Source organism: Methylotenera sp. G11, assembly GCF_000799735.1.
In the GTDB taxonomy this organism is placed as follows: domain Bacteria; phylum Pseudomonadota; class Gammaproteobacteria; order Burkholderiales; family Methylophilaceae; genus Methylotenera.
Map to the genome: position 1 here is coordinate 1,843,666 of NZ_JUHH01000001.1, position 701,434 is coordinate 2,545,099.

The window sequence follows — 701,434 nt, forward strand, 5'->3', positions numbered from 1 at the left end:
TTATTGTGTGAGGAGCTTAAAGCATGCTGATCGGTGTACCTAAGGAAATCAAGGTGCGCGAGTACAGGGTTGGACTGGTGCCTGCGAACGTGCATGAGCTGGTAAGCCATGGCCATCAGGTGCTGGTCGAGACTGGCGCAGGTGCAGGGATCGGTGCGGATGACGCCCAATACCAGGCTGCAGGGGCCACAATCGTGGCTACTGCACAGGAAATATTCGAGCGTGCCGGACTGATCGTCAAGATTAAAGAGCCGCAGGCTGTTGAGCGCAGATGCCTGAAACCCGGCCAGATCCTGTTCACTTACCTGCATCTTGCGCCTGATGCGGAGCAGACGCACGATTTGATTGAATCGGGTGCTAGCTGCATCGCTTATGAAACCGTAAGCGCAGATAACGGCAGGCTGCCCTTGCTTGAACCGATGTCCGCAGTCGCCGGGCGCCTTGCGATCCAAGCCGGTGCTCATTTTCTTGAAAAAACACACGGTGGTTCCGGCATACTGCTCGGGGGCGTGGTGGGGGTCGAGCCCGCTAAGGTGACGGTGATCGGCGGCGGCGTGGTTGGCATGAATGCCGTAGACGTGGCTTTGGGCATGGGCGCTTCAGTGACGGTGCTGGACCGCAATGTAGATACCCTGCATGGGCTCAGAAAGCATTTCGGCACGCCACTCAATACGGTTTATTCAACCGCAACCACAATAGCGCAGCATTGCATGAACGCTGACCTGGTGATCGGAGCCGTATTGGTGACGGGCGCAACCGCCCCCAGGCTGATTACCCGCGATCTCGTAAAGCGCATGAAACCCGGCAGCGTGATTGTTGACGTGGCGATTGACCAAGGCGGCTGCTGTGAAACCTCTCGCCCGACCACGCATGATGCGCCGACCTTTGTGCTTGATGGCGTGATCCATTACTGTGTCGCCAACATGCCGGGGTCTGTGCCGCGCACTTCAACCTATGCGCTGAATAATGTGACGCTGCCTTATGTGCTGGCCCTTGCTGATAAAGGTTTATCGGCACTGCGTGAAGATAAACACCTGCTTGACGGCCTGAATATACATCTGGGCAAAGTCACTAATCAGGCGGTCGCTGCGGCGCATGGGCTGGCATATTGCGATGCACTGACTGCGTTGGGAACAGCCTGATGATGCAGGAATAGTGTTCAGGCTGCAAATGGCCATTCATGCAGGGTTCTGTATTCTGCCCCGTGGTTGGCCATGACCGATTCCACCAGCACCAGAGAGTTCACTTGCCACGCTACAGGCGCAAAGTACTGGGGCGCTAACATATGTCCAACGTTGCGAAACAGTGTAACGTGCGGGCTGAATCCGGTGCCATCACCCGCGGTAAATCCTGCGTCTGCAAGTTCGCGCTGCAATGTTGCGGCTAGTGTCTCCAGTGCGGGTTCTCTGGCGGCCAGTGTAGCGTAGCCGATGCGATTATGTTTCCAGAATGCAAGCGTATCCAGTTCAAGCCTGAAAGGCATTATAGCTGCGGCTATATCTGCCGCTGCTGCCAGCTTAGGCAGTTGCGAGCGTTTTATATTGCCTATGAATTGCAAAGTCAGGTGCAGTGTGTCCGCGCGCATCACACGGGCATTGCATTTAACCTGATATGCTTCAGCAATGGCATGCAGTTGGCGCTGAATGGCAGGTTCCGGCCACAGTGCAAAAAATACACGGATGATATCCGCATTTTTTATTGGTGCCGGCCTTTTCATACCGGCCCTGGTGAATGATTCAGTAAGGTGTTTCACCTGCGATATTCCCGGCAGGAGAATAATGACACACCCAGATCTGCTCACGGCTATCGCTGCAAGTCGCCATGCCACAGCCGACTTTTGCGGTGTCGCGCCATACGATTTGTGTGTAATGACCGCATATCGCTCCGGTTCTGCATGCATTGCGTGCAAGGTCATAGTCATCTTTTTCGTTAGCCCAGCTATCGATCACTTCAGTCGGTGAAACTTTACGCAGTTCTTTACGGCCGTCTGACCACATGAGTGGGCTTGCCCAGTAGAGATTCTCACCATAGCTGCCTTTAGGCTTGCTATGCTGCATAGTGCAATGCTGTGATTGTTTTAAATGGTTCGCCCAGGCCTGCGCTGATTTAGCCAGTTTGGGCGAGTGGCTAAGTGCTTGAACGCCTGCTTCGGCACGCCACTTGTTATGCGCAGCAACAACCGCTAATGGGGCGACTGCTTCGGCATGGGCTGCGGGAACCAACAGGATTGCAATGCAAAAGTGAATAATGGCCTTGAATATCATGATCTACTCAATTGCATGCAGGCATAGATCACGGATCATGATTTCTTCATCAGCAGGGATAATCACTACAGGCTTACTGCCCGCCTGCCATATTTGGCTTGCATTGATACGGTTCAGTTCAGGATTTAAACTGAAGCCGAGAAATGCCAGCGGTGTGCAGATTTTCAGCCGGATTTCCGCCGCATGCTCACCGATGCCGGCCGTGAATACCAGTGCATCTACCCCGCCCGCTTTGGCTGCTAAAGCGCCGATTGCAGCGCGTACCTGTCGGCAGAAATACTCAACAGCAAACTTGGCATGTTCGCTTTGGCTGGCGAGCAGGTCCTGCATTTCGGCACTCTCGCCGTCAGAGAGTGCTAGCAGCCCCATTTTGTGAAACACGATGTTATTCAGTTGGTCGGGGCTATAGCGTTTAGCCAGCTCTACCATGACGCCAGGGTCGAGGTCGCCGCTACGCGTGCCCATGGTGATGCCGCCTGCTGGTGTGTAGCCCATGGTGGTGTCGACAGACTTCAGGTTCTGCATCAGGCACAGGCTGGCACCGCTGCCCAGGTGCGCGACAATCACCTTTTTGTAGGCGATTGCACCAATAATGCCAGGCAGCGTTTTGGCAATATAGGCATAGTTCAGGCCATGAAAGCCGAAGCGGTGCAGGTTCAGTTTGCTGGGGATTGGTAAACGTTTAGATAGCGTAGGCATACCGGCATGGAAAGCCGTGTCAAAACAGGCGACTTGAGGTACTTTAAACATCCTGTGGCATAGCTCCAGCCCCAGCAGGTTGCTGGGCAGGTGCAAAGGCGCCAGGTGAATCAGGCTGTTGAGGCGGGCGCGTTCGGTATCATCAATCATACGGGCGGCATCGGCAATGTCGCCGCCATGCACAAAGCGGTGGCCTACTGTTGCTGGTTTATCAGCTCCCAGGTCATAGAGCAGGTTTTTAAAGGCATCGTGCAGGCTGTGTGCCTTATCATCGCTGATATGTTCATAACGAAAGTTGCGCCTGCTGCCGTCGCTGGCAAACAGGCTGGCTTTCAGGCTGGAGGAGCCGCAGTTGATCGTCAGTATGCTCAAGGACGCTCCTATCTATACATTTTTTGCGAGCATCAGCTTAGCCGATTGCCTGCTTAAACCATTTGGGCGCATTACTGCGTTGCGCGGTACTCGAAACCTCGCTGTATTCCGTATACTATCTCGGTTTCTCCGTTCCGTGCGCCTTGTACTGCATCCCAAACCCTGCATTGATAGAAGCGCCCTTAATACGGCCATGTCCAGTCACCGGCTTCCGGCAGGTCTACGCCGTGCTCATAGGCGTACTGGCAGCACTCTATCTGTTTGTTGCGCATTTTTTCCTTCACGTGCGCACCGGCCACGTGCAGTGCCGGAATATGGTCGATCACGCTCATGACCAGGCTGTAGCGGTCAATCTGATTCTGGATCGCAAGTTCAAGTGGCGTATTGATGCTGCCTTTTTCCTTGTAGCCGCGAACGTGCAGGTTACGATGGTTGGTACGGCGATAAGCCATGCGGTGGATCAGCCAGGGGTAACCGTGGAAGTTGAAAATGATCGGCTTGTCGACAGTGAACAGGCTATCAAAATCATCGTCTGACAGGCCGTGCGGATGCTCATGGGATGGGGTCAGTTTGTACAGGTCGACCACATTGATGAAGCGAACCTTGAGCTGCGGAAAATGTTCGCGCAGCAGCACAACGGCCGCCAGTGCTTCTTTGGTCGGAATATCCCCGGCGCACGCCATCACGACATCCGGTTCGGTGTCGCCGTCATTGCTCGCCCACTCCCAGATGCCCAGGCCTTTGGTGCAGTGTTTGATCGCGGCATCCATATCCAGGTACTGCAGGTGTTTCTGTTTGTCGGCCACGATGACGTTGATGTAATCGGTGCTTTTCAGGCAATGGTTTGCCACGGACAGCAAGCAGTTCACATCGGGCGGCAGGTAAATACGGGTGACGTCAGGGCTCTTGTTAAGCACCACATCCAGAAAGCCGGGATCCTGGTGGGTAAAGCCGTTATGATCCTGGCGCCATACCGTTGAAGTGATGAGCAGGTTGAGCGATGAGACCGGCGCCCGCCATGGCACCGCCTTGCACATGGCCAGCCATTTGGCGTGCTGGTTGAACATGGAATCGATCACATGCACAAAGGCCTCGTAAGTGGAAAAGAAGCCATGGCGGCCACTGAGCAGATAACCCTCCAGCCAGCCTTCCAGCGTGTGCTCTGACAGCATTTCCATGACGCGGCCATCGGGTGACAGTTCGCCGCCGTCAGCGTCTTCGGGCAGGTAATCAGCCAGCCAGGTCTTTTTGCTGATTTCGTAGACACTATCCAGTTTGTTGGACGTGTTTTCATCCGGGCCGAACACACGGAAGTTATCCATATTGTTTTTCATGATGTCACGCAGAAATTCGCCCAGTGCGTGTGTATTGCCAGCGCTTACCTTACCCGGTGCCGGCAGCCTGGCGGCGTAATCCCGGTAATCCGGCATGCGCAGTTCTTTGCGGATCAATCCGCCATTGGCCACCGGGTTGGCACTCATGCGGCGCGTGCCTTTAGGGGCAAGTGCCCTGAGGTCGGCTTTGAGCCTGCCGGATGCATCGAAAAGTTTTTCCGGTTTATAGCTGCGCAGCCACTGTTCCAGCTGCTGCAGGTGCTGTGGGTTGCCAATGACGCCGCCTAGCGGCACCTGATGTGCACGCCAGAAGCCTTCTACCTTGTGGCCGTCCACTTCTTTCGGGCCGGTCCAGCCTTTGGGAGTGCGCAGGATGATCATTGGCCAGCGCGGACGCACTGGTTTGCCGCTGCTGCGTGCCTCCTGCTGCAGGCGGCGGATTTCCAGCACGCATTGCTCCATGGTTTCCGCCATCCTGGCATGCATTTCCATCGGGTCGCTGCCTTCTACGAAATGCGGAGTCCAGCCATAGCCTTTGAACAGGTGATCGAGTTCATCGTGGGAAATGCGTGATAACAAGGTCGGGTTATTGATTTTGTAACCATTAAGATGCAGCACCGGCAACACTGCGCCATCACGTATCGGGTTCAGGAACTTGTTGGAATGCCAGGAGGTAGCCAGCGGCCCGGTTTCTGATTCGCCATCGCCCACCATGACCGTGACCAGCAGGTCCGGGTTATCGTAAGCGGCGCCGAAGGCATGGGAAACGCTGTAGCCAAGCTCGCCGCCTTCGTGGATAGAGCCGGGCAACTCGGGAGTACAGTGACTGCCGATGCCGCCGGGGAAAGAGAATTCCTTGAAAAAGTGCTTCATGCCCGCTTCATCTTCACTCTTGTTTGGGTAGACTTCGCTGTAAGTGCCTTCAAGGTAGACAGGCCCCAGCATGCCCGGTGCGCCATGGCCTGGGCCGGCAAGGAAAATAGCTTCGAGGTCGTATTTGTTGATGAGGCGGTTAAGGTGCGTGTAGGTGAATGCCAGGCCCGGGCTTGACCCCCAGTGTCCCAGCAGGCGGTGCTTGATGTGTTCTTCGCGCAAAGGCTCTTTCAATAGCGGATTATCGCGCAGGTAAATCATGCCAGCTGCAAGATAACAGCAGGCACGCCAGTAGGCATGGATATCCTCAAGTTCTTTGCGGCTTGGTGTTACAGGGGCTGCACTCATCTATCATCTCTCCGGATCTGCATTCAGTGACATCGTTCTATACGAATCATGATACTCGCAGATGAAGGCGGTTGCATCTATATCCGCACCCTGAGTGCGTGTATCCGGCAGGGATTGTATCGAATATGCTACTTCAGGATAACCGGGCTGATTTCTACGCTGCCGCTGGCATGCCCGAGCAGAATCTGTTTGTCCTGGATAGTGCAGCTTATCGACATGCCGCGTGATGCGATGTCTGCAATGGTATCCGTCTCCGGCAGGTTAATCACGGTCAGGTTGTGCTGTTTCAGCAGCGCTTTTTTGTTGTTGTCCCACCACATATCTGCAATGCGTCCGCCATACAGCACGACTACGACCTGCGCAGAACGTCCGCACGCTTTGCGTACTTCGCGCTCGTCCGGCAAGCCTACATCTATCCATAGCTCAATGGCGCCGGTCAGGTCTTTCTGCCATAAATCCGGCTCCTCATCATCGCTTAAACCCTTGCCGAAAGTGAGTGTGTCATTTGCGTAGAGCATGAACGCAATCAGCCGCACCATCAGCCGCTCGTCGGTTTCCGAGGGATGCCTTGCCAGCGTCAGGCTGTGCTGCGCATAGTAATGGCGATCCATATCCGCGATTTGCAGGTCGACTTTGTATATTGTTGATTTGATAGCCATAGATTCTACTGAAGTGGATTATCCGGTTAATTTAAAGTGAATACATTATACGCATAAGCCCTGCTTAGGGATGCGCGCGCTACCTTATATGACCTGGTTTCTGTTAAGCTTTCACTCTTTGTAATCCAGTAAAGTTTCGTTATGGCCCAGTATGTAATGTCCATGCTCCGCGTGAGCAAAATCGTCCCTCCTAAAAAACAGATCATTAAAGACATCTCGCTGTCTTTTTTCCCAGGCGCCAAAATCGGTTTGCTGGGCCTGAACGGCTCCGGTAAATCCACCGTGCTGCGCATCATGGCGGGCGTGGATAAGGAGTTTGAGGGTGAAGTGCAATGGCAGCCGGGTATTTCCATCGGTTACCTGCCACAGGAGCCACAGCTGGACGCAGAGAAAACCGTGCGCGAAGAGGTTGAATCCGGCATGGGTGAGGTCATGCAGGCCAAACAGAAGCTGGAAGAGGTTTATGCGGCCTATGCAGATCCGGATGCGGATTTTGAAAAACTGGCGGAAGAACAGGCCAAGTATGAAAACATCATTGCGGCCAGCGGCTCCGATGTCGAGCACCAGCTCGAGGTGGCGGCTGATGCGTTACGCCTGCCGTCATGGGATGCAAAGATTGGCCCGCTTTCAGGCGGTGAGAAGCGCCGTGTGGCTTTGTGTAAATTGTTATTATCCAAACCGGATATGCTGCTGCTGGATGAACCAACCAACCATCTGGATGCTGAATCGGTGGAATGGCTGGAGCAGTTCCTGGTGCGCTTCCCTGGCACCGTAGTGGCGGTAACGCATGATCGATACTTCCTTGATAATGCTGCCGAATGGATACTGGAGCTGGATCGAGGCCATGGTATTCCGTGGAAAGGCAACTACTCAAGCTGGCTGGATCAGAAACAGGCACGTCTGGCACTGGAAGAATCCCAGGAATCATCACGCCGTAAAGCGCTGAATACCGAATTGGAGTGGGTACGCCAGAACCCGAAAGCGCGTCAGGCCAAGAGCAAGGCGCGTATTGCCCGCTATGAGGAGCTGGCAAATGCCGAATACCAGAAACGCAATGAAACGCAGGAGATTTTCATTCCTGCCGGTGAGCGTTTAGGTGACCAGGTCATTGAATTTGACGGCGTAAGCAAAGCGTTTAAAGACCGTTTGCTGATTGATAACCTGAGTTTTAGCATTCCTGCCGGTGCGATTGTCGGCATTATCGGCCCGAACGGCGCCGGTAAATCTACCTTGTTCAAAATGATCACCGGCAAAGAACAGCCGGATAGCGGTACTGTGAAAATAGGCCAGACCGTTAAACTGGCTTATGTTGACCAAAGCCGTGATGACCTGAGCAACGACAAGTCGGTATTTGATGAAATCTCAGGCGGTTCGGATATCCTGACGGTGGGCCGTTATGAAACGCCTTCCCGTGCTTACATCGGCCGCTTTAACTTCAAGGGCGGAGATCAGCAGAAAATCGTAGGCCAACTGTCAGGTGGTGAACGTGGCCGCCTGCACTTGGCTAAAACACTGATTTCCGGCGGCAATGTGCTGCTGCTGGATGAACCGTCAAATGACCTGGATGTGGAAACACTGCGTGCCCTGGAAGATGCCTTATTGGAGTTTGCCGGGTCTGTACTGGTGATCTCGCATGACCGCTGGTTCCTGGATCGTATCGCTACCCATATCCTGGCAGCCGAGGGTGAGTCGCAATGGACGTTCTTTAACGGCAACTATCAGGAATATGAGGCGGATAAACGTAAGCGCTTGGGTGAGGAAGGCGCTAAACCAAAACGTATTCGCTACAAACCGATTACGCGTTAACCTGTTAGTTAATTTGATACAAAGCCTTCCGTGCCCGTTTGCCCGTAGAGGGCGTCCCCACCAAGCTAACCTGCAAAAGCAGGAAGCTTGCCGTGAGGGCATGTCCGCCAGAACTAAGCCGCAGAAAAACCTTGCGGCAAGTCTGGCGCCAAAGGCGCTAAACCAAAACGCATCCGCTACAAACCGATTACGCGATAAAAGACTTTCTTTAAACCGCCGATAAACGCCGATGCACGCCGATAAGACTAGTCATTGCGAGCCGTTAGTTATGGCAATACAGAGATTTATATTTCTATGAACTACGCAGTTTTAGTTGGACTACCAAGTATTATTGAGTAAGTGATGGGTTTGGTTTTATCGGCGTGCATCGGCGTTTATCGGCGGTTAATTAAGACTTTAAAGTTTTATCCGCGTTTATATGTGTGCATCTGCGGCTGATTACTGCTCCACATCAATCCTTGGTTTATGCGGCGCATTCTTCGCCAGCAAATCCCACAGCACCGGCGGAATCAGCCGCATCAGCCTGGCTACCCAGCCCATCTGCCAGGGAATCACGACAAAGCGCCGTTTGTTTTCAATGGCGTTCACAAATTTATGTGCCGCCACGTCTGCATCCATCAGAAACGGCATGCGGTAAGTGTTGATGGCGGTCATCGGTGTGCGGATATAGCCTGGCGCGATGGTCGTCACCGCGATGTTATGGTGTGACATTTCCACACGCAGGCTTTCGAGGTAAGCGATGGTTGCCGCCTTTGAGGCGCTGTAAGCGCCCGCGCCTGGCAGGCCACGCACTCCGGCGACGCTGGCAATGCCTACCAGCTGCCCTTTTCCTGCGTTGCGCATGGCATTAATGAATGGTTGAAAGGTATGCACCATGCCCATTACGTTAATGTCCATGACCGCCTGGAATGCAGCGATGTCTTCCTGTTTTTCTGTCAGCGTGCCGCTGCTGACGCCGGCGCTCGCAATCACTACATCGGGAACGCCTTGCTGCTGTATGAAATCTGCGGCGGCTTGTGCCAGCGCCTGGTTATCGCGAACATCGAGCGCATAAACAGCACATGTTGTGCGGTGGTTGCTTTCCAGCGCAATTTTTAGTTTTTGTAAGTGCTCACTTCTTCTGGAGACGAGTCCTATTATTATATTTTCGTTCTTATATCTTTGTGCATATTCATGGGCAATCGCTTCGCCGATGCCACTGGAAGCGCCGGTAATAAAAACTTTCATACAAAATCCTTACTCTGGAATATATAAAAAAACCCGTTTTTACAGTGAGGTAAAAACGGGTTGCTATCCGCAGTTAAAACGCAGCGTATGTGAAAATTGCTGCCATTTAATGCATTTTATTTTTTCGCGGTTTTTGCTTTGTCGGCGCGGATGTTGTTAATGATGTAATCAACGGTTCTTAACGCAGCATCGTTGTTGCCGGCCATGGTGCTTGAGGTGATGAACTGGCCATTGATGATGAGGCTAGGTACGCCAGTCGCGCCTGATGCACGGAACACGTTTGCAGCACGCTTCAGGTTGGCATTCGTTGAGAAGGAGTTGAATGCTTCTTCCACCTTGATTTTGTCCAGGCCGCTTTGTTTGGTTACCCAATCAATCGCTGCCTTTTCATCGGTAGGGTTCAGGGTTTTTTGTTTGTGAATCGCATCAAATAGCGGTGTGTGCAGTTTTTGCAATACACCCAATGTTTCCATGGCGTAGTAAGCCTTGGCCATAGGCGCCCATGATGCGTTAGGTAAACCCGGAACACGCTTGAATGTCACATCGGCAGGCAGTTTCTTTACCCATGCGTTTAATGGTGCTTCCATGTGGTGGCAGTGGCCGCAGCCATACCAGAACAGTTCCACAACTTCAATTTTGGCAGGGTTATCGTTAGGGATAGCCTGTACGGTTCGATCAAAGTCTTTGCCCATTTCAGGGTCTGCTGCCATTACATTGAATGAGGCAAGCAGCATTAAGGCGGCGAATAGCTTTTTCATTAAATTTTCCTTTTGAACTATATTATTGAGTACTGTTTTGTTATTTTTTACGGTTTTCAATCTATCGTTTAACTGTCGTTTGAATCGGCATATCTGCAACATGGCAGTTAACACAACGCATTGTCTCCGCGTTTGGCTGACAAACTGCATAAACGTTCCTGACGTCTATGCAAAATTCATACGATACAGTCTTTGCTTTGAATTACTGGTTTTCGTTATTCACTTTGATCAGGTCAGCCTTGAAGCCATTGGCGGCCAGGTCGCTTTTGGCTTTATTGATGTCATCCAGGTTATTCAGCGGGCCGACACGCACGCGATGCCATACCCCTTTGTCCGGGATGGCCGCGGTTTGCACTACAGCCTCGAAGCCTTGCAGGGCAAGCTTGGCTTTCATGTTGTCGGCTTCTTCACTGGTCTGGAAGGCACCGACTTGCAGGTAATAAGTGTACTGCACTACCGGTTGCGGCTGCTGCTCTTTAATGTTGAGATCTTCTGTCGTTACCTTGCTCTCGCTGCCAGGCAGAATGGTGTAAAAATCAAAACGGGTTTTATCACCGTTGTCCGCGGTAGTATCTGCCGACGTTTTATCAGTGGCATCTGCCGATTTTTTGGCATCCTCAGCGATTTTCTCCGCCAGTGGCTTTTTGGCAACAGTCTGTTCGGCAAATGGGCTTTTGCCGCCTTTGATGTACATAACGACGGCTAAGGACGCCGCAACACCCAGTAAAAATCCGACCAATAAACCGGAAAAGAAAGGGTTGCCTTTATTCTGCCTTTTCGTGCGTTCCGGACTAGGTTTGTAATCTCTGCTCATTTATGAATCCTTATCTTCCATTCAATTTATTCATGCATTACATTGAAATTGAAGTTACATTTTTTGTCTGGCTTCAACGCCGAGTAAATCCAGGCCATTTTTAAGCACCTGCTGCGTTGCCCGAATCAGGCTTAGTCGCGCCAGTTTAAGCGGTTCGTCATCAATCAGGAATTTATATTCATTGTAATAACTGTGCAGGTCACTCGCCAATTCTTTCAGGTAGTTGGCAATGGTATGCGGTGCCAGTTCAGTAGCGGCATTGGCAACAATTTCCGGATATTCGCCCAGGCGCTGCATCAATGCGGTTTCGTGTGCATTATTCAGCGGTGTCAGGTCTGATAAAGCCAGGCTTGCGGCATCACCGCCCCACTGGCCGAGTACGCTGCAGATACGGGCATGCGCATATTGAATATAGTAAACCGGGTTGTCATTGCTCTGGCTGCGTGCCAGGTCAATATCAAATACCAGTTGCGAGTCGGCACGGCGCGCTGCCAGGAAATACCTGGTTGCGTCGCAGCCTACTTCTTCAATCAGGTCGCGCAAGGTGACATAACTGCCGGCACGTTTCGAGAGCTTGACCTCTTCTCCGCCGCGCATTACGGTGACCATCTGGTGCAGCACGTAGTCAGGCCAGCCTTGCGGGATGCCGGCATTCAATGCCTGCAGGCCGGCGCGCACGCGCGTGATGGTGCTGTGGTGATCGGCACCCTGCTCGTTGATGACGCGTACAAAGCCGCGCTCCCATTTTTCTGCATGGTAAGCGACATCCGGTACAAAATAGGTGTATCCGCCATCGGTTTTGCGCATGACGCGGTCTTTGTCATCACCGAAATTTGTGGTTTTGAGCCACAGCGCATCGTTTTCTTCATAGGTGTGGCCACTGTTGATCAGAGCCTGTACGGTTTGATCAACCCTGCCGTTCTTGTAGAGTGCGCTTTCCAGTGAAAATACATCAAATTTGATCTGGAATGCTTTCAAATCCAGATCCTGCTCATGGCGCAGGTAAGCTACGCTGAAGGCGCGGATTGATTCCAGGTCATTGATGTCGCCGCTGGCGGTCACTTCAATATCATCCGCAATTACGGTATGTCTGGTCAGGAAAGCGGCAGCAATGTCATTGATGTATTCGCCGCGATAGCCATTTTCAGGGAAGCTTTCATGTTCGGTTGAAATGCCTTTGCAGCGTGCCAGTACAGAAATGGTCAGGTTATCGATCTGTGCGCCGGCATCGTTGTAGTAGAACTCCCGCGTCACATCCCAGCCATTTGCGTCCAGCAGGCGGGCTAAGCAATCGCCGACTGCCGCGCCACGGCCGTGGCCGACGTGCAGTGGGCCTGTCGGGTTGGCAGACACGAACTCCACCTGCACTTTCTGCCGGTTGCCGCTATTGTTGCGGCCATACTGCTCACCGGCTTTGAGTACTTCTTTGATCACTACTTGCTTGGACTGAGGATTCAAAAAGAAGTTGATGAAGCCGGCGCCGGCGATTTCGGTTTTGGCAATATACTCACTGGCTGGCAGTGCATCGATAATCTGCGTGGCAATGACGCGTGGATTCTGTTTTAGCGGTTTGGCCAGAACAAGTGCCAGATTTGTGGCAAAATCACCATGTTCCGCTGATTTCGGGCGTTCCAGTACGATGTTCAGATCGGCCATGTCCGGTGCGATTGATTTTGCGGCGCTTGTTAATAATTGGGTAAGATGTGTTTTCACAATAATTGCATAAAATCTAAAAGGGTTATTTTAACCCAGATTTTCCATTAGGACTTGAAATGGTAACGTCGCACAGTTTGATGGATTTTTTATGCAAATTTTATGGACAATAGTTATTCTATTGACAAAAAATTTGCATAAAAAAGACGCAAAATGGGCAAGTTAACATTCAAGTAGATGTAAATCGACTAATGGAAAGTCTGGGTAAACCTACTGCTGTCATTTTTTCTTTAAACATACATTATTCAAACAATTTTGGCTCAATCTATCCTCAGAATCGCCCTTGATGTACCGCTGGATCGTTTGTTTGACTACCTGAGCGGCGATCTTGACGTACAAGTCGGCCAGCGTGTGCTGGTGCCGTTCGGCAGCCGCAGCCAGATCGGTATCGTGATGGAGGTTGCCAGCAGCAGTGATATCGCGATAGAGAAACTCAAGCCCGTGCTGCAGGCGTTTGTGGAAGAAACGCCGTTGGATGCCGAAATGCTGAACCTGATTAAATTCAGTGCTGATTATTATCAGCACCCGTTTGGCCAGGCTTTGCTGTCTTCACTCCCTGCGCGTTTGCGCCAGATAGCCCCCGCAGTTTCACGCAAGCAATATCTTTATCAACTGACAGACGCAGGCCGTGCGGCTGATGTTGAGCAAATCGCAAAGAAACAGAAAGTATTGCGCAGCGTGTTATCTGCTTTGCAGGAATCAAGTCGGTTAACCGAGGCCGAGCTGGATGGTATTTCCGCCACTGCGCGTAAGGCCGCAAAAGCACTGGTGGATTTGGGTTATGCCAGCAGCGAGCAGGTACCGGCATTGCAGCGCCTGGTGGCGATGGCAGAGGCCGTGGAGCCACCGTTAAACGCGGGGCAGCTAGAGGCGGTACAGCAGATTATTGCCGGGTTCGGTGTGTTTAAGGCATGGCTGTTGTATGGGATTACCGGCAGCGGCAAGACCGAAGTTTACATCCGGCTGCTGCAGCGCGTTCTGCAGCAGGGTCATGCCCAAGTACTGGTGCTGGTGCCTGAGATCAACCTGACCCCGCAGCTGGAGGCGCGCTTCAGGAGTCGCCTGCCTGATTTTCCTTTGGTCAGCTTGCACAGCAATCTTAGCGAAAGTGAGCGCTTGCATCATTGGCAGCTTGCGCAGTCCGGCGCGGCAAAAATCATCATCGGTACGCGGCTTTCCATTTTTACGCCGCTGCCTGATTTAAAGCTCATCATTATCGATGAAGAGCACGACAGTTCCTATAAGCAGCAGGACAGCATGCGTTACCATGCACGTGATGTGGCGATGGTGCGCGCCAAACGCTTGAACATTCCGGTTGTGTTGGGATCCGCGACGCCCGCGCTGGAAACCTGGTACAACGCAACAGTGAACTCAAAGCCAGCCAGCCGCTATGGCTTGCTGCGCTTGAAAGAGCGTGCAGTAACGGCTGCGCAGCTGCCGCAGATAGACTGCATAGACACGACTAAAGTGAATTTGCAGCATGGCCTCACCCCCCAGCTCATCGCAGGGTTACGCTTAAGGCTGGAGCGTAAGGAGCAGTCACTGCTGTTTATTAATCGGCGCGGGTATTCGCCGGTGCTGTTGTGCTCGGCTTGCCACTGGATCGCACCATGCAGCCGCTGCAGCAGCCGCCTGGTGGTGCATCTGTCGCAAAGAAAGCTGCGCTGCCATCATTGCGGCCATGAGCAGCGCATACCGCACCAATGCCCTGCTTGCGGTGATGCGGATCTGCATCCCACCGGGCACGGCACGCAGCGGCTGGAGCACACTTTGGCACAATTGCTGCCGGCTGCGCGCATTGCACGGGTCGATCGCGACAGCATCAGCCGAAAAAATGCGCTGGTCGAGATTCTCGATCGCGTTCATGGCCAGGAGATCGATATTCTGGTCGGTACGCAAATGCTGGCTAAAGGGCATGATTTTCCGAATCTGACCCTGGTTGGCGTGATCGATACCGACAGCGCATTGCATAGCCCGGATTTTCGCGCCAGTGAGCGCCTGTTCGCGCAGCTGATGCAGGTGGCAGGCCGTGCCGGGCGTGCCGATAAAGCCGGACAGGTGATCATCCAGACGCAGTTTCCAGATCATGCCCTGTTTAATGCTTTGCGTATTCAGGATTATGAGAGCTATGCCAATGTTTTACTGGAAGAACGGGAGCAGATGCAGTTTCCGCCTTATGTGTTCACCGCCCTGCTGCGTGCGGAGGCCAATGATTACATGCTGGTGCAGCAGTTCCTGCAGCTTGCGTTTGCACTGGCGCGCAGCCTGACCGAGCAGGTGCTGGTGTATGACCCGGTCAGGCCGCAGATGGAACGCCTGAAAGGCATGGAGCGCGGCTATGTGCTGATGCAGGCCAGGCAGCGGCCAGCCTTGCAGCAATTGCTGAAACAGCTGGTCAGCCAGATGAGGGCGCATAAACTGGCCGCAAAAGTCAGGTGGGCGGTAGATGTCAATCCGCTGGAGTTCTGATGGCTGTGTTTTCAGCAAAGAGCATTAAAAAGCAGGTCATGAAAGTAAGCGTCACCGGCAGCATCGTTCTGCCTGCAGAGGTTGCCAGGTGCCATTCCAGGTCATGGGGTGAGCCCAGGTATATCAGGAACAGGCTGAATGAATACAGTAAACCAAATCTTAATAGAAAACTGGCTGCATCAACGGTTTTCTGTTTCTTCTGGTAAGCATGGATTGACCATATTGCCAGCGGCAGAAACAAAAGCCATTTCTGGTAATACAAGGCAATCGAGATCAACCCTACGCTTTTAACATCGGTTATGCGGGCTGTAAATGTGCCCATAAAGCTGCCGCCTGCGGCAATGTCGTTACCAATGCCATGCAGATGGCAAAGCAGCAGCCACAACCCGGTCATGATAAAAGCGGGTGTGAATACCAGCAGCAATCTCGAAATATCGATACGTTTTTTGTCGATCGCCAAAGTCAGCAGCAGGCAGAACAGCATGATCACGGCCGCCATCGTGCCTTCATTCTTGATGCCGGTCAGCACTGCCAGATGGGCCATTGCTGCAACTGACAATGTGCTTTTGCTGACTTTAAGATTTGCCTGCCATCCAAGAAACACCATGGATAAAAGCATCATGGTTGCAACAATATACAAAGACAGTATTCCATCCATAAAACCGTTGGTAAGCAGGCCGCCGACGACTAAAAACAAACCGGTGACGAACAGCAGCGTGAGCCTCAGGGGGCCTAAGGTCACGGCAATCACAAGTAGCGGCGGCAATATAAAAAATACGTTGCCGGCTTTGGGGAATATCTCGTTCCAATGACCTGCGATCCTTGCCAAGGTCGCACTGAGCGCAGGAAGTATCACGGGATAATCGTTGTGGCTGAATGCTGCGTAATTATCCAGCTGGGCAAGTAAATTATCATCCATGTAGATTCTCTTGGCATGGAATAACCAGATAGACCTGGCATCCCAGGCTGTGGTGGCTGTCCCGAGCGCCGTGATGGCCAGGAAGCAGCAAACCAACAGCACAAAAGCAACTTGTGGATTCCCTCTGGCGGACCTGATGACGAGGAACAGGGCCGTTAAAATTGATAAACCGATGGCCGCGCTGCTGATATACGTGAAATTAAGCAGCCATAGATACTGGTTGGCGATAAAGGTCAGGCATAGAGCGGCTGCTAGCCATAGCGTCTGTTCTTCGCGGGGTTTATTCGCAAACATGATGTTCTACATTTTCCTGATGATTGATCAATCGGCAATTGTTTTTAAGCGCTGTGCCAGCGAGGGCAAAAACATTTTTGGCGTTTGCATCCAGCCTGGCGGGATAGGTATATTCGACAGCCCTTTGATGTAATAGCGGGTTTTCATTCAATACGCCAGCCAGGTTGAATTCCCGGAGTCCATTTTTAGCAATCAGGGAATTCAAATGAACGACCTCTGCGGGTAGCGACTCAGTGGCGCCGGCATTTTCCTTAAAAGCCTGCATCAGTAATATGGGGTTGAATGCCTGAGTGAATTTGAGTGATGAGAAAATAAAAAACATTATGCCAAGTATGTAGATAATGTTTCTTTTCATAAAAAAATATCCAAATTCTAAAGTTGTTGGAAAATATTTATTCTAATTTCATTAAGGCCGTAAATGACAAATGGCAGGTTTCAGGTGAGCCGTGATGGGTGCAATGATAACGCATAATCAAGCTAGCCTTGATATTGAACTGGGCTGATGACTGGTGTGATCTAACGGCATGGTGCGGGTAAGGCCTAAGCGTGATTTAATTTGAAGACTAGGGTTGGGAGCTTGGGAAGCTAGCGTTCTACCATTGAACTACACCCGCATTGAAGTATTATTTTACTTTAATTTTGGATGATTCTGGCTGACTATGCTGGAAGTGTTGTAAAAACCTGCGCTAAACAGATTTATCATACAGTTCGGGAGAGATTGTCTCGGCAGTAATTAACCACTGTTTACACACAGTTTAAAGACACCCTCTGATAGTGTAAATGTATTAACCCATGCAAAAGAGTACAGCATTAAAGCTTTAGCAAAGCTAGTGAACTCAGTGTAAGCTAGGATATTAAATTTAACTAAAAAGAGGCAACAATAATGACAAAAATGTTGAAGTGGTTGGGGATAATTTTTCTAGTTTTGATTGTAATTGGAATGATTGCAGGTAAAAAAGAAGGTGTGAAAGAAGAAGGAAATACATCCAGCAGTAATGAATTAGTAAATAACAACACTGAGGCAGCTAAATATGTTTTGAATGAAAAAGAGAAAAAAGTATTCAATGCTATGTTGCAAGATGATGTTGATAGTTTTCTCGATGGTGGCGACAGTATGTTGTCTGATGGTTTAATTGTTACTACCTCATTAGAGGTGGCAAAAGCATATGAAGATAACCAAGTTGGAGCAGACCAGAAATACTATAAAAAAGATATTTTAATTAGTGGGAAAATCGAAGGTATTAATAGTGGTCTTGGTAATGAGCCGTATATAACACTTAATGGTACAAATCCATTTTTAGCACCACAGATTCATTTTGATAATCCAAATATTGACAAGATTGCTAGCCTATCAAAAGGTCAAAAAATGACATTTGTTTGCATGGGGAATGGTGCCGTTGTTAGTGCTCCAATGTTTAAAGATTGTCAATTAGCAGAAGAATTTGTTATTAACAAAATTGAAAAAATTAAACCACAAGTACAAGAATTTTTGCGTGGTGAAAAACCTAGAACTGAATTGGTAGGTAAGCTAACGTTTATATCAATAGCAGTAGCAAGGTTGTTACCAGATAATTCCAAATGCTACTCAGGCGGTAAAAATTGTGCGAAAGAAATTCAAGAACTATTTGATAAAACACCAAAAGAAGATATGAAAAAAATTCACACTGAAATGCAGCAATTGGGATTAAAAGTATAAAAAAATTTATACTATGAGAGGGTGTTCTTCAACTGTGTGTAAACAGTGGTTAATTACTGCCGGACACTCTCTCCCGAACTGTATGATAAACCTGTTTAGTGCAGGTTTTTACAACACTTCCAGCATAGTCAGCCAGAATCATCCAAAATAAAGTAAAATAATACTTCAATGCGGGTGTAGTTCAATGGTAGAACGCTAGCTTCCCAAGCTCGATACGCGGGTTCGATTCCCGTCACCCGCTCCAACTTTTCAGCAGATATCAGTGGTAAACATTATGGCTAATCAGGCACCTCCTTCAGTAATGACTTTTGCGGGTACAGACCCAAGCGGCGGTGCAGGACTGCAGGCTGATATTCTTACCTTTGCCAGCATTGGCTGCCATCCGCTTTCTGTAGTCACTGCAATTACTGCACAGGATACGGTAGGTGTGGACGGTGTGCTGGCGATGGACGCAGACTGGGTGAACGATCAGGCGCGTGCGATCCTGGAAGATGTGCAGGTTTCCGCATTCAAGCTGGGCCTGCTGGGATCGGTCGAGAATATTGCGGTTATTGCCGAGATTATGGCGGATTATCCTGATGTGCCGCTGCTGATAGACCCTATCCTGACTTCCGGCCGCGGTGATGAGTTTACCAATGATGAAATGATGAGTGCGATGACGGAGCTGTTGTTTCCGCAAGCCACGCTGATTACGCCGAACAGCATTGAGGCGCGCAGGTTTGCCTACGCAGATGAAACGGATGAGGTGGCATTGACCTCGCTGGATGATGCGGCAGGACGGTTACTGGCAATGGGCAGCGAATATGTGCTGATTACCGGTACGCATGAGCGTACGCAGGAAGTCACGAATACGCTTTATGGTAACGACAAGCTGATCAAATCCTATAAATGGGAGCGTTTGCCAGGCAGTTATCATGGCTCCGGATGTACGCTCACCAGTGCGATCGCGGCGTGCATGGCGCATGGCCTGAGTATCGAAGAGGCGGTTCTGGAAGCGCAGGAATATACATGGCAGACCCTGAAGAATGGCTTCAGGCCTGGTATGGGGCAGTACATTCCAGACCGTATGTTCTGGGCGCGTGATGAGGAAGATCCGGTCATCAACCCCGGTGACGGCAGCGTAAAAGCGCACTAGAAGCAATCGGTATGACAGTGCTGACTTCCCGCAAAATTCAGGGTTTATATGCCGTTACGCCGGATGAGCAAGATACTGAAGTGTTGCTTGCGAAAGTCGAGGCTGCGCTACGTGGCGGTGTCAGTGTCGTGCAGTATCGCAATAAACGCGCAGACCATAAGCTGCAAACGCAGCAGGCGCGCGCTATTCTGCCATTGTGCAGGCAATACCGGGTGCCGTTCATTATCAATGATTCCATCAAGCTTTGCCTGACGCTGGATGCCGATGGCGTGCATCTGGGAGCAGATGACGGCAACCTGGCCCAAGCGCGCAGCCGGCTGGGACCGCATAAGATTTTAGGTGCATCCTGTTATAACCGGCTGGACCTGGCGCTGGCCGCTGCAGATGCAGGTGCGGACTATGCCGCTTTCGGTGCGTGCTTCGCATCCGGCACCAAGCCGAATGCACCGGTTGCCGCGTTAAATTTGTTCGCCGAAGCCAAGCGGCTTGTGCGGATCCCGTTGGTTGCAATAGGCGGTATCACCCTGGAAAATGCTGCGCAGGCGGCAGAAGCCGGTGCTGATGCAATTGCCGTGATCGGCGCTTTGTTTAATGCGGGCAATCATGATGAATCAATTACGCAGGCAGCCCGCGATTTTTCGCGAGTTTTTGATATGTATTAAATCGATCGGTTTTATTCCGTGAAATAATCTTCTTTCACTTAAAATGGGAGAGGTCTGTAATGGCCAAAGAATTATTTAACAATGGCAGTCATGTTTGTATAGTATTCAATGACTTGGCGGATAAGGCGTCTTCGGAGGCGGTGCAGTCCAACCAGTTCTTGATCGTGACAGACGGGCATGGCGCATTGATTGATCCGGGTGGCAATATGACCTATAACGCCCTGATGGTCGGTATGGGGAAGTATTTTAATTTCCGTAAACTGGAATATATCCTGGCTTCGCATCAGGATCCGGATATCGTGGCATCTATCAATAAGTGGATGATCGGTACTGAGTGCAAGGTGTTGGCACCTGCCATCTGGGAGCGTTTTCTGCCGCATTTCTGTGGTGTGGGCAATACAGATGACCGTATTATCGGCATCCCGGATGCCGGCATGAATATACACCTGGGCAATACCATTATTAAAGCATTGCCGGCGCACTTCCTGCATTCGGAAGGTAATTTCCAGTTTTATGACGTAGCTAGTAAAATCCTGTTTTCCGGAGATTTGGGAGCATCGCTGGTGCCGGCAGAGTTGGCGATTGAACCGGTAACGGATTTCAATGCCCACTTGCCTGCCATGCTGGGTTTTCACAGAAGGTATATGACCTCCAATAAAGCCTGCCGCTTCTGGGCAAACATGGTACGCACCATGGATATTGAATCTATCGTGCCGCAGCATGGCCGGCCGTTTGTAGGCAAGGCGATGGTGAACCAGTTCATTTCATGGATCGAAGGTCTCGAGTGCGGAATCGATTTAATGACGCAAAACAATTACAAGGTACCCTGAAAGACAATTTATGACATCTAAGAGCCAGCAGTTATTTGAAAAATCGCAACAACTTATTCCTGGCGGTGTTAATTCACCGGTGCGGGCTTTCCGTAGTGTGGGCGGTACGCCAGTTTTTTTCAAAAAAGGGCTGGGTTCCAGGTTGTGGGATGTGGACGGTAAGGAATATATCGACTACATCAACTCATGGGGGCCGATGATTCTGGGGCATGCTCACCCGGACGTCATTAAGGCTGTGCAGGAAGTGGCGGCAAATAGCCTGTCATTTGGTGCGCCAACCGGACTGGAGCTTGAAATAGCCGAGCTGATCAATAAGCTGGTGCCGAGCATGGAGCAGGTGCGCCTCGTGAGCAGCGGTACCGAAGCCACGATGAGTGCGATTCGCGTTGCGCGCGGCTTCACCGGCCGAAACAAGCTGGTCAAGTTTGAAGGTTGCTATCATGGACACTCGGATGCCTTGCTGGTGAAAGCAGGTTCTGGTTTGCTCACATTTGGCGAGCCTAGCTCTGCCGGCGTGCCGGCGGAAGTCGCCGCGCATACCCTGACACTTGAATATAACAATACGCAGCAGTTGAAAGACCTGTTTGAAGCGAGCGGTGATGAGATCGCCTGTGTCATTATCGAGCCGGTTGTCGGCAATATGAATCTGGTTGTGCCACACATGGAATTTCTGCAGACGCTGCGCGACCTGTGTACCCGGCATGGCGCTGTGTTGATTTTTGACGAAGTGATGACGGGTTTCCGTGTTCACCTTGGTGGAGCGCAGGCTTTATATAACATCAGGCCTGACATTACGACGCTAGGTAAAGTCATCGGCGGTGGTTTGCCGGTAGGCGCCTTTGGCGGCCGCAAGGATATTATGCAGTGCCTGGCGCCCTTGGGAGCGGTGTATCAGGCAGGCACGTTATCGGGCAATCCGGTTGCTGTGACGGCTGGCCTTGCAACATTGAAGTTGCTTCAGACGCCTGATTTCCATGCGAAGCTGGCTGCGCAGACTAAAAAGCTGGTGGATGGTTTGGTGTCTGCCGCCAGAGAAGCCGGTGTTGTTTTCAGTGCGCAAAGTGTGGGCGGCATGTTTGGTTTATATTTCAGTGAAAAATGCCCGACGAGTTTTGCCGAAGTAATGCAAGCGAACAAAGAGCAATTTAACCAATTCTTCCATCTGATGCTGGATGCCGGTATCTATCTGGCGCCATCCGCTTTTGAGGCGGGTTTTGTCTCTGCTGCGCATACGGATGCTGATATTGCGTTCACAATTAATGCTGCGAAAGCGGCATTCAAGGCTGTTGCACCAAAATAATGCATAAAAGGGCGATTTTGACTTGATAGAATCGCCCGCCACGGCTTTCTGCCGTATTTGCAGGATACTTCCCACCATATTAATAAGCTGTTGTATTAACAACGGTAATTCTTATCGTCTGTTGCAAAACTCCATCAATATGCAGTAAAGTAGCGATGTTTCGCTTGGCACATTTTGGTGCATTGCACCAGAATGCTTTCCCATTTTGGTGCAATTATCCGGGTTTGCGGCTTTAATATGCAGGCCAGCCGATGCGGTAGCAGATAATTCGTATCATAAACAGAGCGTTAATGCTGGTTGGCTATCAGTGTTAATATTGATGAAGGGAAATAAGCGCATGCCATATGTAGCAGATACTATTGCCAGATTGAAAAAATCAGGCCCTGCGGAGTTTGAGTTCTATCAGGCGGTTGACGAGGTGTTAACTTCACTGCGTCCGTTGCTGGATAAAAATCCAAAATACAGAAAACACAGTATTATTGAGCGTATCGTAGAACCTGAGCGCCAGATCATGTTCCGTGTGGCATGGATCGATGACAAAGGTCATGTTCAGGTCAATAAGGGCTACCGTGTTCAGTTCAACTCGGCAATAGGCCCTTATAAAGGCGGTATCCGTTTCCACCCGAGCGTTTATGGCGGCATCATTAAATTCCTGGGCTTTGAGCAGATATTCAAGAACTCGCTTACGGGTCTGGCGATCGGTGGCGGTAAGGGCGGCAGCGACTTTGACCCTAAAGGAAAATCAGATAACGAGATCATGCGTTTCTGTCAGTCATTCATGACGGAACTGTATCGTTACATTGGACCAACAACCGATGTACCTGCCGGCGATATTGGTGTCGGTGGCCGGGAGATCGGCTATATGTATGGTCAATACAAGCGTTTAACAGGCAACTTTGATGGTGTGCTGACAGGTAAAAAAATCCCCTGGGGCGGTTCGCTGGCACGTACGGAAGCGACCGGTTACGGTTCGGTTTATTTTGCGCAAAATATGATGCAGGGTCGTGGTGATACGCTGGAAGGTAAAGTCTGTGTGGTGTCTGGTGCCGGTAATGTTGCCATCTATACAATCCAGAAGCTATACCAATTGGGAGCAAAGCCCGTAACATGCAGCGATTCGCGCGGTATGGTTTACCACGAAAGCGGCATTGATCTGGCCACTCTTAAGCAGCTCAAGGAAGTGGAAGGCGCGTGTTTGTCCAAATATGTTGAGCATCATCCGGAGGCGAAATATACCGCTGTGGCTGACTATCCTGCCGGCCGAAATCACGTGTATTCAGTGCCATGTCAGGCGGCTTTTCCGAGTGCGACGCAGAACGAGCTTAACGAGGCGGATGCGGAAGTGTTGCTGAAAAATGGCTGCATATGCATCTCTGAGGGCGCAAACATGCCATCCACTCCGGAAGCTGTTGAAAAATTCCTGAAGGCCGGCATCGCTTATGGACCCGGTAAGGCGGCGAATGCCGGGGGTGTTGCGACCAGCCAACTGGAAATGGCGCAAAACGGCAGTATGCAGCAGTGGACGTTCGAAGAGGTTGATGGCAAGCTGTTTAACATCATGAAAAATATCTACGCTAATGCAAGTGAGGCGGCTAAAGAGTTTGGCGAGCCAACTAACCTTGTATTGGGGGCGAACATCGCCGGTTTCCGCAAGGTTGCTGATGCGATGATAGATCAGGGTGTGATGTAGTTGCTGATGGCTTGAGTGAATTGGTATAAAACCCCGCAATTAATGTTGCGGGGTTTTTTTTGCACTATAACTGTGCATCGCTGGAAAATCCGGGTCTGTATTGATATGTCCTGGTGTATGAATTTCCTATATCAGTCATGGAGTTGTAAATACAATTGACTAAATATGCAACTGGGTACAAAGTACATTTTATTGAGATGGTTGCGTATTAATTCCGCTCAAAAATGGTGCGTATTTTGAAAATATGCACAATATCGGTGCGTGTTGTGGTAGGGCAAACTTTGAGTGTGATCGATTTTTTACAGAGTCTGCGACTTTCTTTGTTTTAAGTGATTGATTTTTAATGATACATTAAATCAATTGTAACAATTTGTAAATTGAATGGCAACTTGCATGGTTTTTGCTTATTTGTATTCCCACCGATAATTGATTCGGTGGCGAGTTAAATGCGCGAATGAGTAAGCTAAACATAGGGGTAGAAGATTGATGGACCAGGCATTAAATCAGACAAGTGTGTTAGTACCAGCACTAACCGCACCACAACAGCAGGGCATGTATAGTCCGAGCAACGAACGCGACGCCTGTGGCGTAGGATTCGTAGCGCATATCAAGGGTAAAAAGAGCCATGATATTGTGCAAAAAGGGTTGGAGTTACTCACTAACCTGACTCACCGTGGTGCAACTGGTTACGATCCTAAGCTTGGCGATGGTGCCGGCTTGCTCATGCAGATGCCCGATGCTTTCATGCGTAAAGAGGCTGCTGCACTTAATATTACATTACCGGCTGCCGGTCAGTATGCGGTGGGCAATGTGTTTTTACCGCAAAATGCAAATAACCGTGCGGCGTGTGAAGCACTGTTTAAGCAGATTATTGCGGAAGAAAATCAAATCGAATTAGGCTGGCGCGATGTGCCGGTTGATAACAGCAATATCGCGCAGGCCGCACGTGATGTAGAGCCAACCATGCGCCAGGTATTGATTGCCAGCGCGCAAGCGGGTAGTGCTGATTTTGACCAGTCTGTGTTTGAGCGCAAATTATTCGTCATCCGTAAACGTATCGAACATGCGGTAAGCGAGCTTAAGCTGGAAGATAATGCGGCGTTCTACATGCCGTCATTGTCTTCACGTACCATCGTTTACAAAGGCATGCTGCTGGCAAATGAAGTTGGCGTTTATTATAAGGATTTGAATGATCCCAGTCTGGTGTCAGCTTTGGCTTTGGTGCACCAGCGTTTTTCAACCAACACTTTCCCGGCCTGGGATCTGGCTCACCCTTTCCGCATGATCGCACATAACGGTGAAATCAACACGGTACAAGGCAACGTGAACTGGATGGCAGCACGCCACGAAGCGATGCGTTCAAGCCTGATTGGCGAGGATCTGGAAAAATTGTGGCCATTGATTGTAGATGGCCAGTCTGACTCAGCCTGTTTTGATAACTGCCTGGAATTATTGGTGGCAGGTGGTTACAGCTTGCCGCATGCGATGATGATGCTGATTCCGGAAGCCTGGTCAAGCAACAACCTGATGGATGACGACCGCCGTGCCTTCTATGAGTATCATGCCGCATTGATGGAGCCGTGGGATGGCCCGGCCGCCGTGGCATTCACTGATGGCAGCATGATCGGTGCAACGCTGGACCGTAATGGTTTGCGTCCGGCACGTTATCTGGTGACCGATGACGATTTGGTCATGATGGCTTCTGAGATGGGCGTGCTTACATTCCCGCAAGAGAAAATCGTTAAAAAATGGCGTCTGGAACCAGGCAGAATGCTGCTCATCGATACGGTCCAGGGCCGCATCATTGATGATGCTGAAGTTAAAAATGCCTTGGCAACGGCCAAGCCTTACAAGCAATGGATCGAGCAATCGCGTTATTTCCTGGCTGATATGCCTAAAGTTGAGAGTGAACTGCAATTGAACGCCAGCCTGCTTGATACACAGCAGGCATTTGGCTATACGCAGGAAGACATCAAGTTTGTATTGCAGCCTATCGTGCAGAACGGTGAAGAAGGCGCAGGCTCTATGGGTAACGATGCTGCATTGCCGGTATTGTCAGCCCGTCCTAAAGTACTCTACAACTATTTCAAGCAGTTGTTTGCGCAGGTTACCAACCCGCCTATCGATCCGATCCGTGAAGAACTGGTGATGTCACTGGTCACCTTTATCGGCCCGAAACCGAATCTGCTGGGTATTGAGGAAACTACGCCGCCGATGCGTCTGGAAGCCAGCCAGCCGGTACTGATGCTGGATGAACTGGAGCAGTTGAAGTCGATTGCTGCACTCACCAATAATCAATATAAATCACTGGTACTGGATATCACCTACCCTGCACAGGAAGGTAAGGCGGGTTTAGCCTTAGCATTGGAAAACCTGACTAAAGCAGCAGAAACCGCGGTACAGGATGGTATCAATATCCTGATTCTCTCGGATCGCGGCATGAATGCCGAGCGCGTGGCGATTCCTGCACTGCTGGCGTGTTCAGCAACGCACGAGCATCTGGTGCGCGCCGGTTTAAGAACCAGCACTGGTTTAGTGGTCGATACCGGTTCTGCGCGTGAAGTACATCATTTTGCCCTGTTGGGCGGCTATGGTGCCGAAGCAGTTTGCCCATGGCTGACCTTTGAAACGATCAAAGGCATGTCAGATGACAGCTACAAGGCCAGCAAAAACTTTGTTAAGGCTATCGGCAAAGGTTTGTATAAAGTCATGTCCAAAATGGGTATCTCTACCTACCAATCTTATTGTGGCGCACAAAGGTTTGAGGCAATCGGCCTGAACAGCCGTTTTGTTGCGCAGTACTTTACCGGTACAACCACCAATATTGAAGGTATCGGCCTGGATGAAGTGGCTGAAGAAGCAGTGCGTTTACACACAGCTGCATTCGGCGCTGATCCTGTGCTGGCGAACAGCCTGGATGCAGGCGGCGAATATGCGTTCCGTGTGCGTGGTGAAGATCATACCTGGACACCGGAATCAATCGCCAAGCTGCAAAATGCTACACGTACCGGTAAATTTGATACATATAAAGAGTATGCAAAACTGATCAATGACCAGACGCGCCGTCATATGACATTGCGCGGCCTGTTCGAGATCAAACCGGCAGCTGCTGCAATTCCGCTGGAGTCTGTAGAGCCGGCTAAAGAAATCGTGAAGCGTTTCGCAACCGGCGCCATGTCGCTGGGTTCTATTTCTACCGAAGCACACGCAACCCTGGCGATTGCCATGAACCGTATCGGCGGTAAGTCCAATACCGGCGAAGGTGGTGAAGATGCCAAGCGCTTCATTCCTGTCGCTGATGCCACCACGATGGCGGCAGTGATCGGTGAAAAACTGATTGAGAAAGATATTGCGCTTAAAGCGGGCGACTCAATGCGCTCTGCGATCAAGCAGGTAGCGTCTGGCCGTTTCGGCGTAACGGCAGAGTACCTGGCAAATGCAGACCAGATCCAGATCAAGATGGCGCAGGGTGCGAAACCGGGTGAAGGCGGCCAGCTGCCAGGCCATAAGGTTTCAGAATATATCGCTAAATTGCGTTTCTCCGTGCCGGGTGTGGGCTTGATCTCACCTCCTCCGCACCATGATATTTATTCGATTGAAGATCTGGCGCAGCTGATTCATGACCTGAAAAATGCCAACCCTAAAGCGTCAATCTCCGTGAAGCTGGTATCTGAAACCGGTGTTGGCACTGTGGCAGCAGGCGTGGCTAAAGCCAAGTCTGACCATATCGTAATTGCCGGTCATGACGGTGGCACCGGTGCTTCACCGATATCCTCTGTAAAACACGCGGGTACACCATGGGAGCTGGGCTTATCTGAAGCGCAGCAGACTTTAGTGCTGAATCAATTGCGTGGCCGTATCGTGCTGCAGGTCGATGGCCAGATCAAAACCGGCCGCGATGTTGTGATCGGTGCATTGCTGGGCGCTGACGAGTTCGGCTTTGCCACGGCACCACTCGTGGTTGAAGGCTGCATTATGATGCGCAAGTGTCACCTGAACACCTGCCCGGTAGGCGTTGCAACACAAGACCCGGAATTGCGTAAGCGCTTCACGGGCCAGCCGGAACATGTTGTGAACTACTTCTTCTTTGTGGCTGAAGAAGTGCGTGAATACATGGCGTCTATGGGTATTGCGAAATTTGAAGACCTGATCGGCCGTGCAGATTTGCTGGACACCCAAGCTGGCATCGACCATTGGAAAATCAATGGACTGGATTTCAGCAAAGTGTTCCATCAACCGGATATGCCAGCCAGTGTTTCACGCAGAAACAATGATGTACAGGACCACGGCCTGGTGAATGCGCTGGATAATAAACTGGTCGCCCTTGCCCAGCCGGCGCTGGAAAAAGGCGAGAAAGTGGTGATGGATATCGCAATCACCAATACTAACCGTACAGTGGGTACGATGCTGTCTAACCAGATTGCGACGCGTTATGGCAAAAAAGGTTTGCCGGACGACACGATCCATGTGAATTTTACCGGCACATCAGGCCAGAGTTTCTCTGCCTTCCTGACCCAGGGCATCACTTTCAGCCTGGCAGGTGAAGGTAATGATTACGTGGGTAAAGGCCTGTGCGGCGGCCGTATCGTGATCAAGCCGCCCAAAGCATTCCGCGGCGTTTCACATCAGAACATTATCGTTGGCAATGCGGTGATGTATGGCGCGACCACTGGCGAAAGTTATTTCAGCGGTGTGGCGGGTGAGCGTTTCTGCGTGCGTAACTCAGGTGCTTCTGCGGTGGTCGAGGGTGTAGGTAACCATGGCTGTGAATACATGACCGGCGGTACCGTTGTTGTGCTGGGCGTAACCGGCCAGAACTTCGCGGCAGGTATGAGTGGCGGTGTTGCGTATGTTTACGATGAAGATGGCCTGTTTGCCAAGCGCTGCAACATGGGCATGGTATCGCTTGAAAAAGTCGAGCATGCAGCCCATGTAGCAGCCGATGCCGTACATCATCTTGACCAGCCGGACGAGGTTACTTTGCTTGCCTTGATTAACAAGCATGCGGAATATACCGACAGTGGTCGCGCAAAAGCGATACTTGCCGACTGGGAAAACGCGCGCGGCAAGTTTGTCAAAGTCATGCCAAACGAATACAAACGCGCTTTAATCGAGCTGGCTGAAGACAAGGCATTGATTGCAGCCTGAGTGCGATTTTAATTAAGTGACGTGATAGCAGTCACTTTTTATAGAAATAAGTAAAGAGACTCTCTCTTATAGGAAAAGGCTTTATAGTATGGGTAAAGTAACAGGCTTTATGGAATTTAAGCGTCTTTCGGAGGCTAACCTGCCGGTGCCGGAACGCGTTAAAAATTACAAAGAATTTGTATTGCATCTGACTGATGATCAGGCCAAGCAACAGGGTGCACGCTGCATGGATTGCGGCATACCGTTCTGTACCACAGGCTGCCCGATCAATAATATCATTCCTGACTGGAACGACCTGGTTTACCACCAGGATTGGCGCAGTGCGATTGACGTATTGCATTCAACCAACAATTTTCCGGAATTTACCGGCCGCATCTGTCCTGCCCCTTGTGAGGCGGCATGCACATTGAATATTAATGATGACGCTGTCGGTATCAAATCCATTGAGCATGCGATCATTGATAAAGCCTGGGAAAACGATTGGGTAAAACCACAGGTCAATCCGAATAAAACAGGTAAAAAAGTAGCGGTCGTCGGGTCTGGCCCGGCGGGTCTGGCAGCAGCACAGCAGCTGGCACGTGCCGGCCATAGCGTCGTCGTGCTGGAAAAAAACAGCCGTATCGGCGGCTTGCTGCGTTACGGCATTCCTGACTTCAAAATGGAAAAATCCCATATCGACCGCCGCATGGCACAAATGCAGGCTGAAGGTGTTGAATTCCGCGTGAATCAGCATGTAGGCGAGACTGTGAAAGCAGATGACGTACTGGCTGAATTTGATGCGGTGGTATTGGCAGCAGGTGCCGAGCAGCCACGCGATTTGCCGGTAACCGGCCGTGAACTGGATGGCGTTCATTTTGCAATGGACTTCCTGACACCGCAAAATAAAGTGGTTGCGGGTGATGTGATCCCAGACCAGATCAAGGCGACCGGCAAGCATGTGGTCGTGATTGGCGGCGGTGATACAGGTTCTGACTGCGTAGGTACTTCAAACCGCCATGGTGCGCTGAGTATTGCCCAGTTTGAGCTGATGCCGCAACCGCCGGAAAAAGAGAACAAGGAACTGGTGTGGCCAAACTGGCCGCTCAAGCTGCGTACTTCAAGCTCGCATGAAGAAGGTGCTAACCGCGACTGGTCAGTGACTACTAAAGAATTGATTGGCGAGAACGGCAAAGTGGTGGCGCTCAAAGCCGCGCGCGTGGAGTGGAAAGATGGCAAGATGAGCGAAGTGCCAGGCTCGGAATTCACAATGCCGGCTGACCTGGTGTTTTTAGCCATGGGTTTCGTGTCACCGGTGCAAAAACTGCTGGAAGTGTTCGGTGTGGAAAAAGACCAGCGCGGCAATGCAAAAGCGACTACCGATGGCGAAGGCTGCTACAAAACGAGCAAAGAGAAGGTTTTTGCTGCCGGTGACGTACGCCGTGGCCAGTCTCTGGTGGTTTGGGCGATTCGCGAAGGCCGTCAGGCCGCGCGTGCAGTGGATGAGTTCCTGATGGGGTCATCAGTATTGCCGCGTTAATCTCCTGCGCTAAACAAGGCTTAATCTAGTAAAATAGCTGGGGATGCATATCACGTGCATCCCCACTTTTTTTGAGCAGAAACAATGACACCATTACAGAACGATACCTTTTTGCGCGCATTGCTGCGCCAACCTACCGAATATACGCCAGTTTGGATGATGCGACAGGCAGGCCGCTACCTGCCGGAGTATAAGGCGACGCGTAAGAATGCAGGCAGTTTTCTAAGTCTTTGTAAAAATGCCGATTTCGCCACAGAAGTCACTATCCAGCCTTTGGATCGTTACCCGTTACTGGATGCATCGATTCTTTTCTCCGATATCCTCACCGTGCCTGATGCCATGGGTCTGGGCCTGTATTTCGAAGAAGGCGAAGGTCCTAAATTCGAGCGCACGCTGCAGCAGGAAGCTGACATTAAAAAACTGGTCGTGCCGGATATGGCCGAGCTGCAATATGTGTTCAATGCCGTGAGCCAGATCCGCAAGACCTTGAATGGCCGCGTGCCCTTAATCGGATTCAGCGGCAGTCCGTGGACATTGGCAACCTATATGGTGGAAGGCAAAGGCGGTACGGACTTCCTGAACATAAAAAAAATGGCTTATGCACGCCCTGACCTGCTGCATCATATCCTGGATATCACGGCGCAGACTGTGATCCAGTACTTGAATGCGCAGATTGCTGCAGGCGCACAGGCGGTGATGATATTTGACTCATGGGGCGGTGCGCTGGCGCATGATGCCTATATCGAATTCTCACTGAATTACATGAAAAAAATCGTGAGCGGCTTAACTAAAACCAGTGAAGGCAGCAAAGTGCCCAGCATCGTGTTTACCAAAGGCGGCGGTTTGTGGTTGGAAGCTCAGGCAGAAACCGGCGCCGATGCACTTGGGCTGGATTGGGCGGTTGATATCGGCAGTGCGCGCAAACGCGTAGGTGCTAAAGTGGCATTGCAGGGCAACCTTGATCCTGCAATCCTGCTATCGACGCCAGAAGCGATTGAGAAACAGGTTGCCAATGTGCTGGCCAGTTATGGTCATGGCAATGGCCATGTGTTCAACCTCGGTCATGGCATTACGCAATGGACACCGCCGGAGAATGCCGCTGCCATGCTGAATGCGGTGCGTGAGCATAGCCGCCAGTATCACCAGTAATTGCGGTAATCAAACCGGGTAATAAAAAGCCCGGACAATAAAAAAGCCCATTAATCATGGGCTTTTTATTGTCTGTGACCTGGTGATTACTTTAAAGACATGCGTTTCATGGTTCCGTCTTTATCAATAAACTTATGTTTCAATGCACCTAGAATGTGCAGAATGACGATAATCAAAAGCATGGCGCCAACCGTTTCGTGTACTTCTTTGAAAAAATCACGGTAAGCTGCGTTATCCAGGCCGCCGATGAAATCAATGCCAAACCATTTGATGCCATATTTGCTGTTTACCGCCATGATCAGGCCGCTGAGCGGCATTGCCACCATGAGCAAATAGAGCAAGTGATGTGTGCCGGTAGCCAGTTTTTTCTCCCAGTTTTTGTAGGAAGCCAATAACGCCGGCGCACGGTGCGTGATGCGCCAAAGAACACGGATAATGATCAGGGCCAATAGTGTTACACCGATAGATTTATGCAGGTTGTAGTAGAAGGTTCTCGGGCTGGCCTCTGCAGCAAGCTGCCAGGTGTAGATACCTAAATCAAACAGGTCAAATCCCATTTGCTTGGGAGCGTCTTTAGGTAATTCGCTCATGTACCAGCCAAGTGCAAACATGGCAAAAATGCCAAGGGCTATCAGCCAGTGTAAAACAATGGCGGTTCTGGTATAGCGTGCTGAGGGTTGATTCATAGTAATATCCTGAAGTGGTTAAATCTTAATGTGTGTGACTGGCATGATTGCAAATAATTTCACAAAGCCGGCTCATTTTAATCTGTAACATAAATTCAAGGAACGATTCATGCGTATTTTAATGATAACCATGAGTATGCTGGCGCTAGTGGGCTGCAGCATGGTCAGCTCAAGTCACGCAGACTCACAGGTCAGCCATGAAGCTTTCGCTGTGGAGCAAGTGGCTGATGGCATTTATGTGCATCATGGCAAGCATCTGGATATTGATACCGGCTATCAGGGAGATATCTGTAATATCGGTTTTATCGTGGGCAGCAAAGGCGTAGCGGTGATTGATAGCGGTGGCAGCCTGAAAACAGGCAAGCAATTGCGTGAGGCAATTCGCAAGGTGACTCCGCTGCCGGTGTTGTATGTGGTGAATACCCATGTGCATCCGGACCATGTATATGGCAATGCTGCGTTTCTGGCTGATAAACCTGCTTTTGTAGGTCATGAAAAATTAGCCAACGCTATGGAGCTTCGCCGTGACCAGTATGCGAAACTGAATGAAAGGTTATTGCATGCCGATGCGAATGGCAGTGACCTGGTCAAACCCACGCTGACCGTGAAAGATAAACTCACGCTGGACCTGGGCGATAGGAAGCTGGAATTGACGGCCCATGCCGCCGCCCACACCAATACCGATGTATCGCTGATTGATGACAGAACCGGTACCCTGTTCACCGGCGATCTGCTTTTCATAGAACGCACACCGGTAGTCGAAACCGACATCAAGGGTTTGATCGCAGAGATTGAAAAACTGAAAGCAAGTCCGGCAAAGCAAGTGGTGCCCGGCCATGGCCCTGTGACTAAAGACTGGGTTGCCGCATTAGAAAATGCGCAGCGCTACCTGAATCAGTTGCTGGCGGATGTACGTGCAAGCATCAGAAAAAACGAAGGCATGGAAAAAGCGATGGAAACCGCAGCGGCAGCTGAAAAGGATAAATGGCAGCTATTCGAGGTTGCTAACCGGCGCAACGTCAATACGATTTACCCGGCACTGGAATGGGAATAATAAAAAAGCGGCACTGGAACCAGGCCGCTTTTTTACTTTATTGCAGCGTTATTTCTTGAGATTGTCCAGGCTGCACGCAGTATTCGGGTTTGCATTTAACAGCAGCAGGCCGCCGGCGATTGCCAGATATTGCAATAACGGCAACTTGAGTAAAAAGATCAGGGCAACAACATATATGGCCATGGCTAAAGCGACAGCTTTGGTTTTATAACCAAGCAGCAAACCAAGTCCGCCTATCAGGTTAATTAAAATGATCAATGGCGCGAAAATCCCGGGCAACCCTAAACTGCCCAGCCCAGCCTGATATTCCTGATAGCCTGATGGATTGTTCATGAAACTGATCACGAGAGCGACTACCTGAACCAGGAAAATCTGCGCAAGCAGGATGCGCGCAATGGTTGTTAAATATTTTTGCATATATAACCTTAAATTAACTGAAAAGACAAACACGCATAATGCCTGTTACTGTCATAGCCTGCAAGAGGCAAACGAAAGGGGTGGTACGCTTTGAAAATGGATTTTGTGATTGCGGCGGTCACCTGGCAAACACATGCCGCATCATTGAAAATGGTGCGTGAAGAAGTGTTTATCAAAGAGCAGCATGTGCCGGTTGCGCTGGAATGGGACGGGATGGATGCAGCTGCCCGGCACCTTCTGGCATTTAACAGCGCGGGCGAAGCGATAGGCTGCGCAAGGCTGACCGGGGATGGCAGTATAGGGCGTATGGCGGTTCTGAAGCCGTGGCGCGGCATGGGTGTCGGCCATGGCTTGCTGGCAAAGGCCGTTTCATTATATAGGCAGCAGGGTTGGCAGAAGATCACCCTTTCTGCACAGGTACATGCAATCGCTTTTTATGAGCAGTCTGGTTTTAAAGTCTGCAGCGAGCCATATTTTGATGCCAATATCCAGCATGTAGATATGCAGTTGAAGTTATTGCCATGAAACAAGGTGGCTGCAACTGCCCCAATATAGGTGAAATACCTGCTTCCGGCAGGGCAGGCGGGATCTATTGGCTGCTTGCCGGCAAGTAAGGTTTTAGCGCACGCTCAAATCAACACGGCAGTCTTTTCATGGTAATCTATATGTATAAAACGCAGACCAGGTCAATCACCCTTATGGGTGAGTTCTGGTGCGGGGTTTCTGTCAGGCTTTGAGGCAAGGTTGGCGCAGTCATCCAGAGGGACAAAGGATAATGGATTTAAACACTGTTTTTAGTAAAACGGCCAAAGCATCGCGTGCGCCATTGCCATGGGTCGGTGGTTTGTCGCCGCAGTTCAAGCAGGTATTATCACTGGTAGACGGCAAGCAAAATGTAGAGGAAATCCTGCGCAGCTCCGGCAAGCTGGCAAAGAGCGAGCTGCAGAAGATCCTGCTCAAGCTGGAAGACGATGGTTACATCCAACGCATTTCAAGTAAGGCAGCAGAGCCGGAATGGCTAAATGAGGTCGGTAGCTATTCCATCAATGCAAATAACAATTACAACATTGCGGTGGAAGAAATTGATGCGGCAGAACTGAATTTTGAAGATGCAGGTTTTGGTGTCGAGGGTGTCGCTGAAATAAAACCGGTTGTTGAAAAAAATGCGCCCTCGGCGACCGAAGTACCCTTAGAGCCAGAAGTTGAACGCAGGGCTCAAGAAGTTAAAGCCATAAAAGCCAAACGGGAAGCCGAGCGCAGATTAAAGGCCGAAGCCGCAGAAAAGGCCAGGCTCATGGCCGCTGAACAAGCAAAGCGCATAGCGGAAGCCGGCGCAAAAGCACGTCAGGAAGTAGAGCGCATAGAGCGTGAAAAGGCTGAAGCCGCTGCCAAATTAAAAGCCGAGGCAGAACGTATTGCGCGTGAACAAGCCGAAGCTGCAGAAAAAGCGAGGCTGGAAGCGGAGCGTATTGCTCGTGAGGAAGCGGAAGAACAGGCGCGTATCGCAGCGGAACGCAAAGCCGCTGAAGAAGCAGCCGAAAAAGCCCGGCAGGAAGCCGCGGAACAGGCGCGGCTAGAAGCAGAACGCATCGCACGCGAAGAAGCCGAAGCCATTGCGCGGGCCAAAGCGGAAGAAGAAGCACGTTTGCAGGCAGAAGCAGAACGCATTGCGCGTGAAGAAGCTGAAGCCGCAGAAAAAGCGAGACTGGAAGCGGAGCGTATCGCCCGTGAAGAAGCGGAAGAACGGGCGCGTATCGCAGCGGAACGCAAAGCCGCTGAAGAAGCAGCCGAAAAAGCCCGGCAGGAAGCCGCGGAACAGGCGCGGCTAGAAGCAGAACGCATCGCCCGTGAGGAAGCCGAAGAACAGGCACGTCTTGCAGCGGAACGCAAAGCAGAAGCCGAAGCTATAGAAAAAGCGAGACTGGAAGCGGAGCGTATCGCCCGTGAAGAAGCGGAAGAGCGGGCACGTCTTGCAGCGGAACGCAAAGCCGCTGAAGAAGCAGCCGAAAAAGCCCGGCAGGAAGCCGCGGAACAGGCCCGCCTGGAAGCGGAACGTATCGCACGCGAAGAAGCCGAAGCGATTGCCAGGGCCAAGGCGGAAGAAGCAGCGCGTTTGCAGGCAGAAGCAGAACGTATTGCGCGTGAACAAGCCGAAGAACAGGCGCGTATCGCGGCAGAACGTAAAGCCGAGGCCGAAGCCGCAGAGCGGAAGTTGCGTGAAGCGGAGCGGCTGGCACGTGAAGAAGAAAAAGCGCGCCGCGAAGCCGAGAAAATCGCGCAGGCAGTAGCCGACAAAGCAGCGCGTGAGGAGGCGAAACGCCTTGCCCGGGAAGAAAAGGAGGCCAAGGCCCAGCGCAGGGCTGAAGAAAAAGCCCGTGCCAGGGAAATGCGCGGACCGGGCATGCTGGCTAAATTCAACATTCAATCACCCAAGCTCATCAAACCCTTGCTGGTTTTTGTTCCGGTAGCCGTGATCGTGCTGCTTGGCCTGATACATGTGCTTAACCTGACCATGCTGATCGAGCCTGTGGAGAGGCTGGCATCAGCCAGTATCGGTGAACGCGTCACGGTGCAGGAAGTGCATGCGTCACTGCTGCCTCAGCCGCGTTTGATACTGACGGGCGTTACTGTAGGCGACAGCGCGGATGTCAGGATTGGTTCCGTGAATATAGAGTCCGATGTGTCCATGCTGTTCAAGGATGCAAAAGTGCTTAAACTGCTTGAAATCAGCACGGTTACACTGACTCCCGCTGATTTTGGCCGCCAGATGCAATGGATCAATAACGCAGCAAAATCAGATCAATTGAAAGTTGAGCATATTGCTTTAAAGAAAATCTTGTTCAAGATTGCAGATCTCGAGCTTGAGGCCTTTAACGGTAAGGTTGCGCTTACTCCGTCCGGGGAGCTGAACAGTGTTGAGCTGGTTAATGCCAATGGCAATCTTACGCTGCTTCTTAGCCCGCAAAACGCCGGCAGTGCCGTTACGGTGACGGCAAGCAACTGGCAGCTGCCGTTATTAACACCTCTGGAGTTCGATGAGCTTACTGCCAGTGGACAGATCAGCCAAGGCCAGGTCAGCTTCAGCCGAATCGAGGCCAAGGCGTTTGGGGGAACGGTCAAGGCGCAGGCTACGCTGGACTGGACAGGCGGCTTGGGCACATCGGGCAGTTTTGAACTGATTAAAACCAGGCTGCCGCGTTTATTCACGGCTTTTGGCAGCAAAGCCTCAGTGGATGGCGCACTTAACGCTACAGCGACGTTTGCAGGCAAGGCTGCCCATGCCGCTGACCTGGCAGGCAGTACGGAAGTCAATGCCAGCTTTGAGGTGCCTGGTGGCAAATTGAATGGCATAGCACTGTCGCATGCCGTGATGGCCGGAGCTGTCGATAAACCTTCACCTGAAGCTGCTTTTACCCGATTCGATACGCTCACCGGCAATCTGCAATTCAAGGATGGGCAATACCGTTACAAACAGCTTGAACTGAAAACCGGACAGCTGCGTGCCCGCGGGCAGATTGAAATTGATGCGAACCATATCGTTTCCGGCAAGGTCAATGCAGAGCTGATGTCAGCATCACGCCGCCGCCAGGCCGGGTTTACCGTCAGTGGCGAGGTTGCGGATGTGAAATTGCAGTAAGTGCCGGCAGCCGTGACGGGCTGTTTTGCCGGAAAAAAGCGTATTTTCTATGGAGCTATGTTTCAGGCAACTACTACTTAGGTGTAAATTGCTTAAAGCGGGGCTATTCTATAAAATCTCGACTTAACTTAAAAATTTAAGCGTAACGGCTTAATTTTCAGATTCATTTTATTCACAACCCTACATTCTATTTCTTAAGGAATTCTTATGTCAAAGATCATTTTCAAAGCGGGTGAAGCTACCGTATTCAGCGAAGGTAAAGACGTAACCGCTGCTATGCCTGAAATCTTAATCGGTGCTGTAGATGGCCCGGTAGGCCAGGCATTTGCCAATCTGATGGCGCAAAGCAAAGGCCATACGGCAATGTTCGCAGTGCGTGACATTAACCAGCTGGTGCGTCCAGTTTGCATGACCGTGCCAAAAGTTACCTTAAAAGGCAGTACCGATGTAGGCTTGTTCGGCGGCGTAGTGCAAGCTGCGACTGCAGATGCGATTCTGGACTGTGTGATCGAAGGCATCATCCCGAAAGAGCAAGCGAACGACTTGTGCATCATCAGCCTGGTGTGGATCGACCCAGGTTGCATCCCGCTGGAAAAAGAAGGCAAGCTGGACAAAGCCGACATGTACAAGAACAACTACGAAGCTACTAAACTGGCGATCAAACGTGCATTGAACAATGAGCCGTCAATTGATGAATTGATTGCAAACCGTCATAAGATCAAGCACTGTATGTGGGAAGATTCCTGGGATCAAAAGTAAAATCGATTTAATGGGCGCAGAGCTTGGTTGTGAGCCATGCTCTGCATCCCATAAAACTGATTTCGTATCTGAAGCCAGCTTCAACTGGCAAAAAAAAGCGGCTTATTTAGCCGCTTTTTTTATTGCTGTAACCAATCAGTCCCTGCGTATGGACTCACGAATGTCGCGTACCAGCTGGAATACAGACCAGCCAGTCTGCAGCAATGCGTTAATCCTGGCAATGTGGAATTTGCGGATCAGTACGCCGGTTAAGGTACTTACGCCCACCATCAGCACTGGGTGTTTCCTGAAATAACGCACCACTTCCAGGCCGTGACCGGCAATCACCAGCGGCTGGCGCAGCGGTTCCATGCATTGTGTCAGTGCCGTGCGCTGTGATGCAGCTTTATCAACCAGTTCTTGCCTGCGTGCGGCAAGTGCAGCTAATTTTTCGTTCATTACCAACTCCTGCCGTTTAGCGATCGATGTCAATTTCCTGGTGGTCTTTGATGAGCTCGGCAAGGCTTGCTTCAAACATCCGCGGCATGGATTTCAACTTGCTTACCACGACTGCCCCCAATACTGCGCCTGTGATCAGGAACAGCCCCGTGAGCGAACCCAGCACCAGTAAACGGTGCGTATCCCAGAACACAACCACGACCAGGATTGTCAGCAGCACTGCGCCAAAACACAGGCTGAACAGTGAAACAAAGGCCATGGCCAGCAATGAAATAAAGCGCTCGCGCCCTTCTTCCAGATCGGTACTCAGCAACTCAAGGCGGGTGTGAATGATCGCAATGAGTGTTACGGTCAGGTTCTTGAGGGAGTTCAGCAAGCCTTCTGCCGGCTGGTGAGGTGTTTCTGCCATGGCAGTCTAGCGCCTGCCGATGAGCAAGCCGACAACCAGGCCAACACCGGCTGCAATGCCTACGGCATGCCATGGTTTTTCATGTACATAATCGTCCGTTGCCTGGGCGGCGATTTTACCTTTTTCAATCAGTGCATCCTGTGCGTCTGCGAGTTTCACTTTTGCCGCCGCCAGCGATTCTTCCGCTTTCGCACGCAGGTTAGTCACGGCTTCGCCGCCCTGGTTGGCGGTAGCACGCAGCAATGCCTCGGCATCTGCGATCACGACCTTGAAATCACTGATCAGCTGCTCTTTGGTTACTGAAGTGCTTGGTATGTTATTACTCATTGAAATGCTCCTTTTTTATTAGTCATGGAATGGCAACATCAATATGGACAATCACCTGAGCGCTTAATTCCGCCCTCTGCCAACTTTCTCACTACTATGCTACGCCAGGCAAGCTGATTGGGCAAGGCAACGAAGGCGTCTATTGATGTAAGTCAATACCGCGGCCTGAATGCCGTGGCTTAGGCGTCGTGACTTAGGCGTCGTGACTTAGGTGCCCTCAATGAGCAGCGTTTGCAGTATCTTGCGCACCGGTGTTGGAATGGCGGCACCGAGCGCATCTGCGATGCTTAGCCAGACCTGGCCGGGCTCACCGGTTTTTGCAAGCGGACCGTTCACTTGCAGGGGCTGCGGTGTAATGTGCAATTTAAAATGTGTGAAAGCATGGCTTAATTCCGGCAATGCCTTTTGCGGGCACACAGACATGCCGAATCGCTGCTGTACGATATCGGTGTAGTCACTACCCTGCTCAAGCTCCGGAAAGCTCCATAAACCACCCCAGATGCCGCTGGGCGGACGTTTTTCCAGCATGACGCTATCGCCTTGCAGCAATATGAGCATGATGGTGTGTTTTTCCGGCGTGGCCTTGCGTGGTTTGGGCGTAGGCAGCTGATTGACACGCTGCTGCCGATAAGCCTGGCAGGACGCAAGCAGCGGGCAGTTCAGGCATTGCGGCCTGCTTCTGCTGCATAGCGTAGCACCCAGATCCATCAGGCCCTGGGTGTAGGCCACCATCTCTGTCTTCGGCAGCAGGCTTTCTGCCAGCGACCAGAGTTCTTTCTCGATCTTAGGCGTGCCAGGCCAGCCCTCCACTGCAAAATGCCTGGCCAGTACGCGTTTTACATTGCCGTCGAGTATCGTCTGTACCTGATTGAAGGCAAACGAGGCGATAGCCGCTGCTGTGGAGCGGCCAATGCCGGGCAATGCCTGGATAGTTGCGAAGTCTTGCGGAAACACCCCGCCATGCTCATCCATAATGGTTTGTGCGGCATTGTGCAGGTTGCGCGCCCTTGAGTAGTAGCCCAGGCCGCTCCAGTGCTGCAGCACTTCATCCTGTGTCGCATCCGCCAGTGCGGCAATGGTGGGAAATCGCTGCATGAACTTGCTGTAATAGCCGATGACCGCCGTAACCTGCGTCTGCTGCAGCATGATTTCCGATACCCAGATGGCGTAAGGGTCGGTCGTGTTCTGCCAGGGCAGGTCATGACGACCGTGTTGTTTTTGCCAAACGATCAGGCGGCTTGAAAAATCAGTCATAGGGTCTTGATGTACTCTTTGTCCCGGCCGGGCATAACGCTGATGGCTCCGGTGATAGTCGGTCGGCTCCGGGATAAGCCGGGAAAACTGCCGCTATCGATATACGGGCGGCAGTTGTCTGAGCGGGTTTTGTTTAAAACTTGAATAGTTTTTTCAGTTCCTGTGCCGCTTTTTCTTTAGCGGTCTCTTCAGGTGTTTTCGGCGCTTCAGCCGGGGCAGTGCCGCTAGTGGCGCCATCGGCCGGTGCCGGCGCGGTTGCGGTGTCTGCCGGTTTCTTTTTGCCTAGCAGGCTTTCCAGCGCTTTTGTTTTGTCGCCGTCGCCGATCAGTTCTTTAACGGCAGCACCTTTTTCGCCGCCTACTTTATCCAGCAGGTTGGATTTAGCCATTGCCGCCCCAATCGCGGCAAAGTCCATGCCGTATTTAGGGGCCGAGAACGTGCCGGTGATTTTTACCGGAATGCTCAAGCCGGCTAAAGAATCCAGGTCGGCACCGCCCTGCCCTTTTAATGATTTGACAATCGTAGGTTTGGCCAGGTAGTTAATGGTTTCATTGCCGATATCAATATCACCCCGGCTATCGCCTTTAGCCAGGCGCAGGATAGGCGCTTTCATACTCAGGTCTTCATTGTGCGCTACGCCGTTCTTGATATCGAACGATGCGCTAAGCTCGCTGAAATCCGTTTTCTTGGACTGATCCGCTCCAATGCTGTTTTTGTCCTTGAACAGGTTGAGCTTGGATTTCATGTCGCGAACCGTGCCTGCAATATCGATGCCCTTGACTGCGCCATCAGCCAGATTCACCGCAGCCTTGCCAGCCAGCGCTTTTTTAAGGGCGCTTACCGTATTGCCCGATGTTGTTACATCGACATTCAGGGTGCCTTTGCCATCCAGCATGTCATTGTTGATCGCATCTACCAGCAACGGGCCGATTGCGATGTTTTTCATGTCCTGTTTGAACGTAATGCCGGGCGTGCCGCGCGCATCAACCTTGAGCACGCCATCCATGCTGCCCTGATACAGGTTGGCGGCAAATGGCGATACCGTGGCGATGCCATCGGCGGCTTTAAGGCCGATGTTCACATTCTGTGTTTTGACGTTGGCAAGCTTAAGCCAGCCGATTTTGGCTTCGCCGCTTGCATTGAGCTTTTTTAGCGCACTCAGGTCAATCGGTGTGTCGCCAGTATTTTTTGCGGCAGGCTGGTCACTTTTGGTGATGTATTTATCGGCGTCCAGTTTATCGATGTTCAGGTTAAAGCTATAAATCGGGTCATGAAAACGTGTGATGCCGACATTGGCATTGACCTGGCTGTCATCCACTTTTGCTGCCAGTGGGTTCAGGCTTAGTTTCTGCCCGTCTGCCTTTAAGTCGATGCGCACGTTCGAGGCTTTGGTTTTGCCATACTTCAGGCTGCCGATACGTAGCGAGCCATCTGCATTGAGCGCTTTCAGTGCGCTAAGATCCAGCGGTTTGTCGTCGCCCTTGCCGGCTGCCTTATCCGCCGGCGCTGTGCCGCCTTTGGCTGAAACATAGCGGTCAACGTCAACCTGGTCGATATCGACATCAAAGGTATATAGCGGCTTGGCAAAATGGCTGATGCCAAAGTTGCCTTTAATGCTGCTGTCATCCAGCTTGACGTTAAGGCCGGTTAAGGCCAGTTTTTCACCGTCGGCTTTAATATTCACGTTGAGGCCGGCTAAACGGTATTTGTCATAGAGTAAATTGCCGATGTTGATCTTGCCATCCAGCAGGATATTCTTTAACGCAGACAAATCAGCCGGTTTGTCACTGGCCGGCGCGGCTTTCTGGGGCTTGCTGCTGCCCAGCAGTTTATTCAGATCCAGCGTATCGGCATTGATATTGAATCTGACGTTCGGCTTTTTGAAGCTGGCAACGGCAACATCGCCATTGAGTCTGGTCGCATCCACATCCAGGTTGAACTTGCTGTTCACTTGCTCTTGTTTGGCATCGGTATGCAGGCTGAGTGCGAAGCCGACTTTTGCGGCACCGTTAGGTAATGCCGGGTCTTTGATATCGACATTGCCTGCCAGTTTCGGCAGGTCAAAGATCAGGTTCTCAAGGTTGCCCTGAAAGGGGGAGGAAAATTTGCCGCTAATGGAGCGGGCGCCCTGCTTGCCTGAAATGTCGCCGCTGATGCCGCTGCTTTGCAGCGCTTTCGGCGAGCCTTTGATGTCGGCCAATATCAGATTCGCCTTGAAGGTATCGCCGGCTTTGTCTTGCGCCAGGTTGACGTTTACTTTCTTGCCGGTGACTTCGTCTTTTTTCGCAATGAGTTCAGGCGCGTTCAAGTCCAACGTGATCTTTGCCCCGCTGAACTGGCCTGCCAGCGCAACTTTTAAACTGTCAACCAAAAATTCACGCGTTTCGGGCTTGGCGTCAATATCACCGCTGGCGGTGACCGACACGCCTTTGCCGCCCAGCAGATCGCCTGTGATGGCAGCATCAAGCCCTTTGGCAAAGAAGTGCTTGTCTTCCGGATCTGCCAGGAATTTACCCTTGATTTTAACGTCGGCGGCAAGCGCAGGCTGGTTCGCCGTAACGCTGAAATCGGTAGCCAGCTCAACGGGTTCCGCCAATGCGATATGACCCGAGCTCAGATTGAATTTTGATAATGCGTATTGGGCACCGGAGCTTTCATCCGTGTAGGTCGCAGCCGAGTTCGTCACTTTGACGCCGTCTATATCGAATTTAATCTGTTCGGATTCTTCTTCCTTGCTCAGCAGGTCATCGAAGTTGGTGGAGCCATCTTTGTATTTGATGATGTTGGCTTTGGCGCCATCGATGTAAACGGTATCAACCACCAGCTGTTTCTTTAACAGCGGCAATACTGCGAGTGCGACCTGAGCGCTCTGGATGGAGGCGAATTCTTTATCGGACTGATGTTCTGAGATGGAAACCTTGCCCAGGTTGGCGCCAATTTTTGGCCAGAATGCGAGTTTGATGTCACCCTCGATATTCAGGGTGCGCTCTTTTTTTTCTTTAACCATTTTGACGATGAGCGGCTTGTAATCGTTCGGGTTGAAAGTTGCTGCAATCACCGCCACTACTAACACTAATAAGGCAATGACGCCGCCCAGACCAAACAAGCCATATTTCATCAGTTTATTCATGGTTTACTCTATCAATTCATGGTTTTATTTTTTAAACAGATTAGACTTTACTGCTGTTTTCTGCAATATGGGTAAGTACTTATTCGCCGATTTTTACTTGAAATACCAGATCACGATTAAGCCCAGAGCGATACGGTACCAGGCAAATATTTTAAAATCATGACTTGCCACAAAGCGCAGCAGGAATTTGATCGCGATGAGCGCCGATGTGAATGCGGTGATAAAACCCACGGCAAACATGCCAAGGTCATCTATGGAAAGCAACTGCCAGTTTTTGAGCAGATCGTAACCGGTTGCCGCAAACATGATAGGAATCGCCAGGAAGAATGAGAATTCGGTAGCGGTATGACGGTTAAGGCCGAACAGCATGCCGCCCAGGATCGTCGCCCCGGAACGTGATACGCCAGGAATAAGTGCGACAGCCTGGGCAAAACCTATCTGCCAGGCCTGTTTTCGTGTCATGTCGTCTATGGAAACGGTTTTGCCTTTCAGCGGCATTTTTTCAATCAGCAGAATCGCCAGGCCACCCAGTATCAGGGCGATGGCGACCGTGATCGGCGTAAATAGGAATTCTTTGATCTTGCCGTGAAACACCAGGCCGATCAAGGCTGCCGGCAAGAATGCGATCAGCAGGTTGAGTGAGAAATTCTGTGCTTTGGTCTGGCTGGTAATGTGCAGGGCGGTATTGACCAGTTTGCGGCGATATTCCCAGCAAACGGCCAGGATTGCGGCCAGTTGAATCACAATGTCGAATACTTTGGCTTTGTCGTCATTAAAATTGAGCAAGTCGCCTACGATGATCAGGTGGCCGGTACTGCTGATAGGCAGAAATTCAGTCGCCCCCTCTACCAGACCTTGAATGAGCGCTTTGAAAAGTAAGATTAAATCCATATTATTGTTCTGCCAGCGTTTAAGAACGGGCTAAAAACGCCCGTTCTTGATGAGTGAGTGATTTTATTTGAGCATGCCCAGCATCGTGGCGAGCAGATTGCCTGAGTCTTTACCCACCTCACCGTCAGGGGTCATGCGGTCTATCACCTGCGGCAGGTATTCTGCGATTTTAGAACTGATTTCGTCAGCATTCAGGCCGAGTCTGGCTGCTGCCGTGCTAATGGTTGCGCTGCCCAGAACCTGGGTAATCTGTGCTGCTGAGATTTGCTGGTTTGCACCTTTGCCCACCCATGAGGCTACCTCATCGGCAAAACCGGCGGCCTTGAATTTCTCCAGTACGCCCGGCAGCCCGCCGTTCTGATTGAACAAGTCTACAGCCACTTGTGCAATGGCGCCCTTTTCGCCGCCCAGTTTACCTAACATGCTGCCCGCAAGGCTATCAAATAATCCCATCGTCACTCCTAAAAAAATATGGACCATCTGCGTGGATGGCAGTGTCTGCCCAATCCGTGCAAAGGTACTTGAAAATTGAATTCAGCAAACTTGAATTTAGCAAACTTGAATTCAGAAAAATCGAACTCAGCCTAAAAGCGCTCTTCAGGGCGCAGGTAGCGCCACTGTCCAACCGGTAGTTTGCCCAAGGTAATGCTGCCGATACGGATGCGCTTCAAGCCAACCACATGCAGCCCGACCATTTCGCACATGCGGCGGATCTGGCGTTTTTTGCCTTCACGCAATACAAAACGTAACTGGTCTTCATTTTGCCAGCTGACTTTGGCCGGTTTCAGTTTTTCGCCATCCAGGCTCAAGCCAAAATTCAGCTGTTTCAAGCCGGCATCGCTCAGTTCGCCTGTGACGCGCACCAGGTATTCTTTCTCAACCGTGGAGTCTTCGCCAATCAAATGGCGCGCAACACGGCCATCCTGCGTGAGTACCAGCATGCCGGTTGAATCGATATCCAGGCGCCCTGCCGGTGCCAGGCCGCGCAGCATGCCGCGGTGGAACTGCCTGGGGTTGTGTTTGTGCAGTTCCGGATCGTCTGGCCACTGGTTGTCCGGGTGTACCAGTACAACAGCCGGCTCATAGCCGTCTTCTGCCTGCCCGCTCACATAGCCTACGGGTTTGTGCAGGATGATGGTTACATTTTCAGCTTGTGTTTCCTGTGCGTAGCTGCTGATGATGATTTCGGCATCCGGGTCTATGCGCGTACCTAAGGTTTCGATAACCTCCCCGTTCACTTTTACCCAGCCGTTGGCGATCCATTCGTCTGCTTCCCGACGCGAGCAAAGGCCGCGTTCAGCCATCACTTTTGATAGGCGCGGCTGTTCAGGCTGGCTTGCATTCGCCTTGGCAGCAGAAGCTTCTTTATTCGAGCGGTTTTTATCAAACTCACTGGCTACAAAACCATCACGCGCCTTGCCGCCACGGCGCGGTGGATTGCGATAATTGCCTTCACGGTCAGCCCTGTCGCGGCTGGTGGAGTCATTTCTGCGCGCATCTACATGCATCGGACGGGAAGATGGCGCACGGCTATCCGGTGCCGGCTGCCTTGCCGGTGCTGGCGCATGCAAGCCGCCATCGTGGCGATGGTTGCGCTGGCGCTGCGGTTCTTGCCTGGATGCAGCAGGTGCCTGCTGATCGCGTGATTGCGGAGCCTCGGCGCGCTGTGGTTTAACAGGCGCGGTGGAGCGGTCTCGCGGCAGTGCGTTGTTGCGGCGCACGGGTGGTTTTTTTGCCGTAACGGCAGGAGCATCACCAGGTTTTTTGTTGAGTTTGAGTGTGGTCAAAATATGGCTAACTGGTTTTATATAATTGAGGCATTTTAACAAAATAAAGAGATAATCTTTTAAATATCTACGTTCATTCAATGATTTACTATTAAAATAAAATGATTTAAACTAAACTAACTTAACTTAGTTTATAGGATGTATCATGCAAACAGTTAATATTCATGAAGCAAAAACACAGCTATCTAAGCTGATAGACCAGGCGGTTCACGGCGAGTCATTTATTATCGCAAAGGCTGGCAAACCCTTGGTTAAAGTCTCAAGGCTGGATGCGCCACAGGCTAATACAAAAAATCGTCTTGGCTTTATGGTTGGACAAATAGTTGTGCCCGACGATTTTGACCAAATGGGCAAAAATGAGATTGTCGAATTGTTCGGAGCTGAATGATGAGCATGAAAATATTGCTCGATACGCATGTGCTGCTTTGGGTAGCGGGTAACCCCCAGCAGCTTTCAGCGCAGGCAAGAAAGATGCTGGAAGATCCGCAAAATCAGCTTTATTTCAGTGCCGCGAGCTTGTGGGAAATATCCATTAAAAATAAGCTTGGCAGAACAGATTTTAAGGTGGATTTACCCGTGTTACGTCGCAACTTGCTTGATTATGGGTTCGAAGAAATTACCATTAATAGCGCCCACACATTGGCTGTAGAAACACTCCCAAATATTCATAAAGACCCGTTTGACCGTATGCTGGTTGCACAGACAATCGTGGAAGGCATTATGCTGATGACGGCCGATAGCACGGTTGCAGAATATCCGGCCGCAATAATTGGGGTATAAGTTTAAAGTCAAAAAGCCAGCATTTGCTGGCTTTTTGACTGGATATCCGCCTATCGCACTAGCCCTTGCCGCTTGAGCGGTCTGGATGAGCGATGCTGACCTTTGTAGTTCGCGGGAATGGCGAACGGTTTGGCTTAGACTTTTTGATAGACTTCAGCCCCTTTTTTCACAAACTCAATGGCTTTTTCCTGCATGCCTTTGGTGAGCGCTTCCTGTTCTGAAACACCTTGCTCTGCCGCGTAGTCGCGCACATCCTGCGAGATTTTCATCGAGCAGAAATGCGGGCCGCACATCGAGCAGAAGTGCGCTTGTTTTGCGCCTTCCTGTGGCAATGTCTCGTCGTGGAATTCCTTGGCTTTTTCCGGATCCAGGCCGAGGTTGAACTGGTCTTCCCATCTAAATTCAAAGCGTGCTTTTGATAAAGCGTTGTCACGGATCTGCGCACCCGGGTGGCCTTTTGCCAGGTCAGCCGCGTGTGCTGCGATCTTGTAGGTGATGATGCCAACGCGCACGTCTTCTTTATCCGGCAGGCCCAAATGCTCTTTCGGCGTTACGTAGCACAGCATGGCACAGCCGTACCAGCCGATCATGGCGGCGCCGATGCCTGAGGTGATGTGGTCATAGCCTGGAGCGATGTCGGTAGTCAAAGGCCCTAAGGTGTAGAACGGAGCTTCACCGCAATGTTCCAGTTGCAGGTCCATGTTTTCTTTGATCAGGTGCATCGGCACGTGGCCCGGGCCTTCGATCATACATTGCACGTCGTGCTTCCATGCGATCTGTGTCAGCTCACCCAGTGTTTTCAGTTCTGCAAACTGCGCTTCATCGTTGGCGTCGTAGATCGAACCAGGACGCAGGCCATCGCCCAGGCTGAATGAAACGTCATACTGTTTCATGATTTCGCAGATGTCTTCAAAGTGTTCGTACAGGAATGACTCTTTGTGATGTGCCAGACACCATTTCGCCATGATGGAGCCGCCACGCGACACGATACCGGTCATGCGTTTTGCCGTCATCGGGATGTAAGCCAGGCGTACGCCGGCGTGGATAGTGAAGTAATCCACGCCTTGTTCTGCTTGTTCAATCAAGGTGTCGCGGAAGATTTCCCAAGTCAGGTCTTCAGCCTTGCCGTCTACTTTTTCCAGCGCCTGGTAGATAGGCACGGTGCCGATAGGTACCGGTGAGTTGCGGATGATCCATTCGCGGGTTTCGTGAATGTTTTTGCCGGTGGACAGGTCCATTACCGTGTCGCCGCCCCAGCGTGTACCCCACACCATTTTTTCGACTTCTTCACTGATGGAAGAACCCAGTGCAGAGTTGCCGATATTGGCGTTGATTTTTACCAGGAAATTGCGGCCGATAATCATGGGCTCGATTTCCGGGTGGTTGATGTTCATTGGGATAATGGCGCGGCCACGTGCTACTTCATCACGTACAAATTCCGGCGTAATCACTTTAGGGATGTTCGCCCCGAAGTTCTGGCCGGGATGTTGTGTCTGCAGCAGTTCGCTCATGTTTTCGCGGCGCTGGTTTTCACGGATGGCGATGAACTCCATTTCGGGAGTGATGATGCCTTTGCGTGCGTAATGCATTTGCGAAACGTTCATGCCGGCTTTTGCACGCAATGGTTTGCGGTGCAGGTTGAAGCGCATTTCAGCGAGTTCCGGATCAGTCAGGCGTTGCTGGCCGAAGCTGGAAGTCGGGCCGTCCAGCTGCTCCGTGTCGTTACGCTCTTCGATCCATTTTGCACGCAATGCAGGCAGGCCATTGCGAATATCGATGCTGACAGCCGGGTCGGTGTAAGGACCGCTGGTATCGTAAACCACGACAGGCGGGTTTTTCTCAGCGCCAAAAGCTGAAGGGGTGTCGCTTAATGAAATTTCACGGAATGGTACGCGGATGTCCGGGCGCGAACCTTCGACATAAACTTTGCGTGATTTAGCAAACGGTTTGGTCGCGCCTTCGTCTACAGAGGCGGTTTCATTAAGAAATTTGGAAAGATTTTTATCAGTCGCGTTCACTGTGTGCTCCAGGAAAAGCCGCATTGATAGGGATTATCATTGCCTGCTTTTTGAAAAATTAATAAATCATAGGGAGCAGTAAACGCTGCATTCCCTACGGCGGCATGACCCGCATCAGGTTCAAAGGGTGTGTCTCACTATATTCGGCAGACGGCATTCATGAAATGCCGCGTTAAAAATACAGACCCCTAGCAATCATGGAAATATACGCTAAAACTGCCATAAAACCAAGTGTTTAAGTCGGGAATGACCCGGAAAAACGACGCAATGCCGAAAATTAAAGCGCCGTATGCAAGGCGGGTTTATTGTTTTTCAGCAGCGAAAGGCCTGCCGGAGAGATTGGAAGTGCTGGTGAGATTGTAAAGAATTGCGACTGAATGATGAAAATTAAGTTTTGTTAATTCTTTTTTGTTACACTAGCTCCAAAAATAACGAAACTTAATAATGATTCTAGTGGGGATATATGGCATTAATTCTCTATCTGCTGTATTACTTGGTTGCAATATCAGCTTTGGTTTTACATTTTACCGGTCACCTGGAGCGGTGGGGTATGCAGTGGCTATTGGTGGTTCTGGCGGTCACTGTATTTCCGGTAGTGCTTTACCTGTAACGCTAAAACAGTTATTTCAGCTTTCTGATGGCGAATGATTTCGCCACACGGGCTTGTTTCCTCAGGCCTAAATTCACGATCTTGGGCGCAACGCCGTTAAGCCAGGCAAAGAATGACTCCGGTTGTCCGATGAATACTTCCTGTTTTTCCTGTTCCAGCGCGTTGACCACGATAGCGGCTATTTTTCCCGGTTCATCCAGGTTGCCGCCGGTTTTTGCAAGCATGGCGAGGGTGGCTGCGTCATTCAGGGGCGTGTTCACGCCTCGCGGCGCGATGTAGGTGACCCCGATGTCCGTATCTACCAATTCGCGGCGCAGCGCCTGCGAAAAGCCGTGTACAGCGAACTTGCTGGCGCAATAGGTGGCGTAATACGGAAAGCCCAGCGAGCCCAGAATCGAGCCTATCATCACAAAATGTCCCTGGCCGACTGCCTTGAATGCCGGCAGTACCGCATGTGCCAGCTGGATGGTGGCCGTCACATTGGTCTGTATCATGTGTGCGATACGCTCCTGGCTTTGATCTTCAAACCGGATGAAATCCATAATCGCGGCATTGTTGATCAGGATGTCGATGCTGCCCAGTTTTTCATGCGCTTGCATGGCAACCTGCCGGGCAGCCCCTGCGAGTTCAAAGTCGGCAACGATGGTGCTGGCTTTGCCGCCTTTGTTGTTGATTTCGTTGGCTAACTCTTCCAGATTGTTAGCATTGCGGCCTACCAGCGCCAGCAACGCTCCCTTGCGCGCCAGCAGTAGCGCAATGTGCCTGCCGATGCCACCGGTGGCGCCGGTGAGTATGATGCGTTTGTTTTTGAGTTCCATCGAGAACCTGCCTTATTTGTGCATGTATTCGGCTTCTATTGTACGGAAAATATCGCCATACAATTGATAAAATATTTTTGCGCTGTGAATCAGGCAGGCTTGGTCGTTCTCATCAGTGATCTGGTTGACCAGGCTTTCGTAGAATGACACGTGGCTGATGTCGAGCGAGCCGTGTGAAAGCAGGTAGCTGAACGCTTTCTTAGGCAGGTTCAAGCTCTTGATCAGGGTTTCGCCGGCCTGTGTCGCCACTGAGGTGCTGGTGCCTTCAAGTACCAGCACCATGCCGAAAAAACCAACCGGGTTGATGCGGCTGATCATGTCGTATGCATAGGCCACCATGACCTCGGTCGCTAGGCTGGCACTGTTTTCCGGCGATTGGCTCGCGCGAACGGCTTCTTTGTCGCCGCCGCATTCGGCAATATCGTTCAGCACCCATTCCTGATGGCCCATTTCTTCTTCGATGTATTCACCTATAGCGGTACGCAGCCACTCATAATGGCCGGGCAGGCGTCCGCCGCAGGACATCAGCAGCGGCGTGGTATGTTTGACGTGATGGTAAGCCTGTGTGAGGAACGCCCTGTAAACCTCAAGTGAGATATTCCCTTTGACTCCTTCGATGATCAAGGGTGTGCTCATGAGTGCGTTGCGTTCTTTTTCGGTGGCTTGCAGCAGTTTCTGGTAAAAAGTCATGCGGATATTCCTTCGTATAATGCGTTAATACGGTCCTGATAGTGCAGCAGTATCGCATCGCGGCGGTTGCGGCCGTTGGATGTAAGCTGCCGGTTCCTGGCGCTGAACGGTGCATCGGCAAGAATCCATCTGCTGATTCTGGCGTAGTCGGGTAGCCTGGCGTTGAGCGCCTGTATGGCGTCATTGATCTGTTGTTCTGTCGCTGCCGGCCTTGGGACGATGATGGCCACATTCCAGGGTTTTGCTTCCCCGAACAACGCTGCCTGCACGATGCAAGGGGTGATTTTCAATTCGCGCTCTACCCATTCCGGCGATACATTGCGCCCGAATGAGGTGATGAAAATATTTTTCTTGCGGCCGGTAATGATCAGGTAGCCATCTGCGTCCAGTTCGCCGATGTCGCCGGTATGCACGATATTGTGCCGGGGCTGCTCTTGCCCGACATAGCCCAGGTAAGCATTGCCGTTAACGACAATTTCGTGCTCATGGGTGAAGCTCAGCTGAATATGCGGCAATGGCTTGCCTGCGCTGCCTGCCTTGTTGCCGGACGGAATGTTCAGCGCAACGACAGATGCGCATTCAGACAGTCCGTAGCCTTCATAGACCGGAATCTGCAATTTATTTGCACGTTCCAGCAGCGCCGGCGAGACGGAAGCGCCACCTACCGCCAGAAAGCGCAGGTGGCCTGGGATGCTTGCCCCGGATTCAATGCAAACCACCAGTGCGTGCAGGAGTTCAGGCGTGAAGATGACCGTGCTGGCCTGGGTGTCTTCGAGCGTTGCCAGTAATTTCCTGATGTCCAGCCCGACCGCACCGCTTAATCCGGTTTCATGGTTGGGCAGCAGGTAGCAACTGGCGCCTGCCAGCAGTGATGCATAAACACCGGCGACATTTTCTAGCAGGGTGGCCAGCGGCAGCACGCTTAAGTGTCTGTCGGCAGGAGACACTTCGGTGACCGCAGTAATCGCGCTGGCTACATTGAGCATGTTTTCATTGCTAAGGCACACCCCTTTCGGGTTGCCGGTCGTGCCCGATGTGTAAGTGATTTTAGCGGTACCGTCCGGCAACTTCACTTGATCAACCTGACGTAACGCAAACTGTGTGAGCGTTTTTCCAGCCAGTTCAAATTGGCTGCAACTTGAGATATTGTCTGCAAGCAAGGGTTCAAACAGCTGCGGCTGGTCGGTCACCAGTATCGAAACACCGGCATCCTGCATCGCATGCAGCCATTGTTCACGCGAGAAAAAGAACGGGAGCGGTACCAGGGGCATGCTGCATGCCATGGCTGCCAGATCCAGCACTATCCAGGCTGGGTGGTTTTCAACGGCCAGCCCGATTGTAGCTGGCTGTGCGGCCTGCGGTCTGCCGGTCTGTGCTGCCCATGCTTCCGCCAAGCGGCTTACGGCAGTAGCGAGTTCTGCATAAGTGAGCGATATGTCAGTGCCATGCAGCGCTATCTGCTCCGGATGATTGCGGCGAACCGCCTGCAACAGTGCGTTTCTGGTAAAGTTTACAGTCAAATTTGTGCAACTCCGCGAATCGCAACCACTTGCGGTAAGTTATTGTAGTAGCTACCCCAGCTTGCAAATTCCGCCGGTTCCAGTCTTGCCGGGTCAGCTGCCTGTAAGGCATAAAGATCACGGCCGCCTTTTACCAGGCCATTCTGCAGGCTGTGGTGCGCTGTAGCTACGCCCCATTCCAAGCCTAAGTCTAAACTATGCTGAATCACGTGGGCAATTAATACCCCGGCATTGCGCGGGTTGGATACAGCGAGGTTGCCGATTTCAGTGATCTGGCTGCGGGTGATGGTTCTGTGAAAGCGGCTGGAGAATACAGTCTCGATCGGGGCTTCCAGGTATTGCTCCAGAAACAGCGGTGACTCTTCTGCCTTACGCAAACCGAACGCCGCTACCAGGTCGCCTTCTTCATCACGCAGGCTCACCAGTTCGGGCATAAAGTGCTGCACGTTTGCCGCGTAGGTTTTTGCAAACACATCATGAATAAACTGCTCGATTTCCCGGCGGTCGGTTGCGTCCCGGCAGGATGTCGCTACCGTAATGTTTTCGGCGCGCTGTCGTTTTGAAACCGCCAGCGGCCTGGTCTTATAGGCCGCTTCGGCATGAAAGAAAGCCGAGCTGTTGCCCAATGTCAGAAGTGCGGCATTTAAATATGATGTACCTAAATAAGATGGATTCTGCATTTTGTATTTCGCTGTTAACGCTAATGGTTACATTCGAGCAAATAGCGTGCCCGCAACATTGTGGTACCAATTATCCAGCCGCCGCGGTGGCGGGTTTTGTTGATGGGGTCGTTGTTAAATGCATACAAATCAATCTGTTAAGATGTTTAATTTGAGCGACTCCCACCATTTTTTCACACATGCTCCCTGTGATTGATGCACGACGAACCTGACGGCGGAATCTGCAAATAGTGCATGCATTTTTCAACAGACTCTGCTGAATCCTGCAATTTTTGTATGGACAATGATTTGCATGGATGATTAAATTCTATATAAAACAAAAGGTTAGTTTGATGGCATGCCGTTTGCATGATTGAACCTTCATGTTCAATCAAACGCTATCTGAAAATACTATGCCTGACCATTTACGAGAGCAATATGACCGAGAGCAATATTCCGGTTCCAGCCGATTTTGGCTCAAGCATCTGTTGCCGGCCTTGATCTTTGCATTGCTGATGCTGTTTGCTTACCCGCATACATATTTAGATATACGTATCGCTGATTTGTTCTTTGACAGGCAGTTGCAGCAATTTACCCTTAAGAACGACCCTTTCCTGGCTGGCTGGATGCATATGGGCATGAAGTGGCTGATCGAGGCTGTCGCGGTATCCTGCCTGGGGCTGTTGTTGTCAAGTTACAGGTTTGCCAGCCTCAAGGCGTACCGGCAGTCATTTTTGTGGGTGTTTGTCGGCATGGCGGTTTCTACTGCAGCGGTTTCCATACTTAAATATAACAGCCCGCATGGCTGCCCTTGGGATATTGTCCTGTATGGGGGCAGTTTGCCTTTGTTTGATTTGTTTGAAACACCGCCGCTGGCGGCAAAAGCCGGGCATTGCTTTCCTGCCGGGCATCCGTCGGCAGGTTTTGCGCTGATGGCGTTTTATTTCGCTTTCCGGCACATCAAACCGCATTTTTCCAGCTTTATGTTATGGGCAGGTCTGCTTATGGGCTTATGGATGGGTGCTGTGCAGATGATGCGCGGCGCACATTTTTTATCGCACGTACTATGGAGTGGTTGGGTCGTCTGGATGGTGCTGCTGGCACTTTACTGGCTATGGCCGCTGGCTGGCTCAGCGCAAAACAAAACACAATCAGCATCTTTGGGCTTGCTGATGCTTAGGGAGTGATGTCGGCCCTTCCTGCCGGAAACGCTGTACGGCCGTGCATTACGGGCGTGGCTGGCAGTCCAGAGCAGGTTTGCTGCTGCTGATCGTATTGTCATTGATCCACAGCAGCGGTTTGACCCGGTCATCAAGCTTGCAGGCATCAACGTAGCCGATAGCCCCTTTGGTGAGGTTCACATAACGCAGGACAGCTTCTTCCGACTGTACGCTGTAAGGCGGCGTAGTGCCGTGGAAGTATAGTCCGTTCCAGTAATCGGACTGTTCATTCGGCAGGCTGCCGAGGACTACTTTGGAAAAATAAATCCGTAACGGGTGTTCGGCATGCAGGTTTACCGGGCGTATGCGAGCGCCGCCCAGCCAGTTCTGCTTTTTCTTCCAGTAGATCGGTGCCAGGTCGCGGGAGTTGAGCTGCTGAATCACGGCAGTTTCAGGGTTGCTGGATACAATCACGGCGAGCGGGTGCGCTTCTTCCGCAACAGCGGAATGCGGGGAAGCCGCTACATAACATGCGCATAATGCAGCCAGTGCGTGCTTAAAGAATAACCCCATCAGAACAGCACCGCAAATGAACCGGCAAAGCCGCGCGGCGTATCGGTAAACTCATCGCTGCCGCCTACGAACTCCATTTTAAGCAGCTGCTTGGGCGTGATGCGTTTGGTAAGGCCCAGCACCCAGCGTTCACCTGAAACTACGCCGGGTTTCTGGAAAGTTTCCAGCCGCGTGAGCCAGTACCAGTTGTTGCCTAATGGCGCAGCATTCTGTAAGTAAGCGCCGCTGCCACCGTTGCTGCCGTTGCTGGTAATGCGCTGAAAGCCTTCGCCGCTGATTTCCCAGCCTTTGACATGGGTAATGAAATCCAGGCCGATCATGCGGTAATCCGGCGCATCCGGGCGGTCTTCTGTGAATGAGGCGAGGCTCAGTCCTGGATTGAACCGGTTGTTTAATTTAAAGTAGGCGCCTGCAACGTTTTTATAGATGATCTCATTATTTTCCTTATCCTGGTCTTTAAGGGTTTCGGCATAGAGCGCGTATTCGAAAGACTGTTCTTCGCCATTTATTTTCAACGGGGTAGCACCATGCATCATGACGCCGTTGATTGCAGGCGGAAATAAGTAATTGGTAGCCAGCGGGCGAGTGCTGGTCCAAACCAGCGGCGCTGCATGCAGAAGATTCCAGCGACCGGCCGGCGTCAGGAAGCGTCCGCCGCGGACGTTGATCTTTTCGGACAGGTTATAGTCGAGATAGAGCCGTTCCAGGTCAACATAGCTGTTTTTGTTGTTGAAATGTTTGTTCTCATTCCAGCTGAGCGGACGTTCCAGTTCCAGCTCACTGAAAAACTTGAGCCTGGCATTGTTGTCCCAGCTTAGCAGCAGGCTGATTTCGTTCAGGTTGAATTCGGTATCGCCTTTGTGCGGCGCGGTGATGCCGGCGCTTGCGTAGCCGCCAAGCTGAAGGCCCGAGGAGTCGTCTGCGGATTCGTCCGCATGGGCAATCTTGCATAGCATAGCCAGCAAGGCTACACTGACCGCATAAACGACCTGCCTGCCTGCGCGGATTGACATGCGGCGTAAGCAGGTGCGGATTTCCTTAATTTTTTGCTGAATCATGGTGCATGACTGCTACAAAATGAGAATGTTAAATTGTACACGATAGCCGCTGATACCTATGCTGAATAGGCCGTTTTCCGTCAGGCAGGTCTTGCTGGCTGGATTCTTTTTTACCGCTTTGCTGCCTATGCTGATCATGACGGTGCTCGCATTCTACCAGGCACGCACCGTACTGCATGATGAGATCGTGAGCGGCATGCAGACGCGCGCGATTGCAGCGCGCAGCGAAGTGGACCGCATGATGTTCGAGCGTTTGCAGAACGTGACTTCCTGGAGCAGGCTGGATGTTATGTACGAAGCGCAGATTGGCGACGTGGATAAGCGCTTGTCGCATTTCCTGGCGGATCTCAAGCAGAGTTACCGCGGGGTATATCAAGCGCTGTATGTGGTGAGCCCCGATGGCCGCGTGGTTGCCTCAAGCGAGCCTGCGCAGATCGGTCAGCCTGCGCCCGTCATGCAGCCCTGGCTGAACGTTCAACTGGAGCAGCACCCTTTGCAGCTGGCAGTGATCAAGCAGCAGCTTTTGCCTATCGCCAGCGATATTATTGACATGGATGGCAATAAGATAGGCACTCTGTGGGCAGTGTTTGACTGGGACGAGATCAAAGCCATCCTCAAAAATACGCAAAGCCAGGGCAGTGCCGCCGCGCTGGTCGATGAGCAGGGCAAGCCACTGGCGCAGACTGCTGAATGGCGACAGATCGTTGCCGGACATGATGTATCGGTGAGTTCAAGCGGCAGCGGGCAGGCAGTCGCCCCGATTTTTAAATGGCAAGTCGAGATTTCCCAGTACCGTTCCGTGGTCATGGCGCCGGTGCATCGCATGGGATACATGTTTATCTTTTTACTGGTGGTCACTGCATTCCTGGCGACAGCGCTTGCCGCGCCGTTGTCACGTTTTATCACCATGCCTCTGGCGAGACTGACTTCTTATGCCAACCGGTTTATGCGTTCATCGACGCAGCGGGCTCCGCCGGCACCCGATGGGCCGGTGGAAGTGCGCGGGATGACCAATGCATTTGCCAAAATGATTGATGACCTGAACCTTTCCAAAGAAAACCTGACGCGCGCGGCAAAGCTGGCCGTGGCGGGGGAAATGGCTGCTGCGATGAGCCACGAGATCAGAACGCCTCTGGGCATACTGCGCTCATCGGCACAGGTGCTTGCGCGCGAGAAAAGCCTGAGTGCAGAAGGGCGGGAAGTCGCCAGCTTCATTACCTCTGAAACCGAACGCCTGAATAAGCTGGTATCCACGCTGGTCGATTCTGCCCGGCCGCGGCAGCCGGAGTTTGCAATGCATGATGTAGTCGGCTTGCTTGAGAATGCAGTAGCCATGCTGCGTATGCAGGCGAATAAAAAAGATATCAACCTGGATCTGGACGTCCAGGCTTTGTTTAAAGAGGGGCATGCCGGCCAGGATGCGCAGCGTGTGCTGGTGGAATGTGACGGCGAGCAGATTACGCAGGTCATCCTGAATCTGCTGCTGAATGCGATTCAGATACTGGATACAGGCAGCAGCGTGGTTGTCACCCTGATGGAGCATGAGGATAGTGTTACTATCAGCGTGGCGGATAATGGCAAAGGGGTCGATGAGTCGTTCAGGGAGCAGATATTTGATCCGTTCTTTACGCAGCGCCAGGGAGGCATCGGTTTGGGACTGGCGGTGTCCAGGCAGATCGTGGTTGCGCATTTCGGCTCCCTCACGGTTGAGGCAAGCGCGCTGCCCTGCCGTTCAGGCACCGGGTATGGTGCAGACTTCAGGGTCAGGCTGCCCAAGCAGCAGTTGCACTGATGCTTGATGGCTTGCGGGTAATGGCGCTCATGGCAATGATGGTTAACTGAAAGATAGAGAGAATAATGTCGCAAACGATTAAAACCGTATTGGCGGTGGACGATGAGCCGCATATGCTGCGCTTGCTGGAGATCAGTCTGCGCCAGGCCGGCTATAAGCCGCTGACCGCCAGGGATGGGCGCGAAGCGCTCGAAACCATACACACGCAGCACGTAGATTGCGTGGTTACGGACCTGCACATGCCCTATATGAGCGGCCTGCAATTGCTGAAAGCGATTCGCTCCGGCAGGCCAGACGACGCGCAGGATGCAAACAGGCCGGCTGCGAATGCCAATCCAGACCTGCCGGTTATTATTGTCACGGCGCAGGGTGAGGTGAAAACGGCCATCGATGCGATGAAAAGTGGGGCATCGGATTATATTCTGCGCCCGTTTGACCTTGAAGAACTGGAGCTTGCGATTGCGCGTGCGCTTTCATTTGCCAGGCTTGTGGTTGAAAACCAGTTCCTGCGCGAAGACAAGGTATCAAATGTGGGGCTGGTGGGTAACAGCCCGGTTATGCGGCAGTTGTACGAGTCCATACGTCAGGTTGCGCCAGAAAAGGCCACGGTGCTGATTGCCGGTGAAACCGGTACCGGCAAGGAGCTGGTGGCGCGTGCGATCCATGCCGGCTCGCCGCGCGGCGAAGGCTTGTTTGTGGCGGTGAATTGCGCGGCGATTCCGCATGAAATGCTTGAGTCCGAACTGTTCGGTCACGAGAAAGGCGCTTTTACCGGCGCAATCAAAGAGCGTGTCGGCAAGTTTGAGCTGGCCGATGGCGGAACTTTGTTTCTTGACGAGGTCACCGAAATGCCGATGCCGCTTCAGGCCAAGCTGCTGCGTGCATTGCAGGAGAATGTGATTGAGCGCGTGGGCGGTAACCGCCCGATTGCGGTGGATATCCGCGTGGTGGCCGCTACCAACCGCGATCCGCGGGAGGCAATCAAGGACGGCAAGCTGCGTGAAGACCTGTATTACCGTTTGAATGTATTCCGTATTGATTTACCTGCACTCAGGACGCGCAAGTCTGATATTCCTGAACTCGCACGGCACTTTCTGGCCAGAAGGCACGTGGATATTTCGCAGGAAGCGGTCAGCGCCTTGACGGGCTACGACTGGCCAGGCAATGTGCGCGAGCTGGAGAACGTCCTGGAGCGGGCGGCGATTATCAGCGGCAACCAGGCAATCCTGCCTAAGCACCTTCCTGCTGAAATGGCGAGCCAGGCTGTGACGGAAGAAGCTATCGAGCCGGTTCCCGCCGCGGCCACGTCCCTGGCGCTGCCGCCGGCGATAGAAGCGCTGGAGCGGCGATTGATCACCGCTGCGCTGGCGCAAACGCATGGCAACAAAAGCAAGGCAGCAAAGCTTCTGGAGATCAGCGAGCGCTCACTCTGGTACAAGCTTAGCCAGTATGACCTGACCTGAAGTGCAGCCTGCCGCAGGCAATCTGGAATCAACGCGGTTTGAAAACTTTCCTCTGGAATCTTTACATTAGCGCTTTACCTATATAGTTAACGGTGTTAAATTAACATCGTTAACTAACATATCAAATGCAATGCCACCTAAAATAAAATCAGAGCAAGACCGTGAAAAGCTGCGTGCCAGCATACTGGATGCAGCACGTGAGTTATTTGTAGAGCGCGGCATTGATGCGGTTTCCATGCGCGAAATCGCCAGGAAGATCAATTATTCCGCTACGACGCTATATCACCACTTTGCCGACAAAGAGGCGTTGCTGCAGGCCGTGTGCGATGAGGATTTCCTGCAGTTGGCCGGCGCCATGCATCAGGTCATGCAGATCCCCGACCTGATCGAGCGTATCCGCGCATTGGGTCAGGGCTACGCCATGTTTGCCTTGCAGCACCCTAATCATTACCGGCTGATGTTCATGACGCCGCGCGCGCCCTGTAACCAGGAGATCACGAAAATCCAGCAGGGCAATACCGAGCAGGATGCTTATGCACAGCTGAAACATGTCGTGCATCAGGCATTCGAGGCTGGCTTATTCAGGCCGGAAGTGACGGATTCGGAATTGATTGCCCAGACCATATGGGCGGGTATCCATGGCGTATGCTCTTTGCAGATCGCGCTGGGGCAGGAGTGCTGGGTTCAGTGGGCTGATATAGAGGCGCGCCTGCAATTCATGCAAAACATGATGCTGCAAGGTTTGCTGCGGCCTGATTAATGCAAGGATAAAAACATCAATGGGTGGCTGAGATGAATGTCAAACTTTTGTTCATGGTATTTTTTGCGGTGCTTGCCGGCTGTCATAAACCTGCTGAGCCTGCAATCGCTCCGCGGCCTGCGCTGACCATGGTGGTGGGTGATCCGGGCGTATCCGGCTCCATGGTGCTGGTTGGTGAAGTGCGGCCACGTTTTGAGGCAAGCCAGGGGTTTCGCATTGGCGGAAAAGTCATCGAACGCAGGGTGGATGTGGGGGCGAGCGTGAAAAAAGGCCAGCTGATCGCCAGGCTGGATACGGCTGATGTCAATCTGAATGTCGCGGCGGCAATGGCTGATGTGCGTGCGGCAGAGGCAAGTCATGCATTGGCCGTGGCAGAGTTTGAGCGCCAGCGTCAGCTGTATGCCAGGAAATTCATTTCAGCTTCAGCGCTGGATATACGCGATGCCGAGTTGAAAACCTCTGCCGCCAGGCTCGCACAGGTAAAAGCACAGGCCAATGTTTCCGGCAATCAGATGCAGTATGCCAGCTTAACGGCTGACCGTGACGGCGTGGTGACGATGGTACGCGCTGAGCCCGGCCAGGTCGTGCAGGCGGGTGAGGTTGTAGTGCAGCTTGCCAACCTCAGGGAAACCGAAGTGCTGGTGGCGGTACCTGAATCCCGTATGGCCGAGGTTGCCGTCGGAGCCCCGGTAACGGTCAAAATGTGGGCCAATCCCAATAAAACCTATGCCGGGCACGTGCGTGAAATCGCCCCGGCAGCAGATTCTGCAACACGCGCATTCAATGTCAGGGTGAGCCTGACCGATGCTGATGCGATGGTGAAGTTTGGCATGACAGCAGGCGTCAAATTTAAATCGCAGCAGGCACAGCAAGCGCAGCAGTGGCTGATTCCGCTGGCCGCGCTGACTGAGAACAATGGCAAAAAGCTGGTATGGGTGATTGATGCCGGGAACAGGGCGCAGCCGCGTGAAGTCACGGCCGGCGATTTTTCGGAACAGGGGGTATTGATTACCGGCGGTTTGCAGGCGGGTGAGAAGATCGCGATTGCCGGCGTGCATACCTTGGTAAAAGGCCAGCTGGTGACGCCGGTAACCAGGGCAACGCCATGAGTGGCTTGAACGAAATGCCTGGTCATGAAACGCCGCCACCGTTAAATGGAGCCGGCGAACGCTTCAATTTATCCAACTGGTCGTTAAAACATCAGGCGCTTGTGCTGTACTGCATGCTGGTGATGGTGATTGCCGGTGCGCTTTCATATACTCAATTAGGCCAGTCAGAAGACCCTCCGTTTACATTCAAGGTGATGCTGGTGCGCACCAGTTGGCCCGGTGCCAGCGCACAGGAGGTCGAGCAGCAGGTCACCGACAAGCTGGAAAAGAAAATCCAGGAAGTGCCGCATTTGGACTACTCCAGCAGCTATTCACGCCCGGGTGAATCTATGATTTTTATCGTGGCCAAAGATGACACGTTCTCAAAAGACATTCCTGATGTCTGGTATCAGGTGCGGAAAAAAGTAGGCGATATCCGCCATACCCTGCCGCAGGGTATAGAAAGCCTGACATTTAATGACGAATTCAGCGATGTATACGGCACGATGTATGCGCTTACCGGCGATGGATTTGACAATGCGGCATTGAAAAAACAGGCGGAGCTGATCCGCACAGAGCTGTTGAAGATAAAGGATGTGGCCAAAGTCGAGTTCTTCGGCGAACAGAAACAGCGCATTTTTATCGAAATGTCCAATGCAAAACTCGCTACCCTGGGTATCAGCCCGAACACGCTCATTGGGTTATTGCAGACGCAGAATGCGGTAGTGAAAAGCGGTGGCTATGATTCAAGCGCAGAGCATATCCGCATTGCGGTGTCGGGGCGCTATGATACGCTGGACGATCTGCGCAATATCCGTTTGCGTGCCAATCAGCAGGATTTTCGCCTGGGCGATGTTGCGCGAGTCTACCGCGGCTATGAAGACCCGCCGCGCAGCAGTATACGCTTTGCGGCAAAACCGACCCTGCTGCTCGGCGTAAGCATGAAAGACGGCGGCGATGTGATTGCGCTGGGGCAGGCGCTGGATCAGGTCACCGCACGCATCAGGCAGCAGTTGCTGGTGGGGCTGGAGTTACATACGGTCACTTCACAGCCCAGGATCGTGGCAAGTTCCGTCAATGATTTTGTAAAATCACTGGTGGAAGCGTTGGTGATCGTGCTCGGCGTAAGCCTGCTGTCGCTGGGGTGGCGCAGCGGTATCGTGGTGGCGATTACGATTCCGGTTGTGCTGGCCGCAACATTCCTGGTCATGCATTTACTGGACATAGGCTTGCATAAGATTTCACTCGGGGCGCTGATCCTGGCACTAGGCCTGCTGGTGGATGATGCGATTATCGCGGTTGAAATGATGGCCTCTAAAATGGAGCAGGGCTGGGATAGGGTAAAAGCGGCTTCGTTTGCCTATACTTCGACCGCCATGCCGATGCTGGCCGGCACGCTGGTGACGGTGGCTGGTTTCCTGCCAATTGCCACAGCCGTATCTTCTACCGGTGAATACACGCGCTCCATTTTCCAGGTGTCGGCGATCGCGCTGGTGATTTCATGGTTTGCCGCGGTAATCTTCGTGCCCTACCTTGGGTACCACCTGCTGCCGGACTACCTGTCCGCACCGGTTAGCAAGCCATCAAGACTCAAGGCCTGGCTAAACCGGCGCTTTGCCGGCGGCTACAGTCAACCGCAGAGGGATGAGCCCTCCGGTGCACATCATTATCATGATATTTATAACACCGCATTTTATCGGGCATTTCGTGCATTGGTAAGCACTTGTGTGCGTTACCGTAAAACGGTTATTGCGATCACTATGGTACTGTTCCTGCTGGCAATTGCCGGTTTCAGCCAGGTGCAGCAGCAGTTCTTTCCTGATTCGACGCGGCTGGAGCTGATTGTGGATTTGCGCATGACAGAAGGCGCTTCCTATGCAGCAACCAATGCCGAGGCGGAGAAGCTTGAGCGCTGGCTGCAGCAGTGGAATGCAGAAAATAAAGGCATCGAGAATTTTGTAGCCTACATAGGCACCGGCGGTCCGCGTTTTTACCTGCCGCTGGATATTCAGCTGCCGCACCGCGGATTCGGCCAGTTTGTGATACTGAGCAAGACCTTGCAATCGCGGGAGGCATTGCGCAAAGACTTGCTGGCTTTGTTCGAGCACGATTTTCCGTCATTGCGTGCTTCGGTGCTGCGCCTTGAAAACGGCCCCCCGGTTGGGTTTCCGGTGCAGTTCAGGGTGTCCGGCACTAATATTCAGCAGATACGCGACATTTCACATCAGATCGCCGACATCATGCGCGCCAATAAAAACCTTGTGAATGTGCAGTTGGGGTGGGAGGAGCCGACTAAAGTCATCCATGTGGATGTCGACCAGGCTAAAGCGCGCCTGCTGGGCGTAAGTTCAGTCGATGTGGCGAATATCATCGGCGGTGCGATGAATGAGCTATATATCACCGAGTTCAGGGAAGGTAACGAACGCATAGACCTGGTGGCGCGCGGCACCGAAGTGGAACGCAGCCATTTGTCGCACCTGGCTGACCTTGTCATGACTACTCCATCCGGGGCGAACGTGCCAATATCGCAGTTTGCAACGATAAGCTCAAGATTTGAAGAAGGCGTGATCTGGCGCCGCAACCGTGAGCCATCGATCACGGTACGTGCAAACCTGCAAGGCAGCATGCAGGCGCCGGTCGTCTCTCAGCAGGTAGAGGCGCAGCTGGACGCAATCAAGGCTGCTTTGCCTTTGGGCGTTACGCTGGAAACAGGCGGTGCGACGGAAGAGTCCGCGAAAGGCGCTGCTTCGGTGGCAGCCGGTGCGCCTTTGTTCCTGATTGCCGTGCTGACCATATTGATGTTGCAGCTGCAAAATTTTTCACGGGTTTTCCTGGTGATGCTGACCGCGCCTTTAGGCTTGATCGGTGTCACACTGGCATTGCTGGTGTTTGATAAGCCTTTTGGTTTTGTGGCCATGCTGGGCACGATTGCGCTATCGGGCATGATCATGCGCAACTCGTTGATCCTGGTGGATCAGATTGACCAGGATAAGGCTTCCGGCCTGCCGGAGTGGCAGGCTGTCATTGAGTCTACCATCCGCCGCTTCCGGCCTATCGTGCTGACAGCCGCGGCGGCAATCCTGGCCATGATCCCGCTCACGCGCAGTGTGTTCTTTGGCCCGATGGCCGTCGCGATCATGGGCGGGCTCACGGTTGCGACGCTGCTGACGGTATTGTTCCTGCCGGCATTGTATGCGGCATGGTTTGGCGTAAGAATGCCGGCTAAGTAAAGCGACCGGTAGCGCCCAATACCGGTAGTTGCGCTATAATTATAAACAGTAAAATATTCATAGAGTGATCAGAATGACACAGACAGTTAAACATACAGACAGTAACGCCGCTGCGGGATTCGATACGCGCCAGGCCAGGTTCAACATGATCGAACAGCAGATCCGTACTTGGGATGTGCTGGATCCGGTGGTGCTGGCGGTTCTGGATAAAGTGCCGCGCGAGAATTTTGTAGCCGAATCGCAAAAGGGGCTGGCGTTCGCCGATATTGAGTTGCCTATCGGCCACGGCCAGACCATGCTGGCGCCAAAGGTTGAAGGACGCATCCTGCAGGCGGTCGGCGTTAAAAAAACGGATAAAGTGTTGCTGGTAGGCACCGGTAGCGGTTACCTGGCGGCCTTGCTGGCCACATTGGCAGACCATGTGCATGCCGTTGAAATCTGCCCGGAGCTGTCGGCACTGGCAAAAAGCCGCCTGCAGGCACAGAGCATCACCAATGTAACCCTGCATGTGGCAGATGCCGCAAACGGTTTTGCATCAGAAGCGCCTTATGATGTGATCGTATTCACGGGGTCATTGCAGCTGCGCCCGTTTGCAGCTGAAAAAATGCTGAATGTCGGCGGCCGCCTGTTTGCGGTAATCGGTGGGGAGCCTATCATGGAGGCGACGCTGACGCAGCGTATCAGTGCAGATGCATTCCGCCATGAGGCGATTTTTGAAACTTGCCTGCCGCCGCTGAAAAATGCGCCGCAGACACAGAAATTCGAGTTCTAAAGACCTATGCTTAAACATCTGGCTGCGTGCATTACCTTATCTCTGACGCTTGCGGCGCAGGCGCAGGCAGATGAAACAGCATATTCCCTGATCGACATCTATCGCCAGGCGCTGTCGCATGACCCGAGACTGGCTTCGGCTTTAAGCGCCAACCAGGCCGCCCAGGAAATCATCGAGCAGGGCAAGGCGCTCTATCGGCCAACGGTTAATTTCAGCGCTGATGCCAACCGGCTTTCTACCGACATCCGCTATATCAATGCGAACCCGCCGCGGGAGCCTAGTACGGCAAATTTCGAAACCTATAAATATGGCGTGGATCTGCGGCAGCCAATTTACCGGAAACAGAACCTGGTGCAGATGGACCAGAGCAAGACGCAGGTCAGCCAGGCGGATAAGCAGCTGCACCTGAGTCAGCAGGACCTGATTCTCAGAGTCACCCAGGCGTATTTCGATGTGTTGATCGCGCAGGACAAAATTGACCTGATCGCCGCGCAAAAGACTGCAATCCTCAGCCAGCTTGAGCAGGCAAAAGCAAACTTTGAGGTGGGCACGTCCACCATTACCGATGTCAATGAGTCGCAGGCACGTTTTGACCTGGTGCTGGCTCAGGAAATCGCTACGATCAATGAATTGCAGATCGCAAAGCGTGCGGTACAGTCACTGACCGGTAAAGTGCCGCAGAAGCTGGCAACGGTAAGGGCTGACATTAAAACCAGCCAGCTTGAGCAAACGATGGATAAATGGCTGGAAGTGGCTGCGGCTAATAACCTTAATATCCAGATACAGCAGGATGCCGCCAGGTTTGCGGAGCAGGAGATCGAGCGCTTGGACGCAGCCCATTTGCCGACTCTGGATGCCGTCGCAAGTTACACGGATAGTTATGCGAATGGCAGTTCTTCAGCGTTCGGTTCCGGCAATGAACTGCAAACTGCTGCGATTGGCCTGCAATTGCAGATCCCTTTATACCAGGGTGGTGCAATCAGCTCGCGCGTGCGTCAGGCTGTGTTAAACCACCGGAAAGCGCAGGATGACGTGGAGATCGCACGCAGCAACACCGAGCTGGAAACACAGCGTGCATACCTGAACCTGAGCACCAGCATTGCGCAGGTCAGGGCTTATGAACAGGCGCTGGTTTCAAGTCAGTCCCAGGTGGATTCGACCAGGTTGGGCTATGAGGTCGGCGTGCGTACCAGCGTTGATGTGCTGAATGCCGAGCAGCAGTACTTTTCCGCTAAACGCGATTTGCTGCAATCACGCTACAATTACCTGGTGAATATCATTCGTTTGAAATCGATTTCGGGCGTTGTTGCCGAGGCCGACCTGGCCGACATTAACCAGCAGCTGATATTGGTGGCTGGCGGGCAGTAAGTGAAGTCAATACATGGGCGCACCTCTTAAAGCAGACGTAACGCTCAGCCAGTTTGTGGTGGTTGATGTGCAAAGCCGCCTGGCAGCCGTGATGCCGGCCGATGCCATGCAGGCGCTGGTAAAAAATTGCAGCATCCTTGCCCAGGCTGCCCGCTTGCTTGGTGTGGCGGTCATCGTGACCGAGCAGTATCCTAAAGGCCTGGGGCATACGGTTCCCGAGCTGTCAGCATTCATCCCGGATGTTCATCCGGTGGAAAAAACGGCATTTTCCTGCGTGGCTGAATCCAGGTTCAAGCGCCAGCTTACGGGTGACCATTCGCAGATTATCCTTGCCGGCATGGAGGCGCATATCTGTGTCGTGCAGACGGCATTGGACCTCATTGCGTCCGGCAAACAGGTTTTTGTGGTGGAAGACGCGGTGATTTCGCGCGCTCCCGCTAACAAGCTTAATGCGCTGGCCAGAATGCGCGATGCGGGCTGCGTGATTACCAATACCGAATCTGTTGTGTTTGAGTGGCTTGGAGTGGCTGAAGGTGAAGTGTTCAAAACAGTCAGCAAGCTCATCCGCTAGCGCTGTCCTGTTCACAGGGGCATCATCATGCGCATGACCTGGACAAGGCTGCTGCTTGTTTTTCTGGTGGGATTTGGCGCATATCATTATGTGACGCAGCGTGAAATCGAACATGGCCCCGGTGTGCTGGTGGCTGAGGAGCCTTACCAGGGTAGCGCAGGCTCGGCAGCCGAACAGTTTGTGGGCGGTTTTCAGTTGACACCGCTGGCGACTTTCAGCATCCGTGCGCGTGTGCTTGCCACTACCGATTATTATTTCGGGCGTGAAGCAGATCTGTCACCCCTGGACCTGGCGTTAGGCTGGGGGCGCATGTCTGATGAAAATGTACTCAAGAACATCAGCATCACCCAGGGCGGCCGTTTTTATTACTGGCGCGTCAATGCCTTTCCTATCCCGCGTGAAGAAATCCAGACCCATAGTGCCAACATGCATATGATTCCGGCGGATGCCGCCACAAGAAAGGCCCTGCAAAGTATCCGTGTAGGTCATGTGGTGCATTTGCAAGGTTACCTGGTGGAGGCCAAAGCGGCTGATGGCTGGCGCTGGACCAGCTCACTTACGCGTGAAGATACCGGCAACGGCGCCTGCGAGCTGGTGCTGGTGCAAAGCGTGGAAGTTTTGTAGCGATCAGGCTGTGGCTATTTAGTCATAATGCTTTTTCAGAATAAAAACTTTTACAGAAAAACATTGATTGAATCCTAACGAAAATATCAAAGAACCGTCATTCCGGCGCAGGCCGGAATCCAGGCAGGGTGAAGTGATGGTGGGTATGCCTGATGAGCTAACTTCAGTTTCTTCAACGCTGACACGATGATTTTTCATTAAAAAAGCAAATAATGCATTGCTTTATTCAATATGGAAGCATTCCCGGAAAATTAGATCTGCCTGGATACCAGCCTGCGCTGGTATGACGGATTTGATGGCTTTTCAGGCTAAGAGTATTCGCGTAAAGCTCTTGAATAGTATTATTTTAATAATAGTACTTAGAGATATTGGCTCAGCAATTGCAGGGTACGCGCGGTAGCGCCGCGGCTTTCGCTGCTGAAGCGCAATGCGGCGTCGCGCATGGCATTCTGTTTGCCCGCGTCGGTAAGCAAGGCTTGCAGGTGCAGCGCCAGATCGCCGCTGTTCTGTACGCGCTCCGCCGCGCCGGCGGCAATTGCCATTGCTGTGGCCTGCTCGAAATTAAAAGTATGCGGCCCTATCAATACCGGTTTCCCCATGCTGCAGGCCTCGATCAGGTTCTGCCCGCCCAGCGGCAGCAGACTGCCGCCTATGAAGGCAACATCGCAGCTGGCATAGTAGGTAAACATTTCACCCATGGAGTCACCAAGTACAAAGTCTGTCTGCGAATCCACGATCGCATCGCGGCCCAGTGATGTGCGCCGCACGAACCCGGAAGTTTGTTTCCTGAGCAAATCCGCTACTGCATCAAACCGCTGCGGGTGGCGCGGCACGATCATCGTGAGCAGGTTGGGGATGCCAGCTGCCGCAACCGCCTCAAGAATCAGTTCTTCTTCACCTTCCCTGGTGCTTGCGGCAAGAAATACCGGGCGTTGACTGCCCAGTGCCTTTCTTAGCAGGCTGCCTGCTGCAATTGCCTCATCATGCGGTGCTACATCGAACTTTATATTGCCGATGATGCTGACGTTATTTGCTCCTAATTCCTGCAAGCGTACCGCATCCTGCCCGGTTTGCGCGGCAACCGCAGCCAGCCCCTGCAGGCCTTGCCGTGCAACGCTGCCAAGCTTGCCGTAGCCGCGTGCCGACTTCTCTGACAAACGCGCATTGGCAAGCAGGAGTGTGATGTTGTACTGCCGGCAGCCGGCAATCAGGTTAAACCAGAGCTCAGTCTCCATGAGTACGCCGATGACCGGTTTAAAGTGCTTTAAAAAGCGCTTAACCGCAAATGGCAGATCGTAGGGCAAGTAGACCCTGGAAACGCTGTTGCCGAACAGCTGCTCGCTGGTGGCGCGGCCGGTGGGTGTAGTGTGCGACAGCAGGATTTCATGGTTGGGGTATTGTGCCAGCAGGGCCTTGATCAGCGGTTCTGCAGCGCGGGTTTCGCCTACTGACACGCAGTGCAGCCAGATTACGGGTTTGTTTAAGCTGAATTTGTAGAAACCGTAACGCTCCTGCCAGTGCGCAAGGTATTCGGGCTGTTTTCTTGCGCGCCAGAGTAATTTAAGCGGCGTGAGCGGTAGCAGCAGATAAAGCAGGAAGGTGTAAATGTTACGTGACATGCCGCCATTTTCGCACATATTCCGGCATGAATAACGGTTCATTATGTTGATGCAAATATCGCGGACGTATGCAAAGCCAGCGCCGGGGCGGCATAGCATAAAGACAAGACAAAATTAACATTGTTTGATAAAAATAAGTTAAAAAAATATCTTGACCTACCACTACTAAATGATTAAATTACCAAAAAAACACAATATATTGTGGTTGTGCAAAATTTTAACCACAATGAAACTATAGTGAATCTGTATAGTGATGTACTCATGTAACTGTTAATAATACAGACTGAAGTCATTGTTTATCCATGACTTCGCGTCAATTAAAAAGGGGTTAATCCATGCTAAAAGCCGTTGATACTGCAAAGAATTCCAGTCAGGATCTCGAAAAAGAAATTCCGATTCAACCGGTCTCGCTTGATATCTGGGATAAGAAATATCGTCTGAAATCCAAGCAGGGTGAAAATGTTGACGCTGACATGGATGCTTCATATTCTCGCGTGGCGCGTGCCTTGTCTGACGTGGAGCTTACGGAAGAAAAGCGTGCCGAGTGGCATGAGAAATTCCTATGGGCTTTACGCCGCGGTGCGATTCCGGCCGGCCGTATCACTTCCAATGCCGGTGCTCTGGAACACAAGCCAGCGACCTCCACCATTAACTGTACCGTTTCCGGCGTGATTTCAGACAGCATGGATGACATTCTGGGCAAGGTGCATGAAGCTGGTCTGACCCTGAAAGCCGGCTGCGGTATCGGGTATGAGTTTTCAACGCTGCGCCCGAAAGGCGCGTTTGTAGCCGGTGCCGGTGCCTATACCAGCGGCCCGCTGTCTTTCATGGATATCTATGACAAGATGTGCTTTACCGTATCCAGCGCGGGTGGCCGTCGCGGTGCGCAAATGGCAACCTTTGATATTTCACATCCGGACGTGACGGACTTCATCAAAGCCAAGCGTGAGAATGGCCGCCTGCGCCAGTTCAACCTTTCATGCCTGATCACTAAAGAGTTCATGGAAGCGGTCAAAGCAGACGCCGAGTGGAAGCTCGCTTTCCCGGTGACAGAAAAAGAAGCCATCATCGATGGCCTGAATGTCAATGATGACCGCCAGGTGGTGTGGCGTGAATGGCCAATCAAAGGCAAATACCTGGCCAAGACCGAAGGTAAGGATGCCGGCAAGGTAGCCTGCCGTGTTTACAAAACCATCAAGGCGCGCCGCCTGTGGGATGTGATCATGTCCAGCACTTACGACTTTGCCGAGCCTGGATTCATCCTGATTGACCGCGTCAATGAAATGAACAACAACTGGTTCTGCGAAAACATCCGCGCCACCAACCCATGCGGCGAGCAGCCATTGCCGCCTTACGGCGCCTGCCTGCTGGGCTCGATCAACCTGACCCGTTTCGTGAAAAAACCATTCACTGACGAAGCTTACTTCGACTGGAAAGAGTACCGTGAAGTGGTCGCTATTTTCACGCGTATGCTGGATAACGTCGTTGAAATCAACGGTTTGCCGCTGCAGCAGCAGCGTGACGAGATCATGCGTAAACGCCGCCACGGTATGGGCTACCTGGGACTGGGTTCCAGCCTGACCATGATGAAAATGAAATACGGTGAAGAGGAATCCATCAAGTTTACTGAAGAAGTGACCCGCGTGATGGCGGAAGAAGGCTGGAACGTAGGCGTGCAGCTGGCTGAAGAAAAAGGTCCGGCCCCGATCATGGACGAGAAGTTTGAAGTCACGGCCGATATGCTGGCAAAACGCCCGGAAATGGCGGCAGACGGCATTAAAGTCGGCCAGAAGATTGCCGGTAAAGTGCTGCTGGGCAAATACAGCCGCTACATGCAGCAGTTTCCTGAAGGTTTGCGTAACCAGATCGCCACCAAAGGCGTGCGCTTCACGCATCATAGCTCTATTGCGCCTACCGGTACCATTTCACTGTCATTGGCTAACAATGCAAGTAACGGTATCGAGCCATCATTTGCGCACCACTATGCACGTAACGTGATTCGTGAAGGCAAGAAATCAAAAGAGAAAGTCGACGTATTCTCTTACGAGCTGCTGGCTTACCGTGAACTGGTGAACCCTAACGCCATGCCTTTCAGCGACAAGCCTGAAGAGCAATTGCCGGATTACTTCCTGGATTCATCCACCATCATGGCAAAAGCGCATGTGGATATTCAGGCAGCGTCACAAAAATGGATCGACAGCTCAATTTCAAAAACCATTAACGTGCCGACAGATTATGATTTTGAAGATTTCAAGAACATCTATCTCTACGCTTATGACAAAGGTCTCAAAGGTTGCACCACGTTCAGGTTCAATCCGGAAGCATTCCAGGGCGTGCTGGTCACAGAAAAAGACCTGGAAAACACTACCTATAAATTCACGCTCGAAGACGGCACCGAAATTGAAGCAAAAGGTAATGAAGAAATTGAGTATGACGGTGAAATGCACTCAGCGGCCAACCTTTATGATGCATTGAAGGAAGGCTACTACGGCAAATTCTAAATTTAGCCATTTCAAACTGCTGCGTTCGCTAACATGTTGCCGCATTTGAATTTTCAAACCTCATGTGCTGGCTGTACATTCCGGTTAAAAATCCAAATGCGCCTGGTTTTAGCTTCACGCGCGACGTTTGAAATTGGCTAAATTAAAGTTGGGTAAGTCCCACTAAAAAGGAGAACAACATGGCAATTAAAATCGAAAAGAAAATCGTCGGCTACAACCTGGTGTCAGAAGAAGATAAAGCCAAGGCGGCTGAAGCTAAAGCCGCTGAAAACCCAGGCAATGTCGTACAGCTCGGCGAGCCTTTAGGCCGCCCGGAAAAGCTGGTAGGCAACACCTATAAAATCAAAACCCCGGTGACTGAACACGCCTTATACATCACCATTAATGACATCGTGATGAATGAAGGCACGCCGCAAGAGCACCGCCGCCCATTTGAAGTGTTCATCAATTCCAAGAACATGGAACACTTTCAATGGATTGTGGCGCTGACACGCGTGATGTCAGCCGTGTTCCGCAAAGGCGGCGACGTCACATTCCTGGTAGAGGAGCTGAAAAGCGTATTCGAACCAAGCGGTGGATATTTCAAAAAAGGCGGCAAGTTCGTACCTAGCCTGGTGGCAGAGATCGGCGAAGTGGTGGAACAGCACCTGCAGGAAATCGGCATGCTGAAAAAACCGGGGCTGGATGAACATCAGCAAAAACTGGTGGAAGAGAAAAAAGCCGAATACTTTGAAAAACACGCCAAACCGGGTGAAGAAGTGAACGATGAAGGTTACCCGAAAGGCGCGCAGCTTTGCAAAAAATGCAACACCAAGGCCAGCATCGTTATGGATGGCTGCCTGACTTGCCTCAACTGCGGCGAAAGTAAGTGTGGCTAATTAAAAGGCTGATATTGTTAAGATAATATTGTGCGCCACCCCATAAGTGACTAGTTACACCTCATAAAGGGCTAGTAATAACCGCATAAAAGATTAGCAAATTTCATTATTTGGTAATTAAATAAATTGTAGCCATAGGGGCAATATCTAGAATCATGGAATTTATTTAAGAAGGCATTTTTATGGCATATCCTATTGAGCGTAAACTCGTCATTGGTGTGGCATCAAGTGCGCTATTTGATTTATCTGAGTCACATCAGATTTACTTGGAAGAAGGTGTCGATAAATACCGTATTCATCAGGAACAAAATATTGATAAGCCCTTTCCGAAAGGTGTTGCATTCCCATTTATCCGTAGATTTCTTGGTATAAATAAAGCATTCCCTAAACAAGCGCCAGTAGAAGTGGTTTTGTTGTCTAGAAATTCACCTGAAACTGGTTTGCGTGTTTTTCGCACAATAAGACATTATGGCCTTGATATTACAAGAGCTGCATTTATGGCGGGGAGTTCACCTCATGAATATATTCCAGCGTTTAACGCATCACTCTTTTTAAGTACTAACGAAGGAGACGTGCAACAAGCGATAGATGCGGATTATCCTGCTGGCGTAGTACTTCCAACAAAAGTTTATGATGATGAGTTGGACACTGAGCTAAGAGTTGCTTTCGACTTTGATGGCGTCATTGCAGATGATGAAGCAGAGTCTGTATATAAAAAGAATAATGATTTGGATGAGTTCCAGGCCCATGAAACTACAAAACAATCAATACCACATCAGCCTGGACCATTGGCAGACCTTTTCACTAAACTTTCATTCATGCAAAAGTTGGAAGATAAAAAACTGAAAGAGGATCCGAATTATAAGAAAATACTGAGAATCGCAATTGTTACAGCGCGAAATGCTCCGGCGCATGAAAGAGTTGTAACTACACTTAAAAATTGGGGTGTTTCTGCAGATGAATCTTTTTTTCTGGGCGGAATGCAAAAATCCAGAATTCTTTCAATATTGAAACCCCACATGTTTTTTGATGATCAGCGGAGTCATTTGGAATCTCCTGCTGGTGATATTCCGATGGTTCACGTTCCATTCGGAATAGCGAATAGAAAGCTAAAAGTTGATGAAGCAGAAGCTACGTAATAAGAATAAACGCATTGATTCTACAGGGAGCCGGACTCAGAAAGTAATTAAATGGTTAAACACTAATAGCGAGCCATATGCTCATTGGGCAACGGTCTTGGCTTTGATTGCAGCTATTATTGGTGGATATGTTGCATACGCACAATTAAAGTTAGCAAATGAGCAAAGAAGATGGCAAAACTATAACGAAATGAATGTGCGCTATGCAGAGCTATATAAAAATATACCTATAGATATTGCATCTGGATGTTTCGCAGAAAATTTCGAAAATTTACCATCAGAAACTAAACGTTGGGTTCGACAATATTTTAATTTGTATTCTGAAGAGTACTGGCTTTACCTCAATAAGTTAATACCAGATGAAATGTGGACTAAACGTATTCATGGTGGTGTTCGCGTTAATCTTGGCCAGTATCCAGCGCTTGTAGCAGGCTATCGTTATTGGAGAGATCGGGGTTCTTTCACTCACCCTAATAGTTTTCAGGCTGAGGTGGAATCTGCAATCGTTGATTCAAAACATTTTCTAAAGAAAACGAAACAAGATGCTTTATGTGTTTCATCAAAAGTTCTGAAAATTAAATTCAAATAACTTTAAATTCAAATAATTTTTTAAAGTCATAAGTGTCAGTAGGTGTAATGGGTTATGTATCCGAATTTATTGTGAATTACGGTAGTTTATTCATAAGATAGATTGCCCCTAAAGCATCACAAATATTTATTTTGTCAAATTTCGCCATTATTCTTGGCGTCATCCGAACTTTACATTCCCTTCCATTTAGTAACCTGCAGTTACACAGTAACCGTAGGTTACTAAAATCCATAATAATCAAAGTGTTACTAACAATTTAATGATTGCATATTTATTGGATAGCGATTAATAATGATTGCTATCATAAAAGTTGCGTGATTTAAAAACCGTGCTAATTTGATTTTCAGATTGCCCGGAAATTAATTTTGGGGCGATCTGATTAAGCGGCAGTATCAAAAAACTGCCATTTTCAGAAAGGAAGTACCGAAGAAAAGAAGCTGAATGAGTAAAGTAGCGTGATTATCAGGCTGCCTTAAACGCAAAAGACCCAAGCGGAATGCACTTGAGTCTGTTGGCTGTAATACATTTTTCTAGTCCCCACTAGATGATTACATTCTACGACAACGGTGTGTTTTGTCAAATTTAAGACGATAGTCTTGGCTCCCTTGCACCCCTAACTTTCCAATTGGCAGAAATTGCTGATAGGCAAGACAGGACTCCATACGCCCAAATTTCTGAGTTACTCCGATTGATGCTAATTAGGAGTCAATGATGAATCACACTAAAGCAGTACCATTAATACAGATAAATTTCCCGAAAGACGGAAAAATCCGCAGCAGGAAAGTAGTCAGCCGTTCCAACTCACGCAATACCGGCAAGTACCCGAGCTGGAAAATGCAGCGCATGATGCAATGGGAATCAATCCATGAAGGCAATGCGATGCGTATCCTGGATGCATCGTCTCATGTAACTGCATTTCACGAGCAGCCATGCGAGATTATTTACAGCATAAACGGTGAGCAACATCGGCATTATCCGGATTTCATGGTGATAGAAGACCGCCGCCGTGAATTCTGGGAAGTGAAAACCGAGGCTGATGCAAACAGTGCGGAAGTCGCGGAACGAACAGCATTATTAACAAGAATGCTTCCTGAACACGGCTATAGCTACCGTATCGTGTTGGCAGAAGTACTGGCTAGGCAGCCTAGGCTGGATAACGTCAAGCGCCTGAATAAGTTGGGACGGCAGCCCGTTCCGATGATTGAGCAGGAACGTATCAGGCGCTTATTTGCACACGAGCCAGTCATCACCTGGGGAATGCTTGAGCAGGCAACACCACAAACATTGCGCAACGTCAGCCGCCTGATACTGGAAGGCAAACTCAGTATTGATTTAAACCAGCCTATCAGTTTCGCTACTTCAATTCACAGCAACTTTAACGCACAACACTAGGAGCACATCATGGCAATTGCATATTTTTGTAAAAACACATCCTTTGACATGGATGGTCGCGAATACCAACTCAATCAGGAAATCACAAAAGGACTGTGGCAGGCTCAGGAAGTAAGGACCGGCAGGATTCATGAATTTAATATTCAAGAGCTGCAAAGGCGTTATACCGATGGCAAACTGGTATTTACTAAAGATAAAAATGAAGTCATGAACCAGGAAGCTGCACGGGGAAATCTGCCGACGAGAATCAATCGCCAGCTGGAAGGTCAGGCATGGGATAAAGCCAAGATTAAGCGCATGTATGCTAAGGCAATAGAGCATTTGCCCAGTACGGAAGGTATTGTGAAACAGGCTGTGCGGGAAGTCTGGGAGAAAATCAGGCTGCCGGAAAAAGCACCGCATTGGGTAAGTGTCTGCAGCTGGAAGAAAAAATATCTTGCAAATGGTAAGGATGCTTTCGCTCTAGGTGAGCAGCACCAGCGTAAAGGTAATAGGACATCGCGTTACCCATTGGAAGTGATCGACATTGCTGAAGACTGCATTGATCGAATTTATCTGCAGCGTGAACGCAAAACAATCGCAGAGACTACTGAAGAGGCGGTTGTGAAGGTGACCCGTGAGAATAATCAGCGCCCTCTGAGTATGCAATTACCACTGCCTACCAGAAGATTGATAGAAAGGTTGATAAATAATATCCCAGCCTTTGACAGATATGCAGCCCGCTATGGGCGCATCGCAGCCAACCGTATTTACCGAAGCAAGTTCAAGCATCATGTCACTAAAAAGCCACTTGAGTCCGCAGAGATTGACCATACCAAGCTCGATTTATTCGTGATCGATGATGATTCGCATATTCCGCTCGGCAGACCATGGCTCACGATCTGTATCGATAGCCATACACGCTGCATACTGGGTATCTATATCGGCTTTGAGCCGCCCAGTTATCTCACGGTAGGAAAATGCCTCAAGCACGCATTCCTGCCTAAGTCTGACCTGCAGAAGCAGTTTCCGGAAATCAGGCATGCATGGGAAGCGCATGGCGTGATGGAGATGCTGTTTGTTGATAACGGTCTGGAGTTCCATAGCATCAGTCTGGAGAAAGCCTGCTTTGCCTTTGGTGTGGAAATTGTCTATACCCCGCGCAAGAAACCATGGTTCAAAGGCAAGATCGAGCGCTTCAATCGTACTATCAATGATGGCGTGAGTCACGGGATTGCAGGCACTACATTCAGCAATATCTTTGAGAAAGATGATTACGATCCATCCAAGCACGCGGTTGTGACATTAAGTACCCTGCGGCTGATAGTTCACAAATGGATTGCAGACTATTACCACCAGAAACCGCACCGCAGTCTGGACAACTATACTCCGGCCGTATTCTGGTCCAGCAGCATCAATCCGGAGGATATCGCGCTGGCACATAACCCCGCGGAACTGGATATTCTCCTCGGAAAAGCGATAGCAGATAAAAGGGTGACCAATAAAGGCATAGAGATAAACAACCTGCTCTACAACTCACATGAATTGATGCAATTAAGAAAGCAATACGGTGAAGACCTGACTGTGGAGATTCGTGTTGATGAGAGTGATGTCGGTCACTTGTATGTGATTCTCAAAGACAATCAGGGCTATATCGAAGTGCCGGCGCTGAACCAGGAATATGCAAAAGGTTTGACGCTGTGGCTGCACGAAATTTGCCGCAGTTATGCCAAAAAGCATTTCAAGAAGGCGGACGTATACAGCTATGCACGTGCGAAAACCGAGATTCGTGAAATCGTGGAGAAAGAACTCAAGCTCAAGCGTCGTAAAACTAATGCCAGAGTTGCTCGCTATAACGATACCAACCAGCAGGCTGAAGCTAAAACCAAGGCTGTGACTAAGACAGCCAAAACTGCGGAAATCGCTAGTAAAAAGCCATCAGCTCAAGCTAAGCCTGTAGCTACTAAATCCCGTCCAAGTTATGCGCCGATCATCGACCAGCGTGCTTGATTGAAACGAAACTTTTAAAGGATGACATCATGAACCAGATTCAATATATTCCAACGGCTGTGGACCAAGTGCTGGTGCCGCATCGAGATTTCCAGAGGGCAAAACTGCGTATTGAGACGCACTTGCTTGCGACAAAAAGTTACAGTGAGCCCACCTGCATTGCCGTCGTCGGCGAGTCGCGTACCGGCAAATCAAGGCTGCTGGAAAGCATCAGCAGGCAGCATCCGAAACAGCGTGATACAGAGGGCGCCATTGTGCCGATCCTCAGTGTCCGCACTCCGTCCAAACCAAGCGTCAAAGGTTTGGTCGAGGTCATGTTAAGGGAGCTGGGTGACCCGCTCTGGTATAAACGCGGTTCTGAAAACGAAAAAACCGAGCGTCTCTATACCCTGCTCACGCAGACCAGAACCAATGCGATCATCATTGACGAGTTTCAGCATTTTTATGACAAGGTATCGCACAAGGTACAGCATTACCTGTCCGACTGGCTGAAAATCTTTGTAGACCGCTCCGGCCTGATGCTGATTGTTGCAGGCCTGCCGGACTGCATGGCAGTCATCAACCAGAACCAGCAGCTGCGCGGCCGCTTCATGGCTCCCATTCATATGCCGCGTTTCGACTGGAATGACGAGGATGCTCAGGCAGAATTTATTGCCTGCCTGGAATCATTCCAACAAGCTCTGAGTCGTTATGAACTACCGGACCTGACTTCCGATGAAATGGCATTCCGGTTTTACTGCGCCACGGGCGGACTGATTGGCTATCTAGCGAAGATACTGCACCAGGCATGCCTGAGTGCGCAGGTAAACAATACGTTCAGTATCAGTCTGGCAGACCTTGCCAGAGCATATGAGGAGTCAGTCTGGATGGATGGGGTTGTGTTCATCCAGAATCCGTTTGGTGAAGATTTTGATACTACGCCCAGCCTGTATTCTGTGGAGGCTGCACAGCAGGTCGGTGCAGCCAGTCATGGGGATGCAGAATCATGTTCACAGATGTATAAAGCGCAAGCTGGCATGACTGCAGGTGAGGTACTCACAAAATGACCTCCGTGCGTGAACATCAATCTCAAGTTGTTCAGCCATTGGTGATCACACCCTCCCCCTTTGCGGGGGAGAGTCTGCCGGGCTTTATCTTAAGGACGGCTGAACGTAATGGCTACTCTCCAACGAAACTGCTGCATTATGCCGACATGGATGACAATGAGGCGCGTTCAGCCCGACCTTCACTTGAAAAACTGGCGCCGTTGTACGGCAAGTCTGCTGCAGAGATGAAAGCTGCAGGCCTGGATAGCCAGGAACCCGGACATTCTGGACGTTATCTGCAGGTCATGGGGCATAGTATTCCCTCCATGTTCACCCGGTCCAAGCATGCCAGCGTCTGCTTGCAATGCGTCAAGGAAAATGGCTATATCGATGGCTTTCATGAGCTTAAATATGCCGTAGCCTGCCCTTTGCATCAAGTCAGAACAGTGCGTAATTGTGCAGCATGTCATAATCCCTTGAGCTGGCAGCGTGAAGGACTGGCTAAATGCAGCTGCGGCTCGGAAATCATTCAAACAGTACCGGAAAAGATCACCGATTCGGCAGTGTTGGTGCTGATGGGGATTCTCTACGCAAAGCTGATGCAGCAGCCTTTGAATCAGGAACAAATGCATCAGAGTGGTTTTCCGGTTGGTGCGATGGAGCAGTTATCTATTCAAACTCTACTTTCGATGATCTATCGTTTCGGAATGTTTAATGGGGAACAGCCAGCGGGCACTGATACTGATTTCATGGCCGTGGAAACCGCTGCTGATGTGCTGTCAGATTGGCCGCATCGTTTCCATGAATATTTAGCAAAAGTACACGCTCCGAATGCTAACCTTAAAGTCAGCGGCTTACGTGGTCAGTTCAATTCATTCTATGAATCGTTTTTTAAGAACATTGAGCAAGGTCACGAACTGCAGTTCATGCGGGATGCCTTCGTTGCTTTCGGCCAGCAGCACTGGCAGCAGGCTGCGGTGCATCCAAAGTTATCTACTGCCATTGCCGGCCAGACGATGGGGGTAAATCAATTGGCAGTCCGGCTCGGCGTGCAACCCAGCACGCTGAGAAAGATGATTGAGGACAAGGTCATCAATGTCGAGCTCAATGAACTTAACGCAACGCGCAAACTGGTTAAGCTGGCAGAACAGCAGCCGTTTGAATTTGCATTTGGCAGACGCCTTGGTTTGAAAGAAGTGGCCCAGCAGCTGGATATTCCTGTAGAGGTTATGCGTGCCTATCGTTCGCATGGTTATTATGAGGCAAGACACTTTGCACCTATGCATATGTTCCATGAGCGCGACGTGGATGCATTGCATAGGCGTTTGATGCAGGGCTTGCAATTCAAAGTCCCGTTTCTGGTTAGCAGGCAACACATCACTCTAAGCCAGGTAATGCGGCTCAAGATTAGCTCGGAAATGAAAGCCATGTGGCTGAATGCTGTATCTAAACGTCAGATCGTGGCGGTGGGAACAACCAGCGAGCTACCAAGTGGACTGGTGTTTGATTCGCGCAATGTTAAAAGCTATCTGGAGAATATCAGGCACGCATTGCATGGCACGCTATCACTGAATGAAGCGCAGTCTGAACTGAAAATTGACCGTGGAACCTTATTTGGATTGGTAAAACATGGCTTGCTTGAGAAGGTATATCTGCAGGGGCTGGGGCTCCGCATCACCGAAGCTTCATTTAACCATTTCAATGAAAGCATGATTGCCTGTCTCCAGGTCGCTTTGCTCAAAAATACCACACAAAAAGCAGTGCTCAAGCTATGTCAACAGATGCGGATTCCGGTTATACAGATTGCAAGACGAGGTCGTCTAAGTCAGATGACTTGCTGGGTGCCCAGGTTTCAGGTTAATTTGCTTGGCGTTGGTGATAACCCTAGACAGCAGTTCGCCGCATAGTGTAACGCTCTTCCAAATCTCTAGGTAGTAGAGATTTATATATTATAGTTAGCTGATATAGATAGGATTTTTCATATTAAATGTTTTCACAAAATGTAAATTAATTAAGGCATAATCAGATTGTGGAATATAGACTAATAATTAATTGATAATAAGAAATGGTTAGAGGGTAAATGATCGACCCGGCATCCCAAGCCCAACTTAAAGTAGCAATTGCAGATTGTATCGGTTCCGATCAAAATGTTTTGGATACTTTGCGTACGGAAATATCATCTTTAAAATCCATTACTCGCCGTATTCAACCTCGCCTAACTACTTCTATTTCTCTTGTTGGAACTGATGGTGGTAACAATCAACTTCAGTTCGACCCGTTTCTCATCCAATTAGTCAGAGTCGTTGACAGCAGTAACAATGAATACTGCTTAGAAGCCGTATCTCCGACAACTCCGATTCAGAAACTGAATGATCGTCAATTAAACAAAGAAGGATATCCGCTTACAGCTCTAGGCGAAATGATGGCTTTCTTGAATGTGGACAGCTTGCAAAAGCTTTCCCACATGATCCGTCCAACTGATAAAGGTAGCCCAGTGTCGCCTAGCTGGGTGCAGGTTTACCGTGAACTAGTTGAATGGGCAATTCTTTTTGCACTGCTAAAAAAAGACTTTGGAACTGACACTTTAATTGTTTGTGATGGATTACTTCGCACTAAAGTTTTCGCTCAAGATCTTTTTCAGAAAATACTTCAAGGCATGAGCGATCGTATTGATCAGCACTGGAAACGCAATCGGAGGCGTGTTTATTTAGTAGGCGTAGCCAAACACAGTAAAGTACTCTCACGCTATCGACTTGCGATGGCCTTAGAAGGAGTGCTTCAGACAAATTATCCAGCATATGTTGAGGTGCCTCGTGAAATTGAGGAAAAAGCATACATATGGTCTGAATTCGCGCGTGGTAATGATCGGGCTGAAGAAGGTGGGGAAATAAATAAATTTGTAGGCGGAAAAATGTTTCTCGTGAAATTCGGCAGTAATCCACGTGACCCGGTTTGGCCGGTAGATATTTTTGTACCTCAGATTCAGGAGTCACAAGCAATAATAGGATCTATGCTTGCTGATGCTATCAATGGATTCCCTGTGCCTCATTACCCAAGATGTTTACAAAAAGCCCATGAAAATGCTGCTTTAGTTGATTTTGACTTCGATATTTTGCAAGACTTCATTTATGAAGGGGTGCGTAGCAGTTTGGGCCCTGACGCATCTACACTGGATGCTTTTCAATTACAGGATGCTGACCCCGCCCAAAAACGTTACGGATAAAGGAATAACACGATGCAATTTCAGCTTTTCCCTAAAGAGCAAGTTGTAGGAATTTTTAGAGGTTTTCAGCAAGGTGGAATGGAGTTTCATGCAGACTTGGTGTTGCCATATCGAAATGAATTCCAGAGTATTCCTATGCATGGGCAATTCTTGCTTGTTCAACTTGAAACACCAGATGAAGCTGTATTAGGTCGTATTGCATCTTTTTCCTCTGAAGGGAAGCTTTCGTTCGGTTCGGGTGAGGAGTTTAATATTCGTGCGGTACAGGAAGATCGACCTATTCCTGAAGATCTTCGTGAGCAATATCTAAAATATCGTGTAAATATTCGTGTTCTTGGTGTGATAAGGAAAAATGGTAAAGGATTAACATTTGTACCATCTCATCGACGTTTACCACATGTGGGCAGTCAAGTGGCTTTTCCATCAAGTGAAGTATTGCGCGAAATTTCTGGGCATAACATTACGGGAGCTTCGATTGGACACCTTGCGTTTGGTGAATATATTTATGCGGCTGGTAATGCTCAATTTGAGTCTCAAGAATGGATGCAGATTCTTGCTCCAGAAGTAATGATTAATTTTCCAGTAGAGTCTTTGGTTTCACGTCGCAGTTTTATTTTTGCTCGTGCTGGTTTTGGTAAATCTAACCTCAATAAACTATTGTTCTCAAAGCTATATGAAACTACACCCTTTGTAACCAAACGAGGTGACAAGCGTGTTCCTGTAGGCACAGTAATTTTTGACCCAGATGGAGAATATTTCTGGCCAGATGATAAGGGGCGACCTGGGCTCTGTGATGTGCCTGCTCTTGAAGATAAATTGGTCATTTTTACTGATCGTCGGAATTCAAGTCCATTTTATCAATCATTTGTTGCTGGAGGCATCAGGCTAGATATTCGTCGGCTAAGGCCTGGAGATGTTATTGCCATTGCACTAGGGCCAGAACGTCAAGATCAACAAAATGTGCGCAAGTTACGTGGCTTGTCTCAAGAAAGATGGGAGTCGTTGGTTAATCAGATAGATACTAATGGTAATGCCACCCCATTAGAAGATATTTGCCATCTTCTAGACCTTGATCCGCAGAGGCAGGAGGCTGAGGCCTTGGCTGCACGGAGTAACATGACAGCTATTGTCAAAATGTTACATGATAAAAGCAGTCAGCTAATGGATATGCTGATTCATTCGCTTTCGGAAGGTAAGCTTTGTGTGATTGATGTGTCACAAATGCGTGGCGGTCAATCACTAGTTTTATCAGGTTTAATTTTGAGACGTATTTTTGACCGTAATCAGCAAGAATTTACCAGCGCAGATCCAAAAACAATCCCAACAATTGCGGTAGTAGAAGAGGCGCAGTCTGTACTTAATGAGAATGCTCCGGCCTCTGAGCCTTATGTGGCGTGGGTTAAAGAGGGGCGAAAGTATGATCTTGGTGCTATGTTGATCACTCAGCAACCTGGCAGCATTCCTAGTGAGATTTTAAGTCAGGGCGATAATTGGTTTATTTTTCATTTACTTTCAGCCGGGGATTTGACCTCGTTAAAGAAGGCCAATGCCCATTTTAGTGATGATTTATTGAGTTCGCTTCTCAATGAACCAATTCCTGGTCAAGGTGTGTTTTGGAGCTCTGTTGGCGGCAAACCATATCCGCTTAGCCTAAGAGTCCAGTCATTCGAGAAACTATTTTCAATGCGCGATAAAGCTTACACTGCTCCTGCTGCTAACACATATGCGCGTACGCTTAGTGCCACTTTCTCTGGAATGAGGCAGCCAGATATTACTGCGAAAACTTCCATTGCTAGTAGCTCAATACCTGCTATTGGTGCAAGCGATGTAGAGCCAATTGACGTTATGGCTAATATTGAGGCCAAGGCCATTCAAGCATTAAAGGCCAATACCGTTTTAATAAGTAAAATCGAAACGACAGATGGAGTAGCATGGGGGGCGGTTAAAGCGTTTTTTATTGAGCATTTACCAGCCCATTTGGACAACAAGGATGATTTTGCTTACAACCTTGTTACAAAGGCACTAACCGAAATTTACGGAACACAAAATCAGTTTTGGGAATCTTACCGGAACCAAGATAAAAACTACACATCCTACGTCCGGAAAAAATGACAGCTTACCTATTTGTAGAGTCAAAATTGCATGAATTCAAAGCTAAACTTATTACATTGAAATGCAAAAGTTAGCGGTGACGGAAGAGGGATATAGGGGTATTCCAACGCCTTTATATGCATTTATTATCTTAAATTGTAATTAGCGATGTTTTTTATAACCGATTATCTAGCAATCATAGAGGAAGCTTATGGCAACAAAAAAATTTAAGGTTGGTTTTTTTGTAGGCTGTGTCGGAGCAGGAGGGCGCGACGGTCGAGTAAGTCAAACGCTTCTTGATTTATCACAACAACTGCAGTGCCAAAGCATCGTGTCGGGCGATGTCTCGTATCAAATCCGAGAACTTATTCCATTTAATAACGGTGCGTCGTTTCGTGGTGTTTTTGCAAAAATTCGCACAACCGATATCCCGCATATCGGCAGCACTGGTGGTGAAGAGAGGGAAATTGATCTGGATGATGATGAAGGCGTTATTGAGAAAAATCATTTTCTTTATTACCGTCAGAATGAGCTGCTAGTTTATCAGTCAAATGGGAACGGCAGCACTGTCGAAGCTTTTGGTCGCTATTTCTCCGACATTTTGAATCATACGACAGTATTTAATGCTATTCTTAAAGCAGATGCCATGCGTCGCATGATGAGCGCTGACCTAGAACCAAGAACGATTGAACTCAGCGTTGCCAGGCCAACCAATCCAGACTTATACCCGAATGATGACTGGAGCAGCGAGTTGTTTGGCTTGATGGCCGGTATTGATGGCTTCAAGGCTCGTATCAAAATAAGTGCCGAGGGAGCTGGAAGATCTAGAGGTCGGCTCATGGATCGCGCCAAGCGTGTCGCTGCTGCGTTAGTAAATAGCGGCAATGCAAACATTGCTAGAATTAAAATGGCTGGGGTTGAGCAACCCATTGATTTGATCGCTGATAGGGTTATTGCCCAAGTGTCGGTTGAAATGAACGGGCGGTACCCTGTTTCCGATGAAATGTTCCGAGCTCTAGGAGAGGCCAAAAACCAACTAGCAGAAGATTTGGATGCTGTCTTGGGTGGACAGAATGCTTTGGATTAGAATCAGCATCTCTGCAATCATAGCTTGGCTGCTATGGTCGCACATTGACGTATACAGCGTAGATGCATTGCACAATGCAGCCACCGCATTTGCTGGAGTTACTGCAACCATGCTAGGGTTTATGATTGCAGCTTTGTCTATATTAGCTGCTGTTGCAAATCAAAAGTTATTACGCAACATGCAGAAAACGGGGCATTATAAAAAGCTGCTTCACGAGTTGTACCATGCCTCTGCCGCATATGCGGCAGGGATGATTGCTTCTTTGACCAGTATTTTTTTGACCTCTCCATACCTTTCATGGGGTATTACGGTGACAATTTTTGCAGTCGCCTATTCTACTGCGATGATAATTTCTGTAGGACATAAATTCTGGGTAGTTCTAACCAACCTTCACTCAACTTAGTGAAGAAAGATAGCTAGCTGATCTTGATCGACGTCGCAGTGGCTTGCTTCAGACTTAAGTGCGTCGCACATGAAAATCGTATTCAACAGAAGCTATGGAGCTTGCTTTCATTTGATTTGCTTGGCGCTTTCCTGAATGTGCAGAATCAGCATTTCTAATTGAAACGACTTTCCATTTCACGCCTGACGATTCGAGTGAGTTCATAAATAAATTCTTTGCGTCAACTCTTGCAGAGGGAATGATTCCAAATCTTACAAACATGTGCAAATCATCAGAGCCTATATTGCTAATATTTTTCCATACTTGCCCAAGAGAGTTTGCAAAAACTTCCCTACTTCCATTAGCAATTTGATCACCTGTGTCATAATCAACATACTCTTTACCACCCAAAAACCAGTTACGAAGCCATTGATCTTGAACATAAGAACGCATCCCAAAATAAGGTGGTGATGTTATGACCATAGAAGGCATGCTTGTAATTGATTGATAAGTACTGGCCAGTTGAGAGTTTCCTGTCAGTACTTGTGTAATGGAATTTTCAGTCTGCTTTTCAAGTGTAATTAATCGCTCAATTTTTCTTCGAAGTACTTTTAAGATATCAATTTGAGGGGCGATAAGGTTATGTTTTTGCCAGTATCGGACAGCATAATCCGGTTTGGATGCGTACGTTCTTGGCATTTGATTAGAAAAATAACCCGTATTTTCGATATATTTTGCTCTAGGACCATGCAAGCATCCAAGTACAGCTGCACGTAAAATTACTGAAGCATCAGTATCGTTTTTAATGGCTAACAGAGCTTCTCGAAGACTACATAAATCTCTTAAAGTATCAGGATGATAAGCAGCCTTAAAGAAAGGCGTTTGAGGTATATTTAAAGGAACGTTGTTAGAAATTAGCTCGGATGCAAGTGTAAGTGGAGTTTCTAAATTTGTGGATGCTAGTTTGGCTTTTGCAATTGCTACAGCTACCGGGGATGTATCAATTCCCCAAGCCTCTGAGTTCAGTTGACGCGCTGCGAACAAGGTGGTGCCTCGGCCGCAGAACGGGTCGAGTGTGACAGTATTTTTGTTTTTATGTCTGCGAAGTACCTTAAGAGGGTACTCAAGAGGAAACATTGTAAAATAAGGACAAATGCCATTTAATGCTTTGTTTTGAGCAGCTGTTGCTTTGCGTATTTGTAAGATATTTTTGGCCGGTTTGTTCATTAATAATTCCTTCTGAAAGTTTACACATCAACCTTCCTATTGGGAATATAGATGTTTTAAACCAACTCAAGCATTTTTAAGAGTTCTGATACGAATTTAAATTTAACTTAATTACATCAAGAAGCAACTTTTGAGTAAATTTATCTGAGTATTTTATGGAGAACATTTCCTGCTATTCTAGTAAAAGACAAACAATAAGTTTTTAGAAATTATGATTTGCAACTGATATGCGTAATCAGCTTTGCGTGCACAATCGGTCAGTAGAGTCGAAAATTACCATGTAAAGTTTCTGGCTTAATTTACATCTTATATTTCACTTTTATACTCGGAGCTGTTTCAGTTGCAAGTACATAGAGTGTGGAGCTAGTAAACTATAGCCGTTGTTCTCTCAATCGCTCAGCATTTAGACGTTTCGTCAATTTCATAAACATCATAAATAGCACTGATGGTTTAGTATGGACGAGGCAACCTACTGTTCGTCAATTAAATAATTGTGAATATGCATTATCAAGTTGATTGTCAATTATATTCATACTGGTTGGATCGTTGTGTTTATTGTGAGCTTCTATTGATAGGTCACGCAGCTTTAAATGTTTAGGATTGTTTTTATCATATTCTGGTATTTGTATTGGTGGTCGAATTTTTCTGGACCGGCCATCGCTAGATTGTGAAATATATCGCTCAACAATTGGCGCATTCAAAATTGCGCAAATATAGTGCGCTTCATCCTCTGTAATAAACCCTCCGCTAGGTCTTTCACATATAGATACGGCATGTTTTTGAAAGAGTGGATATTTAGTATCACCCCATGGCGTGACAATAGCTTTAGCTACAGCAGCACAATGCTTTGTGTTATCACGAAATACCACGTGACAAGTCGCATGGCTATATTTTCCTACTCGAGCAACTGCGTAGAATTCGGTATTGTTTTTTTCACCAATTATTTTATCGTTATATTGAGTTTGAGATGCAAGCAACTGCTTATTGTCATTTAAATATCGCATTAAATTTGGACACTGCTTTGCTACATCTGCATGGGATATTGGTTTTCGACCATCTCCCTTTGTCGGATCATAGAGAAATGGCACATAATACTCTGGGGCTGTAATATGAAACCTTTGAATATTTACACCTTTTACTAAAGGTCTTAAAAATTTTGTTTCAAGCAATTTCTCATTGGATGAGATTCTGTGCTTGGATTTGGCGTGTTGGGAGTTTATAAAAAAGGTCATTCCATGCCGAGCCTTTTTAATTACAGGGGATAACAAATAAAGTTCTTGTGGGTAGAACTCAATACCTTGTCGGCTTATATAATTTGATCTGCCTGTAATTTTGGCAAAATCTGAGATGTCAGACGTATTTTGCGTGTAAGCAAAAGTGGTGTTAGATTTATTTGGGACAATAGCTTTTTTCTCTACTATTTCGAAAAGATCTTTTACGTCAGAAAATTTAATAGTATTTCGCTGATGATAAATAGCTTTGTTGGATAGCCCTTTCCCTGTTTTTTTTATGAATTGTGTAACAGGAATCCCTTTTTGATAATCAATAATTTTTGATGAAATAAAGAAAGTTAAGAATCTATGTTGTACTGGATAAAAGGGATTGCCAGCCTTAGTCCAGTCGTAAAATTCCTGGAAATATAATTGGCCTCCATCTCGTAAGGGTAATTTTCTAAAACCTTCATATGATTGCTGGAATATCATATTTTCAGGCATGAGGAATGCCAATATTCCATCTTTTGATAACCAGTTCTCTGCCGCAACGTTTGCAATTAATGCGCAGATATTCAAGTTAATACCTCCGGTAATGCTATCACCAGAAAATAATTTCCGGCTTACACACAAGGTTTTAATTCTTTCACGATAGTTCGCAGGTAGGTTCTTCCAATCGATCCAAGGTGGATTTCCTGCCAAAACTTGAAATTTGCCAATATTCGCAGTAGTCAGAAAGTTTGTGATAATTCTTGCCCAAATTCCGTTCCAGTCATTCCTCTCCAGATCAACAAGTTGTTCTGCTAAATTATTAATTGCTTCTTTTATTTCAGTTGTTATGTCAGATTCTTTAATTAACTCTAAGATTGAATGTGCGATCGAATCTGGATCTTGATTCTTAATATGTGTCTCGATAAGAGTCATCGTTTTCGAAAAAGTGTGCGGATTTCGTGTGGCACTTACTGGCAGTGTGATTTCGATCACGCCTTTTAGGGTGCTAATTTGATATTGTAAACATTCAACTTTACCTATTTTTACTCTTTGTGGAACATATGATGCATCACCCAAGTAAATTGGTATTTCGAATTCATCATCATCTGAGATCAAATGGGAAATGTTGATGAAATAATTAATTCTGGCAGTTAATACTGCGAGAGGGTTTAAATCAATCCCTTTAACGCGGTTAAGCACTTCATGTAGCTTGATTTTGCGACTTTTCCCTTCAGCTTCTTTCAATACCTGTCTCATCATCACGGTAATAAATGTTCCACTACCACAACATGGATCTAGGCCTTTCCAGCCTTTTTTATTTGTGATTTCAATAGAGCGAGTGACAAGATTGTCGGCTAGCCATGGCGGGGTGTAGAACTCTCCCAGACTATGCCTAACCTTGTCTGGGATTATTTGCATAAAGAGATCTTTGAAGAGGTCTTGTATTACGATATGTTCAGTACCAAACATCTTATGGTCTTCATACTGAGTGAGTACCTTAAACACCTTCTTCACAGATACCGCGATATCATCGCTCCATTGTTTTTCTGTACAATACCAGGCGAAAAAATCTCCTTCTAACAAGTTACCAAGCCCCATATCCCGGAAAATGGCACCTTCTTCGAGCCTATATAAATGAGTGCGGGTAGTAGTTAAATCTGAGTTGGATAGATCAGCAAACCCCATGATGTATTGTTGGGACCTTACAGCAGTAATGACTTTGTAAGCTATGATTTTTACTATAATTGCGTAAGCAGTTTGAATGGCATATAACGCCATATATTCGGTTTCATTATCATTTTCACAAATGGAAATGTTTAATGCTTTCGCAAGAGCTTCACGCCTTTCTTGAATAGCTTTTTGTTTTGACGTGTCATCATGGGCCAGCTTAAATAACGCTTTCCATTCATTGAAAAGCATTTGAGAGCGCCCGGTAATGTGACTTTTTAAGGTATTAAATAATGTAATTGATAGTTGGCTTGCAACCCCATTGGGTGAACAAAAATCTTTTACTAAATTTTCTGGGGTAAGTGCAGTTTTTTCTAATAATACGATGCTACGTATAAGGCGTTCTAAATGAATTGAAGATAAGTCTTCAAAATTTGTTTGCGTTAAATCTCCAGCTTCGCTAAGAATGACGAATTTTGCTTGAGTTCCGTCTGTGATAAAACCTATGACCTCATGGTTCTGTTGATGATGTAACGAAGACATGTAATCGCGTATTTGGCTTGTAGCACTTTGCCGACTTGATAAGTTTGTAAGCTTAGTTCGATGCTTATATTCAATAATTAGTGCACCCAGACGACTGTCAATGCGCCCTTTAGCCGCGTGGCGAAGGGTGTCGATACGTTCTTCTTTGTTAGGCAGAAATTGAATATTGAACTGTTCTTTGAGAAACGCATACAGCAAAATTTCAAAGTGATGTGCAATGGTTGCTTCGTTCTCGGCAAGTAAAGCCTGTTCTTTTATTTGATCTACCAGGGTTGTAAGGGAGTTGGCAAACTCAGGCTGACTAAGAATAAACTCTGTTACCTTGCTTTTCAGTAAAGTGTTCTCATGGAACTGAGATTGGGTATTAACCTTGCGCTTGCTCATACTTTTCCTACAGGTAGCCTTATTTCTTCGGCGCCAATTGCATTTAAACATTGAAGAGCAAAAACAAAGCTAAATGTACCCCTATTCATCTTGTTATTAATGCTGTGATAGGTTTCGTTAATTCCATTAGCTTTAAGCCTGTCCGCCAAGCTTTTATAATCAACCCCCCGAAGTTTCAGCTCGGCTTTCAACAGGTTTTTAGCGTGTTCTGTCCATTCGTTTTCGGTCATTGCCGACGCCTTAGTATCATATATGATATGAATACGTCATATATGATTAAATAAAATCATATATGATGTGTAAGTATTATATATGATATTTTGCGAAGGTCTATTGTTTTGGGAATGTCTGATCAAATTAGATTTAATACAGAAGATTTGTCTAAAACATTATCTGTAGTAATGAAATGCTGGGTGTTCTTATTTACGCCACATTGTCAACGAGCATTTCTAGGGAGTGTTCGTAATATTTAATGGACTGAGCAATTTCGATGCAATTTAGCGATAAACAACCCAAAAGGTTTCCCAGAACTAAATGAAGTATAGATTGTGCTCAACCTCTAACTGATGAGACATTAAGCCAACTTATTCAGTTTACTCTTTAAGCTTAAAAAACCTCTGCACCTAACCTTTGACGCTTTTGTAACTTCAGGAGGGATTAAAAACATGCTTTCCTGCGTCCTAATAGCATCCTTTACCAGTTGGCGTGACTGTATCTGGCCTTCGCGTTTAATTCGCAGGATTTCAGCTTCGCTAAGTTTTATTGTTTGAACGGTTTTCATACTTGAATAATAGCTTGTTGCTTTGAAAAGATCTAATCTTCATATTCAGGCTGGCAGCAGATGGGTAATAGCGTCGGGTACGGGAGTCAGACGTCTTATGCAAGTTCTTTATGCGTGGTTTGTTAGTTGTGAGTTTGTCAAACGCTTTTGTATGCCGGAGCAGTTCATTGATGACAGACGTAAGGAGGCAATTGCGGTGGCGGTGATGGATTTGTTCTCACGTCGCATTATTGGCTGGTCTAGGCAATCACGCATTATCAGAGAACTGGCGTTGGATGGATTGCTGATGGCGGTATGGCGCAGAAAACCAAAGGGTAAAGTATTGATCCATTCGAATCAGGGAAGTCAGTACACCAGCGAAGATTGGATGCTGTTTCTGAAAGCTCACAATCTTGAACCCAGCATGAGTCGCCGGGGTAACTGTCATGATAATGCTGTGGTGGAAAGTTTCTTTCAACTACTGAAACGGGAAAGGATTAAGCGAAAAATTTACAACAATCGTGATGAAGCAAAGCAGGATATATTCGATTACATCGAGTTATTTTATAACTCGAAACGAAGACATAATTCCAATAATCTATTATCTCCGATAAACTACGAAAATCAGTTCAACGTTTTTATTTAGGATTTACTTTACGTTAACTGCAGTAAGGCATCGCGTACCAAGGAGATGATATGAATCAAAGCGATCAAGAGTTGGCCCACAGAATAAAACTGAAATTCGGAACCCCGCCTCAGTCTCCGACGGAACTTGAACTTTCAAATATAAAGGGAGAGTTGAGTGCGCTTGTTGATCGCGGTGTTGTTCCAAGCGAACATGATTGGTTCTACATCATAAGTAAATACTGTCCAGACACAGGGCGGTATTCATATCATGGGCTAGATAATTCCGATCTGGTAATGCTGCTCCAGCTAGCGACTGATAAAAAGTAATAGGGGTAAATATGAATATTCGTTCATTTAAAGCAGAGCTAGAGTCAGCCTTGATGATTACTAAATGGTCACCAACTGATAACCAGCTTTTAGAAATTGCCAAGAAGTTAAAGAACTTTAAGGGTGAACCTACTAAATCCAATGTCGAGAAGGTTGTGTTGGATGTGCTGGGTAGTTATGAAGCAAGGATGCTGGAGGGCGTAGACAACTCTGATCTCACAACGCTTCTCATGCTTGCGACAAAAGTGGATAGTGGTAAATGACAAATGAACAAGCGGTGCTTGAAGCGGAAAATAAGGCGTCTGAATTAAAAAAGGCATACACTGGATTCCTGACTCCAATTGTTGTCCGAATCCATAAAGATGCAAGCGAGCCAACTCTTGAAGAGCTTCTTGCTTGTCAGCAATTTGGTGCGGAGTATTTCAATTACGTAGAGAGTTTTGTTGGCACAAGTGGCTTGCTAGGGGCACACGCAAATGGAAAATGGGTAACAGGTTTTGCCGAGACATGCCATAGTGTTCTTGATGCAGTGCTGGCCCATCATGACTTTCTAAACAGTCATTCCGGTGTTCTTAAAGCATCATTGGTTAAACCAGATGTGAACTCATATGCAAATATGCAGCGAATGACAAAGGAATACCTCCAAAAAGAAACATGGCAAACTCTTGAGCAGCAGTATCGGGCTAGTTCTTTGCCTGTGGCGGGCTTTAAAATGAAGGAGGCAAAAGATTTGAAAGAAACACCAAAATGGCAGCTTATAACTGGGCTAGTTATAGGGGTCTTGTTCGCGCTGGTTATTTTGGTTTTGGTTGTTTTTATACCAAACCCTACGCTTTCACAGTTCTTCGTGTTTCGAGGGTTGTTTGCTATATCGTTGGCTGCTGTGGCCGCTATTATTCCGGGTTTGCTAAACGTAGAATCAAGATTTAATCAGTTTTCAGTAAAGGCCACAGGCGCAATTGCGGTATTCATATTGGTTTGGATGTTAAATCCGCCTGCATTGATTGGCATTTAACAGAACCATCCAGACTGCGAACCAGAAGCTTTGAACCGGCGCCATGAGTCCTCACTCACCCCGGGATATTCCAGCGCGCTGCAGTCATCCAGTTCCAGTCGCAATTTTCCGGCACTGATTTTGGTCATTTCCATAGTGATTTGTTTAGCTAAGTGGGGTTGATAGGTGTGCTTGATCTGATTTTATAACCAAGCATGCGGTCGCTCAAGCTGTAATAGGTTAAGCGCATATGACTTAAGGATGAACTGCGATAATCTTGTAGATAAATTTAAATAAAAATCATGAACCTGAAGGGTAATTGTGATTTATGCGTAAATTTATGGCGCAGCTAGTGTTTTATGAAGCTGTTTGATTGAGGGTTATGCTATGTTGTCCATGCGTAATCACTTGATTCTTATAGAAATGAAGATGCCATATTTGGGCTAACCAACAAATATGTACTTAACAGGCTGCCGTTTTAACGCGACAGCCTGTTACGGTCTGTTGATTATTTCGCACTCAGGGCGTTGTAAGAAGTGATGAGGTTGCGGTAATCCGGAATATGGTCAGAGCACAGGGCGGCCAGGCCTTCGATGTCGCGGCGCCAGTCACGATGCAGCTCGCAGGCCACGCCGAACCAGGTCATGAGCTGTACGCCCGCGGCTTCCATGCGGCGCCAGGCCGCATCGCGGGTCATTTCATTAAAAGTACCGGACGCATCAGCCACTATGAACACTTCAAAGCCTTCTTCTATCGCAGCCAGCGCAGGGAAAGCGACGCACACTTCGGTCACCACGCCGGCGATGATGAGCTGTTTCTTGCCGGTTGCTTTCACGGCTTTTACAAAGTCTTCGTTATCCCAGGCGTTGATCTGGCCCGGACGTGCAATGTATGGCGCATCCGGGAACAGTGCTTTCAGTTCCGGCATGAGCGGGCCATTCGGGCCATTTTCAAAGCTGGTGGTCAGGATGGTCGGCAGCTTAAAGAACTTTGCTGCATCCGCCAGCGCCAGCACGTTGTTCTTGAATTTGTCAGGGTCGATATCGCGCACCAGGGATAGCAGCCCTGCCTGGTGATCAACCAGCAGTACTGCTGCATTATCGCGGTCCAGGCGTACATAGGGTTTGTTCATGATAATTCCTTTTCTTAGCGAGTTGTTAAGTGTTCAAGAGTGATCAATATTTATGCTGTTTGTACAAAACGGCCTTGGCTGTAGTCATCAAAAGCCTGGTTGATTTCTTCCACGCTATTCATCACAAACGGCCCATGCCCGACCACCGGTTCATTCAGCGGTTGTCCGCTCAACAGCAATAAGACACTGTCCTGCCGGGCCTCCAGAATCAGTTCGGTACCTGTTCGCTGTAACACGGCAAGCTCGGAAGGACGCACGGTGTATGTATCTCCCAGGCCAACCGCCCCATGTAATACGAATACTGCAGTGGTATGACCTTCAGGCAGGCTAAACGTTGTCGTGCTGCCTGCGTTCAGCCGCACATCCCATACATTCATAGGGCTGAAAGTATGCGCAGGCCCGGCATGGCCGGCGAGTTCACCGGCGATGATGCGGACTTTGCCGGCATTGTCAGCCAGCGCCACTTCCGGTATCTGTGCGCTGCTGATGCCTTGATAGCCGGGCGTGGTCATTTTATGTACGGCCGGCAAGTTCACCCAAAGCTGTATCATCTCGAAAGGGCCGCCGTTACGGGCATAATCATCACCATGATATTCCTCATGGATGATGCCGGACCCGGCCGTCATCCACTGCACTTCACCGGGGCCGATAGTGCCGCCTGCGCCGGTAGAGTCGTGATGCGAAACTTGCCCGTCATATACGATGGTCACGGTTTCAAATCCCCGGTGCGGGTGCTGGCCTACGCCGCGGCGTTCTTTTGTTGGCTCGAACCTGGCTGGCCCTGCGTAGTCCATCAACAGGAAAGGAGACATTTCTTCGTGGATGTCGCGGTATGAAAAGATGCTTTGCACCGGGAACCCATCCCCCACCCAATGGTTGCCATTGCTGCGTTTGATAAAAGCCAGTTTTTTCATGTTGTACTCCTCATTGCGTTACGATGATTCACACTATAAAGACATGACAAACCATCGACTAGATGGTTAAATATGAAATTACTTTTCATTTAAATGAACAATATGGATTTTAATGAAACGGCTGTATTTGTGAAGGTTGTGCAAGCCGGGAGCTTCAGTGCCGCAGCGCGGCAATTAGGCTTGCCCACGTCGACCATCAGTACCAGGATATCCAGGCTGGAAGCCCGGCTTGGCACTACCCTGCTGCAGAGAACAACACGCAGGTTAAGCCTCACGCAGGCAGGCACCGTTTATTATCAGCATGCTGCTTTAGGTTTAAGCTACATGCTTGAAGCGGAAGCTGCGCTTGATGAAGCCCGCCAGCAGCCGCAGGGCAGGCTCAAAATCACCGCACCTGCTGATCTGGGCGATCACTTGCTGGCCGGGCTGCTGGAAGAGACGCAACGTGAGTTCCCAGTCCTGGAATTGGAGCTGATATTAACGGACCGCTACATAGACCTGGTTGCGGATGGCGTGGATGTTGCGATCCGGACTGGGGAACTGCGGGATTCCAGCATGGTTGCCAAGTCGCTCGGTATCATCCGCTGGGCATTGTTCGCCCATCGTGACTATCTGGAACAGGCCGCTCCTTTGGCCGTGCCGCAGGATCTGCATTTGCATCGCTGCGTACAGTTTACCCCTTTAGGGCGGGATGCCTGGAACCTGGTCAGTCGCCAGCATGCACTGACGATACCCATGCCAGGCCGAACCATGGCGAATAACATAGGCGTTGTAAAATCCATGGCCGAGCATCAGCAGGGAGTGGCATTGCTGCCGGCATTTATCTGCAGGCAGAGCGTCAGCTGCGGCAAGCTGGTGCGTGTCTTGCCGGAGTGGGAGGGCACGGCGGACCCTGTGCACCTGGTGTATCCCAAACAGCGATTCATGCCACCTAAGCTACGCGCTTTTATCGACCTTGCGCAGGAAAAATTAAAGGCGCATTTCCTGGAGTAATCGCTCCTGGAATAGCGGTTTCCGGCCTAGCCGGCTTCTGTCAGCATGCGGGCAACTGCACGTTTCAATGGTGCGATACGATTGCTGATACGCAGGGAAGCCGCCCTGACCATGCGTGCCGGCATGGAGTCATCACCATACAGTTTTGCAATCGCATGCGTGGCGATAAAGAGCGGGCGTGTCCGGAGGCGATGTTTTCTTTCGTAGCGTTCAAGCATGGCTGTGGCTGCAATGCTGCCACCCCTGGCTTGTGCTGTTTTAATTTCATGTGCCAGCACATCAATGCCGCTGAGGCCGAAATTGAAGCCGTGCGCGGTTACCGGGTGCATGCCTACCGCAGCATCACCGATCAATGCAAAACGTTCTGCGACAAGCCTGCTGGCGTAGGCGGTCACCAGCGGATAAGCATGCCGTGTGGATTTCAGCTGCATGTCGCCCAGCCGGTGTTTGAAACGCATGGCCACGGCATGATTAAAATCAGTTTCGCTCATCGTCATGAGTGGCTGAATATCGGCTGTGGGCAAGGTGATGACGACCGATGACTGCATACCGTTCATCGGCAGCAGCGCAAGGGTCTGGCCATAATCGAACCACTCCCAGGCCACATGCCGGTGGGGGATGCTGTGTTCCATGACGCATACCATCATGGTTTTACCAAAGTCGTGCATGGTTGCCGCGATGCCCATGGCCCTGCGGGTTTCCGAGAACCGGCTGTCTGCCGCCACCAGCAGCTGCGCCGTTATTTCCTCTCCGTTTGCAAGGGTGATATGTGCGCCTTCGTTATTGGTGCCAAGCGCGCTGATTCTGGCTTCTGTCAGCAGCGTGATATCCGGCGATGCCTTGACCACCTCATAGGCGGCTTTGCGGATCAGGTCATTCGCTACCAGATAGCCCAGCTCCTGTTTACGGCTATCGCGGTGATCGATGTTCATGGCGTAAAGCGAAGGCCCGTTCAGCACGCGTGCATCACGCAACGGGGAAATTGCAGCCTGGTCTATGCGATTCCATATTCCAAGTGCCTGCATGAGCTGCACGGAGCGGTGCGTCAGCGCAATTTCGCGCCCGTCAAATGCGGGGCTGGCTAATTGGGATTCGTGCTGGCGCTCGATAATGGCGATGCGCAGACCGCAGCCGGCAAGCGCCTGCGCAAAACAGAGCCCGGAAGGGCCTGCACCCACAATGACAATGTCGAAATTCATAGGCATGCGACCATAAAGTATTGGTTTAAAGATCTTGGTTTCTAAAATGTCACCCATCATTGCGGCAAATGCATCTGCCGGCATTGACCTTGGTCAATGAGTCATGGTTTTGATGCATCACGGCAATGGAATCGTGCGCATGCCTCAAGACGCTGGCTGCCAGCATTCCCGTACCAGCCTCCAATGCAGCCAGGCTGATTGAATTTGTCATTGCCTGCGGCAATTGCAGGCATTCACAAGCCGCCTGGCGCTTTGATCTAGAATGTATATAGCAGGGTTAGCCATAGTTTATCGGTGTCTTTAATGCGCCCTGCTGCATATTGGTCATGCTCTGAATATTTCCCGTACTCTACTTTGGTGAGCAGGTTTTTGTTGTAGCTGTAGCTCGCAGCAAGATTCCACTCCTTGCCGTATTGGTCTCCGCTGCCACCGCCGCCAGTGTTGAAGTTCCTGTCCGAATCCAGCCAGTGGTAATCGGCCAATAATGCGAAATCGCCGATTTTATAAGCCGCGCTGATGAATGTATCCCTGATCCCCTCTTTCGGGGTGACAAGAAACCTGTCGACCCAGCCCTGGAATAAATGGTTAGTGCCAAACGGGGTCTGGAATGCATATTGGCCATGGTTGCTGCTGAGCAGCTCCTGGTCTGCCCGCAGGGAGAAATTGCCGAATGCAGCCCCTCCTCCCAGCTTGTAGTAATGGGCATCGATGCGGCTGTCACCTCCTGAGTAGTCCTGCTGGCGGGCATATTCAGCCGTGTACAGGAGTTTCCAGTCATCGCTGAGCTTGTGTGCGCCATCCAGGCGTAAGCCCAGGATGCGGTTGGACTGGTCGGCATGGTCATTGCCCAGCCAGGATTTTCCAAAGCCAAGGTTGTCGAAACTGGAGAAATATCCGTAAGCGCTGATAGATTCGGTGGGTGTGAATCTGTATTTGAAATTGGCAATTCCCAGTGCGCCATCGGTGCGCAGTTTGGTGTTGATCTGGCGTACGGATTCAAAGTGTGCCAGGTAGATTTCAGTATTCGCGATGGATTTATTGAGCACGGAGACACCGTCATAAACCTGCATCACCTGACGGAAACCGATGTCGCCGATGAACCTGACGTTATCCAGATTGACCTGCTGGCGGCCAAGCCTGATCCTGGTATCACTGAACGCGCTTGATTCCAGATAAAGCTGGTTCACGCCGGTGTAATCAGGATCAACGATCTTTGCATAAGTCGCTTTGCCCGGATGGCTGGAATATGCGTATATCGGCCCGCTGTAAGGCACCCCGTCGTTAAAGTTGTCCTGTAGCTGCGTGACGTTGATTAACTGGGCAGCCAGGCTCACATCATGGAACGGCGCCGTCTGCCAGCCGATCAGGCTACGCAGCGTCAAGCCACTGGCTTCGGTCAACCCATCCTGGTCAACATGCTCGTAACGCAGGCGGAAACTGGTCATTGCCTTACCGGAAATGACCGCCTCACTGATGCTGGATGGAGGCGTCACGGGTTCCGGTTCGGCAGCAAAAGACACAGGGCAGGCGCCGGCCAGCAGGCAGGCAATACCAAGGCAGCAAAAGCGCCGCATAAATGTGCTGCTGTACAGAGGTGCGGGTTTCATATGAGCTCCCAATCGTAAAGGTTGCATTGCAATGAGCCCATCATAGACCTCACTTAGAGTGTGTGTATTTGACCTTGGTCAAGTTGGCTGACAATCAGGTGACCCTGCTCCACCTTAATGGCCGGATTTTAAAATTGACCAAAGTCAAGGATATGAAATGGACAATCCTGTACATTCTGGTCGTCATTTACATTAACAGGGAGGTCGCAATGGCAACGAGATTCACTAAATCCATGGCGCGCAATATTTTCTTCGGCGGGTCGCTTTTCTTTTTCCTGCTGTTCCTGGCGCTTACTTTTGATACCAACCAGAAGCTGCCCAAACGCGATAACAGCCAGAACCTGACCGCTTCGGCCATTCATGGCAAGAAACTATGGGAGACCAATAACTGCATCGGCTGCCATACCTTGCTGGGCGAAGGTGCATATTTCGCACCGGAGCTGGGTAATGTGTATAAGCGCCGCGGCCCTGATTTCATCAAGGCATGGATCAAGTCACAACCGACAGGCGCGCCGGGCAGAAGGCAAATGCCGCAATTCAATTTCACGGAGCAGGAGCTGGATGATCTGGTTGAGTTCCTGAAATATACCTCAGAGATCAACACCAATAACTGGCCTCCGAATATCGAAGGTTAACCGTCACAATTACCAGGAGGCATTATGCAATATCAATCTCAGGCAGTGGCGAAGCCTTATTTCATCGCCGCAATCGCCTTGTTTACCGGCCAGATTCTATTTGGCCTGATCATGGGTCTGCAATACGTAGTGGGGGATTTCCTGTTCCCTGAAATTCCGTTCAACGTCGCACGTATGGTGCATACCAACTTGCTGATCGTGTGGCTGCTGTTTGGCTTCATGGGTGCAACCTATTACCTGATACCGGAAGAATCCGAGACCGAACTGTTCAGCCCCAGGCTGGCCATCATCACGTTCTGGGTGTTCCTGGCTGCCGGTGTGGCCACCATCCTGGGGTATCTTGCCGTGCCTTATGCCACGCTGGCAAAGTTCACCGGCAATGACCTGCTGATGACCATGGGGCGTGAGTTCCTCGAGCAGCCCCTGCCGACCAAGGTGGGGATCGTGATCGTGGTGCTGTCATTCATCTTCAATGTACTGATGACCATGCTCAAGGGCCGCAAAACCGCAATCAGCCTGGTGCTGGTGCTGGGCCTGGTGGGTCTGGCCGTGTTTTTCCTGTTCTCGTTCTACAACCCGCACAATCTGGTGAAAGATAAATATTACTGGTGGTGGGTCGTGCATCTGTGGGTGGAGGGCGTTTGGGAGCTGATTCTGGGCGCGATCCTGGCCTTTGTGCTGATCAAGGTGACCGGCGTGGACCGTGAAGTGGTTGAGAAATGGCTGTACGTCATTATCACCATGACCCTGATCACCGGCATCATCGGTACCGGCCACCATTACTACTGGATAGGCGCACCTGCCTACTGGCAAGTGTGGGGCAGCGTGTTCTCTGCGCTGGAGCCGATACCGTTCTTCATGCTGACCATCTTTGCTTTCAATATGGTGAATAAACGCCGCCGCGAGCACCCTAACCAGGCTGCCATATTGTGGGCGCTCGGCACCGGTGTGATGTCGTTCCTGGGCGCCGGCGTGTGGGGGTTCCTGCATACATTGGCACCGGTCAACTACTACACCCACGGTACGCAACTTACCGCAGCGCACGGCCACATGGCTTTCTATGGCGCCTATGCCATGGTCGTGCTCACCATCATTTCATATGCAATGCCGATATTGCGCGGCCGTGCTGCCAACAGCAACAAGGCGCAAGTGGTCGAGATGTGGTCATTCTGGCTGATGACGGTGGCAATGGTGTTCATCACCTTGTTCCTGACCGCGGCAGGCGTATTGCAGACATGGCTGCAGCGTATTTCCACAACGCCGATGAGCTTTATGGCAACGCAGGATTCAGTCGCGATTTTCTACTGGATGCGCGAAGGCGCAGGCGTGGTGTTCCTGATCGGCCTGATCGTTTACATCAGCAGTTTCTTTATCAAGGGTGAAACCAAAGCGAAGTAATCAGTTGCAGTAGTGTATGCACGGCAAAAGAAGGAGGCTTGCCTCCTTCTTTTGATTCAGCTTAATCGTTCAATCATGCATCTGGCATTTTAGGTAATCTGATGAATACAAATACGGCATTAGTGAATAAAACAGAAGACCTGCCAGGTGACTTTGCCATCTGGATATTTATCCTGGCAGAAATGCTGGTATTTGGCGTGATGTTTATCGTATACGCCTTTGCACGCTCCAACCAGCTTGAAGTGTTCAATGCATCGCAGCTTACGCTGAGCCGCAGCATGGGCACGCTGAATACGATTATCCTGATCACCAGCAGCTATTTTGTCGTGCGCGCGGTGTCTGCGATCAAATCCGGCGATTCGAGGCAATCCGGACGCTGGCTGCTCGGTACGATCTTTCTGGGCGGCATGTTCGTGGCGGTGAAGCTGTGGGAATTCAAGCAGAAGTTTTTGGCCGGCATTACGCTTGAGACTAACGATTTCTACATGTTCTACCTGACGCTTACTTTTTTTCACCTGATGCATGTGCTGATGGGCATGATCATCCTTGCCTGTATCGTTTATAAACTCAAGCATGGCGGCTACAGTGCACAGGAACATTTCGGGGTCGAGACCGGCGCCTCGTTCTGGCACATGGTAGATCTGCTGTGGATTGTGCTTTTTCCGTTGATTTATATTATCCGCTGACCATGAATACACCATTGAACCGTTTTGCTACACTGATCTGGCTGGCGCTGGTCATCCTCACCGTCATGACCTTTTGCATAGGTGAAGAAGTGAGCGCCGGAAAAACCGTGATGCTGAGCGTGCTGTTGATTTCCCTGGTCAAAGGGCAGCTGATCGCCAATTATTTTATGGGGCTGCGTCATGTAAGCTGGCTGTGGCGCGGCATTATCCTGGGTTATTTTGTGGTGGTCGGCAGCATGATTGCGATTGCTTACCTGAAATAGAAAGGCCTGCACGCAGGCTGAACTGAAAGCATTGATATGGATACAAAAACAGACAATACCCCGTTCTACGAACCCGGCGGCGATGAGTGCGAGCTGTTTGAGCGCGCCTGGAATAACCGTTTGCCATTGCTGATCAAAGGCCCTACCGGCTGCGGTAAGACACGTTTTGTGTCGCATATGGCGGCACGCCTGAACTTGCCGCTGTATACCGTGGCCTGTCACGATGACCTTACCGCAGCGGATCTGGTCGGGCGCCACCTGATCGGTGACGGCGAAACCATCTGGAATGATGGACCGCTGACACGGGCAGTGCGCGAGGGCGGCATCTGCTACCTGGATGAAGTGGTGGAGGCGCGTAAAGATACCACCGTGGTACTGCACCCGCTGGCGGACGACAGGCGCATGCTGCCGATCGACCGCACTGGTGAGCAGTTGCAGGCGCCGCCGTCGTTCATGCTCGTGGTGTCTTACAACCCGGGTTACCAGAATTTCCTGAAAGGCATGAAGCCTTCTACCCGGCAGCGTTTTGTGTCGCTGACCTTTGATTTTCCGACTGCAGCGCAGGAAGAAGCGGTGCTGGTCGGTGAAACCGGCATTGACACGATGACAGCCAAACGCCTGGTTTCCATTGCCGGCGCATTCCGCGCCTTGCGTGACCACGACCTGGAAGAAGTCGCCAGCACTCGCCTGCTGGTCTATGCAGCCACTTTGATTAAAGATGGTTATGACCCGGTGCGCGCCTGTCGTGCGGCACTGGTGGAAACCCTGACCGACGACGCAGAAACCGCAGTCGCCTTGCATGAGGTGGTCAGCGCCACCTTCGGGCGCTGATGGAAGAATACGTAGGAGCGCTGTGGGATCGCCTGATTACCGGCGCGGCAGAGAAGCGCCATGCCGCGGCTGCCGTCAGGCTGGATGATATTGCCAAATCTGCCGCGATATTTTTCCGGGCATTGGGCGGTGACCCCGGGCTGGGTATTTCGGCTGCACCGGCGGTGCGTCACGGTGCGCGCAGGCGGCTGTTGCAGCGCGTGGCCGGCAGCGGCGAAAAAATAGAGCTGTCATGGCGTGATGGCGAAGTGCTGCGGCTGCCATCACAGATCGACCTGTTTGCAGAGCAGGCGCTCAACCGCGACCTTTATTTCTGGCTGGTGGCGCTGGCGGCAGCGGATATCGATAGCAGCCTGCCATGGATTATCAGAAACCAGCTGGCTACGCAGGCTACCCTTGAGCGCTTTCCCGGTTTGCAGAATCGCTATGCCAGGCTGGTGGCGGCTGTTATCGCCCTGCGTATCCCGCCGCAAAAACTGCCGCCTGATGAAGCGGCACAGGAAAACGCGATCCGCCAGGCTTTGCAATATCCGGGGACGGTCGGTGCCATTACGCTGGCAGCACGACCATTTCAACCAGTACCGCTGTGGCCGCATCCCTGCCCTCCGGTGAGTGCGGCGGCAACTGGCGCTGCGGGTGCAGGTTCGCCCGAGCAAGGAGGCAGCGCCGCCAATAAAAAAAGCCGGCGCAAGCACATGGCCGAGCGTACCGATGCGAAAGAAGATAAAAACGGCTTTCTCATGATGTTTCGTGCCGAGAGCCTGTTTTCATGGTCTGAGTTCGTCAAGGTGAACCGTCCGCAGGATGAGGAAGACGATGCGGAAACCGCGCAGCTGGCGGCTGAAGATATGGATATGCTCACCATTGCCCGTGATGGTAAAACCAGTGCCGCCAGTGTCAGGTTTGATCTTGACCTGCCGGCCGGTGCTGCGGATGACACGCCGCTGGGTGAAGGGGTCTTGTTGCCGGAATGGAATTGGAAAAAGCAGGTTTTGCAGCCGGATTATTGCAGCCTGCAGCAGCTGATCGCGATGGATGCAAAACCCTGTGAACTGCCGTCCGCTCTGAAAAACACTGCCAATCAGCTACGGCGCCAGTTCCAGGCGCTCACACCGGTCAGGCATTGGCTCAAAGGTCAGCAGGATGGCGATGAACTGGATATGGATGCCTGGGTGCAGCTGGCTTCTGAAAGAAACAGCACGATGCCGACATCCGAGCATGGCCTGTATCGCGCACAGGTGAATCAGGAACGTGACCTGGCCTGCCTGCTGCTTGCGGATATTTCTTTATCCACCGATGCTTATGTGTCGAACCATGCGCGAGTGATCGACGTGATCCGCGATAGCCTGCTGCTGTTCTCAGAGGCGCTGGCTGCAACCGGCGACAGTTTCGCGCTGTATGGTTTTTCATCACTCAAGCGCAGCCATGTGCGCTTTCATTACATCAAGGGGTTTGAAGAGCAATATAGCGGCCAGGTGCGTGGCCGCATCACGGCGATCAAACCCGGCTACTACACGCGCATGGGTGCGGCCATCCGCCAGGCGGCCAGTTTGCTGGTGCAGCAGAAAAAGCGCCAGCGCCTGCTGCTGATACTGACAGACGGCAAGCCGAATGACCTGGACCAGTACGAGGGGCGCTATGGTATCGAAGATACGCGCGTGGCGTTGATCGAGGCAAGAAAGCTCGGGCTGCGGCCATTCTGTGTCACCATTGATACGGAAGCCAGTGATTACCTGCCGCATTTGTTCGGGGCGGGAGGTTATGTGGTGATCCGCAACCCGGAAGACCTGCCGAAAGAGCTGCCGCTGCTTTATGCGCAGATGACGCGCTAAGCGGCTAAATCATAGCTGCGCAGCTTTTTGACATCGGTAATGGTGACGTCTTTGCCGTTGACTTCTATTAAACCCAGTTGCTGCAGTTTCGCCAGGGTACGCGAAAGTGTTTCCGGCGTCAGGTTCAGCAGCGATGCAATGGTGATTTTGCTGGCAGGCAGCGTGATATTGCTGGCATCGGGCGCATCCGCGCTGATTTGCAGCAGGTAGCCGATAAAGCGCTGTGTGCAGGACTGCAAGGACAGCATTTCTATATCCTGCACCAGTTGGTGCATTCTGATGGAAAGTCCCGCCAGCATCTTGCGTGAAAACAGCGGGTCATGATCCAGCATTGAAAATATCAGGCTCTTGGGCACGAGCAGTACCTGGGAATCGAGAATGGCCTGCGCATAGACGGGAAACTGGCGCTCCAGGAACAGGATCGCTTCCCCAAAGCTTTCACCGGGGGAAACAATACTGATGATTTTTTCACTGCCCTGCGGCGAGGTGACGCCGAGTTTTAACTGGCCTTGCAATAAAATATAAAGTCCGACCGCCGCATCCCCGCGGTTAAAAACTGAAGTGCCCCTCGGAAACTCGATCAGCTGAGAGTGTCCCGCGATGGTTTCAATCTGTTCAGCCGCCAGTTCCTTGAACATGAAAAAATCTGACAGGGTTTGCGATATGAAGGCTTTGTTCATTTTCAGACCTCTGGAAAAACGTAGCCTTGATTATGCAATGAAACCAGCGCGAATCACATAGATTTATTTTTATTGCGGATAATGCTGACGGCAAGTACCAGTATGAAAAGCATGATAGTCACTGCATGCAGCACTCCACCGGCTTTGCGCAGGTTTGCCGCATACAGGAAGTCACCGCTTAACCTGAGCAGCACGGAAACCTGCAGTAATATCAGCGGCAGGTAAAAGCTGGGGCGGTAAGGTATCTTCAGTTTCGAGATGGCCGGAAAGATCATTGGCGCATGGCCGAATATCATTGAAAATACAAAACCCACGAATATGGCATGGCTAAAGGCATCGTAACTCGACCCGGCGTACAGCTGCGGCAGGCTGACGCCAATAATGCCCGCGACCAGCAGCCATGCATAGCCGCAGATCAACGCTGCAGCGATATAGCGTGTGAGCCCCTGCTGTTTTATGGTGTGGCGTACTATATCGTTGCGTATCAGCCACAATGTCATCAGGATAAGTGAGGCCGCAAGCAATTGGAAGTCTGGCCATGCGCCGAGCGATGCAAAGCTGGCACCAGCAAAAAACAGCAACAGAGCTAACACAAATAAAATCTTGCTGCCGTAAGTGGGGCGCATGAATCTTGATAACTCAAGACGCTCGCCGACAATCGTGATCACCAGGAAGCCCATCCACCAAGGCATTACTTGTGCCGGATTAAAGCCATAAAGCCACAAAACGCAGCCCAGGCACCAGCATAGCGCTGCGAGCAGCAATGTGAAGGTGAATAGTTCGCGCTGCCTGAGAAATATCTTGATGGAAACCATGACCAGAATCGTGCTGGCTGTCGCGGCCAGTGCAGCGCCTGCGGATGGGGCGGCACCTGTAATGAATACCTCTGTGATTAATAAAAGCACCGCGCAGGCAGATGCCAGCGGCGCGAGGTATGCCCAGCGCTCACCTATTGCAACGGCACGCTCCAGGCATATGACCGTACCCAGAAAGCCGCACACCATGAGCGGCCCATGCAGCGCAAACTGTGCCGATGGTAATGGCAGCTGCCAGCCAAGGCGGGCAAGGCCGATATACATGCCGGACACCAGGCTGATAAAACCTGCCATCAGCATGGGAATGCGGTAACGCACTGCAAGATTGGTTTTCATAACGAGATACTATCAGCAAGGTTGTTGGATTTAAGTTATTTTGCTTAAGTTACTTTCTCAAACCAAACTTTGTCTAATGGTGCGTCATTCCTGCCTTCGCGCATTACTGTCAGGAATAAATTACGAGAACTTTTACCTCAAAATATCACAATTTCGTCATACCAGCCTGCGCTGGTATGACGAGGTCTCATTTTTCCAGGATTAACCAGCATTTTGGTGTTTTGACTATCCACAGCTGAATCAATCCCAGCCCAGCCGCTGTTTTGCCTGTTCGCACATCATCGCGGGCTCCCATGCCGGATCCCATACTAAATGCAGGTCAAGCGCCATACCCTCGCTGAGCGCTTTACTGACCGCGTCTTCGATGTTTTCAATCACCATCTCGGACATCGGGCAGGCGTATGAAGTCATGGTGAAGGTGACCGTGGCGGTATGGCCATGGATTTGAATGCCATAAACCAGGCCGAGGTCGATCAGGTTTTCGCCTATTTCGGGGTCTATCACGGTTTGCAGTGCTTTGTAGATGCGCTGTTCATCAGTGTTCAGTTGGTTAACAATCAGGGTCATTATCTTTGCCGGCCTTTAATGCAGTAATGCTTTCAGTGCTTCTGTAGCGTCATGGATATCTTTGTTCATCGCGTTCGACTGGAATCTGACCACGCCTTTGCTGTCCAGGATGGAAATCGTGGCATCGTGTTCATAATCCCCGGACTGTACTTTTTTATATTTGATGCCCAGCGTGACCGCCAGTTTGCGCACGGCGCTTTCGCTGCCCTGTGCCAATACCCAGGATGGCGAAGTGATGGCATGCAGCTTTGCAAATTCCGCGAGCTTTGCCGGGGTATCACGCTGCGGATCAAACGAGAATAAGGCAAAGTTTACTTTGCCGGCCTGTGCCGCAGGGAGCGCGCGTTCGATGCGCTTGATGTTCTGCACCGTGAGCGGGCACACATACTGGCATGAAGTGTAGACCATTGCCACGACGGTCGGTTTGCCACCTAGCTGCCCAAGCTGGAAAGTCTTGCCGTCTGCGGCAGTCCAGCTATCGGTGATATTGAACACGGAGTCAGTGCTTACGGTTGCAGGGTCTGGCGTTGCAAGGGAAGTTTCGTGATGATGGTGTTCGTGGTCTTCGGCGAATGCCTGGAAACGGCCTGACAAGGCACTGCATGCGAATAATAGCGATAACAGTAATTGATGTTTTAGATTCGTTTTCATTTTGCATCCTTTGCGCAACGGAATCCCAGGTTTCTGCCTGTAAAGTTGCCTTTCAGGCTTTCCCGGTATGAGTATCTCATGAAAGCGGCATAATCGCCGAGATTGCTGGCGTTAAGGCTGCCGCTGCCGCAAAACAGGTTTTTGTCACCGGAGTTTCTTGAATCCGGTGGTGCCATATAGCTGTTGAAATCGGCCGTCCATTCCCATATCAAACCCACGAGATCGAATATGCCAAAGCCGTTGGCCGGTTTAGATCCGACTGCCGGTAACTCCTGGTTGGGCACCGAATACCAGTTGATGATCTGTTTCTGCAGGTTTTCCTGATCGCGGCCGTTATCGGTCAGGGCGTATTCCCATTCATCGGTTGAAGGCAGGCGTTTATCCTGCGCTTCACAGTATGCCTCTGCCGCGAACCAGGACACATTCACCACCGGTTTGTCGAGGTCTGCCGTATCGGCCGAGCCTTGCGTATTCTGCCAATGTGCAAGGTAATGCGAGTCGGTGAAAATCTTCCTGATATTCGATTTATGCCAGGCCGGGTGTTTGTTTACAAATGCCTGGAACTTGCGGTTGGTCACCGGGGTGGCATCCAGCCAGAACGCGTTGATGGCTTGTGCTGCGGCTGAACTGCTGTTCGCATTGTCTTTTTTCAGGAAGAACGGCGTAAAGCTCCCCTCCGGAACCAGCACCATATCTTCTGCTGATACTGCCGCCGTCGAGATGAGGGCGGTAGACAGTATCAGCGCGGATATGAAGGTTGGCTGCCTAGTCTTCATGTTTCACGGGGTTGATACGGTGTTTTTTTACATCTTCCGGCGTGACTTCATCACCGCCGTTGCCCCAGTTATTGTAGATATAGGTCAGGACATTGGCGACTTCCTCATCGTTCAGGCTCCATGAAGGCATCACACCGTTATACTCATTGCCGTTTACTACCAGCTTGCCTTGCAGGCCGCCGGTAACCGCTTTGATAGCCGGTGCTGTGCTGCCTGACAGATAGTCTGACTTAGCCAGTGGCGGGAATGCCTGCGGTACGCCTGCGCCGGAAGTCTGATGGCAGGCGGCACAGTTGGTGTTGTAGATGCCCTCGCCCAGTTTCACGCGATCCGCTTTGGTCTTGGCTGTCGGTGCCTGTGCCTGGGATGCTACGGTGTTTCTCATGCTGGTGCCCTCCGGCAGGTATACTTCATCAGTCATCTTGCCGGAGTAGATAGCCTTGTCTTCATCGCCGGAGACTTTAAGCATGCCTAAAGCCCCTTTGTTGAATGCCCTGGTGAGTGAGTGATCCACCATGATGTATGTACCGGGTACATTCACCTTGAACTCCATATAAGCGGCACCGCCGGCAGGAATCATCGTGGTCTGTATGTTTTTGGCGGGGCTGGCGGTGTTGCCTTCGTGATGGACCTTGTCAAATATCTCGCCGATGACGTGGAAAGATGAGGTCAGGTTAGGGCCGCCCACGCCGACAAACAGCCGCACAGTGTCGCCTTTCTTGGCTTTCAGGGCATTGTCACCGGTTAATGAACCAGCTGCACCGTTAAATACGACATATTCAGGTTCTTCTTCAATCGCTTTGACCATGCTGAATGGCTGTAAACCTTGCTCGCCGTTTTTGCCCTGGGTGTAGAAATCGCCCTGCATCACATAGAACTCATGGTCAACTTTAGACATGCCTGCTTTAGGCTCGACCAGAATCAGGCCGTACATGCCGTTAGCCACGTGCATGGCTACCGGTGCGGTAGCGCAGTGGTAAACGTACAGGCCCGGGTTGAGTGCCTTGAATGAAAATACCGAGCTATGGCCTGGCGCCGTCAGGGATGCTGCCGCGCCGCCACCGGGGCCGGTGACCGCATGCAGGTCAATATTGTGCGGCATTTTGTTGTCCGGATGGTTGTTCAGGTGAAATTCCACTTCATCCCCCTCGCGGATGCGGATGAATTTCCCCGGCACTTTGCCGCCGAAAGTCCAGAAGGTATAACTGACGCCATCAGCCAGGCGGCCTTCCACTTCTTTGACCTCCAGGTTCACGATCACTTTGGCCGCATGTTTTCTGGTAATGCGCGGAGGCACTGCAGGCGCATCGGTCAGTATCGCGATTTCCTGACCGGAGATTTTACTGCCGGCGGCTTTAGGTGCTGGCGCCGCCTGGGTCAGGCCAGTCATGCACAGTGCTGCTCCCAAAGCAAATAGTCTAATCTTTTTCATGATTTCCTCTTTCTGTTTTTATTTATTTCATCCAAATAAAAGACCAGTGAACGGAATAAATTGATGAATATGAACTACTGTAATGTCATATTAGTGAGGCCGTATGCAATATAAATTGATGCGCGTCAATTTTCTGAAATTAATCTATTTTGGCAGTGTGGATTTAATCGTTATTAAAGCACTATTTCAGGCAACCTATCATGCAATCGATGGATAAGGCATATTATTTTTTCGATTAACTCAAGAGCGCTGTTGACTGACAGGCCTGTTAGCAGTATATTGCCGGCCTTCGGCGTGTAGCGTAGCCTGGTAGCGCGCCTGCTTTGGGAGCAGGATGTCGGGAGTTCGAATCTCTCCACGCCGACCAGATTTAACCAAGTTTAATTTAACCTGGTTTGAATGATGGGCGGCAGAGTCCATCAGTAAAAAAAGGAGCTCAGGCTCCTTTTTTTATGTCTGAAACATCCGTTAATTGCCAATAGGCGCGTCGGGCTATTCTTTTGCCGCCTTCGGTTTTTCCGGTTCGTTTGCAACGCCATGCGGCACATGCCCGGTGGCTACATGCTGGCGTGCCGAGTCGCAGTGTTTGCGCTGGTCATCAAAGAAAATATCTGCACCGAATGCTTTAAGAAATACGCCTTTGTCTTTCCCGCCCAGAAACAGGGCTTCATCAATCCGGATGTTCCATGCGCGCAAGGTGCGTATGACGCGTTCATGTGCAGGTGCGGCGCGTGCCGTAATCAGCGCGGTGCGTATCGGTGATGCGTTTTCCGGGTAATCCAGCTGGATCTGGTGCAGCATCGCCAGAAAATTCTTGAATGGCCCGCCTAATAAAGGCTGTTTGGCGGCCTGTGCTTCGTTGTCCTGAAATGCATCAAGGCCGCTTTGCTTGTAAATGCGTTCGGATTCATCCGAGAACAGTACCGCATCCCCATCAAAAGCGATGCGTAATTGCGATGGGTGTGTCGCATCCATCACCTCCGCACCGGTTGATGACATGATGGTTGCCGCTGCAAACCCGGCTTCAAGCGCCTTGCGTACGTCATCCGGGTTGGCGGAAAGGAACAGGTGGGCGCCAAAAGCCGGGATATAGCGGTCTGTGCTGGCACCTTTGGTAAATGCGGCACGCCCGATATCAAGCTGATGATGCTGGATGGAATTAAAGATCCTCAAACCGGTATCGGCACTGTTGCGTGACAGCAGGATCACTTCTACCCGCGGGTTGGCCGGGTCGACCGTGTTAAGTGCGAGTAGTTTCTTGACCAGGTTAAAGGCGACGCCAGGTTTGAGCGGTACGTCTTCATGGTCGATCTGGTGCCGGCAGTAGGCATCCACGCCTGCGTTCTCAAAGATGGCGTGACTCTCATCCAGGTCGAACAAGGCGCGTGACGAAACGGCAATCACAAGTTTCTCGGCTAACAAGTTACTCAATCAGTATCCATTCTTGAAATGATGTGCGCTACGTTCTGCCATGCATTAAAGTGCATGCCCTGAGTACGGCAGGCTGTCAGTTTGCGTTTGATTCTTACCGAGTTTTTTAGAAAGGTAAAGCGATTTATCGGCCCTGTTCAATAAGGCATCCAATGAGTCGTTGTGGCCTTGCCACTCGGCAATGCCAATGCTGGCTGACCAACCGCTGCGATTGGGGGCGCTGGCGGCAAGATGGATGCGCTCCGATGAAAACAAAGCTTCTTTGATCGATGTGTTGGGCAGGATGATCAGGAACTCATCACCGCCAAAGCGGCTTATCTGGTCGGTTTCCCGTATGGCGGCTTTGGCTTTCTGTGCGAAATCAACGAGCACTTTGTCCCCTTCCAGGTGGCCGTAAGTATCATTGATATTTTTAAAGTTATCCAGATCAATCATCATGATTGAGAAAGTTTGATGATAGCGCCGTGCGCGGCTGATTTCTTTTTCCAGCTCCCGGGTTGCGGTCTTTTTATTCAAGCAGCCTGTTAAATCATCATGATGGCTCATGTATTCGAGGTCCTGATGCAGCTTTTCAGTAGCCAGCGTGATGTAGCTGATGGTCGCCAGTGGAATCATGACTGCCGGCGTGGCCAGGAAGATGAGCTGCGAGATTGATGAGTCAAGTACGCTGGCGGGGGCGTCGTAACCCAGTGCCAGGCTCGCGACGCGGATTATCCTGGTGATGATCATGCCTGCCAATGCAAGGATCAGCATGTTCCTGCCTGTAGTGTCCGGGAGCTTTTTCAATACCAGAACGAGTTGGTCAACCGTGACCACAAGCGTAAATAGACTTAAACAGACAACCCTGATTGCGATATTGGGCTGTATATAGGTAAACCATGCGAATAGCAGGATATATACGCAGACGAACAAGAGCATCAGTTTGATGTTATATGCACCGGCGCCTGCGAATTTCCGGGTGCCGGAGTTCATCATCATGAAGCAAAGCAGGATCAGCAGATTGGCCAGAACGATACTTAACAGATCCGGGATATGGCCTCTAGCCAGGAATAAGGGCAGCGAAAGCGCCAGGAGAAAGGAGGACTGATACCATTGGCTCAGGCCATGAATGCTCTTGGGGTAATTGCGGGCAATCACGAATAATATGCCGCTCATGATCAATGCTATAGAAAATGAGATAACTAGAATAACTGCGGATGTGACCATGCCGGATTCGAATATCAATATGTGTTAATTGTTTAGAGTGATTGCTGCACAATGGCCGTCTGCGATCAGTCACTGAGCAGTTGGATATTACCTCTAGTCAGTCTGTCCGTGATAGCTGTTTTTGAAATTCGGTTTTTTTGCAATATGGATCTGCCGGCAGAAACGGTATTTTTATGTAGCTGTCGGTCATTATTCTCATGGCATATTACGCTATTATGTATCGCATACTAGATTCGGTAGCAGGGGGCATATGTTTCTTATAGAACTGATTAATAATGTTTCATTATTAGTTGTGCTGACCATGCTTTTCAAAATCACGGTGTCAAGGTATAAGGTCGACGCCGTGTCGCAAAGACTCGTGTTCGGGCTGATATTCGGCATTGTAGGGCTGATCGGTATGATGACGCCGCTCCATTACGCTGATGGCATCATATTCGATGGGCGCTCGATCATATTATTTGTCGCGGGCCTGTTTGGCGGGCCGGTCGTTGCGATTATCAGCGCCTCAGTTATCGGCGCTTACCGGATATGGCTCGGTGGTGTCGGTGTTTATGTCGGCATGACCGTTATCACCGTTTCTGCCGCGCTGGGTGTGTGCTGTTATTGCTACCGGAGAAAATCTAAAATCAATTTCAGCCTGTTGCAGTTGTTCGTGTCCGGTTTTACGGTACATGTGATCGTGCTGCTGCTTTTCCTGCTGCTGCCGGGCATGAGTGGCATCAAAGTCGCGATGGCGCTGGGCCCTACGGTTTTATTGATCTATCCGGTGGCGACCTTGCTGGTTTGCCTGCTGTTCCAGGATTATGATGAGAAAGAAGATGTAAGGCGTGATCTGCATCGCCTGGCCTATTACGACTCTGTGACGGCACTCCCCAACCGGTTATTCCAGGTTGAGAATATCAACCGCTGTTTAGGAACATGTAAAACGCCTGAGCGTCAGGGCGCACTGATACTATTTAGCATTGATCGCTTCAAAACAATTAACGATGCACGCGGACATGCCGCCGGCGATATGCTGCTTTGTGCATTGGCAGACAGGCTTGCAACGGTGATTGATCCTGAATATACCTTGGCCAGGAATACGGCCGGCGAGTTTTCAGTGCTGTTGAATGGCGTATTCGAAAAATCCCGGGATATTGATGTGTTTGCGCTCAATATGGCCAACAAGATTCACACCGCGCTTAAGTTCCCGGTTTATCTCGGGAAGGATGAGGTTTTCATTTCGACCAGCATCGGGATCGCGACGTTTCCCAAGGCGGATGGAGACAATGCGGGAGATATATTGCGCCGCGCCGATACGGCAATGCACCAGGCACGACATGATGGCGGTAACCAGACGACGCTGTTTGAGCAGACGATGGCAAGCCATGTGGAGCAGAAATTCCAGATCGAGCGCGAGTTGCGCAAGGCGATTACGGCAGGTGAGTTAAGGCTTTATCTGCAATCGCAGGTGAATGCATCAGGCGCGGTCATGGGGGCAGAGGCGCTGGTGCGCTGGCAGCACCCAACGCGGGGGCGTGTCCTGCCTTCAATGTTTATTGCTGTTGCGGAAGAAACGGACCTGATTGCGGATGTTGATGCGTGGGTGCTTACAGAGGCGTGTAAAGTCCTGGCCAGTAATGAAACCTATCATCGGCCGATCAGTATTTCGGTTAATATCAGCCCCAGGCATTTCCGGAAAGCCGGGTTCGTTTCAAATGTGAAGCAGATTCTTTCCGATACCGGGGCTGACCCTACGCATCTTAAGCTTGAAATCACCGAGAGCCTGCTGATTCATAACGTGAATGATGTGATCGCCAAAATGCTGGAGCTGACAGCACTGGGCATTCACTTCTCGCTGGATGATTTCGGTACCGGCTATTCTTCGCTCAGCCATTTAAAACGCCTGCCGATCCATGAGTTAAAGATTGATAAAACATTTGTGCAGGATGCACCGACAGACCCGGACGATGCCGCACTGGTCGAATCCGTGCTGGCGATCGCCAGGCATATGAAGCTGGGCGTTGTGGCCGAGGGTGTGGAAACCATCGAGCAGGCCGCATTCCTGAACGCCAGGGCAGAGGTGCTGCACCAAGGCTATTTATATAGCAGGCCAGACCCCGCGGATGTCTGGGTAAGCAAGCTCAGTCAGTCTGAACAGATGCGTTCGGCCAAATTAAATCGGCAAAGCTAGCGGCGCCGGCAATATGCGGCAGGTCAGGCTGCGTACACCGAGGCATGCCGGACATTGGCGGCATGCGGCTTATGGTGCTAAACTTCAATGCAGGCGGGGACGACCCCGCCGGTAAGCTTATCTTTAGGGACGACCCAATATTGTTGAGAGGTGTTTTTTTATGAGTTGGGCTATTCTGGTTGCAGCCGGGCTGCTGGAAGTCGTATGGGCAGTAGGTTTGAAGTACACGTACGGTTTTACGAAATTCTGGCCGACATGCGGTACAGTGCTGGCCATGGTACTGAGTGTAGGGCTGCTGGGCGTTGCAATGAAATCACTGCCGGTGGGCACCGCCTATGCTGTTTGGGTTGGAATCGGCGCAATCGGCACCGCAATCTGCGGCATATTCTTATTTTCCGAAGCCGTTAACGCTGGCAGGGTGCTGAGTCTGGCGCTCATTTTTGCCGGAATTATCGGTTTGAAGCTGTCTACGCCAATATAAGGTTTTGTTAAGGGTTAAGGGGGATGGTCTACCAAGCCCCCTTATGGACAGTCAGACCTATATGGAATGGTGCAGCACCAGCTGGTCCAACCTTTGTGCCAGCGCAGGCGCAATAGGCTCCGGGCTTTCACATAAGCCAATAATCAAGGTGCAATTGTCAGATGTGGATTCATTGATCTGGTCAAGCACATCATGCGCAGTATCCCCCAGTAAATCCAGATCCATAATGATGGACTCAGGCTGCCGGTCTTTCAGCCATGCCATAGCGTCATGCCGGTGTGCTACATGCCATATCGTGTATTCATCGCTCATTTTGTGGATGATATTGTCGCTTATGGCAGCGTCTGCGCATATTAATAATAAATTACTCATCAGTGGTATCAATGCCTCATCAAATCGTTTGTGTGTTCATGGCTGTGGCGATTAAAAACCAGTGAGCCCGGTTCCGGGTTTTTAATCGCAAATGGCACCATAGCCGGAGCGGCCTTAGGCTGCATCCGGCCATGGTGATTAAAGGGGTTTATCGGGGAGCGGGAACGGAGCCCGTTTCAAAAAGAATAATATCTTCTATGGCGCGCTGTGCATTTTGCGGGTGCATGGCGGCGTTAAAAACTTTTTTGGCGTGTTTAACCCAATTGTCGAATATCGGTTCATATTCACCTTTGAATATCAGGTAAAGCGGCGTGTTCCTGGCAAAGTTTTTGATGAAGGCGTCCATTTCTTCGCTTAAGCCGCCAAACCAGATCAAATCCGTATCAACAACCAGTATCGTGCAACATTTATCCAGCAGGAATTCGCTGCCCCGCTTCAGCATTGCCAGCAGGCTGATGCCTTCCGTTGTCCATCCGATGTTTCTGAAGCTGGTATCCAGCTGATTGGTCAAGTTAAGTTCATCAGAAATAATCAGTGCTTTAGACATATCGATCCTTTTTTAAATAAAACATAAAACGCTGCATCACGTTATTGGATGCATACCGATCCCCTTGTATATATTTTTGTACAAATGTATTTATATACTATTGTACAAATGCATTCGTCGCAATACAATCAATCACGATCTGATGCAGCCTGAAACTGATGTGCCGCGGGCGTCATATCCGCAGAGTTCTGATATATCAAGTGTTGACCGGGGTTGCCATTGCACGGACGGCAGGATTGCATCGCAGCAGGTTTTATCCTAAGACGCACATTAAGAAATTAAATTCATTATGAATAAAATCCAAGGCAGTGCCAGCCCCAGAAATTCAGCACTTGATGTACTGAAATTGTTTCGAATCATATTCAAGTCGGCCAACCGTCATTTTCATGAGATCGAGAAAGTTGCCGGTGTCGGCGGAGCATCATTGTGGGCGCTGGCCGAGGTAGCGGAGACCGACAAATTGACCGTGACCGAGCTGGCAAACCGCATGTCGATCCACCAGTCTACCGCCAGCAATCTGCTGGACAAGCTGGGGTCAGAGGGATATATCGAAAAGGTCAAGAGCACCAGTGACCGCAGGGTGGTTCATGTCATGCTCACGGAGCAAGGCCGCGCCACCCTGGAAAAAGCGCCGCTGCCACATCGCGGTATGCTGCCGGATGCCCTCATGCGTCTTAGTCCGACAACCCTGGCGGAGCTGAACCAGCACTTGCTTGCGCTAGTTGCCGGCATGGAAGGTACGCAGGCCGGCGCGGCATTTGAACCTTTGGGTAAGGCTTGAGGGTTAGCGCAGCGGCTGTTTCGGCATATAGCGAAAGCATCGCGGAGCCAGTCAGTATCCGGCCAGGGCCTGCCTTCCACAGTTTCTGTGGATAACGCTGTGGGGTGCATGGGGAAACAGGCGCTAAGCTACTGGTACGTTTAAGAAAGTCCGGATGGGGGAAACTTTAAGCAAAGCTGGCGCGGCATCAAACAAAAAAGCCCGGCAAGTGCCAGGCTTTTGATAGTACGTGAACAATAATTATTTGTTCATTACGTACATGGTCACTTCGAAACCGAAGCGCATTTCAGTCGCTGCTGGTTTTGTCCACATAATATTCTCCTTGCTGTTGACCTGTTACAACGACAGGTTGTCGTGTATGTATGACTGCATTATGAACTTCATGTTCTCAGCGGCACTATTGCCGATCATGAATGCAGGCTAAGTAAAATCATTAAACAGCGGATGGGTATACTGCTGGTTCCTGCATTGGGCTTTAAGCCATGGCATCCGTCTGATTGCGGTGTATGATGAATGGTCTGGTTTAAATGTGGGGAATGTTGAAATGGCCGATTGCTGTGAGAATAAAGCCTGCGCACTGGAAGCCATGAAAGTGAAACAGTCTAAAATTCTAAAGATTGTATTGCTGATCAATATCTTTCTGTTCTGCCTGACGGCTTTTTACGGCTGGGCTGCAAACTCAACCGGCCTGATGTCCGAGAGCATTGATGATTTTGGTGATGCTGTCACATATGCATTAAGTTTATATGTCGTATATAAAAGCAATCAGGTGAAAGCAAAGGTTGCCTTTGTTAAAGGCTGCCTGATACTGCTGGGTGCGCTTTTCGTGTTAAGCCAGGTTGTGCTGCACCTGATTGATAACACGGTACCTGTTTTTGAAACGATGGGTGCTGTTGCATTCGTCGCGTTGCTGCTGAACTTCAGCTGTTATTTTTTGCTTACAAAATACCGGGAACAGGACATCAATATGCGTTCTGTCTGGGAATGCTCCAGAAACGATATATTGAATAATGTTGCCATCATGGTTGCTTCAATCCTGGTATGGATCACGAACCTGGGGTGGGCTGACATCGCAGTGGGATTGGTGTTGTCAGTGATGCTGCTTGGCTCATCTTTCAGGGTTTTGAAAGCCTCTTATTCCCAGATGCGCTCTAAGTAAGCGCTTGCTATCTTCAGGACTGCTTATTTAACTGGCCAGGCAGTTCTGCAACTGAATCAATCGTGAGGTCCGGAATTACGGCAGATTGCTCAGCGTAGCTTTGGCGGTACTTGCCGGTTCTGACCAGGATCCCTTTCAGGCCGGCATTCTGCGCACCTCCGATGTCCACATCGATATCGTCGCCTACCATGGCAACCTCGTGCGCATTCAGCCCCATATGGTTCAAAGCGATCTGGAAAAAATCGATAGAAGGTTTTCCGATAATCATGGCTTTCGTGCCGCTGGCGTATTCCAGGCCATCGATAAATCCGCCGATATCCATTTGCAGGCCATGCTCGGTCTGCCAGAAGCGGTTTTTATGGATGGCAATCAGTTTTGCGCCGCGCACCAGGCAGCTGAAAACTTCATTGAGCAGCTGGTAAGACCAGGCATCGCCAATATCGCCTACGATGATGTGGTCTGCTTCCGTGTCAGATTGGCGGAATCCGCCAAAATCTTTTTTTACGTCATCTGCCAGTAAAAAACGGCAGACCGGGTCTTTAAGCCCCTTGAGGTAAAGCTGGGTGGCCTGAGGGGCGCTGATGATCTCATGTTCGGGAATGGCGAAACCGAGCCGGCTGATTTTCTGATGCAGGGATGAAAGTGATAAGGTGCTGGTATTGGTAACAAAGCGGCATGGAATGCCGCTGGCCCGTATATCTGCAATCGCCTGGATGGCTCCTTCAATCGGGGTAGAGCTAACAAAGAGTACACCATCCAGGTCGAATAGAATGCCTTTGACAGCGGGTAGCGTGTTCATTTTGGCTTCTCCTGTAGCACGGATACAGTTCAAATTATAAAGCTGCCTGACTGAAATAGGACAGCTTTACGCGGCGCTTGTTGCAGAATTTAGTTTGGCTTTGATTTGTTCCGGTTCTGCTTTGCCGGAAGTTTATATGCAGATGCAATCATCATGGACAGCAAACAAATGATCGCTTAAAGTCTTAAATAGCACACTTTATGAATAATTTAGGTATAATGCGCACCCAGTTAAGTACATCAGTCCAGTACTTAATCAGTACCCTGCCGGATTAGCTCAGTTGGTAGAGCAGCGCACTTGTAATGCGAAGGTCGTCAGTTCGATTCCGACATCCGGCACCATCTTTTTTACCTCCCTTGAATATCGTTCTGGATATGCAGTTTCTGGATAGCAGTCTAAAGTACCGGATACAAGCCGCAGACATTGACTTCGGCCAGGTTGCGGCACACTGGTAAGCATTCGCCATGTCTTTATCGCTACCCTCAGGCATGACAAAAGCGCTTTCGCTCAAACAGCCTTATGCATGGCTGATTGCCAATGGCTATCAGCTGGTGGATGACCGCAGCTGGGGCACCCAGTATCGCGGGCCGATTCTGATCCATGCCAGCAAAGGCCTCTATGAAGAGTATTACCGCTACATCAAAACCCATACGGATGTTCCTATCCCTGACCGGGATAAGCTCGGCCTCGGTGGCGTGGTCGGCATCGCCAACCTGGTGCTTTGCTGCCGCCCCGGCGAGCTGCCGCAAGGCATCAGCCGTGAGCAGCGCGTGCACTTCGGCGGTGTGCATCAGGAGTATTTCGGTTTCCTGTTTGAGAAGGCCAGGCCGCTGCCGCTGATGCCATGTCCGGGAAAGCTGGGAATTTTCGAGATTGACCTGCCTGCCTTATTGGCCGCACCGCCAGCCGCGCAGGCGGACCTGTTTTAGGCCCGCAGCTGCAGCCTGGTATGCAGAGTGCCTGCCAGGCGTTTGCAAGCGATTGATTCTTGGCAGTAGTTTTATTATTCCGCCAGGATTTTACTACGTGTCAGACCGTACATACTTGCGACTGCCTTTAATCCATACTTATGTGTGTTTACACATTCTGATATGGAGTAAATCGCTATGAATAATGTCGACTTACATGATAAAGGGAATAGCCCCGCTAGCGCCGGGCAGCAACTGGTGGCCGATCTCAATGTGGTACTGTCGGATGTGGATGCCTTGATCAGGGCTACCGCTCACCAGCGCGGAGCCGAGATAGTGAAAGTGCGGACTAAGGCGTCGGATACCGTAGATACGATTAAAGCCAGGATGGCTGATGCAGAAACTGCGTTTTTCAATAAAGGCAGGCAAGTATCGAGAATGGCGGATGATTACGTGCGGGAAAGCCCGTGGCGGAATCTGGGCATCGTTGCCGGCGTGGGTTTACTGATCGGGCTCTTGATCGGTCGGCGCTAACGCGGGTTTCAGCATCTGCGCCAAGACGGCAAAAGCCGATGTTAAATAGGAGCAAAAAATGCGCTATTTATTGATTGTATTATCTTTATTTTTCGGTGTGGCGACCTCGTCGTGCGTCAGTACCTACCCCCCGGATCGTGTCTCAGTCAGTGTAGGTATCAATGTACCGGTGTTTCCGCATCTTGTTCTGGTACCGGGCTACCCTGTTTACTATGACCCGGGGATTAGCCTGAATTATTTCTTTTATGACGGTTTGTACTGGGTGTTTTCCGGTGACCGCTGGTATGCAAGCAGCTGGTACAACGGGCCATGGGGGTATGTAGAGCATTATCGCGTGCCTTTGTATGTGCTGCGTGTCCCGGTGCGTTACTACCGTCAACCGCCACCTTATTTCCGCGGCTGGCGTGCAGATGCTTCGCCTCGCTGGGATGAGCGCTGGGGACGTGACTGGGAGCGCAGGCATATTGCCCCTGACCAATGGAACCAGCGTAATGCGCCGGAACCGGCGCCTATTCCTGGTTATCAGCGGCAATACTCCGGCGACCGCTATCCGCGAGAGGATGAACGTCAGCACTCGATCCGTGATGAGAACTATCGTTACCAGCCACGCGAGCCCATTACGCAGGAGCGCTTCAGGCAGCCGGGCAAGGGTCGTGACAGGGGTGATGGCGGGCGTTGGCAAGACCGTTAGCGGTCAATGACTCTATGCCGGGGTGTCTGCGGGCAACCCGGCAACAGGTTTAATTTACGCGCGAACCAATTCTGCAAGCCATATGCCTGTAGAATCACTGATAGCACCTATGCCGTTTCCCGCCGGGAAACCGCTGAATCATTAACAGACCCTGCATGAAACCTGAAGACCTACAGCTTTTAGTCAGCTATGCAATGCCTTATGGTAAATATAAAGGCAGGCTGCTTGCCGACCTCCCCGGGCAGTACCTGAACTGGTTCGCGCGCGAAGGTTTTCCTGCGGGTGAGCTTGGCAGGCTGCTGGCGCTGATGCAGGAAATCGATCATAACGGGTTATCGCATCTGCTTGAACCCTTGCGCGCCAGAACTGTCACCTGAGTGTCATCAAACTTTTTTATCGTTGAAATAGAATATCTGATACGGTAATTTTCTCGATAAGATATACTGTTTTCTATTTTAAAGAATCGAAATTAATTTTTGGATTGCGAGGCCACTCATCATGATTACCTTAAATATCAATGGTAAAGAAGAACAACTCGATGCACCGGAAGACATGCCTATTTTATGGGCACTGCGCGACATCGTCCATCTGACAGGTACCAAATTTGGCTGCGGAATGGCGCAGTGCGGCGCGTGTACCGTGCATCTGGATGGTCAGCCCATACGCTCATGCATTACGCCGGTTGCTGCGGCAGCGGGTAAAAAAATCACCACGATAGAGGATATCCACAATGACAAAGTCGGCCAGGCCGTGCAGGAGGCGTGGGGCGAGGTCGACGTAGTGCAATGCGGCTATTGCCAGTCAGGCCAGATCATGGCTGCGACCGCGTTGCTGACTGCCAACAAGAATCCGACAGATGCAGACATTGATGCCGCCATGAGCGGTAATATCTGCCGTTGCGGTACCTACCCGCGTATTCGTGCTGCCATTCATGAAGCAGCAAGCAAATTAGCTTAAGGAGCCCAACCATGACTGCCCCTTTAAATATTTCAAGACGTACTTTTATCAAAGCTACCGCACTGGTTGTCGGCGGGCTGGTGATCGCCTTTAACATTCCTAACGCCAAGCGCTTCCTGCTGCCTGGCGCTGCGCCTGAAATTGCGGGGGCAGATGCCGGCAAGCTGCCGGCACCGAATGCTTTTCTGCGTATCGGTACCGATAATACGATTACCGTGATGCTTGCACATAGTGAAATGGGTCAAAGTATCTGGACGACTTTGCCGATGCTCATCGCTGAAGAACTGGATGCCGACTGGAGCAAAATCAAGGTAGAACATGCCAAAGCCGCCCCGGAATACGTCCATACCGCTTATGGTATCCAGATCACGGGCGGTTCTTCGACCACGTGGTCGGAGTTCGACCGCTATCGCCAGGCGGGCGCCCTGACCCGTGCGCTGCTGGTTGCTGCCGCCGCTGAAGAGCTTGGTGTCGCAGCGGCTGGTTTGAAAACAGAAAATGGCTTTGTCATCAGCGGTGACAGGAAAATCAGCTACGGCGACCTGGCTGAAGCAGCCGCGAAGCTGGAAACACCAAAAGCAGTGACGCTGAAAACGCCGGCAGACTGGAAAATCATCGGCAAGGCGACTAAACGCCTGGATGGTCCCGAGAAAATCAACGGCACGGCAATATTCGGCCAGGACATTCATTTCGAGGGCTTGAAAACAGCGATGGTCGCGCGCTCCCCTGTGTTCGGCGGGTCAGTGAAGTCGTTTGATGCGACTGCCGCCAGGCAGATTAAAGGCGTACAGAATGTAGTGCAGGTGCCTACCGGTGTGGCAGTGATTGCAGACAATTACTGGGCTGCAAAACAGGGTCGCGATGCGCTCAAAGTGGAGTGGGATCTGGGGCCTAATGCCGGCCTTGATTCACAGAAGATGCTCGAAGAGTATCGCGGTTTAGCCGCCAAGGAAGGATTGCCGGCAGCGAAAGCAGGTGATGCCAAAGCTGCGATCTCCAAGGCAGCGAAAGTCATTGAAGCCGAATATGTCCTGCCTTACCTGGCGCACTCGCCCATGGAGCCGCTCAATTGCGCCGTCAGGATTTCTGGTGATGGCTGTGAAATCTGGACTGGTACCCAGATGCAAACCACAGACCAGCAGGCCGCTGCAAAGATATTAGGCTTGAAGCCCGAGCAGGTGAAGATCAATACCGTATTCCTGGGCGGTGGCTTTGGCCGCCGCGCTAACCCGGCTGCGGATTTTGTGTCCGAAGCCGTGCAGGTGGCAAAAGCTGCCGGCGTGCCGGTTAAAACGGTATGGAGCCGCGAAGACGATGTCAAAGGTGGCTATTACCGCCCTATGTTCCTGCATAAAGCCAGGATCGGCGTGGATGCCGATGGCATGCCTGCCGCATGGGAGCATGTAGAGGTTGGCCAGTCCATCATGCTGGGCACGCCGTTTGAGGCATTTCAGATCAAGGATGGCGTTGATGCAACCTCGGTTGAAGGCGTGGCGGATTCGCCTTATGTGAAAGCGATTGCGGATCATCATGTGAGCCTGCATACGGTAAAAGCCGGTATCCCGGTGCTGTGGTGGCGCTCGGTCGGACATAGCCATTCCGCTTTTGCGATGGAAAGCCTGGTTGATGAACTGGCGCATGCAGCAGGTAAAGACCCGCTGGAGTATCGCCGTGCGTTGTTGAAAGCGCATCCGCGCCACCTCGCGGCGCTTAATCTTGCCGCTGAAAAAGCGGATTGGGGCAAACCATTGCCAAAAGGCGTTTTCCGCGGCATTGCCGTGCATGAGTCATTTGGCAGTTATGTAGCGCAAGTGGCTGAGGTTTCGGTCAGCAAGGGTGCGGTGAAGGTGCACCGGGTAGTGTGCGCGATTGACTGCGGCTTGTCCGTGAATCCGGATTCACTGAAAGCACAGCTGGAATCATCGGTTTCATACGGGTTGGGTGCTGCGCTGCAGAGCGAGATCACGTTCAAGGATGGCATGGTGCAGCAGTCAAATTTCCACGATTACAAAGTGATGCGTATGGCGGATATGCCTAAGGTGGAAGCGCATATCGTGCAAAGTACCGAAAAAATGGGCGGTGTAGGCGAGCCTGCGGTGCCGCCTGTGGCACCGGCAGTCGCCAATGCCATTTTTGCGGCTACCGGTAAGCGTATCCGTAGCCTGCCGATTGGCAACCAGCTGGCGTAATATCTTGAAGTCGCTGGACTGGGAAGTATTGACGCGCGTCGTCGAATGGCTTGATAACGGCTACAAAGTGCATCTGTTCACCGTGGTGCAGACTTGGGGCTCTGCTCCGCGTCTGCCTGGCGCCTTGCTGGCGGTGCGTGAGGATGGCCATCTGATAGGCTCGGTATCCGGTGGCTGCGTAGAGGATGACCTGGCGGACAAAGCGCGTCATCGGCAGTTGCCGCAGCTGCCGTCCGTGATCGAGTACGGTATCAGCAGCCATGATGCACAGCGCTTCGGCATTCCGTGTGGCGGCCGCCTGCAGATAGCGGTAGAGCCTTTGCACGATGCTGCACAGATCAAGTCCTTATTGCAGGGTATCGAGCAGCGCAAACTAATCAGGCGTTCCGTTCATCTCGGCAGCGGTCGGGCAAGGTTGGCTGAAGTTGACCCGGAAGGGCCGCCGCGTATCGAAGATGACTGGTTCCACAGCTATTTCGGACCGCAATGGCGTTTGCTGATTATCGGCGCTAATCAGTTGGGTTCCGTACTGGCGAGCATGGCGCAGGTGCTGGACTTTGACGTGCTGATCTGTGATCCGCGGGTAGAGATGCGCGAGGAGTGGCATGTGGAAGGCGCCGGCTGGGTTTATGCCATGCCTGATGATGCAGTGCTCGAAATCGATCCTGATGCTTACACTGCGATTGTCGCCGTGACACACGACCCCAAGCTTGATGACATGGCATTGCTGGAAGCGCTCAAATCCGATGCGTTTTATGTGGGTGCGTTAGGCTCACAGAAAAATCAGGAAAAACGGCGCGAACGCATGCGCATGTTTGACCTGAGTGAAGCTGAGATCGCAACCCTGCATGGCCCGGTTGGCTTGCCTATCGGCAGCCGCACGCCTGCAGAAATCGCGATCGCGATACTAGCCGAGCTGATTCAGGTACGGGCACAGCAGTCAAAACGGAACCAGGCTCCGGCTAAGTGTGCGGCTTAACGGCCAGGTCTGCCAGGGTGTCGATATCCGCCAGGATGCCTGCGTCGCCGCATTCCAATAGCTTAACCTGATCTGCGTGCCGTTTAAGTATAGCGCGGGCGCCTTCATCTCCCGTCAACTGTTCAAGCTCGCTGCGAAACTTTGCCGAAAACCCTACCGGATGTCCGCGCTGCCCCTTGCAGATGGGTGCCACGATACCCGCTCCCGCAGTCAGTTCCTGCGCCACTGCACGGATGGTTTGCTGGCTGATATACGGCATGTCGGCCAGCGCCACTACAAAGCCTGTGCCGGATTCATCGAACCGGGACGAATAGCGCACCACATAGGATAAACTGTCTGCCATTCCAGTCTGCTGCGGGTCGCAGAAAACGATTTTTAATCCCGCACGTTCCAATAACCCTGCCAGCGCTTGATTATCAGGTCTGAGCACTGCAATGGTCAGCGGAATGGCCGTGACCAGGTTTTCGGCGGCAACCAGTGCGATCGGGCGGCCATCTTCTAATGGATGCAGTAGTTTGTCGGTGCTGCCGAATCTGCGGGAAAACCCGGCAGCCAGTAAAATCCCTATCATTAAACTCCCCCGTGACTCCTGATGTCGGCATTGTAAAAACCGTTAAAAAGCAATTACTTGAATATTTAACCTGAACGTACTACCCATACGGGTTACAAGCCTTGTTTTTGCTGCCAGATTGTTTGACAAGCAGCATACTAATTGCTTTAATCAAATCGCTAGCGCTTCGTTATGGTGCTGCATAGTTGTTGCTGTTGCCCGGTATTGTAAATGTAAAAGCAATAGCATGAGAACGGGGAACAATTTGCGTAATCGGCCTATAGCAGGCTTGGTGTGGCCAAGCAATCTAGCGGTGCTTATCCCGGTGCCTTGCGCACCCTCATGTATTTCTTTTGCCGGCATTTCTATGGCCGCACATCATTTACAGGCGGTACCGCTGCCGGCAAGGCCTCCGGTCAATCATGTTTCCCTACATACGGCAGGTCCGGATATGCCAAGGATATTCTACTGCCCTGCTGAATCAGCCACTGACCAAAACTATCTGCCTGTGATCAATTTCCTCCAAGTATATTCAAGTGCGGTGCGGGAGATCGAATGGTAAGGCTGTTACATTTTTTCAGAGTGCTGCAAGGACGCATCATGGTGCTCTGGGTGTATTCTATTCGCAAGCAGCTGATATTGTCATTCGGGCTGGCAACCTTGCTGGTCATGGCAAGTTTCAGCTACCTGATGTATATCCAGCAGCGGGATTTTTTATATGGCACCGATGCAGACAGGGCGAGAGGGCTGGCTGTGGCATTGGCTGCCGGCAGCACGTCCTCTGTGCTGGCAAACGATATTGCAGGCCTGCAGGAAGTTTTGAATGGATTTACGGATGCGCCAGACCTCAAGTTCGCGTTAGTGCTGTCGGCGCATGGCGAGGTAATGGGGGCGACCAGCCCGGATCTGGTCGGGCGCTATGTGAATGATGCGGTCAGCAGGGGTTTGCTGCATGCACCTGCCGAGTTTACGACCTTGCTGGAAAATGATGCCATGGTCGATGTCGCCATGCCCATTATGGTAAATAAGCGGCATGTAGGCTGGGCGCGTGTGGAAATGACACGGCGCTCATCAAATGCCAACCTGGAGTTGCTGGCGTTAACCGGTGTCGGGTTTTCATTGCTGGCGGTGATCGCGTCTTTTGTGATCGCGGCAGTGCTGGCCTGGCGCCTGACCGGCAGGCTGTATCATTTGATTCATGTCATGAAGCTGGTTGAGGGCGGTAACCGGGAACAGCGTTCTGACGAGACTACGAAAGATGAAGTCGGCGAACTTGCGCAGAGTTTCAATGGCATGCTGGATACGCTGAATCATTCAGAGCGTGAATTGGGGCGGGTTAACAGGCTTTATGCAGCCTGGACTGAAAGCAGCGAGATTATCGTAAGACAGAAAGATGAAACGCTGCTGCTGAATGGCATCTGCCAGATACTGGCTGAGCGTGTTCCGTTCGACCTGGTATGGATCGGTGTACCCGGCGACGAGGGCTGGGTCAGGCCGGTTGCATTTAGCGGCGTGTCTTCGGATTACCTGAAATTGATCAGGGTATCCATCAGTACCGATAACTTTCATGGCAAAGGCCCGGTTTCTGCTGCTATCCAGGCAGGTGCGCATAAGGTACTGAACCAGTTTCTTGAGGATGTGAATGCGCATTGGCATGCCGCTGCGATGAAGTTCAATTTCAATTCCGTGGGTGCATTCCCGATCTCGCGCAATGGTAAAGTCTATGGTTGTATTGCGGTATATTCCAGTGAGCCTGACTATTTTTCGTCAGCGCATATTGACCTGATGAATGGCCTTGCAAACGATATTACTTTTGCGCTGGATAATCTTGACCGTGAGCAGCAACAGCGGGCGGCTGCCATCAAACTGGAGCAGGCGGCGACTGTGTTTGAGTACAGTAAAGAAGGTATTATCGTTACCGATGCCAGTAATAAAATCATTTCAGTGAATCGCAGTTTTGTTGAAATTACCGGCTATACGGCAGAGGATGTCGTCGGAAAGGATCCAAAAATCCTTTCTTCCGGATTACAGTCCCATGAGTTTTATGAGCAGATGTGGGCAGCTATCCTGGAAACAGGAAGCTGGCAAGGCGAGATCTGGGATCGCCGTAAGAACGGTGAAGTTTATCCCGAAGCATTGACGATCATTCAGGTCAGGAATGCACATGGTGCCATTATCAATCACCTGGCGATTTTCAGTGATATTTCGGAACGCAAAATGGCGCAGGAACGTATTCAGCAGCTGGCGCATTATGATGTGCTGACCGGCTTGCCGAACCGCGTACTGTTCAGTGACCGCCTTGAACAGGCGATTATTTCGGCTCAGCGGCATGATACCAAGCTCTCGCTGCTGTTTCTGGATATTGACCGCTTCAAGCAGATTAACGATACCCTCGGGCATGGGGTGGGAGACCAGCTGCTTCAGAATGTGGGACAGCGCCTGCTGGGTTGCATACGCGAGCAGGATACCGTATCGCGGCAGGGTGGGGATGAGTTTATCGTGGTGTTAAGCGATGCGGGTACTGCCGGTGCCGAGCTGGTTGCGGAGAAGATATTGCAATCCATCATCCAGCCTTATTTCATAGAAGAACACGACTTGCGGATCACGGCGAGTATCGGCATTGCGGTCTATCCGGATCATGCAAAGGATTCGGAAAGCCTGATTAAATATGCCGATGTTGCGATGTACCAGGCTAAAGAAAGCGGGCGTAACTGTTACCAGACTTTTCATCCGGGAATGAATGAAAGCTCTTATGAGCGGCTCAAGCTGGAGACTGCGCTGCGTTGCACGCTGGAGCGTAATGAACTGCAAGTGTACTATCAACCGCAGGTGAACCTGGAAAACGGACGTATTATCGGCTGTGAGGCTTTGGTACGCTGGCAGCACCCTAAAATGGGCATGATCTACCCTGAAAAATTCATTTCGCTTGCGGAGGAAACCGGTTTGATTATATCAATCAACCACTGGGTGCTGGAACAGGCGATCAAGCAATGCCGCGCATGGCGCGATGCAGGTTTTACGGCACTGACGATGTCGGTTAACCTGTCGGCTCTGCAATTCAGGCAGAATAATTTACTGCAGCAGATACGGAGCTTGCTGGATAAATACGATCTGCCGCCCGGAGTGCTGGATCTGGAATTGACCGAGGGCATACTGATGCAGGGTGTGGAGCGCACACTGGCTACCTTGCATGAACTTTCTGCGATGGGTGTGATCCTGTCTTTAGATGATTTTGGTACCGGTTATTCATCATTATCTTATCTCAAGCGCTTTCCTATCCGGCAGCTCAAGATCGATCAGTCGTTTGTGCGTGACGTCATCAGCGATGCCAGTGACGCAACGATGGTACGCACCATTATACTGATGGCAAAAAGCCTGCATCTGCACGTGGTTGCTGAAGGTGTGGAGACCCTGGAGCAGGCAAAATTCCTGATGGAATGTGGCTGTGAGCGTGCACAGGGCTACTATTTCAGTCGACCGGTTTCAGCAGCGGAGTTCGGGCAGCTGTTACAGATCGGGCAGGAAAGCCCAGAACAGGACCTGCCGCTGACCGAACAGGTGGAAGTGTGAATTCAATCAAGGGTGAATAGCCACGGTTCATGTGTTAACGAACTACGCGCTTGGTTGACTGCGCTTTAATTCAAATTCCTGAATTTAAAGCGCTTGAATTTACAGGCCTTGGCTTGATAGATTCCAGCTTTATACACCCCGGCTTAGATGCCCCAGGAAATCCTGTTTCCCCAGTTCGACACCGTTATGGCGCAAAATGTTGTATGCTGTAGTGACATGGAAATATACATTCGGCATCACCCATTTCAGCAGGTAGTCCTGTCCGCTGAATTTAAGCTCGGTTTTGCGTATGCTGATGGTAATCTCGCGTGTCTCTGCGCCTTCCAGCTGTTCCGGTTTTATCGAGTCCAGAAATGCGATGGTTTTATTGATGCGTGCCTGCAGTTCGGAAAAACTGGCTTCGTTGTCTTCATATTTCGGAATCTCAATGGCCGCCAGCCTGGCGCCGGCACCTTTGCTCATGTCGGTGGCGATCTGCACCTGCCGTGTAAGCGGGTACATATCTGCAAACAGGCGTGCATTGAGCAGAACTTGATGTTCTATTTTCTTCGTATCTGCGTATTGCTGTCCTTTTTCAAGGATGGATGCCAGATTGCCGAGAGCGCGTTTCAATGGGGGAATGGTTGCTGCATAGGTGGATAACATGATGGCTGCCTTCATGAAAAGAGTATCAAAGTTTAACGGATTTCTTGACCAAAAGGGGTGATGCGATTTCGGTGCAGGGATTATAATCGGGCCTTGGTTAATCGTGGGTGGTGCCAATAAAATGCATAAGCGTGCATCGCTCAGGCAGTGATTGCCGGCGAACAACATCATAGCTACTCGCAAAGTCATCAATTTTAAATGGAGTCAATATGTCTGATAACCCTGCATGCCCGCAATGTACGCTGGAAAATACCTATCCGGATGGCGGTAATTATGTTTGTGCCGATTGCGGTTTTGAGTGGCCGATTGCCGCTGCCGCTGAAGATGATGATGTCGCCGCGGTCGTCAGGGATGCCAACGGCAATGTGCTGGCTGATGGTGATGCCGTGGTGCTGATCAAGGATCTCAAGGTCAAGGGGTCTTCTACAGTGCTGAAAATGGGTACCAAAGTGAAAAGTATCCGCTTGGTAGGCGGTGACCATGGCGTAGACTGCAAAACGGATTCAGGCAATTTTCTGCTCAAGGCGGAGTTTCTGAAAAAAGCCTGATACTTGTATTTTAAAACGCGTATCCGGATTTGGTTTTTAAAGATCATAGGATTCACCCCCGGCTAGGGTGATGGCTTAAATTAGAGGCGGGTTGATGATGGCGGTAGTGCAGATTGAGATGAATAAATCCAGGCAGGTAAAAGGCCTGGCCTTGTTTAATTTAGGCTTTCGCCCGTTTTTTCTGGGCGCCGCGATTTTTGCGGTATTGTCGATAGTCAGCTGGATAGCGGTCTATACCTCACATAGTGTTGTCGAGATCAGCAATATCATCCCTAGCCAGTGGCATGCACACGAGATGCTGTACGGTTACGGCATGGCAGTGGTTGCAGGCTTTCTGCTCACTGCGGTAAAAAACTGGACCGGCATACAAACCCCGCACGGCAAACCCCTGCTGGCCTTATTCGCACTCTGGTGTGCGGCACGGGTGCTGCTCCTGTTCGGTACCGCTTTCCTGGCCTGGGCGGCGCTGGCCGATTTGCTGTTCGGCCTGCTGCTGACGGCCGCCGTTGCCCAGCCCATCGTTAAAGCCAGGCAGTGGCAGCAGCTTGCGGTGGTGTCTAAGTTACTGCTGCTGTGGGTTGGTAACCTGGTGTTTTATCTCGGATGTTACAACCTGATCAATAACGGCATGCTGTATGCCATTAACGGGGCGGTATTCCTGTTTATAGGCTTGATTTTAATGATAGGCCGCCGTGTGATTCCATTTTTTATCGAGCGCGGCGTTTCACACCTGGTTGCCGGTGTATTTCAGCTTAAGCAATATAAATGGCTGGATCTCAGCATTATGGTACTGTTTATCGGCTTGTTTCTGAACGAGATTTTCATGCAGGTGGCTGGGCTGTCGTCCATGCTGGCGATGGCTCTGTTTGTGCTGAATGGCTTTCGTTTATATAACTGGCATATCCCGGCGCTCTGGCGCGTTCCCCTGCTGTGGAGCCTGTACCTGTCATCCTGGCTGATCAATTTCGGCTTCCTGTTCTATGGCTTGCAGAACCAGCTTGGCATTCCATCAATTCTGACTTTGCATTTGTTTACCATAGGCGGCGTAGGACTGATGACGGTTGGCATGATGTCGCGCGTGGCCCTGGGGCATACCGGTCGCAATATTAGGGATACCTCATCATGGCTGAATCTGGTTTTTGCAGCGATTGGCGCCAGTGCGGTATTCCGTATCGTTATGCCTTTGTTCTCCATGCAGAATTACACTGCCTGGGTAGTGACTTCCGCTGTATTCTGGATTATCGGGTTTACGGTATTCCTGGTGATCTATGCACCGATTTTATGCAAACCCAGAGTTGATGGGACTTATGGATAATTGCCGGATCACTGTCAGGCGGCCATGAGCTGCTGCTCAGGCGGTTTTGGTTTTTTCACGCAGCCATTTTTCCACCACCACCACGATATAGGCCTGCTCCGCCACTGTCAGTGCGCGCCCTTGCGGAATCTGGTGCCATTTCCGCAAACAGCCGCGGCAGCAGCAGGCAGTGGCATGCTGTGCCACAAAAACCGGGTGGCCGCGCATGGGGGTCTGTTTGCCGTCGTTCTCAATCACCGCCGGTGCCAGGCGACTTTGTATAAAATCTTCCGCATGGTCAAGCACGGTAGATAACCCCTTTTGCTGTAGATAAGCCATATCTTTACTGTTCAGCTTGAACCCGGCCCGGAATGTAGAGCGGGCTAAGGCTGCGAACAGTTCGTCGATATCACGCATGGCTTATTATCTACCTCAATGCAGCTGATGCAGCTCCAGCTTGCGCAGTTTTGGCGCCAGTTTACTGGTGATGCCCACTACGGATAATGTCATGAGTCCGCCAAAAATAACCGATGGCACCAGCCCCATCAGGCGTGCAGTGGTGCCTGATTCAAAAGCCCCCAGCTCATTTGACGAACCAATGAAAATACCGTTGATGGCGGATACCCTGCCGCGCATATTATCCGGGGTGGCCAGCTGCATGATGGTCTGGCGCAATACGACAGAAACGCCGTCGCAGATGCCTGAGAGCAGCAGCATGGTTGCGGCCATCCAATAGTTTCTGGTTAAGCCAAAGCTGATGATGCACAAGCCAAACCCGGCGACTGCGCTCAACAGCCAGCGCCCGGCATGCAGGTTGATCGGGTGGCGTGTGATCCACAGGCCGGCTGCAATTGCGCCCACTGCCGGTGCGGCACGCAATATGCCCAGGCTTTCCGGGCCAAGTTGGTAAATATCATGAATAAACGCCGGCAGCATGGCAACTGCGCCACCGAACAGGATCGCGAACATATCCAGGGACATTGCACCGAGCACGATCTGGTTGCTGAAGACAAAGCTCAACCCTTCTTTTATGCTGGTCAATAAAGGTGCGCCGGTGGGGTTCTTCGGCTCGTCAATCTTGATTGAAAGCATCGCGCTCATCGCGCCCAGGCACAGCGCTGTGGCAACGCCATAAGCAACAGCCTTGCTGGTGAACCCCACCAGGAAACCGCCAATAGCCGGCCCGATGACCAGGCCGGCCTGAAACGCCGTTGTACCCAGGCTGGCCGCTTTGACAAACTGCTTTCTGGGCACGATGATGGCAAACAGGGTGTTGTAGCTGGGTGCGATGAAAGCGCGCGCAAAGCCGGTAAAAGCAATTGATGCATAAATCCATAACGTAGCCGCACCGTTCAGCCAGCCGATTGCCAGCGCGGTGAGCGTAAACGCATTGACCAGCAGCAGCACTGCAGCCAGGGCACCAAACAGGCGGCGTGAGTAATAATGGTCAACGGCATGCCCCGCTATTAGCGCAGAAGCAAAGTAAGGAATCACTTCCGCAAGGCCGATCAGGCCAAGTGATAATGGGTCGCGTGTAATTTCATAGATGTGCCAGCCGACAACAACGGCCATGATCTGGTAAGCTAAAGAGATCTGAATTCGAAACGCAAGGAGCTTGGCAAAAGCGTAATTGTGATATTTGAAAATTTCCATAGCCTGTATTATAGGTGCAAACGGCCTCGCCCATTAAGCGCGGCGTCAATAATAGCGTGTGCTGCAAGAAGCGATTGGCTGTAGAATGTAGTCGTTAGTGCAGTGAATAAGGCAGTAAGCAGAATGATGGCCTGCCCAGGTTTTGCCGATGAGTCGTCATTGACCTAGTGTGACTCTGCCGATATAGATTAGGCGCACTAACCTTTTATAAAACCTGCCTTTTATAAAACCTGAATTCCGGCGCTGTTTATTTGGGTACCCGCCACAGGTACCAGCTGGCAACGGTGCGGTAAGGGCTCCAGGCTTTGCCGATTTCAGCCAGAACTTTCTTTTTGGGTGCGGTTTCCAGTTTTTTAAGCCGTCTGTAGCCTTCAGCAATGCCAAAGTCATCGGCAGGCAATATATCCATGCGTTCCAGCGTAAATATCAGCATCATTTCTACGGTCCACTGGCCTATGCCTTTAAGTGTCACTAGTCTTGCGATCAGGTCTTCATCACTCATGCCATCTGCGGCATTACGGTCGGGTACCAACCCACTGATCGCTGCCTGTGCAATGCCTTGAATGGTTTCAATTTTCCTGCCGGAGAAACCAACGGCACGTAAATCGTCAAAACTGGCACGGATTAATTGCTCCGGTCTTGGGAACGCGCCGAAATGCAGTAGAAATTTCTTCAGGATCGCATCGCCGGCTTTCGTGCTCAACTGCTGGTAAGCCACTGCACGCACCAATGCCTCATATGGCTCGCGTTCGGCTTTAGGGCTGAATTCGCAAGGGCCGACGCCAGTAATCAAACGCTGCCAGTCAGCATCGATTTGCATCAGGAATTGCCGAGCCTGTGTATAAAAATCTGCATTATTCATGGTTGAATTATAAGTTGAATTATAGATTGAATTACAAACCTGACTGTCAATTCAATATGATCGTCTTCAAGTCACTTAAAATACACGATGGACTTATTCGAACAATCACGGCAAGAGGAAATACTAAAAGATGTGCATCTGCTGCGCGGTTTTGCCCTGCCTGATCAAAACCATATCCTTGCTGATTTATCTGCGGTGATGATGGCGGCCCCGCTGCGGCAGATGATCACGCCGGGTGGATTGCCGATGTCTGTTACAACCAGCAACTGCGGCGCTTTGGGCTGGGTGTCTGATAAAAATGGATACCGCTATGCAGCACGTGACCCTAAGACCGGAACCCCCTGGCCTGCAATGCCGTCCAGTTTCAGGCAACTGGCGGAACAGGCCGCAAATACGGCAGGTTTCGGTTACTTTAACTCGGATGCCTGCCTGATTAATTGCTACCGCCCAGGTGCAAAAATGGGTCTGCATCAGGATAAGGATGAGCAGGATTTTACCCAGCCCATCGTATCAGTCTCGCTGGGTATTCCAGCCATGTTTCAAATGGGCGGGTTCGCACGTGGCGATAAAACGCTCAAACTGCCGCTATATCATGGTGATGTGCTGGTTTGGGGCGGTGAATCCCGGCTGCGGTTTCATGGCGTAATGCCGTTAAAACCAGCGAATCACCCAGCCCTTGGCGAATGCAGGATTAACCTGACATTCCGCAAAGGCGGGTGAAAAATCACCTTATTTCAGTTTCAACGCTAGCTTAACCCTACGCCTTGTTTTAAATATGGCTCCTCGTAGCATCACCGCTATTTTTTAATTTAAAAGTCATTGAGTTTCCTCCTCAAATTTACTGGATTTTTTGGCTATAAATAATCCGGCGCATATTTTCTATTTTTAATTCAAGCAACATAGCTAAAGCAAAATTAGACCATGTTTACTTTATGGATTAATTCTATATAATAAAAATTTGGGATTTATTCCCTTTTATTGATGTTTAGATTTAACCCATTTGCAAAATAAAAATATGAAAATCAACATAAGAGCATGGCTGGTTTTAACCTTGCTGGCGCCATTGTGTCATGCAGCTGGCATCGACCCCGCTTTAACAACACCGACTGAACAAGCGCGACAACGGCAACTTGAATCACAAGAGCAACAGCGCCAGCAAGAAATCCTGAAATCCCTGCGTCAGCAGCAGGAAATCAAGCCGGGTGTACGCGATGACATTGATGCTTTAAAACAAACTACGTTAAAAGCCTCCATAGAGATTCCCGACAATGAAACCCCTTGTTTTACCATCAATAAGATAGAGCTGGTTGACGACGATGCTGCCAGGTTTCAATTGGCCTTGGATGAAGTTTTATCTAAAAATATACCATTAGTTAATGAAATAGAAGCCAAGCCTATATTAGGCAGATGCTTAGGTGTACAGGGTATTAATGCCGTGATGAATCGCGTACAGAATGCCATCATTGCCAAAGGCTATGTCACGACGCGAGTACTGGCCTCACCACAGGATTTAAAAACCGGATTATTGCAACTTACCGTTATTCCTGGGCACATCGGTGCAATACGTTTTACACCGGATTCCAGTAAGCGCGTCAGCATGTGGAACGCTGCCCCGATCAACGCAGGCGACTTACTCAACCTGCGCGACATTGAACAAACACTGGAAAACCTAAAACGTGTTCCTACGGCAGATGCCAATATACAGATTGAACCTTCCAGCGAAAACAAGCCAGGGTTGAGCGATGTGGTCGTACGCTATCAGCAGCGTTTACCGCTGCGTGTGTCTCTAGGTGTGGATGACAGCGGCCTCAATTCTACTGGTAAATATCTAGGCAGTACTACACTGTCCGGCGACAATTTGCTATCACTCAGTGACATGTTTTACGTGAACTACAATCATGACCTGGGTGGCGGCGATACCGGTAAACGGGGCACCAAAGGCTATACCGCACATTACTCTATTCCATGGGACTACTGGCTGTTAAGTGCCACCACATCCAGCAACGATTATCACCAGGAAGTCGCCGGTGCCTCGCAGAATTATATTTATAGCGGTACTTCACAAAACGCCGAAGTGAAACTGAGTCGGTTGATTTATCGAAATAGCATCAATAAAACTAATCTGTCATTGCGTGGTTTTTTGCGTAAATCTTTCAATTACATTGATGATACCGAAATTGAAGTCCAGCGCCGCCGCACCGCAGGCTGGGAGCTGGGCTTCAACCAGAACTGGTATATAGGCGCTGCGATTCTGGATTATAACCTGGCCTACAGGCGAGGCACCGGCGCTGAAGATGCCATGGCAGCACCGGAACAAGGTTCCGACGAAGGCACCTCGCGCATGAAAATGCTCCTTGGTGACATTAACTTGAGCGTTCCATTCAGCGTCAACGCGCCATGGGGCAGCCAAGCCCTGCAATACTCTGGCACCCTGCGTGGCCAAACCAACTACACACCACTCACCCCGCAAGACCGCTTCAGCATTGGCAACCGTTTTACCGTGCGTGGCTTCGATGGACAACAAACCTTGGTCGCCGACCACGGCTGGCTCATGCGCAATGAACTGATCGCACCGATTGCATCCAGCGGACAGTCTGTTTACTGGGGGCTGGATTACGGTGAAGTCGGCGGCCAGTCTTCAAAATATCTGATTGGTAAATATCTAGCTGGTACCGTGCTGGGCTTGCGGGGCAGTATCGGCTCCGAGCGTCTCGGCAGCCTGAATTACGACGTCTTTGTGGGCAAGCCTATTAACAAACCTCAGGGCTTTGCAACGCATGAGTCAGTTGCCGGTTTCAGTCTGAATTACACCTATTAAGACCACACCAAATTACTTATTTACTTCATCAGAACTTACAAAGATCATAAAAGGCAGCCATTATGAATAAAAACCGCTTCCGCATCATCTTCAATGTTGCTCGTGGCATGATGATGGTTGTCGCTGAGTTTGTTAAATCGCATATGTCCGGTGCGGAATCGACTAACAGTTCACAGACTGATAATCTGCTAATAAAAAACCAGAACGACATAAGCGTTACCCTGCGCCCGCTGGCATTCTCCCTTATGTGTGCCTTAGGCTTGGTAGCAGTCGTACCTAACCCGGTCAACATCAACCCGGCGCATGCCGAAGCCAAGGCCGCTACCAATGTGCCCGGCAACCAGCGGGCTACCATATTGAGCGCCCCAAATGGTGTAGAAGTCGTCAACATACAGACCCCGAGCGCTGCCGGTGTTTCACGCAATGTTTACGGAACCCTCAATGTGCCGGAGCAAGGCATGATCTTCAACAACAGCCGCAGCAATGTACAAACCGAACTCGGCGGCTGGATACAAGGCAACCCATGGCTGGCTACCGGCACTGCCCGTGTTATCCTGAATGAAATCAACAGCAGCAACCCCAGTTATTTGAACGGCTATATGGAAATTGCCGGTAGCCGTGCCGAGCTTATTATTGCCAACCCCAATGGCATTTCGTGTAACGGCTGCGGCTTCATCAACGCCAGCCGCGGAGTACTCACGACCGGCACGCCAACTTTAAGCGGTGGTGACCTCACCGGTTACCGCGTCACCGGCGGCAGCGTTAACATCTGGGGCAATGGCCTCGATGCGAGCCGCAGCAATTACACTGACATCATCGCCCGTGCCGTGGAAGTGAATGCCGGCATCTGGGCCAATGATTTAAAAATCACCACCGGTGCCAATCAAGTCAATGCGGTCAACACACAAACCAACAAAATCACAGCCAGCGGCGCCGCCCCGGCATCCGGGTTTGCGCTGGATGTTGCCGCGCTGGGCGGCATGTATGCCGGCAAGATTACCCTGATCGGCACCGAGGCTGGGTTGGGTGTACGTAATGCCGGCAACATTGGTGCCGGTGCCGGACAGGTCGGCATCACCGCTGACGGACAACTCATCAATAGCGGTACCATTAGCACCGCAGGCGTCGGTAATGACCTGCTATTTAGCAGCAAAGGGTTCAATAATAGCGGCACAATCTCTTCACAATCCAACCTGCAAATCAGCAATCAGGGAGATGTGGCCAACAGTGGGCTCATTGTTACAGGACAGGAACTCAAACTTGATAGTTCTGGCGCATTGCGCAATCAGCAAGGGACGTTCAGCGGCCAACGACTGGATATTGCCGCGGCAAGTCTCAGCAATATGCAAGGCACGATCCAGCAAACCGGATCGCAGGCCATCAGCCTGACCGCGGCTGCACTGAACAATAGCAATGATGGTGTGATCGGCAATCTTCCGCTCACCGGCGGCAATTCAGGCGGTACAGGTACAGGCGGTACCACAGGTGCCGGTACAACTACGCCACCGCCGACCACGGCAGGTAATGATGCCTCGACGGTAGTCCCTGTCGCGCCGGTAGTCCTTGCTGCCGGCGTTATCAATATCAGCGGTGATGTTCACAATGATGGCGGCCAGATCACCGCCAATGGCGATATGGAAGTCACCGCAAGCAACGGCCTGCAAAACAGTGCTGCCCTGAACCTAAACAGGTTCGCGGTCACAGGCAATACCTTCAGCAACGTACAGGGTGAGATCCATGTATCGGATGCTGACATCCATACGACAACACTGGATAACAGCAGAGGCCTGTTCAATATCGGCAATACGCTGACCCTGAATGCGCATGATGTCATCAACACGCAAGGCACTCTGCAACAGCTCGGCACTGCTGATCTGACGATTACCCTGGCTGGTGATCTGGACAACACGCAAGGCCGGATTGAGACCAATGCCAATAATTTAACATTGGCCGCACAAACCCTCACCAATACCGGTGGCAATATGACACATGCCGGGAGCGGTGTGCTTAAAGTGACCAGCGCTACATTCAATGGGGCCGATGGTGCGGTTCAAAGCAACGGTGCGCTTGATTTCAAAGCGACGGCTGCAACGCTGGATAACGGTAGCACTGTGGCCAAACAGATTGCCATTGACACTACCACGCTCAGCAACAGAAACGGCGAAATCATCCAGACCGGAGCAAGTGCCACCAGCATTAAAGCCACGACCCAGCTGGACAATGCCGGCGGTGTCATCGCCAGCAATGGCAACACCACGCTGACCACCGGTAGTCTGATCAACCAGGGCGGGACAATACAAGTGGCCAGCTTGGCGCGCCTCACCGTCAATGCCACAGGTGCTGTAGACAACAGTGCATTGAACGGCGTTGACGGCAGCCTGCAAGCGGGCGGTGCAGTGACACTCAATGCCGCCAGCCTCAATAACATACAAGGTTGGATCTTAGCCGGCGATATGCTGGAGGTCACGACCAGCAGCACTGTAAACGGCATTGATAACCATCAAGGGCACATCGTGGCAGATGATGGCGTCAACCTCAATTCAGGTGCTGGCATCAACAACACGCAAGCCGGCATTGAGTCTGCCGCAGGCATAATCAGCCTCACGGCAGCGGGGGCTATCAACAACACAAGCGGACTGATTGCCGCCAGCCATAACACCAACGTCAGTGCCGCTTCACTGAACAATACCGATGGCCAGGTCAGCGGTCTTGATACTGCCATTACTACGACCGGTAATCTTGATAACACCGGTAACGCGCTGATTGTTGCGCAACGTGATTTAACCCTCAGCACCGGTAAACTTAACAACCAAGGCGACATTCAGGCCATACGCCATCTCACATTGAATGCCAGCGATACCATTACCAATAGCGGTACCATTTACGCCCAGTCCAACAACACGATTACGACCAATAGCAACCTGGGCAATCGCGGCCTGATTGCGGCACAGGGTAACATGACGGTCACCGCGGATGGCACCGGCAGTAATATCAGCAACATAGCGACTGGCGTGATGGCTGCCGGTCTCAAGGTAGATGGCACATTCAGTGCGGCAGGCAACCTCAAGCTGACCGCCACGCAATCGATCACCAGCACTGGCCAATACCTGTCTGCAGGTAATCAGGCGGTTATGGCACAATCTCTTGATTTGGCAGACAGCACAATTTACGGTAAGAATCTCACCCTGAGCGCCGACAACGGCAACCTGAATGTTGCCAATGCCAGCGTCGCAGCCAGTGAAACACTGGCTGTAAGTGCCACCAAGACACTGACCACCGATGCAGCTACAGTTTCTGCCGACCAACTCTACCTGGCAGCACACGATCTATCTAACATTGGCGGTGAACTGGTACAGACCGGTGCCGGTGATACCGTAATCAACCTGGCAGGTGACCTGAACAATACTCAAGGACGCATTGCCACTAACAGCAGCAACCTGAAGCTGGCAGCTAATACGATCACGAATACCAGCAGCACCGGTAAACAAGCCAGCATAGAACACGCCGGTACCGGCACGCTCACCATGACCGCCATTGCTTACAACGGCAATGCCGGGGCGGTGCAAAGCAACGGAAATCTTGAATTGACTGCGAAAACCGCCAGTTTGAACGATGGCAGCACCATTGCTGAGAAAGTCAGTATAGACACCACGACACTCAGCAATCAAAACGGCGAGATCATCCAGACCGGTAGCGGAGCGGCCAGTATTAAAGCCACGACCCAACTGGACAATACCGGCGGTGACATCGCCAGTAATGGCAATACCGTTTTTACGGTAGGTGACTTAATTAACCGGGGTGGCCGGATACAAGGGGCAGGGTCATCGAACCTGACTTTGAATGCCACAGGTACAGTGGATAATCGGCTATTCAATGGCGTTGCGGGTCACTTGCAAGCCGGGGGTACGACTGTTGTCAATGCCGCTAGCGTAGACAACCATCAAGGTCAGATTCTGGCGGGAGATATGCTCCGGATCAGCGCTACTGGCACCGTGAATGGTATTGATAACAGCCAGGGCAATATCGTCGCAGATAACGGCGTGTCGCTTGCTTCGGCTGCTAATATCAACAACACGCAAGCAGCCATTCAATCTGTCGCAGGTGCTGTCAATGTGACTGCTGCAGGTGCATTCAACAACACGTCCGGTCTCATTGCCGCCAGCAAGAACACTACCGTCAGTGCCGCTTCACTGAATAACATCAATGGTCAGATCGGCGGTCTGGATACCAGTATCACCACTTCCGGCACGCTTGATAACACCGGTACCGGGCTTATCATTGCCCAGCGCGACCTTCACTTGACAACAAAAAATATTAACAACCAAAGTGATATACAAGCCACGCATGACCTGGCGCTGGATGCGAGCGATAATGTCGCGAACAGTGGCACTTTGTATGCCCAGGGTGATGCAAGCCTTGTAGCCCAAGGTGACCTTACTAATAGCGGCCTGATCGCAGCGCATGGCAACACCGGTATCCATGCCAACGGCGCAAACAGCAAACTCAATAGCACCGCAACTGGGGTGATTGCCGCAGGGCTTAACGCCGATGGCAGCCTGGACAAGGTCGCTGCCAGCCTTGATCATGCGACCGGCAATCTGGCGATATCCGCAACACAATCAGTCACAGCCCTGGGTCAGAACCTGGCCGCAGGTGATCAAACCATCATTGCACAATCCATGGATATATCCGGCAGCCAAACCGTTGCCCGTAACCTCAGCCTCACAGCGGGTAGCGGCAGCCTGAATGCTGCCAATGCCAGCATCGCAGCCAGTGAAACACTGGCTGCAAGTGCCACCAAGACATTGACCACCGATGCGGCTACAGTTTCTGCCGACCAGCTCAACCTGGCAGCACACGATCTATCTAACATTGGCGGCGCACTGGTACAGACAGGGACGGGTGATACCACGATCAGCCTTGCCGGCGACCTGAGCAATGAACAGGGACGCATTGCCACTAACAGCAACAACCTGACGCTGGCAGCGCAGACCATTACCAACACCAGCAGCACCGGTAAACAAGCCAGCATAGAACACGCCGGGTCAGGTAAGCTCAAGATCACCAGCACCACGTTCAAGGGCAGTGCCGGGCAGATCCTGAGCAATGGCGATCTGGATTTCACCGCAACCACGGCAACACTGGACAATGCCAGCACCATTGCCAAACACATCAACGCAGATACCGCAACACTCTCTAACCGGAGCGGAGAGATGATTCAGACAGGGTCGGATGCCGCCAGTATTCACGCCAGCATCAAGCTCGACAACACCGATGGCATGATCGCCGGTAACGGGGCCGCCACCCTTGCCGTGGGTGATCTGATCAACCAGGGCGGTACCATTCAAACTTCCGGCCAAGTCTCAGGGCAAGCAGCAGGCACTTCGAATCTCATCATCAATGCCACAGGCACCATTGATAATACTTCATTCAACAACATTGCCGGCAACATAAAAGCGGGCGGTACGCTGACACTCAATGCAGACAGACTAAACAACACGCAAGGCCAGGTCACGGCGAGTAATAAGCTGGACGTCAAGACAAGCAATACCGGCAGCGGTATCAGTAACGGCCAGGGTCTTATCGCCGCCAATCAGGCGCTTACGCTCAGTACGTCCAGCCTTGATAACAGCAGCGGCACGATTGCCTCGGTACATGCCGGTGCCGATGTGGCAGCGACAGCAGGCAGTATCAATAATGCAGCAGGTCAAATCAGCGCTGCACAGCAACTGCATACCAATAGCCAAGGCCTCAATAACACAGACGGCAATTTGTTTGCCAACAGCGCCAATATTGACACGCAATCTCAATGGCTGGACAACACTGCTGGCACCATCATCACGACCGCTGGCCTTGATCTGCAAACCGGCACCCTCAGCAATGACGCCGGCCTGATCCAGTCCGGTGGCAATCTGGTCATCAACACCCATGGCCAGGCGCTGACCAACCGCAACAGCGGCAGCGCCCAGGGCATCCTGTCGCAAGGCAGCGCCACGTTCACCACTGGCGCACTTAATAACCAGGCCGGCTATATCGGTGCTGAAGGTGCGATCATTGCCAATAGTGCAGCCATCAGCAACCATGACGGCACCATGACCAGCGAGGCGACCATCGCACTCAATGGCACCAGCCTGGATAACCAGACGGGTCGCCTGGAGGCATTGGGTAATGTTAACGTCAATGTCGGCAACAGCGCGGCAAACAGCATCAACAACCAAAGTGGATTGCTAAGGTCAGGCCAAACCCTGACACTGACCTCGGCCAGTGTCGATAATCGCAATACCCAAGACATAGCCAAGGGGATTGAAGGCCAGTCCGTTCTGGTCAGCGCTGACCAGATCAACAACAATACCGGCGCGATGCGTGCCGACAACACCCTTGCCATCATCGGCAGCGGTGCGCTCAACAACAGCCAAGGCAGACTCTCCTCTGCCGACACCCTGAGTATTGCCGACAGGCTGGCAAATGCCAACAGCAATGCAGCCGGTAAAACACTGGCCGTCACCAACACCAATGGCACTATGATTGCTGGGGCTGGCCTCAACATCGACAGCAAAAGCCTGACCGGCGACGGCAAAGTGCTGAGTCAAGGCGATCTGATCACCAAGCTCACCACTGACTATACGCACACCGGCCAATGGCAGGCGGACGGCAATGCGACCTTGGTCACTACGGGCACCCTCACCAACCAGGCGCAGCTATTGGCAGGCGGCAACCTTGACCTAAGCGCAGCGAATATTGATAACCAGGCAGGTGCTGAAATCAGTGCGGCCAATACCGCCCTGCATGTAAGCAACACAACGACCAACCGTGGCCTGATCGATGGCAGCGATACCTTGATCGACACGGGCACCCTCAACAACACCGGCACCGGCCGCCTCTACGGAGACCATGTTGCCATCGCCGCAGCCACCCTCAACAACGCGGAAGAAACCGTGAGTGGCGTTACCAAATCAGCCGTGATTGCCGCACGTGACCGTCTCGACATTGGCGCACAAACTATCACCAACCGCAATGACGCCCTGCTGTTCAGTGTCGGCGACATGGCCATCGGCGGCAGCCTGGATGCCAATCATGAAGCGACCGTTATGCCTGGGCAAGCGCAAGCGAATACACTGATCAATAGCGGCGCCACCATCGAAGCGCTCGGCAACCTGCAACTCTCTGCTGCCGACCTGCAAAACCTGAATCCAGCCCTCGTCACGCAAGAAGTACAGATCGCGACCGGCAGCTTCCACTGGTTTACGCCCAAAGGCACCAGTGTTGTGCTGGATGCCGAGCACTATCCCGGCGCACAGATCGGCAACTTTAATATATCCTGGCGCACAGCGGATATTTACACCTTCAGGGAGTATTACCGCTTTACCGGCACGACGGCAACCACCGCAACACAGGTCGTAACCTCCCATCCCGGACGAATCCTGTCCGGCGGCAACATGACGGTCAGCGGCAACCTCACCAACAGCGACAGCCAGATGATCGCCGGCGGCACACTGGATGTCACGGGTGCCAGCCTGCAAAACCTCAACAGCACCGGACAAACCGTAAAAAGTTACAGCGGCCGCACTTATTTCTATGACTATGATGGCAATGAAAGCTGTAGCGACCCCGGTGACGGCTGTTATGACATCTCTTATTTCGGCCCATACAATCCTGCGACTGAAGTGACCAGCTTCAGCCTGAATGTCGGACGTATCGAGCAACTCACCGCGGTGCCCGGCACCGGAACCGGCATAGGCACGCTCACCACCGGCAATGCCACACCCCAAGCAGAAGGCGCCAATGCCGCCAATGCCGGCGTGAACACAGGCAGCACCCAAGGCAGCGGCCCCCAGGTTGGCACCGTGGCTAGCGTTGCAGGCAACACCGCACAAACCGTCAGCACCACACCCAACAACATCCATGCAGGTCGCATTGGCGCAGCCAATGTGACGGATGCCAGGCAAACGGATAAAGTTGCCGCCATCAGTCACGGCACGGTGCAGGGCATCAGCGCCCCCCCGCAAAACACCGGCACCGGCAATGTGGATAGCGCGCATGTTACCGATGCAACGCAAGCAGGGGCTGTGACCACACCCACCCAAACCGGACCAGACACCCTGGTACGTACCGTCAGCCCGAATACCGTGCTGCCTAACAACAGCCTGTTCCACACCAAGCCAGATTCAACCGCAGCTTACTATGTAGAAACCGACCCCAGATTCGCCAACTATAAAACCTGGCTCAGCTCAGACTACATGCTCACCGCCCTGCGCTACGACCCTGCCACCCTCACCAAACGCCTGGGTGACGGCTTTTACGAACAGCGCCTGATCCGTGAGCAGATCAACCAACTCACCGGCAGACGTTTCCTCACCGGCTACAGCAACGACGAAACCGAATATCAAGCGCTCATGACCAATGGCATCACCTTCGCCCAGCAATACCAGCTCATCCCTGGTGTGGCCTTAAGTGAAGCGCAGATCGCCCAACTCACCAGTGACATCGTCTGGCTGGTCGAGAAGACCATCACCCTTGCCGATGGCACCACCGTGCAAGCCCTGGTACCGCAGGTATACGTCAGACTGCAACCGGGAGATATCGACGGTCAAGGCACCCTGCTGACAGGTAACAGCATCAATCTAAAATTAAACGGAGACCCTGCGACGGGCGCAGGCGGAACATTAGTCAACAGCGGCAGTATTGCCGGCCGCACCCTCACCAGCATCAGTGCCGACAACCTCCACAACCTCGGTGGCCGTATCAGCGGCAACATCACCAGCCTTGACGCCACCCAGGACATCAACAACCTGGGCGGACGCATTGAAGCCGAAGACACACTGATCCTGCAAGCTGGACGCGACATCAACATTGCCAGCACCACCCAAAGCAGCCAAAACACAGCCGGTGCCAGCAGTTTTACGCGCACCAACCTGGACCGTATCGCCGGCCTTTACATAACCAACCCCAACGGCATCCTGATTGCCAGTGCTGATCACAATCTCAACCTGCAAGGTGCAATGATCAGTAATTCCGGTCAGAATGGCATGACAGTACTCAACGCCGGCAACAACCTGAACCTGACCACCCTCACCACCGCCGAACAGAACAACACCATTAAGAACAGCAAGAACTACATCAAACACGGCAACACGCAAGAGATCGGCACCGTGATCCAGACCGAAGGCGACATCCTCCTCAACGCCGGCAACGACCTCACTGCCCGTGCCGCCACCGTCAGCAGCGACAACGGCAGCCTTAACGCCAACGCCGGCAACAACCTCACCATAGAATCAGGCGTTGCCACCAGCAACCTGGCCGCCGCCCGCACCACCAAAAAGAGCGGCACCTTCAGCAGCAAAAAAACCGAACGTCGCGACAGCTTCAACGACAGCGAAGTCATCAGCAGCACCTTCAGCGGCGACAGCGTAGACATGAATGCAGGGAATAATCTAACTATTAAAGGTAGCAATGTAGTCGGCACCAACAACGTTGACCTCAATGCAGGCAACAATGTCACGATTGAATCAGCCCAAGCCACGCATGATGAAACGCACTACTACAAAGAAAAGAAAACCGGCTTCAGCGCATCATCCACCAGCATCGGTTACGGCAGCAGTAAACTCACCACCACCAACGACACCCAGCAGGTCATTAACGTCGGCAGCATCGTAGGCAGTGTAGAAGGGGATGTGAACATCACCAGCGGCAACCAATACACGCAGACGGCAAGTGACGTACTCACACCACAGGGCGACATCAACATCAGCGCACAAAAAGTTGACATCAATGCCGCTACTGACACCTACGCTAACCAGCAGAGCATGAAGTACAAGCAAAGCGGGATTACTGTAGGTGTCAGTAGCAGTGCACTTAATCTAGCCCAGAATGTTGCAGGTACAACTGAGGCAACAGTTATCAGTGACAGCAATCGTAATAAAGTACTCAATGCACTGCAAACTTATGCAAATGTATCTACATTACAAGAACAAGGCAAGGCAATAACCAGTGCCGTTCAAGCTGGCAACGTTCAAGATGCAGCCAGTACGGCTGGTGTCAAACTCAGCGTTAGCATTGGGACATCCAGTGCCAAAAGCAGCAGTACTACCAATGTAGCTACTCAGCAGGGTAGCCTGATTAAAGCTGGCGGCGACGTAAATATTAAAGCCACGCAGGATAATCTTACCGTACAAGGCAGTACCATTGCAGCTGATCAAAACATCACACTGGAAGCTGCAAAAAACATCAACCTAATTGCCAGTACTGATACAGAATCCAACCAAAGCAAAAACAAATCCAGCAGCACCAGCATTGGTGTTTCTGTAGGCGTAGGAGCAAGCGGAGCCGGGTTAAGTGTAGATTTGGCAGCCAGCCGTGGTAAAGGCAGTGCCAACAGTGACAGCGCCACTTACAATAACACCCATGTTACGGCAGGAGAAACGCTCACACTTAACTCAGGTAATGATACCAATCTAATAGGTGCAAATGCAGAAGGTAAGCAAGTGACCGCCAATGCAAGTGACTTGAATATAGAAAGCCTGCAAGATACGTCAATCAGTAAAGCCAAACAAAGCAATACCGGCATTAGCATCAGCGTACCTGTAGCATCGCCTACACTGGGCAACACCTTTGGCGCTGTGAGCCAGAGCAAACAAAATAGCAACAGCAACTACGCCAGTGTTTATGAGCAATCCGGCATCAAAGCCGGAGAGCAAGGCTTTAACATTACCACCCAAGGCAATACAGACCTAAAAGGCGCAGTGATAGAAAGCGCTGCCCCCACAGAAAAGAACCAATTCACCACCGGCACCCTCGCTGTAAGCAATATTCAAAACCACATGGACGCAGAAGCCAGCAGCAGTGGCACCACAATCAGCACCAATATGCTCAATAGTAAATATGGCGCAATCAAAGGCATCGCTGGCAACCTGCAAAATCATGGGGAAGCAGATATCAGTGACAGCAGTACAACGCTGAGTGCAATTGCTCCTGCCACTATCACGATTACAGATGAAGCTAAACAACAGCAACTCACCGGCAGAACCGCGGAAGAAACCGTTGCCGTACTAAACCGAGATACGACCAATACCAACCGTGTATTGGCAAAACCGGATGTGCAGGAATTGCAAGAGAAGGTGCAGCAGGAGCAGGCGGATAGGATGCTGGCGGTAACCGCTATTACTGCATTTACCGATGAAGCTTACCGCTCACGCTTGCAAGCCACACCTAAGGTATTCAAGGTGGAATGTCCGCAAGGTGCTGATTGCCAGGCCAACCCTAAATTACTGGTACGCACTGAAATTGACCCGAAAGAGGTTGCCAACGTGCCTGCCGGTTCGATTGTTGCAGTCAATGGTATCCTGAATGACGAAGAACGAGGGGCGGAATTGGCGTATCAGAATACGAAACCAATCATAAATGAGATAACAGGTAAGGAGGATAAGCCCACTGTTGTTTACCTGATGCACATTGCACCGGCAACCAATAAGGTTTCTGAACTACTCGGTGTCGCCTACGAAAAAATAGTAACATCTTCCGACTATGGCCTGGCTAACTTCCTGGGTTATACCAATGGCCAAGAGTTGTATGCCGATTTATTAAGAAGTCGAGAACAGCAAGCTACCGAATCGTTAGGACACAGCCGTGGTACATTAGTGCAAGAAGGTGCATTTACGATTCTTGCCAACCGCCCAGATGAAAACGGTAATACTTACACCAATCCTAACCTGATTGTTCGTGGTGTGGGTGGTGCAGCAGATGCGGTGGAATATACCGATAAGGCAGCAGCTGTTCAAGGATCGTCAGGCAATAAAAAAGAAATTACTTATAACTACTTCAGTAATGATCCGGTTTCTACATCTAGCTTATCCGGTGGAAATATCGGCACTTGGACATTGAAAGACTTATGGCAGGTGTTCTCAACCAGTAACAGCATGCACAGTTGTTATGGTACGGGTGCGGCAGGTTGTACGCAGGTGGAAATACCTGTGCCAGGCGGCCCACAAGGTACGCTAGATGGAAATGCCAAACTGATTCAATATCAAGGTGGTGAGCGTATCGATAACAATACGGTAGGGAGATAATCATGCGGAATATGGTATTAGTGTTTTCCATGGTGTTATTGAGTGCCTGTGGATTTGTTGCCGGACAATTACAAGATAAGGCAAACGAGGATCGGCTCCTAAAGCCTGGCGCACTGGATTTGCCTTTAACGGGCTTTTACTCTCATTATCAGTATAAATTGCTTGATAGGTATCAAATTACACACCAATGGATTAGGGAATCAAGCTGTGGATATAGGGATGTTGAGTTAGGAAAATACGAAAGTAAAGACCGATTAACTAAGGACAGATTCTTTAATGTCAGGGATATTTTTGAAGAAGGCGGTAGCACCTGGCAACGATTTGATGCGAAAACAGGCAATTTTAATTTTGATCGATACGTCCGCCCAGAATACACCGTAAAAACGAAGAACGGTCTTAAAACAGAAAAAGGCTATAACACCCTTTGCTATCAATCATGGTGGACGACCAGTCATTCAATCGCCTTATTTTTGCGCAAACAGCCACTGGACGACATGAAAGCAGGATTTACCCAATGGTATCCAGAGGGCACATGGACTACCAAAACTGTCAACAACCTCACTTGGTATGTACAGGAAGTACCGGAAGATAAATTTCGCACTAGACCGCTCAATGGAGTTGCAGGTCCTTTCCAATTATGGGCGCTACCGCTTGCCGACACTGGCTACAGCATGGCTATAAAGTTGGGGGCCAGCAAAGAATCCCTGCAATATCCGGATGCCCATGTAAGAATGCAAGCCATGTTCAAGCATTTAGTAGAGTCCGTTAAAATAGAACCCATTCCAGCAACTTCAACTAATACATCACCAGTGCCAGCTGAAACTGTTCAACCTGTTTCACCGACAAATCAAAACAACTCTGAACCAAAAAGTCAGCCCTCATCGCTGAACAACGGCAACACAAGCACCCTCATGCGAGAGTATCCTGACAAAACCCAGCAGCTCCAGCAAAATATGCAAAAGGATAGTAATCGGGATATTAAAAACCTACTGCGCAATACCGCCCCTAAAGTAGGACGTTAAATACATGCTTAATGCCCTGCACTACGACCCTGCCGGTACCACCAAACGCCTGGGCGACGGCTTTTATGAACAGCGTCTCATCCGCGAACAGATCAACCAGCTCACCGGCAGGAGATTTCTCACTGGCTACAGCAGCGACGAAACCGAATACCAAGCCCTCATGACCAACGGCATCACCGTTGCTGAGGAATACCAGCTTATTCCCGGTGTTGCATTGACGGATGCCCAGATCGCCCAACTCACCACAGACATCGTCTGGCTGGTTGAACAAGAAGCCATCTTGCCGGATGGCAGCAAAGTGCAAGCATTAATCCCCAGGGTATATTTATCCGCGGCCAATATGCAATTAGCCCCCAACAGACAATAATAGGGGACCAATAATAGGGGACAGACCACGATTAACCATGATTTTCAACAAGACCAGCAGCCATAAATATAGCAAATGCCAAGACGCGCAAGAATAAGCATACCCAATGTGCCGCAGCACATTATCCAAAGAGGTAATAACAGAGCCGGAGGTTTGGAGCGCTATATTTACTTTTATTAAAACTAAATAGGAAAATTATGAATAAATTTAGAGTTATTTTGTTGATGCTTTTAACTTTTATATTGCTCAATGCTTGTTCGTTTAGATGCTTCTATGAGAGTTGTAGTCATTAATCAGTAGCGTCATTAACCGCGATATGCTTCAAAACTATGTTGTGGTCAAAGTGGGTGATCAACAAATAATAGGGGACAGACCACGATTAATTATGGATATTCAACATGTTGATTTTAGAAAAACGTGGTCTGTCCCCTATTGTTCCCTACTTTGTGGGAAGGTCGATACAAATCTTGCCCCACGCAAGCTGAGAGCTATCTTCTGAGCTGTCAGCGCTATATTGAACTCAACCCGGTAAGGGCTGGCATGGTAGAGCATCCGGCCGAGTATCAATGGAGCAGTTATCGCAGCAATGCACAAGGTGAATCTAGTGACCTGATAAAGCCACATATTATTTATGAACAGCTAGGATTAAATCAAGAAGCCAGGCAGGCGACTTATCGTGAATTGTTTCGATATCAGTTAGACCCAAATCTGGTAGATGAGATAAGGCAATCAACAAATGGAAACTACGTGCTTGGTGACACAAGGTTTGCAGAACAGATAGCGGAAGCTTTAGGAAGACGAGTATTACGAGGAAAGGCGGGTAGACCTAAAAATGAAGATCGTGCCATATGAAAATCGTGGTCTGTCCCCTATTACTGGTTAATTTGTCCTCACAGAGATTGGTGACGTAGTAGTCGGAAGAAAATTTGTCTGAAAAACGGGATTGGATTTCCCCCACCAGCTTGCAGCCATCGGGAGATTGCGTGATGAAATTACCCTGAATCAGTTCATGTTCGGTTTGTAAAAAATCGTCATAGCGCACCTCACTGTAATGCACCAAGCCTAGCGTCGGCGGTTTGGGTTTGCGTTTGAAGCGCCATACCAACCCGCGCTTGGTATAGAGTACGCCCTTGAATGTCGCGCTGTGCCCTCTGAGTTTAGAAAACAAGTGCACATTCGGCATGGAAAAGCGTTTAACACTGCCATCCGGATACAACAGGCGCACAAACAGCGGGTATCTAGGCTGCCATCTTTTTGTTGAATCGCTCGAACCAAATTCCGGGGTTAGTAAGTAAGCGTTTTCAAAGGGGATATACTTTATCTCGTAACTGAAGTTGCGTTCACCCGGATTGGTAGGAATGTCGATTTCCTGACCATCGGGCTTGCGGAGATAAAGTCTATTGGGAATGTTGTCTTTATATATATTATCTTGTCTATAAAAAGTATCATCTTCCGTAATTCTGCCATGCGCTTCTTTCAGATAAGTCGTGGAACCCTTCACCTTCTCTGAATCCACTAGCTGGCAATCTATATTGAGTCGTTTACCTCTAGGCATCCCTTCCGGAAAGGTTTGCATGTCACCGCCCAGCGTCCCGACCATCATCGTGCGATCATTGAATGCGCCCTCAATCTTAGGGTGCACCACCGCCTGCCCATCGGCATAACAGGAAATATTGCCGCGAATGCCGGTGTCTTCGATTGCGCCGGTTCCAATGTTGACCTTGATCCATTTTTGAATGTCGGTTTTGCTATCGTCATAACCATCGCCGGAACGCACACCAACCAGCAGATGCTCGTTGTCTATCCAATGCCCTATTACCAAACGGTAGTTTTTAAGAAACACGCGCTTGTTAAGGCGCTCTGCGCTATCTACGATGGTAAATTTCTGATCAAATGCCGGCTCTTCACGCAAATAGTCTTCAGCTTGCACGCTACCAGTAAACATTGAACCTAATAATGAAATGACGATTAAAGACAGTAGCGGCAGTTTTGCTGCTGTCCCGGATAAATTTTTGAACATAAAAACTCCATTCTGACGATATTGGAATTAATGATGACTGTACCGATTTGTTTAGGATTGCAGTTCGTGCGTTGTTGAACTGATTGTTTCGCTTATCACATATCGTTGTTATCTATAACATAAATATAAAACATGCCTTCGAATCATTTCTGTGATTTTGCAGGCGCCCTCGTATATCTAATATCTAAATACCCATTACATTTGATAGGTATTTGAGGTTGGTCTGGCTGCAATTACCAAAGAAAAATTGATAACAGACTTAAGTTTGTGTCGAAAATTGGTTTTAATTTGTACGGTCATGGCGAGTATCTCTAGTTTAATTTTTGGTTATTTTTCATTGCTGATTTGCTCGTAATTCATTGCGTGTTGCGGTGATGGTGGCGGGGCACCAAATAATAGGGGACAGACCACGATTAATTATGGATATTCAACATGTTGATTTTAGAAAAACGTGGTCTGTCCCCTATTGTTCCATATTTGTTGTAAATTCAAATTGTGAGTATTTCCACAATCACGGCGAGTGTTTTGATCAAATTTTCTGGCCTGTTCCCGACTTACTCCATACTTCCCATACTCATTTATTCTTACCAATCCGGCTCTTACCCCATAATAAAAAGCTTTCCATGTATTTCCCTTAGCTTTTTCTTGCTCGTAATAGCTTTTGTATAAAATGGGATTGTTATCAACACGAACGGTACCATTTGCACTAATTTCAAAAAATTCAAATGGGTAAGCAGTGATTTGCATTTCTTGATTATTTTCGTTAAGTAAAGCACCTGGTTTGTAATAGGTTTTAACCTCGTATAAAGAATCAGAATCCAGGTTTTTGATTTTTATTGTTTTATGTTGCGGATAACCTAGGTCGTAATGCCAATTTTCAACTTCCCCAGGTTCCCATAAAGCAGGAATGTTTGTGTCCATGCAGGATGAAACTTTAATGTCTGATGCTAGAATTTTTTTGCCGTTGGGAGTTAGTCTAATTACCATCCATTGGATATAAGGACTACTGGCTGCTTGTGCTACACCTTGTAATACAAGTAGGCTTTTATAGTAGCCATAATTAAAGCCGGTTAAATGGTCATTCAACTCAACCTCGGATTCAGCAAGGTTTTGAGACACCCTCTCATAATCATTAGTAAATATAGGACGAATTACATATGTTCCCCCTTGAAGTTTTATTTCCAGACTGTGTTTAAGTTCAAAACCATGTCCAGATTTTTTGTCACCCCCCCACCAATAACTACCTGCTTTTTCACCATGTAGAATTTCCGCATTGATTTCTGGAATCAGAATCGGATTAGGTTCATCATTCACTTCTGATAGGTTTAGCACAGGTTCAGCTAGCAAAAGATTTGGTGTAAAAGAAACCACACTCAAAACAATAGAGAACAGCAATGGTTTTCTCATTCTCATTTGCGTACCTCGCCTTGCTTGCTCAATTCGCCATGCCTCCCAGCGGTTAATCATTGCTTTGAACATCGGTTTCTCCCTGTAAATTTTATGCATCCAGTGGTGTGTTTAATGTTGTTATTTATTTGCAAGTACCAATATTATCTGGGCAGTTGGCTGAAACAGGATTGCCAGTGCAAGCAGTTAATAGAAATAGTCATTGTAATTACTATAATCAATTTACTTGAATGGAATATATTCCCATAATTTAACCAATATGAGAAGCTCAGTATTACTGGTATTCCTTGATTGAAATCAGCGGAAACTTACTCTGCTCACATTCCCAGCAAGCGCCGCCGCCATCACAGCAGCATCCATCCTCGGGTGCTGCATCTTGAGATTAAAGGTTTCCAGGTCACCGGCACTGCCGTCACCGTTAAAGTCGTGCCATATCCGCAGCTGGTTATATACGGCATCGTTGGCATCAATTTTGTGGTCATTGTTGCTATCGTAATAAGCCAGGCTGGCCAGCCCTCTCTGGTCATAAGGGGTGTTGATGCCATTCAGCAACTCATTGGCTGAATCCAGCACGCCATTGCCATCGCGGTCTATGCCCAGAATGGCATCTGTTGGCCCTATCCATTGCGTGGCCTCGCGGTAGCCATCGTTATCCACATCAAAGCGGGCAACGCCATCATGCTGCAAACTGTAAAGGTCATGCTGGGTCATGCCCTGCGGCAGGGATTGCACGGCAACGCCTTTGTCACCCATATCCACGGTGATGAGTTTCACATGCTGGTAGGCGGTATTGCTCATCAGGTCATGGATCGCATCACTGTCTTTCACCGGATCCAGCTGAGCTATCTGCGCCAGGGTTGCACTGTCTATGATATGGGCTGCCAGCTGCGCATCGAACGGGTGCTGCTGCTCATAAACTGCCAGTGCATGCTCGGCTGCATCCAGTTTGGTCTGTGCCGCTGCAATCGCAGCGGCTTTGGCGGCGGCCAGTGCTTCTGCCGCGGCTTTGAGTGCACCGGATTTACCACTGGTGTCGGTGCTGTCTGTCACCGTGCCAAAGGTCTGGGTATCTATCTTCTGTGTGATGAGGCCGGTGCTGGTGAAGTCCGTACCAAGCCGGCTCTCCCTGGCATGGTCAAGCGCAGCCTGTGCTGCATCCTTGGCCTGTTGCAGCTGTTCACGCGTGGCCTCAATGCCGCTCTTGTCATTGAGCCACTGGCCTTCGGTCTGCCAGTGGGCCTGGTCATTGCCGAACTTATGCTGGAGGTGGTCGGCCTCCCACTGCTGGATCACCGCTTCCGGGTAGACCAGGGTGGTGACGTAATGCCTGAGCATGTCTTCATTGGCCATGCCCAGTACGTTCGATTCCCCGGTGCGCGGGTCAAGTTGCGTGAGCACATAAAAGTAATTGGTCTCGCCATTGCCCATGCCTTCAAACACCGGCCAGCTCTGTATGGTGATCTTGGGCATGCGGCTCGCCACCAGCACCAGATCCCGTGCATGGTCTGCCTTGCCTTGCGGATCCAGGTGCTGTACGTTGGCATCCGTAATCTGCTGCTTGATAGTTGCCAGCAGGCCGGGCTGCCCGTTCACGCCATTGAGCAGGCTGGTGAGCATCTGTTTGCCCAGATAGAAATCCACCCCTTCATTGCCGGGGTAGGGGTTATTGATACTGTAATTGACCGTGATATGGCCGGCAGCATCCATGCCCGGTGTAAACACCACTTCACCCACCGGTGGCGGCAAGGGTTGTTCTTTCTCGTCCTCGCCAAAGATCTCATCCAGCACGATGGAAGCCACGGCCACGATGAGCAGGGTTTGCGGCTGGAGCAAAGCGGCGCTGCCCAATCCACCTTCAAGCAATGCCGCGGCCTGATACGCCCCTGTCAAAGAAGACAGCACCGAACCCACCTGCCCATTGGCCAGCATGTCATCAAAGTTATCCAGGTTGCTCACAAAGTTCACCAGGCTGATGACGGCACCCACCTTGCTCAGGATTTCGATGCTGAGCTTGTCTGTCACAAAGCCATTGGCAGTGCCTTGGGTAGCGGCATACAGGCTATTGCTGTTGTATACCAGGCCATACAGGCCATTGATCTGCGTCAGCGCATTGCTTGAGCCGAGCGAATCAATGCTGTGCAGAATGCCGGCAGCGGCACCCAGGCCGCCGGTGACTTGCACAAAGTCGCTATTCGGGCTGAGGTCAAAGCCTTGCCCGTTCATGACGGCAATGGTGTTGGCGAGCTTGATACCGTTCAGGATCTGGTCGAACTTGTCGCCATAGTGAATGGCGTTGATCAACGAGGCCGCCTGGCCGTAGGCGATGTTGGTGAGGGTGTTGAGGGATTCTTGAGTGGCTGTTGCAGGGGCAGAGGCTAGTGTGAGCGTTTCGATATGACCGCTTTGGTTGATGAGGGTAATGTCCTGTCCGCTTTGGAGGATAGTCGTGTCATCAAATGTCGCTATTTCAGGGGTTTTACCATCCAGAGCCTGGTCAAACAATTCATCCACAACACTGAAAGCGTAATGGCGGTTTGGGTCAAAGCTGGCGCCGTAGTCATCAGCGGCTGCAAAGAATTCCGGAGTGAGTCCGCCAAACTGGTTCAGGTTGTCTATGAGCGACTGCGTGTTGGCAAGGACGTGTCCGTTCAGTGCGGTGATGTCAACAACACTATAGCCCCCCATGTTGTCTGCTTGCAGAGTGATGTTGAGGGTTTTATTGCCGAATTCACCGCTAACATTGTAGAAAGCTTCGCCGGTGCTTGGTTTGGCAAAGCCGGTAATGGTGCTGTAAGGGTGACCGGTGTTAAGGTCGTAATATTCACTTCTGGCAATGGATACACCGTCTTGTATACCCCAGCTGACTTTTTGCAGAAGGGTGTTGCTGCCTTCGACACGTACCGTGTAGTTGTGCCCGTTGGTGCCAAAAATATCAAAGCCGCTGACTGCCCCAGCGCTATTCAATCCTACCGGGATGATGTCGCCCTGGTCAAAGGTGATGTAGGTGCCGTCGCCTTGGGCGATCCCATTTGTGCCAAAATCTACTTCATTACCACCTGCTGCGAGCACCCATTTTCCGCTTGAATTCTGTTTAATTATAGGTAAATTTGTTCCTTCATAATTACCAGAGCCAAAATGCCATTCTCCATTTGAAAATTGTCTGAAATTGGTGCCATCTTGATTAACAGTAAAAATTGTCCCGTCTTTATCAATTCCTATGATGGATTCTGTTCCATCTTGTAATCGATTAGGCAAACCTAATAGCATTGGTTTGCCTTGTTCCAAGTTGTCTAAAAATTTAACCCCGCTACTCGGATCACGGAAAACTCGTTCTAACACCTGAAATCGCGCATCAAGTTTATAATCAGATTCTGTCATCGTAGACATATCCAATGTTTCTAAATCATGCAGCCATCCCGAAATCGGTGTATCAGAATTCTTTATTTTGTCGAACAGATTGGCTCCTTCCATAACATGGTCAAAGCCGCTATCTATATAGTCAGGACGACTGTTTATTTCTGCCTTTATTTGCGCCCAAGACATAATGCTATTATTCATATGCGTTAATAGATTGTTGGCATATGATTCGGCTTGGTTGAATAACTTCATTGCGGCACTCAAGACATACTGTTGGTCAGCACCATCAAATGACTGGAAAGTTTGCGATTGCATAATCCTTTCGGCAAAAGGAACTAATTTCTCATCAATCTGTTTCAGATCCATTTCCCAGACTGCATTTCGACCATCCATACTTTGAAGAAATGTGTTGAATTTCCCGATGTCCACATCAGACAGTAGCAGGGAGCGAGTTGCATCTAATGTTATTCCATTGGATTTAAATGTTTCGAGCAGATTAACACCACTGCTCATTAGGCGATTGGGGTCATTTCCTGCCCATGTGTTAAACGCAGTAACGAGCCCCGGAACTAATTCTGGACGTTGCCCAAGATCGCTTTGTAATGAACCGAGCGAATATCCGCTATTACCGATAGGTTGCAATATATCATTGCTATCTTTTTGCCATGCCAGTGAGAGTGTATAGCTCGACATATACCTAACTTCGGATGAATAACCTACATTTAGTAAGGCTAAGGCGCGTATTTGATCAGCAGTGAAAGACATTTTTACTCCTAATATTTAGATATCGACAAATGAAGAATCAGTGATTTGTATTGAGAGAAGACTTGTTCTCCCACCACTCATATAAAGCCGTTAGTGCTCGTAGTTGCCAATAAGAATCTGTTTCAATTGATAATTCCTTATTTCGTATTGAGCAACAAGGCAAGATGGCATGACATCACCAGATGAGTTGCCCTTGCCAAAGGCAGCTTGGGCTGCGTCACAGTGGCTCCGCACATAACGTTCCCAATGGCGTTGTGAGTCCAGAACGTATTTTTCTACCAAGTTGGTATCTACGCCCTCGTCTGATTTACCTCTTAATTCGGATTTTAAATTTTTTAGGAGTAGTAATTGTTGGCGCTTCAAATTCTCAAGATATCGATTAGTACAGATTCTCCATCCTATAGAACCTGTAAGTTCCGGGGCTGAATCTTGGCAATGCTCTACCGATGCTTTTCGTTCTTCCGCATTTACCACGTCTTGCGCAATGCTTGGTTTTGGCATCCATAACTCAACCGCTAACAAAAATGTAAGAATTAGCCTCATGCGCTATCTCCTTTCCTGACTGTAAGCTGGAGCGTGTAGCTGGATTTACATATTACTTTGAGCAATAATGGGTGGAGCATGATTCTTCCTTTTAGCAGTTAGGACAATCAATAGGGTCAGACTCCATTGATTGCTTAGGGCCAAACATGGGGTTCAACGATTCCATTTAAGGAGTTACCTTACCTGCCTCAGCAAGGGCTTTCTCTTGTGCGGCCTTTTCTTCTGCTAATTTTGCAGTCTCAATCTTTTTTAAATCTTCAGGGGACGCCTTTTGCCCTAACATTACTTCATTATCCTTATTATTTTTTCTATCAAATACCAGGCTTTCACCCAATATAATTCGAATCCAATCGGGATAACTGTATGCAGTGCCTTTATTGTGGTCAATAATTGCCCCAATCCCACCGCCTAGTAAGATATTCCCAAACATGCCTCCATTAGCACGAGAAATCACCGTTGCATTTCCGGTCTCCTCACCTGCTTTGTCGCAAGTTACCAACAAGTTCTGCCCCGATCTATGAACATTCACTATACCCGTTGACGTTGTGAACCATTCCCCACGCTCATTTTTTGCGACACATTTAGCTCCAGTTACAAGCTGGTTGTTTTTTGAATATGTTTCAATTTGAACAGGCTGATTTGCGTCTTTTGTGATAGAGGCACACCCACTTAACATCCCTGTGAGAACTACGAAAGAAACGTACCAATGTTTAGTTTTCATTATTATTTCCTTTTGAAATTTAAAAAGAATGATCAATGAGGTCTGACCTCATTGATTGCACAGGCTGTGGTGATGGTGGCGGGGCGGGGTGAAGCTGGGTATAGCGATGCGCTTCGTAGATTCTTATTTTGCCGAGAACGGGTCTGTAAGGGCTTTCTCTTGGTTCCCATTCGCATGGTTTGCTATCTCAGCGGCGATCAATCAGGAATACATGCAGCTGTGAACCGCGCATGATGAAATGCAGATATAGTTCTTTCAATTCTTTGGGTAGGCTGGTACTTAAATCTACGCGTTCTTCGCATATTTCACCGCTAGCCAGGATGCGCCATTTGAAGTAGAGAAATTCCATCTGAGGAATTGTGATGGTGACGTTATCTTGCTTGAACGTTTCGCCCAGGCTCGCCATTTCTCTGTTGGCAATGGTTCCGGAATGGCCGCTGGCGCCATATCGGTAATCAATGACTTCTACATCCGGGTGTTTTCCATCTGCACTGTCGCTGATGGTGTTGAAACTTAGGTGGTATTCAATCATGAGAGATTCTCTTGTAGTGCAGGCGCTCAAACCGAAAAAATTCAAAGTGGCTGCCTGAACAGTTTTGTTTTGTGTTGTTTAATAAGTAATTTTGCAGCGTAAATGAAACGGTTAATGCGAGTTTATGTGGGAAAAAAACCCATATAAAAAGAGTCTAATTGATAAGCCCTGATGCTGGCAAGGGAATTTTTTGCGGGGGTAAAATCAGCTGGGTTGCGCTCGCTTTTCTATTTTCTGTATTCATTAATCTTTTTATCAGTACGGCTGGCTGGCGGGTGCGGATTAGATTTCAAGCGTGAATATCAGGCAGCCAAGTTTGGAAATGCGCCAGGATGAGGCTCGGCAAGCCAGTTATTTGATTGCTGCTGCAGAGGAAATTTCTGCTGTTTTGGGCAGGATTTCATGAACTCTTGACGTGAGTTTTTGCCCCGCCGTAACAGCGAAAAAAAACCAAAGCAAGATGAGGATCAACAACAGAAGTCTTCTCATTTTTCAATCATCCGGTTGTGTGATTGATTCCGTAATCCGGGTTTTATTACGCGCTATCTGCTGCATGCTGCAATATGCCGAGATCAGGCGGGTGAGCAGGTTTTTGCATAATTTATGGGAAATATTCCCATAAATTAACTATAGAGATAAAGGCTGCGATGTGCAAGAGGAATTTATTTCAAATGGAAATAAATTCGTTAGGGATTGGTGTTGTGGCTGAGGGCAGCCCGGCTTTGCGAGGTGAGGTGTAAAGCCGGGTGAATGGGCGGTTATTTCAGTTTTAAAGCCAGTTTGATGCGGCGCCAGATCTGGCAGAGTTTGGAGCCTTCCAGGTGATAGTGTTTGTGCAGCGGTTTTTTTACTTCCCAGCTTGCGGTCATGCCGGCGGGGAATGTCACGAGGTCGCCTTTGCCGAAGCTTACCGGTGTGCCGCCGGTTGGGGTGATCACGCATTCACCTTCCAGGATATAGGCGATTTCCTGCTCTGGGAATGTCCACGGGAATACGGAAACTTCTTTTTGCCAGGTTGGCCATTTACTGACGTTCAGTGCGTCTAAGCGCTGCTGGGCTGGGTTTTTTTCTACGGTGATCTGCGACATGTATGTTCCTTTTTGAAAAGTGCATTCTATCTCATGGCATTGCAAAGCTGAAATATGATCGCTATTTTCAGTTTGCGTAAAGTAGTAAAATGATGTTTTCAGTCATTAGCAAAAAATCATGCGTGTAAGTTTAGAGCAAGCAATAGCCGAACTCAAAAAAGGTGAAGTTGTCGCGATCCCGACCGAAACGGTTTACGGTTTGGCCGCTGATGCGACCAACGACGCCGCGCTTAGGAAGATATTTGCTACCAAGCGGCGCCCGGCGGACCATCCGCTGATCGTGCATATCAGCGATATTCACCAGGTCGATGCATGGGTGACGGACTTCCCCGAGGTGGCTGTCAGGCTGGCCGAGGCATTCTGGCCGGGTGCGCTGACATTGGTGCTGCCGGCCAGGGCGCATGTTTCGCGTGTGGTGCGTGGCGATGAGCCTACGGTGGCATTGCGTGTGCCTGACCATCCGGTCGCGCTGGCACTGCTCAAGCAAAGCGGGCTAAGCGTGGCTGCGCCTTCTGCCAATTTGTTCACGCAGCTTAGCCCGACCACTGCGGCGCATGTAGAAGCCGGCCTGGGTGAGGCTATTCCGGTGCTGGACGGCGGAGCCTGCACGGTTGGGATTGAATCCACGATCGTAAGCGTGGCACCTGACGGCCAATGGCAGCTGCTGCGCCCTGGCATGATAAGCGAGGCGGACATCGCAGCAGTGGCCGGTATGCCGCAGCGCGTAAAACACGCTTTACATGAACACGAGGAAATACAGGCAAGCCCTAAAGTGCCTGGGCAGCATGCGCTGCATTATTCGCCGCGTACGCCGCTTACGTTATATCAGGACAGAGCGGACTTGTTCGCCGCTTGCCATGCTTTGCAGAACGCAGGTAAGAGCTGTGCGGCATTGCTGATCGGCGAAGGTGATGCGCCTGCCTGCACGGTGGTTGCATTGCCCGGCCAGCCGGATAAGGTCGCGGAGCGCTTATATAGCGCGCTTCATGCGCTGGATGCGCTAAAAGTGGACCGGCTGCTGGTTGAGCTGCCGCCTGCCGATGCTGCGTGGATAGCCGTGCTGGATCGCCTGACCAGGGCGGGGCATCAGTAAGTGAGATTGAAAAACTGCCATGTTTTTAATATACATGGCAAAATGCAGCCATAACCGTTAACCATATCATTCAAACATATCAGGCCTTTTATACCTATGTTCACCAAACAGCATCCATTTATACTCTTGTCAGGCCTGTTAGCTTTGCTGCCGGCATGCAGTTCCATCAGTTTGAATCCATTTGGGTCTGACGCTGCCGACCAGTCGAAAGGTCCCTACAATGCGACTGAGTATGTCTGTGAGGGCAAAGGCCGTTTTTACGTACGCATGCTGAATAATGGCAATGATGCCTGGCTGATCTATCCTGACCACGAAGTCAACCTGCCTAGATCCGGCGGTGATAACCGTTATGGCAGCGGTGCAATCACGCTCGTGATCAATGGTGCCGAAACTACGCTGAATGACGGTGAAAAAATCGCGTATAGCAACTGCAAGCCGCAAGAGAAAATCAAGCAGTAACCCGTCTTTAAATGCTCCTGCTGCTGTTTATAGGCTAGGGAGCAAGAATCATGTCCGGTGGGTGTCGTGTCATATCAGGGTATAGTCAAACATAAATGGCCGCCGCCATATGCAAACTAACATTTCTACAATCAAGCGTTTTCTGCTGCCGTTATTGCTGCTAATGGCGGCCGCACCTTTTGTGCTGACCAGCCAGCAGACTGCGCAGCAGCTGGCGAACACGCACGCGGTAGCCAAGGAGCAGTCACAGGCCTTGATCGGCCTGCTGAAGGTCACGGATGAGCTGGTTGGCAATCAGGCCGATAATGCCATGCACTTGCTCAAGGCACATGCTGCCGGCCTGGGCTCCCCCGCCGTTTCCGGATATGTGAGGATGGCAGGGAATACGGTGCCCAACCTGCTGATGGGCTCGATTCCCGTTACGAATAATTATGAGCTAGTGGACGGTGTGACCGCCATCAGCGGCGGTACTGCAACCATATTCGTGAAATCCGGCAACAATTTCGTTCGCATCGCTACCAATGTCAAGCGTGAGAGTGGCCTGCGTGCTATCGGCACTGTGCTGGACCCGAATGGCAAGGTGATTGAGGCTTTGCGCCAGGGGCGTGCATTCAGCGGGGTGGTCGAGATTCTTGGAGAGCCTTACCTGACACGCTATGAACCTATGTTGAATCAGGCTGGCGTGATTATTGGCGCCTACTATGTCGGGTTCAAGGTTGATATGAAAGTGGTGCGCGAGAGCGTGCGGAATATCAGGCTATTGGAAACCGGCTTTGCAGCCATCGTGGATGGCAGCAATAAGATACGTTTCCTATCTTCCCATATCAGCCCGCAGAAAGCCGCAATACTGTTGAAATCGCAGCCGGAAAGCTGGATGTTCATACAGGAGCAGATCCCGAACTGGGGTTTCAAGCTGGTGATTGCGTATTCTGTTCATGAGGCCCGGATCGCCGGGTTATCCAAGTCGTGGGCTTTTATTCTGCTGGGTACAACCTTGGGCGCTTTGCTGATCGGCATTATCTTCTGGCAATTGCGCAGGCTTATCTTTATGCCGCTGGGGGCTGACCCTGCCGTGGCGATCGAGGTGGTGAAACGTATTGCAGCCGGCAATCTGCAGGCTGACAACATGGTTGCCAAACCAGGCACGTTGATGGCCAATGTGCTGGAAATGCGCAAAAAGCTGCGCGAAAGCATGGGCACGCTGCGCGATAATGCCGAGCGTATGCGTTTATCCGCCAGTGTTTTTGATCATGCACACGATGGTATTTTTATCACCGATGCCGAGATGCGTATCCTGGAAGTCAATATCGCATTCACGGAGATTACCGGTTATTCCCGCGAGGCGGCATTAGGCCATACCCCGCAGCAATTGGGCTTTGCGATTTATGAGCCGGATTTCTTCGATGCGCGCATACGGCTGTCGCAGGATGAGGATGCCGGCGAGTGGCGTGGTGAGGCCTGGAACAGGCGCGCCACGGATGATATTTACCCGGTATGGCTTGATATCTTTACGGTACGCAATGATGCACAGCAACTGATCAATTATGTGGGCTTGTTCTCAGACATCACTGAAGCCAAACAGCATCAGCAGAACCTGGAGCGCATGGCTTACCATGATCCATTAACCCAGCTGCCTAACCGTACGCTATTGTCAGACCGCCTGCATCAGGCTTTTTCACGCGCCGAGCGCACCGGCGAGCTGCTGGCGGTGTGCTGCCTTGACCTGGATGGCTTTAAACCGGTGAATGATTCTTTAGGTCACGAGGCGGGAGACCAGCTGCTGGTGCAGCTGGCCGAACGCATGAATAAATGCCTGCGTGAGAGTGATACCGTGGCGCGCACCGGCGGCGATGAGTTTGCCTTGCTGCTGAACGGCATGGTGAATGTGGATGAATGCAGGCTGGCACTGGAGCGCTTGCTGAGTGACATCAGGGCGCCCTATATGGTTGCCGGCGAATCTGTCACTGTATCCTCAAGCATCGGGTATACCATATTCCCGCTGGACGGCAGCGAGCCGGATACCCTGCTGCGCCATGCAGACCAGGCCATGTATCAGGCCAAGCTGAACGGCGGTAGCTGTGTGCAGCAGTTCGATGCCGAGTATGACCGTGAGTTCCGGGATCTGCGACAGGACATGGAAAGAATCGAATCCGCACTGGCAAATGATGAGCTGTGCCTGTATTACCAGCCCAAAGTCGATATGCAGATTGGAAAGGTCATCGGCATGGAGGCGCTTATCCGCTGGCAGCACCCGGATCTTGGTTTGCAGGTGCCGGTATCGTTCCTGCCGCTCATTGAAAACACTGATTTCTCGATCACCTTGGGCGAGTGGGTGATTCGCAAGGCGATCATCCAGCTGGAAATATGGCAGGCAGAAGGCCTTGACTTGCAGGTCAGCGTCAATATTGCGGCCAGGCATATGGTGCATGAAGACTTTACTGCCAGGCTGGAGCAGATATTGGGTGAATTTCCCCAGGTTAACCCCGCTAAGCTGGAATTCGAGATCACGGAAACGGCAGCGATTGAAGATGTGTCGGGCGTGGTGCGCACGATGAACGGCTGCAAGTTGCTGGGCGTGAGTTTTGCGCTGGATGACTTTGGCGTGGGATATTCGTCACTCACTTACCTGCGCCGCCTGCCGGTTGCCGTGATCAAGGTTGACCGTTCGTTCGTCCACGATATGCTGCAGGATAGCAATGACCTGGCCATGGTCGCCGGCATTATCAGCCTGGGCCGTGACTTCAGGTGCAAGATCGTGGCAGAAGGGGTTGAAACCGCTGAACATGGCTTGCAGCTGCTGCGGATGGGCTGCACGATCGCGCAGGGTTTTGGCATCGCCATGCCGATGCCGGCGGATCAGGTAAGCGATTGGGTCAGGTCTTATCGCCCTAATGAGAAATGGGCGCAGGCCAGTTGATTTCCTGCGTGTGCGGTTATGGTTTTAAGTTTGTAAAATACTTGCCCGACTTGTAAAAAGAGCGTAACTTAAACGCTGCAAGACTGGTATTGATATGGAGTGAGCCATGGATAACAAATACGGGTTAGGCAGTGCCAAAGTCGCTACGGAACATCATGCGCAACATCATAAAACAGTGCATACGACCTATCCGGTACACTGTAAATTCTGTGGCAGTCCGCATCTGGTTTTAAGCCCAAGCATGCATGATCACTCATGCGCCGATTGCGGTGAATGGCAGAATGATGTGCCGCAAGGATATTCCAGCGGACGCAGCAGCGATTACTGATTTTCTGCATAGGATTTAAACGCTCAATCCCCTGGTTAAAAAGGGGTTTCTGTATGCCGATATTTGCAAATTAAACGGCTTTTGGCCAAAAGTTGTGAAATTCTGTAAATATTTGGTGCAAAACTAAAATAATTCACTTTCTACTCAAAATTTAGCGGATTAGTACGCCAAAAAGCACTATAATCTTGCGTACAAAAAATCCCTTTCCATTAAACAACTCCAAAAGAGAAGATAAATGACTACGAAAAATGCTGACATTGGCCTGGTTGGGCTAGCTGTTATGGGTCAGAACCTGGCCCTGAATATTGCCGATCATGGCTACACCATTGCGGTTTATAACCGTGACCCGAAAAAAATGGTGAATTTCATTGAAGAATGTCAAAAGAATGAGCCATCACATGCCAATGTGGTTGGTCATGCGGACTTGGCTTCATTTGTACTGAGTATCAAACGTCCACGTAAAATCATCCTGCTGGTTAAAGCAGGCAGCGCAACAGACGTCACTATCAATGCATTGCTGCCATTCCTGGAGCAAGGCGACATCATTATCGACGGCGGCAACGCATTGTGGACAGACACAATCCGTCGTGAAAAAGAATTATCGGCTAAAGGGATCGAATTCATCGGCTCAGGCGTATCTGGCGGTGAAACCGGTGCCCGTTTCGGCCCAAGCCTGATGCCTTCAGGCACACGTAAAGCATGGGCAAGCCTGGAGCCGATCTGGCGCGATATCGCAGCTAAAGTAGATCCAGTTACCGGCGCGCCTTTAGAAGGCGGCGCACCTGGCAAGCCAGTACAAGGCGGTTTCGCATGTGCTGAGTACATTGGTCCTGACGGTGCCGGCCATTACGTTAAAATGGTACACAACGGTATCGAATACATCGATATGCAATTGATCTGTGAAGCTTACTGGCTGATGAGAAACCTGCTGGGCATGGAAGCAGATGAAATCGGTAAAGTATTCGCCGAGTGGAACAAGGGTGAGTTATCAAGCTTCCTGATCGAAATCACTGCAGATATCCTGCAACAGAAAGACCCAATGGGCCCTGGCTTCCTCGTGGACAAAATCCTGGATACAGCCGGCCAAAAAGGTACTGGTCAATGGACAGCTGCCAACGCGCTTGAATTGGGCGCGCCGGCTAACGCGATTGCTGCTGCCGTTTATGCACGTGCACTTTCAAGCCTGAAAGAAGAACGCGTAGAAGCCAGCAAAATCCTGAAAGGCCCGGTCATCAAACAGGAAACAGATAAAAAAGCAGTGATCGAAGCGATCAAGAACGCACTGTACTGTTCAAAAATCTGTGCATACGCACAAGGCTTCCAGTTGATCGACAAAGCACAAGTGGCTTACAACTGGAAACTGAACTTCGGTGAGATCGCTCAGATCTGGCGCGGTGGTTGTATCATCCGTGCACGCTTCCTGCAAAAAATCACTGACGCTTATGCATTGAACTCACGCCTGAAAAACCTGATGTTGGATCCATACTTCACTAACGCGATGAATGATGGCCAAGCCGGCTGGCGTAAAGTGATCGCTTTGGCGGTGACTAACGGTATTCCTGCGCAAGGCTTTGCTGCTGCATTGGCTTACTACGATGGTTACCGCAGTGAGCGTTTGCCTGCAAACCTGCTGCAAGGCCAACGTGACTACTTCGGTGCGCACACTTACGAGCGTGTTGACCAGCCACGTGGTCAGTTCTTCCACCTGGATTGGCCAGAAGCAGGCCGTCCGCAACTTGAAGTTTAAGCAGCAGCTTGAATAACAAGTGGTAAGTAAAAAGGGCAGAATTTCTGCCCTTTTTGCTTTTTATAGTTATTTTCTCAAGTAATCCGATGATGTAGCAATTCCGCTTATTCGCACCCCAGGGCACCTTCTCTTGCCACAAGGTGGCAATTCACCTTGTCATACCAGCGAAGGCTGGTATCCAGACCGCGTTAATACTAGCTTTGTCTTGATAAAACGCCATTCGTGACTGCCATTTTGACTAGATTCCCGCCTGCGCGGGAATGACGGGTTATTTAGTAGATTAGCTATAATTACCTGCGTTGCCAGATTATGTCGTGCACTTTAAATCACTACTGTTGATGTGAGTTTTGTAGTGGCAGTGTAAAATTCAGCCGGCTTATTTTCTTAGGGCAACAGCATGACGTTTCATATACAAACATTACTGACTCACTGGGCTGTCATGGTGCTCGCTTTGTGGCTCACAAGCCGCGCGCTCAAGGGCATGTCGTTTTCCGGCATATTGCCGCTGCTGGCATCAGCATTGCTGTTATGTGCCGCCAACATTATCGTGCGTCCTGCGCTGGCGCTGATACCGCTATCTACCGCATCCTGGGTGCTGGGCATTGTGCTGCTGGTGATTAATGCCTTGCTGGTCATGCTGATTGCATCGCTGGTTAAGGGGTTTAATCTCTCGGGGGTATGGGCGGCACTGCTTGCCGCTTTGATTATTGCAGTGATTGGAATGCTGCTGGAGATGGTGTTGCCGGGGAGCAACCCTTCGCTGTTTCATATTCAGCAGTTGATTAACTTTAAGTAGATTATCGGTTTCGCCTGAATGGCGAGTTTCTTTCTTTTGCTTAGCCGTACCCGTAAAGGGCATGTCCGCCAAGGGCCCGCTCTTTCATCGCGATCTTGGCGCCAAAAGAAACCAAAGAAAAGGCTACCCCGCGCCCGCTTAATTCCTGCGTTGCTCACCTTCATGGGCGGCAATCGAAACTCGCCCTGACAAGCCACATAAAACGTGGCTTGTTGCGGAGCTCAAACAGCCGATTGCCGAATACTCCCATAAAGCTTGCGCTACTCGGCGCGGCTGAAGGGGCAAGTGGGTAAGTCTCCGTTGCCCTGCAAGATAGGTGTAGCTTACTATATAAAAAACCCGGATAAGAATTTAATCTTTATCCGGGTTTGTGTTTAATTCACTAACTTAATTACTGGTGCAGCGTTCTGCTGAACAGGTTTAGCGCCAGTTGGTAACCGATCATGGCGGTCTGCGGGTCGTAGCGTTCGCCTTCGTCGCGCATGAATGCGTGTTGTGCGTTGAATTCATGCCATGTGAATACCATGTTGGCATCGCTGAGTTTTTTGTACACTTCTGCGCGGCCTGGTGCCGGGATGTGCGGATCCTGTTTGCCCCAGATCATGAGCAGTTCGCCTGAAATGTCTTGCAGGCGTTCCATGCTGTGCTGGCCTGGTTTGTTCGGGATGACTTGTGTGTGCAGGTCGGTTGCATAGAAGCAGGCGGTGCCTTTGATTTCCGGTTGCAGTGCGGCGCGGAAAGCCAGGTGGCCGCCGATACAGAAGCCCATGGCGCCGATGTTGCCGTTATACCATGGCTGTGTTTTTGCAAATGCGATCATGGCGGCATTGTCTGTGTCGTAACCTTGTACGTCTTTGGCGGCTTTGTCGGCATTGCCTTTGTCGCGGCCTGCATCGTCGTAGCCTAAAACCGTGCCGATCGGGTTCAGTTCGTGGAATACTTCAGGTACCAGCACTGCGTAACCGTGGCTTGCCATGATTTTGGCTGCACGTTCAATCGGGCCGGTTTGCTGGAAAATCTCAGAGTAAAACAGAATGGTCGGGTATTTGCCGTTACCAACCGGGCGGTGGATAAAGGTGCGCATCACACCGGTAGGGGTGTTGAGGTCTGCAATGTGGCTTTGAATGTTCATGATCAGGTTTCCGGATTGTGTTTCAAATAAAGGAAATACGGAATAAGTGCCTACGCGAGCAAATTGCTGCGTTGCGCGGTACTCGCAACCTCGCTGTATACCACATACTACCTCGGTTACTGCGTGCCGTGCACCTTGCACTTTATCTCGTTCGGCGACTTATTCCGTGTTTCCTAAACAAAATTTTCGATATTGTACAACGAGGTACGTGCTTTTTGGCTGATATGCGGCGGTGCGCTCAAATAATCTATATAAGGTTTGCTAAGACCCATGTTAATTTCGTAAAATGTTGTTTTGAAATCTGTTTCTATGTCATTGCGCTTTCACATCGCTGCATTATGGTTTGAAGTCGCATTGCATATACTCTTGGCTTAATTCAGTACATACATCATGCTAATCACGATCAATGGTAAACCCCGCAGTTTTGATGCTGCCAGTCTCTCTGTAGCCGGGCTCGTTCAGCAGCTGGAGCTGGTCGGCAAACGCCTGGCGATAGAGCGCAACGGCGAAATCGTGCCACGCAGCCAGTTTGAAGCCACACAGCTGGCGGAGGGCGATAAATTGGAAATCGTTGGCGCGGTCGGCGGCGGCTAAATAGATCCCAGTATTCATTACAGTTGCAAAGCAAAGGAATCACAATTGTCAGATTTATTAAAAATCGCAGATAAAACCTACAAGTCACGTTTGCTGGTGGGTACCGGTAAATATAAGGACTTTAACGAAACGCGCGCGGCCATCGATGCCAGTGGCGCGGAAATCATCACGGTAGCTATCCGCCGCACGAATATCGGCCAGAACGCCGGTGAACCGTCCCTGCTGGACTTTTTGCCGCCGGAGGAATTCACCTACCTGCCTAATACTGCGGGCTGTTACTCAGCCGATGATGCAGTGCGCACTTTGCGCCTGGCACGTGAGCTGCTGGATGGGCATAAACTGGTTAAACTGGAAGTGCTGGGTGATCCGAACACCTTGTACCCGAATATGACCGAAACGCTTGCTGCCGCCAGAACATTGGTGAAAGATGGTTTTGATGTCATGGTGTATTGTTCCGATGACCCGATCATTGCCAAGCAGCTGGAAGAAATCGGCTGTGTTGCCGTCATGCCTTTGGCTTCCCTGATCGGCTCCGGCATGGGTATCCTGAATCCATGGAATTTACAGATCATCATCGAGAATGCCAAAGTGCCGGTGCTGGTAGATGCCGGTGTCGGTACGGCATCAGATGCGGCGATCGCGATGGAGCTGGGCTGCCAGGGCATACTGATGAATACGGCAATTGCAGCGGCAGGCAACCCTGTGCTGATGGCCGGTGCGATGAAGAAAGCGGTTGAGGCTGGTCGTGAGGCCTACCTGGCCGGACGCATGCCTAAAAAACTGTATTCTGCGAGCCCAAGCTCGCCGACAACAGGCATGATCGGCTAGTGGCGGTTCAGGGATGAGTCACATGAACAATTACGAGTGTATGGTCAAAGTCGAGGTTTCCTTTTTGCCGGAGCAGTCCGATATTGAGCATAACCGCTACGCGTTCGCATACCATGTGACGATTACCAACACGGGTAATGTCGCTGCACAGTTGATCAGCCGGCACTGGATCATCGCCGAGGCAAGCGGTGAACAGCAGGAGGTCAGGGGGTTGGGTGTCGTAGGCGCACAGCCGCTGCTTAACCCGGGCGAGAGCTATGCGTACTCCAGCGGCACTGTGATCAAGACACCGATGGGTGAAATGTACGGTACCTACCAGATGGTGGCTGAAGATGGCACCAAGTTCGATGCCGTTATCCCGACTTTTCAATTGAATATGCCCAGGGTGCTGCATTAGGTTCAGTTGCTGGAAAAGCGAATAAAAATATGAAAAAAATTACGCATGGCGCCATATTGATATTATTAAGCCTGCTGGCCGCAGGCTGCGCCGGCAAGGTGGTAAAGCCGGTAACGCCGCCTGCCCCACCAAAAGCGCAGTGTGAATGTCCGGTCGAAAAACCGCCGGTGCAGATCCCGGAAGCCAGCAAACCCGTCGAAATCAAACCGCCTGAAGCCAAAGTAGCTGAATATAGCCTGCTGAAGACGGCGCAATGGGATGACATTGATGGTTTGCAGCTTGATAACCTGAGCCAGGCGTGGCCAGCCTGGATGCAAAGCTGCTCTACGCTGATCAATAAACCTGCCTGGAAGAATGTGTGTACCGCAGCGAATCAGCTTAATGAGCAGACGGGCAGAAAGCCGTCATCCGATGCAATACAGGCTTATTTCAAAGAGTATTTTTCCGTTTATAAAACGACTAATGTGGATGGCAGCGATAGCGGGATGATTACCGGTTATTACCAGCCCATACTGAAAGGCAGCCGTACCAAGTCCGCGCAATATCCCAACCCGTTGTATGCGGCACCTGGTGACCTGATCACGGTCGAGCTTGATAGCTTGTTCCCGGAGTTGAAATTCAAGCGCGTGCGCGGCAGGCTGGTTGGCAATAAGCTGGTGCCTTATTACAACCGTGCAGAAATCGAGACCGATGCTTCGCCGTTGAAAGGGCGCGAGTTTCTCTATATTGATGACATCATAGATGTGTTCTTTCTGCAGATACAAGGCTCAGGCCTGGTGCAGCTGGATAATGGCGAACAGGTGCATGTCGGCTATGCGGACCAGAATGGGCATCAGTATAATTCGATAGGCCGTCTGCTGGTTGAGCGTGGTGAGATGACCCTGGCGCAGGCTTCGATGCAGGGCATCAAGAACTGGGCGCGCAATAACCTGGCAAAACTGAGGGAACTGCTCAATAATAATCCTAGCTATGTATTTTTCAGGGAGTTGCCTGCCGGGCTGCCTGGGCCGCTGGGCGCACTGGGCGTGCCGATTATGGGTGAGCGCAGCGTTGCCGTAGACCCTAAATTCGTACCGCTGGGTGCGCCGGTGTTCTTATCTACCACTGAACCCAATAGCAGCAAACCGCTTAAACGCATGATGATGGCGCAGGATACCGGCGGTGCAATCAAGGGCGGCGTTCGTGCGGATTTCTTCTGGGGAGCCGGGCCCGATGCCGGCGCCAAAGCCGGTGCCATGAAGCAGTCGGGCAAGATCTGGGTATTGTTGCCTAAGGACTTCATCATTAACGGAGCTAATGGCCTGCAAAACCAGGTTAGGAAGTAAACCCGGTTAGATTCAGCAACGCCTTCAATACAGGCAATAAAAAAGGGTGCCTGGGCACCCTTTTACATGACACGCAGGAACAAATTACTTGTTCATTACGTACATTGTAACTTCGAAACCGAAACGCATTTCAGTAGCAGCTGGTTTTGTCCACATAGTAATTTCTCCTTTTTGATAAATTCGTAGCGCTAGCGCTTAACAGCATTTGCCTTACGTGAGACACATCATAAGCCTTGCCATAAAATGCAACATGACATGAGTCATTAAAACGCCCTAATGATAATCATGAGAACCGCCTGTGCTTGATTTCCAGCCTTTACTTTACCCGCGGTTTCCTGTCGGGGCTTGCATTCCCGGCATGATCGGACAAAAGCGGCATTGCTTGGTTGAATGGGTCTGGATCAGTCAGCATTCCTGATGCGTTTGATCAGTTTTTTGATGCCTTTGCGGCCGTATTTGCGTTTGAATGCCACTTTGAAATCGTATAGATAAAAAGCCAGCCTGATCCTAAAGCTGATTTTCCTGCTCATATTCGCCAGGTACAGACCCAGGAAGCGTTCGCGGCCAGCCCAATGCAGTTTGTTGCAGATGCGGGTCAGGTCGGAGACGCGCTGGCTGAGCGGGGTCGAGTATGAGTAGAAGCGTGCACGTGCCGTGTCTATCAGTGAGAAATGCAGCTGTTTGCCTGCGTCTGCCCGAACCAGGATGTTGCCGCCGGATAGATCCCTGAAAAACGTGCCGCGATGATGCATCTTGAATAGATATTGCGCAAGCTGGGCATATGTTTCCTCTGCGCTCACAGTGATGTTTTTGGCCGCGATATGGAAGTCTTTATTGCCTTTGGCAAAATGTATGAACATTTCGCCCACGGAGCAGTCTGCGGTCACGTAATCACAGATGTAGAAGTTCTGCTTGAGTGTGGCGTCCTGCTCTTTTTCAAAGAAAGCGACCGGCTGTGCCGAATCTATGCCGCGTCTTAACAGTTCTACAGCGCCGTTCCAGCTGCGTTTTGCTTTGCTGGGTTTGAAGCGGTCGAAAAACTGCTTGTGCGGGTACATTTTTACCGGTTGCTTGACCGTGATTTTCCGCGTGGTTTCCTGTGCCGGGTTTTCCGTTGCGGTACGCGGGTCCGGCAATGCCCAGATGGCATTGCGCGCATGGCGCAAGGCATCGTTCTTGTGCGGGCTGCTCAAGTGTTGCGGGTTGAGCTCCTTAGCCAGCAACGCCGCTTCTTCTGCATCTTTTGCCAGTATCATGCCGAACCAGCCGTCCTGGTGATACGGGTAGTAACGCAAGCCGGGAATGTAAGCGTGGATTGCCAGGTTTCCGGCAAGGCGGCTGCCTGGTTTGGCGGTCATGGTGTGGCTGATTGGCCAGCGCAGGTAGATCGGGCTTTCATTGATAATGTGCGGGGCGTCGGCAAGCAGCTCGCCGTCACGACTGATGATTTCGGCCTGCCGCAGGTCGCTTGCATGGTAGATGTCGTCCAGTAAAGCGACTTTGCCATTGATGGTCCATGCGGCGTGAATATGATGCTGTGCCGTCTGGAAGTGGTGAATCTCAAGGCCACAGGCAGTCGCGATGGCGGCTTTGTAATTTGCACCCTGCACGATGCCTGCAACGGTCTGCATGGCATAAAAACTGGGATGGCGCCTGAACTGGCTTCTATCGCCATCTACACTTGCATAATGCGTGACGCGTTCCAGCGCCGGGTATTCTGCATCGCTTAAGCCATCATTGATCAGACCTTCGCGGTGGCAGATCATCGCCCCCCAGAACACCTGGTCAAGTGCGCCGGAAGCAGCGTTCAGCACCATGTAGCGTGCAAGGTAGTCGGCCTGTTTCTGTTCACCATCTGGCAGCAGGCGCTCTATGCGGTAAATTGCCCAGAATGCTACTGGAGATATAAAGCGTGCAATGCCAAAATCAGTACTGATCTTTCTAAGCAGCCGTGCTTTTTTAACCAGGTTGAATTTCAGTCTGGTTGCCCAGCGGTATTTGAAAATACGATGATCAAAACGCTCAGGCTCAGAAACGCGCTCGCTGAACAAATTATTGGTATGGATATCCGGTAATTGGTTTCTGGCTTTGAGCATGCTCAGTATGCCGATATTGTAGATCGGTTCGAAGTCTGTCACGTTGGGGCCGGCCAGCGTGATGCCGCGTTGCCTGATTTCCTGATAGGCAATATCCCAAGCCTGCATAAAGCCATCTACGCTGTAACCCGCCCAGCGCTTTCTGTTGATGGTCGCGCCGATCTCAACACGCAGGATCCGGCTGCCGAAACGCTCAAGCACTGCATGCACGAATGTGCGCCAGAGTGCCTGTTCAGCGGCATCCCCCATGTTTCTGGCATTGCTGAAAGGCTGCACCAGATGCAGCGTGACCTGGAATCTGTCATCCAGCAGGCGCTGCAGAAAGCGCGCATTAAAGCTCTGCAGGTCGCCATAGCTGAAGTCCAGGCGCACCTGATGAATGCCTAGCTGCTGCAATTGGCTGATCACGTAGTCATCCATGGCGGCATCTTCGGCAGAGGCTATGCATATGCCTATGAAATCGGCAGGTACCGGATGTTCAGGCGGCGGCAGGTGGCCGCGCCTGACATAAAGCCTGCCGCACATGATATACGCAAGACCTTTGCGTATGATGGGCCAGCTCAGCATGCTTGGTTGCTTTTTATTCATGTGCATCAATTATTGCGGCAGGCGGAAACGCTGTTCGTTGTAAAGCAGATCAGGCAGCAGCACATTGGCGAGCGCGCGCTGCTCCAGCTCTTTTGCGTTGGCAGGCGGGCTGGTTTCATTCAGCTGCTTTGTTTTTGTGTCATAAACAGCATAAGCCGGTGCTTTGTCTGAGCGCAATACAACGACCTGGTTGCCGATCTGCGTTTGCTCCATCCAGCCGAAGTTGGCGTTATATTGCATCATTGCACGGCCAGGGCTGTCGGGTGCAACGCTGGATAAATCGCGCCCTATCATCGGGTGCTGCGCTTCAATGCCCATCAGTGACAGCAGTGTCACCGGCAGATCAATCTGGCTGGCCATGCCCGTGTAGCGCAGGGGTTTGATGTCGGCGCCCAGGATCAGGCCGGGGATATGGAAACGTTCGACCGGCACCAGTGATACGCCGCGCACGCGGATGTCATGGTCAGCGACGATCAGAAATACCGTATCCTTCCAGTACTCACTTTGCTGGGCTTTCTTAAAGAACTCGCCGATCGCGTAATCTGCATATTTCACTGCATTGTTATCGGTGTTTTTCGGCTGTTCGTAGAGCTCGATACGGCCATCGGGAAACTCAAACGGCGCATGGTTGGATGACGAGAATGCCAGCGTGAAGAATGGCTTGCCTGTCTTGTGGTGAGCCAGCAGCTGCTCATGGGTTTTGTTCAGCAGGTCTTCATCAGACACGCCCCAGCTGCTGATGAATACCGGGTTCTTATAATCTTTCTGCTCCACGATGTTGTTGAAGCCATTGCCGGTAAAAAAGCTGCGCATGTTGTCAAAATGCGATTCGCCACCGTAGATGAATTCGGTGTTGTAACCGCGTTTTTCCAGCAATGCCGCCAGTGTGAAAAAGTTTTTCTGTGATTTCGAGAGCTTCACCGTGCTATCGGCCGGTGTAGGCGCAAAACCCGCAGTCACGGCTTCAATGCCGCGCACGGAGCGTGTGCCGGTCGCATACAGCTGCTCGAACCAGATGCCCTGCTCCTTGAGTTTCTCCAGGTTGGGCGTAACCGGCGTGCCGCCTAAGGATTCCACAAAAGTTGCGCCCAGGCTTTCTTGCAGGATGATGACAAGGTTGAGCGGTTTTTCGCGTTTGTGGCTGGGGTGCAGTGTGGTCAGCGTCGGGATATCGGTATCTTTTGCACCGGTTAGCCTCATTATTTCTTCGCGCGGCATCTTGCCGTAAATATCACTGGATTTTGTTTCCTTAAGCAGGTTGTAGCTTGCATATACCACCGAGTAACCGGAGTTCAGCACCAGGCTATTCACCATGCTGTCTGCCGTGATCGCAAACAGGGCAGGATTGGCCGGGCGGTGACCCAGCGATGAACGGATGCCGAACGCGGCCAGGATGAAAACCAGCGGCCAGACTACCCAGGTTCTTTTATTCGACCAGCTTGGCTGCATGCCAAGCCATGGCTTCATGTAGCGATGCGCAAGCCATGCTGTCAGGCTTGCCGATATAAGCACTGCAAAAATATCCACCTTGAAGCCGCGCCAGAGCATGCTGAAAACTTCATTCGGATATTTGAGGTATTCAACAAAGATGCGGTTGGGACGTACATCATATTCGTTGATGAATCCAGGCGTTGCTACTTCCAGAAACACCAGCAGCACAATCGCCGCGACTACCCAGCCATAAGTGAACTTCTGCCAGACCTTGAATAAGCGCTGAGTTGCGAGAACCGGTGCCAGCAATAGCGGAATCAGGGCCAGCAGGCAGAGCTGGATAATGTCGACACGCACACCCTGCAACAGGATTTCGGCTAACTTGCCGGTATTAGCCACACGGTCAAATTTCCAGATGACGAGGCCGAAGCGTGAGGCTGAAAGCAAAATCACGCCAATGACGAACATGGCAAGAAATGGAGCGAACGGGCCCAGCCTGGATGACAGCTGCCAGATGGATTGATGCAGTTTTTTAATCAAAGACATATGTGGATAGCGTATTGAAATAGATCGTCATTATAAGGTTAAAGCAAGGGTTCGTATGCAGTTTAGTGGTGTCAATGTTTTAACCGGATCCAGTTCATAAACGATTTATAGTACAGCGGCTGGCGTGCGCACAGGTAGATCATGACGATGATATTGAGCAGTGCCGTGGTTAAAAACAGTTCCGGTATATTCAGGCCCTGATGGAAAATCCATAGCGAAAAGCCGGCTGAAACCACCATGAATAGCGCATTGAGGATATTGGTGGCGGCAATGACGCGTGACTGGTGGCTTTTTTCGGCGCGCGTTTGTATGAACGCATACAACGGCACGATATAGAAGCCGCCAAACAGCCCGACCAGCATGATGTCCAGTATCAGGCGCCAATGGCTGAAAATGACATTGCCATGCATATCAAGCTGTTTGCCGATGAATGTCATGTAATCAGAAAGTGTTTGATTATTCCAGTGCCCGTGGATGTGTGTGCTGGAATAGTACAGATCGATGCTGAACAAGGTGAGGCCGATTGCGCCGAATAACACCAGGCCAAGCTCCACCCTGCCTCTGGATAGCCGCTCGCATAGCAGGGAGCCGACACCGATACCTAGCGAGAAAGTGGTCAGCAGCAGGATAAACACGCTCTCGTCGCCATGCAGGATGTTTTTGGCAAAACTCGGAAATTGCGCCAGCAGGGTTGCGCCGTAAAACCAGAACCAGGAAATTGCAATGATGGCGAGCCATACCGCCTGGTGCCGCCAGATGAAGCGGATGCTGCGGCAGGTTTCGGTGAGCGGGTTCCAGTTGATCTCCAGTTGCGGCTCCTGTGCAGGCGAATCAGGAACGCCGCGGCTATGCCAGTAACCGAGTACCGCGATGATTAAAATGGCGACGCTGGTGATGAGTTCGTGCGGGTGCTGGATTGCAAGCCAGGCACCCAGCACCTGCCCGAGCAGGATGGCGACAAAAGTGCCCATTTCTACCATGCCATTGCCGCCCATCAGCTCATGTTCACCAAGGTGCTGGGGCAGATAAGCGTACTTGACCGGGCCAAACAGCGTGGAGTGCATGCCCATCATGAACAAAGCGATTGCCAGCAGCCAGATGTTATGCAGAAAAAAACCTGCGCTGGCAAACAGCATGATACCGATTTCAAATTTCTTTACGAGGCGGATGATTCTCGATTTTTCAAACTTGTCTGCCAGCTGGCCTGCGGTGGCCGAAAACAGGAAATACGGCAGGATGAATATGCCAGGCAGAATGGTGACCAGCATGGCTGAATCAAGGCTGGTCAGGCTGGCAGCATGAAATGCAACCAGCGTGATGAGTGCGGTCTTGAACATGTTGTCATTAAACGCGCCCCAGAATTGCGTCATGAAGAATGGCCTGAAACGCTTTTCTGTCATCAGTTTAAATTGGTTGCTCATGTGGTTCTTTCGGTGCTTATTGAGTAGGCATGAGTGCCTGTGGCTTGTGTAATGCGACTGATTGTTTATAGATTATATAGCGCGGCCAACAGTAATCAGGTGATTTTAGCGGCCTCATGGATTACGCCTGCTCCGCCATGTTCTTCAGCGTGACATAATCCGTTTTTCCGGTACCCAGCAGCGGCAGTTCTTCTACCACAATCAACTTTCTCGCGACAGCAAGTTCCGGGTTGCCTAACTCCTTAGCGCTGCTGCTCAGTTGATCGCGGGTTAGATTGCTGTCGGTGGTGAACAGCAGGATGCTTTCGCCGCGCTGCGCATCCATCTGGGTGGTGGCCGCGTGCTGGTGCTGCGGCGAGGCATGGCTGGCGATGGTTTCCACGGTTTCCAGCGACACCATTTCACCGGCGACTTTGGCAAAGCGTTTAACGCGGCCTTTGATAAATAAAAAGCCATCTTCATCGATCTTTACAATATCGCCGGTGCTGTGCCAGCCTTCATCGCTTGCCTGGATCACGCCCGGGTTGTCATACAGGTAATACCCCAGCATCACATTGGGGCCACGTACCGATAGCAGGGCGCCATCTTCTATGCCGGGAACCGACTCAAGCTTTGATTCCAGCCCCGGTATCAGTGTGCCTACGGAGCCCGGTTTGCTGGCCATCGGTGTATTCACGGCCAGTACCGGCGCGCATTCAGTCGCGCCGTAACCTTCGAGGATGCGGATGCCGAATTTATCCACCCAGGTCTTGCGCACTTCTTCATTGAGTTTTTCGGCCCCGGCGACGACGTAGCGTAATTTATAAAAGTCGTAAGGGTTGGCAAACTTGGCATAGTTGCCCAAAAATGTACTGGTACCGAATAATACAGTGCAGCCGCGGTCATAAATCACTTCCGGAATCACGCGGTAGTGCAATGGTGATGGATAGACGAACATGCGGCTGCCGGCCACCAGCGGCAGGATGGCGCCGCAGGTAAACCCAAACGCATGGAACAGCGGCAGCACCATCATGAATTTGTCCTGCATGGAGAAATCAATGATGGATTTGATCTGTGCGACATTGGCAAGGATGGTGCGGTGAGAATGTACCACGCCCTTGGGTTTACCCTCAGAGCCCGATGTAAACAAGACAACGGCAGGGTCATTGGGGTTGCTCTTTGCCACCACCAGCCGTGGGAACCATAATGCAAAACCCATCAGCCACAGTTTATCCAGCCAGCTGAATTTTGGCCTTAAGTCTTCCAGGTAAATAATATCGATGCCTTGCAGCCCGGCAATGGTTTCTTCCAGTGCGGCAGCTTTGATAAATTCGCGCGAGCTGATCACTGTTTTGACGCAGGCTGCGGTACATGCATTCTGGATACCGGCGCTACCCGCCGTGTAGTTGAGCATGGCGGGGATGCGCCCGAATGCGCTCAAGCCAAAGATCAGGCAGATCGTGTTGGTCACATTGGGCATCATGACCCCCACATTTTCATTCTGCTGAGTGACTTTGCCGGCCAGCCGGCCTAATGCCAGGCTTTTTTTCAGCAGTTCGCCGTAGGTTTCTTCAACCTGGCGCATATCTTCCACCAGAACGGTGCTGCGGCCATAAGTTGAGATTGCATCAAGAAAGGACTGGAACAGCGTATTGATCTGTGTGGAGCTGAATAGCATGTCCTGCATTTCGCGGCGCATGGCATCGCCGGCCAGTTTGCGCCTGGCTTTTGCAGTAGGCGCCTCCGGCATTGCAATGTGGCGTGTGGGCAGGATGGTGATGTTGACTTTGGGCAGCAGCTTTTTGGCGTGCGGTTGGGATAGGCGGCTAAAGTAGGAATGTGAAGCACCTTCAATGCGCACCGGCAAAATCATGGCGCCGGTTTTGGCAGCCACAAAGCCGGGGCCGTCATATACCTTCATCAGCGACCCGGTCAGCGTGATGCGCCCTTCCGGGAAGATGACGACCGGCTGTCCGGATTCCAGCAGTTTAATGACTTTTTTCATGGCCAGCGGTGAAGATGGATCAACCGCCAGGTAAGGGGTCAAACGCAGTATCTGCCTGAAGAACCAGTGGTTGAGTACGCTGGTATGTACAACAAATGTGGCACGTATGGGCAGGAACAGACCCAGCAGCAGGCCATCGAGGAATGATTCGTGGTTGGCAATCACGAGCAGCTTCCCTTGTTTGGGAAGATTGGCAATGCCATTGACATTGACTCTGAAAATAATTCGGCAAATCAGTTTTAGAAATTTTGCAATCATGGGTTTTCCCTCTTTTTGGATGCTTCAGGTTTCGTTCTTGATATAGTCAAGTACGCGCTGTAATGCTTCGGTAACCACTTCTTTATTGATCCAGAAGTAAACTTCTTTACCCACTTTTTCTGAACTTAAGACGCCGGACTGGTGCAGGACTTTTAAATGATGCGTAACCGCCGTGCGGCTAAGTATGGTGGTAGACACGATCTGCAGGATGTTGAGTTTCTCGCCTTTTTCAAATGCAAGCAGAATGCGCTGCCTGTGTTCATCCCCTAGCGCCACAAAAATGGCGGCAGTGTTTTTAAAGTCAGCCGGTATGTCGGTAATGGATTTCATAACTAAATATTTAGTTATTTAGTTATTTGTGTCAAGTGATTTTAAGATGGAGTAATTGCAATAAAAAAGGGACGCTTGCGCGTCCCTTTGATTTACTGCTGGATATATATTTAGATCTGTTGCTTAGCTGTGGTAAGCACGTTCGCCGTGTGCGCTGGTATCTAAACCTTCGCGTTCGGATTCTTCGCTTACACGCAGGCCAACCAGCATGTCTACGATTTTGAATGCGATTACTGAAACAACAGCTGACAGTACGACTGCAGTGACTACAGCAGTGATCTGGGCAGTCATTTGTGCACCAAAGTCGTAAGCAGCTACGCCGTTGGTTACATAATCAACTACACCTGCGCCGCCCAGAGCCGGGTTTACGAACACACCGGTTGCCAGCGCACCGAAGATACCGCCGACAGCGTGGATGCCGAATACGTCTAAAGCATCGTCGTAACCTAACCAGTATTTCACTTTAGCTACGAAGAAGTAGCAGATCGGTGAAACCAGCAAGCCGATCACGATTGCACCCATTGGGCCTACGAAACCGCAAGCTGGGGTAATTGCAACCAGGCCTGCTACCGCACCGGAAGCTGCACCCAACATTGATGGTTTGCCTCTTAATGACCATTCTGTGAATGACCAGGCCAAAGTTGCTGCTGCCGCTGCGATTGTGGTGTTAACGAAAGCCAGTGCTGCATAACCGTTAGCTTCAAGGTTAGAACCGGCATTGAAACCATACCAGCCCACCCACAGTAAAGCTGCACCTACCATAGTTAAAGTCAGGCTGTGTGGCGTTAATGCTTCTTTGCCATAGCCGATACGTTTACCGACCATGATTGCACCAACCAAACCGGCAACACCTGCGTTGATGTGAACTACTGTACCGCCTGCAAAGTCGAGTGCGCCTTTAGCCCATAACCAGCCGGCATTGGCAACGACAGTTTCCAGTGAAGCAGCTGTTGTGATCGCATCAGGACCATCCCAGTACCAAACCATGTGTGCCAGTGGCAAGTATGCGAATGTGAACCAGATCACCATGAATATCAGGATTGCAGAGAATTTCATGCGCTCAGCAAAAGCACCTACGATCAATGCCGGGGTTATCGCTGCGAAAGTCAGTTGGAAGCCAACAAAGGTCAGTTCCGGGATGTAAACGCCTTTGCTGAAAGTCGCACCCAGTGATTCAGGAGTAACGCCAGCCAGGAACGCTTTACTCAAGCCGCCAAAGAAAGGACTGCCGCCGGTAAACGCAACGCTGTAGCCATAGATCGCCCACAAGACTGACATCAGTGAGAAAATCATGAATACTTGCATGAGTAATGACAGCATGTTCTTTTGGCGCACAAGGCCGCCGTAGAACAGCGCCAGGCCAGGAATCGCCATCAGGGTGACCAGCACGGTTGCTACCAGCATCCATGTGGTGTCGCCTTTGTTAGGCACCGGGGCAGGTGCGGCAGCTGCTTCGGCCGGGGCGGCTTCTGCAGGTGCGGCAACAGGTGCTGCATCTGCTACCGGAGCCGCGTCAGCCGCAGGTGCTACTTCTGCTGCAACTGCGTTGGCAGCAGGTGCGGCATCTTCAGCAAACGTAGCGCTTGTTGCGCCAAGGCCCAGCATCATGACCAAGGCAAACATCGAGAGTATTTTTTTCATGTTTATCTCCTTATAAAGCTTCAACGCCGGTTTCACCGGTGCGGATGCGATAAACTTGTTCAAGATTGAATACGAAGATCTTGCCGTCACCGATTTTGCCGGTAGCGGCTGATTTTTCAATCGCTTCGATTACCTGGTCCAGCAAGTCGTCATGAATGGCGATCTCGATTTTGACTTTAGGTAAAAAGTCTACAACATACTCAGCACCGCGATACAGCTCGGTGTGACCTTTCTGGCGGCCGAAACCTTTTACTTCGGTTACGGTGATGCCTTGTACGCCAATAATAGACAAGGCTTCTCTGACCTCGTCCAATTTAAATGGCTTGATAATTGCGGATACAAATTTCATACGTACCTCCTGGTTCTGTAGGAAAGCGGCAGCTCATTCAGTCATCCAGCTGCCGCTGGCTCTTGCTATACAAATGAAGCTATTAGAATGTCTTTTGTACAAATACCGTGAATTGGTCTTTGCCCAGGTGCTGGCCTGAGGCGTCGGTGAACACTGATTTCTTGGCATCCGTGTCAGTGTAATAACCACCTACGTTCACGCCGTTGGCAAACGCCTTGGTCAAGCCGATTTTCCAGTCTGCATAATCGTACCTGCTGTTGCTGACTGAACCAGTTTTACCTGTAAAGTCCTGGTAGCCATAATGTGCAATCGCAGTATAACCTGTGCCGAATGGAACATTCAGGTTAAGTTCTGAGTAGGTAGTGCCGTCGGCATTATCGTAACCAAAAGCGCCATCCGAAACCACTGCTGAAACTTTACCGCTTAGCCAGCCGTAAGTCAGGCTGCCGTAAACCTCGGTTGTTTCAGCTTTCTTCACGCCTGGGTTTTTCCTGCCTGGGTAAATGTATTGCAGCAAACCGACGTTGTAGCTAATGCCGGTATCACCGATGGTATTGGCATAACCGCCATATACGTCCAATTCCAGGCTTGAGCTTTTGTAATAGTCGCCATCGCTTAACCAGCTGATGTTTGAGCCCCATGCACCGGCATAAAAACCGCTGGCATGTGTGTAATCCACACCGCCTTGCAATGCTGGGTCTTCACGGGTTTGTGTCAAACCACGGAAAATGTATTGGCTGTACAGGCCCACATTGTAAGCAACTGTATGTGGTGAAGCTGGTGCGGCTGCCGGGGCAGCTTCTTCGGCCATGGTGATGCCAGGCACTGAAAGTGCGCTTAATACGGCAAGTGATAATAATGATTTACGCATATTGCTGACTCCTGAATAAAAATAAGGTGATTAATAAAAACACACACAGGATGTTAAGCAAGGCGTATGCCAACAATTTTTTTGTTAATAATCAGTAAGATAGATAAATATATTATTCTATTTCGAATGTAAATTTTTTTAATAATCTGATAAACTGGCTCAAATCATTAAGGAATTTAATATGCTTGACTCCCAGAAGATAAATGAAATATCTAATAAAATCAAGGATGTAGTAAGTTCTTCCCCTTTGGGTGATGTCGAAAAAAACTTAAATGCACTATTAAGGGGCGTGTTCACCAAAATGGAGCTTGTGACCCGCGAGGAGTTTGAAGTGCAGGCAGAGGTGCTGCGGAATACGCGGCAGAAACTTGCGCTGCTGGAGGCCAGGCTGGCAGAGCTGGAGGCTGCCGGGTCAGGGGCGCAGCAAGAATCATGAGTCCATGTAGATGAGCCTCGCGGTTCTTTATAGCCGGGCATTAACTGGCATGGATGCGCCGGAAGTGGTGGTTGAAGTGCATCTGGCCAATGGCCTTCCCAGCTTTACGATCGTTGGCCTGCCTGAAGCCGAGGTTAAGGAAAGCAAAGACCGGGTGCGCGCTGCGCTGCAGACCGCCAAGTTTGAATTTCCGGCGCGGCGCATCACGGTTAACCTTGCCCCGGCGGACCTGCCGAAAGAAAGCGGGCGCTATGATTTACCCATCGCCTTAGGCATTCTGGCAGCCAGTGGCCAAATCCCATCAGATGCTTTATCAAGATACGAATTTGCCGGTGAGCTGGCGCTCACAGGCGAGTTACGCCCGATTCGCGGCGCCTTGGCCATGACTTATAAATCCTGCAGGAGTGGCCGTGCTTTTGTGCTGCCGGCAGATAGTGCGGCAGAAGCCGCCTTGGTGAATGACGCAGTGGTTTTTCCTGCGCAGTCATTGCTGGAGGTTTGTTCACATTTGTGCGGGCGCACTGCATTAGTGCAACTGGCCGCCGCCAGTAACTGTGCGAAAATCCCTTATGCCGATTTTGATGAAGTCAAGGGGCAGGCAGGGCCCAAGCGGGCGCTGGAAATCGCCGCCGCCGGTGGCCACAGTGTCATCATGAGCGGGCCGCCCGGCGCCGGCAAGAGCATGCTCGCCCATCGATTTGCCGGTATTTTGCCCGGCATGACTGAAGCGGAGGCTCTGGAATCGGCCGCGCTGCAATCGCTGAATGCCAATTACAAGCCGGAAAACTGGAAACGCAGGCCATTCCGGGCGCCGCATCATACTGCATCTGGCGTTGCGCTGGTAGGCGGTGGCGGGATACCGCGCCCCGGTGAAATCTCGCTGGCACATCATGGGGTTTTATTTCTGGATGAGCTGCCTGAGTTTGACCGTAAAGTGCTGGAGGTTTTACGCGAGCCGCTTGAGAGCGGCCAGATCACGATTTCACGCGCTGCCCGCCAGGCGGATTTTCCGGCGCGGTTTCAGCTGATTGCGGCAATGAATCCCTGTCCATGCGGCTACCTGGGGCATTACAACAATAAGTGCCGTTGCACGCCGGATCAGGTGGCACGTTATAAAGCCAGGATTTCAGGCCCCTTGCTTGACCGCATTGACCTGCATATTGAAGTATCTGCCTTGAAAGAGGACGAGCTGACCAATGTCAGCGCTGCAGAAAGCAGTGATGTGATTCGCGCCAGGGTGGAACATGCGCGCGAAATCCAGCTGCGGCGGCAAGGTAAGCCAAATTTCATGCTCGGCACACCGGAAATCGACCGGTTCTGCCAGCCTGATGATGCCGGGCTTACTTTGCTGAAAGCGGCTATCTCGAAGCTTAACCTGTCTGCGCGCGCTTATCATCGCATTCTGAAGGTGGCGCGTACGGTGGCTGATCTGGCAGGTGATGTGCACATCAAGCCCGTGCACATTGCAGAAGCCGTGCAATACCGGCGTGGCGATATTTAGCGCAAAGTGCAGGCTGGCCTGTGGGCGTCGCTGTACTTTGCTGGTTTACGGTTATTGCACAGGCAACACTTTTGCAAGTGCGTTAATTAAACATTCGCTTGCATGGTAAAATCACGCAATATTTAAAGATGCATTTTTAATGAGCCAGCCTAACTTATCCCCTACAGAAGCCAAATTACGCGCGCTGTTAAAGCAGCGCATCCTCATCCTGGATGGCGCAATGGGCACCATGATTCAGCAATATAAGCTGAGCGAAGCGGATTACCGCGGCGCGAAGCCAAATGGAGAAAATGGTCGCTTTGCCGGTTTCAAGGCGCCGGCTGGCGAGCGTGAGCTGTTTGTCAAAGGTAATAACGAACTGCTCACATTGACGCAGCCGCATATCATTCAGGAAATCCACGAGAAATACCTGGCTGGCGGTGCCGATATTATTGAAACTAACACCTTTGGTGCAACCAGCGTCGCGCAGGATGATTACCACATGGCACATCTCGTGTATGAGATGAACGTGGAATCGGCTAAGCTCGCCAAGGCTGCCTGCCTCAAATACAGCACGCCTGATAAACCACGTTTCGTGGCTGGTGCCCTGGGCCCTACGCCTAAAACGGCTTCCATCTCACCAGATGTGAATAACCCGGCGGCACGCAATGTGAGTTTCGACCAATTGGTTGCTGCTTACCTTGAGCAGACGCGCGCACTGGTTGAGGGCGGTGCCGACATTCTGATGGTGGAAACCATTTTTGATACGCTCAACTGTAAAGCCGCCTTGTTTGCGATTGACAGCTTTTTCGAGGAGTATGGCAGCACCCTGCCTATCATGATTTCCGGCACGGTGACCGATGCTTCCGGACGTATTCTGTCAGGCCAGACCGTCACTGCATTCTGGCATTCCGTACGCCACGCAAAGCCGCTGACTATAGGCCTGAACTGCGCCTTGGGGGCGACGCTGATGCGGCCTTATGCGGAAGAACTGTCGAAGATCGCCGATACTTTTGTGTGCATCTATCCGAATGCGGGCTTGCCCAACCCGATGAGCGACACCGGTTTTGATGAAACGCCGGATGTGACCTCCAGCCTGGTGAAAGAGTTTGCCGATAGCGGTTTTGTGAATATTGCGGGCGGCTGCTGCGGCACCACGCCAGCGCATATCAACGCGATCTATGAGGCGATTAAAGACCTGCCGCCAAGGCAGGTACCGGATATCCCGCCTGACACCAGGCTTTCCGGCCTTGAGCCATTCATCATTGATGACAATTCACTGTTCGTGAACGTGGGTGAGCGCACCAATGTCACCGGCAGCAAAGCGTTTGCACGCATGATCATCAACGAGCAGTACGAAGAAGCCCTGAGCGTTGCGCGCCAGCAGGTGGAGAATGGCGCACAGGTCATCGACATCAACATGGATGAAGGCATGCTGGACGCGGTGAAAGCCATGACGCATTTCCTGAACCTGATTGCTTCCGAGCCTGATATCGCACGGGTGCCGATCATGATCGACTCATCCAAATGGTCGGTGATTGAGGCAGGCCTCAAGTGTGTGCAGGGCAAGTCCATCGTCAACTCCATTTCGATGAAAGAAGGCGAAGCAGAATTCCTGCGCCAGGCGAAACTATGCCATCGTTATGGTGCTGCGGTCATCGTGATGGCGTTCGATGAAAAAGGCCAGGCCGATACTTATGAGCGCAAGATCGAGATCTGCAAACGCGCTTATGATCTGCTGGTGGCGACAGGGTTCCCGGCCGAGGACATCATATTCGACCCGAACATTTTTGCGATTGCTACCGGTATTGATGAGCATAACAACTATGCCGTTGATTTTATCAACGCGACGCGCTGGATCAAACAGAACCTGCCGCACGCCAAAATTTCCGGCGGTGTTTCCAACGTGAGTTTCAGTTTCCGTGGCAATGACCCCGCCCGCGAGGCGATTCATACCGTCTTTCTGTACCATGCCATCAAGGCGGGCATGACCATGGGCATCGTCAATGCCGGCATGATGGGTGTTTACGATGACCTGGAGCCGGAGTTGAAAGAACGCGTGGAGGATGTGGTGCTGAACCGCAGGCCGGATGCCACCGAACGTATGATCGAAATTGCCGGTACCCTGAAAGCGGGCGGTAAAAAAGAAGAAGCGACGCTGGAGTGGCGCGGCACGCCGGAAAGCCCTGTCAGCGTGCAGAAGCGGCTGGCGCATGCTATGGTGCATGGCATTACCGAATTTATCGTGGAAGATACCGAAGAAGCAAGGCTGGAAGTCATGAACAATGGCGGCCGTCCGATTCATGTGATTGAAGGCCCGCTCATGGATGGCATGAACGTGGTGGGCGACCTGTTCGGTCAGGGCAAGATGTTCCTGCCGCAGGTGGTGAAATCGGCACGTGTCATGAAGCAGGCCGTAGCCCACCTGATCCCGTTCATCGAAGAAGAAAAAGCGCTAGAAGAACAACGCACCGGTATTGTGGCCAAGCCCAAGGGTAAAGTCGTGATTGCAACCGTGAAGGGCGATGTGCATGACATCGGCAAGAACATCGTTTCAGTCGTGCTGCAATGCAATAACTTTGAAGTGGTGAACATGGGCGTGATGGTGCCTGCGGCAGAGATCCTGGCCATGGCCAAGGCCGAGAATGCCGACATCATCGGCCTATCCGGCCTGATTACGCCATCGCTGGAAGAAATGGCTTATGTTGCCAAAGAGATGCAGCGTGACCCGCATTTCAGCGGTTTGAAAACGCCGCTGCTGATTGGCGGCGCAACGACTTCACGCGCGCACACCGCGGTCAAAATCGCGCCGCACTATGATGGTCCGGTGATTTATGTGCCGGACGCGTCGCGCTCTGTCGCCGTGATGCAGTCATTGCTCACGCCGGAGAGCCGTGATGAGTATATCCAGGAAGTGCAGGCCGATTACGAGAAGGCCCGTACCCAGCATGCCAATAAAAAAGGCACGCCGCTGCTCACCATTGCAGAAGCGCGCGCCAATAAAGCTAAACTTTCATTCAGCGCTGATGCGGCACCGGTTAAACCTAAATTCATCGGGCGCCGTGTATTCAAGAATATCGACCTGGCGCTGATCGCGCAGTATATCGACTGGTCTCCGTTTTTCCAGACCTGGGATCTGGCCGGCCCTTATCCCGCCATCCTCACTGACAAAGTCGTGGGCGAGGCGGCAAGCAAAGTATTTGCAGAAGCACAGGCCATGCTCAAGAAAATCATCGATGGCCGCTGGTTAAGCGCCAGCGGTGTCATTGCGCTGATGCCGGCCAATACGGTGCATGACGATGATATTGAGATCTATACCGATGAAACCCGCAATGAAGTGGCATTCATTTATTACGGCATGCGCCAGCAGACGGTAAAACCGGTAATCGACGGAGTGGCAAGGCCTAATCAGTGTCTGAGTGATTTTATCGCACCTAAGGGTACAGATGACTACATTGGCCTGTTTGCCGTGAGCGCCGGCATGGGCATGGAAAAGCGCCTGGCCCAGTTTGAAGCTGCGCACGATGACTACAGCGCAATCATGTTCAAATCCCTTGCTGACCGCTTGGCAGAAGCGTTTGCCGAATACATGCATGAGCGTGTGCGTACTGATTTCTGGGGTTATGCGGCTCATGAGCACCTGGATGCCGATGCGTTGATCAAAGAGCAATACCAGGGCATACGTCCTGCACCCGGTTACCCGGCCTGCCCGGACCATACCGTGAAAACGGACATGTTCAGGCTGCTGCAATGCGAGGAGGTCGGCATGGCGCTGACTGATTCTTTTGCCATGCAGCCGGCGGCAGCGGTATCAGGTTTTTATTTTGCGCATAAAGATGCGAAATATTTCAGTGTCGACAAGATTGGCGAAGACCAGCTGCTGGATATGGCAAAACGCAGAAACCTGCCTAAAGAATATTTAGAACGCTGGCTGGCGCCGAATCTGGGCTAAAAAATATAAAAGTTATACATATAGAAATAACATGTATAGAAAATAAACTTTTTTATACAAATAACGTGATATATGTATAGAATGTGCTTGATGAATATACAAGCCAAACAATTTGCTTCTATGCTTGAATTGTCCAGATTAAACGAAGGGCTTTTTGAAACTCTTGCTGTGATGAAAAAACTGGCAAGTGCTAATCGAGCGCTTGCTGAATTAAAAGGTTTGGTTGCAACCATTCCTAATCAAGGCATATTGATTGATACGCTTTCAATTCAAGAGGCAAAGGATAGCTCGGAAATTGAAAGCATTGTCACTACGCATGATGAGCTTTTTCAGCAGAACATATTTCCGGATAGGCAAAATCCTGCGGCAAAAGAGGTTAAAAGGTATGTGGCGGCCCTGCATTTAGGGTATGAATTGTTAGTCGATACAGGCTTGCTGACTTCTAATAACATTAAACAAATCCAGGCTGAGCTGGAAGAAAATGATGCGGGTTTTCGTACGCAATCCGGCACCACTTTAAAAAATAACTTTGGAGAAGTCGTTTACACGCCACCACAAAGCATCCATGAAATTGAACAGCTAATGCAGGATTTGGAGGTGTTTATCAATGATCCGGTCACCAGCAGTCTGGATCCCCTGATAAAAATGGCGATTATTCATCATCGGTTCGAAACGATTCACCCTTTCTATGATGGCAATGGGCGTACTGGTAGAATTATCAATGTGCTCTATTTGGTACAGCAGAATTTGCTGACAATCCCTGTCTTGTATTTAAGTGCATATATCAATCGTAATAAACAAGAATATTATCGCCTGCTGCAGTCTGTGCGGGATGACGGGAATTGGGAACCTTGGATTCTGTATATATTGGATGCTGTTGAAAACACTGCAAGTATTACCATACGCAAGGTCATGGCGATCAGGGATGCAATGATGCAGTATAAACACCATATCAGGCAGCGTTATAACTTCTATAGCCAGGACTTAATTAATCATCTCTTTAAGTTCCCATATACAAAGATTTCTTTTCTGGAGCGTGATATTGGGGTTTCCAGAATTACTGCAACCAAATACCTCAAAGAATTATCTGCGGATGAAAAGAATCTTCTGCAATTAACAAAAAAAGGGCGCGATATTTATTTCATTAATACAGCGCTTTATAACATACTGGTAGAAAATTAATGCATATCCATATCTTAGGTATCTGCGGCACATTCATGGGCGGCATTGCGGTTCTGGCCAAGCAGGCCGGACATAAAGTGACCGGCTGCGATGCCAATGTGTATCCACCGATGAGTACACAGCTCGAAGCGCAAGGCATCGCGCTGATTGAAGGTTTTTCACCCGAACAGGTTCAACTCAACCCCGATATTTATGTGATCGGCAATGTGGTCTCGCGCGGCAATCCGCTCATGGAAGAAATCCTGAACCGCGGCCTGCCTTATATTTCAGGCCCGCAATGGCTGGCCGAGAACGTGTTGCAGGGTAAATGGGTACTGGCGGTCGCCGGCACGCATGGCAAAACCACTACCAGCTCCATGCTGGCATGGATACTGGAATACGCCGGCCTTGCTCCAGGCTTTCTGATTGGCGGCGTGCCGGAGAATTTCAGTGTGTCGGCACGTCTGCCGCAAACGCCGGTGCAGGATGCCAACAGCACTTCCCCTTTCTTCGTTATAGAGGCGGATGAGTACGACACAGCGTTCTTCGATAAACGCTCCAAGTTTGTGCACTACCGTCCACGCACAGCCGTGCTGAATAATCTGGAGTTTGACCATGCCGATATCTTTGAAGATTTGGCCGCGATTGAAAAGCAGTTTCATCATTTAGTGCGCACGGTGCCGCAGCAGGGTTTGGTTGTCGCTAATGGCAAAGAGGCCAGCCTGCAGCGCGTGATCGATAAAGGCTGCTGGACGCCGGTGGAAAAATTCGGCACCGATGCCGACTGGCAAGCGGCCAATGCGCATGGTGACGGTAGTTTTGATGTGGTATACCAGGGTAAATCGCAAGGTCGTGTGGCGTGGGGTTTGCTGGGCGAGCATAACCGCATGAATGCGCTTGCCAGCATTGCCGCGGCACGCCACGCAGGTGTGGCGGTGGATGTGAGCATTGCCGCGCTGACAGCGTTCAAAAATGTGAAGCGCCGCATGGAGCTGCGCGGCGTGGTGAACGGGATCAGTGTCTATGATGACTTCGCGCATCACCCGACCGCGATTGAAACCACAGTGACAGGTTTACGCGGCAAAGTAGGCGCAGCAAGGATCCTGGCGGTGCTGGAGCCACGTTCCAACACCATGAAGCTGGGGATCATGAAGAGCGCATTGCCTGCAAGCCTGAAAGAGGCTGACCAGGTTTTCTGCTATCAGGCAAACCTGGGTTGGGATGCGAAAGAGGCTCTGGCACCGATCAGTGCGAAAACCCAGGTATACGATGATTTGAACCAGTTGGTCAGCGCAATCACACAGCAAGCGCAAGCGGGCGACCACGTGCTGGTGATGAGCAATGGCGGTTTTGGCGGAATACATCAAAAGCTGCTCGACGCATTAAAAACTGTTGTGTAGAGTGTGAAAGTTTGACGACAGTGCGTACCAAACCCAGGTTGAATAACATGAACCCACTCATATCCAAGCTTAAATCCATGAGCGGTATGAGCATTGCGTTATGGTTTTCCGGCTTGTTTCATGTGGTTCTGCTGAGCATCCACTTCGAGCCGCAGCTTAATAAATTCAAAGACAACCTCGCGATACTGGAAGTCGTGCTGGTCAATGCGAAAACACAATCCAAACCCGACAATACCGAGGTTTATGCACAGGCTAATCTGGATCGTGGCGGCAATACCGAGCAAGACCGCAAGTTGAAGACAGCCCTGCCGGTATTAAAGGCGCAGAAGTCTGAGCAGACCCCCAAGCCGGTTGCAACCAGTAAACAGGCAGCGCAGGCAACCCTGCAGGCTGCCAGTGAGGTGCGTGAACAGAAGCGTGTTGCCGAGCTGGAAAAGCAGGCTCAGGAATTAATGACGCAGATTAATGCCAAAAAAGCCGTAGAGTCTCCACCAGTGCAGAAAGCGGCCGCTAAAGAAGCGCAAACGGAAAATCAGGCAACCCCGAATAAAAAACTGGATATGGATGCTATCGCAGCCGCGGCGCTGGAGATGGAAAAACTGGAAGCGATTATTTCCAAACAGCAGGATGAATACCAGAAACGTCCAAAACGTAAATTCGTAGGCGGACGTACCAAAGAGTATAAATATGCGCTCTATGTTGAATCCTGGCGCCAGAAAGTTGAAAAAATCGGTAACCTGAATTACCCCGAAGCTGCCCGTGACCTGAAGTTATACGGTCAACTGCAGATGACCGTATCAATCAAGCCGGATGGCAGTGTCGATTCGATAGAGATCAACCGCAGCTCCGGACATAAGGTGCTCGATGCAGCAGCAAAACATATCGTGGAACTGGGCGCGCCTTATGCGCAGTTTCCGGAAGATATACGTAAAGAAGTTGATATCCTGAGCATTACCAGGACTTGGACATTCACCAAAGAAGACAGCCTTGCCACCGAATAGCCATTATCTTTTGCATTTCTACGTTGTTATTCTCGCTTGCCGTACTGTTCGTACTGCCTGCGCTCGAATGCCTAGTAGAAATACAAAATCTTAATGGCTAAATGATTTTCTGAAAATCAAAATATCCTGCGTTGGCTGCGGTTCGCCGTACTATGATCATCCGTCATTCCCGCGTAGGCGGAAATCCAGGCAATGTGGTAGTAAAGAGTGGTTGCTGCATCACTGGATTATTTAAGAGAATGGCGATGGCATAAGTGCCAAATCTTAATGGATTGAATAATTTCTGAGCCGGACGGAGTGAGCAGGTAAACTTAATAAATGACGTTAATAAAGATTATTGCGAGAACCCAATGACAAACTATTATGAACATCACGTGTTTTTCTGCCTGAACCAGCGTGAAGACGGCGCTGCCTGCTGCATGGACAAAGGTGCCGGCGCGGCTTTTGACCATATGAAAGCACAGGTGAAAAAATTGAACCTGAACGGCAAAGGCAAGGTACGCGTGAATCGTGCCGGCTGTTTTGACCGCTGCGGGGAGGGGCCGCTGCTGGTCGTTTATCCGCAGGCAGTCTGGTATACGTTTGTGGATAATGAAGATATAGACGAAATCATCGAGAGCCATCTGAAAAACGGCAAGATCGTCGAGCGCCTGGTGGTTGCCTAGCACCTTCCTGTTTTAGGCTTAAGGTCAGTCAGTGTTGAGCGCGCATGTGATATGCGCGTTCATTTTTTGTTTCAGCAGGTCAATGGCTGCGGTATCAAGCGCCGTTGGCCGGCTCTCACGCACGGTTTCACCCCAATGTGAATTAGGAAAATGCCTGTCGTTTTCGAAGCGCGGAATCACATGCCAGTGCAGGTGCGGGGTTTTGTTGCCCAGGCTAGCCAGGTTGATTTTATCCGGGTTAAACATTTCCCGTAATGCGAGCTCAACTGCAAACACAGTTTTCATCATGCGTGCGCGTTCCGTTGGCACCAGGTCAGTCATTTCCTTGATGTGTGCCAGCAGTTCCACCCGGCAGTAGGCCGGGTAATCTGCATCATTTAATAGTACGACACGACAGAACTGATCCTGCCACAGTATCGGGTGCGGGCATGGCTGGCAAAGCGCGCATGCCATGCTATGACGCTTCCAGCATGCGGTCAAGCGTAAGCTTGGCCAGTTTGGCTTCATGTGCTGGCACTTTGATCTGGTTAACCACATTGCCTTCGGCCAGGTTTTCCAATACCCATGCCAGGTGCTGCGGGTCAATGCGCGCCATGGTGGAGCATTCGCATACCACGTGGCTCATGAACTGCACCAGTTTCCCTTGCGGTTTCATCTGTTCAGCCAGGCGGCTAACCAGGTTCAGTTCGGTGCCGACCAGCCATTTGGTATCCGGCGCAGCCTCGCTGACGGTTTTCAGGATAAACTCGGTCGAACCTACATAGTCGGAATGCTGGCATACCTCGAATGGTGATTCAGGGTGGGAAATGACGATGCCATCCGGATGCTGCTGGCGGAATTGGGTGATGTTCTGCAAACGGAACATCTGGTGTACCGCACAATGCCCTTTCCATAACAGGATCCTGGCATTCTTGATTTGCTCAACCGTAAGGCCGCCCATCGGCAGGTCAGGATCCCACACCGGCATCTGCTCCAGGGGAATCCCCATTTTATAACCGCTCCAGCGGCCAAGGTTCTGATCCGGGAAGAACAGCACCTTTTCACGCCGTGCGAAGCCCCATTCCAGGATTTTAGGCGCGTTGGTGCTGGTGCAGACAATACCGCCATGCTCGCCGCAGAAGGCTTTCAAATCAGCAGCGGAGTTGATGTAGGTGATCGGAGTGATGGTTTCATCAAAGTTGAGTACTTTATTCAGTTCGCGGTAGCTGCGTTCAACCTTGGCCAGGTTAGCCATGTCAGCCATCGAGCAGCCGGCAGCGAGGTCGGGAAGAATCGCGATCTGATCGGGGCGGCTCAGGATATCGGCGACCTCTGCCATGAAGTGAACGCCCAGGAATACGATGTATTCCGCATCGACCTCGGATGCGTAGCGCGACAGCTTGAGTGAATCGCCGGTATAGTCAGAATGGCGATAGACGCTTTCGTGCTGATAGTGGTGGCCCAGGATTACCAGGCGCTTACCCAGCTTCTGCCTGGCCGCAATGATACGGCGCTGACAGTCCGCATCTTCCACGGACTGGAATTTCTCAAATTTAATCGGTGATACTTGCATATAAAACCTTTGTACAATTAATTCTTGAATAACAAAACATGCTGCTGTGCAATTTGCGCGAACCAGTCGCCGGCATTTTACATTTTAAGGCCATGGCGTTCACCTAATCTTTTCAGGGCATCAATATTGGTCCATGAAAAAACCCGTTTTGCCGCCTCACGCCAGTCCACCCATTCGTAGCGGACGTGTTCGCCAGGCGCCAGTGTAACCGGCAAGGCAGCCGGTAATGCCAGGGCAAACAGGTGCTCGCGGTTTTCTGTTACGCCAGGCGCGTAGCGATGACGCCAGTGCGGGTAAATTTCATATACATTCGACACCTGCCAGTCCTGCAGTTCATATTGCGCGGCATCCAGGCCTGTTTCTTCACGCACTTCCCTGACTGCGGCCTGCCATGGCGTTTCGTCGTTTTCCAGGCTGCCGGTCACTGATTGCCAGAAACCGGCTTTATCGGCGCGTTCCATGATCAGCACCTGCAGATCAGGCGTGTGAATCAATACCAGCGCCGAAATCGGGGTTTTATACGTTTTCAAGTATCGTCAGTGCTTCAGTTATTTAGAGGGTGATTTACCGGGTGCGTTCGTTAAATTCCTGGGCAGCTGGAAAACCACGTTCTCGACGACGCCCTGTAATTCTTCTACCTGGTCAGCGCCAAGCTGCTGCAATTTAGCAATGACTTCCTGCACCAGTATTTCAGGGGCGGAAGCACCGGCTGAAACGCCGATCTTTTGTTTATTGAGCAGCCACTCTGGTTTGAGAAAGCTCGCGTTGTCCACCATGTAGGCTTCGATCCCCTGGTTCTGCGCAACTTCACGCAGGCGGTTGGAGTTGGAACTGTTAGGTGAGCCGACAATAATGACCAGGTCACAGTCCTTGGCCATGATTTTGACGGCATCCTGACGGTTTTGCGTCGCATAGCAAATACTGTCGCTTCTGGGTGCCTTGATCTTGGGGAAGCGTTTCTGCAATGCATCGACCACACGGGCGGCATCATCCAGCGATAGCGTGGTTTGTGTGACATAAGCCAGTTTATCGGCGTTCTGCACTTGCAGGCTGGCCACATCTTCCGGCGTTTCCACCAGATACATGCCGGTGGTATCTTCCTGTTCGTCAACCTGACCCGGTTCAATTTGGCCCATAGTACCTTCAACTTCAGGGTGTCCCTTGTGACCGATCATGATGATTTCCAGGCCGTCCTTGCGCATCTTGGCAACTTCAATATGCACTTTTGTCACCAGTGGGCAAGTGGCGTCAAATGCCGACAAGCCACGCCGTTCTGCTTCAGCGCGCACTGCTTTTGAAACGCCGTGTGCGCTGAATATGACGGTGCTGCCGGCCGGGATTTCATCGAGCTCTTCAATAAAAATCGCCCCTTTGGCACGTAGCTGGTCTACAACGAATTTATTATGCACGACTTCATGACGCACATAAATCGGGGCGCCGAACTTTTCCAGCGCCTGCTCCACGATGATGATGGCGCGGTCTACCCCGGCACAAAAGCCGCGTGGGTTGGCAAGCAGGATGTTCGTCTCTTTGTTCATTTGTTCTGTATCTTTAGTTCAATTAAGCAAGGTTTGAAAGTGTAATCGCGCATATTCAAACCAACTGATTTTTCAGGTGACAGGTGCATCGGGTATAATTGTTCCAAATTTTAATTCACAAGTTTTAATTAATGATTAATAAAGCCTCGCTATGAAAAACACCGCAACCTTACTGATTACCTGTCCGGATGCCAAAGGCATTGTGGCGGCAATTGCTGATTTTTTACTCCAGCACAATGCCAACATTTTACACGCAGACCAGCATCAGGATGCAGAAAATAATTTATTCCTGATGCGCGTGGAATGGGATCTTGCCGGATTCAACCTGGATGAAGCCCAATTCAATCAGGCATTTGCAGTTATCGCCGATAAATTCAGCATGCAGTGGCAATTAAAGTTATCGCAGCACAAAGCGCGTGTTGCCATCATGGTGTCGCAGTATGACCATTGCCTGGCGGATTTGTTGCATCGGCATAAAAGCGGTGAACTGGCCTGTGAAATTCCGCTCGTGATCAGTAATCACCGCGATACCGAGAAACTGGTGCAGTTCTACGGCGTAGACTTCCATTACATTGCCGTGACCAAAGACAACAAGGCGGAAGCCGAAGCTGCCCAGTTTAAACTGTTCGATCAATACAACATTGATTTGATCGTGCTGGCGCGTTACATGCAGATATTGTCACCCGATTTCGTGTCACGCTACCCGCAGCGCATCATTAATATCCATCACTCATTCCTGCCGGCATTTATCGGCGCCCGCCCTTATCACCGTGCGTTTGAACGCGGCGTGAAGCTGATTGGTGCGACCGGTCACTATGTGACGGAAGTGCTGGATGAAGGCCCGATCATTGAGCAAGGTATCGAGCGTATCTCGCATCGTGACCAGGTGGAAGACCTGATCCAGAAGGGACGTGACCTGGAGCGTGTGGTGCTGTCGAAAGCCGTGCGCTGGCATATTGAAAACCGTATTTTGCTGTACGCGAACAAAACCGTGATTTTTGATTGATTTCAAATTCGATTCATCGCTGACACGGCGTTACCTGGTTCGATTGTGAACAATAAAAAAGCGAAGATTAATCTTCGCTTTTTTATTGCTTAAATTTAGCAGCTATTCAATGACGGTTTCCAGTGCGAATAGATCCTGCACTTTTTCCCGCTGGCGAATCACGATCGTCCGGTCGCCATCCACCATCACTTCTGCGGCACGCGGACGCGTGTTGTAATTGCTGGACATGCTCATGCCGTAAGCGCCGGCAGACATGATCGCCAGCAAGTCACCCTCGGCTAATGCCAGTTCCCGGTCGTGGCCAAGAAAGTCGCCGCTCTCGCACACCGGGCCCACGATTTCGTAATTATGCGTATTCGCCACACGCGGTTTAACGGCTTCAATCGCATGGTAAGCATCATAAAGCGCCGGGCGCATCAGGTCATTCATGGCGGCATCCACGATAGCAAAGTTCTTGGTTTCGGTATGTTTCAGGTATTCCACCTTGGTCAGCAGCACGCCTGCATTACCCACCAGTGCGCGCCCCGGCTCGAACACCAGCTTGATATCGCGTTTGCCCAGCTTGGCCAGCATCGCTTGTGCGTAGTCGCCGAATTCCGGCGGGGTTTCATCGCTGTAACAGATGCCGATGCCACCGCCGAGGTCGATATGCTGGATATGGATCTTGTTCTTGGCCAGCGCATCCACCAGTGCCAGCACGCGGTCGAAAGCATCCATGAATGGTGACAGTTCTGTAATTTGCGAGCCGATATGGCAATCTACACCGTGGATTGCAATGTTGGGCATGGCGGCTGCCTGCAGGTAAATATCGAGTGCATCTTCATAAGCGACGCCGAATTTATTGTTTTTCAGGCCGGTAGAAATGTAAGGGTGTGTCTTTGCATCTACGTTCGGATTCACGCGCAGCGAAACCGGAGCCACTTTACCCATGTAACCTGCGATGTCGTTCAGGCGCACCAGCTCGCTGGCAGATTCCACGTTAAAGCAGAAAATGCCGGCTTCAAGCGCAGCGCGCATTTCGTCTGCGGTTTTGCCCACACCGGAAAATACCACTTTGGATGGGTCGCCGCCGGCAGCAAGCACCCTGGCGAGTTCGCCGCCCGATACGATGTCAAACCCGGCACCCAGCTTGGCGAACAGGTTCAGGATGGCCAGGCTGGGGTTGGATTTAACGGCAAAGCATACCAGGTGATTGGTGCCTTTGAATCCTGCATCAAAGCGCTCAAAAGCCTGGGTAAGCGCGGATCTGGAATACACGTAGCAAGGCGTGCCATGATTTTCCGCGATCTGGTTAAGGGCTACATGCTCGGCATGCAGTGTGTTGTCTTTGAAATTAAATGCGTTCACGGTGGTGGTTTGTCGATATATTAGGGTTAGGCTGGATTATTTGCCGGACTGGGTCGGCTGCGGATACTGCTGTTCCGGAATGTAGAGCGGGCCCTTGGTGCCGCAGGCGTTCAGTGCAAGGCAGGCGGCCAGCAGAAGCATGATTTTTTTAGTCAGTTTTTGCATAATCAGCGATACGGTAAATTTTGTTTAAAATTTTTTAATAAACTGTCAGCTATGCTGAAAGCAGCTCGGCTATTCTATCATTTTTTATAACGATCTACTTTCTGTATCCATGCCGGATTGCGATTGAAGGTGTTTGCAACCGCCTGATTCGCGGAGATGTAACCGCTTATTGTGTAAAATTTACCGATTGTCAGGTGTTAATAGACAATGGAAATAGCAAGGTGCATGATGCACAGTAGTAAATAAGGTAAAAAAATAATATGACCAGCCTATTAAAATATAAACGTCGTCTTCAGGCCAGGCATGGCGGTTTTACTATGGTGGAACTGCTTGTAGCCGTAGCGATCATCGGCTTATTGGCTTCTATTGCTTTTCCCAGTTACCTGGAATACGTAAAAAAGGGGCGGCGTGCGGCGGCGCAGTCGCATTTGATGGATGTGGCACAGCATCAGCAGCAGTATCTGCTCGATACCCGCACTTATGCGGCAGACCTTGCGACACTGAACCTGACGACGCCTTCGGATGTTTCCAGTTATTACACGATTTCGATTACGGTCGGTGACGGCGCCCCGCCTGCGTTTACGGTTACCGCAACCCCGGCTGCGGGGTCGGCGCAGGCGTCGGACGTTACATTGACACTGACCAATACAGGCGCTAAAACGCCCGCGGATAAATGGTAGCGATTGCTGCATTGCAAAAGTTGAATGCCAGGGCTGGCATTCCTGCCCGTCCGAGTGCAGGGTTTACCTTGGTCGAACTGGTGATTACGATTGCAGTCGTCGGTATTCTGGCAGCGATAGCCACGCCTTCATTTTCCGGGATGATTGCCAATAACAAGGCAAGAGGGGTGGCTGCAGATTTGTATTTTGATTTAGCCAGGGCTCGCAGCGAAGCGGTCAAGCGCAATATGGAAGTGACTTTGTCACCCAGTGATGACGGCTGGAAAAAAGGCTGGAAAGTTTATCCATCAAATAGCGCGGATAATCTTCTGGAAGATCATAGCGTCAGTGGGGACAATGTCAGTGTGAGCGGGCCTGGAAGCGTCAAGTATAACAGTTCAGGCCGTGTCGGCGGCTCAGTGTCTTTCGCCATTGAAGCTACGGTAGGGGCTGCTACGGCCAATGCCTGTGTAACGGTGAGCCTGAGCGGGCTGCCAAAAGTGAAAAATAGCACATGTTAAAACAGCAATCACCACATCGGAAACATCAGGCGGGCACCACCTTGCTGGAGGTGATGGTCACTATTGTGATCCTGGCATTCGGCCTGCTTGGCCTTGCCGGGCTACAGATGAAAACCCGCACCGTTGAGCTTGAGTCATACCAGAGAAGCCAGGCCATGGTCATCCTGAATGATATGGTGAGCCGGTTCCATATGAGCCGGGCAAATGCGGCGGGTTATGTCAGCGGCCAGGTCAGCGGAGAGGGCGACGTTGAGCAGTGTACCGGCAAGACCGGAGCGGCGCTGGATTTATGCGAATGGGGCAATGCGCTGCGCGGTGCCGGTGAGTCTCTGGGCGGCACCAATGTTGGCGCCATGATAGGGGCAAGAGGCTGCATTACCCAGATACAGGCGCCGGATCCGACTGCCGGCACATGTGTGCCTGGCGTTTACGAGATTACGGTGACCTGGCAGGGTATGTTCAAGACAGCTGCCCCTAATAATACCTGCGCCCAGGATCTGAACATGTACGGCGGCGATGACCTGCGCCGCGCCATTTCACTGCGCGTGTCATCCGGTACGGGGAATTGCATATGATGCACGCATCCCGTTTACGCAGCAGGCAGGCCGGGCTTTCCCTGGTTGAGTTGATGGTTGCCGTGACCATCAGCCTGCTGGTGCTGACAGCGTTATCGGCGATCTTTATCAGCAGTAGCCGTTCCCGGAATGAAATGCAGAAATCGACCCAGCAGCAGGAGAGCGGGCGTTATGCTGCTGAATTGCTTGCCGATAATCTGAAAATGGCAGGCTACCTGGCAGAGTTTGATGCTACCCCGCTGACAACCCCCGCTACGCTTCCTGACCCATGTGTCACGTCGATCGCCAATTTGCTGACGGCAATGCCGCTCCATGTGCAGGGTGTCAATGATGCAACCGGCATTCCATCATGTCTGTCGGATGTGAAGGATGGCACGGATATCGTGGTGGTGCGGCGCGCGTCCACTTGTGTTGCCGGTGTTGCGGGCTGCCCTGCGTTTGTCGATGGCGAGCCGTATTTCCAGGCCTCTTTATGTACGCCGACTGATGGCAGCGGTGCCGAACTTGCTCACGCGATCAGCACCGATGCCGATTATGCGGCATACCATTTTGCCTTGAGCACTTCGGCCGGTGACTTTACCCGCCGTAAAACCAGTTGTGTCGCGACTGATTTTTCGGCCATCCAGCGTTATTTCGTGCATATCTATTTTATTGCCAACAATAATGAGTCCGGCGACGGCATCCCTACGCTGAAACGGGCGGAACTGGGTGCCGGGGCGTTCAATATCGTGCCGCTGGTGGATGGGATCGAGGATATGCAGATTCAATATGGAATTGATACCGATGGCGACGGCGTGCCTAACAGTTACACATCGGCTCCGGCGGATACCACAGCCTGGCGCAATGCCATGTCCGCGAGCGTTCATCTGCTCGCACGCAATACAACAAGTACCCAGGGCTATACCGATAGCCGTGTCTACACCCTGGGCGATAAGGAAGTATCCGCGCCGAATGACGGATACAAGCGTCATGTTTACAGTACCACTGCACAGTTTGTTAATCCATCATGGAGACGGCAATGAGACAGTTCTCCATACCTGACAGGCAGCGCGGTGTAGTGCTGCCGATAGCACTGATCATGCTGGTGATGATGCTGCTGGTCGCGATCGTCAGTTTTAACATGGGACGCCAGAATACGATTATTGCCGGCAACATGCAGCATAAGGCTGAAGTGGTGAATTCTGCCAACCAGGCGGTTGAGGAAGTGATTTCTAAAACGGCTTTTATCACCAATCCCAGTGCGGCGCTGCCTGGTAATAAAGCCAGCTACGATGTCAACGGTGACGGTAAGAATGATATTACCGTGACGCTTAGCCCAGCGCCCTGTGTGAAAAAAGCGCAAATCATCAAGAATGCGGAGTTGAGCGTCAGCAATACGAATGATGCTGCATGTATCGTGGGCGCGGGCCAGAACTTAGGTGTAGAAGGCGCCGTCACTGGCGACTCCCTGTGTGCCAACAGCGTTTGGGAAATCAATGCTGTGGCTGTTGATGACGTTACCGGCGCCGGGGCAACGGTGACGTCCGGCGTCGGTGTGCGTGTGGCCGCTGACGATGCAAAAAATCCGTCAAGTACATGCCCTTAATTGAGAAATCTGCCATGAATAATACCTACAAGAAAATTCTATCCGCGCTGATGGCATTAAGCTTTGCGCTGAACCCTCTCGGAACGGTGGCGGAAGACATTGATATCTTTACCGGGGATTCCGCCGGCGTCTCCGAGCGCCCGAATGTGCTGATTGTGCTGGACAACACTTCAAACTGGGCAAGGCAGAGCCAGCAATGGCCGGGAGGGCTGACCCAGGGGCAGGCCGAAGTGCGTTCGATCAAGAATGTGCTGGATTCAGTTGGCAGTGACATCAATGTAGGCGTGATGGAGTTCGTGACCAACGGCAATGCCAATAATATCGGTGGTTTCCTGCGCTTTCCTATCCTGCCTATGGACGCTACCAACAAAGCCGCGCTGAAAGCCGAGATGGATGAAATATTCGGTGATATCAACGGCACGAACGAGAAGCGCAACTCCAACACGCCATACGGCAACCTGGCGTATGACATGTATAACTACTTTGCCGGCGCTAATGTAGGCAGTAATAGCAGCAGCCTGAACCCGCCTAGCGCCAGGGTGGATGACCGCGCCTACGATACCTTGTACAGCAACTTCAAGACGCCGCTTTCCAGTGCTACCAGCTGCGCCAAGAATTATATTATTTTTATCAGTAATCCAACTTCAAGTGGTCCTTCCAGTGACACTGCGGCAAATAAAGCGGAGTTAAGCGCATTAGGTTGTAGTACTGCTAATATCGCTCTACCCAATTTTAGTCAGATTACCACGCAGGCGACCACGAATCTAGGGAGTACTACGGCCTGCTATGCCAGCAAAGCAGCCTGCAGCACTGCGGTGCAGACAGCTTATGCAGCCACAGGCGACACCACGTATGACAGCAAGAGCTGCGGAGATGTGTACGTTCCGTCAGGTGCGTGTGCTTCCGGTACCCAGCTGTATTCGGTGCTGGCTACCGATAAGCAGGGCGAAAAAAACCTTGGCAGCTTGTCATCCTGCGTACAGTCCTCTTCGAAATGTACGGACGCGATTGCCGGGCAGTACGGTGCCCAGTGTACCGGCACCGGTGTTTCATGCTCCTGCACGAATCAGGTGACGACAGGTTGTTCAGGCACTGGCGGCCAGAAATATAACTACACCATCGTGCGTAAAAAGACCCTGACCGAAGTGACTCCCCTGGGGTATTCCGCGGCCTGTTATGCAAGTGCGCCGGCTTATACCGCTACCTCTCCGGACTACACGTCGCAATGTACGGTATTTGCCAATTATGCCAGCGGCAGTGGCTGTGCTTATGGCACCCCTACAAGTACCGGTGCGTCATCCTGTGCTGCCGGTACCTCGCAATACACGATTGTTGGCAATTCCACCATTACCTCTGCTACGGCGACCGGAACCTACGATACCACAGGCAAGGGCAGTGCCTGGCACCTGGATGAATGGGCGCGATGCATCTACCAGAAAGGGGTGCCTGTGGCCGGCGGTGATAACCAGACCGCTGCGATGTATACGATCGATGTCTATAATGCGCAGCAGAATAATGACCATACGGCACTGCTGATGAGTGCAGCCAGCCAGGGCGGCGGCAAGTATTTCGCAGCCACCAATGAGGACGCGGTGCTCAATTCACTGAAGCAGATTTTTGCCGAGATCCAGTCCGTCAACTCTACTTTCGCTTCAGCTTCATTGCCGGTGAATGCGACCAACCGTGCACAGAACGAGAACCAGGTGTTCATCGGGATGTTCCGTCCCGATCCTGGCATGAAGCCGCGCTGGTATGGCAACCTGAAGCGTTATCAGCTGGTTTTTGAAGGCGATGGTGTCACGGTGAACCTCGGTGACAAGAACGGTGCGATTGCCGTGAATAACCAGACCGGCTTTATCAGTGATTGCGCAGCCAGCTATTGGACGACAGATTCATTGCTGGATGCGGCTGACCCATCCAAAGGTTACTACTGGTCCAACGTGCCGGTGAGCCCCAGCGCTGCCAGCAAATGTTCGGGTCTGGATCCGGCCAAGGTCTATTCAGACATGCCTGATGGCCCTACCGTTGAAAAAGGCGCGATTGCTGAAGTGATCCGCAAGGGTAACAACCCTGCGGTCACAGATGCTACGCCGACCTGGGCGCCCAATCGCACCATTTACACTACGGATAGCGCATTTGGCACTGGCCTGAGCGCCCTGTCCGGTGCCAGTGGGCTTGATGCAACGCAGCGTGCATGGGCGGGCGGTGCCGATACGCAGAATGAAGACAGCGATACGGTGACCACTGCCGAGACCCGTCCTTCGCTACATGGCGATGTGGTGCATTCACGGCCGCTGCCTGTGACCTACGGCAGCGGCGATGGCGTGGTTTATTACGGCGCGAATGACGGCATGTTCCGTGCGGTGAGTGCCGAAACCGGTAAAGAACTGTGGGCACTGATGCCATTCGAGTTTGCGCAGATGAATTTCGTGGACAGGCTGCGTAACAATGCGCCGCTGATCAAATATCCAAGTACGGACATGACGATCACGCCAACACCAACGCCAAAAACCTATGGCTGGGATGGCTCTATCGGCATTGCGCAGAATAAGGAAAACACCAAGGTATGGATCTATCCGACCATGCGTCGCGGCGGGCAGATGGTGTATGCGCTGGACGTGACTGACAAAAACTCACCAGTCATCCGCTGGAAGCACGGCTGTTACAATGGCGCCTGCAGTTCCGGGTTCTCAAACATGGGGCAGAGCTGGTCTGCGCCAGTGGTGGTGCCTGTAGCCGGTTATGCGACTGAGAAAGTTGCGCTGTTCGGTGGCGGTTATGATACCTGTGAAGATAAAAACCAGAAATCGCCATGCAGCAGCGGTGGCAAGGGCGCCAACGTCTATGTGGTGGATGCGGGAAGCGGTTCCTTACTGAAGTCGTTCACCCATGAGAAGATGCATAGCGTCGTATCCGAGGTGTCGGTGGTCGACATGAATGCCGACGGTAAAGCGGATTACGGTTATGTCGGTGATACCGATGGTAATTTATTCCGTATCGATATGGTGACTGCGGCTGTTTCCGGCGGGGTGTCCAGTTATACCGCGCTTGCTCCCGGCTCATGGACGATACACCATATTGCCAAGGCAGAGGGTGGCCGTAAATTCCTGTTCCAGCCGGCTTTGCTGCCACTGGCTAAGGATGGCCGCGTTTATGTCGCCATCGGTTCGGGCGACCGTGAGCATCCGCTGGTATCCCATTATCCCTACAAAGATGACGTGACTAACCGTTTTTATGTCTATCTGGATAACCTGACGGTGACATCCGGCGACCCGGTTGACCTGAACAGCCTGGTGGACAAGACGGTAGATGCCGGATGCAGTTCTAGTTCCATCCTGCCGGATTCAGTAAAACCCGGCTGGTATATGGATCTGAACCAGTACGGCAAGGGTGAGCAGACCGTAACATCATCCATCATCCTGGGCGGGCAGGTGGTGTTCAGTACGAATCGTCCCATACCGCCGGCTGACGGTACCTGCTCGACGGTACTTGGCGAGGCCAGGGGCTACTGGGTTAACCTGTTCAATGCATCAGGCACGATCGGCCAGGATAGTGCGACTTGCGGCGGTACGCGGTCTGCTATTTTCGTAGGCGGAGGCTTGCCGCCTTCTCCGGTGACCGGTAATGTTTATATTGACGGTAAGCCTGTCACAGTCGTGATCGGTGCGGTAGACCATAATGGCGGCGCCAGCACCCCGATTTCACCGGGCAAGGTGGTGCCTGCCGTCAGTCCGATCCGTAAACGTATCTATCATAAAGTGAAGGGTATCGATTAAGCGGTGCCTCACTGCATGCATTAGGCTGTATCAATTTGAAACGACAGACGGCTCAAGAGAGCCGTCTGTCGTTTCAGGCTTATGCCGAGTATTCTGCGAGTAGCGGGTGCTTAGGTTTGTGGCTGTGTCATGCCGTTGGAACAGTGATGCAAGGCAGTTCTAAGACCTTGGCAATAAGACTTTAGCAATATAAGGCCTTGGCGCTCAGTGTGCCTGTCGTTTCAATCCGGCACGCTGGTTTTGATAGCGGCCGCGACCTGTTCAATCACGGTACCGTCTTTCTCGGTTTTGCGGATTCTTACCGGCAGGTACTGGTAGTCACTGGCAAGCCAGACCTCGGTTTTTTCTTCATCACCGCTGCTTTTCAGCAAATGCACCGTTTTGAGTTCGCCCAGCCCGGTTGCAACAGTGTCTTCGCCTTCAAAGCTATAAGCGTAGGTGCGCAGCCGCTTGCCGTTGGTCATGGTGATCTGCATGCTGTCGAGTGGCGGCACGAACATGAACTGGTACATGAAACTTAAAAAATCCTGCGTGCCGGTAACCAGTTTTGCGGTACTGTCGCCTTTGGCGCTATGCATGTGCAGGATATTGTTTGTCCAGTCAAAATTTGCGGTTTGTGATTTATTTGCATTGCTGCCGTACAGGTAGGAGTAAAACTCCGGTCTTAGGCCATCTGCGGTCACCGTGCCTTCGCTTTTTTGTGTCAGGTTGCCGAAGAACAGTGAAGCCAGGCCTTTGGCCTGTGTCGTGCTGATGATCGAATAACGTCCGTCAGCGTCAATATTGAAAACAATTTTGCTGACGCCGACAGCCGAGGTGTCGCCGCCGCGCAGGACTTTGAATTCCGTTTCTACATGCCGGTAGGCAGGCTTGGCAGGCACATCTTCTGCCGGGGCTGAAACGGTCTCTGAGGTTTCCGGGGGCTCTGTGGTGGTTGCCGGCGCATTTGCGGCTTCGCCAGTATCAGCAGGGGGGCTCGGCGCATTATCCTCTATTGGGTTATTTGCGTTGGCAGGTGCAGGCGGTTCTTCCGCAAGCGGAGGAGGAGGGATGTTGGCTTTGGGCGCGCGCTGTTCTGGTTTTGGCTGGGATGTTTTGCCGGCAGGCTGACTGGTACTTGGGGCGGGCTGCTGCTGTACCAGATGCATATCAAGCGATTGAGCGTCATCAGCCATCTGCGGCAGCGAGATCGAGAACTCGCTCAGGAATGCAATGTGCAGAAGTATGGAGCCGACAGCTGCCAGCAATAGCATCTTATGCTGCATCAGATGCAGTTTAAGGCGGTGAATTATTGGATAAATAACAGGTGGCCGCATGCTATGGTGGATTGGTTATGGATGGCTGCGTTCTGCCATCAAGCAGTTTAGCGGCGATCAGGCCGTTGATAAACCCGAAAAACAGCGCGGCCACAGCAAAGACCGGTATCAGGTAGGCAACGCTGGCATGCGGGATGAGCCATAAACGCACTATGATAAGTTGCCCGGCTATATGCGCAAACGCGGCGAAGATGCTTAAGCTGACCGCGCTGAAATAGCGCCTGGGCAAGTGCTGGGCTGCCCATAGCATAGCCAGGCTGAGCAGCGCCCCGCTCAGGCTGAGTGCAAATGCAGGCGACATGAACTGCCCGAGCAGCAGGCTGCTGGCAAATACGCGCAGTATGCTGACCCAGGCCGCTGTCGCAAAATCGTATTGCAGCAGCACATACAGTGTGACGATATTGGCGATGCCGGGTTTAACCCCAGGCAGCGGTGATGGCACGACCGCTTCAATCATGTGCAGAGCAATTGCAAAAGCAGCCAGTTTTGCAATGCGGTGGTCATCAATATTGGTCTGTATCTGCATGCGTCATTAAACCGTATTTAAGGAAATGCCCATCAGTAATTCAGCGAGTCATAAGGCTTCTGCGCGCCAACCAGTTCCAGGCTGATCTGGTTAGGCAGGCATATCGCCACCTGTCCGCTATGGGTGAGCCAGCCCTGATGCACGCAGTATTGATTATGACACGGTGACTTGGAAAATCGTACCTTACCCTGGCTAATGTGAATAACCGCGTCCCCGATAGCGCCATGAACCGTAATGTCCCGCTGCTGGTTCAGGTCATAGCTAGCCTGGATTTTATCGCCTACGCGGATCTGTATTTTGGAAGCCGGCTCATGTGACCATAAAGTCAGGAACAGGCAGGCGGTGATTGCGGCACTGAAAATAATGGTGAGCCAGTCACCGACCAGCAGGTGCCTGAAGGTCGTTTCAGGGGAGCGTAACAAGCTTAACATGGCGGTTATTATTCACTTCCGGGTCTAACCAGTCGAGTTTTTTGGCAAGTGCCTGACTTACAGCAATATTGGATTGCTGGTCGATCACCATGAAATATTGTATGCCAAGCATAGCGGCAGTGCTGGCTTTATCTTCAGCCGCTGCGATGAAAATGGGTTTGGATGCCACGTCAGACAGCACCCCGGCATTTTTCCGGGGTGGAATCAGCACCGTAACCGCCTGTGTATGCTGTACCGGGTAACCGTTGCGCGGGTCAATAATATGGCAGTAGCGTTTGCCATCCAGCATGAAATAGCGCTGGTAGTCACCCGAGGTGCCGATTGCCCAGCCATCTGCCAGCTCCAGCGTGGCAATCGCCGCCGGTTTGCGCGGGTGCTGTATGCCGACACGCCAGGGTTTGTCGCCATGCCGGCCAATGGCGATGATGTTGCCGCCTATGTTGATCAGTGTGTTTTTAACCTGCTGCCGGCGCAGATAGTCGGCAGCCATGTCCAGCGCATAGCCTTTGGCATAGCCGCCCAGGTCCAGTTTTACGTTGGGGTTGGTGCTGAAGGCGGTGTTGTCTTTCAACACAATGTCGGTCATGCGCGGCCTGGTTTTGAGCAGTGCTTCTATGCTTGCATCATCAACCCTGACCGCAGAAAACTCATCACGCTGAAAGCCCCAGGTGCTGATCAAGTGGCCGATGGCCGGATTGAACAAGCCTTGTGACTTCACCGACAGATCCGTTGCTTCCGCCAGCATTGCCGCAAGCTGCGGGCTGATGGTTACAGGCCTGGTGCCGCTTGCAAAGGCGGTGTTCAATGCACCAAGTTCGCTGGCCTGGCCTTTGCCGGCCGGTTTCCAGGCATGCAGCTGCTTGTGCAGGTTCTGGAAATCCTGCAATACCTGATTTGCCAGCAATCTTGCGCGGTCTTCGGGTTCACCGTAAATGCTGATATCGACCAGTGTGCCGAATACATAACTCTGTGTATGGTAAAGCGGTTCCTGCCTGAGTGCGCGCACACCGACTATGGCTAGAGCCAGCATGGCAATTACTAGCAGGCTGACCGGCCATTTACGCATAGGCCGGGCGTTATGCCGCCAGAAACTGCTCTAGCGCATCCAGCATCAGCCCTGCCGGATTGCAGTCGGTTTGCGCGGCAATTTCCACCATGCCGGTAGGGCTGGTGACGTTGATCTCGGTTAAATGGTCACCGATCACATCCAGCCCTACGAGGAACAGCCCGTGCTGTTTGAGCGTTCTGCCAACCACGGTGGCAATTTCATGGTCGCGCTCACTGAGCGGCTGCGCCACACCGGTACCGCCGGCTGCCAGGTTGCCGCGGGTTTCGCCCGCGAGCGGTATGCGTGCCAATGCATAGGGTAACGGGTCGCCATTAATGATGATGATGCGTTTATCGCCCTGCACGATTTCCGGCAGGTAGCGTTGCGCCATGATGGTACGGCTGCCATGCAGGGTGATGGTTTCCAGGATCACGCTGATGTTCGGGTCGTCCAGCGTCAGCCGGAAAATACTGCTGCCGCCCATGCCATCCAGCGGTTTCACGACGATATCCTGATGCGTATTCAAAAACTCGCGGATCAGCGCATTATTTGCAGTGACCAAAAATTCCGGTGCAAATTGCGGAAACCGCGTGACCGAAAGTTTTTCATTCCAGCCGCGGATTGCCGCCGGGTCATTAAACACCTTGGCACCCTGGCTGGCGGCAATTTCCAGCAGGTAAGTGCTGTAGAGGTATTCATTATCGAACGGCGGGTCTTTGCGCATGATGATGGCGTCAAAGTCCAGCGGTGCATTTTCATCCGGGATGCCCAATTCATAACCATCGCCGGTGAATTCGAACGACTGCGTCCTGATCCGGGCTTGGCTGCCGCGCAGGAAAAGGTCATGCTGCATGCACACGAATAATTCGTGGCCGCGCCGGCTTGCTTCGCGCATCATGGCGAAGCTCGTATCCTTGTAGATTTTCAGGCTAGGCAGCGGATCCAGAATAAATACGAGTTTCATCGTCAGCAGTGGCCCAGTGGTTATTGGTTAAGCGGATTCTGTTCCTGCAGCTCTATGGCAGCGGCCAGCAGCGCCAGGCGCGCAACCACGCCATAGGCATAGAAGCGGTTTGGCGCGGCATCCGGAGCACCGGCACAGTCAGGCAGGGTACAGGGTTTTTCAAATGCCAGCGGTACAAAATGCGAGCCGGGCGCGTTCAGGTTCTCATCCACGCCGCGGCCCGTGTGCACGCGGTAAAAGCCGCCAATCACGAAATGATCCATCATGTACACGACAGGCTCGGCCACGGCATCGTTGATGCTTTCGAAGGTATAAACACCTTCCTGGATGATGACTTCAGAAACTTCCAGACCTTCTTTCACGACGGACATCTTGTTACGGGTCTTGCGGTTCAGGGCGCGTACATCATCCGGCGATTTCACGGTCATGATGCCCATGCCATAGGTGCCGGCATCCGCCTTTACAATCACGAACGGCTCCTGCGTCACGCCATACTCTGCGTATTTAAGCCTGATCTTTTCCAGCAGCAGCTCAACTTTAGCCGCAAGGCACTCTTCGCCGGTGCGGGCGTTGAAGTCGATCTCGCCGCAGGTATCGAAATACGGGTTCAGCAGCCATTCATCAATGCCGATCAGTTGTGCGAACTCGCTCGCTACACGGTTATAGGCTGAGAAGTGCTGGGATTTCCGGCGCGTGCTCCAGCCGGCGTAAAGCGGGGGGATCAGGTCCTGCTCAAGATCTTTGAGTATTTCCGGAATGCCGCCTGACAGGTCGTTATTGAGCAGGATGGCACAGCTGTCGAATTCATCCAGCGTGACGCCATCAATAGAAGATTGCGGCAATTTGATACGGTTGCCGACACGCACCACAGGTTCCAGCAGAAGCGTTTGCCCACCCTGCGTTTCAAATCGGGTAGGCACCGTGATTTCCGGTGAGATGGAACCGATCCTGATGTGCATGCCTGCCTGTTTCAGGATATTGGCGAGCTCGACCACGTTGTGCAGGTAGTAAGTGTTACGTGTATGGTTTTCAGGAATGATCAGCAGACGGTGCGCTTCCGGGCATACTTTCTCGACGGCTACCATCGCGGCCTGAACGCTCAGGTGCAGAAATTCCGGATTCAGGTTGTTGAAACCGCCCGGAAACAGGTTGGTGTCTACCGGCGCCAGCTTGAAACCGGAGTTGCGCAAATCAACAGAAGCATAAAACGGAGCCGCATGCTCCAGCCATTGCGTGCGGAACCAATGTTCGATTTTTGGCATCGCGCCAAGCATGCTTTTTTCTAAACTCAGCAGGGGGCCGTTCAATGCTGTTGTCAGGTGAGGAACCATATTTACCTTATTTTAAAGAATATCGCGATTATGCCGGAGTATATTACAGGCATAGCGGTGTTAGTTAAACTACCTGCTGCGCCTGAAGGTCAGCATGGTAACTACTTCTTACCATGGGGCCGCTGGCGGTATTATTAAAGCCCATGGCATCCGCTTTTTGGCGTAAATCTTCAAAAATTTTCGGTTCTACATAACGCATGACCGGCAGGTGGTGCACGCTGGGCTGCAGGTATTGACCCAGCGTCAGCATGCTGACATTGTGCGCACGCAGGTCGCGCATCACCTCCAGGATTTCTTCATCGGTCTCGCCCAGGCCAAGCATCAGGCCGGATTTGGTTGGAATGTGCGGATACAGTTCGCTGAATTTCTTTAATAAGGTGAGCGAGTTCTGGTAGTCTGAACCGGGTCTGGCTTGTTTGTAGAGTCTGGGGATTGTTTCCAGGTTATGGTTCATGACATCCGGCGGCGCTTCACTCAGGATCTTCATGGCAACGTCCAGGCGGCCGCGGAAATCCGGTACCAGGATCTCGATTTTAATTTCCGGAGACTGTGCGCGGACCGCTCTGATGCAGTCCACAAAGTGCTGCGCGCCGCCATCCAGCAAATCGTCGCGGTCTACGCTGGTAATGACGACATATTTCAGCCGCATCTGCGCAATCGTCCGTGCGAGGTTTTCCGGTTCATTGGCATCCGGCGGCAGCGGTTTGCCGTGTGCCACGTCGCAGAACGGGCAGCGCCGTGTGCAGATGTCACCCAGGATCATGAAAGTTGCCGTGCCGCCGCTGAAACATTCGCCTATGTTCGGGCAGCTTGCTTCTTCACACACGGTATGCAGGTTGTTATCGCGCAGTACACGTTTGATTTCCTGATAGCGGGCGGAGTCCGGCGCTTTCATGCGTATCCATTCCGGCTTGCGCTGCGCAGGCTGCGGTATGATCTTGATCGGGATGCGCGAGGTCTTGGCCGCATCGATTTCCTTCACGCCGGCAATTTTCTGCCTGGGTGTTTTAATATCAGTCTTGTTTACGTTATCAGTCATGCTTTTCCATATCGTCAGTCATTGCCGGGGCTTGCAGCTGTTCAAAGCCGGCATTGAGTATTTGCAGCAGTTGTTCACCGATTGCCCGCATGTCGGCAGCAATGCCCAGGTCTTTAGTCTGCGTGACTTTCAGTCCGGCGTAGCCGCAAGGGTCAATGGCCTCGAACGGGCTCAGGTCCATATCTACATTCAGGCTCAGGCCGTGATAGCAGCAGTTGTTTTTTACGCGTAAGCCCAATGATGCGATTTTGGCTTCCTGTGCATCGGCAAGCTGCACATAGACGCCGGGCGCGTCCTGCTTTGCGCTTGCCTCAACCCCGTGCGCCGCAAGTAACTCGATAATCGCATTTTCCAGCAATGTGACCAGCCTGCGTATATTCAGGCGGCTGCGCTGCAGGTCTGCCAGGATATATACAATCACCTGCCCTGGCCCATGATACGTGATCTTGCCGCCGCGGTCAGTGAGTATGGTCGGAATATCGTTACGCTGCGGCAGCCTGACCTGCCTGCGATTGAGCCCTAAAGAATACACCGGCGGGTGTTCGGTCAGCCACAATTCATCCGGTGCAGCCGGAGTGCGCTCCGCGTTGAAGCGCTGCATGGCCTGGCATGTGCTTTCAAATTCCGTGAGGCCTAAACGCCGGATGATCAAGGGCTGTTGCATCGCTTGCTGCGTTGGTCAGAGGGCGAATTTCACCAGGGGATGTGCGCTCAACAGGCGGTATACATTATCCAGCTGATCCTGGGATGTGACATACACATTACAGGTCAGGCTGATGTATTTGCCGGCTGAACTCGCGCGCATTTCTACATGATCGGCAGTAAATGCAGGCAGATGCGTCTGGATGACTTCAACAATGGTGCTTGCAAATGCATCGTGGGTTTCCCCCATGACCTTAATGGCAAAGCTGCAGGGGAAATCGATTAATGGCGGTGCGGTGTGGGGTTCTATTTCACGCATACAGGTTACCTGCTTATTGTAATAGCAATTTTATCGAATCCCAGGCACGACCCAGAATGCCGGCTGTGTCGACGGCTTTTGCCGCAACGATAGGACGCTGTTCCACGACTTTGCCATTCAGCATGAATTTCACGGTGCCGACTACCTGGCCTTTCTTGATCGGGGCGATCAAAGGCTGTGTGCTTGAAATGACAGCTTTCACATTGGCATATTCGCCTTTTGGCAGCGTCAGGTATAAGTCGTTTGCTACGGTTGAGGCAACCGTATTCTCAGTGCCTTTCCATACCCTGAGCTGGTTGATGGCCTGGCCGCGTTTGTATACGGGGGTGGAATCAAAGAACTGGAAACCGTAATTGAGCAGTTTCTGGCTTTCCGTTGCGCGGGCGGCATCTGTAGGTGCACCCAGTATCACGGAAATACGGCGGGTGTTGTCGCGCTTGGCAGAAGAAATCAGGCAGTAGCCGGCAGATTCGGTATGGCCGGTTTTCATGCCGTCCACATTCGGGTCCAGCCATAACAGGCGGTTACGGTTAGGCTGCTTGATATTGTTGTAGCTATATTCTTTAACGGAATACAAACGCTTGTAATCTTCCGGAAAGTCGCGGATCAGGGCGCTGGCCAGGATCGACAAGTCTTCCGCCGTGGTGTAGTGCTGTGGATCAGGCAGGCCGGTCGCGTTCATGTAGTGCGTATTTTTCATGCCCAGGCGCTGCGCTTCTTTGTTCATCATGCTGGCAAACAGTTGTTCCGTGCTGGCAATGCCTTCTGCAAGGGTGATGGAAGCATCGTTACCTGACACGATAATCATGCCATGCAGCAGTTCATCGACCGTAACGGGTTTGTTGGGCTCGATAAACATTTTAGAGCCTTCAACCTTCCAGGCGAGCTCGCTCACCGGCAGCGTTTGTGTCAGTTGCAGATGGCCGTTCTTAATGGCTTTGAAGCTCAAGTAAGCCGTCATGATTTTAGTCAGTGATGCCGGCTCAATGCGCATGTTTGCATTTTGTGTGGCAATCACATGGCCGCTGTTGAAATCCTTAAGCAAATACGCTTTGACTGCCAGGGTTGGCGGCGGTGCGATCTGTGCGCTTTCCGCATGAGCAAGCGGGCTGAAACTCAAGGCCATGCATAAGGTGGTTGCTGAAATAATACCGATACTGCGAGTGAATAATGGATGATTGATCATGTGTCTTTATTAGTGTTTACTGATTGGTAACGATTGCTGAAAGATTTAATTGCTTGCGAACTTTGCTGGCAGAGACATCAGCTTCTTTTCTGGTACTGAAAGGGCCGAGCTTCACGCGGTAAATGCCGTCATTATACACGTTAGTGACAGCCGCATTTCCGGCAAGTTCCAGCCCCAGAATCTTCTTCTGCAGCAGGTCGCCGTTCGCCTCGTTTTTAAACGCGCCTACCTGGACATAGTAGCTTGCCGGACTCGTATCCGGATTGTTGCTGGCGTTAGCTGCTATGGTTCTTGTTTCCGCTGCGGGCGGTGGCGCATAGGCCACCGGAATGATTTCCGGCGCAGGAGCCGGTGTTGCAGTGCGGATGGTATCTTTTTTCTGCAAGGCTTCAGGGCGGGTGTCAATCCATTCAACCTCAACCGGTGCGCTGCCCTGCGAGGATATGCGCAATTTATAGGCAGCTGCGTAGGATAAATCGATCAGCCTGTCCTGCTTGAAAGGGCCGCGGTCATTGATGCGCACGATCACAGTACGTTTGTTCGCCGGATTGGTGACCTTGACATAGCTTGGTATCGGGAGCGTAGGGTGTGCGCCGGACATCCCGTACATGTCGTAGATCTCTCCGCTCGAAGTTTTTTTGCCGTGGTAACGCCTGCCATACCAGGACGCCACGCCCTGCCGCACATAAGGTGCATAGCTGGTCATGGGCACGTATTTCCTGCCGAGTGCGCTATAAGGCTGATTGCTGCGCGGCAGGAGTGTTTCGGTTTTGGGTTGCGCATCGGGAATACTGTCTATGTCTGCCGGCGGATTGTCGCCGGGACCGTCATCCAGATAATAGCCGCCCTTGCCGCTTGGTTTGGACGCCTGGGTATCCGTCGGTTTTACGGCTGACTGGCCGCCGCATGCGGTGACCGTCGCGACGCAAAGCATGATAATAAATCGTTGAAAGTTAAACATTCAATCACCTCCATAAGGTATCCGTACGTTCTGGATACAGGTCAGGGCGTTTCTGAAAATGCAGTCTCCGGGATGCCTCGTTGCCCGTGTGCATGTGAACTTGCAGGCGGCGCACCGGCGTATGCCCTTAGTTTGCAACTAGATTCTTGTGGGTATGTATGCTCATTAAAATACCAAAACCCAGGCACAGTGTCACCAGAGAGGTGCCGCCATAACTGATCAGGGGCAATGGTACTCCTACTACCGGTAAAATGCCGCTCACCATGCCCATGTTGACGAAGGCATAGGAAAAGAAATTCAGCGTGATGCTGCCGGCGAGCAGCCTGGAAAATGTGCTCTGTGCCTGCGAGGCTATCATCAGGCCGCGCATGATGATAATGCTGAACAGTGTCAGCAGCAGCATATTGCCCAGAAAGCCGAATTCTTCGCTGAACACCGCAAAAATGAAATCGGTCGTGCGCTCGGGCAGAAAATCCAGCTGCGTCTGCGTACCATTGAGCCAGCCCTTGCCGGTTGCCCCGCCGGAGCCGATCGCAATAATCGCCTGTATGGTGTGGTAGCCCGCTCCTAAGGGGTCTTGCGTAGGGTCGAACAGGATCTCGATCCGTTTTCTCTGGTAATCATGCAGCATGGACCAGAAAATAGGCATGAATCCAAGCAGTGACACCATGGCGCCCGCCAGGAATTTCCAGCTCAGTCCGGCCAGGAATAGCACATAAAACCCTGAGGATGCGATAAGCAGTGATGTACCAAGGTCAGGTTGTTTCATGATCAGGGCAACCGGTATTGCCAGCAAAAGACCGGCCACGATGAAATTGGTCGCACTTGGCTTGCCTTCGCGTGAGGCAAAGAACCATGCCAGCATCATCGGCATGGCAATCCTCATGAGCTCCGAGGGCTGGATCTGGGTAAAGCCGATATTCAGCCAGCGCCTTGCGCCATGGCTGATGGAGCCGAATAATGCAACGGCTATCAGCAGCAGCACGCCGAGTACATAAAGGATCAGGGCAACGCGTTCAAGTTTCTGCGGTGAAATGTTGGCAACCACCCACAGTACGCTTAATGCGACTCCCATATTCACGGCCTGTGCATATATGCGATCCAGGCTCTGCCCCGATGCGCTATACAGCACGAACAGGCTGGTCAGCAGCGCAAAAAACAGGCATGTCATCAGGAAGGCATCAATATGTTTAAACAAATGCTGGAATAGTTTGCTAATCATGCAGCTCTTCCTCTGGAGGCGCTGTTGTGGCGGCAGTATTGCCGGTTAATTGCTTATTATCTTTTGCCGCTTCGATAGCGGGGACTTTGCCTAGCAGGTAATAATCCATCACTTTCCTGGCAATCGGGCCGGCAGTGGAGCCGCCGTGCCTGCCGTTCTCGACAATCACCGCCAGTGCAATGGTCGGATCTTCGGCCGGGGCGTATGCGATGAACAGGGCATGGTCAAGGTGGCGTTCATTCATGCCGCTTTCATTATATTTTTCGTTCTGCTTGATGCCGATGACCTGTGCGGTACCGGTCTTTGCCGCGATCGAGTAGCCGGCATTGGCACCCACGCTGGCGGCGGTGCCGCCAGGCAGTGTTACGTCTATCATGCCGCGTTTAACGATTTCCACATTATCAGGATGCAGCACGACCCTGTCCTGGACGACCGGCGGCGTCATCTGTTTCTTGCCGGATTGCGCGCTTTCGATCTGGCTGACCATGCGTGGCTTCATCGCGACACCGTTGTTGGCCAGAATGGCCGTGGCCTGTGCCAATTGCAGCGGGGTGACCAGGGTGTAGCCTTGCCCGATGCCGACAATAACGGTTTCACCAGGGAACCAGGGCTGCTTGAAGCGCCGTTGCTTCCATTCGGGCGTGGGCAGCAATCCGCCGTTTTCGCTTTTGCCGCTGACGTTGTCGATGTCGATGCCTGATTTCCTGCCGAAGCCGAAATGGCGCACGAATGAAGTCAGGCTTTCGATGCCCATTTCCATGGCCAGGCCATAGAAGAAGGTATCGCAGGAGATGGTGATCGCTTTCTGGATGTCAACGGTGCCATGGCCGCTGGGTTTCCAGTCGCGGTAGCGGTGGCTTTTGCCGGGCAGCGTGAAAAAGCCCGGATCGTGGATCGAGTATGGCGGCGCGCGCTTGCCTGCCTCCAGCCCGGCCAGTGCAACAAAAGGCTTGAAAGTGGAGCCGGGCGGGTATACGCCGCGCAGGGGCCTGTTGATCAGCGGTTTGTCCAGTGACTCGTTCAGCGCTTTCCAGCTCTCGCTATCAATGCCGTCTACGAATAAATTGGGGTCAAATGTGGGTTGGCTGACGTAACTCAACACCTCGCCGGTCTTAGGGTTGATGGCCACCAGTGCGCCACGGTGGTTGCCGAATGCGGTTTCAGCGATTTCCTGCAGCTTGCTGTCAGCAGCCAGAATGATGTTGTCACCCGGAATCGGCGGTGTGCTTGAGAGTACACGCACGGCATGGCCATCGGCATCGATCTCGACCTGCTGGAAACCGGTGGTGCCATGCAACTGCTTTTCATAATACTGTTCCAGGCCGCTTTTGCCGATGTGGTCCGAGCCTTTGTAGTTGGAAAGGTCGCCGGATTCTTCCAGGTTCTTCAGGTCACGGTCATTGATGCGGCCAATATAACCGATCATGTGCGAGCCCAGTTTGCCGAGCGGATAATGCCTGAACAGCCTGGATTTGATCTCCACGCCCGGAAAGCGGTAATGATTCACCGCGAATTTAGCCGCCTCGATTTCATTCAGGTGCGTGCGTATCGGGATGCTCTCGAAGTTGTGGCTCTGTTCGCGGAATTTCTTGAAACGCTTGCGGTCAAGTGAGCTGACCTCGACCAGGCTGCTGATCTCGGCGATGGTTTCTTCCAGGTTCTTTACTTTGGCCGGAGTGATTTCCAGGGTGTAAGCAAAAAAGTTGTGGGCGAGGATGACGCCATTCTTATCCAGGATCAGGCCGCGGTTGGGAATGATGGGCACCAGTGAAATGCGGTTGTTTTCGGCAAGCGTCTGGTAATGGTTGTACTGCTTGATCTGCAGGTAGGAGAACCGGAAAGCCAGCAGCGCAAACAGGCAAAATACGACCAGCGCGGCAACGCCAAGCCGGAACCTGAAATAATGCTGCTCATGCAGGTAATTCTTTAATTCGGCACCCATGTTCTAATCAGCTGCCGTGAGAGTGCCTGCCGGTGTTCAGGCCGAAACTGACCGCGATCTGCCACAGCAGGACGCCGGTAACGCTAGGCAGGAAATATGTCCAACCCAGGAACTCGTGGCCTGCAAATGCCTTGAGTATGAGCAGGATCAGCTGCGATAGCGAAAGCAATGAAAAAACATAGACCAATTGCTGGGTGCTGCTGAATAGCACCAGGCGGCGCTGGTAAATGACAGCGAAGAATGTGGTGATGGTATAGGCCAGCGCGTATTGGCCGAAAATGCCGCCGGTTGCTAAATCGACCCATAAGCCCATGAACCAGGCGGTGCCGACGCTGCATTGGTTAGGCGCGCGCAGCAGCCAGAACAGAATCACCAGCAGCATGAAATCCGGGCGTAATGACAGCGCAATGCCGGACCATGGGAACAGTATGCAGATGAACGCTGCAAACAGGGATAGGTAAATTGACCAGAACTTATTGTTGCGCATGCGGACGGCTCCCAGCATTCGCTGAAGGGGTTGGTGCGGGTTCTGCTGCAATGGCAGGCTTAGTATTCTGGGCTGGTTTCGTGCTTGTGGCCGCTGGAGCAGTGATTGCCGGTGCAGTTACCGCCACAGGTGCTGCTGCAGATGGCCTGCTTTTTTTACTTGCGGGGGCGGCATTCGCGGGGAATCCTGTTGCGGACTCCTGCCTGACTTCAGGAATGCTCACCAGCAGTAGCTGCCTGTCATTTTCAATCCCTCCGGTAGGCATGCAGACAATATGTGCAAACGGAGAGTCCTGCGTGGTTTTCATTTCCACTACCGTTGCAACAGCCAGGCCGGCAGGATAAACGCCGTCGATGCCTGAAGTGACGAGCTTGTCGCCGCGCTTGATGTCAACGTTGGCAGGCAGGTAAGGCAAATCCAGTGTGTTATCGCGGCCATGGCCAAACGCAATCGCCCGCAAGCCGTTGCGTTCTATCTGTACCGGTATTGCCAGCGATTTATCGGTGATCAGCGTGATTTCACTGCTGGATGGATAGGTGCGGGTGACCTGGCCGATGACGCCTTTTGCGTCCACCGCTGCGGCACCGGTGATGACATGGTGATTCTTGCCGCGGTTGACGATGATTTTTTTAGTAAAGGAATCTCGGCCCACGTGGATGATTTCTGCCAGGATACTGGTTTCGGTCAGAGACTGCTTTGCCTCCAGCAAATCACGCAGATTGGTATTTTCCAGGTTCAGGATATTCAGGCGCTGCAATGCGATATCCTGCGTAAGCGCCTGTTCTTTCAGGCGAGCGTTCTCTGCAAGCAGGTAGTGATGCGTCGAGAAGTACTCGTCCGTGTTATGGTAAAGCTCGGAAGGTGCATTGGCGACGACTTGCAAAGGGTGCAGCAGCGTCATCAGTTTCTCGCGTACCTCGGCCAGGTATTGCAGGCGTGAATCGGTCGCCATCAGCGCCAGTGACATGGCCGTGAAGAATGTGAGCCGGGCGAGTGGGCTGGGGCCGCGCGCAAAAAAAGCCGGCGCTTGCTGCTGATCGAAGTTCTGATGAATGCCGCGCATCATTGTTGAGTTTATGGAGTCTCGTTTTTGCTGTTAGTGTATAAACTTTAGGCCGTATGCATACGGCCTAAAGTCTGACGGTCAAATAATCGAAAGCCGGTTCTGTACTGGCTGGTTTGACTATTCGTATGCGAACACGCTGCCTAATTTGTCCATTTCATCCAGGGCACGTCCGCAGCCGCGGGCAACGCAGGTGAGCGGGTCTTCAGCGACGATCACCGGCAGGCCGGTCTCTTCGATCAGCAGCCTGTCGAGGTCGCGCAGCAATGCGCCGCCGCCGGTAAGTACCATGCCCTTTTCGGCAATGTCGGCACCCAGTTCCGGCGGTGTCTGCTCCAGCGCTGATTTCACGGCACCAACGATTGCATTCAGCGGTTCGGTAAGTGCTTCCAGGATTTCATTGCTTGAAATCGTGAACTTGCGCGGCAGGCCTTCAGCCAGGTTGCGGCCGGTGACTTCCATTTCCAGTACGGTTGAGCCGGGGAATGCGGAGCCGATTTTTTTCTTGATCGCTTCAGCGGTCGGTTCTGAAATCTGCATGCCGTAATTGCGGCGGATGTAATCAATAATGGCCTGGTCAAATTTATCACCGCCTACACGTTCGGATTTTGCATAAACGATGCCGCCCAGGGAAATTACGCCAACCTCGGTGGTGCCGCCGCCGATATCCACCACCATTGAGCCGGTAGCCTCGGCAACCGGCATGCCGGCACCGATGGCGGCAGCCATGGGTTCTTCAATCAGGAATACCTGCTTGGCGCCTGCGCGTTCGGCTGATTCTTTGATTGCGCGGCGTTCAACCTGAGTTGAGCCAACCGGTACGCAGATGATGATGCGTGGGCTTGGGGCGAACCAGCGCGAATCATGTACACGGCGGATAAAGTATTTGAGCATTTGTTCGGTAATCGTGAAATCGGCAATCACGCCGTCTTTCATCGGGCGGATCGCCTGGATATTGGCCGGTGAACGGCCGAGCATGCCTTTGGCTTCGGCGCCCACTGCCAGCAGGATCTTTTTGCCGCTGGGGCCGCCTTCAAGACGAATTGCAACCACTGACGGTTCATCGAGAACAATGCCTTTGCCACGTGAGTAAATAAGGGTGTTTGCTGTACCTAAATCGATAGCAAGGTCATTTGAGAAATAACTTCTGATAGAACCGAACATTATGTTTTTCCTGATGTTAATACTGTGTGTGATAGCTGCTTGCAGGCTTAATCGGCTTGAGTGATTAAGGCGCCGCTTAAATCAGGGTATAATACCGCATATCCTGTTGAAAATTAAGATGCATTGGAAAAATTAAGGTGAATTTATACTTGGTTTTTCCATGCAGGTTTTTAACAAAATTTTTTAAATTGAATAATTTGGTTCTGAAATAATCGAATTGCTCTTAACTATCTTTCGGACGATCGAAGCATGGCACTCAGTATTGAAGATATAAAAAAAATAGCGCACCTCGCGCGCATTGAAGTCAGCGAAGGTGAAGCCGCCGCAACCCTTACAAAACTTACCGGCATTCTGGGCCTGATCGAGCAGATGCAGGCCGTGAATACTGAAGGCATCGTCCCGATGTCGCACTCTCAGGATGTCGTGCAGCGCCTGCGTGAGGACGTGGTGACCAAAACCAACCAGCGTGAGGCGTTCCAGGGGATTGCACCAGCGCTTGGTAACGGCTCAGCCGAACGTGCCGTTGACAGCGGTCTTTATCTTGTACCCAAAGTAATAGAGTAACAGCACATGATTAACAGTAGCTTAAAAACATTAGGCCAGATGCTGGCTAAAAAAGAAGTTTCCAGTGTAGAACTGACACAGGCGTTCCTGAATCGCATCGACACCTTTAATCCGGAAATCAACGCTTATATATCATTGGATCACCAGAAGACACTGGCGCAGGCGCAAGCGGCGGATGCGATGATCGCTGCCGGTAATGCAGGGCCGCTGACCGGTATTCCTATCGCACAGAAAGATATTTTCTGCGCCAGTGGCTGGAAGACCACCTGCGGCTCCAAGATGCTGGCGAATTTTGTCGCACCGTATGATGCGGATGTGATCTCCCGCTTTGATGCTGCCGGTGCCGTGAACCTGGGTAAAACCAATATGGATGAGTTCGCGATGGGTTCATCCAACGAGACCAGCTATTTCGGCGGCGTGAAAAACCCATGGGATTTCACGCGGGTGCCAGGCGGCAGCAGCGGCGGAAGTGCGGCGGCAGTGTCAGCACGTTTGTGTGCAGCGGCCAGCGGCACTGATACCGGTGGCTCGATCCGCCAGCCTGCATCTTTATGCGGCCTGACCGGGTTGAAGCCGACTTACGGCGTAGTATCCCGTTACGGCATGATTGCTTTCGCCTCCAGCCTTGACCAGGCTGGGCCTATGGCAAAATCCGCCGAAGACTGCGCACTCATGATGAATGTGATGGCGGGCTTCGATGAGCGAGATTCCACTAGCCTCAATCGCGAGAAAGAAGATTACACGCGCGACCTGAATAAGCCTTTGCAGGGTTTGCGTGTCGGCTTGCCGAAAGAATTCTTTGCGGAAGGCCTGGATGCCGGCGTAGATCAGGTCATTCAGGCTGCAATCGCGGAATATAAAAACCTCGGTGCGGAAATTGTTGAAATCTCCCTGCCCAACACCGGTTTGTCTATCCCGGTGTATTACGTACTGGCGCCGGCCGAAGCTTCAAGCAACCTGTCACGTTATGACGGCGTGCGCTACGGCCACCGCACCGCGGAATATACCGATTTGATGGATATGTATTGCAAGAGCCGTGCTGAAGGTTTCGGCGCCGAAGTCAAGCGCCGTATCCTGATCGGTACTTATGTGCTGAGTGCCGGTTACTATGACGCGTATTACCTGAAAGCGCAGCAGATCCGCCGCCTGATCGCGCAGGATTTTGAAGAAGCTTTCAAGCATTGCGATGTGATCATGGGGCCAGCTGCGCCGTCGACTGCATTTAAAGCCGGTGAAAAAGTGGATGACCCGGTCGCGATGTATCTGCAGGACATCTATACGATTTCTACCAACCTGGCAGGTTTGCCCGGCATGAGCATACCGGCGGGTTTCAGTGCCGGTAGCGATGGCAAGGCGTTGCCGGTAGGCTTGCAGATTATCGGTAATTATTTTGATGAAGCACGCATGCTGAATGTGGCGCACCAATATCAACAAGTAACAGATTGGCATGCTCGTATGCCAGAGGGTCTAGCATAATGGAATGGGAAGTTGTTATCGGGCTGGAAACTCACACCCAGCTGCAAACAAAAACAAAGATATTTTCAGGCGCGTCTACCGCGTTTGGTGCCGAGCCTAACACTCAGGCATGTGAAGTCAGCATCGCGCTGCCTGGCGTGTTGCCGGTGCTGAATAAAGAGGCCGTCAACTGTGCGATCAAATTCGGCCTGGCAGTCAATGCAGAGATTGCGCCGCGTTCAGTATTTGCGCGTAAAAACTATTTTTACCCGGATCTGCCCAAAGGTTACCAGATCAGCCAGTACGAACTGCCGGTGGTCGGCAAGGGCGCTGTCACGATTCAGGTGCCGGCGGCGGGCAAGAACCCGGCTTACGAAAAAGTGATCAACATTACGCGTGCCCACCTTGAGGAAGATGCGGGCAAGTCAGTCCATGGCGCAGTGGAGGGCATGAGCGGTATCGATCTCAACCGTGCCGGTACGCCATTGCTGGAGATCGTGACTGAGCCTGACATGCGGTCTGCGGCGGAAGCGGTGGCCTATGCCAAAAAGCTGCATGAACTCGTGCAATGGATCGGAATCTGTGACGGCAATATGCAGGAAGGCAGTTTCCGCTGTGACGTGAACGTATCGGTACGTCCGAAAGGGTCTGACAAGCTTGGTACGCGCCGCGAGATCAAAAACCTGAACTCGTTCAAATTCATGCAGCAGGCGATTGAGTTTGAGACACGCTGGCAGATCGAAACGCTGGAAGATGGCGGTACGATCCAGCAGGCCACGGTGCTGTTTAATCCGGATACCGGTGAAACACGTGCGATGCGCAGCAAAGAGGAAGCGAACGATTACCGTTATTTCCCTGACCCGGATCTGCTGCCGCTGGAAGTGACCGAGGCGGATAAAGCGCGTGTAAAGGCAGAAATGCCTGAATTGCCTGAGGCAATGAAAGCGCGTTTTGAATCGGAATACGGTCTGACCGGCTATGATGCAGCAACGCTCACCGCCAGCCGTGATGTGGCAGATTACTTTGTGGCCGCGGTCAAGGCCGGTGCGGATGCCAAACCGGCCGCAAACTGGGTGATGGGTGCGGTTTCTGCAAAACTGAATGCAGAAGAGAGATCTATTACCGAGTCACCGCTAAGCGCTGCGCAATTGGCGAGCCTGCTTAAACGCATTGCCGACAACACGATTTCAAATAATGCGGCAAAACAGGTGTTTGAAGCGATGTGGGCAGGTGAGGGTGAAGCGGATGCCATCATTGAGGCAAAAGGCCTCAAACAGGTGTCGGATACCGGGGCGATTGAAGCGATCATCGACGAAGTGCTGGCTGCCAATGCTGCAATGGTGGAGGAGTTCAAGGCCGGTAAAGAGAAAGCATTCAATGCGCTGGTGGGTCAGGCCATGAAAGCTTCCAAAGGCAAGGCCAACCCTGCGCAGGTCAATGAAATGCTGAAGAAAAAACTGGGGGCTTAACCTTAATCGCCTGTTTGCCGGTTTCCAGAAAAACCAAAAAGCCATGATTGCATACTTGCAATCATGGCTTTTTGCTTGATGGGCGCTTGAGGTTCGACAGGAGCTTTGGTTTACTGATTCGGTGGATTCTGGCTGCCGGTGGCGGTAGCGGTGTTTTGGCCCCTGAGCGCCAGGTAGCGCTTTTTATCGTCGTCAAAACGTTTTTGTATACTATCGATGGCCTGCTGGCGTTCGCTGATGCGCTGGTCGATTTTCGTCACCGCATCCTTGTGGGTTTTCAGCTCATCCCTGATGTTTGCTGGTACAGGTTTTTTAGCTTTGCTGTAATTGCTGGCGGCAAGGTCGGACTGCTCGAGCTTTTTCTGCGCGACCGCCCTGTCCTGCTGCAGGTTTTTGAGGGCAAGCAGTTCCGGTTCCAGGTTGCGGTCGCGTGTCAGGTCGATTTCATTGGCATTCGTGAATGTGCCAAGCAGCGCCCGGTCTTTTTTGTTCTGTTCCAGTTTGGCTGATTCCGCTGCTTGATCTACCTGTGGAGCATTCGGTTTATTATGCTGAACGGTGATACCCTGCTTGTTCATCAAAGAGTTGTCACGATCGGCATATTGGGGCGGGATTGAATCGCCGTAATGCGTGATGCCTTTTTCGTCTTTCCATTTGACAATACGGCCGCTACCTTCGGCCTGTGCATGCGGCATGAAGCATGTTGCTGAAACCAACGAGGCAATAATGGTCAGTCGCACTGACGCAAAATAATCCGGTTTTCCGGATGTTGACCTTTGTAATTGCAGCATCATGAATCTAAGCACCTCTATTTCATACACATTCGCGCATGGCAGCTGTGCATGTAAGTTTAACTGACGCCATATTTCTGGCGATATGCCTCGACTGCATGCAAGTTTTGCACCAGATCCTGATGTGCTTTCAGATAGCTCAGTAAATCATCCAGATTGGTAATCGCGCAGACTGGAATCTGGTTGGTTTTCACCACTTCCTGCACCGCAGACAGCTCGCCCAGGCCTTTTTCCTGCCTGTCGATCGCAATGGCCACGCCGCAAGCCCTGGCGCCATTGGCGTTGATAAGCTCAACGGATTCGCGCACCGAAGTGCCTGCCGAAATTACGTCATCAATGATGAGAACTCTACCTTGCAGTGGGCTGCCTATGATCGTGCCGCCTTCGCCATGGTCTTTAGCCTCTTTGCGGTTGTAGGCGTAAGGGATGTTGCGACCATTTTTGGCATACGCAATGGCAATACTTGCCGCTAATGTGATGCCTTTATAGGCAGGCCCGAATAGCATGTCAAACTCAATGCCGGAATTCTGGATCGCTTCGGCATAGAATTCACCTAATTTCATTAAACTCTCGCCGTCATTGAATAAGCCGGCGTTGAAGAAATACGGGCTTAAGCGCCCGGCTTTGGTTTTGAATTCGCCGAAACGCAAAACCTCTTTTTTGATCGCAAATGCGATAAACTCTTGTCTGAATTGGTCTGTTTTCTGGGTCATTTTATCTATCTACTGTTATCAGGAATGAAGTTTTGAAGATTATATCGTTAAATTTAAATGGCATCCGCTCCGCAACTAATAAAGGTCTGTACGCATGGCTGAAAAAACAGGATGCTGACGTTATCTGCATGCAGGAAATCAAGGCGCAGGTATCTGACATGACAACCGAGATGCTGAATCCTGAAGGGTATTATGGCTATTTTCATTATGCGGAGAAAAAAGGTTATAGCGGCGTCGGCATTTATTCAAAAAAACAGCCGGATGCCGTGATTGAGGGGCTGGGAAACACAGGCCTGGTACAGGGGCATGGCATGCAGGATATAGACAGCGAAGGCCGCTACATAGAAGCAAAATTCGGTAATTTAAGTGTAGTTTCGCTGTATTTGCCGTCTGGTTCCAGTGGTGAGGAGCGGCAGGCATTCAAGTTCAGCGTCATGGAGCGCTTTATGCCGCAGTTGCAGGCGCTAAAAGCAAGCGGCCGCGATGTAGTGATCTGCGGTGACTGGAATATCGCACACAAAGAGGCTGACTTAAAGAACTGGAAGGGCAATAAAAAGAACTCCGGGTTTCTGCCGGAAGAGCGTGCATGGCTCACGGCATTGTTTGATGAGGTGGGCTGGGTCGATGTATACCGCAGGCTGCACCCGGATACCACGGATGCATGTTACACCTGGTGGAGCAATCGCGGCCAGGCCTGGGCAAAGAACGTAGGCTGGCGTATCGATTACCAGATCGCGACGCCGGAGTTTGCAGCAAAGGCAGTGGCCACCAGTGTGTATAAAGATGAGCGATTCAGTGACCATGCGCCGCTGATTATCGAGTATGCAGGTTAAGAGGGATTGTCGGAGGGTTTTTCTGCGCAAGGCTGTGCGTGCTTAGCGGCAGAAAGGTAGCTGCAGGCTTTGCAGCACTTCTCCGCTGCGGGCGTTCTGCACAAAAACTGCAGCCCCGGCATCGCGTTTAATCCATTCGGCACCTAGGGTGACGTTTTCCGAGAACTCGTTGCCCTTACGCATGCGGTATGGCCCAAAGAGTTTCTGCACCACATAGTCATGGTGTAGCTCTCGGCCGTTATTTTCGCCGGCATTTATTTTGCTGGTTAATTTGTTTTCATAAACTGCAATCATCATTTCACTGTCCACGCCATCGTCTGCACTTAATATCTGTGCATTTGCAGATAGCGACAGGCCGTTGGCCTGGCTTGCGATATGCAGTGTGAGGTTTGCGCGCGGTGCCGATTCCAGCTGTGCTTTGATGCGGTTATCAAGCTGGGTATTATTCCATTGCCTGAGATCGCGCCCGTTTATTACAAACTGTGGCGTGTAAACAAATCCGGAATGATTGAAAGCGGCAGTTCTGTGCTGCCGTGCCGTATATTCCGCTTTCGAGAAGCGATCTTTCCAGCCTATGTAGTTCCAGTAGTCCACATGAAACGCGAGTGCAGTCAGTTTGTCTGGCCCGTAAGGCAATTCACTCAGCCATTTGTCTGCCGGCGGGCAGCTGCTGCAACCTTCAGAGGTGTAGAGTTCGAGCAAAGGCACGGTGGTCATGCCGCTTCTGGCACTGCATTCATAGGCTGAAGCAGTGTGTGGAAGCACGCTGGATAAAGTAATTGCGAGCAGGAGCCTGTAACGGAATGCCATGATATATCTCCTTGAACATAGAGATATGTCGTTGCCGGCAGTAAAACCTTACAGAGTGCTGCTTGTCTGGCTTGCTGCGGTCTCGTTCCAGGGGGCGATCTTGATCAGCAATGCCATGCCCGGTATTGCCAGTAAAAAACACAGCATGAAGAACTGGAACCAGCCCAGGTGCTCTACCATGTAACCGGTGGCGGCGTTGGCAAACGTACGCGGCACGGCAGCGAGGCTCGTGAACAGCGCAAACTGCGTGGCGGTATATAGCGGGTGCGTGGTGTGTGCAATGTAAGCGACGAAGGCTGCGGTGCCGAGGCCGACGCCAAAAGCCTCGACGCCGATCACCAGGCCCAGCAGCGGTATGTTGTGTGATGCGGTAGCCAGCCATGCAAAGCCGAGGATAGCAACCATTTGCACTGCGCCAAATATCCACAGCGAGCGGTTGATGCCGAGCTTGATCATCCATGCGCCCCCCAGCAGACCGCCGACCACGCTGGGCCAGAGTCCGGCGTTCTTGGCAATGAGGCCGATCTCTGTTTTACTGTAGCCCATATCAAGGTAGAACGGTGTTGCCAGTGCAGTCGCCATGCTGTCGCCCAGCTTGTAGAGGAAAATGAATGCCAGGATGGTCAGTGCGGATTGCATGCCATTGCGGCCGATAAATTCTTTGAACGGCTCTACTACAGCGGCGCGCAGGGTCTTGGGGGCGCCATTCCTGAGTAGTGGTTCCGTCACCAGCAAGGTCATGATCAGCCCCGGCAGCATGAACAGTGCTGTGATGGTGAAAACGCTGCTCCAGGCCATGTGGTCAGCCAGGATGAGCGAGAGCGAGCCCGGAACCAGGCCGGCAATTTTATAGGCGTTCACATGTACGGCATTGCCGAGCCCCAGCTCCGCATCGATCAGCAGTTCACGGCGGTAGGCATCCAGCACAATATCCTGGCACGCGCTGAAAAATGCGACGACTGTCGCCAGGTAGGCAATTGCCCAGATATCCAGTTTCGGGTTAAAGGCGCCGAAAGTCGGGATTGATAGCAGCAGCAGTATCTGCGCGATCAGCAGCCAGCCGCGCCGCCTGCCCAGCGGTGGCGTGTAGCGGTCAAATAATGGCGCCCACAGGAATTTCCAGGTGAACGGCAGGTTGATCAGCGCAAACAGGCCGATGGATTTGAGATCCACGCCTTCGGAACGCAGCCATGCCGGCAGCAGGCTGATCAGGATGTACAGCGGTAAACCGGAACTGAAGCCGGTAAAAACGCAGATGAGCATTTTTCTGCTCATGAGCGATTGCCGTATGCCAGGTTGTGAAGTGGGCGGCAAGGCGGCTACTTGGCTTTTAATCTATACATGGCCAGGCAGCCAAGCAGGTTGGGTATGAAGTTTATTTCTTTGCCATCGGTAATGACTTTGCGTTCCAGGATGTCGATATTGTGGTTCTTGCAGAATGTATCGAAGTCATGGATGGTGCAAAGGTGCACGTTAGGCGTATCAAACCACTGGTAAGGCAGGGTTTTTGATACCGGCATCTGGCCGAGGGTGATCTGTATGCGGTTGCGCCAGTAACCGAAGTTAGGAAAGGTGACGATGACTTCCTGTCCCACGCGCAGCATGTCCAGCACGATGGCTTCGGTATGATGCATCGCCTGCAGCGTTTGCGACAGGATAACGGTATTGAATGACTGGTCTTCAAACCCGGATAACCCGTCTTCGAGGTCCATCTGAATCACATTGGAACCGTTCCGGATGCATGCCAGCACATTGGCATCGTCTTTTTCGACACCGTAGCCCTTGATTTCGAGTGAGCCGCGCAGGTATTGCAGCAGTTCGCCGTCGCCGCAGCCTAAATCCAGCACTTTTGAGCCGAATTTAACCCAGTTTGCAATTATTGCAAAGTCTTGCCTGAAGTTTGTGATATTTACATTATTCTGCATGGTCGCTGCCAATCTGGATATTGCTTAAATAACTGCGCAAAATGGCATGGTAATGCTTATCCGGCATCAGGAATGCATCATGTCCGTGTGCTGCGGTCACCTCGGCATAGCTGACGGTGCTTTCATTATCCAGCAGCGCTTTGACGATTTCACGGGAGCGTGCCGGTGAAAAGCGCCAGTCGCTGGTGAAAGACAGCACCAGGAATTGCGCTTTGGCTTTGGCCAGGGCCTTGCTCAAATCACCGTTAAAGGCCAGTGCAGGGTCGTAATAGTCCAGGGCGCGTGTCATGCGCAAATAAGTGTTTGCGTCAAAAGTGCCCGCAAACTTGTCACCCTGGTAGCGCAGGTAAGATTCCATTTCGAACTCGACATCAAAGCTGTATTTGATCGTGTCTTTAACTTTGCGGCCAAACTTTTCACCCATGACATCGTCACTCAGGTAGGTGATATGGCCCAGCATACGCGCAATGCGCAGGCCGCGCCGCGGGACAACGCCGTGTTCGTAATAATCGCCGCCGTGAAATTCTGGGTCGGTAATGATGGCCTGGCGCGCCACTTCGTTGAACGCCATGTTCTGGGCAGTCAGGTTGGGTGCCGATGCGATGATCAGTGCGTGGCGAACGCGGTCGGCATAAGCGATGGTCCACTGCAGGGCCTGCATGCCGCCTAAGCTGCCGCCGATGACGGCTGCCAGCTGGGTGATGCCCAGCCGGTCAAGCAGGCGGGCTTGTGAAGTGACCCAGTCTTCTACCGTCAGGATAGGGAAGGTGGAGCCCCATTGCCTGCCGTTTGCAGGGTTGATGCTGGCTGGCCCTGATGAGCCATGGCAGCCGCCGAGGTTGTTGAGGCCAATCACAAAGAACTTGTCGGTATCCAGAGGTTTTCCGGGGCCAATCAGGTTGTCCCACCAGCCGGGGTATTTGTCGTTTTCGCTATGCTTTCCGGCAACATGATGATTGCCGGAAAGCGCATGACAGATCAGCACCGCATTGGATTTGTCTGCATTGAGCGTGCCATAGGTTTCATAAACCAGGTCATATTGTGGCAATACCTGACCGCTTTTAAGGGTAAGCGGTTCGCTAAAATGTGCAGTTTGTGGGGCAACAATGCCGACAGAGTTATTTTCAGACATGTAGTGATTATACTATGGCTAATTAAAACAGGTTTATAGAAAAAAGCGATTTGGAAGGAGGTTTTTGTTACCCATGCTGATACAAAATATACAGGGATTTATGCAGTATTTTCCGCAGATTGCCAGTGGCGTCTATGTGCATCCCGCCGCAACGGTCATCGGTGATGTCGTGATCGGCGAGAATAGCTCGGTATGGCCCGGTGCGGTGATCCGCGGCGACGTGAACCATATCCGCATCGGCAGCAATACCAATGTGCAGGATCTAAGCATGCTGCATGTCAGCCATAGATCCAGTGCGGATCCCGCAGGTGCAGCGCTGACGATAGGCGACAACGTGACCATAGGCCATGCGGTCATATTGCATGGCTGCACGATAGGGGATGAAAGCCTGATTGGCATGGGCAGTATTGTCATGGATAAAGCCGTGGTGCAGAAACATGTGCTGCTGGCGGCAGGCAGCCTGGTGCCGGAAGGCAAGGTGCTCGAAAGCGGTTATCTGTATGTGGGCCGTCCGGCCAAAAAGATACGGGCGTTAACCGCAGGTGAAATCGCCCATTTCATGTACTCTGCCGACAATTACGTGCGCCTGAAGAATCAATACCAGGCAGGATAAGGCCGTCTGCTGATTTAATCCCAATGCGTGCTGACAATGAGCGGGTTTTTGCCTATGGTGACGCGGTCATTGCCGCCGAAGTCTCTGACGGTTTCGATATTGACCAGCCCTGTTTGCGCCATGAGTTCTCTAACGGTTTCGGCCTGATTGTAACCGTGTTCGAACATTAACCAGCCCTGCGGTTTGAGGTGAATTAAACAGCCATCAATGATCCGTCGTATATCATCGAGACCATCGGCACCGGAGGCCAGCGCCGATAACGGTTCAAAGCGCAGGTCGCCCTGCTGCAGATGCGCGTCTGTTTCCTCGATGTAAGGTGGGTTGCTGACGATGACATCAAACCGTGCGTTGCCGAGATCATTGAACCAGTCGCTTAATGTAAAGTGAACGTTGGCAAGGTGAAGTTGCCGGCTATTGCTGATGGCAACATCCAAAGCAGGCCTGGATGCATCAACGCCGGTGACTTGCGCCTGCGGCCGTTGCTGTGCGATCGCGAGCGCGATAGCGCCGGTGCCGGTACCCAGATCAAGGATTTGCGTGTGCTGGCCGGCCAGTATTTTTGCCAGCGCGGTGTCTACCAGTATTTCCGTATCCGGCCTAGGAATAAGCGTGGCGGGCGTGACGGTCAGGTTCAGGCCATAAAATTCGCGGCTGCCCAGAATGTAGGCAATGGGTTCGCCATTGACGCGACGATTGACCAGCGCCTCAAACCTGGCCTGCATGCCGTCTTCCAGGCTGTCATTCTCGTGGGCAATCAGCCATGCGCGGCCAGCGTTCAGCAGGTGCTGCAGCAACAGCTGTGATTCGAACCTGGCGTCAACTGTTTCAAGCCGGGGTGAGCTGTTTAGCTGTGCCTGGGCTTGCAGCAAGGCTGAGCGGATGGAATGCATGCTGCGTAGCCGCTGGACTGCGCCGACGGGATTAGCTGTCTTCGCCCAGGCTAGCCAGCAGGTCAGCCTGATGCTCAGTCGAAAGCGCGCCGATCAGCTCATCCATATCGCCTTCGGTAATCGCGTCGATTTTATAGAGCGTCAGGTTGATGCGATGGTCGGTAATGCGGCCTTGCGGGTAGTTGTAGGTTCTGATGCGCTCGCTGCGGTCGCCGCTGCCGATCAGGCTCTTGCGCTCACTGGCGATTTTGCTTTGCTGCTCATCTACCTGTTTGGCTTTGATGCGCGCCGCCAGAACTGCCATTGCCTGCGCTTTGTTGGCATGCTGGCTGCGGCCTTCCTGGCATTCGACCACGATGCCGGTAGGTGCGTGGGTGATGCGCACGGCGGAGTCGGTCTTGTTGATGTGCTGGCCACCGGCACCACTGGCGCGGTAAGTGTCGATACGGATATCCGCCGGGTTGATGACGACATCGGATACTTCATCGGCTTCGGGTAATATGGCTACCGTGCAGGCGCTGGTGTGGATGCGACCCTGGGTTTCTGTATCCGGCACGCGCTGTACGCGGTGACCGCCGGATTCGAATTTCAATTTGGAGTATGCGCCGTAACCTTCAATCTTGGCGATGATTTCCTTGTAGCCGCCGACTTCTGATTCATTGGCGGACATGACTTCCACTTTCCAGCCCTGGCGTTCCGCGTAGCGTGAATACATGCGGAACAGGTCGCCCGCAAACAGGCTGGATTCATCGCCGCCGGTACCGGCGCGGATTTCCAGGAAGATGTTCTTCTCATCATTCGGATCTTTCGGCAGCAGCAGTTTCTGCAGTTCGGCCTCAACCGTTTCAAGCCTGGCTTTGCCGTTATCGATTTCTTCCTGCGCGAACTCTTTCATATCGGGGTCGCTGAGCATTTTCTGCGCTTCTTCGATGTCGGCTTCGGTTTGCACGAAGGCGTGGTATTGCTCAACGATAGGCGTGATTTCTGCATGCTCACGCGTCAGTTTCCGGTAGTTTTCCATGTTGGACGTGGCGTCTTCGCTGCTTAACAGGCGGTTCACTTCGTCCAGGCGCTCGCTTAAATTAGCGAGCTTGGTAATCATGCTTGGTTTCATAGGGTGCTTCTTTAACTTTTAATTTGGTAAAGTTGTTTCAGGGTGTCTTCGAGTTTTGCGTGTTCATCGCCATGTGACTGGTTGAGTGCGTGGCTGGGTGCATGCAGGAATTTGTTGGAAAGTGCGATGCTTAATGCTTCCAGCACTTTTTCCGGGCTTTCGCCTTTTTGCAGCTGTTTGAGTGCTTTTTCGGTTTCTGCCTTGCGCATGGCATCGACCTGGTCGCGCAGTGCTTTGATGGTCGGCACGGCATCACGTTTCTTGAACCACTGCATGAAGTTTTCAACGCGGTTGGCAACGATCGTTTCTGCCTCTATTGCCGCAATCTGGCGGTTTTCGATACCGTCCGACACGACCTGTGACAGGTCATCCACCGTATATAAAAATACATCATCCAGTTCGGCAACCTCATGTTCGATGTCACGGGGTACGGCAAGGTCCACCATGAAGATCGGGCGGTGGCGGCGCGCCTTGATCGCGGTTTCCACCATGCCCAGGCCGATGATCGGCAGCTGGCTGGCGGTCGAGGTAACCACGATATCAAAGTCGGCGAAGTGCGCAGGCAGGTCATTGAGCAGCATTGCCTGGGATTGAATGCCTTGGGACGAGATTTTCTGTGCCAGGTTGGAGCCGCGCTCGATCGTACGGTTGGCAATGGTCATGCTTTTTGGCTTCTGCGCGGCAAAATGGTCGGCGCATAGTTCTATCATCTCGCCGGCGCCGATGAACAGCACTTTCTGTTCGCCGATATTGCCGAAAATACGCTGCGCCAGCTTGACTGCCGCAGCAGCCATTGAGATTGAGTTAGCGCCGATATCGGTATTGGTGCGTACTTCTTTTGCCACTTCGAATGTGCGCTGGAACAGCTTGTGCAGCAATGTGCCCAGTGTGCCGGCATCCTGCGCGATTTTGACTGATTGCTTGAACTGGCCGAGGATCTGCGGCTCGCCCAGCACCATGCTGTCAAGGCCGGAAGCTACGCGGAATGCATGCTTGACGGCTTCATCATCAGGAAAGGTGTAAATGTAGGGGGCGATCGCGTCTTTCTCAAGGTGATGGTATTGCGACAGCCAGTCAAGCGCCTTCTGGGGGTCGTCAGTGCTGCAGTAAAGCTCGGTGCGATTGCAGGTAGACAGGATCGCAGCCTCGGATGCGCCGTTTTGTGTCAGCTCATGCAAAGCGCTGCCAAGAAGTTCGCTATCAAAAGCGACATGCTCTCGGATCTGGATGGGGGCGGTCGTGTGGTTGACGCCTATGACGTATAACTGCATGAAAGTTTATCAGCTCATTACGGGTGTTTTGATATTCCGCTATTTTACCGCGATTGCCAACTATTTGCCTGTGTGTTGATCTGTTTAAGATAATGCGTCGATGGATTTTTCATGCGTAATTTTGAGGGATTGGCTTATGTTAAGCAAGAAGCTTCATCTTATTACTGAAAAATAAGGTTAAAATAACACTTTAAATTTGTTAAAAATATTTTAATTTGATGGACATCGCCATGGATAAAACTTTTAGAATTGCCCCTAGTATTCTTTCTGCAAACTTTGCCAAACTTGGTCAAGAGATTGAAGATGTGATTACCTCCGGCACAGACATTGTGCACTTTGACGTAATGGATAACCACTACGTGCCGAACCTGACGATTGGCCCATTGGTCTGTGACGCAATCCGTGAAACATCAAAAAAAGTAGGCGCGCTGATCGACGTGCACCTGATGGTCAAGCCGGTAGACCGCATCATCCCTGACTTTGCCAAAGCGGGTGCCAACATCATTACATTCCACCCGGAAGCTTCCGAACATATCGACCGCAGCCTGAGCCTGGTGCGTGATTCAGGCTGTAAATCCGGCCTGGTATTCAACCCGGCAACACCGTTGAATTACCTGGACCATGTGATGGATAAAGTGGACATGATTCTGCTGATGTCAGTGAACCCTGGTTTCGGCGGCCAGAAATTCATCCCGGAAACACTGGAAAAATTGAAACTGGCCCGCGCCCGCATCGATGCTTATTACGAGAAAACCGGCCGCCAGATCTGGCTGGAAGTGGATGGCGGCGTGAATGCGCAGAATATCGCTGAAATTGCCCGTGCCGGTGCCGATACCTTTGTAGCAGGCTCTGCGATTTTTGGTGCAGGCCGTGATACGGACCCTAACCGCTATAACACGGTAGTGAGCGAGATCCGCGCGTCACTTGCAACCGTTAAATAACAAAACCTCTGTCAAGGCGCCAATCAATGGCGCCTTGCTGCATCTATCGTTCTAAAAATTCGGTTTTAGAAAATTTAAGTGTTAAAAAAATAAAGAGCCATGGCTTTTCATGTCAAAGCCGTCATGTTTGACCTTGACGGTACACTGGTACACACAGCGCCTGAAATCGCAGCTTCCATCAACAAAATGCTGGTCGAGCTGGATTTTCCTGCCCTCCCGCACGCCCTGATAGAACACTATATCGGCGAAGGTGCGCAGACGCTGGTCAGGCGCTGCATCACGGCCAACACCCGGAGTGAGCCTGATGCCGCATTGCTGGAGCGTGCGCAGGCTTTGTTTTTTGCGCATTATGCTGATAATGTCACGCTGAGCAGGTCCTATGACGGGGTGATCGAGGCGCTTGCGGTTTTGCAGGATAAAGGCCTGAAGCTGGCGTGCGTCACCAATAAGCCCGAGCGGTTCACGCTGCCGTTGCTGGATAAAAGCGGGCTGCTGGATTTCTTCGAAATCGTGGTTTCCGGAGATACTTTAGTTAAAAAGAAGCCAGACCCTATACAACTGCGTTACATTTGTGCAAAATTCAATGTGCTGGAAGCGGAATCGATGTTGGTTGGCGATTCGCTGACCGATGTAGCGGCCGCGCATGCGGCAGGGTGCTACATCGTGACTGTTTCGTATGGGTATAATCAGGGCAAGCCCATAGATCATAGTCTGGTAGATGATACGATCGCCAGCCTGGCTGATCTGGCAGGCCTGTTAACTTAAAAAAACTTATAAAACATAACTTCAAATATGAAAGCATCAGATCATAATTTTCGGGCGCATTTTTCCAGCGAGGTTTTTCGTTGGCGTGGCTCTTGGCGAATCTAGTTGAAAAGGTGCGCCATGCGCGCATCCATTACGCCGGCAGCTTAACCGCAGGCCGATTAAAAAAATTATGATGAGAAAGTTGTAGGAAGTTTATGTTCAATACAATCAACCAGGCAGAGTTCAATAGCCTTGCTGCGCAGGGTTATAACCGCATTCCGCTCGTGCTGGAAACATTTGCAGACCTGGATACCCCGTTATCTTTATACCTGAAGCTGGCAAACCAGCCCTTCTCCTATTTGCTTGAATCCGTACAGGGCGGTGAGCGCTTTGGCCGCTACTCGATTATCGGCTTGCCGGCAGAAACGCGCATTGTGGCAAACGGCAGGAATGTGCAGGTCATTAAAGGCGGTGCAGTCATCGAAACTGCCGAAGATGTGAATCCGCTGGATTTCGTAAAGGCTTACCAGTCGCGTTTTAAAACGCCGCCTTATGAAGGTTTGCCGCGGTTTACGGGTGGCTTGGCCGGTTATTTCGGTTATGAAACCGTGCGCTATATTGAAAAACGCCTGGCCAATACAAGCAAGCCTGATGCGATCCAAACCCCGGATGTCCTGCTGATGGTGTCAGAACAGCTTGCCGTGGTCGATAACCTGAGCGGCAAACTTTATTTCATTGTGTATGCCGATGCCGGTGAGGCCAATGCCTACGAAAAAGCACACGCTACGCTTGATGCCTTGCTGAAAATGCTTAAAAAAGCAGTGACGATCCCGGATACGCTGCCTACTGATAAAACGGAAGCCGTTTCCGAGTTCGGTGAAGATAACTTTAAAGCCGCGGTCAAGCGTGCGCAGCAGTATATCCTGGATGGCGATATCATGCAGGTGGTGCTGTCACAGCGCATGTCACAGCCATTCTCTGCCTCTCCTTTATCGCTGTATCGCGTGCTGCGCAGCCTGAACCCGTCACCCTATATGTTCTACTATGATATGGGCGACCATCACGTGGTAGGCGCTTCGCCGGAGATTCTGGTGCGTCTTGAAAATGGCACCGTGACGGCACGCCCGATTGCAGGTACGCGTCCGCGCGGCAAAACACGTGAGCAGGATATCGCACTGGCAGAAGAGTTGCTGGCTGATCCTAAAGAACGTGCAGAACACGTGCAGCTCATGGATCTGGGGCGCAATGACGTGGGGCGCGTTGCGGTAACCGGTTCGGTAAAAGTGACTGATAACATGATGATCGAGCGTTATTCGCATGTGATGCATATCGTGAGTAACGTCGAAGGCAAACTTAAACCGGGGATGGACGCGATCGATGTGCTGAAAGCAACCTTCCCGGCCGGTACGGTAAGCGGTGCGCCTAAAGTGCGGGCGATGGAAATCATCGATGAACTTGAGCCAAGCAAACGCGGCATTTATGCAGGCGCTGTCGGCTACCTGGGGTTTAATGGCGATATGGATGTGGCGATCGCGATCAGGACCGGTGTGATCAAGAACAATATGCTGCACGTACAGGCAGGGGCTGGCATCGTGGCCGATTCTGTTCCACAGAGTGAATGGATCGAAACCCAGAATAAAGCGCGTGCGGTGTTGCGTGCCGCTGAGTTAGTGCAGGCAGGACTGGACGTCAATACAAAGTGATGTGATGCAGAACCGCCCTACGCCAGATCAACTTTTAACGCTGAAATCACTGGCGTTCAGGTTTACTGTGGTTGCGCTGGCGTATTACCTGACGGCCAGGCTGGGTTTGATGGGGCCTTATAAAGAATCCATCGTTACCTTGCTCTGGTTGCCTACCGGAATTGCTGTAGGCGCCATTATCCGTTGGGGCTATGTCAGCCTGCCGGCTGTTTTTGTGGCGGCTACTTTTGTAGAGTTCTATTTGGGTTTACCCGCCGCTGTTTCGCTGAGCATGGCTGCTGGCAATACCCTGGCACCGCTAGTGACAGCCTATCTTCTTCGGAAAGCGCACTTCAATCACAGCCTCGCCAAGCAGCGCGATATCCTGCTGATGATCCTGTTCTCGCTGCTGGGCATGCTGGTCTCCTCAATCGGCGGCGTGCTGAGCCTCTATCTCGGCGGCCAGATTACGACTGATGCTATATCGAGGATATGGTTTATCTGGTGGATGGGTGACAGTGTGGGCGTATTGCTGGCATTGCCATTGATACTGCATATCAGCAAAAAAAGCTTTATCGCCAATGTTCCCCAGAGTTTCCGGCTGTTTGCCTGGCTGCTGTTTTTCGCCGCCTGTGAGTTTGCGATTGTTAACCTGGTGAATGACCTTAATAAACAGTTCCTGCTGACGGCATTCCTGATTTTGCCGGTGCTGATCTGGGCTTCCATGGCGTTTGGTGTGGTGGGCGGTTCCATCGTCGTGATCAGCCTGTGTACGATCGCCGTATGGTTCACCTCACAGGGTTACGGTACATTTTACAGCGTGGATGTTGGCGAAGGCCTGTTTTCGCTGTGGACTTTCATGGTCACACTGGTCATGACCATGCTGCTGATTTCAACCCTGCAATCCGGCAGGAATGCTGCGGAAAAGGTTTCGCGTGAAAATGAAAGGAAGCTGCGTTCAGTGATAGACGGTGCGCTGGACGCCATTTTAACGATTGATAATTCCGGCAGGCTGGTGGAATTCAACCCGGCTGCAGAGCGCATGTTCGGCTATCAGAAACAGCATGCGCTCGGCAAAACGCTGTCTGAAGTCATTATCCCGCCCCGGTTGAGAAAATCGCACGAAGAAGGATACAAGCGATTTGTCCAGACCAATGAGAAGCATCTCTTTAACCAGCGTGTCGAGCTCCAGGCAATGCGCTCGGACGGTACCGAGTTTCCTGTTGAGTTGACTTTGACCGCTTTGAACGAAGACGGCCTGTCTCTGGTGACCGGGTTTATCCGTGATATTTCGGAGCAAAAGAAAGCACGGCAGGAAATCGAGAATTTTGCTTACTATGACGTGCTGACCGGATTGCCCAATCGCCGTTTGCTGGTAGATCGTTTTCAGCATGCGATTCTGCTAAGCCAGCGCGCCAACACTTATAGCGCGCTGATGTTTATCGACCTGGATAATTTCAAGACGCTGAACGATACCAAAGGCCATGATATAGGTGACCAGCTGCTGATGGAAGTGGCGAAAAGGATCCAGATCACACTGCGGGCCGGTGATACGGTTGCCAGGCTTAGCGGCGATGAGTTTATCGTGATCCTGGAGGGTCTGAGCAGTAACCTCAGCCATGCCTACCAGCAGGCAAGCGATGTGGCGCAGAAGCTGCTGGAAAGGCTCAATGCCAGCTACCACTTGGGGTTGTTTGAATTCAATACCAGCGCCAGCCTGGGTGTGACATTGTTCAAAGATGAGCAGCTTAGTGGTTTTGAGGCGCACCTGCGCCACGCAGATGCTGCCATGTATCAGGCCAAAGCTGCGGGCCGCAATACTTACCGTTTTTATGATGAACTGATGCAGGAGGGGCTGGATAAGCGTTTTGCCCTTGAATCCGCATTGTCTTCAGCGATTAAAAGCAATGAGCTGTACCTTAATTACCAGAGCATCGTTGACGCAGAGCAGAATGTCATCGGTGCGGAAGTGCTGCTGCGGTGGGGGCATCATCGCTTTGGGGAGATCCATCCGGCAGAATTCATACCAATCGCCGAGAAGAATAATGAAATCATTAAAATCGGCCACTGGGTGCTGCAGCAGGCCTGTGAACAGATCAAGGCATGGGAGCCCCATCCTGTACTCGGCAAGATCAGGCTGTCCGTTAATATCAGTGCAAAGCAGTTCCTGTATATCAATTTTGTAAAAGAACTGCGTGAGATCATTACGGTGGCCGACATCGACCCTGACCTGCTTAAGCTGGAGCTCACGGAAACGGCTGTGATTGATAACATTGATGATGTGATCAGCAAGATGAAAGTGCTTAAAAAAATGGGTATCAGGGTGTCGCTGGATGATTTCGGCATCGGGCACTCGTCATTGGTGTACCTGAAAAAACTGCCGGTTACCCAGATCAAGATCGACCAGTCATTCGTGCACGATGTGCTCACCGATACCAATGATGCCGCGATCATCAAGATGGTACTTGCGGTGGGCAAGACTATTCATTGCGATATCGTCGCCGAAGGGGTTGAACAGCTGGAACAGTTTGAATTGCTGAAAAAATTCGGATGCCACTATTTCCAGGGTTATTATTTCAGCAAGCCGCTGTCGGCCTCTAATTTTGAGTATCTGGTCACGCATGGCAGATAGCCGCCGCTGGGCATGCGCCAATAGTTAGCTGTCCATTGCCGTCTTAGCGACCGCTGAACCAATCCCCTGATTTCCCACCGTGTTTCTCGATGAGTCTGATGTCGCTGATCATCATGCCGCGGTCGGCCGCCTTGCACATGTCGTAAATTGTAAGCAGCCCTGCGCTCACGGCAGTCAGTGCCTCCATTTCTACGCCGGTTTTACCGTAGGTTTCCGTGGTGACCGTGCATAGTATGCTTGATGCGGCTTCGTTAACATCAAAGCTCACCGTGACGTGGGTGAGCGCGATCGGATGGCATAGCGGAATCAGGTCGGAGGTTTTTTTGCTGGCCTGGATGGCGGCAATGCGCGCGATGCCAAGCACATCGCCTTTTTTGCTGCTGCCTTGCAGGATGAGTGCAAGTGTTGCAGGCAGCATGCTGATGGTGCCGCTGGCGATCGCAATGCGATGGGTTTCGGATTTCTTGCCCACGTCAACCATGTGCGCCTGGCCGCTGGCATCAAAATGCGTGAGTGTCTGCTGATGGGATGTCATGTGGGTGCGAGGCCTGAGTGAATGTATACGGAAGTCATATTTTGAAACATTTTTCGATGAACTGAATGGCTACAAACGTTATCATAGCAACAATGAATTTAAAATTAACAATTATTATTCTGGCGATAGCCTCAGTGCTTCATGTTTCTTATGTGTCCGCAAACGAGTTGCCGGATCTGGGTGATGTGTCCGCAACAGTAATGTCACCGCTGCAGGAGCAGGCGATTGCTGAGCAGATCCTGCGTGAAGTCGCAGTCAGCGACGATGTGCTGAATGATGTGGAAGTGACGGATTATTTGCAGGCGCTGGGTGCCAGGCTGGTTGCAAACGGCCCGGAGAAGCAGCAGAAGTTCAATTTCTTCGTGGTGCAGGATAGGTCAATCAATGCGTTTGCGATGCCGGGTGGCGTCATCGGTGTGCACACGGGCCTGATGCTGGGCGCCAATAGCGAGTCTGAGCTGGCGAGTGTGCTGGGCCATGAAATCGGCCACGTAACGCAGCGCCATCTGGCGCGTATGCTGGCCTCGCAGAAGACCGACACCTTAAAGAACATTGCCGGGATCGCATTGGCACTGCTGATGGCGCGTGCCAATCCGCAGCTGGCTTCAGGTGCATTTACTACCGTAAGTGCAATTGGTGTGCAGAGCCAGCTTGACTATACGCGTGAACATGAGCGTGAAGCTGACCGTATCGGCTTGCAGATTCTGGACAGCGGTGGTTTTGATGTGCGTGGCATGCCCAGCTTTTTTAATACATTGCAGCGCGGGTCGCGCTTTGCCGAGGGCAGCACTCCCAGCTTCCTGCGTACGCACCCACTCACAACCGAGCGTATTGCAGACGTGACTAACCGGGTAGAGCAGATGCCGTACCGGCAGGTGACTGACAGTATTGAGTTTCACCTGGTGCGTGCAAAACTGCGCGCCACTTATACGACGCCTGAGGCTGCGATTGGCGTGTTCGAACAGAATATCCGTGAGCATCGTTACAGCAATGAAGCGGCGGAGCATTATGGGCTGGCTGTTGCCCTGCTGCGTAAGGGCGCGTTTCCACAGCTTGAGAAAGAGCTGGCCTGGCTCAAGAAAAACGCACCGCAGCATGCCATGATAGAAAGCTTATCCGCAAGGATGGAAGTCGCCAGAAACAACCCGCAGAGTGCCGCAGCCAAATATGCATCTGCACTTGCACGTTATCCGGATAACCGGGCACTGATTTATGGTTATGCCGAGCATTTCCTGGCGATCAAGCAGCCGGATAATGCCATACGGCTGGTTTTGTCGAAACAGGCCCGGTATGTGGATGATGCGTATTTTTACGATTTGCTTGCGAAGGCCTATACTATGCAGAACAAGGTGTTACTGAGCCACCAGGCGCAAGGCGAAGCGTATTACAGAAAATACGATCTTGCCCGGGCCATCGAGCAGATGGATCTGGCAGCCAAGGCCAATGACGGCGATTTTTACCAGATATCCATCGTGGAAGCGCGCCTGAAGCAGCTAAGGCAAATGCAGGGTGACGATAAAAAACCGAAATCTTAAAGGCGATACAGCTTACAAGTCGGTACAATTTGAGGGTGAGTACGATGCAGCGCAGGAATTTTTTATTGGGTGTGGCAGCATTTATCGCGCTGATGCCGGCCAGGGTGCTGGCAGCACTATGGAATAAAGCGGCATTTGAGTCGGTGCGGCTGGATGATGCCAGCAGGAAGCTGGATATAAACACGGAAATCCCGAGTGCGGATATTCAGATCATTGCACCTGACCGTGCAGAGAATGGCGCAATCGTGCAGGTGGAAGTCAAAAGCGCTATCGCGAATACCGAAGCGATTGCGATATTCGTAGAGAAGAACCCGACACCGCTGATTGCCAATTTCATTTTCAGCAATGGCGCCGAACCTTATGTCGTGACGCGCATCAAGATGGCGGAAACCTCGGACATTAAAATAGTGGTGAAAGCAGGCGAGCGCTATTTTACCGCGGCTAAGAATGTGGTCGTGCTTGAAAACGGCTGTGGTTGACAGTTTGAGGCTTGTATATGGATAACATGAAGATGCGTGCCCAGCTTAAGGGCGATGTGGTTGAAGTCAAAGTGCTGATGAGCCACCCGATGGAAACCGGTCGCAGAAAAGACGATTTTGACAGGCTGATTCCTGCCCATTTCGTGCAATTGCTGACAGCCACGCTCAATGGCAAACCCGTACTCGAAGCGCAGTGGGGCACCGGTATATCCAAGAACCCTTATCTGACCTTCAGGCTGAAAGGCGCAAAGGTCGGTGATATTGTAGCCGTGACATGGCATGATAACCATGGTGAAACTGCAAGCCAGGACATCGCCGTTACGCAGGCCTAACTGGCGGGTAGTCAAGATACGCAGGTGAATGGCGTGGGCAATAGTGCCTGATTTTGCATATGCCGTGTTGTAATGGTGGTAACCTGATCGACTGCATTTAAGCGATCCGCGGCATTGGATGCGGAAGATGGTCGCTCCTTTGTTGATAAGTTATATTTATCAATATAATTAAAATGATATATTGTACTTAATTTTATAACCTCTCTATAATTCGAGTCATGGATTTATAGAACATTTCATCAACCACAGATTTTTTAATCAATATAAGGAAAAAATTATGTCATTAATTAATACCGAAATTAAACCGTTCAAAGCCCAGGCTTTCCACAATGGCAACTTTATTGAAGTGACTGACGCAAGCCTGAAAGGTAAATGGTCTGTTGTAATTTTCATGCCGGCTGCATTTACTTTTAACTGCCCGACAGAAGTTGAAGACGCTGCTGATAACTATGCAGAGTTCCAGAAAGCGGGTGCAGAAGTTTATATCGTGACCACCGATACCCACTTCTCACACAAAGTATGGCATGAAACTTCACCGGCAGTAGGTAAAGCAAAATTCCCATTGGTTGGCGACCCTACACACCAATTGACACGTGCATTTGACGTGCATATTGATGAAGAAGGCCTGGCACTGCGCGGTACTTTCGTGATCAATCCGGAAGGCGTGATTAAAACAGTGGAAATCCACAGCAACGAAATCGCGCGTGATGTAAAAGAAACCCTGCGCAAGTTGAAAGCTGCGCAATTCACAGCCGCTAACCCAGGCCAGGTATGCCCGGCTAAATGGCAGGAAGGCGCCAACACGATCACGCCTTCACTGGACTTGGTAGGCAAGATCTAAATAACGGCTTTTTAATGATTTGCCGTCCCCGGGTCAAAAGCCTGGGGGCGCATCCCGATACATAGCTTTATCCATAAGATAAAGCTATTTTTTTCAAAAATTCAGATAGCAAAGAGATTAACCATGGCATTAGATACCACTATCAAAACTCAGCTTCAAACCTATTTGCAAATGCTCAGAGAGCCGATCGTGCTGGCTGCTTCACTCGATGACAGTGCCGGTGCGAAAGAGATGTCAGCCCTGCTGGAAGAAATTGCCGCTATGTCTGACAAGATCACGCTGACGCATGAAGATGATGCGCGTAAACCATCATTTGCCGTGAAACGTGCCCCTGGACACAAAGACGCTGCAAAGGGAGTGGGTATTCGCTTTGCCGGGATCCCAATGGGGCATGAGTTTACATCATTGGTGTTGGCCTTGCTGCATGTAGGCGCGCATCCGCTTAAACTGGAAGCAGAGAAAATCGCACAGATTGCCGCGCTTGAAGACAAATTCCACTTCGAGACCTATATTTCGCTGAGCTGCCACAACTGTCCGGAAGTCGTGCAGTCTATTAATTTAATGGCCGTGATTAACCCGAACATCACGCATGTCATGATCGATGGCGCTTTGTATCAGCAAGAAGTCTCCGATCGCAATATCATGGCCGTGCCGACCATTTACCTGAATGGCGCAGAGTTCGGTGCCGGCCGTATGGGGGTGGATGAAATCCTGCCTAAGCTGGATAAAGGTGCAGAAGCCCGCGAAGCGAAAAAACTGGATGCAAAAGAGGCGTTTGACGTGCTGGTGGTAGGCGGTGGCCCTGCCGGTGCATCTGCGGCGATTTATGCTGCACGCAAAGGCATTAAGACCGGTGTGGTTGCCGACCGTTTTGGCGGCCAGGTCATGGATACGATGGCGATCGAGAACTTTATTTCTGTTAAGGAAACGGAAGGGCCAAAACTGGTCGCGGCGTTCGAGGAACATGTCACTTCGTATGGAGTGGATGTGATGCGCCTGCAACGTGCACAGTCATTGAACGCACCTGCTACCGGCTCCGGCCAGCTTATCGAAGTGAAGCTCGAAAGCGGCGCAACGCTCAGAAGCAAGGCCGTGATCGTAGCCACCGGTGCGCGCTGGAAAGAGTTGAATATCCCCGGTGAAAAAGAATACCGCGGTAAAGGTGTCGCTTATTGCCCGCACTGTGACGGCCCTTTGTTCAAAGGTAAGCATGTAGCCGTCATCGGTGGGGGTAACTCCGGAGTTGAGGCTGCAATTGACCTGGCTGGTTTTGTGAGCCATGTGACGCTGCTGCAGCACAGCAATAAGCTGACGGCGGATGCAATTCTGCAGAACAAATTATTCACATTGAAAAACGTGACGGTGATCCTGAATGCAGAAACGACGGAAATCACCGGTGCAGATCAGAAAGTAAATGGCCTGGTCTACCGCGACCACGAAACCAAGACACTGCATACAGTTGAACTGGCTGGGGTGTTTGTGCAGATCGGCTTGCTGCCGAATACCGATTGGCTCAGAACCAGCGGTGTAGAGTTAAGCAAGTTCAACGAGATCGTGGTGGATGCCCACGGACAGACTTCGTTGCCAGGTGTATTTGCAGCAGGCGATGTGACAACCGTGCCTTATAAGCAGATTATTATTGCGATGGGTGAGGGTTCAAAGGCTTCGCTGGGCGCATTTGATTACCTGATCAGGCAGTAGTGACCGGGCAACTGCCAGGATGTAATATTATCCAAGTGTAATATTATCAAGGTGTAATATTGTCAGGGTAGCAAACAGGAAAGCGGTGGAATATTCCACCGCTTTTTTTATGGTGTGAGCCCATGGTTCTGGGCTATGTGTGGACTTTATTTGGTTTTGCAGGTATTGATCCCTAAAATACTGTAAGCCGGGCAGAAATTCAGCAGGCCAGTAGCCAGCGCTGCAATTCCAATCCATGCCCATGCCGGGCCGTTTGCGAACAAAACCCAGGCAATCAGGGCTAGCCCTGCAGCAATACGCACGATACGATCTACACCGCCAACATTTATTTTCATCAATGTGCTCCTTGGTAGTCAGGTGGAATTGCAACTTTACGCCTAAATTGGCAATAGCGGCAAACTGAGCGTTATAGCAGCGGTTTAATCGGTGTCAGCTGATAAAGCCTTACCCGGCTCATATCGGTTTCAATGGCGGCTTGTCATCCAGTGATGCCCAATACAGGCCAGCTAAGCATCAAAGCCAGGCATGCCATGAGCACATGCCGTGAGCAGGCGGGACTTTTTCATATCAGGAATCCTGTGCGCAGATGCTTAAAGCTACGGCCTCTGCTACCTTGATGCCATCAACCCCTGCCGACAGGATGCCGCCGGCGTAGCCCGCACCTTCGCCGCATGGATATAAGCCTCTGGTATTGATGCTCTGCAGTGATGCTTCATCACGCTTGATGCGAATAGGGGAGGAGGTGCGTGTCTCTACACCTGTGAGTACGCCATCGGCCAGGTCAAAGCCTTTGATCTGTTTTGCAAATTCAGGAATTGCTTCACGCATGGCTGTGATTGCAAATTCAGGCAGGGCGGTATCCAGGCTGGTCAGATGCACACCCGGTGTGTAAGACGGCATGACTTCACCGAACTTGGTTGAAGGCCGGTTGGCGAGAAAATCACCGATCAGCTGGCCAGGCGCATTGTAATTGCTGCCGCCAAGCACAAAGGCATGGCTTTCAAGCTGACGCTGCAATTCCATGCCTGCAAGCGGGTGACCGGGGTAGTCGGCTTCTGGCGTAATGCCGACAACAATGCCGGCGTTGGCATTGCGTTCGTTGCGTGAGTACTGGCTCATACCGTTGGTCGCCACGCGGTTGGGTTCTGACGTGGCCGCCACCACCGTGCCGCCGGGGCACATGCAGAAGCTATAGACCGAGCGTCCGTTCCTGGCATGGTGTACCAGCTTGTAATCAGCCGCCCCCAGTTTTGTCAGCAAGTCCTCACTATAGCTCTTGCCGTATCTGGCTCTATCGATCAGTGATTGCGGATGCTCGATACGGAAGCCGATGGAGAATGGTTTGGCTTCTATGAAAATGCCGCGTTTATAGATCATCTCAAAGGTGTCGCGCGCGCTGTGTCCTACGGCCAGCACCAGGTGTCTGGTTGCAATTCGCTCACCGTTTTGCAGTATGACAGCCTGTACCTGGTTCAGGCCGTCCGGGTCCTGGCTGAGCTCAATATCATCGACGCGGCTTCCAAAGCGGATTTCCCCGCCAAGCCCGATAATGGTGTTGCGCATTTCCTCTACCATACCCACTAATCTGAAAGTACCGATATGCGGGTGGCTGACGTATAGGATTTCTTCCGGTGCGCCGGCTTTTACAAACTCCTGTATCACTTTGCGGCCATAGTGTTTGGGGTCTTTGATCTGGCTATACAGTTTGCCGTCGGAGAATGTTCCGGCGCCGCCTTCGCCGAACTGTACGTTGGATTCCGGGTTCAGTTTGCTTTTACGCCACAGGCCCCAGGTGTCTTTGGTACGCTCGCGCACCGCTTTGCCGCGCTCCAGCACGATAGGCCTGAGGCCGGATTGTGCCAGGATCAGTGCGGCAAAAATGCCCGCCGGACCGAAGCCGATCACAACAGGGCGCGGCTTGTCCGATGAGGTGTTCTGGGTGACGTACTTGTATTCGGTATCAGGAGCCGGTTTGATGTGTGCATCTTTACGGAATTTAGCGAGAATCCTGGCCTCATTCCTGACCGTAACGTCCAGGCTGTACACATACAGGATCGCGTGGGATTTGCGTGCATCGACGCCGCGTTTGAAAATTTCGAAATGCACGAGGTCGCTGGCGGGAATCTCCAGCCGTTTTAATAGCGCGGCTTTGATTTCATCGGCCTGGTGGGTGAGTGACTGCGCGTTTTCGACCGGCAGTTTGATTTCGGTAATGCGTAACATATTGGGTCTCCGGATAGTATTTATCTATCATTTAAAGTGTTTATCTGTCGGAGTCATCTGAAAATACATTTTCTGTCTTCGCAGGTCGGTTTTGCGGAGATGTCCTTAACGGGTGTACGGGTACAATCTCATCCACAATAAACGCATTTCCAGGCGACGCTGGTGAGTGGCGGTGCATCAGTAAATCTAAGTCATCAGTTTCAAAGTCCTGAATTTAATTGTAATAACTTTTTAAGCAAGGGTACGGTCACCGGTTTTTTCTCGGTCAGTGACCATTTGTCCAATGCGTTCAATACCGCCATCAGCGTCGGCAGGTCGCGGCGTAAATAACGCAGGCAATAATCAACCACTTCATCCGGCAATTTCATGCCGCGTTCTTTGGCGTGCGTTTTGAGTGCTTTCGCTTTTTCTTCATCCGAGAGCGGGTGCAGCTGGTAGACCAGGCCCCAGGCCAGGCGGGTGGCCAGGTCATCGCGCAGCCCCATTTGTGTTGGCGCTGCATTGCCGCTGGTCACCAGCATGCCGCCAGATGCGCGTAGCTGGTTAAACCGGTTGAACAAGTCAATTTGCGCTTCTTCATCCAGCGTATGTACATTATCGGCAACGTGCAGCGGCAGGTCGTGTTCGGCTGCTAAGCGTTCGCAGGCTTGCAGTAGATGGCTTTTTCCGCTGCCATCAACACCCCACAGGTAGATGAAGTTAACGTCGGCTATGCCGGATAACAGCATTTTCAAGCTGTGCAAAGCTTCCTGGTTGCTGCCGGCAATAAAGTTATCAAGCGTGGCGGGCGCCAGCGGCTGAATGTCTAAAAGTAACTGTCTCAAACCAAATTAACCATTGTAAAGATTGCTGGAAAGGTAATGCTGTCTTGCGTGCCGGAAGCCAACGGCAATGGCCGCGGAAACAGGCAGCGCCAGCAGGACGCCGCTAAAGCCGAACAGTTGGCCGCCAGCCATCAGGGCAAAAATCACGACTAGCGGGTGCAGCCCAATGCGGTCGCCGACCAGGTAAGGGGTCAGCAGCATGCTCTCGACTATCTGGCCGAGGCCAAACACGATCAGGATCGGCACCAGGTCATGCAGGCTGCCGAATTGCAGCAGGCCGGAAAGCGTAGCCAGCCCAAGGCCTAGGCCAATGCCCAGGTACGGTACAAAGCCCAGCAGGCCGGGAAGCACCCCGATCGGCAAGGCAAGCTCCAGTCCGGACAGCCATAAGCCTGTGGCATAAAACACGCTCATAAGCAGCATGACCGCAAGTTGACCGCGCAGGAATTCAGCCAGCACTGCGTCGATATCGCCGGCGATTTCCACGGTTTTTGCCAGCATCTTCCTGGGCAGTAAATGATTGATTTTGGCAATGATCACGTTCCAGTCCACCAGCAGGTAGAACAGAACCAGGGGAATCAGGATCAGGTTAGCCAGCCAGCCTATGATTGCGAGCCCATGGCTGCCGATGCCCAGCGCGACCTGTTTGGCAAAGCTGCCGGCGGTTTGCCAGTTTTCGGTCACGACTTGCTGGATCTGTGCGTAATCAATGTTAAGTGCAACGCCAAAGTGCTCCAGCAGCCATGGTTCCAGGAAATTTTTTGCCGTGTTGAAATAGACCGGCAGTTTTTGCGAGATCAGCAGGAATTCTTTTTGCATCAACGGCACAACAATCAGCAGCATCATGACCAGCAGTGCGGATAAAAGCAGCATCACGATCAGTGCTGCGATGGTGCGGCTTGGGCTGTAGCTGAATCTTTGATTGAAAAAAGAGAAGTTCAGGGCATCAATCCTGTTCACCAGCGGGTTGGTGATGTAGGCCAGGATGGCCGCTATCAGGAATGGTGTAAGTATCGGACTCAGCAGGTAAATCAGGCCGCAGACGACCAACCCGGTAATCCACCAAAGGTAATGCGTACGGTTATTCATCAGCTAAGTTCACCATTTTGTTTTTTTATAGTATTTAGATATGCCCGAAATTTCGGTTAATCAGGCATTTCAGTTAAAATAGCGACATTCTGAATATTGCATTGGCCGGATTTAAATCCAGCGCAGATGCTGATGGCTATTTTGCGGTCATTTTAGCCGATTTTTTAATATGCATAGCAATCCTGTGCATATTAAAAAATCAACTAAACTGCCACGTAAACGACTTTATTATCATCACGCGCCCTCATGCAATATCCAGAATGATCACGACAGAACATACTTTTAGTAGAAAGCGAGAACGGACTTGAGCGCCAATAATTCAGATAAAACTTCTATCAGCTACCGCGATGCAGGGGTAGATATTGAAGCGGGCGATGCCTTAGTTGAGCAAATTAAACCTTTTGCCAAACGCACGATGCGTCCGGAAGTGCTTGGCGGCATCGGCGGTTTTGGTTCTTTGTTTGCGGTACCGCAAAAATTCAAAGAGCCGATTCTGGTTTCCGGTACTGATGGCGTGGGCACTAAGCTCAAACTCGCTTTTGAATTGAATAAGCATGACACCGTAGGTATCGACCTGGTAGCGATGAGCGTGAACGATATTCTGGTGCAGGGTGCCGAGCCACTGTTCTTTCTGGATTACTTTGCCTGCGGCAAGCTGGAAGTCGGCGTAGCCGCGCAAGTGATTAAAGGCATCGCCCAAGGCTGTGAGCAGTCTGGCTGTGCCTTGGTAGGCGGCGAAACTGCTGAAATGCCGGGTATGTACCCGGCCGGTGAATATGACCTGGCAGGTTTTGCGGTGGGCTGTGCAGATAAATCCAAACTGATTGACGGCACGACGATTGCTGCCGGTGATGTCGTGCTGGGCCTGGCTTCGAGCGGCGCACATTCCAACGGTTACTCACTGATCCGCAAGCTGATCGAAAAATCAGGCATTGATTTTGAATCGGATTTCCACGGCAGGAAATTCAAGGATGTGGTGATGGAACCTACACGTATCTACGTGAAATCATTGCTGAAACTGATTGAAGCCTTGCCGGTAAAAGGCATGGCGCACATTACCGGCGGCGGCATTACCGAGAATATCCCGCGTGTGCTGCCGGCAGGTTTGACTGCTGAAATCAGGGCCGATGGCTGGCAGCTGCCGCCATTGTTCCAATGGTTGCAGGCGCAGGGCAACATTGTGCCGAGCGAACTTTATAAAACATTCAACTGCGGCATCGGCATGGCAGTGATTGTGGCAAAAGAGCATGTGGCGCAGGCGAAGCAATTGCTGGAAGCCTCCGGTGAGACCGTGTTCGAAATCGGCCATATCCGTGCCCAGAATGCAGGTGAAGCACCGACGATTGTCGTTTAACCGATTAGCCTTGTAATGAAACGCCACGTAACGAAACCTCTGCTGGCGCGTTAGATTGATGTGTTTCTTAAATTAAAGGAAATCTTGTGTTTAATCACATCAAAATATTTACATTGTTTAAACTACTAAACCTGGCAGTTCTGTTGTCGGCAACATCCGTGATGGCAGAACAGGCGGCATTATCAAATGCCGCCATGCCTAAACGCATTCAGGCTGTGTACGAAGTGACAAAAAATGGCCAGCCGTTTGCCAAGGTTCACGAGCAGTTCATTGTCAGCGGCACTGGCTATAAGGTCGAGAGTGTTACCAAAGGGATCGGTGTTTATGCGTTGTTTGGTGAGCGTGTATTGACCAGCAGCGGCGAAATGACGGCGCAAGGGCTGAAACCTGTTCATTTCGAGCTGCGCCAGGGCGATAACCCCAAGAAAGCCGTGCTGGCAGATTTCGACTGGACTAAACAGAATCTGCGCCTGACGGTTAAAGGCAAGCTGAAAGAAGCGCCGCTCACAGCAGGCACCCAGGACCTGGCAAGCTTCGCTTACCAGTTCATGTTTCTGGCCAAGCCGTTAAAAGGTGACATCACGGTAACGCTGACCACCGGCAAGAAACTTAACCAGTATCAATACCATATCAATCCTGAAACTGAAGTGATTACCAGCGCGGGCGTGCAATATAAAACCCAGCACCTGGCGCCACCGGTACAGGATACACAAGAGACCAAGGAACTGTGGCTCGCTGCCGATTATCACTATGTACCTGTAAAAATCCTGATGGTGGATGATAACGGGCAGAAGCTGGAACAGACACTGACCGAGTTGCGTATGGAGTAGATGAGAGTTCTGCACGGTCAATTTTCAACTAAAATCCATCGACTGCGTCATTCCCGCCTCCGCGGGAATGACGGTTTTAGAAAACTCTGCTGAAAGTTGATGTATTTTTTGTTTCGTGCAAAAGCCTCGGAATGTTCTGTTTTGTAACAGCTGTAATTAAAAAATTAAAGAAATTTTACGTAAAGAAAATCAAATATGACGCCTAATCTGATCCGCCAAGCTGCTGTGGTTTTATCTAATCTGCTGACATTCAGCAGCCCTGCGGACGCTAAATTAAGCGAATTCTTTCGCAACAACAGGGAGCTAGGTACCAAAGAGCGTGCATTTGTTGCGGAGAGCGTGTACGGCGTTCTGCGCCGCCTGCGTTTTCTGAGTACGGTGACGGCCAATGAAGAAGATGATCCGGATGATGCGCGCAAGCTGATCCTGGCTTATCTGCTGCGCGTGCAGGGCATGAGTATCCGTGAACTGGAACCCATGCTCAACGAACAGCAGAAAGAGTGGGCGCACATGATCAAGGCAAAGTCTACCGAGAATCTGCCGTTAGCGGTGCAGGCCGATGTGCGTGACTGGCTGTGGGACAAACTCGTTGCCCAATATGGCGAAAAGGATGCGCTTGCGATTGGCCGCAGCATGCATGAGCAGGCTACGCTGGATCTGCGTGTGAATACGATCAAAGGCAACCGTGATGAGGTGCTGGCAAAATTCATCTCTGAAAACACTTCCGGCGAGACGAATATCAGCAGGACACCTTATTCCCCTATCGGTATCCGCATGCCTAACCGCATGAATATCGGCCGCCATGTATTGTTTACGGAAGGCAAAATCGAAGTGCAGGACGAGGGCAGCCAGCTGCTGTCATACCTGGTGGCACCTAAACGCGGCATGATGGTTGCGGACTTCTGCGCGGGTGCCGGTGGCAAGAGCCTGGCAATCGGCGCACTGATGCGCAACACCGGCCGTCTGTACGCGTTTGACGTGTCCGAGAAGCGCCTGCATAACCTTGGCCAGCGCCTCAAGCGCTCCGGCTTGAGTAATATGCATGCACAAGTGATCAGCAGCGAGACCGACCCTAAATTGAAACGCCTGAATGGCAAGTTTGATCGCGTGCTGGTCGATGCGCCATGCAGCGGTTTAGGTACCTTGCGCCGTAACCCTGATTTGAAATGGCGCCAGATGCCGGAAGATGTTGCCGAGCTGAATGTGAAGCAAACCAATATTCTGGCGCGTGCCGCCAAGCTCACTAAAACCGGAGGTCGCCTCATTTATGCAACCTGCAGCCTGCTCAATGACGAGAACGAGAAAATCGCAGAACAGTTTCTGGCGACACATCCGGATTTCAAATTGTTGAATGCCGCAGAGATTCTGGCACAGCAGCATATTGAGCTGGATACCGGCAATTACCTGAAACTGCTGCCGCATCTGCACAATACCGATGGCTTCTTTGCCGCGGTGTTCGAAAAAACACAGGCCGTACATGAAGCCGGCACAGATCAAGCTGATACTGAAGCGAGTGCAGTACCTGCACAGGTTGAGGGTGCAGCAGTCGAACCTGCCGTGATGGCTGAGGCTGACGAAGCTGAGCCAAAAGCGGCGAAGCCTAAAACAGCCAAACCGAAAACTGACAAACCAACAGTTGAAAAAGCAAAGGCCGTAAAGCCTAAAGCTGAGAAACCAAAAGTCGCCAAAGTTAAAGCTGCTAAACCTAAAGCGGCAGAGTAATTAAATAGCTTATGAAGCTGCCTGGCCTGAATACACAGATTCTACTCGGCGCAATCTTCGGCGTTGCTGCCGGTGTGTATTTTCATAGTCTGGGCACTGCGCATCCGTTTGTGCAGACCGGGCTGTATGCGTCCGGCCTGGTTGGCACGCTGTTCATTGATCTGCTTAAAATGATCCTGATCCCGCTGGTGTTCTGCTCTATCACTGTGGGTATCGCCAACCTGCGTCAGCACCGGCAGATGCACCGTGTCTGGGTGGCCACCCTGGTGTTTTTCATGTTCACGATGGCAATTGCCATCACCTTGGGTATGGCTGCCAGCCTTTATTTCAAACCCGGTGCCGGTGTTGAGATCGCAATGTTCAGTGACGCGATGCGGAATTTCTCTGCCGCGCAGATCAGTCCGTCCGAATTCGCGACCCAGTTTCTGCATGGCTTGTTTGTAAATCCATTCAAAGCCCTGAGCGAGGGCAATGTGCTGGCTGTCGTAATATTTGCCCTGTTTCTCGGTATTGCGTTAGTCATGGGCGGGGAGCGCTATCGGAATATACTGGTTTTATTGCAGGAAGCCCAGGAGATCACGATGCGTATCGTTGGCTGGGTGATGGTGCTGGCGCCGTTCGGCATCATGGCTTTGCTGATTAAATTGGTCGCGACACAGGACACCGCAATGATAGGCACGCTGGCTAAATTTATGGGCGTGGTAACCGGTATTACATTGCTGCACGGTGTCGTGATCCTGCCTTTGCTGTTGTATCTGATCACAGGCACAACACCACTGGCATTCTGGCGAGGCGCACGAGAAGCTTTGATTACTGCATTTGCCACCAGTTCCAGCAATGCGACGCTACCCATTACCATGCGCTGCACCACCCGGAACCTGAAAGTCAGGCCAGAGATCGCAGGGTTTGTCGTGCCCCTGGGAGCTACGGTTAACATGGATGGTACAGCCCTGTATGAGGCCGCTGCCGCATTGTTTATTGCCAACCTGGTTGGCGTTGAGCTGAGTTTCGCCCAGCAGCTGATCGTGTTCTTTACAGCAATGATCGCCGCAATGGGCGCTCCCGGCATCCCCAGTGCCGGCATGGTGACCATGGTCATGGTGCTGCAGTCGGTGGGATTGCCTGCCGAAGCGATTGCCATCCTTCTGCCAATAGACCGGCTGCTGGATACCCTGCGCACTACCGTGAACGTACAAGGCGATATGGTGGGCAGCCTTGTAGTGCAGAAACTCGCCGCCGCGCCTGAAGCCTGATGATGCCTTCACTATTTTTCCGGCCTGCCCTGGCAGCGGATTCAGCCAGCATTGCCGCACTGGCGAATAGTGCGTATCGCGGCGATACCAGCCGGCAAGGCTGGACCACTGAAGCTGACCTGCTTGATGGCTTGCGTACTACGGCCGCAGAAGTGCAGCATCTCATCGAATCTGAACACTGTGTGATCCTGCTATGCATGAACGGCAATGACCTGATTGCTTCAGTCTGTCTTGAGAAAGAGGCTGATGCGGCACATGTCGGCTTGTTTGTGGTGAACCCTGCCATGCAGGGCCTGGGTGTAGGTAAGCAACTGCTCACTTATGCTGAAAGCTATGCTGTGCAGCACTGGTCGGTGAAAAAGTGCTGCATGCATGTCATCACGCTGCGCCATGAGCTGATTGCTTTTTATGAGCGGCGCGGCTACCGGCGCACCGGTATGGTTAAAACATTCCCCGTTAATCCCGATATGTGGCAGCCTAAAATGACCGGCCTGCAACTGGAGCTGCTTGAAAAACCGCTCTGATTATCAGGATCAGGGGTGAAATCTTTTAGCCAGGCTTACCCTTTTGGCTTCCCATTTTTCCAGGCCGTGCATCACCAGGGAGTAAGCGGCCGGCACCACGACCAGTGTCAGCAAGGTGGATGAAACCATACCGCCGATGATGGCGACCGACAGCGGCTTGTTGGTCTCGGAACCGGCACCAAGGCCGAGGGCGGCCGGCAATAGTGCCAGGATGATCGTCAGTGAGGTCATCACCACCGGGCGCAGCCTGATCGGGCAGGCTTCCTTGAGCGCATCATCAATACCTGTTCCCTTATCGCGCAGCTGATTGGTCAGATCCACCAGCAGGATCGAGTTCTTGGCCACCAGGCCGATCAGCAGCACCAGCCCGATCATCGAGAACATGTTGAGCGTATCGCCGGAGATCAGCAGTGCAATGAGGCCACCTATGATCGCCAGCGGCTGCGCGAGCATGATGATGAATGGCTGTATGAACGAATTGAACTGACTGGCCAATACCATGTAGAGCAGGATAAAGGCTAGCAAGAATACGAACTGGATATTTTTAAAGGTTTTCCCGAATTCCTCTGCCTGCCCGACCATTTTGATATTGTATTCGGCAGGAACGATTCTGGCGGCAGTCGTTTTTACGAGGTCAACGGCGTCACCCAGCGGCATGCCCGGATTGGCATAAAAATTTGCCGCATACTGCAGGTCGTAACGCCCGATAACGGCAGCGCCAAGCTCAGGTACGAAGCTGGCTACCGCATCCAGGCGCACCAGTTGGCCATTGCTGCTGCGCAGGAATATCTTGCGCAGGTCTTCGGTATTTTTCAAGTCCGACTCATGCGCTTTCAGGCGAATGTCATAACGCTGGCCGTCGCCGTTCTCATCATTGTATTTGGCTACGTTGATGCCGCCCGCATAAAGGCTGACTGCGGTCGTAATGTCGGTAGCGTTCAAGCCTAGGGTTGCTGCACGCTCCCGGTCTATTTTCATGTTGAGCTGCGGCAGGTCCAGCTGTACATCCAGATCGACTTTACCCATGTTCGGGTTGCTGCTGAGTGAGTCCTGCAGCAGTTTTGAAATTCGGCCGATTTCCTGCAGGTTGCTGCCGGTCAGGTTGAATTGCAGTTTTTCCGAGCGCTGGCCGCGCACCACCGAAGCTCCGGTGGGGATCGCACGCACCCCGGGGATCGTGTCCAGTTCTTTTTTCAGGTCCTTGATTAAAGCCTGCTGGCTCTTGTTGCGTTGCTCTTTCGGTTTCAGGCGTACGTTGACGTTGCCTTGGTTGACTTGTCCGCGTGAGCCGGCGCCGATGGTAGAGTAAAAACTCTCCACTTCATTCTTGTGGCCGGCAATGATGGCTTCGATCATTCTCATGCGTGAATCGGTGTACTCCAGGCTGGAGCCGAGCGGCGTCTTGACCGTAATGCTGAAACTGCTTTCATCGGATTCAGGTACAAAATCCTTTTCTACGTACTTGAATGAAAAATAACCGCTGAACAGCACGAATGTCACGGTGATCAGCAGCACCAGGCCGCGGTGCCGCAGCGAAACGAACAGCAGCTTCTTATAGACGTTATCCAGCGATCCCAGTACGTTACCGATAAAACCGTAAATCCTGTTTTCATGATGATATACGGAAAGGTAACGTGAGCAGAGCATGGGCGTGAGCGTCAGTGAAACAAACAATGATGCAAGTACGCCGAACGTCACGACCACCCCGAACGAGTTAAAGAACTTACCTACCATGCCATCCATGAAAATGACCGGTGCAAAGATGCATACCAGAGAGAGTGAGGCGGCGGTCACGGAGAAAGTCACTTCCCGGGCACCGTTCAGGGCGGCACTGATCGGGTTGGGGTCGATGTGTTCGCGATGGCGGTAGATGTTTTCAAGCACTACGATGGCGTCATCGACCACCACGCCTATCAGCAGCAGTAGCGCCAGCAGGGTCATGGAGTTGAAAGTGAAGCCTGAGAAATACATGACGGCAATCGCCGCCAGCAGCGAGACCGGTATTGCCGTGGCGACAATCAGCGTGGAGCGTATGGAGCGCAGGAAGATGAAAACGATTAGGGCGGCCAGCAGCGTGCCTTCTACCAGGTGTTCTTTAAGCGATGCAACGAGCTGGTTAATGAAAATCGAATCGTTGGTGGATATTTCCAGATCCATGCCCGGAGGCAGGTTGGGGCGGATGTCCTGTTCAAGGCGGCGTTCGACCTCGCGGATGATGTCAACCGTGTTGGCGTTTGCGATCTTGACCATGCCCAGGCCCACGGTAGGCTTGCCGTTGTAGCGGGCGATCTGGCGGTTGTCGGTGATGCCATCCTCTATAGTCGCGATGTCCTTGAGGCGGATGGAGACCCCCGCATTGGTTGCAACAATCAATTCACCCAACTGCCTGACGTTATGAAACTCCATATCCAGCTTCAGCAGCTGTTCTGATTGCGCGCTTACCAGGAAGCCGCCCGGCAACTGTATGTGTTCGCGGTTGAACGCCGAAATCAGGTCATCTGCCGTGACCTTATAGGCAGCCATCTGTTCCGGTTTGATATTGACACGGATGACGCGGTCGCGGCGGCCGCCGATCGTCACTTCACCTACGCCGTTAATGGTCTCGAATTTTTTCTTCAGCACATTGTTCGCATATAGGTTCAGTTGCTGCAATGTACGGTCGCCGCTCAGCGCCAGCCAGATGACCGCCGAGGCATTGGTGTCAACTTTCTGTATGACAGGCGGGTCGGTATCGTTCGGCAGCCGGCGCAATACCTGGCTGACCTTGGCCTGCACCTCGTTATAGGCTACGTCAATGTCTTTATCCAGCGAAAACGTAATGGTGATGGTGGAAACACCGGGTGATGAGGATGATTGAATGTGTTCGATCCCCGGCGTGGTGTTGATGGCAGATTCGATGATACTGGTAATGCTGGTGTCCACCACATCCGGATTGGCGCCGCGCAGCGTGGTATTCACTACGATGATGGGAAAATCAATCGCAGGGATGCGGTCAATGCCGATGCGCTGGTATGAAATGATGCCGAACAGTACGATGACGCCTGACAGCATCCAGGCAAGAACATGGCGTTTGATCGAGAGTTCGGGTAGTGTCATGCGGCGGTCTTTGTATCAGGCAGTTTGAGAATCAGGCAATATGGTAGCAGACGATTCCTGTATTTTTAAGGCAGTAGTCATCGTGCGGTGTGGTTGTCTGTCACCTGAATCAGCGCCTGGTCGGTGAGAAAACCGGCACCATCCATCACGATCGTATCGTTGGCGTGCAATCCCTCCGTAATCTCCACCAGCCCTTTCTGGTGTTGCCCTGTCTTCACGATCGCTTGATGCGCTTTGCCGTCTTTTACCAGGTACACCACTTCCCCTGCCGGCCGCAGCACGACACTCTGCTCCGGAACCATCAAGGCAGAAGGCTGTTCCCCGATCACGACCGTACCGGTGACGCTCGCGCCGGGCTGCCAGTCAGACTCGTCGGTGATGTCGGCAATCACGTCGATGGAGCGGTTGCTTTCTATAATCATGGCCTTCAATTCGCGGATTTCGGATTCCACCACTCTGGTGCTGGTGGGTGTGCTTAAACGTACTTTCATGCCTGGCTTCAGCTGATTGCTGATGCGCTCAGGAAACGGGATGTGCGCACGCAGGCGTTTGTTTGAAATGATCTGCAATAGCGGATCGCCCACTTTTACGAACTCGCCGGTGTCAACGATCTTCTTTTCGACGACACCGTCCGTCGGTGCATAAATCTTCGTTTTACTGCTGCTGTGGTTGATGGTGTCAACACGGGCGCGCGCTCCCGCCAGCTGTTCTTTAAGCACGTTCTGCTGCGCGAGGTCGGTATCGACCGCATTCTGTGAAATGAAGTTCTTATTGACCAGCGCCTGGCTGCGCGTCACGATCTTGGTCTGGTTCTGCAGCAAGGCCTCGATACGTGCGACCTCCGCCAGGGCTTCATTGCGCTGCAAGGCATAGTCTGTGGCATCCAGGGTTGCAACCAGCTCGCCTTTCTTTACCCGCTGTCCCGGGCTGACATGCACTTTGATCACGCGCGCTGCAACCTCTGCAGCAATAGTAGGGTCGATCAGCCCCTCAATCGAACCTACAGCAGATTCCGTGATTTCTATGGCGGTGTCTTTTACCTGCGTTACCGTGACCAGCGTAGGTTTCGGGCCTTTCTTTGCGCCGGCATTGGCATCACCGGCTTTATCTTTGCTGCCGCAGCCGGCAATCAGGGCCATTATCAGGGCCAGTAGAATCAATGGTGTTTTTGTTTGCATAAATAATTCGGCTAACTATCTGGTTCGTATTATTAAAACTGCCGGCGAGCAGCGCTTACCGGGTCACTTGCTGCCAGTCAAAATATGGGCCTGGGTCCGTTTTGCGGCCAGGCGCAATATCAGAATGCCCTACTATAGACTGAATCGGGTAGGCATTCCTGATTCCGGCAATTAAATTGTTCAGGGTTTGGTATTGCATAGGCTCAAAGGCTTCAAAATCGCTGCCTTCAAGCTCAATTCCGACAGAGAAATCATTACAACGTTCACGCCCCTGCCAGTTTGATATGCCAGCATGCCAGGCACGGTTCAGGCATGATACAAACTGGATGACTGTTCCATCGCGCCGGATCAGGAAATGCGCAGATACCTTGAAGGTATGGATCTGGGCGTAGTAGGGATGTGCGTCAGGATCGAGCCGGTTGGTAAACAGCTCAACAATGCCATTGCCGCCATACTGGCCGGGAGGCAGGCTGATGTTGTGGATCACGATTAAACTGATGCCGGCTGCAGGGGCTGTGTCCGCGCAGCCTGTATGCGGGGCGCGTTCGTCAAAATTGGGAGATGCGATAAACTGCGCATTCTCTGCAAATCCTGACGGGTTGATAGGGTAAGTTGTCATAAAGACTGTAATTTACAGGCTTTTATCATGATCACGCAAGATTCTGTTTCAACGCAGGACTTGATGCGCTGCTGATTAATTGATGCGGCAGGCTGGATGAGGTCTGATTTTATATGGATTTCAGTTTAAAATGCGCACATATTTGAATATGTATCTAACCTCAGTCATTAAGCAAGGAAAACCCCGATGATGTTCTTAGAATTAGCAGTCATGCTGGTTGTGATCCTGATCGCAGCAGAAGTCTTTACCAACGCGCTTGAGCACCTGGGCGAGAAATTGAAAATCTCGGAAGGTGTGACCGGATCTTTATTCGCCGCGGTAGGCACCGCGCTGCCGGAAACGTCCGTACCGCTACTCGCATTGCTGGCAGGTACGCAAAATGCGGCCACTAACGAAGAGATTGGCGTAGGTGCCATTCTGGGTGCGCCTTTGATGCTTGCAACACTTTCAATCTCGCTGATGGCGGTTTCCGTATGGAAGCGCCGCGGCACGCAGGGACATTTAAGGCCGGAGCGTACAGGCCTGACGCGCGACCTTAATTTTTTCATTATCGCATTCAGCTTTGCCGCCATTGCGATGTTCGTGCCGCATAAGCTGATTGCCGTACGTTATGCGCTGGGTTTCTGCATGGTGATGATTTATTTCGTTTATGTGATGATGACGATCAATGCGTCAAAAGCCCTGGTGGAAGAAGGGCACGCCACCGAAGCCGGCGGCGATATGTTTTTATGCAAGGCCGGTTTGCCGAATAACATGCCGGTGATCGTGATTCAGCTTCTACTGGGTCTCGGCCTGCTGGTGGCGGGTGCTAAAGGTTTCATCAATGGCGTTGAGGAGGCATCACACCTATTGGGTATTTCTGCTCTGCTGCTGTCTTTGCTGATTATCCCGATCGCGACTGAATTGCCCGAGAAAGTGAACAGTATTTTATGGGTACGCAAGGGCAAGGATACCCTGGCTTTCGGCAATATTACGGGTGCCATGGTATTTCAGGGTACGCTGCTGCCGGCGATCGGTATCATGCTCACGCCATGGGAGCCGCGCCAGGAAGTGCTGCTTGGTATCGTCATGACACTGATCGCTGCAATCTGGCTCAGGTATCTTACGGCTAAAGGCGGTATCAGGGTCTGGCACTTGCTGGTAAATGGTGCGCTGTATGTTACATATCTGTTGCTGGTGTTAAGCTAAACAAATGTTTGAATGTTAAGGGCGCTTTGAAGCGCCCTTAATTTATTTCTAATTACTCACTATCATGTTCCAGGTCGGCATCCGTTTCTTTTGACAGCCCCAGTTTCGCAAGCCGGTAACGCAGGGTGCGGAAAGTCACGCCCAGCAGTTTGGCGGCAGCGGTCTTATTCTGGTTGGTTTTGTTAAGTGCCTGGATAATGGCTTTTTTCTCTACATTTTCAAGGTAGTCAGTCAGCGTCAGTTCATCGGCTAACTCGTCGAATTCACCGCTCATGAACCTGGAAGCCGCGTCATCTTCAATCATCAGGTCCCGGATCGTGATCACTTTGCCATCGCAAAGCGCCAGCGCGCGTTCCAGCATGTTCTCCAGTTCACGCACATTGCCGGGGAACGGCAGCTTCGAGATGTATGCCAGCGCGTTTTCATCAAATCTCGGTACGGCCGTCTGCTGGTGTAGGCAGAGTTTATTCAGCATGAGGTCGGCGATCAACGGAATGTCGGCAGGCCGGTCGCGCAGCGACGGCATTTTGAGCTGGATCACATTGAGGCGGTAATAAAGGTCTTTACGGAACTGGCCGCTATCCATCATCTCGGCAAGATTCTTATGGGTTGCGCTGATAATGCGCACATCGACGCTTTCCTCGGTCGTGCTGCCGACCATGCGCACTTTCTTTTCCTGTATCGCACGCAGTAGTTTGACCTGCATCAGCAATGGCAGGTCTGCGACCTCGTCCAGGAATAAAGTGCCGCCATTCGCAGCCTGGAACATGCCGTCCTTATCCTGGACGGCACCGGTGAACGCGCCCTTCTTGTAGCCGAAGAACTCGCTCTCCATCAGGTTTTCCGGAATGGCGCCGCAGTTCACTGCAATGAACGCATCGTCCGCCCGCGAGCTGTTTTTATGGATCAATTTTGCGGCCAGCTCTTTGCCGCTTCCTGACTCGCCGCTGATGTAAACCGGCGCCTGGCTGCGGGCAAGTTTCTCTATCATCATGCGTACGTGCCTGATCTGCTCGGATTCGCCGATCATTTCAAGCGTGTTGGGGTGGGACTTATCTGTCTGGGCGGTAAGCTTGAGCGCGGATTCCACTACCGGGCGCAACTGCTTAAGTGAGATTGGTTTTGATAAATAATCGAAAGCGCCGGATTTGAGCGCGCATACCGCATTCTCGGCGCTGCCGTGAGCGGTAATGACTGCAACCGGCAAGCCGGCATGGAATGTATTGATGTAATCCAGCAGGTCCAGTCCCGTTCCATCCGGCATCTGCATGTCGGTAATGCATAGTCCGTAAGGACGTTCGGCGAGCAACGTCCTGGCTTCTTCCACACAGCCGGCGCTGTAGGTCTCAATCCCCATGCGTTCCAGTGTCATGACAAGCAGTTCACGGATATCGGTTTCATCATCGACGATGAGGCAGGTTGGTTTCTTGGTCATGCTTGCATATGGCCTTTAATTGGTATTTCTTAATTCGAGTATGAATGCACTGCCGCGATCCAGCGGGTGGAAGTACAACTGCGCATTATTCGCCTCAGCCAGTTCTCGCGAAATGTATAAGCCCAGGCCATTACCTGTCGTTTTTGTCGTGTAAAACGGCTCAAACAGCTTGTTACGTTCATGTTCGGCAATGCCTGGGCCGTCATCAATGATTTCCAGGTGCAGACCTGTCATGTTGCCGCTAAGGGCGGATTGCAGCGCGCGCGTACAATTCAGATGCAGGCTGCCGATCTCCTTGCGGCCGTGTTCCCATGCATTCTTACATAAATTCCATAGAATCTGCGCTAAGTGCCGGCGGTCAAAGGTGATGGTGTATTGGGCCGGGCAGAGCTCAAGCGTGAAGTGGCTGGCCGGAATTTTCTCAATGGCACAGAACTGGGTATGGAAATCTGCAATGAACTGGTTGAGCGTGATCTTCTCCTGCTGGATGCGGTCACGGCGGTTGAGTTCCAGCACGTCTTTGATGATCTGGTTGATACGCTGGGTATTGTCTTCAATAATCTCCAGGATGCGCGTATTGGTTTCGGAGAGGTTTTCCTCTTCCTGCAATAGCTGGTTTGCATGGCTGATCGCACTTAAAGGGTTGCGGATTTCGTGTGCAATGCTGGCAGTGAGCCTGCCGAGGGCGGCTAATTTTGTTTGTTGCGCAGCAGATTGGATCTTGCTCCAGTCCTGAATGAAAATAACGGCGCCGAGTTTGCGGTTCTCGTGGTTGATGGGCTCAATGCGGAGGTTCAGCTCGCGGTTATTGACAGGGATGATCAGATTCTTATGTTCATCGTTTCCGTCAGCCCAGTACAGCAGCAGATTGGCAATTGCAGGGGCATGCTCCATCAGCGCAAGATCATTGCCGGTACTGCTGCCCAGCGATAGCAGCAGCCTGGCCTGCGCGTTATGGTGGCGGATATTGAGGTTCTCGTCTACCACCAGCACGCCATCCTGCATCTGCTGCGTAATCAGCTCATTGACCTGTGCCAGGTTTTCAAGGTCGACGCCGCGTGAGGACGCCAGCGCTTCGCTTAACAGTATCCGCTTTGCCAGGCTGTAAGCCAGCCAGGCCGTGGCAAAACAGCTCAGGCTCAGCATGACTGACTGGGTGTAGGTGGAAACCGGCAGGTGCCATTGCGCAATCCGGTAGCTTTGCTCCAGCAGCAGGCTGATGGTTGCAATCGCCGCGTAAAATAACGCCAGGCGACCATTGCTGACCAGGCTGGCTGTTACGATGGTTACGATCAGCAGCAGTCCCAGGCCGCTCTGTGTGCCGCCGGCTGCGTACATCATCATGACAATGAACAGGATGTCGATGACGATCTGTACCGGGTGAAAAAAGATGACAGCCGAAGATTTTAAGGGCGTGATGACCAGCAGCGAGATGCTGAAGAGCGTATAGGCCAACGCCAGGCTGAAAAATAATGGGAGGTTGCTGCTGCCATCCGATAAATTCAGCTTGTCGGAAAACACATAAAAAACCACAAAAATGAGGCTTAAAAGAAAGCGGAAGATATTGATGACGCGTATGGCGCGTGCCTGCAGGGATAAATCGTTCTGCAGCGCAAAGTTCTTATTGAAGTTAGTGCCGGAGTAAAAGTTGGAAAAACTCATTGATCTTCAATATGCGCTTGAGAGCAGTAGAACTTTCCGTTTACCAGGAATGCTTCAGACCTTGGCAAATGAACATGGCAGGTGGTGCATTGCACCATGTTCTCTATGGGTTCCTTTTTGCCTTCAGGCTTGTCCGTATGTTCCAGGTGCTTTGCGGCCGGGTTAATCGCGCGTTTTACAATGTAAACGGCCAGCCATATTATTAGCCCTAAAAAAATCAGTTTCCACATAGCATCAGCTCAATTCATGATCAGGTTAAGATTGTAACCAAGCTTAAGCCAGGTGCAAATATAAAGTGCAAATATAAACCTGATATACTTGATGCCTGTAGCTTTTCCGGGCCGTGCAGCCGTTGGCCGGAACAGGTTCTGATTGAACGGAATATGGGTGGCATGCCATCACCAATCAGGCGCTAGAATAAACTCAATGTTAATGACACTTTAGAAATGGCAACCCCAAAAGAACTCTCGGATTTTCTTGCAGCAGCTGAGCGCCGTGCTTTCAAGCAGACGGCTTATGCTGTGCGCGACGATCATGCCGCACTTGATATCGTGCAGGATGCCATGATGAAGTTGGCCGAAAAGTATGGTGAGCGCCCGGCAACCGAGTTTCCCATGCTGTTTCAGCGCATATTGCAGAATACCATGCGTGATTTCTGGCGCAGGCAGAAAGTCCGCAATTTATGGACGACCTTGCTTTCCTCATTCGGCAGTAGCGATGCCGATAACGAAGAGCGTGATCCGCTGGAGACGATAGATGTTGGGGATGATGGGGATGAGCCGTCAGCGCAGTTAGCGCGCAACCAGACGATAAAATTGATCGAGCGTGCCCTGGAAAAGCTGCCTGCGCGTCAACGGCAGGCTTTTGTGTTGCGTTACTGGGAGGAGATGGATGTGGCTGAAACGGCTGAAATCATGGGCTGCTCTGACGGTAGCGTGAAGACTCACTGCTCACGGGCGGTTCACGCATTGGCGCTGGAATTAAAAAAACAGGGTTTAGATAAGCTGGGCTTATCAAATGCCGTATTCAACAAAAAATAGCTCGGTATCGAGGAGCATGCAATGAATATGCAGAAAAACAATATGTGGAATGGAAAAAATATCAATTCGCTAGACGATAGCATGATTTCTGATCCTGCAATGGAAACGCAGATTGCGCGCGGTATTTCCGATTTGCTGAAAGACCATGCGCAATCCCTGACTCCAGAACAGGAGCAGCGGTTGTCGGCTGCGCGGAACGCGGCCGTAGATTATCTGGCCAGGCGACAGGCTCAGCATAGTACCGATCACGGCGTGGACGGGCACGGCCATGTGCTGCGCTGGTTCGGGCAGCATATCGGGCAGAATTTTGAACAGCACCGAGTGGCATCGGCGGTGTTGCTGCTGTCTGTGATGATGCTGACTTTTTTCGCAGTACAGCACTTTGGATTCAATAATAATTTAGAAAATAGCGATGCGTTTCTGTTGGCGTCTGATTTGCCACCGGAAGCTTATGCGGATAAGGGGTTTGATGCATGGATAGAGTCCAATTAATCTTTAAATGGATATTGGCTTCATTTTTTTTACTGGCTGCCTGTGCTGCTAACGCTGATGAGGCTAGCCCGACATGGGGACAGTTGACTGAGGGGCAGCGCCAGGTTTTAAATCCACTTGCTTCAGAGTGGGATACCCTGCGTCCATGGCAGCGTGAAAAAATGCTGGATATTGCACGTGACTATCCGAAGATGAGTCCGCAAAAACAGGAGCTGGTGAAAAATCGGCTGACGAACTGGAGCCGGATGACCCCTTATGAACGTGAAAATGCCAGAAAAGGGCATCAGCAGTTCAAATCCTTGCCTGAAGGTAAAAAACGCGAACTCCGTCAGAAATGGAATGAATACCAGAACCTGCCGGAATCAGAACGCGCCAAGCTGCGCTCTGAATCTCCCGAAGCTTATGGCGATCCAAGCCTGGACTGATCAAGCTTCACAAGTTATGCCCGTGCATCGTTTAAAGTGATGGATATCCTGTGAATAATCTGAAAACGAATATGGTCGCCCCGAGCCTCATCAAGCTTGGGGCTTGTCTTTTATATGAACTGCTGACGGTGATTGCGATTGTCTTTGTAAGTGCCGGTTTGTTCCTGTGGGTTGCCGGCGATGCTACCCAGGGCGTCAAGCGGCTGCTGTTGCAGATATTTCTGTGGCTGACCATCGGTGCTTATTTTGTCCGGTGCTGGCTGCAGAGCGGGCAGACGCTGGCAATGCAGGCCTGGAAGCTGAAACTGGTCACTGATGACAATCAATTGCTGAATTTAAAGTTTGCGCTACTGAGATACCTGCTGGCGACGTTCAGCTTTGCTTTGTGCGGCCTTGGATTTTTGTGGGCTATTGTCGATCGCCAGCACTTGTTTCTGCACGACAGGATTCTGAACAGCAGGATTGCAGTACGCGTCTGAGGTTTTCCCGCCTGGGATTGTACCGTAAGTGCCGCTCAGGCCTTATCTGCGGTCTACGTAATACAGCATTCCCAGCCCTGCCATCAGGAACAGGATCGTGGGCATCACCGCACTGAATAACGGCGCCCAATCATTCAACACGCCCAGATGGATGAATGTACGGTTGAGTATCTGGTAAAGTACGCCGAGCATGATGCCGATAAATATCTTGGTGCTGGCACCGCTGGCGCGCTGCTGTATAAAACCAAATGGCAATGCGAGCATGATCATGACCATACAGGCCAGCGGATAGATCAGTTTCGACCAGAGCGCCATTTCGTAGCGGGTCGTTTTCTGTTTGTTAATCGATAGGTGCTTGATGTACGAATACAGGTTCCAGGCCGACATCTTTTCCGGCAGCACAAGTAATACGTTTAACAGCTCCGGGCGTATCAGCGAACGCCAGGTGGCCCGCTCCAGCTGATTGACGCGGTTGCTGTCGTGATCAAAATGGGTTTGCGTGACTTCTTTAAGGTTCCATTGGTCATCTATGAATTGCCCGCTCTTGGCATGGCTGTCTGTTTTGAGTTTAAAGGTATGGTCAAACTCGTAAATATGCACGTCAAGTAGCGTTGAGTCTGGCAGGATCTGTTCTACGTTTACAAAGCTGTTGCCGTCTTTCACCCACAGTCCTGATTTGAAATCCTGGACAATCACCGAGTCTGTCGCCTGAATGCGCATGCGCTGTGCCATTTTTTCACTCAAAGGCGTAATCAGTTCACCTACCAGGAATGTGATCAAGGTGAAAATTAAGCCGATCTTTAATAAAGAGAGCGCGATGCCGGTGGATGAGATTCCGCTGACTCTGAGTATGATGAGTTCAGAGTAGCGCGCAAATTGCCCGATGCTGTACATGCACCCGACAAGCACCGCTACCGGCATGATTTCATATATGTGGCCGGGCGCACTCAAGGCCACGAATAATATTACTTTACCCAGGCCGTAATTACCGCGACCCAGGCTTTCCAGTTCCTGGATCAAATCAAAGAATGAGAACATGGCGATCAGCGCCAGCATGACCAGGGTCACGCTGACTGTGATTTCTTTGAGCAGGTAGCGGGTAAGTATATTCATGGGTGTGTGGATTTTATCAAGTTATTGCCTGGCGCGAGTTTTTAGCCACGAGGTAGAGAAAATGCTTGATAAAAAGCCGGGTAAAATGGGTAATTGAAGTGCGCGGCGATAGAACATATAGACCGTCAGCGTTAAAAATAGCAAGTGTACCGGCCACAGCCCGATGATGATATGTACCTTATGCTGCACAACCCATGCATACATGATGCTGAGCAGGTTGTTGTAGATAATGTAGATGACCAGCGCCAGGACAAAATTGGCTGAACGCCCTGCTCGCGGGTCAAGCGCGCTTAACGGGATCGCCAGCAGTGATAATACCAATGCTGATATCGGGATAGCGAAACGCCACTGCAACTCCGCCATATTGGCGACACTTTGAGTTTCAAATAACTCCCGGCTGGATTTTGCCTCGGTGCTTGGCGGTTCCTGCTTCGCTTCCTTCGCTTCAATACGTATCGCATACTTCTCAAACTGGGTAGTGGAGAACTCTGCGGAGCCGCGCGTGCCCTGGTAACGCCTGCCGTTTTCCATGACGACGAAATGATCGTTATTCTTCTCTACCATGCGATGCCCTTTTGCGGCAACGATAATCCCCAGTTTCTGATGCTGGATCGATTGCACAAAAATATTCTTGACGACATTGCCAAGCTCATCAAAGCTTTCTATGAAGAAGACACGCTCACCGTTGTTGGATTCTTTAAAGACACCAGGGCTGATCGAGGCGAGTTCATCACGGCTTTCGAGCTGGGTACGGTAGTTCTGCCCTTTGCTGGTTGCCCACGGCATCACGAATAAGCTGAGCAGGGTGATCAATGCAATGACAGGTACAGTAAAATTGAGCACCGGGCGTATCCAGCTGGTGATGCTCATGCCGCTGCTGAACCATATCACCATTTCCGAGTCCCGATACCAGCGTGACAGTGTCATCAGTACCGCAAGGAAAAGCGTCAGGGAAAGTATCATGGGCAGGAACTTGATCATGCTGAAACCAAGCATGGTGGTGATAGCATCGTTGGGCAGGATGCCTTTCGCGGCAAGGCGGATCAGGTTGCCGGCACGCTGCGCGATAACGATGCCAACCAGTATCAGGAAGGCACCGGCAGCGGTGGAAATGAGTTCTTGCAGTAGGGAGCGCCTAAAAAGCATACGTTTTATTTACAACTATGAATTACGTGTAAAACACGAGATAATTTGGTTTATTTTAACTCAACACGGACATTGCCGGCGCGGACATTGTGCTGCGTTAGCGCTATTAGCGGCTTGTCTTTAACTTATTTAAGTTTATAAACAGCATTACTACAAATAAAATTAAGGATCCAACCAGATGGAATTTAGCATAAAAACGGGCAGTACGGAAAAACAGCATCATAATTGTGTCATCGTCGGTGTGTATGAGTCTCATCAATTATCGGATTCTGCTAAAGCGATTGATGCACTTTCATCCGGCTATCTGAGCAATATCATCAAACGCGGTGATATGGACGGCAAATCTGAAAAGACATTGATGCTGCATGATGTTCCCGGCATGCATAGCGACCGCGTATTGCTTGTGGGACTGGGTAAAGAAGATGGTTTTACCGATAAACAATATGCAAAAGCGGTGCGTGCCTCAGTGAAAGCTTTGGCGGCAAGCGGAGCCAGCGAGGCTGTCAGCTATCTGGTAGAGCTACCGGTTAAAGCGTTAAGCCTGCGCCGCAAAGTGTCGCTTCTGGCAGAAGTGGCGCTGGATGCCACTTACCGTTTTGATGCTATCAAACGCAAAAAAGACGCTGCTGAAGAAAATGACGCCAAAAAAGGTGTTAAAAGGCTGACCATACATATTGCCGATGCCACCCATGTCAAGGAAGCCGAAGCCGGACTGGCAGATGGCAAGGCGCTTGCCGCGGGCGTAAGCCTGACCAAGGATCTGGGCAACCTGCCGCCAAATGTCTGTACCCCTACTTATCTGGCAGAGCAGGCATTGGGCTTGGGCAAGACATACGGCCTCAAAGTGGAGGTGCTGGAGCGCGCTGAGCTTGAAACATTAGGCATGGGGTCATTCCTGGGGGTTGCTAAGGGCAGTGAAGAGCCGCCGAAGCTGATCGTCATGCAGCATCTTAAAGGCAAGCCGGGTCAAAAACCTGTAGTGCTGGTCGGCAAAGGTATTACTTTTGACACCGGCGGCATCTCACTCAAGCCGGGCGCCGAGATGGATGAAATGAAATACGATATGTGCGGTGCGGCAAGCGTGCTTGGTACATTCCGCACCATTGCCGAAATGGGGCTGCCGCTGAATGTGGTTGGCATTATCCCGACTTGCGAGAATATGCCGGATGGCCGTGCAACCAGGCCGGGCGATGTGCTGACCAGCATGTCCGGACTGACGATTGAAGTGTTGAATACGGATGCCGAAGGCCGACTGATCCTGTGCGATGCGCTGACCTATGCCGAGCGCTTTGAGCCAAGCGCCGTGGTGGATATCGCAACGTTGACCGGCGCCTGCGTGATTGCACTGGGCCATCATGCCACCGGCCTGTTCAGTAATAATGATGACCTGGCGCAAGAGCTGCTGCAGGCGGGCGAAACTGCATTAGACCGTGCCTGGCATATGCCGCTGTGGGATGATTACCAGCCGCAGCTTGATAGCAACTTTGCCGATATGGGCAATATAGGCGGGCGCGCTGCCGGCAGCATTACCGCAGCCTGTTTCTTATCCAGGTTCACCAAGAAATATGATTGGGCACACCTGGATATCGCAGGTACGGCATGGAAATCCGGCAAGGAAAAAGGCGGTACCGGCAGGCCGGTGCCATTGCTCACGGAATTTCTAGTGTCCCGTGCAGGCCATGCACAGCGCTGATGTAAAGCCATGACGCGTGTCGAATTTTATTTTAATGTGACAGACAAGCTGGCAAAGGCAACCGAGCTCTGTGAGCGGGCGGTTGCCAAAGGGCGGCAACTTACGGTTTTCACGCAGGATGAGTCCATGAGCCGTATCCTGCAGCAGAAATTATGGCAGCATGCGCCAGCCAGCTTCCTGCCCAGCGCATATCCGCAGGATGATGCGAGCGCCTATGCCCCTGTTATTCTTGATGCGGACGGCAGCCATCTGGTTCAGGACGATATCCTGATCAACCTGAAAACAGTGCGCCCTCCGTTCTTCAGCCGTTTCAGGTATCTGGTCGAGCTTGTTGGAAATGATGAAGATGATAAAGTGGCAGCAAGGCAGCGATATAAGTTTTATCGTGATCGCGGTTATCAAGTGAAATCGACGGATGCAGCAGCTTAGGTTTTATATCCAAATATTGAGAATGCGAGTTTAAGTATGCGTGAAGATGACGATATTCCATTGCTGACGGAAGTGCATGCATTGCCTGCGCAGGCTCTTGCCAAGGCTTTTAATGTAACGCCGGAACTGGTCGCCGAAATTGCAGAGCAGATCAGGCCGCATGTTGCGGCGGATATTGAAAAATCACTCGCGCAGAAACTCAAGCTTGAAATGAAACAGGAGCTGCTTGACCACTTGTTAAGTGAGTCTGTCAATATCCAGAAAGCGAACCAGGCTTATATTTCCAGCACGCTCAACCAGCAGTATGACCAGCAGGCAGGACAGATCGCCGAGCAGCAGCAGGCCTCCGAGGCGTCGTTAAAGCAGCATATCAGTGATACTTTGGCCAGTGTGCAGCAGGAAGCCGCCAGCCAGGCACTGATGACGGTGGATAAAGCCAGGGCGGAGCTGGCAACGGATATCCCCCGGTTGATGCATACCAATGCCGAGGTTATCAAAGCCGACCTGGAGCACACACTGGGCCAGATGCAGGTGCAGGCCGTGGCTGATGTCAATGAGAAACTGATGCTGGCGTTGCCCGAGTTGCAGCAGACCCTGACTGAACAGTTGCAGGAAACCTTGGCAGGTTTGCAGAAAACCACAGTGGAGGATGCAACGCAGGGATTACAGGCGCAAGTGAGCCAGCTGCGCGAAACGATCTTTGCCGACCATAAGGCTAACCTGTCGCAGGAACTCGCCGCAATTTATAAAGCGCTTACGCAGCACACGCAAACCGAGCTCAGTGTCTACCTGGATGCTTTGCAGGTTCAATCCCAGCAAGCGTTGCAGCAGAAGCTGGGTGATACCTTCCCGGCCTTGTACCAAGGCTTGTCGAATGAACTAAGCACAACATTGAGGGCTGATTTTACCGCGCTGGCGGAGAGTGCGAAAAAAGACTTTGTTCAGGCCTTGAGTGCCGATTTGCCAGCGGTTGAACAGGCGCTCAGCAATAAAGTGCATGAAATACTGGATGTGGAGGTACCGCGTATAGAACAGGCGCTGAGCTCTGCAATCAAAGCTGAAATAGAGAAGCTTTTGGAGTCCGTGCGCCTGGTGTTTTCCAAGTAGGCTTAAGTAAATTGGCTTAAGCGTTATCCGTCAGGGTTTTGTATGCTTCGGCGGATAACAGCTTGTTTTCTATATCTGCATCGCCGGATTTGAATTTAAATATCCAGGCCTTGTAAGGGTTGTCGTTGATCTGTTCCGGAGCGTTGATGACATCCTGATTGACTGCGGTGACTTCGCCATCTACCAGGGCGTGCAGATCCGAGCCTGTCTTGACCGACTCCACCAGGCCGCAAGGCTGCCCGGCGGTGATGGTACTGCCTACAGCTGGCGCGTCAACAAAAACAATGTCACCCAGCAAGTCCTGGGCGTAATCGGTGATGCCAGCTTCCCAGATGCCGTCAGCAACGGGTTTTGCCCATAAGTGCTGCGTGCTGTAGAGAAGAGATTGTGGTGTCTGCATGATATTTACTCAATAAACGATAGTTGTGGTTTCTGTTAAAATTCTAACGTAAATTGGCAAGCTGGCGATTTTATTTTTAATAATGGAATAAAATTAATTTTGCGCATGGACAAAGCTAAGGTTTTTATATAGTATTCAAGCGTAACTATCTGAGATACAACATATTATGAATAATTTTATACGTAAATTTTTACTTTTGTATGTAAGCACAATGCTTTGCATGACGCCTATGGCCTTGCATGCCGCTGCTAAAAAGACTCAGAAACAAGTTACCAGCAGCAGCAAGTACAAGACTGTTAAGTACAAATCAGGCAGCCGTAAAATACAGCACCGCCTTCGTGCACAGAAAGCTGTCGCTGTTGACAGCTATGACGGTACTACGCCTCTGAGGCTGGCATCTGCAAAGGCGCTGGTGATCAATCAGCTAACAGGCGAAACCCTTTACGCAAAAAATACGAATGTACCTACACCCATTGCATCGGTAACCAAGCTGATGACGGCGATGGTGATGCTGGATGCGCATTTGCCGCTTGATGAGGTAGTTTCAATCGGCGATGAAGACGTGGATTATTTAAAAGGCACAAGCTCAAGATTAAGTGTCGGTAGCGTGCTTACGCGCGGTGAATTATTGCAGTTGGCGCTGATGGCCTCCGAAAACCGCGCTGCTTCAGCACTTGGGCGTCATTACCCGGGCGGCAAGCCGGCATTTGTTCAGGCCATGAATGGCAAGGCTCAGTTGCTTGGCATGCAGTCAACACGATTTGTGGATTCAACCGGTCTGGATAGCAATAACGTTTCAACCGCTGAAGACTTGGTGAAAATGGTGAACGCTGCATACCATTATCCTGAAATCCGCCAGGTCAGCACTTTGCCATCACAGGAAGTGACTTTATACGGCAGGCAGGCACCACTTAATTTCGTCAACACCAATGCGCTGGTCCGCGGTGGCAACTGGGTAATCGGTTTGTCTAAAACCGGCTTTATCAATGAAGCGGGACGCTGCCTGGTGATGCAGGCTGAAATCTCAGGCCAGCCGACAATAATCGTGCTGCTTGACTCTGTTGGCAAGATGACCAGAATCGGTGATGCGAACAGGATTCGCAAATGGGTGGAGCGTAATGATGCCAACTCACTTGGTGAACATGTCCATGGCTAGTGATTTTTGCTTATGACTGGTTAATAGTGACCGGGTTAATATAAGCAAACCAATATAAGAAAACTGATGTACAGGCAATAAAAAAGCGGCTAAGAGCCGCTTTTTTATTGCCGTTATTTTCTTGCGGCAATTAGTTTTGCAGAAATCAGGCTGTCGTTTTCTTGCTGGCTGCTTTTTTGGTGGTTGCCTTCTTCGCAGTGGCTTTTTTAACCGTCGTTTTTGGGGCGGCTTTTACCGCGGTTGCTTTCGTCGTGCCTGTTTTCTTGGCTGCGGCGCTGTCGGCCTTTCTGGAAGCAGTTTTTTTGGCAGGGGTGCCTTTAGCCGCTTTTGCACTTAACAGTTCAAGCGCTTCTTCCAGCGTTAATGATTCGGGTTCTACGCTTTTTGGCAGGGTTGCCCGGATTTTGCCATGCTCTACATAAGGGCCATAGCGCCCTGCAAAAATTTCAATCTGACCATCTTCTGTCGGGTGGTTGCCTAAGGAGCGCAATGGCGCAGGGCCTGTGTTTGCCTGGGCCAGCAGGGCGGCGGCTTCTTCCAGGTTGATGGTAAACACGCTCATGCTCTTGGGGATGGACTTGAACTTTGCATCATGATTGACGTAAGGTCCGAACCGCCCGATATTGGCAACCACTTTTTTGTTGGTGACCGGATGCAGGCCTAAATCACGCGGCAATGACAATAGCATGTTGGCCGTCTCCAGATTGACGTCTGAAAGCGGAATTTCTTTGGGAATACTGACGCGTTTAGGTTTCTTTTTCTCACCTTCAACGGCCAGGCCTAATTGCAGGTAAGGGCCGTATGGGCCATTCATAAGCAGGATTTCCTTGCCTGACTCAGTATCGGTGCCGATTGCGACCGGGTCAGTCCCCAAAGAGGCTGCGCCGCTCATGCTGCGTTTGTAGTCACATTTCGGCGTGTCGTTATAGCCGGTACAGCCGATAAACGTGCCATAGCGACTGAGCTGTTTCTGCAATGGCTTGCCGCATTTCGGGCAGGCCTCGTCAATCAGCTCGTTGCCTGGGCGGTCTACATCTGCTTTGTTATGGATTTGCTTGTTGAAGTCCTGCCAGAACTCATCCATCAGCGGAATCCAGTCACGCTCGCCCTCTGCAACGCTATCCAGCGCATTTTCAAGGTTAGCGGTGAAGTCATAATCCACATACTTGGTGAAATGTTCAGTGAGGAACTTATTGACGACGCGGCCTACATCGGTCGGTGTAAAGCGTTTTTTATCCAGCAGTACGTATTCGCGATCTTGCAGTGTGCTGATGATGGTGGCATAGGTCGAAGGACGGCCGATGCCATATTCTTCAAGTGCCTTGACCAGGCTCGCTTCAGAGTAGCGTGGCGGAGGTTCGGTGAAGTGCTGGTCGCCATAGATTTTTTCTACAGTGAGCACTTCGCCGGTTTCAAGGTGCGGTAGTTTGCTTTCGCCCTCTTCTTCCTCGTCATCGGAGCCTTCCATGTATACGGCAATAAAGCCGGGAAACACGAGCGTCTGGCCGGTAGCACGGAACAGGTTGGCATCGCTGCCTACGCTCAAGTCGACACTCACCGCGTCGAATTTGGCCGCCGCCATCTGACAGGCGAGGGCGCGTTTCCAGATCATTTCATATAATTTGAATTGCTCATCAGTCAGGAACTGCCGCATTTGTGCCGGTGTGCGTGAAATATCTGTCGGGCGGATCGCCTCATGCGCTTCCTGCGCGCTTTTGGATTTTGTTTTGTATACTACCGGCGACCTTGGCAGGTAATCTGCATCGAAATTCTTTTTCACATAGTCACGGATCTGCGCAACAGCCTCAGCAGCCAGGCTGAAAGAATCGGTACGCATATAGGTGATTAAACCGACAGTCCCGCTGCCTACATCTACGCCCTCATACAGCTGCTGTGCGACACGCATGGCACGTGCTGTGGTGAAGCCGAGCTTACGCACGGCTTCCTGTTGCAGTGTTGATGTCGTGAATGGCGCGGCGGGGCTGCGGCTGCGTTGTTTTTTCTCAACGCGGGATACCGTAGTTTTTCCGGCGCTCGCAAGTAATAATTTACCGACAATGTCAGCCTGCTGATCATGGTTGATCACGGTGAACTGCTCGACTTTTTCGTTATTCAACTGCACGAGTTTTGCAGTAAAGCCATGGCTGTGTTTGAGTGCGTCTAAATGGATGGACCAGTATTCCTGCGACTTGAATGCTTCGATCTCAAGCTCGCGTTCTACGATCAGGCGCAAAGCCGGGCTTTGTACGCGGCCAGCGGATAAGCCGCGGCGGATCTTTTTCCACAGTAATGGAGACAGGTTGAAGCCAACCAGGTAGTCCAGCGCACGGCGCGCCTGCTGTGCGTTCACCATGGCCATCGAAATGTCACGCGGTTCGGCAATCGCGTGCTCAACTGCATTCTTGGTGATCTCATGAAACACCACACGTTTCATGAGTTTGTTCTTGAGCAGATTTTTGGCGTTAAGTATTTCTGCAATATGCCATGAAATGGCTTCGCCTTCGCGGTCCGGGTCGGTTGCGAGATAGATGCTGTCGGCTTTTTTGACGGCCTTGGCAATCGCATCCACATGTCTGCTGTTGCGCTCAATGATGTCGTATTTCATGGCGAACTGGTTTTCGGTATCGACCGCGCCATTTTTAGGAATTAAATCACGGACATGCCCATAAGAGGCGAGCACTTCAAAATCACCGCCCAGGTATTTTTGCAGCGTTTTCGCTTTTGATGGAGATTCAACAATGAGTAGTTTTGACATGAATGCCTATTTATAAGGTGTTTGTGAGCCAGCAGTTCGGATAATAGCAAGGGAAATCACTAAAATACAACAAGTTAAGCTGTGAGGCATGTAAATTTATTTAGCACACCTTACTTGTTGCGTACAAATTCTATCTTGCTGCCTTCTGTGCTGGCAAGGCTGAGTGCCGCGCCTTCATTGGCGATGTCACCAAATAACGGGTCTTCGTCATCAGCTTTTGCCTGGCTCAGGCCTTTGAAGTCATATAAGCCGGTATCTGCCAGATGAGATGGCTCTACATTGGCAATAGCCCTGAAAATATTATTGATACGGCCGGGTTGTTCGCGCTCCCAGCTTTGCAGCATGTCTTTGACTTTCTGGCGCTGCAGGTTTTCCTGGCTGCCGCATAGGTCGCACGGAATAATCGGGAACTCCATCTGGCGTGCGTAGCTGGCTATATCCTTTTCGCTGCAGTAGGCTAGCGGGCGGATGACGATGTTCTGCCTGTCATTGGTGGCTAATTTAGGCGGCATGGCTTTTAATTTTGCGCCAAAAAACAGGTTGAGAAACAGCGTCTCTACGATGTCGTCTCGGTGGTGACCCAATGCAATCTTGTTGGCGCCAAGTTCTTTGGCTGTGGTGTAAATCACGCCGCGGCGCAGCCGTGAGCATAGCGAGCAGGTGGTTTTGCCTTCCGGGATTTTTTCTTTCACTATCGAGTAGGTGTCCGCTTCGACAATGCGGTAATCAATCCCCAGCTTTTCAAAGTAGGCAGGCAGGATGTCCGCAGGGAATCCCGGCTGCTTCTGGTCCAGGTTCATCGCAATCAGCTTGAAATTGATGGGAGCGCGTTCTTGCAAGGCCAGCAGTATCATCAGCAAGGCATGCGAGTCTTTGCCGCCGCTCATGCAGACAAGAACGGTGTCGCCATCTTCAATCATGTTGTAGTCGCCAATCGCCTTGCCGGTAGCGCTGATCAGGCTATTGCGCAACTTGATGAAGTTGTTGGAATGGTTGTCGGGTAAATGTTTAATCATAAATAATGTTGAATCGTATTGTTGCAGTGTGGCTTGGTTTCCAAAGTGCTGGGTTTTTAAGTCCTGGTAAGTGGACTGGCTTGTTTACAGGCTCAACGAGCGCCCGCCATCTACAGCCAGTATGTGGCCGGTAATGTATGGTGCATCGTAAATCAGGAACTTGACGGCTTTTGCGACATCATCAGGTTCGCCTACGCGTTTAAGCAAGGTCTGGTTAATGACGCGCTGGCGGTATACTTCGTCAAATTGCGGGTTGCCTTCCGGCCATTGTACAGGCCCTGGGGCGACAGCATTGACCCGCACTTCCGGACTTAATTCCTGCGCCAGCGACTTGGTAAGCGTCACCAGGCCGGCTTTTGCTACGCTATAAACAATGTAGCCTTTTTTCGGGCGTTCAATATGCATGTCGGTAATGTTGACAATGCAGCCATGATTCTTGCGCAGTTCTGCCGCTGCCGCCTGCGCCAGGAATATAGGCGCTTTCAGGTTGCTGCCGATCAGGTCCTGCCAGTTGTCTTCGTTGATCTGGCCGATCTCGGTCGGGTAGTAAGTAGATGCGTTATTAATGAGCGCATCCAGCTTGCCGAAATGTTTGACGGTTTCGTTTACCAGATTCGGCAGCACGGCAATATTCAGCAGGTCGCCTTGAATGATCGCTACCGAATTCGGGCGCAGCAGGTTCAGCTCTGCCTGTAGGGCACGCGCTTCGACCGCACTGGTGTTGTAGTGAATCATCAGGTATGCGCCGTGCGCATGCAGTTCCCTGCAGATGGTAGCCCCAACACGCTTCGCGCCGCCGGTAATTAAAACGATTTTGTTTTTAATTGTATTCACAGTCTGCTCATTTCTTTATCTTAAATATTATAATGGCATATGAGTTCATTACCTATTCCTAATGCTGAAGCGCTGGCGCACAGCCGGCAACTGGCAGCATTAATCCAAAAACACATCGGCCGCAACCAGGGCTGGATGTCATTTGCCGATTTCATGCAAATGGCCTTATACGAACCTCAACTAGGTTATTACAGCGGCGGTGCTAAAAAGTTCGGTCACGGCGGTGATTTTGTGACGGCACCCGAGATCTCCCCGCTGTTTGCGCAGACACTGGCTAACCAGGCGGCGCAAGTGCTGACAGATGTGCAAGGCAGCATTCTCGAGCTGGGCGCAGGTACCGGCAGGCTGGCGCTTGATTTATTGCTGGCGCTGCAAGCGCTGAATCAGCTGCCTGAGCGGTATTTCATCATGGAAGTCAGTGCTCACTTGCGATATGTGCAGCAGGAAACCTTGCAGGCCGCATTGCCGGCCGAGTTAATGCAGCGTGTGGTCTGGCTGGATACTCTGCCGCAGCATTTCACTGGCATGATAGTCGGTAATGAAGTGCTGGACGCGGTTCCGGTGCATCTGGTTCATAGCACAGCACAGGGTTTGCATGAGCGGGGAGTGGCTTTCGAAGGTGACTTCTGCTGGCAGGACCGGTACCTGTCCGCAGGTGATTTATTTGATGCGGCTGACGCGCTGGAGTTGCCGCAGGAATACCTGACCGAGATTTGTCCAGCCGCCTCGGGTTTGATTGCAAGTCTGGCGCAGGTGCTTGAACGAGGCGTGATTGTAATGCTGGATTATGGCTTCCCGGCGCGCGAATATTATCATCCACAACGCAATCTGGGCACCCTGATGTGTCATCATCAGCATTATGCGCATACCGAACCGCTGTTGTACGTCGGGCTGCAGGACATTACGGCGCATGTCGATTTCACGAGGATTGCGCATGCCGGCGTTAACAATGGCCTGGTGCTTGCCGGTTTTTGCAGCCAGGCGCAGTTCTTGATGAATTGCGGCATTCTGGATTTGATGTCGCAGGTGTCGCCGCTTGATATGGCGAATTATGCGCCATTGGCTGCTGCGGCGCAGAAATTGCTGTCTCCCGCCGAGATGGGGGATTTATTCAAAGTCATTGCGTTCAGCAAGCAGTTCGATGCTCCTTTGCTCGGTTTCTCCGCAGGCGATAAATCGCATACCTTATGATTAGGCACTAAAGTATAATGCGCGCTATGAACGAATTGAACCCCACAGAAAACACTCAAATTGAAGCAACTGACGCCAATGACGCCAGTCAGCGCCGTATTCGCAGCTTTGTATTGCGTCAGGGGCGCTTGACTAAAGGCCAGGCGCGCGCACTGGAAACCGTTTTTCCGAAATTCGGTATCACTTACAAGCCGGAGCTGCTGGATCTGGCTACGCAGTTTGGCCGCGCCGATAGTAAAAAGATACTGGAAATTGGCTTCGGTATGGGGGAGACCACAGCGAAAATTGCGCAGACTTTGCCAGAGTGTGATTTTCTAGCGGCCGAGGTGCATACGCCCGGTGTAGGTGCCCTGTTAAAACTGATAGATGAATCAGCGCTTACCAATATCCGCGTGATTCAGCATGATGTGGTTGAAGTGCTGCAAAACATGCTGCCGGAGGCAAGCCTGGATGGCATTCATATTTTCTTTCCCGATCCCTGGCATAAAAAACGCCATCACAAACGCCGCCTGATTCAAGCCGAGTTCGTGAAGCTGTTATGCACAAGGCTGAAACCCGGCGCCTATATCCACGTGGCAACTGATTGGCAGGAGTATGCTGAGTGGGTGCTGGAGGTATTGTCAGCCGAGCCGCAGCTGCAAAATACGGCGAAAGACTATGCGGAAAAACCCGCTTATCGTCCGCTGACCAAGTTTGAGAATCGCGGTATCAAGCTTGGGCATGGTGTGTGGGATATGGTGTTCATACGCAAATAGCCGTTGTTTTAAATCGTTGTGCATGCAAGCCTGTTTGATCTGACCTGAGCCTCCTAGGCGGTTGTCTTGACTTTGCAAATGAGAATCATTATCATTTGCAAAGACGTAACGAAAGGTTAAGCCAAAGGAAAATGCCGTGAACAGAAAACAGGTGATAGGTAAGGCGATTTTGCCGAGCAATACGGAGTGCAAGGTAATTTACAGTAACAGCAGCGACCTGGTGGAGGTGCAGCTCGGCGGAACTTCGCTGCGGTTTAATGCGGATAGTTTTATACTGCTGAACGAATTGTTACGGAAGGCCGCTGCTAAGGTCATCATGCAGACAGCCATTGTGAGTGCCTGATTATTCGGCAGGTTCTTCTTCCTGTTCGGCAAACAGCCATTTGCCGATGACTTTTTCCGCTTCTTCAACCCCTTGCTTTTTCAGGCTTGAAAACAGCTGGATGGTGCATTCACTGTTGTAGTGCTTGCCCCATGTCTCAATCAATTCCTTACGTACTTTATTTAAAGTCAGGGCAGCCTCGCCTCTGGAGAGTTTGTCTGACTTGGTCAGCAGTACATGCACAGGTTTGCCACTGGGGCAAAACCAGTCCAGCATCTGCCGGTCCAGCGGTGTAAGCGGGTGGCGGCTATCCATCACCAGCACCAGTCCGCCGAGGCTTGGCCGCTCGCTGAGGTATCGCGCCAGCACGTTCTGCCAGTGCGCGCGCATGGCTTCAGGTACTTTCGCATAGCCATAGCCCGGCAGGTCCACCAGATGCCTATCGTTGCCCAGCGTGAAAAAATTGATGAGCTGGGTGCGGCCTGGCTGCTTGCTGACGAAAGCCAGGCGGTTGTGGTTGGCAAGCGTATTGAGGGCACTTGATTTGCCCGCGTTGGAACGGCCTGCGAACGCAACTTCAATGCCGCTGGCAGGTGGAAGGTCGCGTAAATGATGGGCTGAGATAAAAAATGTAGCGTTTTGAAACAAGGGCATAAAAATCCAATTCTATTAAGCGGGTTCATTCAAGTATCGGAGGGCGCTGATTGGCCAGGATATATGCGGGCTGCACCTGCAATAATCCGAATAATTAAATGAATTGCTGTTATCGTGAAAAATGCTATCACGAATAGTGGTTTTTAGCTAAAATAGCGCGTTAATTGGTTGAATAATTTAGATTTAGGAGCCGTAATGCAATTTCGTTATTTAGCGTCGTTAGTATCCAGTCTTATGTTAACAGTGTCAGTTGAAGCGCTTGCGGAAGCTCCTGCGCAGAAAACTGCAGAGCAGACGGTTAATACCGTATGTGCAGCCTGCCATGGTGCAGACGGCAACAGTGCAATTACTCTCAACCCAAAGTTAGCTTCACAGCACCCGGAATATATTGAAAAGCAGTTGACCGAGTTCAAGTCCGGCAAACGTGCTAATGCGGTGATGTCCGGTATGGCTGCTGGTTTGAGTGAGCAGGAAATTAAAGACCTTGCGGCTTATTTTGCCGCTAAAAAACTGAACCTGGGCCAGGCGACTAAAAATGGCGCCGGTTCACTGGGCGAGAAAATCTATCGCGGCGGCGTGGCGGCAACCAGTGTGCCGGCCTGTGCTTCATGCCATGGCCCTAGCGGTGCCGGTCTCCCTAAACAGTTTCCGCGCTTGGGCGGTCAGCATGCTGACTACACGCTTGCGCAAATGAAAGCTTTCCGCAGTGCTGAACGTGCGAATGCGCCAATGATGATGGCCATTGCGGCAAAAATGACAGATGCTGAAATGGCTGCCGTAGCGGATTATATTCAGGGCCTGCGTTAATATCATCTGCTGGACATAAGGGTAGCCTGCGCTACCCTTATTTTTTGATATTGCAAAGACCTGTGCCGGGTTTGCATATCAGGCTGGGTTAAATATTAAGTTTTTTCATTGCCAAGTAGCAACTATATCTATTTTGTTGCAGTCTTAAATTTCACAACAAACGTTCAATACGTTAACGTTCATCTCATTTGAGTGCTGTATTTTGAATCCAAAACTATCATTTACTAAAAACTTTTTTGACCTGTTAAGCTCGATGCGTTTTGCAGTGAGCCTTTTGAGTGTTTTAGGCATTGCTTCCGTCATCGGTACGGTGCTGAAGCAAAATGAACAGTACGAAAATTACATCATCAAGTTTGGCCAGTTCTGGTTCGGGCTGTTTGAAAAATTAGGGTTATATGATGTTTATCATAGTGGCTGGTTTCTGCTGATCCTGCTGTTCCTGGTGGTATCCACCAGCTTGTGTATTTACCGCAACACACCATTGATGCTTAAAGAATGGCGCACATTCAAAGAGCATGCCACTGAGAAGTCGCTCAACGCTTTCAGCCATCAGGAGACTTACAGCACCCATGCCGCACCTGATGAACTGAAGCAGAAGCTGACGCAGTTTCTGGTGGCCAAAGGCTTCCAGTTCAAATTCAGAACACAGGAAGACGGCAGTGAGCTTATAGCCGCCAAGGCAGGTACGCATCAGCGCTGGGGCTATATTTTTACCCACGTTGCGATGGTCGTGATCCTGTTTGGCGGCCTGCTGGATGGTAACCTGCCATTCAAGATACAGGAAATGCTGGGCTACAAACGTATTGAGACATTGGATATTCCTGAATCGCAAGTGCCTCCCGAGAGCAGACTCAGTATTTTCAACCCTTCGTTCCGTGCCAATATGACACTACCGGAAGGCGTGAGCGACAATGTTGCCTTTGTGCGCATACGTGATGGTTACCTGGTGCAGGAGCTGCCATTCAGGGTGGCGCTGAAAGATTTCAGGATCGAGCATTATGCAACAGGCCAGCCAAAGTCATTCGAGAGTGATCTGGTGATTATTGATCCTGACCTGAAAGAGCCGCTCACTAAAACGATCAGCGTGAATCATCCACTGATCTACAAAGGTATCGCGATTTATCAGTCTGATTTCCAGGATGGCGGTACCAAGCTAAATTTCAAGGTATGGAATCTATTTACTCCCGAAACCGGGGCGCAGTCACTGGATGGCGCGATCTTCCAGAGCGGCGTTCTGGGTGCGGGCGACGATGCCCTTAAAGTTGAATTCAATGATTTCCGCAAATTCAACATCATCAATCTGTCGCCTGATGGAAAGGGCAAGCCGCATAATGTAGGGCCAAACATCACTTACAAGTTGCGTGATAACCGCGGGCAGGCGAAAGAGTATGTGAACTATATGCAACCGATGCAGATTGATGGCAAACATTATTTTCTGTCGGGCATGCGCGAAACGGTGCAGGACGAGTTCCGCTACTTAAGGATCCCGGTAGATAGTGATCTGAGCCTGGATGGGTTCATGAATTTCAGGGCAACATTGCTGGATGCTGCAAAGTACCCGGAAATCGCACAAAGAATCGCAGTCAATTCGCTGGATGTGAAAAAAGACCCTGCGGTAAGAAAACAGTTCCAGGACAGTATCGTGCAGCTGCTTTCGATTTTTGCAAAAAGCGGTTATAGCGGTGTAGCGCAGGTCATAGAAAAAAGCGTGCCGGAGAAAGAGCGTGAAGCGGTCGCCAGGACTTACATCAAGATGATCAGCGTTGCCGCGTTTGAAGCGTATAACATGAGCCTGGAAGCAAACAACAAGCCGTTACTGGCAAGCAATGCCGACACGGAGGGCTTGCTGCGCGATAGCTTGAACGCATTCAGCGACATGTTCTTTTTTGGCACGCCGTATTATCTGCAGCTGGAGCAGTTTGAACATAAGGAGGCCAGCGGCTTGCAGTTGACGAAATCACCTGGCCAGAAGTGGGTGTACCTGGGTTCTGTGTTGCTGGTGCTGGGGATCTTTGCCATGATGTATATCCGTGAAAGGCGGATCTGGCTGTCAATCAGGCCAGGCAGGCAGCAAGTGCATTTTGCCATGGCGTCAAACCGCAAGAACCTGGATTTTGAGAAAGAGTTTAATTTGTACCGCGAACAGCTGAGAAGCTTGATCAGCTAGAAAGTGTTAAGGAATATATATGAATAACTCATTGGAATATCAACAAAAAACCTTGCTGCAAAGCCTCGGGTGGCAGGATTGGCTATATGCGATTATTGTGTTCGCAGGCTCTATTTTCGCCTACACCAAGTACGCGCAGTATATGGATATTTATGAAACCGTATTTCTGTTCGGTGCCGCGGCATTAGCCAGCTATCTGGGCTGGCAGTGGAAGGGGCTGGGCAAGCTGGTGCTGGCAGTCGGTGTCATCAGCCTGTTCTCAATCAGCCTGTATCAGGGAGACCAGGCCCGGGCCACGCAGGCGTTCCTGCTTAAGTTCCTGATCTCAAGCCAGTCTGCCATCATGTGGATGAACGTGCTGTTCGTATTGGCGATGGTCGTTTACTGGTTTGCTTTATACAAGCGCAGCGACTTTTCCGGAAAGTTTGCCTCGGCACTGACTTGGGGGGCCGTGTTATTCGGCTTTGTCGGCTTGATGGTGCGCTGGTATGAGTCATATCTGATTGCGCCTGATGTCGGCCATATCCCGATCAGCAATCTGTACGAGGTTTTCATTCTGTTCTGCCTGATTACAGCTTTGCTCTACCTGCATTACGAGCAGAAGCTGAATACCCGCCAGCTGGGCGGGTTCGTGCTGCTGGTGATTAACGCTGCCGTAGGTTTTATCCTTTGGTATACCTTTGACCGCCAGGCACATAATATCCAGCCGCTGGTGCCTGCATTGCAGAGCTACTGGATGAAAATACACGTGCCGGCCAATTTCGTGGGATATGGCGCGTTCTCACTGGCGGCAATGGTTGCTGCGGCTTATCTGCTGGCCAGCAAGGGTGTGCTGACGTCGCGCCTGCCTGGTCTGGATATGCTCGATGACCTGATGTATAAATCCATTGCAGTGGGTTTTGCATTCTTTACCATTGCGACCATTCTGGGTGCAATGTGGGCTGCGGAAGCCTGGGGCGGTTACTGGAGCTGGGATCCGAAAGAAACCTGGGCGCTGATCGTCTGGCTTAACTATGCAGCCTGGCTGCACTTGCGCATGGTTAAAGGCTTGCGCGGGCCATTGCTGGCATGGTGGGCGCTGATTGGCCTGCTGGTTACGACGTTCGCCTTCCTCGGCGTGAACATGTTCCTGAGCGGCCTGCATTCTTACGGTACGCTTTAAAAAATAAAGCCGGTATAAAACTGCTATATGACACATCAAGGGCGATAAATTTCGCCCTTGATTCTTTATAGAGGCGAGAACCTGTTATCGATCAGGCATGATCCCGTTGTGTTGCGGTATTCATATGTGAATCGATGAGGTTTGCTTTGCAGCATCGCTATGATTGAATAAAGATAGCTGAATCAAAGAATGAATCGGTGCATTCTTAAAAGTCATTCAGTCACCATCTCTAACCTGAAGCGGACTTCTCCGGCTTCATTGTCCGTCAAGCTCAATTCATAACCCGCTAGCTTTGCCTGTTGTGCGGCATGGTACAAGCCGACACCCAGGCCGTTTCTGGAACTGATATTGGATATGAACAGTTTGTTTGCAATTTCCGGCGGAATTGCAGAGCCCGTGTCGGTAACCTCCAGGCAGAAGTGCCTGGATGGCATCAGGCTGATCGTGATGTTGATGTGCTGCTCGCGTTTTGCCTTTATCAGTGCGTTCTGCAATAAATTATCCACAACGCTGTCCAGCACATCTGTGTCAATGTCGGTTTTAGGGAAGCTGGCCGGTGCCTCGAACACAAGCTGGTGATGCGCGTTGATCTGCTTGAAGTTTTCCCACCATACATGCACTTTTTCCTGATTTCTTTTTTCAACGCTGGGCAGTTCAAGTTTGGTCAGAGTATTGGCCAGGCGGTGGCTTAGCCTTGGCAGCTGAGTTTTGATGAGTTCGATGAGCTTCGCGTCATTGTCTGTGTCCTGATTCTGCTCAACGGCTGCCGACAGGGTGCCGAGTGACTGCAGGATGTTTTTGATGTCATGCGTCAGGCGCGAGCCTGTTTCATAGAGCGTTTGCATGTAGGTGTTTTTGCTGATGGTTTCTTCGCGGCATTTACCATCGTAAAATTCTTCTATGATCTGGGTCAGTAACTGAACATGCAGATACATGGCAGGAGTAAATTGCCAGCGTGAATATAGCGTGATCTGAATGTGCTGGAAATTGTAAGTGGAAACATGGGCGCTGGCATCGCCAGCCTGCTGTTTCTGGGCACCATTCTGCCAGATGACGCCACTCACCCAGTTCAGTGCAGCCAGCTCATGCATGGCCGCCGTCAGGAACCCGTCGGATGAGGTTTCCCGTACTGCATGGGCAGCAATGTTCTTTATCCAAAGCTCGAATGGCAACCCTATGCTCAGCAGGTAGCGTGACATCAGCAGCTCAAGGCCGGAGAATGTTTTGCTCGGGTTCCACAGCCAGCTGAGTGCAATCAGGGTTGCCGCCAGCCCGAAAACAACAAACACAAGCAGCTTCAGGTAATGGGTCTCCCAGATAACGCCAATAGTGAAACTGCCTAATATCACGATGATCGTTAATAGGAAAATAAGCAACGTGTAAAAGAAGTCAATGTTGCGGGTCTGTGCGGTAGGCTTGTTCCTGGATGATAGGAACAGGATCGCGAGCGGCAGCACAGGCAGGAAATAATCCAGGAGCAATGCGGCGGCGGTCAGGTCGGCGTCTGCATCAATCAGTTTTGGTATGACCCACATCAGCAGAATTGTAAGCAAGTAGCTTGCGGCCAGAATCTTGGATAAACGACCGTGTTCCGATTCGCTGGATAGAGCGCGGCCGCTGATCAGAGAAAACAGCCCCGCAATCCAGAATGCAGTAAACCATAGGTTCTTGAACAGCACGGCGGCGCTGCCGGCGATGACGAGAATCGCCAGTGCCTGCTTCCAGCTAAGGCTGCTGTTTTTCTGCAGAATTGGCTGCCAAAGCAGGAAAAAACCATAATGGCATAAAAGCAGGGCGCTGAAAAAAACATCGTTATTGCCCCACACCAGAAGTGCATGCAGCGATAGAATCGTCAGCGCCATCAGACGGTCTGCATCATCCAGTGCTGATCGGTAAAATTTGTACAATAGCTGCATAAAATATTCACTCATGGATAAAAGGTACACGGCAAATACCATTAAATTCAGTATTAGCACAAGTAACCTGTTCGAACGGCTCTGTTACTATTCGAACATGCAAGTTTATTTTTTTAACAATAAATTATGCAATGTTTAATTATTTCTTATAGAATGCTTGCATAATCTTGGCAATTGCAATGATATAAGTTGGTATATGAATTGCTAGACAATAATAACACGATGCAAGCTCAGTGCCTGATGACGAGCCTGCTCTATTAGTTACTCAGTTCGGGGATTTTAATGAAAAAAACACAGACGGGCTTCACGTTAATTGAATTGGCAATCGTGCTGGTGATTATTGGTTTGCTGCTGGGTGGCGTGTTAAAAGGGCAGGAACTGATTAATAGTGCAAAAGCCAAGAACATTGCTAGTGATTTTAAAAATACTCAGATTTTGATCTATGGCTATCAAGATAAGTTTAAAGCGATTCCTGGCGATGATGCTAACGTTGCTAGGCACGTTACTGGTGGAGTGGCAGCCACGACACCTGCGGGTACCCTTAATAACGCCCAAATTAATGGTGCATGGGATTCTGTTACGAACACAGATGAGTCTTTTTTGTTTTGGCAACATGTACGCTTAGCTGGACTTTCTACAGGGCCTACAAACTTGGCAGACCCCGCATATTTACCCAGAAACGCTGATAGTGGGCGTATGGGGGTTCAGAGTATTGCTGGGTTTAATACAATTAATAACATGACAGGTTCATACGTAGTATGTTCAGAAAATATCGCAGGTAGATTAGTTAGGCAAATTGATATTAATTTAGATGATGGTGATACAGCGGGTGGCTCTCTTCAAGCTATTGTAGCGGGGAATCCTGCTCCTGTAATAACTGCAAACATTGTCGATGGAACTCCTTATACGGTTTGTATGAGTTTTTAGTTTGATTCTTTATAAGCCCACCTAGGTGGGCTTTTTTACCATATCTTCCCGTAACGCCAGCATTTAAAAGCTTGCATAGCCGCTAAATTGTTTTAGAATAGCAGCTTAATAAAAAGCAAGAAATTTAATCACTTAACAAGCTATCCATGACATCTAATATCGTAGAAATAGATAACCTTTCCTTTGGTTACAAAGGTCGTTTGCTGCATAAGAATATCAATATGGTATTTCCGCGCGGCAAAGTTGTGGCAATCATGGGCGGCAGCGGCAGCGGTAAAACCACGTTGCTGCGTTTGATCGGCGGCCAGATCAAGCCTACGCGCGGTCAGGTGCGCGTGGATGGTGCAGTGGTGCATGAGCAAAGCCGTGAAGGTATTTATAAATTGCGCCGCAAAATGGGCATGCTGTTCCAGCATGGTGCCTTGTTTACTGATTTAAGTGTGTTCGATAACGTGGCTTTCCCCATGCGCGAACTGACGGATCTGCCCGAATCCATGATCCGGGACCTGGTGTTGATGAAGTTGAACGCGGTGGGTTTGCGCGGTGCACATCAGCTGAAACCAACTGAGCTTTCAGGCGGCATGGCCAGGCGCGTGGCGCTGGCACGGGCCGTGGCGCTCGATCCTAACATTATTATGTATGATGAACCCTTTGCCGGGCTGGATCCGATTTCAATGGGGGTGATCTGTGACCTGATCCGTAGCCTGAATGATGCATTGGGCGCTACTTCCATTATCGTGTCGCATGATGTTAAGGAAACTTTCCTGATCGCAGATTATGTGTATTTTGTCGCTAACGGTGAAGTGGCGGCTGAAGGTACTCCGCATGACCTGATGCAATCTACGTTGCCATTTGTGCATCAGTTTGTGCATGGTGAAAAAGATGGTCCGGTGCCATTTCATTATCCGGCAGAGAATTACCGGTCTGAGTTGCTGAAGCAGCCTGCCTTATAAGAATCTAAATTTAATTACAAACGCAAATATGAAATCAATTTTGTTTAATGGCCCGTCAAAGCTGCTGCGCGGTATTGGCCGGCGCATGATAGAGCGTATATGGCGTCTGGGTGCCGGTGCGAGGCTGTTTTTCCTTACCATTATTTATTCCGGCGAAAGTTTCAGGCGTTTCCACCTGACGCTGCGTGAAGTCTATTTCACCGGCGTGATGTCATTGCTGATCATCATCGTGTCGGCTTTTTTTGTCGGTATGGTATTGGGTCTGCAAGGATATAACACCTTGCAGAAATATGGCTCGTCGGAAGCGATTGGCGTGCTGGTTGCGCTTTCCCTGGTGCGTGAGCTTGGGCCTGTGGTAACGGCGCTGTTATTTGCAGGCCGTGCCGGCACTGCCATTACAGCAGAAATCGGGCTGATGAAAACGACCGAGCAGTTATCGGCGATGGAGATGATGGCGGTGAACCCGATTGCGCGCGTTGTGGCTCCCCGCTTTTGGGCTGGCGTGATTTCCATGCCTATTCTGGCAGCACTTTTTTCAATGGTCGGCGTGTTGGGCGGCTACCTGGTGGCTGTGCCTTTAATCGGCGTGGATCAAGGTGCTTTCTGGTCGCAGATGCAGGCAAGTGTGGATGTCAGGGAAGATATTATTAATGGCGTAATCAAAAGTGTAGTATTTGGTGTGGCATGCACCATGATTGCCTTGTTTGAGGGTTTTGATGCGCCGCCAACGGCAGAGGGCGTCAGCCATGCGACTACCCGGACTGTGGTGATTTCGTCATTGACCGTGCTGGCGTTGGATTTTGTTTTAACGTCTTTCATGATTACCGTTTAAACCATATTGTTAAGCAGTGCATAAGAGACAGAATGAGGGGATGTTAAGTGGATAGAACTACAATAGATTTATGGGTTGGCATTTTTGTGGCGTTAGGTGTCGCGGCTTTGCTGGGGCTTGCCATGAAGGTCGGTAACCTTACATCAAACAAGATCGGTGATACCTATAGTGTTTCGGCTGCTTTCGAGAACATTGGCGGTTTGAAGCCAAATGCACCCGTGAAAAGCGCTGGTGTCGTAGTGGGTCGGGTTGCCGATATCAGCTTTGACGCCAAGTCATATGAGGCTGTAGTCACTATCCGCATAGATGAGCGTTACGCGTTTCCAAAAGATACGTTTGCCAATATCTATACTGCTGGCTTGCTTGGAGAGCAGTATATCGGCCTTGAGGCTGGCGGCGAAGAGGATGTTTTGAAAAATGGTGATAAAATCACGCAGACACAGGATGCCGTGGTGCTGGAAAAAATGATCAGCCAGTTCCTGTATAACAAGGCATCGGAAACAGATTCGAAAGCTGATGCAGGTGGCGCCAAGTCAGATGCGAAAGCTTCCGGCGAGAAGTCAGGCGGGGCCAAGTCAACTGAATTAGGTGATGCGCCGTTTTAATATGAATGCCAGTATACGCGGCTTGCAATTCTGCCAATGGCTGTTTACCTAATTCAATATTAAGTAATTAAGAGGGTATCAATGAAAACGTTTTTAGGATTATTAACTGGTTTTATTTTGTCAGCAGGCTTGATGGCCGGTTCTGGCGCAGCTGTAGCCGAGGTTTCTGCGGATGATCTTGTTAAACAAACCGCTGAAGATGTGCTGGCTACCATTAAAAACGATAAGGAAATCCAGGCCGGTAACCAGCAGAAGATATTTGCCCTTGCTGAAGAGAAAATTCTGCCTAACTTTGATTTTGACCGTGTATGCCGCATGGTATTAGGTAAAAACTGGAAGTCGGCAAGCCCTGAGCAGCAGGCTGCTTTCCAGAAAGAATTCCGAAGCCTGTTGCTGCGCACTTACGCGACTGCCCTCGGTAAATATAAGAACCAGGTGATTGAGTACAAACCTATGCGTGCCGAACCAGGCGCGAAAAATGTCAGCGTTAAAACCCAGATCTTGCAGCCTGGCGGCCAACCGATTACAGTCGATTACAGCCTGGTGAAGGTAGATAGCGGCTGGAAGGTTTATGACATTGTGATTGAAAGTGTCAGCCTTGTTACCAACTACCGCAGCCAGTTCAGCAATGAAATCCGCACCAATGGCCTGGATAGCCTGAACAAAAAACTTGCAGAGAAGAATAAAGCGGCAGGGGTATGACGAGTATCAGATTGCAGGATAATCAGTGGTATGTATCCGGTGACATCCTTGTCGATAACGCCAATGCTGTGCTGAATGAAAGTAATGCATTGGAAATCACGGATAATCTGCAGATAGATATGTCGGCTGTGAATGATGTGGATACTGCTGCCCTTAGCATACTGATTCAGTGGCAAAAGCGCGCTTTGGCTGCGAATAAATCTGTGATGTTCAATAAACTGCCTAAGAACTTGATCAGCCTGGCAGCGTTGTACGGCGTGACAGATTTTATACCGTTCAGTGCTGAGTAACAGATTAAGTTAGATAGACCGTTTTATTTTTAATCAGGCCAATATTTATTGGCCTATTGTTTTTTTAGAATCTTTACTTTTTAAGTATCCAGGTTAAGTACCCAGGTGTTTTTTTGCCGGTCACCGGATCTAAAGCAAGTGTATCAAGTCTACCGATCATCCTATTTTTCAATACGTAAGTGAAAGTAAAATTTTGAGTCTGCCCGCAATTAAAATCAGTGGAGTCCATAAGCATTTTGGCGCATTGCATGCGCTGAGAGGGATAGACCTGACAATCGAGCAGGGCGAGTTCTTTGCTTTGCTCGGGCCGAATGGCGCCGGAAAGTCAACCCTGATCAATATCCTGGCTGGTCTGATTTCGCCAAGCGCCGGTAATATTTCTGTCATGGGTTTCGATGTGCAGAACCAGTATCAGCAGGCACGCCAGTTGCTGGGGGTGGTGCCGCAGGAGCTTGTATTTGACCCTTTCTTTAATGTGCGTGAGATGCTGCGGTTCCAGGCCGGTTATTTTGGCCGCGGCCGTGAAAATGATGCCTGGGTGGATGAAATCCTGGAAGGCCTGGGTCTGACCGATAAAGCCAATACCAATATGCGCAGGCTTTCTGGCGGCATGAAACGCAGGGCGCTCATTGCGCAGGCGCTTGCGCATAAACCGCCGGTAGTGGTTCTGGATGAGCCTACTGCCGGGGTCGATGTTGAGTTGAGGCAGATGCTGTGGGAGTTCATTAAGAAATTGAATCGCGAAGGCCACACGATTATCCTGACGACGCACTATCTGGAAGAGGCGGAAACCTTGTGCAATCGGGTCGCGATGATGAAGCAAGGTCAGGTGGTGGCTCTGGATAGTACAGCCAATTTACTGAATAAGTTTTCAGGAAAGCATCTGCGCCTGACCCTGGGGAATGTATCCCTGCCGGCAGGTGTTGAGCAGCTGGTGCGTCATGTCGAAAACGGCGTTTATACGTTTGCGCTCGATGACATGGCGCAGATCGAACTGGTGTTGTCTGCCTTGCGTACTTCTGACATTAGAGTGCTGGATATGCAGTTAAACGAAGCTGACCTGGAAGATGTATTTTTATCGCTGGTCGGTAATCCGGCGCAGAATGCAGCAAGGAGTGCATCTTGATTCATCATACGGAAACATGTTCGGGCTCGAAACTGCCTGTTGGTCTCAGGGGCCCCTGGACGCTGTTGAAAAAAGAATTGTTACGGTTCTGGCGGGTAGCGTTTCAGACAGTGGCTGCGCCGGTCATAACCGCGCTGTTATACCTGCTGATTTTTTCGCACGTGCTGGAAAGCCATGTGCAGGTATACGACGGAGTCCCCTATACGGCATTCCTGATCCCGGGGCTGATCATGATGTCTGTATTGCAGAATGCTTTTGCAAACAGTTCCTCCAGCCTGATTCAGTCAAAAGTGATGGGCAATATCGTATTCGTATTGTTAACACCGCTTACGCATATACAGTTTTTTCTGGCATTCCTGATTGCTGCGATCATTCGCGGTCTGGTTGTAGGTCTTTGCATTTATCTGGTGGCCATGTGGTTTGTTGACCTGAGCGTGGCGAATTTCTGGTGGATCGCTGCATTTGCGCTGTTGGGGAGTGCCTTGCTTGGTACTTTCGGCATCATCGCCGGCATCTGGGCGGACCGCTTCGATCAGATGGCCGCTTTCCAGAATTTCATTATCATGCCGCTTACCTTTTTATCCGGCGTGTTTTACTCTATTCACTCGCTGCCGCCGTTCTGGCAGAAGGTGTCGCAGCTGAACCCGTTTTTTTACATGATTGATGGTTTCAGGTATGGTTTCTTCGGTAAAGGCGATGTTTCGCCAGTCTTCAGTTTATTGGTCGTGGGCGGGGCATTCTTAGTGTTGGCACTGATCACCCTAAAAATGCTAAAATCCGGTTATAAACTAAGATCTTAAGTTTAATTTGGAATTTAAAAGGTAATCGTCAGTGTTAAGCGCCCAGCAATTAGAAACATATATTACGCAGAATCTGGTTTGTGACCACATCAAGGTATTGGGTGATGATGGTACGCATTTTGAAGCAGTCATCGTCAGTCCGGAGTTTGTGGGTAAATCGATGGTGCAACAGCATCAGCGCGTATATGCTGCGCTAGGCGATAGGATGAGGGCGGAAATACATGCGTTATCAATGCGTACGCTGACGCCCGAGGCATGGCAGAAGCTGAATAATAAAAACTAATTACGGCGTTTATATTTTTTTACAACCGCTGTAACAGGCATGATGAAATAGGAAAGAAAATGGATATACAGGCAGTTATTAAAGAGCAGGTCACAAGCAACCCGGTAGTTCTTTACATGAAGGGCACACCAAAATTCCCACAATGCGGTTTTTCAAACCTCGCAACACAAATACTTAAAGCCTGTGACACAGATTACCTGGCAGTGGATGTGCTGGCAGACCAGAATATTCGCGAAGGTATCAAGGTGTATGCAAATTGGCCAACGATCCCGCAGCTTTACATTAAAGGCGAGTTCATCGGTGGCTCCGATATCATGCGTGCCATGTACGAAAGCGGTGAGCTGCAAACCTTATTGAATGCGGCTAAATAATTGGACAAATTACTCATTACCGGCGGTAACCGCCTTCATGGTGAAGTCACAATCTCTGGTGCCAAGAATGCTGCGCTACCTATTTTGTGCGCATCACTACTTGCAGAAACACCATTGCACCTGAGTAGTGTTGCAGCCTTAAAGGATATCGACACTACGATCAAGCTGCTGGATACCATGGGGGTCAAGATCTCCCGTAATGCAGATAAAGTGACGCTGGATGCGAGTGAGGTTGCGTCCTTCGAAGCAACCTACGAAATGGTCAAGACCATGCGCGCTTCCATTCTGGTACTGGGACCGCTGCTGGCGCGCTTTGGCACTGCCCGCGTGTCATTGCCGGGTGGCTGTGCCATCGGTTCGCGTCCGGTTGACCTGCATATCAAAGGCCTGCAGGCAATGGGTGCGGCAATACACATCACACACGGCTATATTCAGGCGAGCACTTTGCATTTGCCGAATCGTCGCCTGCAAGGTGCACGTTACTATATGGACCTGGTGACCGTCACCGGTACTGAAAACCTCATGATGGCCGCAGCCCTGGCTGAAGGCACAACAGTGCTGGAAAACGCGGCTAAAGAGCCGGAAGTGATTGATCTGGCCGAGATGCTGATTAAAATGGGCGCCAGGATTACGGGTGCGGGCACTGATGTGATTACGATCGAGGGCGTGGAGAAACTTAACGGTACCTCCCATAATGTCGTATGCGACCGTATTGAGGCTGGTACTTATATGGTAGCAGCGGCAATGACCGGTGGAGAGGTGAAGTTGCTTAATGCCCGCGCTGACTTGCTGGATGCCGTGATCGAAAAGCTGCGTGAAGCAGGTGCTACCGTGACTTCCGAAGCCGACACTATCACCGTGAAAAGTGATGGTAAATTAAAGGCCGTGAATATCCGTACGGCACCGCATCCTGCCTTCCCGACCGATATGCAGGCGCAGTTCATGGCACTTAACACCATGTCGGAAGGCGTGGCGAAAGTGACCGAAACCATTTTTGAAAACCGTTTCATGCATGTGCAGGAAATGCAGCGCATGGGTGCAGACATCAGTATCGACGGTAATACCGCCCTGGTGAAAGGCGTGCCTTCGCTGGATGGAGCCACGGTCATGGCAACGGACCTGCGAGCTTCTGCGAGCCTTGTGCTGGCGGGGCTGGTGGCGCGCGGTGATACCCTGATCGAGCGTATCTATCATCTGGATCGCGGTTACGAAAATCTGGAAGATAAATTAAACGCCTTGGGCGCCAATGTTAAGCGGATCGCTTAAAGAAAAACAGACATAGAATGATTACGATAGCACTATCAAAAGGCCGTATTTTCGAAGAAACCGTACCCTTGCTGGCTGCGGCAGGTATCCATGCGGCTGAGGATCCTGAGTCATCACGCAAGCTCATTATCGGCACCAATCGCGAAGATGTTCGCTTGATTATTGTCCGTGCAACCGATGTACCGACCTATGTGCAATATGGGGCAGCTGACTTAGGCATAGCCGGTAAGGATGTGCTGGATGAGCATGGTGGGGAAGGTTTGTATCAGCCGATAGACCTGCAGATTGCCAAGTGCAGGATGATGGTGGCGGTGCGCGAGGATTTTGATTATTTCGGCTCAATTCGAAGCGGCGCTCGCTTGAAAGTGGTCACCAAATATGTCAAAACCGCACGCGAGCATTTTGCAGCCAAGGGTATGCATGTTGACCTGATCAAACTGTATGGCTCAATGGAACTGGGTCCCCTGGTTGGTTTGGCGGATGTGATCGTAGACCTGGTGAGTACAGGTGGAACCTTGCGTGCCAACAACCTCAAGGCTGTAGAAGAAGTTGGTGAGATCAGTTCGCGTCTGGTTGTGAATCAGGCCTCGCTCAAGTTGAACAGGGCGAAACTGCAGCCCATTATGGATGCGTTCAAGACAGCCATCTCCGCCGGAAAATAAATTTAGCTGATAGGTTCAATCGTATGAAAATTAGACGTTTTTCAACTACTGATAGTGATTTCAAGAGCAATTTAAAAGATCTGCTTGCGTTTGAGACGGCGCAGGATGACTCTATTGATGTAGTGGTGGCAGGTATCCTTAAAGATGTAAAAAACCGTGGTGATGCAGCCGTGCTGGAATACACCAATCGTTTTGATAAAACGGGTGCAACCAGCCTTGCGCAGCTTGAAATCAGCCAGGCTGAACTTGCGGCCGCTTTGAACAGCCTGCCTGCTGATCAGCGTGCTGCGTTACAGACAGCGGCTGATCGTGTACGCAGCTACCATGAAAAACAGCTCATGAGTTCATGGAGCTACACAGAGGCCGATGGCACTTTGCTGGGCCAGCAAGTCACTTCGCTGGATCGCGTAGGATTGTATGTGCCTGGCGGCAAGGCAGCTTATCCTTCATCGGTGCTGATGAATGCGATTCCTGCCAAAGTAGCCGGTGTGCAGGAATTGATCATGGTAGTGCCGACGCCTAACGGCGAGAAGAACCAGTTGGTGCTTGCTGCCGCAGCAGTCTGCGGTGTTGACCGTGTATTCTGCATTGGCGGCGCACAGGCTGTGGGTGCTTTAGCTTACGGTACTGAGACGGTGCCGCAGGTGGATAAAATTGTAGGCCCCGGCAATGCTTATGTAGCGGCTGCAAAACGTCGCGTATTTGGCGTGGTGGGTATCGATATGGTGGCGGGGCCATCCGAGATTCTGGTTATCTGCGATGGCAAGACCGATCCGGACTGGATTGCGATGGATCTGTTCTCGCAGGCAGAGCATGATGAATTGGCGCAGTCCATATTATTAAGCCCGGATGCTGCATTCCTGGATAAAGTGACTGCCAGCATTGAAAAGCTGGTGATCAATATGCCGCGCAAGGACATTATCACCACTTCGCTTACCAACCGGGGCGCATTGATACAGGTGTGCGACCTGGATGAGGCTGCGGAAATCAGCAACTACATTGCACCGGAGCATTTGGAACTGTCGCTGGAAGACCCATTGGCGTTCAGTAAAAAAATCAAGCATGCCGGCGCTATTTTTATGGGCCGTGATACCTGCGAGGCTTTGGGTGATTATTGCGCAGGCCCGAATCACGTATTGCCTACCTCGCGTACGGCCAGGTTCTCGTCACCGCTGGGTGTCTATGATTTCCAGAAACGGTCAAGCCTGATCATGGTGTCTGCGGAAGGCGCGCAAGTGCTGGGTAAGGTTGCCGCTACTTTAGCTTATGGCGAGGGCTTGCAGGCGCACGCACGTTCCGCAGAGTATCGTCTCAAATCGCGCAATTAACTGTGCCGGCATCGTCTTCGCTTTGCGCCGTACTTGAACCGTACGGTCTTTAAAGCTTTACTTTTGCCGCCTTGTGCTTCTTTTAATATCGTGTTTGCGCATGTGCGATATTAAGCAATATGTCAGAGGTTTTAGTATGAGTAAATTCTGGAGTGATATCGTACATAAGTTAACCCCTTATGTGCCTGGCGAGCAGCCGAAGTTAACCAATCTGGTCAAGCTGAACACAAATGAAAACCCTTATGGCCCTGGCCCTAAGGTCATTGCAGCATTGAAGACAGAAGCTGCAGATACTCTGCGCCTGTATCCTGACCCCAATTCAGATGCATTGAAGGCAGCGATCGCACATGCTTATGCTTTAAGCCCAAATCAGGTATTTGTAGGTAACGGTTCAGATGAAGTTCTGGCGCATGTGTTCCAGGCGTTGCTCAAGCATGATCAGCCATTGTTGTTTCCTGATATTACTTACAGTTTTTATCCGGTCTACTGCGGCCTTTATGGTATTGACTACCGGACGGTTCCGCTTGCGGAAGATTTTTCGATCAATATTGATGACTATAAACAGCCTAATGGCGGCATTATTTTCCCTAATCCCAATGCCCCGACCGGTATCCCGCTTGCATTGTCACAGATAGAGCAGTTGCTGCAGCGCAATCCCGGCTCAGTGGTCGTGATCGATGAAGCTTATGTGGATTTTGGCACGGAATCAGCGGTAGGGCTCATTAGCCGATATCCCAATCTGCTGGTGACGCACACTTTATCAAAAGCACGCTCGCTGGCGGGATTGCGTGTCGGTTACGCCATGGGTTCGCCAGACCTGATTGAAGCGCTTATTCGCGTGAAGGATAGTTTCAACTCCTATCCGATTGACCGGTTTGCATCTGCCGGTGCCATTGCTGCATTGCAGGATACTGAATATTTCGAGAAAACCTGCAAGCAGGTCATGGCTACAAGAGAGGCGCTGGTAGATGACCTGGTAAAGCTTGGTTTTCAAGTGCTACCATCAGGCGCGAATTTCATATTTGCCCGGCATCCGGCATGGGATGGTGCGGAATTGACTGCAAAATTGCGCGAACGCAGCATCATCGTGCGCCATTTTAAATCACCAGCCCGTATTTCGCCTTATTTACGCATCACGATAGGTACCGATGCGCAATCTAAATTATTGATCGATGCATTGTCGGGTATTTTATAGCAGGGTGCGCTGGGCGATAAATCCCAATGCAGGTGCGGCCTGGGCTTCAAGTGGCATGGAAATTGTAAAAAAACCGTTAAAATAAACACGAAAAGTTTGAATTTTCTGCGTAACTACGGTTATCATAGCGAAATGTGCGTTTTGTGCACAATATAATAATTAATTTCAATTTCGTATTTTTAACCTAAGTAAATCAATCATTAAGTATTGGTTTATTATTCGTTGGAGGATGTATCGTGGCACAAACCCAAATGGCATTAGATTCATTAGATTTCGACGCAACAGTTGCCCTGGCAACTAAAGTTGCTCCACATGTAGACATTTTAGAAATCGGTACTCCATGCATTAAGCATAACGGTATCAAACTGCTGCAAACACTGCGCGCAAAATTCCCGAACAACAAAATCCTGGTTGACCTGAAAACAATGGACGCCGGTTACTACGAAGCTGAGCCATTCTTCAAAGCTGGCGCAGATATCGTTACAGTACTGGGTACTTCAGACATCGGCACAATCAAAGGTGTTATTGATGTTGCAAACAAATACGGTAAAAAAGCACAAGTTGACTTGATCAATGTGGCTGATAAAAAAACACGTACACAAGAAGTTGCAAAATTAGGCGCGCACATCATCGGTGTTCACACTGGTTTGGATCAACAGGCTGCTGGCCAGACACCATTTGCTGACTTGGCTTTGGTTGCAGGCTTGAACCTGGGTGTTGACATTTCAGTTGCCGGTGGCGTTAAAGCTGCTACGGCTGCTCAAGTACGTGACGCTGGTGCAACTATCATTGTTGCCGGTGCTGCTATCTACGGCGCTGCTGACCCAGCTGCTGCTGCTGCTGAAATCACAGGTATCGCTCATGGCGGTTCAACTGGCGGTTTATTCGGTTTTATTAAAAAATTATTCAGCTAATTTTTTAACTGATTGAAAAAACCCCAGTCTTAAAAGCTGGGGTTTTTTTATGTCAAATTTCTATTTAGTCAGGTAAATATACGTGATCGCCTTGTAATGGGTTAAAATGCCGTTACATAACATTTGATATACATTCTATGCGTACAGCCAAAGTTAACAGAAACACATTAGAAACCCAGATCGCAGTGAGCATCAATCTTGATGGCACTGGCCTTTCTTCATTTAACACAGGCCTTGGCTTTCTGGATCATATGCTAGACCAGATTGCCCGCCATGGCATGATGGATATTGAAGTGAATGCCAAGGGTGATTTGCATATCGATGCGCATCATACAGTTGAAGATATTGGCATCACCTTAGGCCAGGCGTTTGCGCAGGCAGTTGGTGATAAAAAAGGCATTCGTCGTTATGGCCATGCCTATGTGCCGCTGGATGAAGCGTTATCACGCGTGGTTCTGGACATTTCAGGACGCCCGGGTCTGGAATTCGGCTGTACGTTCACACGCGCAGCGATCGGCACGTTTGATGTCGACCTCATACATGAGTTTTTCCAGGGCTTTGTGAACCATGCCAATGTCACTCTGCATATCGATAACTTAAAAGGTCACAATGCCCACCATCAGGCAGAGACAATTTTCAAGGCTTTCGGCCGTGCGCTGCGTGTGGCCGTAGAGTTCGATACGCGTATGGCGGGTATCATGCCGTCAACGAAAGGCAGTTTGTAAGGCTCTCGCTGCCGGGGATTCCATCGCCGGTAAAAACAGGTCACAGCAATACCACAAAATAACATGAGCAAAATAGATATCGCGGTAGTAGATTATGGCATGGGCAATTTGCGCTCAGTATCAAAGGCGCTTGAGCATGTCGCGCCGGCAAAGCATGTTTTGGTCACCGGCAATCCTGATGATATTGCGGCAGCAGAGCGTGTTGTCTTTCCCGGACAGGGCGCCATGCCGGATTGCATACGCGAGCTTGATGCGAGAGGCCTGCGTGATGCGGTCATTGCTGCCACGCAGAACAAGCCTTTTTTAGGTATATGCATTGGCCTTCAAATGCTGTTTGAGCATTCCGAAGAAGGTGATGCAGCGGGTCTTGGCGTGTTTAAAGGCAGTGTGAAGCGCTTTGCGGCAGAACATATGGTCGACAGCGAGGGTGGTAAACTGAAGGTTCCACACATGGGCTGGAACCAGGTATATCAAACCGGCGCTGAACCGCATGCTTTATGGCAGGGCATTCAGGATGCCGCCAGATTCTATTATGTCCATAGTTATTATGTGCAGCCAGATGATGACGGTATCATCGCTGGCTATAGCCATTACCCGAACAGGTTTACCTGTGCAATTGCAAAAGATAATCTGTTTGCAGTGCAGTTCCATCCGGAAAAAAGTGCCGATGCAGGTTTGCAGTTATTGAGCAATTTCGTAAACTGGTCGCCAGACTAAGCGGCAGTTTAATGATGGATAGCAGTTACTTTATTAATTACTGATTTTTTATTTGATTTATTTTTCACTATGTTAATTATCCCAGCAATTGATCTCAAAGACGGCCAGTGTGTCAGACTTAAACAAGGCTTAATGGAGGAGTCTACGGTATTCTCCGAAGATCCGGGTGCGATGGCTCGGCATTGGGTGGATCAAGGCGGTAAACGGCTGCACCTGGTTGATTTGAACGGTGCATTTGCAGGTAAGCCGGTCAATGAAGGTGCTATCAAATCTATCGTAAGCGCAGTTGGCGGCGATATACCGATTCAGCTGGGTGGTGGCATCCGTGATCTGGAAACCATAGAGCGTTATCTCGATAATGGTATCGATTATGTGATTATCGGTACGGCAGCTGTTAAAACGCCTGGCTTTCTGCATGAGGCATGCTATGCATTCCCCGGACAGATCATGGTCGGACTGGATGCCAAAGATGGCAAGGTGGCAATTGACGGATGGTCTAAGCTGACAGGCCATGACGTGATTGACCTGGCGAAAAAATTTGAAGATTATGGCGTCAATTCAATTGTCTATACTGATATTGGCCGTGATGGCATGTTGAGCGGTGTGAATATTGAAGCCACTGTTGCGCTGGCGCAGGCATTGACGATTCCTGTCATTGCGTCAGGCGGCGTGACCAACCTGGACGATGTCAGGAAGCTGTGCGCAGTTGCCAGTGAAGGTATTATCGGCACGATTACCGGCCGTGCAATCTATGAAGGTACGCTGGATTTTTCTGCCGCACAGAAACTTGCGGATGAGTTAAGTTGATGGAGCTTGTCTGATGGGTCTGGCAAAACGCATTATTCCGTGTCTTGACGTGACGGATGGCCGTGTTGTAAAAGGCGTGAATTTTCTTGAACTGCGCGACGCCGGTGATCCTGTTGAGATTGCCAAGCGCTATGATGATCAGGGTGCTGATGAGCTGACATTTCTGGACATTACGGCCAGCTCCGATAACCGTGGCCTGATTCTGCATATTATCGAAGAAGTGGCGAGTCAGGTGTTTATTCCTCTGACAGTGGGCGGCGGTGTGCGCGAGGTTGAAGATGTGCGCCGCCTGTTGAATGCCGGAGCCGATAAGGTTAGTATTAACACGACAGCAGTGCTTAACCCGCAGATGGTGAAAGCCGCTGCTGACCGCTTTGGTTCGCAGTGCATCGTTGTGGCGATCGATGCCAAAAAAGTTGAAAATCAACCTTTCGAATGGGAAGTATTTACCCATGGTGGCCGTAAGGCAACCGGACTTGATGCCGTTAAATGGGCTGAATACATGGTGAGCCTGGGTGCTGGTGAGCTGCTGGTCACCAGTATGGATAGGGACGGTACTAAAATCGGCTTTAACAACCCGCTTAACAGGGCCATCAGTAATGCCGTAGAAGTGCCCCTGATCGCATCAGGAGGTGTAGGTAATTTGCAGCATCTGGTCGATGGCGTCAAGGAAGGCGGCGCTGATGCCGTGCTGGCTGCCAGCATATTCCACTATGGCGAATATACGGTAAGGGAAGCGAAAGAATATATGGCCAGGCATGGTATAGAGGTCAGGCTATGAATTGGCTGGATGAAATTCACTGGGATGCTGACGGGCTGGTGCCTGTCATTGCACAGGAGCATGATACGGGCGATGTCGTCATGTTTGCCTGGATGAACCGTGAAGCATTGCAATTAAGCCAGGATACCAGGCAGGCTGTTTACTGGTCACGGTCGCGCAAACGGCTGTGGCGTAAAGGTGAAGAGTCCGGGCATGTGCAGAAAATACATGAGATCCGCCTTGATTGTGACGAGGACGTGATTCTGCTGAAAATAGAACAGGTTGGCGGTATCGCCTGCCATACTGGCCGCCACAGCTGTTTCTTCAAGAAGCTGGAGAATGAAAACTGGCTGGTAGACCAGCCTGTCATCAAGAACCCGGAAGATATTTATAAGCATGAGTAATTCAATGAATGACGTTCTAGACCGTTTGTCCGATTTGCTGGAGCAGCGCAAGTCTGCCGACCCTGCATCGTCTTACGTTGCCAAACTCTATGCTAAAGGCATGGACAGCATTCTTAAAAAAATCGGTGAGGAAGCAACCGAAACGGTGATTGCGGCTAAAGGCGGTAATAAAGAGGAAATTATCTATGAAACTGCCGATTTATGGTTTCATACACTGGTCATGCTTGCAAAAGCGGATTTAAAACCATCGGATGTACTGGCAGAGCTGGCCAGGCGTGAAGGTTTGTCTGGTATCGATGAGAAAAATGCCAGACCAAAAGGATAGTGAGGCTGGAATGAGCGCAGACTGTATTTTTTGCAAGATTATCAAGGGCGATATTCCTTCAAAGAAGGTGTATGAAGATGACGATGTGATCGCCTTTCATGATATACATCCGATCACCAGGGTGCATTTCCTAATCGTGCCCAAGCTGCATATTGAAAGTTTGCAGACTTGCGAAGCGCAGCATCAGGCATTGCTGGGCAAGATATTGTTACTGGCCCCCAAGCTGGCTGCAGAGCAGGGTTTGAAAGGGTTTCGTACGATGATCAATACTGGGCGCGAAGGCGGGCAGGAAGTGTTTCATGTGCACGTACACGTATTTGGTGGCGGCGAGTCGCTGCCGAGAATTTAGCGGCATCAGTCAGCGGATATTATTAAGGAGAGCATCATGGGATCATTAAGCATTTGGCATTGGTTGATTGTTTTGTTGGTGGTGGTGCTGATATTCGGTACAAAGAAGCTGCGCAACCTCGGTGGTGATGTGGGTGGTGCCGTTAAGAGTTTTAAAGATGCGATGGCCGAAGAAAAAAATGGATCCGCTACTTCAGAAGCTATCACTGACCAGTCAGAAAAAGCGCTGACAATCGAAGCCAATGCCGTTGAAGTTCCGGCTACCAAGGCACCAGCAAAGAAACGCGCCCCGGCTGCAAAAACCGCTGCTGCCAAGAAGCCTGCTGCTAAAGCCTCAGCGGACAAACCCAAAACACCAGCGAAAAAAGCTTCAGCAGCTAAACCCAAAGCGGCTACGATAAAAGCTGAGTCTTGATTTTTCAGGTCAGGACTGTATCTGCTATTTATCCGACTTTAGTTTCTAACCGTGTTTGATATTGCCTTTTCTGAATTGGTGGTCATCGCAATCGTTGCACTGATTGTGATTGGCCCGGAGAAGTTACCGAAAGTTGCGCGTACGCTGGGGACACTGGCTGGGCGCATGCAGAAATACATGGCGCAGATTAAAGAAGAGGTAAACCGGGAGGCGCGTTTTGCAGAGCTCCAGAAACTGCAGGATGAGATCCGGAGCGCCGGTAATGCTGCACAGGAAAAGCTGCAATCCGAGGCGGGAAAGATTAGCCAGGATTTGCAAATCAGCGAAGCAGAAGGCGCCAAGCCAGCTCTGGACAAACAGCCCAATCCTAACCCAGATAAAGAATAGTGCTGGCACGTGACTCCTACCGAAAATTTCATATCACATCTAATTGAGTTGCGCAGCCGCTTGCTGCGTATCGTTGTGGGCTTGATCGTTGTTTTTGTCGCACTGTTTCCATTTGCCAATGATATTTATGCATTGCTGGCAGCGCCTTTGCTGGGCAAGCTGCCGCTGGGCGGGCAGATGATCGCCACCGGCGTCACTACCCCATTCTTTGTGCCGATGAAGGTGGCGATGATGGCTGCATTTTTGATTTCGCTGCCGCATACGCTTTACCAGGTCTGGGCATTTGTAGCCCCAGGCCTTTATGCGCATGAAAAGAGATTCATGGTCCCGATCATTGTTTTCAGCAGTTTTCTGTTTCTGCTGGGCATGTCTTTCGCTTATTTTCTGGTCTTTCCGGTGGTGTTTGGATTCATTGTAGGTACCGCGCCGGAAGGTGTCGCGGTCATGACCGATATCGGAAACTACCTCGATTTTGTCATGACTTTGTTTTTCGCTTTTGGGCTGTCTTTTGAGGTACCTATCGCAGTGGTCATGGCTGTCCGTTTCGGCTGGGTGGACATTGCAGCACTTAAAGACGCGCGTGGTTATGTAGTGGTGGCGGCATTTGTGATCGGCGCAATCTTTACTCCGCCAGACATCATTTCACAGTTCATGCTGGCGGTTCCTATGTGGCTGCTGTATGAGTTAGGCATTTTTGTTGCCGCATTCACCAGCAAGAAATCCGAGCCGACAATTCAACCGCCGGCTTAAAGGCTATTCACTCACAATTTCAGATGGCTTCGGGCGTTTGCCGATAATAACCGAAATGTTAATGATCGCCTCGGCACGCGCAATCTGGATAGTGGCTTTTTGATTCGGCTTCAGGGCTGCAATCAAGTTCAGCATGGTGCCGCTGTCAATGACAGGTTTACCCTCGATCGCCAATAAAATGTCACCGGCGCGCAGGCCAGCCTTGTCGGCGGGGCTGTTGCGCAGAACACCTGCAATCAGTGCGCCTTGCGGCCGTTTTAAGCGGAATGATTCTGCAAGTTCCGGCGTAATGTCCTGTGCCTCAATGCCTATCCAGCCGCGGGTTACGTTCCCTTGAGCAATGATTTGTTCAGTCACCTGCTGTGCCAGTGTTGCCGGTATGGCGAAGCCAATGCCCATGGAGCCGCCGCTGCGTGAATAGATTGCACTATTGATGCCGACCAGGCTACCTTCGGTATCGATTAATGCACCGCCAGAATTGCCGGGGTTGATCGAGGCGTCTGTCTGGATGAAGTTTTCATAGATGTTAATTCCAAGGTGCGTGCGGCCAAGAGCGCTGACGATGCCCTGCGTGACAGTCTGGCCGACACCGAAAGGATTGCCGATAGCCAATACTACATCGCCGACACTCAGCTTGTCCGAACTGGCAAAAGTGATTGCAGGCAGATTATCGGCATCTACTTTAATCAGTGCGAGATCAGTGTCGGGGTCGGTCCCTACCACTTTTGCAGAGAGCTTGCGGCCGTCTGACAAAGCCACCTCGATTGCATCCGCTGTTGCAATCACATGGTTATTGGTCAGGATCAAACCTTTTTCACTTACGATCACGCCGGAGCCCAGGCTGTTTTCCGGTTGCGAAGGGGTTTCCATGTCGTCGAACTGGTCGCCAAAGAAATGCCGAAAAACCGGGTCGTCCAGGAATTTCTCATGCGGGTTGGCAGCGGCTGCCTTGCTGGTGAAAATATTGACCACAGAAGGCATCGCTTTTTTTGCCGCATGACGGTAAGAGCCTGCCGGAGTGGCCTCCTGTAATTGATCATTCGGCTTTACTACCAACGCATGTTCTTTCTGATTTAAAAAATCAGGATTGAAAATGCGCAATACAAACAGCAATGCCATGCACACGGTCGCCGTTTGTGCAAAAATGAGCCATACTTTTTTATGCAGCTGGTTATTCATAAGTTAAATGTAAAGAAAATGAGTAGTTTGGATATCGGGTCGCAGCAATCGGAAATCAATAGCACAGAATCTAAAGGTTATAGTTTATGGTAAAAATCAATGAGTTAATACATTATACCCAACAACTCATGCGTGTAGAGCGTTTCAAGGATTACTGTCCTAATGGCTTGCAGGTTGAAGGACGGCAGGATATTCGCAAAATTGTGTCCGGAGTGACGGCGAGCATGGCGCTGTTGGAAGCGGCCCACAAAGCGAATGCTGATCTGGTGCTGGTGCATCATGGCTATTTCTGGCGTAACGAAGATGCCAGAATTGTCGGGATAAAACGTAATCGCATCGCCTATCTGTTAAAAAATGATTTAAACCTGATGGCATATCACTTGCCTCTGGATGCGCATGCAGAGCTGGGCAATAACGTGCAGCTTGGCAAATTGCTTGGATTGAATGCAGTCGATTACGCAGGTGATGAAAATCTGGTCGCTTACGCCGACCTTGATATTCCAACAGCGCTAGGAGATTTTGTATCGCGCATTGAAAGCAGCCTGCAGCGTCGTGCCATGGTGGTGGGCGATAGAAATCGGCTGATACGCAGAGTTGCCTGGTGCACCGGGGCTGCGCAAAGTTATATTGAAGCGGCGGCAGCGCTTGGCGCCGAGGTTTTCATCAGTGGCGAGATTTCAGAGCAGACCACCCATCTGGCGCTTGAAATGGGCGTGGCCTATGTTTCTGCGGGGCATCATGCAACCGAGCGCTATGGTATCCGGGCGCTCGGTGAGCACCTTGCGGGCAGGTTTGATTTGGAGCATGAATTTATAGATATTGATAATCCGGTTTAGTTGTTTTACTTCAGTCACTTATTAAATAAAGCTTTAATTGCTTAGTAAAAACATTGTATAATTCGGCGATTAAAAACCGCTCGATTTCAAGCTGTGCCCGCTGTAGGTAATGCTCTTCTAGCCGGCGCTATTTTAATATATATGATGGCATTGGTCTCAAAAGGACTTGATGCTGAATTCGGTCAATCCTTTCATGCATGAGGAAAACATGTCAGACAACCAAAGTGACAAGCAGCAGACTGGCTCGCAAGCTAGCGAGTGTTCTCAAGTAGATTTAGATAAGCGTAACTTCTTAATAGCAACTTCAGCAGTAGGCGCCCTGGGCTGTGCCGCAGTCGCGGTGCCTTTTGTTAAGAGCATGACGCCAAGTGAGCGTGCGAAAGCCGCTGGTGCGCCGGTAGAAGTTGATATCAGCAAAATTCAGCCGGGTACGATGCTGACAGCAGAGTGGCGTGGTCAGCCGGTGTGGGTGATTAACCGGACCGATGAAATGGTCGCAGAGCTGGCGAAGCATGATGATCAGTTGTCTGATCCTGCGAGTAACGTAACTTCCCAGCAGCCTGAGTATTGTAAAAATGAAGGCCGTTCAATCAAACCTAATGTTGCCGTGGTCGTAGGTATCTGTACGCACCTGGGCTGTTCCCCGACTGAGAAGATGAAAGCGGGCGGCGATATGGGCGAGAAGTGGACCGGCGGTTTCTTCTGTCCTTGCCACGGTTCCAAGTTCGACTTGGCGGGCCGTGTGTTTAAAGGCTCTCCAGCGCCAATTAACCTGGTGGTGCCTCCGCACAAATATCTAAGCGATACTGTGTTGCTGATTGGTGTTGATACTGAAGATAAGGCTTAATCATGACTAACAAAAATAAATCTCAAGATAAATCCCAGGATAAGTCAAAATTAGCGGGTGTCATGAATGACACTTTGAATTGGGTGGATGCCCGCTTTCCCTTGACCAGCAATATCAAGGCGCACCTGACCGAATATTATGCACCCAAGAATTTCAATTTCTGGTACTTCTTTGGTTCACTGGCTTTGCTGGTGCTGGTGCTGCAAATTGTGACAGGTATCTTCCTGACCATGCACTATAAGCCAGATGCTGAACTGGCGTTCGGTTCTGTAGAATATATCATGCGAGATGTGCCGTGGGGCTGGCTGATCCGTTATATGCACTCGACCGGCGCTTCCATGTTCTTTGTCGTGGTGTATCTGCACATGTTCCGTGGCTTGATTTACGGTTCATATCGCAATCCGCGTGAATTGATCTGGCTATTCGGCGTGGCGATTTTCCTGGCGCTGATGGGCGAGGCTTTCTTTGGCTACCTGTTGCCTTGGGGTCAGATGTCATACTGGGGTGCGCAGGTCATTGTGAACCTGTTCTCTGCAATTCCATTTATTGGTCCTGACGTGTCTCAGTGGCTGCGTGGTGATTATCTGGTTTCAGATGCTACGTTAAACCGTTTCTTTGCGTTCCATGTGATTGCCTTGCCGTTTGTGCTGGTGGGTTTGGTCGTTGCACACCTGATCGCATTGCATGAAGTTGGTTCAAACAACCCGGATGGCGTGGAAATCAAGAAGCTGAAAGATAAAACAACAGGCATTCCGCTGGATGGTATCCCGTTCCATCCATACTACACAGTGAAAGATCTTGTAGGTGTGGCAGCATTTCTGATTGTATTCTCAGCGATTATTTTCTTTGCACCGGAAATGGGTGGTTATTTCCTTGAGGCGAATAACTTTGTGCCGGCAGATCCGCTTAAAACGCCTGCACACATTGCGCCGGTATGGTATTTCACGCCTTACTACTCAATCCTGCGTGCGGTACCGCCTATCCTGAATTCGCAATTCCCGGGTGTGGCTGCAATGGGCCTGTCAGTAGTGGCTTTTGCATTCCTGCCTTGGCTCGATAGAAGCCCGGTCAAGTCGATCCGTCATCGCGGTGCGTTATATAAAGCTTGGTTGGCTGCGTTTGTGGTGAGTTTCCTGGTTTTAGGTTATCTGGGTACCGTGCCTTCAAACGTATGGGGCCAGTTTGGTGCGTGGATGGGTGGTGCGGATCGCGCTACCGTAGTTGCACGATTCTTTACGGTTGTTTATTTCTTGTTCTTTGCCTTGATGCCTTGGTATACCAAAAAAGACAAAACTAAACCAGTGCCAGAAAGAGTGACAGGATAATAGCCATGAAAATTATAGATAATATGAAAAATATTTTTTCAGCAGTATTGTTAGCGCCATTGTTTGTTTTATCGCTTACCGCAGCTGCCAATGAAGAGTTGGCGCTGGATAAGGCGCCGGTGGATGCTTCAAACCATGAATCATTGCAGCGTGGTGCGCGTACGTTTGTTAACTATTGCCTTAACTGCCATAGCGCGAATTACATGCGCTATAACCGACTGCTTGAAATCGGGCTGACGGAAAAGCAGATCAAGGACAATTTGCTGCTGGCCGGCGAAAAAGTGGGTGATACCATGAAGGTGGCGATGAACAAGAAGGAGGCTGCAAAGTGGTTAGGCGCTGCGCCGCCTGATCTGTCGGTTGAAGTGCGTGCTCGCGGTGCGGATTGGGTGTATACCTATATGCGTGGCTTCTACCGTGACAGCTCACGTCCAACTGGATGGAATAATACAGTGTTCGATAAAGTGGGTATGCCACATGTGCTCTACGAACTGCAGGGTGAGCAGGAGCTTAACCATGAAACGCATGAGTTGAAATTGGTGAAGCCGGGTCGTCTCTCTGTTGAGGAGTATGATGTGCTGGTTGGTGATCTGACTAATTTCCTGGCTTACATGTCTGAGCCTGCAAAACAACAACGTAACCAGCTGGGCTGGTTAGTTTTACTGTTTTTGAGTGTGTTGTTGGTTCTGACTTACAAACTCAAGAAAGCTTATTGGAAGGATATACACTAAATATGATGACTTTATATTCGGGGACGACTGATCCCTATAGCCACCGCTGTCGAATTGTTTTATTCGAAAAAGGCATGGATTTCCAGGTGATTGATGTTGACCTGGCAAACAAGCCTGAGGATCTGGCAGTTATCAATCCCTATAATCAAGTACCGGTTCTTGTTGAGCGCGATCTGGTGCTATCTGAAGCTAATATCATTAATGAGTACATTGATGAGCGCTTTCCGCATCCGCAGCTGATGCCGCCTGATCCGGTGATGCGTGCCCGTGCCAGGTTGTTCTTGTATAGTTTTGAGAAAGATCTGTTCAGCCACATTGCAGATATTGAATCGGGTGATGAGCAGAAGGCGGATAAGGCGCGTGCGACTATTCGTGACAACCTGACGCAACTGGTACCTATTTTTTCCAAGCAAAACTATTTGCTGGGAGATGATTATTCAATGCTGGATGTTGCAGTAACGCCTCTGCTGTGGCGCTTGGGGCACTATGGCATTGAATTGCCAAACCAGGCTGCGCCGATTCTCAAGTATGCAGAGCGCCTGTTCTCAAGGCCTTTGTATTCGGATGCGATGACGCCGTCCGAAAAAGCGATGCGTAAGTAATTACGTGTTTTTCAGTTAATTTGCGGTTTCTCATTCGATAGTAAGGTTGTTTTAATGGCGCAATTGATTTCTACCAAGCCTTATATGTTGCGTGCCATGCATGAGTGGTGCGTCGACAACAACCTTACGCCGCATCTGGTAGTCGCAGTTAATGGCCGTACGCGTGTACCGATGGCTTACGTCAAGGATGGCGAGATTGTATTGAACATCAACTACAGTGCGACCAAAGATCTGCATATGGATAATGAGTCGGTAGTATTTTCGGCCCGTTTTGGCGGCGTGTCTCAAAATATCTATGTGCCGATGGATGCAGTAAGGGGTATTTTTGCGCGCGAGAACGGGCAGGGTATGTTTTTTGAGTTGGACGATACCACCGACGCGGAAGCACAGCCCGCTGATGAAGAGCTGGCTTCGGCTGCGGATGTTTCGCCTGAAGATCGCTCAAAAAACAGAAATAATAAAAAACCCACACTGACAATCGTAAAATAGCTTTGCATTTTTAAAAATCTCAGTATAATACGCAACTCAAATTTAACGCCGGATTAGCTCAGTTGGTAGAGCAGCGCACTTGTAATGCGAAGGTCGTCAGTTCGATTCCGACATCCGGCACCAAATTCTTGACAAATTCCGTTATGCATTTGACAGCAAGTCAAATTGTCAGCATAATTTCGGGTTCGGTGAGGAGGGGTGGCCGAGTGGTTAAAGGCGACGGACTGTAAATCCGTTCTCTCAGAGTACGAAGGTTCGAATCCTTCCCCCTCCACCAAGTTTGTAATACATGTGTAAGTGTTAGTAATGAGCTTGTAGGCGTTTGTGTTATTTAGACCGGTCGCGGGTGTAGCTCAGCTGGTAGAGCACTTGCCTTCCAAGCAAGATGTCGCGAGTTCGAACCTCGTCGCCCGCTCCAATGACTGGGTAGATTGGTTTAGCGCCCATGTGGCTCAGTGGTAGAGCACTCCCTTGGTAAGGGAGAGGTCGCGGGTCCGATTCCCGCCATGGGCACCATAAAGCTTGAATTCGTGGCGGTGCATAAAATTTTAAGCGGCCAAGATTAATGTTGGGCGTGGTGGTACTGGTGGTTGAGTTGCTAGTGGTTAACTGATGTTTGGCAGCACTTTGTAATTTGAACAACTTGAAATTTGAACAAGTTTTATTAATTCTAATAAAACTTATGGTTAATAAAATATTGTAAAGGACTAATGCAATGGCAAAAGGTAAATTCGAACGGACCAAGCCGCACGTAAACGTAGGCACGATTGGCCACGTTGACCACGGTAAAACAACACTGACAGCGGCGATTACCACTGTACTGACCAAGAAATTCGGCGGCGAAGCAAAAGCTTACGACCAAATTGACGCGGCGCCAGAAGAAAAAGCGCGCGGCATCACCATCAACACAGCACACGTAGAATACGAAACAGCAACCCGTCACTACGCACACGTTGACTGCCCAGGCCACGCCGACTATGTAAAAAACATGATTACCGGCGCAGCCCAAATGGACGGCGCAATCCTGGTATGTTCAGCAGCTGACGGCCCAATGCCACAAACACGCGAACACATCCTGCTGGCACGTCAAGTGGGCGTACCATACATCATCGTATACCTGAACAAAGCCGACCTGGTTGACGATCCTGAATTGTTGGAACTGGTTGAAATGGAAGTGCGTGACCTGTTAAGCAAATACGACTTCCCAGGCGACGACACCCCAATCATCACCGGCTCAGCACGTGCTGCGCTGGAAGGCGACCAATCAGACATCGGCGAACCATCCATCTTCAAACTGGCCGACGCACTCGACAGCTACATCCCGCTGCCAGAACGCGCAATCGACGGCACATTCCTGATGCCAGTAGAAGACGTATTCTCAATCTCAGGCCGCGGTACCGTAGTAACCGGTCGTGTAGAACGCGGCATTGTTAAAGTCGGCGACGAAATTGAAATCGTAGGTATCAAAGACACCCTGAAAACCACCTGTACCGGCGTTGAAATGTTCCGCAAACTGCTGGATCAAGGTCAAGCAGGCGACAACGTAGGCGTATTGCTGCGTGGTACCAAACGTGAAGAAGTGGAACGTGGTCAAGTATTGGCAAAAGCTGGCTCTATCAAACCGCACACCAAATTCACGGCAGAAATCTACGTGCTGGGTAAAGACGAAGGTGGTCGTCACACGCCATTCTTCCAAGGCTACCGTCCACAATTCTACTTCCGTACCACAGACGTAACTGGCGCAGTTGAATTGCCAGCGGGTACAGAAATGGTTATGCCAGGTGACAACGTATCAATCACAGTGACCCTGATTGCGCCGATCGCGATGGAAGAAGGCTTGCGCTTCGCTATCCGTGAAGGTGGCCGTACTGTGGGTGCTGGTGTTGTAGCTAAGATTATCGAGTAATGATTATCTGGTGCAGTAGCGCCAGATAAGTGGTAGTAAAAGAGTCGCACTAACAACCCGGTGTGGCTCTTGATAAAGTTGTTTATGTACAGGCCAATAGCTCAATTGGTAGAGTATCGGTCTCCAAAACCGAGGGTTGGGGGTTCGAGACCCTCTTGGCCTGCCAGATTTGCAGTACGGATTTAATCCACTTGAATAACTAGAAATTTAAATATTTCTAGTTATTTGCGTTATTAAAATCCGGTTAATTATTTGAGTCACTATTAAGTAGATTATGGTCAACAAAATTAAGTTGCTGGTGGCGGTCCTTTTGCTTATCGCTGGTCTTGCAGGTTTTTACCTGCTTGCTGATAAGCCCACTGTTGTACGCATTTTAGCCGTTCTTGCCGGCTTGGGAGCTTCTATTGCCGTATTGTGGACTACGCCTGTAGGCCAGCGCTCATTGGGTTTTATCGGTGAGGCGGTAGTTGAGGCGCGTAAAGTCGTATGGCCTACACGAAAAGAGACAATACAAACTACTTTGGTGGTTTTTGCTTTAGTGGTGGTTATGGCGGCTTTCTTGGCTGTTGTTGATATCGGATTTGCATTTATGGTGCAGAAATTAATGGGACGGGGCGCGTAATGAGTATGAAATGGTACGCGGTGCAAGCGTTTTCGGGTTTTGAGAAATCTGTGCAAAAAGGTTTGGAAGAGCGCGTTGTGCGTTCTGGTCTGCAAGATCAGTTCGGTCAGATATTGGTGCCGATTGAAGAAGTGATTGAAATGAAAAACGGACAGAAGGCGATTTCTGAACGTAAGCTCTATCCGGGTTATGTGCTGGTGCAGATGAATATGACTGACGACACGTGGCATCTGGTTAAGAGTACTCCGCGTGTGACGGCGTTCATCGGCGGCAGTGCGCAGAAGCCGACGCCGATCAAAGACAAAGAAGTCGATATTATCCTTCAGCGTATTGATGACAGTAAAAGTAATCCAACACAGAAACTTACTTTCGAAAAAGGTGAGTCAGTTCGTATTGTTGATGGTCCATTCAAGGACTTTTCAGGCAACGTCGAGGAAGTTAACTACGAGAAAAGCAAACTGCGTGTTTCAGTGGTTATCTTCGGGCGTTCTACCCCAGTTGAACTTGAGTTTGCGCAGGTAGAGAAAGAAGTTTAGTAGGTAGTAGTTTATTAACGGGGAGCTTAGTTAGCAAAATGAAAAGTTCTAAGCTAGGCAAGGCGCAAGAGTGAAAATTGAGCGCGGCATACGATAAGTATGTGAGCGAAAATTTTTATGAATGCAACGCAGCATAGCGACGAAGTTTTAATTTTGTAGGCGTTTGTACCCATTTTAGGAGTAATAGCATGGCAAAGAAAGTTATTGGCTATATCAAATTGCAGATTCCTGCAGGTAAAGCTAACCCAAGTCCTCCAGTTGGTCCAGCATTAGGTCAGCGTGGTTTGAATATTATGGAATTCTGTAAGGCATTTAATGCCGCTACACAAGGTGTAGAACCAGGTCTTCCAATCCCTGTGGTAATTACTGCATTCGCGGACAAGAGCTTCACATTTGTGATGAAATCTCCTCCGGCAACAGTTTTGATTAAAAAAGCTGCTGGTATTACTAAAGGTTCTCCACGTCCACATACAGATAAAGTTGGCAAGATCACACGTGCCCAGGCTGAAGAAATCGTGAAAACAAAACAAGCTGACTTGTCTGCTGCTGATATGGATGCTGCTGTGCGTACTATCGCAGGTAGTGCTCGCAGCATGGGTATTGAAGTGGAGGGTGTATAACATGGCTAAAAGAATCAATGCACTGCGTGCAAAAGTAGACCGTAATAAACTGTATCCAGTAACTGAAGGTTTGACTTTGGTTAAGGAAAATGCAACTGCTAAATTTAATGAGTCAGTAGATGCTGTAATCAATTTAGGTATTGATGCACGTAAATCAGACCAGTTAGTGCGTGGCGCTCTGGTGTTGCCAAACGGTACAGGCAAAACAACACGCGTTGCTGTGTTCGCTCAAGGTGCACAAGCTGAGGCTGCTAAAGCTGCAGGCGCTGACATCGTCGGTTTCGAAGATCTGGCGGAGCAAGTTAAAGCCGGCGTGATGGATTTTGATATTGTGATCGCGACTCCAGATGCAATGCGTATCGTTGGTGCGCTGGGTCAGGTTTTAGGCCCACGTGGTTTGATGCCAAACCCGAAAGTAGGCACTGTAACGCCTGATGCTGCTACCGCAGTTAAAAATGCTAAGGCAGGTCAAGTGCAATACCGTACAGACAAAGGTGGTATCGTTCACTGCACAATCGGCCGTGCTTCATTCACGGTTGAACAATTGCAAGGTAACCTGGTTGCTTTGGTTGAAGCTTTGAACAAAGCGAAACCAGCTTCAAGCAAAGGTGTTTACCTGAAGAAATTGTCTGTATCCAGCACCATGGGTGCCGGTGTGCGTGTAGACCAGACAACTCTGGTTGCTTAAGTAAATATTAGGGCAAGGCTGAGCGGCCTTGCCCGTAAAGAACTTTGGGCTCATGTTGTCAATCGGCATTGCTTGAATGTGACATGAGGTTATCAAAGACCGTTAGGTATCATTTGATTTAATGTAAGTTTCTTTGATGTGGGTGTAAGGTAGATTGCCTTACCTCTGCAGAAATAGAACTTTAGCCTACGCAGATGGCGCATCCCTAAACAGGTTAATTCCTATTGAAAGGTCGCCGTAAAAAGTGGTTTTTATGATTTCAGGATCGTAGAAGCTGATTCTGTTTTAGCAATAAAACAGAGATTTTAACGGAAGGAGAAAGACCTTGAGTCTAAATCTTACAGAGAAAAAAGCAGTAGTTGCTGAAGTTGGTGCGCAAGTTGCACAAGCGCAAGCGATTGTTCTGGCTGAGTATCGTGGCATCGGCGTGGCTGACATGACCGTATTGCGCGCGGAAGCTCGTAAATCTGGTGTGTACTTGCGTGTGTTGAAAAACACTTTGGTACGTCGTGCAGTTGAAGGCACACCATTTGCAGCTTTAGCTGACGCTATGGTGGGTCCACTGGTGTTCGGTATTTCAGCAGATGCAGTTTCAGCTGCAAAGGTTATCAATAACTTTGCAAAAACTAACGATAAGATTGTTATCAAAGCTGGTGCAATGCCAAATCAAGTCATGGATGCCGCTGGCGTTCAGGCTCTGGCATCTACATTAAGCCGCGAAGAGTTGTTAGGCAAATTGGCAGGTACGCTCAACGAAGTGCCAACCAAGTTCGCACGTGCTATCGCAGCAATCCGCGATGCCAAAGAAGCAGCGTAATTCGACAAGATAACATCCAGGCAACATTAATTAATTTTAGGGAATATTCAAATGGCAATTTCAAATGCAGATATTTTAGACGCAGTTGGCTCAATGTCAGTGTTAGAGTTAACAGCATTCATTAAAGAAATCGAAGAAAAGTTCGGCGTTTCAGCAGCAGCTGTTGCTGTAGCTTCTTCAGCAGGTGCAGCTCCAGCAGCGGCAGCTGAGCAATCAGAATTCAACGTTGTATTGACAGCAGCTGGCGAAAGCAAAGTTAACGTTATTAAAGCAGTTCGCGAATTGACAGGCTTAGGCTTGAAAGAAGCGAAAGACTTAGTTGACGGCGCTCCAAAAGTGATCAAAGAAGGCGTTTCAAAAGCTGACGCTGATGCAGCACTGAAAAAATTGATCGAAGCTGGCGCAACTGGCGAACTCAAATAATACATTGCTAGATGTATGAATTAGGCTGACGGGTAACCGTCAGCCTTCGCCATTTCTGATGGCGTAATTGTGTAACAAATTGTAATGATGTTGTCTGCCTTCAGATGACAGTAACCTTCAGTAGAATCTTGACTGAGGTTAGAGGTGAAAATACTTACGTAGTGGATGTAGTGCAAAAAAGTATTTTAATTTCTGCCCTCAAACATTAGGAGATGCAATGAGCTATTCCTTCACCGAAAAAAAACGCCTTCGTAAAAGTTTCGCCAAGCGCGAAAAAGTACAAGAGATTCCTTATCTGCTAGCAATGCAACTGGAGTCTTACAAGGCATTTTTACAAGCGGACATTCCGGCGGATAAGCGCACGGAAGATGGTCTGCAGTCAACATTCAGTTCGGTTTTTCCAATCGTCAGCCATTCTGGCAATGCACGTCTGGATTACGTGAGCTATCAACTGGGTGCCGAGCCTTTTGATGTTAAAGAATGTCAGCAGCGCGGCCTGACCTATGCAGCACCTTTGCGTGTAAAAGTGCGCCTCACTATCATGGATAAAGAGGCATCAAAGCCAACAGTTAAAGAAGTAAAAGAGCAGGAAGTCTACATGGGCGAATTGCCTTTGATGACTGACAATGGCTCTTTTGTCATTAACGGTACCGAGCGTGTGATTGTTTCACAGCTGCACCGTAGCCCAGGCGTGTTCTTTGAGCATGACCGTGGTAAAACACACAGTTCAGGCAAGCTGCTGTTCTCAGCACGCATCATTCCTTACCGTGGTTCATGGCTGGATTTCGAGTTCGACCCTAAGGACTACTTATATTTCCGTATTGACCGTCGCCGTAAAATGCCGGTCACTATCCTGCTGAAAGCGCTGGGTTATACACCAGAGCAAATCATTTCGACTTTCTACGACTTTGATACGTTCCACATCAGTAAATCCGGTGTTGAGTTCACAATCGTTCCTGAACGTCTGCGCGGTGAAGTGGCTAAATTTGACATCGTAGGCAAAGACGGCGCAGTGATTGTCGCAAAAGACAAGCGCATTACGGTAAAACATATCCGTGATATGGAAAAAGCCGGCGTAAATCAAATCGCCGTACCACAGGATTTCATTCTTGGCCGCGCAATCGCCAACACCATCATTGACCAGGAAACCGGCGAAGTTGTTGCTAATGCGAACGACGAGATTACAGAATCATTGCTGGAAAAATTAGTTGATGCCAATATCGCTTCAATTAAAACACTGTACTCAAATGACCTGGATCACGGTGATTATATTTCACAAACTTTGCGTATTGATGAAATTCCAGACCAATACAGCGCGCGCGTTGCGATCTACCGCATGATGCGTCCAGGCGAGCCGCCAACAGAAGAGTCTGTTGAAGCGTTGTTCCAAGGCCTGTTCTTCAGTGAAGAGCGTTATGACCTGTCACGCGTTGGCCGTATGAAGTTTAACCGTCGTGCGTTCCCTGAAAAAGCGGAAGAGCGTCAATCCGAATGGATCAAGCGTTTCTATGAAGCGGTTGGCGTGCGCGGTGACACTGGTTCGAACATTCTTTCGAATGAAGATATTCTGGCAGTGATTGCAGTCCTGTTAGAGCTGCGTAACGGCCATGGCGAGATCGATGATATTGACCACTTGGGTAACCGTCGCATCCGTTCAGTAGGCGAGTTGGCAGAAAACCAATTCCGTACCGGCCTGGTTCGTGTTGAGCGCGCGGTAAAAGAGCGCCTGTCGCAAGCTGAATCAGATAACCTGATGCCACATGACCTGATCAATGCAAAACCGGTATCAAGTGCGATCCGTGAATTCTTTGGCTCAAGCCAATTGTCACAGTTTATGGATCAAACCAACCCATTGTCAGAAATTACCTACAAGCGCCGTATTTCAGCGTTGGGCCCAGGTGGCCTGACTCGTGAACGCGCTGGTTTTGAGGTGCGTGACGTTCATTCGACCCATTACGGACGCGTATGTCCAATTGAAACGCCTGAGGGTCCAAACATTGGTTTGATCAACTCACTGGCGCTGTATGCGCGTACCAACGATTATGGTTTCCTTGAGACGCCATACCGCCGTGTTGAGGGCAATAAGGTTTCCGATACGATTGACTACCTCTCTGCGATTGAAGAGAGCCAGTACATGATCGCACAGGCGAATACGGACCTTGATGCTAAGAACATGATGATTGATGACCTGATCTCATCACGCCATCACAACGAATTTACCATGACGCAGCCAGAGCGCGTCCAATACATGGACGTGGCGCCTGGCCAGATTGTATCTGTGGCTGCCTCACTGATTCCGTTCCTGGAACACGATGACGCGAACCGTGCATTGATGGGTGCAAACATGCAGCGTCAGGCTGTACCATGTCTGCGTGCCGAGAAGCCTGTGGTTGGTACTGGTATTGAACGTACCGTAGCAGTTGACTCAGGTACTGTAGTTACAGCCCGTCGCGGTGGTGTTGTTGATTATGTGGATTCAGCACGTATCGTGATCCGCGTAAACGATGAAGAGGCGAAAGCCGGCGAGGTTGGTGTTGATATTTACAACCTGACTAAATACACACGTTCCAACCAGAACACGAACATTAACCAGCGACCATTGGTGCAGGTAGGTGACAAGCTGGCTCGCGGTGACGTGATTGCCGACGGCGCATCAACTGACATGGGTGAATTGGCGCTTGGCCAGAACATGCTGATCGGCTTTATGCCATGGAACGGTTATAACTACGAAGACTCCGTGTTGATCTCGGAGCGCGTAGTGGCTGATGACCGCTACACTTCAATCCATATTGAAGAACTGTCTGTGGTGGCCCGTGATACCAAGCTTGGCGCTGAAGAAATCACACAGGATATTTCTAACCTGAGCGAGCGTATGTTAGCGCGCCTGGATGAAGTGGGTATTATCCACATCGGTGCAGAAGTGGAAGCCGGAGACGTGCTGGTTGGTAAAGTAACGCCAAAAGGTGAGACACAGCTGACTCCGGAAGAAAAACTGTTGCGTGCTATTTTCGGTGAAAAAGCTTCTGACGTTAAAGATACATCTCTGCGCGTACCGTCAGGCATGAGCGGTACCGTGATTGACGTACAAGTGTTTACGCGTGAAGGTATCGAGCGTGACGCACGTGCCCAGCAGATTATCGACGACCAATTGGCGCACTATAAGAAGGACCTGGCTGACCAGATGCGTATCGTTGAGGATGACGCATTTGGCCGTATTCGTCGCCTGATTGAAGGCAAAGTTGCGACCGGCGGTCCTAACAAGCTGAAAAAAGGTGAGGCATTAACGGCTGAATACCTGGAAAGCGTTGGTCGTTATGACTGGTTTGACATTCGTCTTGCAGATGAAGAAACAGCCCGTCAGCTTGAACAGTTGAAAGACAGTCTGTCACAAGCCCGCGTTGAGTTCGATAACCGTTTTGAGGAGAAAAAACGTAAATTGACACAAGGTGATGAATTGCCGCCAGGCGTTCAGAAAATGGTGAAAGTTTACCTCGCGGTTAAACGTCGCATTCAACCTGGTGACAAGATGGCAGGCCGCCACGGTAACAAGGGTGTGATTTCAAAAATCTGCCCGGTCGAAGATATGCCGCACATGGCTGATGGTACGCCTATGGACATCGTGCTGAACCCGCTAGGCGTTCCGTCACGTATGAACATCGGTCAGATTCTGGAAGTGCATCTGGGCTGGGCTGCCAAAGGCTTGGGTCTGCGCATTGAAGAAATGCTGCGTCAGGAAGTGAAAGTGGCCGAGATCCGCAAATTCCTGGAAAAAATCTATAACGACAGTACTGGTACGAAAGAAGATATCAAATCTTTCACTGATGCAGAGATTCTGGATCTGGCGCAAAACCTGACCAACGGCGTGCCGTTTGCAACGCCGGTATTTGACGGTGCTGCTGAATCCGATATCAGGGAAATGCTTGATCTGGCGTTCCCGGATGATGACGCGCGTACTAAACAGTTGCAATTCCACGCAGGCAAAACACAGGTTACCTTGTTTGATGGCCGTACCGGCGAGGCATTTGAGCGTCCGGTCACAGTGGGTTACATGCACTTCCTGAAACTGCATCACTTGGTTGATGACAAGATGCATGCTCGTTCAACAGGTCCTTATTCTCTGGTTACGCAGCAGCCATTGGGCGGTAAAGCGCAATTCGGCGGCCAGCGTTTCGGTGAGATGGAGGTTTGGGCGCTTGAAGCTTATGGTGCTTCATATACCTTGCAGGAAATGCTCACAGTTAAGTCAGATGACGTAACCGGGCGTACCAAAGTATATGAAAATATCGTCAAGGGCGAACACAAGATTGATGCAGGTATGCCTGAATCATTCAACGTGCTGGTGAAAGAGATCCGTTCACTCGCTATCGACATTGACCTAGACCGAAACTAAGGAGACAAATATGAAAGCTCTATTAGACCTATTTAAACAGGTAACGCAAGAAGAAGAGTTTGATGCGATCAAGATTGCGTTAGCTTCACCTGAGAAAATCCGTTCATGGTCATATGGCGAAGTGAAAAAGCCAGAAACCATTAACTACCGTACTTTCAAGCCTGAGCGTGATGGTTTGTTCTGCGCAAAAATCTTTGGCCCAATCAAAGATTACGAGTGCTTGTGCGGTAAATACAAACGCCTGAAACATCGCGGTGTAATCTGCGAAAAATGCGGTGTGGAAGTCACATTGTCAAAAGTACGTCGTGAGCGTATGGGTCACATTGACCTCGCATCACCGGTTGCGCACATCTGGTTCCTGAAATCATTACCAAGCCGTTTGGGTATGGTATTGGATATCGCATTACGTGATATCGAACGTGTGTTGTACTTTGAAGCATTCATCGTGGTTGACCCTGGCATGACGCCACTGACACGCGGTCAGTTGCTGACAGAAGACGACTACCTGGCAAAAGTAGAAGAGTACGGTGATGAATTTAACGCGGTCATGGGTGCTGAAGCTGTTCGTGAACTGCTGCGTACGATGGACATCGAGCGTGAAATCACTAACTTGCGCCAGGAGCTGGGCGCTACCGGTTCTGAAGCCAAGATCAAGAAAATTGCTAAACGTTTGAAAGTGTTGGAAGCATTCCAGAAATCCGGCATTAAGCCAGAGTGGATGATTCTTGAAATCCTGCCGGTATTGCCACCGGAATTGCGTCCATTGGTACCGTTGGATGGCGGCCGTTTTGCAACTTCAGATCTGAACGATCTGTATCGCCGCGTGATCAACCGTAACAACCGTCTGAAACGTCTGCTGGAGCTGAAAGCGCCAGAAATCATCGTGCGTAACGAAAAACGCATGCTGCAGGAAGCTGTGGACTCATTGCTGGACAATGGCCGTCGCGGTAAGGTAATGACAGGCGCGAACAAGCGTCCGCTCAAATCACTGGCAGACATGATTAAAGGTAAAGGCGGTCGTTTCCGTCAGAACTTGCTCGGTAAGCGTGTGGACTACTCTGGCCGTTCAGTGATTGTGGTGGGCCCGCAATTGAAACTGCATCAATGCGGTTTGCCTAAGAAAATGGCGTTGGAATTATTCAAACCATTCATTTTCCACAAGCTGGAAGTGTTGGGCTTAGCGACTACCATCAAGGCAGCGAAGAAAAAGGTAGAAGAAGAAGGACCAGAAGTATGGGATATCCTCGAGGACGTGATCCGCGAGCATCCTGTACTGCTGAACCGTGCGCCTACCTTGCACCGTTTGGGTATTCAGGCGTTTGAGCCTATCCTGATCGAAGGTAAAGCGATCCAGTTGCATCCGTTGGTTTGTGCGGCATTCAACGCCGACTTTGACGGTGACCAGATGGCGGTTCACGTTCCATTGAGCCTTGAGGCGCAAATGGAAGCACGTACCCTGATGCTTGCATCAAACAACGTGCTGTCACCTGCTAACGGTGAGCCTATCATCGTTCCGTCACAGGATATCGTGTTGGGTCTGTACTACATGACGCGTGAAAAAGTAAATGCACGCGGCACAGGTATGCGTTTTGCAGACGTGAAAGAGGTTCAGCGTGCGTTTGACCAGAACCTGATTGACCTGCATGCAAAAATTACCGTGCGTATCCAGGAGTTTGATGTTGACCTGAATGGCGTGAAGAACGAGAAGATCACACGTTACGAAACTACAGTTGGCCGTGCGTTGTTGTCACATATACTGCCAGCAGGCTTGCCGTTCAGCACCATTGACAAGGCCCTGAAAAAGAAAGAAATTTCAAGACTGATCAACACCAGCTTCCGTAAGGTTGGTATCCGTGAAACCGTTATCTTTGCAGATAAGCTGATGTATACCGGTTACTCTTACGCGACTAAAGCGGGTATTTCTATCAGTATTAACGATATGCTGGTACCTACAGAAAAAGAGCAGCTGATTGCCGCTGCCGATGCTGAAGTTAAAGAGATTGAAGACCAGTACGTTTCAGGCCTGGTAACCCAGGGTGAGCGTTACAACAAGGTGGTGGACATCTGGGGTCGTGCCGGTGATAAAGTTGCCGATGCGATGATGAAGCAGTTGCGTGAAGAAGATGTGCTGGATGCTGATGGCAAGCAGATTAAAGATGCTGCCGGTAAGGTGCTACGCCAGGAATCATTCAACGCTATTTATATGATGGCCGACTCAGGCGCGCGTGGTTCTGCGGCGCAGGTACGTCAGCTTGCAGGTATGCGTGGCCTGATGGCGAAACCGGATGGCTCTATCATTGAAACACCGATTAAAGCGAACTTCCGTGATGGCCTGAACGTGTTGCAATACTTTATTTCAACCCACGGTGCCCGTAAGGGTCTGGCTGACACGGCGTTGAAAACAGCGAACTCAGGTTACCTGACACGTCGTCTGGTTGATGTGACGCAAGATCTGGTTGTGACCGAGCATGATTGCGGCACTACCGATGGCCTGGTCACTAAAGCGCTGGTCAAAGGCGGTGAAGTGATCGAGCCGTTGCATGACCGTATCCTGGGCCGTACAGCCGCTTTGGATGTGATCAATCCTGAAACGCAGGAAGTGATCTACCCAGCCGGTACCTTGCTCACGGAAGATGAAGTTGAGCATCTGGATGCCTTGGGCATTGATGAAGTGAAAGTGCGTACAGCGCTGACTTGTGATACACGTTACGGTATTTGTGCCAAGTGTTATGGCCGTGATCTGGGTCGTGGCAAGCTGATCAGCCAAGGTGAGTCTGTAGGTGTGATCGCGGCGCAATCTATCGGTGAGCCAGGTACACAGCTGACCATGCGTACATTCCACATCGGTGGTGCGGTATCGCGTGCGGCTTCAGTATCTCAGGTTGAAAGTAAATCCAACGGTGTTCTGAACTTCACTTCAACCATGCGTTATGTGACTAACGTACGTAACGAGCAGGTGGTGATTTCACGTAATGGTGAAGTGGTGATTGTGGATGACAATGGCCGTGAGCGTGAGCGTCATAAAGTGCCATACGGTGCAACATTGCAGATTACTGACGGCAAGACTATCAAAGCCGGTCAGGCAATCGCGACATGGGATCCGCATACGCGTCCGATTATCACCGAGTATGCAGGCTTCGTTAAATTCGAAAACGTAGAAGAAGGTATCACTGTTGCTAAACAGATCGATGATGTGACTGGTTTGTCATCATTGGTGGTGATTGATCCTAAACAACGTGCAGGTCAAACCAAAGGTTTGCGTCCGCAAGTTAAATTGCTGGATGGCAATGGTGTCGAGGTCAAGCTTGCAGGTGGTGACCAGCCAGTTAACGTAACATTCCAGATCGGTTGTATCATCAACGTGAAAGATGGCCAGGAAGTTGGTGTGGGTGAAGTTCTGGCCCGCGTACCGCAAGAGTCATCTAAAACGCGTGATATTACCGGTGGTCTGCCGCGTGTAGCCGAATTGTTCGAAGCGCGTTCACCAAAAGATGCAGGTATGCTTGCTGAAGTGACAGGTACGGTGTCGTTCGGTAAAGATACCAAAGGTAAGCAGCGTCTGGTAATCACTGATCTGGATGGTATTTCAAGCGAGTACCTGATCCCTAAAGATAAGCATGTGACTGCGCATGACGGTCAAGTGGTGACTAAGGGTGAAACGATTGTTGACGGCCCGGCTGACCCGCAAGATATTTTACGTTTACAAGGCCGTGAAGCTTTGGCGCGTTACATCATTGACGAAGTGCAAGACGTTTACCGTCTGCAAGGCGTTAAGATCAATGACAAGCATATCGAGGTGATTGTGCGTCAGATGCTGCGTCGTGTTCGAGTGACCGATGCGGGCGACACAAGCTTTATTCTGGGTGAGCAAGTTGAGCGTGCTGATTTGCTGGCTGAAAATGAACAGGTCATTGCGCAAGACAAGCGTCCTGCACAGTTTGAATATGTATTGCTTGGTATTACTAAAGCATCATTATCAACAGACTCATTCATCTCAGCTGCGTCATTCCAGGAAACAACACGTGTGTTAACCGAAGCGGCGATCTTGGGCAAACGTGATGATTTACGTGGTTTGAAAGAAAACGTCATTGTTGGTCGTTTGATTCCGGCTGGTACCGGCCTGGCTTATCACGAAGCGCGTAAGCGTGCAGCGGTTGCCGGCGGTGTGCCAACTGCAAATGCAGCGGTTGCTTCAGCAGCTGTTGAAGCTGAAGTGGTGACAGAAGAAGTAGTATCGGAAGTAAGTGGAGAAGTAGACGCAGAATAAAATCAGATAATTAAAGCCTTGACAATAAAAGTCAGGCTAAATAGAATGCTGAGTTTTTCAGGATGGTGTTATTGTGTTTAACGCCATCCTAGTCTATTTATTTTTATAGATTTTGAAATAAATTAATTTTAGAGAACAACATTAGAGGTTACAGGCAATGCCAACCATCAATCAGTTAGTACGTAAACCACGCGTTAAAGTGGTCACTAAGAGCAAAGTGCCAGCACTTGAAGCTTGTCCACAAAAACGTGGTGTTTGCACCCGTGTTTATACTACTACACCTAAAAAGCCTAACTCAGCTTTGCGTAAGGTTGCTAAAGTGCGCCTGACAAACGGCTATGAAGTTATTAGCTACATCGGCGGTGAAGGTCATAACTTGCAAGAGCACAGCGTGGTATTGCTGCGCGGTGGTCGTGTAAAAGACTTGCCAGGTGTGCGTTACCATATGGTGCGCGGTAGTTTGGATACAGCAGGTGTTAAAGATCGTAAACAATCACGTTCTAAATACGGTGCTAAGCGTCCTAAAGAAGCTAAAGCTAAGTAATTTGAACATAACCGGACCGTTGACGGTTCAGTTTTATTAATGTGCGGCTAACCAAAAGCCTTGCTTGAGCAGTTGCTAGCAAAACATAAAAGAGAATAGAGAAGATTATGCCAAGACGTAGAGAAGTCCCCAAACGCAATATTCTGCCGGATCCAAAATTCGGTAGCCAAGAAGTATCGAAATTTGTAAACGTACTGATGACCGGTGGTAAAAAATCTGTTGCCGAGCGTATTTTGTACGGTGCTTTCGACCAGGTAACTAGCAAGACAAGTAAAGATGCGCTGGAAGTGTTTACACTCGCGCTTACAAACTTGCGTCCTTTGGTTGAAGTTAAGAGTCGCCGTGTTGGTGGTGCTAACTACCAGGTGCCTGTTGAGGTTCGTCCAAGCCGTCGTAGTGCTCTGGCAATGCGTTGGCTGCGTGATGCAGCGCGTAAACGCGGTGAGAAGTCCATGGGTCTGCGTCTGGCGGCCGAGTTGATTGAGGCTTCAGAAGGCCGTGGCTCAGCGATGAAGAAGCGTGAAGAAGTTCATCGTATGGCAGAAGCTAATAAAGCGTTCTCACACTTCAGGTTTTAATTGATGAAATGTACCTTTTATCTAAAAGGTACATTTGTTTTTAGTGAGTTGTTCTTTAAGAATTTTAAGCAATAATATTTAAGCAAAGGTAATAACCGTGGCTCGTCAAACCCCCATTAACCGCTATCGTAATATTGGTATTTCTGCACATATTGATGCAGGTAAAACAACTACGACTGAGCGTATTCTTTTTTACACAGGCGTAAACCATAAGATTGGTGAGGTGCATGATGGCGCTGCTACCATGGACTGGATGGAGCAGGAGCAAGAGCGCGGTATTACTATTACTTCTGCGGCTACTACCTGTTTCTGGAAAGGTATGGCTGGTCAGTATGAGCAGCACCGTTTTAATATTATTGATACCCCGGGTCACGTTGACTTTACTATCGAAGTAGAGCGTTCAATGCGTGTTCTGGATGGTGCTTGTATGGTTTACTGTGCGGTAGGCGGTGTTCAGCCTCAGTCAGAAACCGTATGGCGTCAGGCAACAAAATACAAAGTGCCGCGTTTGGCATTCGTTAACAAAATGGACCGTTCTGGTGCTGACTTCTACAAAGTTGTTGACCAGATGCGTACCCGCCTGAAAGCTAACCCAGTTCCTATCGTGATTCCTATCGGTCGTGAAGATACTTTCACTGGCGTGGTTGACCTCATTAAAATGAAAGCAATCATCTGGGATGAGGCTTCGCAAGGTATGAAATTCGAATACGGTGATATTCCTGCCGATTTGGTTGAGGTTGCGAATAAATGGCGTGAAAATATGGTTGAAGCTGCAGCTGAAGCCAGTGAAGAGTTGATGAACAAGTACCTGGAGGAAGGTGACTTGTCAGAAGCTGACATCATTTTTGGTATCCGTGCACGTACTATCGCAACGGAAATTCAGCCGATGCTGTGTGGTACTGCATTTAAAAACAAAGGTGTTCAGCGTATGCTGGATGCGGTGATCGACTTCTTGCCGTCACCTGTGGATATTCCTGATATCGAAGGTGAAGATGAAGATGGCGAGCGTGTTACTCGTAAAGCCTCTGATACTGAAGGCTTGTCGGCTTTGGCATTTAAGTTGATGACGGACCCGTTTGTGGGTCAGTTGACATTTATCCGTGTTTACTCAGGCGTTCTGAAAAAAGGTGACACTGTATACAACTCAGTAAAAGCCCGTAAAGAGCGCATTGGCCGTATCGTGCAAATGCATGCAAACACCCGTCAGGAAGTGGATGAGGTTGTAGCGGGCGACATCGCGGCCGCTATTGGTTTGAAAGATGTGACTACCGGTGAGTCATTGTGTGCGGTTGATAAGCCTATCATTCTTGAGCGCATGGTATTCCCTGAGCCAGTTATTCACGTAGCGGTTGAGCCAAAAACCAAAGCTGACCAGGAAAAAATGGGTATTGCACTGGGACGTCTGGCACAGGAAGATCCATCATTCCGCGTGCGCTCAGATGAAGAATCTGGCCAAACCATCATTTCAGGTATGGGTGAGTTGCACTTGGACATCATTGTTGACCGTATGCGTCGTGAGTTCAACGTGGAGGCTAGCGTAGGTGCTCCTCAAGTGGCTTACCGTGAAGCGATCAGGAAAAAAGTGGAAGTTGAAGGTAAGTTCGTTAAGCAGTCTGGCGGTAAGGGTCAGTACGGTCACGTATGGCTGATCATGGAGCCTAACGAAGCTGGTAAAGGGTTTGAATTCGTTGACCAAATTAAAGGCGGTACAGTTCCACGTGAATTTATCCCTGCAGTTGAAAAAGGTCTGCGCGAAACCATCCCATCAGGTATTCTGGCTGGTTTCCCGGTTGTTGACGTAAAAGTGACGTTGTTCGATGGCTCATACCATGACGTTGACTCAAACGAGAATGCGTTCAAGATGGCAGCTTCTATCGGCTTCAAAGATGGTATGCGCAAAGCTGATCCTGTATTGCTTGAGCCTATCATGGCGGTTGAAATTGAAACGCCTGAAGAGTACATGGGTGATGTGATGGGCGATTTGTCATCACGTCGCGGCATGATTCAAGGCATGGAAGATACGGCTGGTGGCGGTAAAGCAATTCGTGCAGAAGTACCATTATCGGAAATGTTTGGTTACGCAACGACTGTGCGTTCATTGTCACAAGGTCGTGCTAGCTATAGCATGGAATTCAAGCACTATGCTGAAGCGCCAAGAAATGTGGCTGAAGCCATCATGAACAAGAAATAGTTCATTACTAAATTTAGTTTTTAAAGTTTAAATAAAAGGAAATAATCATGGCAAAAGGTAAATTCGAACGGACCAAGCCGCACGTAAACGTAGGCACGATTGGCCACGTTGACCACGGTAAAACAACACTGACAGCGGCGATTACCACTGTACTGACCAAGAAATTCGGCGGCGAAGCAAAAGCTTACGACCAAATTGACGCGGCACCAGAAGAAAAAGCACGCGGCATCACCATCAACACAGCACACGTAGAATACGAAACAGCCACACGTCACTACGCACACGTTGACTGCCCAGGCCACGCCGACTATGTAAAAAACATGATTACCGGCGCAGCCCAAATGGACGGCGCAATCCTGGTATGTTCAGCAGCTGACGGCCCAATGCCACAAACACGCGAACACATCCTGCTGGCACGTCAAGTAGGCGTACCATACATCATCGTATACCTGAACAAAGCCGACCTGGTTGACGATCCTGAATTGTTGGAACTGGTTGAAATGGAAGTGCGTGACCTGTTAAGCAAATACGACTTCCCAGGCGACGACACCCCAATCATCACCGGCTCAGCACGTGCTGCGCTGGAAGGCGACCAATCAGACATCGGCGAACCATCCATCTTCAAACTGGCCGACGCACTCGACAGCTACATCCCGCTGCCAGAACGCGCAATCGACGGCACATTCCTGATGCCAGTAGAAGACGTATTCTCAATCTCAGGCCGCGGTACCGTAGTAACCGGTCGTGTAGAACGCGGCATTGTTAAAGTCGGCGACGAAATTGAAATCGTAGGTATCAAAGACACCCTGAAAACCACCTGTACCGGCGTTGAAATGTTCCGCAAACTGCTGGATCAAGGTCAAGCAGGCGACAACGTAGGCGTATTGCTGCGTGGTACCAAACGTGAAGAAGTGGAACGTGGTCAAGTATTGGCAAAAGCTGGCTCTATCAAACCGCACACCAAATTCACGGCAGAAATCTACGTGCTGGGTAAAGACGAAGGTGGTCGTCACACGCCATTCTTCCAAGGCTACCGTCCACAATTCTACTTCCGTACCACAGACGTAACTGGCGCAGTTGAATTGCCAGCGGGTACAGAAATGGTTATGCCAGGTGACAACGTATCAATCACAGTGACCCTGATTGCCCCGATCGCGATGGAAGAAGGCTTGCGCTTCGCTATCCGTGAAGGTGGCCGTACTGTGGGTGCTGGTGTTGTAGCTAAGATTATCGAGTAATTTTTGTAGTTAAATCAAACGGCAGGGTGAACCCTGCCGTTTCGCTCTTTTGAAAGGCAGTAAAATGACAAACCAAAAAATCCGTATTCGTCTTAAAGCATTTGATTATCGTTTGATCGATCAATCAGCTCAAGAAATCGTAGAAACTGCCAAACGTACTGGCGCTGTTGTTAAAGGTCCAGTGCCATTACCAACACGTATCGAACGTTTTGATATTCTGCGTTCACCGCACGTAAATAAAACATCGCGCGACCAATTCGAAATCCGCACTCATCAACGCTTAATGGATATCGTGGATCCTACTGATAAAACAGTGGATGCATTGATGAAGTTGGACTTGCCGGCTGGTGTTGATGTAGAAATCAAGCTGTAATCTTTGAAAATCAGTTTTATTCGTTGTTGCTTTTGTTCACCGTGCTTTTTGTACTATCTTGACAAAAGCGCGTAGCCTAAAACCGATTTAAAAAGATAGTAAAGGTTAAGTAGTAAAATCTAGTTGTAAAAAAAATGGAGGTTCGGTATAATCCGGCCTCTTTCATGGAAGTCGGTCAATTGCAATCGACTTTTTAACTAAAAATAAAGGAAACGATCATGAGCTTAGGGCTTATTGGTCGCAAAGTTGGTATGACCCGCGTATTTACCGAGGATGGCGCAAGCGTTCCGGTAACTGTGCTGGAAGTTGTGCCTAACCGCGTGACACAGATCAAGACGACCGCAAGCGATGGCTATACTGGCCTTCAAGTTGCTTACGGAACTCGTCGTGCTAGCCGTGTAACTAAAGCTTTGGCTGGGCATTATGCCAAGTCAGGCTCTGCTGCAGGTGCTGGTATTCATGAATTCTCAGTCGGTGACGACGTTCTAGCCAATTACACGCCAGGTGCAAATATCACGGTTGATATTTTCGAGGTGGGTCAAAAGGTTGACGTTACAGGCACGTCTTTGGGTAAGGGCTTTGCTGGCGCTATCAAGCGTCACCATTTCAGTTCTAACCGTGCTTCACATGGTAACTCACGTTCACATAACGTACCTGGCTCTATCGGTATGGCGCAGGATCCTGGTCGCGTGTTCCCAGGTAAGCGTATGCCTGGTCACTTGGGTGCCGTTAAGGTTACAACGCAGAACCTGGAAGTTGTCCGTGTTGATGTAGAGCGCAATTTATTGTTGATTAAAGGTGCGATCCCTGGTTCTAAAGGCGGTGACGTTGTTGTGCGTCCGGCCATTAAAGCTAAAGCTGCCAAGGGAGGTTCTAAATAATGGAACTTAAATTAATAGATAAAAACGGTAAGGCCGCAAAAAAAGGCGTGACTGTATCTGAAGGTACATTCGGACGTGAGTTCAATGAGGCTTTGGTGCATCAGGTCGTTGTTGCTTATATGGCAAATGCCCGCACTGCAACGCGTGCACAAAAGGGTCGTGATGCTGTAGCACACACCACGCATAAGCCATACGCGCAAAAGGGTACCGGTAATGCTCGTTCAGGTATGAGCTCAAGCCCGATCTGGCGTGGAGGTGGTCGTGCATTCCCTAACTCGCCTAACGAGAACTTTAGCCATAAAGTTAACCGTAAGGCTTACCGTGCCGGCATGCAGACTATTTTGTCTGAGTTGGTGCGTCAAGACCGCTTGAGCGTGGTTGAAGAGTTCAATGTTGAAACTCCTAAAACTAAAGCTCTGGCTGAAAAAATTAAAGGTTTGGGTTATACCGATGGCGTTCTGGTGTTGACTGACGGCTTCGATGAAAACCTGTACTTATCTTCACGTAACCTCACTAATGTGATGGTGGTAGAAGCGCAATTTGCTGACCCGGTTAGCCTGGTGCGTTTCCCGAATGTGGTGGCAACTGCTGCTGCAGTGAAGAAACTTGAGGAGATCTTAGCATGATGAACGCTATCACTAAAACTCAAGATCGTTTGCTGCAGGTTATTCTAGCTCCGCAAATCACTGAGAAAGCAACTTACATTGCTGATAAACACCAGCAGATCGCATTTAAAGTGCGTACTGATGCTACTAAACCTGAAATCAAGGCTGCAGTTGAGCTTGTGTTCAAGGTTGAGGTTGACAAGGTTGCTGTGATTAATGTCGGCGGCAAAGTAAAGCGCGCAGGCAAGCGCATGGGTAAACGTAACGACTGGAAAAAAGCTTATGTGAGCTTGAAGCCAGGTCAAGAAATTAACTTCGCAGCGGGCGAATAAGGAGAGAAGATATGGCATTAGTTAAAGTCAAACCAACTTCCCCCGGTCGTCGTGGCGTACTTAAGGTGGTAACGCCTGATTTGTACAAAGGTAAACCACACGCACCGCTGTTGGAAAGTCAAAGTAAAAACGCTGGCCGTAATAATAACGGCCGTATTACAACACGTCACCAAGGTGGCGGTCATAAACAGCACTATCGTTTAGTTGATTTCCGTCGCAACAAGGATGGTATCCCAGCTAAAGTTGAGCATATCGAGTATGACCCAAACCGCACAGCGCACATTGCATTGCTTTGTTACGCTGATGGTGAGCGTCGTTACATCATTGCTCCGCGCGGCGTAGTTGCCGGTACGCAATTGATCAGTGGTTCAGATGCGCCAATCAGGGTTGGTAACGCATTGCCGTTACGTAACATTCCTGTAGGTAGCACAATCCATTGTATCGAGTTGCAACCAGGTAAAGGTGCGCAGTTGGCTCGCTCAGCTGGTACTTCTGTACAGTTGCTGGCGCGTGAAGGCAGCTATGCGCAATTGCGTTTACGTTCAGGCGAGGTTCGCCGCGTTCACGTTGATTGCAAGGCAACTTTGGGTGAAGTGGGTAATGAAGAGCATTCACTGCGTTCTATTGGTAAAGCTGGTGCGATGCGCTGGCGCGGTGTTCGTCCTACCGTTCGCGGTGTGGTGATGAACCCGGTTGATCACCCACACGGTGGTGGTGAAGGTAGAACAGCTGCTGGTATGAATCCGGTTAGCCCATGGGGTGTTAAAACTAAGGGTTATCGCACACGTAGTAGCAAGCGTACAGATAACATGCGTATTAGTCGTCGTCCGAGAGGCGTAAGGTAATCATATGGCACGTTCACTAAAAAAAGGTCCATTTATTGATGGTCATTTGGCTAAAAAAGTAGAAGTCGCTGCTGCTTCACGCGACCGTAAACCAATTAAGACTTGGTCACGCCGTTCTACAATTTTCCCAGATTTTATTGGTCTTACTATTGCAGTTCATAATGGTAAGCAACACGTACCTGTGTTGATTTCTGAAAACATGGTTGGTCACAAGCTTGGCGAATTTGCGTTAACACGTACATTCAAAGGTCACGCAGCCGACAAGAAAGCTAAGAAGTAGGAGCTGATGATGCAAGTATCTGCAATATTAAAAGGTGTACATCTCTCTCCTCAAAAGGCTAGATTGGTGGCAGACCTCGTACGCGGCAAGAAAGTTGATCACGCGCTTAACATCTTGAACTTCACACCTAAAAAAGGTGCTGAGATCATCAAGAAAGTTGTTGAGTCTGCAATCGCTAATGCTGAACATAACAATGGCGCTGATATTGACGAATTGAAGGTAACTTCAATTTATGTTGATAAAGGCATTGTGCTGAAACGTATTCGTCCACGTGCAAAAGGTCGCGCTGGTCGTATTACTAAACCAACCTGTCACATTCATGTGACTGTCGGTAACTAAAGGATAATCATGGGTCAGAAAATTCATCCAATTGGTTTCCGTCTGAGCGTTCAGAAAAACTGGGCCTCACGTTGGTATGCCAATAGTAAAAACTTCCCTGCGATGTTGCAAAGCGACATTAAAGTACGTGAGTTTCTTAATAAGAAATTAGCAAGTGCTGCAGTGAGCCGTATTTTGATCGAGCGTCCTGCCAAGAACGCAAAAATCACGATTTACAGCGCACGTCCAGGTGTTGTGATTGGTAAGAAAGGTGAGGACATCGAGTCATTGCGTTCTTCTCTCCAAGGTTTGATGGGCGTTCCTGTTCATTTGAATATTGAAGAAGTGCGTAAGCCTGAACTTGATGCAACTTTGATTGCTCAATCAATCGCTCAACAGCTTGAAAAACGTGTGATGTTCCGTCGTGCCATGAAACGCGCCATGCAAAATGCAATGCGTTTAGGTGCACAAGGTATCAAGATCATGAGTTCAGGCCGTTTGAATGGTATCGAGATCGCGCGTACTGAATGGTACCGTGAAGGCCGTGTGCCACTCCATACATTGCGTGCGGATATCGATTACGGTGTAGCTGAAGCCTCAACTACATACGGTATCATCGGCATCAAAGTGTGGGTATTCAAAGGTGAGATATTTGCAGGTAATGCACAAGCTGCGCAAGCTGCTGTTGCACCAACTGCTGAACCTGAAAAAAGAGTAAGAAAGGCGAGGGCTAAAGATGCTACAACCGTCTAGACAAAAATACCGTAAGATGCAAAAAGGCCGTAATAAAGGCATTGCTACTACGGGTAATAAAGTAAGCTTTGGTGACTTTGGCTTGAAGGCTATTGGTCGCGGTCGTTTGACAGCACGTCAAATTGAAGCTGCGCGTCGTGTTATGACCCGTCACATTAAACGTGGTGGTCGCGTATGGATCCGCATTTTCCCAGACCAGCCAATTTCTAAAAAACCTGCTGAAGTTCGTATGGGTAACGGTAAAGGTAGTACCGAGTACTACGTAGCCCAAATCCAGCCAGGTAAAATGTTGTACGAGATGGATGGTGTAAGTGAAGAGCTTGCACGTGAAGCGTTCCGTTTGGCTGCTGCTAAGCTGCCAATCGAAACAACATTCATGACTCGCCAACTAGGTAGTTAAGGAAAGGTGAGCTAAATATGAAAGCAACCGATTTAAGAGCAAAAAGTGTTGATGAGTTGAATGCAGAGTTGATTGAATTGCGTCGTGCGCAATTCTCACTGCGTATGCAATTGGCTACTCAACAATTAAACAATGTAGATCAGCTAGGTAAAGTACGCAAAGATGTAGCGCGTGTTAAGACTGTATTGGCTGAGAAAGCAAAGCAGGCATAATATGACCGAAACAACGAAAGTAGTGCGTAGTCTTACTGGTCGCGTAGTTAGCGACAAGATGGACAAAACTGTTACTGTTTTAGTTGAGCGCAAAGTAAAGCATCCTTTGATTGGTAAAGTTGTTCGCCAATCCAAGAAGTTTCATGCGCACGATGAAACAAATAGCTGTAAAGAAGGTGATGTGGTTACGATTGTTGAAAGTCGTCCATTGTCAAAAACAAAAACTTGGGTAGTTAAACAGGCCTAAGTAACGTGAAGCGCAATTACTGTCAAAAGTAATTGCGCATTCATCGTTAGCTGTATATAATGTTTTGTTTTTCGGCGAGCGACTTATATTAAGTCAAAAAGCTCTCGCCCCAATACTGACCGTGGTCTGTCGGCCTAGATAGTTTTTAACTATACATGGCCGGTGTTGGTTTTAACGGATTAAGTTGGAGATTATTCTCATGATTCAAATGCAATCAAGGCTTGAAGTTGCCGATAACACTGGTGCCCGCTCTGTGCAGTGCATTAAGGTGTTGGGTGGCTCAAAGCGTCGTTACGCTGGTATAGGCGATATCATTAAAGTTAGCATCAAGGATGCTGCTCCACGTGGTCGCGTAAAAAAAGGCGAAGTTTATAGCGCGGTTGTTGTGCGTACTGCTAAGGGTGTTCGTCGTCCAGACGGCTCTTTGGTTAAGTTCGACGGCAATGCTGCTGTTCTGTTGAATAACAAATTGGAACCGATTGGCACCCGTATTTTTGGGCCAGTGACTCGTGAATTACGTTCAGAAAAATTCATGAAAATCGTTTCATTAGCACCAGAAGTGTTGTAGGAGCTCACATGAGTAAAATTCGCAAGGGTGATCAGGTCATCCTGAATACAGGTAAGGACAAAGGTAAGCAAGGTACGGTATTGAGTGTTCTTGATTCCGGTAAGGTTGTGGTTGAAGGTCTTAACTTGGTTAAGAAGCATGCTAAACCTAACCCGATGAAAGGTATTGCTGGTGGCATCATTGCCAAAGAAATGCCTATCGATATTTCAAACGTTGCTTTATTTAACAGTGCGACCCAAAAAGGTGATCGCGTAGGCTTTAAGACATTGGATGATGGTCGCAAAATACGCGTATTCAAATCTAATGGCGAAGCAGTGGACGCATAGGAAGAATTATGGCGCGCTTAAAAGATTATTATAAAGACTCAGTAGTTAAGGCTATGACTGAGCAATTTGGTTACACTTCAATCATGCAGGTTCCTCGTATTGAAAAAATCACCCTGAATATGGGTGTTGGTGAGGCTGTTGCTGATAAGAAAGTGATGGAGCATGCTGTTGGTGATATGGAGAAAATTGCTGGTCAAAAAGCAATTGTTACCAAAGCTAAGAAATCAGTGGCTGCATTTAAGATTCGTGATGACTATCCTGTTGGTTGTAAAGTCACTTTACGCCGCGAACGTATGTATGAGTTCCTAGATCGCCTGGTTACTGTTGCTATCCCACGTATTCGTGACTTCCGCGGTATTTCTGCGAAATCATTTGATGGCCGTGGTAATTACAACATGGGCGTTAAAGAGCAGATCATTTTCCCTGAAATTGAATACGACAAGATCGATGCGATTCGCGGGATGAATATCACTATTACTACTACTGCAAAAACTGATGAAGAGGCAAAGGCTTTGCTTGCTGCATTTAGTTTTCCTTTCAGGGGTTAAGACATGGCTAAAACCTGTATGACAGAACGCGAAATCAAACGTCGCGAAACTGTAAGTAAATTTGCTGCAAAGCGTGCAGCACTTGAAGCTGCAATGAATGATGTTAATGCTACTGCTGAGAGCCGTTTTGAAGCGCGTATGAAATTCCAGGCGCTTCCACGTAACTCCAGTCCGGTTCGTCTGCGTAATCGTTGTGCTTTAACTGGTCGCCCACGTGGTGTGTTTAGTAAATTCGGTATTGGGCGTAGTAAACTGCGCGATTTGATGATGAGCGGCCAAGTGCCAGGCGTCACCAAGGCCAGCTGGTAATAGGAGAATAGATCTATGAGTATGAGTGATCCAATTGCCGACATGTTGACGCGTATTCGTAATGCGCAGATGGTCAATAAAGCGGTTGTAACTATGCCTTCTTCTAATGTTAAGTCTGCTATTGCTAGCGTACTTAAAGATGAAGGTTACATTGAAGACTTCGCTGTTCAAAAAGATGGCAGCAAAGCAACATTGAACATTAGCTTGAAATATTATGCAGGTCGCCCAGTGATTGAGCGCATCCAGCGTGTAAGCAAGCCAGGTTTGCGTGTTTACAAAGGAAGCCAAGAGATTCCTAAAGTAATGAATGGTCTTGGTGTGACAATTATGTCTACATCTAAGGGTGTAATGACAGATCGCAAAGCTCAAGCTGCCGGTATCGGTGGTGAAGTGCTGTGCGTAGTGGCTTAAGGAGAAGCAAATGTCACGTGTTGCTAAAAATCCAGTAGCTATTCCAGCTAAAGTAGAAGTGGTGTTGAGTGCTGATGCAATCAACGTAAGCGGTCCTTTAGGTAAATTGACTCAAGCTCTGACTTCAGCAGTTGTGCTGAAAAAAGAGGGTGATGCTATTACCTTCGCGGCAGCAAATGATGCGCAGCATTCACAAGCTATGTCGGGTACAGTGCGTGCCCTGGTAGCGAATATGGTAAAAGGTGTTTCAGAGGGCTTTACACGTAAATTGACACTGATCGGTGTTGGTTACAAAGCTGCTGCACAAGGTGCTGTATTGAACTTGGAGCTTGGCTATTCACATCCTATTAACCATAAAATGCCAGCTGGCGTTACCGTTGCTACTCCGACTCCAACAGAAATCGTGTTGACCGGTGTTGATAAACAGGTAATTGGTCAAGTTGCAGCCCAGATTCGTGCATATCGTGCTCCAGAGCCTTATAAAGGCAAGGGTGTTCGTTATGCAGATGAGGTTGTTGCAATTAAAGAAACCAAGAAGAAATAAGGCTTAAAAAATGAACAACGTAAATAATCGCTTGCGTCGCGCACGTAAAACCCGTGCCAAAATTGCAGAGCTAAAAGTTACCCGTTTAAGTGTGCATCGTACTAATACACACATTTATGCGCAAATTATTGCTGAAACTGGCGATAAAGTAATTGTTAGCGCTTCTACGGTTGAGGCCGACGTTCGTAAAAACATTAAAAACGGCGGCAATGTAGAAGCTGCTGCGGCAATTGGTAAGTTGATTGCTGAGAAGGCGAAAAAAGCTGGTGTTACTACCGTGGCTTTTGATCGTTCTGGTTACAAATATCATGGCCGTATTAAAGCGTTGGCAGATGCCGCACGTGAAAACGGCTTGTCCTTCTAATTGGTCTGATTGCTTAAGAGGTTAATGATGGCAAAAGAAATTGAACAGCAACAGCAGCAGACTGATGGTTTGCGCGAAAAAATGATTGCAGTTAATCGTGTAAGTAAAACGGTTAAAGGCGGTCGCATTATGAGTTTTGCTGCACTTACAGTGGTAGGTGATGGTGATGGCGCGGTAGGTATGGGTAAGGGTAAGGCGCGTGAAGTTCCGGTAGCTGTACAAAAAGCTATGGATGAAGCACGTCGCGGTATGTTAAAGATCAATTTAACAAACGGCACTTTGCATCATGCTGTAACTGGCGTTCACGGTGCTGCAAAAGTATTCATTCAACCAGCTTCTGAAGGTACCGGTATTATTGCTGGTGGCGCAATGCGCGCGATTTTTGAAGTGATGGGTGTAACTAACGTTGTGGCTAAATGTATTGGTTCAACAAACCCTTACAATTTGGTTCGCGCTACATTAAACGGCTTGGAGTCTATGAATACGCCTGCGGAAATCGCGGCTAAGCGTGGCAAATCAGTCGAAGAAATCAGAGGCTAATCATGGCTAAAGCAAAAAAAGATGCATCAACTATTAAAGTAACGCTGGTGAAAAGTGTTATTGGACGTATTGAGGCGCATAAAGCTACAGTTAGAGGCTTAGGTCTGCGTCGCATGCACCATACAGTTGAGTTACAAGATACACCGGCAATTCGCGGCATGATCAATGCCGTTAGCTATCTCGTAAAGGTAGAAGCATAATGCAATTAAATACTATTAAGCCTGCAGAAGGCGCAAAAAAAGAACGTCGTCGCGTAGGTCGCGGTATTGGTTCAGGTTTAGGCAAAACAGCTGGTCGTGGCCATAAAGGTCAAAAATCACGTACTGGCGGTTTTCACAAAGTAGGTTTTGAAGGCGGCCAAATGCCAATTCAACGTCGCTTGCCTAAGCGTGGTTTCAAATCATTGACTAAAGCTGATACGGCACATGTGCGTACTAGCGAACTGGCTTTGATCCCAAATGAAGTGATCGATCTGTTGGCTTTGAAAGCAGCAAATATCGTTTCAGGTACAGTTAAGAACGCAAAAATTTATTTGTCAGGCGATGTTGCCGGCAAATACAACATCCAAGGTCTGTTGCTGACCAAGGGTGCACGCGCTGCCATCGAAGCTGCTGGTGGTAAAGTTCTAGAAGCTGCATAAGAGATAATATTTTGGCACAAGAAGGCTTATTGAAAACAGCGGCAAAAATGGGCGAACTCAAAAGTCGCCTGTTTTTTGTTTTGGGTGCTTTAGTTGTTTATCGCTTGGGTGCTCATATACCTGTTCCAGGTATTGATCCCGAGGTGTTGGCTAAGTTGTTCGAGTCGCAAAGCGGTGGCATCCTGGGCATGTTTAACATGTTCTCAGGCGGTGCATTGTCACGGTTTACCGTGTTTGCACTGGGTATCATGCCGTACATTTCTGCATCTATCATCATGCAGTTACTGGCGGCTGTGTCGCCTAAGCTTGAGCAGCTGAAAAAAGAGGGTGAAGCTGGGCGCCGTACTATTACTAAATATACACGTTACGGTACTGTAGTGCTTGCTACATTCCAGGCGTTAGGTATTGCAATCATGCTTGAAGGCCAGGCTGGTTTAGTATTAGATCCAGGTATGGCATTTAGGTTAACTGCGGTGATTACCCTTGTTTGTGGCACCATGTTTTTGATGTGGTTGGGTGAGCAGATTACCGAACGTGGTATCGGCAATGGTATTTCTATCATTATTTTTGCTGGTATAGTCGCCGGATTGCCGCATGCGATCGGTTCTACAGCCGAAATGGTGAACACAGGTGCATTTAGTATCCCGTTGGCTTTCTTCTTGCTGGTTGCAACTATCCTGGTGACAGCGCTTGTGGTGTTTGTTGAGCGCGGTCAACGCAAGATTACTGTTAATTATGCTAAGAGACAGGTGGGTAATAAGGTATATGGCGGCCAAACAACGCATTTGCCTATGAAGCTGAACATGGCTGGTGTCATACCTCCTATTTTTGCCTCAAGCATTATCTTGTTCCCGGCAACGCTGGCTGGCTGGTTTGGCGGAAGTGAACATACGTTCTGGCTAAAAGATGTTGCTGCTGCCTTGTCCCCAGGTCAGCCAATCTACATCTTATTATTTGCTGCTGCGATTGTATTCTTCTGTTTTTTCTACACTGCATTGCAGTTTAATCCAAAAGATACAGCCGACAACTTGAAGAAAAGTGGTGCTTTTATCCCGGGGATCAGGCCTGGTGATCAAACAGCCAAGTACATCGACCGCATTATGGGTAGATTGACTTTGGTTGGTGCAGCGTATATCACTTTGGTTTGCCTGTTACCTGAATTCCTGATCTTGAAGTTTAATACACCATTCTATTTCGGCGGTACTTCTTTGCTGATTATTGTTGTGGTAACCATGGATTTTATGACGCAAGTGCAGTCTCATTTGATGTCTCATCAATACGAGGGATTGCTTAGAAAAGCTAATTTTAAAGGTAATGCGCTTGGGCGCTAAGTAATTCTAAGATGGCTAAGGAAGATAGAATTGAAATGCAAGGGGAGATTCTTGAGAATCTTCCAAATGCAACTTTTAGAGTTAAGTTAGAAAATGGTCATATTGTTTTAGGCTATATTTCTGGGAAAATGCGCATGCACTACATTCGTATTTTACCTGGTGATAAAGTCACCGTTGAGATGACGCCTTATGATTTATCCCGTGCGCGAATTACGTTCCGCGCGAAATAAACAATAAGTGTTGTGCATACCGTTTAGTTGTATTGGAGTGAAATATGAGAGTTCGTGCATCAGTAAAGGCTTTATGCCGTAATTGTAAAGTTGTTCGTCGTCGTGGCGTTGTGCGTATCATCTGCACAGACCCACGTCATAAACAACGTCAAGGTTAATTGATTAACTTCAATTAATCCAAATTAGTAAAAGCTTCGGCTGCATACTAATTTAAGTTGGTCAATAATTTGATTGATCAGAAGATTAGCTATTTGATAAAAAATGGTTTTCCTGTTAAAATCACCGGCTTTTTTAAAGCAAGTGAATCAGTAAAGCCTAATTTGGAGTAAAGTATGGCGCGTATTGCAGGGGTAAATATCCCGAATAATAAACACACGGAAATTGCATTGACTGCAATTTACGGTATTGGTCGTAATACAGCACAAAAAATCTGTGCCGCAGCTGGTGTATTGCCTACTGCAAAAATTAAAGATTTGAATGATGCGGACGTAGAAAAATTACGTGACGAAGTAGGCAAGTTCAAAGTTGAAGGTGACTTACGTCGCGAAATATCAATGAACATCAAGCGCCTGATGGATTTGGGCTGCTACCGTGGTGTTCGTCATCGCCGTGGTCTGCCGGTGCGTGGTCAACGTACAAAAACAAATGCCCGTACACGTAAGGGTCCAGTTAAAGCGATTAAACAATCTAAATAATCCTGTTAAGGCTTAGATAGTTTACAAATTTTAGTAAGTTTATTGGTAAGGAAAAATGCAACATGGCAAAAGCTAATGTACGCGTAAGAAAGAAAGTTAAAAAGAATATTGCTGAGGGTATTGCCCACGTGCATGCATCTTTTAACAACACCATCATCACAATTACAGACCGTCAAGGCAATGCTCTGTCTTGGGCGACTTCTGGTGGTCAGGGTTTTAAAGGTTCTCGTAAGAGTACTCCTTTTGCTGCGCAGGTTGCTGCAGAAGTTGCTGGTAAGTCAGCACAAGAGAGTGGTGTGAAGAATTTAGAAGTGCGTATTAAAGGCCCAGGTCCAGGTCGTGAATCTGCTGTGCGCGCACTGAACGCTGCTGGTTTCAAAATTACCAGCATTACTGATGTGACGCCAGTTCCGCATAACGGTTGCCGTCCACCTAAAAAACGTCGCATTTAAGCGAAAAAGATTACTGGAGAACTATCTTGGCTAGAAATTTAGATCCTAAATGCCGTCAATGCCGTCGTGAAGGCGAAAAGTTGTTTTTAAAAGCTGAAAAATGCTTTTCTGATAAATGCGCTATTGAAAAACGTAATTTCCCACCTGGTCAACATGGCCAACGTAGAAATCAACGCCTGTCAGACTACGGCGTTCAATTGCGTGAGAAACAAAAAGTGCGTCGTATTTACGGCGTTTTAGAAGCTCAATTCCGTAGCTACTATGCTGAAGCAGACCGTAAAAAAGGCATTACCGGTGAAAACCTGCTGCAATTGCTTGAGTGCCGCTTAGATAACGTCACTTACAGAATGGGTCTGGGCGGTTCACGTACTGAGGCGCGTCAAATCGTTCGTCACAACAGTATTTTAGTAAATGGCAAGCGCGTTAACATTCCTTCATACCAAGTTAAAGCTGGTGATGTGATCAGTGTGGCTGAAGCTGCTAAATCACAGTTGCGCATTAAAGGTGCTTTAGAGGCTGCTGAACAACGCGGTTTCCCAGAATGGTTGGAAGTTGATGTTAAAGCTTTGAAAGGTACTTTCAAAGCTAAGCCGCAACGTGATGAATTGCCACCAACAATCAATGAATCATTGGTAGTTGAGCTTTACTCTAAGTAATTAAGTTGTGAATCGCGCAGTTAGCAGATCCTTATGGGTTTGCTAACTTCAGCGTTTATAGGCCACGGGCCTGTAAGATTATTAAAAAAATTAAAGGTATAACTATGCAAAACAGTCCTACCGAGTATTTGAAACCGCGCGTAGTTGATGTTGAGGTTTTATCTCCATTGCGTGCACGAGTAACACTTGAGCCTATGGAGCGTGGTTTTGGTTACACATTGGGTAATGCGCTACGTCGTGTGTTGCTGTCATCAATCCCTGGCTTCGCTATTACTGAAGTAAAGATTGATGGTGTTGTTCATGAGTATTCAACGATTGATGGCGTTCAGGAAGATGTTGTTGATATCTTGCTGAATCTTAAAGGCGTTGCTCTTAAATTGAATTCAAAATCAGAAACAATTCTGAAGCTGAATAAGTCAGTTGAAGGTGTTGTGACTGCCGGTGATTTTGAAACAGGCCATGATGCTGAAATCGTGAACCCTAACCATGTGATTGCACACCTGACAAAAGGCGGCAAACTGAATCTGGAAGTTAAAGTAGAAATGGGTCGTGGTTATCAGCCAGTTCCTGTACGTCAAAAAGCGAATGATGAAGACCGTGTTTTAGGTTTTATTATGGTTGATGCATCATTCAGCCCGATCAACAAGGTAAGTTACTATGTTGATAGCGCGCGTGTTGAGCAGCGTACTGACTTGGACAAGCTTGTAATGGATGTTGAAACCAACGGCGTGATTGAACCTGAGCAAGCTATCCGTGATGCAGCTCGAATTCTGATGGGTCAACTGTCAGTGTTCGCCGATCTGGAAGGTGCTCCAAGTGAAGTGGAAGTTAAATCAGCTCCTCAGGTGGATCCAGTGTTACTGCGTCCGGTTGATGATCTTGAATTGACAGTACGTTCTGCAAATTGCCTGAAAGCAGAAAATATATTCTACATTGGTGACTTGATCCAACGTACAGAGAATGAGCTGTTAAAGGCGCCTAACCTCGGTCGTAAATCACTTAATGAGATTAAAGATGTTCTGGCAACTCGTGGCTTGACATTAGGCATGAAGTTAGAGAATTGGCCACCAGTTGGTCTGGAAAAAGCTTAATTAAGCTTGATATTGAAGTTATAGAAACCTTAAGGAATTACTATGCGTCACGGTAATAGCAATCGTAAATTAAATCGTACTAGCAGCCATCGTGCGGCGATGTTCCGTAACATGACTGCGTCATTGTTGCGTCATGAAATCATTAAAACTACTTTGCCAAAAGCAAAAGAGTTGCGTAAATTCGCAGAGCCTTTAATTACTTTAGGTAAAACTGCAACTTTAGCAAATCGTCGCTTAGCTTTCGATCGTTTACGTGATCGTGACATCGTAGGTAAGCTGTTTGGCGAACTTGGTCCTCGTTACAACGCACGTAACGGTGGTTACTTACGTATCTTGAAATGCGGTTTTCGCAATGGCGACAATGCACCTATGGCATTGGTTGAACTTGTTGATCGTCCAGATACATCTGCAGAAGCTGTTGTTGCTGAGTAAGTAATTCATTAAGTTTTACAATTAAAAAGCCAGCATTTAGCTGGCTTTTTAATTTCCGGCATATATTCCGGAAATCGCCAATGGCTAAGCTTTGATAAGCATGACGATATCATTTTCTGTAAATGGCCAATTCAATTCGGCTTGGGTACCTACACGCGCGATAACAGGTATCCTGATGCCGTATTTTTCGATCAAGCCATCGTCATCGCTGATCTCTTGAATAAGCCAGTTAATTTCATGGCGGCTTTTCAAGTGTATTAGCATCGCCTCAGCCTGCTCGCAAAGATGGCAGTGCGAAGTTGTATAAAGAACGAGTTGTTTCATTAATTAGCAAGCCCCTGGTTTTAGTATTTGCTGCATTATATTTGCTTGGAATAGACGTATATTTATACTAATAAAATTCTATTTTCCATCAAAAATAAATCATAATGGCGTACTAGCATACATAAAATCAAACGTCGTTATTTCAGGACATTATGGCAGATAATCAAGAGTCCAAAGATAGTCTAAGCGAGAACCTGCAGCAGGTTATTTCTTTGCTTGACAAGCATCGTTTAGTTGAGAATTTGCTGCATAGTCAGGAGATGCCAAATCACGAGCTTGTAGAGTCTTTAGTACATAAGCAGAATTTACAGGAATTACAGAAAAAACTGGATGTTTTGCATCCGGCTGACGTTGCCTACATCCTTGAGGCTTTGCCGCTCGAGCAGCGTTTGGATGTTTGGGAGCTAGTCAAGGCCGAACGTGACGGCGAAATCTTGCTGGAAGTATCCGATGCCGTGCGACAGACGCTGATCGCGGACATGGATTCCGACGAGTTGCTTGCTGCTGCTGAACAGCTTGATACCGATGAACTTGCCGACCTGGCACCTGATCTCCCTAAAGATGTTTTCCAGGACTTGCTGGATAGCCTGGATGCACAAAACCGTGCGAGGCTGCAATCAGCATTGTCATACTCGGACGATGCCGTAGGTTCAATCATGGATTTTGACATTGTGACGATCCGTGAAGATATTTCACTTGAAGTCGCATTGCGATACATGCGACGGCTAGGTAGCCTGCCTGATCATACTGATAAGCTGTTTGTGGTGGACAGGCACGATATATTGCGCGGTGTATTACCGCTCAAACGTTTGGTTGTCAGTGACCTGGATGACAATGTTGCTGATGTAATGTCGGAAGATGCGGTTATTTTTCATCCTGAAGATATTGCCGATGACGCGGCAAAGGCTTTTGAGCGTTATGACCTGGTCACTGCGCCTGTGGTCGATGAAAATAATAAACTAATAGGTCGGGTGACCGTAGATGCTGTGATGGACCTGATCCGTGAAGAGGCGGAAAGCGATATGCTTTCCATGGCCGGCTTGCGTGAAGAAGAGGACTTTTTTGCATCTGTATGGAAATCGGTGCAGAACCGCTGGGCATGGCTGGCGATTAATTTAGTTACGGCATTGGTAGCATCGCGTGTGATCGGGCTGTTTGAAGGTTCGATAGAGAAAATTGTTGCGCTTGCAGCGTTAATGCCGATTGTAGCGGGCATAGGAGGTAACTCGGGTAATCAGACGACCACCATGATTGTACGTGGTTTGGCGCTTGGGCAGGTCTCCAGCCACAATATGCAATCACTGATTACCAAAGAGCTTGGTGTTTCCCTGCTGAATGGTCTGCTCTGGGGCGGCGTGCTTGGCGTAATCGCCTATGTGCTTTATGGTAGCTATCAATTAGGGTTGGTCATGATGGCGGCCATGACCCTCAATTTGCTGCTGGCGGCATTGATGGGCGTCATGATTCCGCTGGTGATGAATAAGGTTGGCCGTGACCCGGCTGTGGGTTCCAGCGTGCTGATTACTGCGATGACTGACAGTGGCGGTTTCTTTATTTTCCTTGGTCTTGCAACAATATTCTTGCTCTAGAATTTGATGCATTATTTTGACTTATTGTTAATCGGGTTGATTTAAATATGAATCATGACAGTATTCAGATGATCCTGCAGGAGGTCATTGACGATATCTCTACACCTGCAGGTTTGTGGCAGCTGGCGATTGTAGTGGCTGCCTGCTGCGCAGCCTGGGCAATTAACGGCTTGTTGCGTGCCAGCGTGATGCGTCATGCACCTGAGCACTGGAAGCTTGGGATCGGTGGCATTAATCGCGTTTTGTTCCCGCTATCTACATTGATCTTTGTCCTGATGGGGAAACTCATCCTGAATTACTGGCAGCATACCAGTTTGCTGCTGCTGGCCAGCAAGCTGCTGCTGGCGATGGCAGCGATCCGTTTAGTGGTTTATGCCGTGCGTTACATCATTGAGCCCGGAGGCATGCTTAAAACGCTTGAAAACAGCATTGCCGGCCTGATCTGGATACTGATGGCACTGCACTTGAGCGGCCTGCTGCCGGAGATATTGAATGCCCTGGAAGATATCAAGTTTAATATCGGAAAAAACCCAGTAAATTTACTGCTTGCCCTGCAGGGAATCCTGACGATACTGGTCACGATTTTCATTGCCCTGTGGTTTAGCCGGATGATTGAAAACAAGCTGATGCGTGTTCAGAACATCAACATGAATCTGCGAGTTGTACTGTCTAAGCTGCTGCGCGTATTTTTGCTGTTTCTGGCAATCCTGATTGCCCTGTCCGCGGTCGGGCTTGATATCACAATGCTTTCCGTGTTTGGCGGTGCGCTGGGTGTTGGCCTGGGGTTCGGTTTGCAGCGCATCGCCAGCAATTATGTGAGCGGTTTCATTATCCTGCTCGATAAATCCATGCAAATAGGCGATATTGTAACGATTGATAGCCATTATGGCGTTGTCAGTGACCTGCGTACGCGCTACCTGGTATTGCGCAAACTGGATGGTACGGAAGTCATTATTCCTAACGAAACGCTCATTACCACACCTGTCATCAATCATTCCTTTACTGACCATAGAGGTAAGATATCGATGCCGGTTCAGGTGGGGTATGACAGTCCGCTTGAATTGGCAATGCAGCTGATGGTGGATATTGCTGTGCGTAACCCCCGGGTGCTTGTGGAGCCTGCGCCTGCTGTGCAGATCAAAGGCTTTGCTGAAAGCGGTATTGATTTGATGCTTTCCTTTTGGATTCCAGACCCGGAAGAGGGGAGCGGGGCGCTGCAATCGGATATCTATCTGGAAATATGGAAGGCATTCAATAGGAACGCTATTTCTATCCCTTATCCGCAGCGTGAAGTGCGCATATTGAATGATAAAAATTAACCATTATTGGATATGGCTGGATTTAGTCGGCTAGATGGCAGGTTTGGATAGCAGGTTTAGCTAATAAAAAAGCCCACTGAAAAGCGGGCTTCTTTATGCTTGAAATAATGATTATTTCAATTTTGTTTCTTTGTACATCACGTGTTTACGTGCAACAGGGTCAAATTTCTTGATCTCGAATTTACCTGGCATAGTACGTTTGTTTTTTGTAGTGGTATAGAAATGACCTGTGCCAGCACTTGATTCCAGTTTGATTTTTTCGCGCATTTTACTTTCCTTTATTTGCTAAATTTAAGTTAGCAGCTTAAATCTTTTGGCCAGCGGCACGCATATCAGCCAAAACAGCATCAATACCGTTTTTGTCGATTGTACGTAATGCGGCGTTAGTAATACGCATGCTTACCCAGCGGTTTTCGCTTTCAACCCAAAATTTGCGGTTTTGCAAATTAGGTAAAAAACGACGTTTTGTTTTGTTTTGTGCGTGAGAAACATTGTTACCCACCATCGGCTTTTTGCCTGTTACCTGACATACACGTGCCATGGTTATCTCCAAGAACTCTATTTTTGAGAAAGAGCGGCATTATAGACCATAAACTTAACTTTGTTCAAGCTAAATATGTGATTATTAATGCATGTTGTTTATTAATGTTTACCGGTACTGCCAAATCCGCCTTCGCCGCGTTCAGACGTATCAAAATCATCGACAACATGAAACTCTGCCTGCACTACCGGTACGATGACCAGCTGGGCTATACGCTCCATGGGGTTCAGTTCGAACGCCGTATTGCCACGATTCCAGCAGGATACCATGAGCTGCCCTTGGTAGTCTGAATCTATCAAGCCTACAAGATTGCCCAGCACGATGCCGTGCTTATGACCCAGGCCGGAACGTGGCAGTATCAGGGCTGCATAATATGTGTTGTCGATATGGATAGCCATGCCGGTCGGGATGAGTGTGGTTTCGCCCGGCTGCAAGGTGATGGCCGCATCGATGCATGCTCTGAGGTCAAGGCCGGCAGAACCTGGTGTGGCATAAGTAGGGAACTGGCTGCGCAGACGGTCGTCTAGTATTTTAAGGTCGATGAGGATAGACATGATGTGGTTTTTATATTGGTTGGAATGAATGCATATTAGACACCAAATATACATAATAAAAAAGCTGCCTGATCGGTCAGGCAGCTATAAACTGTAAACGTTGTAAATCAGAACTTATATTGAGCGCTTAGGCCGAGCAGGTAGTTTCTGCCAGCAGCGGGTTCAAAGAATCTCAGGTTGCTGTCGTTGATGCGCACAGAGCCTATATATTCTTTATCAAACATATTTTCTACACGCACATACTCACTGAAACGCCAGTTAGCCAGGTTCTGCTCAAAACCTGCACGTATGTTGAATATGGTATAAGAATGCGCAGAATCAGTGTTGATGTCGTTTACATACACCTTACTGTTATGTCTGGCCTCCAAAGCGGTTTTGAAGCCAAGCGGATTGTATTTCCATGCGACTTCACCATAAACCTGGCTGCTATACGTGCCGGGGATTTTGTTACCGGATTCGATGGTGGTGGGGATGCCGGAAGACGGTATGTAGGTAAAGTCGGAATCAAACTTGGCGTCTAATAATGAATAAGAAAAATATGTCGATATATTGTGGCTGAACTGCGAATCAATAGACAGCTCAGCACCTTTACGCTTGGTCTTGTTTGCGTTACCGAATACGCTTCTGTTGGCAGCATTGGTTTCTTTTGTCACGATTTCATCGTCGGTATCAATTTTAAATACATTGAAGTTGACTTGATGGTTATCTGCAATGATCGCTTTCAGGCCTAGTTCATAGTTGGTGCTTTCGCTGGGTTTAAGCGCCAGGTTTGGCGCGCCATTGTTAACGGAGTTATAGGCGGCTTCGATAAAGGTCGGTGTTTCAAAGCCTTTGCCGTAGTTTGCGTACAGATTGAAGGTCGGTGTCACTTTCCATATGGCACCAATCACCGGCGTGGTTTTCTGGTACTCAACAGAGCCGCTGTTGTTGCCGTTATTGGCTGAACCGGTCAGGAAGTTATCATTCACCTCGAGTTTGACTTTGGTGTGCCTGGCGCCAGCGTGGATATCGAAGTTATCGCTTAGTGATATTTTTCCTTGAATATACTGGTCGAAGTTTGTAGAAATATTATCTTCATCCCGGTTTAGTGCAAAGTTGCCGTTTCCGGCTATGAGCGGACGTTTAATGCCGCTATCGGTATTGATGTCGAGTCTCTTGTCATTCATTTTGCCGTAAGTCAAGCCCACGGAGAGGTTGTATGGCATGCTGAAAAGGTTGCCATTGTTGTCCCATCTTAAGTCCGATCCCCAGAAATCCCGGTCTATCGAGCTTGCCCTGCCTGCGGTTGTGGTGGTGCTGGTAGAGAGGTATTGCAGGTTCTTGCGATTTCCGACGTAGGTCATCAGGTTGATTTTATTGTTTGCGTTGAGCGCATGTTCGATATTAAAACCAACCTGGGTGTGGTCGCGACTGACTCTTGTTTTTGCCCTGTAAGCGCTGTTAGGTGCTGCTTTAGGGTCATTGAAAGCGGATGGGTCGTTTGCCGTTGCAACTCTAGGCAGGCCTAATGGGTCTTCTGCGTCCTGTTCAAACCAGTTTACGAGCGCATTCACTTTTGTGTCGTCGCTGACATTGATTTTGAATTTGGCGGTGGCTTGCTGTTTGCTGCCTGCGCTGTTATCGCGATAACCGTTTGTTTCAAAGTTGGACACATTCAGCAAATATTCAATATTTTCTGCTGTGCCGGCAGCGTTGATGATTTGACGTTTGGTATCGTAGCTGCCAAACATCACTGTCGCGCCGACGACTGGGTTTTTGGGCGCATCTTCCGTAAACATCTGGATGACGCCGCCGGAGGAGTTACCATAAAGCGCTGAGAACGGGCCACGCATCACTTCAATAGATTTGATGGCTGATAAATCAACGACACCTGGCTGGCCTTGTCCATCCGGCATTGTCAGAGGAATACCGTCTACATAAACGCGTATGCCGCGCACACCGAAGCTGGAGCGCGAACCAAATCCACGGCTGGATATTTGCGGATCCTGTGACTGGTTGGTGCGGTTCTGCGCTGTGACGCCGGGCACGCGGATCAGGCTTTCGGAAAGCGTCATCTGCAATTGGCCATCCTGGATGTCTTCTTTTTTCACCACGTCAATCGCTACCGGCAGGTCGAAGCTGTTTTGTTCAACGCGCGTGGCGGTAACAACCACGGGTGCGGTTATGATTTTGGCGATAGGTGCCGATTCTTCAGCAAACGCCTGATAGCTGGCGCTGAGTGTGCTCAATACGGCAGCAGATATGATTTTTCTTTTGTAATTGTTAGGGTGCGACATAGACTAACCTTAGGTAATTAATGTGATTAAGACTTGGTTTGCGCGGATTTTAAGCGATTCATGCAAATATAACATCAGTATTTCCATGAAAATAATATGGTTAATGAGACGGGAAAATGCAAAATCTGTTGATGGTGACTGATTCTGCATCAGGCGATTGATTACCGCGTGTAGCGCAGGCTGCTGGCCTGCGCTTTATTTACAGCATAGCGCTGATATGCTGCAGCAGTAATCCAGCTACGGATTTCTTGGGTAGCATGGGCAGTGGGTGTGCGCCTGCATCATCAAGCAGGGTCACGTTGTTGGTGTCTAGTCCCATGCTGTCGTTCATGAGGTTGGCAACGATCAGCGGCAGTTTTTTTGATGTGCGTTTGGCCTCTGCGTATGCGAGCAGGTTTTCAGATTCTGCAGCAAACCCTACACAGAACGGCGGGCTTGGCAAGCTGGCGACCTCGGCTAGAATATCCTTGTTGGCTTTCAGTTCTATTGTAAGTGGTGACTTACTTTTCTTGATTTTCTGTGTGCTGGTTTCAGTTGGGGAATAGTCGGCAACCGCTGCTACGCTGATAAAAATATCCTGTGCGGCAATGTTCTTCATGACGCTTTGGTACATGGATTCTGCACTGGTCGCGGAGATGAGTTTTACACCGGATGGCGGTTTTAGTGCGCTGGCCCCGCTTACCAGCGTAACATCCGCGCCCATTTCCAGTGCTGCCTGAGCGATGGCGTAACCCATTTTTCCGGAGCTCAGGTTGGTGATGGCTCGTACGGGATCTATCATCTCCAGTGTGGCGCCTGCGGTCACCAGTATTTTCTTGCCTTTGAGTATTTTGGGCTGGAAATGCGCCTGGATCAGGTTCAATAGCTCATCGGCCTCAAGCATGCGTCCCAGGCCGGTTTCGCCACAGGCTTGTTCACCGCTGCCTGGCCCCAGGATGCCGATGCCATCCGAGTCCAGCAACGCAATATTGCGCTGCGTTGCCGGGTTTTCCCACATCTGCTTATTCATGGCCGGGGCGATCAGTAATGGGCAATCACGTGCCAGGCACAGGGTCGAGAGTAGATCATCGGCGTGGCCATGTGCGAGTTTTGCAATGAAGTCAGCACTTGCCGGTGCAATGATCACCGCATCTGCGGCGCGGCTTAACTCGATATGCGGCATGCCATTTGCAATCGATGCGTCCCACATGTCTTTAAATACCGGTTTGCCTGAGAGTGCCTGCATCGTGACCGGAGTGATGAATTGGCAGGCGGCTTCGGTCATGACAACCTGTACCTCTATATTGGCCTTAACCAGCAGACGGACAAGTTCAGCTGCCTTGTAAGCGGCAATGCCCCCGGTAATGCCCAGCACGATGGATTTGTGAGTTTGCATATTCGCAGCAATTTATGTAATGCTTGCATTTTAACCCAGATTCCGTGCCTGGAAACCCCTGTGAAAGATTGATGGATTATGTGGCGTAAGTTGAGGATTGCTATTCTGCTGTTAATTCTGGCAACGGTTGTGCAGCAGGTCTGGCTGGATAAAGTTGACCTGGCCTGGAAGCGCAATTTTTACGTCGCTGTGTATCCTGTGAATATGGATGGCAGCGCAAAGGTGGGTGCTTACTTACGCACGCTGACAGCCGCGGATTTCGAGCCTGTTGCTGAATATTTTGCTGAAGAAGCCGCGCCGTACCAATTGGAGCTGCGGCGACCGATTGAGATACAGTTGGGGGCGCCGGTAAGCGAAGCGCCACCGGCACCGCCTACCGATAAAAGCGTGTTAAGTACGATTATCTGGAGCCTGAAATTCAGGTTTTTTGCCTGGGCAAATAGCCCTGAAGTCGGCGTGAAACCTGATATCCGCATGTATCTGCTCTATCACGATCCTGCAACCCAATTCGGATTAAGCCATTCCACCGCATTAAGCAAAGGGCGTATCGGGCGCGTCAACCTGTTTGCCGACACTGGTTATCATAAGCAGAACCTCGTCATACTGGCGCATGAGTTGCTGCATACATTGAATGCGACTGATAAGTATGATCTGACGACTACCCTGCCTGTTTACCCGGATGGCTATGCGGAACCCGGGAAAAACCCGCTTTACCCGCAGGACTTCGCAGAATTGATGGGCGGGCGCATTCCGCAAAGTGAGACAAGTGCAGAAATTCCAAAAAACCTGGGACAAACGCTGATTGGCGACATGACTGCGCGTGAAATCGGATGGTTGCGATAATCGGATGATTGATGGGGAGGCGAAAGCGTTAAAATGGCGATTACGGATTGGCCAGCCAGCGAGCGGCCGCGTGAAAAACTGATTGAACAGGGTGCTGCGGCACTGTCGGATGCCGAGCTGCTGGCTATTTTCCTGCGTGTAGGCGTTGTCGGGAAAAGCGCGGTTGATCTCGCGCGCGACCTGCTGAGTGAGTTTGGCAGCCTTAACGGCATTTTTGCAGCAAGTGAGCAAGCGCTGAGCCAGGTGCACGGCATAGGCAGCAGCAAGTATGTGCAGCTGCAGGCTATTTTCGAGATGAGCCGTCGCGCGTTGAGTGAGCAGTTGCAGCAGCGTGATGTCTTTGAATCGCCGCGGCAGGTCAGAGACTATCTGGTGCTGAAGCTGGGCGGCTTGACCCGGGAGGTGTTCCTGGTGATGTTTCTGGATGCGCAGAACAGGTTGAATGCGACTGAGGAAATGTTTAGTGGTACGCTTACGCAAACGAGCGTCTATCCGCGCGAAGTGGTGAAACGCGCCATGCATCATAATGCTGCCGGTGTCATTTTTGCACATAATCACCCATCCGGGGTCGCAAAGCAAAGTGCGGCAGATGAAGCATTGACCAGCCAGCTGAAACAGGCACTGGCTTTGGTGGATGTACGCGTACTGGACCACTTTATCGTGGCGGGCAACCAGACCCTGTCTTTTGCCGAACGCGGCCTGCTGTGAGTCGTGTTGAATTGGAGAATGGAAAACTGGCATGATCATCGATAATGCACATTGGATCAACCTGGCGGTCGCATTAGGCATAGGCTTGCTGATCGGTTCAGAGCGCGAGCGCAGAAAGGCGGCTGCCGGAGAGCGCAGAAAAGATGGTGCCGGCAGCAGTACGGTAGCCGGAATCAGGACTTTTACCATTGCATCGCTGCTGGGTGCGGTAAGCACTGCGATCGACCCGTGGCTACTCATGGTATCGATCATCTGTGTGACTGTATTTGTGACAGCCGCCACTTTTGTCAGTAAAGATGACAATCCCAGCCTGACGACAGAGGTGAGTCTGATATTTACGGTGATCCTGGGCGGGCTGGCGATGAGTGAGGCAGGGCTGGCCGCCAGCCTCGCCGTGGCTGTTGCAATATTGCTTGCAGCCAAGGAGCCGATTCACTGGTTTGTGCGCGGTGCCGTTACCAAGGATGAAATGAATGATTTCTTCATACTTGCTGCCGCAACGCTGATCGTGTTGCCGGTTGTTCCGAACGCGCTGATCGGGCCGTTTGATGCGATCAATCCGCGTAACTTATGGCTGATTGTCATTCTGGTCATGTTCATCGGTGCAGTCAGCCATCTTGCGTTACGCCTGTTCGGCGGTAAAATCGGTTTGCCGGTCGTAGGCCTGGTATCAGGATTCATTTCCAGCATCGCCACGGTCGGCGCCATGGGAACACGTGCGCGCAAAACGCCTGAGCTGATGGCTGCTGCGGTTGCCGGCGCCACGCTTTCGTGCCTGTCTACGGTTTTGCAGCTGAGCCTGCTGCTTGCGGCCATTCATCCACCGACACTGTATGCGCTTGCCGGCCCGTTGGTCTTTGGTGGGGTGGCTATCTCTATCTATGGATTGGTCGTGACCTTAAGTTCGTTTCACCAGAATGGCACTGAAATGGCCAACCCGGGCCGGTCATTCAGCATCAAAACGGCAATCATGCTGGCGGTAGTCATTGCCCTGGCGCTGCTGGCTTCTGCGGCGCTTAATGCGTGGTTCGGCCAGGCGGGCTTGATTCTTGCCTCGGGCGTGGCGGGGCTCGCTGATGCCCATGCTGCTACAATCTCGGTTGCATCGCTTGCGCTTGCAGGCAAGCTCGCCGTAGCAGATGCTGCCGTGCCGATATTGGTGGCATTCTCAGTGAACGCCAGCTCCAAAGTGATCGTGGCAGCCCTTACCGGCGGGCGTGAATTTGTACGCAAGGTGTCTTTTGGCATCATTATCCAGATTGCTTCAATCTGGATTGCATGGTGGGTGTTTTAGCTGCAGTGCTCAATATTTGCTTAATTTTTACCTTAACTGAATCATTATGAATAAAAACCTCAAAACAATTATGTGGCTGGCTGTGGCCTTGCTGGGTGCATTTGCTGTAGCGGGCATCGCACTTAACCGTGGCGAGAGCATCAATGCCTTATGGATCATCACGGCAGCAGTGTGTATCTATGCCATCGGTTATCGCTTTTATTCGGCATGGATTGCCGCCAGGGTTCTGGTGATAGATGAAACCAGGGCTACGCCTGCAGAACGCCTGGATAACGGGCGTGATTTTGTTCCAACCAACAAATGGATCGTGTTCGGGCATCACTTTGCGGCGATTGCCGGGCCTGGTCCGTTAATCGGCCCGACACTGGCTGCGCAATTCGGTTACTTGCCCGGCACACTGTGGATATTGATTGGTGCAGTACTGGGCGGCGCCGTGCAGGATATGGTGACCCTGTTTTTCTCAACGCGCCGTAACGGGCGCAGCCTGGGGCAGATGGCGCGTGATGAGATTGGCGCGGTAGGGGGTACGGCTGCGCTGATTGGCACCTTCCTGATCATGATCATCCTGATTGCGGTACTGGGGCTGGTGGTAGTGAATGCGATGAAACACAGCCCATGGGCAACGTCTACGGTGGCTGCGACAATCCCGATTGCGATGATCGTCGGGATTTATATGCGCAATATCCGGCCGGGACGCGTGCTGGAAGCTTCCATGATAGGCGTGGTGCTGCTTCTGCTTTCAGTATGGGGCGGTGGCTGGATCAGCAATCATGAAACCTTGCGCGCATGGTTTGACCATGACGGCCTGCCGTTGGCGTATGCGATCATTGCCTATGGCTTTGCCGCGGCAGTGCTGCCAGTCTGGCTGCTGCTGGCGCCGCGTGATTATCTGTCTACGTTCATGAAGCTGGGTACGATCCTGTTGCTGGCGATTGCGATTGTCATCCTGCGTCCGGAGATCCATATGCCTGCGGTTACGCAGTTTATCGATGGTACCGGGCCGATTTTTGGCGGCAAGCTGTTCCCGTTCGTATTTATTACCATTGCCTGCGGCGCGATTTCCGGTTTTCATGCGCTGATCGCATCAGGAACCACGCCAAAGCTGCTTATGAATGAACGTGATATCCGCATGATAGGCTACGGCGGCATGCTGCTGGAAAGCTTTGTCGCGATCATGGCGATGATTGCGGCAACCGTGCTGGAGCCAGGCATATTTTTCGCAATTAACAGCCCGGCAGGCGTGGTTGGCAAAGAGGCGGTCGATGCGATTGCTAAAATCAACAGCTGGGGATTTGCTGTCACTGTAGAGCAGATGCAGCAACTGGCCGCAGACATGGGTGAGACCACCCTGTTCGCAAGAACCGGTGGCGCACCCAGCCTGGCGGTCGGTATGGCCAGTATATTCGGCAGTGCATTCGGCAGGCACCTGCTTGCACTGTGGTATCACTTTGCGATCATGTTCGAGGCGATTTTCATATTGACGACACTGGATGCCGGTACCCGCGTCGGGCGCTTCATGCTGCAGGATATGCTGGGTAATTTCAATAAAAAACTCGGCGAGACCTCTTACATGCCATCCGTAGTTTTTACCAGCAGCGTGGTGGTGGCAGGTTGGGGCTACTTTTTATATATCGGTGTGATCGATCCTAATGGCGGCGTCAATATTTTATGGCCATTGTTCGGTATTGCGAACCAAATGCTGGCTGCGATTGCCTTATGTGTAGCAACGGGAATCCTGGTTAAATCCGGCAAACTGAGGTATGCCTGGGTAACTGGGGTGCCATTGCTGTGGCTGGTGATCGTGACTACAACGGCCGCTTACCAGAAGGTGTTCAGTGCCGATGTCCGTGTAGGTTTCCTTGCTGCTGCAGATGACATGGCGGCAAAGCTCTACAGCGGTGCATTGCCCCCGGAAAAAGCCGCAGTAGCGCCACAGCTGATATTTAACCAGCACCTTGACGCGTATCTGACCTTGTTTTTTGTGGTGGTGCTGTGGGTGGTCATTGTCGATATGCTGCGCTTATGCGTTCGATACCTGGCTGGCAAGCGTGTGCCGAAGTTATCTGAAGTGCCGCATGAGCCGAGCAGGATGGTTGAAGATTGGGTCAGGGATTAATAGTGGCTTTTATCCATGCATTTTTGTGCGCTTTGCATTCCCGCCGCTGTATTTACAGAGAGGCGCCCAAATGAATAGGAATACCGTGTAATGTTGAAAAAGATCAAACATTTGTGGCATATCATCCGCCGGCTGGCGGGTGACGATGCATATGAGCAGTACCTGAAACATCACGCCGAGTTTCATCAGGCCACGGTAGATGCACCGCCTCCGCTATCGCGCAAAGAGTTCTTCGAGCTGTGGCAGGACAACAAGTGGAAAGGTGTGAAGCGCTGCTGTTAAAGCCTGCGTTTTGAATGACGCAGAATCTTCCGCGGCGTAAAGTCGGCCTGGGGAGACAGCGCGCCAGATGATGCGCTGCTAATCCGGTGCTGACTCTGCGGCGAGCAGGCCAGTTGTGGCATCAACAAGTTTAGGGCTGAATTCGGTTATCGCGAATTTATTTTCTGGCTGACAATAAACATCGCAATCCCGATGATCACCATCGGTAAACTTAACCACTGGCCCATGCTCAATCCCATAGACAATAGACCTAAATAGTCGTCAGGCTCGCGGGTGTATTCAGCCAGAAACCTGAAGCTGCCATAGCCGATCAGGAATAATGCGGAGACAGAACCGGTCGCGCGTGGTTTTGATGAATAGATCCAGAGAATCAGGAACAGCACTACGCCTTCAAGCGCAAATTCGTAAAGTTGTGACGGATGCCGCAGCAGATTATCTACGCGCGGAAATACCATGCCGAAATCAGCGTTGGTGACTCTGCCCCATAATTCGCCGTTGATAAAGTTGCCCATACGGCCTGCCCCTAGGCCGATGGGTACCAGGGGCGCGACAAAATCCATGATCTTGAGCCATCCTATGTGGTATTTCCTGCTGAAAATCCACATCGCAGCCAGTACGCCAAGGAACCCGCCGTGAAAGCTCATGCCGCCTTGCCATACGGCAAAGATTTCCGCCGGATGCTGGGAAAAGTAATCGAACTGATAGAACAGTATATAACCAAGACGGCCGCCGATAATGACGCCAAGCGCACCAAAAAACAGGGCGTCATCGAGCATCGGCACAGTCCATCGATGCCAGCTGCGATGGCTGATCTGCCATTTGCCCAGCGCCAGGAACGATAAGAACCCGACCAGATACATCAGGCCATACCAGTGGATACCAAAAGAGCCGAGATGGATGGCAACGGGATCGAATTGTGGGTGAACGAACATGAGGGTCAGCTTCTTGTGAACAGGCGGTAATTTTACCTAAAATTTACATAAAGGCTAATTTAGTCACTGGATAATTACATCAGATAGCTTTGGTGGCTTGAAAATGATGCCGGGTTTTCCGGCAAATGCCGCTAGTGCATGAGCCTGGCCAGCAGGCGGCTGATACAGTGGGTATTGTTCCTGATCGGGTGTGTGGCAATGTAATTATGGATCGCCAGCAGTGTGCATACTGAAGCAAGCGCTATCCCCAGCCACTGAACCCAATCGATACGCCTCATCAATAATGGCGCTGCAATCGGGCGAATCGCATTGTGTTGAAGAACGCACAGCTCCCGGTTAAGCCAGGCGGGAATCATCAGGTAAAAGCATATGAATAGCAGGATACCCAGGAAGACATAGGTTTTTCATGTGCCGCTGCCGTGAACAGGCGAGCGAACCGGTACCAGGTGATCTGGTGTCGGGTGCTGTCGCCGGCCATGACTGAGGGACATAAGTTCCTTTGCGGGTGTTGGTAAGACTGAGCCTGGCCTGGATGCGGCAAGGTAATGCTATCAGGTCGCTTTCCTGATTCGCTATATCTCTCTAACTAAACATAGCGAATCAGGGCGGATTACTAATTCGCAGCCATTCTACGGTATAGCCATCCTGGATTCATCACTAGTATTGGTGATGAATTGTCTGAAATAAGCGATCTTTCATCATATTTCTTTGGCTAGTTGGCGTCAGCTAGTCTAAAATTACATATTTATTGAATCTTCAGATAATTACGGATTTTTATCATGCCAGTCTATCGTTCACGCACTACTACTCACGGTCGCAATATGGCGGGTGCACGCGCACTATGGCGTGCTACCGGCATGAAAGATGGCGACTTCAACAAACCTATCATTGCGGTTGCCAACTCATTCACGCAATTCGTACCTGGTCACGTGCATCTGAAGGACATGGGGCAGCTGGTTGCGCGCGAGATTGAAAAAGCGGGCGGCGTGGCAAAAGAGTTCAACACCATTGCGGTGGATGACGGTATTGCCATGGGCCATGGCGGCATGCTGTACAGCCTGCCTAGCCGTGACCTGATTGCTGACAGCGTCGAGTACATGGTGAATGCGCACTGTGCGGATGCGCTGGTCTGTATCTCGAACTGTGACAAAATCACGCCGGGCATGCTGATGGCAGCATTGCGCCTGAATATACCGGTGGTGTTCGTATCCGGCGGCCCGATGGAGGCCGGCAAGGTGAGCTGGGGCGGCAATACCCATAAACTGGACCTGGTCGATGCGATGGTTGCCGCGGCGGATGATAAAGTGAGTGATGCCGAATCTGAGGCGATTGAGCGCTCGGCCTGCCCAACCTGCGGCTCATGTTCAGGCATGTTCACTGCCAACTCCATGAACTGCCTGACCGAGGCGCTCGGCCTTAGCCTGCCGGGTAACGGTTCTACCCTGGCAACGCATGCAGCACGTAAAGAGCTGTTCCTGAAGGCTGGCCGTTTGATCGTTGAACTGGCAAAGCGTCACTATGAGCAGGATGACTACAGCGTGCTGCCGCGCAGCATTGCCAACCTGAAAGCATTTGAGAATGCCATGAGCCTGGATGTTGCAATGGGCGGTTCAACCAACACAGTGCTGCATCTGCTGGCTGCCGCGCATGAGGCAGGTGTTGACTTCACGATGAGCGATATCGACCAGATTTCACGCAAAGTGCCGTGTGTAAGCAAGGTGGCACCGGCGACCGCCAAATACCATATGGAAGACGTGCACCGTGCCGGTGGCGTGATGGCGATTCTGGGCGAACTGGACCGTGCAGGTGTGATTCATCGCGATACGCCAACCGTGCATACTGCAACAATGGGTGATGCGCTGGATCAGTGGGACATCAAAGTTACCGATAATGAAGATGTGAAAAAATTCTATCGTGCGGCACCTGGCGGCGTTGCGACTACGATTGCGTTCAGCCAGAGCATGCTATACCCGACACTGGATGATGACCGTGCGGAAGGCTGTATCCGTGATAAAGAACACGCTTATTCACAGGATGGCGGCCTGGCCGTGCTGTATGGCAATATCGCGCTTGATGGCTGTATCGTCAAGACTGCCGGTGTGGATGACAGCATTTTGAAATTCACCGGCCGCGCACGTATTTTTGAAAGCCAGGATGCTGCGGTTGAAGCGATTCTGGCGGATAAAATCGTAGCGGGTGACGTAGTGGTGATTCGTTACGAAGGTCCACGCGGCGGCCCAGGTATGCAGGAAATGCTGTATCCGACTTCCTATTTGAAATCCAAAGGGCTGGGTAAGGCATGTGCGCTGCTGACAGATGGCCGTTTTTCTGGCGGTACCTCAGGCCTGAGTATCGGTCATGCTTCACCGGAAGCGGCGGAAGGCGGCGCTATTGGACTGGTACAGGAAAATGACACGATTGAAATCGATATTCCTAACCGTACCATTCATCTGGTCGTGACGGATGAGGAGTTGTCACACCGCCGCACTAAAATGGAAAATAAAGGTAAGGATGCATGGAAACCGGTGAATCGTGAGCGTGCGGTTTCCCCAGCCCTGCGTGCTTATGCGGCAATGAGCACCAGTGCTGCACGTGGCGCAGTCCGCGATGTATCGCAAATCGAGAAGTAAACATAGCCGTCATCATTGGCCGCCATCAGGCGGCCAATTTAATTTTAAAGCAAGGGGGCTTTTATAAATACATTTATGGAAGTGCCCGTAAGTTCAGAGTAAAGCTAAATGACACCAACGAGTGCAGTAGAAAAAATTAATCCGGTCGCCGAGGCGGAAAACTATCATGTCCGATTTATTCGTGACGAAAGCGGCCTGGATTATATCGAAATCGATAATGCATTAGCCACCGCAAAAATTGCATTACAAGGCGCCCATGTCACGGCGTGGCAGCCAAAGTCGCAGCCGCATCCGGTATTGTGGCTATCAAGCAATGCGCGCTATGTGCCTGGTCGTTCCATCCGCGGTGGCATCCCGATCTGCTGGCCATGGTTCGGCGCACATCCGACAGACAGCACACTTTGCCCGCATGGTTTTGCCCGCGTGATGCCGTGGCAGGTGGTCGATGCTGAAACGCTGAATAATGGTGCAACCCGTATAGAACTGCAAATGCTGGAACCGGCTGAATCGAAACGGCAGCTTTCCTACCCGCATCTGCTCACCGTTACTATTACGGTAGGTGAGACTTTAAGGCTTGATCTTGCAACCACCAATAAAGCAGACCACCCGTTCATGGTGGGCGAGGCGCTGCATACTTATTTTCAGGTGAGTGATGTGGCGACAATCCAGATTAAAGGCCTGGAAGATACGCTTTATGCAGACAAGGTGTTTAATTACGAGCGTCGCGTAGAGAGCAGCGATGTACAGTTCAGCGGTGAGTTCGACCGCGTTTATCTCAACACCAATGTCGATTGCATGATTCATGATGCAGGCCTGAATCGCCAGATCCGCATTTCAAAATCCGGCAGTCAGTCAACGGTGATCTGGAACCCGTGGGAAGAAAAGGCAGGCCAGATGGTTGACATGGGCAAACCGGATGAGTGGCGTGAGATGATCTGTGTGGAAACGGCGAATGCGCTGGAAAACTCGGTGGTGATCAGCCCAGGCAGAACGCACACCATGTCGGTTGAATATCGCGTAGAGACGCTCTGATTCCTGCTGGCCTCGTTTCTGGTATCGACGGCGTTTTTCGGGTATTAAAAAAATCTGCATTGCGTGTCAACGTCTGCTGGTAGCCCGGCGTTGAGTGCTGACGAGAGGTTTCGGATTTATCAGGTTTGCTTGATCAATTTTATCGAATTTAGTCGTAGTTATTTGATTTAGCTCACTTGTTAAAATTTTAATAATGGGTATTATTAAAACGTTGTAAATTAAATAATTATTATTAAGCGTTAATTTAAGGAGATAGCATGAAAGCTTTATTATTAACAATCGCTGCTGCTGGTTCTATGTTTGTTGCAGCACAGGCTAACGCGGTGGATGCTGCGGCAGCTCAGGCCCTGGCACAGAAGAGCGGCTGTCTGGCCTGCCACAGTGTCGATAAAAAAGTGTTAGGCCCATCATACAAAGATGTTGCTGCTAAATACAAAGGCGATAAAACCGCTGAAGCAAAACTGGTCGAGAAAGTTAAAAAAGGCGGTAGCGGTGTTTGGGGCCCTATGCCTATGCCAGCTAACAGCCCACAGGTTAAAGATGCTGACATCAAAACGATTGTAGCCTGGGTTCTGTCTATGTAATTCAGTCTCGGATTTTAAATTCCGGATTCTAAAAAGCCAGCGATTAAGCTGGCTTTTTTATTGGCTATTGGCTGTAATAACTTGTTATTTTGTTTTTTTATGCAGCAGATTCAGCTTGCTGTGATGCATTGAGTAAATAAAATAAAATACAATGCCCACGATTATCCATAAGATGAATCTATGCCAGGTACTTGCCGGCAGGAACGCCATCAATGCGCCGCATGAAATAATGCCCAAGACTGGAATCAATGGGTTCCACGGGTTTTTAAATGGACGATGCAGTTCTGGCTGGCGAATACGCAGCACGATCACACCGACGCACACCATGACAAAGCTTGCTAAAGTTCCGATGTTCACAGTCTCTGCCAATTCCCCTAGCGGAATGAAACCTGCAACTAGGGAAACGATAAATCCACACATCAGGATGATGCGTGTAGGTGTTTTCCGCTCCGGATTGACTTTTGAGAAAACCGGCGAGATCAGCCCGTCGCGACTCATCGCGAACAGAATCCGGGTCAGGCCATAGAGCAATACCAGCAGCACGGTGATCAGGCCTGCAAGTACGCCAGTTGCAACTAGCGTAGATGACCAGGTGTGACCTATTTTAGTCAGCGCATAGGCGACTGGCGATGACACGTTAAGTTCGGTATAAGGGACGATTCCTGTCAGCAGGCCAGACACAATGATATAAATGATCGTACAAAAGGTGAGAGAGGCAATCAGCCCGATAGGCAAGTCGCGTTGAGGGTTTTTTGCCTCATCTGCTGCAGTGGAAACTGCATCGAAACCGAAATAGGCAAAAAATACTAAAGATGCACCAGCAAGCACGCCGATATTTTTACCATTTTCCAGGGTGCTAAACCAACCATAAGGCATGAATGGCTGCCAGTTGTCCGTATTCAGGTGCATAGACGCTAATGCAATGAAAATGGCGATCGTGGATAGCTTAACGATCACAATGATATTGTTGAAACGTGCGCTTTCTTTAACACCGATGCTGAGCAGAATTGTCAGTATCCAGATAATAAGAAAGGCTGGAAGGTTGATGAGGCCGCCCATTACAGGGGCTTTGGTAAGGCTCTCCGGCAAATGTATGCCAAAATTGCTGAGCGTGTTGATAAAGTAACCTGACCAGCCGTTGGCAACTGCGGCGGCACCAACTCCGTACTCTAAAAGCAGAATCCAGCCCATTACCCAGGCAATAAACTCGCCGAAAGCAACATAGCTGTAACCATAGGCACTGCCTGAACCACCTACAGAGGCCGCCAATTCCGCATAGGCCAGTGCAGCAAACCCTGAAGCGGCACCTGCGATTATAAAAGACAGTACGACAGCTGGGCCAGATTGTGTTGCCGCAGCAATGCCGGTAAGCACAAAAATACCGGTACCGATTGCGCAGCCAATGCCCAGCAATGCCAGATCAAATGCGGATAGGCATTTTTTCAGCCCGCTGTCCGAGTGGGCGACGATTGATTTGGTGCGCATAAGCTGCTTGAGCATGGATGTGTCCCTTATAGGTTCTTCTTAACTTAAAATACCAGTAATGAGGTAAATGTTACAAGATGTTAACAATCGCTAACCTGCAATCGTAAACATTAAGAGGAGCCTGGTCAATCAATACTTAGCGGCAGCCTGCGGTCACTAGCTGTTGAACAAAGCGCCTAGTATCGCGATCATGTATCCATGGTCAAGCACCCCCGCACTTTCGCGTATGCTATGCATGGCCCACATCGGTGAACCTACGTCGACGCTAGGCACGCCCAGGCTGGATGCCACGATGGGTCCGATCGTGCTGCCGCAGCCCAGGTCGGTGCGGTGTGCGTATTGCTGATAAGGTACGCCGGCACTTGCGCAGAGTGTGATGAAGCGTGCTGCGGTATCTGCATTGGTCGAATAGCGCTGGTTGGCATTGGTTTTGATCACCGGGCCTTGGTTCACCTGTACGTGGTGGCAGGGTTCATAAGCGCCAGCGTGGTTGGGGTGGTAGGCATGCGCCATATCGGCGCTGATAAAGAAGCTCTGCGCCAGGGCGCGCAGCCTGTCTTCTGCACCCAGCCCTGTATTTGCGGTAATGCGGTTGATGGTGTCAGCCAAAAAGCTTCCGCTGGCGCCGGTTGCACTTTCACTGCCGACTTCTTCATGGTCGAACAGGGCGCAGACACTGGTTGAATCCGGGTTTTTGGCAGCCAAAAGCGCCGTGACCGCTGCATGGCATGAGGCTAGGTTATCGAGCTGGCTATCGGCGATAAACTCCTGGTTGGCACCCCAGAATGTGCCTTTCTGGGTGTCGAATACATTTAACTCGAAAGTGAATATCTCTGCTGCATCGACGCCGAGTGATGCAGCGATAAAAGCCAGGAATTGTCGGTCGGCAGCAACCCCATCTTCGCTTTCTGCAAAAAGCAGCGGTAATCCGGTCTGCTTGTTGAGCACCAGGCCTTTATCGTTCACCTCGCGGTTCATGTGGATGGCGAGGTTAGGCAGGCGCATCAAGGCGTTATCAAACTTGAGCAGCCTGGTCTCATGGCCGGCAGGTGTGCGCACCGTCACACGCCCGGCAATGCTTAGGTCGCGGTCGGTAAACGTCGCCAGGATCGGGCCGCCGTAGACCTCAACGCCGATGCGTAACAGGCCGTCACCGCTGAATGCCGCATGCGGTTTCAGGCGCAGGCCGGGAGAATCCGTATGAGCGCCGACGATGCGGAAGCCGGTATCAGTGAGCGCCTGTTTGCCGAGGGTGAAGGCGATGATCGAGGCACCGCCGCGCGTAACGAAATAACTTCTGCCAGCTTCCAATTGCCACGCATGCGCTTCATTCAGCGCCGTGAACCCAGCCGTGGTGAGCTGCTTTTCAACGGTATTGACTGCATGCCATGGGCTGGGACTGACATCAATAAAATCCAGCAGGTCTTGCGCGGCTGTACGGGCTTGGTCCGAGATTTTCATGATGTAGAGTGTTCCAGTGGGTTTTCTAGGCGTTCAGCGCTAACCAGTCTTTTTCGATCAGGAAGTCGGTATAGAGTCTGGCTTCCGGGCTGCCGGCTTCCGGTTTCCAGTCATAGCGCCATTTCACGACAGGCGGCATGGAAAGCAGAATGGATTCGGTACGGCCATTGGATTGCAGGCCAAAAATAGTGCCGCGGTCATAAATCAGGTTGAATTCAACATAGCGCCCACGGCGATATGCCTGAAAGTCGCGTTCACGTTCGCCGTATGGCGTATCCTTGCGGCGCTGCACGATCGGCAGGTAAGCCTGTAAGAAGGCATCGCCTACGGCACGGTGGAAGGCAAAGGTTTTGTCGAAGCCAAGTTCATTGAAATCATCATAGAAGATGCCGCCGATACCGCGTGGCTCCTGACGGTGCTTCAGGAAGAAATATTCGTCACATTCTTTCTTGAATTCAGGGTAATAGCCCGCGCCAAATGCATCGATGGCGGTTTTGATGGTGCGGTGAAAATGCTCAGCATCCTCTTCAAAGCCATAGTAAGGCGTCAGGTCCATGCCGCCGCCAAACCACCAGATATCCTGTTCTGAAGCGTTCTGCGCTTTTGCAATAAAGAAGCGCACGTTCATATGCACGGTAGGGACATACGGGTTGCGCGGGTGGAACACGAGCGATACGCCCATGGCTTCCCAGGGGCGGCCTGCGGCCTCAGGATGAGCCACGCTGGCTGCAGGCGGCAACTTTGTGCCCAGCACATGGGAAAAGCCGATGCCTGCACGTTCGAATACGTTGCCCTCTTCAAGCATGCAGGAATTACCGCCGCCACCTTCAGGGCGCTGCCAGCTATCCTGCAGGAAGTTTTTACCATCGACCAGTTCGACGGCTTCTACGATCCTGGCTTGCAGGTTCTGCAGGTAGTTAAAAACATCATGGGTATTCATCATTCAATCCTGAAACTAGCCTTTGATCGCCCTGTAGCCGATATCAGTCCTGTACTGCTCGCCGTCGAACTTGATTTCATTGAGAATTTTATAGGCCTGCTGCTGTGCGAATTTTACGGTTTCGCCCAAAGCGGTCACGCACAATACGCGGCCGCCGCTGGTCACAACTTTGCCGTCTTTCATGGTTGTGCCTGCATGAAAAACGTGAGCATCAATTAGATCTTTAGGCAGGCCGGTAATCTCATCTCCCAGTCTTGGCGTGTCCGGATAGTTGGCTGAAGCCATCACCACGCCTAATGCGGTGCGTCTATCCCACTCAGCTTCAACTTTATCTAACGTGCCGTTGATCGCATGGTCGGCCAGGACGACAAGGTCACTCTTCAGGCGCAGCATGATAGGCTGCGTTTCCGGGTCACCCATACGGCAATTGAACTCCAGGGTTTTAACACTGCCGTCTGGTGAAATCATCAGGCCCGCGTATAAAAAGCCGGTATAGGGGATACCATCTTTTGCCATGCCTTCAACCGTTGGCGTGATGATCTCGCGCATGACCCGGGCATGAATCTCAGGCGTGACTACCGGCGCAGGGGAATAGGCGCCCATGCCGCCGGTGTTGGGGCCCAGGTCACTGTCTAAAAGGCGCTTGTGATCCTGGCTGGTGGCGAGCGGTAATATGTTTTTGCCATCGACCATGACAATAAAGCTGGCTTCTTCACCCTGCAGGAATTCTTCAATCACTACACGCGCGCCAGCGGCGCCCAGTTTATTGTCTGCCAGCATGGCATCGATCGCGGCGTGGGCTTCGCCATCATTCATTGCGACCACGACGCCTTTGCCGGCGGCCAAACCATCGGCTTTAATCACGATAGGCGCGCCTTGCTGTTTCACGTAGTCGTGTGCAAGTTGCGCATCGGTAAATGTGGCGTAGGCAGCGGTAGGGATGTTGTGCCTTACCATGAAAGCTTTGGCAAAATCCTTTGAAGATTCCAATTGCGCTGCGGCTTTTGTCGGACCGAATATTTTCAGGCCGGCAGCGCGGAATGCGTCAACAACGCCTTGCGACAGCGGGGCTTCAGGGCCTACGATGGTGAGATAGATGTCACTATCATCCTGTACGAACTTCACCAGGTCAGGTACTGATGAAACAGGTACATTCATCATGTCCGGGTCAAGCGCGGTGCCTGCATTGCCGGGAGCGACAAAAACACGGCTAACCGCTTTGTTCTGTGCGACTTTCCAGGCCAAGGCATGTTCGCGACCGCCGCCGCCAATAACTAAAATTTTCATTCGCAAGTATTTCCTTGTTGTAGTTGAAATGCCATACCGCTGATTAGCTCGTTGAATTTCTGATAAGACTTTTTACGCGCTGGCGTATTTACAGTAAGTGACTCAATTTTGATGGCGACTGCCGCCGCATTGTCCGGGGAATCCGGAGATTGAAATTTTTCATAAATACAATCAATCGCTTTTCCATCCTCAAGAGCAATGATGCGAGCATCTTCACGACTGCCGGGTGTGAAAATAACGGCCGACTGTATCCACCGGGCGTGGCGGGTGACTGCTGCCAGTTGTGCGGTTGAGTACGATTGTTTCGCAATGTAGGCGTCAATGTCATCGCGAATGCCATTATTGTTTAAATCAGCGCCCCTGATTGCATTCTGCTCACTGCTGTCAGCAGCATTACTGACACCTGCGGAAAAAATTGCAGCGATGAATAATATGTGGAGGCGCATGATGGATTACATTACGGCTAGTGCCTGAAGTGGCGGATACCGGTCAGCACCATTACCAAACCATGTTCATCGGCTGCTGCAATGACTTCTTCATCGCGCATGCTGCCGCCTGGATGGATCACACAGGCGGCGCCGGCTTCTGCCAGTACGTCGATGCCATCACGGAACGGGAAAAATGCGTCGGAAGCCACCACTGAGTTTGTCAGCGCCAGCCCTGCGTTCTGTGCCTTGATCGCTGCAATGCGGGTGCTGTCCACGCGGCTCATCTGGCCGGCGCCTACGCCTAAGGTCATGCCATTGCCGCAGAAAACGATCGCATTCGATTTCACATATTTAGCCACGCGCCATGCAAACAGCATGTCTTCCAGCTGCTGCGGTGTCGGTTGTTTTTTGGTGACCACTTTCAGGTCAGCTACGGTGATCTCGTGGTTGTCTGCGGTCTGGATCAGGATGCCTGAGCCTACGCGCTTGATGTCCTGTGCATTGCGGCCTTGCTGCCAAGGGGTGCTGCCGCCTTGCGGCAAGGCGATTTTAAGTACACGTACATTCGCTTTTGCACTGAAAATCGCCAATGCTTCTTCTGTATATTCCGGCGCAATCAATACTTCTACAAACTGTTTGCTGACAGCTTCAGCTGCAGCTTTGTCCATGATGGTGTTGAAAGCGATAATGCCGCCGAACGCTGAAGTCGGGTCGGTCTGGAACGCTTTGCTGTAGGCTTCCAGCGCATCCTTGCCTACCGCCACACCGCATGGGTTTGCGTGTTTAACGATCACGCAGGCCGTTGAATCAAAGCTTTTTACGGCTTCCCATGCCGCGTCGGCATCGGCGATGTTGTTATAGCTGAGTTCTTTGCCTTGCAGTTGCTGTGCCGTTACCAGTGAGCCTGGTGCAGGGTCCAGATCACGGTAGAAGGCGGCGCTCTGGTGCGGGTTCTCGCCATAGCGTAAATCCTGCAGTTTCACAAAGCGGCCATTTACCTGTGCCGGGTATGGGTTGCGGGTGCCGTCGTTATTGAAGCTCGACAGGTAATCGCTGATCGCGCCATCGTAGTTGCTGATACGGTTGAATGCGGCTACCGACAGCGCGAACCTGGTCGCTTGTGAAGTTGCGCCGCCTGTGCTTTGCATCTCGCGCAGCACGTCTGCATACTGGCTGGCATCTGTCAGCACGGCAACATCTTTCCAGTTCTTGGCGGCAGAGCGCACCATGGCCGGCCCGCCGATGTCGATATTCTCGATCGCGTCTTCCAGTGTGCAGTCCGGGTTGGCAACCGTAGCTTCAAATGGGTACAGGTTGACGATCACCATATCGATATTTGGGATGCCTTGTGCCTGCATGGCTGCAACGTGTTCCGGCAGGTCGCGGCGACCCAGGATGCCGCCATGGACTTTCGGGTGCAGCGTTTTCACGCGGCCATCCAGCATTTCAGGAAAACCGGTGTAGTCGCTGACTTCAATGACCGGGATGTTGTTATCACGGAATAACTTGGCGGTACCGCCGGTAGATAACAGCTCAACGCCAAGTGCGCTCAGGCTTTTAGCAAAATCAATAATGCCGGTTTTATCAGAAACGCTGATCAGCGCACGTTTTATAGTTGCCATGTGAAAACTCTAAAAGAAAGAAATAATTGTGAAAGGTTGATTAATCAATATTGTATTGCTGAAGCTTTTTGCGCAGGGTGTTGCGGTTGATGTCCAGAATGTCTGCAGCCTTGCTTTGGTTACCGCCTACTTTATGCATGATGTATTGCAGCAGCGGTTTTTCTACGCAGCCCAGCACCATGTCATACACGGCATGCGGCGGCTCCCCATCCAGGTGGGTGAAATAGTCATCCAGTGATTCCCTGACGGCTTGGCTTAATTTGCAATCTGCTGACATAGTTTGGACTCAGGCGGCTAGAGCTTCAGACGCGTTGCCGGCGCCTTCTGCATCGTTGTTATCGATATATACCAAACGGTCATTTTTAGCCTTAAGCTCGGTAAAAAAGTCGTTAATGGCCTGTAATTGCAACTCTATGCTTTGCAAAGTGTTCATGGTATGGCGGAAGTTCGCAGATCCGGCCAGCCCCTTGGTATACCAGGAGATGTGCTTGCGCGCCATGCGCATGCCGGTCAGGTCGCCATAGAAATCATACAGGTCGTGCAGATGCTCAAGCAGCACGGAATGGATTTCATCAACCGTCGGCGCCAGTAAATGCGTACCTGTAGCCAGGTAATGCTCAACTTCGCGGAATATCCAGGGGCGGCCTTGCGCGGCGCGACCGATCATGACGGCATCAGCGCCGGTGTAGTCCAGTACGAATCTGGCTTTTTCCGGTGTCGTAATGTCACCGTTGGCAATCAGCGGAATACGGATTTCCTGCTTGACGGCGGCAATCGTGTCGTATTCGGCGTCACCCATGTAAGCACAGGCGCGGGTACGGCCATGCATGGCGAGCGCTTGTATGCCAAGGTCTTCAGCCATTCTGGCAATCGCGATCGCATTGCGGTTGTTTTTGTCCCAGCCGGTACGGATTTTAAGCGTTACCGGCACATCTACGGCGCTGACCACCGCTTTTAAAATCTGCGCGACCAGCGGCTCATCTTTGAGCAATGCGGAGCCGGCCATTACGTTACAGATTTTTTTAGCAGGGCAGCCCATGTTGATGTCGATAATCTGTGCGCCGTTATCGACATTATGTTTTGCGGCTTCCGCCATCATTTTCGGGTCTGCACCGGCAATCTGCACGGAAATCGGGTCGACTTCACCTTCATGGTTGGCGCGGCGTTTTGTTTTTTCGCTGCCATAAAGCAATGAGTTCGAGGTAACCATTTCGGACACGGCCAAGCCCGCGCCCATTTTTTTGCAAAGCTGGCGGAAAGGCCTGTCCGTCACGCCCGCCATGGGAGCGACTACCAGATTGTTTTTTAAGATGTGGTTACCGATTTGCACTAGCTGAATTTCTCAAACGCGAAAGCTGCCTATTTTATACGCAATTGCATTTCGAGAAAACCAAAAAATTCATTATTTAGGCATACAATCCGGAATCGTCAGTGACTGAATCGGTTCAATATGCACAAAGCTTCTACCCGCCATATCGCGTTTGCCAGCTTTATTGGCACGGCCATCGAATTTTATGATTTTTATATCTATGCTATGGCCGCCGCCCTGGTGATAGGCCAGGTGTTTTTTCCGGCCAGTGATCCGGCGACCCAGTCGCTGAACGCTTTTCTGACGTTCGGCATTGCTTTTATTGCCAGGCCGGTCGGCGCTATCGTGTTCGGGCATTTTGGCGATAAAGTCGGGCGCAAGGCCACGCTGGCGGCTTCGCTGCTGCTGATGGGGATTTCTACCTTGCTGATCGGGCTGCTGCCGGGTTATGAGGTGCTGGGTATCTGGGCACCCGTTATTCTGTGCGTGCTGCGTTTCGGCCAGGGCCTGGGGCTAGGCGGCGAATGGGGCGGTGCAGCGCTGCTGGCAACCGAGCATGCGCCGGAAGGCAGGCGCGCCTGGTTTGGCATGTTTCCGCAGCTTGGGCCGTCGGTCGGTTTTCTGCTGGCCACTTTAAGCTACCTGGCTTTGTCACTGTGGCTGACCGATGCCCAGTTCAAAGCCTGGGGCTGGCGCCTGCCTTTTATCGCCAGTGCCTTGCTGGTAGGTGTGGGGCTGTACGTACGTTTCAAGCTGGCGGAAACGCCGGCTTTTTCGACAGCTTTGGCCGAGAATAAGACCCATGCGGTGCCAATCAAGCCTTTGCTGCAGACACATTTGCGTCCCGTGCTGCTGGGGGCGCTGGCGATGGTGGTGTGTTACAACCTGTTTTATACCGCAACGGTTTTCTGCCTGAATTACGGTACGACCCAGCTTGGCATCGCACGTGCGGATTTTTTAGGCATGTTATGTGTTGCGATCCTGTTCATGACGATTGCGACGCCGATCTCCGCGATACTGAGTGACCGTTTTGGCCGCCGCCCGGTGCTGCTGGTGAGCGGGGCATTTGCCGTGCTTGCCGGGTTTGCGCTTAGCCCGCTGCTGGCCAGCGGTTCCACGCTGCAGGTGACGGTGCTGCTTTCTTTAGCGCTATTTCTGATGGGGGCGACCTTTGCGCCCATGGGCGCGTATTTGCCGGAACAGTTTCCGGTTGCAGTGCGCTATACCGGTGCCGGCCTGGCTTACCAGCTTGGAGGGATTCTGGGCGCATCGTTTGCGCCCTATATTTCGCAACTGCTGGTCACTGCGGGTGGTCTGGCATGGGTGGGCGCTTACGTTTCGATTGCCGCTGCCATCAGTTTCACTGCGGTGCTACTGCTGGGAGAGAGCCGGCATGGTGAGCCGCTCTAGGTTGGCAAGCCAGTGGATGGCTTGTTCGCGCGTTTCGCCGCACATTTCCTGGCTGGGTTGCAGGCCGGCGCAGAATGCGGGTCTTTCCGGCTTGCCAAAGATCATGCAGCGGTTGCTGTCATCAAGCTGAACGCAGCGCACCCCGGCAGGCTTGCCATTGGGCATGCCGGGAATCGGGCTGTTGATGGAGGGGGCGGTGCAGCATGCACCGCAAAAGTCTCTACATTCCATTTTGGTTTACAGCTCCGCCCATGGGAAATTGAGCGCAGTCACAGCATGCTTGATTTCATCCAGGGCGGTTTCTGCCAGTTGCGTAGCGCCTTTTACGCCGATTTCCGTGGTGCGGCGATTATCCAGTTTGGGCAGGCTGAACAGTTTCAGATCCGGGTATTTGGCAACGATATGGCGCATCAGATCAATCAGCTGGCTCTCGCCGGCATCCATGACCAGAATGGAAACCTCGGTGTAGTCCTGCCGGTGAAACAAATGCGGATAGTGCGTATCCAGCACCCATTCGATCATAGGGTGAGCCATTTGTGGAAAGCCGGGTACGAAGTAATGCCGGTTGATTGAAAATCCCGCCACACGGTTCACAGGATTGGGAATCAGCTCCGCGCCTAGCGGAAAATCTGCCATCAGTACCCGTTTTGGGTATGCGCTTTCACCGTATTGCGCTTCAATTTCAGCCACAGCGCCTGGGTGACGCGCGATCGGCAACCCGGCCGCATCTGCCGCGCACTGGCGTGTAAAGTCATCCGGCGTCGCGCCGATGCCGCCAAAGCTGAATACGATATCACCATGCTGCATGCTGGCTCGCAGCAGGTTTGTGATCTGTTCAGGAATGTCGCCCAGGTAATGCGCCCATGCGAGTTGCAAGCCACGTGACTTCAGCGCCTGGATCACGAAACTGAGATGCGCATCCTGCCGCTTGCCGGACAGGATTTCGTCGCCGATGATATAGATGCCGAATTCCTGCATTGAGTTAACTTACCTGATTTTTTGTAATTGAATGAGCAGTTCCGGAATATCTACCTGAATGATGTTCCAGAGTGTGTCGTTATCGATGCCAAGGTAACCGTGAATAAGCTGGTTGCGCGTGGCAATCATCATGCGCCACATGATGGCAGGATATTCTTCACGGATGCTCTGTGGAATATGCGTGGCGGCTTCGCCGATTAACTCCAGGTTACGAATCGTAGCATCGTAAGTAATCCCGCTATTTTCGAATCGCTCCTGGTCAAATCCCGAAGTGTAACTGATCACATTTTCGGAAAATTTGATCATGTCGGTGACATAAAAACGCCATTCTCTAGCGTTCATTTCAGACATTGATTGCCTCGCGTTCAATATGTGGGCGCAACTCCTGACGTAATGCTTTTTCGGTCACCAGGTCTACAGGATTGTTCAGCAAGTCTTCAAGGTAGAACTGCACACCAAAATAACGCTGAGAGGTAGCGATGCCATCAAATCCTACTAAAATATCTACATCGCTGCTGCCGGTTGCAGAGTCGCGCGCGGTCGAGCCAAACAGTGCCAGCCGGGTAATGCCGTAGCGTTCGGCCAGTATGGGTTTGTGTTCGACAAGCAATTGAATTACTTGTGATTTTTTCATAAGTGCTAGTTTAACAAAAAATCAGTCGAATTAGGGCGCATGACTAATGCGCGCTTTCCCAGTTGCTGCCCACACCCACTTCCGCCAGCAGCGGTACATCCAGTCTGGCTACATGCTGCATGAGTTCCGGCAGCTTGCGTTTTACCAGGTCCAGCTCGTTCGCAGGCACTTCCAGCACCAGTTCGTCGTGTACCTGCATGATGAGTTTGGTTTGCAGTTTTTCGTCTTTAAGCCATTTGTCTACTGCAATCATCGCAAGTTTGATCAGGTCTGCCGCGGTGCCCTGCATCGGGGCATTGATGGCGGCGCGCTCGGCGCCGGCTCTTCTCATGCCATTTGCGCTATTGATTTCCGGCACCCATAACCGGCGGCCGAAATAGGTTTCAACATAACCTTTCTGCTTGGCGATTTCGCGTGTGTTCTGCATATATTCGCGCACACCGGGATAGCGCGCAAAGTAGCGTTCAATATAGCTTTGTGCCGCGCTGCGTTCGATGTTGAGGTTCTGCGCCAGGCCGAACGCGCTCATGCCGTAAATCAAGCCGAAGTTGATGACCTTGGCGTAGCGGCGCTGTTCGTTGTCCACGCTCTCACGGTCAACGCCGAAGATTTCGGCTGCGGTGGCGCGGTGAATGTCTTCATTATTGGCAAATGCATCCAGCATACCTTGATCCTGCGACAGATGCGCCATGATGCGCAGCTCGATCTGTGAATAGTCGGCAGAGACAATCACGCTGCCTTGCGGGGCAATGAATGCTTCGCGGATACGGCGGCCTTCAGCCGAGCGCACCGGAATGTTCTGCAGGTTAGGGTCGGAACTGGCAAGGCGCCCGGTAATCGCAACGGCCTGATTGTAACTGGTGTGCACGCGACCGGTGGCCGGGTTGATCATGCGCGGCAATTTGTCGGTATAGGTCGACTTCAGCTTGGCAAGGCCGCGATACTCCAGCAGCACTTTTGGCAGCGGGTGATCGAGCGCCAGTTCCTGCAGCACGTCTTCATCGGTAGACGGGGTGCCGCTGGGGGTTTTCTTGAGCGGTTTGATCCCGAGCTTGCCGAACAGAATCTCCTGCAACTGTTTGGGCGACCCCAGGTTGAATGGCTGGCCTGCCAGTTCATAGGCCTGATTCTCCAGCGCGACCAGTTTCATGCCGATTTCATTACTTTGCGCGTTGAGCATGTTGGCATCAATCAGCACGCCGTTACGTTCGATCGTGAATAAAATATCGGATACCGGCATCTCGATCTGGCTGTAGATGTAATTTAGTTTTTCATCATTGGCAATCTGCGGATACATGACCTCATGCAGTTGCAGTGTAATGTCTGCATCTTCTGCCGCGTATTCTGCAGCAGCTTCAACGGTTACCTGGTTAAAGCCTACCTGTTTTGCACCTTTGCCGGCCACTTCTTCAAAACTGATGGTCTTGATGCCTAAATGGCGCTCACTCAAGGCATCCATGCCATGCGATCTGTGCGATTCAAACACATAGGATTGCAGCAGCGTGTCGTGCGCAATGCCATTCAGCCGGATGCCATGGTTTGCCAGTACATGCTGGTCGTATTTCAGGTTCTGGCCGACTTTTTTGATCGCCGGGTTTTCCAGAAATGGCTTGACCTTGCTGAGTGTCGCATTGAAATCGAGCTGCTGCGGCGCATCGAAATAATCATGCGTCAGCGGCAGGTAGGCGGCACTGCCGGCAGCGGTGCTAAACGACATGCCTACGAGTTTTGCCTGCATCGGGTCAAGGGAGGTGGTTTCGGTATCAAAGCAAACCAGTTCTGCCGAGGCGATTCTTTCCAGCCAGCTATCCAGCTGCTCCTGGCTCAGGATCGTTTCGTAATGGCGGGAACGGTTGGCAATGTAGGCCTGAGTGTCAGCTTGAGTCGCGGCCGCCGGTTCGGCGCTGCTGAACATATCCGCAGTCTGTGGCTGCCTGGGTTCTGCAGCAGTACTTGGCCTGCCATCCGGCATGTTTTCCAGTTCGCGTTTCCAGGATTTGAAGTCAAAATGGTCAAACAGTTCTGCCAGTCTGGCTTTGTCCGGCAATTGCGGCGCCAGGTCGCCCAGGTTTTCCTGAATGCCGACATCACAGCGTATCGTGATCAGTTCGCGTGCGGTAGGCAGCCAAGGCAGCGCTTTGCGCAGGTTCTCGCCGACAACGCCGGTAATCTGGTCGGCATTGGCGATGATGTTATCGAGCGAGCCGTATTGCTTGAGCCATTTTACAGCGGTTTTGGGGCCTACTTTCTCTACGCCCGGCACGTTGTCTGAAGTGTCGCCGATCAGGATCAGGTAATCCACGATCAGGCTGGGCGGGATGCCGAATTTTTCTTCCACGCCGGCGACATCAAGTTTTTCATCCCCTTTCCTGAAGGCATTGGGCATGGTGTTGACGATGGTGATGTGCTCGTTCACCAGTTGCGCAATATCCTTATCGCCGGTAGAGATGATGACACGCATGCCTTCGCGTTCTGCCTGCTTTGCCAGCGCCCCGATCACATCGTCGGCTTCTACGCCTTCTTCGATAATCAGCGGCCAGCCCATGGCTTTGATGGCTTCGTGCAAAGGCGCTACCTGGCTGCGCAGGTCATCAGGCATGGACGCGCGGTTTGCTTTGTATTCCGGGTAAATATCATCGCGGAAGGTTTTGCCTTTGGCATCAAAGATGCACGCGCTGTAGTCCGCCGGGTAATCCTTGTGCAGGCGGCGCAGCATGTTAAGCACTCCCTGAATCGCACCGGTAGGTTCATTCAGGTGATTACGTAAATCAGGCATGGCGTGAAAGGCGCGGTAAAGATAGGATGAGCCATCCACCAGTAACAATGTTTTCATGTAAAGATCCAGGTTCTTCGAGCAGGGGCTGGCAGGCTTGCATTCAGGCCTGGCCGGGTTTCTGCAAATAGTTGCAATTTGTAGTTGCTAACAGTTTTTTAATTGCTAACATAATAAAACATCTGGGCGTTTATAGATGGAGATTTTGTTAAGGAAGCGCTGATTAATTGAGCGGGCGTGATGGGAGTACCCGAAAAGGGCGTCGCCATTCAACAGTGTTTACTGAATCCTATGAAGGTGATTTATTATGTCAGTCGATAAAAAAATTCCGGCAAGCAGGGCATCTCGGGTGAGGGATGTTCAGAAAAGCGGCCATGCATCATGGCAAGCCTTTGAAATTATGGCCGAGTTTGTAAGCGCAACCGAGCGCTTAAAGGAGATCACGCCGGCGGTGTCCATTTTTGGCGGGGCGCGAATCAAGCCCGGCACCCCTTATTACGAACTTACCGAGAAAATCGCCCGCATGCTGTCCGATGCAGGCTTCAGCGTCATATCCGGTGGCGGCCCAGGTATTATGGAAGCGGCCAATAAAGGCGCTTTTGCCGGTTATTCGCCTAGCGTTGGCCTGAATATTGAATTGCCGCATGAACAGAACAGCAATCCGTATCAGGATATCAGCCAAAACTTCAAGCATTTTTTCATGCGCAAAGTCATGTTCGTGAAAAATGCCAGCGCCTATGTGGTGCTGCCAGGCGGCTTCGGCACGCTGGATGAACTCATGGAGTGCATTACGCTGGTACAGACAGGCAAGACATTGAACATGCCGATTATCCTGGTATGTGAACCATTCTGGCGTGGCCTGGTTGACTGGATCAAGACCACATTGATTGATGAGGCCATGATTTCACCGGAAGACCTGGATCTGATCCAGATTATCGATGAACCGGAAATGATCGTGGCGGCGATATTCAAGCATTATGAAACCCGGGGCTTTAAACTCTCGCCGGAAGAAGAGCGCATTCAGCTTTATTTATAAAGAAAAGCCTTATATTGCATTATCTTTGATAGAATGTTTTGTAATAAAAAGTCTCACTTAAGAATAGGTGTTTAACGTATGTTTAAAAATCATAAAGTGGCAGGTGCATTGTTATTGGGGCTGATGCTGATGCCTTTGTTTGCGCAGAGTGCGGAAATGCCCAAGAATTTGCAGCCGCTTGAGGAAATACCGCCACCTAAGCTGAGTACGGAGGCTGATCCTGATGAGCCGGAAATCACTATCGTTAAAAAGGGCAATGGCGAAACGGTTGAAGAGTATCGTATGAACGGCGAGCTTTATATGATGAAAATCACCCCTTCACACGGCGTGCCTTATTACCTGTATAAAGAAGACCAGGATGGTGGCTGGACCAATTCCGGACCTAACCCGCCCTTGGCTATTCCAAAATGGACGATCTTCAGATTCTAGGAATCATGCGCTGGATCGCTGTTAAATAATTAAAGAGGGTTATTGCCCTCTTTAATTATTTAACAGCAGCTGGTTTTCCCTTTAAATTCTCATTTAAATATTTCATTTATGTCTGTTTTTACCTCAGTTAGCATTCAAGAATTACAGGTTTGGCTTCAGGGTTACGCAATCGGTGAAGTCGTTGAGCTGAAAGGTATTTCATCAGGCATTACCAATACCAATTATTTCGTCACGACCACGCAGGGTAAGTATGTGCTCACCTTGTTTGAGCATAACTCCATGGAGGAGCTGCCTTATTTCATCGATCTGATGAGCCATCTTGCGACTCACGGAGTGCCCTGCCCGCAGCCCATTGCCAGTCAGGCCGGTGTCAGCCTGCATATGCTGAATGGCAAGCCTGCGGTTCTTATCAGTTGCCTGAACGGACAGGATATCAAGGTGCCGGGAGTTGTGCATTGCGCAGAGGTTGGCGCAGTGCTGGCAAGAATGCATATTGCCGGCCAGTCATTTGTTGAGCATGTGTCAGATATCACAGGTAAGCCGCATCGCAATCCGCGCGATGTCGACTGGCGCATCAGAACCGCCGGACAGGTCATGCCGCATCTTACCGCAGAAGACCAGCAGCTATTAAAGGATACCCTGGAGTTTCAATCAGCCCTGAATGTTTCCGAGCTGCCCAGAGGCATTATCCATGCAGACCTGTTCCGCGATAATGTGCTGTTTGATGGTGATAAAGTCGGCGGCCTCATTGATTTTTATTATGCCTGCAATGATTTCTTTGCCTATGACCTGGCGATTGCGGTGAATGACTGGTGCGTACAGGCAGATGGTGCACTGGATAATGCAAGGCTGGATGCCATGCTGGAAGCCTACCAGGCGGTTCGGCCGTTAACCGGAGCGGAGCAGGCGGCATGGAACAGCATGCTGCGTATTGCGGCGCTGCGTTTCTGGCTGTCTCGCCTGTATGACAAGATTTACCCGCAGGATGGTGAATTAACGCATGCAAAAGATCCTGATCATTTTAAAAACATATTGAAACTGCGAATCGAACAGCGCTAACCCTGGCGTTAGAATCGGCTGGTAACGGAAGATAAATATCATGGCAGAAAACCTGGAAACTCAAGCGCTCATAATCAAGCAGGTGCCGATCGGCAATGCCTGGGTCTGGATTGTGAAAGGCTTCCACTTATTTAAAGCAAACCCTGCCATGTGGATTATTCTGCTGGTGCTTTATCTGGCCATCATGATTCCGGTTTCCATGCTGCCGGTGATCGGCTCCGTGGTGAGTACTTTATTGGCGCCGGTGTTTGCGGCGGGCATGATGTGGGGCTGCCAGGCGCTGGTGAAGAACCAGGATCTGGAAATCAACCACCTGTTCGAGGGATTCAAGAAAAATACCGCACAGCTCATCAGTATCGGCGGCATCTATATGGTGAGCCTGCTGCTGGTTGCGGTGATTGTCGTGCTGGCGCTGGATAAGGAAACGGCGGAGCTGCTGGTGCAGGGCAAAGACCTGAGCCCGGAGCAGGCAGACGGCATGCTGATGCCTATCATGATCGCGTTGCTGCTGATCATGCCGGTCTTGATGGCATATTGGTTTGCGCCGGTGCTGGCAGGCTTGCATCATCTGAGCGCCATAGAGGCAATGAAACTGAGTTTTGCCGCCTGCCTGAAAAACATGCTGCCATTTTTACTGTATGGCCTGATTTTCATGGTGCTGCTGATTGTCGCGATCATCCCGTTCGGCCTGGGACTGGTCGTGGTTGTGCCGATGATGATGACCAGCTTGTATAGCAGTTATGCGGATGTGTTTGGGATTGAGTCGACCATTCCAGCACCGCCTGATATTTAATTCAAATTATTAAGTTCTGAGTAGATTTCGCCCAACTGGCGAGTTTCTTTCTTTTGCTTAGCCAAAAGAAAGAAACCAAAGAAAAGGCTACCCTCAGCCACTTAACCCTGCGTTGCTCAGCTTCATGGACGGCAATCGAAACTCACCCTTACAAGCCAATAATACTGGCTTGTAAGGATTCAAACAGTCGATTGCCGACGACCTCCATGAAGCCTGCGCTACTCGGCGTGGCTGAATGGGACTAGTGCTGAGCGCGAAGGCGATCAGGATTGCTTCATTACTGACAGTGAAGGTATAGAGTTTCTATCTGTGTGAATCTGTGTTTATCTGTGGCTAAATAAACCAAAACTCAAATCGGTGTCAGTTTGGCAAATTCCAGTGCCAGCCATTTCAAACCTTCGCGTCCGAAATTCACCTGTACACGCATGTCGTTAGCGTTGCCTTCGTAACTCACTACAACACCGTTACCAAACTTGTTATGTGCGACCTGTTGCCCGATTTTCCACGGCATGGCATTTTTCTGGGTGCTGCTCTGCTGTTTGCTCATCATGGCAGGCAGTTCGCTGTAATCGCGGCTGCTGCCTGATTTTGCAACCGGCTTGCTGTTCAGGTGCTTGAGCAGTTCATCCGGAATTTCATCCAGAAAACGTGACGGGATGCCGTAGCGCACCTGCCCATGCAGCATGCGGCTTTGCGCGTGGCTGATGTACAGGCGCTGCCTGGCGCGCGTCACCGCTACATACATCAGGCGGCGTTCTTCTTCGAGGCCATTGGCTTCAAAGGTGCTTTGCTCATGCGGAAATAAACCTTCTTCCATGCCGCTGATGAATACGGCTTTGAATTCCAGACCTTTGGATGCATGCACCGTCATCAGCTGCAGGGCTTCGCGGCCGACATCGGCCTGGTGTTCGCCAGCTTCTAAACTCGCATGGCTCAGGAACTGCGTCAGCAGGTCCTGCTCGGTTTCGCCATCCACATTGTTGTGGTTGCCGAAATCCTGCCTGGTAAAAGCTACGGCAGCAGTCACCAGCTCTTCCAGGTTGGCAATGCGGTCTTCACCTTCTTTTTCGTTCTGGTAGTGCGCTTTCAGCCCGGATAGCGTGGTTGCCAGCTCGGTGAGTTCTGCCAGCGTGATGCCATAGGCTTCATCCACCATGTGCCGGATCAGCGCAACAAACCCTTCAATGCCTTTGGCGCCGGGTTTACCGTTGCCAACCTTATTGATAGCGGCCTGCCACAGGCTGCAATTTCCGGCACGGGCGGATTCCTGCAATTGTTCCAGGCTGCGCGCACCGATGCCGCGTGCCGGGAAGTTGATCACGCGCAGCAGTGCCGTGTCATCGTTGGCATTGGCGATCAGGCGCATGTAAGCCAGTGCATGCTTGATTTCGGCCCGCTCGAAGAAGCGCAGGCCACCGTATACGCGGTAAGGCAGGTTGGCTGAAAAAAACGCATGCTCAAGGATGCGTGATTGTGCATTGGAGCGATAGAGCAGGGCGATGTCGCCCAGTTCGGTGCCTTCTGCGTGCAGCATCTTGATTTCATCGACGATGAATTGTGCTTCGTCGTTATCGTTATAAGCCTGGTAGACGCGGATCGGCTCACCGGCGCCGGCCGATGTCCACAGGTTCTTGCCCAGGCGGTTCTTGTTGTGTGAGATGATCGCATTGGCAGCATTCAGGATGTTGCTGTGTGAACGGTAGTTCTCTTCCAGTTTCACTACGTGCTGGATGTGGAAGTCACTTTCAAAATCACGCATATTGCCTACGCGCGCGCCGCGGAAACCATAGATGGACTGATCGTCATCACCCACGGCGAACATGCAGTTGTCTTTGCCTGCCAGCAGTTTCAGCCAAAGGTATTGCAGGCGGTTGGTATCCTGAAACTCATCTACCAGTATATACCTGAAACGGTTCTGGTAATGCTGGCGGACATTGGCATCGCGCTCCAGCAGTTCGTAGCAGCGCAGCAGCAGTTCAGCAAAGTCGGCAACGCCATCGCGCTGGCATTGTTTGTCATATTCTTCAAAGATTTCGCGCAGTTTCTGCGTGTGCGGGTCATAGGCATCTACTGCATGCGCACGCAGGCCTTCATCTTTGCAGCCGTTGATGAAATTCTGCACCTGCTTGGGCGGGAATTTCTCATCATCCACATTCAGCTGTTTCATCAGGCGCTTGATGACAGACAACTGATCTGCAATATCCAGTATCTGGAAGCTTGCCGGCAGTCCGGCTTCGCGGTGATGCGCCCGCAGCAGGCGATTGCACAAGCCGTGGAAAGTGCCTACCCACATGCCGCGGGTGTTGATGGGCAGCGAGGCTGTAATGCGGGTGAGCATTTCCTTGGCGGCTTTGTTGGTGAAAGTTACCGCCAGCAGTCCTGTCGGCGAAACCTGTCCGGTCTGGATCAGCCAGGCGATACGTGCCGTGAGTACACGGGTTTTGCCGCTGCCGGCGCCTGCCAGGATCAAGGCCGATTGCTGCGGGAGCGTGACGGCTTCAAGCTGTTTGTTGTTGAGTCCGGCCAGGAGCGGATCTTGGGTTGTGCTTTGGGGGTGAGGGTTTTGGCTATTCATAAGCTGCATTCTAACATGAGTCACCAAGCCTGATTTTGCTGTGGTTTTCAGGTCAAGCAGATAAAACCAGCTGCCAGTGAAAGTTCAGGCTGCCGCCGCTGTATGCTGGTGTTGCCGTGGCGACGATGCTATCGTGAATGGAATTTTGTAATAAATTGTAAAAATGCAGAACTAAACCAGATGGCGGCTAGTCGTAATGTCAGGTAATGAGAATTACCGTTCCGCTTCTTTCCTCCCTGAGCGGAAGCCTTAGACGATGAGGCGTTTCCGGCCCCGATTTCTTCCCCTTAATCGGGGTCTTTTTTTGCCCGCTATCTGCGAGGTCTTGAATTGTGCGTAACTCAAATCGTGCGTAAGTATAAACGTAAATTGTGAAATTTGTAAACACTTTGTAATTTAATTGTAATTTTTTACATAACTGTTTGAAGTCATTACATTTAGGTGTAATTTAGAGTGGATGAAATATAGCAGACTCCCCACCTTTTTTATCTCCCATGGCGGTGGCCCCTGGCCTTATATTGAAGATATGCGCCAGCGTTTTGCCGTTACGGCAGCGGAATTAGCGAAGCTGCCCTCGGCATTGCCGGCCAAGCCCAAAGCGATTCTGGTGATTACCGGACATTGGGAGGCGCCGCAGTTTACGGTATCCACCGCTGCACATCCGCGTATGGAATATGATTATTATGGCTTTCCCGAGCATACCTACCATGTGCAGTACCCCGCTCCCGGCAGCCCTGAGCTTGCGAAAAGGGTGCGGGACTTGCTGGCACTTGCAGGTATGGAAAGTGATGAAGACCCGGAGCGCGGTTTTGATCATGGCGTTTTTGTGCCGATGATGCTGATGTATCCCGAGGCCGATATTCCTGTTGTGCTGCTATCCATGAAGTCCAGCTATGATGCGCTGGAGCATATCAGGCTGGGAGAAGCGCTGGCGCCGCTGCGTGATGAAGGCGTGCTGATTGTCGGCAGTGGCCTGACTTACCACAATATGCGCGGTTTTGGCCGGCCGGCATCTCTGGAGCCATCTGTGCAATTCGAGCAGTATTTGTTTGAAGCGATCTCCAGCAAGAAGTCGCAGTCGCGCAATCAGGCGCTGGTCAATTGGGAGCAGGCGCCGTATGCCCGGCTGGTGCATCCGCGGGAAGACCACCTGATACCGTTGATGGCGGCGGCGGGTGCTGCCGGTGAAGATGTAGGCCAGCGTATTTTTACCGATACCGTGTTTGAGGTCGTGATGGCTTCATACCGGTTTGGTTAGGCAAATTCTGAAGCTATGATTATTTATCTTAATTAATCCCATGATTTAGATTAATCCCATGATTTAGCCAATCCCGCTTATTCGCACCCCAGGGCACCTTCTCTTGCCACAAGGTGGCAATTCACCTTGTCATACCAGCGTAGGCTGGTATCCAGGCTGCGTGAATATTAGCGCTATCTCGATAAACCATCATTCGTGATTACCACTAAAACGTCATTCCCGCCTTCGCGGGAATGACGTTTTGGTTGGCCCTTACTCAATCGCCAATAATTCAACTTCGAATATCAGCGTTGCATCCGGACCAATCACAGGGCCGCTGCCGTTCACGCCGTAGGCTAAATTCGATGGAATGGTCAGCTCGAATTTACTGCCTACCTGCATTAACTGCAAACCTTCCACCCACCCCGCAATCACGCCCGTCACCGGGAAAACGATGGGCTCACCGCGGTCATAAGAGCTGTCAAATACCGTACCATCAATCAGGGTGCCTCGGTAATGGACTTTTACGCGGTCACTTTTGCTAGGTTTTGCACCATCGCCAGCTGCCAGTGATTTATATTGCAGGCCGCTATCGGTGGTAATGACACCTTCTTTTTTGCTGTTCTCAGCCAGGTAAGCCGCACCTTCGGCCTTGTTTTTTGCAGACTGTTCGGTGTGAACAGCCATTTGTCTTTCCTGGCTTTCCTTCTGCACTTGTTCAACCGTGCTTCTTTTTTCCGCATCGGTCAGGCGTGATGGATTGCCCGCCATCACATCGCTAACTGCCAGTGCGACAGCGGCAGGATCAAGTTCCAATGCATCATTCTTGAGCTGATGCGCCATGTTTTCACCCACGATATAACTTAAGCGTTGGGTTAAGGTGTCTAATGCAATTGTCATTGTTTTCTTTCGTAGTTTGAGGGCTGATGCGAAAAGCACAAACCGTAATTATGATGGAGAACGCTAGTTAAAACAAAATTCGAGATAAAACAAAACCCGCCGCAGCGGGTTTGTTTTTTTGCAGTGCTGGTTAGTGCGTTTCAGCAAGTTAAAGCGGTTAGTGCAAGGCGCGAATCCGCAGGCAGTACATTGAGTACGACAAGGATAAGCAACGCAGCAATCACCGCTTTAGCGACGCTGAAATTACATCATACCGCCCATGCCGCCCATGCCACCCATATCCGGCATTGCTGGTGCGTCATCTTTCGGCAGTTCTGCAACCATGCAGTCAGTAGTCAGCATCAGGCCGGCAACTGAAGCTGCGTGCTGCAATGCTGAACGGGTTACTTTAGTTGGATCCAGCACGCCCATTTCAACCATGTCACCATAGGTTTCGTTAGCAGCGTTGTAACCGTAGTTGCCAGTACCCTGTTCAACCTGGTTCACAACTACTGAAGGCTCAACACCTGCATTAGCTACGATCTGACGCAATGGTTCTTCAACCGCGCGCAATACGATCTTCACGCCAGCGTCCTGGTCATGGTTGTCGCCTTTAACTTGCGCGATGGCTTTACGTGCACGGATCAATGCAACGCCGCCGCCGGCAACGATACCTTCTTCAACCGCAGCGCGTGTCGCGTGCAATGCATCTTCCACGCGGGCTTTTTTCTCTTTCATTTCGATTTCAGTAGTCGCGCCAACCTTGATCACAGCAACGCCGCCGGCCAATTTAGCCACGCGTTCCTGCAGTTTTTCACGGTCGTAGTCGCTGCTTGCTTCTTCGATCTGGGTTTTGATCTGCGTGATGCGTGCTTTAATGATGTCTTCAGCGCCGTGGCCGTCGATGATGATGGTGTTTTCTTTACCCACTTCAATACGTTTTGCCTGGCCCAGGTTGTCCAATGTAACATTTTCAAGTTTCAGGCCAACTTCTTCAGCAATCACGGTACCGCCAGTCAGGATAGCGATATCTTCCAGCATGGCTTTGCGACGGTCACCGAAGCCTGGCGCTTTAACCGCAACAGTTTTCAGGATGCCGCGGATGTTGTTCACTACCAGGGTTGCCAATGCTTCGCCATCCACTTCTTCTGCAATGATCAGCAGTGGGCGGCCAGCTTTAGCCACTTGTTCCAATGTTGGCAGCAAGTCGCGGATGTTTGAGATTTTCTTGTCATGCAGCAACACGAACGGGTTGTCCATCAAAGCGATCTGACGTTCCTGGTTGTTGATGAAATATGGTGACAGGTAGCCACGGTCGAACTGCATGCCTTCAACTACGTCCAGTTCGCTTTCCAGGCCTGAACCGTCTTCAACGGTGATCACGCCTTCTTTACCCACTTTGTCCATTGCATCGGCAATGATCTGGCCGATAGAGCTGTCAGAGTTGGCTGAGATAGAACCAACCTGAGCGATTTCCTTGCTGGTGGCACATGGTTTTGACTGTGTCTTCAGGTCAGCGATTGCGGCTGCAACGGCTTTGTCGATACCGCGTTTCAAATCCATCGGGTTCATGCCGGCAGCCACTGATTTCATGCCTTCGCGGATGATGGCCTGTGCCAATACAGTAGCGGTCGTTGTACCGTCACCTGCGATGTCTGAAGTTTTTGAAGCCACTTCTTTCACCATCTGTGCGCCCATGTTTTCGAATTTGTCTTTCAATTCGATTTCTTTAGCGACTGAAACGCCATCCTTGGTGATGGTAGGTGCGCCGAAAGAGCGCTCTAACACTACATTGCGGCCTTTAGGGCCTAAAGTTACCTTAACTGCGTTGGCGAGAATGTTTACGCCATTGGTCATTTTTTGACGGACTTCATCACCGAATCTTACGTCTTTAGCTGCCATAATTAAATTCTCCTAATAAACTCTAAATATCTAAATGTTTGGTGTGGCGAGGTAGATGCGATACAAGGCGCGAGAAACGTATTAAGCGAAGACAGTACAAAAGTACGTCGAGCTTAAACGGTTTCGAGCAACGCAGTAGCGCGCTACCATAGCTTGTCAGCTACATTCCGCCAGATTATTCTACGATGCCCATAATGTCATCTTCACGCATTACTAACACTTCTTCGCCGTCAACTTTAACGGTTTGACCCGCATATTTGCCGAACAGCACTTTGTCGCCAACTTTAACGTCCAGTGCAATGGCTTTGCCGCTATCATCTTTCTTGCCGTTACCAACAGCGATCACAACACCTTGGTCTGGTTTTTCTGTAGCAGAATCTGGAATTACGATGCCAGATGCGGTTGTACGTTCTTCTTCTGAGCGTTTTACAACCACGCGATCATGTAATGGACGAATTTTCATTAGATTTCTCCTTAAGTTATGCTTAAAATTGGTGTTAATTTTATAGTGCGCGATTTTAGCACTCATGCACTTTGATTGCTAATGTTGTGTCTAAACTTTAGTTTTCAAGAGCCGCCCACAAAAATTTATGGAAATGATGTTTTGACTAATCCCGTAGCGCCAGAAGCACCAAAGCCCGATGCTGTGATTCAGCAGCTTAATCTTGGATACAACGCGCAGCAGGACCGCCTGCTGCTGCGTGTCGGGTTGAGCGACGATACCGAATTGCTGCTGTGGATCACTTACCGTGTCGCCAGGCTGATGTGGCAATTGTTAAGCGGCGAAGCGAATCTGCCGACCGCTGGCTCTATCCAGCCTGATGTACCGCCAGCCGCGGCTGTTGCGCAGTTCAGGCAGGAGGCGCAGGCGACTGAATCCCTCAGCAAGATGGATTTTTCCACCCAGTACCAGCCTCGCAAAGGGATTCGCAATGACGGCGCCTTGCTTGCAGTCGAGCTGAAATTGTCCGGCGATGCGATCAAGCACCTGGATGTGCTGTGTCTGGACGGGGTGACGGTAGGCATGAACCTGCCGCCCGCGCTGATCCTGGCGCTATGCAATATGCTGCAGCTTTCCGTAAGGGAGTCCGGCTGGAGTATTGGCGCCAAAGTTATGCCGCTGCCTGTGCTGAATGCGGATGCAGCTGATGAACCTGCAGTGACTAATAAGGTTTTACATTGATGGAGTATACCCAGCTTGGCAATTCCGGCCTGACGGTTTCCAAGGTATGTTTAGGCACCATGACCTATGGCGACCAGAATACGGAAGCTGAAGCCCATGCGCAATTGGATTATGCGATGGCGCAGGGCATTAATTTTATAGATACCGCAGAGATGTACCCGGTGCCGCCCAAAGCCGAAACCTATACGCGTACCGAAACCATGGTCGGCACCTGGCTTAAGAAACAGCCGCGTGACAGGGTCATCCTGGGGAGCAAGGCTGCCGGGCCCCGGCGCGGCATGGACTGGATACGCGGTGGACCGCCTGCACTGGACCGCGCCAATATACGCGCCGCGATTGAAGGTTCGCTCAAGCGCCTGCAGACGGATTATATTGATGTATACCAGCTGCACTGGCCGGAGCGCAATGTGCCGATGTTCGGGCAATACCAGTTTGACCCGGCGCAGGAACTGGATGCCGGCGGCAGGCAGGTGCAATGGGTGAGCATACGCAACCAGCTGGAAACATTGGCTGAACTGATACAAGAGGGCAAGGTGCGTGCGATTGGTTTATCCAATGAGCAGCCGTGGGGCTTGATGGAATTCCTGCGCATTGCTGGCGAATACGGCCTGCCGCGTGTGGCCAGCGTACAGAACTGCTACAACCTGATTAACCGCGGCATGGAATTTGGCATGTCTGAAGTGTTATACCGCGAGAATGTCGGCCTGCTCGCTTACTCACCCTTAGCCTTCGGTCATCTCAGCGGCAAGTATATTGATGACCCGGAAGCAAAAGGCCGTGTCACGATGTTCCTGGGTTACGCACAGCGCTATAAAAAACCGGGGGTTGTTCCGGCCAGTGCCGCTTACACTCAACTCGCCAGGGCGCATGGCCTGACGCCGGTGCAATTGGCGCTGAGTTTTGTTTACCATCGCTGGTTTGTGAGCAGCACGATTATCGGCGCCACCACAATGGCACAGCTGAAACAGAATATCGATGCGTGGCAGACCCGCCTTACGCCTGAACTGGTGCAGGAGATCGAGCATCTGCACCTGACGATGATGAACCCTGCGCCTTAGCCGGCTTAAGGTTTTTGCTTCCTGCCGGACAGGGCGGTACCGGCGATGATGCAAAGCAGCCCGATGCCAAGGCCGGACAGTACGATGCTGGCCATATGCTGGCGCACGAATGCAATCTCGCCGAAGAAATAACCAGCCAGCATCAGTGACGCTATCCAGAAGCCGGTGCCGATGTTGGCGGCAATCATGTATTGGCCGAACGGCATTCGGCTTACCCCTGCCAGGAATGGCGCGAAGGTGCGCACCACCGCAATGAACGGGGATAGAAACAAGGCGGCACGACCATGTTTCCGGTAAAAGACACGGCTGCGTTCCAATGCTTTTTGATTGATCCAGCGGTATTGGTGCGCGTCGATATTTTCACCGACGGCCATGCCGATTCTGTAACTGAGCAGATTGCCGAAGAAAGCGGCCATGATGAGCGTTGCCATCATGGTCGGCAGCGCAAGCGCGCCTAGCTTGCAGAAGGAGCCGGTGATGAAAATCAGCGGGTCACCGGGCAGGAAGAACAGGGGCAGCAAACCAATTTCACTTAACACGATAGCGAACAGGATGATATAAATCAGTTTGCCATGCGTTGCAATCATGCTGCCTAGCTGCGTATCGAGACTGGTGAAGATGTGCAGTATGTCCATATGTTCAGTCCCGCTATATTGGGAGGTTAAGGCCGCCTGGCGTGAAAGTGCACCGGTTGCGGCTGTGCCAGCTGCAGCACCGGTTTGCGTATCTTGCCCATGACATGCATCTCGCACGGTTTGCAGTCGAATTTCAGGGTGAAGCGGTCATTGCCGTTGATCAGCGTCATCGGCTCTGCCGTTACCGTGCCCTGTACGCCGATGACCCCTTTTGCCTCTTTGGGACATAAGCCGTGGCTGAAGCGCAGGCAGTGTTTGGTGATCATGAGCGGTACTTCGTCCAGCTCTTTATTGGCTTCATAGGCAGCGGCAATCAGCTTGACGCCGTGTTTCCGGTAAAAAGCGCGCGCTTTCTGGTTGTAGACATTGGCAAGGTATGTCAGCGTATCCTCAGGGTAGATCGCGGGTGGTTCTGCTGCTGCGCGACGCGCAGGGCGGTCATAGCCCAGCACGCGTGTTTCCGTCAGTTGCTCGATTGCATCGCGGCGCAGGTTGTTGATGATAGAAGCCGGAATGAACCAGGGCTGGCTGGTTTGCAGCGAGATAGTCCTGGCGGCGAAGTCGGTGCTGCCCAGTTTGTTCAGGTTCTCACGCAGGCTGCTTTCGGCTTTTTCCATATTCTGCGCGGGCTGTTTTTCGGCTTTGCAGGTAGCGGTAGCGCTGAAACCGCCGTCATCGGTGATGGTCAGTGCAAAGCCGTCAGCGGTTTCGCAAAAATGGATGTCCACGGGTATCTTGCGCTGGGCGGAGTCCTTCTCCAGCAGGCGCATAAAGGCATGGTCGCGGTTCCTGAATACGGTCATGCCGCGGCGCATGTCCTGCGGCATTTCATTCGGGTACAGTCGCTTGCCTTCTACCGTATTGACGCGCAGGCCAACCAGCTCTTTGTGGACATCAAAAAAGCATACGCCATCACCGTTATGCAGCTCGACACCGGTTTCCACTTCAAAGTAATTGGTGCCGACCTTGCTGACCTTGCCCAGTTCCTCACCGGAGAATTTAGGCGTGTCGAATGCGCCGATATCCGCCTGGCGGCCATTGGCAAAGTAGTCTGTGGCACTGCGGTTGAAGGTTTTTTCCGGCTGCGGGGTGAAGGTGTAAGTACATTCGCCAGATGAAGACTTCGAATACTGTGGCATTTCTTCCAGAATTTCGTCCAATAGCTGGCGGTAATGTGCGGTGGCATTTTTCACATAAGATAAATCTTTGTAGCGGCCTTCAATTTTAAAGGAGCTGACCCCGGCTTCGATCAGTGCGCGCAGGTTGGCACTCTGGTCATTGTCCTTCATAGACAGGAAATGTTTGTCTTTGCCGATGATGCGGCCTTTCTGGTCTTCCAGCGTGAACGGCAGGCGGCATTCCTGCGAGCACTCGCCGCGGTTGGCGCTGCGGCCGGTATGTGCGTGGCTGATGTAGCATTGTCCGCTGAATGCCACGCACAGAGCGCCATGGATAAAATATTCCAGATTACAGGTGGTCGCATCGGCGATTCTTTTGATCGTATTCAAATCCAGCTCGCGCGCCAGCACCAGTTGCGAGAAGCCCACCTGGTCTAAAAACACGGCTTTTTCAACGGTGCGGATGTCGGTCTGCGTGCTGGCATGCAGCTGTATCGGCGGCAAGTCCATTTCCAGCAGCCCCATATCCTGCACGATCAAGGCATCCGTGCCGATGTCATAGAGCTGGTGCACCAGCTCGCGCACGCCTTCCAGTTCGTTATCATGGAAAATGGTATTGAGCGCTACATATACTTCCGCATGGTAGCGATGGGCATGCTTCACCAGGCGCTCAATATCCGCTACTGTGTTTGGCGCTTTGGCGCGTGCGCCGAACGCAGGGCCGCCGATATAGACCGCATCGGCACCGTGATTGATGGCTTCGATGCCGAAATCAGCGTTTTTTGCGGGGGCAAGCAGCTCAAGGTGCTGCCTGGACTTTATGTGGATTTTTTGCATGATAAAACTGATAAATCAATAAGATGCGAACTATATCATAAAACGCATTGACACTCATTGTGTAAGGTGTTACTTTGGTGTCACCTTGTTGGTGTGTAGGAGAACAAAATGGCAACTACTAGCTTGAAATTACCGGATGCGCTTAAAGAACGAGTAGCAAAACTCGCCGAGATTACGGGTAAGACGCCACATGCATTTATGGTAGAGGCGATTGCGACAGAAGCTGAACGCATTGAAGAAGACCGGGCTTTTATGATGCGTGCGATTGAAGCAAAAAAACATTATGATGAAACCGGTATTGGCTATGATGTCGATGAAGTGCATGCATATTTGCGTGCCAAAATTCAAGGGGTCACCTTGCCAGAACCAAAGCCTGTTAAGCGTGGCTAAATGATAAGGCTGGAGTATTCACAAAAAGCACTTGCTGATATTAATCGCCTGGTTTTATTTTTGATGGAAAATGATATTTCGGTCGCGCTGGATACGTTTGGCATCATTGATGAAGCGATTCAAGTGCTTAAACGCCACCCTGATATTGGTCGAATTACCAGTACAACAGGTAAGAGAGAATTAGTTATTTCAAGAGGCCGAACCGGTTATATTGCGATTTACGAGTTTGATAAATTGACTGATGTTGTCGTAATTCTAGCGATTAAACATCAGCGGGAAAATGAATTTAATTAAAAATGTCGAATAATCAAACCCTTCTTGATCGCAGCCTGCGTTCAGTCTGGCATCCGTGCACGCAGATGAAGCAGCATGAAACTTATCCACTAATTCCGATCCGTCGCGGTGACGGGGTCTGGCTGTATGATGTGGACGGTAAAAAACACCTGGACGCCGTGAGTTCGTGGTGGGTCAATCTGTTCGGGCACAACAACCCGCGCATCAAGGATGCCATCAGGCAGCAGCTCGATACACTGGAGCATGTGATGCTGGCCGGGTTCACGCATGAGCCTGTGGTGGCATTATCGGAAAAGCTGGCGGGGCTCACGGGTTTAGGGCATGCGTTCTATGCATCGGATGGTGCAAGTGCAACCGAGATCGCGCTCAAGATGAGCTTTCATTACTGGCGTAATATCGGTAAAACCGGCAAGACCAGGTTTATCAGCCTGCAGAATAGTTACCACGGTGAGACAATGGGTTCCCTGGGTGTGACGGATGTTGCAATATTCAAGGATACCTATGCGCCGCTGCTGATACAGTCGGCGCAAGTGCCGAGCCCCGATTCCAGGCTGGCAGAGGCGGGTGAAAGTGCAGAGGATTTTGCCCTGCGCTGCGCCTCTGTATTGGAACAGTATCTCGCAGAACATCATGCTGAACTCGCGGCGTTCATTATTGAGCCTTTGGTGCAGTGCGCGGCCGGAATGGGTATGTATCACCCCGTATATTTAAGCAGGGCGCGCGCGATCTGCAGCCAATATGAAGTACATCTGATCGCTGATGAAATTGCGGTGGGGTTTGGCCGTACCGGCACCATGTTCGCATGCGAGCAGGCCAATATCAAACCGGATTTTATCTGTTTATCCAAAGGCATCACCGGCGGCTACCTGCCGTTATCGGCGGTACTGACGACGGATGCAATCTACCAGGCGTTTTATCACGACGCGACGGTGAAAGGCTTTTTGCACAGCCATAGCTATACCGGCAACCCGCTTGCGTGCAGTGCCGCATTGGCAACTTTGGCGATATTCGAAACGGATGATGTAGTGCATAAGAACAAGGAGACCTCCGCACGTATTTTTGAGAAAATGCAAGTGCTTACTGACCTGCCTGTGGAGCATTTGCGCCATCAAGGCATGATTTTCTCTTTTGATGTGCAGACAGCCAACCAGCAGTTTTCAAGACAGTGTTACCAGGCTGCGATTGCACAATCCCTGCTGCTGCGGCCCATAGGCAATACCGTATATTTCATGCCGCCGTACACCATTACGGAACCTGAAATCGACTTTATGGTGAAGGTAAGCCATGACGTAGTTAAGGCGGTACGGTGACCGTGCGCATGCTTCAGGTGCTGCTGGCAGCCGTCTTGTTTACTAGCCTCGGTGCAGAGGCTGCGCTGCCGGAAACTGTGGCCGAGGCTTTGAAAAAAGAGGGGGTTCCGCAGCAGAATGTTGCGGTCTATGTGCAGGCCGTTGCCGACAAAGCCCCGGTTCTGGAACACAATGCAGGCCAGGCCATGAATCCGGCGTCGGTCATGAAGATCGTCACGACCAATGCCGCGCTGGATCTGCTTACGCCAGCCTACCGCTGGAAAACCGAAGTGTATCGCGATGGCAGCCTTGCCGACTGGGTATTGCAGGGCAATCTGGTCATCAGGGGCTACGGCGACCCTGGCTTCAAGGCACAGGATTTCTGGCGGCTCCTGATTAGCCTGCGGCAGGCTGGCGTAAAAAAAATCAGCGGTGACCTGCTGATCGATAAAAGCTATTTTGCCGCCGCTGCCAACAGCCCCGGTTTTGATAGTGAAAAATGGCGTGCCTATAATGCACAGCCCAGTGCCTTTTTGGTGAATGGCCGTAATACCAGCTTTAAGTTTGCAGCAGGTGATGCAGGCGTGACGGTCAATCAGGAATTTGAATTGCCGGAAGTGCTGATTGTGAATAAGTTGAAACGCGCAGCGGGTGCCTGCGGAGACTGGCGCAGCCGCATGACTTATGATGTGCAGTCGGGAGACGATAAAGCGGTGGTTACCTTCAGTGGCAGTTATGCTGCAGATTGCGGTGAACGCTATCTGGAACTGAGCTTGTTTGACGATGAGCAGTATGCGTTTTTTACATTCAGGAAATTGTGGCGTGAACTGGGTGGCGAATTCAACGGCAGACTGAAACTTCAGGCCCTGCCGCAGGGGGCAGTCAAACTTCTGGAGCAGCAATCCGAGCCATTGGGCAGTGTCGTGCGCGACATCAACAAGTGGAGCAACAATGTCATGGCACGGCAGCTGCTGTTAACGATAGCTGCCGAAAAAGCAGGTGCGCCTGCCACGGAAGCCAAAGGCGCGGCAGCGATTCAGGGCTGGTTGACGGCTAAAGGGTTGAAGTTCGATGAATTGGTCATTGAGAACGGATCAGGCCTGTCGCGGGTGGAAAGAATCAGCGCAGGACATCTGGGGCAATTGCTGGTGCACGCTTACAACAGCCCGGTTATGCCGGAAATGATGGCTTCATTGCCGATACTTGCGCTGGATGGCACCATCAAGCAGCGCCTTAAGGGTAGCCAGTCCGATGGGCGTGCGCATCTGAAAACCGGCTCTATCAACGGCGTCAGCGCGATTGCTGGTTATGTGCTGGATGCGAACGGCCATCGCCATGTGCTGGTGATGCTGGTCAACCATGCCAGAGCCGGTGCCAGCAGGAATGCGCAGGATGCATTGATAGAGTGGGTGCAGCAGCAGCCTTAGAAAAACTTATTTTTCAGGCGCATTACTGCGTTGCGACTATATTTCAAATGGACTCGAAACCTCGCTGTATGGCGCATACTATCTCGGCTTCTGCGTTCCGTGTGCCTTTGGCGTCAAGCCGAGCTGCTTTAGCAGCCGTGTTGACGGACATACCCTGTGCGGGCAATACTGCATCCTGAAAAATAAGTTTTCAAAATATATGACGTGTCATTAGCCTGTGTTTTTACAGTATGATTACGGCTTACTTTTAAATGCAATATTTAGGGTTAAACATGAAATTATTCAATACATTATTAGCAGGTGTTTGTTTGTTGGGTTTGGGCGCATGCCAGGCTGAATCCAACCCGGCGAACGCAGAAAAAACCACAGCAAAGGAAACAGTAACCATGGCTGGAAACATTACAGAACTACAGAAAATCGACACCCAGGTAGGTACCGGCCGCGAAGCCGAGCCCGGCTTTAATGTCACCGTGCATTACACTGGCTGGCTATATGACCCGGCAGCTAAAGATGGCAAAGGCAAAAAATTTGACAGCAGCCTGGATCGTGGCCAGCCATTCAATTTTTTTCTCGGCGGCGGCCAGGTGATTCAGGGTTGGGATGAAGGTTTTGCCGGTATGAAGATCGGCGGTAAACGTACATTGATCATCCCATCAGAAATGGGTTACGGTGCGCGTGGTGCAGGCGGGGCGATACCTCCAAATGCCAACCTTATTTTTGATGTTGAATTACTGAACGTAAAATAAAAATGTGATTCTTATCGTCATGCTGCGCTGCCTGCAACAGATAATGTTTTGCATGCGCGTTGTCTGTTGCGCGCCATGCCGCTTAGCTTGATGGAAATGCCCTTAACGGGCAAAGAATGACACTTTAGCAGGAGAGCTTTATGCACGTAAGAGTTAAATGGATAGATGGCGTCAGTTTCGTCGGTGAGTCTGAAACCGGCCATGCGGTTGTGCTGGATGGCGCGCCAGAAAGCGGTGGCCGCAATATCGGCATGCGCCCTATGGAGATGCTGCTGATCGGTATGGGGGCCTGCACCTCATTTGATGTGGTTGCCATACTTAAAAAAGGTCGTCAGCCTATTGTGGACTGTGTCGCTGAGATTGAAGCTGAGCGCGCCGATGAAATACCAAAAGTATTCACCAAAATTCATGTGCACTTTGTCGTTACGGGGAATGACCTGAATCCGGCGCAGGTGGAACGCGCTGTTAAGCTGTCGGCTGAGAAATACTGTTCGGCTTCGATTATGCTGGGTAAGAGCGTTGAAATTACCCACGATTTTGAAATAAAACCACTGACTTTAGACGTTTAAAACACCGGCTGTGTCATCTCAAGCTAGCTGCGCAGGCTGACTCTTGTTTCACTGGTTTGAGATGATGTACTGCAATTACCTGCTGCTGGATCAGGGTTTGGTTTCAATCAGCTTCACGGCCAGCGGCTGTTCATCCTCGAGAATGTTCAGCAGGCGATCTACGTTAGGGTGTTTCCCCGGACAGTTCTCCGCATCTTCCGTATGTTCCGCATACAGGCTCAGGCCTTCTACGGCCGCATCCATGGAAATTTCACCATACATGCGCGCAAGGTGGCTGTAGACTTTTAATGAGCCCTGGCTGCCGGGTTTGTTCTCAATCACACCTTCCAGGGTGCCGTCTTTTTTATAAAGTTCAATGCGCTCTACATGGGAGGCATCGTCCAGTGTTAATAGTACGTCGCTGAATTTTTGCATTTTGATAGTTACCTCAATTAGTTATGTGGACGCATGGTCATATGCGTTAGTCATTCATCTATTAAAAATGATAGGTGGAAGCCGTCATCAGTTTTGACATCTGTTTCATGCAGAACTTGACCGGTGCGGGTAATTGCGCGGCGCCGTGCAGTTTTGCGTCATTGGCATGTTTGGCTTCATCTACACGCATTTGTTCAACAATCCTGCGGGATTTCTCATCGGCCTCCGGCAACTGGGTGAGATGGCTGGTCAGGTGCTCTCCTACCTGTTTTTCGGTTTCTTCCAGAAAACCCAGGCTCCATTTGTCACCAAGTGCCCCGGCAACAGTGCCGATTGCAAAAGAACCGGCATAGAACAGCGGGTTCAGTACGCTGGTATGTCCGCCAAGCTCATGGATGCGCGTTTTGCACCACGCCAGGTGTTCAGTCTCTTCACGGGCGGCCTGCTGCATGGTTTTGCTGGTTGCCGCATCGCGGGCGGTGATGGCCTGGCCGCTGTATAAAGCCTGTGCGCAGACTTCGCCGGTATGGTTGACGCGCATCAGCGCACTGGCATGTCTTTTCTCGGCGTCCGTGAGCTGGGCTTCGGACAGCCCTTCATCCGGATGCGCACGCTGGCTGTGCGGCTTGGCGAGCAGTGTGCGCAGGCCGGTATCGAATTCGGTAATGAGTTTGTCTAAGGTTGAATGTCTCATGCTGATATTTTACGCCTAAATATTGCCGGTGAATCCCATCTGGACGGCAATAATTTGTATTGCCTGCGCCACTGCATGCGTAAACTGTATGCGGTGGCAAGCCTGCTTCAGTGGTGCACTCTTTAAACAGATAAGGTCATGGCTGAATTATAAACGTTTTCAACCGGCTGAATGGCTGAAATAGGGGCGCAGATGGCGCACGGATTGCAGATGTAAAAAAACCGCCTTTAACAAAGGCGGTTTGATCATGCTTTAAAGAAGATTAATTGGTCTTGGCAGCTTCAGCCTTTGCGGGCGGCTCGGATTTTACCGGCAGGCCTTTTAGCAGGTTCATTGCCTGTACGAATTGAATGTCATCCTTGCTCGCCGGCTCGATCGGAGCGGGTGGCTCGGCATATTTCTTCTCGTTGATTTTTTCTTTGGCGGCTTCTTTAGCGGCATTCGTCACAACAGGTTTTACCGGTTCGGCGGACTTCTCATCTTTGGGATTCGACAGATGGCGTGTCAGGTCAGCCTCGTGAATGTTGCCGGACTGGTCTGTACCGTCTTCAACGATGTAATCGGGCACGATGCCTTTCGCCTGGATTGAGCGGCCTTTAGGCGTGAAGTAGCGTGCGGTCGTGAGTTTGATCGCAGCACCGTTGTTCATAGGCATAATGGTCTGCACTGAGCCTTTACCGAAGCTCTGTGTGCCGATCACGGCTGCGCGTTTGTGATCCTGCAAGGCGCCGGCCACGATCTCGGAAGCTGAAGCAGAGCCGCTGTTGATGAGTACAGCCATCGGCACTGTCTTCAGGTCTTCGGGCAAGTCACGGATATAGTCATTGGCTGCACCGCCGCGGGCGTAATTTTCCGGAATGGCGGTCAACTGCATTTTGGAATCAGGAGCGCGGCCTTCGGTATAAACCACAAGCTCGCCTTTGGGCAGGAACGCTGCGGAAACGCCTACGGCACCATTGAGCAAACCGCCCGGGTCATTGCGCAAGTCCAGGACAAAGCCTTTGAACGGACCTTTGTTTTCGGAATGCAGCGTTTTAATGGCTTTGGCCAGGTCTTCAACGGTACGCTCCTGGAATTGGGTGATCCTTACGTAAGCGTAACCGGGTTCAGGCATTTTGTACTTCACGCTTTTGTTTTTAATCACATCGCGTGTCAGCGTGAATAATAATGGCTTGGTTTCGTTCTTGCGCACAACGGTCAGCACGATCTGGGTGCCGGGTTTGCCGCGCATGCGTTTTACCGCATCGTTCAGGGTCATGCCTTTTACCGGGGTTTCATCCAGCTTGATCACCAAGTCGCCGCTTTTCAGGCCGGCTGCGTATGCCGGTGAATCTTCGATCGGGGACACTACCTTGACCAGGCCGTCTTCCATGCCGACTTCAATACCCAGACCGCCGAACTCACCCTGCGTCGCAGTTTGCATATCCTTGAATGCATCCGGATCCAGGTAGGTCGAGTGTGGGTCGAGGCCGGTCAGCATGCCGCTGATGGCTTCTGAAATCAGTTTTTTGTCCTCTACGGTTTCTACATAATCGCTTTTGATTTTGCCGAACACTTCGGCAAATGCACGCAAGTCGTCGAGCGGTAACTGTGGTTTCACCATTTTTTCGGCTACAGCAGAATAGGTCAGGCTGAGCATGAGCCCAAGCACGAGGCCGGAGCCTACCAGTCCTATTTTTGTAAAACGGTGATGTTTGTTTTGTACTTGCATGTATTATTATTCCCAGCAAATGATGTTGTATTCGGCCTGTAAATGCGTCAATCAAACGTTTTGCACTCGACACATTCTAAGAGTTTTAAATATATGATTAGTTTCAGTATTGAATATATTATTTGAGTGATACATATTAAACTATATCGGTCAGGACATACAAATTGAGTGAGAATATCGTTGAAATTACCTATTGCACGCAATGCCGCTGGCTGCTGCGTGCAGCATGGCTTGCCCAGGAGCTGCTGACAACATTCGAGCAGGATTTAACCAGTGTTGCCTTAAAACCGGGTACCGGCGGTATTTTTGAAATCACCCTGAATGGTGAGTTGATATACTCACGCAAAGATGCCGGGCGCTTTCCGGAAGCCAAAGAGGTTAAGCAATTGATACGCGACCATATCGACCCGGAGCGGGATTTGGGGCATAGTGATAGAATCAGAGAGTGATCATCCTCAGGGCTGTATTTTTAGCCGCCATACGTTTTTTTAATGGATGATTTGATGCAGCTGTAATTTATTCAGATGCAATGAAGTTATTCATTAGTTTGTAAAATTTCCTAATAAGGAGCATGAATATGTCAGCAGACCATAAAACAGATAATTCTGTAATTAACGCATTAAATACCATTCTGGAGCTTGAGTTGGCGGGAGTGGTCAGGTACACCCATTATTCATTGATGGTGTTCGGTTATAACCGGATCCCGATCGTATCGTGGCTGCGCAGCCAGGCAACCGAGTCACTGGACCATGCGAATAAGGCCGGCGAGATCATTACCCACCTTGGCGGGCATCCGTCATTGTCTATCGGCCCGCTGCTCGAAACGCATAACCACGACATCGGCGATATCCTGCGCGAATCCTTGGCGCATGAAACGGTTGCGCTGAATGCCTATAAAGCATTGCTGAAACTGGTGGAAGGCGGCTCCGTGATGCTTGAAGAATATGCCAGGGAAATGATTTACCAAGAAGAACTGCATTTGGGCGAAGTGGATAAAATGCTGCGCAAGCCCGGAGACCTGGCAAAATTCCATGGCTGAATGATGTGACATGAATGCAGGCTGGTTCAATACGTCCAATATTGAATATTGCAGCAATTAAAAAAGCAGCCAACTGGCTGCTTTTTTAATTGCCTTTCACCGATGCGTCAATGCGCTGTGCGCCGTTAAAGCGTTTTTCCCAGTAGCTGCTTTGCATGTCTTCCACACGCACGCCACCGCCGCTGCTTGGTGAGTGGATAAAGCGGTTGTTGCCCAGGTAGATGCCTACGTGCGAGAACGTGGATCTTAAGGTGTTGAAGAACACCAGGTCACCCGGCTGTAATTCGCTTTTTGGGATGGTTTTGCCTAACTGGCTGATTGCACGGGCGCCATGTGGCAGCGTCAGGTTGCCTGCCTGCTGGTACACATAGCGTACAAAGCCGCTGCAATCGAAGCCGGATTCCGGCGATTTCCCGCCATACTGGTAGCGAACGCCGGTAAGGCTCAATGCATTGACCAGCACCTCACGCGCACGCTCCGGCCAGCTTGCTTCATCAATATCCTGCGTATCGATTCTGGAAGTTTGTATCTGACGTTCGAGTATCAGGTCGGTTTTGGCCGGTGCGGCAGGATTTGCCGCGCAGGCTGTGCTGACGATGGCGAGCAGGAGGCAAACGAGGGAAGTAGTAGGGAATTTAATCACGCAGACATTATAGTAAAGTTGCTGCGAAGTGCCAAACGGGTTTTCAGCTTCACGTCCAGACAAGCGGCAGGTGTCACCGGATTCTGAATTTATCTCCATAATTTGGCAGGATGGGCACTAAGTCATGGGATAATCGCGCTCTTATGAGTGAATATAGTATCCGCCAGGTTTTTGAAAAAGATGGGGTTCTCGCCACGCAGATCGAGGGCTACCATGAGCGTACCCAGCAGCTGGAAATGGCCTTGGCAATTGCCGATGCCATTGAGCACAACAAGCAGCTGGTGGCCGAGGCCGGTACCGGTACCGGCAAGACTTTCGCTTATCTGGTGCCGGCACTGCTGACAGGCGGGAAAGTCATTATCTCTACCGGCACCAAAAACCTGCAGGACCAGCTCTTTAATCGTGATTTGCCCAATGTGCGCGATGCGCTCAAAGTGCCGGTCACCGTAGCGATGCTGAAAGGGCGCTCGAATTATGTGTGCCATTACCACCTGGAACGGGCTGCGAATGAAGGCCGTTTTGCGTCGCGTGATGATGCCAAATACCTGCACGTCATCAAGAATTTTACCGAGAATACCAAGACCGGCGATAAAAGCGAGCTGAACACCGTGCCTGAAAACGCCAGCATCTGGGCAAACGTGACATCAACCCGCGATAACTGCCTGGGTGGCGATTGCAGTTTCTATAAAGACTGCTTTGTGATGGAAGCGCGTAAGCAAGCGCTGGCGGCCGATGTCGTAGTGGTCAATCACCACTTGTTTTTTGCCGATGTCATGCTACGCGATGAGGGGGTGGCCGAACTGCTGCCTAGCGCCAACACGGTGATTTTTGATGAGGCGCACCAGCTGCCTGAGGTGGCAGGGCTGTTCTTCGGTGAGGATGTTTCAACCAGCCAGCTGATCGAGCTGGCGCGTGATTGCACCGCCGCGCACCTGAGCATGGCTAAAGACTGTATTGAACTGGGCGAAATCATTCCCGTGCTGGAAAAAGCCTGTAAGGATTTCAGGCTCGTGTTTGCCTACGAAGGCTCCCGTATGCCGGTGCAGAAGGCGCTGGCACTGAAAGGCTTCCAGGATGCGTTTGCGCATATGCTGAGCCAGTTGCAGGCATTGGCGCGGGTGCTGGAGACGCAGGCTGCACGCGACCCCTTGCTGGAAAAATGCTGGCAGCGCAGCATGGCGCTGCAGGATTTATTGAGCCGCTGGCAATCTGCCGAGAATCATAACCTGGTGCGCTGGGTCGAGGTGTTCACGCAGTCTGTGCAGCTGCATGCTACGCCGCTCAGTGTGGCAGAAGGTTTCGGTAAACAGTTGAATGCACAGCCGCGTGCGTGGATATTCACATCGGCGACGCTTGCCGTCAAGAACGATTTCAGCCATTACCTGGCGCAGATGGGGTTGCAGGATGCGACGACCTCGGCCTGGCAAAGCCCTTTTAATTACCAGGAGCAGGCATTGTTCTATGTGCCGCCTGATATGCCGGACCCCAATAGCCCTTCCTATTCTGCCTGTGTAGCCGCAGCTGCGCTGCCGGTGTTGCGCGCCAGCGGCGGCCGGGCTTTTGTGCTGTCCACCAGCCTGCGCGCGATGCGTGAGATTCATGCCTTGCTAAAAGAGGCGTTTTCTGAAAATGGGATCGAGAGCCCCTTGCTTTTGCAGGGCGACAGCTCTCGCACCGAGCTGCTGGATCGTTTCCGTAAACTGGGCAATGCCGTACTGGTCGGTTCGCAAAGCTTCTGGGAAGGCGTTGATGTGCGCGGCGAAGCCCTGAGTGTCGTCATCATCGATAAATTGCCGTTTGCGCCGCCCGATGACCCGGTCCTGTCAGCGCGCGTCGATAAACTCAATGCCGAAGGCAAGAACGCTTTTATGGAATACCAGCTGCCGTATTCGGTGATCACCCTGAAGCAGGGCGCAGGGCGCCTGATCCGCGACGAGAATGACCGCGGTGTGCTGATGATCTGCGACCCGCGTCTGATCAGCAAGGCTTATGGCAGAAAAATCTGGCAGAGCCTGCCGCCGTTCAAGCGCACCCGGGTGCTGGCCGATGTTGAGGCATTCTTTGCCTAGGCTGTTTTTTGCCTGGGCAATGGGCGCGCAGGTTTGCCGCGCCCTTGGAATCCGCTGCCTTCTTAACCCTGAGTATCTGCTTATGCTCCTTGTATATTGCAGGTATCTGGGATCTGTAAATCAAGTGTAAAAGATATTAATAAATTGTAACTGCCGTTTTTTTGAGGTAGTTAACTGGATAGAATGCGCGCCTTACAAAATAATAAATATTTCGGGGGAGTTCATATGCGTCATTTCTTATCTGCAGCATTCGGCGCTGCATTGTTTGCATTATCTGCTACACCAGGCTTTGCCGGTGACTGCAATAAAACAGTCATGGGCGGCGGCTGTTCCGGCCAGGCTGAAGCCGGCGTTTCTCCGCACATGCAGTCTCAAAACCCTTTGAATGCAGTGACCAAAGTAAAAGGCAAAGAGAATGCAGCCGCGCCTGCCGCTAAAGCTGCAGCACCTGCCAAAGGCGTGAAAGTCAGCAATGCAACTGGCGAGAAACCGCAGATCTAAGCGCTTTAAATTTTAACCCCGGGTATTGGGTGTTTTTAAAAGCCGACGGTTAACACTGTCGGCTTTTTTAATTTCACTATATGCAAAAATTAAATAGCGCTATAGTGCTGTCAGTGATTACAGCAATAAAAAACGTACACACGATGTCCATTATCCATATCCCGGAAACTGAATACACGCTCACCGCGATTCGCGCGCAGGGTGCGGGCGGCCAGAACGTGAATAAGGTTTCCAGCGCGATACACCTGCGTTTCGATATTGGCGCATCTTCTTTAAGTGACTGGCTCAAGGCCAGGCTGCTGCATCTGAAAGACAGCCGTATCAGCGCTGATGGGGTGCTGGTGCTGAAAGCCCAACAGTACCGGACGCAGGAGGCCAACAAAAGGGATGCGGTGCAGCGCCTGCATGACATTGTGAATGCAGCAAATCAGGTCAGCCCGACGCGCCACGCTACGCGCCCGACGCGGGGTTCTACCCGGCGCAGATTGGAAAGTAAGACGCAACGCGGGCATATCAAGCAATTACGTGGCAAAATAGCGGCTGAATAAACTCTTTGAATCATCCAGTGAAACTCCTAGCCTTCGACACCTCTACCGAATACTTATCCCTGGCACTCATGCAGGAGGATGGGCTGTCTACGTTTGACGTATTGGCCGGCCAAAGCCATTCACAGCTGATATTGCCGCAGATTCAGGTTTTACTGGATGGTGCCGGCCTACGGCTGGCAGACCTGCATGGCATCGCTTTCGGTGCCGGGCCCGGATCTTTCACCGGTGTGCGTATTGCGGCGGGAGTTGCGCAAGGTCTGGCTTTTGGCGCCGGGTTGCCGGTAGCAGGCGTTTGTACCTTGCAGGCACTCGCCGAGGCGAGCGGTGCCGATAAAGTGATTGCCTGCCTGGATGCGCGCATGGGTGAGGTTTACCATGCGGCTTATGTCAGGGCGTCCGGCACCTGGCAAACCGTGATGGAACCGGGTCTGTATAAACCGGATGCAGTGCCTGCCATCGAAGGCGAGGGCTGGACCGGTGCCGGCAGCGGCTGGAAAGCTTACGGGGCATTGCTGGGCCAGGCATATCAAAGCCAGTTGCGGGAAACGATGCCTGAATTATTGCCGGGTGCCGGCGCGATATTGCATCTGGCCCAGCCCAGGTTTGCGAGCGGGCAGGCCCTGCCGGCCGCCGAGGCCATGCCGATCTACATACGAAACCGGGTGGCGCTTAAAACAGCCGAGCGTGAGCAGGGCTTGCGTTTATGAATGCGTTGCATCCTGCTTACCAGTTCCGACCGATGATTGAGTCCGATATTGACGCCATCATGCAAATCGAGCCTTATATCTACTCCCACCCGTGGTCACGCGGAAATTTCAGCGATTCGCTGGTTTCCGGCTATTCGGCGTGGGTGTTGCTGGATGGCGCACAGATCATAGGCTATTCGCTGATGATGATGGTGCTGGATGAAGCCCACCTGCTCAACCTGAGCATTGCCAAAGCCTATCAGAAGCAGGGGCTTGGCCGGTTGCTGCTGGAACATATGATCGCCATCGCAAAAAGACAGAATGCGGCCAATATGTTCCTGGAAGTGCGGCCCAGCAATATCTCTGCAATCGCGCTTTATGAAAATATGGGCTTTAACGAAATGGCGATACGCCGCGGCTATTATCCGGCGCACAATGGCCGCGAGGATGCAGTACTGATGGGGTTGGCATTATGAGCCTCGCAAACCAGCTCAGCCGCGAAGACATGCTGCGGGAACTGGAACTGCTGCCGGTCTGGCAGTTGCGGCAGCCGCTGCCTGCACAGCTAAAGACAGCCGTGTCATCTGCCGATGCAGGCCAGCCCGAAGTCAGCAAGCACGAGCCAACCCAGCCTGATGTGGCAGCAACAGAATCAGCGGTTGCCGAGTTGCCGGTCATTGAAACTCAGTCTGCCGCCTATGCTGCGCTTGAACTAGCGGAGCCGCTGCCAGTCGAAGTGGAGCCGCCAAAACCTGCGCCGGTTTTTGCAACGGTGTTGCAGCCGTCGGCAATCGAGGCCGCCGCGAGTTTCGATGCACTTGTGCCCGAACCCGCGCAGGAGGCGGTGCCTGAACAAGTGCAGGCGCTGCCGCTACGTCTGCTGTTGAGTGAAGCCAATGTCTATGCGTTCTTGATAGCGCCATATGCGGCGGAGCTTGATGCCGAACCGGTTGAAACCCTGTTGAGGAATATGATGCGTGCCATGCAGCTTGATAGCCGTGTGGATATCACCGATAGTGTAGATAAACTACTTGCGGCGTATGTTCCCAAAGTGATTATCAGCTTTGGAGCAGAACCGGCTAACCAGCTGTTCGGAACAATGCGGCGCATCGAAGACTGGCGTACGGCGCAGCAGCAGATGCCGCTGGCTTATGAGGGTGTGCCCTTGCTGGTGACACATCATCCCGCACATTTGCTTGAACACAGTGCGGATAAAGCAGATGCCTGGCGTGACCTGTGTTCTGCCATGAAGCTGATACAGCGCTTGTAATTGAGTCGGCTAACGCAATATAGTCTATATTGTTATTGGATTTTAAAGGAGCAACCATGAAAAACCTGATGTTAAGAATTTCAGCTTTATTGCTGGTGTTGAGCTTGACCGGCTGCGGTTATAACGCTTTCCAGACCCTGGACGAAGAAGCCAAAGCGAGCTGGTCTGAGGTGCTTAACCAGTACCAGCGTCGTGCCGACCTGGTGCCTAACCTGGTTAACGTCGTGAAGGGTTATGCCTCGCATGAAGAAAAAGTGCTGACGGAAGTTGCCGATGCGCGTGCAAAAGTGGGCAGCATGCAAGTCACGCCGGAACTGATTAACGACCCGGAAGCCTTTGCAAAATTCCAGGCAGCCCAGGGGCAGTTGACTTCGGCTCTGTCACGCTTGCTTGTGGTTTCCGAGAACTATCCTAATTTGAAAGCGGATCAGGGTTTCAGGGACTTGCAGGCGCAGCTGGAAGGTACCGAGAACCGCATTACCGTTGCGCGCAACCGTTATATTGAAACCATTAAGAACTACAATGTCGCCGTGCGTTCTTTCCCGCAGAACCTGACTGCGATGATGTTCGGTTACAAAACCAAGGCGTCATTCACGGTAGAGAATGAGAAAGCCATTTCAGTCGCGCCGACTGTGAGTTTTGAAGATAAGAAATAAGGGCATCAAGATTACGGCAGAATCCAGTCTATCTTGTCTTTTCGCATGTCTTCCGTCCTGAAAACCTGCCTGTTCACATTCTGCTGGGTGCTGTTACTGGCATCCGGCAGCTTGCGCGCAGAGCTTGTAGCGGTGCCTGCATTGCAGCATCGCGTCACGGACCTCACCCAGACTTTAAGTGCCGGGCAGCAAAGCCAGCTTGAAGCAAAGCTGGCTGCTTTTGAGCAGCAGAAGGGCAGCCAGGTTGCCGTGCTGATCGTGCCAACCACGCAGCCGGAAGCGATAGAGCAATACAGTATCCGCGTAGTGGATAGCTGGAAGCTGGGCCGCGAAAAACAGGATGATGGCGTACTGGTGCTGGTGGCAAAAGATGACCGCAAAATGCGCATCGAGGTCGGTTACGGGCTGGAAGGCGCGATTCCGGATCTGATCGCCAAGCGCATTGTCACTGAAATCATGGTGCCCAGCTTCAGGCAGGGTGATTTTTACGGCGGCATTGACCATGCCGTTGAGCAGATCATCAGATTAATATCAGGTGAGCAGCTGCCTGCGCCGGCACAATCGGCGCCTGATGGCGACCGCTTCATGAGCATGCTGTATGTGGTATTCATCGCCGCTTTTGTCGTGGGCGGGATTTTACGTGCAATTTTCGGCGGCTTTGTAGGCGGCGTGCTCAATGGCGGCATCATTGGCATGTTGATATGGATTTTTGGCGGCGGTTTGCTGGTTGCCATAGTGCTGGCGATCATCGCCTTTTTCCTGACCTTAGCCGGTGTGGCTGGCTTAGGCCACATGGGCGGCATGGGCGGTGGTGGTTATAGTGGCGGCTCCGGCGGCTGGAGCGGGGGCGGCGGCGGTGGTTTTGGCGGCGGCGGTGCCTCGGGGAGCTGGTAATGGTCATGAATCTTTTCAAACGCGTATGCCGGCATCTTTTTATTTCTCCGCTGGCATTAAAGAAACGTTTTCCTAAATCGGTAATGCGGCGCATCGAGCAGGCGATTGCCGATAGCGAGCAGACGCATCTCGGTGAGATCAGGTTTGCGGTTGAACTCAACCTGCCGCTGCTGGACATCCTGGGCAGGAAATCCGGGCAGCAGCGGGCGGTTGAAGTATTCTCCCAGTTGCGGGTATGGGACACTGAGCAGAATAACGGGGTGCTGATCTACCTGCTGCTGGCAGACCATGATTTTGAAATACTGGCAGACCGCGGTATTCATCAGCAGATAGGCACACATGGCTGGACACGCATCAGCCATGAAATGGAGGTGCTGTTCAGGCAGGGGAAATTTGAGGCGGGTGTGTTATATGGCATTGCGCAGATCAGCAATCTTCTGGCACAGCAGTATCCGCCAGGTACGCATAACGATAATGAGTTACCCAATGCGCCGGTTATTCTTTAAGGAAACACGGAATAAGTACCTGCGCGAGCAAATTACTTCGTTGCGCGGTACTCGCAACCTCGCTGTATACCGCATACTATGGCTTCGGCCGCTAAGCTTAACATCGCTTCGCGAGTTAGCCTACGCCGAAACACTGCGTTGGTTTTCTCGGTTCCTGCGTTCCGTGCGCCTCGTACTTTATCTCGCTCGGCGACTTATTCCGTGTTTCCTAAATTCACTGTCTTGCGGATTCTTGATTTTTTCACTGCATGCCCATGCAGCGTTAAGCGACATTACGCGCATTTATCAGCAAGTGCCGGCATTGGGCAGTTTCGATGTATGCACCGGCGGTGGTTGTGCGGAAATGCAGCAGGTGTCGCTGACAGAGGACGAGTGGTACAGTATCAGCAGTGTGTTCCTGAATGCAGGGAATGTATCCGATGCCGCGCAGGAGCGCAGTCTGATCGCAGTGGCAATAGGGGTGTTCGAGGGGATCGTCGGCAGCAAGACAAGTACCGCTACCGATCTTGCCGGCACGTTTGGTAATTCGGAATACCCCGGCCAGCTGGACTGTAATGATGAGGCGATCAACAGCACCACCTATATGCGGCTAATGCGCCAGAATGGCCTGCTCAAGTTTCATGAGGTTGAAGATATGCGTACACGCAATTTCTTTTTCTCCGGCTGGCCGCATTCAACCGCCGTGATCAAGGAATCGGCAACGGGGGAACGCTATGCGGTAGATAGCTGGTTTTATGACAATGGTTTCCCGGCCACCATCGTGCCTTTTAATGTCTGGAAATCAGGCTATATCCCGGAAGACAGCCCGGTGCTGTCCAAGTAACCTGCGCTGGCAGCTAACGGTACTCGTGCATGAGCCGGCTTAAACTTCATCATTCGCCTTATATCAGGCATGTATTTGTTGCCTTGGGTTTTGTCGCGCTATTGCTCGGCGTGATCGGCATTTTTCTTCCCGTAATGCCTACGACGCCGTTTATCCTGCTGGCGGCCGCGCTCTTTGCTCGCGGCTCGGAACGTTTCCATAGCTGGTTATTGGCACATCACCTGGCCGGACCATTGATTACAGACTGGTACGAGCATCGCAGCCTGCGCCCCGCTATCAAACGCTGGGCATACCTGCTGACCGTCATCTCGTTCAGCAGTTCCATATTGATCGTTGACCCGATTGCGTTAAAACTGTTATTACTCGCATTCGCTGCGGTATTGATTTATTGCCTGTGGCGAATGCCGGTGCGTAAAGTTTAGGCGTTTATTTTTTTGATTTTTACATCTTAAATATTCAGGATATGTCATGACTGCAACTTATCAAGTACTCATTACCGGTGCCAACCGTGGTATCGGGCTCGAATTCACCAGGCAGTATGCAAGGGATGGCTGGAACGTCATTGCCTGCTGCCGAGACTTGGCACAGGCCAAGGATCTGCAGCAGCTGGCGCAGGCATATCCGAACATTAAAACCTATGCGCTGGATGTCGCGGATTTTGATGCAATCGAGGCATTGGCGGCAGCCTTGAAAGATGTGAAGATCGACATACTGATCAATAACGCGGGAGTCTACCCGCACTCAGACCTGCAAGCGGCCGATGCCGGCGATTGGCTGCATGCCTTCAAGGTGAACAGCATGGCGCCATTGAAAGTGGCTACCGCTTTTATGCCGAATATAGCCGCTAGCCAGCTCAGGAAGCTGGTGACGCTGTCTAGCAAGATGGGCAGCCTGGATGACAATACCAGCGGTGGCAGTTATATCTACCGCAGCAGTAAAACCGCAGCCAATATGGTGATGAAAAGCCTGTCCATTGATTTGCAGCCGTATGGCATTGCTGTCGCAGTCCTGCACCCGGGCTGGGTGCAGACCGAGATGGGCGGTCCCGGTGCGCTTATCGATGCACAGACCAGTGTTTCAGGTCTGCGGCAGGTGATTGCCAATCTGGATTTGGCCAATAGCGGGCAATTCATTGCTTATGACGGCAAGGCCATCAACTGGTAAACATTGAATGCCTGGCTCTGGCACGGCCGCAATGAACCAACAAAATTATGAATACTCAAAAAAGAGCCTGCCAGGCTCTTTTTTTATTCAGGCACGGTAATTTGATAAATAAAATTTATCGTTTTGTTTTTAACATTAAATTATACATATTAAAAGTAGGGGGTTATGATGTCTCCATCGTCATTGATTTCATGTGATGAATGAATAAGGAGGTACATGATGTACAGGCAAAGTTTTCAAACCATGGTTGAGGATGTACTGAATTTATCTGTATATGTGTTCGATGAAATGCTGGCAAGTTATGCGTTTGCCCATTGATCTGTGCGTTGATATGGGCATTGTTTAATTAATATTGAGGAGAATAGTATGACCAGTAAGATTTTAACTACATCAGCAGGGGCGCCGGTAGCCGATGACAATAACAGTATTTCAGCAGGTGCGCGCGGTCCTTTGACTTTCGACAACCACTATATGTTCGAGAAGCTTGCACACTTTAACCGCGAGCGTATTCCGGAGCGTGTCGTGCATGCGCGCGGCACAGGAGCTTACGGCACATTTACCGTCACCAGGAGCCTTAAGGATTTTACGATTGCAGATTTCCTGCAGAATGCAGGCCAGCAGACCGAAGTGTTCGTGCGGTTCTCGACCGTAGGCGGCGGCCAGGACTCCAGCGATTATGCACGTGACCCGCGCGGTTTTGCAGTGAAGTTCTATACTAAAGAAGGCAACTGGGATATGGTCGGCAATAATACGCCGGTATTTTTCCTGAATGACCCGATTAAATTCCCGGATTTTATCCACTCACAGAAAAAAGACCCGCGTACCAACCTGCCCAACCCAGCCAATGCATTTGAGTTCTGGGCGAATCATCCGCAGTCCCTGCACCAGATGACGATCCTGATGTCTGACCGGGGGATTCCGTTGTCGTACCGTCATGTGCATGGGTTCAGTTCGCATACCTTGAGCCTTTATAACGCCAAAGGGGAGCGCTTCTGGGTGAAATGGCACTTTAAGACCAATCAGGGCATTAAAACCCTGACCAATGCAGAAGCAGCGCAGATGCCGGCGCATGGTGCGCAGCAGGACCTGGTGAATGCGATTGACCGCGGTGATTTCCCGTCCTGGCGCGTTGAAGTGCAGATCATGACGGAAGCCGAGGCCCGTACATACCGTATCAACCCATTCGACTTGACCAAGATCTGGCCGCATAAGGATTTTCCATTGATCGAGATCGGCAGGCTTGAATTGAACCGTAACGTGAATAACTATTTTGCCGAGACCGAGCAGGTATCTTTTGCGCCAAGTAATTTCGTGCCGGGTATCAATGCATCGCCGGATAAAATGCTGCAAGGCCGTTTGCTGGCTTACCAGGATGCCGCACGCTATAGAATCGGTGCGAATGTAAACCAGATTCCGGTCAATGCACCGCGTTGTCCGGTCAACCATTATCAGCGTGATGGTGCGTTTGCCGGGATGGGTTGCCCGGTCGGGCATGGCGCAACTGCAGGTGCAGGTGCAACTGCCTACCCGAATGCGGCTGCGGCAGTCGATGCCCTGAATTTTTATCCGAATGACAGAACCGCAAACGGTGCGCCGGCGCCGGTAGCGGCAGTTGCGCCGCCGCCGATGCCGGCACTGGAGAATGCATGGATCGGTTACCATGACCAGAGTGAGGAGGATTACTATACGCAGGCAGGTGACTTATTCCGCATCATGAATCATGAGCAAAAAGCGCAACTGTTCAATAACATTGCGGGTGGATTGAGCCAGGCCAATACCGATATCCAGCAACGTATGCTGGCGCAGTTCGCCAAGGCAGATCCGTCTTATGCGGAGGGTGTGAAACAAGCCATTGCTGCGCTAGTTTAAAACGCAGAGCGAATGGCAGAGAAAAGGCTACCTTGGGGTAGCCTTTTTTTATGCTTAGGTAACACAAGCGGAATTTTGGCTTGCGGCTTTGTTTGAACATCTATAAAGTGGCCGCGATATTAATAAACTATTATTTTTAAAAGGGTTATACACCCTCAATGATGGCCCTGGTGATTACACATGAAGCTTTATGAGCAGCTTGCCAACTCTATCGCCCAATCAATCCAGGAGGGGGTACTTGGCCGAGGCGATAAATTACCGTCCGTGCGGCAGGCGAGCGAGAGCCGCGGGGTCAGTCCTGCAACCGTATTCCAGGCCTATTATCTGCTGGAAGCCAGGGGGCTGATAATCGCGCGGGAGCGATCCGGGTATTTTGTAACAGGCGGTGCAATCGGTATGCCACCCGCACCCGCTCCGCAGGTCGAGCCTAATATTGCCTCCATGCAGGTCGATGTCAGTGAACTGGTGTTTGAGGTGCTGGAATCCATCATCAATAATCATGCGGTTCCCCTGGGCTCGGCTTTTCCCAGCCCGTTCCTGTTTCCGCTCGATCAACTGGCTAAATGCATGGCGCCGGCATTGCAGGCAATGGCCCCGTGGTCGGTGATGAGCAATATCAATCGCGGAGATGCGGAACTCAGGCGCCAGATAGCGCTGCGCTACATGATTGGCGGCTTGAATATCGCCGCCGAGGAAATCATCATCACCAACGGGGCGATGGAGGCATTGAACCTGTGCCTGATGGCGGTAACGCGCCCGGGTGACACCATACTGATCGAGTCGCCGACTTTTTTTGCAGCGCTGCAATCGATTGAGCGCATTGGCCTGCGCGCCGTCGCCATACCAAGTCACCCCGAATCCGGTATCGACCTGGCGGCAATGGAGCAGGCGATTATTCAGCACAAGCCCCAGGCCTGCTGGATCATGACTAATTTCCAGAACCCTTCAGGCAGCCTGATGCCGGATGAAAAAAAGAAAGCGCTGGTAGAACTGGTGACTAAATACCAGGTGCCGCTGCTGGAAGACGATGTGTTTGGTGAGCTATATTTTGGCGATAAACGCCCAATGCCGGCAAAAGCCTTTGATACCGAAGGCCTGGTGATGCATTGCTCCTCATTCTCCAAATGCCTGGCACCAGGCTACCGGGTGGGCTGGGCAGCGCCAGGCCGCTACCTGAAGGCGGTTGAGCGATTGAAGATCACGACTACAGTGGCAACCTCACTGCCGGCACAACTGGCAATCGCCAGGTATTTGCAGAAAGGCGGCTATGATAAGCACCTGCGTCACCTGCGCCAGGTCTTGCTGGTGAACCAGATCAAGTTCATAGAAGCCATCGAGCGCTATTTCCCTGAGGGAACATGCCTGTCCGCACCGCAGGGCGGTTACTTCTTATGGATCAAGCTGCCCGAAGGCGTAGACGCACTGCAATTGCATAAGCTGGCGCTTGTTGATGGCATCAGCATCGCGCCCGGGCCTATATTTTCTGCCCAGAGGAAATTCACGAATTACATCAGGCTGAATTACGGGCAGACCTGGAATATGCGTTATGAGATGTCGCTAAATGCGCTTGGTACCATCGTCAAGAACATGATGCGATAGTGGCCAGTGGTAAGCGCGCAGGCCTAATGAGAAAACTTGCAGGCTGATATGCTTTTTATTCAGCGATCTGCTTCTGTTTAAAATCTTCTAAACCATGTAATTTGCGCGATTGCGATAAATCCCGTACCCGGTGTACTGATGGCAGTTCCTGATCTGACATTGTTACCTGGTGGGATATGCTCTTTAACTCATTTTATTAACCAGCTGCTGCCGGCTGAATTCAATGGCAGCCGGCCAGCATGCACTGGCTGTATGATCTGGCTCAGTGATGCCTGATATCAAGACGATATGAATAAAATATTACCGATACAATTGCCGCAATCATCCTCGCAATTGTCTACGATCACAAATACCGGTGTGTCTCCAGAGAGCATGCTGCTTCGGCTTGAGGGTTTCGGCGTCACATTCGGCAGCAATGCCGTATTGAGTGATATATCGCTCAGTGTGCCGGACAAAGGGATGGTTGTGCTCACCGGGCCCAAGGGCACGGAAAGGGCAATCCTGCTGCGTACGCTGGCCGGCTTTGGCGCCAGGAGCGTTCCGCACCAGATGCTGGGAAGCGCAATCTACCGCGGGGCGGCGCTGGGCGATAAAGGGCACGTTGCGCTCGTGGCGCAGAATGCACAGTTGATGATGGCCTCGGTGCTGGAGAATGTCATTGTGAATCTGCCTGAACGCAACCGGTTAACGCAGCCATTGCAGCGTGAGCTTGCGCAAAAGCTGCTCAAGGAGGCCGGATTGCAGGATCTTTGCGATCGGCTGGACCAGCCCATGGCGAGTTTACCGTTTGCATCGCAGCGGCATTTGTCGGTTCTGCGTGAGATCGTGGCCGATCCGCCACTGCTATGCATCGATGAGCCTATAGCAGGGATGGCAGATCCGGATGCCGGGCGTTTAATTGCTTATCTGCGCGACCAGGCCACGCACCGCGCACTGCTGGTGGCTGTTCACAGCCAGGCGCATGTGCGTCAGCTGGGCGGCAATGCCGTGCTAGTCGTGCATGGGCGCATGCTTGAGCTGCAGCCTGTCCCGCAAATATTTGATAGCCCATGTTCGCCGGCGGCAATCGAGTTTGCACAAACCGGTAAATGCAGTGCCGCAGCCTACGAAGCCTCATTAAATACCCAGCATGCAGACCATGGTTTACAGCCAATGCCGCTTTCTGATGCAGCCGTGCAGGTTCATGCGGAAAAAGTTGAGCAGAATAGCCAGGTCAGACTGGGGAGATTCATGTGGCTCAAGCGCGGTATGCTTGCGGCTACGCCGGTACCCGGCAGGCACGGCAGTGTTGCCGGTGATTTGGAGGCTTTGCGCCAGCATGGGATTACAACGCTGATTACCTTGAGTGAGACCGGTATTGATGACGCTGCATTGCAGGCAGCCGGCCTGAAAAACATCTGGGAGCCTGTTCCCGATATGGAGGCGCCCAGCATTATCCAGGGGGTGCGTATCTGCAAGGAAATCGAGTCATTGCTGAAGCAGGGGGATGTGGTTGCAATCCAGAGTGATGCCGGGTTAGGCCGCACGGGTACCCTGCTGGTTGCGCACCTGTTATGGAAAGGCATACGCCTGAACGATGCACTGGAATACGTGCGCAGGGTGGAGCCGCGCTGGGTGCAGACACAGGCGCAGCTGGATTTTCTGGGTGAGTTTGCGCAGCGGGTTTAGTATTGCGGTGCATCATTATTGGCCTGACTGCCCAGCCAATTTGGGCGATTCAAGGTTGAGCGACTCCAGCGCTTCCTTATCCAGTGCGCTCAGCATTTTACTGAAATCCTTGAGTTCCGATTGGTTGTCCTGGTCCCTTGCAATCCTTGCCAGGGCCAGAATACTGGATGTATGGTGAGGGTTGGCGGCCAGCGTTATGCGAAAATTTGTTTTGGCATCCTGTGTTTTTCCCAGGTTCTGCTGGGCAAGCGCCAGGTAATAGCTTGCTTCCGGGTCGTCCGGCGCCTGTTTTTTCCACTCGGTTGCGATGGCCAGCAGTTCTTGCCATTTCTCCGCCTGCATGGGCAGTACTACCTGCATCCAGTATGGGCGTTCTGCCAGGGGAGCATCCCAGAACGGGGCAGCGGTCTTGATGATCTTATCGGTTTCCGGCAACGACATTGCCGCCCTGATCCATTTGGCCGGAACATTATAGAAATAACCATTCGCGCCGGGGCTTTTGAAGGTACTCATGCCGATGACCCTTCCCTGGTCATCAAACAGCGGGCTGCCGCTGGCACCCATCTGGAATGATGCGGAGGTGCGGATCACATAGCTGCTATCCATTGCGTAAAGCGCTTTGATTCTGCCCGTGGTGGTCAGTGGCTTTGCTGCGCCGCCCGGAAAGCCGACTGAAAATGTTGCGGTTTCATAGATGAGTTTTTCGCTGTCGCCGAAAGTTGCGGGTTTCAATGGCAGGTATTCAAAACGCAATATGCAGACATCATGTTTCCAGTCGGCCCGCACTCCGACCGGCGCATAGGTTTCGCCGCGTGCGGCCACATTAACGCCGACTGCATTGCCCAGCACGTGGCAATTCGTAGCCACAAGATTCTCAGCCACAACAAATCCTGACCCGCTGCCCTGGCCGCCGGTGGTCGTGACGGTATGGATCTTCACGATGGTGCCTTTGAGGTTGTACACCAGTTCGGGAGAAGGCTCCGCCGACGCTGCCTGGCTCAAACCCATCAGTATCAGCATTGTGTTCAAAGCATAATTTTTCATCGCGCGCTCCTGATCAATAAATGATGGATGCATCGTATCGCCATTGGTTCAAATGTCAGCAGGCATGTAATCATCAGCCGCCGGCAAAAATGTAATATACACGCGATGAAGCGGTGCCGTACTTAATAAGTGTTGCTGACTAACGCGCTGATTAACTGTAAAATTCGCACTTTCGTTTAGCCACAGATTTGAATCTATTATGCGCGCCTCACAATTTTTCTTTAACACTCAAAAAGAAGCCCCTAACGAAGCCGAACTGCCAAGCCATATTCTAATGGTGCGTGCAGGGCTGATTAAGCGACTGGGTTCTGGCCTTTATAACTGGATGCCGCTGGGACTGCGTGTGCTGCGCAAGGTTGAAGCGGTTGTCCGCGATGAAATGAACAAGGCGGGTGCGCTGGAATTGCTGATGCCGGCCGTGCAGCCAAAAGAGCTGTGGGAGGAAACCGGCCGCTGGGCAGTATTTGGCCCGCAGATGCTTAAAATCAAGGACCGTCACGAGCGTGAGTTCTGCTTTGGCCCTACGCATGAGGAGGTGATTACCGACATTGCCCGTAAGGAAATCCGTAGTTACAAGCAGCTGCCGCTTAATTTTTACCAGATTCAGACCAAGTTCCGTGATGAGATCCGCCCGCGTTTCGGCGTGATGCGCGCACGTGAATTCATGATGAAAGATGCGTACTCATTCCATACCGATTTCGCATCGCTGGAGCAGACTTACCAGACCATGTACCAGGCTTACAGTAATGTGTTCACCCGTCTGGGACTCAAGTTCCGCGCAGTGCGTGCCGATACCGGTGCTATCGGCGGCGAGGGCTCGCACGAGTTCCACGTGCTGGCGGATTCCGGTGAAGATGGCCTGGCCTATTGCGACACATCAGATTTTGCAGCCAACGTAGAGCTGGCCGAAGCCTTGCCTGCAGGCAGCGCAAGGGCTGCCGCAGCTGAAACGATGCGCGAAGTGGATACGCCCAAACAGACCTCGTGTGAAGATGTGGCTAAGCTTCTGGAAATAGGTATTGAGCGCACAGTGAAAGCGATTGCGCTGATCGCCAGAGATGAGGTTGCCGGTGACAGGTTCTACTTAGCGCTATTGCGCGGCGACCACAACCTGAACGAAGTCAAGATTGGTAAATTGGCAGGCTTTGCGGACTTCAGGTTCGCGACCGAAGAAGAAATCCGTGCTCACCTGAATTGTCCGCCAGGTTTCATTGGCCCGGTTGGTGTCGCTGCGAACGTGACCGTCATCGCTGACAGGACCGTTGCGCTGATGAGCGATTTTGTGTGCGGTGCCAATAAGCCCAAGTTCCATCTGGCCGGCGTGAATTTTGGCCGTGATTTGCCGGAGCCATCGCTGGTGGCCGATATCCGCAACGTGGTGGATGGCGATGCCAGCCCGGACGGCAAGGGCGTGCTGTCACTGTGCCGCGGTATTGAAGTCGGGCATATTTTCCAGCTGCGCACTAAATACTCAGAAGCCATGAGTGCGACTTACCTGGATGAAAATGGCCAGACCAAGACCATGGAAATGGGTTGCTACGGCATAGGTGTGTCACGTATCGTAGGCGCTGCGATCGAACAGGGCAATGATGAGCGCGGTATTATTTTCCCCAAGAGCATGGCGCCGTTTGAAGTGGTGATCTGCGCGATCGGCTACGACAAATCGGAAACGGTCAAAGCTGCAGCCATTAAACTGCATGATGATTTGCAGGCGGCAGGCGTGGATGTACTGCTTGATGACAGGGGCGAGCGCCCTGGCGTGATGTTTGCCGAGGCTGACCTGATGGGAATCCCGCATCGTCTGGTGGTCGGTGAGCGCGGCCTGGCCGAAGGCAATGTGGAATATAAAGCCAGGGTAGAGGCTGACGCCAGATCTGTCGCGCTGGTTTCGGTGGTTGAGTTTGTGCAGGATTTGGCATAACATTGCCCTGACGCCCTTAAGGCCTTGTTCGGATTGAGAAAATAACGATGCGAAGATGCATTCTCGGAAGCCTGATGCTGTTGCTGGCCGGAATATCCGGCCTGAGCTACGCGGGTTCACAGATTGAAGAGCCGCTATCCAACAGCGTAAAAGCCCTGATGCAGCGCAGTGTGAGCGACCGGGCTGCGCCCACGCTGACCTTCGCAACGGAAGAAGAGGGACGCGCATGGATGAATGCCATGTCTGAACGCCTTAAAAAACGCATGCCGGATGCCAGGTACCGTGAAGATTTTCTGCGTACCGTACATTATGAAGCCAGCCGCGCCGGTCTTGACCCGCAGATGGTTCTGGGCTTGATTCAAGTGGAAAGCGGCTTCAAGAAGTATGCAGTTTCATCTGTAGGTGCGCGGGGCTTTATGCAGGTGATGCCGTTCTGGGTGCGCAGCATTGGAGCCAATGACCACAACTTATTCCTGCTGCGTACCAATCTGCGCTATGGCTGTACGATCCTGAGGCATTATGTGGATATTGAACGCGGTGATCTGTACCGTGCCCTGGGGCGTTATAACGGCAGCCTGGGACGGCCGGAGTACCCTAACCTGGTGCTGAGCGCATGGCGCAAGCATTGGGATTACACGCCCGGCAACTGGAATAACACGCCTAAGAATATCTAGTGCCGGTTCAGTTTTGAACCGGCTTGAATCCACCCCCAGACCTGATACTTAATCAGGTTTTCACGCTTCGCGTCACGTTCGTCTATGTAAAAGACTGTAACGGAATATGACAAATAAGTTTACATCCCGGCTAAATTCATTCAGTATGCCCCTAGCGATTTTTTTGTTCTAGGGCAACTTATAACATTTCTAATCTGCCCTGGCATCTCGCTGCTGTTCGTACTACCTTGTTATTCAACTAAAAATATATATTTGGGAGAAATAAAGTATGTCGAAATTAACTGCATTGGCTTTGAGTATTGCTGTTTTGGGTGGAGTCTGGGCATTTCTGGCTCTGGGACCTCTTGCTGGCTCGGTGTTGGTCTGGGCCGGGTTTATCGCATGGGGTAGCTATTTCCATACCGGGGGTGATGGTGCTGCACTGCAAAAAACGATTGCTGGCATGATTTACGGTGCCGTGGTTGCGGGCGTGGCTTTGGCGCTGGTTGTGGCTAACCCGGTAGGTCTGGGCGCTGCGATCGCGGCTCCGGTGTATGTAGCTGTGACCGTGTTCTTCCTGGTGATTGTGGCAGGCATCAACCTGCTGTCCGTAGTGCCGGCTAATGTGTATGGTTATGCTGCTACAGCAGGTTATGCCTTGAGCACCAACACGGCTAACCTGACCATGATGCCGAACCTGACCAATCCGGTGCTGCTGGTGGCGTTGTCTGTAGTGATCGGTGCTTTGTTCGGCGCCGCATCAGGCAAGCTGGCCGGAATGTTAGGCAAGTAAACGCTGGCCAGTCATAAAAAAACCGCCATTTCATAAATGGCGGTTTTTTATTGGCTGTATCAATCTGCTACTTCAGGACCTTAAATCCATAATAAGTGCCGAACTCGCCTTCAGGCTCATGATAGACAAACAGCATGTCATTGGCATAGCCGGTACCGTTGAAATGGTTCTGTGCACGTAATTTCAGGTCTTTAGGCAATTCACTCCTGCCCGCATATTTGCCATTGAGGTCAAAAATCAGCACCGCTTTATGGTCCACATCCAGCAGCACCAGCTCCTGCCCTTTTACGCCGCTGTAGCCTATAAAGTGATCGCTCACGTCGTGATGTTCTGCGCCGGCAGCGGTCAGGTCAAGTGCGATTTCCCGGATCTTTTCGCGGGATTTTGGATCCACGACCCACACTTTATTGCCGCGTTCCTGTTTTGCGTAGTATTGGTTGGTTTCCGGGTTGTAGCTCGGCATGGTGGCTGAATCGCCAAATGCAGGATTGAAACCGAGTATATCCGCTGAGCTGTTTTTTAAATCACCGTTCTCGGCCAGGTCAATTGAGAAAATGCCTGAATTTGGTGAAAACCCTACGTCACTCGAGATATTGTAGGTCACTGTTTCCAGTTTTGCGGTATTCGGGTTGTAATACAGTGAACGGTTGTCGTAGCCCGGGCGGGATGAGTTGACGTATTTCCCTTCTTCATCGTAAGCGTGGACTTCTGATTTTGAATAAGCTACTTCACCCTCGCCACCCATCGGGGCCAATCCGCCGTCAGCAATATAGTAACGCTTGAATACCGGGATATGCGCCACGGTCATCGGGCGTGTGGTAGGCTTTTTGGTTAGCGGGATTTTGATACCAACCTGTGCTTCAGGCAGTATTTCTGCATGAGCAAGCTGTGCAGCCGTTAAGAAAGCCATAGGAAGTAGTAAGTTTAAAACACGCATGGTCGGATTTCTCAATTTATTATCTAATAGTCTGATTGATAGGGTTAATTTAAATACATAGTTAATTTAAATATCAGCGCTGCTGCTTTTCTATCAGCATGGCATCGCCATAGCTAAAGAACCGGTACTCCTGTTCAACCGCATGCGCATAGGCTTTTTTAATGTGGCCTATGCCGGCAAAGGCAGACACTAGCATGAGCAGCGTGCTTTTTGGTAAATGAAAATTGGTAAATAAACGATCCACCACTTTGAATCTGTAGCCTGGGGTAATGAAAATATCCGTATCACCGTCGCCAGCCTTCAATTCGCCATGCCGGGCTGCGCTTTCCAGGGCACGCAAGGCAGTTGTGCCGATGGCCGTTACTTTGCCGCCATTGCGCCGTGTTTCATTGATGCTATCTACAGTAGACTGGGGAATGCTGAAAAGTTCACTGTGCATCTTATGTTCTGCAATGTTGTCTACCCGCACCGGCTGGAATGTGCCGGCGCCTACGTGCAGGGTGACATAAGCGATGTTGACGCCTTTTTGCTGCAGTTGTTCCAGCAACGCCTCATTGAAATGCAGTCCGGCAGTCGGAGCGGCCACTGCACCCAGGTTCTTGGCGAAAACAGTCTGGTAGCGTTCTTCGTCATCATCCGTAGCGGCATGGGTGATGTACGGCGGCAGGGGCAACGCGCCATACTGCTCCAGCAGGTCAAATACCGAGACATCACTCAAGAAATGCAGTTCGAACAAGTCGTCGTGGCGTGCGGCCACTTCCACATCAAATGCATCGCTCAGGCGCATGCGGCTGCCGATCTTGGGTGAGCGTGAAGCGCGCACATGGGCGTACGCAGTTTGTGCGTTGATGACGCGCTCGATCAGCACCTCTACATTGCCGCCGCTTTCTTTATGCCCGAACAGGCGTGCCTTGATGACCCGCGTATCGTTAAATATCAGCAGATCCCCCGGTTTGCAGGCATCCGGAAAGTCCAGAAACATTTTATCGGCAAGGGTTCCATCAGATCCGTCCAGGCATAACATGCGGCTGGCGGTACGTTCTTGGGTGGGATGCTGTGCAATTAAGGGGGAGGGTAAATAAAAATCGAAATCTTGGGTTTTCATAAATCGGATAGCTTGCTATAATAGCGAAATCGCAATTATACAGTAATGTATATTCCAAAGAGCCCAGGTGGCGGAATTGGTAGACGCACGGGACTCAAAATCCCGCGCTGGCGACAGCGTGCCGGTTCGATTCCGGCCCTGGGCACCAGTAAATCTTTGATTTGCACTCTATGGAAGTAATCAGGTGGTTGTGGCTGAGCTATGCCCGCCTTGCGTAAAGATCGCTATGTTCAATACACGTTCAGCTGTATATTGAACATAGCGTTTTTTTTCGCCTGTCTCCTGCGAAGGCTGGTTGCACCCAGCGCAAGGAATCGATGCCGGGGAAGCAAAACATCAGTCTCGCTGTCCGCCCTTATAAACTCAACCCGCTTTTAATGGCTGCCGTCTCAGAGCTCACTCAGGCATTTGATGTGTGTCATCACGCAGCGCCCAAGGGCATGCAGCGAGTAGCCGCCCTCCAGAACCGAGACGATACGACCTTGTGCATATTTTCTTGCAAGCTGTTTCAGGGTTTCCGTGACCCATAGATAATCGGCTTCTTTCAGGGCGAGGCCGCCCATATCATCTTCGTAATGCGCATCAAAACCAGCAGAAATCAGTAAAAATTGCGGCTGGAAACGATCCAGCGCGGGTAACCAGTGCTCCGTGACGGCTGCCCTGAATTCTGCGCCGCTGGTCCTGGCGGCAAGCGGTACATTGATGATGTGATCATTGCCGCTCCCTGCACCTTTATATGGGTAGAACGGGTGCCTGAAAGTAGAGCACAGCATCACGTGCGGATTATCGTGGAAGATGTCTTCGGTGCCGTCGCCGTGATGCACGTCGAAATCCAGAATGGCTACCCGCTGTAGCTGATGCTGGCTGATCGCATGCGCAGCGCCGACGGCCACATTGTTAAAGATGCAGAACCCTGATGCGCCGGAGCGGCCGGCATGATGTCCCGGCGGGCGTATGCAGCAGAAAGCGTTTTCGACTTCACCGGCCATCACTAGGTCAACCGCCTGTATCGCAGCGCCAGCAGCATGGATTGCCGCATCCAGCGTGAACCTGTTCATGGCGGTATCGCCATCCAGCTGCACCAGGCCTTCGGCCGGCGCCTGCCGGAAGACCCATTCCACATATTCGCTGTTATGCACCCGTGTTAACTGCGCTTTGCTGGCCGTTTCGGCATCGTAGTGGATCAGGTGGTCCAGCACACCGGATGCGATCAGTTGGTCATTGATGGCATGCAGGCGTTCCGCGCATTCGGGGTGGTCTGCTCCCATGCTGTGTTTGCTACAGGATGGGTGTGTGATATAGGCAGTGCGCATGATCCTGTTTTAAAGCAGTTTGTAGACAGACTTGATGCTGTCGTCCTCTTTGCTGGGCTCGATCGTAAAACCCAGGTTCTTCATCAGCTTCAGCATGTGGCTATTCTGGCTGAGCACTTCACCTTGCATCACCTTGAGGCCTCTTTCGCGCGCCGCATCCATCAATGCGGTCATTAGCTTACTGCCCAGGCCTTTGCCGTGCATATTGTCGGCGATGACAATCGCAAATTCGCAGCTTTCGCCATCCGGGTTGGTGGCGCAGCGTGCTACGCCAACTTCAACCTCCATTTTTTCGGCGTTGCGGCCATGGGTTTCCCTGACTGCGAGCAGTGCGATTTCGCGGCTGTAATCGATCTGCGTAAAGCGCACCAGCATCGCCTGGCTCAATTCCTGAATGCTGTTCATAAAGCGGAAATAGCGTGATTCTTCAGATAACTCGCGCACAAAAACCTGTTCGAGTTCGGCATCTTCCGGGCGTATCGGGCGAATCACGATGTTGGAGCCGTCACTTAATTGCCAGTTGCTGACTAAATGGGATGGATACGGATAGATGGCCATGTGTGCGTAGCGGTCGGCACTTGGTGTGCGGAACGCTACGACGACGCGGGCATCTGCTGCCAGGGCGCCATGTTCATCGGCAATGAGCGGGTTAATGTCCATTTCCATCAGCATCGGCAATTCGCAAACCATTTCGGAAACACGCAGCAGCAGGCTTTCAAGCGCATCCATATTCACCGCGGGCATGTGGCGGAATGCCCCCAGCATTTTTGCGACATGCGTGCCCTGAATCAGGTCTTTGACCAGGAATGAATTGAGCGGAGGCAGTGCCACCGAGCGGTCCCCCATGACTTCTACCATGGTGCCGCCGGCGCCAAATGTGATGACTGGGCCGAATACCGGGTCATTGGTCACGCCTACCATGAGTTCACGCCCATTCGGTTTCACGACCATGGGTTCAATCGACACTCCGTCTATCCTGGCTTCCGGGCGATACTGGCGCACGCTGTCCAGCATTTCATGATAAGCCGCCGGAACGGCCTGTGCGTTTGTCAGGTTGAGTATCACACCGCCGGCATCCGTTTTATGGGTGATGTCCGGTGAGTTGATTTTCATGGCGACCGGAAAGCCCAGCTCCAGCGCAATTTGCAGTGCTTCATTCGGTGAGCGCGCAATCAGTGTCTTTGCTACCGGGATGTGGAATGCCGACAGCAGTGCCTTGGATTCCATTTCGTTAAGCACCTTGCGCCTGTCTTGCAATGCCGCCTCGATCACCATGCGTGCGCCTTCCACATCCGGCTCCAGGTGGTGAGACAGCGGCCCCGGTACCTGTATCAGCAGTTTCTGGTTCTGGTAATACTCGGAAAGAAATGAAAACACTTCTACCGCAGGTTCCGGCGTGCGGAAACTTGGTTTCTTTGCATGATTGAAAAGCCTGCGCGATTCTTCAACCTGGGTGCCGCCCATCCAGCAGGCAATCAGCGGTTTGCTGTACTGATTGGAAAGTTCGATGACCGCGTTAGCCGCTTCCAGCGGTCTGGTCATTGCCTGCGGCGTCAAAATTGTGAGTACGCCATCTACGTTGGGGTCTTCAAGGCATGCTTTGACGGCATGCCGGTAGCGGTCCGCCTGGGCGTCACCGATAATATCGACAGGGTTGCCGTGCGACCAGGTTCCCGGCAGCGTCTGGTTCAGCTGATTGATGGTGGTGTCTGTCAGTTCTGCCATGACCAGTCCCAGGTCGGCTGCAATATCGGTTGCCATCACGCCCGGGCCGCCGCCGTTGGTCACGATTGCCAGCCGGTTACCGGTCGGGTGAAAACCGCAGGAGAGCGCTTTGGCTACGGAGAAGAGTTGCGTGACGGTCTGCACGCGCACTACACCGGCACGCCTTACCGCGGCATCGAAGGCGTCATCCGAACCGACCAGGGATGCCGTGTGCGACATGGCGGCTTTGGAAGAAACACTGTGCCTGCCAACTTTGACCAGAATGACCGGTTTGAATTGGGCCGCCGCCCGAATGGCGCTCATGAAGCTGCGCGCATTGCGTATGCCTTCAATATAGAGCAGGATGCTCTGCGTGGCGACGTCGGAAACGAGGTAATCGAGAATCTCACCGAAATCGACATCAATCGAAGAACCCATTGAGATGACACTGGAAAAACCGACATCATTGGATTTTGCCCAGTCCAGGATTGCGGTACATAAAGCGCCGGACTGTGATACAAAAGCCAGGTTGCCGGTATTGGCGCTGCCGTGATTGAATGTGGCGTTCAGGCCGATATCGGGGCGCATCACGCCCAGGCAGTTTGGCCCGATCAGGCGGATGTTGTAGCGTTTTGCATTTTCGAGTACGGCGCGCTCCAGCTTGATCCCGGCAGCGCCAGCCTCGCCAAAGCCAGCCGTGATAATGACCGCCGCTTTTACGTTGTGTTTTCCGCACTCCTCAATGATATCCGGCACGGAATGGGGCGGAGTGGCAATGATGGCTAAATCCACCGGCTCCGGTATCTGCGCGATGGAAGCGTATGACTGATGCCCCTGGATTTTGGGGTGATTCGGGTTGATCGGGTAAAGCGCACCCTGATAACCGCTTTGCAGCATGTTGTGGAATACGATTTTCCCGACGGAGTCAGTCTGGTCACTGGCGCCAAAAACGGCAACAGATTTTGGTGCGAATAGTGGTTTAAGATAATGCTGACCCATGGTTTGAACCCGCCGTTACATAATTGCTGTCATCTTAGCTGGTTTGGCGCCTTGCATATTGAGCTGTATCATCAGTTGGGCTTGAAACGCTCAAGCACATGCTTGGTCATGCCTTTTGCCAGCTCTTCTTCGCCAAAAAATACCGTCCCTATGCCGTCATTCTGCAGCATTTTGGATTCTTCTTCGCTATGGGTGCGCACGACCACTTCAATCCCTGGCTGCAAGGTGGTGGCGATTTCAGCCATTTTGCGTACATCCATCGGGTCCGGGGTGGCAATCACCAGCAAGGCAGCATTGGTGATATGGGCCTGGATCAACACTGAAGGGTCTGCTGCGTTGCCTGAAACGGCAGGTACGCCCGATTTACGCAGTTTTTCCACCATTTCACGGTTCTGTTCGGCAACGACATAAGGGATGCCGCGCGCGGATAGCGCTTCTGCAATGCGCCTGCCAACCCTGCCGTAGCCGACCAGTACGACCTGGCCTTCCAGGTATTTGCGCTCGGTACTCATCGGCAGCTCCGCAAACGGGTCTGTGCGCGATTCAAGCTCGCGTGCCAGCCTGGAGTGTTTCAAGGTCCAGGTCCTGAGCGGCTTGATGGTGGAAAAGACCAGTGGGTTCAGTGCGATTGAAATGAAAGCACCCGCCAGGATCAGGCTCATGCCGGCAGCCGGCAGGATGCCCAGTGACATTCCCAGGCCGGCCAATATGAACGAGAACTCACCGATCTGTGCCAGGCTTGCGGCGATGGTCAGCGCAGTGTTGAGCGGGTAGCGGAACGCAAGCACCAGTGCCATCGCCGCCAATGATTTGCCGATAATAATGATCGCCACTACGGCAAGCAGTTGTAACGGTTCGTTCCAAAGTACCTGCGGCTCGAACAGCATGCCGACTGACACAAAGAACAGTACGGCAAAAGCATCCCTGAGCGGTAATGATTCTTCAGCCGCGCGGTGGCTGAATTCAGATTCCCGCATCACCATGCCTGCAAAGAATGCGCCCAATGCAAATGACACATTGAACAGGGCGGAAGCGCCATAGGCGATCCCGATGGCAACGGCGACGACAGAGAGTGTGAACAGTTCACGGGAGCCGGTTTTGGCCACGTGCCATAATAACCATGGCAACGCGCGTTTGCCGACAACCAGCATCAGGATGATGAATACCGAAACCTGGACGATGGTCAGGCTGATGGTCTGCCATAGCGGCGCTGTGCTTGCGGCATCAGCGTTGCCTCCCAGCACGCCTGCCAGCGGCGGCATCAATACCAGCACCATGACGGTTGCCAAGTCTTCTACCACCAGCCAACCCACGGCAATTTTTCCGTTCATGCTGTCCAGTATCCCTCTGGCTTCAAGTGCCTTGAGCAGCACTACGGTACTGGCGCAGGATAATGACAGGCCAAAAATCAGGCCTTCGCCGAATGTCCAGCCCCAGGTCTGTGCCAGAATTGTACCCAGCACGGTAGCCAGCCCCATCTGCACGATTGCGCCGGGCACGGCAATGCGCTTTACGGCAAGCAGATCCTTGATGGAGAAGTGCAGACCGACGCCGAACATCAGCAGCATCACGCCGATTTCTGACAGTTGCGAGGCAATGCCCACATCTGCAACATAGCCTGGTGTTGCCGGGCCGAGAATGATCCCCGCCATCAGGTATCCCACGAGTGCAGGCAGTTTGATGCGTTCGGCGATGAAGCCGAATATGAGCGCCAGTCCAAATGCCGAAGCAATGGTGGTAATGAGTGAAATGTTATGTTCCATATGGTTTTCGCTGTTTATTGTTTTTGTTAAACACTGTTGTTATGAAATCGCCCGGTTTGAAAAGGCCGGCCGGCACAGTGTCAGGGCAGTCATAAGAAATTAATCGGGCAGGCTCCATTAGGATTCGCTCAAAGCGATTAAATTCCTGAAGTCATTATAAAACACTTATATTGCACAGAAAGTGCTGATTATGGTCTTATCATACATGATGCCATTTTATTTTTTATGAAATATATATTGCTGAATACCGCACAGTGAATAGGAGCAAGCCGTGAAATTATTTATTCTGGCAGTGATGTTATGCGTATCGGCGTGGGGGGTGAATTATTTCGCGGACACGGATCCATTCAGTGCTTTCAGGCACACCGGTACGCCGCAGGCAAGCGTGCTGGCAAAAGCGGGGGATGAATGTACGGCTATTGCGGAAAAAGCGACCGCGCACCTGATACCCAAGCTGGAGTTTCAACGGCTTGAGCTGGCCGGGCGTAAAGCCAATGTGGTTGTACGCTGCATGGCTGACCATGGCTTCTACCAGAATCCGGAATGGCTGAAATATGCCGAACCCATCGCTGCCAGAGTTTCATCCGAACAGCATATATCAGTCGATGAAGCGACAGAAAACCTGAAACGCATAGATATGCTGGTGTTTGAAGCCCGCCCTGATAAACCCGTTTATTGGCAATATTCAAAGAAAGCAGATCAATGATCTGCCTGTTATTCGCTCTTGAGGGCGAGCACTTTTGTTGATAGCTGTTCGGCTTCGCTTTCATCGAGAGGCCTGATCAAACTGATGATTTTCTCAAGATCCGGCGCATTTTTTTCAAGAATCGCAATCTTTGACAGCGTGAGCATGGCATCCAGGTGACGGCCATTCAGTGTCATGCATTTATTTAAATGCTGTTTTGCTTCGGCAATCTGGCTGGATTCAAATTCAGCGATTCCGAGAAAATACCAGCTGTCTGCAAGCTGGGGCTGATCCTTTGTCCATAAACCGGCAATCCTTTTCAGCTCCTGCCACTCATGGTTCTGGAACGGCACGACCACTTGCATGAAATATGGGTGCTGGTTATTCGGGAACGCCCAGAATGGCAGCTGATCTGTTTTCAAGGATAGCAGTTCCGGGGAGTCGAACAGCCGTTTGATCCATTCGACCGGCATGCTGTAAAAGAAGGAATTAGGTCCGGGATTCTTGAAGCTGGTGATGCCGATCAGGTTGAAATGCTGGTCGAACATCGCTCCGCCGCTGGAGCCTAGTGCAAATGCGGCATTGGAGCGAATGATCAGGTTGCCATCAAGAGGATAGGTCGCCTTTATGCTGCCATAAGAAGGTTGCGGTACGCTATTGCCGCTTGGAAATCCCACCGTGAATATTTCTTCCTCATACAGCAGCGTGGCGCTATCCCGCATCGGTACAGGTTTGAACGGCAGCTTGTCAAATTTCAGCAGGCACAGGTCGTGTTTCCAGTCGGCTTTCATGGCGATCGGCTGGTAGCCGTCGCCGTATTTTGCAATATTGGCACCGCGGGCATTTGCCAGTATGTGGCAATTGGTCGCCACATATTCATTGCTGACGACTACGCCGGTGCCGGTGCCGGTACTGCCATTGCCCAGGTCGACGCTCACATGCACAATAGACTCATTCAGTTTTAACAGATCCCCGATACCGGGTTGCGAGAAACCGCTGATAGGAGCTGCCAGTAAAGTTACCAGAAAAGCTGTTCTACCCATATAAACTCCTTGGGGCTTGGTTTGCCTTGGCTCTCCGCTAAACACGTACTGATTCGCCGCGGCAGGTCGGCTATAGCTGCATCGCCCATGAATATTTGTGTGTGAAATGGTGTTTAGGTTCAATCCGGCTGCAGATGTACGCTGCCAGGCGCATTAAATATGGCTTTTTTGCCTGTTTATTGCGCCTGCACACTGTTCAAGCCAATAAACACGGGTTATGATGGGGCCTGTTGTGCGAGGGGAGTGTAAATTCGCACAATGATGAGATTTGATTAAAATTCGTCTTAACTAATCAGGAACACTATCCATGAATAAACAAGAATTAATTGCCCAAATTGCAGAACAAGCCGGCTTAACAAAAACAGATGCAGCAAAAGCCCTGAACGCGATTACCGACAGCATCACACAATCCTTGAAAAAAGGTGACCCGGTAACATTGATCGGTTTCGGTACATTTAAAGTGGGTAAACGTGCCGCACGTACAGGCCGTAACCCACGTACTGGCGCAGAGTTGAAAATCGCAGCTTCAAACGCACCTGGCTTTACTGCCGGTAAAGCATTGAAAGATGCTGTGAACTAAGCGTTTGTTTTGTGGATGCATGAAAGCGGCTTAAGTTCAGCTTTTGGGTGTCCATCATTAAATCTACGCAGGATTTAGGTCTACGTAAGATTAGTTATACGCAAAAACGGGAGCCTCGGCTCCCGTTTTTGCATTCTGCCGCTGCCGCGTGATGATTTATCGATGCGGATTTCATCTGCTTAATTCCTCTGCCATCAAGCCCTGCTGCTTTTTCATGCGCAGGCTTGCCGTTTGCGCTTGCACTTCTGTTTCAAAACTCCGGTTAAGCATGCATAATGCAGTCAGCATGCTTTAAAGCTTAAAGATGGCTCAGGGCCTCATTCATGGGGTGACGCATGAATAAGGCTGGGCCATAAATGATGTTGAATTTCTGCCTTGAATTTTATTAAAAAGGATTGCTATGTTGGAAGCCTTATCGGATTGGCCCACGCCGTCTTATTTCAGTTTCGAATCCAGTAGTGCCCAATCGGGGCCGGAAAGTTGTTTGATCTATTTTGTGGATGGCAGGAAAGCCCTGGGCGAGTTGATCCGCATGTCTTTCGATGACGCCAGCATTACATTCCTGTCATCGCGCAGCGATGTCAATGAAACGATCGGCCTGGATCAGGTAAAAACCATCCGGCTGCTGAGGCCTGTTGTCATGCATCGGCAGATGGAGCTGCTGCATGAGCGCGCGCCGGAAGTTTTTCATTCAACGGATCGCCAGACTTTTACGGTTGAATTTATCGATAAGGAAACGATAGACGGGGAGACGATCGGCTATTCTGAAACCGGCAGCGGTTTATTCCTGTACTTTCCCAAAGAGGATGACCAGGTTTTGCGCTGCTTCATTCCCAGGCAGTGCATCGCAAGATTTCAGATCGGCATGCACCTGGGCGAGATGCTGATCCAGGAAAAGCTCGTGAACAAGGATCACGTTGAAGAAGCGGTAGCATACCAGCGTAAATTGCGTCACCAGCGCATAGGTGAATATCTGTCAGAGCAGAAGCTGGTTTCGCGTGAGCAGCTGGAGCAGGCAATCCTGCATCAGGAAAAGCGTCCTATCCTCAAGCTGGGCGAGGCGCTGCAGGAGCTGGGCCTGATCACGCAGGAGCAGCTTAATGCCGCGCTGGAAAAGCAGCAGCTGAACCGCAAGATGCCTTTGGGACGCATACTGGTGGAAATGGGCGCGTTGGAGGAGAACGTACTGAAAGGCGCGCTGGCTAAAAAGCTGGGTATTCCGTATGTTGGCCTCGCCAGGTTCAATATAGACCTGGATGCCGTGAAGCTGATCAATGCGGAACGCGCACGCAAGCATGTGCTGATGCCTTTGTACCTGCATGATGCGGCACTGGTGATTGCCTTCCAGGACCCCTTCAACACAAAGGCGGTGGAAGAGATCAGGTTTCTGACGCAGATGAAAGTGATTCCGGTGATGTCTTCCCATGAAGATATCGACCATGCCATCAAGAAGTACTATCACCCCCAAGTGGCGGATAAATATGCAGCAGTAATGACGGAAGAGGCGGCGCCCCCAAGCAGTGAGTACGATTTCTATAATACTGCGGCAGAATTGAAGATTAATGATCTTGCATCCAAATTATCCAGCGAGGATCAGGGTGTGGAGCTGAAACTGGAGGCGGTTAACGAGTCCGATAATACGCTGGTGCAGACGGTGAACAAGATCATTCTCGATGCTTTCAATGAGGGGGTTTCCGATATTCATATCGAGACTTACCCTGGCAAGCAGAGTACCCGGGTTCGGTTCCGTAAAGATGGCGTGCTGGCGGACTATGTCGAGATACCTTCAAATTTCCGTGAGGCGATCATTTCGCGGATCAAGATCATGGCGCAGATGGATATTGCCAATCGCCGGACTCCGCAGGATGGCAAGATCGATTTCCAGCGTTTCGGTTCTGCCAAGATCGAACTTCGTGTCGTTACCATTCCAACCAGTCATAATCTTGAAGATGTGGTGATGCGTGTATTGGCCGCAGCCAAACCGCTGCCGATAGAAAAGCTGGGCAGCGCCCCGGATATCCTGGATAGCCTGAAACATATGGTCGAGCGCCCGTATGGCTTGATCCTGGTGTGCGGCCCGACCGGCTCGGGCAAAACCACAACATTGCATTCACTGCTTGGTTATATCAATACGCCCAGCAGGAAAATATGGACAGTGGAAGACCCGGTTGAAATCAGCCAGACCGGTTTGCGGCAGGTTCAGGTCAATAATAAAAGCGGCCTCACCTTCGCGCATGTAATCCGCAGTTTTTTGCGGGCAGACCCTGATGTCATCATGATAGGGGAGATGCGCGATCAGGAAACCACAAAGATTGCGATTGAAGCATCCCTGACCGGGCATATGGTACTGTCGACCCTGCATACGAATACCGCCCCGGAGAGTGTGACCAGGCTGCTGGACCTTGGCATGGATCCATTCAATTTTGCCGATGCCCTGGTTGGTGTATTGGCGCAGCGCCTATTAAAGGCGCTGTGCAGGAAATGCAAACAGGCTTACGTGGCAGATGCGCAGGAAATAGACGCACTGCTGGCTGAGTTTCTTGAAGGCTCGCCTATCACACGGGAGGCGGCGTTGAAGAACTGGCAGCAGAATTTCTCTAAAAACGGCAGTTATACCCTATACAAACCAGCTGGATGTGCGCATTGCAATCATACCGGTTACAGCGGCCGTGTCGGGGTTCATGAACTGATGGCGGTGAATCCTGAAATCCGGCGCCTGATCCAGACCAGGGCGCCTTTGCATGAACTGCAGCTTGAGGCATTAAAAGCCGGCATGCGCACGCTAAGGCAGGATGGCATGCTTAAAGTGCTGCTGGGCGAAACGGATATGACGCAGGTGCGTGCAGCCTGCGCTTGAGTGTGCCGCATGGTTTTTTCAGGGAACCTCAGGGCTGGTTCAGGCGCCGTGTTTGAAGAAAAGGGCGGGTTTTTGATGGTTTTTTAAATATTTTTTAAATACTTTTAAAATAGGTTGGAAAATTCGTAAGATTTCATGTAATATGCCGCCTCGTTGGTTGAGGCAGGGTGCTTAGCTCAGTTGGTAGAGCGTCGCCCTTACAAGGCGAATGTCAGCGGTTCGACCCCGTTAGCACCCACCAAAAATCAGCGTAAAAGTACATAAGGTTCCTGAACGGCTTTATGTATAAGGAGTGGTAGTTCAGTTGGTTAGAATACCGGCCTGTCACGCCGGGGGTCGCGGGTTCGAGTCCCGTCCACTCCGCCAACAATTCCGGCATTATCCTGACGGGATGATGTGCCAAAGCAAAGCCCCGTTATCGGGGCTTTTTGCTTTTTCGGAGCCATCAGATAACTTTACGGCCTGGTCAAGCAGAGTTGGCCTGTTAATGCTGAGTTTTCAGTAACGCTTACTCTTTGCCGATCTGGTATTCTTCATAGCTGACTTCTACGATCTTTCCAGTAGCTGCATCAACTTCCACTTTGATTTCTTCTTTATCCGCTTCGAGAATATCAAATTCATAAGAGGCTTTGCCGTCTGCTTCCAGCTCATATTCGGTTTCAACCAGCGTGCCCGGGTGCGCTGCTAAAGCGGTGGCTTCTGCATCCGCCTCGCTGACTTTTGCCAAGGCCTTGAATTTTGCATTATCCGCGTTCACTTCCTGTTCAATCTCCGTCACTTTTCCGGATTGCGCGTCACATTCAATCTCCCAGGCACTGCCGTCCGCTGATTCAATATCAAATTCATACACCCCTCTTTTATTCTCGGATTTAAATTCTGCTTTAACAATCTTGCCTTCATGTTCAGTGAGGGCTGCCTTTACGCATTTTCCCAGGCTGTCATAAGCTTTTGGTTTGATGGTGTCATGGTCAGCCATTGCGGTATTCGCAAAGAGTGCGGCTGCGATCAGGGCGGTGCTTCTTGATAAACGCAACATATCAATCTCCTGTATTTTTGAGGTCATTTCACTGAAAATAAACCCAGTATAAACCTGCGTGCAGTGCAGGGTTTTTGCAATATAGCTCAGCTTGCAGTTTCGGCATTTTGATTTAACGCAAGTGTAGGCTGTATATCCGGGATATTGGCTTTACTAGAATCATAATTGCAGTAAAGTATTGGTAAAGCAAAACAATTCCGGTTCAATCATTATCAAACTCAATATGTTTCATATCCGCTCACTCAAGACAAGGGTGACTTTATTCACGCTGGCAATCTTTGTTGCAGGGATCTGGCTGCTTTCGTTTTATGCCGGCCGTATGCTGCATGGGGATATTGCACATCAGCTCGGGCAGCAGCAGCTTGCAACGACATCGCTGCTCGCAGCGCAGATTGATGATGACCTGAATGAACGTCTGGCTGTGTTGAAGGTGGTTGCAGAAACCTTGGGGGGCAGCAATTTGAATGATGCCTCATCCATACAGGCGCTGCTGGAGAATCGTCCGCTTTTTATCAGGTATTTCAATGCCGGCGTTTATGCTGCCGGCCCCGATGGCAGGGCTATCGCCTCTTTGCCTTACGCAAGCGAACGGGCGGGTATCGATTACAGCGATAGGGACTATATCGCCATTCCGCTCAGGCAAGGCAAGGCCAAGATCGGTCAGCCGGTTGTCGGCAAGGTTGTCGCTTCAGCCGTCCTGGGCATCGGCGTACCGATCATGAATAAGCAGGGTAAGGTCATCGGTGTGCTGGCCGGCGTGACTGACCTGGCAAAACCCAGCTTTCTGGATAAAGTAACCGAGAATCGTTATGGCAAGTCCGGTTATTTTGAATTGCAGGCGTCGAAAAGTGGCTTAATCATTACCAGTACCGGCAAGCGCAGGGTCATGCAGAGGTCTGAGCAGGGTGTCGGCCTTGCCTTGTCTGCGGGCGACAAAACGCTGGTCACCACGAATGCCCTGGGCGAGAGTATGCTGACTTCGGCAAGGCGTATCTCGGTCGCAGACTGGCTGCTTGTTGCATCGCTGCCGATGGCAGAGGCCTTTGCGTCTGTTTACAGCATGGAACGGCGCATTGTTCTCGTTACCATTCTGCTGACCATTGTTGCCGGCGGCCTGACGTGGTGGATGCTAAGGCGGGAGCTTTCACCGATGTTTGCTACAGTGAAGCAGCTGGCTTCTTTATCCGGGGCAGATCAGCAGTTACGCCCGCTCATGATTGACAGCCGCAATGAAATCGGCGAACTGGTTGGCAGCTTTAATGCACTGCTTGAGGTGCTGGGGCAGCGTGAGGATGCCTTGAGGGATAGCGAGTTCAGGTGGAAGTTTGCGATTGAAGGCTCCGGGGATGGCCTCTGGGATTGGAACGTGAGCGCGAACCAGATATTTTTCTCCAAAACCTGGAAACATCTGCTGGGGTATGCCGAGGCGGAAATTGACGGCAATCTCGCAGAATGGGAACGGCATATCCATCCGGAGGATAAGGCCAGGGTTCTTGCCAGATTGCAGGATCACCTGGATGGTAAAACGCCGGCTTATGTCAGCGAACACCGGGCCTTGTGTAAAGACGGCAGCTATAAATGGATACTTGACCATGGCCTGGTGGTCAGCCGTAATGCGGATAATAAACCACTGCGTGTCATCGGCACGCTCTCTGACATTGCCGGGCGTAAAGCTGCCGAGATCAGGCTGCGCATGCTGTCTACCGCCATTGAACAAAGCCCGACCTCGGTTGTGATCACGAATCTTGATGCCAGCATTGAGTATGTGAACCCATGTTTCACGGAGGCTACCGGTTACAGCCTGGCAGAGGCGCTGGGCAAGAACCCGCGTGTGCTGCAGTCAGGTCTGACCGACCCTTCCGTTTACGCGGATATGTGGACTACGTTGACCAATGGCCGCACCTGGGTGGGCGAGTTCATCAACAAGCGTAAAAATGGCGAGATCTACTTTGAAGAAGCGCACATCTCTCCGGTGACCGATATCGATGGCGCAGTCAGCCATTATGTCGCGGTCAAGGTTGATATCACGGCAAGAAAACTGGCTGAAGATAATCTGCGCATCGCAGCAGCCGTGTTCCAGTCGCAGGAGGGCATGATTGTTGCCGATGCTGACAGCACGATTCTGCGGGTGAATAGCGCCTTTACTGCAATCACCGGATACAGCGCTGAAGACGTGGTGGGCAGTACGCCCAAAGTGCTGAGTTCAGGCATGCACGATAAAGTGTTCTATGAAACGATGTGGGAAGTCATCAGCCAGACAGGCACCTGGGAAGGCGAGGTCTGGAATCGCCGTAAAGATGGTGAGGCTTACCTCGAACACCTTATCATCACCGCCGTTAAGAATGATGCAGGCAAGGTGACCAATTATGTCGCGACCATGACCGACATCACGAGCAGTAAACAGGCTTCTGAAGAGATTCACAACCTGGCTTTTTATGATCCGCTGACACAGCTTCCCAACCGGCGCCTGTTACTGGATAGGCTCAAGCAGGCTTTGGCCGCCAGCGAACGGAACAGCAGGCATGGCGCCTTATTGTTCCTGGATCTGGATCATTTCAAGACATTGAATGACACGCTGGGGCACGACATGGGTGACCAGCTCCTGAAACAGGTGTCTGCAAGGCTGGCTGGCTGTGTGCGTAAAGTGGATACCGTGGCGCGTATCGGGGGGGATGAATTTGTGGTGCTGCTGGAAAACCTGAGCAGCCACCCGCTAGAGGCTGCGGCACAGACCGAAACTATCGCTACCAAAATACAGGTTGCGATTGGCCGGCCATTCAATATCGGCTCGCACGAGCACCATAGCACTTGCAGTATCGGCGCTACCTTGTTTGTCAACCAGGAGCAGGCTGGTGTCGAGGCGATCCTGAAGCAGGCTGATATTGCAATGTACCAGTCCAAAGACTCCGGCCGTAACGCGATACGTTTCTTCGATCAGGATATGCAGGATGCGGTCACGGCACGCGCCAACCTGGAACACGAACTGCGTATGGCATTGGTGCAGAAGCAGTTCCAGCTTTATTTCCAGCCGCAGGTCGACCATGCCGGCTGTATATTGGGTGCCGAAGTATTGCTCCGGTGGCATCATCCGCAGCAAGGCATTATCCTGCCGGGGAATTTTATCAATCTGGCGGAAGAAACAGGATTGATCCTGCCGATGGGGCAATGGGTATTGGATACGGCCTGTGCCCAATTAAAAAAATGGCAGCAGGATCCACACACAAAGCAACTGACACTTTCTGTGAATGTGAGTGCAAAACAGTTCAGGCAGACTGACTTCGTCGACCATGTGCAGTCTGTCATCAGCCACTATGCCATTAATCCGGCATTGCTGAAGCTGGAGCTCACTGAAAGTATCCTGTTCAAGGATATCAACGGCATGATCTCGACCATGCGGGCGCTACGGGAAATCGGGATCCGCTTTGAGCTGGATGATTTCGGTACCGGGTACTCTTCGCTGCAGTATCTTAAAAAACTGCCCTTGAGCCAGCTGAAAATCGACCAGTCGTTTGTACGGGATATCACGATTGACAGCAATGACAGAACGCTGGTGCTGACGATCATTACCATGGCGCACAGCCTGGGGCTGGAAGTGATTGCCGAGGGTGTGGAAACCGGGCCGCAGTTCGAGTTCTTAAAGGATCATGGATGCGATCATTACCAGGGCTACCTGTTTGGCAGGCCGGTACCGCTGCATGAATTTGAGACTATGCTGCCGCAAAGCTGATTGCCGTTCGTTCTCATGCCGGTTTCTTTCCGCCGGGTAGTCTGTCACCGCGGTCAATCAACAATCTTTTACAAACTTGTTAATCCATATCTGCCTTGAAAGCGAATGGTCACTTATAATCTTAGCCCCGCCTTGCAGGCAGGGCTGCCACTTTATAACAGAACTGATGCTGAAGATTGAGTATATTTATCAGCCATAAGTTTTGTTGAATGCGTATATCAAAAAGAAAATTTAATTAAGCTGATGGATAGAAAAGACATTGAAAAAATTATCGTTGATAGTTTATTTATTTCCGAAAAAAGGCCAGGCAACACGGTAGTCGACATTACGGGCATGCGTGGCTGGTTTTCCCCTTTCAGCGAACCTTATGCAAACCGCATCGGCCTGGTGAGTGACCATGATGTTGAGACGTCAATTCAGGAAGCGATTGATTTTTTCAGAAGCAGAAACAGTGGGTTTACCTGGATCGTCAGGCCAGGCGATATTGATGCGCAACTGCCGCAACTGTTAATGAAGAACGGGCTGACCCCTTCCAGGTTCCACAAAGTGGCAGGAATGCATCTTGAGTCTTCTGCTATATCCGGGACGGAGAATTCGCAAATCAGCGTGCGGGAAATCGCCAAAGATGAATTTACAGAGCATATGGAATTGATTACACGTGCCTACGGTGCAGCTTCAAAAGCCTATATCGAGTACCTGTATGCACCGTCAGCGCATCATGACGGAGTGCAATCCAGAATGTATCTGGCTTCTTTGCGCGATGGGCAAGAGCCGGTCGGCTATGGTTACTGTTCTTATATCGAGAGCAATTCCGTCATGATGCTGAGAGGGGCTGCCGTTGTGCCCGAACATCGCAATAAAGGCGCTTACCGTGAATTGATACGGCAGCGGCTTGCAGATGCCTGCGAAAATGAGGTCAGCCACTTTGTGATCCAATCGGCACGGGACAGCTCCTATTCGACATGCCTGCGGTTCGGCTTTGAGGAGGTTTGCCCGCTGGAACTCTATCAATGGCTACCATCCTGAACATGCAGCTAACTGCATGTTGGCCGGGTCAGGCTTCATGCAAAATATCCGGTTCGATTTCAATAGGGTGCCAATCCCTTCCGGCTGCGGCAAGCGCAGCGCAGTAACCGCCTGGTGCTTCAATCTGCATCAGGCGCCATTCAGCAGTTGCTAGCCGGTTGTGCTCATCACTGCGTAAAGCGTCTGTATCCCCGGCCGCCTGCGATACGCAGAACTGATGTGCAGGCCGTGTAAACCCAGTTCCCAAAGCCTTGATATAGGCTTCTTTGCGCACCCAGGTTTGAGTAAACGCCAGTTGCTGTTCATGGACAGGCCGCGATAGCAGGCCGGATATTTCTGCGGGTGAAAACACCAGGCGCGCAACCGATTCTGCATCCGCGACCTGTGCGATGGCCTGTATGTCGATGCCTACCGCCCTGTGCATCGCAACGGCCACCTTGGCCATGCGATGGCTATAAGATAGATTGAAGTGAAGGCCGGAGTTTTTGCCAAGATGCGGTTTTCCGGCCTGGCCATATTCAAAACCCAGTGCCGCAGCATCGCCGCCCATATACAAAGCCAGAATCCTGCGCAAGGAAGCCCGTGCAATGATAAAGCGTTGTTTTACTTCCGGAATGCGGATGCGCTCAGCGCGGCTGGTTTCTTCAGCGGATAGCAAAGAGGCGTGATGTGCGATTCCGGCCTTGTCGGTTTCAAGTTGAATGGTCCAGACATGTACCTGGTTTTGATCCAGTGCGGGCAGTGATGTCGTCATTTTGACCGGGCATTGTTGATGCATGCCTGCAGCGCCTCGGCTACATGCTTTACTGCCGGTAATCTCACCAGGCCACTATGGCTGGTTGGGAAAGAATGTGTCGTTACCGAGCCTTTGAACCATCTCTGCCAGCCCAGCAGCTTGTGTACAGTGTGTTTTGTAGATTCTTCAGCGATAAAAAAATCAATATACTGTGTGGATTTGCGGGGCTGATACGCCATGTGCGCATATTTATGCGCTTTATGCACATCCTGGATTTTAAACAGGCAGTTAAGCTTGAATGTCGTCAGGAAAGCTGAACGCAGCAGGTTGCGCATGCTGTGCGTTTTTCCGCGTAGCAGGCGTTTCAGGGCGTTAAGCCAGCGATGGCTCTGGTATATCCACGGGCAATAAGTATCCAGCAGAACCAGGGCAGCGACATGATCGCCTGATTGATTCAGTTGCTGTGCCATTTCGTAGGCAACCACGCCGCCACTGGAGTAACCTGTGATCAAATATGGCCCTTCGGGTTGTATCTGGCGCATGGCCTGGATGCAGTTGGCTGCAATGTGTTTAATGCTGCAATCGGGGGTGTGGCTGCCAAAAACACCGCGCGCCTGCAGGCCGTACACTGCCTGGTCTGGAGCCAGGTGGCGTGCCAGCAGGTAATAGTCGAGCAGGTGCCCGCCTTTGGTATGCACAGCAAACAGCGGTTGGCGGGAACCTTCCTTAATCAGTACCAGCTCCGGGTTGGCGCCAAACCGGTACTGGTCGCGCAATGCGCTGGCGATAGAGGCTATGGTGCCGCCGTGAAACCATAGAAAATCCAGGGGTAGCTTCTTCTGAAATACTTTTTCAATCTGATCTATCATCTGTGCGGCGAGCAGCGAATGTCCGCCAAGGTCGAAAAAATTGTCATGGATGCTGGTTGGCGCAACCTTAAGCAGGCTTTCCCAGATGGCAGCCAGATGGCGCTCGTAGGTATCAAAAGATTCCTGCCGCCCGGCAGTGGCTGTCTGTAACGGCAGAGGTCGCGGTAGTGCCATACGGTCTATTTTGCCGCTGGCAGTTAATGGCAGTTCAGGCAGCAATGTAAAATGACGGGGCAGCATGTATTCAGGCAATGATTGTTTGAGTGCCAATCTTATATCGCCAGGCTTGAGGCTGGGGTTGCGTGTCACCATGTATGCCGCCAGAAATTTATCATCGGCTGCATCTTCACATGCAATGACAGCGGCATGCTGAATATCCGGCAGTGCCAGGAGTACAGCCTCTATCTCTCCCAGTTCAATCCTGAATCCCCTGATTTTTACCTGGCTATCTGAGCGGCCTAATACCTGCAAATAGCCATCAGGCAGCCAGCGCCCTCTGTCTCCGCTTTTGAATAAACGCTGTTCGGGTGTCTGTGCAAACGGGTGTGGCACGAACTTTTGAGCAGTCAGGCCGGGGGCATTGAAGTATCCTCTTGCCATCAGCCCGCCAAGGTAGACCTCGCCCTCTCTGCCGATTGGTACGGGCTGCATGGCCTCATCCAGTACGTAGACCTCCATCATGGCGGCGGGGCGTCCTGTGGCATGAATCCCATGTTGAGTATCCCGGCTTAATTTCATGGTGGCGGCGCCGGGAACCTCGGTGCAGCCATAGATAATATGCAGTTCGGCATTCAGGTGTGAAAGAAAATCCTGTTTCAGTTGCAGCGGGATATCCTCACCTGAGCAGGTCACCGATTTAAGGGAATGGCAGAGTGCTATATTGTCTGAATCCAGCAGGGCGCGCAGTGCGGTTGGCGTTGAGACTAAATGGGTAATGCGGTGCCGATTGATATAGCTGGCTAGTTCCCGGAAATTTTTTTCCAGTCCGCGCGGTGCAATGAACAGCTGTTGCCCGCTGACCAGCGGGCGCAGCATCTCTGCCCTGGTAAAGGTCGTGCCGGAGTCGGTTTTAAGCATATGCCGCTCAGTGCCGCTATCAGCTACATGCTGCTCGCAGTAAGCACCATACGGAAACATGACGGCTTTCGGCTTGCCGGATGAGCCTGATGTGAAAAAGATGCAGGCCAGGTTCTGCGAGCTGACCTCGGCTGCCGGCAAACTGATCTCCTGATGTTCTTCAGCGTGTTCAGACGCATCCATCATGATCAGGAGTGTGTGCGCATCTTCCAGTTTTTCGTGATCAAGTCTTGCATGATATTGGTGTGTTGTAAGAATCACGCGCGGACTGATCTCCGCAAGCATCGCTTCCAGCCGCCTGGCCGGGGCGGATGGCTCAATGAAGGCACATGCCCCGCCGGCTTTATGGATGGCGATAGTGCCGATCACCAGCTCCGGGCAGCGTTCCATATATAAAGCAACAACAGTTTCAGGCCCCACGTCCATAGCGCTGAGCATTTTGCCGAAGTGATTTGCGCGTGCGTTCAGTTGAGCATAGGTAAGCTGACCGCCATCATGGGAAACGGCAATCGCGTCGGGTGTTTTCCTGACGTGAGCTTCAAACCGGCGGTGCGGCAGATTGGGTATTAGCGGCAGTACCGGGCCGCGGCCGAACTCAATGGTCATATGATTGTTATGTATGTCATCAGACATTTGTTATATGGTAAAAACTGTGTAATGTTCAGTATGAAAACATCCGGCTTTCATACTTCGATCCGGTTCGGGCTAAAGTCGTGCAGCCAGCCATGGCACAGTGATCAGAGCATTATAGTTGCTAGGCGCGGAATACCCAATATTCCATGGCTGATGAATGATTGTGAATCAGGCTGGTTCAGGGTTAAATATTCATATTGCACATTCTGCCAAAAGCGTTAAATTAGTGTTTTAAATAAAAGTATCGGGTCATTCAGATGAAAACATACAAGTTATTGCTGGCAGTGTGCATGGCTTTCTTTTCACTCGCCGCTACCGCACAGGATGCATTCAGGCTTTCCGTCAATTTAGAGCAGGTTAAGAATAACAAAGGCAATATTTTTGTTGAGCTGTATTCAGACCCCGCAACATTCCGCAAAAGCGCCAAAGCATTTAAAATCATTAAAACGCAGGCGGTAGAAGGCGCGTCGAACGTCACTTTTGAAAACCTTGCTGCCGGCACTTATGCCGTGCTGACTTACCATGATGAAGATGGCAACAATGAAATGAACAAGCGTTTCGGCATGATTCCAACCGAGGGGTATGGTTTATCGAACAATCCTAAAGTCATGGGGCCGCCATCATTCAAGGATAGCCAGTTTGAAGTCAGGCAAGATACTGAAATCAGTATTCATTTTAATTATTGAGATTTTCGTATCAAAAAGTCTGTGGAGCGACAGGTTGCAGACCGCTATCCAGACGGCATGGCACTTTCATGGTTTTGCTGACTTAGCATTCATGAACAGCAATAGGGTAGTTAATTACGTCTGGCGCATAATTCAATCACACAGACACGGCATACCGCCAGTTTGAAAAACAAAACCAAGGAGAATGATGATGTGGACTAAACCAGCAGCGACTGAAATGCGTTTTGGCTTTGAAGTCACAATGTACGTAATGAACAAATAATAAAGTTCATATTGCAATATATTGCATATAAGGGAGCTGCGGCTCCCTTTGTCATTTGCATGACATGAAATTTGCCTATAGTCACAAACTGTCAGCAGCAATCATTGAAGTTACCACTTCATTTGTAACAAACGAGAGATCAAAAATTTCTTAAGGAGAATTAAATGAGCACATACCAGAATTATGATGATAATCAGCGTAATACCACGCTATTTGGGTCAAACAAATTCATCCGTATATTATTTACGGCAGTATTCGTGGCAGCAGTCTTTATCGTGCCGCCCCTCGCAACAGCACAGTTTTTCCTGACTTAGACTTGATGCCGCTTGGGTGAAACTGATCCTGGGCGAGTTTAAAAGTGAGTGCCTGCCGCACAGCCTGAAAGTGAAGTCATTAAGAGGCTGGTTTTTGAGGTGTAAAAGACAAAAGGCTTACAGTCGTTAAACTGTAAGCCTTTGTTTTGTATGGTGCGCCTAAAATGATGGATTTGGGCACTGGGTGGAATGTCTGATGATAGCTTGACTATTAAATTCAGGGGCGCATTGCCGATAGGTGGAGCGACCCCAACAACGATTGCTTAGCCTGCAACTGTGCGAACTTTCGCAAGCATGTCTTTGATTGATGAAACTAAAATTAAGTGCTCAGCGTCGACCCTATCCAATGTCTTGACGATGGTACTTACATCCTCAGCATCGGGGATTAAGGTGGTGTAGTTAGCTTTAAGCATTGATCCTAGATCACCCTGTATTCGGTCAAGAGCATCAGCAATATCGTAACGGTTCTCGGTGATGAGTGATATATCAAGCATTTGTCTAGAAGTGCGGAGGGCGTTTGAATAGACTTTCTTTTCACGCCACTTGGTGTGCTCAATCTCACGTATTTCAAGTTCTAGATTTGCTAGACCACGAGATAAGGTTCTTTCATTAGCTAAAATCTTCTTTTTTAGAGGCTCAGTCGCGGCTTGGGACTGCATAATAATCTGATCGGTTAGTGTTTTCTTTGAGTCGTCCACATGATCCTCAACCAATCGGCGGAGATTTCGCAATTCGTCTTCAACTGCTGAGTGCAGTTCCTGTCGAAGTGCTGTCTTGTCTCGTTCATAGATTCTGAAGTTCGCAAACCAGCTGAACCCTACTAGTAAGGCTGCGATTGTCGCTAGCGTTCCCAGTGACCAATAGACGGTGGATAATAACTTATCTTGATAGGACTCGACTATCTGCAATTGGGCCTTTAGTTGCTTTACCTCGTCTTGTGCAGCGATTAAGTTTTGCTGAAGATGTTGACTCATTTCGGGTGCCGCACGGGCATACCAAGAGAACGTCACTCCAAATATGAACAATGCTAGGTAAATATGTTTCTTCATGTTGTCTTTCGATGGATTGTTATTAGTGGGGCTAAAAAGAAGTGGGTTAACGTAAAGTAGACTTTTATTCGACTGTGGCGTGACTCATCACTCCGTTCATGTAACACGGGGAGGGCTATAAATACATTAACGATAAATAATACTAGCATGATTGTTAGAATGAAGGCATGGCAGCGTTAGCGACGCACATCATTCACGCAAATAATAGGGGGCAGACCACAATTTATGAATAACTAATTTCACGGAGGTGTCATCCGCTTGCTTATAGCAGAAGGAATCAAGAAAGTTATTGCGATGGTAGCTAGCAGTGCTGGGTGAGGTGTGACTGTGCGATGTTATAAAACAAAAGGCTTACAGTCGTTAAACTGTAAGCCTTTGTTTTATATGGTGCGCCCAAGATAATGAAGATGGGCACTGGGTTGATATCATTAATATTGGCTGAATGATTTAATGCTTAGCATGTAAGTACAAGCTAGTTATCTTGCGAAGGTCTTCTAAACGGCACGACGTTATGTGTATTTTGGATTTCTGCAGAATTACTTGTTTGCATTTTTAATCTGCATTTGGGGAATTGTGAGCATCCCCAAAATTGTTTACCTGCATTTTCACCAGCTTTTGTAGTTCTTAATACCATCTTACTGCCACATTTTGGGCAGAGCCTAGGTGAAGCGGTGTTGAATCTTGCTTGCAAATTGTTTACATGCTCGCGATGCGTATTAAATGAAGGTGACAGTCGCTCAGTCTGAATAATTCTTAAAATGTTTTGAACCTCAGTCAGTGAAAGTATTGGTACTTTCTTTGATTTGATATAGCTAATAAAGGTGGCAGCAGTTCTTACATTCGGGGGCGGTCTTGTTTTGAAAGTGCTACCACCTACAAAAATAATAACGGAGTGAAATTTATCTGAAGAAATACTCAATGAGCTTTCTAGAGCTTTAAGGTGTTTGTAATTTTGGTGTAATGGATTTTGGAATTTGTAGGTTTTTTTGTATAGCTTTTGAGTCCACATGCTTTGCTTTTCATCCCCGAATATCCAACCTGAATAGTTCTTGGTTTCAACTACAAAAACACCATATTCCGACACGAATATATGATCAATTTGGGTGGTGCCATCTGGAGTAGCTAAGGTGACATTATGCACAGCATGGTATGTGGACTTATCAAGGAAATACTTTGCAGAGTTTCGTATGTAAATTTCTCCGGCAAATCCCTTAAATGAAGGTGATTTTAGAATGGCTGAGATAATCATTAACGGAATAACCCACCAAATATGCTCTAACAATTGAGAGGTTAGGTCCATAATTTCCCCTTTTCTTATAACACTCTAGCAGCCTAGATTGCTTTATTCGATATTAATCAAGGTTCTTATATTTTGAAATGAATTTCGGTTTTTGTCATTCTAGAAAAGTTTAGTGCCCATTTCTATTCCATACGTTGATAAATAAAAGGGCTGATTTCATTATAGAATCAGCCCTTTTATTATGTGGAGCAGTCAATAATAGGGGACAGACCACAATTTATGAATCACTAATTTACATTGGTGTTATCCACTTGCTTATAGCAGAAGTAAAATAATAATAGGGGACAGACCACAATTTATGAATAACTAATTTACATTGGTGTTATCCGCTTGCTTATAGCAGAAGGAATCAAGAAAATTATTGCGATGGAAATAATAGGGGACAGACCACAATTTAAAATAATAGGGGACAGACCACAATTTATGAATAACTAATTTACATTGGTGTTATCCGCTTGCTTATAGCAGAAGGAATCAAGAAAATTATTGCGATGGTAGCTAGCTGTGCAGGGTGAGGTGTAGTTGATCGATGTTTGAAAAAACAAAAGGCTCACAGTCGTTAAACTGTAAGCCTTTTGTTTTGTTTGGTGCGCCCGAAGAGATTCGAACTCCTGACCCCTTGGTTCGTAGCCAAGTACTCTATCCAGCTGAGCTACGGGCGCGAAAGCGTGCATTATACTTGAAGCTGGTTTTTTTTCCAGCAATATTTCACACTTTTTTAAACTGGCGGAGAGCGAGGGATTCGAACCCTCGATACAGATTTAAGCCCGTATGCTTCCTTAGCAGGGAAGTGCCTTCGACCACTCGGCCAGCTCTCCGTTTTTAGCGATACTTATCAGTTTACTGATTTAGTAACGCTTATCAGTTTTCCTGATTCACAATACTTGCCAGTTAGCTGGCTTTGTAGTGTCGATCAGTTTCCTGATTACTTCTTTTCGCTTATTGCGAGGGCGTGATACTACTTGAAACCCTTTTAAAAATCAACGATAACTTGCTGCATTTGCAGAAATTATTCGGCGTCCAGCTCAAAAGCTTTGTGCAGTACGCGCACTGCAAGTTCCAGGTATTTTTCATCAATCACTACTGCGATTTTGATCTCTGAAGTTGAGATCATCTGGATATTGATACCTTCTTCAGCCAGGATGCGGAACATTTTGCTGGCGATGCCTACGTGCGAACGCATGCCCACGCCTACGATGGAAACCTTGGCGATTTTGTCGTCGCCTTTGATCTCACGTGCGCCGATATGTGCCTGCACCTTGTCACGCAGGATGCTGAGCGCTTTGTTCATTTCATTTTTGTTCACGGTGAACGTGAAATCAGTGGTGCCGTCGGCGCCTGTGTTTTGGATAATCATATCCACATCAACATTGGCTTCGGCAATTGGGCCTAAGATTTGATAGGCAATGCCTGGTTTGTCAGGTACGCCTAATACAGTGATTTTGGCTTCGTCGCGATTAAATGCGATGCCTGAAATAACGGGTTGTTCCATATCTTTTTCTTCCTCAAATGTAATCAGTGTGCCTTCGCCTTCGTCGTCAAAGCTGGAGAGCACGCGTAATTTAACTTTGTATTTGCCGGCAAATTCTACTGAGCGAATCTGCAGTACTTTGCTGCCTTGTGAGGCCAGCTCAAGCATTTCTTCAAATGTGATTTTGTCCAGGCGGCGTGCTTCAGGCACTACGCGTGGGTCGGTGGTGTATACGCCGTCAACGTCGGTGTAGATCTGGCATTCGTCAGCTTTCAGTGCTGCAGCAAGCGCTACACCGGTAGTGTCTGAGCCGCCGCGGCCCAGTGTTGTGATATTGCCGTTGCCATCAACGCCCTGGAAGCCGGCAACTACCACCACATAGCCATTGTCGAGGTCGTTTTTAATGTTGCCTTCGTCTATGCTCAGGATACGTGCTTTGGTGAAGGCGTCGTCTGTCAGGATTTTGACTTGTGAGCCGGTGTAGCTTTTGGCTTTGATGCCAAGCTCCATGAGTGCCAACGAGGTCATGCCGATCGTGACTTGCTCGCCGGTAGAAAGTATGACGTCTAATTCGCGCGGATCCGGATCCGGCATGATTTCCTTCGCCAATGAAATCAAGCGATTCGTTTCGCCGGACATGGCGGAAACTACCACAACGACTTTGTGCCCCATTGCTTTGTAGCGCGCAACCCGGCGCGCCAGGTTGCGGATGCGATCTGGATTGGCGACTGAGGTGCCGCCGTATTTTTGTACTATAAGTGCCATATATATAAAACCTAATAATTAAACAGCAGATGAACGCCGATGCACGCAGATAACCCCAATTCAACATCGGCGTTTATCGGCGTTTATCGGCGGTTAATTTATTTTTTCTTTAATCCAACTCTCTACACTTGCTAATGCTTTTGGCAAGCTGCTGGCATCGGTGCCGCCGGCCATTGCCATATCCGGTTTGCCGCCGCCTTTGCCGCCAACCTGGCCTGCTACAAAGTTCACTAACTCACCTGCCTTGATTTTGCTGATTAAATCAGGGGTTACACCTGCAGCCAGGCTTACTTTGCCATCATTTACACTGGCCAGCACAATTGCCGCAGACTTAAGCTTGTCTTTTAACTTATCCATGGTTTCGCGCAGGGCGTTGGCATCCGCGCCATCCAGCGTGGCCGCCAGGGTTTTAACGCCGGAAATTTCCACAGCCTGTGTTGCCAGGTCATCCCCTTGGGAGGAAGCCAGTTTAGATTTCAAACGCGCCAGTTCTTTTTCCAGTGATTTTGCATATTCAGCCAATTGGCCTACTTTGGCAGCCACTTCGCCTGCGGGTGCTTTGAGTTCGCTGGCCAACTGTGCAATCAGACTCTGCTGGGCATTGATAAGTTTCAGCGCGCCCTCGCCGGTAGTGGCTTCAACGCGGCGCACGCCTGCCGCCACTCCGCTTTCAGAGGTGATCTTGAACAGGCCGATGTCACCGGTGCGGCTGACATGCGTACCGCCGCAGAGTTCGCGCGAGGTGCCAATGTCCAGCACACGCACTTCATCGCCGTATTTTTCGCCAAACAGCATCATGGCGCCGGTTTTCTGTGCGGATTCAATATCCATGACGCGTGCCTGGCAGGCTGCGTTTGCCAGAATCTCCGCATTGACAATCCGCTCAACTTTGGCGATTTCGTCATCGGTCATCGGCGCGTTATGCACAAAGTCAAAACGCGTTTTGTCGGTATCGACCAGTGAGCCTTTCTGCTGCACATGTTCACCCAGCACTTCACGCAGCGCCTTGTGCATGAGGTGGGTGGCAGAGTGGTTGCGCATGGTGTTGGTGCGTGCTTGCACGTTAACACGGGCAGTGATGTGGTCGCCCACGCTCAGGGTGCCGGTTTTCAGCACGCCGTGGTGGCCAAATACGGTCGCCTGGATTTTTTGTGTATCCTCTACCGCAAAAATGCCGTTAGCGCCGCGCACTTCGCCGCTGTCACCAATCTGGCCGCCGGATTCAGCATAGAATGGCGTGTTGTTGAGCACCACAACACCTTGCTCACCTTCGTTTAATCTGGTGACGGCTGCGCCATCTTTATACAGCGCTGTGACCTGGCCTGCGGTTTCCAGTTTTTCGTAGCCGTAGAAAGTGGTGGCAATGCCATCGTATTCAAGGTTGGCAGCCATCTTGAACTTGCCGGCAGAGCGTGCCTGTTCTTTCTGGCGCGCCATCGCGGCATCAAAAGCGGCGGTGTCCACTTTTACTTCGCGTTCGCGGCAGATGTCAGCAGTCAGGTCTAGTGGAAATCCATAGGTATCGTGCAGTTTGAAAGCGGTCTCGCCATTGAATATTTCTTTGGTATTGGCAAGTTCTGTTTCCAGAATCGTCATGCCGTTTTCAATGGTTTCAAAGAAGCGGTCTTCTTCCAGTTTCAGAATGTCTGTAATGCGCGCCTGATTGCTTACCAGTTCAGGGTAAGCGCTGCCCATGGCAGCCACCAGGTCTGGCACGATCCTGTTAAAGAATGCGCTGCGTACGCCAAGCTTGTAGCCATGACGGATCGCGCGACGGATAATGCGGCGCAGTACATAGCCGCGGCCTTCATTGCCTGGAATCACGCCATCGGCAATTAAAAAGCTGCAGGCACGGATGTGGTCTGCCAGCACTTTGAGTGAAGGGCTGTTCAAATCAGTGGCTTTAGTTTCACGTGCGGCGGCTGCGATCAGCTTTTGGAACAGGTCGATTTCATAGTTGGCATGCACATGCTGCAATACCGCAGAAATACGCTCCAAGCCCATGCCGGTATCGACTGAGGGTTTTGGCAGCGGGTGCATCACCCCGGCTTCATCGCGGTTGAACTGCATGAACACGTTGTTCCAGATCTCGATGTAGCGGTCGCCGTCTTCATCCGGACTGCCAGGAGGCCCGCCAAAGTGGTGTGCGCCGTGATCATAGAAAATCTCGGTACATGGACCGCATGGGCCGGTGTCGCCCATCATCCAGAAGTTATCGGATGCGTAACGTGCGCCTTTGTTGTCGCCGATGCGGATAATGCGCTCGGCCGGCACGCCGATGTCATTAAGCCAGATGTTGTAGGCTTCGTCATCTTCAGCGTAAACCGTTACAGTCAGCTTGTCTTTCGGCAGTTTGAAAACTTCAGTCAGCAGTTCCCATGCGTAGCTGATGGCGTCTTTTTTGAAGTAATCGCCAAAGCTGAAGTTGCCCAGCATTTCAAAGAAGGTATGGTGGCGTGCGGTGTAGCCTACGTTTTCAAGGTCATTGTGCTTGCCGCCGGCGCGTACACATTTCTGGCTTGAGGTTGCACGCGTATATGGACGTTTGTCAAAACCCAGGAATACGTCTTTGAACTGGTTCATCCCGGCATTGGTGAACAGCAGGGTAGGGTCACCATGCGGTACCAGTGAACTGGATGAAACGATTTCATGGCCTTTAGAGGCGAAAAAATCCAGGAAGGCCTGGCGGATTTCGTTACTGCTTGGGTTGTTGCTTAATTTAATTGTCATAAAATTTGATTCTAAATAGCCTGTTTAATCGTTTTCTTCAGCTTCTGCAGCGTTTAGTACTTTTTTAATCATGTCAAACCCAAAGCCGCGGCTTTGCAGGAATCTGGCTTGTTTGGCCCATTCTTCACGGCTTTTTGGGCCATGTTTGAATTTTTTACGCCAAATTTCGGTTGCGTTGTTAAGCTCGTTATCTTTGACCTGTCCGATTGCATCGGCAATCAGGTGGTCTGCCACGCCTTTTTCACGCAGCTCGTGCGCAATTTTTGCGCTACCGAATTTTGTCTGCCGCGCATGTACGATCTGTTCGGTAAAACGCGCGTCTGAAAGCCAGCCACGCGCTTTAAAGTCTTCCAGCAAAGCCGGGATATCATCGCCCTCATCGGCATAGGTCTTGAGCTTTTGCCCGAGTTCCGCATATGAATATTCACGCTTGCCCAGATATTCCAGGGCGCGCTGCCGCAGGTTTTTTTCCAGCGGGGTTCTCAATTGCGGTTACTCAATCATCCTCGCCGCGCGGTGCTGCCATGACTTCATTGAGCTTTTTGGCATTGGCGCGGATTTTGTCTTCCAGGTCTTGAGCGATTTCCGGGTGCTCGCGCAGGAACTCTTTCGCATTTTCTTTACCCTGGCCGATTTTCTCGCCGTTGTAGCTATACCACGCGCCGGCTTTTTCGATCAATTTGATATTTGAGCCCAGTTCGATGATTTCGCCAAAACGTGAAATGCCTTCGCCATACATGATGTCGAATTCTGCTTGTTTGAACGGAGGTGCAACTTTGTTTTTGATGACTTTTACGCGGGTCTCGGAACCGGTGACCTCATCACCTTTCTTGATGGCACCGGTACGGCGGATGTCCAGCCGTACAGAAGCGTAGAATTTCAGCGCGTTACCGCCGGTGGTCGTTTCCGGATTGCCGAACATGACACCGATTTTCATGCGGATCTGGTTGATGAAAATGACTAAAGTGTTCGTACGTTTGATATTGCCGGTCAATTTACGTAACGCCTGGCTCATCAGGCGCGCTTGCAGACCCATGTGTGAATCGCCCATTTCGCCTTCAATTTCGGCGCGCGGTGTCAGCGCTGCCACCGAGTCCACGACCACGATGTCTACGGAGCCGGAGCGCACCAGCATGTCAGCGATTTCAAGCGCCTGTTCACCTGTATCTGGTTGGGAGATCAGCAACTCCGGCACGTTGACGCCAAGTTTTGCTGCATATTGCGGATCAAGCGCATGCTCAGCATCGATAAAGGCTGCGGTACCCCCTATTTTCTGCATTTCAGCAATCACTGAAAGCGTCAGTGTAGTTTTACCTGATGATTCAGGACCGTAGATTTCAACAATGCGGCCGCGCGGCAGGCCGCCGATACCTAAAGCGATATCGAGACCGAGCGAGCCGGTCGATACGGCTTGAATATCTTCGCCAATGTCACTATCACCCATGCGCATGATGGAGCCTTTGCCGAACTGTTTTTCAATTTGCGAAAGAGCTGCGGAGAGTGCTTTAGCTTTGTTGTCATCCATGGGTTTTTACCTTTATTTTGAAGTGCTTAAATTAACTGTCAATTATTCCATAATTTGCGTTTTAAGGTAAGCGGTGCGAGCCGTTATCCGGGTGTATTTATGGGGGATTTTTCTAAAGCTACGGCAAGTTTTGCTAATCCGGTCAACTTAATTGTTTTACGCACGTTTCTGTAAGCACGCAACAGTGAATTTAAGATGGAGATTGATAATGAAAATACTGCGTTCTTTAATGATTGCCCTGGCTTTGGGTGCTGCCGCATCTGGCGCACAGGCACATGATTCGTTTAACATCGGGATCAGCCTGGGCGGCTATGGTTATCCCGGTGCGCCAGTGGTGGCTTACAATGCCGTGCCGCAGGTTGTTTACTATGATACTCCCAGGGTTTATTACCCCGCGCCGCATGCCTATCACCGTGCCCCGGCGATGATCTATCGTGATAACCATTATGGCGCACCCCGCCATCATTTTTCAGGCCGTCATCATGGCGGCTATGGTCACCCTGGACACGGTCATCGCGGCCACCACAGATAAGCTCAAGCTGGCGTATTTAATCTTTCTATCAGGCCTGCCATCATGAAGATGGCGGCTTGCTGACGGATTACGTTACGGTCACCATGAAAATGGTGCGTGGACGTGGTGACGGGGAGATGAATGTCTGCCCATGCAAAACACACGGTTCCGACTGGTTTTTCGGCTGAGCCGCCGTCAGGTCCGGCAATGCCGGTAATGCTGCCGGCAATGTGTGCGATGCTGTTTCTTAATGCGCCTGCTGCCATGGCGGCAGCAGTCTGCTCGCTCACAGCGCCGAATTTTTCTATGGTTTGCGTAGGGACGCCAAGCATATCTGTTTTGGCGGCATTGCTGTAAGTCACAAAGCCGCGGTCAAACCATGCCGAACTGCCGGCAACACCGGTAATGGCTTCTGCAACCAGTCCGCCGGTGCATGATTCAGCCATGGTCAGCATCAGGCCGCGGGACTTGAGTGCAAGTCCCAGCTGCGCCGCAGCTTCCGAAAGAGTCAGGTCTGTAAGCTTAACCATAGTAAAACTTTCAAGCTCATGATTGCATAAATCGCAGCAAGCAGATCATCCAGCATCACGCCCAGCCCGCCTTTCACCATGGCGTCGCACTGATGTATTGGTGCAGGCTTCCAGATGTCGAACAGGCGAAACAGTAAAAAAGCCGCCAGCCACCATTGCCATTGATAAGGCGTGACAGTGAGCACTAACATTATGGCAACGATTTCATCCCAGACAATACTGCCGTGGTCTGATACGCCTAACGCCTTGCCGGTCTTTTCGCAGAAGTAAATGCCAGCCAGAAAGAGTATGGCAATGATGACAAGCTGCACGTAAAAATCCAGGCCTGCAATCAGCCAGAAGGCCGGCAATCCGACTAGCGTGCCAAACGTGCCCGGGGCTTTCGCTGCCAGGCCGGAGCCAAACCCTAAAGCACAGAAGTGTGCCGGGTGCGATAGCAGTAATTTTAAATCTGGTTGCGTCTGCTTAGCCAAAATGGTCAAAGCCTTTTTTGGATATATCCAGCATGTTCTGTTTGTAGCTTACTCTGATGCCCGGATTTTCTGTGGTTTGGCCAATCAGACTGATCGGCAGGTTTAATTGACGGCCTAGCTGTTCAATCGCATTGCGCTGTGATTGCGGAGCGGTGAAAGCAAGCTCGTAGTCATCGCCCCCTGCAAGAATGCATTGCTGAATGATGGATTCGTCCAGATGTGAGCGCAAATGATCATGGCAGCCTATGCTCTCCAGTGTCACCACTGCGCCTAGGTTGGAGGCTTCGAGTATATGTCCAAGGTCTGCGAGCAGGCCATCGGAGACATCAATGCAGCTCGTGGCTTTATTGCGTAAGGCTAATCCTAGTGCGGTTCGCGGTGAAGGTTTATGCAGCGCGAGCAGGCAGTGTTCGGCAACTTCGCCATTCAGCACGGTTTTGCCTTGCAAGTGTGCAAGACCCAGTGCAGCGCTGCCTAATCTGCCGGATACCCAGATGTCATCGCCAGGTTTTGCGCCATCGCGCCGTAGTGCCTGACCGATAGTGACTTCCCCCATGATCTGCACGCTGATATTGAGCGGGCCGCGTGTCGTATCGCCGCCAATTAAATCCACTTTGAATGTATCGGCGCAGGCAAAAAGACCGCGCGAGAATTCTGCAAGCCAGGGTTCATTGATTTCCGGCAGCGCGATTGCGAGTGTTGCCCACCTGGGCAGCGCGCCCATCGCGGCCATGTCGGAGATATTGACGGCCAGTGATTTCCAGCCGATATCATAAGGGGCGGCATCGTGGAAAAAGTGAGTGCCCGCTACCAGCATGTCTACTGAGATGGCGAGCTGATGGCCTTCGCTCACACGCAGCAGTGCGGCGTCATCACCTACGCCTAAATCGGCGCCCGGTGTGGCGCGGGTAAAGTATTTGGCGATTAGATTAAATTCCGGGGACATGACGTATGTTTAGTTTTTACCGGCTGATTTTGGCCTGAATGCCTTCACAATGGCCTCATTTGTTTCCATGAACGGCATGGGTTTGCCGGGGGTTGCCAGCAAATCCAGGCAATAAGGCACCGCAGCAAAAATGCCGTGCACTAGTGTTTTGCCTGTTTCGTCTTTGAGGCCTTCCAGTGTCTGGGCAATGGCTTTGGGCTGGCCGGGCAGGTTAATAATCAGGCATTGTTTGCGCACTACAGCCACCTGCCGCGACAGAATCGCGGTAGGCACAAAATTCAGGCTGATCTGGCGCATCTGTTCGCCAAATCCCGGCATTTCCCTATCGGCCACTGCAAGCGTGGCTTCAGGCGTGACATCGCGCAGGGCCGGGCCGGTGCCGCCGGTGGTGAGAATCAGGTGGCAGTCCTGAAAATCCACCAGATCAATCAGGGTGGATTCAATTTCATTCTGTTCATCTGCAATCAGGCGGGTTTCCAGTGAAAACGGGCTGATAAGTGCATTTGTCAGCCACTCTTTAAGGCTAGGGATGCCTTTGTCTTCATAAACGCCGCTGCTCGCACGGTCGCTGATTGAAATTAATCCAATTTTAATGAATTGTTTTGTCATTGGTCTGTCATTAGTACTGAGTCAAGGTTAAATCATACCATTACCAACCATAAAGGATTCCCTCATGCGTAATCATAGGCATCATTCTGCTAAGGCGTTGGCTGTTTCACCGGCCGAAACCAATAAAAACCGGCTCGGAAAAATGATAGTGGCAGGTTTTCTAGGGGTAAGCCTGATCTTGTTCGTTTTAATCAATGCGGCGCATGCCGCGCAAGATAATCCTTACGCAACCAATTATAAGGAACAGAACACCTACAACCTGAAATCACTGAGCTCCAGCCCGGATACCAGGTTGTTTGTAAGTAACCATAAAGACGATGACAACATCACGATGCTGGAGGATGGGTATGACATGATAGGTTCTTCAGGATTCAGTGCCGCCGAGGCTGCTCCGGAGCTGGCCTTGCAGCATGCCAAATCCATCAAGGCGGATACTGTATTGATTTATAAAAAATACGAGTCGGCAAAAACGCCCGGCTCAAAATTGCAACTGGTGAAAGAGGCTGCCAAAAAGGGCGAGGATATTGATGCTGAAGCTTTAGCGGATGAACCGGCACAGTATTATTTTTATGCAAGTTACTGGGCAAAATTACCAATGCCGCTGCTGGGCGTACACATCATCAAACTTAAAATGAATGCAAACGAAGACGGTGCTGAAGCCCAGGCTTTGCCCGGATTGAAGGTGATTGCAGTGATCAAGGATTCGCCGGCGGCAAAAGCCGGTATTGCCAGAGGTGATACCATCATGAAAATCGGCGACATGACGTTGGTGAGTGCTGATGACCTTTTTGCAGCAGTGAAAAGATATGCCGGGCAGACTGTGGCTGTCGAGCTTGAGCATAAAGGTGCGCCTGCCAGGCTGACGGTTGCGGTTAACTCACGGAATTAGCTGCAGGCATATCAAGCGCAGCCAGGATTGATCAGTCGGTACTATGTGTTTGGCTCTGGTCAAGCCTGGCGTGATGCGGCTTATTGTTTCTGGATGAAGAACACAAAACCTTCATCATTGATGGCATGTTCGATTAAATGAAAAGGGTTGTTCGCCACTAAGGTGCGGATATTCTTAACGGTGCTCTCTTTGCTGGTAATGATTTTTAGTATTGTTCCTGGAGCGAGCCCATCCAATACTTCTTTAGCGCGAATGGTCGGCACCGGGCTGTCTTCGTCGCGCACATCAAGCAATACATCATAGTCCTTGTTCATACTTTACCCCTTTCTGATTAAAACATATGCCGGTTAACCAGCATATGTACAGCAATACTCGCTGCGTATCCCAAGGCAACTACCGGTGTCCATTTCAGGTGACCAAAGAAGGTGTAACTGCCTCGAGCCTGTCCCATCAGCGCTACGCCGGCGGCCGAGCCGATTGATAATAGCGAGCCGCCAACGCCTGCTGTCAGCGTGACCAGCATCCATTGCCCGGTCGACATGTCCGGCATCATGGAAAGTACCGCAAACATGACAGGGATATTATCGATTACCGCAGAGATGATCCCGATTGCAATGTTGGCATTGGTTGCACCCCATCCGCCATAGATGGCCTGTGATAACACTGTCAGGTATCCTAAAAAGCCTAAGCCGCCTACGCAGATGATTACCCCGTAAAAGAAAAACAATGTATCCCACTCGGCACGGGCGATTTTGCTGTAAATGTCATAAGGCACCGGGTTGCTGAAATCTGCACCAGCAGCTTGCGGCAGGTATGATTTTTCACCGCCGACTTTCAACCGGAACGCATATAACTGCAGCAGGCCCAGGCCGGTGAGCATGCCCAGTACCGGAGGCAATTCGAGCAGGCTATGCGCCAGCACCGCCATCGCGATGGTGATGAAAAACAAGGCGATGATGACCAGTGCGCCACGCCTTAATGGCAGCTGGATGCTATTGCCTTTGGGTTTTTCATCAGGAACGGCCAGGCTCATAATGGCAGCAGGTACTAACCAGTTGGCCAGTGCGGGTAAGAACAGGCTGAAAAACGTCCAGAAAGTTACCGGGCCATTGGGGGCGATGATATTCTTCTGCCAGACCATCAGTGTCGTAATATCGCCAAACGGGCTGAACGTACCGCCGGCGTTGGCTGCAACGACTAAATTGATACATGAAAGCAGCACGAATTTCTTGTTGCTGCCGCCAACAGCCATGACTACCGCGCCCATCAGCAAGGCGGTTGTCATGTTGTCGGCAACCGGGGAAATGAAGAATGCCAGCAGGCCGGTGACCCAGAACAGGGCGCGGTAACTGAGCCCTTTGCGTATCAGCCAGGTGCGCAATGCTTCAAATACTTGCCGTTCTTCCATGGCGATGATGTACGTCATTGCCACAATCAGGAACAGCAGCAGTTCCGCGTATTCTTCGAGATTATGCTTGAATGCATTTTCCACCTCATGCGGGATACCCTGGGATTGATAGTGCCAGGCAATCAATACCCAGATAATGCCTGCCGCCAGCATGACGGGTTTGGATTTACGCAGATGGATGAATTCTTCCGCCATGACGAACAGGTAAGCCGCGGCAAACACTACCAGTGCAGTGATGCCAACCCAGTGGCCGGTAAGATTTACACGCGCGCTGTGTTCGGATGCGCTGGCCAGGCTGGGGATGAGTAAGCTTGCTGACAGCAAGCTGAAGGTTTTTTTCATGCGGGGATCCGCCTATTCGTCAGTGTCTATCGCTTCTGAAGCTTCATCAGGCACATCATTGTTCTCTGGACTGGTGATTTCCCTGAGCAGCTTGAAAATTTCTCGGCTGCTTTTGGGCGGCTTGTTAGCGGCTAGCTCTTTCTGAGCATTACGTATCAATGTACGCAATTGCTGGCTGTCCGTGGCCGGGTGTAAGGCCATGAACTCTGATAGCGCATTGGCGTCATTGATTAAACGGTCGCGCCAGCGTTCCAGTCCATGAAAGTAGGCATTCTCTGCGGTGTGTTTGCCATCCCAGCGTGCCAGCTGTTCAGCGATAGGCGCGGTGTCGATTTCGCGCATCAGCTTGCCCAGATACTGGCGGTGTCGCCTGATCGCACCATTGGCGGTGATTTTTTTCGTATCCAGAATTGCCGTGACGACATCTTCAGGCAGATTCAGTTTGAGCAGTTTATCTTTGGGCAGCTCTGATAAGCGCACGCCAAGCGCCTGCTGTGCGTCCGCTTCAGCTTTTAATTTGGTTTTACTTGGCGGTAAATCGGCTTCTGAAATAGGCTCATTGCTTAATTCAGTGCCTTTAGTTGTCTTTTTAGGTTTCATACTGCGGTATTATAACAGTCTTGCCCTTTAGGGCACTTCTATAAATACATTTTTGGGCGCATTGCTACGTTGCGCGGTACTCGCAACCTCGCTGTATACCGCATACTATCTCGGCTCCTGCGTTCCGTGCGCCTTTGGCGTATGAATAATGCGCTTCAGCGCATATATTCTACGGATATGCCCTTTACGGGTAGCACTGCATCCCAAACTGTGCATTTATAAAAGTACCCTTTCAGTTTTTAGCGTACATTTTTATTAGAAGAAAGCGTTATGTCAGATTCAGGTTTCAGTTATTCATTCGATGAAATTAAGCAAATGTCCGAGGACGTGCTTAGCGTTGCAAAACGCCTCGGCGCGAGTTCAGCTGAGGCTGAATTGAGTTTGAGCATAGGCCAGAGTGTTTCCGTGCGCATGGGCGAGGTTGAGAATATTGAATACAACCGCGACAAAGGCATGTCTGTCACTGTGTATTTCGGTAAGCAGAAAGGACATGCCAGCACTTCAGACCTCAGTATGCAGGCGCTGGCGGATACGGTTGCCGCCGCATGCAATATCGCTAAGTACACGGCGCAGGATGATTTCTGCGGGCTGGCTGATGCCGAACTGATGGCGGATGTGATTCCAGACCTGGATCTGAATCACCCGTGGGATATTTCCGTAGATGCGGCAATTGAAATTGCCAAGACCTGTGAAGCGGCAGCTTTGCAGGTGGATGCCCGTATCACGAACTCAGAAGGCGCCAGCGTTTCAAGCGGCACAGGATTTTTTTCTTATAGTAACAGCCACGGTTTCACCGGCGGCTATCCAAGCTCACGTCACGGCATCAGCTGCTCGGTGATTGCCGAATCGGACAGCAGCATGCAGCGCGATTACTGGTACAGCACGGCACGTGCGTCGGAAGACCTGATGCCGGCAGCCGATATAGGCAGGATTGCCGGCGAGCGTACGGTACGCAGGCTCGATGCACAAAAGATCAGAACTTGTCAGGTGCCGGTATTGTTTGAGGCACCGCTCGCCAGTGGCCTGATTTCAACCTTGATCAGCGCCATATCAGGGGGCAATCTATACCGCAAGTCATCGTTTTTGCTGGATAGCCTGGGTAAGCAGATTGCGTCTCCACTGCTCAATATTTATGAAGACCCGTTCATCAGGAAAGGGTTGGCAAGCAGTCCGTTTGATAATGAGGGTGTGTCCACAAGGGCGCGCCAGTTGGTTGAGAATGGCGTGCTGCAGGGTTATGTCCTTTCCAGTTATTCCGCGCGTAAACTCGGCATGCAGACTACCGGTAATGCCGGCGGTAATCATAACCTGATTGTACAGCCCGGCGAGCATGACTTTGCCGGCTTGCTGCAGCAAATGGGCACCGGATTGGTGGTAACTGAGTTATTGGGTCACGGCATGAATATGGTGACTGGCGATTATTCACGCGGAGCCGCTGGGTTCTGGGTTGAAAATGGCGTGATCGTGCATCCGGTAGAGGAAATCACCATCGCCGGCAATATGGCTGAAATGTTGAAAATGATCGTGGGGATCGGTACCGATATTCAGGTTCAGGGATCGAAACAGGTTGGTTCTATCCTGATCGAACGCATGACGGTTGCTTCAGATTAAGCCCGTCTCCAATAAGTTGAACTAGAAATCAATTGAACTGGACCCAAACGACAAGGCCCCGAAATTCCGGGGCCTTGTCGTTTAATGTACCTGGATACTATTATTTGTTTTCAGGTTTGTTCTCAGTGTCTACTTCTTCAAACTCATCCTTGATCGGCTCTTTTGTCTCTGCGCCGTCTTCAACCGCATTGGCGCGGTGCTGCAGGTAGGCATCACGCATGAATGCATAAGGGTCGAGTGATGCCTCGTCAACCAGGTCGGTAGCGTCGAGCAGTTCCGTGCGTTTATCAATGAACTGGGCAAGGCGCAACTGGTTGTGCAGGCGTACTTCACCGATATTGTGTGTGTAGTGGATCGGGTCTGTAGTCGCGGTATCAAAAATCAGGCCTGTCGTGTCACGTACAGTGGATGGACCCAGGAATGGCAGCACAATGTATGCGCCATTGCCTACACCCCAGTACCCCAGCGTTTGCCCGAAGTCTTCTTTATTTACCGGTACATTGTCCATGCCTGCTACGTCGATAAAGCCGGCAATACCAAAAGTGCTGTTGATGACAAAGCGGCCTGTTTCGCTGAATGCATCAGCCAGCTTGAATTGCAGCAGGTTGTTCAGGACGCTGGTAATCGTGCGCAGGTTGTTAAAGAAGTTGTTGATGCCGGTGCGCACGGGTGTCGGTGCGATGGCTTTGTAGCCTTTGGCTACGGGTTTAAACACAGCCTTGTCGGCAACGTCGTTGAACTTGTAGATGCCGCGGTTCATGCCTTCCAGCGGGTCTTTGTTCGCCTGCGATGCGCAGCCGGTGAGTAACAGGCCGAAGAGGCATGCTGTAAATAATTTAATTAGTTTTGTCTGCATTTTGTATAAATTTCTTATTGGTGATTCTTGGTTTTATTTAGAAATCGATAATTCTTGAAAATCTGTACCATCCCAGTGTTCAATTATTCATGAGCGGGGCATTTCTGTCCATTAATATAATTTGTGACTAAATGTAAAACAAACGGAATGTTGTATAAATGCAACACTTCCTCGGTGGTCGCAGCCAGTCACGGGTTTTACGGATTTAATAAAATTACATAGTCAATGATATTCAATTGCTTAGTGCATTTTCAGCTCGGCTGCTGTTATTTGTTTTTATATAGACTTAATGCCAGGTCGCGCTGGATGCTGTGCTCTGCGATCGGCTGCGGGTAATCGCGCCCGATGATGACATTGATTGAGGATTGCCGTTCAGCAGCCATCAGCCAGGGGGCATGGATTTCCTTGTCATTGCATTTGTTCAGTTCGGTGACATATTTCCGGATAAAGCGCCCGTTTGCGTCAAAGCGTTCGCTTTGCGTCGTCGGGTTGAAAATCCTGAACCAGGGCTGGGCGTCACAGCCTGTAGAGGCTGCCCACTGCCAGCCGCCATTGTTTGCGCTGAAATCAAAGTCGATCAGTTTTTCTGCAAAGTAGCGTTCCCCCCAGCGCCAGTCTACCAGCAGGTCTTTAACCAGGAAGCTGGCCACCACCATGCGCAGGCGGTTGTGCATGAAGCCGGTGTTGTTAAGCTGTCGCATTGCCGCGTCAACGAGCGGGTAGCCGGTTTTTCCGTCGCACCAGGCTTTGAAATAATCAGGGTTGTTGGGGAATGGCAAGGATTCAAATTCTGCTTTAAATGCTTTGCCTTCAGCAATGTGCGGATGGTGATGCAGTATCTGGAAATAGAAATCACGCCAGATCAGTTCTGACAGCCATGTCTCGGCGCCGGAGTTGCCTGTCTGCATTGCGACGCGTGCCAGGTGCCGGATGGATGCGGTGCCGAAACGCAGATGGACTGACAGGTAGGAAACCCCTTTGATGCCGGGAAAGTCACGCGCTTCTTTATAGCGCTGCATACGGTTTTCAAAATCCGTGAATAACAGGGCAGCGCCGCTCATTCCGGTAGGCAGGCGTAGTGCCGATAGATTGGTACGTTCGAAGCCAAGTGACTCAAGGCTCATCAGCTTGCCGAAATCCTGGCTGCCATCCGCTTTTGCCAGGCGTTTTGCATAGCGATCAACCGGGTAGGCGCTCAGGTAAAAATCATTGATGTTTTTAAGCCACATATTTTTATAGGGGGTAAATACGCTATAAGGCTTGCCTGTGATGCTTAAAACCTCATCTTTCTCAAAGATCACCTGATCTTTAAAATGATGGAATGCGATGCCATTGTGTTTAAGCTGGTCTGTAACATGCAGGTCGCGTGCAATGGCTTGCGGTTCATAGTCATGGTTGGTGAATACCGCTTCAACCTGTAATTGTTTGGCCAGTTGGTGGATTTCATTTTTTGCCACGCCGTGCAGCACGATCAGTTCGCCGCCTTTTGCCTGCAATGCGGATTTAAGTTCCTTCACGCTTTCCCAGATGAATTCAACCCGGCGGTCGTGCCTATTGGTGAGCTTATCCAGAATGTCCGTATCAAAAATGAATGTGCAGTAGACCTGGCTGGAATGTTTGAGTGCGTGATAAAGCGCTGCATGATCGTAATCACGCAGGTCGCGGCGAAACCAGACTAGGGATTTTGTATATTGAGGCGTTGTAATTTGCATAGGCTGTGAGACTTCGCAGTTGAGCCTCACAGTTTAGCAAATAGTTTAGAAAAATTCGGCCTGTAGTTTTTTATCCTGCGATTCTCTGTATCCGGTGATCTTATTGTCCTGCGTTCTCCCGGGTTTGCCAGCCTTAGCCCCTGGCGCCAAACACATACTTCTCTTTGGATGTTTCGTGCAGGGTTTCTTTTTCAATTTCCGGCAGTTTGAGCATGCCCAGGACATTTTGTAGATCCAGGGATAATAAAATCAGCTCCTCATCACCGATCTCGTCAATCTGCTGAAAAATATCGCTAGCGTAATGGCTGTCGCGTATCATTTTTGCGGAATTGACAGAGCCTATAAATTTTCTGGCAGCTACCGAAAACTTTGATAAAAGAATTAAACATTGATTATCCATAGAAACTAGCTCCCCCGTCGTTTTTAGAATCAAGTCTGCGAATTCAGGTTTGCAGACTTAAGCTTGCCAAAAAAGTGCAATTTCCTGCAGTTAAGTATAGATGTGGTGCATATCACAGCCATACCCGGCGCTGAATTTACCTTTTACATAAGGATTAGCATTTACTATGCCAGTTTGCTGGCGGCGGGATGAGTTACGTGTTTATTCACGATGGTAGGGATGGTTCTGGATGACGCTATGTGCGCGGTAAAGCTGTTCGGTGAGTAGCACGCGTACAAAGGCGTGGGGCAGGGTGAGCTTGGAAAGGCCCCATAGCCAGTCTGCCTGCTGCTTCAGGCTACTATGGATGCCATCGGCGCCGCCAATGACAATGCTGACGTCGCGCCCAAGCGTTTGCCAGGTTTTCATTTTGTCTGCGAGCTGCAGCGTGGTGACTTCCTGGCCGCGTTCATCGCAGGCGATCAGGTAATCGCGGCCGGCCGCTTCGAGGATTCTTTTGGCTTCAATGAGCTGGATGTTTTCGGTGCTGTTGCCCGCGGCACGTTTCTCGGGCTTGATGTCAATGATTTCAACGGATAATTCGCGGGGCATGCGTTTGGTGAAATCAGCGCAGGCGGTTTCAACCCAGCCTGGCATCTTGTGACCAACGCTAATGATTCTTAACTTCAACTTGGAATGGCCTGCGGTGAATGACGGATGCCGCGCTGAGCCAGTCAGTATCCGTCATGGCGGGAAGGATTATTCTTCTGCCTTGATGTGGCTGCGGCGGCTTTCTGCCTCGCCCCATAGCTGTTCCAGGTTGTAGTAGGCACGGGTAGCCGGCACCATGATATGCACGACGATGTCATCCAGGTCGACCAGAACCCATTCACCTTCTTTTTCGCCCTCCGTGCCGCGGATGGCAAAGCCTTTTTCCTTCAGCTTCTCGCGTACATTGTCGGCCACGGCTTTGGCCTGGCGGCTGGAGTTGGCAGAGGCCACAATCATGTAGTTGGTCATGCTGGTGAGTTTGCGCACATCCATCACGGTGATGTCGAAACCTTTGATGTCTTCAATAGCATCGATGACGGCGAGTTTCATAGCCTCCAGATGTTCGTTGTGGGGGGCTATGGTCTGTGTTGTTTGTGTCATTTATGCGGCCTGTGCGGGAATTGCGTTGCGTTGTGATTGTATGCGGTTGTGGTTGTCGACATACACCAGTTGCGGGCTGTATGTTTTTAGCTCAGCCTCGTCATAGTTGGCGAAGCTGGCGATAATGATAATGTCCTGCGGATGCGCCTTGTGTGCGGCCGCGCCATTCACCGAGATGATGCCGGAGTGGCGTTCGGCGCGGATGGCATACGTGGTAAAACGCTGGCCATTGGTTACGTTGTAAATACTGATTTGCTCGTATTCACAGATATTTGCTGCTTCCAGCAGCTCTTCGTCGATTGCACAGCTTCCCTCGTAGTGGAGCTCTGAGTGCGTAACATGTACGCGGTGCAATTTAGATTTAAGCATGATTCTTTGCATGTGCTTAACCATTTATGAAAAGGGAACGTATTATAGTCTTTTCAAACACTTATTCCAATTATTAATGAATTAATGCGTGCGCTCTGTATGGCAGTGCGATTGCGTGGCTCGCTGTTCGCTCTGACCCATTGCGTTAATGTGCCGTTACCCGGTTAGAAATGGAAATTGCCGAAAGGTTTAATTCAATTCAGGTTCGGGAGAACTCGATATTGTCTATCAGGCGCGTGCTGCCTATTTTTGCCGCCGCCAGTACAACAAGCCGGGTATCCTGTCCGGCTGCCGGCAACAGGGTATCGCTTGCGCGGACAGAAACATAGTCGGTTACCCAGCCTTTTTTATTTAACGCCTGTGCGGCAGCCTGTTCCAGCGCAGTAAAGTCCGTACTGCCTTGCTGGATGCTGTCGACTAATTTTCTGAGGCAGGCATTGAGCGCAGAGGCTGCGGATTTCTGCTCCGGCGTCAGGTAACCGTTGCGTGAGCTCATTGCCAGTCCGCTGGGTTCGCGTATCGTATCGCCCGCAACGATGCTGATCGGCAGGTTGAATTGCCTGACCAGTTCGCGAATGATAAATAACTGCTGGAAATCTTTTTTGCCGAATACGGCAATCTGCGGCATCACGATATTGAATAGCTTCATGACCACGGTTGCCACGCCGTCAAAATGACCAGGTCTGCTGGCGCCGCATAATTCTTTTGCAACCGGCGGCGAATTGATGGTCATGGACTGACCCAGGTCATGGCTTGCAGCATTGTAATCCGGATACATATCCTGGACCCCGGGTGCGAACACAATATCGGCACCGGCTGCTTCCAGTTTTTCGCAGTCGGCTTGCAGGGTGCGTGGGTAGTTTGCCAGGTCTTCATTGGCACCGAATTGCAGCGGATTGACGAAGATACTCACGACGACGCATGGCGCATGCTGCCTGGCAAGTGTCACCAGATGAATGTGCCCGGCATGCAGGTTGCCCATGGTAGGTACCAGTGCGATGCCGGGTCTGGATTTCAGCGCGTTTCTTAGTTCAGGTACGGTGTGAATGATCTGCATGGTATGGGCTGGCTTTTAGTGAGGCTCAGGATTTTTTTAATAGCTATGCTCGGCTGCCGGAAATGTTTTTTTCTTCACGGCCTGCACGTAATCTGCAATGGCCTGCTGGATGCTATCGCTTCCGGCCAGGAAATTCCTGGCAAAACGCGGTGCTTTGTAGTCGGCGGGGTTTTTGCCGGCAACGCCGGTGTAAATGCCCAGCAAGTCTTGAATGACTAATACCTGTCCGCTGCAATCAACGCCCGCACCAATGCCTATCGTGGGTGTTTTTATTGTTTCGGTGATGTGCCCGGCGAGGGCGGCAGGCATCATTTCAAACAAGATCATGCAGGCGCCTGCTGCGCTCATGTCGATGGCATCCTGCGTGATCTTTCTGGCACTTTCCTCGGTCTTGCCTTGAATCTTGTAGCCGCCAAGCTGCTGCACGGATTGCGGCGTGAAACCCAGATGCGCACACACCGGAATGCCCCGTTCAGCCAGGTAGCGCGTTGTTTCAACCAGTCCGCCACCTTCGATCTTCACGATGTCTGCCCCTGCATCCAAAAGCGCTTGGGCATTACGGCAGGCGTCTTCTTTGTCGTGTTCGTAGCTGCCGAATGGCATGTCAGTCATGATCAGTGTTTCCGGCGCGCCGGCGGCTACGCACCTGGTGTGGTAGATCATGTCCTGCATCGTGACCTGCAGCGTGTTTTCAGCGCCTTGCAGCACCATGCCGAGCGAGTCGCCTACCAGTAGCATGTCTACCCCGGCGGCGGCGCAGACTTTTGCAAAAGTAGCGTCGTAACAGGTGAGCATGGCAATTTTTTCGCCAGATGCTACTAATTGATCAAGTGTCTGTTTGCGCATCATTCTTCAAAATTCGGGTTAAAAAATTCACGCTGGCTTTTAATCTGATCAATGCGGCTGAGCAGTAAATCGAAAGCACTTTGATTTTTAAGTATATTGAGTTTCTCGTTATTCACAATCAGTACAGGTGAAGCATCGTAGCTATGGAAAAATTCACTGTAGGCATTTGCCAGGCGCTCTATATATTCACGCGGAATCTCCTGCTCGTAGCTGATGCTGCGCTCCTCGATGCGTTCCATCAGCGCGTCTATCGGCGTCTGCAGGTAAATGACCAGGTCAGGTTTCGGCGCTTTGATCTGCAGGTGCTGGTAGATCTGATGATATAAAGCATACTCTTCTTCATCCAGGTTCAGGCGTGCAAAAATGGGGTCTTTTTCTAAAAAGAAGTCAGCAACAATCGGTCTGGCAAACATGTCGCGCTGATTCAGGTCTTTGATCTGGTTGGCGCGCTGGAACAGAAAGAACAGCTGGGTAGGCAGGCTGTAGCGCTGGGCATCCTGGTAGAAGCGGGGCAGAAAAGGATTGGCCTCGGCTTTTTCCGACAGGTAATCGACAGGAAAGCGGTCGACCAGCATTTTTGCCAGCGTAGTTTTGCCGCTGCCGATCGGGCCTTCCACAACGATATAGGGATATTTGTTAAATATGCTCATGAGGTTTTTCTAGCCTGGGTTTGTAATACCTGGATTTGTAATACTTAGTTTTGTAATGTCTTTTGATAATTCAGGGCTGATTAACGATGCGATACTGCCATGGACAGGCATCGATAATTGCGGTGCGATTTCAAATAGAGGCAACAATACAAATCCCCTGGTATGCATTCTGGGATGCGGTAATGTGAGCTTATCACTTTTAATGACCATGTCATCAAACAGCAGCAGGTCGCAATCCAGTACGCGTGGCGCATTGACATAAGGACGCTCGCGCCCGGCTTCGTTCTCAATCGCATGCAGCGCGAGCAGCAGATCAGGTGCGGAGAGCTCAGTATGCACTTCGGCAACTGCGTTAATGAAATCCGGCACCTCGCTGCCTGCCTCGCTTGGGCAGTCAACAGGCGCAGTTCTGTATAAAGATGATTTTTTAACCAACCGTGTCTTTGGTAACCGGGCTAGCGCAGAAAATGCCTGTTCAACCTGGGCGGCAGGATTCTGCAGATTGCTTCCCAGTGCAATAAATGCCTGATGCATTATGCGGCTGCCGGGGTGTTGCTGCCGGGTTTTTTCGGTTTTCTTCTTTTGCGTTTTTTAGGCGCCGTGTCCGGTTGCAGCATTGCGGTGCGCGCTTCGCCTTCCGCTTCTGCGAAGTTGGTCCACCACTCTGCCAGTTCGGCAGGAACCTCTCCGGATTCGCTGCGCAGCAGCAGGAAGTCATAGCCGGCGCGGTAGCGCGGGTTGATCAGCAGGCCGAACGGGCGCTTGCCAGCACGCTGCTCAAACCGTGGCTGCAGTCCCCAGATTTCCTTCATGGCAGCAGTGTAACGGTTGTGTATCGCGAGCTTTTCTGCCTGCGTGGCAATCACATCGTTCATGGCCATATGCAGGGCAGGAATCGGCGGGTTGTTTTTTTTGTAGTTATTCCAGGCAGCCAATACTTCATGCCATAGCAATGTTGCAAATAAGAAGCTGGGGTTGGCAGATTTTCCGGACAGGATGCGGTCATCGGTATTCTTGAGCGCGAGCATGACAAAGCGTTCGCCCATCGGCTGCTCCAGCACTACATCCAGCATGGGTAACAGGCCATGATGCAAGTGCTGCTTGCGCAGCGCGGCGACGCTTTCGATCGCATGTCCGGACAGGAACAGTTTCAGCATTTCGTCGAACAGGCGGCTGGGCGGCACATCTTCGAGCAGTTCAGCCATTTTTGCGATGGGCGCTTTGGTGGCGGGGTCGATGTTAAGGCCGAGCTTGGCAGACAGGCGCACGACACGCAGCATGCGCACCGGGTCTTCCGCATAGCGCGTTTCAGCTTTGCCGATAATGCGCAGCACGCCGGCCTTGATGTCGGCGAAGCCGTGATGGAAGTCCAGCACTTCCTGGCTGCTCGGGTCGTAGTAAAGTGCATTGGCAGTAAAGTCGCGGCGCGTTGCATCTTCTTCCAGGCTGCCGAATACATTGTCGCGCGTGATGCGGCCCGATTCGTTGGTATGCGCATCCCCCTCAGACTGGTGATGGCCGCGGAAAGTGGAAACTTCAATCGTTTCATCGCCGAACAGTACGTGAACTAAACGGAAGCGTTTGCCGATGATGCGCGAGCGCCTGAAGATGCGGTTGACTTCTTCCGGCGTGGCATCCGTCGCTACGTCAAAGTCCTTGGGCTTGCGGTTCAGCAGCAGGTCGCGCACAGCGCCACCAACAATGTAGGCTTCAAACCCGGCTTTTTGCAGGCCGTCAATTGTTCTGAGTGCGGCGCTGCTCAGCAGGCTGCGATCTATCTGGTGTTTCTGGAATGGAATGATTTCCGCTTTGTCTCTATTGCCGCCGGCTTTTTTTGCGTTTTTCTTGATGCTTAATACCGGACGGCTTTTTTTGGACTGCTGTTTTCGAGCTTCAGAGGTGTGGTGTGTGGGTTTCTCGTGCTCAGTTTTTTTATTCCTGGGCTTGAAAATTTTATCTAGCAGTTTTCTGATCATGCGAAATTATAGCTTAAATTTAATTGTGAACTTAAATTCAGATTTCAACAAAACATGCAATTGCCGCGCTATTTGGCGGAGTGGTCCCAGAGTATATCGCTGACGCCCGCTTCTTTGTTAATGATGCGGCACATCACGAACAAAAGGTCGGACAGGCGATTCAGGTATTTTCTTGAGATCTCGGTGACGTCCTCGGCATGGTGCAGCTGCATGAGCTCACGTTCCGCACGGCGGCAGACCGTGCGTGCAAGATGGCAGTAAGCGGCAGCCTTGGTGCCGCCGGGCAGGATGAATTCTTTCAGCGGCAGCAGTTCGGCATTCAGCCGGTCAATCGCTTCTTCCAGGTCATCGATCCGAGCCTGTCTCAGCAGTACGTAGCCGGGAATCGACAGTTCGCCGCCTATATTGAACAGGTCGTGCTGGATCTGGGTTAGCGAGGTTCTGACAGTGGCGGGAATGTTCTCGGTCAGCACCATGCCGATTACGGAGTTCAGTTCATCTACGTCGCCCATGGTCTTGACGCGCTGGCTGTCTTTGCCGATGCGGCTGCCGTCACCTAAGCCGGTAGTGCCGTCATCACCCGTGCGCGTGTATATTTTACTCAGTCTGTTTCCCATAAGCTCACCTTCAAAATCCTTTATAATCCTTCGCATTGTAACTGATGATGCCTTTGCCATGACCGATCAAACCATGACGCTGGAAATTAAAAATACCCCGATCAAGCCTGCCATTCCGGCCAATGCGCCGATTGGCGTGTTTGATTCCGGTGTTGGCGGCATCTCGGTATTGCAGCATATTCACGCCCTGCTGCCGTATGAGCACCTGCTATATGTGGCAGATAGCCGATATGCGCCCTATGGCGGCAAGACTCCTCAAGAAATCCAGTCCCGGTGTTTTGAGATTACGGATTTTTTGATCGCAAAAGGCGCCAAAGCGATCGTGGTGGCCTGCAACACCGCTACCGCTGCTGCGATTGACCGCATGCGTGCAAAATATTCGCTGCCTATCATTGGCATGGAGCCAGCCGTGAAACCTGCGGCGGCAGCCTCGAAAAATGGCGTAATAGGCGTGCTGGCTACAGTCGGTACCTTGAAAAGCGCACAATTCGCAGGTTTGCTTGAAAGTTATGGACGTAACGTGAAAGTGGTGACGCAGGGCTGCACCGGCCTGGTCGAATGCATCGAGCGCGGCGAATTGGCTGACGAAGCCACGCGGAACCTGCTTCAGAAATATTGCAAACCGCTGCTGGATGAAGGTGCCGATACCATCGTGCTGGGCTGCACCCACTATCCGTTCGTGGCGCCGCTGATCACGCAGGTGGTCGGCGAGGGTGTGGCGCTGATTGATACCGGTGCTGCGGTGGCCAAACAATTGCAAAAACGGTTATCCGCACTTGATCTGCTGGCATGGCCGGACCAGGCTGGTAAGGTCAGGTTCTGGACCAACAGCCCATCGGCAAACGCCAAGCCTGTCATTGAGGCGTTGTGGGGTGGTGATGCAGAGGTGCTGGCGTTCTAGAAGTGTTTTGAGCTGATGGCTCCTGAGCTATGCCAGCGGCAGTCATGCCTTAGTGATGGCCTGCTGTTTCGCCTTCTTTTAACTTGTATTGCGTGCCGCAGTAGGGGCAGGCTGCATGGCCGGATTCTGCCAGATCCAGAAATACGCGCGGGTGCGATGCCCAAAGCTCAACCTGTTTGGTCGGGCAGTGCAGGGGAAGGTCTTTGGCTGTTACTTCGATTTCTTGAGTGTTTGACATAATAAATTTAGTGCTTTTTAATTTTTGAAATCAGCGGGAATAAACCAGGGTTGCGAATTGACGCTAATGATAAATCAATATCCAGGCCTGGCCAGTAGAGATGATTTTCACTTGGGCGTTCAACAAGCGTAATTTGTTCAATGGTTGCTGTTTTAAACCAAGGGAAATCAGCGTAGGTTAAGAACAGTTCCTCATCTTCAATTAGAATCCAGAACCCAAGTTTGGATACAAGGGAAACTTCAATCTGATTTGCGCCACCTGTTAAAGAGTCAGTTTTCGAAATGTTCATACCAAGCATTGAGTATCTCCTCACTATGATGTTGAACTAATAGTAACGCTTCGCTGATTTGCTTGCTAGTTAGCCCTTGGTTGATTGCAAGTTCAATTGCTGGTTTTAGCCAGAATTTAGCTTCACCATTTGCATGCGTTACGTGAATGTGGATTCGAGATTCTTCTCGCGAAAAGAAAAAGAAACGAAAACCACCTTCACGAAATACTGTTGGTGACATGGTTTAAAATTAAACCAGAGTCAGCCAATCTGCATGTTTGGCTGACCTGCCGTGTACTACATCAAAGTACAGTTTCTGTAACTGTTTGGTGATCGGGCCGGCTGTGCCTTCGCCGATGCTGCGGCGGTCAAGTTCACGGATCGGTGTCACCTCTGCGGCGGTACCGGTGAAGAATGCTTCATCGGCACTATATACTTCATCGCGGGTGATGCGTTTTTCGATGATCTCAAGGCCGCTTTCTTTCGCCAGCTGCACGATCGTGTCGCGTGTGATGCCTTCCAGCGCGGCGGTCAGATCAGGGGTGTATAGCTTGCCGTTGCGTACGATAAATACGTTTTCGCCTGAACCTTCAGCCACAAAGCCGTCTACATCCAGTAATAGCGCTTCCTCGTAGCCATCTTGTGCCGCTTCCTGGTGCGCCAGGATGCTGTTCATGTAGTTGCCGTTAGCCTTGGCTTTACACATGGTCACGTTCACATGGTGACGCGAGAATGATGAGGTTTTAACGCGGATACCGTGATCCAGCGCTTCCTGTCCCATATATGCGCCCCATTTCCATGCGGCCACGATCACGTGGGTAGAGAGTGTTTTGGCAGAAATACCCATTGCTTCAGCGCCGTAGAACGCCATTGGGCGCAGGTAGGCTGACTCAAGGTTGTTGTCACGTACTGCGGCCAATTGCGCCTCTGAAATCTCTTCTTTGCTGTAAGGCATTTTCATACCGAGGATGTGCGCGGAGCGGAACAGCCTGTCCGTATGGTCTTTCAAGCGGAAAATAGCGGTGCCCTTGTCGGTTTTGTATGCGCGGACGCCTTCAAACACGCCCATGCCGTAGTGCAGGGTGTGTGTTAAAACGTGGGTGGTGGCATCGCGCCAGTTCACCATTTTTCCGTCATACCAGATTACGCCGTCGCGGTCTGCCATACCGCCAGATGTTACTGCAGGGTTTGCCATGCTATATCCTTAAAATGCTTGAAATAATGCAAAAGCATTATTGTAAACGACAGCGAGTTTACTTTGCAGTAATTTATGCGGATTGCGCACAATTTTTTATTGCAAGGTGTTGAATTTATTGTGCATGGTAGAATCAATGCAATTACATTCATGATGGTAAATTTAATGATGAAAACCAGATATTTCTTGATGGCGCTGTTAATGCTTGCGCTTGCCGCCTGTAAACCAGCCGGTGAGCATAACCGGTTTTCGGCGACCGATGTCAGCGGCGCCGATTTTGCACAGGCACTCAGTCTGACTGACCATACCGGAAAACTGCGTACGCTGGCAGATTTCAAAGGTAAGGTCGTGGCCGTATTCTTCGGCTATACCCATTGCCCGGATGTGTGCCCGACCACGATGGCGGATATGAAGCAGACCATGAAACTGCTGGGCGCGCGCAGCGACGAGTTACAGGTGCTGTTCGTCACATTGGATCCGGCGCGCGATACGCAGGCCGTGCTGGCGCAGTATGTGCCCAGTTTTGATAAACGCTTTATCGGCCTGTATGGCACTCAGGACGAGATTGCCAAGGCGACGGCCGATTTCAAGATATTTGCTTCCAAAGTAGAAAACAGCGGCAAGAGCGGCTACACCATAGACCATAGTGCCGGTCTTTACCTATATGATAAAACCGGAAAGATCAGGTTGTACGTGGCTTACGGGGAAAAGCCGGCAGTCATTGCCGCGGATATTGAGAAGCTGCTTTAGGTGATATATCGATAGTCAAAAGGGGCGCTGGCCCCTTTTCTGTTTTTAATGATTAATTTGCGGGTGGTTCGCCATACTGGTTGGCCGCTGCATCGCCATCCTGTACCAATAAATAAATCATGTATATCCAGCCGAGTATGGGGATGATCCATATCAGCTGAAACCAGCCGCTTTTGTTGATGTCATGCAGGCGGCGCGCGCCTACTGCAAGCGCTGGCAGTAATGTTGCCAGGGCAAATATGCCTGGCAGCATGTCGCTCACGATACCTAATACCAGGCTGGCCAGGAAAAGAAAAAGCTCAAACCACCAATATTCCGACCTTTTAGCGCGGCCATTGAAGTCCGCATATTTCTGAAAACAGATTTGAATCGATTCTTGAAATGTCATTTTTATTGTTCCCCTGAAAATTGTTGTGGTGAGCAATATACTAGCATGCAAAATATTTCAGGCAGCATTCATTTACATGACATGCAGTTTTGGCGACCATGCCTTGAGCTCTTTTTCTGCGGCTTTGTAATCAGGGTAAATGCTGGCGACCACCGCCCAGAACCTGGCTGAGTGGTTCATTTCTTTCAGGTGTGCAAGTTCATGGCAGACCACATAGTTGATCAGGTGCGGAGGCGCTTGCAGCAAGCGCCAGTTGAGCCGGATTTCCTGCTTTGAATTGCAGCTGCCCCAGCGCGTGCGGGCATTGGAAATCAATAATTTAGGCAGTGCCACCCCCAGCCTGGCCGAAAAGATTTCCAGCCGCCTGGCAAAGTCCGTGAGCGCCTGTTTCCTGTACCATTGCAGCACCTTGCGCGAGACGGCTGACTGGTCATCATGGTTGGGCATTGCCAATGCCAGCTGCCCCGGCTGGTGACTGACCGCCCTGGAGCGCACATCATGGCTCAGCGCCAGTGTGACGGGATTGCCCAGCAGCAGTAACTGCTCGCCGTTCAGCCATTGCAGCGCCGGTATTTTGCTTTCATGACGCGCGTTGAGTTTTTTCTGTATCCAGTCCGCTTTTTGGGAAATCAGGCTTTCCAGCAGCGTGAGTGAGATGCGTACCGGGGCGTGCACGACCAGGCCATCGGCTGTGATCTTCAGACCCACGGTTCTGCGCTGGCGCCGCTCCAGACGGTAGTGCAGTTGGGCGCCGGATGGCAGCATCAGCGTATGGCTCATGCGTCAAGCACTGCCATTTCAGATTCGATCCATTGCTCTACCTGCTGATTCAATACATCGGCCTTTACGCCCGCAGCCTGAATCGGCTTGCCGATATGGATGTGAATGGTGCCGGGTTTTTTGATGAAAGTATTTTTTGCCCAGTATCTGCCTGCATTGTGCGCTACCGGCACTACCTGGGTTTTGGTATGCGTGGCAAGCCATGCGCCGCCGATCAGGTATTTGCCTTTTTCGCCGGGGGCTATGCGTGTGCCTTCAGGAAAGATGACGACCCACAGGCCGCTTTTAAGCCTTGCTGCCCCGTTTTCCACGAGTTTCTTCAAGGCTTCGCGCCCCGCGCTGCGGTCGATTGCAATAGGTGAAGACATTGCCAGGCCCCAGCCGAATATGGGAATCCACAGCAGTTCGCGTTTCAGCACATAAACCTGGGTCGGGAATATTGCCTGGAAAGCCAGGGTTTCCCATGCTGACTGGTGTTTGCTTAAGATAATGCTCGGGGATTGCGGCAGGTTTTCAAGCCCGGTGACCTCATGGCGGATGCCGCAGGTGATGCGCAGCCACCAGATCATGCTGCGTGCCCAGCCGGAAATCAGCACGTTGCGGGTGACCGGGTTGAGCGGTAACGCAATCAAGGCAATCAGCGTGAATATCGGGGCCGTGATGACCTGCCCGAGGAAAAACAGGCTTGAGCGTATAAATAACATAAAGGTTTGGATCAGCTTACGGAAATAATCGTTTGCACAGCCTCGCTTAAATCCGCGCAGACTATGATGTTCTCGGGCAGGCCGCCTTCGGCAAGCGTACGTTCGCCTTTGCCGGTGCGCACCAGTATCGTCTGGCAGCCAGCATTGGAAAAAGCCTGCAGGTCACGCAAGGCATCACCCACTGCATATACGCGCTCCAGCTCTACAGAAAAGCGTTTGGCGATCTCTTTGATCATGCCGGTTTTGGGCTTACGGCAATCGCAGTTGTCATCGGCCGAATGCGGGCAGTAGAACACGGCGTCTATGCGGCCGCCGACAGTCGCAAGTTCGCGCAGCATTTTGTCGTGGATGCTATTGAGTGTAGCCATGTCAAACAGGCCGCGGCTGACGCCAGACTGGTTGGTGGCGATTGCAACCCGGTAACCGGACTGGTTCAGCAGGGCAATGGCTTCTAGGCTACCGGGAATCGGAATCCACTCGCTGGGATTCTTGATGAAGTTGGCGCTGTCTTCGTTAATCACGCCATCCCTGTCTAAAATAACCAGTTTCATTTTTCTACTCCGTCATTCCGTGCGCGGCACTGAATCCAGTGGCTTTGACGGTATGTTTAAAATGACGCATGCAGCATTTCCTTTAACTTGCCAGCTTAGACAGATCCGCTACGCGGTTCATGGCCTGGTGCAATGTGGCGAGCAAGCCCAGGCGGTTAGCTTTGAGTGCCGGGTTGTCGGCATTCACCATCACATTGTCAAAAAAGTCATCGACCGGTGCTTTCAGTGCCGCCAGCGCCTTGAGCGACGCGGTGTAATCACCGTTTTCAAACAGTGTATCAGCTTCCGGTTTCACTTTGCCCAAAGCTGCATTCAGTGCGATTTCGGCTGGCTCCTGCAGCAGGCTTGCATTCACTTGCGCCTGCACTTCGCCTTCGGCTTTTTTCAGTATGTTGCTGACACGTTTATTGGCCGCTGCAAGTGCCGGCGCTTCAGCCAGCTCGGCAAAAGTACGTACGGCGGTCAGGCGCTGCGGAATCTCGCTCAGCAGCGCCGGTTCAAGCGACAGCACCGCGTCGACTTCCTGTGGGGTTGCGCCGTTCTCGCGCAGGCTGACGCTTAAACGGTCAAAGCAGAAGTCTTTGATTGCGGCGATGGTGGCTGTGCTCTCGGTAGTCTGATGGTCAAATGCTGACAGTACGCTCTTGATAAGCGCTGTAAAAGGCAATGGCAGTTTGTTTTCGATCAGCATGCGGATGATGCCTAATGCCTGGCGGCGGAGTGCGAATGGGTCCTTGTCTCCGGTCGGTTTCTCACCGATGCTGAACAGGCCAACCAGCGTTTCGAGTTTGTCTGCCAGCGCAACGGCAATGCCAACAGCATTGCGCGGCAGGTCGTCACCGGCAAAGCGTGGTTTGTAGTGATCTTCAATCGCAAAAGCCACATCGTTATCCAAGCCCTCATGCTGTGCATAGTAGCGCCCCATGATGCCTTGCAGTTCAGGGAACTCACCTACCATGTCGGTAATCAGGTCGGTTTTTGCCAGCTGGGCAGCCAAACCTGATTTTGCAGCCAGGTCAACACCGCCAAGCTGCTTGCCGATGGCAATGGCAATGGCAGTCACACGCTCGGTGCGCTGGCCTTGTGAGCCTAGTTTGTTGTGGTAAACCACTTTGTCCAGGCTGGTGATGCGTGATTCCAGAGACTTTTTGCGGTCCTGGTCAAAGAAGAACTTGGCATCGGCAAGCCTTGGGCGCACCACGCGTTCGTTACCGCCTATCACCGCAGACGGGTCTGCCGGATTGATGTTGGAAACGATCAGGAACTTATTGGTCAGTTTGCCGTGAGTGTCCAGCAGCGGGAAATACTTCTGGTTCGCTTTCATGGTCAGGATCAGGCATTCCTGCGGCACTTCTAAATAGATTTCTTCAAACTGGCCCAGCAGCACATTCGGGCGTTCTACTAGCGCAGTGACTTCATCCAGCAGCGCATCGTCTTCAATCGGTTTCAGGTTCTGCCCGGCTGCTGCTGCGTTTAATTGGCGCTCGATTTCAGCGCGGCGTTCAGCAAAGCCCGCAATCACTGCACCTTCGGTTTCAAGCTGCTGTGCATAGCTGTCAGCGTTCTTGATGGTAACAATCGGGCTTGCCGCTTCAAAGCGGTGACCTTGCGTCTGATTGCCTGCAACTAAGCCAAGCGCGCTGATTGCAACGACATCGCTGCCATGCAAAGCCAGCAGGCTGTGCGCAGGGCGCACGAAGTTCACGCTGCTCCAGCCGTCAGCCAGCTGGTAGGTCATGACTTTAGGAATCGGTAAGTTGGAAATGGCAACTTCCACAGCATTTTGCAAACCATTTTGTAATGTTGCACCTGTTTGCGTGATGGCAATGAATAAAGCTTCGTTTTTACCGTCCATCTGCCTTGTCAGCTGCGCAACTGCATTTTCACTCAGGCCCATGCCGTTCAGGCGCTTGAGCAAAGCGGGGGTGGCGTTGCCGTCTGCATCCAGGCCTACGCTTACCGGCATCAGTTTCTGTGAAATCTGCTTATCGGCAGCCTGGGAAGCGACTGCAGTGATATGTGCTGCAAGGCGGCGCGGTGATGCAAAAGATGTTGTTGCCGAATCCACGGCAGTCAGGCCTTGGGCTTTTAGTGTGTCAAACAGCGTGCTGCTGAAAGCTTCGCCCAGCTTTTTCAGGGCTTTTGGCGGCAGTTCTTCTACGAATAGTTCAACAAGTAAGTTTTTATATGACATTTTCTAGTCCAGTGGTCGAATAGGTTTCCAGCAAATCCCCGCGCGTTGCGCGCCCCCTTTGCCAAAGGGGGCTGGGGGGATTTTGTAAGCAGTGGCAACTCTACGATTTTATTTAAGCAGCTTTTTTATCTTTTTCCAGCTTTTCTTTATTCAGTTTTTCCAGCACTTCATCTGCCCAGTTTTTAGGCGCCATCGGGAAGCCAAGCCGGGCGCGGCTGTCCAGGTAGCTGGCGGCAACAGAACGTGCCAGGTTACGGATGCGGCCAATGTAGCCGGCGCGCTCGGTGACCGAGATCGCACCGCGTGCATCCAGCAGGTTGAAAGTGTGCGCCGCTTTTAAAACCTGCTCGTAAGCCGGTAATGCCAATTGGCTTTCCATCAGGTGTTTAGCCTGCTTTTCGTGTGCGTTGAAAGCGGTAAACAGAAAGTCTGCATCCGAGTGTTCAAAGTTGTAGGCGCTCTGCTCCTGTTCGTTCTGCAGGTACACATCGCCATAGCTCAGGCCTTCAGTCCATTTAAGGTTGTAAACATTGTCCACACCTTGCAGGTACATGGCCAGGCGCTCGAGGCCGTAAGTGATCTCACCGGTGATCGGTTTGCAGTCTATGCCGCCAACCTGCTGGAAGTAAGTGAATTGCGTCACTTCCATGCCGTTTAGCCAGACTTCCCAGCCCAGGCCCCATGCGCCCAGTGTCGGGTTTTCCCAGTCATCTTCTACAAAGCGGATGTCATTCTTTTTCAGGTCAAAGCCCAGTGCTTCCAGTGAGCCCAGATACAATTCAAGAATATCAGCCGGGGCTGGCTTGAGTACTACCTGGAACTGGTAGTAATGCTGTAAACGGTTCGGGTTCTCGCCATAGCGGCCATCTTTAGGACGGCGGCTGGGTTGTACATAAGCCGCTTTCCATGGTTCAGGGCCTAATGAACGTAAAAATGTCGCCGTGTGCGAGGTGCCTGCGCCGACTTCCATGTCATACGGTTGCAGCAAGGCGCAGCCTTTGTCGCTCCAGTATTTTTGCAGGGTGAGAATGATCTCTTGAAATGTCAAAGCCATGATTATTTGGTAGATGTTGGCAAAAAATGCAATTTTACTTTGTTTTGTCGTCTAACAATAGGGTTTTGCCGTCTAGCAATAGGCTTTACTGATCAACATGAACTGCGGGTAAGCCTGTTGCGTCTCCATAGCAGGATAATGGTGAGCAGGCTGAATGCTATAAACGGCCAATTGCCCCAGCGCACATAAGGCGTGGTGCCGGTGTAGCCTTGCACGGTGCCATCAAGTGTAGTCTGCACGAAGTGCGGTGCGTGGGCAATCATGTGGCCTTTATGGTCGATGATGGCAGTGGCGCCGGTGTTGGTCGCGCGCAGCATCATGCGGCCGGTTTCCAGGGCCCGTGCCTGCGAGAACTGCATATGCTGCTCTGCGGCATAGGAGTCGCCATACCATGCGTCATTGCTGACATTCACGAGCAGCGTTGCCGATGGTAGCTGGCGAATGATTTCTTCGCCGAACACATCTTCGTAGCAGATATTGACGGCCACTTTCTCGCCGGCGACCTGCATAGGCTGCTGATGAGTACTGCCGCGCGACAGGTCGCTTAGCGGCATGTGCAGCCAGTCACGGTAAATCCAGCCAAACATCAGCTTGAACGGGATGAATTCTCCAAACGGTACCAGGTGCGATTTGCGGTAAACAGCAGTTTCTGCGGTGCCGAAACTTAAAACACTGTTGAAATACTCGCCGTTTTCGCGTTCTACCATGCCTACCAGAATATCGCCTCTATTCTTGATCGCGTGCTGTTTCATACGCATGATCATCTCCGGCGGCATGTTGCTGGATAGAACCGGCATGGCTGTTTCCGGCATGATAATGAGCCTGGATGCGCTTTGTTCCGCCATGTCCAGGTATTGATGCAATGTGCGCTCTGCAATTTCCGGCGCCCATTTGATGGTCTGGTCTATATTGCCCTGTAGCAGGCTTACGCTGAGCGGTTCGCTGCTTGGCGTCGACCATTCAACCAGCTTCAGCAGCCCGCCGGCAACCATGATGACCAGCAGTGCGCCTGCCGCACCGCGCCGGCGGGAAGCCGCCAGGTTTTTTGCCGTGAATGTGCTGATCAGGCTGGCAGTCAGCACGGTGATCAGCGAAACGCCATAAACGCCGACTAATGGCACATAGCCTGCCAGCGGGCTATGCGGGAGCTGGCTGTAGCCGATCGTGAGCCATGGGAATCCGGTAAAGATCCAGCTCCTGATCCAGTCAGCCAATGCCCAGAATACCGGCACCGCAATCAGCAGTGCGTGTTTCCGGTTGGCTGAAATATGTTTGCTCAGCGCCCCGGTCGCAGCGGGAAACAGTGACAGGAATGCAGCCAGCAGGAATGTGGATAACCCCGCCATGATGCCGGGCATGCCGCCGTAGGTATGAAGGCTGATATAGATCCAGTATATTCCTGTGCCGAACAGGCCCAGGCCATACATGAACCCAATGATGGCAGCCTGTTTTGCCGTCCCGCACGTGCGCCAGAGGTAAATCAAACCGACGAGCGAAGCGATGCTGGCCGGGTAAACGTAGAACGGGGCAAACCCGAGTACGCTCAGGGCGCCCAATGCGGCTGGTAAAAGGGTATTGCCCAATCGGGCATATGGCTGGTTTTTAGTGAGTATCGGCATGGCCTGAATTGTAGCTTGATATGGCTGTTGATAACAAAAAAGGCTGTATGTTCAGATCTGGAATGCTTAATTTGTTTATTTGATTGACATCATCGGCGCATAGCTCCTATATTTAAGTTGCAAGTAAAATAAGCTGATAACTAAATATGAAAAGGAGTGTTTATGAGTATTGCATCCGAATTTAAAGCGTTCGCCCTGCGCGGCAATGTAATGGACCTGGCGGTGGGCGTCATCATCGGCGCGGCGTTCGGCAAGATTGTTGATTCACTGGTGGGGGACATCATCATGCCATTGGTCGGCAAGATCATCGGCAGCGTGGATTTCACCAATATGTTCGTGGCACTGGCGCCGATCCCGGAAGGCAACGCCGGCACCTATGCCGCGCTGAAGGCGGCTGGCGTCCCCATGCTGGCTTACGGCAATTTTCTTACGATCCTGATCAATTTCATTATCCTGGCTTTTGTCATTTTCATGCTGGTGAAGCAGATGAACCGCCTGAAAAAAGCAGAACCTGCACCGCCGCCTGCGCCAACCGCTGAAGATGTGCTGCTGCTGCGTGAAATTCGCGATGCGCTGAAGAAATAAATATCAAGGCTGAACAAAAAAAGGGTCAAATGACCCTTTTTTTGTTTTTAACATGGGTGTTTGCTGATCAGGCTATTGATTGGGAACCTGGTACTGCTGCCCGTTTTCAGCGCCTTCAGCCCCGTCGTTGTTCATGAATGCCACCATGACCACTTTGTCGTTGATAAAGTCGAGTTCGGTGGTTTCATAGTAACTGCCGTCAGCCGCGGTGTTGATGAAATGGTATTGCCAGATCGAGGCTACGATCTTGCCTGTGGTTTTGACTTTGACATCATCTGCTTTTGCCGGCTCGCCGAACTGGGCGATGATCTGTTCTTTTGTGAACTTGTTGATCGCGCTAACAAAGTCATGTTCAAGCGTTGGAATCTCAGTGTTGTTGCCCGGTATTTCTTCTGCAATCGCAGCCTGTATGAAACAAGCCTGTAACAAGCCTAGAAACAAGTACGCCAGATATTTCATCGCATGCTCCAATCCAGTGAATAGAAAGATCTAAATAGATGAATTTATTACTTTCTATTGAGCATGCCGTCGGCTATTAAGTTCCCGTCACTCTGCTGCCCGGGTCCGGCGAGGACTTATGCTGGCCTGGTGTCTGCCAGCCTTTGGCCAGGGGGCCGGTTATTGATGGTCGTCTTCGTCCGCCTGGGGCAGGATTTCCACCAGTATGCTGTGCAGGCGGCGGCTATCTGCGCGCAACACTTTTACATGCAGGCCATCAAAAGTGATTTCATCGTTGCGTTTGGGCAAGTGGCCGAATTGATTGACTACCAGCCCGCCTATCGTTGAGAACTCCTCATCGCTGAATGCGGTGCCGAGAATCTCGTTGAAGTCCGCAATTTCAGTCAGCGCCTTAACGCGATACTGGCCATCGGCATTCTGGATGATGTTGTCTTCATCTTCGTCGTAGTCGTATTCATCCTCGATATCGCCGACGATCTGTTCCAGCACGTCTTCAATCGTCACCATGCCGGCTACGCCGCCGTATTCGTCTACGACTATCGCAATATGGTTGCGGTTGCTGCGGAACTCTTTCAGCAGCACATTGAGCCGTTTGGCTTCCGGGATGAATACTGCCGGGCGCAGCATGTCGCGTATTTCAAATTCTTCGCCTGCGTAGTAGCGCAGCAGGTCTTTTGCCAGCAATATGCCGATGACATCGTTTTTATCGTCCTCAATCACCGGAAAGCGCGAGTGCGCGGTTTCGATGACATGGGGAATGAATACTTCCGGAGGATCCGTGATGTCGATCACATCCATCTGTGAGCGCGGAATCATGATGTCGCGTACCTGCATTTCACTGACTTGCAGTACGCCTTCAATCATGGCGAGCGAGTCTGCATCCATCAGGTTATGTTCATAGGCGCTATGCAGCAGTGCTACGAGTTGTTCGCGGTCTTCAGGTTCGCGCAGTAAAAAGTGACTTAAGCGTTCCAGCAAGCTTGGCTTGTTGTTGGGTTTAGGGTTGCTGGGTTTTTCCGAGTCGGCAGCCATTTAGGCACCCTCTGTAATGAGATAAGGCGAAGCATACCCTAATTTTGTGACAATTGCAGTCTCCAGGCCTTCCATCAGCTCGGCCTGGGCGTCTGTTTCATGGTCATAGCCATGCAGATGCAGGATGCCGTGCACGGTCAGGTGCGCATAGTGCGCCAGCAGGTCTTTATGCTGCTCTTTAGCCTCTTTGGCAACGACCGGGGCGCAGATGATAATGTCACCCATCAGGTAAGGTTCTTCGGTCAGGGGGAATGTCAGCACATTGGTCGCATAGTCTTTGCCGCGATATGTGCGGTTAAGCTCACGGCCTTCCGCTTCATCAACGATTCGGATCGTAACCTCGGTGTCTACCCTGAGCGCGGCTTTCGCCCACTTGCGGAACTGGGCGGGTGACGGCAGCTTGTTTTCGCTGCTTGCAAGCTGGATGCTGGCTTGTAGTTTAGGCATGATATCTATTGGTCGGTTCTGGATTGCAGGTCTGAGCCATCGGTGTAAGGAAAGCGCACGTGTCCGTAGCGCACGATCAGGATCGATATGGAAATCAGCAGGATAGAGCCTGACAGGGCGAACATGGTCATGGCGTCAAGCTCCTTGATGTCCAGTACCAGGAAACGCGCCAATGCGATAATCCCGATATATAGCGGATACCTTACCGGCAGCGTGCCTGCGCTCAGGTAGTGGTTGAGCATGGTCATGACTTCCAGGTACAGGAACAGCAGCAGAATGTCGCCGACGGTAATGGTGCGCGCCTGCCAGATGTGGCCTACAGCCTGAAACACGGCAAACACGGTCGCAAGCCCGATAATAATCAGTACCGACTGCTCGACAACGCCCAGAACACGCTGCATTACCTTGCTGAATCTGAATCTTTCAGGAGACATTTTGCTATCCTAAATAAAAAGTTTATTGTTAATCCTTGTGGTTCTGCTCATAGTTCTCATACGCATTGACGATCTTCTGCACCAGGGGATGACGCACGACATCGCCCGACAGGAAGTGTGTCATGGCAATGCCCTTGATGTCTTTCAATACCTTCTGCGCTTCTACCAGGCCGCTCTTCTGGTGGCGCTGCAAATCAACCTGCGTTACGTCACCGGTAATCACGGCCTTGGTGCCGAAGCCGATGCGGGTCAGGAACATTTTCATCTGTTCAGGCGTTGTGTTCTGCGCTTCGTCCAGGATAATGAAGCTCTGGTTCAGCGTGCGGCCACGCATATAGGCCAGCGGGGCGACTTCAATCGCGCCGCGTTCGAACATCTTGTTGACGGTGTCGTAACCTGCCAGGTCATAGAGTGCATCATACAAGGGGCGCAGGTAAGGGTCTACTTTCTGGTTTAAATCCCCGGGTAAAAAACCTAAACGCTCGCCGGCTTCAACCGCCGGGCGCACCAGTACGATGCGCTTGACGCGGTCACGCGTCATGGCGTCTACTGCGCTGGCAACGGCCAGATAGGTCTTACCGGTACCGGCAGGGCCGATGCCGAAGGTGATGTCGTGATCCTGAATCTGCTGCAGGTAGGCAACTTGCCTGGGCGTGCGGCCATGCAGGTCGCCGCGGCGCGTCATCAATACCGGCATGGCGCTGGTGGTGACATCTTCAGGCTTGAGCTTGTCGATTTCCACCAGGCCTAATTGAATGTCTTCCAGCTCAATCGGTTTTTTTGCGCGGATGTAGAAGTTCTCGATCAGCTGTGCCGCCAGGCGCGTGTTATCCTGCTTGCCGCTGATGCTGAAAGTGCCGCCGCGGCGGTTGATGTTGACCTCCAGCGCAGTTTCGATCTGCTTGATGTTTTCATCCAGCGTGCCGCACAGGTTGGCAAGGCGGGCGTTGTCTTCGGGTTGTAGTGTGAATTCCATGATGCAATGACCTTAAATTATTTCACCCGCTAAACGTCTCGGGTTGCTCGTATCAGTAATGCGTACCTGCACAAATTGATGTATCAGGCTGGCAGCGCCTGCAATATCCACCACACGGCCATTATCGGTTTTGCCGGCCAGCAGTGTGTTGTCTTTCCAGGACGGGCCTTCAATCAGCACGCGCTGCACGCTACCCAGCATCGCTTCGGAGATGGCCTTGGCCTGTGCCTCGTTAATGGCCTGCAACCTGTTCAGGCGCTCAAGTTTTACCTGCTCCGGCGTGTCGTCATTGAGGAACGAGGCTGGCGTGCCCGGACGCGGGCTATACAGGAAGCTGAAGCTTGCATCAAAGCCGACATCGGTCATCAGTCTGGCGGTCGCTTCAAAATCCGCTTCTGTTTCACCGGGAAAGCCGACAATGAAGTCCGAGGTGAATGTCAGGTTGGGGTTTGCCGCACGCAGCTTGCGGATGATGGATTTGTATTGCAGCGTGGTGTAGTTGCGTTTCATGGCCATCAGTACGCGGTCACTGCCGGCCTGCACCGGCAGGTGAAGCTGGGCGGCTAATTTGGGCACTGAGGCAAAACAGGCTATCAGGCGCTCATTCATCTCGTTAGGGTGGCTGGTCGTGAAGCGGATGCGTTCTATCTGTGGGATCTCGGCAATGGTTTCTATCAGCATGGCCAGGTCGGCTTCAACACCTTCGTATTCGGTGCGGTAGGCATTGACGTTCTGGCCGAGCAGGGTGATTTCCTTGATACCTTGTTCTGCCAGCTGCACGGCTTCGGTCAGGATGTCGGCAAAAGGGCGCGAAACCTCTTCGCCGCGGGTATAGGGGACTACGCAAAAACTGCAGTATTTGCTGCAGCCTTCCATAATGCTTAAAAATGCTGATGCGCCTTCTACACGGGGCGGCGGCAGATGGTCGAACTTTTCAACCTCTGGAAAGCTGATATCTACCTGTGATTTGCCGCTGGACTGGCTGTTCTTGATCATGTCCGGCAGGCGATGCAGTGTCTGCGGCCCGAATACAATGTCCACATACGGTGCGCGCTTGATGATGTTGTCGCCCTCCTGCGAGGCGACGCAGCCGCCTACACCGATGACCAGGTCGGGGTTCTTCTCCTTGAGGGGGATGAAACGGCCGAGGTGGCTGTAGACTTTATCTTCCGCTTTTTCACGTACCGAGCAGGTATTGAGCAGGATGACATCGGCATCTTCCGGGGTCAGTGTTTCCACCATGCCATCCGAAGATGACAGCATATCGGCCATGCGCGATGAATCGTATTCATTCATCTGGCAGCCAAATGTCTTGATGAAAACCTTTTTAGGGGCGGGTTTTTTAGGAGTGTTCAAAGTCTTAACCAGCGTGCAAAACGTAATTTTAGCGCATTTGGACAATCGCCTCACGCAAAGTTGCTTCGTGCAGGGTAAAATATCCACAAACATTTCTTGAAGCAGCTCAATATGCAGGCATTACCCATTTTTTTCAATATCAGCAATCGCTTATGCGTTGTGATCGGGGGCGGGGATGTGGCAACCCGCAAGGTTGCCATGCTGCTTAAGGCGAATGCTGCCGTTACGCTGGTTGCGCCGCAAGTCTGCCCTGAGTTGCAGGCACTGGCCGATGCAGGCCGGATAAAGCTGATGCGCGGTTCTTATGCCGCCGCTCAGCTTGAGGGCGCGTGCATGGTAGTAGCCGCTACTGACGACGAAGCTGTGAATGAAGCGGTTTCACGTGATGCCAAGACACTGAATATTCCCGTCAACGTGGTGGATGCACCGCATTTATGCACCTTTACCATGGGCTCCATCATTGATCGCAGCCCGGTTGTGATCGCGGTATCAAGCGAGGGCAATGCGCCGGTGCTGGCGCGCTATATCCGCACCAGGATCGAGACTATGCTGCCAGCAGGCTACGGGCGTATCGCCGGTATCGCCGGTGAGTTCAGGGATAAGGTGAAAGCGAAGTTCGCCAGCACGCAGGAACGCCGCCGCTTCTGGGAAGACGTTTTTCAGGGGCCAATGGTGGAGCGGGTGCTGGCCGGGCAGGAGCAGGCTGCGCGCGACCTGCTGCAAAGCCTGCTCGACGGGCAGGATGCGTCTGCCAATAAGGGCGAAGTGTTTCTGGTCGGTGCCGGGCCAGGCGATCCGGACTTGCTCACCTTCCGTGCTTTGCGCCTGATGCAGCAGTGCGACGTCTGTGTTTATGACAAACTTGTGAGCCCGGAAGTGATGGAGCTGGTGCGCCGCGATGCCGAGCTGGTGTATGTGGGCAAGGCGCGCGATCAGCACACCATGCCGCAGGAAGAAATCAATGAACTGCTCGCCAGGCTGGCTTTGCAGGGCAAGCGCGTATTGCGCCTCAAAGGCGGCGATCCTTTCATTTTCGGCCGCGGCGGTGAAGAGATCGAAACCCTGATGCAGCATGGGGTGCCGTTTCAGGTCGTGCCCGGGATTACGGCGGCGAATGGCGTTTCCAGTTATGCGGGCATTCCGTTGACGCATCGCGATTATTCGCAGGCATGCCTGTTCATCACCGGGCATCTCAAAGACGGCACGCTGGATCTGGACTGGACGTCAATGGCGCGACCCAGGCAGACTGTGGTGATTTACATGGGCTTGGTTGGCCTGGCGCAAATCTGTGAAAAACTGATCGAGCATGGGGTGTCGCCCGATATGCCGGCGGCTGTGGTGCAGCAAGGCACAACGCAAAGGCAGCGCGTGGTGACCGCAACATTGCATGACCTGGCGCAGAAGGTGGCAGAAGCCGACATCAAGGCGCCATGTCTGACGATTATCGGTGAAGTTGTGCATCTGCGCGACAAATTGAATTGGTTTGAGCCCGGTACCGCTGCCTGATTGACCTTTTGGCATAAGGTGTTGTCTCACTTATCAGGTTATTCAGGAAATCTTCATAAACCAAGGAGCTTGAGATGAAGCGTGTTCAGGCGGCATTGGCCGCGGTAATGTTTCTGCTTTTGCAATCGGCCTATGCCGGTGAGTTTGACGATCACTGCGCAGCCGGACTTGCGGGTGGCATGTTAATTAAAACCAAATGTGAAATTAATACGGTGCTTGCGGGTAAGACTTATTGTTTTGCAAGTGAGGAATCCAGGCAGGCGTTTTTAGGGCACCCGGACGAGATGATGAAACAGGCGGCTGAGTTTTATGCTAAAAACCCAGAACCAGTGCGTGAAAAGATCAGCCAGGCCGACGCTTTGATGCAAATCAGGAGCCAGGCCTGCGACTTATCCAATAAGGATGCCGGTTACCTGGAGTTCGATGGCATGGACCTGCGTCACTGCAATATGGTGAATACCAGTTTCTTTGGCGCATACTTACGCGGTGCAAATTTAAGTGGCGCTAATCTGGAGCGCGCCTATCTGAATCTTGCCCGTCTGGAGAATGCCGATTTAAGCCATGCCAATCTTAAAGATGCGATCATATTCCAGGCGATCTTCGATAAAACCAACTTCAAAGGTGCAAACCTGAGCAATGCGCGGGTCATCGGCACGCTAGGCAATGTCGATATGAGCGAAGCCAATATCGTAAAAGGCCGCTTCGGACTGGATATCGGTAATCAGCCGATGGGGGCGATGCGATTTGATGCGGTCGGCGGAAATTTCTCGAATACTAATTTTGAAGGTGCCGATATCAATCGTAACAATGTACGTTTCGGTAATTTCCGCAATGCCAATCTGCGCAATACCAATTTGTTCCGGGCGGATTTCAGCAAGGCTGATCTTACCGGAGCCGATATCACCGGGGCGGATTTAAATGAAGCCGTGCTTGATGGCACCATCATGACCGGGGTAAAAGGCATTGAAGCCATCAAAGGGTATGACCGCAGCAAAGGTGAGTGCGTGGATTGCAAAGTCGCACCCTGAGGAGGAGTCTTTGTGCTGGAATCACGCGTTCTTGATAGGGATGCTTAACCTGGCTTCCAGACCGCCTTCCGGACGGTTAAGCAGTTCAAGCGTGCCTTGGTGCAGCTTTGCGATGCGCTCCGCAATGGCGAGCCCCAGACCGCTGCCGCCTACATTGCTGCGTGCTTTGTCGAGGCGTTCGAACGGGCGTAAAAGCTTTTTCAGGTGCGTTTCCGGGATGCCGGGGCCGTTGTCAAATACGCTGATAATGATGTTATCGGCCTGAATCTCACTTGCGACACGTACCTGACCGCCGCCATAGGCGTAGGCATTGCCTACCAGGTTATCCAGCAGGCGCTGCATTGCCAGCGGTTTGATAGGTACGGCGTACGTGGGCGAGAGTTGTATCACTAAATCACGTCCCGCCCTGGCCTGGCGGTCATGCAGCGCTTGCAGCAGGGTGTTGATGTCGACCATCTGCGTGTGCTCGCCTTCAGCACCGCGAACAAAGTCCAGGAATTGATTGATGATGTTATCCATATCGGAAATGTCTTCAATCATGCCATGCTTGAGGTAGCTGCATTGCTGGTCCGGCAGCATTTCTACAGCCAGGCGCAGCCGTGCCAGGGGGGTGCGGATGTCATGCGACACCCCTGCCAGTATCAGGGTTCTTTCGGCATCAAGTTCTGCCAGTGAATCCGCCATTTTGTTGAAAGTGCTGCTTACGGCGCGCAGCTCCGTCACGCTGTCTTCTGGCAGTTTCTCCGGCTGTTCACCGTTACGCAGCCGATTGGCTGCCTTTACCAGCAAGTTCAGTGGCCTGTTGATGCGGGCGGCGAGCAAGTAACCGCCGGCGAGCGACAGGCCCAGTACCAATGCACCCCAGCCCAGCCACTGCCAGGGGAAGGGGCGTTCTACATGGATGCGTGGAATGACCACCCAGAAGTCATCCTGGCCGATACCGAAGCTGACCCAGAGTCCTTCAATGCCGTAGTGTTTCACGGTAATAATCGTTTCTGCACCCAGACGCTCACGGATTTTTTCCGCCACCAGTTTAATGAACGGGTCATCCGGCAGCGGCTCGATTTCTTCCATAAAGTCTGCGTAGTAAATACGCACGCCTTCTTTGCCGGTAAGCTCTGACAGCAAGGCAAGCCGCAGGTTTTCCTGTGAGGCGATGAGCGAGGCGCGGGTGTAGTTGACCACCGTCACCGCCTGCAAGGCGGTTGCTTCGGCACGCGGTTCGCGTTCGAAGTATTCAAAAATCTTTAGCGACGCGAATTGTCCTACCGCCAGTAAAACGGCGATAAGCAGCATGATTCTAGCAAGCAGTGTTTTTGGTAAAAGTCGCAAGGTTAACCTGAAGAAAACGTTGGTTACAGGCGGCGCATGACATGTGAATTAAAGAATATCCAATTCAGGAAAACCGGGTGCCAGCGCCTGATATTCAGTCTACCTCGCCATCAGGGATGAAGACGTAACCAAAGCCCCACATGGTCTGCAGGTAGCGCGGATGCGCCGGGTCGGTTTCGATCAGCTTGCGCAGGCGCGATACCTGCACATCTATACTGCGGTCGAATACATCCAGTTCGCGTCCGCGCGCCAGTTGCATGAGCCTGTCCCTTGAGAGCGGCTGGCGCGGGTGGTCTACAAATACCTTGAGTAAAGCGAATTCGCCGCTGGTAATGGCAATGTTGTTGCCATTCTGGGTCAGTGAGCGGGTGGATGCGTTAAAGACAAAATCACCGATGGTGATATTTTCTGTATTGCTGGCCGGCGCGCTCGGTACGATGCGCTCATGCCGGCGCAGCACTGCATTGATGCGCGCCAGCAGTTCCCTCGGATTGAAAGGTTTGGGCAAGTAGTCATCCGCACCCATTTCCAGCCCGATGATTCTATCCACTTCATCGCCGCGCGCCGTCAGCATCACGATCGGCAGCATTGTGCCGCTGCCTCTTATCCGGCGGCAGATGGACAGGCCATCTTCACCAGGCAGCATCAGGTCTAAAACAATGAGATCAATAGATTCGTTTGCTAATGCCGTGTCCATTTCTTTTGCGTCGTTTGCCACTTTAACGGTGAAGCCCTGTTCGGTTAAATAGCGTTGCAATAGTTCGCGTAGGCGCACGTCATCATCTACTACCAAGATTCTTTTGTTCTGGTCGGTCATAATGTGTTGGAACCTTAATTTTTAATAGAATTTTTCTGCAATTTGTAAGTCCTATACCTTAAATTTTGCAGTAAACGAAGTGTAAGCTAATTGAACCGAATATTAAAGTTTTGTCGGCAAAGTAGCTAGTTCATGGATTAAATAAAGGATGCAATAAAACGGCCTGATTTTTACAAATGCTTACAATTTGACTGTTTAGTGAAACATTCAATTTACAATCGTCATTCATGATTACGATACTCTTAAACCGGTATGGTTGATGTTGGAAAGTTGATTCTTTGAATTTAATTTTGCAAAATAATATGTCTATATCTAAAGTCGTCTGTCTGGCTATGTGCTTAGGTTTAGGGCTGTCGTTCAGCGTCACTGCTGGCGGCAGAAGCAATTTGGCTACTCCGGTGGATAAATCCAAACGCACGGTAGATGAAGATCGCCAATCAGAAGATGCCCAGAAAAATGAGGGTTTGCAGCAAACCCTCAACCTCAATTTTAGTCCCGAACATAGAGAAAAACTGCGCAAGGCGCTGGATGATTATGCGCGTTCTGTAGACCCCAGCCATGACCAGATTGAAGAGCGCCGCCGTGCCATGCAGGAAAGCATAGAAACCCGTTTCTTTGAAGCGGATATGGATGGTGACAGTACGCTCGACAGGCAGGAGGCCACGGAAAAACTGCCTCAGATTGCACGACATTTCAATAGTGTGGATACCAATCAGGATAACCTGATTTCATTAGGCGAGCTGGTTGAAGCGCAGGCGCGTATCATCGAACGTAGAAAAGCTGCGGATGCGGCGCTTGAGCAGCAGAAGCAGCAGAAACTGATGGAAGCTGAAGCGGCGTCTGTGGCCAAGCCAAAAAGCAAGCAGGCCAACAATAACTCTAAAAAGAAATCGCTCTAATCCCTCTCGCCCTTCCGCTTCAAACGCAAGCCAAATCCCGCAGCACTAGCCGCTTTTTCACGTTGATCATTTTTATATCGATGTATCTCGATTTCTTCAAGTAATGCCATCAACAAGTAACGCCATTAATGTTGGCAGTTGCCCGCAGTAAACTTAGCTGTTAACTTAACTCCTTTGAAGCTTGTCTTTTTGCAAGCGTTTTAAGGTCTGGATGCATTTAACACTGCAAATTACAGAGAGCATGGCAGCCGTGGATGCTGCCGAATGGGATGCGCTCACCGGTGGCATGCCTTTGCTAAGCCATGCTTTCCTGAGTGCGCTTGAAACTTCAGGCTCGGTAGGAGGCGAGACTGGCTGGCAACCCAGCCATATGCTGGTGCTGGATGATGGCAAACTGGCAGGCGCCATGCCGCTTTATATTAAAAGCCATTCATACGGTGAGTATGTATTCGATTGGGCTTGGGCCGAGGCTTATGCGCGTAACGGCCTGCGTTATTACCCTAAACTGTTATCTGCCATTCCGTTTACCCCGATTACCAGCCAGAGATTATTGGGCGGCCGGTCGGAAATTCAAGGCCTGATGCTGGCAGCAGTGACGCAGATCATGGATGCACAGCAGCTATCTTCCGCGCATGTGCTGTTTCCGGACAATGATTCTGCTGATGCACTCAATCAAGCGGGGTGGCTGAAACGCGACGGCGTACAGTTCCGCTGGCAGAATGAGAATTTTCAGGATTTTGACGCATTTCTGAATGTCCTGAGCCATGACAAACGCAAAAAGATCCGTCAGGAACGTAACAGGATCGCGGCATCAGGCATTGTTTGCAAGCAAGTCAAAGGTGCGGATATCACGCCTGAGCAATGGGCATTTTTTTATCGGTGTTATAAGAATACTTATTTCGAACACCATTCTTCACCCTATCTGACACCGGCTTTCTTTGAACAGATCGGCAGGACTATGCCGCAGAATATTCTGCTGATACTGGCTTATGCCGACAATGAGGCGGTGGCCGCGGCGTTGAATATTTACCATCGAACAACGCTGTATGGGCGCTATTGGGGTGCATTATCGTATGTGCCGAATCTGCATTTCGAGCTTTGTTACTATCAGGCGCAGGAGTTCTGTATTCGTGAAAATATTGCATATTTTGAGGGAGGTGCGCAGGGTGAGCATAAGCTGGCACGCGGTTTTAAACCCAGGCCGACCTGTTCATACCATAAAATTGCGCACCCCCAGTTTGCACGCGTGATTGCAGACTTCGTGCGTCGTGAATCAGAAGGTGTAGATGCCTACACCGATGAACTGGAGCAGCGTGCGCCATTTAAGGTTAGGCCGGAATAGGGTGACATGAGATAAAAAAAAGAGGGTAGCTGCTCAATTTATGCAACAACCCTCTTGGTCATGCGAACCCTGACCGGTTTGAGCCTGAACTGGCGATCTAATTATTTTGCATGGCGCTCACATTTGTCATGCATGGATTTGCGTTCAGCCTCATCTACCTTGCCATCCTTGTTGGCATCCAGCTTAGAGAACATTTTCTCGGCCTGTTTCTGGTGTTTTGCCATGAACTCCTCTTTGCTGATGACACCATCCTTATTTGCATCAGCATCTTGCCAACTGTGCATTTGCGCCCCGGCATGGTCGCCGCTCATTTCGTGGTGGTCTGCATAGGCAGTCTGTACCAGACCTAGTAGTAATGAAGATATAGCGAGGATTGGTAGTGTTTTCATTATGGGTCCTTTAGTGAATGATTGTTAATGAGTCGTGAGCAGGCAGGTCATGCCACTATATAAAACCAATGTAACTATGATTGCCAAAGCAACACCTAAGTTCAGCTAAGGTAGCTGCCTACGTGTTTTGAAATGTAAATAATTTGTAAAATCTGCTGAAAACACTTGCAATGCGTGAAAGGCAGGTAAATAAAGGCCTCTGGTTATGCACATCATTAAAAATTAATTGGCGGGAAAGCAAAAAAATCCTTACCAATCAACATCTGTTTTGTAACCAATTGATTTTAAACGATTAATTTATAGGTTTAAATTTTGTGCGATTATAAGAAATCGTTATAAATCTGTTAGTTACGGATTTATTACACAAGTAATCACAAAGTTATCCACAGTTTTTGTGGAGAAACATTGATGCACAGCCTTGCCTGAAAATTCTGCAATAAAGCTGGGGATTTACTTTTTGCGGGCGACCGTGTCGGCAACCGGGTAGTGATAGTAAAGCGTGTTCAGGTGCCTGGCGACATTCTCAATATCGTTGTGATCCCATTTAAGGTTGGCAATGTTTTGCCATAGATTTACTTGGGCTACCAGGCTGGGCCAATCGGCAGCTTTTTTATTGGCAAGCCAGTGCGGCTGTTCATTATGGCAGGATATGCAGTGCAGGGAGTAGAGTAGTTTCCCGCGAGAAATGTCGTTGCCTGCTGATCCGTCGGCAAGGGCTGGGCTGGTTAGCGATAGCAGGAATAAGGCAAGTGCAGGTGAGCGGATGACTGATTTTACAGGATGAAGATTCATGGTCTTTTTCTCTGAGCAAGCGTGTCAATAAGATTGGTATTGAATATCCGCCTTTAAGCCTGATCGGTCAATATGCGTATGCACTTATTGCGGCCATGAAGGAGTTTTAATGATATTTCTGGGGTGTGGCGGCGTGGGCGTGATTGCCGGGCAAAAAAATAGCGCTTCTGCAAGGAAGCGCTTATAAAATTGGAGAAAATATATTGCATATCAATATATGCGCTCATATTAATCAGTAATAATTAATGAATTATTTCATATGGTTAATTAATTGTTTCATCTGTGGGTGAATACGTAATTTTATGTGTGCGGTTGATGCCGGCATAGGTTTTTCTGGGAGATTTTGTTGATTGTGCCATGAACCTGCGGCTGCGTGGGACGAAAAAGCACGCAGCCCCAGAGTTGCCGGCTCAGCCACAAGGATGGCGTTATTACTGGTGAATTTCAGGCTAGACAGGGCTGGTGCCTGCTTATTCAAAAATGTACCGTTTGGCGGATAAGTCTTTTTTAAAAGCTGCAGAAGCGTTAATGAAGCTTATAAAATTATCCACGCAATCCTCAGCCGAAGATGCATCCGAACGTTCGGATATTTCCAGGCAGATGCTGCCATCTGCCAGCATTTTGTATTTGCAGAAATACAAAGGCAGTTTGAAGCGATGCGCAAATTCAAATAGTGCTGGACTGATATAGCGGCATTTGCCGTTTTCATCCGGAAAGTCTACATCGCAGCATATAACGCCGGGGTTGTGAATCACCTTGCTTAGCTTTGCCAGGCAGTACGCATCGCTGTTAATGATATTTACAGCAGACTTTACGCCTGACCTGACGAATTTTCCGCTGGCGATTTGTTCGGGGACGTATGCAATAGTGGTGACATTGCATCCCAGATCCGAGAGCACCCTGGTCGTCAGCGCAAACTCATTATGCACGGTAAGCAATATGATCACTTCATTGGTGGAAGTGATGTTGATCAACTGCTTGTGGTCAAAAACCACATCCGGCACATAAGCAATCCTGAATTTTCTTAACCTTCTGGTGATGCAGCCCAGGAGTAGCTCGGGCTTGCTTAGCTGGTAATGATTTTCAAGCCGTGCCAGTAAAAAGTTGACGACAGGATGGTTCGACAATGCCTCCCAGTTTTTCCTGAAATAGAACTGGGAGCCCTGGTTCTTATTTAGCCTAAGGCAAATAAACAGGTGACTATCGATAATGACTTTTAACAGCAGCGTTGATAGTTTGTGCTGTTTTTTCTTAAACCGGGCCAGCATTTCTGATTCTGGCCATTTCTGCATCTACCGAGGATACATCTTCACAGAGCATGAAATTTTCGATAGCAATATCAACGCCCAGGTCATTATTGATTTTCATCAGCAGGTCAAGCACGTCAAGGCTGTCCAGCCTTAAATCGCGGATTTTAGTGTCTAGCGATATTTGAATGTTGCTCTTGTTGTTTGATATTTCAGCGAATATCTCGCATAGTTTTTTTTGATGTTCAGTCATAGATATCCACCTTTATACTTTCATAAATATTAAAAACATTGTCCGGGGTGCGATATTCCATCGTATTGATGATTAATTTCTTTTCCAGTTTTTCAAATCTGCTCTTAACAATATCCCAGATTTTTCTGCCGATTGGCATGCCCAGGCAGGTGTGCACGCCTGTTGCAAAATAGATTTGTGCATAACTTGGAAATTCAGATTGCTGATAGCCTGCGGAATCAAGATAAAGCCTGACTCTTTGCCCGGATAATACATTGACCCCGCCCATTGTGTTATCCCTGATCGATATTCTTTCAATGACAGGCACGCCAGTCGAAGGGATTTCTGAGTCCCACGCGATATTACTGCATGATTTATCCTGGTTCTTTGAAAGTATATAAGCTACAGACTCAGTGATCGTCCCTATTAAAGAATCCGCCCCCAGTGCCAATAACGATATACGGAAGTATTTATCATCATCGTTCATGTTTTCGGGAAATGAGTTAAGTATTTCCGCAATAATTTTATTTATTTGGATCCTTTTATTTAAAGACAGGGTCTCATCGAGAATCTGTGATAGCGAATCAAAGCTGATGTGTGGCGCTAGATTGTTGATTCCCGACAACACCAATAAACATGCCGTTAACGAAGGTCTTAAAATATCCTTAACGATATCGGCCGACTGGTGAACGGATAGCAATTGCATTCTGCTATCCAGTACCGTGGTGAAAGTCTCTAACGCCGCATCTGAATTTTTCAGTATCTCAACAGCGGAGCGCTTGCGGATGGCTTTATGCGCATCCCCGTTCTTGGCTATAGGGAAATAATCAACCAGCCTTGAAACGTGCTGCAGTTCAAAATTGAATCTTTGCAGAATGGTGTCAATCTTGTAGTCATGCACCGCATAATTCGCATCGTTCAAGATCAATCTAATGGTATCGGGATTGCTGCACATCCAGCGGTTTAATTCTGGCGACCACCAAAGATTTTTATTATTTTTATATAAAATATTTTTATCTTTATTCTTGTGCAGCAGATAGTCTGAGCATTTATCTATCATCAGGCGGGCTTTGAACATTTTATTTTAATGAAACATTATATTCTGATAGCTGAATAAGCATTATTAATGATTGTTAATTTCATTAACTCAAGAAACAACAGGGCAGGCCACGATTTATTGCTTGGTTTCAATCGAGAGGTTTTTAGTGTGCCATGGCGTATATAAAGAAAACGCCCCACTCTTTCGAATAAGGCGTCTTTATTGGGAAAGAGTCACCAGCACACTCCCTTGTATGCATTATATTTATTGGACAGTAAAATTTTTTAGATTGCTTAATCATAAGATGACTAATGATGTGACTGCTGGCTATATCATTACCGATGTGGAGAGGTTGCGTATCCCGATGCAAAAAATTACAGATTACATTACTGCACAATTTGGCGTTAAACAGTCAGCTTTGATATTGCCACTTCAACGGCATGCCTAATTGTATTGACATCCGTAACGTTACGCGTTACAGTATTTAAAATTGTAAATAAAAAATGATTAAAACATTCAAACATAAAGGGCTCAAAGATTTCTTTGAGAGTGGAAGCAAAGCGGGGATAAGACCCGATCACGCTTCTAAATTAAGTCGCCAGTTAGTGCGTTTAGATATTGCTAAAGCACCTGCGGATATGAATTTACCAGGATGGAGGCTTCATTCTTTAGAAGGTGAGTTAGCTGGACATTATGCCGTAACGGTAAACGGTAACTGGCGAATGACTTTTATGTTTGACGGTGAAGATGCGATCCTGGTGGATTATCAGGACTATCACTAGAAAGGAATTGATATGAGCAGAATGCATAATCCGCCACATCCTGGCGAAACTTTGAGAGAAGATATTCTCCCCGCCCTCGGCTTGAGCGTGACCGAGGCAGCAGATCAACTTGGTGTTGCTCGCCCATCTTTATCACGTGTGCTTAACGGACACGCCGCTATTTCACCTGAGATGGCTTTACGTATAGAAAAATGGCTAGGTATCGAGAATGGCGGCAGTGCCAACTTATGGTTGGCAGCACAAGCTTCTTATGATTTGTGGCAAGCCAGAAGTAAATTCAATGCGAAGGTGAAGCCTGCTGAACTGCAGGCAGCTTAAATTTAAGAAATAGCAGGGGGCAGGCCACGATTTATTGCTTGGTTTTAATCGAGAGGTTTTTAGTGTGCCATGGCGTATAAATGAAAACGCCCCAATCTTTCGAAAGGGGCGTCTTTATTGGTGGGAAAGAGTCAACCAAACAAACTCTTGCAAGCCATTAGATCAATGGGTTGATGCTGCCTTAAATTTTATAAATACCGTCATGACGTATTCTCAACTTGGATGGCGAAGCAGTGTTTGTCTAACATCAAACCTGCCCGCCCACACCTTTAAACTTCTCAACAAAAGCAGAAATTTTTTGGAATACGCTCTGCTTCTTTGTTAGATACTGTGGGTTCAGTGGGCTCATCTTTGGTAAAACAGCATTAAGTTCTGTGCCATTTTCACTGGCATACTCACGTCTTAATGATGCCGCGATATAGCGCTTGGCAGCTTCAGCATTGAGACTCTCAGCAGCAATCAAAGCTTCAGCCTCACGTTGTTGCTCAGCTTGTGCAAATGCGAAGAAAGCTTCAATGATGCTAGCTTTGTCTAAAATCTCGTCCAAGTTGGTTTGATTAATAAAATCAACAATCAGACTTTCTTTGGCGCGGTTGCCTATGCTTGCACGAATAACTCGCCGAGCTTCCTCAACCAGTGAGGCCTTATCTTTTATCTTTTTATTATGTTCAAAAATCAGCTCAAGGATGTAATCCAGATTGATTTCTTGTGATCTAAGCAAGTCCACTTCAAAAACAACATCATCCCAATCAATGGTAGAAGCATCTTTTTCATTGGCTGCTTTTTCACGGCGGAGCCAGTCGCGAATATCGTTATACGTTGAACGATAATCTTGAATGGTACGCTCGGCTGGTACCTTAATCGCTTGCATGACTGCCAAATCATCATCGCTTAAATAGTATTTAGCTTTAAAGGCTTCTACAGCCTTAGCGTCACTTAAATCCAGACCTTGCAAGTCTTTCAAGCTGGCAAACTCATCGTAGTTTTGTAGAATATTTTCAACGCGTAAATACTCCCCAAACAACTTGGCAAAATCTTTTTTATCTTGTTCTTTAACAATCTCGTCAGGGTTAGGGAAGCGCGCTTGCAGCTCTGTCACCACGTCCAAATAACCGCGTCGTGCTTCACCCGTCGCTACATCGGTATAGCCTTCCATATATTCTTTGTAGCTCTTCTCCAGCACCACATTTCTAGTATTGTTGTCGCCAAACAGGGTAATCGCATCAATCGTGGCTTGTTCTAAATCTCTAAACGTCACAATATTGCCAAAGGTCTTAGTGGCATCATAAATACGATTGGTGCGTGAATAGGCTTGCATCAAACCGTGAAAACGTAGGTTTTTATCTACGAACAAGGTGTTCAAGGTGGGGGCATCAAAGCCAGTTAAAAACATACCCACCACAATCAGTAAATCTACTTCCTGATTCTTTACCTTTAAGGCAAGGTCGCGGTAGTAGTTTTGAAACTCTTTGCTATCAACGCCAAAATTAGTCTTAAACATAGCGTTGTAATCAGTAATCGCAGCACTTAAAAACTCTTTGGCGCTACTATCCATTGCTGAAGGTTCAAAACTCTCCTCAACAATATCGCCTACTGCGTCTTGCTCTTCATTAGCAGCAAAGGAGAAAATTGTTGCAATTTTGAGTGGTCTTGCACTTTCTTTCTGCAAGTTCTTTATCGACTCATAATACAACTTGGCAGCATCCACACTGCTTACGGCAAACATGGCATTAAAGCCTTTTCCATTTGCACTTAAACGATGTGTTTTTTGCCTAAAGTTATTTAAGATGTACTGCGAAATCTCCTTAATGCGGTCAGGGTGCAACAGGGCTTGCTTGTTTTCTGCGGCCGTGAGTTTTTTTTCATTTTGCTCAGACTCAATCGCCTTAAACTGTGGGCGCACATCGTTGTAGTCCACCTTGAACTTGAGCACCTTCTCATCGCGTATCGCATCGGTAATCACATACGAATGCAGCTCACGCCCAAACACACTGGCAGTAGTCTCTGCCCCCAAAGCGTTTTTAGGAAAAATTGGCGTACCTGTAAACCCAAACTGGAAGAACTTTTTAAACTTCTTGTTTAGGTTTTTTTGAGCTTCACCAAATTGGCTTCTGTGGCATTCATCAAAAATAAACACCACTTGCTGGTTGTAAATCGGCAAGTCACCTTCGCTTTTCATCAAGTTATTAAGTTTTTGAATGGTGGTGACGATGATTTTATTATCATCTTTCTCAAGGTTACGCTTGAGCCCCGCAGTGCTGTCAGAACCATTGACGCTATCAGGTGAAAAGCGCTGATACTCCTTCATGGTTTGGTAATCGAGGTCTTTGCGGTCAACCACAAAGAAAACCTTTTCAACAAAAGCCAGCTCCGTCGCCAAACGTGCTGCTTTAAAGCTAGTTAAGGTCTTACCCGATCCTGTGGTGTGCCAAACATAGCCACTGCCTTCCAGCGTACTCCAGCTTTTGCTTTGGTAGGCGCAATTGATTTTCCACAAAATACGCTCAGTCGCCGCAATTTGGTAAGGGCGCATTACCAGCAATGTGTCGCTTACATCAAACACCGAGTAAGTCAGCAACACATTGAGCAAGGTATTTTTTTGAAAAAACGTGGCGGTAAAGTCTTTTAAGTCTTTAATCAAGGTGTTGTCAGACTTCGCCCAATTCATGGTGAAATCAAAACTGTTTTTATCGCGCTTGGTGGTGTTGGCAAAATAACGGCTATCCGTGCCGTTAGAAATCACGAAAATCTGCAAATACTTAAATAGTGAGTTTTCAGTATTAAAGCTTTCTTTGCTGTAGCGATGTACCTGATTAAACGCCTCGCGTATCGCTACCCCGCGTTTTTTTAGCTCCACTTGCACCAAAGGCAAGCCATTCACCAACACCGTAACATCGTAGCGGTTAGCCTGCGTACCTTTTTGCTCAAACTGGCGAATCACCTGCACTTTATTACGAGCAATATTCTTTTTATCTAACAGGTAAATGTTCTGGATATGACCATCATCAAACACAAAATCGTGGATGTAGTTGTCATGAATTTTTCGGGTTTTGTCGGTAATGCTATCGCTAGGTTTGTCTAAGTAGGTTTCAATAAAACGCTGCCATTCACCGTCTAAAAATTGCACTTTATTCAGCGTTTGTAGCTGTTCACGCACATTGGCAAGCATCGCCTTGCTGGTTTTTAAGTCGTGCAAGTATTCATAGCCTTGTTTCTGCAAGTCAGCAATAAACTCACGTTCTAAATCATATTCACTTTGATAAGATTGGTTGACCTGCCATTCCTTTGTGTATTTATCTAAAACGATAAAATTGGTGGATTCAGCAATCGTTTTGTAATCACTCATTTTGTGCATTCTGTTTCCTGAATCCATATTCACTACTTAAAAAATTAACGAGCTCTTCTAGTTTTTCTTTATCCTTTGCTCCTACTTCACCAGTCTCTTCACCCGCGTGTGCAGAATGACTTGAAAGGTTTAGAAGTCGATTGGCAAAAACGTCTGGATTACCGTCCGCTTCTTTGGGTAGAAGATTTTCCCATTTATCATGGCCTAAAAAAGTAGTTGTTTTTTCCAAGATATTTCTCAGAAAGTTAAAGTGGTATTTTCTAATTTGGTTGCTACTAATAGCGTCTCTAATCTCAGATAGCAAAAGCAAGTGATATGAAAATGGCGTTTTACCGTCTAGCTTCGTGAGAACAAATGTCCCATCAGCACTCTTATCCAAACGGGATTTTTGTGCCTCCGCTGGTCTATATTTCCACTCAATGTTGTCAGCAGTTGGGTCTTTAGCCAGCTTGTTATTAAACTCATTGGAGAGGACATTATAAAAAAGTGGGTTATGTGTCGTGATGATAAATTTTAAGTCAGCAGAACAATTTTTAACCAGCTTCGCTAAATCAACTGCCAACTCAATTAGATGATTATCATCGAGTGAACTCACAGGGTCATCAATGAACACATACTCTAATTTATTGAAATCATTGGTGCTTCTATCATCTTCAGGGCTACTTAGCTCCTCTACAATCAGATCTAAAAGGCTATAAAAAATGCACCAAATCAGATTACTTTCTTCACCCTTAGAAATCTTAATGGGGACTCTATGCTCGTCACCTCGTATTGCAAAGTAAATCTCAGTGAAATCATCACTAAATTTAGGCTCAATGTTGGTATTCGTTAGCCTTTGAAAGTGATCAATTATTTTTGGACCTTGTCCTTGTTCTTCGAGTACCCATTTGGTGAAAACGTTGGGGTGGATTTTTAGCTTTCTATCTTGATCACCGTTTAAGTCGTTATCCCAATAAAACAGGTCTTCGGTGAAGGCGTTGTAATAAAGAATATTTTTACGTGACAGCTCTGATGCTTCGGCATTATCTTCCTCTTCAGCATCATTTTCTTCTGCAAGTGGGTTCTTGAACTCTAGAGAAAGGCGCGTTTTGCCAGTGCCATTAAAGGCATAGATAAGTTGAACCTTTTTATTGGCATCCTTCAGTTGCTGGGCAATTTCAGTTAATGTCTGTCCCATGCTATGCCGCTACTTCTTCAGGCTTGGGAAAGTTCAACAGCAAATTGCGGTAATACTCGTATTGCTTCTGGCGCAATGCAATTTCGCGGGGCAAGCCTTCAGTGAGGGAATTGGTCAGGGCGTCGAATTTGTCGAGGATGGCGACGATGCGGATTTTCTCTGAAGGTGAAGGATTTGGAATGGAGATGTTGTTTAAGTTCTTTTGGTTTAATTTAGGTTGAGCTGCCCCTGAGATGTATGGCGTTAAGTCCATATTATTTAGATAGAACTCAACAAATCTTCGCTCTGCATATGTATTGAATTTAAGCACGTGGGCGTGATTATTTACCCAGCTTTTACCGCTTATACTAAATGCTATCGGTGTGCTTCTAGCAACTAAATTTGCACCATCTTCTGAAACAAGTAAATAATCACCATCAAAAATATAGTCTTTTACATAATCAACTATTCCAGATGCACCGTAATAAGGAATTTCACCTGCATCTCTTAAACCGCTGGTTATAGGTTTACGCATCGAATCAAGATTCTCTGCAAGTTCCCCCAAAGTTTTCCACTCGACTTCCCCCTCTTCAAAACTCAACAACTGGTCGCGGTAATAGTTGTATTGTTTTTTTCGGGCTGTAAGCTCCGCTGTAAGCTCCGCTGTAAGCTCCGCTGTAAGCTCCGTAAAACTGTCCAAAATGTGGACAATTTCCGCTTGAATTTCAAGCGATTTTTTTTGGTTTTCTGGGCAGGGAATGGGGATTTTTATATCAAGAACAGCAGCCATATTCGGGTGCTTTATCCCTGAGCCTCTATAAAATGAACTTAATATTTCAAGGTTGTTCAGCAAAAAATAGTAGAGAAATTTGGTGTTCAAGTAATTTGTGTCATTAGAAGTTGCAATACGGTTGTCTGATGTTAAAAACTTTCCTTTAAAGTACTGAACTACTGCATCCCCACCCCAAGGAATAGCTATAACCTCACCATCGCTAACTTTATCTCCAGCCAGTTCCTCTGTTGTGTATTTATTCGATATGTTTGTTGTTAATAGCTTTACATTGCCGTCTATAGTTACCAATGAATTTAGCTCTTTGGCAAGGAAATAGTGGTATTTGATAACATTGGGTTGCTTATGACTTTCAACTGCATTAAATTTTTTGTCCCACGTCGTGACTTCCCAGAGTGCTCTCCATTCCACCTCGACCCCATCCAGCAGCCTGTCCATAAATTTCACGCTGCTCATGCCTACAGCTCCTCGCCTTCAATCTCGGTGACGATGGCATCAATCTCTTTGCGTAGCTGGTCAATTTTAGCCACGGTGGTTTTCAGCTCTGCATTGAGCTGAGCAATGTCCACCACTTCGCGGTTGTCTTTGGCTTCGACATAGCTGCTCACCGATAGGTTGTAATCGTTGGCGGCCACCTGCTCAAAGGGTACAGATTTGGCGAGGTGATCGATATTCATCTTGCTATCAAAAACCTGCATAATTTGTTCAATATGAGCATCGGTGAGGATATTGTTATTGGTTTCTTTTTTAAACAGGCCGCTGGCCTCAATAAACTGGGTGTTGGTGTCGGTTTTGTGTTTGGAGAGCACCAGAATAGTGACGGCGATGGTGGTACCAAAAAACAAATTGGGCGCGAGCGAAATAATGGTTTCAACATAATTGTTATCAACCAGGTATTTGCGTATTTTTTGCTCAGCTCCGCCACGGTAAAAAATACCCGGAAAGCAGACAATGGCAGCACGGCCTTTGCTAGATAAATAACTGAGCGCATGCAGTACAAAGGCGAAGTCCGCCTTGGATTTTGGTGCCAACACACCTGCGGGGGCAAAGCGCTCATCGTTAATCAGCGTGGGGTCGTCGCTACCTATCCAATTGACTGAATAAGGCGGGTTGGAGACGATGGCATCAAAGGGCTTTTCATCGCCAAAATGCGGGTCTAATAAGGTATTACCCAGCGCAATATCAAACTTGTCGTAGTTGATGTTGTGCAAAAACATATTCATCCGTGCCAAGTTGTAGGTGGTGTGGTTGATCTCCTGACCAAAAAAGCCTTCTTCAATGATATGGTCGTCAAATTGTTTTTTTGCTTGCAGCAATAGCGAGCCCGAACCCGCCGCTGGGTCATAAATTTTATTGACGCTGGTTTGTTTGTGCATGGCCAGTTGTGCAATGAGTTTAGACACATGCTGTGGTGTGAAAAACTCACCGCCTGACTTACCTGCATTGGCGGCATAGTTGGAAATTAAAAACTCGTAGGCATCGCCAAACAGGTCGATTTTGTTATCTTCAAAATTGCCAAAACGAAGACCTTCAACGCCTTTGAGCACCGCAGCCAATCGCATGTTTTTATCTTTAACGGTGTTACCTAGGCGATTGCTGGTGGTGTCAAAATCCGCAAATAAGCCTTTAATATCTTCTTCTGATGGGTAGCCGTTAGCTGAGCTTTCTATCGCGGAGAAGATGTTGGCTAAATCGGTATTTAAACTTTCATTGGTATTGGCCTTGGCGGCAACATTGGTAAATAGCTGACTAGGGTAAATGAAATACCCCTTGGTTTTAATAGCATCGTCTTTTATTTCTGCGGTGATCACGTCATCACCGAGCTTGGCATAATCGATGCTATCATCGCCACCTTCGATGTAGTTAGCAAAGTTTTCGCTGATAAAGCGATAGAACAATGTGCCGAGTACATATTGCTTAAAATCCCAGCCATCGACAGAGCCACGCACATCATTGGCAATTTGCCAAATTTGGCGTTGCAGTTCGGCGCGTTGTTGGATGCTTGTCATTGTTGTACTCTTGTTTAAATTTGTTTTAAATAGTCATCTAACTAGATTGTTTTTGCATTGTACAGGCAAAGATAATCTAGTCTCGGCAAGAATTATATATCTCATTGATGCTAAAGATGGCTGTGACCAATTGAAATCGTCGATAGTTTAGCCTACGGATGAAGTCAGCTTTAATCCTTTTTCATTGAGCATCTGGATAAAGACGCTTACGTCCGCGGTTTCATCTGATCTATTAGAAACTATAGAAATGCTGGCATGCCTCAAGATTTCCGCCTGATGCTCTGCGCTCACAGATCCATCGCTATAAAAAGTTGTTAATACGCTTTCATGACCTAAGTTTTGGCTCCATGCTTTAAAGGCTTCAGGCGTTTTACATCTAAATAAAATTAATAAGGGTCAAAATTAATAAGGGTCAGACCACGATTTATAGCTAAAGCTGCTTTGCAGAAAAGAAAACGCCCCATTCTTTCGAATGGGGCGTCTTTATTGGTGGTGAAAGAGGGACTTGAACCCTCGACCCCAGGATTATGAATCCTGTGCTCTAACCAGCTGAGCTACATCACCTTGTAAACTTGTTTGCTTGTATTTCAGCAAGGCCGCAATTCTAGTGTTTTAGTGGTGAATTGTCAAAAAAAGTTTTTAACTTTTCCGGTTTATTTTTTACTATTCTGTTTTTGGCATGCAACATGGCCTGAGCCAGTGAATACAGGTCGTTTAAAGGCTGGTAGCGCCCGGCAGCAATGAGTGCCGGGCGCTATTGCATTTAACGGATTCTTGAAATATCCACTATCAGTGATGCGCTGTAATGCTTCCATTTAATAATGATCACATAGGCATAGGGGCGTGCCTGGTGGTCCAGGTTTTCTGGCAGGTGCGCGATTTTTTCCGGTATGGAGATGACCATGTTTTCGCCGAAATATTTGCGTGCGTTGCCTGAGATGGTGTTGGCGATTTCGCCTACGGCATCCAGCAGGTTTTCATCAGACTGGTTGGGTTCTTTCATGACCGTGAGCAAGTGCCGCAGCATGGCGCTGGGCGCCGAGAAGTAGAGCGCGCCTTCGTAGTCTGCACTGACTTTGATCATGCCGGTGTAGTCGTTCATCGGGAATGCGTTTTTGGCGAGGTATGCCACGCCGACCGATGCCGCTTCTTTTGTAATCTGTTTGAAATAGCCGCCTATTGCTTCAATAAAGATTTCAATGTCTTTTTCGCTTAAGTCGCTCATTCTTTTATTAGCTCCAGTAAGGCGTTCACGAGTTCTTCATCGGTAAATGGTTTGTACAGGAACCCGCTGGCGCCGTTTTTAAGTGCTTCAATCGCGGTGGCTTTGTCGCTGAGGGCGGATACGATCAGGATTTTTACCTCAGGGTTGAATTCAACCAGCAGGGTGGTGCATTCCACGCCATCCATTTCCGGCATGGTCAGGTCCATGGTGACCAGTTCCGGGCGTTCTTGCGTGAACAGCGCGAATGCATCGGTGCCGTTGCCAGCGGTACCCACGATTTCGATAGGCGGCAGCTTGGCATCTGTCATAATCCTTGAAATACGGCTTCTGATGATATTGGAGTCATCGACGATCATGAGTTTCATACAACGGCCTCTGTGGCATTCAGGTTAATGGAAGGTTTTGCGTGTTTGGAAAGCCGGAATGCGAACTGCGTGAACACATCGGCTTTGGTATCTATCTTGAGGTCTCCGCCGATTTCACTAATCAGGGATTGCACCAGATCCATGCCTATACCGCGGCCGGCGTCTTTATCCGTGCTGCTTGCAGTAGAAAATCCAGGTTCGAACAGTTTGCCTACAATCTCTTTGTCGCTTAACTGATTCACGGCGTCAGCTGCATAATTTCCGGACGACAGCATTGCAGTCCGGATGCGGCTGGGCACGATGCCTTGCCCGTCATCGCGTACGATAAAGTCAACTTCGCCTTCCTGATTCATGCGGGTGAAGATGGCGATTTCGCCATGAGCCGCCTTGCCTTTTGCTAGCCTGATGTCGGGTGACTCAATGCCATGGCAGATGCCGTTGCGTATCAACTGGATACCGATCTGCTGTAACTGATGCACGGTTTTGGTGTCCATCTGGTCGAGCAGGTCAATTTCCAGTTTCAGCTGCACTTTCTTGTTCTGGCTTTGGCTTACCTGTTCTGCCAGGCGTTGCAGGTTGCTGCCAACGCTGGTCGAGATGGAAGGCGGTTTGGCTGCGCTGTTGTTAGCCTGATGATGCGCCTGCATCACGGTTGAAATCGTTTCAATCTGCCTGATCTGTTCAAGCATGCCGCTGAGCATCACCGGCAGGCTCAGGATTTCCTGCGCATCCCACTCGTCCTTTTTACGCAGCGTTACCAGGTGTTCTTCAAATTCATGTGCCAGTGTTTCAATCGCGACTAAGCCCATGGCCGCCGCTTCGCCCTTGATGGCGTGAATGATGCGGAAGCACTGGTTGGCCAGGTCGGCATGATTCGCTGCACGTTTATCCGCATTGGCCAGTATGCCGTTCAGCGATTCAAGGCTGTCATGGGCATGGCTCAGGAAGTCCTGTAACTGGTATGTATCGGCCTGCAGCAACTTTTTCAGCAATTCAAGATTAATGCTCGATTGGCCTTTCAGTGCGGCGAGCTCTTCCGCCTGGGTGACCTGTTCGGTGACATCCTGCACGGTGACCAGCAGGTGCAGAACACGTTTATCTTCAACCACGCGGTTAAACTGAAAACTCAGGTAGCGCGGTTCCGTATCGGTTTTCGCCTGCACTTTTACCTGCGTGAGCGGATTCAGGCTCAGCATCAGGTTCTCTTTCACCTTGTTGCCGAACAGCAACTGAATATAATCTTTGGCCGAGGTGTAAATCTCGGCTGAAACCAGTTGCTCCAGAATCGGCATGAACGGCATGTGAGCGCTGACTTCATGCTGCAAGATTTTTCCAATGGAACTGGAAAACTGGCTGCCTATATTTAACTCCGGATCCAGCAGGAACAAACCTTCTTTTACCGTATTCAGTATCTCGGCGGTTTCGCGCTGGGCTTTTTCAATCTCGCCATCGGCTGAGCGCAGCTTGCGCAGCGCATTGAATACAATGTTGGCAAACAGCAGCAGGGACAGCACTAGCGCAATGGTCTGGATCAGCTGCAGGTTGCCGGCTTTGGCTTTTGTGTTTTGCTCCAGTTGTGTGGTGAGGTCATTCATCAGTTTTAACAGCTTGAGATTGTTTGCGCGTGCATAGTCGGTGGCAATGTCCAGCGTCACCTCATCTACTACGCTGCTTTGAATCACCGGCTGTAGCAGTTGCTTATATGGCTGCCAGATCAGCAGGGCAGCATCCACGGCCTTGACCGCGGCATCGCCACTCACTTTTTGCAGCAATACGGGTTTCTCGTCGCCGCCAACTACGGTGCCGCCTGTTTTAAAGCCATTCAGCGTGGTGTCGAACAGGGTGCTGACTTTTTTGAGTTCTTCGGTGTTTTTCGGGTCAAACCTGCCTTGCGCGGCATCGACCTGAATAGACAGCAGCACTTTGGCCGTACGTTGCGAAAGCATGCGCTGGCGACCGGAAAGGTTGATGGATACCGCATCGCTATCGAGCGTAGATGAAGTGTAGAAGTTAAGGCCTAGCACGGCCAGGTTGAAAACCAGGAAAAGTGAGACGGCTAATATAATGCCGCGATATTTATTCAGCGTGCCTGCTTGTTGGTTTTTATTGGGCTTACTGTTACTGGACATGACTGCTCCTTATGCAATTGTTAAAAGATGCAATGGGTTAGAGGTCACCGTCGTTGGTGAGCGATGAATACTGGGTGGTAATGACTGGCCGGTGCCTTATTCTGATAAGCCGTTTTATCAAGGTGCCGGTTAATCTGGCGATACCTGTGCCATTAAAATAGTGGCTTTAATGGCACAGGATGTCGCAGGGCGTTGTATTAGAACGTGTACATGCCGGTTACCCAGACGATTTCTTTGTCGCCTTTGCGCGCTGCGCTGGTAAGGCTGCCATAAACATCGGATTCGTTGAATTTTGCGTATTCAAGTTTGCCGCTGATCTTGTCAGTAAATGGATACATGACGCTGGCATCGAACTCGGTGCCGTATTTATCGCCAAGCTTGCCGATGGACTGGAATTTCTCATCGGACTTGAATACATGGTATTCCGCCTGCAGCTTGGCTTTGCCGATACTGCCGGCAACCGTGACGAATGTGTCTTCAATGCCCTGGCGCGGGGTCGCCAGGAAGTGGTCAGCCCAGCCCTGGAACAGGTGGTTTGTACCCAGCGGGGTCTGGAATGCATATTTGCCGTTGTTGCTGGAGAGCTTTTCCTGGTCGATCCTGACTGACCAGGTGTTGTACATCGCGCCGCCGCCTAGTTTGTAGTAGTGTGCGTCAATCAGATCGTTACCGTCTTTATAGTCAGACTGTTTGGCATATTCAGCGGTATAGAGCACTTTCCAGGTGGCGTCGATGGCACGTACGCCATCCAGGCGCAGGCCGAATGTTTTTGAGCTGGCGTCCGTGGTGGCTGTCTTGACCAGATCCTGGCTGGCACCCAAGCCATTGCCGCCTTGCGCGGCAATGCCATCGGCAAGCGGATTGCCGTTGTTCTGCCCCAGGTTTGCAACATCGACCAGGTAAGCGTAGCCCACCAGTGACTCGCTAGGCGAAATACGGTACTTGGCGTTCACGATTTCGATATCGCCCTGACGCAGTTCTGTGTTGATCTGGCGCACCTGGTCAAAGTGTGCAGCGAAGATTTCCGTATCCGGAATGCTCTTGTTCAGCACGGATACGCCGTCAAACACCTGCATGTTCTGGCGGAAACCGATGTCGCCGATGAAGCGCACATTGTCCAGGTTCACCTGCTGGCGGCCAAGACGCACCCTGGTGTTCTTGATGCCGGTCCAATCCAGGAACAGCTGGTTCACATCGGTAAAGCTAGGGTCTACGATATTGGCGTAGTTTGCCTTGCCCGGTTCGCTCAGGTTCTCGCGGCGGTCGTTAAAGTTGTGGTTGAATTCATGCACGTCCGTGAGTTGTGCGGCAAAGCTGAAATTGTGGAATGGGGCAGTCTGCCAGCCGATCAGGCTGCGCAGTGTAAAGGCATGGGTGTTGTCTAGCTTTTGGGTGCCATTGGGTGCCGGCTGGAATGCTTCCTGGTCGATAGACTCATAGCGCAGGCGGAAGTTGGTCATCGGTTTGCCATCTTTGATCGATTCCAGAAACGTATATTCTGCTAACGGTTCTTCTTCCGCATAGGCAGATTGTGCCATACCGGAAATTGCCATCGTGACGCAGGCCAAGATGATGTTGAGTTTGAATGAAGCATTTGATTTCATGATTACCCCTGGTATTTATAAAATGTGAATTGGATTCTTATACGGGCTACGGCTGTAGCCCGTTTTTTAAGCAGCCTTTTTGGCATGGCGTTCATACAGGAAGCGCAATACCTCGCTGCGCAGATGGTTGTATTCCTGGTCTTCGGCCAGTTCCAGACGCGCCCGTGGACGGGCCAGATTGACGTCCAGGATTTCGCCGATGGTGGCTGAAGGGCCGTTGGTCATCATGATGATGCGGTCTGAAAGCAGCACTGATTCATCGACATCGTGCGTGACCATGACTGCGGTGCAGCCGGATTTCGCCATGATCTTCATGAGCTCATCCTGCAGGTTGGCGCGAGTCAGCGCATCCAGTGCGCCAAATGGCTCATCCAGCAGCAGTACTTTAGGTTCCATTGCCAGTGCCCGCGCAATGCCAACCCGTTGTTTCATGCCGCCTGAAATTTCGTTAGGGCGTTTTTCGGCAGCATGTGTCAAACCCACCAGTTCCAGCGCCGCATGGGTGCGTGCTGTCAGCTGGGCTTTGATTTCGGTGCCGAAAACCCGTTCCACTGCCAGGTAGATGTTTTCATAACAGGTCAGCCATGGCAGCAGCGAGTGGTTCTGGAACACGACAGAGCGCTCAGGGCCGGGGCCGGCGATTTCGCGCCCGGCACAGAACAAAAAGCCTGAAGTGGGCTGCAGCAAACCTGCAATCAGGTTCAGCACGGTTGATTTTCCGCAGCCTGAATGCCCGATAATTGAGATGAACTCGCCTTCGCGAATGTTCAGGTTAATGTTTTTAAGCGCGTTGAACTCACCTTTTTTGGTGGTGAATGTCATGTCTACATTCTCAAGCTGCACATATTTGGCTGCGTTTGCTTTTTCCGGCATAGATGTGTTTTTCATAATGATTCCTGGTCAGTAACTGTCAAAAAGATAACGGGACTATTCGTAGCTGAATCTTTTAGCGATCTGCGTGAGCCCGAACTCAAGCAGCAAGCCGACGACGCCTACAATGAAAATCGCGATGATGATGTGTTCAACATTCAGGTTGTTCCATTCATCCCACACCCAGAAGCCGATGCCAACGCCGCCGGTCAGCATCTCGGCCGCAACGATCACCAGCCATGCCACGCCGATGGAGAGGCGTACGCCTGTCATCATGTAAGGCAGCGCGAACGGGAACAGTATTTTCGTGAAGATTTTCCATTCGCTCAGGTTGAGCACTTTCGCCACGTTCATATAGTCCTGCGGCACTTTGCTGACACCGACGGCAGTGTTGATGATCATCGGCCAGATCGCTGAAATGAAGATGACCCAGATCGCAGCAGGGTTGGCCGCTTTGAACACGAGCAGGCCGATTGGCAGCCATGCGAGCGGGGATACCGGTTTCAGCAGGCTGATGACAGGTGCCGTCATACGGTTTGCGAACTCGAAACGGCCGATAATGAAACCGACAGGGATGCCGATCAAAGCCGCCATGCCAAAGCCCAGCGCAACACGTTTTAATGAATTCAGGATGTTCCAGCCCACTCCCATGTCATTCGGGCCATTGCTGTAGAACGGGTCGCTGAACAGTTCAACCGCTGAATGCCATGTTTTCAGCGGGGTTGGCAGGCTGGGGGATTGATAAGAGAGCAATGTCCACACCGCTAACATCATCAATATGCCAAATGCCGGAGGCAGCAGCCATTTAATGAAGTGATGGATTTTCAAACCAAGTTTCGCGGTTTGCCTTGTGACAGACGCCTTGTCGGTAGCCGTCACGTTATTTGCCGAGTTAGGCATTGCTGATTCTTTGCTGACAACTGTTTTTTTGCTTTTCATGATGACTTTTAAGCTTTCCTTGCTGATGCTGGTCGCGCTCATAAATGATCCTTAGTGATGGAAGCTTGAATCGTTAAGCTTTGATTTTGAAAGAAGCTGCGTATGCGGCCGGGTTCTTGCCATCCCATACCACGCCGTCTATCAGCTTGCTGGTACGCATCGGGTCTTTAGGCACGCTGATGCCGAGCTGCGATGCCGCTTCCGAGTAAAGTTTGATCTGGTTGACCTTGGAGGCAACGCCAAGGTAATCCGGGTCTGATTTGAGCAGGCCCCAGCGTTTGTGCTGTGTCAGGAACCACATGCCGTCCGACAGGTAAGGGAAGTTGACTGCGCCGTCACCATAGAACTTCATGTAGTTAGGGTCTTTCCATTTCTTGCCGATACCATTGTCGTAATCACCGACAAAACGGCCACCGATCACATCTTCCGGTGCATTGACGTAAGCCTTGCCTGAAATGAGTTTTGCGACTGAAGCACGGTTTTCCAGCGCTTCGATATAACGGCAGGCATCCAGTATCGCCATGATCATGGCGCGGGTCGTGTTCGGGTGTTTTGCAACGAACTCGGCTGTCGTTCCCAGCACTTTTTCAGGATGGTCGGTCCAGATGTCCTGTGTCGTGGTGACGGTATAGCCTACTTTGTCGTAAATGGCGCGTGCATTCCATGGTTCGCCTACGCAGTAGCCATCCATATTGCCGATACGCATGTTGGCAACCATCTGCGGTGGCGGCACGACGATATTCTTGACATCTTTGATCGGGTTGATGCCGTTGGCGGCAAGCCAGTAGTTCAGCCACATCGCATGTGTGCCGGTCGGGAATGTCTGCGCAAAGGTGTAGTCGCGGTTTTCGTTGTCGAGCAGGCGTTTGAGGCTGCGGCCGTCTTTTACGCCTTTTTCCTTGAGCTGGTTAGCCAGCGTGATCGCCTGGCCGTTGTGGTTCAGGCTCATTAATACGGCCATGTCTTTCTGCTGGCCGCCTATGCCTAACTGCACGCCATATACCAGCCCGTACAGCACATGTGCGGCATGCAGTTCACCGTTCACTGTCTTGTCGCGGATCGCTGCCCAGCTTGCTTCTTTGCTGGGTGTGATTTTGATGCCGTATTTTTTATCGAAGCCCATCTGCGCTGCTACCACGATCGGTGCGCAGTCCGTAAGCGGGATAAAACCGATTTTAATTTCAGTCAATTCAGGGGCATCGGAACCGGCCGCCCACGCTGCACTACGGATGCCGCTGGGTACCATGTTCATCAAGGTGGCAGCGCCAAGCATGCCGGTGATGCTGTTTCTTAAAAAATCACGGCGTGCATTATTCACGATGATTTCCGGTTGTGCCTGTGCTTGTGTTGGGGCAGGTACTTTTTTATCTTGCTCACTCATTTTCAACTCCTTAAAAAATTACAAAAAACAATCCATCTGAAAACATTAAAAAAAGGCAATAAAAAAAGGCAATAAAAAAAGGCGTCAATCCGGCTGAGGCTATACTCAGCAGGAAAGACGCCTTTGTCTTGAATTTATGTATGCTCAATCTTTGAGCCACTTTTATGCCGTCATTGGCACTAAAGTGTTTACATTCAGTTTTTTTGACTTAGCCCATCGTTGGCTCGGTCAATATGCTATCGGTCACACTAGCAGCAGTTTTGCCGCATTCATCAGTTCATTCGCCAGATCCTTTATTTTAATATTTCTTTGCATCGCCATGCTTCGCAGCATATTGTAGGCTTGCTCTTCGTCCAGGCCGCGTTGTTTCATCAGCAGCCCTTTTGCACGTTCAATCAGTTTTCTTTCATTCAGCCTGTCATTGGCTTCATTCAGTTCTTCACGCAGCAGCTTGAATTCATCAAAACGTGCGATCGCCGCATCAATCACCGGCCGCAGCCGTTCATTCGGTATGCTGCCAACTACGTAAGCGCTGACACCGGCACGCGTGGCCTGCTTGATCTGCTCTTTATCGCCATCATGCGTAAACATCACAATAGGGCGCGGTTCATGCATCGTCATGACGCATATGTTTTCCAAAGTGTCGCGACTAGGCGATTCGGTATCAATGATGACAATGTCAGGCCGCAGTTCGCAGCAGGCTTTGTCCAGATTGACCGTATCCTTAAGGTGTGCGATCACCTCGTAACCGGAATCAAGTAGTGATTGCTTTAACGGTGTGGTGCGCTCTAGGTCGTTATCAACAATCATTACTTTTAACATTGCAGCTCTTTAATACAATTTTATTAATAAAAAGCAATTGTCGTGCCATCGTTTGTGTTGTTTTTAAGTGATTGAAAATAAATGAAAATTCTCATGGTTGGTGTTAACCCCATTATTTTTATCGCAATGCATGTATGCACAGTATAAGTGCGGATGCACTACTAAAGATTTATGGCCTGCATGGTTAAGTGGCTGTGAGTTGATATGATGGGCGGCTGTCTGCGGTGCATGATAGGGTGCGCACAGCCGGGCAGCGCAGTCAGGTATTTGCTGCGGGTGACAGTTTTTTTGGGAAAGCTTTGGGAGGGATGTAATGCCAGCCGCATTTTCATGTGGCTGGCTGTGGGTGGTATTGCGAGTTGTTAGACGTTAAACCTGAAGTGCATGACATCGCCATCCTGCACGATGTATTCCTTGCCTTCCAGACGCATTTTTCCGGCTTCTTTTGAGCCTTGTTCGCCTTTGTTTTTCACATATTCGTCATAGGCAATCACTTCAGCACGGATAAAGCCGCGTTCAAAGTCGGTGTGGATGACGCCGGCAGCCTGCGGTGCGGTGGCGCCTTTTTTCACGGTCCAGGCGCGTACTTCCTGCACGCCGGCGGTGAAGTAGGTCTGCAGGCCGAGCAGGTCATAAGCGGCACGGATAACGCGGTTAAGGCCTGGTTCTTCCTGCCCAAGTTCACTTAAAAAGAGCAGCTTGTCTTCGTCATCCAGCTCGGAGATCTCGCCTTCGATTTTGGCGCAGATGCATACTACAGGTGCATTTTCCGCTTTGCCGAGTGCCATGACCTTATCCAGGTGCGGGTTGTTTTCAAAGCCTGTTTCATCCACGTTGGCCAGATACATCACAGGTTTTACCGTGATCAGGCACAGCGGTTTGAGCAGTTGCAGTTCATCGGCATCCAAACCCAGCGTGCGCACGGCTTTGGCTTCATTCAATGCGGGCAGCACTTTTTCCAATACAGCCATGAGCGCAATCGCGTCTTTGTCGCCGCTTTTGGCTTTTTTGCCTTCGCGCTGCATGGTTTTTTCTACGGTTTCCATATCGGCCAGCGCCAGCTCGGTGTTGATGACTTCAATATCCGACAGCGGGTCGATCTTGTTGGCAACATGAATGACGTTGCTGTCTTCAAAGCAGCGCACCACATGGGCAATGGCATCGGTTTCGCGGATGTTGGCCAGGAATTTATTGCCTAAACCTTCACCTTTGGAAGCACCGGCTACCAGGCCTGCAATGTCCACAAATTCAACAATCGCAGGCTGAATACGCTGTGGTTTGACGATATCTACCAACGGCTGCATGCGTGGGTCAGGTACCTCTACAATGCCCACGTTAGGCTCGATGGTGCAGAATGGGTAGTTTTCTGCAGCAATGCCTGCCTTGGTAATTGCGTTAAACAGGGTAGATTTGCCTACGTTAGGTAAGCCTACAATTCCACATTTCATATTTTTTCCAGTCTGTCTTTTCGTCGATTACTGCGTTGTCTGCGTCTTCATTGCCTAGCCGTACTAATGTACTGCCTTCGGCAATTCATCCTTGCCGCCTTGTACTCAACAAAAATACAGGCGGAAAAAGGGTGTTGTTTGTATAACTATTTCTTGGTGTGCAATTTTAACATCGCACCTTCAAAGTCACCATTGAGCAATTGGCTTGTGACAGCCACGCTGTCATCAATGCATGCATTAATGGCATTCTGTTCATCTCTTGATGGTGCCTTTAGCACAAAGTTAATAACTTCGTTTCTGTCGCCAGGATGACCGATGCCCAGGCGCAGGCGCCAAAAGTCAGCGGTGCCCAATGCCGCGGTAATATCTTTCAAACCGTTGTGGCCGCCATGGCCGCCGCCTTTTTTAAGCTTTACGGTGCCAGGGTTCAAATCCAGTTCATCATGGATCACCAGAATCTGAGCCGGCGTGATTTTGTAATAATTAGCCAGCGCCGCTACGGCTTTGCCGCTTGCGTTCATAAAAGTAGTTGGTTTCAGCAACCATGTGTCGGCAGTTGGCGCGAGCTTACCGGCCAGGCCAAAGAACTTGGCATCTAGCGCCAACTTGCTGCCGCTTGCGGCGGCGAGTTGATCCACCCACCAAAAACCTGCGTTGTGGCGCGTGGCTTCGTATCTGTCGCCAGGGTTGCCCAAACCTACCAGTAATTTAATTCCGCTAGTCATTTATATTTGATTACTTTGTTTGCTCATTGCACAAATGAAAAACGCGCACTTTACTGAATAAAGCGCGCGTCATTTTCATGCAGCTTTGTAACTTAAGCTGCTGGAGTTTCTTCTGCTGCTGCTTCTGAAACACCACCGCGTGTTTTAGCGATAGATGCTACAGCTGCGTCATCACCGTGAGCCAATTGTACGAACTCAACGCCTTTTGGCAATTTGATTTGTGACAAGTGGATTGAGTGACCCATTTCCAGTTTAGCAACGTCAATTTCGATGAACTCTGGCAAGTCTTTTGCCAGGCAGCTAACGTCAGCTTCAGTCTGTACGTGAGCAACGATACCGCCGCCAACTTTAACGCCAGGCGCGATGTCAGCATTGATGAAGTGGAAAGGCACTTTAACGTGGATTTTTTCAGTTGCGCTTACGCGTTGAAAGTCGATGTGCTGGATAGTGTTACGCACTGGGTGCATCTGGAAGTCACGTAATAATACGCTTTCTTTTTTGCCGTCAACGATCAGGCTTAATACTGAAGCGTGGAAAGCTTCATGACGGAATTGCATGAACAGGTCTTTACCGTTGAATTCCAGTGTCACAGCTTCTTTGCCACCACCATATACTACACCTGGCACTGCGCCAGCACGACGTAGACGGCGGCTCGCACCCGTACCTTTAACGTCACGTTTTACTGCATTGATTTCGATAGTCATTTTACTGCTCCTAAATTTACTACTAGGCTTTCGAGGGCCTTACTGCACAAAAACTGCTTTCCGCGACCAGAAAGCAGGGTTGAAATTTTTAATACAAATTAATCCATGAACAGTGAAGAAACAGAATCTTCACAACTGATTCTACGGATGGTCTCAGCCAATAATTCCGCTGCGCTTAATTGGCGAATTTTCTTGCAATTAGCAGATTCAGCCTGTAGCTGGATCGTATTGGTCACAACCAGTTCATCCAGTTCTGAACTCATGATGCGTTCCGCTGCGCCGCCTGATAATACCGGGTGTGTCGCATAGGCAACCACTTTGAGTGCGCCGTGCTTTTTAAGTGCGGCAGCCGCTTCACATAGCGTGTTGGCGGTGTCTACCATGTCATCCATAATCACGCAGGTACGGCCGGCAACATCACCGATAATGTTCATGACTTTTGCCACGTTCGGTTTTGGACGGCGTTTGTCGATAATCGCCAGGTCTGAACCCAATTGTTTTGCTGCGGCACGCGCACGCACCACACCGCCAACGTCAGGGGAAACCACTACCAGGTTTTCATGGTTCTGTTTCAGCAGGTCGGCCAGCAGAATCGGTGTTGCGTAAATATTGTCTACAGGAATATCAAAAAAGCCCTGGATCTGGTCTGAGTGCAGATCCATGGTCAGTACGCGGTTAACGCCAACGCCTGTCAGCATATTGGCTACAACTTTGGCTGTAATCGCAACGCGCGCTGAACGAGGGCGGCGATCCTGGCGTGAATAACCCAGGTAAGGGATTGCTGCGGTGATACGGCCGGCAGATGAGCGGCGTAGCGCGTCTACCATCACCATGACTTCCATCAGGCTGTCATTGGTAGGCTGGCTGGTTGATTGCAGGACAAATACGTCACGGCCACGTACGTTTTCGAGCAGTTCGACCATGACTTCGCCATCGCTGAACCTGCCGACATCGGCGCGACCAAGTTCAATGCCCAGGTGGGTAGCAACTTCTTGTGCAAGCACTGGGTTGGCGTTGCCTGTAAAGACCATCATGTTGCCGTTAGACACCATTTGATTTCCTATCGTGCCGGCCTGCTTAATGTGCCAGCAGAAACTAAAAAAGCGGACTAAAAAATAAAAGCGTGTAAATCAAAGAATCTACACGCTTCTAAAAATTCTGGCTGGGGAAGAAGGATTCGAACCTTCGCATGCCGGAATCAAAATCCGGTGCCTTAACCAGCTTGGCGACTCCCCAATATTTAATCAGCATGATAATTAAACTAAAAGTCCAATTAAAGGGTGCTGATTCAACCCTTTTGCAACAAAGCCACGCACTGAGGCAGGTTTTTCATTGCATATTCTGTTTGCAATCTCTTCATTGGCCACTTCTAAAAAAACCGAAGCGCCTGAGCCGCTCATTCTAGCATCACCGTATTGTTTAAGCCAGCTTAAGCAGTCAGAAACTTTAGGATAAAGGCTGCAAACAACTTTTTCCAGGCTATTTATAAATTCAGTTTTGATGTTTCCACCATCCGAATCAGTAGCGTTTAATTGCGCTACCCCCGAAAAGGTCGACATTATCTGGGGATTCGAGTTCTTTGTCAATTGCTTATTCGCAAAAATTTGCGCGGTCGAGACATGGACATCCGGAGTCAGCACTACATAATAAGCATCACGTAATCGGATAGGCTGCAGCTGTTCGCCGATACCTTCTGCCCAAGCATTTGTTCCGTAAATGAAAAACGGCACATCAGCCCCCAGTTTCAGCCCTAGCTCCAGCAATTCCTGGCGTGACAGGTTCAGCTCCCAGAGCTGGTTCAGCGCCAGCAGCACGGTGGCAGCGTCAGAACTTCCGCCGCCCAAGCCGCCGCCCATAGGGATATTTTTCTGAACCAGGATTTCTACGCCGCGTGTGCAGCCGGTATGCTGCTGCAATAGTTTTGCGGCACGAATGCACAGGTCATCACCTTCAGGCACGCCTGGCACATCATTGGCGCGCTTTATGGCTTTATGGCCGGTTGGTTTTAAATAAATGGTGTCGTAATAATCCAGCAGGCGAAATACCGTCTGCAACAGGTGATAGCCGTCGGCGCGCTGGCCGACAATGTGCAGGAACAGATTGATTTTTGCCGGAGCCGGAAACGCTTGGAAATCTTGCATGGGTGATATTGCGCAGCCTGGGTTGGGTTTGAATGAGTGCTTAATTTTAATGTAATTTTATTTTAATGTGGTTTTTTCAGGCGTCTGTTTTAAAGGAGGCATGGCTTGTGTATTGAATGAATTTCAGTGTGCGGGTTCATTCCACGTTTCTACCAGCAGCTTTAAATTCAATTGGTCGCTTTTCAGGAAAATCTTGCCAGGCAGCATGTAGGCGCCTTGTTGCCGGTAATTGTCATATTCAATTTTCCAGCCATCCTGCTCCAGGTTGGTAAGCAGGCCTTGTTCGTTCCAGGAGCTTTTCTGAACCGGGCCCAGTGTCGGGCGCCCGATGGACCAGTCTGCAAGGCCGGTCAGCGGTAGTTTCCAGCCGAGGGTTATCTGGGTGAGGGTTTCCGCGTCTGCTGCCGAATAATATTTTCCGCTCGAATCCGTGAGTGTGACCTGCTCCGTAGTCCTGGTGATGCTGGCAACCTGGCTGCCTAACGGTGAATACAGGTTGATGTCATCACCGGTGCGGTTGTGCTGCCATTGCAGGCTGCCTGAAAAGCCCTTGCTGTTCGTTTGCACGCCGATACGGCCCTGCAGGGAAAATTGCTCTATTGTTGCGAGCTGCGCTAAATGTCTTGCCCGGAGCTCTTGCGCCGCGCTGCTTTGCCCGGTTTGATTGGCGGTCATGGTCGCGCAGCCGGCAAATGCAGCCATTAAGCCAAGCAGGAGCAGCGCGCGAACTGCTGGTATCGGATAGGCGGCTGCCCGAAATGCCCTGGTAAAGATACTCACGGATGCTGTCTACTCAAGGTCAGGATTTGAATTTATTGGCAGTCGTGATTAAAACTTCGTTGTCCGGGTCAATGCTTAAGGCATCATTCCATATTTTTTTAGCTTGGTCATGACGGCCTTTGAGCCATAGCGCTTCACCCAGGTGAGCTGCGATTTCCGGATCGGGGTTGATGTTGTAGGCTTCCTGCAGATACTGAATGGCTTTATCCAGGTTGCCCTTCCTGAAGTGAGCCCAGCCCAGGCTATCCAGCATGTAGTGGTCGTTAGGTGACAGCTCCAGTGCTTTTTCAATTAGTGTGATCGCTTCGTTCAGCTTGATATTGCGGTCGGCAAACGAGTAACCCAGCGCATTGTATGCCGCTGCAAAATCAGGTTTTTCGGCAATCGTTCTGCGCAGTTCTGATTCCATGAGGTCGAATTTCTTCAGGCGCTCCGCTGCCAGCGCATAGTCGTACACCAGCTCTGGCGTATTGGGCAGGTTCTGAACCGCTTTCTCAAGAAGTTCGAACGCTTCCTGGTCACGTTTGGCCCTTGCCAGAATGGAGGCCTGCGATTGAATGACGATGATCTGCTGTTCTGTGTTGAGGTCCATCAGTTCATCCAGTATCTCAATCGCTTTGTCTGCGGATTGCGTGCGTGCGACCAGGTTGGCAAGGCTAAGCTGTGCTTCAAGGTAGCGTGGGCCTAGCGGCACTTTTTTATACCAGTCGGCCGCAGCCTCATTCTGGTTCAGTTTTTCTGAAGTTTGCCCCATGTAAAGGTTCAGCTGGTCAATGTCCTTGAAATCCATTGCCAATGCCTGCTGGAAGTAATTCTGCGCCGATACGTAATCGGCAGACTGGTAGGACATCAGCCCCACGACAGCAGTGACGTCCGCAAGGTTTTGGGATGAGTTGCTTTTGGCCTGCTCGATAATGAGCGGGAACTCTTTCTTGGCTGCTTCAAACTGTTTCTGGTTGACGAGCAGTTTCGCCAGGTTAATACGCACTTCGTTGGATTTAGGGTGCGACTTCAGGAATTCATAATAGTAGTCAATAGCCGCTTGTGGTGATTTGCGATACAGGATCTGGCCTTTGAGCAGCGCGGCAATATCCCATCCGGCGTGCAGGGTTTCGGCTTTGTTGATAGCGGCGAGGGCAGTGTCATCTTTGTTCGCGATCCATGCTGCCTGGGCTACTGCAAACTGCGCTTCAGCTGAATCGGGGTAGGGTTGTGCCAGGAACTGCACGAGCTCCAGCACCTCGGCTTTGTTCGGGCTGCGGTTCAGCAAGGTGTTCATGTACAAAAAGCCGCTGGCACGGGTTTCTTCTTTTGCCAGCAGTTTTGACAGGTAAGGTTTTGCATCATCAAGCCTGCCGGTTGCAATCAGCATTTCTGTCATGGCCTGCTGTGCCTCTGTAGAATCCGGGTCAAGCTCAGCCCAGAGTTTGATGGCAGGCACTGTCAGGTTGGTGATGTTACCGTAGGCTGCTATTTTTGCGGCACGCTCGGCCAGGCGTGCGTCTCTTTCTGTTTTTGCCAGGTCGTAGAATATCGCACCGGATGTGCTGATGTCGCCGCGCTGCCCGGCTACCTCGCCTACCAGGTATCGGTATATGAATTCAGGGTTCAGTACAGACTCCGTGTCGTCGGCCACCTGTAAACCGCCATCGGATGCCATCGCGATTGAACCCTCATCAATGTGCCTGTTTGCTGCGCAGCCGTTAAGCACCAGTAAGCCTGCCGATAGCAGCATCCACAACATCGGGGCTGCCAGCAGGGTGCTCTTTTTGATTGAAATATTTGTTTGTTTTGATTTGATCATTGGGAGCATAAGGTCGATTTGGGTAGGGGTTGTTTTAGTATTATTGGGTTTGCTGTTTACAGTTTCAATGATTGATATGCGTGTCTAAAGAATGAAAAAGTCATTTTCAATATATCGTTTTTTAAAAGTACCGCAAGCCGTCCTGACTTGCGCTGCCTGGTACATCATGTGTTCGGGGATTCCTTTAATAACACTGTATGATGCACTGGTATTTCTTAGTCCGTGACAGCAGTCGCAAGTTCCTACATAATTATGTGTTGACTATAACGCAAGTCGGGTGAACTTTCCAATAGACTTGAAGCCCATAGCTTGAAGTCTTGCCGATAGGCTTGTTGTTGTGTAATGGCGGGCCTCAGGCTTGCTTGTATATATATTTAGTATTTAAACCAATGTTTCAAGATTGAGTGGCTATGAATAATTTTACAGTAGAGGCAATCGAACTTACCCGGCTTTATGGCGGCAGGGAAGCGGTGAGTAATGTGAATTTCACCTTGAGCAAGGGTGAGGTTCTTGGTTTCCTTGGCCCGAACGGTGCCGGCAAATCAACCACGATGAAAATGCTTACAGGTAATCTGGCCCCCAGCAATGGCAGCGTAAAAATCTGTGGTATAGATATGATGGAAAACCCCAAGGAAGCGAAAGCGCTGATCGGGTACCTGCCGGAAATGCGCCCACTGTACAAAGAGCTTACGGTGGATGAGTACCTGACGATGGCCGCCCGGTTGCATCGCGTGAATTCAAAGCATATCAGGCAGGCAGTCGAGACTGCAAAAGAACGCTGCGGTTTAGGTCACATGAGCAAGCGCCTGATTGAAAACCTGTCTAACGGCTATCAGCAGCGCGTAGGCATAGCGCAGGCGATCATTCATCGCCCGATGGTCGTGATCCTTGATGAACCTACCGTTGGCCTTGACCCAATCCAGATTCGCGATATCCGTGCCTTGATCCGCGAAGTCGGCGGTGAGCATAGTGTGATTATTTCTACGCATATCCTGCCGGAAGTGGAAATGGTCTGTGACCAGGTGCAGATCATTGACAAAGGCCGGCTGGTGTTTAACGGCTCCATTGATGTGCTCAAGCGCCAGCGCATAGGTAACAAGCTGCTGGTAGGTTTGCACCGCGCGCCGGATACAGCAGAGCTGCTTAAAATTGATGGCGTATCAGAGGCTGAAGTGTTACCGAGCGGCCTGATCCGTGTTCGATTTGAAGATGGCGCCACTCCGGCAGAAGCTATCGTGCAGACGGCGGTTCAGCAAAACTGGGGCCTGCATCATATCGCTCCTGACCAAACCAGCCTGGAAGATGTGTTCATGCAGCTGACCTATCAGGAACAGTTGGTTTCTCCAGAGCAGACCACTGCTTAATCTCAGGCTAAATGATGCAATCGGATATTTAAGGTTTATTTATGATTATCAATGTAGCAAGAAAAGAATTAAAAAGTATGTTTGCCTCGCCAATGGGCTGGGTAATCCTGTCTTTACTGATGTTTGCTTTCGGCACGCAGTATCTCAATGGTGTGAATGACTACTTTGCCGTGATGTCAGGGGCGATGCGCCCGGCCGAGCGTACCGGGGTGACGCAGTTTGTAGGCCAGTCTGTGTATGGCCTGGCTTCGTTCATCATGCTGTTTGCGGTGCCGCTGCTGTCTATGCGCCTGATTTCAGAAGAACGCCGCAGCCAGACACTGCCTTTCATGTTCAGTGCGCCAATCTCGCTGACTGAAATCGTGGTGGGTAAGTTTTTAGGGCTGGTTGCCTTTTTAAGTATACTGATCGTCTTTATCGGCGTGATGCTGAGTACGCTCAATATCTGGTCTGATATTGATTTTGGCTTCCTGTTCGCCAACTCATTGGGCTTGCTGCTGATGGTGGCTGGTTTTTCAGCGCTTGGTATTTATTTCTCAGGCATGACCCAGCAGCCCGTCATTGCAGCGATCCTTACCTTTATCGCCTTGTTCGCGCTGATGATGCTGGATCGTTTCTTTGCCGGTGACCCAAGCAATATCCTGGGCAGCCTGTCTCTGATGCGGCACTTCCAGTCATTCTCGAATGGTTTGATCGATACTGCCGATATCGCTTACTTTATTTTATTTGCCGTGACATTTTTAACTTTAACCGTGCGTCGCTTAGATGCTGACCGCTTGCGTGGATAGCCCGTATGTTTTACAAACCACGCGTGCTCTCACTTGTCTTTTATTCCGCAGGAAAACTTTGTTCAGTTGGCCGTATGAATAACTACGCCACGCCTTCACAAACTTTCCCTGCGAAACAAAATCCTACGCGATCATCACGCGTATTTACAAAACATACGAGCTTTGGAACTTTGCTATGAATATCAATCGTAAATTACGCTTTCAGTTATTAGTACAAAACTGGTTTTTTGTTGTGCTGTTTTTGATGCTGGTTGTGCTGCTGGGCTACCTTGCCAGCCAGTACCACGTTGCAAAGGACATCACGCAGGCCAACCGCAATATCCTGACGCAAGGCAGCGTGAATGTGCTCAAGCAGATGAAAGCGCCAATCAATATCACGGTGTATGCAACCAAGGATGATGCGTCTAGCGGTGACGTGTTCCGTAAAGGTATCGTGGATTTCTTTGCACGCTACCAGCGCGAGAAAAAGAATATCCATTTAACTTTTATCAATCCGTCCGAAGAGCCGAAGCTGGCGCAGGATGCCGGTGTCAAAACCGACGGCGAAGTGGTGATTGAGTACCAGAAACGTGTGGAGCATATCGTGCCGCCATTTGCCGAGCAAGAGATTACCAATCTTCTGGTCAGGCTTTCGCGTACTAACCAGCAAGCCGTGATGTATCTGGATGGGCATGGCGAGCGTAACTTGATTGGCGTGAAGAATCACGACATCGGCGAATTCGGCAAACAGCTGGAAGCCAAAGGCTTTAAATTTGCCAACCCGGACTTGACTATTGCGCAGCAGGTGCCGAGCAATGGTGCCATGCTGGTGATTGCCAGCCCGCAGGTCGATGTGAGCGAGGTTGAGGCGAAAAAGATCAAGGCGTACCTTGAAGCCGGCGGCAACCTGCTGTGGCTGCTGGACGATGACAATCTGCGTGGTTTGCAGGATGTCGCTGCTTACCTGGGCTTGCAGGTTTCACCGGGCATGGTCATGGATATGGCTTCTGCGCAATACGGTGCCGATGCACGTGTGTCTTTTGCCAGCCTGTATGGCGAGCATGCTATCACCAAGAATTTCATGCTGCGCACCTTGTTCCCGGAAGCGCATGAGGTCACGGCAAGAGGCACCGATGAAAATGGCTGGAAGGTCAGCAATCTGGTTGAAGTGGCACCAAACGGCTGGCTTACTTCTACCAAACTCGCAAAAGATGCGAAACCTGAGTTTAATGAAGCCAAGGACAAACGCGGCCCGATCAACATCGGCGTCGCGCTGGAGCGCACCTATGGCAAAAAAGGCCAGCGTGTAGTGGTGATGGGTAATGCCAATTTCTTGTCCAATACATTCATTACCAACGGCGGCAACCTTGATCTCGGTGTGAATGTGATTAACTGGCTGGCCGGTGACGATAGCCTGATTACCATTCAGCCTATGCCGCTGAAAGACATCAATGTTTCGATTCCGGATACCAGGATGGGTGTGGTCACTGCCTGGACAGTGTTCCACAGCTTCCAGTACTTTATTCCGCTTGGATTCATGATCGTCGGTTTCCTGCTGTGGTGGAAACGCAGAAGAGCTTAAGCCCTGCGGATGGTCCGGATACTCAATCGTCGCTTTACTTGAAGGTGTGGCATGAAAAAACGTTGGATACTCAATTTAATTCTGCTGGCAGTGGTGGCCGGGCTGGTTTCATTTTTATACTTGCGTCCCAAGCAGGATGCTGTGAAACAGGCTGCTTATGAAGTTTCCAGCTACAAACTTGCCGAGTTCAATGCCATTAAAGTTGAGTTCCCGGCAAAAGCTGCGGTGACTTTTGAAAAAGTGAATGGATTCTGGAACCTGACTGCACCTTATAAAACGCGTGCAGATCAGGCTTCAGTGCAGCGCATTCTGGCAATCATCGCGGCCAGCAGCAGCCAGAAGATCGTGACAGACGATTTGCAGAAGTTTGGCTTGCACCAGCCTTCTATCAAGCTCACATTGTTCAGGGATAAAAACAATGCCGAAGAGTTCCTGTTCGGTACATATAATCCGTTGAATGATGAGCAGTATATTTCACATAGAAATACGGTTTACCTGATTTCAAACGATTATGGATCAGCCGCCTCATCGCAGGTGATAGAAATGATCGATAAAGCGCCCTTGAAGCCAACAGAAAAAGTTGCCGGTTTCGATTTCAGCCACCTGGAGCAATGGGAAGAGTCAAGGTTGAACCTTGATCTGGTTGATGGGCAATGGAAAGTTTCTATCGACAAAGCCAAACCTACGCAAAATGAAATGAACGAATGGGCCGATTACTCATGGATCCATACCCGTGCTAAATCGGTAGAACTTTATACCCCTGACCGTAAAGTGACGCATCCTTCATTTGAAGTGAAACTGGCTGATGGCAGCAAGGTGCATTTTGACAAGATTCAGGAGTCTCCGGAACTGATACTGGCGCGCCCTGATGAAGGTTTGATGTACTACTTCCCGCAGGATGAAGGGTTTGTGATGCTGAATCCGCCGATCAATTTGCCTAGTAAATAATTTAAGTTAAAAGCGGCTTGGTTATTAATTAAGAGTGTTCTTACGCAACCAAGGCCGGTTCAGTCTTTAACAAAAATATCAAAAACGTCATTCCGGCGAGGGCCGGAATGACGAGGTGAATTGTCACTTTGTGGCAAGAAAAGGTGCCCTGAGGTACGAAATCTACAGACTATTAAAGATAGTCTCATCCTAATCAATGATCTGAACATAGGTTGCCATGCCAGAACTCCCGGAAGTCGAAACGACCAGAATTGGTCTGATGCCGTTAGTCAATCAAACAGTAGCCAATGTGGTCATACGCAACGCTTCGCTGCGCTGGCCTATTCCGCAGTCGCTGCCGGAGTTGTTGCATGGCCAAACCCTGCGTGCGCTCACTCGCCGTGCCAAATACATATTGGCGCATTTTGACCATGGCACATTGCTGCTGCATCTTGGCATGTCTGGCCGCATCTGCCTGCTGGCGCAGGATGAGCCGCCGCAGAAACATGACCATTTTGACCTCTGTTTCACCAGTGGTCAGGTATTGCGCCTGCGCGATCCGCGCCGGTTCGGCGCTGTACTGTGGGCAGACCAGAACCCGCAGGAACACATGCTGCTGAAAGTGCTGGGGCCGGAACCGCTGAGCGAGGCCTTCACCGGCCAATACCTGTATCAGCATATCCGTACCAGGTCTGCTGCCATTAAAATCACCATGATGGATAGCCACCTGGTGGTTGGCGTCGGCAATATCTATGCGAGCGAATCGCTGTTTCGCGCCCGCATTCACCCTGAAAAGCCCGCTAAAGCCCTCACACTCATTGAGTGTGAGCGACTGGCGGCTGAGATTAAAAACACGCTCACAGACGCACTTGCAGCCGGCGGCAGCAGCCTGCGTGATTTCTTTGGTGCCGATGGCAACCCCGGTTATTTCCAGCAGCAGTATTTTGTTTATGCCCGCGCCAATGACAAAGGCGGTGAGCCATGCCGGGTGTGTAATACGCCTATCAGAATGATCAGGCAAGGGCAGCGTTCAACGTTCTATTGTGAGAGTTGTCAGCGATAAAAACGCTTGCGGTATATGAATAATACTGATGATTTAGCTAAGTAGGGGGGATAAAATCTGCCCAGCTTACAATGACTTAAAACAAGTCTTCAATAATGAGCTTGAGTACAAGTTCCTCATTAAGGTCTTTGCATACTCCATCTACGCCAGGGAATAGTGAGGAATGACTAATTCCTAGCTCTTTGAGTTCACGTCTGATTTCCGTTTTTTCACTTTTTGGAATACTTGTTTTAGTAATCTGTTTTCCGTTTAAAGGTGCGTTTGGTGTGCGTGCATACACGAAGCAACCAGACTGGCCAATAATTCGTTCGGTGATGTGCGGTGGGTAATAAGCGAAGCTGTTTGGCCTATTAAATAAGTTGTCATTACTGACATTTTCGTAGCTTCTGCTGTATTTTGCCGCAATTACTTCACCATCTTTTCCTGTTGTTGGGTCGGAGGCAAAGAACAAGGCAATTAATGGATTACTTGTAAAATCAAGAAGGCGAGTTGGGCATCCATGATGCTGCATAAGACAAAGCCACTCTATGTCTGTTTTTGGATTTACTTTGATGTATGGGACAGCCCTCTTTTTGAAATCTTCCAGAGACTTTATTTCATATTTAACAACTTCTGACCAGTCTCTGGTGAAGTGCCTTCCTATTGAAGGCTTTAGTTCCCATTCATAGTTTGCATGTCCTCGGTAAATTATCGAGTCTCCATGAGTAATATCATTTAAAAATTTAGGAATTATGCGAGACATGATTTATTTTCTCTAATGCAGGGTAGTCTAAATAGAAGCCTAAAATTTTATTTAGCAAGACAGGTAAAAGATATGTTTTATACTGAGTTTAATTTTTTGGATGTTTCTATTACATCTTAAATATAATGAATTATAGAAGTGAGATAAAAATATCATGCTCTAGACATAACTTCTAATGCGGATGCTGCCTGGCTGCATGCTCATGCAGATAGCCGTGCGGGGCGCTTGGGCTGCCGCCGATTTTCTGTGGCATCAGTGAACCTATGAGCATGCCTAGCATGCTTACGCCCAGGCCTATGAGCTGGGCGGGAACCAGGCTTTCTTCACCAATTAACACTTCAATCAATACCCAGGTGGTAATGCCGCCGATAATCGCTGCAAGTGCGCCCTGTGAGGTTGCTCTTTTCCAGAATGCACCGAAGATCAATGGTACAAATGCGCCTGCCAGCGTGATTTTGTAGGCGGATTCCACCATGCCGAAAATAGAGCGTTCCGAGTTAAGTGCGTAAAGCAATACGCATGAGCCAAAGCCGAGCAGGCAGATACGCATGACGCGCAGGAAGCCTTTGTCACTCAGGTGCGGGATATAGCCGCGTACGATGTTTTCGGCAAATGTCACGGAAGGGGCGAGCAGGGTGGCGGATGAGCAGCTCATGATTGCAGATAATACGGCACCGAAGAATATTGCCTGCGCAATAAGCGGTGTGTGCTGTAAGACCAATGTAGGCAATACTTTCTGTGAATCTTCTACGACCAGCTTGCCGAAAAGTGCAGGGTCAATCAGGGTCGCCGCATAAGCGATGAACATGGGTACGAAGGTAAAGCAGAAGTAAACCGAAGCGCCTAGAATCGAACCCCATAGTGCGATTTTTGCACTCTTGGCTGAGGTGATGCGCTGGAATACATCCTGCTGGGGTATTGAGCCCAGCATCATGGTCATCCATCCTCCCAGGAACGTGATCCATACCCAGATGTCTGCGCCTTTGGGGAAAAAGTCCAGTTTACCGGCAGCGTGTGCGTGCTCTATGACCGGGGCGACGCCGCCAGTCATGCCTGATACGATATTGCCGATGTAGAGCAGGCCGCCGATGACTACGATCATCTGAACGAAGTCCAGCACCGCTACGGAAAGCATGCCGCCCAAGGTCGTGTAAGTCAGCACGATCGCGGTGCCCAGTATCATGCCGGCCTGTTCGCTTACCGCGCCATCGGTAATCATGCTGAATATGAGCCCCAGTGCCTTGATCTGTGCGGCTACCCAGCCCAGGTAGGAAATGACGATCGCTATCGTGGTGAGCACTTCTACCGTGCGGTTGTAGCGCATGCGATAAAAGTCACCCAGTGTCAGGATATTGAGTTTATACAGCTGTGTGGAAAAGAAAAAACCTGCAATGATCAGGCACATGCTGGAGCCAAAAGGGTCTGCCGCTACGCCATTCAGGCCTTCTGTGACAAAGGTCGCGGAAACGCCGAATACCGCCTCGGCGCCGAACCATGTGGCGAATACCGTGGCCATGACCACCGGCAGAGGCAGGTGGCGGCCGGCCACAGCGTAATCTTTAGCATTTTTGACGCGCATCGCCGCAACAAGGCCAATGCCAATAGAGATCGCTAGATAGATGACAACAAACCAGATCAGCATGGCTTAAAACTCATAGAAATGTTCAGGATGACGGACGTTATTCAACACGTGTCCAGATTTGTGATCGGCCGATTAACGCAAAACCGATAAACCCCCGGACTTCAAGTTCGTTGCCTGTACTGTCCAGCTTCATCAGGCAGCGATAGGTCTTGCCGTTTTCAGGATCCAGGATTTCGCCGCCCTCGTAATGGCCGTCTTTGAGTTTGATGCCTTTCACGATGGTCATGCCTACAATGCGCTGGCCTTTGCGTTCATCCTTGCATTTGTCGCAGACGGCATCCGGGGTATCGGTGGCCAGCAGGCCTTTTTCTATCACTGCACTGTATTCACCGTTGCTTTCACTGATCCTGACAAGCGAGCGCGGCTTGCCGCTGTTATCGTCTACTGTTCGCCAGAGTCCGGCCGGGGTTGCGCCTGCGGCAAATGCCGCAGAAGCAAGGCTGCTTAAGAAAACGCTCAAAACAATAATCAGTCTGGATTTCATTGTACGTTCCTTTATGTCAGTGGATAAAAAAGGTACTTGCTACTAATATGATTTCTACAACGGCGAGCAGCACGATTGCAATGACTAGCCGTCTCTGCCAGATGGCTTGCAGCTGCTGTGCTACGATCAGTTTCTCAATGGAACTGCGTAGCGGAACATCCAGTTCTGCCTGGTTGGTCTGTGCTAAAAACTGATGTGCTAATCTTGGCATTTCCGGCAATACTTTTGCAATATGCGGCAATTCTTTTTTGACTGTTTTCAAGATCGCACGCCAGCCGATCTGCTCGTTCATCCAGCGTGTCAGGAATGGCTGCGCACTTTTCCATAAATCCAGGTTCGGGTCAAGCTCGCGGCCGAGGCCTTCAATATTGAGCAATGTTTTCTGCAGCATGATCAGCTGCGGCTGGATGATCACGCCAAAGCGGCGCGCCATCTGGAACAGGCTCAGTAAGGTGCGCGCAAACGAAATATCTTTCAGCGGCTTGTCGAAGATCGGTTCGCAAATGGCGCGCACTGCGGTTTCGAGTTCCTCACGCTTGGTGTCGGCAGGCACCCAGCCGGAATCAATGTGTGCCTGTGCCACATCGCGGTAATCACGGTTGAAGAAGGCCAGGAAGTTGCGCGCCAGATAGTATTTGTCGGTATCGTTCAGGGTGCCCATGATGCCGAAATCAAGCGCAATATATTTACCATCGTCGGCTACCTGAATGTTGCCAGGGTGCATGTCAGCATGAAAGAAACCGTCGCGAAATACCTGCGTGAAAAATATATCGACACCATCTACGGCAAGCTTGGGAATATCAATGCCTTTGGCTGTCAGCAGGTCGCGCTGGCTGATGGGCGTGCCGTGCATGCGCTGCATGACCATCACGTCCTTACGGCACCAGTCCCAATGCACATCCGGTACGATCAGCATGGATTTGTCCGCAAAGTTACGGCCCAGCAGGCTGCAATTGGCGGCTTCCAGCGTCAGGTCCAGTTCACTTTCCGTATGGCGCGCGAATTCGGCAACGATTTCACGCGGCTTCAGCCTTTTGGCCTCGGAAGATACGCTTTGCAGCAGCCAGGCCATGGTATCCATCAACCGCAAGTCATGGGCGATGGTTTTTTCAATATCGGGGCGCAGCACTTTTACGGCAACCGGTTCGCCGTGCGGCAAATGTGCAAAATGCACTTGTGCGACAGAGGCACTGGCAACCGGCTCTTCGTCAAATTGTGAGAACAGCGCACTTAACGGTTTGTTAAAGGCGCTGCTGATGATGTTTTCGACTGCAGCAAAAGGGAACGGCGGCACCTGATCCTGAAGCTTTGCGAGTTCGTCCGCAATGTCTGCCGGAACCAAGTCGCGGCGGGTAGATAGCATCTGGCCGAATTTAACAAAGATCGGTCCCAGGTTTTCGAGTGCCAGCCTTAACCTTGCGCCACGCGGCACTGCCTTGCTGCGCCAGAACAGCAGGCCATTCACCAGGCTTTGCAGCGGCTTTAACCGGGGATGGCTGAGGATGAACTCATCCAGGCTGAAACGCAAAGCGATGAAAATAATATAGAAAAGCCGGAAAATGCGCATAAATGATCGGATGCTATCTAGGAAACAGGATTGTTGGGGGCTGGCGGTATATGAAGATTTTTAGCAAGTTTAGCCAGCCGCTTTTCCAGCCGCTCGACATCTGCACGCAGCGTATCTACTTCAGCGTTGAATTGTTCAACATGCCGCTTTTTCGCCAGCATGGGTTTTTCTTCCTGCCAGTATTCAGTCAGCATTTCCGCCAGGTTGGTCACAGTGTCTTTTGCGGTGCTTGCAGTCCGGCGCGTAAATTCACCGATTTTATTGGCAGGTACATCGCCAACCAGCCTGCTCAGGTCATCTTCATAATCCCAGCGTACGTGTGATAGCACCTTGGCCAATGCTGTGGCCAGATGCGTGTCGCCATCTACCTTGACCTGCAGCCTGGCAGATTCATCTTTTGCCATCAGGCGCAATAACAGGCTGGGTGGAATCGTGATGGTGGCGTCAGCAGCGCCGGTTTCGCCGGCGACTGCAAGGCTGCCGTTTTCGAGTATCACCAGCGCGGTCTTGATCAGCACGAAGTTCAATTGCACAGACTGGCCGGCGAAAGGCTGCAATAGCGGCGCAGACCAGGCGTTCTGTGCAAGCAGATGCTGGATTGCATGCGTGGAAACTTCTTTTAGCATCAGGTTTTATACCCTTTGTGCAGGGCCACCACGCCGGCGGCAAGGTTGTAGTAATCCACCTTGCTTAAACCCGCGTCTGTCATCATCTGTTTGAGCGTCTCCTGATCCGGATGCATGCGGATGGATTCAGCAAGGTACTGATAGCTTTCGGCATCTTTGGCCAGCAGTTTTCCCATCAGCGGTAACAGTTTGAACGAATAGACATCATAAGCCTTGGATAAGGGCTGCCATACTTTCGAAAACTCCAGTACCAGCAGTCGGCCGCCGGCTTTGAGTACGCGCTGCATTTCAGCCAGGGCGCGGTCTTTATGCGTCATGTTGCGCAGCCCGAATGCCACGATCACGCAGTCAAAATAGTTGTCCGGAAATGGCAGTTTCTCCGCATCGCATTGCAAGGCTGGAACGTTCAGGCCTGCATCCAGCATACGGTCACGGCCTACGCCCAGCATGGAGGCGTTGATGTCCGTCAGTATGACCTGGCCTTCGGCACCGACTTTCTGCGCAAACAGCTTGGATAAGTCACCGCTGCCACCGGCAATATCCAGCACCCTGTCACCGCGGCTTACGCCGCTGATATTCACGGCGAACCTTTTCCAGCCGCGGTGCAGCCCTGCCGACATGACGTCGTTCATCAGGTCATATTTGTCAGCTACAGAATGAAAAACCTCAGCAACTTTCTTTGCTTTTTCAGATTCTGCAACCGTTTTGAAACCAAAATGCGTATTGTGTTCTGTCGTCATGCTGTTTTTCTCTTAAGCTGTATTTTTTCTTGCGTGGCCTGCTGCACTCAGTTTGCCCAGGTACTCAAGCCATAGCGCTTCATAATTGCTGGCAATGTCATACAGGTAATCCCATGAATATAAGCCTGTGTTATGCCCGTCGGAGAACACAAGTCTGACCGCATAATTGCCAACCGGTTCTATTGCCGTGATGTTGACATCTTCTTTGCCGATCTGCAGTACTTCCTGCCCCGGGCCGTGCCCTTTGACTTCGGCTGAAGGTGAATATACGCGCAGAAACTCGCAGGAAAGCATGCATTCCGTGTTGTTATCGAACTTGATTTCCAGTAAACGTGAGGCCTGGTGCAGTTTGATGTCTACAGGGCGGGGTGAATTAGGGGTTAAACCACTCATAAATATATCGGTTTTTCTGTAAAAATAAGATGATAACAGAATGACTGGCATTGCAGATACTTAGAGGATATTGCCGCTTATGGCAGGAAAATAACCGCTTATCAGAATTCCATCTGAAATGAAATATTAGCCAATTGATTTTATTTGCAATTTAAATAATGGGTGATAGAGTTACGCTACAAAAGAGCTGTATATAAGGTCCGTCATGACAGAAAATAATTTAGCAAAACAATTCGCGGTCTATTCAGAATGGCGCAAAGGCCTGACCCAAACTATTTGCGATTATCGCAACTGGCTGAATGAACAGGAGTTGAATGATGCGCAGGTGGATCAGCGTATACAGCATCTGCTGGACAGGTTGCGTGAGGACAAGCTCAATGTCGCATTTGTTGCGGAGTTTTCACGCGGCAAATCTGAGCTGATCAATGCGATATTCTTTGCGGGTTACGGTACGCGTCTGCTGCCTTCCAGTGCCGGCCGCACCACCATGTGTCCTACTGAATTGCTTTATGATAAGTCCAAGCCGACTTCTATCATGATGCTGCCGATTGAAACGCGGCTGTCTGATGCTACCACCTCCGAATACAAGCGCTACCCTGACGAATGGAAGACCGTAACATTCGATGTGGATTCGAATGAGAGCATGGTCAAAGCCTTTAAAGAGGTGAGCAGCACCAAGCCGGTTTCCGTGCAGGAAGCCGAAAAATATGGTTTATATGACCCCAATAGTGCCGATGACGCGCTGAACCTGAATAAAGACGGCACCATCGATGTGCCTTGCTGGCGCTATGCCATGATCAATTTCCCGCATCCATTGCTGGAGCAGGGGCTCGTGATTCTGGATACCCCGGGTTTGAATGCGATCGGTACCGAACCTGAGCTGACGATCAACATGCTGCCCAATGCGCATGCGGTATTGTTTATCCTGGCAGCTGACCAGGGCGTGACCAAGTCTGAAATCGACGTGTGGCGCCAGTACATCAGCGGTACGCGCTGGAAACAAAAAGGCCGCCTGGCAGTCATGAACAAGATTGACGGCCTATGGGACGAACTCAAGGATGAGAAAGAGATTCAGAAAGAGCTGACACGGCAGATTAAAACCAGCGCAGAACTGCTCGGCCTGGAGACCAACCAGATATTCCCGGTCTCTGCACAAAAAGGCTTGCTGGCCAAGGTTAACAAAGATGATGCGCTGCTGGCAAAAAGCCGCGTTCTGGAGCTGGAAGCAGCGCTTTCCAACCAACTGATCCCGTCCAAGCAGGAAATCGTGCGCGATAATACGCAGAGCGAGATTGATGACTTGATCACCAACTCAAGGATTATCCTTGATGCGCGCTTTGCCGGTATCAATGAGCAATTGGTTGAGTTGCGCGGTTTGCGTGGCAAAAACGAAGATGTGGTCGAGCACATGATGAACAAGGTGAAGGTCGATAAAGAAAACTTTGAAAAAGGCTTGCAGCGCTTTCAGGCTTTGCGCAGCATTTTTTCTCAGCATACTAACCGCCTGTTTACGCTGCTGGGCATGGAGTCACTCAAAGTGCACGTACACAGCACGCGTGAAACCATGATTAATGCCAGCTTTACCAAGACAATCCGTGAAGCCATGGATAATTTCTTTAATGAGCTGAAAACCCGGCTGGTTTCATCCGATTCACAAATTGATGAAATCAAGAAAATGATGGATGTCATGTACGAGAAGTTCTCGAAAGAGCATGGCCTGCGCAAGTCTGAGCCGCCAGCTTTTTCAACATTGCGCTATCAGAAAGAGCTGGCAAAGCTGGAACGTGCATATAAAGAGCAGTTTAATACCGCTTTTAATATGATTGCCAATGAGAAGATGACCCTCACTACCAAGTTTTTCGAAACATTGGCTAGCCGCGTGATCCATGTGTATGAAGTGGCTAACCGTGATATTGAAAACTGGCTGAAGGCCGTGATTGCACCGATGGAGTCACAGGTACGTGAGCATCAGCTGCAACTGCGCCGTCGCCTGGAAAGTATCAAGCGCATTTACAAGGCGACCGATACCTTGGAAGATCGTATTTCAGAACTGGAAGCGATTGAGAAAAGCATCAATGCCCAGCTGGAGCAACTCAGTCAACTGCGCGAACACCTGAAAACTGCGCTGGCTTTTGAGCCGGCAATAGAGGCTGTTGCCGTGGCTTAGTGAGGCGCTGCTGAAAATAAAAAAGGCTGCATGAGCAGCCTTTTTTATTTGAAGTTTTTACTTAATTTTTGATTGATTAACGGCTCGCCTGCATCAGGCTTTTCATTTTTTGCATCGCTTTCTGCTCAATCTGTCGAATGCGCTCGGCAGATACACCAAACTCGTCAGCCAGTTCGTGCAGCGTTTTGCCGCCATCTTCCTGCAGCCAGCGCGCTTCAACTACACGGCGGCTTCTTTCGTCCAGGTTCTGGAGTGCGTGTGCCAGGCCGGTTGCTTCAGCAGTTTCAAATTGCTTGGCCTCTAATGCTTCAACCGGAGTCAGGCTTTCATCCTGCAGATAGGCAATCGGGCTGTAATGTTCGTCGCTGTCGTCATCAATGTTGGCTTCCAGGGATATCTCATGCCCGTTCAGGCGTGACTCCATCTCCATGACTTCTTCAGGTTTCACATTTAATTCGCGTGCGATATGTGCGATTTCATTTGGCTGCATGGTATTGATGCCGGATTTCATGCTGCGCAGATTGAAGAAAAGCTTGCGTTGTGCTTTTGTCGTCGCGATCTTCACCAGGCGCCAGTTCTTCACGATGTATTCATGAATTTCGGCTTTGATCCAGTGCATCGCAAAAGAAACCAGGCGTACGCCACGCTCCGGGTCGTAGCGTCTTACCGCTTTCATGAGGCCGATGTTGCCTTCTTGAATAAGGTCGGCCTGCGGCAAACCATAACCGGTGTATCCACGTGCAATACTTGTCACTAGGCGCAGGTGTGACAATACCAGTTTGCGGGCAGCTTCCAGATCGTTTTCTTTGTTAAACTTTACGGCCAGGGAAAACTCTTCTTCCGCAGAAAGAATCGGGTAAGCTTTAATCGCTCTTGTATATTGTTCAAGGCTGTCAGTAGCGTTGAGTACTGGAAGTGTTAAAGCAGTGGTCATTGGTTTTACATCCTCCTTAAAATACCATTCTAGCACTCACCATTCGAGAGTGCTAGTGGTTAAAAAGTTTCATTATCCGCTATTTTTATTCTTTGACATTAACGTCACCGGCATTACATTGGGCTTGGCGGCATTGGATTAGAGCCGCAAGCGATGTGAACGGATGCCCAGGTTGTTTTGGGTTCAATCCTTAGCGGAGGTTTCGGATATGTTTAAGCTTTATCCTTAAACTTAAACCGGCAGACGTTGCCTTTATTGGCCATGCATTCCTGATGTTCTACCTGGCTATCAGTAAAGCTTGACATCAGTGCTAAATCAAACTGGCATACGGCTGGGTTCTTGATAGCCAAATTGTGGAAAATGCAATTGTCGGCTTCTATCACTTGTATGTTCGCAAGTGTAGAAGTGCTTTTTGTGTCATAGCCCAGATCCTCCATGATCTCGGACAGCTTTTCAATTTTATGCTGAAGCGTTTCTAAATCGGGATGCTGGCGCTTTAATTGTTTAGCTACGGCTACCCCCATGGCATGCATGCGGTCTTTTAAGCCATCCTGGCCAGACTCTTGCTCTATTGACTCAACGATTAATTGCGCAAACCAGGAATAATGCCTGGGAAAGAGTTCCTTGCCTGCGTCTGACAGAACATAAAGCTGTTCAGGTCTCCCGCCAGATGGGCGGCTTATGCCGTGAGTAACAAATCCATCATTTTCTAATGAAGACAAATGCTGCCTGACCGCATTTTTAGCGATTTCCAGTTGTTTGGATAGCTCATCTACAGTCAGCCCGCTTTTATGTTTGAGCAGCAAGTTCAGCAATTCCTGTTGGCGAAGCCCTAATATTTTGAGCATTGGATATCCTCTTTTATCAATACCGTATTTTGCATTATACCTATTTTCAATGTTAATACAATTAAAACATATTTTACTTTACAAAGTGTTTTAAGTGGATTAATCTTTCCTCACTTGCTGGTTGATTGGTCTTGGCAAGCGATGTAATTAAGATAAATTTCAATTGAAGGAGATTTCACTATGAATGGCAGCAAATTCAAAGAATCTGGCCAGAGCTTAAATGCGTTCACCAGCCGCCGTGATTTTTTTGCAAAAACAGGCATGTTTTCGCTTGGCGTACTAGCTTTCACTACGCTTGGACATAGTACGCCTGTGCTGGCAAATAACATTTCAACGTCTACTTCCGATGACATCATCATACTGAATTCTGCTCTGGCACATGAATACCAGGCTATTGCGGCATATCAGGCCGGCGCTGAATCTGGCTTATTACAAAAAGCGGTGCTTGATGTTGCCGTGAAATTCCAGGGTCACCATATCGCTCATGCCAATGTGCTGGCAAGCACCATTGAAAAACTTGGGGGTGTTGCGGTAAAAACCAAAACCATCGCTGAATATGGGTTCCCCTTAGGTAAATTAAAGTCTCAAGCCGATGTGCTGCATTTTGCCGCCGGGCTGGAACAAAGCGCCGCTAGTGCATATTTGGGTGCTTTGCCAAAGTTCCATAACAAAGACTTGATTTCTGCAGCTGGCAGCATTCTGGGGGATGAAACGATGCATTGGGCTATTCTGCTTAACGCATTGGGTGAAGATCCTGTGCCTAATGCTTTTATTGGCTAGTTTGATTGGATTGTAAAGTAAGATCTAATTATTAAATACCGTTTCAGCTAACCTGATTATAAATCCGGTATCCATCACCCTAAGATAATGAATAACAGATTTTTGATCAAATATCACGCCCACTTTAAACATATTGTAATTGTATATATGTTTAATTTTTGTGATGAAAACATAAACAACAAGGAGATTTATCGATGTCAACATTTGCACTTTTAATATTCGCGCTCACTGCTGTAGCAGGAGTGATCCTGGCTCTTGAAGTATTAAACGGGAAGCTGGCGTCCTGGTCGCTGTCGTTAGCGCATGCCTCTGCCGGTGCATTGGCCCTGGTTTTGTTAGCAATAGAAGTCTTTACCGGGCATGGTGCAAGCCGGGCTACTGCCGCACTTGCAATTTTGGTAGTGGCAGCAGTTGGGGGATTTTATTTGGCTTCCAAGCATTTGATGAAGCAGCGTCCGCCAAAACTGGCAGTTGTCATTCACGCCGGTGTTGCTGTGGCTGGTTTCCTCACATTAGCCACTACATTGTTCCATAGCTAGCAATGAAACATCCACTACACCCTGCAATAGTACATTTCCCGATTGCCTGCTGGATGCTCGCTACATTTGCTGATATTTCAAGTTTGTGGCTTGGCAGGCAGGTGTGGTGGTGGTCAGGTGTCACTCTGTGCATAGGTACTGTTGCAGGCGTTTTTGCAATGCTAAGCGGGATGGTCGAGCTGCTGAAACTTGCCGACCGGCCACAAGCTTTAGGGACCGCAGAAAGACACATGCAGCTTATGCTGCTTGCCTGGACTTTGTATGCCGCTAGTTTGTTGGCGAGATTGGATCACTTCAGTCTTACCGCCCCCGGCTGGTTGGAAATGTCATTAAGCTGCCTCGGCCTGGCAACCTTGTTCGCCGGTGCATGGCTAGGCGCTCAACTGGTTTACAGGCATGGAGTCGGCACTTTTACCCCATAGAAATTTAATCCTTCAATATCACATATATTAAAGCTACTTATTTTATAGGCTGAGCATGAACAACATATTCAAACTTTCCCCGCTCTCTGACACACAATCCACTCAAGATACACGCAAAATCAATATTGATCAGGTAGGAATCAAGGACATCCGCTATCCCATATCAATATTGTTAGCCGATACTACATTACAGACTATAGCCAGATTGTCGATGACAGTAGGCTTGCCTTCGCACAAAAAAGGCACACATATGTCCAGGTTCGTCGAACTGCTTGAGCAAGACCGGGGGAGTCTTGACCAGGCCCTGTTCAGAAGCCTCATTTTCGAAATGTTAAAGAAGCTGGGCGCTGCGAGCGGGGAAATCCAGATGGAATTTCCTGCTTTTATCACCAAGAGCGCACCGATCACAGGCGTGAAAAGCAAGTTGGACTATGACGTCATCTGGTCAGGCCATGTGTCGGAATACGGAGTGTATACTTTTTGTATGACCGTGAAGGTACCGGTCACCAGCCTGTGCCCCTGTTCGAAAGAAATATCTGACTATGGCGCACATAATCAGCGCTCTATTTTATGCATCAAAGTTGAGCTTGATGACGAAATGCCAATAGCTGACCTGGTATCGATCGCTGAAAAGAACGCTTCATGTGAAATATATGGCATTCTCAAGCGACCTGATGAAAAATACGTAACAGAACGTGCTTATGACAATCCGAAATTTGTAGAGGATTTGGTGCGGGATATTGCACTTTCTTTAAATGAAGAAAAAAACATCAGAAGCTATTCCATAGAGGCCGAGAACTTTGAATCCATACACAACCATTCGGCATTTGCCCGTATAACGCGTACCAGAAATATTGCCTGAAGCTGAGCGGCCTGCACCCCGTGCCATCTCAATCCTCCGAGGCCGGCGACGAAAGAGGGACTCCTGTCCGAGGCGCTATATCGATGCCTTGATCAAGGTAATGGCTGCATTTTTGGCACGGGTGGCTGCTCCTGAACCGGGGCTCAGCCGTTCTATCAATGCGCCGCCTTCAAAAATAATCGTTAATTGCTGGCCCAGGGTCTGTGCATCTTTTACACCGGCTATCTGTGCCAGTTTTGACAGGTATCGCTGTAGCTCATTCGACAATTCGACGGAGTAATGATGTACCGGATGTGCCGGGTCCGGGAACTCTACAGATCCGATATGGAAAGGCAGGCCATTGAACTCCGGCGTGGAGATCCACTGCGCGTATAAATCACATAATTCAAATAGGACTTCTTTGGAATCCGCTTTTTTGTCTGCGAGCTTTTCGTTGATCCAGGCATAAAAGCGGTTGGATTTTTCTTTCAGGTATTCAATGATCAGTTCATTCTTGCTCGGAAAGTATTTATAGAGCGTCGCCTTTGCTACGCCTGACTCGGCAATGATGGTGTCTACACCGGAGGCGTGAATGCCGCGAGTTTCAAATAGAAGTGTCGCTACCGACAATATTTTTTCACGCATATTTTTCATGTTGGGTTCCTTTGATCATTCTTTTGTATTCATGACGTTACATCGGGCTGTTCATCAGCTTCTGCGGATACAGGCAATTTGCATAAGTGAGCGCATTCCTCAGGCTGTCTGCCGTATTGATATCAACCTTGCCTTCGTTCACGAACGAGATGAATGCCTCACGCTCCTGCGGCTGCAGCATGGCAGCCTGCGGCAGCTGGCAGTCACCTTGTTTCATTGCCCGGTATAAGGCCACAAGGTTGGAAACGGTTTTACTGCCAGCCTGGTTGATTGAAGCATCGGCAGCGGTATCCAGAGGGTTCATCCCGTCATTTGTTTTGTGATTGGTGCGCGGGTTAAGTAAAACAATGGCGAACCCGATGATGACGATAAAAGTGAGCAATGATAATGACATCATCAATCTCTGGTTTTGCCTGGGAGGGGTCAAAAAATTCGTGATGGATTGATTGACCAGCTGCCAGGGCTTTTCGGAATTGTTCTGAACCTGAAGCTTGATCGCGCCTATTACTAAAAAAAGAATCTGGTCGGCCACGATCCCGGCATTGTCCAGTTTCAGCCTGGATGTTTCGTTTTCGATCAGGTTTTTCAATATCTGAATATCGTCTATTGAAAGGTCGGCCTCTTTTCCGTTAACGACTTTGCCGACACGCTGCCTGTTCCAGGTGCTCAAAATGCTGGACAGGCCAACTAACCTGGCCACCGGGGATTTGCCTGTTTTCTGGAATTGCCTATTAAAACTATCTGACTTTAGAAACTCGGTGGCCATGATTTTGAACATCTCGATCTATTTGAGAAAAAATACTTGCAATCTGAAAACGAATATAGCAAACTAAAAATGAACAGACCTGTCTGCATACTAAACGATTATTTTGCTAATCGCAACTATAACCCTATTTTTTAAACCCTATTTATTATTCTGAGGAATTTATGAAAACTGCAACGATTGATCATCAGCTTGCTGACTGGCGCGATAAAGCCCTGAAACTGGAATCAGAGGTCAAGAAGGTCATCGTCGGTCAAGATAAAGCGATCAAGCTGATGAACATCGCAATTTTTGCACGTGGCCATGTTTTGCTTGAAGGTGGCGTCGGCGTTGGCAAGACAACATTATTACAATCGATCACACGCGGCATAGGCGGCGCGTATGAGCGTATTGAAGGTACGGTAGACCTGATGCCGAATGACCTGATTTATCATACCTTCCTTGGTTCGGATGGACGTCCGCAAATTGACGAAGGCCCCTTGCTGCGTGCCGGTGAGAACCTGTCGGTCTTCTTTTTCAATGAAATTAACCGAGCCAGGCCGCAGGTTCACGCCCTGATGCTCAGGGTGATGGCAGAACGCCATGTGACGGCTTTCAGGAGAGAGTACCGCTTGCCTCATATGCTGGTTTTTGCAGACCGTAACCAAGTGGAAAAAAATGAGACTTTTGAAATCCCGTCTGCGGCACGGGATCGCTTCATGATGGAAATCCCGATTGAAATCCCGGAAGACAGGGAAATACGTAAATCGCTGATATTCAATACACGGTTCCAGCATGCGGAAAAACTCACGCAGCAGGTAGAAAGCGACATCCTGCATTTTGATCAACTGAATGATTTTTCTGATACTTTGCAAGAACATATCCAGACCAGCGATGTGATTGAAGATTATGCTCTCGACCTGTGGGAAGCCACACAGAACCCTGTGAAATATGGCATCAAGCTGGATACCGTAGATGTCAGCAAGCTGATACAGGCCGGCGCCAGCCCTCGCGGGATGGGCATGCTGCTTAAAGCGGCAAGGGTGCACGCATGGATGATGCAGCGGGAGAATCTATACCCTGAAGATATTCATGCCGTGTTCCATGAAATCATTTCGCACCGACTGGCTTTCAACTCCATGTATGAGAGCCGCAGAACTGCCCTGGCGCGTGAACTCAGCGGTCATATCCTGAGCCAGGTAGCCGTGCCCGCCAGGACATAGCCGAGATGATAGCGAATTACGTAAAGCCTTTTGCTTATTCAATTCCATGGAAATCAAGCAGCGTACACTTCGGTGACCACCGCGGCACACAGCGTGGGTTGGGCGATGAGTACCAGGGAAATGTGCCGTTGGTGGATTACCCTGATGCACGTCGCATGGATTTGCGCCAGACCTTGCGTGACCCTTATGAGCAGATCCAGGTAAAAACATTTAACCAGAACAATACCACCCCTTTGTTTGCCATTTGCGATGCTTCCAGTTCCATGCAATTCGGGGGCAAGCAGCGCAAGCTGGACCTGGCCATGCATATTTCGGCTTCAATTGCTTATTCCGCCCATGGCATGGGCGACCTGTTCAGTTTTATCGCATATAACAGCCACGTCATTGAAGATCTGACATTGCCATTAAGTCACCATATATTCCACAGCCTGGAGGTGATTGATCAATTGGCGGATTACCGCAGCAAGCTGGCAGGTTCTGAAGGGATCGCAGATGTGCCGATGTATTTAAGCCAGCATCGATCCCTGGTGTTCTGGATTTCAGATTTTCATATGCCGCTGGGGTTGATTGAACAAACCTTGAATGCGATGTCGGCACATCAGGTGGTGCCTATCGTGTTATGGGATGACCGCGAACACCGGAAACTTCCACAGTTCGGATTTGGGAATCTGATTGATCCGGAAACAGGGGTGGCTCGCACTTTATTTTTCAGAAAATCGCTGCGAGACCAGTTTGTTGAGGCGTTTAACAGGAGGCGTGAAGCGCTGGATCGCCTGTTTGTAAAGTTTGATTACCCTGCACTATACCTTCAGGAGGAATTTAAACCTGAGGCTTTTACTAATTACTTCGAACAATACATAAGCTTATGAAGAACTTGATACCAAAATTACTGTTATTCGTCACATTTCTTTTCCAGAGTGCGTTTGCCTGTGCCGAGGATAATGCAATGGCGATTGCAGGCATTAGCAATCCGGCACGAAGTACCGGCATTCAAATCGGCGACGTATTGAAAAGGAGCGTGACGTTTGAGAGTGCAGCACCGCCGAATATAATCACCAAGGCATTGCCCGCCAAGGGCTCGCGCAATGATGAGATAGAATTGGTTGAATCAAGGCTTGAACGCTTGAAAGAGGGCGCCCAAAACCGATACAGGCTTGATCTGAGCTACCAGGTATTTGCCGGCGCCACAAAACCTAAGGTGATGGCTCTGCCGGCACAAAACATCAGGATATCCGGGTCGGAGCAATTAATATTGCCGGCATGGCACTTCTGGTACTCGCCGCTGGTAGACATTAGCATTGCATATGCCAAAGCTAACGTACAGCCTCAGATGAAACTTCCGGGGATTGACCTCAACCAGCATGCAGTGCGCATCAAAGTGTTTTCTGTCATGCTGGTATTGGCATTGATCGGCCTGGTTTATGTCAATGCAGATACCCGATGGTTACCGTTCTGCAAGGGTAATTTTGCCCGTGCATACAAACAGATAAAGCTGCTCAGCAGAAGTAAAGTACCTGATGCGAACAGGCTTAGAACAGCGTTGTTCAGCTTGCATGAGTCATTTAATAACACCTATGGCAGCAATGTGTTCGCGAATGATATTCATGATTTCATCGCGCAGCACCCCAGGTTCAGGCCATTGCACTCGCAGATGACGGAGTTCTTTACATTGTCGAATCAAACACTTTTCTCCCGTCATCCGCAAGATGACAGCGAATCGCTGTTGAAGCTTCTCGCTATCAGCAAAAGTTTAAGAGATTGTGAAAGAGGTGTTTGATGGCATTGCTTAACCCTTGGGCGCTCATTCTGCTGCCTGTTATTTATCTTCCGTTCTGGCTTAAAAGCCGACAGGGCCAGATGTACTCCTGGCTGGATCTAGTGCCGCATGACAAGTTTTCTGATACGGCCAACCTGATTCTGAAAGCCATGACATCGCTGCTTTTGGCATGTATTGTGATTGCGCTGGCATCGCCTCGTGGCCCGGACCAGAAAATCAATAAGATTGGTCAAGGGGCGCAAACGGTCATGGTGATTGACCGCAGTGTCAGCATGGATCATCCGTTTGCAGGTGATGCCAGCAGTGGCCGGGCTGCAGAGATCAAGTCGGCAGCGGCCAGAAGGTTGATTACCAGGTTCATTGATTCAAGGCCGGATGACATGATGGGGGTTGTAGGCTTCACCAACTCTGCATTGTATGGCGCCAAAATCACTAATAATCGGGATGCCATTCATGCGGCGATTAATGCTGCAACCAGTTCTGCGATCAATCAAACCAATATAGGCGCTGGCGTGACTCAGGCCGTCAGCCTGTTTGACAGCATCGAAAGCTCAGGTTCGCGAGCAATCATCCTGCTTTCTGATGGCGCCGGCAAAATAAGCCCGCGTGTCAAACATAAGATCAAGGAGACCCTGGAATCCAGAAAACTCAGCCTGTACTGGATCGTATTGCGTGAACCTGATGACATCAGCATATTCTCGGCAAGTAATAGCCAGTTTGCGGAAGGCTCGGAACCCGCCCCGATAGAATTGGACAAGTTCTTCAAGTCACTCCGAATCAAATACAAGGCTTATGAAGCGGATAATCCTGCCGCCTTGCAGTCAGCGATCCAGGATATCAATACGCGGGAGAAAAAGAAGATTCAATATTCGATCTCCATTCCTGGACACGATTATTCAACCGATTTTATTGTGATTGCTCTGTTCTTGAGCTTGTTGATTTTAATTGCTAAAAATTTGAGGGTACATTCATGGCAAGACGCATAAATATCATTAATGCCGCATTGGCAGCTTTATTGCTGGCTGGCCTGACTGGCACTGGCTATGAAGTCTATCAGTACCGGAATATCCAGCGCATCAATGCTACGCTGCATGCCGGACAGGTGTTGAAGGATGATGCATACCCGTTACACGCCAAGTTCTCTGCGGCTTATTTTCAGGGCAGCAAAGGTGACTATAAGCATGCGGTGCAGTCTTTCGGCCAGGCGCTGGAACTGCAATCAAAATCCGGCAGCCCTGATGCCGCGCAGCAAGGACGCATTCAATTCAACATTGCAACCAATCTGTTTTTGCTTGGCTTGAGCCGCGATCTGAATGATGATGGATCACTCAAGGAAGAATCTAAATACAGCTTCACGCAGGCCAAAGCCGCATATGAGCAGTCGCTGCGGTTAAACCCGGAGGATCGCAGGGCAAAATTCAATCTTAGCCTGCTGAATTCAGTCACTCCGACCAACATGAAGAACGCACCTAAAGACCAGACTGGTGTTGAGCTCAGCAATCTGCCGGTTGGTTTGCCATGAATCAGTACATATCCATACTGAAGAGTCACTATGAAAGCTTGCTGTTGATAGCGGTTGCATTGTTATTGCTGCTTGCAATCTACAAGCCGCAGATCCAGCTCAAGCAGGATGTACACAATTACCTGCTGATTGCTGATGTATCGCAGAGCATGAATGCACAGGATCTCAAGCTGAATAATCAGGCAGTCAGTCGGATGGATTACACCAAACACCTGATGAAGCGCGTTGTTGAAACCTCATCTTGCGGAACCTATATCAGCTTAGGGGTGTTTGCGGCAGAAAATGTCGGCTTATTGCTGATGCCGCTTGAGGTTTGTGCAAATTACGATGTGATCACGGACTCCATTGATCATCTGGAATGGAGAATGGCATGGCGCGGCAATAGCAGGCTAAGTTTTGGCATTAAGTCAGCCGAAAGCATGTTTGACTACCTGAACATCCCGGCCACCATGCTTTTCTTTACCGATGGAGACGAGGCGCCCAAAGTCAATGCGATTAATAAGCTGGATCTCAGCAGCGTGCAGATCGGTAAAAATCTATTGTTCGTTGGGGTGGGAGGGCATCAGCCTGTACCTGTGCCCCGATACAACTCAAGCAATAAGTGGGTAGGTTATTGGTCATCGGACACTAAAGAGAACTCGGCAGGTGCGGTCGGCGATACCTACAGCGATACCAGTAAGGATGAACCAGACCCTATTGTGGCCTATGCCGAGTTTGACCGCTATCTATCGCAACTTGATTCCGATTACCTGAAACAAGTATCGGCAGAAATCAAGGGCGGCTATATTGAAGGCCAGGATAGCCCGGAGTTCTATTCATACATTCAGTCCCAGAAGCCATCTGCCAGTTTTGTGACGGCATATTCACTGACATGGCTGTACCTGACACTGGCAATCCTGATGGTGCTGCTCATTTATCTGCCAGACATGCGCTCGCTCAAAATACTCAGTCAATTTAAATATGGCAGAAAATAGCCACCGCTTGCAAGGTTGAACGCAGGCAGCTTCAGGTTTGCACGCAGCAGCGCGATGCCCCCACCTGAACTGCTGAGCGAACCAAGGGAGATTCAATTCTCCCTTGGTGTATCTCTGCGGCAGCAGGATAAGCGCCATTTCTCAATCGGGGAACGCTAAACCTGCCGGGTCGCGGTAAATCTGGCCGGCCTCGCGCCCGATCCATGCCGTATATCCGAGAGAGCGCCAGCTGGCGCCGAAACTGACTTCTTTTGTGGAGTTTTTATTAAAAGAACTGCGCCCATAGTTTAAAGTTGCATGCCTGCATTCTGCTGGCAGCACACTTGGCATCGCCCGAGAATATCCAGTCTGGCTAGAGGCGGTATGAACCGCTTGAATCATTGGCAAGGCTCTGGATATAAGGGTTTGCGCCCGGTAAGCCAGGTAGGGGAACTGGCAATGGATAGCCTGGTGGCAGTAGAAGTATTTGATTCATCCTTCTTAGTGAGTACCTCTTAGGTATGATTGTGGGTTTGATCCAGAAACGATTTAATACAAACACTTTCTAGTGAACCCTTAAGGAGAATTTCAATGAGTAAACCGTTTCAATTCAAAAAACAAGCTGTTAAAGATGTGCAACCATCAATGAACGTAGCAGGTGTGCCAGCATTTTTAGGCGACACTTTTGTTTCAGCAGACAAAGACAAAACGATCTGTGCTGGCTTCTTCCATCTGGACAAAGGTAATGCTCTGGTTTATGAGTATGATTACGAAGAAATGAAGATTGTTGTTGAAGGCACATTCGTTATTTCTGATGAAACTGGCCAGAAAGTAACTGCAACTGTTGGTGACGTGCTTTACTTCCCATCAGGCTGCAAAGTTACATTCAACACACCTGACCGTGCAGTAGGTTTCTTCTGCGGTCAACGCGCACCTTTATAAGATTAATCACTGATTAATCTGCCATAAAAATGCCCTGCGCTGCGATAGTAGCGCAGGGCATTTTCGCTATGGAACCAGGCGTTTGCCTGTCGCCAATCAAGCGCATCATGCCTGATGCCGGTGCTTTCCTGCACTCATCACCGAGTTCAATTTATCCTCTTTTATTCAATTTCGCCTGTTGTTAATTCTATGGGCTGTTTCTGATAAAACAACTAATCCAAACGGAGTAATCCTTAGTGACGATTGTCACAGGCTGCCGTAAGTCCGAAAATTCAGTTGTAAGTTTTGACTACACGTCATCTCCCAACTTACTACGAAGTTGAACTCCCTTGGGGGGCATTGCAATATTGCATATTTTGTATTTGCCCCCTTTTTTTTAGCCGTGGATCACTTCGTATGTATTGACCAAAGTTAAATTTAAAACCCGTTTGCTGCCAGTAAAGTTATTGAAGAGAGAAGATAATTATGAATTCGCCAATAGGTTTTTCAATAGAAGATGTGCAAAATTTGGTTGATATACGTCAGCTTGCGATTGATAAAGTCGGGATTAAATCAATACGCCATCCGGTCAGGATCAAGGATAAAACCGGAGAGGCACAGCATACGGTTGCAATGTTCAATATGTATGTGCATTTGCCGCAGCATTTAAAAGGTACGCACATGTCCAGGTTTATTGAGATCCTGAATGGCAGCGCCCATGAGATTTCAATAGAGAATTTTTACAAAATGCTGAAGGAAGTTGCAGTGAGGCTGGAGGCAGAGTCCGGCCATATAGAAATGGCATTTCCGTATTTTGTGAACAAATCAGCCCCGGTTTCCGGCGTAAAGAGCCTGCTGGATTATGAGGTGACTTTTATCGGTGAAATCACCAAGGCCTATCATGATGTGAAAGTCAAAGTGCTGATTCCGGTCACCAGCCTTTGCCCATGCTCCAAGAAAATATCGGCTTACGGCGCGCATAATCAGCGTTCCCACGTGACGGTAACCGTCGCGCTGAAAGACTTCATGTGGGTAGAGGATATTATCCGCATGGTAGAAGCACAGGCTTCGTCGGAGCTGTATGGTTTGCTGAAGCGTCCGGATGAAAAGTATGTGACGGAACTCGCCTACGACAACCCGAAATTTGTGGAAGACATGGTGCGCGACATTGCAGCCGCTTTTTATAAAGACGCGCGCATCAAGAGCTTTACGGTTGAATGCGAGAACTTTGAATCGATACACAACCACTCTGCTTATGCCTGCATCACAAGCCAGAATTGATAGCGAGCACATCATGAATAATTTCGTCAGCGCCAATTTATTAGAGCAGAAAAAGCCGATCCCTGGCATGGATCTGTATCTTAAACGCAGCAAATCCATCAGCCCGATCACGGAAATCATCGAAGAAATACGCCAGGGCCGCATGGTGGTGCTGCTGGATGACGAAGACCGCGAAAATGAAGGCGACCTGGTCATGGCGGCGCAGTATGTGACGCCTGAAGACGTGAATTTCATGGCCAAGCATGGTCGCGGGCTGATATGCCTGACGCTCACTGAAGAACGTGGCAGGCAATTGAACCTGAGCCCGATGGTGACCCGCAACGGCACCAAAATGGGCACAAACTTCACGGTTTCAATTGAAGCTGCGGAAGGCGTTACTACCGGAATTTCAGCAGCAGACCGGGCGCATACCATACAGACGGCTGTACATGTCAATGCACGCCCGATGGACATTGTCAGCCCTGGCCATGTATTTCCCCTGATTGCACAGAAGGGCGGTGTGCTGGTGCGTGCCGGCCATACCGAAGCAGGCTGTGATATCGCCAAACTGGCCGACCTCGATGCTTCGGCGGTGATCTGCGAAATACTCAAAGATAATGGAGAAATGGCTCGCTTGCCTGATCTGCTGGATTTCGCGACCAAGCATGACCTTAAAGTCGGCACGATTGCCGATCTGATCAATTACAGAAGCCAGACCGAATCCCTGGTAAAACGTGTTGCGGAAAGGCAGATCGAAACCCCTTTCGGTCCGTTCCAGTTAGTTGCCTATCAGGAATCTATTGCCAATGAAACACATCTGGCGCTGATTAAAGGCGAAATTACCGCGGATAAAAGCGTGCTGGTGCGTGTGCATGAACCTTTATCAATTCTGGATTTACTCGATGCCAGCAACAAGAGCCATAGTTGGAGCCTGCCTGATGCGATGCAGATGATCAGCCAAGCGGATGCAGGTGTAATCGTGATGTTAAGACGTGACGAGAAAAGTGAGGATGTCATCCATGCAATTAATTCAGCAAATTTCCCAGCTAACAATCAATACACGCTCAAAGATTACGGAATTGGTGCGCAGATACTACGAGATCTGGGAGTGGTAAAAATGCGCCTGATGGCCGAGCCGCGCAAAATGCCGAGCATGACAGGCTTTGGTTTGCAGGTAACGGAGTTTGTTGCCATAACGTAGCTGTATGCCATCGCTGATGGTGTACATGGTTGAGTTGAACTGCCAGACGGGTTGCACTGGTTCGATCCGTAATCAATGCCTGCGTCATCTTTGGCCTGGATAGTGCCTGGCTTGAGTAACCGCTGCCGGCGACTCATCAGCTTTGACCGATGCGTCGGCCATGTAAGATATGGAAATTCAAATTCAGTAATATTATGCCCTCCCCTTTGCAAGGGGAGGGTTAGGGTGGGGATGAAATTAAAGCCTGCATAGTGCAACAGGTACATTTCCACCCCAACCTTCCCCCTGATTGGGGGAAGGCGTGAAGCCGCGCAGCTTTGGGCGGCTCATGGGTTTAACGCTCCGTTGAGGGGCGCCTCTCCTAATAAGCCGCCGGGGCTTGTCTGGTGCCTGGACTTGCTCAGGTGCTTTCTGCGGTTTTTTCTTAGACTGGTTTGTGGCTTGTTTATTCGCCGGATGACAGCACGAATATCCGGGCGCAGATCAGGCAAACGGCACTTGCCCCGCCAATGACCAGAAACGCCAATACGTCAGCGCCTGCATAACCCCAAAAACTACTCATTTTCTACTCCTTCGTTCATCTGTTTGATAATCATCTGCCAGGCTGGCTGTTGCGTTGCAATCGGCTTTTTCAGGGCATGGTTTTAAACCCATGGTTTTCAAGCTATCGTTTTCAACCAGCCCGATCTTTAAATAGGGTGTGCCGTGTTTAAAATGCGGAGGGCTAAGGCAGCAGCAGCCCGGTATCTACCATCCGCGAAACGCCGAAATCAGACAGTTTATACTTGAAGCGCAGCTTCGATTGCTTGCCATCGGTCTCCAGTTTTTCTTCAATCCTGTGTATCAGTCCGGCTGCCGATAATTCATCGAGGGCGATGTTCAGGGTTTTCTCCCTGAAGGTACCGGTTTCGCTGTATTCATGCAGTGCTTTTCTGGTGAGCTCATAATCCCAGAGTGATCCGGATCTGCTGAGCGTGGTTAACAGATAGCCTTTTTGATGCAGTTTCATTCATGTGCTCCTTACTGGTCGACATCACGTAGATTGGCAATGGATTCGGCTGATTCACTGAACATGACAAAGCTGCCTAATATCGTGAAAATAAGCCCTAGTATGAAATACCATTCCGGGAGCTGCAAGGTAAACGCAGCAATAAAAATCAGTGCAAACACTGCGTAGAGGTTGCCTATCGCTTCACCGCGCCCGACCCCGATCAGGCTGAAGCTCTTGTAGAACGCCGTGTAACAGTAGGCATGGCATGCCGCCGCCAGCAATATCCACAGCATGGCCTTGCTATGCGTGACGGTATTGATCACAAGTTCTGCAATTGGCAAGTCCGTGAGCAGCGCCAGTGCCGGCAGTATCAGCATGCCCCAGAATAATATTTCAAAAGAAAAACGGCAGTGTATGCCGACATCCGGATCGGAAACATCCATAGCCCTGGCTGCGACCGCGCCTTCGGTTCCCCAGCCGATTGCGGACATGATGCCGCCAAGATACCCCAGCCAGGCATTCGGGTTGCTTGCGTTCATTTCACCGAACAGGCCGGGTCCATAGATGATCATGCCGCCAAAAATGATGATGCACATGCCGATCGCCGCACGCCTGGAGATTTTTTCTTTGTACCATAACCTTGCGATAATGGCGCCAATGACCGGATAAAACAAAGACGAGATTGCGGCGAATACCGGCCCGATAAAGCCCATGGCCATATAAGAACCGAAAATTGCCAATGGGCCACCGCACAGGGAAGCCAGCGCATACCATTTGGATATGGACCTGAACCTGACGATGGTGCGGCCATAGTCCTTGACCTTGCCCAGCACCGTATTCCAGAGCAGTAAAAACAGGAACACCGTAATCGCATGTATCCAGGTCATGACCGCTGTTGCCGTCAGGCGCATGGATTGCTGGTCAACCGCAATCTCCGAGTAGGGGAATTCGGACCAGAGCGCGGTACCCGGCACATACCACGCGCCCCATAATATGGCTGTCCATAATGCCCACATGAATCCCCAGCGCTGGTTGTGCGCGTAGTGTTTGTGCAATGCCAGGCTTAAGCCCGCATTGGAAGATATGTTTGCCATATTAAATATACCCGATGCTGATCAATGGAAAATGGATTTTGACTGGCCGTTCGCTAGTCGCTGCGATTGACGAGCGCGTTGGCAATGGTGGTAAAGTTTGCCATCAGCTTGAGTTTTATCTCAGCGTTAATGCCGACCTGGTCAATCGCCATATCCATGCATTTGAGCCAGATGTCTTTTGTTTCGCTGTTAATCTCTACGTGTTCGTGCATTAGCCTGACATTTGAATGGCCGTGTTTCTCAACATACAGTTTCGGACCGCCTAAAAAACCCGACAGGAAATTGAACTGCTCCACGCGGGAGTGCGCGATGCCGTTTCCGCGCAGATGCAGCAGATGCAATTTGGTTCCTTCCGGATGCTGTTCAACCAGGTCGTAGAAGACCTGAACCAGGTTTTGTACGCCATGCTCGCCGCCGATGGAGTCGTAGAGGGATTTTTTTTCTACTGCATGATGAGAACTTGTATGGTTTATCATGTTTTTATTCCAGTCTAGGGTTGGTTATCAATAACGCAAACGCAGCAGCCTGTTTGTTTGTAGCCTGGTTACCGGGTTTGTTTATCCGCTTTATATATCAAGTACATACGGCACATACTAAACAGTATGCACGGTATTAAACATCACCTTGAAGAGGTAACACAAAAGTAGTATCTGCACATGCCGCATGTATGGAGGGGTACGTTTATATTGCCGTAAGGGTGCAGCTACCACTTAAAGAGTAATCCGTAGTGGTGATTGCAGGCGGGCGGTGATTGCTATCAAATGACTCGTGCATTTAGGGGTTTTGTAGTGATTCCGTATGTTCAGGTTGATTAAGTAGCAGGTTGTTTAAGTAGTAAGTAGTAAGACTAGATTCTTTCGCTTTACCCGGTTGCATTGAGGTCATCACAAGCTATGTATGACCAGATGTTGAAAATTATTTTTTGAAGGGGACTTAAATTGAGCTCAAATTCGTCAGTTGATGCAATTTCAGCTGATCTTTCCGAGAACGTCGTCGTACAAAATGCGACGTTACACAGAAAGATCGGCTGGCAAGGTGCATTTTGGGTGGCAAGCGGCGTTCCGGCGCTTGTTCTGTTTTCAATCGGCGCGATTGCCGCCACTGTTGGTAAGCCTGCTTGGATGATATGGGCGATATCAATTACCTTTGGTTTTATACAAGCTTTTACTTATGCCGAGATTGCCGGATTGTTTCCGCATAAGTCGGGCGGTGCATCGATTTATGGTGCTGTTGCATGGGTAAGGTATAGCAAGTTCATCGCGCCGGTTTCCGTATGGTGTAACTGGTTTGCCTGGTCGCCGGTACTCGCGATCGGTTCCGGGCTCGCGGCAGGCTACATGCTGAGCGCGCTGTTTGCACCCGATGCCGTGATCAATACCTGGCAGCTGACTTTGCTGGATCTGAGCGCGATCAAGGCCGGGCTGGCGCTGAGGATTAACGCGACGTTTATCCTGGGTGCTTCGGTATTGCTGACGGTATTCTTTATTCAGCATGGCGGTATTCTGCGTTCTGCAAGAACCACGATGATACTTGGCGTTATCGCGTTGATTCCGCTGATGCTGATTGGCCTGGTGCCATTGATCACCGGTGATACTGCGCAGGCAAACTTCTTCCCGCTGGCACCGCTGGCGCACGATGCCGCAGGCAACGTGATCGATGGCGTGTGGGGTATTGAAGGCTGGAAGCTGATGGCTGGCGGCCTGTTCATTGCGGCATGGTCTACTTATGGTTTTGAAACAGCGGTTTGCTACACACGTGAGTTCAAGAACCCGAAATCAGATACCTTCAAGGCTATTTTTTATTCCGGTTTGCTGTGTGTCGCGGTGTTTACATTGGTGCCTATCGCTTTCCAGAGCCATTTAGGTTTAGGTCAGATGGTAACGCCGGCTGTTCTGGATGATGCCGGTGCCGTGGTTACGCCAGCTGTGTACAGCGGCATGCTGGAGGCTTCCATCTATAGCGGCATGGGGGTTGCTGCGGCATTCTCTGACATTGTGGGCGGCGGTAAATTTATCGGTAACCTGATGATTATTATGATGGTATTGGCTTTGCTGCTGTCTATCATGACGTCAATGGCCGGTTCCTCACGCACTTTGTACCAGGCTTCTGTGGATGGCTGGCTGCCTAAGTATCTGTCACGGGTCAATGAGCATGGCGCACCTACCAGCGCAATGTGGACGGATCTTTGCTTTAACCTGATCTTGCTCATGATGTCTGATTATGTGTTTGTGCTCGCGGCATCCAACATCGGCTACATCATCTTTAACTTCCTGAACCTTAACTCAGGCTGGATCCACAGAATGGATCGTCCAAACTGGGAGCGTCCGTATAAAGCACCTTTGATCCTGATTACTCTGGGTGGCATACTGGGTTATGTCAACCTGGCGATCATGGGCCTGGGCGCTGACGTATGGGGCGACGGCACGCTGAAAACCGGTTTGGTGTTTGCTGCATTGATCATTCCTGTCTTTATCTACAGGCACTATGTTCAGGATAAAGGCGTGTTCCCTAAACAGATGCTGGAAGACATGCATATCGACGGGCACGAAACAGGGGTGACCAACCGTGCCGGCGTCCTGCCATACCTGGCGATCGCCACCGGCGTAGTTTTGGTCTGGTTCATGCACAGTCTGTAGTCTCAGCACACGAGGCTCGCACCTGGGTGGGCTGACCGTGTTCAATAGAAAAGGGCGGAGATGTGAATCTCCCCCTTTTTTTCACTGGTATTTGTGCCGTTGCGGCTAGTAATACCTAGGTAGTAAGCCATGAGTGTAATTGTGTCTCCGCGGCATCGCGATGAGAATGGCAGGTAAGTTAATTCCATTCACACAACCGGAGATGAAAAAATGGCACGCGATCCAAAACACGACATTTTGTTTGAACCAATCCAGATTGGTCCTAAAACATTACGCAATCGCTTTTATCAGGTACCGCATTGTATTGGTGCTGGTTCAGATAAACCTGGCTTCCAGGCAGCGCACCGCTCAATGAAAGCTGAGGGCGGCTGGGCAGCGATGAATACCGAGTACTGCTCGATCAACCCTGAATCAGACGATACACATCGTTTGTCAGCACGTATCTGGGACGAAGGCGATGTGCGCAATTTACGCGCAATGACTGAAGAAGTCCACAAATACGGCGCATTGGCTGGCGTAGAGTTATGGTACGGCGGCGCACACGCGCCAAACATGGAATCCCGTGCTACGCCACGCGGCCCAAGCCAGTATGCATCAGAATTCGAAACACTGTCCTATTGTAAAGAAATGGACTTGAGCGACATCGCTCAGGTGCAGCAATACTATGTAGATGCCGCTAAACGTTCACGTGATGCCGGTTTCGACATCATTTACGTTTATGGCGCGCACTCATACCTGCCGCTGCAGTTCCTGAACCCATACTACAACAAGCGTACTGATAAATACGGCGGCTCATTGGAGAACCGTGCGCGTTTCTGGCTGGAAACTCTGGAAAAAGTGAAACGTGCCGTGGGTGACGAGTGTGCGATTGCAACACGTTTTGCGGTGGATACCGTATATGGTCCAGGCCAGATCGAAGTTGAAGTGGACGGTATGAAGTTCGTTGAGCTTGCCGATCCGCTGCTGGACTTGTGGGACGTGGATGTTGGCGATATTGCAGAGTGGGGCGAGGATGCAGGTCCATCACGTTTCTACCAGCAAGGTCACCAAGTGCCTTGGACCAAGTTCGTAAAACAGGTATCTAAAAAACCGGTGTTAGGCGTTGGCCGTTTTGTTGATCCTGAAAAAATGACTGAAATCGTGACTAAAGGCTATGCCGATATTATCGGTTGCGCACGTCCATCGATTGCAGACCCATTCCTGCCACAAAAAATCGAGCAAGGCCGTTACGACGACATCCGTGTTTGTATCGGTTGTAACGTTTGTATCTCTCGCTGGGAAATCGGCGGACCTCCAATGATTTGTACTCAAAATGCGACAGCAGGTGAAGAATATCGCCGCGGCTGGCATCCAGAGAAATTCCGTCAGACCAAAACTAAAGATTCAGTATTGATCGTAGGTGCAGGTCCATCCGGTTCTGAAGCGGCTCGTGTATTGATGGAAAGCGGTTACACCGTTCACTTGACAGATACAGCTGAAAAAATCGGCGGTCATCTGAACCAGATCACTACCTTGCCTGGCTTGGGTGAGTGGAGCTATCACCGTGATTACCGTGAAACCCAGATCAACAAACTGGTTAAGAAAAACAAGGAAAGCCAGGTTGCATTAGGCCAGAAACCGATGACAGCTGATGACGTGCTGCAATACGGCGCGGATAAAGTGATTATCGCAACTGGTGCCAAATGGAACACAGACGGTACCAACTGCCTGACACATGAAGCCATTCCAGGTGCTGACGCTTCATTGCCTGATCAGCTGACACCGGAACAAGTCATGGAAGGCAAGAAGAAAATCGGTAAACGCGTAGTGATCCTGAACGCTGATACTTATTTCATGGCACCTAGCCTGGCTGAAAAACTGGCCACGGATGGTCATGAAGTGACGATCGTGTCTGGCGTGCATCTGGCTAACTACATGCACTTCACACTTGAGTATCCAAACATGATGCGTCGTCTGCACGAGTTGCATGTTGAAGAGCTAGGTGACCACTTCTGCTCAAGGATCGAGCCAGGTCGTCTGGAGATCTACAACATCTGGGGTGACGGTTCAAAACGTACTTACCGTGGTCCAGGCGTTTCTCCACGCGATGCCAATACAACGCACCGCTGGCTGGAATTTGATTCACTGATCCTGGTAACAGGCCGTCATTCAGAGTGCACATTGTGGAACGAGCTTAAAGCACGTGAATCAGAGTGGGCCGAGAACGACATCAAAGGCATCTACCTGATTGGTGACGCTGAAGCACCGCGTCTGATTGCTGATGCAACTTTCACTGGTCACCGTGTGGCGCGTGAGATTGAAGAAGCTAATCCACAGATTGCTATCCCATACAAACGTGAAACCATCGCTTGGGGTACACCGCATATGCCAGGTGGCAATTTCAAAATCGAGTACAAGGTTTAGTGTACAAGGTTTAAACCATGACTGATGCATGGTCGCCGATGCCAAATCGGTGGCCATGCCCAATCAATAAAGCATTTATCCCAGTTGGAAATATTAAGTTGTAAGTCTTAAGTTTCAAATCGTAAGTTACAAATTGTCAGTTTCAAGTTGCCTCAGGGCTATACGGATTTAATTAAATTAAAAAATAGGTGATACATATGAATGATCCTACAGAAATCACTAGAATACTTTTCCAGGACTTTAACCCTAAGGCGATCTATTTATTTTACGCAATCGGCTATCTGGCCATTGCCGTGTTTATTTATGGTGTTTATGTACAGATACGTAAATACCGTCGTGGCAAGCCTGACGGCTCATGGAACGAATTGTTCCAGCGTTTTGTTGAAATGGTTAAAACCATGGCGACACACCGCACACTGGTGCGCCGCGACAAAAGTGCAGGTCGTGCCCATGGCCTGATATTCTTCGGTTTTGTGCTGCTGTTCATCGGCACTGCAACCATCACCCTTGAGTACGACATTCTTGAGCCTTTATTCGGCGTCAAGTTCTGGTACGGCAATTTTTACCTGCTGTTCTCGCTGATTCTTGATCTGGCAGGGGTGGGTGTCATTGCAGGTCTTATTTACATGATGTACCGCCGTAAATGGATGCACCTGCCTAAGCTGGATTACAAACGCGTCGACAGGCAGGAAGGCGACCCGGATTTTGATCGCAGCGAATACCGTCGCGAAGACTGGGCATTCCTGTGGTCATTCATCCTGATCGGCATCACCGGTTTCGTACTGGAAGCGACACGCCTGGTATGGCTGAGCGATAGCCCTAATGTGTGGGACTACAGATTCTGGTCTCCGGTCGGTGCGATACTGGCGCATATCATGCAGGCATTGGGCCTGACCGCTGATGGCGCCGGCTCATTCCGCCCAGTGCTGTGGTGGTTCCATGGTCTGCTGTCACTGACCTTTATCGCATGTATTCCGTACACAAAGATCAAGCATATCTTCACCGCTGCGTCTTCATTGATGTTTAAAGACCCGCTGGCTGGCAGAAGGCTGCCGCGCATTCCGGATGACCAGAAGACCGCGGGTTATAAAAACATCACTGACCTGACCTGGAAGAACCTGCTGCACCTGGATGCCTGCACCAAATGCGGCCGCTGCCAGGAAGCCTGCCCGGCCAATGCCGTGGGTGCGCCGTTGTCACCGCGTGACGTGATCCTGTCGCTGCGTGAGTTTGCAAATAAAACATTAAGCGCTAAAGAACTGCCGAAAGAAGCCGAGCTGGATATTCACGGTAAAGATGTGGGTCAGGTGTTCATGGAAACATTATGGTCATGCAGAACTTGCCTGGCCTGCGTGGAAATCTGCCCGGTAGCCGTTGAACACGTGCCTATCATCGTGCAGATGCGCCGTAACCTGGTTGAGGCTGGTGAAATGGAACCTATCCTTGAGAAAACATTGCAGACGATTCATAAAACCGGTAACTCATTCGGTGAATCCAAGCGCAAGAGAGCAAGCTGGGCTAAAGACCTGCCGTTTGAAATCAAAGACGCAAGGAAAGAGCCGGTCGATATTCTCTGGTTTGTGGGCGACTACGCTTCATTCGACCCGCGCAACCAGAAAGTCACCAGGTCATTCGCAAAACTCATGCACAACGCCGGTATTAACTTTGGCTTGCTGTTTGAGGCTGAAATGAACGCCGGCAACGACTTGCGCCGTGTCGGGGAAGAAGGCCTGTATGAGCTGCTGGCAACCTCCAATATCGGAACGCTGCAATCCTGCGACTTTAAATCGATTGTGACGACAGACCCGCACTCATTCAACACGATTCGCAACGAGTACCCGGATTTTGGCGGCAAGTTCGAGATCAATCACTACACGACACTGGTGAAGCAGTTGATCGAGAATGGCAATATCAAGCTCAAGAAAAAACTGGATTATCGCGTTACTTTCCATGACCCATGCCATCTGGGACGCTATAACAAAGGCTTTGATGCGCCGCGTGACGTCATCAAGCTGCTGGGTTGTGAGCTGGTTGAAATGGCGCGTAACCGTGACAACTCGTTCTGCTGCGGTGCCGGTGGCGGCCGTATCTGGATCCCTGATCCGGTAGGTATCGAAAAACCATCCGCTAACCGTATGCGTGAAGCTGGTCAGATTGAAGGCCTGGATGTGTTCATCGTTTCCTGTCCTAAAGACCTGACCATGTTTGAAGATGCGCTTAAAACGTCAGGTTATGAAGGCAAGTTCGTGGTACGTGAGCTGATCGAGCTGATTGACGAGTGCGTTGAGTACGAAGTATGGGAAGAAACTGCAGTCGCCGAGTGAGATGAAAATGCAGGATAGCGCTGATGCACTCGTTAAGCTGGCAATCAAGGCAGGTGATCCTTATGTAGCCGCCGCAGTTCATGAACTGGCGACGGGCGCCTCAAAAAGGCGGCTCGAAGCACAGATGATGGGCACAAGGCGTACCGCATTATCACTTGCCAGATGGGAGCACACACCTGCATCAGTGCTGGCAGCATTGTCTGGCATTGGCGACGACGCAGTGGATTTGAGGCTGGATAAGAACCCGAATACGGCAGCCGGGGTTTTATCCAACCTGTATGTAGATGCAAGCAATAAAAAGAATCTGGATTTAACCAAGCTCATTGCGCAGCATCGCAACAGTGAAGCCGGTATTTTAAAAGCGATTGCGCTGCATGCAGAGGATGCAGAGAGCTTGCTGGCGCTCAGCAAGAACCCATCGGCCAATGCTGAAGTGCTGACTTGTTTATCGGCGCGGCTGGCAGAGGATGAATTGAGTGTCGCCGTCAATAAGAATATCGCGCAAAACATCTCGGCACCGGCTGATTTGCTTGAGCGAATCTACAGGCAGTCTGACCTGCATACCCAGGCAGCCATTATTGGCCACGTGAATTGCCCGGATGCACTCATCGCAGAGGCGATGGACAGTGAAGACCTGCTGGTGATGCGTACGCTGGCCAGGGATAAAAGGGTGACGGTCGATACGCTTGGCAGATATGCAAGAAGTGATGATGCCGGGGTCAGGTGCGGCGTTGCTGCCAATGCCGCTACGCCGGTGTCATTGATCAGCGATCTGATCAATGACAGAAGTGAACTGGTAAGGCGTGAAATCGCATCACGTGATGATCTGCTGCCAGTGCACATTGTGAAGCTGCTGGTTGATACGGATGTCTGGGTGCGGCAACGTCTGGCACGCAATGAGATTGCACCTTTGCCAGTGTTGAAAGCGTTTGCCGCTGATGCGCAGGCGGATGTCAGGAGGGCGGTGGCAAGAAATGCGCAATGCCCGCTGGAGCTGCTTGAATCGCTGGCGACAGATAGCAATGCGTGGGTGCGCGCTGCCGTGGCTTATCAGCACCATTCGCCGCCGGAACTGCTGGTCGCATTGGCAGAGGATGAAGATGTGGATGTGCTGAGCGGGGTGGCAAACAACCCGAACACACCGCAGCGGATCCTGGAGAAGCTGGTGGCATCTGGCGAAGCGGATGTGCGCAGGGGGGTCATTTTAAACAAGGCGGCGACACGGCACACGTTATTGCCGCTGCTGGAAGACCCCTACTACCTGCATCGCATATTGATGGTAGCGAATCCCAGCATGCATGAGCTGGATAAATGGAATTTACGTGAAGACCCTGATTATCAGGTCAGGTTCTCGGTATATCGGTGGGCAGTTAAAAATATTGCACCAATTAACGCAAGGTACATTGTTGGTAACGAAGTTATAAGGAGACGGAGAGTATGAAAATATTAGTAGCGGTTAAACAGGTAGCAGCATTGGAAGAAGATTTCGAGATACGGGCTGACGGCAAGGACGTAGACGAAGATTTCATGCTGTATGACTTAAACGAATGGGACGACTATTCACTTGAAGAAGCGATGAAAATCAAGGAAGCAAGTGATACTGAAGTCGAGGTGGTGGTGGTTTCAGTAGGCCCTGACCGCGTGGATGAGAGCCTGCGTAAATGCCTTGCCAAAGGTGCTGACCGTGCCATCAGGGTTTGGGACGATAGCGCAGAAGGTTCCGATGCCGTTGTGATCGGCCGCATCCTGGCAGAAACGATCAAGAAAGAAGCGCCTGACATGGTGTTTGCAGGCGTGCAGTCATCTGACCAGGCTTATGCATCGACCGGTATTTCAGTGGCATCTTACCTGAACTGGCCGCATGCGGCTGTGGTGGCAGACCTGCAATACAAACCAGGTGACAATAAAGCCGTAGTACGCCGCGAGCTGGAAGGCGGCCTGCTGCAGGAAGTTGAAATCAACTGCCCGGCAGTACTGACCATCCAGCTGGGTATTAACAAACCACGTTACGCTTCACTGCGCGGTATCAAGCAGGCTGCAACCAAGCCGATTGAAGAGGTTTCACTGGGAGACCTCGGCCTTTCAGCAGATGATGTAGGCGCTGCTAAATCCATGTCACGCGTACGCCGCATGTATGTTCCTGAGAAGGGTCGCGCAACGATGATTGAAGGTACGCTGGCAGAGCAGGCGGCAAAAATCATCCAAATTATTAATGAATTCAAAGGAGCATAATTATGAGCAAAATATTGGTTATTGCAGAACATCGCCGCAACGAGTTACGCCCGGTAACTTTTGAGTTGATCGGCGCTGCAAACGGACTTAAACAAGGTGCCGATGACAAGGTGGTCGTCGCCGTGATCGGCAGCCAGGCCGATAGCTTCGTGCCGGCTTTATCCGTAAACGGTGTGGATGAAGTGGTTGTGGTGAAAGGCCCGTCTGCAGATTTTGACCCGGACGTGTTTGAAGCATCCGTGTCTGCACTGATCGCATCAAACAGCCCGTCAGTCGTGCTGCTGCCGCACTCAGTGGATTCACTCGGTTACGCTTCTACATTGGCAAGCAAAGCCGGTTACGGTTTTGCTACGGATGTGTTCATTGCTGAATATCAGGGCGGTGACCTGGTTGCAACGCGTGGCGGATATAACCAGAAAGTCAACGTCGAAGTTGATTTCCCAGGCAAGGCAACCGTAGTGCTGACAGTGCGCCCAAGCGTATTCAAGCCTCTGGAAGGCAGTGCCAGCCCGGTAGTGACTAACTTTGACCTGCCTGCGGTGCAGTCACGCAGCCAGAACAAAGACTATATTGAAGCTGGCGGCGGTAACGACATCGATATTACAACGGTTGATTTCATCATGTCGATCGGCCGTGGTATCGGTGAAGAAACCAACGTTGAGCAATTCCGCGAACTGGCTGAAACGGCAGGCGCGACATTATGCTGCTCACGTCCGATCGCCGATGCCGGCTGGCTGCCTAAATCAAGGCAGGTTGGTCAATCAGGCAAAGTGGTTGGTTCATGCAAGCTTTATGTTGCACTGGGCATTTCCGGCTCTATCCAGCACATGGCCGGCATGAAGCATGTGCCTACCATTGTTGCCGTGAATACGGATCCGGGCGCTTCGATCTTCACCATTGCTAAATACGGTATCGTTGCCGATATATTCGAGATGGAAGAAGAGCTGAGGAACCAGCTGGCCGCTTAATTTCCCGCAGCGGGATTGATAGCCGGCAGTTTGTTACAGGCAGGGCACATGCATGTGCCCTGCTTTTTTATTGGCGGCAATATGCTGCGCTTGCCTTGCCGCTACAGGCCTACCCCTTTTGTAGTACAACTTCAAGATAATTTTCCCTACCACACTATTTCTATAGTCTTGTTAACAGAGTGTTACAGACAGATGAAATGACTGTGCGTAACAGCAGCCTATTACAAGCAATTTTATTTATTAAAAGAGATTACTATGGAACGCGGTTACTGGATTAAAAGTAAACCTGTCTATACCTCGCTGGTGTGGCATGAAAAAGCAACCTCGCATTTGGTGCTTGCTGCCGGTATAGGTGGTATGGCGGCACTGAAGCTGTTTCAACAGATGCATCCCGCACAGCCTGTCACGGTGCTGTATGCGAAATACGCGCAGATGGAAGTCGATTACTCTGCAACCCTGAAAAAAATAGTCCCCGATAACCTGCATGTATTCAAGTTTGAAGAAGACCTGCTGACCGAGCTGAAAAGCATCATGCCGCATATGCGCATGGGCTTGCGTATCTATGTTGCCGGTTCAGAAGGTTTTATATGGGATGTTGCCAAGGTGGTGAAGCCATTCGGCGTCGAAAATGACCACATCATGAAAGAGTTGACCGATACATTGGCACGCAGCGTTTACTGCGTACATTGCAAGGCTATTACCAGAAACGTCACCACCAATATCGTGCAGTGCTGCGGCTGTGAACGCATGCTTTTTGTACGTGACCATTTTTCAAGAAACCTGGGGGCGTACATGGGGTTAATGGTTGACGCCGAATCTCCAGGAGAGTTGCCTGCTATTGAGGAGATATACCCATGAACATGATAGACGTAAGAGTGGCTGCGGTTGAACAAGTGACCCCGCTGATCAAACATTTCAAATTTGTAAAAGAAGATGGTTCGCAGTTGCCGCCTTTTTCGGGAGGCAGCCATATCGTGGTTGCAATGGATGCGGAAGGCAGGACTTACCGGAATCCGTATTCGCTGATGGGGTCGCCGACAGACACCGATGCCTACCATATTTCGGTGAGGCGCCAGGAGAACTCCAGGGGCGGTTCGGCTTACATGCATGAAAATGTCCGTGTCGGCATGACGCTGAAGATCACGCATCCGGTCAACCTGTTTACGCTGGCTAAAATGGCGCATAAGCATGTCCTGATCGCAGGCGGCATCGGCATTACGCCGTTCATGTCGCAGATTGAAGACCTCAACCGGATCGGCGCGGATTATGAACTGCATTACGCTTTCAGGTCCTATAAACAGGCTGCATTCGTTGAAGAGTTGCAGAAAGCCTGCGGCAATAAACTGCACTGTCACAGCGACAGTGATGGCCACCGGCTGGATATGGAAGCATTGCTGCGGAGCCAGCCATTAGGCACGCATGTGTATGTGTGCGGACCATCGCCTATGGTGGTTGCGGTGCTGGAAACGGCCAAGAACCTCGGCTGGCCGGACAGCAATGTGCATAACGAGCAGTTCCTTGCGCCACCGGTAGGCGAGACATTCAAAGTGCAGCTGGCACAATCCAATATCGAAGTTCAGGTGCCTGCCGAAATGAGCATGCTGGAGGCGATTGAAGCTGCCGGCGTACAGGCGGATTACCTGTGTCGTGGCGGCGTCTGCGGACGCTGTGAATTAAGCGTGCTGGAGTGTGACGGCGGCCTTGAACACAATGACCATTTCCTGACGGAATCAGAAAAAGCCTCGTGCAGCAAAATCATGCCGTGCGTATCCCGCACAAAAGGTAAACGCCTGGTGCTGGATCTGTAGCTGCGGATATTGACTGTTTTATTAATATTTATAAATTTAAAAGTGGCTGGATAAGGCAAAAAATGGCACTCAATTTTAAGCAAGAGACGTTTAGGGACGACTATACCTACAAAAATTCAGAGGAAGCGATCAAGCGGTTTCCGTTTCCTTTTCCTGAAGACCAATATATGTATTCGGTCAATATTGAGCCGCATACAAAAGGCAAGCCTGGCTCGGTATATGAGTTTCCGTTTGATGTAGACGAGCATTATGTTGCCGAGTGCAAGGACAGGGCCATTACGCTGGAGCAGGATGCCGGCAGGTATCAGGCGCTGCCGCACATGATGGATGCGCAGTGGGATTTCCTTGAACTGACGATGGAATCGCTTGCTAACGACTACCCGGAACATTTCACCTTAACTAAAAACGGATCAAGCTGGACTTGGGAAAACAGGCCGCTGGGCATTCACGACACGTTCACTTTCGGTGACAGTTCAACCTTGCCCAGGGAACCGCTTGACTATATGGGGCGGCAGGTGCAGGGCGACTTCGTGCTGCTCGACCAGCGCGACGAGACTTTATATGCCGATGCAGGCATGGTGACCTGCCAGGCTGACTGGTCGCTCGCGTTCAATGTCGGCATGTCCTGGCGGGAGTGGCATGGCCCGGTACCGAGGGCAACCGAGCTCGGTGTGATGGATCGGGCACTCAAGTTCCTGCTCAACCTGCAGCTTGCTAACCCGGTGCGCCGCCTTAACTGGACCATGACAGTGAACCCGCGGCTGGATACTTCCCCAGAGAACTACCCGTACTGGGGTGGAGACAGGAATAAAGTGAACGCGGAGAATGTCAGTGACCTGATTCACCTGCGCGTTGAACTGCAGAGCCTGTTCCGGCTGCCGCGCAGCAATGCGATCGTATTCAGCATCCGCTGCTACCTGATCAGCCTTAAGGATATCGCAACTTATCCGCGATGGGCAAAACGCCTGTATCGCGTGCAGAAAACCATGCATCCGGACCTGATCGAATACAAAGGCATGACCAAGTTCCATCCTCTGGTCGTGGAATGGCTATCCCAGTTCGAGGATGGCGCGGATCTGGGCATAGGCACACAGCCGGAGTAAGAAAAACAAGAATCGGAAAAAATCTATCTATGGAATATTCAAGTCAGGCGTATTGCATAGTAGTGGTGTTGTTTTACTGAATCAACCTTTCTGGATTAATTTACTTAAGTAACTAAGGGGTACTATGAAACATTTATCAAAGTCAGCCATGCTGACAGTTCTACTGGCTTCCGCCTTCGGTGCCATGCCACTTGCCAACGCAGCGGAAGAAGCCGCGGCACCGGCAGCAGCGCCAGCGTCACCGCACACCTTGACCACCAACATCGGTTTCTTCACCGACTACACGTTCCGCGGCATTTCCTATACTAAAGAACGCGGCGCAGTCCAAGGCGGCATTGACTACTCACATAGCAGCGGCTTCTACCTCGGCGTCTGGGGTACTAATGTCAATAATGAAGCCCTCTACGGCAACACGGTAGAAGTCGACGTCTATGGCGGCTACCTGCGTCCATTGACTGATGACCTCAGCATCAACGTCGGCTTCCTGCAGTTCTTCTACCCGGACAGCAACCACCCAGGTGCCGGCACAGCCAACAAAGGCGGCTCACCTAACACCACCGAACTGAATGCAGCGCTGACCTACAAATACTTCACGCTCAAGCACTCCTATGCCGTCACCAACTTCTTCGGCCTCAACGACAGACTGCTTGGCAACGGAGACACACGCGGATCCGGCTACACGGAACTCAACTTCAACTACAAACTCCCGGTCGCGGACCTGAACCTGGCTTTGCATGTAGGCCGCCAGACAGTACATAACTACTCACAGGCCAACTACACGGACTGGCTGGTAGGCGTCAACAAAGACTTCTCGATTGCCGGCACGACAGGCTGGAACGCAGGTGTCAACTACACCACGACCAATGCCAGTGACAGCTGGTATGTGGATGCCAAAGGCTGGGAAACCGGTAATGACCGCTTTATCGGTTATATCAAACGCACATTCTAGTTTGATTGATTAAGTATCAAAGTCTGACAAGCAAACAGGTACTTTAAGTACCTGTTTGTTTATATGGAGGCTGGCAGCTGGTACATGCCATCTGCCTGAATGAACGGGGCTATCAATGCACGGAGATCGTCACGTTGTGGTGCTTCTCAGGAATTTCGGTGATGAAGCCCTCAAGCGCCAGCAGTTCGCCGGTGCTTGAGAAAATGCCGCGGCCATGTTCCTGTACGAACTTGATGTCGCCCTTGCGGGTGATGATCCTGTAGATGATGTTGAATTTCTCATCTTTGGTGATCTGCTGGTTAATGGACTCCCAGACTGCGTTCCTGTCGCTGGGGTGAATGATCATGTTGTAGGTCAGGTTTGAGTCGTGCAGCAGCTCCAGGGAATCATATCCGGTGACGTCGATACAGCCTTCACTGATGAACTCGAACGCCCAGGAGCGGTCATGCCTGCAACGGTAGACCATGCCAGGGATATGGCTTAACAGTGCATTGGCCGCACGTTTGTTGGCTGCGCCTAATGCTTCGGCTTCTTTGATGTCCTGAATGTCCGTGATGGTGCCGATGACGCTGGCCCGTTCACCGACGATATTCGAGGAGGATTTTGCGCGAATGCGGAACCAGTTGGAGGCACCCTGAAGCGAGATAAGCCGTAAATCGATCGTAAAGCTGGGTTTCCTGCCGTAAGCAACAGAGTCAAGCCTGGATTCGATCATGAGCTTGTCTTCAGGGTGTGCATAGGTCGATATGGTCTGATGGAGGCTGTCTTTGATTTTGAACTCCAGGTACTGCTCCCATGCCGGATTCAGGAAAATGATCTTGCCATCCGTGTCGAGCTGAAAAACGATTTGTTCAAGTTTGTCGATAATGAAATGGTAGTTAAACTGCGGTTCAAAATTACTGCTGGGAGTATGTTCTGCCGATAGCGGCGTGAACTGGAACAGCGTCAGGTTGCCATCGCCATGGTCGCGCATTTTTGTGAGGCTGGCATTGGAGGGTATGGCTGAACCATCCAGGCCGAGCAGGCGAATCTTGGTGGCTTCGTTTTTTGTTTTTCCGGTCACGGCTTCGGCGTTGAGTTCGGCAAATAGTTTGTGGTCGGCAGGGTGGATGATATTGGTCAAAGGCATGTCTTTGATCTGGTCTTCCAGGCCGATGAGGCCTAATGCCTGCAGGAATGGTGTGTTCACGAATTTGACTGTTAAATCATCAAGCACCACCGCCGGTGAAGATAATGCATTTGATGCTTCTTTGAGCCAGCTTGTCTGCTGTGATGATTCACTTTTATGCTGGGGGTTCCGTTTAGCCAGCAAGGGCTGAATGATAAAAACGAGCGCAGCGGAAAATATTGTCACCACTACAGAGATTAAAATGGCAACATGTGATAAAAAAGGACCTTCAATGCTGTACCATGAGCTAAGTATTATTAAAAAAATAATGCTTGTGGTGAGCATTGCAAAGATAAACACACTCATGACGATGAGCCTTAATTTGACAAAATATGAGTATAAGAAGAACTAGTTGAAATATGCAAAATATTTTAAATATCTTTAAGACCTTACGCAGTTACATCATCAATCACAAGCTTTATGCAAACCTGCATCTGCTGGTGTTTTCATTGGTGCTGACGGTGGTCGTCATCCAGGCGAGCTCCCTGTTTCTGTATGATTACATCCCGAATCACCTGGCGACGATCGGCCAGGCCTACAAAGACCAGTCGCTGTGGAAACTGGAGGTTTATAAACTGGAGCGTACCCCGGAACTGAAGGGTGAGGATTTTGTTCACCTGAATGCCAGTTTAAGCAACTTTAACGACCGCCCCTATGTATGGAGCAAAAGCCAGCATGATACCAAGCTGGCAGGCGCCTACGACAAGCTGTATCAGGCACATCAGAAATTTTCTTCGGCGCGTGTGCGCGGAGTCGCGAAATACCAGCTGCTGGAATACGCCCGTGATGTGATCGGCGCTTATGATGAATTTATCGAAGCGTCTCAAAGCGACATCATCATTAAACAATCCGTAGTGCAGATCATGCAGCTGGTCTGTGTCTTTATCACGATATCCATCGGGGCATGCATCATGTTTGCCTTATGGGGCGTGCTGATCACGCGGCTCGGCAAGATCTATGAGCTGATACCGGAAGACCTGCTGCCGGAAGACAAGAATTATCAGTATGAAGATGAGCTGGAACGGCTGGAAAAGTTAACGGCGGAGATCTCGGCCAGGCTTGAAGGTTTCCAGGTTGAAAGCGCATGGACCAACAAGAACAGCATGGAAAGAATGCGTAAGATGCTGGTTTCGCAGGACTTCCTGTTCAAGCTCGCAAAGCTGGTGGCGAAGTCGGATTTAAGTGAAATGACGATCAAGAAAATTCTTTATTCCATGGAGAGTACCCTGGCCGTCAAGAATGTAGCGCTGATATTCAGTGACAGCGGTTCCCGCATCACGCCGCAGCGCGCGCTGTATTCCAATAGCTGGCCCTTGTCTTTTGATGAAAGCATGTTTGACACGAACCTGCACATGCTGACGGTGAATCATGAAACCAAACTCATCAAAGGCGAGTGCATACAATGCGTCACGATCCCGTTGCCTGGCCCAAGCCGGTGGTTAGGGATATTGCTGATCGAAACCGAGGCGAATCATTATTTTGAAGATACTGAAATCCAGCTGATCGAGGTGACCTCCCAGATGCTGGCGCTTTCTATGGGTTTCCAGGCCAGGGAGCAGGAGGGCCGCCGGGTCGCTTTGCTGGAAGAACGTGCCGTCATCGCCAGGGAACTGCATGACTCTCTGGCGCAATCCCTGTCTTATATGAAATTCCAGCTGGCGCGCCTGCAGTCGAACTATGGCCCCGGCCTGGCTGAATCCGGCGCGGCGGTGATTGTTGATGATTTGCGGGAAGGGCTGGATAATGCATACCGTGAACTCAGGGAACTGCTGACAACGTTCAGGGTGCAGATGGATGTGCGCGGGCTCGACCATGTGCTTGAGGAAACCATCAATGAGTTTTCCAGCCGATCAAACTTGTCCATTGCACTGGATAACAGGTTGCAGGAATGCAGGCTCACGGTGAATGAAGAATTTCACCTGCTGCATGTGATACGCGAGGCCCTGTCTAATATCGTGCGGCATTCAGGTGCCGATAAGGTCACGATTTCCCTGGTTTTGCAGTCAACAGGGGATGTGGTGGTGACAGTGGATGATAATGGTATTGGTTCTTCATTTGATGAGTCGAAGCCACACCATTATGGATTAGCGATTATGACGGAGCGCGCCCATTGTCTGGGTGGCAGTATTGAAATCACACCTCGCCGCCTCGGTGGGATGCGTGTGCGCCTGCAGTTCAGGCCAAAGAGTGATGGTGTTTAGTTAAGCAGGCGTAGGAGGCCAAGATGGAAACGACAACGACAGTAGTTATTATTGATGACCATGCCTTGTTCCGCAGGGGTGTCAGGCAGATGATTTCCTCTGATCCTGAATTTACCGTGGTCGGCGAAGCCGCATCCGGCCTCGAGGGCCTGGAGGTGGTTGCGGAACTTAAGCCGGGCCTGGTGCTGGTTGACCTCAATATGAAAGGCATGAACGGCATTGAAACGGTGGCGCGCATCAAAGAAGCCAAGCTGGAGTCGAAATGTATCATGCTGACGGTGTCCGATGCGGAGGCTGACCTGCTTGAAGCGTTACGCGCAGGTGCCGACGGTTACCTGCTGAAGGATATGGAGCCCGAGGATCTATGTGCCAGCCTTAAAAAAGCCATGTCCGGCATGACCATTCTGCATGAGAGCCTGACCGAGATCCTGAAGAATGCGCTGATTCACCCGACGCTGAATAAAAAGGATGAAGATGTTTCGCTGACCGAGCGCGAGCGGGAAATCCTTGAGTGTCTTGCGAAAGGGTTGAACAACAAGACGATTGCCAGGGCTTTAGGCATCAGCGATACCACCGTGAAAGTACATATCAAGCACTTGCTGAGCAAGCTGAAATTAACAAGCCGCCTGGAGGCGGCAGTGTGGGCGCATAGCAAAAAGTAATGGTCTTTACCGGCCTGTGCCTGCGGGGAAACGGGCCGGCACGGTGCCGTATTTCTTCAGGCCTGTATTGCCCAGGCCGGGACGCTTAGCCGGCAAATTTTTTTAGCCGTGGCGCTTTAATTACAGCGCTTGTATCAGGTTGTACATTTCAACTGCGACCTGCGCCGCTTCTGTACCTTTGATGTGCATGCGGGCGATGGCCTGGTCGTCGTCTTCGGTGGTCAGTATTGCATTGGCTACCGGTATCCCGCTATTGAATTGTACTTCCACGATGCCGCGTGCCGATTCATTGGAAACCACTTCGAAATGATAGGTCTCACCGCGGATGATGGCGCCCAGTGCAATCAAGGCATCGTAGTTTTCACTCCAGGCCATGCGCTGCAATATCAGTGGTGCTTCGAGTGCGCCGGGAATCGTGGCGATAGTGATGTCATTGCTGTCTACGCCCAGCCTGAGCAATTCAGTTGTGCATGCGCTCAGCAAGCCGTCACCGATGTTGCTGTTGAATCTGGATAGCACGATACCGATCTGCATGCCCTGGCCATTTAGGTTTTTTTCAATTTCTCTCACGTTGTTAACTTTCTGCTATGTTTTTATTTTGAATATTCATTTTAGAAGACATGCCGGCCGGTTTTTGGCTTAATGCCCGGGCAATAACGTTATGCACGCAGTGAGTCGACGGGTGGTTGTTTTCCGGCTTACCCTGCGATTCATAATCATAGATTAATTTCATGATTTTTATTATTGCTATCAAGTACTACTCCCTATGTGGTAAGTCGAAGTGGTAATAGTCAGTGGTTTATCGTGTGGTTATGATGCAGCACGATGTGACGGGTGAGATCACGTTTAGCTTTCCCGCCCCCGATCGATAAGTGTATTTCTTTATAACTATATAGCATGTAAGTTGGTTTGCACGGCCGTGATGCCTTCGTAAATAAAAGGTGTTATGGCTGAAATTCAGGCATTCCATCTCGAGGAGGTTGAAGTGAAAAAAAACGAAGAAGTATTGGACGCCGTCACCGCAGATATGTGTGACGATGTAGTATCAGGCAATGCCTCACTGCATCGAACCATTAACTGGACTGGGGCGTTTTGGGTAGCGAGTGGTGTACCTGCTTTAGTGTTGTTTTCTATGGGTGCAATTGCAGCTACGGTAGGTAAACCAGCTTGGCTGGTGTGGATGATATCCATTGGGTTCGGATTTATACAGGCATTTACTTATGCTGAAATCGCAGGGCTCTTTCCGCATAAAACAGGGGGCGCTTCCGTATACGGTGCCGTGGCATGGGTAAGGTACAGCAAGTTTGTGGCACCGCTTTCCATCTGGTGTAACTGGGTAGCCTGGTCGCCGGTGCTTTCCATCGGTTCCGGCCTTGCGGCAGGTTATATCCTGACTGCCATGTTTGCTCCCGATGCGGCAATTAATACCTGGCAGCTTACATTGCTGGATCTGGGCATGCTTAAAGAGGGCCTGACGCTGCGTATCAATGCCACCTTTATTATCGGTGCTGCATTACTGATGCTGGTGTATTTTATCCAGAACGGCGGTATCCTGCGCTCAGCCAAAACCACCATGGTACTTGGTTTGGCAGCGCTGGTGCCTTTAGTGCTGATCGGCCTGGTGCCGCTGGTAACCGGTGATATGCCTGTAGATTACTTCTTCCCATTATCGCCTTTGGCCTATGACAGTGTAGGTAATGTTATCGATGGCCTGTGGGACATGAACGGTTGGGTGTTGATGGCTGGTGGCCTGTTTATTGCAGCCTGGTCTACCTATGGTTTTGAAACAGCAGTCTGCTATACACGTGAATTCAAAGATCCTAAAAAAGATACTTTCAAGGCCATCTTTTATTCAGGTTTGCTCTGCGTTGGCGTATTTACATTGGTTCCGCTGGCATTCCAGGGGCACCTTGGTTTAGGCCAGCTGGTGACACCGGCAGTGACTGATGCAAGCGGCGCAGTGACCAGTGCAGCGGTGTACGACGGTATGCTGGCACCTGATATCTACAGTGGTATGGGTGTTGCAAAAGCTTTGTCAAACATTCTTGGCACCAGTGCTTTCATTGCCAACCTGGTTGTAGTGATGCTGGTATTGGCATTGCTGCTGGCAATCATGACAACGATGTCCGGTGCATCACGTACGCTTTACCAGGGTTCAGCGGATGGTCTGCTGCCTAAGTTCCTGTCAAAAGTGAACGAGCATGGCGCGCCTACCAGCGCAATGTGGGCAAACATGGGCTTTAACTTTATACTGCTGATGATGTCTGATTATATGTTCCTGCTGGCAGCGGCCAACGTCAGCTACATCATTTTCAACTTCCTGAACCTGAATGCAGGCTGGATTCACCGTATGGACCGCCCGGACTGGGAACGACCATACAAAGCACCAACCATCCTGATCGTACTTGGCACGACATTGGCATTCGTCAATATTACAGTGATGGGTCTGGGCGCCAATATCTGGGGTGCAGGCACCCTGATGAGCGGCCTGGTGATGGCCGGCGCTGTGATCCCAATCTTTATCTGGCGCCATTACATTGTCGATAAAGGCGTGTTCCCTAAAGAAATGCTGGAAGATATGTATCTGGCTACGGATGATGACGGTAAATCATCAAAAGCCGGTGTGCTGCCTTACGTGGCCCTGGCTGCTGCGGTAGTGATCGTGTTTGTTACAAGTCAATTAGCCTCATAAGGGTTAATAGGAAAGCCCCAGGGTAAACCGCCCAGGGGTAACAGGGTGCGGGTGGCTAATAGCCACCCGTTTCTATTTCAGCGTGCAGATATCTGTTTTAATGCGTCGGTAATCATGCCTGTGTCAGCCGGGCGCACCAGGCGACCGGACTCGATGCCATCTTTCAGAAAAACTAGTGTGGGCCACAGCTTCACCGAATATGAACGCCCGAGGGGTTTGCCTTTGCCATCTTCTATCCTGATATGCCTGACGTTCGGGTATGCGCCCAAGGCGGCGGCAATGAGTGTTTGTGCTGCCTGGCAGTATCCGCACCAGACGGCCCCGAACTCTATGACTGTCGGACCTGCCAGCTGGTCCAGGTCTGCCCTTTTCAATGTATGATGATCTGCCTGCATATTTCCTGATTCCCCGATTAAATGATATTGAGCAGAATGGGTTTTGATGGTTCCGTATTCTGGGGCAAGTTTAAATCCTTATGTCGTGTGGCGTATATCTGCCGCGTTAAATGCGTCATAATCCATGCTCACGCCGGATGACGGTAACCAATGCTTGCAGCCGGGTTTCAGGCGCCGCAGGCATCGCAAAAAAAGGAAACAGGTTTAACATGATATTGAATGCAGAGCGCTTCGAGCGGGCGATCGCAGGCTTTGATGCCTTGAACAGGCAGGATCCGAGTTTTGATGAGTCCGCGGGACAGGCTATCCCGAAAGAACTGCTTTATTCCGAGCGCATGAGCGCCATGCTCAGGCGCTATGCTCCCGATGCTTCAGAGGCGCTGCAGCTCGCGGCCAGGTGCCAGCATATACAGCGCTGGAAAATCGCCCGTGCCAGCTACCCGATGACAAAGCCGGGTTATTACCAGTGGCGAACCGAGCTGAAATCCTTTCATGCCGGCATTGCACGCCAGGTGCTGACCGATGTCGGCTATGATGAGGCGACCGTGGCACGCGTATGTGCGCTGGTCGGTAAAACCCTGCCTGTGGCCGATGTCGAGGCGCAAACGCTGGAAGATGTAGTCGTGCTGGTGTTTCTGGAGAGCTACCTTGCGCAGTTCGTGGCCAGCCACAATGATTACGATGCGGCAAAGTTTGCAGATATCCTGAATAAAACCTTAAGAAAAACCTCCGCACGTGCGCGCAGCGCAGCACAGGCCATGATCGATCTGCCGGCTGACCTCAGGCCCCTCGTCGTGTCGCTGCTGGTGCAGTTTGAAGCGCATTGATAGATGGATGCGTTTTTAAGCTTGTATTAAGGTCGGCGGTGTAGATTAGGTTGCTCTAGTCACTAAAAGGAGCAATCTTATGAAAACATTTACCCGCAACTTAGTCATATTAAGCCTGCTGTCATTCGGCACGTTATCAGCCGCCTATGCGGATGATGACATTCAGGAAATGGAATCCATCGCCAAAGGCCTGGGCCTGATTTCGCTGGAAGAGGCGAAAACGAAAGCGCTGGCGGCAAAACCCGGCGTGGTAAAAGACGCAGAGCTGGAAGGCCGCAAGTTTGGCAAAGGCTGGGATTATGAATTTGAAATCGTTGATGCCGATGGCCGTGAGTGGGAGGTGAACATCGATGCCAAGACCGGCGCCGTAACCGGCACCAGCCGCGACTGGTTCTGAGGCCTTAGCTGTTATAAGGCTTGAACCTGACTTCTGCACGCAGGCCGCCCAATGCGGCGGATCTGCCGAAAGTCAGGGTTGCGCCGTAGCTGCCGGCAATGTCATGAACGATCGCGAGCCCGAGCCCGCTGCCCGGTTTGGATTCATCCGCGCGGAAACCGCGGCGGGTCAGTGAGTCCAGTTCAGGTGCCGCGCAGCCGGGGCCGTCATCTTCTACAATGAAAACGGGCGCATCAGCGCCGCTTGCCGTGAGCGAAACATTGCGTCGGCACCACTTGCAGGCATTATCAAGCAGGTTGCCCAGCATTTCCAACAGGTCTTCCTGGTCCCCGTGAAACTGGGTGTTCCCGGTAATTTCCCAGGTGATGTTGACGGCTTTGTCTGCGTACATCAGGCGCAGCGTATGCGTGAGCTGGGCGATTTCAGTTTTGAGGTCAACTTTCCGCATCGGGTGCGTGTCCCCGATCAAGCGGGCGCGTTTCAGTTCCCGCTCTATACTTTGGCTGATGGCATCCGTCGCGGCATAAATATCGCGGCGTATCTCGGGCAGGGCATTGATTTCCGGGCGTTCTGCCGCCTGGTTAAGCAGTGTCAGCCTGGTTTTGAGTGCATGTGCAAGGTTGCCTAATGATTCACGCGAGCGGCGCGATTTGTCATGCATTGCCGCCAGGAGACGATTGAGTTCCTCGATCAGGGGCGCTACTTCCGCCGGGCCTTTGGTTTCAATCTGGCTGACTTCACCGCGCCCCAGTCTGGCAATGTTCTCCTGTATGCCGCGCAGCGGCAGCAGCGCGTGGGCTACGATCAGCCACTGTATCGCCAGCAGGGCAATCAGGCCGGCCAGGGATACTAAAGCGTAAGTCAGCTGGAAACGGCTCATGCCGCTTTGCAGCGAGGTCAGGTTTTCTGCGATGGCGATCGTAATCGGCCGCTGTTGTTTCTGGTAACCGTGCGCTACGGCCAGCAAGGGCTGCTGTTCCGGTCCGGGCAGGTAGAGGTTGGCCTGCACGCCGGTTTGCAGTGGCTTGATATCGAGGTCTGCATCCCACAGCGAGCGTGAAGGCAGGCGTTGCTGGCCGGAAATGATGACATAGTAATAACCCGAGAATGGCCGTTGGTAAATTGCACTGAGGTGTTTAGCATCCAGTACCAGCTGGCCGTCAGCATCAAAGTGAGCGCCTGCTAACAGCGTTTCACCTTCGCGCTGAAGGCGGTCTATCATCTGGTTTTCGGTCAGTTTGTTGATCGTATAGGTGACCACCGCCCACTGCAGGGTGAGTAACACGATCAGGCTTAATATCAGCCCCCAGGTCAGGCGTCCTTTGAGCGATGCCATCACTGATCACCACTGAAAACATAGCCCTGGCCGCGCCTGGTCTGAATAAGCCCGGCGCCAATTTTCTGCCGCAGGCGGTTGATATACACCTCGATCACGTTGCTGTCCTTGTCTTCGTCATATTCGTATACATGCTCGGTCAGGATCGTTTTTGAGAGCACATGGCCGGGGTGCAGCATGAAATAACGCAGCAGGCGGAATTCCGTTCCTGTCAGGTTGTGGCGCTCGCCATTGTTCAGAATCACCGTCTGGGTCTGTTCATCCAGTTTGATGTGTGCGTGATGAAGTTCGCCGATGACCTTGGCAGAGCTTCGTTTCAGCACTGCGCTGATACGCGCCAGCAGTTCTTCGATCTGGAAAGGCTTGCCCAGGTAATCATCGGCGCCCGCATTGAATCCGGCGACTTTTTCCTGCCAGCCTGCGCGTGCAGTCAGGATAATGACGGGTGTATGCAGTTGCCTGCCTCGCCAGTTAGCCAGCACTTCCAGCCCGGGGCGCTTAGGCAAGCCCAGGTCGAGTACGATCAGGTCATAAGGCTCCAGTTCCCCCATCGTCTGTGCCTCAATGCCGTCTACAGCCAGGTCTGCCGCATAGCCGGCACGCTGCAGGGCGGATTGCAGCTGCGGCCCCAGTTTAATGTCATCTTCAGCCAGTAATAAGCGCATGATTAATCGTCACGCTCCATTTTCAGCAGTTTGCCAGTCTTGGCATCCAGCTTTAATTCCCAGACCTGGCTTTTATTATCCAGTATCTCGACTTCGTAAATGTAGGCGCCATTTTTTAGTTCAAGCTCGGTTTCCAGAATTTTCCCTGGCTTGATGGCTTTGGCAGAGCTGGTGATTTTTTCCAAAGGCAGGATCAGCCCGGCTTCGGATAGTTTGCGTGCGGTGAGCGGGCTTTCGTCTGCCCAGACAAAAGAAACGGCGAGCACCAGCAGCACTGTGAGTGCGGCAAGCCATAAGCCTGCGGTAGCAGGAAGTTTCGAGATGTTAAATCTGGCCGTCATTGCTATTTCTATCCTGATGATTGATGGCATTACATGCAGTGATGTTGTGCAGCAATACTAGAATACAAAACTTAACTCAAGCTGAAAATGAACCGGGCAATATTCAAAACAACCCGGGCGATACCCCGCTTGCGATACTGGCGTACCGCGCTGCCAGCTGATCTTGTTAGCTAATTTTGATCGCGCTGATGGCGCGGGTGACCGCCAGGTATGAACCTATCCAGCCGATGGCTACGGCCATGCCGATGATCACCAGGTAAAGCTCGGCATTCACGATTTCCAGGCTGAAGTCGCTGCCGTAAAGCCTGGATATTTCCATGACGGAATAGTTGAAGGTCTGGATGATGCCGCCCACCATCAGCACTGAAAGCAGGCCGCCAAACAGCCCATATAAAATGCCGGCGTAAAGAAAAGGCATTCTGATAAAGCTGTTGGTTGCGCCGATCAGGTAGCTCACTTCAATTTCATCTTTCTGGGTCAGGATCTGCATACGTACCGTATTGCCGATGATGACCAGCAGCACGATAGCGAGTAGTGCCGTAATGAAGAAGGTCAGTTTTTTGCCTATGCCCAGCAATGTTGCAAGACGCTTTGCCCAGTCAGCATTGAGTATAGCCTGCTCTACGCCTGGAATGCTCTGCAATGTGTTTCTCAGGGTTTCCAGCGTATCGGGGTCGGCAGATTTTGCCTGGATATAGAATGCGTCAGGGAGCGGGTTCTTGCCGAGCTGCTCGATGGCGCTGCTGATGTTGCTGTTGTCTTTGGATTTTGCCTGTAATTGCTGCCAGGCTTCATCCCTGGTGACCAGGTGATATTGATGGATTGCGGTATTCTTGGCTAATACCGCATCGATCTCGGCGATATTGGCTGCCGTTGCGTCCAGTTTCAGAAACAGGCTGATTTCTGTTTCGCTCTTCATATGGTCTGTCAGCTTGGACAGGTTATCCACGGCAAGGTAAAACAGGCTCGGTAAACACATGGCAACGCCTACCACCAGGCAAATCATGAAGGTGGAGAGCAGGTTGGTGCGCATGCGCGACAGCACGAGTTTAATAGCCTGCAAATGATGGTTCAGCCAGGTAATCATGATGAAAATTTTTCCGTTGGTGCTGTTTCAAGGTTCAAAGTCTTTTGCATGAACGGGTTTTCGGTGAGCAGGCCATGGTCCAGGTGCAGCACCCGGCTCTGGTTTGCGCTCATGCCCAGGGCATCGTGGGTAGACATGATCACGGTGACGCCTACCTGGTTGAATGCCTGGAAAATAGCCATGATGTCGGCGGCATAGCTTGCATCCAGGTTGCCGGTCGGCTCATCCGCAAGCAGTATCGATGGCCGGCTTACCACGGCGCGCGCAATCGCCAGCCGCTGCTGTTCGCCGCCGGAGAGTGTGATAGGCATGACTTTTTCTTTATTGAGCAGGCCGACTTTATCCAGCGCGGCTCGCACACGCTTGGCCGCTTCCTGTTCGGAAACGCCGTTAATACGCAAAGGCAATATGACATTTTCAAAGCAGTTGCGGTCATACAGCAGCTTGTGATCCTGGAAAATAAGCCCGAACCTGCGGCGCAGAAAAGGAATGGCTGAAGATTTAAGTTTGCTGACGTTCTGGTGGGCGATCAGCACCGTGCCGCTGGTAGGCAGTTCCGTTGCGGCAATCAATTTAAGCAGGGTGCTTTTACCTGCTCCGGAATGGCCGGTGACATACACGAACTCGCCTGCACCAATATTGAAGCTGACGTTTTTTAATATCTGGTCACTACCCGGGTAGCGTTTGCTGACTTGGTCAAATTGGATCATGCCGTTATTGTAGCGTAATGTATCGTAGCGTTAATGTGGGTGCTGGGTTGCGAGTAGACGCAACGAAGCTTTGCGCACAAGGAATATGTTTGTAAAACTCCATTAACAATCATCGCGTCTAATCAATCATTGCATCTATGAACTCCGCCGCATTGAACGGGCGCAGGTCATCAATCGCTTCACCGATGCCAATGTAACGTATCGGAATCGGGCGTGCCTGTGCAATCGCCGCGATCACGCCGCCTTTGGCTGTGCCGTCCAGTTTGCTCAGCACCAGGCCGGTAACGCCGAGCGCATCGTCAAAAATCCTGACCTGGTTTACGGCATTCTGTCCGGTGTTGGAGTCCAGCACCAGCAGGACTTCATGCGGTGCACCAGGCAGCGCTTTGTCCATGACGCGTTTTACTTTGGCAATTTCTTCCATCAGGTGCAGCTGTGTCGGCAGGCGTCCGGCAGTATCGGCGAGCACGATGTCGATATTTTTGGCAAGCGCCGAGTTGATTGCATCAAACATGACGGCTGCCGGGTCGCCGCTGGACTGTGCCACGACATGCACATTGTTGCGCTCACCCCAGACCTGTAATTGCTCACGTGCCGCAGCCCTGAAAGTATCGCCAGCCGCGATCAGTACACTTTTGCCCTGGGACTGGAAATGTTTTGCCAGCTTGCCGATGGTGGTGGTTTTGCCGGCGCCATTCACGCCAGCCAGCATGATGATGAAGGGCTTGTGCGTGGAGGTGTCCAGCGGCTGCTGTAAAGGGGAAAGTAAATCTGAGAGCGCCTCTTTGAGCGCCGTTTTGAGCTGCGCCGTGTCATCCAGGCTCTGGCGTTTCACGCGGTTTTTGATGTCGTCCAGCAGAAATTCTGTCGCGCTGATGCCCACGTCTGCGGTGAGCAGGATGGATTCAAGTTCTTCATAGATTTCAGCATCGATTTTACCGCCGCCGAACAGTCCCGCCAGTTGGCTGCCGAGCTGGTTGCGTGTTTTGGCCAGGCCCAGTTTCAGGCGCTCAGCCCAGCTTTTGCCGGTCTCGGGCGCAACGGCGGCTTCAGCAGGCTTGGGTTTGTTCTCCTCTGCACCGGCTTCAGGTTTATCTTTTTTGAAAAAATTGAACATAGAGATTCAGCTAATTTAAGTTGCGTGATGAGATGTCTGCGTCTATTTAAGTGCGCGCAGCCATCCGTGTAAAAGTACTGTCATTTTAGCTTAATTCTATAACATGCGACGTACCAGTTGTAGCTTACTTGCCAGCCGGCTTTCTGTGGTGTTCGAGCAATTCATATATCCCCATGCCGATGACCATGGCCACCACGAAAATGAACCCTTTGCCGCTGCCGGCTCCCAGCAGGACGAATGCGGGCGCCGGGCAGATGCCTGCGAGCCCCCAGCCGACACCAAAGGCCATGCTGCCCAGCACCAGGCGCTTGTCGATGACGCGATTGGTCGGCAGTTGGATAGAGAATCCGAGATAACTGTGCCGGCGCCTTTTTGCGATGGCGAATGCGATCAGGCCGATGCCGATCGCTCCAGCCATGACCAGGCCTAAAGACGGATCCCACCAGCCCGAGACATCAAGGAATGCGAGCACTTTGGCCGGATTAGCCATGCCTGCCAGTATCAGGCCTATCCCGAATATCAGGCCGGAAAGCAAAGAGAAACTCAGGGCGGCAGTATTGCTGATATGGTTTTTCATGGCTTTACACCCCCAGTACATGGCGTGCCACATACACCGTGAGCACCCCGGTAGCCATGAAAGCCAGTGTGGCAATGATGGAACGCGGCGATAAGCGTGAGATGCCGCACACGCCGTGGCCACTGGTGCAGCCGGATGCGTAGCGCGTGCCGATGCCGACAATGAGCCCGGCGGCGGCAAGCAAGGCGTTGCTTGCGTTGATCTCAATAGCTGGCAACGGCGCAAACAGCAGCCATGCCAGCGGCGCGATCATCAAGCCGGTGATAAACGCCAGCCTCCAGCCGATGTCACGCCGCCTGGGTTTGAATAAGCCGCCCAGGATGCCGGTAATGCCGGCGATACGGCCATTGAAAAGCACAAAGATTGCCGAAGCTGTGCCAATCAGTACGCCGCCGGCCAGCGCAGTCCAAGGGGTGAAGTGATTCCAGTCGATTAACATTGGGGTCCACTCAGCTATCAATGAAAACAGGCCGCGTACATGCATACGCGACCATGCAGCGAAAGTTACATCTTAACTTAAAGTTTCCAGCCGTAGGCGATGCCCAGCGAATCTTCATACATTTTCAGGTTGGCTTCAGCACCGGGAATGAACGGGATGGAGCCGCTGCCTTTCACTTTTTCTTCAAACGCATGCATGTAGGAGAAAGAAATCTCCGATTGGTTCGGCAGTACATAAGTTGCACCTAAAGTCGCATGATCCTGTACTACACCGGGCGCCAGGATATTGAACAGGGTTTCGCCGCTGCGGATAGGCTGCGACGCGTGATTGTAACCAGCGCGGATAGTCAGGCTGTCGTTCCAGGCATAGCTTGCACCGACTTTAACCGCGGTCACGTCTTTCCATGCAAAGCCCGGGCCGTTCTTTGAACCCAGCTGCTGGCCGTTTATAAACAGATTGTTCACGGAATTGCCAACGGAATCCACATCGCCATAGTTGATGCGCTGCACGTCAGCGGCCAGGGTCAGCGCCGGGGTTGCCTTGACTGCAATCCCCAGGCCATAGGTTTCAGGAATGTCAAAATCACCGTTTTCTGCAAACAGTCCTTTGTATTTATCGAATTTGCTCATGTAGGTTTTGCTCTGGTAAGTTGCACCCAGCGTCACGGCGTCATTGACCCTGCCGATCCAGCCAATATGTACGCCAGCGCCATAAGATGAGTCGTAACCTTTGTTGGTAACATTGTCCGGGTGCGCTGAAGCGGGGCTTGCGAAGTTCTGCAGGCCTTTGATCTCAAAGCGCTGGTAAGCCAGGTTGACTGCAACGCCCACCGTATTGGACTCGTTGATCTTCCAGGTTGCGGTTGGCGCAACGAACAGCTGGATCAGATCCATACGCGGCGCCGTATTGCCAAACAGGGGAATGGCTTTTTTGTAGTCGGTATTCATGCCGCCGTTGCCATATACGCTGACGCCTAAGGTCACATCAGGGTTAATCACCCGCTTGTAGCCAAATTCGGGGATGATGAAATTTTCCGCATCGTTGGCATCGTATTTTCCATCAACGCCGGGGCCGACTCCGCTGATTTCGGATTCGCGCTGTGGCCTGAACCAGGTGACGCCAATATCTGCACGGTCACCGATCAGGCCCATGCCGGCAGGGTTGGCGGCAGCGGCGAGGGCATCTTGCGGCAATGCAATGCCTACGCCGCCCATGCCTTGTGATTTTACGCCATAGCCGTGTGCGAAATAGCCATCGGTGGCATGCGCATGAGATGTTGCCAATATGGCAAGCAATGGTAAGAGTTTACGGGTCAGTGTCATTCGGGTGGCTTTCTTGATCGCAATCATTTAAAAAAACTTGCCGAATTCTATCCAAGCGCCTTAATTCTTAAAAATACTTAATAAATATATTGATATAAACATATGGAATAATGGATGTTGATCAGGCGAATTGAGCACTTGCCAGGCGTGATGAACTAACAAAGTGTTATCCTTGTCACAAATGGCAGCCGTGTTTTGAGTAAAGCCAATGATTTGCAGCGCGGATTGCCGATGCTGCCAGATCAATAAGTCATATAAAAATAAAAGGAGATGGGTACTGTGCGTACAAAAAGCTTTTTGATTCTTCTGCTGATGATGCCGCTGACGGTGTTTGCGGCAGCATCCGTACAGGAATTTAAACTGGATAATGGTTTGAAACTGATCGTACAGGAGGATCATCGTTCACCGGTTGTCGTGTCCCAGGTCTGGTACCGGGCAGGCAGCCTGGATGAAGTGAATGGCAAAACCGGGGTTGCCCATGTGCTGGAGCACATGATGTTCAAGGGCACCAGACAGGTCAAGGCCGGACAGTTCTCACGTCTGATCGCCGCCGCCGGCGGCAAGGAAAACGCGTTTACCAGCACAGACTACACCTGCTACTTCCAGCAGCTCGAAAAATCGCACCTGCCGCTGTCGTTCAAGCTGGAAGCCGACCGCATGGCCAATCTGCAGCTGACAGATGAAGAATTTGCCAAAGAAATCAAAGTAGTCATGGAGGAGCGGCGCTGGCGCACTGACGATAAGCCGCAGTCAAAAGTCAATGAAGCGTTTCAGGGCACGGTTTACCGGGCACACCCGTATTCACGTCCCGTGATCGGTTTCATGAACGATCTTGAGAACATGACGGCTGACGATGCGCGCGAGTGGTACCACAACTGGTACGCGCCCAATAATGCCACCCTGGTGGTGGTCGGCGACGTGAAAGCGGATGAGGTGTACCAGCTGGCCAAACAGCATTTCGGCAAATTAAAGGCCAAGGCCTTGCCGGTGCGCAAACCGCAGGTAGAACCGGAGCAGATCGGCGAGCGCCGCACCGTAGTCAAGGCGCCGGCTAAATTGCCTTATCTGCTGATGGGTTACCATGTGCCTGCACTTAATGACCCGGAAACCGATTGGGAACCTTATGCGCTGGAAGTGCTTGCCGGCGTGTTGAGCGGCAATCCGGCGGCGCGCCTGAATCAGCGCCTGGTGCGTGAAACCCAGCTGGCGATTGATGCCAGTGCCGGTTATGACCTGATGTCACGCGGGCACCAGAGCGTGTTCGCACTGGATGCAACCCCGAGCGAAGGCAAGACTGTAGCCGAGCTTGAGGCTGCCTTGCTGCAGCAGATTGAAGATATCAAAGCGTCAGGCGTGACGACAGAAGAACTGGATCGAGTGAAGGCTGGTGTCATCGCAGCCGACGTATATAAACGCGATTCCATGTTCTATCAGGGGATGCAGATCGGCACCGTGGAAACGATAGGCTTTTCATGGAAGATCCTTGAGGATTATCCGAATAAATTACGTGCGGTAACACCGGAGCAGGTGCAGGCCGTTGCCAGGAAATATCTGCTTAAAGATAATTTAACCGTGGCAACGCTCGATCCGCAGCCGATAGACCCGAATGCAAAACCGCAGGGTAAACCGCACGTACATTAAGTATCGGTAAGTCCGAGTACTGAATATGAATTTTTATAGCCAAAAATTACTTCCCCGTCATTCCGGCGGAGGCCGGAATCCAGACAGGCTTCATGGCTAGATGTGACGGTGCAAGCACTGCCAGAAGTTGATTTATTTTATTACTTAATAGGTTGAGTCGATGGTTTCTATATTACTTTCCATTGAAGCTGCTACTTTAATTATCACCTTGCCTGGATTCCGGCCTGCGCCGGAATGACAGTCTTGGTATTTTTTGAAATTTAAATTGATGTTTGTTTTGTGAGAAGCACTTAATTCTCTATATATATTATTTAGGTAAAAAATAATGAATATGCAATACATAAGAAAAACACTAGTAACAGGCTTGGCAGTGTTAACTGCCGGATTTTTAGCATTCAGCACTGCCGCGCAGGCCGGCGTCAAGATCCAGAAATGGCAGACTTCTTCTGGTTCTGAAGTGTATTTTGTGGAGAACCACGACCTGCCGATCGTCGACATCAGCATTAACTTTGCTGCGGGTGCAGCCCGTGACACGGCGCAGAAATCAGGTGTGGCGGGTGTTACGCGATACCTCATGACTTTGGGTGCGGCCGGCATGACGGATGAAAAAATCGCGAATAAAATGGCCGACGTAGGCGCTATCCTGGGCGGTGATTTTGATGCTGACCGCGCCGCGTTCAAATTGCGCACACTCAGCAGCGAGCGCGAGAAAACGCAGGCACTGGATGTGTTCACTAAAATCCTGCAACACCCGGATTTTCCTGAAGATGTACTGGCGCGTGAAAAAGCCCGTATCATTGCAGGCCTGCAGGAATCGGCAACGCAGCCGGAGAGTATTTCCAGCAAAGCGTTCATGGCGGCATTGTATGGCAGCCATCCATACAGCCTTGATGAATCCGGCGAAGTGGATACGGTGGGCAGGATCAGCCGCGCTGACCTGCTGGATTTCTATCGGCAATATTATGGCGCTAAAGGCGCCGTCGTAGCGATTATCGGCGATTTAAGCCGTGAGCAGGCTGCGGCTGTGGCCGAGAGCATGACTGCCGGTTTGCCTGAGTCTGCCATTAAAGCCCCGATCCCTGCGGTCACGCTGCCGACGCAGCCGGTAGAAAAGCGCATTGCGCATCCGGCGTCGCAGTCTCATATCCTGCTCGGTTACCCGGGTATCAAACGCGGAGACCCTGACTTGTTCCCGCTTTATGTGGGCAACTATGTGTTAGGCGGCGGTGGCTTCGTGTCACGCCTGACTGAAGAAGTGCGCGAAAAACGCGGCCTGGTTTACAGCGTATACAGCTATTTTGCGCCGATGGCCGAAGCCGGACCATTCCAGATCGGCTTGCAGACCAAGAAAGACCAGGCAGAGGATGCGCTCAAGCTGGTGAAGGAAACCCTGGATAATTTCATTAAGAATGGGGTCACCGAAGCTGAGCTGAAAGCTGCCAAGGCCAACATCATCGGCGGTTTTCCGATGCGTATCGATAGCAACAGCAAAATCCTGGATTACCTGTCCATGATCGGTTTTTACAAGCTGCCGCTGAATTACCTTGACACATACAACAGCAGCGTTGAAAAAGTCACGGCCGCGCAGATCAAAGACGCGTTCAGCCGCCGCCTGAAACCGGAGAATTTCGTAACCATTATCGTAGGCGACCCTGATGCCAAATAGTGGCCTGCCGTATAAATCAGTATTGCAGTGAGCGGGGCGGCGTGGCAATCTACATGCTTTATTGAATTTGAACGAGAGAACAGATTGCCGCGCAACACAGCAAGTAGCAAGAAACAGAACACAGTACGCATCAATGCAGGAGAGTGGCGCAGCCGCCTGCTTAAGTTTCCGGATGCCGAAGGTTTACGTCCGACACCGGAGCGTGTGCGGCAGACCGTATTCAACTGGCTGGGACAGGATATGACCGGGCTGCACTGCCTGGATCTTTTTGCGGGTAGCGGCGTGATGGGATTCGAGGCGCTGTCGCGCAATGCGAGATCGGCTGTGCTGGTGGAGAAAACCGCAGCGGTGTATAAAGCGATTCTTGATAATAAAACAGCACTCAAGGCGGATGCCGCGCGTACTTTCAATATGGATGCGTTAAGCTTCTTAGGCCAGGACAGCCAATTGTTTGATGTGGTTTTTCTTGACCCGCCATACAATCAGGGCTGGCTGCAGAAAGTGCTTCCGCTGCTGCCAGCCCACTTGAACCCGGATGGTTTCGTTTATGCCGAGGCAGAGTATGCCATCGAGCCGGACGAAGTGTGGCGGGTAGTCAAACAAAGCAAAGCAGGTAATGTTTTTTATCATCTGTTAAAATTGCACGGGAATTGAGGCGAAAAACATGACTGAAGCTAAAAAACGAACCGCAGTTTACCCCGGCACCTTCGACCCGATCACACTCGGACATGAAGACCTGGTGCGTCGTGCCGCCCACCTGTTCGACGAAGTGATCGTAGCGGTTGCCGGCAGCACCAATAAAGCGACCCTGTTCAGCCTGGCGGAGCGGGTGCAGCTTGCACAAGAGGTTTTTGGCAGTTACGGCAACGTGAAAGTGGTAGGGTTTAGCGGTTTGCTGATGCAGTTTGTGCAGGAGCAGCAGGCACAGATCGTGATTCGCGGCCTGCGGGCGGCTTCGGATTTCGAATATGAGTTTCAGCTGGCGGGCATGAACCGTAAACTCTACCCTAAGCTGGAAACGATGTTCTTGACCCCTTCGGACGAGTATATGTTCATATCGTCCAGCCTGGTTCGCGAAGTGGCAAAACTCGGCGGTGAAGTTGACCAGTTTGTATCGGCAACCGTTGAAAATGCGATTAAAAAGAAGTTGAGTTAAATATGAAATTGAAATGTTCTCCAAAAATCTATCGACTCGGGTTGCAGTGCAAGGCGCACAGCACGCAGCAGCCGAGACAGCACGCGCTTGTACTGGATGCTTGCGAGTACTGCGCAACGCAGCAATGTGCCCGAGGAATGGATTGTTAATATGGCTTTGATGATTACCGACGAATGTATCAATTGCGACGTCTGCGAGCCGGCCTGTCCGAACGAGGCGATCTATCAGGGCGAGGAGATTTATGAAATCGACCCTGATAAATGCACCGAATGCGTAGGCCATTACGATAAGCCGCAGTGCCAGCAGGTGTGCCCGATCGATTGCATCCCGTTCAACCCGGAAGTCGTTGAAAGCAAAGACCAGCTGATGGAAAAGTATTACCGCCTGACTGCCGGCCAATAAATCAAATTTAAGGAAAATCAAAATGCGCATGTTACATACTATGCTCCGTGTCGGAAACCTGGAGCGTTCGATCAAGTTTTATACCGAAGTGCTGGGCATGAAAGTGCTGCGCCAGCACGATTATCCGGATGGCAAGTTTACGCTGGCTTTTGTCGGCTATGGCGATGAAAGCGACCATACCGTGCTGGAGCTGACCTATAACTACGGTGTCGAAAGCTATGAGATGGGCAAGGCCTACGGGCACATCGCCATTGAAGTGGATGATGCATACAAGGCCTGTGACGCTGTGCGCAATACAGGCGGCAAGGTGATCCGCGAGGCTGGCCCGATGATGCACGGCACCACCGTGATCGCTTTTATTGAAGACCCGGATGGATACAAGGTAGAGTTCATTCAGGCGGGAACTTATTAATCAACCTCATTCCCGCCTGCGCGGGCATGACGAAAATGGAATAATGGTGGATATGGATTGGGTTCTATACCTGCTGGAGTGCAGAAACGGCACTTTCTATGCAGGTATCACCAATAACCTTGAACAGCGTTATGCCGCCCATCTCTCCGGCAAGGGTGCGCGTTATACGCGCGCCAACCCGCCCGTAAAAATTCTGGCCTCGAAACTATATGCAGACCGCTCTGCCGCCAGTGTCGCTGAGGCGCAGTTAAAACGGCTGCCCCGTCATAAAAAACTCGATTTCTTTAGCGTGCCGATATGAACAAGCCTGAATTGCTGAAAGCTGTGGAACTGGCCTTGTCCGGCGATTGGGATGGGGCGCACAATATTGCACAGGACTATGGCGATGCCACTGCCAACTGGCTGCATGCGGTACTGCATAAAGTCGAAGGTGATGCGTGGAATAGCCGTTACTGGTATGCACGCAGCGCAGGCAGGGCTTATGAGGATTTTGCCGATGCCAGGGATGAACTGCTGCATATCCAGAAGTTGTTAAGCAGTTGAAAGCCCGTGCGCGACCATGCACACGGGCTGCGAACAGGCGTTTTAATTAATCAAGAACGATGGCCTTCTCTTGTTCAGCATTGGCCGGGCTGCCGTATTTCCTGACCACCCAAAGGTAAACGGATGGCAGTACCAGCAGCGTGAGCAGGGTCGCGCTGATCAGCCCGCCAATCACGACTACGGCCAGCGGCCTTTGTGTTTCTGCACCGATGTTGTGTGACAGCGCCATCGGCAACAGGCCGAACATGGCCAGCAGGCCAGTCATCAATACCGTACGCAGGCGTGACATCGAGCCTTCATGCACGGCTTCTTCAGGTGTTTTGCCTTCGGCAATCAGCTGGTCGAATACCGATACCATCACCACCCCGTTAAGCACCGCCTGCCCGAACAGGGCGATGAAGCCAATCGCGGCCGACACCGATAACGGAATGCCGGTGATGAACAGCGCAACAATGCCGCCAATCAACGCAAAAGGAATATTGGCAACAATCAGCAGCGCGTTCTTGAACGAGCCGAAGGCATCGAACAGCAGCACAAAGATCAGCAGGATTGACAATGGAACAACGACAGAAAGCCTGGCCATGGCGCGCTGCTGGTTCTCAAATTCGCCTGACCATGTGACATACGCACCGTTGGGAACGCTGACGTTGGCATTCACTTTTTTCTGCATGTCGGCTACTACGCTGCCCATGTCCCGGTCCTGGATGAAGATGCCGATTGAAACCACGCGCTGGCCGTTTTCACGCGCGATGTTCATCGCCCCCATGGTCTGTTTGAAGTGTGCAAGTTCATGCAGTGGAATCTGCGCGCCATTCGGGGCGGCAATCAGCAGGTCATCCAGTTTGCTGAGTGAGCGCTGCTCCTGTGCCAGGCGCACGACTACCGAGAAGTGGCGCTCGCCCTCCCATAGCTCAGTGGTTGCCTTGCCTGCCAGTGCCGTTTCGATTGCATCCTGAATATCGGCAATATTGATGCCGTAGCGCGCCGCGGCATCGCGGTCAATATCAATGATCTGTTGCGGCAGGTCGCCGTCACGGTCTATATAAGCACGTGAAACACCCTGAACATTATGGATCTGATTCACGATAGACCTGGCTGTATTTCGCAATACGGACAGGTCATCTCCGTGTACCTTGATCACGATCTGGCCATCGATCTGGGAAATGCTTTCCAGCACGTTATCGCGGATAGGTTGTGAAAATGTTGCATCAACGCCAGGCAAGTTAGAAACCGCCTTGTCCATTTCATCAATGATCTGGGCTTTTTTGTGGTCTTTGCGCCAGGTTTCTTCCGGTGCCAGCTCTACAAAGAACTCCCCGCCATTGAATATCTTCGGGTCGGATCCGTCATCCGGCCTGCCGACTTTTGAAATCACGCTTTTCACTTCCGGTACGCTATGCAGCGCAGCCCGGATGCGATGTGCCGCCAGCAGCGCTTCCGATTGCGATATCGATGGCGGCAGCGTCACGTTCACCCAGATCGTGCCTTCATCCAGTTCCGGCAGGAATTCAGTCCCGACTTTCGTACCCAGCCCCAGCGCGGCCACTAACAGGATGAGTGCGATACCCAGTACTTTTTTGGGGCGTGCCACAGCCCATTTGAACGCAGGTTCGTAAAGATGCTTGAACCAGGTGAGCAGGCGATTGTCGTGGTGAGGAATACGGTCGCGCAGCAGCCACAGGCAAAGCAGCGGCACCAGTGTCAGCGACAGCATCAAAGAGCCCACCAGCGCCGAAGTTACCGAAAATGCCATGGGCGAGAATATGCGGCCTTCTGCACGCTGCAGCGTGAAGATGGGAATATGCGCTGCAATGATCACCAGCATTGAGAACAGGGTAGGGCGGCCGACTTCAGTGACCGCTTTATAGATCACTTTCCTGCGTTCGCTGAAATTATGCTGTGCTTCATCACTCATGTTGCCCAGCCGCAGGAATACGTTCTCGACCACGATCACCGCGCCATCGACAATGATGCCGAAGTCCATTGCGCCCAGTGACAGCAGGTTTGCCGGCAGATGCAGGAAGGTGAGCCCGATGAATGTCGATAATACCGCCAGTGGTATGATGCAGGCCACGATCAGCGCAGCCCGCAGGTTGCCCAGGAATAAAAGCAGCACGAACGTCACCAGCAGCGCGCCTTCAATCAGGTTGCCGAACACGGTATGCAGGGTTTTATCGATCAGCCAGGAGCGGTCGTAATAAGGCCTTAACTGCACGCCTGGCGGCAGGCCGTGGTCATTCAGCTCGCTGATGGTCTGCTTGATGCCTTTAAGCAGTTCGGAAGGGTTTTCACCTTTGCGCATCAGCACCAGGCCGTTTACGATGTCATCGGAGTCATCCTGGCCAACCAGGCCTTGAACCGGGGCACTGGCTTCTTTAACCTCAGCGATGTCACGCACCAGTATCGGCACGCCTTTGCCGTTATCACCGACAACGACGCGGTCTATGTCGGCTGAGGTTGTGAATGTACCCAGCGAGCGCACCAGGAACTGTTGGCGACCCTGTGAAATTGCGCCGCCACCGGCGTTGGCATTGGCGCGGGTGAGCGCGGAGAATAGCTGTGCCAGCGTTATTTTGGCATCACGCATCTTTGCCAGGTCCGGGTTGACTTCATACTGCTTGAGTGCGCCGCCCATGGATACGACGTTGGCAACCCCCGGTACTTTCTTGAGTGCTTTTTCAACCACCCATTCTTCAATTTCACGCAGCTGGCGTGAGTTGAGGTGGTCACCCTGCACGCGATAGCGGTATATCTCGCCGATTGAAGTTGCAAGCGGCGCTACATCAGGCTCGACGCCATCCGGCAGGTCGATGCCGCGCAGGCGCTCAAACACCTGCTGGCGCGCTTCTTTATCGCTTGGCTTGTCGTTGAAGGTAATCATCATGTATGACAGCCCGAACTGCGTATGTGTGAACATGCGCACCATATTTGGCATGCCGGACATGGCAACCTCAATCGGGATCGTGACCTGTTTTTCCACTTCTTCAGCCGCGCGCCCCGGATACTGGGCAACAATGTTGACTTGTGTGTCGGAAACGTCAGGGAATGCCTCAATCGGCAGGTTGATGAAAGCAATCACGCCGCCAAGCACAAAAAGTACCAGTCCCAGCACGACAAACACCGGCTGGGTTAATGCGAATCTAACAATACGGTTAATCATGGTGCGCACCCTTAATTCGCTGCTGCGCCGTCATGGCTGGCTACATTTTTCTGCCCGGTTTTGGGTGCCTGCTGCGCAGCTTGTGGCGTACGGTTTTCTTCTATAATTTTTTCGAGATAGAGTGCGCCATCCACGACAACCTGGTCACCTTTGTTGAGGCCTTCCGCGATCGATACCCACGCATCGCCGGACGCAACCGGTGTAATCTCTTTGCGGGTGAATATGCCGTCGGCAGTTTTAACGAACACCATTTTTGAAGCGTCTTTAAGGAATACGGCTTTTACCGGTATGTCCATCGTTTCTTTTGCGGTATCGTCGAATTCTGCCGTGACATACATTTCTGCTTTTAACTTCAAGGCCGTATTACGCACTTTCGCGCGTGCTTTCAAGGTGTGGCTTGCCGGGTCAAGTGCGTCTTCAATGAAATCGATTTCACCTTCAAACACTTCATTTGGCCACGCGCTGGAATGCAGCTTTACTTTCATGCCTTGGCGCAAGGAGCCGATTGCCTGCTCCGGCGCATCAATCCAGCACCACAGGTAACCGGGGTCGCTTACGATGAATAATGGCTGGTTTGCGGTATCCGGGCGCCACTCCATGCCCGGGTTGGTGTTACGTGCCACCACGATGCCGTTAATCGGGCTCTTGATCGTGAAACGCTGGTCGACATTGACGCTGGCACCCAGGGATTTAAGCCTGATTTCTGCGCGCATGGCTTCTGCCTTGATGCGGCTTAAATCAGATTGCGCCTGTTCCAGGTCTTTTCCGGCAATGATGCCGGCGGATGCCAGATCTTTATTGCGGGCAAGGTTGCGTTCGGCCTGTATCAGGTCTGACTTTGCACGTTCGACGTCTGCCTGTGCCGCACCCAGGTCTGGCGAGCTCAGGTGAGCCAGCGCCTGGTTGGTTTTAACCTGGGCGCCAACCTGTGCCATGACATCTGTCAGGTGCCCGGCGACTGGCGAGGTAATGCGTGCAGTGTGGTCTTCATCCCAGGCCAGCCGCGCCGGCAGGCTCAACGCATTCTCTTTGGATGAAACGACAGCTGCCGTAATCAAACGCTGTTTTAACAGCGAGTTCTGGGCAAACTGTACGGAGTTTTCTGAAATGACCGGAGTGTCGGCAGGTGCAGGCTCTGTTGCCGGTGCTTTGTCACAGGCACTTAATGCCGATGCCAAGGCGATTGCGATCAAGCCGTGCGTGATAGGGTGTTTTGCGGATAGGTTGGAAGTCATCATGTTCACTTAGGTTAAAGTGTTAATTGGGTTAAAGTGTTAATTGGCGGTATTAAAGGAAATGGATTGGTTGCGGGCCAGCACTGCGCGTGCAAGGCTGGCGCGTGCATTCAGGGTGTCTAACCGCGTCTGGCGCAGCATGCGCCTTGCGTCCAGTAACTCAAGCAGGCTGAGCGCGCCTTTTTTATAGCCTTGTTCTACGGTGCCCGCCACTTCTTCAGCGCGCGGCAGCTGTTCCTTTTGCAGCAGATCCAGGCTGGTCTCGGCGCTGGAGACATCGGCATTGAGACGATCCCATTCAGACCTGGCGTTAGCCTCTGTGTGAGCAAGCGCTTCCATGGCGGCCTCATGGTCGCTGCTGGCGCGTGCGATCTCGCCTTCATAGCTGTGGTTGACCGTTAACGGTAGCCCGATAGTAAAGCTGATGGTATCGCCGGTACCATTGGTATTGCTGTTGCTGGTAGGCCAGTGGTCGTACTGTACACCTGCCGTGATGTCTGATTTACGTAGCGCCTCTGCCAGGCTTAGCTGGCTGGCTGCGCTTTCCACACGCAGTTTTGCGGCTTTAATGTCAGCACGGTTAGATAAATCAAAATCGCCGGCATTCAGTGGTGCAACCTCTAAAATTGCGGCATCCACTTTGAGCGCGTCTGCTTTCGTTTCCCAGGCCAATAGCTTGGCAAGAGCAATCTGTGCCGATTTCTGCTCGGTCTGAGCCTGGCGCAAGTCAATGCGAGCGCGATTGGCATCAATCTTCTGCCTTTGTATGTCGATTGGCGGCAGGTCGCCTTTTGCGCTACGGATGCTGTTGGCCTGCAGGGTTTCTTCATACAAGGCAACCACCTGTGACAGCAGGTTGATGCGTTCGTCCACCGCTGCCAGGTCAACCATGGCCTTCAGCAGCACGATGCTCTGCTGGCGTTCCACATCCAGCACATCTTCATTGGCTGCAGCGATCTGGCTTTGCGCCGTTTGTTTACGCAGGTCACGCTTGCCGCCGCGCTCAATCAGCTGTTCGTAGCGTATCGAGTTATCAATCGTTTTATCGAAATAAGCGCCTGAACCAATGCCCAGCTTGGGGCTGATGCTGCCAATACCTATGGTCAGGTTCGGGTTCTGCGTCTGGCCGGCAATGGTCAGGTTGGCTTCGTTTGCCGTAATGCTGCGCTTGCTGTCTACAATATCAAGGTTGCATTGCAGCAGGCGGTTTAACGCCACTTTTTCAGTCAGTAATGACGGCGGCGTTTCGTCAGCGCAAGATGCCGCGATGGAAAAAGCTGAGAAAAAGGCCAGGCAGCTGCCGGCAAAAGCTGCTGCCAGCTTGCTTAATGGTAATCTGGTGGTGTCTGGGCGTGGATGGTATACAGGAATATCAATAGGCATTTTCTATTTCTTCAGTGTTCGATCTCTCGGAACTACTTTATATAGAAAATTGCTTACAACAACCTTACAGGCTCCCTGTATCAGGCCTATTTTATGGATGCGGGCAACATGTTTAAAGCCCTTGAGCTAATAAAAAAGCCCGCATGGCGGGCTTTTTTATTAGCTTGGGCGTTTTAGCCAAAGAAATCTTTGGCTTTATCTACCCAGCTTTTGTTTTTAGGACTGTGTTTGCCGGCATCTGCCTGCGTGCTTTCTTCAAACTCGCGTAGCAGTTCTTTTTGGCGGGTAGTGAGTTTTACCGGGGTTTCCACCGCTACATGCACCATCAGGTCGCCATGCTCGCTGGAGCGTAGCGGTTTGATGCCTTTGCTGCGCAGCCTGAACACCGCACCGGTCTGGGTTTCGGCCGGTATTTTCATTTTGGCAGAACCGTCCAGTGTCGGTACTTCGATTTCGCCGCCTAGTGCCGCTGTGCTGAAGCTGATCGGCATTTCGCAGTGCAGGTTGCCGCCGTCACGCTGGAATATCGGATGAGGTTTTAAATGCACGACAACGTACAGGTCGCCGGTTGGGCCGCCGTTCACACCGGCCTCACCTTCGCCGCTGAGCCTGATTCTATCGCCTTCATCCACACCTGCCGGAATCTTGACTGACAGCGTCTTGTTCTGCTTGGTGCGGCCAGCGCCGTGGCAATCAGGGCATTTATCTTCATCTTTAATGATCTTGCCGGTGCCGTGGCATTTCGGGCAAGTCTGCTGCACGGAGAAGAATCCCTGCTGCATGCGCACCTGGCCGTGGCCGCCGCAAGTGGTACAGGTAACAGGCGACTTGCCTGATTTTGCACCGCTACCGCCGCAAGGGTCGCACTTGGCCTGTACCGGGATGCGGATCTTGGTTTCAGTGCCTTTGGCTGCGTCTTCCAGCGAGATTTCCATGTTGTAGCGCAAATCCGCGCCACGGTACACATTGCTGCGCTGACCGCGTGCGCCGCCGCCGAAAATATCGCCGAAAATATCGCCGAATGCATCGCTGAAGTTGCCGCCGCCAAAGCCGCCAGCACCGCCACCCATGCTTGGGTCTACGCCGGCATGGCCGTATTGATCGTAGGCAGCGCGTTTCTGGCTGTCTGACAGCATCTCATAAGCTTCTTTCGCCTCTTTGAACTGTTCTTCAGCTTTCGGGTTGTCCGGGTTGCGGTCAGGGTGATGCTTCATCGCAAGCTTGCGATAAGCCTTTTTAATTTCTTCTTCCGAGGCGTCTCTGCCAACGCCCAGAACTTCGTAATAATCTCGTTTAGATGATGCCATAATGATGTTTGAGCACTCACTGTTTAAGCAGTGACTTTGTGCTCATTACTCACTTTCATAATTTAGATTTGTAACATCAAGCGCCGGAAGTCAGTGGGTAAGTGAGCGAGCAAGATGAAGCGCAAGGCGCGCGGCGCACAGAAACCGGAATGTACATTGAGTACATGAGGATTTCGAGCACTGCGCAACGCTGCGATTCGCTTGCGCAGCCACTTAACCATGATTTCCTAGTCTTTCTTCACTTCCTCGAACTCCGCATCCACTACATCGCCATCCACGGTTTTCTCGCCTTGTGGCTGCGCGCTTTCGGTGTTCGCTTCTGCTTGTTGCGCAGCGTAAACTTTCTCGCCCAGTTTTTGTGAGGCTGTGGTCAGGGCTTCTGTTTTTGCTTCAATCGTTGCTTTGTCATCAGATTTCAGCGCTTCTTCAACGTCTTTGATTGCAGTTTCAATCGCTTCTTTCTCGGCAGCGTCCAGCTTGTCACCGTGCTCTGTCAGAGATTTTCTCACTGAGTGCACCATGCCGTCGGCAGCGTTGCGCGCATCCACCAGTTCACGCAGTTTGCGGTCTTCATCGGCATATTTGATCGCGTCTTCTTCCATCTTTTTGATCTCTTCTTCAGAGAGACCAGAGTTGGCTTTGATGGTGATCTTGTTTTCTTTGCCGGTGGCCTTGTCTTTGGCAGACACATGCAGGATACCGTTGGCATCAATGTCAAACGTCACTTCGATCTGCGGCATGCCGCGCGGCGCAGGCGGAATGTCGCTCAGGTTGAACTGGCCGAGTGACTTGTTGGCAGAAGCCATTTCACGCTCGCCCTGCAGCACTTGAATCGTCACTGCATTCTGGTTGTCTTCAGCGGTTGAGAACACTTGTGATGCCTTGGTCGGGATCGTGGTGTTTTTCTTGATCAGCTTGGTCATCACGCCGCCCAGTGTCTCAATACCCAATGACAATGGCGTTACGTCCAGCAGCAATACGTCTTTCACGTCGCCCTGCAATACGCCGCCCTGGATTGCAGCGCCAACCGCCACTGCTTCATCAGGGTTTACGTCTTTACGTGGTTCTTTGCCGAAGATGTCTTTTACTTTTTCCTGTACTTTCGGCATACGGCTTTGGCCGCCAACCAGAATCACGTCTGTGATGTCGGATGCTGAAAGCTTCGCGTCTGCCAAAGCTGTGCGGCAAGGCGCAATCGTGCGTTCGATCAGGTCGTCAACCAGTGATTCCAGTTTGGCACGGGTGATTTTCACTACCAGGTGTTTAGGACCGGTTGCATCTGCCGTAATGTAAGGCAGGTTAACTTCGGTTTGCTGGGCGCCTGACAATTCGATCTTCGCTTTTTCTGCGGCTTCTTTCAGGCGTTGTTTTGCCAGCAGGTCGTTACGCAGGTCCAGGCCGTTCTCTTTCTTGAATTCATCAGCCAGAAAGTCGATCAAACGGTTGTCGAAGTCTTCACCACCCAGGAAAGTGTCGCCATTGGTTGAAAGCACTTCGAACTGGTGTTCGCCGTCGATGCTTGAAATCTCGATGATGGAAACGTCGAATGTACCGCCGCCCAGGTCATATACGGCAATCTTGCGGTCGCCTTCCTGCTTGTCCAGGCCGAAAGCCAGCGCAGCGGCTGTAGGTTCGTTGATGATACGTTTCACTTCCAGACCGGCGATACGGCCTGCGTCTTTGGTGGCCTGGCGCTGGCTGTCGTTAAAGTAGGCAGGTACTGTAATCACAGCTTCTGTCACTTCTTCGCCCAGGTAATCTTCTGCGGTTTTTTTCATTTTGCGCAGCACTTCAGCAGAGATTTGCGGCGGTGCCATTTTCTGGCCGCGCACTTCCACCCATGCGTCACCGTTGTCAGCTTTGGCAATGGTGTAAGGCATCAGGTTGATGTCTTTCTGCACTTCTTTTTCTTCAAAACGGCGGCCGATCAGACGTTTAACCGCGTAAAGCGTGTTTTTCGGGTTGGTCACCGCCTGGCGTTTTGCCGGTGCGCCGGACAAGATCTCGCCATCTTCCTGATAGGCGATGATAGAAGGCGTAGTGCGTGCGCCTTCAGCGTTCTCGATCACGCGTGGCTTGCCGCCTTCCATCACGGCAACGCAAGAGTTTGTTGTACCTAAGTCAATCCCAATAATTTTTCCCATGTTTTATTTCCTTTTAAAATTTGATTGGCCACAGATGAACACGGATGAACACAGATGGTTTTTTTAATAATTGTGTTTTAACCGTACTAAATGTGACGATTGTTTTATTTCCATGATTGCTATATGGAGTTAGTTTTTAATAGTTCAAGAGGTTTAATCTGTGTTTATCAGTGTGAATCTGTGGCTAAAATTTATTTAGCCACCATCACCAATGCCGGACGCAGCACACGCTCATTCAGCGTGTAGCCTTTTTGCAGTACGTTAATCACGGTATTCGGCTCGCCGCTGTTTTCCAGCATTGAAATCGCCTGGTGTTTGTGCGGGTCGAACTTTTCGCCGACAGGGTTGATTTCGGCAATGTTGAATTTATCAAACACGGTTGTGAGCTGTTTGGCAGTGAGTTCAACGCCGTCCTTGTAGCTCTTTACGTCGGCTGCTTCAATCAGCAGCGCGGCATCCAGGCTGTCTTTAACCGCAAGCAGCTCGTTGGAGAATTTTTCCAGCGCAAACTTACGCGCTTTGTCGATATCGTCCATCGCACGGCGGCGGATATTCTCGCCTTCGGCCTTGATGTAAAGAACATTGGCTTTGGATTCTTCCAGCGCCGCTTCCAATTCGGCGATTCTTGCTTCCGGTGTTACGGTTGTTTCCTGTTCGGGAGCTGTATCCTGTGTTGCCTGTTCTGCTTGCTGATTTTCTTGATCTTGCTGCATAACTATCCTTTGATTTTTCTGGTACTTAGGTAATTTAAATTCGAGATGATCGGTAAGTGAGGGTGAAACTGCCATTTTTCAATAGCAGCCATTGAAAAAGTTTAAAAGCGGCGCTTTGTACAGTGCTTAAGTGCGGGTTTGTTCCCATGCCCAGGCATGTTGGATGATCTGGTCCAGGCTGGTGTATTCGGGCTGCCATCCCAGCACCTTTTTAGCCAGCGAGGCATCGGCAACGAGGCTGGCAGGGTCGCCTTGCCGCCTTGGGGCATAGGTCAGCGGCACTTCCTGGCCTGTGACTTTTTCGGCGGTATGGATGACCTCGCTGACACTGTAACCATGGTTGCTGCCCAGGTTGTAAATGCCGGATTTGCCGTTGTTGATCAGGTGATTAATCGCCAGTATGTGAGCACTTGCCAGGTCATCAACATGGATGTAATCACGGATGCAGGTGCCATCCGGCGTGTCGTAATCCCGCCCGAACAATTGCAGTGGCGGGCGCTTGCCGGAAATTGCCTGCAGTGCCAGCGGAATCAGGTGTGTCTCCGGTTCGTGATTTTCGCCGATACGGGCCTGCGGGTCAGCGCCGGCAGCATTGAAATAGCGCAGTGCGATATATTTCTGGCCGTAAGCACGATCAAAATCCGCGAGCATCTGTTCAACCATCAGCTTGCTGCGGCCATACGGGTTAAGCGGATTTGTCGGGTGCTGCTCATTGATGGGGGTGTGTAAAGGTTCACCGTAAACGGCTGCGGTTGATGAAAACACTAAAGGCCCCACTTTGTGGTCACGCATGGCCTCCAGCAGCGTGAGGGTTGCTGCGGTGTTCGCACGGTAGTATTTGCCGGGGTCTTTGACGGATTCGCTGACGACAATTTGTGATGCGAAGTGAAAAACACCGTCGAATTCAGTTTCGCTGAATAGCTTATCTAAAAAATCACGGTCGTCAAAATCGTGAACGATCAACTCGCCGCCCAAGACAGCAGATGCGGAGCCGGCCGATAAATTGTCAACGATGACCACCTGTTGCTGTTGCGCAATCAACGCTTTTACCAGATGCGATCCAATGTATCCCGCGCCGCCAATGACTAAAAATGTGGATTTTTTCATGGGTTATCTTTAATCATCTTTCTGTATAAAGCGCATTGCCAGCTGAAATACGTCATTGGCAGCAGGAACCTGTGCTTTGCAGCCGATGTTAACCGCCTGATTCTCTATGCCCGGGAATACGCCGGTAAACTCCGGGTTGGTGTCGGTGTAAATAGCGATGCTGGGTTTGTTGAGTGCGGTAGACAAGTGCATCAAGCCGGTGTCTACGCCGATATTCAGCGTTGCCCCGGCTAAAATCCCGGCAATTGCCGTTAATTCCAGTCTGGGCAACACCAGTGTATTGCTGCATTGTGCTGCAATTTCTCTTGCACGTTTTTCTTCACCGGGGTTTGACCATGGTAACAGAACCTGCAGATTGAATGGCTGGAGCTTTTCTGCCAGCGCGACCCAATGTGAAACCGGCCACAGTTTTGCGTCACGGCTTGTGCCGTGCAGGAATACAGCGTAATGGCCGGGCAGCCCTGGCGTGTTTTGCAGGCGGATTGAGTTGCCTAAGCCGTAATCGGGGAGCGTCTGCGGCACCGGATAATGCAAGGCGGATGCCGCAAGTGCGCGGTTGCGCTGCACTGCATGCTGGTTGCGGGCGACCGGGTATCGATGGCGGTAGAATAAACTGGCGGCAGGTTCGCGGGCAGAACGGCAATCCATGCCGTGGATCTCGCCCTGAGCAAAGTGTGCCATGGCTGCACTTTTCAGCAAACCCTGTGTGTCGATGATCGCATCATAATGCGTATGCTTCAGGCGGGTTCTCAAGTCGCCTATCTCGTGCCAGGTATTGCTGCTGAATATGGATTTTCGCCAGCGCCTGACAGCGACAGGAATGATGTTTCGCACCGTGGGGTGCAGCCTGGGGATTTCGGAAAAACTTTCTTCTACCATCCAGTCAAACTGCGCCTCCGGATAGTGGGCGAGAACGTCGGCAATCACAGGAAGGTTATGGATGACGTCACCCATGGACGATGTTTTAACAAGCAATATTTGCAGCATAGGCTGCATTTTCGCATACAATTAGTTTTTTTTGGCTAGTTAGCATCCAGATTGAAATTCGCATTCATTATCTTCAAGTATTTCCCTTATGGCGGCATGCAGCGCGATATGCTGCGCACGGCAAATGAGCTGCTTAAGCGCGGCCATCAGGTAGAGATATTTACCATGTCTTGGGATGGTGATTCTGCGCCGGGCATCAAGGTGCATGTTTTGCCGCAAACCGGCCTGTTCAATTACTGGCGTTACCGGAAATTCATTGATACCGTGTTTGCACAGATAAACGGCGGGCATTTCGATTACGTATTCGGTTATAACCGTATGGCAGGACTGGATGCGCACTTTGCAGCAGACCCGTGTTTTATCGAGCGTGCACACAATCAACGCAGTTTTCTGTATCGCTTGTTACCAAGATCCAAGTGGTTTGCGGCCTGTGAAAAAGCTATTTTTTCACATGACAGTAAAACCGAGATACTGGCTGTTTCCCTGACCGAGAAAGCGCATTTCCAGAAATGGTACGGCACCCAAAGCGAGCGTTTCCATTACATTCCGCCGTTTTTGTCACCTGAGCGTTTTGTGCTGCATGATAAGCAGGCGATGCGCACGCATCTGCGTCATGCCTTTGGCTTTGCCGAAAATGATTTTGTCTTTTTGCTGACCGGTTCCGGGTTCTCAATGAAGGGGCTGGATCGCGCCATTCTGGCTGTGGCGGCACTGCCGGAGAACCTGAGGGCAAATACAAGGCTGGTAGCAGTAGGGCAGGACAATCCAAAGAATTTCAGCCGGATGGCTAAAAAATTAGGCCTGGAAAAGAACGTGGTCATTTCAAAAGGGCGGCCGGACATTCCGCAGCTCATGCAAGGTGCCGATGTTTGCGTGCACCCCGCTTACCGCGAAAATACCGGCCTGGTGATTCTGGAAGCGATGGCTTGCGGCGCGCCTGTCCTGGTGACCGCGAGCTGCGGTTATGCGCACCATGTGGCGGATGCCGATGCGGGTATCGTGAGCGAATTGCCGTTTGACCAGCACCGGTTCAACGAGCAGTTCCTGACCATGAGGCAGTCTGGGCAGAAGGCGCAGTGGTCGGCTAATGGCCTGCAGTATGTGCAGGCAGTGATGCAGGCCAACGATGGCAGTGCCGAAGCCAATATCCTGATTAACCTGGCACAAAGAAAACAGTAATCATGATGTGCGAAAAAACGCTAGCTGTGCCCGATGGGATCAAACAATCGCTTGGCGGCGGTGATACGTTCGATGCGCTGATGCAGTTGCAGGGCAAGGCGTTTCGCGACGTTAAAGGCCGCAAGACCATACAGGTGCAGCTGGCTGGTAACAGTTATTTCCTGAAGCAGCATTTCGGCGTGGGCTGGGGAGAGATTTTTAAAAACCTGCTGTCTTTCAAGAAGCCGATCCTGGGCGCCTTGACCGAAGTGCAGGCCATAGAGAAACTGGATAAGCTGGGCATTGCCACCACGCCGCTGGTCGCGTACGGGCAGCGGGGCAGCAACCCCGCACACCTGCAGTCATTTGTGCTGACGCGGGATCTGGGGGATATTACTTCACTGGAAGATTTGTGCGCAGGCTGGAAAGTAACGACGCCTGATGCCGGATTCAAACGCCGGCTGATCATGCAGGTTGCCGCAATCGCAAAGCAACTGCATGAGAATGGCGTAAACCACCGTGATTTCTACATCTGCCACTTTTGTCTTGATAATACCGCACTGCCTGCCGTCAGGCTTTACCTGATAGACCTGCACCGTGTGCTGATACATGCCGCGCCTTCGTTCAGCGCCAATGTCAAGGATATTGCCGCATTGTATTTTTCAAGTATGGATATCGGCCTGACGACGCGTGATTATTTGCGCTTCAAGCGGCACTACCGGAAGCAGGATGCAAGCTTCTGGCAGCAGGTTGAAACCCGTGCGCAAAAGCTTTATGCCAAATTCAATAGCGCAAAGTTCCAGGATCGGCTGGCGAAAGAAAAGTCACTTATCCGGTAGCAGAGGGGGGCGGTTTCGCCTTGCGGCTGACTTTATAGCGGTGGTAGCCCCAGTAGTACTGTGACGGACATTGCCTGATCTGCTGTTCAATGGCCTGGTTCAGCAGGTCGGGCGTTGCAATCGCATGATCTTCCAGTTTGGAGCAGTGTATGCGGAAGCCCTTGCCGTGTGCGAGCCTTTCGCCGAATGCCATGATGACGGTGGCCCCTGTTTTTTCAGCGAGTTTACTGGCCAGCGACATGGTGTAGGCCGGCTTGCCGAAAAATGGCGCCCACTCTCCCTCCCCCGCAGCAGGCTTCTGGTCGGGCAGGATGCCGATGGCTTCATTGTTTTTAAGCGCCTGCATGAGCAGGCGCACGCCTGCGGTGTTTGCCGGCGCAAGCTTGACATTGCCTTTGCTGCGGCCGCTGTCAATGAGCGGTGCGATCCAGGATTTCTTTGGCGGGCGGAACAATACCGTGATCGGGTGGAAGTGCCCGTAGTAAATGGAAGTGATCTCGAAGCAGCCCAGGTGCGGTGTCAGAAAGATCAGCCCCTTGCCGCGGGCAAGCGCTTCATCAATCAGATGCCAGTTGGTGGCGGATTGCACTTTGCCTACCGCTTCCTGCTCCGACCATGCCCAGATTGCGAGTGTTTCCAGGATAGCCTTGCCTGATTCCTGGGTGTTTTCTTTAATCACCTGTTCAAATTCAGCTTCGTTTCTGCATAAGCCGCTCTGGCGGAGGTTCGCGCGCTGTATGCGGACGGTGGATGGCGTAAGCCGGTGCAGCAGCCATCCCAGCATTTTTCCTATGCGGTGGATTGTGGGCAGCGGCAGGCGGGACAGGATTTTAGATAAGAGTTTCAGCATAAGTTATGTCCGGCATTTTATATCGTAACGGCCTGTAGTTGATGATGAAGTTTGTGAATTTATGATTGTGCAAATTAAATAATTAAAGCCTGATAAAATGCTGATGATAAAAATGACAATGATGGAGTGGGATTTGCTTACTTATATCTCTGAAAAACATGCACAAGCTTTGAGAACGCGCGGGTAGCATACTTTTGAGCAGGTATGGAGGCATCCGATAGAGTGGTTTGAAGCGCCGAATGAAAGCCGCGGCGGCTGGAGCGGCGTCGGGCGTTTGCAGCTGGAGTTGCCGGGCGGCGGCTCTTTAAGCCTGTTCGTGAAAAAGCAGCAGAATCATGGCCGGCCGACATTGCTGCATCCGCTGGCTGGCGAACCCACTTTCAGGCGCGAATATAAGCGCTTGCAGTATTTGCAGCGCAAGGGAATCGCCGCGCCGCAAGTGGTTTTTTACGCTGAGCAGCTTGTGGATGGCAAAGCCTGTGCGATTCTGGTGACTGAGGAACTGGACGGTTACCAGTCTCTGGAAAGCCTTGCTGAGCCTTTGCTCGCACAGAAAGCCTTTACGCACAGGCAGAAGCAGCAGCTGTTCAAGGTGATTGCATCATCGATCCGTAACTTTCATGCGCTTGGTTTAGCCCATCGGGCGCTGTACCCTAAACACATTTTTGTGAAAGATGCCGGAAACCATGCCCAGATAGCGCTGATTGACCTGGAAAAAGCGCGTTTCAGCCCGTTTTTCTGGTATCGCGCCTATTATGACCTTGCGGCACTTAACCGCCATGCCGCACATTGGAAGCGCACGGATCGCCTTTACCTGTTCATGCAGTACTGCCGCATCAAGCGGCTGGGCACGCTGGGCAAATGGTTTTGCCGCAGGCTGATCAAGCGCTCGCAGCGCAAATAACAGGAAAACTCAAGAAGTGGAAAAGCAAAGCAATGTCTACCGTCAAGCAGTCATTTTCTAACCCGGCTTCCAGCGCAGGCTGGAAAGCTATTTTCAGCCTGTATCTGTTCTTTGCATATTTCTCGGTTCTGCCGCAGCTGATTCTGTATGTCACCGATAACACGGTCTTTGTCGGCCTGCGGCAGGCGATTGTCATGAGTGTTTTGTGGTTCGTGCCGGTATTTCTGCTGCCGCGCTTTTCCAGGACTATCGTTGCGGCAGTCGGCGTGCTGCTCTGGCTTACGTCGCTGGTGAGTATTGCCTATTTCTGCATCTATGGCCAGGAGTTCTCCCAAAGCGTCATTTTTACGATTTTTGAATCCAATCCGGCAGAAAGCCGGGAGTTTATCGCCCAGTATTTTGTCTGGTGGATGATCCCGGTATTCCTGGCACATACGCTGGTTGCATGGCTGTTGTGGCGCAATGTGAAGCCATTCGTGATGCCGCCTGAAAAAGCGTGGCTGCTGAGCGGGCTGATCCTGGCTGGTCTGCTTGTTTACCCGTTTCTGAAATACAAGTTCATTGACCACGACCATGCAGACCAGGTGGTTGAAAAACTGCAGTTAAGGTTTGAGCCTGCCGTGCCGTGGCAATTGGTGATCGGTTATGTGCAGTATCGAGAACAGCTTGCGAGTATGGAAGCGTTGCTGCGGGGCAATGCGCAGATCCCGCCGTTGCAGAATCTGCAGGATAAGAACGCAGGCCTGCCCGCTACTTTGGTATTGGTGATCGGCGAGTCTACCAATCGCCAGCATATGAGCCTGTATGGCTATCCGCGTAAAACTACGCCGCAGCTTGATGCCATGAAAGATGAGCTGCTGGTGTTCAAGCAGGTGGTCGGTCCCAGGCCATATACGATAGAAGCGCTGCAGCAGGTGCTTACTTTTGCCGACCAGCAGCATCCGGATTTATACCTGACCAAGCCATCCATCATGAACATGATGAGGCAGGCCGGTTATAAATCTTTCTGGATCACCAACCAGCAGACGATGACCAAGCGCAACACCATGCTGACGACGTTTTCCAAATACACCGATAAGCAGGTGTACCTGAACCATACACGCCTGCAGAACTCGCGCCAGTATGATGGTGATGTGCTGGCGCCGTTTGCCGAGGCGTTGCAGGATCCGGCGCCGCGCAAGCTGATTGTGTTGCATCTGCTCGGTACGCATATGAAATATAAATACCGGTATCCGGATGAGTACATCCATTTCAAGGACAATGCGAACCTGGCTCCGGGGCTGGATAAAAACAAGGTTGAGGTGATCAACGCATACGATAATGCTGTTTTGTATAATGACTTTGTGGTCTCGAATATCATCAAGACGTACAAGGCAAGCCGGCAGCATGGCTTCCTGGTATATTTTTCCGATCACGGGGAAGATGTCTACGAGGCGCCCGGATACAGTGTGCTTGGGCGTAACGAGTCAAGCCCGACCCTGCCTATGTATGCTGTTCCGTTCTTGCTGTGGATGACGCCGGACTGGCGTGCAAAAATGCCTGAAATCAGTAATGATGTGCTGGAACGCCCTTATAGCACCTCGCATTTCATCCATACCTGGGCTGATCTGGCAGGGCTGCAGTTTACCGATTATGAGCCGCATAAGAGCTTGATCAACCCCAGGTTTGAAGCATTGCCGCTGCTGGTTGGCAATCCGAATGACCCGAAATCGCTCAAAGTGCTGCCAAAGGCAAAATAACCTATCAATGACCGTGCTATTTGAACCATCGATGACAACAGAACCTGATCCGCATTCTCAACACAAACCCGCGTTTGGCGCAGCGCTTGAGCGGCTGGGGCTTGACGATGGCTCTGACCTGACAGAGCTGGCCCTGGTACGTGCAGTGCCCGGCAGGCGCTATGTCTACCGGGCCCGCTGGCAAGGGCAGGATGTTTATGCCAAGCTGTTTACGGGTAAAAACCATGCCTACTATGCGGGTCGTGACCTGGCTGGGGTGCAGCGCCTGGCGGCGGCCGGCATCGAGACACCGCCGTTATTGTTTCAGGGAGGCGTGCCGGATGCGCAGGCGCGGGTTCTGGTTTTTCTGGCAATCGGGCAGGCCAGTAACGCAGAGCAGGCCTGGTCCGGTTATGATGCCAGGGCGCGTTTCACGCTGGCGCAGAGGCTGGTGCAGACACTGGCGCGGCACCATCAGGCCGGGCTCATCCAGACCGATCTCTATTTCAAGAATTTCCTGGTGCAGGGCGAGGTCGTTTATACGCTGGATGGTGACGGTATCCGCCGCTTACGCGTACTGTTTCAGCAGCGCCAGAGGCTGCGTAACCTGGCAACGCTTTTTTCCAAGATGGATGTGCTGGATGACCAATGGATCCCGGAGCTTTATACCTGTTACTGCCGGCAGTTGAACGCTGACTGCAAACCGGCTGACCTGGCGGCATTGCGCTCGCTGACGCAGCGGATCCGTAGCCGGATGGCCAGCGCCTATGCTGACAAAAAAGTATTCAGGACCTGTACCGATGTGCAGGTAACGCGGCGCTTTGATTATTTTCTGGCGGTTGCCCGGGGTTTTGGCCTGGCTCCGGCTTCGCTTGGCTTGCTGGATGCTGCACTTGCCGATCAAAAGGCCAATCTTAAAAACGGCAATACCTGCACTATCGCCCGCACCTTGATCGCTGACCGGCAGGTCGTGGTCAAGCGCTATAACATTAAAGATTTCTGGCATGGATTGAACCGGGCATTTCGCCCCAGCCGTGCCGCCGCATCATGGGCAAATGCGCACAGGCTGCTCATTTCCAGAATTGCTACGCCCGAACCACTGGCGTTGATGGAAGAACGGCTGGGGTTGTTGCGCCGCCGGGCTTACTATGTGAGCGAATATCTGGATGCGCCGGATGCGCTGCAGTTCTTTGCACAATCTTCATCGCCGGACGACAGGGAAGCGGTTGCGCGTAATCTTGCCACCTTGTTTTACAGGCTATACCTGCTTAAATTCTCGCATGGGGATTGCAAGGCGACCAATATCAAGATTGTTGACCTGTCACCGGTGCTGATAGACCTGGATGGCATGCGGTCATACCGCTTGCCGCGCATTTTTGACAGCCTGTTCAAGCGCAGGCATGTTAAAGACCTGAAACGCTTAATGAAGAACTGGGAGCATGACGCGGCAACAACAGCCTTGCTGAAGCAGGCATTGCAGGTTGAGTATGCATCCCAGGGGCTATATCGGGGCGATGCTATCTTAATTCGAGCAGGTATTGCCTAAACTAAAGTAAAATAACGAAAAATGAATTTTCTGAGAGTATTAGCATGATAGTTTTAGGTTTATCTGGCGCGTTAGGCCATGATGCTTCGGCCGCAATCCTGGTCGATGGCAAAATCATTGCGGCGGCCGAGGAAGAGCGTTTTATCCGTGACAAGCACGCCAAGAATCAGTTTCCTTACGAGGCGGCCAGGTTCTGCATGCAGCAGGCTGGTGTCAAGCCCGAGGACGTCGATATCGTTGCGTTTCCGTACGCCGAAATCCCGCTCAGCAGCAATGCGCGCTGGCATTATGCCAAACGCCACTGGTATGCACCGGATCGTGCCCTGGATGCGATATTCAACGGTAACCGCCGCTTCCGCCGCAACCGTGATAAATCACTGAAACTGATGGCTGACCTGGGCTTGAGCAAAGCGGAATTCGTTCCGGTCGAGCATCACCTTGCGCATGCGTCCAGCGCTTACCACCTGAGTGGTTTCAAGGAAAAAACCGCGATTGTTGGTATTGACGGCAAGGGTGAATACGCAACCACGTTCTTCGGCTACGGCGAAAACGGCAAGATCCATAAAATCAAAGAGTTTTATGACCCGGACTCATTAGGCGGCATGTATGGCGCCATCACCGAGTATCTTGGTTTCGAGATGCTGGATGGCGAATTCAAGGTGATGGGCATGGCACCCTATGGCGATGCCAGCAAGTATGACTTGTCAAGGCTGGTCATTTTCGAAGACGGTGATCTGCGTATTAATACCAAACTAGTCAACGTGGTCGGTTTGCGCCGTTACAAGGAAAACGGCAAAGGCTATTATTTCACGCCGGAGCTGATCGAGTGGCTGGGACCCAAGCGCCATGGCGATGAGATCGACAACCCTTATATCCACTATGCAGCATCCGTACAGCAGTTGCTGGAAGATGTCGCACTGAAGATGATCGACTATTACCTGGGCGACATCATCAAGGAAACCGGCCGTATTGCCATGGCTGGCGGCGTTGCGCTGAACGTGAAGCTGAACCAGCGCATCATTGCCATGCCGCATGTGAAAGAGCTGTTCGTGCAGCCGGCTTCAGGCGATAACGGTACCTCGCTTGGCGCAGCCACTTATGCCGCGCACCTGGCGGGCGACACGATCCAAAAAATGGAGCATGCCTACCTGGGGCCTGCATTCACGACTGAACAGTGTATTGCAGCCTGTGAGGCGCACCCGTCCAAACCGATATTTACGCGTGTGGAAAACGCGGCACAGAAAGGTGCCGAACTTCTGGCGAGCGGTAACCCGCTGGCCTGGCTGCAAGGGCGCATGGAATTCGGGCCGCGCGCCTTGGGCTGCCGCAGCATCCTGGGCGACCCGAGTTACCCGGGCGTGGCAGACCGCATCAATGCGCAGATCAAGTACCGCGAGCGCTGGCGCCCGTTCTGCCCGAGCATGCTGGACCGCGCGGCAGTAGATATCCTGCAGACCGAGCACCCGGCGCCATACATGACGTTCACGTTTGATGTGGCCGAGCACTGGAAATCACGCATTCCTGAAGTGGTGCATGAGGATGGCACTGCGCGTGCGCAAGTGGTCACGCGTGAAACCAACCCGCGTTATTACGAGCTGATCGAGCATCTGGAACAGCTGCGCGGCGTGCCTGTGGTGTTGAATACATCATTGAACAGAAGGGGTGAGCCGATGATCTGTTCACCCAAGGACGCACTCGATATGTTCTATGGCTGCGACCTGGAATACCTGATGATGGAAGACGTGCTGGTGACCAAAAAATAAATCAGGTAATGGCTTGATTCAGATTGATTTCCTGCCTGTTTTTATTAAACAAAAGCCGCTTTAAAAGCGGCTTTTGTTTGACGATAAGGCCGACTTTAGCGATAATCGGGGATAATGTTTTTTCTTGACTATGTAACAAACATTGCGTGACAGCCATTGTGTAATGTCAACTTGCCTAGTTCCGCTATTGAGTCAGTTATCTGAATAAGAGTATCTAATTATGAAACAATCCCATATAGAAGTTACTGAACGTATCATAGAGAAAAGTCGCCCGACGCGTACGGCTTATTTGCAGCGTATCGATGATATCGTGAATCGCCCCCGCGGTGCAGACCGCCTTGGCTGTGCCAATGTGGCCCATGCGTTTGCTGCCATGCCGACTAACGATAAATTGCGTGTCGTGGTGGAGAAGGCGCCTAATATCGGGATCATTACCGCATACAACGATATGCTTTCAGCCCACCAGCCTTATGTGAACTACCCTGACATTATCCGTGATGAAGCCCACAAGTATGGCGCTACCGTACAGGTTGCCGGTGGTGTGCCTGCAATGTGTGACGGCATCACGCAAGGTGAGCCTGGCATGGAACTGTCATTGTTCAGCCGCGATACCATCGCCATGGGTACTGCAATCGGCTTATCCCATGATGTGTTTGATGCTGCGCTGCTATTGGGCGTGTGCGACAAGATCGTACCGGGCCTGCTGATCGGCGCATTGAAGTTCGGTCACCTGCCATGCGTATTCGTGCCATCCGGCCCGATGAGCACAGGTATCGACAACACGACCAAATCAAAAGTGCGTGAACAATATGCACAGGGTAAGGTCGGCCGCCAGGAGCTGCTGGACTCAGAGTCTGCGGCTTACCACGGTGCCGGCACCTGTACTTTTTACGGCACTGCCAATAGTAACCAGATGCTGATGGAAGCGATGGGCTTGCATGTACCGGGCGCAGCCTTCGTACATCCGCATGACGGCCTGCGTGAACTGCTCACGCGTGAAGCGGTGAAAATGGTGCTGGCGAATGTGAAAAGCAGGAATTTCACGCCGATTGGCCGCATGGTGGATGAGTATGTGATCGTGAATGCAATGGTGGCATTGCTGGCTACCGGCGGCTCAACCAATCATTTGATCCACTGGGTTGCGATTGCACGCGCAGCGGGCATTATCATCGACTGGACCGACTTCTACCACCTGGCTAAAACCACGCCATTGCTGGCGAGTGTTTACCCTAACGGCAAGGCCGATGTGAATGAGTTCCAGTCTGCGGGCGGTCCTGCTTTTGTGATCCGTGAGTTGATCGAAGCCGGCTACATGTTCCCGGATGTGCTGACTGTTGCACACGGCGGTTTGCGTGAATACGGTAAGTTACCGGTCAAAGAAGAGAATAAACTGGTATGGAAAGACCTGCCGAAAGAAAGCAGCGATGAAACGATCGTGCGTACGGCACAGTTCCCGTTCAATGAATCCGGCGGCCTGCGCCTGCTCAAGGGCAACCTTGGCCGCAGCGTGATCAAGATCTCAGCCGTGCCGGAAGACCGTCATATTATTGAAGCACCGGCGATCGTATTCGATGCGCAGGAAGAACTGCTGGCCGCATTTGACCGCGGTGAGCTGGAAAAAGACTTTGTGGCCGTTGTGCGCTTCCAGGGTCCTAAAGCCAATGGCATGCCCGAGCTGCATAAACTGACACCGCCGATGGCTGTGCTGCAGAACAAAGGCTTCAAGGTGGCGATTGTGACGGATGGCCGCATGAGCGGTGCATCAGGCAAGATTCCGGCCGCGATTCATTTGACGCCGGAAGCCTCAGCCGGCGGTCCGATTGCTAAGATCCGCGATGGCGATATTATCCGCCTCAATGCGACTGTCGGCATGGTGAACGTGCTGGTAGATGAAGATGAATGGGCAGAGCGTGAAGTGGCAGAACTTTCTGACAGCAAGCGCCAGAATAATTCTCACGGCATGGGCCGCGAGTTGTTTGGCGGTATGCGGAAAAATGTATTATCTGCCGAAGAAGGCGCCGTTACCTGGTTGTAAACTTTGCAAATCAAACGATAGCTGCGTTGTGTTTGCTTGCCGTACTAGCTGTACTGTCTTCGCTCACACGCCTTGTCCTCGTTTGATTATCAAAGTTTTTTGTAGGATGTTTTGAAATTAAATTGATGCCGCGTTACTTTCGCTTGCCGTACTATCCGTACTGTCTGCGCTCAAGTGCCTTGCCTGAATTGATTTTGAAACGCCTACTGTAAACTTTACAAACCAAAGTATTAATCCGTAATACCTCCCCCTTTGTAAAAGGGGGATTGAGGGGGATTTTAGAGCTGACCTCTGACCCGCCACCTGAAATCAAGACATAGAATTTTTTATTAAATAGGTAAAAATATGAGTACATTAGATTTGGCCAACCACGGCCCGGTAATTCCAGTCATCGTGATCAACAAAGTAGAAGATGCCGTACCGATGGCTGAGGCCTTGCTTGAAGGCGGTATTAAAGTGTTGGAAGTGACATTGCGCACTTCATGCGCGTTGGCCGGTATGGAAGAGATCGCCAAGCGTGTTCCGGATGCGATTTTAGGCTCAGGCACTGTGCGTAGCCTGAAAGATGCACAAGCTTCTAAAGATGTAGGCTGCAAATTTGCAGTGAGCCCAGGTTATACCAGCGAACTGGGTCAGTTTGCGCGTCAGATCGGTTTGCCGTTATTGCCAGGCGTTTCAACCGGTTCTGAGATCATGATGGCGAATGCTGATGATTACTACTTCCTGAAACTGTTCCCGGCTGTGGCTGTAGGTGGCATTAACCTGCTGAAAGGCTTTGCCGGCCCGTTTGCTGATGTGAAATTCTGCCCTACCGGCGGTGTTACAGTCGAAAGCGCACCGCAGTTCCTGGCATTGCCTAACGTGGTAGTTTGCGGCGGCACCTGGCTGACACCGGCTGACGCTGTTGCACGCAAGGATTGGGCACATATCACCAAGCTGGCTAAAGAGGCGAGTGCTATTACTGCAGCAAAATAAGGCGACTTGCTAAAGAAGAATCAAGGCTTGCAGGTGACGGCAAGCCTTTTTTATTATAGGGCTGATTTTGCGTATAGATTTAACACAATATAAAACTCTGGTGCTGGATTGTGATGGCGTTGTATTAAACAGCAACAAAACCAAGGTCAATGCTTATTTTGAAGTTGCCAAGCGCAATGGTGCAACCGATGCGCAGGCGCAGGCTTTGGTGGATCACCATGTACAGAAAGGCAGTTTTCCCCGCAACGGCAAGATTGAGTACTACCTCAGGGAAATACTCAAACAGGAAGTCACGGATGAAGTGATGCAGCAATATATGCACACCTTTGACGAGATTCTGGATAAGACGCTGATGGATTGTGAAGTGTCACCGGGCTTGCAGGCTTTGAGAGAGGCAAGTCAACACAGTCAATGGATGCTGCTGTCAGGCGGCGATCAGCGGGAGTTGCGCACGATTTTTGCCAGGCGCAACCTGGCGCATTTATTTGATGCCGGTATTTTTGGCGGACCGGATACTAAAGACCTGGTGCTGGCGCGTGAAAAAGCGAATGGCAACCTGCAGTTACCGGCTTTGTTCATTGGTGATAGCAAATATGATTTCGAAGCGGCAACACGCGCCGGCCTGGATTTTGTTTTCTTGAGCGACTGGACTGAAGTCGCAGACTGGCAGGACTTCTGCCAGGCCAATAAAATTACGGTAGTTGGAAGCTTACAGGAATTAGTATGACTGATGGCTTGGGTAAGCGGATACGCCCAACGGAGTCATTAAGCACTGAAGCGCATAGGCAGTATGCTGGCAGGCGCATGTGAGTCTAAAGTCAGGCATGAACGCACGGCTGCCGTTTGTTTTGACAAGTAAAGCAGCGCTAAGTTAAAGGGGACAATTTTTGCAAGTATTACAGATCTGCCATTGTTACTATCCGCCTTTTCTTGATTGCGCACGGCAATATTCAACGCTTTTTTCCGGCACGGGCTTCAAAGTGGTGACGGTTTACCTGACCGGTGAGCCGAGTGAAGAAGTCGCACGGGCTACGTGTTCTGATGAAGTGATTTTTCTGGGCTATAAAAGCAGCCAGGTGCGTGGGCTGAAACTGAAAGCGATTGCCCAGATCAGGGAAATCCTGGCACGCGGCACGTTCAAGTTCTGCATCGCCCATCGCTCCAAACCAACTTATGTCGCCTTGCTTGCCAGCCAGCTGCCCGTGATCAGCATTCATCATAATTATGACGATTTTGGCAGATTCACGCGGCGTTTCCTGGTCAACCTGTTCCGTAGCCGCCTGCTCCTGCTCGGGGTGTCGGATTCCGTGCGCGATGAGATGCGTGCAAGCCTGCCCAAGTGGCCCCATCGCCAGATTGAAACTTTATATAACCGCATCGATGTTGCGGCAGTACAGTCACAATTCCTGTCCAGGCAGGCGGCCAGGGAATTTCTGGGCTTGCCGCCAGACAGCTGGATTATCGGCAATGTAGGCAGGCTGCATCACGATAAAGACCAGGCAACCTTATTGCGCGGCTTTAAAAATGCCTTGGGCAGCTTGCCGGCCGATAGTTTGCTTGTCATCATGGGAAAAGGCCCGCTGGAGAAAGACCTGAAACAGCTGGCGCTTGACCTGGGTATTGCACAATCTGTCGTGTTCACAGGGAATGTTGCGGATGGCCGAAAATACTTTAAGGCCTTTGATGTTTTTGCGCTGACATCGGATCATGAACCGTTTGGTATGGTGTTGCTGGAGGCGATGGCCGCGGCTTTACCCCTGGTTTGCAGTGATTGTGGAGGCGGCGCGGAAGTCGTGCGCGGGGTCGGTACATTGTTTCCCTTCGGTGATGATCAAGCGCTGGCTGCCTGCATGCTCGCCGAATATCGCAACAGGGAAAATGTCAATGCCGCGCAGATATTGCAGCAACTGCAAGAACGCTTTTCAGATGAGGCGGTTCGGAGCCGCTTCTGGGACTTGCCATTTGTTCGCCGGCTGTTAAATAATCAATCAATATGATGAAGGTTAGGGCGCAAGCTGCATGAATAGTATCTGTATTGTGATTCCGTATTTTGGTAAATGGCCGGTATGGATGCCTTATTACCTGGAAACCTGCCGTTTCAATAACACTGTAAACTGGATCTTTTATACGGATTGCGGGACGCCGGAAAATTTACCGTCGAATGTACGTGTTGTCGAAACTGCTTACCGCGATTATTGCGCTTTAGTTTCACAGCGGCTGGGCATACAGTTTTATCCTGAGAACCCGTATAAACTCTGCGATATCAAACCGCTGCTTGGCTATATACATGCGGATGCGCTGCAGGGATTCGATTTTTGGGGGTTCGGGGATATTGGCCTGGTCTATGGCGATCTCAGGGCTTATTTTAACCAGAGCCGGCTTAACCGCAATGATCTGTTGTCGACCCACGCGCGCCGCGTGTCCGGGCATCTATGCCTGCTCAGGAATACAGAGCAGATGCGTACGGCATATCAGCGAGTGAAGAACTGGAGGTTCCTGATCTCAAACCCCGAGCATGTTGCTTTTGATGAAAAAGCGTTCAGCAAGTTATTTCTGCGCCATAAGAATTCGCCTGCCATCGTCCGTTTTGCGGCAGGCTTGGTAGATCCATGGCTGAGAAAGGCTGAGTTCGCAGAAGCCTACACAACGCCAAACGCAAAACTGGAATGGATTGATGGCACGAAAAATTTTCCTGTCAGGTGGTTTTGGCGTAAAGGGGTTTTAGCTAACGATATAGATGGCGACAGGGTTTTCCCATACTTTCATTTCGCTGTGTGGAAAACTGTCTGGGCGAATAGGCTGAATGCTGCGGGCGCCGGCGTAACAGCATGCGATAGCATCGACGCATTTTCCCTGTCAGAGCACGGGATTGAAGAAATCAGGGCATAGAGACATCACGATATGCATAAAGCGCCAGGCGTCAGGTTTAATGCAGGCTATTTATGGAAGGTTCCCGAAGTTATGCTGGAAATATTGGCTTGTTAATGGATATGAATAATAAAAAACTGTTGATTCTTGATGGCTTGTCTGAACTGGCACTGGCACAGGATTTTTACCGGGGCTGCCTGCAGGCGCAGATTGATGCGGAGTATTGTGACCTGGAGTCACTGCCTAGAAGGAGGCTTTACTTTGTATCGAAGTTTATCGGTAAATTAAAAAGCATATTTTCACGGCGCAACGCCATTAATTTCGCAAAACTCGCCAGGACTGATGCGAATGCTGTCAAACAAGTCATCATGGCCAGTTCACCTACCCATATCCTGGTGTTCCGGTATGCCTATAGATTCATCAAACCGCAGGTGCTGCAAAGCTATGCCCGTGCTTTAAACTGCAAGATATATCTTTACGACACCGATAGCTGCAACCTTTTTCCGGACCAGAATGCGTTTGTTTATTTTATCGAAAATGAACTGGTGATCTATGACGGGATATTTTCGTTTTCAAAAGTAGCCACGGATTTCTTTACAAAAACAAGAAACCTGCCTGCAACTTATTTCCCTTACGGCAGCAACCCGGTTGCAAGGAGGCATAGCCGGATTCAAACTCAGCCTATCGATGTCCTGTTTGTGGGCAAGGCCAGTTTCAGGCGTATCTTCCTGCTTGAGCATATAAAAGATAAAGTTACCATATACGGCAATCGCTGGCATAAGAATTCCCCTGTGATTTCACCGGAATTGCAGGGGCGGATCGTCAACAGGACGGTATGGGGCGATGACCTGACGGATCTGATGTTACAGTCCAAAATCATTTTGAATATCACGAACAGCAATTTCTATTCCGTAGAAACCGGGCTGAACCTAAGGGTGTTCGAAGTGCTTGCTGCTGGCGGTTTCCTGCTTACCGATCATTATGAGGAGGTTGCCGGGCTATTTGAAATCGGCAAGGAAATCGAGACTTATTCATCGGCCAGTGAGTTGAAAGAGAAAATAGAGTACTACCTGAGCCATGAAGAAGAAAGAATGAAAATTGCGGCGGCAGGCCAGAAGAAATTTTATGCGCTATATACCTGGGAACAGCGTGCTAAGGATTTTGCTGCAAAAATAGGGATTGCAGCCCAGCCATAGATGGCGGCCGCTTGCCAGGCGTCAGCGGCATTTTCACTTAGCGGCCTTTTCACTTGGCGGCCTTGCTGTCGGCAGTTTTGCGGTATATCACGATTGATTTTTTAGACTTGATTCCATTAAAACGTTTTACTTCTTTAAACTGCGGAAGCCTGTCAGCAATCACTTTTTCACGCTCCGGATGCTTTGCCGAGTGGCTGATCAGCAGGAACTCGTAATTCTGGATGTTATTGCTATCCATTTCACGCTTAACCGTTTTCCAGCTCATGCCATTGCTGCGGACAAAGGCAGTCCCCATGTAGTATCGAATGCGTGATTCGTCGGAAAATACCGGCCTGTTTCCTGTGTTGTTGGCCTTAACCCAAGCAGCAGCTTCCTGCATGTAGTTATAGCCTTCCGGTTTGGGGAGAACATTCTTGATCAAACCCAGCAGCATCAATGCAACTAGCACCATCGCCAGCCATTTGAACCTGGATGTTTTCGCCGGGTCATGGTGCTTGATGAGGCTGGAGAGCTGGAATGCGGCTAATACCATCAGGATGAAGGCAAGCCCGACAGCATACCGGCTTGATAAAACAAAAACCTTTGTAATGATCAATGCCATATTGGCCAGGCTGATCAGTGCTGCATAGCAGAGCGCGGAGTAAGCTCTTGATTCGAGCAGGGTGTTTCTGTTTTTAACCGTGAACAGCGCCATGATCAAGTTAATGAAACCTGCTGCGGAGATGGTTTTTGCCGCGATCACATACAGGAATGTGAGCAATAGACCCTGAACGGCAAATTCACTCAGGTATTTGCCCAGCACTTCATCCGACATGATGGCCGCTTTAGTAAAAAGCTTATGTGTCAGTTCGTCGTAGAGATTCAGCGTAAATACTTCCTGCAAACGGCCAAAACTCCTGATTGACAGCTCGCCATGCAATGCGATAGCCAGGATCAAGGCCAGTGCAAGCAAGATGCTAAGCGCGTGGCTGGCAAGGAAATAGCGGATACGCTCTTTAACGGTGAAGCTGTGGCTGAACAGGAACAATGCAGGCAACAGGATCAGGTAGGTAATTGCCTCTATCCTGAAGAGCGTGGCGATAATTGCACATAGCTGCCATAGCATGGCATCGCGCAGGCGCAAGTGCTGATAAAAACGTATGAAAAATACCAGCCCCGTCAGGTAAAAGGCCCAGAAGCCTTCATCGCGCATCAGCATTTCCAGCACATCGCCGACAATATATTGCGAGCTGAATAATATCAGCGCACCTGCCAGCATTGTGAGCTGCCTGCCGCCGGCCAGACGTATGATCTGGGTAAAGCTGAATGCGCTTATCCCGAAAAACAGTACATTCAGCCATTGCGCAGAGACCTGTATGCCTAGCCCGCTGACTTTATGGACAGCTGCGATCAATGCGGGGTATAGCGGCCAGTTCCATACTTGCAGCGCCTCTTTCCATTGTCCCGCCGCAATAAGCCGTGCAGATTCGAAATACAGTACGCTATCCGGGTTGATCCAGCCGTGCTGGATGTATTGTATTTGCGCAGCCAGCAGCATCGCCAGCACGACAATTATGGTGTGCAGTTTGCTGATCGGGCTATTTTCGATTGTATTCATGAAAGATTGCATATATGGGGCTGTGTCCTGCTATCCAATATTCAGGTGGGATGAGACTGCGGCAGGCGTGATCTGCTTCAGGCAGTTCAGGTGGCCTAACGGGCACTCGCGCTTGAAGCAGGGGCTGCAATTGAGGCCCAGGTATTCCACGACTGCAGCCGGATGCATAGGTGGCGTATGGTGAGGGTCTGAGGAACCGTATATGGCGACCAGTTTTTTATCGAGTGCCGCCGCCACATGCATCAGGCCGGAATCGTTACTGATGACCGTATCGCACAGCGACATCAGATCGATGGCTTCACCGAGATTGGTCTTGCCGCCCCAGTCCTGGCAGCGACCGCGCACTAGATCGTTGATCGTTGCGGTGACGGGGATGTCTTTGTCTGAACCGAACAGCCAGACCTGCCAGCCATGATTGAGCGCCTTGTTTGCCACTTCTGCGTAATACTCGGCAGGCCAGCGTTTGGCTTCGCCATATTCTGCCCCCGGGCATAAGCCAAGTACTTTCTGTGCAGGCTGTGTCATGCCGTGTTTTTCCAGAACGCGCAGTGCATTAGCGTGGTCGGCGACCAGTTTCGGGTTGGCAATCTGCGGCAATGCCTGCGTGTGGTGATCCATGCCCAGCGCGACAAACCGATCAACCGTGCGTGGCAGCCTGGATTTGTCCAGCGGGCGGATATCATTCAGCAAACCACGGCGGCATTCACCCAGGAAGCCGGTGCGCCGGGCTATGCCTGCAGCGAATGGCAGGATGGCGGATTTCAGTGAATTAACGAGCAGTATCGTTTGTGTATAGCCACTGGTTCTCAGGCTGCGGCCAAACCTGATGCGATCGAGCAGCGCCAGCTGGCCATGTTTGAAGGGCAATGCAATCGCCTGGCTGACTTCGGGCATGCGCGCCAGTAGCGGCAGCGTCCATGCCGGTGCGGCAACATCAATCACGGTGTCCGGGTGCTGTGCTTTCAGCGATTGAAACAGGCTGTGCGCCAGTACCATGTCGCCCACCCAGGAAGGACCGATAATCAGGATTTTTTTAGCCGGCATGCGCGTTAGCTAATTTAACCGTTCATTTTCTTGATGATGTTGCTGGTGCTGCGTCCGGCAACGAGGTCGATCAGCGCAATTTCACCGCCCCAGGATTCCACTTCGCGGCCGCCCACCACCTGGTCTGCCGTGTAATCGCTACCTTTGGCGATCACATCCGGTTTTAGCGCATTGATCAGGTTCAATGGGGTGTCTTCATCAAACAGGATAACGGCATCTACGGATTCAAGCGCGGCGATGACGCGGGCGCGGTCGTTTTCGTTGACGACAGGGCGGGTCGGGCCTTTCAGCGCACTGACCGAGCGATCCGTGTTCAAGCCCAGAATCAGGCGGTCGCCGCGTTTTCTTGCCGCTTCTAGATAGGTGACATGGCCTGCGTGCAGCAGGTCAAAACAGCCGTTGGTGAACACGATCCTTTGCTTGTTTTTTCGCCAGGCGGCTACCTTTTGCTGGAGCTGGGGCAGGTCGCACACCTTGTGCGCCTGCTCCGAAGACTGCTCACTGGTCAAGGCTTCGATCAGATCGTCTCGCGTAATCGGCACAGTGCCGACTTTGCCAACCACTACGCCGGCGGCCACATTGGCGAGCTGCAGGCTTTCCAGCGGGCTCAGGCCATGCATCAGGCCGGCGGCAAGGGTGGCAATGACGGTGTCGCCGGCACCGGACACATCGAATACCTGTTTGGCGGTCGCCGGCAGCAGATGTACATGCCGGTCTATCAGCGAGATGCCTTCATCACCGCGGGTGACCACAAAGAACTGCAGGTCGAGCTGGTCCTTAAGCGCCGCGGCCTTATCAATCAGGTCCGGATCATGGATGGTGGTGGCACAGGCTTCTGCGGCCTCTTTCTTATTGGGTGTGAGCGCAGTGGCGTGACTGTACTTGCTGTAATCATGCCCTTTCGGGTCAACCAGTACTGGAATCCGCAGCGCATTGCACTGTGAAATGACCTGGCGGCATACGTCATGGCCGAGCAAGCCTTTTGCGTAATCCGACAGGATCACGATCGCCGGCTTCAGTGCCAGCTGCTGCCGGATTATTTCGAGTAATTGTGTATTTTCAGCGGCGGTAAAGCTTGCATTGCTTTCCTGATCCAGCCGCATCATTTGCTGATGGCCGCTTAAAATACGGGTTTTTGCAATGGTCGGTCGTTGCTGCGAGTGCATCATGCCCTGGTGGTCAATCCCGGTTTTTGCGATCAGGTCAATCAGTATGGTGGCTTCGCCATCATCGCCCACGCAGCCTACGATATGCGTCTTGATGCCTAAAAGCGCGAGGTTGGCGGCCACGTTTGCTGCGCCGCCGGCTCGGTCATGCTGCGTTTTCAGCAATACGACCGGCACGGGTGCTTCAGGCGAAATGCGGCTGACGTCGCCGATCAGGTAGCGATCCAGCATGACGTCACCGATGACCAGTACATGCTGTTCAAGATTGCCGAAATGTTTGGTGGTGTCGAGTAGTTGATGTTGCATAGATAATCAGGATTCTAAGATTTCACAAAGCGAATGCCCGATAAAGATATGTGCTTCCTGAATACGCGCGGTCACGCCGGAAGGCACGACGATGTTGTAATTGCACAGTGCGCTGAGTTTGCCGCCGGTGCCGCCGGTCAGGCCCACTGTGGTTGCGCCTATGTCCCTGGCGGCCTCGATCGCGCGCACGACGTTTGCGCTATTGCCGCTGGTGGTAATGCCGATGACCATGTCTTCCGGACGGCACAGGGCTTCGACCTGGCGCGCAAAAATATAGTCGTAGCCGTAGTCGTTGCCTACCGAAGTCAGGATCGACGTGTCTGTAGTAAGCGCGATGGCCGGCAGGCCTTTGCGTTCTTTTTTAAAGCGGCCGACAATCTCGGCCGCGATATGCTGGCTGTCAGCGGCACTGCCGCCGTTGCCCATGAGCAGAATCTTGCCGCCGTTCCTGATCGTGTCCTGTATGGCAATGCCAACATCACTAATTAGCGGGAATAAAGGTTCCAGTGCATTGAACATCGCCATGTGCGCGCTGTGTTCGCCTTTTAAATATTCAACATATTTCATCAGCAGTATTTATCCTCTTTGATCAGGTAGTTTTGCACATAGTCACGCACGCCGTCTTCCAGGCTGTGGAATGGCTGCCGGTAGCCGATGCCCGCGAGCTTGCTCATGGTGGCTTCTGTAAAGTACTGGTACTTGCCTTGCAGGTCCTGCGGCATATCAATGAACGTAATATGCGGTTCACGCGCCATGCCGGTCATGACTGCGGTTGCCAGATCCTTGAAGCTGCGGGCTTTGCCGGTACCGATGTTGTAGATGCCGTTCGGTGCCGGTTTATTGCCGGCCGCTGATTCGAGAAAGAAACTGACCACGGATGCCGCATCTTTTACATAAACGAAATCACGCATCTGCATGCCGTCTTCCACACCGGCCCTGGTGCCTTTGAACAGTTTCATGGTGCCGGTCTCGCTGAACTGCCTGAAGGTATGGAACGCCACACTTGCCATGCGCTCTTTATGATATTCATTCGGGCCGTAAACATTGAAAAATTTGAAGCCCGCCCAGCTTGGCGGCACAGGCAGGTTGTTGCGCACCTGGCGCAGCGCCCACTGGTCAAAAAAGTGTTTTGAGTAACCGTACCCATTGAGCGGGCGCAGGTTGTCGATGCTGGCATCGTCATAACCCTGGCTGCCGTCGCCGTATGTGGCGGCCGAGCTGGCATAGAAAAACGGTACTTTGTTGTCCGCGCACCAGTTCCACAGGTTTTGTGAATACTGGATGTTGGTTGTGACCAGTTTGTTGAAGTCACGTTCAGTGGTTGCGCTGATTGCGCCCATATGGATGATGGCTTCAATATCGTTACGCCCTTGCAGCCAGTCCATCAGTTGGTCTTTGTCCAGGTAGTGCGCGTAATGACGGTGAGCAAGGTTCTGCCATTGCTCTTCGTGCGTAATGCGGTCAACGATCACGATATCGTCACGGTTGAGCCTAGTGTTGAGATGCCAGGCGATGATAGAGCCTATCATGCCTGCGCCGCCGGTAATCACTATCATTTAATGCAGCCTAAAAACATTGTTTCATGCCGACAGGTCAATCATACCTATCGGCATTGAAACTTGTTGTGGAATAAGTATGAAAGTATAACCTTTATTGGCTGGCACCTAAACTCTGTGCCCTTAATTTTGTCATTTCTGCGTCTTTCCTTGCCTGTGCGCCATCCCATTCCGTATTTGCCCAGCCGTGCAGGTTTTCGAGCGCGATGGCGGTCATGGCATGAATCCATGCATCATTTTCGTTCAGCGCCGGGATATAGTGATACGCACCGCCGCCATTGCCCTGGAATATGTGTCTGCCTTCGATCGCGATCTCTTCCAGCGTTTCCAGGCAGTCGCTGGAGAAGCCGGGGCAGATCACATCAATGCGTTCTGTCTTTGCTGTTCCGAGCTCTTCCAGCGTGCCGGCCAGATAGGGTTTCAGCCATTCCTGTTTGCCGAAACGTGACTGGAACGCGACGATATATTCATCTTTCTTGAGTTCCAGCGCTTCTGCCAGCAGGCGCGCTGTTTTATGGCACTCGCAATGGTAAGGGTCGCCATTCAGCAGGTGGGCTTTGGGTACGCCATGAAAGCTCATGACCAGTTTGCCGGGTTTTCCGCCGTTAATACGCCAGTGTTCACGTACACTCTGTTCCAGTGCTGCAATGTAGGCCGGGTGGTCGTGATAATGCCTGATGGTGCGAATCGCGGGCATGTTGCGTGTTTTAAGCAGTGCGCGCCAGGCGGCATCCAAAGCACTCGCCGTGCTGGATGCCGCATATTGTGGATAAAGCGGAAATAACAGGATACGGTCGCAATGCTGGGCTTTCAGTTTTTCAATCGCAGACGCCATGGATGGATTGCCGTAGCTCATGCCCAACTCTACTGCAAACGGTGATTTTATTTTCTGGCCGAGAAAGCCGCGCAGCAATGTTGCCTGTTTTTGCGCATGCACCAGTAGCGGGGAGCCTTCTTTTGTCCATATGCTGGCATATTTTTCGGCAGACTTCTTTGGCCTGACCACTAAAATAATGCAGTTCAGGATCAGCCACCAGACCAGGCGCGGGATTTCCACAATGCGGCGGTCGCTCAGGAACTGGCGCAGGTAAGGGCGCAATGCCCTGGCAGTGGGCGCATCTGGCGTACCCAGGTTGGCGAGCAGGATGCCGACTTTCAGTTGATTGCCATGTTCGTACTTAGGTTCAGGGTTGTAATAAGCCATAACTGCGGGTTTGGTTTCCGGTAAATTAATTGGTCGATAATGCGTTTGACAGCAGTTTGGCGGTGATATCCACGATCGGGATCACGCGTTCATATGCCATGCGTGTCGGTCCGATCACCCCCAGCGTGCCTACGACCTGTCCGTCCGCTTCGTAAGGGGCGGTGACCATGCTGCATTCATCCAGTGGCAGGTAGTGGCTTTCGCCGCCGATGAATATCTGTATGCCGGCAGCCTGTTTGCTGCTGTCCAGTAACTGCATCAGTTGAGTACGACGCTCGAACAGCTCAAAAAGTTTGCGCAAACTTGCAACGTTTGAAGATAAATCATCCGCCTGCAACAGGTTGCGTTCGCCTGCAATCACAACATTTTCTTTTCCGGCGCTGTTGACCTTGTCGCTCATTTCAAGTGCCGCAGCCATCAGGCGGTTGATATCGGATTGCATTTTGAGCAGCTCTTCGTGCAGTTTCTGGTGAGCTTCGTCGAAAGTGCATCCGGCAAAATGATGGTTGAAATAATTGGTGGCCTGTATGAGGTCAGAAGCGCTATACGGTTTATCAGCCATGATGATGCGGTTCTGAACGTTGCCGTCGGTCGTTACGATAATCACCAGAATACGCTTTTCACTCAGGGGCAGGAATTCCAGGTGTTTGAATGTCGTGGTCTGCCGTTTCGGAATCATGACCACCCCGGCAAACTGGGAAAGCTGGGAGAGCATGTCGGCCGCGCTGTTGATGAGTTCCTGTGGGTCGGGTGAGGAAAGCTCATGTTTTATAAGCTGGATTTCCTTGGATTGCAGCGGCTTTATCGTGAGCAGTGAGTCTACAAAGAAACGGTAGCCTTTTTGTGTAGGGATGCGTCCGGCCGATGTGTGCGGGCTGGCAATGAAACCGATGCGCTCAAGGTCGCTCATGACGTTGCGGATAGTCGCAGGGCTGACATCAAGCCCCGAGTGCTGCAATAGCGTGCGGGAACCGATAGGCTGACCATCACTGATGTAATGTTCAACCAGGGTTTTAAGTAAAATCTGCGCGCGTTTATCCATAGTTAGCCTTCACGCGCAAATTATCGGTTAGTTCCGGCGAATAGGCAATGCCATATCGTGTTTACAGCAAGAGTCTGTTTTTGAAAAAACCTGCACAGATCCTGTGCCAGCCAGGGTGTTTCGTTGGTTTTTTTGCACAAAACCGGGTTGTTTCCGGTTTGTTGCCGCTTTCATCATGCCCGGTGGCGGCTTTTGCAAACATAAGGCTCAAACTCGCTTTGCCAAGATTTGCGGACTATGTTTTAATTCATCCGTGCATACTAAATTCAAAAAAATAGCGCTTATTGGCAAATACATGAACAAATCGGCTCTGCAGTTAATGCAGAATGATTTGTCGGATTTGGCGCAATATCTGGCGGCTAAAAACATAGAAGTGTGGGTTGAGGAAAATACGGCTCAGCACACACAGCTTTCCCAATATAAAACACTCTCGATACAGGAGATTGGCAAAACGGCTGATCTCGCGATTGTCATGGGCGGTGACGGCACCATGCTTACTGTCGCGCGCAGCCTGATTGAAGACGACGTGCCGCTGATAGGCGTCAATCGCGGGCGCTTTGGTTTTCTGACGGATTTGCGTGCCGAAGACATGCTGGCTGAAATCGACCGTATCGTTGCCGGCAACTACATCAGGGAGCCACGTATGCTGCTTTCCACGCAGGTGGTGCGGCAGAACCAGGTCATACACAGCAGTTACGCATTAAATGATGTGGTCATTAAAAGCGGCCTGCGCCTGATCGAACTGGAAGTTGAAATCGATGGCCAGTTTGTTTACAAGCAGCGCAGTGACGGGCTCATTTTAAGCACCCCGACGGGAACGACAGCCTATGCCTTATCCGCCGGCGGCCCTATTCTGCACCCTAACCTGGAAGCGATCTCCCTGGTGCCGATCTGTCCGCACACGCTCAGTAACCGGCCGATAGCGGTGAACAGCAACAGCCGGATAGAAGTGACCCTGGTGCAGTTCAATGAGGCGCAGCTGAGCATGGATGGCCAGTCCCAGGAAACGCTGGAGGTTGGCGATAAGATCATCGTGCAGCGCTCCGAGCGCAATATCTTTCTGCTCCATCCCAGCGATTACTGTTATTTCGATATGCTGCGCAACAAACTGAATTGGGGGTAGGGTGATGCTGCAAAGCCTGTCTATCCGTGATTTTGTGATTGTCAGCAAACTTGACCTGGAGTTCCAGCCCGGGTTTACCGTGCTTACCGGCGAGACCGGCGCAGGCAAGTCCATCCTGATTGATGCCTTGTCGCTGGCACTGGGGGCCAGGGGTGAAGGCGGCGTTACGCGTGTCGGCTGCGACAAAGCGGAAATCAGTGTGATGTTCGATATTGTGCGGCACACCGAAGTCCGTGCATGGCTGCAGCAGTCGGAACTGGAAGGTGATTCCGGTGAACTTGTGCTGCGCCGGGTGGTGTATGCGGATGGGCGTTCACGCGCTTTTATCAATGGTACGCCGGTCACGGTACAGCAGCTTAAGGATATTGGGGAAATGCTGGTGGATATTTACAGCCAGAATGCCCATCACTCCCTGCTCAAGCTGGCAACGCAGCGCCAGATCCTGGATGAGTTCGGCGGGCTGGCGGCGGTGGCGGGTGAGGTTGCGGTGAAATACAGGCATTGGCACCATCTGCATGAGCTGCGCTTGTCCCTGGAAAAAAATGCAGCCGCCTATGCGGATGAGCTGGCCGGTCTGCGCGACGATACCCGTGAGCTATCGCAGCTGGCTTTTGTTGCCGCCGAGTGGGATGAATTGCAGCAGGAGCACACGCGCTTGTCCAACGGTGCGGAACTCATCAAGAACGGAGAGGCTTGTCTTGAGCTTTTAAGCGAAGGCGACTTGTCGGCCTTGAGCCAGTTGGCGCACATACAGCATAAACTGCAAACGATGCATGAATATGATGCCAGCCTGACCGAAGCATTGGAGACGCTGGATTCGGGCATGATCCAATTGCAGGAGGCCAGCCGTTCCATCAGCCGTTATGTTCAGCATGTGGATCTGGATCCATCACGCCTGAATGAGGTGGAGGCCCGCATTCAGGCCATCCATGCGGCTGCACGCAAATATCGCGTTGCCGTGGAAGACCTGCCGGATCTGCTGCTGACATTCCAGGCGCGCATGGCTGAGCTGGCCGAGGTGGAGGACAGCAAGGCACTGGCGGAGCAGGAGGCTCAGGCGTTCAGCGAATATACGCAGCTTGCTGAAAAACTAAGTGCCGGCAGAAAGCGTGCCGCAGCGACGCTGCACGAAAAGATCACTGCCGAGATGCAGCGCCTTTCATTAAGCGGCGGTAAATTCGTGGTGGAATTGTCGCCGCAGCCGCCGGGGGCTAACGGCCTGGAACAGGTTGAATTTATGGTGGCGGGCCATGCCGGCGTGTTGCCGCGACCGCTCAATAAAGTGGCGTCAGGCGGTGAGCTGTCGCGCATCAGCCTCGCCATTCGCGTGGTGACTGCGCAGCAGGGCGGCGTGCCGACGATGATATTTGATGAGGTCGATGTGGGCATAGGCGGTGGCGTAGCCGAAGTGGTCGGCAACCTGCTGAAGCAGCTGGGTGTCGAGCGCCAGGTGCTTGTGATTACGCATTTGCCGCAAGTCGCGGCGCTTGGGCAGCATCATTTGCGTGTCAGCAAAGCCCTGGTGAATGAACAGACGCTGAGCAATATCGAGCAGCTGGATGATGGGCAGCGCATCGAAGAAATCGCCCGCATGCTTGGCGGCCTGGAAATTACGGACACCACGCGCAAACATGCGACGGAGATGCTGGGGTTTGCCTGAGGCCGCTTGTGTCAGGCTCAGCCTGGTGATGTGAAGGGTCAGGCCTGAACTTCGGATTCAGCTGGCTTTTTTGTCGCAGGGGGATTTTGAGCAGTCTGCATAAATATAGAGTGAATGCTCACGTATATTAAAGCCTCTTTCTTTGGCAATCGCTTGCTGGCGCTTCTCGATCTGGTCATCACAGAACTCTTCAACATGGCCGCATTGCAGGCAGACGATATGGTCGTGATGGCCGCTTTCGTTTAATTCAAATACGGCTTTGCCGCTTTCAAAGTGGTGGCGTACCAGCAGGCCGGCCTGTTCAAACTGCGTCAGCACACGGTAAACCGTTGCCAGTCCGACATCTTCATCCGAAGTAATCAGGATTTTATAAACGTCTTCGGCAGACAGGTGGCGTTCTTTGCTATTCTCAAACAGTTCCAGAATTTTAAGCCTGGGCAGCGTGGCTTTGAGTCCGGCGTTTTTTAAGTCTTTTTGGTCATGCATACTTTGGTTGCTCACAGATTTACAATCTTATCGATTTGTAATCTCAATGTTTTGGGTTGGCGGTCAACGTGTTATATTAACGCTAATTCAAACTAAAGTCATAATATGCGTTATATATTCATCTTGCTGTCGTTCCTGTGTGTGTCATGCGGTACAGCGTTGCCTTCAATAAAACCATACAAGTTGGATGTGCAGCAGGGTAATGTTGTGACATCTAAAATGCTGCTGCAGTTGCGGCCGGGCATGACTAAATCCCAGGTGCGTTTTATTATGGGCACGCCGCTTATCCAGGATAGCTTCCATGGCAATCGCTGGGATTACGTTTACCAGATGCGTGAAGGAGGCAAACTCAAAGAGCAGCGTCAGGTGGTTATGATTTTTGAAAATGAATTACTGAAATCGGTGCGCGGTGACGTGATTCCGGCCGGCAGTGATCAATCCAAAGCCAATGAGGCAGAAGCTCCTACAGGGACACGTGTCATTACTCCGATCAAGAAACCGGAAGAAAAAGGGCTTTTAAATAAACTCAAATTCTGGGAAAAAGACGAAGCCGAACTGGCAAAAGAGGCCGCAGAAAAAGAAGCTGCAGCTAAAGCCAAGCTGGAGGCGGAAGAGGCTGCCAAGGCTGCTGCAAAACAACCTCAGCAGACACCTGCCGTCGTAGATGAGCCAAAATCCTTGCTGGCTGTGCCGATGGAGGTGCCGGCTGCACCCGATAGCCCGGCGGTTGCCGCCCCTGCGACTGAAATGCCAGTACCTGCCAGCCCTGCGGCAGAAGTGCAGCCTGCTGCTGCGCCGGTGCAAATGAATGCGGCTGAGCCTGTAGCCCCAGCGCCAAGTGCGACTGCCCCGGAAGAGCCCCCTGTTAAATCGCAGGCTTACGATTCGTCATCAGGCATGCGTTTCGACAGGAAGTTGCAATCAGAAACTGAAGAAGCTGCGCCTGCACCGGCTCCGCAGCCGCGAGCCGGCAATAAAACCATCCCGGCACCTAAAGAGCTGCCGGATGAAAGCAGCCCAAGTTATTTTGACCGCATGCTGGAGCAGATCGGCTTCTGATGCTGAACCGGTCAGCCGAGCGCTTGTTATAAGCCGTGCCGGCTGAGCTGCCATAGAGCCGATGATGGTTTTAAACGCACAGGGTCATTAAAGTTTATTAATTTTTTTAATTTCATCAGTTCTTATTTCAATCAGTTTTTAATTCAAAAGTACAGAAAGTTACAGGTTTCAGAAATATGGTCAGTCCATTAAAAGTCGTTATTGCCGGATGTTCTGGCCGCATGGGGCATGCTTTGCTGGAGTCGGTGTTTGCGGATGCCGAGCTGATTCTTCATGGGGCATTGGACCGTGCTGAAAACCCTTGCCTGGGTCGCGATGCCGGTGAGCAGTTCGGCAAGCTGTCTGGCGTTAAAGTGACTTCGGATGTTGAAGCGGCATTGAATGGCGCTGATGTATTGGTTGATTTTACGCGACCGGAAGCCAGCATGCAGTATATGGAAGCATGCCAGAAGGCCAATGTGGGCATGATCATCGGCACCACAGGTTTTTCTGCAGAACAGAAAGCGGCCATCGAAACGGCTGCTAAGAATATCCCTATCGTTTTTGCCCCCAATATGAGTGTCGGCGTGACCTTGCTGATCAATCTGGTGCAGTCAGCTGCCAAAGTGCTCAGCGAAGGCTATGACATTGAAATTATCGAGGCACATCACCGTCATAAAGTGGATGCACCATCCGGTACAGCACTGCGTCTTGGTGAGGCGGCTGCCAGTGCGTTGGGGCGTGATCTTGGGCAGTGCGCTGTCTATGGCCGCGAAGGCGTCACCGGCGAGCGTGACCCCAGTACGATAGGTTTTGCTACCGTGCGCGGCGGTGATGTGGTGGGTGACCATACCGTGTTGTTTGCGGGGATCGGTGAGCGTGTGGAGCTTACCCACAAAGCCAGCAGCCGTGCCACCTTTGCAATAGGCGCATTACGCGCTGCCAAGTTCCTGACCGGAAAAAATGCCGGCCTTTATGATATGCAGGACGTGTTAAGTTTAAGGTAAGCATGTATCGGTAGCGTGTCTTTTCCGCAGGACTCACCGCATCCCTTTGCCGGGTGCCGAGGCCTGAATTGTTTGGGGCTAAGGAGTGAAAAATTACAGATCGCTTCCGGCAGTTTGCAAAGCTAGATGCAGATGAAGTTCTCCGTGAACTGAACGCCTCATCAGAAGGCTTGCTGGAAAGCGAAGCCAGTGAGCGGCTGCGGAAGTATGGTCCCAATGTCATTGCTGCCGTAAAAAACAAGCCTCCTTTCTTACGTTTTTTAAGTCTTTTTCTAACCCCGCTTCCCTTGCTGCTGCTGAGCCTTTCGGCCGTGGCACTCGTTACCGGCGAAACCCATGGCGCAGAAGTCATCGTGCTGATGGTTTTTCTTTCCACTACGCTGGGTTTTGTTCAGGAGTATCGCACCGGCAAGGCAGCCGAGGGGCTGCGCGCCCTGGTACGTACGACCGCGTCCGTGCAGCGCAGGCGTTCTGCGACAGCTGCAGGCGAGACCGAGGAAGTACCTTTAAGCGGCATTGTGCCGGGTGATACCGTGCATCTGTCTGCGGGGGATATGGTGCCTGCGGATGTGCGCCTGATTTCCGTCAAGGACCTGTTCGTGAACCAGTCCTCGCTTACGGGCGAATCCATGCCTGTGGAGAAATACGCCAGTCAGACGCAGGCAGCGGAAACCGGCATTCCCGATCTGTTCAATCTATGTTTCATGGGTACCCATGTGGTTTCGGGTACTGCTGTCGGCGTTGTCATGGCGACCGGAGGGCATACCTTTTTCGGGTCAATTGCCTCAACGATTGCTGAGGAAAAAGAACTGACGAGTTTCGACCAGGGGGTGCAGAAGTATATCTGGTTAATGATCCGTATCATGTGCTTTATGGTGCCCACGGTATTCCTCATTAATGGATTTGCCAAAGGCAACTGGATCGAGGCGCTTTTGTTTGCATCGGCTGTTGCAGTAGGGCTTGCTCCGGAAATGCTGCCGATGCTGGTGACTGTCAACCTGGCCAAAGGCGGTATTGCCATGTCGCGCAAGAAAGTGATCGTTAAGCGTTTGAATGCGATCCAGAATTTTGGTGCGATGGATATACTCTGTGCCGACAAGACCGGAACACTTACGCAGGACAAGGTGGTGCTGGAGCGGCATGTGGACATTGAAGGTAATGAGGATGAGCGGGTGCTGGAATTTGCTTACCTTAATAGTCACTATCAGTCTGGACTGAAGAATCTGCTTGATATCGCGGTGCTTGAGCATGCGGAAGTGCATAAGAAGCTGCATGAGGTAAGCGTTTACCGGAAAGTGGATGAGATCCCATTTGATTTTCAGCGGCGGCGCATGTCGGTGATCGTTGAAAAAAATCAGCTATCGCACCTGCTGATCTGTAAAGGTGCTGCCGAGGAGATCCTCAGTATATGCGACCGTTTTCAGCACGGGGCACATGTAAAACCCCTGGAGCCGGCGCAGATGGAAGCAACGCGCAGGGTTGTCAGCGCACTCAATGAGGATGGTTTTCGCGTGATTGCCGTTGCTTACAGGGAGGTCAGCCATGAACATATCGCCTATGAGCCGGTTGATGAATCCAATTTGATATTAAGCGGGTATATTGCATTTCTTGACCCGCCCAAAGAATCGGCCGGGCCGGCGATTGCTGCGCTCCATCAGTATGGCGTCACCGTTAAGATCCTGACCGGGGACAATGAAGGCGTCTCGCGCAAGGTGTGTCATGATGTGGGGCTTGCGGTCGACGCTATTCTGCTGGGTAGCCAGATCGAAGCAATGTCCGATGCTGAACTGGCAGGTGCCGTTGGAACTGCTGTAGTTTTTGCCAAGCTGTATCCCCAGCAGAAGGCGCGCATCATTGCCGCGCTTCAGAAGCAGGGGCATGTGGTCGGGTTCATGGGTGATGGCATCAATGATGGCCCGGCGCTCAAGGCTGCGGACGTCGGGATTTCGGTGGATAATGCGGCGGACATCGCAAAGGAATCGGCGGATATTATCCTGATGGAAAAGAACCTGATGGTGATCAGGGATGGTCTGGTTGAGGGCAGGAAAGTGTTCGGGAATATCGTCAAATATATCCGTATGAGCGCCAGCTCCAATTTCGGCAATATGCTAAGCGTGCTTGGCGCCAGCGCTTTTCTGCCTTTCTTGCCGATGGCGCCGGTGCAGATTCTTTTTAATAACCTGATGTATGATTTCTCGCAGACCGTCGTGGCGACAGACAGTGTGGATGATGAATATATTTCACAGCCCCGTAAATGGGAGCTGGGAAATATCGCCCGTTATATCTTTACCATCGGGCCCATCAGCTCGGTCTTTGACTACGTGACTTTCGCCCTGATGTGGTTTGTATTTGAATGTACAACGCCGGCGCATGCCAGCCTGTTCCAGACTGCCTGGTTTGTTGAGTCGTTGCTTTCGCAGACGCTCATCGTGCATGTGATACGCACCGGTAAAATCCCTTTTCTGCAAAGCAAGCCAAGCACACCTTTGCTGTTGAGTACGCTGGCAATCTGTATTTTTGCGGTCTATCTGCCATATTCGGCGCTTGCGCCAAAATTGCAGATGATTCCGTTGCCTGCCGATTACTGGCTCTACCTGTCAGCCATTCTGCTGGTTTACCTGGGGCTGACGCAGGTCATCAAGACTTACCTGATCCGGCATTTCGGTTTTGATTAAGCGGTTTTGATGGATTTTATTGCGTGTTTATTTTAAGCGGAGCGGCAGCATGAGTGATCGCCAGTATTCAAGTGTGCTATGTCTATTTGTCGGGGTATTTTTTACCTGGTCCGCAATCGCCCCGCACGATTACTTCACCTGGTTTCTTGAGGTTTTTCCGGTGCTGGTCGCATTGCCGCTGCTGCTGATCACGTGCCGCAGGTTCCCGCTGACAAACCTGGTGTACGGTTTGATCGCGCTGCATATGGTCATTCTGCTGGTGGGAGGGCATTATACTTATGCCGAGATGCCGGTTTTTAACTGGCTGCGTGATTATTACGGCTGGGACCGCAATTATTATGATCGCGTGGGGCATGTTGCGCAGGGCTTTGTACCGGCAATGCTCGCCCGCGAGGTGTTATTGCGCACTTCGCCGCTGAAGCCGGGTAAGTGGCTGTTTTTTATCGTAGTTTGCGTGTGCCTTGCAATAAGCGCTTTTTATGAGTTTATTGAGTGGTGGGTAGCACTGGCTTCCGGCAGCGATGCCGTGGCGTTCCTTGCGACGCAGGGCGATATCTGGGATACGCAATGGGATATGTTTCTGGCTTTTGCAGGGGCGGTTTCCGCACAGCTGCTGCTGGCAAACATGCATTTGCGACAGATGAGGCAGATGCATGTTTACATTGATTAGTCGGTTTTTTTTCGCTATAATTCGTTAATTCTGAAACGGGAAGAGTAAACCTACTCCTCCCGTTTTGCATATCTGCCATCTGTTCATGATGGACAAAGACTATACAATTTTTAATGCCGTAAAAACAAGGAGTTACTGTGTCACAAAACCTGCCCGCCATACTAGTACTTGCAGATGGAACCGTGTTTCGTGGCATGTCGATCGGAGCTTCAGGCCACACCGTGGCCGAGGTTGTATTCAACACTTCGATGACTGGCTACCAAGAGATCCTTACCGATCCGTCATACACCAAGCAAATCGTTACATTGACTTATCCGCACATCGGCAATTATGGTGTGAACGCTGAAGACGTAGAGTCCGGCAAGGTTTATGCGAGCGGTTTGATCATTCGCGATTTGCCGCTTACCCACAGCAACTTCAGAAGCACTCAATCTTTGCCTGAATACCTGGCAAGCAATAATGTAGTGGCAATTTCCGGTATCGATACGCGCAAACTGACACGTGTTTTGCGTGAAAAAGGTGCGCAGGCCGGCGCTATTATCGCCGGTGAAGCTGATGAGGCGAAAGCCCTGGCTTTGGCTAACGACCTGATCGCCGGCTTCCCCGGCATGGCTGGGCTGGATCTGGCTAAAGTCGTGACCTGCGAAAAGCCATACCAGTTTACTGAAGGTGAGTGGGTGCTGGGCCAGGGTTTTACCCAGGCACCTGAAGGCAAGTTTCATGTGGTTGCCTACGATTACGGCGTGAAACGCAATATCCTGCGCATGCTGGTTTCCCGCGGCTGTAAAGTGACTGTGCTGCCGGCGCAGGCCACAGCCGAAGAAGCGCTGGCGCTGAATCCTGATGGCGTATTCCTGTCTAACGGCCCAGGCGACCCTGAGCCATGCGATTATGCAATCAAGGCGATCAAGACCATTGTTGACAAAGGCGTGCCTACATTTGGTATCTGTCTCGGTCATCAGTTGCTGGCTTTGGCCAGCGGTGCAAAAACCGTAAAAATGAAGTTCGGCCACCACGGTGCAAACCATCCGGTGCAGGATGTGGAAACCAAGCGTGTTTACATCACCAGCCAGAACCACGGCTTTGCAGCCGATGCGGCAAGCTTGCCTGCCAATATCAAAGTGACCCATGTGTCATTGTTCGACGGCAGCCTGCAAGGGATCGCGCGCACCGATCAACCTGCGTTCAGCTTCCAGGGGCACCCTGAGGCGAGTCCAGGCCCTACTGAAATGAGTTATTTGTTCGACCGTTTCATTGGCATGATGCAGGAAAAACAAAAATAGCCACAGATAAACACAGATGAACACTGATAGATGCAGATGTTTATTTGGGTAAATCATCGGGTTATTGATTTTTAATGGATTTTAAGGGAAATAAAGCAAATAAATTTTAGAGTTTGAACATTTTTATCTGTGTTCATCTGTGTTTATCTGTGGCTAAATCATTATGGCAAAACGTACAGACATTAAATCTATTCTCATTATCGGCGCAGGCCCTATCGTCATCGGTCAGGCCTGTGAGTTTGACTATTCCGGTGCGCAGGCATGTAAAGCACTGCGTGAAGAAGGATACCGCGTGATCCTTGTGAACTCCAATCCGGCCACGATCATGACCGACCCGGAAATGGCTGATGCTACCTACATTGAGCCGGTGACCTGGCAGGTGGTGGAAAAGATCATTGAAAAAGAGCGCCCTGATGCGCTGCTGCCAACCATGGGCGGCCAGACGGCATTGAACTGTGCACTGGATCTGGACAAGCACGGTGTGCTTGAGAAATTCAACGTAGAGTTGATCGGCGCTTCCAAAGAGGCCATCGACAAAGCGGAAGACCGCCAGAAATTCAAGGACGCCATGACCAAAATCGGTTTGGGTTCTGCCCGTTCTGCGGTTGCGCATAGCATGGAAGAAGCCTTGCAGGTGCAAGCCACGATTGGCTACCCGGCAATTATCCGCCCATCATTTACCATGGGCGGCAGTGGTGGCGGTATTGCTTATAACCGTGAAGAATTCATTACGATCTGTGAACGCGGCCTGGATGCATCGCCTACCAGCGAGCTATTGATTGAAGAGTCATTGCTGGGCTGGAAAGAATACGAAATGGAAGTGGTGCGCGACTCTGCGGACAACTGCATCATCATCTGCTCAATCGAAAACCTGGACCCGATGGGCGTACATACCGGCGATTCGATCACCGTAGCACCGGCGCAAACGCTGACTGATAAAGAGTACCAGATCATGCGTAATGCCAGTCTGGCTGTGCTGCGCGAGATCGGCGTTGATACCGGCGGTTCCAACGTGCAGTTCGCGATCAATCCGAACGATGGCCGCATGATCGTCATCGAAATGAATCCGCGCGTGTCACGTTCATCTGCACTAGCCTCTAAAGCAACCGGCTTCCCGATTGCCAAAGTAGCCGCAAAGCTGGCGGTAGGGTTTACGCTGGATGAACTGCGCAATGAGATCACCGGCGGTGCAACACCTGCATCTTTCGAGCCTAGCATCGATTACGTGGTGACTAAAGTGCCGCGTTTTGCGTTTGAGAAATTCCCGCAGGCAGATAGCCGCCTGACCACGCAGATGAAATCTGTGGGTGAAGTGATGGCTATTGGCCGCACTTTCCAGGAATCATTCCAGAAAGCCATGCGCGGCCTGGAAGTCGGCGTGGATGGCCTGGATGAAAAAACCACAGACTTGGACACCATCACCAAGGAAATCGGTGTGCCTGGCCCTGAGCGCATCTGGTACGTGGGCGATGCGTTCCGCATGGGACTGAGCGTTGATGAGGTGTTCGATATTTCAAAAATCGACCGCTGGTTCCTGGTGCAGCTTAAAGACATCATTGACCGTGAGCAGGCGTTAAAAGGCAAGAACCTTGCCGACCTGGACAAGGCTGCTTTGCTGCAGCTCAAGCGCCGCGGTTTCTCTGACCGCCGTCTGGCTAAGCTGATGGATACTGACCAGCATGCAGTGCGTGCCTACCGTCAGGCTTTGCATGTGCGCCCTGTGTACAAACGTGTCGATACCTGTGCCGCAGAGTTTGCAACCAATACCGCATACATGTACTCAACCTATGAAGAAGAGTGCGAAGCGCAGCCATCAGACAAGAAAAAAATCATGGTATTGGGCGGTGGCCCGAACCGTATCGGCCAGGGTATCGAGTTCGATTACTGCTGTGTACATGCCGCGTTTGCCATGCGCGAAGATGGCTATGAAACCATCATGGTGAACTGTAACCCTGAAACGGTTTCAACCGATTACGACACCTCAGACCGTTTGTACTTCGAGCCGGTGACGCTGGAAGATGTGCTGGAGATCGTTGCGCTGGAAAAACCGGTAGGCGTGATTGTGCAGTACGGCGGCCAGACTCCATTGAAACTGGCGCGTGACCTGGAAAAAGCCGGCGTGCCTATCATTGGTACCACGCCGGATGCGATTGACATGGCTGAAGACCGTGAACGCTTCCAGAAGATGCTGCACGAATTAGGCTTGAAGCAGCCGCCAAACCGTACTGCACGTACCGAACAGGAAGCGCTGCGTCTGGCTGGTGAAATCGGTTATCCGCTGGTGGTGCGCCCTTCATACGTGCTGGGCGGCCGTGCGATGGAAATCGTGCAGGAGCAAAGCCAGCTTGAGCGCTATATGCGTGAAGCGGTTAAAGTTTCAAATGAATCACCGGTGCTGCTGGACCGGTTCCTGAATGATGCACTGGAAGTGGATGTAGATGCATTGTCTGACGGTGAGGAAGTGATCATCGGCGGTATCATGGAGCACGTTGAGCAAGCGGGTGTTCACTCCGGTGACTCGGCATGTTCATTGCCGCCATACAGCCTGTCAGCAAAACTGCAGGATGAACTGCGCGTGCAGACCAAGCAGATGGCAAAAGCCTTAGGCGTGGTTGGTTTAATGAACGTGCAGTTTGCGATTCAGGGCGAGACCGTCTATGTACTGGAAGTCAATCCGCGTGCTTCACGTACTGTACCGTTCGTGTCCAAGGCTTGTGGCTTGCAGCTGGCTAAAGTAGCTGCACGCTGCATGGTCGGCCAGTCACTTGTATCACAAAATGTGACGCGTGAAATTGTGCCGCCGTTCTACTCAGTGAAAGAGGCGGTGTTCCCGTTCATCAAGTTCCCAGGTGTAGATACTATTCTTGGTCCTGAGATGAAGTCTACCGGTGAAGTCATGGGCGTGGGCAGCACGTTTGCCGAAGCGTTCCTGAAATCACAATTGGGAGCTTCAACCAAGTTGCCTGAAGGCGGTCGTGCATTTATCAGTGTGCGTAAAGAAGACTATGCAAAAGTGGTTGAAATTGCGCAGCAGCTTGACCGTCTTGGTTTCGAACTGGTTGCAACCAAAGGCACTGCAGCAGCGCTGGCAGCCAATGGCTTGAAAGTGCAGCCGGTGAATAAAGTGGCCGAAGGTCGTCCGCATATTGTCGACATGATCAAAAACGGTGATATCAGCTTCATCGTGAATGTGACTGAAGACAAGCGTGCTGTTGCGGACTCATATGAAATCCGCCGCAGCGCACTGCAGAATAAAGTGACTTACTACACAACGATCGCGGGTGCCAAAGCTGCGTGTATCGGCATGGCACACATGCAGGAGATACAAGTTGAGTCATTGCAGAACTTGCATAAACAACTGAGCTAAAATAAACTTAGCCTAATTCGTAAAAGAACTAATTTTTACTTTTGAAACCACGCTCATGTGAGTGTGGTTTATTTTTTATATGAGGTAGTATATGGCATTGAGTCAATTTCCAGTCACCGTGCGTGGTGCAGAGTTACTTAAAGAAGAATTACAGCGCCTGCGCGGTGTGGACAGGCCGAATATCATTCAGGCAATTGCCGAAGCGCGTGCACAGGGCGACCTGTCAGAAAATGCAGAATATGAAGCTGCAAAAGAACGTCAAAGTTTTATCGAAGGCAGGATTGCCGAGCTGGAAGCCAAGCTGTCAAACTTACAGGTGATTGATCCGAGAACCCTGAATGCTGAAGGGCGCGTAGTGTTTGGCGCAACCGTCAATATCGAAGACCTGGATTCCGGTGATAACAAAACCTATCAAATCGTCGGTGAAGATGAAGCCGACATTAAAAACGGCAAGATTTCGGTAAGCTCGCCGATCGCACGCGGCTTGATTGGCAAGCTGGCAGGTGATGTTGCCGAGATTTCAGCACCAGGCGGCATTAAAGAGTACGAAGTGCTGGATGTGCTGTATATTTAAGACGTGTCGTATATTTAACCAGGGGTATCCAATATGGCTTACAGGCTATCATTAATCATGGTGACATTATGGGCTGGCGCACTTTGGTCTGCCGGTATCAGCGCTTATGTATTGTTCGATAGCCTGCAGGATAAGCAGTTGGCCGGTATGCTCGCCGGCAAGTTATTTACCGTCGTGACCTATATCGGCATGGTAAGCGCGTTCTATCTGCTGATCCACCGTCTGGTGCAGGATGGAACTGCTGCATTAAAACAGGCATTTTTCTGGGCGGTATTCGTGATGCTGCTTTTGGTGCTGGCCGGGCATTTCGGCATTCAGCCCATACTGGAGAACCTGAAAGCGCAGGCTTTGCCCGCAGATGTGATGCAGAGCGTATTTGCAGACCGCTTCAGGAGCTGGCATGGTATCGCCAGCGTGGCTTATCTGGTTGAATGCCTGCTGGCTTTTGTTGTTGTGCTGAAATCGCGATAAAATTTTTTCCACGATATACATTTTTATATCGTGGGAAAAGCAGGTTTTCTGTGACTAAAGTTTTGGAATAACGATTTTTGCACTTTCTTTCACAGTGCTGCTTGGACGGTAAAATACTAACTGTTTGCCGATATGATGCACCGCGATAGCGCTGGTTTGTTTGCAGATGTCATCAAATATGGCTTTGCGTGCGGTGCGATCATCGCCAGCAACTTGCACTTTGATAAGCTCATGCGCGTTCAGGTTGAGCTCGATCTCTTTAATGACATTTTCTGTGAGTCCGTTATTGCCTATCATGACAACAGGGTTCAGGCTGTGAGCCAGGCCGCGCAGGTGGGCGATTTGTTTGGTGCTTAATTTCATTATTTTCTAACCGTATTTGATAGTCGTTCATTTTAACATGATATTAGCCAGTGCCTAAATCGGCAAAAGCAAACACAATATGAAACCCTCTAGAACCAGTAAAGCATGGATGCAGGAGCATCTTAACGACCCCTATGTAAAGCTTGCGCAGAAGGAAGGCTACCGTGCCCGTGCCGCCTACAAGCTGATGGAAATCGATGATAAGGATAAGCTGATCAAGCCTGGCATGACGGTGGTCGACCTGGGCTCCGCTCCCGGCAGCTGGTCGCAGGTAGCCGTGCAGCGTTTAAAGGGGCAGGGCAAGGTCATTGCGCTGGATATCCTCGACATGCAGCCGATAGGCGGCGTGACTTTCATACAGGGCGACTTTCGCGAGGAGTCGGTGTTGAGGGTGCTGGAAGAAAAAATAAATAAAACACCGGTTGACCTTGTAATTGCAGATATGGCCCCCAATATCAGTGGTGTTAAAGATGTTGACCAGGCTGGCGCCGCCTATTTAACGGAGCTGGCGCTTGATTTTAGTAAGGACTGGCTGAAACCTGGCGGCAATTTTCTGGTCAAGGTATTTATAGGCGCCGGATTTGAAGAAATCCTGCAGAATATGCGCCAGATGTTTGATAAGGTTGTAACACGCAAGCCTAAAGCTTCGCGTGACAGAAGTAGCGAAGTTTATTTGCTGGGGTTGGGGCGCAAACCTTAAATTTTGGTATAAGCTACTCATAAATCACAAGTATTGTTGTTGATATAAGGAATGGAATTTTGAACAACGTGTTTAAGAATGTTGCGATCTGGTTGGCCATTGCGATGGTGCTGATGGCGATCTTTAATCTGTCCGGCGTTAAGAATAGCGCAGATAACCAAGTCGTATATTCCCAATTTATTCAGGATGTTAAAGACGGGCGCGTTGCCAAAGTGCAGATCGACGGACGCGTGCTGCGCGTAACCGGTCAGGATGGCAAGAAGTTCAATACCTATGCACCTACAGATCCTTGGCTGGTTTCTGATTTACTTAAATATAACGTGACGGTTGAGTCCAAACCTGAAGAAGAGCAGTCCCTGCTCATGAGCATGTTCGTTTCATGGTTCCCGATGATTTTGCTGATCGGGGTGTGGATATTCTTCATGCGCCAGATGCAGGGCGGCGGCAAGGGCGGCGGGCCGTTTTCTTTCGGAAAAAGCAAGGCGCGCCAGCTTGATGAAGCCAATAACCCGACCACATTCGCCGATGTCGCAGGTTGCGATGAAGCCAAAGAGGAAGTGTTTGAACTGGTGGAGTTCCTGCGCGACCCGACCAAATTCCAGAAGCTGGGTGGTCGTATCCCGCGTGGCGTGCTGATGGTAGGCCCTCCTGGTACAGGTAAAACCCTGCTGGCGCGTGCGATTGCCGGTGAGGCAAAAGTACCTTTCTTTACCATTTCAGGTTCCGATTTTGTGGAAATGTTTGTCGGCGTCGGTGCATCGCGCGTACGTGACATGTTCGAAACTGCCAAAAAGAACTCACCGTGCATTATCTTTATTGATGAGATCGATGCGGTTGGTCGCAGTCGCGGTGCAGGCACCGGCGGCGGTAATGATGAGCGTGAACAGACGCTGAACCAGCTTCTGGTCGAGATGGATGGCTTTGAAGCCAGCTCAGGTGTCATCGTGATTGCCGCTACCAACCGTGCCGATGTGCTGGATAAAGCGCTGTTACGGCCAGGCCGTTTTGACCGCCAGGTGATGGTTGGCTTGCCGGACATTAAAGGCCGCGAACAGATTCTGATGGTACACATGCGCAAAGTGCCTATCGATCCTGACGTTAAAGCCGATATTCTGGCGCGTGGTACGCCAGGCTTCAGCGGTGCTGATCTGGCCAACCTTGTTAATGAGGCTGCCCTGTTTGCTGCGCGCCGTAATAAACGTACCGTGGATATGCAGGATTTTGAAGATGCAAAAGATAAAATCTTCATGGGTCCGGAGCGTAAATCCATGGTGATGCGTGAAGACGAGCGTCGCAATACGGCTTATCACGAATCAGGCCATGCGGTTGTGGCTGAACTGCTGCCGAAAGCGGACCCGGTACATAAGGTGACTATCATGCCGCGCGGCTGGGCTTTGGGTCTGACATGGCAGTTGCCTGAGTTCGACCGTATCAGTAACTATAAAGACAAGATGCTCGAAGAAATTTCGATTCTGTTCGGCGGCCGCATTGCGGAAGAAGTGTTCATGCACCAGATGTCTACCGGCGCATCCAATGACTTTGAGCGTGCAACCAAACTGGCACGCGACATGGTAACGCGTTATGGTATGAGTGATGCGCTGGGCACCATGGTGTATGCGGGCAATGAGCAGGATTCATTCTTCGGCAGCATGAGCTCCAAAACAGTGTCTGAGGCCACGCAGCAGAAAGTTGATGCGGAAATTCGCCGTATCCTGGATGAGCAATATGCGCTTGCACGCAGGCTGATTGAGGAAAATCGCGATAAGGTAGAGGCGATGGCGGCAGCCCTGTTGGAGTTTGAAACAATTGATGCTGATCAGATCGGCGATATTATGGCAGGTTTGCCGGTACGCCAGCCCAAACCGCCTCAAAGCAAGATCCCTCCTGCGGCAGGTTCTGCCAGCCCCGGGCCAACTGCCGCAACGGCACCGCAGCCAAGTGCAAAAACCGAATAGCTGCCGGACTGATTTAATGCTGATGTAAATATCGCTGATGTAAATAAAAAGGGCTAGTTAACTAGCCCTTTTTATTGAGTATAATTAAGCATGAACATCAATACCCAATTTCTCTGCGGAAGATTCCAGCTTGATTTGACGCGGCCCCAGGTGATGGGGATCGTAAACGTCACTCCTGATTCGTTTTCTGATGGCGGCAAGTATTCTTCCGTCAATCTGGCCGTAGAGCATGCATTAAAACTCATTGCTGAAGGCGCGGATATTCTGGATATAGGCGGAGAGTCCACCCGTCCCGGCGCTGAGCCCGTAAGCCTGGAGGAGGAGCTCAGGCGCGTGGTTCCGGTGATTGAAGCCTTAAGCAAAGTCACCACCGTACCGCTTTCTATCGATACCTATAAGCCTGAGGTCATGCGCGCAGCCATTGTAGCCGGTGCGGACATTGTGAATGATATATGTGCGCTGCGCGAAGACGGGGCGCTTGAAATTGTCGCCGCCAGTAATGCCGGTGTTTGCCTGATGCACATGCAGGGCGTGCCGCAGACCATGCAGCTTAACCCTCAATATGAAGATGTGGTGGCCGAAGTGAAGCAGTTCCTGGCTGACAGGGTAGAGGCATGCCTGGCGCACGGCATCGCAAGCGAGCGCATTACGCTTGACCCCGGTTTCGGCTTTGGCAAAACCACTGCCCATAATGTTGCACTGATACAGCACCTGGATCGTTTTGCAGAGTTGGGGTTTCCGCTGCTGGTGGGGTTGTCGCGTAAATCGGTGCTGGGCAGGATAGCCGGTGGGGATGAGCAGCAGCGCCTGCATGCCGGTCTTGCCGCTTCGGTGATTTCTGTGATGAAGGGTGCGAAGATTGTACGGGTACATGATGTGAAGGCAACGGTGGATGCGCTTAAAGTGGTAGCTGCGGTAATGTAATGCAGGTGCATGGAAGTTAACTGGTCGGTCTCGCCCGACAGGCGAGTTACTTTCTTATGTTTATTTGTAACCGTAAAGGGCATGTCCGCCAAGTACCCGCTGCCTTGCAGCGATCTTGGCGCCAAAAGTAACCAAAGAACAGGGCACTCCCTACCGCTCACACTTTGCTTGCCAGTTTACTGGCTTAGCAAATTGGGGAAGCCAAATGCTGGCTCAGACAGCCGCTTGCCGAAACCTCCCAGTAAGCCTGCGCTACTCAGCGCGGAAGCAGGGGAGATGTGAAAATTGAAATAGTTGTGATAAGTTGAGAAAACAGCAATGACAAAAAAATATTTTGGTACGGATGGTATTCGTGGCCGTGTTGGGGATGCACTTATCACGCCTGAATTTGTGATGCGCCTGGGCTATGCGGCCGGTCATGTGCTGACCAATATGGATAGCCATCTGGCAAAAGGCGCGCATCCTGCGGTGCTGATTGGCAAGGATACCCGCATTTCCGGTTATATGTTCGAAGCGGCATTGGAGGCCGGCCTGTCTGCGGCAGGCGTTGATGTGCTGCTGACCGGCCCGATGCCCACGCCGGCTGTGGCTTACCTGACCCGTGCGCTTCGGGCGCAGGCGGGTATTGTGATTTCAGCATCGCATAACCCGTATTACGATAACGGCATCAAGTTCTTTTCAAGCCAGGGTACTAAACTGCCCGATGATGTGGAACATGCCATCGAGGCGGCGCTGGACGAGCCGATGCAAGTGATGGAATCCGCCAGGCTGGGCAAGGCGCGCCGTATCGATGATGCCGCCGGCCGTTATGTCGAGTTCTGCAAGAGCACTTTCCCCAACCACCTGGACCTGCGCGGGCTGAAGATTGTATTGGATTGCGCGCATGGTGCAACCTATCATGTAGCGCCGCCGGTATTTCATGAGCTGGGCGCCGAGATCGTTGCAATCGGCAATAAACCTGATGGTCTCAATATCAATGAGCAGGTCGGCTCCACCCATCCGCAGGCCTTGCAGAAAGCGGTTGTTGAACACGGTGCCGATCTGGGTATCGCATTTGACGGCGACGGCGACCGCGTGATGATGGTTGCCGCCGATGGGCAGCTGCTGGATGGCGATCAACTGCTGTACATCATTGCTGCTGCACGTCAGCAGGAGGGGGCTCTGGCGGGTGGCGTTATCGGTACGCTGATGACCAACCTGGCGCTGGAACATAGACTGGCAGCGATGCATATTCCTTTTGCACGCGCCAAGGTCGGTGACCGTTATGTGCTGGAACTGCTCAACCAGAACGGCTGGCAATTGGGCGGTGAGAATTCAGGCCATATCCTGACGCTGGATAAACACAGCAGCGGCGATGGCATTATTGCCGCCCTGCAGGTGCTGCATGCACTCATGCAAAGCGGTAAAACCCTGAACCAGCTGCTTGCGGAGATTCCGCTGTATCCACAAGTGCTGATTAATGTAAAAACCGCCAAAAAGATTGACCTGGCTAATCACGCCGAAATCCAGGCTGCGGTGAAATCTGCCGAAGATGCACTTGCCGGCAGTGGCCGGGTGCTGCTGAGGGCTTCTGGCACTGAGCCGAAAATCCGCGTGATGGTAGAGGGTGAGAACCAGCAGCAGGTACAGGCGCTGGCAGAGAGAATCGCAGAAACCGTGGCTGCCGCGGCAGCCTGATTGCGGCAGTTTCCGTGCGGCGCACTGCAAACGAGTGCGCCCTGCGAGCTTTTTGATTCTCCGGGGAGCATTGGGTATCCAGCGGGCTGGTCAGCACATAGGCGTTGTGTGCGGAAAACTTCATTTTATCTTCACAAAATATTCACATTGGCATGACAAGCTAGCTCCAATCCCATTTGGATTGGAGCTGAAAATGCCTTTTAAAATAAAAACATATCTGTATCGCATGCACCAGTTCGATAGCAATATGTGCGTGGCATTCAACCATACCAGCCAGTACCGGATGATACGTGACAGCTTCAGGCTGGTGAGCCGTCTTGGCGATGGTGTGTTCTGGTATGGCCTGATGTTTTCGATACTGATGTTCAAGGGCGGTGATGGCCTGCTGCCCGTGCTGCATATGGCCGCTGCCGGTTTGTGTGGTACCTTGCTTTATAAATGGCTGAAAGCCAAGACTCTGCGTCCGCGGCCATATCAGGTGCGGCAGGAAATTAACATGGCGGCGATGCCTCTGGATAAGTTCAGCTTTCCATCCGGCCATACGCTGCATGCGGTTTTGTTCAGCGTGATCGCGCTTAACTACTACCCTCAGTTATCGGTGATATTGCTGCCGTTTACATTCATGGTGGGCTTGTCTCGCGTGGTGCTTGGACTGCACTATCCCAGCGATGTTGTGGCCGGCGCGTTGATCGGCTCCACGGTTGCCGGCTTGTCTTTCCTGCTTGTGCCTGTGTTTTTGTAAGAGCCGTGTTTTGCCTTTCATGACCCAAGTCTTTATTCTTGCTGTCATATTCATGAAACTGTCATAAAGCTTGCCTATATTGGCTGTGTTAAATGGTGAGGCCAGGTTCGAATGAAAATCCTATATATCTCAGATGTTTATTTCCCGCGTATCAATGGTGTTTCTACCTCCATACGTACTTTTGTTAAACAGATGCAAAGCCTGGGGCATGAGGTGCATCTGATTGCGCCGGACTACGCGGCCGCTACCGAAGATGAGGGCTGGATCAAACGCATTCCCGCGCATAATATCTATTTCGATCCTGAAGATAAATTAATGAAGTGGAGTGCGGCGATGCAGAAGTTGCCAGAGCTGCGCCGCGAAAACTACGACCTGATCCATGTGCATACGCCTTTTGTTGCGCATTACCTGGGGCTCAGGCTTGCGCGCGAATTGAATGTGCCTTGCGTTGAAACCTACCATACCTTCTTTGAAGATTATCTGCATCATTACCTGCCGTGGATTCCAAAGCTGATGGCACGCGGTATTGCGCGCATGATTTCAAAACGGCAGTGCAATGCAGTGGATGCGATCGTTGCGCCATCAGCGCCAATGCTGAGCGTGCTGCGTGCGTATGGCGTAAAAGCGGCTGCTGAAGTGATCGCCACCGGGTTGCAGGAACATAGCTTCAAAGAGGCGGATGGAGAAGCTTTCAGGATCAAGTATGGCATTCCCCTGGATCGTCCGATGTTATTGTTCGTCGGACGGGTGGCCTTTGAAAAGAATATCGGCTTTTTACTTGAAATGACGAAAGTGCTGCTTGAACGGCATCCGCAAGCGCTGCTGGTGGTAGCCGGGCAAGGACCCGCCGAAAAAAGCCTGCATCAGCAGGCCAAAGCGCTGGCACTGGATAGCAATATAAAATTTATCGGCTACCTTGACCGCAACACGGAGCTGAATGCGTGCTATCAGGCTGCCGATATATTCGTGTTCTCCTCAAAAAGCGAGACACAAGGATTGGTATTGCTTGAAGCCATGGCGCAAGGTACACCGGTGGTTGCGATTGCCGAACTGGGAACGGCTTCAATCCTGGTGGAAGGACAAGGCGCCTTGATCGCGCCGGACCATATCGAAGGTTTTGCCGAGAAAGTGCACCAGCTGCTGAAATATCCGCAAGACCGCTATGAACTAGGCAAGGCGGCACTGGTTTATGCAAGCGAGAATTGGACTGCAAAATTGCAGGCAGAGCGCATGCTGAATTTTTATCACCATCTTAAAAGCGGCCAGCAGGAGAATAAGCAGCAGATGCGGTTTGCGGCATCCCTGGCCAAGAGTAAGCAGGTGAACGTCGAGTTCTGAGCGTTCTGGCATCTGTAAACAGCTTCGCTTGTATAGTCTGCTCATAGGCGAGTATAGTGAACGTATCGAAGTCAATCGCTTTGGCACACGCGTAAGGAGGGAGTTATGTCTGTCCATGTTCAGGCTATCAAGGCGCTCACGCCTGCTGATTACCTCATGATTGAAAAAGAACATCGACTACTGGAGAAGTTCCTGACCGACCTCAGGGATGCCTGCGCTTGCAGCAAGCAGGAAAAACTGCCGGACTGCAGTCGTTGTGATTACGAAAAGCAGACCTCGTGCCAAGGGCGCCTGCCATCGTTCCTGTATTATGTGATTGACCTTGCGGCTGACCATTTTGATCATGAAGAAGCCATTATGTTAAAGCGGCCCCATGTGACGGAAGATTATGAGTATTACCGTATGCACAAGCTTGCCCATGCCGAGATCATGCATAAGCTGAATGCACTGGTCGATGAATGCTTTGCGCTGGATCGTGAGGCCAATACTGCCGAAATCTATATCCGTTTTTACCAAAAGCTTTCGAGCATGTTTGAAGAACATGACCGGTCTTTTGATGACCCTTTTATTCTATCGACTAAAACCTGACACACGGCCCTGTAATTTAAGGATCAGGCTGCGCTAATTGAGGTTGCTCCAGGAGAGCGGGTCGAATGGCCGGCTCTGGCGCCTGAGTTCATAATATAAGCCGTTAGTTTCATTGCCGCCGCTATTGCCGACATAGGCAATCGCATCACCGCCGCGTACGCTGTCGCCGGCCTGTTTCAGAATAGCCTGGTTATTGCCATACAGGCTCATATAGCCGTCACCGTGGTCTACGATAATCAGGTTGCCGAAACCCCTTAACCAGTCGGAAAAAACAACACGGCCACTTGCCACAGACCTGACTTCCGCGCCTTCATTGGCTTTGATGAACAGGCCTTTCCATGAAATGCCGCTATCCGCACGGTTGGCGCCAAACCTGTTAGTCACATCGCCGCGCACCGGCAGCCTGAGTTTGCCTTTGAGGGCAGCAAAGTTGATGCCGGACAAAGCGTCAGTAGGCAATGCGTCGTTGCTTGCCACGACTTGATTGGCGGGCGTGCTGCTTTCACTGGAAGCCGTTGCAGGCGATGGGCTGTTTTTCCTGGCCTGGCTGTTCCTGGCAGGTTTTGGTTTGGCCGGAACGATCTTAGCCAGGCGTTCAACCAGTTGAGCCAGCCGTTTTTCGTCGCGGCTCAACTTTTTGATTTCATCGCGCTGGCTCGCGATCTGCTGCGAAAGTGATTTAACCACTTTTGATTTTTCTGATTTCTGTTGCTGAAGCTCGCGGCGCTCTTCGATCTGCCTGTTCTTGAGTTCAGCGACTTCCTGCAAGGCGGCAGCGGTTTCTTCATTAAGCCTGCTGATCTTTGTCAGGTTGTCCTGCATCTGTCTGATGGTTTCAGCGCGTGTTTTTGCGATATATGAAAAATAGTGCACGTCGCGTGCGATCTGGCTGGGCTTTTCACTTTGCAGAATCATACGCAGATAGCTTTGCTGGCCATATACATATTGCTGGTAAAGTTGGCCGCTCAGTAATTTCTGTTGCTGTGCCAGCGCCTGGTTGGTAGCATTTGAGTCAGCCTGCAGGTTGTTCAGCAGCTTCTTGTTTTCCTGCTGGCGCTGATTGATTTCATAGAGTTTCTTATTGGCCTCGCTAATGGCAATTTCACTTTCCTTCAAGGCGTCGGCAGCGTCTTTGTGCGCCTCCTGTGAGCTGTTAAGCTCTTTTTTGAGTGATTCCAGGCGTTCATGCACATCGCTTAATGCGCGCTTGGTCTGTTCAGGTTTCTTTTCTGCCATCGTCAGCGGCGCATACAGCAGGGCTGCGGCCATCAAGGTCGCACAGGCTGCTGCTTGTAACAGAGGGTATCGCTTCATTGTGATTGGTATTGTGAATCGCCCGGCTTGGAATCAGTTTTTGAGCTGTAACAGATTCTTGCCCGTCATTTCGGCTGGCTGGCTCAGTCCCATCATGTGCAGCAGGGTGGGGGCAAGGTCAGATAATGCGCCGTTGTCATTCAGGACGGCTTTCCTGCCGATGTACATGAGCGGGACAAGGTTGGTGGTGTGCTGGGTGTGTGGCTGGTGGTTGGCAGGGTCATACATCTGCTCTGCATTGCCGTGGTCTGCCGTGATCAGCACTTCGCCGCCTATGCTCTGCATTGCATTCACTACGCGGCCGATGCAGGTATCCAGCGCTTCAACCGCAGCGGTGGCCGCTTTCAGGTTGCCGGAATGGCCCACCATGTCGCAATTGGCATAGTTGCAGATGATGGCATTGTACTTTTTGCTGAGGATGGCTTCCTCAAGTCTGTCGGTTACCTCAAACGCGCTCATTTCCGGCTGCAGGTCATAGGTCTCGACTTTGGGCGACGGCACCAGGATCCTGTCTTCACCCTCAAACACGGTTTCTTCGCCGCCGTTAAAGAAAAACGTGACGTGCGGGTATTTCTCGGTTTCCGCAATGCGCAGCTGCGTCAGCCCTGACGTCGATAAATATTCACCGAAGGTGTTGCTGACCTGCTGTGGCGGAAAGATGACAGTGGCTTTAGTCTCTTTTTTGTCATACATGGTCAGTGTGAAGTAACCCGCCAGTTTAGGTACATGGCGGCGGTGAAATCCGTCAAACTCTTCCGCCAGCAGTGCATGCGTGAGCTGGCGTGCGCGGTCGGAGCGGAAATTCATGAATACAACTACATCGCCGTCTTCCAGTTTTACCGGTGCTTCGCCCGGCTTGCGGATAGCTGTCGTCTTGACAAATTCATCATTCTCGCCGCGTGCGTAAGCGTCCTGCAGGCCTTTGGCTGCGGTTTCTGCCGTGAACTCGCCTTCACCTTCCGTAAAGAGCTTGTAGGCAGCCTCGACACGCGGCCAGCGTTTATCGCGGTCCATGCCGAAAAAGCGGCCGCTGATAGAAGCGATTTTTGCCGTGCCAGATTTTCTGCACTGTTGTTCCAGCGCATCGATAAACGGTGCTGCGCTGACCGGAGGGGTGTCGCGTCCGTCAAGGAATGCATGAACGTAGATTTTATCAAGCCCGAGCCTTGCCGCCATTTCTACCATTGCATATATGTGATCCTGATGGCTATGTACACCACCATCTGACAGCAGGCCGAAGATATGCAAAGATTTATGATTGTTCTTGATGGCGAGGAGGGCTGCCTTCAGTTCGGGATGCTCAAAGAACTCGCCGCTTGCAATGCTGTTGTTGATACGCTCAAAGTCCTGAAACACGATGCGTCCGGCACCGATATTGAGGTGGCCGACTTCCGAGTTGCCCATCTGCCCATCCGGCAGGCCAACATAATGTTCCGAGGCGTTGATCAGTGTGTGCGGAAAATTATTCCATAATGCATCCAGGTTCGGTTTTCTGGCCTGGGCAATCGCGTTGTCTTTAATTTCCTCACGGTAACCGAAGCCATCTAAAATGAGCAGACATACTGGAGTAGTATTTGTGGGTGACATAGTGTTCGCCTTGACAATTCATCATATAATTTATGGTCGTATACCCACTATTTTAGCCTAATTACACGTAAAATCTGACTATAAATTTTTAGTGTGATTATGAGTGTGACCATGATCTGGCTGATGCGTTATACGTACATGTGATTCAAATATTGAAAGGTGTTAAGTGGAATTTTTTAAAGAAAATGTTTTATTGATCGGTCTGGCTCTGGGCTCTGGCATGATGCTGTTGCTGCCGTCATTCAAAAAAGGCGCAGGCGGGGCGCTGAACCTGAGCACGGCTGAAGCGATCAACCTGATTAACCGTAACCACGCACTGGTGCTCGACGTGCGCAATGATGCCGAATTTGCAAGCGGGCATATTGTAGACGCCAAGCACATTCCCTTGGATAAACTCGCAGAACGCCTGACAGAGTTAAATAAATATAAAGACAAACCGATACTGGTGAATTGCCAGCGTGGTGCGCGCTCAGCCAAAGCCTGCGAGATCCTGCGCAAAGCCGAATTTAAGCAGGTGAATAACCTGCAAGGCGGCCTGGATGCATGGCTTACGGCCAAGTTACCTGTGGTAAAGACGTAATCATGGCCAATATTCTCATGTATACCTCGGCAGTATGCCCTTACTGCATGAATGCAGAACGTTTGCTGGCCAGTAAAGGCGTCAGGGAGATCAATAAGGTGCGCGTAGACCTGGAGCCTGAAAAGCGCAGTGAAATGATGGAGAGGACCGGACGCCGTACCGTGCCGCAGATTTTCATTGATGATCGCCATATCGGCGGCTTTGATGATTTGCGTGCGCTGGATCTGGCGGGCGGGCTGGATCCGCTGTTGGCTTAATGCAGCCAAGTCAAGGACTGCTGAGTAAAGTCTGCTAAAATAGCGGCTGATTTTTTGGCGGTTTACTCATTAACCTATTCAATTAACATTTTTTAAGTAGAAAATCATGGCACAAGAAGATAACAACGCAGCACAGGAACAAGCACAGCAACCAGGTTTCAGTATCGAGAAGATTTACGTTAAGGATGTTTCTTTAGAGATTCCTCACGCGCCACAAATTTTCACGGATCGCACTCAACCTCAGGTCAGCATTGAACTGGGCAATTTCGCACAGCAAATCGAAGAAAATGTATTCGAAGTTGCAATCAAAGTGACTGTGACTTCAAAAATCGCCGATAAAACGGTATTTCTGGTAGAAGTGACACAAGCAGGTATTTTCCAGATCAGCAATGTGCCGGCGGAAAATATTGAATTGATCGTTGGCATCACCTGCCCGAATATCCTGTTCCCATATGCACGTGAAAGCGTATCCGACCTGATCGTGCGCGCAGGCTTCCAGCCGGTGCTGCTGAACCCGATCAATTTTGAAGCGTTATTTGCCCAGCAAAAACAGCAACAGGCTGCGCAGGCTTAAGCAGTTCGGCACTCCGGATCATGTTTCATTTTGGCGCAAGATCTATAACCGTACTCATCACTCTGATGCTGACGCCCTTGCTGGCGGAGGCATTGGAGTTTAAATCAGTCGCGGTGCCCAAAGCCGTACTCTACGATGCGCCTTCAGCTTCGGCAAAGAAAATCCTGCTACTTAGCCAGAACTATCCTGTTGAAGTTATCGTAAATCTCGGTGAATGGCTGAAAGTGCGTGATGCACAGGGCGCTATCAGCTGGGTAGAGGCCAAGCAGTTGTCCGACAGGCGAACTGTGATGGTGATCACCGCCAATGCTGAAATAAGGTCGGGTGCCGATGTTGCATCGAATTTACTTGCTACCGTAGACAAAGATGTCGTGCTGGAAATCGCCGACACCAAGCTTACTAATGGCTGGCTTAAAATTAAGCATCGTGATGGTATTACGGGGTTTGTTTTAATATCCTCGGTATGGGGATTTAATTAGATGGGCGCTTCTAGATGGTAACTGATTCAAAGGTTAAAACTCAGGCGGGTTTAAAAACTACGGATGCAAAAATTGCGGTACTCGGTGCCGGTGCCTGGGGTACGGCGCTCGCAATGAACCTGAGTCAGCGTCACCGTGTATCGCTATGGGCGCGTAATGCCGGCCATGTGTCCGGTATGCGCAAGGCGCGGGCAAACCCTTTATACCTCGGTGATTTTAAATTCAATGATCAGCTGTCGGTTGAAGATGATTTGCAGGCGGCGCTGGATGGTGCGGATCTGATCTTGTCCGTAGTGCCTACCGCGGGCTTTCGCGGCATCTTGAAAGACATCACGGCGCTGGGCTCTGACTTGCCGATTATCTGGGCACACAAAGGCCTGGAACCCGGTTCTGCCAAGCTGCCATATGAGGTGGCGCTGGAAGAGCTGGGCAGCACGCAGCGGTGGGGGGCGTTATCTGGTCCCAGTTTCGCCGCTGAGCTGGTGCGCGGCTTGCCGACTGCAGTCACGCTGGCGGCCAATAATCAGGAATTCTCCAATGAAGCTGCACAGCTGATTCACGGCGCCAACCTGCGTGTTTATAACACGACCGATGTTGTTGGCGTATCGGTAGGCGGTGCAGTTAAGAATGTGATGGCGATTGCCGCCGGTATTTCCGATGGCATGGGCTTCGGCAACAATGCGCGCGCTGCCATGATTACACGGGGGCTGGCTGAAATGACGCGCTTCGGTGTGGCTTTGGGTGCGTCTGCCGAAACGTTCATGGGGCTGGCAGGGGTTGGTGACCTGATACTGACCTGTACCGGCCAGTATTCAAGAAACCGTGAAGTCGGTTTGCAGCTTGCCAGCGGCAAAAGCCTGGCTGATATCCTGCAAGGCCTGGGACATGTGGCAGAAGGCGTGAACACCGCGCGGGAAGTCATGCGCCGTGCAGAAAGCCTTGGTGTGGATATGCCGATCACTTTTGAGGTGAATCAGGCATTGACGCATGGCAAGAGTGCGCAGGATGCTGTGATGGATCTGCTGGGGCGAGACCAAAAGCCTGAGGGTGTTTGATTTGATTGTATGACTCCAATTTGTTTCACGCCTAAATCCCCCTCACTCCCCCTTTTATAAAGGGGGAAGTCTTTTTGGGTGGTAGTCTAGCTTTGCTTAATTACTTTGATAATTTTGTAAATCTGTCAAAAACAGAATTAGTGGCGAGAGATAGTCTTCCCCCTTTGTAAAAAGGGGGAGTGAGGGGGATTTAAGATTTTCTCTTACCCGCCACCTCATTGATCACCTCCAACACCGCCGGCATTTCCAGTAGCACTTGTCGGTTATCAAACCTAAGCACCTGTAAGCCTGCATTTGCTAAATCAATATCTCGCTTTTGGTCATTAACTAAATGCGTAGTTTCAAAGTGCTGGCTTCCATCCAGCTCAATCACCAGCTTTACCGCAGGGCAGTAAAAATCCACGATATAAGACAGTAAAGGCTTTTGACGGTAGAACTGCAAGCCTTGAATTTGTTTGCGGCGGAGTCGGTGCCAGAGTGCCTGCTCAGCATCTGTCATGTTGAATCTGAGGGTGCGGGATAAGGGTTTAAGCTGTTGCTTGTAATGTTCCAATTTTTAAACGCCCTGTAAATTTCAAATCCCCCTCAATCCCCCTTTTGCAAAGGGGGAGGCGGTGTATTGATGAGCTTATTGTCAATGTAATTAAAATTGCTGATTTGCAATTTGAGAAAAATCAACTCCCTTTGAATTTTAATGCTTCCCCCTTTGCAAAAGGGGGATTGAGGGGGATTTAAACAATTAACCTCCGCCCTCAAACCCAATCTGCCGCCAGGCTTCGTACAACAGGATCGCGGCAGAATTCGATAAGTTCAGGCTGCGGCTATCTGGCAGCATAGGCAGCCTTACCCTATGTTCAGGGCTGAATTCAGCGCGTATATCTTCCGGCAGGCCGCGTGTTTCCGGGCCAAACACAAACACATCACCTTTTTCGAACTTGATATCTGCATGGCAGGTGCTGCCTTTGGTCGTGAGCGCAAACATGCGTCTGCCAGCCAATGCGGTTTTGCAGGCCTGCCAGTTTTCATGCACCTGCAGGCTGGCATATTCGTGATAATCCAGGCCTGCGCGTTTGAGCTGTTTGTCTTCCAGCGTAAAGCCCAGCGGCTTTACCAGATGCAGGTTTGCGCCGGTATTGGCGCACAGGCGGATGATGTTGCCGGTGTTGGGCGGGATTTCGGGTTCAAATAAAACGATAGTAAACATAGCGTCATGCGTCTTTAAATTAGTATTGCTTCGGTAAAGTCCTTGCAATCACCCAGCATTCTACATGCGCGGCGCCTGCTTGTTTAAGGGTTTTGGCTAATTCATTCAAGCTGGCGCCGCTGGTCATTACGTCGTCCACCAGTGCGATATTCAGTCCGTGCAGGTTTTTTTCACAGTTAAATACGCCGCGTATGTTCTTAATCCTGTCTTTTAATGGCAGGCTGGCTTGCGGTGGGGTCAGCTTGCTGCGCTGACATGCCTGGTAGTCCAGTGCTGTTCTGGTTTTTTTGCTGATGACTTTCGCAATTTCCAGGGCTTGGTTAAAGCCGCGCTGTTTCAGGCGCGTGGCATGCATGGGCATGGGAATGATCAAGTCGATGGCTGACTGGGGATGCATTTTATTCACCCACAATTCCGCAAAAGTGTTGGCCAGGTGCAGAGATTCTCTGTATTTATAGTGTTGTAATAATCTATCCAGCGGATAATCGTAGGTAAGCAGTGCGTGTGTGGCGTCAAAATGCGGCGGTGCGTTCAGGCAGTTGCCGCATAACAAACCGTTCGACAGCATCGCGCACTGAGGGCAGTGCGCGCCGGTATGCCAGGGCATGTCATTCAGGCAGCCATGGCAAATGCCGATACTGCCGCCGTTGTGGCTGGCACACAAAATACAGCTTTGTTTTAACAGTAAATCGAGCATGGTTGCTTAAATTTTAATCTATTGTTTAAAGTTTGCAGGCCTTTTTGTGGACAAGGTATAATCGCGTTTATTCAATACCTGATTAAATCTAGCGCAAGCTAATCAAAGGATAACACCATGCTCGAATCCGCAGCCAATTCAACCGCAGCTACCGAAGCTGTCATCAATACCGATAGCCTTAAAGCAAACCTGAATAAATCGTGTGATACCAATACAGTCAATCGCTGGAGTGTGGCTGATATTGTCGCATTATTTGAATTGCCTTTCAGCGATTTGATGTATCAGGCGCAAACCGTGCACCGCGAAAATTTTAACCCGAACGCGGTGCAGGTAAGCACCTTGCTTTCAATCAAGACCGGCGGCTGTTCGGAAGACTGCGGCTACTGCCCGCAGGCGGCGCGCTATCATACCGATGTTGAAAATGAGCCGTTGATGGCGCTGGATGATGTAGTGGCCGCGGCTAAAGAAGCCAAGGATAATGGTGCCAGCCGTTTCTGCATGGGCGCTGCCTGGCGTGGCCCTAAACAGCGCGATCTGGAGCCAGTGCTGAAAATGATTGCGGAAGTAAAAGCGCTGGGTCTGGAAACCTGCGCTACTCTGGGCATGCTGAAAGACGGGCAGGCTGAGCAGTTAAAAGAAGCTGGCTTGGACTATTACAACCATAATCTGGATACCGCGCCTGAATTTTATGGCGATGTGATTACCACTCGCACCTATCAGGACAGGCTGGATACCCTGGACCGCGTGCGTAGCCAGAACATCCACGTGTGCAGCGGCGGCATCATCGGCATGGGTGAAACCCGTGCGCAGCGTGCCGGCTTGCTGGCGCAGCTCGCCAACATGGAACAGCCGCCCGAGAGCGTGCCGATCAACTTGTTAACGCAAGTTGAAGGCACGCCTTTGCATGGTACTGAAGAACTGGACCATCTTGAATTCGTGCGCACGATTGCCGCAGCGCGGATTACCATGCCAACGAGTTATGTGCGCTTGTCTGCCGGCCGCCAAAGCATGAGCGAAGGCACGCAGGCCATGTGTTTCCTTGCCGGTGCCAACAGTATTTTTTACGGTGAAAAACTGCTTACTACCGGTAATCCGGAAGCGGATACCGACAAGAAGCTGTTTGCTAAATTGGGCATCAACAAAGTTTAAGAGGTAATTATTTATTGAGTGTCACTCCGTTTTACAACGGAATGACAGGATGAAAATTAAAGTTATCAATGTTAAACAGTCTAAAACTAGAACTTGAGCAGCGCAAAGCCAATGGCTTGCTGCGCCAGCGCCGCCTTCTGGATTCGCCGCAGGCCGAGCATATTGTCGCCAACCAGAAACCCTACCTGTCATTTTGCAGCAATGATTACCTGGGGCTGGCGAACCGCCCTGAATTGATTGCGGTAATGCAGAAGGCAGCGGGTGATTCCGGTGTCGGCAGCGGAGCTTCCAATCTGATTACCGGGCACCACCGTTATCATGATACGCTGGAAAAACAGCTGGCCAGTTTTGTAGAGATGCCGGCGGCTTTGCTGTTTTCCACCGGCTACATGGCGAACATCGGCGTGCTGGGTGCCCTGACAGGACGTGGCGATGCCATATTTGCCGATAAACTGAACCATGCCTGCCTGAATGACGGCGGCTATTTTTCCTACGCGGATTTTCACCGTTACCCGCATAACGATGTGGCCGCACTGGAAAAACTGCTTAAAGCCAGCACCGCTAAACACAAGCTGATTGCGGCCGATGCGGTATTCAGCATGGATGGCGACATTGCGCCCATTCCTGAATATCTGGCGCTGTGCGAAAAATATGATGCCTACCTGTATCTGGATGACGCACATGGCTTTGGTGTGCTGGGTGCGCATGGGCAGGGCAGCCTGAACCACTTCAATATCAAGTCGCCGCGCATTATTGTCATGGCGACATTAGGCAAGGCTGCCGGGGTGGCCGGTGCGTTTGTTGCCGGTGAGCAGGTGGTGATTGATTACCTGATACAGAAAGCCAAGAGCTATGTGTATTCAACACCTGCACCACCGGCGCTGTCGGCAACGCTGTCAGCTTCAGTACACTTGATTGAGCAGGGCGATGACCTGCGTGCCAACCTGTTTGCCTTGATTGCATACCTGAAAGCAAACCTGAAGCTTAAAAAATGGAAGCTGCTGGAATCAGACACCGCGATTCAGCCACTGGTCATCGGCGGCAATGAGGAGTCGCTGGCTGTCAGCGAGTACCTGCAGGCGCAGGGTATCCTGGTGCCGGCGATACGTCCGCCTACCGTGCCGGCCGGTACGGCAAGGCTGCGGATTTCATTATCGGCCGCCCATACCCTGGATGACGTTAAACAGCTGGTTGCGGCCATTCATCAGGCAGAAAGCGTATTATGAGCGTCACTCCCAATCATGTGCATATAGAAACCATAGGCGCCGGGCCCAATCTGGTGATGATTCACGGCTGGGGCATGAGTGGCGCGGTATGGCAGCCCCTGGTGAAGAAGCTCAGCAGGTTATTCACTTTGCACCTGGTTGATTTGCCCGGCATGGGCTTCAGCCGGCCAATTGAGCCGTTCCATCTGCATGCCGTCGCTGAAAAGGTGGCCGAGACGCTGCCGGCCGATGCTGATGTACTGGGCTGGTCACTGGGCGGGCAGGTAGCGATGCGCATCGCCCTGGACTATCCTGACCTGGTACGCAGGCTGGTGCTGGTGGGCGCGACGCCATGTTTCGTGAACAAAAGTTTTGATGCGGACAGCGCCGAGTACCACACGACCTGGGAAGCTGGCATAGACCCGGAAGTGTTCAGCAACTTTGCGGACAGCGTGAATGAAGACTACCACAAGACCATGACGCAGTTCCTGACCTTGCAGTGCATGGGCGCCAGCGATGCGCGCAGCACCGTGAAAATGCTGCGCAACAAATTCGCTGAACGTCCTGCGCCTTCATCGCAGGTTTTATTCCGGGCGCTGGATATATTGCTGGACACGGATCTGCGCGCCGAAGTCGGGCTGTTGCGAAAACCAACTTTGCTGATTCACGGTGATCGCGACACCTTGGCACCGGTGCAGGCCGCGCACTGGATGATGAAAACTTTACCGTTTGGTTTTTTACGTGTCATGGCGGGTGCCTCACATGCCCCGTTTTTATCGCATCAGGAGCATTTTATTGATGCTGTGGTGCAGTTTTTAGAGCCGCAGGCATAGTGATGATAGACCATTACCATATTGATAAAGCACGCGCGCGCCGCTCTTTTGGCCGCGCCGCAGAAACCTACGATGCCGCGGCCATTTTGCAAAAGCTGGTGCGCGAAGAAATGCTGAGCCGTCTGGATTTGGTGAAGCTGGAACCGCAGGTCATTCTGGATGCCGGTTGCGGCACCGGCCTTGCCAGCCATGCGTTACAGAAGCGCTATGCGAAATCGCAAGTGGTATCGCTGGATTTTGCCTACCCCATGCTGCAGAAAACACGCGCGACACGTACCCAGGCTGGTCTTGCTTCCCAGCTGAAATCCTTGTTCGGCGGTGCAAAGCAGAACTTGTTATGTGCCGATATCGAATCTTTGCCCCTGGCCAGCGACAGCACAGGGCTGGTTTGGTCTAACCTTGCGATTCAGTGGTGCAATGACCTGGACGCCGCACTGACAGAATTCCATCGCGTATTGCAGCCTGAAAGCCTGTTGATGTTCAGCACCTTCGGCCCGGATACTTTGCGTGAACTCAGAACCGCAACCGATGAAGCCAGCGGTAATAATTATACCAGCGTGAGCCGGTTTATTGACATGCATGACATTGGCGATGCCTTGGTGCGGGCAGGTTTCAGTGCCCCGGTGCTGGATGTGGAGCGCTTTACGCTGACGTATGACGACGTGAAAAGCGTGATGCGCGACCTGAAAAGCATAGGTGCACACAATGCAACCGATGGCCGCGCCCGCGGCCTGATGGGCAAAGCCTACTTTGCCAGGCTGGAGCAATGCTACGAGCAGTTCAGGCAAGACGGTAAACTGCCAGCCACCTTTGAGGTGGTCTACGCCCATGCCTGGCGCGGCAAAGACAAGCCGGTGCTGGAAAACGGCATGGCGCCGATCAGCTTCAAACCCAGAAACAAATAATCCTAAAATGCAGCAAGCCTATTTTGTCACCGGCACCGACACCAATGTAGGCAAAACCTATATTTCCCAGGCTTTGATCCGGCATTTTGTGCATGCCGGCAATAAGACGGCAGGCATGAAGCCGATTGCTTCCGGCTGCGAAATCAGCCGGCACGGCATCTGGCAGGGGCAGCTGGTGAACGAAGATGCGCTGGCTTTGTATGAAGCTGGCAATGTAAAACCAGCCCTTGACCTGATGAATCCATACCGCTTTTCTCCTGCGATTGCACCGCATATTGCAGCGCAGCAAGCCGGGGTGCAGATCGATATTGATGTCATCAGCAGCGCTTACCGGCAGTTGGCAGCAATCGCGGATGTGGTGGTGGTGGAAGGTGCGGGTGGTTTTTTTGTTCCGCTGAATGATTCGGAAACCATCGCAGATTTGGCGGTTAAACTCAATTTGCCGCTTGTGTTGGTAGTGGGCATGCGTTTAGGCTGCATCAACCACGCACTGCTGACGGTTGAAGCGATCAAGGCGCGAGGATTGAAACTGGCAGGGTGGGTGGCTAATCATATAGACCCGGAGATGCCGATGTTTGAAGAAAATTTAGCTAGTTTGCAGCAGAGGATTGATGCACCGTGTTTGAGTGTGGTGAGTTGGCAGGGCGATGCTAAGGATTTTAATTTTTAACTTTTTATATAAGCATCTTTCCAGAGAGTCTTTATTACTCACGAGCCTCCCCCTTTTACAAAGGGGGATTGAGGGGGATTTTTCAGTTTAACCTCGTCGGTCTCGCCCGACAGTCGAGTTTCTTTCTTTTGCTTAGCCAAAAGAAAGAAACCAAAGAAAAGGCTACCCTCTACCGCTCTTTCTTGCGTTGCTCACCTTAATGGGCGGCAATCGGAGACCGCAATGGTCTTCCCCAACATCACGAATTGCTAAAACAATTGTTCTGTTGTGAAAACTCGCCCAATCAATACATTTGGGCTCAAACAGCCGATTGCCGAAATCTCCCATTAAGCCTGCGCTACTCAGCGCGGTAGAATGGGTCAAGGTTAGCGCAACCATTTCTGCGTTAAATAATTTTTATGTAATTTGTTGCTAAATATATAGGTTTTTTAATAACCAAACTCACATGATACAGATGGAATCCACTGCTGACGCGCCTCAATTTTGAATGAGTCTTGAGAGTTTTCGGCAGGCGGCTGTTTGAGCCAGCACTTGGCTTCCCCGTGGAATATATGTGCTAAAGCACATTATGCACATGTGAAGTGTAAGCGCGTTTCCGGCTGCCGCTCAAGATTGGTTCAAAATTGAGGATGAAGCGGCAGGTGGTAGCCTTCTTTTTGGATACTTTTGGCGCCAAGGTCGCGACGAAGGAGCGGGTACTTGGCGGACATGCCCTGAACGGGTATGGCTACGCAAGAAAAAGTAGCTCGCCAGCCGGGCGAGACCGGCAACTAACTTAGAAAAGTTAAGCTTACTGCGCCAACTCAGCCGATTCCACCACGACTTTATACAGTCCGACTTCTTTGGCATTGTTCACCCGTGCGCCAACCGCCACCTGGTTACGCTTGCCTGCCGCTACGCCGTTGATGGTCAACAGTCCGCTTTGCCCTACTGCCCGGCCGGTGTTGGCATCATATTTGACCATTCTCACGACTACACGGTTAATTGCTACCGGCGTGCCGTTCTGCACCACTGCAAATAAATTACCGGCATTGTCAGCTTGCGCTGCGGATTGTATATATTTAGCCGGATTACGCGGCAGGTCTATTTTAACGGCGCGTGCGATGGCGTCTTTGCCTATGTCGGAATTGGAACCGGCGGCCACCTGGTAATGCTGCAATGCGCCATTGATGTCACCACGCTCTTCGGCGAGCTGCCCCAGCATGGCATGCCCGGGTGCTGTCGGCAGCAGTTCATTGGCACGCTTCAGGAATGGTTCGGCTTCGGCTTTCTTGCCCATGTTGAACAGTGCAATGCCGCTTTGAATGTGCGGTTTGAAATAGTCGGGCTGCATCTTGATGGCTTTGTCGTAAAACGCCAGGGCTTCCTGCGGTTTTTTCTGGGTCAGGGCAATGTCGCCCAGCAGTTCCTGAAAGCGCGCTTCGCGCGGTTCAATGGCAATCGCCTGGTTGGCCAGTGTCCTGGCTTTGTCGATATTTTTTTCATTGAGTGCTTTCACCGCTTCGTCATAGGCTTTGTAGGCGCCTTGCGTGGCCCTGAGCTTTGCAGTTTTCTGCGCATAGATGTCCTTGCCCAGTTCGCCGCCGGCACCTATCTGTGCCAGCGTGGCTTTGTTGGCGGCTACCCGGTCAGGTGAAGGCGGGTGGCTAGCGAACAGGCCCTCGATGAAATTGCTCTTTCTGCCTTCGCTCAATCGCACGAAGGTTTCCTGCAAGGTGACTGCGGCGGCAGGGTTGTAACCGGCCTTTTTCATATACTGCATGCCGTAAAGGTCAGACTCGCTTTCGGCATCACGGCCGTACTTGCTGCTGATGAGCTGGCCGCCGACCTGTGCGCCGCCTACGATCAGGTTTGCGAAGTCGGTATTCTGCGCACCGATGCCGACGGCAATCATAGCGCCTTGCATGAGCATGCCGCGTTCCATGCCTTTTGCGCCATGGCGGGCTGCAGCATGCACCATTTCATGACCCATGACCGCTGCCAGCTCGGCTTCGCTGTTCAGTTCGTACAGCAGGCCGCGATTAAAGGCGATTTTGCCGCCCGGCATGGCCCATGCATTGGGCACGGAGTCGTTAATGATCTTGTATTCATAAGGCAGTTTACGGTCAGAAACGGCAGCCAGTTTATCGCCTACACTTTGCACATAGGCCGTCAGTTCAGGGTCCAGCACATAGTCGCCACCCTGCGATTGACGGGTAGGGGAATAGTTCTGGGTGCCGAGCGCGATTTCCTGCGATTCTGACACCAGCTGGAACTCATGTTTCTTGGTAACCGGATTGACGCCGCAGTTGCTGACCGTGAGTGTCAGGGCCAGTAGCGATAAAGTCGATATATAGTGTGGCAGCTTGCGTTTCATGATGGCTAACTCGTCATTTCTTTTAAAAGTAGCGTAGATAAAGTCCGGATCATCGGTGGGTCATTGGTAAAGCTGATGTTGGCGGATGTAATCAAACACACTGTCCGGCATCAGGTAGCGCACCGAATCGCCATGCTTGAGTGCATGGCGAATGGCCGTCGATGAAATATCCAGTGCCGTGATCTGGCGCATGGTGACCAGCCCTGATGGCTGCTGATGCAGGTCATCGCTGTTTTCGGTGTAGTGGTTGTGCAGGAATATTTCCAGCGGTTTTGACAGCTGGTGTTCATGGCCGCGCACTTGCGGCCGTTGTACCAGCGCAATATGGCAATGCTGGATGATTTCCTGCCAGCGGTGCCAGGTGTCAAATTTTGTGAAGGCATCACTGCCCATGAAGAGCGTGATGCTGGCTTGCTGGCCTAATTCTTCACGCAGGCTGAGCAGGGTGTCTACAGTGTAGGAAGCGCCAGCCCGGTGCAGCTCGCGGCCATCAAAAACGAACGTGCCGTTGCCGGCAATTGCGAGTTTTACCATGGCAGCACGCTGGTCAGCGCTGATCGCGGGAGCATCCTTGTGCGGCGGGTTGGCTGCCGGTATGAAGCGCACCGTGTCCAGGTTTAGTGCGTCAGCAAGCTCCTGCGCCATGCGCAGGTGCCCGAAGTGGACAGGGTTGAACGTGCCGCCGAGAATGCCGATAACCGGCGTTCCGCTTGTTCTGGCGCTAGGGTCTGGTGCAGCGTTCAACGTGCCGTACTTTCGTTTATGCGCGAACCTGACCGTCGCCCAGCACTACATATTTCAGCGAGGTCAGGCCTTCAAGGCCTACCGGGCCGCGTGCGTGCAGTTTGTCGGTCGAGATGCCGATTTCTGCGCCAAAACCATATTCAAAGCCATCGGCAAAGCGGGTGGAGGCATTGACCATAACGCTGCTGGAATCGACTTCGCGCAGGAATTTTTTGGCTTTGGTGTAGTTTTCGGTCACAATCGCTTCAGTGTGCTGCGATGAATGTTCGTTGATATGCTCGATCGCTTCATCCAGGCCGCTCACGACCTTGCATGAAATGATCGCGTCCAGGTATTCGGTGTAATAATCTTCTTCAGTTGCAGGAATGGCCTGCTTCACCAGTTTGCAGGTTTCGGCGCAACCGCGGATCTCGATGCCGTGACTGATCAGCATGTCTGCCAGCTTAGGCAGCATGGCTGTGGCAACAGAACGTGCAACCAGCAATGATTCTGCCGTGTTGCAGGTGCCTAAACGCTGTGTTTTGCTGTTTTCCAGTATACGCAGCGCTTTGTCAAAATCCGCATCGTCATCCACATAAACATGGCAGTTGCCATCCAGGTGCTTGATCACCGGAATGCGCGCATCGTTGGAAATGCGCTCAATCAGGCCCTTGCCGCCGCGCGGCACGATCACATCCACGTATTGCTTCATGGTGATCAGTTCGCCTACTGCGGCGCGGTCCGTTGTTTCCACCACCTGTACCGCAGTGGTTGGCAGGCCTGCCGCTTCAAGGCCTTCGTGCACGAGTTTTGCCAATGCCTGATTGCAGTGGATGGCTTCAGAGCCGCCGCGCAGAATCGCGGCATTGCCTGACTTGATGCATAAGCCTGCGGCATCAACAGTCACGTTAGGGCGTGCCTCATAAATAATACCGATCACGCCGAGCGGTACGCGCATCTGCCCGATCTGGATACCGCTTGGGCGGTATTTGAAATGGCTCATTTCACCGATAGGGTCGGCCAGGCTGGCAATCTGCGTGAGGCCTTCTGCCATGCTGGTGATGGATTTTTCAGTGATGGTCAGGCGGTCTAGCATCGCGGCTTCAAGGCCGTTTGCGCGCGCAGCATCGAGATCGAGCTTGTTGGCTGCAAGCAAGGCCGCTTTTTCACGCAATATTGCCCTGGCAATGGCATTGAGCGCGATGTTTTTCTGGTTGGTATCGGCACTGGCCATCTGACGCGAGGCTTTGCGTGCTTCAATACCGATGTTTTGCATGTATTGTTGAATGTTCACAGGATTTACTGTCGCTATAAAAAACTAATTAGATGATTATACGCTTTTTGCAAATGGCATGAATTTCGTAAAGGGATTATTTTAGCCACAGATGAACACAGATAAACACAGATTACTTCTCAATTATTTGCATCAGATTTGGCTACAGAAATTACATCATTAATAACTATACTCATTAAATTAGTTTTTTTATCTGTGTGAATCTGTGTTCATCTGTGGCAGATATGGTTTTGTGAATCAGCGTCCTTTTACTTTCGCCAATCCAAAACATAACCTCGATATTTCCAGCCAGGCATCACCCGGCATTACGCCTTTGGCGGTACGGTCAATATCCGCCAGCTTTTGCAGCGCAGCTTCAAGCTGGCGCAAGCTTAAGCGTGAGAGTGCACGTTTTACCAGCGCCTGCCTGTCGCCGTAGATGCGGGCACTGGCCATGGCATTGCTGATATTCTCGCCGCGCATTTCGGCCTGCTTGATGCGTACCAGCGGCCGCAGTACCCACATCAGCGGGTTCATGACGGCTACCGCATTCTCGCCTTCATCCTGCAGCCCCTGCAAGATGCGTACGGTGCGCTCTGCATCGCCTTGCAACACGGCTTCGCCAAGCTGGAACGCATCATAGCGTGAGACATTCAGCACGGCTTCGCGTACCGTTTCATCCGAGAGTTCGCCTTGCGGGTAGAGCAGCCCCAGCTTTTGCACTTCCTGGTTGGCGGCAAGCAGGTTGCCTTCTACCTGATGCGCCAGGAATTCCAGCGTCTGTGAACCAGTGTGCTGTCCCTGCTGTGCGAGCCTGTTGGCAATCCACTTCGGAAGGCTGGCTGCATCAACTTCATTGAGCGTGATGGTCTGAGCATGTGTTTCCAGCGCATTGAACCACGCGCTGTTTTTGGCATCCCGTTCCAGGGCGGGCAGTATGATGACAAGCGTTGTGTCCGGTATGGCTTGCATAGCCAGCGCCTGCAGTGCTTTGCCGCCATCTATGCCGGGTTTTCCTGACGGAATGACGAGTTCCAGCAGGCGGCGGCTGGCAAACAGGGAGATGGATTGGCCGTAGTGCTGGAGTTGCTGCCAGTTGAAATTGCGTTCAGCGGTTAAGCTTGTGCGTTCGTCAAAGCCTTGGGCGCGCGCAGCAGCACGGATTGCATCCAGGCATTCGCGCTGTGCCAGCGGTTCGTCACCTACCAGAACATACAGCGCGCGCAGGCCTTGCTTGAGGTGCGATTCCAGTTGAGCCTGGGCTAAGCGCATAGGCGTTATTTCTGGTCGGCAGGCGGTTTGAACGCGGTCAGGCGGCGCAGCAGTTCGCGTACGGCATCATTGCGCATATCCGAGTTCAGCCTGGCTTCTTCTTCGGCTTTGCCGAGCAAAGCATCATCGCTATAAGAAAAGTCGCGGCGTCCGCGTATCGTCTGTACCGGCCCCCACGTCGGGCTGCTGGCGTAGCGCACCCTGAAGTTCAGCAGATAGATCAGCTCAAACTCACGCACCAGACCGCCGCCACTCAAGGACTGGATGCGTTTCTGGTTGCTTTCGCTCAGCAGTTCAAGCAGCAGTTCCGCATCGTCCGCTTTATCAACGACCTGAACGCCATTGGTTTTGAAAGAGCGTGCGAGATCCCTGGAAATACTCAGCTTGCCACCCTGGATATACAGGTTCTTGAACGAAAGGTCGGCGGCTCCCCTCAGCTGAAAACCGCAGGCGGCCAGCGCAAGCGCCAGTAACATGACTGCACCGGTTACAGTGATTCTGCGCAAGCTGCTCAGGGGGAGGGTGTTTTGCATGGTTTATCCTACTACAACGTTAATGAGTTTGTTTGGAACCACAACGATTTTACGCACAGACATGTTTTCTTCAATGTATTTTTGTACGCAAGGTTGCGCCAGAGCCAGCTTTTCAATGTTTTCCTTGGATTCTGATTTAGCAACACTGATGCTGCCGCGCAGTTTGCCATTGACCTGGATCACGTATTCGATGCTATCCTGCACCATGGCTGCCTGGTCAGCAGCAGGCCATGCGGCATCCAGAATATGTGAGTTCGGGCATAGCTCGCTCCATAGCGCCTGGCACACGTGCGGCACGATAGGCGACAGTAATAGCGCCACGTTCTGCAGCACTTCCTGCCGGACCTGGCGGGTGATTTCATCGGTGCCTTCGATTTTTGCCAGTGCGTTCATCAATTCCATCACGGATGAAATCGCCGTGTTGAAACTGTGGCGACGGCCGTAATCGTCGGCCACTTTTTCAATGGTTACATGCAACTGGCGGCGCAGGTTCTTAAGGTCAGCATTCAGTTCACCTGTGCTGTAAGCTGTGATGGTGCCTGATTCAATGTGATCGTATACCGCTTTCCACAAACGCTTCAGGAAGCGGTGCGCTCCTTCAACACCGCTGTCTGCCCATTCCAGGCTCTGCTCGGGCGGTGCCGCAAACATCATGAACAGGCGCGCTGTATCCGCACCGTAAGTATCAATCAGCTCCTGCGGGTCTACCGTGTTGCCTTTGGATTTACTCATCTTGGTGCCATCTTTCAGCACCATGCCCTGCGTCAGCAGGTTGGTGAATGGCTCATCGTTTTGCAGCAAGCCGGCATCACGCATCAGCTTGTTAAAGAAACGTGCATAAAGCAGATGCAGGATCGCATGTTCAATGCCGCCAATGTACTGGTCAACCGGCAGCCAGTAATTGGCGCGCTCGTCAGCCATGGCGGTTGTACTGTCAAAGCTGGCATAACGTGCGAAGTACCATGAAGATTCAAAGAACGTGTCCAGCGTATCGGTTTCGCGCGTCGCTTTGCCGCCGCAAGTCGGACAGCTGGTTTCATAGAAGCCAGGATCTTTTTTGATAGGTGAGCCTACGCCGTCCATCACTACATCTTCTGGCAACACCACTGGCAACTGTTCAGCTGGTACCGGCACTTCGCCGCAGCTCGGACAGTGGATAATAGGAATCGGGCAGCCCCAGTAGCGCTGGCGTGAAACACCCCAATCGCGCAGGCGGTATTGGGTGCGGCGCTTGCCCAGGTTTTTGGCTGACAAAGCTGCTGCAATCGCAGCGCTGGCAGCGTCAAAATCCAGGCCGTTAAATTCGCCTGAATCAAACAGCACGCCATGCTCCGTCATTGGCAGGGCATCAATGTCTGCATGTTTGATGACTGCTTTGATCGGCAGGCTGTATTTTCCGGCAAATTCAAAGTCGCGTTCGTCATGTGCCGGAACCGCCATCACGGCGCCTTCGCCGTAACTGGCCAGCACATAGTTGGCAACCCATACCGGCAATTGTTGGCCATTGAGCGGGTGTGTCACGAACAGGCCGGTAGGCATGCCTTTTTTCTCGGCGGTGGCAACGTCGGCTTCAGCTACGCTGCCGCGTTTGCATTCGGCAATAAACTCGGCCAATTCCGGGTTGTTCTCTGCGGCAAGCGTTGCCAGTGCATGTTCTGCTGCCACGGCCACATAAGTTGCACCCATCAAGGTATCTGGCCGTGTGGTGTAAACCTTGAGGTTGCCATCTTGGCCGACGATAGGGAACTCAACCTCGCAGCCGTAGCTTTTGCCGATCCAGTTGCGCTGCATGGTTTTAACCTGTTCAGGCCAGCCATCAAGCTTATCCAGGTCATTAAGCAGTTCTTCAGCATAAGCGGTAATTTTCATGAAGTACTGTGGAATGTCGCGTTTTTCAACCAGCGCACCACTGCGCCAGCCGCGGCCGTCAATCACCTGTTCGTTAGCCAGCACCGTGCCGTCAACCGGGTCCCAGTTCACGGTTGAGGTTTTTTTGTAGATGAGGCCTTTTTTGAACAGTTCGGTAAACAGCCATTGTTCCCATTTGTAGTATTCCGGCTTGCAGGTCGCGATTTCGCGCTGCCAGTCCACGCCCAGGCCTAACTGCTTGAGCTGGGTCTTCATGTGTTCGATGTTGCTGTAAGTCCAGGCGGCAGGGGCGGTGTTGTTTTTAATCGCAGCATTTTCAGCCGGCAGGCCGAACGCATCCCAGCCCATAGGCTGCATGACGTTAAAGCCTTTCATCTTGTGAAAGCGGCTCAGTACATCGCCAATCGTGTAGTTGCGCACGTGACCCATGTGCAGGCGGCCACTAGGATAGGGGAACATGGATAAGCAGTAGTATTTAGGCTTGTCGGATTGCTCTGATGCGGCGAAAGTTTGTTTATCTTCCCAATATTGCTGAGCGGATTGTTCGATTTCTTTGAATGGGTATTGCTGTTGCATGAGTGTGGCTTAATTAGATGGTTTTATGATTGTGTGATTATACCTTTGGCGGGTGAATAATGCGATTTCTCGTAATATCATTCCCGCGGAGGCGGGAATCTAGGTAAGGAGCATTATTAAAGTAGCTTGATTGGTGGAATGAAATGTTACTAGGTATGTTAAGTACGTCGGTCTCGCCCGACAGTCGAGTTTCTTTCTTTTGCTTAGCCAAAAGAAAGAAACCAAAGAAAAGGCTACCACCTCCCGCTTTAGTCCTCCATTTTAAATCAATCTTGAGCGGCAGTCAGAAACTCGCTAACGCTCAAACAGCTGACTACCGAATACCCTCAAGATTAATTTAAAATGGAGGCGCGGCAGAAGTGGTTAGGGGTGAGTGTTGGAAGTGAATGATTTTTGAACAACTGTGTGCTGGGTGAGGTAATGCTTCCCCCTTTGTAAAAGGGGGATTGAGGGGGATTTTGTAGCCCCCTTGTAGAGATTATTTCAATGCGGTGAAGATGCTGTCGCGAATCACGTTCATGTCGCCCAGACCATTCACAAACACATGTTTAGGTGCGCCTTGCTTGCCGCTGTTGGCCCAGTCTGTGTAGTATTGCACCAGCGGTTTGGTCTGGCTGTGGTAAACCTCCAGGCGTTTTTTAACGGTTTCTTCCTTGTCGTCTTCACGCTGCACCAGGTCTTCACCGGTCACGTCATCTTTACCGGCTGTTTTTGGCGGGTTGAATTTAACGTGGTAGGTACGGCCACTGGCAGGGTGTGAGCGGCGGCCGCTCATACGTTCTACAATCGCTTCATCCGGCACGTCGATTTCAACAACGTAATCAATGCCTACGCCGGCTTCTTTCATGGCCTCAGCCTGTGGAATCGTGCGCGGAAAGCCATCAAACAGGAAGCCGTTGGCGCAGTCAGCGTCTTTGATGCGCTCACTCACCAGGCCGATGATCACGGCATCCGGCACCAGGCCGCCGCTGTCCATGAATGATTTTGCTTCCAGCCCCAGTGGTGTGCCGGCTTTTACAGCGGCACGCAGCATATCGCCGGTGGAGATCTGCGGAATGTTGAATTTTTCTTTGATAAAAGTGGCCTGGGTGCCTTTGCCGGCACCCGGTGCGCCTAGAAGAATGATACGCATTGAAGTTTTCCTAAAGGTTAATGGTTAAATTTTCTGCAATTATACTGAAAATCTTATAAACCGCCGATGCACGCCGATAAACGCCGATATTCCTTTATAAAAATATTTTTAAATATATCTGCCACGGCAGATTGCAAAATTTTCGTCTTGAAATAGCACCAGTTTTTACTTGTTTTTATCGGCGGTTAAATTGTTTTTTCATTCATGTGGTTAGCAATCATTACAAAATCCGCCACATGCAGATTTTCTGCGCGCTGCTGCGAGTCTATATTCAGCGCGGTAAACCCTTCATCATCCAGCAAGCCTTTGAGCGTGTTGCGCAGGGTTTTGCGGCGCTGGCCAAAAGCGGCGGTCACGACTTTGGCAAACAGTGCTTCATCGTTGGCAACATAAGGCAGCACGGCATGAGGTACGCAGCGCACGAAAGCAGATTCGACTTTTGGCGCCGGGTCAAACGCCTCTGGCGGCACTGTAAACAAATACTCCATCTGCAGGCGATATTGCAGCATCACGCTGAGCCTGCCGTAAGCGGCTGTGGAAGGTTCTGCCACCATGCGCTCGACCACTTCTTTCTGCAGCATGAAGTGCATGTCGGTGATGTGTTTGACGTTATCCAGCAGGTGGAACAGGATAGGCGTTGAGATATTGTAGGGAAGATTACCCACCACTCTTAGATTTTCACCCAGTGAGCCAAAGTCAAATTTCAGCGCGTCGGAGTTGTGTATGGTGATACTGTTTTTTGCGTATTCTTTCTGCATCCAGGCAATGATGTCGCGGTCAACTTCCACCACATGCAGCATGTTCAGTTTTTGCAGCAGGGGCTTGGTGAGTGCACCCAGGCCCGGGCCGATTTCCACCATCAGGTCATCTGCCTTGGGTGAAATGGCATCTACCAGGCTATCGATCACACCCTGGTCAGTAAGGAAGTTTTGGCCGAAGCGTTTTTTTGCGATGTGTTTCATGAAAACACCTGAGTAGTCACAGATGAACACAGATGAACACGGATTGAGTTTGATAAATAATGAATGTTACTTCTAGAATGTAATGCTTGTGAGCTTAAGGTGGTAGGCATGGTTTTTATCAGTGTGTATCTGTGTTCATCTGTGGCAAATTTGATTTTTTGAAAGCTGAATCGCCAGATCAATCGCGGCAAGCATGCTGCCGATTTCGATGTTGCCGCTGCCGGCTAAATCCAGTGCCGTGCCATGGTCAACCGAGGTGCGGATGATGGGCAAGCCCAGTGTAACATTGACGCCTTCGCCAAAGCTGGCGTGTTTGAGCACCGGCAGGCCCTGGTCGTGGTACATCGCAAGCACCGCATCAGCCTTGCTTAAATGATGTTTCGCAAACAGGGTGTCGGCAGGCAGCGCGCCCACAAGGTTCATGCCTTCTGCGCGCAGCTTTTCCAACACCGGGTTGATGATTTCGATTTCTTCGCGTCCCAGGTAACCATCTTCGCCGGCATGCGGATTAAGGCCTGCCACCAGTATGCGCGGGTTTGCGATACCGAATTTTGTCACCAGGTCATGGTGCAGGATGCGGGTGGTGGTTTCCAGGCCGCTGCGGGTAATGGCTTGCGGCACATCCTTTAACGGCAGGTGCGTGGTAGCCAGCGCTACGCGCATGCCGCCGCCAACCAGCATCATGACGACCTGGGCGGTGTCGGTGAGCTCCGCCAGGTATTCGGTATGGCCGCTGAAAGGGATGCCGGCATCATTGATGACCCCTTTATGGACAGGTGCGGTGACCATGGCGTCAAAAAGGTTTGCCTGGCGATGGTCAGGCATGCAGCCCAGCGCTGCAATTTTCAGCGTATCCAATACATAGCCACTGTTTCTGGCGTCGAGGGTGCCGGCAATCGCCGTGTCATTCAGGGCTCGGTGCAGCACGGTCAGCGCGCCGTTGCCTGCGTGCGCCTGGTGTTCGTTTGCGGTAAACGGGATGATATTGATTGCCGTGCCGATTTGTTCAGCACGCGCCAGCAGCATCTCGCGATCTGCGATGATGACGATCTGTGCATCTAAAGCTTTGTGCGCGAGCATCACGCACAGGTCGGGACCTATGCCTGCGGGTTCGCCTGCGGTGATGACAATACGGGGTAGCATGTTGTTTATGAGGTCACGCGTAATTAAGTAACTGGGTGTAATTAAATAGGTGTAATTAATAACCGGATGCAGCCAATGGCTTAGAACTTGTCTTCAAGCCGGTATTCTACATAAGCGCGGTCACGTAATTCACGTATCCAGTCCTGATAGGCTTCATCTGCCTTGCGCGCGCGAATTTCCTGTCGTGCCTTGAGGCGCGCAGCTTCTTTGCTCATGTCCTGTTTGCGGCGTTCGAGCACCTGGATGATATGCCAGCCGAACGGGCTGCGTACCGGTTCGCTGATCTGGTTGTCTTTGAGTTCATTCATGGCTTTCTCAAACTGCGGAACGGTATCCCCAGGGTTCACCCAGCCAAGGTCGCCGCCATTGGATGCGGAACCGTCTTCAGAGAACTGGCGTGCGAGGACTTCGAATTTTTCGCCATTATCCAGGCGGTCTTTGATGCTATCCATTTTCTGCTTGCCATCTCTTTCGGACACGATTTCAGAAAGCTTGATCAGGATATGGCGTGCGTGCGTCTGCTCAATTACCAGCGGAGAGTTGCCGCCACGCTTGCTGATCAGTTTCAAAATATGGAAACCGTTCGGGCTGCGCAGGGCTGGCGAGATGTCACCGGCCTGCATATTCTTCAAGGCATCCAGGAACAGCGTCGGCAGCTGCGCGGCAGCTTTCCATCCCAGGCTGCCGCCTTCAAGCGCATTGGGCGCGTCAGAATAGCTTGCCGAAACCTTGGCAAAGCTGGCGCCATCCTGCAGCGCTTTGATCGCTTCTTCAATTTTGGCTTTGGCTTTCTGTATATCTTCGGTGGAGCCTTCTTCCGGCGTGCGGATCAGGATATGCGAGATTTCGAATTCATCGCGGTTTTCATTGCTGGAAGCCTGGGTTGTCAGGAAGTTATCGATTTCGGATTCGCTTACGTTCACGCGGCTCTCGACTTCGCGTTCGCGCAGGCGCGCGATGGTGATTTCATTACGGATGTCAGACCTGAATTTAGTCATGCTGATGCCATCGGCATTTAATGCATCGGCAAATTCCTTCATGCCCATTTTGTTCTGTTCCACGATCCGCTCTATGGTTTTATCAAGCTGGTTATCATCGACCTTAAGGCCGGTCTGTGCGGCATATTGCAATTGCAGCGCATCGGAAATCAAACGTTCCAGCACCTGTTTGCGCAGGATATTTTCCGGAGGCAGTTCCGCTCCCTGCTTTGTCAGCTGTGCAGTCAGTATGCGGATGCGGTTTTCCAGTTCCTGTTCTGTAATCACGGACTGATCGACGATGGCGACGATGCGGTCCATTTTCACGATTTCAGCCGCAGATGCGGAGAAATGGCTGATGCTCAGGATGCTGAATAATAGAATTTGAATGAATATACGCAACATGGTTACTCGTAATATGGTTGTTGATAGGTGTCAGGTATCAGCCCGGCGCTGACATAGCCTGGGATATTGCGCTGGATGACTTTGAGCGGGTTGGCGCCGATGGACGCAAGCCCGCCTAGCTCAAGCTGGAAAAATAAGGCATAGTTGGCTTCCGCGGTCGCGGTACTGACGCGCTGTATGACGCTGCGCGCCTGCCAGCATCCGGCATCATACTCCAGGCCGCCGATAGTTTCGATGATCCTGCTTTCCCTGAATGAATAGTTGGCGCGGCCGATGCCATACCAGCCCTTGCCTAACGGCCACTGTGCAGAAATGTCGCTTTGGTCTATGGAATCCTGCCGGTAGCTGTAGCTCAGGTTCAGCACTTTGCCCGGTTCCGGGTTGTATCGGCCTGAAATGGTGGAACGCACTGAATTCGAGTTGTCGGTATTGTATTGCCAGAATGCGTCGACTATCCAGCTGGTTCTAAGCTGGGCGCTAATGCCGGCGATGATGTCCGAGCTGTTGTTCTTGCGTGCCTCGACCCCGGGCAGCGTGACTTTCTGGTCTGCAAAATAATAACGCTGGCCGATAGAGGCTGACAGGCGCTGCGTGCCGGTGCTGCTTTCGATGAAGCGCGAGGTCAATGCAAAACTCAACTGGTTCGCATTGTTGATGCGGTCATTACCGACGAACTGGTTTTCGCTGAACAGGGAACTGAAGTTCAGGTCGGCCAGGCTGGAGTCGAAAATCGGGATGTTCGATTGGTCGCGTTCCGGAATGTAGACATAGAATAATCGTGGTTCCAATGTCTGCGAGTAGCCGCGGCTTGCGATCTTGAAATCGCGGTCGAAATACAGGCCGCTATCCAGGCTGAATATCGGCAGGGTGCGCTGGTAGCTGGACTGGTTGTTCGGGTCGTCATTCAGGCTGTAGCTGGTGTAATGGATACCAAGCTTGGGTGTTACGTAGCCATAGGTGCGGCTCATCGGGATGCTGATGCTGGGGTATATGGTCGAGCGTACGCCGGTGACGCGCGGCTGGCCTGTAATGCTGTTGAGTGGCGCGTTTTTGTTAATGTCGAATACCGATAATTGCGAGTACAGGTTGGCATTGACGTTGTCATAGTACTTGTTCCCGACCAGGGTCATCTGCGGCAGGCGCTCGTATGGATAGGCGTCTTGCTTGAGGGTCTGGAATTTTTGCGCGATTGCGTTGAACCGCCAGGTGTCATCCACGTAATCTACATTGAATTGTTGCGGCAGGTTGACCCGGCTGGTGGTGACAATGCGCGTGGACATTTCCGAAAAGTATTGGTCGTCCGATACTTTCTCCAGGCTGTAGCCTGCAGACCATCCATTTCCGAACTTGTGCTGGTGTTTCAGGTTTGCATAGTAGCGGGTTTCATTGCTGAGGCTGTCGGTAGGCAGGTACTCCAGATTGCTGATGCCGGCATAATTATCTTCCATGTACCGGAACTCGCCTTGCAGCTGCACGCCGCGTTTGCTTAATGCGCGCGCTGCAAGTGTCGCATCCATGTTAGGGGCGATATTCCAGTAATAAGGCACCAGCGCCTCAAAACCGCTGCGGCTGGTGCTGCCGATTGTCGGGGATAGAAAGCCGCTCTTGCGCTGGTCGTTGAATGAAAAGCTGATCCATGGCGTGTAGAGTAAAGGCACGCCTTTGAACTCGATGCGCGCGTTTTTCGCGCTGCCGGATTCGGTGTAATCGTTCAGCGAAATTTCGCTGGCCTTGATATACCAGTCATCCACCCCGGCGTCGCAAGTCGTGTAGCGGGCGCCCAGCAGCCGCTTTTTATCTTCGCCTTCGAACAGGACGGATTCGGCATCGCCCCGCGCTTTGCTTGAACGTATTGTCGTATTCAGGCTGATCGGGTTGTTGGATGCGTTGGTGCTGTAATCGCTTACAGGCAGGCCGGTGGCTGAAGTATAGGTATCGTCGCTGCCTATCTGCTGGCTCTGCAGGTCTCCCAGCCTCCGGGCAAAGGTCTCGGAGCTGACCGTGTTGCGTTTTTGCGCTACGGGTTTCGCGGGGGGGGTCATGCTGATCGAGGCGTTGTGCATTTCGCCTATGTTTTCGGATAGCTGCATACGCAATTCCGGGCCCACGATCTTGGTATTGTCGGATTGTATGCGTACATTGCCGACAGCGTGCAGTTCATCGTTGAGCATGTCATACTCAAGGCGGTCTGCAAAAATATCCTGCTTATTCTGATGGATGGAGGCATTGCCTAAAGCGCGCATTTTACGGTCTAGCTGCAGTTCCAGCTTTTCCCCATCAATGACGATGCTGCCGTCTGCTGCCACGTTTGCGTCGTCGGCCGGCTTGTCATCGCGTTTCACTGCGCGGTCCAGGTTGGCTGCGGCCAGTGCGCCGCCGGTTTTTTCCGGCGACACCTGTTTGTTTGCCAATGCTTTGCTGTCTTCTTTTTGCGCTGGTTTAGGGATAGGCTGGCCAGAAGGTGGTTCTGCTGTATTGGCTACGGCTGATTGACTGGCCGTCGGCGTATTGCTGTCTATCGGGATAATTGTCCCGCGCACGGATTTTAATTGCTCACCTTCAAAAACCAGAATGACAAGCCGCTGCTCTTTTACCTCGTTGCCTTCGCGTCTTTGGTAAATATAATCCCAGCGATTGCCATTCAGGTTTTCGTGAATCAGCGGTATGCCCAGGATGGCCTGCACCTGGGATTTCGTCATATCGGGACGCAGCTGCAGCAGCATTTTTGAGGTCACGACCTGGATCTGCGACTCATTCACTGCTGCATGGGAAATACTGCTGTGTGCCATCATAATAGCGGCAAGGCTGGCTATGAGACGGTTCTTCAGCATGAAATTACCATTGAAATAAGCACGGAATGTAGCAGTGAGGTTAAAGGCACGAGTATATAGGCAAACTGTTTTATTTTATCAGTGATAAAATCTCATAAATTGCACTTTTTGGCAATGAAAACTTGGCGGCAAGGCTGGCATATTTAATAGCTGTCTGGCTGCGCATCATCATTGATACAGTGAAAAAATATATAAGATTTGGGATTTTGTTGTGAATAACCTCCATACCGACGACCGGCACTCAGCGCTTGATGCGTGGTTGAAAAATGTATTGCAGCATTCGGAATTCAAGCTGACCACAGCCTCTGCCGATGCAAGTTTCAGACGTTACTTCAGGGTACACCTGGCAGATAAAACCTTGATCGCCATGGATGCACCGCCTCCGCATGAAAACTGTGAGCCATTTGTCCGTATCGCCAGGCTGTTCGCCGATGCCGGCATGCATGTGCCTGAAGTGATCGCACAGGACCTGGCACAGGGTTTTTTACTGCTGAGCGACCTGGGAGATGTGACATACCTGAGTCAGCTTAATGATGCAACGGCCCCGGCTTTGTACCACGATGCCAATAGCGCCCTGATCAGGCTGCAGGTGGCTAGCAAGCCCGGCGTGCTGCCGGATTATGACGAAGCCCTGCTGACGCGTGAAATGCAGCTGCTGCCGGACTGGTATATTGCAAAGCACCTGAATGTAACGCTGGATGACAGACAGCAGGAGGTGCTGCAAAAGACTTTTGCCTTGCTTAACCGCAATATCCTGTCGCAGGGCCAGGTGTATGTGCATCGCGATTACCACTCACGCAACCTTATGGTGTGTGAAGATAATCCGGGCGTGCTTGATTTTCAGGATGCGGTTTTTGGTGCGATTACCTATGACCTGGTATCGCTGCTCAGGGATGCCTATATCAGCTGGGATGAAGAAATGATCATTGATTGGCTGGTGCGTTACTGGCAGGCCGCAAAGAAACAGAACCTGCCGGTACCGGAAGATTTCAGCGAGTTCTACCGGGATTTTGAATATATGGGCGCACAGCGCCATATCAAGGTGCTGGGTATATTCGCACGGCTTTACCATCGCGATGGCAAGCAGGGCTATTTGAAAGACATGCCGCTGGTGATGCACTACCTGCGCAGGGTGTGTGAACGTTATATCGAATTAAAACCGCTGCTGCGCTTGCTGGATACGCTTGAAAACAAACAGGCGCAGGTAGGGTACACCTTCTGATGAAAGCCATGATTCTGGCGGCTGGCCGCGGTGAGCGCATGCGCCCGCTGACGGACCATACGCCGAAACCTTTGCTCATGGTGGGTGGCAAACCCCTGATTACATGGCATCTGGAGCGCCTGGCTGCGGCTGGTTTTAAGGATGTGGTGGTTAATCATGCCCACTTGGGCGAGCAGATTGAAACTAAGCTCGGCAACGGCAGTCAATGGGGTTTGCGCATTCACTATTCGCCCGAAAAAACAGCGCTGGAAACTGCCGGCGGTATTGCCAATGCATTGCCTTTGTTAGGCGATGCGCCATTTCTGGTCGTGAACGGCGATGTATTCACCGATATTGATTTTGGCGCTTTAAGGCTGGCTCCGCCTGACCTGGCGCATCTGGTGATGGTGGATAACCCGCCCCAGCACGCAACTGGTGATTTCAGCCTGCACAATGGGAAATTAAGCGCGGAAGGCGCAGTGAAATTGACATTTTCCGGCGTAGGTATCTATCAGCCCAGCCTGTTTGCAGGTATCGTGCGGGGTGAGGCTGCCAGGCTGGCACCCCTGCTCAAGGCTGCGATGGTGGATAGGCGCGTGAGTGGAGTGCATCACCGGGGACAATGGCACGATATTGGTACCCCTGAACGATTGCAGGCCCTTGATAGCTGGTTGTTAAGTGGAGAATCAGCCGTTTGATCAGTAAGTACGGCAGTTAATCAATGAGTACGTCAGAAATCATATTATGAATTTATCGGATATCACTGAATTTAAAAAACGCCGTCAGGCTTTGATGCAGCGCATGCAGGCAGGTATTGCCGTCATCCCGACCGCACCGGAAGCGGTCCGTAACCGTGATAGCCATTACGCCTACCGTTTTGACAGCTACTTTTACTACCTCACCGGCTTTAAAGAGCCTGAGGCTGTGCTGGTGCTGCTCGCGGAGGACGCGAATAAAGGCCGGCCCGCCAGAAGTATTCTATTCTGCCGTGATAAGGATATCGAACGCGAGATCTGGGATGGCTTCCGTTTTGGCCCTGCCGCTGCTGTTACCGAGTTTGGTTTTGATGAGGCGTATTCCATTGCGCAGATGGATGACATGCTGCCCAAGCTGCTGGCGAGTCAGCAAACCTTGTTTTACAGCCTGGGGGCGGATGCCGCATGGGATGCAAAAGTGACCGGCTGGCTGAATCAGGTGAAAGCGCAGGTGCGTACCGGGGTGAGTGCTCCCGATGATGTTGCGGATGTACGCAAACTGCTGGATGAGATGCGCCTGTTCAAGTCTCCGGCCGAACAGGCGCTGATGCGACGCTCTGCCGGCATTGCCGCCAGTGCGCACAGGCGTGCCATGCAGAAAGTGCATGCTGGGAAGATTGAATATGAGATCGAGGCGGAATTCCTGCATGAGTTTTATCGTTTTGGTGCGCAGGCGCCGGCTTATACCAGTATCGTTGCGGGTGGCGCCAATGCCTGCACGCTGCATTACAACGCCAACAATGCCAGGTTGAATGATGGTGACCTGCTGCTGATCGATGCCGGCTGCGAGCTGGATGGCTATGCTTCTGATATTACGCGAACTTTTCCTGTCAACGGCAAGTTCAGCGCCGTGCAGAAAGATGTCTATGAACTGGTGCTGGCGGCACAGGCCGCGGCGATTGCAAAAGTGAGCCCGCAAAGCCATTGGAATGTGCCGCACGAAGCGGCGCTGGATGTGCTGGTGCAGGGGTTTATTGATTTTGGCTGGTGCCGGGGCAGTAAAGATGCCGTGCTGGAGAGCGGTGCCTATCGCCAGTTCTATATGCACCGTACCGGACACTGGCTGGGGCTGGATGTGCATGACGCAGGTGAGTACAAGGATAAGCACGGTGATTGGCGCATGCTGGAAACCGATATGGTGCTGACCGTGGAACCAGGCTGCTACATCCGTCCGGCAGAAAACGTACCGGAGCATTTCTGGAACATTGGCATCCGCATTGAGGATGATGTGGTGGTGACGGCTAACGGCTGTGAGGTCATTACGATGGATGCGCCCAAGACTGTGGCGGATATTGAAAGTGTGATGGCGCAATAATGTGCGGAAATAGAGACATCGTCATTATAGGTGGTGGGCCGGTCGGCATGGTGCTTTCGCTGCTGCTGGCAAAACAGGGTATCGGCAGTACTGTACTCGAGGCACGCAGGCTGGGTGCGGCAAATCAGGATGCGCGGGCGCTGGCGCTGTCTTACGGTACGCGGCGCATTCTCGAAAAGCTGGATGTGTGGCAGGCATTGGTGCCCCATGCCACTGCAATCAACAAGATACACGTGTCACAGAAAGGCAGTATCGGGCGCAGCCTGCTGCAGGCTGAGGATTACCGGCAGGAAGCCTTGGGCTATGTGCTGTCTTACGGCGCCTTGTGCAAGGTGTTGAGTGCGCAGGTATCAGGTTCTCCGCTGATTCATTTGATCGATGAGGCCCAGGCCGAATCGATCACGCGTGACGCCGCCTGCGCCGCTGTTCGCTACCGGCGGCATGATGCATTGCACGAGTTGCAAAGCGCGCTGCTTGTATTGGCGGATGGCGGACGTAGCCTGGAAGAGGTCGCCGGCCTCAAGCGCGATACCAAAGAATATGGTCATGATGCACTCATTACCAAAGTCAGTGCTGAGCTGCCTCATGATAATATCGCCTATGAACGGTTCACGCCCAACGGGCCAATGGCTTTGCTGCCTAACGGCGAACGCGATTTCTCACTGGTGTGGACTGGAGAAAAATCACGTATTGCACCCTTGCTGGAATTAAGCGATGCCGAGTTCCTGGCGCAGTTCCATGCTGAATTCGGTGACAGGGTCGGTCGCTTTTTAAGCGTGGAAAAGCGCATGACCTTCCCGCTGAAGCTGTCTCAATTGCAGTCAAGCGACACGCCGCATCTGGTGGTTGTCGGCAATGCGGCGCAGACCATGCACCCGGTGGCGGGGCAAGGCTTTAATGTTGGCTTGCGCGATGCCGAAATGCTGGCCTGGCATATTGGCAATACGCCGGGAGCCTTGGGTGGCAGTGAGATGCTGGCTGCATACCGCGCTAGCCGTAAAACCGATACCAGGCATGGCCTGCTATTTACGGATTTCCTGGTGAATATTTTTTCCAATGATATTTTAGGGGTGTCGGCATTAAGAAGCGCCGGCATCGGTATGTTTGACCTGGCTAAGCCGGTCAAGCGCTTTCTGGTCAGAAAAATGAGTTTTGGTAAATGAGTGAAGGCATGCTGAAAACTGATATCACCATCGTCGGCGCCGGCCTGGTTGGCTTGTCGGCTGCGGTGGCCATGCGCAATGCCGGCTATGAGGTCGTGCTGGTCGACCGGCAGCTGCATGGCGCTGACAATACCCTGCCGGAAGGTGACGCAGACTGGGATCAGCGTATTTATGCGATCAGCCCGAAGAATGCGCAGTGGTTAAACGATCTGGGTGTCTGGTCGTTGCTGGATAGTACCCGCATCGGAGAGATGCATGCGATGGAAATATGGGGTGATGCCGGCGCGCAGCCATTATCATTGCTTGCCGAAGATGTGAATGCGGATGATCTGGGCTTCATTATAGAAGAGCGGGCTTTGAAAAAAGCGCTGATGCGGCAGGTGGAAGTGCGTGGTGTCCGTACTTTGTTCGGCAATCCATGTGCAGCTTTAAATATGGCACCAGGCCAGGCCCGGCTGCAATTGGACAACGGGCAGGTCATCGAAAGTGCATTGCTGGTCGCAGCCGATGGCGTGCATTCCTGGGTGCGGCAGCAGCTTGGAATCGCTGTCGAACAGAAGGATTATCGGCAGACTGCGATCGTTGCGAATTTCATTACGGAAAAACCACACGGCAATATTGCCCGGCAGTGGTTCCGGCAAGATGGCGCCGACGCCGATGCTGGCGGGCATTGCGGTATTCTCGCGTGGCTGCCGCTGCCGGGCAATAAAATATCTATCGTATGGTCGGCGCCAGCCCGGTATGCTGATACATTAATGCAGTTGGACGATGCGGCGTTTACCAGTGAAGTGATGTGTGCCGGTAACGCTGCATTAGGCCGTCTGACCATGATGGGTGCGCCAGCCGCTTTTCCGCTGGCGCTGAAGAAAGCCGTGGCTGTGGTTCAGGGAAACGTGGTGCTGGCAGGCGATGCAGCGCATCGTATACACCCGATGGCAGGACAGGGCGTTAACCTGGGTTTCCGTGATATTGTTGACCTGGTGGGGGTGTTGTCTGGCCGTCATTCCTTGCAGCCGATCTATGACGACAGCTTGCTGAAGCGCTATACGCGCGCAAGGAAAGCAGATCTATCAAATATGCTGATGCTTACCAATGGTTTGTATCACTTGTTTGAGAGCCAGAACCCTGTAGTGAGAACAGTAAGGAACTGGGGTCTGTCTGCGACCAACCGGCAGGCGATCAAGAAAGAACTGGTTAAACAGGCAATAGCGCTTTAATCTCTGCAATTACGCAATTTGCAGCTCGGATGGATAGGCTTAACAGTAATTATATAAAGGAAATTGAATGTTAAAAAAAATAGTCAGCATTGCTTTGCTTAGCGCACTGACAACCTTTGCCATGGCTGATGAAGCTAGTGTGAAAAAGGCTGTGGAGAGTGCATACCCAAAATTCAAAGTGGATAAAGTCACGAAAACGCCTTATGCAGGTTTGTATGAAGTGTTTATGGGTGGCCAGATTATCTATACCGATGAGAAGCTGACCTTTTTAATTGCAGAAGGCCGCCTGGTTGACCCGAAGACAAAGAAAGACATCACGGGTGAGCGTCTCGATGAGTTGACCAGAATTGACTTTAACAGTTTGCCGCTGGATCAGGCGATCAAAGTGGTGAAAGGGGATGGCAGCCGTAAGCTGGTTGTGTTTTCAGATGTTGACTGCCCATACTGCAAACGTCTGGAACGTAATGAGCTTTCCAATATTACAGACGTAACCGTTTATACATTCCTGTATCCGATTGAACAGTTGCATCCCGATGCCGCTAATAAATCCAAGCTGATCTGGTGTGCAAGCAACCGTGCCAAAGCCTGGGAAAACTGGATTTTGAAAGATCAGCTGCCAAGTGCGGCAGGTAATTGTGAAGTGCCATTGGAAAAAGTGGGGCAACTGGCAAGAAAAGCCGGGGTTAACAGTACGCCGACTTTGTTTTTTGCCGACGGTAAACGCATGCTGGGCGCGCAGCCTTATAAGGAAATCGAGCGTATGCTGAACGCCGCCGCTAAAAAGTAAAGTGCCGGAAAATAAAGTTCTGGCTGATGCGCTGTAGCCAGTGTGCTGTAAAACTGGCTGCAAATAAAAAAACGACCGTAAAAGGTCGTTTTTTATTTGGCTTGAGATGCGATTCTGTTAGCCGCCGCCGCTGACCACTTCCCCCAGCTTGAAGATCGGCAGGTACAGTGCAACGACCAGGCCGCCAATCAGCGTACCCAGTACCACCATGATGACAGGCTCCATCAGGCTCGACAGCGCATCCACGGCATCGTCAACTTCCGCTTCATAGAAGTCGGCAACTTTACCTAGCATGGAGTCCAGAGCACCGGATTCTTCGCCGATGGCAGTCATTTGCAGCACCATGTTCGGAAAAACGCTGCTGTTCTGCATGGCCACCGTGAGGCTGGTACCGGTGCTGATCTCGCTTTGTATCTTCTTTGTCGCATCGTGATAGACCATGTTGCCGGAAGCCCCGGCTACAGAATCCAGCGCTTCTACTAATGGAACGCCAGCGGAGAACATGGTTGCCAGCGTGCGTGAAAACCTTGCGATAGTGGCTTTCCGGATGAGTTCGCCAAATACGGGTATCTTGAGGATCAGCCTGTCCATGGTTGCCTGCATGGCAATGGAGCGTTTCCACGTGTAAAAGAAAAACCAGATACCGAATCCGATGGAGCCAAAGATTGCCCACCACCATTGCACAAAACCGTCAGATATTGCCATCACGACCAGCGTCGGGCCCGGCAGATCAGCACCAAAGCTGCTGAATAGTTCCTTAAATGCAGGTACTACAAAGATCATGATCACAGCTGTAATGATAAATGCAACGACTACGATTGAGATCGGGTAAAAAAGCGCCGATTTGATTTTTGATTTAATCGCGAGGATTTTTTCTTTGTAGGTGGCTAGCCTGTCCAGTAATGTATCCAGAATACCTGCCTGTTCGCCGGCACCGATCAGGTTGCAGAATAACTGGTCGAAATAGAGCGGATATTTGCGGAAGGCAGTACTCAGGCTGCTGCCGGTTTCAACATCAGCTTTGATGTCGAGCAGGAGTTTTGCCACGGCCGGGTTGCTGTGGCCTTTGCCTACAATATCAAAAGACTGCAGCAAAGGGACGCCGGATTTCATCATGGTTGCCAGCTGGCGTGTAAACAGCGTGATGTCTTTTTCGCTGACTTTGCCTTTGCCGCCAAAACTGCTTTGCTTTTTAATTTTTGTGACGGTGATGCCCTGGCGCCGCAAGGTGGAGTTCACCAGGGTCTCGCTGGCAGCTTTCATTTCACCTTTGGTGACTTTGCCTTTTTTGTCCTTACCTTCCCAGGCGTAGGTGATTTCTTTTGTAGCTTTAGGATTGGCTGCCATGATGATTTCCTATGCGGGTCATTTCGCGCTTTGAGTTATATTTATTTTTATTGAAAGTTGGAAAACTATTCATTGGTACAAGCTTCAACTTCCTCGATTGAGGTTAATCCTTGTATCACTTTTAATACGCCGGAACGGCGTAAATCGTTTACACCCTCTGATTTCGCCTGGTCTGCAATATCATGCGCCGTGCCGTTTTTCATGATGATGCGGCTGATGGCATCGGTCACGGGCATCACCTGGTAAATGCCGACCCGCCCCTTGTAGCCGGAGTTACACATGCTGCAGCCATCCGGGTTATGCCCATATAACTGCCATTCTTCATTAAAGTCTTCCTCAATGAATCCTACACTTAATAGTGCTTCTTTGGGGACGGATAATGGAATCTTGCAATGTTTGCACAGGCGTCTTGCCAGGCGCTGTGCCGTAATCAGTGAAACGGCAGAGGCGATGTTGAACGGGGCAACCCCCATGTTGAGCAGGCGGGTAAGCGTAGATGGCGCGTCATTGGTGTGCAGGGTGGAAAGCACCATATGGCCGGTGGATGCAGCTTTGATAGCCATATCTGCAGTTTCCAGATCGCGGATCTCACCGATCATGATAATGTCAGGATCCTGGCGCAGGAAAGATTTCAGCGCCGCGGCAAAGGTCAGCCCCTGCTTATCGTTCACGTTAACCTGATTAATGCCCGCCAGCGGGATTTCGCAAGGGTCTTCTGCCGTGGAAATGTTCACGCCGGGGTTATTCAGAATGTTAAGGCAGGTGTAAAGCGAAACCGTCTTGCCGGAGCCGGTCGGGCCCGTTACCAGCACCAGGCCGTATGGACGGCTGACAGCATGCAGCAGGCGCTCTTTCTGGATAGGTTCATAGCCCAGCGCTTCAATGCCGAGGGTGGCGCTGCTCGGATCGAGAATACGCATGACGATTTTCTCACCGTTAATGAGCGGCAAAGTGCTCACCCGGAAATCAATCGTGCGTGACTTGGATAAAACCAGCTTCATGCGGCCATCCTGGGGGATACGTTTCTCAGAGATGTCCATGCTTGAAATGACTTTAATGCGGGATGCCAGTTTTTCTTTAATGGCAAGGGGGGGCTGGGTTATTTCGCGCAGTATGCCGTCAACGCGGTAGCGCACGCGGTAGAACTTCTCATAGGGTTCAAAGTGTAAATCCGATGCCCCCATGTTAATGGCATCCAGCAGCATTTTATTGAGGAACTTTACGACCGGTGCATCATCAACTTCTGATTCAACCGGAGCTTCTTCAAGCGGCGCGTTGTCTTCACCGAAGCCAAAATCGCCATCATCGACATCGAGCGATTTCAGGGTTTTGTCGCTGGATTCCACAATCCTGTCAATCATGCGTCCAAGTTTGTCATCCTCAACAACGATCGGGGATACGTTCATTCCCATCTGGAATTGAACGCTGTCAAGGGCGTGTATGTTTGTCGGATCGGAAACGGCGACGAAAAGCAGGTTGTTGCGTGTATGCAAAGCCATCACGCGATTGCTTTGCATTAACTTGTTGTCAATTTTTTTCGGGGGTAAATAATCCAGGTTAAATGCATCCAGATTGAGATACGGAAACCCGAATGCTTTCGCGGCAGTTTCAGCGATGATAAGCGGGCTGAGTTTTTTGCTTTGAATCGCCTGTGAAATAAACGGGGTTTTAGTGCTGCGGGCTTGGTCTTCAATTGCCTTTGCTTCATCCTCGGAAAGCAGTTTTTCCTGAATCAAAGTGCGAGCAAGGCCACTTAATTTGGTTTGTGAAATTACAGATGCCATATTTAAAGTTAAGTGTAAATTAGCCGGGAGCTTTTTTAATTATTTTTTTATTGAATGAATAATGCACTCTACACTATTCTTTGTAAAGACTTTAAACATACTGATGCCTGATAAATTTGGTGTTTTCCCGATTGATGACCACAGTGCCGGCAAAGTGCTATGAAGATAATCGTTTAATTTAAATTTTGTTGGCTGAGTAAAAGGGCTTGACATCTCAGAAAAACCAACTTATAAATATGGTTAGGTGTTTGAATTCGAGTTTTTTGTAGCCTGCTTTAATTTTAGTTACTGCGACTTCTGTTCTTGAGGCAAACTTTTTGGGGCGCCCCCCTTTGTATTATGTAAGGATGTATGAGATGGCAACAGGTACCGTAAAATGGTTTAACGATTCTAAAGGTTTTGGTTTTATTACCCCAGATGATGGTGGTGACGATTTGTTCGCGCACTTCTCTGCAATCGTGGAATCCGGTTACAAAAGCCTTAAAGAAGGTCAACGCGTAAGCTTTGATTTGACTGAAGGGCCAAAGGGTAAACAAGCTTCAAATATTCAAAAGGCTTAAGCCTGAACATATTTGGGTTGATTGCCTTAGGGTGATTAACTTAAATTCAAACGGCACATAAAATTAATATTTTATGTGCCGTTTTTTTATTTCCGTTGTGTATGGCTATGCCCGAGCTTACATGTTGGCGATAATCTCATCGCCGAACTCTGAGGTGCCGACCTGAGTTGCACCTTCCATCTGCGAAGAAAAATCGCTGGTGACGCGTTTTGCCACGATTGCATTGGCAACGCCTTTCAACACCAGGTCAGCTGCTTCTGTCCAGCCTAAGTGGCGCAGCATCATTTCTGCGGAAAGAATCAGTGAGCTTGGGTTGGCAATATTTTTGCCGGCAATTTTCGGTGCCGTGCCGTGCGTGGCTTCGAACATGGCAACCGTGTCGCTCAGGTTTGCACCTGGCGCAATGCCGATGCCGCCAACCTGTGCCGCCAGCGCGTCACTCATGTAGTCACCGTTCAGGTTAAGCGTTGCAACTACGTCATAGTCTTGCGGGTGCAGCAGGATTTCCTGCAGGAAAGCATCCGCAATACAGTCTTTGATGACGATGCCATTCGGCAGTTTGCACCATGGGCCGCCGTCGATCTCGACTGCGCCGAACTCCTGTTTGGCGACTTCATAACCCCAATCCCTGAATCCGCCTTCAGTGAATTTCATGATGTTGCCTTTGTGGGCAATGGTGACTGATTTGCGGTTGTTATCAATGGCGTACTGGATTGCTTTGCGCACCAGGCGCTTGCTGCCGTCAATCGATACCGGTTTGATGCCGATTGCAGATGATTCCGGGAAGCGGATTTTTTTGCGCACGCCCATATCGCTTAAAAAGTTGATGACTTTTTCCACTTCATCGGTGCCGGCAGCCCATTCAATGCCGGCGTAGATGTCTTCCGTGTTTTCACGGAAAATCACCATGTCGGTTTTTTCAGGATGTTTCACCGGGCTGGGCACGCCTGTGAAGTATTGCACCGGGCGCAGGCAGACATAAAGGTCAAGTTCCTGGCGCAAGGTTACATTGAGCGAGCGAATGCCGCCGCCAACCGGCGTGGTCAGCGGGCCTTTGATTGACACCACATAATCGCGCACGGCCTGCATGGTTTCATTCGGCAGCCATGTATCTTTGCCGTCCTGGTCTTTACCGTATACTTTCACGGCTTTTTCGCCGGCGTACACTTCCATCCAGGAGATTTTACGTGTGCCGTTGTAGGCTTTATTTACGGCAGTATCTACGACCTTGATCATAGGTGGGGTAATATCGAACCCTATGCCATCGCCTTCAATAAATGGGATAATCGGATGGTTAGGCACATTAAGTGAATTATCTGCATTGACAGTAATTTTTTCACCGGTGGCTGGTTTTACAATTTTAGAAGTCATTCAATATTTCCTAAGATGATAATTTTATTCAATAAACCTTTTAACGTCGTGTGCCAGTTCAGTGCGCATGACCCTAAAAACGGAAAAGAAGGGCACGCCACGTTAAAAGACTTTATTCCGATTCCTGATGTCTATGCAGCCGGACGTTTAGATACGGATTCAGAAGGATTGCTTATTTTAACCGATGATGGTGCATTGCAGCATCGTTTAAGTCACCCTAAACATAAAGAATTTAAAACTTATTGGGTGCAGGTTGAAGGCGCGCCGACAGATGCTGATTTGCAGCCATTGCGAACCGGGGTTGATCTGGGGGATTTTTTTACCCAGCCTGCCGCTGTGAAAATCATTGCGGAGCCGCAGGATTTATGGCCGAGAAACCCGCCTATACGCGAACGCAAGGCGATACCGACTACGTGGCTGGAAATCCGGATATCCGAAGGCAAAAACCGTCAGGTACGTCGCATGACTGCAAAAGTCGGGTTTCCGACTTTGCGTCTGATTCGTTATGCGATAGGCAATCATACGATTGATAATATTGAACTTGGGAAATATAAGGTGTTGTAATAATGAAACCAGTAGTTATTTTTAGGCATGTTGCGGTAGAAGGCCCCGGTTATCTGGCAACTTTTTTAGACACCCACGGTATTCCATGGCAGCTAGTTAAAGTAGATGAGGGCGATGCTATCCCTGAGACTATCAGTGCGTTTAGCGGCATGGTGCTCATGGGCGGGCCGATGAGCGTGAACGATGATCTGCCGTGGATACCGCCGCTGCTGGATTTGATTCGTGAGGCCGTTGCAGCGGATATTCCGGTATTGGGGCATTGCCTGGGCGGGCAGTTGATGAGCAAAGCATTAGGTGCCGCGGTCACGCTTAACCCGGTCAAGGAAATTGGCTGGGGTGCGCTTGCGGTCAGCAGGAACGAGGCCGCGGCACATTGGTTTGGCGACATGGAAAGTTTTAACGGTTTTCACTGGCATGGCGAGACTTTCAGCCTGCCGCTTAATGCAGTGCATCTTTTATCCAGCCGCTATTGTGATAACCAGGCTTATGCAGTTGGCAAACACCTGGCGTTCCAGTGCCATATCGAAATGACGCCCGAAATGGTGGAAAGCTGGTGCGATGCAGGCGCCGATGAACTAAAACTCGCTGCTGCGAGTCCAGCGGTGCAGGCTCCCGCTGATATCATGCAGAACCTGCCTTTGCATTGTTTCTTCTTGAATAAGGTGGCAAATCAGGTGTATACGCAATGGATTAAGGGGCTGGCAAATTAATCCAGTCGCTTGCTATGTTAAAATTGCCTAAATTTCATTGAGATCGCATTATGTCCGGTAACACGCTTGGTAAACTTTTTACTTTTACTTCATTTGGTGAGTCGCACGGTGCCGCAATCGGCGGCGTAGTCGACGGATGCCCGCCAGGACTTTCGCTCACGGCAGAAGACCTGCAAGTCGACCTTGATCGCCGTAAACCCGGCACTTCCCGCCATGTTACCCAGCGCCAGGAGGCCGATGCTGTCGAGATTCTTTCCGGCGTGTTCGAGGGTAAGACGACAGGAGCGCCGATTGGCCTGCTGATCCGCAATACTGACCAGCGCTCACAGGATTACAGCAAGATCATGGATACCTTCCGTCCCGGGCATGCGGATTATACGTATACGCAGAAATACGGCGTAAGGGATTATCGCGGCGGCGGACGGTCAAGTGCGCGTGAAACCGCAGTACGGGTCGCTGCCGGGGCCATTGCAAAGAAATGGCTCAAAGAGCGTTTTGGGGTGACGGTTCGCGGCTACATGAGCCAGTTGGGTGAGATTGAAATCCCTTTCGGCAGCTGGGATGTGGTGAACAGCAACCCGTTTTTCTCTTCCAATACCGCGGTACTGCCGGAGCTGGAAGCCTATCTGGATAATATCCGTGCGGAACGTGACTCGGTCGGTGCGCGCATTACCGTGGTGGCAGAAGGCGTGCCCGTCGGTTGGGGCGAGCCGATCTTTGACCGGCTGGACGCGGAAATTGCCTATGCCATGATGAGCATCAATGCAGTCAAAGGTGTGGAAATCGGTGAAGGTTTTGCCGCCGTTGCGCAGCGTGGCAGCGTACACTCGGACGAAATGACGCCGCAGGGCTTTGTTTCCAACCATGCCGGCGGTATTCTTGGCGGCATTTCTACGGGTCAGGAAATCCGCGTCAATGTTGCGTTAAAGCCGACTTCAAGTATTCCGCAGGAGCGCCGTTCTATCGACAAGCACGGTGATGCGGTCATGATGCAGACAACCGGCCGCCACGATCCATGCGTGGGCGTGCGGGCAACGCCCATTGTGGAGGCGATGCTGGCGATGGTGCTCATGGATCATGCCTTACGCCACCGTGCACAGAATGCCGATGTGGATTGCAGCACCCCTAAGATATTTTAATGGCTATTAAGCCAGACAGTATTATTTGACAAAGCGCTTCCGGTATTAAAAAGCCGGTGATAACCTGAGGTGGTTTTTTAATTGGCTGCGCAATCAATGAGGCCGGCTCAAGCCGGCTTTTTTATTGAAGCTACGCGTCACAAAAACAGATTGATATGCACACACAACTCCATCATCGGCTGTCCCGGTTCTATTTCATCTACTATTTCTTCGTGGGTGCTTTCGTACCGTATTGGGGGCTGTATCTGCAATCGGAACAGTTCTCGGCTGCGGACATCGGTATCCTGATGTCTTTATTCCAGATCAGCCGTATTTTCGCCCCCAATTTCTGGGGCTGGCTGGCAGATCACACCGGTAAACGTGCACAATGGATCAGGCTGACTGCACTATTGGGCTTGTGCGGTTTTATTGCGGTGTTCTGGGCGCACGGTTTTTTCTGGATGTTTTTCGTGATGGCGGCGCTGAGCCTGTTTACCAGTTCCACCCTGCCATTGGCTGAGTCGCTGACGCTGGCGCACCTTGCTACGACTAACGGCTACTATAGCCGCATCCGCATGTGGGGTTCGCTGGGTTTTATCGTGGCTGCCGTGGTGCTGGGCTACCTGATCGATATAAGCGGAATTGCCAGCCTGCTATGGTTCCTGCTGATCGTGCAGGTCAGCCTTTTTGCGCTGTCTTTTACGTTACCTGAGCCTAAAGTGGCACCGCATGAACATGACCATTTCTCGATCTGGCAGGTCATCAGGCAGCCGAATGTCATCGCTTTGCTGGTTGGGTGTTCGCTGATGGTGACGGCACATGGCGTGCTGTATAACTTTTACTCAATCTATTTAAGCGAGCATGGATATAGCAAAGGTGTGATCGGGCTGTTGTGGTCGGTCGGTGTGGTCTGTGAAATCGCTATTTTCATGCTGATGCCAAAAATCATGGCGCGCTTCAGTCTGAAAGCTATCCTGCTCACCAGCCTGATGCTGGCCGTGATCCGGTTTGCTGTAATTGGGGTTGCAGTGGATAGCCTGTGGGTCATCATTCTGGCGCAGACATTGCATGCGGCAACGTTCGGCAGCTTTCATGCGGCTTCTGTTGAAGTGATCACCCAGTTTTTCAAAGGCCGGCACCAAGCAAAAGGCCAGGCAATCTATAATAGCGTGGCTTATGGCGTAGGTGGTGCCATCGGCGGCATTGCCGGCGGTTACTCGCTGCAATACTTCGGCGGACAGCAGACCTTTGTTTTCGCGGCGGCTTTTCCTTTGCTTGGGCTGGCCGTGATCGGCTTTGGCCTGAAACTCAGCAAAAAGAACCAGATTTCCGGAGGCATGTTTGGATGAATCGGTATAGTGTTTTAATCATGGCGGCCTTGCTCTTAAGCGGCAATGTTTCTGCGGAGACACAAGTGAATATTGTGGGCTTGTTCAGCAATATGGCGGTGGTGATGGTGAACGGCGGCAAGCCAAAAACACTGAGTGCAGGTCAATCTATTGATGGTGTTAAATTACTGGCAGCAGATAGCCAGTCTGCAACCTTGCTGATCGAAGGGAAAACTAAAAGGCTGGGGATGGGGCAGGCATTGTCCATGGGGGATAGCTCCGCTTCCGGCAGCCCCAGCGTGACGCTGTATGCAGATGCGCAGGGGCATTTCTTGTCTGAATGCAAGATTAACGGAGCGCCATTAAGGTTTTTGCTTGATACCGGCGCTACGACCGTTGCCCTCAATAGCGGGGATGCTAAATTTGCAAAAATTGATTATAAGCGCGGCGAGCCCGTACAGGTTTCCACTGCGAACGGGGTAGTAACTGCGTACCGTGTCACGATTTCCAATCTTCAGATTGGCGGCATTACGCTTAACCAGGTGCAGGGCAGCGTGCTGGAGGGCGGATCACCTTCCGTGGTGCTGCTGGGGATGAGTGCGCTTAACCGGCTGGATATGAAGCGCCAGGACATCATGATGACGCTGACCAAGAAGTATTGACTGGCAACTGTAAATAAAAAGCCACTGTTCCCAGTGGCTTTTTGTATTTACTGCCTTAGCAGCAGCTTAGTGTTTGCGTTTGTCTTTTTCAATCAGCGCATAGGCCGAGTGATTGTGAATAGACTCGAAATTCTCGGATTCGACAATGTAGGCGTCGATACGTTTTTCTGCATTGAGCTGGGCGGCAACGTCACGCACCATATCTTCTACAAATTTAGGATTATCGTAAGCGCGCTCAGTCACGAATTTTTCATCAGGGCGTTTCAGCAAGCCATACAGCTCACAGGATGCCTGCTTCTCTACCAGGTCGATAATGTCCTCGATCCAGATAAAGTCATTGATGAGAGCGGTCACGGTGACATGTGAACGCTGGTTGTGCGCACCGTAACTGGAGATCTTTTTGCTGCATGGGCACAGGCTGGTGACCGGCACCAGTACTTTTACCGTAATGTCGTATTTGCCCTGGTGTATTTCGCCTATGAACGTGACTTCATAATCAAGCAGGCTTTTCACTCCGGAGATAGGCGCTGCTTTGTTGACGAAATATGGGAAAGTCATTTCAACATGGCCTGATTCAGCTTCCAGGCGCGTTACCATCTCACGCAGGATCGCCTGGAACGATTCGACGGAAATCGCATGCTCGTTCATGTTGAGGATCTCAACAAAACGCGACATGTGTGTGCCTTTGAAGTGCTGTGGCAGGTGTACGTACATATTGAACACTGCGACTGTGTGCTGTTCGCCGCCGGATTTATCTTTAACGACAACCGGATGGCGTATGGCTTTGATACCAACCTTGTCAATGGCTAGGTGGCGCGTATCAGCGGTGTTCTGTACGTCTTCAATAGGGCTTTGCGGTTTTGTTTGGCTCATTGTTTTGACTTGATCACTTTTTAGATAATAGTTGAGTATAACACTAGGTTATTAACTTCGCAATTGCGTCAGCAATACCTTGACTGTCTAGACCGCATTCGCTCAGCATAGTTTCATGCACGCCATGCTCAATGAACTGGTCAGGCAGGCCGAGGCAGAGTGTCCTGACTGGCTGGGATATATCTTTCTGCATGGTTTGCAAGGCTTCCATCACAGCAGAACCAGCCCCCCCCATGATGCAGTTTTCTTCCACGGTCACAATGTAAGCATGTGTGTTAGCCAGTTGTTTGATCAGTTCTGTGTCGATAGGTTTTACAAAACGCATATCGGCAACGGTCGCCCCTGTGGTTTCTGCCGCTTGCAACGCCGGTGCGAGCATGGAGCCAAATGCCAGGATGGCGACTTTTTCACCGTTCCTTGCGACCCGGCCTTTGCCGATTTCAATCGGGGTCAACGCTCTTTCGATAGGTGCACCGGTGCCGCTGCCCCGTGGATAACGCACTGCCGAAACCCCCTGGTATTGAAAACCTGTGGTCAGCATTTTCCTGCATTCGTCCTCGTTGCTTGGTGTCATGATGACGATATTCGGAATGCAGCGCAGATAGGCAAGGTCAAAGCTGCCTGCATGTGTGGGGCCGTCGGCGCCGACCAGGCCGGCCCGGTCTATTGCGAGCAGCACCGGCAGGTTTTGCAGGGCGATGTCGTGTATCAGCTGGTCATAAGCGCGCTGCAGGAATGTACTGTAAATCGCGACCACAGGCTTTAATCCGTCACATGCCATGCCAGCGGCAAAGGTGAGTGCATGCTGTTCAGCAATGCCCACATCAAAGTAGCGGTCAGGGTAAGCACCGGCAAAGGCATTCAGTCCTGAGCCATCGCACATGGCCGGCGTGATGCCAACCAGGCGCTGGTCTGCCGCTGCCATATCTACAAGCCACTCACCGAACACCTCGGTATAGGTTTTGACCGTACTTGCATTGATTGCATTGCCGTTGGCCGGGTCAAACTTGCCTACCCCGTGGAATTTATTCGGGTTGTCTTCCGCGGGTTCGAATCCCTTGCCTTTCTGCGTGACAATATGCAGGAACTGCGGTCCGTTAAGCTCTTTGATATTGTGCAGGGTATCAATCAGTGCATTGAGGTCATGGCCGTCAATGGGGCCGATATAGTTAAAGCCGAACTCTTCAAATAATGTGCCCGGCATGACCATGCCCTTAACGTGCTCTTCAGCACGTTTGGCAAACTCCATCATCGGCGGTACTGCCGATAAAACCTTCTTGCCGGATTTTCTTACTGTGCCATAAAAGCGGCTGGATAACAGTTTGGCAAGGTATTTGTTAAGCGCGCCTACATTGTTGGAAATACTCATGTCGTTATCATTGAGTATCACGAGCAGGTTGGCATCCATGCTCCCTGCATTGTTAAGCGCTTCAAATGCCATGCCGGCAGTCATTGCACCGTCGCCGATAATGGCGACAGAGCGCCGCCCGCTACCCGTTTTCTGGGCGGTTACCGCCATGCCTAAAGCGGCTGAGATCGAGGTGCTTGAGTGCCCGGTACCGAAAGTGTCATACACGCTTTCATCACGGCGCGGAAAGCCGGCAATCCCTTGCGGTTTGCGTAAGCTTTGCATTTTGTCACGGCGCCCCGTGAGAATTTTGTGCGGGTAAGTCTGATGCCCGACATCCCAGACCAGTTTGTCATCCGGCGTGTTAAACACGTAATGCAATGCGATAGTCAGTTCTACCACGCCCAGGTTTGAGGCGAGGTGCCCGCCGGTTCTTGCAACACTTTCAATCAGGAATAAACGTAATTCCTGGGCGAGCTGCGCAAGCTGCCTGCGATCCAGCTGGCGAAGTTGCTGAGGGTAGTCTATGGTGTCGAGTAGCGAAGTCACAAGTGGGGTGGTGGTTAAATGTTATTAAAAACTGCGTTGTGTAATGAAGCCTGCCAGCTCGCGCAAGCGTAAAGCCCTGTCGCCAAAGGGAGCCAGCGCTGAAATTGCCGTCGTGTGCAGCTGTCTGGCGAGGTCTTTGGCAACCTCCAGGCCTAAGATTGTGACATAGGTGGGCTTGTTGCTGTCGGCATCTTTGCCTGCGGTTTTACCCAGCGTAGCGGTATCAGCCTCGGCATCCAGAATATCGTCTATGACCTGGAATGCAAGGCCGATGTTTTCGGCATAGGCATGAACGGCTGATACCTGCTCAAGCGTGCCATTTGCTGCGCCCAGCAGTGCCGCTGCCTGAATGACTGCCCCTGTTTTCAGCTGGTGCATGTCTTCAAGCTCCTGCTGTGCAAGCGCTTTGCCTACGGAGTCCAGGTCAATCGCCTGGCCGCCAGCCATGCCGGTGGAGCCGGCAGCTTTTGCCAGAATGTTCAGCATGCTGATCTGCTGATTGGCATTTGCACAAAGCTGGGGTGTCGATAGCACATCGAACGCCAGGCTTTGCAGGGCATCCCCCACCAGCAAGGCGGTAGCATCGTCATATTGCTTATGGCAGCTTGGTTTCCCGCGGCGTAAGTCGTCGTCGTCCATGCATGGCATGTCGTCATGGACCAGCGAGTAGGCGTGAATGAGTTCAACCGCAGCGGCAGCGGCATCAGCCACCTCGATTTCCGTGTTGCAGAGTTCCGCAGCTGCATAGCAAAGCAGCGCGCGCACGCGTTTTCCGCCGCCAAGGGCGCTATAGCGCATCGCGCTGTGCAATTTGCGGGGCTCACGGCTATCTGGCGGCAGTGCCTCATCAAGCACTTCTTCTATGCGGGCCTGTTTTGCTTTCGCCCAGGCTGGAAAATCCGGTGCAGTGTTATCAGTCATGCTTGCTTATTCGTTTTCAGGGTTGAGCGGGATCAGTTGCTGGCGGTCATTGAGTATCCTGACTTGTTGTTCAACGTCGGCCAGGGATTTCTGGCAGAATTCAAGCAGTGCGTTGCCGCGTTTGTATGCCGTGAGTGAGTCCTCCAGGGACATTTGCCCGGATTCCATCTGGGCAACGATCCGTTCCAGCTCACTGAAAGCCTGCTCGTAACTGACGGTAGGTGCGAGTTCCCCCGGTGAAGCAGGGCTGGCTGGTTGTTCATTTTTAGAAGCGGGCATAACGCTGGATGTTTTATGGTTGGTCAAGTCGTTATTCTATCAAATCTTGGGACAAACCTTGAGGCAATTATGATGATAAAACTTGCTTTAAAAATGCCTGAATGTCTGCGATCTCTGCGGCGCATACGGAGTGGGCCATACGGTACTCATGCCAATTGACGAAATATTGACGACTCTGTAGCAAATCGCGCGAGAGTTTACTCATGTCCAGGCTGATGACATCATCAAAAATGCCGTGAGCCATGAATATCGGCGTGTTCTGGTTGGCCACACTGACTTCTGCTGCCAGTTTTGAATGCAGCGGCAGATAGGTGGATAGTGCCAATATGGCGGCCAGTTTATGCGGGTACCTGAGCACCGTATGCAGTGCGATGGCGCCTCCCTGTGAAAATCCGGCGACAATGATGCGTTCATGCGGAATGCCGCGGCTGACTTCAGTTTGAATCAATGTGTCGATATAACGCTGGCTGGCCTTGATTCCCGCCTCATCTTCCTCGTGCACCGGTATCACGCCGTAAATGTCATACCACGCCGGCATGACATAGCCGTTGTTGCGCGTCACTGCCATTTCAGGCGCATGCGGCAGGATGAATCGCACATTGGGCAAGGCGTCAGGCTGCAAGAGCTGTCTGGCGACGGGTTCAAAGTCATAGCCGTCGGCACCCAGGCCATGAAGCCAGATCACACTGGCATCAATTTTGCTGTGGATTGTATGGGGTTCGTTAATTCCAGCGGGGCGGTGTAGTTCATTTTCTGTAATGGCTGAGTTGGTTAAGCGGTACCTTGGCGGCAATCAATACGATACACGAATTATAACGGTGGGGATGCAATAAGAAACAACATTAATGCATGACGTAAATGGTCAGTTCCGGACCGGGAACTGACAACTTGTGAAACATGCAGTCAGAAAAACATGCAATCAGTAAATATGTAAGTCAGATTCCGGATAATCAACATTGCGTTTGCTGTGAAAATGATAGGGTTAACTTAAATTTTATGAATCTTATTGATAAAACCTTGCTGGATTTTCTTGAGCCGCTGGCAAAATTGTCATCTGACCGTAAGCAGGAGCTTGCGGATGTCTGTTTTATAGAAACCGTTGCTAAAGGCATTAATCCCCTGCGCATGAATGTAACGCAGGCATCACAGCTGATTTACCTCACCAAAGGCGATCTTGGGCTGTGCTTTCAGGATGACAGGAAGCTGATATTGCGCGGCGGCTCTCCGGCAGCCAAGCATTCCGATCAATAACGGGCATCAGATCAAGCATGTGGTTGCATTGACGGAAGTCGAGATTCTACGCGCAGACACCGATCTGCTGGACATCATGCTGATGTGGGATCAGCTGTCAGGCATGAGGCCTGTTGCCGCGCGACCGGCCGCATCCGGTTTGTTCACCTAGCGTATCAGGGTCTGCGGTTTATTTAAACTCAAGCCAGATCCGGGGCCCAGCGCCGTGTAGCCCATGGAGAATCTTTGTCGGCGCCAGCCGCATTTTGCAGTATTTCAGGCAAGGTCGACCAGACTAAGGTAATCAGTACGATGCCGGCAAAGAATGGATGCAACAAGCATTTTCTTTTAACCGTGACGGTTTCAGCTGCATTGCCTTCGGCATAAAAAGCGATCATTAATCCGATGAATGTAAACATCATTACCTGGCTGATCGGCATGACAATCACGCGTCCACCAGCGAATAAGCCGCATTCGTGACGGCAGTGAACAAGAGCGCAATGGTTAAATGGCGATCTTGATTATTCTGGGATTGCAGTCTGCTGATATTGAATCTTTTCAGCCAGCAGTACAGGCCGTAAGCTGTGATGGTGAGCAGTAATAAAGCCGCCGGCAGCCCGAATTCGGCGCCAGTTGCAGCACGCTGTTATGCGGGTGTGCGCTGATGGGCTATGCCATGCAAATTGCATAGGGCCAATGCCCAGGAGCGGATGCTCCTGGATCAAGCGCAGTGCCTGGCCCCATAGCGCAATGCGGTCGCTGGTGGTATCCCTTACAACCGTTCCCGTGACGACAGCGAATCCTCTTAGGAATGGAATCAGTTCGAATAATATCTGGTAGCTTAAGAATCGCGCCGTGATGTGCATCAGTTGCAAACGGATAAACGGCCAGGCCAGCTTCCTGTAAATGCATGCGGTAATCAATATGCCGACGATCCAGGCCAGCAGCACACCGCGTGAAGCCGAGTGAACAGCAATACCCACCACGCAACCATGCCAAATGCAGGCAGTAGCGTGCGCGCTTGCTGTTCAAGTCGATGGTAAGCAAAGCAGCGCCAGCAGCCCTAAAGTCCATAGCTGATACTGGTTAAAGAATCGGATGTTGTTAAAGCCTGTAATGGGGGCAGGCCAGACTACCGGGTTTTGAAAGTGATCGCGGTGAAGTAACCCACATAAAATGCAATCATGGATAAGCAGGATGCCGCCCCAGAGGATATACGTAAGACGCTTGATAAGCTGCGCACTATTCTCATGGTATAAACGTGCGACAAATGCAGCCAGGCAGGCCAGGCGGCAAACAGGCTGGTTTCAATCAAGCGTGCCGTGGTGAGGCTGCTGCATAGGATGAAATAACCGCCAATGCTGCCAGTATATAAAATGCATAACGCGTAATTTTACCAATGGGGCGCTATCCGCGGTTGTTCTCAGGCAATGCTTTCCATCAGCACCAGGCTGACCAGCAATAACTCGATCAGGCGCTGGCTGTCATGCAGGCTCATGGCAGTCAGCGCCTGCGGGATGACCTTCAGGCTGGGGGAGATGCCTATCAGCGCAATGAAGAATGAGAGAACCAGAAACTTTAATGTGTTGGATATCGTGAAACGGTGCATGGTTTACTCATAAAGGTTTGAAAGCGGATAGTACTTGGCAAGGATACGGCGGGAATGCCCGTTACAAAATCCATGTGCTGGAAATGCGCTATATAGGGCCTGTCATGTCGGTATCGATTAATCAGGCTTGATTCCGGTTGATAACGCAGGGTCTACCTCGGTCAGCACTTCAAGTAGCTTTGCGCGGTATGGTGCAGGCATGGATTCTGCGATAGTTTTCAAGTTGGCCGGGTATACCATCAAAGTGCGTTTCAGCAGGTTTCTTGCGTTAAGGTCTTCACCTTTCAGTTTCAGTAATGCCACCTGCTGGTAGCAGATTTTGCTGAAAGGCCTGAAGTCGATCGCAGACTGGTTGAGCGCAATCTGCTGTTGATGTCGCCGTGTTCCATATCCGCGGAAACTGCGTACATCAGCTCTGCGTATGGAGAAAGCAATGTGTAGCGATATATCCAGTCCAGGTCGCTTTTTTGCTTGGCGGTGTCAGTGTTTAGCGGTTGGTATAAGACGTGCTGCAGCTTGCTGTGCGCAGCCAGCATGGTGCCGAGGTTGAGCGTTCCGAGCGCCAGCACTATCGCCAGGCCGCCGCGTGTGAGTTTGGCCATGGTTTGGGCAGGTATTGCAGGGATGTTG

At 50.9% G+C, this 701,434-nt stretch carries 668 protein-coding genes, 16 tRNA genes, 4 pseudogenes and 1 riboswitch; of the genes and pseudogenes, 375 read left to right on the forward strand and 313 right to left on the reverse strand.

The genetic code is table 11. The annotated features are described in order from the left end of the window. Positions 1–23 precede the first annotated feature (23 nt). A complete protein-coding gene (gene ald, locus GQ51_RS08565) occupies positions 24–1,142 on the forward strand; it encodes an alanine dehydrogenase (protein ID WP_047552112.1) in 1,119 nt (372 codons plus the stop codon). A gap of 17 nt (positions 1,143–1,159) precedes the next feature. On the opposite strand, the gene thpR is transcribed toward ald, so the two are convergent. From thpR to GQ51_RS08590, 5 genes are all read right to left on the reverse strand, one after another. Then, complete coding sequence (gene thpR, locus GQ51_RS08570) at positions 1,160–1,717, reverse strand: RNA 2',3'-cyclic phosphodiesterase (protein ID WP_052177777.1); 558 nt, start codon at positions 1,715–1,717, stop codon at positions 1,160–1,162. A 19-nt stretch (positions 1,718–1,736) separates the two neighbouring features. Next, positions 1,737–2,264, reverse strand: coding sequence for a CAP domain-containing protein (locus tag GQ51_RS08575; RefSeq protein ID WP_052177778.1), 528 nt, complete (start codon positions 2,262–2,264; stop codon positions 1,737–1,739). Positions 2,265–2,267: 3 nt separating this feature from the next. Next, complete coding sequence (locus GQ51_RS08580) at positions 2,268–3,335, reverse strand: acetate/propionate family kinase (RefSeq protein ID WP_081987131.1); 1,068 nt, start codon at positions 3,333–3,335, stop codon at positions 2,268–2,270. A gap of 182 nt (positions 3,336–3,517) precedes the next feature. Continuing rightward, a complete protein-coding gene (locus GQ51_RS08585) occupies positions 3,518–5,890 on the reverse strand; it encodes a phosphoketolase family protein (RefSeq protein ID WP_047552117.1) in 2,373 nt (790 codons plus the stop codon). Positions 5,891–6,018: 128 nt separating this feature from the next. Continuing rightward, positions 6,019–6,549, reverse strand: coding sequence for a YaeQ family protein (locus GQ51_RS08590; protein ID WP_047552120.1), 531 nt, complete (start codon positions 6,547–6,549; stop codon positions 6,019–6,021). Between the two features lie 141 nt (positions 6,550–6,690). On the opposite strand from GQ51_RS08590, the gene ettA reads away from it, so the two are divergent. Next, entirely contained in the window at positions 6,691–8,355 is a 1,665-nt protein-coding gene (gene ettA / locus GQ51_RS08595) for an energy-dependent translational throttle protein EttA (protein ID WP_047552123.1), read from the forward strand. 438 nt (positions 8,356–8,793) lie between these two features. On the opposite strand, the gene GQ51_RS08600 is transcribed toward ettA, so the two are convergent. The 4 genes from GQ51_RS08600 to argS all read right to left on the reverse strand — a co-directional run bounded on the left by GQ51_RS08600 (position 8,794) and on the right by argS (position 12,867). Next, positions 8,794–9,582 (reverse strand): SDR family oxidoreductase, encoded by a 789-nt coding sequence (locus GQ51_RS08600; protein ID WP_047552125.1) that lies wholly within the window; start codon positions 9,580–9,582, stop codon positions 8,794–8,796. Positions 9,583–9,698: 116 nt separating this feature from the next. Then, positions 9,699–10,340 carry a thiol:disulfide interchange protein DsbA/DsbL gene (locus GQ51_RS08605; protein ID WP_047552127.1) on the reverse strand — a complete coding sequence of 214 codons (642 nt, stop codon included), beginning with the start codon at positions 10,338–10,340 and terminating at the stop codon, positions 9,699–9,701. A gap of 202 nt (positions 10,341–10,542) precedes the next feature. Beyond that, positions 10,543–11,154, reverse strand: a complete 612-nt coding sequence (locus tag GQ51_RS08610) for an SPOR domain-containing protein (protein WP_047552129.1) — start codon at positions 11,152–11,154, stop codon at positions 10,543–10,545. A gap of 54 nt (positions 11,155–11,208) precedes the next feature. Next, positions 11,209–12,867 (reverse strand): arginine--tRNA ligase, encoded by a 1,659-nt coding sequence (argS, locus tag GQ51_RS08615; RefSeq protein WP_047552131.1) that lies wholly within the window; start codon positions 12,865–12,867, stop codon positions 11,209–11,211. A gap of 255 nt (positions 12,868–13,122) precedes the next feature. Here argS and GQ51_RS08620 point away from each other — a divergent pair, with 255 nt between their 5' ends. Beyond that, a complete protein-coding gene (locus tag GQ51_RS08620) occupies positions 13,123–15,336 on the forward strand; it encodes a primosomal protein N' (RefSeq protein WP_047552133.1) in 2,214 nt (737 codons plus the stop codon). Here GQ51_RS08620 and GQ51_RS08625 read toward each other — a convergent pair. From GQ51_RS08625 to GQ51_RS12420, 3 genes are all read right to left on the reverse strand, one after another. Beyond that, the gene (locus GQ51_RS08625) at positions 15,317–16,549 is read right to left on the reverse strand and encodes a hypothetical protein (RefSeq protein ID WP_047552139.1); all 1,233 of its coding nucleotides are present in this window, start codon (positions 16,547–16,549) and stop codon (positions 15,317–15,319) included. The genes GQ51_RS08620 and GQ51_RS08625 overlap by 20 nt on opposite strands. Further along, a complete protein-coding gene (locus GQ51_RS08630) occupies positions 16,536–16,904 on the reverse strand; it encodes a hypothetical protein (RefSeq protein ID WP_152604128.1) in 369 nt (122 codons plus the stop codon). Before GQ51_RS08630 ends, GQ51_RS08625 begins: the two co-directional genes overlap by 14 nt. 170 nt (positions 16,905–17,074) lie before the next feature. Continuing rightward, a tRNA-Gly gene (locus tag GQ51_RS12420) sits at positions 17,075–17,163 on the reverse strand. A gap of 269 nt (positions 17,164–17,432) precedes the next feature. Between GQ51_RS12420 and GQ51_RS08635 the strand changes: the two genes are divergently transcribed. The 10 genes from GQ51_RS08635 (at position 17,433) to hemE (ending at position 31,675) form a co-directional block, all read left to right on the forward strand. Continuing rightward, the gene (locus GQ51_RS08635) at positions 17,433–18,245 is read left to right on the forward strand and encodes an OB-fold protein (RefSeq protein ID WP_047552142.1); all 813 of its coding nucleotides are present in this window, start codon (positions 17,433–17,435) and stop codon (positions 18,243–18,245) included. A 170-nt stretch (positions 18,246–18,415) separates the two neighbouring features. Beyond that, a tRNA-Gly gene (locus GQ51_RS08640) sits at positions 18,416–18,489 on the forward strand. 30 nt (positions 18,490–18,519) lie between these two features. Next, positions 18,520–19,380: a bifunctional hydroxymethylpyrimidine kinase/phosphomethylpyrimidine kinase gene (gene thiD / locus GQ51_RS08645; protein ID WP_047552143.1), complete on the forward strand. Its 861-nt coding sequence runs from the start codon at positions 18,520–18,522 to the stop codon at positions 19,378–19,380. An 11-nt stretch (positions 19,381–19,391) separates the two neighbouring features. Then, positions 19,392–20,042 carry a thiamine phosphate synthase gene (gene thiE / locus GQ51_RS08650; protein ID WP_047552144.1) on the forward strand — a complete coding sequence of 217 codons (651 nt, stop codon included), beginning with the start codon at positions 19,392–19,394 and terminating at the stop codon, positions 20,040–20,042. Positions 20,043–20,101: 59 nt separating this feature from the next. Next, positions 20,102–20,872: an MBL fold metallo-hydrolase gene (locus GQ51_RS08655; RefSeq protein WP_047552145.1), complete on the forward strand. Its 771-nt coding sequence runs from the start codon at positions 20,102–20,104 to the stop codon at positions 20,870–20,872. A gap of 10 nt (positions 20,873–20,882) precedes the next feature. Next, entirely contained in the window at positions 20,883–22,172 is a 1,290-nt protein-coding gene (hemL, locus tag GQ51_RS08660) for a glutamate-1-semialdehyde 2,1-aminomutase (RefSeq protein ID WP_047552146.1), read from the forward strand. A gap of 337 nt (positions 22,173–22,509) precedes the next feature. Continuing rightward, on the forward strand, positions 22,510–23,862 hold the full coding sequence (gdhA, locus tag GQ51_RS08665; protein WP_047554066.1) for an NADP-specific glutamate dehydrogenase: 1,353 nt from the start codon (positions 22,510–22,512) through the stop codon (positions 23,860–23,862). A gap of 486 nt (positions 23,863–24,348) precedes the next feature. Then, a complete protein-coding gene (locus GQ51_RS08670) occupies positions 24,349–29,010 on the forward strand; it encodes a glutamate synthase-related protein (protein WP_047552147.1) in 4,662 nt (1,553 codons plus the stop codon). An 88-nt stretch (positions 29,011–29,098) separates the two neighbouring features. Next, entirely contained in the window at positions 29,099–30,526 is a 1,428-nt protein-coding gene (locus GQ51_RS08675; RefSeq protein ID WP_047552148.1) for a glutamate synthase subunit beta, read from the forward strand. A gap of 84 nt (positions 30,527–30,610) precedes the next feature. Next, positions 30,611–31,675, forward strand: a complete 1,065-nt coding sequence (hemE, locus tag GQ51_RS08680) for a uroporphyrinogen decarboxylase (RefSeq protein ID WP_047552149.1) — start codon at positions 30,611–30,613, stop codon at positions 31,673–31,675. A gap of 86 nt (positions 31,676–31,761) precedes the next feature. Here the strand turns inward: hemE and GQ51_RS08685 are convergent, their stop codons facing one another. Beyond that, positions 31,762–32,361: a cytochrome b gene (locus GQ51_RS08685; protein ID WP_047552150.1), complete on the reverse strand. Its 600-nt coding sequence runs from the start codon at positions 32,359–32,361 to the stop codon at positions 31,762–31,764. A 109-nt stretch (positions 32,362–32,470) separates the two neighbouring features. On the opposite strand from GQ51_RS08685, the gene GQ51_RS08690 reads away from it, so the two are divergent. Beyond that, on the forward strand, positions 32,471–33,415 hold the full coding sequence (locus GQ51_RS08690) for a quinoprotein relay system zinc metallohydrolase 2 (protein WP_047552151.1): 945 nt from the start codon (positions 32,471–32,473) through the stop codon (positions 33,413–33,415). Between the two features lie 48 nt (positions 33,416–33,463). Here GQ51_RS08690 and GQ51_RS08695 read toward each other — a convergent pair whose 3' ends face one another. Then, complete coding sequence (locus GQ51_RS08695; protein ID WP_047552152.1) at positions 33,464–33,832, reverse strand: DoxX family membrane protein; 369 nt, start codon at positions 33,830–33,832, stop codon at positions 33,464–33,466. Between the two features lie 96 nt (positions 33,833–33,928). On the opposite strand from GQ51_RS08695, the gene GQ51_RS08700 reads away from it, so the two are divergent. From GQ51_RS08700 to fae, 3 genes are all read left to right on the forward strand, one after another. Continuing rightward, positions 33,929–34,357: a GNAT family N-acetyltransferase gene (locus GQ51_RS08700; RefSeq protein WP_047552153.1), complete on the forward strand. Its 429-nt coding sequence runs from the start codon at positions 33,929–33,931 to the stop codon at positions 34,355–34,357. A gap of 250 nt (positions 34,358–34,607) precedes the next feature. After that, positions 34,608–37,469, forward strand: coding sequence for an AsmA-like C-terminal region-containing protein (locus GQ51_RS12060; RefSeq protein ID WP_052177779.1), 2,862 nt, complete (start codon positions 34,608–34,610; stop codon positions 37,467–37,469). Between the two features lie 207 nt (positions 37,470–37,676). Further along, complete coding sequence (gene fae, locus GQ51_RS08710) at positions 37,677–38,228, forward strand: formaldehyde-activating enzyme (RefSeq protein WP_047552154.1); 552 nt, start codon at positions 37,677–37,679, stop codon at positions 38,226–38,228. Positions 38,229–38,363: 135 nt separating this feature from the next. On the opposite strand, the gene GQ51_RS08715 is transcribed toward fae, so the two are convergent. From GQ51_RS08715 to GQ51_RS08750, 8 genes are all read right to left on the reverse strand, one after another. Next, the gene (locus GQ51_RS08715; protein WP_047552155.1) at positions 38,364–38,666 is read right to left on the reverse strand and encodes a YqjK family protein; all 303 of its coding nucleotides are present in this window, start codon (positions 38,664–38,666) and stop codon (positions 38,364–38,366) included. A 16-nt stretch (positions 38,667–38,682) separates the two neighbouring features. Then, positions 38,683–39,075 (reverse strand): phage holin family protein, encoded by a 393-nt coding sequence (locus tag GQ51_RS08720; RefSeq protein WP_047552156.1) that lies wholly within the window; start codon positions 39,073–39,075, stop codon positions 38,683–38,685. Between the two features lie 6 nt (positions 39,076–39,081). Continuing rightward, a complete protein-coding gene (locus tag GQ51_RS08725) occupies positions 39,082–39,402 on the reverse strand; it encodes a DUF883 family protein (protein WP_047552157.1) in 321 nt (106 codons plus the stop codon). Positions 39,403–39,609: 207 nt separating this feature from the next. Next, positions 39,610–40,656 carry an A/G-specific adenine glycosylase gene (gene mutY, locus GQ51_RS08730; RefSeq protein WP_047552158.1) on the reverse strand — a complete coding sequence of 349 codons (1,047 nt, stop codon included), beginning with the start codon at positions 40,654–40,656 and terminating at the stop codon, positions 39,610–39,612. Positions 40,657–40,789: 133 nt separating this feature from the next. Continuing rightward, positions 40,790–43,786 (reverse strand): AsmA family protein, encoded by a 2,997-nt coding sequence (locus GQ51_RS08735; protein WP_047552159.1) that lies wholly within the window; start codon positions 43,784–43,786, stop codon positions 40,790–40,792. A gap of 93 nt (positions 43,787–43,879) precedes the next feature. Then, a complete protein-coding gene (locus GQ51_RS08740; RefSeq protein WP_047552160.1) occupies positions 43,880–44,677 on the reverse strand; it encodes an undecaprenyl-diphosphate phosphatase in 798 nt (265 codons plus the stop codon). Positions 44,678–44,740: 63 nt separating this feature from the next. Continuing rightward, positions 44,741–45,130, reverse strand: a complete 390-nt coding sequence (locus GQ51_RS08745) for a YidB family protein (RefSeq protein ID WP_047552161.1) — start codon at positions 45,128–45,130, stop codon at positions 44,741–44,743. A 131-nt stretch (positions 45,131–45,261) separates the two neighbouring features. Next, complete coding sequence (locus tag GQ51_RS08750) at positions 45,262–46,464, reverse strand: pseudouridine synthase (protein WP_047552162.1); 1,203 nt, start codon at positions 46,462–46,464, stop codon at positions 45,262–45,264. Positions 46,465–46,609: 145 nt separating this feature from the next. On the opposite strand from GQ51_RS08750, the gene GQ51_RS08755 reads away from it, so the two are divergent. Continuing rightward, positions 46,610–46,852, forward strand: coding sequence for a type II toxin-antitoxin system Phd/YefM family antitoxin (locus GQ51_RS08755; protein ID WP_047552163.1), 243 nt, complete (start codon positions 46,610–46,612; stop codon positions 46,850–46,852). Next, positions 46,852–47,244 carry a type II toxin-antitoxin system VapC family toxin gene (locus GQ51_RS08760; protein ID WP_235276198.1) on the forward strand — a complete coding sequence of 131 codons (393 nt, stop codon included), beginning with the start codon at positions 46,852–46,854 and terminating at the stop codon, positions 47,242–47,244. Before GQ51_RS08755 ends, GQ51_RS08760 begins: the two co-directional genes overlap by 1 nt. Positions 47,245–47,378: 134 nt before the next feature. On the opposite strand, the gene thiC is transcribed toward GQ51_RS08760, so the two are convergent. Next, positions 47,379–49,262, reverse strand: a complete 1,884-nt coding sequence (gene thiC, locus GQ51_RS08765) for a phosphomethylpyrimidine synthase ThiC (protein ID WP_047554069.1) — start codon at positions 49,260–49,262, stop codon at positions 47,379–47,381. A gap of 73 nt (positions 49,263–49,335) precedes the next feature. After that, a riboswitch (TPP riboswitch) is annotated at positions 49,336–49,462 on the reverse strand. A 263-nt stretch (positions 49,463–49,725) separates the two neighbouring features. On the opposite strand from thiC, the gene GQ51_RS12485 reads away from it, so the two are divergent. Further along, a complete protein-coding gene (locus GQ51_RS12485; RefSeq protein ID WP_200884413.1) occupies positions 49,726–49,872 on the forward strand; it encodes a hypothetical protein in 147 nt (48 codons plus the stop codon). Positions 49,873–49,883: 11 nt separating this feature from the next. On the opposite strand, the gene GQ51_RS08770 is transcribed toward GQ51_RS12485, so the two are convergent. From GQ51_RS08770 to GQ51_RS08785, 4 genes are read right to left on the reverse strand one after another with little or no spacing between them, the layout of a single operon-like run. Next, positions 49,884–50,690 carry an SDR family oxidoreductase gene (locus tag GQ51_RS08770; protein ID WP_047552164.1) on the reverse strand — a complete coding sequence of 269 codons (807 nt, stop codon included), beginning with the start codon at positions 50,688–50,690 and terminating at the stop codon, positions 49,884–49,886. 12 nt (positions 50,691–50,702) lie between these two features. Then, positions 50,703–51,380 carry a TenA family transcriptional regulator gene (locus GQ51_RS08775; RefSeq protein WP_047552165.1) on the reverse strand — a complete coding sequence of 226 codons (678 nt, stop codon included), beginning with the start codon at positions 51,378–51,380 and terminating at the stop codon, positions 50,703–50,705. After that, positions 51,377–52,900: an AMP-binding protein gene (locus GQ51_RS08780; protein ID WP_052177781.1), complete on the reverse strand. Its 1,524-nt coding sequence runs from the start codon at positions 52,898–52,900 to the stop codon at positions 51,377–51,379. The genes GQ51_RS08775 and GQ51_RS08780 overlap by 4 nt, the downstream gene beginning before the upstream one ends. Next, on the reverse strand, positions 52,897–53,580 hold the full coding sequence (locus tag GQ51_RS08785; RefSeq protein ID WP_052177782.1) for a thermostable hemolysin: 684 nt from the start codon (positions 53,578–53,580) through the stop codon (positions 52,897–52,899). The genes GQ51_RS08780 and GQ51_RS08785 overlap by 4 nt, the downstream gene beginning before the upstream one ends. Positions 53,581–53,972: 392 nt before the next feature. Here GQ51_RS08785 and GQ51_RS08790 point away from each other — a divergent pair, with 392 nt between their 5' ends. Beyond that, positions 53,973–54,746: a phosphatase PAP2 family protein gene (locus GQ51_RS08790; RefSeq protein WP_160280006.1), complete on the forward strand. Its 774-nt coding sequence runs from the start codon at positions 53,973–53,975 to the stop codon at positions 54,744–54,746. 39 nt (positions 54,747–54,785) lie between these two features. Here GQ51_RS08790 and GQ51_RS08795 read toward each other — a convergent pair whose 3' ends face one another. Next, positions 54,786–55,292, reverse strand: a complete 507-nt coding sequence (locus GQ51_RS08795; protein ID WP_235276199.1) for a hypothetical protein — start codon at positions 55,290–55,292, stop codon at positions 54,786–54,788. Beyond that, positions 55,292–56,350 (reverse strand): hypothetical protein, encoded by a 1,059-nt coding sequence (locus GQ51_RS08800; RefSeq protein ID WP_235276200.1) that lies wholly within the window; start codon positions 56,348–56,350, stop codon positions 55,292–55,294. Before GQ51_RS08800 ends, GQ51_RS08795 begins: the two co-directional genes overlap by 1 nt. Positions 56,351–56,408: 58 nt before the next feature. On the opposite strand from GQ51_RS08800, the gene GQ51_RS08805 reads away from it, so the two are divergent. From GQ51_RS08805 to GQ51_RS12605, 10 genes are all read left to right on the forward strand, one after another. Beyond that, positions 56,409–58,142, forward strand: a complete 1,734-nt coding sequence (locus tag GQ51_RS08805; protein ID WP_047552166.1) for a sensor histidine kinase — start codon at positions 56,409–56,411, stop codon at positions 58,140–58,142. Positions 58,143–58,207: 65 nt separating this feature from the next. Then, positions 58,208–59,605, forward strand: a complete 1,398-nt coding sequence (locus GQ51_RS08810; RefSeq protein ID WP_047552167.1) for a sigma-54-dependent transcriptional regulator — start codon at positions 58,208–58,210, stop codon at positions 59,603–59,605. Between the two features lie 130 nt (positions 59,606–59,735). Beyond that, positions 59,736–60,365, forward strand: coding sequence for a TetR/AcrR family transcriptional regulator (locus GQ51_RS08815; protein WP_047552168.1), 630 nt, complete (start codon positions 59,736–59,738; stop codon positions 60,363–60,365). Positions 60,366–60,397: 32 nt separating this feature from the next. Next, positions 60,398–61,474, forward strand: coding sequence for an efflux RND transporter periplasmic adaptor subunit (locus GQ51_RS08820; RefSeq protein WP_047552169.1), 1,077 nt, complete (start codon positions 60,398–60,400; stop codon positions 61,472–61,474). A gap of 14 nt (positions 61,475–61,488) precedes the next feature. After that, a complete protein-coding gene (locus GQ51_RS08825) occupies positions 61,489–64,683 on the forward strand; it encodes an efflux RND transporter permease subunit (RefSeq protein WP_052177874.1) in 3,195 nt (1,064 codons plus the stop codon). Between the two features lie 73 nt (positions 64,684–64,756). After that, positions 64,757–65,455: a protein-L-isoaspartate O-methyltransferase family protein gene (locus GQ51_RS08830; protein ID WP_052177784.1), complete on the forward strand. Its 699-nt coding sequence runs from the start codon at positions 64,757–64,759 to the stop codon at positions 65,453–65,455. Between the two features lie 6 nt (positions 65,456–65,461). After that, entirely contained in the window at positions 65,462–66,823 is a 1,362-nt protein-coding gene (locus GQ51_RS08835; protein ID WP_047552171.1) for a TolC family outer membrane protein, read from the forward strand. Between the two features lie 13 nt (positions 66,824–66,836). After that, positions 66,837–67,394 (forward strand): hydrolase, encoded by a 558-nt coding sequence (locus tag GQ51_RS08840; RefSeq protein WP_047552172.1) that lies wholly within the window; start codon positions 66,837–66,839, stop codon positions 67,392–67,394. 27 nt (positions 67,395–67,421) lie between these two features. Continuing rightward, on the forward strand, positions 67,422–68,018 hold the full coding sequence (locus GQ51_RS08845) for a hypothetical protein (RefSeq protein ID WP_235276201.1): 597 nt from the start codon (positions 67,422–67,424) through the stop codon (positions 68,016–68,018). A gap of 67 nt (positions 68,019–68,085) precedes the next feature. After that, complete coding sequence (locus GQ51_RS12605) at positions 68,086–68,208, forward strand: hypothetical protein (protein ID WP_268746826.1); 123 nt, start codon at positions 68,086–68,088, stop codon at positions 68,206–68,208. 169 nt (positions 68,209–68,377) lie between these two features. Here GQ51_RS12605 and waaA read toward each other — a convergent pair whose 3' ends face one another. Beyond that, positions 68,378–69,637: a lipid IV(A) 3-deoxy-D-manno-octulosonic acid transferase gene (waaA, locus tag GQ51_RS08855; protein WP_047554077.1), complete on the reverse strand. Its 1,260-nt coding sequence runs from the start codon at positions 69,635–69,637 to the stop codon at positions 68,378–68,380. Between the two features lie 335 nt (positions 69,638–69,972). On the opposite strand from waaA, the gene GQ51_RS08860 reads away from it, so the two are divergent. The 12 genes from GQ51_RS08860 (at position 69,973) to GQ51_RS08915 (ending at position 85,954) form a co-directional block, all read left to right on the forward strand. Next, on the forward strand, positions 69,973–72,138 hold the full coding sequence (locus GQ51_RS08860; protein ID WP_047552174.1) for an adenosylcobalamin-dependent ribonucleoside-diphosphate reductase: 2,166 nt from the start codon (positions 69,973–69,975) through the stop codon (positions 72,136–72,138). 179 nt (positions 72,139–72,317) lie between these two features. After that, positions 72,318–73,016 (forward strand): TSCPD domain-containing protein, encoded by a 699-nt coding sequence (locus GQ51_RS08865; protein WP_047552175.1) that lies wholly within the window; start codon positions 72,318–72,320, stop codon positions 73,014–73,016. 182 nt (positions 73,017–73,198) lie between these two features. Next, positions 73,199–74,155 carry a 5'-nucleotidase gene (locus tag GQ51_RS08870; RefSeq protein WP_047552176.1) on the forward strand — a complete coding sequence of 319 codons (957 nt, stop codon included), beginning with the start codon at positions 73,199–73,201 and terminating at the stop codon, positions 74,153–74,155. Then, positions 74,136–74,744, forward strand: a complete 609-nt coding sequence (locus tag GQ51_RS08875) for a hypothetical protein (RefSeq protein WP_047552177.1) — start codon at positions 74,136–74,138, stop codon at positions 74,742–74,744. The genes GQ51_RS08870 and GQ51_RS08875 overlap by 20 nt, the downstream gene beginning before the upstream one ends. 711 nt (positions 74,745–75,455) lie before the next feature. Then, complete coding sequence (locus GQ51_RS08880) at positions 75,456–76,136, forward strand: TnsA endonuclease N-terminal domain-containing protein (protein ID WP_047552178.1); 681 nt, start codon at positions 75,456–75,458, stop codon at positions 76,134–76,136. 9 nt (positions 76,137–76,145) lie between these two features. Then, positions 76,146–78,125, forward strand: coding sequence for a Mu transposase C-terminal domain-containing protein (locus GQ51_RS08885; RefSeq protein ID WP_047552179.1), 1,980 nt, complete (start codon positions 76,146–76,148; stop codon positions 78,123–78,125). 29 nt (positions 78,126–78,154) lie between these two features. Then, a complete protein-coding gene (locus tag GQ51_RS08890; protein WP_047554078.1) occupies positions 78,155–79,171 on the forward strand; it encodes a TniB family NTP-binding protein in 1,017 nt (338 codons plus the stop codon). Between the two features lie 5 nt (positions 79,172–79,176). Continuing rightward, positions 79,177–81,057 carry a TniQ family protein gene (locus tag GQ51_RS08895; protein ID WP_235276202.1) on the forward strand — a complete coding sequence of 627 codons (1,881 nt, stop codon included), beginning with the start codon at positions 79,177–79,179 and terminating at the stop codon, positions 81,055–81,057. A 173-nt stretch (positions 81,058–81,230) separates the two neighbouring features. After that, positions 81,231–82,373 (forward strand): hypothetical protein, encoded by a 1,143-nt coding sequence (locus GQ51_RS08900; RefSeq protein WP_047552181.1) that lies wholly within the window; start codon positions 81,231–81,233, stop codon positions 82,371–82,373. Positions 82,374–82,385: 12 nt separating this feature from the next. Then, positions 82,386–84,485 carry an ATP-binding protein gene (locus GQ51_RS08905; RefSeq protein WP_047552182.1) on the forward strand — a complete coding sequence of 700 codons (2,100 nt, stop codon included), beginning with the start codon at positions 82,386–82,388 and terminating at the stop codon, positions 84,483–84,485. Positions 84,486–84,675: 190 nt separating this feature from the next. Next, positions 84,676–85,551 (forward strand): DUF6731 family protein, encoded by an 876-nt coding sequence (locus tag GQ51_RS08910; RefSeq protein ID WP_047552183.1) that lies wholly within the window; start codon positions 84,676–84,678, stop codon positions 85,549–85,551. Next, the gene (locus GQ51_RS08915) at positions 85,538–85,954 is read left to right on the forward strand and encodes a hypothetical protein (protein ID WP_047552184.1); all 417 of its coding nucleotides are present in this window, start codon (positions 85,538–85,540) and stop codon (positions 85,952–85,954) included. The genes GQ51_RS08910 and GQ51_RS08915 overlap by 14 nt, the downstream gene beginning before the upstream one ends. A 54-nt stretch (positions 85,955–86,008) precedes the next feature. On the opposite strand, the gene GQ51_RS08920 is transcribed toward GQ51_RS08915, so the two are convergent. The 3 genes from GQ51_RS08920 to GQ51_RS08930 all read right to left on the reverse strand — a co-directional run bounded on the left by GQ51_RS08920 (position 86,009) and on the right by GQ51_RS08930 (position 91,187). Next, positions 86,009–87,160 (reverse strand): DNA methyltransferase, encoded by a 1,152-nt coding sequence (locus tag GQ51_RS08920; RefSeq protein WP_052177785.1) that lies wholly within the window; start codon positions 87,158–87,160, stop codon positions 86,009–86,011. Between the two features lie 479 nt (positions 87,161–87,639). Continuing rightward, positions 87,640–90,957 (reverse strand): Eco57I restriction-modification methylase domain-containing protein, encoded by a 3,318-nt coding sequence (locus GQ51_RS08925; protein WP_047552185.1) that lies wholly within the window; start codon positions 90,955–90,957, stop codon positions 87,640–87,642. Beyond that, complete coding sequence (locus tag GQ51_RS08930) at positions 90,954–91,187, reverse strand: DUF6471 domain-containing protein (protein ID WP_047552186.1); 234 nt, start codon at positions 91,185–91,187, stop codon at positions 90,954–90,956. Before GQ51_RS08930 ends, GQ51_RS08925 begins: the two co-directional genes overlap by 4 nt. Positions 91,188–91,925: 738 nt before the next feature. Between GQ51_RS08930 and GQ51_RS08940 the strand changes: the two are divergent. The 4 genes and pseudogenes from GQ51_RS08940 to GQ51_RS08955 form a co-directional block, all read left to right on the forward strand. Continuing rightward, positions 91,926–92,363: pseudogene (locus tag GQ51_RS08940) on the forward strand (IS3 family transposase); the annotation flags it as partial. Positions 92,364–92,413: 50 nt separating this feature from the next. After that, positions 92,414–92,671 carry a hypothetical protein gene (locus GQ51_RS08945; protein WP_047552188.1) on the forward strand — a complete coding sequence of 86 codons (258 nt, stop codon included), beginning with the start codon at positions 92,414–92,416 and terminating at the stop codon, positions 92,669–92,671. An 11-nt stretch (positions 92,672–92,682) separates the two neighbouring features. Next, complete coding sequence (locus GQ51_RS08950) at positions 92,683–92,934, forward strand: hypothetical protein (RefSeq protein WP_047552189.1); 252 nt, start codon at positions 92,683–92,685, stop codon at positions 92,932–92,934. Continuing rightward, positions 92,931–93,686 carry a hypothetical protein gene (locus GQ51_RS08955; RefSeq protein WP_047552190.1) on the forward strand — a complete coding sequence of 252 codons (756 nt, stop codon included), beginning with the start codon at positions 92,931–92,933 and terminating at the stop codon, positions 93,684–93,686. Before GQ51_RS08950 ends, GQ51_RS08955 begins: the two co-directional genes overlap by 4 nt. On the opposite strand, the gene GQ51_RS12610 is transcribed toward GQ51_RS08955, so the two are convergent. From GQ51_RS12610 to GQ51_RS08965, 3 genes are all read right to left on the reverse strand, one after another. Then, the gene (locus tag GQ51_RS12610; RefSeq protein WP_268746828.1) at positions 93,683–93,814 is read right to left on the reverse strand and encodes a hypothetical protein; all 132 of its coding nucleotides are present in this window, start codon (positions 93,812–93,814) and stop codon (positions 93,683–93,685) included. The genes GQ51_RS08955 and GQ51_RS12610 overlap by 4 nt on opposite strands. Before the next feature lie 359 nt (positions 93,815–94,173). Beyond that, positions 94,174–94,797, reverse strand: coding sequence for an isochorismate family cysteine hydrolase YcaC (ycaC, locus tag GQ51_RS08960; protein WP_047552191.1), 624 nt, complete (start codon positions 94,795–94,797; stop codon positions 94,174–94,176). A gap of 50 nt (positions 94,798–94,847) precedes the next feature. Then, a complete protein-coding gene (locus GQ51_RS08965) occupies positions 94,848–95,711 on the reverse strand; it encodes a pirin family protein (protein ID WP_047552192.1) in 864 nt (287 codons plus the stop codon). Positions 95,712–95,813: 102 nt separating this feature from the next. Between GQ51_RS08965 and GQ51_RS08970 the strand changes: the two genes are divergently transcribed. Further along, positions 95,814–96,704 carry a LysR family transcriptional regulator gene (locus GQ51_RS08970; protein ID WP_047554081.1) on the forward strand — a complete coding sequence of 297 codons (891 nt, stop codon included), beginning with the start codon at positions 95,814–95,816 and terminating at the stop codon, positions 96,702–96,704. Positions 96,705–96,730: 26 nt separating this feature from the next. Here the strand turns inward: GQ51_RS08970 and ubiM are convergent, their stop codons facing one another. The 3 genes from ubiM to GQ51_RS08980 are packed head-to-tail and all read right to left on the reverse strand — an operon-like array spanning position 96,731 to position 99,510. Continuing rightward, the gene (ubiM, locus tag GQ51_RS08975) at positions 96,731–97,903 is read right to left on the reverse strand and encodes a 5-demethoxyubiquinol-8 5-hydroxylase UbiM (RefSeq protein WP_047554082.1); all 1,173 of its coding nucleotides are present in this window, start codon (positions 97,901–97,903) and stop codon (positions 96,731–96,733) included. Positions 97,904–97,952: 49 nt separating this feature from the next. Further along, complete coding sequence (locus tag GQ51_RS12465) at positions 97,953–98,114, reverse strand: hypothetical protein (protein ID WP_160280007.1); 162 nt, start codon at positions 98,112–98,114, stop codon at positions 97,953–97,955. A 46-nt stretch (positions 98,115–98,160) separates the two neighbouring features. Next, positions 98,161–99,510 (reverse strand): hypothetical protein, encoded by a 1,350-nt coding sequence (locus GQ51_RS08980; protein ID WP_235276203.1) that lies wholly within the window; start codon positions 99,508–99,510, stop codon positions 98,161–98,163. Between the two features lie 209 nt (positions 99,511–99,719). Here GQ51_RS08980 and GQ51_RS08985 point away from each other — a divergent pair, with 209 nt between their 5' ends. From GQ51_RS08985 to GQ51_RS09010, 6 genes are all read left to right on the forward strand, one after another. Beyond that, positions 99,720–100,145, forward strand: a complete 426-nt coding sequence (locus GQ51_RS08985) for a c-type cytochrome (RefSeq protein WP_047554084.1) — start codon at positions 99,720–99,722, stop codon at positions 100,143–100,145. 24 nt (positions 100,146–100,169) lie between these two features. Beyond that, complete coding sequence (locus GQ51_RS08990; protein WP_047552193.1) at positions 100,170–101,543, forward strand: cbb3-type cytochrome c oxidase subunit I; 1,374 nt, start codon at positions 100,170–100,172, stop codon at positions 101,541–101,543. Positions 101,544–101,644: 101 nt separating this feature from the next. Continuing rightward, positions 101,645–102,229 carry a cytochrome c oxidase subunit 3 family protein gene (locus GQ51_RS08995; protein ID WP_047552194.1) on the forward strand — a complete coding sequence of 195 codons (585 nt, stop codon included), beginning with the start codon at positions 101,645–101,647 and terminating at the stop codon, positions 102,227–102,229. 2 nt (positions 102,230–102,231) lie between these two features. Continuing rightward, positions 102,232–102,492 carry a cytochrome C oxidase subunit IV family protein gene (locus tag GQ51_RS09000; RefSeq protein ID WP_047552195.1) on the forward strand — a complete coding sequence of 87 codons (261 nt, stop codon included), beginning with the start codon at positions 102,232–102,234 and terminating at the stop codon, positions 102,490–102,492. 36 nt (positions 102,493–102,528) lie between these two features. Further along, complete coding sequence (locus GQ51_RS09005; protein ID WP_047552196.1) at positions 102,529–103,323, forward strand: CbbQ/NirQ/NorQ/GpvN family protein; 795 nt, start codon at positions 102,529–102,531, stop codon at positions 103,321–103,323. Beyond that, on the forward strand, positions 103,323–105,155 hold the full coding sequence (locus GQ51_RS09010; RefSeq protein WP_047552197.1) for a nitric oxide reductase activation protein NorD: 1,833 nt from the start codon (positions 103,323–103,325) through the stop codon (positions 105,153–105,155). Before GQ51_RS09005 ends, GQ51_RS09010 begins: the two co-directional genes overlap by 1 nt. On the opposite strand, the gene GQ51_RS09015 is transcribed toward GQ51_RS09010, so the two are convergent. From GQ51_RS09015 to nirK, 6 genes are all read right to left on the reverse strand, one after another. Continuing rightward, positions 105,152–105,835, reverse strand: a complete 684-nt coding sequence (locus tag GQ51_RS09015) for a Crp/Fnr family transcriptional regulator (RefSeq protein ID WP_047552198.1) — start codon at positions 105,833–105,835, stop codon at positions 105,152–105,154. The genes GQ51_RS09010 and GQ51_RS09015 overlap by 4 nt on opposite strands. Before the next feature lie 53 nt (positions 105,836–105,888). Further along, positions 105,889–106,986 carry a hypothetical protein gene (locus GQ51_RS09020; protein ID WP_047552199.1) on the reverse strand — a complete coding sequence of 366 codons (1,098 nt, stop codon included), beginning with the start codon at positions 106,984–106,986 and terminating at the stop codon, positions 105,889–105,891. Between the two features lie 240 nt (positions 106,987–107,226). Further along, positions 107,227–107,553 (reverse strand): metal-sulfur cluster assembly factor, encoded by a 327-nt coding sequence (locus GQ51_RS09025; protein ID WP_047552200.1) that lies wholly within the window; start codon positions 107,551–107,553, stop codon positions 107,227–107,229. A gap of 15 nt (positions 107,554–107,568) precedes the next feature. Next, complete coding sequence (locus GQ51_RS09030; RefSeq protein ID WP_047552201.1) at positions 107,569–108,204, reverse strand: SCO family protein; 636 nt, start codon at positions 108,202–108,204, stop codon at positions 107,569–107,571. Beyond that, positions 108,201–108,980, reverse strand: a complete 780-nt coding sequence (locus GQ51_RS09035) for a formylglycine-generating enzyme family protein (RefSeq protein ID WP_047552202.1) — start codon at positions 108,978–108,980, stop codon at positions 108,201–108,203. Before GQ51_RS09035 ends, GQ51_RS09030 begins: the two co-directional genes overlap by 4 nt. After that, the gene (gene nirK, locus GQ51_RS09040; protein ID WP_047552203.1) at positions 108,970–110,412 is read right to left on the reverse strand and encodes a copper-containing nitrite reductase; all 1,443 of its coding nucleotides are present in this window, start codon (positions 110,410–110,412) and stop codon (positions 108,970–108,972) included. The genes GQ51_RS09035 and nirK overlap by 11 nt, the downstream gene beginning before the upstream one ends. Before the next feature lie 290 nt (positions 110,413–110,702). On the opposite strand from nirK, the gene GQ51_RS09045 reads away from it, so the two are divergent. Beyond that, positions 110,703–110,779 (forward strand) — tRNA-Pro (locus GQ51_RS09045). A 125-nt stretch (positions 110,780–110,904) separates the two neighbouring features. Here the strand turns inward: GQ51_RS09045 and GQ51_RS09050 are convergent. Together GQ51_RS09050 and GQ51_RS09055 are read right to left on the reverse strand one after the other, a co-directional pair. Further along, positions 110,905–111,843 (reverse strand): 5'-nucleotidase, encoded by a 939-nt coding sequence (locus GQ51_RS09050; protein ID WP_047552204.1) that lies wholly within the window; start codon positions 111,841–111,843, stop codon positions 110,905–110,907. A gap of 45 nt (positions 111,844–111,888) precedes the next feature. Then, positions 111,889–112,998 (reverse strand): GGDEF domain-containing protein, encoded by a 1,110-nt coding sequence (locus GQ51_RS09055; protein WP_235276204.1) that lies wholly within the window; start codon positions 112,996–112,998, stop codon positions 111,889–111,891. 301 nt (positions 112,999–113,299) lie between these two features. Here GQ51_RS09055 and GQ51_RS09060 point away from each other — a divergent pair, with 301 nt between their 5' ends. Continuing rightward, positions 113,300–115,222 (forward strand): EAL domain-containing protein, encoded by a 1,923-nt coding sequence (locus GQ51_RS09060; protein WP_052177786.1) that lies wholly within the window; start codon positions 113,300–113,302, stop codon positions 115,220–115,222. Between the two features lie 160 nt (positions 115,223–115,382). Further along, on the forward strand, positions 115,383–115,703 hold the full coding sequence (sugE, locus tag GQ51_RS09065; protein ID WP_047552205.1) for a quaternary ammonium compound efflux SMR transporter SugE: 321 nt from the start codon (positions 115,383–115,385) through the stop codon (positions 115,701–115,703). 57 nt (positions 115,704–115,760) lie between these two features. On the opposite strand, the gene GQ51_RS09070 is transcribed toward sugE, so the two are convergent. Together GQ51_RS09070 and GQ51_RS09075 are read right to left on the reverse strand one after the other, a co-directional pair. Further along, entirely contained in the window at positions 115,761–116,015 is a 255-nt protein-coding gene (locus tag GQ51_RS09070) for a hypothetical protein (RefSeq protein WP_152604130.1), read from the reverse strand. 208 nt (positions 116,016–116,223) lie between these two features. After that, a complete protein-coding gene (locus GQ51_RS09075) occupies positions 116,224–116,622 on the reverse strand; it encodes a hypothetical protein (protein WP_047552207.1) in 399 nt (132 codons plus the stop codon). Between the two features lie 289 nt (positions 116,623–116,911). Between GQ51_RS09075 and GQ51_RS09080 the strand changes: the two genes are divergently transcribed. Continuing rightward, entirely contained in the window at positions 116,912–117,403 is a 492-nt protein-coding gene (locus tag GQ51_RS09080; RefSeq protein WP_047552208.1) for a MarR family winged helix-turn-helix transcriptional regulator, read from the forward strand. 240 nt (positions 117,404–117,643) lie between these two features. On the opposite strand, the gene pqqA (GQ51_RS12615) is transcribed toward GQ51_RS09080, so the two are convergent. After that, positions 117,644–117,715: a pyrroloquinoline quinone precursor peptide PqqA gene (gene pqqA / locus GQ51_RS12615; RefSeq protein ID WP_081624291.1), complete on the reverse strand. Its 72-nt coding sequence runs from the start codon at positions 117,713–117,715 to the stop codon at positions 117,644–117,646. 232 nt (positions 117,716–117,947) lie between these two features. On the opposite strand from pqqA (GQ51_RS12615), the gene GQ51_RS09085 reads away from it, so the two are divergent. Continuing rightward, positions 117,948–118,562, forward strand: a complete 615-nt coding sequence (locus GQ51_RS09085; protein ID WP_047552209.1) for a cation diffusion facilitator family transporter — start codon at positions 117,948–117,950, stop codon at positions 118,560–118,562. A 13-nt stretch (positions 118,563–118,575) separates the two neighbouring features. Here the strand turns inward: GQ51_RS09085 and GQ51_RS09090 are convergent, their stop codons facing one another. After that, positions 118,576–119,361, reverse strand: coding sequence for a TIGR01458 family HAD-type hydrolase (locus tag GQ51_RS09090; RefSeq protein ID WP_047552210.1), 786 nt, complete (start codon positions 119,359–119,361; stop codon positions 118,576–118,578). A gap of 265 nt (positions 119,362–119,626) precedes the next feature. Between GQ51_RS09090 and GQ51_RS09095 the strand changes: the two genes are divergently transcribed. The 8 genes from GQ51_RS09095 (at position 119,627) to GQ51_RS09130 (ending at position 125,619) form a co-directional block, all read left to right on the forward strand. After that, a tRNA-Thr gene (locus tag GQ51_RS09095) sits at positions 119,627–119,702 on the forward strand. 123 nt (positions 119,703–119,825) lie between these two features. Further along, entirely contained in the window at positions 119,826–120,290 is a 465-nt protein-coding gene (locus GQ51_RS09100; RefSeq protein ID WP_047552211.1) for an ASCH domain-containing protein, read from the forward strand. 177 nt (positions 120,291–120,467) lie between these two features. Next, positions 120,468–120,803, forward strand: coding sequence for a DUF883 family protein (locus GQ51_RS09105; protein WP_047552212.1), 336 nt, complete (start codon positions 120,468–120,470; stop codon positions 120,801–120,803). Positions 120,804–120,861: 58 nt separating this feature from the next. Beyond that, positions 120,862–121,494, forward strand: coding sequence for a hypothetical protein (locus tag GQ51_RS09110; protein ID WP_047552213.1), 633 nt, complete (start codon positions 120,862–120,864; stop codon positions 121,492–121,494). Positions 121,495–121,649: 155 nt separating this feature from the next. Next, complete coding sequence (locus GQ51_RS09115) at positions 121,650–121,871, forward strand: DUF3820 family protein (RefSeq protein WP_047552214.1); 222 nt, start codon at positions 121,650–121,652, stop codon at positions 121,869–121,871. Between the two features lie 121 nt (positions 121,872–121,992). Beyond that, positions 121,993–122,451, forward strand: coding sequence for a (2Fe-2S)-binding protein (locus tag GQ51_RS09120; RefSeq protein WP_047552215.1), 459 nt, complete (start codon positions 121,993–121,995; stop codon positions 122,449–122,451). An 11-nt stretch (positions 122,452–122,462) separates the two neighbouring features. After that, positions 122,463–124,640: a xanthine dehydrogenase family protein molybdopterin-binding subunit gene (locus GQ51_RS09125; RefSeq protein ID WP_047552216.1), complete on the forward strand. Its 2,178-nt coding sequence runs from the start codon at positions 122,463–122,465 to the stop codon at positions 124,638–124,640. Between the two features lie 4 nt (positions 124,641–124,644). After that, entirely contained in the window at positions 124,645–125,619 is a 975-nt protein-coding gene (locus GQ51_RS09130) for an XdhC family protein (RefSeq protein WP_047554087.1), read from the forward strand. On the opposite strand, the gene GQ51_RS09135 is transcribed toward GQ51_RS09130, so the two are convergent. Continuing rightward, positions 125,603–126,190 (reverse strand): nucleotidyltransferase family protein, encoded by a 588-nt coding sequence (locus tag GQ51_RS09135; protein ID WP_047552217.1) that lies wholly within the window; start codon positions 126,188–126,190, stop codon positions 125,603–125,605. The two genes, GQ51_RS09130 and GQ51_RS09135, sit on opposite strands and share 17 nt — an antisense overlap. A 534-nt stretch (positions 126,191–126,724) precedes the next feature. Here GQ51_RS09135 and GQ51_RS12065 point away from each other — a divergent pair. Next, positions 126,725–129,739, forward strand: a complete 3,015-nt coding sequence (locus tag GQ51_RS12065) for an EAL domain-containing protein (RefSeq protein WP_052177787.1) — start codon at positions 126,725–126,727, stop codon at positions 129,737–129,739. Between the two features lie 129 nt (positions 129,740–129,868). On the opposite strand, the gene GQ51_RS09150 is transcribed toward GQ51_RS12065, so the two are convergent. Next, positions 129,869–130,384, reverse strand: coding sequence for a DUF1993 domain-containing protein (locus GQ51_RS09150; RefSeq protein ID WP_047554089.1), 516 nt, complete (start codon positions 130,382–130,384; stop codon positions 129,869–129,871). Between the two features lie 209 nt (positions 130,385–130,593). On the opposite strand from GQ51_RS09150, the gene GQ51_RS09155 reads away from it, so the two are divergent. Then, entirely contained in the window at positions 130,594–130,932 is a 339-nt protein-coding gene (locus GQ51_RS09155; RefSeq protein ID WP_047552219.1) for a zinc ribbon domain-containing protein YjdM, read from the forward strand. A 94-nt stretch (positions 130,933–131,026) separates the two neighbouring features. Beyond that, on the forward strand, positions 131,027–132,247 hold the full coding sequence (locus GQ51_RS09160; RefSeq protein WP_047552220.1) for an NnrS family protein: 1,221 nt from the start codon (positions 131,027–131,029) through the stop codon (positions 132,245–132,247). Between the two features lie 36 nt (positions 132,248–132,283). Here the strand turns inward: GQ51_RS09160 and GQ51_RS09165 are convergent, their stop codons facing one another. The 3 genes from GQ51_RS09165 to GQ51_RS09175 all read right to left on the reverse strand — a co-directional run bounded on the left by GQ51_RS09165 (position 132,284) and on the right by GQ51_RS09175 (position 134,741). Then, on the reverse strand, positions 132,284–132,643 hold the full coding sequence (locus tag GQ51_RS09165; RefSeq protein WP_047552221.1) for a DUF4186 domain-containing protein: 360 nt from the start codon (positions 132,641–132,643) through the stop codon (positions 132,284–132,286). 15 nt (positions 132,644–132,658) lie between these two features. Then, positions 132,659–133,879 carry an MFS transporter gene (locus tag GQ51_RS09170; protein WP_047552222.1) on the reverse strand — a complete coding sequence of 407 codons (1,221 nt, stop codon included), beginning with the start codon at positions 133,877–133,879 and terminating at the stop codon, positions 132,659–132,661. Between the two features lie 247 nt (positions 133,880–134,126). Then, positions 134,127–134,741, reverse strand: coding sequence for a DNA-3-methyladenine glycosylase family protein (locus GQ51_RS09175; RefSeq protein ID WP_052177788.1), 615 nt, complete (start codon positions 134,739–134,741; stop codon positions 134,127–134,129). A gap of 87 nt (positions 134,742–134,828) precedes the next feature. On the opposite strand from GQ51_RS09175, the gene alkB reads away from it, so the two are divergent. The 6 genes from alkB to GQ51_RS12335 all read left to right on the forward strand — a co-directional run bounded on the left by alkB (position 134,829) and on the right by GQ51_RS12335 (position 151,862). Further along, complete coding sequence (gene alkB, locus GQ51_RS09180; RefSeq protein ID WP_047552223.1) at positions 134,829–135,461, forward strand: DNA oxidative demethylase AlkB; 633 nt, start codon at positions 134,829–134,831, stop codon at positions 135,459–135,461. Between the two features lie 295 nt (positions 135,462–135,756). Further along, on the forward strand, positions 135,757–137,559 hold the full coding sequence (locus GQ51_RS09185; RefSeq protein ID WP_081987133.1) for a ShlB/FhaC/HecB family hemolysin secretion/activation protein: 1,803 nt from the start codon (positions 135,757–135,759) through the stop codon (positions 137,557–137,559). 62 nt (positions 137,560–137,621) lie between these two features. Next, positions 137,622–149,621, forward strand: a complete 12,000-nt coding sequence (locus tag GQ51_RS09190; protein WP_047552224.1) for a two-partner secretion domain-containing protein — start codon at positions 137,622–137,624, stop codon at positions 149,619–149,621. A gap of 2 nt (positions 149,622–149,623) precedes the next feature. After that, entirely contained in the window at positions 149,624–150,643 is a 1,020-nt protein-coding gene (locus GQ51_RS09195; RefSeq protein WP_047552225.1) for a hypothetical protein, read from the forward strand. A 4-nt stretch (positions 150,644–150,647) separates the two neighbouring features. After that, positions 150,648–151,010: an S-layer family protein gene (locus GQ51_RS09200; protein ID WP_047552226.1), complete on the forward strand. Its 363-nt coding sequence runs from the start codon at positions 150,648–150,650 to the stop codon at positions 151,008–151,010. 540 nt (positions 151,011–151,550) lie between these two features. Beyond that, positions 151,551–151,862, forward strand: coding sequence for a hypothetical protein (locus tag GQ51_RS12335; RefSeq protein ID WP_200884414.1), 312 nt, complete (start codon positions 151,551–151,553; stop codon positions 151,860–151,862). Here GQ51_RS12335 and GQ51_RS09205 read toward each other — a convergent pair. From GQ51_RS09205 to GQ51_RS09235, 7 genes are all read right to left on the reverse strand, one after another. Next, a complete protein-coding gene (locus GQ51_RS09205; RefSeq protein ID WP_047552227.1) occupies positions 151,837–153,030 on the reverse strand; it encodes a hypothetical protein in 1,194 nt (397 codons plus the stop codon). The genes GQ51_RS12335 and GQ51_RS09205 overlap by 26 nt on opposite strands. Positions 153,031–153,471: 441 nt before the next feature. Then, positions 153,472–154,509, reverse strand: coding sequence for a hypothetical protein (locus tag GQ51_RS09210; protein WP_152604131.1), 1,038 nt, complete (start codon positions 154,507–154,509; stop codon positions 153,472–153,474). A gap of 225 nt (positions 154,510–154,734) precedes the next feature. Continuing rightward, positions 154,735–157,506 (reverse strand): hypothetical protein, encoded by a 2,772-nt coding sequence (locus tag GQ51_RS09215; protein ID WP_152604132.1) that lies wholly within the window; start codon positions 157,504–157,506, stop codon positions 154,735–154,737. Between the two features lie 1,143 nt (positions 157,507–158,649). Continuing rightward, positions 158,650–159,102: a lysozyme inhibitor LprI family protein gene (locus GQ51_RS09220; RefSeq protein WP_047552230.1), complete on the reverse strand. Its 453-nt coding sequence runs from the start codon at positions 159,100–159,102 to the stop codon at positions 158,650–158,652. Between the two features lie 166 nt (positions 159,103–159,268). Next, a complete protein-coding gene (locus tag GQ51_RS09225; protein WP_052177876.1) occupies positions 159,269–159,823 on the reverse strand; it encodes a hypothetical protein in 555 nt (184 codons plus the stop codon). A gap of 187 nt (positions 159,824–160,010) precedes the next feature. Beyond that, positions 160,011–160,355, reverse strand: coding sequence for a hypothetical protein (locus GQ51_RS09230; protein ID WP_047552231.1), 345 nt, complete (start codon positions 160,353–160,355; stop codon positions 160,011–160,013). 758 nt (positions 160,356–161,113) lie between these two features. Next, positions 161,114–161,443, reverse strand: coding sequence for a cupin domain-containing protein (locus GQ51_RS09235; RefSeq protein ID WP_047552232.1), 330 nt, complete (start codon positions 161,441–161,443; stop codon positions 161,114–161,116). Between the two features lie 118 nt (positions 161,444–161,561). On the opposite strand from GQ51_RS09235, the gene GQ51_RS09240 reads away from it, so the two are divergent. The 6 genes from GQ51_RS09240 (at position 161,562) to GQ51_RS09265 (ending at position 168,783) form a co-directional block, all read left to right on the forward strand. Further along, a complete protein-coding gene (locus tag GQ51_RS09240; protein ID WP_047552233.1) occupies positions 161,562–162,536 on the forward strand; it encodes an L-threonylcarbamoyladenylate synthase in 975 nt (324 codons plus the stop codon). Positions 162,537–162,662: 126 nt separating this feature from the next. Next, the gene (locus tag GQ51_RS09245) at positions 162,663–162,995 is read left to right on the forward strand and encodes a hypothetical protein (protein WP_235276205.1); all 333 of its coding nucleotides are present in this window, start codon (positions 162,663–162,665) and stop codon (positions 162,993–162,995) included. Positions 162,996–163,104: 109 nt separating this feature from the next. Then, entirely contained in the window at positions 163,105–165,912 is a 2,808-nt protein-coding gene (locus GQ51_RS09250; RefSeq protein ID WP_047552235.1) for a bifunctional diguanylate cyclase/phosphodiesterase, read from the forward strand. 106 nt (positions 165,913–166,018) lie between these two features. Beyond that, positions 166,019–166,240 carry a hypothetical protein gene (locus tag GQ51_RS09255; protein WP_047552236.1) on the forward strand — a complete coding sequence of 74 codons (222 nt, stop codon included), beginning with the start codon at positions 166,019–166,021 and terminating at the stop codon, positions 166,238–166,240. Positions 166,241–166,475: 235 nt separating this feature from the next. Next, positions 166,476–167,987 carry an NADP-dependent phosphogluconate dehydrogenase gene (gene gndA / locus GQ51_RS09260; RefSeq protein WP_047552237.1) on the forward strand — a complete coding sequence of 504 codons (1,512 nt, stop codon included), beginning with the start codon at positions 166,476–166,478 and terminating at the stop codon, positions 167,985–167,987. 397 nt (positions 167,988–168,384) lie between these two features. Next, entirely contained in the window at positions 168,385–168,783 is a 399-nt protein-coding gene (locus tag GQ51_RS09265; protein ID WP_047552238.1) for a phage holin family protein, read from the forward strand. Between the two features lie 391 nt (positions 168,784–169,174). On the opposite strand, the gene GQ51_RS09270 is transcribed toward GQ51_RS09265, so the two are convergent. Then, complete coding sequence (locus GQ51_RS09270; RefSeq protein WP_047552239.1) at positions 169,175–169,915, reverse strand: dienelactone hydrolase family protein; 741 nt, start codon at positions 169,913–169,915, stop codon at positions 169,175–169,177. Positions 169,916–170,305: 390 nt separating this feature from the next. Between GQ51_RS09270 and thiS the strand changes: the two genes are divergently transcribed. Genes thiS through mltA form a run of 4 tightly spaced genes read left to right on the forward strand, consistent with a single transcriptional unit; the run spans position 170,306 to position 173,059 of the window. After that, complete coding sequence (gene thiS / locus GQ51_RS09275) at positions 170,306–170,509, forward strand: sulfur carrier protein ThiS (RefSeq protein WP_047552240.1); 204 nt, start codon at positions 170,306–170,308, stop codon at positions 170,507–170,509. Between the two features lie 45 nt (positions 170,510–170,554). Further along, positions 170,555–171,337: a thiazole synthase gene (locus GQ51_RS09280; protein WP_047552241.1), complete on the forward strand. Its 783-nt coding sequence runs from the start codon at positions 170,555–170,557 to the stop codon at positions 171,335–171,337. Positions 171,338–171,350: 13 nt separating this feature from the next. Further along, complete coding sequence (gene apaG / locus GQ51_RS09285) at positions 171,351–171,734, forward strand: Co2+/Mg2+ efflux protein ApaG (protein WP_047552242.1); 384 nt, start codon at positions 171,351–171,353, stop codon at positions 171,732–171,734. 29 nt (positions 171,735–171,763) lie between these two features. After that, the gene (mltA, locus tag GQ51_RS09290) at positions 171,764–173,059 is read left to right on the forward strand and encodes a murein transglycosylase A (RefSeq protein WP_052177790.1); all 1,296 of its coding nucleotides are present in this window, start codon (positions 171,764–171,766) and stop codon (positions 173,057–173,059) included. Positions 173,060–173,143: 84 nt separating this feature from the next. Here mltA and pqqA (GQ51_RS12620) read toward each other — a convergent pair whose 3' ends face one another. From pqqA (GQ51_RS12620) to GQ51_RS09330, 9 genes are all read right to left on the reverse strand, one after another. Beyond that, positions 173,144–173,215, reverse strand: coding sequence for a pyrroloquinoline quinone precursor peptide PqqA (gene pqqA / locus GQ51_RS12620; protein ID WP_081624291.1), 72 nt, complete (start codon positions 173,213–173,215; stop codon positions 173,144–173,146). Between the two features lie 245 nt (positions 173,216–173,460). Beyond that, positions 173,461–175,743 (reverse strand): lipopolysaccharide kinase InaA family protein, encoded by a 2,283-nt coding sequence (locus GQ51_RS09295; protein WP_047554094.1) that lies wholly within the window; start codon positions 175,741–175,743, stop codon positions 173,461–173,463. Between the two features lie 9 nt (positions 175,744–175,752). After that, the gene (locus GQ51_RS09300) at positions 175,753–177,720 is read right to left on the reverse strand and encodes an LTA synthase family protein (protein ID WP_047552243.1); all 1,968 of its coding nucleotides are present in this window, start codon (positions 177,718–177,720) and stop codon (positions 175,753–175,755) included. Between the two features lie 71 nt (positions 177,721–177,791). After that, positions 177,792–179,141 (reverse strand): MFS transporter, encoded by a 1,350-nt coding sequence (locus tag GQ51_RS09305; RefSeq protein WP_047552244.1) that lies wholly within the window; start codon positions 179,139–179,141, stop codon positions 177,792–177,794. A 121-nt stretch (positions 179,142–179,262) separates the two neighbouring features. Beyond that, entirely contained in the window at positions 179,263–181,383 is a 2,121-nt protein-coding gene (aas, locus tag GQ51_RS09310; RefSeq protein ID WP_047552245.1) for a bifunctional acyl-ACP--phospholipid O-acyltransferase/long-chain-fatty-acid--ACP ligase, read from the reverse strand. A gap of 24 nt (positions 181,384–181,407) precedes the next feature. Then, positions 181,408–181,713, reverse strand: a complete 306-nt coding sequence (locus GQ51_RS09315; RefSeq protein WP_047552246.1) for an ArsR/SmtB family transcription factor — start codon at positions 181,711–181,713, stop codon at positions 181,408–181,410. Between the two features lie 123 nt (positions 181,714–181,836). Beyond that, entirely contained in the window at positions 181,837–183,354 is a 1,518-nt protein-coding gene (locus GQ51_RS09320; RefSeq protein WP_047552247.1) for an ammonium transporter, read from the reverse strand. Between the two features lie 10 nt (positions 183,355–183,364). Next, positions 183,365–183,703 carry a P-II family nitrogen regulator gene (gene glnK, locus GQ51_RS09325; protein ID WP_047552248.1) on the reverse strand — a complete coding sequence of 113 codons (339 nt, stop codon included), beginning with the start codon at positions 183,701–183,703 and terminating at the stop codon, positions 183,365–183,367. 82 nt (positions 183,704–183,785) lie between these two features. After that, complete coding sequence (locus GQ51_RS09330; RefSeq protein WP_047552249.1) at positions 183,786–184,574, reverse strand: TorF family putative porin; 789 nt, start codon at positions 184,572–184,574, stop codon at positions 183,786–183,788. Between the two features lie 181 nt (positions 184,575–184,755). Here GQ51_RS09330 and GQ51_RS09335 point away from each other — a divergent pair, with 181 nt between their 5' ends. The 7 genes from GQ51_RS09335 to GQ51_RS09365 all read left to right on the forward strand — a co-directional run bounded on the left by GQ51_RS09335 (position 184,756) and on the right by GQ51_RS09365 (position 194,669). Then, positions 184,756–185,010 (forward strand): accessory factor UbiK family protein, encoded by a 255-nt coding sequence (locus tag GQ51_RS09335; RefSeq protein ID WP_047552250.1) that lies wholly within the window; start codon positions 184,756–184,758, stop codon positions 185,008–185,010. 10 nt (positions 185,011–185,020) lie between these two features. Continuing rightward, positions 185,021–186,511, forward strand: a complete 1,491-nt coding sequence (locus GQ51_RS09340; RefSeq protein ID WP_047552251.1) for a YifB family Mg chelatase-like AAA ATPase — start codon at positions 185,021–185,023, stop codon at positions 186,509–186,511. 139 nt (positions 186,512–186,650) lie between these two features. Continuing rightward, complete coding sequence (gene metH, locus GQ51_RS09345; protein ID WP_047552252.1) at positions 186,651–190,442, forward strand: methionine synthase; 3,792 nt, start codon at positions 186,651–186,653, stop codon at positions 190,440–190,442. Positions 190,443–190,532: 90 nt separating this feature from the next. Next, complete coding sequence (locus GQ51_RS09350; protein ID WP_088178130.1) at positions 190,533–191,624, forward strand: Fic family protein; 1,092 nt, start codon at positions 190,533–190,535, stop codon at positions 191,622–191,624. Beyond that, positions 191,624–193,003 (forward strand): UDP-N-acetylmuramate:L-alanyl-gamma-D-glutamyl-meso-diaminopimelate ligase, encoded by a 1,380-nt coding sequence (gene mpl / locus GQ51_RS09355; protein WP_047552253.1) that lies wholly within the window; start codon positions 191,624–191,626, stop codon positions 193,001–193,003. Before GQ51_RS09350 ends, mpl begins: the two co-directional genes overlap by 1 nt. Before the next feature lie 47 nt (positions 193,004–193,050). After that, complete coding sequence (locus GQ51_RS09360) at positions 193,051–194,004, forward strand: energy transducer TonB (RefSeq protein WP_052177791.1); 954 nt, start codon at positions 193,051–193,053, stop codon at positions 194,002–194,004. A gap of 350 nt (positions 194,005–194,354) precedes the next feature. Beyond that, on the forward strand, positions 194,355–194,669 hold the full coding sequence (locus GQ51_RS09365; RefSeq protein ID WP_047552254.1) for a (2Fe-2S) ferredoxin domain-containing protein: 315 nt from the start codon (positions 194,355–194,357) through the stop codon (positions 194,667–194,669). Between the two features lie 24 nt (positions 194,670–194,693). Here GQ51_RS09365 and GQ51_RS09370 read toward each other — a convergent pair whose 3' ends face one another. From GQ51_RS09370 to ispH, 4 genes are all read right to left on the reverse strand, one after another. Beyond that, entirely contained in the window at positions 194,694–195,122 is a 429-nt protein-coding gene (locus GQ51_RS09370; protein ID WP_047552255.1) for an HIT family protein, read from the reverse strand. Position 195,123: 1 nt separating this feature from the next. Then, complete coding sequence (nadA, locus tag GQ51_RS09375) at positions 195,124–196,221, reverse strand: quinolinate synthase NadA (RefSeq protein ID WP_047552256.1); 1,098 nt, start codon at positions 196,219–196,221, stop codon at positions 195,124–195,126. A 77-nt stretch (positions 196,222–196,298) separates the two neighbouring features. Then, entirely contained in the window at positions 196,299–196,751 is a 453-nt protein-coding gene (gene nudB, locus GQ51_RS09380; protein WP_047552257.1) for a dihydroneopterin triphosphate diphosphatase, read from the reverse strand. An 18-nt stretch (positions 196,752–196,769) separates the two neighbouring features. Beyond that, complete coding sequence (gene ispH, locus GQ51_RS09385) at positions 196,770–197,759, reverse strand: 4-hydroxy-3-methylbut-2-enyl diphosphate reductase (protein ID WP_047552258.1); 990 nt, start codon at positions 197,757–197,759, stop codon at positions 196,770–196,772. Between the two features lie 151 nt (positions 197,760–197,910). Between ispH and purU the strand changes: the two genes are divergently transcribed. Further along, positions 197,911–198,765 (forward strand): formyltetrahydrofolate deformylase, encoded by an 855-nt coding sequence (purU, locus tag GQ51_RS09390; protein ID WP_047552260.1) that lies wholly within the window; start codon positions 197,911–197,913, stop codon positions 198,763–198,765. 102 nt (positions 198,766–198,867) lie between these two features. Here purU and lysA read toward each other — a convergent pair whose 3' ends face one another. Next, positions 198,868–200,112, reverse strand: a complete 1,245-nt coding sequence (gene lysA / locus GQ51_RS09395) for a diaminopimelate decarboxylase (protein ID WP_047552262.1) — start codon at positions 200,110–200,112, stop codon at positions 198,868–198,870. Positions 200,113–200,148: 36 nt separating this feature from the next. Further along, entirely contained in the window at positions 200,149–200,277 is a 129-nt protein-coding gene (gene lptM / locus GQ51_RS12345) for an LPS translocon maturation chaperone LptM (protein ID WP_081987134.1), read from the reverse strand. Between the two features lie 260 nt (positions 200,278–200,537). Between lptM and GQ51_RS09400 the strand changes: the two genes are divergently transcribed. The 6 genes from GQ51_RS09400 to GQ51_RS09425 are packed head-to-tail and all read left to right on the forward strand — an operon-like array spanning position 200,538 to position 207,393. Beyond that, positions 200,538–200,957, forward strand: coding sequence for a type IV pilin protein (locus GQ51_RS09400; RefSeq protein WP_047552264.1), 420 nt, complete (start codon positions 200,538–200,540; stop codon positions 200,955–200,957). Next, positions 200,951–201,457: a GspH/FimT family pseudopilin gene (locus GQ51_RS09405; RefSeq protein WP_052177792.1), complete on the forward strand. Its 507-nt coding sequence runs from the start codon at positions 200,951–200,953 to the stop codon at positions 201,455–201,457. The genes GQ51_RS09400 and GQ51_RS09405 overlap by 7 nt, the downstream gene beginning before the upstream one ends. Then, complete coding sequence (locus GQ51_RS09410; protein WP_047552265.1) at positions 201,451–202,032, forward strand: type IV pilus modification PilV family protein; 582 nt, start codon at positions 201,451–201,453, stop codon at positions 202,030–202,032. Before GQ51_RS09405 ends, GQ51_RS09410 begins: the two co-directional genes overlap by 7 nt. Then, entirely contained in the window at positions 202,032–203,054 is a 1,023-nt protein-coding gene (locus tag GQ51_RS09415; protein ID WP_160280008.1) for a PilW family protein, read from the forward strand. Before GQ51_RS09410 ends, GQ51_RS09415 begins: the two co-directional genes overlap by 1 nt. Beyond that, the gene (locus GQ51_RS09420) at positions 203,051–203,617 is read left to right on the forward strand and encodes a pilus assembly PilX family protein (protein WP_047552269.1); all 567 of its coding nucleotides are present in this window, start codon (positions 203,051–203,053) and stop codon (positions 203,615–203,617) included. The genes GQ51_RS09415 and GQ51_RS09420 overlap by 4 nt, the downstream gene beginning before the upstream one ends. Before the next feature lie 14 nt (positions 203,618–203,631). Then, complete coding sequence (locus GQ51_RS09425; RefSeq protein ID WP_160280009.1) at positions 203,632–207,393, forward strand: pilus assembly protein; 3,762 nt, start codon at positions 203,632–203,634, stop codon at positions 207,391–207,393. A gap of 221 nt (positions 207,394–207,614) precedes the next feature. Here the strand turns inward: GQ51_RS09425 and GQ51_RS09430 are convergent, their stop codons facing one another. The 16 genes from GQ51_RS09430 to GQ51_RS09505 form a co-directional block, all read right to left on the reverse strand. Then, the gene (locus GQ51_RS09430; RefSeq protein ID WP_047554098.1) at positions 207,615–208,658 is read right to left on the reverse strand and encodes a DUF3108 domain-containing protein; all 1,044 of its coding nucleotides are present in this window, start codon (positions 208,656–208,658) and stop codon (positions 207,615–207,617) included. Positions 208,659–208,710: 52 nt separating this feature from the next. After that, a complete protein-coding gene (locus tag GQ51_RS09435; protein ID WP_047552273.1) occupies positions 208,711–209,235 on the reverse strand; it encodes a Gx transporter family protein in 525 nt (174 codons plus the stop codon). A 32-nt stretch (positions 209,236–209,267) separates the two neighbouring features. Then, the gene (locus GQ51_RS09440; RefSeq protein ID WP_052177794.1) at positions 209,268–209,666 is read right to left on the reverse strand and encodes a NusG domain II-containing protein; all 399 of its coding nucleotides are present in this window, start codon (positions 209,664–209,666) and stop codon (positions 209,268–209,270) included. After that, positions 209,641–210,732 (reverse strand): FAD:protein FMN transferase, encoded by a 1,092-nt coding sequence (locus tag GQ51_RS09445; RefSeq protein WP_081987135.1) that lies wholly within the window; start codon positions 210,730–210,732, stop codon positions 209,641–209,643. Before GQ51_RS09445 ends, GQ51_RS09440 begins: the two co-directional genes overlap by 26 nt. A gap of 10 nt (positions 210,733–210,742) precedes the next feature. Then, positions 210,743–211,678 carry a glutathione synthase gene (gshB, locus tag GQ51_RS09450; RefSeq protein ID WP_047552277.1) on the reverse strand — a complete coding sequence of 312 codons (936 nt, stop codon included), beginning with the start codon at positions 211,676–211,678 and terminating at the stop codon, positions 210,743–210,745. Positions 211,679–211,698: 20 nt separating this feature from the next. Then, the gene (gene gshA / locus GQ51_RS09455; RefSeq protein ID WP_047552279.1) at positions 211,699–213,009 is read right to left on the reverse strand and encodes a glutamate--cysteine ligase; all 1,311 of its coding nucleotides are present in this window, start codon (positions 213,007–213,009) and stop codon (positions 211,699–211,701) included. 64 nt (positions 213,010–213,073) lie between these two features. Then, entirely contained in the window at positions 213,074–214,048 is a 975-nt protein-coding gene (gene lipA, locus GQ51_RS09460; RefSeq protein WP_047552281.1) for a lipoyl synthase, read from the reverse strand. Beyond that, a complete protein-coding gene (lipB, locus tag GQ51_RS09465) occupies positions 214,041–214,712 on the reverse strand; it encodes a lipoyl(octanoyl) transferase LipB (protein WP_047552283.1) in 672 nt (223 codons plus the stop codon). The genes lipA and lipB overlap by 8 nt, the downstream gene beginning before the upstream one ends. 15 nt (positions 214,713–214,727) lie before the next feature. Then, positions 214,728–215,009, reverse strand: a complete 282-nt coding sequence (locus tag GQ51_RS09470; protein WP_047552285.1) for an HP0495 family protein — start codon at positions 215,007–215,009, stop codon at positions 214,728–214,730. A gap of 13 nt (positions 215,010–215,022) precedes the next feature. Next, positions 215,023–216,135, reverse strand: coding sequence for a D-alanyl-D-alanine carboxypeptidase family protein (locus GQ51_RS09475; protein ID WP_047554100.1), 1,113 nt, complete (start codon positions 216,133–216,135; stop codon positions 215,023–215,025). A 76-nt stretch (positions 216,136–216,211) separates the two neighbouring features. After that, complete coding sequence (locus tag GQ51_RS09480) at positions 216,212–217,156, reverse strand: septal ring lytic transglycosylase RlpA family protein (RefSeq protein WP_047552287.1); 945 nt, start codon at positions 217,154–217,156, stop codon at positions 216,212–216,214. 127 nt (positions 217,157–217,283) lie between these two features. Then, positions 217,284–218,378: a rod shape-determining protein RodA gene (gene rodA / locus GQ51_RS09485; protein ID WP_047552289.1), complete on the reverse strand. Its 1,095-nt coding sequence runs from the start codon at positions 218,376–218,378 to the stop codon at positions 217,284–217,286. Continuing rightward, entirely contained in the window at positions 218,371–220,320 is a 1,950-nt protein-coding gene (mrdA, locus tag GQ51_RS09490; protein ID WP_047552291.1) for a penicillin-binding protein 2, read from the reverse strand. Before mrdA ends, rodA begins: the two co-directional genes overlap by 8 nt. A gap of 7 nt (positions 220,321–220,327) precedes the next feature. Then, the gene (gene mreD / locus GQ51_RS09495) at positions 220,328–220,807 is read right to left on the reverse strand and encodes a rod shape-determining protein MreD (RefSeq protein ID WP_047552293.1); all 480 of its coding nucleotides are present in this window, start codon (positions 220,805–220,807) and stop codon (positions 220,328–220,330) included. After that, positions 220,794–221,870, reverse strand: a complete 1,077-nt coding sequence (mreC, locus tag GQ51_RS09500; protein ID WP_052177879.1) for a rod shape-determining protein MreC — start codon at positions 221,868–221,870, stop codon at positions 220,794–220,796. Before mreC ends, mreD begins: the two co-directional genes overlap by 14 nt. 120 nt (positions 221,871–221,990) lie before the next feature. Continuing rightward, a complete protein-coding gene (locus GQ51_RS09505; protein WP_047552297.1) occupies positions 221,991–223,034 on the reverse strand; it encodes a rod shape-determining protein in 1,044 nt (347 codons plus the stop codon). Between the two features lie 249 nt (positions 223,035–223,283). Here GQ51_RS09505 and gatC point away from each other — a divergent pair, with 249 nt between their 5' ends. From gatC to gatB, 3 genes are read left to right on the forward strand one after another with little or no spacing between them, the layout of a single operon-like run. Further along, a complete protein-coding gene (gene gatC / locus GQ51_RS09510) occupies positions 223,284–223,598 on the forward strand; it encodes an Asp-tRNA(Asn)/Glu-tRNA(Gln) amidotransferase subunit GatC (RefSeq protein ID WP_047552299.1) in 315 nt (104 codons plus the stop codon). A 6-nt stretch (positions 223,599–223,604) separates the two neighbouring features. Then, complete coding sequence (gene gatA, locus GQ51_RS09515; protein WP_047552301.1) at positions 223,605–225,074, forward strand: Asp-tRNA(Asn)/Glu-tRNA(Gln) amidotransferase subunit GatA; 1,470 nt, start codon at positions 223,605–223,607, stop codon at positions 225,072–225,074. Continuing rightward, positions 225,074–226,522 (forward strand): Asp-tRNA(Asn)/Glu-tRNA(Gln) amidotransferase subunit GatB, encoded by a 1,449-nt coding sequence (gene gatB / locus GQ51_RS09520; RefSeq protein WP_047552303.1) that lies wholly within the window; start codon positions 225,074–225,076, stop codon positions 226,520–226,522. The genes gatA and gatB overlap by 1 nt, the downstream gene beginning before the upstream one ends. Before the next feature lie 110 nt (positions 226,523–226,632). Here gatB and GQ51_RS09525 read toward each other — a convergent pair whose 3' ends face one another. Further along, positions 226,633–227,316 (reverse strand): DUF4124 domain-containing protein, encoded by a 684-nt coding sequence (locus tag GQ51_RS09525; RefSeq protein WP_052177795.1) that lies wholly within the window; start codon positions 227,314–227,316, stop codon positions 226,633–226,635. A gap of 56 nt (positions 227,317–227,372) precedes the next feature. Beyond that, the gene (gene pyrE / locus GQ51_RS09530; protein WP_047552305.1) at positions 227,373–228,026 is read right to left on the reverse strand and encodes an orotate phosphoribosyltransferase; all 654 of its coding nucleotides are present in this window, start codon (positions 228,024–228,026) and stop codon (positions 227,373–227,375) included. A 32-nt stretch (positions 228,027–228,058) separates the two neighbouring features. Between pyrE and GQ51_RS09535 the strand changes: the two genes are divergently transcribed. Then, complete coding sequence (locus GQ51_RS09535) at positions 228,059–228,859, forward strand: exodeoxyribonuclease III (protein WP_047552306.1); 801 nt, start codon at positions 228,059–228,061, stop codon at positions 228,857–228,859. A 42-nt stretch (positions 228,860–228,901) separates the two neighbouring features. Here the strand turns inward: GQ51_RS09535 and GQ51_RS09540 are convergent, their stop codons facing one another. Genes GQ51_RS09540 through metX form a run of 4 tightly spaced genes read right to left on the reverse strand, consistent with a single transcriptional unit; the run spans position 228,902 to position 232,726 of the window. Next, entirely contained in the window at positions 228,902–229,669 is a 768-nt protein-coding gene (locus GQ51_RS09540; RefSeq protein WP_047552308.1) for a DUF1223 domain-containing protein, read from the reverse strand. Positions 229,670–229,717: 48 nt separating this feature from the next. Continuing rightward, a complete protein-coding gene (locus GQ51_RS09545; RefSeq protein WP_047552310.1) occupies positions 229,718–230,944 on the reverse strand; it encodes an AmpG family muropeptide MFS transporter in 1,227 nt (408 codons plus the stop codon). A 44-nt stretch (positions 230,945–230,988) separates the two neighbouring features. After that, a complete protein-coding gene (gene metW / locus GQ51_RS09550; RefSeq protein ID WP_047552313.1) occupies positions 230,989–231,594 on the reverse strand; it encodes a methionine biosynthesis protein MetW in 606 nt (201 codons plus the stop codon). After that, a complete protein-coding gene (gene metX / locus GQ51_RS09555) occupies positions 231,584–232,726 on the reverse strand; it encodes a homoserine O-succinyltransferase MetX (protein ID WP_047552315.1) in 1,143 nt (380 codons plus the stop codon). The genes metW and metX overlap by 11 nt, the downstream gene beginning before the upstream one ends. A gap of 73 nt (positions 232,727–232,799) precedes the next feature. On the opposite strand from metX, the gene GQ51_RS09560 reads away from it, so the two are divergent. After that, positions 232,800–233,339, forward strand: a complete 540-nt coding sequence (locus GQ51_RS09560; RefSeq protein WP_047552317.1) for a gamma carbonic anhydrase family protein — start codon at positions 232,800–232,802, stop codon at positions 233,337–233,339. A gap of 14 nt (positions 233,340–233,353) precedes the next feature. Here the strand turns inward: GQ51_RS09560 and prmC are convergent, their stop codons facing one another. From prmC to hemA, 3 genes are read right to left on the reverse strand one after another with little or no spacing between them, the layout of a single operon-like run. Continuing rightward, positions 233,354–234,229: a peptide chain release factor N(5)-glutamine methyltransferase gene (gene prmC / locus GQ51_RS09565; RefSeq protein WP_047552319.1), complete on the reverse strand. Its 876-nt coding sequence runs from the start codon at positions 234,227–234,229 to the stop codon at positions 233,354–233,356. A gap of 31 nt (positions 234,230–234,260) precedes the next feature. After that, entirely contained in the window at positions 234,261–235,343 is a 1,083-nt protein-coding gene (prfA, locus tag GQ51_RS09570) for a peptide chain release factor 1 (protein WP_047552321.1), read from the reverse strand. An 11-nt stretch (positions 235,344–235,354) separates the two neighbouring features. Further along, positions 235,355–236,614 (reverse strand): glutamyl-tRNA reductase, encoded by a 1,260-nt coding sequence (gene hemA / locus GQ51_RS09575; RefSeq protein ID WP_047552322.1) that lies wholly within the window; start codon positions 236,612–236,614, stop codon positions 235,355–235,357. A gap of 230 nt (positions 236,615–236,844) precedes the next feature. On the opposite strand from hemA, the gene rpe reads away from it, so the two are divergent. The 4 genes from rpe to GQ51_RS09595 all read left to right on the forward strand — a co-directional run bounded on the left by rpe (position 236,845) and on the right by GQ51_RS09595 (position 242,616). Beyond that, positions 236,845–237,555, forward strand: coding sequence for a ribulose-phosphate 3-epimerase (rpe, locus tag GQ51_RS09580; RefSeq protein ID WP_047552324.1), 711 nt, complete (start codon positions 236,845–236,847; stop codon positions 237,553–237,555). A gap of 99 nt (positions 237,556–237,654) precedes the next feature. After that, positions 237,655–238,320, forward strand: a complete 666-nt coding sequence (locus tag GQ51_RS09585) for a phosphoglycolate phosphatase (RefSeq protein ID WP_047552326.1) — start codon at positions 237,655–237,657, stop codon at positions 238,318–238,320. 197 nt (positions 238,321–238,517) lie between these two features. Beyond that, positions 238,518–240,005: an anthranilate synthase component I gene (gene trpE, locus GQ51_RS09590; RefSeq protein ID WP_047552328.1), complete on the forward strand. Its 1,488-nt coding sequence runs from the start codon at positions 238,518–238,520 to the stop codon at positions 240,003–240,005. A gap of 4 nt (positions 240,006–240,009) precedes the next feature. Further along, positions 240,010–242,616 carry a bifunctional diguanylate cyclase/phosphodiesterase gene (locus GQ51_RS09595; RefSeq protein ID WP_052177796.1) on the forward strand — a complete coding sequence of 869 codons (2,607 nt, stop codon included), beginning with the start codon at positions 240,010–240,012 and terminating at the stop codon, positions 242,614–242,616. Between the two features lie 43 nt (positions 242,617–242,659). Here GQ51_RS09595 and moaC read toward each other — a convergent pair whose 3' ends face one another. Continuing rightward, a complete protein-coding gene (moaC, locus tag GQ51_RS09600; RefSeq protein WP_047552330.1) occupies positions 242,660–243,151 on the reverse strand; it encodes a cyclic pyranopterin monophosphate synthase MoaC in 492 nt (163 codons plus the stop codon). 92 nt (positions 243,152–243,243) lie between these two features. Here moaC and GQ51_RS09605 point away from each other — a divergent pair, with 92 nt between their 5' ends. From GQ51_RS09605 to ahpF, 5 genes are all read left to right on the forward strand, one after another. Continuing rightward, a complete protein-coding gene (locus GQ51_RS09605; protein WP_047552333.1) occupies positions 243,244–244,686 on the forward strand; it encodes a M48 family metalloprotease in 1,443 nt (480 codons plus the stop codon). A 44-nt stretch (positions 244,687–244,730) separates the two neighbouring features. Then, complete coding sequence (locus tag GQ51_RS09610) at positions 244,731–245,165, forward strand: thiosulfate oxidation carrier protein SoxY (RefSeq protein WP_047552336.1); 435 nt, start codon at positions 244,731–244,733, stop codon at positions 245,163–245,165. A 17-nt stretch (positions 245,166–245,182) separates the two neighbouring features. Beyond that, on the forward strand, positions 245,183–245,497 hold the full coding sequence (gene soxZ, locus GQ51_RS09615; RefSeq protein ID WP_047552338.1) for a thiosulfate oxidation carrier complex protein SoxZ: 315 nt from the start codon (positions 245,183–245,185) through the stop codon (positions 245,495–245,497). Between the two features lie 277 nt (positions 245,498–245,774). Then, a complete protein-coding gene (gene ahpC / locus GQ51_RS09620; protein WP_047552339.1) occupies positions 245,775–246,338 on the forward strand; it encodes an alkyl hydroperoxide reductase subunit C in 564 nt (187 codons plus the stop codon). A gap of 123 nt (positions 246,339–246,461) precedes the next feature. After that, positions 246,462–248,039: an alkyl hydroperoxide reductase subunit F gene (gene ahpF, locus GQ51_RS09625; RefSeq protein ID WP_047552341.1), complete on the forward strand. Its 1,578-nt coding sequence runs from the start codon at positions 246,462–246,464 to the stop codon at positions 248,037–248,039. Positions 248,040–248,185: 146 nt separating this feature from the next. Here the strand turns inward: ahpF and GQ51_RS09630 are convergent, their stop codons facing one another. From GQ51_RS09630 to GQ51_RS09645, 4 genes are all read right to left on the reverse strand, one after another. Beyond that, positions 248,186–248,374: a YgaP family membrane protein gene (locus GQ51_RS09630; protein WP_047552343.1), complete on the reverse strand. Its 189-nt coding sequence runs from the start codon at positions 248,372–248,374 to the stop codon at positions 248,186–248,188. Positions 248,375–248,606: 232 nt separating this feature from the next. Continuing rightward, positions 248,607–250,262, reverse strand: a complete 1,656-nt coding sequence (locus GQ51_RS09635) for an NAD(P)/FAD-dependent oxidoreductase (RefSeq protein ID WP_047552345.1) — start codon at positions 250,260–250,262, stop codon at positions 248,607–248,609. Between the two features lie 200 nt (positions 250,263–250,462). Continuing rightward, complete coding sequence (locus GQ51_RS09640; RefSeq protein ID WP_047552347.1) at positions 250,463–251,086, reverse strand: HdaA/DnaA family protein; 624 nt, start codon at positions 251,084–251,086, stop codon at positions 250,463–250,465. A gap of 6 nt (positions 251,087–251,092) precedes the next feature. After that, positions 251,093–252,175 carry an AI-2E family transporter gene (locus GQ51_RS09645; RefSeq protein WP_047552349.1) on the reverse strand — a complete coding sequence of 361 codons (1,083 nt, stop codon included), beginning with the start codon at positions 252,173–252,175 and terminating at the stop codon, positions 251,093–251,095. Positions 252,176–252,479: 304 nt separating this feature from the next. Between GQ51_RS09645 and purM the strand changes: the two genes are divergently transcribed. The 5 genes from purM to GQ51_RS09670 all read left to right on the forward strand — a co-directional run bounded on the left by purM (position 252,480) and on the right by GQ51_RS09670 (position 257,858). After that, positions 252,480–253,529: a phosphoribosylformylglycinamidine cyclo-ligase gene (gene purM, locus GQ51_RS09650; protein ID WP_047552352.1), complete on the forward strand. Its 1,050-nt coding sequence runs from the start codon at positions 252,480–252,482 to the stop codon at positions 253,527–253,529. 86 nt (positions 253,530–253,615) lie between these two features. Then, positions 253,616–254,359 (forward strand): DUF3108 domain-containing protein, encoded by a 744-nt coding sequence (locus tag GQ51_RS09655; RefSeq protein WP_052177797.1) that lies wholly within the window; start codon positions 253,616–253,618, stop codon positions 254,357–254,359. Between the two features lie 195 nt (positions 254,360–254,554). Further along, the gene (locus GQ51_RS09660; protein WP_047552354.1) at positions 254,555–256,081 is read left to right on the forward strand and encodes a methyltransferase domain-containing protein; all 1,527 of its coding nucleotides are present in this window, start codon (positions 254,555–254,557) and stop codon (positions 256,079–256,081) included. An 11-nt stretch (positions 256,082–256,092) separates the two neighbouring features. Beyond that, complete coding sequence (locus GQ51_RS09665; RefSeq protein WP_047552356.1) at positions 256,093–257,334, forward strand: dicarboxylate/amino acid:cation symporter; 1,242 nt, start codon at positions 256,093–256,095, stop codon at positions 257,332–257,334. A gap of 2 nt (positions 257,335–257,336) precedes the next feature. Further along, the gene (locus GQ51_RS09670; RefSeq protein ID WP_047554104.1) at positions 257,337–257,858 is read left to right on the forward strand and encodes a GNAT family N-acetyltransferase; all 522 of its coding nucleotides are present in this window, start codon (positions 257,337–257,339) and stop codon (positions 257,856–257,858) included. Positions 257,859–257,867: 9 nt separating this feature from the next. On the opposite strand, the gene GQ51_RS09675 is transcribed toward GQ51_RS09670, so the two are convergent. From GQ51_RS09675 to ampD, 3 genes are all read right to left on the reverse strand, one after another. Next, on the reverse strand, positions 257,868–260,954 hold the full coding sequence (locus GQ51_RS09675; RefSeq protein ID WP_047552357.1) for an efflux RND transporter permease subunit: 3,087 nt from the start codon (positions 260,952–260,954) through the stop codon (positions 257,868–257,870). Positions 260,955–261,031: 77 nt separating this feature from the next. Next, positions 261,032–262,132 (reverse strand): efflux RND transporter periplasmic adaptor subunit, encoded by a 1,101-nt coding sequence (locus GQ51_RS09680; protein WP_047552359.1) that lies wholly within the window; start codon positions 262,130–262,132, stop codon positions 261,032–261,034. Between the two features lie 55 nt (positions 262,133–262,187). Further along, positions 262,188–262,751: a 1,6-anhydro-N-acetylmuramyl-L-alanine amidase AmpD gene (gene ampD / locus GQ51_RS09685; RefSeq protein ID WP_047552361.1), complete on the reverse strand. Its 564-nt coding sequence runs from the start codon at positions 262,749–262,751 to the stop codon at positions 262,188–262,190. Between the two features lie 186 nt (positions 262,752–262,937). Here ampD and GQ51_RS09690 point away from each other — a divergent pair, with 186 nt between their 5' ends. Next, positions 262,938–263,939 (forward strand): sodium:calcium antiporter, encoded by a 1,002-nt coding sequence (locus GQ51_RS09690; RefSeq protein WP_047552363.1) that lies wholly within the window; start codon positions 262,938–262,940, stop codon positions 263,937–263,939. A 52-nt stretch (positions 263,940–263,991) separates the two neighbouring features. Here GQ51_RS09690 and GQ51_RS09695 read toward each other — a convergent pair whose 3' ends face one another. The 3 genes from GQ51_RS09695 to GQ51_RS09705 are packed head-to-tail and all read right to left on the reverse strand — an operon-like array spanning position 263,992 to position 267,266. After that, positions 263,992–265,374: a sigma-54-dependent transcriptional regulator gene (locus GQ51_RS09695; protein ID WP_047552364.1), complete on the reverse strand. Its 1,383-nt coding sequence runs from the start codon at positions 265,372–265,374 to the stop codon at positions 263,992–263,994. Positions 265,375–265,389: 15 nt separating this feature from the next. Continuing rightward, positions 265,390–267,036, reverse strand: a complete 1,647-nt coding sequence (locus GQ51_RS09700) for a two-component system sensor histidine kinase NtrB (RefSeq protein WP_052177798.1) — start codon at positions 267,034–267,036, stop codon at positions 265,390–265,392. Next, complete coding sequence (locus GQ51_RS09705; RefSeq protein WP_047552366.1) at positions 267,033–267,266, reverse strand: PP0621 family protein; 234 nt, start codon at positions 267,264–267,266, stop codon at positions 267,033–267,035. Before GQ51_RS09705 ends, GQ51_RS09700 begins: the two co-directional genes overlap by 4 nt. A 216-nt stretch (positions 267,267–267,482) precedes the next feature. Between GQ51_RS09705 and GQ51_RS09710 the strand changes: the two genes are divergently transcribed. Genes GQ51_RS09710 through GQ51_RS09725 form a run of 4 tightly spaced genes read left to right on the forward strand, consistent with a single transcriptional unit; the run spans position 267,483 to position 269,472 of the window. Continuing rightward, positions 267,483–268,076: an RNA polymerase sigma factor gene (locus GQ51_RS09710; protein WP_047552368.1), complete on the forward strand. Its 594-nt coding sequence runs from the start codon at positions 267,483–267,485 to the stop codon at positions 268,074–268,076. 21 nt (positions 268,077–268,097) lie between these two features. Further along, positions 268,098–268,568: a DUF3619 family protein gene (locus GQ51_RS09715; protein WP_047552370.1), complete on the forward strand. Its 471-nt coding sequence runs from the start codon at positions 268,098–268,100 to the stop codon at positions 268,566–268,568. Then, positions 268,550–268,993 carry a DUF3106 domain-containing protein gene (locus GQ51_RS09720; RefSeq protein ID WP_047552372.1) on the forward strand — a complete coding sequence of 148 codons (444 nt, stop codon included), beginning with the start codon at positions 268,550–268,552 and terminating at the stop codon, positions 268,991–268,993. Before GQ51_RS09715 ends, GQ51_RS09720 begins: the two co-directional genes overlap by 19 nt. A gap of 50 nt (positions 268,994–269,043) precedes the next feature. Further along, positions 269,044–269,472, forward strand: a complete 429-nt coding sequence (locus tag GQ51_RS09725; RefSeq protein ID WP_235276206.1) for an RDD family protein — start codon at positions 269,044–269,046, stop codon at positions 269,470–269,472. Between the two features lie 42 nt (positions 269,473–269,514). Here GQ51_RS09725 and lptG read toward each other — a convergent pair whose 3' ends face one another. Beyond that, a complete protein-coding gene (lptG, locus tag GQ51_RS09730) occupies positions 269,515–270,585 on the reverse strand; it encodes an LPS export ABC transporter permease LptG (protein ID WP_047552376.1) in 1,071 nt (356 codons plus the stop codon). Between the two features lie 21 nt (positions 270,586–270,606). After that, on the reverse strand, positions 270,607–271,731 hold the full coding sequence (lptF, locus tag GQ51_RS09735; RefSeq protein WP_047552378.1) for an LPS export ABC transporter permease LptF: 1,125 nt from the start codon (positions 271,729–271,731) through the stop codon (positions 270,607–270,609). A 178-nt stretch (positions 271,732–271,909) separates the two neighbouring features. Between lptF and GQ51_RS09740 the strand changes: the two genes are divergently transcribed. From GQ51_RS09740 to GQ51_RS09750, 3 genes are read left to right on the forward strand one after another with little or no spacing between them, the layout of a single operon-like run. Beyond that, a complete protein-coding gene (locus GQ51_RS09740; RefSeq protein ID WP_047552380.1) occupies positions 271,910–273,424 on the forward strand; it encodes a leucyl aminopeptidase in 1,515 nt (504 codons plus the stop codon). Between the two features lie 9 nt (positions 273,425–273,433). Then, on the forward strand, positions 273,434–273,853 hold the full coding sequence (locus tag GQ51_RS09745) for a DNA polymerase III subunit chi (RefSeq protein WP_047552382.1): 420 nt from the start codon (positions 273,434–273,436) through the stop codon (positions 273,851–273,853). A 36-nt stretch (positions 273,854–273,889) separates the two neighbouring features. Then, positions 273,890–274,960 (forward strand): hypothetical protein, encoded by a 1,071-nt coding sequence (locus GQ51_RS09750; protein ID WP_047552384.1) that lies wholly within the window; start codon positions 273,890–273,892, stop codon positions 274,958–274,960. Between the two features lie 16 nt (positions 274,961–274,976). Here the strand turns inward: GQ51_RS09750 and gcvH are convergent, their stop codons facing one another. After that, a complete protein-coding gene (gene gcvH, locus GQ51_RS09755) occupies positions 274,977–275,360 on the reverse strand; it encodes a glycine cleavage system protein GcvH (RefSeq protein WP_047552386.1) in 384 nt (127 codons plus the stop codon). Between the two features lie 166 nt (positions 275,361–275,526). On the opposite strand from gcvH, the gene pbpG reads away from it, so the two are divergent. Continuing rightward, a complete protein-coding gene (gene pbpG / locus GQ51_RS09760; protein WP_047552388.1) occupies positions 275,527–276,516 on the forward strand; it encodes a D-alanyl-D-alanine endopeptidase in 990 nt (329 codons plus the stop codon). 145 nt (positions 276,517–276,661) lie between these two features. Here the strand turns inward: pbpG and topA are convergent, their stop codons facing one another. The 3 genes from topA to GQ51_RS09775 all read right to left on the reverse strand — a co-directional run bounded on the left by topA (position 276,662) and on the right by GQ51_RS09775 (position 281,121). Next, positions 276,662–279,271 (reverse strand): type I DNA topoisomerase, encoded by a 2,610-nt coding sequence (gene topA, locus GQ51_RS09765; protein ID WP_047552390.1) that lies wholly within the window; start codon positions 279,269–279,271, stop codon positions 276,662–276,664. A 110-nt stretch (positions 279,272–279,381) separates the two neighbouring features. After that, the gene (gene ttcA / locus GQ51_RS09770) at positions 279,382–280,287 is read right to left on the reverse strand and encodes a tRNA 2-thiocytidine(32) synthetase TtcA (protein ID WP_047552391.1); all 906 of its coding nucleotides are present in this window, start codon (positions 280,285–280,287) and stop codon (positions 279,382–279,384) included. 84 nt (positions 280,288–280,371) lie between these two features. Further along, the gene (locus tag GQ51_RS09775; protein ID WP_235276207.1) at positions 280,372–281,121 is read right to left on the reverse strand and encodes a pteridine reductase; all 750 of its coding nucleotides are present in this window, start codon (positions 281,119–281,121) and stop codon (positions 280,372–280,374) included. Positions 281,122–281,160: 39 nt separating this feature from the next. On the opposite strand from GQ51_RS09775, the gene GQ51_RS09780 reads away from it, so the two are divergent. From GQ51_RS09780 to GQ51_RS09790, 3 genes are all read left to right on the forward strand, one after another. Further along, on the forward strand, positions 281,161–282,312 hold the full coding sequence (locus tag GQ51_RS09780) for a class I SAM-dependent methyltransferase (protein ID WP_047552393.1): 1,152 nt from the start codon (positions 281,161–281,163) through the stop codon (positions 282,310–282,312). A gap of 26 nt (positions 282,313–282,338) precedes the next feature. After that, positions 282,339–283,067 carry a tRNA (guanosine(46)-N7)-methyltransferase TrmB gene (gene trmB, locus GQ51_RS09785; RefSeq protein WP_047552395.1) on the forward strand — a complete coding sequence of 243 codons (729 nt, stop codon included), beginning with the start codon at positions 282,339–282,341 and terminating at the stop codon, positions 283,065–283,067. Positions 283,068–283,203: 136 nt separating this feature from the next. Next, entirely contained in the window at positions 283,204–283,410 is a 207-nt protein-coding gene (locus GQ51_RS09790; RefSeq protein ID WP_047552397.1) for a hypothetical protein, read from the forward strand. Here GQ51_RS09790 and yihA read toward each other — a convergent pair whose 3' ends face one another. Then, positions 283,411–284,043, reverse strand: a complete 633-nt coding sequence (gene yihA, locus GQ51_RS09795) for a ribosome biogenesis GTP-binding protein YihA/YsxC (protein WP_047552398.1) — start codon at positions 284,041–284,043, stop codon at positions 283,411–283,413. It abuts the gene before it with no gap. A gap of 195 nt (positions 284,044–284,238) precedes the next feature. Here yihA and GQ51_RS09800 point away from each other — a divergent pair, with 195 nt between their 5' ends. The 3 genes from GQ51_RS09800 (at position 284,239) to ccsB (ending at position 288,179) form a co-directional block, all read left to right on the forward strand. Continuing rightward, a complete protein-coding gene (locus tag GQ51_RS09800; RefSeq protein ID WP_047552400.1) occupies positions 284,239–284,850 on the forward strand; it encodes a c-type cytochrome in 612 nt (203 codons plus the stop codon). Between the two features lie 253 nt (positions 284,851–285,103). After that, positions 285,104–287,017: a cytochrome c biogenesis protein ResB gene (locus GQ51_RS09805; RefSeq protein ID WP_047554107.1), complete on the forward strand. Its 1,914-nt coding sequence runs from the start codon at positions 285,104–285,106 to the stop codon at positions 287,015–287,017. A gap of 19 nt (positions 287,018–287,036) precedes the next feature. Further along, positions 287,037–288,179, forward strand: a complete 1,143-nt coding sequence (ccsB, locus tag GQ51_RS09810) for a c-type cytochrome biogenesis protein CcsB (RefSeq protein WP_047552402.1) — start codon at positions 287,037–287,039, stop codon at positions 288,177–288,179. Between the two features lie 212 nt (positions 288,180–288,391). On the opposite strand, the gene GQ51_RS09815 is transcribed toward ccsB, so the two are convergent. Beyond that, positions 288,392–290,095 carry a sensor histidine kinase gene (locus GQ51_RS09815; protein WP_047554108.1) on the reverse strand — a complete coding sequence of 568 codons (1,704 nt, stop codon included), beginning with the start codon at positions 290,093–290,095 and terminating at the stop codon, positions 288,392–288,394. Between the two features lie 282 nt (positions 290,096–290,377). On the opposite strand from GQ51_RS09815, the gene GQ51_RS09820 reads away from it, so the two are divergent. From GQ51_RS09820 to tatC, 25 genes are all read left to right on the forward strand, one after another. After that, the gene (locus tag GQ51_RS09820) at positions 290,378–291,022 is read left to right on the forward strand and encodes a prepilin-type N-terminal cleavage/methylation domain-containing protein (RefSeq protein WP_047552406.1); all 645 of its coding nucleotides are present in this window, start codon (positions 290,378–290,380) and stop codon (positions 291,020–291,022) included. Between the two features lie 146 nt (positions 291,023–291,168). Continuing rightward, positions 291,169–291,975 (forward strand): ABC transporter ATP-binding protein, encoded by an 807-nt coding sequence (locus tag GQ51_RS09825; protein WP_047552408.1) that lies wholly within the window; start codon positions 291,169–291,171, stop codon positions 291,973–291,975. A gap of 28 nt (positions 291,976–292,003) precedes the next feature. Then, the gene (mlaE, locus tag GQ51_RS09830; RefSeq protein WP_047552410.1) at positions 292,004–292,807 is read left to right on the forward strand and encodes a lipid asymmetry maintenance ABC transporter permease subunit MlaE; all 804 of its coding nucleotides are present in this window, start codon (positions 292,004–292,006) and stop codon (positions 292,805–292,807) included. 47 nt (positions 292,808–292,854) lie between these two features. Beyond that, positions 292,855–293,412 (forward strand): outer membrane lipid asymmetry maintenance protein MlaD, encoded by a 558-nt coding sequence (gene mlaD / locus GQ51_RS09835; protein WP_047552412.1) that lies wholly within the window; start codon positions 292,855–292,857, stop codon positions 293,410–293,412. Positions 293,413–293,493: 81 nt separating this feature from the next. Beyond that, positions 293,494–294,114 carry an MlaC/ttg2D family ABC transporter substrate-binding protein gene (locus GQ51_RS09840; protein ID WP_442922102.1) on the forward strand — a complete coding sequence of 207 codons (621 nt, stop codon included), beginning with the start codon at positions 293,494–293,496 and terminating at the stop codon, positions 294,112–294,114. Next, complete coding sequence (locus GQ51_RS09845) at positions 294,111–294,404, forward strand: STAS domain-containing protein (RefSeq protein ID WP_047552414.1); 294 nt, start codon at positions 294,111–294,113, stop codon at positions 294,402–294,404. The genes GQ51_RS09840 and GQ51_RS09845 overlap by 4 nt, the downstream gene beginning before the upstream one ends. Positions 294,405–294,597: 193 nt before the next feature. After that, entirely contained in the window at positions 294,598–295,530 is a 933-nt protein-coding gene (locus GQ51_RS09850) for an ABC transporter ATP-binding protein (RefSeq protein ID WP_047552416.1), read from the forward strand. Continuing rightward, positions 295,530–296,330, forward strand: coding sequence for an ABC transporter permease (locus tag GQ51_RS09855; protein ID WP_052177882.1), 801 nt, complete (start codon positions 295,530–295,532; stop codon positions 296,328–296,330). Before GQ51_RS09850 ends, GQ51_RS09855 begins: the two co-directional genes overlap by 1 nt. Before the next feature lie 31 nt (positions 296,331–296,361). Continuing rightward, entirely contained in the window at positions 296,362–296,613 is a 252-nt protein-coding gene (locus GQ51_RS09860) for a BolA family protein (RefSeq protein ID WP_047552418.1), read from the forward strand. 59 nt (positions 296,614–296,672) lie between these two features. Continuing rightward, entirely contained in the window at positions 296,673–296,984 is a 312-nt protein-coding gene (gene grxD, locus GQ51_RS09865) for a Grx4 family monothiol glutaredoxin (protein WP_047552421.1), read from the forward strand. Next, positions 296,985–298,250 carry a UDP-N-acetylglucosamine 1-carboxyvinyltransferase gene (murA, locus tag GQ51_RS09870; RefSeq protein ID WP_047552423.1) on the forward strand — a complete coding sequence of 422 codons (1,266 nt, stop codon included), beginning with the start codon at positions 296,985–296,987 and terminating at the stop codon, positions 298,248–298,250. A gap of 17 nt (positions 298,251–298,267) precedes the next feature. Continuing rightward, complete coding sequence (hisG, locus tag GQ51_RS09875) at positions 298,268–298,912, forward strand: ATP phosphoribosyltransferase (protein WP_047552425.1); 645 nt, start codon at positions 298,268–298,270, stop codon at positions 298,910–298,912. Between the two features lie 23 nt (positions 298,913–298,935). Beyond that, positions 298,936–300,240, forward strand: a complete 1,305-nt coding sequence (hisD, locus tag GQ51_RS09880) for a histidinol dehydrogenase (RefSeq protein ID WP_047552427.1) — start codon at positions 298,936–298,938, stop codon at positions 300,238–300,240. Positions 300,241–300,376: 136 nt separating this feature from the next. After that, the gene (gene hisC / locus GQ51_RS09885; protein ID WP_047552429.1) at positions 300,377–301,435 is read left to right on the forward strand and encodes a histidinol-phosphate transaminase; all 1,059 of its coding nucleotides are present in this window, start codon (positions 300,377–300,379) and stop codon (positions 301,433–301,435) included. Positions 301,436–301,671: 236 nt separating this feature from the next. After that, a complete protein-coding gene (gene hxlA / locus GQ51_RS09890) occupies positions 301,672–302,349 on the forward strand; it encodes a 3-hexulose-6-phosphate synthase (protein WP_047552431.1) in 678 nt (225 codons plus the stop codon). A 137-nt stretch (positions 302,350–302,486) separates the two neighbouring features. Then, the gene (gene hisB, locus GQ51_RS09895; protein ID WP_047552434.1) at positions 302,487–303,074 is read left to right on the forward strand and encodes an imidazoleglycerol-phosphate dehydratase HisB; all 588 of its coding nucleotides are present in this window, start codon (positions 302,487–302,489) and stop codon (positions 303,072–303,074) included. Positions 303,075–303,137: 63 nt separating this feature from the next. Then, positions 303,138–303,791: an imidazole glycerol phosphate synthase subunit HisH gene (gene hisH, locus GQ51_RS09900; protein WP_047552436.1), complete on the forward strand. Its 654-nt coding sequence runs from the start codon at positions 303,138–303,140 to the stop codon at positions 303,789–303,791. A gap of 69 nt (positions 303,792–303,860) precedes the next feature. Beyond that, positions 303,861–304,598 (forward strand): 1-(5-phosphoribosyl)-5-[(5-phosphoribosylamino)methylideneamino]imidazole-4-carboxamide isomerase, encoded by a 738-nt coding sequence (gene hisA / locus GQ51_RS09905; RefSeq protein WP_047552438.1) that lies wholly within the window; start codon positions 303,861–303,863, stop codon positions 304,596–304,598. A gap of 13 nt (positions 304,599–304,611) precedes the next feature. Then, positions 304,612–305,379 carry an imidazole glycerol phosphate synthase subunit HisF gene (gene hisF, locus GQ51_RS09910; RefSeq protein ID WP_047552441.1) on the forward strand — a complete coding sequence of 256 codons (768 nt, stop codon included), beginning with the start codon at positions 304,612–304,614 and terminating at the stop codon, positions 305,377–305,379. Continuing rightward, positions 305,376–305,762 carry a phosphoribosyl-AMP cyclohydrolase gene (gene hisI / locus GQ51_RS09915; RefSeq protein WP_047552443.1) on the forward strand — a complete coding sequence of 129 codons (387 nt, stop codon included), beginning with the start codon at positions 305,376–305,378 and terminating at the stop codon, positions 305,760–305,762. Before hisF ends, hisI begins: the two co-directional genes overlap by 4 nt. Positions 305,763–305,766: 4 nt before the next feature. Continuing rightward, positions 305,767–306,087 (forward strand): phosphoribosyl-ATP diphosphatase, encoded by a 321-nt coding sequence (locus GQ51_RS09920; RefSeq protein WP_047552446.1) that lies wholly within the window; start codon positions 305,767–305,769, stop codon positions 306,085–306,087. A 10-nt stretch (positions 306,088–306,097) separates the two neighbouring features. Then, a complete protein-coding gene (locus GQ51_RS09925; protein ID WP_047552448.1) occupies positions 306,098–306,436 on the forward strand; it encodes a histidine triad nucleotide-binding protein in 339 nt (112 codons plus the stop codon). Between the two features lie 36 nt (positions 306,437–306,472). Beyond that, positions 306,473–306,850, forward strand: coding sequence for a Sec-independent protein translocase subunit TatA (gene tatA / locus GQ51_RS09930; protein ID WP_047552451.1), 378 nt, complete (start codon positions 306,473–306,475; stop codon positions 306,848–306,850). Positions 306,851–306,901: 51 nt separating this feature from the next. Further along, the gene (gene tatB, locus GQ51_RS12070) at positions 306,902–307,237 is read left to right on the forward strand and encodes a Sec-independent protein translocase protein TatB (protein ID WP_052177800.1); all 336 of its coding nucleotides are present in this window, start codon (positions 306,902–306,904) and stop codon (positions 307,235–307,237) included. A 9-nt stretch (positions 307,238–307,246) separates the two neighbouring features. Next, positions 307,247–307,987, forward strand: coding sequence for a twin-arginine translocase subunit TatC (tatC, locus tag GQ51_RS09940; RefSeq protein ID WP_047552452.1), 741 nt, complete (start codon positions 307,247–307,249; stop codon positions 307,985–307,987). A gap of 3 nt (positions 307,988–307,990) precedes the next feature. On the opposite strand, the gene GQ51_RS09945 is transcribed toward tatC, so the two are convergent. Further along, positions 307,991–309,166, reverse strand: a complete 1,176-nt coding sequence (locus tag GQ51_RS09945; RefSeq protein WP_047552454.1) for a Do family serine endopeptidase — start codon at positions 309,164–309,166, stop codon at positions 307,991–307,993. A gap of 86 nt (positions 309,167–309,252) precedes the next feature. On the opposite strand from GQ51_RS09945, the gene GQ51_RS09950 reads away from it, so the two are divergent. The 53 genes from GQ51_RS09950 (at position 309,253) to rplQ (ending at position 347,199) form a co-directional block, all read left to right on the forward strand. After that, a complete protein-coding gene (locus GQ51_RS09950) occupies positions 309,253–310,002 on the forward strand; it encodes a Nif3-like dinuclear metal center hexameric protein (RefSeq protein WP_047552457.1) in 750 nt (249 codons plus the stop codon). Between the two features lie 208 nt (positions 310,003–310,210). Beyond that, positions 310,211–310,849, forward strand: a complete 639-nt coding sequence (gene petA, locus GQ51_RS09955; RefSeq protein WP_047554113.1) for a ubiquinol-cytochrome c reductase iron-sulfur subunit — start codon at positions 310,211–310,213, stop codon at positions 310,847–310,849. 62 nt (positions 310,850–310,911) lie between these two features. Then, complete coding sequence (locus GQ51_RS09960; RefSeq protein WP_088178155.1) at positions 310,912–312,174, forward strand: cytochrome b; 1,263 nt, start codon at positions 310,912–310,914, stop codon at positions 312,172–312,174. Between the two features lie 5 nt (positions 312,175–312,179). Next, positions 312,180–312,905, forward strand: a complete 726-nt coding sequence (locus GQ51_RS09965) for a cytochrome c1 (RefSeq protein ID WP_047552462.1) — start codon at positions 312,180–312,182, stop codon at positions 312,903–312,905. A 2-nt stretch (positions 312,906–312,907) separates the two neighbouring features. Continuing rightward, the gene (locus GQ51_RS09970; RefSeq protein WP_047552465.1) at positions 312,908–313,507 is read left to right on the forward strand and encodes a glutathione S-transferase N-terminal domain-containing protein; all 600 of its coding nucleotides are present in this window, start codon (positions 312,908–312,910) and stop codon (positions 313,505–313,507) included. 54 nt (positions 313,508–313,561) lie between these two features. Further along, positions 313,562–313,996, forward strand: coding sequence for a ClpXP protease specificity-enhancing factor (locus tag GQ51_RS09975; RefSeq protein WP_047552469.1), 435 nt, complete (start codon positions 313,562–313,564; stop codon positions 313,994–313,996). Positions 313,997–314,043: 47 nt separating this feature from the next. Next, positions 314,044–314,119: transfer RNA gene (locus GQ51_RS09980), tRNA-Thr, on the forward strand. Between the two features lie 69 nt (positions 314,120–314,188). Next, positions 314,189–314,273, forward strand: a tRNA-Tyr gene (locus GQ51_RS09985). A gap of 65 nt (positions 314,274–314,338) precedes the next feature. After that, a tRNA-Gly gene (locus tag GQ51_RS09990) sits at positions 314,339–314,414 on the forward strand. Positions 314,415–314,437: 23 nt separating this feature from the next. Continuing rightward, positions 314,438–314,512 (forward strand) — tRNA-Thr (locus tag GQ51_RS09995). 199 nt (positions 314,513–314,711) lie between these two features. Next, positions 314,712–315,902 (forward strand): elongation factor Tu, encoded by a 1,191-nt coding sequence (tuf, locus tag GQ51_RS10000; protein ID WP_047552472.1) that lies wholly within the window; start codon positions 314,712–314,714, stop codon positions 315,900–315,902. Positions 315,903–315,992: 90 nt separating this feature from the next. Further along, a tRNA-Trp gene (locus GQ51_RS10005) sits at positions 315,993–316,068 on the forward strand. A 108-nt stretch (positions 316,069–316,176) separates the two neighbouring features. Further along, the gene (secE, locus tag GQ51_RS10010) at positions 316,177–316,524 is read left to right on the forward strand and encodes a preprotein translocase subunit SecE (RefSeq protein WP_047552475.1); all 348 of its coding nucleotides are present in this window, start codon (positions 316,177–316,179) and stop codon (positions 316,522–316,524) included. After that, positions 316,524–317,060 (forward strand): transcription termination/antitermination protein NusG, encoded by a 537-nt coding sequence (gene nusG, locus GQ51_RS10015; RefSeq protein ID WP_047552478.1) that lies wholly within the window; start codon positions 316,524–316,526, stop codon positions 317,058–317,060. The genes secE and nusG overlap by 1 nt, the downstream gene beginning before the upstream one ends. A 188-nt stretch (positions 317,061–317,248) precedes the next feature. Further along, positions 317,249–317,680, forward strand: coding sequence for a 50S ribosomal protein L11 (rplK, locus tag GQ51_RS10020; protein WP_047552481.1), 432 nt, complete (start codon positions 317,249–317,251; stop codon positions 317,678–317,680). A 1-nt stretch (position 317,681) separates the two neighbouring features. Continuing rightward, positions 317,682–318,368 (forward strand): 50S ribosomal protein L1, encoded by a 687-nt coding sequence (gene rplA / locus GQ51_RS10025; RefSeq protein WP_047552484.1) that lies wholly within the window; start codon positions 317,682–317,684, stop codon positions 318,366–318,368. A gap of 325 nt (positions 318,369–318,693) precedes the next feature. Beyond that, a complete protein-coding gene (gene rplJ / locus GQ51_RS10030) occupies positions 318,694–319,185 on the forward strand; it encodes a 50S ribosomal protein L10 (protein WP_047552487.1) in 492 nt (163 codons plus the stop codon). A gap of 51 nt (positions 319,186–319,236) precedes the next feature. Next, positions 319,237–319,608, forward strand: coding sequence for a 50S ribosomal protein L7/L12 (gene rplL, locus GQ51_RS10035; RefSeq protein WP_047552490.1), 372 nt, complete (start codon positions 319,237–319,239; stop codon positions 319,606–319,608). Positions 319,609–319,825: 217 nt separating this feature from the next. Next, the gene (gene rpoB / locus GQ51_RS10040) at positions 319,826–323,998 is read left to right on the forward strand and encodes a DNA-directed RNA polymerase subunit beta (RefSeq protein ID WP_047552492.1); all 4,173 of its coding nucleotides are present in this window, start codon (positions 319,826–319,828) and stop codon (positions 323,996–323,998) included. A 10-nt stretch (positions 323,999–324,008) separates the two neighbouring features. Then, positions 324,009–328,265: a DNA-directed RNA polymerase subunit beta' gene (gene rpoC / locus GQ51_RS10045; protein WP_047552496.1), complete on the forward strand. Its 4,257-nt coding sequence runs from the start codon at positions 324,009–324,011 to the stop codon at positions 328,263–328,265. Between the two features lie 157 nt (positions 328,266–328,422). Further along, positions 328,423–328,809 carry a 30S ribosomal protein S12 gene (rpsL, locus tag GQ51_RS10050; protein ID WP_015831292.1) on the forward strand — a complete coding sequence of 129 codons (387 nt, stop codon included), beginning with the start codon at positions 328,423–328,425 and terminating at the stop codon, positions 328,807–328,809. 107 nt (positions 328,810–328,916) lie between these two features. Beyond that, the gene (gene rpsG, locus GQ51_RS10055; protein ID WP_047552499.1) at positions 328,917–329,387 is read left to right on the forward strand and encodes a 30S ribosomal protein S7; all 471 of its coding nucleotides are present in this window, start codon (positions 328,917–328,919) and stop codon (positions 329,385–329,387) included. A gap of 97 nt (positions 329,388–329,484) precedes the next feature. Then, entirely contained in the window at positions 329,485–331,578 is a 2,094-nt protein-coding gene (gene fusA / locus GQ51_RS10060; RefSeq protein ID WP_047552501.1) for an elongation factor G, read from the forward strand. A gap of 47 nt (positions 331,579–331,625) precedes the next feature. Further along, complete coding sequence (tuf, locus tag GQ51_RS10065) at positions 331,626–332,816, forward strand: elongation factor Tu (protein ID WP_047552472.1); 1,191 nt, start codon at positions 331,626–331,628, stop codon at positions 332,814–332,816. A gap of 64 nt (positions 332,817–332,880) precedes the next feature. Further along, positions 332,881–333,189 (forward strand): 30S ribosomal protein S10, encoded by a 309-nt coding sequence (gene rpsJ / locus GQ51_RS10070; RefSeq protein WP_015831295.1) that lies wholly within the window; start codon positions 332,881–332,883, stop codon positions 333,187–333,189. Positions 333,190–333,407: 218 nt separating this feature from the next. Continuing rightward, the gene (rplC, locus tag GQ51_RS10075) at positions 333,408–334,070 is read left to right on the forward strand and encodes a 50S ribosomal protein L3 (protein ID WP_047552505.1); all 663 of its coding nucleotides are present in this window, start codon (positions 333,408–333,410) and stop codon (positions 334,068–334,070) included. Beyond that, positions 334,070–334,696 (forward strand): 50S ribosomal protein L4, encoded by a 627-nt coding sequence (gene rplD, locus GQ51_RS10080; protein WP_047552508.1) that lies wholly within the window; start codon positions 334,070–334,072, stop codon positions 334,694–334,696. The genes rplC and rplD overlap by 1 nt, the downstream gene beginning before the upstream one ends. After that, positions 334,693–335,007, forward strand: a complete 315-nt coding sequence (rplW, locus tag GQ51_RS10085) for a 50S ribosomal protein L23 (RefSeq protein ID WP_047552511.1) — start codon at positions 334,693–334,695, stop codon at positions 335,005–335,007. Before rplD ends, rplW begins: the two co-directional genes overlap by 4 nt. Positions 335,008–335,018: 11 nt before the next feature. Next, the gene (rplB, locus tag GQ51_RS10090; protein WP_047552514.1) at positions 335,019–335,852 is read left to right on the forward strand and encodes a 50S ribosomal protein L2; all 834 of its coding nucleotides are present in this window, start codon (positions 335,019–335,021) and stop codon (positions 335,850–335,852) included. Positions 335,853–335,856: 4 nt separating this feature from the next. After that, positions 335,857–336,132, forward strand: coding sequence for a 30S ribosomal protein S19 (gene rpsS / locus GQ51_RS10095; RefSeq protein WP_047552517.1), 276 nt, complete (start codon positions 335,857–335,859; stop codon positions 336,130–336,132). Between the two features lie 9 nt (positions 336,133–336,141). After that, the gene (rplV, locus tag GQ51_RS10100; protein ID WP_013147044.1) at positions 336,142–336,471 is read left to right on the forward strand and encodes a 50S ribosomal protein L22; all 330 of its coding nucleotides are present in this window, start codon (positions 336,142–336,144) and stop codon (positions 336,469–336,471) included. 9 nt (positions 336,472–336,480) lie between these two features. Continuing rightward, the gene (rpsC, locus tag GQ51_RS10105; protein ID WP_047552520.1) at positions 336,481–337,203 is read left to right on the forward strand and encodes a 30S ribosomal protein S3; all 723 of its coding nucleotides are present in this window, start codon (positions 336,481–336,483) and stop codon (positions 337,201–337,203) included. After that, a complete protein-coding gene (gene rplP, locus GQ51_RS10110) occupies positions 337,187–337,603 on the forward strand; it encodes a 50S ribosomal protein L16 (protein ID WP_019899750.1) in 417 nt (138 codons plus the stop codon). Before rpsC ends, rplP begins: the two co-directional genes overlap by 17 nt. Positions 337,604–337,620: 17 nt before the next feature. Continuing rightward, complete coding sequence (gene rpmC / locus GQ51_RS10115) at positions 337,621–337,815, forward strand: 50S ribosomal protein L29 (protein WP_047552523.1); 195 nt, start codon at positions 337,621–337,623, stop codon at positions 337,813–337,815. Between the two features lies 1 nt (position 337,816). Further along, positions 337,817–338,062 carry a 30S ribosomal protein S17 gene (gene rpsQ / locus GQ51_RS10120; protein WP_047552526.1) on the forward strand — a complete coding sequence of 82 codons (246 nt, stop codon included), beginning with the start codon at positions 337,817–337,819 and terminating at the stop codon, positions 338,060–338,062. A 199-nt stretch (positions 338,063–338,261) separates the two neighbouring features. Further along, positions 338,262–338,630, forward strand: a complete 369-nt coding sequence (rplN, locus tag GQ51_RS10125) for a 50S ribosomal protein L14 (RefSeq protein ID WP_015831305.1) — start codon at positions 338,262–338,264, stop codon at positions 338,628–338,630. A gap of 8 nt (positions 338,631–338,638) precedes the next feature. Further along, on the forward strand, positions 338,639–338,956 hold the full coding sequence (gene rplX / locus GQ51_RS10130) for a 50S ribosomal protein L24 (protein WP_047552529.1): 318 nt from the start codon (positions 338,639–338,641) through the stop codon (positions 338,954–338,956). Positions 338,957–338,964: 8 nt separating this feature from the next. Next, the gene (gene rplE, locus GQ51_RS10135) at positions 338,965–339,504 is read left to right on the forward strand and encodes a 50S ribosomal protein L5 (RefSeq protein ID WP_047552530.1); all 540 of its coding nucleotides are present in this window, start codon (positions 338,965–338,967) and stop codon (positions 339,502–339,504) included. A 3-nt stretch (positions 339,505–339,507) separates the two neighbouring features. After that, positions 339,508–339,813 (forward strand): 30S ribosomal protein S14, encoded by a 306-nt coding sequence (gene rpsN / locus GQ51_RS10140; RefSeq protein ID WP_047552533.1) that lies wholly within the window; start codon positions 339,508–339,510, stop codon positions 339,811–339,813. 15 nt (positions 339,814–339,828) lie between these two features. Further along, on the forward strand, positions 339,829–340,224 hold the full coding sequence (gene rpsH / locus GQ51_RS10145; RefSeq protein ID WP_047552536.1) for a 30S ribosomal protein S8: 396 nt from the start codon (positions 339,829–339,831) through the stop codon (positions 340,222–340,224). Between the two features lie 10 nt (positions 340,225–340,234). Further along, positions 340,235–340,768, forward strand: coding sequence for a 50S ribosomal protein L6 (gene rplF / locus GQ51_RS10150; protein WP_047552540.1), 534 nt, complete (start codon positions 340,235–340,237; stop codon positions 340,766–340,768). 10 nt (positions 340,769–340,778) lie between these two features. Next, positions 340,779–341,132: a 50S ribosomal protein L18 gene (rplR, locus tag GQ51_RS10155; protein WP_047552541.1), complete on the forward strand. Its 354-nt coding sequence runs from the start codon at positions 340,779–340,781 to the stop codon at positions 341,130–341,132. A 27-nt stretch (positions 341,133–341,159) separates the two neighbouring features. Next, entirely contained in the window at positions 341,160–341,672 is a 513-nt protein-coding gene (gene rpsE, locus GQ51_RS10160; protein ID WP_015831312.1) for a 30S ribosomal protein S5, read from the forward strand. 2 nt (positions 341,673–341,674) lie between these two features. Further along, positions 341,675–341,872, forward strand: coding sequence for a 50S ribosomal protein L30 (gene rpmD / locus GQ51_RS10165; protein ID WP_047552544.1), 198 nt, complete (start codon positions 341,675–341,677; stop codon positions 341,870–341,872). Next, a complete protein-coding gene (rplO, locus tag GQ51_RS10170; protein ID WP_047552546.1) occupies positions 341,872–342,312 on the forward strand; it encodes a 50S ribosomal protein L15 in 441 nt (146 codons plus the stop codon). Before rpmD ends, rplO begins: the two co-directional genes overlap by 1 nt. Positions 342,313–342,359: 47 nt before the next feature. Then, positions 342,360–343,643, forward strand: a complete 1,284-nt coding sequence (gene secY / locus GQ51_RS10175) for a preprotein translocase subunit SecY (protein WP_442922108.1) — start codon at positions 342,360–342,362, stop codon at positions 343,641–343,643. Between the two features lie 11 nt (positions 343,644–343,654). Beyond that, complete coding sequence (gene infA, locus GQ51_RS10180) at positions 343,655–343,873, forward strand: translation initiation factor IF-1 (RefSeq protein WP_047552551.1); 219 nt, start codon at positions 343,655–343,657, stop codon at positions 343,871–343,873. Between the two features lie 44 nt (positions 343,874–343,917). Then, positions 343,918–344,031 carry a 50S ribosomal protein L36 gene (rpmJ, locus tag GQ51_RS12350; RefSeq protein ID WP_013147060.1) on the forward strand — a complete coding sequence of 38 codons (114 nt, stop codon included), beginning with the start codon at positions 343,918–343,920 and terminating at the stop codon, positions 344,029–344,031. Positions 344,032–344,205: 174 nt separating this feature from the next. Further along, positions 344,206–344,568, forward strand: coding sequence for a 30S ribosomal protein S13 (rpsM, locus tag GQ51_RS10185; protein WP_047552554.1), 363 nt, complete (start codon positions 344,206–344,208; stop codon positions 344,566–344,568). Between the two features lie 62 nt (positions 344,569–344,630). Further along, positions 344,631–345,020, forward strand: coding sequence for a 30S ribosomal protein S11 (rpsK, locus tag GQ51_RS10190; protein WP_020166857.1), 390 nt, complete (start codon positions 344,631–344,633; stop codon positions 345,018–345,020). Positions 345,021–345,046: 26 nt separating this feature from the next. Then, on the forward strand, positions 345,047–345,676 hold the full coding sequence (gene rpsD / locus GQ51_RS10195; RefSeq protein ID WP_047552556.1) for a 30S ribosomal protein S4: 630 nt from the start codon (positions 345,047–345,049) through the stop codon (positions 345,674–345,676). Positions 345,677–345,780: 104 nt separating this feature from the next. Further along, the gene (locus GQ51_RS10200) at positions 345,781–346,767 is read left to right on the forward strand and encodes a DNA-directed RNA polymerase subunit alpha (RefSeq protein WP_047552560.1); all 987 of its coding nucleotides are present in this window, start codon (positions 345,781–345,783) and stop codon (positions 346,765–346,767) included. Positions 346,768–346,809: 42 nt separating this feature from the next. After that, positions 346,810–347,199, forward strand: a complete 390-nt coding sequence (gene rplQ / locus GQ51_RS10205) for a 50S ribosomal protein L17 (protein ID WP_047552564.1) — start codon at positions 346,810–346,812, stop codon at positions 347,197–347,199. 84 nt (positions 347,200–347,283) lie between these two features. Here the strand turns inward: rplQ and GQ51_RS10210 are convergent, their stop codons facing one another. Further along, the gene (locus GQ51_RS10210) at positions 347,284–347,523 is read right to left on the reverse strand and encodes a glutaredoxin family protein (protein ID WP_047552566.1); all 240 of its coding nucleotides are present in this window, start codon (positions 347,521–347,523) and stop codon (positions 347,284–347,286) included. A 152-nt stretch (positions 347,524–347,675) separates the two neighbouring features. Here GQ51_RS10210 and mgtE point away from each other — a divergent pair, with 152 nt between their 5' ends. Next, complete coding sequence (gene mgtE, locus GQ51_RS10215) at positions 347,676–349,112, forward strand: magnesium transporter (RefSeq protein WP_047552569.1); 1,437 nt, start codon at positions 347,676–347,678, stop codon at positions 349,110–349,112. A gap of 47 nt (positions 349,113–349,159) precedes the next feature. Further along, positions 349,160–350,431: a mechanosensitive ion channel family protein gene (locus tag GQ51_RS10220; protein ID WP_047552572.1), complete on the forward strand. Its 1,272-nt coding sequence runs from the start codon at positions 349,160–349,162 to the stop codon at positions 350,429–350,431. 111 nt (positions 350,432–350,542) lie between these two features. On the opposite strand, the gene rpmG is transcribed toward GQ51_RS10220, so the two are convergent. The 5 genes from rpmG to coaBC form a co-directional block, all read right to left on the reverse strand. Continuing rightward, positions 350,543–350,698: a 50S ribosomal protein L33 gene (gene rpmG, locus GQ51_RS10225; protein WP_047552575.1), complete on the reverse strand. Its 156-nt coding sequence runs from the start codon at positions 350,696–350,698 to the stop codon at positions 350,543–350,545. A gap of 37 nt (positions 350,699–350,735) precedes the next feature. Further along, the gene (gene rpmB, locus GQ51_RS10230) at positions 350,736–350,972 is read right to left on the reverse strand and encodes a 50S ribosomal protein L28 (RefSeq protein ID WP_019899727.1); all 237 of its coding nucleotides are present in this window, start codon (positions 350,970–350,972) and stop codon (positions 350,736–350,738) included. A 101-nt stretch (positions 350,973–351,073) separates the two neighbouring features. Continuing rightward, positions 351,074–351,526, reverse strand: a complete 453-nt coding sequence (gene dut / locus GQ51_RS10235) for a dUTP diphosphatase (RefSeq protein ID WP_047552578.1) — start codon at positions 351,524–351,526, stop codon at positions 351,074–351,076. A gap of 107 nt (positions 351,527–351,633) precedes the next feature. Further along, on the reverse strand, positions 351,634–353,802 hold the full coding sequence (locus GQ51_RS10240; RefSeq protein ID WP_047552580.1) for a TonB-dependent receptor family protein: 2,169 nt from the start codon (positions 353,800–353,802) through the stop codon (positions 351,634–351,636). 199 nt (positions 353,803–354,001) lie between these two features. Next, positions 354,002–355,177: a bifunctional phosphopantothenoylcysteine decarboxylase/phosphopantothenate--cysteine ligase CoaBC gene (coaBC, locus tag GQ51_RS10245; RefSeq protein ID WP_200884417.1), complete on the reverse strand. Its 1,176-nt coding sequence runs from the start codon at positions 355,175–355,177 to the stop codon at positions 354,002–354,004. 78 nt (positions 355,178–355,255) lie between these two features. Between coaBC and GQ51_RS10250 the strand changes: the two genes are divergently transcribed. The 5 genes from GQ51_RS10250 (at position 355,256) to GQ51_RS10270 (ending at position 360,420) form a co-directional block, all read left to right on the forward strand. After that, positions 355,256–356,020 (forward strand): hypothetical protein, encoded by a 765-nt coding sequence (locus GQ51_RS10250; RefSeq protein WP_047552585.1) that lies wholly within the window; start codon positions 355,256–355,258, stop codon positions 356,018–356,020. A 33-nt stretch (positions 356,021–356,053) separates the two neighbouring features. Next, the gene (gene radC, locus GQ51_RS10255) at positions 356,054–356,728 is read left to right on the forward strand and encodes a RadC family protein (protein ID WP_047552588.1); all 675 of its coding nucleotides are present in this window, start codon (positions 356,054–356,056) and stop codon (positions 356,726–356,728) included. 31 nt (positions 356,729–356,759) lie between these two features. Then, on the forward strand, positions 356,760–358,022 hold the full coding sequence (locus tag GQ51_RS10260; RefSeq protein WP_047552591.1) for an MgtC/SapB family protein: 1,263 nt from the start codon (positions 356,760–356,762) through the stop codon (positions 358,020–358,022). A gap of 46 nt (positions 358,023–358,068) precedes the next feature. Next, positions 358,069–360,138: a carbon starvation CstA family protein gene (locus tag GQ51_RS10265; protein WP_047552594.1), complete on the forward strand. Its 2,070-nt coding sequence runs from the start codon at positions 358,069–358,071 to the stop codon at positions 360,136–360,138. Between the two features lie 90 nt (positions 360,139–360,228). Further along, positions 360,229–360,420 carry a CstA-like transporter-associated (seleno)protein gene (locus tag GQ51_RS10270; protein WP_047552597.1) on the forward strand — a complete coding sequence of 64 codons (192 nt, stop codon included), beginning with the start codon at positions 360,229–360,231 and terminating at the stop codon, positions 360,418–360,420. A gap of 146 nt (positions 360,421–360,566) precedes the next feature. Here the strand turns inward: GQ51_RS10270 and lgt are convergent, their stop codons facing one another. Together lgt and GQ51_RS10280 are read right to left on the reverse strand one after the other, a co-directional pair. Beyond that, entirely contained in the window at positions 360,567–361,352 is a 786-nt protein-coding gene (lgt, locus tag GQ51_RS10275; RefSeq protein ID WP_047552599.1) for a prolipoprotein diacylglyceryl transferase, read from the reverse strand. Between the two features lie 131 nt (positions 361,353–361,483). Then, a complete protein-coding gene (locus tag GQ51_RS10280) occupies positions 361,484–361,708 on the reverse strand; it encodes a hypothetical protein (RefSeq protein ID WP_047552602.1) in 225 nt (74 codons plus the stop codon). A 423-nt stretch (positions 361,709–362,131) separates the two neighbouring features. On the opposite strand from GQ51_RS10280, the gene ilvD reads away from it, so the two are divergent. From ilvD to GQ51_RS10295, 3 genes are all read left to right on the forward strand, one after another. Beyond that, positions 362,132–363,982: a dihydroxy-acid dehydratase gene (gene ilvD / locus GQ51_RS10285; protein ID WP_047552605.1), complete on the forward strand. Its 1,851-nt coding sequence runs from the start codon at positions 362,132–362,134 to the stop codon at positions 363,980–363,982. Between the two features lie 108 nt (positions 363,983–364,090). Beyond that, on the forward strand, positions 364,091–365,014 hold the full coding sequence (locus GQ51_RS10290; protein WP_047552608.1) for a D-hexose-6-phosphate mutarotase: 924 nt from the start codon (positions 364,091–364,093) through the stop codon (positions 365,012–365,014). Positions 365,015–365,271: 257 nt separating this feature from the next. Beyond that, positions 365,272–365,598: a c-type cytochrome gene (locus GQ51_RS10295; protein WP_047552611.1), complete on the forward strand. Its 327-nt coding sequence runs from the start codon at positions 365,272–365,274 to the stop codon at positions 365,596–365,598. A gap of 84 nt (positions 365,599–365,682) precedes the next feature. Here the strand turns inward: GQ51_RS10295 and GQ51_RS10300 are convergent, their stop codons facing one another. The 8 genes from GQ51_RS10300 to dusB form a co-directional block, all read right to left on the reverse strand. Then, positions 365,683–367,098: an amino acid permease gene (locus GQ51_RS10300; protein WP_047552612.1), complete on the reverse strand. Its 1,416-nt coding sequence runs from the start codon at positions 367,096–367,098 to the stop codon at positions 365,683–365,685. A gap of 141 nt (positions 367,099–367,239) precedes the next feature. Then, positions 367,240–368,544, reverse strand: coding sequence for a M18 family aminopeptidase (locus GQ51_RS10305; RefSeq protein WP_047552615.1), 1,305 nt, complete (start codon positions 368,542–368,544; stop codon positions 367,240–367,242). Between the two features lie 25 nt (positions 368,545–368,569). Next, positions 368,570–369,484: an oxygen-dependent coproporphyrinogen oxidase gene (hemF, locus tag GQ51_RS10310; RefSeq protein ID WP_047552618.1), complete on the reverse strand. Its 915-nt coding sequence runs from the start codon at positions 369,482–369,484 to the stop codon at positions 368,570–368,572. 15 nt (positions 369,485–369,499) lie between these two features. After that, positions 369,500–370,771, reverse strand: a complete 1,272-nt coding sequence (gene purD, locus GQ51_RS10315; RefSeq protein WP_047552621.1) for a phosphoribosylamine--glycine ligase — start codon at positions 370,769–370,771, stop codon at positions 369,500–369,502. Next, positions 370,768–371,217 (reverse strand): hypothetical protein, encoded by a 450-nt coding sequence (locus tag GQ51_RS10320; RefSeq protein WP_047552624.1) that lies wholly within the window; start codon positions 371,215–371,217, stop codon positions 370,768–370,770. Before GQ51_RS10320 ends, purD begins: the two co-directional genes overlap by 4 nt. Before the next feature lie 17 nt (positions 371,218–371,234). Continuing rightward, positions 371,235–372,821 (reverse strand): bifunctional phosphoribosylaminoimidazolecarboxamide formyltransferase/IMP cyclohydrolase, encoded by a 1,587-nt coding sequence (gene purH, locus GQ51_RS10325; RefSeq protein WP_047552627.1) that lies wholly within the window; start codon positions 372,819–372,821, stop codon positions 371,235–371,237. Positions 372,822–372,861: 40 nt separating this feature from the next. Further along, positions 372,862–373,098 (reverse strand): helix-turn-helix domain-containing protein, encoded by a 237-nt coding sequence (locus GQ51_RS10330; protein WP_047552630.1) that lies wholly within the window; start codon positions 373,096–373,098, stop codon positions 372,862–372,864. Between the two features lie 9 nt (positions 373,099–373,107). Continuing rightward, positions 373,108–374,151: a tRNA dihydrouridine synthase DusB gene (dusB, locus tag GQ51_RS10335; protein WP_047552633.1), complete on the reverse strand. Its 1,044-nt coding sequence runs from the start codon at positions 374,149–374,151 to the stop codon at positions 373,108–373,110. A gap of 120 nt (positions 374,152–374,271) precedes the next feature. Between dusB and GQ51_RS10340 the strand changes: the two genes are divergently transcribed. Continuing rightward, a complete protein-coding gene (locus tag GQ51_RS10340) occupies positions 374,272–375,540 on the forward strand; it encodes an MFS transporter (RefSeq protein ID WP_047552636.1) in 1,269 nt (422 codons plus the stop codon). Here the strand turns inward: GQ51_RS10340 and GQ51_RS12355 are convergent. From GQ51_RS12355 to polA, 5 genes are read right to left on the reverse strand one after another with little or no spacing between them, the layout of a single operon-like run. Beyond that, a complete protein-coding gene (locus GQ51_RS12355) occupies positions 375,502–375,771 on the reverse strand; it encodes a YkgJ family cysteine cluster protein (protein ID WP_081987137.1) in 270 nt (89 codons plus the stop codon). The genes GQ51_RS10340 and GQ51_RS12355 overlap by 39 nt on opposite strands. A 6-nt stretch (positions 375,772–375,777) precedes the next feature. Continuing rightward, the gene (locus GQ51_RS10345) at positions 375,778–376,518 is read right to left on the reverse strand and encodes a competence/damage-inducible protein A (protein WP_047552639.1); all 741 of its coding nucleotides are present in this window, start codon (positions 376,516–376,518) and stop codon (positions 375,778–375,780) included. Between the two features lie 9 nt (positions 376,519–376,527). Continuing rightward, on the reverse strand, positions 376,528–376,869 hold the full coding sequence (locus GQ51_RS12490) for a HepT-like ribonuclease domain-containing protein (RefSeq protein WP_047552641.1): 342 nt from the start codon (positions 376,867–376,869) through the stop codon (positions 376,528–376,530). Continuing rightward, entirely contained in the window at positions 376,862–377,152 is a 291-nt protein-coding gene (locus GQ51_RS10355; protein WP_047552644.1) for a nucleotidyltransferase family protein, read from the reverse strand. The genes GQ51_RS12490 and GQ51_RS10355 overlap by 8 nt, the downstream gene beginning before the upstream one ends. A 43-nt stretch (positions 377,153–377,195) precedes the next feature. Next, positions 377,196–379,985: a DNA polymerase I gene (polA, locus tag GQ51_RS10360; protein WP_047552647.1), complete on the reverse strand. Its 2,790-nt coding sequence runs from the start codon at positions 379,983–379,985 to the stop codon at positions 377,196–377,198. A gap of 247 nt (positions 379,986–380,232) precedes the next feature. Between polA and GQ51_RS10365 the strand changes: the two genes are divergently transcribed. The 4 genes from GQ51_RS10365 (at position 380,233) to GQ51_RS10380 (ending at position 383,242) form a co-directional block, all read left to right on the forward strand. Then, the gene (locus tag GQ51_RS10365; protein ID WP_047552650.1) at positions 380,233–380,961 is read left to right on the forward strand and encodes a TIGR00730 family Rossman fold protein; all 729 of its coding nucleotides are present in this window, start codon (positions 380,233–380,235) and stop codon (positions 380,959–380,961) included. 78 nt (positions 380,962–381,039) lie between these two features. Further along, a complete protein-coding gene (locus GQ51_RS10370) occupies positions 381,040–381,390 on the forward strand; it encodes a DUF2782 domain-containing protein (RefSeq protein ID WP_047552653.1) in 351 nt (116 codons plus the stop codon). A 108-nt stretch (positions 381,391–381,498) separates the two neighbouring features. Next, positions 381,499–382,449: a homoserine kinase gene (gene thrB, locus GQ51_RS10375; RefSeq protein ID WP_047552657.1), complete on the forward strand. Its 951-nt coding sequence runs from the start codon at positions 381,499–381,501 to the stop codon at positions 382,447–382,449. Between the two features lie 40 nt (positions 382,450–382,489). Beyond that, positions 382,490–383,242 (forward strand): BPSS1780 family membrane protein, encoded by a 753-nt coding sequence (locus tag GQ51_RS10380; protein ID WP_047552661.1) that lies wholly within the window; start codon positions 382,490–382,492, stop codon positions 383,240–383,242. 349 nt (positions 383,243–383,591) lie between these two features. Here the strand turns inward: GQ51_RS10380 and GQ51_RS10385 are convergent, their stop codons facing one another. Beyond that, positions 383,592–385,817 carry a UvrD-helicase domain-containing protein gene (locus GQ51_RS10385; protein WP_047554115.1) on the reverse strand — a complete coding sequence of 742 codons (2,226 nt, stop codon included), beginning with the start codon at positions 385,815–385,817 and terminating at the stop codon, positions 383,592–383,594. Between the two features lie 457 nt (positions 385,818–386,274). Here GQ51_RS10385 and GQ51_RS10390 point away from each other — a divergent pair, with 457 nt between their 5' ends. Then, the gene (locus tag GQ51_RS10390; protein WP_047552664.1) at positions 386,275–387,075 is read left to right on the forward strand and encodes a DODA-type extradiol aromatic ring-opening family dioxygenase; all 801 of its coding nucleotides are present in this window, start codon (positions 386,275–386,277) and stop codon (positions 387,073–387,075) included. 252 nt (positions 387,076–387,327) lie between these two features. Here the strand turns inward: GQ51_RS10390 and GQ51_RS10395 are convergent, their stop codons facing one another. From GQ51_RS10395 to GQ51_RS10405, 3 genes are all read right to left on the reverse strand, one after another. Continuing rightward, complete coding sequence (locus GQ51_RS10395) at positions 387,328–387,954, reverse strand: FKBP-type peptidyl-prolyl cis-trans isomerase (RefSeq protein ID WP_047552667.1); 627 nt, start codon at positions 387,952–387,954, stop codon at positions 387,328–387,330. Between the two features lie 243 nt (positions 387,955–388,197). After that, a complete protein-coding gene (groL, locus tag GQ51_RS10400; protein ID WP_047552671.1) occupies positions 388,198–389,835 on the reverse strand; it encodes a chaperonin GroEL in 1,638 nt (545 codons plus the stop codon). Positions 389,836–390,010: 175 nt separating this feature from the next. After that, positions 390,011–390,298: a co-chaperone GroES gene (locus GQ51_RS10405; RefSeq protein ID WP_047552673.1), complete on the reverse strand. Its 288-nt coding sequence runs from the start codon at positions 390,296–390,298 to the stop codon at positions 390,011–390,013. Between the two features lie 141 nt (positions 390,299–390,439). Here GQ51_RS10405 and GQ51_RS10410 point away from each other — a divergent pair, with 141 nt between their 5' ends. Both GQ51_RS10410 and GQ51_RS10415 read left to right on the forward strand, forming a co-directional pair. After that, positions 390,440–391,018, forward strand: coding sequence for a hypothetical protein (locus tag GQ51_RS10410; protein ID WP_052177801.1), 579 nt, complete (start codon positions 390,440–390,442; stop codon positions 391,016–391,018). Then, positions 391,018–392,076 (forward strand): aldo/keto reductase, encoded by a 1,059-nt coding sequence (locus GQ51_RS10415; RefSeq protein ID WP_047552676.1) that lies wholly within the window; start codon positions 391,018–391,020, stop codon positions 392,074–392,076. The genes GQ51_RS10410 and GQ51_RS10415 overlap by 1 nt, the downstream gene beginning before the upstream one ends. Before the next feature lie 5 nt (positions 392,077–392,081). Here GQ51_RS10415 and GQ51_RS10420 read toward each other — a convergent pair whose 3' ends face one another. Both GQ51_RS10420 and GQ51_RS10425 read right to left on the reverse strand, forming a co-directional pair. After that, entirely contained in the window at positions 392,082–392,711 is a 630-nt protein-coding gene (locus tag GQ51_RS10420; protein ID WP_047552677.1) for a DedA family protein, read from the reverse strand. 26 nt (positions 392,712–392,737) lie between these two features. Next, positions 392,738–394,666, reverse strand: a complete 1,929-nt coding sequence (locus tag GQ51_RS10425; protein ID WP_047552680.1) for a peptidase U32 family protein — start codon at positions 394,664–394,666, stop codon at positions 392,738–392,740. Between the two features lie 108 nt (positions 394,667–394,774). Between GQ51_RS10425 and GQ51_RS10430 the strand changes: the two genes are divergently transcribed. From GQ51_RS10430 to GQ51_RS10455, 6 genes are all read left to right on the forward strand, one after another. Beyond that, positions 394,775–395,056 carry a CopG family ribbon-helix-helix protein gene (locus tag GQ51_RS10430; RefSeq protein WP_047552683.1) on the forward strand — a complete coding sequence of 94 codons (282 nt, stop codon included), beginning with the start codon at positions 394,775–394,777 and terminating at the stop codon, positions 395,054–395,056. Then, complete coding sequence (locus tag GQ51_RS10435) at positions 395,057–395,350, forward strand: type II toxin-antitoxin system RelE/ParE family toxin (protein ID WP_047552686.1); 294 nt, start codon at positions 395,057–395,059, stop codon at positions 395,348–395,350. Between the two features lie 2 nt (positions 395,351–395,352). Next, complete coding sequence (locus GQ51_RS10440; RefSeq protein ID WP_081987138.1) at positions 395,353–396,660, forward strand: adenosylmethionine--8-amino-7-oxononanoate transaminase; 1,308 nt, start codon at positions 395,353–395,355, stop codon at positions 396,658–396,660. A gap of 8 nt (positions 396,661–396,668) precedes the next feature. After that, on the forward strand, positions 396,669–398,066 hold the full coding sequence (dacB, locus tag GQ51_RS10445) for a D-alanyl-D-alanine carboxypeptidase/D-alanyl-D-alanine endopeptidase (protein WP_052177884.1): 1,398 nt from the start codon (positions 396,669–396,671) through the stop codon (positions 398,064–398,066). A gap of 272 nt (positions 398,067–398,338) precedes the next feature. Then, on the forward strand, positions 398,339–398,812 hold the full coding sequence (locus tag GQ51_RS10450; protein ID WP_200884418.1) for an FKBP-type peptidyl-prolyl cis-trans isomerase: 474 nt from the start codon (positions 398,339–398,341) through the stop codon (positions 398,810–398,812). Positions 398,813–398,952: 140 nt separating this feature from the next. Next, positions 398,953–399,381, forward strand: coding sequence for an OsmC family protein (locus GQ51_RS10455; protein WP_047552689.1), 429 nt, complete (start codon positions 398,953–398,955; stop codon positions 399,379–399,381). Positions 399,382–399,471: 90 nt separating this feature from the next. Here the strand turns inward: GQ51_RS10455 and GQ51_RS10460 are convergent, their stop codons facing one another. The 3 genes from GQ51_RS10460 to GQ51_RS10470 all read right to left on the reverse strand — a co-directional run bounded on the left by GQ51_RS10460 (position 399,472) and on the right by GQ51_RS10470 (position 402,200). Next, entirely contained in the window at positions 399,472–399,795 is a 324-nt protein-coding gene (locus tag GQ51_RS10460) for a DUF2322 family protein (protein WP_047552691.1), read from the reverse strand. 61 nt (positions 399,796–399,856) lie between these two features. Next, complete coding sequence (coq7, locus tag GQ51_RS10465) at positions 399,857–400,489, reverse strand: 2-polyprenyl-3-methyl-6-methoxy-1,4-benzoquinone monooxygenase (RefSeq protein WP_047552694.1); 633 nt, start codon at positions 400,487–400,489, stop codon at positions 399,857–399,859. A 262-nt stretch (positions 400,490–400,751) separates the two neighbouring features. Further along, positions 400,752–402,200 (reverse strand): S41 family peptidase, encoded by a 1,449-nt coding sequence (locus GQ51_RS10470; RefSeq protein WP_047552697.1) that lies wholly within the window; start codon positions 402,198–402,200, stop codon positions 400,752–400,754. 164 nt (positions 402,201–402,364) lie between these two features. On the opposite strand from GQ51_RS10470, the gene GQ51_RS10475 reads away from it, so the two are divergent. Both GQ51_RS10475 and GQ51_RS10480 read left to right on the forward strand, forming a co-directional pair. Then, the gene (locus tag GQ51_RS10475) at positions 402,365–402,649 is read left to right on the forward strand and encodes a SelT/SelW/SelH family protein (RefSeq protein WP_047552700.1); all 285 of its coding nucleotides are present in this window, start codon (positions 402,365–402,367) and stop codon (positions 402,647–402,649) included. Between the two features lie 122 nt (positions 402,650–402,771). After that, positions 402,772–403,239 carry a ferritin-like domain-containing protein gene (locus GQ51_RS10480; RefSeq protein WP_442922104.1) on the forward strand — a complete coding sequence of 156 codons (468 nt, stop codon included), beginning with the start codon at positions 402,772–402,774 and terminating at the stop codon, positions 403,237–403,239. Positions 403,240–403,324: 85 nt separating this feature from the next. Here the strand turns inward: GQ51_RS10480 and GQ51_RS10485 are convergent, their stop codons facing one another. Further along, positions 403,325–403,981 (reverse strand): C40 family peptidase, encoded by a 657-nt coding sequence (locus GQ51_RS10485; protein WP_081987139.1) that lies wholly within the window; start codon positions 403,979–403,981, stop codon positions 403,325–403,327. A gap of 44 nt (positions 403,982–404,025) precedes the next feature. Between GQ51_RS10485 and GQ51_RS10490 the strand changes: the two genes are divergently transcribed. The 15 genes from GQ51_RS10490 to GQ51_RS10560 all read left to right on the forward strand — a co-directional run bounded on the left by GQ51_RS10490 (position 404,026) and on the right by GQ51_RS10560 (position 418,135). Beyond that, positions 404,026–405,951: an ATP-dependent DNA helicase gene (locus tag GQ51_RS10490; protein WP_047552706.1), complete on the forward strand. Its 1,926-nt coding sequence runs from the start codon at positions 404,026–404,028 to the stop codon at positions 405,949–405,951. Positions 405,952–406,176: 225 nt separating this feature from the next. Further along, a complete protein-coding gene (locus tag GQ51_RS10495) occupies positions 406,177–406,452 on the forward strand; it encodes a hypothetical protein (protein WP_047552709.1) in 276 nt (91 codons plus the stop codon). Positions 406,453–406,595: 143 nt separating this feature from the next. After that, positions 406,596–407,000, forward strand: a complete 405-nt coding sequence (gene arfB / locus GQ51_RS10500; protein ID WP_200884448.1) for an alternative ribosome rescue aminoacyl-tRNA hydrolase ArfB — start codon at positions 406,596–406,598, stop codon at positions 406,998–407,000. 17 nt (positions 407,001–407,017) lie between these two features. Then, on the forward strand, positions 407,018–407,707 hold the full coding sequence (gene tsaB / locus GQ51_RS10505; protein WP_047554126.1) for a tRNA (adenosine(37)-N6)-threonylcarbamoyltransferase complex dimerization subunit type 1 TsaB: 690 nt from the start codon (positions 407,018–407,020) through the stop codon (positions 407,705–407,707). Continuing rightward, positions 407,704–408,162: a ribosomal protein S18-alanine N-acetyltransferase gene (gene rimI / locus GQ51_RS10510; RefSeq protein WP_047552712.1), complete on the forward strand. Its 459-nt coding sequence runs from the start codon at positions 407,704–407,706 to the stop codon at positions 408,160–408,162. Before tsaB ends, rimI begins: the two co-directional genes overlap by 4 nt. Next, complete coding sequence (locus GQ51_RS12075) at positions 408,159–408,956, forward strand: hypothetical protein (RefSeq protein ID WP_052177802.1); 798 nt, start codon at positions 408,159–408,161, stop codon at positions 408,954–408,956. The genes rimI and GQ51_RS12075 overlap by 4 nt, the downstream gene beginning before the upstream one ends. Before the next feature lie 56 nt (positions 408,957–409,012). After that, on the forward strand, positions 409,013–409,612 hold the full coding sequence (locus tag GQ51_RS10520; RefSeq protein WP_047552715.1) for a LemA family protein: 600 nt from the start codon (positions 409,013–409,015) through the stop codon (positions 409,610–409,612). Positions 409,613–409,657: 45 nt separating this feature from the next. After that, positions 409,658–410,506: a TPM domain-containing protein gene (locus tag GQ51_RS10525; protein WP_047552718.1), complete on the forward strand. Its 849-nt coding sequence runs from the start codon at positions 409,658–409,660 to the stop codon at positions 410,504–410,506. A 5-nt stretch (positions 410,507–410,511) separates the two neighbouring features. Next, positions 410,512–411,012 (forward strand): TPM domain-containing protein, encoded by a 501-nt coding sequence (locus GQ51_RS10530; RefSeq protein ID WP_088178156.1) that lies wholly within the window; start codon positions 410,512–410,514, stop codon positions 411,010–411,012. Between the two features lie 232 nt (positions 411,013–411,244). Further along, positions 411,245–411,835 (forward strand): hypothetical protein, encoded by a 591-nt coding sequence (locus GQ51_RS10535; protein ID WP_235276209.1) that lies wholly within the window; start codon positions 411,245–411,247, stop codon positions 411,833–411,835. 29 nt (positions 411,836–411,864) lie between these two features. Next, a complete protein-coding gene (locus GQ51_RS10540; RefSeq protein WP_052177803.1) occupies positions 411,865–412,257 on the forward strand; it encodes a YbaN family protein in 393 nt (130 codons plus the stop codon). A gap of 46 nt (positions 412,258–412,303) precedes the next feature. After that, positions 412,304–412,999, forward strand: a complete 696-nt coding sequence (locus tag GQ51_RS10545) for an SDR family oxidoreductase (protein ID WP_047552723.1) — start codon at positions 412,304–412,306, stop codon at positions 412,997–412,999. Between the two features lie 366 nt (positions 413,000–413,365). Then, a complete protein-coding gene (locus GQ51_RS10550; RefSeq protein ID WP_047552726.1) occupies positions 413,366–414,868 on the forward strand; it encodes a catalase in 1,503 nt (500 codons plus the stop codon). 180 nt (positions 414,869–415,048) lie between these two features. Beyond that, positions 415,049–416,467, forward strand: a complete 1,419-nt coding sequence (locus GQ51_RS10555; RefSeq protein WP_047552729.1) for an aminotransferase-like domain-containing protein — start codon at positions 415,049–415,051, stop codon at positions 416,465–416,467. 288 nt (positions 416,468–416,755) lie between these two features. After that, positions 416,756–418,135, forward strand: a complete 1,380-nt coding sequence (locus tag GQ51_RS10560; protein ID WP_047552732.1) for a phosphatase domain-containing putative toxin — start codon at positions 416,756–416,758, stop codon at positions 418,133–418,135. A gap of 15 nt (positions 418,136–418,150) precedes the next feature. Here the strand turns inward: GQ51_RS10560 and GQ51_RS10565 are convergent, their stop codons facing one another. Further along, a complete protein-coding gene (locus GQ51_RS10565; protein ID WP_047554133.1) occupies positions 418,151–419,179 on the reverse strand; it encodes a S1 family peptidase in 1,029 nt (342 codons plus the stop codon). A 199-nt stretch (positions 419,180–419,378) separates the two neighbouring features. Here GQ51_RS10565 and GQ51_RS10570 point away from each other — a divergent pair, with 199 nt between their 5' ends. The 3 genes from GQ51_RS10570 (at position 419,379) to GQ51_RS10580 (ending at position 422,546) form a co-directional block, all read left to right on the forward strand. Then, on the forward strand, positions 419,379–421,100 hold the full coding sequence (locus GQ51_RS10570; RefSeq protein ID WP_047552735.1) for a proline--tRNA ligase: 1,722 nt from the start codon (positions 419,379–419,381) through the stop codon (positions 421,098–421,100). A gap of 47 nt (positions 421,101–421,147) precedes the next feature. Beyond that, positions 421,148–421,774: a lytic transglycosylase domain-containing protein gene (locus GQ51_RS10575; RefSeq protein WP_047552737.1), complete on the forward strand. Its 627-nt coding sequence runs from the start codon at positions 421,148–421,150 to the stop codon at positions 421,772–421,774. A gap of 268 nt (positions 421,775–422,042) precedes the next feature. Beyond that, positions 422,043–422,546 (forward strand): DUF1097 domain-containing protein, encoded by a 504-nt coding sequence (locus tag GQ51_RS10580; RefSeq protein ID WP_047552740.1) that lies wholly within the window; start codon positions 422,043–422,045, stop codon positions 422,544–422,546. A gap of 67 nt (positions 422,547–422,613) precedes the next feature. Here the strand turns inward: GQ51_RS10580 and GQ51_RS10585 are convergent, their stop codons facing one another. Together GQ51_RS10585 and queA are read right to left on the reverse strand one after the other, a co-directional pair. Beyond that, positions 422,614–423,483: a hypothetical protein gene (locus tag GQ51_RS10585; protein ID WP_047552744.1), complete on the reverse strand. Its 870-nt coding sequence runs from the start codon at positions 423,481–423,483 to the stop codon at positions 422,614–422,616. 73 nt (positions 423,484–423,556) lie between these two features. Then, positions 423,557–424,588 carry a tRNA preQ1(34) S-adenosylmethionine ribosyltransferase-isomerase QueA gene (gene queA / locus GQ51_RS10590; protein WP_047552747.1) on the reverse strand — a complete coding sequence of 344 codons (1,032 nt, stop codon included), beginning with the start codon at positions 424,586–424,588 and terminating at the stop codon, positions 423,557–423,559. Between the two features lie 61 nt (positions 424,589–424,649). On the opposite strand from queA, the gene GQ51_RS10595 reads away from it, so the two are divergent. Further along, positions 424,650–424,736, forward strand: a tRNA-Leu gene (locus GQ51_RS10595). Between the two features lie 241 nt (positions 424,737–424,977). Here the strand turns inward: GQ51_RS10595 and GQ51_RS10600 are convergent. The 3 genes from GQ51_RS10600 to ybaL form a co-directional block, all read right to left on the reverse strand. Next, the gene (locus GQ51_RS10600; RefSeq protein ID WP_047552750.1) at positions 424,978–425,901 is read right to left on the reverse strand and encodes a histone deacetylase family protein; all 924 of its coding nucleotides are present in this window, start codon (positions 425,899–425,901) and stop codon (positions 424,978–424,980) included. 9 nt (positions 425,902–425,910) lie between these two features. Then, positions 425,911–428,604: a bifunctional acetate--CoA ligase family protein/GNAT family N-acetyltransferase gene (locus GQ51_RS10605; protein ID WP_047552753.1), complete on the reverse strand. Its 2,694-nt coding sequence runs from the start codon at positions 428,602–428,604 to the stop codon at positions 425,911–425,913. Positions 428,605–428,675: 71 nt separating this feature from the next. Beyond that, positions 428,676–430,367, reverse strand: coding sequence for a YbaL family putative K(+) efflux transporter (gene ybaL / locus GQ51_RS10610; protein ID WP_047552757.1), 1,692 nt, complete (start codon positions 430,365–430,367; stop codon positions 428,676–428,678). Between the two features lie 271 nt (positions 430,368–430,638). Here ybaL and GQ51_RS10615 point away from each other — a divergent pair, with 271 nt between their 5' ends. Further along, entirely contained in the window at positions 430,639–431,073 is a 435-nt protein-coding gene (locus GQ51_RS10615; RefSeq protein ID WP_052177805.1) for a hypothetical protein, read from the forward strand. A gap of 8 nt (positions 431,074–431,081) precedes the next feature. Here the strand turns inward: GQ51_RS10615 and GQ51_RS10620 are convergent, their stop codons facing one another. Continuing rightward, on the reverse strand, positions 431,082–432,095 hold the full coding sequence (locus tag GQ51_RS10620) for a S1 family peptidase (RefSeq protein WP_052177806.1): 1,014 nt from the start codon (positions 432,093–432,095) through the stop codon (positions 431,082–431,084). 307 nt (positions 432,096–432,402) lie between these two features. On the opposite strand from GQ51_RS10620, the gene GQ51_RS10625 reads away from it, so the two are divergent. The 4 genes from GQ51_RS10625 to GQ51_RS10640 all read left to right on the forward strand — a co-directional run bounded on the left by GQ51_RS10625 (position 432,403) and on the right by GQ51_RS10640 (position 435,898). Further along, positions 432,403–432,675: an HU family DNA-binding protein gene (locus tag GQ51_RS10625; protein ID WP_047552760.1), complete on the forward strand. Its 273-nt coding sequence runs from the start codon at positions 432,403–432,405 to the stop codon at positions 432,673–432,675. A gap of 400 nt (positions 432,676–433,075) precedes the next feature. Then, positions 433,076–435,532 (forward strand): GspE/PulE family protein, encoded by a 2,457-nt coding sequence (locus GQ51_RS10630; protein WP_052177807.1) that lies wholly within the window; start codon positions 433,076–433,078, stop codon positions 435,530–435,532. Between the two features lie 165 nt (positions 435,533–435,697). Next, positions 435,698–435,773, forward strand: a tRNA-Val gene (locus tag GQ51_RS10635). 48 nt (positions 435,774–435,821) lie between these two features. Beyond that, a tRNA-Asp gene (locus GQ51_RS10640) sits at positions 435,822–435,898 on the forward strand. 142 nt (positions 435,899–436,040) lie between these two features. Here the strand turns inward: GQ51_RS10640 and GQ51_RS10645 are convergent. Continuing rightward, positions 436,041–436,568 carry a PepSY domain-containing protein gene (locus tag GQ51_RS10645; RefSeq protein ID WP_047554140.1) on the reverse strand — a complete coding sequence of 176 codons (528 nt, stop codon included), beginning with the start codon at positions 436,566–436,568 and terminating at the stop codon, positions 436,041–436,043. A gap of 178 nt (positions 436,569–436,746) precedes the next feature. On the opposite strand from GQ51_RS10645, the gene GQ51_RS12080 reads away from it, so the two are divergent. Together GQ51_RS12080 and GQ51_RS10655 are read left to right on the forward strand one after the other, a co-directional pair. Then, positions 436,747–440,295, forward strand: coding sequence for an EAL domain-containing protein (locus tag GQ51_RS12080; protein ID WP_052177808.1), 3,549 nt, complete (start codon positions 436,747–436,749; stop codon positions 440,293–440,295). A 243-nt stretch (positions 440,296–440,538) separates the two neighbouring features. After that, positions 440,539–441,321, forward strand: coding sequence for a GNAT family N-acetyltransferase (locus GQ51_RS10655; protein ID WP_047552762.1), 783 nt, complete (start codon positions 440,539–440,541; stop codon positions 441,319–441,321). Between the two features lie 28 nt (positions 441,322–441,349). Here the strand turns inward: GQ51_RS10655 and GQ51_RS10660 are convergent, their stop codons facing one another. Together GQ51_RS10660 and GQ51_RS10665 are read right to left on the reverse strand one after the other, a co-directional pair. After that, positions 441,350–442,075, reverse strand: coding sequence for a 4'-phosphopantetheinyl transferase family protein (locus GQ51_RS10660; protein WP_052177809.1), 726 nt, complete (start codon positions 442,073–442,075; stop codon positions 441,350–441,352). Next, positions 442,072–444,636: an amino acid adenylation domain-containing protein gene (locus GQ51_RS10665; RefSeq protein ID WP_052177810.1), complete on the reverse strand. Its 2,565-nt coding sequence runs from the start codon at positions 444,634–444,636 to the stop codon at positions 442,072–442,074. The genes GQ51_RS10660 and GQ51_RS10665 overlap by 4 nt, the downstream gene beginning before the upstream one ends. A gap of 257 nt (positions 444,637–444,893) precedes the next feature. On the opposite strand from GQ51_RS10665, the gene GQ51_RS10670 reads away from it, so the two are divergent. The 3 genes from GQ51_RS10670 (at position 444,894) to GQ51_RS12495 (ending at position 445,898) form a co-directional block, all read left to right on the forward strand. Further along, positions 444,894–445,322: a DUF2141 domain-containing protein gene (locus GQ51_RS10670; RefSeq protein ID WP_052177811.1), complete on the forward strand. Its 429-nt coding sequence runs from the start codon at positions 444,894–444,896 to the stop codon at positions 445,320–445,322. Between the two features lie 190 nt (positions 445,323–445,512). Beyond that, positions 445,513–445,584 (forward strand): pyrroloquinoline quinone precursor peptide PqqA, encoded by a 72-nt coding sequence (gene pqqA, locus GQ51_RS12360; protein WP_081624291.1) that lies wholly within the window; start codon positions 445,513–445,515, stop codon positions 445,582–445,584. Between the two features lie 164 nt (positions 445,585–445,748). After that, a complete protein-coding gene (locus tag GQ51_RS12495) occupies positions 445,749–445,898 on the forward strand; it encodes a hypothetical protein (protein WP_200884419.1) in 150 nt (49 codons plus the stop codon). A 263-nt stretch (positions 445,899–446,161) separates the two neighbouring features. Here GQ51_RS12495 and GQ51_RS10675 read toward each other — a convergent pair whose 3' ends face one another. The 8 genes from GQ51_RS10675 to recA form a co-directional block, all read right to left on the reverse strand. Next, the gene (locus GQ51_RS10675; protein ID WP_047552766.1) at positions 446,162–446,947 is read right to left on the reverse strand and encodes a hypothetical protein; all 786 of its coding nucleotides are present in this window, start codon (positions 446,945–446,947) and stop codon (positions 446,162–446,164) included. Positions 446,948–447,419: 472 nt separating this feature from the next. After that, positions 447,420–448,247: a nuclease-related domain-containing protein gene (locus GQ51_RS10680; RefSeq protein WP_081987141.1), complete on the reverse strand. Its 828-nt coding sequence runs from the start codon at positions 448,245–448,247 to the stop codon at positions 447,420–447,422. Positions 448,248–448,832: 585 nt separating this feature from the next. Beyond that, positions 448,833–448,909 (reverse strand) — tRNA-Arg (locus tag GQ51_RS10685). Between the two features lie 62 nt (positions 448,910–448,971). Further along, positions 448,972–449,065 (reverse strand) — tRNA-Ser (locus GQ51_RS10690). Positions 449,066–449,256: 191 nt separating this feature from the next. After that, complete coding sequence (locus GQ51_RS10695; protein WP_047552769.1) at positions 449,257–450,483, reverse strand: aspartate kinase; 1,227 nt, start codon at positions 450,481–450,483, stop codon at positions 449,257–449,259. A gap of 93 nt (positions 450,484–450,576) precedes the next feature. Continuing rightward, entirely contained in the window at positions 450,577–453,213 is a 2,637-nt protein-coding gene (alaS, locus tag GQ51_RS10700; RefSeq protein WP_047552773.1) for an alanine--tRNA ligase, read from the reverse strand. 24 nt (positions 453,214–453,237) lie between these two features. Then, on the reverse strand, positions 453,238–453,699 hold the full coding sequence (gene recX / locus GQ51_RS10705; protein WP_047552775.1) for a recombination regulator RecX: 462 nt from the start codon (positions 453,697–453,699) through the stop codon (positions 453,238–453,240). Positions 453,700–453,709: 10 nt separating this feature from the next. After that, positions 453,710–454,738, reverse strand: a complete 1,029-nt coding sequence (gene recA, locus GQ51_RS10710; protein ID WP_047552777.1) for a recombinase RecA — start codon at positions 454,736–454,738, stop codon at positions 453,710–453,712. 208 nt (positions 454,739–454,946) lie between these two features. On the opposite strand from recA, the gene GQ51_RS10715 reads away from it, so the two are divergent. Beyond that, positions 454,947–455,270 carry a hypothetical protein gene (locus tag GQ51_RS10715; protein ID WP_047552779.1) on the forward strand — a complete coding sequence of 108 codons (324 nt, stop codon included), beginning with the start codon at positions 454,947–454,949 and terminating at the stop codon, positions 455,268–455,270. Between the two features lie 2 nt (positions 455,271–455,272). On the opposite strand, the gene GQ51_RS10720 is transcribed toward GQ51_RS10715, so the two are convergent. Genes GQ51_RS10720 through mog form a run of 4 tightly spaced genes read right to left on the reverse strand, consistent with a single transcriptional unit; the run spans position 455,273 to position 457,807 of the window. Continuing rightward, positions 455,273–455,779 carry a CinA family protein gene (locus tag GQ51_RS10720; RefSeq protein WP_047552782.1) on the reverse strand — a complete coding sequence of 169 codons (507 nt, stop codon included), beginning with the start codon at positions 455,777–455,779 and terminating at the stop codon, positions 455,273–455,275. After that, the gene (locus GQ51_RS10725) at positions 455,758–456,261 is read right to left on the reverse strand and encodes a phosphatidylglycerophosphatase A family protein (protein ID WP_047552785.1); all 504 of its coding nucleotides are present in this window, start codon (positions 456,259–456,261) and stop codon (positions 455,758–455,760) included. Before GQ51_RS10725 ends, GQ51_RS10720 begins: the two co-directional genes overlap by 22 nt. After that, positions 456,245–457,198 carry a thiamine-phosphate kinase gene (gene thiL, locus GQ51_RS10730; protein WP_047552788.1) on the reverse strand — a complete coding sequence of 318 codons (954 nt, stop codon included), beginning with the start codon at positions 457,196–457,198 and terminating at the stop codon, positions 456,245–456,247. The genes GQ51_RS10725 and thiL overlap by 17 nt, the downstream gene beginning before the upstream one ends. A 9-nt stretch (positions 457,199–457,207) precedes the next feature. Next, positions 457,208–457,807 (reverse strand): molybdopterin adenylyltransferase, encoded by a 600-nt coding sequence (gene mog, locus GQ51_RS10735; protein ID WP_047552791.1) that lies wholly within the window; start codon positions 457,805–457,807, stop codon positions 457,208–457,210. 64 nt (positions 457,808–457,871) lie between these two features. Here mog and GQ51_RS10740 point away from each other — a divergent pair, with 64 nt between their 5' ends. Further along, positions 457,872–458,696, forward strand: coding sequence for a PDZ domain-containing protein (locus GQ51_RS10740; protein WP_052177812.1), 825 nt, complete (start codon positions 457,872–457,874; stop codon positions 458,694–458,696). Positions 458,697–458,776: 80 nt separating this feature from the next. Here GQ51_RS10740 and GQ51_RS10745 read toward each other — a convergent pair whose 3' ends face one another. The 3 genes from GQ51_RS10745 to yjgA are packed head-to-tail and all read right to left on the reverse strand — an operon-like array spanning position 458,777 to position 461,046. Then, positions 458,777–459,010: a sulfurtransferase TusA family protein gene (locus GQ51_RS10745; RefSeq protein ID WP_047552797.1), complete on the reverse strand. Its 234-nt coding sequence runs from the start codon at positions 459,008–459,010 to the stop codon at positions 458,777–458,779. Between the two features lie 17 nt (positions 459,011–459,027). After that, positions 459,028–460,446, reverse strand: a complete 1,419-nt coding sequence (gene nhaD, locus GQ51_RS10750; protein WP_047552800.1) for a sodium:proton antiporter NhaD — start codon at positions 460,444–460,446, stop codon at positions 459,028–459,030. 12 nt (positions 460,447–460,458) lie between these two features. Next, positions 460,459–461,046: a ribosome biogenesis factor YjgA gene (gene yjgA / locus GQ51_RS10755; RefSeq protein WP_047552803.1), complete on the reverse strand. Its 588-nt coding sequence runs from the start codon at positions 461,044–461,046 to the stop codon at positions 460,459–460,461. A gap of 270 nt (positions 461,047–461,316) precedes the next feature. On the opposite strand from yjgA, the gene pmbA reads away from it, so the two are divergent. Then, positions 461,317–462,657: a metalloprotease PmbA gene (gene pmbA / locus GQ51_RS10760; protein WP_047552806.1), complete on the forward strand. Its 1,341-nt coding sequence runs from the start codon at positions 461,317–461,319 to the stop codon at positions 462,655–462,657. Positions 462,658–462,757: 100 nt separating this feature from the next. Here the strand turns inward: pmbA and GQ51_RS10765 are convergent, their stop codons facing one another. From GQ51_RS10765 to GQ51_RS10820, 12 genes are all read right to left on the reverse strand, one after another. Next, positions 462,758–463,513, reverse strand: a complete 756-nt coding sequence (locus tag GQ51_RS10765; RefSeq protein ID WP_047552809.1) for an MlaA family lipoprotein — start codon at positions 463,511–463,513, stop codon at positions 462,758–462,760. 266 nt (positions 463,514–463,779) lie between these two features. Further along, on the reverse strand, positions 463,780–465,225 hold the full coding sequence (locus GQ51_RS10770; protein WP_047552812.1) for a cryptochrome/photolyase family protein: 1,446 nt from the start codon (positions 465,223–465,225) through the stop codon (positions 463,780–463,782). Positions 465,226–465,358: 133 nt separating this feature from the next. Continuing rightward, the gene (locus tag GQ51_RS10775; RefSeq protein ID WP_047552815.1) at positions 465,359–465,625 is read right to left on the reverse strand and encodes a hypothetical protein; all 267 of its coding nucleotides are present in this window, start codon (positions 465,623–465,625) and stop codon (positions 465,359–465,361) included. Between the two features lie 201 nt (positions 465,626–465,826). Beyond that, complete coding sequence (gene rlmH, locus GQ51_RS10780) at positions 465,827–466,294, reverse strand: 23S rRNA (pseudouridine(1915)-N(3))-methyltransferase RlmH (RefSeq protein WP_047552818.1); 468 nt, start codon at positions 466,292–466,294, stop codon at positions 465,827–465,829. A gap of 69 nt (positions 466,295–466,363) precedes the next feature. Beyond that, the gene (gene rsfS / locus GQ51_RS10785; protein WP_047552821.1) at positions 466,364–466,756 is read right to left on the reverse strand and encodes a ribosome silencing factor; all 393 of its coding nucleotides are present in this window, start codon (positions 466,754–466,756) and stop codon (positions 466,364–466,366) included. Continuing rightward, the gene (gene panD, locus GQ51_RS10790; protein WP_047554150.1) at positions 466,757–467,137 is read right to left on the reverse strand and encodes an aspartate 1-decarboxylase; all 381 of its coding nucleotides are present in this window, start codon (positions 467,135–467,137) and stop codon (positions 466,757–466,759) included. 187 nt (positions 467,138–467,324) lie between these two features. Further along, positions 467,325–468,182, reverse strand: coding sequence for a pantoate--beta-alanine ligase (gene panC / locus GQ51_RS10795; protein ID WP_047552824.1), 858 nt, complete (start codon positions 468,180–468,182; stop codon positions 467,325–467,327). A gap of 36 nt (positions 468,183–468,218) precedes the next feature. Then, complete coding sequence (panB, locus tag GQ51_RS10800; RefSeq protein WP_047554152.1) at positions 468,219–469,028, reverse strand: 3-methyl-2-oxobutanoate hydroxymethyltransferase; 810 nt, start codon at positions 469,026–469,028, stop codon at positions 468,219–468,221. Then, on the reverse strand, positions 469,028–469,678 hold the full coding sequence (locus GQ51_RS10805) for a deoxynucleoside kinase (protein ID WP_047552827.1): 651 nt from the start codon (positions 469,676–469,678) through the stop codon (positions 469,028–469,030). The genes panB and GQ51_RS10805 overlap by 1 nt, the downstream gene beginning before the upstream one ends. A 9-nt stretch (positions 469,679–469,687) precedes the next feature. Further along, positions 469,688–470,212 carry a 2-amino-4-hydroxy-6-hydroxymethyldihydropteridine diphosphokinase gene (folK, locus tag GQ51_RS10810; RefSeq protein WP_052177813.1) on the reverse strand — a complete coding sequence of 175 codons (525 nt, stop codon included), beginning with the start codon at positions 470,210–470,212 and terminating at the stop codon, positions 469,688–469,690. Beyond that, the gene (pcnB, locus tag GQ51_RS10815; protein WP_047552830.1) at positions 470,212–471,654 is read right to left on the reverse strand and encodes a polynucleotide adenylyltransferase PcnB; all 1,443 of its coding nucleotides are present in this window, start codon (positions 471,652–471,654) and stop codon (positions 470,212–470,214) included. The genes folK and pcnB overlap by 1 nt, the downstream gene beginning before the upstream one ends. Before the next feature lie 68 nt (positions 471,655–471,722). After that, positions 471,723–472,271 carry a cob(I)yrinic acid a,c-diamide adenosyltransferase gene (locus GQ51_RS10820; RefSeq protein ID WP_047552833.1) on the reverse strand — a complete coding sequence of 183 codons (549 nt, stop codon included), beginning with the start codon at positions 472,269–472,271 and terminating at the stop codon, positions 471,723–471,725. Between the two features lie 73 nt (positions 472,272–472,344). On the opposite strand from GQ51_RS10820, the gene murI reads away from it, so the two are divergent. After that, positions 472,345–473,172, forward strand: coding sequence for a glutamate racemase (gene murI / locus GQ51_RS10825; protein WP_052177886.1), 828 nt, complete (start codon positions 472,345–472,347; stop codon positions 473,170–473,172). Positions 473,173–473,221: 49 nt separating this feature from the next. Here murI and GQ51_RS10830 read toward each other — a convergent pair whose 3' ends face one another. The 4 genes from GQ51_RS10830 to GQ51_RS10840 are packed head-to-tail and all read right to left on the reverse strand — an operon-like array spanning position 473,222 to position 474,873. Further along, the gene (locus GQ51_RS10830; protein WP_047552836.1) at positions 473,222–473,410 is read right to left on the reverse strand and encodes a zinc-finger domain-containing protein; all 189 of its coding nucleotides are present in this window, start codon (positions 473,408–473,410) and stop codon (positions 473,222–473,224) included. A gap of 7 nt (positions 473,411–473,417) precedes the next feature. After that, positions 473,418–473,708, reverse strand: a complete 291-nt coding sequence (locus tag GQ51_RS10835) for a DUF2442 domain-containing protein (protein ID WP_235276211.1) — start codon at positions 473,706–473,708, stop codon at positions 473,418–473,420. Then, the gene (locus tag GQ51_RS12365; protein WP_081987143.1) at positions 473,680–473,919 is read right to left on the reverse strand and encodes a DUF4160 domain-containing protein; all 240 of its coding nucleotides are present in this window, start codon (positions 473,917–473,919) and stop codon (positions 473,680–473,682) included. Before GQ51_RS12365 ends, GQ51_RS10835 begins: the two co-directional genes overlap by 29 nt. A gap of 9 nt (positions 473,920–473,928) precedes the next feature. After that, positions 473,929–474,873, reverse strand: a complete 945-nt coding sequence (locus GQ51_RS10840) for a branched-chain amino acid transaminase (protein WP_200884420.1) — start codon at positions 474,871–474,873, stop codon at positions 473,929–473,931. 168 nt (positions 474,874–475,041) lie between these two features. On the opposite strand from GQ51_RS10840, the gene GQ51_RS10845 reads away from it, so the two are divergent. After that, positions 475,042–475,623: an SCO family protein gene (locus tag GQ51_RS10845; RefSeq protein ID WP_088178160.1), complete on the forward strand. Its 582-nt coding sequence runs from the start codon at positions 475,042–475,044 to the stop codon at positions 475,621–475,623. 52 nt (positions 475,624–475,675) lie between these two features. On the opposite strand, the gene GQ51_RS10850 is transcribed toward GQ51_RS10845, so the two are convergent. From GQ51_RS10850 to lnt, 7 genes are all read right to left on the reverse strand, one after another. Then, positions 475,676–476,011, reverse strand: a complete 336-nt coding sequence (locus tag GQ51_RS10850) for a DUF805 domain-containing protein (RefSeq protein WP_047552845.1) — start codon at positions 476,009–476,011, stop codon at positions 475,676–475,678. A gap of 72 nt (positions 476,012–476,083) precedes the next feature. Further along, complete coding sequence (locus GQ51_RS10855) at positions 476,084–476,791, reverse strand: M48 family metallopeptidase (RefSeq protein WP_047552848.1); 708 nt, start codon at positions 476,789–476,791, stop codon at positions 476,084–476,086. After that, positions 476,788–477,495: a lysophospholipid acyltransferase family protein gene (locus GQ51_RS10860; protein WP_047552852.1), complete on the reverse strand. Its 708-nt coding sequence runs from the start codon at positions 477,493–477,495 to the stop codon at positions 476,788–476,790. The genes GQ51_RS10855 and GQ51_RS10860 overlap by 4 nt, the downstream gene beginning before the upstream one ends. Before the next feature lie 11 nt (positions 477,496–477,506). After that, positions 477,507–478,046, reverse strand: coding sequence for a D-glycero-beta-D-manno-heptose 1,7-bisphosphate 7-phosphatase (gmhB, locus tag GQ51_RS10865; protein ID WP_047552856.1), 540 nt, complete (start codon positions 478,044–478,046; stop codon positions 477,507–477,509). Positions 478,047–478,128: 82 nt separating this feature from the next. After that, on the reverse strand, positions 478,129–480,240 hold the full coding sequence (glyS, locus tag GQ51_RS10870; protein WP_047552859.1) for a glycine--tRNA ligase subunit beta: 2,112 nt from the start codon (positions 480,238–480,240) through the stop codon (positions 478,129–478,131). 112 nt (positions 480,241–480,352) lie between these two features. Continuing rightward, positions 480,353–481,294, reverse strand: a complete 942-nt coding sequence (gene glyQ, locus GQ51_RS10875) for a glycine--tRNA ligase subunit alpha (RefSeq protein ID WP_047552862.1) — start codon at positions 481,292–481,294, stop codon at positions 480,353–480,355. Positions 481,295–481,386: 92 nt separating this feature from the next. Then, entirely contained in the window at positions 481,387–482,913 is a 1,527-nt protein-coding gene (gene lnt / locus GQ51_RS10880; protein WP_047552865.1) for an apolipoprotein N-acyltransferase, read from the reverse strand. 162 nt (positions 482,914–483,075) lie between these two features. Between lnt and mscL the strand changes: the two genes are divergently transcribed. Next, the gene (mscL, locus tag GQ51_RS10885; protein WP_047552868.1) at positions 483,076–483,498 is read left to right on the forward strand and encodes a large conductance mechanosensitive channel protein MscL; all 423 of its coding nucleotides are present in this window, start codon (positions 483,076–483,078) and stop codon (positions 483,496–483,498) included. Positions 483,499–483,570: 72 nt separating this feature from the next. On the opposite strand, the gene GQ51_RS10890 is transcribed toward mscL, so the two are convergent. The 6 genes from GQ51_RS10890 to miaB form a co-directional block, all read right to left on the reverse strand. Beyond that, positions 483,571–483,957 carry a hypothetical protein gene (locus GQ51_RS10890; RefSeq protein ID WP_047552870.1) on the reverse strand — a complete coding sequence of 129 codons (387 nt, stop codon included), beginning with the start codon at positions 483,955–483,957 and terminating at the stop codon, positions 483,571–483,573. Between the two features lie 159 nt (positions 483,958–484,116). Then, positions 484,117–484,989, reverse strand: coding sequence for an HlyC/CorC family transporter (locus tag GQ51_RS10895; protein ID WP_047552873.1), 873 nt, complete (start codon positions 484,987–484,989; stop codon positions 484,117–484,119). Then, complete coding sequence (gene ybeY, locus GQ51_RS10900; protein WP_047552877.1) at positions 484,990–485,436, reverse strand: rRNA maturation RNase YbeY; 447 nt, start codon at positions 485,434–485,436, stop codon at positions 484,990–484,992. Between the two features lie 5 nt (positions 485,437–485,441). Then, positions 485,442–485,870 carry a phosphate-starvation-inducible protein PsiE gene (locus GQ51_RS10905; protein WP_047552879.1) on the reverse strand — a complete coding sequence of 143 codons (429 nt, stop codon included), beginning with the start codon at positions 485,868–485,870 and terminating at the stop codon, positions 485,442–485,444. Positions 485,871–485,898: 28 nt separating this feature from the next. Continuing rightward, positions 485,899–486,846 (reverse strand): PhoH family protein, encoded by a 948-nt coding sequence (locus tag GQ51_RS10910; protein ID WP_047552882.1) that lies wholly within the window; start codon positions 486,844–486,846, stop codon positions 485,899–485,901. 12 nt (positions 486,847–486,858) lie between these two features. After that, positions 486,859–488,202, reverse strand: coding sequence for a tRNA (N6-isopentenyl adenosine(37)-C2)-methylthiotransferase MiaB (miaB, locus tag GQ51_RS10915; protein ID WP_047552884.1), 1,344 nt, complete (start codon positions 488,200–488,202; stop codon positions 486,859–486,861). 111 nt (positions 488,203–488,313) lie between these two features. Between miaB and cysG the strand changes: the two genes are divergently transcribed. Next, positions 488,314–489,708 carry a siroheme synthase CysG gene (cysG, locus tag GQ51_RS10920; RefSeq protein ID WP_047552887.1) on the forward strand — a complete coding sequence of 465 codons (1,395 nt, stop codon included), beginning with the start codon at positions 488,314–488,316 and terminating at the stop codon, positions 489,706–489,708. Positions 489,709–489,782: 74 nt separating this feature from the next. Beyond that, positions 489,783–490,736, forward strand: coding sequence for a pentapeptide repeat-containing protein (locus GQ51_RS10925; RefSeq protein WP_052177814.1), 954 nt, complete (start codon positions 489,783–489,785; stop codon positions 490,734–490,736). A gap of 21 nt (positions 490,737–490,757) precedes the next feature. Here the strand turns inward: GQ51_RS10925 and GQ51_RS10930 are convergent, their stop codons facing one another. Continuing rightward, on the reverse strand, positions 490,758–492,032 hold the full coding sequence (locus tag GQ51_RS10930) for an ATP-binding protein (protein WP_047552891.1): 1,275 nt from the start codon (positions 492,030–492,032) through the stop codon (positions 490,758–490,760). 130 nt (positions 492,033–492,162) lie between these two features. After that, positions 492,163–492,885: an osmolarity response regulator transcription factor OmpR gene (gene ompR / locus GQ51_RS10935; protein ID WP_047552893.1), complete on the reverse strand. Its 723-nt coding sequence runs from the start codon at positions 492,883–492,885 to the stop codon at positions 492,163–492,165. Between the two features lie 302 nt (positions 492,886–493,187). Between ompR and GQ51_RS10940 the strand changes: the two genes are divergently transcribed. Further along, positions 493,188–493,784: an EF-hand domain-containing protein gene (locus tag GQ51_RS10940; protein WP_235276212.1), complete on the forward strand. Its 597-nt coding sequence runs from the start codon at positions 493,188–493,190 to the stop codon at positions 493,782–493,784. A gap of 211 nt (positions 493,785–493,995) precedes the next feature. After that, on the forward strand, positions 493,996–495,126 hold the full coding sequence (locus GQ51_RS10945) for a GNAT family N-acetyltransferase (protein WP_047552897.1): 1,131 nt from the start codon (positions 493,996–493,998) through the stop codon (positions 495,124–495,126). A gap of 101 nt (positions 495,127–495,227) precedes the next feature. Here the strand turns inward: GQ51_RS10945 and GQ51_RS10950 are convergent, their stop codons facing one another. From GQ51_RS10950 to GQ51_RS10975, 6 genes are all read right to left on the reverse strand, one after another. Continuing rightward, the gene (locus GQ51_RS10950) at positions 495,228–495,515 is read right to left on the reverse strand and encodes a calcium-binding domain-containing protein (protein ID WP_047552900.1); all 288 of its coding nucleotides are present in this window, start codon (positions 495,513–495,515) and stop codon (positions 495,228–495,230) included. Between the two features lie 450 nt (positions 495,516–495,965). Further along, complete coding sequence (locus GQ51_RS10955) at positions 495,966–496,307, reverse strand: c-type cytochrome (RefSeq protein ID WP_047552903.1); 342 nt, start codon at positions 496,305–496,307, stop codon at positions 495,966–495,968. 250 nt (positions 496,308–496,557) lie between these two features. Then, on the reverse strand, positions 496,558–496,785 hold the full coding sequence (locus GQ51_RS10960) for a hypothetical protein (RefSeq protein ID WP_047552906.1): 228 nt from the start codon (positions 496,783–496,785) through the stop codon (positions 496,558–496,560). Beyond that, entirely contained in the window at positions 496,778–497,599 is an 822-nt protein-coding gene (locus tag GQ51_RS10965; protein WP_160280010.1) for a hypothetical protein, read from the reverse strand. The genes GQ51_RS10960 and GQ51_RS10965 overlap by 8 nt, the downstream gene beginning before the upstream one ends. Continuing rightward, positions 497,559–497,807: a phosphopantetheine-binding protein gene (locus GQ51_RS10970; protein WP_047552912.1), complete on the reverse strand. Its 249-nt coding sequence runs from the start codon at positions 497,805–497,807 to the stop codon at positions 497,559–497,561. The genes GQ51_RS10965 and GQ51_RS10970 overlap by 41 nt, the downstream gene beginning before the upstream one ends. Beyond that, the gene (locus GQ51_RS10975; RefSeq protein WP_047552914.1) at positions 497,800–498,864 is read right to left on the reverse strand and encodes a hypothetical protein; all 1,065 of its coding nucleotides are present in this window, start codon (positions 498,862–498,864) and stop codon (positions 497,800–497,802) included. The genes GQ51_RS10970 and GQ51_RS10975 overlap by 8 nt, the downstream gene beginning before the upstream one ends. 247 nt (positions 498,865–499,111) lie before the next feature. Between GQ51_RS10975 and GQ51_RS12585 the strand changes: the two are divergent. From GQ51_RS12585 to GQ51_RS10990, 3 genes and pseudogenes are all read left to right on the forward strand, one after another. Next, positions 499,112–499,273: pseudogene (locus GQ51_RS12585) on the forward strand (integrase); the annotation flags it as partial. A gap of 55 nt (positions 499,274–499,328) precedes the next feature. Further along, a complete protein-coding gene (locus GQ51_RS10985; RefSeq protein ID WP_047552920.1) occupies positions 499,329–499,607 on the forward strand; it encodes a type II toxin-antitoxin system RelE/ParE family toxin in 279 nt (92 codons plus the stop codon). A 12-nt stretch (positions 499,608–499,619) separates the two neighbouring features. Beyond that, positions 499,620–499,925, forward strand: a complete 306-nt coding sequence (locus GQ51_RS10990; protein ID WP_047552923.1) for a HigA family addiction module antitoxin — start codon at positions 499,620–499,622, stop codon at positions 499,923–499,925. 247 nt (positions 499,926–500,172) lie between these two features. Here GQ51_RS10990 and GQ51_RS10995 read toward each other — a convergent pair whose 3' ends face one another. The 21 genes from GQ51_RS10995 to GQ51_RS11095 all read right to left on the reverse strand — a co-directional run bounded on the left by GQ51_RS10995 (position 500,173) and on the right by GQ51_RS11095 (position 524,172). Further along, positions 500,173–503,271, reverse strand: a complete 3,099-nt coding sequence (locus GQ51_RS10995; RefSeq protein WP_047554167.1) for a type I restriction endonuclease subunit R — start codon at positions 503,269–503,271, stop codon at positions 500,173–500,175. Next, entirely contained in the window at positions 503,264–504,448 is a 1,185-nt protein-coding gene (locus GQ51_RS11000; RefSeq protein WP_047552926.1) for an AAA family ATPase, read from the reverse strand. Before GQ51_RS11000 ends, GQ51_RS10995 begins: the two co-directional genes overlap by 8 nt. Before the next feature lies 1 nt (position 504,449). Next, positions 504,450–505,673, reverse strand: a complete 1,224-nt coding sequence (locus tag GQ51_RS11005) for a restriction endonuclease subunit S (RefSeq protein ID WP_047552929.1) — start codon at positions 505,671–505,673, stop codon at positions 504,450–504,452. 2 nt (positions 505,674–505,675) lie between these two features. Continuing rightward, positions 505,676–507,226, reverse strand: coding sequence for a type I restriction-modification system subunit M (locus tag GQ51_RS11010; protein WP_047552931.1), 1,551 nt, complete (start codon positions 507,224–507,226; stop codon positions 505,676–505,678). 487 nt (positions 507,227–507,713) lie between these two features. Beyond that, positions 507,714–507,790, reverse strand: a tRNA-Met gene (locus GQ51_RS11015). A 199-nt stretch (positions 507,791–507,989) separates the two neighbouring features. After that, positions 507,990–508,451, reverse strand: coding sequence for a chemotaxis protein CheX (locus tag GQ51_RS11020; protein ID WP_052177816.1), 462 nt, complete (start codon positions 508,449–508,451; stop codon positions 507,990–507,992). Next, on the reverse strand, positions 508,448–508,816 hold the full coding sequence (locus GQ51_RS11025) for a response regulator (protein ID WP_047552934.1): 369 nt from the start codon (positions 508,814–508,816) through the stop codon (positions 508,448–508,450). Before GQ51_RS11025 ends, GQ51_RS11020 begins: the two co-directional genes overlap by 4 nt. Beyond that, the gene (locus GQ51_RS11030) at positions 508,813–510,945 is read right to left on the reverse strand and encodes an ATP-binding protein (RefSeq protein ID WP_047552937.1); all 2,133 of its coding nucleotides are present in this window, start codon (positions 510,943–510,945) and stop codon (positions 508,813–508,815) included. The genes GQ51_RS11025 and GQ51_RS11030 overlap by 4 nt, the downstream gene beginning before the upstream one ends. A 197-nt stretch (positions 510,946–511,142) precedes the next feature. After that, positions 511,143–512,549, reverse strand: a complete 1,407-nt coding sequence (locus GQ51_RS11035; protein ID WP_047552940.1) for an alginate export family protein — start codon at positions 512,547–512,549, stop codon at positions 511,143–511,145. Between the two features lie 66 nt (positions 512,550–512,615). Further along, positions 512,616–513,437: an ABC transporter ATP-binding protein gene (locus GQ51_RS11040; protein WP_235276214.1), complete on the reverse strand. Its 822-nt coding sequence runs from the start codon at positions 513,435–513,437 to the stop codon at positions 512,616–512,618. 39 nt (positions 513,438–513,476) lie between these two features. Continuing rightward, positions 513,477–514,400 (reverse strand): nitrate ABC transporter permease, encoded by a 924-nt coding sequence (ntrB, locus tag GQ51_RS11045; protein WP_047552943.1) that lies wholly within the window; start codon positions 514,398–514,400, stop codon positions 513,477–513,479. Between the two features lie 31 nt (positions 514,401–514,431). Then, positions 514,432–515,631 carry a CmpA/NrtA family ABC transporter substrate-binding protein gene (locus tag GQ51_RS11050; RefSeq protein WP_235276234.1) on the reverse strand — a complete coding sequence of 400 codons (1,200 nt, stop codon included), beginning with the start codon at positions 515,629–515,631 and terminating at the stop codon, positions 514,432–514,434. Positions 515,632–515,982: 351 nt separating this feature from the next. Beyond that, positions 515,983–516,561, reverse strand: coding sequence for an ANTAR domain-containing response regulator (locus tag GQ51_RS11055; RefSeq protein WP_047552946.1), 579 nt, complete (start codon positions 516,559–516,561; stop codon positions 515,983–515,985). A gap of 362 nt (positions 516,562–516,923) precedes the next feature. Continuing rightward, a complete protein-coding gene (ychF, locus tag GQ51_RS11060) occupies positions 516,924–518,009 on the reverse strand; it encodes a redox-regulated ATPase YchF (RefSeq protein ID WP_047552949.1) in 1,086 nt (361 codons plus the stop codon). Between the two features lie 146 nt (positions 518,010–518,155). Then, a complete protein-coding gene (gene pth / locus GQ51_RS11065) occupies positions 518,156–518,734 on the reverse strand; it encodes an aminoacyl-tRNA hydrolase (RefSeq protein ID WP_047552952.1) in 579 nt (192 codons plus the stop codon). Positions 518,735–518,826: 92 nt separating this feature from the next. Next, positions 518,827–519,438 carry a 50S ribosomal protein L25/general stress protein Ctc gene (locus tag GQ51_RS11070; protein ID WP_047552956.1) on the reverse strand — a complete coding sequence of 204 codons (612 nt, stop codon included), beginning with the start codon at positions 519,436–519,438 and terminating at the stop codon, positions 518,827–518,829. Positions 519,439–519,536: 98 nt separating this feature from the next. Then, a complete protein-coding gene (locus GQ51_RS11075; RefSeq protein WP_047554175.1) occupies positions 519,537–520,472 on the reverse strand; it encodes a ribose-phosphate pyrophosphokinase in 936 nt (311 codons plus the stop codon). 125 nt (positions 520,473–520,597) lie between these two features. Continuing rightward, positions 520,598–520,674, reverse strand: a tRNA-Gln gene (locus GQ51_RS11080). 20 nt (positions 520,675–520,694) lie between these two features. After that, a complete protein-coding gene (gene ispE, locus GQ51_RS11085; RefSeq protein ID WP_047552960.1) occupies positions 520,695–521,579 on the reverse strand; it encodes a 4-(cytidine 5'-diphospho)-2-C-methyl-D-erythritol kinase in 885 nt (294 codons plus the stop codon). A 123-nt stretch (positions 521,580–521,702) separates the two neighbouring features. Beyond that, a complete protein-coding gene (gene lolB, locus GQ51_RS11090; protein ID WP_235276215.1) occupies positions 521,703–522,359 on the reverse strand; it encodes a lipoprotein insertase outer membrane protein LolB in 657 nt (218 codons plus the stop codon). 19 nt (positions 522,360–522,378) lie between these two features. Further along, on the reverse strand, positions 522,379–524,172 hold the full coding sequence (locus GQ51_RS11095) for a tetratricopeptide repeat protein (RefSeq protein WP_235276216.1): 1,794 nt from the start codon (positions 524,170–524,172) through the stop codon (positions 522,379–522,381). Between the two features lie 401 nt (positions 524,173–524,573). Here GQ51_RS11095 and GQ51_RS11100 point away from each other — a divergent pair, with 401 nt between their 5' ends. The 5 genes from GQ51_RS11100 (at position 524,574) to mutM (ending at position 529,866) form a co-directional block, all read left to right on the forward strand. After that, positions 524,574–525,527, forward strand: a complete 954-nt coding sequence (locus tag GQ51_RS11100; protein WP_047552965.1) for an ABC transporter ATP-binding protein — start codon at positions 524,574–524,576, stop codon at positions 525,525–525,527. Positions 525,528–525,568: 41 nt separating this feature from the next. Continuing rightward, a complete protein-coding gene (locus GQ51_RS11105) occupies positions 525,569–526,315 on the forward strand; it encodes an ABC transporter permease (RefSeq protein WP_047552968.1) in 747 nt (248 codons plus the stop codon). 175 nt (positions 526,316–526,490) lie between these two features. Further along, a complete protein-coding gene (locus GQ51_RS11110) occupies positions 526,491–527,876 on the forward strand; it encodes a GldG family protein (RefSeq protein ID WP_047552971.1) in 1,386 nt (461 codons plus the stop codon). Between the two features lie 51 nt (positions 527,877–527,927). Beyond that, the gene (locus GQ51_RS11115; protein WP_047552974.1) at positions 527,928–528,824 is read left to right on the forward strand and encodes a DUF4340 domain-containing protein; all 897 of its coding nucleotides are present in this window, start codon (positions 527,928–527,930) and stop codon (positions 528,822–528,824) included. A gap of 217 nt (positions 528,825–529,041) precedes the next feature. Continuing rightward, positions 529,042–529,866 carry a bifunctional DNA-formamidopyrimidine glycosylase/DNA-(apurinic or apyrimidinic site) lyase gene (gene mutM, locus GQ51_RS11120; protein WP_047552976.1) on the forward strand — a complete coding sequence of 275 codons (825 nt, stop codon included), beginning with the start codon at positions 529,042–529,044 and terminating at the stop codon, positions 529,864–529,866. A 76-nt stretch (positions 529,867–529,942) separates the two neighbouring features. Here the strand turns inward: mutM and GQ51_RS11125 are convergent, their stop codons facing one another. From GQ51_RS11125 to GQ51_RS11155, 7 genes are all read right to left on the reverse strand, one after another. Further along, positions 529,943–530,608 carry an FRG domain-containing protein gene (locus tag GQ51_RS11125; protein ID WP_047552979.1) on the reverse strand — a complete coding sequence of 222 codons (666 nt, stop codon included), beginning with the start codon at positions 530,606–530,608 and terminating at the stop codon, positions 529,943–529,945. Between the two features lie 172 nt (positions 530,609–530,780). Beyond that, positions 530,781–532,250, reverse strand: a complete 1,470-nt coding sequence (locus GQ51_RS11130) for a sodium:solute symporter family protein (protein ID WP_047552982.1) — start codon at positions 532,248–532,250, stop codon at positions 530,781–530,783. 37 nt (positions 532,251–532,287) lie between these two features. Continuing rightward, entirely contained in the window at positions 532,288–532,734 is a 447-nt protein-coding gene (locus tag GQ51_RS11135; protein WP_088178132.1) for a DUF2147 domain-containing protein, read from the reverse strand. Positions 532,735–532,750: 16 nt separating this feature from the next. Continuing rightward, complete coding sequence (gene ubiB / locus GQ51_RS11140) at positions 532,751–534,301, reverse strand: ubiquinone biosynthesis regulatory protein kinase UbiB (RefSeq protein WP_047552985.1); 1,551 nt, start codon at positions 534,299–534,301, stop codon at positions 532,751–532,753. A 17-nt stretch (positions 534,302–534,318) separates the two neighbouring features. Next, positions 534,319–534,927, reverse strand: coding sequence for a ubiquinone biosynthesis accessory factor UbiJ (locus GQ51_RS11145; RefSeq protein ID WP_047552989.1), 609 nt, complete (start codon positions 534,925–534,927; stop codon positions 534,319–534,321). Next, positions 534,927–535,667, reverse strand: a complete 741-nt coding sequence (gene ubiE / locus GQ51_RS11150) for a bifunctional demethylmenaquinone methyltransferase/2-methoxy-6-polyprenyl-1,4-benzoquinol methylase UbiE (RefSeq protein WP_047552992.1) — start codon at positions 535,665–535,667, stop codon at positions 534,927–534,929. Before ubiE ends, GQ51_RS11145 begins: the two co-directional genes overlap by 1 nt. Before the next feature lie 12 nt (positions 535,668–535,679). Then, a complete protein-coding gene (locus GQ51_RS11155; RefSeq protein WP_047554182.1) occupies positions 535,680–536,060 on the reverse strand; it encodes a gamma-butyrobetaine hydroxylase-like domain-containing protein in 381 nt (126 codons plus the stop codon). Between the two features lie 205 nt (positions 536,061–536,265). Here GQ51_RS11155 and GQ51_RS11160 point away from each other — a divergent pair, with 205 nt between their 5' ends. After that, a complete protein-coding gene (locus tag GQ51_RS11160) occupies positions 536,266–538,227 on the forward strand; it encodes a dynamin family protein (protein ID WP_047552994.1) in 1,962 nt (653 codons plus the stop codon). Positions 538,228–538,303: 76 nt separating this feature from the next. On the opposite strand, the gene rpoH is transcribed toward GQ51_RS11160, so the two are convergent. Both rpoH and GQ51_RS11170 read right to left on the reverse strand, forming a co-directional pair. Further along, positions 538,304–539,161, reverse strand: a complete 858-nt coding sequence (gene rpoH / locus GQ51_RS11165) for an RNA polymerase sigma factor RpoH (protein WP_052177819.1) — start codon at positions 539,159–539,161, stop codon at positions 538,304–538,306. A gap of 212 nt (positions 539,162–539,373) precedes the next feature. Continuing rightward, the gene (locus GQ51_RS11170) at positions 539,374–540,009 is read right to left on the reverse strand and encodes a helix-turn-helix transcriptional regulator (protein ID WP_047552997.1); all 636 of its coding nucleotides are present in this window, start codon (positions 540,007–540,009) and stop codon (positions 539,374–539,376) included. Between the two features lie 180 nt (positions 540,010–540,189). Between GQ51_RS11170 and GQ51_RS11175 the strand changes: the two genes are divergently transcribed. The 4 genes from GQ51_RS11175 to folE2 (GQ51_RS11190) all read left to right on the forward strand — a co-directional run bounded on the left by GQ51_RS11175 (position 540,190) and on the right by folE2 (GQ51_RS11190) (position 542,612). Beyond that, positions 540,190–540,789: a ferritin-like domain-containing protein gene (locus GQ51_RS11175; RefSeq protein WP_047553000.1), complete on the forward strand. Its 600-nt coding sequence runs from the start codon at positions 540,190–540,192 to the stop codon at positions 540,787–540,789. Positions 540,790–540,983: 194 nt separating this feature from the next. Then, positions 540,984–541,328, forward strand: a complete 345-nt coding sequence (locus tag GQ51_RS11180) for a hypothetical protein (RefSeq protein ID WP_047553003.1) — start codon at positions 540,984–540,986, stop codon at positions 541,326–541,328. Positions 541,329–541,330: 2 nt separating this feature from the next. Beyond that, positions 541,331–541,750 (forward strand): DUF2231 domain-containing protein, encoded by a 420-nt coding sequence (locus tag GQ51_RS11185; RefSeq protein WP_047553006.1) that lies wholly within the window; start codon positions 541,331–541,333, stop codon positions 541,748–541,750. A gap of 55 nt (positions 541,751–541,805) precedes the next feature. Continuing rightward, positions 541,806–542,612 (forward strand): GTP cyclohydrolase FolE2, encoded by an 807-nt coding sequence (gene folE2, locus GQ51_RS11190; RefSeq protein ID WP_047553010.1) that lies wholly within the window; start codon positions 541,806–541,808, stop codon positions 542,610–542,612. A 75-nt stretch (positions 542,613–542,687) separates the two neighbouring features. Here the strand turns inward: folE2 (GQ51_RS11190) and GQ51_RS11195 are convergent, their stop codons facing one another. Both GQ51_RS11195 and GQ51_RS11200 read right to left on the reverse strand, forming a co-directional pair. Further along, positions 542,688–543,245: a TetR/AcrR family transcriptional regulator gene (locus GQ51_RS11195; protein ID WP_047553013.1), complete on the reverse strand. Its 558-nt coding sequence runs from the start codon at positions 543,243–543,245 to the stop codon at positions 542,688–542,690. A gap of 37 nt (positions 543,246–543,282) precedes the next feature. Continuing rightward, a complete protein-coding gene (locus GQ51_RS11200) occupies positions 543,283–544,023 on the reverse strand; it encodes a hypothetical protein (RefSeq protein ID WP_052177820.1) in 741 nt (246 codons plus the stop codon). Positions 544,024–544,172: 149 nt separating this feature from the next. Here GQ51_RS11200 and GQ51_RS11205 point away from each other — a divergent pair, with 149 nt between their 5' ends. From GQ51_RS11205 to GQ51_RS11230, 6 genes are read left to right on the forward strand one after another with little or no spacing between them, the layout of a single operon-like run. Next, positions 544,173–545,210: an AAA family ATPase gene (locus GQ51_RS11205; protein WP_047553016.1), complete on the forward strand. Its 1,038-nt coding sequence runs from the start codon at positions 544,173–544,175 to the stop codon at positions 545,208–545,210. A gap of 5 nt (positions 545,211–545,215) precedes the next feature. Continuing rightward, positions 545,216–546,079: a DUF58 domain-containing protein gene (locus GQ51_RS11210; RefSeq protein WP_047553019.1), complete on the forward strand. Its 864-nt coding sequence runs from the start codon at positions 545,216–545,218 to the stop codon at positions 546,077–546,079. Between the two features lie 5 nt (positions 546,080–546,084). Beyond that, a complete protein-coding gene (locus tag GQ51_RS11215; protein WP_235276217.1) occupies positions 546,085–546,987 on the forward strand; it encodes a nonribosomal peptide synthetase MxaA in 903 nt (300 codons plus the stop codon). Beyond that, positions 546,987–547,973 (forward strand): vWA domain-containing protein, encoded by a 987-nt coding sequence (locus tag GQ51_RS11220; RefSeq protein ID WP_047553026.1) that lies wholly within the window; start codon positions 546,987–546,989, stop codon positions 547,971–547,973. Before GQ51_RS11215 ends, GQ51_RS11220 begins: the two co-directional genes overlap by 1 nt. Further along, the gene (locus GQ51_RS11225; RefSeq protein ID WP_047553028.1) at positions 547,958–548,509 is read left to right on the forward strand and encodes a hypothetical protein; all 552 of its coding nucleotides are present in this window, start codon (positions 547,958–547,960) and stop codon (positions 548,507–548,509) included. The genes GQ51_RS11220 and GQ51_RS11225 overlap by 16 nt, the downstream gene beginning before the upstream one ends. Continuing rightward, the gene (locus GQ51_RS11230) at positions 548,506–549,483 is read left to right on the forward strand and encodes a vWA domain-containing protein (protein WP_047553031.1); all 978 of its coding nucleotides are present in this window, start codon (positions 548,506–548,508) and stop codon (positions 549,481–549,483) included. The genes GQ51_RS11225 and GQ51_RS11230 overlap by 4 nt, the downstream gene beginning before the upstream one ends. Positions 549,484–549,624: 141 nt before the next feature. Here GQ51_RS11230 and GQ51_RS12470 read toward each other — a convergent pair whose 3' ends face one another. Then, the gene (locus GQ51_RS12470) at positions 549,625–549,864 is read right to left on the reverse strand and encodes a hypothetical protein (RefSeq protein ID WP_235276218.1); all 240 of its coding nucleotides are present in this window, start codon (positions 549,862–549,864) and stop codon (positions 549,625–549,627) included. A gap of 189 nt (positions 549,865–550,053) precedes the next feature. On the opposite strand from GQ51_RS12470, the gene GQ51_RS11240 reads away from it, so the two are divergent. From GQ51_RS11240 to ribBA, 3 genes are all read left to right on the forward strand, one after another. After that, positions 550,054–550,404 (forward strand): cupin domain-containing protein, encoded by a 351-nt coding sequence (locus GQ51_RS11240; RefSeq protein WP_047553036.1) that lies wholly within the window; start codon positions 550,054–550,056, stop codon positions 550,402–550,404. Between the two features lie 465 nt (positions 550,405–550,869). Beyond that, positions 550,870–551,664, forward strand: a complete 795-nt coding sequence (folE2, locus tag GQ51_RS11245; protein ID WP_047553039.1) for a GTP cyclohydrolase FolE2 — start codon at positions 550,870–550,872, stop codon at positions 551,662–551,664. A gap of 67 nt (positions 551,665–551,731) precedes the next feature. Then, complete coding sequence (gene ribBA, locus GQ51_RS11250) at positions 551,732–552,844, forward strand: bifunctional 3,4-dihydroxy-2-butanone-4-phosphate synthase/GTP cyclohydrolase II (RefSeq protein ID WP_047554188.1); 1,113 nt, start codon at positions 551,732–551,734, stop codon at positions 552,842–552,844. 724 nt (positions 552,845–553,568) lie between these two features. On the opposite strand, the gene GQ51_RS11255 is transcribed toward ribBA, so the two are convergent. From GQ51_RS11255 to GQ51_RS11265, 3 genes are read right to left on the reverse strand one after another with little or no spacing between them, the layout of a single operon-like run. Then, positions 553,569–553,853 carry a hypothetical protein gene (locus GQ51_RS11255; protein WP_047553042.1) on the reverse strand — a complete coding sequence of 95 codons (285 nt, stop codon included), beginning with the start codon at positions 553,851–553,853 and terminating at the stop codon, positions 553,569–553,571. Between the two features lie 11 nt (positions 553,854–553,864). Next, positions 553,865–554,929, reverse strand: coding sequence for a DMT family transporter (locus tag GQ51_RS11260; protein ID WP_052177821.1), 1,065 nt, complete (start codon positions 554,927–554,929; stop codon positions 553,865–553,867). Positions 554,930–554,982: 53 nt separating this feature from the next. Continuing rightward, complete coding sequence (locus tag GQ51_RS11265; RefSeq protein ID WP_047553045.1) at positions 554,983–555,405, reverse strand: group II truncated hemoglobin; 423 nt, start codon at positions 555,403–555,405, stop codon at positions 554,983–554,985. Positions 555,406–555,867: 462 nt separating this feature from the next. Between GQ51_RS11265 and GQ51_RS11270 the strand changes: the two genes are divergently transcribed. The 10 genes from GQ51_RS11270 to GQ51_RS11315 all read left to right on the forward strand — a co-directional run bounded on the left by GQ51_RS11270 (position 555,868) and on the right by GQ51_RS11315 (position 569,352). Beyond that, positions 555,868–557,565 carry an APC family permease gene (locus GQ51_RS11270; protein ID WP_047553047.1) on the forward strand — a complete coding sequence of 566 codons (1,698 nt, stop codon included), beginning with the start codon at positions 555,868–555,870 and terminating at the stop codon, positions 557,563–557,565. 210 nt (positions 557,566–557,775) lie between these two features. Continuing rightward, positions 557,776–559,968, forward strand: a complete 2,193-nt coding sequence (locus tag GQ51_RS11275; RefSeq protein WP_047553049.1) for an oxidoreductase — start codon at positions 557,776–557,778, stop codon at positions 559,966–559,968. Between the two features lie 197 nt (positions 559,969–560,165). Then, positions 560,166–562,292 (forward strand): (Fe-S)-binding protein, encoded by a 2,127-nt coding sequence (locus GQ51_RS11280; protein WP_047553051.1) that lies wholly within the window; start codon positions 560,166–560,168, stop codon positions 562,290–562,292. A 7-nt stretch (positions 562,293–562,299) separates the two neighbouring features. After that, positions 562,300–563,733 (forward strand): hypothetical protein, encoded by a 1,434-nt coding sequence (locus tag GQ51_RS11285; RefSeq protein ID WP_081987183.1) that lies wholly within the window; start codon positions 562,300–562,302, stop codon positions 563,731–563,733. Then, positions 563,730–564,524 (forward strand): electron transfer flavoprotein subunit beta/FixA family protein, encoded by a 795-nt coding sequence (locus tag GQ51_RS11290; RefSeq protein WP_047553054.1) that lies wholly within the window; start codon positions 563,730–563,732, stop codon positions 564,522–564,524. The genes GQ51_RS11285 and GQ51_RS11290 overlap by 4 nt, the downstream gene beginning before the upstream one ends. 2 nt (positions 564,525–564,526) lie before the next feature. After that, positions 564,527–565,492, forward strand: coding sequence for an electron transfer flavoprotein subunit alpha/FixB family protein (locus GQ51_RS11295; protein WP_047553056.1), 966 nt, complete (start codon positions 564,527–564,529; stop codon positions 565,490–565,492). 255 nt (positions 565,493–565,747) lie between these two features. Next, entirely contained in the window at positions 565,748–566,350 is a 603-nt protein-coding gene (locus GQ51_RS11300; RefSeq protein WP_047553058.1) for a dimethylamine monooxygenase subunit DmmA family protein, read from the forward strand. Next, positions 566,347–567,300: a PDR/VanB family oxidoreductase gene (locus GQ51_RS11305; protein ID WP_047553061.1), complete on the forward strand. Its 954-nt coding sequence runs from the start codon at positions 566,347–566,349 to the stop codon at positions 567,298–567,300. Before GQ51_RS11300 ends, GQ51_RS11305 begins: the two co-directional genes overlap by 4 nt. Positions 567,301–567,362: 62 nt before the next feature. Beyond that, entirely contained in the window at positions 567,363–568,403 is a 1,041-nt protein-coding gene (locus GQ51_RS11310) for a heme-dependent oxidative N-demethylase family protein (RefSeq protein WP_047553064.1), read from the forward strand. 124 nt (positions 568,404–568,527) lie between these two features. Further along, positions 568,528–569,352, forward strand: coding sequence for a TorF family putative porin (locus tag GQ51_RS11315; RefSeq protein WP_047553067.1), 825 nt, complete (start codon positions 568,528–568,530; stop codon positions 569,350–569,352). 112 nt (positions 569,353–569,464) lie between these two features. On the opposite strand, the gene GQ51_RS11320 is transcribed toward GQ51_RS11315, so the two are convergent. Then, positions 569,465–570,826 carry a PAS domain-containing protein gene (locus GQ51_RS11320; RefSeq protein ID WP_047553069.1) on the reverse strand — a complete coding sequence of 454 codons (1,362 nt, stop codon included), beginning with the start codon at positions 570,824–570,826 and terminating at the stop codon, positions 569,465–569,467. A gap of 53 nt (positions 570,827–570,879) precedes the next feature. Here GQ51_RS11320 and GQ51_RS11325 point away from each other — a divergent pair, with 53 nt between their 5' ends. After that, positions 570,880–572,721: a histidine kinase gene (locus GQ51_RS11325; RefSeq protein ID WP_200884422.1), complete on the forward strand. Its 1,842-nt coding sequence runs from the start codon at positions 570,880–570,882 to the stop codon at positions 572,719–572,721. A 23-nt stretch (positions 572,722–572,744) separates the two neighbouring features. Then, the gene (gene narL, locus GQ51_RS11330) at positions 572,745–573,383 is read left to right on the forward strand and encodes a two-component system response regulator NarL (protein WP_047553072.1); all 639 of its coding nucleotides are present in this window, start codon (positions 572,745–572,747) and stop codon (positions 573,381–573,383) included. A gap of 120 nt (positions 573,384–573,503) precedes the next feature. Here narL and ribH read toward each other — a convergent pair whose 3' ends face one another. Together ribH and GQ51_RS12475 are read right to left on the reverse strand one after the other, a co-directional pair. Beyond that, positions 573,504–573,953: a 6,7-dimethyl-8-ribityllumazine synthase gene (gene ribH, locus GQ51_RS11335; protein ID WP_047553075.1), complete on the reverse strand. Its 450-nt coding sequence runs from the start codon at positions 573,951–573,953 to the stop codon at positions 573,504–573,506. A gap of 4 nt (positions 573,954–573,957) precedes the next feature. After that, positions 573,958–574,116 (reverse strand): hypothetical protein, encoded by a 159-nt coding sequence (locus GQ51_RS12475; RefSeq protein WP_160280011.1) that lies wholly within the window; start codon positions 574,114–574,116, stop codon positions 573,958–573,960. 294 nt (positions 574,117–574,410) lie between these two features. Here GQ51_RS12475 and GQ51_RS11340 point away from each other — a divergent pair, with 294 nt between their 5' ends. Beyond that, positions 574,411–576,075 carry an APC family permease gene (locus GQ51_RS11340; protein WP_235276235.1) on the forward strand — a complete coding sequence of 555 codons (1,665 nt, stop codon included), beginning with the start codon at positions 574,411–574,413 and terminating at the stop codon, positions 576,073–576,075. Positions 576,076–576,152: 77 nt separating this feature from the next. Here GQ51_RS11340 and GQ51_RS11345 read toward each other — a convergent pair whose 3' ends face one another. Continuing rightward, positions 576,153–576,470, reverse strand: coding sequence for a thioredoxin family protein (locus GQ51_RS11345; RefSeq protein WP_047553078.1), 318 nt, complete (start codon positions 576,468–576,470; stop codon positions 576,153–576,155). Positions 576,471–576,679: 209 nt separating this feature from the next. On the opposite strand from GQ51_RS11345, the gene GQ51_RS11350 reads away from it, so the two are divergent. Continuing rightward, positions 576,680–577,297: a DUF4202 domain-containing protein gene (locus tag GQ51_RS11350; RefSeq protein ID WP_235276219.1), complete on the forward strand. Its 618-nt coding sequence runs from the start codon at positions 576,680–576,682 to the stop codon at positions 577,295–577,297. 79 nt (positions 577,298–577,376) lie between these two features. After that, on the forward strand, positions 577,377–577,694 hold the full coding sequence (locus GQ51_RS11355; RefSeq protein WP_047553081.1) for a PepSY domain-containing protein: 318 nt from the start codon (positions 577,377–577,379) through the stop codon (positions 577,692–577,694). A 4-nt stretch (positions 577,695–577,698) separates the two neighbouring features. Here the strand turns inward: GQ51_RS11355 and GQ51_RS11360 are convergent, their stop codons facing one another. The 9 genes from GQ51_RS11360 to GQ51_RS11400 form a co-directional block, all read right to left on the reverse strand. Then, a complete protein-coding gene (locus GQ51_RS11360) occupies positions 577,699–579,030 on the reverse strand; it encodes an ATP-binding protein (protein ID WP_047553084.1) in 1,332 nt (443 codons plus the stop codon). Beyond that, positions 579,030–579,695: a response regulator transcription factor gene (locus tag GQ51_RS11365; RefSeq protein ID WP_081987145.1), complete on the reverse strand. Its 666-nt coding sequence runs from the start codon at positions 579,693–579,695 to the stop codon at positions 579,030–579,032. The genes GQ51_RS11360 and GQ51_RS11365 overlap by 1 nt, the downstream gene beginning before the upstream one ends. Positions 579,696–579,697: 2 nt before the next feature. Next, a complete protein-coding gene (locus GQ51_RS11370) occupies positions 579,698–580,036 on the reverse strand; it encodes a PepSY domain-containing protein (RefSeq protein WP_052177822.1) in 339 nt (112 codons plus the stop codon). A gap of 166 nt (positions 580,037–580,202) precedes the next feature. Further along, positions 580,203–581,123: a permease-like cell division protein FtsX gene (gene ftsX, locus GQ51_RS11375; protein ID WP_047553086.1), complete on the reverse strand. Its 921-nt coding sequence runs from the start codon at positions 581,121–581,123 to the stop codon at positions 580,203–580,205. Then, positions 581,120–581,833 (reverse strand): cell division ATP-binding protein FtsE, encoded by a 714-nt coding sequence (gene ftsE / locus GQ51_RS11380; RefSeq protein ID WP_047553089.1) that lies wholly within the window; start codon positions 581,831–581,833, stop codon positions 581,120–581,122. The genes ftsX and ftsE overlap by 4 nt, the downstream gene beginning before the upstream one ends. Before the next feature lie 118 nt (positions 581,834–581,951). After that, complete coding sequence (ftsY, locus tag GQ51_RS11385) at positions 581,952–582,950, reverse strand: signal recognition particle-docking protein FtsY (RefSeq protein ID WP_047553093.1); 999 nt, start codon at positions 582,948–582,950, stop codon at positions 581,952–581,954. 124 nt (positions 582,951–583,074) lie between these two features. Further along, entirely contained in the window at positions 583,075–583,527 is a 453-nt protein-coding gene (locus GQ51_RS11390) for a YeeE/YedE family protein (RefSeq protein WP_047553096.1), read from the reverse strand. 4 nt (positions 583,528–583,531) lie between these two features. Then, positions 583,532–583,966, reverse strand: coding sequence for a YeeE/YedE family protein (locus tag GQ51_RS11395; RefSeq protein ID WP_047554204.1), 435 nt, complete (start codon positions 583,964–583,966; stop codon positions 583,532–583,534). 77 nt (positions 583,967–584,043) lie between these two features. After that, positions 584,044–585,288, reverse strand: coding sequence for an OmpP1/FadL family transporter (locus GQ51_RS11400; RefSeq protein ID WP_047554206.1), 1,245 nt, complete (start codon positions 585,286–585,288; stop codon positions 584,044–584,046). Positions 585,289–585,603: 315 nt separating this feature from the next. Here GQ51_RS11400 and GQ51_RS11405 point away from each other — a divergent pair, with 315 nt between their 5' ends. The 8 genes from GQ51_RS11405 to GQ51_RS11440 all read left to right on the forward strand — a co-directional run bounded on the left by GQ51_RS11405 (position 585,604) and on the right by GQ51_RS11440 (position 591,108). Beyond that, positions 585,604–586,929 carry a M16 family metallopeptidase gene (locus GQ51_RS11405; RefSeq protein WP_200884451.1) on the forward strand — a complete coding sequence of 442 codons (1,326 nt, stop codon included), beginning with the start codon at positions 585,604–585,606 and terminating at the stop codon, positions 586,927–586,929. 325 nt (positions 586,930–587,254) lie between these two features. After that, entirely contained in the window at positions 587,255–588,595 is a 1,341-nt protein-coding gene (locus GQ51_RS11410; RefSeq protein ID WP_047553102.1) for a M16 family metallopeptidase, read from the forward strand. Positions 588,596–588,679: 84 nt separating this feature from the next. Continuing rightward, positions 588,680–589,249: a 16S rRNA (guanine(966)-N(2))-methyltransferase RsmD gene (gene rsmD / locus GQ51_RS11415; protein ID WP_047553105.1), complete on the forward strand. Its 570-nt coding sequence runs from the start codon at positions 588,680–588,682 to the stop codon at positions 589,247–589,249. A gap of 10 nt (positions 589,250–589,259) precedes the next feature. Next, positions 589,260–589,751, forward strand: coding sequence for a pantetheine-phosphate adenylyltransferase (gene coaD, locus GQ51_RS11420; protein ID WP_047553108.1), 492 nt, complete (start codon positions 589,260–589,262; stop codon positions 589,749–589,751). 150 nt (positions 589,752–589,901) lie between these two features. Further along, on the forward strand, positions 589,902–590,153 hold the full coding sequence (locus GQ51_RS11425; protein WP_047554207.1) for a YfhL family 4Fe-4S dicluster ferredoxin: 252 nt from the start codon (positions 589,902–589,904) through the stop codon (positions 590,151–590,153). A 22-nt stretch (positions 590,154–590,175) separates the two neighbouring features. Continuing rightward, positions 590,176–590,565 (forward strand): lactoylglutathione lyase, encoded by a 390-nt coding sequence (gene gloA / locus GQ51_RS11430; protein WP_047553111.1) that lies wholly within the window; start codon positions 590,176–590,178, stop codon positions 590,563–590,565. 52 nt (positions 590,566–590,617) lie between these two features. Next, a complete protein-coding gene (locus tag GQ51_RS11435; protein WP_088178161.1) occupies positions 590,618–590,866 on the forward strand; it encodes a GIY-YIG nuclease family protein in 249 nt (82 codons plus the stop codon). After that, positions 590,863–591,108, forward strand: coding sequence for a hypothetical protein (locus GQ51_RS11440; protein ID WP_047553117.1), 246 nt, complete (start codon positions 590,863–590,865; stop codon positions 591,106–591,108). The genes GQ51_RS11435 and GQ51_RS11440 overlap by 4 nt, the downstream gene beginning before the upstream one ends. Positions 591,109–591,154: 46 nt before the next feature. Here GQ51_RS11440 and GQ51_RS11445 read toward each other — a convergent pair whose 3' ends face one another. The 8 genes from GQ51_RS11445 to waaC form a co-directional block, all read right to left on the reverse strand. Beyond that, positions 591,155–594,268, reverse strand: coding sequence for an efflux RND transporter permease subunit (locus GQ51_RS11445; protein ID WP_047553120.1), 3,114 nt, complete (start codon positions 594,266–594,268; stop codon positions 591,155–591,157). A gap of 11 nt (positions 594,269–594,279) precedes the next feature. Next, entirely contained in the window at positions 594,280–595,503 is a 1,224-nt protein-coding gene (locus GQ51_RS11450) for an efflux RND transporter periplasmic adaptor subunit (RefSeq protein WP_160280012.1), read from the reverse strand. A 39-nt stretch (positions 595,504–595,542) separates the two neighbouring features. Continuing rightward, positions 595,543–596,886, reverse strand: a complete 1,344-nt coding sequence (locus GQ51_RS11455; RefSeq protein ID WP_047553124.1) for a TolC family protein — start codon at positions 596,884–596,886, stop codon at positions 595,543–595,545. 173 nt (positions 596,887–597,059) lie between these two features. Beyond that, entirely contained in the window at positions 597,060–598,193 is a 1,134-nt protein-coding gene (dnaJ, locus tag GQ51_RS11460; RefSeq protein WP_047553126.1) for a molecular chaperone DnaJ, read from the reverse strand. Between the two features lie 227 nt (positions 598,194–598,420). After that, on the reverse strand, positions 598,421–600,337 hold the full coding sequence (dnaK, locus tag GQ51_RS11465) for a molecular chaperone DnaK (RefSeq protein WP_047553129.1): 1,917 nt from the start codon (positions 600,335–600,337) through the stop codon (positions 598,421–598,423). A 191-nt stretch (positions 600,338–600,528) separates the two neighbouring features. Beyond that, complete coding sequence (grpE, locus tag GQ51_RS11470) at positions 600,529–601,125, reverse strand: nucleotide exchange factor GrpE (protein ID WP_081987146.1); 597 nt, start codon at positions 601,123–601,125, stop codon at positions 600,529–600,531. A gap of 51 nt (positions 601,126–601,176) precedes the next feature. After that, positions 601,177–602,157, reverse strand: a complete 981-nt coding sequence (gene galE, locus GQ51_RS11475) for a UDP-glucose 4-epimerase GalE (RefSeq protein WP_047553134.1) — start codon at positions 602,155–602,157, stop codon at positions 601,177–601,179. A 9-nt stretch (positions 602,158–602,166) separates the two neighbouring features. Then, positions 602,167–603,144, reverse strand: a complete 978-nt coding sequence (gene waaC / locus GQ51_RS11480; RefSeq protein ID WP_052177889.1) for a lipopolysaccharide heptosyltransferase I — start codon at positions 603,142–603,144, stop codon at positions 602,167–602,169. 51 nt (positions 603,145–603,195) lie between these two features. Here waaC and GQ51_RS11485 point away from each other — a divergent pair, with 51 nt between their 5' ends. After that, positions 603,196–604,323, forward strand: coding sequence for a glycosyltransferase family 4 protein (locus tag GQ51_RS11485; RefSeq protein WP_047553137.1), 1,128 nt, complete (start codon positions 603,196–603,198; stop codon positions 604,321–604,323). 2 nt (positions 604,324–604,325) lie between these two features. Further along, entirely contained in the window at positions 604,326–605,141 is an 816-nt protein-coding gene (gene rfaP, locus GQ51_RS11490; protein WP_047553142.1) for a lipopolysaccharide core heptose(I) kinase RfaP, read from the forward strand. Here the strand turns inward: rfaP and GQ51_RS11495 are convergent. Beyond that, complete coding sequence (locus GQ51_RS11495) at positions 605,131–605,991, reverse strand: lysophospholipid acyltransferase family protein (protein ID WP_047553144.1); 861 nt, start codon at positions 605,989–605,991, stop codon at positions 605,131–605,133. The two genes, rfaP and GQ51_RS11495, sit on opposite strands and share 11 nt — an antisense overlap. Positions 605,992–606,199: 208 nt before the next feature. Between GQ51_RS11495 and GQ51_RS11500 the strand changes: the two are divergent. From GQ51_RS11500 to GQ51_RS11545, 10 genes and pseudogenes are all read left to right on the forward strand, one after another. Then, a pseudogene (locus GQ51_RS11500) lies at positions 606,200–606,895 on the forward strand (lipopolysaccharide kinase InaA family protein); the annotation flags it as partial. Between the two features lie 32 nt (positions 606,896–606,927). Then, positions 606,928–608,634, forward strand: coding sequence for a phosphoethanolamine transferase CptA (gene cptA / locus GQ51_RS11505; protein ID WP_047553147.1), 1,707 nt, complete (start codon positions 606,928–606,930; stop codon positions 608,632–608,634). A 31-nt stretch (positions 608,635–608,665) separates the two neighbouring features. Continuing rightward, positions 608,666–610,159 (forward strand): lipopolysaccharide kinase InaA family protein, encoded by a 1,494-nt coding sequence (locus GQ51_RS11510; protein ID WP_160280013.1) that lies wholly within the window; start codon positions 608,666–608,668, stop codon positions 610,157–610,159. Positions 610,160–610,203: 44 nt separating this feature from the next. Continuing rightward, positions 610,204–611,922 (forward strand): carbamoyltransferase family protein, encoded by a 1,719-nt coding sequence (locus GQ51_RS11515; protein ID WP_047553150.1) that lies wholly within the window; start codon positions 610,204–610,206, stop codon positions 611,920–611,922. 220 nt (positions 611,923–612,142) lie between these two features. Further along, positions 612,143–613,957 carry a phosphogluconate dehydratase gene (gene edd / locus GQ51_RS11520; protein ID WP_047553153.1) on the forward strand — a complete coding sequence of 605 codons (1,815 nt, stop codon included), beginning with the start codon at positions 612,143–612,145 and terminating at the stop codon, positions 613,955–613,957. Positions 613,958–614,302: 345 nt separating this feature from the next. Next, positions 614,303–614,932: a bifunctional 4-hydroxy-2-oxoglutarate aldolase/2-dehydro-3-deoxy-phosphogluconate aldolase gene (gene eda / locus GQ51_RS11525; RefSeq protein WP_047553156.1), complete on the forward strand. Its 630-nt coding sequence runs from the start codon at positions 614,303–614,305 to the stop codon at positions 614,930–614,932. 67 nt (positions 614,933–614,999) lie between these two features. Continuing rightward, positions 615,000–615,659: an HAD family hydrolase gene (locus GQ51_RS11530; protein WP_047553159.1), complete on the forward strand. Its 660-nt coding sequence runs from the start codon at positions 615,000–615,002 to the stop codon at positions 615,657–615,659. 160 nt (positions 615,660–615,819) lie between these two features. Continuing rightward, positions 615,820–616,929, forward strand: coding sequence for a glycosyltransferase (locus GQ51_RS11535; protein WP_047553162.1), 1,110 nt, complete (start codon positions 615,820–615,822; stop codon positions 616,927–616,929). 22 nt (positions 616,930–616,951) lie between these two features. After that, on the forward strand, positions 616,952–617,821 hold the full coding sequence (locus GQ51_RS11540) for a DUF6625 family protein (RefSeq protein ID WP_052177824.1): 870 nt from the start codon (positions 616,952–616,954) through the stop codon (positions 617,819–617,821). 101 nt (positions 617,822–617,922) lie between these two features. Then, positions 617,923–618,996 carry a CgeB family protein gene (locus GQ51_RS11545; RefSeq protein ID WP_047554215.1) on the forward strand — a complete coding sequence of 358 codons (1,074 nt, stop codon included), beginning with the start codon at positions 617,923–617,925 and terminating at the stop codon, positions 618,994–618,996. A 49-nt stretch (positions 618,997–619,045) separates the two neighbouring features. Here GQ51_RS11545 and GQ51_RS11550 read toward each other — a convergent pair whose 3' ends face one another. The 7 genes from GQ51_RS11550 to hrcA all read right to left on the reverse strand — a co-directional run bounded on the left by GQ51_RS11550 (position 619,046) and on the right by hrcA (position 626,911). Further along, positions 619,046–620,593 carry a hypothetical protein gene (locus GQ51_RS11550; protein ID WP_052177826.1) on the reverse strand — a complete coding sequence of 516 codons (1,548 nt, stop codon included), beginning with the start codon at positions 620,591–620,593 and terminating at the stop codon, positions 619,046–619,048. Between the two features lie 30 nt (positions 620,594–620,623). Continuing rightward, entirely contained in the window at positions 620,624–621,637 is a 1,014-nt protein-coding gene (waaF, locus tag GQ51_RS11555) for a lipopolysaccharide heptosyltransferase II (RefSeq protein ID WP_047553165.1), read from the reverse strand. A 14-nt stretch (positions 621,638–621,651) separates the two neighbouring features. Beyond that, complete coding sequence (rfaE1, locus tag GQ51_RS11560; RefSeq protein ID WP_047553168.1) at positions 621,652–623,109, reverse strand: D-glycero-beta-D-manno-heptose-7-phosphate kinase; 1,458 nt, start codon at positions 623,107–623,109, stop codon at positions 621,652–621,654. 6 nt (positions 623,110–623,115) lie between these two features. Continuing rightward, on the reverse strand, positions 623,116–623,676 hold the full coding sequence (locus GQ51_RS11565; RefSeq protein WP_047553171.1) for a D-sedoheptulose 7-phosphate isomerase: 561 nt from the start codon (positions 623,674–623,676) through the stop codon (positions 623,116–623,118). Beyond that, entirely contained in the window at positions 623,676–624,665 is a 990-nt protein-coding gene (rfaD, locus tag GQ51_RS11570; protein ID WP_047553174.1) for an ADP-glyceromanno-heptose 6-epimerase, read from the reverse strand. The genes GQ51_RS11565 and rfaD overlap by 1 nt, the downstream gene beginning before the upstream one ends. Before the next feature lie 94 nt (positions 624,666–624,759). Continuing rightward, the gene (hemH, locus tag GQ51_RS11575; protein ID WP_047553177.1) at positions 624,760–625,869 is read right to left on the reverse strand and encodes a ferrochelatase; all 1,110 of its coding nucleotides are present in this window, start codon (positions 625,867–625,869) and stop codon (positions 624,760–624,762) included. Positions 625,870–625,894: 25 nt separating this feature from the next. After that, positions 625,895–626,911, reverse strand: coding sequence for a heat-inducible transcriptional repressor HrcA (hrcA, locus tag GQ51_RS11580; RefSeq protein WP_047553180.1), 1,017 nt, complete (start codon positions 626,909–626,911; stop codon positions 625,895–625,897). 253 nt (positions 626,912–627,164) lie between these two features. Between hrcA and GQ51_RS11585 the strand changes: the two genes are divergently transcribed. Together GQ51_RS11585 and recN are read left to right on the forward strand one after the other, a co-directional pair. Then, a complete protein-coding gene (locus GQ51_RS11585) occupies positions 627,165–628,034 on the forward strand; it encodes an NAD kinase (RefSeq protein ID WP_268746832.1) in 870 nt (289 codons plus the stop codon). 4 nt (positions 628,035–628,038) lie between these two features. After that, positions 628,039–629,694 carry a DNA repair protein RecN gene (recN, locus tag GQ51_RS11590; protein ID WP_047553191.1) on the forward strand — a complete coding sequence of 552 codons (1,656 nt, stop codon included), beginning with the start codon at positions 628,039–628,041 and terminating at the stop codon, positions 629,692–629,694. A 57-nt stretch (positions 629,695–629,751) separates the two neighbouring features. Here the strand turns inward: recN and fur are convergent, their stop codons facing one another. Next, the gene (fur, locus tag GQ51_RS11595) at positions 629,752–630,180 is read right to left on the reverse strand and encodes a ferric iron uptake transcriptional regulator (RefSeq protein WP_047553193.1); all 429 of its coding nucleotides are present in this window, start codon (positions 630,178–630,180) and stop codon (positions 629,752–629,754) included. A 105-nt stretch (positions 630,181–630,285) separates the two neighbouring features. Here fur and bamE point away from each other — a divergent pair, with 105 nt between their 5' ends. The 8 genes from bamE (at position 630,286) to GQ51_RS11635 (ending at position 641,265) form a co-directional block, all read left to right on the forward strand. After that, positions 630,286–631,239, forward strand: a complete 954-nt coding sequence (gene bamE / locus GQ51_RS11600; RefSeq protein ID WP_047553195.1) for an outer membrane protein assembly factor BamE — start codon at positions 630,286–630,288, stop codon at positions 631,237–631,239. A gap of 176 nt (positions 631,240–631,415) precedes the next feature. Continuing rightward, a complete protein-coding gene (gene dapB / locus GQ51_RS11605) occupies positions 631,416–632,225 on the forward strand; it encodes a 4-hydroxy-tetrahydrodipicolinate reductase (RefSeq protein WP_047553198.1) in 810 nt (269 codons plus the stop codon). Positions 632,226–632,317: 92 nt separating this feature from the next. After that, entirely contained in the window at positions 632,318–634,900 is a 2,583-nt protein-coding gene (mgtA, locus tag GQ51_RS11610) for a magnesium-translocating P-type ATPase (RefSeq protein WP_047553200.1), read from the forward strand. A 49-nt stretch (positions 634,901–634,949) separates the two neighbouring features. Beyond that, on the forward strand, positions 634,950–635,570 hold the full coding sequence (locus tag GQ51_RS11615; RefSeq protein ID WP_047553203.1) for a DUF2238 domain-containing protein: 621 nt from the start codon (positions 634,950–634,952) through the stop codon (positions 635,568–635,570). Between the two features lie 137 nt (positions 635,571–635,707). Next, positions 635,708–636,853 (forward strand): glutamine-hydrolyzing carbamoyl-phosphate synthase small subunit, encoded by a 1,146-nt coding sequence (gene carA / locus GQ51_RS11620; RefSeq protein WP_047553206.1) that lies wholly within the window; start codon positions 635,708–635,710, stop codon positions 636,851–636,853. Positions 636,854–637,016: 163 nt separating this feature from the next. Continuing rightward, positions 637,017–640,220, forward strand: a complete 3,204-nt coding sequence (carB, locus tag GQ51_RS11625; protein WP_047553209.1) for a carbamoyl-phosphate synthase large subunit — start codon at positions 637,017–637,019, stop codon at positions 640,218–640,220. A gap of 91 nt (positions 640,221–640,311) precedes the next feature. Continuing rightward, positions 640,312–640,794, forward strand: a complete 483-nt coding sequence (gene greA / locus GQ51_RS11630; protein WP_047553211.1) for a transcription elongation factor GreA — start codon at positions 640,312–640,314, stop codon at positions 640,792–640,794. Positions 640,795–640,827: 33 nt separating this feature from the next. Then, the gene (locus tag GQ51_RS11635; RefSeq protein ID WP_047553214.1) at positions 640,828–641,265 is read left to right on the forward strand and encodes a DUF4149 domain-containing protein; all 438 of its coding nucleotides are present in this window, start codon (positions 640,828–640,830) and stop codon (positions 641,263–641,265) included. Between the two features lie 54 nt (positions 641,266–641,319). Here GQ51_RS11635 and yhbY read toward each other — a convergent pair whose 3' ends face one another. Continuing rightward, entirely contained in the window at positions 641,320–641,628 is a 309-nt protein-coding gene (gene yhbY / locus GQ51_RS11640; protein ID WP_047553218.1) for a ribosome assembly RNA-binding protein YhbY, read from the reverse strand. Positions 641,629–641,707: 79 nt separating this feature from the next. Here yhbY and rlmE point away from each other — a divergent pair, with 79 nt between their 5' ends. From rlmE to GQ51_RS11675, 7 genes are all read left to right on the forward strand, one after another. After that, complete coding sequence (gene rlmE, locus GQ51_RS11645) at positions 641,708–642,328, forward strand: 23S rRNA (uridine(2552)-2'-O)-methyltransferase RlmE (RefSeq protein WP_047553221.1); 621 nt, start codon at positions 641,708–641,710, stop codon at positions 642,326–642,328. A gap of 59 nt (positions 642,329–642,387) precedes the next feature. Continuing rightward, positions 642,388–644,283, forward strand: a complete 1,896-nt coding sequence (gene ftsH / locus GQ51_RS11650) for an ATP-dependent zinc metalloprotease FtsH (protein WP_047553224.1) — start codon at positions 642,388–642,390, stop codon at positions 644,281–644,283. 90 nt (positions 644,284–644,373) lie between these two features. Next, positions 644,374–645,207, forward strand: coding sequence for a dihydropteroate synthase (folP, locus tag GQ51_RS11655; RefSeq protein ID WP_047553228.1), 834 nt, complete (start codon positions 644,374–644,376; stop codon positions 645,205–645,207). Between the two features lie 318 nt (positions 645,208–645,525). Continuing rightward, positions 645,526–646,884, forward strand: coding sequence for a phosphoglucosamine mutase (glmM, locus tag GQ51_RS11660; protein ID WP_047553231.1), 1,359 nt, complete (start codon positions 645,526–645,528; stop codon positions 646,882–646,884). 193 nt (positions 646,885–647,077) lie between these two features. Further along, positions 647,078–647,626, forward strand: a complete 549-nt coding sequence (locus tag GQ51_RS11665) for a phosphatase PAP2 family protein (RefSeq protein ID WP_047554221.1) — start codon at positions 647,078–647,080, stop codon at positions 647,624–647,626. 111 nt (positions 647,627–647,737) lie between these two features. Next, complete coding sequence (locus GQ51_RS11670) at positions 647,738–648,964, forward strand: glycosyltransferase (protein ID WP_052177827.1); 1,227 nt, start codon at positions 647,738–647,740, stop codon at positions 648,962–648,964. Between the two features lie 105 nt (positions 648,965–649,069). Further along, complete coding sequence (locus tag GQ51_RS11675; protein ID WP_047553234.1) at positions 649,070–649,552, forward strand: hypothetical protein; 483 nt, start codon at positions 649,070–649,072, stop codon at positions 649,550–649,552. Positions 649,553–649,585: 33 nt separating this feature from the next. Here the strand turns inward: GQ51_RS11675 and GQ51_RS11680 are convergent, their stop codons facing one another. Together GQ51_RS11680 and gpmI are read right to left on the reverse strand one after the other, a co-directional pair. Next, positions 649,586–650,866 carry a murein hydrolase activator EnvC family protein gene (locus GQ51_RS11680; RefSeq protein WP_047553237.1) on the reverse strand — a complete coding sequence of 427 codons (1,281 nt, stop codon included), beginning with the start codon at positions 650,864–650,866 and terminating at the stop codon, positions 649,586–649,588. Positions 650,867–650,899: 33 nt separating this feature from the next. Next, on the reverse strand, positions 650,900–652,453 hold the full coding sequence (gene gpmI / locus GQ51_RS11685; protein ID WP_047553240.1) for a 2,3-bisphosphoglycerate-independent phosphoglycerate mutase: 1,554 nt from the start codon (positions 652,451–652,453) through the stop codon (positions 650,900–650,902). A gap of 166 nt (positions 652,454–652,619) precedes the next feature. Between gpmI and GQ51_RS11690 the strand changes: the two genes are divergently transcribed. The 5 genes from GQ51_RS11690 to GQ51_RS11710 all read left to right on the forward strand — a co-directional run bounded on the left by GQ51_RS11690 (position 652,620) and on the right by GQ51_RS11710 (position 655,398). Further along, positions 652,620–653,033, forward strand: coding sequence for a rhodanese-like domain-containing protein (locus tag GQ51_RS11690; RefSeq protein WP_047553243.1), 414 nt, complete (start codon positions 652,620–652,622; stop codon positions 653,031–653,033). Positions 653,034–653,035: 2 nt separating this feature from the next. Then, positions 653,036–653,290: a glutaredoxin 3 gene (gene grxC, locus GQ51_RS11695; RefSeq protein WP_047553245.1), complete on the forward strand. Its 255-nt coding sequence runs from the start codon at positions 653,036–653,038 to the stop codon at positions 653,288–653,290. A 106-nt stretch (positions 653,291–653,396) separates the two neighbouring features. Further along, positions 653,397–653,864: a protein-export chaperone SecB gene (secB, locus tag GQ51_RS11700; protein ID WP_047553247.1), complete on the forward strand. Its 468-nt coding sequence runs from the start codon at positions 653,397–653,399 to the stop codon at positions 653,862–653,864. A 65-nt stretch (positions 653,865–653,929) separates the two neighbouring features. After that, positions 653,930–654,343, forward strand: a complete 414-nt coding sequence (locus GQ51_RS11705) for an SH3 domain-containing protein (protein ID WP_235276220.1) — start codon at positions 653,930–653,932, stop codon at positions 654,341–654,343. Positions 654,344–654,357: 14 nt separating this feature from the next. Further along, a complete protein-coding gene (locus GQ51_RS11710; protein ID WP_052177828.1) occupies positions 654,358–655,398 on the forward strand; it encodes an NAD(P)H-dependent glycerol-3-phosphate dehydrogenase in 1,041 nt (346 codons plus the stop codon). Positions 655,399–655,588: 190 nt separating this feature from the next. On the opposite strand, the gene GQ51_RS11715 is transcribed toward GQ51_RS11710, so the two are convergent. From GQ51_RS11715 to GQ51_RS11725, 3 genes are all read right to left on the reverse strand, one after another. Continuing rightward, positions 655,589–655,951 carry an endonuclease domain-containing protein gene (locus GQ51_RS11715; protein ID WP_047553252.1) on the reverse strand — a complete coding sequence of 121 codons (363 nt, stop codon included), beginning with the start codon at positions 655,949–655,951 and terminating at the stop codon, positions 655,589–655,591. A gap of 186 nt (positions 655,952–656,137) precedes the next feature. Beyond that, positions 656,138–656,602: a tRNA (uridine(34)/cytosine(34)/5-carboxymethylaminomethyluridine(34)-2'-O)-methyltransferase TrmL gene (trmL, locus tag GQ51_RS11720; RefSeq protein WP_047553255.1), complete on the reverse strand. Its 465-nt coding sequence runs from the start codon at positions 656,600–656,602 to the stop codon at positions 656,138–656,140. 19 nt (positions 656,603–656,621) lie between these two features. Next, on the reverse strand, positions 656,622–657,299 hold the full coding sequence (locus GQ51_RS11725) for a ComF family protein (RefSeq protein WP_047553258.1): 678 nt from the start codon (positions 657,297–657,299) through the stop codon (positions 656,622–656,624). 117 nt (positions 657,300–657,416) lie between these two features. On the opposite strand from GQ51_RS11725, the gene bioB reads away from it, so the two are divergent. From bioB to bioD, 5 genes are all read left to right on the forward strand, one after another. Continuing rightward, complete coding sequence (gene bioB / locus GQ51_RS11730) at positions 657,417–658,448, forward strand: biotin synthase BioB (RefSeq protein WP_081987150.1); 1,032 nt, start codon at positions 657,417–657,419, stop codon at positions 658,446–658,448. A 68-nt stretch (positions 658,449–658,516) separates the two neighbouring features. Next, the gene (bioF, locus tag GQ51_RS11735; RefSeq protein WP_047553261.1) at positions 658,517–659,674 is read left to right on the forward strand and encodes an 8-amino-7-oxononanoate synthase; all 1,158 of its coding nucleotides are present in this window, start codon (positions 658,517–658,519) and stop codon (positions 659,672–659,674) included. Further along, the gene (gene bioH, locus GQ51_RS11740; protein WP_047553264.1) at positions 659,671–660,486 is read left to right on the forward strand and encodes a pimeloyl-ACP methyl ester esterase BioH; all 816 of its coding nucleotides are present in this window, start codon (positions 659,671–659,673) and stop codon (positions 660,484–660,486) included. Before bioF ends, bioH begins: the two co-directional genes overlap by 4 nt. Before the next feature lie 2 nt (positions 660,487–660,488). Further along, a complete protein-coding gene (gene bioC, locus GQ51_RS11745; RefSeq protein ID WP_047553268.1) occupies positions 660,489–661,391 on the forward strand; it encodes a malonyl-ACP O-methyltransferase BioC in 903 nt (300 codons plus the stop codon). Between the two features lie 7 nt (positions 661,392–661,398). Beyond that, positions 661,399–662,061, forward strand: a complete 663-nt coding sequence (gene bioD / locus GQ51_RS11750) for a dethiobiotin synthase (protein ID WP_047553271.1) — start codon at positions 661,399–661,401, stop codon at positions 662,059–662,061. A 790-nt stretch (positions 662,062–662,851) separates the two neighbouring features. Here bioD and GQ51_RS11755 read toward each other — a convergent pair. From GQ51_RS11755 to lptD, 11 genes are all read right to left on the reverse strand, one after another. Then, a complete protein-coding gene (locus GQ51_RS11755; RefSeq protein WP_047553274.1) occupies positions 662,852–664,417 on the reverse strand; it encodes a M48 family metalloprotease in 1,566 nt (521 codons plus the stop codon). A 60-nt stretch (positions 664,418–664,477) separates the two neighbouring features. Next, complete coding sequence (gene nadD, locus GQ51_RS11760) at positions 664,478–665,161, reverse strand: nicotinate-nucleotide adenylyltransferase (RefSeq protein WP_081987151.1); 684 nt, start codon at positions 665,159–665,161, stop codon at positions 664,478–664,480. 16 nt (positions 665,162–665,177) lie between these two features. Beyond that, positions 665,178–666,452 carry a glutamate-5-semialdehyde dehydrogenase gene (locus GQ51_RS11765; RefSeq protein WP_268746846.1) on the reverse strand — a complete coding sequence of 425 codons (1,275 nt, stop codon included), beginning with the start codon at positions 666,450–666,452 and terminating at the stop codon, positions 665,178–665,180. Between the two features lie 219 nt (positions 666,453–666,671). Continuing rightward, positions 666,672–667,685, reverse strand: a complete 1,014-nt coding sequence (gene holA / locus GQ51_RS11770; protein WP_047553280.1) for a DNA polymerase III subunit delta — start codon at positions 667,683–667,685, stop codon at positions 666,672–666,674. A 5-nt stretch (positions 667,686–667,690) separates the two neighbouring features. Beyond that, on the reverse strand, positions 667,691–668,218 hold the full coding sequence (locus tag GQ51_RS11775; RefSeq protein WP_052177829.1) for an LPS-assembly lipoprotein LptE: 528 nt from the start codon (positions 668,216–668,218) through the stop codon (positions 667,691–667,693). A 3-nt stretch (positions 668,219–668,221) separates the two neighbouring features. Continuing rightward, on the reverse strand, positions 668,222–670,663 hold the full coding sequence (leuS, locus tag GQ51_RS11780; RefSeq protein ID WP_047553283.1) for a leucine--tRNA ligase: 2,442 nt from the start codon (positions 670,661–670,663) through the stop codon (positions 668,222–668,224). Positions 670,664–671,141: 478 nt separating this feature from the next. Further along, on the reverse strand, positions 671,142–671,795 hold the full coding sequence (gene adk / locus GQ51_RS11785; RefSeq protein ID WP_047553285.1) for an adenylate kinase: 654 nt from the start codon (positions 671,793–671,795) through the stop codon (positions 671,142–671,144). Between the two features lie 185 nt (positions 671,796–671,980). Next, positions 671,981–672,757: a 16S rRNA (adenine(1518)-N(6)/adenine(1519)-N(6))-dimethyltransferase RsmA gene (gene rsmA, locus GQ51_RS11790; RefSeq protein ID WP_047553289.1), complete on the reverse strand. Its 777-nt coding sequence runs from the start codon at positions 672,755–672,757 to the stop codon at positions 671,981–671,983. A 135-nt stretch (positions 672,758–672,892) separates the two neighbouring features. After that, complete coding sequence (pdxA, locus tag GQ51_RS11795; RefSeq protein ID WP_047553292.1) at positions 672,893–673,900, reverse strand: 4-hydroxythreonine-4-phosphate dehydrogenase PdxA; 1,008 nt, start codon at positions 673,898–673,900, stop codon at positions 672,893–672,895. Between the two features lie 80 nt (positions 673,901–673,980). After that, entirely contained in the window at positions 673,981–675,282 is a 1,302-nt protein-coding gene (locus GQ51_RS11800) for a peptidylprolyl isomerase (protein ID WP_047553294.1), read from the reverse strand. A 2-nt stretch (positions 675,283–675,284) separates the two neighbouring features. Continuing rightward, on the reverse strand, positions 675,285–678,113 hold the full coding sequence (gene lptD, locus GQ51_RS11805) for an LPS assembly protein LptD (RefSeq protein ID WP_081987152.1): 2,829 nt from the start codon (positions 678,111–678,113) through the stop codon (positions 675,285–675,287). A 211-nt stretch (positions 678,114–678,324) separates the two neighbouring features. Between lptD and GQ51_RS11810 the strand changes: the two genes are divergently transcribed. The 6 genes from GQ51_RS11810 to GQ51_RS11835 all read left to right on the forward strand — a co-directional run bounded on the left by GQ51_RS11810 (position 678,325) and on the right by GQ51_RS11835 (position 684,551). Then, on the forward strand, positions 678,325–679,335 hold the full coding sequence (locus GQ51_RS11810; protein WP_047553296.1) for an aminoglycoside phosphotransferase family protein: 1,011 nt from the start codon (positions 678,325–678,327) through the stop codon (positions 679,333–679,335). Beyond that, positions 679,335–680,012 (forward strand): N-acetylmuramate alpha-1-phosphate uridylyltransferase MurU, encoded by a 678-nt coding sequence (gene murU / locus GQ51_RS11815; RefSeq protein WP_047553298.1) that lies wholly within the window; start codon positions 679,335–679,337, stop codon positions 680,010–680,012. Before GQ51_RS11810 ends, murU begins: the two co-directional genes overlap by 1 nt. Before the next feature lie 46 nt (positions 680,013–680,058). Beyond that, on the forward strand, positions 680,059–681,384 hold the full coding sequence (locus tag GQ51_RS11820) for an aminopeptidase P N-terminal domain-containing protein (RefSeq protein ID WP_047553301.1): 1,326 nt from the start codon (positions 680,059–680,061) through the stop codon (positions 681,382–681,384). Beyond that, complete coding sequence (locus tag GQ51_RS11825; RefSeq protein WP_047553305.1) at positions 681,384–682,547, forward strand: FAD-dependent monooxygenase; 1,164 nt, start codon at positions 681,384–681,386, stop codon at positions 682,545–682,547. Before GQ51_RS11820 ends, GQ51_RS11825 begins: the two co-directional genes overlap by 1 nt. Positions 682,548–682,555: 8 nt before the next feature. Continuing rightward, positions 682,556–683,764: an FAD-dependent monooxygenase gene (locus tag GQ51_RS11830; RefSeq protein WP_235276221.1), complete on the forward strand. Its 1,209-nt coding sequence runs from the start codon at positions 682,556–682,558 to the stop codon at positions 683,762–683,764. Positions 683,765–683,831: 67 nt separating this feature from the next. Then, complete coding sequence (locus GQ51_RS11835; protein ID WP_047553312.1) at positions 683,832–684,551, forward strand: DsbC family protein; 720 nt, start codon at positions 683,832–683,834, stop codon at positions 684,549–684,551. Between the two features lie 117 nt (positions 684,552–684,668). On the opposite strand, the gene GQ51_RS11840 is transcribed toward GQ51_RS11835, so the two are convergent. Together GQ51_RS11840 and pilB are read right to left on the reverse strand one after the other, a co-directional pair. Then, positions 684,669–685,898: a type II secretion system F family protein gene (locus tag GQ51_RS11840; RefSeq protein WP_047553314.1), complete on the reverse strand. Its 1,230-nt coding sequence runs from the start codon at positions 685,896–685,898 to the stop codon at positions 684,669–684,671. Between the two features lie 65 nt (positions 685,899–685,963). Continuing rightward, entirely contained in the window at positions 685,964–687,682 is a 1,719-nt protein-coding gene (gene pilB, locus GQ51_RS11845) for a type IV-A pilus assembly ATPase PilB (RefSeq protein ID WP_047553316.1), read from the reverse strand. A gap of 356 nt (positions 687,683–688,038) precedes the next feature. Here pilB and GQ51_RS11850 point away from each other — a divergent pair, with 356 nt between their 5' ends. Next, entirely contained in the window at positions 688,039–688,242 is a 204-nt protein-coding gene (locus GQ51_RS11850) for a cold-shock protein (protein WP_015831543.1), read from the forward strand. Positions 688,243–688,359: 117 nt separating this feature from the next. Here the strand turns inward: GQ51_RS11850 and icd are convergent, their stop codons facing one another. Further along, on the reverse strand, positions 688,360–689,613 hold the full coding sequence (icd, locus tag GQ51_RS11855) for an NADP-dependent isocitrate dehydrogenase (protein WP_047553319.1): 1,254 nt from the start codon (positions 689,611–689,613) through the stop codon (positions 688,360–688,362). Between the two features lie 15 nt (positions 689,614–689,628). On the opposite strand from icd, the gene GQ51_RS11860 reads away from it, so the two are divergent. From GQ51_RS11860 to GQ51_RS11880, 5 genes are all read left to right on the forward strand, one after another. Continuing rightward, entirely contained in the window at positions 689,629–690,177 is a 549-nt protein-coding gene (locus GQ51_RS11860; protein ID WP_047553321.1) for a pseudouridine synthase, read from the forward strand. 2 nt (positions 690,178–690,179) lie between these two features. Continuing rightward, positions 690,180–690,887, forward strand: a complete 708-nt coding sequence (locus tag GQ51_RS11865; protein ID WP_047553324.1) for a type 1 glutamine amidotransferase — start codon at positions 690,180–690,182, stop codon at positions 690,885–690,887. Between the two features lie 50 nt (positions 690,888–690,937). Further along, positions 690,938–692,026, forward strand: coding sequence for a chorismate synthase (gene aroC, locus GQ51_RS11870; protein WP_047553327.1), 1,089 nt, complete (start codon positions 690,938–690,940; stop codon positions 692,024–692,026). A 155-nt stretch (positions 692,027–692,181) separates the two neighbouring features. Then, a complete protein-coding gene (locus GQ51_RS11875) occupies positions 692,182–693,354 on the forward strand; it encodes an MFS transporter (protein WP_047553329.1) in 1,173 nt (390 codons plus the stop codon). After that, positions 693,351–693,995, forward strand: coding sequence for a retropepsin-like aspartic protease family protein (locus GQ51_RS11880; protein WP_047553332.1), 645 nt, complete (start codon positions 693,351–693,353; stop codon positions 693,993–693,995). Before GQ51_RS11875 ends, GQ51_RS11880 begins: the two co-directional genes overlap by 4 nt. 66 nt (positions 693,996–694,061) lie before the next feature. On the opposite strand, the gene folE2 (GQ51_RS11885) is transcribed toward GQ51_RS11880, so the two are convergent. From folE2 (GQ51_RS11885) to GQ51_RS11905, 5 genes are read right to left on the reverse strand one after another with little or no spacing between them, the layout of a single operon-like run. Further along, positions 694,062–694,868, reverse strand: a complete 807-nt coding sequence (gene folE2, locus GQ51_RS11885; protein ID WP_047553335.1) for a GTP cyclohydrolase FolE2 — start codon at positions 694,866–694,868, stop codon at positions 694,062–694,064. A gap of 43 nt (positions 694,869–694,911) precedes the next feature. Continuing rightward, positions 694,912–696,765, reverse strand: coding sequence for a 1-deoxy-D-xylulose-5-phosphate synthase (dxs, locus tag GQ51_RS11890; RefSeq protein ID WP_047553338.1), 1,854 nt, complete (start codon positions 696,763–696,765; stop codon positions 694,912–694,914). 24 nt (positions 696,766–696,789) lie between these two features. Continuing rightward, positions 696,790–697,686, reverse strand: coding sequence for a polyprenyl synthetase family protein (locus tag GQ51_RS11895; protein ID WP_047553341.1), 897 nt, complete (start codon positions 697,684–697,686; stop codon positions 696,790–696,792). 6 nt (positions 697,687–697,692) lie between these two features. Beyond that, positions 697,693–697,992 (reverse strand): exodeoxyribonuclease VII small subunit, encoded by a 300-nt coding sequence (locus GQ51_RS11900; RefSeq protein WP_442922106.1) that lies wholly within the window; start codon positions 697,990–697,992, stop codon positions 697,693–697,695. Positions 697,993–698,032: 40 nt separating this feature from the next. After that, positions 698,033–698,650 carry an alpha/beta hydrolase gene (locus GQ51_RS11905; RefSeq protein ID WP_235276222.1) on the reverse strand — a complete coding sequence of 206 codons (618 nt, stop codon included), beginning with the start codon at positions 698,648–698,650 and terminating at the stop codon, positions 698,033–698,035. A 311-nt stretch (positions 698,651–698,961) separates the two neighbouring features. On the opposite strand from GQ51_RS11905, the gene GQ51_RS11910 reads away from it, so the two are divergent. Together GQ51_RS11910 and GQ51_RS12625 are read left to right on the forward strand one after the other, a co-directional pair. Beyond that, on the forward strand, positions 698,962–699,216 hold the full coding sequence (locus GQ51_RS11910) for a hypothetical protein (protein ID WP_047553345.1): 255 nt from the start codon (positions 698,962–698,964) through the stop codon (positions 699,214–699,216). A 19-nt stretch (positions 699,217–699,235) separates the two neighbouring features. Continuing rightward, on the forward strand, positions 699,236–699,367 hold the full coding sequence (locus GQ51_RS12625) for a hypothetical protein (RefSeq protein ID WP_268746840.1): 132 nt from the start codon (positions 699,236–699,238) through the stop codon (positions 699,365–699,367). A gap of 28 nt (positions 699,368–699,395) precedes the next feature. Here the strand turns inward: GQ51_RS12625 and GQ51_RS11915 are convergent, their stop codons facing one another. From GQ51_RS11915 to GQ51_RS11940, 5 genes and pseudogenes are all read right to left on the reverse strand, one after another. After that, a complete protein-coding gene (locus tag GQ51_RS11915) occupies positions 699,396–699,593 on the reverse strand; it encodes a hypothetical protein (protein ID WP_235276223.1) in 198 nt (65 codons plus the stop codon). A gap of 123 nt (positions 699,594–699,716) precedes the next feature. After that, positions 699,717–700,178: an O-antigen ligase family protein gene (locus GQ51_RS11920; RefSeq protein ID WP_160280015.1), complete on the reverse strand. Its 462-nt coding sequence runs from the start codon at positions 700,176–700,178 to the stop codon at positions 699,717–699,719. A gap of 440 nt (positions 700,179–700,618) precedes the next feature. Next, positions 700,619–700,804, reverse strand: a complete 186-nt coding sequence (locus GQ51_RS11930; protein ID WP_047553362.1) for a hypothetical protein — start codon at positions 700,802–700,804, stop codon at positions 700,619–700,621. A 117-nt stretch (positions 700,805–700,921) separates the two neighbouring features. Beyond that, complete coding sequence (locus tag GQ51_RS11935) at positions 700,922–701,107, reverse strand: hypothetical protein (RefSeq protein WP_047553365.1); 186 nt, start codon at positions 701,105–701,107, stop codon at positions 700,922–700,924. Continuing rightward, positions 701,095–701,434, reverse strand: a pseudogene (locus GQ51_RS11940) (hypothetical protein); the annotation flags it as partial. The gene GQ51_RS11935 and the pseudogene GQ51_RS11940, both read right to left, overlap by 13 nt.

Excerpts from the sequence above, each read along its gene's own strand:
- ald (WP_047552112.1), top strand. The coding sequence starts at position 24 with ATGCTGATCGGTGTACCTAAGGAAATCAAGGTGCGCGAGTACAGGGTT.
- thpR (WP_052177777.1), bottom strand. The coding sequence starts at position 1,717 with ATGAAAAGGCCGGCACCAATAAAAAATGCGGATATCATCCGTGTATTT.
- GQ51_RS08575 (WP_052177778.1), bottom strand. The coding sequence starts at position 2,264 with ATGATATTCAAGGCCATTATTCACTTTTGCATTGCAATCCTGTTGGTT.
- GQ51_RS08585 (WP_047552117.1), bottom strand. The coding sequence starts at position 5,890 with ATGAGTGCAGCCCCTGTAACACCAAGCCGCAAAGAACTTGAGGATATC.
- GQ51_RS08590 (WP_047552120.1), bottom strand. The coding sequence starts at position 6,549 with ATGGCTATCAAATCAACAATATACAAAGTCGACCTGCAAATCGCGGAT.
- ettA (WP_047552123.1), top strand. The coding sequence starts at position 6,691 with ATGGCCCAGTATGTAATGTCCATGCTCCGCGTGAGCAAAATCGTCCCT.
- GQ51_RS08600 (WP_047552125.1), bottom strand. The coding sequence starts at position 9,582 with ATGAAAGTTTTTATTACCGGCGCTTCCAGTGGCATCGGCGAAGCGATT.
- GQ51_RS08605 (WP_047552127.1), bottom strand. The coding sequence starts at position 10,340 with ATGAAAAAGCTATTCGCCGCCTTAATGCTGCTTGCCTCATTCAATGTA.
- GQ51_RS08610 (WP_047552129.1), bottom strand. The coding sequence starts at position 11,154 with ATGAGCAGAGATTACAAACCTAGTCCGGAACGCACGAAAAGGCAGAAT.
- GQ51_RS08625 (WP_047552139.1), bottom strand. The coding sequence starts at position 16,549 with ATGTTTGCGAATAAACCCCGCGAAGAACAGACGCTATGGCTAGCAGCC.
- GQ51_RS08630 (WP_152604128.1), bottom strand. The coding sequence starts at position 16,904 with ATGAAAAGAAACATTATCTACATACTTGGCATAATGTTTTTTATTTTC.
- GQ51_RS08635 (WP_047552142.1), top strand. The coding sequence starts at position 17,433 with ATGACAAAAATGTTGAAGTGGTTGGGGATAATTTTTCTAGTTTTGATT.
- thiD (WP_047552143.1), top strand. The coding sequence starts at position 18,520 with ATGGCTAATCAGGCACCTCCTTCAGTAATGACTTTTGCGGGTACAGAC.
- thiE (WP_047552144.1), top strand. The coding sequence starts at position 19,392 with ATGACAGTGCTGACTTCCCGCAAAATTCAGGGTTTATATGCCGTTACG.
- GQ51_RS08655 (WP_047552145.1), top strand. The coding sequence starts at position 20,102 with ATGGCCAAAGAATTATTTAACAATGGCAGTCATGTTTGTATAGTATTC.
- hemL (WP_047552146.1), top strand. The coding sequence starts at position 20,883 with ATGACATCTAAGAGCCAGCAGTTATTTGAAAAATCGCAACAACTTATT.
- gdhA (WP_047554066.1), top strand. The coding sequence starts at position 22,510 with ATGCCATATGTAGCAGATACTATTGCCAGATTGAAAAAATCAGGCCCT.
- GQ51_RS08670 (WP_047552147.1), top strand. The coding sequence starts at position 24,349 with ATGGACCAGGCATTAAATCAGACAAGTGTGTTAGTACCAGCACTAACC.
- GQ51_RS08675 (WP_047552148.1), top strand. The coding sequence starts at position 29,099 with ATGGGTAAAGTAACAGGCTTTATGGAATTTAAGCGTCTTTCGGAGGCT.
- hemE (WP_047552149.1), top strand. The coding sequence starts at position 30,611 with ATGACACCATTACAGAACGATACCTTTTTGCGCGCATTGCTGCGCCAA.
- GQ51_RS08685 (WP_047552150.1), bottom strand. The coding sequence starts at position 32,361 with ATGAATCAACCCTCAGCACGCTATACCAGAACCGCCATTGTTTTACAC.
- GQ51_RS08690 (WP_047552151.1), top strand. The coding sequence starts at position 32,471 with ATGCGTATTTTAATGATAACCATGAGTATGCTGGCGCTAGTGGGCTGC.
- GQ51_RS08695 (WP_047552152.1), bottom strand. The coding sequence starts at position 33,832 with ATGCAAAAATATTTAACAACCATTGCGCGCATCCTGCTTGCGCAGATT.
- GQ51_RS08700 (WP_047552153.1), top strand. The coding sequence starts at position 33,929 with ATGGATTTTGTGATTGCGGCGGTCACCTGGCAAACACATGCCGCATCA.
- GQ51_RS12060 (WP_052177779.1), top strand. The coding sequence starts at position 34,608 with ATGGATTTAAACACTGTTTTTAGTAAAACGGCCAAAGCATCGCGTGCG.
- fae (WP_047552154.1), top strand. The coding sequence starts at position 37,677 with ATGTCAAAGATCATTTTCAAAGCGGGTGAAGCTACCGTATTCAGCGAA.
- GQ51_RS08715 (WP_047552155.1), bottom strand. The coding sequence starts at position 38,666 with ATGAACGAAAAATTAGCTGCACTTGCCGCACGCAGGCAAGAACTGGTT.
- GQ51_RS08720 (WP_047552156.1), bottom strand. The coding sequence starts at position 39,075 with ATGGCAGAAACACCTCACCAGCCGGCAGAAGGCTTGCTGAACTCCCTC.
- GQ51_RS08725 (WP_047552157.1), bottom strand. The coding sequence starts at position 39,402 with ATGAGTAATAACATACCAAGCACTTCAGTAACCAAAGAGCAGCTGATC.
- mutY (WP_047552158.1), bottom strand. The coding sequence starts at position 40,656 with ATGACTGATTTTTCAAGCCGCCTGATCGTTTGGCAAAAACAACACGGT.
- GQ51_RS08735 (WP_047552159.1), bottom strand. The coding sequence starts at position 43,786 with ATGAATAAACTGATGAAATATGGCTTGTTTGGTCTGGGCGGCGTCATT.
- GQ51_RS08740 (WP_047552160.1), bottom strand. The coding sequence starts at position 44,677 with ATGGATTTAATCTTACTTTTCAAAGCGCTCATTCAAGGTCTGGTAGAG.
- GQ51_RS08745 (WP_047552161.1), bottom strand. The coding sequence starts at position 45,130 with ATGGGATTATTTGATAGCCTTGCGGGCAGCATGTTAGGTAAACTGGGC.
- GQ51_RS08755 (WP_047552163.1), top strand. The coding sequence starts at position 46,610 with ATGCAAACAGTTAATATTCATGAAGCAAAAACACAGCTATCTAAGCTG.
- GQ51_RS08760 (WP_235276198.1), top strand. The coding sequence starts at position 46,852 with ATGAGCATGAAAATATTGCTCGATACGCATGTGCTGCTTTGGGTAGCG.
- GQ51_RS12485 (WP_200884413.1), top strand. The coding sequence starts at position 49,726 with ATGGCATTAATTCTCTATCTGCTGTATTACTTGGTTGCAATATCAGCT.
- GQ51_RS08770 (WP_047552164.1), bottom strand. The coding sequence starts at position 50,690 with ATGGAACTCAAAAACAAACGCATCATACTCACCGGCGCCACCGGTGGC.
- GQ51_RS08775 (WP_047552165.1), bottom strand. The coding sequence starts at position 51,380 with ATGACTTTTTACCAGAAACTGCTGCAAGCCACCGAAAAAGAACGCAAC.
- GQ51_RS08785 (WP_052177782.1), bottom strand. The coding sequence starts at position 53,580 with ATGCAGAATCCATCTTATTTAGGTACATCATATTTAAATGCCGCACTT.
- GQ51_RS08790 (WP_160280006.1), top strand. The coding sequence starts at position 53,973 with ATGCCTGACCATTTACGAGAGCAATATGACCGAGAGCAATATTCCGGT.
- GQ51_RS08795 (WP_235276199.1), bottom strand. The coding sequence starts at position 55,292 with ATGGGGTTATTCTTTAAGCACGCACTGGCTGCATTATGCGCATGTTAT.
- GQ51_RS08800 (WP_235276200.1), bottom strand. The coding sequence starts at position 56,350 with ATGATTCAGCAAAAAATTAAGGAAATCCGCACCTGCTTACGCCGCATG.
- GQ51_RS08805 (WP_047552166.1), top strand. The coding sequence starts at position 56,409 with ATGCTGAATAGGCCGTTTTCCGTCAGGCAGGTCTTGCTGGCTGGATTC.
- GQ51_RS08810 (WP_047552167.1), top strand. The coding sequence starts at position 58,208 with ATGTCGCAAACGATTAAAACCGTATTGGCGGTGGACGATGAGCCGCAT.
- GQ51_RS08815 (WP_047552168.1), top strand. The coding sequence starts at position 59,736 with ATGCCACCTAAAATAAAATCAGAGCAAGACCGTGAAAAGCTGCGTGCC.
- GQ51_RS08820 (WP_047552169.1), top strand. The coding sequence starts at position 60,398 with ATGAATGTCAAACTTTTGTTCATGGTATTTTTTGCGGTGCTTGCCGGC.
- GQ51_RS08825 (WP_052177874.1), top strand. The coding sequence starts at position 61,489 with ATGCCTGGTCATGAAACGCCGCCACCGTTAAATGGAGCCGGCGAACGC.
- GQ51_RS08830 (WP_052177784.1), top strand. The coding sequence starts at position 64,757 with ATGACACAGACAGTTAAACATACAGACAGTAACGCCGCTGCGGGATTC.
- GQ51_RS08835 (WP_047552171.1), top strand. The coding sequence starts at position 65,462 with ATGCTTAAACATCTGGCTGCGTGCATTACCTTATCTCTGACGCTTGCG.
- GQ51_RS08840 (WP_047552172.1), top strand. The coding sequence starts at position 66,837 with ATGGGCGCACCTCTTAAAGCAGACGTAACGCTCAGCCAGTTTGTGGTG.
- GQ51_RS08845 (WP_235276201.1), top strand. The coding sequence starts at position 67,422 with ATGCGCATGACCTGGACAAGGCTGCTGCTTGTTTTTCTGGTGGGATTT.
- waaA (WP_047554077.1), bottom strand. The coding sequence starts at position 69,637 with ATGTCACGTAACATTTACACCTTCCTGCTTTATCTGCTGCTACCGCTC.
- GQ51_RS08860 (WP_047552174.1), top strand. The coding sequence starts at position 69,973 with ATGCTAAAAGCCGTTGATACTGCAAAGAATTCCAGTCAGGATCTCGAA.
- GQ51_RS08865 (WP_047552175.1), top strand. The coding sequence starts at position 72,318 with ATGGCAATTAAAATCGAAAAGAAAATCGTCGGCTACAACCTGGTGTCA.
- GQ51_RS08870 (WP_047552176.1), top strand. The coding sequence starts at position 73,199 with ATGGCATATCCTATTGAGCGTAAACTCGTCATTGGTGTGGCATCAAGT.
- GQ51_RS08875 (WP_047552177.1), top strand. The coding sequence starts at position 74,136 with ATGAAGCAGAAGCTACGTAATAAGAATAAACGCATTGATTCTACAGGG.
- GQ51_RS08880 (WP_047552178.1), top strand. The coding sequence starts at position 75,456 with ATGAATCACACTAAAGCAGTACCATTAATACAGATAAATTTCCCGAAA.
- GQ51_RS08885 (WP_047552179.1), top strand. The coding sequence starts at position 76,146 with ATGGCAATTGCATATTTTTGTAAAAACACATCCTTTGACATGGATGGT.
- GQ51_RS08890 (WP_047554078.1), top strand. The coding sequence starts at position 78,155 with ATGAACCAGATTCAATATATTCCAACGGCTGTGGACCAAGTGCTGGTG.
- GQ51_RS08900 (WP_047552181.1), top strand. The coding sequence starts at position 81,231 with ATGATCGACCCGGCATCCCAAGCCCAACTTAAAGTAGCAATTGCAGAT.
- GQ51_RS08905 (WP_047552182.1), top strand. The coding sequence starts at position 82,386 with ATGCAATTTCAGCTTTTCCCTAAAGAGCAAGTTGTAGGAATTTTTAGA.
- GQ51_RS08910 (WP_047552183.1), top strand. The coding sequence starts at position 84,676 with ATGGCAACAAAAAAATTTAAGGTTGGTTTTTTTGTAGGCTGTGTCGGA.
- GQ51_RS08915 (WP_047552184.1), top strand. The coding sequence starts at position 85,538 with ATGCTTTGGATTAGAATCAGCATCTCTGCAATCATAGCTTGGCTGCTA.
- GQ51_RS08920 (WP_052177785.1), bottom strand. The coding sequence starts at position 87,160 with ATGAACAAACCGGCCAAAAATATCTTACAAATACGCAAAGCAACAGCT.
- GQ51_RS08925 (WP_047552185.1), bottom strand. The coding sequence starts at position 90,957 with ATGAGCAAGCGCAAGGTTAATACCCAATCTCAGTTCCATGAGAACACT.
- GQ51_RS08930 (WP_047552186.1), bottom strand. The coding sequence starts at position 91,187 with ATGACCGAAAACGAATGGACAGAACACGCTAAAAACCTGTTGAAAGCC.
- GQ51_RS08945 (WP_047552188.1), top strand. The coding sequence starts at position 92,414 with ATGAATCAAAGCGATCAAGAGTTGGCCCACAGAATAAAACTGAAATTC.
- GQ51_RS08950 (WP_047552189.1), top strand. The coding sequence starts at position 92,683 with ATGAATATTCGTTCATTTAAAGCAGAGCTAGAGTCAGCCTTGATGATT.
- GQ51_RS08955 (WP_047552190.1), top strand. The coding sequence starts at position 92,931 with ATGACAAATGAACAAGCGGTGCTTGAAGCGGAAAATAAGGCGTCTGAA.
- GQ51_RS12610 (WP_268746828.1), bottom strand. The coding sequence starts at position 93,814 with ATGACCAAAATCAGTGCCGGAAAATTGCGACTGGAACTGGATGACTGC.
- ycaC (WP_047552191.1), bottom strand. The coding sequence starts at position 94,797 with ATGAACAAACCCTATGTACGCCTGGACCGCGATAATGCAGCAGTACTG.
- GQ51_RS08965 (WP_047552192.1), bottom strand. The coding sequence starts at position 95,711 with ATGAAAAAACTGGCTTTTATCAAACGCAGCAATGGCAACCATTGGGTG.
- GQ51_RS08970 (WP_047554081.1), top strand. The coding sequence starts at position 95,814 with ATGGATTTTAATGAAACGGCTGTATTTGTGAAGGTTGTGCAAGCCGGG.
- ubiM (WP_047554082.1), bottom strand. The coding sequence starts at position 97,903 with ATGAATTTCGACATTGTCATTGTGGGTGCAGGCCCTTCCGGGCTCTGT.
- GQ51_RS12465 (WP_160280007.1), bottom strand. The coding sequence starts at position 98,114 with ATGACAAATTCAATCAGCCTGGCTGCATTGGAGGCTGGTACGGGAATG.
- GQ51_RS08980 (WP_235276203.1), bottom strand. The coding sequence starts at position 99,510 with ATGAAACCCGCACCTCTGTACAGCAGCACATTTATGCGGCGCTTTTGC.
- GQ51_RS08985 (WP_047554084.1), top strand. The coding sequence starts at position 99,720 with ATGGCAACGAGATTCACTAAATCCATGGCGCGCAATATTTTCTTCGGC.
- GQ51_RS08990 (WP_047552193.1), top strand. The coding sequence starts at position 100,170 with ATGCAATATCAATCTCAGGCAGTGGCGAAGCCTTATTTCATCGCCGCA.
- GQ51_RS08995 (WP_047552194.1), top strand. The coding sequence starts at position 101,645 with ATGAATACAAATACGGCATTAGTGAATAAAACAGAAGACCTGCCAGGT.
- GQ51_RS09000 (WP_047552195.1), top strand. The coding sequence starts at position 102,232 with ATGAATACACCATTGAACCGTTTTGCTACACTGATCTGGCTGGCGCTG.
- GQ51_RS09005 (WP_047552196.1), top strand. The coding sequence starts at position 102,529 with ATGGATACAAAAACAGACAATACCCCGTTCTACGAACCCGGCGGCGAT.
- GQ51_RS09010 (WP_047552197.1), top strand. The coding sequence starts at position 103,323 with ATGGAAGAATACGTAGGAGCGCTGTGGGATCGCCTGATTACCGGCGCG.
- GQ51_RS09015 (WP_047552198.1), bottom strand. The coding sequence starts at position 105,835 with ATGAACAAAGCCTTCATATCGCAAACCCTGTCAGATTTTTTCATGTTC.
- GQ51_RS09020 (WP_047552199.1), bottom strand. The coding sequence starts at position 106,986 with ATGAAAACCAATCTTGCAGTGCGTTACCGCATTCCCATGCTGATGGCA.
- GQ51_RS09025 (WP_047552200.1), bottom strand. The coding sequence starts at position 107,553 with ATGACCCTGATTGTTAACCAACTGAACACTGATGAACAGCGCATCTAC.
- GQ51_RS09030 (WP_047552201.1), bottom strand. The coding sequence starts at position 108,204 with ATGAAAACGAATCTAAAACATCAATTACTGTTATCGCTATTATTCGCA.
- GQ51_RS09035 (WP_047552202.1), bottom strand. The coding sequence starts at position 108,980 with ATGAAGACTAGGCAGCCAACCTTCATATCCGCGCTGATACTGTCTACC.
- nirK (WP_047552203.1), bottom strand. The coding sequence starts at position 110,412 with ATGAAAAAGATTAGACTATTTGCTTTGGGAGCAGCACTGTGCATGACT.
- GQ51_RS09055 (WP_235276204.1), bottom strand. The coding sequence starts at position 112,998 with ATGAGCGGCATATTATTCGTGATTGCCCGCAATTACCCCAAGAGCATT.
- GQ51_RS09060 (WP_052177786.1), top strand. The coding sequence starts at position 113,300 with ATGTTTCTTATAGAACTGATTAATAATGTTTCATTATTAGTTGTGCTG.
- sugE (WP_047552205.1), top strand. The coding sequence starts at position 115,383 with ATGAGTTGGGCTATTCTGGTTGCAGCCGGGCTGCTGGAAGTCGTATGG.
- GQ51_RS09070 (WP_152604130.1), bottom strand. The coding sequence starts at position 116,015 with ATGAGCGATGAATACACGATATGGCATGTAGCACACCGGCATGACGCT.
- GQ51_RS09075 (WP_047552207.1), bottom strand. The coding sequence starts at position 116,622 with ATGTCTAAAGCACTGATTATTTCTGATGAACTTAACTTGACCAATCAG.
- GQ51_RS09080 (WP_047552208.1), top strand. The coding sequence starts at position 116,912 with ATGAATAAAATCCAAGGCAGTGCCAGCCCCAGAAATTCAGCACTTGAT.
- GQ51_RS09085 (WP_047552209.1), top strand. The coding sequence starts at position 117,948 with ATGGCCGATTGCTGTGAGAATAAAGCCTGCGCACTGGAAGCCATGAAA.
- GQ51_RS09090 (WP_047552210.1), bottom strand. The coding sequence starts at position 119,361 with ATGAACACGCTACCCGCTGTCAAAGGCATTCTATTCGACCTGGATGGT.
- GQ51_RS09100 (WP_047552211.1), top strand. The coding sequence starts at position 119,826 with ATGTCTTTATCGCTACCCTCAGGCATGACAAAAGCGCTTTCGCTCAAA.
- GQ51_RS09105 (WP_047552212.1), top strand. The coding sequence starts at position 120,468 with ATGAATAATGTCGACTTACATGATAAAGGGAATAGCCCCGCTAGCGCC.
- GQ51_RS09110 (WP_047552213.1), top strand. The coding sequence starts at position 120,862 with ATGCGCTATTTATTGATTGTATTATCTTTATTTTTCGGTGTGGCGACC.
- GQ51_RS09115 (WP_047552214.1), top strand. The coding sequence starts at position 121,650 with ATGAAACCTGAAGACCTACAGCTTTTAGTCAGCTATGCAATGCCTTAT.
- GQ51_RS09120 (WP_047552215.1), top strand. The coding sequence starts at position 121,993 with ATGATTACCTTAAATATCAATGGTAAAGAAGAACAACTCGATGCACCG.
- GQ51_RS09125 (WP_047552216.1), top strand. The coding sequence starts at position 122,463 with ATGACTGCCCCTTTAAATATTTCAAGACGTACTTTTATCAAAGCTACC.
- GQ51_RS09135 (WP_047552217.1), bottom strand. The coding sequence starts at position 126,190 with ATGATAGGGATTTTACTGGCTGCCGGGTTTTCCCGCAGATTCGGCAGC.
- GQ51_RS12065 (WP_052177787.1), top strand. The coding sequence starts at position 126,725 with ATGGTAAGGCTGTTACATTTTTTCAGAGTGCTGCAAGGACGCATCATG.
- GQ51_RS09150 (WP_047554089.1), bottom strand. The coding sequence starts at position 130,384 with ATGTTATCCACCTATGCAGCAACCATTCCCCCATTGAAACGCGCTCTC.
- GQ51_RS09155 (WP_047552219.1), top strand. The coding sequence starts at position 130,594 with ATGTCTGATAACCCTGCATGCCCGCAATGTACGCTGGAAAATACCTAT.
- GQ51_RS09160 (WP_047552220.1), top strand. The coding sequence starts at position 131,027 with ATGATGGCGGTAGTGCAGATTGAGATGAATAAATCCAGGCAGGTAAAA.
- GQ51_RS09165 (WP_047552221.1), bottom strand. The coding sequence starts at position 132,643 with ATGCGTGATATCGACGAACTGTTCGCAGCCTTAGCCCGCTCTACATTC.
- GQ51_RS09170 (WP_047552222.1), bottom strand. The coding sequence starts at position 133,879 with ATGGAAATTTTCAAATATCACAATTACGCTTTTGCCAAGCTCCTTGCG.
- GQ51_RS09175 (WP_052177788.1), bottom strand. The coding sequence starts at position 134,741 with ATGAATAATGCAGATTTTTATACACAGGCTCGGCAATTCCTGATGCAA.
- alkB (WP_047552223.1), top strand. The coding sequence starts at position 134,829 with ATGGACTTATTCGAACAATCACGGCAAGAGGAAATACTAAAAGATGTG.
- GQ51_RS09185 (WP_081987133.1), top strand. The coding sequence starts at position 135,757 with ATGAAAATCAACATAAGAGCATGGCTGGTTTTAACCTTGCTGGCGCCA.
- GQ51_RS09190 (WP_047552224.1), top strand. The coding sequence starts at position 137,622 with ATGAATAAAAACCGCTTCCGCATCATCTTCAATGTTGCTCGTGGCATG.
- GQ51_RS09195 (WP_047552225.1), top strand. The coding sequence starts at position 149,624 with ATGCGGAATATGGTATTAGTGTTTTCCATGGTGTTATTGAGTGCCTGT.
- GQ51_RS09200 (WP_047552226.1), top strand. The coding sequence starts at position 150,648 with ATGCTTAATGCCCTGCACTACGACCCTGCCGGTACCACCAAACGCCTG.
- GQ51_RS12335 (WP_200884414.1), top strand. The coding sequence starts at position 151,551 with ATGGTAGAGCATCCGGCCGAGTATCAATGGAGCAGTTATCGCAGCAAT.
- GQ51_RS09205 (WP_047552227.1), bottom strand. The coding sequence starts at position 153,030 with ATGTTCAAAAATTTATCCGGGACAGCAGCAAAACTGCCGCTACTGTCT.
- GQ51_RS09210 (WP_152604131.1), bottom strand. The coding sequence starts at position 154,509 with ATGTTCAAAGCAATGATTAACCGCTGGGAGGCATGGCGAATTGAGCAA.
- GQ51_RS09220 (WP_047552230.1), bottom strand. The coding sequence starts at position 159,102 with ATGAGGCTAATTCTTACATTTTTGTTAGCGGTTGAGTTATGGATGCCA.
- GQ51_RS09225 (WP_052177876.1), bottom strand. The coding sequence starts at position 159,823 with ATGAAAACTAAACATTGGTACGTTTCTTTCGTAGTTCTCACAGGGATG.
- GQ51_RS09230 (WP_047552231.1), bottom strand. The coding sequence starts at position 160,355 with ATGATTGAATACCACCTAAGTTTCAACACCATCAGCGACAGTGCAGAT.
- GQ51_RS09235 (WP_047552232.1), bottom strand. The coding sequence starts at position 161,443 with ATGTCGCAGATCACCGTAGAAAAAAACCCAGCCCAGCAGCGCTTAGAC.
- GQ51_RS09240 (WP_047552233.1), top strand. The coding sequence starts at position 161,562 with ATGCGTGTAAGTTTAGAGCAAGCAATAGCCGAACTCAAAAAAGGTGAA.
- GQ51_RS09250 (WP_047552235.1), top strand. The coding sequence starts at position 163,105 with ATGCAAACTAACATTTCTACAATCAAGCGTTTTCTGCTGCCGTTATTG.
- GQ51_RS09255 (WP_047552236.1), top strand. The coding sequence starts at position 166,019 with ATGGATAACAAATACGGGTTAGGCAGTGCCAAAGTCGCTACGGAACAT.
- gndA (WP_047552237.1), top strand. The coding sequence starts at position 166,476 with ATGACTACGAAAAATGCTGACATTGGCCTGGTTGGGCTAGCTGTTATG.
- GQ51_RS09265 (WP_047552238.1), top strand. The coding sequence starts at position 168,385 with ATGACGTTTCATATACAAACATTACTGACTCACTGGGCTGTCATGGTG.
- GQ51_RS09270 (WP_047552239.1), bottom strand. The coding sequence starts at position 169,915 with ATGAACATTCAAAGCCACATTGCAGACCTCAACACCCCTACCGGTGTG.
- thiS (WP_047552240.1), top strand. The coding sequence starts at position 170,306 with ATGCTAATCACGATCAATGGTAAACCCCGCAGTTTTGATGCTGCCAGT.
- apaG (WP_047552242.1), top strand. The coding sequence starts at position 171,351 with ATGAGTCACATGAACAATTACGAGTGTATGGTCAAAGTCGAGGTTTCC.
- mltA (WP_052177790.1), top strand. The coding sequence starts at position 171,764 with ATGAAAAAAATTACGCATGGCGCCATATTGATATTATTAAGCCTGCTG.
- GQ51_RS09295 (WP_047554094.1), bottom strand. The coding sequence starts at position 175,743 with ATGAATAAAAAGCAACCAAGCATGCTGAGCTGGCCCATCATACGCAAA.
- GQ51_RS09300 (WP_047552243.1), bottom strand. The coding sequence starts at position 177,720 with ATGTCTTTGATTAAAAAACTGCATCAATCCATCTGGCAGCTGTCATCC.
- GQ51_RS09305 (WP_047552244.1), bottom strand. The coding sequence starts at position 179,141 with ATGAGCAACCAATTTAAACTGATGACAGAAAAGCGTTTCAGGCCATTC.
- aas (WP_047552245.1), bottom strand. The coding sequence starts at position 181,383 with ATGATTGCAAAATTTCTAAAACTGATTTGCCGAATTATTTTCAGAGTC.
- GQ51_RS09315 (WP_047552246.1), bottom strand. The coding sequence starts at position 181,713 with ATGAAATCCATTACCGACATACCGGCTGACTTTAAAAACACTGCCGCC.
- GQ51_RS09320 (WP_047552247.1), bottom strand. The coding sequence starts at position 183,354 with ATGAAAAAAATACTCTCGATGTTTGCCTTGGTCATGATGCTGGGCCTT.
- glnK (WP_047552248.1), bottom strand. The coding sequence starts at position 183,703 with ATGAAATTTGTATCCGCAATTATCAAGCCATTTAAATTGGACGAGGTC.
- GQ51_RS09330 (WP_047552249.1), bottom strand. The coding sequence starts at position 184,574 with ATGCGTAAATCATTATTATCACTTGCCGTATTAAGCGCACTTTCAGTG.
- GQ51_RS09335 (WP_047552250.1), top strand. The coding sequence starts at position 184,756 with ATGCTTGACTCCCAGAAGATAAATGAAATATCTAATAAAATCAAGGAT.
- GQ51_RS09340 (WP_047552251.1), top strand. The coding sequence starts at position 185,021 with ATGAGCCTCGCGGTTCTTTATAGCCGGGCATTAACTGGCATGGATGCG.
- metH (WP_047552252.1), top strand. The coding sequence starts at position 186,651 with ATGAGCCAGCCTAACTTATCCCCTACAGAAGCCAAATTACGCGCGCTG.
- GQ51_RS09350 (WP_088178130.1), top strand. The coding sequence starts at position 190,533 with ATGAATATACAAGCCAAACAATTTGCTTCTATGCTTGAATTGTCCAGA.
- mpl (WP_047552253.1), top strand. The coding sequence starts at position 191,624 with ATGCATATCCATATCTTAGGTATCTGCGGCACATTCATGGGCGGCATT.
- GQ51_RS09360 (WP_052177791.1), top strand. The coding sequence starts at position 193,051 with ATGAACCCACTCATATCCAAGCTTAAATCCATGAGCGGTATGAGCATT.
- GQ51_RS09365 (WP_047552254.1), top strand. The coding sequence starts at position 194,355 with ATGACAAACTATTATGAACATCACGTGTTTTTCTGCCTGAACCAGCGT.
- GQ51_RS09370 (WP_047552255.1), bottom strand. The coding sequence starts at position 195,122 with ATGGCATGCGCGCTTTGCCAGCCATGCCCGCACCCGATACTGTGGCAG.
- nadA (WP_047552256.1), bottom strand. The coding sequence starts at position 196,221 with ATGCAAGTATCACCGATTAAATTTGAGAAATTCCAGTCCGTGGAAGAT.
- ispH (WP_047552258.1), bottom strand. The coding sequence starts at position 197,759 with ATGAACAAAGAGACGAACATCCTGCTTGCCAACCCACGCGGCTTTTGT.
- purU (WP_047552260.1), top strand. The coding sequence starts at position 197,911 with ATGAAAAACACCGCAACCTTACTGATTACCTGTCCGGATGCCAAAGGC.
- lptM (WP_081987134.1), bottom strand. The coding sequence starts at position 200,277 with ATGCAAAAACTGACTAAAAAAATCATGCTTCTGCTGGCCGCCTGCCTT.
- GQ51_RS09400 (WP_047552264.1), top strand. The coding sequence starts at position 200,538 with ATGACCAGCCTATTAAAATATAAACGTCGTCTTCAGGCCAGGCATGGC.
- GQ51_RS09405 (WP_052177792.1), top strand. The coding sequence starts at position 200,951 with ATGGTAGCGATTGCTGCATTGCAAAAGTTGAATGCCAGGGCTGGCATT.
- GQ51_RS09410 (WP_047552265.1), top strand. The coding sequence starts at position 201,451 with ATGTTAAAACAGCAATCACCACATCGGAAACATCAGGCGGGCACCACC.
- GQ51_RS09415 (WP_160280008.1), top strand. The coding sequence starts at position 202,032 with ATGCACGCATCCCGTTTACGCAGCAGGCAGGCCGGGCTTTCCCTGGTT.
- GQ51_RS09420 (WP_047552269.1), top strand. The coding sequence starts at position 203,051 with ATGAGACAGTTCTCCATACCTGACAGGCAGCGCGGTGTAGTGCTGCCG.
- GQ51_RS09425 (WP_160280009.1), top strand. The coding sequence starts at position 203,632 with ATGAATAATACCTACAAGAAAATTCTATCCGCGCTGATGGCATTAAGC.
- GQ51_RS09430 (WP_047554098.1), bottom strand. The coding sequence starts at position 208,658 with ATGCAGCATAAGATGCTATTGCTGGCAGCTGTCGGCTCCATACTTCTG.
- GQ51_RS09435 (WP_047552273.1), bottom strand. The coding sequence starts at position 209,235 with ATGCAGATACAGACCAATATTGATGACCACCGCATTGCAAAACTGGCT.
- GQ51_RS09440 (WP_052177794.1), bottom strand. The coding sequence starts at position 209,666 with ATGTTAAGCTTGTTACGCTCCCCTGAAACGACCTTCAGGCACCTGCTG.
- GQ51_RS09445 (WP_081987135.1), bottom strand. The coding sequence starts at position 210,732 with ATGCGTAAATGGCCGGTCAGCCTGCTAGTAATTGCCATGCTGGCTCTA.
- gshB (WP_047552277.1), bottom strand. The coding sequence starts at position 211,678 with ATGAAACTCGTATTTATTCTGGATCCGCTGCCTAGCCTGAAAATCTAC.
- gshA (WP_047552279.1), bottom strand. The coding sequence starts at position 213,009 with ATGGTTCCTCACCTGACAACAGCATTGAACGGCCCCCTGCTGAGTTTA.
- lipA (WP_047552281.1), bottom strand. The coding sequence starts at position 214,048 with ATGACTGATAACGTAAACAAGACTGATATTAAAACACCCAGGCAGAAA.
- lipB (WP_047552283.1), bottom strand. The coding sequence starts at position 214,712 with ATGCAACAGCCCTTGATCATCCGGCGTTTAGGCCTCACGGAATTTGAA.
- GQ51_RS09470 (WP_047552285.1), bottom strand. The coding sequence starts at position 215,009 with ATGCGTGAAATAGAACCCCACACCGCACCGCCATTAATCGATTTCCCC.
- GQ51_RS09475 (WP_047554100.1), bottom strand. The coding sequence starts at position 216,135 with ATGGCCTTGAGTTTCAGCCCGCTTGCTCATGCGGAAAGCGCACAGATC.
- GQ51_RS09480 (WP_047552287.1), bottom strand. The coding sequence starts at position 217,156 with ATGTTTAACTTTCAACGATTTATTATCATGCTTTGCGTCGCGACGGTC.
- rodA (WP_047552289.1), bottom strand. The coding sequence starts at position 218,378 with ATGATTAGCAAACTATTCCAGCATTTGTTTAAACATATTGATGCCTTC.
- mrdA (WP_047552291.1), bottom strand. The coding sequence starts at position 220,320 with ATGGGTGCCGAATTAAAGAATTACCTGCATGAGCAGCATTATTTCAGG.
- mreD (WP_047552293.1), bottom strand. The coding sequence starts at position 220,807 with ATGCGCAACAATAAGTTCTGGTCAATTTACCTATCCCTGTTTGCAGCG.
- mreC (WP_052177879.1), bottom strand. The coding sequence starts at position 221,870 with ATGCGCGGCATTCATCAGAACTTCGATCAGCAGCAAGCGCCGGCTTTT.
- GQ51_RS09505 (WP_047552297.1), bottom strand. The coding sequence starts at position 223,034 with ATGTTCGGTTCTATCAGAAGTTATTTCTCAAATGACCTTGCTATCGAT.
- gatC (WP_047552299.1), top strand. The coding sequence starts at position 223,284 with ATGGCACTCAGTATTGAAGATATAAAAAAAATAGCGCACCTCGCGCGC.
- gatA (WP_047552301.1), top strand. The coding sequence starts at position 223,605 with ATGATTAACAGTAGCTTAAAAACATTAGGCCAGATGCTGGCTAAAAAA.
- gatB (WP_047552303.1), top strand. The coding sequence starts at position 225,074 with ATGGAATGGGAAGTTGTTATCGGGCTGGAAACTCACACCCAGCTGCAA.
- GQ51_RS09525 (WP_052177795.1), bottom strand. The coding sequence starts at position 227,316 with ATGATGCTGCAATTACAAAGGTCAACATCCGGAAAACCGGATTATTTT.
- pyrE (WP_047552305.1), bottom strand. The coding sequence starts at position 228,026 with ATGACCCAGAAAACAGACCAATTCAGACAAGAGTTTATCGCATTTGCG.
- GQ51_RS09540 (WP_047552308.1), bottom strand. The coding sequence starts at position 229,669 with ATGGCATTCCGTTACAGGCTCCTGCTCGCAATTACTTTATCCAGCGTG.
- GQ51_RS09545 (WP_047552310.1), bottom strand. The coding sequence starts at position 230,944 with ATGAGCAGAAAAATGCTCATCTGCGTTTTTACCGGCTTCAGTTCCGGT.
- metW (WP_047552313.1), bottom strand. The coding sequence starts at position 231,594 with ATGCAGAATAATGTAAATATCACAAACTTCAGGCAAGACTTTGCAATA.
- metX (WP_047552315.1), bottom strand. The coding sequence starts at position 232,726 with ATGTCTGAAAATAACTCTGTCGGCATTGTTGCCCCACAAACTGCACAT.
- GQ51_RS09560 (WP_047552317.1), top strand. The coding sequence starts at position 232,800 with ATGCTGATACAAAATATACAGGGATTTATGCAGTATTTTCCGCAGATT.
- prmC (WP_047552319.1), bottom strand. The coding sequence starts at position 234,229 with ATGCATTCCATCCGCTCAGCCTTGCTGCAAGCCCAGGCACAGCTAAAC.
- prfA (WP_047552321.1), bottom strand. The coding sequence starts at position 235,343 with ATGAAACCAAGCATGATTACCAAGCTCGCTAATTTAAGCGAGCGCCTG.
- hemA (WP_047552322.1), bottom strand. The coding sequence starts at position 236,614 with ATGCAGTTATACGTCATAGGCGTCAACCACACGACCGCCCCCATCCAG.
- rpe (WP_047552324.1), top strand. The coding sequence starts at position 236,845 with ATGGATAAAACTTTTAGAATTGCCCCTAGTATTCTTTCTGCAAACTTT.
- GQ51_RS09585 (WP_047552326.1), top strand. The coding sequence starts at position 237,655 with ATGGCTTTTCATGTCAAAGCCGTCATGTTTGACCTTGACGGTACACTG.
- trpE (WP_047552328.1), top strand. The coding sequence starts at position 238,518 with ATGTTCAATACAATCAACCAGGCAGAGTTCAATAGCCTTGCTGCGCAG.
- GQ51_RS09595 (WP_052177796.1), top strand. The coding sequence starts at position 240,010 with ATGCAGAACCGCCCTACGCCAGATCAACTTTTAACGCTGAAATCACTG.
- moaC (WP_047552330.1), bottom strand. The coding sequence starts at position 243,151 with ATGACATCCCATCAGCAGACACTCACGCATTTTGATGCCAGCGGCCAG.
- GQ51_RS09605 (WP_047552333.1), top strand. The coding sequence starts at position 243,244 with ATGAATTTAAAATTAACAATTATTATTCTGGCGATAGCCTCAGTGCTT.
- GQ51_RS09610 (WP_047552336.1), top strand. The coding sequence starts at position 244,731 with ATGCAGCGCAGGAATTTTTTATTGGGTGTGGCAGCATTTATCGCGCTG.
- soxZ (WP_047552338.1), top strand. The coding sequence starts at position 245,183 with ATGGATAACATGAAGATGCGTGCCCAGCTTAAGGGCGATGTGGTTGAA.
- ahpC (WP_047552339.1), top strand. The coding sequence starts at position 245,775 with ATGTCATTAATTAATACCGAAATTAAACCGTTCAAAGCCCAGGCTTTC.
- ahpF (WP_047552341.1), top strand. The coding sequence starts at position 246,462 with ATGGCATTAGATACCACTATCAAAACTCAGCTTCAAACCTATTTGCAA.
- GQ51_RS09630 (WP_047552343.1), bottom strand. The coding sequence starts at position 248,374 with ATGAAAATAAATGTTGGCGGTGTAGATCGTATCGTGCGTATTGCTGCA.
- GQ51_RS09635 (WP_047552345.1), bottom strand. The coding sequence starts at position 250,262 with ATGTTACGCATTACCGAAATCAAACTGCCGGTCGAAAACGCGCAGTCA.
- GQ51_RS09645 (WP_047552349.1), bottom strand. The coding sequence starts at position 252,175 with ATGAATAACCGTACGCATTACCTTTGGTGGATTACCGGGTTGGTCGTC.
- GQ51_RS09660 (WP_047552354.1), top strand. The coding sequence starts at position 254,555 with ATGACGCCTAATCTGATCCGCCAAGCTGCTGTGGTTTTATCTAATCTG.
- GQ51_RS09665 (WP_047552356.1), top strand. The coding sequence starts at position 256,093 with ATGAAGCTGCCTGGCCTGAATACACAGATTCTACTCGGCGCAATCTTC.
- GQ51_RS09670 (WP_047554104.1), top strand. The coding sequence starts at position 257,337 with ATGCCTTCACTATTTTTCCGGCCTGCCCTGGCAGCGGATTCAGCCAGC.
- GQ51_RS09675 (WP_047552357.1), bottom strand. The coding sequence starts at position 260,954 with ATGACACTACCCGAACTCTCGATCAAACGCCATGTTCTTGCCTGGATG.
- GQ51_RS09680 (WP_047552359.1), bottom strand. The coding sequence starts at position 262,132 with ATGCAAACAAAAACACCATTGATTCTACTGGCCCTGATAATGGCCCTG.
- ampD (WP_047552361.1), bottom strand. The coding sequence starts at position 262,751 with ATGACAACTTACCCTATCAACCCGTCAGGATTTGCAGAGAATGCGCAG.
- GQ51_RS09690 (WP_047552363.1), top strand. The coding sequence starts at position 262,938 with ATGATGTTCTTAGAATTAGCAGTCATGCTGGTTGTGATCCTGATCGCA.
- GQ51_RS09695 (WP_047552364.1), bottom strand. The coding sequence starts at position 265,374 with ATGACCAAGAAACCAACCTGCCTCATCGTCGATGATGAAACCGATATC.
- GQ51_RS09700 (WP_052177798.1), bottom strand. The coding sequence starts at position 267,036 with ATGAGTTTTTCCAACTTTTACTCCGGCACTAACTTCAATAAGAACTTT.
- GQ51_RS09705 (WP_047552366.1), bottom strand. The coding sequence starts at position 267,266 with ATGTGGAAACTGATTTTTTTAGGGCTAATAATATGGCTGGCCGTTTAC.
- GQ51_RS09710 (WP_047552368.1), top strand. The coding sequence starts at position 267,483 with ATGGCAACCCCAAAAGAACTCTCGGATTTTCTTGCAGCAGCTGAGCGC.
- GQ51_RS09715 (WP_047552370.1), top strand. The coding sequence starts at position 268,098 with ATGAATATGCAGAAAAACAATATGTGGAATGGAAAAAATATCAATTCG.
- GQ51_RS09720 (WP_047552372.1), top strand. The coding sequence starts at position 268,550 with ATGGATAGAGTCCAATTAATCTTTAAATGGATATTGGCTTCATTTTTT.
- lptG (WP_047552376.1), bottom strand. The coding sequence starts at position 270,585 with ATGAATATACTTACCCGCTACCTGCTCAAAGAAATCACAGTCAGCGTG.
- lptF (WP_047552378.1), bottom strand. The coding sequence starts at position 271,731 with ATGCTTTTTAGGCGCTCCCTACTGCAAGAACTCATTTCCACCGCTGCC.
- GQ51_RS09740 (WP_047552380.1), top strand. The coding sequence starts at position 271,910 with ATGGAATTTAGCATAAAAACGGGCAGTACGGAAAAACAGCATCATAAT.
- GQ51_RS09745 (WP_047552382.1), top strand. The coding sequence starts at position 273,434 with ATGACGCGTGTCGAATTTTATTTTAATGTGACAGACAAGCTGGCAAAG.
- GQ51_RS09750 (WP_047552384.1), top strand. The coding sequence starts at position 273,890 with ATGCGTGAAGATGACGATATTCCATTGCTGACGGAAGTGCATGCATTG.
- gcvH (WP_047552386.1), bottom strand. The coding sequence starts at position 275,360 with ATGCAGACACCACAATCTCTTCTCTACAGCACGCAGCACTTATGGGCA.
- pbpG (WP_047552388.1), top strand. The coding sequence starts at position 275,527 with ATGAATAATTTTATACGTAAATTTTTACTTTTGTATGTAAGCACAATG.
- topA (WP_047552390.1), bottom strand. The coding sequence starts at position 279,271 with ATGTCAAAACTACTCATTGTTGAATCTCCATCAAAAGCGAAAACGCTG.
- ttcA (WP_047552391.1), bottom strand. The coding sequence starts at position 280,287 with ATGATTAAACATTTACCCGACAACCATTCCAACAACTTCATCAAGTTG.
- GQ51_RS09780 (WP_047552393.1), top strand. The coding sequence starts at position 281,161 with ATGAGTTCATTACCTATTCCTAATGCTGAAGCGCTGGCGCACAGCCGG.
- trmB (WP_047552395.1), top strand. The coding sequence starts at position 282,339 with ATGAACGAATTGAACCCCACAGAAAACACTCAAATTGAAGCAACTGAC.
- yihA (WP_047552398.1), bottom strand. The coding sequence starts at position 284,043 with ATGCCCTTGTTTCAAAACGCTACATTTTTTATCTCAGCCCATCATTTA.
- GQ51_RS09800 (WP_047552400.1), top strand. The coding sequence starts at position 284,239 with ATGCAATTTCGTTATTTAGCGTCGTTAGTATCCAGTCTTATGTTAACA.
- GQ51_RS09805 (WP_047554107.1), top strand. The coding sequence starts at position 285,104 with ATGCGTTTTGCAGTGAGCCTTTTGAGTGTTTTAGGCATTGCTTCCGTC.
- ccsB (WP_047552402.1), top strand. The coding sequence starts at position 287,037 with ATGAATAACTCATTGGAATATCAACAAAAAACCTTGCTGCAAAGCCTC.
- GQ51_RS09815 (WP_047554108.1), bottom strand. The coding sequence starts at position 290,095 with ATGCAGCTATTGTACAAATTTTACCGATCAGCACTGGATGATGCAGAC.
- GQ51_RS09820 (WP_047552406.1), top strand. The coding sequence starts at position 290,378 with ATGAAAAAAACACAGACGGGCTTCACGTTAATTGAATTGGCAATCGTG.
- GQ51_RS09825 (WP_047552408.1), top strand. The coding sequence starts at position 291,169 with ATGACATCTAATATCGTAGAAATAGATAACCTTTCCTTTGGTTACAAA.
- mlaE (WP_047552410.1), top strand. The coding sequence starts at position 292,004 with ATGAAATCAATTTTGTTTAATGGCCCGTCAAAGCTGCTGCGCGGTATT.
- GQ51_RS09840 (WP_442922102.1), top strand. The coding sequence starts at position 293,494 with ATGAAAACGTTTTTAGGATTATTAACTGGTTTTATTTTGTCAGCAGGC.
- GQ51_RS09845 (WP_047552414.1), top strand. The coding sequence starts at position 294,111 with ATGACGAGTATCAGATTGCAGGATAATCAGTGGTATGTATCCGGTGAC.
- grxD (WP_047552421.1), top strand. The coding sequence starts at position 296,673 with ATGGATATACAGGCAGTTATTAAAGAGCAGGTCACAAGCAACCCGGTA.
- hisG (WP_047552425.1), top strand. The coding sequence starts at position 298,268 with ATGATTACGATAGCACTATCAAAAGGCCGTATTTTCGAAGAAACCGTA.
- hisD (WP_047552427.1), top strand. The coding sequence starts at position 298,936 with ATGAAAATTAGACGTTTTTCAACTACTGATAGTGATTTCAAGAGCAAT.
- hisC (WP_047552429.1), top strand. The coding sequence starts at position 300,377 with ATGAGTAAATTCTGGAGTGATATCGTACATAAGTTAACCCCTTATGTG.
- hisB (WP_047552434.1), top strand. The coding sequence starts at position 302,487 with ATGCGTACAGCCAAAGTTAACAGAAACACATTAGAAACCCAGATCGCA.
- hisH (WP_047552436.1), top strand. The coding sequence starts at position 303,138 with ATGAGCAAAATAGATATCGCGGTAGTAGATTATGGCATGGGCAATTTG.
- hisA (WP_047552438.1), top strand. The coding sequence starts at position 303,861 with ATGTTAATTATCCCAGCAATTGATCTCAAAGACGGCCAGTGTGTCAGA.
- hisF (WP_047552441.1), top strand. The coding sequence starts at position 304,612 with ATGGGTCTGGCAAAACGCATTATTCCGTGTCTTGACGTGACGGATGGC.
- hisI (WP_047552443.1), top strand. The coding sequence starts at position 305,376 with ATGAATTGGCTGGATGAAATTCACTGGGATGCTGACGGGCTGGTGCCT.
- GQ51_RS09920 (WP_047552446.1), top strand. The coding sequence starts at position 305,767 with ATGAATGACGTTCTAGACCGTTTGTCCGATTTGCTGGAGCAGCGCAAG.
- GQ51_RS09925 (WP_047552448.1), top strand. The coding sequence starts at position 306,098 with ATGAGCGCAGACTGTATTTTTTGCAAGATTATCAAGGGCGATATTCCT.
- tatA (WP_047552451.1), top strand. The coding sequence starts at position 306,473 with ATGGGATCATTAAGCATTTGGCATTGGTTGATTGTTTTGTTGGTGGTG.
- GQ51_RS09945 (WP_047552454.1), bottom strand. The coding sequence starts at position 309,166 with ATGAATAACCAGCTGCATAAAAAAGTATGGCTCATTTTTGCACAAACG.
- GQ51_RS09950 (WP_047552457.1), top strand. The coding sequence starts at position 309,253 with ATGGTAAAAATCAATGAGTTAATACATTATACCCAACAACTCATGCGT.
- petA (WP_047554113.1), top strand. The coding sequence starts at position 310,211 with ATGTCAGACAACCAAAGTGACAAGCAGCAGACTGGCTCGCAAGCTAGC.
- GQ51_RS09960 (WP_088178155.1), top strand. The coding sequence starts at position 310,912 with ATGAATGACACTTTGAATTGGGTGGATGCCCGCTTTCCCTTGACCAGC.
- GQ51_RS09965 (WP_047552462.1), top strand. The coding sequence starts at position 312,180 with ATGAAAATTATAGATAATATGAAAAATATTTTTTCAGCAGTATTGTTA.
- GQ51_RS09970 (WP_047552465.1), top strand. The coding sequence starts at position 312,908 with ATGATGACTTTATATTCGGGGACGACTGATCCCTATAGCCACCGCTGT.
- GQ51_RS09975 (WP_047552469.1), top strand. The coding sequence starts at position 313,562 with ATGGCGCAATTGATTTCTACCAAGCCTTATATGTTGCGTGCCATGCAT.
- tuf (WP_047552472.1), top strand. The coding sequence starts at position 314,712 with ATGGCAAAAGGTAAATTCGAACGGACCAAGCCGCACGTAAACGTAGGC.
- secE (WP_047552475.1), top strand. The coding sequence starts at position 316,177 with ATGGTCAACAAAATTAAGTTGCTGGTGGCGGTCCTTTTGCTTATCGCT.
- nusG (WP_047552478.1), top strand. The coding sequence starts at position 316,524 with ATGAGTATGAAATGGTACGCGGTGCAAGCGTTTTCGGGTTTTGAGAAA.
- rplK (WP_047552481.1), top strand. The coding sequence starts at position 317,249 with ATGGCAAAGAAAGTTATTGGCTATATCAAATTGCAGATTCCTGCAGGT.
- rplA (WP_047552484.1), top strand. The coding sequence starts at position 317,682 with ATGGCTAAAAGAATCAATGCACTGCGTGCAAAAGTAGACCGTAATAAA.
- rplL (WP_047552490.1), top strand. The coding sequence starts at position 319,237 with ATGGCAATTTCAAATGCAGATATTTTAGACGCAGTTGGCTCAATGTCA.
- rpoB (WP_047552492.1), top strand. The coding sequence starts at position 319,826 with ATGAGCTATTCCTTCACCGAAAAAAAACGCCTTCGTAAAAGTTTCGCC.
- rpoC (WP_047552496.1), top strand. The coding sequence starts at position 324,009 with ATGAAAGCTCTATTAGACCTATTTAAACAGGTAACGCAAGAAGAAGAG.
- rpsL (WP_015831292.1), top strand. The coding sequence starts at position 328,423 with ATGCCAACCATCAATCAGTTAGTACGTAAACCACGCGTTAAAGTGGTC.
- rpsG (WP_047552499.1), top strand. The coding sequence starts at position 328,917 with ATGCCAAGACGTAGAGAAGTCCCCAAACGCAATATTCTGCCGGATCCA.
- tuf (WP_047552472.1), top strand. The coding sequence starts at position 331,626 with ATGGCAAAAGGTAAATTCGAACGGACCAAGCCGCACGTAAACGTAGGC.
- rpsJ (WP_015831295.1), top strand. The coding sequence starts at position 332,881 with ATGACAAACCAAAAAATCCGTATTCGTCTTAAAGCATTTGATTATCGT.
- rplC (WP_047552505.1), top strand. The coding sequence starts at position 333,408 with ATGAGCTTAGGGCTTATTGGTCGCAAAGTTGGTATGACCCGCGTATTT.
- rplD (WP_047552508.1), top strand. The coding sequence starts at position 334,070 with ATGGAACTTAAATTAATAGATAAAAACGGTAAGGCCGCAAAAAAAGGC.
- rplW (WP_047552511.1), top strand. The coding sequence starts at position 334,693 with ATGATGAACGCTATCACTAAAACTCAAGATCGTTTGCTGCAGGTTATT.
- rplB (WP_047552514.1), top strand. The coding sequence starts at position 335,019 with ATGGCATTAGTTAAAGTCAAACCAACTTCCCCCGGTCGTCGTGGCGTA.
- rpsS (WP_047552517.1), top strand. The coding sequence starts at position 335,857 with ATGGCACGTTCACTAAAAAAAGGTCCATTTATTGATGGTCATTTGGCT.
- rplV (WP_013147044.1), top strand. The coding sequence starts at position 336,142 with ATGCAAGTATCTGCAATATTAAAAGGTGTACATCTCTCTCCTCAAAAG.
- rpsC (WP_047552520.1), top strand. The coding sequence starts at position 336,481 with ATGGGTCAGAAAATTCATCCAATTGGTTTCCGTCTGAGCGTTCAGAAA.
- rplP (WP_019899750.1), top strand. The coding sequence starts at position 337,187 with ATGCTACAACCGTCTAGACAAAAATACCGTAAGATGCAAAAAGGCCGT.
- rpmC (WP_047552523.1), top strand. The coding sequence starts at position 337,621 with ATGAAAGCAACCGATTTAAGAGCAAAAAGTGTTGATGAGTTGAATGCA.
- rpsQ (WP_047552526.1), top strand. The coding sequence starts at position 337,817 with ATGACCGAAACAACGAAAGTAGTGCGTAGTCTTACTGGTCGCGTAGTT.
- rplN (WP_015831305.1), top strand. The coding sequence starts at position 338,262 with ATGATTCAAATGCAATCAAGGCTTGAAGTTGCCGATAACACTGGTGCC.
- rplX (WP_047552529.1), top strand. The coding sequence starts at position 338,639 with ATGAGTAAAATTCGCAAGGGTGATCAGGTCATCCTGAATACAGGTAAG.
- rplE (WP_047552530.1), top strand. The coding sequence starts at position 338,965 with ATGGCGCGCTTAAAAGATTATTATAAAGACTCAGTAGTTAAGGCTATG.
- rpsN (WP_047552533.1), top strand. The coding sequence starts at position 339,508 with ATGGCTAAAACCTGTATGACAGAACGCGAAATCAAACGTCGCGAAACT.
- rpsH (WP_047552536.1), top strand. The coding sequence starts at position 339,829 with ATGAGTATGAGTGATCCAATTGCCGACATGTTGACGCGTATTCGTAAT.
- rplF (WP_047552540.1), top strand. The coding sequence starts at position 340,235 with ATGTCACGTGTTGCTAAAAATCCAGTAGCTATTCCAGCTAAAGTAGAA.
- rplR (WP_047552541.1), top strand. The coding sequence starts at position 340,779 with ATGAACAACGTAAATAATCGCTTGCGTCGCGCACGTAAAACCCGTGCC.
- rpsE (WP_015831312.1), top strand. The coding sequence starts at position 341,160 with ATGGCAAAAGAAATTGAACAGCAACAGCAGCAGACTGATGGTTTGCGC.
- rpmD (WP_047552544.1), top strand. The coding sequence starts at position 341,675 with ATGGCTAAAGCAAAAAAAGATGCATCAACTATTAAAGTAACGCTGGTG.
- rplO (WP_047552546.1), top strand. The coding sequence starts at position 341,872 with ATGCAATTAAATACTATTAAGCCTGCAGAAGGCGCAAAAAAAGAACGT.
- secY (WP_442922108.1), top strand. The coding sequence starts at position 342,360 with ATGGGCGAACTCAAAAGTCGCCTGTTTTTTGTTTTGGGTGCTTTAGTT.
- infA (WP_047552551.1), top strand. The coding sequence starts at position 343,655 with ATGGCTAAGGAAGATAGAATTGAAATGCAAGGGGAGATTCTTGAGAAT.
- rpmJ (WP_013147060.1), top strand. The coding sequence starts at position 343,918 with ATGAGAGTTCGTGCATCAGTAAAGGCTTTATGCCGTAATTGTAAAGTT.
- rpsM (WP_047552554.1), top strand. The coding sequence starts at position 344,206 with ATGGCGCGTATTGCAGGGGTAAATATCCCGAATAATAAACACACGGAA.
- rpsK (WP_020166857.1), top strand. The coding sequence starts at position 344,631 with ATGGCAAAAGCTAATGTACGCGTAAGAAAGAAAGTTAAAAAGAATATT.
- GQ51_RS10200 (WP_047552560.1), top strand. The coding sequence starts at position 345,781 with ATGCAAAACAGTCCTACCGAGTATTTGAAACCGCGCGTAGTTGATGTT.
- rplQ (WP_047552564.1), top strand. The coding sequence starts at position 346,810 with ATGCGTCACGGTAATAGCAATCGTAAATTAAATCGTACTAGCAGCCAT.
- GQ51_RS10210 (WP_047552566.1), bottom strand. The coding sequence starts at position 347,523 with ATGAAACAACTCGTTCTTTATACAACTTCGCACTGCCATCTTTGCGAG.
- mgtE (WP_047552569.1), top strand. The coding sequence starts at position 347,676 with ATGGCAGATAATCAAGAGTCCAAAGATAGTCTAAGCGAGAACCTGCAG.
- GQ51_RS10220 (WP_047552572.1), top strand. The coding sequence starts at position 349,160 with ATGAATCATGACAGTATTCAGATGATCCTGCAGGAGGTCATTGACGAT.
- rpmG (WP_047552575.1), bottom strand. The coding sequence starts at position 350,698 with ATGCGCGAAAAAATCAAACTGGAATCAAGTGCTGGCACAGGTCATTTC.
- rpmB (WP_019899727.1), bottom strand. The coding sequence starts at position 350,972 with ATGGCACGTGTATGTCAGGTAACAGGCAAAAAGCCGATGGTGGGTAAC.
- dut (WP_047552578.1), bottom strand. The coding sequence starts at position 351,526 with ATGTCTATCCTCATCGACCTTAAAATACTAGACGACCGTCTGCGCAGC.
- GQ51_RS10240 (WP_047552580.1), bottom strand. The coding sequence starts at position 353,802 with ATGTCGCACCCTAACAATTACAAAAGAAAAATCATATCTGCTGCCGTA.
- coaBC (WP_200884417.1), bottom strand. The coding sequence starts at position 355,177 with ATGCAAACTCACAAATCCATCGTGCTGGGCATTACCGGGGGCATTGCC.
- GQ51_RS10250 (WP_047552585.1), top strand. The coding sequence starts at position 355,256 with ATGTGGCGTAAGTTGAGGATTGCTATTCTGCTGTTAATTCTGGCAACG.
- radC (WP_047552588.1), top strand. The coding sequence starts at position 356,054 with ATGGCGATTACGGATTGGCCAGCCAGCGAGCGGCCGCGTGAAAAACTG.
- GQ51_RS10260 (WP_047552591.1), top strand. The coding sequence starts at position 356,760 with ATGATCATCGATAATGCACATTGGATCAACCTGGCGGTCGCATTAGGC.
- GQ51_RS10265 (WP_047552594.1), top strand. The coding sequence starts at position 358,069 with ATGAATAAAAACCTCAAAACAATTATGTGGCTGGCTGTGGCCTTGCTG.
- GQ51_RS10270 (WP_047552597.1), top strand. The coding sequence starts at position 360,229 with ATGTTGAAAAAGATCAAACATTTGTGGCATATCATCCGCCGGCTGGCG.
- lgt (WP_047552599.1), bottom strand. The coding sequence starts at position 361,352 with ATGTTCGTTCACCCACAATTCGATCCCGTTGCCATCCATCTCGGCTCT.
- GQ51_RS10280 (WP_047552602.1), bottom strand. The coding sequence starts at position 361,708 with ATGATTCCCGCCTGGCTTAACCGGGAGCTGTGCGTTCTTCAACACAAT.
- ilvD (WP_047552605.1), top strand. The coding sequence starts at position 362,132 with ATGCCAGTCTATCGTTCACGCACTACTACTCACGGTCGCAATATGGCG.
- GQ51_RS10290 (WP_047552608.1), top strand. The coding sequence starts at position 364,091 with ATGACACCAACGAGTGCAGTAGAAAAAATTAATCCGGTCGCCGAGGCG.
- GQ51_RS10295 (WP_047552611.1), top strand. The coding sequence starts at position 365,272 with ATGAAAGCTTTATTATTAACAATCGCTGCTGCTGGTTCTATGTTTGTT.
- GQ51_RS10300 (WP_047552612.1), bottom strand. The coding sequence starts at position 367,098 with ATGCTCAAGCAGCTTATGCGCACCAAATCAATCGTCGCCCACTCGGAC.
- GQ51_RS10305 (WP_047552615.1), bottom strand. The coding sequence starts at position 368,544 with ATGAAAATCTCGGACCAAGCCCGTACAGCCGCGCAAGACCTGCTGGAT.
- hemF (WP_047552618.1), bottom strand. The coding sequence starts at position 369,484 with ATGAATACCCATGATGTTTTTAACTACCTGCAGAACCTGCAAGCCAGG.
- purD (WP_047552621.1), bottom strand. The coding sequence starts at position 370,771 with ATGAAAATTTTAGTTATTGGCGGCGGCGGTCGCGAACATGCCTTGGCC.
- GQ51_RS10320 (WP_047552624.1), bottom strand. The coding sequence starts at position 371,217 with ATGCGCCTCCACATATTATTCATCGCTGCAATTTTTTCCGCAGGTGTC.
- purH (WP_047552627.1), bottom strand. The coding sequence starts at position 372,821 with ATGGCAACTATAAAACGTGCGCTGATCAGCGTTTCTGATAAAACCGGC.
- GQ51_RS10330 (WP_047552630.1), bottom strand. The coding sequence starts at position 373,098 with ATGTCAGCAGATTGCAAATTAAGCCAAGCCGTCAGGGAATCACTGGAT.
- GQ51_RS10340 (WP_047552636.1), top strand. The coding sequence starts at position 374,272 with ATGCACAAAGCTTCTACCCGCCATATCGCGTTTGCCAGCTTTATTGGC.
- GQ51_RS12355 (WP_081987137.1), bottom strand. The coding sequence starts at position 375,771 with ATGGAATGTAGAGACTTTTGCGGTGCATGCTGCACCGCCCCCTCCATC.
- GQ51_RS10345 (WP_047552639.1), bottom strand. The coding sequence starts at position 376,518 with ATGCAGGAATTCGGCATCTATATCATCGGCGACGAAATCCTGTCCGGC.
- GQ51_RS12490 (WP_047552641.1), bottom strand. The coding sequence starts at position 376,869 with ATGTCTGAAATGAACGCTAGAGAATGGCGTTTTTATGTCACCGACATG.
- GQ51_RS10355 (WP_047552644.1), bottom strand. The coding sequence starts at position 377,152 with ATGAAAAAATCACAAGTAATTCAATTGCTTGTCGAACACAAACCCATA.
- polA (WP_047552647.1), bottom strand. The coding sequence starts at position 379,985 with ATGAAAACATTGTTACTGGTGGATGGCTCATCCTATCTTTACCGCGCC.
- GQ51_RS10365 (WP_047552650.1), top strand. The coding sequence starts at position 380,233 with ATGTCAGTCGATAAAAAAATTCCGGCAAGCAGGGCATCTCGGGTGAGG.
- GQ51_RS10370 (WP_047552653.1), top strand. The coding sequence starts at position 381,040 with ATGTTTAAAAATCATAAAGTGGCAGGTGCATTGTTATTGGGGCTGATG.
- thrB (WP_047552657.1), top strand. The coding sequence starts at position 381,499 with ATGTCTGTTTTTACCTCAGTTAGCATTCAAGAATTACAGGTTTGGCTT.
- GQ51_RS10380 (WP_047552661.1), top strand. The coding sequence starts at position 382,490 with ATGGCAGAAAACCTGGAAACTCAAGCGCTCATAATCAAGCAGGTGCCG.
- GQ51_RS10385 (WP_047554115.1), bottom strand. The coding sequence starts at position 385,817 with ATGAATAGCCAAAACCCTCACCCCCAAAGCACAACCCAAGATCCGCTC.
- GQ51_RS10390 (WP_047552664.1), top strand. The coding sequence starts at position 386,275 with ATGAAATATAGCAGACTCCCCACCTTTTTTATCTCCCATGGCGGTGGC.
- GQ51_RS10395 (WP_047552667.1), bottom strand. The coding sequence starts at position 387,954 with ATGACAATTGCATTAGACACCTTAACCCAACGCTTAAGTTATATCGTG.
- groL (WP_047552671.1), bottom strand. The coding sequence starts at position 389,835 with ATGGCAGCTAAAGACGTAAGATTCGGTGATGAAGTCCGTCAAAAAATG.
- GQ51_RS10405 (WP_047552673.1), bottom strand. The coding sequence starts at position 390,298 with ATGAAAATTCGTCCATTACATGATCGCGTGGTTGTAAAACGCTCAGAA.
- GQ51_RS10415 (WP_047552676.1), top strand. The coding sequence starts at position 391,018 with ATGGAGTATACCCAGCTTGGCAATTCCGGCCTGACGGTTTCCAAGGTA.
- GQ51_RS10420 (WP_047552677.1), bottom strand. The coding sequence starts at position 392,711 with ATGGACATACTGCACATCTTCACCAGTCTCGATACGCAGCTAGGCAGC.
- GQ51_RS10425 (WP_047552680.1), bottom strand. The coding sequence starts at position 394,666 with ATGCAAAAAATCCACATAAAGTCCAGGCAGCACCTTGAGCTGCTTGCC.
- GQ51_RS10430 (WP_047552683.1), top strand. The coding sequence starts at position 394,775 with ATGGCAACTACTAGCTTGAAATTACCGGATGCGCTTAAAGAACGAGTA.
- GQ51_RS10435 (WP_047552686.1), top strand. The coding sequence starts at position 395,057 with ATGATAAGGCTGGAGTATTCACAAAAAGCACTTGCTGATATTAATCGC.
- GQ51_RS10440 (WP_081987138.1), top strand. The coding sequence starts at position 395,353 with ATGTCGAATAATCAAACCCTTCTTGATCGCAGCCTGCGTTCAGTCTGG.
- dacB (WP_052177884.1), top strand. The coding sequence starts at position 396,669 with ATGCTTCAGGTGCTGCTGGCAGCCGTCTTGTTTACTAGCCTCGGTGCA.
- GQ51_RS10450 (WP_200884418.1), top strand. The coding sequence starts at position 398,339 with ATGAAATTATTCAATACATTATTAGCAGGTGTTTGTTTGTTGGGTTTG.
- GQ51_RS10455 (WP_047552689.1), top strand. The coding sequence starts at position 398,953 with ATGCACGTAAGAGTTAAATGGATAGATGGCGTCAGTTTCGTCGGTGAG.
- GQ51_RS10460 (WP_047552691.1), bottom strand. The coding sequence starts at position 399,795 with ATGCAAAAATTCAGCGACGTACTATTAACACTGGACGATGCCTCCCAT.
- coq7 (WP_047552694.1), bottom strand. The coding sequence starts at position 400,489 with ATGAGACATTCAACCTTAGACAAACTCATTACCGAATTCGATACCGGC.
- GQ51_RS10470 (WP_047552697.1), bottom strand. The coding sequence starts at position 402,200 with ATGCAAGTACAAAACAAACATCACCGTTTTACAAAAATAGGACTGGTA.
- GQ51_RS10480 (WP_442922104.1), top strand. The coding sequence starts at position 402,772 with ATGAATATGTCAGCAGACCATAAAACAGATAATTCTGTAATTAACGCA.
- GQ51_RS10485 (WP_081987139.1), bottom strand. The coding sequence starts at position 403,981 with ATGGAGATAAATTCAGAATCCGGTGACACCTGCCGCTTGTCTGGACGT.
- GQ51_RS10490 (WP_047552706.1), top strand. The coding sequence starts at position 404,026 with ATGAGTGAATATAGTATCCGCCAGGTTTTTGAAAAAGATGGGGTTCTC.
- GQ51_RS10495 (WP_047552709.1), top strand. The coding sequence starts at position 406,177 with ATGCGTCATTTCTTATCTGCAGCATTCGGCGCTGCATTGTTTGCATTA.
- arfB (WP_200884448.1), top strand. The coding sequence starts at position 406,596 with ATGTCCATTATCCATATCCCGGAAACTGAATACACGCTCACCGCGATT.
- rimI (WP_047552712.1), top strand. The coding sequence starts at position 407,704 with ATGAATGCGTTGCATCCTGCTTACCAGTTCCGACCGATGATTGAGTCC.
- GQ51_RS12075 (WP_052177802.1), top strand. The coding sequence starts at position 408,159 with ATGAGCCTCGCAAACCAGCTCAGCCGCGAAGACATGCTGCGGGAACTG.
- GQ51_RS10520 (WP_047552715.1), top strand. The coding sequence starts at position 409,013 with ATGAAAAACCTGATGTTAAGAATTTCAGCTTTATTGCTGGTGTTGAGC.
- GQ51_RS10525 (WP_047552718.1), top strand. The coding sequence starts at position 409,658 with ATGTCTTCCGTCCTGAAAACCTGCCTGTTCACATTCTGCTGGGTGCTG.
- GQ51_RS10530 (WP_088178156.1), top strand. The coding sequence starts at position 410,512 with ATGAATCTTTTCAAACGCGTATGCCGGCATCTTTTTATTTCTCCGCTG.
- GQ51_RS10540 (WP_052177803.1), top strand. The coding sequence starts at position 411,865 with ATGAGCCGGCTTAAACTTCATCATTCGCCTTATATCAGGCATGTATTT.
- GQ51_RS10545 (WP_047552723.1), top strand. The coding sequence starts at position 412,304 with ATGACTGCAACTTATCAAGTACTCATTACCGGTGCCAACCGTGGTATC.
- GQ51_RS10550 (WP_047552726.1), top strand. The coding sequence starts at position 413,366 with ATGACCAGTAAGATTTTAACTACATCAGCAGGGGCGCCGGTAGCCGAT.
- GQ51_RS10555 (WP_047552729.1), top strand. The coding sequence starts at position 415,049 with ATGAAGCTTTATGAGCAGCTTGCCAACTCTATCGCCCAATCAATCCAG.
- GQ51_RS10560 (WP_047552732.1), top strand. The coding sequence starts at position 416,756 with ATGAATAAAATATTACCGATACAATTGCCGCAATCATCCTCGCAATTG.
- GQ51_RS10565 (WP_047554133.1), bottom strand. The coding sequence starts at position 419,179 with ATGAAAAATTATGCTTTGAACACAATGCTGATACTGATGGGTTTGAGC.
- GQ51_RS10570 (WP_047552735.1), top strand. The coding sequence starts at position 419,379 with ATGCGCGCCTCACAATTTTTCTTTAACACTCAAAAAGAAGCCCCTAAC.
- GQ51_RS10575 (WP_047552737.1), top strand. The coding sequence starts at position 421,148 with ATGCGAAGATGCATTCTCGGAAGCCTGATGCTGTTGCTGGCCGGAATA.
- GQ51_RS10580 (WP_047552740.1), top strand. The coding sequence starts at position 422,043 with ATGTCGAAATTAACTGCATTGGCTTTGAGTATTGCTGTTTTGGGTGGA.
- GQ51_RS10585 (WP_047552744.1), bottom strand. The coding sequence starts at position 423,483 with ATGCGTGTTTTAAACTTACTACTTCCTATGGCTTTCTTAACGGCTGCA.
- queA (WP_047552747.1), bottom strand. The coding sequence starts at position 424,588 with ATGAAAACCCAAGATTTCGATTTTTATTTACCCTCCCCCTTAATTGCA.
- GQ51_RS10600 (WP_047552750.1), bottom strand. The coding sequence starts at position 425,901 with ATGCGCACTGCCTATATCACACACCCATCCTGTAGCAAACACAGCATG.
- GQ51_RS10605 (WP_047552753.1), bottom strand. The coding sequence starts at position 428,604 with ATGGGTCAGCATTATCTTAAACCACTATTCGCACCAAAATCTGTTGCC.
- ybaL (WP_047552757.1), bottom strand. The coding sequence starts at position 430,367 with ATGGAACATAACATTTCACTCATTACCACCATTGCTTCGGCATTTGGA.
- GQ51_RS10620 (WP_052177806.1), bottom strand. The coding sequence starts at position 432,095 with ATGGGTAGAACAGCTTTTCTGGTAACTTTACTGGCAGCTCCTATCAGC.
- GQ51_RS10625 (WP_047552760.1), top strand. The coding sequence starts at position 432,403 with ATGAATAAACAAGAATTAATTGCCCAAATTGCAGAACAAGCCGGCTTA.
- GQ51_RS10630 (WP_052177807.1), top strand. The coding sequence starts at position 433,076 with ATGTTGGAAGCCTTATCGGATTGGCCCACGCCGTCTTATTTCAGTTTC.
- GQ51_RS10645 (WP_047554140.1), bottom strand. The coding sequence starts at position 436,568 with ATGTTGCGTTTATCAAGAAGCACCGCCCTGATCGCAGCCGCACTCTTT.
- GQ51_RS10655 (WP_047552762.1), top strand. The coding sequence starts at position 440,539 with ATGGATAGAAAAGACATTGAAAAAATTATCGTTGATAGTTTATTTATT.
- GQ51_RS10660 (WP_052177809.1), bottom strand. The coding sequence starts at position 442,075 with ATGACGACATCACTGCCCGCACTGGATCAAAACCAGGTACATGTCTGG.
- GQ51_RS10665 (WP_052177810.1), bottom strand. The coding sequence starts at position 444,636 with ATGTCTGATGACATACATAACAATCATATGACCATTGAGTTCGGCCGC.
- GQ51_RS10670 (WP_052177811.1), top strand. The coding sequence starts at position 444,894 with ATGAAAACATACAAGTTATTGCTGGCAGTGTGCATGGCTTTCTTTTCA.
- GQ51_RS12495 (WP_200884419.1), top strand. The coding sequence starts at position 445,749 with ATGAGCACATACCAGAATTATGATGATAATCAGCGTAATACCACGCTA.
- GQ51_RS10675 (WP_047552766.1), bottom strand. The coding sequence starts at position 446,947 with ATGAAGAAACATATTTACCTAGCATTGTTCATATTTGGAGTGACGTTC.
- GQ51_RS10680 (WP_081987141.1), bottom strand. The coding sequence starts at position 448,247 with ATGGACCTAACCTCTCAATTGTTAGAGCATATTTGGTGGGTTATTCCG.
- GQ51_RS10695 (WP_047552769.1), bottom strand. The coding sequence starts at position 450,483 with ATGGCACTTATAGTACAAAAATACGGCGGCACCTCAGTCGCCAATCCA.
- alaS (WP_047552773.1), bottom strand. The coding sequence starts at position 453,213 with ATGACAATTAAATTAAGCAACAACCCAAGCAGTAACGAAATCCGCCAG.
- recA (WP_047552777.1), bottom strand. The coding sequence starts at position 454,738 with ATGGATGACAACAAAGCTAAAGCACTCTCCGCAGCTCTTTCGCAAATT.
- GQ51_RS10715 (WP_047552779.1), top strand. The coding sequence starts at position 454,947 with ATGAAAATACTGCGTTCTTTAATGATTGCCCTGGCTTTGGGTGCTGCC.
- GQ51_RS10720 (WP_047552782.1), bottom strand. The coding sequence starts at position 455,779 with ATGGTTAAGCTTACAGACCTGACTCTTTCGGAAGCTGCGGCGCAGCTG.
- thiL (WP_047552788.1), bottom strand. The coding sequence starts at position 457,198 with ATGTCCCCGGAATTTAATCTAATCGCCAAATACTTTACCCGCGCCACA.
- mog (WP_047552791.1), bottom strand. The coding sequence starts at position 457,807 with ATGACAAAACAATTCATTAAAATTGGATTAATTTCAATCAGCGACCGT.
- GQ51_RS10740 (WP_052177812.1), top strand. The coding sequence starts at position 457,872 with ATGCGTAATCATAGGCATCATTCTGCTAAGGCGTTGGCTGTTTCACCG.
- GQ51_RS10745 (WP_047552797.1), bottom strand. The coding sequence starts at position 459,010 with ATGAACAAGGACTATGATGTATTGCTTGATGTGCGCGACGAAGACAGC.
- nhaD (WP_047552800.1), bottom strand. The coding sequence starts at position 460,446 with ATGAAAAAAACCTTCAGCTTGCTGTCAGCAAGCTTACTCATCCCCAGC.
- yjgA (WP_047552803.1), bottom strand. The coding sequence starts at position 461,046 with ATGAAACCTAAAAAGACAACTAAAGGCACTGAATTAAGCAATGAGCCT.
- pmbA (WP_047552806.1), top strand. The coding sequence starts at position 461,317 with ATGTCAGATTCAGGTTTCAGTTATTCATTCGATGAAATTAAGCAAATG.
- GQ51_RS10765 (WP_047552809.1), bottom strand. The coding sequence starts at position 463,513 with ATGCAGACAAAACTAATTAAATTATTTACAGCATGCCTCTTCGGCCTG.
- GQ51_RS10770 (WP_047552812.1), bottom strand. The coding sequence starts at position 465,225 with ATGCAAATTACAACGCCTCAATATACAAAATCCCTAGTCTGGTTTCGC.
- GQ51_RS10775 (WP_047552815.1), bottom strand. The coding sequence starts at position 465,625 with ATGGATAATCAATGTTTAATTCTTTTATCAAAGTTTTCGGTAGCTGCC.
- rsfS (WP_047552821.1), bottom strand. The coding sequence starts at position 466,756 with ATGACACAAACAACACAGACCATAGCCCCCCACAACGAACATCTGGAG.
- panD (WP_047554150.1), bottom strand. The coding sequence starts at position 467,137 with ATGCAAAGAATCATGCTTAAATCTAAATTGCACCGCGTACATGTTACG.
- panC (WP_047552824.1), bottom strand. The coding sequence starts at position 468,182 with ATGCAGATCATTCACACCGTACCTGAACTAAGAAACGCGCTGAAATCC.
- panB (WP_047554152.1), bottom strand. The coding sequence starts at position 469,028 with ATGCGCAAACAGACACTTGATCAATTAGTAGCATCTGGCGAAAAAATT.
- GQ51_RS10805 (WP_047552827.1), bottom strand. The coding sequence starts at position 469,678 with ATGAGCATATTTAACAAATATCCCTATATCGTTGTGGAAGGCCCGATC.
- folK (WP_052177813.1), bottom strand. The coding sequence starts at position 470,212 with ATGCATCAGGCATTTATTGCACTGGGAAGCAATCTGCAGAATCCTGCC.
- pcnB (WP_047552830.1), bottom strand. The coding sequence starts at position 471,654 with ATGATCAGAAAACTGCTAGATAAAATTTTCAAGCCCAGGAATAAAAAA.
- GQ51_RS10820 (WP_047552833.1), bottom strand. The coding sequence starts at position 472,271 with ATGGGAAACAGACTGAGTAAAATATACACGCGCACGGGTGATGACGGC.
- murI (WP_052177886.1), top strand. The coding sequence starts at position 472,345 with ATGACGCTGGAAATTAAAAATACCCCGATCAAGCCTGCCATTCCGGCC.
- GQ51_RS10830 (WP_047552836.1), bottom strand. The coding sequence starts at position 473,410 with ATGTCAAACACTCAAGAAATCGAAGTAACAGCCAAAGACCTTCCCCTG.
- GQ51_RS10835 (WP_235276211.1), bottom strand. The coding sequence starts at position 473,708 with ATGCTTGGTATGAACATTTCGAAAACTGACTCTTTAACAGGTGGCGCA.
- GQ51_RS12365 (WP_081987143.1), bottom strand. The coding sequence starts at position 473,919 with ATGTCACCAACAGTATTTCGTGAAGGTGGTTTTCGTTTCTTTTTCTTT.
- GQ51_RS10840 (WP_200884420.1), bottom strand. The coding sequence starts at position 474,873 with ATGGCAAACCCTGCAGTAACATCTGGCGGTATGGCAGACCGCGACGGC.
- GQ51_RS10845 (WP_088178160.1), top strand. The coding sequence starts at position 475,042 with ATGAAAACCAGATATTTCTTGATGGCGCTGTTAATGCTTGCGCTTGCC.
- GQ51_RS10850 (WP_047552845.1), bottom strand. The coding sequence starts at position 476,011 with ATGACATTTCAAGAATCGATTCAAATCTGTTTTCAGAAATATGCGGAC.
- GQ51_RS10855 (WP_047552848.1), bottom strand. The coding sequence starts at position 476,791 with ATGAGCCATACGCTGATGCTGCCATCCGGCGCCCAACTGCACTACCGT.
- GQ51_RS10860 (WP_047552852.1), bottom strand. The coding sequence starts at position 477,495 with ATGTTATTTATACGCTCAAGCCTGTTTTTCCTCGGGCAGGTCATCACG.
- gmhB (WP_047552856.1), bottom strand. The coding sequence starts at position 478,046 with ATGAAACTGGTTATTTTAGACAGGGATGGCGTGATTAACGAAGACAGC.
- glyS (WP_047552859.1), bottom strand. The coding sequence starts at position 480,240 with ATGTCATATAAAAACTTACTTGTTGAACTATTCGTAGAAGAACTGCCG.
- glyQ (WP_047552862.1), bottom strand. The coding sequence starts at position 481,294 with ATGGCTTTGACATTTCAAGAGATCATTCTCACCCTGCAAAAATACTGG.
- lnt (WP_047552865.1), bottom strand. The coding sequence starts at position 482,913 with ATGCCGATACTCACTAAAAACCAGCCATATGCCCGATTGGGCAATACC.
- mscL (WP_047552868.1), top strand. The coding sequence starts at position 483,076 with ATGAGTATTGCATCCGAATTTAAAGCGTTCGCCCTGCGCGGCAATGTA.
- GQ51_RS10890 (WP_047552870.1), bottom strand. The coding sequence starts at position 483,957 with ATGAAATATCTGGCGTACTTGTTTCTAGGCTTGTTACAGGCTTGTTTC.
- GQ51_RS10895 (WP_047552873.1), bottom strand. The coding sequence starts at position 484,989 with ATGGCTGCCGACTCGGAAAAACCCAGCAACCCTAAACCCAACAACAAG.
- ybeY (WP_047552877.1), bottom strand. The coding sequence starts at position 485,436 with ATGCCTAAACTACAAGCCAGCATCCAGCTTGCAAGCAGCGAAAACAAG.
- GQ51_RS10905 (WP_047552879.1), bottom strand. The coding sequence starts at position 485,870 with ATGTCTCCTGAAAGATTCAGATTCAGCAAGGTAATGCAGCGTGTTCTG.
- GQ51_RS10910 (WP_047552882.1), bottom strand. The coding sequence starts at position 486,846 with ATGGAATTCACACTACAACCCGAAGACAACGCCCGCCTTGCCAACCTG.
- cysG (WP_047552887.1), top strand. The coding sequence starts at position 488,314 with ATGCAGGCATTACCCATTTTTTTCAATATCAGCAATCGCTTATGCGTT.
- GQ51_RS10925 (WP_052177814.1), top strand. The coding sequence starts at position 489,783 with ATGAAGCGTGTTCAGGCGGCATTGGCCGCGGTAATGTTTCTGCTTTTG.
- GQ51_RS10930 (WP_047552891.1), bottom strand. The coding sequence starts at position 492,032 with ATGCTGCTTATCGCCGTTTTACTGGCGGTAGGACAATTCGCGTCGCTA.
- ompR (WP_047552893.1), bottom strand. The coding sequence starts at position 492,885 with ATGACCGACCAGAACAAAAGAATCTTGGTAGTAGATGATGACGTGCGC.
- GQ51_RS10940 (WP_235276212.1), top strand. The coding sequence starts at position 493,188 with ATGTCTATATCTAAAGTCGTCTGTCTGGCTATGTGCTTAGGTTTAGGG.
- GQ51_RS10945 (WP_047552897.1), top strand. The coding sequence starts at position 493,996 with ATGCATTTAACACTGCAAATTACAGAGAGCATGGCAGCCGTGGATGCT.
- GQ51_RS10950 (WP_047552900.1), bottom strand. The coding sequence starts at position 495,515 with ATGAAAACACTACCAATCCTCGCTATATCTTCATTACTACTAGGTCTG.
- GQ51_RS10955 (WP_047552903.1), bottom strand. The coding sequence starts at position 496,307 with ATGAATCTTCATCCTGTAAAATCAGTCATCCGCTCACCTGCACTTGCC.
- GQ51_RS10965 (WP_160280010.1), bottom strand. The coding sequence starts at position 497,599 with ATGCAGAAATGGCCAGAATCAGAAATGCTGGCCCGGTTTAAGAAAAAA.
- GQ51_RS10970 (WP_047552912.1), bottom strand. The coding sequence starts at position 497,807 with ATGACTGAACATCAAAAAAAACTATGCGAGATATTCGCTGAAATATCA.
- GQ51_RS10975 (WP_047552914.1), bottom strand. The coding sequence starts at position 498,864 with ATGTTCAAAGCCCGCCTGATGATAGATAAATGCTCAGACTATCTGCTG.
- GQ51_RS10985 (WP_047552920.1), top strand. The coding sequence starts at position 499,329 with ATGATTAAAACATTCAAACATAAAGGGCTCAAAGATTTCTTTGAGAGT.
- GQ51_RS10990 (WP_047552923.1), top strand. The coding sequence starts at position 499,620 with ATGAGCAGAATGCATAATCCGCCACATCCTGGCGAAACTTTGAGAGAA.
- GQ51_RS10995 (WP_047554167.1), bottom strand. The coding sequence starts at position 503,271 with ATGAGTGATTACAAAACGATTGCTGAATCCACCAATTTTATCGTTTTA.
- GQ51_RS11000 (WP_047552926.1), bottom strand. The coding sequence starts at position 504,448 with ATGGGACAGACATTAACTGAAATTGCCCAGCAACTGAAGGATGCCAAT.
- GQ51_RS11005 (WP_047552929.1), bottom strand. The coding sequence starts at position 505,673 with ATGAGCAGCGTGAAATTTATGGACAGGCTGCTGGATGGGGTCGAGGTG.
- GQ51_RS11010 (WP_047552931.1), bottom strand. The coding sequence starts at position 507,226 with ATGACAAGCATCCAACAACGCGCCGAACTGCAACGCCAAATTTGGCAA.
- GQ51_RS11020 (WP_052177816.1), bottom strand. The coding sequence starts at position 508,451 with ATGAGCGACTTAAGCGAAAAAGACATTGAAATCTTTATTGAAGCAATA.
- GQ51_RS11025 (WP_047552934.1), bottom strand. The coding sequence starts at position 508,816 with ATGAAACTCATGATCGTCGATGACTCCAATATCATCAGAAGCCGTATT.
- GQ51_RS11030 (WP_047552937.1), bottom strand. The coding sequence starts at position 510,945 with ATGTCCAGTAACAGTAAGCCCAATAAAAACCAACAAGCAGGCACGCTG.
- GQ51_RS11035 (WP_047552940.1), bottom strand. The coding sequence starts at position 512,549 with ATGAAATCAAATGCTTCATTCAAACTCAACATCATCTTGGCCTGCGTC.
- GQ51_RS11040 (WP_235276214.1), bottom strand. The coding sequence starts at position 513,437 with ATGAAAAACACATCTATGCCGGAAAAAGCAAACGCAGCCAAATATGTG.
- ntrB (WP_047552943.1), bottom strand. The coding sequence starts at position 514,400 with ATGAGCGCGACCAGCATCAGCAAGGAAAGCTTAAAAGTCATCATGAAA.
- GQ51_RS11050 (WP_235276234.1), bottom strand. The coding sequence starts at position 515,631 with ATGCTTGGCGCTGCCACCTTGATGAACATGGTACCCAGCGGCATCCGT.
- GQ51_RS11055 (WP_047552946.1), bottom strand. The coding sequence starts at position 516,561 with ATGTTAAAAGTAATGATTGTTGATAACGACCTAGAGCGCACCACACCG.
- ychF (WP_047552949.1), bottom strand. The coding sequence starts at position 518,009 with ATGAAATGTGGAATTGTAGGCTTACCTAACGTAGGCAAATCTACCCTG.
- pth (WP_047552952.1), bottom strand. The coding sequence starts at position 518,734 with ATGACTAGCGGAATTAAATTACTGGTAGGTTTGGGCAACCCTGGCGAC.
- GQ51_RS11070 (WP_047552956.1), bottom strand. The coding sequence starts at position 519,438 with ATGACTATCGAAATCAATGCAGTAAAACGTGACGTTAAAGGTACGGGT.
- GQ51_RS11075 (WP_047554175.1), bottom strand. The coding sequence starts at position 520,472 with ATGATGGTCTTTACAGGCAACGCCAACCCAGTGCTTGCACAAGAAGTT.
- ispE (WP_047552960.1), bottom strand. The coding sequence starts at position 521,579 with ATGCAAGATTTCCAAGCGTTTCCGGCTCCGGCAAAAATCAATCTGTTC.
- GQ51_RS11095 (WP_235276216.1), bottom strand. The coding sequence starts at position 524,172 with ATGCTCCCAATGATCAAATCAAAACAAACAAATATTTCAATCAAAAAG.
- GQ51_RS11100 (WP_047552965.1), top strand. The coding sequence starts at position 524,574 with ATGAATAATTTTACAGTAGAGGCAATCGAACTTACCCGGCTTTATGGC.
- GQ51_RS11105 (WP_047552968.1), top strand. The coding sequence starts at position 525,569 with ATGATTATCAATGTAGCAAGAAAAGAATTAAAAAGTATGTTTGCCTCG.
- GQ51_RS11110 (WP_047552971.1), top strand. The coding sequence starts at position 526,491 with ATGAATATCAATCGTAAATTACGCTTTCAGTTATTAGTACAAAACTGG.
- GQ51_RS11115 (WP_047552974.1), top strand. The coding sequence starts at position 527,928 with ATGAAAAAACGTTGGATACTCAATTTAATTCTGCTGGCAGTGGTGGCC.
- mutM (WP_047552976.1), top strand. The coding sequence starts at position 529,042 with ATGCCAGAACTCCCGGAAGTCGAAACGACCAGAATTGGTCTGATGCCG.
- GQ51_RS11125 (WP_047552979.1), bottom strand. The coding sequence starts at position 530,608 with ATGTCTCGCATAATTCCTAAATTTTTAAATGATATTACTCATGGAGAC.
- GQ51_RS11130 (WP_047552982.1), bottom strand. The coding sequence starts at position 532,250 with ATGCTGATCTGGTTTGTTGTCATCTATCTAGCGATCTCTATTGGCATT.
- GQ51_RS11135 (WP_088178132.1), bottom strand. The coding sequence starts at position 532,734 with ATGAAATCCAGACTGATTATTGTTTTGAGCGTTTTCTTAAGCAGCCTT.
- ubiB (WP_047552985.1), bottom strand. The coding sequence starts at position 534,301 with ATGCGCATTTTCCGGCTTTTCTATATTATTTTCATCGCTTTGCGTTTC.
- GQ51_RS11145 (WP_047552989.1), bottom strand. The coding sequence starts at position 534,927 with ATGCTAAAAGAAGTTTCCACGCATGCAATCCAGCATCTGCTTGCACAG.
- ubiE (WP_047552992.1), bottom strand. The coding sequence starts at position 535,667 with ATGACGACAGAACACAATACGCATTTTGGTTTCAAAACGGTTGCAGAA.
- GQ51_RS11155 (WP_047554182.1), bottom strand. The coding sequence starts at position 536,060 with ATGAGTGGTTTAACCCCTAATTCACCCCGCCCTGTAGACATCAAACTG.
- GQ51_RS11160 (WP_047552994.1), top strand. The coding sequence starts at position 536,266 with ATGACAGAAAATAATTTAGCAAAACAATTCGCGGTCTATTCAGAATGG.
- rpoH (WP_052177819.1), bottom strand. The coding sequence starts at position 539,161 with ATGACCACTGCTTTAACACTTCCAGTACTCAACGCTACTGACAGCCTT.
- GQ51_RS11170 (WP_047552997.1), bottom strand. The coding sequence starts at position 540,009 with ATGCTCAAAATATTAGGGCTTCGCCAACAGGAATTGCTGAACTTGCTG.
- GQ51_RS11175 (WP_047553000.1), top strand. The coding sequence starts at position 540,190 with ATGAATGGCAGCAAATTCAAAGAATCTGGCCAGAGCTTAAATGCGTTC.
- GQ51_RS11180 (WP_047553003.1), top strand. The coding sequence starts at position 540,984 with ATGTCAACATTTGCACTTTTAATATTCGCGCTCACTGCTGTAGCAGGA.
- GQ51_RS11185 (WP_047553006.1), top strand. The coding sequence starts at position 541,331 with ATGAAACATCCACTACACCCTGCAATAGTACATTTCCCGATTGCCTGC.
- folE2 (WP_047553010.1), top strand. The coding sequence starts at position 541,806 with ATGAACAACATATTCAAACTTTCCCCGCTCTCTGACACACAATCCACT.
- GQ51_RS11195 (WP_047553013.1), bottom strand. The coding sequence starts at position 543,245 with ATGAAAAATATGCGTGAAAAAATATTGTCGGTAGCGACACTTCTATTT.
- GQ51_RS11200 (WP_052177820.1), bottom strand. The coding sequence starts at position 544,023 with ATGTTCAAAATCATGGCCACCGAGTTTCTAAAGTCAGATAGTTTTAAT.
- GQ51_RS11205 (WP_047553016.1), top strand. The coding sequence starts at position 544,173 with ATGAAAACTGCAACGATTGATCATCAGCTTGCTGACTGGCGCGATAAA.
- GQ51_RS11210 (WP_047553019.1), top strand. The coding sequence starts at position 545,216 with ATGATAGCGAATTACGTAAAGCCTTTTGCTTATTCAATTCCATGGAAA.
- GQ51_RS11220 (WP_047553026.1), top strand. The coding sequence starts at position 546,987 with ATGGCATTGCTTAACCCTTGGGCGCTCATTCTGCTGCCTGTTATTTAT.
- GQ51_RS11225 (WP_047553028.1), top strand. The coding sequence starts at position 547,958 with ATGGCAAGACGCATAAATATCATTAATGCCGCATTGGCAGCTTTATTG.
- GQ51_RS11230 (WP_047553031.1), top strand. The coding sequence starts at position 548,506 with ATGAATCAGTACATATCCATACTGAAGAGTCACTATGAAAGCTTGCTG.
- GQ51_RS12470 (WP_235276218.1), bottom strand. The coding sequence starts at position 549,864 with ATGATTCAAGCGGTTCATACCGCCTCTAGCCAGACTGGATATTCTCGG.
- GQ51_RS11240 (WP_047553036.1), top strand. The coding sequence starts at position 550,054 with ATGAGTAAACCGTTTCAATTCAAAAAACAAGCTGTTAAAGATGTGCAA.
- folE2 (WP_047553039.1), top strand. The coding sequence starts at position 550,870 with ATGAATTCGCCAATAGGTTTTTCAATAGAAGATGTGCAAAATTTGGTT.
- ribBA (WP_047554188.1), top strand. The coding sequence starts at position 551,732 with ATGGATCTGTATCTTAAACGCAGCAAATCCATCAGCCCGATCACGGAA.
- GQ51_RS11255 (WP_047553042.1), bottom strand. The coding sequence starts at position 553,853 with ATGAAACTGCATCAAAAAGGCTATCTGTTAACCACGCTCAGCAGATCC.
- GQ51_RS11260 (WP_052177821.1), bottom strand. The coding sequence starts at position 554,929 with ATGGCAAACATATCTTCCAATGCGGGCTTAAGCCTGGCATTGCACAAA.
- GQ51_RS11265 (WP_047553045.1), bottom strand. The coding sequence starts at position 555,405 with ATGATAAACCATACAAGTTCTCATCATGCAGTAGAAAAAAAATCCCTC.
- GQ51_RS11275 (WP_047553049.1), top strand. The coding sequence starts at position 557,776 with ATGGCACGCGATCCAAAACACGACATTTTGTTTGAACCAATCCAGATT.
- GQ51_RS11280 (WP_047553051.1), top strand. The coding sequence starts at position 560,166 with ATGAATGATCCTACAGAAATCACTAGAATACTTTTCCAGGACTTTAAC.
- GQ51_RS11285 (WP_081987183.1), top strand. The coding sequence starts at position 562,300 with ATGCAGGATAGCGCTGATGCACTCGTTAAGCTGGCAATCAAGGCAGGT.
- GQ51_RS11290 (WP_047553054.1), top strand. The coding sequence starts at position 563,730 with ATGAAAATATTAGTAGCGGTTAAACAGGTAGCAGCATTGGAAGAAGAT.
- GQ51_RS11295 (WP_047553056.1), top strand. The coding sequence starts at position 564,527 with ATGAGCAAAATATTGGTTATTGCAGAACATCGCCGCAACGAGTTACGC.
- GQ51_RS11300 (WP_047553058.1), top strand. The coding sequence starts at position 565,748 with ATGGAACGCGGTTACTGGATTAAAAGTAAACCTGTCTATACCTCGCTG.
- GQ51_RS11305 (WP_047553061.1), top strand. The coding sequence starts at position 566,347 with ATGAACATGATAGACGTAAGAGTGGCTGCGGTTGAACAAGTGACCCCG.
- GQ51_RS11310 (WP_047553064.1), top strand. The coding sequence starts at position 567,363 with ATGGCACTCAATTTTAAGCAAGAGACGTTTAGGGACGACTATACCTAC.
- GQ51_RS11315 (WP_047553067.1), top strand. The coding sequence starts at position 568,528 with ATGAAACATTTATCAAAGTCAGCCATGCTGACAGTTCTACTGGCTTCC.
- GQ51_RS11320 (WP_047553069.1), bottom strand. The coding sequence starts at position 570,826 with ATGAGTGTGTTTATCTTTGCAATGCTCACCACAAGCATTATTTTTTTA.
- GQ51_RS11325 (WP_200884422.1), top strand. The coding sequence starts at position 570,880 with ATGCAAAATATTTTAAATATCTTTAAGACCTTACGCAGTTACATCATC.
- narL (WP_047553072.1), top strand. The coding sequence starts at position 572,745 with ATGGAAACGACAACGACAGTAGTTATTATTGATGACCATGCCTTGTTC.
- GQ51_RS12475 (WP_160280011.1), bottom strand. The coding sequence starts at position 574,116 with ATGAAATTAATCTATGATTATGAATCGCAGGGTAAGCCGGAAAACAAC.
- GQ51_RS11340 (WP_235276235.1), top strand. The coding sequence starts at position 574,411 with ATGTGTGACGATGTAGTATCAGGCAATGCCTCACTGCATCGAACCATT.
- GQ51_RS11345 (WP_047553078.1), bottom strand. The coding sequence starts at position 576,470 with ATGCAGGCAGATCATCATACATTGAAAAGGGCAGACCTGGACCAGCTG.
- GQ51_RS11350 (WP_235276219.1), top strand. The coding sequence starts at position 576,680 with ATGATATTGAATGCAGAGCGCTTCGAGCGGGCGATCGCAGGCTTTGAT.
- GQ51_RS11355 (WP_047553081.1), top strand. The coding sequence starts at position 577,377 with ATGAAAACATTTACCCGCAACTTAGTCATATTAAGCCTGCTGTCATTC.
- GQ51_RS11360 (WP_047553084.1), bottom strand. The coding sequence starts at position 579,030 with ATGGCATCGCTCAAAGGACGCCTGACCTGGGGGCTGATATTAAGCCTG.
- GQ51_RS11365 (WP_081987145.1), bottom strand. The coding sequence starts at position 579,695 with ATGCGCTTATTACTGGCTGAAGATGACATTAAACTGGGGCCGCAGCTG.
- GQ51_RS11370 (WP_052177822.1), bottom strand. The coding sequence starts at position 580,036 with ATGACGGCCAGATTTAACATCTCGAAACTTCCTGCTACCGCAGGCTTA.
- ftsX (WP_047553086.1), bottom strand. The coding sequence starts at position 581,123 with ATGATTACCTGGCTGAACCATCATTTGCAGGCTATTAAACTCGTGCTG.
- ftsE (WP_047553089.1), bottom strand. The coding sequence starts at position 581,833 with ATGATCCAATTTGACCAAGTCAGCAAACGCTACCCGGGTAGTGACCAG.
- ftsY (WP_047553093.1), bottom strand. The coding sequence starts at position 582,950 with ATGTTCAATTTTTTCAAAAAAGATAAACCTGAAGCCGGTGCAGAGGAG.
- GQ51_RS11390 (WP_047553096.1), bottom strand. The coding sequence starts at position 583,527 with ATGAAAAACCATATCAGCAATACTGCCGCCCTGAGTTTCTCTTTGCTT.
- GQ51_RS11395 (WP_047554204.1), bottom strand. The coding sequence starts at position 583,966 with ATGTTAATCGACTGGAATCACTTCACCCCTTGGACTGCGCTGGCCGGC.
- GQ51_RS11400 (WP_047554206.1), bottom strand. The coding sequence starts at position 585,288 with ATGACACTGACCCGTAAACTCTTACCATTGCTTGCCATATTGGCAACA.
- GQ51_RS11405 (WP_200884451.1), top strand. The coding sequence starts at position 585,604 with ATGCCGCTGACGGTGTTTGCGGCAGCATCCGTACAGGAATTTAAACTG.
- GQ51_RS11410 (WP_047553102.1), top strand. The coding sequence starts at position 587,255 with ATGAATATGCAATACATAAGAAAAACACTAGTAACAGGCTTGGCAGTG.
- coaD (WP_047553108.1), top strand. The coding sequence starts at position 589,260 with ATGACTGAAGCTAAAAAACGAACCGCAGTTTACCCCGGCACCTTCGAC.
- GQ51_RS11425 (WP_047554207.1), top strand. The coding sequence starts at position 589,902 with ATGGCTTTGATGATTACCGACGAATGTATCAATTGCGACGTCTGCGAG.
- gloA (WP_047553111.1), top strand. The coding sequence starts at position 590,176 with ATGCGCATGTTACATACTATGCTCCGTGTCGGAAACCTGGAGCGTTCG.
- GQ51_RS11435 (WP_088178161.1), top strand. The coding sequence starts at position 590,618 with ATGGATTGGGTTCTATACCTGCTGGAGTGCAGAAACGGCACTTTCTAT.
- GQ51_RS11440 (WP_047553117.1), top strand. The coding sequence starts at position 590,863 with ATGAACAAGCCTGAATTGCTGAAAGCTGTGGAACTGGCCTTGTCCGGC.
- GQ51_RS11445 (WP_047553120.1), bottom strand. The coding sequence starts at position 594,268 with ATGATTAACCGTATTGTTAGATTCGCATTAACCCAGCCGGTGTTTGTC.
- GQ51_RS11450 (WP_160280012.1), bottom strand. The coding sequence starts at position 595,503 with ATGACTTCCAACCTATCCGCAAAACACCCTATCACGCACGGCTTGATC.
- GQ51_RS11455 (WP_047553124.1), bottom strand. The coding sequence starts at position 596,886 with ATGCCTATTGATATTCCTGTATACCATCCACGCCCAGACACCACCAGA.
- dnaJ (WP_047553126.1), bottom strand. The coding sequence starts at position 598,193 with ATGGCATCATCTAAACGAGATTATTACGAAGTTCTGGGCGTTGGCAGA.
- dnaK (WP_047553129.1), bottom strand. The coding sequence starts at position 600,337 with ATGGGAAAAATTATTGGGATTGACTTAGGTACAACAAACTCTTGCGTT.
- grpE (WP_081987146.1), bottom strand. The coding sequence starts at position 601,125 with ATGGCAGTTTCACCCTCACTTACCGATCATCTCGAATTTAAATTACCT.
- galE (WP_047553134.1), bottom strand. The coding sequence starts at position 602,157 with ATGAAAAAATCCACATTTTTAGTCATTGGCGGCGCGGGATACATTGGA.
- waaC (WP_052177889.1), bottom strand. The coding sequence starts at position 603,144 with ATGCTGCAAATATTGCTTGTTAAAACATCGTCCATGGGTGACGTCATC.
- rfaP (WP_047553142.1), top strand. The coding sequence starts at position 604,326 with ATGATGTGCGAAAAAACGCTAGCTGTGCCCGATGGGATCAAACAATCG.
- GQ51_RS11495 (WP_047553144.1), bottom strand. The coding sequence starts at position 605,991 with ATGCTGAAACTCTTATCTAAAATCCTGTCCCGCCTGCCGCTGCCCACA.
- cptA (WP_047553147.1), top strand. The coding sequence starts at position 606,928 with ATGTCTACCGTCAAGCAGTCATTTTCTAACCCGGCTTCCAGCGCAGGC.
- GQ51_RS11510 (WP_160280013.1), top strand. The coding sequence starts at position 608,666 with ATGACAACAGAACCTGATCCGCATTCTCAACACAAACCCGCGTTTGGC.
- GQ51_RS11515 (WP_047553150.1), top strand. The coding sequence starts at position 610,204 with ATGATAGTTTTAGGTTTATCTGGCGCGTTAGGCCATGATGCTTCGGCC.
- edd (WP_047553153.1), top strand. The coding sequence starts at position 612,143 with ATGAAACAATCCCATATAGAAGTTACTGAACGTATCATAGAGAAAAGT.
- eda (WP_047553156.1), top strand. The coding sequence starts at position 614,303 with ATGAGTACATTAGATTTGGCCAACCACGGCCCGGTAATTCCAGTCATC.
- GQ51_RS11540 (WP_052177824.1), top strand. The coding sequence starts at position 616,952 with ATGAATAGTATCTGTATTGTGATTCCGTATTTTGGTAAATGGCCGGTA.
- GQ51_RS11545 (WP_047554215.1), top strand. The coding sequence starts at position 617,923 with ATGAATAATAAAAAACTGTTGATTCTTGATGGCTTGTCTGAACTGGCA.
- GQ51_RS11550 (WP_052177826.1), bottom strand. The coding sequence starts at position 620,593 with ATGAATACAATCGAAAATAGCCCGATCAGCAAACTGCACACCATAATT.
- waaF (WP_047553165.1), bottom strand. The coding sequence starts at position 621,637 with ATGCCGGCTAAAAAAATCCTGATTATCGGTCCTTCCTGGGTGGGCGAC.
- rfaE1 (WP_047553168.1), bottom strand. The coding sequence starts at position 623,109 with ATGCAACATCAACTACTCGACACCACCAAACATTTCGGCAATCTTGAA.
- GQ51_RS11565 (WP_047553171.1), bottom strand. The coding sequence starts at position 623,676 with ATGAAATATGTTGAATATTTAAAAGGCGAACACAGCGCGCACATGGCG.
- rfaD (WP_047553174.1), bottom strand. The coding sequence starts at position 624,665 with ATGATAGTGATTACCGGCGGCGCAGGCATGATAGGCTCTATCATCGCC.
- hemH (WP_047553177.1), bottom strand. The coding sequence starts at position 625,869 with ATGGCTTATTACAACCCTGAACCTAAGTACGAACATGGCAATCAACTG.
- hrcA (WP_047553180.1), bottom strand. The coding sequence starts at position 626,911 with ATGGATAAACGCGCGCAGATTTTACTTAAAACCCTGGTTGAACATTAC.
- recN (WP_047553191.1), top strand. The coding sequence starts at position 628,039 with ATGCTGCAAAGCCTGTCTATCCGTGATTTTGTGATTGTCAGCAAACTT.
- fur (WP_047553193.1), bottom strand. The coding sequence starts at position 630,180 with ATGCATGACCAAAAAGACTTAAAAAACGCCGGACTCAAAGCCACGCTG.
- bamE (WP_047553195.1), top strand. The coding sequence starts at position 630,286 with ATGCGTTATATATTCATCTTGCTGTCGTTCCTGTGTGTGTCATGCGGT.
- dapB (WP_047553198.1), top strand. The coding sequence starts at position 631,416 with ATGGTCAGTCCATTAAAAGTCGTTATTGCCGGATGTTCTGGCCGCATG.
- GQ51_RS11615 (WP_047553203.1), top strand. The coding sequence starts at position 634,950 with ATGAGTGATCGCCAGTATTCAAGTGTGCTATGTCTATTTGTCGGGGTA.
- carB (WP_047553209.1), top strand. The coding sequence starts at position 637,017 with ATGGCAAAACGTACAGACATTAAATCTATTCTCATTATCGGCGCAGGC.
- greA (WP_047553211.1), top strand. The coding sequence starts at position 640,312 with ATGGCATTGAGTCAATTTCCAGTCACCGTGCGTGGTGCAGAGTTACTT.
- GQ51_RS11635 (WP_047553214.1), top strand. The coding sequence starts at position 640,828 with ATGGCTTACAGGCTATCATTAATCATGGTGACATTATGGGCTGGCGCA.
- yhbY (WP_047553218.1), bottom strand. The coding sequence starts at position 641,628 with ATGAAATTAAGCACCAAACAAATCGCCCACCTGCGCGGCCTGGCTCAC.
- rlmE (WP_047553221.1), top strand. The coding sequence starts at position 641,708 with ATGAAACCCTCTAGAACCAGTAAAGCATGGATGCAGGAGCATCTTAAC.
- folP (WP_047553228.1), top strand. The coding sequence starts at position 644,374 with ATGAACATCAATACCCAATTTCTCTGCGGAAGATTCCAGCTTGATTTG.
- glmM (WP_047553231.1), top strand. The coding sequence starts at position 645,526 with ATGACAAAAAAATATTTTGGTACGGATGGTATTCGTGGCCGTGTTGGG.
- GQ51_RS11665 (WP_047554221.1), top strand. The coding sequence starts at position 647,078 with ATGCCTTTTAAAATAAAAACATATCTGTATCGCATGCACCAGTTCGAT.
- GQ51_RS11670 (WP_052177827.1), top strand. The coding sequence starts at position 647,738 with ATGAAAATCCTATATATCTCAGATGTTTATTTCCCGCGTATCAATGGT.
- GQ51_RS11675 (WP_047553234.1), top strand. The coding sequence starts at position 649,070 with ATGTCTGTCCATGTTCAGGCTATCAAGGCGCTCACGCCTGCTGATTAC.
- GQ51_RS11680 (WP_047553237.1), bottom strand. The coding sequence starts at position 650,866 with ATGAAGCGATACCCTCTGTTACAAGCAGCAGCCTGTGCGACCTTGATG.
- gpmI (WP_047553240.1), bottom strand. The coding sequence starts at position 652,453 with ATGTCACCCACAAATACTACTCCAGTATGTCTGCTCATTTTAGATGGC.
- grxC (WP_047553245.1), top strand. The coding sequence starts at position 653,036 with ATGGCCAATATTCTCATGTATACCTCGGCAGTATGCCCTTACTGCATG.
- secB (WP_047553247.1), top strand. The coding sequence starts at position 653,397 with ATGGCACAAGAAGATAACAACGCAGCACAGGAACAAGCACAGCAACCA.
- GQ51_RS11705 (WP_235276220.1), top strand. The coding sequence starts at position 653,930 with ATGCTGACGCCCTTGCTGGCGGAGGCATTGGAGTTTAAATCAGTCGCG.
- GQ51_RS11710 (WP_052177828.1), top strand. The coding sequence starts at position 654,358 with ATGGTAACTGATTCAAAGGTTAAAACTCAGGCGGGTTTAAAAACTACG.
- trmL (WP_047553255.1), bottom strand. The coding sequence starts at position 656,602 with ATGTTTACTATCGTTTTATTTGAACCCGAAATCCCGCCCAACACCGGC.
- GQ51_RS11725 (WP_047553258.1), bottom strand. The coding sequence starts at position 657,299 with ATGCTCGATTTACTGTTAAAACAAAGCTGTATTTTGTGTGCCAGCCAC.
- bioB (WP_081987150.1), top strand. The coding sequence starts at position 657,417 with ATGCTCGAATCCGCAGCCAATTCAACCGCAGCTACCGAAGCTGTCATC.
- bioF (WP_047553261.1), top strand. The coding sequence starts at position 658,517 with ATGTTAAACAGTCTAAAACTAGAACTTGAGCAGCGCAAAGCCAATGGC.
- bioH (WP_047553264.1), top strand. The coding sequence starts at position 659,671 with ATGAGCGTCACTCCCAATCATGTGCATATAGAAACCATAGGCGCCGGG.
- bioC (WP_047553268.1), top strand. The coding sequence starts at position 660,489 with ATGATAGACCATTACCATATTGATAAAGCACGCGCGCGCCGCTCTTTT.
- bioD (WP_047553271.1), top strand. The coding sequence starts at position 661,399 with ATGCAGCAAGCCTATTTTGTCACCGGCACCGACACCAATGTAGGCAAA.
- GQ51_RS11755 (WP_047553274.1), bottom strand. The coding sequence starts at position 664,417 with ATGAAACGCAAGCTGCCACACTATATATCGACTTTATCGCTACTGGCC.
- holA (WP_047553280.1), bottom strand. The coding sequence starts at position 667,685 with ATGCGCTTAGCCCAGGCTCAACTGGAATCGCACCTCAAGCAAGGCCTG.
- GQ51_RS11775 (WP_052177829.1), bottom strand. The coding sequence starts at position 668,218 with ATGCAAAACACCCTCCCCCTGAGCAGCTTGCGCAGAATCACTGTAACC.
- leuS (WP_047553283.1), bottom strand. The coding sequence starts at position 670,663 with ATGCAACAGCAATACCCATTCAAAGAAATCGAACAATCCGCTCAGCAA.
- adk (WP_047553285.1), bottom strand. The coding sequence starts at position 671,795 with ATGCGTATCATTCTTCTAGGCGCACCGGGTGCCGGCAAAGGCACCCAG.
- rsmA (WP_047553289.1), bottom strand. The coding sequence starts at position 672,757 with ATGAAACACATCGCAAAAAAACGCTTCGGCCAAAACTTCCTTACTGAC.
- pdxA (WP_047553292.1), bottom strand. The coding sequence starts at position 673,900 with ATGCTACCCCGTATTGTCATCACCGCAGGCGAACCCGCAGGCATAGGT.
- GQ51_RS11800 (WP_047553294.1), bottom strand. The coding sequence starts at position 675,282 with ATGTTGCGTATATTCATTCAAATTCTATTATTCAGCATCCTGAGCATC.
- lptD (WP_081987152.1), bottom strand. The coding sequence starts at position 678,113 with ATGCTGAAGAACCGTCTCATAGCCAGCCTTGCCGCTATTATGATGGCA.
- murU (WP_047553298.1), top strand. The coding sequence starts at position 679,335 with ATGAAAGCCATGATTCTGGCGGCTGGCCGCGGTGAGCGCATGCGCCCG.
- GQ51_RS11820 (WP_047553301.1), top strand. The coding sequence starts at position 680,059 with ATGAATTTATCGGATATCACTGAATTTAAAAAACGCCGTCAGGCTTTG.
- GQ51_RS11825 (WP_047553305.1), top strand. The coding sequence starts at position 681,384 with ATGTGCGGAAATAGAGACATCGTCATTATAGGTGGTGGGCCGGTCGGC.
- GQ51_RS11830 (WP_235276221.1), top strand. The coding sequence starts at position 682,556 with ATGCTGAAAACTGATATCACCATCGTCGGCGCCGGCCTGGTTGGCTTG.
- GQ51_RS11835 (WP_047553312.1), top strand. The coding sequence starts at position 683,832 with ATGTTAAAAAAAATAGTCAGCATTGCTTTGCTTAGCGCACTGACAACC.
- GQ51_RS11840 (WP_047553314.1), bottom strand. The coding sequence starts at position 685,898 with ATGGCAGCCAATCCTAAAGCTACAAAAGAAATCACCTACGCCTGGGAA.
- pilB (WP_047553316.1), bottom strand. The coding sequence starts at position 687,682 with ATGGCATCTGTAATTTCACAAACCAAATTAAGTGGCCTTGCTCGCACT.
- GQ51_RS11850 (WP_015831543.1), top strand. The coding sequence starts at position 688,039 with ATGGCAACAGGTACCGTAAAATGGTTTAACGATTCTAAAGGTTTTGGT.
- icd (WP_047553319.1), bottom strand. The coding sequence starts at position 689,613 with ATGACTTCTAAAATTGTAAAACCAGCCACCGGTGAAAAAATTACTGTC.
- GQ51_RS11860 (WP_047553321.1), top strand. The coding sequence starts at position 689,629 with ATGATAATTTTATTCAATAAACCTTTTAACGTCGTGTGCCAGTTCAGT.
- GQ51_RS11865 (WP_047553324.1), top strand. The coding sequence starts at position 690,180 with ATGAAACCAGTAGTTATTTTTAGGCATGTTGCGGTAGAAGGCCCCGGT.
- aroC (WP_047553327.1), top strand. The coding sequence starts at position 690,938 with ATGTCCGGTAACACGCTTGGTAAACTTTTTACTTTTACTTCATTTGGT.
- GQ51_RS11875 (WP_047553329.1), top strand. The coding sequence starts at position 692,182 with ATGCACACACAACTCCATCATCGGCTGTCCCGGTTCTATTTCATCTAC.
- GQ51_RS11880 (WP_047553332.1), top strand. The coding sequence starts at position 693,351 with ATGAATCGGTATAGTGTTTTAATCATGGCGGCCTTGCTCTTAAGCGGC.
- folE2 (WP_047553335.1), bottom strand. The coding sequence starts at position 694,868 with ATGAGCCAAACAAAACCGCAAAGCCCTATTGAAGACGTACAGAACACC.
- GQ51_RS11895 (WP_047553341.1), bottom strand. The coding sequence starts at position 697,686 with ATGACTGATAACACTGCACCGGATTTTCCAGCCTGGGCGAAAGCAAAA.
- GQ51_RS11910 (WP_047553345.1), top strand. The coding sequence starts at position 698,962 with ATGAATCTTATTGATAAAACCTTGCTGGATTTTCTTGAGCCGCTGGCA.
- GQ51_RS11915 (WP_235276223.1), bottom strand. The coding sequence starts at position 699,593 with ATGATCGCTTTTTATGCCGAAGGCAATGCAGCTGAAACCGTCACGGTT.
- GQ51_RS11930 (WP_047553362.1), bottom strand. The coding sequence starts at position 700,804 with ATGCACCGTTTCACGATATCCAACACATTAAAGTTTCTGGTTCTCTCA.